At 71.6% G+C, this 918,130-nt stretch carries 774 protein-coding genes, 4 tRNA genes, 40 pseudogenes and 2 riboswitches (2 of these 820 cut by a window edge); of the genes and pseudogenes, 434 read left to right on the forward strand and 384 right to left on the reverse strand.

Annotation, left to right across the window (positions count from 1 at the left end; translation table 11 throughout):
* The 4 genes in view from OHA65_RS29850 to cbiE are tightly spaced (at most 60 nt apart) and all read right to left on the reverse strand, a layout consistent with a single transcriptional unit that may run on beyond the window.
* Window positions 1-144, reverse strand: partial view of a hypothetical protein gene (locus OHA65_RS29850; RefSeq protein ID WP_405762736.1) — the 5' end (the start) only. The gene continues 546 nt to the left of window position 1, outside the view; only the first 144 of its 690 coding nucleotides appear in the window; the start codon lies at window positions 142-144; its stop codon lies off the left edge, out of view.
* Window positions 145-204: 60 nt separating this feature from the next.
* On the reverse strand, window positions 205-984 hold the full coding sequence (locus OHA65_RS29855) for a cobalt-precorrin-6A reductase (RefSeq protein ID WP_405762737.1): 780 nt from the start codon (window positions 982-984) through the stop codon (window positions 205-207).
* Window positions 974-1,723, reverse strand: a complete 750-nt coding sequence (gene cobM, locus OHA65_RS29860) for a precorrin-4 C(11)-methyltransferase (RefSeq protein ID WP_405762739.1) — start codon at window positions 1,721-1,723, stop codon at window positions 974-976. The genes OHA65_RS29855 and cobM overlap by 11 nt, the downstream gene beginning before the upstream one ends.
* Complete coding sequence (cbiE, locus tag OHA65_RS29865) at window positions 1,720-3,036, reverse strand: precorrin-6y C5,15-methyltransferase (decarboxylating) subunit CbiE (RefSeq protein ID WP_405762741.1); 1,317 nt, start codon at window positions 3,034-3,036, stop codon at window positions 1,720-1,722. Before cbiE ends, cobM begins: the two co-directional genes overlap by 4 nt.
* 155 nt (window positions 3,037-3,191) lie before the next feature.
* On the opposite strand from cbiE, the gene OHA65_RS29870 reads away from it, so the two are divergent.
* A complete protein-coding gene (locus OHA65_RS29870) occupies window positions 3,192-4,124 on the forward strand; it encodes an oxidoreductase (protein ID WP_327279280.1) in 933 nt (310 codons plus the stop codon).
* Between the two features lie 110 nt (window positions 4,125-4,234).
* Window positions 4,235-5,650: an FAD-dependent monooxygenase gene (locus OHA65_RS29875; protein ID WP_328764170.1), complete on the forward strand. Its 1,416-nt coding sequence runs from the start codon at window positions 4,235-4,237 to the stop codon at window positions 5,648-5,650.
* Window positions 5,651-5,663: 13 nt separating this feature from the next.
* On the opposite strand, the gene OHA65_RS29880 is transcribed toward OHA65_RS29875, so the two are convergent.
* The gene (locus tag OHA65_RS29880) at window positions 5,664-6,674 is read right to left on the reverse strand and encodes a trypsin-like peptidase domain-containing protein (protein ID WP_327279282.1); all 1,011 of its coding nucleotides are present in this window, start codon (window positions 6,672-6,674) and stop codon (window positions 5,664-5,666) included.
* 209 nt (window positions 6,675-6,883) lie between these two features.
* On the opposite strand from OHA65_RS29880, the gene OHA65_RS29885 reads away from it, so the two are divergent.
* The 20 genes from OHA65_RS29885 (at window position 6,884) to OHA65_RS29980 (ending at window position 33,720) form a co-directional block, all read left to right on the forward strand.
* Entirely contained in the window at window positions 6,884-7,921 is a 1,038-nt protein-coding gene (locus tag OHA65_RS29885; protein WP_405762744.1) for a phosphatidylinositol-specific phospholipase C domain-containing protein, read from the forward strand.
* 49 nt (window positions 7,922-7,970) lie between these two features.
* Window positions 7,971-9,035, forward strand: coding sequence for a tRNA (adenosine(37)-N6)-threonylcarbamoyltransferase complex transferase subunit TsaD (tsaD, locus tag OHA65_RS29890; protein ID WP_405763455.1), 1,065 nt, complete (start codon window positions 7,971-7,973; stop codon window positions 9,033-9,035).
* A gap of 172 nt (window positions 9,036-9,207) precedes the next feature.
* Window positions 9,208-9,876 carry an O-methyltransferase gene (locus OHA65_RS29895; protein WP_327279284.1) on the forward strand — a complete coding sequence of 223 codons (669 nt, stop codon included), beginning with the start codon at window positions 9,208-9,210 and terminating at the stop codon, window positions 9,874-9,876.
* Between the two features lie 81 nt (window positions 9,877-9,957).
* Window positions 9,958-10,671 carry a tyrosine-protein phosphatase gene (locus tag OHA65_RS29900; protein WP_327285839.1) on the forward strand — a complete coding sequence of 238 codons (714 nt, stop codon included), beginning with the start codon at window positions 9,958-9,960 and terminating at the stop codon, window positions 10,669-10,671.
* A 136-nt stretch (window positions 10,672-10,807) separates the two neighbouring features.
* Window positions 10,808-11,644: a serine protease gene (locus OHA65_RS29905; RefSeq protein WP_329314982.1), complete on the forward strand. Its 837-nt coding sequence runs from the start codon at window positions 10,808-10,810 to the stop codon at window positions 11,642-11,644.
* A gap of 89 nt (window positions 11,645-11,733) precedes the next feature.
* Window positions 11,734-12,324 carry a YetF domain-containing protein gene (locus OHA65_RS29910; RefSeq protein ID WP_327279286.1) on the forward strand — a complete coding sequence of 197 codons (591 nt, stop codon included), beginning with the start codon at window positions 11,734-11,736 and terminating at the stop codon, window positions 12,322-12,324.
* Between the two features lie 503 nt (window positions 12,325-12,827).
* Window positions 12,828-14,282: an ABC transporter substrate-binding protein gene (locus tag OHA65_RS29915; RefSeq protein ID WP_405762746.1), complete on the forward strand. Its 1,455-nt coding sequence runs from the start codon at window positions 12,828-12,830 to the stop codon at window positions 14,280-14,282.
* Window positions 14,279-15,067 carry a 2OG-Fe(II) oxygenase gene (locus tag OHA65_RS29920; protein ID WP_327279288.1) on the forward strand — a complete coding sequence of 263 codons (789 nt, stop codon included), beginning with the start codon at window positions 14,279-14,281 and terminating at the stop codon, window positions 15,065-15,067. Before OHA65_RS29915 ends, OHA65_RS29920 begins: the two co-directional genes overlap by 4 nt.
* A 1-nt stretch (window position 15,068) precedes the next feature.
* Window positions 15,069-17,003: a radical SAM protein gene (locus OHA65_RS29925; protein ID WP_327279289.1), complete on the forward strand. Its 1,935-nt coding sequence runs from the start codon at window positions 15,069-15,071 to the stop codon at window positions 17,001-17,003.
* Entirely contained in the window at window positions 16,996-18,093 is a 1,098-nt protein-coding gene (locus tag OHA65_RS29930; protein ID WP_405762749.1) for a ThiF family adenylyltransferase, read from the forward strand. Before OHA65_RS29925 ends, OHA65_RS29930 begins: the two co-directional genes overlap by 8 nt.
* Window positions 18,094-18,098: 5 nt before the next feature.
* A complete protein-coding gene (locus tag OHA65_RS29935) occupies window positions 18,099-19,394 on the forward strand; it encodes an MFS transporter (protein ID WP_327279291.1) in 1,296 nt (431 codons plus the stop codon).
* A gap of 20 nt (window positions 19,395-19,414) precedes the next feature.
* Window positions 19,415-21,352 carry a RiPP maturation radical SAM C-methyltransferase gene (locus OHA65_RS29940; protein WP_405762750.1) on the forward strand — a complete coding sequence of 646 codons (1,938 nt, stop codon included), beginning with the start codon at window positions 19,415-19,417 and terminating at the stop codon, window positions 21,350-21,352.
* Window positions 21,349-21,936, forward strand: coding sequence for a DUF5825 family protein (locus OHA65_RS29945; RefSeq protein WP_327279293.1), 588 nt, complete (start codon window positions 21,349-21,351; stop codon window positions 21,934-21,936). The genes OHA65_RS29940 and OHA65_RS29945 overlap by 4 nt, the downstream gene beginning before the upstream one ends.
* A gap of 24 nt (window positions 21,937-21,960) precedes the next feature.
* Entirely contained in the window at window positions 21,961-23,355 is a 1,395-nt protein-coding gene (locus tag OHA65_RS29950; RefSeq protein ID WP_329314990.1) for a hypothetical protein, read from the forward strand.
* A 45-nt stretch (window positions 23,356-23,400) separates the two neighbouring features.
* Entirely contained in the window at window positions 23,401-25,059 is a 1,659-nt protein-coding gene (locus tag OHA65_RS29955) for an ATP-binding cassette domain-containing protein (protein WP_327279295.1), read from the forward strand.
* The gene (locus OHA65_RS29960) at window positions 25,046-26,440 is read left to right on the forward strand and encodes an AAA family ATPase (RefSeq protein WP_327279296.1); all 1,395 of its coding nucleotides are present in this window, start codon (window positions 25,046-25,048) and stop codon (window positions 26,438-26,440) included. Before OHA65_RS29955 ends, OHA65_RS29960 begins: the two co-directional genes overlap by 14 nt.
* Window positions 26,437-28,194 (forward strand): carbamoyltransferase C-terminal domain-containing protein, encoded by a 1,758-nt coding sequence (locus tag OHA65_RS29965; RefSeq protein WP_328764175.1) that lies wholly within the window; start codon window positions 26,437-26,439, stop codon window positions 28,192-28,194. The genes OHA65_RS29960 and OHA65_RS29965 overlap by 4 nt, the downstream gene beginning before the upstream one ends.
* Before the next feature lie 78 nt (window positions 28,195-28,272).
* Window positions 28,273-30,273, forward strand: a complete 2,001-nt coding sequence (locus OHA65_RS29970; RefSeq protein WP_371645213.1) for a hypothetical protein — start codon at window positions 28,273-28,275, stop codon at window positions 30,271-30,273.
* 95 nt (window positions 30,274-30,368) lie between these two features.
* A complete protein-coding gene (locus OHA65_RS29975) occupies window positions 30,369-31,481 on the forward strand; it encodes a cytochrome P450 (RefSeq protein ID WP_327279299.1) in 1,113 nt (370 codons plus the stop codon).
* 340 nt (window positions 31,482-31,821) lie between these two features.
* Entirely contained in the window at window positions 31,822-33,720 is a 1,899-nt protein-coding gene (locus OHA65_RS29980) for a radical SAM protein (protein ID WP_329314997.1), read from the forward strand.
* Window positions 33,721-33,888: 168 nt separating this feature from the next.
* Here the strand turns inward: OHA65_RS29980 and OHA65_RS29985 are convergent, their stop codons facing one another.
* Window positions 33,889-34,104, reverse strand: a complete 216-nt coding sequence (locus tag OHA65_RS29985; RefSeq protein ID WP_327279301.1) for a DUF6243 family protein — start codon at window positions 34,102-34,104, stop codon at window positions 33,889-33,891.
* A gap of 591 nt (window positions 34,105-34,695) precedes the next feature.
* Between OHA65_RS29985 and OHA65_RS29990 the strand changes: the two genes are divergently transcribed.
* The 22 genes from OHA65_RS29990 to OHA65_RS30095 all read left to right on the forward strand — a co-directional run bounded on the left by OHA65_RS29990 (window position 34,696) and on the right by OHA65_RS30095 (window position 59,656).
* Complete coding sequence (locus OHA65_RS29990) at window positions 34,696-35,358, forward strand: hydrolase (protein WP_327279302.1); 663 nt, start codon at window positions 34,696-34,698, stop codon at window positions 35,356-35,358.
* Window positions 35,359-35,363: 5 nt separating this feature from the next.
* Window positions 35,364-35,870 (forward strand): DoxX family protein, encoded by a 507-nt coding sequence (locus OHA65_RS29995; RefSeq protein ID WP_327279303.1) that lies wholly within the window; start codon window positions 35,364-35,366, stop codon window positions 35,868-35,870.
* 93 nt (window positions 35,871-35,963) lie between these two features.
* Complete coding sequence (locus tag OHA65_RS30000) at window positions 35,964-36,542, forward strand: DNA starvation/stationary phase protection protein (protein WP_327279304.1); 579 nt, start codon at window positions 35,964-35,966, stop codon at window positions 36,540-36,542.
* Complete coding sequence (locus OHA65_RS30005; RefSeq protein ID WP_327279305.1) at window positions 36,542-37,963, forward strand: NAD(P)/FAD-dependent oxidoreductase; 1,422 nt, start codon at window positions 36,542-36,544, stop codon at window positions 37,961-37,963. Before OHA65_RS30000 ends, OHA65_RS30005 begins: the two co-directional genes overlap by 1 nt.
* Before the next feature lie 100 nt (window positions 37,964-38,063).
* Complete coding sequence (locus tag OHA65_RS30010) at window positions 38,064-38,909, forward strand: alpha/beta fold hydrolase (protein WP_405762758.1); 846 nt, start codon at window positions 38,064-38,066, stop codon at window positions 38,907-38,909.
* Between the two features lie 45 nt (window positions 38,910-38,954).
* Window positions 38,955-39,908, forward strand: coding sequence for an alpha/beta hydrolase (locus OHA65_RS30015; RefSeq protein ID WP_327279307.1), 954 nt, complete (start codon window positions 38,955-38,957; stop codon window positions 39,906-39,908).
* Window positions 39,905-41,791 (forward strand): amidohydrolase, encoded by a 1,887-nt coding sequence (locus tag OHA65_RS30020; RefSeq protein ID WP_405762761.1) that lies wholly within the window; start codon window positions 39,905-39,907, stop codon window positions 41,789-41,791. The genes OHA65_RS30015 and OHA65_RS30020 overlap by 4 nt, the downstream gene beginning before the upstream one ends.
* A 16-nt stretch (window positions 41,792-41,807) precedes the next feature.
* Window positions 41,808-42,545, forward strand: coding sequence for a GPR1/FUN34/YaaH family transporter (locus OHA65_RS30025; RefSeq protein WP_405762763.1), 738 nt, complete (start codon window positions 41,808-41,810; stop codon window positions 42,543-42,545).
* A gap of 45 nt (window positions 42,546-42,590) precedes the next feature.
* Window positions 42,591-42,905, forward strand: coding sequence for a GNAT family N-acetyltransferase (locus OHA65_RS30030; RefSeq protein ID WP_327279310.1), 315 nt, complete (start codon window positions 42,591-42,593; stop codon window positions 42,903-42,905).
* Window positions 42,906-42,981: 76 nt separating this feature from the next.
* On the forward strand, window positions 42,982-43,707 hold the full coding sequence (locus OHA65_RS30035) for an alpha/beta hydrolase (RefSeq protein WP_327279311.1): 726 nt from the start codon (window positions 42,982-42,984) through the stop codon (window positions 43,705-43,707).
* Window positions 43,708-43,810: 103 nt separating this feature from the next.
* Window positions 43,811-45,142, forward strand: coding sequence for an extracellular solute-binding protein (locus OHA65_RS30040; protein WP_328764186.1), 1,332 nt, complete (start codon window positions 43,811-43,813; stop codon window positions 45,140-45,142).
* Window positions 45,142-46,107, forward strand: coding sequence for a sugar ABC transporter permease (locus tag OHA65_RS30045; RefSeq protein ID WP_329315005.1), 966 nt, complete (start codon window positions 45,142-45,144; stop codon window positions 46,105-46,107). Before OHA65_RS30040 ends, OHA65_RS30045 begins: the two co-directional genes overlap by 1 nt.
* Window positions 46,104-46,991: a carbohydrate ABC transporter permease gene (locus OHA65_RS30050; protein WP_328764187.1), complete on the forward strand. Its 888-nt coding sequence runs from the start codon at window positions 46,104-46,106 to the stop codon at window positions 46,989-46,991. Before OHA65_RS30045 ends, OHA65_RS30050 begins: the two co-directional genes overlap by 4 nt.
* On the forward strand, window positions 46,988-49,744 hold the full coding sequence (locus OHA65_RS30055; protein WP_405757455.1) for an AAA family ATPase: 2,757 nt from the start codon (window positions 46,988-46,990) through the stop codon (window positions 49,742-49,744). Before OHA65_RS30050 ends, OHA65_RS30055 begins: the two co-directional genes overlap by 4 nt.
* A gap of 134 nt (window positions 49,745-49,878) precedes the next feature.
* Window positions 49,879-50,715, forward strand: a complete 837-nt coding sequence (locus OHA65_RS30060) for an alpha/beta hydrolase (protein WP_327279316.1) — start codon at window positions 49,879-49,881, stop codon at window positions 50,713-50,715.
* A 102-nt stretch (window positions 50,716-50,817) separates the two neighbouring features.
* Window positions 50,818-51,903 carry an LLM class flavin-dependent oxidoreductase gene (locus OHA65_RS30065; protein WP_405762766.1) on the forward strand — a complete coding sequence of 362 codons (1,086 nt, stop codon included), beginning with the start codon at window positions 50,818-50,820 and terminating at the stop codon, window positions 51,901-51,903.
* A complete protein-coding gene (locus OHA65_RS30070; RefSeq protein ID WP_328764191.1) occupies window positions 51,900-52,514 on the forward strand; it encodes an FMN reductase in 615 nt (204 codons plus the stop codon). The genes OHA65_RS30065 and OHA65_RS30070 overlap by 4 nt, the downstream gene beginning before the upstream one ends.
* 60 nt (window positions 52,515-52,574) lie before the next feature.
* Window positions 52,575-55,448, forward strand: coding sequence for a helix-turn-helix transcriptional regulator (locus OHA65_RS30075; RefSeq protein WP_405762768.1), 2,874 nt, complete (start codon window positions 52,575-52,577; stop codon window positions 55,446-55,448).
* Between the two features lie 137 nt (window positions 55,449-55,585).
* Entirely contained in the window at window positions 55,586-56,833 is a 1,248-nt protein-coding gene (locus tag OHA65_RS30080; protein WP_327279320.1) for a helix-turn-helix domain-containing protein, read from the forward strand.
* A gap of 138 nt (window positions 56,834-56,971) precedes the next feature.
* Window positions 56,972-57,823: an alpha/beta hydrolase gene (locus OHA65_RS30085; RefSeq protein ID WP_327279321.1), complete on the forward strand. Its 852-nt coding sequence runs from the start codon at window positions 56,972-56,974 to the stop codon at window positions 57,821-57,823.
* Window positions 57,824-57,972: 149 nt separating this feature from the next.
* Complete coding sequence (locus tag OHA65_RS30090) at window positions 57,973-58,773, forward strand: helix-turn-helix domain-containing protein (RefSeq protein WP_405762770.1); 801 nt, start codon at window positions 57,973-57,975, stop codon at window positions 58,771-58,773.
* A gap of 169 nt (window positions 58,774-58,942) precedes the next feature.
* Window positions 58,943-59,656 (forward strand): alpha/beta fold hydrolase, encoded by a 714-nt coding sequence (locus tag OHA65_RS30095; protein ID WP_405762772.1) that lies wholly within the window; start codon window positions 58,943-58,945, stop codon window positions 59,654-59,656.
* Window positions 59,657-59,739: 83 nt separating this feature from the next.
* Here OHA65_RS30095 and OHA65_RS30100 read toward each other — a convergent pair whose 3' ends face one another.
* From OHA65_RS30100 to OHA65_RS30115, 4 genes and pseudogenes are all read right to left on the reverse strand, one after another.
* On the reverse strand, window positions 59,740-60,093 hold the full coding sequence (locus tag OHA65_RS30100) for a DNA-binding protein (RefSeq protein ID WP_405757464.1): 354 nt from the start codon (window positions 60,091-60,093) through the stop codon (window positions 59,740-59,742).
* A gap of 69 nt (window positions 60,094-60,162) precedes the next feature.
* Window positions 60,163-60,354, reverse strand: a pseudogene (locus tag OHA65_RS30105) (CorA family divalent cation transporter); the annotation flags it as partial.
* Between the two features lie 343 nt (window positions 60,355-60,697).
* Complete coding sequence (locus tag OHA65_RS30110; protein ID WP_405757466.1) at window positions 60,698-61,405, reverse strand: response regulator; 708 nt, start codon at window positions 61,403-61,405, stop codon at window positions 60,698-60,700.
* The gene (locus OHA65_RS30115; RefSeq protein WP_405757469.1) at window positions 61,402-62,646 is read right to left on the reverse strand and encodes a sensor histidine kinase; all 1,245 of its coding nucleotides are present in this window, start codon (window positions 62,644-62,646) and stop codon (window positions 61,402-61,404) included. The genes OHA65_RS30110 and OHA65_RS30115 overlap by 4 nt, the downstream gene beginning before the upstream one ends.
* A gap of 141 nt (window positions 62,647-62,787) precedes the next feature.
* Between OHA65_RS30115 and OHA65_RS30120 the strand changes: the two genes are divergently transcribed.
* Together OHA65_RS30120 and OHA65_RS30125 are read left to right on the forward strand one after the other, a co-directional pair.
* Window positions 62,788-64,014, forward strand: coding sequence for a serine hydrolase domain-containing protein (locus OHA65_RS30120; RefSeq protein WP_405762774.1), 1,227 nt, complete (start codon window positions 62,788-62,790; stop codon window positions 64,012-64,014).
* Window positions 64,015-64,146: 132 nt separating this feature from the next.
* Window positions 64,147-64,571: pseudogene (locus OHA65_RS30125) on the forward strand (flavoprotein); the annotation flags it as partial.
* A 316-nt stretch (window positions 64,572-64,887) separates the two neighbouring features.
* Here the strand turns inward: OHA65_RS30125 and OHA65_RS30130 are convergent.
* From OHA65_RS30130 to OHA65_RS30170, 9 genes and pseudogenes are all read right to left on the reverse strand, one after another.
* Complete coding sequence (locus tag OHA65_RS30130; RefSeq protein ID WP_405757477.1) at window positions 64,888-65,193, reverse strand: hypothetical protein; 306 nt, start codon at window positions 65,191-65,193, stop codon at window positions 64,888-64,890.
* Entirely contained in the window at window positions 65,183-65,638 is a 456-nt protein-coding gene (locus OHA65_RS30135) for a hypothetical protein (protein WP_327279328.1), read from the reverse strand. Before OHA65_RS30135 ends, OHA65_RS30130 begins: the two co-directional genes overlap by 11 nt.
* Window positions 65,635-65,892, reverse strand: coding sequence for a hypothetical protein (locus OHA65_RS30140; RefSeq protein WP_405762776.1), 258 nt, complete (start codon window positions 65,890-65,892; stop codon window positions 65,635-65,637). The genes OHA65_RS30135 and OHA65_RS30140 overlap by 4 nt, the downstream gene beginning before the upstream one ends.
* A 60-nt stretch (window positions 65,893-65,952) precedes the next feature.
* Window positions 65,953-69,925: pseudogene (locus OHA65_RS30145) on the reverse strand (DUF6531 domain-containing protein); the annotation flags it as partial.
* Entirely contained in the window at window positions 69,922-70,290 is a 369-nt protein-coding gene (locus OHA65_RS30150) for a hypothetical protein (protein WP_405757483.1), read from the reverse strand. The pseudogene OHA65_RS30145 and the gene OHA65_RS30150, both read right to left, overlap by 4 nt.
* A 304-nt stretch (window positions 70,291-70,594) precedes the next feature.
* Window positions 70,595-71,008 carry a hypothetical protein gene (locus tag OHA65_RS30155; RefSeq protein WP_405757486.1) on the reverse strand — a complete coding sequence of 138 codons (414 nt, stop codon included), beginning with the start codon at window positions 71,006-71,008 and terminating at the stop codon, window positions 70,595-70,597.
* Between the two features lie 134 nt (window positions 71,009-71,142).
* Window positions 71,143-71,727 (reverse strand): phosphotransferase, encoded by a 585-nt coding sequence (locus tag OHA65_RS30160; RefSeq protein WP_405762778.1) that lies wholly within the window; start codon window positions 71,725-71,727, stop codon window positions 71,143-71,145.
* Entirely contained in the window at window positions 71,724-72,584 is an 861-nt protein-coding gene (locus OHA65_RS30165) for a glycosyltransferase family 8 protein (protein ID WP_405762780.1), read from the reverse strand. Before OHA65_RS30165 ends, OHA65_RS30160 begins: the two co-directional genes overlap by 4 nt.
* 190 nt (window positions 72,585-72,774) lie before the next feature.
* Window positions 72,775-73,167: a hypothetical protein gene (locus tag OHA65_RS30170; protein WP_405762781.1), complete on the reverse strand. Its 393-nt coding sequence runs from the start codon at window positions 73,165-73,167 to the stop codon at window positions 72,775-72,777.
* A gap of 166 nt (window positions 73,168-73,333) precedes the next feature.
* Here OHA65_RS30170 and OHA65_RS30175 point away from each other — a divergent pair, with 166 nt between their 5' ends.
* Window positions 73,334-74,608, forward strand: a complete 1,275-nt coding sequence (locus tag OHA65_RS30175) for a Tat pathway signal protein (RefSeq protein ID WP_405762782.1) — start codon at window positions 73,334-73,336, stop codon at window positions 74,606-74,608.
* Between the two features lie 23 nt (window positions 74,609-74,631).
* A complete protein-coding gene (locus tag OHA65_RS30180; protein WP_405762784.1) occupies window positions 74,632-75,180 on the forward strand; it encodes an N-acetyltransferase in 549 nt (182 codons plus the stop codon).
* Between the two features lie 93 nt (window positions 75,181-75,273).
* Here the strand turns inward: OHA65_RS30180 and OHA65_RS30185 are convergent, their stop codons facing one another.
* The gene (locus OHA65_RS30185; protein WP_405762786.1) at window positions 75,274-75,618 is read right to left on the reverse strand and encodes a plasmid mobilization protein; all 345 of its coding nucleotides are present in this window, start codon (window positions 75,616-75,618) and stop codon (window positions 75,274-75,276) included.
* Between the two features lie 38 nt (window positions 75,619-75,656).
* Here OHA65_RS30185 and xerC point away from each other — a divergent pair, with 38 nt between their 5' ends.
* Window positions 75,657-76,178 carry a tyrosine recombinase XerC gene (gene xerC / locus OHA65_RS30190; RefSeq protein WP_405762787.1) on the forward strand — a complete coding sequence of 174 codons (522 nt, stop codon included), beginning with the start codon at window positions 75,657-75,659 and terminating at the stop codon, window positions 76,176-76,178.
* A gap of 190 nt (window positions 76,179-76,368) precedes the next feature.
* Here xerC and OHA65_RS30195 read toward each other — a convergent pair whose 3' ends face one another.
* From OHA65_RS30195 to OHA65_RS30235, 9 genes and pseudogenes are all read right to left on the reverse strand, one after another.
* Window positions 76,369-76,998 (reverse strand): restriction endonuclease, encoded by a 630-nt coding sequence (locus tag OHA65_RS30195; RefSeq protein WP_405763457.1) that lies wholly within the window; start codon window positions 76,996-76,998, stop codon window positions 76,369-76,371.
* 53 nt (window positions 76,999-77,051) lie between these two features.
* The gene (locus OHA65_RS30200) at window positions 77,052-77,264 is read right to left on the reverse strand and encodes a hypothetical protein (protein ID WP_376105226.1); all 213 of its coding nucleotides are present in this window, start codon (window positions 77,262-77,264) and stop codon (window positions 77,052-77,054) included.
* A 399-nt stretch (window positions 77,265-77,663) separates the two neighbouring features.
* A pseudogene (locus OHA65_RS30205) lies at window positions 77,664-77,849 on the reverse strand (CorA family divalent cation transporter); the annotation flags it as partial.
* A gap of 285 nt (window positions 77,850-78,134) precedes the next feature.
* A complete protein-coding gene (locus tag OHA65_RS30210; RefSeq protein ID WP_405762789.1) occupies window positions 78,135-79,379 on the reverse strand; it encodes an SWIM zinc finger family protein in 1,245 nt (414 codons plus the stop codon).
* Window positions 79,376-82,195, reverse strand: coding sequence for a DEAD/DEAH box helicase (locus OHA65_RS30215; RefSeq protein WP_405762791.1), 2,820 nt, complete (start codon window positions 82,193-82,195; stop codon window positions 79,376-79,378). The genes OHA65_RS30210 and OHA65_RS30215 overlap by 4 nt, the downstream gene beginning before the upstream one ends.
* Window positions 82,196-82,322: 127 nt before the next feature.
* Entirely contained in the window at window positions 82,323-84,566 is a 2,244-nt protein-coding gene (locus OHA65_RS30220; protein ID WP_329315036.1) for a plasmid pRiA4b ORF-3 family protein, read from the reverse strand.
* A 326-nt stretch (window positions 84,567-84,892) separates the two neighbouring features.
* A complete protein-coding gene (locus OHA65_RS30225) occupies window positions 84,893-85,561 on the reverse strand; it encodes a nucleotidyl transferase AbiEii/AbiGii toxin family protein (RefSeq protein ID WP_328764215.1) in 669 nt (222 codons plus the stop codon).
* A gap of 5 nt (window positions 85,562-85,566) precedes the next feature.
* Window positions 85,567-85,959, reverse strand: a complete 393-nt coding sequence (locus OHA65_RS30230) for a hypothetical protein (RefSeq protein WP_266662337.1) — start codon at window positions 85,957-85,959, stop codon at window positions 85,567-85,569.
* A 371-nt stretch (window positions 85,960-86,330) separates the two neighbouring features.
* Window positions 86,331-86,516: pseudogene (locus tag OHA65_RS30235) on the reverse strand (CorA family divalent cation transporter); the annotation flags it as partial.
* A 1,055-nt stretch (window positions 86,517-87,571) separates the two neighbouring features.
* On the opposite strand from OHA65_RS30235, the gene OHA65_RS30240 reads away from it, so the two are divergent.
* Window positions 87,572-88,483 (forward strand): nucleotidyltransferase, encoded by a 912-nt coding sequence (locus OHA65_RS30240; RefSeq protein WP_052874284.1) that lies wholly within the window; start codon window positions 87,572-87,574, stop codon window positions 88,481-88,483.
* A gap of 2 nt (window positions 88,484-88,485) precedes the next feature.
* The gene (locus OHA65_RS30245; protein ID WP_052874283.1) at window positions 88,486-89,124 is read left to right on the forward strand and encodes a hypothetical protein; all 639 of its coding nucleotides are present in this window, start codon (window positions 88,486-88,488) and stop codon (window positions 89,122-89,124) included.
* Window positions 89,125-89,179: 55 nt separating this feature from the next.
* On the opposite strand, the gene OHA65_RS30250 is transcribed toward OHA65_RS30245, so the two are convergent.
* The 7 genes from OHA65_RS30250 to OHA65_RS30280 form a co-directional block, all read right to left on the reverse strand.
* On the reverse strand, window positions 89,180-90,226 hold the full coding sequence (locus OHA65_RS30250; RefSeq protein ID WP_052874282.1) for a hypothetical protein: 1,047 nt from the start codon (window positions 90,224-90,226) through the stop codon (window positions 89,180-89,182).
* 423 nt (window positions 90,227-90,649) lie between these two features.
* On the reverse strand, window positions 90,650-91,408 hold the full coding sequence (locus tag OHA65_RS30255) for a hypothetical protein (RefSeq protein ID WP_392897896.1): 759 nt from the start codon (window positions 91,406-91,408) through the stop codon (window positions 90,650-90,652).
* Window positions 91,409-91,568: 160 nt separating this feature from the next.
* Window positions 91,569-92,225 (reverse strand): hypothetical protein, encoded by a 657-nt coding sequence (locus OHA65_RS30260; protein WP_052874281.1) that lies wholly within the window; start codon window positions 92,223-92,225, stop codon window positions 91,569-91,571.
* Window positions 92,226-92,768, reverse strand: coding sequence for a hypothetical protein (locus tag OHA65_RS30265; protein WP_405757506.1), 543 nt, complete (start codon window positions 92,766-92,768; stop codon window positions 92,226-92,228).
* A gap of 132 nt (window positions 92,769-92,900) precedes the next feature.
* The gene (locus OHA65_RS30270; protein ID WP_405762793.1) at window positions 92,901-93,812 is read right to left on the reverse strand and encodes a hypothetical protein; all 912 of its coding nucleotides are present in this window, start codon (window positions 93,810-93,812) and stop codon (window positions 92,901-92,903) included.
* Window positions 93,809-98,467, reverse strand: a complete 4,659-nt coding sequence (locus OHA65_RS30275) for an AAA domain-containing protein (RefSeq protein WP_405762795.1) — start codon at window positions 98,465-98,467, stop codon at window positions 93,809-93,811. The genes OHA65_RS30270 and OHA65_RS30275 overlap by 4 nt, the downstream gene beginning before the upstream one ends.
* A gap of 455 nt (window positions 98,468-98,922) precedes the next feature.
* The gene (locus OHA65_RS30280; protein WP_405762797.1) at window positions 98,923-100,368 is read right to left on the reverse strand and encodes a hypothetical protein; all 1,446 of its coding nucleotides are present in this window, start codon (window positions 100,366-100,368) and stop codon (window positions 98,923-98,925) included.
* A 181-nt stretch (window positions 100,369-100,549) separates the two neighbouring features.
* Between OHA65_RS30280 and OHA65_RS30285 the strand changes: the two genes are divergently transcribed.
* Window positions 100,550-101,251 carry a restriction endonuclease gene (locus OHA65_RS30285; protein ID WP_371645248.1) on the forward strand — a complete coding sequence of 234 codons (702 nt, stop codon included), beginning with the start codon at window positions 100,550-100,552 and terminating at the stop codon, window positions 101,249-101,251.
* A gap of 54 nt (window positions 101,252-101,305) precedes the next feature.
* Here OHA65_RS30285 and OHA65_RS30290 read toward each other — a convergent pair whose 3' ends face one another.
* Window positions 101,306-101,695, reverse strand: coding sequence for a hypothetical protein (locus OHA65_RS30290; RefSeq protein ID WP_405762799.1), 390 nt, complete (start codon window positions 101,693-101,695; stop codon window positions 101,306-101,308).
* Window positions 101,696-101,804: 109 nt separating this feature from the next.
* A complete protein-coding gene (locus OHA65_RS30295) occupies window positions 101,805-102,926 on the reverse strand; it encodes an IS630 family transposase (RefSeq protein ID WP_327286466.1) in 1,122 nt (373 codons plus the stop codon).
* A gap of 117 nt (window positions 102,927-103,043) precedes the next feature.
* Between OHA65_RS30295 and OHA65_RS30300 the strand changes: the two genes are divergently transcribed.
* The gene (locus tag OHA65_RS30300; protein WP_327280728.1) at window positions 103,044-104,165 is read left to right on the forward strand and encodes an IS630 family transposase; all 1,122 of its coding nucleotides are present in this window, start codon (window positions 103,044-103,046) and stop codon (window positions 104,163-104,165) included.
* On the opposite strand, the gene OHA65_RS30305 is transcribed toward OHA65_RS30300, so the two are convergent.
* The 8 genes from OHA65_RS30305 to OHA65_RS30340 all read right to left on the reverse strand — a co-directional run bounded on the left by OHA65_RS30305 (window position 104,121) and on the right by OHA65_RS30340 (window position 111,038).
* Window positions 104,121-104,726, reverse strand: a complete 606-nt coding sequence (locus OHA65_RS30305; protein WP_405762801.1) for a hypothetical protein — start codon at window positions 104,724-104,726, stop codon at window positions 104,121-104,123. The genes OHA65_RS30300 and OHA65_RS30305 overlap by 45 nt on opposite strands.
* 51 nt (window positions 104,727-104,777) lie before the next feature.
* On the reverse strand, window positions 104,778-105,809 hold the full coding sequence (locus OHA65_RS30310) for a serine hydrolase domain-containing protein (protein WP_405762804.1): 1,032 nt from the start codon (window positions 105,807-105,809) through the stop codon (window positions 104,778-104,780).
* 87 nt (window positions 105,810-105,896) lie between these two features.
* Complete coding sequence (locus tag OHA65_RS30315) at window positions 105,897-106,994, reverse strand: glycosyltransferase family 4 protein (protein WP_405762807.1); 1,098 nt, start codon at window positions 106,992-106,994, stop codon at window positions 105,897-105,899.
* A complete protein-coding gene (locus tag OHA65_RS30320) occupies window positions 106,991-107,527 on the reverse strand; it encodes a dCTP deaminase domain-containing protein (RefSeq protein ID WP_371645256.1) in 537 nt (178 codons plus the stop codon). Before OHA65_RS30320 ends, OHA65_RS30315 begins: the two co-directional genes overlap by 4 nt.
* A complete protein-coding gene (gene dcd / locus OHA65_RS30325) occupies window positions 107,524-108,060 on the reverse strand; it encodes a dCTP deaminase (RefSeq protein WP_405762810.1) in 537 nt (178 codons plus the stop codon). The genes OHA65_RS30320 and dcd overlap by 4 nt, the downstream gene beginning before the upstream one ends.
* A complete protein-coding gene (locus OHA65_RS30330) occupies window positions 108,057-109,277 on the reverse strand; it encodes a metallophosphoesterase (RefSeq protein ID WP_405762813.1) in 1,221 nt (406 codons plus the stop codon). Before OHA65_RS30330 ends, dcd begins: the two co-directional genes overlap by 4 nt.
* Entirely contained in the window at window positions 109,274-110,593 is a 1,320-nt protein-coding gene (locus OHA65_RS30335) for a UDP-N-acetylglucosamine 1-carboxyvinyltransferase (protein WP_405762815.1), read from the reverse strand. The genes OHA65_RS30330 and OHA65_RS30335 overlap by 4 nt, the downstream gene beginning before the upstream one ends.
* Before the next feature lie 4 nt (window positions 110,594-110,597).
* Entirely contained in the window at window positions 110,598-111,038 is a 441-nt protein-coding gene (locus OHA65_RS30340) for an ATP-binding protein (RefSeq protein ID WP_405762818.1), read from the reverse strand.
* Window positions 111,039-111,214: 176 nt separating this feature from the next.
* Between OHA65_RS30340 and OHA65_RS30345 the strand changes: the two genes are divergently transcribed.
* Both OHA65_RS30345 and OHA65_RS30350 read left to right on the forward strand, forming a co-directional pair.
* The gene (locus tag OHA65_RS30345) at window positions 111,215-112,492 is read left to right on the forward strand and encodes a helix-turn-helix domain-containing protein (RefSeq protein WP_405763459.1); all 1,278 of its coding nucleotides are present in this window, start codon (window positions 111,215-111,217) and stop codon (window positions 112,490-112,492) included.
* Entirely contained in the window at window positions 112,489-113,043 is a 555-nt protein-coding gene (locus OHA65_RS30350) for a flavoprotein (protein WP_405762820.1), read from the forward strand. The genes OHA65_RS30345 and OHA65_RS30350 overlap by 4 nt, the downstream gene beginning before the upstream one ends.
* 110 nt (window positions 113,044-113,153) lie before the next feature.
* Here the strand turns inward: OHA65_RS30350 and OHA65_RS30355 are convergent, their stop codons facing one another.
* The 6 genes from OHA65_RS30355 to OHA65_RS30380 form a co-directional block, all read right to left on the reverse strand.
* Entirely contained in the window at window positions 113,154-113,375 is a 222-nt protein-coding gene (locus tag OHA65_RS30355; RefSeq protein WP_369476192.1) for a hypothetical protein, read from the reverse strand.
* The gene (locus tag OHA65_RS30360; protein ID WP_405762823.1) at window positions 113,363-113,539 is read right to left on the reverse strand and encodes a hypothetical protein; all 177 of its coding nucleotides are present in this window, start codon (window positions 113,537-113,539) and stop codon (window positions 113,363-113,365) included. The genes OHA65_RS30355 and OHA65_RS30360 overlap by 13 nt, the downstream gene beginning before the upstream one ends.
* A gap of 112 nt (window positions 113,540-113,651) precedes the next feature.
* Window positions 113,652-115,352 (reverse strand): relaxase/mobilization nuclease domain-containing protein, encoded by a 1,701-nt coding sequence (locus OHA65_RS30365; protein ID WP_369476188.1) that lies wholly within the window; start codon window positions 115,350-115,352, stop codon window positions 113,652-113,654.
* Window positions 115,349-115,705 (reverse strand): plasmid mobilization protein, encoded by a 357-nt coding sequence (locus tag OHA65_RS30370; RefSeq protein ID WP_405762827.1) that lies wholly within the window; start codon window positions 115,703-115,705, stop codon window positions 115,349-115,351. Before OHA65_RS30370 ends, OHA65_RS30365 begins: the two co-directional genes overlap by 4 nt.
* A gap of 894 nt (window positions 115,706-116,599) precedes the next feature.
* The gene (locus tag OHA65_RS30375) at window positions 116,600-117,298 is read right to left on the reverse strand and encodes an ATP-binding protein (RefSeq protein ID WP_052874266.1); all 699 of its coding nucleotides are present in this window, start codon (window positions 117,296-117,298) and stop codon (window positions 116,600-116,602) included.
* Window positions 117,295-118,215 (reverse strand): hypothetical protein, encoded by a 921-nt coding sequence (locus OHA65_RS30380; protein ID WP_405762830.1) that lies wholly within the window; start codon window positions 118,213-118,215, stop codon window positions 117,295-117,297. The genes OHA65_RS30375 and OHA65_RS30380 overlap by 4 nt, the downstream gene beginning before the upstream one ends.
* A 568-nt stretch (window positions 118,216-118,783) precedes the next feature.
* Here OHA65_RS30380 and OHA65_RS30385 point away from each other — a divergent pair.
* From OHA65_RS30385 to OHA65_RS30395, 3 genes are all read left to right on the forward strand, one after another.
* Window positions 118,784-119,035 carry a helix-turn-helix domain-containing protein gene (locus OHA65_RS30385; RefSeq protein WP_052874264.1) on the forward strand — a complete coding sequence of 84 codons (252 nt, stop codon included), beginning with the start codon at window positions 118,784-118,786 and terminating at the stop codon, window positions 119,033-119,035.
* Window positions 119,036-119,270: 235 nt separating this feature from the next.
* Window positions 119,271-119,549 (forward strand): AlpA family transcriptional regulator, encoded by a 279-nt coding sequence (locus tag OHA65_RS30390; protein WP_254381238.1) that lies wholly within the window; start codon window positions 119,271-119,273, stop codon window positions 119,547-119,549.
* A gap of 57 nt (window positions 119,550-119,606) precedes the next feature.
* Entirely contained in the window at window positions 119,607-120,884 is a 1,278-nt protein-coding gene (locus tag OHA65_RS30395) for a site-specific integrase (protein ID WP_052874263.1), read from the forward strand.
* 26 nt (window positions 120,885-120,910) lie between these two features.
* On the opposite strand, the gene OHA65_RS30400 is transcribed toward OHA65_RS30395, so the two are convergent.
* The 5 genes from OHA65_RS30400 to OHA65_RS30420 form a co-directional block, all read right to left on the reverse strand.
* The gene (locus OHA65_RS30400) at window positions 120,911-123,811 is read right to left on the reverse strand and encodes a hypothetical protein (RefSeq protein ID WP_405762834.1); all 2,901 of its coding nucleotides are present in this window, start codon (window positions 123,809-123,811) and stop codon (window positions 120,911-120,913) included.
* Between the two features lie 184 nt (window positions 123,812-123,995).
* On the reverse strand, window positions 123,996-124,916 hold the full coding sequence (locus OHA65_RS30405) for an IS3 family transposase (RefSeq protein ID WP_327286476.1): 921 nt from the start codon (window positions 124,914-124,916) through the stop codon (window positions 123,996-123,998).
* Window positions 124,913-125,221: a transposase gene (locus tag OHA65_RS30410; RefSeq protein ID WP_327280916.1), complete on the reverse strand. Its 309-nt coding sequence runs from the start codon at window positions 125,219-125,221 to the stop codon at window positions 124,913-124,915. The genes OHA65_RS30405 and OHA65_RS30410 overlap by 4 nt, the downstream gene beginning before the upstream one ends.
* Before the next feature lie 66 nt (window positions 125,222-125,287).
* Window positions 125,288-126,268 carry a hypothetical protein gene (locus tag OHA65_RS30415; RefSeq protein WP_405762837.1) on the reverse strand — a complete coding sequence of 327 codons (981 nt, stop codon included), beginning with the start codon at window positions 126,266-126,268 and terminating at the stop codon, window positions 125,288-125,290.
* Between the two features lie 440 nt (window positions 126,269-126,708).
* Window positions 126,709-127,875 (reverse strand): magnesium and cobalt transport protein CorA, encoded by a 1,167-nt coding sequence (locus tag OHA65_RS30420; protein ID WP_405762839.1) that lies wholly within the window; start codon window positions 127,873-127,875, stop codon window positions 126,709-126,711.
* 88 nt (window positions 127,876-127,963) lie between these two features.
* Between OHA65_RS30420 and OHA65_RS30425 the strand changes: the two genes are divergently transcribed.
* Together OHA65_RS30425 and OHA65_RS30430 are read left to right on the forward strand one after the other, a co-directional pair.
* Window positions 127,964-129,139, forward strand: coding sequence for a winged helix DNA-binding domain-containing protein (locus OHA65_RS30425; RefSeq protein ID WP_327279335.1), 1,176 nt, complete (start codon window positions 127,964-127,966; stop codon window positions 129,137-129,139).
* Between the two features lie 45 nt (window positions 129,140-129,184).
* The gene (locus OHA65_RS30430; RefSeq protein WP_328764218.1) at window positions 129,185-130,885 is read left to right on the forward strand and encodes an AMP-binding protein; all 1,701 of its coding nucleotides are present in this window, start codon (window positions 129,185-129,187) and stop codon (window positions 130,883-130,885) included.
* 101 nt (window positions 130,886-130,986) lie between these two features.
* On the opposite strand, the gene OHA65_RS30435 is transcribed toward OHA65_RS30430, so the two are convergent.
* Complete coding sequence (locus tag OHA65_RS30435; RefSeq protein ID WP_327279337.1) at window positions 130,987-131,478, reverse strand: glutathione peroxidase; 492 nt, start codon at window positions 131,476-131,478, stop codon at window positions 130,987-130,989.
* A gap of 134 nt (window positions 131,479-131,612) precedes the next feature.
* Window positions 131,613-132,341, reverse strand: a complete 729-nt coding sequence (locus tag OHA65_RS30440) for a hypothetical protein (RefSeq protein ID WP_405763461.1) — start codon at window positions 132,339-132,341, stop codon at window positions 131,613-131,615.
* Here OHA65_RS30440 and OHA65_RS30445 point away from each other — a divergent pair.
* Both OHA65_RS30445 and gcl read left to right on the forward strand, forming a co-directional pair.
* Window positions 132,316-132,450, forward strand: a complete 135-nt coding sequence (locus tag OHA65_RS30445; protein ID WP_405763494.1) for a hypothetical protein — start codon at window positions 132,316-132,318, stop codon at window positions 132,448-132,450. The genes OHA65_RS30440 and OHA65_RS30445 overlap by 26 nt on opposite strands.
* Before the next feature lie 334 nt (window positions 132,451-132,784).
* Window positions 132,785-134,572, forward strand: a complete 1,788-nt coding sequence (gcl, locus tag OHA65_RS30450; RefSeq protein WP_327279338.1) for a glyoxylate carboligase — start codon at window positions 132,785-132,787, stop codon at window positions 134,570-134,572.
* A gap of 75 nt (window positions 134,573-134,647) precedes the next feature.
* Here the strand turns inward: gcl and OHA65_RS30455 are convergent, their stop codons facing one another.
* Window positions 134,648-135,358: a TetR/AcrR family transcriptional regulator gene (locus tag OHA65_RS30455; protein ID WP_328764219.1), complete on the reverse strand. Its 711-nt coding sequence runs from the start codon at window positions 135,356-135,358 to the stop codon at window positions 134,648-134,650.
* 106 nt (window positions 135,359-135,464) lie between these two features.
* Between OHA65_RS30455 and OHA65_RS30460 the strand changes: the two genes are divergently transcribed.
* Both OHA65_RS30460 and OHA65_RS30465 read left to right on the forward strand, forming a co-directional pair.
* Window positions 135,465-136,853, forward strand: a complete 1,389-nt coding sequence (locus OHA65_RS30460) for an MFS transporter (protein ID WP_327279340.1) — start codon at window positions 135,465-135,467, stop codon at window positions 136,851-136,853.
* A gap of 34 nt (window positions 136,854-136,887) precedes the next feature.
* On the forward strand, window positions 136,888-137,550 hold the full coding sequence (locus OHA65_RS30465; protein WP_405762843.1) for an ATP-binding protein: 663 nt from the start codon (window positions 136,888-136,890) through the stop codon (window positions 137,548-137,550).
* A gap of 376 nt (window positions 137,551-137,926) precedes the next feature.
* On the opposite strand, the gene OHA65_RS30470 is transcribed toward OHA65_RS30465, so the two are convergent.
* The 3 genes from OHA65_RS30470 to OHA65_RS30480 form a co-directional block, all read right to left on the reverse strand.
* Window positions 137,927-139,384: a catalase gene (locus tag OHA65_RS30470; protein ID WP_327285841.1), complete on the reverse strand. Its 1,458-nt coding sequence runs from the start codon at window positions 139,382-139,384 to the stop codon at window positions 137,927-137,929.
* A 239-nt stretch (window positions 139,385-139,623) separates the two neighbouring features.
* Window positions 139,624-140,523: a 2-hydroxy-3-oxopropionate reductase gene (locus OHA65_RS30475; protein WP_327279342.1), complete on the reverse strand. Its 900-nt coding sequence runs from the start codon at window positions 140,521-140,523 to the stop codon at window positions 139,624-139,626.
* 75 nt (window positions 140,524-140,598) lie between these two features.
* Window positions 140,599-141,432 carry a TIM barrel protein gene (locus tag OHA65_RS30480; protein WP_327279343.1) on the reverse strand — a complete coding sequence of 278 codons (834 nt, stop codon included), beginning with the start codon at window positions 141,430-141,432 and terminating at the stop codon, window positions 140,599-140,601.
* Window positions 141,433-141,558: 126 nt separating this feature from the next.
* On the opposite strand from OHA65_RS30480, the gene OHA65_RS30485 reads away from it, so the two are divergent.
* From OHA65_RS30485 to OHA65_RS30515, 7 genes are all read left to right on the forward strand, one after another.
* A complete protein-coding gene (locus tag OHA65_RS30485; protein WP_327279344.1) occupies window positions 141,559-141,810 on the forward strand; it encodes a thiamine-binding protein in 252 nt (83 codons plus the stop codon).
* Window positions 141,807-142,190, forward strand: coding sequence for a helix-turn-helix domain-containing protein (locus tag OHA65_RS30490; RefSeq protein WP_327279345.1), 384 nt, complete (start codon window positions 141,807-141,809; stop codon window positions 142,188-142,190). The genes OHA65_RS30485 and OHA65_RS30490 overlap by 4 nt, the downstream gene beginning before the upstream one ends.
* Window positions 142,191-142,343: 153 nt before the next feature.
* Complete coding sequence (gene uraD / locus OHA65_RS30495) at window positions 142,344-142,862, forward strand: 2-oxo-4-hydroxy-4-carboxy-5-ureidoimidazoline decarboxylase (RefSeq protein ID WP_328764222.1); 519 nt, start codon at window positions 142,344-142,346, stop codon at window positions 142,860-142,862.
* A 2-nt stretch (window positions 142,863-142,864) separates the two neighbouring features.
* A complete protein-coding gene (gene uraH / locus OHA65_RS30500; RefSeq protein ID WP_327279347.1) occupies window positions 142,865-143,254 on the forward strand; it encodes a hydroxyisourate hydrolase in 390 nt (129 codons plus the stop codon).
* A 1-nt stretch (window position 143,255) separates the two neighbouring features.
* Window positions 143,256-144,179: a factor-independent urate hydroxylase gene (gene pucL / locus OHA65_RS30505; RefSeq protein WP_327279348.1), complete on the forward strand. Its 924-nt coding sequence runs from the start codon at window positions 143,256-143,258 to the stop codon at window positions 144,177-144,179.
* Window positions 144,180-144,371: 192 nt separating this feature from the next.
* Window positions 144,372-145,775 carry an 8-oxoguanine deaminase gene (locus tag OHA65_RS30510; protein ID WP_327279349.1) on the forward strand — a complete coding sequence of 468 codons (1,404 nt, stop codon included), beginning with the start codon at window positions 144,372-144,374 and terminating at the stop codon, window positions 145,773-145,775.
* 298 nt (window positions 145,776-146,073) lie between these two features.
* Entirely contained in the window at window positions 146,074-147,459 is a 1,386-nt protein-coding gene (locus OHA65_RS30515; protein WP_328764223.1) for a nucleobase:cation symporter-2 family protein, read from the forward strand.
* An 862-nt stretch (window positions 147,460-148,321) separates the two neighbouring features.
* Here the strand turns inward: OHA65_RS30515 and OHA65_RS30520 are convergent.
* The 5 genes and pseudogenes from OHA65_RS30520 to OHA65_RS30540 all read right to left on the reverse strand — a co-directional run bounded on the left by OHA65_RS30520 (window position 148,322) and on the right by OHA65_RS30540 (window position 152,846).
* Window positions 148,322-149,236, reverse strand: a complete 915-nt coding sequence (locus OHA65_RS30520) for an ATP-binding protein (RefSeq protein WP_327279351.1) — start codon at window positions 149,234-149,236, stop codon at window positions 148,322-148,324.
* A 361-nt stretch (window positions 149,237-149,597) separates the two neighbouring features.
* Entirely contained in the window at window positions 149,598-150,797 is a 1,200-nt protein-coding gene (locus tag OHA65_RS30525) for an acyltransferase (protein ID WP_328764225.1), read from the reverse strand.
* 159 nt (window positions 150,798-150,956) lie between these two features.
* Window positions 150,957-151,232: pseudogene (locus OHA65_RS30530) on the reverse strand (MTH938/NDUFAF3 family protein); the annotation flags it as partial.
* Between the two features lie 18 nt (window positions 151,233-151,250).
* Window positions 151,251-151,937, reverse strand: a complete 687-nt coding sequence (locus OHA65_RS30535) for a 3'-5' exoribonuclease domain-containing protein (protein WP_328764226.1) — start codon at window positions 151,935-151,937, stop codon at window positions 151,251-151,253.
* A 102-nt stretch (window positions 151,938-152,039) separates the two neighbouring features.
* Window positions 152,040-152,846, reverse strand: coding sequence for an SDR family oxidoreductase (locus OHA65_RS30540; protein ID WP_327279354.1), 807 nt, complete (start codon window positions 152,844-152,846; stop codon window positions 152,040-152,042).
* Window positions 152,847-152,959: 113 nt separating this feature from the next.
* Between OHA65_RS30540 and OHA65_RS30545 the strand changes: the two genes are divergently transcribed.
* Window positions 152,960-153,556 (forward strand): TetR family transcriptional regulator, encoded by a 597-nt coding sequence (locus OHA65_RS30545; protein WP_327279355.1) that lies wholly within the window; start codon window positions 152,960-152,962, stop codon window positions 153,554-153,556.
* 105 nt (window positions 153,557-153,661) lie between these two features.
* Here OHA65_RS30545 and OHA65_RS30550 read toward each other — a convergent pair whose 3' ends face one another.
* Complete coding sequence (locus tag OHA65_RS30550; protein WP_327279356.1) at window positions 153,662-154,852, reverse strand: GDSL-type esterase/lipase family protein; 1,191 nt, start codon at window positions 154,850-154,852, stop codon at window positions 153,662-153,664.
* Between the two features lie 232 nt (window positions 154,853-155,084).
* On the opposite strand from OHA65_RS30550, the gene OHA65_RS30555 reads away from it, so the two are divergent.
* A complete protein-coding gene (locus OHA65_RS30555; protein ID WP_328764228.1) occupies window positions 155,085-156,149 on the forward strand; it encodes a beta family protein in 1,065 nt (354 codons plus the stop codon).
* A gap of 90 nt (window positions 156,150-156,239) precedes the next feature.
* Here the strand turns inward: OHA65_RS30555 and aceB (OHA65_RS30560) are convergent, their stop codons facing one another.
* Both aceB (OHA65_RS30560) and OHA65_RS30565 read right to left on the reverse strand, forming a co-directional pair.
* On the reverse strand, window positions 156,240-157,859 hold the full coding sequence (gene aceB / locus OHA65_RS30560) for a malate synthase A (RefSeq protein WP_327279358.1): 1,620 nt from the start codon (window positions 157,857-157,859) through the stop codon (window positions 156,240-156,242).
* A 273-nt stretch (window positions 157,860-158,132) separates the two neighbouring features.
* Window positions 158,133-158,762 carry a nucleotidyltransferase family protein gene (locus tag OHA65_RS30565; protein ID WP_328764229.1) on the reverse strand — a complete coding sequence of 210 codons (630 nt, stop codon included), beginning with the start codon at window positions 158,760-158,762 and terminating at the stop codon, window positions 158,133-158,135.
* A gap of 244 nt (window positions 158,763-159,006) precedes the next feature.
* Between OHA65_RS30565 and OHA65_RS30570 the strand changes: the two genes are divergently transcribed.
* On the forward strand, window positions 159,007-160,494 hold the full coding sequence (locus OHA65_RS30570; RefSeq protein ID WP_327279361.1) for a PLP-dependent aminotransferase family protein: 1,488 nt from the start codon (window positions 159,007-159,009) through the stop codon (window positions 160,492-160,494).
* A 199-nt stretch (window positions 160,495-160,693) separates the two neighbouring features.
* Here OHA65_RS30570 and OHA65_RS30575 read toward each other — a convergent pair whose 3' ends face one another.
* Both OHA65_RS30575 and OHA65_RS30580 read right to left on the reverse strand, forming a co-directional pair.
* Entirely contained in the window at window positions 160,694-161,323 is a 630-nt protein-coding gene (locus OHA65_RS30575; protein WP_327279362.1) for a response regulator transcription factor, read from the reverse strand.
* Complete coding sequence (locus OHA65_RS30580; protein ID WP_405762850.1) at window positions 161,323-162,663, reverse strand: sensor histidine kinase; 1,341 nt, start codon at window positions 162,661-162,663, stop codon at window positions 161,323-161,325. The genes OHA65_RS30575 and OHA65_RS30580 overlap by 1 nt, the downstream gene beginning before the upstream one ends.
* 134 nt (window positions 162,664-162,797) lie before the next feature.
* On the opposite strand from OHA65_RS30580, the gene OHA65_RS30585 reads away from it, so the two are divergent.
* Complete coding sequence (locus tag OHA65_RS30585; RefSeq protein WP_327279364.1) at window positions 162,798-163,886, forward strand: ABC transporter permease; 1,089 nt, start codon at window positions 162,798-162,800, stop codon at window positions 163,884-163,886.
* On the forward strand, window positions 163,883-164,584 hold the full coding sequence (locus tag OHA65_RS30590) for an ABC transporter ATP-binding protein (RefSeq protein ID WP_328764232.1): 702 nt from the start codon (window positions 163,883-163,885) through the stop codon (window positions 164,582-164,584). The genes OHA65_RS30585 and OHA65_RS30590 overlap by 4 nt, the downstream gene beginning before the upstream one ends.
* A gap of 90 nt (window positions 164,585-164,674) precedes the next feature.
* Here OHA65_RS30590 and OHA65_RS30595 read toward each other — a convergent pair whose 3' ends face one another.
* Complete coding sequence (locus OHA65_RS30595; RefSeq protein ID WP_405762851.1) at window positions 164,675-165,472, reverse strand: IclR family transcriptional regulator; 798 nt, start codon at window positions 165,470-165,472, stop codon at window positions 164,675-164,677.
* 329 nt (window positions 165,473-165,801) lie between these two features.
* Here OHA65_RS30595 and allB point away from each other — a divergent pair, with 329 nt between their 5' ends.
* The 3 genes from allB to OHA65_RS30610 all read left to right on the forward strand — a co-directional run bounded on the left by allB (window position 165,802) and on the right by OHA65_RS30610 (window position 168,867).
* The gene (gene allB, locus OHA65_RS30600) at window positions 165,802-167,142 is read left to right on the forward strand and encodes an allantoinase AllB (RefSeq protein WP_327279367.1); all 1,341 of its coding nucleotides are present in this window, start codon (window positions 165,802-165,804) and stop codon (window positions 167,140-167,142) included.
* Window positions 167,143-167,145: 3 nt separating this feature from the next.
* Window positions 167,146-168,264, forward strand: a complete 1,119-nt coding sequence (alc, locus tag OHA65_RS30605) for an allantoicase (RefSeq protein ID WP_327279368.1) — start codon at window positions 167,146-167,148, stop codon at window positions 168,262-168,264.
* Between the two features lie 147 nt (window positions 168,265-168,411).
* Window positions 168,412-168,867 (forward strand): pyridoxamine 5'-phosphate oxidase family protein, encoded by a 456-nt coding sequence (locus tag OHA65_RS30610; RefSeq protein WP_327279369.1) that lies wholly within the window; start codon window positions 168,412-168,414, stop codon window positions 168,865-168,867.
* Between the two features lie 30 nt (window positions 168,868-168,897).
* Here OHA65_RS30610 and OHA65_RS30615 read toward each other — a convergent pair whose 3' ends face one another.
* The gene (locus OHA65_RS30615) at window positions 168,898-169,635 is read right to left on the reverse strand and encodes an SDR family oxidoreductase (RefSeq protein ID WP_327279370.1); all 738 of its coding nucleotides are present in this window, start codon (window positions 169,633-169,635) and stop codon (window positions 168,898-168,900) included.
* Between the two features lie 175 nt (window positions 169,636-169,810).
* Here OHA65_RS30615 and OHA65_RS30620 point away from each other — a divergent pair, with 175 nt between their 5' ends.
* From OHA65_RS30620 to OHA65_RS30630, 3 genes are all read left to right on the forward strand, one after another.
* A complete protein-coding gene (locus OHA65_RS30620; RefSeq protein WP_327279371.1) occupies window positions 169,811-170,431 on the forward strand; it encodes a dihydrofolate reductase family protein in 621 nt (206 codons plus the stop codon).
* 235 nt (window positions 170,432-170,666) lie between these two features.
* The gene (locus tag OHA65_RS30625; RefSeq protein WP_327279372.1) at window positions 170,667-171,584 is read left to right on the forward strand and encodes a DMT family transporter; all 918 of its coding nucleotides are present in this window, start codon (window positions 170,667-170,669) and stop codon (window positions 171,582-171,584) included.
* A gap of 93 nt (window positions 171,585-171,677) precedes the next feature.
* A complete protein-coding gene (locus tag OHA65_RS30630; RefSeq protein ID WP_327279373.1) occupies window positions 171,678-172,871 on the forward strand; it encodes a cytochrome P450 in 1,194 nt (397 codons plus the stop codon).
* A 75-nt stretch (window positions 172,872-172,946) separates the two neighbouring features.
* On the opposite strand, the gene OHA65_RS30635 is transcribed toward OHA65_RS30630, so the two are convergent.
* Window positions 172,947-173,951: a Gfo/Idh/MocA family oxidoreductase gene (locus tag OHA65_RS30635; protein ID WP_327279374.1), complete on the reverse strand. Its 1,005-nt coding sequence runs from the start codon at window positions 173,949-173,951 to the stop codon at window positions 172,947-172,949.
* Between the two features lie 278 nt (window positions 173,952-174,229).
* On the opposite strand from OHA65_RS30635, the gene OHA65_RS30640 reads away from it, so the two are divergent.
* The 12 genes and pseudogenes from OHA65_RS30640 to OHA65_RS30695 all read left to right on the forward strand — a co-directional run bounded on the left by OHA65_RS30640 (window position 174,230) and on the right by OHA65_RS30695 (window position 184,311).
* Window positions 174,230-175,210 carry a sugar ABC transporter substrate-binding protein gene (locus OHA65_RS30640; RefSeq protein WP_327279375.1) on the forward strand — a complete coding sequence of 327 codons (981 nt, stop codon included), beginning with the start codon at window positions 174,230-174,232 and terminating at the stop codon, window positions 175,208-175,210.
* The gene (locus OHA65_RS30645) at window positions 175,207-176,238 is read left to right on the forward strand and encodes an ABC transporter permease (RefSeq protein ID WP_328764233.1); all 1,032 of its coding nucleotides are present in this window, start codon (window positions 175,207-175,209) and stop codon (window positions 176,236-176,238) included. Before OHA65_RS30640 ends, OHA65_RS30645 begins: the two co-directional genes overlap by 4 nt.
* A complete protein-coding gene (locus tag OHA65_RS30650) occupies window positions 176,208-177,101 on the forward strand; it encodes an ATP-binding cassette domain-containing protein (RefSeq protein ID WP_405762856.1) in 894 nt (297 codons plus the stop codon). The genes OHA65_RS30645 and OHA65_RS30650 overlap by 31 nt, the downstream gene beginning before the upstream one ends.
* 16 nt (window positions 177,102-177,117) lie before the next feature.
* Window positions 177,118-178,233, forward strand: a pseudogene (locus OHA65_RS30655) (ROK family glucokinase); the annotation flags it as partial.
* Between the two features lie 143 nt (window positions 178,234-178,376).
* A complete protein-coding gene (locus tag OHA65_RS30660; protein WP_327279377.1) occupies window positions 178,377-178,973 on the forward strand; it encodes a hypothetical protein in 597 nt (198 codons plus the stop codon).
* Between the two features lie 43 nt (window positions 178,974-179,016).
* Window positions 179,017-179,649, forward strand: coding sequence for an MBL fold metallo-hydrolase (locus OHA65_RS30665; RefSeq protein WP_405762859.1), 633 nt, complete (start codon window positions 179,017-179,019; stop codon window positions 179,647-179,649).
* Window positions 179,650-179,679: 30 nt separating this feature from the next.
* Entirely contained in the window at window positions 179,680-180,465 is a 786-nt protein-coding gene (locus OHA65_RS30670) for an exodeoxyribonuclease III (RefSeq protein ID WP_327279379.1), read from the forward strand.
* A gap of 66 nt (window positions 180,466-180,531) precedes the next feature.
* Window positions 180,532-180,972 carry a DUF6278 family protein gene (locus OHA65_RS30675; protein ID WP_327279380.1) on the forward strand — a complete coding sequence of 147 codons (441 nt, stop codon included), beginning with the start codon at window positions 180,532-180,534 and terminating at the stop codon, window positions 180,970-180,972.
* Between the two features lie 117 nt (window positions 180,973-181,089).
* Window positions 181,090-181,833, forward strand: a complete 744-nt coding sequence (locus OHA65_RS30680) for an amino acid ABC transporter ATP-binding protein (protein ID WP_405762861.1) — start codon at window positions 181,090-181,092, stop codon at window positions 181,831-181,833.
* Window positions 181,834-181,845: 12 nt separating this feature from the next.
* Window positions 181,846-182,769: a glutamate ABC transporter substrate-binding protein gene (locus OHA65_RS30685; protein WP_327279382.1), complete on the forward strand. Its 924-nt coding sequence runs from the start codon at window positions 181,846-181,848 to the stop codon at window positions 182,767-182,769.
* A gap of 16 nt (window positions 182,770-182,785) precedes the next feature.
* Window positions 182,786-183,430 (forward strand): amino acid ABC transporter permease, encoded by a 645-nt coding sequence (locus tag OHA65_RS30690; protein WP_327279383.1) that lies wholly within the window; start codon window positions 182,786-182,788, stop codon window positions 183,428-183,430.
* Window positions 183,427-184,311 (forward strand): amino acid ABC transporter permease, encoded by an 885-nt coding sequence (locus OHA65_RS30695; protein WP_328764235.1) that lies wholly within the window; start codon window positions 183,427-183,429, stop codon window positions 184,309-184,311. Before OHA65_RS30690 ends, OHA65_RS30695 begins: the two co-directional genes overlap by 4 nt.
* 36 nt (window positions 184,312-184,347) lie before the next feature.
* Here the strand turns inward: OHA65_RS30695 and OHA65_RS30700 are convergent.
* Both OHA65_RS30700 and OHA65_RS30705 read right to left on the reverse strand, forming a co-directional pair.
* A pseudogene (locus OHA65_RS30700) lies at window positions 184,348-184,943 on the reverse strand (hypothetical protein); the annotation flags it as partial.
* A 124-nt stretch (window positions 184,944-185,067) separates the two neighbouring features.
* A complete protein-coding gene (locus tag OHA65_RS30705; protein ID WP_371645311.1) occupies window positions 185,068-186,291 on the reverse strand; it encodes an Ig-like domain-containing protein in 1,224 nt (407 codons plus the stop codon).
* Window positions 186,292-186,506: 215 nt separating this feature from the next.
* Here OHA65_RS30705 and OHA65_RS30710 point away from each other — a divergent pair, with 215 nt between their 5' ends.
* From OHA65_RS30710 to OHA65_RS30735, 6 genes are read left to right on the forward strand one after another with little or no spacing between them, the layout of a single operon-like run.
* Window positions 186,507-187,676, forward strand: coding sequence for a peptidoglycan bridge formation glycyltransferase FemA/FemB family protein (locus OHA65_RS30710; protein ID WP_327279385.1), 1,170 nt, complete (start codon window positions 186,507-186,509; stop codon window positions 187,674-187,676).
* The gene (murJ, locus tag OHA65_RS30715) at window positions 187,673-189,394 is read left to right on the forward strand and encodes a murein biosynthesis integral membrane protein MurJ (protein WP_371645313.1); all 1,722 of its coding nucleotides are present in this window, start codon (window positions 187,673-187,675) and stop codon (window positions 189,392-189,394) included. Before OHA65_RS30710 ends, murJ begins: the two co-directional genes overlap by 4 nt.
* A gap of 7 nt (window positions 189,395-189,401) precedes the next feature.
* The gene (locus OHA65_RS30720) at window positions 189,402-190,085 is read left to right on the forward strand and encodes a response regulator transcription factor (RefSeq protein ID WP_327279386.1); all 684 of its coding nucleotides are present in this window, start codon (window positions 189,402-189,404) and stop codon (window positions 190,083-190,085) included.
* Complete coding sequence (locus OHA65_RS30725; RefSeq protein ID WP_328764236.1) at window positions 190,082-191,524, forward strand: HAMP domain-containing sensor histidine kinase; 1,443 nt, start codon at window positions 190,082-190,084, stop codon at window positions 191,522-191,524. The genes OHA65_RS30720 and OHA65_RS30725 overlap by 4 nt, the downstream gene beginning before the upstream one ends.
* The gene (locus tag OHA65_RS30730) at window positions 191,521-192,030 is read left to right on the forward strand and encodes a hypothetical protein (RefSeq protein ID WP_327279388.1); all 510 of its coding nucleotides are present in this window, start codon (window positions 191,521-191,523) and stop codon (window positions 192,028-192,030) included. The genes OHA65_RS30725 and OHA65_RS30730 overlap by 4 nt, the downstream gene beginning before the upstream one ends.
* A gap of 44 nt (window positions 192,031-192,074) precedes the next feature.
* Entirely contained in the window at window positions 192,075-193,373 is a 1,299-nt protein-coding gene (locus tag OHA65_RS30735) for a cytochrome P450 (protein WP_405757610.1), read from the forward strand.
* Here the strand turns inward: OHA65_RS30735 and OHA65_RS30740 are convergent.
* Entirely contained in the window at window positions 193,333-194,058 is a 726-nt protein-coding gene (locus OHA65_RS30740; protein ID WP_327279390.1) for a hypothetical protein, read from the reverse strand. The two genes, OHA65_RS30735 and OHA65_RS30740, sit on opposite strands and share 41 nt — an antisense overlap.
* A gap of 114 nt (window positions 194,059-194,172) precedes the next feature.
* Here OHA65_RS30740 and ggt point away from each other — a divergent pair, with 114 nt between their 5' ends.
* On the forward strand, window positions 194,173-195,978 hold the full coding sequence (gene ggt, locus OHA65_RS30745) for a gamma-glutamyltransferase (protein WP_328764237.1): 1,806 nt from the start codon (window positions 194,173-194,175) through the stop codon (window positions 195,976-195,978).
* A 52-nt stretch (window positions 195,979-196,030) separates the two neighbouring features.
* On the opposite strand, the gene map is transcribed toward ggt, so the two are convergent.
* On the reverse strand, window positions 196,031-196,798 hold the full coding sequence (gene map / locus OHA65_RS30750; RefSeq protein ID WP_327279392.1) for a type I methionyl aminopeptidase: 768 nt from the start codon (window positions 196,796-196,798) through the stop codon (window positions 196,031-196,033).
* Window positions 196,799-196,863: 65 nt separating this feature from the next.
* Between map and OHA65_RS30755 the strand changes: the two genes are divergently transcribed.
* The 16 genes from OHA65_RS30755 to OHA65_RS30830 all read left to right on the forward strand — a co-directional run bounded on the left by OHA65_RS30755 (window position 196,864) and on the right by OHA65_RS30830 (window position 217,287).
* Entirely contained in the window at window positions 196,864-197,115 is a 252-nt protein-coding gene (locus OHA65_RS30755; RefSeq protein WP_327279393.1) for a helix-turn-helix transcriptional regulator, read from the forward strand.
* A gap of 245 nt (window positions 197,116-197,360) precedes the next feature.
* Entirely contained in the window at window positions 197,361-197,741 is a 381-nt protein-coding gene (locus tag OHA65_RS30760) for a PPOX class F420-dependent oxidoreductase (RefSeq protein WP_327279394.1), read from the forward strand.
* 45 nt (window positions 197,742-197,786) lie between these two features.
* Window positions 197,787-199,355, forward strand: a complete 1,569-nt coding sequence (locus tag OHA65_RS30765) for a hypothetical protein (protein ID WP_405762864.1) — start codon at window positions 197,787-197,789, stop codon at window positions 199,353-199,355.
* A 151-nt stretch (window positions 199,356-199,506) separates the two neighbouring features.
* Window positions 199,507-200,349, forward strand: coding sequence for a nitrilase-related carbon-nitrogen hydrolase (locus tag OHA65_RS30770; protein WP_327279396.1), 843 nt, complete (start codon window positions 199,507-199,509; stop codon window positions 200,347-200,349).
* The gene (locus OHA65_RS30775) at window positions 200,346-201,641 is read left to right on the forward strand and encodes an aspartate aminotransferase family protein (protein ID WP_405762866.1); all 1,296 of its coding nucleotides are present in this window, start codon (window positions 200,346-200,348) and stop codon (window positions 201,639-201,641) included. The genes OHA65_RS30770 and OHA65_RS30775 overlap by 4 nt, the downstream gene beginning before the upstream one ends.
* Before the next feature lie 16 nt (window positions 201,642-201,657).
* Window positions 201,658-203,058 (forward strand): dihydropyrimidinase, encoded by a 1,401-nt coding sequence (hydA, locus tag OHA65_RS30780; RefSeq protein ID WP_371645327.1) that lies wholly within the window; start codon window positions 201,658-201,660, stop codon window positions 203,056-203,058.
* A 9-nt stretch (window positions 203,059-203,067) separates the two neighbouring features.
* Window positions 203,068-204,069: a TIGR03842 family LLM class F420-dependent oxidoreductase gene (locus OHA65_RS30785; protein ID WP_405762867.1), complete on the forward strand. Its 1,002-nt coding sequence runs from the start codon at window positions 203,068-203,070 to the stop codon at window positions 204,067-204,069.
* Between the two features lie 39 nt (window positions 204,070-204,108).
* Complete coding sequence (locus OHA65_RS30790; protein WP_328764239.1) at window positions 204,109-205,611, forward strand: NCS1 family nucleobase:cation symporter-1; 1,503 nt, start codon at window positions 204,109-204,111, stop codon at window positions 205,609-205,611.
* A 135-nt stretch (window positions 205,612-205,746) separates the two neighbouring features.
* The gene (locus tag OHA65_RS30795) at window positions 205,747-206,571 is read left to right on the forward strand and encodes an inositol monophosphatase (RefSeq protein ID WP_327279401.1); all 825 of its coding nucleotides are present in this window, start codon (window positions 205,747-205,749) and stop codon (window positions 206,569-206,571) included.
* Window positions 206,572-206,649: 78 nt separating this feature from the next.
* A complete protein-coding gene (locus tag OHA65_RS30800; protein ID WP_327279402.1) occupies window positions 206,650-208,068 on the forward strand; it encodes an NAD(P)/FAD-dependent oxidoreductase in 1,419 nt (472 codons plus the stop codon).
* On the forward strand, window positions 208,068-208,583 hold the full coding sequence (locus OHA65_RS30805; protein ID WP_327279403.1) for an O-acetyl-ADP-ribose deacetylase: 516 nt from the start codon (window positions 208,068-208,070) through the stop codon (window positions 208,581-208,583). The genes OHA65_RS30800 and OHA65_RS30805 overlap by 1 nt, the downstream gene beginning before the upstream one ends.
* Before the next feature lie 83 nt (window positions 208,584-208,666).
* A complete protein-coding gene (gene recQ, locus OHA65_RS30810; protein WP_328764240.1) occupies window positions 208,667-210,655 on the forward strand; it encodes a DNA helicase RecQ in 1,989 nt (662 codons plus the stop codon).
* A gap of 196 nt (window positions 210,656-210,851) precedes the next feature.
* On the forward strand, window positions 210,852-211,034 hold the full coding sequence (locus tag OHA65_RS30815) for a hypothetical protein (protein ID WP_371645331.1): 183 nt from the start codon (window positions 210,852-210,854) through the stop codon (window positions 211,032-211,034).
* A gap of 79 nt (window positions 211,035-211,113) precedes the next feature.
* Entirely contained in the window at window positions 211,114-211,908 is a 795-nt protein-coding gene (locus tag OHA65_RS30820; protein ID WP_371645333.1) for a BTAD domain-containing putative transcriptional regulator, read from the forward strand.
* Window positions 211,909-211,928: 20 nt separating this feature from the next.
* The gene (locus OHA65_RS30825; RefSeq protein ID WP_405762870.1) at window positions 211,929-215,147 is read left to right on the forward strand and encodes a DUF3376 domain-containing protein; all 3,219 of its coding nucleotides are present in this window, start codon (window positions 211,929-211,931) and stop codon (window positions 215,145-215,147) included.
* A gap of 73 nt (window positions 215,148-215,220) precedes the next feature.
* Entirely contained in the window at window positions 215,221-217,287 is a 2,067-nt protein-coding gene (locus OHA65_RS30830; protein WP_328764243.1) for a SpoIIE family protein phosphatase, read from the forward strand.
* Window positions 217,288-217,378: 91 nt separating this feature from the next.
* On the opposite strand, the gene OHA65_RS30835 is transcribed toward OHA65_RS30830, so the two are convergent.
* Window positions 217,379-220,177, reverse strand: coding sequence for a SpoIIE family protein phosphatase (locus OHA65_RS30835; protein WP_405762871.1), 2,799 nt, complete (start codon window positions 220,175-220,177; stop codon window positions 217,379-217,381).
* A gap of 18 nt (window positions 220,178-220,195) precedes the next feature.
* Entirely contained in the window at window positions 220,196-221,173 is a 978-nt protein-coding gene (locus OHA65_RS30840; protein WP_328764245.1) for a helix-turn-helix domain-containing protein, read from the reverse strand.
* A gap of 81 nt (window positions 221,174-221,254) precedes the next feature.
* On the opposite strand from OHA65_RS30840, the gene OHA65_RS30845 reads away from it, so the two are divergent.
* Window positions 221,255-221,866, forward strand: coding sequence for a cysteine hydrolase family protein (locus OHA65_RS30845; protein ID WP_327279411.1), 612 nt, complete (start codon window positions 221,255-221,257; stop codon window positions 221,864-221,866).
* A gap of 605 nt (window positions 221,867-222,471) precedes the next feature.
* Here OHA65_RS30845 and OHA65_RS30850 read toward each other — a convergent pair.
* Window positions 222,472-223,620 (reverse strand): glycerate kinase, encoded by a 1,149-nt coding sequence (locus OHA65_RS30850; protein ID WP_328764246.1) that lies wholly within the window; start codon window positions 223,618-223,620, stop codon window positions 222,472-222,474.
* Between the two features lie 241 nt (window positions 223,621-223,861).
* On the opposite strand from OHA65_RS30850, the gene OHA65_RS30855 reads away from it, so the two are divergent.
* Genes OHA65_RS30855 through OHA65_RS30865 form a run of 3 tightly spaced genes read left to right on the forward strand, consistent with a single transcriptional unit; the run spans window position 223,862 to window position 225,080 of the window.
* A complete protein-coding gene (locus OHA65_RS30855) occupies window positions 223,862-224,080 on the forward strand; it encodes a hypothetical protein (RefSeq protein WP_405762874.1) in 219 nt (72 codons plus the stop codon).
* Window positions 224,081-224,115: 35 nt separating this feature from the next.
* A complete protein-coding gene (locus OHA65_RS30860) occupies window positions 224,116-224,616 on the forward strand; it encodes an NUDIX hydrolase (protein ID WP_327279413.1) in 501 nt (166 codons plus the stop codon).
* Window positions 224,617-224,651: 35 nt separating this feature from the next.
* The gene (locus OHA65_RS30865) at window positions 224,652-225,080 is read left to right on the forward strand and encodes a hypothetical protein (protein ID WP_327279414.1); all 429 of its coding nucleotides are present in this window, start codon (window positions 224,652-224,654) and stop codon (window positions 225,078-225,080) included.
* A 13-nt stretch (window positions 225,081-225,093) separates the two neighbouring features.
* Here OHA65_RS30865 and OHA65_RS30870 read toward each other — a convergent pair whose 3' ends face one another.
* From OHA65_RS30870 to OHA65_RS30920, 11 genes are all read right to left on the reverse strand, one after another.
* Window positions 225,094-225,591, reverse strand: a complete 498-nt coding sequence (locus OHA65_RS30870) for a methylated-DNA--[protein]-cysteine S-methyltransferase (protein ID WP_327279415.1) — start codon at window positions 225,589-225,591, stop codon at window positions 225,094-225,096.
* 14 nt (window positions 225,592-225,605) lie between these two features.
* A complete protein-coding gene (locus tag OHA65_RS30875) occupies window positions 225,606-227,087 on the reverse strand; it encodes an AlkA N-terminal domain-containing protein (RefSeq protein WP_405762876.1) in 1,482 nt (493 codons plus the stop codon).
* A gap of 210 nt (window positions 227,088-227,297) precedes the next feature.
* Window positions 227,298-228,080 carry a CDP-diacylglycerol--serine O-phosphatidyltransferase gene (gene pssA / locus OHA65_RS30880; protein ID WP_327285846.1) on the reverse strand — a complete coding sequence of 261 codons (783 nt, stop codon included), beginning with the start codon at window positions 228,078-228,080 and terminating at the stop codon, window positions 227,298-227,300.
* A gap of 73 nt (window positions 228,081-228,153) precedes the next feature.
* Window positions 228,154-228,810 carry a phosphatidylserine decarboxylase gene (locus OHA65_RS30885; RefSeq protein ID WP_405762877.1) on the reverse strand — a complete coding sequence of 219 codons (657 nt, stop codon included), beginning with the start codon at window positions 228,808-228,810 and terminating at the stop codon, window positions 228,154-228,156.
* A gap of 186 nt (window positions 228,811-228,996) precedes the next feature.
* Entirely contained in the window at window positions 228,997-230,202 is a 1,206-nt protein-coding gene (locus OHA65_RS30890) for an acyl-CoA dehydrogenase family protein (RefSeq protein WP_031158096.1), read from the reverse strand.
* Between the two features lie 2 nt (window positions 230,203-230,204).
* Window positions 230,205-230,717 (reverse strand): MaoC family dehydratase, encoded by a 513-nt coding sequence (locus OHA65_RS30895; RefSeq protein WP_030155134.1) that lies wholly within the window; start codon window positions 230,715-230,717, stop codon window positions 230,205-230,207.
* 4 nt (window positions 230,718-230,721) lie between these two features.
* Window positions 230,722-231,696, reverse strand: a complete 975-nt coding sequence (locus tag OHA65_RS30900; protein WP_030292956.1) for a CoA ester lyase — start codon at window positions 231,694-231,696, stop codon at window positions 230,722-230,724.
* A complete protein-coding gene (locus OHA65_RS30905; RefSeq protein WP_327279417.1) occupies window positions 231,693-233,744 on the reverse strand; it encodes a protein meaA in 2,052 nt (683 codons plus the stop codon). Before OHA65_RS30905 ends, OHA65_RS30900 begins: the two co-directional genes overlap by 4 nt.
* Before the next feature lie 31 nt (window positions 233,745-233,775).
* Window positions 233,776-235,113 (reverse strand): crotonyl-CoA carboxylase/reductase, encoded by a 1,338-nt coding sequence (ccrA, locus tag OHA65_RS30910; protein ID WP_327279418.1) that lies wholly within the window; start codon window positions 235,111-235,113, stop codon window positions 233,776-233,778.
* A 409-nt stretch (window positions 235,114-235,522) separates the two neighbouring features.
* The gene (locus OHA65_RS30915; RefSeq protein ID WP_327279419.1) at window positions 235,523-236,344 is read right to left on the reverse strand and encodes a TetR family transcriptional regulator; all 822 of its coding nucleotides are present in this window, start codon (window positions 236,342-236,344) and stop codon (window positions 235,523-235,525) included.
* Window positions 236,345-236,519: 175 nt separating this feature from the next.
* Window positions 236,520-238,322, reverse strand: a complete 1,803-nt coding sequence (locus tag OHA65_RS30920; RefSeq protein ID WP_327279420.1) for a 3-hydroxybutyryl-CoA dehydrogenase — start codon at window positions 238,320-238,322, stop codon at window positions 236,520-236,522.
* Between the two features lie 384 nt (window positions 238,323-238,706).
* Between OHA65_RS30920 and OHA65_RS30925 the strand changes: the two genes are divergently transcribed.
* A complete protein-coding gene (locus OHA65_RS30925; RefSeq protein WP_327279421.1) occupies window positions 238,707-239,258 on the forward strand; it encodes an adenylosuccinate lyase in 552 nt (183 codons plus the stop codon).
* Between the two features lie 45 nt (window positions 239,259-239,303).
* Here OHA65_RS30925 and OHA65_RS30930 read toward each other — a convergent pair whose 3' ends face one another.
* From OHA65_RS30930 to OHA65_RS30945, 4 genes and pseudogenes are all read right to left on the reverse strand, one after another.
* Window positions 239,304-239,738, reverse strand: a complete 435-nt coding sequence (locus tag OHA65_RS30930; RefSeq protein ID WP_327279422.1) for a RidA family protein — start codon at window positions 239,736-239,738, stop codon at window positions 239,304-239,306.
* Between the two features lie 24 nt (window positions 239,739-239,762).
* Window positions 239,763-241,370: an alpha/beta hydrolase gene (locus OHA65_RS30935; RefSeq protein ID WP_405762878.1), complete on the reverse strand. Its 1,608-nt coding sequence runs from the start codon at window positions 241,368-241,370 to the stop codon at window positions 239,763-239,765.
* A 112-nt stretch (window positions 241,371-241,482) separates the two neighbouring features.
* Window positions 241,483-241,830, reverse strand: a pseudogene (locus tag OHA65_RS30940) (radical SAM protein); the annotation flags it as partial.
* 277 nt (window positions 241,831-242,107) lie between these two features.
* Entirely contained in the window at window positions 242,108-242,248 is a 141-nt protein-coding gene (locus OHA65_RS30945; RefSeq protein ID WP_327279424.1) for a hypothetical protein, read from the reverse strand.
* A gap of 107 nt (window positions 242,249-242,355) precedes the next feature.
* Here OHA65_RS30945 and OHA65_RS30950 point away from each other — a divergent pair, with 107 nt between their 5' ends.
* The 5 genes from OHA65_RS30950 to OHA65_RS30970 all read left to right on the forward strand — a co-directional run bounded on the left by OHA65_RS30950 (window position 242,356) and on the right by OHA65_RS30970 (window position 248,184).
* A complete protein-coding gene (locus OHA65_RS30950) occupies window positions 242,356-243,180 on the forward strand; it encodes a hypothetical protein (protein WP_327279425.1) in 825 nt (274 codons plus the stop codon).
* A gap of 74 nt (window positions 243,181-243,254) precedes the next feature.
* A complete protein-coding gene (locus OHA65_RS30955; RefSeq protein ID WP_405762879.1) occupies window positions 243,255-243,698 on the forward strand; it encodes an SRPBCC family protein in 444 nt (147 codons plus the stop codon).
* 272 nt (window positions 243,699-243,970) lie between these two features.
* Window positions 243,971-244,804 (forward strand): M55 family metallopeptidase, encoded by an 834-nt coding sequence (locus OHA65_RS30960; RefSeq protein WP_328764254.1) that lies wholly within the window; start codon window positions 243,971-243,973, stop codon window positions 244,802-244,804.
* 1 nt (window position 244,805) lies between these two features.
* Window positions 244,806-246,176, forward strand: coding sequence for a M20/M25/M40 family metallo-hydrolase (locus OHA65_RS30965; RefSeq protein ID WP_405762880.1), 1,371 nt, complete (start codon window positions 244,806-244,808; stop codon window positions 246,174-246,176).
* Between the two features lie 13 nt (window positions 246,177-246,189).
* Window positions 246,190-248,184, forward strand: a complete 1,995-nt coding sequence (locus OHA65_RS30970) for a prolyl oligopeptidase family serine peptidase (RefSeq protein WP_405762881.1) — start codon at window positions 246,190-246,192, stop codon at window positions 248,182-248,184.
* Between the two features lie 101 nt (window positions 248,185-248,285).
* On the opposite strand, the gene OHA65_RS30975 is transcribed toward OHA65_RS30970, so the two are convergent.
* The 4 genes and pseudogenes from OHA65_RS30975 to OHA65_RS30990 all read right to left on the reverse strand — a co-directional run bounded on the left by OHA65_RS30975 (window position 248,286) and on the right by OHA65_RS30990 (window position 249,724).
* Entirely contained in the window at window positions 248,286-248,504 is a 219-nt protein-coding gene (locus OHA65_RS30975) for a hypothetical protein (RefSeq protein ID WP_328764257.1), read from the reverse strand.
* A pseudogene (locus OHA65_RS30980) lies at window positions 248,444-248,587 on the reverse strand (serine hydrolase); the annotation flags it as partial. The pseudogene OHA65_RS30980 and the gene OHA65_RS30975, both read right to left, overlap by 61 nt.
* The gene (locus tag OHA65_RS30985) at window positions 248,560-248,958 is read right to left on the reverse strand and encodes a hypothetical protein (RefSeq protein WP_405757649.1); all 399 of its coding nucleotides are present in this window, start codon (window positions 248,956-248,958) and stop codon (window positions 248,560-248,562) included. The gene OHA65_RS30985 and the pseudogene OHA65_RS30980, both read right to left, overlap by 28 nt.
* Window positions 248,959-249,010: 52 nt before the next feature.
* The gene (locus tag OHA65_RS30990; protein ID WP_327279432.1) at window positions 249,011-249,724 is read right to left on the reverse strand and encodes a hypothetical protein; all 714 of its coding nucleotides are present in this window, start codon (window positions 249,722-249,724) and stop codon (window positions 249,011-249,013) included.
* A gap of 35 nt (window positions 249,725-249,759) precedes the next feature.
* Between OHA65_RS30990 and OHA65_RS30995 the strand changes: the two genes are divergently transcribed.
* From OHA65_RS30995 to OHA65_RS31005, 3 genes are all read left to right on the forward strand, one after another.
* A complete protein-coding gene (locus OHA65_RS30995) occupies window positions 249,760-250,338 on the forward strand; it encodes a GNAT family protein (RefSeq protein ID WP_327279433.1) in 579 nt (192 codons plus the stop codon).
* Between the two features lie 4 nt (window positions 250,339-250,342).
* Entirely contained in the window at window positions 250,343-251,242 is a 900-nt protein-coding gene (locus OHA65_RS31000) for an arginase family protein (protein ID WP_405762883.1), read from the forward strand.
* A gap of 89 nt (window positions 251,243-251,331) precedes the next feature.
* Window positions 251,332-253,299 carry a DUF5107 domain-containing protein gene (locus tag OHA65_RS31005; protein WP_328764259.1) on the forward strand — a complete coding sequence of 656 codons (1,968 nt, stop codon included), beginning with the start codon at window positions 251,332-251,334 and terminating at the stop codon, window positions 253,297-253,299.
* An 87-nt stretch (window positions 253,300-253,386) separates the two neighbouring features.
* Here the strand turns inward: OHA65_RS31005 and OHA65_RS31010 are convergent, their stop codons facing one another.
* Window positions 253,387-254,205 (reverse strand): methyltransferase domain-containing protein, encoded by an 819-nt coding sequence (locus tag OHA65_RS31010; protein WP_327279436.1) that lies wholly within the window; start codon window positions 254,203-254,205, stop codon window positions 253,387-253,389.
* A 193-nt stretch (window positions 254,206-254,398) separates the two neighbouring features.
* On the opposite strand from OHA65_RS31010, the gene OHA65_RS31015 reads away from it, so the two are divergent.
* From OHA65_RS31015 to OHA65_RS31025, 3 genes are all read left to right on the forward strand, one after another.
* The gene (locus OHA65_RS31015) at window positions 254,399-254,971 is read left to right on the forward strand and encodes a TIGR03086 family metal-binding protein (protein WP_405762885.1); all 573 of its coding nucleotides are present in this window, start codon (window positions 254,399-254,401) and stop codon (window positions 254,969-254,971) included.
* Between the two features lie 229 nt (window positions 254,972-255,200).
* Entirely contained in the window at window positions 255,201-256,418 is a 1,218-nt protein-coding gene (locus tag OHA65_RS31020; RefSeq protein ID WP_328764262.1) for an aminotransferase class I/II-fold pyridoxal phosphate-dependent enzyme, read from the forward strand.
* Window positions 256,419-256,453: 35 nt separating this feature from the next.
* Complete coding sequence (locus OHA65_RS31025; protein ID WP_327279439.1) at window positions 256,454-257,593, forward strand: MBL fold metallo-hydrolase; 1,140 nt, start codon at window positions 256,454-256,456, stop codon at window positions 257,591-257,593.
* Between the two features lie 375 nt (window positions 257,594-257,968).
* On the opposite strand, the gene OHA65_RS31030 is transcribed toward OHA65_RS31025, so the two are convergent.
* Complete coding sequence (locus tag OHA65_RS31030) at window positions 257,969-258,607, reverse strand: VTT domain-containing protein (RefSeq protein ID WP_327279440.1); 639 nt, start codon at window positions 258,605-258,607, stop codon at window positions 257,969-257,971.
* Window positions 258,604-259,380, reverse strand: coding sequence for an MBL fold metallo-hydrolase (locus OHA65_RS31035; protein ID WP_327279441.1), 777 nt, complete (start codon window positions 259,378-259,380; stop codon window positions 258,604-258,606). Before OHA65_RS31035 ends, OHA65_RS31030 begins: the two co-directional genes overlap by 4 nt.
* Before the next feature lie 125 nt (window positions 259,381-259,505).
* On the opposite strand from OHA65_RS31035, the gene OHA65_RS31040 reads away from it, so the two are divergent.
* From OHA65_RS31040 to OHA65_RS31070, 7 genes are all read left to right on the forward strand, one after another.
* Window positions 259,506-259,910: a hypothetical protein gene (locus OHA65_RS31040; protein WP_327279442.1), complete on the forward strand. Its 405-nt coding sequence runs from the start codon at window positions 259,506-259,508 to the stop codon at window positions 259,908-259,910.
* Between the two features lie 151 nt (window positions 259,911-260,061).
* A complete protein-coding gene (locus OHA65_RS31045; RefSeq protein ID WP_328765035.1) occupies window positions 260,062-261,015 on the forward strand; it encodes an IS481 family transposase in 954 nt (317 codons plus the stop codon).
* Window positions 261,016-261,214: 199 nt separating this feature from the next.
* Window positions 261,215-263,377: a phage holin family protein gene (locus tag OHA65_RS31050; RefSeq protein ID WP_329315089.1), complete on the forward strand. Its 2,163-nt coding sequence runs from the start codon at window positions 261,215-261,217 to the stop codon at window positions 263,375-263,377.
* 74 nt (window positions 263,378-263,451) lie between these two features.
* Window positions 263,452-264,861 (forward strand): amino acid permease, encoded by a 1,410-nt coding sequence (locus OHA65_RS31055; protein WP_405762887.1) that lies wholly within the window; start codon window positions 263,452-263,454, stop codon window positions 264,859-264,861.
* A gap of 53 nt (window positions 264,862-264,914) precedes the next feature.
* A complete protein-coding gene (locus OHA65_RS31060) occupies window positions 264,915-265,355 on the forward strand; it encodes an SRPBCC family protein (RefSeq protein ID WP_327279444.1) in 441 nt (146 codons plus the stop codon).
* Between the two features lie 92 nt (window positions 265,356-265,447).
* Entirely contained in the window at window positions 265,448-266,509 is a 1,062-nt protein-coding gene (locus OHA65_RS31065) for a MoxR family ATPase (RefSeq protein WP_327279445.1), read from the forward strand.
* A gap of 131 nt (window positions 266,510-266,640) precedes the next feature.
* Window positions 266,641-268,455 carry a DUF2201 family putative metallopeptidase gene (locus OHA65_RS31070; protein WP_329315091.1) on the forward strand — a complete coding sequence of 605 codons (1,815 nt, stop codon included), beginning with the start codon at window positions 266,641-266,643 and terminating at the stop codon, window positions 268,453-268,455.
* Between the two features lie 4 nt (window positions 268,456-268,459).
* On the opposite strand, the gene OHA65_RS31075 is transcribed toward OHA65_RS31070, so the two are convergent.
* Complete coding sequence (locus OHA65_RS31075) at window positions 268,460-270,049, reverse strand: RNA polymerase sigma factor (RefSeq protein ID WP_327279447.1); 1,590 nt, start codon at window positions 270,047-270,049, stop codon at window positions 268,460-268,462.
* A gap of 225 nt (window positions 270,050-270,274) precedes the next feature.
* A complete protein-coding gene (locus OHA65_RS31080) occupies window positions 270,275-271,036 on the reverse strand; it encodes a class I SAM-dependent methyltransferase (RefSeq protein WP_328764264.1) in 762 nt (253 codons plus the stop codon).
* 295 nt (window positions 271,037-271,331) lie between these two features.
* Between OHA65_RS31080 and OHA65_RS31085 the strand changes: the two genes are divergently transcribed.
* Together OHA65_RS31085 and OHA65_RS31090 are read left to right on the forward strand one after the other, a co-directional pair.
* A complete protein-coding gene (locus OHA65_RS31085) occupies window positions 271,332-272,177 on the forward strand; it encodes a bifunctional 5,10-methylenetetrahydrofolate dehydrogenase/5,10-methenyltetrahydrofolate cyclohydrolase (RefSeq protein ID WP_327285848.1) in 846 nt (281 codons plus the stop codon).
* A gap of 206 nt (window positions 272,178-272,383) precedes the next feature.
* Window positions 272,384-273,643: an NADH:flavin oxidoreductase/NADH oxidase family protein gene (locus OHA65_RS31090; RefSeq protein WP_329315093.1), complete on the forward strand. Its 1,260-nt coding sequence runs from the start codon at window positions 272,384-272,386 to the stop codon at window positions 273,641-273,643.
* Between the two features lie 29 nt (window positions 273,644-273,672).
* Here the strand turns inward: OHA65_RS31090 and OHA65_RS31095 are convergent, their stop codons facing one another.
* The 4 genes from OHA65_RS31095 to OHA65_RS31110 all read right to left on the reverse strand — a co-directional run bounded on the left by OHA65_RS31095 (window position 273,673) and on the right by OHA65_RS31110 (window position 278,044).
* A complete protein-coding gene (locus OHA65_RS31095; protein ID WP_327279450.1) occupies window positions 273,673-274,890 on the reverse strand; it encodes an MAB_1171c family putative transporter in 1,218 nt (405 codons plus the stop codon).
* Complete coding sequence (locus tag OHA65_RS31100; RefSeq protein ID WP_327279451.1) at window positions 274,887-276,335, reverse strand: pyridine nucleotide-disulfide oxidoreductase; 1,449 nt, start codon at window positions 276,333-276,335, stop codon at window positions 274,887-274,889. The genes OHA65_RS31095 and OHA65_RS31100 overlap by 4 nt, the downstream gene beginning before the upstream one ends.
* A 108-nt stretch (window positions 276,336-276,443) precedes the next feature.
* Window positions 276,444-277,007 carry a toxin-antitoxin system, toxin component gene (locus OHA65_RS31105; RefSeq protein WP_327279452.1) on the reverse strand — a complete coding sequence of 188 codons (564 nt, stop codon included), beginning with the start codon at window positions 277,005-277,007 and terminating at the stop codon, window positions 276,444-276,446.
* Window positions 277,004-278,044, reverse strand: coding sequence for a hypothetical protein (locus tag OHA65_RS31110; protein WP_405762890.1), 1,041 nt, complete (start codon window positions 278,042-278,044; stop codon window positions 277,004-277,006). The genes OHA65_RS31105 and OHA65_RS31110 overlap by 4 nt, the downstream gene beginning before the upstream one ends.
* 340 nt (window positions 278,045-278,384) lie before the next feature.
* Here OHA65_RS31110 and OHA65_RS31115 point away from each other — a divergent pair, with 340 nt between their 5' ends.
* The gene (locus OHA65_RS31115) at window positions 278,385-278,807 is read left to right on the forward strand and encodes a hypothetical protein (protein WP_328764267.1); all 423 of its coding nucleotides are present in this window, start codon (window positions 278,385-278,387) and stop codon (window positions 278,805-278,807) included.
* Here OHA65_RS31115 and OHA65_RS31120 read toward each other — a convergent pair.
* Together OHA65_RS31120 and OHA65_RS31125 are read right to left on the reverse strand one after the other, a co-directional pair.
* Window positions 278,793-279,593, reverse strand: a complete 801-nt coding sequence (locus OHA65_RS31120) for a helix-turn-helix domain-containing protein (RefSeq protein WP_405762892.1) — start codon at window positions 279,591-279,593, stop codon at window positions 278,793-278,795. The genes OHA65_RS31115 and OHA65_RS31120 overlap by 15 nt on opposite strands.
* Before the next feature lie 48 nt (window positions 279,594-279,641).
* Window positions 279,642-281,492, reverse strand: a complete 1,851-nt coding sequence (locus tag OHA65_RS31125; protein WP_329315098.1) for an FAD-dependent oxidoreductase — start codon at window positions 281,490-281,492, stop codon at window positions 279,642-279,644.
* A 218-nt stretch (window positions 281,493-281,710) separates the two neighbouring features.
* Here OHA65_RS31125 and OHA65_RS31130 point away from each other — a divergent pair, with 218 nt between their 5' ends.
* Window positions 281,711-282,016 carry a 4a-hydroxytetrahydrobiopterin dehydratase gene (locus tag OHA65_RS31130; RefSeq protein WP_327279457.1) on the forward strand — a complete coding sequence of 102 codons (306 nt, stop codon included), beginning with the start codon at window positions 281,711-281,713 and terminating at the stop codon, window positions 282,014-282,016.
* A 334-nt stretch (window positions 282,017-282,350) separates the two neighbouring features.
* On the opposite strand, the gene OHA65_RS31135 is transcribed toward OHA65_RS31130, so the two are convergent.
* From OHA65_RS31135 to OHA65_RS31175, 9 genes are all read right to left on the reverse strand, one after another.
* Complete coding sequence (locus OHA65_RS31135; protein WP_327279458.1) at window positions 282,351-282,770, reverse strand: RICIN domain-containing protein; 420 nt, start codon at window positions 282,768-282,770, stop codon at window positions 282,351-282,353.
* 13 nt (window positions 282,771-282,783) lie between these two features.
* Entirely contained in the window at window positions 282,784-283,632 is an 849-nt protein-coding gene (locus OHA65_RS31140; RefSeq protein ID WP_327279459.1) for an aldo/keto reductase, read from the reverse strand.
* A gap of 144 nt (window positions 283,633-283,776) precedes the next feature.
* Window positions 283,777-284,550 carry an ABC transporter ATP-binding protein gene (locus OHA65_RS31145; protein WP_327279460.1) on the reverse strand — a complete coding sequence of 258 codons (774 nt, stop codon included), beginning with the start codon at window positions 284,548-284,550 and terminating at the stop codon, window positions 283,777-283,779.
* Window positions 284,547-287,444, reverse strand: a complete 2,898-nt coding sequence (locus tag OHA65_RS31150) for an ABC transporter permease subunit (protein ID WP_405762894.1) — start codon at window positions 287,442-287,444, stop codon at window positions 284,547-284,549. The genes OHA65_RS31145 and OHA65_RS31150 overlap by 4 nt, the downstream gene beginning before the upstream one ends.
* A gap of 10 nt (window positions 287,445-287,454) precedes the next feature.
* Window positions 287,455-288,726, reverse strand: a complete 1,272-nt coding sequence (locus OHA65_RS31155) for an ABC transporter substrate-binding protein (protein ID WP_327279462.1) — start codon at window positions 288,724-288,726, stop codon at window positions 287,455-287,457.
* 123 nt (window positions 288,727-288,849) lie between these two features.
* Window positions 288,850-290,673 (reverse strand): long-chain fatty acid--CoA ligase, encoded by a 1,824-nt coding sequence (locus OHA65_RS31160; protein WP_327285849.1) that lies wholly within the window; start codon window positions 290,671-290,673, stop codon window positions 288,850-288,852.
* A 276-nt stretch (window positions 290,674-290,949) separates the two neighbouring features.
* Complete coding sequence (locus OHA65_RS31165) at window positions 290,950-292,566, reverse strand: protein kinase domain-containing protein (RefSeq protein WP_405763463.1); 1,617 nt, start codon at window positions 292,564-292,566, stop codon at window positions 290,950-290,952.
* 139 nt (window positions 292,567-292,705) lie between these two features.
* A tRNA-Leu gene (locus OHA65_RS31170) sits at window positions 292,706-292,790 on the reverse strand.
* 143 nt (window positions 292,791-292,933) lie between these two features.
* Window positions 292,934-293,395, reverse strand: a complete 462-nt coding sequence (locus OHA65_RS31175) for a hypothetical protein (RefSeq protein WP_328764284.1) — start codon at window positions 293,393-293,395, stop codon at window positions 292,934-292,936.
* Between the two features lie 203 nt (window positions 293,396-293,598).
* On the opposite strand from OHA65_RS31175, the gene OHA65_RS31180 reads away from it, so the two are divergent.
* The gene (locus OHA65_RS31180) at window positions 293,599-294,774 is read left to right on the forward strand and encodes a low temperature requirement protein A (RefSeq protein WP_327279464.1); all 1,176 of its coding nucleotides are present in this window, start codon (window positions 293,599-293,601) and stop codon (window positions 294,772-294,774) included.
* Here the strand turns inward: OHA65_RS31180 and OHA65_RS31185 are convergent.
* Entirely contained in the window at window positions 294,758-295,699 is a 942-nt protein-coding gene (locus tag OHA65_RS31185) for a beta-ketoacyl-ACP synthase III (RefSeq protein ID WP_327279465.1), read from the reverse strand. The two genes, OHA65_RS31180 and OHA65_RS31185, sit on opposite strands and share 17 nt — an antisense overlap.
* 218 nt (window positions 295,700-295,917) lie before the next feature.
* On the opposite strand from OHA65_RS31185, the gene fdhD reads away from it, so the two are divergent.
* On the forward strand, window positions 295,918-296,754 hold the full coding sequence (gene fdhD, locus OHA65_RS31190) for a formate dehydrogenase accessory sulfurtransferase FdhD (RefSeq protein ID WP_327285851.1): 837 nt from the start codon (window positions 295,918-295,920) through the stop codon (window positions 296,752-296,754).
* Between the two features lie 17 nt (window positions 296,755-296,771).
* Here fdhD and OHA65_RS31195 read toward each other — a convergent pair whose 3' ends face one another.
* Both OHA65_RS31195 and OHA65_RS31200 read right to left on the reverse strand, forming a co-directional pair.
* The gene (locus OHA65_RS31195) at window positions 296,772-297,203 is read right to left on the reverse strand and encodes a (2Fe-2S) ferredoxin domain-containing protein (RefSeq protein WP_327279466.1); all 432 of its coding nucleotides are present in this window, start codon (window positions 297,201-297,203) and stop codon (window positions 296,772-296,774) included.
* 9 nt (window positions 297,204-297,212) lie between these two features.
* Entirely contained in the window at window positions 297,213-298,265 is a 1,053-nt protein-coding gene (locus OHA65_RS31200; protein ID WP_405762896.1) for a bile acid:sodium symporter family protein, read from the reverse strand.
* A gap of 133 nt (window positions 298,266-298,398) precedes the next feature.
* On the opposite strand from OHA65_RS31200, the gene OHA65_RS31205 reads away from it, so the two are divergent.
* Window positions 298,399-299,250, forward strand: coding sequence for a LysR substrate-binding domain-containing protein (locus OHA65_RS31205; RefSeq protein WP_327279468.1), 852 nt, complete (start codon window positions 298,399-298,401; stop codon window positions 299,248-299,250).
* 638 nt (window positions 299,251-299,888) lie between these two features.
* Here the strand turns inward: OHA65_RS31205 and OHA65_RS31210 are convergent.
* Window positions 299,889-300,608, reverse strand: a pseudogene (locus OHA65_RS31210) (IclR family transcriptional regulator C-terminal domain-containing protein); the annotation flags it as partial.
* 788 nt (window positions 300,609-301,396) lie between these two features.
* On the reverse strand, window positions 301,397-301,918 hold the full coding sequence (locus OHA65_RS31215) for a sigma-70 family RNA polymerase sigma factor (protein WP_327279469.1): 522 nt from the start codon (window positions 301,916-301,918) through the stop codon (window positions 301,397-301,399).
* 520 nt (window positions 301,919-302,438) lie between these two features.
* Between OHA65_RS31215 and metG the strand changes: the two genes are divergently transcribed.
* The 3 genes from metG to OHA65_RS31230 all read left to right on the forward strand — a co-directional run bounded on the left by metG (window position 302,439) and on the right by OHA65_RS31230 (window position 306,211).
* Window positions 302,439-304,154: a methionine--tRNA ligase gene (gene metG / locus OHA65_RS31220; protein WP_405762898.1), complete on the forward strand. Its 1,716-nt coding sequence runs from the start codon at window positions 302,439-302,441 to the stop codon at window positions 304,152-304,154.
* Between the two features lie 201 nt (window positions 304,155-304,355).
* A complete protein-coding gene (locus OHA65_RS31225) occupies window positions 304,356-305,591 on the forward strand; it encodes a glycosyltransferase 87 family protein (protein WP_327279471.1) in 1,236 nt (411 codons plus the stop codon).
* 200 nt (window positions 305,592-305,791) lie between these two features.
* Window positions 305,792-306,211, forward strand: coding sequence for a hypothetical protein (locus OHA65_RS31230; protein WP_371645353.1), 420 nt, complete (start codon window positions 305,792-305,794; stop codon window positions 306,209-306,211).
* A gap of 40 nt (window positions 306,212-306,251) precedes the next feature.
* Here OHA65_RS31230 and OHA65_RS31235 read toward each other — a convergent pair whose 3' ends face one another.
* The gene (locus OHA65_RS31235; RefSeq protein WP_327279473.1) at window positions 306,252-306,914 is read right to left on the reverse strand and encodes a response regulator transcription factor; all 663 of its coding nucleotides are present in this window, start codon (window positions 306,912-306,914) and stop codon (window positions 306,252-306,254) included.
* Complete coding sequence (locus OHA65_RS31240; protein WP_327279474.1) at window positions 306,902-308,203, reverse strand: sensor domain-containing protein; 1,302 nt, start codon at window positions 308,201-308,203, stop codon at window positions 306,902-306,904. The genes OHA65_RS31235 and OHA65_RS31240 overlap by 13 nt, the downstream gene beginning before the upstream one ends.
* A 307-nt stretch (window positions 308,204-308,510) precedes the next feature.
* Between OHA65_RS31240 and OHA65_RS31245 the strand changes: the two genes are divergently transcribed.
* On the forward strand, window positions 308,511-309,236 hold the full coding sequence (locus tag OHA65_RS31245; protein WP_405762901.1) for a hypothetical protein: 726 nt from the start codon (window positions 308,511-308,513) through the stop codon (window positions 309,234-309,236).
* Window positions 309,237-309,278: 42 nt separating this feature from the next.
* Window positions 309,279-310,058: a hypothetical protein gene (locus OHA65_RS31250; RefSeq protein ID WP_327279477.1), complete on the forward strand. Its 780-nt coding sequence runs from the start codon at window positions 309,279-309,281 to the stop codon at window positions 310,056-310,058.
* A 67-nt stretch (window positions 310,059-310,125) separates the two neighbouring features.
* Here OHA65_RS31250 and OHA65_RS31255 read toward each other — a convergent pair whose 3' ends face one another.
* The 3 genes from OHA65_RS31255 to OHA65_RS31265 form a co-directional block, all read right to left on the reverse strand.
* Window positions 310,126-311,313 (reverse strand): MAB_1171c family putative transporter, encoded by a 1,188-nt coding sequence (locus OHA65_RS31255; RefSeq protein ID WP_405762903.1) that lies wholly within the window; start codon window positions 311,311-311,313, stop codon window positions 310,126-310,128.
* Entirely contained in the window at window positions 311,310-311,867 is a 558-nt protein-coding gene (locus OHA65_RS31260; protein WP_327279479.1) for a toxin-antitoxin system, toxin component, read from the reverse strand. Before OHA65_RS31260 ends, OHA65_RS31255 begins: the two co-directional genes overlap by 4 nt.
* Window positions 311,868-311,931: 64 nt before the next feature.
* Window positions 311,932-312,600 (reverse strand): helix-turn-helix transcriptional regulator, encoded by a 669-nt coding sequence (locus OHA65_RS31265; protein ID WP_327279480.1) that lies wholly within the window; start codon window positions 312,598-312,600, stop codon window positions 311,932-311,934.
* Between the two features lie 336 nt (window positions 312,601-312,936).
* Here OHA65_RS31265 and OHA65_RS31270 point away from each other — a divergent pair, with 336 nt between their 5' ends.
* From OHA65_RS31270 to OHA65_RS31280, 3 genes are all read left to right on the forward strand, one after another.
* On the forward strand, window positions 312,937-313,809 hold the full coding sequence (locus tag OHA65_RS31270; RefSeq protein WP_327279481.1) for a helix-turn-helix domain-containing protein: 873 nt from the start codon (window positions 312,937-312,939) through the stop codon (window positions 313,807-313,809).
* A gap of 119 nt (window positions 313,810-313,928) precedes the next feature.
* Window positions 313,929-315,284, forward strand: a complete 1,356-nt coding sequence (locus OHA65_RS31275; protein ID WP_327279482.1) for a 6-phospho-beta-glucosidase — start codon at window positions 313,929-313,931, stop codon at window positions 315,282-315,284.
* Between the two features lie 70 nt (window positions 315,285-315,354).
* On the forward strand, window positions 315,355-317,457 hold the full coding sequence (locus tag OHA65_RS31280; protein ID WP_327285852.1) for an MDR family MFS transporter: 2,103 nt from the start codon (window positions 315,355-315,357) through the stop codon (window positions 317,455-317,457).
* 73 nt (window positions 317,458-317,530) lie between these two features.
* Here the strand turns inward: OHA65_RS31280 and OHA65_RS31285 are convergent, their stop codons facing one another.
* From OHA65_RS31285 to OHA65_RS31295, 3 genes are all read right to left on the reverse strand, one after another.
* Complete coding sequence (locus tag OHA65_RS31285; protein WP_327279483.1) at window positions 317,531-317,788, reverse strand: hypothetical protein; 258 nt, start codon at window positions 317,786-317,788, stop codon at window positions 317,531-317,533.
* Entirely contained in the window at window positions 317,775-318,047 is a 273-nt protein-coding gene (locus tag OHA65_RS31290) for a DUF6400 family protein (RefSeq protein WP_327279484.1), read from the reverse strand. Before OHA65_RS31290 ends, OHA65_RS31285 begins: the two co-directional genes overlap by 14 nt.
* 82 nt (window positions 318,048-318,129) lie before the next feature.
* Window positions 318,130-318,615 carry an NUDIX domain-containing protein gene (locus OHA65_RS31295; protein WP_405762906.1) on the reverse strand — a complete coding sequence of 162 codons (486 nt, stop codon included), beginning with the start codon at window positions 318,613-318,615 and terminating at the stop codon, window positions 318,130-318,132.
* 143 nt (window positions 318,616-318,758) lie between these two features.
* Between OHA65_RS31295 and OHA65_RS31300 the strand changes: the two genes are divergently transcribed.
* Together OHA65_RS31300 and OHA65_RS31305 are read left to right on the forward strand one after the other, a co-directional pair.
* The gene (locus OHA65_RS31300) at window positions 318,759-319,745 is read left to right on the forward strand and encodes an NAD(P)/FAD-dependent oxidoreductase (RefSeq protein WP_328764292.1); all 987 of its coding nucleotides are present in this window, start codon (window positions 318,759-318,761) and stop codon (window positions 319,743-319,745) included.
* Window positions 319,746-319,863: 118 nt separating this feature from the next.
* Window positions 319,864-321,255, forward strand: coding sequence for an NAD(P)/FAD-dependent oxidoreductase (locus OHA65_RS31305; protein ID WP_405762908.1), 1,392 nt, complete (start codon window positions 319,864-319,866; stop codon window positions 321,253-321,255).
* Between the two features lie 9 nt (window positions 321,256-321,264).
* On the opposite strand, the gene OHA65_RS31310 is transcribed toward OHA65_RS31305, so the two are convergent.
* Complete coding sequence (locus OHA65_RS31310) at window positions 321,265-322,338, reverse strand: ATP-dependent DNA ligase (RefSeq protein WP_328764293.1); 1,074 nt, start codon at window positions 322,336-322,338, stop codon at window positions 321,265-321,267.
* A gap of 75 nt (window positions 322,339-322,413) precedes the next feature.
* Here OHA65_RS31310 and ligD point away from each other — a divergent pair, with 75 nt between their 5' ends.
* Both ligD and OHA65_RS31320 read left to right on the forward strand, forming a co-directional pair.
* Window positions 322,414-323,448, forward strand: a complete 1,035-nt coding sequence (gene ligD / locus OHA65_RS31315; RefSeq protein ID WP_371645367.1) for a non-homologous end-joining DNA ligase — start codon at window positions 322,414-322,416, stop codon at window positions 323,446-323,448.
* A gap of 133 nt (window positions 323,449-323,581) precedes the next feature.
* Complete coding sequence (locus tag OHA65_RS31320; protein WP_371646719.1) at window positions 323,582-323,839, forward strand: WhiB family transcriptional regulator; 258 nt, start codon at window positions 323,582-323,584, stop codon at window positions 323,837-323,839.
* A gap of 122 nt (window positions 323,840-323,961) precedes the next feature.
* On the opposite strand, the gene OHA65_RS31325 is transcribed toward OHA65_RS31320, so the two are convergent.
* The gene (locus OHA65_RS31325) at window positions 323,962-324,933 is read right to left on the reverse strand and encodes an acyl-ACP desaturase (protein ID WP_327279491.1); all 972 of its coding nucleotides are present in this window, start codon (window positions 324,931-324,933) and stop codon (window positions 323,962-323,964) included.
* 326 nt (window positions 324,934-325,259) lie between these two features.
* Here OHA65_RS31325 and OHA65_RS31330 point away from each other — a divergent pair, with 326 nt between their 5' ends.
* Entirely contained in the window at window positions 325,260-325,733 is a 474-nt protein-coding gene (locus tag OHA65_RS31330; protein WP_327279492.1) for an ATP-binding protein, read from the forward strand.
* A 29-nt stretch (window positions 325,734-325,762) separates the two neighbouring features.
* Here OHA65_RS31330 and OHA65_RS31335 read toward each other — a convergent pair whose 3' ends face one another.
* The 3 genes from OHA65_RS31335 to OHA65_RS31345 form a co-directional block, all read right to left on the reverse strand.
* On the reverse strand, window positions 325,763-327,403 hold the full coding sequence (locus tag OHA65_RS31335; protein ID WP_328764294.1) for an ABC-F family ATP-binding cassette domain-containing protein: 1,641 nt from the start codon (window positions 327,401-327,403) through the stop codon (window positions 325,763-325,765).
* A 196-nt stretch (window positions 327,404-327,599) separates the two neighbouring features.
* Window positions 327,600-328,052 (reverse strand): SsgA family sporulation/cell division regulator, encoded by a 453-nt coding sequence (locus OHA65_RS31340; RefSeq protein ID WP_371645371.1) that lies wholly within the window; start codon window positions 328,050-328,052, stop codon window positions 327,600-327,602.
* A gap of 141 nt (window positions 328,053-328,193) precedes the next feature.
* The gene (locus OHA65_RS31345) at window positions 328,194-328,610 is read right to left on the reverse strand and encodes a (4Fe-4S)-binding protein (RefSeq protein WP_327279495.1); all 417 of its coding nucleotides are present in this window, start codon (window positions 328,608-328,610) and stop codon (window positions 328,194-328,196) included.
* A 95-nt stretch (window positions 328,611-328,705) separates the two neighbouring features.
* Between OHA65_RS31345 and OHA65_RS31350 the strand changes: the two genes are divergently transcribed.
* Complete coding sequence (locus tag OHA65_RS31350) at window positions 328,706-329,812, forward strand: WD40/YVTN/BNR-like repeat-containing protein (RefSeq protein ID WP_405763465.1); 1,107 nt, start codon at window positions 328,706-328,708, stop codon at window positions 329,810-329,812.
* A 16-nt stretch (window positions 329,813-329,828) separates the two neighbouring features.
* On the opposite strand, the gene OHA65_RS31355 is transcribed toward OHA65_RS31350, so the two are convergent.
* On the reverse strand, window positions 329,829-330,374 hold the full coding sequence (locus tag OHA65_RS31355; protein WP_327279497.1) for a GNAT family N-acetyltransferase: 546 nt from the start codon (window positions 330,372-330,374) through the stop codon (window positions 329,829-329,831).
* A gap of 519 nt (window positions 330,375-330,893) precedes the next feature.
* Here OHA65_RS31355 and OHA65_RS31360 point away from each other — a divergent pair.
* Entirely contained in the window at window positions 330,894-331,247 is a 354-nt protein-coding gene (locus OHA65_RS31360; RefSeq protein ID WP_327279498.1) for a VOC family protein, read from the forward strand.
* A gap of 652 nt (window positions 331,248-331,899) precedes the next feature.
* Here the strand turns inward: OHA65_RS31360 and OHA65_RS31365 are convergent.
* Complete coding sequence (locus tag OHA65_RS31365; protein ID WP_327279499.1) at window positions 331,900-332,199, reverse strand: YciI family protein; 300 nt, start codon at window positions 332,197-332,199, stop codon at window positions 331,900-331,902.
* Between the two features lie 26 nt (window positions 332,200-332,225).
* Between OHA65_RS31365 and OHA65_RS31370 the strand changes: the two genes are divergently transcribed.
* Window positions 332,226-332,906: an endonuclease V gene (locus OHA65_RS31370; protein WP_327279500.1), complete on the forward strand. Its 681-nt coding sequence runs from the start codon at window positions 332,226-332,228 to the stop codon at window positions 332,904-332,906.
* 13 nt (window positions 332,907-332,919) lie between these two features.
* Here OHA65_RS31370 and OHA65_RS31375 read toward each other — a convergent pair whose 3' ends face one another.
* The 3 genes from OHA65_RS31375 to OHA65_RS31385 form a co-directional block, all read right to left on the reverse strand.
* The gene (locus tag OHA65_RS31375; protein ID WP_328764297.1) at window positions 332,920-334,143 is read right to left on the reverse strand and encodes a saccharopine dehydrogenase NADP-binding domain-containing protein; all 1,224 of its coding nucleotides are present in this window, start codon (window positions 334,141-334,143) and stop codon (window positions 332,920-332,922) included.
* Between the two features lie 137 nt (window positions 334,144-334,280).
* Entirely contained in the window at window positions 334,281-335,912 is a 1,632-nt protein-coding gene (locus tag OHA65_RS31380) for a PKD domain-containing protein (RefSeq protein ID WP_329315120.1), read from the reverse strand.
* 245 nt (window positions 335,913-336,157) lie between these two features.
* On the reverse strand, window positions 336,158-337,813 hold the full coding sequence (locus OHA65_RS31385; RefSeq protein ID WP_405762912.1) for a hypothetical protein: 1,656 nt from the start codon (window positions 337,811-337,813) through the stop codon (window positions 336,158-336,160).
* Window positions 337,814-338,030: 217 nt separating this feature from the next.
* On the opposite strand from OHA65_RS31385, the gene OHA65_RS31390 reads away from it, so the two are divergent.
* From OHA65_RS31390 to OHA65_RS31415, 6 genes are all read left to right on the forward strand, one after another.
* Complete coding sequence (locus OHA65_RS31390) at window positions 338,031-338,447, forward strand: MmcQ/YjbR family DNA-binding protein (protein ID WP_327279504.1); 417 nt, start codon at window positions 338,031-338,033, stop codon at window positions 338,445-338,447.
* Between the two features lie 103 nt (window positions 338,448-338,550).
* Window positions 338,551-339,693 (forward strand): CaiB/BaiF CoA-transferase family protein, encoded by a 1,143-nt coding sequence (locus OHA65_RS31395; protein WP_327279505.1) that lies wholly within the window; start codon window positions 338,551-338,553, stop codon window positions 339,691-339,693.
* Complete coding sequence (locus OHA65_RS31400; protein ID WP_328764300.1) at window positions 339,693-340,718, forward strand: LLM class F420-dependent oxidoreductase; 1,026 nt, start codon at window positions 339,693-339,695, stop codon at window positions 340,716-340,718. The genes OHA65_RS31395 and OHA65_RS31400 overlap by 1 nt, the downstream gene beginning before the upstream one ends.
* A gap of 9 nt (window positions 340,719-340,727) precedes the next feature.
* A complete protein-coding gene (locus OHA65_RS31405; protein ID WP_327279507.1) occupies window positions 340,728-341,870 on the forward strand; it encodes an acyl-CoA dehydrogenase family protein in 1,143 nt (380 codons plus the stop codon).
* A 63-nt stretch (window positions 341,871-341,933) separates the two neighbouring features.
* On the forward strand, window positions 341,934-343,148 hold the full coding sequence (locus tag OHA65_RS31410) for an acetyl-CoA C-acetyltransferase (RefSeq protein WP_327279508.1): 1,215 nt from the start codon (window positions 341,934-341,936) through the stop codon (window positions 343,146-343,148).
* A gap of 50 nt (window positions 343,149-343,198) precedes the next feature.
* Entirely contained in the window at window positions 343,199-345,370 is a 2,172-nt protein-coding gene (locus OHA65_RS31415; protein WP_327279509.1) for a 3-hydroxyacyl-CoA dehydrogenase NAD-binding domain-containing protein, read from the forward strand.
* Window positions 345,371-345,469: 99 nt separating this feature from the next.
* Here the strand turns inward: OHA65_RS31415 and OHA65_RS31420 are convergent, their stop codons facing one another.
* Window positions 345,470-345,925, reverse strand: a complete 456-nt coding sequence (locus tag OHA65_RS31420; RefSeq protein ID WP_327279510.1) for an SRPBCC family protein — start codon at window positions 345,923-345,925, stop codon at window positions 345,470-345,472.
* A gap of 154 nt (window positions 345,926-346,079) precedes the next feature.
* A complete protein-coding gene (locus OHA65_RS31425; protein WP_327279511.1) occupies window positions 346,080-346,808 on the reverse strand; it encodes a MerR family transcriptional regulator in 729 nt (242 codons plus the stop codon).
* Window positions 346,809-346,907: 99 nt separating this feature from the next.
* On the opposite strand from OHA65_RS31425, the gene OHA65_RS31430 reads away from it, so the two are divergent.
* The gene (locus OHA65_RS31430; protein WP_371645383.1) at window positions 346,908-348,746 is read left to right on the forward strand and encodes a long-chain fatty acid--CoA ligase; all 1,839 of its coding nucleotides are present in this window, start codon (window positions 346,908-346,910) and stop codon (window positions 348,744-348,746) included.
* A 143-nt stretch (window positions 348,747-348,889) separates the two neighbouring features.
* Here the strand turns inward: OHA65_RS31430 and OHA65_RS31435 are convergent.
* From OHA65_RS31435 to sph, 3 genes and pseudogenes are all read right to left on the reverse strand, one after another.
* Window positions 348,890-349,048: pseudogene (locus OHA65_RS31435) on the reverse strand (LysR family transcriptional regulator); the annotation flags it as partial.
* A gap of 362 nt (window positions 349,049-349,410) precedes the next feature.
* Entirely contained in the window at window positions 349,411-350,049 is a 639-nt protein-coding gene (locus OHA65_RS31440) for an HAD family hydrolase (RefSeq protein WP_327285854.1), read from the reverse strand.
* 66 nt (window positions 350,050-350,115) lie between these two features.
* Window positions 350,116-351,108 carry a sphingomyelin phosphodiesterase gene (sph, locus tag OHA65_RS31445; protein WP_327279513.1) on the reverse strand — a complete coding sequence of 331 codons (993 nt, stop codon included), beginning with the start codon at window positions 351,106-351,108 and terminating at the stop codon, window positions 350,116-350,118.
* A 127-nt stretch (window positions 351,109-351,235) separates the two neighbouring features.
* Between sph and OHA65_RS31450 the strand changes: the two genes are divergently transcribed.
* The gene (locus OHA65_RS31450; RefSeq protein WP_327279514.1) at window positions 351,236-352,129 is read left to right on the forward strand and encodes an oxygenase MpaB family protein; all 894 of its coding nucleotides are present in this window, start codon (window positions 351,236-351,238) and stop codon (window positions 352,127-352,129) included.
* A gap of 27 nt (window positions 352,130-352,156) precedes the next feature.
* Here the strand turns inward: OHA65_RS31450 and OHA65_RS31455 are convergent, their stop codons facing one another.
* Window positions 352,157-353,674: a M1 family metallopeptidase gene (locus OHA65_RS31455; RefSeq protein WP_405762916.1), complete on the reverse strand. Its 1,518-nt coding sequence runs from the start codon at window positions 353,672-353,674 to the stop codon at window positions 352,157-352,159.
* Between the two features lie 293 nt (window positions 353,675-353,967).
* Window positions 353,968-354,369: a hypothetical protein gene (locus OHA65_RS31460; protein WP_371646721.1), complete on the reverse strand. Its 402-nt coding sequence runs from the start codon at window positions 354,367-354,369 to the stop codon at window positions 353,968-353,970.
* A 177-nt stretch (window positions 354,370-354,546) separates the two neighbouring features.
* Here OHA65_RS31460 and OHA65_RS31465 point away from each other — a divergent pair, with 177 nt between their 5' ends.
* From OHA65_RS31465 to OHA65_RS31485, 5 genes are all read left to right on the forward strand, one after another.
* Window positions 354,547-355,410 carry an SCO6745 family protein gene (locus OHA65_RS31465; protein ID WP_328764306.1) on the forward strand — a complete coding sequence of 288 codons (864 nt, stop codon included), beginning with the start codon at window positions 354,547-354,549 and terminating at the stop codon, window positions 355,408-355,410.
* Between the two features lie 116 nt (window positions 355,411-355,526).
* Window positions 355,527-358,016, forward strand: a complete 2,490-nt coding sequence (locus OHA65_RS31470; RefSeq protein WP_405762918.1) for a Tex family protein — start codon at window positions 355,527-355,529, stop codon at window positions 358,014-358,016.
* 257 nt (window positions 358,017-358,273) lie between these two features.
* Window positions 358,274-358,777, forward strand: a complete 504-nt coding sequence (locus OHA65_RS31475) for a hypothetical protein (RefSeq protein WP_327279519.1) — start codon at window positions 358,274-358,276, stop codon at window positions 358,775-358,777.
* Window positions 358,764-359,963 (forward strand): MAB_1171c family putative transporter, encoded by a 1,200-nt coding sequence (locus OHA65_RS31480; protein WP_327279520.1) that lies wholly within the window; start codon window positions 358,764-358,766, stop codon window positions 359,961-359,963. Before OHA65_RS31475 ends, OHA65_RS31480 begins: the two co-directional genes overlap by 14 nt.
* A gap of 38 nt (window positions 359,964-360,001) precedes the next feature.
* Window positions 360,002-360,772 (forward strand): SDR family NAD(P)-dependent oxidoreductase, encoded by a 771-nt coding sequence (locus OHA65_RS31485; RefSeq protein ID WP_327279521.1) that lies wholly within the window; start codon window positions 360,002-360,004, stop codon window positions 360,770-360,772.
* Window positions 360,773-360,790: 18 nt separating this feature from the next.
* Here the strand turns inward: OHA65_RS31485 and abc-f are convergent, their stop codons facing one another.
* Entirely contained in the window at window positions 360,791-362,428 is a 1,638-nt protein-coding gene (abc-f, locus tag OHA65_RS31490) for a ribosomal protection-like ABC-F family protein (protein WP_327279522.1), read from the reverse strand.
* Window positions 362,429-362,530: 102 nt separating this feature from the next.
* Here abc-f and OHA65_RS31495 point away from each other — a divergent pair, with 102 nt between their 5' ends.
* Both OHA65_RS31495 and OHA65_RS31500 read left to right on the forward strand, forming a co-directional pair.
* Window positions 362,531-363,508: a GlxA family transcriptional regulator gene (locus OHA65_RS31495; protein ID WP_327279523.1), complete on the forward strand. Its 978-nt coding sequence runs from the start codon at window positions 362,531-362,533 to the stop codon at window positions 363,506-363,508.
* Between the two features lie 60 nt (window positions 363,509-363,568).
* Complete coding sequence (locus tag OHA65_RS31500) at window positions 363,569-364,216, forward strand: DJ-1/PfpI family protein (protein ID WP_327279524.1); 648 nt, start codon at window positions 363,569-363,571, stop codon at window positions 364,214-364,216.
* On the opposite strand, the gene OHA65_RS31505 is transcribed toward OHA65_RS31500, so the two are convergent.
* Entirely contained in the window at window positions 364,182-364,940 is a 759-nt protein-coding gene (locus OHA65_RS31505) for an enoyl-CoA hydratase/isomerase family protein (protein ID WP_327279525.1), read from the reverse strand. The two genes, OHA65_RS31500 and OHA65_RS31505, sit on opposite strands and share 35 nt — an antisense overlap.
* Between OHA65_RS31505 and OHA65_RS31510 the strand changes: the two genes are divergently transcribed.
* Together OHA65_RS31510 and OHA65_RS31515 are read left to right on the forward strand one after the other, a co-directional pair.
* Window positions 364,939-365,148, forward strand: coding sequence for a hypothetical protein (locus OHA65_RS31510; protein WP_327279526.1), 210 nt, complete (start codon window positions 364,939-364,941; stop codon window positions 365,146-365,148). The genes OHA65_RS31505 and OHA65_RS31510 overlap by 2 nt on opposite strands.
* A 130-nt stretch (window positions 365,149-365,278) precedes the next feature.
* Window positions 365,279-365,785 (forward strand): ATP-binding protein, encoded by a 507-nt coding sequence (locus tag OHA65_RS31515; RefSeq protein WP_327285855.1) that lies wholly within the window; start codon window positions 365,279-365,281, stop codon window positions 365,783-365,785.
* A 12-nt stretch (window positions 365,786-365,797) separates the two neighbouring features.
* Here OHA65_RS31515 and idi read toward each other — a convergent pair whose 3' ends face one another.
* Window positions 365,798-366,397: an isopentenyl-diphosphate Delta-isomerase gene (gene idi / locus OHA65_RS31520; protein ID WP_327279527.1), complete on the reverse strand. Its 600-nt coding sequence runs from the start codon at window positions 366,395-366,397 to the stop codon at window positions 365,798-365,800.
* A gap of 127 nt (window positions 366,398-366,524) precedes the next feature.
* Window positions 366,525-367,021 (reverse strand): annotated as a pseudogene (locus tag OHA65_RS31525) (GNAT family N-acetyltransferase); the annotation flags it as partial.
* A gap of 284 nt (window positions 367,022-367,305) precedes the next feature.
* On the opposite strand from OHA65_RS31525, the gene OHA65_RS31530 reads away from it, so the two are divergent.
* The 16 genes from OHA65_RS31530 to OHA65_RS31605 all read left to right on the forward strand — a co-directional run bounded on the left by OHA65_RS31530 (window position 367,306) and on the right by OHA65_RS31605 (window position 384,555).
* Window positions 367,306-369,087, forward strand: a complete 1,782-nt coding sequence (locus OHA65_RS31530) for a DUF5941 domain-containing protein (protein ID WP_327285856.1) — start codon at window positions 367,306-367,308, stop codon at window positions 369,085-369,087.
* Window positions 369,084-369,836, forward strand: coding sequence for a sugar phosphate nucleotidyltransferase (locus OHA65_RS31535; protein ID WP_405762921.1), 753 nt, complete (start codon window positions 369,084-369,086; stop codon window positions 369,834-369,836). Before OHA65_RS31530 ends, OHA65_RS31535 begins: the two co-directional genes overlap by 4 nt.
* Window positions 369,824-370,885, forward strand: coding sequence for an iron-containing alcohol dehydrogenase family protein (locus tag OHA65_RS31540; protein WP_327279529.1), 1,062 nt, complete (start codon window positions 369,824-369,826; stop codon window positions 370,883-370,885). Before OHA65_RS31535 ends, OHA65_RS31540 begins: the two co-directional genes overlap by 13 nt.
* Window positions 370,863-371,642 carry a CDP-alcohol phosphatidyltransferase family protein gene (locus OHA65_RS31545; protein ID WP_327279530.1) on the forward strand — a complete coding sequence of 260 codons (780 nt, stop codon included), beginning with the start codon at window positions 370,863-370,865 and terminating at the stop codon, window positions 371,640-371,642. Before OHA65_RS31540 ends, OHA65_RS31545 begins: the two co-directional genes overlap by 23 nt.
* Before the next feature lie 8 nt (window positions 371,643-371,650).
* Entirely contained in the window at window positions 371,651-372,532 is an 882-nt protein-coding gene (locus tag OHA65_RS31550; RefSeq protein WP_371646724.1) for a glycosyltransferase family 2 protein, read from the forward strand.
* A 96-nt stretch (window positions 372,533-372,628) separates the two neighbouring features.
* The gene (locus tag OHA65_RS31555; RefSeq protein ID WP_327279532.1) at window positions 372,629-373,564 is read left to right on the forward strand and encodes an ABC transporter permease; all 936 of its coding nucleotides are present in this window, start codon (window positions 372,629-372,631) and stop codon (window positions 373,562-373,564) included.
* Complete coding sequence (locus OHA65_RS31560) at window positions 373,557-374,339, forward strand: ABC transporter ATP-binding protein (RefSeq protein ID WP_327279533.1); 783 nt, start codon at window positions 373,557-373,559, stop codon at window positions 374,337-374,339. Before OHA65_RS31555 ends, OHA65_RS31560 begins: the two co-directional genes overlap by 8 nt.
* A gap of 344 nt (window positions 374,340-374,683) precedes the next feature.
* Window positions 374,684-375,613 (forward strand): squalene synthase HpnC, encoded by a 930-nt coding sequence (gene hpnC / locus OHA65_RS31565; RefSeq protein WP_327285857.1) that lies wholly within the window; start codon window positions 374,684-374,686, stop codon window positions 375,611-375,613.
* Window positions 375,610-376,590 (forward strand): presqualene diphosphate synthase HpnD, encoded by a 981-nt coding sequence (gene hpnD, locus OHA65_RS31570; RefSeq protein ID WP_327279534.1) that lies wholly within the window; start codon window positions 375,610-375,612, stop codon window positions 376,588-376,590. Before hpnC ends, hpnD begins: the two co-directional genes overlap by 4 nt.
* Window positions 376,587-376,727 (forward strand): hypothetical protein, encoded by a 141-nt coding sequence (locus OHA65_RS31575; RefSeq protein WP_405762923.1) that lies wholly within the window; start codon window positions 376,587-376,589, stop codon window positions 376,725-376,727. The genes hpnD and OHA65_RS31575 overlap by 4 nt, the downstream gene beginning before the upstream one ends.
* Window positions 376,724-378,103, forward strand: coding sequence for a hydroxysqualene dehydroxylase HpnE (gene hpnE / locus OHA65_RS31580; protein WP_327279535.1), 1,380 nt, complete (start codon window positions 376,724-376,726; stop codon window positions 378,101-378,103). Before OHA65_RS31575 ends, hpnE begins: the two co-directional genes overlap by 4 nt.
* A gap of 50 nt (window positions 378,104-378,153) precedes the next feature.
* Window positions 378,154-379,254, forward strand: a complete 1,101-nt coding sequence (locus OHA65_RS31585) for a polyprenyl synthetase family protein (RefSeq protein ID WP_405762924.1) — start codon at window positions 378,154-378,156, stop codon at window positions 379,252-379,254.
* 117 nt (window positions 379,255-379,371) lie between these two features.
* Window positions 379,372-381,426 (forward strand): squalene--hopene cyclase, encoded by a 2,055-nt coding sequence (gene shc, locus OHA65_RS31590; protein WP_327279537.1) that lies wholly within the window; start codon window positions 379,372-379,374, stop codon window positions 381,424-381,426.
* A complete protein-coding gene (locus tag OHA65_RS31595) occupies window positions 381,423-382,100 on the forward strand; it encodes a 1-hydroxy-2-methyl-2-butenyl 4-diphosphate reductase (RefSeq protein WP_327279538.1) in 678 nt (225 codons plus the stop codon). Before shc ends, OHA65_RS31595 begins: the two co-directional genes overlap by 4 nt.
* 5 nt (window positions 382,101-382,105) lie before the next feature.
* Window positions 382,106-383,137, forward strand: a complete 1,032-nt coding sequence (hpnH, locus tag OHA65_RS31600; RefSeq protein WP_327279539.1) for an adenosyl-hopene transferase HpnH — start codon at window positions 382,106-382,108, stop codon at window positions 383,135-383,137.
* Window positions 383,134-384,555, forward strand: a complete 1,422-nt coding sequence (locus tag OHA65_RS31605; RefSeq protein ID WP_327279540.1) for an aspartate aminotransferase family protein — start codon at window positions 383,134-383,136, stop codon at window positions 384,553-384,555. The genes hpnH and OHA65_RS31605 overlap by 4 nt, the downstream gene beginning before the upstream one ends.
* Before the next feature lie 23 nt (window positions 384,556-384,578).
* Here the strand turns inward: OHA65_RS31605 and OHA65_RS31610 are convergent, their stop codons facing one another.
* On the reverse strand, window positions 384,579-385,400 hold the full coding sequence (locus tag OHA65_RS31610) for a tyrosine-protein phosphatase (RefSeq protein WP_327279542.1): 822 nt from the start codon (window positions 385,398-385,400) through the stop codon (window positions 384,579-384,581).
* A 278-nt stretch (window positions 385,401-385,678) separates the two neighbouring features.
* A riboswitch (cyclic di-AMP (ydaO/yuaA leader) is annotated at window positions 385,679-385,886 on the forward strand.
* 4 nt (window positions 385,887-385,890) lie between these two features.
* On the opposite strand from OHA65_RS31610, the gene OHA65_RS31615 reads away from it, so the two are divergent.
* From OHA65_RS31615 to OHA65_RS31655, 9 genes are all read left to right on the forward strand, one after another.
* The gene (locus OHA65_RS31615; RefSeq protein WP_371645394.1) at window positions 385,891-386,859 is read left to right on the forward strand and encodes a LysM peptidoglycan-binding domain-containing M23 family metallopeptidase; all 969 of its coding nucleotides are present in this window, start codon (window positions 385,891-385,893) and stop codon (window positions 386,857-386,859) included.
* A 165-nt stretch (window positions 386,860-387,024) separates the two neighbouring features.
* The gene (locus tag OHA65_RS31620; protein WP_327279544.1) at window positions 387,025-387,810 is read left to right on the forward strand and encodes an SGNH/GDSL hydrolase family protein; all 786 of its coding nucleotides are present in this window, start codon (window positions 387,025-387,027) and stop codon (window positions 387,808-387,810) included.
* A 218-nt stretch (window positions 387,811-388,028) separates the two neighbouring features.
* Entirely contained in the window at window positions 388,029-389,228 is a 1,200-nt protein-coding gene (locus OHA65_RS31625; protein WP_405762926.1) for an MBL fold metallo-hydrolase, read from the forward strand.
* A 236-nt stretch (window positions 389,229-389,464) separates the two neighbouring features.
* Complete coding sequence (locus OHA65_RS31630) at window positions 389,465-391,393, forward strand: sensor histidine kinase (RefSeq protein ID WP_405762928.1); 1,929 nt, start codon at window positions 389,465-389,467, stop codon at window positions 391,391-391,393.
* A 35-nt stretch (window positions 391,394-391,428) separates the two neighbouring features.
* Window positions 391,429-391,857, forward strand: coding sequence for a roadblock/LC7 domain-containing protein (locus OHA65_RS31635; RefSeq protein WP_327285858.1), 429 nt, complete (start codon window positions 391,429-391,431; stop codon window positions 391,855-391,857).
* A gap of 23 nt (window positions 391,858-391,880) precedes the next feature.
* Entirely contained in the window at window positions 391,881-392,270 is a 390-nt protein-coding gene (locus OHA65_RS31640; protein ID WP_327285859.1) for a DUF742 domain-containing protein, read from the forward strand.
* Window positions 392,248-392,916 (forward strand): ATP/GTP-binding protein, encoded by a 669-nt coding sequence (locus OHA65_RS31645; protein WP_328764312.1) that lies wholly within the window; start codon window positions 392,248-392,250, stop codon window positions 392,914-392,916. Before OHA65_RS31640 ends, OHA65_RS31645 begins: the two co-directional genes overlap by 23 nt.
* Window positions 392,913-393,464 (forward strand): GAF domain-containing protein, encoded by a 552-nt coding sequence (locus OHA65_RS31650; RefSeq protein ID WP_327279548.1) that lies wholly within the window; start codon window positions 392,913-392,915, stop codon window positions 393,462-393,464. Before OHA65_RS31645 ends, OHA65_RS31650 begins: the two co-directional genes overlap by 4 nt.
* A gap of 96 nt (window positions 393,465-393,560) precedes the next feature.
* The gene (locus tag OHA65_RS31655; protein ID WP_327279549.1) at window positions 393,561-393,917 is read left to right on the forward strand and encodes an MmcQ/YjbR family DNA-binding protein; all 357 of its coding nucleotides are present in this window, start codon (window positions 393,561-393,563) and stop codon (window positions 393,915-393,917) included.
* Between the two features lie 15 nt (window positions 393,918-393,932).
* Here OHA65_RS31655 and OHA65_RS31660 read toward each other — a convergent pair whose 3' ends face one another.
* Window positions 393,933-394,835, reverse strand: coding sequence for a transketolase (locus OHA65_RS31660; protein WP_327279550.1), 903 nt, complete (start codon window positions 394,833-394,835; stop codon window positions 393,933-393,935).
* 30 nt (window positions 394,836-394,865) lie between these two features.
* Complete coding sequence (locus OHA65_RS31665) at window positions 394,866-395,567, reverse strand: transketolase (RefSeq protein WP_327279551.1); 702 nt, start codon at window positions 395,565-395,567, stop codon at window positions 394,866-394,868.
* Between the two features lie 148 nt (window positions 395,568-395,715).
* On the opposite strand from OHA65_RS31665, the gene OHA65_RS31670 reads away from it, so the two are divergent.
* Window positions 395,716-395,789 (forward strand) — tRNA-Pro (locus OHA65_RS31670).
* 31 nt (window positions 395,790-395,820) lie between these two features.
* Here the strand turns inward: OHA65_RS31670 and OHA65_RS31675 are convergent.
* Window positions 395,821-396,579: pseudogene (locus OHA65_RS31675) on the reverse strand (site-specific integrase).
* Window positions 396,580-396,697: 118 nt separating this feature from the next.
* Window positions 396,698-397,150: pseudogene (locus OHA65_RS31680) on the reverse strand (hypothetical protein); the annotation flags it as partial.
* 191 nt (window positions 397,151-397,341) lie between these two features.
* On the opposite strand from OHA65_RS31680, the gene OHA65_RS31685 reads away from it, so the two are divergent.
* Together OHA65_RS31685 and OHA65_RS31690 are read left to right on the forward strand one after the other, a co-directional pair.
* The gene (locus tag OHA65_RS31685) at window positions 397,342-397,515 is read left to right on the forward strand and encodes a hypothetical protein (RefSeq protein ID WP_371645400.1); all 174 of its coding nucleotides are present in this window, start codon (window positions 397,342-397,344) and stop codon (window positions 397,513-397,515) included.
* A gap of 76 nt (window positions 397,516-397,591) precedes the next feature.
* Window positions 397,592-398,116, forward strand: a complete 525-nt coding sequence (locus tag OHA65_RS31690) for a CGNR zinc finger domain-containing protein (protein WP_266635016.1) — start codon at window positions 397,592-397,594, stop codon at window positions 398,114-398,116.
* A 21-nt stretch (window positions 398,117-398,137) separates the two neighbouring features.
* On the opposite strand, the gene OHA65_RS31695 is transcribed toward OHA65_RS31690, so the two are convergent.
* The 4 genes from OHA65_RS31695 to OHA65_RS31710 all read right to left on the reverse strand — a co-directional run bounded on the left by OHA65_RS31695 (window position 398,138) and on the right by OHA65_RS31710 (window position 402,821).
* On the reverse strand, window positions 398,138-399,055 hold the full coding sequence (locus tag OHA65_RS31695) for an AEC family transporter (protein WP_327279552.1): 918 nt from the start codon (window positions 399,053-399,055) through the stop codon (window positions 398,138-398,140).
* A complete protein-coding gene (locus OHA65_RS31700) occupies window positions 399,052-400,161 on the reverse strand; it encodes a pyridoxal phosphate-dependent aminotransferase (protein WP_405757792.1) in 1,110 nt (369 codons plus the stop codon). Before OHA65_RS31700 ends, OHA65_RS31695 begins: the two co-directional genes overlap by 4 nt.
* 123 nt (window positions 400,162-400,284) lie before the next feature.
* Window positions 400,285-400,710, reverse strand: a complete 426-nt coding sequence (locus OHA65_RS31705) for an IS5 family transposase (protein WP_266635022.1) — start codon at window positions 400,708-400,710, stop codon at window positions 400,285-400,287.
* Between the two features lie 1,217 nt (window positions 400,711-401,927).
* Window positions 401,928-402,821 (reverse strand): SDR family oxidoreductase, encoded by an 894-nt coding sequence (locus tag OHA65_RS31710; RefSeq protein ID WP_328764346.1) that lies wholly within the window; start codon window positions 402,819-402,821, stop codon window positions 401,928-401,930.
* Window positions 402,822-403,147: 326 nt separating this feature from the next.
* Here OHA65_RS31710 and OHA65_RS31715 point away from each other — a divergent pair, with 326 nt between their 5' ends.
* The 6 genes from OHA65_RS31715 to OHA65_RS31740 all read left to right on the forward strand — a co-directional run bounded on the left by OHA65_RS31715 (window position 403,148) and on the right by OHA65_RS31740 (window position 416,929).
* The gene (locus tag OHA65_RS31715; protein WP_328764347.1) at window positions 403,148-403,699 is read left to right on the forward strand and encodes an EF-hand domain-containing protein; all 552 of its coding nucleotides are present in this window, start codon (window positions 403,148-403,150) and stop codon (window positions 403,697-403,699) included.
* A 362-nt stretch (window positions 403,700-404,061) separates the two neighbouring features.
* The gene (locus OHA65_RS31720) at window positions 404,062-404,886 is read left to right on the forward strand and encodes a methyltransferase domain-containing protein (RefSeq protein ID WP_328764348.1); all 825 of its coding nucleotides are present in this window, start codon (window positions 404,062-404,064) and stop codon (window positions 404,884-404,886) included.
* Between the two features lie 84 nt (window positions 404,887-404,970).
* Entirely contained in the window at window positions 404,971-406,233 is a 1,263-nt protein-coding gene (locus OHA65_RS31725) for a cytochrome P450 (RefSeq protein ID WP_328764349.1), read from the forward strand.
* Window positions 406,230-413,474 carry an amino acid adenylation domain-containing protein gene (locus OHA65_RS31730; RefSeq protein WP_405762931.1) on the forward strand — a complete coding sequence of 2,415 codons (7,245 nt, stop codon included), beginning with the start codon at window positions 406,230-406,232 and terminating at the stop codon, window positions 413,472-413,474. Before OHA65_RS31725 ends, OHA65_RS31730 begins: the two co-directional genes overlap by 4 nt.
* A gap of 4 nt (window positions 413,475-413,478) precedes the next feature.
* A complete protein-coding gene (locus OHA65_RS31735) occupies window positions 413,479-416,025 on the forward strand; it encodes an FAD-dependent monooxygenase (protein WP_328764350.1) in 2,547 nt (848 codons plus the stop codon).
* A 70-nt stretch (window positions 416,026-416,095) separates the two neighbouring features.
* Window positions 416,096-416,929, forward strand: a complete 834-nt coding sequence (locus OHA65_RS31740; RefSeq protein ID WP_328764351.1) for a methyltransferase — start codon at window positions 416,096-416,098, stop codon at window positions 416,927-416,929.
* A gap of 28 nt (window positions 416,930-416,957) precedes the next feature.
* On the opposite strand, the gene OHA65_RS31745 is transcribed toward OHA65_RS31740, so the two are convergent.
* From OHA65_RS31745 to OHA65_RS31785, 9 genes are all read right to left on the reverse strand, one after another.
* Window positions 416,958-417,209, reverse strand: coding sequence for an acyl carrier protein (locus OHA65_RS31745; RefSeq protein ID WP_328764352.1), 252 nt, complete (start codon window positions 417,207-417,209; stop codon window positions 416,958-416,960).
* Window positions 417,210-417,237: 28 nt separating this feature from the next.
* Window positions 417,238-418,248, reverse strand: a complete 1,011-nt coding sequence (locus tag OHA65_RS31750; RefSeq protein WP_371645408.1) for a beta-ketoacyl-ACP synthase 3 — start codon at window positions 418,246-418,248, stop codon at window positions 417,238-417,240.
* A 1,082-nt stretch (window positions 418,249-419,330) separates the two neighbouring features.
* Window positions 419,331-420,416 (reverse strand): hypothetical protein, encoded by a 1,086-nt coding sequence (locus OHA65_RS31755; protein ID WP_327279584.1) that lies wholly within the window; start codon window positions 420,414-420,416, stop codon window positions 419,331-419,333.
* Complete coding sequence (locus tag OHA65_RS31760; protein ID WP_405762933.1) at window positions 420,413-421,567, reverse strand: hypothetical protein; 1,155 nt, start codon at window positions 421,565-421,567, stop codon at window positions 420,413-420,415. The genes OHA65_RS31755 and OHA65_RS31760 overlap by 4 nt, the downstream gene beginning before the upstream one ends.
* On the reverse strand, window positions 421,564-425,286 hold the full coding sequence (locus OHA65_RS31765; protein WP_405762935.1) for a hypothetical protein: 3,723 nt from the start codon (window positions 425,284-425,286) through the stop codon (window positions 421,564-421,566). Before OHA65_RS31765 ends, OHA65_RS31760 begins: the two co-directional genes overlap by 4 nt.
* On the reverse strand, window positions 425,283-427,625 hold the full coding sequence (locus OHA65_RS31770; RefSeq protein WP_327279587.1) for a hypothetical protein: 2,343 nt from the start codon (window positions 427,623-427,625) through the stop codon (window positions 425,283-425,285). Before OHA65_RS31770 ends, OHA65_RS31765 begins: the two co-directional genes overlap by 4 nt.
* Window positions 427,626-427,661: 36 nt before the next feature.
* Window positions 427,662-430,421 carry a DUF6603 domain-containing protein gene (locus OHA65_RS31775; RefSeq protein ID WP_405763468.1) on the reverse strand — a complete coding sequence of 920 codons (2,760 nt, stop codon included), beginning with the start codon at window positions 430,419-430,421 and terminating at the stop codon, window positions 427,662-427,664.
* A gap of 86 nt (window positions 430,422-430,507) precedes the next feature.
* The gene (locus OHA65_RS31780) at window positions 430,508-432,157 is read right to left on the reverse strand and encodes a hemopexin repeat-containing protein (protein WP_327279589.1); all 1,650 of its coding nucleotides are present in this window, start codon (window positions 432,155-432,157) and stop codon (window positions 430,508-430,510) included.
* A 55-nt stretch (window positions 432,158-432,212) separates the two neighbouring features.
* Window positions 432,213-433,913 carry a hypothetical protein gene (locus tag OHA65_RS31785; RefSeq protein ID WP_405762938.1) on the reverse strand — a complete coding sequence of 567 codons (1,701 nt, stop codon included), beginning with the start codon at window positions 433,911-433,913 and terminating at the stop codon, window positions 432,213-432,215.
* A gap of 260 nt (window positions 433,914-434,173) precedes the next feature.
* On the opposite strand from OHA65_RS31785, the gene OHA65_RS31790 reads away from it, so the two are divergent.
* From OHA65_RS31790 to OHA65_RS31805, 4 genes and pseudogenes are all read left to right on the forward strand, one after another.
* Window positions 434,174-434,338, forward strand: coding sequence for a hypothetical protein (locus OHA65_RS31790; protein ID WP_328764359.1), 165 nt, complete (start codon window positions 434,174-434,176; stop codon window positions 434,336-434,338).
* Between the two features lie 1,248 nt (window positions 434,339-435,586).
* Entirely contained in the window at window positions 435,587-436,066 is a 480-nt protein-coding gene (locus OHA65_RS31795; RefSeq protein WP_266635037.1) for a ricin-type beta-trefoil lectin domain protein, read from the forward strand.
* A 416-nt stretch (window positions 436,067-436,482) separates the two neighbouring features.
* Window positions 436,483-437,112: a winged helix-turn-helix domain-containing protein gene (locus OHA65_RS31800; RefSeq protein ID WP_328765266.1), complete on the forward strand. Its 630-nt coding sequence runs from the start codon at window positions 436,483-436,485 to the stop codon at window positions 437,110-437,112.
* A gap of 161 nt (window positions 437,113-437,273) precedes the next feature.
* Window positions 437,274-437,423 (forward strand): annotated as a pseudogene (locus tag OHA65_RS31805) (IS5/IS1182 family transposase); the annotation flags it as partial.
* On the opposite strand, the pseudogene OHA65_RS31810 reads toward OHA65_RS31805, so the two are convergent.
* Window positions 437,412-437,678, reverse strand: a pseudogene (locus OHA65_RS31810) (transposase); the annotation flags it as partial. The pseudogenes OHA65_RS31805 and OHA65_RS31810 sit on opposite strands and share 12 nt — an antisense overlap.
* A 406-nt stretch (window positions 437,679-438,084) precedes the next feature.
* On the opposite strand from OHA65_RS31810, the gene OHA65_RS31815 reads away from it, so the two are divergent.
* Window positions 438,085-438,327, forward strand: a complete 243-nt coding sequence (locus tag OHA65_RS31815) for a hypothetical protein (RefSeq protein ID WP_327279593.1) — start codon at window positions 438,085-438,087, stop codon at window positions 438,325-438,327.
* Window positions 438,328-438,773: 446 nt separating this feature from the next.
* On the opposite strand, the pseudogene OHA65_RS31820 reads toward OHA65_RS31815, so the two are convergent.
* A pseudogene (locus tag OHA65_RS31820) lies at window positions 438,774-439,031 on the reverse strand (transposase); the annotation flags it as partial.
* A gap of 3 nt (window positions 439,032-439,034) precedes the next feature.
* Between OHA65_RS31820 and OHA65_RS31825 the strand changes: the two are divergent.
* Window positions 439,035-439,265 (forward strand): annotated as a pseudogene (locus OHA65_RS31825) (transposase); the annotation flags it as partial.
* Window positions 439,266-439,425: 160 nt separating this feature from the next.
* Here the strand turns inward: OHA65_RS31825 and OHA65_RS31830 are convergent.
* Window positions 439,426-440,790, reverse strand: a complete 1,365-nt coding sequence (locus OHA65_RS31830) for a glutamate decarboxylase (RefSeq protein ID WP_327279594.1) — start codon at window positions 440,788-440,790, stop codon at window positions 439,426-439,428.
* Between the two features lie 324 nt (window positions 440,791-441,114).
* Here OHA65_RS31830 and OHA65_RS31835 point away from each other — a divergent pair, with 324 nt between their 5' ends.
* Window positions 441,115-442,695 (forward strand): GMC oxidoreductase, encoded by a 1,581-nt coding sequence (locus OHA65_RS31835; protein WP_405762940.1) that lies wholly within the window; start codon window positions 441,115-441,117, stop codon window positions 442,693-442,695.
* Between the two features lie 31 nt (window positions 442,696-442,726).
* Here the strand turns inward: OHA65_RS31835 and OHA65_RS31840 are convergent, their stop codons facing one another.
* From OHA65_RS31840 to OHA65_RS31850, 3 genes are all read right to left on the reverse strand, one after another.
* Entirely contained in the window at window positions 442,727-443,770 is a 1,044-nt protein-coding gene (locus OHA65_RS31840) for a cytochrome d ubiquinol oxidase subunit II (protein ID WP_405762941.1), read from the reverse strand.
* Window positions 443,767-445,248 carry a cytochrome ubiquinol oxidase subunit I gene (locus tag OHA65_RS31845; protein WP_405762943.1) on the reverse strand — a complete coding sequence of 494 codons (1,482 nt, stop codon included), beginning with the start codon at window positions 445,246-445,248 and terminating at the stop codon, window positions 443,767-443,769. The genes OHA65_RS31840 and OHA65_RS31845 overlap by 4 nt, the downstream gene beginning before the upstream one ends.
* 776 nt (window positions 445,249-446,024) lie before the next feature.
* A complete protein-coding gene (locus tag OHA65_RS31850) occupies window positions 446,025-446,864 on the reverse strand; it encodes an SDR family oxidoreductase (RefSeq protein WP_327285862.1) in 840 nt (279 codons plus the stop codon).
* Between the two features lie 1,397 nt (window positions 446,865-448,261).
* Here OHA65_RS31850 and OHA65_RS31855 point away from each other — a divergent pair.
* Window positions 448,262-448,666 (forward strand): annotated as a pseudogene (locus tag OHA65_RS31855) (transglycosylase SLT domain-containing protein).
* A 13-nt stretch (window positions 448,667-448,679) separates the two neighbouring features.
* On the opposite strand, the gene OHA65_RS31860 reads toward OHA65_RS31855, so the two are convergent.
* Window positions 448,680-449,438 (reverse strand): hypothetical protein, encoded by a 759-nt coding sequence (locus OHA65_RS31860; protein ID WP_405762945.1) that lies wholly within the window; start codon window positions 449,436-449,438, stop codon window positions 448,680-448,682.
* A gap of 400 nt (window positions 449,439-449,838) precedes the next feature.
* On the opposite strand from OHA65_RS31860, the gene OHA65_RS31865 reads away from it, so the two are divergent.
* Window positions 449,839-450,276 (forward strand): hypothetical protein, encoded by a 438-nt coding sequence (locus tag OHA65_RS31865; RefSeq protein WP_327279600.1) that lies wholly within the window; start codon window positions 449,839-449,841, stop codon window positions 450,274-450,276.
* 23 nt (window positions 450,277-450,299) lie between these two features.
* Here OHA65_RS31865 and OHA65_RS31870 read toward each other — a convergent pair whose 3' ends face one another.
* On the reverse strand, window positions 450,300-450,620 hold the full coding sequence (locus OHA65_RS31870; RefSeq protein WP_405762948.1) for a hypothetical protein: 321 nt from the start codon (window positions 450,618-450,620) through the stop codon (window positions 450,300-450,302).
* A gap of 331 nt (window positions 450,621-450,951) precedes the next feature.
* Window positions 450,952-451,353, reverse strand: a pseudogene (locus OHA65_RS31875) (winged helix-turn-helix transcriptional regulator).
* A gap of 52 nt (window positions 451,354-451,405) precedes the next feature.
* Here OHA65_RS31875 and OHA65_RS31880 point away from each other — a divergent pair.
* Window positions 451,406-451,525: pseudogene (locus OHA65_RS31880) on the forward strand (RidA family protein); the annotation flags it as partial.
* Window positions 451,526-451,643: 118 nt separating this feature from the next.
* Window positions 451,644-453,476, forward strand: coding sequence for a glycoside hydrolase family 15 protein (locus OHA65_RS31885; protein ID WP_327279602.1), 1,833 nt, complete (start codon window positions 451,644-451,646; stop codon window positions 453,474-453,476).
* 23 nt (window positions 453,477-453,499) lie between these two features.
* On the opposite strand, the gene OHA65_RS31890 is transcribed toward OHA65_RS31885, so the two are convergent.
* Complete coding sequence (locus OHA65_RS31890) at window positions 453,500-454,033, reverse strand: DUF6328 family protein (RefSeq protein WP_328764362.1); 534 nt, start codon at window positions 454,031-454,033, stop codon at window positions 453,500-453,502.
* Here OHA65_RS31890 and OHA65_RS31895 point away from each other — a divergent pair.
* Window positions 454,020-454,676, forward strand: a complete 657-nt coding sequence (locus OHA65_RS31895; RefSeq protein WP_371645417.1) for a GNAT family N-acetyltransferase — start codon at window positions 454,020-454,022, stop codon at window positions 454,674-454,676. The genes OHA65_RS31890 and OHA65_RS31895 overlap by 14 nt on opposite strands.
* Here the strand turns inward: OHA65_RS31895 and OHA65_RS31900 are convergent.
* The 5 genes from OHA65_RS31900 to OHA65_RS31920 all read right to left on the reverse strand — a co-directional run bounded on the left by OHA65_RS31900 (window position 454,631) and on the right by OHA65_RS31920 (window position 458,364).
* On the reverse strand, window positions 454,631-455,422 hold the full coding sequence (locus OHA65_RS31900) for an ABC transporter permease (protein ID WP_327279605.1): 792 nt from the start codon (window positions 455,420-455,422) through the stop codon (window positions 454,631-454,633). The two genes, OHA65_RS31895 and OHA65_RS31900, sit on opposite strands and share 46 nt — an antisense overlap.
* Window positions 455,419-456,420 (reverse strand): ATP-binding cassette domain-containing protein, encoded by a 1,002-nt coding sequence (locus OHA65_RS31905; RefSeq protein WP_328764363.1) that lies wholly within the window; start codon window positions 456,418-456,420, stop codon window positions 455,419-455,421. The genes OHA65_RS31900 and OHA65_RS31905 overlap by 4 nt, the downstream gene beginning before the upstream one ends.
* A 40-nt stretch (window positions 456,421-456,460) precedes the next feature.
* A complete protein-coding gene (locus OHA65_RS31910; RefSeq protein WP_327279607.1) occupies window positions 456,461-457,297 on the reverse strand; it encodes a DUF4097 family beta strand repeat-containing protein in 837 nt (278 codons plus the stop codon).
* Between the two features lie 127 nt (window positions 457,298-457,424).
* Window positions 457,425-457,952: a hypothetical protein gene (locus OHA65_RS31915; protein ID WP_328764364.1), complete on the reverse strand. Its 528-nt coding sequence runs from the start codon at window positions 457,950-457,952 to the stop codon at window positions 457,425-457,427.
* Between the two features lie 136 nt (window positions 457,953-458,088).
* Entirely contained in the window at window positions 458,089-458,364 is a 276-nt protein-coding gene (locus OHA65_RS31920; protein ID WP_327279609.1) for an acylphosphatase, read from the reverse strand.
* A gap of 411 nt (window positions 458,365-458,775) precedes the next feature.
* Between OHA65_RS31920 and OHA65_RS31925 the strand changes: the two genes are divergently transcribed.
* The 4 genes from OHA65_RS31925 (at window position 458,776) to OHA65_RS31940 (ending at window position 465,121) form a co-directional block, all read left to right on the forward strand.
* Window positions 458,776-458,994 carry a hypothetical protein gene (locus OHA65_RS31925; RefSeq protein ID WP_054223694.1) on the forward strand — a complete coding sequence of 73 codons (219 nt, stop codon included), beginning with the start codon at window positions 458,776-458,778 and terminating at the stop codon, window positions 458,992-458,994.
* A 94-nt stretch (window positions 458,995-459,088) separates the two neighbouring features.
* Window positions 459,089-459,895 (forward strand): HlyD family efflux transporter periplasmic adaptor subunit, encoded by an 807-nt coding sequence (locus OHA65_RS31930; RefSeq protein WP_329315195.1) that lies wholly within the window; start codon window positions 459,089-459,091, stop codon window positions 459,893-459,895.
* Window positions 459,896-460,005: 110 nt separating this feature from the next.
* On the forward strand, window positions 460,006-462,141 hold the full coding sequence (locus tag OHA65_RS31935; protein ID WP_405763469.1) for an NHLP family bacteriocin export ABC transporter peptidase/permease/ATPase subunit: 2,136 nt from the start codon (window positions 460,006-460,008) through the stop codon (window positions 462,139-462,141).
* Between the two features lie 133 nt (window positions 462,142-462,274).
* Window positions 462,275-465,121 carry an NHLP bacteriocin export ABC transporter permease/ATPase subunit gene (locus OHA65_RS31940; RefSeq protein ID WP_405759311.1) on the forward strand — a complete coding sequence of 949 codons (2,847 nt, stop codon included), beginning with the start codon at window positions 462,275-462,277 and terminating at the stop codon, window positions 465,119-465,121.
* Here the strand turns inward: OHA65_RS31940 and OHA65_RS31945 are convergent.
* Complete coding sequence (locus tag OHA65_RS31945; RefSeq protein ID WP_405762951.1) at window positions 465,118-465,801, reverse strand: YitT family protein; 684 nt, start codon at window positions 465,799-465,801, stop codon at window positions 465,118-465,120. The genes OHA65_RS31940 and OHA65_RS31945 overlap by 4 nt on opposite strands.
* 244 nt (window positions 465,802-466,045) lie before the next feature.
* Between OHA65_RS31945 and OHA65_RS31950 the strand changes: the two genes are divergently transcribed.
* The gene (locus tag OHA65_RS31950; protein ID WP_327279612.1) at window positions 466,046-467,827 is read left to right on the forward strand and encodes a VanW family protein; all 1,782 of its coding nucleotides are present in this window, start codon (window positions 466,046-466,048) and stop codon (window positions 467,825-467,827) included.
* 57 nt (window positions 467,828-467,884) lie between these two features.
* On the opposite strand, the gene OHA65_RS31955 is transcribed toward OHA65_RS31950, so the two are convergent.
* Complete coding sequence (locus OHA65_RS31955; protein WP_327279613.1) at window positions 467,885-468,106, reverse strand: acyl-CoA carboxylase epsilon subunit; 222 nt, start codon at window positions 468,104-468,106, stop codon at window positions 467,885-467,887.
* Entirely contained in the window at window positions 468,103-469,356 is a 1,254-nt protein-coding gene (locus OHA65_RS31960) for a cytochrome P450 (RefSeq protein WP_327279614.1), read from the reverse strand. Before OHA65_RS31960 ends, OHA65_RS31955 begins: the two co-directional genes overlap by 4 nt.
* 204 nt (window positions 469,357-469,560) lie before the next feature.
* On the opposite strand from OHA65_RS31960, the gene OHA65_RS31965 reads away from it, so the two are divergent.
* Genes OHA65_RS31965 through OHA65_RS31980 form a run of 4 tightly spaced genes read left to right on the forward strand, consistent with a single transcriptional unit; the run spans window position 469,561 to window position 473,371 of the window.
* Window positions 469,561-470,610: a type III polyketide synthase gene (locus OHA65_RS31965; RefSeq protein WP_327279615.1), complete on the forward strand. Its 1,050-nt coding sequence runs from the start codon at window positions 469,561-469,563 to the stop codon at window positions 470,608-470,610.
* 28 nt (window positions 470,611-470,638) lie between these two features.
* Window positions 470,639-471,856, forward strand: coding sequence for a cytochrome P450 (locus OHA65_RS31970; RefSeq protein ID WP_327279616.1), 1,218 nt, complete (start codon window positions 470,639-470,641; stop codon window positions 471,854-471,856).
* On the forward strand, window positions 471,853-472,389 hold the full coding sequence (locus OHA65_RS31975) for a cupin domain-containing protein (protein WP_327279617.1): 537 nt from the start codon (window positions 471,853-471,855) through the stop codon (window positions 472,387-472,389). The genes OHA65_RS31970 and OHA65_RS31975 overlap by 4 nt, the downstream gene beginning before the upstream one ends.
* A gap of 46 nt (window positions 472,390-472,435) precedes the next feature.
* Complete coding sequence (locus tag OHA65_RS31980; RefSeq protein ID WP_328764367.1) at window positions 472,436-473,371, forward strand: hypothetical protein; 936 nt, start codon at window positions 472,436-472,438, stop codon at window positions 473,369-473,371.
* On the opposite strand, the gene OHA65_RS31985 is transcribed toward OHA65_RS31980, so the two are convergent.
* The 3 genes from OHA65_RS31985 to OHA65_RS31995 all read right to left on the reverse strand — a co-directional run bounded on the left by OHA65_RS31985 (window position 473,360) and on the right by OHA65_RS31995 (window position 476,882).
* Window positions 473,360-474,877 (reverse strand): MFS transporter, encoded by a 1,518-nt coding sequence (locus OHA65_RS31985; protein WP_327279619.1) that lies wholly within the window; start codon window positions 474,875-474,877, stop codon window positions 473,360-473,362. The two genes, OHA65_RS31980 and OHA65_RS31985, sit on opposite strands and share 12 nt — an antisense overlap.
* Before the next feature lie 147 nt (window positions 474,878-475,024).
* A complete protein-coding gene (locus tag OHA65_RS31990) occupies window positions 475,025-476,188 on the reverse strand; it encodes an NUDIX hydrolase (RefSeq protein ID WP_327279620.1) in 1,164 nt (387 codons plus the stop codon).
* Window positions 476,189-476,258: 70 nt separating this feature from the next.
* Window positions 476,259-476,882, reverse strand: coding sequence for a LysE/ArgO family amino acid transporter (locus OHA65_RS31995; RefSeq protein ID WP_327279622.1), 624 nt, complete (start codon window positions 476,880-476,882; stop codon window positions 476,259-476,261).
* Between the two features lie 69 nt (window positions 476,883-476,951).
* On the opposite strand from OHA65_RS31995, the gene OHA65_RS32000 reads away from it, so the two are divergent.
* The 7 genes from OHA65_RS32000 to OHA65_RS32030 all read left to right on the forward strand — a co-directional run bounded on the left by OHA65_RS32000 (window position 476,952) and on the right by OHA65_RS32030 (window position 484,630).
* Window positions 476,952-477,872 carry a LysR family transcriptional regulator ArgP gene (locus OHA65_RS32000; protein WP_327279623.1) on the forward strand — a complete coding sequence of 307 codons (921 nt, stop codon included), beginning with the start codon at window positions 476,952-476,954 and terminating at the stop codon, window positions 477,870-477,872.
* A gap of 9 nt (window positions 477,873-477,881) precedes the next feature.
* Window positions 477,882-478,274 (forward strand): TOBE domain-containing protein, encoded by a 393-nt coding sequence (locus OHA65_RS32005; protein WP_327279624.1) that lies wholly within the window; start codon window positions 477,882-477,884, stop codon window positions 478,272-478,274.
* Window positions 478,275-478,387: 113 nt separating this feature from the next.
* On the forward strand, window positions 478,388-479,470 hold the full coding sequence (gene corA / locus OHA65_RS32010) for a magnesium/cobalt transporter CorA (protein ID WP_327279625.1): 1,083 nt from the start codon (window positions 478,388-478,390) through the stop codon (window positions 479,468-479,470).
* A gap of 130 nt (window positions 479,471-479,600) precedes the next feature.
* Window positions 479,601-480,434, forward strand: coding sequence for a chitosanase (locus OHA65_RS32015; protein WP_327285865.1), 834 nt, complete (start codon window positions 479,601-479,603; stop codon window positions 480,432-480,434).
* 399 nt (window positions 480,435-480,833) lie between these two features.
* Window positions 480,834-481,187: a DUF805 domain-containing protein gene (locus OHA65_RS32020; protein WP_327279626.1), complete on the forward strand. Its 354-nt coding sequence runs from the start codon at window positions 480,834-480,836 to the stop codon at window positions 481,185-481,187.
* Between the two features lie 224 nt (window positions 481,188-481,411).
* On the forward strand, window positions 481,412-483,631 hold the full coding sequence (locus tag OHA65_RS32025; RefSeq protein WP_405762954.1) for an NADP-dependent isocitrate dehydrogenase: 2,220 nt from the start codon (window positions 481,412-481,414) through the stop codon (window positions 483,629-483,631).
* 174 nt (window positions 483,632-483,805) lie between these two features.
* Window positions 483,806-484,630: a hypothetical protein gene (locus tag OHA65_RS32030; protein WP_329315201.1), complete on the forward strand. Its 825-nt coding sequence runs from the start codon at window positions 483,806-483,808 to the stop codon at window positions 484,628-484,630.
* Window positions 484,631-484,731: 101 nt separating this feature from the next.
* Here OHA65_RS32030 and OHA65_RS32035 read toward each other — a convergent pair whose 3' ends face one another.
* Both OHA65_RS32035 and OHA65_RS32040 read right to left on the reverse strand, forming a co-directional pair.
* The gene (locus tag OHA65_RS32035) at window positions 484,732-485,217 is read right to left on the reverse strand and encodes a hypothetical protein (RefSeq protein ID WP_327279629.1); all 486 of its coding nucleotides are present in this window, start codon (window positions 485,215-485,217) and stop codon (window positions 484,732-484,734) included.
* Window positions 485,218-485,323: 106 nt separating this feature from the next.
* The gene (locus tag OHA65_RS32040; protein WP_405763496.1) at window positions 485,324-485,665 is read right to left on the reverse strand and encodes a hypothetical protein; all 342 of its coding nucleotides are present in this window, start codon (window positions 485,663-485,665) and stop codon (window positions 485,324-485,326) included.
* Between OHA65_RS32040 and OHA65_RS32045 the strand changes: the two genes are divergently transcribed.
* From OHA65_RS32045 to OHA65_RS32065, 5 genes are all read left to right on the forward strand, one after another.
* Entirely contained in the window at window positions 485,622-486,008 is a 387-nt protein-coding gene (locus OHA65_RS32045; protein WP_405763471.1) for a hypothetical protein, read from the forward strand. The two genes, OHA65_RS32040 and OHA65_RS32045, sit on opposite strands and share 44 nt — an antisense overlap.
* A 103-nt stretch (window positions 486,009-486,111) precedes the next feature.
* Complete coding sequence (locus OHA65_RS32050) at window positions 486,112-487,782, forward strand: endo-1,3-alpha-glucanase family glycosylhydrolase (protein ID WP_328764371.1); 1,671 nt, start codon at window positions 486,112-486,114, stop codon at window positions 487,780-487,782.
* A gap of 163 nt (window positions 487,783-487,945) precedes the next feature.
* Window positions 487,946-489,502 (forward strand): alpha/beta fold hydrolase, encoded by a 1,557-nt coding sequence (locus OHA65_RS32055; RefSeq protein ID WP_371645432.1) that lies wholly within the window; start codon window positions 487,946-487,948, stop codon window positions 489,500-489,502.
* Window positions 489,503-489,515: 13 nt separating this feature from the next.
* Window positions 489,516-491,129, forward strand: a complete 1,614-nt coding sequence (locus OHA65_RS32060) for an alpha/beta fold hydrolase (RefSeq protein WP_405762956.1) — start codon at window positions 489,516-489,518, stop codon at window positions 491,127-491,129.
* A 75-nt stretch (window positions 491,130-491,204) separates the two neighbouring features.
* A complete protein-coding gene (locus tag OHA65_RS32065; protein WP_327279633.1) occupies window positions 491,205-492,353 on the forward strand; it encodes an aminotransferase class V-fold PLP-dependent enzyme in 1,149 nt (382 codons plus the stop codon).
* A 19-nt stretch (window positions 492,354-492,372) separates the two neighbouring features.
* On the opposite strand, the gene cobF is transcribed toward OHA65_RS32065, so the two are convergent.
* Window positions 492,373-493,125: a precorrin-6A synthase (deacetylating) gene (gene cobF / locus OHA65_RS32070; protein WP_327279634.1), complete on the reverse strand. Its 753-nt coding sequence runs from the start codon at window positions 493,123-493,125 to the stop codon at window positions 492,373-492,375.
* Between the two features lie 18 nt (window positions 493,126-493,143).
* Between cobF and OHA65_RS32075 the strand changes: the two genes are divergently transcribed.
* From OHA65_RS32075 to OHA65_RS32090, 4 genes are read left to right on the forward strand one after another with little or no spacing between them, the layout of a single operon-like run.
* Window positions 493,144-493,899, forward strand: coding sequence for a (Fe-S)-binding protein (locus OHA65_RS32075; protein ID WP_328764374.1), 756 nt, complete (start codon window positions 493,144-493,146; stop codon window positions 493,897-493,899).
* A 13-nt stretch (window positions 493,900-493,912) separates the two neighbouring features.
* A complete protein-coding gene (locus tag OHA65_RS32080) occupies window positions 493,913-495,412 on the forward strand; it encodes a lactate utilization protein B (RefSeq protein WP_327279636.1) in 1,500 nt (499 codons plus the stop codon).
* Window positions 495,409-496,047, forward strand: a complete 639-nt coding sequence (locus tag OHA65_RS32085) for a lactate utilization protein C (protein ID WP_405762958.1) — start codon at window positions 495,409-495,411, stop codon at window positions 496,045-496,047. The genes OHA65_RS32080 and OHA65_RS32085 overlap by 4 nt, the downstream gene beginning before the upstream one ends.
* Window positions 496,048-496,052: 5 nt before the next feature.
* Window positions 496,053-496,442: a VOC family protein gene (locus OHA65_RS32090; RefSeq protein ID WP_327279638.1), complete on the forward strand. Its 390-nt coding sequence runs from the start codon at window positions 496,053-496,055 to the stop codon at window positions 496,440-496,442.
* Window positions 496,443-496,543: 101 nt separating this feature from the next.
* On the opposite strand, the gene OHA65_RS32095 is transcribed toward OHA65_RS32090, so the two are convergent.
* Entirely contained in the window at window positions 496,544-497,089 is a 546-nt protein-coding gene (locus tag OHA65_RS32095) for a DUF309 domain-containing protein (RefSeq protein WP_327279639.1), read from the reverse strand.
* A gap of 108 nt (window positions 497,090-497,197) precedes the next feature.
* On the opposite strand from OHA65_RS32095, the gene OHA65_RS32100 reads away from it, so the two are divergent.
* Together OHA65_RS32100 and OHA65_RS32105 are read left to right on the forward strand one after the other, a co-directional pair.
* A tRNA-Pro gene (locus OHA65_RS32100) sits at window positions 497,198-497,271 on the forward strand.
* 330 nt (window positions 497,272-497,601) lie between these two features.
* A pseudogene (locus OHA65_RS32105) lies at window positions 497,602-497,832 on the forward strand (IS5/IS1182 family transposase); the annotation flags it as partial.
* A gap of 162 nt (window positions 497,833-497,994) precedes the next feature.
* Here OHA65_RS32105 and OHA65_RS32110 read toward each other — a convergent pair.
* Window positions 497,995-498,195 (reverse strand): hypothetical protein, encoded by a 201-nt coding sequence (locus OHA65_RS32110; protein WP_327279640.1) that lies wholly within the window; start codon window positions 498,193-498,195, stop codon window positions 497,995-497,997.
* Window positions 498,196-498,314: 119 nt separating this feature from the next.
* Here OHA65_RS32110 and OHA65_RS32115 point away from each other — a divergent pair, with 119 nt between their 5' ends.
* Together OHA65_RS32115 and OHA65_RS32120 are read left to right on the forward strand one after the other, a co-directional pair.
* The gene (locus OHA65_RS32115; RefSeq protein ID WP_327279641.1) at window positions 498,315-500,855 is read left to right on the forward strand and encodes a hypothetical protein; all 2,541 of its coding nucleotides are present in this window, start codon (window positions 498,315-498,317) and stop codon (window positions 500,853-500,855) included.
* 307 nt (window positions 500,856-501,162) lie between these two features.
* Window positions 501,163-501,555: a hypothetical protein gene (locus OHA65_RS32120; RefSeq protein ID WP_327279642.1), complete on the forward strand. Its 393-nt coding sequence runs from the start codon at window positions 501,163-501,165 to the stop codon at window positions 501,553-501,555.
* A gap of 462 nt (window positions 501,556-502,017) precedes the next feature.
* Here the strand turns inward: OHA65_RS32120 and OHA65_RS32125 are convergent, their stop codons facing one another.
* On the reverse strand, window positions 502,018-502,647 hold the full coding sequence (locus OHA65_RS32125) for a hypothetical protein (protein WP_327279643.1): 630 nt from the start codon (window positions 502,645-502,647) through the stop codon (window positions 502,018-502,020).
* A gap of 349 nt (window positions 502,648-502,996) precedes the next feature.
* Between OHA65_RS32125 and OHA65_RS32130 the strand changes: the two genes are divergently transcribed.
* The 5 genes from OHA65_RS32130 to OHA65_RS32150 are packed head-to-tail and all read left to right on the forward strand — an operon-like array spanning window position 502,997 to window position 507,413.
* Window positions 502,997-504,676, forward strand: a complete 1,680-nt coding sequence (locus OHA65_RS32130; RefSeq protein ID WP_327279644.1) for an ATP-binding protein — start codon at window positions 502,997-502,999, stop codon at window positions 504,674-504,676.
* Entirely contained in the window at window positions 504,673-505,080 is a 408-nt protein-coding gene (locus OHA65_RS32135; protein ID WP_327279645.1) for a roadblock/LC7 domain-containing protein, read from the forward strand. The genes OHA65_RS32130 and OHA65_RS32135 overlap by 4 nt, the downstream gene beginning before the upstream one ends.
* Entirely contained in the window at window positions 505,077-505,436 is a 360-nt protein-coding gene (locus OHA65_RS32140; RefSeq protein WP_327279646.1) for a DUF742 domain-containing protein, read from the forward strand. The genes OHA65_RS32135 and OHA65_RS32140 overlap by 4 nt, the downstream gene beginning before the upstream one ends.
* Complete coding sequence (locus tag OHA65_RS32145; protein ID WP_054223662.1) at window positions 505,417-506,037, forward strand: ATP/GTP-binding protein; 621 nt, start codon at window positions 505,417-505,419, stop codon at window positions 506,035-506,037. Before OHA65_RS32140 ends, OHA65_RS32145 begins: the two co-directional genes overlap by 20 nt.
* Window positions 506,034-507,413: a cytochrome P450 gene (locus tag OHA65_RS32150; protein WP_327279647.1), complete on the forward strand. Its 1,380-nt coding sequence runs from the start codon at window positions 506,034-506,036 to the stop codon at window positions 507,411-507,413. The genes OHA65_RS32145 and OHA65_RS32150 overlap by 4 nt, the downstream gene beginning before the upstream one ends.
* Window position 507,414: 1 nt before the next feature.
* On the opposite strand, the gene OHA65_RS32155 is transcribed toward OHA65_RS32150, so the two are convergent.
* The 3 genes from OHA65_RS32155 to OHA65_RS32165 form a co-directional block, all read right to left on the reverse strand.
* On the reverse strand, window positions 507,415-508,542 hold the full coding sequence (locus OHA65_RS32155; RefSeq protein ID WP_327279648.1) for a hypothetical protein: 1,128 nt from the start codon (window positions 508,540-508,542) through the stop codon (window positions 507,415-507,417).
* A gap of 3 nt (window positions 508,543-508,545) precedes the next feature.
* Window positions 508,546-509,457 (reverse strand): methyltransferase domain-containing protein, encoded by a 912-nt coding sequence (locus tag OHA65_RS32160; RefSeq protein WP_327279649.1) that lies wholly within the window; start codon window positions 509,455-509,457, stop codon window positions 508,546-508,548.
* Window positions 509,458-509,644: 187 nt separating this feature from the next.
* On the reverse strand, window positions 509,645-510,250 hold the full coding sequence (locus OHA65_RS32165) for a hydrolase (RefSeq protein WP_327279650.1): 606 nt from the start codon (window positions 510,248-510,250) through the stop codon (window positions 509,645-509,647).
* 148 nt (window positions 510,251-510,398) lie between these two features.
* Between OHA65_RS32165 and OHA65_RS32170 the strand changes: the two genes are divergently transcribed.
* Complete coding sequence (locus OHA65_RS32170; RefSeq protein WP_405762962.1) at window positions 510,399-510,953, forward strand: DUF6434 domain-containing protein; 555 nt, start codon at window positions 510,399-510,401, stop codon at window positions 510,951-510,953.
* Window positions 510,954-510,966: 13 nt separating this feature from the next.
* Here OHA65_RS32170 and OHA65_RS32175 read toward each other — a convergent pair whose 3' ends face one another.
* Together OHA65_RS32175 and OHA65_RS32180 are read right to left on the reverse strand one after the other, a co-directional pair.
* The gene (locus OHA65_RS32175; RefSeq protein ID WP_405757876.1) at window positions 510,967-511,707 is read right to left on the reverse strand and encodes an MFS transporter; all 741 of its coding nucleotides are present in this window, start codon (window positions 511,705-511,707) and stop codon (window positions 510,967-510,969) included.
* 53 nt (window positions 511,708-511,760) lie between these two features.
* The gene (locus OHA65_RS32180; RefSeq protein ID WP_405762964.1) at window positions 511,761-512,327 is read right to left on the reverse strand and encodes a dihydrofolate reductase family protein; all 567 of its coding nucleotides are present in this window, start codon (window positions 512,325-512,327) and stop codon (window positions 511,761-511,763) included.
* A 60-nt stretch (window positions 512,328-512,387) separates the two neighbouring features.
* Between OHA65_RS32180 and OHA65_RS32185 the strand changes: the two genes are divergently transcribed.
* Entirely contained in the window at window positions 512,388-513,410 is a 1,023-nt protein-coding gene (locus OHA65_RS32185; RefSeq protein WP_371646732.1) for an enoyl-CoA hydratase/isomerase family protein, read from the forward strand.
* 31 nt (window positions 513,411-513,441) lie between these two features.
* Here the strand turns inward: OHA65_RS32185 and OHA65_RS32190 are convergent, their stop codons facing one another.
* Entirely contained in the window at window positions 513,442-514,365 is a 924-nt protein-coding gene (locus OHA65_RS32190) for an SDR family oxidoreductase (RefSeq protein ID WP_405762966.1), read from the reverse strand.
* 136 nt (window positions 514,366-514,501) lie between these two features.
* Between OHA65_RS32190 and OHA65_RS32195 the strand changes: the two genes are divergently transcribed.
* Entirely contained in the window at window positions 514,502-515,752 is a 1,251-nt protein-coding gene (locus tag OHA65_RS32195; protein WP_327279655.1) for a cytochrome P450, read from the forward strand.
* Between the two features lies 1 nt (window position 515,753).
* Here OHA65_RS32195 and OHA65_RS32200 read toward each other — a convergent pair whose 3' ends face one another.
* The 8 genes from OHA65_RS32200 to OHA65_RS32235 all read right to left on the reverse strand — a co-directional run bounded on the left by OHA65_RS32200 (window position 515,754) and on the right by OHA65_RS32235 (window position 526,610).
* Window positions 515,754-516,383 (reverse strand): hypothetical protein, encoded by a 630-nt coding sequence (locus OHA65_RS32200; protein WP_328764387.1) that lies wholly within the window; start codon window positions 516,381-516,383, stop codon window positions 515,754-515,756.
* A gap of 308 nt (window positions 516,384-516,691) precedes the next feature.
* Window positions 516,692-517,765 (reverse strand): alpha/beta hydrolase-fold protein, encoded by a 1,074-nt coding sequence (locus tag OHA65_RS32205; RefSeq protein ID WP_328764388.1) that lies wholly within the window; start codon window positions 517,763-517,765, stop codon window positions 516,692-516,694.
* Between the two features lie 46 nt (window positions 517,766-517,811).
* On the reverse strand, window positions 517,812-519,416 hold the full coding sequence (locus tag OHA65_RS32210; RefSeq protein WP_405762969.1) for a molybdopterin-dependent oxidoreductase: 1,605 nt from the start codon (window positions 519,414-519,416) through the stop codon (window positions 517,812-517,814).
* 186 nt (window positions 519,417-519,602) lie between these two features.
* Window positions 519,603-520,802 (reverse strand): oxygenase MpaB family protein, encoded by a 1,200-nt coding sequence (locus OHA65_RS32215; protein ID WP_371645445.1) that lies wholly within the window; start codon window positions 520,800-520,802, stop codon window positions 519,603-519,605.
* A 77-nt stretch (window positions 520,803-520,879) separates the two neighbouring features.
* Window positions 520,880-521,923 (reverse strand): polyprenyl synthetase family protein, encoded by a 1,044-nt coding sequence (locus OHA65_RS32220; RefSeq protein WP_405762970.1) that lies wholly within the window; start codon window positions 521,921-521,923, stop codon window positions 520,880-520,882.
* Window positions 521,916-522,218, reverse strand: a complete 303-nt coding sequence (locus tag OHA65_RS32225; protein ID WP_327279660.1) for a polyprenyl synthetase — start codon at window positions 522,216-522,218, stop codon at window positions 521,916-521,918. The genes OHA65_RS32220 and OHA65_RS32225 overlap by 8 nt, the downstream gene beginning before the upstream one ends.
* A gap of 226 nt (window positions 522,219-522,444) precedes the next feature.
* On the reverse strand, window positions 522,445-524,754 hold the full coding sequence (locus tag OHA65_RS32230) for an alpha-N-acetylglucosaminidase (protein ID WP_405762973.1): 2,310 nt from the start codon (window positions 524,752-524,754) through the stop codon (window positions 522,445-522,447).
* Between the two features lie 173 nt (window positions 524,755-524,927).
* Entirely contained in the window at window positions 524,928-526,610 is a 1,683-nt protein-coding gene (locus tag OHA65_RS32235; RefSeq protein WP_327279662.1) for a ricin-type beta-trefoil lectin domain protein, read from the reverse strand.
* A gap of 201 nt (window positions 526,611-526,811) precedes the next feature.
* Between OHA65_RS32235 and OHA65_RS32240 the strand changes: the two genes are divergently transcribed.
* The 3 genes from OHA65_RS32240 (at window position 526,812) to OHA65_RS32250 (ending at window position 528,886) form a co-directional block, all read left to right on the forward strand.
* Entirely contained in the window at window positions 526,812-527,456 is a 645-nt protein-coding gene (locus tag OHA65_RS32240) for a TetR family transcriptional regulator (RefSeq protein WP_327279663.1), read from the forward strand.
* A gap of 11 nt (window positions 527,457-527,467) precedes the next feature.
* Complete coding sequence (locus OHA65_RS32245) at window positions 527,468-528,403, forward strand: serine/threonine dehydratase (RefSeq protein ID WP_371645450.1); 936 nt, start codon at window positions 527,468-527,470, stop codon at window positions 528,401-528,403.
* A 117-nt stretch (window positions 528,404-528,520) separates the two neighbouring features.
* Entirely contained in the window at window positions 528,521-528,886 is a 366-nt protein-coding gene (locus OHA65_RS32250) for a hypothetical protein (protein ID WP_328764390.1), read from the forward strand.
* Here the strand turns inward: OHA65_RS32250 and OHA65_RS32255 are convergent.
* Window positions 528,840-530,873, reverse strand: coding sequence for a hypothetical protein (locus OHA65_RS32255; RefSeq protein WP_405762975.1), 2,034 nt, complete (start codon window positions 530,871-530,873; stop codon window positions 528,840-528,842). The genes OHA65_RS32250 and OHA65_RS32255 overlap by 47 nt on opposite strands.
* A tRNA-Cys gene (locus OHA65_RS32260) sits at window positions 530,873-530,948 on the reverse strand. Before OHA65_RS32260 ends, OHA65_RS32255 begins: the two co-directional genes overlap by 1 nt.
* Window positions 530,949-531,312: 364 nt before the next feature.
* Between OHA65_RS32260 and OHA65_RS32265 the strand changes: the two genes are divergently transcribed.
* From OHA65_RS32265 to OHA65_RS32285, 5 genes are all read left to right on the forward strand, one after another.
* A complete protein-coding gene (locus OHA65_RS32265; protein ID WP_327279666.1) occupies window positions 531,313-532,647 on the forward strand; it encodes a sugar ABC transporter substrate-binding protein in 1,335 nt (444 codons plus the stop codon).
* On the forward strand, window positions 532,644-533,714 hold the full coding sequence (locus OHA65_RS32270; RefSeq protein ID WP_405762979.1) for a carbohydrate ABC transporter permease: 1,071 nt from the start codon (window positions 532,644-532,646) through the stop codon (window positions 533,712-533,714). Before OHA65_RS32265 ends, OHA65_RS32270 begins: the two co-directional genes overlap by 4 nt.
* Window positions 533,711-534,529 carry a carbohydrate ABC transporter permease gene (locus OHA65_RS32275; protein WP_327279667.1) on the forward strand — a complete coding sequence of 273 codons (819 nt, stop codon included), beginning with the start codon at window positions 533,711-533,713 and terminating at the stop codon, window positions 534,527-534,529. Before OHA65_RS32270 ends, OHA65_RS32275 begins: the two co-directional genes overlap by 4 nt.
* 65 nt (window positions 534,530-534,594) lie before the next feature.
* On the forward strand, window positions 534,595-537,624 hold the full coding sequence (locus tag OHA65_RS32280) for a glycoside hydrolase family 38 C-terminal domain-containing protein (protein WP_329315227.1): 3,030 nt from the start codon (window positions 534,595-534,597) through the stop codon (window positions 537,622-537,624).
* Window positions 537,625-537,633: 9 nt separating this feature from the next.
* On the forward strand, window positions 537,634-538,485 hold the full coding sequence (locus OHA65_RS32285; protein ID WP_405762981.1) for a GNAT family N-acetyltransferase: 852 nt from the start codon (window positions 537,634-537,636) through the stop codon (window positions 538,483-538,485).
* 189 nt (window positions 538,486-538,674) lie between these two features.
* Here OHA65_RS32285 and OHA65_RS32290 read toward each other — a convergent pair whose 3' ends face one another.
* On the reverse strand, window positions 538,675-539,388 hold the full coding sequence (locus tag OHA65_RS32290) for an alpha/beta fold hydrolase (protein WP_327279670.1): 714 nt from the start codon (window positions 539,386-539,388) through the stop codon (window positions 538,675-538,677).
* Window positions 539,389-539,578: 190 nt separating this feature from the next.
* On the opposite strand from OHA65_RS32290, the gene OHA65_RS32295 reads away from it, so the two are divergent.
* From OHA65_RS32295 to OHA65_RS32310, 4 genes are all read left to right on the forward strand, one after another.
* Window positions 539,579-541,600 carry an FAD-dependent oxidoreductase gene (locus OHA65_RS32295; protein WP_405762984.1) on the forward strand — a complete coding sequence of 674 codons (2,022 nt, stop codon included), beginning with the start codon at window positions 539,579-539,581 and terminating at the stop codon, window positions 541,598-541,600.
* Between the two features lie 263 nt (window positions 541,601-541,863).
* Window positions 541,864-542,277, forward strand: a complete 414-nt coding sequence (locus OHA65_RS32300) for a PaaI family thioesterase (RefSeq protein WP_327279672.1) — start codon at window positions 541,864-541,866, stop codon at window positions 542,275-542,277.
* Window positions 542,278-542,283: 6 nt separating this feature from the next.
* Complete coding sequence (locus tag OHA65_RS32305) at window positions 542,284-543,612, forward strand: MFS transporter (protein ID WP_327279673.1); 1,329 nt, start codon at window positions 542,284-542,286, stop codon at window positions 543,610-543,612.
* 90 nt (window positions 543,613-543,702) lie between these two features.
* Window positions 543,703-544,146 carry an SRPBCC family protein gene (locus OHA65_RS32310; protein WP_327279674.1) on the forward strand — a complete coding sequence of 148 codons (444 nt, stop codon included), beginning with the start codon at window positions 543,703-543,705 and terminating at the stop codon, window positions 544,144-544,146.
* A 24-nt stretch (window positions 544,147-544,170) separates the two neighbouring features.
* On the opposite strand, the gene OHA65_RS32315 is transcribed toward OHA65_RS32310, so the two are convergent.
* The gene (locus OHA65_RS32315; protein ID WP_327285870.1) at window positions 544,171-545,724 is read right to left on the reverse strand and encodes an alpha/beta hydrolase; all 1,554 of its coding nucleotides are present in this window, start codon (window positions 545,722-545,724) and stop codon (window positions 544,171-544,173) included.
* A 185-nt stretch (window positions 545,725-545,909) separates the two neighbouring features.
* Entirely contained in the window at window positions 545,910-547,028 is a 1,119-nt protein-coding gene (locus tag OHA65_RS32320; RefSeq protein ID WP_327279675.1) for a PP2C family protein-serine/threonine phosphatase, read from the reverse strand.
* Between the two features lie 215 nt (window positions 547,029-547,243).
* On the opposite strand from OHA65_RS32320, the gene OHA65_RS32325 reads away from it, so the two are divergent.
* The 4 genes from OHA65_RS32325 (at window position 547,244) to OHA65_RS32340 (ending at window position 552,793) form a co-directional block, all read left to right on the forward strand.
* On the forward strand, window positions 547,244-549,436 hold the full coding sequence (locus tag OHA65_RS32325; RefSeq protein WP_327279676.1) for a SpoIIE family protein phosphatase: 2,193 nt from the start codon (window positions 547,244-547,246) through the stop codon (window positions 549,434-549,436).
* 204 nt (window positions 549,437-549,640) lie between these two features.
* On the forward strand, window positions 549,641-550,369 hold the full coding sequence (locus OHA65_RS32330) for a DUF4142 domain-containing protein (protein ID WP_327279677.1): 729 nt from the start codon (window positions 549,641-549,643) through the stop codon (window positions 550,367-550,369).
* 9 nt (window positions 550,370-550,378) lie between these two features.
* Entirely contained in the window at window positions 550,379-551,767 is a 1,389-nt protein-coding gene (locus OHA65_RS32335) for a DUF1996 domain-containing protein (protein ID WP_405762987.1), read from the forward strand.
* A gap of 153 nt (window positions 551,768-551,920) precedes the next feature.
* Complete coding sequence (locus OHA65_RS32340) at window positions 551,921-552,793, forward strand: RNA polymerase sigma factor (RefSeq protein ID WP_405762989.1); 873 nt, start codon at window positions 551,921-551,923, stop codon at window positions 552,791-552,793.
* Between the two features lie 118 nt (window positions 552,794-552,911).
* On the opposite strand, the gene OHA65_RS32345 is transcribed toward OHA65_RS32340, so the two are convergent.
* Window positions 552,912-554,180: a helix-turn-helix domain-containing protein gene (locus OHA65_RS32345; protein ID WP_327279680.1), complete on the reverse strand. Its 1,269-nt coding sequence runs from the start codon at window positions 554,178-554,180 to the stop codon at window positions 552,912-552,914.
* A gap of 469 nt (window positions 554,181-554,649) precedes the next feature.
* Here OHA65_RS32345 and OHA65_RS32350 point away from each other — a divergent pair, with 469 nt between their 5' ends.
* The 5 genes from OHA65_RS32350 to fusA all read left to right on the forward strand — a co-directional run bounded on the left by OHA65_RS32350 (window position 554,650) and on the right by fusA (window position 561,535).
* Entirely contained in the window at window positions 554,650-555,792 is a 1,143-nt protein-coding gene (locus OHA65_RS32350) for a hypothetical protein (RefSeq protein ID WP_327279681.1), read from the forward strand.
* Window positions 555,789-557,237: an NADH-ubiquinone oxidoreductase-F iron-sulfur binding region domain-containing protein gene (locus OHA65_RS32355; RefSeq protein WP_327279682.1), complete on the forward strand. Its 1,449-nt coding sequence runs from the start codon at window positions 555,789-555,791 to the stop codon at window positions 557,235-557,237. Before OHA65_RS32350 ends, OHA65_RS32355 begins: the two co-directional genes overlap by 4 nt.
* Before the next feature lie 163 nt (window positions 557,238-557,400).
* Complete coding sequence (locus tag OHA65_RS32360; RefSeq protein ID WP_327279683.1) at window positions 557,401-558,405, forward strand: SCO0930 family lipoprotein; 1,005 nt, start codon at window positions 557,401-557,403, stop codon at window positions 558,403-558,405.
* Window positions 558,406-558,469: 64 nt separating this feature from the next.
* On the forward strand, window positions 558,470-559,045 hold the full coding sequence (locus OHA65_RS32365; protein WP_327279684.1) for a hypothetical protein: 576 nt from the start codon (window positions 558,470-558,472) through the stop codon (window positions 559,043-559,045).
* 420 nt (window positions 559,046-559,465) lie between these two features.
* Complete coding sequence (fusA, locus tag OHA65_RS32370; RefSeq protein WP_327279685.1) at window positions 559,466-561,535, forward strand: elongation factor G; 2,070 nt, start codon at window positions 559,466-559,468, stop codon at window positions 561,533-561,535.
* 196 nt (window positions 561,536-561,731) lie between these two features.
* Here fusA and OHA65_RS32375 read toward each other — a convergent pair whose 3' ends face one another.
* Window positions 561,732-564,203, reverse strand: a complete 2,472-nt coding sequence (locus tag OHA65_RS32375; protein ID WP_327279686.1) for a SpoIIE family protein phosphatase — start codon at window positions 564,201-564,203, stop codon at window positions 561,732-561,734.
* A 308-nt stretch (window positions 564,204-564,511) separates the two neighbouring features.
* Between OHA65_RS32375 and OHA65_RS32380 the strand changes: the two genes are divergently transcribed.
* From OHA65_RS32380 to OHA65_RS32445, 14 genes are all read left to right on the forward strand, one after another.
* Window positions 564,512-565,006 (forward strand): DUF402 domain-containing protein, encoded by a 495-nt coding sequence (locus OHA65_RS32380; RefSeq protein WP_327279687.1) that lies wholly within the window; start codon window positions 564,512-564,514, stop codon window positions 565,004-565,006.
* Window positions 565,007-565,017: 11 nt separating this feature from the next.
* Window positions 565,018-567,924 (forward strand): FAD-linked oxidase C-terminal domain-containing protein, encoded by a 2,907-nt coding sequence (locus OHA65_RS32385; RefSeq protein WP_327279688.1) that lies wholly within the window; start codon window positions 565,018-565,020, stop codon window positions 567,922-567,924.
* A gap of 13 nt (window positions 567,925-567,937) precedes the next feature.
* The gene (locus OHA65_RS32390) at window positions 567,938-569,110 is read left to right on the forward strand and encodes an MFS transporter (protein WP_405762992.1); all 1,173 of its coding nucleotides are present in this window, start codon (window positions 567,938-567,940) and stop codon (window positions 569,108-569,110) included.
* 303 nt (window positions 569,111-569,413) lie between these two features.
* Window positions 569,414-570,130, forward strand: coding sequence for a phosphoribosylaminoimidazolesuccinocarboxamide synthase (locus OHA65_RS32395; protein WP_405762994.1), 717 nt, complete (start codon window positions 569,414-569,416; stop codon window positions 570,128-570,130).
* Complete coding sequence (locus tag OHA65_RS32400) at window positions 570,123-570,812, forward strand: SDR family oxidoreductase (RefSeq protein WP_405762996.1); 690 nt, start codon at window positions 570,123-570,125, stop codon at window positions 570,810-570,812. The genes OHA65_RS32395 and OHA65_RS32400 overlap by 8 nt, the downstream gene beginning before the upstream one ends.
* A gap of 39 nt (window positions 570,813-570,851) precedes the next feature.
* Window positions 570,852-571,289, forward strand: a complete 438-nt coding sequence (locus OHA65_RS32405; protein WP_327279692.1) for a hypothetical protein — start codon at window positions 570,852-570,854, stop codon at window positions 571,287-571,289.
* On the forward strand, window positions 571,286-572,482 hold the full coding sequence (locus OHA65_RS32410; protein WP_329315247.1) for an MFS transporter: 1,197 nt from the start codon (window positions 571,286-571,288) through the stop codon (window positions 572,480-572,482). The genes OHA65_RS32405 and OHA65_RS32410 overlap by 4 nt, the downstream gene beginning before the upstream one ends.
* The gene (locus tag OHA65_RS32415; protein ID WP_327279694.1) at window positions 572,479-573,312 is read left to right on the forward strand and encodes an HAD family hydrolase; all 834 of its coding nucleotides are present in this window, start codon (window positions 572,479-572,481) and stop codon (window positions 573,310-573,312) included. Before OHA65_RS32410 ends, OHA65_RS32415 begins: the two co-directional genes overlap by 4 nt.
* 22 nt (window positions 573,313-573,334) lie before the next feature.
* Window positions 573,335-575,299, forward strand: coding sequence for a prolyl oligopeptidase family serine peptidase (locus tag OHA65_RS32420; RefSeq protein ID WP_405762998.1), 1,965 nt, complete (start codon window positions 573,335-573,337; stop codon window positions 575,297-575,299).
* Window positions 575,300-575,456: 157 nt separating this feature from the next.
* A complete protein-coding gene (locus OHA65_RS32425; protein ID WP_327279696.1) occupies window positions 575,457-576,428 on the forward strand; it encodes a phosphoribosylaminoimidazolesuccinocarboxamide synthase in 972 nt (323 codons plus the stop codon).
* Window positions 576,429-576,454: 26 nt separating this feature from the next.
* Window positions 576,455-577,483, forward strand: coding sequence for a beta-ribofuranosylaminobenzene 5'-phosphate synthase family protein (locus tag OHA65_RS32430; protein ID WP_327279697.1), 1,029 nt, complete (start codon window positions 576,455-576,457; stop codon window positions 577,481-577,483).
* A 17-nt stretch (window positions 577,484-577,500) separates the two neighbouring features.
* Entirely contained in the window at window positions 577,501-578,925 is a 1,425-nt protein-coding gene (gene purB, locus OHA65_RS32435) for an adenylosuccinate lyase (RefSeq protein WP_328764411.1), read from the forward strand.
* Window positions 578,926-578,990: 65 nt separating this feature from the next.
* On the forward strand, window positions 578,991-580,640 hold the full coding sequence (locus tag OHA65_RS32440; protein WP_405762999.1) for an FAD-dependent oxidoreductase: 1,650 nt from the start codon (window positions 578,991-578,993) through the stop codon (window positions 580,638-580,640).
* Complete coding sequence (locus OHA65_RS32445; protein ID WP_329315251.1) at window positions 580,637-581,788, forward strand: FAD-dependent oxidoreductase; 1,152 nt, start codon at window positions 580,637-580,639, stop codon at window positions 581,786-581,788. The genes OHA65_RS32440 and OHA65_RS32445 overlap by 4 nt, the downstream gene beginning before the upstream one ends.
* A gap of 100 nt (window positions 581,789-581,888) precedes the next feature.
* On the opposite strand, the gene OHA65_RS32450 is transcribed toward OHA65_RS32445, so the two are convergent.
* The 4 genes from OHA65_RS32450 to OHA65_RS32465 form a co-directional block, all read right to left on the reverse strand.
* The gene (locus OHA65_RS32450) at window positions 581,889-583,058 is read right to left on the reverse strand and encodes an amidohydrolase family protein (protein WP_327279701.1); all 1,170 of its coding nucleotides are present in this window, start codon (window positions 583,056-583,058) and stop codon (window positions 581,889-581,891) included.
* 42 nt (window positions 583,059-583,100) lie between these two features.
* On the reverse strand, window positions 583,101-584,486 hold the full coding sequence (locus tag OHA65_RS32455; protein WP_327279702.1) for an LLM class flavin-dependent oxidoreductase: 1,386 nt from the start codon (window positions 584,484-584,486) through the stop codon (window positions 583,101-583,103).
* A gap of 4 nt (window positions 584,487-584,490) precedes the next feature.
* The gene (locus tag OHA65_RS32460) at window positions 584,491-585,552 is read right to left on the reverse strand and encodes an LLM class flavin-dependent oxidoreductase (protein ID WP_327279703.1); all 1,062 of its coding nucleotides are present in this window, start codon (window positions 585,550-585,552) and stop codon (window positions 584,491-584,493) included.
* A 231-nt stretch (window positions 585,553-585,783) separates the two neighbouring features.
* A complete protein-coding gene (locus tag OHA65_RS32465; protein ID WP_328764414.1) occupies window positions 585,784-586,938 on the reverse strand; it encodes a transposase domain-containing protein in 1,155 nt (384 codons plus the stop codon).
* Between the two features lie 145 nt (window positions 586,939-587,083).
* On the opposite strand from OHA65_RS32465, the gene OHA65_RS32470 reads away from it, so the two are divergent.
* The 12 genes from OHA65_RS32470 to OHA65_RS32525 all read left to right on the forward strand — a co-directional run bounded on the left by OHA65_RS32470 (window position 587,084) and on the right by OHA65_RS32525 (window position 601,481).
* Window positions 587,084-587,986 (forward strand): carbohydrate kinase family protein, encoded by a 903-nt coding sequence (locus OHA65_RS32470; RefSeq protein WP_405763001.1) that lies wholly within the window; start codon window positions 587,084-587,086, stop codon window positions 587,984-587,986.
* Window positions 587,987-588,094: 108 nt separating this feature from the next.
* On the forward strand, window positions 588,095-589,324 hold the full coding sequence (locus OHA65_RS32475) for a Rieske 2Fe-2S domain-containing protein (RefSeq protein WP_329315255.1): 1,230 nt from the start codon (window positions 588,095-588,097) through the stop codon (window positions 589,322-589,324).
* A gap of 40 nt (window positions 589,325-589,364) precedes the next feature.
* Window positions 589,365-589,922 carry an NADPH-dependent FMN reductase gene (gene ssuE / locus OHA65_RS32480; RefSeq protein WP_328764417.1) on the forward strand — a complete coding sequence of 186 codons (558 nt, stop codon included), beginning with the start codon at window positions 589,365-589,367 and terminating at the stop codon, window positions 589,920-589,922.
* A gap of 390 nt (window positions 589,923-590,312) precedes the next feature.
* Window positions 590,313-591,575, forward strand: coding sequence for an ATP-grasp domain-containing protein (locus OHA65_RS32485; protein ID WP_328764418.1), 1,263 nt, complete (start codon window positions 590,313-590,315; stop codon window positions 591,573-591,575).
* A 31-nt stretch (window positions 591,576-591,606) separates the two neighbouring features.
* On the forward strand, window positions 591,607-592,794 hold the full coding sequence (locus tag OHA65_RS32490) for a saccharopine dehydrogenase C-terminal domain-containing protein (protein WP_329315257.1): 1,188 nt from the start codon (window positions 591,607-591,609) through the stop codon (window positions 592,792-592,794).
* A 13-nt stretch (window positions 592,795-592,807) separates the two neighbouring features.
* The gene (locus OHA65_RS32495; RefSeq protein WP_327279710.1) at window positions 592,808-594,139 is read left to right on the forward strand and encodes a SidA/IucD/PvdA family monooxygenase; all 1,332 of its coding nucleotides are present in this window, start codon (window positions 592,808-592,810) and stop codon (window positions 594,137-594,139) included.
* A 79-nt stretch (window positions 594,140-594,218) separates the two neighbouring features.
* Complete coding sequence (locus OHA65_RS32500) at window positions 594,219-596,249, forward strand: class I tRNA ligase family protein (RefSeq protein WP_405763004.1); 2,031 nt, start codon at window positions 594,219-594,221, stop codon at window positions 596,247-596,249.
* Window positions 596,250-596,333: 84 nt separating this feature from the next.
* Window positions 596,334-597,605 carry an aspartate aminotransferase family protein gene (locus OHA65_RS32505; RefSeq protein ID WP_327279712.1) on the forward strand — a complete coding sequence of 424 codons (1,272 nt, stop codon included), beginning with the start codon at window positions 596,334-596,336 and terminating at the stop codon, window positions 597,603-597,605.
* A 127-nt stretch (window positions 597,606-597,732) separates the two neighbouring features.
* On the forward strand, window positions 597,733-598,341 hold the full coding sequence (locus OHA65_RS32510) for a sigma-70 family RNA polymerase sigma factor (protein ID WP_327279713.1): 609 nt from the start codon (window positions 597,733-597,735) through the stop codon (window positions 598,339-598,341).
* Between the two features lie 144 nt (window positions 598,342-598,485).
* On the forward strand, window positions 598,486-599,490 hold the full coding sequence (locus OHA65_RS32515) for a hydroxyacid dehydrogenase (protein ID WP_327279714.1): 1,005 nt from the start codon (window positions 598,486-598,488) through the stop codon (window positions 599,488-599,490).
* Window positions 599,491-599,626: 136 nt separating this feature from the next.
* A complete protein-coding gene (locus OHA65_RS32520; RefSeq protein ID WP_371646734.1) occupies window positions 599,627-600,904 on the forward strand; it encodes an adenylosuccinate synthase in 1,278 nt (425 codons plus the stop codon).
* A gap of 1 nt (window position 600,905) precedes the next feature.
* Window positions 600,906-601,481, forward strand: a complete 576-nt coding sequence (locus OHA65_RS32525) for a hypothetical protein (protein ID WP_329315261.1) — start codon at window positions 600,906-600,908, stop codon at window positions 601,479-601,481.
* 171 nt (window positions 601,482-601,652) lie between these two features.
* Here the strand turns inward: OHA65_RS32525 and OHA65_RS32530 are convergent, their stop codons facing one another.
* The 14 genes and pseudogenes from OHA65_RS32530 to OHA65_RS32595 form a co-directional block, all read right to left on the reverse strand.
* Window positions 601,653-602,687: an ABC transporter substrate-binding protein gene (locus OHA65_RS32530; RefSeq protein ID WP_405763473.1), complete on the reverse strand. Its 1,035-nt coding sequence runs from the start codon at window positions 602,685-602,687 to the stop codon at window positions 601,653-601,655.
* Window positions 602,688-602,891: 204 nt separating this feature from the next.
* Entirely contained in the window at window positions 602,892-605,735 is a 2,844-nt protein-coding gene (locus OHA65_RS32535; protein WP_405763007.1) for a SpoIIE family protein phosphatase, read from the reverse strand.
* Between the two features lie 2,441 nt (window positions 605,736-608,176).
* Window positions 608,177-611,035, reverse strand: a complete 2,859-nt coding sequence (locus OHA65_RS32540; RefSeq protein WP_405763008.1) for a hypothetical protein — start codon at window positions 611,033-611,035, stop codon at window positions 608,177-608,179.
* Window positions 611,036-611,044: 9 nt separating this feature from the next.
* Complete coding sequence (locus tag OHA65_RS32545; protein ID WP_405763010.1) at window positions 611,045-612,313, reverse strand: LysM peptidoglycan-binding domain-containing protein; 1,269 nt, start codon at window positions 612,311-612,313, stop codon at window positions 611,045-611,047.
* Window positions 612,310-612,945 carry a hypothetical protein gene (locus tag OHA65_RS32550; protein ID WP_327279722.1) on the reverse strand — a complete coding sequence of 212 codons (636 nt, stop codon included), beginning with the start codon at window positions 612,943-612,945 and terminating at the stop codon, window positions 612,310-612,312. Before OHA65_RS32550 ends, OHA65_RS32545 begins: the two co-directional genes overlap by 4 nt.
* 97 nt (window positions 612,946-613,042) lie before the next feature.
* Window positions 613,043-613,365 (reverse strand): annotated as a pseudogene (locus OHA65_RS32555) (GTP-binding protein); the annotation flags it as partial.
* Window positions 613,366-613,402: 37 nt separating this feature from the next.
* On the reverse strand, window positions 613,403-614,731 hold the full coding sequence (locus OHA65_RS32560; RefSeq protein ID WP_328764427.1) for an APC family permease: 1,329 nt from the start codon (window positions 614,729-614,731) through the stop codon (window positions 613,403-613,405).
* Window positions 614,731-614,943, reverse strand: a complete 213-nt coding sequence (locus tag OHA65_RS32565) for a hypothetical protein (RefSeq protein WP_327279724.1) — start codon at window positions 614,941-614,943, stop codon at window positions 614,731-614,733. Before OHA65_RS32565 ends, OHA65_RS32560 begins: the two co-directional genes overlap by 1 nt.
* A 124-nt stretch (window positions 614,944-615,067) precedes the next feature.
* Window positions 615,068-616,069: an ornithine carbamoyltransferase gene (argF, locus tag OHA65_RS32570; RefSeq protein WP_327279725.1), complete on the reverse strand. Its 1,002-nt coding sequence runs from the start codon at window positions 616,067-616,069 to the stop codon at window positions 615,068-615,070.
* A gap of 52 nt (window positions 616,070-616,121) precedes the next feature.
* Entirely contained in the window at window positions 616,122-617,342 is a 1,221-nt protein-coding gene (locus OHA65_RS32575; RefSeq protein WP_327279726.1) for an arginine deiminase, read from the reverse strand.
* A 1-nt stretch (window position 617,343) separates the two neighbouring features.
* Window positions 617,344-618,378, reverse strand: a complete 1,035-nt coding sequence (locus OHA65_RS32580; RefSeq protein WP_371646736.1) for a carbamate kinase — start codon at window positions 618,376-618,378, stop codon at window positions 617,344-617,346.
* 2 nt (window positions 618,379-618,380) lie between these two features.
* The gene (locus OHA65_RS32585; protein WP_405763014.1) at window positions 618,381-618,596 is read right to left on the reverse strand and encodes a hypothetical protein; all 216 of its coding nucleotides are present in this window, start codon (window positions 618,594-618,596) and stop codon (window positions 618,381-618,383) included.
* The gene (locus OHA65_RS32590) at window positions 618,590-619,549 is read right to left on the reverse strand and encodes an amino acid permease (RefSeq protein ID WP_327279728.1); all 960 of its coding nucleotides are present in this window, start codon (window positions 619,547-619,549) and stop codon (window positions 618,590-618,592) included. Before OHA65_RS32590 ends, OHA65_RS32585 begins: the two co-directional genes overlap by 7 nt.
* A gap of 897 nt (window positions 619,550-620,446) precedes the next feature.
* Complete coding sequence (locus OHA65_RS32595; protein WP_327279729.1) at window positions 620,447-620,707, reverse strand: three-helix bundle dimerization domain-containing protein; 261 nt, start codon at window positions 620,705-620,707, stop codon at window positions 620,447-620,449.
* A 331-nt stretch (window positions 620,708-621,038) separates the two neighbouring features.
* Here OHA65_RS32595 and OHA65_RS32600 point away from each other — a divergent pair, with 331 nt between their 5' ends.
* Complete coding sequence (locus tag OHA65_RS32600; RefSeq protein ID WP_405763016.1) at window positions 621,039-621,530, forward strand: hypothetical protein; 492 nt, start codon at window positions 621,039-621,041, stop codon at window positions 621,528-621,530.
* On the opposite strand, the gene OHA65_RS32605 is transcribed toward OHA65_RS32600, so the two are convergent.
* Window positions 621,461-622,471 (reverse strand): TauD/TfdA family dioxygenase, encoded by a 1,011-nt coding sequence (locus OHA65_RS32605; protein ID WP_371645511.1) that lies wholly within the window; start codon window positions 622,469-622,471, stop codon window positions 621,461-621,463. The two genes, OHA65_RS32600 and OHA65_RS32605, sit on opposite strands and share 70 nt — an antisense overlap.
* Before the next feature lie 41 nt (window positions 622,472-622,512).
* Window positions 622,513-623,499, reverse strand: coding sequence for a hypothetical protein (locus tag OHA65_RS32610; RefSeq protein ID WP_328764435.1), 987 nt, complete (start codon window positions 623,497-623,499; stop codon window positions 622,513-622,515).
* A gap of 369 nt (window positions 623,500-623,868) precedes the next feature.
* Between OHA65_RS32610 and OHA65_RS32615 the strand changes: the two genes are divergently transcribed.
* The gene (locus OHA65_RS32615; RefSeq protein ID WP_371645513.1) at window positions 623,869-624,039 is read left to right on the forward strand and encodes a hypothetical protein; all 171 of its coding nucleotides are present in this window, start codon (window positions 623,869-623,871) and stop codon (window positions 624,037-624,039) included.
* A gap of 80 nt (window positions 624,040-624,119) precedes the next feature.
* On the opposite strand, the gene OHA65_RS32620 is transcribed toward OHA65_RS32615, so the two are convergent.
* On the reverse strand, window positions 624,120-624,563 hold the full coding sequence (locus tag OHA65_RS32620; RefSeq protein WP_327279734.1) for an RICIN domain-containing protein: 444 nt from the start codon (window positions 624,561-624,563) through the stop codon (window positions 624,120-624,122).
* Between the two features lie 832 nt (window positions 624,564-625,395).
* Between OHA65_RS32620 and OHA65_RS32625 the strand changes: the two are divergent.
* Window positions 625,396-625,856, forward strand: a pseudogene (locus OHA65_RS32625) (transposase); the annotation flags it as partial.
* A gap of 409 nt (window positions 625,857-626,265) precedes the next feature.
* On the opposite strand, the gene OHA65_RS32630 reads toward OHA65_RS32625, so the two are convergent.
* From OHA65_RS32630 to OHA65_RS32665, 8 genes and pseudogenes are all read right to left on the reverse strand, one after another.
* Window positions 626,266-627,201, reverse strand: a complete 936-nt coding sequence (locus OHA65_RS32630) for a hypothetical protein (protein WP_327279735.1) — start codon at window positions 627,199-627,201, stop codon at window positions 626,266-626,268.
* 14 nt (window positions 627,202-627,215) lie between these two features.
* Window positions 627,216-628,091 carry a papain-like cysteine protease family protein gene (locus OHA65_RS32635; RefSeq protein WP_328765276.1) on the reverse strand — a complete coding sequence of 292 codons (876 nt, stop codon included), beginning with the start codon at window positions 628,089-628,091 and terminating at the stop codon, window positions 627,216-627,218.
* 315 nt (window positions 628,092-628,406) lie between these two features.
* A pseudogene (locus tag OHA65_RS32640) lies at window positions 628,407-628,736 on the reverse strand (DNRLRE domain-containing protein); the annotation flags it as partial.
* 42 nt (window positions 628,737-628,778) lie between these two features.
* Window positions 628,779-628,958, reverse strand: coding sequence for a hypothetical protein (locus tag OHA65_RS32645; protein WP_327279737.1), 180 nt, complete (start codon window positions 628,956-628,958; stop codon window positions 628,779-628,781).
* 24 nt (window positions 628,959-628,982) lie between these two features.
* The gene (locus OHA65_RS32650; protein WP_371645518.1) at window positions 628,983-629,549 is read right to left on the reverse strand and encodes a hypothetical protein; all 567 of its coding nucleotides are present in this window, start codon (window positions 629,547-629,549) and stop codon (window positions 628,983-628,985) included.
* 147 nt (window positions 629,550-629,696) lie between these two features.
* Window positions 629,697-631,682, reverse strand: coding sequence for an RICIN domain-containing protein (locus OHA65_RS32655; protein WP_405763020.1), 1,986 nt, complete (start codon window positions 631,680-631,682; stop codon window positions 629,697-629,699).
* Window positions 631,683-632,939: 1,257 nt separating this feature from the next.
* The gene (locus OHA65_RS32660) at window positions 632,940-633,404 is read right to left on the reverse strand and encodes a winged helix-turn-helix domain-containing protein (protein ID WP_405763021.1); all 465 of its coding nucleotides are present in this window, start codon (window positions 633,402-633,404) and stop codon (window positions 632,940-632,942) included.
* A gap of 5 nt (window positions 633,405-633,409) precedes the next feature.
* Complete coding sequence (locus OHA65_RS32665; protein ID WP_405763023.1) at window positions 633,410-633,700, reverse strand: helix-turn-helix domain-containing protein; 291 nt, start codon at window positions 633,698-633,700, stop codon at window positions 633,410-633,412.
* Between the two features lie 585 nt (window positions 633,701-634,285).
* Between OHA65_RS32665 and OHA65_RS32670 the strand changes: the two genes are divergently transcribed.
* Window positions 634,286-635,398, forward strand: a complete 1,113-nt coding sequence (locus OHA65_RS32670) for a hypothetical protein (RefSeq protein WP_405763025.1) — start codon at window positions 634,286-634,288, stop codon at window positions 635,396-635,398.
* A gap of 331 nt (window positions 635,399-635,729) precedes the next feature.
* Here OHA65_RS32670 and OHA65_RS32675 read toward each other — a convergent pair whose 3' ends face one another.
* From OHA65_RS32675 to OHA65_RS32695, 5 genes are read right to left on the reverse strand one after another with little or no spacing between them, the layout of a single operon-like run.
* Window positions 635,730-637,175, reverse strand: coding sequence for a cytochrome P450 (locus OHA65_RS32675; protein ID WP_405757957.1), 1,446 nt, complete (start codon window positions 637,173-637,175; stop codon window positions 635,730-635,732).
* Window positions 637,172-637,795 carry a GTP-binding protein gene (locus tag OHA65_RS32680; protein ID WP_405763027.1) on the reverse strand — a complete coding sequence of 208 codons (624 nt, stop codon included), beginning with the start codon at window positions 637,793-637,795 and terminating at the stop codon, window positions 637,172-637,174. The genes OHA65_RS32675 and OHA65_RS32680 overlap by 4 nt, the downstream gene beginning before the upstream one ends.
* A complete protein-coding gene (locus tag OHA65_RS32685) occupies window positions 637,776-638,132 on the reverse strand; it encodes a DUF742 domain-containing protein (protein ID WP_327279743.1) in 357 nt (118 codons plus the stop codon). The genes OHA65_RS32680 and OHA65_RS32685 overlap by 20 nt, the downstream gene beginning before the upstream one ends.
* Window positions 638,129-638,518, reverse strand: coding sequence for a roadblock/LC7 domain-containing protein (locus tag OHA65_RS32690; protein WP_053788756.1), 390 nt, complete (start codon window positions 638,516-638,518; stop codon window positions 638,129-638,131). Before OHA65_RS32690 ends, OHA65_RS32685 begins: the two co-directional genes overlap by 4 nt.
* Before the next feature lie 20 nt (window positions 638,519-638,538).
* Window positions 638,539-640,179, reverse strand: a complete 1,641-nt coding sequence (locus tag OHA65_RS32695) for a sensor histidine kinase (protein ID WP_371645522.1) — start codon at window positions 640,177-640,179, stop codon at window positions 638,539-638,541.
* A gap of 573 nt (window positions 640,180-640,752) precedes the next feature.
* Between OHA65_RS32695 and OHA65_RS32700 the strand changes: the two are divergent.
* Window positions 640,753-640,920: pseudogene (locus OHA65_RS32700) on the forward strand (acyltransferase domain-containing protein); the annotation flags it as partial.
* A gap of 78 nt (window positions 640,921-640,998) precedes the next feature.
* Here OHA65_RS32700 and OHA65_RS32705 read toward each other — a convergent pair.
* The 3 genes and pseudogenes from OHA65_RS32705 to OHA65_RS32715 form a co-directional block, all read right to left on the reverse strand.
* Window positions 640,999-641,685: pseudogene (locus tag OHA65_RS32705) on the reverse strand (group II intron maturase-specific domain-containing protein); the annotation flags it as partial.
* 32 nt (window positions 641,686-641,717) lie between these two features.
* Complete coding sequence (locus OHA65_RS32710) at window positions 641,718-642,638, reverse strand: IS3 family transposase (protein ID WP_328764441.1); 921 nt, start codon at window positions 642,636-642,638, stop codon at window positions 641,718-641,720.
* Entirely contained in the window at window positions 642,635-642,943 is a 309-nt protein-coding gene (locus OHA65_RS32715; RefSeq protein ID WP_327280916.1) for a transposase, read from the reverse strand. The genes OHA65_RS32710 and OHA65_RS32715 overlap by 4 nt, the downstream gene beginning before the upstream one ends.
* Window positions 642,944-643,046: 103 nt before the next feature.
* Between OHA65_RS32715 and OHA65_RS32720 the strand changes: the two genes are divergently transcribed.
* From OHA65_RS32720 to OHA65_RS32745, 6 genes and pseudogenes are all read left to right on the forward strand, one after another.
* Window positions 643,047-643,517, forward strand: coding sequence for a transposase (locus OHA65_RS32720; RefSeq protein ID WP_405757965.1), 471 nt, complete (start codon window positions 643,047-643,049; stop codon window positions 643,515-643,517).
* A gap of 17 nt (window positions 643,518-643,534) precedes the next feature.
* Window positions 643,535-643,813, forward strand: a pseudogene (locus OHA65_RS32725) (transposase); the annotation flags it as partial.
* Between the two features lie 375 nt (window positions 643,814-644,188).
* On the forward strand, window positions 644,189-644,608 hold the full coding sequence (gene panD, locus OHA65_RS32730; RefSeq protein ID WP_327279746.1) for an aspartate 1-decarboxylase: 420 nt from the start codon (window positions 644,189-644,191) through the stop codon (window positions 644,606-644,608).
* Between the two features lie 15 nt (window positions 644,609-644,623).
* A complete protein-coding gene (locus tag OHA65_RS32735) occupies window positions 644,624-644,977 on the forward strand; it encodes a GNAT family N-acetyltransferase (RefSeq protein ID WP_328764442.1) in 354 nt (117 codons plus the stop codon).
* Window positions 644,971-645,600 carry an aspartate/glutamate racemase family protein gene (locus OHA65_RS32740; RefSeq protein ID WP_327279748.1) on the forward strand — a complete coding sequence of 210 codons (630 nt, stop codon included), beginning with the start codon at window positions 644,971-644,973 and terminating at the stop codon, window positions 645,598-645,600. Before OHA65_RS32735 ends, OHA65_RS32740 begins: the two co-directional genes overlap by 7 nt.
* Before the next feature lie 14 nt (window positions 645,601-645,614).
* Entirely contained in the window at window positions 645,615-646,574 is a 960-nt protein-coding gene (locus OHA65_RS32745; RefSeq protein WP_328764443.1) for a VCBS repeat-containing protein, read from the forward strand.
* Window positions 646,575-646,882: 308 nt separating this feature from the next.
* Here OHA65_RS32745 and gndA read toward each other — a convergent pair whose 3' ends face one another.
* Window positions 646,883-648,325: an NADP-dependent phosphogluconate dehydrogenase gene (gene gndA / locus OHA65_RS32750; RefSeq protein WP_327279750.1), complete on the reverse strand. Its 1,443-nt coding sequence runs from the start codon at window positions 648,323-648,325 to the stop codon at window positions 646,883-646,885.
* 185 nt (window positions 648,326-648,510) lie between these two features.
* Here gndA and OHA65_RS32755 point away from each other — a divergent pair, with 185 nt between their 5' ends.
* On the forward strand, window positions 648,511-649,764 hold the full coding sequence (locus OHA65_RS32755; protein ID WP_405763029.1) for a transglycosylase family protein: 1,254 nt from the start codon (window positions 648,511-648,513) through the stop codon (window positions 649,762-649,764).
* A gap of 24 nt (window positions 649,765-649,788) precedes the next feature.
* Here the strand turns inward: OHA65_RS32755 and OHA65_RS32760 are convergent.
* A pseudogene (locus OHA65_RS32760) lies at window positions 649,789-650,604 on the reverse strand (DMT family transporter); the annotation flags it as partial.
* Between the two features lie 246 nt (window positions 650,605-650,850).
* Here OHA65_RS32760 and OHA65_RS32765 point away from each other — a divergent pair.
* Entirely contained in the window at window positions 650,851-652,344 is a 1,494-nt protein-coding gene (locus tag OHA65_RS32765) for an SDR family NAD(P)-dependent oxidoreductase (RefSeq protein WP_329315298.1), read from the forward strand.
* A gap of 135 nt (window positions 652,345-652,479) precedes the next feature.
* Here the strand turns inward: OHA65_RS32765 and OHA65_RS32770 are convergent, their stop codons facing one another.
* Complete coding sequence (locus OHA65_RS32770) at window positions 652,480-653,007, reverse strand: HD domain-containing protein (RefSeq protein ID WP_329316481.1); 528 nt, start codon at window positions 653,005-653,007, stop codon at window positions 652,480-652,482.
* Window positions 653,008-653,350: 343 nt separating this feature from the next.
* On the opposite strand from OHA65_RS32770, the gene OHA65_RS32775 reads away from it, so the two are divergent.
* Complete coding sequence (locus tag OHA65_RS32775; protein ID WP_327286035.1) at window positions 653,351-653,527, forward strand: hypothetical protein; 177 nt, start codon at window positions 653,351-653,353, stop codon at window positions 653,525-653,527.
* Window positions 653,528-653,692: 165 nt separating this feature from the next.
* Complete coding sequence (locus tag OHA65_RS32780; protein ID WP_327279753.1) at window positions 653,693-654,676, forward strand: NAD-dependent epimerase/dehydratase family protein; 984 nt, start codon at window positions 653,693-653,695, stop codon at window positions 654,674-654,676.
* Here OHA65_RS32780 and OHA65_RS32785 read toward each other — a convergent pair.
* The 3 genes and pseudogenes from OHA65_RS32785 to OHA65_RS32795 form a co-directional block, all read right to left on the reverse strand.
* Entirely contained in the window at window positions 654,662-656,101 is a 1,440-nt protein-coding gene (locus OHA65_RS32785) for a lipase maturation factor family protein (RefSeq protein ID WP_327279754.1), read from the reverse strand. The genes OHA65_RS32780 and OHA65_RS32785 overlap by 15 nt on opposite strands.
* A 20-nt stretch (window positions 656,102-656,121) precedes the next feature.
* Window positions 656,122-656,709: a DUF1990 family protein gene (locus OHA65_RS32790; protein WP_405763475.1), complete on the reverse strand. Its 588-nt coding sequence runs from the start codon at window positions 656,707-656,709 to the stop codon at window positions 656,122-656,124.
* Between the two features lie 36 nt (window positions 656,710-656,745).
* Window positions 656,746-657,579 (reverse strand): annotated as a pseudogene (locus OHA65_RS32795) (YndJ family protein); the annotation flags it as partial.
* A gap of 182 nt (window positions 657,580-657,761) precedes the next feature.
* On the opposite strand from OHA65_RS32795, the gene OHA65_RS32800 reads away from it, so the two are divergent.
* The 5 genes from OHA65_RS32800 to OHA65_RS32820 all read left to right on the forward strand — a co-directional run bounded on the left by OHA65_RS32800 (window position 657,762) and on the right by OHA65_RS32820 (window position 663,873).
* Window positions 657,762-659,135, forward strand: a complete 1,374-nt coding sequence (locus OHA65_RS32800) for a DUF6777 domain-containing protein (RefSeq protein WP_327279755.1) — start codon at window positions 657,762-657,764, stop codon at window positions 659,133-659,135.
* Window positions 659,136-659,142: 7 nt separating this feature from the next.
* Window positions 659,143-661,206, forward strand: coding sequence for a SpoIIE family protein phosphatase (locus OHA65_RS32805; RefSeq protein WP_327279756.1), 2,064 nt, complete (start codon window positions 659,143-659,145; stop codon window positions 661,204-661,206).
* A 71-nt stretch (window positions 661,207-661,277) separates the two neighbouring features.
* Window positions 661,278-662,528 (forward strand): hypothetical protein, encoded by a 1,251-nt coding sequence (locus OHA65_RS32810; RefSeq protein ID WP_405763033.1) that lies wholly within the window; start codon window positions 661,278-661,280, stop codon window positions 662,526-662,528.
* Window positions 662,529-662,560: 32 nt separating this feature from the next.
* A complete protein-coding gene (locus OHA65_RS32815) occupies window positions 662,561-663,421 on the forward strand; it encodes a DNA-formamidopyrimidine glycosylase family protein (protein WP_327279758.1) in 861 nt (286 codons plus the stop codon).
* Between the two features lie 26 nt (window positions 663,422-663,447).
* Window positions 663,448-663,873 carry a hypothetical protein gene (locus OHA65_RS32820; protein ID WP_327279759.1) on the forward strand — a complete coding sequence of 142 codons (426 nt, stop codon included), beginning with the start codon at window positions 663,448-663,450 and terminating at the stop codon, window positions 663,871-663,873.
* Between the two features lie 101 nt (window positions 663,874-663,974).
* Here OHA65_RS32820 and OHA65_RS32825 read toward each other — a convergent pair whose 3' ends face one another.
* A complete protein-coding gene (locus OHA65_RS32825) occupies window positions 663,975-664,439 on the reverse strand; it encodes a hypothetical protein (RefSeq protein WP_328765281.1) in 465 nt (154 codons plus the stop codon).
* A 248-nt stretch (window positions 664,440-664,687) separates the two neighbouring features.
* Entirely contained in the window at window positions 664,688-665,227 is a 540-nt protein-coding gene (locus OHA65_RS32830) for a sigma-70 family RNA polymerase sigma factor (RefSeq protein WP_327279760.1), read from the reverse strand.
* Window positions 665,228-665,496: 269 nt separating this feature from the next.
* Here OHA65_RS32830 and OHA65_RS32835 point away from each other — a divergent pair, with 269 nt between their 5' ends.
* Window positions 665,497-666,708, forward strand: coding sequence for a CapA family protein (locus OHA65_RS32835; protein WP_327279761.1), 1,212 nt, complete (start codon window positions 665,497-665,499; stop codon window positions 666,706-666,708).
* Between the two features lie 60 nt (window positions 666,709-666,768).
* Here OHA65_RS32835 and OHA65_RS32840 read toward each other — a convergent pair whose 3' ends face one another.
* Window positions 666,769-667,230, reverse strand: coding sequence for a universal stress protein (locus tag OHA65_RS32840; RefSeq protein WP_327279762.1), 462 nt, complete (start codon window positions 667,228-667,230; stop codon window positions 666,769-666,771).
* Window positions 667,231-667,290: 60 nt separating this feature from the next.
* Here OHA65_RS32840 and lysX point away from each other — a divergent pair, with 60 nt between their 5' ends.
* A complete protein-coding gene (lysX, locus tag OHA65_RS32845) occupies window positions 667,291-670,596 on the forward strand; it encodes a bifunctional lysylphosphatidylglycerol synthetase/lysine--tRNA ligase LysX (RefSeq protein ID WP_405763034.1) in 3,306 nt (1,101 codons plus the stop codon).
* Between the two features lie 70 nt (window positions 670,597-670,666).
* Window positions 670,667-671,599 carry a polysaccharide deacetylase family protein gene (locus OHA65_RS32850; protein WP_327279764.1) on the forward strand — a complete coding sequence of 311 codons (933 nt, stop codon included), beginning with the start codon at window positions 670,667-670,669 and terminating at the stop codon, window positions 671,597-671,599.
* A 127-nt stretch (window positions 671,600-671,726) separates the two neighbouring features.
* Here OHA65_RS32850 and OHA65_RS32855 read toward each other — a convergent pair whose 3' ends face one another.
* Entirely contained in the window at window positions 671,727-672,428 is a 702-nt protein-coding gene (locus OHA65_RS32855; protein ID WP_327279765.1) for a class F sortase, read from the reverse strand.
* Between the two features lie 353 nt (window positions 672,429-672,781).
* Here OHA65_RS32855 and OHA65_RS32860 point away from each other — a divergent pair, with 353 nt between their 5' ends.
* Window positions 672,782-673,318 (forward strand): hypothetical protein, encoded by a 537-nt coding sequence (locus OHA65_RS32860; protein WP_327279766.1) that lies wholly within the window; start codon window positions 672,782-672,784, stop codon window positions 673,316-673,318.
* Window positions 673,319-673,474: 156 nt separating this feature from the next.
* Here OHA65_RS32860 and OHA65_RS32865 read toward each other — a convergent pair whose 3' ends face one another.
* From OHA65_RS32865 to OHA65_RS32875, 3 genes are all read right to left on the reverse strand, one after another.
* Window positions 673,475-674,047: a hypothetical protein gene (locus tag OHA65_RS32865; protein ID WP_329315304.1), complete on the reverse strand. Its 573-nt coding sequence runs from the start codon at window positions 674,045-674,047 to the stop codon at window positions 673,475-673,477.
* 203 nt (window positions 674,048-674,250) lie between these two features.
* Entirely contained in the window at window positions 674,251-675,021 is a 771-nt protein-coding gene (locus OHA65_RS32870; protein WP_327279768.1) for a hypothetical protein, read from the reverse strand.
* 42 nt (window positions 675,022-675,063) lie between these two features.
* The gene (locus tag OHA65_RS32875; protein ID WP_327279769.1) at window positions 675,064-675,225 is read right to left on the reverse strand and encodes a hypothetical protein; all 162 of its coding nucleotides are present in this window, start codon (window positions 675,223-675,225) and stop codon (window positions 675,064-675,066) included.
* Between the two features lie 828 nt (window positions 675,226-676,053).
* Between OHA65_RS32875 and OHA65_RS32880 the strand changes: the two genes are divergently transcribed.
* Complete coding sequence (locus OHA65_RS32880) at window positions 676,054-676,884, forward strand: SAM-dependent methyltransferase (RefSeq protein ID WP_327285875.1); 831 nt, start codon at window positions 676,054-676,056, stop codon at window positions 676,882-676,884.
* 128 nt (window positions 676,885-677,012) lie between these two features.
* Window positions 677,013-679,157 (forward strand): EAL domain-containing protein, encoded by a 2,145-nt coding sequence (locus OHA65_RS32885; RefSeq protein WP_327285876.1) that lies wholly within the window; start codon window positions 677,013-677,015, stop codon window positions 679,155-679,157.
* Window positions 679,158-679,333: 176 nt separating this feature from the next.
* On the opposite strand, the gene OHA65_RS32890 is transcribed toward OHA65_RS32885, so the two are convergent.
* Complete coding sequence (locus OHA65_RS32890; protein WP_405763037.1) at window positions 679,334-680,404, reverse strand: FAD-dependent monooxygenase; 1,071 nt, start codon at window positions 680,402-680,404, stop codon at window positions 679,334-679,336.
* Between the two features lie 105 nt (window positions 680,405-680,509).
* Here OHA65_RS32890 and OHA65_RS32895 point away from each other — a divergent pair, with 105 nt between their 5' ends.
* Window positions 680,510-681,154 carry a TetR family transcriptional regulator gene (locus OHA65_RS32895; protein ID WP_327279771.1) on the forward strand — a complete coding sequence of 215 codons (645 nt, stop codon included), beginning with the start codon at window positions 680,510-680,512 and terminating at the stop codon, window positions 681,152-681,154.
* A gap of 44 nt (window positions 681,155-681,198) precedes the next feature.
* Here OHA65_RS32895 and OHA65_RS32900 read toward each other — a convergent pair whose 3' ends face one another.
* Window positions 681,199-682,077 (reverse strand): LysR substrate-binding domain-containing protein, encoded by an 879-nt coding sequence (locus tag OHA65_RS32900; protein WP_327279772.1) that lies wholly within the window; start codon window positions 682,075-682,077, stop codon window positions 681,199-681,201.
* A gap of 95 nt (window positions 682,078-682,172) precedes the next feature.
* On the opposite strand from OHA65_RS32900, the gene OHA65_RS32905 reads away from it, so the two are divergent.
* The 5 genes from OHA65_RS32905 (at window position 682,173) to OHA65_RS32925 (ending at window position 688,295) form a co-directional block, all read left to right on the forward strand.
* Window positions 682,173-682,877: a succinate dehydrogenase gene (locus tag OHA65_RS32905; protein WP_327279773.1), complete on the forward strand. Its 705-nt coding sequence runs from the start codon at window positions 682,173-682,175 to the stop codon at window positions 682,875-682,877.
* Window positions 682,878-682,879: 2 nt separating this feature from the next.
* Window positions 682,880-684,859 carry a fumarate reductase/succinate dehydrogenase flavoprotein subunit gene (locus OHA65_RS32910; protein WP_327279774.1) on the forward strand — a complete coding sequence of 660 codons (1,980 nt, stop codon included), beginning with the start codon at window positions 682,880-682,882 and terminating at the stop codon, window positions 684,857-684,859.
* On the forward strand, window positions 684,856-685,605 hold the full coding sequence (locus tag OHA65_RS32915; RefSeq protein WP_405757997.1) for a succinate dehydrogenase/fumarate reductase iron-sulfur subunit: 750 nt from the start codon (window positions 684,856-684,858) through the stop codon (window positions 685,603-685,605). Before OHA65_RS32910 ends, OHA65_RS32915 begins: the two co-directional genes overlap by 4 nt.
* A 181-nt stretch (window positions 685,606-685,786) precedes the next feature.
* Window positions 685,787-687,556, forward strand: a complete 1,770-nt coding sequence (locus OHA65_RS32920) for a Stealth CR1 domain-containing protein (protein WP_405758000.1) — start codon at window positions 685,787-685,789, stop codon at window positions 687,554-687,556.
* A gap of 85 nt (window positions 687,557-687,641) precedes the next feature.
* Window positions 687,642-688,295, forward strand: a complete 654-nt coding sequence (locus tag OHA65_RS32925; protein ID WP_327279777.1) for a hypothetical protein — start codon at window positions 687,642-687,644, stop codon at window positions 688,293-688,295.
* Between the two features lie 51 nt (window positions 688,296-688,346).
* On the opposite strand, the gene OHA65_RS32930 is transcribed toward OHA65_RS32925, so the two are convergent.
* Together OHA65_RS32930 and OHA65_RS32935 are read right to left on the reverse strand one after the other, a co-directional pair.
* Entirely contained in the window at window positions 688,347-690,740 is a 2,394-nt protein-coding gene (locus OHA65_RS32930; RefSeq protein WP_405763040.1) for an ABC transporter, read from the reverse strand.
* Window positions 690,741-690,767: 27 nt separating this feature from the next.
* Window positions 690,768-691,775 (reverse strand): LLM class flavin-dependent oxidoreductase, encoded by a 1,008-nt coding sequence (locus OHA65_RS32935; RefSeq protein WP_327279779.1) that lies wholly within the window; start codon window positions 691,773-691,775, stop codon window positions 690,768-690,770.
* Between the two features lie 53 nt (window positions 691,776-691,828).
* On the opposite strand from OHA65_RS32935, the gene OHA65_RS32940 reads away from it, so the two are divergent.
* Window positions 691,829-692,323, forward strand: a complete 495-nt coding sequence (locus tag OHA65_RS32940) for an HAD family acid phosphatase (protein ID WP_329315310.1) — start codon at window positions 691,829-691,831, stop codon at window positions 692,321-692,323.
* 143 nt (window positions 692,324-692,466) lie between these two features.
* Here OHA65_RS32940 and OHA65_RS32945 read toward each other — a convergent pair whose 3' ends face one another.
* Window positions 692,467-692,682: a dodecin gene (locus OHA65_RS32945; RefSeq protein ID WP_327279781.1), complete on the reverse strand. Its 216-nt coding sequence runs from the start codon at window positions 692,680-692,682 to the stop codon at window positions 692,467-692,469.
* A 164-nt stretch (window positions 692,683-692,846) separates the two neighbouring features.
* On the opposite strand from OHA65_RS32945, the gene OHA65_RS32950 reads away from it, so the two are divergent.
* The 3 genes and pseudogenes from OHA65_RS32950 to OHA65_RS32960 form a co-directional block, all read left to right on the forward strand.
* Window positions 692,847-694,109 (forward strand): extracellular solute-binding protein, encoded by a 1,263-nt coding sequence (locus tag OHA65_RS32950; RefSeq protein WP_405763043.1) that lies wholly within the window; start codon window positions 692,847-692,849, stop codon window positions 694,107-694,109.
* Window positions 694,110-694,278: 169 nt separating this feature from the next.
* On the forward strand, window positions 694,279-695,121 hold the full coding sequence (locus OHA65_RS32955) for a GNAT family N-acetyltransferase (RefSeq protein WP_405763044.1): 843 nt from the start codon (window positions 694,279-694,281) through the stop codon (window positions 695,119-695,121).
* Window positions 695,118-695,645 (forward strand): annotated as a pseudogene (locus OHA65_RS32960) (lysophospholipid acyltransferase family protein); the annotation flags it as partial. The gene OHA65_RS32955 and the pseudogene OHA65_RS32960, both read left to right, overlap by 4 nt.
* 239 nt (window positions 695,646-695,884) lie before the next feature.
* Here OHA65_RS32960 and egtD read toward each other — a convergent pair.
* From egtD to egtA, 4 genes are read right to left on the reverse strand one after another with little or no spacing between them, the layout of a single operon-like run.
* A complete protein-coding gene (egtD, locus tag OHA65_RS32965; protein WP_405763046.1) occupies window positions 695,885-696,919 on the reverse strand; it encodes an L-histidine N(alpha)-methyltransferase in 1,035 nt (344 codons plus the stop codon).
* Window positions 696,916-697,674, reverse strand: coding sequence for an ergothioneine biosynthesis protein EgtC (gene egtC, locus OHA65_RS32970; RefSeq protein WP_327279784.1), 759 nt, complete (start codon window positions 697,672-697,674; stop codon window positions 696,916-696,918). The genes egtD and egtC overlap by 4 nt, the downstream gene beginning before the upstream one ends.
* Window positions 697,674-699,014 (reverse strand): ergothioneine biosynthesis protein EgtB, encoded by a 1,341-nt coding sequence (egtB, locus tag OHA65_RS32975; protein WP_405763048.1) that lies wholly within the window; start codon window positions 699,012-699,014, stop codon window positions 697,674-697,676. The genes egtC and egtB overlap by 1 nt, the downstream gene beginning before the upstream one ends.
* Window positions 699,014-700,342, reverse strand: coding sequence for an ergothioneine biosynthesis glutamate--cysteine ligase EgtA (gene egtA / locus OHA65_RS32980; RefSeq protein WP_405763050.1), 1,329 nt, complete (start codon window positions 700,340-700,342; stop codon window positions 699,014-699,016). The genes egtB and egtA overlap by 1 nt, the downstream gene beginning before the upstream one ends.
* Before the next feature lie 131 nt (window positions 700,343-700,473).
* On the opposite strand from egtA, the gene OHA65_RS32985 reads away from it, so the two are divergent.
* On the forward strand, window positions 700,474-701,307 hold the full coding sequence (locus tag OHA65_RS32985) for a TIGR02452 family protein (protein WP_405763052.1): 834 nt from the start codon (window positions 700,474-700,476) through the stop codon (window positions 701,305-701,307).
* 95 nt (window positions 701,308-701,402) lie between these two features.
* Window positions 701,403-701,750 (forward strand): hypothetical protein, encoded by a 348-nt coding sequence (locus tag OHA65_RS32990; protein ID WP_328764456.1) that lies wholly within the window; start codon window positions 701,403-701,405, stop codon window positions 701,748-701,750.
* Between the two features lie 21 nt (window positions 701,751-701,771).
* On the opposite strand, the gene OHA65_RS32995 is transcribed toward OHA65_RS32990, so the two are convergent.
* The 6 genes from OHA65_RS32995 to OHA65_RS33020 all read right to left on the reverse strand — a co-directional run bounded on the left by OHA65_RS32995 (window position 701,772) and on the right by OHA65_RS33020 (window position 707,305).
* A complete protein-coding gene (locus tag OHA65_RS32995) occupies window positions 701,772-702,236 on the reverse strand; it encodes a type II toxin-antitoxin system PemK/MazF family toxin (protein WP_328764457.1) in 465 nt (154 codons plus the stop codon).
* 46 nt (window positions 702,237-702,282) lie between these two features.
* Entirely contained in the window at window positions 702,283-702,723 is a 441-nt protein-coding gene (locus OHA65_RS33000; protein WP_327279790.1) for an ester cyclase, read from the reverse strand.
* Window positions 702,724-702,776: 53 nt separating this feature from the next.
* Window positions 702,777-703,442 carry an O-methyltransferase gene (locus OHA65_RS33005; RefSeq protein WP_327279791.1) on the reverse strand — a complete coding sequence of 222 codons (666 nt, stop codon included), beginning with the start codon at window positions 703,440-703,442 and terminating at the stop codon, window positions 702,777-702,779.
* Window positions 703,443-703,731: 289 nt separating this feature from the next.
* Window positions 703,732-705,162: an amidase gene (locus OHA65_RS33010; RefSeq protein ID WP_405763053.1), complete on the reverse strand. Its 1,431-nt coding sequence runs from the start codon at window positions 705,160-705,162 to the stop codon at window positions 703,732-703,734.
* Between the two features lie 58 nt (window positions 705,163-705,220).
* Window positions 705,221-705,925 (reverse strand): alpha/beta fold hydrolase, encoded by a 705-nt coding sequence (locus OHA65_RS33015; RefSeq protein ID WP_405763055.1) that lies wholly within the window; start codon window positions 705,923-705,925, stop codon window positions 705,221-705,223.
* An 81-nt stretch (window positions 705,926-706,006) separates the two neighbouring features.
* Window positions 706,007-707,305 carry an MFS transporter gene (locus OHA65_RS33020; protein ID WP_405763057.1) on the reverse strand — a complete coding sequence of 433 codons (1,299 nt, stop codon included), beginning with the start codon at window positions 707,303-707,305 and terminating at the stop codon, window positions 706,007-706,009.
* Window positions 707,306-707,601: 296 nt separating this feature from the next.
* Between OHA65_RS33020 and OHA65_RS33025 the strand changes: the two genes are divergently transcribed.
* From OHA65_RS33025 to OHA65_RS33045, 5 genes are all read left to right on the forward strand, one after another.
* Window positions 707,602-708,648 (forward strand): LacI family DNA-binding transcriptional regulator, encoded by a 1,047-nt coding sequence (locus OHA65_RS33025; RefSeq protein ID WP_327279795.1) that lies wholly within the window; start codon window positions 707,602-707,604, stop codon window positions 708,646-708,648.
* A gap of 265 nt (window positions 708,649-708,913) precedes the next feature.
* Window positions 708,914-710,113: an acetyl-CoA C-acyltransferase gene (locus OHA65_RS33030; RefSeq protein ID WP_371645618.1), complete on the forward strand. Its 1,200-nt coding sequence runs from the start codon at window positions 708,914-708,916 to the stop codon at window positions 710,111-710,113.
* A gap of 150 nt (window positions 710,114-710,263) precedes the next feature.
* On the forward strand, window positions 710,264-711,703 hold the full coding sequence (locus OHA65_RS33035; protein WP_405763060.1) for an aldehyde dehydrogenase family protein: 1,440 nt from the start codon (window positions 710,264-710,266) through the stop codon (window positions 711,701-711,703).
* Between the two features lie 108 nt (window positions 711,704-711,811).
* Window positions 711,812-712,219 carry a thioredoxin family protein gene (locus OHA65_RS33040; RefSeq protein ID WP_327279798.1) on the forward strand — a complete coding sequence of 136 codons (408 nt, stop codon included), beginning with the start codon at window positions 711,812-711,814 and terminating at the stop codon, window positions 712,217-712,219.
* A 134-nt stretch (window positions 712,220-712,353) separates the two neighbouring features.
* Window positions 712,354-713,772, forward strand: a complete 1,419-nt coding sequence (locus OHA65_RS33045; RefSeq protein ID WP_327279799.1) for an NAD(P)/FAD-dependent oxidoreductase — start codon at window positions 712,354-712,356, stop codon at window positions 713,770-713,772.
* Here OHA65_RS33045 and OHA65_RS33050 read toward each other — a convergent pair.
* From OHA65_RS33050 to OHA65_RS33080, 7 genes are all read right to left on the reverse strand, one after another.
* Window positions 713,744-714,067 (reverse strand): DUF2087 domain-containing protein, encoded by a 324-nt coding sequence (locus tag OHA65_RS33050; RefSeq protein ID WP_327279800.1) that lies wholly within the window; start codon window positions 714,065-714,067, stop codon window positions 713,744-713,746. The genes OHA65_RS33045 and OHA65_RS33050 overlap by 29 nt on opposite strands.
* A 361-nt stretch (window positions 714,068-714,428) precedes the next feature.
* On the reverse strand, window positions 714,429-715,079 hold the full coding sequence (locus tag OHA65_RS33055; protein WP_327279801.1) for a hypothetical protein: 651 nt from the start codon (window positions 715,077-715,079) through the stop codon (window positions 714,429-714,431).
* Window positions 715,080-715,168: 89 nt separating this feature from the next.
* The gene (locus OHA65_RS33060; RefSeq protein WP_327279802.1) at window positions 715,169-715,561 is read right to left on the reverse strand and encodes a DUF6114 domain-containing protein; all 393 of its coding nucleotides are present in this window, start codon (window positions 715,559-715,561) and stop codon (window positions 715,169-715,171) included.
* Window positions 715,552-716,202: a DUF6230 family protein gene (locus tag OHA65_RS33065; RefSeq protein WP_371645619.1), complete on the reverse strand. Its 651-nt coding sequence runs from the start codon at window positions 716,200-716,202 to the stop codon at window positions 715,552-715,554. The genes OHA65_RS33060 and OHA65_RS33065 overlap by 10 nt, the downstream gene beginning before the upstream one ends.
* Before the next feature lie 118 nt (window positions 716,203-716,320).
* Entirely contained in the window at window positions 716,321-717,097 is a 777-nt protein-coding gene (locus tag OHA65_RS33070; RefSeq protein WP_328764466.1) for a MerR family transcriptional regulator, read from the reverse strand.
* A 52-nt stretch (window positions 717,098-717,149) separates the two neighbouring features.
* Window positions 717,150-718,337 (reverse strand): methyltransferase, encoded by a 1,188-nt coding sequence (locus OHA65_RS33075; protein WP_371646746.1) that lies wholly within the window; start codon window positions 718,335-718,337, stop codon window positions 717,150-717,152.
* A gap of 69 nt (window positions 718,338-718,406) precedes the next feature.
* A complete protein-coding gene (locus OHA65_RS33080; RefSeq protein ID WP_327279805.1) occupies window positions 718,407-718,757 on the reverse strand; it encodes a tetratricopeptide repeat protein in 351 nt (116 codons plus the stop codon).
* A gap of 106 nt (window positions 718,758-718,863) precedes the next feature.
* Here OHA65_RS33080 and OHA65_RS33085 point away from each other — a divergent pair, with 106 nt between their 5' ends.
* Entirely contained in the window at window positions 718,864-719,829 is a 966-nt protein-coding gene (locus tag OHA65_RS33085) for a pirin family protein (RefSeq protein ID WP_327279806.1), read from the forward strand.
* A 552-nt stretch (window positions 719,830-720,381) separates the two neighbouring features.
* On the opposite strand, the gene OHA65_RS33090 is transcribed toward OHA65_RS33085, so the two are convergent.
* The 3 genes and pseudogenes from OHA65_RS33090 to OHA65_RS33100 form a co-directional block, all read right to left on the reverse strand.
* Window positions 720,382-721,170 (reverse strand): hypothetical protein, encoded by a 789-nt coding sequence (locus OHA65_RS33090; RefSeq protein WP_328764469.1) that lies wholly within the window; start codon window positions 721,168-721,170, stop codon window positions 720,382-720,384.
* Between the two features lie 53 nt (window positions 721,171-721,223).
* The gene (locus tag OHA65_RS33095) at window positions 721,224-721,517 is read right to left on the reverse strand and encodes a hypothetical protein (RefSeq protein ID WP_327279808.1); all 294 of its coding nucleotides are present in this window, start codon (window positions 721,515-721,517) and stop codon (window positions 721,224-721,226) included.
* Between the two features lie 134 nt (window positions 721,518-721,651).
* Window positions 721,652-722,134, reverse strand: a pseudogene (locus OHA65_RS33100) (hypothetical protein); the annotation flags it as partial.
* Here OHA65_RS33100 and OHA65_RS33105 point away from each other — a divergent pair.
* Both OHA65_RS33105 and OHA65_RS33110 read left to right on the forward strand, forming a co-directional pair.
* On the forward strand, window positions 722,021-722,320 hold the full coding sequence (locus OHA65_RS33105) for a hypothetical protein (protein WP_327279809.1): 300 nt from the start codon (window positions 722,021-722,023) through the stop codon (window positions 722,318-722,320). The pseudogene OHA65_RS33100 and the gene OHA65_RS33105 overlap by 114 nt on opposite strands.
* Before the next feature lie 158 nt (window positions 722,321-722,478).
* Window positions 722,479-722,706, forward strand: a complete 228-nt coding sequence (locus tag OHA65_RS33110) for a hypothetical protein (RefSeq protein ID WP_328764470.1) — start codon at window positions 722,479-722,481, stop codon at window positions 722,704-722,706.
* Window positions 722,707-722,751: 45 nt separating this feature from the next.
* Here OHA65_RS33110 and OHA65_RS33115 read toward each other — a convergent pair whose 3' ends face one another.
* The 6 genes and pseudogenes from OHA65_RS33115 to OHA65_RS33140 form a co-directional block, all read right to left on the reverse strand.
* Entirely contained in the window at window positions 722,752-723,876 is a 1,125-nt protein-coding gene (locus tag OHA65_RS33115) for a catalase family protein (protein WP_327279811.1), read from the reverse strand.
* A 55-nt stretch (window positions 723,877-723,931) separates the two neighbouring features.
* Complete coding sequence (locus OHA65_RS33120) at window positions 723,932-725,284, reverse strand: Dyp-type peroxidase (RefSeq protein WP_405763063.1); 1,353 nt, start codon at window positions 725,282-725,284, stop codon at window positions 723,932-723,934.
* Between the two features lie 117 nt (window positions 725,285-725,401).
* Complete coding sequence (locus tag OHA65_RS33125; protein WP_327279813.1) at window positions 725,402-725,992, reverse strand: hypothetical protein; 591 nt, start codon at window positions 725,990-725,992, stop codon at window positions 725,402-725,404.
* A 423-nt stretch (window positions 725,993-726,415) separates the two neighbouring features.
* A complete protein-coding gene (locus tag OHA65_RS33130; protein ID WP_405763065.1) occupies window positions 726,416-726,877 on the reverse strand; it encodes a transposase in 462 nt (153 codons plus the stop codon).
* A gap of 386 nt (window positions 726,878-727,263) precedes the next feature.
* A complete protein-coding gene (locus OHA65_RS33135; RefSeq protein WP_405763067.1) occupies window positions 727,264-728,223 on the reverse strand; it encodes a tellurite resistance/C4-dicarboxylate transporter family protein in 960 nt (319 codons plus the stop codon).
* Window positions 728,224-728,978: 755 nt separating this feature from the next.
* A pseudogene (locus tag OHA65_RS33140) lies at window positions 728,979-729,284 on the reverse strand (ATP-binding cassette domain-containing protein); the annotation flags it as partial.
* Between the two features lie 182 nt (window positions 729,285-729,466).
* Here OHA65_RS33140 and OHA65_RS33145 point away from each other — a divergent pair.
* Window positions 729,467-731,662, forward strand: coding sequence for an FUSC family protein (locus OHA65_RS33145; RefSeq protein WP_405763068.1), 2,196 nt, complete (start codon window positions 729,467-729,469; stop codon window positions 731,660-731,662).
* Between the two features lie 476 nt (window positions 731,663-732,138).
* Here the strand turns inward: OHA65_RS33145 and OHA65_RS33150 are convergent, their stop codons facing one another.
* From OHA65_RS33150 to OHA65_RS33160, 3 genes are all read right to left on the reverse strand, one after another.
* Window positions 732,139-733,299 carry an XRE family transcriptional regulator gene (locus OHA65_RS33150; RefSeq protein WP_329315333.1) on the reverse strand — a complete coding sequence of 387 codons (1,161 nt, stop codon included), beginning with the start codon at window positions 733,297-733,299 and terminating at the stop codon, window positions 732,139-732,141.
* The gene (locus tag OHA65_RS33155) at window positions 733,289-733,552 is read right to left on the reverse strand and encodes a hypothetical protein (protein ID WP_327279818.1); all 264 of its coding nucleotides are present in this window, start codon (window positions 733,550-733,552) and stop codon (window positions 733,289-733,291) included. Before OHA65_RS33155 ends, OHA65_RS33150 begins: the two co-directional genes overlap by 11 nt.
* 402 nt (window positions 733,553-733,954) lie before the next feature.
* On the reverse strand, window positions 733,955-734,377 hold the full coding sequence (locus OHA65_RS33160) for a hypothetical protein (protein ID WP_327279819.1): 423 nt from the start codon (window positions 734,375-734,377) through the stop codon (window positions 733,955-733,957).
* A gap of 145 nt (window positions 734,378-734,522) precedes the next feature.
* On the opposite strand from OHA65_RS33160, the gene OHA65_RS33165 reads away from it, so the two are divergent.
* From OHA65_RS33165 to OHA65_RS33185, 5 genes are all read left to right on the forward strand, one after another.
* Entirely contained in the window at window positions 734,523-735,182 is a 660-nt protein-coding gene (locus OHA65_RS33165; protein WP_328764477.1) for an SDR family NAD(P)-dependent oxidoreductase, read from the forward strand.
* Window positions 735,183-735,212: 30 nt separating this feature from the next.
* Entirely contained in the window at window positions 735,213-735,650 is a 438-nt protein-coding gene (locus OHA65_RS33170; RefSeq protein ID WP_405758064.1) for an NUDIX domain-containing protein, read from the forward strand.
* Between the two features lie 236 nt (window positions 735,651-735,886).
* The gene (locus OHA65_RS33175; protein WP_371645632.1) at window positions 735,887-736,186 is read left to right on the forward strand and encodes a hypothetical protein; all 300 of its coding nucleotides are present in this window, start codon (window positions 735,887-735,889) and stop codon (window positions 736,184-736,186) included.
* Window positions 736,187-736,217: 31 nt separating this feature from the next.
* On the forward strand, window positions 736,218-736,739 hold the full coding sequence (locus OHA65_RS33180; protein ID WP_405763071.1) for a hypothetical protein: 522 nt from the start codon (window positions 736,218-736,220) through the stop codon (window positions 736,737-736,739).
* 185 nt (window positions 736,740-736,924) lie between these two features.
* Entirely contained in the window at window positions 736,925-739,408 is a 2,484-nt protein-coding gene (locus OHA65_RS33185) for a DUF4118 domain-containing protein (RefSeq protein WP_405763073.1), read from the forward strand.
* Between the two features lie 21 nt (window positions 739,409-739,429).
* Here OHA65_RS33185 and OHA65_RS33190 read toward each other — a convergent pair whose 3' ends face one another.
* From OHA65_RS33190 to kdpF (OHA65_RS33220), 7 genes are all read right to left on the reverse strand, one after another.
* On the reverse strand, window positions 739,430-739,990 hold the full coding sequence (locus tag OHA65_RS33190; protein ID WP_327279825.1) for a hypothetical protein: 561 nt from the start codon (window positions 739,988-739,990) through the stop codon (window positions 739,430-739,432).
* 419 nt (window positions 739,991-740,409) lie between these two features.
* Window positions 740,410-740,934 carry a hypothetical protein gene (locus OHA65_RS33195; RefSeq protein WP_405763075.1) on the reverse strand — a complete coding sequence of 175 codons (525 nt, stop codon included), beginning with the start codon at window positions 740,932-740,934 and terminating at the stop codon, window positions 740,410-740,412.
* Window positions 740,931-742,994 carry a hypothetical protein gene (locus OHA65_RS33200; protein WP_328764484.1) on the reverse strand — a complete coding sequence of 688 codons (2,064 nt, stop codon included), beginning with the start codon at window positions 742,992-742,994 and terminating at the stop codon, window positions 740,931-740,933. Before OHA65_RS33200 ends, OHA65_RS33195 begins: the two co-directional genes overlap by 4 nt.
* Window positions 742,994-743,317 carry a hypothetical protein gene (locus OHA65_RS33205; RefSeq protein ID WP_327279828.1) on the reverse strand — a complete coding sequence of 108 codons (324 nt, stop codon included), beginning with the start codon at window positions 743,315-743,317 and terminating at the stop codon, window positions 742,994-742,996. Before OHA65_RS33205 ends, OHA65_RS33200 begins: the two co-directional genes overlap by 1 nt.
* Before the next feature lie 202 nt (window positions 743,318-743,519).
* A complete protein-coding gene (locus OHA65_RS33210) occupies window positions 743,520-745,451 on the reverse strand; it encodes an NAD-binding protein (protein ID WP_327279829.1) in 1,932 nt (643 codons plus the stop codon).
* Window positions 745,452-745,456: 5 nt separating this feature from the next.
* Complete coding sequence (locus OHA65_RS33215; protein ID WP_405763077.1) at window positions 745,457-748,033, reverse strand: ATP-binding protein; 2,577 nt, start codon at window positions 748,031-748,033, stop codon at window positions 745,457-745,459.
* Between the two features lie 2 nt (window positions 748,034-748,035).
* Window positions 748,036-748,125 carry a K(+)-transporting ATPase subunit F gene (gene kdpF / locus OHA65_RS33220; protein WP_099888229.1) on the reverse strand — a complete coding sequence of 30 codons (90 nt, stop codon included), beginning with the start codon at window positions 748,123-748,125 and terminating at the stop codon, window positions 748,036-748,038.
* Window positions 748,126-748,307: 182 nt separating this feature from the next.
* On the opposite strand from kdpF (OHA65_RS33220), the gene OHA65_RS33225 reads away from it, so the two are divergent.
* Window positions 748,308-749,900 carry a Na+/H+ antiporter gene (locus OHA65_RS33225; RefSeq protein WP_405763079.1) on the forward strand — a complete coding sequence of 531 codons (1,593 nt, stop codon included), beginning with the start codon at window positions 748,308-748,310 and terminating at the stop codon, window positions 749,898-749,900.
* A 71-nt stretch (window positions 749,901-749,971) separates the two neighbouring features.
* Here OHA65_RS33225 and OHA65_RS33230 read toward each other — a convergent pair.
* Window positions 749,972-750,208 (reverse strand): annotated as a pseudogene (locus OHA65_RS33230) (cation transporter); the annotation flags it as partial.
* Here OHA65_RS33230 and OHA65_RS33235 point away from each other — a divergent pair.
* On the forward strand, window positions 750,201-750,530 hold the full coding sequence (locus OHA65_RS33235) for a hypothetical protein (protein ID WP_327279832.1): 330 nt from the start codon (window positions 750,201-750,203) through the stop codon (window positions 750,528-750,530). The pseudogene OHA65_RS33230 and the gene OHA65_RS33235 sit on opposite strands and share 8 nt — an antisense overlap.
* 33 nt (window positions 750,531-750,563) lie before the next feature.
* Here OHA65_RS33235 and OHA65_RS33240 read toward each other — a convergent pair whose 3' ends face one another.
* Entirely contained in the window at window positions 750,564-751,379 is an 816-nt protein-coding gene (locus tag OHA65_RS33240; protein WP_329315348.1) for a GNAT family N-acetyltransferase, read from the reverse strand.
* Window positions 751,380-751,924: 545 nt separating this feature from the next.
* On the opposite strand from OHA65_RS33240, the gene OHA65_RS33245 reads away from it, so the two are divergent.
* Complete coding sequence (locus OHA65_RS33245; RefSeq protein ID WP_327279834.1) at window positions 751,925-752,149, forward strand: histidine phosphatase family protein; 225 nt, start codon at window positions 751,925-751,927, stop codon at window positions 752,147-752,149.
* A 16-nt stretch (window positions 752,150-752,165) separates the two neighbouring features.
* Here the strand turns inward: OHA65_RS33245 and OHA65_RS33250 are convergent, their stop codons facing one another.
* Window positions 752,166-752,291, reverse strand: a complete 126-nt coding sequence (locus OHA65_RS33250; protein WP_327279835.1) for a hypothetical protein — start codon at window positions 752,289-752,291, stop codon at window positions 752,166-752,168.
* 292 nt (window positions 752,292-752,583) lie between these two features.
* On the opposite strand from OHA65_RS33250, the gene OHA65_RS33255 reads away from it, so the two are divergent.
* Together OHA65_RS33255 and OHA65_RS33260 are read left to right on the forward strand one after the other, a co-directional pair.
* Window positions 752,584-753,270 (forward strand): response regulator transcription factor, encoded by a 687-nt coding sequence (locus OHA65_RS33255; RefSeq protein WP_327279836.1) that lies wholly within the window; start codon window positions 752,584-752,586, stop codon window positions 753,268-753,270.
* A 333-nt stretch (window positions 753,271-753,603) separates the two neighbouring features.
* Complete coding sequence (locus OHA65_RS33260) at window positions 753,604-755,007, forward strand: hypothetical protein (RefSeq protein WP_405763082.1); 1,404 nt, start codon at window positions 753,604-753,606, stop codon at window positions 755,005-755,007.
* Between the two features lie 87 nt (window positions 755,008-755,094).
* On the opposite strand, the gene OHA65_RS33265 is transcribed toward OHA65_RS33260, so the two are convergent.
* Entirely contained in the window at window positions 755,095-755,358 is a 264-nt protein-coding gene (locus OHA65_RS33265; protein WP_328764490.1) for a hypothetical protein, read from the reverse strand.
* Window positions 755,359-755,493: 135 nt separating this feature from the next.
* Between OHA65_RS33265 and OHA65_RS33270 the strand changes: the two genes are divergently transcribed.
* Entirely contained in the window at window positions 755,494-755,796 is a 303-nt protein-coding gene (locus OHA65_RS33270) for a hypothetical protein (protein ID WP_328764491.1), read from the forward strand.
* Between the two features lie 31 nt (window positions 755,797-755,827).
* Here the strand turns inward: OHA65_RS33270 and OHA65_RS33275 are convergent, their stop codons facing one another.
* From OHA65_RS33275 to kdpF (OHA65_RS33330), 12 genes are all read right to left on the reverse strand, one after another.
* The gene (locus OHA65_RS33275) at window positions 755,828-756,244 is read right to left on the reverse strand and encodes a GNAT family N-acetyltransferase (RefSeq protein WP_328764492.1); all 417 of its coding nucleotides are present in this window, start codon (window positions 756,242-756,244) and stop codon (window positions 755,828-755,830) included.
* Between the two features lie 48 nt (window positions 756,245-756,292).
* On the reverse strand, window positions 756,293-756,604 hold the full coding sequence (locus OHA65_RS33280; protein WP_328764493.1) for a hypothetical protein: 312 nt from the start codon (window positions 756,602-756,604) through the stop codon (window positions 756,293-756,295).
* Between the two features lie 160 nt (window positions 756,605-756,764).
* The gene (locus tag OHA65_RS33285; RefSeq protein ID WP_327279841.1) at window positions 756,765-757,571 is read right to left on the reverse strand and encodes an SDR family NAD(P)-dependent oxidoreductase; all 807 of its coding nucleotides are present in this window, start codon (window positions 757,569-757,571) and stop codon (window positions 756,765-756,767) included.
* Between the two features lie 643 nt (window positions 757,572-758,214).
* A complete protein-coding gene (locus OHA65_RS33290) occupies window positions 758,215-760,761 on the reverse strand; it encodes a sensor histidine kinase KdpD (RefSeq protein WP_327279842.1) in 2,547 nt (848 codons plus the stop codon).
* Between the two features lie 39 nt (window positions 760,762-760,800).
* Window positions 760,801-761,490 (reverse strand): response regulator, encoded by a 690-nt coding sequence (locus tag OHA65_RS33295; protein ID WP_327279843.1) that lies wholly within the window; start codon window positions 761,488-761,490, stop codon window positions 760,801-760,803.
* Window positions 761,491-761,614: 124 nt separating this feature from the next.
* Window positions 761,615-762,292, reverse strand: a complete 678-nt coding sequence (locus OHA65_RS33300) for a potassium-transporting ATPase subunit C (RefSeq protein ID WP_405763085.1) — start codon at window positions 762,290-762,292, stop codon at window positions 761,615-761,617.
* A 3-nt stretch (window positions 762,293-762,295) separates the two neighbouring features.
* Complete coding sequence (gene kdpB, locus OHA65_RS33305; protein WP_327279845.1) at window positions 762,296-764,401, reverse strand: potassium-transporting ATPase subunit KdpB; 2,106 nt, start codon at window positions 764,399-764,401, stop codon at window positions 762,296-762,298.
* Window positions 764,398-766,062 (reverse strand): potassium-transporting ATPase subunit KdpA, encoded by a 1,665-nt coding sequence (gene kdpA / locus OHA65_RS33310; protein WP_405758108.1) that lies wholly within the window; start codon window positions 766,060-766,062, stop codon window positions 764,398-764,400. The genes kdpB (OHA65_RS33305) and kdpA overlap by 4 nt, the downstream gene beginning before the upstream one ends.
* 6 nt (window positions 766,063-766,068) lie before the next feature.
* The gene (gene kdpF / locus OHA65_RS33315; RefSeq protein ID WP_037789535.1) at window positions 766,069-766,158 is read right to left on the reverse strand and encodes a K(+)-transporting ATPase subunit F; all 90 of its coding nucleotides are present in this window, start codon (window positions 766,156-766,158) and stop codon (window positions 766,069-766,071) included.
* Complete coding sequence (locus OHA65_RS33320) at window positions 766,155-766,310, reverse strand: hypothetical protein (protein WP_008734570.1); 156 nt, start codon at window positions 766,308-766,310, stop codon at window positions 766,155-766,157. Before OHA65_RS33320 ends, kdpF (OHA65_RS33315) begins: the two co-directional genes overlap by 4 nt.
* 88 nt (window positions 766,311-766,398) lie before the next feature.
* On the reverse strand, window positions 766,399-767,148 hold the full coding sequence (locus OHA65_RS33325) for a DUF4118 domain-containing protein (protein WP_327279847.1): 750 nt from the start codon (window positions 767,146-767,148) through the stop codon (window positions 766,399-766,401).
* Between the two features lie 35 nt (window positions 767,149-767,183).
* The gene (gene kdpF / locus OHA65_RS33330; RefSeq protein ID WP_037847856.1) at window positions 767,184-767,273 is read right to left on the reverse strand and encodes a K(+)-transporting ATPase subunit F; all 90 of its coding nucleotides are present in this window, start codon (window positions 767,271-767,273) and stop codon (window positions 767,184-767,186) included.
* A gap of 243 nt (window positions 767,274-767,516) precedes the next feature.
* Here kdpF (OHA65_RS33330) and OHA65_RS33335 point away from each other — a divergent pair, with 243 nt between their 5' ends.
* The 4 genes from OHA65_RS33335 (at window position 767,517) to OHA65_RS33350 (ending at window position 774,222) form a co-directional block, all read left to right on the forward strand.
* The gene (locus OHA65_RS33335; protein ID WP_405763086.1) at window positions 767,517-769,400 is read left to right on the forward strand and encodes an APC family permease; all 1,884 of its coding nucleotides are present in this window, start codon (window positions 767,517-767,519) and stop codon (window positions 769,398-769,400) included.
* Window positions 769,401-769,662: 262 nt separating this feature from the next.
* Window positions 769,663-771,813, forward strand: coding sequence for a potassium-transporting ATPase subunit KdpB (kdpB, locus tag OHA65_RS33340; protein ID WP_327279849.1), 2,151 nt, complete (start codon window positions 769,663-769,665; stop codon window positions 771,811-771,813).
* A 224-nt stretch (window positions 771,814-772,037) separates the two neighbouring features.
* Window positions 772,038-773,975 carry an amino acid transporter gene (locus OHA65_RS33345; protein WP_327279850.1) on the forward strand — a complete coding sequence of 646 codons (1,938 nt, stop codon included), beginning with the start codon at window positions 772,038-772,040 and terminating at the stop codon, window positions 773,973-773,975.
* 73 nt (window positions 773,976-774,048) lie between these two features.
* A complete protein-coding gene (locus OHA65_RS33350) occupies window positions 774,049-774,222 on the forward strand; it encodes a hypothetical protein (RefSeq protein ID WP_327279851.1) in 174 nt (57 codons plus the stop codon).
* A 41-nt stretch (window positions 774,223-774,263) separates the two neighbouring features.
* On the opposite strand, the gene lysA is transcribed toward OHA65_RS33350, so the two are convergent.
* Window positions 774,264-775,613: a diaminopimelate decarboxylase gene (gene lysA, locus OHA65_RS33355; RefSeq protein WP_327279852.1), complete on the reverse strand. Its 1,350-nt coding sequence runs from the start codon at window positions 775,611-775,613 to the stop codon at window positions 774,264-774,266.
* On the reverse strand, window positions 775,613-775,966 hold the full coding sequence (locus OHA65_RS33360; protein WP_327279853.1) for an SAV_915 family protein: 354 nt from the start codon (window positions 775,964-775,966) through the stop codon (window positions 775,613-775,615). Before OHA65_RS33360 ends, lysA begins: the two co-directional genes overlap by 1 nt.
* A 245-nt stretch (window positions 775,967-776,211) precedes the next feature.
* Here OHA65_RS33360 and OHA65_RS33365 point away from each other — a divergent pair, with 245 nt between their 5' ends.
* The 3 genes and pseudogenes from OHA65_RS33365 to OHA65_RS33375 all read left to right on the forward strand — a co-directional run.
* Complete coding sequence (locus tag OHA65_RS33365; protein WP_327280728.1) at window positions 776,212-777,333, forward strand: IS630 family transposase; 1,122 nt, start codon at window positions 776,212-776,214, stop codon at window positions 777,331-777,333.
* A gap of 80 nt (window positions 777,334-777,413) precedes the next feature.
* Window positions 777,414-777,926: a universal stress protein gene (locus tag OHA65_RS33370; RefSeq protein WP_327279854.1), complete on the forward strand. Its 513-nt coding sequence runs from the start codon at window positions 777,414-777,416 to the stop codon at window positions 777,924-777,926.
* Window positions 777,927-777,983: 57 nt separating this feature from the next.
* Window positions 777,984-778,151, forward strand: a pseudogene (locus tag OHA65_RS33375) (transcriptional regulator); the annotation flags it as partial.
* Between the two features lie 215 nt (window positions 778,152-778,366).
* Here the strand turns inward: OHA65_RS33375 and OHA65_RS33380 are convergent.
* Entirely contained in the window at window positions 778,367-778,600 is a 234-nt protein-coding gene (locus OHA65_RS33380; RefSeq protein ID WP_327279855.1) for a hypothetical protein, read from the reverse strand.
* A gap of 1,482 nt (window positions 778,601-780,082) precedes the next feature.
* Between OHA65_RS33380 and OHA65_RS33385 the strand changes: the two are divergent.
* Window positions 780,083-780,872, forward strand: a pseudogene (locus OHA65_RS33385) (IS5 family transposase).
* Between the two features lie 538 nt (window positions 780,873-781,410).
* Here OHA65_RS33385 and OHA65_RS33390 read toward each other — a convergent pair.
* Window positions 781,411-781,662: a hypothetical protein gene (locus OHA65_RS33390; RefSeq protein WP_327279856.1), complete on the reverse strand. Its 252-nt coding sequence runs from the start codon at window positions 781,660-781,662 to the stop codon at window positions 781,411-781,413.
* Window positions 781,663-782,009: 347 nt separating this feature from the next.
* Here OHA65_RS33390 and OHA65_RS33395 point away from each other — a divergent pair, with 347 nt between their 5' ends.
* Together OHA65_RS33395 and OHA65_RS33400 are read left to right on the forward strand one after the other, a co-directional pair.
* Window positions 782,010-782,351, forward strand: a complete 342-nt coding sequence (locus OHA65_RS33395) for a hypothetical protein (RefSeq protein ID WP_327279857.1) — start codon at window positions 782,010-782,012, stop codon at window positions 782,349-782,351.
* A pseudogene (locus tag OHA65_RS33400) lies at window positions 782,314-782,574 on the forward strand (hypothetical protein); the annotation flags it as partial. The gene OHA65_RS33395 and the pseudogene OHA65_RS33400, both read left to right, overlap by 38 nt.
* A 13-nt stretch (window positions 782,575-782,587) precedes the next feature.
* Here OHA65_RS33400 and OHA65_RS33405 read toward each other — a convergent pair.
* The 3 genes from OHA65_RS33405 to OHA65_RS33415 all read right to left on the reverse strand — a co-directional run bounded on the left by OHA65_RS33405 (window position 782,588) and on the right by OHA65_RS33415 (window position 785,009).
* Window positions 782,588-783,241, reverse strand: a complete 654-nt coding sequence (locus OHA65_RS33405) for a CBS domain-containing protein (RefSeq protein ID WP_405763089.1) — start codon at window positions 783,239-783,241, stop codon at window positions 782,588-782,590.
* Between the two features lie 98 nt (window positions 783,242-783,339).
* Window positions 783,340-783,498: a hypothetical protein gene (locus tag OHA65_RS33410; protein WP_371645664.1), complete on the reverse strand. Its 159-nt coding sequence runs from the start codon at window positions 783,496-783,498 to the stop codon at window positions 783,340-783,342.
* Between the two features lie 92 nt (window positions 783,499-783,590).
* Window positions 783,591-785,009, reverse strand: coding sequence for an MBL fold metallo-hydrolase (locus OHA65_RS33415; protein ID WP_327279860.1), 1,419 nt, complete (start codon window positions 785,007-785,009; stop codon window positions 783,591-783,593).
* Window positions 785,010-785,212: 203 nt separating this feature from the next.
* On the opposite strand from OHA65_RS33415, the gene OHA65_RS33420 reads away from it, so the two are divergent.
* The 8 genes and pseudogenes from OHA65_RS33420 to OHA65_RS33455 all read left to right on the forward strand — a co-directional run.
* Entirely contained in the window at window positions 785,213-786,289 is a 1,077-nt protein-coding gene (locus OHA65_RS33420) for a zinc-dependent alcohol dehydrogenase family protein (RefSeq protein ID WP_328764516.1), read from the forward strand.
* Between the two features lie 5 nt (window positions 786,290-786,294).
* A complete protein-coding gene (locus OHA65_RS33425) occupies window positions 786,295-786,981 on the forward strand; it encodes a pyridoxamine 5'-phosphate oxidase family protein (protein ID WP_327279862.1) in 687 nt (228 codons plus the stop codon).
* Window positions 786,978-787,739, forward strand: a complete 762-nt coding sequence (locus OHA65_RS33430) for an HAD family hydrolase (protein WP_405763091.1) — start codon at window positions 786,978-786,980, stop codon at window positions 787,737-787,739. The genes OHA65_RS33425 and OHA65_RS33430 overlap by 4 nt, the downstream gene beginning before the upstream one ends.
* Window positions 787,736-790,135 (forward strand): glycoside hydrolase family 65 protein, encoded by a 2,400-nt coding sequence (locus OHA65_RS33435; protein WP_327279864.1) that lies wholly within the window; start codon window positions 787,736-787,738, stop codon window positions 790,133-790,135. The genes OHA65_RS33430 and OHA65_RS33435 overlap by 4 nt, the downstream gene beginning before the upstream one ends.
* A 121-nt stretch (window positions 790,136-790,256) precedes the next feature.
* Window positions 790,257-790,706, forward strand: coding sequence for a universal stress protein (locus OHA65_RS33440; RefSeq protein WP_327279865.1), 450 nt, complete (start codon window positions 790,257-790,259; stop codon window positions 790,704-790,706).
* A 278-nt stretch (window positions 790,707-790,984) separates the two neighbouring features.
* On the forward strand, window positions 790,985-791,482 hold the full coding sequence (locus OHA65_RS33445) for a flavodoxin domain-containing protein (RefSeq protein ID WP_327279866.1): 498 nt from the start codon (window positions 790,985-790,987) through the stop codon (window positions 791,480-791,482).
* 38 nt (window positions 791,483-791,520) lie between these two features.
* Window positions 791,521-792,117, forward strand: coding sequence for a hypothetical protein (locus OHA65_RS33450; protein ID WP_327279867.1), 597 nt, complete (start codon window positions 791,521-791,523; stop codon window positions 792,115-792,117).
* Window positions 792,110-792,298: pseudogene (locus tag OHA65_RS33455) on the forward strand (cation-transporting P-type ATPase); the annotation flags it as partial. The gene OHA65_RS33450 and the pseudogene OHA65_RS33455, both read left to right, overlap by 8 nt.
* Here OHA65_RS33455 and OHA65_RS33460 read toward each other — a convergent pair.
* Window positions 792,250-792,417 (reverse strand): hypothetical protein, encoded by a 168-nt coding sequence (locus OHA65_RS33460; RefSeq protein ID WP_327279868.1) that lies wholly within the window; start codon window positions 792,415-792,417, stop codon window positions 792,250-792,252. The pseudogene OHA65_RS33455 and the gene OHA65_RS33460 overlap by 49 nt on opposite strands.
* A 65-nt stretch (window positions 792,418-792,482) precedes the next feature.
* Between OHA65_RS33460 and OHA65_RS33465 the strand changes: the two genes are divergently transcribed.
* Window positions 792,483-792,962: a cation-translocating P-type ATPase C-terminal domain-containing protein gene (locus tag OHA65_RS33465; protein WP_327279869.1), complete on the forward strand. Its 480-nt coding sequence runs from the start codon at window positions 792,483-792,485 to the stop codon at window positions 792,960-792,962.
* On the opposite strand, the gene OHA65_RS33470 is transcribed toward OHA65_RS33465, so the two are convergent.
* The 5 genes from OHA65_RS33470 to OHA65_RS33490 all read right to left on the reverse strand — a co-directional run bounded on the left by OHA65_RS33470 (window position 792,899) and on the right by OHA65_RS33490 (window position 796,266).
* Window positions 792,899-793,888 carry an Acg family FMN-binding oxidoreductase gene (locus OHA65_RS33470; RefSeq protein ID WP_328764521.1) on the reverse strand — a complete coding sequence of 330 codons (990 nt, stop codon included), beginning with the start codon at window positions 793,886-793,888 and terminating at the stop codon, window positions 792,899-792,901. The two genes, OHA65_RS33465 and OHA65_RS33470, sit on opposite strands and share 64 nt — an antisense overlap.
* Before the next feature lie 23 nt (window positions 793,889-793,911).
* Complete coding sequence (locus OHA65_RS33475) at window positions 793,912-794,190, reverse strand: hypothetical protein (RefSeq protein ID WP_371645671.1); 279 nt, start codon at window positions 794,188-794,190, stop codon at window positions 793,912-793,914.
* Between the two features lie 77 nt (window positions 794,191-794,267).
* Window positions 794,268-794,894, reverse strand: a complete 627-nt coding sequence (locus tag OHA65_RS33480; RefSeq protein ID WP_327279871.1) for a CBS domain-containing protein — start codon at window positions 794,892-794,894, stop codon at window positions 794,268-794,270.
* 13 nt (window positions 794,895-794,907) lie between these two features.
* Window positions 794,908-795,513 (reverse strand): CBS domain-containing protein, encoded by a 606-nt coding sequence (locus OHA65_RS33485; protein WP_328764522.1) that lies wholly within the window; start codon window positions 795,511-795,513, stop codon window positions 794,908-794,910.
* Between the two features lie 90 nt (window positions 795,514-795,603).
* Window positions 795,604-796,266 carry an HPP family protein gene (locus OHA65_RS33490; protein WP_405763094.1) on the reverse strand — a complete coding sequence of 221 codons (663 nt, stop codon included), beginning with the start codon at window positions 796,264-796,266 and terminating at the stop codon, window positions 795,604-795,606.
* Window positions 796,267-796,542: 276 nt separating this feature from the next.
* Here OHA65_RS33490 and OHA65_RS33495 point away from each other — a divergent pair, with 276 nt between their 5' ends.
* The 4 genes from OHA65_RS33495 (at window position 796,543) to OHA65_RS33510 (ending at window position 802,720) form a co-directional block, all read left to right on the forward strand.
* Window positions 796,543-797,451, forward strand: a complete 909-nt coding sequence (locus OHA65_RS33495; RefSeq protein ID WP_327279874.1) for a universal stress protein — start codon at window positions 796,543-796,545, stop codon at window positions 797,449-797,451.
* Window positions 797,448-798,305, forward strand: coding sequence for a universal stress protein (locus OHA65_RS33500; protein WP_327279875.1), 858 nt, complete (start codon window positions 797,448-797,450; stop codon window positions 798,303-798,305). Before OHA65_RS33495 ends, OHA65_RS33500 begins: the two co-directional genes overlap by 4 nt.
* Before the next feature lie 8 nt (window positions 798,306-798,313).
* Window positions 798,314-800,890: a cation-translocating P-type ATPase gene (locus tag OHA65_RS33505; RefSeq protein WP_405763095.1), complete on the forward strand. Its 2,577-nt coding sequence runs from the start codon at window positions 798,314-798,316 to the stop codon at window positions 800,888-800,890.
* 96 nt (window positions 800,891-800,986) lie between these two features.
* Window positions 800,987-802,720 carry a GAF domain-containing protein gene (locus tag OHA65_RS33510; RefSeq protein ID WP_371645682.1) on the forward strand — a complete coding sequence of 578 codons (1,734 nt, stop codon included), beginning with the start codon at window positions 800,987-800,989 and terminating at the stop codon, window positions 802,718-802,720.
* Window positions 802,721-802,764: 44 nt separating this feature from the next.
* On the opposite strand, the gene OHA65_RS33515 is transcribed toward OHA65_RS33510, so the two are convergent.
* The 4 genes from OHA65_RS33515 to OHA65_RS33530 form a co-directional block, all read right to left on the reverse strand.
* Window positions 802,765-803,229 carry a cyclic nucleotide-binding domain-containing protein gene (locus OHA65_RS33515; RefSeq protein ID WP_405763097.1) on the reverse strand — a complete coding sequence of 155 codons (465 nt, stop codon included), beginning with the start codon at window positions 803,227-803,229 and terminating at the stop codon, window positions 802,765-802,767.
* 138 nt (window positions 803,230-803,367) lie between these two features.
* Window positions 803,368-804,075 carry a response regulator transcription factor gene (locus OHA65_RS33520; protein WP_328764527.1) on the reverse strand — a complete coding sequence of 236 codons (708 nt, stop codon included), beginning with the start codon at window positions 804,073-804,075 and terminating at the stop codon, window positions 803,368-803,370.
* Between the two features lie 153 nt (window positions 804,076-804,228).
* Window positions 804,229-804,870: a CBS domain-containing protein gene (locus OHA65_RS33525; RefSeq protein ID WP_328764528.1), complete on the reverse strand. Its 642-nt coding sequence runs from the start codon at window positions 804,868-804,870 to the stop codon at window positions 804,229-804,231.
* Window positions 804,871-805,041: 171 nt separating this feature from the next.
* Window positions 805,042-807,411, reverse strand: a complete 2,370-nt coding sequence (locus OHA65_RS33530) for a phosphoketolase (RefSeq protein ID WP_405758143.1) — start codon at window positions 807,409-807,411, stop codon at window positions 805,042-805,044.
* A gap of 245 nt (window positions 807,412-807,656) precedes the next feature.
* On the opposite strand from OHA65_RS33530, the gene OHA65_RS33535 reads away from it, so the two are divergent.
* Window positions 807,657-808,532, forward strand: coding sequence for a universal stress protein (locus tag OHA65_RS33535; protein WP_405763098.1), 876 nt, complete (start codon window positions 807,657-807,659; stop codon window positions 808,530-808,532).
* 71 nt (window positions 808,533-808,603) lie between these two features.
* Here the strand turns inward: OHA65_RS33535 and OHA65_RS33540 are convergent, their stop codons facing one another.
* Entirely contained in the window at window positions 808,604-809,311 is a 708-nt protein-coding gene (locus OHA65_RS33540) for a response regulator transcription factor (RefSeq protein ID WP_327279883.1), read from the reverse strand.
* A 264-nt stretch (window positions 809,312-809,575) separates the two neighbouring features.
* Here OHA65_RS33540 and OHA65_RS33545 point away from each other — a divergent pair, with 264 nt between their 5' ends.
* Together OHA65_RS33545 and OHA65_RS33550 are read left to right on the forward strand one after the other, a co-directional pair.
* Window positions 809,576-809,902 (forward strand): STAS domain-containing protein, encoded by a 327-nt coding sequence (locus OHA65_RS33545; protein WP_327279884.1) that lies wholly within the window; start codon window positions 809,576-809,578, stop codon window positions 809,900-809,902.
* 126 nt (window positions 809,903-810,028) lie between these two features.
* Window positions 810,029-810,523 (forward strand): pyridoxamine 5'-phosphate oxidase family protein, encoded by a 495-nt coding sequence (locus OHA65_RS33550; RefSeq protein WP_371645687.1) that lies wholly within the window; start codon window positions 810,029-810,031, stop codon window positions 810,521-810,523.
* Window positions 810,524-810,537: 14 nt separating this feature from the next.
* Here the strand turns inward: OHA65_RS33550 and OHA65_RS33555 are convergent, their stop codons facing one another.
* Window positions 810,538-812,226 (reverse strand): GAF domain-containing sensor histidine kinase, encoded by a 1,689-nt coding sequence (locus OHA65_RS33555; RefSeq protein ID WP_327279885.1) that lies wholly within the window; start codon window positions 812,224-812,226, stop codon window positions 810,538-810,540.
* A 188-nt stretch (window positions 812,227-812,414) separates the two neighbouring features.
* On the opposite strand from OHA65_RS33555, the gene ppk2 reads away from it, so the two are divergent.
* The 4 genes from ppk2 to OHA65_RS33575 all read left to right on the forward strand — a co-directional run bounded on the left by ppk2 (window position 812,415) and on the right by OHA65_RS33575 (window position 815,868).
* Window positions 812,415-813,209: a polyphosphate kinase 2 gene (ppk2, locus tag OHA65_RS33560; RefSeq protein WP_327279886.1), complete on the forward strand. Its 795-nt coding sequence runs from the start codon at window positions 812,415-812,417 to the stop codon at window positions 813,207-813,209.
* A gap of 57 nt (window positions 813,210-813,266) precedes the next feature.
* Window positions 813,267-813,542: a SulP family inorganic anion transporter gene (locus tag OHA65_RS33565; RefSeq protein WP_327279887.1), complete on the forward strand. Its 276-nt coding sequence runs from the start codon at window positions 813,267-813,269 to the stop codon at window positions 813,540-813,542.
* Window positions 813,543-814,045: 503 nt separating this feature from the next.
* Complete coding sequence (locus OHA65_RS33570; RefSeq protein ID WP_328764532.1) at window positions 814,046-814,585, forward strand: winged helix-turn-helix domain-containing protein; 540 nt, start codon at window positions 814,046-814,048, stop codon at window positions 814,583-814,585.
* A complete protein-coding gene (locus OHA65_RS33575; protein WP_405763100.1) occupies window positions 814,582-815,868 on the forward strand; it encodes an MFS transporter in 1,287 nt (428 codons plus the stop codon). The genes OHA65_RS33570 and OHA65_RS33575 overlap by 4 nt, the downstream gene beginning before the upstream one ends.
* A 148-nt stretch (window positions 815,869-816,016) precedes the next feature.
* Here OHA65_RS33575 and OHA65_RS33580 read toward each other — a convergent pair whose 3' ends face one another.
* The gene (locus OHA65_RS33580; protein ID WP_405763498.1) at window positions 816,017-816,160 is read right to left on the reverse strand and encodes a hypothetical protein; all 144 of its coding nucleotides are present in this window, start codon (window positions 816,158-816,160) and stop codon (window positions 816,017-816,019) included.
* Between OHA65_RS33580 and OHA65_RS33585 the strand changes: the two are divergent.
* Window positions 816,147-816,540 (forward strand): annotated as a pseudogene (locus OHA65_RS33585) (M24 family metallopeptidase); the annotation flags it as partial. The gene OHA65_RS33580 and the pseudogene OHA65_RS33585 sit on opposite strands and share 14 nt — an antisense overlap.
* Here the strand turns inward: OHA65_RS33585 and OHA65_RS33590 are convergent.
* A complete protein-coding gene (locus tag OHA65_RS33590; RefSeq protein ID WP_405763102.1) occupies window positions 816,513-816,926 on the reverse strand; it encodes a MarR family winged helix-turn-helix transcriptional regulator in 414 nt (137 codons plus the stop codon). The pseudogene OHA65_RS33585 and the gene OHA65_RS33590 sit on opposite strands and share 28 nt — an antisense overlap.
* Before the next feature lie 149 nt (window positions 816,927-817,075).
* Between OHA65_RS33590 and OHA65_RS33595 the strand changes: the two genes are divergently transcribed.
* The 6 genes from OHA65_RS33595 (at window position 817,076) to OHA65_RS33620 (ending at window position 828,295) form a co-directional block, all read left to right on the forward strand.
* Window positions 817,076-817,534, forward strand: coding sequence for a GNAT family N-acetyltransferase (locus tag OHA65_RS33595; RefSeq protein ID WP_405763104.1), 459 nt, complete (start codon window positions 817,076-817,078; stop codon window positions 817,532-817,534).
* Between the two features lie 746 nt (window positions 817,535-818,280).
* Window positions 818,281-820,194, forward strand: coding sequence for an ATP-binding protein (locus OHA65_RS33600; protein ID WP_405763106.1), 1,914 nt, complete (start codon window positions 818,281-818,283; stop codon window positions 820,192-820,194).
* A gap of 198 nt (window positions 820,195-820,392) precedes the next feature.
* On the forward strand, window positions 820,393-821,562 hold the full coding sequence (locus OHA65_RS33605) for an exonuclease SbcCD subunit D (protein WP_328764535.1): 1,170 nt from the start codon (window positions 820,393-820,395) through the stop codon (window positions 821,560-821,562).
* 71 nt (window positions 821,563-821,633) lie between these two features.
* Window positions 821,634-825,071 carry an AAA family ATPase gene (locus OHA65_RS33610; RefSeq protein ID WP_405763108.1) on the forward strand — a complete coding sequence of 1,146 codons (3,438 nt, stop codon included), beginning with the start codon at window positions 821,634-821,636 and terminating at the stop codon, window positions 825,069-825,071.
* The gene (locus OHA65_RS33615) at window positions 825,068-826,132 is read left to right on the forward strand and encodes a hypothetical protein (protein ID WP_405763110.1); all 1,065 of its coding nucleotides are present in this window, start codon (window positions 825,068-825,070) and stop codon (window positions 826,130-826,132) included. Before OHA65_RS33610 ends, OHA65_RS33615 begins: the two co-directional genes overlap by 4 nt.
* Window positions 826,133-826,339: 207 nt before the next feature.
* On the forward strand, window positions 826,340-828,295 hold the full coding sequence (locus OHA65_RS33620; protein ID WP_405763112.1) for a copper resistance CopC/CopD family protein: 1,956 nt from the start codon (window positions 826,340-826,342) through the stop codon (window positions 828,293-828,295).
* A 78-nt stretch (window positions 828,296-828,373) separates the two neighbouring features.
* Here OHA65_RS33620 and OHA65_RS33625 read toward each other — a convergent pair whose 3' ends face one another.
* The 5 genes from OHA65_RS33625 to OHA65_RS33645 form a co-directional block, all read right to left on the reverse strand.
* Entirely contained in the window at window positions 828,374-829,102 is a 729-nt protein-coding gene (locus tag OHA65_RS33625; RefSeq protein ID WP_328764538.1) for a DUF1775 domain-containing protein, read from the reverse strand.
* 848 nt (window positions 829,103-829,950) lie between these two features.
* Entirely contained in the window at window positions 829,951-831,225 is a 1,275-nt protein-coding gene (locus OHA65_RS33630) for an MFS transporter (protein ID WP_327279897.1), read from the reverse strand.
* Window positions 831,222-832,346 (reverse strand): PLP-dependent cysteine synthase family protein, encoded by a 1,125-nt coding sequence (locus OHA65_RS33635; RefSeq protein WP_327279898.1) that lies wholly within the window; start codon window positions 832,344-832,346, stop codon window positions 831,222-831,224. Before OHA65_RS33635 ends, OHA65_RS33630 begins: the two co-directional genes overlap by 4 nt.
* 150 nt (window positions 832,347-832,496) lie before the next feature.
* Window positions 832,497-832,907 carry a hypothetical protein gene (locus OHA65_RS33640; RefSeq protein ID WP_327279899.1) on the reverse strand — a complete coding sequence of 137 codons (411 nt, stop codon included), beginning with the start codon at window positions 832,905-832,907 and terminating at the stop codon, window positions 832,497-832,499.
* Window positions 832,908-833,121: 214 nt separating this feature from the next.
* The gene (locus OHA65_RS33645) at window positions 833,122-834,537 is read right to left on the reverse strand and encodes a short-chain fatty acyl-CoA regulator family protein (RefSeq protein WP_327279900.1); all 1,416 of its coding nucleotides are present in this window, start codon (window positions 834,535-834,537) and stop codon (window positions 833,122-833,124) included.
* A gap of 378 nt (window positions 834,538-834,915) precedes the next feature.
* Between OHA65_RS33645 and aceA the strand changes: the two genes are divergently transcribed.
* The 5 genes from aceA (at window position 834,916) to OHA65_RS33670 (ending at window position 842,582) form a co-directional block, all read left to right on the forward strand.
* Window positions 834,916-836,202 carry an isocitrate lyase gene (aceA, locus tag OHA65_RS33650; protein ID WP_405763115.1) on the forward strand — a complete coding sequence of 429 codons (1,287 nt, stop codon included), beginning with the start codon at window positions 834,916-834,918 and terminating at the stop codon, window positions 836,200-836,202.
* Between the two features lie 111 nt (window positions 836,203-836,313).
* Entirely contained in the window at window positions 836,314-837,918 is a 1,605-nt protein-coding gene (gene aceB, locus OHA65_RS33655) for a malate synthase A (RefSeq protein ID WP_405763117.1), read from the forward strand.
* A gap of 56 nt (window positions 837,919-837,974) precedes the next feature.
* Complete coding sequence (locus OHA65_RS33660) at window positions 837,975-838,799, forward strand: 3-hydroxybutyryl-CoA dehydrogenase (RefSeq protein WP_371646748.1); 825 nt, start codon at window positions 837,975-837,977, stop codon at window positions 838,797-838,799.
* A gap of 206 nt (window positions 838,800-839,005) precedes the next feature.
* Window positions 839,006-839,242, forward strand: a riboswitch (cobalamin riboswitch).
* A 163-nt stretch (window positions 839,243-839,405) separates the two neighbouring features.
* Window positions 839,406-841,730, forward strand: a complete 2,325-nt coding sequence (gene metE, locus OHA65_RS33665; protein WP_405763119.1) for a 5-methyltetrahydropteroyltriglutamate--homocysteine S-methyltransferase — start codon at window positions 839,406-839,408, stop codon at window positions 841,728-841,730.
* Window positions 841,731-841,844: 114 nt separating this feature from the next.
* Window positions 841,845-842,582: a CPBP family intramembrane glutamic endopeptidase gene (locus OHA65_RS33670; RefSeq protein ID WP_328764547.1), complete on the forward strand. Its 738-nt coding sequence runs from the start codon at window positions 841,845-841,847 to the stop codon at window positions 842,580-842,582.
* 4 nt (window positions 842,583-842,586) lie between these two features.
* On the opposite strand, the gene OHA65_RS33675 is transcribed toward OHA65_RS33670, so the two are convergent.
* Complete coding sequence (locus OHA65_RS33675; protein ID WP_327279904.1) at window positions 842,587-844,266, reverse strand: alpha/beta hydrolase; 1,680 nt, start codon at window positions 844,264-844,266, stop codon at window positions 842,587-842,589.
* 181 nt (window positions 844,267-844,447) lie between these two features.
* On the opposite strand from OHA65_RS33675, the gene OHA65_RS33680 reads away from it, so the two are divergent.
* Window positions 844,448-845,788 carry a diacylglycerol kinase family protein gene (locus tag OHA65_RS33680; RefSeq protein WP_327279905.1) on the forward strand — a complete coding sequence of 447 codons (1,341 nt, stop codon included), beginning with the start codon at window positions 844,448-844,450 and terminating at the stop codon, window positions 845,786-845,788.
* Window positions 845,789-845,833: 45 nt separating this feature from the next.
* On the opposite strand, the gene OHA65_RS33685 is transcribed toward OHA65_RS33680, so the two are convergent.
* The 4 genes from OHA65_RS33685 to OHA65_RS33700 all read right to left on the reverse strand — a co-directional run bounded on the left by OHA65_RS33685 (window position 845,834) and on the right by OHA65_RS33700 (window position 852,818).
* A complete protein-coding gene (locus OHA65_RS33685) occupies window positions 845,834-847,582 on the reverse strand; it encodes a SulP family inorganic anion transporter (RefSeq protein ID WP_328764549.1) in 1,749 nt (582 codons plus the stop codon).
* Window positions 847,583-847,595: 13 nt separating this feature from the next.
* Window positions 847,596-850,316 carry an HAD-IC family P-type ATPase gene (locus tag OHA65_RS33690; RefSeq protein WP_327279907.1) on the reverse strand — a complete coding sequence of 907 codons (2,721 nt, stop codon included), beginning with the start codon at window positions 850,314-850,316 and terminating at the stop codon, window positions 847,596-847,598.
* A gap of 63 nt (window positions 850,317-850,379) precedes the next feature.
* A complete protein-coding gene (locus OHA65_RS33695; protein WP_327279908.1) occupies window positions 850,380-851,369 on the reverse strand; it encodes a polyphosphate kinase 2 family protein in 990 nt (329 codons plus the stop codon).
* 21 nt (window positions 851,370-851,390) lie between these two features.
* A complete protein-coding gene (locus OHA65_RS33700) occupies window positions 851,391-852,818 on the reverse strand; it encodes an MFS transporter (RefSeq protein WP_327279909.1) in 1,428 nt (475 codons plus the stop codon).
* A gap of 171 nt (window positions 852,819-852,989) precedes the next feature.
* Here OHA65_RS33700 and OHA65_RS33705 point away from each other — a divergent pair, with 171 nt between their 5' ends.
* Genes OHA65_RS33705 through OHA65_RS33725 form a run of 5 tightly spaced genes read left to right on the forward strand, consistent with a single transcriptional unit; the run spans window position 852,990 to window position 860,262 of the window.
* Window positions 852,990-853,451, forward strand: coding sequence for an SseB family protein (locus OHA65_RS33705; RefSeq protein ID WP_327279910.1), 462 nt, complete (start codon window positions 852,990-852,992; stop codon window positions 853,449-853,451).
* Window positions 853,451-854,014, forward strand: coding sequence for a hypothetical protein (locus OHA65_RS33710; protein ID WP_327279911.1), 564 nt, complete (start codon window positions 853,451-853,453; stop codon window positions 854,012-854,014). Before OHA65_RS33705 ends, OHA65_RS33710 begins: the two co-directional genes overlap by 1 nt.
* A complete protein-coding gene (locus OHA65_RS33715; RefSeq protein WP_405763123.1) occupies window positions 854,014-858,738 on the forward strand; it encodes a putative T7SS-secreted protein in 4,725 nt (1,574 codons plus the stop codon). The genes OHA65_RS33710 and OHA65_RS33715 overlap by 1 nt, the downstream gene beginning before the upstream one ends.
* A gap of 7 nt (window positions 858,739-858,745) precedes the next feature.
* Window positions 858,746-859,507 carry a hypothetical protein gene (locus OHA65_RS33720; RefSeq protein ID WP_405763125.1) on the forward strand — a complete coding sequence of 254 codons (762 nt, stop codon included), beginning with the start codon at window positions 858,746-858,748 and terminating at the stop codon, window positions 859,505-859,507.
* A complete protein-coding gene (locus OHA65_RS33725; protein WP_329315405.1) occupies window positions 859,504-860,262 on the forward strand; it encodes a hypothetical protein in 759 nt (252 codons plus the stop codon). Before OHA65_RS33720 ends, OHA65_RS33725 begins: the two co-directional genes overlap by 4 nt.
* On the opposite strand, the gene OHA65_RS33730 is transcribed toward OHA65_RS33725, so the two are convergent.
* The 5 genes from OHA65_RS33730 to OHA65_RS33750 form a co-directional block, all read right to left on the reverse strand.
* A complete protein-coding gene (locus OHA65_RS33730) occupies window positions 860,259-861,203 on the reverse strand; it encodes a hypothetical protein (RefSeq protein ID WP_327279915.1) in 945 nt (314 codons plus the stop codon). The two genes, OHA65_RS33725 and OHA65_RS33730, sit on opposite strands and share 4 nt — an antisense overlap.
* A 58-nt stretch (window positions 861,204-861,261) precedes the next feature.
* A complete protein-coding gene (gene panD / locus OHA65_RS33735; protein WP_327279916.1) occupies window positions 861,262-861,678 on the reverse strand; it encodes an aspartate 1-decarboxylase in 417 nt (138 codons plus the stop codon).
* Between the two features lie 81 nt (window positions 861,679-861,759).
* A complete protein-coding gene (locus OHA65_RS33740; RefSeq protein ID WP_327279917.1) occupies window positions 861,760-863,097 on the reverse strand; it encodes a hypothetical protein in 1,338 nt (445 codons plus the stop codon).
* Window positions 863,094-864,254: a hypothetical protein gene (locus tag OHA65_RS33745; RefSeq protein WP_405763127.1), complete on the reverse strand. Its 1,161-nt coding sequence runs from the start codon at window positions 864,252-864,254 to the stop codon at window positions 863,094-863,096. The genes OHA65_RS33740 and OHA65_RS33745 overlap by 4 nt, the downstream gene beginning before the upstream one ends.
* Before the next feature lie 128 nt (window positions 864,255-864,382).
* Entirely contained in the window at window positions 864,383-865,738 is a 1,356-nt protein-coding gene (locus OHA65_RS33750; protein ID WP_327279919.1) for a DUF6002 family protein, read from the reverse strand.
* A gap of 180 nt (window positions 865,739-865,918) precedes the next feature.
* Here OHA65_RS33750 and OHA65_RS33755 point away from each other — a divergent pair, with 180 nt between their 5' ends.
* Entirely contained in the window at window positions 865,919-868,348 is a 2,430-nt protein-coding gene (locus OHA65_RS33755) for a HelD family protein (protein WP_405763129.1), read from the forward strand.
* 130 nt (window positions 868,349-868,478) lie between these two features.
* Window positions 868,479-869,690: an MFS transporter gene (locus OHA65_RS33760; protein WP_371645715.1), complete on the forward strand. Its 1,212-nt coding sequence runs from the start codon at window positions 868,479-868,481 to the stop codon at window positions 869,688-869,690.
* Between the two features lie 62 nt (window positions 869,691-869,752).
* On the opposite strand, the gene OHA65_RS33765 is transcribed toward OHA65_RS33760, so the two are convergent.
* Window positions 869,753-871,000, reverse strand: coding sequence for a helix-turn-helix domain-containing protein (locus tag OHA65_RS33765; RefSeq protein ID WP_327279922.1), 1,248 nt, complete (start codon window positions 870,998-871,000; stop codon window positions 869,753-869,755).
* Window positions 871,001-871,070: 70 nt separating this feature from the next.
* Window positions 871,071-871,232: a hypothetical protein gene (locus tag OHA65_RS33770; protein WP_327279923.1), complete on the reverse strand. Its 162-nt coding sequence runs from the start codon at window positions 871,230-871,232 to the stop codon at window positions 871,071-871,073.
* Window positions 871,233-871,440: 208 nt separating this feature from the next.
* Here OHA65_RS33770 and OHA65_RS33775 point away from each other — a divergent pair, with 208 nt between their 5' ends.
* On the forward strand, window positions 871,441-872,064 hold the full coding sequence (locus OHA65_RS33775) for a hypothetical protein (RefSeq protein WP_328764557.1): 624 nt from the start codon (window positions 871,441-871,443) through the stop codon (window positions 872,062-872,064).
* Between the two features lie 119 nt (window positions 872,065-872,183).
* Here the strand turns inward: OHA65_RS33775 and OHA65_RS33780 are convergent, their stop codons facing one another.
* Genes OHA65_RS33780 through dpgA form a run of 8 tightly spaced genes read right to left on the reverse strand, consistent with a single transcriptional unit; the run spans window position 872,184 to window position 880,108 of the window.
* Window positions 872,184-872,996, reverse strand: coding sequence for a phytanoyl-CoA dioxygenase family protein (locus OHA65_RS33780; protein ID WP_327279925.1), 813 nt, complete (start codon window positions 872,994-872,996; stop codon window positions 872,184-872,186).
* Between the two features lie 40 nt (window positions 872,997-873,036).
* Window positions 873,037-874,176, reverse strand: a complete 1,140-nt coding sequence (locus OHA65_RS33785; RefSeq protein ID WP_327279926.1) for a glycine amidinotransferase — start codon at window positions 874,174-874,176, stop codon at window positions 873,037-873,039.
* 22 nt (window positions 874,177-874,198) lie between these two features.
* On the reverse strand, window positions 874,199-874,408 hold the full coding sequence (locus tag OHA65_RS33790; protein WP_327279927.1) for a ferredoxin: 210 nt from the start codon (window positions 874,406-874,408) through the stop codon (window positions 874,199-874,201).
* Between the two features lie 12 nt (window positions 874,409-874,420).
* On the reverse strand, window positions 874,421-875,611 hold the full coding sequence (locus OHA65_RS33795) for a cytochrome P450 (RefSeq protein WP_327279928.1): 1,191 nt from the start codon (window positions 875,609-875,611) through the stop codon (window positions 874,421-874,423).
* Window positions 875,608-876,900, reverse strand: a complete 1,293-nt coding sequence (locus OHA65_RS33800; protein WP_328764558.1) for a PLP-dependent aminotransferase family protein — start codon at window positions 876,898-876,900, stop codon at window positions 875,608-875,610. The genes OHA65_RS33795 and OHA65_RS33800 overlap by 4 nt, the downstream gene beginning before the upstream one ends.
* 6 nt (window positions 876,901-876,906) lie before the next feature.
* Complete coding sequence (gene dpgC / locus OHA65_RS33805; RefSeq protein ID WP_327279930.1) at window positions 876,907-878,262, reverse strand: (3,5-dihydroxyphenyl)acetyl-CoA 1,2-dioxygenase DpgC; 1,356 nt, start codon at window positions 878,260-878,262, stop codon at window positions 876,907-876,909.
* Window positions 878,259-878,948, reverse strand: a complete 690-nt coding sequence (dpgB, locus tag OHA65_RS33810; RefSeq protein ID WP_405763134.1) for an enoyl-CoA-hydratase DpgB — start codon at window positions 878,946-878,948, stop codon at window positions 878,259-878,261. Before dpgB ends, dpgC begins: the two co-directional genes overlap by 4 nt.
* 20 nt (window positions 878,949-878,968) lie before the next feature.
* The gene (gene dpgA, locus OHA65_RS33815; protein WP_327279932.1) at window positions 878,969-880,108 is read right to left on the reverse strand and encodes a 3,5-dihydroxyphenylacetyl-CoA synthase DpgA; all 1,140 of its coding nucleotides are present in this window, start codon (window positions 880,106-880,108) and stop codon (window positions 878,969-878,971) included.
* Window positions 880,109-880,146: 38 nt separating this feature from the next.
* On the opposite strand from dpgA, the gene dpgD reads away from it, so the two are divergent.
* Window positions 880,147-880,950 carry an enoyl-CoA-hydratase DpgD gene (gene dpgD, locus OHA65_RS33820; RefSeq protein ID WP_327279933.1) on the forward strand — a complete coding sequence of 268 codons (804 nt, stop codon included), beginning with the start codon at window positions 880,147-880,149 and terminating at the stop codon, window positions 880,948-880,950.
* A 78-nt stretch (window positions 880,951-881,028) separates the two neighbouring features.
* Here dpgD and OHA65_RS33825 read toward each other — a convergent pair whose 3' ends face one another.
* Complete coding sequence (locus tag OHA65_RS33825; RefSeq protein WP_327279934.1) at window positions 881,029-882,189, reverse strand: glycine amidinotransferase; 1,161 nt, start codon at window positions 882,187-882,189, stop codon at window positions 881,029-881,031.
* 251 nt (window positions 882,190-882,440) lie between these two features.
* On the opposite strand from OHA65_RS33825, the gene OHA65_RS33830 reads away from it, so the two are divergent.
* From OHA65_RS33830 to OHA65_RS33860, 7 genes are all read left to right on the forward strand, one after another.
* The gene (locus OHA65_RS33830) at window positions 882,441-883,481 is read left to right on the forward strand and encodes a methyltransferase (RefSeq protein ID WP_327279935.1); all 1,041 of its coding nucleotides are present in this window, start codon (window positions 882,441-882,443) and stop codon (window positions 883,479-883,481) included.
* A 35-nt stretch (window positions 883,482-883,516) separates the two neighbouring features.
* Entirely contained in the window at window positions 883,517-883,732 is a 216-nt protein-coding gene (locus OHA65_RS33835) for an MbtH family protein (protein ID WP_327279936.1), read from the forward strand.
* 58 nt (window positions 883,733-883,790) lie between these two features.
* Complete coding sequence (locus tag OHA65_RS33840; protein ID WP_405763476.1) at window positions 883,791-899,117, forward strand: amino acid adenylation domain-containing protein; 15,327 nt, start codon at window positions 883,791-883,793, stop codon at window positions 899,115-899,117.
* Window positions 899,118-899,179: 62 nt separating this feature from the next.
* Window positions 899,180-900,178: a hypothetical protein gene (locus OHA65_RS33845; RefSeq protein ID WP_327279937.1), complete on the forward strand. Its 999-nt coding sequence runs from the start codon at window positions 899,180-899,182 to the stop codon at window positions 900,176-900,178.
* Between the two features lie 49 nt (window positions 900,179-900,227).
* A complete protein-coding gene (locus tag OHA65_RS33850) occupies window positions 900,228-901,505 on the forward strand; it encodes an MFS transporter (RefSeq protein ID WP_327279938.1) in 1,278 nt (425 codons plus the stop codon).
* Window positions 901,502-901,627 carry a hypothetical protein gene (locus OHA65_RS33855; RefSeq protein WP_327279939.1) on the forward strand — a complete coding sequence of 42 codons (126 nt, stop codon included), beginning with the start codon at window positions 901,502-901,504 and terminating at the stop codon, window positions 901,625-901,627. Before OHA65_RS33850 ends, OHA65_RS33855 begins: the two co-directional genes overlap by 4 nt.
* Window positions 901,624-901,998: a hypothetical protein gene (locus OHA65_RS33860; protein ID WP_405763137.1), complete on the forward strand. Its 375-nt coding sequence runs from the start codon at window positions 901,624-901,626 to the stop codon at window positions 901,996-901,998. Before OHA65_RS33855 ends, OHA65_RS33860 begins: the two co-directional genes overlap by 4 nt.
* A gap of 3 nt (window positions 901,999-902,001) precedes the next feature.
* On the opposite strand, the gene OHA65_RS33865 is transcribed toward OHA65_RS33860, so the two are convergent.
* Window positions 902,002-903,033 (reverse strand): medium chain dehydrogenase/reductase family protein, encoded by a 1,032-nt coding sequence (locus OHA65_RS33865; protein WP_327279941.1) that lies wholly within the window; start codon window positions 903,031-903,033, stop codon window positions 902,002-902,004.
* Between the two features lie 165 nt (window positions 903,034-903,198).
* Between OHA65_RS33865 and OHA65_RS33870 the strand changes: the two genes are divergently transcribed.
* Window positions 903,199-903,873 (forward strand): TetR/AcrR family transcriptional regulator, encoded by a 675-nt coding sequence (locus OHA65_RS33870; protein WP_405763138.1) that lies wholly within the window; start codon window positions 903,199-903,201, stop codon window positions 903,871-903,873.
* Between the two features lie 56 nt (window positions 903,874-903,929).
* On the forward strand, window positions 903,930-905,465 hold the full coding sequence (locus tag OHA65_RS33875) for a hypothetical protein (protein WP_405763140.1): 1,536 nt from the start codon (window positions 903,930-903,932) through the stop codon (window positions 905,463-905,465).
* A 69-nt stretch (window positions 905,466-905,534) separates the two neighbouring features.
* On the opposite strand, the gene OHA65_RS33880 is transcribed toward OHA65_RS33875, so the two are convergent.
* Together OHA65_RS33880 and OHA65_RS33885 are read right to left on the reverse strand one after the other, a co-directional pair.
* Complete coding sequence (locus OHA65_RS33880) at window positions 905,535-906,140, reverse strand: sigma-70 family RNA polymerase sigma factor (protein WP_327279944.1); 606 nt, start codon at window positions 906,138-906,140, stop codon at window positions 905,535-905,537.
* A gap of 154 nt (window positions 906,141-906,294) precedes the next feature.
* On the reverse strand, window positions 906,295-907,008 hold the full coding sequence (locus tag OHA65_RS33885; protein WP_405763141.1) for a hypothetical protein: 714 nt from the start codon (window positions 907,006-907,008) through the stop codon (window positions 906,295-906,297).
* Window positions 907,009-907,220: 212 nt separating this feature from the next.
* Between OHA65_RS33885 and OHA65_RS33890 the strand changes: the two genes are divergently transcribed.
* Both OHA65_RS33890 and OHA65_RS33895 read left to right on the forward strand, forming a co-directional pair.
* Complete coding sequence (locus tag OHA65_RS33890; RefSeq protein WP_405763143.1) at window positions 907,221-908,429, forward strand: MFS transporter; 1,209 nt, start codon at window positions 907,221-907,223, stop codon at window positions 908,427-908,429.
* Window positions 908,426-909,484, forward strand: a complete 1,059-nt coding sequence (locus OHA65_RS33895) for a sugar ABC transporter permease (RefSeq protein WP_327279946.1) — start codon at window positions 908,426-908,428, stop codon at window positions 909,482-909,484. Before OHA65_RS33890 ends, OHA65_RS33895 begins: the two co-directional genes overlap by 4 nt.
* A gap of 23 nt (window positions 909,485-909,507) precedes the next feature.
* Here OHA65_RS33895 and OHA65_RS33900 read toward each other — a convergent pair whose 3' ends face one another.
* Window positions 909,508-910,752, reverse strand: coding sequence for an acyl-CoA dehydrogenase family protein (locus OHA65_RS33900; RefSeq protein WP_405763145.1), 1,245 nt, complete (start codon window positions 910,750-910,752; stop codon window positions 909,508-909,510).
* A gap of 149 nt (window positions 910,753-910,901) precedes the next feature.
* On the opposite strand from OHA65_RS33900, the gene OHA65_RS33905 reads away from it, so the two are divergent.
* The 3 genes from OHA65_RS33905 to OHA65_RS33915 are packed head-to-tail and all read left to right on the forward strand — an operon-like array spanning window position 910,902 to window position 915,252.
* Complete coding sequence (locus OHA65_RS33905) at window positions 910,902-912,803, forward strand: CoA transferase (RefSeq protein ID WP_405763147.1); 1,902 nt, start codon at window positions 910,902-910,904, stop codon at window positions 912,801-912,803.
* Window positions 912,800-914,488, forward strand: coding sequence for a class I adenylate-forming enzyme family protein (locus tag OHA65_RS33910; RefSeq protein ID WP_328764566.1), 1,689 nt, complete (start codon window positions 912,800-912,802; stop codon window positions 914,486-914,488). Before OHA65_RS33905 ends, OHA65_RS33910 begins: the two co-directional genes overlap by 4 nt.
* Before the next feature lie 23 nt (window positions 914,489-914,511).
* Window positions 914,512-915,252 (forward strand): DJ-1/PfpI family protein, encoded by a 741-nt coding sequence (locus tag OHA65_RS33915; RefSeq protein ID WP_328764568.1) that lies wholly within the window; start codon window positions 914,512-914,514, stop codon window positions 915,250-915,252.
* 75 nt (window positions 915,253-915,327) lie between these two features.
* Here the strand turns inward: OHA65_RS33915 and OHA65_RS33920 are convergent, their stop codons facing one another.
* The 4 genes from OHA65_RS33920 to OHA65_RS33935 all read right to left on the reverse strand — a co-directional run.
* Window positions 915,328-916,134, reverse strand: coding sequence for an ABC transporter substrate-binding protein (locus OHA65_RS33920; protein WP_405758222.1), 807 nt, complete (start codon window positions 916,132-916,134; stop codon window positions 915,328-915,330).
* A complete protein-coding gene (locus OHA65_RS33925) occupies window positions 916,092-916,958 on the reverse strand; it encodes a metal ABC transporter permease (protein ID WP_405758225.1) in 867 nt (288 codons plus the stop codon). Before OHA65_RS33925 ends, OHA65_RS33920 begins: the two co-directional genes overlap by 43 nt.
* Entirely contained in the window at window positions 916,955-917,590 is a 636-nt protein-coding gene (locus OHA65_RS33930) for an ATP-binding cassette domain-containing protein (RefSeq protein ID WP_327279953.1), read from the reverse strand. The genes OHA65_RS33925 and OHA65_RS33930 overlap by 4 nt, the downstream gene beginning before the upstream one ends.
* A gap of 163 nt (window positions 917,591-917,753) precedes the next feature.
* Window positions 917,754-918,130, reverse strand: the 3' portion of a protein-coding gene (locus OHA65_RS33935; RefSeq protein ID WP_405763149.1) for a DUF4389 domain-containing protein. The gene runs 307 nt beyond the window's last position; only the last 377 of its 684 coding nucleotides appear in the window; its start codon lies beyond the right edge, outside the window; the stop codon is at window positions 917,754-917,756.

Genomic DNA, 918,130 nt, shown 5'->3' on the forward strand with positions numbered 1-918,130 from the left:
CGCGATGAACTGCAGCGGCCCGGAGCAGGTCGTACAGGTGGGCCACTGCGTGCCGGCGGGCGCCAGCGGAAGGCCCCCGACACGGGTGACCGGGGCATCGGGCGCGGCGGAGCCGTCGTGGACCAGGAGGGTGGTGGAGTTCATGCCGACGAGAGTAGGAGACCCCACTGACGACGGCGCCCCCGGGCCGCCCTTCCCGCCCTCCTACGCGGGAGTTCCCGCGAGCCACTCCAGGGCCGCCTGCGGACTCTGCGCCTGCGCGACGCCCTCCGGAACCGGGGGCCGGCGGACGACCAGCACCGGAATGCCGGCCTCGCGGGCCGCGGTGAGCTTGGGGGCGGTGGCCGAGCCGCCGCTGTCCTTGGTCACCAGGACGTCGATCCGGTGCCGCGCGAGCAGCTCCCGTTCGTCGGCGAGGGTGAACGGGCCCCGGGCGAGCAGGACTTCGAGTTTCGGCGGCGCCGGTGCGGCCGGCGGGTCCACCGAACGGACCAGGAACCAGGTGTCTTCGAGGTGGGCGAAGCTGTGCAGGCCCATCCGGCCGGTGGTCAGGAAGGCCCGTGCGCCGAGGCCCGGCAGCAGCAGGGCCGCCTCGGCGAGGGAGCCGGCGAAGGTCCAGTCGTCGCCGGGACCCGGGGTCCAGCCCGGGCGGCGCACCGCGAGCAGCGGGATCCCCGTGAGGGCCGCCGCGCGCGCCGCGTTGAAGCTCATCCGCTCCGCGAACGGATGGGTGGCGTCCACCAGGTGCGTGACCCCGTGGGCGGCGATCCAGTCCGCCAGGCCCGCGGGCCCGCCGAAGCCACCGATCCGGGTCCCGCCCGGCGGGAGCACCGGCCGGGCGACCCGGCCGGCGAGCGAGGTGGTCACCTGGTACGACGGGTCCCCGGCCAGCATCTCCGCGAGGCGCCGGGCCTCCGTCGTGCCGCCCAGGACCAGGACGTGGCCCCGGACCGGGGCGTCGGTCCGGACCGGCTCAGCAGACATGCCGGTCGCGCTCGGGGGAGTACAGGTGGCTGTCGCGGAACTGCTCGGCGCCCAGCGTGCGGCCCACCACGATCACCGCGGTCCGTACCAGTCCGGCCGCCTTCACCTGGTCCGCGATGTCGGCCAGCGTGCCGCGCAGGATCAGCTCGTCGGGGCGGCTGGCCATCGCCACCACGGCGACCGGGCACTCGGCACCGTAGTGCGGCAGCAGTTCGCCGACGACCCGGTCCACGTACCGCGTCGCCAGGTGCAGCACCAGCAGCGCGCCGCTGCGGCTGAGCGTGGCCAGGTCCTCGCCGGGCGGCATCGGCGTGGCCTGCTGGGCGATCCGGGTCAGGATCACGGTCTGGCCGACGGTGGGGACCGTCAGCTCCCGCTTCAGCGCGGCCGCCGCCGCGGCGAACGCGGGGACGCCGGGCACCACCTCGTACGGGATGCCGGCCGCGTCGAGCCGCCGCATCTGCTCCGCGACCGCGCTGAAGATCGACGGGTCGCCCGAGTGGAGCCGCGCCACGTCCTCGCCCGCCGCGTGGGCCCGTACGCACTCGGCGATGATCTCGTCGAGGTTCAGCTGCGAGGTGTCCACCAGGCGGGCGTCCGGCGGGCACTCGGCCAGCAGTTCGCGCGGCACCAGGCTCCCCGCGTACAGGCAGACCGGGGCGGCGGCCAGCGTCCGGGCACCGCGCACCGTGATCAGGTCGGCGGCGCCGGGGCCCGCACCGATGAAGTACACGGTCATGTCGTCTGATCCTTTTCGTTCTCTGATGCGGTCTCTGTGGTCTCTGTGGTCGTTCCGGTGGTGTCCTCGGGTCGCGGCCAGGGCTTCGTCACGGACCACTGGGTGACCGCCATCGCCTGCCGCCAGCCGGTGAAACCGCCGACCGCCACCGCGTGCGCGACGGCGAGTTTGACCAGGTCGCCGCCGTGGCGCCGGTAGCGCTCGGTGAGGACCGCCTCCGACTCCAGGGTCACGGTGTTGACCACCAGACGTCCGCCCGGGGCCAGTGCCGCCCAGGCCGCGTCCAGCAGGCCCGGTGCGGTCAGCCCGCCGCCGATGAACACCGCGTCGGGGGTGGGGAGTCCGTCGAGCGCCCCGGGCGCGGCACCGGTGACCACGCGCAGCCCCGGCACGCCGAGCGCCGCCGCGTTGCGGGTGATCCGGGCCGCCCGCTCCGGGACGCGCTCCACGGCCACCGCCCGGCAGGAGGGGTGCGTGCGCATCCACTCGATGCCGATGGAGCCGGAGCCGCCGCCGATGTCCCACAGCAGTTCGCCGGGGGCCGGGGCGAGGGCGCACAGGGTCGCGGCCCGCACGTGCCGCTTGGTGAGCTGCCCGTCGTGCTCGTACGCGGCGTCGGGCAGGCCGGGGGTCGCGCCGAGCCGCGGGACCTCGCCGCGCGGGTCCCGGCGGCAGTCCACGGCCACCACGTTGAGCGGATCGCCGGGCGCGTGGTCCCAGCCGTCGGCCCGGCCCTCGTACGCGTCCTCGTGCTCGGAGCCCAGCTGTTCCAGCACCCGCATCCGGCTCGGGCCGAAGCCCCGCTCGCGCAGCAGAGCGGCGATCTCGCCCGGGGTCGCCGCTCCGGCGCTGAGCACCAGCACCCGCCGTCCCTCGTACAGCGCGGCCGCGAGCCGGGCCACCGGACGGCCGACCACCGTGACCACCTCGGTGTCCTCCACCGGCCAGCCCAGGCGGGCGCAGGCGTACGACACCGACGAGGGGTGCGGGTGGACCCGCAGGGCGTCGGGCCCGAGCTCCTGCGCCAGGGCCCGCCCGATCCCGTAGAACATGGGGTCGCCACTGGCCAGCACGGCGATCCGGCGGCCCGCGTGCTCCGCCATCAGCTTGGGCACGGACGGGCGCAGCGGGCTCGGCCAGGCCACCCGCTCGCCGGCGCACTCGCCGGCCGGCAGCAGGTCCAGCTGCCTCGGGCCGCCGATCAGCACCTCGGCCCCGGTCAGCGCGGAACGCGCGGCGGAAGTGAGTCCGGCCCAGCCGTCGGCGCCGAGGCCGACGACCGACACGGGGATGGAGGACGGTGCGGAGCTCACTGCGCGGTACCTCGGGACGGGTGGGGGAGCGGGCGGACGGACCCGCAGCCTACTGGCCGGTGCACCGGCCCCCGGCTCCACCCCCGCGAAGGGGGAGGTCTACCCTCGGTAACCCCTTGATCGCAGCGTCACCCCACCGTCACGAGGGAGCTCACATGCCTGGCTGGAACGCCAAGAACATCCCTGACCAGAGCGGCCGGACCGCCGTCGTCACGGGCGCCAACAGCGGTATCGGCTACGTGGCCGCCCGGGAGCTCGCCCGGCGCGGCGCGCAGGTGGTGTTGGCCTGCCGCAGTGCGGCGCGCGGCCGGGCCGCGGTGGCGCGGCTGCGTTCCGAAGTCCCGGACGCCGAGGTCGAGTTCGAGCCGTTGGACCTGGCGGACCTGGGCTCCGTACGGGAGTTCGCGCAGGCGTACGGGCAGCGCCACGGCTCCCTCGACCTGCTGGTGAACAACGCGGGCGTGATGGCGCTGCCGTACGGGCGGACCGCCGACGGGTTCGAAACCCAGTTCGGCGTGAACCACCTCGGCCACTTCGCCCTGACCGGACTGCTCCTGCCGCAGCTGCTGGCCGCCGACCCCGGGGCCCGCGTCGTCACCGTCTCCAGCGGTTTCCACGCCCTCGGCGACATCGACCTCGGCGACCTGAACGGCGAGCACGGCTACCGGCGCTGGATCGCGTACGGTCGATCCAAGACAGCCAACCTCCTCTTCACCCACGAGCTGGCCCGGCGGCTCCAGAGCGCCGGTTCCGCAATCGTCGCCGCCGCCGCACACCCCGGTTACTCCTCGACCAACCTGCACGCCGGGGCCTCCCGCCAAGAGGGCCACCGGCCCATGTCACGGCTGATGGGCCTCGGCGCCGCAGTCCTCGCCCAGTCCGCGGCCGGCGGGGCCCTGCCCACGCTGTACGCGGCCACCGCGCCCGGTGTGCGGCCCGACGCCTTCTTCGGACCGCGGCTCGGCTGGCGCGGGGCGCCCGCCCCCTCCTGGCGGGCGAAATGGACCCTGGACGACACGTCCGGCGAACGGCTCTGGGCGGCCTCGGAGAAGCTCACCTCCGTCGCGTACGCCTTCCCCGCGCGCTGAGCGGGACCGGTCCGGGCGCCCCGCCGTGAGCCCGTCCGCCCCCGGGGTGCCTCGGGGCGCCCCGGGCGGCACCTGATCCGGGGCGCGGGCGCCACGGGAGACTCGGCGCCATGGACGACGACACGGACAACCACCCAGACGCCCTCGAAGCCCACGATCACGCGGTGGTCCTCGGCGCAGGCCTGGCTGGGCTGCTGGCGGCGCGGGCGCTCGCCCAGCGGTTCGCGCGCGTGACCGTGGTGGAGCGGGACGAACTGGCGGACTCCGGGCCGGCCTTCCGACCCGGAGTGCCGCAGTCCCGGCACGTGCACGTGCTGTGGTCGCGGGGCCTGGAGCTGATGGAAGGGCTGCTGCCCGGTGTCACCCGGGAGCTCCTGGCGGCCGGCGCGGCGCTCATGGAGTCCCCGCGGGACTTCCTGTGGCTGAGCTCCGCCGACTGGTTCCACCCGGTTCCGGGCTCCCGGATCCTGGTGGGCAGCCGGGAGCTCATCGACTGGACGGTACGGCGGGAAGTGCTGCGGGACGAGCGCGTCCGCATCCGCTCCGGATCGACGGCGACGGGACTCGTCGCCGGAGCAGACGGCCGCTCCGTGGTCGGAGTGCGGCTGCGCGAAGGGGGCCCCCTGTCCGCCCGCTTCGTGGTCGACGCGACCGGACGGACCTCCCGGGCCCCGGCCTGGCTCGCCGCACTGGGCCACCCCGCCCCGGAGACCACCCGCTACGACTCCCACCTCGGCTACGCCAGCCGCTACTACGAGATCCCGCCCGACCCGGCCCGCCGCTGGCAGGGCATGTACGTCCAGGGCCGCCCCGACAGCCCGCGCGGGGGCGTGCTGGTGCCCCTCGACGACGGCCGCTGGCTCGCGACCCTGATCGGCAACGGCGAACACGCCCCGCCGACCGGTGACGAGGAGTTCCTCGACTACACCCGCACCCTGCGCACCCCGGCCCTCCACGACGTGCTGCGCGACGCCAAACCGCTCTCCTCGCCGACGGGCTTCCGCAGCACCGCGAACGAATGGCGCCACTACGAGCGCCTCGACCGCTGGCCGGCCGGCTTCGTCGTCCTCGGCGACGCCGCCTGCCGGTTCAACCCCGTGTACGGGCACGGCATGACGGTGGCGGCCCTCGCGGCGGACGCACTGGCCGGCGCCATCCGGGGCCTGGCGCCCCGGGAGATCGCCGCGGCCGCCCGGCGCATCCAGCGGCGCACGGCCACCGCCGCCGACGTGGCCTGGCAGATCGCCACCAGCGAGGACATGCGGTACCCGGAGACCGAGGGACGGCCGCCCGACCAGGCGACCAAGGTCCTCCAGGCCTACATGGCCCGGGTGATCGTGGGCGCCAACGCCGACCCGGAGATTTCCCGGCCCTTCTTCGGCGTGCTGTCGCTGTCGGCCCCGCCGAACACCTTGCTGAGCCCGAGCACCGTGATCCGGGTCCTGTCCAAGTGGCGCCTGCCGACGGTCCCGGCGACCGCCGACTACCCGCCGCACCACCACGCCCCGCCGGACTCCGGTTCCTGACCGGCGACATCCGCTAGCGGGCCGCCACGGCCCGCTCGTACAGGGCGCGTACCGCGTCGTCGAAGAAGCTGCTGTACGAGGTCTTCTCGTCGCCGCCCCCGTCGCGGCCGCCGACCACTCCGATCAGGGTGTGCGCGTCGGTCAGCACCGGACCACCGCTCGTGCCGTCGGGTACGTCCGCGCAATCCAGCCGCAGTTGCGCGGGCCCCGCGGCACGGGCGGTGTTGAAGCACTCCACCGGATGCTCGGTGTCGTTCGGATAGCCCACGACCCGCGCCGGAGCGGGCAGTTCGGGTCCGAACCGGATCTTCTGGGCGCCGGTGGTGTCCTCCAGCCGCTCGCCGGGACGGCCCGGCCTGCGCATCCGCAGGAACGCCACGTCGTGGTCGGGATCCTGGTCCTCGGCCCAACGGGGGTCCACGTCGATCCGCGTGGGCACCCAGACCCCGTACGGGGCCTCGCCGTCCTGGTAACCGGGGACGAAGGCGAGGTTCGTACGGAAGCCCAGGACGCCGCGGTACACGCAGTGGGCGGCGGTGACGACGAGATCGCCGCCGGGGGAGTGGACCACCCCGGCCGAACAGTGGTGGTCCCCGTCCCCGTCCTCCCCGGGCGAGAACAGCGCCCCGATCGCCGGCTCCGCGGCGGCGGGCCGCGCGACCAGCGGGTCGGAGGGCTGCCAGCCGCCCGACCGCCAGTGCACGCCGGCCGGGGGGCCGCCCGTGCCCGGCGCGGTCGGGCCCGGTACGGCGGGATCCGCAGCCGGATCCCGCCGTACCGGAACCTCCGCCGAAGCCTCCTGCGGAGCAGTCTTCCGCGCCGGACCGTCCAGCACGGCCGCCGCCGTGCGGTCGGCCGCCTCGGCGTCCTGTACGTAGCTCCCCTGCGCGGGGTCCCCGTCCGCCGAATGCGTGACGATGCCGCGCAGCTCCCACAGGAGCCCGGCACCCCCGGCGAGCACCACGCAGCACACGCCGACGAGCAGGCAGACCCGTACGGCCCGCCCGCGAACCCTGGTGAACATGTGGCACTCCCGCTGTGGAACCCCGATCGGCTCCCTGTTCTACGGACGGCGCCGCGACGGGAGTTCCGGCTTCGGGACGTGTCCGTCCTCACAGCCGGGACGCCCGCCCTCCCCGGTCACCCGCCGTCCTTCCGCATGTCACGCAACTCGCCTACCCTCCAGCCGAGTTGGGGCGAGGCGCACCGACGGGGCAGACAGGAGCCGAAAGCATGGGACTGCGCAACAGGATGGCGGGGGCGGTGACGGCGGGGCTGGCCGCCCTGGCACTCGCACTGGGCACGGCCCCGGCGGGGGCCGCCGCCGACCTCCCGTACGCGGGATCGACCGGCGTGGGCGTGCACAACGCCTACGAGAAGGCCAAGTACCCGTACTTCGCCGACGCCCTCGACTCCGGCGCGGCGATGTTGGAACTCGACGTGTGGACCAACTTCTTCGGCAGCTCCTGGCGGGTCTCGCACGACAACCCCTTCGGCAACGACAACAACTGCGAGAACGCCGCCACCCCCGACCAGCTGCGCACCAAGTCCCGCAACCAGAACCTCGCGGGCTGCCTCTCCGACATCCGCAGCTGGCACGACGCCCACCCCGGCCATCGCCCGGTCGTCCTCAAGCTGGAGCTCAAGGACGGCTTCGCCGCCAACCTCGGGCGCGGCCCGGCCGAGCTCGACGCGCTGCTGAACTCGAAGCTCGGCGACGCCCTCTACGGCCCCGGCCGGCTCGCCGCCGGCCACCTCGACCTGGACACCGCCGCCCGGGCCGGCGCCTGGCCGGGGCGCGCCGCGATGGCGGGGAAGTTCCTGGTGGAGCTGATCCCCGGCACGCTGGAGGAGGGCAACGCGGGCGACACGCTGTGGACCGACCGGGAGTACGCCCAGCACCTGCGCACCCTCGCCACGGGGGGCCGGCTCGGCGAGGCCGCCGCCTTCCCCGCCGTGCACGGGGCCGCGGCCGGTGACCCGCGCACCCGGTACGCCGACGCGTCGCTGCGCCCCTGGTTCGTGGTCTTCGACGGGGACGCGAGCGCCTACGCGGGCGGCTCGATCGACACCGCCTGGTACGACCGCAACCACTACCTGCTGATCGCCACCGATGCCCACGACGTGGCTCCCGCCATCGACGGGGTCCACCCGACCGAGGCCCAGGCCCGCGACCGGGTCGCCCTGATGGCCGCGCACCACGCGTCGATCGCCTCGGCGGACTGGTACCCGCTGCCGTCGGTGCTGGCGACGGTCGTCCCGCGCGGCTAGTACCCTTATTGCGAAATATTCGCAATAAGGTCGGGGTGTCGGTGACGTGGTGGGATCTCCGGTGGTGCTGGGCATCGAATCGTCCTGCGACGAGACGGGCGCCGGCATCGTGCGGGGCGGCCGCCTCCTCGCACACGTCGTCGCGTCGAGCATGGACGAACACGCCCGCTTCGGCGGCGTCGTCCCCGAGATCGCGGCCCGCGCCCACCTGCACGCCTTCAACCCGGTGGTCCGCCGGGCCCTCGACCAGGCCGGACTGCGCGCCGACCAGCTCGACGCGGTGGCCGTCACCACCGGCCCCGGCCTCTCCGGCGCACTCCAGGTCGGCCTGGCCGGGGCGAAGACCCTCGCGTACGCGCTGGACGTCCCGCTGTACGGGGTCCACCACCTGGCCGGGCACGTCGCCGCCGACACCCTGGAGCACGGGCCGCTGCCCGAGCCGTGCGTGGTGCTCGTCGTCTCCGGCGGGCACACCTCGCTGCTGCTCGTACGGGACCTCGTGCGGGAGCCGATCCTGCACCTCGGGGACACCCTCGACGACGCGGCCGGGGAGTGCTTCGACAAGGTGGCCCGGGTGTTCGGCCTGCCGTACCCCGGCGGGCCGGCCATCGACCGGGCCGCGCGGGGCGGCAACCCGAAGGCCGTCGCCTTCCCCCGCCCGCTGACCGGCGGGCCGCGCGGCCGGGACCCGTACGCGTACTCCTTCTCCTTCTCGGGGCTGAAGACGGCCGCCGCCCGCTGGGCCGAGGGCTACCGGCAGCGCGGGGAGCAACCGCCGGTCGCCGACGGCGCGGCCTCGCTCCAGGAGGCGGTGGCCGACGTCCTGACCCGCAAGGCGGTCGCGGCCTGCGCGGAATACGGGGTGAAGACGCTGGTGGTGGTCGGCGGCGTGGCGGCCAACTCGCGGGTGCGGGCCCTGGCGGAGCGGCGCTGCGCCTCGGCGGGGATCGAACTGAGGGTGCCGCCGATGACGTTGTGCACGGACAACGGGGCGATGATCGCGGCGGTCGGCGACCTACTGGTCCGTGCGGGTGCGGAGCCCGCGCCGCACGGCCTCACGATCGACCCGTCGGCCCCGCTGGAGTACGCGGCGCTGCACCCGGCGGCGGGCTGAGCGCCGCTTCGACCGCGGCCGGTCGGCGCAGCGGTCGGGGCCGGTCGAAGGCCGAGCCGCCGTTGCGGGCGCTGCGGGCGTTGGCCGTTGCCGTTGCGGGGGCCGGGTCGTTGGGCAGCCAGACGGCCCCGGCGCGCGGGGTCGCGCACCGGACTCGCGAGGGGCGTACGGCATGAGCAGGACCGGGGACGGCGTGAAGACGGTGCACCTCACCGCCGAGGTGTACGGGTATCTGGTGGCGCAGGCCGAACCGCCGAGCCCCGTCCAGGAGCGGCTGATCGCGCGCACGAGCGAGCTCGGCGGACCGGCGCAGATGCAGATCCCGCACGAGCAGGGCGTCTTCCTCACGCTGCTGGCGAAAACGGCCGGCGCCCGCCGGATCGTCGAGGTCGGCACCTTCACCGGCTACTCCACGCTGGCCCTCGCCGCCGGACTGGCCGCCGGCGGGCGGGTCCTGACCTGCGACGTCTCCGAGGAGTGGACGGCGATCGCGAAGGAGGCGTGGAAGGCGGCCGGGGTCGACGACCGGATCGACCTCGCGATCGCCCCGGCGCTGGAGACGCTCCGCGCGCTCCCACAGGACCCGGTGATCGACCTGGCCTTCCTGGACGCCGACAAGTCCGGCTACCGCGCCTACTGGGACGAGCTCGTGCCGCGCCTGCGGCCGGGCGGGCTGCTCCTCGCCGACAACGTCCTGTACGGCGGAGAGGCGGTGCGCGCCGATGCCCGCGGGAACGGCCTGGCCATCCGGGAGTTCAACGCGCACGTGCGGGCCGACGGCCGGATGGAGTCGGTGATGCTCCCGATCGCGGACGGCCTCACGCTCGCGCGCAAGCACTGAGGCATCCTGGGGCGACAACCGCACTCCGAGGAGCCCCAGTTGCCCGATACGCACGCGCACAGCCACCCGCACCTGCGCCACATGGCCTTCGAGCGCCTGCACAACTTCCGTGACCTGGGCGGCTACCGCAGCGCCGACGGCCGTACCGTCGCCTGGGGCACGCTCTACCGGGCCGATTCCCTCGGCAAGCTCGCGGACGCCGACTGGGACCGCTTCCTCGGGCTGGGCATACGTACCGTCATCGACCTGCGCTACCCCTGGGAGATCGAGGCCAAGGGCCGGATCCCCGAGCCCGAGCGGTTCACGTACGCCAACCTCAGCATCGAGCACCGCCCGTACGACCAGGCCGCGATCGACCCCGACGTCGACCCCTGGCGGTACCTGGCCGACCGGTTCGCCGAGGTGACCGAGGACGGCGTCGTGGAGATCCGCCGGGCCATCGAGCTCATCGCCGCCGGTCCCGGCCCGGCGGTCTTCCACTGCACCTCCGGCAAGGACCGCACCGGCCTGATCGCCGCATTCGTCCTGACCCTCCTCGATGTGTCCGAGGAGGAGATCCTGGCCGATTTCGCGCTCACCGAGCTGGCCACCGCCCGCCTGACGGCCGACTGGCACGCGGCCAACCCGGGCCGCACCATGCGCTGGCCCGCGTACGGCCGAGCCCCGGCGACGATCATGGCCCTCGTCCTCGCGGACCTGACCACGCGCTACGGCTCTGCCGCCGGCTACCTCGCCGACCGGGTGGGGATCAGGCCGGAGACGGTTGCCCTGCTGCGGGAACGCCTGCTGCGCTGATCATGGCCGGAATGTGACGACAGTCAACCAGGCGTGCACTCTTGCCAGTTGAGGTGGGTATCCCAACAATGCGCATGACAACCGGAGGATCTTCGGTTGCATCGTCATTGAAGAGGGGAACCCCCACATGCCCCACATGAACAAGCCTGTCGCCGGCGCCGTGCTCTCGCTGCTCCTGATAGGAGCGGCGGCGGCCCCGGCCGTGGCGTCCGCACCCCAGGACAAGGCCTCGGCGGCCGTCACCGTGAACTACGCGGGGACGGTCGCGCTCAGCAACTGCTCCGGTTCCGTCGTCCGCGCCCCCGGCTCCCAGTCGACCGACCCCGCGCTCGTCCTCTCCAACGGGCACTGCCTGGAGACGGGATTCCCGGGGCCCGGCGAGGTCGTCAAGGACCAGCCGTCGAGCCGCTCGTTCTCCCTGCTCAACGCGTCGGGCTCGCGCGTCGCGACGCTGCGCGCGAGCAAGGTCGCGTACGCGACGATGACCGACACGGACATCTCGATCTACCAGCTGACCAAGACGTACGCCCAGATCCAGAGCCAGTACGGCATCAGCGCGCTCACCCTCAACGACGCCCACCCGGTGCAGGGCACGGCGATCAAGGTCGTGTCGGGGTACTGGAAGCGCACGTACAGCTGCAACGTGGACGGGTTCGCGTACCGCCTGAAGGAGGGCGAGTGGACCTGGAAGGACTCGGTCCGCTACACCTCGTCCTGCAACACCATCGGCGGCACCTCGGGCTCCCCGGTGATCGACACGACGACGGGCAAGGTCGTCGCCGTCAACAACACCGGTAACGAGGACGGCCAGCGCTGCACGGACAACAACCCGTGCGAGGTGGACGAGACCGGCAAGGTCACCGTCCGCCAGGGCATCAACTACGCCCAGGAGACGTACATCATCGTCCCCTGCATCGGCGCGGGCAACAAGATCGACCTGAACCGCGCGGGCTGCACCCTGCCGAAGCCGTGACGCGACGGGCCGCCCGCCCGCTCGATGGGGCGGGCGGCCCCCGGCGGGTCGTCGCCGCGCCCACTCCCGCCGTGTGCCAGCGTTGACCGGTGCGATCCGCTCACGATGCCCTGACACCGTTCCTGCACAACGAGATCCCCTACCTGGAGAAGGCGCTGCGCACCATCGCGGTGTACGCGCTGATCCTTGTGCTGCTCCGGATCGTCGGCAAGCGCCAGCTCGCGCAGCTCAGCACGTTCGACCTGGTGGTCATGCTGCTGCTGGCCAACGTCGTGCAGAACGCGGTGATCGGCCCGGACAATTCGGTCGTGGGGGCGGCCTTCGGGGCTGCCGTACTGCTCGCGGTGAACGCCGTGGTCGTCAGGGCGGCCGCCCGCTACGAATGGCTGGGCCGCCTCCTGGAGGGCACCCCCACCACCCTGGCCCGTGACGGCCACTGGCTCACCCCCGTGATCCGCCGCAGCGGCCTGCGCGTCGCCGACCTGGATGCGGCGGTCCGCCACCAGGGTGGCGACGACGTCACGGAAACCTCGGAGGTCACCCTCGAACCGGGGGGCACCCTGGTGGTCCAACTGGCGGAACCGGAACAATCAGCGGACAAGGCTGACATCGCCGCCTTGAAAGCGACCCTGGCCACCCTTGAACGCAAGATCGACGCCCTGGAGTCCGGCACTCCCTGACCGGTCGACGCAAGGGCCACCTCTCGCAGAAAAACCGGTTATCCAACCGGTTTGCGCGTTCCCTTCGGGGCGGGGTCGGTCGGGAAGCGGCTGTGTTTGGCCATATCGCCTGCCGAACGGACGGTCGGGTGCGCGGGGAATCGACCACCTCATTTCCTGGCTGCCTGCAAGGCGTCGCAGGATGTGCCATTTTGCACCATCTTGTGGATGTCATGCAAACAGGCCAGTGGTACACGCTTCATTGAGTCAAACCCCTTGGCTCGATCGAACCCACGTGCCTAGGCTCTGTGCATCCACCAAGGAAGGAGGGGATTACGAATGATGGAAGCGACCGCGATTCAGGAGGTCGAGCTCACCGATGAGATCGAGGAGCTCGAATTCGATCAGGAGATGCTCAGCGACTACCTGGCGATGACGCACCGCTGTTGATGTAGCCCGGCATATCCGGGCGGAGTCGTCCGGATATGCCGGATGCAGCTCTTCTGATACGCAGGGGGAGGCCCGTGGATTCCGGAATCGTCTTCGCGCTCGATTCGATGCCGTTGAACAGCGACAGTCACTGGCCTGCCGACTACGACGCCAGGTTCGTCGGGGAGGCCCTCCTGGGCACCCTGTCCGTCGAGGCGGGTGACGGCTCGCTCCGGACCGGTTCCGCGCTGGCGGTCGAGCGGTTCGACGGCGGACGGCGATGGCGCGTGACCCTGGACGGCGAGGCCGCCTGGTCCGATGGTCTTCCTCTCTCCGCCGAGCACGCCCTGGCGTCGGTGCGCACCGTTCTCGCGCGGCCGCGGTCGCCTCTGGCCAGGCTGCTGTACCCGGAACTTCCGACGGAGCCGGCCGTCCAGGTCGCAGCCGACGTGGTGGACTACCGATTCGCCCGCCCCGTCTCCTACGTGCCCTCGCTGTTGACCCTCCCGCAGTTCGCCCCCTCGCGGGAATCCGGGACCGGTGCGGATGCGCCGGTGCTGGGGCCGTACGAGATCACCGGTCGCGGGGAGGACGGCATCAGGATGTCCCTGCGCGACCGTGCCGCGGACGAGCGGGCGGGAAATCGGCCGCGCGAATTGGAATTCCGTGTGTTCGCACGGACACGTGAGGCGTTGGATGCCTTGCGGCGGGGCGAGATCGACGTGTCCCCGACGACCAGCTTCTCCGTGCAGGACGTATTCGACTGTGCCGGCGTAGATGGTTTCCAGAGTCGACCGATCTCCATTTTCGGCAGTCTGGAATTCGGTGGATCAAGTGGGGACCTGAACCGTCGTCCGGAACTCCGGCGGGCATTGGGATTCGCCGTGGACCGCGAAAGAATCGCGGAGCGATGTCCCGGATTGGTCATACCGTTTTTGTATCAGACCGCACCCTGGTCAGCCGTCCCCCCCTCGTCGAAGACGTGGAGGCCGACATCCCGTGAGATCGATGAGTTACGCCGTGAACTGGGCGGATCTCTTGAGATCGGCTACGCCGACTTCACGCCCAACGATGTGATCGTGCGAGCGGTGTGCGACCAGTTGCAGGAGATCTTCGGCATCACCGCAGTTCCCCGGCCACTGAGTTACCGCGCCTATGTGCGATCTGCCCTGAGCCGTGACTACAGCCTGCTCTACACCCTGACCACGGCTGATTTTCCTCATCCCGCGTCCCTTCTGACGCCCTGGTACTCGACCGGCGCGGTCGCGAAGAGACTCGGCTTCGCCGACGCCGGACTGGACGCCCTCTTGGACGCCGCGTCGGAGGAGACCGATCCGGGCGCACAGGCCGGCCGCTGGGCGGCCGCGGACCGGCGCTGGTCCGAACTGATGCCCCGGATCCCCCTGATCCAGGTGCGTGCGCACTGCCTGAGCAGCGGACGCCTGACCGGAGCCCGACTCAATTCCAGCGGGCTCATCGACTTCGGACGGCTGGCGGCCGGCCCCCGGGCCCGTACCGCGGCAGGACCATACGAGGAGGCCCGGGCGTGAGCCGGACACAGAACACATCGCGGGAACACGACCGGGGAACGGAGCCGAGCGACGCCGACCCGACCGCAGCCCTGCGCGGGGCGGCCGGGTTCATCGCCCCCGGTCACCTGACGCCCGAGACCCTCCAGGGGCTCGGGGAGTGGCTGCACGCCACCCCCAGCCGGCCCTTCGTGCTGCGCGACTTCGTCGAACCGGGCCAGGCGGCCGCCATGGGCGCCGCCATGCGCGCCCTGCCCGTCTGGACGCGGTGCGTCACCGCCTTCCGCAACGAGTCCGAGACCGAGGACATCCCGGCCCGGGACTGGGCCGAACACCCCCGGCGCGCCGCCCACCACAACGTGGCGCGGGACCTCAGGAGCGCGCTGGAGGAAGGCGCCATGAGTGCGGAGCACCAGATCGCGCTGCGTCGCTTCCTGTCCAGGGCGGCACTCGGCGACGTGCTGCGCAACTGGATCACGGCAGGCACCGGGATCCGGCTGACCTCGAAAGAGGCCAGTCTGGAACTGGCTTCGTACGACGCCGGAGACCAGATCCGCCCACACCAGGACCTCGTTCCCCGCCGGGTGTTCGCCGTCAACTTCTACCTCGACGAGGAGTACCGGCCGGGCACCGGCGGCCGGCTCGTCTACCGCAACGAAGAGGACGACGAGTTCGCCGTGGAACCGCTGTTCAACACCTTCTCCGTCATCCAGATCCGGCCCGACGCCTGGCATCACGTCGAGGCGTACGAAGGTACGGGCACGGGACGGTTCACCGTCAGCGTCGGCCTGCACGGGTCGGAATGAGATGACGGACGCAAGCACGCCCACCGACGGCGCAACCGCACCCGTCCACCTGGTGTTCCCGCCGATGGTCGAATCCAACTTCGGCAGCCTCTACCCGGCGCCGGCCGTCCTGGCCGGGTTCCTCGCAGCGCACGGCGTGGAGAGCAGCCAGGAGGACTTGAACGAGTCGTTCGCCGAGTACCTGCTGGCGCCGGAGACCGCGCGGGCGCTCGGCGCCGGCCTGGTGCCCGGCGTCTCCGCCGATTCCCTGTGCGCGGCCGTCGCCCGCTGGTCGAACGAGCACCGGGACCAGCTCATCGACCCGGTGGGACGCCACCACTTCGGGCCGGACGCGCCGTACGGCTGGGCCATGGAGATCCTGGCCCAACCCTTTTCCGTGGACCCCGACACCGGCGTGCTCGCAGGAGAGGGCGACGCCGACACCGCAGCCTTCTACCAGGCCTTCTACTCCTGGACCGGCACTGCCGAGCGGATCGGCGACACCACGGCCCTGGTCGGCATCTCGGCCGCCATGGGCCCGCAGCTGCTGCCCGCGCTGCTCCTCGCCGCCCATGTGAAGGCGGCCCGCCCCTCGGTACGCGTGGTGCTCGGGGGTCCGGCAGTGAGCCTGATGTCCTCCGTGGACCTGGACGTCATGCTGCGGTCGAACGCTTCCGTGGACTGCATCGTGCGCTACGACGGCGAGTTCCCGCTCCTCGAACTGGCCCGCCAGGCCGTGGCCGGTCACTGGGACCCGGAGAGCGTGCCCGGAGCGTCCTGCCTGACCGACGACGGGGTCCGGCACGTTGCGCCGGGCGTGGGCCCCAACCTCAACCAGCTTCCCCGGCCGCGCTATTCGAAGGCGGCGCTGGCAAGGCTGGCCAGCCCGACCCTCAGCATCACCCAGGCCAGGGGCTGTTACTGGGGCAAGTGCGACTACTGCGACTTCGTGGAACTCTACGAGGGCAGCGCGCCCTTCCGCGGTCGCCACCCGGACTCGTTCACCGACGAGGTCGAGTGGCTGGCAGGTGAGTTCGGCATCCGGAGGTTCAACTTCGTCACCGAGTCCATCCCTCCGGCCTTCGCCCGCCGGATGAGCCGGGCCTTCCTCGACCGTGGCCTGGACGTGGTGTGGAACTCGTTCGCCATGGTGGACCGGCGCTTCGACCGCGAACTCCTGGAGTCGATGGTGGCGTCGGGCTGCGAGTTCCTCGTCATCGGCCTGGAGACCATGGTCACCCGGGTCCTCAAGCTCGTGCACAAGTCAGCCGACCGGGAAGAGAACATCCGCTTCCTGCAAGACGCACGCGACGTGGGCATGCCGCTGCGCGTCAACCTGATTCCCGACCTCCCGTCCACCACCTACGAAGAGGCGCTCGCGGCGCTCGGCGACATGGAGCGGCTGGCCGACTGCGTCGACTCGGTCTCGGTGTTCCCCTTCGAAGCCACCCGCTCCTCCAACGTCGGCCGCGCGCCGGACCAGTTCGGATTGCTGCCGCTCAGCACCTCCGACGCGATCGGCCAGTCACAGTACGCGCTGAACCACCTCCACAATGCGGACCCCGCCATGACCCCCGAGCAGCGGAGCGAAGTGCACCGCCGCTACCGGGACTTCGCCCGCCAGATCGCCACGCGTTCCACGCTGCCGCCGTCGAGCTTCAAGGACGACCTCCATCCCGGAGCGCTGCTGAGGGTGCCGATCGAGGAGCTGGACGTCCTCGACACCGGCGAGAAGCTGGTCTGTACGCACATGGGAAGCCGGGAGAGGCTCTCACTGCCCGGCGCGGCGGCCCGGATCCTCCAGCCGCACCTCAACGGCAAGCCCTTCGTCGCCGGCCGGATCCCGGGGGCACGGCGCCCGGACGGGGTCCCCAAGCTCGCCGAGCGTCTGATCGCGGCCCGGGTCCTCGTCCCTGCCGCGGAGCGGGAAGGCCTCGTCGATGACACCGGTGTCTGACGGTCTCCGGGAACGGATCCTGCGGCTCGTCGAAACGGTGGCCGTACTCCCTTCCGAAGGCGGGCTGCGGCTGCTCCACGGCGTGGACGTACTGCGGGTGCGCGGGCCCGAGACCGCCTTGCACGCAGCCGTCGAACACCTCACGCACGGTGTGCCGGCCGGGGAGATCGAGGCCCTGCCCCCGCGCTCCGTCCTGCGCCTGCTCGTGAGGCGGCTCACCGAAGCGGGCTGGATCACCGACTCGGACCCCGACCACGGCAAGGGGACGGAGCTGGAGCGCCAGATCGGCTACCTGACGCTGTTCGGCGCCGATGCGCCGCACCTCCAGTCGAGGATCGCCGCGTCCCGCGTGGCCGTCCTCGGCGTGGGCGGCGTGGGCGGTGTGGTGGCGCAGCACCTGGTGGGCGCCGGGACGGGTGCCCTGTGGCTGGTGGACCACGACCGGGTCGCCCTGCACAATCTCAACCGCCAGTTCCTTTCCGGCCGCTCCGACGTGGGCAAGTTCAAGACCGAGGTCGCCGGGCGCTCGCTGCACGCGCTGGCGCCCGGCGCGGAACTCAACCTGGCGGACTGCCGGATCAGTGCCCCCCGCGACCTGGACCGGCTGCCCGACGATCTGGACCTCCTGGTGCTCGCGGCCGACACCCCGGCCGACATCGCCACCATCGTGTGGGACTGGGCCCGCCCCCGGGGCATCCCGATGTGCTCGGCCGCGGTGGGCCTCGGGACCGGCTACTGGGGGCCGGTGTTCGTGCCCCGGCTCGGCCACTGCATGCCGTGCTTCGAGGCCGGCCGGCTCGCCGGGCTGTCCGCCGAGGACGTCAGGGCCGTACGCGACGACGCCCCGCCCACGCCGTATTCGTTCGGTCCGACGAACACGGTCGTGTCCGCGCTGCTGGCGCACGAAGTGCTGCGGTTCTTGGCGACGGGCCGCTGCTCCGTGCTCAACCGCCGCGGCCACATCCGCTTCTCCGACGGATCCACCTCCTTCCTGGACGGCGCGGCATGTACCTGCGCCGAGGGTCGGCAGCCTTCGGGGAGCCCTGGAAACATGCAGGCGGAGGCCGCCTGTGCACCATCGGAAAGGTGACCTTCGTGTCCGGAAAATCAGCGCTGGCCCGCACGGGCTTCTTCCGCCTGTGGGCAGCGGAGTCCATCTCCATGGCGGGCTCCCAGGTCAGCATGTTCGCCATCCCCCTGGTGGCCGTGCTGGTCCTCGACGCCGGCGCCTGGGAGATGGGCCTGCTCGGCGCGGCGGGCTCCCTCGCGATTTTGCTCTTCGGCCTCTCGGCCGGCGTCTACGCCGACCGCTACGAGCGACGCAAGCTCCTCGTCCTCGCAAATCTGGGCCGTGCCGCCGTGATCCTCGTCGTGCCCGTCCTCTACTGGGCCGACATGCTCTCGATCACCGCTCTCCTCGTGGTCGCGTTCCTCACCGGCGGGCTCGGACTGCTCTTCGACAGCGCGATGTCGGCCTACCTGCCCCGGCTGGTCGGCAAGAACGAACTGGAGCGCTCGAACTCCTGGATGCAGGGCACCGAATCGGTCGGCGAGGTGGCGGGCCCGGGCTTCGCCGGTCTCGTCGTGCAACTGGTCAGCGCCCCGGTCGCGCTCCTCGTGGACAGCATCAGCTACCTCGTGAGCTGCATCAACCTGGCTGGTCTGCCCAAGGCCGAGCCGCAGCGCAGTCCGGACGCCGCCCCCGAATCCCACGGCGCCGCGGTGCTGGCCGGGCTGAAGATGCTCTGGTCGAACAAGGTGCTGCGGCCCCTTGCGCTCGCCGCCGCGCACTTCAACCTGTTCACCGCCATGTTCTTCGCACTGTTCACCCTGTACGCGGTGAAGGTCCTCGACTTCAGCCCCTTCCTCCTCGGCGCGGTCACCATGACCGGCGGAGTGGCCGGTCTGGCCGGATCCTCGTCCGCCGTGCGGCTGTCCGCCCGGTTCGGCCTCGGACCGACCCTCCTCGCTTGCTACTCGGTCCCCGGCATCGCAGCCCTGCTCATCCCCTGGGCGCAGTCCTTCAGCAAGCCGGTGGCGGCCCTCTTCGTCGGACTGTCGACCTTCGTCTGGTCGTTCTGCGTGGTGATCCTGCTGATCCTCGGGATGTCCCTGCGGCAGCAGCTCGTGGAAGACGCCTACCTCGGCCGCGTCAGCGCCACCTTCCGCTTCGTGAGCTGGGGAGTGGACCCGATCGGCGCCCTGATCGGCGGCGCGCTCGGCGCGAGCTCCTTCGGCCTGCGCAACACGATGGTGCTCGCCGCACTCGGAATCGTCTTCTCGGCCCTTTGGCCGTGGTTCAGCCCCGTCCGGACCGCCCGCTCCGCAACCCCGGCCGAGGACCAAGACATGCGCGAGGCGGACACCGCCGATCCCGCGCCGCAGCCGTGACGACGAACGACGGAGACGTGATGACCCTGCTGCAGATCGGGCCGGCCCCCGTCGGAGCCGAATCCCGTGTGCCGCCCGGCGCGCCCCTGCGCGTGCTGTTCGTCTGCATGCCCTGGGCCTCCCTCGACATGCCCTCCCTCGCCCTGAGCACGCTCACCCCGCTCGTCCGCGAGCACCGGGGCGTGGAGTCGGTGGACGTGCTCTACGGCAACCTGCGCTGGGCCGACCACGTTCTGCGGGAGAGCGGCGGGTCCGTCGGGGAGGAGGACTTCGGCCGGATCGTCCGAGGGGACTTCATCGGGGTGGGCGAGTGGGTCTTCTCGTCCGCGCTCCGGTCGGCGCAGTCGCCGCTCCCCGCTCCCGAGACCACCCCCTTCCACCGGCTGGCTTCCGCGCGGGGCGCCGAACTGGATGGGCCCTCGCGGATGTACCGGATGGCACCGGGGTTCGTCCGCGCCCTTGCCGAGGAGATAGCCGGCCAGGAGTACGACGTCGTCGGCCTGACCACGACCTTCGACCAGAACATCCCCTCGCTGGCCCTCGCCGGGGCGCTCAAGGACCTGAGGCCGGAGCTGGTCACGGTGCTCGGCGGTGCCAACTGTGACGGACCCCAGGGCGGTGCGCTCCACGAGGCGTACGACTTCCTCGACCACGTGGTGCGCGGTGAGGCCGAACTGGTGCTGCCCCAGCTGCTCGACGTGCTCTCGCAGGAAGCGGCCGGTCTCGGAGAGGGGGAGCGCGCCGAGCGGCTGGGCGCCATCAGCGGCCTGTGCTGGCGCACCGCCGACGGCGCCCCCCGGGCCAATGCGCTGGCCGCCGGGATGGTGCCGATGGAACGGGTGCCCACGCCCGACTTCAGCGCCTACTTCGACGCGTTCGGCCGGACCGAGTCGGTACGCGACACCGTGCCGAAGGTACAGATCGAGGGCGGCCGGGGCTGCTGGTGGGGCGAGAAGCACCACTGCACGTTCTGCGGGCTCAACGGCACCCTGATGGCGTTCCGCTCGAAGCCCGCCGAACGGGTGCTCACCGAGATCCGGCAGGTGGTCACCGACCACCGGGTACTCGACGTGATCTTCTCCGACAACATCATCGACATGCAGTACCTCACCTCCCTGCTGCCGCAGGTCGGCGAACTCGGCTGGGACCTGCGCATGTTCTTCGAGGTCAAGTCCAACCTGACCTACCGGCAATTGCTGAAGATGGCCGACGGCGGCGTCACCCAGATCCAGCCGGGCATCGAGAACCTGAGCACCCGGGTCCTGGGCCTCATGCGCAAGGGAGTGACCGGCTGGCAGAACGTCCGGCTGCTCCGCGACTGTCGGACCCTGGCCATCTACCCGAGCTGGAACGTGCTGTACGGCTTCCCCGGCGAGACCTGGGAGGACTACGCATCGATCGTCGAGCAGACCCGCCACCTTGCCCACCTCTTCCCTCCGGACCTGTCCACCCGTATCCGGCTGACACGCTTCAGCCCGTATTTCACCACCCCCGAACTCGGCCTGGAGAACAGCGGTCCGTCCGAACTGCTCGCGAGCGTCTACCAGTTGCCCAGGGAGCGCCTGGCCGACATGGTCTACATGTTCGACAGCGAGCCCGCAGGCCTCGGCGCCGAGCACGGCGCCCGTCTCGAACGGGCCGTGGAGCAGTGGCAGGAGGCGCACCGCGGTGCCCGCCTCGTGGCTTTTGAAGAGGGCTCCGACTTGCGGATCGTCGACGAGCGGGTCCGCCGGGCCCCGCGCGAGCACCTGCTCGCCGCGGGTCTCGCCGTCGAGGCCTACCGCGACCTGCTGAAAGGTCGGACCGCGGAGGTGCTGGCCCGGCGCATGCAGGAGTCCGGACTGCAGGACGCGGCTCGGCGGCTGCCCGCCCTGCTCGACCGGTGGGAAGGCGACGGCCTGGTCTACCGGGACGGTGAGCACCTCGTCGCTCTCGCGACCGGATTGGAATGGTCATGACCCAGCAGGCAGCTGTTGCTCCCGCCGCTCCCACGCGCAGGGGGCTCTTCGCCCCCTGGGAGCCGGGCATGCCGCACACCCGGGACCTCCTGGTGCAGGTCGCCCGGACCGGAGCCCGCGGGTTCAGGGTCTCCGGTGTCCTGCGGCTGGGCCCGGACACCGCGGCCACCACCGCGGACTACCTGGCGTTCCTGAGGGACGCGGCCGGTGTCGGCCTGCGCGTCAGCTGGCGCGGGAGCCTGGAAGGGATCTCCCACGCCCCGTTCCGGCACCTCGACCCCCCGCGCGACGACTCGGGGAAGGCGGCGTGGCCGGTGCCCCCGCGACCCCTGCTCACCCTGCGCCGCGGCCCGGGCTTCGTCCTGATCGAAGACTCCAGGGACGGCCGGATGCGTCGGACCGTGGTGGACCGCCCCGACCGGATCGCCGTGCTCGTCGAGCCGGGGCTGGGGTGCATCGCCGACGACGGGCTCGACGCGGACACGGGCCGGGCGGTACGGGCCCTCGCCGATCTCGGTCTCGTCGCCGCCGTCGGCGACCACTGGCTGACCCTGCCCGTGCGATTCCGCTACGCACGCTCCTGAGCTCCCTGAAATGAGACTGACCCGATGAACGTGACATCCGCCCTGGAGTCGGACCTGGCGCGCTTCTACCGAGGACGCCGAGTGGTGCTCCTCGGACATCCCCTGTCCGCCTACGGACGCCAGAGCGCGGCGCTGCTGCGTACGGGAGCACACGCGCCGTTCGTCGTGGCCGGCGGGACGGGACCGGGGCAACCCCCCGATGGCATCGCCGGCCACCACCTGGTCCCGCTCGAACCGGCCGACGCCGAACTGCGGGCCGAGGAGCTGAGTCGGCTGGCCGCCGCTCCGCCGCCCGCACTGCGCGCAGTACTGGACGGCTACGACCCGGACCGGACCGCCGTGGCCGTCGCGGAAACGGCCCTGGCGCCCGACCGGATCGCAGGCAGGCCGATTCTGGACAGCGGAGCCCGGTGGGGCGAGGTGTTCGCCGACCACGGTGCGGTGGATTCGCTCTGGGCCCGGCTGGGTGCCACCCGCCTGCCCTCGGTCGTGGTCCCGGCCGACGGCGAGGCGCTGGAGCGGGCCCACTCGAAGCTGGACCTCGGCCAGGGGACCGTCGTGTTCGCCGCACCGCAGCGGCCGGTACTGCGGGCCGGCGGCCCCGTCCACCGGCTGCACGAGAGCCGTGACGCTGGGCCGGCCGCACGGCGTCTGGCCCCCCTCGGCAGCCGGGTACGCGTCGTCCCGTACGTCCGGGGCGTCCCCTGCGGCATCGGCGGCTTCGTGCTGCCCGAAGGCCCGGTGGTACTGCGCCCCCACGAGGAGATCGTCCTCGAACACCGGGGTGAGCTCAGCTCGGGCGGCTGCTCCGGATTCTACGAACCCGCGCAGGCCGAGCGCGCCGAGCTGACGGGCCTGGCTCAGGCCGTAGGGCATGAGCTGCACAGATCCTTCGGCTATCGCGGGGCGTTCCAGCTCAGCGGCCTGCTCGTAGGCGGCAGCTTCCTGCCCTGGAGCCTCGGGCTGCGGCTGGGAGCCGGCCACGCCCTTCTCGAAGGGGCCTGGCCGGACCTGTCAACGGCGCTGCTGCACGCGGCCCTCAGGGCCGAGCCCGCCCTGCGGATCGCCCCGGACACCGTGCGCGCCCTGTCCGAGGGTGGTAGCGCGGGCAACGCCATCATCATGTTCGACACCCCGCAGCCCCCGTGGCCGCAGGGCTCCCCCCGGACCGCGTCCCGCACCCTCTGGCTCACCCGGGAAGAAGCAGTGGTGCGCCCTGCGGGACAGCAAGACCGGAGCAACGGCTGCCTGGTGCACACCCGAGTCGCAGACGCCGGGAAGCTGCTGCTGGTCGCAGGCCCCACCTTCGCCGCGGCGGGCCGCAGCACCGACCGCCTGCTCGGCCCCGCAGTGGCGCAGTCCTGTCAACTGGCCGGAAGTCAATGGGGCATGGCGCTCGAACTCGCATCGGCCTGGTGAACGCGATGAGCATGGCCGTACAGGACCGCGAGCTGGAGGAACGGCGTGACGCACATAGAGGTCGGTAATCTGCACTACGTACTTCCGGACGGTCGCGACCTCTTCTCCGACGTGTCCTTCCGGGTCGGCAGCGGAACCACGGCAGCCCTGGTCGGGGCGAACGGCACCGGGAAGACCACGCTCCTGGAGATCCTCTCGGGAGCCCTGTCCGCCCGCGGGGGCTCTTACCACGTGGGCAAGTCGGTCGGTGTCATGCGCCAGTTCATCGGCTCCATCGACGACGGGACGACCGTCCGGCAATTCCTCGCGAACCTGGCTCCGCACGCGTTGCGCGAGGCGTTCCGGGCGGTGGAGGTCGCCGAGGCCGTCATGTGGGAACGCGAGGACGAACCCTCCCAGATGGCCTACGCGACAGCGCTCTCCCACTGGTCCGAGATCGGTGGATACGAGGCCGAAGTCGAATGGGACGTGGTGTGCACCGCGGCGCTGCGCGCCCCGTACGACGAGGTCGGCCACCGTGAGGTGCGCACCCTGTCGGGCGGCGAGCAGAAGCGGCTGGCGCTGGAGTCGCTGCTGCGCGGCCCCTTCGAGGTCCTGCTGCTCGACGAACCGGACAACTACCTGGACGTGCCCGGCAAGCGGTGGCTGGAGCGCAAGCTGAAGACCACGTCCAAGACCGTCCTGATGGTCAGCCACGACCGCGAGCTGCTGTCCTACGCCGCGGACGTCGTGGTCACGCTGGAAGGCCGCGGAGCCTGGGTGCACGGAGGCGGGTTCGGTGACTACCAGACGGCGCGCGACCACCGGGTCGAGTGGCTCGAACAGCGTCACCGCGACTGGGCCGATGAGCACCGCCGCCTCAAGGAGCTCGTCCGCACCCTGCAGGAACAGGCCAAACTGTCCTCCGCCATGGCGGCCAAGTACCGGGCCACCCAGACCCGACTGGCGCGCTACGAAGCGGCCGGACCGCCCCCCGAGCGCGCCAAGGAGCAAAAGGTGCGCATGGCGCTCACCGGTGGACGGACCGGGAAACGGGCCGTGATCTGCGAGCGCCTCGCCCTCACGGGGCTGACCGACCCGTTCGACCTCGACGTCTACTTCGGCGAGCGGATCGCCGTGCTCGGCGCGAACGGCACCGGCAAGTCACACCTGTTGAGGCTCCTGGCTGCCGGCGGCAGCGGGGGAGAGTGGTACGACGCCCGGTTGCACGGAGCGGCGGTGGAGGCCGAGGGGACGGCACGGCTCGGCGCCCGGGTCGTGCCCGGATGGTTCGCGCAGACGCACGGCCGGCGCGACCTCGCGCGCCGCACCCTGGTGGAGATCCTGGGTCGGGGCGACGGCGAGCGGACCGGCCGGGACCGCGGTCAGGCGATCTCCGCCCTTCGACGCTACGAACTCCACGCCCAGGCCGACCTGTTGTTCGAACTGCTCTCCGGCGGCCAGCAGGCCCGGTTCCAGATCCTCCTCCTTGAGCTGCAGGGCTCGACGCTCCTGCTGCTCGACGAACCGACCGACAACCTCGACCTGCACAGCGCCCAGGCGCTGGAGGACGGGTTGAAGCAATACGAGGGAACGGTCCTCGCCGTCACCCACGACCGCTGGTTCGCACGCGGCTTCGACCGCTATCTCATTGTGGAACACGACGGATCGGTCACCCTGCGGGACGAGCCGGTCTGGGGAGAGGAGCACAGTGCACGCATATAGCTGGTCGCGGCCGGCCCGAACCGCAGGAACCGAAAGGGCCCGGACCGTCGAGGAGGTCTTCGGCCTGACCCCCGAACGCTACGCCGAGGTACCCGTGTTGGACCGGGTACCGCTCCCGGGCACCGGCATCACCTACGTCACGGGCTACTCGGGTACGGGCAAGAGCGTGCTGCTGAGGCTCTTCCTGGCCGACCACCCGGAAGCGCACGTCCCGGGTGAGGTGACGGATGACCGGCCCTTGATCGACCTGTTCGACCTGCCGCTGCCCGACACGCTCCAGCTGCTCGGCCAGGTCGGGCTGGGCGAAGCCTTCACGTACCTGACCCCCTACCACCGGCTCTCGGACGGCCAGCGGGCCAGGGCCCGGCTGGCGCTCGCCTATGCGAGCGGCCACCGGTTGCTGGTGATAGACGAGTTCCTGTCCACCGTGGACCGGGTCAGCGCGGCCGTCGTCGCGTACGGCTTCCAGAAGTTCTGCCGCCGCAACGGGGTGAGCGCCGTGGTCGCCACCGCGCACGGCGACCTGGGCGACCAACTCGGCCCGGACCACACCGTCGTACTCGACTACAACGGCGCCAAGACGGTCACGACCGGTCCGGGGATCGCCACCGCCCCCTTCCGTGACACCACGGTGATCCGTCCTGGCGAGCCGGCGGACTACGAGTCCATGGAGCGCTTCCACTACATGGGTGGCCTGGACGTCCCCGTCGAGGCCTTCGACATGGAGGTGCACGTGGCGGAGGTGAACGGTGTCGTGGCCGCGGCGAAGGTGCTCTCACCGCCCTACCCCCGCAGCTGGGAACGGCATTCCGTGTTCCGCGACGTGAACGAGGCGCTGACCGTGTCCCGCCGCACGGTGGTCCATCCCGTGTTCCGCAGTGTGGGGCTGGCGGGGAGGCTGTGCGACCCGGCCCTGGCCGCACGGCCCGCGGTCTTCATCCGCTCCGCCCTCGGCCGCTTCCAGCCCTTCCCCCTGAGTGCGGGCTACACGGAGGTGGAGGTCGACACGGCTCAGAACACCGAACTGGCCCGCAGAGCGGACGAGCTCGCGGCCGGCGGGCTGAAGGGGCTCGGCGCGGCCGAGAGGGCGTTGTTGCGCGAGCGTGCGGTGCAGATGCTCACCGCCGAGTACCACCAGTACCGCGACATCGCCGGACTGCCCGCCCTGGAGCCGCCCGCCGACCGGTCGGTGCGCACCTGGTTCGCCCGATGCGTCGAGGTGATGGACGAGGAACGGCTGGCAACGGTCGTGAAGCCCTTCCCGATGGCCGGTTTCGTCAGCCGGAGCTCCGCGGGGGTGGACGAGACGGTGGCGCGCGCCGCATCCGCATCCGCATCCGAGTCCGTACACGTCGCCGCCCAGCCCGGGGTGACCCTGTGATCATCGTCGGAATCTCCGCGCTGTACCACGACTCGGCGTGCGCCCTCATGGTCGACGGCGAGCTGGTGGCCGCCCATCACGAGGAGCGCTACACCCGGCAGCGCAACGACCCCTCCATGCCGGTCAACGCCTTCCGCCGCTGCCTGGAGCAGGCGGGCGTGGGGATCGATCGGATCGACCGGCTCGCCTACTACGAGAACCCGACGGCGAAACTCTCCCGACAGCTGTGGACGACCTTCCCGGACACGGGACGGACACCGGACGGCGCCCTCTTCCGGCTCGATGCCGACCGCCCCCTTCGTGAGATGCGCGAACTCCTGGGCCACCAGGGACCGGTGGACTTCGTCAGCCATCACGAGGCACACGCCGCGAGCGCGTTCTACTGCTCGGGCTTCGAGGAGTCCGCGCTGCTCGTCGCCGACGCGGTCGGGGAGTGGGCCACGACCAGCTACGGGCGGGCCGGCATCGACGAGGGCCTGGAACTGCTCGAAGAGGTGCGGTTCCCGGATTCCCTGGGGCTGATGTACAGCGCCGTCACCAACTACCTCGGATTCGAGGTCAACAGCGACGAGTACAAGGTGATGGGCCTGGCCCCGTACGGCAAGACCCGTTTCCTGGAGCAGATGGAGAGTCTGCTGCTCGACGGGGAGGGCGGCCAGTTCCGCCTGGATCCGCGCTACTTCGATTTCAGCGACGAACGCCGGATGTTCACGGACGCCCTGGCCGAGCTGCTCGGAGTACCCGCGCGCGCACCTCGGGACGAGCTCGCTTCCGTACACGAGGACATCGCCGCCAGCCTGCAGGCCGCGCTGGAGAACGTCCTGCTCCGCAAAGTGCGCCATCTGCACGAGCTCACCGGCAGCCGACGGCTCTGCTACGCCGGCGGGGTGGCCCTCAACTGCGTGGCGAACGGCGTACTGCGCACCAAGGGCCCTTTCGAGGAGGTCTTCGTGCAGCCCGCCGCGGGGGACGCGGGCGGCGCCGTCGGCGCGGCCGCACTGGTCCACCACCGCCACACCGGCACCTTCACCCGCCGCAGGCTGCGCGACGCCCGGCTGGGGCATGCCGAGGATCCCGATCGGATCCTGGAGCTGGTGCGGCGGGCCGGCATCCCCGCCGCCGACCACACCGGAGACCTCGACGGTCTGCTGCGGGCCACCGCGGACGAGCTCGCCGCCGGTGCCGTGGTCGGATGGTTCCAGGGTCGCACCGAGTTCGGACCCAGGGCACTGGGCGGAAGGTCGATCCTGGCCGATCCGCGCGACGGCGGCATGCGTGACCGCATCAACGCCCTGGTCAAGAAGAGGGAGGCGTTCCGGCCGTTCGCCCCCGCAGTGGTCGCCGAGCGCTGCCACGAGTTCTTCGAGCTCGACGTGGACTCGCCGTTCATGCTGGAGACCGCACAGGTGCGGGGCGACGGGCTCCCCGCCGTCACCCATGTCGACGGCTCGGCACGGATCCAGACCGTGGCCGCCGACGTGGACCCGCGCTTCCACGGACTGCTCACCGCGTTCGGCGAACTCAGCGGCTTTCCGATCCTGCTGAACACGTCCTTCAACATGCGGGGGGAGCCGATCGTCAACGCCGCCGCCGACGCAATCGCCTGCTTCGTCCGGTCCCGGCTCGACGTCCTCGTCCTCGGGGACCTGCTGATCCGGCGGGAACAGGTGCCGGTGTCGGCGGTGAAGCGCCTGGAGCAGACGTCTCCCTACAAGGCACCCACGGTGAGCGAGTCCGTCTACACCTTCTTCTGACGAACGCCCGGCCCGCCGTGGCCGCCCCCTGCCGATCGTGGCCTTCCCACACAGACCGACGAAGGGATGAGCAATCTCGTGACCAGGCACACCGACGACATCGCCCGGGCGGACAGGCTGGCCGCCCTCCTGTCGGACGCGCGGGGCGCGGAAACCCTCGCCGAACTGCAAAAGGCCGCCCGCCGCCGGCCACGCGAGCCGCAGGCCCCGGTGCCCGGCGCGGCGCCGGCACCCGCGTCGGCTTCCGTGGGCGTCTGGGACCTGCGCCCGGGGCCCGACGGCGTGGAACTGCACCGGCGTGACGTCGACGGGGAGACCGCCCGGTACTGGGCGGACGTGCCACACGTCCCGGGGAAGGCCGCGGCCCGCAGGGTCGTTCTCGCCGGGGAGTCCGCAGCCAGGGGCTTCCTCCTCGATCCCGGCCTGACGCCGGCCGATGCACTGCGGGACGAACTGGCGGGCGCGACACGGCCGGTGCAGGTCGTGGACCTCGCCCGGACCGGCGCCTCGATCACCGACCTCGCGGCCGTCGTCGCGAGCCTGCCGCACCTCGATGCGGACGCGCTGGTCCTGTTCGCGGGCAACAACTGGTCCCTGCAGAACCTGACGGTCGCCGACCACGACCGGCTCGCCGAGAGCCTGCGGCTGCGCGGTCTCGCCGGGATGCGGGACACCTTCACCCGGCGCATCGTCCTGCCGCGCGTGAGAGCGCTGCTGCGCCGGGTGGAGCGGATGGCGCACGAAGGTCCGGGCTTGGACGTCGTCGTGGTGATACCGGAGTTCAACCTGTGCGAGTGGCAGGCGGACCCCTCGTGGGAAACGGCGCTGCTGCCCCCCGAGCGGGCCGACGAGTGGGCCCGGCTGCGCCTGCGCATGGAAGCGGCCCAGGGGGCGGGACGATGGACCGACGTGGTGCGCGCGGCGGAGCGGATGGCCGCACTGGACGGCGGCACCAGCTCCGTGCCGGGAAGGGCGCTGGCCGCCGCCCACCTGCAGCTGGGCGACCCGGAGCGGGCCAGAACCGCCCTGGAGGAGGCGCGCGATTCGGTCACCGGAATGCTCGTCGCGCACACCCCCCGCATCACGGCGCTGATCCAGGCCGAACTGAGCGCCTTCGCGGACAGGGGCGGGCACGCGCTGGTCGATCTGCGGACCGAGCTGGCCGATCCGGCGACCGGCCTGCCCGACCCCGCCTGCTTCCTCGACTACTGCCATCTCAGCCCTCAGGGCACGGAGCGTGCCATGCGGGCGGTCGCCCGTCGGCTCGATCCCGAAGGGAACGCGCGCTCCGGCGGGCCGCACGGGACCGGTGACGCACGGGTGCGCTCCGTAGGCCACCTCCTGGCAGCGATCCACGGTGCCTGGCTGGGCCAGCCCGCCGAAGTGGTGGCGCGGCAGCTCGACACGGCCCTCACGGAGGACCCGGCGGTCGTCGCCGATCTGTCCGACCTGCTCGGCCTGCTGGCCAAGGGCGTGCCCGCCTGGCTCACGCCCGAGTACGACCGGCTCTGCGCTCTGCCCCATGCCGAGCGGTACCTGAATCCGGTGGCCCTGCGAGACTTCGGCACGCTCGCCCGGACCGTGCTGCCCTCGGAACTCGCCCGCGTTCTCGGCCGCCCCGCACCCCTGCCCGCCCATGCGGGAGATCTCCTCGCGGGGCGCCTCGACAGCGCACCGCGGATCGTGAACGGTCGGGAGGCGGCGTACCACCGCTCGGCGGTCCCCGTGTTCCGTGCACGGCTCGACGGTGCCCGAAAGGCGGGCTCGCGGCTGCTGCTCACGTACCGTACGCCGTCCGCGGCCGTCGACGCCGTACCGGGCACGCTGGAGTACGAGGGGCACGTGCTGGCCGTGGTCGACGCCAGCCCCCGGACCTGGCGACCGCTGGAGGTCCGGCTCCCGGCCGCGGGCGACGGCGGAACGGGAGAGCTGAGACTGCACTGGCCCGCGGTGGAGCACGACGAGGCGTCCTGGCGGGAACAGGGGGCCCGGACCCTGGCCACCGGCGGGATCCCGCTTCCCGTACCCGTCTACGGTGAGCTCTTCGAGGCCCGCGTGCTGAGCCGGGACGACCGGTGACCGCGGGCACGAGCACGAGTGCCGGCTTCCCCCAGGACCGCAGCTGTCCCTACCACCCGCCCGCCGGCTACCGGACGCAGGACGGGCGAGGTCCGATGGCCCGCGTCACCCTCTATGACGGCAGCTCGGCCTGGCTCGTGAGCGGGCTCGACCTGGGACGGCGCCTGCTCGGCGACGCACGGCTCTCGGTGAATCGCCGGTTCGGTTCGTTCCCCTTCCCCAGTGCAGAGTTCGCGGGCAGCGGCAGGCGCGACGCTCCGCTCATCGGGGTCGACGGCTCCGAGCACGCCGCTCAGCGCCGGATGCTGGTCGCCGGCTTCACGCACCGGCGCGTGGCATCGCTGCGGCCGAGGATCAGGCAGATCGTGGACCGGCACGTGGACGCGATGGTGGAGAAGGGGCCCGGCGCGGACCTCGTCACCGAGTTTGCGCTGCCCGTGACCTCGATCGTGATCTGTGGGCTGCTGGGGGTCCCGGATGCCGACCACGGCTTTCTGGAGCGGCAGTCCCGGCGCCTGCTGCGCGGCCCGGCCGACACGGACAGGGCCGACGGCCGCACTCGGTTGGAGAACCACTTCGGCGAACTGATCGACCGGAAACGGAGCGCCCCCGGCGACGGGCTGCTCGACGACCTCATCCAGCAGCACCTGCTCGGGGGGGCCCTGGAGCGGGACGAGCTGATCGCCATCGCGACGATCCTGCTGGTCGCCGGCCACGAGACCACCGCGGACATGATCTCTTTGGGAATCTTCACACTGCTCCGGCATCCCGAGCGGATGGCGGAGTTGCGTGAAAGGCCCGAACTCCTGCCCGCGGCCGTGGACGAGCTGCTCCGCTTCCTGTCCGTGGCGGACGGGATGCTGCGTGTTGCCACGCAGGACATCGAAACCCCGTCGCACGTGATCCGGGCGGGGGAAGGGGTCATCTTCTCCAACTCGGCCATGAACCGCGACGATGCCGTTTTCGACGATCCGGACGTCCTTCGCTGGAACCGCCCGACACGTCATCACGGCGCCTTCGGCTACGGAATGCACCAGTGTCTGGGACAGAATTTGGCGAGGGCGGAGATGGAGATCGCACTGACGGCTCTGCTGAACCGATTCTCGGAACTCCGGCTCGCGGTGCCTGTCGAGAGTATTTCTTTCAAGACGGGATATTCGGTCCAGGGTCCGCTCGAACTTCTCGTGGCGTGGTCGCCGGGCTCTTGACGCCCTTGCTCGGGCTGGGGGACGATGGCGGCCGAAATTGATTCGCACCACCGAACCGGAAGGAAGGGCCGAGTAATGGGAAATGGTGCCGCGGGTCTGATTGACCCGGTCATAAGGGAAATCGTAGAAGGGGAAGCTCCCGATCCGGAAGACTTTGCGTTCCGTCGGGAGTCGCTGGACGAGAGCCTGGCACTCGTGCACAAGTACAAAGCCTGATGGCCATGTGATGTGAAGCCGGGGGCGACGGCAGGCGTGCTCCACGTGTGGTGCACGCCTGCTCGGTCTCCGTCAAGAATTCTGACGAGCCGACCGGAGTGGAGGCGTGGTGTCGCTTCATGCAATGACACATGAGCCCGAGGTATTACTTGTCTTTCCCCCGCTGGTCGAATCAAGTTTCGGCAGCTTCTATCCCTCCACCGCCGTCCTCGCCGCCTGGTTGAAGAAACACGGCATCTCCGCGGTCCAACGTGACCTGAACACGGAGTTCGCCGAATACCTGCTCACCGACGACTGCCTCTCCCGCCTGGCGACGGGCCAGGTGCCCGGCGTCCCCGTGGAGTCCCTCGTCGCCGGCTGCGCGCGATGGGCGCACCGCGAGCGCGATCGACTGACCGATGCCCACGGCGCGTACCTCTTCGGCAGGGAGACGCAGGTGGGGTACGTGGTCGAGGAGTTGGCGCACCCGTTCCTGATCGACCCCGACGCGGACGCGTTGGCCGGCTTCACGGCCCGGCGCCGGGCCGTGCACCCGCTCGACGCCCACGCGGCCTTCATCCAGTGGGCGGACTGCGAGAACGCGGTACCGGACTCCGTGAAGCTGGTCGGCATCTCCGTCCCCATGGGGCCGCAACTCGTGCCGGCGCTCCTCCTGGCGCAAACGTTCAAGACCGCCAGGCCCGATGCGAGGATCGTCCTCGGCGGTCCGGCCTTCAGCCTGATGGACCCGCCCGAGCTGGACGAGCTCCTGCGCAACCACAGGGCCGTCGACGCCGTGGTGCGGTTCGACGGAGAGTTCCCCCTGCTGGGACTGGCCAGGCAAGTACGCGCCGACGAATGGGATCCCGGTCGGGTTCCGGGCGTGTCCGCCCTCGTCGACGGAGTTACCCGCCATGTTCCGCCGACTGCGGGACCGGCTCTGAATTCACTCCCCACCCCGGACTATCCGTCGCGGGACATCGCAAAGCTCGCGACGCCGAAACTCAGTGTCACCCAGGCGCGCGGGTGCTACTGGGGGAAGTGCGATTATTGTGACTTCGTGGAACTGTACGACGGAAGCCCTCCCTATCGTGGCCGCCGTCCCGAGGCGGTCGTCGCCGACATCGAAGAGCTCATGTCCCGCTACGGGAGCCGTCAGTTCACCTTCATCACCGAGTCCATTCCTCCGGCCTTCGCCCGCCGCGTGAGCCAGCTGATCATCGATCGGGGCATCGACATCACCTGGGATTCCTTCGCCATGGTCGACCGCAGATTCGACCGGGAGCTGCTGGAACTGATGGTGCGGGCCGGTTGCCGCTACTTGGTGATCGGAATGGAGGCGATGACCACCCGGGTGCTGAACCTGGTGCACAAATCCGCCGACCGCGAGGAGAACCAGCGATTCCTGCGCGAAGCGCGCGAGGCCGGCATGAAGCTGAGCGTCAACCTCATTCCCGATCTGCCCAGCACCACCTACCAGGAGGCCCTCGACTCCCTCGCTGACGTGGAAGCACTGGCGGACACCCTCGACTTCGTCGCCGTCTTTCCCTTCGAGCCGACGAGATCCTCCAACATCGGACGCACCCCCGGACGATTCGGCCTGATACCCGTGGCCGACGTCCCGGCGGACAGCCAGGCGCAGTACTCGTTGAACCACATGTCGAGCATCGACCCGGCGATGACGACGCAGGAGCGAGCCGACGTGTACGCGCGCTTCCGCGCCTTCGCACGCCGGATCAACGTGGCCTCGCAGGCGGGCGAGGGGGACGCGGACGCCCCCTTGGCGGTGGATGTCCGAGGCGCCGCCTTCATGCGGCTGGCCGTCGAAGACCTCGACGTGATCGACATGGGTGGCGAGATCGTGTGCACCCACATCATCGCGAAGGAACGCATCGTCGTTCCGGAAGCCGCAGCCCTCGTGCTGCGGCCGTACCTCGGGGGCGAGAGCTTCTCGGAGGCCGATCTGGCCACCCGCATCGGACCCACCGCGGCCCAGGCCCTGCTGACCAACCTCCTGGAAGCCCGCATGGTCAAAAGCCTGTAGCCGCAACACCTAGCTGCCCCGGGCGGTCGGCGAGACGCGGGGCGGGGGGCTGAGCGGGACCGGCAGCGCCCGGTACGGCAGCGGAGCCCCGATACGGCGGCAGGGCCCGGACCGTGCGTCGCGGTCCGGGCCCTGCCCCGTGCGGTGCCGCCCTGCGGCGGGGGTGCGTCAGCTTTCTGCGGTGTCGTCGCTCGCCTGTCCGGCGTTCTCAGCTGCGCGTGCTTTCTCGCGCATCTTGCGCACCAGCTCTGCCTTCTGGTCGGCGGCACTCTGGCGGTCGCGGTTGCGGTGCGGACCGTTGTTCTGTCGTTCGGCTCGGGACAGCTTCTTCCGCTGGCCGCCGCCCTGGCCCACGGGGTTGTTGATGTTCTTGCTGTCGGTCACGGGTTCTCCCGGTGGTGATGTGAAGTGATCTACGGATTCATCGGTGGGGGACGGGGCGCGGCGACGTCGAAGGACGTCAGCAGGGGCCCGTCACGCTCTCACTCGTAAATCGGCGTTTGGAAGAACATGACAAAGACGTTACCCGGTTCCGCCGGCCCCGCGCGCCATGCTCTTCGCCGCCCCGGCGTAGGCCACAGTGGCAGCCCGTGCCCGGCGGCGTTTCCGCTGGTGAGGGCGGCCCTCTGTTGGTCTCGGGGTGGGTGTGGGGCGGGCCATGGCAGATGCTGCTCGGTCCAGATCGTCTTGCCCCGGGGTCCCGGGGTAGGTGGCAGGTGCCCCGGCTGTCGGCGAACCGGTCGACGAGATGGAGGCCGCGGCCGCCTCGCCGGTGTCGGTGGGGTGCCGGCGTCGCGACCTTGCACGTTCGCGCCGGTGACACTGCGCGGCTCTCGTCCTTGACCGGTTGTGCGCTGTCGTGCCAACTCCTGGGCGCTGGAGGTCAATGCGGTCGGTCGGATCGCTCGTAGCTTGAAGAAGTGCCGAGCCCCGGAGGTGGCGGGCACGTTACCGATTGCTTCGAAAGGACCCCTCATGTTCGACATCAACAAGGTGCAGGCCGCTCCGAGCAAGGACCTGCTCACGCCCGACAACGCGGTCATGCTCTTCGTGGACCACCAGCCTCAGATGTTCTTCGGTACCGGCAGCGGCGACCGTGCCGCGATCATCAACAGCACCGTGGGCCTCGCCAAGGCGGCTCAGGCCTTCGACGTGCCGACCGTTCTGACCACGGTGGCCGCCGAGTCGTTCTCCGGGCCCCTGCTGCCGCAGCTCGCCGAGGTGTTCCCCAAGAACGAGGTCATCGACCGCACCACCATGAACGCCTGGGAGGACGAGGCGCTCGTCGCGGCGGTCAAGGCGACCGGGCGTAAGAAGATCATTCTGTCGGGTCTGTGGACCGAGGTCTGCCTGGTGCTGCCCGCGCTCTCGGCGCTGGAGCAGGGTTACGAGGTGTACATCGTGACCGACGCCTCCGGTGGCGTCAGCCCGGCCGCCCACGAGCACGCGCTGCAGCGGATGATCGCCGCCGGCGCCGTCCCGGTGACCTGGGTCCAGGTCCTCTTGGAGCTGCAGCGCGACTGGGCGCGTCAGGAGACGTACGGCGCGGTCATGGAGATCGTCAAGGCCCACGCGGGCGCGTACGGCCTGGGTGTCGTGTACGCGCAGAGCGTCATCGGCGCGCACGCGGCCGGCTGACCCCTGTGGACACCGGCATTCTGATCCTGCGTCTGCTGGTGGGACTGCTCGTCGCCGGCCACGGTGTGCAGAAGGTCAGTTCACACCTGGGCGGCAAGGGACTCGACGGCGGTACCGAAGAGTTCCGCGCCGACGGTTTCCGCGGCGGTGCCTTCACCGCCCTCGCGGCGGGCGGCGGCCAGATCGGATCGGGCCTGCTGCTCGCCGCCGGCCTCCTGACCCCGCTCGCCGCGACCGGGACCATCGGGGTCATGACGGTCGCGCTCACCGTGAAATGGCGCCACGGGCTCTGGGTGCAGAACGACGGATACGAGTACCCGCTCGTCCTCATCAGCACCGCCGCCGCCCTCGCCGCCACCGGCCCCGGCGCCTGGTCCCTCGACGCGTCCCTCGGCCTCACGCCGTACCCGCTGTGGTGGGCCGCCCTCGCGCTCGTGGCCGGACTCGGCAGTGGACTCCTCACCCGGCTCGTCCTGTACCGGCCCCCCGCCCCGGCGATCGCCGAGCGCTGAGCGCGAGCCGCACGGACCGGGTCCGGCCGCCCGCGTACCCCCCGACCGGGCGGCCGGGCCCTTCCCACCCTCTTTCCCTCACAGGAGCACTCGATGGACACCCCCACGCCCCCGCCCGGCGGCGGCCAGCCGCTGCTGCACCAGAAGGGCGCCGAGACCCAGGCGTTCGGCACGCTCAAGCAGTTGCCGATCGGCCTCGGCCACGACACCCGCATGTACGCCTGCCAGCGGCTGAACCGCGTGCTCGCCGACACGCAGATCCTCTACTCCCTCTACAAGAAGCACCACTGGCTCATGCGCGGGGCCACCTTCTACTCGCTCCATCTCATGCTGGACAAGCACGCGGAGGCCCAATTGGCCATCGTGGACGCGCTGGCCGAGCGCGTCCAGAGCCTCGGTGGCGTCGCCGTCGGGGACCCGCGCCACGTCGCGGAGCTGACGTCGATCCCCCGTCCGCCGGACGGCGTCGAGCCGGTGCCCGTGATGCTGTCGCGGCTCCTGGACGCGCACGAGCGGATCCTGATCGACGCGCGGGACGCCGCCGCCCGGCTCTCCGGGGAGGGCGACGAGGGCAGCGCCGACCTGCTCGTCTCCGATGCCGTCCGTACCGGCGAGGCGCAGGTGTGGTTCCTGGCCGAGCACCTCGTGGACACCCCTCTGGTGCACGGCTGATGGACACGTACGACGTCGTCGTGGTCGGCGGCGGTCCGGCCGGCGAGGTCGTCGCCGACCGGACCGTCCGGTCGGGGCTGACCGCCGTCGTCGTCGAGGCCGAGGCGGTCGGCGGCGAGTGCTCCTACCGCGCCTGCGTGCCGAGCAAGGCCCTGCTACGACCCGGCGCCGCCCGGGCGGCGGCCCGCTCGGTCGACGGGGCCCGGCAGGCGGTCACGGCGGCACTCGACCCGGCGCGCGTCCTGGCCCGCCGTGACCGCTTCACCGGGCGCGGCGACGACACCGGCCAGGCCGACTGGCTCGACGGTGCGGGCATCGCGCTCGTACGGGGGCACGGACGGCTCGCCGGTGAGCGCCGGGTGGAGGTGACCGGGGCCGACGGCACGGTCCGTACCCTGCGGGCCCGGCGCGCGGTCGTGGTCTGCACCGGCACGGGGGCCGTGCTGCCGCCGATCGAGGGGCTCGACCGGATCGGCGTGTGGACCAACAGGCAGGCCACCACGGCCGACGCGGTACCCGCTCGGCTCGTCGTCATCGGCGGGGGAGTGGTGGCCTGCGAGATGGCCACCGCGTGGCGCTCGCTCGGCTCCTCCGTCACCCTGCTCGTCCGAGACCAGGCCCTGCTGACCGGCTGGGAGCCGTGTGCCGGCGAAGAGGTCACCCGGGGTCTGAGCGATCTGGGCGTCACCATCCGCTTCGGGGTGTCGGCCGTCCGGGTCGCCCGTGACGACACCCGCACGGTGACCGTGGACACCGACGACGGCACCACCCTCGTCTGCGACGAAGTCCTCGCCGCCGTCGGCAGGCGCCCGCGCACCGAGGACCTCGGCCTGGACTCCGTCGGACTGCCGGCAGGCGACTGGCTCCCGGTCGACGACACGTGCCGGGTCACCGCGGTCGAGGGTGAATGGCTCTATGCCGTCGGCGACGTGAACCACCGCGCGCCGCTGACCCACATGGCCAAGTACCAGGCCCGTGCCTGCGCGGCGGCCATCGCCGAGCGAGCCGCTGGGCGCCCGGCCGATACCGGCGGCACACAGCCGTGGAGCGCGGAAGCCGACCATTTCGCCGTCCCACAGGCCGTCTTCACCCGTCCCGAGGTCGCGAGCGTCGGTCTCACGGAACGCGCGGCACGCGAATCGGGTCTCGCGGTGCGCACGGTGGAGTACCGCATCGACGACCTCGCCGGGGCCGCGCTCCACGCGGACGACTACCGCGGCCTCGCCAAGCTCGTCGTCGACGAGACCCGAGGAGTCGTCGTCGGCTGCACGCTCACCGGCGCGATGGCGACCGAGCTCATCCACACGGCCACCGTCGCCATCGTGGGCGAGGTCCCCCTGGAACGCCTCTGGCACGCCGTGCCCGCCTTCCCGACGGTGAGCGAGGTCTGGCTACGGCTCCTGGAGGCGTACGGCCTCTGAGGCGAGGCCCCGCCCGACCGGCGCACCCGCCGGCTCCATCGGCGCACCCTCCCGCCCGACCGCACACACCCGACGCTTCACCACCCGACAAGGAAACCCCATGCATCCCACGAGGCGCGCCCTCGCCCTCGCCCTCGCCCTGCCGGCCACGGTGGCCTCCCTGCTGGGCGCCGCACCCGCCGCACCCGTACGACCCGCGAGCGGCCCGGCCGCCGCCGGCACCGACCGGCACGGTCCCAAGCCCACGATCGTCCTGGTCCACGGGGCGTTCGCCGACGCCTCCGGCTGGGGCGGCACGATCAGACGGCTGCAGGGCGCCGGCTACCCCGTCATGGCCCCCGCCAACCCGCTGCGCGGTCTCGCCGCGGACACCGCCTACCTGCGCAGCGTGCTGGCCGCCGTCGATGGACCCGTCGTCCTGGTCGGCCACTCCTACGGAGGCGCCGTCATCAGTGGCGCCGCCGTGGGCGACAGCCGTGTGAAGGCCCTCGTCTACGTCGCCGCGTTCACCCCCGACGAGGGCGAAAGCGCGGCCGAGCTCGCCGCCAAGTTCCCCGGCTCCACCCTCGGCGACACGGTGAACCCGCGGTCGTATCCGCTGCCCGGCGGTGGCACCGGCACCGAACTCGTCATCGAACGGGCCCGGTACCACCGGCAGTTCGCCGCCGATGTTCCCGCCGCCGACGCGGCCGTCATGGCCGCGACCCAGCGCCCGGTCGCCACCGCCGCGCTGGAGGAGAAGGCCGGGGAAGCGGCCTGGAAGACGATCCCGTCCTGGGCTCTGATCGCCACCGCCGACAAGAACATCCCGCCGGCCGCCGAACGGTGGATGGCCCGGCGCGCCCGCTCGCACGTCACCGAAGTGGACGCGTCGCACGCCGTGGCCGTCTCCCGTCCGGCCGTGGTAGCCGACGTGATCCTCGACGCCGCACGGGCGACCCGCTGAGCCTTCGACCCGCCCCTCCCGTACGTCCCCGAAGGAGAACCCCTCATGAAGAACCGTCCGATCCTCGAACCCGCCGCCCGGGCGTTCGCCGACGCCACCGCCCAGCCGCCGTTCCTCTACCAGATCCCCGTCGCGGACGGTCGCAAGGCCGTGGACGACGTGCAGAGCGGCGAGGGTGTTCCCCTGCCCGACGTCGACGAGGAGTGGGTCACCGTCCACGGCGGTCCGACCGCCGACGTCCGCGCCCGGATCGTCCGCCCCCGCGGCGCCATCGGTCCGCTGCCCGTCATCCTCTACATCCACGGCGCGGGCTGGGTCTTCGGCAATGCCCACACCCACGACCGGCTCGTCCGCGAACTCGCCGTCGGCACCGGGGCGGCCGTCGTCTTCCCCGAGTACGACCTCTCTCCCGAGGCCCGCTACCCCGTCGCGATCGAGCAGAACTACAGCGTCGCCCAGTGGGTCGCCCGCGAGGGCCACCACAAGGACCTCGACGGCACTCGGATCGCCGTCGCGGGCGACTCGGTCGGTGGCAACATGAGCGCCGCCCTCACCCTCATGGCCAAGCAGCGCGGCGACGTGACGCTCGTCCAGCAGGTGCTCTTCTACCCGGTCACGGACGCGAGCTTCGACACCGACTCGTACCACCTGTTCGCCGAGGGCTACTTCCTGCGGCGCGACGCCATGACGTGGTTCTGGGACCAGTACACGACCGACGACGCCGAGCGCGCCCAGATCACCGCCTCCCCGCTGCGCGCCTCCACCGAGCAGCTCACCGGCCTGCCGCCGGCCCTGGTGATCACGGCCGAGGCGGACGTCCTGCGCGACGAGGGCGAGGCGTACGCGGCGAAGCTCCGGGCCGCCGGCGTCCCGGTGACCGCGCTCCGCGTCCAGGGGGCCATCCACGACTTCGTGATGCTGAACGCGCTGCGCGAGACGCAGGCCGCGGAACTCGCCATCGGTCTCGCCACCGACACCCTGCGCAAGGCCCTGGCATGACCGGGCCGTCGACGAGCATGCCGGTGGCGGGTCTCGTCCCCGCCCCGCGCCGGGAACACGAGCATGCCGACCTCCTCGTCCGCAACGCGAAGGTGTTCACCGGTGACGCCGACCGCCCCGAGGCCCGCGCCGTCGCGATCCGCGACGGCCGCGTCGCGGCCCTCGGCGACGACCACGAGCTCGCCCACCTCGTCGGGCCGGGCACCAAGGTCGTCGACGCCCTCGGTCGCAGGGTGATCCCCGGTCTCAACGACTCGCACCTGCACGTCATCAGGGGCGGCCTGAACTACGTACTGGAGCTGCGCTGGGACGGGGTGCGCAGTCTGCGCCACGCCCTGGCCATGCTGCGCGAGCAGGCCGGCCGGACCCCCAAGGGCCAGTGGATCCGCGTCGTGGGCGGCTGGACCGCCGAACAGTTCGTCGAGCGCAGGATGCCGACCGTCGCCGAGCTGAACGCCGCCGCACCCGACACCCCCGTCTTCGTCCTGCACCTGTACCAGTCGGCCCTGATGAACCGGGCAGCGGTACGGGCAGCCGGATTCACGCGCGACACCCCGGATCCCCGCGGCGGGCAGATCGTCCGGGGCCGGGACGGCGAACCCAACGGCGTCCTCCTCGCCGCGCCGAGCGCCCTCATCCTGTACTCGACCCTGGCCAAGGCGCCGGCTCTCGACGAGGCCGACAAGCGGACGTCGACGCGCCACTTCCTGCGCGAGCTGAACCGCTTCGGGCTGACGTCCGCGGTCGACGCCGCCGGCGGGTTCCAGAACTTCCCCGACAACTACGCCACGGTCGTCGACCTCGCCCGGTCGGGGGAGCTGACCCTCCGGATCGCCTACCACCTCTTCCCGCAGACGGCCGGACAGGAGCTCGCCGACCTGAAGCGGTGGACCGAGACGGTCAAGCCCGGGGACGGGGACGAGTGGCTCCGGCTGAACGGGGCGGGCGAGAACCTGACCTGGGCCGCCGCGGACTTCGAGAACTTCTCCGAGCCCCGTCCCGCGCTTGCCGACGGGTACGAGGCCGAGTTCGAGAAGGCGGTCCGGCTGCTGCTGGAGAACGGCTGGGGCTTCCGGCTCCACGCCACGTACGACGAGACGATCCGCCGCGACCTGGCCGTCTTCGAGAAGCTCGCGGCCGAAGGGCTCTTCCCCGGCGGCAACCGCTGGCTGTTCGACCACGCCGAGACCGTCTCCACCGACAGCCTCGACCGGATCGCCGCCCTCGGCGGCGCCGTCTCCGTACAGAACCGGATGTCCTTCCAGGGCACCGCGTTCCTCGACCGGTACGGTGCCGAGGCCGCAGCCCACGCCCCGCCGGTGCGGGCCATGCTCGACCGGGACCTGACCGTCGCCGCCGGAACCGACGCCACCCGCGTCTCCTCGTACAACCCGTGGGTCGCGCTCCACTGGCTCGTGACCGGGCGCACCGTCGGCGGCACCGCGCTCCACCCGGCCGGGAACCTGATCGACCGGGAGACCGCCCTCGGTCTGTACACCCGTGGCGGAGCGCAGCTCACCGGCGAGCAGGACCTCAAGGGAACCCTGCGAGAAGGCTGCTACGGCGACCTCGCGATCCTGTCTGACGACTACCTCACCGTGCCCGAGGACGTCATCCCCGGCATCGAGTCCGTGCTCACCGTCGTCGGCGGCCGGATCGTCTGGGCGACCGCGGAGTACGAGGGTCTCGACGAGGCCGTCCCGCCGGTCAGCCCGGGGTGGAGCCCGGTGGCCCACTTCGGCGGCTACCAGAGCGGTGCCCTCCAGGCGTCGGCCGTGGCCGAGGCCGTCGCCGAGTCCGAGCAGCACCGCCGGTGGCGCGTCGCGCGCGGCTCCGTTCCCGAGACGACGCCGTCCTTCGTCGACCCCTGCTTCGAGCACTGAGAGAGAGATCCACCCGATGTCCGCAGCCTCCCCCGCCGCCGACGGCGGCGACACCCCGGCGACCTCGCCGGACGTTCCCCCGGGACGCCGTTTCGAGCCGGACCTCCGGTCGATGACACGGATCAACCTGCGTCCCATCGCCTCACCGATGCCGCTCGGCTTCTTCACGATAGCCATCGCCTCCGTGATGACGGGCTGCCTCCAGCTCGGGCTGTTCGACGAGGCGGCCCGCGCCGCCGTCGCCTTCACCGTGCTGCCGGCCTTCGTCCTGCAACTCCTGGTGAGCTTCCTGGCCTTCGGCGCACGTGACGTGATCGCGGCGACGCTGATGGCGGTGTTCGCCGGCAGTTGGCTGCCCTACTCGCTCATCATGCTCAGCGGTGCGGCCGACGGCCTTCAGGTCCTCGGCGTGTTCAACCTGGCGCTCCTCTGCTTCGGGGCCCTGATGACGGCCGTGACCCGGCCCAAGCGCGCGCTGTGGCTCGTCCTCGCGGTCTCCCTGCCCCGCTGGGCGGCCACCGGTCTCGCGGGCATCACCGGCGCCGAATGGCTGACGCGCACGTCCGGTGCGCTCGGCCTCGTCGTGGCGCTCGTCGCGATGTACACGGCGTTCGCCCTGATGCTTGAGGACATGCGCAGCGAGCAGGTCCTGCCCATCGGCCGCAGCGGCCCCGCCCACCTCGCCGTGGAAGGCGACCTGGCCGTCCAGCTCCGCAACCTGGAACGCCAGGCGGGCGTGCGCCGCACGCTCTGACCGCACCCACCCACCCCGTCACACCACGAGCACACAGGAGCACCCATGGAACCGCAGGTGACGGACCGGCCCGAGAAGTCCCGGTACGAGATCCTCGCCGGCGAAGACGGCATCGAGACCGGCGGCTTCGCCGAGTACCACCTTTCGGAGGGCGAGATCGCCTTCATCCACACCGAGATCGACAGCCGGTTCGCCGGCCGGGGCCTGGGCGGACTGCTCGCCCGCGGGGCCCTCGACGACGCCCGGGCCCGAGGGCTGCGCGTCCTGCCGTACTGCCCCTTCATCCGGGGCTGGATCGGCAAGCACCCCGAGTACACCGACCTGGTGCCCGAGGCGAGGCGCGCCCGCTTCGGCCTGTGAAGCACCACACGAACACCACACGGCCGCCTGCCGCATCCCCAACCCCGTCCCCCGTCACGCACCGAGGAGTTCCCCCATGTCCCGACACGCCCGCCCCACCGTCGTCCTGGTCCACGGCGCCTTCGCCGACGCCTCCAGCTTCGCCCGCGTCATCCCCGAACTGACCGCCGCCGGCATGGAAGTGGTGGCCCCGGCGGTGCCCAACCGCAGCCTCGTCGACGACGCCGCGTACATCGCCTCGGTGATCCGCGCCGTCGAAGGCCCCGTGATCCTGGTCGGGCACTCCTACGGTGGCGCCGTCATCACCCTCGCCGGCACGGAGGACAACGTCCGCGCACTGGTGTACCTGGCGGGATACGCGCTGGAGGAGGGCGAGAGCCTGGGCGAGCTGCAGGGCCGCTTCCCCGACTCCGGTCTCGCCGACGCGCTCGTCTACACCCCGTTCCCGGTGGCCGGCTCCACCGAGACCGGCACCGACGTCTCGGTGGAGATCGAGAAGTTCCCCGCCCTCTTCGCGGCGGACGTCGACCCCGACCTCGCCGCGGTGCTCGCCGTCTCCCAGCGCCCCCTGGCCGCACGTGCCTTCTCGGAGACGGCGCCTGTCGCGGCGTGGAAGACCAAGCCCTCGTGGGGTCTGGTCGCTTCCTCCGACCGCACGATCAACCCCGACGTGGAGCGCTTCGGCTACGAGCGCGCCGGGATGACCACCGTCGAGGTCGACTCCTCCCACCTGGTCATGCTCGCCCGGCCCAAGGCCGTGGTGGAGCTGATCCAGGACGCGGTCCGGTCCACCGCTCACTGACCCGATCGTTCAGGATCGAACGATTAGTCGATTTTGTTCGAGCGCTGGTAGCTTCTGATCGCTCCCGAGAACCCTTCGGGGGGCGATCGGAGGAGATGCACCCATGAGGTTCGGCGCGAGGCTCACGCTCGCCGTCATCGCCCTCGCCGCCCTTGCCGCCGCCTGCCGTGTTCCACAGGACAGCACTTCGCAGTCGCGGACAGCCGTGGACTGCGGGCCGTACGCCCGGTACGGCAAGCACCCCGGCTCCAAGGTCACCGTCTACGCGGAGAACCGGGACCGGGAGGCCGACCTGTTCGAAGAGACCTGGGCGGACTTCGCGGGCTGCACGGGAATCGACGTCCAGTACGAGGGGGACGGGGAGTTCGAGGCCCAGATTCAGCTCCGGGTCGACGGCGGGAGTGCCCCTGACATGGCGTTCTTCCCCCAGCCCGGGCTCCTGGAACGCTTCGCGCGGGCGGGGAAGCTCAAGCCCGCGAGCGCCGGGGTCGCGGCCCTCGCGAAGCAGGGCTGGTCGGCGGACTGGAACAGCTACGCGACCGTGGACGGCACCCTCTACGGCACGCCGCTGGTCGCGAACGTGAAGTCGTTCGTCTGGTACTCGCCGAAGTTCTTCCGGGACAAGGGACTGAGCGTTCCCCACACGTGGTCCGAGCTGATGGAAGTGACGGAGAAGGTCGCGGCGTCGGGCGTCAAGCCGTGGTGCGCGGGCATCGAGTCCGCCGAGGCGACCGGCTGGCCCGTGACGGACTGGATCGAGGACGTCCTGCTGCGCCAGCAGGGCACGGACGTGTACGACCAGTGGGTCGCCCACGAGATCCCGTTCAACGACCCGCGTGTGATCACGGCCATGGACACCGTGGGGTCCATCCTCAAGAACGACCGGTTCGCCAACGGCGGTTTCGGTCCGGCCCGGTCGATGGCGTCGATCTCCTTCCAGGAGGCCGGCACACCGATTCTCTCCGGCGACTGCGCGATGCACCGCCAGGCCTCGTTCTATGCCGACATGTGGCCGAAGGGCACCGAGATCGGACCGGACAAGGACGTCTACGCCTTCCTCCTGCCGGGGGCCGACCCGGCCGACCGGCCCGTACTCGGCGGTGGGGTCTTCACCGCGGCGTTCGCCGACCGTGCCGAAGTGCGGGCGTTCCAGGAGTATCTGGCCTCCGCGGACTTCGCGAACGCGCGTATGAAGAAGGGCCCGTTCGTCTCGGCGAACAAGGGAGTGGATCCGGCGAATGCCGCGACCCCGGTCGACAGGCTCTCGATCCAGCTGCTCCAGGATCCCAGGACGCAGTTCAGGTTCGACGGTTCGGACCTGATGCCGGCGTCGGTCGGCGCCGGGACGTTCTGGAAGGGAGCCGTCGACTGGATCGGCGGCGCGAGCACCCGGCAGGTCGCCGACTCCATCGAACGGTCCTGGCCGAGCCGCTGATGTCGTTCGACGCCGCCGCCCAGCAGCCCAAGCTGCTGTACCTGCTCCAGGGCGTCGCCGCCTTCGCGGCGGTGGTCTCCCTGATCCTGCTGGCGCTGCACCGGGGGCCGGTACGGAGGAGGGCCGCGGCCCTGATCCTGCTGGCCCCGGCCCTGCTGCTGCTCACGGTCGGTCTTCTCCTGCCCGGTCTGCGCACCCTGGTCCTGTCGTTCACCGACGGCGGGGGAGACGCGTGGGCCGGGTTCGACAACTACGTGTGGATGGTCACCGACCCCCGGGCGCTGGTGGCGCTGCGCAACACCCTGGCGTGGGTGGTGCTCGTGCCGCTGACGGCGACCGCGGTCGGTCTGCTCTACGCGGCGGCCGTCGTACGGTCGCGGTTCAGAGCGTTCGCGCTCTCCCTCGTCCTGATGCCGATGGCGATCTCCTCCGTCGGCGCGGGTGTCGTCTGGAAGTTCGTCTACGCCTACCGTCCCGCGGCGGTCGGGCAGATCGGGCTGCTGAACCAGCTCGTCGTCGTGTTCGGCGGTGAACCGCGGCAATGGCTCGTGGACTCCCCCTGGAACGTCCTGTTCCTCATCGTGGCGATGGTGTGGACACAGGCGGGCTTCGCGGCCGTCCTGCTGGCCGGTGCGATCAGGGCCGTTCCCGGTGAGCTGACCGAGGCGGCCCGACTCGACGGTGCGTCCTCCCGGCAGATCTTCTGGCGGATCACGATGCCGTCGATCAGGCCCACACTGCTCGTCGTGGTCCTCGCCCAGACGATCGGCACCTTCAAGTCCTTCGACATCGTCAAGACCATGACCGGTGGACAGTTCGATACGGGCGTCATCGCCCACGAGATGTACGGCCAGGCCTTCCGCTACGGCGAGACGGGCCGAGGCGCGGCGCTCGCCGTGCTCCTCTTCGTCCTCGTCACCCCCTTCGTCGCCCACCGGATCCGGGCGCAGCGGAGGACGGGGTGATCGGCGTCCGGGAGCGTCTGGCCTCCCGCGCCTTCACGGCGATCGCTGTGGTGATCGCGGTCCTCTGGACGACACCGACCCTCGGTCTCCTGCTCTCCTCGTTCCGCCCCGAGGAGGAGATCAAGACGACGGGCTGGTGGACCGTGTTCGGTGCGCCCCACCTCACGCTCGACAACTACGTCGAGGTGCTGTCCGGCGGCGGGAACGGGTCGGGGCGGCTCGCGGAGTACTTCGTCAACTCCGTCGTCATCACTGTTCCCTCGGTACTGTTCCCGCTCGTCCTGGCCTTCTTCGCGGCGTACGCCCTGGCCTGGATCGACTTCAGGGGGCGCGACGCGCTTGTCGTCGGCATCTTCGCGCTCCAGGTCGTGCCGCTCCAGATGGCGCTCGTCCCTCTCCTGAAGCTCTTCTCCCAGGGCTGGCTGTTCGTGCCCGCGTGGCATCTCACCGGGCCCGCGCGGTTCGGCCAGGTCTGGTTCGCCCACACGGTCTTCGCGCTGCCGTTCGCGGTGTTCTTCCTGCACAACTTCCTGGCCGGGCTGCCTCGGGCCCTGATCGAGGCCGCCCGCGTCGACGGCGCGTCGCACGGGACGCTGCTGCTCCGGATCGTGCTGCCCCTGGCCCGCCCGGCCCTGATCACCTTTGCCGTCATCCAGTTCATCTGGGTGTGGAACGACCTCCTCGTGGCACTCACACTGTCGGGCGGAACGGCCGGGACCGCGCCGATGACGGTCAGACTGGCGAGCCTGGCCGGGACGTACGGCAACGAGTGGCAGCGGCTCACCGCGGGAGCCTTCGTGGCCGCGTTCGTCCCGCTGCTCGTCTTCCTCTCCCTCCAGCGGCACTTCGCACGGGGACTGCTCGCCGGATCGGTCAAGGGATGATCCCCGACCGGCCCGAGGAACAAGGCGGGGTGACGGGGCTGAGCCGGCCCGGGCTGCGGGGCCGCGAAGCCGAGCTGGAGCGGCTGCGCGCCCTGGTCGAGGCGGTGCATGACGGCGAGGGCGGAGCGATCGCGCTGCTCCTGGGCGAGCCCGGGATCGGGAAGACCGTCCTGCTGCAGGCGACCGTCTCGATCGCACGGGCCCACGGATTCGTCGTCAGCCATGGACGCGCCGAGGAACTGCACGAGCTGGCACCACTCGCCTCACTGGCCTCGGGCCTTCTGCACGGTGACCCGCCGCTGCTGTCCAGCACGGACTTCGCAGACCTCGCGGGCCACCACGACCAGCGCATCTGGCTCGTCGAACGGCTGGCCCAGCTGATCGAGGAACGCTCGGCGGGCACGCCGGTACTGATCGCGGTCGACGACGTCCAATGGGCCGACCCGCTGAGCCGGTTCGCCCTGAGCGTCATGCCGGCACGGCTGCTCAGCTCCCCGGTGCTCTGGCTGCTCACGAGCAGGAACGACCCGGAACTGTACGGGCAGGGGCCGCGGACGACGACCCTCCCCCTCCGGCCGCTGTCCGACACGGCCCTGGCCGAGCTGGCACGGGACGTCCTCGGCGGGGACGTCCCGGAGCAGGTCGCGGAACTCCTCGACGGGGCGGGAGGCAACCCCTTCCTCGCGGCCGAGATGCTTGCGGGCGTCGCGGCGTCGGGCACGGACGCGCCGGAGCCGCCGGAGCGGCTGGTCCTCGGCGTACGCGGCCGGCTGGCCGACCTGCGGCCGGACACCCTCCACTTCCTGCGGATCGGCTCGGTCCTCGGCCGCGCGTTCACGCTTGCCGACGCCGCGGCCCTGTGCGGCCGGCCCGCCTCCGGACTCAGCGCCGAACTCGACGAGGCGATCTCCGCCCAGCTCCTCCACGACGAGGGCGAGCACCTCCTGTTCCGCCACGACCTGCTCCGCCAGGCGGTGTACGCCGACCTCACGCCCTCCGTACGCCGGGCGCTCCACCGGGAGGCCGCGAGCCGACTCGTCGCGGCGGGCCGGAGCTCCGTCGACGCGGTCCCGCATCTGCTGAAGAGCGCCGAACCCGGCGACCAGGAGGCGATCGGACTTCTTGGCACGGCCGCCACGGACGTGATCGCCGTGATGCCCGACCTCGCCGCCGACCTGGCCGTACGCGCCCTGGAACTCGTACCGCCCCATGCGCCCATGGTGTTCGACGTGGGAGAACGGGCCATCGTCGCGCTGACCCGCGCGGGCCGGTACACCCAGGCACGGGCCACCGGCGACGCGCTGCTCGCCCGGCAACCGCCCCTGGACGTCTTCGCCCGTCTGCAGTCCGTACTCGGCGACACGCTCTGGCACCTCGACGACGTCCACGAGCTGACCCGCCGCTCGACGACGGCGCTGGCAGCCGTCACCGACCCGGCGATCCGCGCCCGGCTGACCGCTCGGCAGGCCCTGGCCCGGTCCCGCGGACGCGACCTCGGGGCCGCTCGCGAGACGGGCGAAGGAGCGCTCGCCGAGGCGGAGCGGGTCGGTGACCGGGAGGCCCGCGTCCTCGCGCTCTGGGGCCTCGGCGAGATCGCCGTCAACGCGGGCGACTGCGCCGCCGCCGTAGAACACCACACGGCACTGAGCGTGTTCGACACGGCCTTCCTGCCGGAGGAGGCCGTCGCCCGGATCCACATGGACGACTTCGACACCGTACGGCGACTGCTGCGGACGGCGGGCGACGCTCCCCTGCGCCCCGCCATGCTGATCTGGGCCCAGGCAACCCTGAACATCGGGCTCGGCCGGCTCGACGATGCGGACGCCGACCTCGTCACCGCCGAGCGGCTCGAAGCGGACCTCCACGTGCCCGGCAACCTGGTCAACATCCGCGTCAACCGCGGTCTGCTTGCGATGCTGCGCGGCGACCGCGAAGCCGTGCGGGAACACCTGGACGTCGTGCGGGCGACCGTTGCCGACCGGCCGAACACCGGCAACCACGCCACGCACCAGTACTTCGAGGCCGTCGTCGCCGACGCCGACGGCGACCACGCGGCAGCGGCCGAACTGGTCCGATCCGTGCAGCGGGACCACCCCTTCCTCCGGTGGCGGCTCCTGCGCCCGCATGTCGTCCAGGCCGTGCGGATCGCCCTGCGCGCCGGGGACCGGAACCTGGCCGAGGACCTCGCGGCCCAGGCGGCAGAACACGCCACCCGCAACCCCACCGTGCCGACCGCCCAGGGGACGGCCGCTCACGCGTCCGCCCTGGTGAACGCCGACCACGGACTCCTGGAGCGGTCGGTCCGCATCCTCCTCACCGGCCCCCGGCCGTTGCCCCTCGCCGCCGCATCCGCAGACCTCGGGCGCGTGCTCCTCGCAGCAGGCGATCCCGCCGCGACACCCGCCCTGACCAGGGCGCACGACATCTACGCCCAGGCGGGGGCCGACGTCGAGGCCGACCGGGTCCGGGCCGATCTGGAACGGACCACGAGCCGCTCCGGCCGGCGCACCGCAGGCCTCGGGCCGCGCCCCGACCAGGGCTGGGACGCGCTCACGGCCTCGGAGCGCAAGGTGGCCCGGCTGATCGCCGCGGGTCACACCAACCGGTCGGCCGCGGAGGCCCTCGTCGTCTCCCCGCACACGGTCAACACCCATCTGGCGTCGATCTTCCGCAAGCTGTCGGTGCGCTCAAGGGTCCACCTGGCCCGGATCGTCCTTGCGGAGGACGACGCCGGAACGGCCACCGGCGGCTGAGCGACCTCTGCGCCCCCGTGCAAGGTGTGGTGCGCGGTACGGCAACGGGAGGTGCAGGACCGGTCCTAGCGTGACGGGCATGCCGCGCCGCTTCGGCGCGCGGACCAGCCGACCCGAATCGAGGAAGCATCCGCATGCCGTACATCACCGTGGGCCAGGAGAACACCAACCCCGTCGAGCTGTACTTCGAGGACCAGGGATCCGGGCAGCCCGTCGTCCTCATCCACGGATTCCCGCTCGACGGCCACTCCTGGGAGCGCCAGAGCGCCGCTCTGCTCGACGCCGGCTACCGCGTGATCACGTACGACCGCCGCGGTTTCGGGCGGTCCTCGCAGCCGACCACCGGCTACGACTACGACACCTTCGCGGCCGACCTGCACACCGTGATGGAGACCATGGACCTGAACGACGCCGTCCTCGTCGGCTTTTCCATGGGCACCGGCGAGGTCGCCCGCTACGTCTCCAGGTACGGCTCCGGCCGGGTCGCCAAGGTCGCCTTCCTGGCCTCGCTTGAGCCCTGCCTGCTCAAGAGCGACGACAACCCGGACGGCGTCGCCCCGAAGGAGTTCTTCGACGGCGTCGTCGCCGCCGTCAAGGCCGACCGCTACGCCTACTACACGGCCTTCTTCAACGACTTCTACAACCTCGACGAGAACCTGGGCACCCGCATCAGCGAGGAGGCCGTCCGCAACAGCTGGAACACCGCGGCCCGCGGCGGCTCCTTCGCCGCGTCCGCCGCACCGGCGACCTGGTACACCGACTTCCGCGCCGACATCCCCGCCGTCGACGTGCCGGCCCTGATCCTGCACGGCACCGCCGACCGCATCCTGCCGGCCGAGGGCACCGCGCACCCCTTCCACAAGGCGCTTCCGTCGGCCGACTACGTCGAGATCGAGGGCGCCCCGCACGGTCTGCTGTGGACCCATGCCGAGGAGGTCAACACCGCCCTCCTCGCCTTCCTGGCGAAGTGACCCCCCACCGTTGACCCGCCGGGTGACGCCGGAGTCCCCGGCGTCACCCGGCCCCGGATCCCCGGCCCCGGATCCCTACGAGCTCAGGAGAGCGGACACCCCATGCAGTTCGGCATCTTCACCGTCGGGGACGTCACCCCCGACCCCACCAACGGTCGCACTCCGACCGAACGCGAGCGCATCAAGGCGATGGTCGCCATCGCGCTCAAGGCCGAGGAGGTCGGTCTTGACGTCTTCGCGACCGGCGAGCACCACAACCCGCCGTTCGTACCGTCGTCGCCGACCACCATGCTCGGCTACATCGCCGCCCGCACCGAGAAACTGATCCTGTCCACGTCCACGACGCTGATCACCACCAACGACCCGGTGAAGATCGCCGAGGACTACGCGATGCTCCAGCACCTGGCCGACGGCCGGGTCGACCTCATGCTGGGCCGCGGCAACACCGGTCCGGTCTACCCGTGGTTCGGACAGGACATCCGCCAGGGCATCAACCTCGCCAAGGAGAACTACACGCTGCTGCGCCGGCTGTGGCGCGAGGACGTCGTGGACTGGGAGGGCACGTTCCGTACGCCGCTCCAGGCCTTCACCTCGACACCGCGACCCCTGGACGGCGTCCCGCCCTTCGTCTGGCACGGATCCATCAGGTCCCCCGAGATCGCGGAGCAGGCCGCCTTCTACGGCGACGGCTTCTTCCACAACAACATCTTCTGGCCGGCCGATCACACCCGGCGCATGGTGCAGCTCTACCGGCGCCGGTTCGCGCACCACGGTCACGGCCGGCCGCAGGACGCCGTCGTCGGCCTCGGCGGACAGGTCTTCATGCGCAAGAACTCCCAGGACGCCGTACGGGAGTTCCGGCCCTACTTCGACAACGCGCCGGTGTACGGCCACGGCCCGTCGCTTGAGGACTTCACCGAGCAGACCCCGCTGACGGTGGGCTCTCCCCAGCAGGTCATCGAGCGGACCCTGTCGTTCCGGGAGACGGTCGGCGACTACCAGCGCCAGCTGTTCCTGATGGACCACGCGGGCCTGCCCCTGAAGACCGTCCTCGAACAGCTCGACATCCTCGGCGAAGAGGTCGTGCCCGTGCTGCGGAGGGAGTTCGCCGAGGGGCGTCCGGCCGACGTGCCGCAGGCCCCCACGCACGCGTCCCTCCGAGCCGTCCGGGAGGTGTCCGCCGCATGAAGCTGATCGTCGTCTCCGCGGGGCTGAGCACCCCCTCCTCCACCCGCCTGCTCGCGGACCGGCTGGCCGAATCGGCCCGCGACGAACTCGACGTCCGGGGGCACGCGGTGCCGACCGAGGTCGTGGAGCTGCGCCAACTGGCCGGCGACATCGCCAACCACCTCGTGACCGGATTCCCACCGCCGCGACTGAGCGCCGCCATCGACGCGGTGACGGCCGCCGACGGCCTGATCGTCGTGACTCCCGTGTTCGCGGCCTCCTACAGCGGTCTCTTCAAGTCCTTCTTCGACGTGATCGATCCGGACGCCCTCTCCGGGAAGCCGGTCCTGATCGCGGCGACGGGCGGTACGGCCCGCCACTCCCTGGTCCTTGAGCACGCCGTGCGCCCGCTCTTCGCCCATCTCCGCGCCGTCGTCGTCCCCACCGCCGTGTTCGCGGCCTCCGAGGACTGGGGCTCGGGTGGATCCGAGTACACCGACGGCCTGCCCGGCCGCGTCCGCCGGGCGGGCGTCGAGCTCGCCGCGCTCATGGCGGCGCGCCCGGTCGGTGAAGAGCCGGAGGACGACGTCACCGTCCTCGAACGGCAACTCGCCGACCTGCGCTTCGACTGAGACGGGCCGCCGGCCCGGGCGGCGGCGGGGTGGTTCACATGGTTCATACTGTTCCGCCGTATGAGCGTGAAACGAGTGACGACAAGGACCGTGCCCGAGGAACTCGACGGTGTACGGACGCCGCTGCGCGGCAGGGACGCCGAACTGGCGTTCATCGAGGCGCGGCTCGACGCGCTCGTCCGGGGCGAGGGCGGGATCATCCGCGTCGAGGGCCCCGTCGGCATCGGCAGGTCCAGGATCCTCGCGGAGGCCGCGGCAGCCGCGAGGCGGCGCGGGACGAGGGTGTTCGAGGGGGCCGCGGACCCCGACGAACAGTTCGTGCCGCTCGGCCCCCTCCTCGACGGTCTGCTCTCCGGCGAGGAACCGCTGTCGGGCGCCATCCGCCTCAGGGACCTCGCCACGACACCCGGCCAGCGGTTCTGGCTGCTCCAGGAGTTGGGGGACCGCCTGCGGGAGACGGCTCGAAACGGCCCTCTGCTCGTCGTCCTCGACGACCTCCAGTGGTGCGACGACCTGACCCTCCTCACCTTCAACACCCTCGCGGCCGGACTCTCGTCGCACGCCATCCTGTGGCTGGTCGCCGTGCGCGGAGGCAGCGTGCCGTCGGGCGTGCGCACGACCCTGGACAGGATCCGGCGGGCAGGCGCACACGAGCTGGCGCTGGGAACGCTGGACGACCGGGCCACCACACGGATCACCGAGGACGTCCTCGGCGCCGCTCCCGACCCGGACGTCCTCCGCGTCGTCCGTCGCGCCGAAGGGGTCCCGCAGCTGTTGGTCGAGCTGCTCGGCTCGCTACGGGAGGCAGTGACGATCGAGAACGGCACGGCCAGGCTGTCGGCCGGACCCCCCGCGCCACGGGATCTCCCGTCTGTCGTGCGCCGCCTCGCCCAGCTGTCCGACGAGGCACGGGAGCTGGTGCAGACGGCGGCCGCCATGGGCGGCCCGGTCACCGTCGCGCTGCTGGCCGAACTGCTCGGCAGGTCCTCGGCGGCGCTCATCACAGCAGTACGGGAATCCCTCGACGCCGATCTGCTCACCGAAAGCGGCGATCGCCTCGCCTTCCGCCACGACCTGATCCGCGAGGCGGTGGAAGCCGGCCTCCCCCTGCCCCTGCGTCAGGCCCTGCGTGGTCAAGCCGCCGAGCTGCCGCCGGGGAGCGCGGCCTCCCCCGCCGAGCGTCCCGGGCCGTCGGCCGGGAGAGCCCCGGCAGATGCGGCGGAGGCCGGGAGAGCGGGGCCGGGAGACGCGGCGGAGGCCGACCGGCTGCGCACCGCCGCGGCGGAACTCGCGGCCACCGCTCCCGGACCCGCCGCGGAACGCAGCCTCAAGGCCCTGGAACTCACCACGGCGGACGCTCCGGAGCGGCCGCGGGTCATCGCCGAGACGATCCCGCTGCTCTGGCAGACGGGCCGGGCCGCCCAGGCGCGTGAGCTGGGAGCCTCCGCCCTGGCGACCGGCGGTCTCGGACCTGAGGACGAGGCACGCATACGCCTCGCCCTGGCACGCCTCGCCGTACCGTTCGACTTCTGCGAGGCGGTCCGGCAGGCCCGCGCCGGGGCGGCACTGCCCGGGATCCCCGTGGACGTGAGGGGGCGACTGCTCGCCATGCTCGCTGTCGGCCTGTCGATGGCGGGCGAGCACTCGGCGGCCGAGCAGGTCGCCGCGGAGGCGTGGGAGACCGCAGCGGCAGCGGGGGACCGCTCCGCCGAAGCCACGTTGACGACGGTCCGCTCGGCCGTGAGTTTCCACCGCATGGACTTGACCGAGGCGTTCCGGCAGGCCGAGCGGGCCGCCGCGCTGGCCGACGCCCTGGGCGTCAGCACCTCGCTGTGGGTTCCGGAGGCCTTGTGGCACGCTCTCCTGTCGAACACCACCGGACGCACCGCGCAGGCGCTCGCCGCCGCGGAGGACGGCATCCGGATCACCAGGGAGCAGGGCCGAACGGCGGCCACCCGTATGTGGCTCATGACCCGCTCCCGCATCCTTCTGGAGGTCGGACGGCTGGCGGACGCCCGGGCCGACGCCGAAGCCGCGGCCGAGACGACCGGCGATCTCGGCCCGGGCAACCTCGCCGACGTCACGCTCCGGTACGTGATGATGCGCGTCGCCCTCCACACCAACGACCAGCAGACCGCACGAGCGTACGCGGCGGAGGCGAGGCGCATGCGGAGCGACGGCGCACCCGTCGTCCGGCACTTCGGCGCCTGGATGCTGGCACTGATGGCCGACTTCGAAGGCCGGCCCGCCCGTGCCATGGCCGAACTCGACGAGGTGATGACGTCGCCCGCCGCGGACCGGCCGGCCTACGCCGGCTTGGTCGACCCCGCCGACGCCCCGGTCCTCGTCCGTCTGGCGCTGCGTGCCGGCGCGCACGAACGGGCCGCGCAGGCGGTCGCCCTGGCCGAGCGGCGAGCCGCGCTCAACCCCGACCTCACGTTCCTCGCCGCCACCGCCGCGCACGCCCGGGGGCTCCTCGACAACGACCTCGCCCCTCTCGTACGCGCCGTCCGGCTGTACGAGGACTGCCCTCGGGTGATGGCCCGGGCGTCGGCACTGGAGGACGCCGGACGCAAGCTGGCGGCCACCCGCAAGTCCGAAGCGGTGCCGTACTTCGACACGGCCCTCGCGCTCTACGCGCGAGCGGGCGCCGAGCGGGACGTCGCACGCGTCCGCCGGCGCCTGCGGGCCGCCGGGGTCCGACGCCGACCCTCGCCCGCCGGGCTCTCCGGTGAATGGCCGGAGCTGACGGCCGCGGAGCTACGGGTGGTACGGCTCGTGGCTCGACGGCTGACCAACCAACAGGTGGCCGAGCACCTCTCCCTCTCACCGCACACGGTGAGTTCGCACCTGCGCCGGGCCTTCACCAAGCTGGACATCACCTCACGCGTGGAGCTGACCCGGCTGGTGAAGCATCGCGACAGCGGAGAGTAGCCGCTTCGTATCCCACGTGGGCGTCATGGCAATGGACGATTCGTGTGATGTGCCGAGGTCGTCGCTTCCTCAGAATGATCAAGAGCCGCGGAATGGAGAAGTCCGCGGGGAACAGCTGATCGAGAGAGGAGCAGCGCATGACCGTAAGGCTCCAGCGAGCCCGCCCCGGCAGCCCCGAGCTCCAGGCGCTTGTCGACGAGCTCGCGGAGCGGCTCGGCCGGTCCGTCGCCGTCGACGACCCGCTGGTCCGCATGGTCTGCACGAGCCGCCACTTCGGCGACGAGGACCCGGTCCGCATCGGCACCCTGCTGCAGGGCCGCGCCGACAACGCGACCATCCGCTACGTCCTCGCCCAGGGCGTGACCCAGTGGTCCAGAGCCGGGTTCATCGACGGCCGTGACGATCTCGGACTGCTGCCCCGTTACGTCGTGCCCCTGCGCGAGCGCGGACATCTCCTCGGACTGCTCCTGGTGGTCGTGCCCGAGAAGACGCTCGCAGAGCACGAGACACGTGCCATCGCCCGGGCCGCGGACGCCATGGCCGCCCAGATGTACGGAGAGCACATCGCCACCGACACCCGGAAGGCCGACGAGCGGGACCTCGTCCTCGAACTCGTCGGCACCGACGTCGTCGCCCGTACCACCGCACGGCGGCGAGGCAGGGAACTCGGACTGCTCGGAGCGGCACAGCACGTCCTGGTCACCGTCGTCCAGCTGAGCTGCGCGACCGAGTTCGTGCGACAGTACGAGGCGGGCCTGTGGGGGGCGCTGGAGGGGTTCCGGCAGACGCGTTCGGCCCAGGGGCTCATCGCGATCGGGAAGGAGCGGGCGACGCTGCTCCAGCTCCGCGACCGCCCACCCGGCCCGGGCGAGGTCGATGCCCAGTCCGCTCGCATCCTCGACGAACTCCGCACCTTCCTGGACCCGTCGGCGGACCCGGTGATCGGCGTCGGTGGACGGCACCCAGGCCTGGACGACGCGTGGACGTCGTACGAGCAGGCGCTCGTGGCGGCTCGCGCGGCACGCCGACTGCCCACCCTGAAGAGCGCCGGTGACTGGGATCTCCTCGGGGAACTCGCCGTGCTGCTCCAGCTCCCGGAGCACGCCCTGAACACGTCCCTGGTCCCGAAGCCGCTCCGCACCCTGACCGGGGCGAAGGGGGGCGACCGCCTGCGGGACACCCTGCGCTGCTTCCTCGAACACGCGGGATCGATTCCCAGGACCGCGGACACGCTGGGAATCCACCGCACCTCGCTCTACTACCGCCTGCGCCAGATCCAGGAGATCACCGGACTCGACCTCGGCGACGGCGTCCACCGGCTCACGCTCCACCTCGGCCTCAGGATCGAGGAACTCCTCGCCCCGGGCGGCGACGGAGCCGTCTGACCTCCTCCTCGCTTCGACAAAGCGAGGAGGATCCACGGCTCGATTCCTACAGCTCGCGGTGGTGCGGGCGGCGGGCCCCATTCGATGATGTTCGGGACGGGCGGGAGCGAAATACCGCCTCTGACCAGGGGAGAGGTCATGAAGGAACTGATTACGACGGACGGAGCACGGCTCGCGTACCAGGACACCGGCGGCGAGGGCGTCCCGCTGGTGATGCTGCACGGCTGGGGGCAGACGCAGGCGATGTTCCGCCACCAGATCGAAGGACTGGCGCCCGGCCGCCGAGTCGTCACTGTCGACCTCCGCGGCCATGGGAAGTCCGGCAAGCCGCATCACGGCTACCGCATCGCCCGACTCTCCCGCGACGTGCTCGAACTCGTCGACCATCTCGGTCTTGACCGTTTCGACGCACTGGGCTGGTCCATGGGCGTCTCGGTGTGGTGGAGCTTCATCGACCAGTACGGGACCGGACGGATCCGGCGTTTCGTCGCCGTCGACCAGCCCGCGACGGTCGCCGCCGTGCCCTGGATGACCGAGCGCGAACAGCGGGACTCCGGCGCCATCTTCGACGTGTCGGGGCTGCTGTACCTGGGCGCGGCCCTCGCGGGGCCGGAGGGCGACACGGTCCTCGCCGACTTCGTGCGAGGCATGTTCTCCGGTGAGCCCGACCCCGAGGTGCTGGCCTTCGTCGGCGAGGAGATCCGGTCGACACCCGCCTACGCGGGCGTGCCGCTGCTGTTCGACCACTGCGCGCAGGACTGGCGCGACGTGCTTCCCCGGATCGACGTGCCGACCCTGGTGATCGGCTGTGAGGGGAGCCATGTGCACCCCGATTCGCAACGTTTCGTCGCCGAGCGGATTCCCGGCGCACGCCTGCACGTCTTCGCCTCCGACGTGGCGAGCTCGCACTTCCCCTTCCTGGAGAACCCGCCGGCCTTCAACGCCGTGGTGGAGAAGTTCCTGGCCGAGGAGCCGGTGAACGGGGCGTGATTCCGCCCTCCGCCCGCACGAACCCACGGCTAGGAATCCCCATGACCCTCACACTGATGTCACGTGCGCCCGAACGGGTGCCTCGGCAAGCGCCCGGTCCGGCCTCGTCCTCCTCCCGCTCGGGGTGGCTGGTCCAGATGCTTTCCGAGATGCCGGAGGCGAACGACCGGACCCACGTCTACCTCGGCGTCCATGTCCGTGGGCCCGTCACCGTCGTACGCGAGCGCGCCAAGACCCTGTTGGAGCCGAACGACCTGGTCTTCTGCGACCCGGCCCGACGGCACCTGCTGCAGTTCGGCGAAGACTGCCAGATGATCTTCTTCCGGGTGCCCCGCTGCTACCTGGGCGTCACGGAGTCGGAACTGAACCAGGTGCTCGGCGTACCCGTACGCGGCGGGGAGGGGCTCGGGGCGCTGACGTCCGACTTCCTGACCGCGCTCGCCGCCAAGGCGGAGTTCCGCCGGTCCACGATCGGGGACCGGCGGGCCAGGACGGCCGTACACCTCCTTTCCGTCCTGGTCATGGAGCTCCTCGATGCGGACACGACGGACGAGGCCGACGACGCGTCAGGGGCTGTCAACGAGATGCTGTCCCGCATCCACGGCTACATCGAAGAGCATCTGATGGACCCGGGCCTCTCACCGGAGTCGATCGCACGCGCCCACCACATCTCCGTCCGGTACCTGCAGAAGCTCTTCCAGAACGACGGCAGCACGGTGAGCCAATGGGTGCGGCAGCGCAGGCTAGAGTTCTGCCGGTTGGAGCTGGGCCGCTCCAACCGGAGGATCACCATGGCCGCGGTGGCACACCGCTGGGGCTTCAGCAGCCCCTCGCACTTCAGCCGCACGTTCCGCGGCGCCTACGGCATGAGCCCCAGCGAATGGCAGGCGCTGGCGACCTCGGCCTTCGCACCGCCGGCTCCCGGCGCCCAGGACGAGCGAAGGCGCTGAGGCGCGTGTGCGCCGTCATGACGGCGTGAATGCGCGCACTACAAGAGGTGCCGCTTCCACGGCTCCACCGTGAGCAACAGCTGCAGGGACCTCTTGCCGAATTCCGGGCCAGGCCCTGACCGTCGTGACGACGACCCACGCGTGGCCCGACACCGAGAAGAGAACTCGCATGACCAACCCCACCGTCGTCCTCGTGCACGGTGCCTTCGCCGACGCGACAGGCTGGATAGGCGTCATCTCGGAACTGCGGAGCAGCGGCATCCCGGTGATCGCTCCGTCGAACCCGCTGCGGGGCCTGACGTCGGACGCCGCCTACCTCGCCTCCGTCCTCGCGCAGGTCGACGGCCCGGTCGTACTCGTCGGCCACGCGTACGGCGGTGCGCTGATCACCGTGGCCGGCGCCGCGGAGAACGTCGTCGGGCTCGTCTACGTGGCGGCCTACGTGCCTCACGAGGGCGAGAGCCTTGGCCAGCTCCAAGGGAGCTTCCCCGAGTCCCCGTTGACGGGCAACCTGAAGGAGTGGACGTACCCGCTCCTCGACGGCGACTCCGCGGTCGAGGTCACCATCGAGGAGACGGCCTTTCCCTCCGTCTTCGCGGCGGACGTGCCCGAGGATGTTGCCGGTGTCCTGGCAGCCGCCCAACGCCCGCTCGCCACCGCCGCCTTCACCGAGACCGCGTCCGCGGCGGCGTGGCGGACCAAACCGTGCTGGGCCCTGGTGGCCGGAGCCGACCGCACGATCGGCCCCGAGGTCCAGCGCTTCGGCGCCGCACGGGCCGGCGCCGTCGTCGTCGAACTCCCGGACGCCTCCCACGCCGTCGTCCTGTCCGAGCCCACCCGGGTCGCCGACCTGATCAGGGACGCCGTACGGGCGACGAGCTGACCGACCGACCTCCGCGACGACACGAGTGGGACCGCGCCGGTCGGGGCGCCACCCCTCGGTCGGGCCGGGAGCGCGCATGTGGATCAGACCTTCTCGGTGACCACACGGATGTGAGGGGCGGTGAGCATCCCGATGTCTTCTGCATCGGACGTCAGGATCGTGACGCGGCCCGGCTGAGTCAGGGCCGTGGCGCAGAGCACCGCGTCGATGGCGTACTCGTGGCCATGCGGTCCGGCCGCGCGCAGTAGGGCGGCGGCGGACTGGGCGATGGCCTGGGTGACCGGTGCGACCTGCAGCCGGGACAGCGTCCACTTCAGGGCGGCGTCGTTGATCCGGGGGTGGATCACCTCGACGAGTACCGCGGCCGAGGTGATCACGGGAAGATCGGCGTCACGTGCGGCGGTGAGCCACTCGTGGACCTCGCGGTCGCGTTGCACGGCTTTGGCCAGGCCCTCGCTGGGTGGAGGGCGCGCGGTAGACGGAACATCGAAAGCCCAGGTTGCCCTCTATAGCCAGTCCCGCCGCCTGAAAATCACGTACAAACTGACGCAGACCACGGCCATGGGCAGGATGGCGAAGGGGTAGCCGAAGTGCCAGCTCAGTTCCGGCATGGTGGCGAAGTTCATGCGGTAGATCGTGCCGACCAGGGTGGGGGCGAAGAGGATGGCGGCCCAGCTGGAGATCTTCTTGAAGTCGTCACCCACGCGGCGCTGACCTGCGGAAATCGGCTGGAGAATCATCTTGGGCTGCGAAGACTCGCCTTTCCAGCTCTTTCAGCGTGCCACCCGTTTGTACGGCCGATCCTCCCCAGCCGCTCCCTGAGGCGGCTTCGTTCTCCCCGGATTCTCCCCAGCCGCGGCTGCTCGGAAAGACGGATCCCCGCTGGCCAGTTCCCGATCCGAGTGGCGGGGCAGGCTACGCAATGTAGTGGCAGCGACGTACGTAGTGACCGTAGACATCCGCGTCTTGGAGGGCGATCCGGAGATCCGCGGCACCGTGGACTGCAGGGCGGAGCTGCGTCGCGGCCCGTACTGAAGCCGGTCAGCCGGCGAAGCCCGGGACCACCAGGCCGGACTCGTACGCGATCACCACCGCATGGGTCCGGTTCTGCGCGCCGAGCTTGGTCAGCACATTTCCGACGTGCGTCTTGATCGTCTCCAGGCTCACCGTGAGGGACTCCGCGATCTCCGGATTGGAGAGCCCGGTGGCCACCAGGCGCAGCACCTCCTCCTCCCGGCCGGTCAGGGCGGCCCGCGGCAGGGCTTCTGCGGAGCCCAGCGGGCGGGGGGCGACCATGCGGCCCAGTGCGGCCGGGAAGAGTACCGCTTCGCCCGCCGCCACCACCCGGACCGCCTCGGCGATCCGGCGGACCGGGAGGCGCTTGAGGACGAAGCCGCTGGCGCCCGCGCTGAGGGCGGCAGTGACGTAGCCGTCATTCTCGAAGGTGGTGATCACCACGACCTTCGGCGGTTCGGCCGCTTCGGCAACGAGTTGGCGGGTGGCCTCGATCCCGTTGAGACGCGGCATCCGGACGTCCATCAGGACCACGTCCGGTCGCAGGATCCTCGCCCGTTCGACCGCCTCGACGCCGTCGGCGGCCTCGCCGACCACCGTGATCCCCGGCTGTGCGGCGAGCAGCATGCGCAGGCCGCTGCGGGTGACCTCGTCGTCGTCCGCGATCAGGAGGGTGATGCAGGGGCTGGTGACGGAAGTTAGGGCCGTGCCCTCGCCCGCGTCGGATCCGCTCACGCCGACGCCCGTGCCGGCAGCCGGCAGGCCAGCCGCCAGTGCTGCGTCCCGTCCGGACCGGCCTGGAATTCGCCGTGCAGCAGCCTGACGCGCTCGGCCAGTCCGGGCAGACCGTGGCCGGAGGTCGAGAAGGTACCCGGGCCCGGGCCCGTCCGTGCCCCGGTCCGGTTGACCACCGTGAGATCCAGTCCGTCCGGCCCGGCAGCCACCCGGACCTCGATCGGGCCGCCCGACCCGTGGCGCAGCGCGTTCGTCAGCCCTTCCTGGAGGATCCGGTACGCCGCCCGGGAGAGCGTCCCCTGGACCTGTGCCAGCTCGCCCGACAACTCTGGTTCCACTACCGCGCCCGCGTGCCGCAGGCGGTCCAGCAGCTCGGGGAGGTCGGCCAGGGTCCGGGTCGGGGCCGTTCCCGACTGTTCCTCGCGCAGCACTCCGAGCACGTAGTCCAGGTCCTCCAGCGCGGCCCGCGTCGACTCCTCGATGCTGCGCATGGCGGCTCGCGCCGCCGCCGGGTCGGCGGAGAGCACCTCGCCGGCCACGGCGGCCTGGATCGTGGCAGCGGTCAGTGTGTGCCCGATCGAGTCGTGCAACTCGTGGGCCAGTCGGTTGCGTTCGGCCAGCAGCCGTTCCCGCTCGGCCGCCAGCGCGAGCCGCTCGGCCGACGACGGCCCCAACAGCCTCGGCGCCAGCCACCGCAGAGCGTTCGTCACCACCACGCAGACGGCCGCCGCCAGCAGCAGGCAGCCGAGTGCCACCGCCCAGCTGCCCCAGCCACCCTCCGCCCGCACCGACCAGCCGAACAGACTCAGCTCCGCCTTGGAGCGGAGCCAGCCCCCCGGCAGGGTCAGGCCCGCGATGATCAGCACGCCGTTCACCAGCGCGCCCGTCCACCCCAGTGCCACGTGCAGCACCAGCCAGAGCGGGGTCCGCCAGTGGTCGAGGCCGGGGGAACCAGAGGTCCGGCGACCGGCCACGGGAATCGGCAGCGGCACCCGCAGCAGCCGGCGGGCGGACACGACCAGCGCCCGCCGTACAGGGCGCGCCAGTCCGGCCACGCCGACCAGTGCTGCCCAGACCAGCAGGACCAGGACGATCTGCACGCTCTCGGGAGCGGATTGCCACGACAGCGCCGGCAACAGGGCGAAAGGCAGCAGCGGAAGGCTCGCCAGAGCGCCGCAATAGGCGAACAGCACACCCGAATACGTGGAGCCGTGCAACAGCGGCCGAATTCCCCTGATCATGGTCGCCAGTATCGCCGGGCAGCCCACCGGCAGCCTCCCCCGATCGGGGGAGCGATTTCTCCCGCCTTCCCGCGATGCGGTCGAAGGGCCCTGGAAACCAGGATTCGTGCTCCGACCGAACGATTCCCCAGGAGTTGACTCATGCGAGCACAGACCCGGCAGGGCCTTCCTTCCCCGACCCGGCAGCAGCAGGGCGGCGGGCGGCGACGAGCTGTGTCGGCCGCGGCCGCGCTGGTCATCGGCGTCATGACCACGGGCGTCCTCGCCCCGTCCAGCGCCTCCGCCTCCGGTTCAGCCGCCTCCGCCGCTGCCGCTGCCGCTGCCGCTGCCGCTGCCGCTGCCGGGCCGGACGCCGTCCAGCAGAGCTTGAACGTGCTGGTGCGCGACGACGGGATGCCCGCCGCGTTGGCGAGCGTCCAGGACCGTGACGGCCGCACCCGCACCTACACCGCAGGGCTCGGCGACCTGGCCACCGGCTCGAAGGTGCCCGGGGACGGCCAGGTACGGATCGGCAGCAACACCAAGACCTTCGTCGCGGTCGTCGTCCTGCAGCTGGTCGGCGAAGGGAAGATCGGCCTCGACGCCACCGTGGACACCTACCTGCCCGGACTCGTCCGCGGAGAGGGGATCGACGGACGCCACATCACCGTCCGCCAGCTCCTCCAGCACACCAGCGGACTTCCCAGCTACAGCAACTACCTCGGGGACGACGTGCGGTACTACTCCCCCCGCGAACTGCTCGACACAGCCCTCCAGCACCCGGCCGAGTTCGCCCCCGGGACGAGCTGGAAGTACAGCAACACCAACTACGTGCTTGCCGGCCTGATCGTCCAGAAGGTCACCGGCCGCCCCCTGGCCGAGGAGATGGACCGGCGCATCATCAAGCGCATCGGGCTGCGCCACACCTACTTCCCCGCCCCCGGTGACGCGAGCATCCGGGAGCCCCACCCCCACGGCTACTACCGGGAACCGGCGGACGGACCGCTGCGCGACATCACGGAGATCGACCCCTCCTGGGGCTGGGCGGCAGGCCAGATGGTCTCCACCAACTCTGACCTCAACCGCTTCTTCAGCGCACTCCTGGCGGGCCACCTCCTGCCCTCGGCCCAGCTCGCCCAGATGCGCTCCACCGTCCCCGCCGAAGCGACCTTCGGCCCAGCCGCCCGCTACGGACTTGGACTCGTCAGCAGGCCGCTGCCGTGCGGCGGCCTCTCCTGGGGCCACGGCGGCAGCTTCCCGGGGTACGAAACCCGGGGCGGCGCCACCGACGACGGCCGCGCCACCAACGTCGCAGTCACCATGCAGCTCACCGACGAGGCGGGCCGGAGAAATCTCGAACGCGCCGTGGACACCGCCCTGTGCCGCTGAACCCCGCCGGGGGTTCCGTGAAAACGACCGATGGGCCCGACATGACGTCGGGCCCAGCGGCCTCACGTGAAGGTCGTCGACTTCGGGACCGCCCGCCACCTGGACGGACGGTCGCCCTGACCACGGCACGGGCGGAGTTGGGAGGTCGCCGTTGTCGCCATCACGCAGGGGTTTCCTTCCTGACCGGACCGGTCAACCCATGAAGTCCGTGTGGCGCACGCCCAGCGATGTACGGTCCTCCCCGCCCGCCGATGCGCTCGCCGTCGCCCCGGCCACCTTCAACACGCTCAACAAGTGGGCGGCCGGATTCGCGGACAGCCGCGCCCTCGGTATCCGCTGCGAGGCTCCGGGCATGGGCATTCCCACCGCCTGCCCTACGCGAACACCGCCCTCGCTGCCCATCACGCGTACCGGCGGAGCCTCGCCGAACGGTTCCTGGTCGGGAGCTACAGCCCCACCGCCCGAAGTCCGGAGGCGGCGCCGACCGCTTCCGCTGGGAGGAAGCCGACGACCTCCTAGCCCCGTTCCTCACGACACGGGCGCACCACGGACTCTGACAGCCAGTCGCGCCTCTTGAAGATGACGTACAGGCTCACGCAGACCACCGCCATCAGCAGGATCGCGAACGGGTACCCCGCCGCCCGTCCGGGCGATCATGCGCCACCCATACCACGCCCGCGGCTCCGGCGGCATCCTCCAGGGGCCCCACTTGGCGCGTGGCCAGGAGCCCGCTCCGGAGCAGTTCGAAGAGGCACGCGAGCTGATCGAGAAGGAGGGCCCGCAGGTCGTCGAGCGCTACCTCCCGTAGCGCTCCCCCTCACCTTGCCGACAGCCCCAGCCCTGGGTCGGCCCCCGGGCCGGGGCCGGGACGCGTCAGCGAAGGTGCCAGAGCGCATACCCCGCGACCACCATCACCAGTCCGGCGCCCGTCATGGCCGCCCCCAGGACCCGGTGGTACCAGGACTGCGTCCACATCGAACCGGCCGGCTGCGCCAGTTGCAGCCCTACCGGCTGCTGGCGCTGCCGAATGCCCTCGGCCCGCCGCACCGCGATGCCCCGCACATTGAACGCCCAGCTCGCACCACACCCGACGCCGGCCAGCCCGGCCAGAAGGAAGACTCCGATGACGATGGGCGACGGCCCCTGCGTCCCGGTGCAAGACTGCTCATCACGCGGCACCCCATACGGCTTCAAGGTCCTGGCAGTGAACAGTGATCGACGCATCGGTCAGCACAATTTCGTGGCTACAACCATCATGCCGCGGAAGGATCTCGTCGAGGAGCACCGTATCGGCCTGCATCCAGTCGATCGACTGGTCGTAGTCGATCGAGAAATGCGAGACCCCGGAGTACCGAATCCGAAGACCGGATTCATGCTTCCACTGGTTGGCGGAAAATTCCAGGGTCAAGACCCCACGCTTGTCCGTCGGCACGAAGATTCCTGCCAGTTCGAGGTCTTTTACAGATCGGGCACTGCGCATGCTGTAGTGCTCGGCATCGGAAGCAAAAGCCCAGGCTCCGGCTGGCAACGCGTCCCGCATCTGCGGAAGTTCGACGAGATAGGCACTCGGGTCCAGGTTGAACCCGTGCATCTCTGAATCCCAGTCCGCCTTCACATATTTCATTTACAGCCTTCCGAGGCAAGACGGGGTCGCTGCCATTTATCTCCGGTGACGTCTTCGGTCCCCCTCGGGCCAATGCGTCCATGCCGCCGCATGGTGTCGATGGCTTTCCCCTTCAGCGCATTTTCGACACTTGGCGGAACTTCAACATCTGCACCTATTTTCCGGTGCTTGTTGAACCAGCCGTCGCTGCCAAAGATACCCACCTCGCGGCCAGATTTGTCGTAGACGTGGATCTCAAAGTCTTTTCCCTTCATCCCTTCCTACCAGGTGTCCAATCGCCCTCGATACCCCTTCCCAAGGTCAAGCGGATCCTTCGGCCCCCGTGCCGCAAGCCCCAGCGAGTCGGTCCAGCCCAACGCGTTCACAACATATGCGTGGTGGTTGGGTGCCGGTTCCAGGCCCAGCGGGTCCGGGCTGATGTACCTGGCGGTTTCGGGGTCGTAGTAGCGGAAGTAGTTGTAGTTGAAGCCGGTTTCCGGGTCCGCGTATTGGCCGGGGAAGCGGAGTGGGCAGTCTACGGATGTGGTGTCCGTCGGGGCGGGGAAGTGCGCGCCCCACAGCGTGGTGCGGCGCTGCCAGGTCAGTTCACCGTCAGGGGTGACCAGCTCGGTCGGCGTGCCGACCGTGTCCGTGATGACGGCGTGGAAGCGGGTGCTGTAGTCCGCCGAGGCGTCCTGGGCCAGTGTGACCAGCAGGGACGCGCCCTGCTCCCGGACCAGCGGTCTGTGGTCGGTCTGGATGAGGGGGCGGTGGGTGCCCGGGGCGTAGTCCCAGCTGGTGACCTGGCCGTCGGACGTGTTCTGTTCGGCCAGGCGGGTGTCGTCCCAGGTGAAGTCCGTGCGGTCGGCGGTCGAGCCGTCTTCTGCCAAGCGCCGCTTGGATATTCGGCGGCCCAGTGGGTCGTACGTGTACTGCCAGCGGTCGCCGTCCGGCGTCACCGCCTCGGTCAAGCGGTCTTCCGCATTCCAGGCGTACGTCCAAGTGTGCTGCTGCCCGTTGAGGAGCTTGCGAGTCTTGCGGATCAGGCGGCCCTGGGCGTCGTGTTCGTACGAGGTGTGGCGGGCACCGCGGATGAGGGTGCCGTTGAATGCGCGGTCGCCAGAGGCTTCGTGCGCGGGGGCCGTGGCGTGGGTGAGGTTGCCTGCTGCGTCGTAGGCGTACGCCTCGGTCCAGCCGTGGGCCCGGACCCCGGCGACCCGGCCCAGTCGGTCGAGGTCGAACCGACGGGTCCCCGAGGTCAGTTCGCGGATCTCGGTCAGGTAGCCGTCCTCGCGGTAGGCGTAGGTGCGGTGCTGGAGGAGACGGTCGGCCTCGTTCACCCGGCCCGAACCCGAAAGTGTTTGCTCGGTGAGGCGGTGGGCGGCGTCCCAGGACTGGGTGAGCGTGACTCCGTCGCCGAGGCGGCGCTCGGTCTCACGGCCCGCGGCGTCGTACGCGAAGGTCAGGGAACCAGCCTCGGTACTGATCGCCGCGGGGCGCCCTGCCGGGTCGTAGGTCCACTGCGAGTTCAGCTCGGACGGGGTGGTGCGCCGGACGAGACGTCCGAGCACGTCGTACACGTAGGTGATGGTCCGGCCGTTGACGGTTTCCGTGAGCGTACGGCCGAGGGCGTCCCGCGCGATGGAGACCGCCGCATCCGCGTTGGCTGTGTGGATCAGATGGCCCGATGTGCTGTAGGCGTACGTGGTGACGGCGCCCGCGTCGGTGCGCTGCTCGACGACGCGGCCCAGCGCGTCCCTGGTGAAGCTCAGCTTTTCGCCCGCGCCGTTCGTGCGGGATGCCAGAGCGCCCGACGCGTCGTGCGTGTACGTCAGCGTCCGGCCGTTGAAGTCGGTCTCCGTGACCAGTCGGCCCGCATCGTCGTACGCGTACGTCCAGGTCAGCCCCTGCGGGTTGGTGACTCCGGTCAGCCGGAGCTCGGTGTCGTACGCGAAGGCGTATGCCGTGCCGTCCGGGTCTGTGCGGGTGGCGGGTACGTCGAAGTGCGTGGCGGTGTGGCGGGTGACGTTGCCCGCGGGGTCGGTGTGGGTGAGCGGGTTACCCTCGCCGTCCCAGGTCCAGGACTCGCGGCTGCCGTCCGCATGCTCGCGCCACGTCGGCTTGCCTTCGGTCGACCAGCCCATGCGGGTGGTCCCGCCCAGTGGGTCGACCACTTGGACGACACGGCCGAAGGAGTCGCGGCGCGCCACCGTGGTGTGCCCGAGTTCATCGGTGACGGCGACGGGCAGCCCGGCCGCGTCCGGTGTGACCCTGCAGGTATGGCCCAGGGCGTCGGTGACAGTGACCAGGTGGCCCGACTCATCGTAGGCGCAGTGCGTTTCGGCGCCGAGCGGGTCGGTGGTGGTGACCAGGTTGCCGAGCTCGTCGTAGGTGTGGTGCCAGGTCGCACCACCGGGTTCGACGACCTCGACCGGCTGGCCGAGCGCGTTGTACGTGGCCCGGGCGACGGTCTGGTCCGGCAGGGTGACTGCGGTGAGGTTGTCGGCTTCGTCATAGGTGTAGCGCGTCGTACGGCCCTGCGGATCGGTGACCGAGACGGGTTTGTCGCCCCGCTCTGTCCACTGCGTGCGGGTGGTGTGGCCGAGCGGATCGGTCTCCTCGACGACCATGCCCGCGGAGTTGTACCGGTGGGTGGAGCGGCGGCCGAGGGAGTCGGTGTAGATGGTGGTGTGCGCCGTGTCGTCGTAGGCGAGGGTGCCGGAGAGGAAGCCGTCGCTGCCCTCGGTGCGCTCGACTCGGCCGCGGGCGTCGTAGAAGTAGGCGAAGGAGGTGCCGTTGCGGTCGGTCCAGGAGGTGACCCGCCCTTCGGCGTCGTAAGTGAAACGCAGTGGTTCGTCGCTGGAGTTGATGACCTCGGTGAGGTTGCCCGCCTCGTCGTAGCCGTACCGCATGACGACCGTACCGGCGTCCTCGCCCGGCGAGGGCTCGTACCGCGACGGGGCCTGGTCGAGCAGGCGCAGGGCGGTGATGCGCGGCCCCTGGGTGTCGACGGCGAGGTAGTAGCCGCCGGAGTGGCGGAGCGCGGTGGGGATGCCGTCGGGCGTGCGCTCGATGTCGATGCGAGCGCCGTTGCGGTCGTGCCAGCTGTCCAGCGGGAGGTGGAAGACACCAAAGGTGCCGGAAGGGAGGGGGGTACCGAAGGCGCGGACGACTCCGGAGTCCGGGTCGGTGATGGTCATGACGCCGTCGGGCTTGCCGTCCCATTCCAGCGGCCAGCGGGCGCCCTTGACGGGCAGGGCTGGCTCGCCGGGCTGAGGAACGGGGTAGACCAGGCGCATGCCGTCCGAGGCGGCGAACACCACCCCTTCCCCGTCGATCTGAAGGCACTCGTCCAGGGTGGAGACCCAGGTGGGGCCGAAACACACCCCACCACGGTACGAGGACAGGTGGGTGCGCTCGAAGACCAGGGGGAGGTCGGCGGGGAGTGTGAGGTCGGTCTGCGTCATCAGCATGGCGCCGGTCGCCACGTCGATCGGCTCTCCGACGCACGGAGTGCTCTTGCACTGCCGGGCCGCCGGACCGAGTTCGACCAGGTCGGGTCGGAGCGTCGGCGGCCGCAGCATCAGCGGCACCTCGGTCTTGGTGAACAGGCTCCCCTCGATGCCGGCTTTCGTGACACCACCGGCGGCACCGAACACGCCGCCGTAGATCATGCCGTCCTTTGCCGCGGCATTGATCTCGTCGAGGCTGAACCCTTCTGCATGCCGGTGGCGATCTTCAGGGGCTGGGCGACCGCGAGGTCGATGGTCACCGACTCCATGCTCCCGAAGGCCGCCGCGACCAGCGTGCCGGCGGCGATTTCGGCGACGGTGGTGGTGACGGCGATGCCCATAGTGGCGCCGAATTCGATGAGGGCCTCGGTGGCCAGGGCGGCAGCACCCGCGGCAGCACCCGCGGTCACGAAGGCCAGCGCGATGCCACCCACGGTGATCGCGGCATCGATGCCGATCTGCGTCCAGAGTTTGTTGATGGCGTCGTCGACAGCCTTGGCGAACTTGTCCAGTGCCTCGGCCATCTGGCGGGACGCCTCGGCGAGGTCGCTGAGCCAGCCCGCGTCGTTGCCCTTGGCGTACCGCCCCAGAAGGTCCCGAACGCCTCTATCGCCTCACCCGTGTTGTTGGTGATCAGGGAAGAGGCCGCGTTGTTGACGGGCGTACGTACATCGTCGACGGCGTCGGCGAAGGTCCGCCAGGCATCGGCGGCGTGCCGCAGGGTGCCGGAATTGGCATCTGGCCACCACAGGCCCAGCGTGAGCAGGAGGTCCTTGGCCTCGTCCTCGATGCTCACTTGTCGCCCCTGTCGTGGCCTTCGCCGTCCTTCGACAGCACCTTCGTGAACATCCCGGCGATCAGCTCGTCGTTGTCGACGTGCCCGTCCGCCATGTCGGTCATCGCCTCGTGGATGCTGACCAGACCGAGGACGAGGGTGCCGGCCGCCTTCTCGATGGCCTTCTGCTGGGGGCTATAGGCGTCGTCGAATGCCTTGCCCTGCTCGTCATCTCCCCACGGCTTACCGAGCCCGTCGAGGGAGGTGACGAGCGCCGTGAGCGCTTTGCTCAAGTTCTGGCCCTGCGTGTGGAAGACCGGCGCCGTCAACTTGATATCGGCCGTACTGATGTCCAGAACCTTGCCGTTGTCCTTGCCGTCACCCACGCGTGATGCCTCCGCCGATACCGACCGCGAATCGCAATTCTAGACACTGTCGAGGATCTTGCAGTTGTCGACGTCAGTCGCTGGCGGTTCGTCAGGACTTTGGCCGCTGGATTTCGTGCTGGTCCAGGAAGTTCCGCAAGGCGGTTGGTGACCGTGGCAGAGGTGCTTTCGCCGGTCGGCGGGAGGCTGCTGAGTCTCCCGATGTTCACGGCGATGGCCGTGAGGACATGCTGCAGGTGGGCCTTCGCCTGTCTCCGGCAGCGGCGTATGCCGTGCCCATGGGCGAATTCGTTGACGGTGTCTTTCACTCGGAGCGGACCGCATAGCGAGCCCGCCAGTTGGGCGTCTGCTGCTCGGCGCGGACTCGGATCTGTAGGTCTCGGAGTTCGCGCAGGCGGAAGCCGACGTTCCGGACGCTTGGTGCACCGGGTGCGGACTGGGCGGGGCTGGCACTGCCCTTGGTGAACCGTGCCGTGATCAGCGGTGCCGCGGTGGGCGAGGAGGTCGGGTAGGGGCCGTGCGATCCCTTGCTGACCTGGCGCTGGGGGCAGGTCAGTTGGCAGCAGCCGAAGTCGATGTGGAAGTCGTCCCGGCTGAAGCTCTCGTTCTGGCGGTGCTGACGGATGGGGTTGCCCGGCAGCTGGCCGCGACGCCCCAGCCGGGAATGGATGCCGGGCAGAGCCCGGGCGTCGTACGTGGTGGCCGAGGTCGTGGCCACATCCGTGATCGCCTACGTGTCATCGGGGGTGCGGGCCAGGCTCCGCTGTGCGCCGCCGCAGTCACCACAGCCCTAGCCGGCTACTACGCCCGCCGGGCTGAGCGCGTGGGGTCCACCGACTTGGTCCTCTTCAACTACAGCCTCTCCCGCGCACTCGCGGGATCCGCCGACCGCAAGGGCTCGCGGCTGGAACACAGCTTCCGTGCCTGGGCTGAATCCAGAGCGGGCGCGAGCCGGACGAAGACCTGTTTGGGGCAGTGGGCGGCCAGGGCGCTGACCTGCTGGCCGATGCCCGGTGCCAGGGGGACCCCGGCCGGGGCCTTGGTGCTGTGGAAGGCCGCCATCAGCAGGGCGAGCCTCAGCAGGGCCGCCGGACGCGGCATCTGCCCGACCCGGACGGCGTCGCCCAAGGTGCTCGTTCCGGCATCGGCGGTGACCAGGGCGGAGACGGCCAGGCCGGGAACGGGGCCGTACCCGATCACGGCCGGTACCCGCACCCGCCCGGCGGCGGCGACGGCGGCCAGGAGGCGGGCCTCGTCGGCCGCTCCGTGGGTGGTGTCGGCCGCGAACAGCTTGACCACCACCGGGCGGCCGTCGGCGAGACGGACGCGGTAGACGGCCGTCTTCGGCCCGGGGCGGACCCGGACAGTCTCGGCCGGCGCCGCCCCGGTCAGCTCCGCGCAGGCCCTCTCTACCGCCAGGACCGTACTGCCGGTCACCGTGCGCCCGCCCCGGCCACGTGCCGCAGCGTGCGGTGCATCTGCTGCCGGTAGGCACGCACGTCCTCCGTGCCGGGGCACGAGCGCATCCACGGCTTGTGGCCCCCGACGAAGTGCACCACGTGCCCGTCCCGGCGGGTGACCGGGCGGCGGAGGACCCTGCGGACCCAGTCCCCCCGCTGGAGGAACCGGTCCACCTCGAACCGGTTGAACACCGGCCCGACCGGATGCACGGCCCCGGAGGACAACAGCCAAAGGTTCAGGGCGCACTGGTCGTTGTGCTTGATGTACTGCCGCCCGTTGACCAAGGCCCGCTGGACCCCGACCCGCATGGGGGCGAGCATCGGCGCAGGGACCCACAGCATCCCGGCGTTGAAGTAGGTTCGCCCCACCAGGTGGGGCCAGCGCTCGGCGACCCCCGGCAGTGCCGGGCACTGCCCGACGGCCGGGTTGAACTCGTCCTGCACAGCGCCGATCCGGTCCGCCGGCAGCGCGTCCAGAGGTGCGGAGACGTCGCCGCGTACGTGTACGTCGGCGTCCACGTAGATCAGGAACGGCCGGTCGAGGAAGCCGGGGGTGAACCCGAACCTCAGGTAGGTGGCGACGGAGATGTAGGCGGTGTCCGCCATGATGCTCTCGGCCGGCGGGGTCTGCCAGCGCAGGTCGAAGGAGCCGAACCCGCAGCGGCGGGCGAAGGACTCCATCACGGCGGCCTGCCCCGGGGACAGGCCGTTGGTCAGTACCCGTACCGCGCTCTCGCGGCGGTCGGCCGCCGGCAGGTGGTCGGCGACCGACCCGAGCGTGACCAGGGCAGGCAACAGGTAGCGGGCATCGACGCACATGCCGATCGCGTACACGCGGGTGCCTCCAGGGCGAGGTTCGACGGGGCCCGGTGCCGGGCCCGGGCATGGTGGCCGCCTCGCCCGTATTCGGGGGAGGCAACCGGCCTCACCGGTGTCGGCGAGGTGCTGTTGTCACCTGCCGCGGCCGGGCAGGTGGAGGGCTTCCGGTGCCGGCGCCTCCTGGCAGGCCGGCACCGGAAGCGGTTCAGGTACGCCGCAGGAGATCCGTGTTACGGGCGAGATGAGCCACCGACTTGGCCAGCAGTCGCAGCGCTATCGCCGGATCGCTCCCGCAGTCCCGGGCGACCTTGCGGGCGAACCGCACGGTGCTGGACGCGATGTCCTTCCCCCGGCTCTCCGGCAGCAGGTCCGCGTACCGTTCGGCGGGTACCGCGAGGGTGCGGACGTGCCCGCGCAGCCGCTCCCGCAGCCGAACGGCTACCTCCCCGGCCGGTTGGTGGTCGGCGAGGGCGAGGGCGGCCTCGACGTCCCCGGCGACGGCGGCAGTCGCAGAGGCGATCGCGGTCTCCTGGCCGGCGGAGGTGACCGTGGCTGCCTCGCTCGGTACTGCTGCCACTTCGTGCGCGAGTACGGTCACGATTCCGCTCCCATCCGGCTGCTGCCAGTTCGGCTGTGCGGACAAGTAACCGGCGTCCGAGCCGCGTTGGACATGACGAATCGACTCGTGCCTACTCGCGTGACCACTGACGAAAAGTCCCGACCTCCGCTACCTCGGACGTCGGCCCCACCCCTACCGTGACTGCATGGTGCGGAAGCGGAACGCGGAATTAGAGACCTGGATGAAGGAACACGGGCTCAGTGCGGGCGCTCTTGCCGAGCAGGTCAACGACGCCATGGCAGACCTCACCGGCCACCGCGGCGCCGTCACCGAACGGACGGTCTACCGGTGGCTGTCGGGAGAGAACCGCTCGCCCCAGGACCGCCAGTGGCAGGCCCTGGAGGTCGTCTCCGGGCTTCCCTCGACCGACCTGGGGTTCGTGCCCCGCGCCCGCCCCCGCCCCACAACGCCCTCAGCACGACTGGAGGACCCTGTGCTTGGCCGTCGAAGCTTCATTTCCGTAGCCACCGGCGCCGCCGTGGCCGTGTCCACCGGCACGGCGACCGCAGCCCCTCGACCCATCGTCGGGCACTCCGACGTCGACCGCCTGCGTGTCCTGCTGGCCGAACTGTGGCTCCTAGACGACCAGAACGGTGGCGGCCCCGTTCTGGAGAAGCGCGCCGCCGACCTCGCCGCCCGCACGCTTCGCCTCCAGCAGCACGGTTCCGCCAGCCAACGCGTCCGCTCCCGCCTCTACGCCGTCGCCGCGTCCTTCACGGCCTTCGCCATGTTCTCTGCCATCGACGCCCGCCGGCTGGGGGAGGCCCAGCGCTACCTGGAACAGTCCGTCACCCTCGCAGGGCTTTCCGGAGACGGCCAGGTCCAGCACCAGACCTGGCGGTACGCCGCCATGCTCTCCGGACAGCGCGGCCGGTACGCCGACGCCCTCGCCGCCGCCGAAGCCTGCACCGGCACCCGGGCGCACCGCACCGACCCCTTCTATGCCTCGCTGACCCACTCCCGCATCGCCCTGACCGCCGCCAGCCTCGGCGACAAGACCAGGGCCCTCCGAGCCCTGGACCGGGCCCACGGCGCCTACGACCGAGCCGATCCCGCCGAGGCCCGTCCGTCCTCCGTCGCCTTCTACACCCGGGGCGAACTTCACGGCCTGACCGGCATCACCCACTACCGGCTCGGCGAAGCGGAGAAGGCCGAGTTCCATGCCCACCGGTGCATCGCCGACCTCCGTGTCGACCAGCACCGCAACCGCGCCTACTACTTGTCGCAGGCGGCCCTCGCGCAGGTCGCACAGGGCGATGTCGAGCAGGCCGTGGCCACCGCCACCCGTGTCATCGCCCCGAACGGTGCCGACGCCGGCCGGGTTCCCCATCTGCTCGGCAGCTTCACCTCCGCCCTCAACCAGGCGGCCCCCAGGGCCGTCGTCACCCGCCAGTGGAACGACCGCACCCGTACTGCCTGAACCCGCACGCGACAAGGAGCACCATGCCCGCCCCGGAGATCACCCTTCACCGCTATGGCGCCGACCAGCTGCCCACCATCCGTCCCACCCTGGTCGGCGTGTACGCCGAGGTGTACGAGAAGGAGATCGGCGAGGACCCGTTCTTCTCCGTCGACCGCTTCGAGGGTCGTCTCACCGGCCACTCCTCCCGCCCGTCCTGGGAGGCCGTGGTCGCCTACGACGGTGGCGAGGCCGCCAGCTACGCCTACGCCGCGGCCCTGCCCCAGAACACCGGCTGGTGGGCCCACATGCTCCAGCCGCTTCCCGAGGCGGACACGACCGAGGACGGCACCCGCACCCTCGCCCTCTTCGAGATCATGGCCCGTGCTCCCTGGAGGGGCACGGGCCTGGCGCACCGCATCCACGAGGAACTGCTGGCCGGCCGCACCGAGGAACGCGTCACGCTGCTCGTCGAGCCCGGCCACCCGAAGGTGAAAGCCCTCTACGAGGGGTGGGGGTACCAGCACATCGGTGACCAGCAGCCGTTCCCCGACGCCCCGGTGTACACCACCATGCTCCGCACCCTCGGGTAGCGGCAGTTTGCCTACGAGCGGGACCTGCGACCCGGGATAGGGATCCCGGGCGCGTCTCCCGCTTGTGGATTTTGGGGGCCATGGTGGTGAGTCCTAGCCGTCTCTGAGGAGTTGGTCGGTGGCGCCTTGGACCCGGGCGGAGGCCAGGCGTACTGATTCGAGTACGGCGTCGAGTCGGGTGTCGGTTGGCTGGGCGCCGGAGTTGATGGCGCGGGTCAGCTGGTTGAGGTTGTTGCCGATCGGTCCGAGGTGCCTGCGGGCAGCGAACAGCTCGGCGACGGTCTCGCGACGCCCGGCGATGGCCGCGGCGCTGGTGTGCGGGTTGTGGGCCGCGCCGAGGGCGGCGCGGGCGAAGAAGCCGGCGAGGGTGACGCCGACGGCCTTGGCGGCGGTCGCGACGAACTTGTGCTCGGCGTCGCTCATACGGACGCTGCACACGTTGGGGCACTGGCGGCGCTTGTTGCACGGTCAAGCGAGTGGATGAGCGCGTGCGCCTCCACGTCCTTCCGCACATCGGCGAGGTGGCGCTGCGGGACGTCTCCGCCGCCGTCCTGCGCGGCTACATTGCCACGCTCGAAGGCGAGTGCGCACCGCGCTACGCCCGGCAGATCCTCACCACCCTCTCGAACGTCTTCGAGACGGCGATCGACGACAAGCGGCTGGTTCGCAACCCGATGCGTGCCAAGTCGGTGCGCTGGCCCAAGGCTCCCGAGGACCAGCGGGAGGCGTGGCTGCTGGAGACGGCGCAGCGGGTGCGGGACGTCATCAGCCAGCGGTACCGGATCGTCGTCGTCGCCCTCGGGTGTGGGCTGCGCCAGGGGGAGGTCTTCGGGCTGTCGCCGGCGGACGTCGACTTCGAGCGCGGCCTCATCCGGGTCGGCCGCCAGGTCCAGCTCCTTTACGGCCGCCTGTACTTCGCTCTCCCCAAGGGTGAGAAGACCCGGGTCGTCGACATGCCGCCGTCGGTGGCTGCTGAACTGACTGCACACTTCCTGTAACACCCGGCCGTCGAGGTCGAGCTGCCCTGGGGGCCCGAACCCGAGGCCGGCGGCAAGGGCCGCGCGGCAGTCGATGCGCTGCTCGGTGTGGCCCCTCAGTACGTTCCAGACGATCTTGCGCTTGCCTGAGAACGGGTGGCACAGCTCATGCCGTGCCACCCTTTCTCGTTGGTGGATCAGGCTCTGCGTCTCATGCCGCTCGGCGCCAGGGCAGGCGGGAGCGCCGGGATGGCAGTCCGAGCAGTTCGTGCAGGGCCCTGCCCTTGTGGGCCCATTGGCCGAGTCGGTCGCGGTCGATCCAGTGGACTCCGTGGCGGTCACCCCAGGCCATGGCGTCGCGGGTGAAGGAGCCGTTGGTGACGACGACCGCGTGGTCCGCCCTGTGCGCGGGCCCCGCGGTGCCGTTCACCTCGTACATCACCGACGAGCCGACCTTGCCGCCGACGCGGGTGTGCTTCGCCTGCACCACTATCCGTCCGAGGGGGACCAGGTCGCCGATCACGTCCGCGGCCTGGTCTCCGCCTCGGCCCACCTTCGTGGCGACCCAGCCGTCGCGGACGAGGAGATCGCGTAGCGCGTACTCGAACTGCTGGTCATCCATTGCGTCCAACTCGGCCAAGGTGATGCGCAGGCGAGCCAGCCTCTCGCTGTCCGCGCGGTTTCGGTGGGAGCGCCGTATCCGGAGGCAGGCCAAGCAGGTGGCGAGGGCCAGACCGATCACGATCAGCAGCGGCCAGTTCTCGGCGGCCTTCGCAAGGAGGCGCGATGCGGCCTGTGCCAGGGCGACCGCGAGCGCGAGGGCAACGGTTGCCGCACCCAGGACGTCTGCAGTACTGCGCGGTCGCCACCGGATGCTTCGCCGCCGCCGGGCCGTCACTGCCCGCCCGCTGGCGCGGAGACACCGGGCTTCGGCGCGGGCTGCTGCTCGGCGGAGCTGTCGCCGAATCCGAAGACCTGGCCCCAGAGCCAGACCACCGCGCACAGGCCGGCGATGGCCCAGACGCTCAGGCCTTTGGCCTTCCTGGGGCCTGGCTTGCGGCGGATGTAGCTGCGCACGCTCACGTATCCGTCCGGAGCCTTCGGCATGCTGATTCCCTCCCCATCGGTCTGCGCTGTGCTGACCTACAGATCGGTTGTAGCGGTGGCCACTGACAGAACTTGATGCACCGTCATGACCGTGTGAACGGCAAGGGTGCGAGTCGGCCATGTCTTCGGGAGTGCCTGGCCGACTGCACGGCCCGCTGGCCTGCGTCGAGGCTTCCCGGCCGTGTGTCACGCTGCGGAAATGCAGGGTGTGTCGAATGGCCAGTTCCCGCGGAGCGCGGTCAGCGGCGACTGCGCCGGGCGCCGCCCCCGTTGAGGCAGCGGCGCTGAGCGTGGTCGACCCTCTGCCGCGCATTCTCCCCAGATTCTCCCCACGGGGCCTCTGGGGGCGTGATCCATGGTTCGCTTGCGCTAAGTCGATCAAGCTCGCGCCATGGATCGTTACAGCCAGTCGCGCTTCTTGAAGATGACGTACAAGCTCACGCAGACCACCGCCATCAGCAGGATCGCGAAGGGGTAGCGCGCCGCCCAGTGCAGTTCCGGCATGTCTTCGAAGTTCATGCCGTAGATGGTGCCGACCAGGGTGGGGGCGAAGAGGATGGCCGCCCAGGCGGAGATCTTCTTGAAGATGTCGTCCTCAACGCGTTGACCTGCGCAGATCGCTGTGTGAGGCGTGCTGACCTGCGGCGTTGCATGTTCCGACGCTTTCATGGTGAGGCCGAATTGTGCGGTCGATTCTCCCCAGCCGCTCCCCAGCGCTGCTTCATTCTCCCCAGATTCTCCCCAGCCGCAGCGGGTTCTCGACGGTGCTTCCGCTGGTGAGACGGCCCTCCTGGGGCTTGCTGAGCCGCTTCGCACAGTCGAGGCGGCGGCGTGTGGGCCGAGGAGGCGATTCACGGGCTGTCGTACGTGTCACCTCTCGGCCTCCTGCCAGACGGAGGTGAGCGCCGTGACGGGGTCGCTGTCGGCCGGTCCTGCCGGCCACCAGTCGCCGTCGTCATCCTGGAGGTAGGGGTACCAGCGGGCGTCAGGGCCCAGGCGCAGCTGGATGCCGTGGTCGGTGAGAGTGAGGCGGTTGCGCCAGGCCCTGAGGGCGGCCGGGGCGGTGGTCATTTCGGTGAGGGCCCCGGTCAGGGCGCTGCGGGCGGCTGTCATCGCCGTCGGGTCGGGGGTGTAGGGCTGTTCGGCGACGGTGATGCCGGTTGGGCCGCCATACCGCCAGGCGCGGGTGAGGCGGGCGAACGCGGTCGGTCTGGCACCGGTGTTCTGGATGAGGTGGTGGAACCACTCGGGTCCGCAGTTGCTCGCGGCGATCCGTGCCGCGTCCTCGCGCTGGGTCAGGTGCAGGCTGGTGGTGTCGCCCGTGAGCAGCCGGGCAGCGCGTGCGGCGGTGTCCGTCATGAGGCGTTCGAGGTCCGTGGTGGACAGACCGGTGCCGGGTGGCGGGGCGGCGGGCAGTGCGGCGGTGTGGGGGGCCGGTTCGGGGAGATCTGGAAGGGGTGGAGTGTGTTCGGCCAGGGCGGCCCAGGCCGCGTAGGCGCCGACGGCCGGGAGGCCGGTCGGCGCCGGTGGGGTGGAGGTCGCTTGGGCGGCCGTACGGCGGGCGCGCAGCTGGGCGAGGACCTCCTCCCGTCCGCGGCCGCGCAGGGCGAACACCACGAAGGGGTCGGCGTCGATGGTGGAGGCGGTGGCGTAGCAGAGTGCGGCGGCGTGTTTGCAGGGGTAGCCCCAGTCGGGGCAGGAGCATTCGGGGTCGAGTTCGGTGGGCTGCGGGAGCAGGGGGACACCGGCGTGGCGGGCGTCGTCGACGAGTTCGGCGGGCATCTCGCCGTCGAGGAGTGCGGCGAGATGCCCGGCCCGGGCTGCGATGGTGTCGAGGAGGGTGTCCCACTGGGCGTCGGTGAGGACGGGCAGGTGGACGGTGGAGCGGTAGGGGCGGGGCCTGCTGCCCTGGACGGCGGCTTTGACCTGGCCGGGGGCGATGGTGGTCGGGCCCACCATGCCCTGGCGGGCGTAGGTGCGTCCGCGGGACAGGCGCCCCGAGTCCATGGTGGAGTCCTCCAGGGCCGTCACCCATGCCTGGCCCCACCAGGTCTCGGCGAAGGCACGCCTGCCGCGGGCGGGCGTGCGGCGCGGGCCGGGGATCGAAGGGCTCATTCCTGCCTCCCCAGGGCGACGAGTTCGGCGAGATCGGCGTCGGACAGTTCGGTCAGAGCGGCCTCACCGGAGCCGACCACGGCGTCGGCGAGCGCGCGCTTGGATTCGAGAAGCTTCGACACCTTGTCCTCCACGGTCCCCTCCGCGAGGAGTTTGTGGACCTGTACGGGCTTGTCCTGGCCGATGCGGTAGGCGCGGTCGGTGGCCTGGTCCTCGACCGCCGGGTTCCACCAGCGGTCGTAGTGCACGACATGGGTGGCACGGGTGAGGTTCAGGCCGGTGCCCGCGGCCTTCAGGGAGAGCAGGAATACCGGCACCTCGCCGCGCTGGAAGCGGTCCACCATCTCCTCGCGCGCGTTGACGGGGGTGCCGCCGTGCAGGAGGAGGGTGGGGACGCCTCGTTCCGCGAGGTGCTTCTCCAGCAGGTTCGCCATCTGCCTGTACTGGGTGAAGACCAACACCGACTCGCGTTCGGCGGTGATGGTATCGACCAGTTCGTCGAGCAACGCCAGTTTGCCGGAGCGGCCGTGCAGCGGTGTGGACTGGCGCAGGTACTGCGCGGGGTGGTTGCAGATCTGCTTCAGCGCGGTGAGGAGCTTCAGGATCAGGCCGCGGCGGGCGATGCCCTCGGCTTCGGCGATCTTCGCCATGGTTTCGCGGACCACAGCCTCGTACAGGCTTGCCTGTTCGGCCGTCAGCGGCACGACGCGGTCGGTCTCGGTCTTGGCGGGCAGTTCGGGCGCGATGCCCGGGTCGGACTTCCTGCGGCGCAGCAGGAAGGGCCGCACGAGACGAGACAAACGCTCAGCGGCCCGCGGGTCCTCGCCCGACTCGATCGCGCGGGCGTGGCGGTCGCGGAACACGGCGAGTGGTCCGAGGAGTCCGGGGGTGGTCCAGTCGAGGAGCGCCCACAGTTCGGAGAGGTTGTTCTCCACGGGGGTGCCGGTGAGGGCGACGCGGGCGCGGGTGGGCACGGCGCGCAGCTCGCGGGCGGTGACGGCGTACGGGTTCTTGACGTGCTGGGCCTCGTCCGCGGCGATCAGCGACCAGGCGTTCTCGGCGAGGGTCTCCCGGTCGCGGCGCAGGACTCCGTAGGTGACCAGGACGATCTCGTCGTCGGCGAGGTCCTTCAGGTGGCGGTCGCCGCCGTGGTAGCGGCGCACGGGGGTGGAAGGCGCGAACCTGGCTGCCTCGCGCTGCCAGTTGCCGAGCAGCGAGGCGGGGCAGACGACGAGTGTGGGGCCCGCAGTGGCGGGGTCGGTCTGGCGGTGCAGGTGCAGAGCGAGCAGGGTGATGGTCTTGCCCAGGCCCATGTCGTCGGCGAGACAGCCGCCGAGACCGAGCTCGCACATCTCGGCCAGCCAGGCGAGGCCCCGTTTCTGGTAGTCGCGCAGCGTGGCATTCAGTGCGGTGGGCTGTGGGGCGGGGGCGCGGGATTCGGGGTCGCGGATACGGGCGACGAGGTCGCCGAGCGCACCGACCGCCGTGCAGCGAAAGGTCTCCCCGTCCCGCTCCGCTTCGCCGGTCAGCGCAGCGCCCAGCGCCTCCATGGGAGTGAGCGGTTCCATCCGGCGGCGCTTGGCGCGGGCCACCAGCTTCGGGTCGGCGACCACCCACTGGTCGCGCAGCCGGACGAGGGGGCGGCGCGTCTCCGCGAGGGCGTCCATCTCGGCCTCGGTGAGCGGGTCTCCGCCGAGCGAGAGCTGCCAGCGGAAGTCGAGCAGGGTGCCGGCGTCGAGCATGCCGCCCGCGCTGGAGCCGGGCGCGGTGCGTTGCCCGATCTCCGCGGTCGCGGTGAATGCCTTGACGAGCTCGCGCGGCCAGTGCACGTCGACACCGGCGGCGCGCAGGGTGTCGGTGGCGTCGCCCAGCAGGTCGAAGGCTTCGTCGTCGGTCAGCCGCAGCCGGTCCGGAGCAGCGTCCTTCAGCAGCCGGTCGAGCGGTGGCCAGACGCGGGCGCCGCGGCGCAGTGCGAGCAGCGTCTCGGTTTCGGCGCGCGGGCCGAGCAGGCGCTCGGTCTCGGCCGGCTCGCTCCACAGCTGTGCGGCCTCCACGACGAGCGCCGGATCCGCAGCGGTGTGCAGCTGGAGGACGGCCCGGAAGTGCCGGCGGCGTCCCTCGGGTACGTCGACCCGCAGCGAGACTCGGACGTCGGCGGTGAACGCGGCAGCGGCCTCCTCGGCCCACTCGTGCAGGGTGGGCACGGCACGCGTCTCGCGCCAGGCGTACGGCAGGGCTCCCATGGCGAGCGGAGCGGCGGGGGTGCGGACCAGGGCGTCGGCGACCGCGTCGCAGAACCGGCGCACCAGCGCGGCCGGTTCGGCGATCCGCAGCGGGGCAGGACCTGGCTCCGGCAGGCAGTGGCCGTGGGGCGGGAAGGCGGCGGCGAGGGCGTCCAGCGTCCGACGCTGGGCCGCGTTGAGGGGGCCCGCCTGCCAGGTGTCGTAGCCGGCGGGGGTGAGGGCCGGGTGAAGACGGCCGTCGGCGAGCAGCCGGAGCGCGAATCGGGCGGCGGTCTGCCAGGCGGCGGCGGACGGGTGCGGTGGCTGTGCCCCAGACAGCGCGGCGACAGCGAGGGCGACGGGCAGCGCGTAACCCTCCGCCTTGCGCCGTCTGACCGAGCGGCCGTGCGGCAAGACGAGCTCCGCCGCCTCGGTCTCGATGCCCGCGGGTGCCGTGCCCTTGGCGGCGGCTGCCCCGGCGGGCTGCCAGAGCAGCAACCGGCCGAGGCGGGACGGCTCGCCGGGCAGGAAGACCGCCGCCCAGCCGTCGTCGAGCAGGCTCCGGGCCCAGGCAGCCGACTCCGGTGTGGCCAATGGCGGCAGGCTACGCGTGCCTGTGCCCTGCTCCCGTACTAGGACTCGTGCCACTCGCTTTTCGCCTCACCGTCGTCCAGGCGGTCTTCACCGCGTCTTCGTCCACCAGCAGGGTCCGACCCCGCCGTCACCGGCGGGAGTGGGCCTTGTTCGCCGCGGTACGCATGCGCTTGGCCAGCCGCTTGTCGACGCCGCGCAAGCCCTCGCCCAGTTCGGCGAGCACCTGGGCGGTGGCTGGGTGCTCCACTCGCCACAGCTCGTCCACCCGCTGTTCGAGCGACTCCGGCGCCGTGTTCCAGTTCTCCAGGAAGCCCCGGGTCAGCTCCTGCCTCTCCTGAGCACCGGCGAGGATCGACAGTCCGTCGATGAGCAGCCACAGTTCCGACTGCTCCGCCCGCGCCGGGTCCACGTCTGCTTCTGCCCCGAGGCGTGCGCCCAGGGTCGCGGTGGCCACCTGGCGGCACCCCTCGGCGTCGGAGTCCGCTGCCTTGCGCAGCACGCGCAGTGCCCGGGGGTCGTCGAGGTCGGCCAGCACCAGTTGGGCCACGGCGCGCTTCGCCGCTGCCTCGCAGCCGTCTCCCACGCATGCGTCGAGCAGCCCTACCGCGGCATCCGTCGCCGAACGGTGTGCCAGCCACCCTTCGACCTCCCGGCGCATCTCCTCGGGGGAGTAGCCCAGGAGCCCCTGGAGCAGAGCGTCGGCGTCCGCTTCGGCGTACTCACCGAGCAGCGGCGCGGGCACACCGCACTCCATCAGGTACGCGCGGAGCCCGTAGCGGCCGAGTGGGGTGAGCCGCATGCGGTGCCCGCGCTGGTCGTCCCACGACCGGTCCGACGCCGCCGTCGAGGTTCCCGAACCGCCGCCCAGCTCCTGTCCGACCAGGGCGTTCTGGAGTGTGCGCAGATTCTCCTCGGCCGAATCGACGCCGTCACCGGGCTCGTACTCCACCGCGCCCAGCAGGGCGAGCCCTTCGCCGAGTCCCTGGAAGGACGCCGCGAACAGCGCCTGGAAGAGATCGAACTCCGGCCCGTTCTCGCCCACCTCGCGGGCCTTCGCACGCAGGCCGTCGACATCCACCCAGGCGTCGTCCGGGGCGTCGTACAGCAGGCCGACCAGTCCGTCGGCGATCTCGGCCGTCAGCTCGCCCAGCTCACCGTGCCACCCGTCCAGCACCCCCGTCTCACCGATCTCCTCCAGCAGATCGCCCATCGTGGCGGCCCAGAACTCCAGGAGGCCCTCACCGGTGAAGTCGGTTGCCGCGCCACCCCACGCGCGGCCCCCGCTGACCGTGATCAACCCGCCGTCCACGGCGAGCCACCACGGATCATCGAGAACGGCCACGTCCTTGGCGCTGCGCAGCGACTTCAACGCACGAGCCCGCGCGACGGCATCGGCATACGGCGAGTCGTCGCCGGCCAGCTTCCACAGCTGGAGCTCCTCGACGGCCGCACGGGCGAGCGCGGGCCGAAGCACCCGGCCGGCGGTGACCTGCCGTCCCTCGCGGCACCAGGCGGCGAGCCGCAGCGCAGCGTCGAAGAGCGGAACACCCCGCACGGCAGCGAAAAGGTCCTCCCGCGGAGCCAGAGTCACCGGGCGCAGCACAGGCACATCCTCAGCCGGTCCGTCGACTCCGGCATCGACTGGACCGCCCACCCCGCACTGCCCGCAGGTACACAACGCCACGTCCTCGGCGGTCAGCGGACGGACACCGCCGCGCCCGGCCCCATCACCGGTCGGCGGCTTCGCTTTGCCGGACACCGTGTCCGGCGTCAGCCGGGCCAGCCGCGCGGTGATCCCGTCCCGGTCGAAGGCCGCCGGATCGTATCCGGCCGCCCGCAGCTCGGCGACAAGCTCACCGTGCGGGCCATCCCCGGCCCCGCCCGGGGCGTCGAGGAACTCCAGCACCTCGGCCAGCCCCCACACGCCGCCGATGTCCTCGGCCGGTACGTCGGCGCGACGCCCGCCGACGCAGCGCACCGCCCGCTCCGCGCCGACCGGGCGCGGCAGTGTCTTCTCCAGCGTGATCCCGTGCTCCCAGTCGTCGCCGAAGTCGTAGACGTAGCGCAGCCGTGCCTTCTCCTCGGCCAGCACGTCGCCGAGCGCGGTGGCGTCCTCGTCGCCGACCTCGTGGCCGAAGCCGAGATCGATGCCGGTGAGTCGGGCCGCCTCGCCGTACCCCCGGCCGAACTCGTCGGTGAAGAGATGCAGATGGCCACCCTGCCATCCGAAGGCGACCTGGATGGCGTCGTGCAGCGTCCCGAGCGAAGCATCGGACGGCAGCACGAGGCGCCGCCACAGGGGCGGTCTTGTGCCGTGCAGCACGATCTTCAGCTGGAGATCGGACGGGGCCGTCTTCCCGTCTCGCCGCATCTGCCGCTCCTACCGCACCGGTGCCACTCGAACGGCCCCATCATGGCGCTGCCGGTGTGCCGAGCTCAAACCCGGTTGCGGCGGCCACCGTCCTTCTGGGAACACACGGTCCCGACGCCGCCCGATGCGGACATCCTCTGCCCTCGCGACCTTTCGCAGGGCGGCACAAGCGCTCGGGAGCGCATGGCCCTACCGGCCACGGCTGTCGCAGCCCTCGACATGCGCGGACGCGGCGCGATGCCGGGTTTCGTAGCCCGTCCGGTGTCTGAAGTTCTTGGGGCTGGTAGGTCTTGTCGGCAGGCAGATGCGGTCTCGTCCGGATTCGATCAGTCGATGTCCGGATCACCGGACTCTTCGAGGAGTCGGGCCGCGAGGTCATCGGCCCACTCCACGGCCCAGGTACGAAGAGCGGCGATGGTGGTCTCATCCAGGCCGTAGGCCCCGAAGGCTTCGTCGTCAGTCCACTCGGCGCCCGTGAGGTTCGCCTGCAAGTCCTCGCCCTCGAAGCGGCCACGGGCGTGGCGGCGGCCGAACTCCTCGAGTTCAGAGTTCGTCCAGCGGCGGGAGGCAGCGAACACGTCGATCAGGTCGCGGGGCGCTCCGCGGTCGGCGAGGGCGCGAACCTTGGTCCCGATCACGTCCTCCTCCGCGAGGACGGGCCCGTACGGGCTCTGGGAGACGGGCCGCCAGAAGATTTCCTTCAGGATGTCGACTTCACAGTCCTGCCCGGTGACCGGGTCGGTCACGGTGAAGCGAGCGGACAGCGGGGCAGTTTCCAGCGCCTGCACTTTCCAGCCCCGGACCTCGAGGCCGCGACAGACTGCGGCCGCGATGTCAGCCATGGGCGCCGGGTTCTCGGTGGCGACATCGAGGTCCTGGCTGGGACGGTTCACGAGGCGGTGCGCCCTCACGGCATACCCGCCGGTGAGGACCAAGGGATACGGCGAGCCGAGGGCGATCACATCCGCCAGGAGCCGCGTGTGCAGCTCCGGCATGTCTGTCACGCGGCTGCCCGGGTGCGGGAGGCGAGCTGGGGAAAGGCGTCCTCCCACACAGTGCGCACGGTGCGACCGACGAGCGTGCGCAGCACGGGCCACAGCTGGAGGAGTAGATCCTGATTGAGGTAGAGGGGCAGGTCGTCGTGCAGGCCCTCGTGCAGGACGGTGCGGTACAGGCCCACGCGCTGGCGAGGTTTGCCCAGGTCGTACGAGGTCATCCCGGACCAGGCCAGGTGCAGCGGCAGCTCTACGACACCGTGCGCCGGCCCGTGCAGCTCGTCCAGCGATTCCGGCAGACGGCGCCGGAACTTCTCCTGGTACAACGCGAGGTCCTCGGCTTCCGCGCCGGAGAGCTCCCTCGGCGCGGGTGCAGGATGCTGTGGGCTGGAGGACATGCCTCCATTATGGCGGCCGCAGAAGCGATGCGGGCCGTGATGCGCGGGCCTGCGCCCAAAGTGAGCCAGGTGTGGCTCCGTGCCGATGTCACTTTCTGTGATCAGTTGCGCGTGCAGCAAGGGCGCCGCGAGATGTTGAGTACGAAGAGGCGAAGCCGCGGATACAGGACGTGGATCGCCAGTCGATTCTCCCCGGATTCTCCCCAACGCCTACAGGAGGGCAAAAATCCTGGTCAGGGCCTTGCTGGAGGCAGGTAGACGAGATCACCCGCATCTATTCCCCCCAGAAACCCCCCACGGCCGCTTCTGGGCCGATCTGTGAGTGATGCGAAAGTGAAGTACGAAGGATTACTGAGCGTCACGTGAGGGGCTTAGAGCCAGTCCCGTCGCTTGAAAATCACGTACAAACCGACGCAAACCACCCCCATGAGGCAGATCGCAAGGGGGTATCCGAAGGTCCAGCCCAACTCAGGCATGGACTCAAAGTTCATGCCATAGATGGTTCCCACGAGTGTGGGAGCAAACAAAATGGCAGCCCATGAGGAAATCTTCTTGAAGTCGTCACCCTCACACGTCTGACCTGCGGGAATCGGTAGTGCGGGCGGTCTGACCTGCAGCAATCGACCTTTCAGAGTCTTTCACCCTGCTCCGCGTTTGTGCAGCCGGTTCCCCCCACCCGCCCCCCAACGAGGCCTCATTCCCCCCAGATTTCCCCCAGCGGGACTGTCTCGCCAAGAGGGCACCGCAGGTTCGGGGGCCGTCCTCCGTCGCTCACGACCGGCTACTCAGGGGAGTGGCGGCGGGGCGGGGCAAGAGGCGCAGCGGGGCTGGAGGAGCTCGGCGAGGCTGCTGTTGCCCTGGGGCGCCGTCGCACGCTGGCAGAGCTCCACCACTTCAGCTGTCGGCTGGGAGCGCCTCGTGACGGAGCCGCAGGGCAAGTCCTTTTGATCGGTGGGGAGATCCTCCACTACCGGCTCATGGCTGAGGACCAGTCCGCCGCGGCGGACCCGCTGGTGCCCCTTCCGAAGGAGAGCAGCAGGACCGTGACTGGTGACCGCGCGGAGGCGCAGGACGTCGTCTCGTTCGTGCTGTCCGATCCCGGGGGCAGGAGGCGAGGGCGAGGGGCGAGGCGGCGGAGACTGAGCTCGGCATGGAGCTGTGCGCCCAGCTCCAGCCGTTCCAGGACCGCCACGACCAGGCCGTGCGCGACGGCGACGCGGCCCGGCTCACCGGGATCTGTCCCGGCAAGCACCGGCCGCTGGGGGCGGATCTGCGTCCTGTCCGACGATCACGCGACCTTGATGGAGGAACCGCACTGGGGCCGCTATAGCGAGGGCCGGCCGCGTGGGTGGTCAACGCCGATGACTGGTGACGCTGCGACGTTGGCAGGCGGAACCCCGGGCGCGCTGGGCGGCCCGGGGCCTTTCGCTGACCCTGGTCGGGGCACTGCGCCCTGGGATGCCGAGCCGCTCCCCCTGTCTACGCCGTGGTGGCAAGCCCCGCCCTGGTCGCCTCTGACTTGGGCGGCCATGTGGATTCATAGGTGTGCCGCTGTCGGTGCCCGCTCGTACGCTGTTGGCCGGCGCAGGCGCGCCGGAGCCTGGAGGCGTTCATGGCACGACAGCTGACGTATGAACAGCGGATCGCTTTGATCAACAAATGGAAGAACCCCCCGGGTGCTTCCGAACAGCTCCGGCTGGAGCGCGCCGAGCGCATGGTGAAACAGGCGGTGCTCCGACACGAGCCGTTCCAGGGGCTCGACATCACGGTGGCGTCGAAGGGCTCGTACCCCAACAACACCAACGTTCGCGGTGACAGCGATGTCGACATCATGGTGAAACTGAACGACCCCTTCCATACGGAGGGACTGGCGGCTTGGTGGTTTGGGCAGCAGGCCAGTTACGCGGGGCCGTGGACCCGGCAGAAGCTCCGCCGGGAGGTCGAGGACGCGCTCACTAACCAGTTCGGCTCGGTGGACACGGACCATAACCTCGCCTTGTACGTTCCGGAGGTTGTGGGCAGCCGTCCCAGCATCGACGTGGTGCCGTGCTTCAAGTGGGTGGCCTACGACAGCACGGTGCCCGGCGGCGAGTACGTGGGCAGCGTCGTCTACGGGCGCAACGGGAAGCGAGTCATCAACTGGCCCGAGCTCCAGCTGGCCAACGGCAAGGCGAAAAACAACGCCACCAAGTACCGGTACAAGTTCGTGGTGCGGGTGCTGAAGAACGTGGAAAACGTCCTCGCCTCCGACGGCGTGATCACGGCCCTGCCGTCGTACTTCTCCGAGTGCCTGATCTACAACGTCCCGGACGACGTCTTGGGTCTCGACGGCAGCCTGGACGCTGTGGTCCGCGAGAGTCTGCGGGAGGTCTACCGGCAGCTCACGGGGGCCTGGTTCAGCTCCCAGCGCATGGTGGAGCCGAACGGGATCAAGAAGGTGTTCGGCGAGGGTCAGAAGTGGACGGAGAAGGACGCCCGCGAGCTGGTCGAGGGCGCGTGGCACTACCTCAACTACGAAGGCTGACGATGAACACCGCGACCACCATCCGCACCGGCGCCACCATCGCCGCCACCCTCTACACCGTCGTCCTGCTCGTCCTGGGCCTGTACCCGTCCGAGTTCCGGTACCTCTTCGCGTACATCCCGGCCCTCGTGGGCTACGGCACCGTCGTCTTCGACAAGTGGGCCTGGCGCTGGCCCGTGGTCCACCGCTTCACCGGCCGTGCCTGGGTCACGGGCACTTGGCGGGTCGTGCTTGTCCCGAGCCCGGAGAGCCACATACCGGAGGGAGGGAACCGGGGCCCGATCACCACGTACATGACCATCGAGCAGACCTTTTGGAGCCTGCACGCCACGCTCCGCACGAAGGAGAGCACCTCGCGGTCGAGCAACGCCACCATCGGCGCCCCCGAGAACTCGGGAACCGCCGAGATCGGGTTCCTGTACGACAACACGCCCCGCGTGGAACACCAGCCTCGAAGCCCGCGGCACGAAGGGGCCTGCCGGATCGCGGTCACCGGCCTCCAACCCAAGGCCGCGACCGGGCACTACTTCACTAGCCGGTTTACTGCCGGCGATATGGACTTCACCCTGCTCGGCCGATCGACCGACTACGGCACATTCGCCGAAGCTCAGGCCGCCGACCCGGCGCATACCAGCCGCTGAAGATCAAGCGGCCCCGGGGGCTGGTACCCCGGGGCCCGTAGTGTTGCTGGACGAGCTACTGCATGAGCCCGCCGAGGGCCTGCTCAGCCATCTGGATGCCCTGCGTTGCCGCCATGGTCGAGGCGCCCTCCAGCAGCTTGTCTCTGAGCTGGGTGGCGAATTGGCGCAGGCGGCCCGGCTCAGGGTTCCCCGAGGTCGCCTCGGCGTGGAGGTCTTCGGCGACGCGCTCCAGTTCTACGCGGTCCTCATCGGGCATGCCCAGGATGGGACTGACCTGGCCGATGTACCCGGCAAGCTGGACGAACAGCGTCGGGTCGATGCCTTCGGTGACGTTCTGGGCGAAGTGCTGCTGCTCGCCGATGATGACGCCCTTGGCGTTCGGCATGTAGTTGTTGTACGTGGTGCCGGGGCGGGGCTGGCTGACGTGATCCTGCACGCTTCCTCCAGTCAGGGCGCAGCTGACGCCCTGGGGTGTGATGGCGACGGTGGGGGGCTCGGTGTCGATGTGCTCGATCAACTGGTGCTGTGCCAGGTGGGCGAGTGCCTCGAACAGCTCGGTGCCGGTGATCTCGGATCCGGCGAAGTAGGCGGCGGGCGTGGCGAGGAACAGCACCGGGTTAATGGGCTTCTGGTCGCCGGCGGTGTCGAATAGCCACCGGTGGAAGGCGTCCATGGTGTAGCGGAGGCGGGCGGCGCGGTCCAGGCGTAGCTTCTTCAGCCGGTGGATCGCGGCGCGGCCAGCGTCCGCGAGGTGGACTTGGGGAAGCTCGCCCATGCCGCGCACGACGGTGACCAGATCCCGCTGCTCCAGCTCGAACGCGAGCACGGCCGGGTCCTCGTCCGGCAGCTGCTGTTCTTCGACGAACCGGGTCAGGTCGATGTAGTGAGAGGGGTTCTGCTGGGCTTGCTCGTCGAGCCACACCAGGAGCCGTGCCAAGGTCGGGTCGCCTTCGGCGGTGTCGCGGCCAGGCATGGTGCCTCCTGTTCCAGTCGCCTCGGTCTGAATCGGTACCCGGATGGGGTTCCGCTTGGCTGCCCGCTCATAGCCCTTGACGATGTCCTTGAGGTGCTTGTCGATCGCGCGCTGGTTGATGCGGGCCACGTTGGCCTCCTGTCTCAGGTACCTCAGCCAAGGGTACGGAGCGGGTCCGACATTGGGCCTTCCGTTTACCGGTCCGCGATGGTGGCGACGAGTTCGTGGTGCTGCCGAGTGGTTGGGATCTGCGGCGAGAAGGCAACACCCTGTGTCAGAGGCGGCAGCGGTGAACTGGAGTGTGTGTAGGCCCTGGGGTCCTGGGCTGCTGCCCTTGAAGGGCTAGGTGCGGCTGGGAGGGTGTCGGTGAGGAGGTCCAGTCGCGTGTAGAGGGGTCGTACGAGCCGGCCGACGAGTGTCGGTTCCCCCGGCTCCGAGCAGGGGCCGTGGGAGGACATCGGATCGCGCTACGACCTGCGCCAGCGGCTGTTTCGCCGGGCAGTCCAAGCCCGGCCATGGACCGTGCGCTCAAGGTCTGTGGCGGGGCGTGATCTATTCGCCGAGCCCGAGGGCCATGCTGCCCATGAGCTGACGAGCGAAGTCCTCCAGGATCGAGGGGTTGGCAGCGAGGAATTCCATGGCCCGCTCGGTTCGCTGTTCAGGCGAAAGCTCTTTCAGTTCCTGCTGCCATGCCAGGGTGGCAGCACCGCCATCCTCGACCTCGGCATTCACGATGAGGCTCCAGAGCGCCTGTTGGGCGTCCTCACGAGCGAGCCAAGTCATGAACATCTGCTGGAACTGCTCGCTTGTCACAGTGACCTTCGGGTCGCTGGGCGCGGTGGCCGCATCTTGGGAAGGCGCGTCAGCCTCGACCCCCGGGACAGCAACAGGAGGTGTCGTCGTGACCCCAGCCCGCAAGGCCTTCTTCTGGGCTCTGCGGGCCTGCTGCTTCAGCACGAAGGCTTCGCGTTTGGCAGCGAGGGCCGGCACGGCCTGGGTGTGCCACAAGTGGACAACCACAGACTTCGTGGCTTCTACGAGACCTTCGGTGATCTGGCCCGCGATGTCAGCCACGATCTGTTGGGCGGGGGTGAGCTGAGGACCTTGCTCCTTCACGTACTTGGTGACGTAGACGATCTTGGGCTTGGCTTCGGTCTTCAGGAGAATCTCGACGTGCTTCGGTCCCTTGTCACTCGTCTTGGGAGTGAACCCACGCTTCCAGCCTTCGTTCTCCCGCGAGTCGGCGAGACTCTCGCCCTTGGGGATGCGAATAAGTGCGTTGAACAGGTCGTACTCCGGGTCCTCGGCCATGCGTCCTCGTCAGTGCTCGGGGCTTCCTCGGCGCTCGGTCGACGAGGAAGTCGCGGTAGTGGAACCGAACCTCACCCGCCACCGTAGCTTTGGCGTCCGACAAGTCGGCAGGTTCGGCGAGCGTCGCATCAGGCGCCACAGAGCCTCAGGGCCAAGGTTGTCACCAGTCCCCTCGCCGGATCCGCTCGTCGGACACGATCCCGTAGACGTACCGCCCAGAACGTTCGGGGCATCGTGGAATCTCCGACGGCCCCCCGATCGGCCATTCCTCCAGTGCTGACCTGATCTCGTGCCACTGCACGTTGCGCCGGCTCTCGACGATGACCAGCGTGTAGCGGTCGGTCCGGTAGGTGAAGGGCTTGCCGGTCTTCGTGTAGAAGACCTCTCCCTGGTGCTCCTCGATCCGAGGCCTCGCCGTCTCCATGTTGGGACCGACCGGCACCGGCTCGGGCGGAAGCGGCGGTGGAACCGGATGCCCTGCCCACCGGAGGCGTTCCTCCGGCGTTGGCTCCCTGCTGATCCGATGCCAGGATGCGCTCCCTCGCACGGTGGTCGACGTGACCGCCAGCTCTGTGCCGTCCGGCAGCACCCCCCGGCCGGGCTCTCGGTAAGGCTCCGCGACCCTGATGTCACGCCGCTCGTAGCCGAGTCTGCTGACAACTGACTCCAGGGTCCCCATCTGAGTGTTCCCGACGTACGACCACTGGTCCTCGCTCGCATCGTCGGAGAACTCCACCACGCCGACGAGGTAGACCCCGTCCTCGTTCGGGTCACCGAAGAGCTGCCGCAAGCGGTCCGGTCCGAAGTCGCCCGTCATCTATCCGTCCACCCCTGCATCGCCGCTGCCATGAGATTCTCCGTCGATCAGCGCGATCACAGCCTCCTTGGCTTGCGGCTGCGTCGCGTGCTGTGCCATCCGGGACCCGATCACGGCCACCCTACTGAGCACCTCGGCGGCCTCCTTGAGTTCGGTTGAAGGCGGCAGCACGAAGCGCGCGCCGAACTCGACCTCACCGCTGAGCTTGGCCTGCCCCTCGCCGTAGCCATAGCCGAGGAACACCGGAGCGCCGAGTTCCTTGAGCCGAGCCACGCCATCCTTCTCCCACTGCAACCTCTTGCGCGGCGGATGAAGTCGCCACGGAATCCAGCCCTCGTAGGCGAGGTACTCCTGCCAGAGCAGCGCCAGGTGATCCCAGTCGTAGGCCTTGGAGGAGGTGACGTGCTGCTGCACGAGGAAGAAGCGGACTTCGACCCCACCAAGCCCGCTGCCATCGACGAGCTTGCCGACGTCCTGGGTCGGCAAGCTCTCGGTGGCTTCCCAGCGGACGGTGTAACCGCTGCCCGGAATCGGGGCGTCCACGATCGCGACGTACAGGCCACCGGAGCCGATTTCCTGGATGGACTTCGATGAGCCGCCGGGCAAGGCGTTGGTTCGGCCACTGCGCCCTGCTCTTGAGCGCAGGGCGGTGGTCGAACCAACCGCGCCCTGGTGTCAGGGCCGGCGTGCTGGTCGCGCTGGCGATGGCCGGGGCACGGGTCGGACAGGCGCGGCGGTTGGCTTTGGCGTGGCCGTCTTCGGCTGGGAGGCGGCGAGGTCGTTCAGGACGGCGTTGACCACGGGCCAGCACATGTCCAGCGTGTCGCGATCCGGGGTGTGGGCCTCGCGGATCTCTGCTCGCGGATGGACGAAGTTACGGTACTTGCGCAGCTCGTGACAGAAGCGCTCCACGTCGGCACCGATCCATCCTGCGTCGTGGCAGGTCTTGATCAAAGTGTCGAGGGTCACCCTGTCTGCAGACGTACTGCCGAGTCGCGAGGCGTCGCGTTCGCGCACCACATGGACCATGACGCCTTCCAGCAGGCTGCCGAGCATGATGATGGCGGCCACGTGAGCGCCATTGGCGTAGCAGGTGCGTGCCTCGTCCAAGCGGTGTTGGAGCAAGGCGGCCATCTTCCGGTCACTGATGAGATCGGTCATGGCTGCGCTGAGTTCGGCAGGACCCTGGCTACCCGGGTGGGCAAGGGAGGGGTCGCAGGCGACGAGACGGGGGCGGCCGCCAGGATTCTCCAGGCGTGCTCCCTCGTAGACCAGGAACGCGTTGACCGCGGAGACGACAGCGGGGAGCTGGTCCGGCTCGTCAAGGTATTCGCGAGGGTCGGCCAGGCGAAGCAGGACCCGTTCCAGCTCGGTGGGCTCTTCTCGGCGTTCGTTGAGCCGGGCGAGCGTCCATTCCATCCTGTACTCGCCGTTGTACTCCGGCACCCGCTGCCAGCCGGCGTGTTCCAGGAAGCGCGCGATCTCGAAGCCCTTGCGGTAGTAGAGGTGGTCGTCGCCGCAGATGACGCGCGCGAGCTCCTCCAGGGTGTTGGCATCGAGGATGCCGAGTGGGGACTGCGCAGTCATGCCGAGCCTTCCGTGCTGTCGTCGGTTTCGTCGTCTACTTCGTTGTCTTCTGCCTTGTGGAGCGTGTTGGCCAGATCGTCCGTACCCGGGTCCTCGGGTGCCTCCGCCATGTCGTCGGCCAGGCCCTCGTCGGAGGAGAGGTCGAAGGGGGTCCACTGCACGGTGGTGGGTGTGGCGGACGAACGGGTCCGGTCACTGGTCCCCTCGAATGTGGCCGGATGGATGCCAAGTCGTTCGAGCTCATCCCATAGGCCGGACAATGCCTCCTCAGGGTCGAATCGGAACTCGCTCTCGCGAATCCGCCAGAACGTCCAGCCGACGCGTTGGAGTTCACGGTCGCGCCGTTGGTCATGCCGGATCTGCTCGGGTGTCGAGTGATACCGGTCGCCGTCGCACTCCACGGCCAGGCGCCCACGTGCCCCTACGACGACGAGGTCGAGGCGCTTGTTCCCTGCCGGATACTGCGGGACGACGTGATATCCGCGGGCCTTCAGGTGCAGGTAGACCTGCTGCTCGAAGAGCGATTCGAAGGGCTTCTGCGGCACATCGCCCACCACCTCTCCGATGTCTTCGGAGCCGGCAAGTGCCGATGGCGGGTTCTCCATATAGGACAGGAGGTTGAGTCGCATGTCCTCCCTCTTCAATCGGTCCGGCGGTACCGAGTAGAAGAGCCACATCTGGTCCTGTGCCCGGGACGCGGCGACGTTGTATGCCTGTCGTTCGCTGCGGGCACCTCCCGTGATGCGCGGCGGATCGGTGACGACCATCGACAGCAGGATGACGTGCCGTTCGTCTCCCTGGAACGACGCCGGGCTGCCCACACGAATCTGGTGGCGCTCAAGCATCGGCGCCGGGATACGTTCCTGGATGAGCTTTTCCAGGAGCTTGACCTGACCGATCGACCCCTGAAGGGTGATGACGCCCATGGTCCGGTCGCGGTAGTCAGGGTCCGCTACGAGCCTGGCCAGGCAGTCGACGATGGCCTCGGCCTCCTTCGGGTTGCGGATCCTGCTGTCGCGCCCCTGGGTAACGGCCCCTTCGACGAAGTGGGTCACGAGGGGGTCGAGGCGCTCACCGCCGTACTGGCGCAGAGGCTGCAGCTTGTTGTTGTAGAAGGTCTGCGAAGACCAGCCGATGATCTCCGGCATGCAACGGAAGTGCTCCTCCAACCGGATCACCTTCGGGAAGAAGGTGGACAGGAGCTGGTAGAGGTTGGTGGAAGGTCCGTACAGCGTGCGCAGCCTCGGCGGCATGTCCGGCAGGTGTGAGACGAGCCGGTCATGGATCGCCTGGTGCCGGCCCATGCCACTGAGTGGGGGCGCGCACTGTTTGTCGTCCCCCACGACGATGACGCGGGGCGCCAGCCACAGCAGGAACAAGGCGTCCATGCCGGCCTGACTAGCCTCGTCGACGATGACGACATCGAACGCGTCCCGCCTCGGTTGCACCATCTCGGCGACCTGGGAGATGGGCATGACCCACGCGGGAACCGCTTCCTGCGCCGTCTTCATGGCGTCGTATGCCGCGGCACGGTAGCGGCCCGCACCGCGCCCTTTGCCCTTGCCGTACGAGGACATGTGGTTGCGGTACGCCTGGAGCGCTGACCGCTGCTCTTGCGTCATGCGGTGCAGACAGTGCCACCTTCCCCAGGTGGCAGCGAGTTCACCGGTGATGTCCTCCAGATGACGTTCACACTGAGCCAGTTCGCCTTCGATCTGACGTTCGCGTCCCGGTGTGCGCTGACGGTGGACGAAGGCCGAGGCCACGGCCCAGGCCCACGCCTCCGCCAGAGACTCCAGGCGAGCTTCCCATGCCCGGTCGCCAGGGTCGTGCGTCAGCTGGTCCGCGAGCAGCGGGTGGGCCCGGCGGACGCTTTCGAGTAGCACGGCGCACCGACGCCGGCGGTGTTCACGCCGGTGAGCCTCGCGCAGCGCCTCAAGTTCCTTGGCGTATCGGTCGACGTCCTGCTCCCGAACGGCTTGGGCGGCGGCCACAGCTTCGGTGGTGGGGTGGGAGTCATCTACCGGTGTGCGCAGTTGCTCCTCCCAAGCAAGCAACTGGGCCATAGCCTCGTCCGCCGCTCGTCGGTCGGAGACCGCAGAGAGGGCGCCGGCGAAGTCCTGCCATGCCGACTTAGAAGTGAGAGCGATGTGCATCCCGTGATGTACGAGCAGCTCGTCGATGCGCTCGCGGCCGGCGCCGAACGTGTCGACATGTTCCAGGCGTGCGTACGCCTCCGTCAGCGACGCCAGCCGAACTTCCAGCGGCCCTTCGGATACGGGTACCTGCACTTGGCCCCACCGCTCCGCAAGCGTGGCAACGGCGGAGCGGGCGCGGAGGTGAGCAAGGGCGGCGTCGAGATCCTCCAGGGTTTCGGGTGAGTGACCGTTCACAGTGCACGAGTCGAGGAGGTCCTGCGCGGCCTTCTGCGCCCGCGAGGCACGGAAGCTGCCGCGGACTCGCAGCTTGCCACCCGAGACGAGGTGCTCGCGCAGCGCAGAACCCGCCGTGAGCATCGCATCCCCTTGTTCCGTGGAGAGCTGCCCGGGCACGGTGACGCGCGTCATCCCCTGTTCGTTCAGCCGTTCTGAGATGTCGACGAGTTGATCGGCAAGTCCGGACACGCGACGCCACAGTGCGAGGTTCTCACGGGAGAGTCGGTCGGTGAGGGCCTTGGTGGCCCACTTGCCCTCATCCCATTGTGTGGCCTGCGGAGACAGACCCAGGTGGTGCAGAGCCGTACGGCAGGAATCCACGAGAGAGGTCAGCTCATCGGTGACAGAGCTGTCGAGCCTGGCGAGATCGCCGCGGATGCGGACCGCCCCAGAGGACAGGCCCTCGTTGGTGACGCGGCTGGCTGAGAGTGCCTGGGCCAAGGCTTCGGGGGAGGGGAGGCCGTCGGGGTCTGGCAGAGTGCCACCGGCGCGTGGCTCAGCCGCACCGTCGCGCAGCAGGCTCAGCAGTTCCACCGCTTGCGTGGGGGACAGCGGAGGGACAGACGGGGTCGGGCCGTCAGCCGGCACAAGACCGATCCAGGAGTGATGTCCGGCGCTTTCTTGCACACGCTGCACAATTGCGGCGAGAGTGTCGGCGTATCCCGGTGCGATCTCCGGGTGCCGGTAGACCTCGGCCTCCCGCAGTGCGATCACCTGCTCGGTGAGCGTGCTGATCCTTCCCCGCACCTCCTCCCGGCGGGCGGAGAGTCGATGGATCTCGTCCTGCAGCTGCTCAGGGTCACTCGCGGCGACCTGATCGGTGAGAGCGTTGACCGTGCGTTCCAGCTCGTCCGCCCCGTCCTGCCGTGCCGAGCTCAGCAGGAGGACGCACAGGTCCCGTACGGCGGGAGGAAGCTTGTCCCGCAGGACCGTCAGGGCCTGGTCGCGGGCGCTGGTCACCAAGACCCTCTGCCCCTGCGCCAGCAGCGCGGAGACCAGGTTGGCGATCGTGTGGGTCTTGCCGGTGCCCGGTGGGCCTTGAACCACCACGCCCGTGTCGTGCTCCAGCCGCCGCAGGACACTGCGTTGACGTTCGTTGGTCTTTCCTGGGAAGAGCGGGTCGTCCCCGAATAGGGGCGGAATCTCGCGGCCGTCCCAGTTCACGCGCTCTTCGGAGTTCAGCGGCAGTACCAGCTGGGCGAGGCCCAGAGGCGCGTGTCCCTCGGAGGACACGCTGTCCGCGATCCGGTCGTAGAAGCCCAGCAGAGCATTGCGGTCCCGTGGACGCAGCACAAGTGCGGGAGCGTACGTGAGACGCGCGCCTGCTTCGGGCTCGCGGGGCGGCTGCCACTCGGCACTGAAGGACACGGGCCGTTGCAGTACCCGCTCCTGCCACTGGGCCAACTGCTCCAAGGCCTCAGATCCAAGCAGGTGCAGTGACTGGGCCGCGATCTCCTCGGTGAGCGCGGCCGAGCGTTCGGGCGCCCAGCCGTCATCGGTGTCGAGGAATGATTGATCCTCTAGCCGCACGGCTCCCTCGGCCATGAGCCGCACTGTGAGCCTGGCGGTCTTCCGGTCTACCAAGGTCTCCACGCGGTGGGTGAGCAGGTGACGGTGAATGGCGTCACCACGCGGATCGCTCCAAGTCAAGAGCCCTGTGGCGAGCACGAGTTCTAGCTGATCATCCTGCTGGGTCAGCTTCTGGTGCCACCCGTAGACCTGGTCGTACAGCTCCCGAAGGGCTCGCTCCGCGCGCTCCCTCTCCGCCCACTTCCGCCAGCGCGTCAGCCAGGGACCGTAGGCTCGGAGTACCTCGTCCGCATCCTCTCGGCGGACGGTCTGCTCCGCTGCCTGTTCCCAGGATTGGCTGCCGTCCGCTGCGGGCACGAGTTCCTGCCCCGGTCCTTCATCTTCAAGCGGCGGGTCACCGCCGTCCGCGTCCTGGCAGCGTTCCGTGGACACCCATCCATCCAGCAGATCCGGGAGTGGGGGCGGCGATGTCTGCGGAACGTGGTCAAGCGTGAACAGCAGCCCGTCGAGTCGGTCGGACGGGCGTCGTACCGAGGGGGGCATGGCGACCAGCCATAACCGCTCCCTTGAGCGGCGGTCATCACGAAGTCGTTGGTTGCTGCTCTGCACGACCTCCTTGAGGAAGCCGATCAGACTGGCAGTCTGGCCGATGACGTCGGGGTTCTTCGCGTGACGTCGCGGTACGTTCACTTTTCTCCTCCCGGCTGGTGGCGAACGTTCCAGGATCGGGATGAGCAGTGGCAGGGGCAACCTGTCTCTGGAAAATGGCGAAATATGAGCTTCATCTGGGCTGAATCACCTTGATCCCAGCGAGTTCCTCGTGGAGATCCGTCGACCTTCGGTAGCGGTGCCCCGACGCTCTACGTATCTGGGGGCAATCAAGCCGGGAGCTCGGGAGAGTTGGTTGCGCGAGCGAGTTCCAGGCAGCCCCGATGGCTTAGTCCATCTAAAGGCGCATGGGTGGGGAGGACAGGGCGTAAGGCGGCTCGGTTGACGGAGTAGGGCCTTCTGGGTGCTTACCAAGGCGGCGGGCGGCACTCTGAACAGTCGAGGGCTGGTAGCAGGACGCGAAGCGTCGTCGGCGTCATCCCCTCCCTCGGTGTCGCCCCCTTGCTTCTAGGGAGCGACACCGGCCATGCGGGCCCTCAGGCCTGTGGCAACACCCGCATGGCGAGCACAGAGCCGTCCTGGTGGACGGATACGGGGCCGTCCCACTCCGAATCCCAGGCTAGGAGGGGCCAGCTCTTCCGCTGGGCGTGGATTTCCGTGCGGTACTGCTCGACGCGGCCTTTCGCGAGGTGGCGGAAGAGGTCGTTCGCGACCCCGGAGAAGGCCTCGACCCGGGTCCTGTTGAGGCGGAACACGTGGTCGGTGCCAACGAAGTCGATGTCGAGGAGTCGTTGGTTCGCGTCCTGGACGCTGTCGGTGGCGGCGTGGGTGGGGTCGGTGAAGTGGCGCTGGCCTTGCCGTTTGGTCAGGTACTGGGCCGTAGCGGCGCCATCGCCAGCGAAGGCGGTCAGTCCGGCCGCCGCGGTTCGGGCGAGGACCTGCCGGAACCAGGCATAGTGCTCGGGCTGTACGTGGAAGCCGAGCTGCGACTCCGGTTTCCGCTCGCCCTCGGCCGGCGGTTGGATGCCCGGGAAGTTGTTCGCGTCCTCAAGACGGTGGTCAAGACAGGTATCGGGGGCATCCATCGAGCCGGTCAGTCGGCCACCAGTTCCCTGGGCCTGCAAGGCGTGCACCGTGAGCACGCCTTCGGTGGGGAGTTCCGTACTGAACACGAGGGCCGGTGTCTCGTTCCACGGGCCGATGTGCACCGCCTCGACGTGCGCAGAAGCGGACGCGAGCTGGATGTGAGAGGCGGCGGCGTTGCTGTGGTTGCCCTTGCAGGCGATCGGAAGGACCCTCGGCGCCTCTCCGGGCTTCCATATCTCGGCGAAGAACTGTGGCCGGTAGCGGTAGCCAGATCGATGGCCCGCGTCGCGACTGGTCAAAGCCCAGCCGGCCCGCAGCGCAGTGTCCGCGGGGACGATCGAGACCGAGTGGTCCGGGTAGCGGCGGCTCAGGAGCTGCCGGGCAAGGGTCAGGGCGAAGCCGGTCCCGAGTTCCCCGGACTGGATCGCCTTGTAGTAGTCGGCCGTTTCCCGGCCCTCCGCGGAGAGCGTCATGAACGAGTTGATGCTGCCGGCCAGAGCCTGGCTGTATTTCAGGGAACCCCAGTGCTCGGCGAGTCCACGGCTGGCGCCCCGCCGTGAGAGGGCGATGCCTTGGCCGAGGATGTGTAGCACATCCCAGGGCGTCAGCTGAACGGTCCGGTCCAGCTCCTTCGCGGGGATGGGCCTGAGTTCGGGCTTTCGCCGGAGCTGGTCGAGTTCCTTCTGCTCGCGCGCCTTGTCATCCTCGGCTGCGGCGTCGTCGACGCTGCCGACCAGGGCCGAACTGGAGTGGATCGAGATGTTCGACGGCTGGACGAGATCCTTGAGTACGTCAGCGGCTGGCTTCAACCTGTTCCCCCTACGGCTTCCACGGGTCAGACCGACGTCGCAAGCTACGTGCTGCAAGAGGGGCGCACACAGGGCGTATGCGGGCACATGGCGATGCAGGTCCCCATCGCCGGGCGTGGCGCGCTGGCAACCGTCTCCCCCAGGGCTGCCTCGCTGGCCGCAGGGCTGCATCGCGGGAGATCGCGGGGAACGAGCCATGGCCGACGGGCGCCCTTACTGACACGCGTCGTCTTGCCGAGACTGCTACTCGGAGGCGGGGAGGAATTGGGTGGCAGCACGCAAGAAGCGTCGGTCGGCATCGCGGAAGCGCCGGGAAGCCTGGCTCAAGGCGGGTGCCTGGAGTGGCGTCATCGCATTGGCGCTGCTCGTGACGTTTTGGTCGACGATCTGGCCCTATGCAGTGGGATTGTTGGTCCTCGGCGCGGTCGGCGGTGGAGGCCGGTGGTTGTGGAAGACGGACCGCATGGTCCGGGGCGACGATCGGCGGTGGCGCCACGAGGACGCCGTCAGGGCGGGCCATCGGACGCTCGCCGAGGTCGACGTGATGGACGGCACGCAGTTCGAGGACTTCGTGGCCGACCTCTGCAGGCGGGACGGCTGTACGGATGTCCGCCGCGTCGGCGGCACAGGGGATAACGGTGCCGACGTGCGCGGACGGCTGCCCGATGGCCGCACGATGGTGATCCAGTGCAAGCGGTACAACCCAAAACGGAAGATCTCCAATGGAGAGGTCCGTAACCTCCTTGGCTCGCAGGTGCACTTCAAGGCCGAAGTTGCCGTCTTCGTCACCACCGCGTACTTCAGCGGACCTGCCGAACGCTGTGCCCTGCAGAACGATGTCGTGGCCGTCCACCGTGATCATCTTGGACTGTGGAACAACGGTGCGGCGCTCCCGTCTCTTAACGCGGTGAACGGCGCTGGTCAGGGCGACCGGCGTCATCGCGCCCTGCGCAAAGAGACGTACGAGTAACTCCCCCTGGTAGCCGGGCGCTGAAGCCAGTCCCCACGAAGAGTGGCCATGGTTTCACGATGTCAGCTCGGTCAGCGCTGTGCACAACAAGGTCGTGTCCTCGATCGCGCGGCGGCATGTCGGGTCGTCGAGGGTGAGGCGCTGTCCGACACGGAGGGGTGTGCGGGGGACGCGGGTCAGGTACTTCGGGTCGACCACGCCATCGTTGTGCGTGAAGACGTGACGTGCTGCCCAGGTCGAGAGGAGGCGGTCCCAGGTGTCCGATGCGAGCGCGGCCCGTACATCCGGAAAGCCGGCGTCGGTGAAGAGCACGGCCATGTCCTCCAACCGCTGGAAGACGTTGCCTTTTCCGCGGAGCCGGGCATCTGCGTCATGCACGGAAGCTTTGAACAGGGAGGACGCCAGGATTTCGACGACTCCCACCACGTTCTCGATGGTGTCCACCCAGTTGCGTGAGAACACTCCCTGCTCACGAAGGGCAGCCTTGACATCCGAGGGAATCGCTTCGAGTGCGTCTAGTGCTGTGACCGGGAAGGTTCACCGGGTTGAGCGGTCAGGCCGCGATGGGTAGTGGTCTGCCGCCCCAGCGGATGCCCTTCTCGCTGCGGATGCGTGCGCGTTCGCGTCGTTGGGCGGCCAGGACGTCGGGGTGGCGAGCGTTCTTGTTGCGCCAGCGTAGGTAGGCGTGCAGGGCCCGGGTCTGGACGGTGTGGTTGGGGTGGTGCGAGTTGGCGAGGGTGAACTGCCGCAGGGGTCCGAAGTGGGCTTCGATCGGGTTGGCCCAGGACGCGTAGGTCGGGGTGAAGCACAGCTCGACCTTGTTGCGGGCCGCCCACCTGCGGATTCTCCAGTTCAGGTGGGCGGAGAGGTTGTCGAGGATCACGTAGATCGGGGCGCCGTCCGGGCGGGCTGCCCGGATCGTTCTCAAGGCCGCCCAGGTGTGGTCGGTGCCCTTGCGGCGCCGGTTGATCCCCCACATCTGGTCGTCACCGACGGAGTAACAACCGTGAAAGTAGGTGATTCCGTGGGTGCGGCGATAGGTAGCCGGAAGCCGGTCGGGCCGGCCCTGTTCTGCCCAGCAGGAGCCGGCGGTGGGGCGGATTCCCAGCGGTCCGAACTCATCGAACGCGAACGTGCGGTCAGGCCGCTGGTTGATCGCGTACTCGATCCTGGCCAGTTTGGCGTCGAAGTCCGGGTCCGGGGACTCCTTCCAGGTCTTCGTGCGCTGGAAGGAGATACCGCGGCGGGCCAGTAAGCACCTCAGCGCCTCCCGGCCGATCCGGACAGGCCGGTCGATGTTCTTGCGCAGGTGATCGGCGAGTTTGCGGATCGACCAGCGGGTGAAGGGCTTGCCCAGGACGGTGGGTCGGGTGGTGGCCGTCTGGACGACGAAGTCCTCGTCGTCACGGTTGAGAAGGCGGGGACGGCCTCCCGCCCAACGAGGGTTGAGGCATGCGAGCCCGATCTCGTTGAACTTGTGGATCACGTCGCGGACGGTGTCCTCGTCCGCCTGGACCAGGCGGGCTATGACCGGGACCGTGCTGCCGCCGGCCGAAGCCAGCAGCACCATCGCCCGTCGAAACCGCACCGAGCTGGTACTGCCTCTCCGGACGATGTGCTGGAGTTTCTGCCCCTCCTGCTCGGTCAGCCTGCGAACCCGGACCGGTTTCGCCATCCCGCCTCCCCACGCTGCTTGGAGAACTCATTTCCAACCAGCACAACGAGCAACCCGGCAAACGTTGCCGGTCACAGCACTAGTGTCCTGCGCCGGAGATCCGTCGTTAGTTTATGTATGACTGCTTCTGCGGATGTGCCGGTGCCTCGTCGTGGTCCGAAGTTGGAACCGTTGTTGTTGTCTTCCGATGAGCGTGTGGTGTTGGAGCGTTGGGTCCGCAGGGCGTCATCTGCGCAGGCGGTGGCCTTGCGGGCCCGCATCGTGTTGGCGTGTGCCGGTGCTGATGTGCCGCCGATTGTCGTGGTGGCACGGGAGTTGCATATCGCGGCCGACACGGTCCGCAAGTGGCGTCGCCGGTTCCTGGCGGCCCGGCTGGACGGGCTGGTCGACGAGCCCCGGCCTGGCCGGCCACCCACCATCAGCGTTGATCAGGTGGAGGCGGTAGTGGTCGGCACGCTGGAGGAGATCCCGAAGAACGCCACTCACTGGTCGCGTTCATCGATGGCCGCCCGCAGTGGCCTGTCGAAGTCGACAGTGGGCCGGATCTGGCGGAAGTTCCAGCTCAAGCCCCATTTGAGCGACACGTTCAAGCTGTCGACGGACCCGCTGTTCGTGGAGAAGCTCTACGACGTGGTGGGGCTGTATTTCAACCCGCCCGAAGGAGCGGTGGTGCTGTCGGTGGACGAGAAGTCCCAGATCCAGGCTCTTGACCGCTCTCAGCCAGTGCTGCCGATGATGCCCGGCATGCCCGAGCGCCGCACTCACGACTATGTTCGCAACGGGCTGACCACCTTGTTCGCGGCCTTCGACGTCGCGACCGGTGAAGTCATCACCTCACTGCACCGTCGCCACCGGGCCGCGGAGTTCAAGAAGTTCCTCATCAAGATCGACAAAGAGGTCCCCGAACACCTTCAGGTCCACCTGATCTGCGACAACTACGGCACCCACAAAACCCCGGCCATCAAGACGTGGCTGGCCAAACACCCACGGTTCCACCTGCACTTCACACCCACCGGCTCCTCCTGGATCAACCAGGTTGAGCGATGGTTCGGCTTCCTCGCGGACCAGAAGATCCGCCGTGGCGCCCACAAGAGTGTGCGCTCCCTGGAAGCCGACATCCGAGCCTGGGTCAAGCAGTGGAACGAAAACCCGACCCCGTTCACCTGGACCAAGACAGCCGAAGAGATCCTCGACTCACTCGCCCGCTTCTGCCAACGGATCTCCGGCGCAGGACACTAGGCGAGCGGTATCGGCCTGTAGAGCATCGAACGCGACCGACGCCGCTGGCAATTCGCCGCAGACAGGACAGTAGCGGTGCTCGCTGAAGACGGCGTACTTGACCCGGCAGCCGGGACAGGTTCGGATCCGTACCAGGCGCTCCTCGTCGATACCCGGAAGAGGCCTGGGGTAGAAGGGCTTCCCGGGCTTGTAGGAGAAGGTCACCGGGCTTCCTCGCGAGCTCTTGCGGGCGAGGCCGCCGAGAATGTCGTGAAGTGACCGGCTGACGATCTGGGTGCCCAGGTCCTCGGCGACACGCAGCAGACGTTCCCGCTGCTGCGTAGTCATGAAGTCTGAATGGCCGCTGTGGTGGCCGCAGTAGACGCACCACAGCGTCAGATTGTCTGGAAGCCGTTCGTAATCGTCTGCGTCGATACGGAAGGTCATCGTGCAGTGCGGGCACTCGCGGCCGAGAAACCCGTCGTCGTCGGTGGGGACGGTGACCTGGATCTCGAAGGAATCGCCTTGGTGTCCGACTACGTGGGCACCCTCTGGCATACGGAACTCTTCGTTGTTCCACATGGCTGAATTGTGCCACTGGCCGCCGACAGTTGGGGTTTTCGTACACCTCGTCTATGAGAAGGCGGAGGCACAGTAGGTGTTGCGGATCCCAGCCAAGGGCTCGCGGTCGCGGTTGAAGCGGAGCTTATTGGTTAGGAGGACAGCCCAGCGGCCCCGGGTGTGGCTGATCCACATGCCGGTGCCGGTGAAGCCGTAGTGGACCCAGATGTCCTCGGTGGGGTCGGTGCCGGGGGCGGGGTGCCAGAAGAGGCCGCGGGCGGGGGTGAGGCCGCCAGTTTGGACGCGGAGGGATTCCTTGATCCAGGCCGGACCGAAGGCGGCTTGGGTGGGGGCGAGCATGTGGCGGAGGAAGCGGGCCAGGTCGTCGAGGGCCGAGAAGGTGCCGGCGATGCCGCAGACGCCGTCGAGGAGGCGGGCGGAGAAGTCGTGGGCGGTGCCCTTGAGGTGGGTGCCGGTGGTCTCGTCGTACTCGGTGGGGGCGCAGCGGGCTGCCTCGGCATCGGGGAGGGGGCCGAAGCGGGTCTGCGTCATGCCCAGGGGGTTCCAGATGCGGTCGGTGGCGAGCTGGTCCAGGGGCTGGCCGGAGAGGTGCTCGGCGAGGTAGCCGAGGACGAGGGCGGCTCGGTCGGTGTACTCGACGGCCTCGCCCGGCGGGCGGTGGAGGGCCTCGTGGAGGACGCCGTCGCGGATGTCCTGGGGGTCGGTGCCGTAGAGGTTCTTCAGGTTGGCGCGCAGCGGCAGGCCGGCGGTGTGCGTGAGCAGGTGGTGGGCCGTGGCCCGGGCTAGGGGGTGGCCTGCGACTTCGTCCCAGAAGGTTCCCAGCGGAGTGTGGAGCTGGAGCTTGCCCTCTTCGACCAGGGTGCCGATCGTCGACCAGACGGCGAGGATCTTGGTGAGGCTGGCCACGTCGAAGACGGTGTCCAGCCGCATGGGCTCGTCCGGGTGGTCGGGGTCGAGAAGGCCGACGGCTCCGCTGGCCTCGATGCCGTCGGCGTTCCCGACCGCCCACACCGCGCCGGGGTAGACCTCGTCGCGGACGCCGGTCTGGAGGAGGTCTTCGATCCGGTCGGTGGTGTGGGTCATGGTCTCCCGATCGTCGTGGGCCGCGGGTGGTCCGCTGGCTAGGTTAGTGACGCGGCCGGGGCGGTGCCGGCTGTGCCACGGGTGGTGTCAGGCGAGCCGCCGTCCGAGATCGGCGATGGCCGTGGCGGTGGCGCTGAGAGGGAAGCGGGCGGCGTTGGTGCGGCCGGATGCGCGGAGCATCTCCAAGAGGCCTGGGGTGGTGCGCAGGCGGTGGAGGTCGTGGGCGGCGGTGGTGGGGTTGGTGAAGTCGGTGGCCAGGCCGGTGCCGGAGAGGGCTTCGCTGAGTCCGGGAACGGGTTGGTAGAGGACGGGGAGTCCGCAGGCCTGGGCTTCGAGGGCGACGAGGCCCATGGCCTCCAGGGTGGTGGAGGGCACGGCGAGCACGTCGTGGTCGGCGAAGGCCTTCCAGAGTTGGGGGCGGCGGAACCAGCCGAGGTAGCGGACGCGGACGCCGAGCTTGCGGACGACCGGGGCGAGGTCGAGGAACTGGGCGCGCGGGGCGGCGATGCTCAGCTCGACCGAGCGGGTGGCCGCGACGGCTTGGAGGAGGGGTTCGAGGCCCTTCTCGGAGCTGAGGCGGCCTGCGAAGAGGATCCGCAGGTGGCTGGTGGAACGTCGGGCGGGCCGGGGCGGTGGGTCGGTGAGGAGGCGGTCGGGGATGCCCCAGGGGATCTTCTCGATCTTGCGCCTGTCCGTCTTGGGGGCGAGCTTGAGCAGGCGGTCGGCCATGGCGCCGGTGGGGACGACGATCGCGTCGGCAGCGGAGGCGGTCTCGCGGAGAACGCGTAGCTGCGTGGTGTGGTTCTCGGCGTGCAGGAGGTCGGTGCCGTGGACGAAGGCGATCCGGGGGTGGGCGGGTAGGGCACGCAGGAGGGCGGGGGTGGCGCCGAAGGCCAGGTGGTGCAGGTGCAGCACGCTGATCTGGCGCGGGTCGAGGGCGGCCGTCATGGCGTGGCGCAGGTTGGTGACGTACCGGCTGAAGGCGTGGCCGGCGATGCATTTGCCGGACGCGTGCAGCAGGTCGATGCCGGCCGGGGTGCGAGGTTGGGGGCCGTCGGGAGCGAGCATGAAGGCGCGGGCTGGGATGGCGGGCTGGGCGCCGGCGTAGAGGTCGAGGAAGAGTTCGACGCTTCCGCCGGGGCTGGGGAACGGCAGGTCGAGGGCGGTGGCGACGACGCGGTTCACCGGCGACCTCCGGGGTTCTCTTCGTAGAGGCGGGACGTCTCGATGCCCTCACTGGTGCGGTACTTGAGGCCGTGCTGCTGGTAGCTGGCCGGGGAGCCGTGCGTGCGGAGGAAGACGAGCTTGCCGAAGGTCATGCCGGGCCGGACGCGTACGGGGCGGGTGGCTCGGATCTCCAGGGTCCAGCGGATCGCGTGGCCCTGGTGCCCGAGCGGCGCGGAGACGTGGACCCAGATGCCGAGGGAGCCGATGGTCCGGTCCCCGTTGAGGAGCTGGGCGTACGTCTCGGAGCCGGTCCGCTCCAGGGTGTGGCCGAGGTAGAGGTGGCCCGGCGCCAGGACGTAGCCGTGGTCGGGGAGGGTGAGTTCGGAGAAGGCGGTGGGACTGGCGGCGTCGAGGTCGCCCTCGCAGACGCGGAGCGTGCTGCCCAGGCGCCAGTCGTACGCGTTGGGGGACAGGCGATCCGGGTCGTACGGGTCGATGGTGATGCGGCCCGCCTGGCGGGCGGCGGCGATGGCCGGTCCGGTGAGGATCACGAGGTCACCGCCGTACCGTCGAGGTCGCGCCAGTACGAGGAGGGCTGGGGCCCGGAGGCAGCCTGGTACTTGCCCTCGTACAGATCGATGGCGCCCTCGGAGACGAAGAACATGATCTGCCCGATCTTCATCCCGGCGTAGACGCGCACGGGACGGGTCGGGGTGAGCATCAGCGTCCACTGGCCGTGGAAGCCGATGTCACCGATGGGCGCGGTGATCTCGACGAACAGCCCCAGTCGGCCGACGGAGGAGCGACCGAAGAGCAGGGGGACGAAGAGGTCGGATCCCACCTCCTCCAGGGTGTGGCCGAGGTACAGCTCGCCGGGCTGCAGGACGTGGCCCTCGTCGCCGATCTCTGTGCGACGGGTGGGGTTTGGTCGGTGGGTGTCGAGTACCTGGTCGGTGTAGGTGAGCAGGGTCCCGCCCAGGCGGACGTTGTAGCTGTTCGGGTTGACCTGGGCCGGCATGAAGGGGGAGATCCGCAGTCGTCCGTCCAGCGCGGCGGAGGTGATCTCGGGTCCGGTGAGGATCACTGGTCGTCTCCGTGGGTCAGGATGCTCCTGATCGCCGAGCCGAGGCTGAGGCCGGCGGGGTGGGCTCGGATGCCTAGACAGGTGTCGGCGAGGTAGTCGGTGGTCAGCACGCTCGTCAGACCGACGGGGAGCGGATCGGGGGAGGCAATCAGGGGTCCTGCCTGCTCGGTGAGGTGAGTCAGCAGTGCAGCGGGGTCGTTACGGAAGGCCGGCGTGACCTGGGCCTCGACCAGGCTGTTGTCGAACGGCTCGATGGCCAGCAGATCTCCGGCGGTGAGGACTTCGCCGAGCAGCGTCGTGCGCACGGCGGTCTCGTTGAGGACGACGGCCTCGCTACCCAGTCCGCTGCGCAGCCGGTCGGCCAGTTCTCGGAGCAGGGCGTGGCGGTCGAGCGGCTTGTGCCGATAGGGCGCGACGAGACGACCCAGCGGCTCGGCCAGTTGTGCGTCGATGGAGGCGATCTGTTCACGGACAGAGTCGAGCGCAGTCGGCAGGACGGATCCCGAGGCGTCGGGGAAACGGGCGGTCCGTCCGATCCAGCCTTCGAGGGAGCGTTCGGCGACTGCGTAGCCGACGGCGAGTTCCTGCCCCTTGAGCACGATGGTGCTGCCGACCCGTTCGGGTCCGGTGTGTTCGGTGTGGCAGTGGCCGGCGAAGACCACGTCGAGGAAGGGGCACGCCTCGGCGAGCTGGAGGTCCTGCTCGAAGCCGGAGTGGCTGAGGAGGACCCAGGAGTCGACCTCGTGGTGGTGCGCGAGCATCAGCTCGCGCAGGGCGTGGACTGGATCGGTGATGCGGTGGCCGGACCGCTGCCCGACCGGGATCGACTTGAATGCCTGCTGGCCGATCACGGCCGTGACGGCCGTCCTTCGGCCCGCGATGTCCACGATGCGCAGACGTCGGAAGAGCGCGTTGCCGGTGGAGTACTCGACGACGTTCGCGCATACGGTCCGCTGGTGGAGGGCGGGCTCGAAGTAGTGCGGCCAGCCGTGGTTACCGGGAGCGACGACGTCGTACAGGGCGAGCAGGATGTCCCGTTCGAGCGCGCCCCGGCCGAGGCGGTAGTACCCGGTGCCCTCGAAGAAGTCGCCGCAGTCCACCAGCAGGCTGTCCGTGCGTGCCTGGTGGAGGTGCCCGAGCAGCGGGCCGCCGGCACCGAGGGCGGAGTGGACGTCGGTGGTGGCCATGATCTGTCGTAGGGAGCGGGACGTGGTCATGGCGCGACCTCGCAGATGTCGGCGCCGAGGTGGAGGAGCTTGCCGGGTAGGTCGGCGTGGCCGCGGCGGAGCTGGTCGACTCCGCCGAGGGTGGTGATGCCGCGGGCGGTCAGGGCGGCGACCATGAGCGCGGAGCCGGTGCGGATGTCGGTGGCCTCGACCCCGGCTCCGGTGAGGCGTTGCGGGCCGGTCAGCCGGCATTCGGTGGGGGAGATCTCCTCGATCTTCGCGCCGAGCCGGGCCAGCTGGGGCAGCAGGTTCCCGTGGCGGCCGGGGTTGATGGAGTCGGCGAACAGGTGTGTCCCGGGCTGGCCGAGGGCCAGTGCCATCAGGGGAGGCTCGAAATCGGCGTCCAGGCCGCCGACGGCGAGCGTGGCGATGGCGCGAAGGGGACGGGCCGTCGGCCGGGCGGCGCTCCCGTCGACCAGAAGGACGTCCTCCCTTACCGAGGTTGGGATGCCGAGCCGTTGCAGGGCTGCCTGCAACGGCACCACATCCCGACCTTGGACGCCCTCGATGCGCGCGGTCCCACCGGTGGCGGCGACGGCGCAGGCCAGGGTGCCTGCCTCGATCTTGTCGCCTGGTACGCGCCACGCCGGAGCCTCGGCCGGTGATGCCGGTGCCGGGCTGAGGTCCAGGACCTGTTCGCCGGCTCGGGTTTCCCATCCCACCGAGCGCAGGGCGTCCAGCACGGTGAGAACTTCCGGCGACAGGTTCGGCCGACCGAGGCGCAGCGCACGGCCCGCGACGACCGCACGCAGGACGGCGACGACCGTCGCACCGCGCGACCGGAATGGGAGCGCGTGGGAAACCGTTCCGGTCGCGGGTCGACCGGCCGCGACGTCATAGCCCTCGTCATGGACGGCGACACGGTCACCGAACGCCTCGTACACCCTGAAGTGCAGGTCCATGCCGCGCTCCCCGATCCGGCATCCCCCGGGCCAGGGCAGCCGGGCGTTCCCCTGTAGGGCGAGGACTGCGGGCACCAGGTAGTACGACGCGCGGATCCGTGCGGCCGGGGCCAGGTCGGGTTCCGCGGGTACGGCGTCAGGGGCCATGATCACCACGCTGTCGGGTCGTCCCACAGCTCGGGCGACGTGCCAGCCTGCTCCTTGGATCAAGGTGAGCATCCAGTGGACGTCGGCGCTGGCGGGGACGTTTTCCAGCTGGATGGTCCGGCGCACGGCTGCTGCGGCGGCCAGCAGCGGCAGGGCGGCGTTCTTGGAGCCGTCGACGGTGACCGAACCGGAGAGGGGACTCCCCGGACGTACGGCGATGACCTCCGCGCTCGTCGCAAGAGCTCGATGGGGTGCCATGCGTTCAACTCCTTTGCAGGGGAGGTTGCGTGATGGACGGCGTGACCGAGGTGGGTACGGACAGATCGAGCTCGGCCCAGCAGGACTTGCCGCCGGCGCTGTGGTCGACGCCGTGCCGGTCGGCGAGGGCGTCGATGATCAGCAGCCCGCGGCCGTCCTCGGTGTCCGTACAGGGCGGGCGTGCGTGGGGGAGGGCGGAACTCCGGTCGCGGACCTCGAAGCGCAGTCGGCTCCCGCGCAGGCGAGCGGTTACGGAAGCAGCTTCGTTTCCCGTGTGCTGAACGGCGTTCGCCAGCAGTTCGCCGGCCACGACCTCTGCTACGTACATGCCGTCGGCGCCGATGACCGAGCGCCAGCCCCTGATCTCGTTCATCACCTGGTGCCGGGCACGAGCGGCGCCCTCGGGCGTACTCGTGACGGCCAGCGTGACCTCGTGCACTTCCATGAGCAGCCTCCTGGAGGGGTGCGGTTCCACCAGGCAAGCGGGTCAGGAGGCGGCCTCGCGACGGGCCGCGCAGCCCCTGCATCGTTCATGCACGTTGTGCATGGCTGGCAAGTTCGTTGCAGCTAGGCTCGGTTGAGCAGGCAGGATCGGTCTCGGCAGAAGGGGCCGTGGCGGAGATGGTCGACACGCAGGGCGAGGTGCACCGGATCGGTGAACTGATCCGCCGGGCTCGGGTCTTACAGGGCCGCTCACAAGCGGACGTGGCCGGCGAGCTGGGGTATCACCAGTCGAAGATCAGTCGGCTGGAGGGCGGACGTGGAACGGACGACATCCGCGTCCTGCGCGACGTCGCCCGCATCCTGCGCATTCCTCCGGCCCGACTCGGTCTGGCGGAGGCCGACCCGGAAGCCGATCCCCACGACCCGGAGACAGAAGAAATGCTGCGCCGCCGTACCCTCCTTGCCGCCAGCGTCACCGCGTTCACAGCCTCGGTCGCGCCGACTGCTGCGCACCCCGCGCTCGTCCAGGCACTCCTGCCGGGGGTGCCGACGACTCCGACGGCGGAAGCGCCGGCGTCCGGGCAACTGCGAAACCGGGCCACGGCCATCCGGCGCCTCTGGAGCACTTGCGACTACGCGGAGTTGGAGCGGACCCTTCCCGGCCTGATCGCCGATCTTCGCCGCTGCATCGCCGACTCCCCGCAGGCCGAGGAGCTTCCCCGTTTCCTGGCCACGGCCTACCAGACCTCGGCCAGCCTCCTGCTGAAGCAGGGAGACCCCGGCACGGCTTGGCTCGCCGTCGGGCGCGCGATGGCCGAGGCCGAACGCTCGGGTGATCCGCTCGTCCTCGCCGCCAGCGTCCGCCTCCACGCGCACGTCCTGGTCCGCGAACAGCACGCCGGCCAGGCCGTCACGCTGATCAAGCACACGGCTTCACAACTCGCCGGTGCGTACGACCGGCAGCCCCGCCACCATCTCTCCGTGCTCGGGTTGCTGCTACTGCGCGGAGTCACGGCTGCCAGCAGGGCCGGGGACCGTGCTGCCACCGCAGAGTTCCTGGCCGAGGCCAAGGAGGTGGCGAAGTACGTCGCCCTGGACCACCCCGACGCATGGGCCAACTTCAGCCCCACCAACGTGGCCCTCCACGAGGTCAGCGCGGCCGTGTCCTTCGGCGACGCGGGCGTCGCCATCGACATCGCCCGTCCGCTCATGCGCCGACACATCCCGGTTCCCGAGCGCCGGGCCGCCCTATGGGTGGAGACCGCTCGTGCCTACGCACAGCAGGGCCGCCTCGCCGACGGCTACCAGGCCCTGCGGATCGCGGAGACCTGCGCAGCCCAGGACGTACGGCGACCAGCCGTCCGGGACCTGGTCGCCGACATGGCAGCCCGGGACCGTCGGCGTACGCTGCCAGAGCTCCACCACTTCTGCCGCCGACTGGGAGTACCCGCGTGACCGAGCCGCAGCGCAAGCCCTTCCTGTACGTCGTCGTCTGCGCGGCCGGGATCGCGGGCGACGTCGGCAAGCTGATCGACGCCGCGCACGAGCGGAGCTGGGACGTCGGTGTCGTCGCCACCCCGCAGGGGCTTCCCTTTCTCGACGTCGCCGCGGTCGAGGAGCGGACCGGTTACCCCGTCCGCTCCGCCTGGCGCGCGCCCGGGGACGCACGGTCCTTCCCACCCGCCGATGCGATCGCCGTGGCCCCGGCCACCTTCAACACGGTCAACAAGTGGGCGGCCGGTTTCGCGGACAACCTCGCCCTCGGCATCCTCTGCGAGGCTCCGGGCATGGGCATCCCCACCGCCGTCCTGCCCTACGTGAACACCGCCCTCGCGGCCCACCGCGCGTACCAGCGGAGCCTCGCAGAGCTGCGGGAGATGGGTGTTCTGGTCGGCAGCTACGAGCCTCACCGCCCGAAGTCCGGCGGCGGTGCCGACCGCTTCCGCTGGGAGGAAGCCGCTGACCTCCTGGCTCCGTTGCTGGCGGCAGGGGCCGCCCACCACTGATCCTGCGACTGCCAGCGGGTAAGGCCTGCCGGCCTTTCACATCGGGAATGCCTGCGACCGGTGACCGGGAGGTACCCGGTCACCGGTCGCAGAGTGCTGTTCCGGGCCCGTCAGTCTTCGTAGGGGAGGTATATGCCGCCGTCCGGAGCGGCGATGGCGCACAGGCGCTCGTACTCGGTGCGGTCTTTCTCGGTCATGTGCGGGAGTACGTCCATGACCATGCGGGCTTCGGGGTGCCGGGCGAAGTACGAGTACAAGAGCTCGATGAGGGCCTCCACGGCGGTGTCCTGCTCGAGGGCAGCCGCAGCGTTGCGGGCGCTCAGTGCTGCCACGGCTTCGAGTTCGGCGCGCGCGTGGCCTGGAAGGCGGTGGCCTGTTCGGCCCGTGTGAAGGGGCGCCCGTCACTGTGGGACCAGGTGTTGGTGTCGGGCCGGAGCTTGAAGTCCGCGTCCAGCAGCAGGGCGATGATTTCGACGCGCAGTTCGGTTTCGGGCATGCGGGGGTTCCTTACGGGATGGGGTCGGTGGTGATGTTTTCAATGCTCCGGAAAATCCCCGGTTTGGCTGACCGGGGATCGTCGGCTAGGTAGGGACGGACGCGTCCTGGCGTCAGCGCCGACGGGAGGCGTTGTTCGCGGCCTTCGGAACCGGTTGTGTGGTCGCCGCGCGCCGGGGGAGTGATGCTGCGGGATCGGCAGGCAGGTGCGCGAGACGGCGGAGACGCCAGACGAGGACGTCGCTGACGGAGGTGGCGCTGTCCAGCTCCCGGTGCCGCGTGGCTTCTGCGAGGAGGTGGGCCGGGTTGTGGCCTGCGGCCCGGGTATCGGCGAGTGTGGCCGCCAGGGCGGGCCAGCCCGGCTCGGCCAGAACTTGTTCGGCGATCTCGGGCAGCGCCTGGCGTAGGACGGCTGCCTGTCGTCGCTGCAGTGACAGGGAGCGGCCCCGCTGGTGGAGCACGGACATCGGCTGGGCGGCCGCGATCTCGTAGGCGACGCGCAGGTGTTCGGCGGCTTGGCGGGCGGCTTCGGCTTGCTGGGCGTGGTGCTTCCTGGCATGCCAGTTCGCCGCCGCGGTGACGAGGAAGAACGCGGTGTCGATGAGCATGGCGGTGGTGGCGCCGTCCTCTCCGCTGCCGAGGGCTGGTCCGCTGTGGGCGAGGTCGTGCGCGGCCTGGCGCAGGGCGTGGTCGTGCCCGCGTGCGGTGCGGACGTGGGAGCGGGAGGCGCGTTCGAACGCGAATGCTGCATCCCGGAGTTCTCGTCGGGTATGGGCGGCGGAGGTCTCGGCGAGCGCGTCGAGGACCTCGCCGGCTGCGGCGATCCGGGCTGCTGCCGTGCCGTCGTCGCCGTGCTCGATGAGCAGCAGTGCCTGCCAGGTCGCCGTGGTCGCGCGGCGGCGGGCGTACGCCGGGCCGGTCACCGGCGGGAGGGCGGGCTGCTCCGGCGAGACGCCCTCGTCCGAGGGGGATTTTGCAGGCAGGGTCCAGCGTTCGCGGACGCGGGGCAGGGAGAGGTCGGGGGCGAGCTTGGATCCCGAGTAGAAGACCGGTTCGCCGTTCTTGTTGCGGTCGTCGGGCAGGGCCACGGTGTAGCCGAGGAGGTCCCCGGACGGCGCCACACGCCGCTTGACGAGGAGACCGGTATGGGTGAGGCGGTCGAAGAACTCCTCCTCGCTTTGGGCGCCGGCCGCCGCGTGTCGGACGCTCTCGCGCAGTTCCTCCCTCGGGGTGCGTTCCCGCTGGTGGCGGGTGGCTTTGTGGCGCTCGGCGCTGGTGGGGCGCTGGGCTGCGGTTCCGTCGCCGGTGTTGAGACGGCGCAGGCCGTAGTCGGCCTCGATGAGACGGGCTTCGGCCTGGGAGCGCTTGGCTTCGTTGTGGCGGCGGGGCCGCCGGCCGTCCTCGCGGACGGTGGTGGCGATGATGTGGATGTGGTCGTCGGCGTGACGGACGGCTGCCCAGCGGCAGGCTGCGGTGTCGCCGTCGGGGGCTATGCCGGTGGCGGCGACCATGCGGCGGGCAATGTTGCCCCACTGCTCGTCGCTGAGGATCGGGTCCTCGGGTGCGGCACGTATGGACAGGTGCCACACGTGCTCGGTAGGGCGCCGTGACTTGGGCAGGGCTTCGACGGGCTGGTCGAGGAGCCTTTGCAGGTCTGCGTAAGTGGCTTTCGGGTTGCGTCCGGGGTCGGGGACGAGGCTGTCCCAGGCCGCCACGAGGTGCGGGTCGGTGTGTTCCTCGTGGGTGCCGGGGCCGTAGAGGTAGTGGATCAGGCCGATGGTGCGGGTGCCCATCTTGTGGACGCGGGGGATCATCCGGCGGGAGTCTCCGTCTCCAAGTAGCGCTGGGTGAAGTCCTCCACGCGTTCGGCGGTCCGTTGGACAGCGTCGAGGACCGCCTTGGCGTGCGGGGCGTCGGCGCCGGAGTTCAGGACGGTGGCGACCTGGTTGAGGTTGTTGCCGATCTGGCCGAGGGCCCTGCGCAGCGCGAACAGCTCTCTGGCCATCTCCCGGTGGGTGGCGATCTCGGCTTCGGTGTGGTCGAGGTCGCGTGCGGCCTTCAAAGCAGAGTGGGCGAGGAAGCTGGCGATGCTCATGCGGCAGGCAGACGCAGCGTGGGTGAGGAGCTGGAATTCATCGTCGTTCATGCGGCAGCTGGGCTGGTGCATGCGCTTCTTCTCGGCGAGCAGGCGTTCACGCTGGCGCGCGTGCGATGTCGTGGGGGCGGTGTGCGTGCAGCGGGGTGTGTGGCAGGTGTGTTGTCCCTCCGATTCGTGGTGCGATCCGGCCTTGGCCGCGTCCCGAAGGACCGGCACCCCCTGGTGCCGGTCTGCTCCCGCCACCCCTGGGGCGGGGGAGCCCAGAGCATTGCTCCCGACGGGAGCAATGCTCTGGGTACAACTTGCTCCTCCTGAGGCTGGAAGCGAGGGCATGTGCTCGTCGTGGCTGGGACCGTCGTGCGGTGGGTTGTGCATGCGTGTCCTTGAAGCGGTAGAGGCTGGTCGTGTGAAGGGGCTGTTGGGCGGGGTCGACCGGTTGGGGACCGCTCGCTCGTGACGCGAGACGCTGCCGGTGCTGTCCGGGGACCGGGCGGGGACGGTCCCGTTTCGGGGAGGCGCTCGGTCCCCGGCCGTAGGTACGTGGGGGACCGGTCCCGTCTCGGTCCCCGTAGTCGTGGGTGGGGACGGTCCCCTACGTGGTGACCTGACGGTCCCCGAACCGCCGCAGGGCGGTCCCGGATGGTGGGGACCGTAGGGACGGTCCCCACTGAGTCGGGGGACGTCAGGCGGGGGTGACCTGCGGAAACAGAGTTGGGGACCGGTCCCCGTGGCGGTCGGCGCGAGCAGCGCAATCAGGGGACGGTCCCCGATCGACAGCTGTCGGTCCCCTCCTGGGCGAGGGCGTCGTCAGACGGGACCGGGGCTCGTTTGGGGACCAGGACCGGGTTGGGGACCGTCATGGGGACGGGACCGGGAGCGGGGTGGGGACGGTCCCCGGACGGCTCGGGTCAGTGGTTCGGTCCTCACGATGACGGGGACCGGCCCGGGCGGGGACCGTGGTGGTCAGGAGCCCGACGGCTGGGTGCGTCGGCGGTCCGGGCCGTTGAGGATGACGCGGGTGGTCATCTCTGCCAGGCGGGAGGCGACGCGGTCCCCGACTGCGTTGCGGAGTTCCGCGATCGGCAGGTTGGTGGTGATCAGGGTCGGGAGCATCTCGGTGTAGCGGCGGTTGATCAGCCGGTACGTCAGCTCCTCGGTCCACTCGGACTGCTTGGCCGCGCCGAGGTCGTCCAGGATCAGCAGCGGGCACCGGCCGAGCTCCTGGATCTCCCGCTCGGGGTCGTGGTTGGGCCGGGGCCGGAGCTGGGCGTAGAGGTCGGCGGAGGTGACCGCCTGCCAGCGTAGGCGTACTCCGGCGGCCAGCAGCGAGCGGACGGCTCCGTAGGCCTGATGGGTCTTGCCGATGCCGGTGGGTCCGGCGATCAGCAGCGAGGGGCCGTAGGCGATGCCCCGGGTACCGGCCGGTCCGTTCCGCCCGGCGCGGGTGACCGCCTCCACCCAGCCCAGGACTTCGGGTTGGGTGGCGAGTGCCTCGCGGTAGCGGGGCGGGATGCGACGGTCGGCGAGATCCAGGGCGGTCACCGGCTCCACTGTGGGCCCGGCGGGTGCGGTGTCGGGGTCGATGCCCTTGGCAGCGAGAATGGCCTGGAGACGGGCTGCCAGGGTGCCAGCACGCTGGGGTTCGCGGGTCGCGGTGGTCACAGCTGGCCTCCGTAAGCGGCTTCGGCGTCAACGGGGTTGGTGTACGGCTGAGGGGCCCGGCGGGCGCCAGCACTGGCCTGGGGCGGGTTCATGGCCTCGTTGACCAGACTGGGCAGCAGGCTCGGGTAGAGGCTCTTGAGGCGCATGCGATCGACCCCGGCGCGGATGTGGTCCGGGTCGATGCCTTCGTGCAGCAGCTTGCTGATCTCCCGGCCGACGTGGCCCAGGACTTTCTCCGGAGGGCGCTTCCCGCACGCGGCGGCGTACTCGGCGACCAGTTTCTGGGCCGTTGCGGTCTGGGGTGTGGCGGGGGCGCTCGCGCCTCCCAACGGAGATCCTAGATCCATGATCCTAGGTCCTAGATCCGGACCGTGAGGGCTCGCCGCAGGCTCCCGGACTTCCTGCTGATGCTGCACGGAGGGCTCACTGAAACCGTCCTGACCTGCGGCTATTGGGATCATCGAAGCGGCATGAGGTGTGGGTGCGAGCTCCGGGACGGGTGCCGGATGGTGCACGGACGCCTCCCGGAGCCCTCCCTGCGCCAGCGGTGAAGTCAGGGGTACCCGGCCGCCGTCGTGGTAGGGGCAGTTCGGGTGCCGGACACCGCTGGGGCGGTTGACCTTCTGGTGCTTGGAGAAGGTCACGATGTGCAGGTACCGCTTGCCGTCCTCGCCCTCGTACCGGCAGATGAGTTCATTGCCGGCGAGCTGGGTGAGGTCGTCCTCGACCTCGATGGGGCCGTGTTCGGGGCGCAGGGACCACAAGAGGCCCGCGATGACGGCGGACTGGTCTCGGAACCGGCCGTGGTCGTCGGCCTGGGTGAGCAGGCCGAAGAACGTCCGCTCCGCGGTGATGCTGACGGCGGCCAGCGATTCGGAGCTGAAGGCTTCCGGCTTGATGGTGCGGATGCGTGCCATGCCTATCGCCCCGCCTTCGCCTGCTGCTGGGACGGCGACGCCGGGGTGGGCGCGGGTGTGCGGACGGCTGCTTCGGCCGTACTGTTGGGCATAGACGTTCCTCAGATCCGTTCAGGAGTGGGCGGTTTGGACAAGGGACTCCCATCGGCTCTCGGCGCTGCAACGCCGGGAGCCGATTCCTTTGTCAGGGGGTGCTTGGCCAAGACAGCCACACCCGGCCCGCGCAAGTCCAGCGAATCCGCACTCGAAAAGCGCCAGATCGCATCGCTGATCGCGAACGTCTTCACAGTAAGGGCGAATCCCCGGTTGACCAAAAAGTCGACGGCGTGGGGAGAGCGAGGGAGATCGCACCGCGAAAGCCATTGACCGGGGTAGGCGAGCCGATCTATGTTTCCGCCGCCGGAGCCACTGATGGTGTGCGTACCTCTGTGGTCCGAGATGGGTCCTAGTTCCGCAATGGCCGCCTATGCGCGAATCGCCAGTTCGTTCTCCGCGAAACGGGCTCCAAAGTCCCATGTCTGGGCTTCCGTGATTACGAGAACCCGGGAACCCGAGCTACAACAGACGCATGCCCCGGAGAGCTACGGAAATCGGTCCCGCCGGAGAGCGGACCGCCCACGCCATCGAGCGGCTGCGCACCTCGCGCGGATTCGCCCAGCGAGAGCTCGCTGCCCGTGTCACCGAGCTCGGCCACCCCATGACCAACACCATGCTGTCCCGCATCGAACGCACCCGCCGGCGCTGCGACGTGGATGACCTCGTCGCCATTGCGGCCGCCCTCGGTGTCTCCCCACTCGCCTTGCTCCAGCCCGCGACGTAGGGGTCCGGGGTGGGTGCGCCGTGATGCCGCCCCGGCTTATACCCGACGATCCCCGGTCAGCCAAACCGGGGATTCTCCAGACCATTGAAGTAGTCCGCTCCACCTGCCTGACAGCAAGTGGGGGCGGACTCGTCATGCCCGATGTCCGTCGCCACAGGCTGTCGACGGAAGACCCCGAAGGTTTCGATACGTGCGAAGTGCTGCTTGTGACAGTGAATTGCTGGCGAATGTCCGTATGTCTCCCCGTGTGTCGCCGCTGCGGAGGGGGTTTCTGAACGTGCGTGAAACCGCCGAATACCTGGGTCTGTCACCCGACACCCTTTACGTGTGGCGGCACCGTCGCCAGGGTCCGCCGAGTTTTCGTATGGGGCGGAGCGGACGCGTGATGTACCGGATCGAAACGCTTGACGAGTGGATCCGGGAACAGGAGCAGGCGGACTCCCGCAGTAACACTTCCCTAAATCCGGTGAATGCCGCCCCTCAGCGCCGCGCCGGGTACTCGGCCACGGCCTGACCGATCTACCCGGCCTTACCACCCGCCCTACGTGCAACCCTTAATCCGAGGAATTCTTTGGCTGGCTATATCGAAGACCGTTGGATCAAAAAGAAGAAGGATCCCGTCACAGGGAAGCGTGAGCGTACGACCCGTTACGGCAAGGGGTCTCGGTATCGTGTCGCTGGAATCCCGGGCGTCCGGGACATGTCGTTCGATGTGCTGGAGGACGCCAAGGGGTGGCTCCGGCGGTCCGGCACCGACAGTGAGCGGGGCGAGTTCGTCGACCCGCGCGACGGCTCCATCACCTTGACGGACTTCGTCACGCGCCACTGGCGCGCCGGCGTTCGCGGCGCGCCGGGCACGGTCAAACGAGTTGACGAGCGTGTACGACTCCACATCCTTCCGCACCTCGGTGCGGTGGCGCTGCGCGACGTGTCGGCGACCGTCCTGCGCGGCTACATAGCCACGCTCGAAGGCGAGTGCTCTCCACGGTACGCCCGGCAGATCCTCACCTCTCTATCGAACATCTTCGAGACCGCGATCGACGACAAGCGCCTCGTCCGCAACCCGATGCGGGCCAAGACGGTGCGTTGGCCGAAGGCCCCAGACGAGGATCGTGACGCGTGGCCGCTGGCAACGGCGCAGCGGGTACGGGACGTGATCAATCCTCGGTACCGGATCGCGGTCGTCGTCGCGCTGGGGTGTGGGCTGCGCCAGGGAGAGGTGTTCGGGCTGTCGCCGAAGGACATCGACTTCGAACGCGGCGTCATCCGAGTGCGCAGACAGGTGCAACTTCTCTCCGGGCGCCTCTACTTCGCCCTGCCCAAGGGCGGCAAGACGCGCATCGTCGACATGCCCCGCTCGGTGGCTGCGGAACTGGCCGCGTACTTCCCCGACCATCCGGCGGTCGACGTCGAGCTCCCCTGGGGCGGACCGGAGCCCGACCGGGAGAAGCAGAGCTTCCCGCTCGTCCTCACGACGACGTACGGCAACGCCATCCGCGCCAACATCTTCAACGACGAGGCCTGGAAGCCGGCCCTCGCCGCGGCTGGAATCATTCCCGTACGGGAGAAGGGTGCGCGGTGGAAGGCTTCACGCAAGGACGGCTTCCACGTGCTCCGGCACACGTACGCCTCGGTCCTCCTCGAAGCGGGGGAGTCCATCGTGACGCTCGCCCGGTGGCTCGGTCACTCAAGTCCGACCATCACCCTCGACCACTACGCCCACTTCATGCCGGAGGCCGGCGGCAAGGGCCGCGCGGCCATCGACGCACTACTCGGCACGGTGCCCGAGTACGTACCTGAGGACCTGGTTTCGTCGCACCGGAGCACTACCGGTCTCACCGAAGGGTGACGAACCACCTCGACCCGCCGATGCCCTCAACCGTCGGTCGCAGCGAGGAGACGCGCCGCATGGTCGGGGTCGAGGTCCCATTGCAGGGTGATGGCCGTCATGCCGTCCAGCTGGAGGTAGTCCTCTGTTGGATGCGCGGTCGCCCCTTGGGCGATGGCGCTAGCGAGGTTCGCCACGCCAGAGTCCTGGAAGGCAGGGCCCTCGGCGATCTCTCTCTCCACCCGACGAGCGAGGGTGTCGAGGAAGTCGAGGATCGCAGCGATGACCGGATCCCCCTGGCGTAGTCCACCAACCACGCTGCGTGCCTGTTGGAACTGCGCCACCGCCTCGTCGGCGGTGCTCTGGTGCCTCGCGTCTGTGTCCCTGAGCGTCGCGAGGTGAGCCAGCCCGGAGAGGCATTGGAGGGCCTGGTGGGCGTCGATGGCAGCGTCGGTGAGTGGGGTCGGGTGTCCTTCAGGAAGCTCGGTGCTCCAAGCGTCGAAGAGGCCGGTCCCCGGCCACAGGGCCGTCTGAAGCTGTTGCGCCATGAGCCTGACTGGCTTGCCGTCGACAAAGGGAACGAGCAGGACGGCCCTGCGGCTGCCCTGGGAGCCGGGATCGTGCTTCAGCAGCGAGCACAGCTGTTCCACTGCCGTCGGCCACTGAGTGAGTTCGGCGAGCTCCACACCCACCGCAAGTTCCGCGGCAGGCCACTCCGTTGAGTCCGCGTCTGAGACAGGTCTGGTGTACACGCTCATGCGGATCCCTGCTGCCCTGGCGCTGGACTGGAGTTTCAGGGGCAGGGCCTCTGCTCGTGCGCCGGCGGCTCGGCGGGCAAGGTCTGCTGCCCGAGAGAGTGCCTGCGCGGATGGTCCTGATCGCGCCGCGGCCCTGAGCTCCTTGTGTCCGAGGGTGCCCCAGGCGAGTTCGGCCAGAACGGCATGCAGGTCTGCGAGGTTCCTCACGAGGTGATCGAGGACATCCGGAGGGTCCTGGCCGATGAGGTGCCAGCGCTCCTCATCCCGCACCTGCATGGCGAGGCTTGGCAGGCTGTCGCCGACGTAGCTGGCGAGCGCTGCATACCCGTTGGGGTCGGCGAGCCTTCGCGTGAGGTTCTCGGCGATCCCGTTCACCAGGTGTTGCAGGTGGTCGCTTCCACCTCCTGGAACGTCGTCGCCGACGGGGAGCGTGGACAGGAACGAAGTGTCGACGGGGAGCGTCAGTGACGCGGCCCAGTCCAGTAGCGCTGCCTGCGTCGTGCGTAGGCCTTCGACCTCTTTGGGTCGACCGCGACCGACGCACCAGGCTTGGGTCAGATCCGTCAGGTATTGGTGGAGCACGGGGAGTGAGGAGGCTGCGGTTGCGGTGCGGGTGGTCCAGTCGGTATGGCCAGCCACCGTTGCGCCGATCAGTGTGCGGGTGCGAGTCCACGCCACCGTGGCGGGCGATCTGTCGTATTGCCGCTTCAGAAGGCTGACCCCGCTGGTGAAGTCACCAATGGTCAGGGGCAGCCCACCGGGTAGCAGATTTTGGATGTCGGCACTCTCGCACTGTGGAAGGCAGCGCAGCAGCATCCGCCCGAGCTCCCTGACCTCCTGTTCGGCGTCCGGTCGTGCCTGGTCCGATACGTGGAGGAGACGGGCGTATGCGACCCGGCTCCCTTCGCGATCGACGATGGACGCCTCAGTGACCCACGGTGAACGGGCCACGAGGGTGTCCAGCACACGTTCCTCCCCGCCTGCGAGTTGCAAGAGCTGTTCGGCCAGGGGCACCGATGCGGTCCGGGCTGTGGAGAGGATGTCCCCGAGGAGATCGACCGGTGCGCTGGCGAGTAGCTGGCCGAATGGCGAATCGGCGAGCACCTTCGGCCCACCCGCGAGATCCAGACCAGTCCCGGCAAGGACGGCGAGCAACCGCTGGGATTCGACGGGCTCCTCGCACTGGGACAGGAGGAGGCAGATCGCTGCTTTGCCGAGCCGTTCCACGAGCGCGTTGCGCAGCGGCGAACCGGAGGTATCCGCCGCTCGGATCTCGGTGATGGCCGCGGCGATCTCGGGTTTGAGCTGCGGCAGCAGGTCCCCGTCCACGAGCGCGAACTGAAGGGTGGTGCGGCGCAACGCGGGTGGGATCCGGTGTCGGTCGAGGGTCCGGAGCCAGTCGGCCGCAGTGCGGTTGACGTCGACCAGCCGTAGAGCCTGCAGAACGCCGGTGGTCGCCTTTACGGAGGGGCGCTGGCCGAGTTCGACCGCGAGCTGGTCCAGTACGACGGGATCCAGCACGGGGTGTTCGGTGAGGACGCCGGCGATGAACGGCTGAAGCTGTGAGTCCGTCAGTATGCGCATCACCGCGAGTACGGTCTCGTCCAAGATCGGCGGCGGAATCGCGTGTACGGCGTCGGCCAGATGCGCCGAGCGCAGTTGGTGCAGCCCGGACAGGAGTCCCCGCCGTTCGTGGACGAGATGCTCATCGGCAAGGCGGGACAACGCCGTGCGAAGGTCCGTGTCTCCAAGGCCCAGCTGTTGCTGAAGTGCCCGTACGGGCAGATCGACGCCCCACTGGTGGGCGATCGAGATCCTGGCCAGGATCTCGATCTCTGCCTGGCGTCCTTCGGCCACGCGCCGCTCGACCTGCTCTGACAGGACATCCGAGAGCCTGCGTCCGCGGGTGAGTAGATGCGTGAATTCCAGGGTCAGGCCGTTTGCCGCGTCGTACGCTTCCCGCCAATGCGCGGCAGCCGTGGTGCCGGTGGCCGACAACCCGGCGTGGATCTGCTCGGCGACCTCCTCATCGAGGGTGACCTCGATCTGGGTACAGTCGACCCGGCTTCGGAGGGGCAGAAGGTCCTCGCTCCGGACCGAGCCGAGGAGCAGGACACCGGGGATCGGGGCGAGCTCGCGGTAGAGGACATCCCATGCCTCGGCCGCTCCGATACCGATGCCGTCCACCACGAATCCGACCGGAGAGCGGGTCGTGGGTTGCAACGCCCTCGCAAGCCTTACGAGCGGGACCGCATCGTCCGCCTGGAGCCGCCTGATGCGGTACCAGAGCACGTGTCTGGTCACGTAGGCAGCCGTCCACATCACGGCGGACTTGCCGATGCCTGAGGTTCCCCCGCTGTGCGGGAGCGGTTGACTAGCTGGCCAGGGCGGGTTGACGTGGTGTCAGGTTCACTTGTTCGGCTGCTGCCTGGTCGGCGTAGTGCTTCTCCTCGTACTCGATCGGGCTGAGGTAGCCGAGCCGTTTCTGGATGCGGCGGGGGTTGTAGAAACCGTCGATGTACTCGAAGAGCGCGAGGTTCGCCTCGGCCCGGGTGGCGAAGGTGCGGCCGCGGACGCCCTCGGTCTTGATCAGCATCCACAGGTTCTCCGCGAGGGCGTTGTCGAACGAGTCGCCGACCGAGCCCATGGATGCCTGGATCCCTGCCCTGACCAGGCGTGTCGTGAGCTTCACGGAGGTGTATTGACAGCCGTGGTCCGCATGGTGAATGAGCTCGCCGGGGGTGGCTTCGCGGCTGGCCAGGGCGTACTCCAGGGTGGTCAGGACCAGGTCCGCGTCCGCGCGGGCAGAGGTTTCCCAGGCCACCACCCGGCGGGAGAACGCGTCGCGGATCGCGGAGAGCCACAGCGGGCCCTCCAGCGTCGTGATCATGGTCAGGTCGGTGACCCACAGCCGGTTCGGCCCGCTCGCGGTGAAGTCGCGTTGCACCAGGTCAGGGGCCAGATCCGCGTCCGGGTCGCGTCGGGTGAAGCTCTTGCTCCGGCGAGGGCTGATCCCGGCGAGGCCGGCCTGGCGCATGAGCCGTTCGACGCGCTTGCGGCCGACGCGCGTGCCCTCGCGCTTGAGGACGGCGTGCACGCGGGGTGAGCCGTAGATCCCGCCGGACTCGTCGTGGACCTGACGGATCTTGCTGGTCAGCTCGGCGTCCCGACGGTGCCGTTCGCACGGCTCGGTCTCGGCCTGGCGCCAACGGTAGTAGGTGGTGGAGGGGATGTTCAGTTCCCGGAGTACGGGCTCGACCCCCAGGTGCGGGTGCTCGTCGACGAGCGCCGTCACCTGGGCCGGGTCGGGTCGAGCTGGGCCGCGAAAAAAGCCGAGGCCGTCCGCAGGACCTCGTTCGCCCGCTTGAGCTGGACATTCTCCTTCCGCAGGGCGGCCAGTTCCTCGCGCTCGGCGGTGGTGAGCAGGTCTCCTCGCTCGCCGGCGTCGGCCTCGGCCTGCCGGATCCAGTTACGCAGGGCCTCGTGGTGCACGCCGAGATCCTCGGCCATGCGGCGGATCACGGGCTTCGGCTCGGCGGTCCGATACATCCGTACCGCACGCTCACGCAACTCCAACGGGTACTTCCTCGGTGCGGGCATCGTCTGGGCTCCTCTCGCGAGACCCATCTGACCATCCGTCACTCATCCCCGCATCTCGGGGGAACCTCAGCCCGACGGGCCGGTCACGAGGACGCTCTGCCCCCGATGGATCGCATCCGCCACCCGCCCGGTCAGGACAGGCCTGGGGGCCGGAAGCCCGGCAGTGATGTGGCCGGGCTGCACGTTGACGCCTTCGTGGAAGCCGGCGGCCTGGAGCGGCCGGTCGAAGTCGACAGGCTCGCAGAGGCCCGTGGCCAGTGCCTCCTCCAGCGATGCACGGTCGATGGTTTCCGCGACCTCGGTCGCAATCCCTGCAATGTTCGTTCGACTCAGTCCTGCCGCTCCCGACAGGGTCGTCTCAGCGTTGGCATCGGCCCGTCTTGCGACGGCGCTGCGCAGGGCCAGCACGACTGCCTCCGCAGCTACCGGCAGCAGCCCGAGCCGTTGGGCTACAGCGGTGCGGGTGTCGTCGGCGGCGGCACGCCATGGCAAGACGTAGAGACTGGCGGCATTGCACCATGCGTCGATTTCATCTTTGGTCAGGCCGGCCTTCGAGGCCTTCGCGTTGAATGCCTGTAGCAACCGGTGGCCTCGCGGTAGGTCACTCAAGGGGTCGCCCCACTGGGTGAACCATTCCCCTTCAACCGGCCGCTCGAGGACAAGAAGGGGCCGACCCTCCAGTCGAGCCTGTACACGCTTCGCGTGCGCCAGGGCCATGGCGACGAGGTGCTCGGCGACCTCGGGTGCGGTGAAGTCGCCGATCCGTTCCTGGCGGGACTTCACCTGGACGTGCCAGGGTGTCGGTCCATCACACGAGAGGTCTTCCAGGCCCTCCGGGACGATGCGATCGGAGTCGAGGGCGCCGGACAGAATGCGGCCGCACAGCCACGCCCCTACAGCGTCTTGGTAGTGGAACCCACGGCCGGCGCGTGCTCCCGAACGCGTCGACACCCACAAGGCCTCGCCAGGTCCGCTGTTCGGTTCGCTTTGCTGCACAGGCACGGGGAGCTGGGCCCGCTTGCTACGCCCCCTGCTCTTGCTGGTCATCCGAGAAGCATTGCAGGCCCGTTGGCCAGCCGTATGGCTTACCAGCACGAAGTCTCCGAGACGGTCGCTGAGGAGCTTCCTCAACGGTTGCTTGTTTTCGCGCTGCCCAGGGCGACGGGAGCAGAATCGCCACGGGTGACTCGACACTCGCAGGAGCCGATGGAGTTGGTCCAGGGCACGCCGGTGTGGTGGATGCTCTGCGGGCCGTTCGGCGGCTCCCAGGGAAGCGCTGGCGTGGTGCTCGCCAGCACTCTCGGTGACGGTAAACAGCGGCTGTCCGACCCAAGCAGAAGCGCACGGAACGCGTGGAGCAGCAGGTGGGAGAGGCGCGGCTCGCTCCCTGGCACTGCGCATTCTCCCCAGATTCTCCCCAGGGCCCCGGATTGACCCCGCGGAGACGTTCGCTGTAGCGAATTCGATCAGGGGCTCTTGCCGACTTTCTACAGCCAGTCGCGCTTCTTGAAGATGACGTAGAGGCTCACGCAGACCACCGCCATCAGCAGGATCGCGAAGGGGTAGCCCCCGGCCCACTTCAACTCCGGCATGTCCTCGAAGTTCATGCCGTAGATGGTTCCCACGAGTGTGGGTGCAAAGAGAATGGCGGCCCAGGAGGAGATCTTCTTGATCTCCTCGTTCTGTTCGAAGCCGGCTTCGGCCAGGGCGCGCATTTCGGCGTTCTGTTGTTGGGAGACCAGGGTGGCGTTGACCGTCAGGATTTCCGTCAGGGCCTGGCGGAAGCCGTCCACGCGTTCGCTGGTGTGGGTGACGTGGTCGGCCACGTCACGGAGGTAGCGCTGGAGTTCCTCGTCCGTGCCGTATTTCGCGAAGCCGGCCATCAAGGCGTGGAGCATGCCGACCAGGGGGCGGGTGGCGCGTTGGAACTCGACCATTTCGCGGGAGAGTTCGTAGATGCGGCGGGAGACCTCCGGGTCGCCGCGGAAGACCTCCGTCTCGATCTCGTCCACGTCGTTCTGGACTCCCGCGACGACCGGGGCGTACCCGTCGACCACCGCGTCGAGGATCGCGTACAGGGCGGCCTCGGGGCCCAGGGAGAGGAGCTCCGGGGATTCCTCCATGCGGCGGCGGACCGCGGAGAGGTCCGGGGCGGCGCCGTGGCGGACCGTGATCAGGAAGTCCGGGCCCACGAAGACGTGCAGCTCGCCGAACTCGACCTCCTCCGGGGCGTCGAGGTAGCGCGCCGCGCGCAGGACGACGAAGAGGGTGTCGCCGTAGCGTTCCAGCTTGGGGCGCTGGTGGGCTTCGAGGGCGTCCTCGACGGCGAGCTCGTGGAGGTTGAACTCGGCCGCGAGGGAATGGAGTTCGGGCTCAGTGGGGCGGTGCAGCCCGATCCAGGCCATGCCGTCGGGCTCTTCGCGCAGCCGGCGGAAGGTCTCGGCGAGGGTGGTGGGGGAGGCGATGCGTCGGCCGTCGCGGTAGACGGCGGAGTCGATCACGCTGCGGTGGTCCGGGGGCCCGGTCGGAGCCGGCGTCGGCCGGGCGCCCGCCGCGCCCCCGGAAGCGGGGGGCGTGGCGGGAGGGGGCGTGGGGCGGCGCCATCCCGGGCGCTTCCCGGACGGTGGGGGGCGGCGGTCTGGGCGCTCCGACATCGCAGGTCAGCTCCCGGTCGATAATGCGTTCCGTAAGGGCGGGGAGTTGCGGACAACGGGTGTCCGCAACCGGGGATAGCTTGCTGTCATGGCCTCCAGGACGACGCATCGCGATCCCGTACTCGATACCCGTTCACTCAACCGTGCCACGCTCGCCCGCCAGCTGCTCCTGAGCCGCGCCGCGATGTCCGCGCAGGACGCCGTCACGCACCTGCTCGGGCTCCAGGCGCAGAACGTGAAGCCGCCCTACTTCCAGTTGCACGCCCGGCTCGCCGGATTCCGGCCCGCCGAGCTCGCGGAGCTGATGGAGTCCCGGCGGGTGGTGCGGATGGTCACCATGCGGTCCACCATCCACACCCACACCGCGCACGACGCGCTGACCCTGCGGCCGCTGGTCCAGGGCGCCCGGGACCGGGAGGTCACCCTCTTCCGCAAGGGCCTCGTCGGGGTCGACCTGGAGCGGCTCGGCGAGCTCGCGCGCACCTTCGTCGAGGCCGAGCCCCGCACCATGGGCGAGATCCGCGAGGAGCTGCTCGGGTACTGGCCGGACGCCGATCCGCAGGCCCTGTCCGTCGCCGCCCGGTGCCGGCTCCCGCTCGTCCAGGTCACCCCGCGCGGGGTCTGGGGGCGCAGCGGGCAGGTACGGCTCACGACCGTGCGGCAGTGGCTCGGTGCGCCCGCGAAGGACGAAGCCGCGCCGCAGCAGGCAGCGCAGGCGGAGCAGGTGGAGCAGGCAGAGCAGGCAGAGCAGGCGGAGCAGGCCCTCGACGATGTCGTGCTGCGCTACCTCGGCGCCTTCGGGCCCGCCTCCGTCAAGGACATGCAGGTCTGGGCCGGGCTGACCCGGTTGGGGGAGGCCTTCGAGCGGTTGCGCCCGCGGCTGGCCGTGTTCCGCGACGAGAACGGCGTGGAGCTCTTCGACCTGCCCGACGCGCCCCGGCCCGACGCCGGCACCCCCGCACCGCCCCGCTTCCTCCCGGAGTTCGACAACTTGCTGCTCTCCCATTCCGACCGCACCCGGGTGATCGCCCCCGAGGCCAAGGGGCGTTCCTGGGCGGGGAACCAGGCCTACTGCACCCTCCTCGTGGACGGATTCCTCGGCGGCCTATGGCGGCTGGCCCGGGGGACGCTCACCGTCGAGCTCTTCGACGCCCCGTCGAAGGCGCAGAAGGACGAAATCGTCGCCGAGGGGGAGCGGTTGCTCGCGGAGATGACGGAGACGGAGGGCCCCGGCTCCGTGCGCTTCGGGTCAATCCGCGGCTGACGCCGCTCTGGTGGGCCGTACGGCAGGCACGGCACGATGCCTTCCATGACGCACAACTTCGCCGAGAGCGCCCAGAACGCCACTGCCGAGTTCCTGGCCGCACGCGACTTCCTGCTCGAACGCCGCGGTGACTACGCAGCCGCCCACGGCGGTTTCACCTGGCCGCGGCCCGAGCGCTTCAACTGGGCCCTCGACTGGTTCGACCACATCGCCGCCGGCAATGGCGCCGACGCCCTGCGGATCGTCGAGGAGGACGGCACCAGCCGGTCCGTCTCCTTCGGCGAGCTGGCCGTACGCTCGGACTCCGCCGCCAACTGGCTGCGCGAGCAGGGCGTCGCGGCCGGCGACCGGGTCCTGGTCATGCTCGGCAACCAGCGCGAGCTGTGGGAGGTCATGCTCGGCGCGATGAAGTTGCGCGCCGTCGTCATCCCCGCGACCCCGCTGCTCGGCCCGGCGGACCTGCGCGACCGCATCGAGCGCGGCCGCGTACGGCACGTCATCGTGCGCGTCGAGGACACCGGCAAGTTCGACGAGGTCCCCGGCACCTACACCCGGATCGCCGCCGGCCCGGACGTGCCCACCGGATGGCGGCGGCTGGAGGACATGTACGCGGCCGGCGGCTCCTTCACGCCGGACGGCGAGACCCTGGCCACCGATCCGCTGATGTTGTACTTCACCTCCGGGACCACCGCCCGCCCCAAGCTCGTCGAGCACACGCACGCCTCGTACCCGATCGGGCACCTCTCCACCATGTACTGGCTCGGGCTGCGACCCGGCGACGTGCACCTGAACATCGCCTCGCCCGGCTGGGCCAAGCACGCCTGGTCGAACCTCTTCGCCCCGTGGAACGCGGGCGCCACCGTCTTCGTCCACAACTACGCCCGCTTCGACGCCGAGCGGCTGATGGCGGAGATGGACCGGCACGGCGTGACCACGTTCTGCGCCCCGCCCACCGTGTGGCGGATGCTGATCCAGTCCGACCTCACCAAGCTCCGCACCCCTCCGCGCGAGGCCGTCGCCGCGGGCGAGCCGCTCAACCCGGAGGTCATCGAGAAGGTCCGCGAGGCCTGGGGCGTCACCATCCGCGACGGCTTCGGCCAGACCGAGACCACCCTCCAGATCGGCAACTTCCCGGGGGTCCCCGTCAAGCCCGGCTCGATGGGGCGTCCGGCGCCCGGGTACGAGATCGTGCTCCTCGACCCCGTCACCGGCAAGGAGTCTGCGGACGAGGGGGAGCTCTGCGTGGACCTGCGCCCCCGGCCCGCCGGGGTGATGACCGGTTACCGGGACGACCCGGAGCGCACCGCCGAGGCCATGGCGGACGGGATCTACCGCACCGGCGACATCGCCTCGCGCGACGAGGCCGGGTACCTCACCTACGTCGGGCGTTCGGACGACGTCTTCAAGGCCTCCGACTACAAGATCAGCCCGTTCGAGCTGGAGAGCGCCCTGCTGGAGCACGAGGCCGTCGCCGAGGCCGCCGTGGTCCCGGCGCCCGATCCGCTGCGGCTGGCCGTGCCGAAGGCGTACGTCGCGCTCGCCGCCGGGTGGGAGCCCGGGCCGGAGACCGCCCGTGTACTGTTCGCGCATTCCCGGGCGGTGCTCTCCCCGTACAAGCGGATCCGCCGCATCGAGTTCGCGGAGCTCCCGAAGACCGTGTCCGGCAAGATCCGCCGGGTCGAGCTGCGGGAGCTCACGGCAGCCGGCTCGGGGGCGGAGTACGACGAGTCCGAGCTCCTCGGCTGAGGAGGCCGCGGCCCGGCCGTCGGCCCGCCCCGGTACGGCCGGGGCGGGCCGACGGTACGGCCCGCCGTGCGGGATCCACGTACCGTCGACCCCGTGGGGCGTTACGCCGGCAGCTGCGCCTCGATCGCGGCGATGACCTCGGGCGACTCGGGCTCGACGCTCGGCCGGAAGCGGGACACGACCTCGCCGGCGGGCGAGATCAGGAACTTCTCGAAGTTCCACTGGATGTCGTCGCCCGCCTCGCCGTCGGCGTACGCGGTCTTCACCAGCTCCTGGTACAGCGGGTGCCGGTTCTCGCCGTTGACCTCGGTCTTCTCCAGGATCGGGAAGGTCACCCCGAAGCCGGCCGCGCAGAAGGTCGCGATGTCGTCGGCGTTGCCGGGCTCCTGCCCGCCGAACTGGTTGCAGGGCACGCCGATGACGGTGAAGCCCTTCTCCTCGTACTTGAACTGGAGCCGGGCCAGTCCCGAGTACTGCGGGGTGAGACCGCACTGCGAGGCGGTGTTCACCAGCAGGATCGCCTTGCCCTTGTGGGCCGCCAGGCTGGTCGGCTCGTCGGACAGGGTGGTCAGCGGGATGTCGTACAGGCTCATCGGGCGCTCCTCGGCAGGGAAAGGGCAGACAGCATGCGGCAACCAATGGACACGGATGTTTGTTCCGAGCCTACGTGCTGCCCCGCGGCCCGATCGATCGCCCCGACCAGGGGCACCCGCAGCCTCCGCGGCTCCTACGCGCCCCCTCCCACCAGTGCGTCCGCGGGGTCGTTGACCGGCTGCGGCATGCCCGTGAGGTCCATGACGAACAGCGGTATCCCGAGGTCGTCCGCGCGGGAGCGGGCGTCCTGGGTGTATCCGGCGAGCGCGAAGTAGACGCTGGTCGCGGAGGCCGTCAGCCCGTTGAGCCAGACGCATTCCACGGCCCGCAGCCCCGCGGGGGCGGTGGTCGGGTCCACCTGTGCCACCAGCCCGGGGGCCCGCAGGTCCACGGCCGCCGAGGGAATGGGCGGCACGTCGGGCTGCCGGACGTCCTGGAAGCCGAGCCACCGCAGGTACAGGGCGGCCGTGGACACCGCGTCCCGGGCGGTACGGATGGTCACCGGGCGGAAGGCGGGCCGCGGCACGGGCGCCGCCCCCGGCCGCACCGGGCCGGGGTCCGCGGGACCACCCGCCCCAGGAGACCCCGCAGTCCCCGGAGACCCCGCCGTCCCCTGAGCGCCAGCCGAACCCGAAAAACCCGCCCGGCCCGCCGACCCGGCCCGCCCGCCGTTCGCCGACCCCGCCGCCCCCGTCGGGCCCCGTACGCCAGGGCGCGGAAGCAGCCCGTCCAGTGCCCCGGCTCCGGGCTCGGCCCCCACCGGGTGCACCGGAATCCGCACCACCGTCCCGCACGAGGTACACCCCACCTCGGGATGCGGCCACTCGCTCACCCGCGTGCAGGCCGCGCAGCGCACGGCCACCCACGTGTCCGACCAGGTGCGGTGCGTCAGCGGCTGGGGCGCCGTCGCCAAGTCCAGCGGCGGGGTGACCGGGCTGCCGCAGGCACAGGGGAAGACCGGGGCGGCGTAGTCGTTCTCGCGCAGGCACGCCGGGCAGCGCACCGGTACCGCATCCGCCATGAGTGTCGGCCCCCTCCTCGCTGTGCGTGGGTCCATGCTCCACCACCTGCCACCGGCGGGGCGCGCATGCCCTCGATTTTCCGCTGGCAATCCGCGGAGTCCCGGTCTTTCGTACAAGTCGCTTGCGCGAGACGCGGCTTTTGGTGCGTTCCGGGGTGCTCATGCTCCTTGACGTGCGGGGACTGGCCGCTTAGCTTGTTCCGTATAGCAGAACAAAACTTCCGGATTGCGGAAACGCCCTGGAAACCGGAACAGTCTGACCGCCAGACCCGCAGGAGAACTCGATGCCTCGTATGACAGCCGCCGCCGCTGCAGTGGAGATCCTCAAGCGCGAGGGCGTTTCGCAAGCGTTCGGCGTGCCCGGCGCTGCGATCAACCCGTTCTACCGAGAGCTCAAGAACGTGGGTGGCGTCAGCCACACGCTGGCCCGCCACGTCGAGGGTGCTTCGCACATGGCCGAGGGGTACACCCGCGCCAAGGCGGGCAACATCGGCGTCTGCATCGGCACCTCGGGCCCGGCCGGCACCGACATGATCACCGGTCTGTACTCCGCGATCGCGGACTCCATCCCGATCCTGTGCATCACCGGTCAGGCTCCGGTCTCGAAGCTCCACAAGGAGGACTTCCAGGCCGTCGACATCGCGACGATCGCCAAGCCCGTCACGAAGGCCGCCACGACGGTGCTGGAGGCGGCCCAGGTTCCCGGCGTCTTCCAGCAGGCCTTCCACCTGATGCGCTCCGGCCGTCCGGGCCCGGTCCTGATCGACCTCCCGATCGACGTCCAGCTGACCGAGATCGAGTTCGACCCCGAGACGTACGAGCCGCTGCCCGTCTACAAGCCGTTCGCGACCCGCGCCCAGGCCGAGAAGGCCCTGAGCTTCCTGCTGGAGTCCGAGCGCCCGCTGATCGTCGCCGGTGGCGGCATCATCAACGCCGACGCCCCCGACCTGCTTGTCGAGTTCGCCGAGCTGACCAACATCCCGGTCATCTCCACCCTGATGGGCTGGGGCATCATCCCGGACGACCACGAGCTGGCCGCCGGTATGGTCGGCGTCCAGACCGCCCACCGCTACGGCAACGCGACGTTCCTGGAGTCGGACTTCGTCCTCGGCATCGGCAACCGCTGGGCCAACCGCCACACCGGCTACAACCTGGACGCGTACCGGGGCGACCGCAAGTTCGTCCACGTCGACATCGAGCCCACCCAGATCGGCAAGATCTTCGCCCCGGACTACGGCATCGCCTCCGACGCCAAGGCAGCGCTGGAGCTCTTCGTCGCGATCGCCAAGGAGTGGAAGGCCGAGGGCAAGCTGCCGGACTTCTCCGCCTGGGCCGCCTCCGCGCAGGAGCGCAAGGCGACCCTCCAGCGCCGTACGCACTTCGAGAACATCCCCATGAAGCCGCAGCGCGTCTACGAGGAGATGAACAAGGTGTTCGGTCCGGAGACCCGCTACGTCACCACCATCGGTCTCTCGCAGATCGCGGCCGCGCAGTTCCTGCACGTCTACAAGCCGCGCAACTGGGTCAACTGCGGCCAGGCCGGCCCGCTCGGCTGGACCATCCCGGCCGCCATCGGTGCCGCCACCGCGCAGCCGGAGACCCCGGTCGTCGCCCTCTCCGGCGACTACGACTTCCAGTTCATGATCGAGGAGCTGGCGGTCGCCGCCCAGCACAAGATCCCCTACGTCCACGTCCTGGTGAACAACGCCTACCTCGGCCTGATCCGTCAGGCGCAGGGCGGCCTGGGCATCAACTTCGAGGTCAACCTCGAATTCGAGAACATCAACACCCCGGAGATCGGCGTCTACGGCGTCGACCACGTCAAGGTCGCCGAGGGCCTGGGCGTCAAGGCGATCCGCGTCACCGACCCGGAGAAGCTGGGTGAGGCCTTCGAGCAGGCCAAGAAGCTGGCCCAGGAGTTCCAGGTCCCGGTCGTCGTCGAGGCCATCCTGGAGCGCATCACGAACATCGCGATGAGCAAGACGGTCGACATGAGCGACGTCACCGAGTTCGAGGAGCTCGCGACCGAGCCGGGCCACGCCCCGACCGCGATCCGCCCGCTGTCGGTCTGACGACCGGGCCGGCACCGGCTGCCGCACGTCACGGCCCCCGTCCCTCCGCGAGGAGGAACGGGGGCCGTTCCCGTGTTACGGGGCCAGGCCACCGATCAGCACCTCGATGCCGAGCGCGAGCCGGGCGGCGGCGGGACCGGCCGCCAACTCGGCTGCGCTCGCCGCCAGATGCGGATACCGCTCCGGGTCCAGCGAGGCGAGCCGGTCCTCGATGGAGACCTGGGCGTGACGGCTGTCCAGGGCGTCCTGGAGGGCGTCCGGGCCGTCGCCGGCGGGCGGGTGCGCGACGGAGACCTCGTACGTGACTGCGCCGATGTGCAGGGCGATCAGATCGCAGCCCCATGCGGCGCGTTGCCGGTCGACCCCGCCGGCCAGCAGGAGGCCGAGGACGCGGTCGAAGAGGTCGAGCCAGGCGGGGGTGGTCGGGATGGCGCCGAGCGCGACCCGGCCGATGCCGGGGTGGGCGTTGAGGGCGTGCACCACGTCGGTGATCAGGGCGGCCAGTCGGTCGCGCCAGTCCCCGGGCGGCGCGGCCGGCAGCGCGGGCAGCGGAACCGTCGCGACCACCGCGTCGAGCATCAGGCGCAGCAGCTCCTCGCGTTGGGCGACGTAGACGTAGAGCGACGCGGGCCCGGTGTCCAGCTCGGCGGCGACCTTCCGCATGGTCACCGCGTCGAAGCCCTCGCGGCGCAGGACCCGCAGGCCGGCGTCGATGACGGCCCGCTCGCTGAGCGGGGGTTTGGCGGGGCGGGCGCGGGTGCTCTTGCGGCGGGCCGGTGAATCCATGGCGCCAGGCTAGCACTTGACAGCGAACAGTGTTCGCGACGAACGTTGTTCGTAACGAACGCTGTTCGTCATGCATCCGTTCTCGTCTCCAAGGGGGAGCCCCGCCATGTCACACCCGTATCCGGATCCGTATCCACGGCGTTGGGCGGTGCTGGCCGTCGTCCTCATCGCCGAGGTCATGGACCTCCTCGACGCCACGATCACCGCAGTAGCCGCCCCCGCCATCACCGCCGGCCTCGGCGGGGGCCGGGAGACCGCCCAGTGGCTCGGCGCCGCCTACACCCTGCCGTTCGCGGTCCTGCTGATCACCGCCGGGCGGCTGGGGGACCGGTTCGGGCGGCGCCCGCTCTTCCTGGCCGGCGCCGCAGGGTTCACCCTGGCCTCCGTGCTCTGCGCCTCGGCCCCGGGGCCGGGCGTGCTGATCGCGGCCCGGGCACTACAAGGCGCATGCGGTGCGCTGCTGCTGCCGCAGGGCTTCGGGATCATCAAGGAGACCTTCCCGGAGGCGGAACTGGGCAAGGCCTTCGGACTGTTCGGCCCGGTGATGGGCCTGTGCGCGGTCGGCGGCCCGGTGGCGGGCGGACTCCTCACCGGCGCAGACCTGTTCGGCACCGGCTGGCGGATGGTGTTCCTGGTCAACCTGCCGCTCGGACTCGCGGCGCTGGCCGGCGCGGTGCGGTGGATCCCGCGGGGCACGTCCGACGCCGGCCTGCGGCTCGACGTACCGAGCATGCTGCTGGCCGGGGCGGCCTCCGGGGCCCTGGTGTACCCGCTGGTCCAGGGGCGGGAACTGGGCTGGCCCGTCTGGGGGTTCGTGCTGCTGGCCGCCGGGCCGGCCGGCTTCCTGCTGTTCGCGCGCCTCCAGCACCGGCGGCCCTCACCGCTCATGACGCCGAGCCTGCTGGCCAACCGGGGCTACACCAGCGGCATCCTCGTCGCGGTCGCCTTCTTCGCCTCGTTCACCGGCCTGATGATGGTGCTGTCGCTCTTCCTTCAGGGCCCGCTCGGCCTCTCACCGCAGGGCGCGGGGTATGCGATCGCCCCCATGGCCCTGGGCATCGCCGTCTCCGCGGTCCCGGCCGGGGCCCTCGCCCGCCGGCGCGGCCGGGTGGTGATCCAGTGCGGAATCGTCCTCACGGCCCTGGGGCTGGGGCTGCTCGCCGCCTCGGCCGACGGCGCGACGGACGGCTGGCGGCTGGTCCCGGGGACGTTCGCCACCGGGCTCGGCATGGGCCTGGTGATCCCCCCGCTGTTCGACGTGATCCTGGCGGGCGTGTCCGAACCGGAGGTGGGCTCCGCGTCCGGAGTCCTCAATGCCGTGCAGCAACTGGCCAACGCGGTCGGGGTGGCCCTGCTGGTCACGCTCTGGTCGGCCTTCACGGACCACGGCCGCACTCCCGCCGCCGCCCTGTCCACGACGGCCCTGGTGACGGTGGCCCTCCTGGCGGGCGCCCTGGCCCTCTCCGCACGCCTTCCCCGTCTTGCCCCGGCATGACGGAACGGCCGGTCCGGGTCGGCATACTGCTCCGATGGACAGATCAACGGTGTCGTGGCGCAACACGACGCACGACTGGGCCCGTTCCGTGGACGCCGACCACCTGGCCCTCGTCCGCGAGAACGGGGCCTTCTTCGCCCCCGGAGGCCTTCCCCACCTGCTGCTCGAAGTGCTCGCCTATGCGGCCGACGAGGCGGAGTGCCTGGGCGGGGGACGGTGCACCGTCACGCTGTACGCAGACGGCTCGGTGTCCGTCGCGGACGAAGGCCGGGGCACGGACACCCGTTTCGACGATCACGGCCGACCGGTGAAGAAGCCGGTCATGGCGACGAAGGACCTCCGGTTCTTCGACCACCCCGACGCGCAGGTCCTTCCCGACGGCCACCCGCGTCGCGGCATGTCCGTCGTCGCGGCGCTCAGCGAGTGGCTCGTCCACACCAACCGCCGCGCGGGCGGAGCGTGGGCCCAGCGCTACGTACACGGGGTTCCCGCGACGGGCCTGACACCGGTCGCCGACGACGGCACGACCGGTACGACCGTCCACTTCAGCCCCGCCGAGGCGCTGCCCGCGCTGCCCGCGCTGACCGTGCTGCCCGCGCTGACCGCGTCCTGGCCCCACCTGTCCGTCGAGATCGACGACCGGCGCGCCCGCTCACCACGCACGAGCCAAAGCGCCGAGTCACGGGACCGTCCGTGACTCGGCGCTTTGAGTGTGACCGCCCGACGGAGCGAGGCTGGCGCGACAGGACGTTCGCACCGCCGGGCGGAGTCTTGGGGGAGGTCGTTCCTCTATAGAGGAGACTGCTCCTCCATCTACGGGGACCCTGTGCGCGGCCCCCGTACATAGAGGAGAAGATTTGGCTGGGACCGCGACGGGCGGTGACGAGAGCTCCGGCTTCGTCTCCCTCAGGTCAAGAGACGGGCCTCGGCACCCATTACCACCGCACTGGCTCACACGCCCGTCGCGGTCCTCGTCCTGCCCTCGCCGCGTACCACCCCTCATCCGGGTCCGCGGTTCGGGCTCGGCACCCGGGACCTGACCTCCCGCCAGGTCCCCGGTGCAGCTTTCAGGCTCAGGCGTCGCGCAGGGCGCGGACGGCCTCCTCGACGCGCTTGCCGTAGTCGGCGTCCGCGGCGTGGAAGTGAGCCAAGTTCTTCTCGATGACGTCCTCAAGGGTGACCTGGGACAGACCGCCGGCGATGTTCGCCACCAGACGCTGCTTCTCGGCCTCCGACATCAGGCGGTAGAGCTCACCGGCCTGGAAGAAGTCGTCGTCCTTCGTGTGGGCCGGGGCCTCGTGGGTGCCCGTGTAGCCGGAGACGGCCTTCGGGGCGCCGAGCGCGAGACCGGTCTCGGCCGGGCCCTGGTACGAGTTGGGCTCGTAGTTCTTGTCGTGGCGCGAGCCGTTGCGCAGCGCCATGACACCGTCGCGGCCGTAGTTGTCGGCCTTCGTCGCCTTCGGGGCGTTGACCGGCAGCACGGTGTGGTTCACACCGAGGCGGTAGCGCTGGGCGTCGGCGTACGCGAAGAGGCGGCCCTGGAGCATCTTGTCCGGCGAGGCGGTGATGCCCGGGACGAAGTTGTTCGGGGAGAAGGCGGACTGCTCGACCTCGGCGAAGACGTTGTCCGGGTTGCGGTCGAGGACCAGACGGCCCACGCGCTGCAGCGGGTAGTCGCTGTGCGGCCACACCTTGGTGAGGTCGAACGGGTTGAAGCGGTAGTCCGCGGCCTCGGCGGCCGGCATGATCTGGACGTGGAGGGTCCAGCTCGGGTTCACGCCGCGCTCGATCGCCTGGAGCAGGTCGGTCTGGTGCGAGTTGGCGTCCTTGCCGACGAGCTCGGCGGCCTGGTCGCCCGACAGGCAGCGGATGCCCTGGTTCGTCTTGAAGTGGTACTTGACGAAGAAGGCCTCGCCCTGCTCGTTCGTCCACTGGTAGGTGTGCGAGCCGTAGCCGTTCATGTGGCGGTAGGACGCCGGGATGCCGCGGTCACCCATCAGCCAGGTTATCTGGTGCGTCGCCTCGGGGGCGTGCGCCCAGAAGTCCCAGACGTTGTCCGGCTCCTGCTTGCCCGTGAAGGGGTCGCGCTTCTGGGAGTGGATGAAGTCGGGGAACTTGATCGGGTCCTTGATGAAGAACACCGGGGTGTTGTTGCCGACGAGGTCGTAGTTGCCCTCTTCGGTGTAGAACTTCAGGGCGAAGCCGCGCGGGTCGCGGACCGCGTCCGCGCCACCGAGCGAGTCGGCGACGGTGGAGAACCGCAGGAAGGTCTCGGTCTTCTTGCCCACCGTGTTCAAGAACGCGGCGCTGGTGTAGGCGGTGACGTCGTCGGTCACCTCGAAGTAGCCGTACGCGGCCGAGCCGCGGGCGTGCACCACGCGCTCCGGGATGCGCTCACGGTTGAAGCGGGCGAGCTTCTCAAGCAGCTGCTGGTCCTGGACCAGCAGCGGGCCACCGACGCCGGCGGTGGCGGAGTTCTGGTTGTCGGCGACCGGGGCGCCGGACTCGGTCGTCAGCGTGCGCTTCGACATGGTGACCTTCCGTACGGGAACCTGCTGACGGAAAGCGTCTTCCGTCATGCGGAACAGCCTAATTTCAGGCCGAACGCAGCGTCAACAGTTTGTTGAACAAAGATGGAGGGAGGTGATCCGGACGGTGCCGGCGCTTGGGCGCGACAGGACAGGTGTCAGCACCGGCACCATCCGGAAACTCAGGCCCCCGTGAGGGGGAGGGGCGGCCCGGAGAGCGGGCCGCGGTGGTGGAACCGGTATCAGACCTGGGCGCCGGACAGGCGCTCGACCGCGCGGAGCAGGGCCGAGTGGTCCAGGCCGCCGTCACCCTGGGCGCGCAGCGAGGCGACCAGCTGGGCGACGACCGCGCCGACGGGGAGGGCCGCACCGACGTTGCGGGCGGCGTCGGTGACGATGCCCATGTCCTTGTGGTGCAGGTCGATCCGGAAGCCCGGCTTGAAGTCGCGGTTCAGGAAGTTGTCCTTCTTGCGGGTCAGGACCGTGGAGCCGGCCAGACCGCCGTTGAGGACGTCCAGGGCGGCGACCAGGTCCACGCCGGACTTCTCCAGGAAGACCACGGCCTCGGCGCACGCCTGGATGTTCACCGCGACGATGAGCTGGTTGGCGGCCTTCACCGTCTGGCCGGAGCCGTGCGGGCCGCAGAGCACGATGACCTTGCCGAGCGTCTCAAGGATCGGCAGGGCCGCGTCGAAGTCGGCCTTCTCGCCACCCACCATGATCGACAGGACGGCCTCGATGGCACCGGCCTCGCCACCGGACACCGGGGCGTCGATGACGCGGATGCCCTTCTCGGCGGCGTTCTTCGCGAGGTCGACCGAGGTCTGCGGGGTGATCGACGACATGTCGATGATCAGCGCGCCGGACTTCGCGTTCTCAAGGATGCCGGCGGGGCCGTAGTTGATGGCCTCGACCTGCGGGGAGGCGGGCACCATCGTGATGATGACGTCGGCGTCCTTGACGGCCTCGGCGATCGAGCCGGCGGCGGTGCCGCCCGCGGCCGCCAGGCGGTCGAGCTTGTCCTGCTCCAGCGTGAAGCCGGTGACCGAGTAGCCGGCCTTCAGGAGGTTCTCGGCCATGGGGGAGCCCATGATGCCGAGTCCGACCCAGGCGATCGACGGGAGCGCAGCGGGGTTGCTCATGATGAGGGTCCTTCTCTTAATGCTTTGTACGAAAAGTTCGTGGGGTGCCTGGCTGATCGCCCGGACTTTGTCCGCCTACTTCGCGGCGCGGGCCTCGGCCGGCAGCCACGCGAAGGAGGCGGCGGCGTCGGCGGCCTTGTACTCCAGGCCTACGTAGCCCTCGTATCCGGCCTTCTTCAGCTGGTCGAGCAGCTCTTCGAGGGGCAGCTCGCCGGTGCCGGGGGCACCGCGTCCGGGCTTGTCCGCGATCTGGACGTGCCCGGTCTTGGCGGCGTACTTTTCGATGACCTCGGAGAGGTCCTCATCGTTCATCGCCAGGTGGTACAGGTCGAGGAGGAACTTGGCGTTCCCGAGGCCGGTGGCCTCGTTGACCTTGTCCACCACCTCGATGCCGGCCGGGGCGCTCACCAGCGGGTAGAGCGGCGACTCGGGCTTGTTGAGGGTCTCGATGAGCAGGATCGCGCCGACGCGGTCGGCGGCCCGGGCCGCCACGACCAGGTTCTCCAGGGCGAGCTCGTCCTGCACGGCCGGGTCCACGCCCTCGACGCGGTTGCCGTAGAGGGCGTTCAGTGCCTTGCAGCCCACCGAAGCGGCGAAGTCCGCAGCCACGTTGATGTTGGCGTTGAAGCGGTCCGACTCCTCACCGGGTACCGAGACCGCACCGCGGTCCGGGCCCGGAAGTTGTCCGGCGTAGAAGTTCAGGCCCACCAGCTGGGTGCCGGCGTCCTCAAGAGCCTTCTTGAGGGCGTCGAGCTCCTCCTGGGCGGGAGTGGGGGTCTCGATCCAGGGCCACCACAGCTCGACCGCGGTGAAGCCCGCCGCGGCGGCGGCCGCGGGACGCTCCAGGAGCGGGAGTTCCGTGAAGAGGATCGAAAGGTTCACATCGAAGCGCTGGTCCGTGTATCCCATGAGGGGTGTGCGCTCCTTCCGTATTGCGGAAGTTAGTTTCTGCTTGATGGAAGACTGCAAGCAGGGCGCCGCACTTGTCAAGCCCGGACTGCCGAAAAATCACGACTGGCAGGTAGCTTGACCAGCGTGCGATTGAGAGTGGAGTTCACGACCGAGCCCTTCGATCTCGAAGAGGCCCCTGCCCATGCCGTGGCCGCTCGCGAGGTCATCCAGAAGGCCCAGCTGGACGCGGTGGACGTCGGCCCGTTCGGCAACACCGCCGAGGGTGAAGCCGACGCGGTGCTGACTGCGGTGACCGCGCTGCTGCGCGACTCGCTGGAGTCCGGCGCCACGCGCGTCTCGCTCCAGGTCAACGTGATCGGGGAGGAAACCCCATGACCGAGCCCCGTGACCACCCGTTCGTCACCGCGGTCAAGCCGCTGGTCGACGCGATGGGCGGCGAGCTGATGGATCCGGCCCTGGCGCAGCCCGACGACGTCGTGCTCAGCTGGGAGGGCGAGGACCTGCTGGCCGTGCGGCTGCCCCAGCTGTCCGACTCGCTGGATCACATCCTGGCGGCGCTGGAGCGCCGGCACGGCGTACCGTTGTCGCAGCTCGACCGGAAGTCCAAGCAGGACGTCGTGCGGATACTGGAGGCGCGGGGCGCCTTCTCCGTGCGACACGGCGTGGAGACGGTCGCGGGCGCCCTGGGCGTAAGCCGTTTCACGGTCTACAACTACTTGAACAGGGAAAACCCCAACAAGAACAACCAAGCGTGATCCCTGCTGGCCCACAGTGACGAGCCGCCGCCCCATTCATCCGGGCGGCGGCTTTTGTGTACGGGAAGTTTCAACAAAGTGTTGACGCCGTGTTGCCGAGGGCGTTAGCTATGCGCAGCCCGTCAAAGCAACAACAGGCCACGGAGGCCTACCGTGACTTCGAGTCCGACCCCGGGTCTCACCCGGTTCAACGCCTTGGACGACAGCGCGGCCACGGCCGAACTGCACGAGGTGTGCGCCAGTTCGGCATGGGGCAGCAAGCTGCTCGCCCAGCGCCCCTTCGCCGGCGCCGACGCCCTGTTCTCCGCGAACGAGGCCGCCATGGCCGAGCTCACCGCCGAGGACCTGGCCGAAGCGATGGCAGGCCACGCGCCGATCGGCCGGCCGAAGCCGGGAGACCCGACCTCCGCCCGCGAGCAGCGCGGCATGGCCGGAGCCTCGGAGGAGCTCAAGAACGAGCTCCTCGAACTGAACCTGGCGTACCAGGAGAAGTTCGGCCACGTCTTCCTCATCTGCGCCACCGGTGCGACCGGTGAGTTCATGCGGGACGCGGTCAAGGTCCGGATCGACAATTCGCCGGAACAGGAGCGGGAGATCGCCCGCGGCGAACTGGTGAAGATCAACCGGATCCGCCTGACCCGCCTCGTCGAACTCGCAGAAGAAGGAGCGTGAGCATGAGCACCGAGACCACCGCGTCGGTGTCCACGCACATCCTGGACACCAGCATCGGACGCCCCGCCGAGGGCGTCGCCATCTCCCTGTCGGCCCGCGAGGGACTCGACGGCGAGTGGGCGGCCCTGGGTGGTTCCGCCACCGACGCGGACGGGCGATGCAAGGACCTGCCGGCGCTGCCGGAGGGAACCACCCACGTACGTCTGGACTTCGAGACCGAGACGTACTTCTCCAAGAAGCAAGCCGAGGCGCAGCAGGACGCCCCCCGCGTAAGGGACAGCGGTGCGTTCTTCCCCGAGGTCACCATCACGTTTGCGGTGAACCCGGGCGAGCACTACCACGTACCGCTGCTGCTCAACCCGTTCGGCTACTCCGTTTACCGAGGGAGCTAGCATGGCCACGATTCTGGGCCAGAACCAGTACGGCAAGGCAGAGAACCGCGTCGTCAAGATCACGCGGGACGGCGACACCCACCACATCAAGGACCTCAACGTCTCGGTCGCCCTCTCCGGCGACATGGACGACGTCCACTACTCCGGCTCGAACGCCAACGTCCTGCCGACGGACACCACCAAGAACACGGTGTACGCGTTCGCCAAGGAGTACGGCATCGAGTCCGCCGAGCAGTTCGGCATCCACCTGGCGCGCTGGTTCGTGAACAGCCAGGAGCCGATCCAGCGTGCGCGCATCCGGATCGAGGAGTACGGCTGGGACCGGATCGCCACCTCGGACGCCAACTCCAAGTTCATCGGCTCCGACGAGGTGAACCACTCCTTCGTCCGCAAGGGCATGGAGACCCGCGTCACCCAGATCACGTACGACGGGCAGAACTGGGAGGTCATCTCCGGCCTCAAGGACCTGATCGTCATGAACTCCACGAACTCCGAGTTCTGGGGTTACGTGAAGGACAAGTACACGACCCTCCAGGAGGCGTACGACCGCATCCTGGCCACTCAGGTGTCGGGTCGCTGGCGCTTCAACTGGACCGACGACGAGCAGCGGATGCCCAACTGGGAGAAGTCCTACGCCGAGACCAAGAAGCACATGCTCCAGGCCTTCGCGGAGACCTACTCCCTCTCGCTGCAGCAGACCCTGTACCAGATGGGTTCGCGGATCATCAACCACCGTTCGGAGATCGACGAGGTCCGCTTCTCGCTCCCGAACAAGCACCACTTCCTCGTCGACCTTGAGCCGTTCGGCCTCAAGAACGACAACGAAGTCTACTTCGCTGCGGACCGCCCGTACGGTCTGATCGAGGCCACGGTCCTGCGGGACGGCGCTGACGCCCGTATCCCCGTGGACATGACCAACCTCTGACGCGGCATGCGCGTCCCGGGGCACCGCAGTGGCCCCGGGACCACCGCACGACACGTTCCAGCTTCCTGAATCGGCACCCGGACGCATCACGCGGGGCGGCAGTACTGTCAGCTGTCAGGTCCCCGGCTCCGGCACTCAAATCCCCTGGGTTCTGCCGTGCCCGCACCGCCACTGAAAGCACGAGGAAGTCCCATGGCAGCATCGGCAGCCCAGGACGGCGCAGTAGAGCGCATCGTCATCGAGAACTGTGCGATTGCAACGGTCGATGCGAACGACACCGAGTACGCCTCGGGTCACATCGTCATCGCCGACAACAAGATCGAGTCCATCGGTGCGGGCAGGGCCCCCGAGAACCTCGACAACGTCGTCCGCCGCATCGACGGCACCGGGCACCTCGTGACTCCCGGTCTGGTCAACACGCACCACCACTTCTACCAGTGGATCACGCGCGGCCTGGCCACCGATCACAACCTCTTCAACTGGCTCGTCGCGCTGTACCCGACGTGGGCGCGCATCGACGAGCAGATGGCCTACACGGCCGCCCAGGGCTCCCTCGCCGCGATGGCCCGCGGTGGTGTCACCACCGCCATGGACCACCACTACGTGTACCCCAAGGGCGCCGGCGACCTCTCCGGCTCGATCATCCGCGCCGCGTCCGAGATGGGCGTCCGCTTCACCCTCGCCCGCGGTTCGATGGACCGCAGCGAGAAGGACGGCGGCCTGCCGCCGGACCACGCCGTCGAGACCCTTGAGGGTGCGCTCGCCGACACCGAGGCGACGGTGAAGAAGTACCACGACGCCTCCTTCGACGCGATGACCCAGATCGCCGTCGCCCCCTGCTCCCCCTTCTCGGTCTCCACCGAGCTGCTGAAGCAGGGCGCCGAGCTCGCCCGCCGCCTCGGTGTGCGCATGCACACGCACGGCAGCGAGACCGTCGAGGAAGAGAAGTTCTGCCACGAGCTCTTCGGCATGGGCCCGACCGACTACTTCGAGTCGACCGGCTGGCTCGGCGAGGACGTGTGGATGGCGCACAGCGTCCACATGAACGACTCCGACATCGCCGCGTTCGCCCGTACCAAGACCGGTGTCGCGCACTGCCCGTCCTCCAACGCCCGTCTGGCCGCCGGCATCGCCCGCGTCCCGGACATGCTGGCCGCCGGCGTCCCGGTCGGCCTCGGGGTGGACGGCACCGCCTCCAACGAGTCCGGTGAGCTGCACACCGAGCTGCGCAACGCGCTGCTGATCAACCGGCTGAACCCGGTCCACCGCGAGGCCGCGCTCAACGCCCGCCAGGCCCTGCGCCTCGGTACGTACGGTGGCGCGCAGGTCCTCGGCCGCAGCGACAACATCGGTTCGCTGGAGGTCGGCAAGTGCGCCGACCTGGTGCTCTGGAACATCAGCACCTTCCTGCACTCCTCGATCGCCGACCCGGTCACCGCGCTGGTCTTCGGTGCGGCCGCCCCGGTGACCGCGTCGTTCGTCAACGGCAAGCAGATCGTCGAGAACAACAGGCTCCTCTTCGCCGACGAGGACGCCATCGCGGTGTCCACCCGCGAAGAGGCTCAGCGCCTCGCGCGCATCACCGCGCAGGGCTGATCCCCTCGGAGTCCGGCCGGGGGGGACGGCCCCCGGCCGGTCGTCGCGGGCCCGAGCGGGGTCCGCGGCAGCCGTTCCCGGGAAGCGCCCGAGGTTTTTCCGAGGGCGTTCCCGGGGCGGTGACTCGTGCCACTGCTTGGCCGGAACGGTTTGGGCGAATCGTTTCTGCGCCTCTTGGGACAAGAACGAGCACCACCCGCACCACCCACAACTCCATACAGGCTCGACTCGCACAGCTTTCGCACCACCTCCAAGACACCCACGTCCCTGCCGACGTGTTACCCGACCGGAGGAAGCCGTGGCACTCACGCCCAGGTTTCGCAAAGATGCAGTCGCAGTACCGGAGGAGAAGCACCCGGTCGACGAGACCCTGCCTCCTCTGAAGATGTTCACGAGCGGCCTCCAGCACGTGGCCGCCATGTACGCGGGTGTCGTCGCCCCGCCCATGATCGTCGGCCCTGCCGTCGGACTCTCCGCCACCGAGACCGCGTTCCTGATGGGCGCCTCGCTCTTCACCGCCGGCCTCGCCACCCTCCTCCAGACCCTCGGTTTCTGGAAGATCGGCGCCAAACTCCCCTTCGTCAACGGCGTTTCGTTCGCCGGCGTGACCCCGATGATCGCCATAGGCAAGGGGGAGGGCGCGGACGCCATCCCCGTCATCTTCGGCGCGATCATCGTCGCCGGGGTCGTCGGCTTCCTCGCCGCCCCCTACTTCGGCAAACTCGTCCGGTTCTTCCCGCCCGTGGTCACGGGTACGGTCATCACCCTGATCGGCGTGTCCCTGCTGCCGGTGGCCTTCAACTGGTCGCAGGGCGGCAACCGCACCGCCACCGACTACGGCTCGATGAAGAACATCGGCATGGCCGCCGTCACCCTCGTCATCGTGCTGCTGATGCGCAAGTTCCTGCGCGGCTTCCTCCAGCAGATCTCCATCCTGCTCGGCCTGGTGGCCGGCACGTTGATCGCCCTCCCGCTCGGCATGACCAGCTTCGACGCGGTCAAGAACGCCTCCCTGGTGGGCTTCCCGACCCCCTTCCACTTCGGCGCCCCGCAGTTCCAAGTCGCCGCCGTCGTCTCCATGTGCATCGTGATGCTGGTGTGCATGACCGAGTCCACTGCCGACATCCTGGCCCTCGGCAAGATCGTCGGCCGGCCTGCGGACGCGAGGACCATCGAGGGCGGACTGCGCGCGGACACGCTCGGCAGCGCGCTCAGCCCGCTGTTCAACGGCTTCATGTGCAGTGCCTTCGCGCAGAACATCGGGCTCGTGGCGATGACCAAGGTGCGCAGCCGGTTCGTCGTCGCTGCGGGCGGCGGCATCCTGATCCTGCTGGGCCTGTGCCCGATGGCGGCCTCCGTCATCGGCGTGGTCCCGCTGCCGGTGCTCGGCGGGGCCGGCATCGTCCTGTTCGGCTCGGTCGCGGCCAGCGGTATCCAGACCCTGGCGGGCGCGGCCATGGAGAAGGGCGAGAACGCCCTGATCGTCGCCGCCTCGGTCGGCATCGGCCTGATCCCGATCGCGGCGCCGGAGTTCTACCACGCGTTCCCGAAGGACCTGCTGGTCGTCCTGGACTCCGGCATCAGCACCGGCTGCGTGGTGGCGATCGTGCTCAACCTGGCCTTCAACCACTTCGTCACCCAGCGGGCGCCGGCGGCCGCGCCGGAACCGGTCCCGGTGCACTGACCCGGTCGCCCGGTCGCCCGGTCGCCCGGCCGCTCACGGCGGTGCGTACGCCACCCACTGCGGGCGTGGCGTACGCACCGCCGTCCGCTTCCCGGCCCACGGGGGACCAGCTGTCGATCATCGACAGTGTGCTGCGTTCGATTGCGGGGTGGTGGGTTCGAGTGAGCCCGCGTACGCCGTGCAGCCGAATCGCAGGAAGTGGCGCCCCATCACGTCGCCGTGCGTCGGCGGATTGTCTGCGCAGGACGTCGCCGTGTCGTCTCCCGTAGTGACCGTTTCCCGTAGTGACCGTTCCGTACGCGCGGTTCACCACTCGGCTCAACCACGCCCTGGAGCGGCTGGAGTTCGCGCTGGCAGGCCGGGGCCCGGAGCGGTGCTCCAACCGCTTCGCCCGTAGCCGATCGGTTCCATCTCCGGCATGGCCCGGGTAGCCCGTGGAGACCTGCGTCGCTGCCCACCGCGACTGTCTACGAGACCCTCACCCAGCGGCACCCCACTGGCGTCGACCTGTCCGGATCCCGGCCCGCCACAGGACGGCTCGGAACCTGCCGGTCGACGGGCCGCGAGAACCGACCCCGGTCCGACACAGTCGTTCCCCACGGGCCTTACCTGGAGAGCCGGTTCGCCACAGGATGCACCAGCGTCACCCACCTCCACCCAGGCCGCTGCCGCGAACTGGGCACGGCGGCCGGCCCCGTCCGAGGTCCATCGTGCAGACGGTCAAGACGGTCAAGACGGTCAAGACGTTCGACGACGAACCTCGCCCGCCAGCGGTCCACGGTCGAGGCGTCGACCTAGTGCAGCGCCGCGGAAGTTCGTGGAGGGGCGTTAGAACGCGAGTCCGAATGCTTTCGATGTTCAGTCAGCAGAAGGTGAAGCGTTCGGCGGCTTCGGCGGGGGTGACCCCTTGTCTGCGCCCGGGGACATCGTGGACGGCTGCTGCACCCTCGGAGCGCAGTTGGCCGGCACTGGCGTCCCTCGTCATGATCGCGGCGTAAGCGCGAACATCCGCGGCAGTGACATCTGGGCGCCCCCGCTCGACATGCTGCTGCAGGAGGTCGGTGACTTCATCGGTGAATCGCAGCATGGTCACCGGGGCATTGAAGCGCCTGGCGATGGTGAGGAGTCGTGCGCGGGCCTGCGGGGTGACATTCGTCGATTCGGCGACTGCACTTCGTCCTGCGGCGAGCCTGGCAATGATCCTGCGGTCACGTTCCTCGAAGATGCGGGCGTCCACCGCATCGGAGTCCGCTTCAGCGGGCGGGTCGCCGAAGAGCTCCGCGCGGATCTCGTCGCTGGACACCACGGTTTCGGCATCGATCCGCCGCCGCGCGATCAGTGCCCGGACAAAGCTGGTCTTGCCCGAGGCCGGTGCTCCGACGAGGATGACGAGTCCCACCGGTACCCGGATCAGCCCGATGCCGGCATGCGCGGGAGCGTCGGTCACGGTGCGGGAGCTGTCGAGGTAGAGGCCGCCGGCGCAGTCCAGGGCCTCTTCAGGGGAGCCAAAGGGGAGCCCGGTGGGCAGGACATTCTCCTCGTACTTGCCGCTGCTGGCCAGGTAGAGCGCGAAGCCCCAGGTATGCAGGACACCGGTGAACCGCAGGCGGCACAGCGGCAGCGGTTCCTCATCGCCGGTCAACTCGCCCGCGACGTAGGCGAATCCGGCGCGGAAGCGAACCTGGATGCCGCTGAGCTGGGGCCAGCGTTCCTTGGCGTGTGCGTCCAGACGCTGGCGCAGGTGGTGCTGCATGGACTCGGGCGGGTTCTTCGGCACGGGGTCCATCCTGCCGGGCGCCACCCCGACACGCCATGATCATCGCCTTGGCCATGGGGCGCGGAGGGTGCGGTGGGGATGGCCGGGGCGGTCGTGGTGGGGCTGGACGAGACGGTGCGCGAACGCCTGACTCGTACGGCGATCTCGCTAAAGTCGCCGCTGTGCCGAAGGGCGTGTCGGTACCGGCCGCAGGGCGGATACGGAGCGCACGCTGGCTACCCATGGCGGAGGTTTGCGGTTCGTCTGCAACATGGCGGTCGACCGCCCGGCGGACCGCCCTCTCGGCCGGCCTGTACAGCGAGCCTGCAGGACATGATGCTGTCGGACCCGGGCCACGACCCGCCCGGGTCCGATCGTTTCCCTATGCGGGGAGGTGTTGCGAACGTTCGGCCGGCGGATCCATCAGGCGGCGCAGCAGGCGGGTGAGGGGGCGCTCCAGTAGGCGCTGGAGCAGCCAGGCGATCAGTACGACGCCCGCGATGACGCCGAGCAGGGTGGGCCAAGGGCCCCACTGCTCGTTCCAGCGCCAGATGACCCGTACGCCCAACGATTGGTGGACGAGGTAGAGCGGGTAGGAGATCGCGCCCGCGACCGGTAGCCAGCGCCACTGGATCCAGTCCAGCTTCCCGAGCGAGATCAGGCCCATCAGCGCGTACATGACGGTGATCGCGGCCAGGCACACCTTCCAGTTGATGCCGTGCCCCTCGCCCTCCATGATGGCGGGAAGGCGGTGCTGCATCAGAAGCCAGGACAGGGCCAGGATGCCCAGGGTCTCGCCCTCGATCCGGCCGGCCCGGCGGACGAGGTAGAAGGCGATTCCCGCGATGAAGAAGGGCGCCCACCGGGGCACCAGGAGCTGGTCGAGCAGCGGGATGCCCGACGCCGGTGCCAGCACCGAGCCCAGCGCCCAGATCCAGCAGAAGGTCGCGACCCGGCGATAGCCCGTACCTAGCAGGACGACCAGCGAGAAGATCAGGTAGAAGCGCAGCTCGATCCAGAGGGTCCAGTACACGTTGTCCACGCTGTTCACCCCGAGGGGCTCGTGGAGCATCGTGAGGTTGGTGAGCATCTGGCCGACCGTGACCTTCGGCTCGCCGGGAACCTGGGGGCCCAGGCGCGCGGCTGCCGAGGAGAGCACGACCGCCACCCAGTACAGCGGGAATAGCCGCAGGATCCGGCCCTGCCAGAATTTCTGGAGCGATTTGCCCCAGGCGGACATGCAGATCACGAAGCCGCTGATCATGAAGAAGAAGACCACACCCAGCCAGCCGAACTCGGCGACCTTGTGCAGGGTGGGGAACAGCGCGACCGCCGTCCGCTGCCAGGGAATCCTCCCCGACCCGGCGAGGTAGTGGAACAGGACCACCGACAGCGCGGCGAGCAGCCGCAGACCGTCCAGCACGGCTATTCGTGGCGCCCGCGCAGCCCTGGTGGCTCCGGACGGCCGCAGGGAACCGGTACCTCTCGACCACACCCGGCGGCGGGCGGGGCCGGGGGCCGCCTGCGGAGCCTCGACGGGCACCGGGACTCGGTCCCCGTCAAGGACGAACCTGTCGGACATGACACCTCTGAAGATTCCTGCGGTGTCGCGACACCGGTGTGTTTCGGGCGAAAGGGCCCGCCGATCTTAGCGATGCTGTGGGAGCTCACCGGCGCCTGGGCCGCGCGACGCCGCTGAGAGCCCTCAGAGGCTGCGCCGGCAGCCGCACGGCGGGGCGGCTCAGCAGGTGGAGTGGAAGAGGCCGGCCACCGGTTCGGTCGCGGCGAGGCGGTTGTAGCGGGCCACCGCGGCCTTCGTGTCCTCGACGTACGCGGTGGCCCCGGCCTCCCGGACGGCCGCCAGGGTCTCCTCCATGACGAGCAGCCGGTCGTCCATGCCCTGGCTCAGGACGACCGTGGTGGCGCCGCGATCGAGCAGTTCCCGTACCTCCGCCGCCCGGATGCCGGGATCGTGACGGGTGCCGTGCTCGGACCAGTCCCAGGCCCGGCCGCCGCCGGGGTAGAGCTTGAAGTCTTAGCCGGGAGTGAGCCCTTCGACCTCCATGCGCCCCCAGGAGAGGTGGGCGATGCGCGGGGACACCGCGACGGCGCCGGGATCGGGCGCGGCCGGAGGCGTCCAGAGCATGAGGTTGCTCATCAGCTCCGCCTGCTCGACGGCGTCGTCCAGCGCGTGGTGGGTGTGCGGGCGGGCGGAGAGGAGCTCGCGCGGCATCAGGCCCTTGACCGCCGCGCGCAGCGGGACCCCCGCCTTCGCCGCGTACAGGGTCTTCATGTCGAGGCAGCCGGAATGCCCGAAGGGGCTGTCGCCGCCGAAGCGCATCAAGTACCAGTACAGGAACGTCCAGTCGAAGGAGGCCGGGTAGCCGCACATGACGGGCTGCGCCCCGGCCCCGGCGGAGACCTCCCGTACCCACGCGCGGAACTCGGCCATGGCCGCCGCCGGTTCGGCGCCCTCCCGGAGCAGCCGGTCCCGGTCGAGCCCGCTGACGGAGAGCGCCTCGGGTACGTACTGGTCGCTGATCGGGCGGAGTTCGCGGTAGAAGGTGTGCCGCTCGGGGTCCGCGGCCGTATACGAAGCGCCGTCCTGCCGCCCCGCGACGGCCGCCCCGAAGCTGATCATCGAGTACGGGCCGGGGATCGGGCCGTCGGCCTCGATGTCGACGGAGATGTAGAGGCTGGGACGTGCGGTGCGGGCCGGCATGGGCGCGATCATGTCAGTCCGCGCCGCTCGGACCATCCGAATTCCCGCGGCCGGTCGACCGCCGCCCGGCCCCGAGGCCACCGCCGCCCGGCCCCGACGGTCCTAGGCGGGGGTCCGGGGGGAGGACATCCGGTCCACCATCCGGACGACCGTGCGGCGGCTCGCGAGTCGTCCGCCGAAGGCCATGACGCGGTTCAGGGATCCGGAGATGACGCTCGGCGGCGGGTTCCTCCGGTCGAGGGCCTTCAGGGCGGTGCGCACGACCTGCTCGGAGGTCTGCATCTTGGTGCCGCTGGCGGCGTCCTCCGTGCCGACCACCTCGAAGAACTCCGTCTTCGTCGCGCCCGGCGACAGCGCGAGGACGCGCAGCCCGGTACCCCGGGACTCCTGCCACAGGGCCTCGGTGAAGCTCAGCACGAAGGCCTTGGAGGCGGCGTAGACGGCCATGTTCGGGACCGGCTGGTAGCCGGCCACGCTGGCGACGTTGACCAGAACGCCGTCACCGCGGGTGCGCAGCGGGCCGATGAAGGCGCGGCTGATGTCGACGACGGCCATCACGTCGAGGCCCACTTCCTGGCGGAGCCGCTGCGGGTCCTCCTCGTGGAAGCGGCCGTAGGTGCCGAAGCCGGCGTTGTTGACGACGCCGGAGACCGAGATCCCGCGCCGCTCGACCTCGGCGGCCAACAGCTCACCGCATCCGTCGACGGACAGGTCCATGGCGATCGTCTCCACCGCGACGCCGTGCGTCTCGGACAGCTGCGCGGCGAGCGCCTTCAGCCGGTCCTCGCGGCGGGCGACGAGCACGAGGTCGGAACCCCGTGCCGCGAGCTGACGGGCGAACTCGGCGCCCAGGCCCGAGCTGGCGCCGGTGATCAGGGTGGTCCGGCTCCGGTAGTCGACCGCGTTCACAGTGGCTCCTGCATGTGGGATGACGTCGTGGGCCATCACTGTATGCCCGGTTGGCAGTGACTGCCAACCGGGCAGTTGAACGCAGATTGGCGGCCCGCCTATATGCTGACCCGATGGGGACCACCGCAACGCAGCAGACCCTGTGGGACCGCTCCCGCCAGGCCGTGGTCGCGAGCATCTTCGACACGGCCATGCGGCTCTTCGCCGAGCAGGGCTACGAGGCCACGACGATCGCGCAGATCGCCAAGGAAGCGGGCATCTCCCAGCGTTCGCTGTTCCGGTACTTCGGTACCAAGGAGGACATCGTCTGCGGCGAGCAGGAGGAGCTCGGGGAGCTGCTGCGCGCGACGGTGGAGGACCAGCCCGCCGCCGCCACTCCGTGGGAGGCCCTGCGTTCCGGTTTCGAAGTGCTCATGGAAGCGCACGGCGACCGCGAGCAGCTGCTGGAGATCACGGCTTTGATCTTCGACACCCCTCCGCTGCGCGCCCGCTATACACAGAAGAGGCTGCGCTGGCAGGAGCTGGTCCAGCCCGCCGTAACGGCCCGCATGGCCGCCGGGGAAGGCCCGGTCCCGGAGGTGCGCGCCGCGGCGGTCACCGCCACCGTCTTCGCATGCGTGGACGCCGCCACCGAGGTCTGGGTGCGCAGCGGCGGCAGCGCCGACCTGGCGACCCTGTACGACGAGGCCCTGGCCGCCGTACGGGGCTGATCCCCGCCCCCGCACCGCACAGGCGGTGCCCGGATGCGCCGGTACGCCGGTACGCCCGCGGAAGGATTCCGCGGGCGTACCGGAGCGGGAAGGCGGGGACGGGTGCTACGGCGCGGACGTCAGGAACATGCCCGTGTGGTCCGCTCCCGCGGTGTTCTTGCAGCTGGAGGCGGAGGTCGCCGGCTGGGCTAGCGCCAGGTTCAGGCAGCGGCCGACCGCGAGCTGGCCGAAGTAGTTCGGGTGCATGGACTCCTGGACCGGCCCCTGCGTCTCGCTGCTGTCGATCCAGCGCGCCCACTCGCTCGTCTTCGCCGACGCGGGCGCCGAGGTGGTCACCTGCTTGCTGGCCTTCGCGCACACCTCGCGGCCCTGCAGCATGTCCCGCAGGTCCAGGAACTGCACGCCCTTGGCGGCGGCGACGCCCTTCAGTCGGTTGGCGAGCTGCGGCACGAGCGAGTCGCGCGCCCAGTCCGAGTCCCGGTTCCAGAAGGGGCAGCCGCCCGTGTTGAGGCGGCTCCAGTCGCTCTGCGTGTACCGGTTCTCCGCGCCGCGGGGGATCGGCGAGGGGTAGGACTGGAGCACGATCCGGTACGAGGAGTCGGTGTACCCGGCGTCCCGCATCACGGCGCGGATCTCGTCCACGGACTTGCCGACGTTGGCCATGACGCCGTCGATCTTCTCGTCGACCCCGTACTGCTGGTCGTCGTAGCAGTACGAGTTCCACAGGACGAAGTCGAGCGCGCAGTCCTTGATGATGTCGGCGAAACCGAGGTCGTTCCCGCCGATGGACAGGGCGATGACCTTGACGTTGTTCGCCGCGGCCACGGCGGCGAGCTGATCGGCCTGCGGTGCCTCGCCCTTGAAGGGCACGCCGCCGTTGGAGGCGCGGAAGACGTTCTCGGAGGTCGCCCCGGAGCAGGCCAGGTTCACGGCCACGTCGGCGATCGCCCCGGCGCTCTTGACCTCGGCGGAGTCGGAGCGGTGACAGCCGTCGGCGGTGCTGCCGTACACCTTGGCGGGGTCGTAGGTGCTCCCGGAGACCCATGCGCGGTCGGTCCCGGTGCGATTGCCGGTGTTGGTCAGGCTGTTGCCCTTCCAGCGGCCGGCCTCACCGGAGATGTAGCTGTCGCCCATGGACACCACGGCGGTGGGCCCGGTCCCGGGACTGGCCACGGAGGTCCCCGCGGAACCGCCGACCAGAGCGCCGACGGCGAGCGGCAGAACCATCCCGACCCCGGCGAATCGTCGCACTCGACTGCGGGCCCGGTCCTTGCTGGCGTTGCGGAATCCGATCACTGCGGAACTCCTGCGGTCGGCCATGGCGAAAGCCGGAGTGAACTCCGGTGCATGGCTGGGGAAGTGGGGGTACCGCCGGCCGGTGGCATCGGAAAGGTGACACGGAGCACGTTGTTACCGCTAGGTAGCCGCAGATTACGATGACGTAACGACCGACCGGTCGTTCGGGACCGGTCGGCCCCAACGGTGGCCGAATTCCGCCGTTCCCGAACCGCCCGTTCGCATCCACCCTGTGAACAGAAGCGCAACCAAGGCGGTCAACGGGGGAGCCACCATGGTCGAGCTGCTCTACGTACCCGTCCTGCCGGTGCGCCGCGGCCCGCTCGCGGCGTACTCCGGGCTGACACCGTCCCTCCGCGCCGCCGTCTCACCGCTGTGGACGATCGCGCCGGGTACCGATCCGGCCGCACCGCCCGGAGCCGTGGCCGCCGCCCAACGGGCCATGCCCGCCTGGCTGGACGCCCGGCATCTGGAGGGTGAGCCGCGCGCCGTCACGCAGGGCCTGTGGCCGTACCTCCTGCACACGCCGGTCAGACCGGTCACCGGCCCGGGGCGGCCCGACTGGCAGCGGTCCGCCTGTGCGGACTTCGCCAGGGCCTGTGGGAACGGCCTGGGAGTGCGCGTGCGTGCGGACGAAGCCGCGTCGGAACGGGGCGCCGAATCGGTGTGCCGGTTCGTCGAGGGTCTCGGCGGCCCGGACCTCGCCCGGGAGCCGCTGTTGGACCTGCTGCTGGACCTCGAAGCGGTCACCGAGGAGTGGCACCAGGCGGACAAGTGCGCCCTGCGCGCACTGGAGTTACTGGGTCCGCTCGCCGTGTGGCGGTCGATCGTGCTGCTGGCCGGATCTTTTCCGGGCTCCGCGCCCGAGCAGGAGGGCTGGCCCCCGGTCGAGGCGCACCGGCACGACTGGGACGTCTGGCACATGGTCCGGAACGCCCAGCCGGGGCTCCCCGTGGACATCACCTACGGCGACTACGGCGCCCATCACGCGCACGCGGCCGACGCGGGATCGGGCGGCGGCCCACCGTGGGGTGTCCTGCGCTACACCACGGAGCGCACGTTCCTCCTGGCCAAGGCGCCGACGGAGGGCGAGGGGCACGCGGCGCGGGCCCGGGAGATCGCCCGCCGGATGATCGGTGAGCCCGACTTCCGGGGGCCCGGTTTCAGTGAGGGCGACCGCTGGCTGCACGCGTGCGCCACGGGCGGGGGAACCCCGGGGGCCGGCAATGCCGAGGCGTGGATCCGGGCGGGGCACAGCCAGCACCTGGCCTACGTGGCACGGCGGTTGACCCGGTGAAGGGCCCGGCAACGGCTCCGCCCCCGTGCCTGGTGGCAGCGGGGGCGGAGCCGGGTTCGACTGCGGTGCGCATCAGTCGAAGCGGGGTGGTCAGCCGACGAGCTGGTCGTACGCCGGGAGGGTGAGGAAGTCCGCGTAGTCCGCGTCCAGTGAGACCTGGAGGAGGAGGTCGTGGGCCTGCTGCCACTTCCCGGCCGCGAAGGCCTCCTCGCCGATCTCGGCACGGATGGCGGCCAGTTCCTCCGTGGCGATCTTGCGGGTCAGTTCGGCGGTGGCGGTCTCGCCGTTCTCGAACACGACGCCGGCGTTGATCCACTGCCAGATCTGCGAGCGAGAGATCTCGGCGGTGGCCGCGTCCTCCATCAGGCCGAAGATGCCGACGGCGCCCAGGCCGCGCAGCCAGGCCTCGATGTAGCGGGTACCGACCTGGACCGCGTTGCGCAGGCCCTCGTACGTCGGCTTCGCGTCCAGCGAGTCGATCGCGATGAGCTCGCCGGGGGCCACCGCGACGTCCTCGCGGAGCCGGTCCTTCTGGTTCGGCTTCTCGCCGAGGACCGCGTCGAACGAGGCCATTGCGATCGGGACCAGGTCGGGGTGGGCGACCCACGAGCCGTCGAAGCCGTCGCCCGCTTCGCGGTCCTTGTCGGCCTTGACCTTCTCGAACGCGACCCGGTTGGCCTCGGCGTCCTTGCGGGACGGGATGAAGGCCGCCATGCCGCCGATGGCGTGTGCGCCGCGCTTGTGGCAGGTGCGGACCAGGAGCTCGGTGTACGCCCGCATGAACGGAGCCGTCATCGTCACCGCGTTGCGGTCCGGCAGGACGAACTTCTCACCGCCGTCGCGGAAGTTCTTCACGATCGAGAACAGGTAGTCCCAGCGGCCCGCGTTCAGGCCCGCCGCGTGGTCGCGCAGCTCGTAGAGGATCTCCTCCATCTCGTACGCGGCGGTGATGGTCTCGATCAAGACCGTGGCGCGGACCGTGCCCTGCGGGATGCCGACGTAGTCCTGGGAGAAGACGAAGATCTCGTTCCAGAGGCGCGCCTCCAGGTGCGACTCCGTCTTCGGGAGGTAGAAGTACGGGCCCTTGCCGAGCGAGATCAGGCGCTTGGCGTTGTGGAAGAAGTACAGGCCGAAGTCGACGAGGGCGCCGGGGACCGCACGGCCGTCGACCTGCAGGTGGCGCTCCTGCAGGTGCCAGCCGCGCGGGCGCATCACGACGGTCGCCAGCTGCTCGGCGGGCTTCAGGGCGTACGACTTGCCCGTGCGCGGGTCCGTGAAGTCGATGCGGCGCTCGTAGGCGTCGATCAGGTTGAGCTGGCCGAGTACGACGTTCTCCCAGGTGGGGGCGGAGGCGTCCTCGAAGTCGGCGAGCCAGACCTTGGCGCCCGAGTTCAGGGCGTTGATGGTCATCTTGCGGTCGGTCGGACCGGTGATCTCCACACGGCGGTCGTTCAGCGCGGCCGGCGCCGGCGCGACCTTCCAGTCGCCCTCGCGGACCTGTGCGGTGTCCGGGAGGAAGTCGAGGTGGGAGGTGCGGGCGATTTCGGCGCGGCGCTCGCCGCGGCGGGCGAGGAGCTCGTCGCGGCGGGGCGTGAACCGCCGGTGGAGCTCGGCCACGAAGGCGAGGGCCGCCTCCGTCAGGACTTCGTCCTGCCGGGGCAGGGGCTCGGCGTCGACGATGGCCAGCGATGACGGCGCTGGTGCGGACATATCTGTCACTCCTTCAGCGGCGGTGCCTGGCGGCCGCGGGGAATGCTCGCGCAGGACGGCACGCAGTGCCGTCGGGTGTGGAGAGTTCCGGGATACGGTCGCGGGCGCCGTCTGGGGGTTCAGGGCGCTTCTGACCAGTGGATAGTAATTTCCTTATGGTGGAAGTTCAATGGTTTGTTGATGTCGAGATTCTCTGAGTCGACAGACCGTGGCGCCCAGTGGCCCTCAGTGCCACCTTCGTCACTGCCCGCTCAACTGCCGCTCGACCGCCGCTCAGGCCAGTCGTGCCAGGTCGGGCGGGGTGTCGATGTCGAAGGGCTCGGCGATGTCCGCGCACTCCACCAGCGTGAGCTCGTCCGCGTGTTCTGTCAGGTGCACCCGGGCGCCCTTGTCCCCCGTCGCCGTCGCCGCGATGTCCGCCCAGCGGTCGGCGCCGAAGAGCACGGGATGGCCCCGCTCCCCGTCGTAGGCCGCCGCCACCAGACTCGCGGGGGAGCGGTACGCCTCCCGGACCCGGGCCACGGCCGCCGGTCCGATGCCCGGCTGGTCCACCAGCGACACGAGGGCCGCGCAGGCGTTCGTACCGTCGAGCGAGGCGAGGCCGACGCGCAGGGACGAGCCCATGCCCTGCGCCCAGTCGGGGTTGTCCACGACCACGCAGCCGGTCAGGTCCGCCCGCTCGCGGACCTCGGCCGCGGAGGCGCCGAGCACCACGTGGAGCGGACCGCAGCCCGCCTCGCGCAGCACCCGTACGGCGTTCTCGACGAGCGGGCGGCCGCGGTAGGCGAGCAGGGCCTTGGGGTGCCCGCCCAGCCGGCGCCCGCCGCCGGCGGCGAGGAGCAGGCCCGCGATCACGGGGCCAGGGGCCGGGGGCTGGGGGGCTGGGGTCGCGTTGGCTGACATGACAGCGATTCTCGCCCCTGCGGCGCGGCGCGAGCCCGCCGCGCCAGCAGGCGCCGTACGGCCGCCAGCCCGGCGCCGAGGCGCAGCGGCTCGCAGATCCGGTGCTCGGCGGCAGCGGCCAGGGCGCGCTCTTCACGGTCGGTCAGCGGGTTCGGCATGGCTGTCTCCTTGCCAATCAGGGGCCAATACCGCGAGTCTGGACCTCGATTGGTCTGGTTGGCAGAGCCAATCAGGGGAGGTTGGCATGGCGAACGGGCGAGTGGTCCAGACGGCGGACAGGACTTTGGGCAGTCGCCAGCTCACGGCACTGCTGCCCTCCGAGGTGCTGGCCCGCCCCGGCTACCGGTCCCTCGCCGACGCAGTGCGGACCTTGATCCTCGACGGTCGGATCGCCCTGCGCGTACGGCTGCCCGCCGAACGCGAACTCGCCGAGGCGCTCGGCGCCAGCCGGGCCACCGTCACGGGCGCCTACGACCTGCTGCGCGAGAGCGGCTACGTCCGCAGCCGGCGCGGCTCCGGCACCTGGACCGAACTCCCCGAGGGCCACGGCCCGGTCGGCGCGCACCTGCTGGTCGGCTCCGGCGGCTACCAGGCCGACGGCGATCCCGGCATCGACCTGGCCATCGCCGCCATGGGTGCCCCCGAGGACAGCCTCGCCGAGGCCCTGGCCTGGGCCGCGCCACGGCTGCCGGCGCTCGCCCGGAGCCCCGGCTACCACCCCTTCGGGCTGCCCGACCTGCGCGGCGCCATCGCCGAGCGGTTCACCCGCCGCGGGCTGGCCACCCGCCCCGAGCAGATCCTCGTCACGGCTGGCGCCCAGCAGGCGTTCTCGCTGGTCGTGAGCCTGCTGTGCGGGCCCGGTGACCGGGTGGTGACCGAGAACCCGACCTACGCGAACGCCCTCGACGCCCTGCGGCACGCACGGCTGCGCACCGGGTCGATCGCCGTCTCGGCCACGGGCTGGGACATGGAGATCGCCGAGTCCACGCTGCGGCAGACCGTGCCGAGGCTGGCGTACGCGGTCCCGGACTTCCACAACCCGACGGGGCTGCTCATGCCTCCGGAGCAGCGGCTGCGGCTGCTGTCGGCGACGCGGCGGACCGGGACCTGGCTCGTGGTCGACGAGACCATCGCCGACATCGCCCTGGACGTGCCGGCGCCGGCGCCGCTGGCCTCGCTGGCGTCCCGGGGCGGCGCGGACCACGTGGTGACGATCGGCTCGCTCAGCAAGACGCACTGGGGCGGGCTGCGGGTGGGATGGGTACGGGCCACCGCGAAGATGGTCACGGAGCTGGCGGCGGTGAAGGTGGCCGCGGACATGACCGGCTCGGTACTGGACCAGCTGGTGGCGATGCCCCTGCTGGCAGGCCTCGAACGGACCCTGCCGGCCCGCCTCGCGCAGTTGCGGGAGCAGCGGCGGGCGTTGGTGCGGGCGTTGGAACGGCACGCCCCGGAGTGGTCGTGGCAGCTGCCGCCGGGCGGCCTGTCGCTCTGGGTGGACCTGGGGGAGCCGGTCAGCTCGGCGCTGGCGGAGCGGGCGGCGGCCGGCGGGGTGCACATCGGGCGCGGCGCCCGCTTCGGAGTGGACCCGGGCACCTTCGAACACCGGCTCCGCATCCCGTACACCCTGCCCGCGCACCGACTGGACGAGGCCGTCCGCCACCTGGCCTCCGCCTTCCACGACGGCGTCCCCCTGACCCCCGCGGTGGAACGGCCGCACTGGGTTGCCTAGGGCACCGGGAACACGGTTGTGAGGACGACCGCCACGTGGACGGCCCGGCCAGGGTGAGCCGGGCCCAGCGGTCGCCGGTGCGCATGCGGCGACGAGGACCGCGGCGCTGAACACAAGGCGCCGGCCGCGACCGCGGTGAGCCGGAGGGCGTGGGCGTGGGCGTGCGGACGGTCGACGGCGCGGCGGTCGGGCCCGTGGCCTACGGGGTGCGGATCAGGCGGCGGGTGGCGGCGGCGGCCACTGCCGAGGTGCGGGAGTCGACGCCGAGCTTCGCGTAGATGTGCACCAGGTGGGACTTGACCGTGGCCTGGCTCAGGAACAGCTTCTTCGAGATCTGCTGGTTCGACAGCCCGTCCGCGACCAGCTGGAGCACTTCCAGCTCCCGCTTCGTCAGCGCCTCCGCGGGCGTGCGCATGCGGTCCATCAGCCGCAGCGCCACCGCCGGAGCCAGCGCCGACTGGCCCGCCGCCGCGGTGCGGACCGCCGCCGCGAGCTCCTCCGGCGGGGCGTCCTTCAGCAGATAGCCCGACGCGCCCGCCTCGACCGCCGCCAGGATGTCGGCGTCCGTGTCGTACGTGGTCAGCACCAGGACCCGCGGCGCCCCGGGGCGGGCGGTGATCGCCGCCGTCGCCGCCGAGCCGTGCATGCCCGCGCCGAACTGGAGGTCCATCAGGACCACGTCCACGGGCTCGGAAGCGGCCAGCTCCACCGCCCGCTCGGCGGTGGCGGCCTCCGCGACCACCGCGAAGTCCGGCTCGGTGTCCAGCACCGCGCGCAGTCCGGCCCGGACCACCGGGTGGTCGTCGGCCAGCAGCAGGCGGATCGTCATCAGGGTGCCTCCAGGGGCAGCGGCAGGGTGACGGCCACGGCGGTGCCCTGGCCCGGTGCGGACTCCACGGTGAACAGCCCGCCCAGCGTTTCGGCCCGGGACCGCATCGCCGGCAGCCCGAACCCGCCTTCGCCGGAGGGGGCCGAGGACGGATCGAAGCCGTTCCCGTCGTCCACGATGTCGAGCGTCACCGAGGCGTCCATGAAGGTCAGGGTGATCTCGGCGCGCCCGGCCCCCGCGTGCCGCACCACGTTGGCCAGCGCCGACTGCGCGATCCGCAGCAGCGCGACCTCGTACGGGGTGGGCAGGACGCGGGGCGCGCCGCTCAGGCAGAAGCGGACGCGAGGCCCCGGAGCCGCCGTGCACAGCCGCTCCAGCGCAGCGGCGAGGGACCCGTGCTCCAGGTCCGGCGGGGTGAGCGCCCGTACGAAGCGACGTGCCTCGGCGAGGTTCTCCTGGGCGGCCTCCCGGGCCGCGCCGATGTGCGCCAGCGCTGCCGCGCGGGGGTCGGCGGGACCCGCTCCGGCCGAGCCGGCCCCGGCGTCGGCCGCGGCGTCGGCCGCGCACCCGGGCTTCGCCGCGCCGCTCAGCGGCCGCGCCGTCGCGGTGCCCGGGCCGGTGGGCGCGTCCGTGTGCGGCGCCGGGGCCGGCTCGGCCAGCGACCGCTCCGCCGCCCGGAGCAGCAGCTGGATCGAGGACAGCCCCTGCGCCAGCGTGTCGTGGATCTCCCGCGCCAGCCGTTCCCGCTCGGCCAGGATGCCGGCGTTCCGCTCGGCCGCGGCCAGCTCGGCCCGGGTGGCGATGAGCTCCTCGATCAGCTCGCGGCGGCGTTCGCTCTCGCGGTACAGCGCCTGGTAGCCCAGTACGGTCGCCACCGCGACGGCCCCGCCGAGCAGCGGCCCGAGGAAGGCTCCGGGCGTCACCGTGCTGCTGTGCGCCAGGAAGCCGCCGATCGCCGCGCACGCGGTCACCGCGACGGCCGTCACGCCCCAGCGCAGCCGCAACAGGTGCAGCTCCAGGAAGTACAGCGGGAACGCGATCCACAGCCCGTCGGGGGAGACCACCAGCAGCCCCGCCCAGGCCGCGCCCAGAGCGGCCAGCCACACCGCCCCGGCGCGCGGTGAGCGGCGCACCACGGGAGCCAGTACGCCGGCCGCGTAGACGGCGGCCAGCACCGCGCAGGCGGCGACGACCCAGCCGGCCCGCGGCGCGGAGTCGGTGACGGCCCGCCCGGCGGCGAGCGCGAGCAGCCCGAACAGCAGCGCGTGCAGGCACAGGCGCAGGACGCGCGAGACGGGGGTGAGGGGGCGGGGAGCGGGGGATTGCGGAGCAGCAGCCATGGCCCGACCAGCGTAAAGGCGGGCCCGCGGCCACCGGTCAATCGAAAGTTTGATGTCGGGATGCGTCCTTCGATACCAGGATCGCTACCGTGGCGCGATGCCCTGTGGCCACGCGGGAGACCAGGGTGGGGACCATGTTCGTCGCATGGAGAGATCTACGGTTCGCGAAGGGCCGCTTCGCCCTCATGGGCTCGGTCGTACTGCTGATCACGCTGCTGGTCGGCCTGCTGTCCGGGCTCACCGCCGGCCTGGCCCGGGAGAACGTCTCGGCCGTCACCGGTCTGCCCGCCGGCCATCTGGCCTTCGCCGCGCCCGCCGGGGACCAGGGGGTGTCCTTCACCAACTCCCAGGTGCCCGAGAAGGCATGGCGGGCTTGGCGGGCGCAGCCCGGCGTGAAGTCCGCCGAGCCGCTCGGCATCCGCACCACCAACGCGGCGGCCGGCGGGCGCACCGCCGCGGTCTCCGTCTTCGGCGTCGACCCGGCGGGCCCCCTCGCACCGCGCGGCAGCGGACTCGTGCAGGGGCAGGTGGTGCTCACCGAGAAGGCCGCGAAGGAGCTCGGCGGCCTGACGGCCGGCGGCAAGCTGAAGATCGGCCCGCTGGAGCTGACCGTGGCGGCCGTCTCCGGTACCGCCGCCTACAGCCATACCCCGGTCGTCTGGATGGACCTGAACGACTGGCAGCGCATCGGCAATCCCGGCACCTCCATCGACACCCTCGCCACCGTCATCGCGCTCGACACCACCACCTCCGCCGACCTCGCCGCCGGGGACGCGGCGGCCGCGACCAAGGCCCGGACCGTCGACGAGGCACTCGGCGCCATAGGGTCCTACCAAGCCGAGAACGGCTCGCTCCAGCTGATGCGCGGCTTCCTCTTCGTCATCTCCGCCCTGGTCATAGGGGCCTTCTTCACCGTGTGGACGATCCAGCGCAGCGGCGACATCGCCGTGCTGAAGGCACTGGGCGCCTCCACGCCGTACCTGCTGAAGGACGCCCTCGGCCAGGCCGTGGTCATGCTCGCGATCGGCACCGGGCTCGGTACGGCGCTCGCCTCCGGGTTCGGCGCGCTGATCAGCGGGGGCGACGTGCCCTTCGTCCTCGACGCCGCGACCGTCCTGGTGCCCGCCGCGATCATGATCGTGCTCGGCGCGCTGGGCGCCGCCCTGTCCATCCGGCGGATCACCGCCGTCGACCCCCTGACCGCCCTCGGGAGCGCCCGATGACCCTGCTCGTGCACGACGTGACGCTCACCTACCCGGACGGCGAGGGCCGGCTCACCGCCCTCGACCGGGTCCGGCTGGAGGTGCCGGCCGGCACCCTGACCGCGGTGATCGGACCCTCCGGTTCCGGCAAGTCCAGTCTGCTGGCCGTCGCCGCCACCCTGGTCACCCCCGATTCCGGGCAGGTGGTGGTGGCCGGCCGGGACACCGCACGGCTGAGCGCGGCCGAGAAGGCGGCCCTGCGCCGGGAGGAGATCGGCATCGTCTTCCAGCAGCCGAACCTGCTGGCCTCGCTCACCGCCGCCGAGCAGCTCCAGGTGATGGCGCACCTGTCGGGCCGCCCCGCGCGGACGCTGCGCCGCCGTGCGCTGGAACTGCTGGACGCGGTGGGCCTCGCCGACAAGGCCGACAAGCGGCCCCACCAGCTCTCCGGCGGCCAGCGCCAGCGCGTCAACATCGCCCGCGCCCTGATGAACGAGCCGGCCGTGCTCCTGGTCGACGAACCCACGAGCGCCCTGGACCACGAGCGCGGCGCGGCCGTCCTCGACCTGCTGATCACCCTGACCCGGGAGTGGTCCACCGCGACCGTGCTGGTCACCCACGACCACGCGCACCTGGAGCGGATGGACCGGACGGCCACGATGACGGACGGCACCCTGAGGGCGTCGGAGGCGGAGCCGCAGTCCGTCCCGGCGGCCTGAGCGGCCGCGCCCGCCCCGCGAGCGAAGGCCCGTACGAAGGCCCCGGCCCCCTCACACGAGAGGGGGCCGGGGCGTTCGTACGTACGGAACCTACGCGGGGTTCTGGCTCTGCAGGGCCACCGACAGCTCGGCGGCGACGTTCTGCAGGATCGGCACGATCGAGTCCGTCAGGGCCTCGGTGACCCGGCCGGCCGGACCCGAGATGGAGATCGCGGCGGCGGTCGGCGAGTTCGGCACCGACACGGCGAGGCAGCGGACCCCTATCTCCTGCTCGTTGTCGTCGACCGCGTAGCCCACCTTGCGGACCTGCTCCAGGGCCTCCAGGAAGCCCTCCGGCGTGGTGATGGTCTTCTCGGTCGCGGCCGGCATTCCGGTGCGCGCCAGCAGGGCCCGTACCTCGTCGGCGGGGGTGTAGGCCAGCAGGGCCTTGCCCACGCCGGTGGAGTGCGGCAGCACCCGGCGGCCGACCTCGGTGAACATGCGCATGGAGTGCTTGGACGGCACCTGGGCGACGTAGACGATCTCGTCCCCGTCGAGCAGGGCCATGTTGGCCGTCTCGCCGGTCTCCTCGACCAGACGGGCGAGGTACGGCCGCGCCCAGGTCCCCAGGAGGCGCGACGCGGACTCGCCGAGGCGGATGAGGCGGGGCCCGAGGGAGTACCGTCGGTTGGGCTGCTGCCGCACGTAGCCGCATGCCACGAGGGTGCGCATGAGGCGGTGGATGGTGGGCAGCGGCAGACCGCTGGCGGTGGAGAGCTCGCTCAGGCCGACCTCGCCCCCGGCATCGGCCATGCGTTCGAGCAGATCGAAGGCGCGCTCAAGGGACTGGACGCCACCGCTGGCGGCGGTGGGCTTGGCGGAAGCGTCGGTGGCGCTGGACGTCGGCACGGCGCGGTCCTTTCGGTGCTGGCAGGCAAGGGAGCAGCCTACCGGTCGGTCGGCGTCGGCCCTAGAGCTGGGTCGAAGCCGTCCCCGCCGGTCAGAGGGGGTTTGTCCGGGTGGCGGATGTCCTCGGGAAGTTACCTGCCCACCCCCCGGTGGTGATAGCTACATTCTGGATAGTGAAATCTTAATTCCATCCTGTGGAAACATCCAATTGCGGCTTCGGTGTGTCAGTGCTCTGTCCGGGCGCTCTTGACTGGCTCCGGATCGGCGGCGAGACTCCGTCAACAGAACGTTGAATTTCGCTCTGTGGAAGTAGATGGGGAGGTTCCGGCGTGTCCGACGACGTGGAACTGGTACTGCGCTCGACTCGCGTCATCACCCCCGAGGGGACGCGCGCCGCTTCGGTCGCCGTCGCCGCCGGGAAGATCACCGCCGTACTGCCGCACGACGCCGAGGTGCCGGCCGGCGCCCGGCTCGAAGACTTCGGCGACGACGTCCTGCTCCCCGGCCTGGTCGACACCCACGTGCACGTGAACGACCCGGGCCGCACCGAGTGGGAGGGCTTTTGGACGGCCACCCGCGCCGCCGCGGCCGGAGGCGTCACCACGATCCTCGACATGCCCCTCAACTCCCTGCCGCCGACCACCACGGTCGACAACCTCCGCGTCAAGCAGGAGGTCGCCCGGGCCAAGGCGCACGTGGACGTCGGCTTCTGGGGCGGCGCCCTGCCGGACAACGTCAAGGACCTGCGCCCGCTGCACGACGCCGGCGTCTACGGCTTCAAGTGCTTCCTGTCGCCCTCCGGCGTCGACGAGTTCCCCGAACTAGACCAGGAGCAGTTGGCCACCTCCCTCGCCGAGATCACCGGCTTCGGCGGCCTGATGATCGTGCACGCCGAGGACCCGCACCACCTGGACTCCGCGCCCGTCGTGCCGGGGCCCAAGTACGCCGACTTCCTCGCCTCCCGTCCGCGCGACGCCGAGAACACCGCGATCGGCAACCTGATCGCCCAGGCCAAGCGGCTGAACGCGCGCGTCCACGTGCTGCACCTGTCCTCCTCCGACGCGCTGCCGCTGATCGCCGCCGCCAAGGCCGAGGGCGTCCGGATCACCGTCGAGTCCTGCCCGCACTACCTCACCCTCACGGCCGAGGAAGTGCCCGACGGCGCCAGCGAGTTCAAGTGCTGCCCGCCCATCCGTGAGGCCGCCAACCAGGACCTGCTCTGGGACGCGCTCGCCGACGGCACGATCGACTGCATCGTCTCCGACCACTCGCCCTCCACCGCTGACCTGAAGACGGCCGACTTCTCCACCGCGTGGGGCGGCATCTCCTCCCTCCAGCTCGGCCTGCCGGCGATCTGGACCGAGGCCCGCCGCCGCGGACGCACCCTTGAGGACGTCGTGCGCTGGATGTCCGCCGCCCCGGCCGCGCTCGCGGGCCTCGCCGACAAGGGCGCGATCGAGGCCGGCCGCGACGCCGACTTCGCCGTACTGGCCCCCGAAGAGACCTTCACCGTGGATCCCGCGGAACTGCACCACCGCAACCGGGTCACGGCGTACGCGGGCAAGACCCTGCACGGCGTCGTGAAGTCCACCTGGCTGCGCGGTACGCAGATCGCCGACCACGGCACCCCGACCGAGCCCACGGGCCGACTCCTTGAAAGGCAGAACTGACCAGTGGCGATTGAATCCTTCACCGGTAACGCGAACCCGTACGGAGGCGGCGACCCGTACGCGGACTACCGCACCGCGGACTTCCCCTTCACCCAGTACGCGAACCTCGCCGCCCGTGAGCTGGGCGCCGGTGTCATCGCCGCCAACGACGAGTTCTTCGCCCAGCGCGAGAACCTGTTGATCGCCGAGGCCGGGCACTTCGACCCCGAGCACTTCGGTCACAAGGGCAAGATCATGGACGGCTGGGAGACGCGCCGCCGCCGCGGCGTCTCCGCCACCCAGCCCTGGCCGACGGCCGAGGACCACGACTGGGCGCTGGTGCGCCTGGGCGCCCCCGGCGTCATCCGCGGCATCGTCGTCGACACCGCCCACTTCCGCGGCAACATGCCGCAGGCCGTCTCCGTCGAGGGCACCAACTGGGCGGGCGCCCTCGCGCCGACCCCGGAGGAGCTCCACGGCGACGACGTCAAGTGGACGACCCTGGTCGCGCGCACCCCGGTCGGCGGCCACGCGGCCAACGGCTTCGAGGTGGACGTGGAGCAGCGCTTCACGCACCTGCGCGTCAACCAGCACCCCGACGGCGGCATCGCGCGCCTGCGCGTCTACGGCGAGGTCCTGCCGGACCCGAAGTGGCTCGCCGCGCTTGGCTCCTTCGACGTCGTGGCCCTGGAGAACGGCGGCTCCGTCCAGGACGCCTCCAACCGCTTCTACTCCCCGCCGACCAACACCATCAACCCGGGCCGCTCCCGCAAGATGGACGACGGCTGGGAGACCGCCCGCCGCCGCGACAACGGCAATGACTGGATCCGCTACCAGCTGGTGGCCGACTCCGAGATCCGCGCCGTCGAGATCGACACCGCCTACCTGAAGGGCAACTCGGCCGGCTGGGCCTCGCTGTCCGTCAAGTCCGGCGAGGAGGGCGAGTGGACGGAGTTCCTGCCGCGCACCCGCCTGCAGCCCGACACCAACCACCGGTTCGTCCTGGACACCCCGGCGGTCGGCACCCACGTCCGGATCGACATCTTCCCGGACGGCGGCTTCTCCCGCCTGCGCCTGTTCGGCTCGCTGACGGAGGCCGGCGAGGCCGCGCTGACCGCCCGCCACCAGGAGCTGGGCGGCTGACGCCACCTCCAAGACCGCCCCGGGGGCCGACACCTCCGGGGCATGCGCAACAAGCCCGCAGGGGCGCACCGTTGGACGGTGCGCCCCTGCGGCGCTCCCGGCCCGCTACCCTTCGGCTGTCGCAGTCACCCGGGGGAGGGCGAGGGCATGGCAGCCGAAGGGCCGCGCACGAGGGAGCAGCGCCGCGAGGACGCGTTGAGCCGGTTCGAGAACGACATCGACGTCTGGGTGGCCACGGCGGACGCCGACGGGGCGCCCTGCCTCGTACCCCTGTCCTTCCGGTGGGACGGCGAGACGTTCCTGATGTCGACGGGGCGCAACCTGCCCACTGGCCGCAACCTCGCCTCGGGCGGCCGGGTACGGCTGGCCTTCGGCTCGACCCGCGACGTGGTCCTCGTGGAGGGCGCCGTGACCCGGCTGGAGGCGGCGGAGCTCGCGCCGGGCGAGGTCGAGGCCTTCGCGGCCCAATCCGGCTTCGACCCGAGCGGCCTCAAGACGCCCTACCCGTACTTCCGGGTCGCGCCGGTGTGGATCCAAGCCTGGCGCGAGGTCAACGAGATCGAGGGCCGCGACCTGATGAAGGACGGCCGCTGGCTGGTCTGAGGGCCGCCAGCGCGAGGTCCGGGCCCGGCGCTACGCCCCGAAGCCGCCGTCCACCGCGAACTCGGCGCCCGTCACGTAGGCGGCGTCCGGGCCGGCGAGGAAGGACACCAGGGCCGCCACCTCCTGCGCGGTGCCGAAGCGCCCGAGGGCCGTCAGCGCGCTCTGCGGGGCGGCGCCGGGGCCGTCCGCCGGGTTCATGTCGGTGTCCACCGGGCCGGGGTGCACGAGGTTCGCGGTGATCCCGCGCTCGCCGAGCTCCCGGGCCAGCGCCTTGGACATGCCGGTCAGGGCGGCCTTGCTCATCGCGTACAGCACGCCGCCCGGGCCCGGGACCCGCTGGACCATGCAGCTGCCGATGGTGACGATCCGTCCGCCGGAGCCCATCCGCGCCGCCGCGGCCTGCGCGGTCAGGAACGCGCCGCGCACGTTGACCGCCAGCACCCGGTCCACGTCGGGCAGGGCCAGGGCGTCCAGCGGCCCCAGTACGCCGACGCCCGCGTTGTTGACGAGCGCGTCGATCCGCCCCAGACCCCGTACGGTCTCCTCCACCGCGGCGACCGCCTGTGCGGGGTCGCCCACGTCGGCCCGGACCGCCAGGGCGCGGCGGCCGAGCGCCTCGATCCGGGCCGCGACCCCGGCGGCGGCGTCCGCGGCGTCGACGTAGGTGAGGGCGACGTCGAGGCCGTCCTGCGCCAGCCGCAGGGCGGTGGCCGCCCCGATCCCCCGGCTGCCGCCGGTCACCAGTGCCACCGTGCCGCTGCTGTTCATCGTCTTCTCCCTGCTCTCGTCCGATATTTCGTTGCGGGTTCAATGAAACGGGCGGGGAGGGGCGGGCGCTGGCGGGAATCGGACCTCGCGTTCGTGCGCGCCGCCCCGATGAGGTCCGGGGCGCCCGGGAGTCTGAACACGTGCAGCAGGAACCGGACGCAAGGAGCGCAGAGCGATGGGCAAGCTGACCCTCACCACCTTCGTGACCCTCGACGGCGTCATGCAGGCCCCCGGCGGGCCGGACGAGGACCCCGGCGGCGGGTTCGAGTACGGCGGCTGGCTGGTGCCGTTCGACGACGAGGGCATGGAGGCGTTCATGACCGAGGTGTTCGACCGGGCCGGGGCCTTCCTGCTCGGGCGCCGCACGTACGAGATCTTCGCCGGCTACTGGCCGAAGGTGACCGACCCGACGAACCCGATCGCGAGCCGGCTCAACGGGCTGCCGAAGTACGTCGCCTCGACCACGCTCAAGGAACCGGCCTGGGACGGGACCACGGTCATCGACGGCGAACACCTCCAGGGCGAGATCATGCAGGTCAAGGACGCGCTGGAGGGGAGCCGGGAACTCCAGGTGCACGGCAGTGGAGCGCTGGCCCAGTGGTTGCTGGTGCGGGACCTCGTGGACGAGCTGAACCTGCTGGTGTTCCCCGTCTTCCTGGGCGCCGGGCGCCGGCTGTTCCCCACGGGCGGGCTGCCGACGGCCTACGAGCTGGCCGCCTCGCGCACGACGCCGAACGGCACGGCCATCCTCACCTACCGCCCCACGGGCCGGGCCACCTTCGGCACCTTCGCCTGAGCCGCGGCCGTCCGTCGGGCCCCGGGAGGGCGGCCCCGGCGGACGGTGACGCCGGGTGACGCCGGGTGGCGCCGGGTGGCGCCGGGTGCGGGACGCCGGGCCACTGCGACGCCGGACGACTGCGGCGCCGGGCGGGGTGAAACCGCTCGACCGCCATGATCGGCTCCGGTACGGTGAGCCGCGCCCGTGGGAGCCGCCGAAGTCTCCACCGCTTCACGCCGTTGGAGAGTCCCTGGTGAGCTCGTCCGCCCTCCTCGCACGCACCGCCGCGCCCCGCCGGGCCTGGCTCGCGGATCTGCCCGTCCTGGCCGTCGCCGTCGTCTGGGGCGGCAGCTACCTCGCCGCCAAGGGCATCACGACCGCCCACACCGTGATCGCCGTGCTCGTCCTGCGCTTCGCGCTCGTGCTGCCCGTCCTGGTCGTCGCCGGACGGCAGCGGTTGCGGGCGCTCACCGCCCGGCAGCTGCGCGGTGCGGGCCTGCTCGGCCTCGTACTCGGGGGGATCTTCCTGCTGGAGACCTACGGGGTCGTCCACACCTCCGCCACCAACGCCGGGCTGATCATCAGCCTGACCATGATCTTCACCCCGCTCGCCGAGGCCGCCGTACGGCGCGAGGCCCCCTCGGGCGCCTTCCTCGCAGCGGCCGCGGCTTCCGTCGCCGGTGTCGTCCTGCTCACCCAGGGCGCCGGGATCACCGTCCCCGGCACCGGCGACCTGCTCATCCTCGGTGCGGCCCTCGCCCGGACCCTGCACGTCCTGCTGATGGCCCGGAGCAAGGCCGTCCAGGGAGCCGATCCGCTGTCGCTGACGACCGTTCAGCTCGGCGGCGCCGTCCTCGTCTTCGCCGCACTGGCCGCCCTGCCCGGCACCGGTGACAGCCCCTGGGCGGCGGCCGCCGCCTTCGGGCCCGCCGAGTGGGCGGGACTCGCCTTCCTCTCCGTCTTCTGCACGCTCTTCGCCTTCTTCGTGCAGATGTGGGCCGTACGCCGCTCCTCGCCCTCGCGCGTCAGCCTGCTGCTGGGCACCGAGCCGCTGTGGGCGGCGGCCGCCGGCACCGTCATCGGCGGCGAACACCTGGGCGCGGCCGGCCTCGCGGGAGCCGCACTCGTCCTCGGCGGCACCGCCTGGGGCCGCCGCGCCGTGACCGGATGACCGGGGTGGGTGTCCGACAGGTGTCCGGGAGACGCTGACGAGTGACCGAAAATCGCCGGGTCCCGTACTGAGCGGTCACATTAGTGTGACCGCATGCCACAACCGGACATCAGCGCGAACGACGCGGACTTCCACACGGACCCCTACGCGTACTACGCCCGGCTGCGTGCGACGGGCCCGGTGCACCAGGTCGAGGTCGCGGCAGCCGAGTACGCACCCGCCTTCCTGGTCGTCGGCTACGACGAGGCCCGCCAGGCCCTCAGCCACCCCGGTCTGGCGAAGGACTGGAGCAGCGGCGCGGTCCTGCCGGGCATCACGGTCACCGAAGCCAACAGCAACATGCTGGAGGCCGACCCGCCGCACCACACCCGGCTCCGCCGCCTGGTCGCCCGCGAGTTCACCACCCGCCGCGTGCAGGCCATGCGTCCCCGCGTCCAGCAGATCACCGACGAACTGCTCGACGCGATGGCCGCCCGCCCGCAGCGCACCGCCGACCTGGTCAAGGCCCTCGCGTTCCCGCTCCCGATGACCGTCATCGGCGAACTGCTCGGCGTCCCCGACCTGGACCGCGAGCGCTTCAGCTACTGGTCCAAGGAGGTCCTCGCCCCCACCTCCGTCGCCCCGAGCACCACCGCGCACCAGAAGCTCGGCGAGTACCTCACCGAACTCGTCGCGGCCAAGGCGAAGGACCCGGGGGAGGACCTGCTCAGCGCCCTCATCCGGACCCGGGACGAGGACGGCGACGCGTTGTCCCCCGAAGAACTCATCGGCATGGCCTTCCTGCTGCTGATCGCCGGCCACGAGACCACCGTCAACCTCATCTCCAACGGCACGCGCGCCCTGCTGGCCCACCCGGACCAACTGGCCGCCCTGCGCGCCGACCACGACGGACTGCTCGACGGCGCGATCGAGGAGATGCTGCGCTACGACGGGCCGGTGCAGAACTCCACCTACCGCTACGCCCGCGAGGACATGGAGATAGGCGGCACCGCCATCCCGGCCGGCGCCACCGTCCTCGTGTCGCTGGCCGGCGCCGACCGCGACCCCGAACGCTACGGGGACCCCGACACCTTCGACATCCGGCGCGCCCCGCAGGGCCACCTCGCCTTCGGGCACGGGCTGCACTTCTGCATCGGCGCCCCGCTCGCCCGGATGGAGGGCCGCATCGCGATCCGCGGCCTGCTGGAGCGCTTCCCGGACCTGGCCGAGGACCCGGCCGCCGGGCCGCCGGACCACATCGGGGGCAGTCTGATCCGGGGCGTGACCCGGCTGCCGGTGCGCTGGTAGCCGCCGCCCATGCCCGACTCCGTACCGCCCCCGGCGTCGCCCCCGCCGCCCCCGCTCCCGGCGTCGCGGGAGGCCTCACAGGTCCGGCAGCTCCGCCATGCGGACCGGGCGCTGCTCGCGCCGCGACACCTCGCACGCCTCCGCGATCCGCAGCGCGGCCAGTGCCTCCCGGCCGTCGCACGGGTTGGGGCCCTCGCCGCGCACCAGCCGGACGAAGGCCGCCAGCTCCGCCTCGTACGCGGGACCGAACCGCTCCAGGAACCCCGCCCACGGCTTGCTCGCCGGGGGCGGGCCGTGCGGTTCGGTCGAGGCGATCGGCGTCCGGTCGTCCAGCCCGGAGGAGACCTGGTCGAGCTCCCCGGCCAGCTCCATCCGCACGTCGTACCCGGCGCCGTTGCACCGGGTGCCCGTACAGGTGGCCAGGGTCCCGTCGTCCAGGGTGAGGACGGCGACGGCGGTGTCCACGTCGCCGACCTGCCGGAACACCGCCGGACCCGCGTCGGAGCCGGTCGCGTACACCTGCGTCACCTCGTGCCCGGTCACCCAGCGGACCATGTCGAAGTCGTGCACCAGGCAGTCCCGGTACAGGCCCCCGGAGGTCGCCAGGTACGCGGCGGTCGGCGGCGCCGGATCGGCGGTCATCGTCCGTACGGTGTGCAGCCGGCCCAGGGCTCCGGCGCGCACCAGCTCCCGGGCGGTGCGGCAGCCCGCGTCGAAGCGGCGCATGAAGCCCAGCTGGAGCACTCCGTCCGCGGCGGTCACCTCGCGCAGTACGGCCAGCGTCCGGGCGAGGTCGGTGGCCAGCGGTTTCTCGCAGAACACCGGCAGCCCGCCGCGTACCGCCCGCAGGACCAGCCCCGCGTGCCCGTCGGTGGCGCAGGCCACGACGACGGCGTCCACGCCCCACGTGAAGACCTGCTCCACGGACGGTGCGGCGGTCGCCCCCAGTCGGTCGGCGACCCGCGCCGCCCGCGCGGGATCGGCGTCGGCGAGCAGCAGCGAGCCGGCGTCCGGTTGGCGGGCCAGTGCCGCCGCGTGGAAGGAGCCGATCCGGCCCGTTCCGATCACCCCGATGCGCATGCAATCAACCTGAACCTGCACGGGGGCGCTGTCAATCTGCCCGGAGGGACCGTCGATGGCACAGTTGGGCCGGATGGCCTCGAAGCCCCCGATGACCGCACATGGTCCACTGTGGCGGATACTGAGCGGCTGGAACCGTAATGACCGCTTTGGTAGGGGCGGGCCGCGGCACGGACCGGAGTGCAGACCGCGGCAGGGACCGCAGAAGACACTGCAGAAGACACCGCACGAGGGAAGGGCACGCAGACGTGGCTAGGGTTCGGACAGGGGTGCGCGTCGTGGGCGCCGTGCTCGCGGCGGTACTGGGAGCCTCCCTCGTGGGCTGCAGCAGTACGGGCGGCAAGCGCGCCGAGGAGCGGGCCAAGGCCGCCCAGGCGGGCCGGCCCGCCGTGTCCACCCCGCGCTGGACCTTCGCGATGGTCACCCACGCGGGAGACGGCGACACCTTCTGGGACATCGTCCAGAAGGGCGCCAAGGAGGCCGCGGCGAAGGACAACATCAACTTCGTCTACGCCCACGACGACCAGGCGCAGCAGCAGGCCCAGTTCGTGCAGAACGCCATCGACCAGAAGGTCGACGGGATCGTGGTGAGCCTGGCCAAGCCCGAGGCGCTCAAGGACGTCATCGGCAAGGCGGTCAAGGCCGGCATCCCGGTGATCACGGTCAACTCCGGATCCGCGCAGTCCGCGGAGTACGGCGCCCTCACCCACATCGGCCAGGACGAGCAGATCGCCGGCGAGGCGGTCGGCAGCGAGCTGACCAAGCGGGGGAAGAAGAAGGCCGTCTGCGTCCTGCACGAGCAGGGCAACGTCGGCCACGAGCAGCGCTGCGCCGGGGCGAAGAAGACGTTCGGCGGGACCATGGAGAACCTGTACGTCGAGGGCACCAACATGCCCTCCGTCCAGGCGGCCATCCAGGCGAAGCTCCAGGCCGACCCCTCCGTCGACGCGATCGTCACGCTCGGCGCCCCCTTCGCCCCGACGGCGGTCAAGGCGAAGGACGCCGCGGGCAGCAAGGCGGAGGTCGACACCTTCGACCTCAACGAGTCCGTCGCCCGCGACCTGAAGTCCGGCGCCCTCGGCTTCGCCGTCGACCAGCAGCCCTACCTCCAGGGCTACGAAGCCATCGACCTGCTCTGGCTGTACCGCTACAACGCGGACGTGCTCGGCGGCGGCCGCCCGGTGCTCACCGGCCCGCAGATCGTGACCGCCGACGAGGCGGCCAAGCTGGAGGAGTTCATCAAGCGGGGCAGCCGATGAGCACGGCAGGCGCCGTCGACGAGCGGCTCGCCCCCACCTCCTTGGTCCGCAGGCTGCTCGGCCGCCCCGAGCTGGGCGCGGTCGTCGGCGCGGCCGCCGTCTTCGTCTTCTTCTCCTTCGCCGCGCCGAGCTTCCTGCAGGCGTCCAGCCTGAGCACGATCCTGTACTCGGCCTCCACCATCGGGATCATGGCCTGCCCGGTGGCCCTGCTGATGATCGGCGGCGAGTTCGACCTCTCCGCCGGAGTCATGGTCACCACGTCTGCGCTGGTCAGCTCGATGTTCAGCTATCAGATGACCGCCAACGTGTGGGTGGGCGTCGGGGTGTCCCTGCTGGTCACCCTGGCCATCGGGTTCTTCAACGGGCTCATGCTGACCCGTACCCGGCTGCCCAGCTTCATCATCACGCTCGGCACGTTCCTGATGCTGACGGGTCTGAACCTCGGCTTCACCAAGCTGATCAGCGGCTCCGTGTCGACCAAGACGATCGCCGACATGGAGGGCTTCTCCTCCGCCCGTGCGCTCTTCGCCTCGCAGTGGAACATCGGCTCGGTCACCCTCAAGGTCACCATCCTGTGGTGGCTGGCGCTGGTCGCCGTCGCCACCTGGATCCTGCTGCGCACCCGCGCGGGGAACTGGATCTTCGCGGTCGGCGGCGGGGCGGACGCGGCCCGCGCGACGGGCGTCCCGGTCGTCAAGACCCGGATCGGCCTCTACATGGGCGTGGCCCTGTGCGCCTGGATCTCCGGGCAGCACATCCTCTTCTCGTTCGACGTCGTCCAGTCGGGCGAGGGCGTCGGCAACGAGTTCCTCTACATCATCGCGGCCGTCATCGGCGGCTGCCTGATGACCGGCGGCTACGGCTCCGCCATCGGCTCGGCCGTGGGCGCCTTCATCTTCGGCATGACCAGCAACGGCATCGTCTACGCCCAGTGGAACCCGGACTGGTTCAAGTTCTTCCTCGGCGCGATGCTCCTGCTCGCGACGCTGCTCAACGCATGGGTCCGCAAGCGGGCGGAGGCGAAGTGACCGTGAGCGCAGTGACCAAGGGCGAGGGCCCGGCCCTCGTGAAGCTGACCGACGTCAGCAAGTTCTACGGCAACATCCGCGCCCTCCAGGGGGTCTCCCTGGAGGTCCACTCCGGCGAGATCACCTGTGTCCTCGGTGACAACGGCGCGGGCAAGTCCACCCTCATCAAGATCATTGCGGGGCTGCACCGGCACGACGCCGGCAGCTTCGAGATCGAGGGGGAGGAGACCGCGCTCGCCAACCCGCGCGCCGCCCTCGACCACGGCATCGCCACCGTCTACCAGGACCTGGCGGTCGTCCCGCTCATGCCCGTCTGGCGGAACTTCTTCCTCGGCTCCGAGCCGACCAAGGGCCGCGGCCCGTTGCGCCGCCTCGACGTCGACTTCATGCGGGAGACCACCCGCGCCGAGCTGCTGCGCATGGGCATCGACCTGCGCGACGTCGACCAGCCGATCGGGACCCTGTCCGGCGGCGAGCGGCAGTGCGTGGCCATCGCCCGCGCCGTTTACTTCGGCGCGAAGGTCCTCGTCCTGGACGAGCCGACCGCCGCCCTCGGCGTGAAGCAGTCCGGCGTGGTCCTGAAGTACGTCGCCGCGGCCCGTGACGCAGGTCTCGGCGTGGTCCTGATCACCCACAACCCGCACCACGCCTACCTGGTCGGGGACCGGTTCGTGCTGCTCAAGCGCGGCACCATGGCCGGTGGCCACACCCGCGACTCGATCACCCTGGACGAGCTCACCCGGCAGATGGCGGGAGGCTCCGAGCTGGACGAGCTGAGCCACGAACTGGAGCGGGTGGCAGAATCAGGACCGGACCACCCGGCCGGAGCAGCCGATTCGGCATCCGGCACCACCACACCCTGAGGGACGACACGACTCGATGAGCACGTACCGGGACTTCACGCTCTCCCACCGGGGGTCGGCGCGAGGCACCGTCCTGCGGACCATCGGGACCCGTGAGCGCCGGTCGCACCTGACCGCCCCGCGCGTCCCGACCGTCGGCATCGACATCGGCGGCACCAAGGTGATGGCCGGTGTCGTCGACGCCGACGGGGTGATCCTGGAGAAGATCCGCACCGAGACCCCCGACAAGTCCAAGAGCCCCAAGGTCGTCGAGGACACCATCGTCGAGCTGGTGCTCGACCTGTCCGACCGGCACGACGTCCACGCCGTGGGCATCGGTGCGGCCGGCTGGGTCGACGCCGACCGCTCGCGCGTCCTGTTCGCACCCCACCTGGCCTGGCGCGACGAGCCGCTGCGCGACGCGCTCCAGTCCCGGCTCGCGGTCCCGGTCATGGTGGACAACGACGCCAACACCGCAGCCTGGGCCGAATGGCGTTTCGGCGCCGGGCGCGGCGAGGACCACCTCGTCATGATCACGCTCGGCACCGGCATCGGCGGCGCCATCCTCGAAGGCGGGCAGGTCAAGCGCGGCCGCTTCGGGGTCGCCGGCGAGTTCGGCCACATGCAGGTCGTGCCCGGCGGGCACCGCTGCCCGTGCGGCAACCGCGGCTGCTGGGAGCAGTACAGCTCCGGCAACGCCCTGGTCCGCGAGGCCCGCGAGCTGGCCGCCGCGGACTCCCCGGTCGCGTACAACATCATCGCCAAGGTCGGCGGCAACGTCTCCGAGATCACCGGGCCGCTCATCACCGAGCTGGCCCGCGACGGCGACGCGATGTGCATCGAGCTCCTCCAGGACATCGGCCAGTGGCTCGGCGTCGGCATCGCCAACCTCGCCGCCGCCCTCGACCCGTCCTGCTTCGTCATCGGCGGCGGCGTCAGCGCCGCCGACGACCTGCTGATCGGCCCCGCCCGGGACGCCTTCCGGCGCCACCTCACCGGCCGCGGCTACCGGCCCGAGGCCCGGATCGCCAAGGCCCAGCTCGGCCCCGAGGCGGGCATGGTCGGCGCCGCCGACCTGGCCCGGCTCGTCGCCCGCCGCTTCCGCCGTGCCACGCGCCGGCGGGTGGAGCGCTACGAGCGCTACGCGCAGTGGGGCCTGATCGATTCCCCGGCCACGGCGGAGCGCAAGGCGGCCGAGGCTGCGGAGCTCAAGGCTGCGGAGCTCAAAGCCGCCGAGCTCAAAGCCGCCGAGGCCGCCGATCCCGGGCCCGCGGACCTCCCCGACGGAGGCGCGCAGTGACACCGCCCTCCCTGCCCCACCAGGCACCGGCCCCCGACGAGGGGGGCACTCCCGGCAGCCCCCTCCCGGTGGAGGACCGCAAGCACGTCGTCCGGCGCCGCTGGATCACCGCGATCATCATCCTGCTGCTGGTCGGCGTGCCCGCGGGCTACCTCGCCGTGTCCGCCCAGCAGAGCCGCGAGAGCGGGCGCGACAAGGCGGCCAAGGTCGGCGCGACCAAGGTGCGCCCGGGCTGGCCCTCCAAGGTGCAGCGCAGCATCTACGAGGTGCCGATCCCGCCGAAGGCCTGGCGGGTCGGATTCCTGGAGACCAACAACTGGCGCACCAGCCGGCTGTACGTGCAGTTCGCGGTCACCCCCGCCGACCTGGACGCCTTCCTCGCCGAGGTCGGTACCAGCCGGGCCGGGCTGACCCGCGAGGTCTCGATCGGGGCGCACGACGCCGCGGTCGCGGGCTGGAGCTGGGGCCCGAACAACGCCTGGTACGGCACCACCCTGGAGCAGCCCGGCCCGCGCCCCACCCGGGACGTCACGGTCGACCTCACGGACCCGGCGAAGCCCCGGGTCTACGTGGTGTCCACGGCGACCCCGTAGCGGAACCCTCCGCCGCGCCTCCGCCCGCCGCTAGCCTGGGATCATGAAGCTCACCAAGCGGCTGCACTCCTGTGTCCAACTGGAGAAGGACGGGCGCGTGCTCGTCATCGACCCGGGCGCCTTCAGCGAGCCCGACGCGGGGCTCGGGGCGGACGCCCTGCTCGTCACGCACGAGCACCCCGACCACTTCGACGAGGGCCGGCTGCGCGCCGCCCTCGACGCGAATCCGGCGGCCGCGCTGTGGACGCTGCGCAGCGTCGCGGAGCGGCTGGCCCCGGCCTACCCGGGCCGGGTGCACACCGTCGGCCACGGGGACGCCTTCAGCGCCGCCGGGTTCGAGGTCCAGGTGCACGGCGAGCTGCACGCCGAGATCCACCCGGACATCCCGCGGGTCACCAATGTCGGCTACCTCGTGGAGGGTTCGCTCTTCCACCCCGGTGACGCGCTGACCGTGCCCGAGGTGCCCGTGGACACCCTGATGCTCCCGGTGCACGCGCCCTGGAACAAGGTCGCCGAGGTGATCGACTACCTGCGCGAGGTCAAGCCGCGCAGGGCCATCGACATCCACGACGCCTACCTCTCGGACATCGCCCGGCCCGTCTACGACCACACCCTGGCCGCCCTGGGCGGCACCGACCACGGCCGGCTCGCCGCCGGGGACACGGCCGAACTGTGACTGTCGGTGCCGGGCGGTAGGTTGGTCGACATGCGTATCGCCACGTTCAACGTCAACTCGATCACCGCCCGGCTGCCCCGCCTGCTGGCCTGGCTGGAGAGCTCCGCCGCCGATGTCGTGTGCATCCAGGAGACCAAGTGCTCCGCGGAGCAGTTCCCGCACGCCGAGCTGCGCGAGCTGGGATACGAGTCGGCCGTCAACGCCACCGGCAGGTGGAACGGGGTGGCCCTGATCTCGAAGGTCGGCCTGGAGGACGTGGTGCTGGGCCTGCCCGGCGGCCCCGACTACGAGGGCGTCCAGGAGCCCCGGGCGATCTCCGCCACCTGCGGCGGGGTGCGCCTGTGGTCGGTGTACGTGCCGAACGGCCGCGAGGTCGAGCACGACCACTACGGCTACAAGCTGGAGTGGTTCCGCTCGCTGACCACCGCCGTCGCAGAAGAGGCTGCCGGCCCGCGCCCGTTCGCCGTGCTCGGCGACTTCAACGTGGCCCCCACCGACGAGGACGTGTACGACCCGGCGGTCTTCGAGGGTCTGACCCACGTGACCCCCGCCGAGCGCGCCGCGCTGGAGGCACTGCGTGCCGCGGGGCTCGCCGACGTGCTGCCGCGCCCGCTCAAGTACGACCGCCCGTACACGTACTGGGACTACCGTCAGCTCGCCTTCCCCAAGAACCGCGGCATGCGCATCGACCTGGTGTACGGGAACGAGCCCTTCACCAAGGCCGTCACCGACGCCTACGTCGACCGCGAGGAGCGCAAGGGCAAGGGCGCTTCGGACCACGCCCCGGTGGTCGTCGACCTGGCGCTGGACGCCTAGGGGGTCCGCGGACGGATCCCGCGCGCCCTGTGGCCAGCGCGGGATCCTGGTGCCAGGCTGGTCGGTATGAACATCCCCTTCCTGGACAACTGGCTGAACCGGCACGAAACGGAACGGGGTGCGGGGCTCGCCGCGGCCCTCGCGGACGACCCCGAGAACGTCAACGAGTTGTTCTCGGAATGCGAGATGCTGCGCGTCCACGCGCGGGCGGCCGGGCTGGAACTCGACGGGAGTCCGGCCTCGTTGGAGGCGCTCGACCAGCTGATGCCCCGCTGGCGCCGGGACCCCGAGGTGGTGCCCTGGCTCGGCAACGACGCGGGTTTCTACCTCGGCACGGTGATCATCCGGACCAGGCTGGGCGCCGCCTGGCAGGTGTGGCCCAACGGCCAGCCGGTGATCCGCCTGGCCTCGGGCCGTGAGCTGAACGTGGTGGAGTCGGGGGTGTCCTGGGCCATGACGGGTTCCCCCGAGCTCTCCCAGGCCTACGCCGAAGCCTCCGAGGGCTGACCTCCCACTGCCCCGATTGATCTTTATGTCGCCTTTAGGCGTGTCGAGCGGAAGTGCCCTTCCGTCGCTGGATAGTTTGCGCTGACCTCGACACTCCGACAGGTGGGCAGGGCAGGCATGGCCGTCGATCCCTTGATCGAGCTGCGGAACGTCAACAAGCACTACGGGGCGTTGCACGTCCTCCAGGACATTGACCTCACCGTCGGCCGCGGGGAGGTGGTCGTGATCATCGGTCCGTCCGGTTCGGGGAAATCGACGCTGTGCCGGGCCATCAACCGCCTGGAGACCATCGAGTTGGGCACGATCCGGCTCGACGGCAAGCCGCTGCCCGACGAGGGCAAGGAGCTGGCCGCGCTCCGCGCCGACGTGGGGATGGTCTTCCAGTCCTTCAACCTCTTCGCGCACAAGACCGTCCTCGCCAACGTCTCGCTCGCCCAGATCAAGGTCAGGAAGCGCAAGAAGGACGAGGCCGACAAGCGCTCCCGGGAGCTGCTCGCCCGCGTCGGACTCGCCGACCAGGCCCCGAAGTACCCCGCCCAGCTCTCCGGCGGCCAGCAGCAGCGCGTGGCGATCGCCCGCGCCCTCGCCATGAACCCCAAGGCGCTGCTGTTCGACGAGCCCACCTCCGCCCTCGACCCGGAGATGATCAACGAGGTGCTGGAGGTCATGCGGCAGCTCGCCGCCGAGGGCATGACCATGGTCGTCGTCACCCACGAGATGGGCTTCGCCCGGTCCGCCGCCAACCGCGTCGTGTTCATGGCCGACGGCAGGATCGTCGAGGACCGGGCCCCGGAGGCCTTCTTCACGGCCCCGGAGAGCGAGCGGGCCAGGGACTTCCTCTCCAAGATCCTCAAGCACTGAGGGGCGGGGCCGATGAAGCGAACACGCGGCGCGCTGCTGCGCACCCGCCTCCTGCTCGTCGCCGCACTGCTGGCGGCCCTCGCCGGTTGCGGCAAGGAAGGCAGCCCTCCCGTCAAGGGCCCGCAGCCCGAGGACCTGCCCGTGTACAAGGTCGCGACGGGCTTCCAGCTGCCGCAGTCGCCCACCTGGGAGAAGGCCAAGAAGCGCGGCCACCTGGTGATCGGAGCCAAGGAGGACCAGCCGTACATGGGGGAGAAGGACCCCGCGAGCGGCCGATACTCAGGTTTCGACGTCGAGATCGCCAAGATGATGTCGGCCTCGCTCGGCTTCGACCCCAAGACGATCGAGTTCAAGACGATCGCCTCGGCCAACCGGGAGACCGCCCTGCAGAACGGTCAGATCGACTACTACGTGGGCACCTACACGATCAACGACAACCGCAAGAAGCAGGTCGGCTTCGCCGGCCCGTACTTCATGGCCGGCCAGTCCCTGCTCGTCCGCAAGGACGAGCAGGACATCAAGGGCCCCGAGGACCTCGCCGGCAAGAGGGTCTGCTCCGCCGCCGGCTCCACCCCGTACCAGCGGCTGCAGAAGGACTACCCCCGGGCGGTCCTGGTCGCGTACGACACGTACTCGGTCTGCGTGGACAACCTGTTGACCTACCAGGTGGACGCCGTCTCCACCGACGACTCGATCCTCCTCGGCTACGCGGCCAAGGTTCCCGACGAGCTCAAGGTGGTCGGCAAGCCCTTCTCGCAGGAGCCCTACGGCATCGGTGTCCCGCGCGGTGACAACGCCCTGCGCTTCGCCCTCGACGACGCCCTGGCGGAGCACGAGGAGAACGGCGACTGGAAGAAGGCGTACGAGGCCACGCTCGGCCTCTCCGGCGTGCCCGCCCCGAAACCGCCCGCCATCGACCGCTACCCGGCGAGCTGAGGGAGAGCCCACCACCATGGACGTACTCACGGAGAACTTCGCTCTCTACGGGAAGGGCTTCCTCGGGACGGTCGAGCTCACGGTCTACGCCTCGCTCCTCGCCCTGGTCCTCGGCTTCGTGATGGCCTCCTTCCGCGTCGCGCCCGTCGGCTCCTTCCGGGTCTTCGGCACGGTCTGGGTGACCGTGCTGCGCAACACCCCGCTCACGCTGCTGTTCTTCGCGGTGCTGCTGGGCCTGCCGCGCTTCGGGCTGGTCCTGCCCTTCCAGGTGTTCGCGATCCTCGCGCTGGGCTGCTACACCTCCGCCTTCATCTGCGAGGTCCTGCGCTCGGGCATCAACACCATCCCCAAGGGCCAGGGCGAGGCCGCCCGCAGCCTGGGCATGACCTTCACCCAAACCCTCGGCGGGGTGGTCCTTCCGCAAGCCTTCCGCAGCGTCATCCCGCCCATCGGTTCCACGTTGATCGCCCTCGCCAAGAACTCGGCGATCGCCGGCGCGTTCAGCGTCAACGAGCTGCTGGGCACCTACAAGACCCTCAGCGAGCTGGGCTACAGCATCGTGTGGACCTTCGTCTGGATCGCCGTCGGCTACCTGATCATCACCTTGTCCATCAGTGCGCTCTTCAACGTGCTGGAGAAGCGCTGGGGGATCACCCGATGACCGCGCACGCGCTCCACGGGGAGCTGGAGTCCACCGCCCTCTACGACGTGCCCGGCCCGCGGGCCCGGCGCCGGCACTTCCTCTACGGGATCATCTCCACGGTGGTGATCCTCGGCCTGCTCGCCTGGATCCTCTACCTCCTGTTCGACACCGCGCAGTTCACCGCCGCCAAGTGGGGCCCCTTCACCTACAAGGGCATCCAGGAACTGCTGCTCAGGGGGCTGGGCAACACCCTCAAGGCCTTCCTGTACGCCTCGGTGTTCTCCGTAGTCCTCGGCGCGGTGCTCGCGGCCGGGCGGCTCTCCGTACACCGGCCGCTGCGCTGGGCGGCCACGCTGTGCGTGGAGTTCTTCCGGGCCATGCCCGTGCTGGTGATGATCTTCTTCATCTTCGTCGCGCTGAAGGTCCAGCCGCTGCCGGCGCTGGTGGCGGGGCTGACCCTGTACAACGGCTCGGTGCTCGCCGAGGTCTTCCGTACGGGCATCAACTCGGTCGACAGGGGCCAGCGCGAGGCGGCGTACGCGCTGGGCATGCGCAAGACCCAGGTGATGACGTTCGTGCTCGCCCCGCAGGCGGTCCGCGCGATGCTGCCGACGATCATCAGCCAGCTGGTGGTGGCGCTGAAGGACACCTCGCTCGGCTACCTGATCACGTACGAGGAGTTCCTGCACGCGGGCAAGCTGATCGCCTCGAACCTCGACTACGACCTGCCGTTCATCCCCGTCGTGATGATCATCTCTCCGATCTACATCGGCATGTGCATGCTGCTCTCCTGGTTCGCCGGCTGGGTGGCGCGGTTCGAGCGGCGCAGCGTGAAGACCGAGGCGGTCGACCTGCCCGCGCCGCAACCCGGAACGGTGCTGCCGGGCGGTTCACGGTAGCTCCGAAGAGCCGCCCCGTCCGGCAGCAGCCGCAGATCACTGCTCGCGCAGAGGTACCGAGACGTACGAGGGATCGGTGCGCGGCGAGCAGAAGGTCAGCTGTGCGCCGGTGGGGTCGTGCTCGATGTCGAGGGGGTCGACGGTGTCGATGACGAGGTGGGCCCTGCCCCGCGGCTCCTCGTGGAAGGTGTACGGGGCGTTGCTGGCGAGCTTGTCGATGCCGAGCGGGCCGACGTCGTACGGGTACGCGCGTACGGGTGGGGCGGGAAGCCGGCGTCGCCCCAGACGTTGCCCAGCTCGATCGTCTGCGGTTCCCGGTCCGGCCGGGAGCCGAGGAAGTGGCCGAGGACCTGCCTCAGTTCGGGGCCGGGACGGCCGGCCGGGTAGCCGGCGCCGCCGAGCGCGGCGGCGGCCCGGAGGTGCTCGGTGCGGCCCGAGCAGATCGACTCGATGGGGTCGGCCCAGCCGCTGAGCGCGCCCACGGCCCTGGTGCGCGGGTCGTGCGCGGAGGCCAGCGGGCTGATGCCGGCGCCGTACGAGAGCCCGCCCGGGTCGATGTGGTCCGCCTCGACGGGGGCGTGGGCCGGGCCCCGGTCGATGACGGCGGACGCATCGGTTGAGGGTGATCCCGCCGGAGCCGGGGGTGCCGTGGAAACCAGCTCCGACGGGGCGCCGGTCGGGGGCGGGGTGGTGGGTTACGGGCGTCGCCCGGTCGGGGGCCGGGTCCAGGGCGGTTGCCGCCGGTACGGCCGCGGATCAGCCGTTCTGCGGCGTGGCGTTGCCCGCGGCGGCCAGGGCGCTCTTGGCCTTCCACTCGTCCCAGGACAGGTTCCACTCGCCGTAGCCGTTGCCGATCTCGGCCTTGCCCTTGGAGCCGTCCCCGGTGACCTCGACCAGGTCGCCGACCTGGGCCATGGCGAAGAGCGCCTTCGCGTCGGAGTCGCTCATCCCCACGCAGCCGGAACTGGCATTGGCGCGGCCGAAGTTGCCGTTGTTCCACGGCGCGGCATGGATGTACATGCCCGACCAGGTCACCCGCATCGAGTAGTCGACCATCTTGTCGTAGGAGTCGCCCAGGCCCACCGTCTGGGAGTCCATCCGGATGGTGCCTTCCTTGGTCATCAGCACCATCTTCCCGGACCAAGAGGCCTTCTGGCCGCCGGGCGTGCCCGCCGAGATCGGGATGGTCTTCACCGCCTGGCCGTCCTCGGTCACGGTCATCTTGTGGGTGTCCAGGTCGACCTGGAGCCGGCGGTCCTTGCCGATCTTGAACGCGGTGTCGTAGTCCTTGACGAACATCCCGCCGCCCTGGCCCGAGTCCACCCCGTTGAGGTTCATCTCGACCTTGACCTCGGTGCCGGACTTCCAGTACTCCTTCGGCCGCCAGTCCACCCGGTCGTTGCCGGTGTAGTCCTTGAACCAGCCCCAGGATCCCTCGGTGTTGTTCGAGGTGGTGACCTTCAGGTGCTTCTCGACCTCGGCCTTGTTCTTCACCGGGTTGTCGAAGACGATCGAGACCGGCTGGGCGATGCCCACCACCGGGTTGGCCTTGCCCGGGTTGATCGTGACCTTGTTCACCTTGTCCGCGGCGACGGTCTTGAACTGGGCGTTCGCGCTCTGGCTGTCGGTGTTCTGTGCCTCGACCTTGTAGTCGGTGCCCGGCGAGGCGTTGCGCTCGGAGGTCCACGACTTGCCGTCGTCGGCTATCTTCCCGGGCAGTTCGTTGCCCTTGCCGTCGGACACCTTCACCAGGGCCAGCTTGCCCTCGGCGAGGGTCACCTTCACCGGCTCGCCGGGCTTGGCCTGATCGCCCGTGAGGTTCACGGACATGGCCATGTCCGGCTTCTTCTTCATCTCCGCCTTGCCGGAGTCGTTCCCGCCGCCGCTTCCGCCCCCGCAGGCGGTCAGCGCGGCGGCCATGAGTGCGGTCCCGGCCAGCATGGCGTGGCGACTGCGTGCGATACGGCGTGTGCGGCTCAACGAAACCCCTCCAAGTAATGATCGTTCGCAAAAGGAGATGCGAACGGCACGACTGTAGGTTGCGCAATCCGCCGAAAATATCTGACTTTCGGTTGTGACGTGGACCGCAGCAAAACGGTCATCGTCCGGTCATAATCGCCGCGCACGGCGGTCACGGACGCCTGTGAGAGTCCTGTGCGTCCTGCTTCCCGGACGTACAGGAAGGCCGATCCGCCATGTGCGCACTGCTCGTGACCCCCGCCCAGCGAAACCAGTCCCCCGAGCGGGAGCTGAGTGTGCGTTCGCTGTCCGTTCCGGAATACCACGCCTTCCTTTCACGAAACCGGAATGCAAGCTTTCTCCAGTACCCGTCCTGGGCCGAGGTAAAGGACCTCTGGCGCTCGGAGCGGGTCGGATGGCACTACCCCGACGGGGAGATAACCGGTGCAGGGCTGGTGCTCTACCGCCAATTCCCCGGCACCCGGAAATACTTCGCCTACCTCCCCGAGGGTCCCGTCGCCGACTGGTCCGACCCCCACATCGACCGCTGGCTGGATCCCCTCAAGCGCCACCTGCGCGCGGCCGGCGCGTTCGCCGTCCGGATCGGGCCCACGCCCGCCTACCGGCGCTGGGACGCCGCCGCCGTCAAGTCCGGCACCGGCCCCGGCCGACAGGTGTCCGACGTGCTCGCCACCGAGGTCGACCCGGTCGGCGCGGCCCTCGCCGACCGGCTGCGCACCCGCGGCTGGACCCGCTGCGGCGGCGAGGACGACGGCGACGCCCAGCCGCGCCACGTCTTCCGCGTGCCGCTCGCGGGCCGCTCCGTCGACGAGCTGTGGTCCGGCCTCAACCAGGAGTGGCGGCGCAACGTGCGCAAGGCCGAGAAGTCCGGCGTGGAGACGATCCTCGGCACCGCCGCCGACCTTCCCGAGTTCTACCGGCTGCTGCGCATCACCGAGGAGCGCGACGGCTTCCGTCTGGGCCGCGCGCTCTCCTATTACCAGCAGCAGTACGAGGCCCTCAACGCCGAGTCGCCCGGCCGGATGCGCCTGTACCTGGGCATCCACCAGGGCGAGATCCTCGCCGCGCACACCATGATCGTGGCAGGGAGCCGCGTCTGGTACCAGACCGGCGCCTCCGCCGACCACCGCCGCGAGGTCCGCCCCAGCAACGCCCTGCAGTGGCGCATGATGCGGGACGCACACATCCTCGGGGCGGACGAGTACGACATGCGCGGGGTACCCTCCACTCTCGACCCCGACGAACGATCTTTCGGGCTGCTGCGCTGGAAGCTCGGCACCGGCGGGCAGGTCGTCGAAACGCTCGGCGAGTGGGAGACCCCGATGGACGGCTACACCAACACGGCGCTGTACAAGGCCTTCCAGGCCTACATGGCCCGCCGGTGACCACCACCGACACCAAAGAGGCCCCCGGCCCGTCCGTCGGGGGCGCGACCCGCCCGGCACCGGCGAAGACCTCGGTGCTGCGCAGCGGTGCGCTCATGGCGGCCGGCTCGATCGTCTCCCGCGCCACCGGCTTCGTCCGCTCCGCCGTCGTCGTCGCCGCACTGGGCACCGGGCTGCTCGGCGACGGCTACGCCGTCGCCAACACCGTCCCGAACATCCTGTACATGCTGCTCATCGGGGGCGCGCTCAACGCCGTCTTCGTCCCCGAACTGGTCCGGGCCGCCAAGGAACACCAGGACGGCGGGGCCGCCTACACCGACCGGCTGCTGACCGCCTGCACCGCGGCGCTCGTCGTACTGACCGCCGTCGCCGTGCTGGCCGCACCGCTGATCGTGTCCGCGTACACGCCCTACACCGGCAGCCAGGCGAGCACCACCGTAGCCCTGGCCCGGTACTGCCTCCCACAGATCCTCTTCTACGGGCTGTTCACCCTGCTCGGCCAGGTCCTGAACGCCCGTGGCCGGTTCGGCGCGATGATGTGGACCCCCGTCCTCAACAACTTCGTGATCATCGGCGTCTTCGGGCTCTTCCTCTACCTCTCCCAGGGCGGTCAAGGAGGTGCGCAGGGCCTGACGGCCGACGAGACCCGGCTGCTGGGCCTCGGCACCACCGCCGGCATCGTCATCCAGGCCCTCGCACTGCTCCCCTCGCTGCGCTCCGCCCGCTTCCGCTGGCGCCCCCGCTTCGACTGGCGCGGCCAGGGCCTCGCCCGCCCGCTGCGCAATGCGGGCTGGCTGGTCATGCTCGTCCTCACCAACCAGATCGCCTACTGGGTCGTCACCCGGCTCTCCACCGCCACCGGACGGCACGCCGTGGAGGCCGGCCTCGCGGGAGGCGCCGGCTACACCGCCTACAGCAACGCCTACCAGCTGTGGATCGTCCCGCAGGGCATCATCACCGTCTCCCTCGTGACCGCCCTGATGCCCCGGATGAGCTCCGCGGCGGCCGAGGGCGACCTCGCCGCCGTCCGCCGCGACGTCTCGTACGCGCTGCGCTCCAGCGCCGCCCTCGTCGTCCCCGCCGCCGTGCTGTTCGCCACGCTCGCCCCCTGGGTCATGGGCAGCGTCTTCGGGTACGGGCGCACCGGCGCCGCCGACATCGAGGTCATGGCGGGCATGCTCACGGCCTTCGCACCCGGCCTGATCGCCTTCTCCGGCCAGTACGTCCTCTCGCGCGCCTTCTACGCCCTCTCCGACACCCGCACCCCGTTCTTCCTGAACCTGGTCATCGCAGGCTTGTGGGCCGCGCTGTCGGCCGCCGCCTACTTCCTGCTGCCGGCGCGCTGGGCGGTCACCGGCATGGCGGGCGCCTACTCCGTCGCCCTGTTCGCCGGCCTCGCCGTGACTGCGCACACCCTCGCCCGCCGGCTCGGCCCGCGCACGGGAACCCGTACCGAGCGGCGCACCACCGCGGTCCGCACCCACCTGCGGCTGCTGATCGCCTGCCTGCCCGGCGCCGCCGCCGGGTACGCGGCCGCCCTGGCCGCTGACGGCCTCGGCGACTTCGCCGCGATCGGCGCGGGAACCGCGGCGCTCGCGCTCGTCGTCGTCGTCCTCGCCAGGCCGCTGGGCCTGACGGAGATCACCGACCTGCTGGACCCACTGCGCCGGAAACTCGGCCGTCGGCAGGAGCAGAAGAGTTCGAGTCACCTTGGATAATGAACGGATGCCACGCGTACTGCTGATCGAGGACGACCCTTCCATCCGGGAAGGGGTGGGCCTCGGCCTGCGCCGCCGCGGCCACGAGGTGGCCGCCGCCGAGACCGGCGAGGCGGGCCTCGCGCTGATGGCGAGCTTCGTCCCCGAGTTGGTCCTGCTCGACCTCATGCTGCCCGGGATGAACGGCGTCCAGGTCTGCCGCCGCATACGAGAGACCAGCCAGCTCCCGATCATCATGCTGACCGCCCGCGGCGACGACTTCGACATAGTCGTCGGCCTGGAGGCCGGCGCCGACGACTACATCGTCAAACCCGCCCGCACCGAGGTCATAGAGGCCCGCATCAAGGCCGTGCTGCGCCGCCTCGGCACCCCGGCGGGCAGCCGACCCGAGATCGAGTTCCACGGCGAGCTCGCCATCGATCGCGCCGGGCTGGCCGTCGCCAAGAACGGCGAACGCGTCCCCCTCGCCCCCAGCGAAATCAAGCTCCTGCTGCACCTGTCCGCCTCGCCCGAGCAGGTCTTCTCCCGCCAGCAGCTCCTCGAATGCGTGTGGGACCACAGCTACCACGCCGACGCCCGGCTCGTGGACGCCTGCGTACGCCGCCTGCGCACCAAGATCGAGGACGTCGACGGCAGCCCCCGCTACATCCAGACCGTGCGCGGATTCGGCTACCGGTTCGGGCCGCTGTGAGGCGCATCGCGCCCCTCGGGCTGCGCACCCGGCTGATCGCGGCCTTCCTGCTCGTCGCCGCGATCACCGCGGTGACCACGGCCGCGCTGACCTACCAGCAGGCCCGCACCGCCGTCCTCAAACAGAGCCAGGACACCGCCGTCAGCACCCTGCGCGACCAGGTGGAGACCCAGCCCCTCCAACTGCCGCTGGACCAGGCGCAGCTCCAGCGCGTCGTCAACGACCTGGGCAAACGCGGCAAGCCGCACCCGTGGAGCATCTTCGGCGAGTACGGGACCCTGCGCGCCTCCAACACCACCGCGCCCACCTCCACCGTGGTCACCGAGCAGCTCCGCCGCCAAGTGACGGCCCATCCGCACGGCGCCTTCCAGCGGGTGACCGACGCCTCCGGAAACCCCTACCTCGCCGTCGGCATGCCCGCCGTCTGGCTCCACAACGACGTCCGGGAACCCACCGGCCTGGTCCTCTTCGCGACGATGCCCCTCACCACCGAGGGCAAGACCGTCGAGGCCATGGTCCAAGCCGCAAAGCGCGGCGCCGTCCCGGGCCTCGCCATCGCCGTCATCCCTGCCCTGCTCGCCGCGCGCAGCGTGCTGCGCCCCGTACGGGACATGCGCCGCGCCGCCCAGCGCCTCGGCCGCGGCCGCCTCGACACCCGGATCGAGGTCCGCGGCGCCGACGAGCTCGCCGGACTGGCCCGCACCTTCAACGAGACCGCCCGCGCCCTCGAACGGTCCGTGAGCGAACTGCGGGACGCGGAGGCCCGGGCCCGCCGCTTCGCCTCCGACGTCTCCCACGAACTGCGCACCCCGCTCTCCGGGATGCTTGCCGTCACCGAGGTCCTGGACGAGGACGCCGAGCGCCTCGATCCCGACACGGCCGCCGCCCTTCGGCTGGTCAGTGCCGAGACCGGCAAACTCGCCGTGCTCGTCGAGGACCTCATGGAGATCTCCCGCTTCGACGCCCGCGCCGCCGAGCTCAACCTCGACGACGTGGACGTGGCCGAAGCCGTGCGCAAGACCCTTGAGCTGCGGCACTGGGACGACGAGCGGGTGATCACCGAACTGCCTTCGCAGGTCCGCGCCCGACTCGACCCGCGCCGCTTCGACGTGGTCCTCGCCAACCTCGTCGGCAACGCCCTCAGGCACGGCGGCGCCCCGGTCCGCGTCACCGTGCGCACCGAACCACGGCCCGGCGGGCCCCGCCTGCTGATCGAAGTCGCCGACAGCGGGCCAGGCATCGCTCCCGAGGTGCTGCCGCACATCTTCGACCGGTTCTACAAGGCCGACGCCGCCCGTACCCGCTCCGCGGGCAGCGGCCTCGGCCTCGCCATCACCCTGGAGAACGTCCGGCTGCACGGCGGTACCCTGTGCGCCGCGAACGGGCCGGCCAAGGGAGCCGTGTTCACGCTCGACATGCCGCTGGAGGCCGACGCATGAGTCGCATGCGGACGGCCGCGGCCGCCACCGCCACCCTGCTGCTGGGCGGGCCGCTGCTCGCCGGCTGCGGGATCAAGCCGACCGGGGTCATCGAGAGCGGAGCCGCCGCGAAGGTGCTCGTGCCCGGCCCCGGCACCAAGGGGACCGTGTACTACGTGACGTCCGACGGGCGGCTCGCCCCCGTACCGGAGACGGATCAGCCCGAGGAGTCGGCGTTGTTCCTCCTCGCGCGGCTGCTCATGGGCCCCCTCGACCCGGAGAAGGCCGCGGGTCTGGAGACCCGGGTGCCCGCGCCGGCCGACAAGAAGCCCCCCTTCGGCCTCTCGGTGAACATCGTGTCCGGGGAGACCATGGAGGTCCGGGTGCCGTTCGCGGTCACAGGCCTGTCCGAGACGGCCCGCCGCCAACTCGTGTGCACGGCGGCCTCCCCCAATCCGAACTACGCGGTGGTCCTGCGCGGCCCCGACACCTCGGCCGGACCCGCCCGCTGCGACCTCGACCGCTGATCGTCCCCTTGCGGCGGGGCCGGTGCTCCGGCCACGGTGACCCCATGGACCCCGCCGCCGTGCCCGCCGCCCACGCGTCCGACCCCCGCGTGCCCGACGTCTTCGACCCCCGGATCTACGCCGAAGGGATCCCCTACCAGAGCTACCGGCTGCTGCGGGAGCGGCACCCGGTCGCCTGGCAGGCGGAGCCGGAAGTCCTGGGCTGGCCCGCCGGCCCCGGCTTCTGGGCGGTCACCCGGCACGCCGACGTGGTCCGGGTGCTGCGCGACCACACCACGTACTCCTCCTGGCTCGGCGCCACCCAGATCCGCGACCCCGACCCCGCCGACCTGCCGTTCCTGCGGCGCACCATGCTCAACCAGGATCCGGCGAAGACCGCGGGCGGCCACGGGCGGCTGCGCCGGCTGGTCTCCCGCGCGTTCACCCCCGCCCGCGTCGACGCCTTCGCCGGCCGGGTCCGCGACCGGGCCCGCACCTTGCTCGCCGCCGCCCGGACGCAGGCCGAGGACGGCGCCGCGGACCTGGTCCGCACGGTCACCGACGAGTACGCGCTGCTCAACCTGACCGACCTGCTGGGCGTTCCGGCGGCCGACCGGGGGCTGCTGCTGGAGTGGACCGTACGGATCATCGGCTACCAGGATCCCGAGGACGCGCCGGAGCCCCTGCTCGGCGCCGACGGCAAGCCCCTCGATCCGCGCTCCCCGGCGCTGCTCGGCGAGATGTTCTCGTACGCCCGGGAACTGGCCGCCCACAAACGAGCCCACCCCGGCGACGACGTCATGACCGCGCTCGCCGAAGCCGGACTGGACCCCGCCGAACTGGAGATGTTCTTCTTCCTGCTCACCGTCGCGGGCAACGACACCGTACGCAGCGCCGCCCCCGGCGGCCTGCTGGCGCTGGCCGGCGCCCCGGACGCGTACCGGCGCCTCGCCGACGGCCGGGTCCCGCTGCACACCGCCGTGGACGAACTGCTGCGCGTCCACCCGCCGGTGCTCAGCTTCCGCCGCACGGCCGCCGCCGACACCGAACTCGCCGGACAGCGGATCCGCGCCGGGGACAAGGTGGTGGTCTTCCACGCCTCCGCCAACCACGACGAGCGCGTCTTCACCGACCCCGAGCGCCTGGACCTCGGCCGGACGCCCAACGCGCACGTCTCCTTCGGGGACGGCCCGCACGTCTGCCTCGGCGCCCACTTCGCCCGGCTCCAGCTGCGCGTGCTCTACGAGGAGTGGCGCGCGGCCATGCCCGCTCCGGAACTCGCGGGCCCGCCGCGCCGGCTGGTGTCGAACTTCATCAACGGGATCACGCGGCTGCCGCTGCGGGTGTCCGGGCCTGCCGGGTGACGTCCGCCAGCAGTTCGACCACGTCCGGGCCGTACGCATCCGAGTTGTTGACCTTCAGCACGACGCAGAAGGAGTCCCCGCGGTAGCGGCGCGCCAGGTCCGTGTGGTGGCGCGCCAGGAATCGGGCGCCCGCCTGGTTGCTGATCGCGGTCTGTCCGGACACCAGGAACACCGGCCGGCTGCCCGGCCCGGTCGTCAGCCGGGCCAGCAGCACGTGGTCGATCTGGCCCTTCTGCCAGCGGTACGTCTCCTCGCCGACCCGGATCGCACCGCGGTCCGGACCCGGTTCGGTCGACAGGTCGACCCGGACGCCCGGCAGCATGGACGCCAGATGGGCCGCCGTCCGCGCGTTGGACACGGGGCCGCCCACGCAGAACTCGGCGCGCTCCCCGAAGCCCTGGCGGACCGAGTCGTGCGAGACGATCTGGAGGTTCGCCCCGCAGTCCTTGATCAGGGCGGATATCTCCAGGAGGGCGAACGCGTCGTTGCGGTGCACCGACCCTTCGGTGCCGCCCATCTGCCGGTTGACCACGAACAGGCAGTCGGATCCGGTCGGCAGTCCGAAGAAGGCCTGCTTGCGGCGCAGCGTACGGCGCCACAGGTAGGTCCGGCTGAACCAGCCGAAGCCACCGCTGATGGCGGTGGCCACCACCCCGAGCACGATGTTGCGCACGTCGTCGTTCATGCGCCGGATGCTAGCCCGCACGCGGTGTTCCTGACGCGGGGGGTGCGGTGAAGTTACAGTGCCGAGTTCAGGCCTGTCCGGTGGGGTCCGACAGGCCGTCGACTGGAGGTTTGGATGCGTCGTTCCGCCACACGTCAGTTAGCGCTCGCCGCCCTCGCCGGGGCGCTGGTGTCCACCGGCGCCGCGGCCCCGCCGTCGCAGACGCCGGGCGGAGCTCCCGCCAAGGTCCCGGTAGCCGTCGGGTACGGCGGGGCGGTCGCCAGTGTCGACGCCGACGCGTCGGCCGCCGGCATCGCCGTCCTGCGTTCCGGAGGCAACGCGGTGGACGCCGCCGTCGCGACGGCCGCAGCGCTCGGGGTGACCGAGCCGTACTCGGCCGGTATCGGTGGAGGCGGCTACTTCGTCTACTACGACGCCAAGTCCCGCCGGGTGCAGACCATCGACGGCCGCGAGACCGCCCCCGCCACGGCCACCGCCGGCCTGTTCCAGGAGAACGGGGTCCCCATCCCGTTCGAGCAGGGCCAGACCAGCGGCCGCTCCGTCGGCGTGCCCGGCACGCCGGCCACCTGGAAGAGCGCCCTCGACGCCTGGGGCACCCGCCCGCTCGGCCAACTCCTACGGCCCGCCGAGAAACTGGCCCGCGACGGGTTCACCGTCGATCAGACCTTCCGGGCCCAGACGGAGCTCAACCAGGACCGCTTCAAGGACTTCCCCGACACCAGGAAGCTGTTCCTGCCCGGGGGAGCCCTGCCGGTGGTCGGCTCCACCTTCAAGAACCCCGACCTGGCGGCGACGTACGCGGAACTGGCCCGCAAGGGCACCGGCGCCGTGTACCGGGGCCCGATCGCCGAGGACATCGTCCGTGCCGTCCGCAAGCCCCCCGTGGACCCGGCCGCCACCCGCATCGTCCGCTCCGGCGACCTGACCGGCGGCGACCTGCGTGCGTACGAGACCAAGCGCCAGGCCCCGACACGGGTGGGCTACCGGGGCCTCGACGTGTACAGCATTGCGCCGTCCTCCTCGGGCGGCACCACCGTCGGCGAGGCGCTCAACATCCTGGAGCGCACCGACCTCTCGAAGCTGTCCGAGACCCAGTACCTGCACCGGTTCATCGAGGCATCGCGGATCTCGTTCGCCGACCGCGGCCGCTGGGTCGGTGACCCGGCCGCCGAGAACGTGCCCACGCGGGAACTGCTCTCGCAGGAGTTCGCGGACTCGCGCGGCTGCCTCATCGCCCCGGACCGGACGCTGACCAGCCCGCTCGCCCCAGGCGACCCGCGCCACCCGGCGGCCTGCGGCGGCTCCGGCCAGGCCGCCCCGACCACGTACGAAGGGGAGAACACCACGCACCTGACGGTCGCCGACCGCTGGGGCAACGTCGTCTCCTACACCCTGACCATCGAGTCCACCGGCGGCAGCGCGATCACCGTCCCCGGCCGCGGCTTCCTCCTCAACAACGAGCTGACCGACTTCTCCTTCGCCCCGGCGGTCCCCGGGGTCCCCGACCCGAACCTGCCCGGCCCCGGCAAGCGGCCGCGCTCGTCCATGTCCCCGACGATCGTGCTCGACGGCGGGCGCCCGGTGCTCGCCGTGGGCTCGCCGGGCGGCGCCACCATCATCACCACCGTCCTCCAGACCTTGATCGGACACCTGGACCGGGGGCTGCCGCTGGTCGACGCCATCGCGGCGCCGCGGGCCAGCCAGCGCAACCAGACCACCACCGAGCTGGAGCCGGCCCTGTGGAACAGCCCGCTGCGCGCCCAACTGGAGGCGCTGGGGCAGGCGTTCCGGCAGAACCCGGAGATCGGCGCCGCGACCGGGGTCGAGCGGCTCCCGGACGGGCGCTGGCTGGCCGCGGCCGAGACGAGCCGGCGGGGCGGGGGCTCGGCGATGGTGGTCCACCCGCAGGGCAAACCGTAGGACCGGGGCCGGCCACGGCCGAACCGGGGCCGGCCGGGGCTGACGGGGGCCGTCAGAGGGTGGTGAGGATCCTCGGACCGTCGGCGGTGATCGCGACCGTGTGCTCCGCGTGCGCGGCGCGGCTGCCGTCGACCGTCCGCAGGGTCCAGCCGTCGCCGTCGCACCGGTAGTCGTCCGTACCGCCGGCGACCAGCATCGGCTCGATCGCGAGGACCATGCCGGGGCGCAGCTTCATGCCGCGTCCCGGCCGGCCCTCGTTGGGCACGCCCGGGTCCTCGTGCATGCTGCGGCCGATTCCGTGGCCGCCGAACCCGTCCGGGACGCCGTAGCCGGCGGAGCGGCAGACCGTGCCGATGGCGTGGGCGATGTCGCCGATCCGGTTGCCGGGCAGCGCGGCGGCGATGCCGGCGGCGAGGGCCGCCTCGGCGGTCTCGATCAGCCGAAGGTCGGCGGGGCGCGGCCGGCCGACCGTGAAGCTGACCGCCGCGTCCCCGACCCAGCCGCCGAGCTTCGCTCCGCAGTCGATGCTGACCAGGTCGCCGTCGCGCAGCCGGTAGCCGTCGGGGACGCCGTGCACGATCGCGTCGTTGACCGAGGTGCAGATCACCGCGGGGAAGGGCACCGGCGCGAACTCCGGCCGGTAGCCGAGGAACGGCGAGCTCGCGCCGGCCTCCGCCAGCACCCCGCGGGCCGCCCGGTCCAGGTCCAGCAGGGACACCCCGACCCGGGCGCTCTCCCGTACGGCGGCCAGGGTGCGGGCGACCACCCGGCCCGGGGCACGCATTGCTTCGATCGATTCTGTCGTCTTCAGTTCCACCATGCCAATAACTATACCGGTATAACTTTAACGGGATAGTTATTGGGGGAGGGGGTAGGATGGTGGACATGGTCCGCACCCCACTCACCCCCGAAGAGCGCGAGCGCGGCGAGCGCCTGGGCGCACTACTGCGCGAGGCCCGCGGCGGCCGCAGCATGGTCGAGGTCGCGGCGAGCGCCGGGCTGTCCGCCGAAACCCTCCGCAAGATCGAGACCGGCCGCGCGCCGACTCCGGCGTTCTTCACCGTGGCCGCCCTCGCCGAGGCGCTCGGTCTGTCCCTCGACGATGTGCTGCGCCGCTGCTCCTTCATACCCGCCTGACGCCCGTCCGGCCCGCGGACCTGCGGGTTCTTTCGGGCGGGCCGGCGGGCCGAACGGCCCAATCGGCGATGGGGTCGGGCGGGAGCGGGGCAAGCGTGAAGGCGTGTCAGCCTCGAACGCATCCCAACAGCTCGGATTCGCACTCCTCGGTGCCCTGCTCGCGGCCGGTCTGCTGCTCGCCACCTGCACGGTGCCGGAGGGGCCCGACCGGGCCAGGAATCCGGGTGCCGTCGTAGGCTCCCGGGATGACTCTCGATGAGCTGAACCAGGGCAAGTACGTCAGCCTCACCACGTTCCGCAAGGACGGCACGCCCGTCGCGACACCCGTGTGGGCGGTGGCCGACGGCGGCGAGCTGTACGTGTGGACGCGCAGCGATTCCTGGAAGGTGAAGCGGATCCGCAACAACGGGCGGGTCACCGTCAGTGCATGTGACGTCCGCGGTCGGGTCGCCGCCGGGGCGGTCGTACTGGAGGGCGAGGCGCGACTGCTGGACGAGGCGGGGCTGAAGCGGGTGCGCAGGCTGATGCTGCGGAAGTACACGTGGCAGTTCTGGGCGCTGGACGTGCCGGCCATGTTGGCCCGGGGCGGGAAGCGTCCGCACACCGCGATCGCCGTCAAGCTTTGAGATTCCCGTAGCCCGCCCGTAACACCGGTGGGATCCAATGCGGCCATGGAGACCGCGACTTCGCTGGCGATCGGTCAACTCTCGGACTACTTGCGGGGGTTGACGCAGAGACTCGATCCGGGGACGGGCTGGTACGGGGAGTTCCTGCGGCGGGACCCGGAGGGCCTGCGGGCCTGCCTGGACGGCGCCGCGATGCCGCCGTGGGACGTGGTGGAATCGCTGCTCGGCGATCTCGCGGAAGCCAGGGGGGACGACTTCGCGGCGCGGGAGGCGCGGTACGCGGCCGGGCTGCGGGCCGCGGCGGTCACGGCGTGGGACCGGCTGCCGGGCGGCGCGGAGGAACTGCGGACCCTGTACGCGGCGGCCGCCGAGCAACGGGCCGTCTCGGAGGCCGCGGCCCACGCGCTGACGGCGCGGCTGGCCGCGACGGCGGACCGGACCGAGGCGGACGCGCTGACCACGGAACTCGCCTGGACCCGGGACGACGCGGCCAGGGCCGCCGCCCGCCACCACGACCTGACCTCCCGCCTCAACGCCTTACGGTCACGCGCACCGGAGCACACCCCCGCTCGACAGGACGGGCCGACGGCGCAGCCGGCCGGACGCCCCGCCTCCCCGTGGCCGGAGCACTCGCCCCTCGTCCCGCCCGGCGACGGGGCCGCCGAGGCGGCGGGCCCGGTGGGGAGCGGGTCGCTGCCCGGGGGCGGGAACGGCGGGTCGCTGCCCGGAGTGCCGCGCCAGCGGGAGGCGGGCGAGGACCGGGCCGAGCCGCCCGTCGGGCCGGCCGAGGGACGGCGGCTGCGCACAGCGCGGCGGGCCGGCGGGGCTCGGTACGCGGGCGCTGGCACCCCCGCGGCCTTCACCCCGCCGCCCGGGCACTCGGACGGGCCCGCCACCCCGCCCCGTGGTGCGCGCTTCGCCCAGCCGGAGGTCCCGCTCGGCCGGGCCCGCTTCACCCCGCCGAGGCCCGACGGGCAGTCCGCCCCGGAGGGCCGCCCCGCCCCGCCGGAGCCGGAAGTGCCGGACGTGCAGGACGTGCAGGACGTCGGCGGGGCCCGGATCGCTCCGCCGGAGCCCAACGGGCAGGCCCGCGGCGGGATCGCCGAGTTCGTGCGGGAGCTGGCGGGGCTGCGGGCCGAGGGGCGCAGCGGGGAGGCGCACGTGCTGCTGTGCGAGGCCGCTGCCTGGCCCCCCGAGCGGCTGCCCGGGCTGGCCGACGAGCTGCTGCGGGCCGGGCTCGGCGCGGACTGGGCCACTCTGCTGTGGGAGGCGGCCTCGCTCCCGCCCGAGCGGCTCGCCGCGGCGGCCGCCGCCCTCGGCGAGGCGGGGCGCCGCGCCGACTGCGAGGCGCTGCTGCGCCAGGGGGCCGCCCGCCCCGCCGCCGAGATCGCCGATGCCGCCCTGGCCCTGGCCGGGGCGGGCCGGACCCGCGAGGCCGACGCCCTGCTCGGCGCGTTCGTCAAGGTCCGCACCGCCGAGGAGGCGGTCCGGCTCGCCCGCCGCGACCCGCAGTGGTTCACTCCCCGGCTGCTCCGGGCCGCCGAGGCCCTGTCCACCACGCACCACCGTGACCTCGTACACGCCCTGCGGATTGCGAAACCATCCGCCTCCTGATCGCAATCGACCGGGAGACGGCGTAATTCGATCGACTACGCCAACCGTGCAAGGCGCTCTTGCCCCACGGTGTGACGAGGCCTACGTTCTACTCCCTACGCATATCGTCTACGTGCGTAGAACTCGGCGTTCCCGTCGCGAGGAGCAGCTCATGGCCCAAGTCGTCCGCGCCGCACTCGTCCAGGCCACCTGGACCGGAGACACCGAGTCGATGATCGCAAAGCACGAGGTGTACGCCCGGCGGGCCGCCGCCGAGGGTGCGAAGGTCATCGGCTTCCAGGAGGTGTTCAACGCCCCCTACTTCTGCCAGGTCCAGGAGCCCGAGCACTACCGCTGGGCCGAGCCCGTCCCCGACGGCCCCACCGTCCAGCGGATGCAGGAACTCGCCCGTGAGACCGGCATGGTCATCGTCGTGCCGGTCTTCGAGCGGGAGTCCGAGGGCTTCTACTACAACACCGCCGCCGTCATCGACGCCGACGGAAGTTACCTCGGCAAGTACCGCAAGCACCACATCCCCCAGGTCAAGGGCTTCTGGGAGAAGTACTACTTCCGCCCGGGCAACCTCGGCTGGCCCGTCTTCGACACCGCCGTCGGCCGCGTCGGCGTCTACATCTGCTACGACCGCCACTTCCCCGAGGGCTGGCGCGCCCTGGGCCTGGCCGGCGCCCAGCTGGTCTTCAACCCCTCCGCCACCCACCGGGGCCTGTCCTCCCACCTGTGGCAGCTCGAACAGCCCGCAGCGGCCGTCGCCAACGAGTACTTCGTCGCCGCGATCAACCGCGTCGGCCAGGAGGAGTACGGCGACAACGACTTCTACGGCACCAGCTACTTCGTCGACCCGCGCGGCCAGTTCGTGGGGGAGGCCGCCAGCGACAAGGAGGAGGAACTCCTCGTCCGTGACCTCGACTTCGACCTGATCAAGGAGGTCCGCGACCAGTGGGCCTTCTACCGCGACCGCCGTCCCGACGCCTACGGAGGGCTCGTACAGCCGTGACCAACCCGATCCCCCTGCACAGCCGGCACCAGGCCGTCCTGCCCGACTGGCTCGCGCTCTACTACAGCCGTCCCATCGAGCTCACGCACGGCGAAGGCCGCCACGTCTGGGACGCCGACGGCAACCGCTACCTCGACTTCTTCGGCGGCATCCTCACGACGATGACCGCCCACGCCCTGCCCGAGGTCACCAAGGCCGTCTCCGAGCAGGCCGGCCGGCTCATCCACTCTTCCACCCTGTACCTCAACCGCCCGATGGTCGAGCTGGCCGAGCGGGTCGCCGCCCTGTCGGGCATCCCCGACGCGCGGGTCTTCTTCACCACCTCCGGCACCGAGGCCAACGACACCGCCCTGTTGCTGGCGACCGCGTACCGCCGCTCCAACCAGATCCTGGCGATGCGCAACAGCTACCACGGCCGGTCCTTCTCGACCGTCTCCATCACCGGGAACCGCGGCTGGTCCCCGACCAGCCTCTCGCCGCTCCAGACGTACTACGTGCACGGCGCCGTCCGCAGTCGTGGCCCCTTCGCGCACCTGAGCGACGCCGAGTTCACGGCAGCCGCCGTCGCCGACCTCGAAGACGTGCTCGGCCAGGCCCGCGGCGGCGTCGCCGCCCTCATCGCGGAGCCCATCCAGGGCGTCGGCGGGTTCACCGCCCCGCCCGACGGCCTGTACGGGGCGTTCCGCGAGGTGCTCGACCGGCACGGCATCCTGTGGATCAGCGACGAGGTGCAGACCGGCTGGGGCCGTACGGGCGACCACTTCTGGGGCTGGCAGGCCCACGCACAGAACGGGCCGCCGGACATCCTCACCTTCGCCAAGGGCATCGGCAACGGCATGTCCGTCGGCGGGGTCGTGGCCCGTGCCGAGGTGATGAACTGCATCGACACCAACTCCATCTCCACCTTCGGCGGTTCCCCGGTCACCATGGCGGCCGGCGTCGCCAACCTCGCGTACCTGCTGGAGCACGACCTCCAGGGCAACGCCCGCCGCGTCGGCGGCATGCTGCTGGAGCGGCTGCGCGCCATCGCCGCCACCGTGCCCGCCGTACGGGAGGTCCGCGGCCGGGGCCTGATGGCCGGCCTGGAGCTGACCAAGCCGGGCACCGACGAGGCCGACCCGGACGCGGCCGCCGCCGTACTGGAGGCCGCCCGCGAAGGGGGCCTGCTGCTCGGCAAGGGCGGCGGGCACAACACCAGCGTGCTGCGCATCGCGCCGCCGCTCTCCCTCACCGTCGCCGAGGCGGAAGAGGGCGCCGAGATCCTCGAACGGGCCCTGCGTAGCATCGTGTAACCGGGAGGCGCCGCACATGTCCATCCGCACCCTGATCCGCGGCGGCCTCGTCATCACGGCCGCCGACGAGCTCCACGCCGACGTCCTCGTCGAGGACGGCCGCGTGGCCGCCCTCGCGGCCCACGGCTCGGCGGCCGCCGAGGCCTGGACGGCCGACCGCACGATCGACGCGAGCGGGAAGTACGTCATCCCCGGAGGGGTCGACGCCCACACCCACATGGAGCTGCCCTTCGGCGGGACCGCCGCCTCGGACACCTTCGAGACCGGCACCCGGGCCGCCGCCTGGGGCGGCACCACCACCATCGTCGACTTCGCCGTGCAGAGCATGGGCCAGGCCCTGCGGGCGGGGCTCGACACCTGGTACGACAAGGCCGACGGCAAGTGCGCCATCGACTACGCCTTCCACATGATCCTCTCGGACGTCAACGAGGGGACCCTGAAGGAGATGGACCACCTGGTGGGGGAGGGCGTCACCTCCTTCAAACTGTTCATGGCCTACCCCGGCGTCTTCTACAGCGACGACGGACAGATCCTGCGCGCCATGCAGCGGGCCTCCGGCAACGGCGGGCTGATCATGATGCACGCCGAGAACGGCATCGCGATCGACGTCCTCGTCGAACAGGCCCTGGCCCGCGGCGAGACCGACCCCCGCCACCACGGCGAGGTCCGCAAGGTCCTGCTGGAGGCCGAGGCCACGCACCGCGCCATCCAGCTCGCGCGCGTCGCCGGCTCGCCGCTGTACGTGGTCCACGTCTCGGCGGAGGAGGCCGTCGCCGAGCTGGCCGCCGCCCGCGACAAGGGCCTGCCGGTGTTCGGCGAGACCTGCCCGCAGTACCTGTTCCTGTCCACCGACAACCTCGCGGAGCCCGACTTCCAGGGCGCCAAGTACGTCTGCTCCACCCCGCTGCGGCCGAAGGAACACCAGGCCGCCCTCTGGCGGGGCCTGCGGACCAACGACCTCCAGGTGGTCTCCACCGACCACTGCCCGTTCTGCTTCCGCGGCCAGAAGGAGCTCGGCCGCGGCGACTTCTCGAAGATCCCGAACGGGCTGCCGGGCGTGGAGAACCGCATGGACCTCCTCCACCAGGCCGTGGTGGACGGACACATCAGCCGCCGCCGCTGGATCGAGATCGCCTGCGCGAGCCCGGCCCGGATGTTCGGCCTCTACCCCCAGAAGGGCACCGTCGCGCCCGGCTCCGACGCCGACATCGTCCTCTACGATCCGCACGCCGAGCAGGTCATCTCCGCCGAGACGCACCACATGAACGTGGACTACTCGGCGTACGAGGGCAAGCGGATCACCGGCCGCGTCGACACCGTGCTGTCCCGCGGCGAACTCGTCATCGACCGGCGCGAGTACACCGGCCGGGCCGGCCACGGGGTGTTCATCCCCCGCTCCACCTGCCAGTACCTCTAAGGAACCGTGATGGACTTCGGCCTCGTCCTGCAGACAGACCCGCCCGCCTCACAGGTGATCAGCCTCATGAAGCGGGCCGAGCGCAACGGCTTCCGCTACGGCTGGACCTTCGACTCCGCCGTGCTCTGGCAGGAGCCGTTCGTCATCTACAGCCAGATCCTCGCGAACACGCAGAAGCTGCACATCGGCCCCATGGTCACCAACCCCGGCACCCGCACCTGGGAGGTCACCGCCTCCACCTTCGCCACCCTCAACGACATGTACGGCAACCGCACGGTGTGCGGGATCGGCCGCGGCGACTCCGCCATGCGGGTCGCCGGACGCAAACCCAACACCCTGGCCCGCCTCGGCGAGGCCATCGACGTCATCCGGGACCTCGCGGAGGGCCGGGAGGCCGAGGTCGACGGCAACCCCCTGCGGCTCCCTTGGGTCCGGGACGGCAAGCTCCCCGTCTGGATGGCCGCGTACGGGCCCAAGGCGCTGGCCCTGGCCGGCGAGAAGGCCGACGGGTTCATCCTCCAGCTCGCCGACCCCTACCTCACCGAGTGGATGGTCCGCTCGGTCCGGGAGGCCGCCGAACGGGCCGGCCGCGACCCGGGCGCGGTCACGATCTGCGTCGCGGCGCCGGCGTACGTGGGCGGGGACCTGGCCCACGCCCGCGACCAGTGCCGCTGGTTCGGCGGGATGGTCGGCAACCACGTCGCCGATCTGGTCGGCCGCTACGGCGAGCACTCCTCGATGGTCCCGGACGAGCTCACCGAGTACATCAAGGCCCGCCAGGGCTACGACTACAGCCACCACGGCCGCGCCGGGAACCCTTCCGCCGACTTCGTGCCGGACGAGATCGTGGACCGCTTCTGCCTGCTCGGCCCGCCCGAGGCCCACATCGAGAAGCTGCGCGCCCTGCGCGAGCTGGGCGTCGACCAGTTCGCCCTGTACGACATGCACGACGCGAAGGAGGCCACCATCGACGCCTACGGGCAGCACGTCATCCCGGCGCTCAGACCCTGACCGAGATCCCCGCCGACCGACCCGAAGGGGCGTGCGCACATGCTGGACCACCCGATCGGCGACACCGGGGACCGCGTCGAGCTCGCCCCCGGCGCGGTCCCCTCCGACGGCCGCTTCACCAACCCCGACCTGCTCCCCGTACCGGTCGCGGACCGGCGCTGGACCACGTACAACTTCGCGGCCCTGTGGGTCGGCATGGCGCACAACATCCCCTCCTGGCTGCTCGCCTCCGGGCTGGTGGCCCTGGGGATGGACTGGAAACAGGCCGTCTTCACCATCGCGCTGGCCAACATCATCGTGCTGGGGCCGATGCTGCTCACCGGCCACGCCGGCCCCAAGTACGGGATCCCGTTCCCGGTGCTGGCCCGGGCCCCGTTCGGGGTGCGCGGGGCCAATCTGGCCGCGCTGATCCGGGCGGCCGTGGCCTGTGCCTGGTTCGGGATCCAGACCTGGATCGGCGGGTCCGGGATCTTCGTGCTGCTCGGTGAGATCTTCGGCGGCTGGGCGGGAGCCGCGGAGATCGGCGGCGAGCCGTGGCCGCTGTGGCTGTGCTTCGCCCTCTTCTGGGTCCTCGAACTCGCCATCATCTACCGGGGGATGGAGACCCTGCGGCGGTTCGAGAACTGGGCCGCGCCCTTCGTCATCGTCGGCGCGCTGGCCCTGCTGGTGTGGATCGGGATGAAGGCGGGCGGCTTCGGCGAACTGCTCGACCAGCCCTCCCGGCTCGGCTGGGGCGCGGAGTTCTGGACGGTCTTCTTCCCCGCCCTCATGGGGATGATCGCCTTCTGGTCCACCCTCTCGCTCAACATCCCGGACTTCACGCGCTTCGGCGCCGGGCAGCGCTCCCAGATCCTCGGGCAGACGCTCGGGCTGCCGACGACGATGACCCTCTTCGCGCTGCTGTCGGTGTTCGTCACCTCCGGCTCTGAGGCGGTGTACGGGGCCCCGATCTGGGACCCGGTGGAGCTGGTCGCCAAGGCGGACAGCACCTTCGGGCTGCTGTACGCCCTGGTGACGGTGCTCGTCGCGACGATCTCGGTGAACATTGCGGCCAACGTCGTCTCACCGGCGTACGACCTGGCCAACCTGGCCCCCCGGCGGATCAACTTCCGCCGCGGCGCGCTGATCACGGGCGTCGTCGGCGTACTGATCATGCCGTGGAAGCTGACCTCCACCCCCGAGCTGTACATCTTCACCTGGCTCGGCCTGGTCGGCGGACTGCTCGGCACGGTCGCCGGCATCCTCATCGCGGACTACTGGATCGTGCGGCGCACCCGGCTGTCCCTGCCCGACCTGTACCGGCAGGGCGGCCCGTACTGGTACACGGGCGGGTGGAACATCCGTGCGGTTCTCGCCTTCGTGGTCGGCGGAGTCCTGGCCATCGGCGGCTCCCACTCGGCCCCCGGCCAAGGCCCCTTCCCCGAAGAAGGCCTGATCCCCGTCCTGAAACCCCTCGCCGACTACGGCTGGGCGGTGGGCCTGGCCTCGTCCCTCCTCCTGTACACGGCCCTCATGAGCCGCCGGCGCCCCGCCCACCCCTGACAGCCCGGCGCGCGGCCCGCCGGCCCGGCAGCCGCCCTCCGGCGCGGGCCGGCGGCACCCGGAGTCCATCTGGAGGCCGGCCGGTGGACGTGATGGGCGGTGGGGTTTGTCAGCCGGGCGTGGTGTGATGGGGGCATGATCGAAGAGTTCCTGGCCCAAGACCTGTCAGCGGTGGAAGAAGCGGTCCGCAAGGCGGCGGCGGTTGAGATCATGCCGAGGTTCCGGCAGCTCGCCGAGCACGAGGTGGACCAGAAGAGCGGTCCGCACGATCTCGTGACCGTCGCCGACCGCAAGGCCGAAGAGCACCTCACCGCCTCCCTGATGCACCTGCTGCCCGGCTCCGCCGTCGTCGGCGAGGAGGCCGTCCACGCCGACCCGGCCGTGTACGGGGCGCTGCGCGCCGACGCACCGGTGTGGATCGTCGACCCGGTGGACGGCACCCGGCAGTTCGTCTCCGGCGACCCCGCCTTCTGCACCCTGGTGGCCCTGGCCCACCGCGGGGAGATCCTCGCGTCCTGGACCTTCGCCCCGGCCCTGGACGAGCTGGCGACCGCCGTGCGCGGGCAGGGCGCGTACGTCAACGGCGAGCGGATCCGCAGCGGTTCGCCGCAGCCCGGCGCCGAGCTGCGGGTCGCCATGGCCCACCCGCTGTACACCTCCGAAGCGGACAAGCGGACCCTGGCCCGGCTCGACGTGCCCGGGGTCGCGGCCCGGCCGTGCGGCTCCGCCGGCCTGGAGTACCTGAAGGTGGCCCGCGGTGAGATGGACGGCCTCGCCTTCACCTGGCCCTCGGCGTGGGACCACGCGGCCGGACTGCTGCTGGTCTCCGAAGCGGGCGGGGCGCAGAGCACCGTCGCCGGGGTCCCCTTCCGGGTGGACCGCGACAACGAGCTGCCGTTCGCCGTGGGCCGCGACGAGGCCACGGTCGTGCGGATCCGTGACCTGCTGCGCGGCGCGTAGCCCGGCACGGGCAGCGGTCCGCACGGGCGGGCCGAATATCCTGGGAGGGCAGCCGCCGCCGGACGAAGGAGTCTCAAGGTGTCGTCGATTCTCGATGCGGTCGTGGTGGGGGCGGGGCCCAACGGGCTGACGGCCGCCGTCGAGCTGGCCCGGCGCGGCTTCTCGGTGGCCGTGTTCGAGGCTGCGGAGACGGTCGGCGGTGGGGCCCGCACCGAGGAGCTCACCCTCCCGGGCTTCCGGCACGACCCCTGCTCGGCCGTGCACCCGCTCGGCATCGGCTCGCCGGTCTTCGCCACCATGCCGCTGAAGCGGTACGGCCTGGAGTGGCTGCACGCCCCGCTGCCGATGGCCCACCCCTTCGACGACGGCACGGCCGCCGTGCTCTCCCGCTCCGTCTCCGAGACGGCGGCCTCCCTCGGCCCGCGCGACGCGGGTACGTACCGGCGGCTGGTGGAGCCCTTCCTCGGCAAATGGGACACCCTGGCCCGGGACTTCATGTCCCTGCCGTCGACCGCCCTGCCCCGGGACCCCGTCACCCTGGCCCGCTTCGGGCTCGCCGGACTGCCTCCGTCGACCTGGCTGCTGGGCCGCTTCCACGAGGAGCGGGCGCGGGCCCTGTTCGCCGGGCTCGTCGCACACGTCATCGCCCCGCTCGACGGGATCGGCACGAGCGCCGTCGGCCTCGTCTTCGCCCTCGCCGCGCACGCGGGAGGCTGGCCGATGGCCCGCGGCGGCTCGCAGTCCGTCTCGGACGCCCTCGCCGGCTACCTGCGCGACCTCGGCGGGACCATCCACACCGGCTTCGAGGTCAAGCGCCTCGACGACCTGCCGCCGGCCCGGGCCTACGTCTTCGACACCTCGCCGACCGCGCTGGCCCGGATCGCCCGGCTGGGACGCGCCTACGACGGCTACCGCTACGGCGCAGCCGTGTTCAAGCTCGACTACGCCCTGTCCGGACCCGTGCCCTGGACCGCCGAGGCGCCACGCCGGGCCGGCACCGTCCAGATCGGCCCGCGCGCCCGCGACATCGACGCCGCCCTCCAGCTGGCCACCGGCGGCAGGGCCCCCCGCAACCCCTTCCTGATCACCGCCCAGCCCAGCCTGGCGGACCCCGGGCGGGCACCCGAGGGCAAGCACGTGTTCTGGGCCTACGGGCACGTCCCCGCGGGCTGGCAAGGCAACCTGACCGATGCCGTCGAACGCCAGATCGAACGCTTCGCCCCCGGCTTCCGCGACCTGGTGCTGGCCCGCGCCACCGCGGGGCCGCCGGAACTGGCCGCCCGCAACCCCAACTACGTCGGCGGCGACATCGCCTGCGGCGCCGCCTCCGGGCTCCAGCTGCTGCTGCGCCCGAAGCTGTCCCTGTCCCCGTACACGACGGCCCACCCAGCCGTCTTCCTCTGCTCCTCCGCCACCCCGCCCGGCCCCGGAGTGCACGGCATGTCCGGCCACAACGCGGCCAAGGCGGTCTGGCGCCACCTGCGAAGGGCCTCCTGATGGTGCGCATCACCCTCGTCCGCGGCGACATCACCACCGAGCACGCGGACGCCATCGTCAATGCGGCGAACTCCTCGCTGCTCGGCGGCGGGGGAGTGGACGGGGCCATCCACCGGCGGGGCGGGCCCGAGATCCTGGAGGCCTGCCGGGCGCTGCGCGCCTCCCACTACGGCAAGGGCCTCCCGACGGGCCGGGCCGTGGCCACGACGGCGGGCCGCCTCCCGGCCCGCTGGGTGATCCACACGGTGGGCCCCGTTTGGTCCCGGGACGAGGACCGCTCGGCGCTGCTCGCCTCCTGCTACCGCGAGTCCCTACGGGTCGCGGCCGAGCTGGGCGCCCGTACGGTCGCCTTCCCGGCGGTATCCACCGGCATCTTCGGCTGGCCGATGGACGACGGCGCCCGCATCGCGGTGGAGACGGCCCGGGCGGCTGCGATCGCACCGGTGGAAGAGGTCCGCTTCGTCCTCTTCGACGAGCCCGCCCACGCCGCGTTCCGGGCCGCGCTGGACGCCTGACCCCCGCGGGCCGGCCGACCGGCGGGGACCTTTGATCGGTGGATCGGGCCAGGGGTGTCCGTGGGGGTCGATAGGCTTCTGGGATGAGCCTTGTCGACGCCCCCACCGAGACCCCCGATGCCCTGGAGGTGCTGCACCGCGTCTTCGGATACGACTCCTTCCGCGGCGAGCAGCAGCAGATCATCGAGCACGTGGCCGGCGGCGGCGACGCGCTGGTGCTGATGCCGACCGGTGGCGGCAAATCGCTCTGCTACCAGATCCCGGCGCTGGTCAGGGACGGTACGGGTGTGGTGATCTCGCCGCTGATCGCGCTCATGCAGGACCAGGTGGACGCGCTGACCGCGCTCGGGGTGCGGGCCGGGTTCCTGAACTCGACGCAGGACCCGTACGAGCGGCAGGCCGTCGAGCAGGCCTTCCTCGCCGGTGAGCTGGACCTTTTGTACCTGGCCCCGGAGCGGCTGCGGACCGAGGGCACCCAGCGGCTGCTCGACCGGGGCAAGGTGTCGCTGTTCGCGATCGACGAGGCGCACTGCGTCGCCCAGTGGGGCCACGACTTCCGGCCCGACTACCTCGCGCTGTCGATGCTGCACGAGCGCTGGCCCACGGTGCCGCGGATCGCGCTGACCGCGACGGCCACCGAGGCGACGCACGCCGAGATCGCGGCGCGGCTGGGCCTGGCGGAGGGGGACGCCCGGCACTTCGTGGCGAGCTTCGACCGGCCCAACATCCAGTACCGGATCGCTTCGAAGAACAACCCGACGCGGCAGCTGCTGGAGCTGATCCGGACCGAGCACGACGGGGACGCCGGCGTCGTCTACTGCCTGTCGCGGGCGTCCGTGGAGAAGACGGCGGCGTTCCTGGTGGAGCACGGCATCGACGCCGTCGCGTACCACGCGGGCATGGACGCCCGCACGCGCGCCGCGAACCAGGCGCGCTTCCTGCGGGAGGACGGGATCGTCGTGGTGGCCACGATCGCGTTCGGCATGGGCATCGACAAGCCGGACGTGCGTTTCGTGGCGCACCTGGACCTGCCGAAGTCCGTCGAGGGCTACTACCAGGAGACCGGCCGCGCCGGGCGCGACGGCGAGCCGGCCACGGCCTGGCTCGCGTACGGCCTCCAGGACGTGGTGCAGCAGCGCAAGATGATCGAGGGCTCCGAGGGCGACGAGGCACACCGCCGCTCCCTGGCCGGGCACCTCGACGCGATGCTCGCGCTGTGCGAGACGGTCGACTGCCGCCGGGTGCGGCTGCTGGCGTACTTCGGCCAGGCGGCCGGGCCGTGCGGCAACTGCGACGCCTGCCTGACGCCGGCCGAGTCCTGGGACGGCACGGTCGCGGCGCAGAAGCTGATGTCCACGGTGTGGCGGCTGGCCAAGGAGCGCCGGCAGAAGTTCGGCGCCGGCCAGATCATCGACATCCTCCAGGGCAAGAAGACGGCCAAGGTCATCCAGTTCGATCACGACGCGCTGTCGGTCTTCGGGGTCGGGGCGGACCTGAGCACCGCGGAATGGCGCGGGGTCGTACGGCAGTTGCTGGCCTCGGGGCTGCTGGCGGTCGAGGGCGAGTACGGGACGCTGGTGCTCACGGACGCAAGCGGCGAGGTGCTGGGCGGGCGCCGCAGCGTCCCCATGCGCAAGGAGACGGCTCCGGCCGCGGCGGCCCGCAAGACTTCCGGATCCGGCTCCGGGAAGGCCGGGCGCGTCCCGGTCGACCTGCCGGCGGCAGCCGTACCCGTCTTCGAGGCCCTGCGTGCCTGGCGGGCCGCGACGGCGCGGGAGCAGGGCGTGCCCGCGTACGTGGTCTTCCACGACGCGACGCTGCGGGAGATCGCGACCCGGCTGCCCGGCACGGTGGAGGAACTGGGCACGATCAGCGGCGTCGGCGAGGCCAAGCTCGCCAAGTACGCCGAGGGGATCCTGGAGGCCCTGGCCGGGACCGGCGCCCCCGAGCCCTCGCCGACGCCATCGGCGCCGTCACAGGCGGCACCGCCCGAGCCCCCGGCCCCGTACACCGACGAGGAACCGCCCTTCGACTTCGAGGACGCGGACCCGCCCTGGGACGACTGGCAGTAGCCCGGCCCGGCGGTCCGGGAGGAGGGACCCGCGGTCAGGCCGCGTCGGCGCTGTCGTCTTCGTCCGGGTCCTCCTCCCCGGCCCCGTCGGTGTGCGCCCCGCACGGGGGGCACAGCCGCGTGTACTCCGCCATCACCTGGGACAACAGGTCGACCTGAGGTACTGCTCGTGCGCGCTCTCCGACATCGCCCGGGCCGTGGCGGAGGCGCGGCACCGCGACCGCATCCGGCTCGACGAGCCGGTCGGCGTGGACGTCCTGCTGCCCGTCGACGACCGGGAGGCGCCGGTCGACGACTGGGTCGCGTTCGTCAGGAGGGAGCGGCGGCACTGCTACGACCCGGGAGGCGGCAGTGACCGGCAGGGCGAGTCGCCCAAATGAAAAAATAGCACTCGGTGACTGATTCGTGACGGTGCGCGCATAGCATGTGCGGTCGGACTTCTATGCAGGAGGACCGCCTATGAACCAGCAGTTCCTCACGTCACCGGTCCGTGTTCCCGGGCGGGCGGAGGCGCCGGCGCTCCACCTCCTGGGCGGCCCGCGCGTCGTCCATCAGGGGAGATGGCTGGACGTGCCGGAGGGGGGCAAGCGGCTGCTCGCGTTCGTCGCACTGCACGGCGGCCGGGTCGAACGCCGCCATGCCGCGGGGGCGCTGTGGCCGTCCGGTGACGACCTGAGGGCGGCGGGGAACCTGCGCTCCGCGCTGTGGCGGCTCAAGGCCGCCGGCATCGACCTGCTCGACTCCGACAAGTGCTCGCTCGCCGTGCGCGAGCACACGGTGGTCGACCTGTACGTCCTGTACGGCTGGGCCGGGCGGCTCATCGGCGGCACCGCCACCGCCCATGACCTGTCGGCGCTCAAATGGCGTACCGACGCGCTCGATCTACTGCCCGGCTGGTACGACGACTGGGTGCTGCTGGAACGCGAACGGGTCCGCCAACGGCTGCTGCACGCACTGGAGGCGCTGAGCCGCGAGCTGGTCCGTGCCGGGCGGCACGCCGAGGCGGTGGAGTCGGCGCTGCTCGCGGTCAGCACCGAACCGCTGCGCGAAAGCGCCCAGCGGGCCCTGATCGAGGCCCACTTGGCGGAGGGCAACCTCATCGAGGCGATGCGCGCCTACGACGCGTACCGCGGCCTCGTGAAACGCGAACTCGGCGTCGAACCGGGATGTGAACTCTCCGGCCTGATACGCAACTTCTGCCGCTCCGCCACCCGCTCCCGCGAGGTGCCGGCCGCCCGGGTGCGGCACGCCTGATCCGGGGTCAAGCTGGAGGCATGAGCGACGACCGGCCGGGTCAGCGCAGTACGGAGCTGCGCCTGGCCCTCGCGATGCGCGGCGGGGTCAGTCTCGCCGTATGGATGGGCGGGGCCTGTTGCGAGACGGCGGCCCTCCGTGCGGCGGCCCGGCAGGACCCGGCCCCGGAATCGGGCCTCTACGCGGGGCTGCTGGAAACCTGCGGGTACGAGGACGTCGACGTCGACGTCCTCGTCGGGACCAGCGCCGGGGGGCTCAACGGCGTACTGCTGGCCTGTCACCTCGTCTACGGGATGCCCTTCGGGCGGGGCGTGCGCGACGTGTGGCTGCGCCTGGGCGACCTCGAAGGGTTGCTGCGCCGCTCGACGCCCTTCCACGTGCCGGCCTCGCTGATGCGCGGCGACGAGGTCTTCTACAAGGAGCTTCGCGGCTCGATCGGCCGGCTCCTCGACGAGGCCCCGCCCGACTGGGAGCCCCCGGCCTCGCTGCGGCTCATCCTGACCGCCACGCGGCTGCGTCCCCGCCGGGACCGGGTGCGGCCCACCCTCGGTCGGCCGCTCCTCGTCGGCCGCTCGAACGCCTACTTCCGCTTCCGTCACCGCGGAGCCCTCACGGACTTCCCCGACGACGTCACCGGCGCGGCCCGGGAGGCGGCGCTGAACCGGCTCGCGTACGCGGCCCGCACCTCTTCCTCGTTCCCGGGAGCCTTCGAGCCCGCCCGGGTGTACGTAGGCAACGGCGCGCAGCCCGTCGAGGACCCGCCCCGCGTGGACATGCGCGGTGTCAGCAGCGAGACCGGCCACCCCGACGACAACCTGAACGGCTGCGTCGAGCTCGTCGACGGCGGGTTGCTGGACAACATCCCCGTCGCCTGGGCGGTACGGGCCGTCGCCGGGTCCCCGGTGGCCCGCAAGACCGACCGTTGGCTGCTGTTCCTCCAGCCCGTCCCGCCGTTCCCGCCGCCCCCCGAGCCCGGCACCAGCCGCCGGGTGACCCGGCTGGTGCGGATGGCCGCGAAGTCCCTGGCGGTGAAGGCCGGCTCCGAGTCCCTGCGCGACGACGCACTCGAACTGCGCGCAGCCGAAGCCGCGGCCCAGCAGAAGCGTGCCGCCTCCGGGGTGATGCCGCTGACCCTCGTCGAGCTGTACGACACGGCGATGGCCCGGCAGGGGGCGTACGCCCGTTCGGTGGGCCGGGCGGAGGCGCTGCGGCTCGTCCGGCTGCTGGAGGACCCGGCGGACGTGACCGGCCCGGACGCGCTGCCGCTGCCCGCGGGCCCGGGGCCGCTGGAGGCGTTGGACGAGAGCGCGGGGGAGGGTTCGACCGCCCTGTTCGCGCGGTTGCGCCGGGCGTCGGAGGGCCTCGCGGTGGTGCCCGGCGCGCTGCCCGGACCGGGGTACTCCCCGCTGGTCCCGGCGCGTACCGTACAGCTGCTCATGGACTGGCTGCGGGCGTACGAGTCCCGGACCGGGCCGGTGGACACGGAACTGGTGGAGGCGTACCGCACGCGGCTGTTCGCGTGCCGCGCCGCCGTGGCCGCCTTGAGCGCCGCCCGGGACCGGCTGCTGCTCGGCCGCTACCGGGCCGCCCTGTCCCTGGGACTGGTCCCCACCGACGCCACGGCGCCCTTCCACGAGGCGACCCGGCTGCTGGGCGCCCTCATGCCGCCGGTGCCCCCGCCCGGGGCCGGCCCCGCACGGTGGGAGACCTGGGCGGCGAACCTCGCGACGGCCGTCACCGGCGGTTCCCTGCCGGACGTCCCCCCGCCCGGCCCCGGTGGTCCCGGCCCGGGCCCCGGCCCCGAGCCCGTACCCGAGGGCTTCGGGCTCCTGTGGGAGCGGCTGGCGGAACTGGGCGCGGAGATCGGCCTGAACCTGATCCCCGACGTGGACGGCTACGAGGCGCTCCACCAGGCCGCGGGCGGCACCGGCCCACCGATGGCCGAGGCGCTGGCGTACGCCGAGGTGCTGCTCGGCCCGCTGCGCCCGGACCCGCTGGCCGAGGTCGCGGACATCGACTTCCACACCGTTTCGGCGGCCGACACCAGCTGGGCCACGCGCAGGGTGCTGCCGCAGGTGGCCCAGAACTCCCCGAAGGACATGGTCAGGGCCAAGCTGAGCGGCAACCAGCTGAACAACTTCGCCGCGTTCCTCAGCGCCCGCTGGCGAATGAGTGACTGGACCTGGGGCCGGCTCGACGGGGCCTCCTCCCTCGTGTCGGTCGTCGCCACCGACGAGCGCCTGCACGACGCGTTCAGCGACACCGCCGACCTCACGGAGCTCGGCGAGGAGATCGCCGGGGAGATGGCGCTCGGCCCGGTGTTCACCGAGCTCTGGGCGCAGGACGTCACCCAGCGGCCCGGCGTCGCGCGCTGGGACCGGGTGCGGGACGTACTGACCGCCGTGCGCCAGCACGAGATCCTCCGGGAGGAGCTGCCCTTCCTCGCCGAGCTGCACCGCAAGGGCTTCCGGGGCGGCAACCGGCCCCCCGACGCCCCGCTGAACCCACCGGGCCTGGCCACACCGGCCGAGTTCGACGCCGCGCTGGACTCCTTCGCCCAGGTCGGCGCCGAGGAGGTCGGCGTGCTGCTGCGGGCCCGGGACCCGCGCCGGGCGGCCCTGCGGACCGGGCTGCTCGCCTGGCCGGCGCTCCAGCCCAGCGGCAAGGCGGGGGCCCGCCTGGTACAGGGCGTCCTCGGCGTGCTCAAACCCCTGGTCTACCTGCCGGTCCTGGCCGGTGCGGTGGCACCGCTGCCCGCGCTGTGCGCGGCCGTACTGATGTGGACGGGCATCGCCTTCGTCACCGGGCAGTGGTCCTCGCTCCTCGGCCACGTCCCGGTCTGCGTGTACGCGATGGTCGCGCTGGTGGCGCTCGTCCGGCAGCGGATCCGCCCGGCCGGGCTGCGCGGCCCCGCGCTCCTGATCGCGGCGGCCGGGCCGCCCGTCGCCCTCTGGCAGCTGCGCGGCCTGCACGCGCCGGACGTCGGCGACGGCGCCCGCACGCTGATCGTCGGGGCCGCCTTCGCCCTCGCGGCCGCTGCCCTGCTGTACGTCGGCACGGACCGGTGGCGGCTGCTGCCGGGCGCCGCCGCGATCGGGGGAGCGATCGCCGCCCTCATCCAGTTCGGCCGCCCCGCGCTCGGCGGCTGGTGGGGCGCCCTCGCCCTCTACGCCGTCCTCTTCTGGGTCACCTTCGTCCTGCCCTGGCTGTACCCGAGGCCGCGGCCCGCACCGGACTGAGCAGCGCTCCGCGCCGATGGCTCGGATAGGGTGAATCGGTAGGAATCGGACCCCCCGGGGTGAGGTCGGTGCGGTGGACACATACCAGTCGACGAGCGAGGTCCCGGATCAGCCGGCCGCGGCTGTCGGATACGCCGGTGTGCTCAGCGAACTGCTACCCATCGCCCTGTGGCGGGAGGACGCGGACGGCATCATCGTCGAATGGTCCCTCGCCGCCCAGGACCTGCTCGGCCACCGTCCCGAGGACATCATCGGCCTCCCCGGCAGCTCCGTACTCGTCCCCGACGCCAACCGGACGCTCGCGGACGACCTGACCCGGCGCGTCCAGGCCGGTGAGACGGTCGTCGGCACGCTCCCCGTGCGCCACCGCGACGGGCAACGCGTACCCATGGAGATGTGGATCGTCCCCGCCGCCGACCCGCAGGGCCGCACGGGCGCCATGCTGATCGCCGTGGAGACCTCCGAGGTCCTGCGCATGCGGGACTCGCTCGCGGCCCTCCAGAGCCTGTTCACCCAGTCGCCGATCGGACTCGCCACCCTGGGCCCCGACCTGCGCTTCCTGCGCGTCAACGACGCACTCGCCCGGATGAACGGAGTCTCCGCCGCGGCCCACCTCGGCAAACGCCTCACCGAGGTCGTGCCCGGCGTCAACGCCGTCGCGCTCGAAGCGACGATGCAGCAGGTCATGGAGCGGGGAACCGCGGTCGTCGACGTCCGCCGCACCGGCCGGACCGCCTCCGACCCCCATCACGACCACACCTGGTCCTGCTCGTACGCACCGCTCCTCGACGGCTCCGGCCGCGCGCTCGGCGTGATCGCCTCCCTCATCGACATCACCGAGAGCCAGCGCGCCCAGGCCGAGGCCGAGCGGGCCCGCCGGCGCTTCGCCCTCCTCGCCGAGGCCGGCACCCGCATCGGCACCACCCTCGACCTCAGCCAGACCGCCCGGGAGATCGTGCAGGTCCTCGTCCCCCGATTGGCCGACTCGGCCGACGTGCAGCTGCTGGAGACCGTCCTCGCGCCCGACGACGCCGCGGCCACCCACCGGGGCGTGCTCCGCCGCATCGCCGTCGAGTTCCCCGACCCGGGCGCCCCCACCGCCCGGCTGGCACCCGGCCAGACCTTCCAGATCCCGGCCGACTCGGTCTACGAACGGGTCATCGGCGAGGGAAGGCCCATGAACCTGTACAGCTCCGACGTCAACGCGCTGCTCCCCGACCCGCGCGCCGCGGAGCTGCGCGCCTACCTCGCCACCCTCGGCTCCGCCCGGCTGATCCCGCTCGTCGCCCGCGGCACCGTCCTCGGCGCGGTCACCGTGACCCGGGTCCGCGAACGCGAGCCGTTCGACGCGCAGGACTGCGTGCTCCTCGACGAGGTCGTCGCCCGCGCGGCCCTCAACATCGACAACGCCCGCATGTACACCAACCAGCGGCGCGCCGCCCTCACCCTCCAGCGCAGCCTCACCAACAGCGCCCTGCCCCGGGTCACCGGCCTCGAACTCACCGGCCGCTACCTGCCCGCCAGCGACCACGACGTCGGCGGCGACTGGTTCGACGTCATCCAGCTGCCCGGCGGCCGCACCGGCCTGGTCATCGGCGACGTCATGGGCCACGGCATCCACGCCGCCGCCGTCATGGGACAGCTGCGCACCGCCGTGCGCACCCTCGCCCGCCACGGCGTCCCCCCGACCCAGCTGCTGCGCTCGCTCGACTCGGCGGTCGCCGACCTGGGCGAGGACGAGATGGCGACCTGCGTCTACGCCGTCCACGACCCGGCGACGGGTGGCTGCGTCATCGCCCGCGCCGGCCACCCGCCGCCGGCCGTGGTCACCGCCCGCGGCGAGGTCACCTTCCTCGACGGCCCGCCCGGCACCCCCCTGGGTACCGGCGGGCGCGAGTTCCGCACCGAGGAGGTCGCCCTGCCGCCCGGGAGCCTGCTCGTGCTCTACACCGACGGCCTCATCGAGGCCCGCGACCGCGACCTCGACCAGGGCATGGCCCAGCTCGGGTGGGCGCTGCGCGACGCCGGGCGGCCCCTGGACGGACTGTGCGACGACATCCTGGCCCACCTGCTGCCCGGAGCCCCGCAGGACGACGTGGCGGTCCTGCTGGCCCGCACGGCGGGCCCCCGGACCCGCTGACCCCCCGTAACGGCCGAAGGCTGCTGTGCGGGCCGCAGCGGCTTTCGGCCGCACGGCCGCCGCCCGGCGAATCGTTACGCCGGAGTCCGGGTCACCAGGCCAGGTCCTCCAGGGCCTCCAGGTCCGGGACGGGCACGTCCGGCTCCGGGCCGCCGCCCAGCGGCAGCTCGGCCCAGATGACCTTGCCCCGCTCGATGTACCGGGTGCCCCAGCGTTCGGCGTACTGCGCGACCAGGAACAGACCGCGGCCGCCCTCGTCGGTGGTGGCCGCGTACCGCAGGTGCGGCGAGGTGCTGCTGCCGTCGGAGACCTCGCAGATGAGGCTGCGGTCGCGCAGCAACCGCACCCGGATGGGCGCGTTCCCGTACCGGATGGCGTTGGTGATCAGCTCGCTGAGGATGAGCTCGGCCGTGAAGGCGATGTCCCCCAGGCCCCAGCCGGCGAGCTGCGCGGAGCCCGCGTTGCGCACCCGGGAGACGGCCGCCGGGTCGGGGGGCACGTCCCACTCCGCGATCCGGTCCGCCTCCAGTCGCCGGGTGTCCGCGATCAGCAGGGCGATGTCGTCGCTCGGCGCCGGGAACAGCAGCGTGGCCAGCACGTCCGCACAGGCCTGCTCGGGGCTGCGACCCGGGTGGGAGAGCGTCTCGGCCAGCAGGCCGAGGCCGGTGTCGAAGTCCCGGTCGCGGTCCTCCAGCAGGCCGTCCGTGAACAGCACGAGCCGGCTCGACTCCGGCAGCCGCAGCCGGGTGGCCTCGAAGGGCATGCCGCCCACGCCGAGCGGAAGCCCGACGGGCAGCTCGGGGAACTCCACGCCTCCGTCCGGCCGGACCAGGGCCGGCCCGGGGTGTCCGGCGCTCGCCATCGTGCAGAGCCCGGAGACGGGGTCGTAGACCGCGTACAGGCAGGTCGCGCCGGTGACGCCGGCCGGCTCGCCCGCCCCCTCACCGGCGTCCCCGGCGGCCCCGGACTCGTTCTGATCGATCCGGTGGATCAGCTCGTCCAGGTGCCCCAGCAGCTCGTCCGGCGGCATGTCCAGGGAGGAGAAGTTGTGCACGGCGGTCCGTAGCCGGCCCATCGTGGCCGCCGCGTGCACCCCGTGCCCGACGACGTCGCCGACGACCAGCGCCACCCGGGCGCCGGCGAGGGGGATCACGTCGAACCAGTCCCCGCCCACCCCGGCCTTCGCGGGCAGGTACCGGAAGGCCACGTCCACGGCGTTCTGGTCCGGCAGCACCCGGGGCAGCAGGCTCTGCTGGAGGGCCACGGCCGTCGCGTGCTCCCGGGTGAAGCGGCGGGCGTTGTCGATGGACACGGCCGCACGGGCCCCCAGCTCCTCGGCGAACGACAGGTCCTCCTCGTCGAAGGCCTCCGGGGTGTCGGCGGCCCGCCAGAAGTTGGCCATGCCGAGGACCACGCCGCGGGCCTGGAGCGGCACCGAGATCAGCGAGTGCAGCCCGTATCCCAGGGCCTGGCGGGTCCCGGGCTCGTCCTGCGCCCGCCAGCCCATCGCCGCCGTCAGATCGGGCGCGAGCACCGCGTGCCCGGCGTCCAGGGCCGCCGCCATCGGAGCCGTCGGCACCTCGAACCGGATGACCTCACCGACCTGCTGCAACGGCTGGTCGGTGCGCACCCCGCTCATCGCCGCCCGGCGCATCTGCGTGTACGTGCCGACGGGCGACGAGGGCTCCTCGCCCTTGAGCACCGGCTCCAGCAGCTCCACCGTGACGAAGTCCGCGAACCGCGGGACGGCCACCTCCGACAGCTCCTCGGCGGTCCGCACCACGTCCAGCGTGGTCCCGATCCGCACCCCCGCGTCGTACAGCAGCTGGAGCCGCTCCCGGGCCACCTCGGCACGCCCGGACAGCGCGGCGAGCTCCGTGGTGTCGCGCAGGGTCATGACACTGCCGGACGGGTGCCCTCCGTACGTTTTGGTCGGCCGGACGTTGACGGCCAGGAGCCGGTCGCCCGCCAGGTGCACCTCGTCCGTCGCCACCCGCCCGGACACCAGTAGCGAAGTGGTGCGCGGATCGAGGCCGAGCTCGCGCACGTGACGCCGCTCGGCGTCCGGCGGCAGGTCCAGCAGCCGCCGCGCCTCGTCATTGGCGAGCAGCAGCCGCTGGTCAGCGCTGATGATCATGACGCCCTCGCGGACCGCGTGCAGGACCGCCTCGTGGTGCTCGTTCATCCGGGCCATCTCGCTCTCGCCCAGGCCCCGGGTCTGGCGCCGCAGCCGCCGGCTGACCAGGGCGGCGCCGCCCGTGCCGAGCAGCAGCGCGCCCGCCGCGGCGCCGAGCAGCAGCGGCAGCTGCCCCTGGACCACTTCGGAGACGTTGGCGACCTCGATCCCGGTGCCGACCAGGCCGACGACCGCCCCGCTCGCGTCCCGTACGGGCACCACGGCACGGACCGCGTCGCTCGGAGAACCCCTGAACACCTCCGTGAAGGGCTGCCCGGCCACGGCGCGCGAGAGGTCACCGGTGGCCCGTTTGCCGATCAGGTCCGGCCGGGAGTCCGTGTAGCGGACCCCGTCGCGCGTCATCACGGCGATGAAGTCGACGCCCGCGGCCCGCCGGGCGGCATCCGCCAGGAACTGCAGCTTGCCCGTCGGATCCGTGGACGTCAGGGCCTCGGGGAGGCCGGGGGCGTGCGCGAACGCCTCGGCGGCCGCGAGCGAGCGGTGGCGCGCATCGCGCTCGGTGTCGTACCGCTCCTGGAACACGAGGGCCAAGGCGGCAGCGGCGATCAGCAGCACCACGATGGCCGCCATGAGCGTGAAGACCTGACCGGCGACGCTGTGGGCCCCCAGGGAGAGGCGCGGCGGCACGCCCGGGTCCCGCCCGGACGGCTGCCGGGGCGGGGATCCCCTGGGTCGACCCAAACGTCCGGTCATGAGCCATTTCTAACACTGTCACCGCGATTTGGGCGGGGCTGCAGGTGGGGAGGCCGCCGCGGTGCGGTACGCGCGGGGGCTGAGGCCGACGTGCGAGGTGAAGTGCTGGCGGAAGGTGACCTCGCTGGCGAAGCCTGCGCGCCGGGCCACCTCCGGCACCGGGTGGTCCGTGCGCTCCAGCAGCTTGCGGGCCTCGTCCAGGCGGTGCCCGAGGAGCCAGCGGTGCGGGGTGGTGCCGGTCGCGGCGACGAAATGGCGGGCGAAGGAGCGCGGCGACATCCCCGCCCAGCGGGCCAGCGTGGCCACCGACAGCGGCTCGTGCAGCCGGCGCAGGGCCTGCTCCCGCACGGCGGCCAGGGCCTCGGCGGTCCGGTCTGCCGCCGGAGTGGGCCGGTCCAGGTACTGGGCGTGTTCGCCGGTGCGGAACGGGCCCGTCACCATGGACCGCGCGATGGCGGCGGCGGCCTCCGCGCCGTGGGCCTGTCGTACGAGGTGCAGGCAGAGGTCGATCCCGGACGCCACCCCGGCGGAAGTCCACAACCCCTCGTCCGCCACGTACAGCGGGGCGTCCTCGACGAGCACGGACGGGTGGCGCGCGGCGAGCTCCGGAGCCAGCGACCAGTGCGTCACGGCCCGGCGGCCGGCCAGCAGGCCCGCCTCCGCGAGGACGAACGCCCCGGCGCACAGCGCGGCGACCGGCACGCCCCGGGCGTGTGCGTCCCGCAGCGCGGCCAGGACCGGCTCGGGCGTCGGGTCGGACGGCACGGCCAGCGCCGGCACGACGACGAGATCGGCCTCCCCGAGCCAGTCGAGCGGCCGGTCGGGGGCCAGGGTGAGCCCGCCGGGAAGGGTGATCGGAGCCGTGTCGACGGCGCACCGGCGCAGCTCGAACCGTGGAACGCCGAGGGCGCTGCGGTCGGGCCCCCAGACCTCGGTGATGACGGCGAGGTCGAAGCTGCGGATGCCGGGCTGGACGACGATGGCGACACGATGCATGCTGCCATCTTGGCAGGATCCCATCGGTTCGGGTCCCCGTTGCCGCTGTCGGCCGGCCCTGCCGCGGAAGATCCTTGAGCCATGACGAAGAACGAAATCGCACTCGCCCCGAACGCCGCACTGCTGGTCATCGACGTCCAGAAGGGCTTCGACGACGCCTCGTACTGGGGTCCGCGCAACAACCCGGCCGCCGAGGCCAACATCGCCGCGCTGATGGACGCCTGGCAGGAGTCCGGCCGCCCGGTGGTCCTCGTCCAGCACGCCTCGCGGACCCCCGGCTCGGTCCTGGCGGCCGACCACCCCGGCCACGCCGTCAAGGACTTCGTGGCGGACCGGGCCGGACAGGAGGCCCTGCTGGTCACCAAGACGGTGAACTCCTCCTTCTACGGCACCCCCGACCTCGCCGCGTGGCTCACCGCCGAGGGCATCGGCCAGCTCGTGGTGTCCGGGATCCAGACCAACATGTGCGTCGAGACCACCGCGCGGATGGCCGGGAACCTCGGCTACGACGTGCTCGTCCCGCTCGACGCCACCCACACCTTCGACCTCGCGGGCCCCGACGGGCTGAGCCTCACGGCCGACGAGCTGGCCACCGCCACCGCCGTCAACCTCCACGGCGGCGGCTTCGCCCGCGTGGTGAGCACCGCTCAGCTGCTCGCCGCTTCCGGGTCCCCGGCCCAGCTCACCGCGTAGTACCGCGGCCGACCGTCCTCCCCGACGAGCCGCATCCCGGCCGCGGCCATGACCCGGTGCGAGGCGGTGTTCTCCCGGTCGGCGTCGCCCGCCGCCCCGCTCGCCCCGTGCGCCCGGGCAGGGCGCGCAGCGCCTCGGCGGGGTGGCCCCGGCCGCGGGCGGCCGGGACCAGCCCGTACCCGACGGTCACCACGCCGGCAGGGTCGGCCGGGCCGTGGAAGCCCGCGCCGCCGATCGTCAGCCCATCGGCCCGCCTGCGGATCTCGTACGCCCCGAACGGTGCGGGGTCCCCGGACCCGGCCAGCACGCCCACCACCCGGGGCACAGGGCCTGGCCAAATCCAGCCCCGCTGGCGCTTCAGGTGCGGTGCCTACGAGGCAGTGGCGCTGGGCGAGCTCCCGGAAGTCCGGCTCAGATTCAGCCCCGCCGGCGTTTGAGGCGCGGGGTTGGGGGCGGAGCCCCGACAACGGCGCCGCGCGGCGCCCCGAAATCCCCCGCCCCGTCCGGTCCCGGGGGCCAGCCCCCACCACCGGCACCGGCCACGAACGCCGAGGCCCGGCACCCCGCGCAGGGGGTGCCGGGCCTCGCGCGGCCGACCGGAACGGTCAGAGAACGTCGGCGGCGATGTTCGCCGCCACCCGCTCCAGCAGCGGTCCCGCCTCGGCAATGCACTTCGCCGTGTCCGGCTCGATCTCCGTCAGCGGGTACGCCCGGCGGATGCCCGCCGCCTGCAGCGCCTCGGGCTGGAGCAGCAGCCGCCCGCACACCGCCACGACCTCCTTGCCGGCCGCGCGGGCCGCCGCCGCGACACCGGCCGGGGCCTTGCCGTGCAGGGTCTGCTCGTCGAGCGAGCCCTCACCGGTGATGACCAGCGTCGCCCGCTCCAGCGCCGGGGCGAAGCCCAGCACCTCCAGCATCAGCTCGATGCCGGGCCGGAACGACGCGCCGAGCAGCAGTGCCCCGTACCCGATGCCGCCCGCGCCGCCCGCGCCCGGGGCGGCGGCCAGCCGGCCGGCCTTCTCGCCGATCGACTTCTCCAGCACCACCGCGAAGTGCGCCAGTGCCGCGTCCAGCGTCGCCACGTCCTGCGGGGTCGCCCCCTTCTGCGGGCCGTAGACCGCGGGTGCGCCCTTCGGGCCCGTCAGCGGGTTGTCCACGTCGCTCGCCAGGACGAACTCCACCTCGGCGAAGCGCGGGTCGATCCCGGACAGGTCAGCGGACGCCAGCTCGGCGAGCGCGCCGCCGCCCGGACCGACCGGTTCGCCGTTCGCGTCCAGGAACACCGCACCCAGCGCGGCCAGCATGCCCGCGCCGCCGTCGGTGGTGGCGCTGCCGCCCACGCCGAAGACGATGGTGCGCGCGCCCGCGTCCAGCGCGGCCTTCAGCAGCTCGCCCGAGCCGTACGTGGTCGCCGTCAGCGGGGCGAACACACCCGCCGGCAGCAGCTGCAGCCCGGAAGCCTCCGCCATCTCGACCACGGCGGTGCCGTCCTGGAGCGCGAAAGCGGCCGTGACCTGCTCGCCGAGCGGTCCGGTGACCCGCACTTCCCGGCGTTCGAACCCGGCCGCCACGGCGGCCGCGACCGTGCCGTCGCCGCCGTCCGCGACGGGGAGGGTCTCGACCTCCACGCCGGGCACGGCCTTGCGAAGGCCCGCCGTCACCCGCTCCGCGACCTGAACGGCCGTGAGCGAGCCCTTGAATTTGTCCGCGGCGATGAGCACGCGCGCGGTCTCAGTTACTGCTCCGTTCGTCACCTTGCTAATCCCTTGCTATCGAACAGTGCAGTCGCGCCCCCATGAGCCTATCCGGAGGATCCTCCTATGCCCATGGGTGGCCTGGGTCACGCCCGGCGCGCCATGCCCCTAAATACGGATATACGCCTGCATAGTGTGGCCGCATGAGCGCGGATTCACTGGAAGAGACGCGTCCGGATTCCCCCGGTGGGGCCCTGGGGGCCCGGACGGCACCCCGGACCGTGCCGTCGTCACCATCGGTGTGATCGCCGTGCTGGCCGTCGTCGCCTGGGCAGCCCTGGGCAAGGACTCCTTCGACACGGCGTCGAGCACCGCCCTGCACGGGATGCGGGACGCCGTCCGGGCGATGGTCGGCGACGCCCTCACCGAACAGGGCCCGGCCGGCCACCCCCGCAGCGTCGCCGGAACCAGCCGCCGCGCCCGCGAGGACCCCCCGCCCCGCGGCACCCCGGAGCCCTGATCCCGCCCGCCGGGGCCGCTGGGTAGGGTTGCGGGGTGACCACCACGGATGACTACGCCACGTACATCGCGAGCCTGCCCCGGGTGCTGGCCGGGGCCGCCGCCCTCTACCGGGACGCGGCGGGCCGGGTGCTGCTCGTCGAACCCAACTACCGTGCGGGTTGGGCCCTGCCGGGCGGCACCATCGAGTCGGACCGGGGCGAGTCCCCGCGGGCGGCCGCGCGCCGCGAGAGCGCCGAGGAGATCGGCCTGGACCTGCCGCTCGGCCGGCTGCTCGCCGTCGACTGGACGCTCGGCGAGGGCCGTCCGCCGCTGGTCGCGTACCTCTACGACGGCGGCGTGCTCGACGGGGCGCAGCTCGACTCCATCAAGCTCCAGGAGGAGGAACTGCTCTCCTGGCGGCTGGTCGAGCCCGCCGAACTCACCGCGTACCTCCCCGGATCGCTCGGCCGGCGCACCCAAGAGGCCTACCGGGTCCTGGAGTCCGGCGAGGGCGCCGCGGAACTGGAGAACGGCAGCCGCCCGGTCTCCTCGTGACACCGGACTTACTCGAAGCAGGACAGAATCATCTGATGATCACGATGTACGCCTGGCCCAGCACCGCCGACGGGCCCGACGCGCTGCCCATGGTCCACTTCACCACCGAACAGCAGGAGGGCGGCGAGTTCACCCCCGAGGGGACGCCGGTGTGGCTGTTCGACACCGCGATACGCGACGGCGGCTGGGCCCAGTTCACCGATTTCGAAGGCTGGTCCGTCCCCGCCGCCGGCTGGCAGGCGTTCTACCGCCGCGAGGACGACCTCCTCGCCGTCACCGGCCCCGGCACCTGCGAGGGCTGGTACCAGGGCAACCTCGGCGCCGACGCCGACTGGGTGGCGGCGGCCACCGCCCAGCAGAGCGTGGTGCTGCTCGCCGCCCCCGTCCAGCACCCCTCCCTGTACGGCTACGCGGTGGAGGCGGGCGCCGCGTTCGCGCTGCTCGTCCCCCTCGCACTGGTCTGACGCGGCCCCGCGATCAGAGGGTGGCCGCCCCGGCCTCGAAGGCCAGCAGCTGCACCTTGCGCTCGACTCCGCCCCCGTAACCGGTCATGCTGCCCGAGGCACCGATCACCCGGTGGCACGGCACGATGATGCTGACCGGGTTCTTCCCGTTGGCCAGGCCCACCGCCCGCGAGGCGTTCGGCTTGCCCAGCCTGGCCGCGAGCTCCCCGTACGACCAGGTTGCGCCGTACGGGATCCGTACGAGCTGGTCCCAGACGCTGCGCTGGAACTCGGTGCCCTCCAGCCGGACGGGCACGTCGAACGCGGTGAGCTCCCCGGCGAAGTAGGCGGCCAGCTGCCGCGCCACCTCGGGGAACGGCCCCTCGGTCGCGGCGACGCGCTCCCCGAAGGCCTCCTCGACCGGCCGGTGCCGCTGCCCGGTCATGTACAGGCCGCTGAGGACGCCGTCCGTGGCGACCAGCGTCAGCGGGCCGTAGGGGCTGTCGACGACGGTGTGCTGCTTGGTGCTCATGACGGAAACGCTCCTCAGACGGGCAGGTGGTTGATGGGGTGGGCGTCGGTGGCCCACAGGTACTGCACGGCGTACGCGCGCCAGGGCCGCCAGCCGGCTGCCCGGGCCGTCAGCGCCGCCGGTGTCGACGGCAGCCCGAGCTCCCTCGCGGCCCGCCGGACCCCCAGGTCGGACGGCAGGAAGGCGTCCGGATCGCCCAGCGCCCGCATCGCGATCACCTCGGTCGTCCACGGGCCGAACCCGGGCAGCGCGTTCAGCTGCGCGCGGGCCGCCTCCCAGTCGCTGTCGATGCCGAGCGGGAGGGAGCCGTCGGCCAGGGCGCCGACCAGGGTGGTGAGGGTGGCGCGCCGGCTCGCCGGCAGCGCCAGGGACTCCGGGTCCAGGCCGGCCAGCGCCTGCGGCGAAGGGAACAGGTGGGTCAGCCCGCCCTCGGGGTCGGGGTCGGCCACCCGTTCCCCGTACGAGGCGACCAGTCGGGCGGCGTGCGTGCGGGCCGCGGCCGTGGACACCTGCTGGCCGAGCACCGCCCGTACGGCGAACTCCGCCGCGTCGACCGTACGCGGCACCCGCCGCCCCGGGGCCTTGTCCACCAGCGGCGCCAGCAGCGGGTCGGAGCGCAGTTGCTCGTCGACGGCCTCGGGGTCGGCGTCGAGGTCGAGCATCCAGCGGCAGCGGCTGATGGCGATGGTGAGGTCGCGCAGGTCGGTGAGGGCCAGCTGGCAGGCGATGTGGTCCGGCCGCGGGCTCAGCGCGACGACCCCGGTGCCGTACGGGAGCCGCAGCGTGCGGCGGTAGGCGCCGGAGCGCCACTCCTCGACGCCGGGGACGGCGGTCGCGGCGAGGTGGCCGAAGAGGTTGTCGGGGTTGAGCGGGGCCCGGTAGGGCAGCCGCAGGCTGATCGTGCCGGGCACCTTGGGGACGTGCCGATGGGCCTTTTCGGCCCGCTGGCGCAGCTCGCCGGGGGCGAGGGCGAAGACCTCGCGGACGGTCTCGTTGAAGGTCCGGATCGAGGAGAACCCGGCGGCGAAGGCCACGTCGCCCATCGGCAGCTCGGAGGTCTCGATGAGCAGCCGGGCCGTCTGGGCGCGCTGGGCCCGGGCCAGGGCCAGGGGCCCCGCGCCGAGCTCGGCGTTGAGCTGCCGTTCGACCTGTCGGGTGGAGTACCCGAGCCGTGCCGCCAGCCCGGGCACGCCCTCGCGGTCGACGACGCCGTCCTGGATGAGCCGCATGGCCCGGGCGACGGCGTCGGCGCGGGCGTTCCACTCGGGGGACCCGGGGGAGGTGTCGGGCCGGCACCGCTTGCAGGCCCGGAACCCGGCCTGCTGACAGGCGGCGGCGCTGGGCAGGAAGGTCATGTTCTCGACCTTGGGCGGGACGGCGGGGCAGCTGGGCCGGCAGTAGATCCGGGTGGTCAGGACGGCGGTGAAGAACCAGCCGTCGAAGCGGGCGTCCTTCGACTGCACGGCCCTGACGCAGCGGTCGGTGTCGGTGTACATGGCTCCAGCATCCTGGCCCGGTGTCGCCGGGGCTGGCGGTTTTCCGACATCAAGCGTAGCCCTCCGGGGGCTGGACGGGGGCCACGGCGGCGGGGGCGGCCGGCGGGGCCGGGGGTCCGCCCCGCCGACCGCCCCGCCCCCTCCGAGGCTCCCGCACATGCGAAAGGGCCCCCGTGCCTGATCGGCACCGGGGGCCCTTCGGAAGCGGTCCTACGGGAGCTGCGCCGCCCGCGCCTCGCGGCGGTTGTGGCGGAACGTGTTCGCGCGACGGGTCGTCGCGAACAGCGGGATGGTGGCCGCCAGGGCGATCTGCAGCGCGCAGCCCGCCTGGAGCAGCAGCTGACCGCCCGGGGCGTCGAACGCCCAGGCCGCCAGCAGGCCCATGGCCCCGATGATCCAGCTCAGCATCGCCACCGCGAGGACACCCCGCGGCTTCGGGTACTCGACCCGGCTCACCATCAGCCAGGCCACCCCGATGATCGCCAGCAGCGTCGGGACGAACGGCAGCTCCAGCAGCACGATCGAGACGACCGTCAGCGCGCCGAAGGGGCTCGGCATGCCCTGGAACATGCCGTCCTTCATGGTCACGCAGCTGAATCTCGCGAGTCTGAGCACCACGGCCAGCAGCACCACGATCGCGGCCAGCGCGGACATCTTCTGCACCGCGTCGTCGGCGACCATGCCGTACACGAGCACGAAGTACGCGGGAGCCAGGCCGAAGCTGATCAGGTCGGACAGGTTGTCCAGCTCGGCGCCCATCGGAGAGCTGCGCAGCTTGCGGGCCACGATGCCGTCGAAGAGGTCGAAGACCGCGGCGAGCAGCATCAGTATCACCGCCGTCGCGGCGCTGTTGCGGGCCATGCCCGACTCGCCGCTGCCGGTGAGGTGCGGGATGAGGATCCCGGTGGTGGTGAAGTACACCGCCATGAATCCGCAGGTCGCGTTGCCGAGGGTGAGGGTGTCCGCTATCGACAGCCGCAGCGAGAGCGGCATGTCGTCTTCGACGGACTCCTCCTCCGCGGCCTCGGGTACCCACCCACCCGACGGTGTGGTGGGAGTCTCAGGGTCAGTCACGGTCAATTCGGGTCACCCCCGCGGTGGTGGCCTGGCCGACCTCGACCGCGACCTCGACACCCTCGGGGAGGTAGATGTCGACGCGGGAGCCGAAGCGGATCAGACCGATGCGTTCGCCCTGCTCCACCTTGGTACCGGCCGGCAGGTACGGGACGATGCGGCGTGCGACGGCGCCGGCGATCTGCACCATCTCGATGTCGCCGAGCTCGGTGTCGAAGTGCCAGACGACGCGCTCGTTGTTCTCGCTCTCCTTGTTGAACGCCGGGACGAACCCGCCGGGGATGTGCTCCACGGACGTCACCGTGCCCGCGAGGGGCGCGCGGTTGACGTGGACGTTCAGGGGGCTCATGAAGATCGCGACCCGGGTCCGCCCGTCCTTCCACGGCATGATGCTCTGCACCACACCGTCGGCGGGCGAGATGACCCGGCCCTGCGTGATCTCACGCTCGGGGTCGCGGAAGAACCACAGCATGCCCGCCGCGAGAGCGGTGGTGGGCACGGCCACTGCCGCCCAGCGTCCGGACTTGCGGGCCCGGGTGAGGCTGAGCGCAGCGGTGGCGACGGTCGGCAGAAGCCACGGCGATGCTCCGCGTGCGAGACGTCCACCGAGGATGCCGACGCGAGATGCAGAGGTTTGGCTGTGGGGCATGAATGACCTTCGTAGCGGGTGATTGCCGCGCCGCAAACAGGGGGACGGGACGGCGGCTTTACTGGAATGCTATCGGTTGCACGCAACAACTGGGCAAGCCAGAAGCCGAGTCGATGGCCGCCAGCCAGTGACTGCCAGTGATTCTTTTGCGACGAACCCATGGAGGATCCGCCGCAAAAGGGACTTTCAGCCCTGCAGTCGGTACTCCTCAAGGAGTCGTCGACCGATGATCATTTTCTGGATCTCGGCCGTCCCTTCACCGATCAGCAGCATCGGCGCCTCCCGGTAGAGGCGCTCGATCTCGTACTCCTTGGAGAACCCGTACCCGCCGTGGATGCGGAAGGCGTCCTCCACCACCTCCTTGCAGTATTCGGAGGCGAGGTACTTCGCCATCCCTGCCTCAAGGTCGTTTCGTTCCCCAGAGTCCTTTTTGCGTGCTGCATTGACCATCATGGCATGGGCGGCCTCGACCTTGGTAGCCATCTCGGCCAGCTTGAACTGGATGGCCTGGTGCTCCGCGATCGCCTTGCCGAAAGTGTGACGTTGCTGGGCATAAGAGACACCCAGCTCGAACGCACGCTGCGCGACGCCGCAGCCACGCGCCGCCACGTTCACGCGGCCGACCTCGACGCCGTCCATCATTTGGTAAAACCCTCGGCCGGTCTGGCCGCCGAGGACCCGATTGGCCGGAATGCGCAGTCCATCCATGATGAGCTCGGTCGTGTCGACGCCCTTGTAGCCCATCTTGTCGATCTTGCCGGGGATGGTCAGGCCCGGACGGACCTCACCGAAGCCCGGCTCCTTCTCGACGAGGAAGGTCGTCATCGACTTGTGCGGGGCCGTGCCCTCGGGGTGTCCTTCGTCACTTCGCACGAGGACCGCCACCAGCGTGGAGCTGCCGCCGTTCGTCAGCCACATCTTCTGGCCGTTCAGGACGTACTCGTCGCCGTCCTTGACCGCCTTGGACGTGATGGCCGACACATCGGAGCCCAGGGCCGGCTCGGACATCGAGAACGCGCCGCGCACCTCGCCCAGTGCCATGCGCGGGAGGAAGTGGTCCTTCTGCTCCTGCGTGCCGTGCTGCTTGAGCATGTACGCCACGATGAAGTGGGTGTTGATGATGCCCGAGACGGACATCCAGCCCCGCGCTATCTCCTCCACGCACAGCGCGTAGGTGAGCAGCGACTCACCCAGGCCGCCGTACTCCTCGGGGATCATCAGCCCGAAGAGGCCGAGCTCCTTGAGTCCGTCGACGATCTGCTGCGGGTACTCGTCACGGTGTTCGAGTTCGGTCGCGACCGGGATGATCTCCTTGTCGACGAACTCCCGGACGGTCTTGAGGATCTCCCGCTGGACGTCGGTCAGCCCGGCGGTCTGGGCGAGTCGGGCCATGGCTACTTCCCCTGTTCCTTCAGCTGCGGGCGGCCGGGCTGCTCGCCGCCGCGCTCCTTGATGTACGTCTCGGTCGGGACCATCACCTTGCGCCGGAAGACGCAGACGAGGGTGCCGTCCTGCTTGTAGCCCTTGGTCTCCACGTAGACGATCCCGCGGTCGTTCTTCGACTTGGACGGGGTCTTGTCGAGGACCGTGGTCTCACCGTAGATGGTGTCGCCGTGGAAGGTCGGCGCCACGTGCCGCAGCGATTCGATCTCCAGGTTGGCGATGGCCTTCCCGGAGACGTCCGGCACGGACATGCCGAGCAGCAGCGAGTAGATGTAGTTGCCCACGACCACGTTCTTGCCGAAGTCGGTCGTGTTCTCCGCGTAATTGCTGTCCATGTGGAGCGGGTGGTGATTCATGGTCAGCAGGCAGAAGAGGTGGTCGTCGTACTCGGTGACCGTCTTCCCGGGCCAGTGCTTGTAGACCGCCCCGACCTCGAACTCTTCGTAAGTGCGTCCGAACTGCATGGCCCTACGCCTCCGGGATCTCGAACTTGGTGGTGCGCTGCATGCCCGCGGCACGGCCCTTGCCCGCGATGACCAGGGCCATCTTGCGGCTGGCCTCGTCGATCATCTCGTCGCCGAGCATGGCCGAGCCCTTCTTGCCGCCGGCCTCGGAGGTGCACCAGTCGTACGCGTCGAGGATCAGCTCGGAGTGGTCGTAGTCCTCCTGGGAGGGCGAGAAGACCTCGTTGGCCGCGTCGACCTGGCCCGGGTGCAGCACCCACTTGCCGTCGAAGCCCAGCGCCGCCGCCCGGCCCGCCACCTCGCGGTAGGCGTCCACGTCGCGGATCTGGAGGAAGGGGCCGTCGATCGCCTGGAGGTTGTGCATGCGGGCTGCCATCAGGATCCGCATCAGGATGTAGTGGTAGGCGTCCGCCGGGTAGCCGGGCGGCTGCATGCCCACGACCAGGGACTTCATGTTGATCGAGGCCATGAAGTCGGCCGGGCCGAAGATGATGGTCTCCAGCCGCGGCGAGGCGGCGGCGATCTCGTCGACGTTGACCAGGCCCTTGGCGTTCTCGATCTGCGCCTCGATGCCGATCTTGCCGACCTCGAAGCCCATCGTCTTCTCGATCTGGGTCAGCAGGAGGTCGAGCGCCACGACCTGCTGGGCGTCCTGGACCTTCGGCAGCATGATGCAGTCGAGGTTCTGGCCCGCGCCCTCCACGACGGTGATGACGTCGCGGTACGTCCAGTGCGTGGTCCAGTCGTTGACGCGCACGACCCGGGTCTTGCCGGTCCAGTCGCCGTTGTTCAGCGCGTCCACGATCGTGTGGCGGGCGCCTTCCTTGGCGAGCGGGGCGCAGGCGTCCTCCAGGTCGAGGAAGACCTGGTCGGCCGGCAGGCCCTGGGCCTTCTCCAGGAAGCGCGGGTTCGAGCCCGGCACCGCGAGGCAGGAGCGGCGCGGCCGCAGCCGGTTCACGGGAGACGTGGGCGTGGTCATGCGGGGACCTCCAGAGGGTCGAGCTTGTTCGCTTTCCGGATCTCGTCGACGATACGGCCGATGATCTCCGTGATACCGAAGTCCTTGGGTGTGAAGACGGCGGCGACTCCGGCCGCCTTGAGCGCGATGGCGTCGGCGTTCGGAATGATGCCGCCGAGGACGACGGGTATGTCACCCGCCCCCGCCGTACGGAGGCGTTCCAGCACGTCCGGCACGAGCGCGCTGTGCGAGCCGGACAGGATGGACAGTCCCACGCAGTGCACGTCCTCGGCCAGCGCCGCCGAGGAGATCTCCTCGGGCGTCAGCCGGATGCCCTGGTAGACCACCTCGAACCCGGCGTCGCGGGCCCGTACGGCGATCTGCTCGGCGCCGTTGGAGTGCCCGTCCAGGCCGGGCTTGCCGACCAGCAGGCGCAGCCGGCCGGAGCCCAGGTCCTCGGCGGTCCGGGCGACCTTCTCGCGGACGAGGGCCATCGGCGTGCCCTCTTCCGCGGTGACGGCCACCGGGGCCGAGGAGACCCCGGTCGGGGCGCGGAACTCGCCGAACACCTCGCGCAGGGCGTTCGCCCACTCGCCGGTGGTGACACCGGCCCGGGCGCATTCGAGCGTGGCCTCCATCAGGTTCTCGGTCCCGGCGGCGGCCTCCTTCAGCCGGTCCAGGGCCTGCATCACCGTCGGGAAGACGAACGGGTCGCCGTTCCCCTGCCGCTCCGAGGACTCCTGCCGCTCGGCGCGCCAGCGGCCGATCCGCTCGACCGTCAGTGCCTCCACGGCCCCGTCCACCGTCATGATCGCGCCGTCGAGATCGGCGGTGAGCGGGTTCGGCTCGGTCTGCTCGAAGCAGTTGACGCCGACGATCTTGTCCTCGCCGGCTTCGATGCGGGCGCGGCGCTCGGCGTGCGAGGAGACGAGCTGGGACTTCAGGTACCCGGACTCGACGGCGGCCATCGCGCCGCCCATCTCCTGGATCCGGTCGATCTCGGCCAGGCAGTCGGCGACCAGGGAGTCGACTTTGGCTTCGATGACGTGGGATCCGGCGAAGATGTCCTCGTACTCCAGCAGGTCGCTCTCGTGCGCCAGGACCTGCTGGATGCGCAGCGACCACTGCTGGTCCCAGGGCCGGGGCAGGCCCAGCGCCTCGTTCCAAGCCGGCAGCTGCACGGCGCGGGCCCGGGCGTCCTTGGAGAGGGTCACCGCGAGCATCTCCAGCACGATGCGCTGGACGTTGTTCTCCGGCTGCGCCTCGGTCAGGCCCAGGGAGTTGACCTGGACGCCGTACCGGAAGCGGCGCTGCTTGGGGTTCTCGATGCCGTAGCGCTCGCGGGTGACCTGGTCCCAGATGCGGCCGAAGGCGCGCATCTTGCACATCTCCTCGATGAAGCGGACGCCCGCGTTCACGAAGAACGAGATACGGGCGACCACTTCACCGAAGCGGTCCTCCGGGACCTGGCCCGAGTCGCGCACCGAGTCCAGTACGGCGATCGCGGTCGACATCGCGTACGAGATCTCCTGGACCGGGGTGGCCCCGGCCTCCTGGAGGTGGTACGAGCAGATGTTGATCGGGTTCCACTTCGGGATGTGGTTGACCGTGTACGCGATCATGTCCGTCGTCAGGCGGAGCGAGGGCCCGGGCGGGAAGACGTGCGTCCCGCGCGAGAGGTACTCCTTGACGATGTCGTTCTGCGTGGTGCCCTGGAGCTGGGAGATGTCCGCGCCCTGCTCCTCGGCGGCCACCTGGTAGAGCGCCAGCAGCCACATGGCGGTGGCGTTGATCGTCATCGAGGTGTTCATCTGTTCCAGGGGGATGTCCTGGAACAGCCGCCGCATGTCGCCCAGATGGGAGACCGGGACCCCGACCCGGCCCACCTCGCCGCGGGCGAGGATGTGGTCGGGGTCGTAGCCGGTCTGCGTCGGGAGGTCGAACGCGACCGACAGGCCGGTCTGGCCCTTGGCGAGGTTGCGGCGGTACAGCTCGTTGGACGCCTCGGCCGTGGAGTGGCCGGCGTACGTCCGCATGAGCCACGGACGGTCTTTCTGGCGCTCTGTCATCTCAGGCTGTCCCTCTGGGCCCTCGGACGTCTCAGACGTTGCGGAAGCGGTTGATGGCGTCGATGTGCTGGGCGCGGAGCTCCTGGTTGCGAATGCCCAGGCCCTCCTCGGGGGCGAGCGCGAGGACGCCGACCTTGCCCTGGTGGAGGTTGCGGTGGACGTCGTACGCGGCCTGGCCGGTCTCCTCCAGGGAGTAGACCTTGGACAGCGTCGGGTGGATCTTGCCCTTGGCCACCAGGCGGTTGGCCTCCCAGGCCTCGCGGTAGTTGGCGAAGTGCGAGCCGACGATCCGCTTGAGCGACATCCACAGGTAGCGGTTGTCGTACTCGTGCATGTAGCCCGAGGTCGAGGCGCAGGTGGTGATCGTGCCGCCCTTGCGGGTGACGTAGACGGAGGCGCCGAAGGTCTCGCGGCCGGGGTGCTCGAAGACGATGTCGATGTCCTCGCCGCCGGTCAGCTCGCGGATGCGCTTGCCGAAGCGCTTCCACTCCTTGGGGTCCTGGGTGTGCTCGTCCTTCCAGAACTTGTAGCCCTCGGCGTTGCGGTCGATGACCGCCTCGGCGCCCATCGCGCGGCAGATGTCCGCCTTCTCGGGGGAGGAGACCACGCAGATCGGGTTGGCGCCGCCGGCCAGTGCGAACTGGGTGGCGTACGAGCCGAGGCCGCCGCTGGCGCCCCAGATCAGGACGTTGTCGCCCTGCTTCATGCCGGCGCCGTTGCGGGAGACCAGCTGGCGGTAGGCGGTGGAGTTGACCAGGCCGGGGGAGGCGGCCTCCTCCCAGCTGAGGTGGTCCGGCTTCGGCATCAGCTGGTTGGACTTGACGAGTGCGATCTCCGCCAGGCCGCCGAAGTTGGTCTCGAAGCCCCAGATGCGCTGCTCGGGGTCGAGCATCGTGTCGTTGTGGCCGTCGGAGGACTCCAGCTCGACCGAGAGGCAGTGGGCGACGACCTCGTCGCCGGGCTTCCAGGCGTTGACGCCGGGGCCGGTGCGCAGCACGACGCCCGCGAGGTCCGAGCCGATGACGTGGTACGGGAGGTCGTGGCGCTTGGTGAGCTCCGACAGGCGCCCGTAGCGCTCCAGGAAGCTGAAGGTGGACACCGGCTCGAAGATCGACGTCCACACGGAGTTGTAGTTGACCGACGAGGCCATGACGGCCACGAGGGCCTCGCCCGGGCCGAGCTCCGGCACCGGGACCTGGTCGAGGTGCAGGGACTTGCGCGGGTCCTTCTCACGGGTGGTGAGCCCCGCGAACATCTCCGCCTCGTCCTTGTGCACGGTGATCGCGCGGTACGAGTCGGGGAGCGGCAGGGCCGCGAAGTCGGCGGGCGTAGCGGCCTGCGACTGGATCGCGTCCAGGATGTCCTTCACGGTGTTGCCTCCGGCGAAGCGCTGATGAGGGTGCGCTGAGGGATACGCGGGTGCGCGGTACGGGTGTGGTGTGGTGCTGCGGGTGGTGCGAGATGCCGTCGGTCCGGCGGAGCTGTGGTGCTGGCGACGCCCGTGGTGGGGCGTGCGGTGCCTGGTGACGCAGGCATCCGGGGCGCGGTTCGTGCCGAGTGGGCGTGGACCGCGGGGACATCCGGACGAGATTCAACGTATGGCACCCCGTGTCACTCAGCAAGGCACCGCGTGCCAAAACTTTCTCTCATTTGCCTATTGACCTGCACAGATGAGCGATGATCGATCATTGTTACCGGTGAGTAGGGGCAAGTCGGACAAACAAAAGCGGCCGCCCCCGGAATGGGAGCGGCCACTGTGATGTGCGTGACTCGTGCGTCTACTGCTTGTTTCTCAGTGCTTCCTCGATGGTCCGCATGACCTCGTCCAGCGGGGCGTCCGTCCGGGCCACCGCCACCAGCACCTCGCCCTGCGTACGGACCTCCGCCGGCGCGGCCGGGGCCGGCCCGGTGGTCAGGGTCCGGCCGGCTCCGATCCCCGTGCCGAAGGTCTTGCGCACGATCGAGAAGGCGTGGTCCAGCTGTGCCTCCACGTCCCCCTGGCCCCCCGCCCGCAGCCAGCGCCGCAGCACGTGGTTGTGGGCCGTCACCACCGCCGAAGCGGCCACTTCGGCCAGCAGCGGGTCGTCGTTGCCGTCGTGGTGGTCGGTCTCGTCGAAGTGGGCCAGCAGGTAGCGGGTGAACAGCCGCTCGTACCGGGCCACCGAGGCGATCTCCCGCTCCCGCAGCGCCGGCACCTCGCGGGTCAGCCGGTAGCGCTCCACCGACACCGCCGGCGAGGCGGCGTACATCTTCATGACTTCCTTGATCCCGCGGCACACCGTGTCGAGCGGGTGCTCGTGCGCCGGGGCCACGTCCAGCACCGCCTCGGCCCTGGTCAAGGTGTCGTCGTGGTCCGGGAAGATCGCCTCTTCCTTGGACCGGAAGTGACGGAAGAAGGTCCGGCGCGCCACCCCCGCCGTCGCGGCGATCTCGTCGACCGTCGTCGCCTCGTACCCCTTGGTGGCGAACAGCTCCATCGCGGCGGCGGCGAGCTCCCGCCGCATCTTGAGCCGCTGCGCGGCCGCCTTGGTGCCGGCCGTGCTCTCCGGGTTGTCGGAGGCCGTGGTGGCGCGGGGCGAGGACTTGGCGGGCTGGGACATAGAGCGAAAGTACTTCATTCGCGCGGGTGAGCGCGCCTGAGGGGGGTGGGACGGGGGTGGATGCGGGGGAGGGCCCGCACTGGGCTCGGAGGGTACGGTCTGCCGTGAGGGTCCGGCAGACCCGAGCAGCCCTCCCCACGCATCCGGCTCTTGGGGCCCCTGGTCAGGGCGCTGATTACCGGCGGGCGTACTCACGGAATCCGCGGCCGGTCTTCCGGCCCAGGCAGCCCGCCGCCACCAGGTGCTCCAGCAGCGGGGACGGGGCCAGGCCAGGGTCCCGGAACTCCTTGTGGAGGACCTTCTCGATCGCCAGCGAGACGTCCAGGCCGACGACGTCGAGCAGCTCGAACGGCCCCATCGGGTAGCCGCCGCCCAGCTTCATGGCGGCGTCGATGTCGTCGAGGGTGGCGTAGTGCTGCTCGACCATCTTCACGGCGTTGTTCAAGTACGGGAACAGCAGCGCGTTCACGATGAACCCGGCCCGGTCCCCGCAGTCCACCGGGTGCTTGCGCACCTTCGTGCAGATCTCGCGGACCGTGGCGTGCACGTCGTCCGAGGTCAGGACGGTCCGGACCACCTCGACCAGCTTCATCGCCGGCGCCGGGTTGAAGAAGTGCATGCCGATCACGTCCTGCGGACGCGAGGTCACGCGGGCGACCGCGATCACCGGGAGCGAGGAGGTCGTGGTGGCCAGCACCGCGCCCGGCTTGCAGACCTTGTCGAGGGCCGCGAACAGCTCCTGCTTGACCGCCAGGTTCTCGGCGACGGCCTCCACGGCCAGGTCCACGTCGGCGAAGGCGTCCAGCGAGCCGGCCGGGGTGATCCGCTCCAGCGTCTGCGCCGCGTTCTCCTCGGTCAGCTTGCCCTTGGACACCGCACGGCCCAAGGACTTGCCGATCGCGGCCTTCGCGGCGTCCGCCTTCTCCTGGCTGCGGGCGGCGAGCACCACCGCGAACCCGGCCTGCGCGAAGACCTGCGCGATCCCGCTCGCCATGGTCCCGGAGCCGGCCACGCCGACCGAGGTGACCGGACGGCCCTCGCCGAGCCGCGCCCCGTCCAGCGGGGTCTGCGCGTCACGGACGACCGTGGAGCTGCCCGGCTCCACGTACGTGTAGAAGCCGCGGCCGGACTTCTGCCCGGTCAGGCCGGCCTCCGCGAGGTGGCCCAGGATCGGGGCCGGGGCGTGCAGGCGGTCGCCGGAGGAGGCGTACATGGCCTCAAGGACGGTCCGGGCGGTGTCCACGCCGATCAGGTCGAGCAGGGCGAGCGGGCCCATGGGCAGGCCGCAGCCCAGCCGCATCGCCGCGTCGATGTCCTCGCGGGAGGCGTACTTCGACTCGTACATCGCGGCGGCCTGGTTGAGGTAGCCGAACAGCAGGCCGTCCGCGACGAAGCCGGGGCGGTCGCCGACGGAGACGGGCTCCTTGCCGAGCTCGCGGGCCAGCACGGTGACCGCCTCGACGGCCGGCGGGGCCGTCAGGACGCTGGAGACGACCTCGACCAGCTTCATCGCCGGGGCCGGGTTGAAGAAGTGCAGGCCGAGCACGCGCTCGGGGTGCTGGGACTCGGCGGCCAGCCGGGTCACCGACAGGGCGTTGGTGCCGGTGGCCAGGATCGTGTCGGGCCGGACGATCGCGTCGAGCTCGCGGAACAGGCGCTGCTTGAGCTCGTAGTCCTCCGGGACGACCTCGATGACGAGATCGGCGTCGGCGGCGGCGGACAGCTCGGTGAAGGTGCGGAAGCGGGCGAGCACGCCCTCCCGCTCCTGCTCGGTGAGCCGCTCGCGGGTCACCGACCGGGCCGTGGCGGCCGCGAGGGCGGCGGTGGCCCGGCGGGTGGCGGCGTCGCTGATGTCGATGCCGATGACCTCGCGGCCGGCCTGGGCGAGGACCTCGGCGATGCCGGTGCCCATGGTGCCGAGGCCGATGACGGCGATGGTCTGGAGGGTGGACTGACTGGACGTGGACGGAAGGTCCATCGCGGGACTCCAGTGGGAGAGGGTGACGACTGAGGGCTGCGCGCGGCGCACGACGCGGCAGGAGGGCCCGGCCCGGGAAGGGCGGGGCGGAGAACGGCGGACCCTGTCCCGGGGCCACACCGAACGAGAGAGGCGGCCGAGGCGCACGAGGTGCCTGAGCCACACGAGGTACCTGACATGCCTGAGGTACCGAACCGACTGGTACGGGGCGGCTGCGTCACCAGGCCGGCCTCGTACGTTGAAGGGAGCGTAACCCGCCGGTAACTGGCGCGCCAGAGCACGGAGATGTGACCTGTACCGCCCAAATGTACCGATCATCGATCATCGATCAGCCATCTGTGGAAACCCCGCGTGGCGTCGTCCGCGCCGCCCTAGGGTGGCCGGGTGAACGACGTGCTGGAGCGCCTGCGTACGGAAGCCGGACCGTCCCCCCGGTACGAGGAACTGCTCGCCGCCGACCCCGACGCCCTGGCCGACTCCCTGACCTCCGCCGGTTTGCCCCTGTGGGCCCGCGAACTGGCCGCGTACCGTCTCGGCCTGGCCGGGGACCGGCGGGCCTTCGAGGCCCTGGTCCTGCTCCTCAACCACCGCGACCCGCCCCGCTGCGCGGCCGCCGCCGAAGCCCTGGCCGTACTGGGCGACCCGCGCACCGCCCGGGCGGCGGCGGCACTCGCCACCAACACCCTGCGCACGGCCTACGCCCTCCAGCCGGTCCGGCTCCTCACGGCCCTGCGCGCCCCCGAATCGGTGCCGGCCCTGATGGCCACGCTGGCCCGGCTGCTGTCCCCGCACGACCCGTACTGGCGGGTGGCCCTGGCCTGCGTCGAGGGCCTGGGCGCCCTCGCCGACCCCCGCTCCCGCGAACTCCTCACCAGCGCCCAGTCCCACCCCCGCCTCGCACGGGCGGCAACCGCCGCGCTGCGCAGGCTGAGCTGAACGCACCTGTACCCCGCCGCCCCCGGCACGGGCCCGGCAGTGCGCTCAGTCGCCCGTCGGGAGGATCGCGAAGGCCTCCACCTCCAGCAGGAGCTCGGGGCGGACGAGGGCGGCGACCTGGACCGCCGAGGACGCCGGCAGCCGGTCGGCGGGGATGACGGCGTCGCGCGCCTGCCGCAGCGCCGGGAGGTGGGCCACGTCCGTGACGAAGTAGGTCAGCTTCACCACGTCGTCGAACGTGGCCCCGGCCGCCGCCAGGCACCGGCCCAGGTTGTCGAACACCTGCCGGGCCTGGGCGGCGGCGTCGCCCTCGCCGACCACCTCGCCCTTCTCGTCGAAGGCGCACTGCCCGGAGACGGCCACGAACCGCCCGGTGCCCCAGACGACGTGGCTGTACTGGGGGCTGGCGGCGACGCCCTCGGGGGCGGAGACGCGCGTGAGGTGGTGGGGGGCGGGCGTGGCCGCAGGCATGGTGGTCATGGCCATGATCCTGCCCGGCGGAGGTCAGCCGCGGAATCCCAGGAGGCCGTGGAGGGCCGTGCCGCCCGCCGACGGGGGGACCGCCCGGGTCGACGTGGTCGGCTTCGGGGCCGGCTGGGCGGCGCAGGTCGCGTCCGAGGCCTCGCCCGTTCGCAGGTACGTCCCCACCTTCTCGTCCAGGCACTTGTTGCCGCTGAGCGAGACCCCGTGGTTGCCGCCGCCCTCCTCGACCACCAGCGCCGCGCCCTTCAGCTTCCCCTTCATGCTCAGCGCTCCCTCGAACGGGGTCGCCGCGTCGTCCGTCGCCTGGAGCAGCAGGGCCGGCGGGAGGTCGGCGTTGGTCACGTCCGGCGCCGCCAGCGGCTCCGTCCGCCAGAACGCGCACGGCGCGTTGTACCAGGCGTTGTTCCAGGTCATGAACGGCGCCTTCGCGTGGGTGCGCCACATGTCCGCGCGCCACTGGTTCCAGTCCTTCGGCCAGGCCGAGTCACGGCATTGCACCGCCGTGTACACGCTGTAGCTGTTGCCCGCGGAGGGCTCCACCGCCCCGAACCGCTCGTACGCCGCCACCAGCGGCTTGGGGTCCGCCTTCTCCGCGTACGCGGAGAAGGCCTCGGCGAGCACCGGCCAGTAGCCGTTGTAGTAGCCGCCCGGCATGTAGGTGTCCTCCAGCTCCGCCGGGCCCACCTTGCCGCCCGCCGGGGTCGCGCGCAGGGAGTCCCGCATCGCGTACCAGCGTTCCTCGACCTCCGCCGGGTCGGTGCCCAGCCCGTACTTCTCGTCGTACTGGGCCACCCATGCCAGGAAGGCCTTGTGCCGGGCGTCGAACGCCTGGTCCTGCGCGAGGTTGTCCTCGTACCAGACCCCGCCCGGGTCGACCACGGAGTCCAGGACGAGGCGGTGCACCCGGTCCGGGTGGAGCTTGGCGTACACCGCGCCCAGGTAGGTCCCGTACGAGTAGCCGAAGTAGCTGAGCTTCGCCGCGCCCAGCGCGCCGCGCAGCACCTCGATGTCGCGGGCGGCCGAGACGGTGCCGATGTACGGGAGCACGTCCGCGTGCTTGGTCTGGCAGGACTCGGCGAAGGACTTCACCCGGTCCAGGTTGGCCTGCTCGGTCTGCGCGTCGAGGGGCACGGAGTCCGGGCGTACCGGGGTGAAGTGGCCGGGCCCGCAGTCCAGGGTGGGCTCGCTCTTGCCGACGCCCCGCGGGTCGAAACCGATCACGTCGTACTGGGCGGCCACGTCCTTGGGGAGCGCGGACGCGATGTACCCGGCCAGGGTCCGGCCGCTGCCGCCCGGGCCGCCGGGGTTGACCAGCAGCGGGCCCTGGGACGTGGCGGCGGTGTGCGGGACCCTGGTCAGGGCCAGGGAGATCTGCCGGCCGGCCGGGTGGTCGTGGTCGAGCGGGACCTTGAGGGAGGCGCACTGCAGCGTCGGATAGCGCGGCGTCGTGCAGGCGGTCCAGCGCAGCGCGGCGGGCGCGGCGGCCGGGGTCGTACCGGCCGGGGTCGCGGCCGACGGGGCGGCGCCCGCCGGGCTCGTGACGGCGGCGGCCACGGTCGCCGTGGCGATCGACAGCAGGACGACGGCGCGCTTCTTGAAGTGGCCGCGCTTCTTCGCGGGGTGCAGCATGGGGCCTCCCAGCCGAGGGTTCTGGGCGGAATCGTCCCGGAAACCGAGCCCGGAAGACGGGATTGGGCTGCTGATTGGCCCGATGTGATGAGCGTTCAGGGGCCGTACGAGGTCACAGGAGGCTGAGCTGTGTGGGCCCGGCCGCAGCCGGCTCGGCGGGGCGTTCGGGGAGGGGTGTCCTGCGGGCCTCGGCCGGCCGGGCGGGGCCGATGCCGAATTCCGCCGCGAGTTCGTGGACTTGGCGGGTGATCCGGCGCTGGTACCAGGTCGGCGCGTACGAGCCTCCCGCGTACATGCGCTCGTACCGTTCGACCAGGTGGGGGTGGTGGTTGCGCAGCCAGGCCGTGAACCACTCGCGGGCGCCCGGCCGCAGATGGAGTACCAGGGGTGTCACGGAGGTCGCCCCCGACTCGGCGACGGCCCGGACGGTGGCCCGCAGTTGCTCCGGCGAGTCCCCGAGGCAAGTTGCACACCTCCCTAAGTGTCTCTGACGTGCAAATATGACCGCCATGAGCACCCAGACGGACGACACGGGCCACCTCATCGACTTGGTGTGCCGAAAGAGTCAGGCGGTCAAGAGCAAGACCGGCCGCCGCGAAATCTCGGTCAGCGCACAGGAGGCCCGAGGCCGCAAGACGGCCGAACTGCTTGGTCTGACGGTTCGCCACGTATGGCGTGAGGTTGGATCGGCCTCCCGCTTTCGCCGGTCCAAGAAAGTGCCGAAACAGGATCTCGCTCTACAGGCTCTGGAGCGTGGTGAAATCGGGGCCCTGTGGGTCTTTCGTCTGGACCGATGGACCGACGACGGAGCCGGACCCGAAGAGCGCCCCGGTCATGTCCGGGGCTGCGGGCCCGTCCGTCAGATTGTCCCAGCGCATGAGCGCCTCCCTCGGTAGCTCGCCCCGAGAATAGAACAAACGTTCCCATGATCGTGTGGGGCGGAAAGGTGTCGATCGCCGCGGCGGTGCTGTGACAGGTTCCGGCCATGGCGAAGATGCGGATCGTGGTGTGCCTGCCGGGCGGGGCCCGCAACCGGCTGGAGGAGGCGATCGCCGAGGCCATGGCCCCGTTCGAGCTCGACCACAGCCGGGGCGAGGAGCTCGACATCTGGGACGGCTGGTCCGTCCACGGCGGATCCGACGGGGGTGGCTTCCACCTGGCGGCCGGGTACGAGGACGACCCGCGGATCGTGCACGACGTGAGCGGGGACGGCACCCGGGCCCCGAGCCTGCCCGGCACGTGCCCCGGCGGCCCCCGCGAGGCGCTGGCCTTCGCCGGGATCAGGGCCGAGGCCGCCGCCTTCGCCGCCCCGGCCTGGGACCTGTGGCGGGAACCGTCCCGCAGTCACCCGCCGGCACAGCCGCGCGGCGCAGCGTCGACCGGGCCCCGGACCACCCCGGCCGAGCGCGAGGCGGGGCGCCGGGCCGGGGCGGAGGGCCGCGCGGCGTTCGACGCGCAACCCCTGGTCGCCGCCTACCGGGAGGGGGTCGACGCACTGCGCGCCGCGCACCGAGGGCGCCTGCACGGCCGGAGCTTCCTCCACGAGGGCGCCGCCGAGAGCGTCATGCGTCTGGGTCGGGCGGATTTCGCCGCACGGCACGCCTCGCAGCTGCTGGTCGCGAGCAGTGTCCTCACCCTCGACGGGTGGTGGTGCGAGAGCGGCGAGGAGCCCGTACACGGTGCCTGCGGCAGCCGCGCTGCATGCCCGCACGCGCCTCCGCTCACGGAGCCCTCCTGGAGCGCCGCGCACCGGTACTTGGAGGCTCTCCGCGGGGACGCGCTCCTCGTCTTTCTCCGCCGTCACGTCTGACCCGGATTTGGGCGCGTGCCCCGGAGGTGGTTGGCTTGCCGCGACGAGCGGACACAACTGCTGGAGGAACAGCTATGGCGCAGGTCGAGGCCACCACGGAGCGGATCATCGCGGCCGACGCGGAGACGGTGTTCGACGCGCTGGCGGACTACACGGGAACCCGGGGCAAGCTGCTGCCCGAGCACTTCAGCGAGTACGAGGTGCGCGAGGGCGGCGACGGCGAGGGCACCCTCGTCCACTGGAAGCTCCAGGCCACCAGCAAGCGCGTGCGCGACTGCCTGCTGGAGGTCACCGAGCCCACCGACGGCCAGCTCGTGGAGAAGGACCGCAAGTCCAGCATGGTGACCACCTGGGTCGTCACCCCGGCCGGCGAGGGCAAGTCCAAGGCCGTGGTCACCACCGTCTGGAACGGCGCCGGCGGCATCGGCGGTTTCTTCGAGCGCACCTTCGCCCCCAAGGGCCTCGGCCGCATCTACGACACCCTGCTGGCCAACCTGGCCGCCGAAGTCGAGGGCTGAGCAAGGTCATTGCCCGGCCGCGGCGTGGGGCGGCTCACCGGATCGGGTGGAGTTTCCGGCCGGACCGAGCCCCCGGCAGCGCCCCCGGCCCGCCCCTCGTCCGCAGCGGCGCGCGGCGGCTGCGCCCGGCGCCGCCTCCGGGGCCGTTTCCCCGGCGCGCCCCTGGCGTGGTCCCCGGCCGGGACGGGCCCGGGCGGCTAGGCTGGGGGCCTGCGTGGACGGTCCGTCCGTGTCGGCCGCGCCGTGCGCAGCCGACCGCCCCGGGGGGCCCGATGAAGATCCTCGTCTCCGCCGACATGGAAGGCGCCACGGGCGTCACCTGGCCCGCCGACGTCCTGCCCGGCACCCCCGAGTGGGAGCGTTGCCGCCACCTGTTCACCTCCGACGTGAACGCGGCCGTGCTCGGCTTCCTCGACGGCGGCGCCGACCGGGTCCTCATCAACGAGGCCCACTGGACCATGCGGAACCTGCTGCTCGAACAGCTCGACGAGCGGGCCGAGATGCTCACCGGCCGCCACAAGTCCCTCAGCATGGTCGAGGGCGTCCAGCACGGCGACGTCGACGGCGTCGCGTTCGTCGGCTACCACACCGGCGCCGGCACGCCCGGCGTCCTCGCCCACACCTACCTCGCCAACTCCATCACCGGGGTCTGGCTGAACGGCGTCCGTGCGAGCGAGGGCCTGCTCAACGCGCATGTCGTCGCCGAGTACGGAGTGCCGGTCGTCCTCGTCACCGGCGACGACCTGACCTGCGTCGACGCCGACGGCTACGCGCCGGACGCGGTCAAGGTCGCCGTCAAGGACCACGTCTCCCGCTACGCCGCGGTCTGCCGCACCCCGGCCCGCACCGCCGCCGACATCCGGGCCGCCGCCAAGGAGGCCACGGCCCTCGCCGTCCGCCGGGAGCCGGTGCGCGGCGGCCCGTACGCCGTGGAGCTGGAGTTCGACGCGGAGCACCTGGCGACGACGGCGACCGTCGTCCCGGGCGTCGAACGCTCCGGGGAACGCAGGGTCGCGTACACAAGCGAGACGATGTACGAGGGGATCCGGGCCTTCAAGGCGGTCACGACGGTCGTCTCGGCGGCCGTGGAGGAGCAGTATGGCTGACATGCCCGCAGTCACCCAGGAGAGCCCCGCCGGGGAGCCCGGATCCGTAGCGGACCCGGTGGACCGGACGGCGCTCGACGAAGCCGTCGAGTTCACCTCCGGCCTGATCCGCATCGACACCACCAACCGCGGCGGCGGCGACTGCCGCGAGCGCCCCGCCGCCGAGTACGTCGCCGAGCGGCTCGCCGCGGCCGGCCTGGAACCGGCCCTCCTCGAACGCACCCCCGGCCGCACCAACGTGGTGGCCCGGATCGAGGGCACCGACCCGGGCGCCGAGGCCCTCCTCGTCCACGGCCACCTCGACGTGGTCCCCGCCGAACCCGCCGACTGGAGCGTGGACCCCTTCTCCGGGGAGGTCCGCGACGGTGTGGTCTGGGGCCGCGGCGCCGTCGACATGAAGAACATGGACGCGATGGTGCTGGCCGTCGTACGGGCCTGGGCGCGCGCGGGGGTCAAGCCCCGCCGGGACGTCGTCATCGCCTACACCGCCGACGAGGAGGACAGTGCGGTCGACGGCTCGGGATTCCTGGCCGACCAGCACCCGCACCTGTTCGACGGCTGCACCGAGGGCCTGAGCGAATCCGGTGCCTTCACTGTGCACAACGGCCCCGGCCAGGCCCTCTACCCGATCGCCGCCGGTGAACGCGGCACCGCCTGGCTCAAGTTGACCGCCCACGGCACGGCCGGGCACGGTTCCAAGCCGAACCGGGCCAATGCCGTCAGCCGACTCGCCGCCGCCGTGGCCCGGATCGGCGAGTACCGGTGGCCCGTCCGGCTCACCGACACGGTCGTCGCCTGCATCACCGAACTCGCCGCCCTCCAGGGCCTGTCGGTCGCCCCCCGCGCCCGCGGATTCGACCTCGACGCGGTCCTCGGCAAGCTCGGCCCGGCAGGCCTCCTCGTCGAGGCGACCGTACGCAACAGCGCCAACCCGACGATGTTCAGCGCCGGTTACAAGCTCAACGTGATTCCGGGGACGGCCACCGCGTACGTGGACGGGCGGGTGCTGCCCGGCGGCGAGGCCGAGTTCATCGCCACGCTCGACGCCCTCACCGGCCCCGACGTCACCTGGGAGTTCCACCACCGCGAGGTGGCCCTCGAAGCCCCCGTGGACGGGCGGACGTACGGGATCCTGCGCGAATCCGTGGAGCGCTTCGACCCCGACGGCCACGTGGTGCCGTTCTGCATGGCGGGCGGCACCGACGCCAAGCAGTTCTCCCGGCTCGGGATCACCGGATACGGCTTCTCCCCGCTGAAGCTGCCCCCGGGCTTCGACTACTGGTCCCTGTTCCACGGCGTGGACGAGCGGGTCCCCGTCGACGCCCTGCACTTCGGGGTGCGCGTCCTCGACCACGCCCTGCGGACCTTGTGAGGGGGAGCCGGTGATGGCGGTGCCGACCGGGCCCTACGGCAGCTGGCCCTCGCCCATCGACGCGGCTGTCGCCGCCTCGCTCGACGGGCGGCCCGAGTACCTCGCCACCGTCGGCCCCGAGGTGTGGTGGACCGAGCCCCGGCCGACCGAGGGTGGCCGCCGCACCTTGGTGCGCAGGCCCGCCGACGGCGGCCCCGAGACCTCGGTGCTGCCCGCCCCGTGGAACGTCCGCAGCCGCGTCACCGAGTACGGGGGCCGGCCCTGGGCCGGCACCGAACGGACCGCGGGCGGACCCCTGGTGGTGTTCGTCCACTTCGCCGACCAGCGGATGTACGCCTTCGAACCAGACGCCCCGGACGGTGCGCCCCCGCGGCCCCTCACCCCCGTCTCCGCGGTCGGAGGTGGACTGCGCTGGGCCGATCCGGTCCTGCGCGGGGACGAAGTCTGGTGCGTCCTGGAGGAGTTCACCGGGCCGGCCCCGACCGACGTGCGCCGGGTGCTGGCCGCCGTACCGTTGGACGGCGCCGCTGCCGGGGACCGCTCCCGCGTACGCGAACTCACCGACGACCGGCACCGGTTCACCACCGGGCCGCGGCTCTCCCCCGACGGGCTGCACGCGGCCTGGCTGGTGTGGGACCACCCCCGGATGCCGTGGGACGGTACCGAGGTGCGGCTCGCCGAGGTCGGGCCCGACGGGAAGCTGAGCGGGGCCCGTACCGTACTGGGCGGCCCCGAGGAGGCCGTGGCCCAGGTGGAGTGGACCCCCCGCGGCGACCTCCTCGCCGTCAGCGACCGCAGCGGCTGGTGGAACCCGTACCGGGTGGACCCGGCGACCGGCGAGGCCGTCAACCTGTGCCCGCGCGAGGAGGAGTTCGGCGGCCCCCTGTGGAAACCCGGGCTGAGCTGGCTGGCCCCGCTGCCCGGCGGGCTCCTGGCCGTCCTGCACGGCCAGGGCTCCTCGGTGCTCGGCGTCCTCGACCCGGAGAGCGGCGACCTGGTGGACGCCGCCGGGCCGTGGACGGCCTGGCAGCCCACCCTCGCCGCGCACGGCACCCGCGTCTACGGGGTCGCGGCCAGCCCGCGCAGCGCCTACGAGGTGGTGGAGCTCGACACCGAGGACGGACACGCCCGCGTGGTCGGCGCGGCCGGGGTGGACCCGGTGGACCCCTCGTACTATCCGGAACCACAGACCCGGACCTTCCTCGGCCAGGGCGGTCGGGAGATCCACGCCCACGTCTACCCGCCGCACCACCCCGCGCGCCGGGCGCCCGCCGACGAACTGCCCCCGTACGTGATCTGGGTGCACGGTGGCCCCACCGACCACGTGCCGCCCGTACTCGACCTGCACATCGCCTACTTCACCTCGCGCGGCATCGGCGTGGCGGAGGTGAACTACGGCGGCTCCAGCGGCTACGGGCGCGCCTACCGGGAGCGGCTGCGCGAGCAGTGGGGCGTCGTCGACGTGGAGGACTGCGCGGCGGTGGCCAGGTCGCTGGCCGCCGAGGGCACCGCGGACCCGGATCGCCTCGCCATCCGGGGCGGCAGCGCGGGCGGCTGGACGGCGGCGGCCTCGCTGGCCGCCGGCGACCTGTACGCCTGCGCCGCGATCATCTACCCCGTCCTGGACCTGCTGGGCTTCGCCGAGGAGACCCACGACCTGGAGTCCCGTTACATCGACGGCCTGGCCGGGCCCCCGCAGACCCTGGCCGTGCGCTGCCGCGAGCGCTCACCGGTCGCCCGCGCCGACCGGATCACCGCCCCCTTCGTACTGCTCCAGGGCCTGGACGACCCGGTCTGCCCGCCGGCCCAGGCGGAGCGCTTCCTGGCGGCCCTGCGGGGGCGCCCGGTGCCGCACGCGTACGTCGCCTTCGAGGGCGAGGGCCACGGGTTCCGGCGTGCGGACACCATGGTCCGGGCGCTGGAGGCGGAACTCTCCCTGTACGCCCAGGTGTTCGGGTTCGACCGGCCGGACGTCCCCCGTCTCGCGCTGGACCCGACCGGGCCCTAGCCGAGGGGCGCCCCCGCAGGTGGCCGAACCGCCGTACACGTAGCCGTGGGAGTACGGCTCGGGTAGGGAACGGTCGTCGGCGGCGGGCAGCGAGGTCCCCTTCAGCCCGATCGGGCCGAGCAGGCGGTCCTGGAACGCGGCGCGTGGCGGAACGCGAGGGCCAGCGCCTCCTGCGGTGTCCACGCCTTCCCCGGGTCGGCGTCCAGCATCATCGCGAGGGCGGGTGCGCTGGTGTAGTCGTACAGCCCGCTGCGCATTTTCAGCAGGTCGGCGAGGGTGATGTGCGTACCGTCCGGAACCCCGGCCACGTAATCGGACACGGATCGCCCAGCTTGATCCTGCCGTCCTGGGCGAGGAGCGTGATGAGCGCCGCCGTCATGGTCTTGGTGTTCGAGGCGATCCGGAATGGTCGCCGGTGCCGGGCGGTTTCGCGGCGCCCAGTTCCGACGTGCCGGTGACCTCCCGGAAGGTGCCCTGCGGGGCAGCAGCAGTACCACCGCGCCGGGGACCATCAGCTTCCTTCGCCGCCCGGTCGACCACGGCCTGGAAGGCGGCCGGCTTGATCGGCTTCAGGGGCGACGGGATGCGGGTGGGGGCGGGCGGGGGCATCGTCGCCGCGGGAGCGGGCGTCGGCGACGGGGCCGCGAGCGCCGCCACGGCCGAGGCGGGCGGCAGAGCGCCGCCCGCGATCAACAGGGCCACGCATGGCGCGAGCAGTGCCGTGCGCCGGTGCGTGGGGTGAGTCGCGCGGGACGCCGTTCGGGAGGTCCGCATGCACTCACCCCAACCCTGTTTCGGGCAGAATCACCCAATTTTAGCAGCGTGACTACGGCTGGGCCGTGTGCAGCCAGACGCGGAGCGGGCCCAGCGGGGTGAAGCCGTGGCGGACGGCGGTGTCCAGGTCGTCCCCGGCTTCGTAGCCGACGACCGGGAGGCCCGGCCACAGGGCCGTGACCAGGGTGAGGGCGCCCGTCCAGGCTTCGTCGTCCGGGGTGCCGTCCGCGGCGAACACGTTGGAGAGGCCGACGACCCCGCCCGTCCGGTTGGCGGCGGCCCCGGCGACGATGCGCCCGTCGGCGTCCCGTCCCGCGAGGAAGGCGATCTCCGGCGTGAGCAGGCCCCCGTGGAACAGGCCGGTGCTCTCCTCACCGTCCCAGGCCGCCTCCCAGGCGTCCAGCTCCCCGGCGCCGTCGACGCGGGTCCAGGCCAGGGCGGAGGCGGCCGGAGCCGGGGCGTCCGCCGGGCGGTGGACCCACTCGGCGCCGAACAGCACCTCGAAGCCCGCCGGGGCCAGGTCGAGCGAGGCGAAGCTGTCCTTCACCGAGCAGCCGGGGGAGTCGGTGTCCATCCCCGCCAACAGTGCGTCCGCCGAGGCGTTGCGGGTCAGGGTCACGCCGTCGGGGTAGTACGGCGGAGTGCGGCGAGCGCTGGTCCACACCGCCGGCGCGAACACGCCGCCGCCACTGACCGCCGCGCACCACGCGGCGTTGTTGCGTACCGCCGCGTGCAGGAGTTCTTCGATGTCCGGGGTGATGATCACGCCGGGAATATTGCCACAACCCCTAGCCTGGGCAGATGCCATATTCCACGTACCTGCGCGAGGGGGAGCACGTCGGACTGCGGCCCTTCCGGCTCGCCGACGGCCCCGAGTTCACCACGCACGTGCACGAGAGCCGGCACCTCCACCACCCCTGGCTGTCCCCGCCGGAGACGATCGAGGAGTACGAGCCGTACGCGACGTCCCTGATCGAGGGCGGGACCCGGGTGGGCTTCCTGGTGTGCGAGCGCGAGACCGGGGCCATCGCCGGCTTCGTCAACATCAACAACATCGTCCACGGCGCCTTCGACTGCGGAGCGCTCGGCTACGGCGCCTTCGCGCACGCCGCCGGGCGGGGGCTGTTCCGGGAGGCGCTTCGGCTCGTCGTGGCGCACGCCTTCGCCCCCGAGAGCGAGGGCGGTCTGGGGCTGCACCGGCTGGAGGCCAACATCCAGCCGGACAACGAGGCCTCCCTGGCCCTGGTCCGCGGGGCCGGCTTCCGACTGGAGGGGCTCTCGCCGGACTTCCTCTTCGTCGACGGGGCGTGGCGCGACCACGAGCGATGGGCGATCACCGTCGAAATGGCGGGTCCCACGGCCGCCGATCGCGCAGGATGAGGAGATGCGAAGCCTGGTCCTCCTCGACGCCCCGTCCAACCTGGGCCTGCGCCCGCCCGCACCCGCCACCGTCCCCGGCGTCTACAAACTGGCGGGCGCCCTGCGCGACCAGGGTCTGCTGAGCCGGCTCGGCGCCCGCGAGGGCGGGGTCGTGGTGCCGCCGCGCTACGACCGCGGCAACTGGCGTGAGGGCGACGGGGTCTTCCACTCCGGCCCGCTCGCCACCTACACCGTCGCCCTCGCCGACCGGATCGAAAAGCACCTGCGCGCCGGGGAGTTCCCGGTCGTCCTCGGCGGGGACTGCTCGATCCAGCTCGGCGCCAGCCTCGCCATGCGCCGCGTGGGACGGTACGGGCTGGCCGCGATCGACGGCTCCGCCGACTTCCGCCACCCCGGCAACGAGGCCGTCAACGGCCCCGTCGGAGCCGCCGCCGGTGAGGAGCTCGCCCTCGCCACCGGCCGCGGCCAGGCCGCCCTCGCCGACCTGGAAGGGCTGGGCCCCTACCTCCGCGACGAGGACGTACGGCTCTTCGGGCTGCGCGACGGCGACGGGGACCTGCCGGAGCTGCGCGCCGCGGGGATCTCCACGGCCACCGTCGGGGACATCCGCGCACGCGGAGCCGCAGCAGTGGCGCGCGCCGCGCTGGACGGACTGCACCCGCCGGACACCGATGGGTTCTGGGTCCACCTGGACGCCGACGTACTGGACCCGGACGTGATGCCCGCGGTCGACAGCCCCGACCCCCGCGGCCTGCTCCCCGGCGAACTCGCCGAGCTGCTCTCCGTATTGGTCGGCTCCCCGCGCTGCGTCGGCCTCAACGTCACGATCTACGACCCGGACCTCGACCCGGACCTGCGGGCCGGGGCGCTGCTCGCCGACCTGGTCGTGGGGGCGTTCGCGTAGCGCTCCGGCCAGGGCTTTGCGCAATCCTGACCGGTGGTGATCCGCGGAACCCCTGTGCACCGGCCGCAGTGGCGTGTTCCATTTCCTGCATGGCCACCACCGTCCGCCGTGCCGTACTGACCCTGCCCGCAGCCCCCTTGGGCCCCGAGAACCCGCTACCCGTCCTGCGCGCCCCCGCCGACGTGCACACCCTGGACGAGCGCACGCGGGAGGAACTCCCGCGCGACATGGCCCGGCAGATCGGGTACGAGCCGCTGCGCTCGCTGCTGCCCGTCCGGCTGCTGGACGGATACCAGCGGCGCAGGCGTGAAGGCGAGTTCGAGGCCGTCGTCATCGAGAACGCACACCTGCGCGTCACCGTGCTGCCCGGGCTCGGCGGCCGGGTCCACTCCCTCGTGCACCTGCCCACCGGCCGTGAACTGCTCTACCGCAACCCGGTGTTCCAGCCCGCCAACTTCGCCCTCAACGGCGCCTGGTTCTCCGGCGGCATCGAGTGGAACATCGGTGCCACCGGCCACACCACCCTCTCCTGCGCGCCGCTGCACGCGGCGCTCGTACCGGCGCCGGACGGGGGCGTGATGGTCCGCCTCTGGGAATGGGAGCGGCTGCGCGACCTCCCGTTCCAGGTGGACCTGTGGCTGCCCGACGACTCGGAGTTCCTCTACGTCGGCGTCCGCGTCCGCAACCCGCACGAACGCCCCGCCCCCGTGTACTGGTGGTCCAACACCGCCGTACCGGAGAACCCGGGCACGCGGGTGCTCGCCCCCGCCGACGAGGCCTGGCACTTCGGGTACGAGCGCGCGCTGCGCCGCATCCCCGTACCGCAGTGGGAGGGCGAGGACCGCACCTACCCGCTGCGCAGCACCTACCCGGCCGACTTCTTCTACGAGGTCGCGGACGGGGCCCGGCCCTGGATCGCCTCGCTGGACGCCGAGGGGCACGGGCTCGTCCAGACGTCCACGGCCCAGCTGCGCGGGCGCAAGCTGTTCGTCTGGGGTGCGGGGGAGGGCGGCCGGCGCTGGCAGGAATGGCTGACCGAGCCCGGGACGGGCGGCTACGCCGAGATCCAGGCGGGCCTCGCCCGTACCCAGCTGGAGCACGTACGGCTGGAGGCCGGGGCGGAGTTCAGCTGGTTGGAGGCGTACGGGCCCCTGTCCGTGGACCCGGCGCCGGTGCACGGCCCCGACTGGCGGGCGGCCCGGTCCGCCGCACAGACGGCCCTGGCCGCCGCCCTGCCCCCGGAGCGGGTCGAAGAGGCGTACGAGGCATGGCGCGGCTGCGCCGACACCGAGCCGGGGGAACGGCTGGCCGCCGGCTCGGGATGGGGTGCACTGGAGGTGCTGTGCGCCGGGCACGAGCTGCCCGGCACCCCCTTCCCGGAATCGGGGCTCGGCGACGCCCAGGCGCCCTGGCTGGAACTGTGGCGCACCGGGGTCTTCCCAGCCCCGCGGCGGGTGACGCCGCCCGGGCCCAGCCTGGTCGCCCCGCACTGGCGGGACATGCTGGAGACGGCCCAGGCCGATCCGCTGACCGAGTTCCACCTGGGCGTGGCCCAGTGGCATGCGGGCGATGTGGCGCAGGCGGTGCGCAGCTGGGAGCGAGGCCTGGCGCTCGCCCCCTCGCGGTGGCCGCTGCTGCGCTGCCTGGCGGTGGCGGACGTGGTGGCCGGTGACCCGGCGAGGGCGGCGCAGCGGTTCGCCGAGGCCTTCGAAGACCTGGCCGAGGAGAGCCGGGGCGGCGAGCCGTGGACGGCCGCCGAGTCGGCGCTGGGGCGGGAGGCGATGACGACCCTGCTGGCCGCCGGACGGTTGCCGGCGGCGCGGGCGGTGTGGGACCGGCTGCGGCCGTCGCTCCGCGAGGAGGGCCGGTTCCGCCTGCTGGCCGCGCGGCTGCTGGCGGCGGAGGGCCATGTGGGCGCCGCCCGCAGGGTGTTCGAGGAGGGCTTCGAACTGCCCGACCTCCGTGAGGGTGACGAGATCCTCTCGGAGGTCTGGGCCCGCGTGACGGACCGCCCGCTGCCCCCCTCGTACGACTTCCGCATGCGCCCGCCGACATAGGGCGCGGTTTCCCCGCCGGATCGGCCGACCCGGATCGGGCGGCGGATCCGGACTGACGGGTCGGGCTGACGGGTGGGGCTGCCCGGGTCAGGCCCTGGCCAGGATTTCGCCGTTCAGGACCGAGAACCAGGCGTCCGGGGCCGCGCCCCAGCGGTGCCAGGCGTCCGCGATGGCGGCCAGCCCGGCCGGGGTCGCATGACCGGCGTCCGTCGCGATGGTCGCGTACGCCGAGGCCGTCGTGCGGTCGGCCCACAGGGCGGACCACCATGCGGTCTCCTCCGGGGTGGCGTAGCACCAGGCCGTCGCCGACGGGGTCACCCGAGTGAAGCCCGCCGCCTTCGCCCAGGACAGCAGGCGGCGCCCGGCGTCGGGTTCGCCGCCGTTCGCGCGGGCCACCCGGCGGTACAGGCTCAGCCACTCGTCCAGGACCGGCTCCTGCGGGTACCAGGTCATCGCCGCGTAGTCCGCGTCCCGGGCGGCCACGATCCCGCCCGGCCGGCACACGCGCCGCATCTCGCGCAGCGCCCGCACCGGGTCGCCCACGTGCTGGAGCACCTGGTGGGCGTGGACCACGTCGAAGGAGTCGTCCGGGAAGTCCAGTGCGTGGACGTCCGCGGTGGCGAAGGTGACCGCCCCGTCCAGGCCCCGCCCCCGCACGTGCTCCGCGGCCTGCTCCAGCACGTCCTGCGCCGCGTCGACCGCCGTCACCCGGCCGCCCGGCGCCACCAGTTCCGCCAGGTCCGCCGTGATCGTGCCCGGCCCGCAGCCCACGTCCAGGACCGACATCCCCGGCCGCAGCTCGCCGATCAGGTAGGCCGCGGAGTTCGCGGCGGTGCGCCAGCGGTGCGAGCGCAGCACGGATTCGTGGTGCCCGTGCGTGTAGACAGCCTTTTCCTCGGCGCTCATGGCCCGACTCCTCCTCGTCGTTGAAGCGTTGTGATCACCGTAGGGGATGAGTTCGGGATATGAGATATGTGTTTTGATATGTGGACAGCATCCTTGCAACGCAAGGGAACTGCCCGGGTCAGTGGCAGGTCGAGGTGGGGGCGAGGACAGTGGGCTGCAGAGGCCGGCACCCTGGCGGAGGACGGTGAGAGCCATGCCGGACACGCTGCTCGAACGGCACGCCGAGGCCCTGCGGTTCTTCGGCGAGCGGGTACGCGCCGTCCAGGAGGACCAGTGGGGCGCCCCGACCCCCTGTACGCAATGGTCCGTGCGCGACCTGGTCAACCACGTCACCGGCGAACTGCTCTGGATCCCGCCGATGGTCACCGAGGGTCGCACCGTCGAGGAGATCGGCGACGCGTTCTCCGGCGACGTGCTCGGCCGGGACCCGGCAGGCGCCTGGGAGCGGGCAGCGGCCGGCGCCCGGGCCGCCTTCACTGTTCCTGGGGCGCTGGACCGCACGGTGCGGCTCTCGTACGGGCCCGCACTGGGCCGGGCGTACTGCGCCGAGCAGACCGCCGACTGCGTCGTGCACGCCTGGGACCTCGCGCGCGGCATCGGCGCCGACGACCGGATCCCCGACGGTCTCGTCGAGTTCGCCCTCAAGGAGGTCATGCCGTACGCCGACGGGCTCGCGGCCAGCGGAATGTTCGCCGCGCCGCTGGACGTGCCGGCGGGCGCGGACGCCCAGATCCGACTGCTGGCCCTGGTGGGCCGGCAGGGCTGAGGCCCCGGGCCCCCGCGGTCGAGAGCCCGGCGGTCGAGGCGAGAACAGGCGCACCACGGCAAATAACCGTATAAAGGGCATGTTCGTAAGGGTGCAGCCGGAAGGGTGCATCCGGAAGGGCGCAGTTCAGAAGGGTGCAGTCGGAGGTGCAGTCGGCAGGGTGCGGCCGCAAGGGCGTGGCCGGACGGCGGCAGGTGCGGACCGCGGAAGGCGGGGCGAGGTGTCGGGGATGCAGCGCACGGCGGAGGGCCGAGGTCCGGTCCGGTACGGACCGCCCGCGCCCGAACCCGGCCTGCCCGTGCTCCCCGAACTCACCGCCGTCGTCGCTGCCGCCGCCGAACGGTCCGCGCCCGAACCCCCCGGCGGCGGTCAGCCCGTGCGCGAGGCCGCCTGCCGGCACTGGGGGAGGCGCGGGATGCCCACCGAGCCGGAGAACGTGGCCGCCGGGCCCGGCGCGCCCGCGCTGCTGCTGGCACTGCTCGGCGCGTTCGGGGGCGACGTGCTGCTACCCAGGCCCTGTCCCGCTTGGTGGACACCACAGGTCCGACTGTTGGGACGACGGGCCTACCACGTGCCGACGCCCGCCGAATGCGGCGGCATCCCGGACCCGTACGCCCTGCTGGAGACCGTACGGCGGGTGCGCGCAGAGGGCGGCGACCCTCGCGTGCTCATCCTCTCGGTCGCCGACGACCCGACGGCGACCGTGCCCCCGCCCGAACTGCTGCGCGAGGCCTGCGAGGCGGCCGGGGACGCCGGGCTGTTCGTCGTCAGCGACGAGAGCTGGCGCGACACCGTCCACCGGCCGCACGACACGCTCGTCCTGAGCCCGGCCGAGATGCTGCCCGACCAGGCCGCCGTACTGCTCGACCTGTCCGGCGCGCTGTTGCCCGCCGGATGGCCCGCCGCCGTGGTCCGCTTCCCCGGCACGCCGCGCGGAACCTGGCTGCGGGCCCGCACCCTCGACGTCCTCACCGCGACCGGCGCCACGGTCGCGGGCCCGGTCGCCGCGGCCGCCTCGCACGCGCTCGACGAACCCGACGCCGTCACCGCCCGCGCCCACGCGGCGGCCACACTGCACGGGGTGATCGCCGCCGCCGCCCACCGGGAGCTGTTGGCCGTCGGCGCCCTCGCCCGGCCGCCCCAGGCCGGCCGCCACCTGTACGCCGACCTGGGCCCGCTGCGCGCCGGGCTGGCCCGGCAGGGAGTCCGTGACGCGATGGAACTGGAGGACTACCTCGGCAGCCGGCTCGGTGCGCCCACCCCCGGCGGACAGCGCTTCGCGGACGAACTGGGCGCGCTGCGGGTCCGCCTGTCGACCGGCCCGCTGCTGGGCGCCACCCCGCAGGAGCGGCTCGCCGCGCTGACCGTACGCGACCCCCTCGTGCTCCCGCACGTACGGCGCTCCCTGGACCGCCTCGGATCGGTCCTGGCCGGACTGACCTCCTGACGGCAACCCGCCGAGCGGTGAACGGAGAGTTCTAGATGAGGGACCAGACGGACACCCCGCCGGCCGGGACCCGGCCGGACGCCCCCGCCTCCCCCCTCGCTCCCCGGCCCCCGGCACCGGTTTCCGTTCCGGCGGCCCCCGGCCCGGGCTTCGGCCGTGCGGGGGCCGCCCCGGTGACTCCCGCCCCCGGGGGCACCCCACCGGCTCCGGCCGCGCCGCGACCCGTGGGGGAGGTGCGGAGCTGGCCGCGGTCCTTCGCCGACCGGCTGACCACCCCGCTGCCCGGCATCCGCGCCTACGCCCGGCTCGCCCGCGAGGGCGCCTTCCGACCCGGCCCCGACGGGCTGCGCGGCATTCCCGACCTGCCCTACGCCCCGGCCCCGCTGCCCGCGGCCGGCCCCGGCACCCTCTGCGCCACCTGGGCGGGCCACGCCAGTTGGGTCCTGCGGATCGGCGGGCTGACCGTACTGACCGACCCCGTCTGGTCCCGGCGCATCATCGGCACCCCCGCCCGGATGACCCCCGTCGGCGTGCGCTGGGAGGAGCTGCCGCCCGTCGACGCGGTGGTGATCAGCCACAACCACTACGACCACCTCGACGCCCCCACCCTCAAGCGGCTCCCCCGGCACACCCCGCTCTTCGTCCCGGCCGGCCTGGCCCGCTGGTGCCGGCGCCGCGGCTTCACCCGGGTCACCGAGCTCGACTGGTGGGAGTCCGCGGAACTGGGCGGCGTACGCTTCGACTTCGTCCCGGCACACCACTGGTCCAAGCGGTCGCTGATCGACACCTGCCGGACCCTGTGGGGCGGCTGGGTGCTCACCGACACGCGGGCCGTGACGCCGAGGAAGGTGTACTTCGCGGGCGACACCGGGTACGGGCACTGGTTCGGCGAGATCGGCCGCCGCCATCCGGGCATCGAGCTGGCCATGCTGCCGATCGGGGCGTACGCGCCGAGGTGGTGGCTCAGCGACGTCCACGCCGATCCGGAGGAGGCGGTCCGGGCCTGCCTCGACGTGGGGGCGCGGCGGATGGCGCCCATGCACTGGGGCACGTTCGTGCTGTCCGCGGAGCCGGTGATGGAGCCGCTGCACCGGGTGCGGGCGGCATGGGCCCGGGCCGGTCTGCCCCGGGACGACCTGTGGGACCTCACGATCGGCGGCTCCCGAGCGTGGTAGCCCACTCCCTCCGGGGGCGGCGTGTGGCCTGGCACCGTCCCGGGGGCTCCACCCCCGCCCCCGCGCCTCAATCGCCGGCGGGGCTGTATGGGTGGGCTCGGCTCAGGGGCCTCGTGCCTCGATCGGCGGCGGGGCTGTATGGGGGGGGCTCCGCCCCGGGCTCTCCGCCTCAATAGCCGGCGGGGCCGTACGGCGGGCTTCGCCCCCGGGGCCCGTGCCTCGGTTGCCGGTGGGGCTGTAGGTGGGCTCCGTCCTGGGCCTCGTGCCTTGGTCGGCGGTGGGGCTGGGGGCTTCGCCCCGGGCTCCGGGCCTTGGGTGCCGGTGGGCTGTAGGCGGGGGCTCGGCTCCGGGCCTTGGTTGACGGTGGGGCCGGTGTCAGTGGGGTTTGAGGCGGCGCCACAGGGTGGGGGCCCCGCTGATCAGGAGGGTCAGGGCCACCGCCAGGGCCACGCCCTTCCACGGCTCCGAGAACAGGGAGCCGCCCAGGATGCCGATCAGGCCGTAAGTCGCCGCCCAGGCGAGACAGGCCGGGGCGTCGCCGCGGGCGAACCGGCGCAGCGGGAGCCGGGCCAGGAGGCAAGCCAGCATCACCGGGATCCTGCCCGCCGGCACCAGCCGGGAGAGCACCAGGACCAGGACCCCGTGCTCGTCCAGCTTGACCTGTGCCCGGGCGAGCCGTTCGGGTGTGGCCCGGCCGCGCAGGGCCTCCAGCCACCGCGAGCCGTTGCGCGACCGCACGCCGCGCTGCCCCAGCCAGTACAGCGCCAGGTCCCCGACGAACGCCGCCACCGCCGCCACCACGAACACCAGCAAGAGGCCGAAGGGCAGTGACTGGTGGAACGCCACCACCGCCGCCGTGCTCACGAGTGCCCCCGTCGGGATCACGGGCACCAGCGCCCCCAGCGCCACCAGCAGGAACAGCGCCGGGTAGCCCACCGCCTGCCGAGTCGTCTCCGGCGGCACCTGGCCGACCACCACCGCCGCAGCCGCCACCGCCGGCCCGCGCCACGTCACGGCAGCCGCACCCGTTCGCCGTGGTCCGGCAGCCGTACCGTCACCTTCGGCGCCAGCTGCCGGGCCTGCCGTACGAACTCCTCGCCCGGCGCATGGAATTCGTGCGGCCGCACCGCGTCCATCCCGATGGGCCAGTACGTTCCGTAGTGCACCGGCACCGCCGCCGCCGGCGCCAGCGCGGCCAACGCTCGCGCCGCCCGCCCCGCGTCCAGGTGCCCCGGCCCCAGGTACGGGCCCCAGCCGCCGACCGGGAGCAGCGCCACGTCCACCGGCCCGACCTCCTCGGCCATCGTGTCGAACAGCCCGGTGTCCCCGGCGAAGTACGTCCGTGCCGAGCCGTGGACCACGTACCCGAGCGCCGGCGCCAGGTGCGGCCCGAACGGCAGCCGCCGCCCGTCGTGGCACGCCCGGACCGCCCGGACCCGTACGCCGGACCGGACGCCCACCTCGTCGCCCGGCGCCACCTCGGTGACCGCCAGCCGGCGCACCTGCGCGACCCGTGCGAGCCCCGGCACGGCCAGGCGCGCCCCGGCCGGCACCAGCAGCCGGGTCCCGCGTGCCAGCCGGGCCAGCGACGGCAGGTGCAGGTGGTCGGCGTGCAGGTGCGACACCAGCACCACGTCCGCCTCGGCCGCCTCCGGCGGGGGCAGCGCTCCGCGCCGCCGACGCAGGTGCGCGAGCCGCCGGGCGAACAGCGGATCGGTCAGCAGCCGCACCCCGGATTCCTCGACCGTGCAGGTGGCATGGCCCCACCAGGTGATCTCCACCGGCATCCGGCCTTCCCGTCGCCGTCGCGTCCCCGGACCCTCGAAGCCTAATCCTGCCCCGTCGGTGCGCCCCGAACCGAAGCCCGCAGCCCCCTCCTCCCGGGCGGCGGATCGGAGTAGGGTCGGGCGGCATGGATGACCTGCGCGTGGCCGCGATCGCCAGCCTGGCCCCGCTCGAAGACCTCGATACCGACCCCTTCGCCGTCGACACCCGGAGCCAGCACGCCATGTGCGCCCGCTGGGCCGCCGACCACGGCTACGTGGTGACGAAGGAACTGCTGTTCTACGGGCTGCGCGCCGACCACTGCGGGCTCTGGTGCGACGTCGACGCCGGACAGGTCGACCTGTTCGTCGCCCCCAACCGTCGGGTACTGGCCCGCGCGCTGCGCTCCGTCGAGGAGTTCACCGCCGAGTGCCGGCGGCGCGGCGTCCGACTGGAGACCGCCGGGCTCGCCGAGCCGCAGTACACCTCCGCCATGAAGGCCGAGGTGCACCGCCGCCTGTCCATGCCGACCGCCGGCTACGACGGCACGTAACACCGCAGCCGCTCCGGCGCCCCGCTAGCTGTATTGCCCCGGGAGGTTGTGGACGGGTGATGGAGGTCTCGGCTGAGGTCTCTTGAACGGGTGAGGGCCTTCCGGGTTCGGTGTGGATTGCGACATCTCCACCGAACGACAGAAGGCCCTCATGCCCCACCGTAATGCACCTCTGACCGAGACCGGACGGCTGCGTCTGGCCCGCTGCGTGGTCGAGGACGGCTGGCCGTATCGGCGTGCCGCCGAGCGTTTCCAAGTCTCACCGACGACCGCCCAGCGGTGGGCCGACCGCTACCGCGCGCACGGTGAAGCCGGCATGGGTGACCGGTCCTCGCGCCCGCGCCACAGCCCGCGCCGGACACCGTCCCGCACCGAACGCCGGATCATCAAGATCCGCCTCCTTCGCAGGTGGGGACCGGCCCGCATCGCACATCTCCTGGGACTGGTGCCCTCGACCGTCCACCGCGTCCTGACCCGCTACCACCTGGCCCGCCTGTCCCACCTGGACCGGGCCACCGGCCGCGTCATACGCCGCTACGAACGCGACAAGCCCGGTGAACTGGTCCACGTCGACATCAAGAAGCTCGGCAACATCCCCGACGGCGGCGGCCACAAGGCCCTCGGCCGCCCGGCGGGCCGCAAGAAGAAGTCCGGCGCCGGCTACAGCTACATCCACACTGCCGTCGACGACCACTCCCGCCTCGCCTACAGCGAGATCCTGGCCGACGAGAAGAAGGAAACCGCCACCGCCTTCTGGACCCGGGCCCAGGCCTACTTCACCGCCTGCGGGATCACCGTCGAACGCGTCCTGACCGACAACGGCTCCTGCTACAAGTCCCACGCCTGGCGCGACCTGCTGGCGGCGGCCGGGATCACCCACAAGCGAACCCGGCCCTACCGCCCGCAGACCAACGGCAAGGTCGAACGCCTCAACCGCACCCTCCTGGACGAGTGGGCCTACGCACGCCCCTACCAGTCAGAAGCCGAACGCCGGGCAGCGTTCCCGCAGTGGCTGCACACCTACAATCACCACCGCGGACACACCGCGCTCGCAGGCAAACCACCCGCCAGCCGCGTCCCCAACCTCACAGGGCAATACAGCTAGGGCGGCCCCGGCCCCACGGCGCCCCGGCCTCACGGCGCCCCGGCCTCACGGCGCCCCGGCTCGCGACCGGCCCGCTCCGTACGCCCGTGCGCCACCCGTTCCACCCGGCCGGGCCCGCCGCCCTGTGCGACGCTGGAGGCTGCGGCGGCGGGGACCGCGGGCGGGGCGCGGTTCCGGGGGAGACACGAGGCGGTACGCAGTGCGGCGAGGACGGTGGCGGACCACGGGCAGCGCCCTGGTGCGGGTGATCCTCGTCTGGGCGGTGTCCACCCTCACCATGCTCGTGCTGGCCGGCATCCTGCCCGACTTCCGGCTCCAGTCCGGCGACGGCGACAGCATCACCGAGATCGGGCTGACCGCTGCCTGGGGCGCCGGGGCCTTCGGCCTGCTGAGCGCACTCGTGTGGCCGGTGTTGGTCCGGGCGCTGCTGCTGGTGCCCGCCCTCGTGCTCGGCGTGCTCGTCTTCTTCCTCAACGGCTCGCTGCTGCTCCTCGCCCTCAGCCTGGTCCCCTCCGGCCGCGGCGAAGTGGCCCCGGAGACCGCCGTGGTGGTGGCGGCGGTCATGTCCGCCGTCGCCTCGGCGACCTCGACCGCCCTCGCCGTACGCGACGACGAGGCCTATCGGCGCAGGCTCTACCGGCTGGCAGACCGCCGCCGCCGACGACTGCGCGGCCGGCCCGGCAAGGGCGCGCCCGGCGCCGGGGAGAGCGCGCCGGGCCTGGTGTTCCTCCAGCTCGACGGTGTCGGTTACGAGGCCCTGCACCGGGCGGCGGGCAACGCCCTGATGCCGATGGTGGCCGGCTGGTTGGACGGCAGCCACCGCATGGCGTCCTGGCGCACCGACTGGTCCAGCCAGACCGGCGCCAGCCAGCTCGGGATCCTGCACGGCTCCAACTTCGACGTGCCCGCCTTCCGCTGGTACGAGAAGGACACCGGCGAGGTGATGGTCTGCAACCGGCCCACCAGCGCCGCCGAACTCCAGCGCCGGGCCATCGCGCGCACCAACGACGGCGGGCTGCTGACCCTCGACGGGGCGAGCCGGGGCAACCTGTTCAGCGGCGGCGCCGACCAGCTGGCCCTCGTCCTGTCGGTCTCGGCGCGGCGGGGCCGGGCGAACCGCTCCCGCGCGGGCTACTTCGCGTACTTCTGCGACCCGGCCAACGCCGTGCGCACCGCCCTGTCCTTCACCGCCGAGGCCGTCCGGGAGATCGGCCAGTCGCTGCGGGCCCGAATGCGGGGGGAGCGGCCGCGGGTGGCCCGGGGCGGGCTGTACCCGCTGATCCGGGCGTTCGCGACGGTGGTCGAACGGGACGTCGTCGTGGCGGCGGTGATCGGCGACATGCTCGCGGGGCGCGCCGCGATCTACGCGGACCTGGTCGCCTACGACGAGGTCGCGCACCATTCGGGGCCGCAGGGCCGGGACACCGACCGGGTGCTGGCCCGCCTCGACCGGAGCCTCGCGCTGATCGCCCGGGTCGCCGAGCACGCGCCCCGCACGTACCGGATCGTGCTGCTCTCGGACCACGGCCAGAGCCCGGGGGAGACCTTCCTGGGCCGGTACGGGCTGACCCTGAAGGACCTGGTCCGCGCGGGCTGCGGGCTGCCGGTCTCCCGCCGGGCCGGCCGTACCCGCAGCGGCGCCGAGGCCCGCACGGCGGTGCTCGCGGCCCTGCACCGGCCGGTGGAGGAGGGCGCGGAGGCCCACCCCGAGCGGGGCCCGGACCCGGTGGTGCTGGCTTCGGGCAACCTCGGGTTGATCTCCTTCCCGGACGTGCCGGGCCGGGCCTCGCGGGAGCACATCGACCGGGCGCACCCGGCCTTGCTCGCGACCCTGGCCAACCATCCGGGCATCGGGTTCCTGCTGGTGGACGGGCAGGTGCTGGGCCCGGGCGGCGCGATCGCGCGCCTGGACGAGCCCGGTGCGGCGGAAGGGCTGCTGGCCCGGTTCGGCCCGGGCGCGGCGCAGGCGGTCCGCCGGACCGACAGGTTCCCGCACGTGGCCGACGTCATGGTGAACTCGGCGTACGACCCGCGGACCGGGTCGGTGCACGCCTTCGAGGAGCAGGTCGGCTCGCACGGGGGCCTGGGCGGGGAACAGGGGCACCCGTTCCTGATGTGGCCGACGGAACTGTCCGAGCCGGAGCCCGATCTGGTGGGCGCGGAGGCGGTGCACGAGGTGCTGCGCCGGTGGCTGCGCGAGGCGGACGGCCCTCAGGTGCCGGTGGCTCCGCCGGTGGGCGGGTCGGTCGCGGACCCCACGGCAGTCCCCGCAGGTCAGCTGGCGGAGGAACCCCCGCTCAGGGGCGGAAATGGCGGAAGCTTTCCTTCCACAGAGGTGCCCGCGCAGGACGAAAACCGCTGATTTGGTGCGGCTTTGGGCGTGCCCGACGATATGTCGACCTGTCCAGCATATGAAACACCCGAGGCGTACCACCCGTGAGCTCCACCCTGCACGCCCCCACCCCCACCCCCACCCCGACACCGTCCCCGACACCCGTCGAGGAGGCGGCCGGCCCCCACGCCCGGCGCTTCGGCCTGCCGATCGCGACCTGCCTGGTCATGGGCAACATCATCGGCGGCGGGATCTTCCTGCTGCCCGCCTCGGTGGCCCCGTTCGGCACGATCAGCCTGGTCGCCTTCGGCGTGCTGACCGCCGGTGCGATCGCCCTCGCCCTCGTCTTCGGCCGGCTCGCGCAGCGCCTCCCGCAGACCGGCGGCCCGTACGTCTACGCCCGCGCCGCGTTCGGTGACTTCGCCGGCTTCCTCGCGGCCTGGAGCTACTGGATCACCGCCTGGGTCTCGAACGCGGCCCTCGCGGTGGCGGCCGTCGGCTACCTCACCGTGCTGTTCCCCGCCATCGGCGGGCACAAGGCGGCGATGTGCCTGGCCGCCCTCGCCGTGCAGTGGCTCCCCGCGCTCGCCAACCTGGCCGGCACCCGGTACGTGGGCGCCGTCCAACTGGTCGCCACCGTACTGAAGTTCGCACCGCTGATGCTGGTGGCCGTGGGCGGGCTGTTCTTCTTCGACCCCGCGAACCTGGGCCCCTTCTCGGCCACCGGCCAGAGCCCCGTCGGAGCGGTCTCCGCCGCCGCCGCGATCCTGCTCTTCAGCTACCTCGGAGTGGAGTCGGCCGCCGTCAGCGCGGGCGAGGTCCGCGACCCGGCCCGCAACGTCGGACGGGCCACGGTCCTGGGCACCATCGGTGCCGCCGCCGTCTACCTGCTGGGCACCGTCTCCGTCTTCGGTCTCGTCCCCCACGAGAAACTGGTGTCCTCCCAGGCCCCCTTCACCGACGCCGTCAACGCCATGTTTTCCGCAGACACAGGGTCCGGCGGCACCTGGGGCGGCACCCTCGTCGCCTGCGCGGCCGTGATCTCGATGCTCGGCGCCCTCAACGGATGGACCCTGCTCAGCGCGCAGACCCCGTACGCCGCCGCCCGCGACGGTCTCTTCCCGAAGGTCTTCGAGACGAAGAAGCGGGGCGTCCCGGTCGCCGGCGTGCTCGTCACCGTCGCCCTGGCCTCCTGCCTGACGGTCTACAACTACACGTGGGGCTCGGCCGGCGTCTTCGAGGTCCTCGTCCTGGTCACCACCTTCACGGCGACCGTCCCGTACTTGCTCTCCACCGCCGCGCAGATCCACTTCCTGCTCTCCGGGCAGTCCGAGCGCGTCCACCGCGGCCGCCTCATCCGCGACGGCGTCCTCGCCTGCCTGGCCTTCGCCTTCTCGATGTGGCTGGTCGCGGGCTCCGGCTACGCAGCCGTCTACCAGGGCGTCCTGTTCCTCTTCGCCGGCGTCCTCTGCTACGCCGTGATGTCCGCGCGAAAGCACCGCGCCACCGCCTGACCTGCGCGGTAGCGTGGAATGAGGGGACAAGCAGGGGGCAGTAAGGGGTCGCGATGTCCGCGATCAGAAAGAGCATCGACATTTCCCGCAGTCCCGAGGAAGTCTTCGACTACATGACGGACCCCAGGCACCTGCCGGAGTGGCAGGACAGCGCCGTCTCCGCCCACCCGCTCGACGGCGCACCCCTCCACCTCGGTTCGAAGGTCGCCGTCACCCGGCGCGTGGGCAAGCGGAGGTTCCCGATGACCATGGAGGTCAAGGAATTCGACCGGCCGCGCAGCTGGCGCCTGCGCGGGGTCGACGGACTCGTGCGCGGCGACGTGCGCGGCACGGTCGTATCCCTCGACGGCGGCAGGCGCTCACGCGTGACCCTGGACCTCGACTTCGAGGGCCACGGCGTCGGCAGGGTCATCGCGCCGCTCGTGGTCAAGCCGTACGCCCGCAAGGAGATGCCGCGCAACGAGGAGAAGCTCAAGCACCTCCTGGAGCACTGAAGGAAGGCCGCCGCGGAAAACCGGGTGCTCCGGGGTACGCGGTGCGCCCACACTGGGCGCGCCACGTACCCCACCCCTGAGGACCGCTTCTCGTGCAGGCTGCCGCCACCGTCACCCCCGCCCAGATCCCCGAGCTGCTGCTGGGACTCGCCACCGTGCGGCCCGTGTTCCTCTGGGGGGCACCCGGAATCGGCAAGTCGTCGCTGGTACGGAAGTTCGCCGAATCCCTCGGCCTGGAATGCGTCAGCCTGCTCGGCACGCAGCTCGCGCCCGAGGACCTGATCGGCGTACCGCAGATCCGCGACGGCCGCTCCGTGTTCTGCCCGCCCGAGGCCATCGCCCGCGACGAGCCGTACTGCCTGTTCCTCGACGAGCTCAACGCCGCTACCCCGGACGTCCAGAAGGCCTTCTACTCACTCATCCTCGACCGCCGGATCGGCAGTTACGAGCTCCCCGCCGGCTCCATCGTCATCGGCGCGGGCAACCGGGCCACCGACAACGCGCTGGCCCGGCCCATCGCCTCCGCACTGGTCAACCGCCTCACCCACGTGCACCTCCAGGCCTCCGCAGGGGACTGGCTGGTCTGGGCCGGGGAGAACGGCATCCACCCCTGGATCACCGACTACCTCACCGACCGCCCCGACCACCTGTGGTCCGCGCCGCCCAAGACGGAGGAGCCCTTCTCCACGCCGCGCTCCTGGCACATGCTTTCCGACGCCCTGCACTCCTTCGGGACCGGCCTGGACGAGCAGACCTTGAAGATCGTCGCGCACGGCACCCTCACCCCGGCGCACGCCGTCTCCTTCTGCGGCTACGCCAAGATCGTCCGCCACACCTTCGGCATCGAAGCGATCATCAAGGGCGACGCGTCCTGGCCCACCCGCCCCGCCGACCGCGATCTTCTCTACTACCTCGCCGAGGCCTTCCGGGGCCGCCTGATCAAGGAGCTCCCGGAGCGCAAGGAGCACGTCTCGCCCGCCGTCCGGCAGACCGCGTACCGGGCGAAGTCCCTGCTCGTGCAGCTCGCCGAGATCTCCGTCGAGGTCGCGCAGACGGTCATCGCCGACGACGCCGACGGCCTGCCGGTACTGCCCGCCTGGTTCCTCGTGGAGGCCGCCCGCGACATGCCGCGGCTCGTCGCGGCGCGCAGGTGAGGCACGCCCCCGGCCCGGCGGGGCCCCGCCGGTCAGGCCCCCGCATCCCCGCCCGGCACGTCCCCGCATCCCGCCCTCCCCGGCACGCCCGCCCTGCCGGCGAGCCCCGCCCGTGAGCCGGAAGTGATCCCGTGACCCGCAAGACCAAGAAGCCCGCCGCCCCGGACCCGGCCACCCTCGCCTACGAGGCGGGCCGGGCCGCGATCCGGCAGAACCCGGCGCTCGGCGCGCTCTGCGCCACCCTCTGCCGCGACGCCCGGTGCGCATCCTGCGCCGCCACCGCCGGCGGGTTGGCCCTCGTCACCTCCAACGGGGTGATCCACGCCCACCCGACCCGCCGCGCCGAGGCGGGCGAGTGGGCCTGGGCCTTCGCCCACTGCCTGCTCCACCTCGGCTTCGGCCACGTACCCGCCGCCAAGGACGAGGACCGCCCGCAGCCCGATTCCGCCGACCTCGCCGCCCGCTGCGCCGTCGTCAACCGCTTCCTGCTGACCTTCCCCGTCGGCCGGACCCCCGACCACCTCCCCGCCGAGTACCCCGGTGGGGACGAGGAACAGCTCGCGGCCCGCTGGCGCCGCGACGGCGTCCCGGCCGCCCACGCACACTGCGGCGCCGCCGGGGAGCACCCGGACCAGTTCCTGGTCACTTGGGGCGGCGGGCAGCACGACACGGCCCCCGACTGGGAGACCTCCTTCGCGCACGCCCTGACCCGCAGCGTGTCCGCCGCCATGGACACGGCCGGCGGCCGCCGCGACCACGTCACCGGGGAGCGGGTCCGCCAGCACCCCTGGGACCGGGCCCTGAACTGGTTCGTCTCCTCGTACCCGCTCCTCGGCGGCCTCGCCGCAGGCCTGCGGATCGTCGCCGACGCCGAGCTCGCCCGCGCCCAGGACATCGCCGTCGCCGCCGTCAGCGCGAGCGCCGGGGAGATCTACGTCAACCCGCTGCGCAGGTTCACCGACGGGGAGTGGCGCTTCGTCCTCGCGCACGAGATGCTGCACGCCGCCCTGCGTCACGGCGAGCGCTGCGGAGCCCGCGACCCGTACCTGCACAACGTGGCCGCCGACTACGTGGTCAACGGCTGGCTCGTCGAGATGGGCGTCGGCGAGATGCCCGAGGGGCTGTTGTACGACCCGGAGCTGAAGGACCTCTCCGTCGAGGAGGTCTACGACCGGATCGCCACCGACCTGCGCCGACTGCGCCGGCTGTCGACCCTGCGCGGCAAGGGCCTCGGGGACGTCCTGGGCGAGCCGCTGACCCATGCGGGCAGCCTCCCGTACACCGATCTGGACGACTTCTACCGGCGCGGCCTGGTCCAGGGCTTCGATCTGCACGCGTACGGCGAGCGCGGGCTGCTGCCCGCCGGGCTGGTCCAGGAGATCCGGGCGCTGGCCCACCCGCCCGTGCCCTGGGACGCGCGGCTCGCCCGCTGGTTCGACGAGTACGTCCCCCGCCCCGAGCCCGTACGGTCCTACGCGCGCCCGGCACGCCGTCAGGCCGCCACCCCGGACATCCCCCGGGCGGGCCGGTACTTCCCGCCCGAGGAGATCGCCCGCTGCACCTTCGGCGTGGTCCTCGACACCTCGGGATCGATGCCCACGGCCCTGCTCGGCAAGGCGCTCGGCGCCATCGCCTCGTACGCGGAAGCCCGCGACGTACCGGCGGCACGCGTCGTGTTCTGTGACGCGGCGCCGTACGACGCGGGCTATCTGCCTCCGGTCGACATCGCCGGCAGGGTGAAGGTGCGCGGGCGCGGCGGGACCGCGCTCCAGCCGGGCATCGACCTACTCCAGCGCGCGGAGGACTTCCCTCCGGGCGCCCCGGTGCTGGTGATCACGGACGGGGGGTGCGACACCCTGCGGATCCGGCGCGAGCACGCCTATCTGGTTCCGCAGGGTGCCTCCCTGCCGTTCACGCCCCGGGGGCCGGTGTTCCGGCTGACCTGACGGTTTAGTCGAGGTAGTCGCGCAGCACCTGCGAGCGGGACGGGTGGCGCAGCTTCGACATGGTCTTGGACTCGATCTGGCGGATGCGCTCACGGGTGACCCCGTACACGCGGCCGATCTCGTCCAGCGTCTTCGGCTGGCCGTCGTTCAGGCCGTACCGCATCGAGACGACGCCCGCCTCACGCTCGGAGAGCGTGCCCAGGATCGACTGGAGCTGCTCCTGGAGGAACGTGAAGGAGACCGCGTCGGCCGGAACGACCGCCTCGGAGTCCTCGATGAGGTCACCGAACTCGCTGTCGCCCTCCTCACCCAGGGGGGTGTGCAGGGAGATCGGCTCGCGGCCGTACTTCTGGACCTCGATGACCTTCTCGGGGGTCATGTCGAGTTCCTTGCCCAGCTCCTCCGGAGTGGGCTCCCGGCCGAGGTCCTGGAGCATCTGGCGCTGCACGCGGGCGAGCTTGTTGATGATCTCGACCATGTGGACGGGGATGCGGATGGTGCGCGACTGGTCGGCCATGGCACGCGTGATCGCCTGCCGGATCCACCAGGTCGCGTAGGTGGAGAACTTGAAGCCCTTGGTGTAGTCGAACTTCTCCACCGCACGGATCAGGCCGACGTTGCCCTCCTGGATCAGGTCCAGGAAGAGCATGCCGCGGCCGGTGTAGCGCTTGGCCAGCGAGACCACGAGACGGAGGTTGGCCTCCAGCAGGTGGTTCTTGGCGCGGCGGCCGTCCTCGACGAGGATCTCCAGCTCGCGCTTGAACGCGGGCTTGTGGTCCTCCTCCTCTTCGAGCTTGTACTCGGAGAAGAGACCCGCCTCGATGCGCTTGGCGAGCTCGACCTCCTGCTCGGCGTTGAGGAGCGGCACCTTGCCGATCAGCTTCAGGTAGTCCTTGACGGGGTCGGCGGTGGCACCGGCCACCATGACCGTCTGCGCCGGGGCGTCGTCCTCGTCGTCGTCGGACAGGACGAAGCCCTGGGTGCCGCTGGCCTTGGGGGCCCCCTCCTCGACGTCGTCGACGAGGTCCTCGGCGGCCCAGTCCTCCCCCTCGGCGGCCGGGTTCTCACCCTCGTCGGAGTCCTTGGCGCTGGTCTTCTTGGCCGCGGCGGTCTTCTTCACCGCGGTCTTCTTCGCGGCGGTCTTCTTGACCGTCCGCTTCTTCGGCTCGGCGACGGCATCGGCCGTCACCTCGTCCTCGGTGGCCGCGGCCGGCGACGTGGATATCGCCGCCGCGGTGGCGGGGACCGCGCTGGTGGCCGAGGCCTTGCGCGCACCGATGGGGCGCGGCGCGGCGGCCGCCTTCTTGGTCACGGTGCGGGTAGGCGCGGCGGCCGCCTTGCGGGGCTTCTTCGCGGCGGCCTTCGTGGCGGGGGCGGCGCTGACGTGCAGCGCGACACCCTCCTCGTCCAGGACCTGGTTCAGGCTGCGCAGGACCCGCTTCCACTGGTCCACCGGGATGCGGCCGGCCTCGAAGGCCTGGCGCACGTCGTCACCGTTGATGTGACCCTGCTCGCGGCCGCGCTCGACGAGCGTGACGAGGGCCTCCGATTCGGCGATCTCCGGAGGGAACGTACGGGACGGGCTGAGCGACACAAGGAGCCTCTCGTTGCGAACAGATAAGGAGTGGGCGGGACATCATCGCGCGGACTCGGGAAACAGACCCGAGGGGGGTCTGTATTCCGGGGCCGCGCGAGGACACCTGTCGGTTCATCGCATGCCCGAGTCGATTCGTTACGCGCTGAATTGAGTGACCTGCGCCACGCTGTGGGCGCGCAACCGATCGGCCGTGGATCCGTCCGCGCCCCGCCGCCCTTCCCATCAGCCCGTTTTGCGGGCCTCGATGAGGAAACGGGCGGTCTGTGCCACGAACGGACCCTCACGTTCGATCTGTTCGTGGAGCTCGCGCAACCGGTCCCGGTACTGCCCGACCGTGAAGCCGGGCACCATCCAGATCACCTTCCGGAGAAAGTAGATCACGGCTCCGATGTCGTGGAACTCCGTTCGCAGTCTTTCGGAGCGCAGATCGACGACTTCGAGGCCGGCCCCGGTGGCGTCGGCGACCGCGTCGTCGGGGTGCCGGCCCCGGCGGACCTGCTCCGGCTGCGGCCCGAGGAAGTACTCGACGAGCTCGAAGACGCTCGCCGGCCCGACCTGCTGCGAGAGGTACGTACCGCCCGGACGCAGGACCCGGGCGATCTCGTCCCACCAGATGGTCACCGGGTGCCGGCTGGTGACCAGCTCGAAGGCCTCGTCGCCGAACGGCAGAGGCGGCTCGTCCGCGTCCGCGACGACGACCGCGCCCAGCGGGTGCAGCAACCGGGTCGCCTTGTCGATGTTCGGCGGCCAGGACTCGGTGGCCACCGTCAGCCGGGGCAGGGTCCCCACCCCGGCGAGCACCTCTCCGCCGCCGGTCTGGATGTCGAGCGCCGACCGGACCCGGGCCAGGCGCTCGCCCATGAGTTTCTGGTAGCCCCACGAGGGGCGCTGCTCGGTGGCCCGGCCGTCGAGCCAGGAGAAGTCCCAGCCGTCGACGGAGACCGACTCGGCCTCGGCGACGAGATGATCGAAAGTGCGCGTCATGTCTTGATCCTCCCAGTCGCGGCGTCGGTGATCCACCGATTTGGCCTGATCTCCGGCTCCCGGGGCCTTCGCGGGCTCCGGATCCGTCGGCGAGGTCCATTACAGTGGGGGCGGGCCGTGACTGGCGTTCGGGTGGATCACCACCGGGGAGCGGCCCGGCGCACGTCCCGTGCGCCCGGCGTACCCCGGGTACGCCGACTGCCGCGCGCCTGGGCGAACCGCGATCCCGCAGCGACGCCCAGGAGACCCCGTGACGACCGCCCAGACCGTTCAGCCGGCCCAGACCGCCCGTCTCATGGACGGCACCGCCCTCGCCCGCCGCATCTCGGAGCAGACCGCCGCCCTCGCGGCGAAGATCACCGAACGCACCGGTACCGCCCCCTGCCTCGCGACCGTGCTGGTCGGCGAGGACCCGGCGTCCGTCACGTACGTACGGATGAAGCAGAACCGTTGCGCCAAGGCCGGCATCACCTCCCGCCACGTGGAGCTGCCCGCCGAGACCACCACCGAAGAGCTCGTCGCCGCCCTCACCGCCCTCTCCGAGGACCCGGAGATCAGCGGCATCCTGCTCCAGCACCCGGTCCCGCACCACATCGACGAGCGCGCCGCCTTCGAGGCCATCGCCCCCGGCAAGGACGTCGACGGCGTCACCATGCACTCCTTCGCCGCCATGGGCTTCGGGCTGCCGGGCTTCGTCTCCTGCACCCCCGGCGGCATCATGCGGCTCCTCGCCGAGTACGACGTGGACCTGACCGGCAAGCACGCCGTCGTCGTCGGCCGCAGCGCGATCCTGGGCAAGCCGGCCGGCATGCTGCTGCTGGAGCAGAACGCCACCGTCACCTATTGCCACTCCCGCACCGTGGACCTGCCCTCGATCGTGCGCCAGGCCGACGTGCTGGTCGCCGCGGTCGGCAAGGCCGAGTTCATCCGCGGCGAGGACATCAAGCCGGGCGCCGTGGTCCTGGACGCCGGTTACAACGAGGGCAACGTCGGCGACGTCCACTTCGAGTCCGCCGCCGCCCGCGCCTCCCTGATCACCCCGGTCCCCGGCGGCGTCGGCCCGATGACCATCGCCGTCCTGCTGGAGCAGACCGTCCAGGCGGCCGCCGCCCAGGCCGGGCTGGCGGTCGCGGACCTCTGACCCGCTCCGCACCACCTCCGCACGCGAACGCCCCGGGCCGGTCGGCCCGGGGCGTTTCGCGTGTGCGGGGCGCTCGCGCACGCGGCTGTGCCGGCACCGCCGGGTGGCCGGATTCTTGCGCCGCCGGAGCCTGCCGGGGGCCGGGGAGGGAGCGGTATCTTTGCGCCCGGGCGCGGGATGACACGTGCAACACGTTTCCTGGGGGAATGCTGATGGACCTGTTCACGCCACTGGAGCTGCCGGGTGGGACGGTCCTGCCGAACCGGCTGGCGAAGGCCGCGATGGAGGAGAGCCTCGCCGGGCCCGGCCAGCTGCCCGACGAGCGCATCGAGCGGCTCTACCACCGCTGGGCGCAGGGCGGCGCCGGACTGCTGATCACCGGGAACGTGATGGTCGACCGCCGCGCACTGACCGCGCCGGGCACGATCGTCCTCGACGCCAGTTCCCCGCTCGACCCCTTCCGCCGCTGGGCCCGGGCCGCGTCCGCGGGCGGCGGGCGGGTCTGGATGCAGATCAACCACCCGGGTCGTCAGGTGGGCTCCGAGATGCCCGGCACGGCCTGGGCGCCCTCCGACATAGGGGTGAACCTCGGCAAGCACACCAAGCGCTTCGCCCGCCCCACCGCGATGACCGAGGCCGACATCGAGGCCACCGTCGCCCGGTTCGCGGTCACGGCCCGGCGGGCCGAGGAGGCCGGCTTCGACGGGGTGCAGATCCACGCCGCCCACGGCTACCTCCTCAGCCAGTTCCTCTCCCCGCTGGTCAACCGGCGCACCGACCGCTGGGGCGGCAGCCTGGACAACCGGGTGCGGCTGCTCACCGAGGTCGTCGCGGCCGTCCGCGCGCAGGTGGGCTCCGGCTTCGCGGTCGGGGTCAAGCTCAACACCGCCGACTTCCAGCGCGGCGGCTTCGACACCGAGGACGCGGCGCGGGTCCTGGCCGTACTCGGTGGCCTCGGCGTCGACCTGGTCGAACTGTCCGGCGGCAGTGTGGAGAGCCCGGCGACCCTGGGCCGCACCGCTGATCTGCGGACCCTTGAGCGGGAGGCGTACTTCCTCGCCTTCGCCGAGCAATTCCTGGACGCGGCCACGATGCCGCTGATGCTGACCGGCGGGATAGGCCGCCACGAGACCGCGCGGAAGGTCCTGGCGCGCGGCGTGTCCGTCGTGGGGCTCGCCTCCGCCCTGGCGTTCCGGCCCGATCTGCCGGTCCGCTGGCGCGCGGGGGAGGACGTACGGGTGCGGGTGGAGCGGCTCCGGTGGAAGGACCGGGACCTGGCCGGCGCCGGACAGCTCGCCTTCGTACGGTTCCAGCTGCACCGGCTGGCCCGCGGCCTGGAACCGCGCCCGGAGGCCTCGCCGCGGGCCGCGTTCGCCCTCGACCAGCTCCAGCACTGGCGCCGGGTACGGTCGTACGGGGCCTGGCTCGCCCGCAATCCCGAGCCGGGGGACGTCCTCGTCGGTTGACGCCGACTGCGGGCTGTCGAGCGTGCGGCTTACGGCAGGGCCGGGTCTCGTCGTGCGGTTGCCACGATGGGGGACGTGCGGAACTCCCGGGCCAGCGCGGCCAGCGGCCGGGAGTCGAGCCGGTACGGCTCCGGCAGCCCCTGGTCGGCCCCGGCCGGATGCTGCCCGTCGCCGTCCGCCCCGGCCCGGTCCGCGGCCTCGGCCGTCTCCGCCGCTTCCCGGCGCCGGCAGGCCGCGGCGAGCATGGCCGCGTCGGCCACGACCGAGGCCTGCGGCTCGGGCAGGCCCTGGCGCAGCGCGGCCTCGTACGCGGCGCCGCGTACGGAGGGGTCGAACCAGCGGCCCAGGGCCAGGATCCCGTCGTCGATCACCGATTCTCGGTGGATCAGCCGGATCCCGATCGGTGACCACCAGGTCAGCGGCACCGTCGTCACGCTCGACGCGGCGAATCCGCGCAGCGCCTTCCACAGCGGGTGCAGCCGCCGGTACTGGCTGAAGTCCCGCCAGGCCGCCGAGCCGCCGACCAGCGGCACGATGAACCCCGACCCCACCATCAGGGCCGCGGCCGAGGCGAACGGCGGGGCCACGTACGTGGACAGGCCGTCCCAGTCGCGGCCCGTCCAGCGGGCGCCCACCGCCGTCCACTTGCTGATCAGGTAGCCCAGGTCCAGCGCCCCGCCGAGCACGATCAGGGCCAGTCCGGTGCGCAGCGGGCGCAGCGAGGGGCGTACGCGCAGCAGCCACTTCCAGCACAGCAGCGTCAGCGTCGAGCTGCCCACGGTGTGCGCGAGCAGGTAGCAGACGATCATCTCGCGCAGCCAGGGCGTGTTGGCGTAGTAGGTGTCCAGGTCGCGCAACCGTTCCACCGGCGCGTCGCCGATCGCGAACAGGACGACGATGAGCAGCGTGACGGCGCTGAAGGCGGCCACCGTCAGCCGGGTCGCGCGCCGCACCACCGCGGGAGGGCCGCCGCCCCACTGCAGGACCAGGACGATGCACGAACCCGAGAACGCGGTCAGCACGCCGTACACCAGCGGGGCCGAGAAGTTGACGATCCCGGTGAGCCGGTTGACCGCGGCGATCGTGGGCGGCGCCGCCAGGAACATGACGAGGCAGCCGACGACGAGCAGGGTGCACACGGCCCGCATGAGCGGCTGGTCCCAGCCCCGGCGCAGGGTCGGCGCCTTGATCAGCAGCGCCAGGATCATCACCGACCCCGGAACGTAGAGGATGAGACCGTCGGTCATCGCGCCTGGCCGACGGGACCGACCGGGCCCACGGGACCGCCGGGGCCCACGGGGTCCAGTCCCGCGACGGCCCGCTCGGCCGCGGTCAGCGGCGGCGCCTTCAGCGCCCCCTGGTCCGAGGCGCGCAGCACGTGCCAGACCACCGAGGGGCGCAGCCAGTACGTGGGCGTGCGGCTCATGGTGATGACCTGGAGGAACGCGGCGGTCAGCGCCTCCCGCGTGGTGGCGCCGGTCATCAGCCGGTTGACGTACGCGTTGAGCAGCCCGACCCCGGCCCGCGGCTTCATGCCGGTGGCCCCCGGATACAGGATGTCCTGGGAGGTGGCGAGCTCCCAGGCGGTGGCCACCTGCGGGACGAGCGCGCACTGCGCCTCGCGGCCGAAGCCGGGATGGGCGAGGCCCTTGGCGCGCAGCAGGGCGCGCACGGCCAGCAGGCCCTGCGCGGCGACGGTCATGCCCTGCCCGTACAGCGGGTTGAAGGTGGCGACGGAGTCGCCGACGGCGAAGAAACCGTCGGGCAGGTCGGCCTTCTCGAAGTAGACCCTGCGGTTGGCGGTGCCCTGGGTGACGGCGACGTCGGTCAGCGGCTTGCGGCCTTCGAGGAGCTCGCCGACGATCGGGTCGCGGATGCCCTTGGCGAACGGGATGAAGAGGTCGGGGTCGCCAGTGGGCTGGCCCCCGCGGGTCCCGGACAGGGTGGCCTGCCACTGGCCGTCCTCGATGGGAACGATCGTCGCGGTCTGGCCGGGCACGTACACCCGCGGATCGGACTGCACGTTGACGATCGGGAAGCCCATCTCGTGGGCCCCGGCGGGGGCTTCGAAGATCCGGGTCGCGTACACGAGACCGGAGTCGACCTGAGCCTGTCTGATCCCGCCGACCCCCAGCTCCTGCAGCCAGGCCCGGGCCCGGGAGCCGCGCCCGCTCGCGTCGACCACGAGATCGGCGGTCAACAGCCGGCCCTCCTCGCCGGCGGTGTCGACGCGGACGCCGGTGACCCGGGCGGCCGTACCCTCCAGGGCCCGTACGCGGCTCTGCTGGAGCGTGGTGACGCCGCGCAGGCCGGTCACCCGGGCGCGGACCACCGAGTCGAGGAGGTCGCGACTGCACGAGATGTTGAACTGCTTCTCCCCGCAGCGCGGGATCCACCCCTGGGCGGTCTTGGTGACCAGGTCGGTGGGCAGGCTGCGGCGGATGGCGCCCGCCGCCGTCCAGTCGTCGGTGATGCCCGGGAGTATCTTCTCGATGGCACGGGCCCCGCCCGACCACATGACGTGGACGTGCCGGGCCTGCGGGAGTCCCCGCCGCGGCGCCGGGCTGTCGGGCAGCGTGTCGGCGTCGATGATCGTGACCGTCGCGTGCTCGGCGAGCACGGCCGCGGCGAGCAGGCCGGCCATGCTCCCGCCGATGACGACGGCGTGGCGGGGCGGGGAGGACTGGGTCATCGTGGTGCTCTCTGTCAGGGCCGTGCGGAGGCAGCGGCGCAGTGAGGTGCGTCGGGAGGGGAGGCGCCGGTCACCGGGGCGTCGTCGGTACCTCGCGGGGACGTGCGCTCAACGGCCCCAGCCGAGCGAGGTCTTGATGCGCTCGATCGCCTCGGGGAACCGCTCTTCGCGGGGCCCCGGCAGGAACGCCTTCAGGAGCTGGCCGAGGTACAGGCCGAAGGTCTCCGCCCGGATCTCCGCCGGGTCCTCCCGGTCGGCGCGGGCGGCCGCCTGCCGGACCACGCTGCCCAGTCCGGTCTCCGAGCGCAGCAGCTCCGCGAGGTCGCCCCGGTCTCCCGTGAGCCGGGCCGCCACGGCCATGCCCGGGCCGTGGCTGTCACAGGTGCCTTCCTCCATGTGCCATAACTCGTGGCAGGCGATGACCAGTTGGTGCTCGGGCCGGGTGCGCTCCTCGATGACGAGCAGGTCGCGCTCCGCCATCTCCAGCCACAACCCGCTGGCCGTGTCGGGCGGGAACCCGGCGAACCGGAAATCCACCTGCCGTCCGCCGCGCCGCCTGCCGTACGCGGCGCACAGGCTCCCGATGATCTCGGCTGCATCGGCCGGTTGCACCAGGCGCGCCTCCGCCAGCAGATATCCGCCGAGTTTCCGCATGGTCCGTGTGGTCCTCATGGCGCTCCCCCCTCGGCAGCCTTCAGGTCGTCGGGCACCGCCATCGGGTGCGCGCGTTCGAGGCCCGCGCCCGGACGGACCAGCACTCCTTCGCGTGCCAGCAGGTCGTCGAGGTGGTCGGCCAGCGACTTCCAGCCCGCCGGAGAGAGCCGCCCGGCCCGTGTGACGATGCTCCGTACATCGTGCGCCCGCAGGACGGCGAGCATCGGGTTTTCCGCGTTCCGCCCGGCGGTTTCCAGCTCGTGCCCGATCCCGGCGAGGGCGGTGGCGAGCGCCTCGGTGTCGTCGGCCAGCAGGAAGCCGCCGTCCACCCCGTAGAACCGTTGGATCCCGGCGGCCGCGGCGAGGTTGGGCAGGCCCTCGCCGCGCGCGAGGCGGGTCAGGGACTGCCCCGACGCGTGGAAGGAGTGGGCGATGGCGGCGAGGGAGTGGGGCTGGCCGTCCGCCCGCGGCCGGGTGCGGCGCAGGTGCTCGAACCGCTGGTGCACCTGCTCCTTCAGCGGGAGCCGGGGCGGTGCGCCGTCGAGGGTGAGCCGGATGTCGTACGGGGGCATGCCCGTCAGGTACGAGAGGTGCCCGAGGTCCGGCGCGGCGCCGGAGCCGGAGCCGGTGGCGGCGAGCGCGCGCTCCACGGCGCACTGGCTGTCGGCGAGGAGGAAGCCCGCGTAGACCCCGAAGAACCGCTGCACGCCGGCCGCGTGGCCCAGCCGGGGCAGTCCGGTGCCCGCGTTGAGGGGGCCGAGGGAGGCGCCGGGCGCCCGGAAGTCCTCCGCGATGGCGGCGAGGGACCATTCGCGGCCGTGCTTGTCGCGTCGGGTGGCCCGCAGCCGCAGGAAGCGGCGGTGCACCCGCAGGCACAAGGGGACCCCGGGCGCGGTCCCGGCCACGACCCGGGGGACGAGCGTGGGCTCGACCCCGCACAGGCGGCTCAGCCGCTCCGGGGACAGCACCTCGGCCGGGTCCCGGCCGCTCCGCTCGGCCAACGCCTCGACGCGGGCCCAGGTGGAGGCCAGATCGGGTCGGGCAGCGGCTGGCACCGTGAGGTTCTCCGTATGTCGACAGGACGTTCGAGAGCTTCGGCTGTGTTGCAGCGTAGCCGTCGACCCCCCGGCGAAACAGGAGAACCCCAACCTTTCTTGCGATGTGACTCAAAGAAGGTTGGCGCCGCCGCCGCGCCCCCAACGGGCATGACTCCAGGGGTAATCGACCGCGGCGCGGCCCGGCGGCACAGTGGAGCCATCGGGTTCCGAGTCCGCGCACTCGGCCTCGGAACCCGTCCCACCAGCACGTTCGACCGTGAGAGCGCGACCGCACCGCCACGGCGACCGCGACCGCGGCCACCCGAACACCCCGACCGCCCCCGGAGGCTGATCCGTCATGTCCGCGACCCTGCTCGGCAGCATCGCCCGCACCACCGTCCCGCAGACCGCGCTGCGCCGCTTCCTGGCCCTCGACTCCGTGGTCACCGCCGGGAACGGCCTCGCGTACACCGTCTTCTGCGCCCCCCTCGGGCGACTGCTCGGCGTCGGCCCGACCACGCTGCTCGAACTCGGCCTGTTCCTGACCCTCTACGGGGCCGGCGTCGGCCTGCTCGCCGCGCGCCGCCGGCCGCCGGTCGGCCCGGTGAAGTTCGTCATCGAGGCCAACTACGCCTGGGCGGCCCTCAGCCTGGTCTCCCTGTTCCTGTGGGACGCCCCCACCACCGCCGGGCTGGTGTGGATCCCGCTCCAGGCGCTCACCGTGGCCGCGTTGGCCCTCTTCCAGCGGCTGGCGCTGCGGTCCGCCTCAGGGCTCCAGTGAGCGCAGGTACTTCACCGTCGCCGGGTCGGCCGGGAGCAGCGTCTCGATGGCCAGCTCGGCGACGGTCACGTCCATCGGCGTGTTGAAGGTCGCGATTGAGGACACGAAGGAGAGCACCTGCCCGTCGTGCTCGATCACCAGCGGGAGCGCGACGTACGGGACGGCCTCCTCGGGCTCGGCTCCGGCGTCGCCGGGCGGCCTCCCGGGGACCGGATAGCCGGCCACCTCCTCGTACAGCGCGCGCAGCGGCGCGGACCGGGACAGTGCGATCTGCCGCTCCATCTGGGCCAGCAGGTGCCCGCGCCACTCCCCGAGGTTGCGGATCCTCGGCGCCAGCCCCTCGGGGTGCAGGGTGATCCGCATGGCGTTCAGCGGCGGGGCCAGCAGGTGCCCGGGCAAGCCGTCGAGCAGCATCGCGATACCGCGGTTGGCGGCGACGACGTCGTACGCGGCGTCCACGATCAGTGCCGGATACGGCTCGTAGCCGGTCAGTAGCCGCTCCAGGCCCTCGCGCAGCGTCCCCATCGACGGGTCGTCGAGCGGGGTCTGTGCGTAGTGCGGGGCGTAACCCGCAGCGAGGAGCAGCGCGTTGCGGTCACGGACGGGCACGTCGAGGTGGTCCGCGAGCCGCAGGACCATGTCCCTGCTCGGCCGGGACCGACCGTTCTCGATGAAACTGATGTGTCGCGACGAGGAGTCGGCGCGGCCCGCCAGTTCCAGTTGGCTGATGCCGCGCCGCTCCCGCCAGGTGCGCAGCAGGGGTCCGACGGACGGGGTGGAGTTCATGCCCCGACGATAGGGCCCGTCGTCCGGACCGGGCCCTGGCCGGGGCGCTCAGCCCAGGTCGAAGACGTTGCGCAGGCCGAGTCGGTGGCGCCACAGGTCGTGCCGCTTGAAGGACTCCATCTCCGGGGCGTGGTACATCGGCAGGACCGCGCACCGCTGCGCCGTCGAACCGTCGCTGTCCAGCAGGGCGTTGACGGCCGCCCGGGCCGAGGCGTTGGCGCCCTCCATCGTCGCCAGATCGATGTCGACGGCCACGTAGTCCCCGCTGAGGAAGAAGTTGGGGATGCGGGTGTCCGCGCTCGGCCGGTTGTGGAAGGTGCCGGTGGGGTGGATCAGCAGCTGGTCCTGGTTGGTGGGGTTCGGGGTGCCGAGCCCGTCCACCCCCGGGTCCAAGAACCACGAGTGCAGGGTGCGGTCGGTCAGGGGCGTCTTCCCGGTGTCGTTCAGGGAAGCCTTCAGCTGCGCCCACACCTCGCGGGCGACCTCCTCGCGGGTGCACTGCTTGGCCGTCTTCCCGTACAGGATCCCCGGCTTGTCCCAGTCGGAGATGTCCACCGACAGGCAGTCCACCGCCACCCCGTCGCCGTAGGCGGCCGGGAAATCGCGGGCCGGCCAGTGCTCAGCCTGCTGGATCGCCGTCAACGACCAGGGCGAATCGATGCAGTTGAGGTGCCCGTGGACGAGGGGTGCGCGTTCGGTGAGGTAGAACTGGATTCCGGTCATCCAGTCGGTCTCCAGGAGGTCGCAGCGGCCCAGCATCGGGTCCGCGGCCCGCAGCCCCGCGCTCCAGGTGCGCCGGGCGTGCTCGACGGGCAGGGCGCTGACGTAGTGGTCCGCGGTGACGTCCTGCCGGGCCCCGGCCGGGTCCAGGGCCGTGACCCCGCTGACCCGGCCGTCCCCGTACCGCACCTCCTGGACCGACCAGCCGATCCGGAACTCCACGCCGAGCGAGCGCAGATGGGCTTCCCAGGGGTCGATCCACGCTTCGTTGGTTGGCAGGTTGAGGATCCGGTCCGGCGGCCCGTCCGCGCCGCGTCCCAGCGCGTTGAAGACGAAGGCCTCGCCGAGGGCGCCGACGGTACGGGTGGAGGCCTCCTCGGCCTTGGTGGCGACGATGTTGCGGGTGATGCCGACGGCGAGGATGCGCTGGTACTCGTTCGACATCTGCGCGGCCCGCACGAACTCCCACCAGGGGGTGTGTTCCCAGACCTCCTTGCGGCGCTCGTCGCAGCTGGTGAGGAAGACCAGGACGCGGTCGACGAAGTACGCGCTCTCGTGCGCCGGCAGTCGGACGAGCGACTGCAGGAGGCCGGTCAGGGCGCGGCGGATCTCGTCGGGCGTCAGCGCGGCGGGGGAGTGGTCGGGCCAGGGGATGGGGGCGCGCAGGTCCTCGCGGCCGGCCGCCCGGGCGAACATCATCTCGGGCGGGGCCACGAGGTTGTCCCACACGCCGTGGGCGTTGCCGGGGAAGGGGATGCGCCGCATGGTGTCGGGCAGGTTGTGGTAAATGCCTGGGATGAAGCGGAACCCGTGCTCGGCAGGCAGGGGCCGGCGGCCGCCGCGGGCGCTGCCGGGGACGTCCATGCTGCGGGCCTTGCCGCCGAGTGCGCGGCGCTCGTAGACGGTGACGGCGTAGCCGCGCTCGGCGAGTTCGTGGGCCGCGGTGAGCCCGGCGACCCCGCCGCCGAGGACGGCGACCCGGCGGCCGTTCGGGGCTGCGGCGGTCCGGGGGGTCCGGTCTGCGACCGGCTGCGGGGACCGGGCGCGGGCGGGGGCGGCGACGGCCCCGGTGGTTCCCAGCGTCCCGGCGGTGGCGGCGGCGCCGGCGATGAACGTGCGCCTCGAACTGCCGGTGCTGCCCGTGCTGCCCGTGCTGCCTGTGCTGCGCCTGCGCGTCATGAGGAAGCCCCTTTGGTGTCCGGTCCGAAGCGGAGGCCGATGTGCATTACCGGCGGTAACAGTGGCGTTCGGCGCAGGAGCATAAGGGCGCCACCGCGGACCCGGAAGGCTCGGAAGCACCCGCACGCACTATGGCGCGAAACCTTCCCTCCGGCGTGCGCTGTGGGAACCTTGACCACACGTCGGAAAACGGGCCCCCACGGTGAAGGAGCATGCCGATGGCAGACGAGCCGCTTTCGCAGAAGGAGATCGAGGACCGGTTGCGGGAACTCCCCGGCTGGGCCTTCGAGGACGACCGGATCATCCGCACCTACCGGCTGGGCACCCACTTCGCGGCGAGCGCGCTCGTCGTCCACATCGCCACGGTCCAAGAGGAGTTGAACCACCACTCCGACCTGACCCTCGGCTACAACACGGTCCGGGTGTCCGTGAACACGCACAGCGCCGGCGACGCCGTCACCGGCGCCGACTTCGCGCTGGCCGAACGGGTCGAGGCCCTCGCTCCCGCCCACGGCGCGAGCTGACGCCGACGGCGAAGCCGCTGCTCGACCACCACGCCGAGGCCGCCGCGCACGACGCCACCGCGGTGGCACCCCGTGCGCCCGGCTGCCGTCGCCGCGGCGCTCGGCCCGCACCCGCCCGAAGCCCGGTACGAACGCCCGCCGTCAGGGGCGGCGACTGCGGTGCGCCCGTGAACGGGAGTCCGCACGGGGTGAAGGCAATGTGAGGACGTCCCTGAGGTCCCGACCGAACGACGTGCGCAACTTCGCCCGCCTGTGCCCGCGCAACCACCGTGAGGCGACGGACGGCGGGGAAGCCGAGGCCCTCTGGTCCTGGGGCGACCCCGCCCGCGACTCCTCAGGAGGGTTCGAGGTGCCACCACTGGGCGGGGGAGTCGGTGTCCTCGCACACGCGGGCCCGGCCCTCCTCGTCCGCCTCCAGCGGCAGGCCGCTGATGCAGGCGATCAAGGACACCACCCCGGGATCGTCGAGATGCTCCTCGATGATCCACTCCTGCGCGCCGAACGCGTTCGCCCGCCACACCTGGACCCGGGTGCCGCTCTCCGTGGACGCGTTGGCGACGTCCAGCAGCTTGTCGTTGTGCACGCTGACGACGTGGACGATCCCGCCTCCGCTGTGGACCGGCACGATCCGCCACAGCCCGGCCGCCGGTGGCGAGGGCGGGCCGTCCGGGCCCACTCCCACCCGGGTGCCGCCCTCCAGCCGGAGCAGCAGGCCGCTGGCGGCGTTGCGGATCCGGTGGACCCCGGCGCTCACGGGCACCTGCGGCTCAGACGTCGAAGACGGCCGGATCCGGCCCGATCCGCCCCGCCGAGGGACCCGTAGCCAGCGCGTCCAGCGCGGCGCGGTCCGCAGCGTCCAGCTCGAAGCCGAAGACGTCCAGGTTCTCCCGGATCCGCGACGGGGTCACCGACTTCGGGATCACGATGTTCCCGAGGTCCAGGTGCCAGCGCAGCACCACCTGGGCGGCGGAACGCCCGTGTTTGGCGGCGGTCTCGGCGACCGCCGGGAGCGTCAGCAGCTCCTTGCCCTGGCCGAGCGGGGACCAGGCTTCGGTGGCGATGCCGAGCCGGGAGTGCAGGGCGCGCAACTCGGGCTGCGGGAACAGCGGGTGCAACTCGATCTGGTTCACGGCCGGGACCAGCGTGCTCTCTGCGCCGAGCCGCTCCAGGTCGGCCGGGCGGAAGTTCGACACGCCGACGGAATGGGCGCGGCCGCTCTGCGCGATCTCCTCGAACGTCTTCCAGATGGCGAGGAAGTCGTCGCGCATCGGGCGCGGCCAGTGGATCAGGTACAGGTCGATGTGTTCGAGGCCCAGCTTGTCCAGGGAGTGGTCGAACGCGCGCAGCACGTCGTCGCGGCGCCAGGTCCGGGAGCGGCCGTTCCACAGTTTGGTGGTGACGAACAGCTCTTCGCGCGGCACCCCGGAAGCGGCGAGGGCCTGGCCGATGCCCTTCTCGTTGCCGTACGCGGCCGCCGTGTCGATGCTCCGGTACCCCGCCTCCAGCGCCGCCCCGACGGCCTGCGCGGCTTCGGAGTCCGGGACCTGGAAGACGCCGAAACCGAGCTGGGGCATGGGCGTGCCGTTGTTGAGCCAGATGGCGGGGACCTGGTTCACGTCTGGCTGTTCCCTCTGGTCGGCGGGCTGGGGCGCGCTCCGGCTGGGCGGTCAGGTACCGGGTGCGAGCGGCGACGGCCGGCCGCCGCGGCGATCGTAGTCCCGCCAGAGTCCGGCAGGGCCGGACTGCTGCCGGACACACCGTCAGGACACCCCCAGATAGGCCTGCCGGACGAGCGGATCGGCCCGGACCTCGGCGGGCGGGCCCTGCGCGAGGACCGTTCCGAGGTCCAGGACGACCACCCGTGTGCAGAGGTCCATCACGAAGGCCACGTCGTGTTCCACCAGCAGCACCGCGCAGCCCTCCTCCTCGGCCAGCCGCCGGACGACCGCCGCGAGCTGCTCGCGTTCGGTGGCCGACAGGCCGGACGCGGGCTCGTCCAGCAGCAACACCTGCGGCGGATCGGCGACGGCCCGGGCCAGCTCGACCATCCGGGCCCGGCCCACCGGAAGCCCGGCCGCGGGCAGCGCCCCCAGCGCCCCGATCCCGCAGGCGGCGAGGACGCGCTCCCCCCGCTCCCGCCGCTCCCGCTCCCGACGGCGCCGGGCCGGGGACCCGAGCAGGTCGGCGGCGAGCCCGCCCCCGCCGCCGCGCCACTCCTGCGCGACGAGCAGGTTGTCGGCCACGCTGAGCTGCCCGAACAGCTGCTGGCGCTGGAACGTCCGGCGCATCCCGTGCCGGGCCCGCCAGACCGGCGAACGGCGGGTGACGTCCTCTCCCCGAAGGCGCACCCGGCCCCGGTCGGGCCGCCGGATCCCGGACAGCACGTCGAACAGCGTGGTCTTCCCGGCCCCGTTCGGCCCGATCAGCCCGCACACCTCCCCGGCGCGGACGCCGAGGTCCACCCCCGTCAGAGCCTTCACCCCACCGAACCGGACGCCGATCCCGGAGCCCTCAAGCACGTACGGCGCCGTCATGGCGTCCTCCCCAGATAGGCCGCGGCGAGCCGGTCGGCCTCCACCTCGCCGCGTGGACCGCACCACGAGACCCGCCCCCGGGAGAGGTACGCGACGGTGTCGGCGACCCCGAGGATCCCGGCGGCCTTCTCCTCCACCAGCAACAGCGCGGTCCCGGCGTCCCGGAGCTCGGTGAGCAGTCCGTACACCTCCTCCACCACCCTCGGCGCCAGCCCGAGCGAAGGCTCGTCGGCGATCAGCACCTCGGGCGGGCGCTGCAGCAGCGGGGCGAGGGCCAGCATCTGCTGCTCGCCGCCGGACAGCGCCCCGGCGGCGACGCCCCGCCGCTCCCGCAGCCGCGGGAACCGTGCGTAGACGGCGTCCCGTTCGGCTGGGTCCCTCAGGTACAGCGCCAGGTTCTCCTCGACGTCGAGGGAGGGGAAGATCCCCCGCCCTTCGGGAGCGAGCAGCACCCCGCGGCCGGCCCGCCGCACGGGCCCGTCGCGGGTCACGTCCCGCCCCCGTACGAGGACCCGCCCGCTCCCGGCGGCCAGGGCCCCGGCGGCCACCCGGCACGCGGTGCTCTTGCCGGCCCCGTTGGGTCCGAGCACGACGAGGATCTCCCCTTTCCGGACGGCGAGATCGACCCCGTGCAGTACGAGGCCGCCGTCGTACCCGGCGGTGACGCCCCGCAGCTCCAGCACGGGAACTGCGGGGCCTTCCGCCACCCCGCCCCTTCCCGGAACCGGGGCTCTGCCCCGGACCCCGTTCATGCGCTGTGCGCCCGTGCCCGTGCCCGCGCCCGCGCTCTCGGACGGCGGGCGGCCCGACTCGGCCCCGCCGGCGTTCGAGGCGTGGGTCCGGGCAGTGCCCGGGAAACGGCGAAGGGGCGGAGCGGGGGAGAGCCCCCCGGGGACCGCGGTCCCGCCGACGGCCCGGGGCCCGGGGACGGCCCGGCTTGCGCGGGCGGTCCCCTGATCCGCTGGGGCTCCGGCGCCGGCCCGGGCCACGGCCCGCCGTCGGGCGAGCCGTACCGGGATCGCGGCGCAGTACCCGTCCGGGTCGTTGGCGAGTGCCAGTCCCGCCAGCCCGAACAGGATCACCGGCACGTACCCCGACGCCGTCACGAAATCGGCCAGCACGCGCGGGGCCACGGCGTACACGACCCCCGCCACCACCGCGTACTGCGGCCGCCGCAGCCCCGCGGCGACCACGACCGCCAGCCACACCAGTCCCGTCATCGCCGTGAAGTCCGTCGCCGTGATCCGGGTGTTGTACGAGGCGAGCAGCACGCCGCCGAACCCGGCCAGGCCCGCGGAGAGCGTGAACAGCAGCAGCTTCGTGCGCAGTACCGACACCCCCGAGGCCATCGCCGCCGCCGGAGCCGACCGTACAGCCAGCATCGCCCGCCCCGACGGCGAGTTCCGCAGCGCGCTCAGCCCGGCCGCGCACACGGCGACGACCACCACCAGCGCCACCCCCAGCGCGCGGTCGTCGCCGAGGTCCACCGGTCCGAGCACGGGCCGCGGGACCGTCCATCCGGCGTCCCCGTTGCGCAGCCACCGCAGCTGGAACAACACCTGGTCCGCGAGGAACGCCAGGGCCAGTGTCGCCAGGGCCAGCGTCCGCCCGCCCAGCCGCAGTGCGGGAAGTGCGACCAGCGCCCCGAGCAGCGCCGCCGCGCAGGTCCCCACCGCCAGCGCCGCCGCGAACGGCCAGCCGCGGCTCATCAGCAGCCCCGCGACCAGCGCGGCTCCCGTCACGAAGGTGCCCTGCGCCAGCGACACCATCGCCCCGAGCCCGGTCACCACCGTGAAGGACATGAACAGCAGGCCGAAGGCCAGCCCCTGGGCGAGCAGCCCGCTCCAGAAGGGCGTGGTCACCGTGTAGAACGCGACGCACAGCGCCCCGCAGAGCACCGCCCACACCCCCCACCGCCGGCCCCACGGGGCGCCGGCCGGATGGTCCGCGGGCGCCGGGTCCGCGGCCGCGGTCCCCGCCGTCCGGGCCCGCCGGGTCAGCACCAGCAGTCCGCCGAACAGGATGAGGAAGGGCACCGCCGTCCGGAACCCGGTGATTCGATCGGCGAAGGACGCGTACCCGGCGACCAGGTTCTGCAGCACGCCCAGCCCCAGTCCGCCCGCGAACGCGAGCGGCACGGACACGAACCGCCCGAGCACGGCCGCCGTCGCCGAGACGAACAGGAACAGCGTGAAGTCGTGCGCCGACAGCCCCAGCAGCGGCGTCGCCAGCACGCCCGCGAGCCCCGCCAGTGCGGACGCGATCATCCAGGCCACGGACGACAGGCGGTCGGCGCTGATCCCGCGCAGCTCGGTAAGCGAGCGGTCGTCGACGGCGGCCCGCAGGTGCAGCCCCAGCCGCGTGTGCCGCATCAGCGCCCACAGGGCCACCGCCACCACCGCCGTCACCACCCAGGTGATCAGCTGGTCGGAGTCGATGCCGACGCCCTCGGCGAGCTGCCAGGACCGTGCCGGGCTCGGCCCCACCCCCGGCAGCCCGAACCGGTTCTCCGCGGGTTCGACGGGTGCGCCCGCGTCGGCCAGCAGCTCCACGGCCCACAGTCCGGCCGCCGGCAGGGCCACCAGCAGCCCGATCGTGGCCACGATCTGCGCCGTCTCACCGACGCGGGCGAGCCGCCGGAACATCAGCCGGTCCAGTCCCCAGCCGAGCCCGGGGGCCAGTACGCACACCACCAACAGGGCCGCCGGGACGGCCGGCCAGCCCAGCCCGGAGTGCACCTCGTAGAAGGTCAGGGCGCACAGGTAGGCGGTGGCCCCGTGCGCGAAGTTGAAGAGCCCGGACGCCGAGTACGACAGCACCAGCCCGGTGGCGAGCAGTGCGTACAGGGCGCCGGAGACCAGACCGCTCAGGACGAAGACGAGCAGATCTCCCATGGGACCGGTCCTACTTGAAGGGGATCGGAGGGCGGCAGGTGAACGGTACGGAGACCTCGTACGCGCCGTTCTTCAGCTGGACCAGCGCCCCGCAGCCGAAGCTGTCCTTCTGCCCCTTGGGCTCCGACCGGTCGCCGACGAGGGTCCCGGTGTCGGAGTAGCCCTGCGCGGCGCTCTGGAAGTGCGAGACGGTGAGGTCCCTGCCCGCCTTCTGCGCGATGGACACGAACAGGTCGGCAGACATGTAGCCGGTCAACATGTGCATGTTCAGGGGGACTTCCCGGCCGCCCGAAGCCGCCTTGATGTCCGCCTTGAACTGCGCCATCGCCGGGCCGGTCGACTCGAAGGGCTCGAACTGCAGCAGGACGTGCACCCCGTCGAGGGCCTGCCGGGTGGTGTCCTGGGCGAGCAGCCCCGGGTCGTAGTCGGTGGGGTCGGAGAGCAGGCCCTTGTACCCGGCGCGCTTGAGGGCGGTGAACAGGCCGATGTTGTTCGGGGTCTGCATGACCGACACGACCGCGTCGGGAGCCTTGCCCCCGCTGCCGGCGAGGAGGTCCTTCACGTACGCAGACCAGTCGCTCGGCACGGCGGTGGCCGGTACCGAGGCCTTGGCGTAGGAGACCGTGAACCCGGCGCTCGTGAAACCCTGCTGGAAGGTGCGGATGCCGAACTTGCCGGCGTCGCTGTCGTTGGCGATGATCGCGACCGACTTGCCCCCGGCCCCGCCGAGGATCTGGGCGATGCCCTCGGGCCAGGTCTGGTTCAGGGTGCCGCCCGGGGAGGGGACCAGGCAGCCGTTGAAGCCGTAGGCGTACTTGGGGCCGCAGAAGGAGGGGAGGGTGCCCCAGCCGAAGGTGGGGACCTTCTGCTGTTCCAGGAAGTCGGCGCCGGAGAAGGTGACCGAGCTCATGGGGGCGATCGCGAAGACCTTGTCCTGCTGGACGAGTTTGCGGGCGGCGGCCATGTTCTTGGCGGGGTCCTGGCCGTCGTCCTCCGCGCCCAGGTAGTCGATCTTGCGGCCGTTGATCCCGCCCTCCGCGTTGGCCCGCAGGTACCGGGCCTTCGCCCCGAGGTCGGTGTCCTTCTTGCTGTAGCCGCCGGCGCTGGTCATCGAGACGATGCCGCCGACCTTGACCGAGTCGCCGGTCACCCCGCGGGAGTCGGCGGCCGCGGCGGCGTCGTCGGGCTTGCCGGAGGAGCCCGCGGTGGAGGCGGAGTTGCAGGCGGAGACGAGCGCTAGTGCGGCTGCCGCGGCGGCCAGGGTGCGGATCGGTCGCAACATGTGTGGGATCCCCTCCGGTCGGAATCCCCGCATTCTGTGTGCGACCTGACGGATCGTCAATATTGCGGGCGAGCGTAAATGACGGATCGTCAGTCAACTGTTACGCGTAGTCCCTGCGGGCCGTCATGGCTGGTAGAGGGCCGCCACCTCCATCGCGTACGCCTTCTCGATCGCCCGCCGCTTCAGCTTCAACGAGGGCGTCAGCAGGCCCCGTTCCTCCGTGAACTGCTCCGCCAGCACCCGGAAGGTGCGGATCGCCTCGGCCTGCGAGACCAGCGTGTTCGCGGCCACCACGGCCCGCCGCACCTCCGCCGTCAGATCCGGATCGTGGACGAGCTGCGCCGCCGGCAGCTGAGGGCGCCCGCGCATCGACAGCCAGTGCGCGACCCCCTCCATGTCCAAGGTGAGCAGGGCGGCCACGTACGGCCGGTCGTTGCCCACCAGCACGCACTGCGCGACCAGCGGATGCGAACGCACCCGCTCCTCAAGAGCCGTCGGCGCCACGCTCTTGCCGTTGGACGTCACCAGGATCTCCTTCTTGCGCCCGGTGATCGTCAGGTACCCGTCCTCGTCCAGCCGCCCCAGGTCCCCGGTCGCCAGCCAGCCGCTGCGGAGCACCTCCTCCGTGGCACGCGGGTCGTTCAGGTACCCGGAGAAGACGTGGCCCCCGTGCAACCACACCTCCCCGTCGTCCGCGATGTGCACCGTACTGCCCGGGATCGGCCGGCCCACCGTGCCGTACTTCGTCGCGCCCGGCGGGTTCGCCGTGGCCGCCGCGCACGACTCGGTCAGGCCGTATCCCTCGAACACCGTGATCCCGGCCCCGTCGAAGAACAGTCCGAGGCGGCGCGACATCGCCGATCCCCCCGACATCGCGTGCCGGACCCGCCCGCCCATCGCCTCGCGGACCTTCCCGTACACCAGTCTCTCGAACAGCTGGTGTTCCATGCGCAGCCCTGCCGAAGGCCCCGGCCCGACCCCGAACGCCTTCTGCTCGCGGGCCTCCGCGTACCGCACGGCCGTCTCCACCGCCCGGTCGAAGGGCCCCGTACGCCCCTCCGCCTCCGCCTTGCGGCGGGCCGCCGCGAAGACCTTCTCGAAGACGTACGGGACCCCCAGCACGAACGTCGGCCGGAACGCGGCGAGGTCCGGCAGTAGCTCGGCCGCCGCCAGCACGGGCTGGTGCCCCAGCTTCACCCGAGCCCGGACCGCCGCCACCTCCACCATCCGCCCGAAGACGTGCGCGAGCGGCAGGAACAACAGGGTGGACGGCTGCTCCCCCGGCCCGGCCTGGAACACCGACTCCCAGCGGGCCACCATCGTGTCGGCCTCGTACATGAAATTGCCGTGCGTGAGCACACAGCCCTTGGGGCGCCCGGTGGTCCCCGAGGTGTAGATGATCGTGGCGACGGCATCGGGCGTGACCGCGGCACGGTGGCGGTGCACCAGGTCCTCGGCCACCCCGCTGCCGTCCGCGACGAGCGCGTCGACCGCCCCGGCGTCCAGCTGCCACAACCGCCGCAGGTGCGGCAGCCGCTCGATGACCGACCCGACGGTCATGGCCTGGTCCTCGTCCTCCACGACGCAGGCGGTGCAGTCGGAATCCTGCAGGATCCAGTGCACCTGGTCGACGGACGACGTCGGGTACACGGGCACCGGCTGCGCGCCGATCGCCCACAGGGCGAAGTCGAACAGCGTCCACTCGTACCGGGTCCGGGACATGACGGCGACCCGCTCCCCGAACCGGACCCCCTGGGCCAGCAGCCCCCGCGCCAGCGCGAGCACCTCGGCGGCGAGCTCCCCGGAGGTCACGTCCCGCCAGACCCCGCCCTCCTTGCGCCCGAGCACCACCCGGCCGGGATCCTCCTGGGCGTGCCGGAAGACGGCGTCGGCAAGCCCGCCGACGGGCGCCGCCGTAACGACCGGTGGGACGGTGATCTCGCGCATGCCCCGCTCCTCTCCGCGCAGCGCGGCGACGCTACCCCACACCTCCACACGGTTGATCACCGGGCGAAGACCTCCACAAGACCTCCCCAGGCAGGTGGGGGAAGGGTCGGCCGCCAGGAAACTCCCCGCAACGCCGGTCCGGAAACGCGGATCGCCCCGCCGATCGTGTGCGCGGTTTCGGGGGCGGCGCCGCAGCGGGCCCGCGGCAGCTCCGGGGCGGGTCGGGGGGCGGGGTCGGCGGTGGCGGGGCGCGTGCCCGGCTGCGGGCGGCCTCGCTCAGTTGCCCGCGGCTGCCGGCCCGCCCGGAACGAAGGAGTCCAGTGCCGTGTCGAAGTGGCTCCGCGCCTCGGCGAGCCGGCCGACGGGCGCCGACACCCACACGTCGTACAGGCGCCCGCCGTCCTCCCAGCAGACGTCGAAGGTGTGCCGGGCGCCCTCGGAAGCGGAGAAACCGTTCCAGGTGAACTCCCAGAGGGCGGCCGGCAGTCCGTTGTGCGTGGTCGGGACGACCGTGCCGTCGCGGTAGCCCGGGTTGGTGGCCGGGCCGTTCGCGTGCGAGAGCCGCATCACGCCGACCGGCCCGGCGGGCGCCGCCGCCTGCATCTTGATGCCGATCCGGAAGGCCCCGTCCGGCGAGACGTAGACGACCCGCTGGTCATCGGTGGTGCGCTGGAAGCCTGCGGGCAAGGCGAGGCTGAAGCCCTCGGTGTCGGACACCGACCGGTACCCGGCGGGGGCGGGCTTCGCGGTCGCGGGCGCCGCCGACACGGTGGGCGTGGGCGTGGGCGTGGGCGTGGGCTTGAACGTGAGCGTCGCCGACGGCGCGGGGGAGTGCGCGGGGGGCGTGGCACCGGCGGAGTCCGTCGTCCCGCGCGCACCGTCACCGGGGCGGGAGGTGAGCAGCACCGCGCCGCCGACCGCGATGACCAGGAGCACCGCGATCAGGCCCGCCCGCACGGCCGGCCGGGTCCGCCGGGCCGTCCCCGGGGGAGCGGCGGACGGGCGGGTGACGTGCTCGGTCGGCGCATGGCCGACCGGGGCAGTGGTGCCGGCCGCGGCTCCGGCCGGCGGGGCCGGGGCGAGGTCCCGCTCCGTGTCGGGCACCGTTCCGGTGCTCACGTAGGACGACAGCAACCGCTCGGCCTCCGCCGCGCCCATCCGTCGCTCCGGGAGCCGCTCCAGCAGGCCGCGGATCACCGGAGCCAGCGGCCCCGCCTGTGCCGGCGGGCGGATCTCGTCGTACACGACGGCGTGCAGGACCCCGCCGAGTGAATCGCGGTGGAACGGCGACTTCCCGGTCAGCGCCGCGCACATCAGGACCCCGAGCGACCACAGGTCGGACTCGGGCCCCGCGGCCGCTCCCTGCATCCGCTCGGGCGAGGTGTACTCGGGCGAGCCGACGAACGCGCCGGTCTCACTGATCGTGGTGGACCCGGCGAGCCGCGCGATGCCGAAGTCGGTGAGCACCACCCGCCCGGTGCCCGCCTCCACGAGGACGTTGGCGGGCTTGACGTCCCGGTGGAGCACCCCGCGTGCGTGTGCCGCGGTCAGGGCGCCGAGCAGGGCGAGCCCCATCCGTGCGGTCTCGGCGGGGCCCAGCGGCCCTTCGCTGCCGAGCCGGTCGGCCAGCGAACCGCCGTCGACGAGCTCCATGACGATGTGGGGGCGCCCATCGTGCTCCGCCACGTCGTGCACCACGACGACGTGCGGATGCCTGACCTGCGCGATCGTCCGGGCCTCCCGCAGGGCGCCCCTGGTGTCCGTGCCCCCCTCGACGTGGAGCTCCTTGACGGCCACGGGCCGCCCGAGGAGTTCGTCGGATGCCCGCCAGACGGTCCCCATGCCGCCTCTGCCCAGGCGCTTCTCCAGGCGGTAGCGCCCGGCGATCACCATGCTGCCGTCCGGCCCGTCGTGCGACACGTTGCTTCCCCTCCGACCCCGTGCGCCCATGATGCCGCACCACGGGATCCACCCCCGCGGCCTCTGCCGGACAACGCAAAAAACCCCACCGAAGTGGGGTTTTCGCTCTGTGTGTCCGAGGGGGGACTTGAACCCCCACGCCCGATAAAGGGCACTAGCACCTCAAGCTAGCGCGTCTGCCATTCCGCCACCCGGACCGGTGGTCGGCCCCGGTTTCCCGCGGCGACAAGGACAACAATAGCAAAGGATCGGCGTGCCTCCGACCAGGTATTCGGGCCGGGCCGCTCGCTGACCTGCACGCATGTCCCAAAGGGGGCGGCGAGACGCATCGTCTCGTGGGCTAGCGGGCGGGCTCGGCGCGCTCGGCCCGCAGCCAGTCGTCGTTGTGCTGCCAGGCGTAGAGGGTGGTGCCGTCCATGTAGGCGTAGTACAGGCCGCAGCGCGCGGTGGCCTTCCCCCGGGCGTCCGCCGGGAACCAGTCCTGCGTGAGCGGGACCTCCTGCGCCTTCGGCCGGGGCTCGGTCGTGCAGGCGGTCGGGAGCCGGTCGTCCGGCAGGGTCGCCTTCAGCAGACGGTCGCCGCCGGTCGTCCGCAGTGCGTACCGCACCGACGTCGCCTCGTCCTCCAGCCAGCGCGGGACCGAGGCCCGGGCCGACTTCGCTTCGGCGCCCGTCGCGTACGTGTCCGTCTCCTGGTGGCGGTCCTCGTACCAGTCGGCCGCCGCCGGCAGGGCGACGACGGTTGCGAGCCCCACCGCCGAGACGACTGCGGCGGTGGTCAGGATGACGGACCTGCGGATCATGCGGCTTTCGCTTCCCTCGGCGGCTGGCGTGCCTTCATCCTCCGGCCGGACCCGGGTGCGGCGCGTCCCTCCGCCGGGCGGGATCCACGTACGTCTCAGGTCGTACGGCACCGGAGGGCACCCGGATTCTGATACGCGCTGGACAGCGCGGGTGTCGAGGCGGTCGGATGAGCGCCGCACGTCTGCATCCGGGGGAGTCACGCATGGAAACACCGCACCGCGTCAGCACGTTGGAGCTCTTCTTCGACCTCGTCTTCGTCTTCACCATCACCCAGCTGACGGTGTTGCTCGCGGACGACATCAGCCTCCGGGGAGCCGGCCAGGTGCTGGTGATCTTCACCGTGCTGTTCTGGATGTACGGGGGCTACGCGCACCTGACCAACCAGGTGCCGCCCGACCGCACGGCGCGGAGGCTGCTGCTGATCCTGGCCATGGGCGCGTTCCTGGTGTGCGCGCTGGCGGTACCGACCGCCTTCGGCGCCGGCGGGGTCGCCTTCGGCCTGGGGTACGTGTTCGTCGTCCTCGTGCACAGCGCGCTCTACACGCAGGCGCACGGGTCCGGGGTGCTCTGGTTCGCGCTGCCCAACATGCTGTGTGCGCTGTCGGTGCTGGCCGCCGGGTTCTTCGACGGGCCGCCCGCCTGGGGGCTGTGGATGCTCGCCCTGCTGATCCAGTTCGCCGTACCGCAGCTCGTGCAGCGGGTGGCGGCGAGCGGGGCGGAGTCCGCCGGGGCCGTGGCCGAGGCAGCGACCGTGACGACCGTCAGCGATCAGCTCGGCGGCATGAGCGCCGAGCACCTCGTGGAGCGGCACGGGCTGCTGCTGATCATCGTCTTCGGCGAGTCCGTCATCGCGATCGGCATCGGGACCGGCTCGCTGCCGCTGTCCGTGGGGATCGCCGGGGGCGCCTTCCTCGCGCTCGCCGTCGCGTCGGCGCTGTGGTGGATGTACTTCGTGCGCGACGAGGGTCGCGCCGAGGAGGTCTTCGCCGAGACGGCGCCCGAGAACCGCTTCAAGTTGGCGATGCTCGCGTACTACTACGCCTTCCTGCCCATGCTGCTCGGGATCGCCGCCTTCGCGGCGGGCGTCAAGAAGACCATCGGGCACCTCGGCGAGCACCTGCACACCGGCCCGGCGCTCGCCCTCGCGGGCGGGGTCGCCGTCTACCTGGCCGGGGACCTGGCCTTCCGGGCCGTGCTCGGCATCGGCCCCGCCCGCTTCCGGGCGGCGGCGCTGGTGCTCGCCCTGGCGACGGTACCGGTCGGTACCGGCACCGCGGGGCTCTGGCAGCTCGTGGCGCTGGTCGTCGTGCTCCTGGGGGCGCTGGGAGCCGAGGTCCGCTGGACCCCGGGCTGCTCGGCGGCTACGGGCAGCGGATGACCTGGCCGGCGTACGAGAGGTTGCCGCCGAACCCGAAGAGCAGGACCGGGGCGCCGGTGGGGATCTCGCCGCGCTGGACCAGCTTCGAGAGGGCCATCGGGATACTGGCGGCCGAGGTGTTGCCGGAGTCCACGACATCGCGGGCCACGACCGCGTTGACGGCGCCGATCTTCGCGGCGAGCGGCTCGATGATCCGCAGGTTCGCCTGGTGCAGGACGACGGCGGCCAGCTCCTCGGGAGCGACCCCGGCCTTCTCGCACACCTTGCGCGCCAGCGGTGGGAGCTGGCTGGTGGTCCAGCGGTAGACGGACTGGCCCTCCTGCGCGAAGACCGGCGGAGAGCCCTCGATGCGGACCGCGTGGCCCATCTCGGGGACCGAACCCCACAGGACCGGACCGATGCCGGGCTCCTCGCAGGCCTCGACCACGGCGGCGCCCGCACCGTCGCCGGTCAGCACACAGGTGGTCCGGTCGGTCCAGTCGGTGATCTCGGTCATCTTGTCGGCGCCGATGACCAGGGCGCGGGTGGCCGAACCGGCCCGGATCGCATGGTCGGCGGTGGCCAGGGCGTGCGTGAACCCCGAACAGACGACGTTGAGGTCCATGACGGCCGGGCTGCCGCCCATGCCCAGCTTGGCGGCGACGCGGGCGGCCATGTTGGGCGAACGGTCGATCGCGGTGGAGGTGGCCACCAGGACGAGGTCGATGTCGTCGGGGGACAGGCCGGCACCGGCGAGGGCCTTGCCCGCGGCCTGGTAGGCCAGCTCGTCCACCGGCTCGTCGGCGCCCGCCATGTGCCGGGTCTTGATGCCGACCCGGGAGCGGATCCACTCGTCGTTCGTGTCGACCATGGCCGCGAGGTCCTCGTTGGTGATCACTTTCGCGGGCTGGTAGTGCCCTAGCGCCACCACTCGTGAACCGGTCATGGGCGGGGTCCCCCCTCGTACGGAAGTCAGGATCACCCAGCTTGACCTGCTACCGGTCGGTACACGGGCACGTGACCCAACAGGATTACCGCCCCTTAATTTGGAGATTCCGCAGGATCTTCCTGCCGGGAGCGCCGCGCGACGGCAATCCGGGAGAATGGGCCCGTCAGCTGCACGACGAGGTGCGCGACGAGGAAAGAACGGGCGGGCTGATCACCATGGGACGGGTCACCGAGCGCCGTCGTGTCATACGGGTGCGGAACGGCGCGGCCGGGGTCCGCCCGGACACGCTGGTCGCCGAGGAGCCGCTGGAGATACGGCTGAACGGCAAGCCGCTCGCCATCACGATGCGCACCCCCGGCGACGATTTCGCCCTGGCGGTCGGCTTCCTGGTCAGCGAGGGTGTCCTCGGTTCGGCCTCGGACGTGCGGGCCGTGACCTACTGCGAGGGGGCCGCGGAGGACGGCACGAACACGTACAACGTCGTCAACGTGCAGCTCGCCCCCGGGGTCCCGGTGCCGGACATCACCCTCGAACGGAACGTCTACACCACCTCCTCCTGCGGCCTGTGCGGAAAGGCCAGCCTGGACGCGGTGCGCACGGCCACCCGCTTCCCGCTCCGCCCCGGCACCGCCGAGGACGCCCTACGGATTCCCGCGCAGCTCCTCGGGGAGCTGCCGGACCGGCTCCGGGCGGCCCAGAAGGTCTTCGACCGCACCGGCGGCCTGCACGCGGCCGGGCTGTTCTCGCCGGAGGGCGAGCTGCTGGACGTACGGGAGGACGTCGGCCGCCACAACGCCGTGGACAAGATCATCGGCCGGGCGTTCCAGGCCGGCCTCCTACCGCTGGAGGGAGCCGTGCTGCTGGTGTCGAGCCGGGCCTCCTTCGAACTCGCGCAGAAGGCGGTGATGGCGGGCATCCCGATCCTGGCCGCCGTCTCCGCGCCGTCCTCGCTGGCCGTGGACCTCGCCCTGGACTCGGGCCTGACCCTGGTCGGTTTCCTGCGGGGGCCGAACATGAACATCTACGCCGGCGAGGAGCGGATCGCGCTCTAGCGGCTCGACGGCCCCCGTCAGCGGCCCCGGCGGGTGCGCCGCTTGGCCGCCGGCGTCGGCTCGGGCTTCGGCGGGTCGATGCGGTGCAGGTCCAATGTCGCCGGGACCGGGGTGACGCCCGGGCCCCCGGATTCCGCCCAGGCGATGACTTCGTCCGTGGCGGTGTCGTCCAGGGCCCAGCCGAACCAGGCCGCACGGGCACCCCGGCGCCGCGCCTCGGTGGTGGGCTGGACGACGATCACGTTGGCCTGCGCGCACGGCCCGAGGCATTCGCTCGTACGGACGGCCAGTCGGCCCCCCGACGCCGCGGCGGCCTCACGCAGCCGGGCCAGCTGCCCCGCGTGGTCGGAGCCGGGATTCTTGCGGGGGTCCCCGCAGCAGCAGCCGCGGCAGACCACGAGGGTGCAGGGGCGTTCGGCGTGGGCGGCGAGCGGGCGTATCCAGGTCACCGCCGCACGTTACCGGGCCTGCGGTGCGGGGTGTTGGACCCCGGGGGAGACCTCCACCACATGCCCGGCGGGCAGTTCGGCATCCGCTCCGGGCGCGCAATCCCCGGCGCGGCGGCGCGCCAGTACCGCGCACACCATCAGTTGCATCTGGTGGAACAGCATCAGCGGCAGCACGGCGAGGCTCGCCTGGGCCCCGAACAGCACGCTGGCCATGGGCAGTCCGGCCGCCAGGCTCTTCTTCGAGCCCGCGAACTGGATGGCGATCCGGTCCGCGCGGCCGAACCCGAGCCGCTTCGCCCCGTACCAGCTGACCAGCAGCATGACGGCGAGCAGTACGGCCTCCACCGCCACCAGGGCGCCCAGGCGCGGGACGCTGACCCGGTGCCAGATCCCGGCGGCCATGCCCGCGCTGAAAGCGGTGTAGACGACGAGCAGGATCGAGCCGCGGTCGACGTACCCCAGCACCTTCTTGTTCCGGACCAGGAAACCGCCGACCCAGCGGCGCAGGGCCTGGCCCAGCAAGAAGGGCAGCAGCAGCTGGACGACGATCTTGAGGAGGGAGCCGAGGGAGAAGCCGCCCGCGCTGCCGCCGAGCAGAGCGGCGGCCAGGAGGGGGGTGAGGACGATGCCGGCGAGGCTGGAGAAGGAGCCCGCGCAGATAGCGGCGGGGACGTTGCCGCGGGCGATCGAAGTGAAGGCGATCGAGGACTGGATCGTCGAGGGCACCAGGCAAAGGAACAGCAGCCCGTTGTGGAGCGGGTGCGTCAGGAGCGTCGGGACCAGGCCGCGGGCAGCCAGGCCGAGCACGGGGAACAGCACGAACGTGCAGGTCAAGACGGTGAGGTGGAGCCTCCAGTGGCGCAGGCCGTCGAGGGCTTCACGGGTGGAGAGCCGGGCGCCGTACAAGAAGAACAGCAGGGCCACCGCCCCGGTGGCGGCGCCCTCGGCGACGGAGGCGGCCGCACCGCGGGCGGGCAGCAGGGCGGCGAGGCCGACGGTCCCGAGGAGGGCAAGGACGTACGGGTCCAAGGGCAGCCGGGAGGGTGTGAACGGGCGGCGCATGTACGGGGAGCTCTCCGGTCGGCGGCACGGGCGTGGGGCCCTCCATCGTCATGCCTGCCCCGGTCATCGGGAAACCCGCACACCGTGCTCACTGCCATTGCGGATCGTGATGACCGTGGCGCAGCATGGGGCCATGTACGACCCCGTCCAGCTGCGCACGTTCCTCACGGTGGCCCAGACCCTCAGCTTCACCCAGGCCGCGGGCCGGCTCGGGGTCCGCCAGTCCACCGTCAGCCAGCACGTACGGCGGCTGGAGGAAGCGACCGGGCGGCCGCTCTTCCTGCGGGACACCCACCGCGTGGAACTGACCGAGGACGGCGAGGCACTGCTCGGCTTCGCCCGGACCATCCTGGAGGCGCACGAGCGGGCCGCGGCCTGGTTCACCGGGACCCGGCTGCGGGGCCGGCTGCGGTTCGGGGCGTCGGAGGACTTCGTGCTGACCCGGCTCCCGGAGATCCTGGAGGGCTTCCGGCACGAGCATCCCGAAGTGGACCTGGAGCTGTCGGTCGAGCTGTCCGGAACCCTGCACGAACGGCTCGACGCGGGGCGGCTCGACCTCGTCCTGGCGAAGCGGCGCGGGCCGGGGGACGAGCGGGGCCGGCTGGTGTGGCGGGACCGGATGGTGTGGATCGGGGCGGAGGGGCTGCGGGTGGATCCGGACCGGGCCGTGCCGCTGATCGTCTTCCCGCCGCCGGGGATCACCCGGGCCCGGGCGCTGGAGGTGCTGGAGCGCGAGGGGCGGGCGTGGCGGATCGCCTGCACCAGCGGCAGCCTGAGCGGACTGGTCGCGGCCGCGCGGGCCGGGCTCGGCGTGATGGCCCACACCCGGGGGCTGATCCCGCCGGGGCTGGTCCGGGTCCAGGGGTTGCCGGAGCTCGGGCCGGTGGAGTTCGCGCTGCTGCGGGGCGAGCGGAGCTCGCAGGCGGCGGAGGCCCTGGCGGCCGCGATCCTCTCGGGCGCGGACCGCCTGACCCGCCCGGCGTAGCCCTCCGGGGGGCGCGGGGCTCCGGGTCCGGCCCGCCGGCGCGGGCCTGACGGTCCCGGCCCCGTCGGCGTGCGGGCTCTGGCGGCCCCGAGCCACGCCCGGCCATCGACCTGCGGGTCCGGCACCGGCCGTGCGGTACCGCTCGCCGCGGGCTCGGCTGCCGACGTCGGCTTGCGCACGGGGCGTTCGGGCCGGCGTCGGGTCCGCATGTAGGTCGGTGGCTTTCTCCCCGGCCCTCCCCTTCTCCGTTTCCCAGGGCTCCGCCCGGACCGCCCCGCGTGCGCGGCGCCGCACGCCTCACACGCGGGCGGGGGGCGGCTCGGGCGCCGGTAGGGCTACGTGCTCAGGACCAGGAGGCGGTCGGCCGTGGGGAGGCTGCCCGGGGTGAGCGGGGCGAACGTGCGGGGGAGGGACAGGCGCGGTGTGTCGGATCGGGGGAGGGGATCGAAGAAGTACGCGGCCTCCGCGGCGGTGTCGCTGACCAGGTGGGGGTCGGCCGGCGAGGCCGTGGAGCGGGTCAGCGGGGTGCGGAAGAGCATGCGCAGGTGGCGGAGGGTTTCGGGCGTGACCCCCGGAGGGTCCGCCGCGGGGACCGCCGCCGGGACCGCCGGCGCGGCGTCCGGCGGGATCGCCCCCGACAGCAGCAGCGCCAGCAGCACCGGGACGGCCTTGCGGCGCAGGGCCTCCGTCGCTTCGTGCAGCCGGTGGGCGTGCGTCGCGGGCAGCGACAGCGCGAGGCTGCCGGCGCAGTCGCCGGTCGCGATCGGGACCGCCGAGCAGACCACGCCGGGGGAGTACTCGCGCAGGTCGTACACCGGCGCCCCCGGGGCGATCGCATCGAGGGCGTTGAACAGGACCCGGCTGTCGGTGATCGTCCGAGGGGTCAGCCGGGCCGGCCGGTACCGGGCGACGTGGTCGCGGCGCCGGTCGGGGTCCAGCTGGGTCAGCAGGCACTTGCCGACGGCGCTGGCGTGCGCGGCGGCCTTGAAGTCCACCCACTCCCGCACCGGTGGCGCGGCAGGCCCGTCGGCCATCTGGGTGATCCGGACCTCGCCCTCGGCGTACCGGCTCAGGTAGACCGCGGCGCCCGCGCTGTCCCGGGCCAGGGCCAGGGTGCGCTGGAGCTGGCCCGCGAGCCCCCCGCCGCCGTGTGCGGCGAGCCGGTCGAGGGCGGGCCCGCGCGCGTACACGCCGGCGCCGGGCCGGTACGCGTACTCCTCCTCGCACAGCATGGCCAGCAGCGGCCGAAGCTCCGCCTCGGCCAGGCCGGACTCCCGCCGCAGCTGGGCGGCCCGCACCCCCAGCGGATGCCTTTCGAGGACCCGTACGACGGCCAGCGCGCGACCCGCCTGTGCCAGGGCCTCGCTCGTACCGGGCGGCCGGACCGGCCCACGGTGCGGGGCCGGGGCCGGCGCGGGGCGCCGCAGCGGACCGGCCCGCTCCGCCGGCTGCGCCACCACCGGGGGCGGCGGCCGGAACACCTCCAGGACCGAGGGCAGTCCCGGCCTCGGCAGCGGCACCGGGCCCAGATCGGGATCGTCGCGCTGGTCGACGTGGCGCAGGACGGTCGCCTGCGCGCACAGCCGCACCTCGCGCAGGTCCCGCCGGCCGCTCGGCCGGTAGCCGCGCCGGCCCAGCTCGCGCGCCCAGAACCGGGCGTCGTGGTGTTCCCCGCGTCGGGAGTGGTCCAGGAACAGGCAGTACGCGGCCGATGCGGTCCGCGCCCGTCCGGAACCGGCGGCGAACTGCCACCAGAAGCGGGCGCCTTCGCGCAGCCCGGCCAGGTGCAGCAAGCAGCCGAAGACCACGGCTCCGGCCAGCTCGGCGTGCCCGTTCTCGACGAAGGCGGTGAGCTGGGCCTCGGCCTTCGGCGTGCACACGGCGGCCAGGCAGACGGCCTTGAGGTCGCGCCGGGCCCGTTCGGAGTCGAGCGGGCAGTCCCGCGCGGGGTCGCTCCACCCGTACGCGGCGCGGCGCCGCGAGGGCGTCGTGGCGGTCCGTCCCCGGGAGGCGCGCAGCAGCCGGGCCTCGGCCGCACCGAGGTCGTAGTGCGGGTACCGGTCGCGGACGCCGGCACGGGTCAGGAAATCGGCCAGGGAGCGGCGGGTGGCGTCGCCGCCGCGCTCCTCCATGTCCTCGCGGCGCCTCATGATTCGGCGGAGGCGTCGAGGATGCGGGCGAGCCGCCGGTGGGCCTGGCCGAGCTGCGAGCGGACGGTGGCCTCGTCGACGCCCATCACCGACGCGGCTTCGCCGGGGGTGCACTGGAGCCCGTAGCGCAGCAGCACGGCGTCGCGCTGGCGTTCGGCGAGCCGGGAGACGGCGGAGTAGAAGCGGATGGTGTCGGTCAGCACCTCGTACTGGTCGGCGTGGGCCTCCTTGAGGGCGGCTTCGAAGGCGCTGATGTCCATGGCTTCGGGCCAGGTGCCGGGCCACTGCTGCCGGTCGACGAGCCGCTGCTTGAGGATGGTCCAGGCGTAGGCGTCGAGCCGGTCCATGTGGAGCATTCGTAACCACTCGTTCATGATCGAGTCGAAGGCGGCGTCCACCGCGTCCTCGGCAGCGGTGTCGGAGCCGAGCTGCAGGTACGCGAAACGCATGTACGAGGGCCGCCGGTTGGCGTGGAAGGCCCAGTACGACAGGCGTGCCGTCGGGTCCCACTGGCTCATGGGCGTCTGCCGCCGTCGTCGGCTGGGCAGTCCCACGGCCCCGCCGGACTCCTCTGGTCCGCCATCGCTCACCGTTCCACCTCACCTCGTCCCCTGTGCGCGGACAGCCTGGCAGTGCGGGCGCACCCGGGGGGCGCGGAAGAGAGACCTCGAAGGATTACGTTCGGTGGTGATCGGTCCGTGATCGACTTCGATCGGGCGGGAGCCTGGTCCGCGCGTACGCATATGCCGGGGCCATGCCGGCGGGTCGTGCACCGGCGCACGCCGTGCGACCGGCCAGGATGACGGCCTCCGCGAACCCGCCCGACCGAACCGCGGACACCGGTCCGCGATGATCCGCTCCGGCTGTAGCATGGGCCCCTTGCGAGGGCCGTGACGGAGAGGTCACGTCCCTCGCTTTTGCGTTACGTCCACCCCAGAGAAATGCGGCGCGTGGCCTTTCGGCGGTTCGATACGATGAGCCGCATCACAATCCGTCACGTCACGTTGTCACCGCATAGATGAAATGGAGCATCCGAGGATGGCTCGACACCTGATCACCAGCGCGCTTCCCTACATCAACGGGATCAAGCACCTGGGCAACATGGTCGGGTCGATGCTTCCGGCGGATGTGTACTCCCGGTACCTCCGCCAGCGCGGCCACGACGTCCTGTACATCTGCGCCACCGACGAGCACGGCACCCCCGCCGAGCTCGCCGCGAAGGAGGCCGGCCTCTCGGTCGCCGAGTTCTGCGCGCAGGCCAACGACGCCCAGAAGGCGGTCTACGACGGCTTCGAGCTGTCCTTCGACTACTTCGGCCGCAGCTCCTCGCAGCAGAACGCCGAGATCACCCAGCACTTCGCGCGCCAGCTCCAGGCGAACGGGTTCATCGAGGAGCGCGCGATCCGGCAGGTGTACTCGCCGGTCGACGGCCGCTTCCTGCCGGACCGCTACGTCGAGGGCACCTGCCCGCACTGCGGCTACGACAAGGCCCGCGGCGACCAGTGCGAGAACTGCACCCGCGTCCTGGACCCCACGGACCTGATCGAGCCCCGCTCGGCGATCTCCGGCTCCACCGAGCTGGAGGTCCGCGAGACCAAGCACCTCTTCCTCCTCCAGTCCAAGCTCCAGCACGAGGTCGAGGCCTGGGTCGCGGAGCACGAGGAGGAGTGGCCGCAGCTGGCGTCCTCCATCGCCCGCAAGTGGCTGACCGAGGGCCTGCACGACCGCGCCATCACCCGCGACCTGGACTGGGGCGTACCGGTACCGGCCGACACCTGGCCCGAACTGGCCGCCGAGGGCAAGGTCTTCTACGTCTGGTTCGACGCGCCGATCGAGTACATCGCCTCCACCAAGGAGTGGGCGGACGCCGACCCGGCGAACCGCGACTACAAGGCCTGGTGGTACGAGGCCGAGGACGTGCGCTACACGCAGTTCATGGCCAAGGACAACGTCCCGTTCCACACGGTGATGTTCCCGGCCACCGAGATCGGCACCCGCGAGCCCTGGAAGAAGGTCGACTACGTCAAGGCCTTCAACTGGCTGACGTACTACGGCGGCAAGTTCTCCACCTCGCAGAAGCGCGGCGTCTTCACCGACCAGGCGCTGGAGACCCTCCCGGCCGACTTCTGGCGCTACTTCCTGATCGCCAACGCGCCCGAGTCCGACGACTCGTCGTTCACCTGGGAGCACTTCACCACCACGGTGAACAAGGACCTCGGCGGCACCCTGGGCAACTTCGTCAACCGGGTACTGACCTTCTCCCGGAAGAAGTTCGGCGACGAGGTCCCGGCCGGCAGCCCCGCCGGCGAGGCCGAGGCCAAGCTGGGCGAGCAGATCGCCGAGCTGCTGGCCGAGTACGAGGGCCACATGGAGTCCCTCCAGTACCGCAAGGCCGCCGCCGCGCTGCGCGCCCTGTGGTCAGCCGGCAACGCTTACCTCGACGAGAAGGCCCCCTGGCTGGAGGTCAAGACCGACCTGGACGGCGCCGCGCTCACCCTGCGCACCGCCATGAACCTCATCCACCTCTACTCGGTGGTCTCCGAGCCGCTCATCCCGGCGTCGGCCCGCACCATGCGCTCCGCGTTCGCGCTCGCCGACGACACGTCGACGTGGATCACCCCGGAGCAGGCCAAGTCGCTCGACGCGGTCCCGGCGGGAACGCCGTTCACCGTGCCGCCGGTGCTCTTCGCGAGGATCACCGAGGAGGACCTGGAGTCCTACCGCGAGCGCTTCGGCGGTTCCCCGGAGGCCTGACGGCCCCTGTCACCACCGGCTCCCCGAAGGGCGCGACCTCCCGAGGTCGCGCCCTTCGGCGTCGGCGGCGCCGCCGACGCGACCACGGCCACGGGACCGCCACGGGACCGCTACGGGACCGGCCGGGGTAGGGGAAACCCCACCACGAAGGCTCCGCCTGGGCGTGCAGACCCGAGGGGGCCGCACGGCTGGAATGGGTCCATGACCCCTTCCGCCCGCCCGCTGCCGCTCACGGCCCCCCGTCTCCCGTCCGCCTCGCCCACCGCCCGGTGGACCGCCGGCTGGCTGCTCGCGGCCGCCTGGGCGCTGTCGTTCCCCTTACTCTCCTCGCTCGGCCCGCACCGGCTGTGGGGCTGCTGCGCGGCCGCCGGATACCTGGTCGCCGCCGGGACCACCGTCCTGGGCCGCCCCCGCTCGGCGCTCGCCGCAGCCCTGACCGGAGCCGTCGTACTACCCCTGCTGTACCTGGTCCTGACCGGGCAGGGCCAGTCCGAGGTCGCCGTCATCGAACGGTCCGGGCGGCTCCTGCTGGAGTCCGGACACCTCTACGTGGACCGGCCCGCCGGGGTCGAGGAGTACACCCCGTACCTGCCCGGCACGGCCCTCCTCGGCCTACCGCACGCCCTGCTGGGCGGCGGCGACGGCTGGGCCGTGCGCCTCCTCGGCGATGCCCGGATCTGGTGTGCGGCGGTCCTGTTCGCCGCCCTGTGGGCCGGGCGCCGCATGCTCGGCGCCCCCGCCTCGCCGCTGCTCCCCGTCCTGGTGGCCTCTCCGGTGGTGGCCCTCCCGCTGGCGGTGAGCGGGGTGGACCTGCCGCTGGCCGGGCTGTGTTGCCTGGCGCTCGCGGCCGCCGCCTCGGGCCGGCCCGCGGCGGCCGGGGCGGCGCTCGCGGCGGCGTGCGCCGTGAAGTGGACCGCGCTGCCCGCGGTGGCGGTGGTCCTCGCGGTCCTCGGGGCCTGCCGGGGAGCCCGCGCGGCGGTCCGCTGCGCGACGGTGGCGGCGACGGTCACGGCCCTGCTGGTGCTGCCGGGGGTGCTGCTCCAGCCGGCGGAGGTGTGGCGGCAGGTGTTCGCCTTCCCGACGGGCCGGGCGCAAGTGCCGACCCCGGCGAACAGCCCCCTGCCGGGGCACCTGCTGGCGGCACTCGGGCCGTGGGGCTGGTACCTGACGGTGGCCCTGCTGGCCCTGGGCGCTCTGGTGGTGGCGCTCTCGCTGTGGGCGCGCCCGCCGCGCACGGTCGTCGCCGCCGCCGACCGGCTCGCCCTGGGGCTGACCCTGGCCTTCCTGCTGGCTCCGGCGGGCCGCTTCGGTTACCTGGCGCTGCCGGTCCTGATGGTGGTGTGGGCCCGCTCCGTGACCCCGCCGCCGTCCACCGCCCCCTCGCGGGTCGTGACCGGCACGCGGGCCCCCGGGGTGCGGCGGCTCCGAGTGCGGTGAGGCGGCCGGGCATGACCGCCGTAGAACGGCACCCGGTGCCCGGCGCGCAGGGCTTCCCGATGACCGGCCTCCGCTGCCCGTGGTGACGGAGCACGTCGTGCGTCCCTGCGGCGGTGCATTCCACCGCCCGCCCGGGAACGGCGGCGGGCCGCGTGGCGTCCCTCCCGGGACAAGGGGATTTCGGAGCCGACGGAGGCATCGTGTTCACAGGACGACCGGTCCGCACCGGTAGGGCGGTGCTCGTCGCGGGCGTGCTGCTGGTGCTCTCGGCGGTCGGCTTCGGCGTGACGGCGCTGGTCCGGGCGAGTGATCCCGGGCGCAGCCCGCTGCACCGGGCCGTGGACGCCTACCTGGAAACGGTCGGTACGGGTGGCAGCGCGCCCGCCGCCACCTGCGCGGGCACCTCCGACCCGGCGGCGGAACTGCGCCGTCAGGGCGCCCGGTTCGGCCATCGGATCGTCTCCTCCACCGAGGGCGGCGGGCAGGCCACGGTCAACGTCGACCTCACGCCCGGCCACGGCCCCGCCGTCGCCTACTCCCTCGACCTGAGCCGCACGGGCACGGTGTGGGAGGTCTGCTCGGCGTCCCCCGGCCACATAGAGATCGACCCCTTCGGATGAGGTGACCGGGCGCCGGCCGGCATGATCTGGAAGGCGGCCCCTACGCGCCGCCCCGGCCCCGCAGGTGGGCCAGGACGGCCAGGACGCGGCGGTTGCCCTCCGCCGGGTCCAGGTCCAGCTTCGTGAAGATGCTGCCGGAGTGCTTCACGACGGAGGCCTCGGTGATGAACAGGCGGGCCGCCACCGCCTGGTTGTTGAAGCCCTCCGCCATCAGGGCGAGCACCTCCCGCTCCCGGGGCGTGAGACGGGCCAGCGGCCGGTCCGCCGACGTCGGTGGTGCGAGCAGCACGCGCACCACCTCCGGGTCGATGACCGTCTGGCCCCCGTGGACCCGTTCCAGAGCGTCGAGGAACTCGGCCACCTCGCCGACCCGGTCCTTGAGCAGGTAGCCGAGCCCGGCCGCCGAACCTCCGGTGAACAACCGGGCCGCGTACGCCGTGGCCACGTACTGCGAGAGCACCAGGACCGGCAACGAGGCGTCGCGGGAACGCAGTTCGAGCGCGGCCCGCAGTCCCTCGTCGCGCAGCCCGGGCGGCATCCGTACGTCCGTGACGACCACGTCGGGCCGCTCGGCCGCCACCGCCTCCAGCAGGGCGGGGGCGTCGCCGACGGCGGCGAGCACCCGGTGGCCGCCGAGGGTCAGGAGTTCCGTCAGCCCGGCGCGCAGCAGGACGGAGTCCTCGGCGAGGATCACCCGGAGCACGGGACCTCCACGCGCAGTTGCGTCGGCCCGCCCACCGGACTGGACACCGTCAGCCTGCCCTGCAACATCGCCACCCTGTCCGCGAGACCCGCCAGGCCCGCTCCCGCGCCGGGATCGGCGCCGCCGCGGCCGTCGTCGGTGACGGTGAGAGTGAGCCGGTCCCCCTCGACCCTACCGGCGACGTCGACGTGCGAGGCACCGCTGTGCTTGGCGGCGTTGGCGAGGGCCTCGGTGACGGTGAAGTAGGCGGTGGTCTCCACTGGTTCGGGCAGTCGGGGCAGGTGCGCGAGGTCCAGCGTGACCGGTACGGGATGGCGCAGCGCCACCTCGGCGACGGCCGCCGCCAGCCCGTGGTCGGTCAGCACCTGGGGGTGGATGCCGCGGACGAGGTCCCGCAGCTGCTCCAGGGCCAGCTTCGCCTCGGCGCGTCCGCGCCCGACCAGCGCCGCGGCCTCGGCCGCCTCCGGGATCCGGCGCAGCCGCAGCTCTGCGAGGCCCAACGTCATGCTGAGGGCCACCAGTTGCTGCTGAGCCCCGTCGTGCAGGTCGCGTTCGATGCGCCGGCGCTCCGCCTCGAAGGCCTCCACGAGCCTTATCCGCGACCGGGTCAGCTCCAGCACCCGGCCGTCCTCCTCGCGCGGGCCGAGCAGCAGCCGGGCCGTCCGCACCTGCGCCCCGGCGATCAGCGCACCCGCGTACGCGGCCAGCACCAGCCCCGCCAGCCCGGTGGCCGTTGCGCCCAGCGCCTCCAGCGGGCCCGTGACCGCCCGGCCGGGTATCAGCATCACCGTCTCGGGGGCGAGCGCCCACACGATGACCGGGGCCGCCACCAGGAGCAACGAGAACGCCAGGAGCGCCAGCACCCCGAACCCGGCCGCTCCGAACACCGTCCCGAGCAGCGCCGCGTACCCGAGCTCCCGCCAAGTGGCGCGCTCCCGCAGCCGGGTGCGCAGCCAGGCGGCGGCGCCGGCCCCGGCGAGCGAGGTGTGCGGATCGGCGACCGGCGCCGGATCGGCCCACCGCAGCCGGCGCCGCTCCAACTCGCCGAGCGGCACGGCGCCGGCCACGGCGGCGAGCAGGAGCAGGAGTCCGACCCCGGCGACCGCCAGCAGCACCCCGAGACCCACGAGCAGGACCAGCACCACCAGCACCGCGTACCCGAGGGGGAACCCGCTGCCCAGGTAGGCCCAGCACCGCCACGGCCACCACGACCCGAGGAAGCGCCACGGCCTCCGCATCACCGCCCACACGGCCACCGGGGGGACGAGGGGGGAGGCGGATCCGGACATGCGCTCCAGCGTAGGGGGTGCCGGACGGCTGCTGGCGGGCCGTCACGTCGTCGCGCCGCCGATGGCGAGGACGAACAGGAAGACGCCCGCGCTGCCTTACGGGAACGGGCCGGGCGGGTGAACCGCGCGCTCATGGCCACCGGCCCCGTGCTGTCCCGCGGTCCGGCGCCGTCCCCCGGCGGGGTGCTCGTACGGCCGATGGCTTGAACTCGCCCCTCGGTCGAAGATCTTGACGCGTCTGCGGCGTATCGAAGCGCCGCCGTGATCGTTTCTTCAGCCGAACCCCTCACGACCGGGAGGACGCGCGGTGACCGCTTGGCAGTACTTCGCCGGAGCAGGCCTGGTGGCGGCGCTCTGCCCGCTGCAGTGCCAGGTGGCGGTCGCGGACGACGGCGCCACCACCGCCGATGTCAGCGCCGTGGCCAGCGCCGATGTCGGCGCCGGCCCCGAGCACGGCCACGAGCGCGGCCCCGAGCACGGCCACGAGCGCGGCCCCGGAGCGTTCGCGGGCGTCGGCCACGGCCCCGGAGCCTTCGCGGGCGTCGGCCACGGCCACGGAGCCCGGCTCGACGCATGTGTCCCGGCCGGGCAGCCGCCGCGGCCGCCCGCCGCCGTACCGCCCGCCGTCGTGCCCCCTGCGGTCCGGCCTCCGGTACGGGGCCCCGTGCCCGGCGCGGACCGGCCGACCGTGCACCACCCCGGGCAGGGCCCCGCGCCGGCCGTCGCAGCCCCCGCACCGGTGGCGCCGCCCCGGCCGGCGGCGAATGCGGGGGCCGCGCAGCCGGAGCCCGCGCCGCCCGCGCCGGATCCCGGGCCGGTCGCCGCGCCGGCGCCGGCCGAAGCACCTGCCCCGCCCCGGGCCGCAGCCGCGGCCGCGCCCGCGGCCGCCTTCCACGTGCGCCCGTACCGCCCCGTCGCCCTGGAGCGGCGCGGCCCGGGCGGCATGTCCACCGTGATGCTCATGGTCGTCGTCACCACCCCGGCCGTGCTCGCCGCCGCCGCGCTGCGGCCGCGTTCCAAGAGCCGCAGCTGAGCCCCCGCATCCACCCACCGATCCACCAACGGGAGAACCCTCGTGTCCGAATGGCTGGTCCTGGCCGTCGCCATGGCGCTCGTCTGCGCCCTCGTCCTCGCCTTCACCGCGCTCCGGCACCGCCGGGTCGCGGAGGACGAGGACACCAGCGAAACCCCCGATGTCATCGAGTACATGACGATGATGGTGGGCGTGGTCTACGCGATCGTGCTCGGCCTGGCCATCGCGGGCGTCTGGGAGGCGCGCGGCGCCGCCGAGGACAGCGTGCGCCGCGAGGCCCAGTCGCTGTACGAGGTCACCCAGCGCGCCGACGTCTACCCGACTCCCGTCCGCGACCGGATCCGCGGCGAGGTCGACGCGTACGTCTCCCACACCGTCGCCGTGGACTGGCCGCTGCTGACCGCGGGCCAGGGTGCCTCGCCGCAGGGCGCCGAGCTGCTCGGCAAGCTGCGCACCGACGTCACCCACCAGAGCCCGGCGAACGAACTCCAGGCGCAGGCCTACCAGCCGCTGCTGGACCACATCGCGGCCGCCGACGACGCCCGCCACTCGCGCGTGCAGGCCGACGAGTCGACCCTGCCGGGCGTGGTGTGGTTCGGGCTGCTGGTCGGCGGGCTGGTCACGGTGGGGCTGATCTTCACCCTGCAGATCCGCCGGTCCGGCCGGGAGCTGCTGCTGGCGGGACTGTTCAGTGCGCTGATCGTGTTCCTGCTGTTCATGGTGTGGAGCTTCGACGCACCCTACGGCCGGGAGGGAATCGATTCCGCGGGCCCGTTCCAGGACCTGTTCCCGAAGGTGGCGCTGGCCGCGGCCCAGCGTTGAGCCCACCCGGGTCCCGGTGAGGATCCGGTGGGCGGGGGCCCCGGTGCGGGCTCCGGAGGGCCGGCGCTCAGGCCGGGCCGCCGCCCGTCAGCGCGACCTGCCGGCGGACGGCCGCCACCACCGGCGAATGCCGCAGGGCGTGGGAGATGCGGACGAGGTCGCGCGGCCCGCCGAGGGTGTCGAGGACGCTCTCCTCGCTGGCCCCGATGACCGCACCCTCCGGGTCCGCCGAGCGGGCCCGGACGGCGGCCGCGACCATCGCCGCGTCGGCGACCGCGAGGGCCGTCTCCTCCTCCGCCCCGCCCGCGAGGGCGCGCGCGTACGCGTCCTCGCGGCGGCTCAGGTCGAAGTACGGGCCCAGGTGCAGGAATCCGTCGTGGATGTCCGACTCGCGCTGGATCACCCGCAGTTCCGCCGGGGCCCACCAGGACATCCGCACACAGGGCGTACCGCTGGGGGCGCCGATCTGCACCTCGTCCCAGAGCGCGCCGAGCCGCCGGTAGGTGGTCCAGGTCTGCCAGCTGTCGGACAACCGCTGGCACAGCAGGGGCAGTACGAAGCCGATCGCGCTGATCAGTGCGCCGACGGAGGCGAGCGGCGGGGCGATGTACGTGCTCAGGTCGTCGAGGTCGTGGCCCGCCCAGCGGGCGATGACGGCGGAGATCTTGGTGGCGTCGTAGCTGAGGTTGAAGACGTAGCCCGACACGATGATCATCAGGCCGATGCGCAGCCAGCCGTGCACCTGGAGGGACCAGCGCCAGCACATGGCCACCATGACGACGGCCGCCACCAGGTGCGCCGTCAGATAGAGGGCGATCATCTGCTGGATGTAAGGGGTGTTGGCGTAGTACGTGTCGAAGTCGCGCAGCCGCTCGACCGGGGTCTCGCCGAGGAGGAAGAGCACCACCAGCACCACGACGACCCCGGCGTAGCCGAGCATCCAGCGGCGCGAGATGCGCCGGGTCTCTTCGGGCGGGCCGCCGCGCCAGTTCACGATGAGCACCAGGCAGGCGGCGCTGAACAGGGTGATCAGGCAGTAGACGAGCGGGGCGGAGACGTTGGTGACGCCGGTCCAGTGGTTGACCGCCACGATGGTGGGGGGCGCGGCGAAGGTGAACACCGATCCGGCCAGGATCAGCAGGGCGCAGACCGACCGCAGGAGCGGGTCGCGCCAGTTGTTCCGTAGCGCCGGCAGCTTGAAGGCGAGCGAGACCGCCAGGGCGGCTGCCGGTATGTAGTAGTCCTGGCCGTTCAACGGTCGTTCCTGTGCCCCCGGTATCCGAGCGAGGCCTCGATGCGGCCCGCCAACTGGTCACGCTGTGCGGGCGCCCGGTGGCCCGTGGAACCGGCGAGCCAGTTGCGGCAGCGGCTGCCCAGCAGTAAACCGAACGTCTCCGCCTCGGTCTCCTCCGAGACGTCGGCGCGCGTGCGCGCGGCGACGCTCCGGACGGTCTCGCCGAGGTCGGCCTCGTCGGACAGCATCCGGGCGGCGACGGCGGCTCCGTCGACGTGGTGGCTGCAGTGGCCGGCCTTCATGTGCCACAGCTCGTGACCCAGGATGACCAGCTGGTGGTCGGGCGCCGTGCGTTCCTCGATGACCACCAGGTCGCGGTCCGCCATGTCGAGCCACAGGCCGCTGGCCGTCCCCGGCGGGAACGAGGCCATCCGGAAGTCCACCCGGCGGCCGCGGTGCCTGCTCATGCCCTCGCAGAGGGCGGCGTAGAGGTCCACGGGTTCCGCGGGCGCGGTCAGCCGGAGCCCGGCCACCAGTTCGCCGCACAACCGGCGCTGCTCTCTGCCTATGCTCACCGTTCTCCCCGTCGGCGCGGATCCGGATCAGGACTCAAGGATCAGACCCAGACTCTCGACTGGGTCAGGATTCATTCGGTTTGACGCTTTCGAGGAGCATGTCCAGCCATTCGGTCACCTTGTCCCGGTGTTTGTCGCTCGGCAGTTGGGCGGCGCGCCAGGCGATGCCCCGGACGCCGTGGTTCTGGAGAAGTCTTGCCAGCGGATCGCCGGTCGATGCGGCCGGGGCGGGTACGGTTTCGCGCGCGCGGCCGGCGTAGTCCTGGAGCAGCTGCTGTTCGGTCCGCTGCAGCGCGTCGGTGAGGGCGTCGGCGTCGTGCGCGGTGAGGAAGCCGGCGTGGACACCGAAGAAGCGCTGGATCGCGTCGCAGTGCTCCATGGTGGGCCTGCGGTCGCCGTTGATCAGGGCGCCCGCCTGCTGCCGCGACATGGCGGCGCCGTCCGCGATCTCCTGCTGCGTGTAGCGGCGTCCGTTCGGTTTCAACCGGGTGCGCCGGAGCAGGTCGAGGCGCTGGAGGAATCGGGTCTGCAGGCAGGGCTCGCCGGCGGGCCGGCCGTCCAGCAGGGTCCTGACCACGTCGGCGGGGACGCCGGAGGCCTCGGAGAGGCGGCGCAGGTCGAAGACCTTGTTCAGGTCGTGGCCCATCTTGCCCGCGAGTTCGGCGACGCGCGTGACGGTGGCTGCCAGGGGCGCGTTGGCCACCGCGACGGGAGCCGGGAAGCCGTCTGTCACCAGTGGTTCTCCTAGATCGCGGCGGGGTCTGTACGGGCACATGGTCGGCTTTTGGAATCTAGCCGAGGAGCCGCCGCAGGGCCAGAACTTGCCACAGCTGTGGCGGGAATGAGCTGTCAAGAGGCTGGAATTGCCACGATAGTTGACACTCGAATGAAGTCGGTAGCAGGATCGCCAGAGGAAATTGAAGATCCAGACCGTGAAGAGGGGGAGCTCTCGGTGCCACATCTCGCAGCGGTGGGCCCGTCCGATGGCCTCGCCCGAGCCGGTGAGGAGCGCCTGGCGGGCGAAGATTCCGCACGCGGCGCAGTGCGGTCGGAGCGACGCAAGGAGATTTTGCGCCAGCGTCGCGAAGAGCTGGGCCTGAGCCAGGAGGACGTCGCCGCGCGGCTGCACATCAGCGTCCGCGCCTACGGCAATTGGGAACGCGGCCTGGTCAAGGAGTGGACGGACCGCAAACTGCTCGCCCTGGCCGAGGCCTTGGAGATGAGCGAGCGGCAGTGCTTCTGGCTCTTCCGCGTCATGGTCGACCGGGACCCGCCGCCGACCTGGCGGGCGGCCGAGGAGAACAGGCTGCCCCAGGACCCCGCCCAGCGCGACTACCTGTGCGACTACGCGGCCCTGATGGAGTCCGTGCCCTACCCGAGCTTCCTGGTGGACCACCGCTGGGACGTGGCGCTCACCAACTCGGCCTTCGACAAGCTCTTCCAGTCGGTGCGCCCGCACCCGACCGCCCTGCCGGACGACAACTTCCTGCGCTTCGTGCTGTTCCACCCGGACGCCGCCGCCGTGCTGGAGGACCACGAACCGGCCTGGTGCGTACCGCTGTTGGCCCAGTTCGCGAACGCGCTGGCCGCGACCCCGGACGACGAGGGCCTGAGCAGCATCCGCCAGGAGGTGGCCCGCGACCCGTTCATGGAGGCGGCCTACCGCTACGGCGTGCCGCACTGGCTGAGCACCCACGGGGCCGATGCCGCCGAGCGCGACGGAGCCGTGCGGACCGTCCGCCACTGGGACCCGCGCTGGGGCCACGTGCGCTGCCGGATGGTGGCCGAATCCAGCCGCATGCTGGACGCGATGGGCCTCACCAGGATCACCATGATCCTGTCGACGCCGCAGGGCGCCGCGACGGGCCCGGTCCGGGGCTCCGGCGCCACCCCGCTCCACCAGGGACCCCGGCTGCGCGCCGTGCCGTCGCTGGACGACTGAGCCCCCGCCCGCCGCGCGGCGGGGGACACTGGAGCCCTCCATCATGTGTCGATCACGGGTCGCGGATCGAATGCCACGGATCGTGGCACCGATCGTGGCACGGTGAAGGGCGGTAGGGCGTGCGGCTGACCATCCTCGGCGGAGGCGGATTCCGGGTTCCGCTCGTCTACGGAGCACTCCTCGGCGACCACGCAGAGGGCCGGGTGTCCCATGTGACGCTGTACGACGAGGACCCTGCCCGGCTCGGCGCCATGGCCCGGGTGCTCGCCGACCAGGCGGCCGCCTCCACAGCGTCCGACGCCCCGGCCGTCACCGCCACCGGCGACCTCGACGAGGCCCTGCGCGGGGCGGACTTCGTCTTCTCCGCCATCCGCGTCGGCGGACTCGCCGGACGCGCCGCCGACGAGCGGGTCGCCCTGGCCGAGGGTGTTCTGGGCCAGGAGACGGTCGGCGCGGGCGGGATCGCGTACGGCCTGCGGACGGTGCCCGTCGCCCGGGAGATCGCGCGCAGGATCGCCCGTACCGCCCCCGAGGCCTGGGTCATCAACTTCACCAACCCGGCCGGGCTGGTCACCGAGGCCATGGCCGAGGAGCTCGGCGACCGCGTGATCGGGATCTGCGACTCGCCGGTGGGGCTCGGCCGGCGCCTCGCCCGGCTGCTGGGGGCCCGGCCCGAAGAGGCCTGGATCGACTACGTCGGCCTCAACCACCTGGGCTGGGTCCGCGGGCTGCGCATCGGCGGCCGCGACGAACTGCCCCGCCTGCTGGCCGACACCGGGGCGTTGGAGTCCTTCGAGGAGGGCCGGCTGTTCGGGGCCGAGTGGCTGCGCTCGCTCGGCGCGGTCCCGAACGAGTACCTGCACTACTACTACTTCAACCGTGACACCGTACGGGCGTACACGGAGGCGAAGCAGACCCGCGGCGCGTTCCTGCGCGACCAGCAGCGCGGGTTCTACGCCGAGGCGGGCCGGGCGGACCGGCCGGCCGGGGCGGCACTGGCCGCCTGGGACCGGACCAGGGCCGAGCGGGAGGCCACGTACATGGCCGAAAACCGCGAGGCGGCGGGCCTGGGCGAGCGCGACGAGAGCGATCTGGAGTCCGGCGGGTACGAAAAGGTCGCGCTCGCGCTGATGCGGGCCATCGCCCGGGACGAGCGGGCCACGCTGATCCTCAACGTCCCGAACCGCGGGGTGCTGTCCGTGCTCGACGCACGAGCGGTCATCGAAGTGCCCTGCCTGGTCGACGCGAACGGCGCCCACCCGGTGGCCGTGGACCCGCTGCCGCTGCACGCGGTGGGCCTGGTGACCTCCGTCAAGGCGGTCGAGCGGGAGGTCCTCGCGGCCGCCGCGAGCGGCTCTCGGGCCGATGCCGTCAAGGCCTTCGCGCTGCACCCGCTGGTGGACTCCGTCGGGGTGGCCCGGCGGCTCCTCGACGGGTACGCCGCCGAGCACCCGGGCCTCGCCTACCTGCGCTGATCGTGCGGCGGGTGCCCCGTGGCGGGAGCCTGCGGCGCCCGTGGCGGGTCCCCCGGACGGCGCAGTGGGCATGCGGTGGCGCGGGGGCGCTGTGAGAGTGCGGGATGTGACCACTGCCCCCGCCGAAGCCGTCGCAGCCGCGGCGCCCCCCGTGCTCGACCGGCGGCGGCGCAACGTCGTCTTCGGCACGATCATGCTGGGCGTGCTGCTGGCAGCCCTCGACCAGACGATCGTCGGCACGGCCCTGCCCACGATCGTGGCGGATCTGGGCGGCGGGGACCACATGTCGTGGGTGGTGACCTCCTACCTGCTCGCGGAGACCGTCGCGACGGTGCTGGTGGGCAAGTTCGGCGACCTCTTCGGCCGGAAACTCATCTTCCAGGTCTCGGCGATCGTCTTCATCACCGGCTCGTTCCTGTGCGGCCTGGCGAGCAACATGTCCCTGCTCATCCTGTGGCGGGGCGTCCAGGGCATCGGCGCCGGCGGCCTCATGGTCACCTCCATGGCCCTGATCGCCGACGTGGTCCCGCTGCGCGAACGCGGCAAGTACCAGGGCGCGATCGGCGCCGTCTTCGGGGTCGCGACCGTCATCGGACCCCTGCTCGGCGGCCTGTTCACCGACCACCTCAGCTGGCGCTGGGCGTTCTACGTCAACGTCCCGATCGCGATCCTGGTCGTGGTCGCGGCGGCCCGCACGATCCCCTCGGTCCGGGCCGCCGGGGGCGCCCGCATCGACTACCTGGGCATCGCCCTGGTCGCCGCGGGGTCCAGCGCCCTGATCCTGGCCACCAGCTGGGGCGGAAACGAGTACGCCTGGAGCTCGGGGACGATCATCGGGCTCTTCGTGGCCGGCGTCATGGCCCTCGCCCTGTTCTGCCTGGTCGAGACGCGGGCCGCCGAGCCGATGCTGCCGATGAGGCTCTTCCGGAACCAGGTCTTCACGGTCTGCTCGGTGCTCAGCTTCGTCGTCGGCTTCGCCATGCTCGGTGCGATGACGTTCCTGCCGACCTACCTCCAGTACGTGGACGGGGATTCGGCCACGGTCTCGGGCGTACGGACCCTGCCGCTGGTGATCGGCCTGCTGATCGCATCCGTCTTCAGCGGCAACGTCACCAGCAAGACCGGGCGGTACCGGATCTTCCCCATCGTCGGCTGCCTGGTGATGGGCATCGGCCTGTACCTGCTGTCCCGGATGGGCCCCGGCACCGGCGCCTGGCTGGAATCGCTGTACATGTTCGTGCTCGGCGCCGGGATCGGCCTGTGCATGCAGGTCCTGACGATCGCCGTGCAGAACACCGTGGACTACGCCGACCTCGGCACCGCCACGTCCGGCGTCACGTTCTTCCGTACGCTCGGCAGCTCGTTCGGCACCGCCGTCTTCGGCTCCATCTACGCCAACAGCCTGGGCCCCGCGCTGGAGAGGGCCGTCGAGGAGGCCGCCCGGGCCACCGGGGCCGACCCGGCACAGCTGGCCGAGGCGGCCCAGAGCCCCCAAGGGGTCCACGGGCTCGACCCGGCGGCGGCGGGCCCGATCGTCGAGGCGTACGCGCACGCGCTGCACACGGTGTTCTTGTGGACGGTGCCCGTGGCCGGGATCGGCTTCGTCGTCGCGCTCTTCCTCAAGCAGGTCCGGCTGCGCGACACCGCCCGGGCGGCCTCGACGGACATGGGCGACGGCTTCTCCTCGCCCGTCGCCTCCGGAGACTCGGCCAACCTGCTGGAGCTGGCGGTCGGAAAGCTCGTGCGGAACATGCAACCGGAGACGGCCCGCGCCATCGTGAACGACTCGGACACCCGGCTGGACATCGCCGGCGCCTGGGCGGTGATGCAGGTCGAACTCCTGACCCGCACGGTGGGCCACGCGAGCCTCGGACTCATCGCCTCGCGCCGCGCCGTGCCCCCGGAGGTCCTGCTGCCCGTCTTCGACCGGATGACGGAAGAGGGGTACCTGAGCCGCGAGGGCACCTTCCTCACCCTCACCCCGGCGGGGCAGCGGGAGGCGGCGACCATCTCCAGGGCATGGGGTGACTGGCTCGGCGACCAGCTGGAGAAGGACCGCGGCCGCCCGCGGAGCGAGGAGCTGCGGGCGGCGGCCGACGCGATCGCGAAGCGGCTGCTCGCGGAGGACCTGGGCGAGGGCTACTTCGGGCACAAGGCGCCCGCGGGGGTGTGATGCCCCGGCAGCCGGCAGCCGGCAGCGCAGTGCCCGCTACTGGTACTGCGCGCCGCCCGGGGTGGCGCCGGCGTCAGAGTCCGGTGCGACCGCTGGTGATGCGGCTCCACAGGGAACGCGTGGCGCCGAAACCGCTCTCGTGCACCCAGACGTGGGTGCAGGACGGGCACTGCAGGTGCAACAGGCTGCCGGTGTTGGACAGCAGGTAGCGCCAGTGCTCCGAGCACGTGCGCTGCTCCTCGCACGGCGCGCATCCGCGGTGGTCGTCGCACCGCGGGCAGGCCACCCAGGCACGGCGACCGACGTCCGCGTGCGGGTCAAGCGGCAGCACGGCCGTCTCCGCGCGGGGCGAGGACTCCGGCCGCGACGAGACCGTCGTACACGCGCTGCTGCTCCGCGTCGAGACCGGAGTACAGCAGGTCGTACGCCGCCTCCTCGCCGCGCAGTACCTCGATCGGGTCCCAGTCGGGGCCGAGGGCCTCCATGACCTGGGCTCGCCGGAGGACCTCCTGTGCGGTGAGGTCGACGGTGAAGTCGATCAGCGCGGGGGTGTCCGGGCCGGTGGGCGATGTGGGCTGGTGTGGGGCCATACGGGAGAACTTAGGTATGCCTTCTTTCCCGTGGCAAGAGGGGGTGGGAGATGTCACAGATCACCGGCGTCCCCCGGCGGTACTACGGCGTCGGGTAGTCGTACGAGGGCTCGGGCGGCAGGGTCGCCCCCAGCTCGGGACGCCAGGCGCGCAGGACCGCCGTCGACGGGGCGTACAGGGCGTCCGGGATCTCGTCCGGGGCGAACCACTGCCAGCGCAGGATCTTGTGCGGTTCGGTGACCCGGGGGGTGCCTTCGGCGGCGGTGGTGACCGCCGCCGCGGTCAGGCGCGTCACCCTGGCCCTCGGCGACAGCTGGACCGCGACGATCCGGACGTCCCCGGGGGCCACCCGCAGGTCCGTTTCCTCGGCCAGTTCGCGGGCGGCGGCCTGCTCGAAGCCCTCCCCGGGGTCGACCTTGCCGCCGGGCAGCTCCCAGCGGCCGTCGTGCGCCTGACCCAGGAGCACCCGCCCGTCGGCGTCGGCCACGACCAGCCCCACGCCGACGACGGCGTTGGGCTGCGGGACGGCCCGTACCGGGCGCGCGGGCTGGTCGTTCGGCGTCGTCATCGCTGTGTTCCGCTTCCTGCTCCGATGGGGTGCCGGGCGGGGCCCGGACACCGCTGCGGCCGCTCCCCGGCGGCCACGGCTCCATTCGCCGGTTCGGCAACGGGGTTTGTCAAGCGGGCGGGTCGGGCCGCACCCTCGCCGGTATGGACAACTCGTTCGACGTCGTGGTCGTGGGCGGCGGGACCGCCGGACTCGCCGGGGCGCTGACCCTGGTCCGGGCCCGTCGCTCGGTGCTGGTGCTCGACTCCGGCAGCCCCCGCAACGCCCCCGCCGCCCACCTGCACGGCTACCTCGGCCGGGACGGCGCGAGCCCGGGGCAGCTGCTGGCGGTGGGGCGGGCGGAGGTCGCCGGGTACGGGGGCGCGTTCCGCTCCGGGGCGGCCGGCACCGCCCTCGCCGTGGACCGGCTCCCCGACGGCGGATTCCTGGTCCGGTGCGCCGACGGGTCGGCGGTGCGGGCCGACCGGCTGCTGATCGCCACCGGCCTGGTGGACGAGCTGCCGGAGCTCGCGGGGCTGGGGGAGCGCTGGGGCCGGGACGTGCTGCACTGCCCGTACTGCCACGGCTGGGAGGTCCGCGACGAGCCGATCGCGGTGCTGGCCACCGGCCCGCTCGCCGTGCACCAGGCGCAGCTGTGGCGGAACTGGAGCGAGCGGGTCACCCTGCTCGCCCACACCTGGCCGCTCACCGGCGAGGACCGGGAGCTGATGTCCGCCCTGGGCGTCGCGGTGGTGGAGGGCGAGGTGGCCGGCCTCGACGTCGTCGGTGACCGGCTGACCGGAGTGACCCTGGCCGGCGGCGCGGCCGTGGCCTGTACGGCCCTCGTGGTGGCCCCGCGGTTCACCGCCCGCGCCGGGGTGCCGAGGAGCCTCGGGCTGCCCGTCGTCACGGTGGAGCGGGCCGGGGTGGCGATCGGCACCTGCCTGGAAGCGGATCCGGAGACCGGTGCCACCGCGCTGCGCGGCGTCTGGGCGGCCGGGAACGTGGCCGGCCCCCTGGAGCAGCTGGCCGGTGCGGCGGCGGCCGGCGTGCGGGCGGCGGTGTCGGTCAACAGCGACCTGTGCGAGGCGCAGGCCCGCACGGCCCTCGAAGCCCACCGTGCGCGGCGGGGCGGCGCGGGCCCGGCGTAACGCGTCGGGCGGACGCGTCGGACAGGTGTGCGGGTTTCGGCCAGGGTGCGTCCGTGCAGGCTCTCAGCGGTCTGATCTTCGTACCGTTCATCGGCTCAGAGGCTCGGGGGGGCACGCAATGGCACATGTGCTGGTCATCGGCGGGGGCGTGGGAGGCCTGGCGACCACGCTGCTCGCAGCGCGGCACGGACACACCGCCGAACTGTTCGAACGCGACACGCGCGCTCCCGGCGCCGCGCTCGACCGGGACTTCTTCGGCTGGCACCGGCCGGGCGTCCCGCAGGCCACGCAGCCGCACGCCCTGCTCGGTGCGGCCCGCACCCTCCTGCGCGACGAGCTGCCCGACGTGCACGCGGAGATGCTGCGGCTCGGCGCCCGCGAACGGCACGAGCTGGATTGGTTCGACGTACGGCCGCCGGAGCGGCCCGGCGACGAGGACCTCGTCATGCTCCAGGCCCGGCGCATCGTGCTGGAGAGCGCGCTGGCCACCGCCCTGCGCGGCGAACCGGGGGCCGTCATGCACCACGGGGAGCCGGTGACCGGGCTGCTGACCGAGCCGGGAGCCGCCGCGGTCCGGGTGACGGGCGTGACCACCCCGGCCGGCGCCCGTGCGGCGGACCTCGTCGTGGACGCGGGCGGACGGCGCGGAGGTGTCGAACGCCTGCTGGCCGCGGCGGGTTGTCGACCGGCGGCCGTGGAACGGCACCGCACGGGGCTCGCGTACTTCTGCCGCTGGTACCGGCTGCCCGAGGGGACGGACGAGGGCCCGCGCCGGCCCTGGACGGTGACCGGCGGCGCCTTCGCCGGGTGCGCCGTCTTCCCGGCCGACAACCGGGTGTTCGCCGTGACCCTGTTCGTCCACACCGCCGACACCACCCGCTCCGCGCTGCGCGACCCGGCCGTCTTCGAGGCCGCCGCCCGGGCCTTCCCGCCCGGTGCGGCCTGGCTGGACCTGGGCGCCGAACCGCTGTCCGGAGTACTTGCCACGGCGAGCCTGGACAACCGGTGGAGCGCTCTGGTCGACGAGCAGGGGCCGGTGGCGACCGGGCTGGTCCCGGTCGGGGACGCGATCACGCACACGAACCCGACGCTCGGACAGGGCACCTCGCTCGCCCTGTGGGCCGCCCGCAGGGTGGCCCGTACGGCGCACCGGGACCCGGGATCGGTACGGTTCGCGGCCGAGTACCACGCGTGGGCCGTGCGCACGCTGAAGCCGTGGTTCGACTTCCAGGTGGTGGCCGACGCGGCCATCGGCGAACGGTTCGCGACCCGGGCGGGGCGGACGGGGACGGCGCGCGAGGTGGCCGCGCTGTTCGAGTGCGCCTTGGAGGACCCCGAGGTGATGCGGGCGCGGGCACGGGTGAGGCACCTGGCCGAGCCGCCGGAGCGGGCGTACGCGGACCCGGAGGTCCGGGCCCGGGTGGCGCGCTGGCTGGCGGCCCGGCCCGGGTACGCGCCGAACGCGGTGGGCCCGGACCGGGAGGCGTGGGAGAAGCTGACGGCGGGATGACGGGCGGGCCTACGCGCCGGCGGGCGGGCCGAGGACGTCGGCGAGGTCGTAGCCGACGACCTCCTCAAGCTGGGCGTACGTACAGCTCTCCGGCGTCCGGTCGGGCCGCCAGCGGCGGAACTGGGCGGTGTGCCGGAAGCGGTCGCCCTCCATGTGGTCGTACGCCACCTCGCAGACGCGCTCGGGGCGCAGCGGCACCCAGGAGAGGTCCTTCTTGCCGGTCCAGCGGCTTTGCGCGCCGGGCAGCCGGGCGCTCTCGTGGGCGGACTCCTCGGCCCAGGCGGCCCACGGGTGGCCGGTGGCGTCGGCCATCCGCAGCGGTGCGAGCTCGTCCACCAGCTCGGCGCGGCGCTTCATGGGGAAGGCGGCGCAGACGCCCACGTGCTGGAGGGCCCCGTGGACGTCGTGGAGGCCCAGGAGCAGCGATCCGATGATCGGACCGCTCTTGTGGAAACGGAAACCCGCGATGACGACGTCGGCCGTACGCTCGTGCTTGATCTTGAACATGAGGCGGGCATCGGGCCGGTAGGGGAGATCGAGCGGTTTGGCGATCACCCCGTCGAGCCCGGCGCCCTCGAACCGCTCGAACCACTCCTGCGCGAGGGCGGGATCGGTGGTCGCGGGCGCGAGGTGGACGGGGGGTCGAGCGGTGGACAGTGCGTCGACGAGGGCGGTGCGGCGGTCGGCGAGCGGGGTGTCGAGGAGCGCCTCGTCGCCGAGTGCGAGCAGATCGAAGGCGACGAAGCTGGCGGGGGTGGTCCGCGCCAGCATGTCGACGCGGGACTGCGCGGGATGGATCCGCTCGGTCAGCCGGTCGAAGTCGAGCCGCCCGGCGTGCACGATGACGATCTCGCCGTCCATCACGCAGCGGTCCGGCAGGTTGTCCTTCAGCGCGGTCACCAGCTCGGGAAAGTACCGGGTCAGGGTCTTGCCGGTGCGGCTGCCGATCTCCACCTCGTCGCCGTCGCGGTGCACGACGGCCCGGAAACCGTCCCACTTGGCCTCGTACTGCATACCCGGCGGGATCTTGGTCACCGACTTGGCGAGCATCGGCTTCACGGGCGGCATCACGGGCAGATCCATGTCTTAGATTCTGCGGTGGTACGTCCGCCCCCGCCCGGTATGCGCACCTGGCGGGGGCCGCCTACCGTGGCGCACATGGGTGCATCCGGTAATGCGATCGAGCTGGACGCGGGCGGGCGGACCGTACGGCTGTCCAGCCCGGACAAGGTCTACTTCCCCGAGCGGGGCCTGACGAAGCTGGACGTGGCGCAGTACTACCTGGCCGTGGCCGACGGGATCACGCGCGCCCTGCGCAACCGGCCCACCACCCTGGAGCGCTACCCCGAGGGGGTCGAGGGCGAGTCCTTCTTCCAGAAGCGGGCCCCGAAGAACCTGCCGGACTGGATCCCGACCGCGCACATCGAGTTCCCCAGCGGGCGCACGGCCGACGAGATCTGCCCCACCGAGCCGGCCGCCGTCCTGTGGGCCGCGAACCTGGGCTGCCTGACCTTCCACCCCTGGCCGGTGCGCCGCGAGGACACCGACCGGCCCGACGAACTGCGCATCGACCTGGATCCGCAGCCGGGCACCGACTACCACCACGCGGTGATCTGCGCCCACGAACTGCGCGACGTACTGGAGGACCTCGGAATGCGCGGCTGGCCCAAGACCTCGGGCGGACGCGGGCTGCACGTCTTCGTCCCGATCGAGCCGCGCTGGACGTTCACCGAGGTCCGGCGCTGCGCGATCGCGATCGGCCGCGAGCTGGAACAGCGGATGCCCGGCAAGGTGACCACGGCCTGGTGGAAGGAGGAGCGCGGCGAGCGGATCTTCGTCGACTACAACCAGACCGCCCGGGACCGCACGATCGCCTCCGCCTACTCCGTACGCCCGCGCCCGCACGCCCCGGTGTCGGCCCCGCTGCGCTGGGACGAGATCGACTCGGCCGAGCCCCGCGACTTCGACATCACCACGATGCCCGCACGCTACTCCGAACTCGGCGACCTGCACGCGGACATGGACGACCACGCCTTCACCCTCGACACGGCCCTGGAACTGGCCGAGCGCCACGAACACGACCACGGCCTCGGCGACATGCCGTACCCGCCGGACTACCCGAAGATGCCGGGCGAGCCGAAGCGCGTCCAGCCGAGCCGCGCCAAGCACGAGGACACCGAGCACGAGGACTGAACGCGGGGACCGAGCGCGGGGACCGAGCGCGATGCGGAGCGGCCGTCGGCGGCGGCGGGTGCCGTGCTGAACGGATGTTGATCAGTCGTTGATCGGACGTCCATCCGCGGCGGTGAGGATCTCCGGCATGTCGATGAACACCGTCTCCACCACCGTCTCCGCCTCCGCCACCGCCGCGCCCGCCTGGTACGACCTCGCGCTGTGCGCCCAGACGGGGCCGGGCTTCTTCTTCCCGGAGCCCGGTTCGTCCCTGCGGGACGCGAAGCGGTTGTGCGGGGCGTGCGAGAGCCGCGCGGCATGCCTGGAGTACGCCCTGGCCAACGACGAGCGCTTCGGCGTCTGGGGCGGCCTCTCCGAGTCGGAGCGCCTGGCCCTGCGCCCTCGCAGCTGACCGCACCGGGGCGACGGCGCGAGCCCCGGCAGAGCACGAAACCCCGGCAGAGTACGGCTCTGCCGGGGTTTCGGAGTCGGCCGCCCGAGCGGGCAACGACGGGTGCGGCCGACGGCCAGGGGTCAGGCCTTGCGCGCCGCGATGCGGGCCGCGCGGGCGGCCAGCCTCTCGTCGAACTTGCGGGCCTCGGAGTCCAGGCCGTTCATGAACAGGCCCAGCTCCTCCTGCGCCTGCTGACCGTCGGGGCCGAGACCGTCGATGTCCATGATCTTCAGGAAGCGGATCACGGGGCTCAGTACGTCGTCGTGGTGGATCCGCAGGTTGTAGACCCCGCCGATCGCCATCTGGGCGGCCATCCGCTCGAAGCCGGGCATGCCGTGTCCGGGCATCCGGAAGTTGACCACGACGTCCCGCACGGCCTGCATCGTCAGGTCCGGGGCGATCTCGAAGGCGGCGCCCAGCAGGTTGCGGTAGAAGATCATGTGCAGGTTCTCGTCCTGCGCGATGCGGGCCAGCATCCGGTCGCAGACCGGGTCACCGGACTGGTGGCCGGTGTTGCGGTGCGAGATGCGGGTCGCGAGCTCCTGGAAGGCCACGTACGCCACCGAGTGCAGCATCGAGTGGCGGTTGTCGGACTCGAAGCCCTCCGACATGTGCTGCATGCGGAACTCTTCGAGCTTGTCCGGGTCCACGGCGCGCGAGGCCAGCAGGTAGTCGCGCATCACGATGCCGTGGCGGCCCTCCTCGGCCGTCCAACGGTGCACCCAGGTGCCCCAGGCGCCGTTGCGCCCGAAGAGCGTGGCGATCTCGTGGTGGTAGCTCGGGAGGTTGTCCTCGGTCAGCAGGTTCACGACCAGCGCGATCTTGCCGATATCGGTGACCTTGGACTGCTGCGGGTCCCAGGCCTCGCCGTCCTCGAAGAGGGCCGGGAAGTTCCGCCCGTCGCTCCACGGGACGTACTCGTGGGGCATCCAGTCCTTGGTGACCTTCAGATGGCGGTTGAGCTCCTTCTCGACCACCTCTTCCAGCGCGTACAGCAGCTTGGCGTCGGTCCACGCCTCCGAGCTGCCGAGGTGGGGAGAGGTGATCGTCACGGGTGCTCCTGGGGACAAAGCGAATTACCTACGGTTCCGTAGCCTACGACTCCGTAGGTTAAGCGGAGCGTGAGAGCCAGCCAAGCCCCAGGCGTTCATATGACCGGTTACATCCGGTTATCTATGCAGTTTGAGGGGGCGCCGGAAGGATGCCGCCGAGCGAAAGTCACGCCGGCAGGTGGTCGGCGACACCCGCCTTGACGCACGGACCGGCGCGGAGCGTCCGGCGCGCCGAGTTCCGCGTTGAGCTACGGTCGGTAGTGCACGTCTCACAGCGGGCGACCCGGTGCCCGCCCCGACGCATTCGTCAATCCTGGAGCAGCACGATGACGGGCACCCTCCGCGACCTGCGACCGGCCCGCGAGATCCGGCGGATCCCGCGCGAGGCGGCGGCGCTGAACCATTCGATACGCCTGCCCGGCAGCGCGTACTGCGCAGGCAGTGCCCGCTCCGGCGTGCGGTCCCTGCTGACCCGACACGGATTGCCCTGCCTCTGCGACACCGCGGCACTCGCCGCCTCCGAGCTCGTCGCGTGCGCCCACCGGTTCACGCCCGGCAAGGAGATGCTGCTGAACGTCCGCTGGCAGTTCGACGCCCTGCGCGTCGTGCTCTACGACCAGCACCCGGCGCACTCCTCGCCCGAGGCGAGCGAGGAGTGCCGCGGCCGGCGCAGCCGGGGGATGTGGCTGCTCGCCGCCGCCGTCGAGGCCTGCGGCGGCGACTGGGGGCTCACCCCCGTCCTCACCCCCGTGGGAGGCGCCAAGGCCTGGGCCCTACTGCCGATGCCGCCGTCGCCCTAGCCGTCGGATCGGCGGCCGCGGTCGCGCCGTCACTCGTTCCACAGGGCCTCCCGCACCTCCTCGGCCGTGGTCGGTTTCAGCTCACCGTCGAGCAACAGCCACCGGGTGATCCCGATCGACTCCAGGAACGGCACGTCGTGGCTCGCGACCAGCAGCGCGCCCTCGTACGACTCCAGCGCGCCCGTCAACTGCCGCACGCTCGCCAGGTCCAGGTTGTTCGTCGGCTCGTCCAGCATCAGCAGCTGCGGAGCCGGCTCCGCCAGCAGCAGCGCCGCCAGCGCCGCCCGGAACCGTTCGCCGCCCGACAGGGTGCCGGCCGGCCGGTCCGCCCGGCCGCCCCGGAACAGGAAGTGCGCGAGCCGTGCCCGGATCAGGTTGTTCGAGGCGTGCGGGGCGAACCGCGCCACGTTCTCCACCACCGAACGGCTCTCGTCCAGCACGTCCAACCGCTGCGGCAGGAACCGCACGGGCACGTGCGTCACCGCCTCCCCGGACGCCGGCGCGAGCAGCCCCGCGATCGTGCGCAGCAGGGTCGTCTTGCCCGAGCCGTTGCCGCCCACCAGCGCGATCCGCTCCGGACCGCGCAGCTCCCACTCGCCCTCCACCGTGGCCCCGTGCGCCAGGTGCACATTGCTCAGGGTGAGCACCCGGCGCCCCGGAGGGACCTGGGTGGCGGGCAGTTCGATCCGGATCTCGTCGTCGTCCCGGACCGCATCCACGGCCTGGTCGAGGCGCTCCTTGGCCTGCGCCAGCTTCTCGGTGTGCATGATGCGGTGCTTGCCGGCCGACTCCTGCGCCGCACGCTTGCGGGCACCCATGACGATCTTCGGCTCGCGCTTCTGGTCGTTCATCTTCTGGCCGTACCGCTTGCGCCGCGCCAACTTGGCGTGCGCGTCGGAAAGTTCCCGCTTCTGCCGCTGCACGTCGGCCTCCGCGACCCGGACCATCCGCTCGGCCGCGTCCTGCTCGGCGGCGAGCTGCTCCTCGTACGCGGTGAAGTTCCCGCCGTACCAGCGGACTTCGCCGTCGTGCAGGTCGGCGATCTGGTCGACCCGCTCCAGCAGCTCCCGGTCGTGACTGACCAGGAACATCACCCCGGACCAGGACTCGACCGCCGCGTACAGGCGGCGCCGGGCCCGTAGGTCCAGGTTGTTCGTCGGCTCGTCCAGCAGCAGGACGTCGGGCCGGGAGAGCAGTAGCGCCGCGAGGCGCAGCAACACGCATTCACCGCCGGACAGTTCGCCGACGGCGCGGTCCAGGCCGATCCGGGCGAGTCCGAGCTGGTCGAGCGTGGCCAGGGCCCGCTCCTCGACGTCCCAGTCGTCGCCGACCGTGGCGAAGTTCGCCTCGGTGGCCTCTCCCGCCTCGATGGCGTGCAGGGCGGCGCGGGTGGCGCGGATGCCGAGCGCCTCGTCGACGCGCAGGTCGGTGTCGAGGGTGACGCTCTGCGGGAGGTAGCCGATGGAGCCGGCCACGGCCACCTGGCCGTCGGACGGGGTCAGTTCGCCCGCGAGGAGCTTCAGCAGGGTGGACTTCCCGCAGCCGTTGAGCCCGATCAGGCCGGTACGGCCGGGGCCGGCGGTCAGCTGGAAGTCTTCGAAGACTGGGGTGCCGTCGGGCCAGTCGAAGGACAGGGCGGAGCAAGTGATGAAAACAGGGGCATGGCTCATGGAGGCCTCCAGGTTGCGTGAGTGGTGCGTGCAACACGGGGAGACAGCCGACGGACGGTCACATGTGACGGTGAAAGGGGGTCGGTCGGTGTCTCAACCTCGGACGAGCAATGTCCTACTCCGTTTCGGCGGCAATGGGGCGCCTACGAAGCTACGGGCGGCCCGGGCCGCCCGCAAACGAATAAACCGGGCCGCCTCAGTGGGGGTCGCGCATCAGCTCGGCGAGGCTGTGGTCCATGTCGAGGTACAGGTGCTCCAGCCCCGGCGGCACGACCGTCGCGGCCCGTTCCAGGAACCGGTGGAGTTCGGCCGTCTGCATCAGCACGATCGCCACCCCCTCGGGCGCGTGGAACTCGATCGTGGTCCGGTCCGTGTCGTGGGGCCGTACCCGCACGTCGCCCCAGCCCGTCGGGCGGTCCAGCCCCGATTCGAGGAGCTCGCGCGCGAAGGTCCACGAAACCTCGATGCCCTCAAGGGTGGCCGGAGCGGGGAAGGCCATGCGCACGGCGAAGGGATCCGCACGGTCGTAGCAGAGCGTGACAGGCACGGTCTCGACCTTCGGCGCGGTGGCGACCAGACGGGCCTGCACGGCCTGCTCGATAACAGTGATCAAGGCTCGCTCCCTTGCGGCGGATCTGCTGCCGGGCATGGGTGGAACCCGGCAACCGGATAGACGCCGGAATCGGCAAATCCGTGCATGCGAACTGACGTGAGCTGTGTCACCGATTGGCTGGAACGCGTCCGTTTGATCGCACAGAGTGACGGCATGAGGGTTGCGCGGGCAGGGGTCTCAGTCGGCGCCACACGCCCCGGAGTGATCACAGAACGGCTGGTTCCCGCTCACTCCACAAGCGCAAAGCATCGCCCTGGTCTCCCGCCGGACGGTTCCGTCGGAGGCCGTCACCCGCAGATCGCCGCGCATCACCAGCTGGCCGGCGGGCGACCGCACGACCGTGGTCGGCCGATCCGGTTCCTCGGCCGGCCCGTCGTCGGCGAGCCGGTACTGCAGCGCGCCCGAGGGGCACCGGCGGATCACCTCGGCGACCCGCTCCGGCTCGGCGCCGTCCGGCTGGACCCACGGCCGCTGACCCGAGTCGAACACCTCGGGCAGGCCGTGCACGCATTCGGCGGCGTGCAGGCACCGCCCGGTGTCGTAGGTGACGGTGATCCGCTTGCCGTCGTAGGCCTTGGGTTCCTTGGAGGGCATGGCCTCAGCCTAGGAACGCGGCGGCACGGACGCACCCTGGACGCCGAATCCGGGGTGCATTAGCTTCCGGCGCCATGAGACTTCTGGGAGTTGGCATGTGCGCGGCGGCTCTGGCCTTGGGTCTGCTGGCCGCCCCGGCCCACGCGGACAGCGGGACGGACGGGACGGACAGGGCGGACGGGGTGGACGCGGGCGACGTACAGGGATTGCGCGGCGTGGGCTGGGCGGTGAAGGACACCGGCAAGGACGCCCGCTTCCGCGGACTGGCGGCTGTCAGCCGCTCCACGGCCTGGGTGGCCGGCTCCAAGGGCACGGTGCTGCGCACCGTCGACGGCGGCCGCACCTGGCGTGACGTCTCACCGCCGGGCGCGGTCCGGGAGGGCCTGGAGCTGCGCGACATCGAGGCCTTCGACGCCCGGCGCGCGGTGGCCCTCTCGATCGGGGAGGGCGAGGCGTCGCGGGTACTGCGCACCGAGGACGGTGGCGCTACTTGGACCGAAGCCTTCCGCAATGCCGACCCGCGCGCCTTCTACGACTGCCTCACCTTCTTCGACTCCCGGCACGGGCTGGCCATGAGCGACCCGGTGGACGGCAGGTTCCGGATCCTGTCGACGGACGACGGGGGCCGCAGCTGGGCGGTGCTGCCGAGCCAGGGCATGCCGGACGCCCTGCCCGGCGAAGCGGGCTTCGCGGCCAGCGGCCAGTGCCTGGTGAGCGCCGGATCACGGGACGTCTGGCTGGCCACGGGCGGCGGCGCGTCCGCCCGGATCCTGCACTCGGCGGACCGCGGCCGCACCTGGCGCGTCGCCGAATCGGGCATCCCGGCGGGCGACCCGGCCAAGGGAGTCTTCGCCCTGGCCTTCCGCGACCGTACGACGGGCCTCGCAGTCGGCGGCGACTACCGCACCGGCGAGGCGTCCCTGCACGCCGCCGCCGTATCGGCGGACGCGGGCCGCACCTGGCGCCCGGCCCCCACCCCGCCGCCCGCGTACCGCTCGGGCGCGGCCTGGCTCCCGCACCTGCGCGGCGCGGCCCTGGCCGTGGGCCCGACCGGCACGGACGTGACGACCGACGGAGGCCGGAACTGGCGGCCGCTGGAGGGGGGATCGTTCGACACGGTCGACTGCACGGCCGACGGCGCATGTTGGGTGGCGGGGGAGAAGGGACGGGTGGCGCGCCTGGAACGGCTCCGACGGCCGTAACGCTCCTGGCGAACCGTCAGGCGTGCGGGGTTCCTTGCCGGGCGTCCCGTGGGGTGGTGAACAGGTCCATTCCCGGGTAGCGGCCCATTTCGAAACCCGCCGCCTTGTAGACGGGTTCACCGTCGGAGCTGGCGTGCAGCTGGATGTAGTGGATCCCGTTGCCGTTCAGCCAGGCGGTGAGCCCGTCGACTATCCGCCGGCCGTGGCCCCGTCCGCGGGCACCGTCGTCGGTGACGATCCCGTCGAGGTAGCCGCGGCGCCCGTCGGTCCACCGGGGACTGGGCAGGTGGTACGTGATCCAGGCCATCCCGGTGGCCAGCAGGGGCTCGCCGGGCGCCCCGCCGACGACCAGGCAGTGCACGTCGGGGCGTTCGTCGATCCGTTCGAGGAACCATCCGCGGGCGACACCCCGCCAGGCGGCGTCGAGGGGCCCGGGATCCATCCCGAGGGCAGCGAGAGCCACCCCCCGGAGCCGCACCAACTCGGGAACATCGGCGGGGACGGCGGGGCGGGGCGGGACGGGCGCGGGGATGGGCGCGGCGGTGGCGGTGGCGTCGTGCACGGGGGCTCCGGGGGTTGGGGTTGGTGGGTGTCGGTCGGGGTCAGGGGCGGGGTCTGTCGACTCGGTGTCGGGAGAGTGTCCGGGGGCGTCCCGCCAGTCCACTGTCCTTCCGTGCCGTGCCGGCCCGTCAAGGGCGCTCCTTCGTCGCGTCGCTTCACGATGTCGCTGCGCTCCACCCTTGACTGGCCGTCACGTCCCGGAATGCCAAAGACTGTCGGGAAGCCCCCGAAGGATGGCCGGGGGGTTCGGATTCCAATATGCCCTGATCACAGATGCTGGCCGGGGCCCCCTGTCCATCCCCCCCCGTTCGGGCCGACAGAAGGCCCGTCCGGAACCCAGGCCGGTTCAAGCCGCACTCGGCAGCGGCGAGAAGCCCGTGCCGGTAGGTGTGGGCCGGCAGACGCATCAGATCGCTACGCGCTTCTCTCCGCTTGGCGTCCGGCGGCCGTCCGGGGTGGGACACGACGACTTCCTCCGTGATCGAGACGGGCCTGATCGCCGTCCTGGTTAGATGACGGGATGGAACGTGTGCTTGGAATCGGCGGGTACTTCATGCGAGCCACCGACCCGGGGGCCCTGAATGCTTGGTACCGCGATTGCCTGGGGCTGGATGCCGATGAGCACAGTCTGTGGCGCCAGGAGGCGGGAGCGACGGTGTTCGCGACGTTCGAGTCCGAGACCGAATACTTCGGATCCCGCACCCAACAGACCATGCTCAACTTCCGTGTCCGCGACCTGGACGCGATGTTGGCGCAATTGCGCGCCAAGGGGGCGGACGTGGCCCAGGAGACTCAGGACATGGAAGGCGTCGGCCGATTCGGCTGGGTCACCGATCCCGAGGGCAATCGGATCGAACTGTGGCAGCCGGCCTGACCATGCCCGCCATCGGGGCGCCCGGTCATAGGCCGCCCACGACCGCCACAGACCCCCCAAGCGGGCGACAGCGCCCCGTTTGCCCCTTTGGTGGCCGGTTGAGAGACAAAAGACGCCCTGACGGAGTGAGGGGCCGAGAAATCCAGCAGCAGACTCCGGCTCGCCGTCTATTCGCCTCCAAGCAGCCCGCAGACGCCCCCAAGGGGCTTCACAATCGACGCATGGGCGGCTTATGAGCGGCCACGGACGGTCGCCGGACGCTAAGCCGGGAGGAGCGCGTAGCGATCTGACGCGTCTGCCGGCCCACACCTACCCACATGGGCTTCTCGCTGCTGCCGAGTGTGGCTTGAACCGGCCTGGGTTCTGGACGGGCTTCTATGGGACCCGAATGGGAGACATGGTCCTCCCCGCGCCCCCGTCATCGGCCCTGCTCAGTCATTCTGGTGGGTTGGACACGGATGACAGGGGGCCCCGGCCAGCATCTCTGATCGGCAATGGCTTGGAACTGAACCCCCCGGACACTCTCCCGACCCCGCCCCACTCAGACCCCGCCCCCAGGATCCCGCCCGATGTCACCGACGCCGACCAACCCGACCCCCGCCCTCCGGCACCCACCACCGAGCGACCGCAACCCGCAACCCGCCACCAAGACCTACACCGCCGGGTTCTCCCGTACCGCCGCCAGGTCCGCGGACGTCTTCGTCGCGATGAATTCCGTGATGCGGTACGAGCAGACGCCGGCCACGGTGAACGGGTCTTCCGACGCGATCTTCTCGATCTCCGCGCGGGAGACGCCCGCAGCCAGGACGATGCCGCCCTCGCGCGGGACCTTGCGGCCCGAGGCGATGAAGACGCCCGAGGCGTAGTAGCCGTCCAGCCAGGCGATGTGGGCGTCCAGCTCCTCTTCGACGGCTTCGATGGGTGCGGTGTAGGTGAGCTCCATGACGAACATGATCGTCAGGCTACTCTCGCACCATCATGACGAGCGCAAAGACCCCCGCCGACGAGGCCGAGGCCCGGGCGATACAAGACGAACTTCGCAGTCAGGTCGTACTCGACGAGTCCGGCCCGCCGCCCGGGCGGGGGCTGGTCGCGGGCGTGGACGTCGCCTACGACGACGAGCGCGACCTGGTCGCCGCCGCGGCCGTCGTCCTCGACGCCGCCACCCTGGAGGTCGTCGAGGAGGCGACCGCCGTCGGGCACGTCAGCTTCCCGTACGTGCCCGGGCTCCTCGCCTTCCGGGAGCTGCCCACCGTGCTGGCCGCGCTGGACGCGCTCGGCGCGGCCCCCGACCTGGTCGTCTGCGACGGCTACGGGCTCGCCCACCCCCGCGGCTTCGGTCTCGCCTGCCACCTCGGGGTGGTCACCGGGCTGCCGAGCATCGGGGTCGCCAAGAACCCGTTCACGTTCACCTACGAGGAGCCCGGGGCCCGGCGCGGCGACGCCGCGCCGCTGGTCGCGGCCGACGGCGCCGTCGTCGGGCGGGCGCTGCGCACGCAGGACGGGATCAAGCCGGTGTACGTCTCCGTGGGGCACCGGGTCTCGCTCGACAACGCCTGCGCCCACGCCCTCGCGCTGAGCCCCCGCTTCCGGATCCCCGAGTCCACGCGGCACGCCGACTCGTTGTGCAGGCGGGCGCTGCGCGAAGCCGCCTCCTGACCGGCCTCCGGCCTTACCGCACCGCCACCACCCGGAAGCGGATGCCGGCCTTCTGGAGCCGGTCCAGCAGGGCGTCGCCCATCGCCACGGCCGTGGTGAGCTGGCCCGCCCGCTCCGGCAGGGCGTCGTAGGCGAGGCACAGCGCCGACTCCGCCAGCATCTTGGCGGTCTCCCCGTAGCCCGGGTCGCCGCCCGAGACCTCGGTGAACACGCGCCGGCCGCCGCCCTCGCCCACGAAGCGGACCGTGAACCAACTGCGGGCCCGGCGCTCCGCGTCCGGGCCGCTGCCCGGCTCCCAGCGACTCATCAGTCGGCGCCGCGCGGCCGGGAGCTGCGCCAGCGCCACAGTCGCGCCGATCGCGGCCACACCGCCGACGGCGACCGGGAGGTGCTTGACCGAGGCGTACTGCCGGTAGCGGAAGTCCGGCCCGTACCGCTCCAGTGCGGCCGCCGAGCGGGTCACGATCCGGGGGTCCAGGGTCGGCAGCGGCAGTGCCCAGGTGCCGGTCTCCCGGCTGTACCGCGGCGCGCCCAGGGGTCCTCGTACGCGCCGCTGCGGGAGCCGGGGCTCGTGCAGTCGGCGCTCGTGCGCCGCGGCCAGGGTCTGCGGCCCGCGGCCCATGGCGGTCAAGGCGGAGGCGAGGGTTCCGCCGGAGAAGGCCGCGTTGGACCGCATGAACCCGTCCACCCGGAGCGGGACGCCCTCCGGCAGTTGCGCCACCGTGAAGTACGCGCCGAGGTCGGCCGGGATAGAGTCGAAGCCGCAGGCGTGCACGAGCCGTGCGCCGGTCTCCCGGGCCCGGGCGTCGTGCCGGACGTACGTCCGGTCCACGAACTCCGGCTCGCCGGTGAGGTCCACGTAGTCCGTGCCCGCCGCGGCGCAGGCGGCGACCAGCTCGGCCCCGTACAGGACGTACGGTCCGACGGTCGTGGCCAGGACCCGGGTCGAGGCGGCCAGGTCCCGTACGGCTGCCGCGTCCCCGGCGTCCACGCGGAGCAGCGGCAGCGACGCGCACCCGGGGTCGAGTTCGGTCAGCCGCTCGCGCAGCCGCTCCAGCTTGCCGAGGTCGCGGCCGGCGAGGGCCCACCGGCAGTCGGCGGGGGCGTGCGCGGCGAGGTACTCGGCGGTCAGGGCCCCGACGAATCCGGTCGCCCCGAAGAGCACCAGGTCGTGGGCCCGTTCGGGGGTCCGGTCACGTCCCGCGGACTCGTCGGCCTGCCGGTTCTGTGCGTTCATCACGGCTCCTCCGCGCTCGTGTCGGTGGCTGAGGCTAACCCGCGGCCGGTGCTGGAAGAACAGCGCCCCGGGTCGGGCCTGGACGGCCGTTCCCGGGGCGCTGTTCTTCGGCGTGCGAATGATCACCTGTCGGTGGATCAGTTCTCTTGGTACATGCCGAAGACGTCGACGATGAGGTCGGCGTTGCCGTCGCTCTGGTTCCAGAAGTCGATGAGGCCGCTGGAGCCGGTGCTCGCCTGGACCAGGTTCGGGACGGTCTTGCCCGTCGTCCAGTTCAGGGTCGAGGAGCCGGGCGGGGTCGGCTGGCTCGCCGCGTCGTTGTCGTACTCGTCCAGCGTGTTCGGGTCCGGGGCGACGGCGAGGAAGCCGCTGTCCTTGGTGTTGGTCACCGTGGTGTTCAGCACGAAGCCCGTGACGCCGGAGCCGGGCTCGGACATCGCCGTGTAGATGTAGTCGCGGCCGGCCAGGGGGCCGTAGACCGGGTCCTTGGGGTCGCGGGTGTCGATCATGCGCTCCGGCGTGAACGGCAGGTACGAGCCCTTGCTCTGGGGGCTGTAGTAGCCGACGACGTCGACGATGACGTCGGCCGGGTTCCAGCCGCCGTTGCGGACGCTGATCTTGCCGTCGGGGCCGACGGGGACGATCACCGAGTTGGCGATGGTCTGGCCCGTGGTGAAGTTCACGTTGGACGCGGTCGGCGCCTGCTGGCCGCTCGGGTAGACGGTCAGGTGGCCGTCGCTCTTCGGGTTGGTGACGGTCACGTTGAGCGCCACGGCGGTGACGCCGGAGGCCGGGACCTTGCCGAGGCCGCTGATCTGGGTGCTGAAGGACCCGTAGCCGGCGAGCTGGCCCTTGGCGGTGCCCGTGCCGCTGCGGGTGTCGACGAAGCGCTGCGGCGCGAGGGGGGTGTAGCCGCTGGACGCGGTCTGCGTGAAGTAGCCGGTGACGTCGGCGATGAGGTCGACCGACTCCCAGCCGCCGTTGTACAGGTTGACGTAGCCGTTCTCGCCGACCGGCACGATGACCAGGTTCGGGACGGTCTGGCCGGGCACGAAGTTGACGTTCGACGTGCTGGGCTTCTCGTCGCCGTCGGCGAAGGCGGTGACGTGGCCGCCGCTGGTGGTGTTGGTGGCGGTGACGTTGAGGACGACCGCGGTCACGCCCGCGGGGATGCCGCCGTTGCCGCCGATCTTCAGGTGCGCGGAGCTGTACGGGGCGACCTTGGTCTTCGGGGCGCCGGTGCCGTTGCGGGTGTCCAGCAAGCGGGTCGGGCCGTACGGGGTGTAGTCCGAGCCCCCGGTCTTGACGGCCACCTCGTTGGTGACCACGGTGTTGGCGGCCTGGTCCGTCACGGTGACCTTGACGGTGTAGGTGCCGAGTTCCGCGTAGGTGTGCTCCGACACCACGACCTGGGTACCTGCGGCCGAGGCGGCGGTGACGGCCCCGTCGCCCCAGTCGACGCTGACGTCGAGCGGGGTGGCCGCGCTGGTGATGGAGCTCTCCAGCGTGATCGCGTGCGCCGTGGTGGGGGAGGCCTCCAGGCCGACGGCGAGGGTCGGGTTCGCGCCGGCGGTCTCCGTCATGGGCGCGGCCGTCATGGGGGCGGCCGCCGTTCCGCTCTTGGTGGCCGGCGCGGACTGCGCGGTCTGCCGGGTCGACCGGTCTGCGGGGCTGGTGAACTTGGCGCCGTTCGTCGGGCCGGCCTGGGTGAGGTCGGGCTTGCTGACGCCGTGGGCATCGCCGGTGGCCTGGCCAGCCGCGTGCGCCATGCCCGGTATAAGAGAAATGCCGGCTGCGAAGACGGCGGCAGAAGCTGCGAGTCGGCGGTAGGACACCGAGCCCCCTATGGATCCGTGAGCCCTTGGCCAGGGCTGAAAGTCCGCTCAGATTACATAGCCACTGAGCTTCCGCTTACGGGCCCCCGCCTTAAGCGCGCAGATCTGCCGCCGGCGGACCGGGGGTGGCCCGAAGACCGCCCCCGAACCGCTGTGACCAGCCATTTTGCTGGTGCGTATCAGTTGTCCGTGTAGACACCGAAAAGGTCGACGACGAGGTCGATGTCGCCATCGCTCTGATTCCAGTAATCGATGACGCCGGTGGAGCCGGTGCTCGTCTGGACCAGGTTCGGAACCGTGTCGCCGTAGGTCCAGTTCAGGGTGGAGGAGGTCGGAGTGGGCGGCCAGGTGTTCGTGTGGTTCTCGTAGTCCTCCTTCGTGTTCGGGTCCGGGGCGACCGAGAGGAAGCCGGTGTCGCGGGTGTTGGTCACCGTGGTGTTCAAGGCGAACCCCTTGGTGTGCGGGTACCCCGAGGCGAGGGGCATGTGGACGTAGCCGCGGCCGCCCAGCGGTCCGTAGACCCACTCGCGCGTGTCGAGCAGCCGGAACGGCTGGACCGGCAGGTAGGCGTTCGCGCTGTACGGGCTGTAGTAGCCGACGACGTCGACGATGACGTCGGCCGGGTCCCAGCCGCCATTGCGGACGCTGATCTTGCCGTCGGGGCCGACGGGGACGATCACCGAGTTGGCGATGGTCTTGGCCGGGGTGAAGTTCACGTTGGACGCGGTCGGCGGCTGCTGCCCGCTCGGGTAGACGGTCAGGTGGCCGCTGCCCTTGGGGTTGGTGACCGTCACGTTGAGCGCCACGGCGGTGGCCCCGGCCGAGACGCCGCTGACGCCGTTGACCTGGGTGCTGAAGGTCCCCTGGCCGGGGACCTGGCCCTTGGTGGTGCCGAGACCGGAGCGGGTGTCGACGAGGCGGACCGGCGACATCGGGGTGTAGCCGCTGGCCGCGGTGTGCGTGAAGTACCCGGCGACGTCCGCGACCAGGTCGACCGACTCCCAGCTGCCGTTGTACAGGTTGACGTAGCCGTTCTCGCCGACCGGCACGATGACCAGGTTCGGGACGGTCTGACCGCGGCCGAAGTTGAGGTTCGAGGTCTTCGGCTGCTCGTCGCCGTCGGCGAAGGCCGTGACGTGGCCCTCGCTGGTGGTGTTGGTGGCGGTGACGTTGAGGACCACCGCGGTCACGCCGGCCGGGATGCCGCCGTTCCCGCCGATCTTCAGGTGAGCCGAGGAGTACGGGGCCACCTTGGCCGCCGGCGCGCCCGTCCCGTCGCGGGTGTCCAGCAGGCGGGTCGGGCCGTACGGGGTGTAGTTCGACCCCTCCGTGGTGACCACGATGTCGTTGGAGACCACGGTCTGGGTGGCCTGGTCGGTGACGCTCACCTTGACCGTGTACGTGCCGAGCTGGTCGTAGGTGTGCGACTCGGTGACGGTCTGGGCGCCGGCGGCGTAGTCGTTCGTCGTCTTGTTGTCGCCCCAGTCGACGTGGACCGAGAGCGTCGTGGGCGCGCTCGTGATGTCGGCCTTCAGCTCCAGGCCGCGCCCGGTGGTGGTCGTGGCGTGCAGCCCCACCGCGAGGGCGGGGTTGGTCTCGGCAGCCTGCGGGGCGGCCGGGGCCTTGCTCCCGCCGGCCGCCGGGGCCTGCCGCGCCGATCGGCCGGCCGGGCTGGTGAACGTGGTGAACTTCGGCGCGGCGGCCTTGCTCATGTCCGGCGCGGCGACCCCGTGGGTCTTGCCGGCGGCCGGGCCGGCCGCGTGGGCCACGACGGGTACGAGTGAGATGCCGGCCGCGAGAACGGCCGCGGATGCTGCGATTCGGCGATGAGACACCGAGCCCCCCAAAAAGTCGGTGAGTCCTTGATCAGGACTGAAATCCCGCTCAGAGTACAGACGGCCCCACCCTTTGCCATGCGAGTTTCCGCAGGTGGGAAGGGGTTTAGTCGGAGGAACGCGGTCCGGTTTTCCGGCCGACGCCCGGGGGTCGGCGCTAGCGTGAGGACCGACTGCGAGTGCGAGCAGGTGTGACCTGTGCTGAGTGGAGGCGTCCATGAAGGCTGCGGTGCGCAAGTGGGAGGCGGTGCGGGAGTTTGCCCGGGGGCTGCCGGAGGCGGCGGAGGAGTTTCCCTGGGGTCCCGAGGACTGCGTCGTGAAGGTCAACAAGAAGATCTTCGTGTTCCTGGGCAACACCGACGGCCCGCAACCGCCCGGGCTCTCCGTGAAGCTCAAGGACGAGGCGCTGCACGGCCACGCCATGACCGCGCCCGGGGCGGAGCCGACCGGGTACGGGCTGGGGAAGGCCGGCTGGGTCTCCGTACCGCTGGGGGAGAAGGGGGCGCCGCGCCTCGACGTGCTGTGCGAGTGGGTGGAGGAGAGCTACCGCACGGTCGCCCTCAAGCGGCACCTGAAGGAACTCGACGCACGGCTCGGCGGACGGCTCGATGCGCGAAACGCGCCAACCGGCTAAGCGGTTGCTCTTGTGCTGAGTGGAACGCGTTCCTAGCATCACTGGTGTTACATCGGTTGTGTCACACAGTGGCGGCGGTGGCGCCAGGGATGCTGGGGGCTCGATGGCAGTGACAGGGAACGTGCCCGGCAGCGGCCCGCTCGCGGGCGTGCGCGTCGTCGAACTGGCGGGCATCGGCCCGGGCCCGTTCGCCGCCATGCTCCTCGCCGACCTGGGGGCGGACGTCGTACGGGTGGACCGGCCCGGCGGTGGCGCCCTCGCGGTCGATCCCGCCTACGACGTCACCAACCGCGGCAAGAGGTCCGTCCTGATCGACCTGAAGGCCGCCGAGGGCCCCGCCCGCGTACTGGAGCTGGTCGAGCGGGCCGACGTCCTGATCGAGGGGCTGCGCCCCGGGGTCGCGGAGCGGCTCGGCGTCGGCCCCGAGGACTGCCACGCGCGCAATCCGAAGCTGGTGTACGGCCGGATGACCGGCTGGGGCCAGGACGGGCCGCTCGCGCACACCGCCGGGCACGACATCGCGTACATCGCCGTCACCGGCGCCCTCGGCATGATCGGGGATCCGGGCGGGCCCCCGGCCGTCCCCGCCAACCTGGTCGGGGACTACGCGGGCGGCTCGCTCTACCTGGTCATCGGCATCCTCGCGGCCCTCCAGCACGCCCGTACCCCCGGCGGCGCCGGCCAGGTCGTGGACGCGGCCATCGTCGACGGCACCGCACACCTCACCGCGATGATCCACGGGATGATGGCGGCCGGCGGCTGGCAGGACCGGCGGGGAGCCAACCTCCTCGACGGTGGCTGCCCCTTCTACGGCACGTACGAGACCTCAGACGGCGGGTACATGGCGGTCGGCGCGCTGGAACAGCAGTTCTACGACACGTTCGTCGAGCTGCTCGGCATCAAGGACGGGGCCCCGGCCCGCAAGGACCCGGCCCGCTGGGGCGAGCTCCGCGAGACGGTCGCCGCCCGCTTCAAATCCCGTACCCGGGAGGAGTGGACCGCGGTCTTCGAGGGCTCCGACGCCTGCGTGGCGCCCGTACTGTCGCTGCGCGAGGCGCCGCGTCACCCGCACCTCGCCGCCCGCGGGACCTTCACCGAGTTCGGCGGGATCGTCCAGCCCGCCCCTGCCCCGCGGTTCTCCGCGACCCCGACCCGCGTCACCTCCGAACCCGCCCGGCCGGGCGCGCACACCGAGTCCGTGGCCGCCGACTGGGACGTACCGGCCCTGCTCACGAAGGACGCCTGATGGAACTGTCCATGATGCTGGACTACTCGGGGGACCCGCGCCGGGCCGCCGACGAGGCGGCGGCACTGGAGGCGGCCGGGCTCGACGCCGTGTGGGTCGCCGAGGCCTGGGGCTTCGACTCCCCGACGATCATGGGCTACCTGGCGGCCCGCACCGAGCGGATGAAGATCGGCTCGGCCATCCTCAACGTCTACTCCCGCACCCCCGCCCTCATCGCCCAGACGGCGGCCGGGCTCGACGCGGTATCCGGCGGCAGGGCGCTGCTGGGCCTGGGGGCCTCCGGCCCGCAGGTCGTCGAGGGCTGGCACGGCAAGCCGTACGACAGGCCGCTCGGCCGGACCCGCGAGACCGTCGAGCTGTGCCGCCGGATCTGGCGCCGCGAGACGATCGACCACCACGGCATCACCGACATGCCGCTGCCGGCTTCGCTGGGCGGCAGGCACGGCAAGCCGCTGAAGATCCTCACCCGGCCGGTGCGCGACGCGGTCCCCGTCTACATCGCCTCGCTCGGGCCCGCGAACGTGCGGATGACCGCCGAGATCGCCGACGGCTGGCTGCCCACCCTGTTCATCCCGGAGAAGGCGCACGCCGTGTGGGGCGCGCCGCTCGCCGAGGGCGCCGCCCGCCGCGACCCCGCGCTCGGCCCGCTGCAGACCGTGGCCGGGGGCCTGCTCGCGATCGGAGAGGACGCGGCCGCCGTACGCGACCTGGCGCGCCCCCAGATCGCCCTGTACGTCGGCGGGATGGGCGCCGTCGGCAAGAACTTCTACAACGACCTCGCCGTCGCCTACGGGTACGAGGAGGAAGCCCGGAAGATCCAGGAGCTCTACCTCTCCGGCCGCAAGCGCGACGCGGCGGCGGCCGTCCCGGACGAGTTCTGCGAGCTCATGACGCTGTGCGGGCCGCAGAGTTACGTACGCGAGCGGGTCGAGGCCTTCCGGGAGGCGGGCGTCACCATGCTCAACGTCACACCCGTCGGCGCCGAGCCGGCCCGGCTGATCGCAACCGTCAAGAGCTGGCTCTAGGGGGCCCCGATGCAACGCCGCATCTTCGACGCCGACCACGAGGCGTTCCGCGAAACGGTCCGCACCTTCCTCACCAAGGAGGTGCTGCCGCACTACGAGCAGTGGGAGAAGGACGGCATCGTCAGCCGCGAGGCCTGGCGGGCTGCCGGCCGGCAGGGCCTGCTGGGCCTGGCCGTACCGCAGGAGTACGGGGGCGGCGGGAACAGCGACTTCCGGTACGCCGCCGTGATCGCTGAGGAGTTCACGCGGGCCGGTGCGGCCGGGCTCGCGATCGGCCTGCACAACGACATCATCGGCCCGTACCTGACCTCGCTCGCCACCGAGGAGCAGAAGCGGCGCTGGCTGCCCGGTTTCTGCTCCGGCGAGACGATCACCGCGATCGCGATGACCGAGCCCGGCGCGGGCTCCGACCTCCAGGGGATACGGACCAGCGCCGAGGACCGGGGCGACCACTGGGTGCTCAACGGTTCCAAGACCTTCATCTCCAACGGCATCCTCGCCGACCTGGTGATCGTGGTCGCCAAGACCACTCCGGAGGGCGGGGCGCACGGCCTGTCGCTGCTGGTGGTCGAGCGCGGCACGGAGGGCTTCGAACGCGGCCGCAACCTCGACAAGATCGGCCAGAAGGCGCAGGACACCGCCGAGCTGTTCTTCCACGACGTACGCGTCCCCAAGGAGAACCTGCTCGGCGAGCTGAACGGCGCCTTCGTCCACCTGATGACCAACCTCGCCCAGGAGCGGATGGGCATAGCGATGGCCGGCATCGCCGCCGCCGAGCACCTGCTGGAGATCACCACCCGTTACGTGAAGGAGCGCGAGGCCTTCGGGCGGCCGCTCTCCAAGCTCCAGCACATCCGGTTCGAGATCGCGGAGATGGCCACCGAGTGCGCCGTCACCCGTACGTTCCTGGACCGCTGCATCGTCGACCACTCCAACGGCGAGCTGGACCACGTCCACGCGTCGATGGCCAAGTGGTGGGCGACCGAGCTCCAGAAGCGGGTCGCCGACCGCTGCCTGCAACTGCACGGCGGGTACGGCTACATGAGCGAATACCCGGTCGCGCGGGCCTTCACCGACGGCCGCATCCAGACCATCTACGGCGGCACGACCGAGATCATGAAGGAGATCATCGGCCGTTCGCTGCTCGCCTGACCCCTCCCTCGGCCCACCTTCCCCGGCCGGCCTCCCCTTGGAACCCTCCGAAAGGCTTGACCAGTGAGCACCGAAGCTTACGTATACGACGCGATCCGCACGCCGCGCGGCCGCGGCAAGGCCAACGGCGCCCTGCACGGCACCAAGCCGATCGACCTGGTCGTCGGCCTCATCAACGCGCTGCGCGAGCGCAACCCCGGCCTGGACCCCGCCACCATCGACGACATCGTCCTCGGCGTCGTCGGCCCGGTCGGCGACCAGGGCTCCGACATCGCCCGCATCGCGGCCATCGCCGCGGGACTCCCGGACACCGTGGCCGGCGTACAGGAGAACCGCTTCTGTGCCTCCGGTCTGGAGGCCGTCAACCTGGCCGCCGCCAAGGTCCGCTCCGGCTGGGAGGACCTCGTCCTGGCGGGCGGCGTGGAGTCGATGTCCCGCGTCCCGATGGCCTCCGACGGCGGCGCCTGGTTCAACGACCCGATGACCAACTGGGACACCGGCTTCGTCCCGCAGGGCATCGGCGCCGACCTGATCGCCACCATCGAGGGCTTCTCCCGCCGCGACGTGGACGAGTACGCCGCCCTCTCCCAGGAGCGGGCCGCCGCGGCCATCAAGGACGGTCGCTTCGCGAAGTCCGTCGTCCCCGTCACCGACCGCAACGGCCTGGTCGTCCTGGACCACGAGGAGTTCGTCCGCCCGGGCACCACCGCCGACACCCTCGCGGGGCTCAAGCCGTCCTTCGCGGACATCGGCGACCTCGGTGGCTTCGACGCCGTCGCCCTGCAGAAGTACCACTGGATCGAGAAGATCGACCACGTCCACCACGCGGGCAACTCCTCCGGCATCGTCGACGGCGCCTCGCTCGTCGCGATCGGCACCCGCGAGGCGGGCGAGCGCAACGGTCTGGCGCCCCGCGCCCGGATCGTCTCGGCCGCCGTGTCCGGCTCCGAGCCCACCATCATGCTCACCGGCCCCGCCCCGGCCACCCGCAAGGCCCTCGCCAAGGCCGGCCTGACCATCGACGACATCGACCTGATCGAGATGAACGAGGCCTTCGCCGGCGTCGTCCTGCGCTTCGTCAAGGACATGGGCGTCTCCCTCGACAAGGTCAACGTCAACGGCGGCTCCATCGCGCTGGGCCACCCGCTCGGAGCCACCGGCGCGATGCTGCTCGGCACCGTCATCGACGAACTGGAGCGCCAGGACAAGCGCTACGGGCTCGTCACCCTCTGCGTCGGCGGCGGCATGGGCGTCGCGACCGTCGTCGAGCGGCTCTGAACCGCGTCCTGATCCCCAGACCTCCTCTCTGACACGGAAGTAGCGAGAACATGAGCGAGTCCACCACGATCCGCTGGGAACAGGACGAGACCGGCGTCGTCACCCTGGTCCTCGACGACCCCAACCAGTCCGCCAACACGATGAACCAGGCCTTCAAGGACTCCATCGCGGCGATCGCCGACCGCGCCGAGGCCGAGAAGGACTCCATCCGCGGCATCATCTACACCTCCGCCAAGAAGACCTTCTTCGCGGGCGGCGACCTCAAGGACATGATCGGGCTGCGCCCCGAGCACGCACGGATCGCCTTCGACACCGGTACCGCGATCAAGAGCTCGCTGCGCCGCATCGAGACCCTCGGCAAGCCCGTCGTCGCCGCCATCAACGGCGCTGCCCTCGGTGGCGGTTACGAGATCTGCCTCGCTTCCCACCACCGCGTCGCCCTCGACGCCCCCGGCTCCAAGATCGGCCTGCCCGAGGTCACCCTCGGCCTGCTCCCGGCCGGCGGCGGCGTCACCCGTACCGTGCGCCTGATGGGCATCGCCGACGCGCTGCTCAAGGTGCTGCTCCAGGGGACCCAGTACAACCCGCAGCGCGCCCTGGACAACGGCCTCGTCCACGAACTGGCCGCCACTCCCGAGGAGATGCTGGCCAAGGCCCGCGCCTTCATCGACGCGAACCCCGAGTCGAAGCAGCCCTGGGACGTGCCCGGCTACAAGATCCCGGGCGGTACGCCGTCCAATCCGCGCTTCGCCGCCAACCTCCCGGCGTTCCCCGCGAACCTGAAGAAGCAGCTGAACGGGGCCCCGTACCCGGCCCCGCGCAACATCCTGGCCTGCGCCGTCGAGGGTGCGCAGGTGGACTTCGAGACCGCCCTGACGATCGAGGCCCGCTACTTCACCGAGCTGGTCACCGGGCAGACCGCCAAGAACATGATCCAGGCGTTCTTCTTCGACCTCCAGGCCGTCAACGCCGGCCGCAGCCGCCCGCAGGGCATCGCGCCCCGCACGGTCACCAAGGTCGCCGTCCTCGGCGCGGGCATGATGGGCGCGGGCATCGCGTACTCCTGCGCCCGCGCGGGCATCGAGGTGGTCCTGAAGGACGTCACGCCCGAGGCCGCCGCCAAGGGCAAGGCGTACTCCGAGCTGCTGCTCGACAAGGCGTTCGCCCGCGGCCGCACGACCGAGGCCCAGCGCGCCGAACTCCTCGCCCGGATCACGCCGACCGCCGAGGCCGCCGACTTGGCCGGCTGTGACGCCGTCATCGAGGCCGTCTTCGAGGACACCTCCCTCAAGCACAAGGTGTTCCAGGAGATCCAGGACGTCATCGCCCCCGACGCGCTGCTGTGCTCCAACACCTCCACGCTGCCCATCACGGGCCTCGCGGAAGGCGTTTCGCGCCCCGAGGACTTCATCGGGCTGCACTTCTTCTCGCCCGTCGACAAGATGCCGCTCGTGGAGATCATCAAGGGCGAGCGCACCGGCGACGAGGCCATCGCCCGCGCCTTCGACCTCGTACGGCAGATCAACAAGACCCCGATCGTGGTCAACGACTCGCGCGGCTTCTTCACCTCGCGCGTCATCGGCCAGTTCATCAACGAGGGCGTGGCGATGGTCGGCGAGGGCGTCGAACCCGCGTCCGTCGAGCAGGCCGCCGCCCAGGCCGGATACCCGGCCAAGGTGCTCTCCCTGATGGACGAGCTCACCCTCACCCTCCCGCGCAAGATCCGCAACGAGACCCGCAAGGCCTTCGAGGCCGAGGGCCGGACGTGGACCGCGCACCCCGCCGACACGGTCATCGACCGGATGGTCGACGAGTTCGGCCGCCCCGGCCGCAGCGGCGGAGCCGGGTTCTACGCGTACGACGAGGCGGGCAAGCGCGCCGGCATCTGGCCGGGCCTGCGCGAGCACTTCGCCAAGCCGGACGTGGAGGTCCCCTTCGAGGACATGAAGGAGCGGATGCTGTTCTCCGAGGCCCTGGACACCGTCCGCTGCCTCGACGAGGGCGTGCTGACCTCGATCGCCGACGCCAACATCGGCTCCATCATGGGGATCGGCTTCCCGGCCTGGACCGGCGGCGTGATCCAGTACATCAACGGCTACGAGGGCGGCCTGCCCGGCTTCGTAGCCCGCTCCCGCGAGCTGGCCGAGAAGTACGGCGAGCGCTTCACCCCGCCGGCCTCGCTGGTCGAGAAGGCCGAGCGCGGCGAGACGTACGCGGACTGAGCCCCCGCCGGCGCGTCCGGTCCGGTGGGGAGAGTCCCGCCCCCGCCGGACCGGACCCGTCGACCACCTGCTCACAGCGGCTGGCTCAGGGCCGTGCGCTCATGTCCGCGCGGTCGCGTTCCCGTGCTCGCGCACCGCGATCCGGGCCAGTTTCGTCAGCATCATGCCGTTGCGGACGCCGACGACGTAGGCCACCGGGAGCCCGTGCATCCGGGCTCCGGGGCCCCTGAGCGGGTGCCAGTCCAGGGTGAAGAGGGTGTGGGCGCCCCAGGGCGTCAGGTTCATGGCGATGCGGGCCGCGCCGAAGGGATCGGCCTTCGCCTCCAGCTCCAGCCGCCGTTCCGGTTCGCAGATCCGCACCACGCAGATGTCGTCGAGGGTGAGCGGGCCGACCCCGACACGGACCCGCAGGCGCGCGCCCACCTGCGGCCAGTGCGGATCGACGGCGAGCACCTCCCGGGTCCCCGTGACCCACTCCCCGTAGCGGCGGCCGTCGGACAGCAGGTGCCAGACCTCCGACGGCGAGCTCCGGATCAGACAGCGGTTGCGGGCCAACGCCGATCACGCTCCTTGGGGACGGTGGGGGCCGGACGGGGCGCGCACGCTCCGGTGCCCGCCCGCCCGCCTGCGCTGCCCCCAGCCTCTGGCCGGCCGGCCGCCCGCGCAGGCCGACGGGGCCGAACGGAGTCCGCGCCGGGCCCGGGGCGGGTCAGCCGGCCTCGGAGGAGAACGCCGCGCGCAGTTCCTCCTTCAGCGACCGCTGGAACGCGGTCACCAGCGCCTGCACCACCATCGGCTGCATGTGCGCGGACAGCGCCTTCATCGACTCCACCCGCTCCGGGTCGCTCTCGCCCTCGGTGAACGGCCCCCACACCTCGTCCCGGAACAGCGCCGTCAGCTCGTGCGCCGCCGTCCGCGCGTGCTCCAGCAGCACCTTGCGGGCCACCAGGATCGTCTCGTGCGCGATCGGCACGTCCAGCAGCGCGACCCCCAGCCGCAGCAGCCCCACGTCCACCCGGAACCCCTGCGGGGCCGGCGCCAGCACGTTCATCGCCGTCAGCCGCCGGATGTCCGTGTCCGTCAGCGGGCGCCCGGCCCGCTTCTCCAGCTCCTCCCGCGAGGACTCCAGCGCGGAGTCCGGGGCCCAGGTCGCCACCAGTGCCCGGTGGATCGCCAGGTCGTGCGGGCTCAGGTCGGCCGGCAGCGCGTCCAGGTACCGCTCGATCGCCGACAGCGTCATGCCCTGGTGCTGCAACTCCTCGATCAGCGCCAGCCGCGAAAGGTGCTCCGGGCCGTAGTGGCCCACCCGACGGGGTCCGATCACGGGAGGGGGCAAAAGCCCGCGGGTGCTGTAGAACCGTACGGTGCGGACGGTCACACCCGCCCGGGCGGCCAGCTCGTCGACGGTGAGCGTGGGCTCGGGTGCCTGGGTGGTCATGGTCGCCGCCTCGCTCTCTGTTCCACGCTGCCCGTGAGTCGGTACCGCTTCAACAGTATTGCTGTCGCACCAACGATGTGAAACGGCCAGGAGCTGCCCATGACCATGAAACTGCGACTGCCCGGACGACCCGAAGAGCTCACGCTGCCCACCCTGCTGGCACGCAACGCCGCCGAGTACGGCGATCTCCCCGCCCTGTCGTGGCGCGAGGGCGACGGATGGACGACCCTCGGCTGGAGCGAGGTCCGCCGCAAGGTCGCCGTCCTCGCCTCCGGATACGCCGCCCTCGGCATCGAACGGGGCGAACACGTCCTGATCATGATGGGCAACCGCCCCGAACACTGGCTGAGCGACCTCGCCCTCGTCCACCTCGGCGCCGTCCCCGTCACCGTGTACGGGACCTCCGCGCCCGAGCAGATCGCCCACATCGCCCGCCACAGCCGGGCCCGGGTCGCCGTCCTCGAAGGCGCCCGCGAGCTGGCCCGGTGGGAACCGCTGCTCGCCGACGGGCAGGTGCCCCTGGAGCGGCTGGTCGTGGCCGAGGCCGCCGAGGCGGGCCCGCACCGCACGTACGGCTCCCTGTACGCGAGCGGCGCCCGCACGCACCGGCCGGACGCCTTCGAGAAGGCCTGGCAGGAGACCCGCCCCGAGGACCCGCTGACCGTCGTCTACACCTCGGGCACCACCGGGGACCCCAAGGGCGTGCGGCTGACCCACCGCAACATCATGCTCCAGGCCGTCCGCCTCGACCGGCGCACGGAGTTGCCCGAGCACGCCGAGCACATCTGCTACCTGCCGTTCGCGCACATCGCCGAGCGGATCCTCGGCATCTACCTGCCGCTGCTGCGGGCCGCGCACGTCCGGCTGGTCGCCGACCCGGCAGCCGTGGCGCCTGCCGTCCGCGAGCTGCACCCGGTGCAGTTCTTCGGCGTGCCCCGCGTGTGGGAAAAGCTCGCCGCGTCCGTACGGGCCGTGCTCGCACAACTTCCGGCCGCACAGCGGGAGTCCATCGAGGCCGCGAACGACCTCGCCCGGGCCCGCGCGGGCCACCGGGAGCGCGGCGAGCGCATCCCGCCCGCGCTGGAGGCCTCGTACGCCCGCGCCAAGGAGCAGGTCCTGGACCCGCTGCTGGGCCTGGCCGGGCTGGACCGGCTGGTGTGGACGGCCAGCGCCACCGCGCCGATGCCGATCGACGTGGTCCGGTTCTGGGCGGGCTGGGGGATCACCATCATGGACGCATGGGGGCTCACCGAGACCTCGGGCGTGTGCACGGTCAACAGCCCGGACGACTTCCGGCTGGGTTCGGTCGGCCGCCCCATCGAGGGCCTGGAGCTGAGGCTCGCCGAGGACGGGGAGATCTTCACGCGCGGCGCGACCGTCTTCGGCGGCTACCTGCGGGCCGACGGCTCGGTGGAGAGCGCGCACGACGCCGAGGGCTGGTTCCCGACCGGGGACATCGGCCGGCTCGACGACGACGGGTTCCTCTGGCTGACCGACCGCAAGAAGGAACTGATCATCACCTCGAACGGCAAGAACGTCTCGCCGGCCCTGGTGGAGAACACCGTCAAGGAGCATCCGCTGATAGGCCAGGCCTTGGTGCACGGCGACGGCCGCTCCTACCTCGTCGCCCTGCTGGTGCTCGACGGGGAGCTGGCTCCGGCATGGGCGGCGGCCCGCGGCATCGAGGCCGGCTCACTCGCCGAGCTCGCCGCGCACCCGGCCGTGCGCGAGGAGGTCGCCCGCGCCGTCGAGGCGGCCAACGCCCGCCTCAACCGGACCGAACAGATCAAGCGGTACCGGCTGCTGACCGAGGAATGGGGCCCCGACTCCGGGGAACTCACACCGTCACTGAAACTGCGCCGCCGCGTGGTCCGGGACAAGTACGGCGCTCTGCTCGACGGGCTCTACGAGGACCCGCAATCCCCCGTGGCCCCGTAGCCCGAAAGACTCCGTCCGGTGGGCGCGAGCGCGCCCACCGGAGGGGCCGGGAAAATGCCGGAGCCCGGTTTCAGCCGCGAGGAGATCCAGGGCCGACCGGCCGCGCCCACGCTTGGCTGGACACCGCCGCCCGCCGTGGGCAGGATCGCCCGGATGCGACTGCTCGCGGCGGGCTGGGTGATGCCCATCCGCTTGGCCGCGCCGCTGAGGCTGCCTATCCGCGCGACTGCGAGCAGCAGCTCCAGCGCCCCCAGGTCCGGTACCCGGTGCCAGCGGAACCCACGGCAGGAGGGGTCACGGATATCGTGGGCCCAGACATTCGGCTTCGCGCCGGACGCGGAGTGTTGGACGAGTTCGTGCCCGCCCACACGGATGACGTGGTCGCAGCGGCAGCAGATCTGCCCCACGGCGCTCACAGCAGTTCCCTTGTCGCCTGCGGGCAACTCGGGTCGCACCGCACGATGGGCCAGACCCTCTCGAAGCCGCGGACCCTGGCCTCGCCGCTCGGGACGGGGCCGGAGTCCGCGGCGCCGCAGTCCCAACAGGCTTCGCCGTGAAGACGGGCGTTGGGTCATGCGGCGGGCTCGGCGACGCGTGGCGATGCACTGCCCGATGCGGTCGGCCAGGGGCGCACCGTACCGGGTCCGGAACCAACCTGCCGCGACTACTCCTTGACGATGTCGACGAGACCGTACAAGGAGTCGACCGACCAGTCCGCGGCCGCTCGGACAGCCGGGTCGTCGGCCCACCAGAATCCCCACGGCCCGCGGCGCAGGTGCGCGGTCCGCAGTCCGGCGGCGCGCGCCGGCAGGATGTCGTTCGCCGGGTGGTCACCGACGTACAGGGTCTCTTCCGCAGGCGCGCCAGAGACCTGTAGTACCCGGGCGAAGAACTCGGGCGAAGGCTTCGCCGCACCCCACTCGCCCGAGGTCACGACCAGATCCGCAGGCAGGTCCAGGGCGCGCAGCAGAGCCCCCGCGCGGACCGTCTGATTCCCCGCGACGACCACCCGGACGCCGGCCGCGCGGAGCGCCGCGAGCGCGGGTCGGACGTCGTCGTACAGGTCTGTATCGTCGAGCTGCTCACCACGGCCGGCGGCCTCGCGAGCTGCGTACTCCGCGCCCACGTCCAGGCCCGGCCGCAGGAGGCGCAGCGCGTCCGCGTTGTCCCTGCCGTCTACGACGACCGCTCCGACGAGTGCGGACAAGGTGTGTCGCGGCACGCCGAGCCAGTCGGCCCAGGACGCCCAGTAGCGGTCATCGCGGGTCAAGGTCTCGCCCACGTCCAGCACCACGGTACGCATCACTCGGCCAGCCTGCGGGCCGCCGGGCCCCGGGTGCCTCGTACGGCGGGCACCCGGGAGCGCGCACTAGCGGCCGATCAGCGGGTAGTGGTCGGAGAGGTTGGTGTAGGTGTACGAGGTGCCCCAGCTGGAGACCGTCCAGGGCGCCGACTGCTCCTTGACCACGTTGTTCTCCCAGCCCGACGGGCGGGCGTTGCCCTTGCGGTAGAGGACGTAGTCCAGGTCCTCGCGCGGGTCGGTCGGGTAGCGGTAGTTCGCAATGGAGTTCAGCGCGGTGTCGAACGAGTACGGGTGGCCCGTGCGCGAGTCGGCGTCCGCCAGGTCGGCGTTGGCGAGCATGGACGCGAACTCGGGGGAGCGCGAGTCGACGTTCATGTCGCCGGCGACGATGACCTGCTCGTTCGCCGGGATGTTCTTGCCGTCCAGGAAGGCGTCTATCGCATTGAACTGGCGGGCGCGCATCTGCGCCGCCTCACCCGCGCCGCAGCCCGGGTCGGTGGACTGGGCGTGGGTGCCGACCACGTGGACCTTGGTGCCGCCCACGTTCAGCACGACGTAGGCGAAACCCTTGTTGGACCACCAGTCGGCGCCGCAGGCGTCCTTGTAGACGACCTGCTCCTTGCGGACGATCGGCCACTTGCTGAGGACCGTGACACCGCCGTCCTCCGGGGTGGTGGAGGAGTACGAGCCGCCCGTGGCGTCCCAGCCGCTCTTGCTGCGGCCGACGACCGGGGTCTGGTACGGGTACTGCGCCGAGGCGTTGGACTTCAGCGCGTCCGAGGCGCCGTTGTCGAAGGCCTCCTGGAGCACGACCACGTCGTGCCCCTGGAAGAAGGACGCCTTGGGGATCTCCGAAGCCCGGTGGTCCTGACCCCAGTTGGGGTAGAGGTTCTTGCTCATCAGGAAGGTGTTGTACGTGAGGACGCTGAGCCGCGGGGCCGCGGTGCTCTCCGCGGCCGAGGCGGCCGGCGCGCTGGTGGCGGCCAGCGCGCCGGCGGCGATCGCCGCAACGGCCGTGGCGGCGGCGCGGCGGCCGGAGGTGAGCTTGGTGGGCAGCATGAGGTCTCCATCATTCCGCGGGGGGAGATCGACTCCGTCATCCAAGCAGCCGCGGTTACCTCTGGGTAACACCCGTGACAAGACTTTCTGTCCGGGAGCGGACGTCTGGCACTCGCATACTGGAACCATGCGAGAAACAGAGCTCCCCGCACCCGGACCGACGGCCGCGCGCCGCCCCGATCCCGAGCCGCCGGCCCCCGGCGGGGTGCTCTGGACCATCTCCGGCGACATCCGGGCCCTGCTGATGCTGCCCGCCGCCTTCACCCTGCAGGTCGCCCACCCCGCGATCGGCGCAGGCGTCGACGAGCACTCGGTCTTCCGCACCGACCCCTGGGGGCGCGGCGAGCGCTCGCTGCGCTCCGTCCAGCTGTGGGTGTACGGCGGGGAGGAGGCCGCCGAGGAGGGCCGCCGCGTGCGCCGCCTGCACAAGGAGATCCAGGGCATCGACACCCGGGGACGGCGCTACCACTCCCTCGACCCCGCCTGCTACTCCTGGGTGCACGCCACCGGTTTCCCGATCTACCTGTACGCCGGGCGGTACCTGCTGCGCCGGTTCACCCCCGCCCAGGAGCGGCAGCTGTACCGGGAGTGGCTCCAGGTCGGCCGGATCCTCGGCATCCACGACCGGGACATGCCGCAGAGCATCGAGGAGTACTGGGTCTACTACCGCCGGATGCTGGCCGAGGAGATCGAACCCACCAAGGTCGCCCGCGAACTGGTCGCCACCGACGTACCACTGCCCCGGCCCGAGGGCGGCTCCCTGCCGGTACGGCTGCTGCTGCGGCTCACCTGGCCGCTGCTCCGCACGGCCTTCCTGCGCTTGCGGGCCTTCGTGACCGTCGGGTACATGCCGCCCGACGCCCGCGCCGCCATCGGGCTGGAGTGGAGCCCGGCCCAGGAGCGCAGGCTCCGCCGGCTCAGCACGGCGGTGCGGCTGCTCGTACCGCTGCTGCCGGAGCGTCTGCGGTACCTGCCCGTCGCGCGGGCGGCACGAGCCCGGTGGCGCGCCGGCACCCCCTGAGGGGCGCCGGCGCGCGGGCCGTCGTACTCAGTGCCCGTGGATCGAGTCCGTCGCCGCGATCTTCTTCCAGGACTTCGGCTCCACCGGCTTCACCGGCTTCACGGCGGGGGCCTTGAGCGACCGGCCGGCCGGGGACGCCGCGGCGGCAGGCGGGGCGAACACCGGCTTGCCCGGGGTGTACAGCCAGGTCTCGAAGAGCTGCGCCAGCGGCTTGTTCGACACCTTCTCCGCGTACCGGACGAAGTCGCCGACCTTGGCGTTGCCGTAGGCCCGCTCCGTCGGCCAGCCCTTGAGGACCTCGAAGAACTTCTCGTCGCCGATCTCGTTGCGCAGCGCCTGGAGGGCGATCGCACCGCGGTCGTAGACGGCCCCGTGGAACTGGTTGTCCGGGCCCGGGTCGCCCGGCTTCACCTGCCAGAACGGGTCGTCCGCCGACCGCAGCCCGTACGCCCAGTCGGCGAGTTCCTGCGCGGTGCCCTCGCCCTCCTTCTCCGACCACAGCCACTGGCTGTAGCGGGCGAAGCCCTCGTTGATCCAGATGTCCTTCCAGCCGTCGACGGACACGCTGTCGCCGTACCACTGGTGGGCCAGCTCGTGCACGACCACCGACACGTTGGCGCCGTTCGCGAACTGCTTCGGGCTGTAGAACGGCCGGGTCTGCGTCTCCAGGGCGAAGCTCGACGGCACGTTCGGCACGTAGCCGCCCAAGGCGTTGAACGGGTAGGGCCCGAAGACCCCCTCCAGCCACTCGGCGACCTCGCCGGTCCGCTCCACGCTCGCACGCGCCGCACCCGCGTTGTCGCCGAGGTCCTTGCTGTACGCATTGAGGACGGGCAGGCCGCTGGCCGTCTTGTCGGTGGTGACGTCGAACTTGCCGATGGCGAGGGTGGCGAGGTACGTGGCCTGCGGCTTGTTCGAGCGCCAGTTGTACCGGGTCCAGCCGAGCCGGGAACTCTGCGACTGGAGCACGCCGTTGCTGATCGCCTGCGTGCCGTCGGGGACGTTGACCGAGACGTCGAAGGTGGCCTTGTCGAGCGGGTGGTCGTTGCTCGGGAACCACCAGACGGCCGAGTCGGGCTCCTGCGCGGCGACGCCGCCGTCCGGGGTCCGCTGCCAGGCCGACCAGCCGTCGATCTTGAACTCCGAGGGCTTTCCTGCGTACTTGACGACGACGGTCGCCGGCTTGTCCTTCTGCAGCGGCTGGGCGGGGGTCACCTCCAGCTCGTGGGCCCCGGAGGTGGCGAACTTCGCCTTGGCGCCGTTGACCCGGATCTCGCTGACCTTCAGGCCGAAGTCCAGGTTGAAGCGGGAGAGTTCCTGCTTGGCGGTGGTCAGGAGGGTGGCGGTGCCCTCCAGCAGGTCGGTCTTGGGCTGGTACTGCAGGCGCAGGTCGTAGTGGGACACGTCGTATCCCGTATTGCCGCTGGTCGGGTAGTAGGGATCACCGATACCCGGGGCACCTTGGACCGAACTCGCCGCCGACGCCGGGATCACCAGCAGGAGGGAAGCGGCGAGCACGCTCGGGGCGATGACTTTGCGGTGCACGAAGAGCTCCAAGGGGTAGGGGAGACAGTTCCGTTCGACGGCTTGCGTCGACCGTATTCACGCCCGGTCTCCCACGTCATGTCCATGGCCCCTGCTGTCACACGATCGCCATTCGGCCGTTACGGCCCGCCGCCCGCGCGGGTCGGTCGGCCGCCCCGAAGTGCCGCATCCACCCCCGCGTCCCGCCGTCCCGCGCCCCGCAACCCCCGAAAAGAACGGCCAGAACCGGGCCACGCACCCGGCCGACCGGCCCTGCGGACGGGGCCGGCGGACGGGGGCTTCCGGGGCGGGGCCTAAAGGTGGTTGAGTCCGGATTGGGTCGTGAACTGGCTGCCGATGCCCGTGTCGTTGCTCGTGAAGAGGCCGGACGCGCCGCGCAGGGCGGTCTTCTCCGCCGACAGGCGGCCCATCAGGGTCTTGACCTGCTGGTCCCAGGTGTCCGACACCTTCTTGAGGCCGGCGGCCGTCTCCCAGCCCTCGAAGCCCTTCTGGGCGGCGTTGGTGTCGGTGTCCGCGTGCTCCGCGGCCTTCTTGGTCTTCGGTTCCAGCTCGGTCTCGATGGTCCCCGCCGCGGCCTTCTTCTCGGCCGGCGTCGAGGCGAAGTCCCCGGGCCCCTTGCCCGGAGCGAACGGACCCATCGGTCCGGTGGGACCGGTCGGTCCACTCGGCTCCGTCGGTACGTGGTTCAACCGCATGCCGATGTCACTAGACACGTTCAAGCCTCCCCGTTGGCATCGGCTTGATCATATGCATGGCAACTGCACACCGCCCATGCCGTCGTCGCCGATCTCACGTTACCTTCACGACCCGCGGACCGAGCCCGGTCCCCCCCGGGCTACCCAACATACTGAGCGGTCGGTAATCTGGCAGGCATGACGATTCCTCCGCGCGCCGCCCGTAACTGTTGGCATGCAGCGATCAACCCGCTGCACGCGACCATCTACTTCTCGCCCGACCTGGGCAAGGAGTTCGCCGCCCTCGGCGTCACCGAGCGGCCCGCAGTGAACCTCGCCTCGCGGTCCGCCGCCATGGGCGCCGTCGGGGCCGGTACGGTCACCGCCACCTTCTACAACTACCGCCACGACTTCGTCGCCCGTCACCTGCCCGCCGTCTGGGACACCATCACCCCCGAGCAGGCCCTCGACGCCCGACTGCGCGCCGCCGACAGCACCCTGCGCCGGCTGCTCGGCGCGGAGACCATCGAGTCCCCCGAGCTCGCCGAGGCCGCCGACCTCGCCCTGCGCGCCACCGAGGGCTGCACCCGGCACGCCCGGACCCTGTACGCCGCCCATGCCGACCTCCCCGTACCCGAGGAGCCGCACCTGCGCCTGTGGCACGCCACCACCCTGCTGCGCGAACACCGCGGCGACGGCCACCTCGCGGCCCTGCTGCTCGCCGGGCTGGACCCGCTGGAGGCCCTGGTCAGCCACACCGCCACCGGCCGCGGCATGACCCCGAAGTGGATCAAGGCCATCCGCGGCTGGGAGCAGTCCGACCTCGACGCCGCGTCCGACCGGCTGCGCGAGCGCGGGATCCTCGCCGCCGACGGCGAGCTCACCGAGGAGGGGGCGGCCGTACGCGAGCGCCTCGAAGCCGACACCGACCGCCTCGACGCGGACCCGTACGAGCACCTCGGCGCCGAGGGCCTGGCCCGCCTCGCCGAGCTCGGCGGCGGATTCGTCATGAAGGCCCTCGCCGCCGGAGCCTTCCCCGCGGACGCCTTCGGCAAGGCCTGAGCGAGCCGGACTCGGGCCCGGACTCGGGCCCGAGCGCGGGGTTCCCCGCCGCCGTCACCGCCACCTGCCACAATTGGCAGCCTTCCAGTGCAAACGAAGGCAGGCGGGACCCGATCGTGACGATGTCCATCGAAGGCAGGATCGCCGAGGAGCTCGGCGTACGGGAGCGGCAGGTCAAGGCCGCCGTCGAGCTGCTCGACGGCGGCTCCACCGTGCCGTTCATCGCGCGCTACCGCAAGGAAGCGACCGAGATGCTCGACGACGCCCAGCTGCGCACCCTTGAGGAGCGGCTGCGGTATCTGCGCGAGCTGGAGGACCGGCGCGCGGCGATCCTGGACTCCGTACGGGAGCAGGGCAAGCTCGACGCCGAGCTGGAGGCCAGGATCAACGCGGCCGACACCAAGGCCCGGCTGGAGGACATCTACCTCCCGTTCAAGCCCAAGCGGCGCACCAAGGCGCAGATCGCCCGCGAGGCGGGTCTGGAGCCCCTCGCCGACGGCCTGCTGACCGATCCGTCGGTGGAACCGGCCGCCGCCGCGGCCGCGTTCGTCGACGCCGACAAGGGCGTCGCCGACCCGGCCGCCGCCCTGGAGGGCGCCCGCGCCATCCTCACCGAGAAGTTCGCCGAGGACGCCGACCTGATCGGCGAACTGCGCGAGCGCCTGTGGGGCCGCGGCCGGCTCGCCGCGAAGGTCCGCGAGGGCAAGGAGGAGGCGGGCGCCAAGTTCGCCGACTACTTCGACTTCGCCGAACCGTTCACCGCGCTGCCCTCGCACCGCGTCCTCGCCATGCTCCGCGGCGAGAAGGAGGACGTCCTCGACCTCACCCTGGAGCCCGAGGAGCCGGGCCAGACCCCCGGACCGTCCACGTACGAGGGAATGGTCGCCCGTCGCTTCGACATCGCCGATCGCGGCCGTCCCGGCGACAAGTGGCTGGCCGACACGGTCCGCTGGGCCTGGCGCACGAAGATCCAGGTGCACCTCGGCATCGACTTGCGGATGCGCTTGCGCGCCGCCGCCGAGGACGAGGCGGTACGGGTCTTCGCCGCGAACCTGCGCGACCTGCTGCTCGCGGCCCCGGCCGGTACCCGGGCCACCCTCGGCCTCGACCCGGGCTTCCGCACGGGCGTGAAGGTCGCGGTCGTGGACGCCACCGGCAAGGTCGTCGCCACCGACGTGATCCACCCGCACGTCCCCGCCAACAGGTGGGACGAGTCGCTCGCCAAGCTGGCCCGCCTGGCCAAGGAGCACGCGGTCGAGCTGATCGCCATCGGCAACGGCACGGCCTCGCGCGAGACCGACAAGCTCGCCGGGGACCTCGTCTCCCGCCACCCCGAGCTGAAGCTCACCAAGGTGATGGTGTCCGAGGCGGGCGCCTCCGTGTACTCGGCTTCCGCGTTCGCCTCGCAGGAACTCCCGGACATGGACGTGTCGCTGCGCGGCGCGGTCTCCATCGCCCGGCGCCTCCAGGACCCGCTCGCCGAACTCGTCAAGATCGACCCCAAGTCGATCGGCGTCGGCCAGTACCAGCACGACCTCTCCGAGGTGAAGCTCTCGCGCTCCCTGGACGCGGTCGTCGAGGACTGCGTGAACGGCGTCGGGGTGGACGTCAACACCGCCTCCGCACCCCTGCTCTCGCGGGTCTCGGGCATCAGCGGCGGGCTCGCGGAGAACATCGTGGCCCACCGCGACGCCAACGGCCCCTTCCGCAGCCGCAAGGCGCTCAAGGACGTGGCCCGGCTCGGCCCGAAGGCGTACGAGCAGTGCGCGGGCTTCCTGCGGATCCGCGGCGGGGACGACCCGCTGGACTTCTCCAGCGTGCACCCCGAGTCGTACCCGCTGGTCCGGGGCATGGCCAAGACGGCCGGCAGCGAGGTGGCGGCCCTGATCGGCAACACCGGCGTGCTGCGCTCGCTGCGGCCGGAGCAGTTCGTCACCGAGGCGTTCGGGCTGCCGACCGTCACGGACATCCTGCGCGAGCTGGAGAAGCCGGGCCGTGACCCGCGCCCCGCCTTCAAGACGGCCACCTTCAAGGAGGGCGTCGAGAAGATCGGCGACCTGGCGCCCGGGATGATCCTGGAGGGCGTGGTCACGAACGTGGCCGCGTTCGGCGCCTTCATCGACATCGGCGTCCACCAGGACGGCCTGGCCCACGTTTCGGCGCTGTCGACGAACTTCGTCAAGGACCCGCGGGACGTGGTCAAGCCGGGCGACATCGTCCGGGTGAAGGTCATGGACGTGGACATCCCGCGCAAGCGGATCTCGCTGACGCTGCGGCTGGAGGACGAGGCCGACCGCTCGGCGGGCGCTCCCCGCCAGCGCGAGGACCGCCAGGACCGCCAGGACCGCCAGGACCGGCGCGGCGGCAGGCCCCCGCAGCAGCGAGGCGGCGGCCAGCGTCAGGGCGGCCAGGGGCAAGCAGGTCAGGGCCAAGCAGGCCAGGGCCGCGGCCAGGGCGGCGGCCAGCGTCAGGGCGGCGGCCGGGGCCAGGGCGGCGGCCAGCGCCAAGGTGGCGGCGGCTCCCCGGCCCCGGCCAACAGCGCGATGGCGGACGCCCTGCGCAGGGCCGGCCTCACGGGCGGCCCCGAGGAGCGCCGCAAGCGCTGAGCGCGTGCGGCGCGGCGCGTCGGAACCGGTGGGTTCCGGGATGGCCGAATAGGCACCCCACATGGGGACATGCCTTGCGAACTCCCGTACAAGATCTGTAGGCATGGTGGAACGCCCGTTCGCCGACTGGCGAACGGGCTTCCGTTTCTCCCCTCAGGACCCCACTCCACGAGGCCGCCTTGAAGGCACAGGACGCCATGCCCACGCCCACGCACGCCTACCGACGCTGCCCGCGAAAGGGTCCGAAGAGGGATCACATGCCCCACTCGCAACCCAGCCTCCGTAAACGGTGCGAGAAGATTCTCGGCCATCTGGATCTGACGCACCCGTTCTCCCTCGAAGGGCTGTGCGACCGGATGGCCGAGCAACGCGGGCGCCCCATCCACCTGCACCCGCTGCCCAAGGAGGCGGCGGAATCCGGGGTCTGCGGGCTGTGGGTGGGCACCGCCAGCGTCGACTACGTGTTCTACGAGGCGCAGACCACCCCCCTGCACCGCGAGCACATCGTGCTCCACGAGCTCGGGCACATCCTGTTCGGCCACAACTCCCTGGAAGCCGAGGACACCGACGGGCGGGCCCCCGTCGTCCTCGGCCGCACCAACTACACCACCAGCCAGGAGCAGGAGGCGGAGATGCTGGCCAGCATGATCCGCATCCGCACGACGGGCCCCTGCCCGCAGTCGGCCACCGCGGCCCGTGGCACCCTCGCCTGGCTGGAATCCGCCATGGGCTACAGGCGGGGCGGTCATGGACGCCGCTGAACTCGCCGCCCTGGGCGACTCGCTGGCCGTGCCCAGTGTCGTCTGCCTGTGGATCGCGGTCCTGCTCCGCGCCCCGGCGGCCCTGCGCTCCCCGCAGCAGCGCGGCCTGTGGCTCGCCGTCGCCACCGCCGCCGCGGCGATGACCCTCAACCTTCCGGCCGTCGTCACGTACGCGATGCGCGACCCGGACTACGCGCACACCGTCGGCCTCGTCCGCAACCTGATAGGGGTCCTGTCCGCGGGCACCGTGCTCTACTTCGTCGCCGCAGCGACCCGCGGCCGGGCCCTCCAACTCGCCTCCTGGATCGGCACGGTGGCCTGGCTCACCACCCTCGTGGTGCTGGACACGGCCGCCCCCGCGCACACCGCGCACACCATCCCGCCGCACGGCGGTCCCGTGCCCTCCCTCGCGTACTGGCTGTTCCTGATCTCCGCGCACCTCCTCGCCAACACCACCTGCGTCTCCCTCTGCTGGCGCTACAGCCGCCGCACCGAGAGCGGGGGACTCGCCGCCGGGTTGCGGCTGTTCGGCCTCGGCACCGCGCTCGCCGGCCTGTTCTGGTTCGCGTACCTCCTCAAGGCCCTGTTCGGCAGCACCTGGGCGATGCCCGCACTGCCCCTGATGATGAACCTGCACGGACTGCTGCGGGCCGCCGCGATCCTCGTGCCGACCCTGTTCACCCTGCGCCGCACGAGCGCCGACATCGCCACCGCCTGGCGGCTGTGGCCGCTCTGGCACGACCTCGTCGAGGCCGTCCCGCACGTCGCCCTCACCAAGCCGCGGGCCGGCCGGGTCGTGGAGCTGCTGTGGCCGCCCGTGCCGCGCAACCTGCTCGTCTACCGCAAGGTCATAGAGACCCGCGACGCGATCCTGATCCTCGGTGAGTACGTCGCCCCCGGCGTCCCGGAGCTCGCCCGCAGCCATGTCACCGGGCACGGGATCCCCGAGCAACGCCGCTCCGCGGCAGCGCTGGCCTGCGTACTGAAGGACGCGCGGCGGGCGAAGCTCGCCGGACGGCCCGGACAGCCGGGGGAGGACGCCGCATGGGAGCTGCCCGCCGCGATGCAGACCTCCACCGAGGGCGGCGACCTCGACGACGAGGCCCGGTTCCTGGTCGACGTGGCCCAGGCCTACGGCTCGGCGTCGACCACGGACTTCACCCCGCAACTCCGGAACACCCCGTAGGACCCGAACCGGTACGACGTGTAGGAAGTGACCCCCTCTTGACCACCGTTCTGATCACCGGGGCCAGCGCCGGCCTCGGCGCCGCCTTCGCCCGGGGCTTCGCGGCCAAGGGCTGCGAGCTCGTCCTGGTCGCCCGCGACAAGGACCGCCTGGACGCCGTGGCCCGCGAGCTCGGCCGGGAGTTCGGCACGACCAGCGAGGTCCTGCCCGCCGACCTGCTGGACGCCGCGGACCGCACGGCCGTCGCCGAGCGGCTCGCCGACCCGGAGCGGCCGGTGGACATCCTGGTCAACAACGCGGGCTTCGGCCTTCCCGCACCGTTCCCGCACAGCCCGGTCGAGGACGAGGAACGGCTGCTCGACCTGCTGGTCAAGGTCCCGCTGCGGCTCACCCACGCCGTGCTGCCGGGGTTGCGCGAGCGCCGCCGGGGCGCGGTGGTGAACGTCTCCTCGGTGGCGGGACTCCTGCCGACCGGGACGTACGGGGCCGCCAAGGCCTGGGTCACCGCGTTCAGCGAGTCCCTGCGGGTGGACATGGCGCCGTACGGGGTCCGGGTGCTGGCGGTGGTCCCGGGTTTCACCCGCACCGAGTTCCAGGCGCGCGCCGGGATGGACGTCAGCGCGCTGCGCGAGGGGGTCTGGCTGGAACCGGAGGCCGTGGTGGCCAAGGCTCTGCGGGACCTGGCCCTGCGCCGGCCGGTGAGCATCACGGGCCGGCGCTACCAGGCGTACGCGCTCGCCGTACGGCACCTGCCGCGCGGCTTCGTGGCCGAGCGGCTGGCCCGCAAACGGCGCGCACCGCAGCGGTAGCCGCCCGGCGGCCCGTCCTCAGAGCTCGGTGACCTTGCCGTCCGCGACCTCCAGGCGGCGGGTCACGTGCACCGCGTCCAGCATCCGGCGGTCGTGGGTGACGAGCAGCAGGGTGCCCTCGTACGCGTCGAGGGCCGACTCCAGCTGTTCGATCGCCGGCAGGTCCAGGTGGTTCGTGGGCTCGTCCAGCACCAGCAGGTTCACCCCGCGGCCCTGGAGCAGCGCCAGGGCCGCCCGGGTGCGCTCGCCGGGGGAGAGCGTGGCCGCCGGGCGCAGCACGTGGGCCGCCTTCAGGCCGAACTTGGCCAGCAGGGTCCGCACTTCGGCCGGCTCGGTGTCCGGGACCGCCGCGCAGAACGCCTCCAGCAGCGGCTCGTCCCCGAGGAAGAGGCCGCGCGCCTGGTCCACCTCGCCGACCAGCACCCCCGAACCCAGCGTGACCGCACCGGAGTCGGGCGCCAGCCGGCCGAGGAGCACGGCGAGCAGAGTGGACTTGCCCGCGCCGTTGGCGCCGGTGATCGCCACCCGGTCCGCCCAGTCGATCTGCAGGCTGGCCGGGCCGAAGGTGAAGTCCCCGCGCCGCACCGACGCCTCGTTCAGGGTGGCGACGACCGAGCCGGAGCGAGGGGCCGCCGCGATCTCCATGCGCAGCTCCCATTCCTTGCGGGGCTCGTCGACGACTTCGAGCCGCTCGATGGCGCGCTGCGTCTGACGGGCCTTGGCGGCCTGCTTCTCGCTCGACTCGCCGCGCAGCTTCTTGCCGATCTTGTCGTTGTCCGTGGCCTTGCGGCGGGCGTTGCGCACGCCCTTGTCCATCCAGTTGCGCTGCATCTGCGCCCGGCCTTCGAGCGCCGTGCGCTTGTCGGAGTACTCGTCGTACTCCTCGCGGGCGTGCGTACGGGCCCGCTCGCGCTCCTCCAGATAGGCGTCGTAGCCGCCGCCGTAGAGGTTGATCTGCTGCTGGGCCAGGTCGAGTTCGAGGACCTTGGTGACGGTGCGGGTCAGGAACTCGCGGTCATGGCTGATCACGACCGTGCCCGCGCGCAGGCCCTTCACGAACTGCTCCAGCCGCTCCAGACCCTCCAGGTCCAGGTCGTTGGTCGGCTCGTCGAGCAGGAAGACGTCGTAGCGCGAGAGCAGCAGCGAGGCGAGGCCGGCGCGGGCCGCCTGGCCGCCGGACAGGGCGGTCATGGGCAGGTCCAGGCTGACGGCCAGCCCGAGCTCGTCGGCGACCTCCTGGGCCCGCTCGTCGAGGTCGGCGCCGCCGAGGTTCAGCCACTGGTCCAGCGTCGTCGCGTACGCGTCGTCCGCGCCGGGGGTGCCGTCGACCAGGCCCTGCGTCGCCGCGTCCAGCGCCGCCTGGGCGGCGGCCACGCCCGTGCGCCGGGCCAGGAACTCCCGCACCGACTCCTGGGGGCGGCGCTCCGGCTCCTGGGGCAGGTGGCCGACGGCGGCGGTGGGCGGGGAGAGCCGCAGCTCACCGGTCTCGGGGGTGTCCAGGCCGGCGAGCAGGCGCAGCAGGGTGGACTTCCCGGCGCCGTTGACGCCGACGAGGCCGATGACGTCGCCGGGCGCGACGACGAGGTCGAGACCGGCGAAGAGCGTGCGCTCACCGTGCGCGGCGGTGAGGTTCTTGGCGACGAGGGTTGCAGTCATGGTCCGTCGATCCTATCCGCGCCGGTCCGCGCCCCGAGCCGTGGCCGTAAAGGTGGGAGGAACGTCATTGCGGCCATCCGCTCCGGGTCACACCATGGGGTCATGTCGTTGCGAAACGTGCTCGTCCTCCTCTACGGCGGCGTGCAGAGCCTGGACGTGACCGGGCCCGTGGAGGTGTTCGCCGCGGTCGACCGCTTCCCGGGGCGGGCGGGGAGCGGATACACGATCCGTACGGTGTCCCCGGACGGGGCTCCCGTACGGACGAGCAGCGGGCTCACGCTGATCCCGGACGGGGACCTGGAGGGCGCGAGACCGGGGCCGGGGACCACCGTGCTGGTGCCGGGGGGCCAGTACCGGGGGGACTTCGAACCGCGGCTCACCGAGTGGCTCCGGGCGCACGGGGGAGGCGCGGAGCGGCTGGTGTCCGTCTGCACGGGCGGGCTGCTGCTGGCCGAGGCCGGGCTGCTGGACGGGCTGCGCGCCACGACGCACTGGTACGCGTGCGAGCGGATGGCCCGGGACTACCCGAAGGTGACCGTCGAACCGGATCCGATCTACGTACGGGACGGCCGGGTGGCCACCTCGGCCGGGGTCACGGCGGGGATCGACCTCGCGCTGGCCCTGGTGGAGGAGGACCACGGCAGGGAGCTCGCGCTGGCCGTCGCACGGCACCTGGTGGTGTTCCTGCGCAGGCCCGGGAACCAGGCGCAGTTCAGCGCGCAGCTGGCGGCGCAGACCGCGCAGCGGGATCCTTTGCGTGAGGTACAGCAGTGGATCACGGAGCATCCCGGTTCGGACCTGAGCGTCGAGTCCTTGGCGGCCCGCGCCCGGCTCTCACCCCGCCACTTCGCCCGTGCCTTCCAGGCGGAGACGGGGGTGACGCCGGGGCGGTACGTGGAGCGCGTACGGGTGGAACACGCGCGGCGGCTGCTGGAGGACACGGAGGACGGCGTGGCCCAGATCTCCCGGGCCTGCGGCTACGGCACCCCGGAGGCGCTCCGGCGGGCCTTCGTGAAGACCCTGGGCCAGCCCCCGGCCGAATACCGCCGCCGCTTCGGCCACCCCCGCCCCCTCCCCTGACGACGCCTGCTTCCCGACGACGCCCGACCGGCCTGACCCACCCACCACTCCGGAGGAAACATGCAGATCGCAGTCCTGCTCTACGACCGTTTCACCGCGCTCGACGCCATCGGTCCCTTCGACACGCTCGGCCGCCTTCCCGACGCCGAGGTCGTGTTCGTCTCGGAGCGGCCCGGTCCGGTGCGGACCGACAACGGGACGCTGGCCCTCGTCGCCGACAAGGGACTCGACGAGGTGACCCGGCCCGACATCGTCATCGTGCCCGGCGGCCCCCACCCCGAGCTGGAGATGGAGAACCCCGCCGTCGTCGACTGGCTGCGCGCCGTCGACGCGACCACCACCTGGACGACCTCCGTCTGCACCGGCTCGCTCCTGCTGGCCGCCGCCGGGCTGCTCAAGGGGCGGAAGGCCACGGGCCACTGGCTCTACCTGGACCGGCTGCCCGCCTTCGGCGTCGAACCCACCAGCGAGCGCGTCGTGTACGACGGCAAGTACGTCACCGCCGCCGGGGTATCCTCCGGCATCGACATGGGCCTCGGCCTGCTCGGCCGCATCGCCGGTGACGCGTATGCCCAGACGGTCCAGTTGATGACCGAGTACGACCCCCAGCCGCCCTATGACGCGGGATCGCCGGACAAGGCCCCGGCCGAGATCGTGGCGCGGCTGCGCGGGCTCAACCCCGCGCCGGCCCCCCGGCGGTCCAGCTGAACGAGGGCGTACGGCGTTCCAGGAAAGCGGCGACGCCCTCGGCGGTGTCGTCGCTCCCGGCCGCCTGCTCCGCCCAGTGCGCGTCCCGGTCCGTCCGCCCGTTCGCGAACTCCTTGGCCGCCGCCTGCGTCAGCTGCGAACGGGTGGTGAGGACGCGGGCGAAGTCGGCGATCCGCTTGTCCAGTTGTCCGGCCGGCAGCAGCTCGTTCAGGAAGCCGGCCCGCAGCGCGTGCTCCGCGTCGATCAGCTCCGCCGAGAAGAGGAGGTACTTGGCGACCGCAGGGCCGACCAGTGCGGCCAGTCGGCGGGTCGAGGACGCGGGGTAGACGATGCCCAGCCTCGCCGGGGTCACCCCGAACGACGCCCCCTCCTCCGCGAAGCGCAGGTCGCAGGCCGCCGCGAGCTGGCTGCCGCCGCCCACGCAGAATCCGCGGATCGCCGCGAGCGTCGGCTTCGGGAACGCGGCGAGGGCTTCCTCGGCCGCCACGGCCAGCGCCTGCGGGACCTCGTCCCCGGCCAGCGAGGAGATGTCGGCCCCCGCGCAGAACGTCGCTCCGGCGCCGGTCAGGACGAGCACCCGTACGGCCGGGTCGGCCGCGAGCCCGTCGAGGACCTCCGGGAGCGCACGCCACATCGCCGCGGTCATGGCGTTGCGTTTGGCGGGATGCGAGATGACGACCGTGGCGACCCCGTCGGCGACGGTGTGCAAGAGCGCTGCGTCCATGCGCGGGATGCTATCCCGGCCGGCCGATCCGATGATCAGCGGGGAGCCCGTTCCGGGGGTGCGGGAAGTGGTCCTCGGCACGGGTGCCCGGCGCATTCCGGGCTTGGTCAGGGAAGACGGGGTGCCGGCGGACGCGGCGGCGGCCGGCGGGGCGCGCGTCGCGGCCGGGAAGGGGCCCGCAGAAGACCAGGAACGGTCGTACAACTGACGCTGTCATACGCCAACGGTCAGAAAGCGTCCTATTGACGCTGACTTCTGGTCAGCTGTCCGGTCCGGACCGGACCGCTCCCCACTCTTGACGCGTGGAGACGATCGAGCGTGAAGACGGGGGCCGGGAGATGGATGTCAGCGGGAGCGTCCCGCCAGCGAAGGAGGGGGAGCCGGAGGCGCCGGCCGACCCCCTCGCGTACGAAGGCGTGTGGCGGTTCACCGTTCCCGCTGTTGAAGAATCCGTTCCGCAGGCCCGCAGGGCCGTGCGCGACCTGCTCGGCCGCCAGGGCGTCCCGGCCGACCGGGACCTCGTGTACTCGCTGCTGCTGATCGTCTCCGAACTGGTGACGAACTCGGTGCGGCACGCGGCCCTGCTCTCGCCGGAGGTCGCGGTCGAGGTCGCCATCGGCCGCGCATGGGTACGGGTGGCCGTCGAGGACAACCACCCGTACCGCCCCAAGGCGCTGGAAGCGGATTTCGGCCAGACCGGCGGCCGGGGCCTGCTCCTGGTGCGCGAGATCACCCTTGAGTCCGGTGGGGTCTGCGACGTCGAACACACCTCGACGGGCGGCAAGGTCATCTGGGCGGCCCTGCCGCTCACCGGACCGGCCGCGGCGCCGGCCCCCGCGCTCTGAACGACGTACGGGCTACCAGCCCGCGACCTCACCGGTCAGTTCCCGGATCGCGGGCCGGGCCGCGTCCAGCACGGTCATGAACCAGGCGGAGAAGGGCGCCTCGGCGTGCCGCTTCGCCAGCTCCTCGGCGGTCACGAACACGGTGTCGCCGACCTCCTCCGGATCGGGGTCCAGCCGCGCCTGTGCGAGCCCCACGAACAGGTGGTTGTACTCCTGCTCCACCAGCCCGGAGGCGGGGTCCGGGTGGTTGTAGCGCACGGTCCCCGCTTCCGCGAGCAGCGACGGCGACAGGCCCAGCTCCTCGTGGGTGCGCCGGGCCGCCGCTGCGAACGGCGACTCTCCGGGGTAGGGGTGACCACAACAGGTGTTCGACCAGACGCCGGGGGAGTGGTACTTCCCGAGGGCCCGCTGCTGGAGCAGCAGGCGCCCCTGCTCGTCGAAGAGGAACACGGAGAAGGCCCGGTGCAGCAGACCGGGCGCCTGATGGGCGGAGAGCTTCTCCGCCGTGCCGATGGTGTTGCCGGACTCATCGACCAGTTCGAGCATGATCGGTTCCTGAGTGCCGGTGCCGGGGGACGCGGTGTTCGCGGCGGTGGCTGGTGTGGTCGGCATACCCATCCTTCGCTTCGGACTTCGACCTTCAGTCTGCCGTACAAAAGAGGCTTGTCCCCACTTCGGTGATCCGCGCATGTCTGCCCCCGGCGCGTGGTAAGTGACGAGGGGCGGATCACACGGGCGGTCAGATCCCGAAGGGTTCCGGATAGCTGATCGTGCCCTGCGGGACGGGCGCGGAGTCGTCCAGTACCAGCGCCATCATGGCCTCGTCGGGAACCTCGAACGGTGCCCGGATGCCGAACCGTGAAGCCGGTACGAAGCCGAAGCGCGGGTAGTGCGCCGGATGCCCGAGGACCAGGACCAGCACCTCCCCCGCTCCCGGGCCGCCGCGAGCAGCGCCCGTACGACCGCGCTGCCGGCGCCCGAGCGCTGGATCGCGGGATCGGCCGCCACCGGAGCGAGCGCGAGCGCCGGGGCCCCGCCGACCTCGCAGCGGGTCAGCAGGGCGTGCGCCGCCACCGAGCCGTCCGGGCCCTCGGCCACGTACGAGAGCCCCGGCAGCCAGGACGGGTCCGCGCGCAGCGCGTCCACGAGGTCCGCCTCTTGCGGGGTCTCGAACGCCGCCAGGTAGACGGCCCGCACGGCGGCGGTGTCGGCAGGGGTCTCGGTCCGGGTGTGCCAGACGCCGGCGCGGTGGTCGGTGTCGTGAGCGTCACCGGTGATGTCGGTCAACGGGATCCCTTCGAAGGAGGCGGGAAAGGAAGCGGGGATCACCGCGCGGTTTGTGGTACGTCGGCGTGATCGTCAATGATGGCCGAGCCGGAGCCCGAGGCCCCGGAACATTCGGCTTATCGGGGAGCAAACGGGTGGTGAACCCCCTCTTCCGTTCATCCGATAGCCTCTGCCGACGTGCCGCCGCCCCCACGAGGCGCCCGTCCAGTGTTCGCTTCAAGGAGTGAGTTCGTCTGTCGACCGTCATCCTCACCGGCCTGCCGGTCCCCGGATCACCGCTCACCGACGAGCTGCGCTCCCTCGGCTTCGACGTCCGCCCCGCCACCGGTCCGCATGACGCCGCCGCGGTGCTGGCCGGCGTACCCGCCGACCAGCGGGTCGCCGTCGTCGACGGGGCCTTCGTCGGCCACGTCCACGCGCTGCGGCTCGCGCTGACGGACCCGCGCTTCGACGCCTGCGCCGTGACCGGCGCCTTCGCCGTCCAGCCGGGCGCCCGCGCGGCCCTGGACGAGGCCGCCGCCCTCGCCCCCGACGGCGAGGGCCCGTACGCGGACCGGCTCGCCGCCGCCGTCGAGGCCGCCGGGACCACCGTCCAGCGCCCCGAGCTCGGCACCCTGGTCGCCGCCGTCCCCGCAACCGAAGCGGAGCGCGCCGCCGCGGACGCCGCCGTCGCCGCCGTCGACGACGAGGCCGTGCGCCTGCGCACCGCCGTGAAGTCCCGCGACGGGTTCTTCACCACCTTCTTCATCAGCCCCTACTCGCGCTACATCGCCCGCTGGTGCGCGCGCCGCGGCCTGACCCCGAACCAGGTCACCACCGCCTCGCTGATCACCGCGCTGATCGCGGCGGGCTGCGCCGCCACCGGCGAGCGCTGGGGCTACGTCGCCGCCGGCGTGCTGCTGCTCGTCTCCTTCGTCCTGGACTGCACGGACGGACAGCTCGCCCGCTACTCGCTCCAGTACTCGACGATGGGCGCCTGGCTCGACGCCACCTTCGACCGCGCGAAGGAGTACTCCTTCTACGCGGGCCTCGCGCTCGGCGCGGCCAAGAACGGCGACGACGTATGGGCCCTCGCGCTCGGCGCGATGATCCTCATGACCTGCCGCCACGTCGTGGACTTCTCCTTCAACGAGGCCAACCACGACGCGACCGCCAACACCAGCCCGACGGCCGCACTGTCCGACAAGCTCGACAGCGTCGGCTGGACGGTCTGGGTCCGGCGGATGATCATCCTGCCGATCGGCGAGCGCTGGGCCATGATCGCGGTGCTGACCGCGGCCACCACCCCCCGGATCGTCTTCTACGCCCTGCTCGTCGGCTGCGCCTTCGGCGCCCTCTACACCACCGCCGGCCGGGTGCTGCGCTCGCTGACCCGCAAGGCGAAGCGCACCGATCGCGCCGCCCAGGCGCTGGCCGACCTCGCCGACTCGGGCCCGCTGGCCGAGCTCGCGGGCCGCGTCGTGGGGCGGATGGCTCCTGGCGCCGGGATCGCCGCCGCCGTGATCGGCTCGGTGGCCCTGCTGTGGACGGCCTGGGCGTACGAGTTCGGCGCCCGCCAGGTGATCATCGCCGCCGTGTTCTACGCCGTGCTCGCCGGAGCGGCGGTCGCCCGCCCCCTCAAGGGCGCCCTCGATTGGCTGGTCCCGCCCGTCTTCCGGGCCGCCGAGTACACCACCGTGCTGATCCTCGCTGTCAAGGCGGACGTCCCCGGGGCCCTTCCCGCGGCATTCGGACTGGTCGCGGCGGTCGCCTACCATCACTACGACACGGTGTACCGCATCCGCGGCGGCACCGGCGCGCCCCCGCACTGGCTGGTGCGGACGATCGGCGGTCACGAGGGCCGGGTGCTGCTGACCTCGGTCCTGGCCTCCGTCCTGGCGGCGCGCGCTACGGACTTCCCCGTCGCGCTCACGGCCGTGGCCGTGTTCGTGGCAATCGTGGTGCTCGTGGAGAGCATCCGCTTCTGGGTCTCCTCCGGGGCACCCGCCGTACATGACGAAGGAGAACCAGCATGATCGGCCTTGTACTCGCTGCCGGTGCCGGACGCCGCCTGCGTCCCTACACCGACACCCTGCCCAAGGCCCTCGTGCCCGTCGGCCCCGAAGGCGACGAGGAAAGCCTGACGGTCCTGGACCTCACCCTGGGCAACTTCGCCGAGGTCGGCCTGACCGAGGTCGCGATCGTCGTCGGCTACCGCAAGGAAGCCGTCTACGCGCGCCGGGAGGCCCTGGAGGCCAAGTACGGCGTGAAGATCACGCTGATCGACAACGACAAGGCCGAGGAGTGGAACAACGCCTACTCCCTGTGGTGCGCCCGTGACGTCCTGAATCAGGGCGTGATCCTCGCCAACGGCGACACCGTCCACCCGGTCTCCGTCGAGCGGACCCTCCTCGACGCCCGCGGCAACGGCCAGAAGATCATCCTCGCCCTCGACACGGTCAAGAGCCTGGCCGACGAAGAGATGAAGGTCGTCGTCGACGGCGCCCAGGGCGTGCAGAAGATCACCAAGCTCATGGAGCCGTCCGACGCCACCGGTGAGTACATCGGCGTCACCCTCATCGAGCCGGAGGCCGCCGAGGCCCTCGCCGAGGCCCTGAAGACCACCTTCGAGCGCGACCCCGACCTCTACTACGAGGACGGCTACCAGCAGCTCGTCAACGACGGCTTCGTCATCGACGTGGCCCCCATCGGCGACGTCAAGTGGGTCGAGATCGACAACCACGACGACCTCGCCAAGGGCCGGACGATCGCATGCCAGTACTGACGAGGCTCATCCCCTCCCCGGTCGTCGTCGACATCAGCCGCGGCGCCATGGACGACCTGGCCGGCCTCCTGGCCGACCAGCGGATCTCGGCGTCCGGCAAGCTGGCGATCGCGATCAGCGGCGGGTCCGGCCAGGTGCTGCGCGCCAAGCTGGAGCCCGTGCTGCCGCACGCCGACTGGTACCCGGTCGTCGACGGCACCCTCGACTCCGCGGTCAAGCTGGCCGACGACATAAAGGGCCGTCGCTACGACGCCGTCGTCGGCCTCGGCGGCGGCAAGATCATCGACGTGGCGAAGTACGCCGCGGCGCGGGTCGGGCTGCCCATGGTGTCCGTCGCCACGAACCTCTCGCACGACGGCATCTGCTCGCCGGTGTCCATCTTGGACAACGACAACGGGCGGGGCTCCTACGGCGTGCCCATGCCGATCGCGATGGTCATCGACCTCGACGTGATCAAGGAAGCCCCCACCCGGTTCGTCCGCGCCGGCATCGGCGACGTGATCTCCAACATCTCGGCGATCGCCGACTGGGAGCTCTCGCACCGCCTCAACGGCGAGCCGGTGGACGGCCTGGCCGCCGCGATGGCCCGCACGGCCGGCGAGGCCGTCCTGCGCCATCCCGGCGACTGCGGCGACGACGAGTTCCTCACCGTCTTCTCGGAGTCCCTCGTGCTCTCGGGCATCGCCATGGCGATCAGCGGGGACACCCGCCCGTCCTCCGGCGCCTGCCACGAGATCAGCCACGCCTTCGACCTGCTCTACCCGGGACGCTCCGCGCTCCACGGCGAGCAGGTGGGCATCGGGGCCGCCTTCGCGATGTACCTGCGCGGTGCCAAGGAGCAGTCCGAGCTGTTCGTCCAGGTGCTGCGCCGCCACGGGCTGCCGGTGCTGCCCGCCGAGATCGGCTTCAGCGTCGACGAGTTCGTCGCGGCCGTCGAGTACGCCCCCCAGACCCGCCCGGGACGCTTCACGATCCTGGAGCACCTCAATCTGTCCGCAGCCGAGATCAGGGACGCTTACGCCGACTATGCCAAGACCATCCGTAGCTGAACTCCGGCCCGTCGTTCACCCGCCGGGCGTCAAGGACCGGCGCAGTGGCGAGCACTGGGGCGGTCGCCTGTACATGCGCGAGATCTCCCTGCGCATCACCCGAGTCCTGGTGAACACCAAGGTCACGCCCAACCAGCTGACCTACGTGATGACCCTCGCCGGTGTCCTGGCCTGCCCGGCACTGCTCGTACCGGGCATCTGGGGCGCCGTCCTCGGCGTGGTGGCGGTCCAGATGTACCTGCTGCTCGACTGCGTCGACGGCGAGGTCGCCCGCTGGAAGAAGCAGTACTCGCTGAGCGGCGTGTACCTCGACCGCGTCGGTGCCTACCTGTGCGACGCGGCGGTCCTCGTCGGCTTCGGCCTGCGCGCCAGCGACCTGTGGGGCACCGGGCGCATCGACTGGCTGTGGGCCTTCCTGGGCACCCTCGCCGCCCTCGGCGCCATCCTGATCAAGGCCGAGACCGACCTGGTCGGCGTCGCCCGGCACCAGACCGGCAAGGAGCCCGTCGCAGAAGCCGCCGCCGAGCCGCGCTCCTCCGGCATGGCGCTCGCCCGCCGGGCCGCGTCCGCACTGAAGTTCCACCGGCTCGTCCTCGGCATCGAGGCCTCGCTGCTCATCCTGCTGCTGGCCGTCCTGGACCAGATGCGGGGCGACCTGTACTTCTCCCGGCTCGGCGTGGCCGTGCTCGCCGGCATCGCGATGCTGCAGACGGTGCTGCACCTGGTGTCGATCCTGGCCTCCAGCAGGCTCAAGTGACGACGCCGATGCGGCTGGGCGCCGTGATCATCACCATGGGCAACCGCCCCGACGAGCTGAAGGCGCTCCTCGACTCGGTGGCCCGCCAGGAGGGGGACCCGGTCGAGGTCGTCGTCGTGGGCCAGGGCGTCAAGGTCACCGACGTGGCCGACCTGCCGCCGGGCGTGCGCACCGTCGACCTGCCCGAGAACCTGGGCATCCCCGGCGGCCGCAACGTCGGCATCGAGGCCTTCGGACCCGGCGGCAGCGAGGTCGACGCCCTGCTCTTCCTCGACGACGACGGGCTGCTGGAGCGCACCGACACCGCCGAGTTGTGCCGGCAGGCCTTCACCGAGGACCCGAAGCTCGGGATCGTCAGCTTCCGGATCGCGGATCCGGAGACCGGCGAGACCCAGCGCCGGCACGTACCCCGGCTGCGCGCCTCGGACCCGATGCGCTCCTCTCGCGTCACCACCTTCCTGGGCGGCGCCAACGCCGTCCGCACCAGGGTGTTCGAGCAGGTCGGAGCGCTGCCCGGAGAGTTCTTCTACGCGCACGAGGAGACCGATCTGGCCTGGCGCGCGCTCGACGCAGGGTGGCTGATCGACTACCGGGCGGACATGGTGCTCCTGCATCCGACCACCGCCCCCTCCCGGCACGCGGTCTACCACCGTATGGTTGCCCGTAACCGGGTGTGGCTCGCCCGCCGGAACCTGCCCGCCCCGCTGGTCCCGGTCTACCTGGGCGTCTGGCTCCTGCTGACGCTCCTGCGCAGACCGTCGGCACCGGCGCTCAAGGCCTGGTTCGGTGGGTTCAAAGAGGGATGGACCACCCCCTGCGGTCCCCGGCGCCCCATGAAGTGGCGCACGGTCTGGCGGCTGACCCGGCTGGGCCGACCGCCTGTCATCTGACACGCCCGTGTCTGAGAACATGACGCGATCACGGGCCGAGCGCCCCAGGCCCGATGCCACCTTCTGCCGCATCTTGAAGACGGAAAGTTTCATCTTGTGAGTGACACAACCCAGGATGGCGCCCTCGCCACGAGCATGCCGCCGTCCGAAGACGCGGGGCTGACCCCGGCGGACCTCGCCGGGAAGTACGGCCTGTCCGTCAGTGGCGCCCGGCCGACCCTGGCCGAATACGTGCGCCAGCTCTGGGACCGGCGCCACTTCATCATGGCGTTCTCCCGGGCCAAGCTGGTCGCCCAGTACAGCGAGGCGAAGCTCGGCCAGATCTGGCAGGTGGCGACCCCGCTGCTCAACGCGCTGGTCTACTACCTGATCTTCGGCCTGATCATGAACGCGGGCCGGGGCATGGAGAAGGGGGTCTACATCCCCTTCCTGGTGACGGGCATCTTCGTCTTCACCTTCACCCAGAGCTCGCTGATGGCGGGCGTCCGGGCCATTCCGGGCAACCTCGGCCTGGTCCGCGCCCTGCACTTCCCGCGCGCCTCCCTGCCGATCTCCTTCTCGATGCAGCAGCTCCAGCAACTGCTGTACTCGATGATCGTCGTGGTGATCGTCACGGTGGCGTTCGGCAACTACCCGAAGCTGTCCTGGCTGCTGGTCATCCCGACGCTGGCGCTGCAGTTCGTCTTCAACACCGGCCTCGCGCTGGTCTTCGGGCGGATGGGTTCGAAGACCCCCGACCTCGCGCAGCTGATGCCGTTCATCACGCGTACGTGGATGTACGCCTCGGGCGTCATGTTCTCGATCAGCGGGGCGCTCAAGGACAGGCACGTGCCCGAGTGGGTCACGGACGTGCTCCAGTGGAACCCTGCGGCGATCTACATGGACCTGATCCGGTACGCGCTGATCGACGACTACGGCCGGCACAACCTGCCGCCGCACGTCTGGGCCTTCGCCGTCGGCTGGGCCGTCGTGATCGGTCTCGGCGGTTTCGTGTACTTCTGGAAGGCTGAGGAGCGTTACGGCCGTGGCTGAGAACAACCGGGGCAACGTCCCCACCGTCATCGCCGACGACGTGCACATCGTCTACCGCGTCAACACCGGCAGCTCCGGCAGGGGCAGTGCCACCGCAGCGCTGAGCAAGATAATGCGCCGGGGCAAGGGCGACGCGCCCGGCGTCCGCCGGGTCCACGCCGTGCGCGGAGTCTCCTTCACGGCGTACCGCGGCGAGGCCATCGGCGTCATCGGCTCCAACGGCTCCGGCAAGTCCACCCTGTTGCGCGCCATCGCGGGTCTGCTGCCGTGCGAGTCCGGCAAGGTCTACACCGACGGCCAGCCCTCGCTGCTGGGCGTCAACGCCGCACTGATGAACGACCTCACCGGCGAGCGCAACGTGGTTCTCGGCGGTCTCGCCATGGGAATGAGCCGCGAGCAGATCAGGGAGCGCTACGACGACATCGTCGACTTCTCGGGCATCAACGAGAAGGGCGATTTCATCTCGCTGCCGATGCGTACGTACTCCTCGGGTATGGCCGCGCGCCTGCGCTTTTCCATTGCCGCGGCCAAGGACCATGACGTTCTGATGATCGACGAGGCCCTGGCCACCGGTGACCGGAAGTTCCAGGTGCGTTCCGAGGAGCGCATCCGCGAACTGCGCAAGCATGCCGGAACCGTTTTCCTGGTGAGCCACAACAACAAGTCCATCCGCGACACCTGCAGCCGCGTGCTGTGGCTGGAGAAGGGTGAGCTGCTGATGGACGGGCCCACCGAAGAAGTCGTCTCGGCCTACGAGAAGGCGACCAGCGCCTGATCGTGCTCTTCGCCCGCCCCCGTCGCCCGAGAGCGGCGGGGGCTTCGGCATGTCCGGGGCGCCCGGCGTCCGACATTCAGTAGCGGAGCGAATACCCGAGAGGCTGCCGCGGCGTTGTACAGCGTAAGCTGGAGCAGTCCTGAATCACGCCAGAGGGGACGATTCCCCGCAGGTGAACGGCCTGGGGTACCCCGGGAAAGTCCGGCGGCGTGTCCGAAATGGGATGTATTGGGTCGGCAGTGTAGAACGGGAGACGTGACGGCAATGGCTACGGGAATTCTCCGGCCCCCAGGCATTACGGCCGTCCCCCGCGCGGGCGGCGGGCGGTGACCCGCGGGCACGGTATCCGGCCCCGGCGGGACGAGGCCCCCACAGCCCCCGACGCCCACGCGCACGCCACCCTCGGCAAGGCGCGGACGGAGAACTTCCCCGTCGCCCCGTTCTTCCTCCCCCGCGCCTGGCGCGACGGCCTGATGGCGGTGTACGGGTACGCCCGCCTGGTCGACGACATCGGCGACGGCGACCTCGCCCCCGGTGGGCACGACGCCGTCCTCCTCGGCCTCGACCCCGCCGCGGTGGACGACCGGCTCGCGATGCTCGACGCCTTCGAGGCCGACCTCCACCGCGTCTTCGGGGGCCCCGGCGGCCCGCCGCGCCACCCCCTCCTGCTGGCCCTCCAGCCCGTGGTCCGCGCCCACGGCCTCACCCCCGAGCCCTTCCTCGGGCTCATCGAGGCCAACCGCCAGGACCAGCGGGTCACGCGCTACGAGACGTACGGGGACCTCCTCGCGTACTGCGAGCTGTCCGCGAACCCCGTCGGCCGCCTCGTGCTGTCCCTCACCGGCACCAGCACCCCCGAGCGGATCCGCCGCTCCGACGCCGTCTGCACCGCCCTGCAGATCGTCGAACACGTACAGGACGTCGCGGAGGACCTCGGCCGGGGCCGCATCTACCTCCCGGCCGAGGACATGCGCCGCTTCCACGTGGGTGAGGCCGACCTCAAGGCCCACCGCGCCGGCGCGTCCGTGCGCTCCCTGGTCGCGTTCGAAGCCGAACGCGCCCGCGACCTCCTGAATGAAGGCACCCCGCTCGTGGGTAGCGTGCACGGCAGGCTCCGGCTGCTGCTCGCGGGCTTCGTGGGAGGAGGGCGTGCCGCCCTGCGAGCCGTCACCGCCGCCGGCTTCGACGTACTCCCCGGCCCGCCCAAGCCCACCAAGAGCGGCCTGCTCCGCGAGGTGGCCGCCGTCCTGCGCACAGCGCCGAGAAAGGGGTGAGCCCGACCGTGGAGGGTTCCGCACACACGTCCGCAGCATCCGCGCCGTCCGCAGCGGTCCTGGCGGCCTACAGCTACTGCGAGGCCGTCACCGGTTCACAGGCGCGCAACTTCGCGTACGGGATCCGGCTGCTGCCCTCCGACAAGCGGCAGGCGATGTCCGCGCTGTACGCCTTCTCCCGGCGGGTCGACGACATCGGCGACGGCACCCTCGCCCCCGACGCCAAGCTGGCCCGGCTCGAAGACACCCGCACCCTCCTCGGCCGGATCCGGTCCGAGGAGATCGACGAGGACGACACCGACCCGGTCGCCGTCGCCCTCGCCCACGCCGCCCGCCGCTTCCCCATCCCGCTCGGCGGCCTCGACGAGCTCATCGACGGCGTCCTGATGGACGTCCGCGGCGAGACCTACGAGACCTGGGACGACCTCAAGGTCTACTGCCGCTGCGTCGCCGGAGCCATCGGCCGGCTCTCCCTCGGAGTGTTCGGCACGGTGAACACCGGCGGCCTCGGCGCGTCCGACGCCGCGCGCGCCGGCGAGTACGCCGACACCCTCGGCCTCGCCCTCCAGCTCACCAACATCCTGCGCGACGTCCGCGAGGACGCCGCCAACGGGCGCACCTACCTGCCCGCCGAGGACCTCGCCAAATTCGGCTGCACCGACGGCTTCGCGAGCGACCGGATGCCCGCCGGCTCCGACTTCGCCGGGCTCGTCCACCACGAAGTCCGGCGCGCCCGCGCCCTGTTCGTCGAGGGCTACCGGTTGCTGCCCATGCTCGACCGGCGCAGCGGCGCCTGCGTCGCCGCCATGGCCGGCATCTACCGGCGCCTCCTCGACCGCATCGAGAGAGAGCCCGAGGCCGTCCTGCGCGGCCGCGTCTCGCTGCCCACGCACGAGAAGGCGTACGTCGCCGTCCGCGGTCTGTCCGGCCTCGACGCGCGGACCATCTCGCGCCAGAGCACACGGAGGCGGCCGTGACCGCGCCGACCGGCCCGACGCCCCCGACCGCCGCCGCCGCGACCCCGTCCGGCGGGGCCCCCCACGCAACCCCCGCCGGGGCGGGCGCGTCCGTCCCGGCGGGCGCTGCAGGCAACGGCAACGGGGAGACCGCATGAGCGGCAGCGACGACCGCGCCGTCGTCATCGGCGGCGGCCTCGCCGGAGTGACGGCCGCCCTCGAACTCGCCGACGCCGGACTGCGGGTCACCCTGCTCGAAGGCCGCCCGAGGCTCGGCGGACTCGCCTTCTCCTTCAAGCGCGGCGACCTCACCGTGGACAACGGTCAGCACGTCTACCTGCGCTGCTGCACCGCCTACCGGTGGTTCCTCGACCGCGTCGAGGGCGCCGAGCTCGCCCCGATCCAGGACCGGCTCGACGTACCCGTACTCGACGTCGCCCACCCCCGCGGCCCGCGCCTGGGCCGGCTGCGCCGCAGCGCCCTGCCCGTCCCCCTGCACCTGGCGGGATCCCTGGCCCGCTACCCGCACCTCTCGCTCGCCGAGCGGGTGAGCGTCGGCCGCGCCGCCCTCGCACTGCGCCGGCTCGACCCCGCCGACCCGGCGCTGGACGGCCTGGACTTCGCGACCTGGCTCGGACGGTACGGCCAGAGCCCGCGCACCATCGAGGCCCTGTGGGACCTCGTCGGCATCGCCACGCTCAACGCCACCGCCGACCAGTGCTCGCTGGGCCTGGCCGTCATGGTCTTCAAGACCGGCCTGCTCTCCGAGAACGGCGCCGCCGACATCGGCTGGGCCTCGGTCCCCCTCGGCGACCTGCACGACACCCTCGCCCGCAAGCAGCTGGACGCCGCCGGGGTGCGCACCGAACTGCGCACCCGCGTCACCGCCGTCTCCCGTACGCAGGACGGGAACTGGCAGGTCGACACCGAGGGCGAGTCCTTCGGCGCGGGCACGGTCGTCCTCGCCGTGCCGCAGCGCGAGGCCCACGCCCTGATGCCGCACGGGGCCCTCGCCGACCCGGACAAGCTCCTCGACATCGGCACCGCGCCCATCCTCAACGTGCACGTGGTCTACGACCGCAAGGTGGTCAAGCAGCCCTTCTTCACCGCCCTCGGCTCGCCGGTCCAGTGGGTGTTCGACCGTACGGACGCCTCCGGGCTGCCCGACGGCGGCCAGTACCTCGCCCTGTCCCAGTCGGCCGCCCAGGACGACATCGACGAGCCCGTCTCGGTGCTGCGCGCGAAGTACCTGCCCGAGCTGGAACGGCTGCTTCCGGCCGCGCGGGGCGCCAAGGTACGGGACTTCTTCGTCACCCGGGAGCGCACGGCGACGTTCGCCCCCACCCCCGGCGTCGGCCGGCTGCGCCCCGGGGCGCGGACCGACACGCCGGGCCTCTACCTCGCCGGTGCGTGGACCGCCACCGGTTGGCCCGCGACCATGGAGAGCGCCGTGCGCAGCGGACTGAGCGCGGCGCACGCCGCACTCGCCGCCCTCGGCCGCCACCGGGAGCACCCCCTGCAGGAGGCGGCATGACGACCACCAGCACGACCGGAACAGCACGTACAGGACACAGAGGAGAGCCAGTGAACCCGGGGAATCCGGCTGTCGAGAACACGGACGCCGGCAACGGCGCAGCCGGAGGAAGCGCGGAGAAGGCGGACACGGTCGCCCTCCTGGAGCGCGGCCGCACGCTGTCGACCCCCGTGCTCCGCGCCGCCGTCGACCGCCTCGCGGCGCCCATGGACACCGTCGCCGCCTACCACTTCGGCTGGATCGACGCCGAGGGCAACGCGGCGGACGGGGACGGGGGCAAGGCCGTGCGCCCCGCCCTCGCGCTGCTCTCCGCCGAGGCCGCGGGAGCCGCGGCCGAGGTCGGCATCCCCGGCGCGGTGGCCGTCGAGCTCGTCCACAACTTCTCGCTGCTGCACGACGACCTGATGGACGGCGACGAGCAGCGCCGCCACCGCGACACCGTGTGGAAGGTGCACGGCCCGGCCCTCGCGATCCTGGTCGGGGACGCGCTCTTCGCCCTCGCCAACGAGGTCCTGCTGGAACTCGGCACCGTCGAGGCGGGCCGCGCCGCACGCCGGCTCACCACCGCCAGCCGCAAGCTCATCGACGGCCAGGCCCAGGACATCTCCTACGAGCACCGCGAGCGCGTCAGCGTCGAGGAGTGCCTGGAGATGGAGGGCAACAAGACCGGCGCCCTGCTCGCCTGCGCGGTCTCCATCGGCGCCGTCCTCGGCGGCGCGGACGACCGTACGGCCGACAAGCTGGAGGAGTACGGCTACCACCTGGGCCTCGCCTTCCAGGCCGTCGACGACCTCCTCGGCATCTGGGGCGACCCGGAGTCCACCGGCAAGCAGACCTGGAGCGACCTGCGCCAGCGCAAGAAGTCCCTGCCGGTCGTCGCCGCCCTCGCGGCGGGCGGCCCCGCCTGCGAGGAGCTCGCGCAGCTGCTCGCCGCCGACGCCAAGAGCAACGATTTCGAGAACTTCTCGGAAGAGGAGTTCGCGGCGCGCGCCGCGCTCATCGAGGCCGCGGGCGGCCGCGAGTGGACCGCCGAGGAGGCACGCCGCCAGCACGCGATCGCCGTCCGCGCGCTGGACGACGTGGACATGCCGCAGACGGTGCGCGAACAGCTCGTCGCCCTCGCCGACTTCGTCGTCGTGCGCAAGAGGTGATCGCCACCCGAGCACGGATATGACTCGCGAGTCGCCGGCCGGCGCGGCCTGACAGGAGCGCCCGGCCGACGGCATACCCCAGCACAGCAGAGGACGACTGCCACGTAAGGGGAAGCCATGACAGCGACGACCGACGGCGCCGGTACCCCCGGCACCGGTCCGGATGACCACATGCCCGACCCGGGCGTATGGGGTGCCGTCCGATTCCACCCGGACGAGCCCGCCGGTACGGCGCAGCCGCGCGGGTCGGCCGGGACGGCCGGGAGCCCGCCGGACACCGCACGGGGGGCGCAGGAGGCCGCCGCGCGGGCGACCCGGCACCTGCTGGCGCGCCAGGACGCGGCCGGGTGGTGGAAGGGCGACCTGGAGACCAACGTCACCATGGACGCCGAGGACCTGCTGCTGCGCCAGTTCCTCGGGATCGGTGACGAGGCCACCACGCAGGCCGCCGCCCTGTTCATCCGCGGCGAGCAGGCCGCGGACGGCACCTGGGCCACCTTCCACGGCGGGCCGCCCGAACTCTCCGCCACCATCGAGGCGTACGTCGCCCTGCGGCTCGCCGGGGACGCACCCGACGCCCCGCACATGGCCCGCGCCTCGGCCTGGATCCGGGCCCACGGCGGGATCGCCGCCGCCCGCGTCTTCACCCGGATCTGGCTGGCCCTCTTCGGCTGGTGGAGCTGGGACCACCTGCCCGAACTCCCGCCCGAGCTGGTGTTCTTGCCGCCGTGGGTGCCGCTGAACATCTACGACTTCGGCTGCTGGGCCCGCCAGACCATCGTCCCGCTGACCGTGGTCTCCGCAAAGCGCCCCGTCCGCCCGGCCCCGTTCGCCCTCGACGAGCTGCACACCGACGCACGGCGCCCGTACCCCGCCGTCCGCCCGGCCCCGCTGGCCAGTTGGGAAGGCGTCTTCCGGCGGATGGACAAGGCCCTGCACGTCTACCGCCGGTTCGCACCGCGCCGGCTGCGCAAGGCCGCGATGGACACCGCCGCCCGCTGGATCATCGAGCGCCAGGAGAACGACGGTTGCTGGGGCGGGATCCAGCCCCCCGCCGTGTACTCCGTCATCGCCCTGCACCTGCTCGGGTACGACCTGCAGCACCCGGTGATGCGGGCCGGCCTGGAGTCCCTGGACCGCTTCGCGGTGTGGCGCGAGGACGGCGCCCGGATGATCGAGGCCTGCCAGTCCCCGGTCTGGGACACCTGCCTCGCCGCCATCGCCCTGGCCGACGCGGGCCTGCCGCCCGACCACCCGGCCCTGGTGAAGGCCGCCGACTGGATGCTCGGCGAGGAGATCGTCCGCACCGGCGACTGGGCGGTGCGCCGGCCCGGACTCGCCCCCGGCGGCTGGGCGTTCGAGTTCCACAACGACACCTACCCCGACATCGACGACACCGCCGAAGTGGTCCTCGCCCTGCGCCGGATCCGGCACCCGGAGCCGGCCAAGGTCGAGGCGGCCATCGCCCGCGGGGTCTCCTGGAACCTCGGCATGCAGTCCGGGAACGGCGCCTGGGGCGCCTTCGACGCCGACAACACCAGCCCGTTCCCGAACAGGCTGCCGTTCTGCGACTTCGGCGAGGTCATCGACCCGCCGTCGGCCGACGTCACCGCCCACGTGGTGGAGATGCTCGCGGTCGAGGGAAAGGCGGCCGACCCGCGGACCCGCCGCGGCATCGCCTGGCTGCTCGCCGAACAGGAGCCCACCGGCGCCTGGTTCGGCCGTTGGGGCACCAACTACGTGTACGGCACCGGGTCGGTGGTCCCGGCCCTGACCGCCGCGGGCTTCGCCCCGGCGCATCCCGCGATCCGGCGGGCCGTGCGCTGGCTGGAATCCGTACAGAACGAGGACGGGGGGTGGGGCGAGGACCAGCGCTCCTACAAGGACCCGGCGTGGGCGGGAAAGGGGGCCTCGACCCCCTCCCAGACCGCCTGGGCGCTGATGGCGCTGCTCTCGGCGGGGGAGCGCTACGGCGAGGCCGTCGAGCGCGGCATCGCGTACCTGGTGGAGACCCAGCGCGAGGACGGCACCTGGGACGAGCCGTACTTCACCGGCACCGGCTTTCCCTGGGACTTCTCCATCAACTACCACCTGTACCGGCAGGTGTTCCCGCTCACCGCGCTCGGCCGCTACCTGTACGGGGAACCCTTCGCGGCGGGGGAGCCCCGATGACCGACGACCGGGCCGCCGGGCCCGAACCGCCCGCCCCGCTGCTGGTCGCCTGCGCCCTGCGCATCGAGCAGGCGGCCCTGCGCAGCGGCGGCGGCCGGGGCGCGGGGCGCCCGGAGCCGGGCTACAGCGTCCTGCGCACCGGCATGGGCCCGCGCGCCGCCGAACGCGCTGTCGGCCGGACGCTCGCCGAGCCGGGGCTGCGCCGCGCCCCCGTCCTCGCCACCGGGTTCTGCGCCGGGCTGGTCCCCGGCATGAGCCCCGGCGACCTCGTCGTCGCCGAGGAGACCCGAGATCCGCGGGGCACCGTCGTGTGCGACGGCACCGCCCTGCTCGCCGAGGCACTGGCCCGGGCCGCTCCGGGCCGGACCGTGCACACCGGCGCACTGACCGGATCCGACCACGTCGTCCGCGGCCAGGAGCGCTCCCAGCTGCGCGCCACCGGCGCCATCGCGGTCGACATGGAGTCCGCGGCCACCTTGTGGACCGCCGCCCGGGCCGCCGAAAGTGGCTGGAACCGTCCGGTTGCGGCCGTCCGGGTGATCGTGGACGCTCCGGAGCATGAGCTCGTCCGCATCGGCACGTTCCGCGGTGGAATATCGGCCTTCCGCGTACTGCGTGCCGTACTGCCCGCGTTTCATGACTGGCACCGTTCTTTGTTGCTCCCCAGGAGGTGAGCCAGATGGCCATGCCACTGCGACAGTCCATCAGGGTCGGGACGTATCTTCTCGAACAGAAGCTCCGCAAGCGTGAGAAGTTCCCGCTGATCGTCGAGCTGGAACCGCTCTACGCCTGCAATCTGGCCTGTGAGGGGTGCGGGAAGATCCAGCACCCGGCAGGCGTGCTCAAGCAGCGCATGCCGGTCGCCCAGGCCGTCGGCGCCGTCCTGGAATCCGGCGCGCCGATGGTGTCCATCGCGGGCGGCGAGCCGCTGATGCACCCGCAGATCGACGAGATCGTCCGGCAGTTGGTGGCCCGGCGGAAGTACGTGTTCCTCTGCACGAACGCGATGCTGCTGCGCAAGAAGATCGAGAAGTTCACCCCGTCGCCGTACTTCGCCTTCGCCGTGCACATCGACGGGCTGCGCGAACGCCACGACGAGTCGGTCGCCAAGGAAGGCGTCTTCGACGAGGCGGTGGCCGCCATCAAGGAGGCGAAGAGGCGCGGTTTCCGGGTCACCACCAACTCCACCTTCTTCAACACCGACACCCCGCAGACGATCATCGAGGTGCTCAACTACCTCAACGACGACCTCAAGGTCGACGAAATGATGATCTCGCCCGCCTACGCCTACGAAAAGGCACCCGACCAGGAGCACTTCCTCGGAGTCGAGCAGACCAGGGAACTCTTCAAGAAGGCCTTCGCGGGCGGAAACCGGCGTCGCTGGCGGCTCAACCACTCGCCGCTCTTCCTCGATTTCCTGGAAGGCAAGGTGGATTTCCCCTGCACCGCCTGGGCCATTCCGAATTACTCCCTCTTCGGCTGGCAGCGCCCCTGCTATCTGATGAGCGACGGCTACGTACCGACGTACCGGGAGCTGATCGAGGACACCGACTGGAGCAAGTACGGCCGCGGAAAGGACCCGCGCTGCGCGAACTGCATGGCGCACTGCGGCTACGAGCCGACCGCCGTCCTCGCCACCATGGGCTCCCTCAAGGAATCCCTGCGCGCGGCCCGGGAGACCATCGGCGGCAACCGGGACGCGTCGGCATGACGTCCGCGTCGGGAGGGGGCGGGGGAGCCGACCGGGGCAGCGGGTTCGACCTAGGCGCCCTGCTGGCCGAGCGCGGCGCGGAGCGGTACGAGCTGCACGCGCGGCACCTCAACCACCAGCTGCCCCGGATGCTGCACACGATCGGCTTCGACAAGGTCTACGTACGGGCCGAAGGCGCGCACTTCTGGGACGCCGAGGGCAACGACTACCTGGACATGCTGGCCGGGTTCGGCGTGATGGGCCTGGGGCGGCACCACCCGGTGGTCCGGCGTGCCCTGCACGACGTCCTGGACGCGCAGCTCGCCGATCTGACCCGCTTCGACTGCCAGCCGCTGCCCGGGCTGCTCGCGGAGAAACTGCTCTCGTACAGCCCGCACCTGGACCGGGTCTTCTTCGGCAACAGCGGCACCGAGGCCGTGGAGACCGCCCTGAAGTTCGCCCGGTACGCCACCGGGCGGCCCAGGATCCTCTACTGCGACCACGCCTTCCACGGCCTGACCACGGGCTCCCTGTCCGTGAACGGGGAGGGCGGCTTCCGGGACGGCTTCGCGCCGCTGCTGCCCGATACGAAGGTCGCCCTCGGGGACCTGGCCGGCCTGGAGCGGGAACTGCGGCGGGGCGACGTCGCGGCGTTCGTCGTCGAGCCGATCCAGGGCAAGGGCGTGCTGGCGGCCCCGCCCGGCTTCCTGCGCGCGGCGCAGGAGCTGCTGCACCGGCACAAGGCGCTACTGATCGCGGACGAGGTGCAGACGGGCCTCGGCCGGACCGGCGATTTCTACGCGTACCAGCACGAGCCGGGCGTGGAACCGGACCTGGTCTGCGTGGCCAAGGCGCTGTCGGGCGGCTACGTGCCGGTCGGTGCGACCCTCGGCAAGGACTGGATCTTCAAGAAGGTCTACTCGTCCATGGACCGGGTGCTGGTGCACTCCGCGAGCTTCGGATCCAATGCGCAGGCGATGGCGGCCGGGCTGGCGGTGCTCTCCGTCATGGAGGACGAGTCGGTGGTCGCGAACGCGCGCGCGACGGGCGACTTGCTGCGCGGCCGGCTTGCCGCCCTCGTGGACGAGTACGAACTGCTCCACGAGGTGCGGGGGCGGGGCCTGATGATCGGTATCGAGTTCGGGCGGCCGTCCTCGCTGGGGCTGCGCAGCCGGTGGACCGTGCTCCAGGCGGCCCGCAAGGGGCTTTTCGCGCAGATGGTCGTGGTGCCGCTGCTACAGAAGCACCGGATCTTGACCCAGGTGTCGGGGGACCATCTGGAGGTCATCAAGCTGATCCCGCCGCTGATCGTGGACGAGGCGGACGTCGACCGGTTTGTCACGGCCTTCCGCGAGGTCATGGACGAGGCGCACGGCGGGGGCTCGCTGATGTGGGACTTCGGCAGGACGCTGGTGAAGCAGGCCGTCGGCGGCGGCTGACGGCCTGCTCCGCAGGACGCGACCTAGCGGTCGAGCAGCCGGTCCCGGAGTCGGTCGAGGGTCTCGGGCGCGAGCCCGAGGCCTTCGGCGAGGTACCGGTCGACCCCGCCCCAGTGGCCGTCGATGGTCTCGAACGCCGCCGTCAGGTACTCGGCGCGGGCGTCGAAGAGCGGCGCGAGCAGCTCCATCACCTCGGGCGCGCGGGCTTCGGGCGCGTCGCTGCCGCGGCGCACCCGGTAGCGGCGGTGCGGGGCGTTGGACTCCAGGTAGTCCGCCACGATCGCCTCGCGCTCGACGCCCAGCGCGAGCAGGGTGACGGCGATCGACAGGCCGGCCCGGTCCTTTCCGGCCGCACAGTGCATGAGCGCCGGAACGCTGTCCTCGGCGAGGGCGTGGACGACCCGGCCGTGCTCGGCGGTGCGGTGCTCGACCATCGAACGGTACGAGTTGGCCATCCGGGCGGCGGCCTTTCCGTCGCCGAGCAGTCCGCGGAGCTGCCCGACGCCACCGTCGCGGACCATCTTCCAGAATTCCTTGCCGTCGGCCGGATCCGACAGCGGAATGTTGACGTTCCGGACGCCGGGGAGCTCGACGTCGAGCCCTTCCAGGGCGTGGTCGGCGCCGTTGCGGAAGTCGAAGATGGTGTGCAGGCCGAGCGAAGCGAGGAATTCTGCATCGGTTTCGGTGGCATGCGCCAGATGTCCGCTACGGAATAGTTTTCCCGGCTTGACCCGTCGTCCGTCGGTGGTCGGCAGGCCGCCCACATCGCGGAAGTTGCGCACTCCGGCCAGCTCCGGCTCCGGTACGGGCTCGGTCCGCGGGGGCTGGGGTATCTGCTGGGTCACGGGAACTCCTCCGCGTCGTCGTGGGGTGTCCGAATTGCACTAGTTGGGGCCAACTTGCCATAACCGGAGGCGAGATCGGGCGCAGCCCCGTGAGCCAGATCATACGGTGACCGTGAGTGCCTGATCACCAAAGCCGAAAGGCCCGGCCGGGGCGGTTGTTGACGGCGAGGAATGGACGGAGGGTGACCGGAATTCCGTCGGGCCCCTCACCCTGTTAATGCGTCAGGAAATTCGCGGCTTGTTCCGTGTGGCCGAACTCGATTACCTTCGCGATCGATCCGGATGGACCGCCGAATCCTGCCGCCGTCCGGATACCGCACCCGACTATTCACGCGCGCGGCAGGAGCGGGGGAACCAGGTAAGCCGCTGTTTCCGATCTTCGTATCGGCGCAGCTAGGGGTGAAGCCGTACATGTTCCGCTCATGTGCGGCCGGACATCTCCAGTCCCAACCCGACAGCTCACCTCGCAGGCGACGGAGAGGAATTCGCCATGCCTGCAAAGGGTAAGCACCGCCGTCCCAAGTCCCGTTCCGTGGCACGCGGTTTCGCCGTCGCGGGCACTGGCGGTGCGGCCCTCGCGCTGCCGCTGCTGGGTGCCGCCGGCGCCCACGCGGCCGGTGCCCCTGCCGCCGCACCCGCCACGGCCCCGGTGCAGGCCCCGCAGGCTCCCGCGGCGCTCCGGGCCGCGCCGGCCGCCGCCGTGCAGGCCGCGCCGGCCGTCTACACCGTCGTGCCGGGCGACTACCTTTCCAAGATCGCCCAGGACCGCCACCTCACGGGCGGCTGGCAGCAGCTGTACGCCGACAACCGCGAGGCCGTCGGCGCCGACCCGTCGCTGATCCGCCCCGGGCTGAAGCTGACCCTCGGTGCGAAGGGCGAGGCGGCTCCGGTCGAGAAGCCCGCCCGGACCCCGGCGGAGCGGTCCTCGGCCAAGCAGTCCTCGGACGCGGCCCCCGCCCCCGCCGCGGCGGCCGCGGCCGCCCCCGCCGCTGCTCCCGCGCCCGCCGAGAAGAACACCGCCGCCAAGTCCGCCGCCGGCACGGTCAGTGCCGCCGGGTTCGTCGCACCCGTCGGCAGCACCGGGATCTCCACCCAGTACAAGACCCCCGGCGCCATGTGGTCCAGCGGCTACCACACCGGTGTCGACTTCATCGCGAGCTCCGGCACCACCGTCCGCGCCGTCGGCGCCGGCACCGTGGTCTCCGCCGGCTGGGGCGGCGCGTACGGCAACGAGGTCGTCATCCGGCACGCGGACGGCAAGTACTCGCAGTACGGCCACCTGTCCCAGCTGTCCGTCTCGGTCGGCCAGAGCGTCACGGCCGGCCAGACGATCGGCCTGTCCGGCTCCACCGGCAACTCCACCGGCCCGCACCTGCACTTCGAGATCCGCACCGGGCCGTCCTACGGCTCGGACATCGACCCGCTGGCCTACCTCCGCTCCAAGGGCGTGAGCATCTGACGGCTCGCGCCGTCGGAAGGCAGCTGGACGCGTGAGGCCGGGACCCGAGGGGGGTCCCGGCCTCACGCGCTGTTATTCCGTACCGAACGGGTGGTAAAGATCACGGTCCGTCAACCCCTTCCTACGGTGGCGTAGGTCACGTGTCGGGGTGAAGGATGTGGTCTCGTGGCAGCGACGAAGACGACACTCAAGACCATCGGCTCGTACGCGGCGATCGGGGACAGCTTCACCGAGGGTGTGGGGGACCCGGGGCCCGGGGAGACCTTTCTCGGCTGGGCGGACCGGCTGGCCGTACTCCTGGCCGATCAGCGCGAAGAACACGATTTCCGGTACGCGAACCTGGCCGTGCGGGGGCGCCTCCTCGACCAGATCGTGGCCGAACAGGTCCCCCGGGCCAAGGAGCTCGCACCGGACCTGGTGAGCTTCTGTGCGGGCGGCAACGACATCATCCGACCCGGCAGCGACCCGGACGACGTGGCGGAGCGGTTCGAGGCGGCCGTCGCCGACCTCACCGGGGCCGTCGGCCAGGTCATGATCACTACGGGCTTCGACACCCGCGGCGTACCGGTCCTCAAACACCTCCGGGGCAAGGTGGCGACGTACAGCGCGCACGTGCGCGCCATCGCCGACCGCTACGACTGCCCGGTGCTCGACCTCTGGTCGCTGAAGTCCGTACAGGACCGGCGCGCCTGGGACTTCGACCGGCTGCACCTCTCGCCGGAGGGGCACACCCGGGTCGCGCTGCGCGCCGCCCAGGTGCTGGGGCTGGAGGTGCCGGCCGACCCCGACCAGCCGTGGCCCCCGCAACAGCCGCGCGGCTCGGTGGACGTGACCCGGGACAACATCCAGTGGGCGCGGGAGCACCTGGTGCCGTGGATCGGACGGCGGCTGCGCGGGGAGTCCTCCGGGGACCACGTGGAGGCGAAGCGTCCGGACCTGCTGCCGCTGTAGCCCGGCGGGTGACGGTCGCGGCAGAGCCCGGGGGAAGAGGCCGGGGGGAGACCGGGGCGGGCTGCAAGAGGGGGAGGGGACGGGAGCCGGAAGGCGGGGTGCGAGGCCGGGGGCGCGCGGCGGAATCCTTCGGCGCCGGTGCGCGTTGGGATGGTGATAGACCGGTGTCACGTACGCACGGCATCACGACCATCCGCCCCACCCTCCCAGGAGGCGCTTTGACCGGCTCCCGTCCCCTGCGTCCACGGTTGCGCGCCCTGCGGCCCGAAGCCTTCGGCGCGGACCCCTCCGGCGCGCGCCTGGAGCGGATTCTCCGCTCGCCGAACTTCGCCGACGGCGTGTTCCAGAACCCCGTCGGGGCCCGGACCAGGCCCTCCGGCTCCATGCTGGAGTTCGCCAAGATCTACTTCCACAAGGAGCAGCGGATCAGGCGCAACCCGGGCGCTCCGATCCCGGTCTACTCGACGACGCTCGCCGAGCTGGCGAAGCCACCGGTCAGCGGGCTGCGCCTGACCTGGATGGGGCACTCCGGCGTACTCGCGGAGATCGACGGGCGGCGGGTGCTGTTCGACCCGGTGTGGGGTGAGCGCTGCTCGCCCTTCCCGTTCGCCGGACCCAAGCGGCTGCATCCCGTCCCCGTACCGCTGGCCTCGCTGGGGCCGGTCGACGCCGTGGTGATCTCGCACGACCACTACGACCACCTCGACCTGCCGACCATCAAGCAGCTGGCCGGCACGGACACGGTCTTCGCGGTACCGCTCGGCGTCGGCGCCCACCTGGAGCGCTGGGGCGTCCCGCCGGACCGATTGCGCGAGCTCGATTGGAACGAGGGCACCAAGATCGCGGGGCTCTTGCTGACGGCGACCCCGGCGCGGCACTTCTGCGGGCGCGGCCTGCGCAACACGCAGAACACCCTGTGGGCCTCGTGGGTCGTCGCGGGCGACGAGCACCGGATCTTCCACAGTGGTGACACCGGCTACTTCCCCGGCTTCGGGGAGATCGGCGCCGAGCACGGCCCCTTCGACGCCACGATGATCCAGGTCGGCGCGTACTCGGAGTACTGGCCCGACATCCACATGACCCCGGAGGAGGGCATGCGCGCCCACCTCGACCTCCAGGGCGGCATCCCGCACGGCACGATGCTGCCGATCCACTGGGGCACCTTCAACCTGGCCCCGCACCCGTGGGACGAGCCCGGCGAAGGCACCGTGGCCGCCGCCGAGGCCACCGGGGCGGCGATCGCGCTGCCGATCCCGGGCCAGCCGTTCGAGCCGGGCGCCGCCGACGCTCCCAGCGAGCCGTGGTGGCGCCCGTTCGTGGCGTCGGCCCCGCCCGCACCCGCGACCGGCACCCTCCCCGTCGCGGCCTCGCGGCCTCCGGCCGTGGCGCACGAGGAACCGGAGGCCGTCGGCTCGTAGGCGCCGCTCCGGGGCATCCACAGGCCGGGGGTCGTGCGTCGCACAGGCCACTGCGAACGCACGCCCCCGGCGGATTCGGGCTGTCGTACGAGCGCTCCGCCGGGAGCGGGAAGCACCCCCGTGAAGTTCCCCAACTGGCTGTTAGGGGAGGGATCGTGCGGTCTAGCGTGGGTATTTGGTGATCAACACCGGGCCCCGGAACCCCTGGGGGCCCGGGCCCCACGTAGAGGACGCCGATGTCCGGACTCCGCGCCGCCCGCCACGCCCCGTCGAGACACGCCGTCACCGGTCCCGGCCGGCAGATACACCCCCAGCTGGTCCGCGCCGCCATGCTGCCCACCCTCGCGGCGGCACTCAGCGGAGCCGCCGCGGTGATCTTCACGCTCCAGCTCGGCGGGGGCGCGGGGCAGCGGGACGCCCGGCTGTGGCCGATCCTGGCCGGCTGCGCGCTGCTCGTCGTCGGCGCACTGGCCGCGGCCCTGCTCGGCGCCCAGCGCTCCGCCAAGGCCGTCCGGGACCGCTGCGAAGCCCTGCGCCGCTCCAGCGTGCGCGGACGCCAGGAGCTGCGGACCGCCGCCGAGCGGCTGGAACGCGGCGAGCCGCCGGTCCGCCCGGTCCGCGGGGGTCCGACGGCGCCGCCGCCCGGCAGCGACCAGGCCCGCGTGGACGAGTTCTGGCTGCTCTCCCAGGAGCTGCGCGGCGCCCGCGAACACGCGCACACCACCCTCGTACGGCTGGCCGGACCGGCCGCGCCGTCCGACAGCGACCGCAAGGTCGAGGTCTTCGTCAACCTCGCGCGCCGGCTCCAGTCCCTCGTGCACCGCGAGATTTCGCTGCTCGACGAGCTGGAGGACACGGTCGAGGACCCCGACCTCCTCAAGGAGCTCTTCCACGTCGACCACCTCGCCACCCGGATCCGCCGCCACGCCGAGAACCTGGCCGTACTCGGCGGCGCCGCCTCCCGGCGCCAGTGGACCCGGCCCATCGATCTGAGCGAGGTACTGCGCTCCGCCGTCGCGGAGGTCGAGCAGTACACCCGGGTCAAGGTGGTGCCCCCGGCCGGCGGCACCGTTCGCGGCCACGCCGTCGCCGACGTGGTGCACCTGCTGGCCGAACTGGTCGAGAACGCCACGGTGTTCTCCGCGCCCGACACCGACGTGGTGCTGCGCGCCGAGCGGGTCACCGCGGGCATCGCCGTCGAAGTGGAGGACCGCGGGCTGGGCATGCCGGCAGCCGAGCAGCACCGGATGAACGCCCTGCTCGTCGACCCCGACCAGATCAGCGTCCGGCACCTGCTGGCGGACGGCCGGATCGGCCTGTTCGTGGTCTCGGCGCTGGCCCGCCGCCACGGGATCGCCGTCGAGCTCAAGTCCAACATCTACGGCGGCGTGCTCGCGGTCCTCGTCCTGCCCCAGGAACTGCTGGGGGCGGAGGCGCCCGGCGCCGCCGACGCGCTCGGCGGCTCCCGGGCCACCTCGTGGGGGACGGGGGAGGCCGGCGCGGGCATGCCCCCGCTGGAGCCCGTACGGGTGGCAGTACCGCACCCGCGACCGGAGCCGCACGCGCGACCGGAGCCGCAGCCGCGACCGGAACCGCTGCGACGACCGGAACCGGAGCTTCGACCGGAACCGGAGCCTCGGCCGGGGCCGCGACCCGAACCGGAGCCGGCGGCCGCACGGCCGCCGGCCGCCCCGACCTGGGCGGCGCAGCCCGTACCCCGAGCGGAGACGCGGCCGGGGCCGCGGGCCGTGCGGCAGGCGCCCGACCCCCGGGAGCCGGGACGGGCGTCGGCCGTCGAGACGACCCTGGACCTGGGCCTGGGCCTGGACCTCGGGCTGGACGTCACCCCGGGCGCGGGCCCGGTCGCGGGCCGGGGCACGGCGTCGGCGATGCCCCCGGCCCTGCGGCCGGCCCCCGATTCGGCCGTGCGGGAACCCGCCCTCCCGGTCCCCGTGCACCCGGTGGTTTCCGTACCGGCCGCCCGGACCGATCCGGACCGGCCGCCCCTGCCCCGCCGCCGGGCCCAGCAGCACGTCGCGCCGCAACTGCGGGACGTCCCCGCCCCGCGGCGGGACGACGCACCCGAGCGACCCGTGCACGATCCGGGCCTGATGGCCGCCTTCCAACGGGGCTTCGGCCTCGCCCAGTCGGAGAACCAGCCATGACCCCGACCACTCACCTCGGCAAGGAGCGCACCACCATGGGCGGCGAAGCGGCGACGAAGACCAGTCGGCTCTCGGATCTCGACTGGCTGCTCAGCGGCCTGGTCCAGCGGGTCCCCTACACGCGCAGCGCGGTCCTCCTCACCGCCGACGGCCTCGTCACGTGCGTCCACGGCCTCGACGGCGACAGCGCCGACCACCTCGCGGCGCTGGCGTCCGGACTGTACTCGCTCGGACGCAGCGCCGGATCCCGGTTCGGGGACGGCGCGCAGGTCCGGCAGGTCGTGGTCGAGCTCGACACCGCCCTCGTGTTCGTGTCGGCCGCCGGGGCGGGCACCTGCCTGGCGGTCCTCGCCGACCGGGAGGCCGACGCGGGCGTACTCGGCTACGAGATGGCGATGCTGGTCAAGAGCGTCCGACCGTACCTGGCGGCCCCGCCGCGGCGGCCCGCCAGCGACCCGGAGTGATGCGCGCCCGCGCCGCGTACGCCATGGGAACACCGCGCGACACGCCCTGGCTCGACGACTCAGCGGGCCGGGTGATGCGCCCGTACACGGCCAGCGGCGGGCGGACCCGGTCGGCCGTCGCACTCGACCTCCTGTCCCTGGTGACCGCGACGGGCGTGCGCCCGCGCGGGCCCCTCGGCGCCGAGCACACCCTGGCGCTGCGCCTGTGCGCGGGCTCCGCGGCCGTCACCGTCGCGGAGGTGGCCGGGCAGCTGCGGCTGCCGGCGGTGGTCGTCAAGGTGTTGCTGTCCGACCTGATGGAACACGGGGCCGTCACGGCGCAGGCGCCGCGGTTCCCGAGCGGCGAATACGTCGCCTCCGACGACCACAACCTGCTCCGGGCGGTGCTCGATGGCCTACGCCGACGACTGTGACACCCGCCCCGCCGCCGTTCTGCCCGCGACATTGAAGATCCTGGTCGCGGGCGGGTTCGGGGCGGGCAAGACGACCTTCGTGGGCGCGGTGAGCGAGATCGAGCCGCTGTGCACGGAGGAACTGCTCAGCGGACTCAGCGAGGGCCCCGACCCGCTCGACGGCGTCGAGGCGAAGACGGCCACGACCGTCGCACTCGACTTCGGCCGGATCACCCTGGACGAGCGGCACGTCCTGTACCTCTTCGGCACGCCGGGGCAGCAGCGCTTCTGGTTCCTGTGGGAGGAGCTGTGCACGGGCGCGCTCGGCGCGGTGGTGCTCGCCGACACCCGCCGGCTCGCCGACTGCTTCCCGGCCGTCGACTTCTTCGAGCGGCGCGGCATCGGCTTCATCGTCGCCGTCAACGAGTTCGACGAAGGCCACCGCTACACGGCCGGCGAGGTACGGGAGGCGGTGGGACTCGGGCCCGACGTGCCCGTCGTACGGTGCGACGCACGGCTGACCAGCTCCGGGACCGGGACCCTCGCCGCGCTCGTCCACCACCTGCTCTTCACGGCGGCAACGGACAAGTCGGCGAAGTCGGCGCACTCAGCGCACTCAGCGCATTCAGTGAAGTCTTGGGACGGGGATGGGGGGACACCGCGATGACGTACTACGAGTCGACCGGACACCTGCTGCTCACACCGGTGGACCGGGAGGCGCCCGCGCGCGCCGTCCGGCTGCGCGAACTGGGCCTGGGAGAACGGACGGACACGGAGCTCGACGCCTTCGCCCGGCGGATCGCCGACGTACTGGCCGCCCCGTACGCGGGGGTCAACTTCATCGGTGAGGAACGGCAGTTCTTCGCCGGACTGCACCACGCGCCGGACGCCCCGGCGAGCGGCTACCCGGCGCGGGTGCTGCCCCGGGACCACGGCTACTGCCCGCACGTGGTGGTGCGGCGGCGGGGGCTGGTACTGGAGGACGTACGGGACTTCGCGCGCTTCGCCGGCAATGCGGTGGTGGACGAGAGCGGGGTCCGGTCGTACGTGGGTGCGCCGCTGACCGACCGGACGGGGATCGTCCTGGGCACCGTGTGCGCGGTGGACCAGGAGCCGCGGCGGTGGGGGATGCAGGGGCTGGCCAGGGCCAAGTCCCTGGCGGCGGAGCTGCTGGAGATCATCCATGCCCGGGAGGACGGCCTGCGCGCGGGCTGACGGGGCTGCCCGGGGGCGGCTGTCAGTGCCGGGCGCTACGGTCGACGACGAGCCCGAAGCCCGGAGCCCGACCGGTGGCCGGAGAGGAGTCGCGGGATGGCCGTGACCGCCGAGGACGTCCGTACGACCGCGCTGTCGCTCCCCGACAGCACCGAGAAGCTCGCCTGGGGCATGCCCACGTTCCGGGTGGGCGGGAAGATGTTCGCCGCGCTCGGCGAGGACGACGCCTCGATCGGGGTGAAGTGCCCGAAGGAGGACCGCGCGGAACTCATCGCGGCCGAGCCGGAGAAGTTCTTCATCCGGGACGGCCACGACGACAACTACGCGTGGCTCCGGGTCCGCCTGGCAGCTCTGGAGGGCGCGGCCGAGCTGCGCGCGATCCTGATCGACTCCTGGCTGCAGGCGGCCCCTCGACGCCTGGCCGCGGCCCACCCGGAACTGGCCGGGCCGTGAAGGGGCGCCCCGTCCTCAGCGGAGGAAGTCGCTGATCCGCCCGCGGAGGGAATGCGGGTCCAGGCCGTGCGCGGCGGTGTGCTCCTCCATCGTGCCGTAGCGGCGTAGCTCGGCGCGGCCGACGCCGAGGCCGAGGACCCGGTGGGGGACGTCCGCGAGGGCCTCGGCCGCCGCCGTGGTGGAGGTCCCGGCCAGGTACGGCTCGACGAGGACGACGTCGGTCGTGCCGCGACCGACGGCCTCGCGCAGGGCCGCGTCGTCGAAGGGCCGCACGGTCGTGGCGTACAGCACGGTCACGTCCAGTCCCTCCGTCGCGGCGAGGACGTTGTCCAGCAGCGGTCCGACGGCGACGACGACCCCGGCGCCGGGGCCGCCCTCCCGGACGGTCCGCGTGCGCAGCCCGTCCACCGGGCGCGGGGCGGCGTTCGACTGCTGCGACAGCCGGACGTACACCTTGTCGTCCCCGGCGGCGTAGGCGTGGCGCAGCAGCGCCTCGGCCTCGTCCGGATGCCCGGGCACGTGGACCGTCCAGCCGTCGAGGGTGTCGATCAGGGCCACGTCGCCGGGTGCCATGTGCGTGAACCCGCCGGCCGGCCAGTCGTAGCTGGCGGCGGCACTGACCAGGACCCCACCCGTGCCCTGGTGCCCGAAGTCCAGCTTGACCTGCTCGAACGGCCGCTCCACCAGGAAGCTGGCGAAGGTGTGCACGATCGGCCGCAGCCCGGTGAGGGCCAGCCCGCCGCCGACCCCGACGAGCAGCTGCTCCCTGATGCCGACGTTGACCACCCGGTCCGGGTGGCGCTGCCGTGCGGGCCGGAACCCGTCCATGGTGATCTCGGCGAGCACCAGGGCCAGCCGCGGGTCATCGTCGAGCTCGCGCGACGTGACCGAGATGAAGCGTTCCCGCATGGTGTCCACGGACTCCCCCTGCCTCTCCTACTGCTTCTTCTACTGCTTCTTCTCGACACGGGCGACGACGGCGTGCGGCCGGCCCGGATGCGGCGCGGTGAAGGCGGCGTGCAGCGCCGCGTGGTCCCGGCCGTCCACGGTCACCGCCGACCAGCCGGCCGCCTCGAAGCGGGAGGCGATCCCGCCCTGCCAGCCGTGGGTCGCGGAGTCGTTGTCGATCACCACCGTGTGCAGCCGCTCCAGCCCGGCCGACCCGGCGTACGCCAGGGCCTCGTGGTTGCTGCCCTCGTCGAGTTCGGCGTCCCCGATCAGCACCCACACCGCCGGATCGTCCAGCCCCTGCGCCCGCAGCCCGAGCGCACTGCCGACGGCGAGCGGCAGCCCGTGCCCGAGGGAGCCGCTGCCGATCTCCACTCCGGGGATCAGGGTGCGGTCCGGGTGGTGCCCGAGGGGGGACTCGTACGAGCCGAAGCCGCTCAGCCAGTCCACCGGGAAGAAGCCCTTGGCGGCGAGTACGGCGTAGTACGCCATCGGCCCGTGCCCCTTGGAGAGCAGGAACCGGTCCCGCCCGGCTTCCTCGGCCGTGGCCGGTCCCACCCGCAGCACCCGGTCGTAGAGCACCCACAGCACGTCGAGGGTGGAGGTCGATGCGGGTCCGTGCTTCTCGGCGCCGGTCATGAGCGCCATGAGCCGGCTCAGATCCTCGTAGCGGAACCGTGGGTCCGCGGTTGCCTGTGTCATGCACCGATCGTGCAACCTCAAGTCAACTTGAGGTCAAGCGCCCCCGGAGGGACCGACACCGGCCCGGAAGGTGCGCGCGACCACCCCGCGAAGTGCGGTATCGTTCTCGTGCGCGTTCAACCAGGGGAAACCCCAGGTCAGCGGGCATCGGGACGTGGCGCAGCTTGGTAGCGCACTTGACTGGGGGTCAAGGGGTCGCAGGTTCAAATCCTGTCGTCCCGACTTTGCTTCATGCAGGTCGGAGGCCGTTCTCTCACACATGGGAGGACGGCCTTTTCCGTGCCCGGAGTGCTGGTGGTCGCAGCGTGGTCGCACGCCCGGTTCGGGACTGGTCCGCCATGGTGCTGAACACAGGCGGGGCGGGGGAGCTGAACCGGTGGAGGGCTTCGCGGAGGCGCTGGACGTGGTCGCGTGGTGGTCGCAGCCGTTCCAGCCAGGCCCGTCGGTCGTTTCGTTTCTGGGCCCGGGTGAGGGTGTGGTCGATGGTGTCGACGGCTTCGCGGGCGGCTTGTTGGGTGAGGTGGCTGTAGATGTTGGCGGTGGTCGACAGGGTGGAGTGCCGCAGCGTCTTGGAGACCACGGTGAGCGGGACGCCTGCGGTGACGGTGATCGTGGCGGCCAGGTGCCGCAGGTCATGAACGGTCACCCGCGGTACACCAGCCTCTTTGGAGAGTTGCCGGAGCCGGTCGAGGACGGTGTGGGGTCGCAGGGGTCGGCCGTCGGGTCTGCAGAAGACGAGTCCGGTGAATGGATCGCTGGGATCGCTGTGGCGGCGGGCCCTTGACCGGGCCCGGTGCTGGAGTGCGGTGGCGACGCGGGGTGAGACGGCGACTCAGTTCCGACTGGTACGGGTCTTGGGCGTGGTGATGACGAGGTGGTTGTTGTCGATCGCGGAGAGGGTGCAGCGTACATAGAGGACACGCTCGGCCAGGTGGACGTCGTCCCAGTGCAGACCGAGGGCCTCTCCTTTGCGCATGCCGGTGCCGATGAGGAACTCGAACAGGTCGGCCATGTCCGGGTCTGTCTGATGGCAGTGCTGGAGGAGCGCGGCCGGCGGCGAGCTCGCCGGTGACGAACGCGGCGATGTGCCGGTGCCCGAGCTCGTCCAGCTTCATAGTCCCGAAGGCCGGGACGAGATCGTTGTGGACGTAGTCCCGGTAACGCGCCATGGTGGTCGGCTTGAGCACGAGCGCCTTGGCGGCGAGCCAGGTGGTCAGGTAGTCGGCGACGTTCTGGTTCGGGTCGGCGTTGAACCCGCCGGCCTCGCCCTCCAGGAACCTCCGCAGCGCCCCCTCGGCCGCGTCGTGGCTGACGAATCCGCCACGGCGGACGGTCGTCCGGCGGTGGCGCGGTGCCGGGACGTCGACGGCGAAGGTCCACGTCCCGTGGTCACCGTCGGCGAACAGGTGCGGGCAGTGCGCTCCGAGCTGGTGACGCAATGTGTCGCGGCAGCCACACCTGCGGTAGATGCGGCCGCGGTCGCCGGTGGTACGCATGGGGATCGCCTCCAGGAGGCGGAAGAAAGGTCGACACCTCCAGTCTCGTGCGACCACCTGCGACCACCTGCGACCACCACGATCCATGCGCCCCCTGTGACCTGCGCTTTCCCCCTGTCTTTGCGCCAAGGGCAGCGCTCTGACCTAGCCACGCATACGCCCAGCAGATTCTTCCTCTCCTGCGGGTGTAGGGGTCGCACTGACGCTGACCAGCCGAAATGGTGAAGTGGAACGGCCGGCCAGTGGATGGTCCGTGAATGGTCCGGACCTTGGTTGCCTTGTACCCAGCTGACGGCTTCACCGAGGTTGAGATCACTCCGACTCACGTGATGGCCGACGGCATGCACTCCGCGATCGTCCGCGCGGCCAAGCCGATGGGAGCAGGAGTCGAACTGCCGGTGGTCACACGTGAGGAGGCGGTGTCGCCGGGCGGGATCTCCTGCTGCCGCTGATACCCATGGGGTGTCCCGGGTCTCTGCCCTAGCTAGGTTCTGTCCGGCGGATCCTGGCATGTGTTGCAATGGTTGAGTGAAGTTTGAACATGACAACATGGTCGGGGTCCACTTGGCCGTGTCGCTGGTGAATCTCGAGTCGAGTGGTTCCTGGGGGTCTGAGGCACTGGAACGGGCACTGCAGGAGCATGCGATCCGGCGTTCGCGTGTCACTGGCTCGGCCGGTGAGAAGATCAGGGTGTGGTCGCGGCGTTTGAGGCCCGTTTTCGAGGCTGCCTCGCAGGACGAACGGTGCGAGATGATCAACGCTCTGCTCGCGGACGGCGCTGGAAGCGTGTACCTGACCACGCACGACGACTTGCGGCCACATCTGCACTTCGCACCGGACGGCCAGGACGTCCAAAGCCGTGTGAAAGCCGTGACCGCGGGAGCTCTGGCCATCTTCACCATGGAGGCCGAGGGGGAACGGCTGGGCGTCTGCTCGCTGGACTCCTGTCGGACCGCCTTCGTCGACACCAGCCGCAGCGGTCGCCGCGCCTACTGCTGCGCGCGCTGTGCCAACACCGATGCGGTCCGTCGCCACCGCATGAAGCGGCGCTAGCCTTCCGCCCGGTTGTAAGCACTATGCCGAGACCAGCGCCAGGACGAGCGGGACGGCGGCGATCCCAAGAAGTGTCTGCGTCGCGGTGATGCCGGCCATCAGCGGTGCGTCGCCGCCGAGTTGTCTCGCCATGATGTACGAGGACGATGCCGTGGGCAGAGCCTGGAAGAGCACGGCGATGATCAGCGCCTGGGAGCCCAGGCCGACCATCTGAGCCGCCAGGAAGGTCGCGGCGGGCATGAGGACGAACTTGACGGACGACGACGTGAGGATCGGCGCCGCCCACGACCGTGCCGCACCGAAGCGCAGCGCGGCGCCGATGCACAGGAGCCCCAGCGGCATCGAGGCTGCTCCTAGTGCCTGGAGCGCGGGCTCGATGCCCGGCGGCAGGGGCAGATCGAGTGCCTGAAGGAGGATGCCTCCCGCGCAGGCGAGGATGAGCGGGTTGGTCACGAGCTGTTTGACGATGCCCGCAAGACGCAGGCGTGCGCTCCCGAACCGCGCGAAGACCAGCACGCACAAGATGTTGACCGTGGGCACGATCGCCGCGTTGCAGACCGCGGCGGTGGCGATGCCCTGGGTGCCGTACAGGCCGGCGGCGATGGTTACGCCGATGTAGTTGTTGAACCTGACGCTGCCCTGGAAGACAGAGGTGAAGCCGTCGTCTTTCAGTCGCATCATGGGCCTGAAGGCGATGATCAGCACGGCGACTGTCACCGTGGAGGCGACCAGAGTGCCTGCCAGGGCCGCTACCGGCAGATCGTCGGTGTCGGCCGTCGCCAGGCTGTGCAGGAACAGAGCCGGGAGCAGCACGTGATAGCTGAGGCGCTCGGCTGCGGACCAGAAGCCCTCGGCCGTGATCATCGATCGCTTGAGCGCGTAGCCCAGCGCGATCAGCAGGACGACCGGGATCAGCGCCTTGACGGTCAGTGCGATCACGCCGGAATCCCGTTCAGCGTGGCGACGATGATACGGCAGCCCTCTTCCAGGGCGGCGATGTCGGTGGCGAAGGAGAGCCGCAGGTGGCCTGGCGCACCGAAGGCGCTGCCCGGGACGGTCGCGCATCCCGCTTCGAGGAGGGAGTTCGCTGCCGTGAGGTCGTCGCCCTTCGCAAGGCGCGGAAGGAGGTAGAACGCGCCGTCGGGTTCCAGTGTGTCCAGGTGCCGGCTCTGCCGCAGAATCGCCAGAGCCGCATCGCGCCGTTGGCGGTACGTTTCACACCGTTCCGCCAGCAGTTCCTGCGGCCCCTCCAGGGCGGCGACAGCGGCGATCTGGCTGACGGTCGCCGTCTGCGTGCAGTTCTGTGTCTGTACGGCGGTGATACGACGGACAAGTTCGGCCGGGCCGAACCCCCAGCCGACCCTCCAGCCGGTCATCGCGTACGCCTTGGAGACGCCGTCGACGAGCAGGATCCGCTCGTGCAGATCAGGTGCGACCTGCGCGATGCTGAAGTACTCGCCCTCGCCGTAGCGGATGTGGGCGTAGATCTCGTCCGAAAGAATCATCGCCGAGGGGCGCCGTCGCAGGACTTCGGCGAGACCGGTCAGGGCGTCATGGCTGTAGGTGGCGCCCGAGGGGTTTCCGGGAGCGTTGAGCACGACCCAGCGTGTGCGTTCGGTCATGGCCGCTTCCAGGGTGTCGGGAGCGAGTCTGAACCCTGATTCGGCCGAGCAGGCAACGATCACGGGCACGGCGCCGCACAGGCGAACCATGTCCGGGTAACTTGCCCAGTAGGGCGCCGGGATGATCACCTCGTCGCCCGGGCCCAGGGTGGCGAGGAGCGCGTTGAAGATGACCTGTTTGGCACCGCATCCCACGGCCACCTCGGCATCCGTGTAACTCAGGGCGCGGTCTCGTTCCAGCGCGTGCCGTGCGGCCTGGCGCAGTTCCGGTATCCCGTTGGCAGGGGTGTAGCCCAACGGGCGGGCGGCGGCCTCCTGGGCGGCAAGAACCGCGTGCGCAGGCGGGGCGAAGTCGGGCTCGCCGAGCGTGAGGTCGATGACGCGACGGCCTTCCGCGCGATACTCGGCCGCGCGGCGGGCCATCTCCAGGATGGGTGAGCCGGAAGGTGTCACCGGGCAGCCAGTCACCAGCCAGCCCTCCCCGAGCCGAACGGAACATCCGTAGAACCGGTGGCCGCTCTGTCTCGCTGGTGGGGGTGGGAAGAGTCAGTGCCCTGGGCGCTGGGTGTCAAGGAGTGCATGCCGACAGGTTGATGTAACGCTGCGAGGCATGACAACCATTACAGGATGCTTGCGGGCGTCGGCGGCGTGCTGATGGGCGCGGCACACGGTCGAGTCCACGCTCACCATCGACCAGTCGATACGCCCTTGCTGATCGGCATCGGCCTGGACGGCCCGCAAGCCCCTCTCCCACGTGCCATCCGCAGACCATCGCCTGTGGCGGTCGTAGCAGGTCTGCCAGCTGCCGAATCGCGTCGGCAGGTCCCGCCAGGGAACGCAGGTCCGCTGCCGGAACAAGATCCCGTTGATGAATAGCCGGTGATCCTTCCAATGCCCGCCCCGTCGAACGTTCCTGGGCAAGTGCGGCTCCAGCCGCCCCCATTCCATGTCGGTTAGGCCTCCCCGCCCCACCCCGCTCTCAATGATCCGCGGCCCGTCTTGTCATCGACCCATCGGACAGGCCCTAGCCACGCATACGCCCAGAAGATTCTTGGAGTGCTGGTGGTACACGCGCCACACCGCTCCTGGCCAGGCAAAACGAAGGCATCGGCCTTCGGAGGTGCGATACTGGCCCGTAACTGGCCCGGATCTTGCTCCGCCCAGGCGCGCAACCGTGACTGTTTCGCTGCGGCCCCGAGTGGAGGCCGGAAGGGTAACCGCGCGTCATGTCACCCCATGTTGGACCCCACGACCGTCACTGGATTGCACCGGGCGCCAGCTTCGACGGAGCTCCCATGCGCCGGATGCCTCGACTTGTTTCCGATGACCCATCATGTCGAGTGCGTGGCGATCCTTGAGCCTGCCGAGAAGGGCCGCTGACCTGGCGTTTCTCCGAGTGTGCGTTATGGGCGTTACGTGCGTTAGGTGCGATATCTTGACGCATGTTCGACGCATGTGACGCACGTTTGACGCACGGACGGCGCGGATTCTGATGGGTCGTCATGCCTGATTGGCGGTTGCTGGACGGGGCCCTCAGCTGTGGCGAGTAGGGACCTTGAAGTGGCTGGGGCACTGGCAGCCGAGCTGTTGGTGACCCCTGCCCCATCCGGTTCCGGGTAGTGACGTTCCGTGACGCGGGGCGGGATGCCGTTGGGCTGGCGGAGTATGCGAGCGCCGTACGCACCCGGGTCGCGCCGTGCCTCCAGGTCGGACCAGGGTCCAAGCCGAAGCGCGGGTCGACCGAACAGTGGCTCGCGTGGAGGGCTTCGGCCCTCTGAGCGCACCGTCCCCGGCCGCCACGGCATCCCCGAACCGCGAGCCGGCGGTCTCAGGCCCTTTCTCGGACACTGGAGCCCGCGCGCTGCGCTATGACTTGCGGGTCAAGGGGTCCAGGCGAACGGACGGACGACGGCGCCGACTGCTTCCGTTCGGGACCCCTCAGGCCTCTACGCAAGCCGATCTCAGGATTCGGATTCATCGACCTGCCCAGAAGGAGCGGGCTCGCATCCGTGCCGGGTTGAGCCGCGTACTGCTTCGGAGTGCTGGTCGGCCTGGGGCGGCGGTGCATCCGTTCCCGCTCGTGCGGCGTGGTGTAAGGCCATCCGCTCACGCATCGCGTGCGCACCAGAGGAGAACGAGGTAGCCGCCGGGCCCTCTCATGCGGTGGGGTGGGTGGCGGTCGGGGGCGTTCAGTTCCTGAGATTCTTCAGGGCCGACGTCCCGCCGAAGACTCGGTCCAGGGCCCGGTCCGGCAGCAGCCTCGACAGGACCCGGCTGCCGGTGGCGTCGCGGCCGACGGTGTACCGGGTCCTCGGCCGCTCGGCGACCAGCGCGCGGAACACCACCCGGGCGACGTCGTCGACGGTCGTGCTGCTACTGCGGGCCGAGGTCTCGTTCGCCTCCATGAAGCCGAGGAACGAGTCGCGGTAGAGCTCACGGACCGGCTCGGGTGCGCCCTCCAGAGCCCGGTTGCCCGTGTCGGACATCTTGGACCAGAGGGGGGTCAGGACAGCGCCCGGCTGGATCACCACGACGGGGATGCGCTGTGGAGCGAGTTCGCGGCGCAGTGCGTCGCTGAGGGCCTCCTTGGCGAACTGAGAGGCGGCGTAGGCGCCGAGGTAGGGAAGGGCGACGTTCCCGAGGCCGGAGGACACGTTGACGATCCGCCCGGTACCGGCACGCAGCAGCGGCAGGAAGCCCTGGACCATCTGCACCTGGCCGATCACGTTGATGTCGAGCTGCCTGCGCATCTGCTCCATGGGCACGCACTCCAGCGGAGCCGTGACCGCGATGCCCGCGTTGTTGACCAGCCCCCACAGTCCGGCGCCGCCGAGCAGCCCGGTCACCTCGTCCACGGCCGCCCGGACCGACTTCTCGTCCGTCACGTCGACGATCACCGGCGTCAGCCGGCCGGCTGCAGCCGCGCGCAGCCGTTCCCCGTCCTCGGGGCGGCGGACCCCGGCGAGGGTGTGGAAGCCGACCCGGGACATGTGGAGCGCGCAGGCTTCCCCCAGGCCGGAGGAGGCCCCGGTGATCAGTACGGCCCGGCCTGCGGGCGACGTCGGACCCGACGATTTCGACACGTGTTCACTCCGGTTGATGGCATGGAGGCGGGCGGGGTCGTGCTCCGCGGGCCGGACGGCAGGGCGTTCCGCCCCCTTGCCGTCGTGGCATCGGTGGCACGGTCGGCGGCTTCGGCTTCTCGGAGCCGACGGCGTCCGGCGACAGTGCGCGGCGCACCGCTTCCGTGGGCGGGACTTCAGTATGTGCGTCGGTCCGTGCCGAACGCACTCCTACGGGTGGCCCGGCTGGGCCGAAGGAGTGGAAGGGGGGATGGGCACTTTTGTGCGGGATGTCCCTCGCGCAAGGGTGCTTGTGTACATCCCCCCTTTCTCCCCAAGGAGGACACGTGACCGCCGCAGTACAGGACATCATCACCACCAAGCTCGAGCGCACCTTCGACACCATGGACGCCAACAACGACGGCTACCTGGACTGGTCGGACTACCAGAAGCTCGCCGACCGCTACATCCAGGCGTACAAGCTCGACAAGAACGACCGCCGATCCAGGGCTCTGCAGACCTTCTGCCAGATCTACTGGCTGGAGCTGCTGCGCCACGCGGGCGTGGACGGCGACCGGCTGACGAAGGACCAGTTCGTCATCGCCAACCGCCTCGCCGTCGTCGACACCAGCCGCCTCAACGTCACCGAGGGCGGCGGCCACGCCATCTTCGACGTCATCGACGTCGACGGCGACAACGAGATCAGCAAGGACGAGTTCAAGCGCTTCCTGCGGGACGTGTGGAAGAGCGAAGCCCCTGACGCGATGGACATGTTCACGAAGCTGGACACCGACGGTGACGGCGCGATCTCGCGCCACGAGTTCATCCGCGCCGTCCGTGAGCACTTCCTGTCGAACGACCCGGAGGCGCCGGGCAGCCTGTTCTTCGGGCGCGTCTGAGTGGATCCGGTCGGCCCGTACGGGTTGACGGCGTGAACACGCTCACCGCACCCACTCCGCCGGGCACGGCCTCGCGCCCCCTCCGGGGGGTGACGGACGTGCCCGGCGGCCGCGTGTGCCGGGAGCGCGCCCCCTCCGACCGACGGCGTTCCCCCACAGATCCGTCCGCCGCTCCGCCGTCGTCCGTTCCGCCGGACAGGTGAGATCCGTGTCCCCCAAACGGTGAAACCGCAGCTCGTTCGCCCCGTTCGGGCCGGCGCGCTTGGCACCATCGACACGCTCCCGGAGGCCCGGTCGCACAGGCCGACCGGGCCCCTTCTTCGCCACAGCGCGTGGCTCGACCAACCGTGAAAGGCTCCCTCATGCTGACGCAGAACCGCCATACGTCCGGCGACGTGGGGACCTTCTACGACCGTCACACGGACGTGTACGACCACGCCCTCGGCGGCAACATCCACGTCGGCTACTGGGAGGACGACGCGGACGACAGCTCCATGCGGGAGGCGACCGACCGGTTGACGGACCTCGTCACCGAACGCCTCGCTCCGACCGAGCGGCACCACCTGCTCGACGTGGGCTGCGGCCACGGCAGCACCGCGGCGCGCATCGTCGCCCGTCACGCCGTGGAGATCACCGGCATCAGCGTCAGCGACTACCAGGTGGACCTGGCCAACAGCCGTCCCCTGTCCCCGGACCTCCCCGGGCGAGCCACGTTCCGGCTGGCCGACGCCATGGAGAACCCCTTCGAGGACAAGACCTTCGACGGCGCGTACGCCATCGAGTCCCTGATGCACATGAAGGACAAGAAGGCGGCCCTCGGGCACATCGCGCGGGTCCTGCGCCCCGGCGGCCGGCTGGTCATCGCCGAGCACAGCCTCGCGGGCGAGCTCACCGGGCCGGACGCGGCCCGCATGGCCGACGCGTACGCGTACTTCAAGTTCTCGCTGACCACTGACATGTACGGCGAGCTGCTGCGCGAGGCCGGTCTTGAGGTGGTGGACCACACCGATATCACCGAGAACGTCCGGCGTTGCTACGGCAGCATGATCAGCGGCTGGCGGAACGCAGCGGACAACTCCAGCGGCGAGACGTCGCGCGAATGGGCGGCGGCGGCCGACCTGGGCCACTGGTTCTTCTTCGAGGTCGCGGAGCTCCGCTACGGGCTGTTGACCGCGGTCCGCCCCTGAGAACCGGTCTACCGCCGTCCATCGCCGGACACCGAGCACCGCCGTTCGTCGCCGAGACTCCTACCGCCGCCGAGGTCGTCCGCCATGCCCTCCCCGCCCTCCCGCGACCGCTGCCCCTATCGCCTGGACGGCAGCGCCGCGGACATCCACGGCGAAGCCGGGGCGCTGCGCGCGCTGGGTCCGGCCGCCCGGGTCGAACTGCCCGGCGGCGTAACGGCCTGGTCGGTGACCGACCCGGGACTCGTCCGGCGATTACTGGTCCACCCCCGGGTCTCCAAGGACGCCCACCAGCACTGGCCCGCTTTCGTCGACGGCGCCCTCCCCGCCGACTGGCCCCTGCGGATCTGGGTCGACATCCGCACCGTCCAGACCGCGTACGGGCCCGACCACACCCGGTTGCGCCACCCTCTGGTGCCGGCGTTCGGCGCCCGCCGCGTGCGGGCGCTCGCCCCGTGGATCGAGGAGACCACCGCCGTACTCCTCGACGACCTCGCACGGGAGGCGGCCCTCGCTCCCGACGGGGTCGTGGACCTGCGGAAGTGGTTCGCCACGCAGTTGCCGTGGCGGACGGTCACCACGCTGGTCGGACTGCCGGAATCCATGCACGACGGTTTCCAGGCCGTCAACGACATGGTTTTCACCACCGACCTGAGCGCGGAGCAGGCGAGTGACACCGAGGCGGAGGCCGCGCGGCTCCTCGCGAAGCTGATCGTGCTCAAGTCCGAACGGCCCGGCGACGACATCGCCACCGCACTGGTCGACGCGCACCGCGAGGGCTTGCTCGACGAGCGGGAGGTGGGCGACAACATCTGGATGGTGCTCGGCGCCGGTTACGGGACCACGGCGAACCTGCTCGACCACGCCGTGGTCAACCTGCTCACCCACCCGGAACAGCTGGCCCTGGCCGTGTCGGGCCGGGTCGGCTGGGACCGGGTCGTGGAGGAGACGCTGCGCCACCAAGCCCCGGTGGCAAGCTTCATGATGCGCTTCCCCACCGAGGACCTCCACGACGAACCGACGGGGCTGACGTTCGAGCGGGGCGACGCCCTCGTCATCAACTACGCTGCCGTCGGCCGCGATCCCGGAGTCCACGGCCAGGGGGCCGACCTCTTCGACGTCACCCGCCCCAATGTCCGCGATCACCTGGCCTTCAGCCACGGCCCCACCTACTGCCTGGGCGCCGAACTCGCCCGCCTGGAAGGCCGCATCGCACTGTCCGCGCTCTTCTCCCGGTTCCCCGGCCTCGGACTGGCCGTCGGTTCCGACCGCCTTGCCCCGTTGCCCTCCCTCATCTTCAACGGCCACCGGGAGATCCCGGTACGGCTCGAAGGAAACCTCCACAGTTGAGCACTCACCACGGATCACCGCACCCGTTGACGTCGTACCAGCGAGACATCTGGTCCGCAGGATCCCGAACGCCGGAATCACCGCAGTTCAACTGCGTGCTCCACGAACGCCTGCACGGCGGCGTCGACCACCGCAGGCTCGCCGCCTGCGCGGAACGCGTGCTGCACCGGCACGAGACGTTCCGGTTGCGGTTCGCCGACAGCGTCGGCGTCCCCTTCCAGCGTGTGGCACCGGAGGCGGTCCGGGTCGCCGTGGTCGACCTCTCGGACGCGCCCGAACCGGACACCGCCCGCGCCGACTGGATGCGGGCGTCGATGGGGCGCGCCCTGCCCATGGACGGCGGCCCCCTGACCGAGGCCACGGTCCTCCTGGAGGGCGCGGACGTCACGCACCTGCACGTCAAGGCGCACCACATCGTCGCCGACGGCTGGACCCTCGACCGGCTGGGCCACGAGATCCTCCGGGAGTACGCCGATGCTCCGCAGGACGGCGGCGCCCCGGAGGGCGACCGGCGGGAGAGCGACGGGGAAGCCCCTTCCTACCTGGCGTTCGTCGAGGAGGACGCCGCCTACCTCGCGGGGCCCGACGGCGACCGCGACCGCGCCTTCCACCGGGGGTACCTCGCGGGCGTGACACCCGCGCTGTTCACCCGTACGACGGGCGACGGCCCGCGCGAGCGGGGGCGCCACTCGTTCGTCGTCGACGGCGCCCTCGTCGATCGCATCCGCGCCGTGGGCCACTGGCCTTCCACCTACGTCGCGGCCATGCTCGGCGTGTGGCTGACGCGCCTGCACCGCAGCGGGGAAGTGGTGCTGGGCGTCCCCTTCCTCAACCGCCCGACGAAGCGGCACAGGGACGTCCTCGGCCAGTTCGCCAACACCCTTCCGCTGCGGATCACGGCCTCCGGTGGGCTGACCCTCCGGGAACTCCTCGCCGAAGTCCAGGACACGACCCGTCGGCTCCGGCGCCACGAACGGCTTCCGCTCGGCGAGGTCCTGCGCGAGACGTCTTCGACGGCCGGGGACCCGCGGCAGCTCTTCGACGTGACGCTCTCCTCGGTGAACTGGTCCCGGCCTGACGTCCCGGGGATCGTCCGACGCAGCTCCCTGATGGCTCCCTCGCACGACCAGGCCGCGCTGGGCGTCCTGGTCTCCGCCTTCGACGACACCGCCGACATCCGCGTCGACCTGGACTACGCCCGAGACGTCTTCGACGAGGACCTCCCCGTCACCGCCGTGGCCGGCCAGCTCAGGACACTCCTGGAGCACGGTGTGGAGCTACTGGACCGGCCGCTCCGCGATGTCTCCATGCTGACGCCGGAAGAGCACCGGGACCTCACCGCCGGACGCGCGCACGGTCCCCGGGTCCCTTACGCGGACCGGGCGACCGTGCACGGGCTGTTCGAGGCCCGGGCAGCCGCCCAGCCGGAACGGACCGCCGTGGTCACGGCGTCCGGCGGGACGCTGAGCTACGCCGAGCTCGACGAGCGGGCCAACCGCATCGCCCGCGCCCTGCGGGCGGACGGCGTCGGCCCGGACGACCGCGTCGCGGTGATGATGAAGCGGGGACCGCGGCTGCCGGTCGCGCTGCTCGGCATCCTGAAGGCCGGCGGCGCCTACGTACCCGTGGACCCCGACCATCCGGCTGAGCGGGTGGACTTCCTGCTGCGCGACAGCCGCGCCAAGCTGGTGATCGTCGACGGCGCGCCCACCGTCCTCCCCTCAGAAGTGCCGGCCCGGCGGATCGACGACCTGATGACCGGCAACGGGGCTCCGGTCGAGCAGGTCGCCACCTCCCGGAACCTCGCCTACGTCATCTACACCTCCGGCTCCACCGGGCACCCCAAGGGCGTCATGGTCGAACATCACAGCGTGGTCAACCGCCTCGCGTGGATGCAGCGCCGCTACCCGCTCGGAGAAGGGGACGTGCTCCTGCAGAAGACGCCGGCCTCCTTCGACGTCTCCGTGTGGGAGCTGTTCTGGTGGGCCGTCGAGGGCGCGACCGTGGCCCTGCTTCCGCCCGACGGGCAGCGAGACCCGCGCGAGGTACTCCGGGCGGTCCGCGAGCACCGGGTCACCGCCGTGCACTTCGTCCCCTCGATGCTCGGCCCGTTCCTCGACCTGCTGGAGGAGTCAGGGGAGGCACGGCGGGGCATCGCGTCCCTGCGGTACGTCCACTGCAGCGGCGAGGCCCTGCCCCGGGAGCAGGTCGAACGGTTCAACCGCCTCGCCGACCGGTGCCGCCGCGAGAGCGGCACCGAGCGGCCGGCGCAGCTCGTGAACCTGTACGGCCCGACCGAGGCGACGGTCGACGTCTCGTCGTACGACTGCCCGACCGACCCCACCCTCGCCGTCGCACGGGTCCCGATCGGCCGGCCGATCGACAACACCAGGCTGTACGTGCTGGGCGCCGACGACCTGCCGCAACCCGTCGGCGTCGCCGGCGAGCTGTGCATCGGCGGAGTCGGCGTCGCCCGGGGGTACCTCGACCGCCCGGAGCTGACCGCCGAGAAGTTCGGCGACGACCCGTTCGTGCCGGGCGGCCGCCTCTACCGCAGCGGGGACCTGGCCCGGTGGCTAGCGGACGGCACCCTGGAGTACCTCGGGCGGATCGACGACCAGGTCAAGGTCCGAGGGCAGCGCGTCGAGCCCGGCGAGGTGGCGGCCGCCCTGCGCGCGGTCCCCGGGGTGCGCGACGCCGTCGTGGTGGGCCGTGCCACCGCCGACCGGGGAACCGTCCTGGCCGGCTACTACGTCGCCGAGACCGCGACCGACATCGATGCGGCGCTGCTGCGCGAGCGGCTCGGACGCACGCTGCCGGCGTTCATGGTCCCGGCGTCCTTCACCCGGATCGACGTGATCCCGCTGTCCCCCAACGGCAAGGCCGACCGCCGCGCGCTGCCCCCGCCGGACGACACCGCCGGGACCGCCGGAGCCTCCGGGGGCGGGCAGCCGCGCGACCGCACCGAAGCGGTTCTCGCCGAGGTCTGGGCCCGCGTCCTGGGCCACGACATGGTGGGGGTGCACGACGACTACTTCGCCCTCGGCGGCGACTCGATCACCATGCTCAGGGTCCGCGCCGAAGCGGAGGCCCGAGGACTGCGCCTCTCGCTCACCGACATCTTGCGGAACCCGACGGTGGCGGGCCTCGCCCCGTACGCCGAGGAATGCGACGCGTCCGGCGCCGAGACCGGCCCGGCCCCGTTCGCCCTCGTGGCCGACGTGGACCGGGCCCGGCTCCGGGACGCCGAGGACGCCCACCCGCTGACCCGGCTCCAGCTCGGCCTGCTGTACCACAGCCGACGGCACGAGTCCTCGGCCAGGTACCTGGACGTCTTTCGGTACACCCTGGAGATGCCGTGGGACGAGGAGGAGTTCCGCCGAGCCTTCGACCAGCTGACGGCCCGGCACGCGGCGCTTCGGTCGGCGTTCGACCTGAACGGCGCCGAACCGCTGCAGGTCGTCCTGCCCCGGGTGCACGGTGGCTTGGAGATCGCCGACCTGCGTCCGCTGGACGACGCGGCGGCCGAGGCCGAGGTGGCCGCGCACGTCGAGGAACGCCGCCGCCATCCGTACACCTTCGACCGGCCGCCGCTGTACCTGTTCCGCGCCCACGTACGGGCCACCGCCGTCGACCTCGTCCTCAGCTTCCACCACGCGCTCCTCGACGGCGGCAGCGTCGCCACCCTGCTCCAGGAGCTGCTCCAGGACTACGCGCACGGCCTCGGCCTGGACACCGGCCCCGTGGAAGGAGCGGCACCCCCCTCACCGGCGGCCCACGTGCGGCTGGAGCGGGCAGCCCTGCGTTCGGCGGAGTCCCGGCGGTACTGGCGCGAGAAGCTGGCCGGCTGCGAGCCCCTGCCGGTCGAGTCGTTCTCTCCCCACCTGCCCGGCACCGGACACCGACCGGCCTCCCGGCGGGTCGACCTGCCCGCCGCCCTCGTCGAGCAGGCGCGGAGCCTCGCGGCCGAACACGCCCTGCCCGTCAAGTCCGTGCTCTTCGCGGCACACGCCCTGACGCTGGCGGCGCTCGCCGGCACCCGTGACGTCACCACGGGTCTCATCACCCACGGCCGTCCGGAGACGGCCGGTGCGGAGCGCACCGCCGGGCTCTTCCTGAACACCGTGCCCGTACGCCTGGACACCGCGCGGGACAGCTGGCTGGAGGTGGCGCGCGCGAGCTTCCGCCAGGAACAGGAAGACCACCCCCACCGCCACTACCCGCTGAGCGCCGTCCAGGAGGACCACGGCGGCCCCGCGCTGGACACCGCCTTCAACTACGTGCACTTCCGCCAGCTCTCCCGTGTGCTCGACCTGCCCGGTCTGCGCCTCACCGCTTTCCGCACCTGGGAGGAGAACGACTTCCGCCTCCTGGTGAACGCGATCACCGAACCGGACGGCACCGGCACGTGGCTGCGGATCGACTGCGACGGGGAGACCTTCCCGGCCGAGCAGGGCGACCTCTACGCGGACTGCTACCTGCGCGTCCTACGGCGTCTGGTGGAGCACCCGGACGAAGCGCCGGACTTCGCCTTCCTCTCCCCCCGGCCCGTCCTGGCCCCTCCGGCGGAACATCCCACGGTCGTCTCCCGCTTCGCCGAACAGGCGGCCCGCACCCCGGACGCGACCGCCGTGGTGGCGGGCGGGGAACGGTGGAGCTACGCCCGGCTGGCCGAGGCCGCGCAGAACGTGGCCGGACGGCTGTACGCGCTCGGCGCGCCGGCGAACGCCCGGATCGGGGTCGCCATGAACCGGTCCCCGCTGACCATGGCGGTGCTCCTGGGAGCCATGCGCGCCGGATGCGCGGTCGTCCCGATGGACATTGGCTATCCGCCCGCCCGGCTGGCCACCATGCTGGAGCAGGCCCGACCCTTCCGCGTCGTGGCCGAGGTCGCCCACGCCCACCTCGCCGGCGACCCGGCGCTGCTACTGCCCGCCGAGTCGGTGGCCGCACCGACGCCGGACGTGCCGTCACGAGGCGTACCGGATGCACCGGCGGGGAGCGGACCGGGCGCCGAGGACACCGCGTACGTCCTGTTCACCTCCGGCTCCACCGGGACCCCCAAGGGCGTCGTCATGCCGCACCGCACCCTGGCCTCCCTGGTGGCCTGGCAGGCTGCGGCGCCCAGCGCGGTCCCCGGCGGCGTCACACTCCAGTTCGCGCCGCTGAGCTTCGACATCTCCTTCCAGGAGATCTTCTCCACCCTGTGCACAGGTGGCACCCTGTGCCTGGCCGACGACGCGCAACGGCGCGACATGCCCGCTCTGTTGCACCTGCTGGACCGCGAGCGCGTCGAGCAGGTCTTCCTCCCCCCGGTGGCCCTCCAGCAGCTCGCGGAGGCCGCGGGGGCGTTGGGCGTCACGCCGCCTGCCCTGCGGGCGGTGATCACCTGCGGCGAGCAGCTGCGCGTCACCCCGGAGATCCGCTCCTTCTGCGCCGAGCTCCCGGGCGTGGTCCTGGAGAACCACTACGGGCCTACCGAGACGCATGTGGTCACCGCGTTCACCATGACCGGAGACCCCGCCGCCTTCCCCGCGCTGCCGCCGATCGGCCGCGCCCTCGACGGAGCCGAGGTGCACGTCCTGGACAAGCGGATGCGCCCGGTGCCGATCGGGGCGCGGGGCGACGTGTACCTGGGCGGCAACTTCCTGGCCGACGGCTACGAGGGCAGGCCGGACCTGACCAAGGAGCGATTCCTCCCGCACCCGTTCGCGGACGGGGACCACCGGCTCTACTACACGGGCGACGTCGGCATGGTCCTTCCGGGCGGCGACGTCGTCTTCCTCGGACGCGACGACGCGCAGGTGAAGGTACGCGGCTTCCGTGTGGAACCGGCCGAGGTGGAACTGGCCGTCACCGGCCTGGCGCACGGCTTTCCCGGCCTGCGCGACGCCGCGGTCGTGGCCCGCGAGCGGGCGGACGGCGAGACCTTCCTCGCCGCCTTCCTCCTCGGCGAGGGTACCGACGAGGACCTGACCGGCGTCCGCGAGGGGTTGCGCGCCGTCCTGCCCGCCCATATGGTCCCCTCGCACCTGCAGTGGGTTTCCCGGTGGCCGCTGACCCCCAGCGGCAAGCGCGACGACGCCGCGCTGCGCCGCACCCAGCTGGCCGCCGCCGGCCGCGCTCCCCGCACCGGTCCGCGTGACGCGTACGAACAGACGCTCGCCGAGCTGATGGCGGACGTGCTGGGCCTGGATGAGGTGGGGACGCACGACAGCCTTTTCGACCTCGGCGGCACCTCGCTGACCGCGATGCGGCTGGTGGTCCGGATCGAACAGCTCTACCGGGTGCACCTCCGCCTGGCCGACTTCGTCGCGACGCCCACCCCCGCCGCGCTCGCGGCACGGCTGCGCGACGGCGGCGCCAAGGCCGCGTTCGACGCCTTGGTGCCGCTCCGCCCGCAGGGCGACCGCCCGCCGCTGTTCATGGTCCACCCGATGGGCGGCACCGTGCTGTGCTACGTCGCGTTCGCCCGGTACTTCCCTGCCGACCGGCCGTTGTACGCGTTCCAGGCCGCAGGGGCCGACCCCGGCACCGCCCCGCTGGGCACCGTGGAGGAGCTCGCGGAGAGCTACCTCGCCGCCCTGCGGAGGGTGCGCCCGCACGGCCCGTACACCGTCGGCGGATGGTCGTTCGGCGGCTTCGTCGCCTTCGAGATCGCCCGCCGGCTGCGGGCGGAGGGCGAGCGGGTGACCCTGCTGGTGGTCGACACCACCGCCCTGGAACAGGGGCCGCGTTCCCCGCACGACGACGAGGCCATGCTGGCGTGGTTCTTCCACGAGCTGCTCTGGCCGCGCGACGGCGGCACGGCACCCGCCCCGACCGTTCCGGGCGGGCCGGGCTCGCCGGAGGGGAGGTTCGCGTCCATGGCCCGCGTCGCGAGTGAGCGGGGCATCCTGCCGGCCGGCAGCTCCGGTTCCGTCGTCCGCCGCCTGTTCGACGTCTACCGGGCGAACTGGCACGCGACGCTGGCCTACCGCCCCCCGCGCGAGGAGCAGGACCTCACGCTGGTCCGGGCCGCCGAGCCGCTGCCTGCCGTCCTGTCCGCCATGCACGGGGCCGCCCGCACCCGCCACCAGGACCCCTGCAACGGCTGGAGCGCCGTGACCGAGGGACGGATCCGGACGGTCCGTGTCCCCGGGGACCACCTGAGCATGATGGAAGAGCCGCACGTGGCCCGGCTGGCGGACACCCTCGCCGAGCTGATCGACGACTCCGACCGCGATCACGGGGTGGGCTGACGCCATGCCATCGGGACGTCCTGCGAAAGTCCTCGTCATCGGTGCCGGCATCGGCGGTCTCACGTGCGCGGTCGCGCTCAGGCGAGTCGGCGTCGAGGTCGAGGTGTACGAACGCGCCACCGAGCTGCGGGAAGCCGGCTCCGGCCTGTCGGTCATGAGCAATGCCGTCACCGCCCTCGCCGGTCTCGGCATCGACCTGGGCCTGGACAAGCGCGGCCGGGCCGTGGAGTCGTTCAGGATCATGGACCGGCGCGGCCGGCTCATCCGGGACCTGCCGTTCGGGGAAGCCTGCGAGCAGGCGGGCGCGCGGAGCTTCTGCCTCAGCCGCGCTGACCTCCAGGAGGCCCTGCTGACGGAGGCCGGCGACTGCCCGGTCCACCTGGGGGCGACCGCCACCGGCTTCGACACCACGGGCCCGGGGGTCACCGTCCGCTTCGCGGACGGCCGCTCGGCGAGCGGGGACGTCCTCGTCGGCGCCGACGGCTTCCACTCGGCCGTACGGCGCCACCTCGTCGGACCCGAGGGGCCACGGGACTGCGACCACCTCTTCCGGCTCGGCATCGTCCCCTTCCGGCACCCGCGCCTCACCGAGGGGGCCGTACGCCACTACTGGGGGCGCGGACAGCGCTTCGGCCTCATCGACATCGGCCACGGCCGGTGCTACTGGTGGGCCGCCATGAGCACCACCCCCGGGACGCCCGCACCCGACCGCGTCAAGGACGCCGTCCGACAGGCTTACGCGGGGTGGGCCGACGAGGTGCGGGCGGTGATCGATGCCACCCCCGCAGCGGACATCCTCACCGTCCCCTCGCGCGACCGGGCCTTCCTGGAACGGTGGGGCGACGGCCCTCTCACCCTCCTCGGCGACGCCGCCCACCCCATGCTGACCACGCTCGCCCAGGGGGCGGGCACGGCCATGGAGGACGCCGTCGTCCTGGCCCGGGCGCTGGCCGATCCGGCGACGGGAGACGACCCGGTGCGGGCCCTGCGCGCGTACGAGGAACTGCGCCGCGACCGCGCACGGGCGATGGTGGCCGGCTCCCGCAGCATGAACAGACTGACCCAGGGGGCCCGCCCGCACCGGCGGCTGATCCGTGACGCCTACTTCCGGCTGGTGCCCCGTCGCGTCCTCGTCCGGCAGACCGTGGAGGCCCTCACCTACCCGGGCGAGCGGTTCACCGGCCGCGGTGACGTCCGCCGGGACCTGAGCCCCCTGGAACGGCTGTACTGGATCGCCGACCTGACCTCGCCGCTCAACGTCATCGCCCGCGCCCGGGTCCACGGGCGCCTGTCCCCGTCGCTGCACCGCCGCGCCCTGGACGTCCTCCAGCTCCGGCACCCCCTGCTGCGCGTCGCGATCATGGACGACGGCACCGGAACACACCCGGCCTTCGTCCCCGTGGACGGACGCCAGATCCCGTTCCGGCACGTCCGCGTACGACCGGACGACCCCGCCGCCGACATCCGGTGGCAACAGGAGGTCGACGATCACGAACTCGCGGAGGGCCTGGACCGGCGCACCGGACCGCTTCTGCGCGCGGTGGTGATCACATCGGGAGGGACGGAGAACGAAGCCGAGAACGAAGGGGAGTTCCACGACCTGCTGCTGACGGTCTCGCACGCCATCGCCGACGGCAAGACCTGCCTGTCCCTGGTCCGCGAGTGGATCGAGATCGCCGCACAACTGGACCGCGGAGCAACGCCGCCGACCACTTCGCGGCGGGTCCTTCCCGCGACGGACGACCTGCTCCCGCGCCGGCACCGGGGCGCGGCGGGCGCCGGCGGGTTCCGGGCCCTGATGCGCCGCGAGGAACGGGCGTCCCTGACCCGGCCTGCCCAGCGGATCGTCCCCGACGAGCACGTCCCGTTCGAGCGGCGGCGCACCCGGATGACGCACCGGTCCCTCACCGCCGACCAGTTGGAACGCCTGGTACGGGCCGCCAAGCGGCACGGCACCACGGTCCACGGGGCCCTGGCCGCCGCGATGGTGTCGGCGGTCGCCCGGGACGCGGATACCCCCGCCGCCGCGTACTTCTCGATCGGTTCACCGGTCGACTTCCGCGCCGACCTGGAACCGCCCGTACTCCCCGACGAGGTCGGCACCTACGTGGCCACGGTCCCCACCCGCGTCCGGTACGAGCCGGGCGGGTCGCTGTGGCCCATGGCCCGGACCGTCAGCCAGGATCTCGTCCGACGCCGGAAACGACAGGACCACCTGGCCACGATCAGCCTGCCGCGCGTGGCGGGCCCCGGGTCACTGGCGGACGGCGCGTCGTTCATGCGGTTCATGGACGAGGAGGGGCCGATCAACCTGTGCCTGTCCAACGTCGGCCGCTACGACTGCCCCGAGCAGGTCGGTCCCTGGCGGATCGACGGCGCCCAGTTCCTCACGGGCGTCTCGGTGATGGGCGCCGTCGTGGCGACGGCGACCACCGTTCACGGACGGCTCGCGTGGAACTTCGGCTACGTCGAGGGCCTGGTTACGGAGTCACGCGCGCGGCGCATCGCCGACGACTCCGTACGCCTCGTGCTGTCCGCCCTCGCCGAGTGACCGGCCGGACCGGAAACGCGCCGGCCACGGCGAACTCCGTACCTTCTTCCCCCTGAAAGGTTCCGTTCCCATGACCAGTGCTCCCGACCGCACGCCGACACGGCGCCGTGTCCTGCCCGCCGGCGAGAACGGTTCGCTGTGGGAGGCCCGGCCCTCGTGCGGGATCGTCGAGTTCCGCGGCACGCGTCTGCGGATCACGGTGGACGACCCTTGGGAGGTCCTCTTCCCGACCGACTGCGGACTGAGCCTGCTCGGCGCACTCGACGATGCCGGCGCTCCCGTACTGGAGGGCGTCAACGCCCTGGACATCGGGGCCGGTTCCGGCCTCTACAGCGTCGCCCTGCTCGCGGCCGGCGCCGAGCGGGTGACCGCCCTGGACGTCAACCCCGCCTCCGCCGCACAGACCGTGGCCAACGTGACGACCAACGGGCTCGACGGCTCACGGCTCACGTGCGTCACGTCGCCGCTGGAGGAGTACACGACGGACGAGCGGTTCGACCTGGTGATCACCAACCCACCCCACCTCCCCTACGATCCGAGCTACGCCAGGACGGACGGACTGGAGACGGCCCTCGTCGCCCGGAGGGGCGGCCGCGCGGTGTACGACGCGGTCGTCGACCGCGTGGACGGGCTCCTGGCGCCGGGCGGCTCCCTGCTCATGGCGCATTCCTCCCTCGCCGACGTCCCCCGGACCGTCGCGGAACTCACCTTGCGCGGCTACGAGTGCGAGACGTTGGAGGTCTTCGAGATGGACATCCCGCTGCTGGCGTACGCCGAGCACCGGGAGACCCTGCAGCTGCGGCTGAAGGAACTGCGGGCGGAGGGCCGGGCGGAGTTCGACGGATCGCGTTTCACGGTGCACGCGCTGCTGTTCCGGCGTCCCCGGGGCGCCGCCCGCCGCTGACGCCCCTCACGAGTACGGCCGACGGGTCTCAGACCGACGCGTCCTGCCTGCCCTGCCTGTTCCGTTCGTCCTGCATCAGCCGTGTGATCTCGGCCAGGGTGTCCGCTTCCGCGAGTTCGTCGAAGCCGATCTTCAGACCGGCCTCCTCCTCCAGCACGAAGGACAGCTCCACCACGAACAGCGAGTCCAGGCCGAGGGCCGGCGGGGCGGCCTCGGGGGTCACCAGCTCGGGCCGCACCTGGAACCTGCCGGTGAGGATGTTCACCAAGGTGTCGTACATGCCGTTCCTCCGGAATGAGTGGGACGAGTCAGTGCGGGCGGGAGAGCTGCGGCCACACGAGGGTGGTGGCACCCCAGGCGAGGCCGCCGCCGAAGGCGGTGAGCAGGACCCGGTGCCCGGGTTCGAGGGCTCCCGTGCGGTCGGCGCGGTCGAGCAGGATCGGGATCGAGGCGGCCGAGGTGTTGCCGACCCGCTCGATGTCGGACAGCACGCGGTCCGGCGCGACGCCCAACCGCTGCGCGAGCACGGCCAGGATTCGCGCGTTCGCCTGGTGCGCGACGATCCGGTCCGCCTCCTCCGGCTTCCACCGCGCGGCGTCCAGCGCCGCGCGCGAGGCGGAGGTCATGTGCTCCACGGCTCGCCAGAACACCTCCCGCCCCTCCAGGCGCATGTACGGGTCCGCCGGGACGCCATCGGCCGTCGAGCGTTCCTCGGACCCTCCGCCCCGTACGGTGATCAGGTCGCGGCCACCGCCGTCGCTGCCGAGGACGCAGGTCCCGAGGGCGCCGGGTTCCTCGTGGTGGCCCGAGTGCAGGACGACGGCACCGGCGCCGTCGCCGAAGAGCATGCTCGTGGGGTCGGCCTGGTCGACGCTCAGCGAGAGCGTGTCCGTGCCGACGACCAGAACGCTGTCGGCCGTGCCCGCGGCGATCAGGCCCTGGGCGACACCCAGTCCGTAGACGAAGCCCGCGCACACGGCCTGGACGTCCAGCGCGGCCACCCCGGCCATCCCCAGGCGCGAGGCGACGCTCGGGGCGGTGCCGGGGCACGGCCTGTCCGGTGTCGTGGTGGCGACGACCACGGCCGCGACGTCACCGACCGCCGCCCGCGAGAGCGCCTCGCGACCGGCCGCGACGGCCAGGTCCCCGCTGGTGGTACCCGGCTCCACGACGTGCCGGAACCGGATGCCGGAGCGCTGGAAGATCCATTCGGGCGCCCGCCCAAGGCGCTCCGCGAGCTCCTCGTTGGCCACCTTGCGCGGCGGCACGTACGACCCGACCCCCGCCAGGACGGACGCCGGGACCGCTCGATTCGTCACTGCCCCTGCCCTCGCTCCGGAAGACGGACCGGAAGCCGCTCGGGGATCACCGCTCCACACCTTCGACAGCTCTCCCGAACAAGGCCCCATGCGGCCGCATGCATGCGTAAATCCCCCACGGGACACAGTCGTACCACGTCCAGAAGCACGACGATCCGAGCGACGCGCGATCCTGAACCACGACGCGCCGCCGACGACCGCTCGGAAGTAGTCGTCCGGCCCCGCTTGGCAGCTACAGCCTCCGGCTTGACGAGGCCGTTGGTCTCGAGAAGTCGGCGATCAGCCCGTTCGAGTTATAGGTATGCATCGAAATCCGCGCGTAGTGCCCGTAAGGCACACCGCTCATGCATCCGATGCACGCCGCACGTGGTGCTGACCTGCGGTTTCCTTCCACCTGTTTTGCGTAGATCTGTTTCTTGTGACCCACCACATGGAGTGCGTCGCGATCCTTGAACCGGCCGCGAAGGGCTCCTGACCTGCAAATTTGTCGGTGTGCATGATGTGCGCCATGGGTGTTACGGGCGATATCCTGATGTTCATTTGGCGCTCGACGGAGGCATTTTTCCTGAGTGGGTGTCAGTATCCAGAAGTCGCCTCCTGTACCGGGCCGTGTGCCCCGGGTGGGGAGGTGGCTTCTGTGTAGCTGGACAGTCCTCTACTCGCCCTGCAGGCGCCTATTTTGGCCGACGCCTGTATGGAGATCGCGCTCCGTGGTCGAGCTGTGAATCGGACCGTCCGTGGTGACGTCGTGCTTGACGAGTGCGGCATCGACCACCGACCGCTACTCCGGCTTCCTGCCGCAGCTGCCTGACGGGCTCGGACGTGGTGATCGCTTCTGTCCCGGGCAGTGGCCTGCGGCGCTCTCGCTCCGGTGGAGACGCGGCGGGTCGAACCGATATCCGGGCGGATCCCAGCTCCCGCTCCATCGGAGCCGTCCGAGCCCCAGCGAGTGCGGTTGTCATGGCAACGACCGTAAAACAGAGGGACATCGCGGGGCGTACCGCACGCGATGGAGATCTCCGGTAAACCTCAGCGGTACGAGAGGTGCGGCGCGCGAGTCCGGGCGCCGCACCCCGGCTCCGTCACTCCCGCGGCACCAGCGGGCCGTTGCCGTACGGCATCCACGTGAGGCCGAAGTCGTCGTCCGCGGATCCCTCCGCGGAGACGACCACCGTGCAGCCTTCGGACACCGGTAGATGGAACGGGGTCTCCGAGGGCAGCCGGTCCCGGTCCCGGTTGTCCGACACGAACCGCTGCCCGTACACGGGCGTGTCGTCCGCGAGGACCGTGACCCGGAGGGAGGCAGGTTCTCCGCCGTTGCGCGCCCGGACGTGGCCGAGCAGTACCCCGTCGGTGGGCGCCGTGTAGCGTGCAGGGGCACCGGGGGAGGGAGCGGCGAGGGGCCGGCTCGCCCCGAACCTGCGGATCCGGCCGCCCGCCCGCAGGTCGGTGACCCGGAGGTGCGGGCGGGCCACCGTCACCATCGTGGTCAGGACCCGTTCCGCGGTGGTGCCCGGCAGGGTCGCCGCCAGCCGGAAGACGGTGGTGTTGTGCAGCGACGGTGAGGTCCAGGTGCCGTCCTCCGTGACCTCGACGGGCCTGCGGCCCCAGTCCATCGTGTAGGTGGCGGGGGAGCCCTCCCAGGTGAGGGTGACGCGGTCCCCGTTGTTCACATGGGGCCGTTTCGCGCGCAGGTCCCGGAAGACGAACCCCTCGGGGAATTTGGGCACGGGAAGGTCCGCCTCGGAGCTGGCCCACGCCGTGCCGTCGGCGGAGGTCTCCTCGGTGATCCGCAGTCGTGCCGTGCCGGTCGCCGTGTTGACCCGGACCTGACCGAGTGTGAACGTCAGCGGGGTCACGCCGGCGAGCCAGCCCCGGCCGTCCCGGGGGGTGAGGGTGAACACCGCCTCTCCCGGTGGTGTCGTCACGGCCACGTCCCAGCCGCCGCCCTGGTCCGCCGCGTCGCCGCCCGTCACCGCCGGGACGAGCGAGCCCGGCGCCGTGGTGAGCTCGCCGGCGCCCGCTCCCGTGGGCACGGCCACCACGATCCGCTTGCAGTATGCCGGCCGTGCGCCGCCGCGTGCGGTCAGCCGCAGCGTGGCGGTGCCGCCCACGGGGAACGGGTCGGGGTCCGTTTCCAGGGCGTAGGACAGCAGGGGGGCGCTCATCGGTCGATCACCTGGAACGTGCCCGTGCCCTGCGGCAGCCACACCAGGTCCAGGGTGTCGCCGGTCTGCCCGCCGAAGTACAGCAGTACTTCCGCGCCTTCGGGCACCGGGACGCTGACGGGCGTTTCCTTCGGCGGCACGCCGCTTTCGTTCACGGACGTGAACCGCATCGTGTACTCGTTCGTCTCGGCCCGGTAGACGGTCGCGGCCAGGGCGGAGCCGGCCGCGCCGCTGGCCGCCTGGAGATAGCCGATCAGTGTCCCGTCGGTGCCGGCCCGGTAGTACTGCGAGGACCCCACGGCGGGCAGGGTCACCCGCTCGCGGGCGCCCTGGATCCGGGTGACGCCGTTCACCTCCAGGTCGCCGACCACGAGGTGCGGGCGCTCGACCGTGACGGCGGTCGTCAACGCGTGGATCAGCGGCGCCGAGCCGTCGGCGGCGTCGGTGGCGACCAGCATGAAGCCGGTGGTGTTCGTCAGGGACGGGGAATCCCAGCTGCCCCCGTGGTTGGTGACGTCCTCGTAGCCCTCCTCGCCCCAGTAGATCTCGTAGGTCGGGCCCCGGCTGCCGTCCCACTTCAGGGTGACGGACTTGCCGTTGTCGACGGACGCGTGCGACGCGCGGAAGTTCTCCACGAAGAACCCGGGGGTGTGCTTCTTGACGACGAAGGGCGGAGCCGGGCGTTCCTCGTAGGAGCCCGCCCCGTTGGGCCGGGTCCGCTCAGTGACGCCGATCTCGGCGATGCCGCGGGCCTCGTTCACCACGATGTACGAGACGACCAGCGTCACCTCGAAGGTGCCGTTGAACAGCACGGGCTTGCGACGGGGCGTGAAGGGAATGACGATCTGTCCGTTCTCCACGGCCTGCGGGTCGCCTTCCCAGCCGCCGCCGTGCGCGGGGGTGTCCCCGCCCTCGGCACTGGTCCACAGGTCCTTCGGATCGGTCAGCGTGAGATCCTCGGCCTTCGCGCCGTACGGCAGTGTGATCCGGACCCACTCGCACTGCGCGTGCGCGTCGGCCCGCCCGCTGACGGTCACCTCCAGCCGGAGCGGCTGTACGTCGTCCCCGTCACTCACGTTGACGGTGGCCGGCACGGTCTTGTAGCGGTAGTCGAGGAGGGTGCCCTGCTGGGAGCGGGCGTACTGGGTCACGCGGGGTCCTCCTCGAGGGCGGGGCGCAGCATCAGATAGCCGGCGCGGGCCTGCGGTGCCGGGTCGTCGGGGTGGGGCGCGGAGTCGGCGGCGAGCAGCGGGCGCTCCGTCCAGCGGACGGCGCCGCCTTCCGCCTCCGGTTCGGCCCAGGTCCACTCGCCGTGCCAGGAGGCCGGCCGGATCATCACGAGTCCCTCGTGCTCCCCGTCGCCGGAGCGGCGCTCCTCCTCGGGAGCGGCCGGGGTACGGACCGGGGCGAGCAGCGGGCCGAGCCGGAAGGCGGCCCGGATGCGGCGCAGCGCGGTCTCGACGTGTTCGGCGGGGAGGGTGAGGTCGACCACGGGCAGGATGCCGGTGGTGGCGTGCACGGGGTTGTGCGGGTCGGCGAGGACGGTGATGTGGTGGGAGACCTCCTTGCCGGGCTCTCGCGCCGGCAGCGCCAGCGACGCCCCGTTGCCGATCGAGGTCAGATAGGGGTCGTCCGGCCTCTCCGCGGTGACGTACAGGGTGCTGTAGTCGGCGCGCTCCGGCGACCCGTCGGCGGGAGCGTAGTAGCCGATGAGTCCGTCGGTCAGCAGGTACGGGTCGCCGAGCCGGACCGGCCAGGTGTAGGCGGGGTACTCCTCCCGCTCCGGGTCCAGTGCGTGGTGCCAGCCGGGGTTGGTGAGCGGTTCTCCCTTGAGTTCCAGGTCGATCCGGGCCCGGTAGACGGCGACCGGGCGGCCGACGAGCCGGGCGGGGACGGCCGTGTCTCCGGTGCCGGCGTCCGTCGTCTCGCCGAGCCGCTCGTTGATGGTGGCCATCAGCGCCTGGAAGGGACCGATGGGCCCGAGCAGCCCGGCGACCATCCCGGCCAGGTGCGGGTGGTGGGCTTCCAGGTCCGACGCGTGCTCGTACGGGGAGGACGGCAGGCGCGTCCACTCGGTGCGCTGCTCGGTCCGCGAGGTGCGGATCACCCGCAGTTCGCCCAGGGGCTCGCCCCCGGGCCCGTACACCAGCAGGGTCTTGTCGAGGTGGTTGACGAGCAGCCAGCCGGACAGCGCCGACGGTCCGGCCGGCGCGGAAGCCGTACGACCGTCCATCCCGGATGTGAGGCGCAGCCGGGTCCGGGCCTCCTGCAGCAGGCGCGGCGGCAGCTGGACGAACCGCGCGGGCGCGTTGATGTTCTCCCTGAGCGGCTCGCTCGGCGTGGCCTCCGCGCTGCGCACCGGCTTGAACTTCAGATGCTCCTCGCCGTCGACCGCGGTGAGGACGGCGCACCGGCCGAAGCGGTCGATGATGCGCAGGTCGCGGAAGTAGAACTGGCCGGCCCGCAGGGGCTGGAACCGGAAGCGGGCGTCGTCGTTCAGGGTTCCCGGCGCGGCGACGTGCCCGGCCTCGCCGATCAGCGCGAGGACGTCGTCCGGGGTGAACTGGCGGGCCCCGGTGTCCCGCATCAGCAGATGGTCGTTGAAACCGTCGAGCGTCTGGGACAGCAGGTCCAGATTCCCGAGCCCGGCCCGCAGCCGGGACAGCACCGCCGCGCCGGCCTGCCCGTACGTGCGGGCCAGCCGCTTCGTCTGGGCGGCCAGCACGTGGGGCACGCTGGGCGTGAGGAACGCCCGGTTGGCGAAGGAGATCCACTCGGGACCGTCCTGGCCGTTGCCGGGGTCCGCGCCCTCGCCCGTCCAGGTGTACCGCTCGCCGTCGAAGGTCCAGTTGACCCGCTCGCCTGTCATATAGGGCGCGGGGCAGTAGCGCAGGTCCCACTGGAGGTACATGGGCAGCCAGGGTTGGATCCACACCGCCGTGTACTCGGCGGGTGTGCCGGTCAGTCGCTGCTCCGGATCGGCGAGCGCGGTGTCCAGGACGGTGCGCCCCGGCTCGTCCGGGTCGGCGGTGCGGGCGGCGCGGTCCAGCAGGGCGAACTCGGCGAGCAGTGCCCGGCCGGGGGCGGGCAGCACCGGCAGTTCGAGCGGGGAGGTCTCCTCGACCAGGTCCAGCGGGGGCAGTGCGGCGGGCGGGGCCCACTGCTCGTCGCCCGCCCGGATCGTCTCGAGGAGCCCCTCCACCGTGCGGCAGGGCAGCGGGTCGTCCGGGTCGCGCGTCAGGGGTGCGCCGACGCCGGCGCCCTCGACGACGACCACCGGGTCGCTGGTGCGGTGGTACGACTCCTCGAAGGTGCGGCGCAGTTCCAGCTCCGGCGGCAGGCGCTTGGTCCGGCTGAAGCCCTCGATGGCGGCCTCGACCTCCTCGGAGGTGGTGCCGTGCGGAATGACCAGGGCGAGCTCCGCGAGGCGCCGGGCGACGGCCGCGGCCCGCCGGGCCGGGCTGCCGTCGGCCTCCGGGTCGAGCTGGGCGGCCGCCTCGCTGTCGAAGCCCTCGGGGTGGCCGCCCGGCAGCTCCTTCAGCCACCACAGGGTGCGCAGCCGCTCGCGCAGCCCGGCCAGCTCGATGGTGAGGGCGTCGAACTCCCGCTGGTCTGTGTTGAGCTGGTGCAGCCACTCCGGCGGGTCGACCAGATGCGGGGGAACGGGCCCGTTGAGGCCCTCGTCGCCACCACCCGGACGGGGGACGAGGACCCAGGTCGTACCGCCCGCCGCGGCGCCGAACGTCGCGGTGTGCGCGGCGCGTTCCAGCTCGGCGGCGCCGTCGGGGAGGTCGTGGCTGTCGATGGAGCCGTGGTAGAGCGCCTTGACCAGACCGGCGGTCCGGGCCGACCGGGTGCGGCGGTGGGTGAGCGCGGCGAACGCGTCGCCGGTGCTGTGCCCGACGGCCACCCTCGGTTTGTAGTCCTTGGGCCGCGCCGACGCGTACGTCTCGTAATAGTCCCAGGGAATGCCGAGCGCGGTGCCGCTGTACACGGTCCGTACCGGGCCGGGAGCCGGTCCTTCGGCGGCATCAGCGCCGTCGTCGTCGCGGTCCGTGAGGCCGGGCAGCGCCCAGCCCAGGGCGCGCAGCACGTCGGCGGGACCGTTGACGACCGGGGGCAGCAGTCCGGGAATGTCGGCGGCCCGGCGCAGGATGTCCCCGTCGTCGTCGGAGTACCAGCCGATCGCGCAGTAGCTCAGGGTGGTGGGAGCGGGCTCGTTGTGCCCGTACCCCTCCAGGTCCTTGAGGGTGTCGTGGAAGGAGAAGACGTTCGGGTGGTACGGCTGGAAGCCGGCGAAGGCCAGCAGGCCGGGGCCGGCGGCGGTCAGGAACAGGTCCGGGGCGTTGTCGGGCTCCCGCCACTCCTCGACGCGCAGGTCGACGGCCCGGCCCAGCCAGTCCTCACGCTGTGCGCCGGTTTCCGGGTCGTCCGACAGGAAGGCGGCTTCGCCGGGTCCGTGCGCGCTGTCGTAGTGGGCGTACTCGAGGTAGTCGCTGTGGATCAGCCACGCGGCGGCCCGCACCTCCCCGGCGCCGGGCCGGCCGGAAGGCACCCGGTGATGGCGGACCACCAGCCACCGGTTGGGCACCAGGGGCAGGGTCGTCTCCTCGGTGTCCGGGTCGTAGTGGGCCGTGGCCAGCGCCTCGGGCAGCTGCCACTGCAGATAGACGCCGGTACCGGGGGCCTGGGTGCCCCTGCCGGGCTCGGGTTCGGCCGCCTTCTTCTCCTCAAGCATCTTGGTGAAGTTGGGCCCGAAGCGCTGGAAGTACCCGGGGTCGGACTCCGGTTCGCTGACGGTCAGGGCGTGCAGCTGCACGGGGACGATCAGGTCCGGTGCCACGGGAGGAGTGAGGGGGGACTCGGTCATGCGGGGCTCCGGTCGGTGGCGGGGACGGGGGCTGCCGGCGTGGTGCCGCTACCGGACGGGACGTACGGAGCGCCGCCTGGCGTCAGCCGCTGCAACTGCGGGGCGTTGACCAGGTTCACGGCGAACTCGGCGGGGGTGAGGTCCCGCTCGTCGCCCTCCCTGCCGAACGCGCCGGCGAGCTCCGGCACGAGACCGTCGTCGCCGCGCAGCCGCAGCACGTCCGGGGTCTCCCCGATGGGCCGGGACCGCAGGTAGCGGGTGAAGACGGTGCCCGCGTCCGGGTCCTCGGGGTCGGGGAAGTACGCCTCCAGGGGTGCGCCCAGGGGCGGGGCGTCCGCGCCGCCGATGCTGCGCAGGGAGACGACGTCCCCTTCGTCGATGCCGAAGTGGATGCCCTGGCCCGGTTCCAGGATGTCCACGCGGTCGGGCACCGTGTCGAACAGCGCGATGAGGGTGTCCTCGGCGAGCCGGTCCTGCCGCAGGATCGTCACCTTCTCCCCGTTCAGGTACGCGGCGAGCAGGAATTCGGGCCAGGCCCGCACCAGGGCGGAGCGGATCAGGAGTCCGGCCTCGGGCTCCCGCCCGGGAGTGCGGCGGCTCGCGACCGCCGCGCGCAGATGCCGGTCGACGTCGAGGTCGGTGGTGGTGTGCAGCCCGAGGTCGGAGGCTCCGGCGACCACGGCCTTGAGCCACGCCCGGTCGATGCGGAACATGCGCAGCGACTCGGCCGGCAGCATCCGCTCGTCGGGGACGAGGTGGTGGAACGGGATGCCGTGCAGCAGCGCGAGCCGGTCCAGCCACTCGGCGAGCGAGCGGGCCGAGCCCGCGGCCGTCGCCGACAGCAGTTCCACCGCGCGGGCGGAGACGAGCGCGGCCTCCCCGGCGGCCCGGTCACGCCGGGGACGCGGAGTTTCGGCCGGGAAGGGCTCTTCGGTCGCCTCGTCGTCGGGCGGCGCGGCGAACGCCTCCGCGAGGGAGCGTCCGTCCGCCGGTTCGGCGAGCTCCAGCAGCCCGCCGAGGCCCCGAACCCCGCTCGCCCCGGGCCCGGTGCCGCTGCGCGAGCGCGCCGGATCACCGGCGGTCGCCCGGATCACCACGGCCTGGTTGGCCAGCTCCCGGCGCGCCCGCGTCATCTCGGAGGCGAAGGACGGATCGGCGAGCGCCGCGGTACGGCCGAGGGTCCACGCGGCCGCGTAACTCACGTCGAACAGGCCGTGCTCGCGCTCGTACACCAGGGCGTGGTCGGAAGTGGTGTGCCCCTGTTCGAACGCCTGGCCGGGGACCTCGGGGGCGGTGACCGGAGCGGCCGGCCCCCGGTACCAGGCGTAGGTGAGCTCCCCGGACAGGGTGCGGTACGCCACCGGGACATGCCCCAGCGCGAGCCTGCGGCGTGCGTACGCCGTGGCCGCGTCCTCGCCCTGGCCGGGCGGGGGCACGGGGAGCCGGAGGGCGAGCTGCTCGTCACCCTCCGGGTCCTGGTGGCCCGGGTCGACGAGCTTCTTCAGCAGCGCGCCGGTGTCGAGCACGCCGAACGGGTCGTGCTGGAAGGACCACGCGTGCAGGGACACCAGCCGTACGGTGTCGTGCCCGGCGGGCGGGTCGGGCGTCAGATGCGGCTCGTAACCCTCCAGGGATACCAGGTGGGCCACGTACCGGCCCGGGACGCGGGGGAACCGGTTGGCGGTGACGACCGCGTACCGGCCCTCGGCGATCTTCTCCTCCCCGGCGCGGCTCTCGGGTGGCTTCACGTCCCTCACGTGCGCGAGGTAGTACATCTCGTCCTGCCAGGGCGCCACCGCGCGGAACACCTCGGCTGGCACGTCGATGGTCCGGCACTTGCTCGCCTCGACGTCCGCCGGAAGCGGCCAGCGCAGGGCGGGGCCGATGACGCCGGAATCAGCGGTGACCCGCAGTTCCCCGACGGTGCGCGTCACGGTCTCGCCGAGCGCGCCGGGGTCGTCGGGCAGTTCACCCTGGCGGAAGACCAGCAGCGCGATCCACGGCGCGTGGGCGCGCGACCGGGAATTGGGTGTCAGCTCCCGGTCCCAGGGCAGGACGGCCCGGGTCAGGGTGATGTGCGGCAGCACGTTGTCGTACGAGCCGGAGCTGCCCTCCGGCGGGTAGTAGGCGTGCACGGAGCCGTCGTCCAGGACGAACCGGGCCGGACGGACCTCGAACGCCTGCTCACTGACCGGCAGCGGGGGCGCGGTGTCCAGGCGGTCGCCGTTCTCGTCGTACAGCTCATGGGTGGCGACCACCGTGTAGACGCCGGCGCCCGCGTGCGGGATGAGGTGGTCATGGAAGAAGACATGGAGCTCTGGACCGTCGGTCTCCCGCACGGTGGTCACCTCCGAGGTGGGTGAGGGGGTGGGGGATCAGGCGGCGTGGACGGCCATCGGCACGCTGGTCATGGTGCGCGTGGCCAGGGCCGCGTAGGCCGTGAGCGGCGAGTCCGCGTCCGCGCCGGGCGAGACGCCCAGCCGGCCCAGGGCCGTGAGGACGGCGGCGCGCCCGGCGACGGTCTCCGCGGCGTCGAGGGTTTCGGCGATCACGGTGATGGTGTCGTCCTCGTCACGCGGGGCCGGCCCGGCGGGATCGGCGTTCCGCAGCGGGATCACGCCGTTCCGCAAGGGGTCGAAGCCGAGGGATCGGGAACTGACCGGGCCGAGTCCCTCGACGAGCTCGGGCGAGGGCACCTCGAAGCGCAGACCGGTGATCAGGTCGGGCACCAGGCCGGGCTCGTCCCTCCCCGCCTCCGGATCCTCCAAGGGGCTGCCCCACAGGGAGCGGGGAAGCCCACGGCGGATCACGGTGACGTCCCACTCGTTGTACTTCGGGTCGAAGTCCTCGGGATTCCCGACGCCCCGCTGGATCCGCACCAGGTGCTTGGAGGTGACCCCGCTCCGGCGCATCGGCCGGATGTCCACGGGGTCCCCGGTGGCGTACTCCACACCGTTGACCAGAACCTGGGAGGCGGGCAGCGCGGATTCCGTGGAGAACACGAAGCCGTCCGGGGAGACCAGCAGCGGAGCCCGCGCCGCGCTGCGTGCCGCAGTCTCCTCCGGGTCGACGTCCAGCAGGGCGCCTTTCTCCGTCTTGGTCCGCACCGGCGCGGGCAGCTGCGTCTGGAAATCGCCCCACGGCACGGGAGGGGCGCCCTTGCGGGAGGAGCCGAAGTCGAAGGAGAGGGAGATGAACCACACCTTGAGGGTGACCCGGCCGCCCATGGGCGGGGTCCACAGTTGCAGGTCGATGCCGAGTTCCAAGGACACCCGTACCTTGATCTTCACGATCGGGATCTTGATCGTGGCGGCCACCCCGATCGAGATGCCCAGGGCGAGGTCGAGGTAGAACGGCTTCCACTGGATGAGCGCGTCCAGATGGGCCGTGAACCAGGCGCTCACCGCGCCCTTCTCGTAGCGGGCGACGAGCGCTCCGCCGAACATCACGGCGCCCGGGGTGAGCGCCGTGTAGCCGGTGGCGCGGACGGTGACCCGGCCGCACGGGTTCCACTCCAGCCCGAGGCGGGCGGGCACCGGATAGTGGGGCGGCTTCGCGAACTGCGGGTGGTAGCCGCCCAGGCTGATGACGAAGTCACCGGCGCTGTCGCCGCCCGTCCAGACGTACAGGGCGATTCCGCCGGTGAGCCGGCAGCCCGGGTCGAAGATGTACGAGCCCTCGCCGACCGCCACGTCCAGGGCGAGCAGGTCGCGGTCGGAGAGATAGGCCAGCCGCAGGTCGATGTTGAGCCGCGCGTGCTCCTTCGCCCCGGGGACGGTGTTCTTCGGCAGGCTGATGGACGTACGGCCCAGCAGCATCAGGTTGAGCCGGTTCCCGAACTCGATGAGCGCGAGAGCCTGCGTCTCGATGAACCGGAAGGAGGTGAACCGCACGCCGACGGCCACCCAGTACGAGCCCTCCTCGGGCCGCACCCAGCCGTTCGGCCCGGCGAGCCGGTCGAGCATGTCCATCGGATCGGGAGGCTCCGGCGCGGGCGCGCCGGGCAGGGCCGGGGCGGCGTTGAGCCGCCCGATCAGCGGAAAGTCGGGCAGCCGGTGGATTTCGGGCGGGACCACCCGGCTGTTGAAGCCGAAGCCGCCGGACAGGCCGGTGACGGTGAACGGTGGTGGCCCGAACAGTGACCGTCCGCCCGCCAGCAACGCCTCCAGATAGAGGAACACGGTGTTGTACCCAGCCGTGGCCCGCGCGAAGGCGCCCGCACCCATGATCTCCACCATCGGTGTGGTTACCCTGACCAGGCCCATCAGCCCGCCGGCGATCTCGTCGTCCTTGCCGCCCGCCCAGCGCAGCGCCGCGTCGATGGCCATCGGCGGCGCGCTGCGGCGCAGCGCGAGCGAGGCACCGGCCAGCTGTGGCTGGGGCCTCATTCCCATCTTGAGCGGGATGACCAGCCCGAGGCCGTCGAGCGCGAACACCGAGCCGGCGATGCGGATTTCCCCGGTGAAGTAGAGGCGAAGGCCCTTCTTGTCCTTGCCCCGCTTCAGGGCCGCGATCTCCAGCGGCCCGTACGACAGGGGAAGCCCGGGCAGGGCGACTTCCTTGTCGGGCTCCGGCGGCTCCTCCTCCTTCTTCTCCTTGTCTGAGCGGATGGCGATCCCCGGCATCTCGCCGCCGTCGACCTTCCAGGTGACGACGGCAGTGACGCCTTTCTCCCATACGTTGTCGGACGTCGCGTTGGGCCGGGGGAAGACGGGCTCGGCGAGACCGTACTCGGCGAGCAGAGTGTTCAGATGGTCGGTCTGGGCCGTGTCGAACTGCTGGGAGATGTACAGCACGCGCAGCAGCGGGAAGGTGAGGGCACCTTCCGGAATGCCCTCGCCAACTAGCGGAAGAGTGGAGCCGTCAAACCCGACCCGCACGCTGAGAATGAAGGCACTGATCTTTTCGGTACCGAGGCTGTACGTCTTGAGGAACACGGCGTCGACCGGATTGGGGCCGCCCGGCTGGTCGAGATATCCCGGGAACTGGGCCGTGATCAGCTTGTCCCGGCCGGGCAGTCCGTCGTAGAAGTGGACGTTCTCCAGGTACGGGACGAGCTCGTCGGGGAGCTCCAGGTCGACTGATTCGATCTCCTCCAGCATCTCGCGGAGGGTGACGCGTTCGGGTGCGGCCATGGTCACGTTGATCGTTCCCCCTTGGCCCCGTGGGGGCCGGTCCGGGTCTACGGGGTCGAGGTAGTGGTGGCGGGTCCGGTCGCGGGTCAGTACGGGCCGACGGCGATGCTCATCGGGCGCTGGCCGTCGCGCGTCGGGATGGCCCGCACCATGTCGTACGTCTCGGTGTCGACGATCACCACGGCGTTGGCGTGTTCTTCGCTGAGGAAGGCGAACGTGCCCGCGTAGTCGAAGGCGATGGCATGCGGGTGGCCGGGGCCGCCCGAGCCGCCGACCGGGATGCGGCGGCGGACGGCATGGCTGAGCGGGTCGGCGATGAGCAGGCCCTCCTTGGTGTCCCAGTCCCAGGGCAGGCAGTACAGACCGTCGCCGCCGCGCGAGACAGCCAGCGCCGTGCAGCCGGGAAGCACACCCTGGCGGACGACCGCCCCGTTCCGGACGTCGAAGGTGCAGACGCCTTCCCGGCCTGCGGCGTGCAGATGGACGCCGTCCGGGGAAAGGGCGATGGTAAACGCGTTGCCCGCAGGCATGCGGAACGCCTGGCGCAGCCGGCCGGCCCGCACGTCCACCTCGACGACCGCTCCCCGGCCGTCGAGATCCACGCCGAGGTACACGAACCGGTCGTCGGGAGAGGCCACGGCCGAGCCCATGTCGGCCCCGATGCCACTGGCCTTCAGATCGGCGCCGTCGTCCTGCGCGGACAGCGCGGCACGCAGGTCCTGGGCGCGAAGTTCGACGCGCTGGGTGCGTTCCGTGGTACCGGCCCGGAAGGTGTCCAGATAGAGCTTGCCCTGCTCCCAGTTCTTCGTGGCGCCGTGCACCAGCGACGCCCCGGCGCTGAACGTGACTCCGCATGCCGGGGATTCGCCGCTTGCGAAGGGCAGGTCGGCAACGATCCGGCGAGTGGTGGTGTCCAGGCACAGACGCTGCGTGTGGGTCCATACGTACAGCAGCCGCCCGTCCGGACTCACCTGCAGGGCGGTGGTCGAGTCGCTGTGCGGGTTGATGTCCAGGGTTTCGACATCCCGGTCGCTTTCCAGGTCGATCACATCGATGTTTCGGCCGACCTGCACATAGGCGAAGCCGGGGGCGAACGTCGGTACCAGACCGGGCCAGGTCGTGTCGTCCACGGGCCGGGCGGTCTCGGTGACCGTGCGGGTAGCGAGCGTCCCCCGGGTGGAATCGGCAGCGTGGAAGAAGTGGAAGGCGCCCTGGGAGGGACGGCTGACGGCGGCGTCGATCCCGGCGGTGAACGCCGGCGCGTGCTGGGCGAGTCCGGGCCACATCCGCTCCAGCGGCGCCACCTCCACCACGTTCATGGCGCGCAGGTCGTAGCGGGCGCACTGATCGCCCGCGAAGAGGTACACCTCCTGCCCCGCACCACTCGCCAGGGCCGCGTCGATACCTTGCGGAAACGGCTGCGGCAGCCCCGGCAGACGGGCGGCGATGGTGCTGACCTCGGCGACGGAGCCGTCCAGCGGGTTCAGTAGCAGGCACTGCGCGCCGCGGAAAACCATCGACCACGGGTCGGCGGTGACCAGCACCGCGTCGAACCCGGAGCGGAACGCGGCCGGCAGCGCGGGCCACATCCGCTCCAGCGGACGGGCGCCGTCCGCCATCCGGCCCGTGTCCCAGTCGAACCGGGCGGCGCGTCCGCCCCGGGTGACGAAACCGGTTTCCCGGCCGTTCTCCGTGACGGTGAAGAAGGCATCGATGACGGGCGGGGCCTCGGGCACGACGGAACTCCCTCTGCAGTACGGGTCAAGGGGGTGGGGTGGCTGGGGCGCTTGTTCAGTAGGTGGTGTAGGCGAACCGGGGGCCGAGGTACGGGAAGGAGACGTAGTGGTTGACGGTCGTCCGGCGGGCGGCGACGTCGACCACCGCCACTCCTCCGGGTCCCAGCAGGACGAAGGCGTATGTCCCGAAGTGGTTGAATTCAAGATCCAAGCCGGTGCCGAGGCCGTTACCTGCGCCGAGCGAAATGCGCCGCAGGACGGTATGGCCGTCCGAGGCGGCGACCAGCACGCCGCCCCGGTCTGCGGCGGGCAGACACCACAGTTCACCGCCGTCGGGCGTGAGCTTCATCGCCCGGCACGGTGGGAGCACGTCCTGCCAGGCGATGGCGCCGGTGTACAGATCGATCGCGCACGTGCCGCGCTCCTGGGCGACATGGGCGATCCGCCCGCCCGCGTCGATCGCCACGTCGAGAGGCGCACCGGCGTCGAGGAGGTGAAAGGTCTGCAGTACCTTCCGCTGCTCCAGGTCGACTTCGAGGATGCGGTAGATGTCGTCGCCCAACCTGCGGAAGTGGAATCCGACGTATGCCATGGCACCGTCCGGGGAGAGCGCCACAGGTGGCGCGTCCTGCCAGCCCGGGAGGAACTCCGAGAGGGGCTGCCCGTTCTCCTGAGCCTCATCGGGCGGCGTGGACCGGGTCGCGGGACCGTCGCCGTCCAAGTCGTTCGCCTCCCCTTCCCTCGTGCCGTCGTAGTCGTGCAGGCCGATCTCGGCTACCAGATCCGGTCCGGCCGGATCGACGACATTGAGCTTCCAGGTGCTCTTGGACACGAAGTACATACGGCCGCCGTCCCGGCTGAAGACAGCGCGCCTCCCGTCCGTCACGCGAGTGCTGTGCCAGCGGACCTGCGCGGTGGCCATGTCGTAGCAGGAAAACCGATCGTTGTAGGTCAGGTACAGGTAGCGGCCGTCCGGGCTGGTGACCGGCGCCCCGGCGAGGACACCGGTCGGCACCTGTTCGCTCTGCCCGGTCTCCAGGTCGAGGGCGACCGGCCTACCGTCTGCCCAGATGATCACATGGCCGCGGGTGAATGCCGGCAGCAGTCCGGGCCACGCCGCGTTGCCCACCGCGGCCGCGTTCTCGCGGATGGTCGTGTCGGCCAGCGTGCCCTCGGTGTAGTCGCCGCCCCGGAAGAGGTAGCACTTCCCGGTGCCAGGATCCACCGTCGCCGCGCCGAGCCCGTGGGCGAACTCCGGCGCCTTAGCGGTCAGTCCGGTCCACACCTGGGCGATGGTCTTCACCTCGACCGGCGCCGGTACGCGCAGGTCGTAGCGGACGCACTGGGAGCCGCTGAAGAAGTACACCTCGTTGACGCCCGCCCCGACGCCGGGGGCGGGCAGGGCCGCGTCGATGCCCTGAGCGAAGGCGGCCGGTAACCCGGGAAAGCGGGCGGCGATGGTGCTGACCTGGGCGACGGAGCCGTCCAGCGGATTGAGCATCAGGCACTGCGGGCCCCGGAACACCCACGTCCAGGGGTTGTCCGCCTGCGTGGTGAGGGCGGCGTCGATTCCCTGCCGGAATGCCTCCGGCAGCTGCGGCCAGCGCTGTGCGAGCGGCACCGCGTCGACGTCGTACATCCGCTTCCCGGTCCAGTCCCAGCGGGCGATCCGGCCGCCCTGCACGGCGTAGCCGATCCTGAGCCCCTCCTTCTCATCGGTGACAGTGAAGAACGCGTCGATGACATGCCCCGACATGGATGGCTCCTCGAATCGGTCCGGCCAGAAGCTTTATCGACGCACACACATACCGTCAACAGTCGCTTATAGGCCACTTTTGAGGGTAATCGGCGCCGAAGGAGCCCCCGGGCGGGCAGCCAGTTTCCGGCCGTTGTCCGGATGGGGCACCTTGACGTTGGATCACGCGCCGGGAATCGTGTGTCCGCGCTCGCGGCAGGGCAGCGGCGCAGGTCAGACGCCCTTTCGCTACCGCAGCACCGCCTGCACGAGGAGACGCTTTGCCCGGCGAACAGCATCTGCTCAAGGTCTACATCGACCGCTCCTACGTCCACACCACCACGGTCCGCCACCAGGGCATCACGGTCGCTCTCGCCATGGACGACCAGTGGCGTCTGGTCTACACCGTCCTCGACCTGGCACTGCACGACGAGAAGTCGCGCTGAGCCGTTGCTCCGGATGAGCTACGAGGCTGCCTGAGACGCGGACGAGCATGTTCGGTCGACGATGACGGCCTGAGGGTGTACCAGTGCTTGAAGCCGTAGGTGTCCTCCTTGCGTCGTGATGGTCAGGAAGGGGGGCGGTGTCCTTCAATGAGCCTTTTCAGCGTGGCCACCGATCGGGTGAGGTAGGCGAGGTCGAGGTGTGGCCGCAACGCACGAGGCTCCCGTGCCGTTGAGGGAGGTGTTCGAAGTCTCAACCCATCGGCACTGGAGCCTCGTTAGTTCCCCATCCAGCCGAACTTGACCTGCCCCACACCCTCGTCGAGTGGGTCACGATGCTCATCTTCACCCGCGAGGGTGACCGACGATGCAAACTCCCGCCGCACCAGCGCGCGCTCGTCGCGGCGTGGGTGGTGCCGACGGTGACGTGGGGGCCGGCGCCCAGTATCAGGGTTCTCTGCCGTTGATGAAGTCGGCTTCGTCGCCGCCCTCCATGCGGAGGTATCGCTTCACCATCTGGGTCGACTGCGGCGACGGTTACCGGTACACCGCCAGCCTCTGGGAGGGGACGTACCGCGTGCCCATCGTCTGCGCCGGTGGCAACCGCGCCCTGTGGGGCGCGGTTGCGCTGTGTGAACCCACCGCAATCCCGCAACACCGTTCGCCGTGCGCCCTGTCGGTCCGGTCTCGCCTCCGGCAGGCGCGTGGCGTGCCCTGTGCGTCTCGCCTGTGACCGGATAGAGCCTACGACCTCACCCGGTAGTTAGCCTCGCGCTCTCACCAGAGTCCAGGGACGAGCGGGGGGAGCTCGGAGTTTCAGAATTTGGGACGCCCGTCAGGGTCGTTCACCCGACGCGGTCCCGGAAAAGGAAATGAGACGGTGAATCAAGAGCGTCGTCCCGGCCGTACGCAGCCTCGCCGAGGCCCAGGATCTCCTGCAGGGACTCACCCCATGTGGACCAACGCACCAGCACCCGGTTGCCGAGCAGGACCATCCCCTGTTCCCGCGCGAAATGCAGGCGAAGGTGAACCGGACCCATGTCACCTGCCGCTCATTGTCTGCGGATATCGAGCCGCCATCGGTATCGGATCATCACATGTGGCGACTCTTTGGAATGAACGGACTATGCAGAAACCGTTGGTCAATCCGTGGGTGGTGCTACCAATTACCCAGCGTTCGGAACCGAGTTGGGGATGTCTCTCGCGTCAATTCGCGAATCCCACGCCTACAGCAAGAACGGATCCCATCCCATGGCAATCGCAGTCCGCAAGACGCTCGCCGTCGCGATGCTGGCCCTGACCGCTTCCCTCCTGCCAGCGGCCGGGGCGGAAGCCACCAGCGCTATGGCTCCGGCCCTGCGTGCTCCTGGTCTCTACTGCCTCGCCAACACCTGGGACACCCCGAAGGTGTCCACGAAGCCGTGTGATGCCGCCGACCGCGGGCAGCGCTGGACCATCTCGGGTCAGCAGATCTCCCTCCGTAACGCCCCCGCCTACTGTCTCGCCAACACCTGGAATGCCCAGGACGTCTCGGTGAAGCCGTGCGACCCCAAGGACCAGGGCCAGTACTGGACCGTCTCGGGCCAGCAGCTCACCCTCACTTACGCGCCGGCCTACTGCTTCGCCAACGCCTGGAACACTCCGAACCTCTCGACCAAGCCCTGTGACAGCGCCGACCGCGGCCAGCGCTGGGTGATCTTCAACGACCAGATCAGTCTCGCCGCCGCCTGACCCCGGACCCTCTGGTAAGCCTCTTGCCTGGGTTCGGTGGGCGGCAAGTCGTGCGGACGGATTCCGAACGTACCGGTCCTGCGCCGGTGTGTGGCACTCGGCCCCGTCATCGCGGCCGGCCACTGCCCGGTCTGCGCCCAGCCGCTGCCCGACACCTTCCGCTGCCCCGCAGGTACTGCTCTGCTGGTGCACCGTGCGTGCCCTGGCGCCAGCGCCCGGCGGCTGCTGTCCCCCACCCGCAGAGGGATGTGCGGTGACAGTTGGACCGTTCGCCAGCGAAGTTGGACAACGGGACGAGCTGTGAGCGTGAAGTTGGACCGCTATGGCGTTTCTGACTTCTGCCCGTTGGGGTGAATCGTTGCAGTTCCTGATGGGTGTGGGCGGGTGTCCGTATCTATGGTGTGTGAGATATGCGGATGGGGGGCGGGCTGACTCCGACTGGACGTCAGCGGCGCGAGACGGTACGGATGCAGTCGGCTGAACTGTTTGAGCAGCAGATCGCCGTGGCGGAAGTCGCACGTCGGCTGCGGGTGAGGGTGAAGTCGGCTTATCAATGGCACCAGTTGTGGCGGGAGGGTGGCGTTGAAGCTCTGGCCTCCCGGGGGCCGAGCGGGTCACGGTGCCGCCTGTCGACGCGGTGCCTCGAAGAGCTGGCGGGGTTCCTGGAGGAAGGTCCGGCCGCGCACGGCTGGGTGGAGGACCAGGTGTGGACCGCATCAAGGGTGGTGACCTTGATCGGCAGGCAGTTCCATGTCTCCTACAGAGTCTCGGGTGCCACCCGGTTGATGCACCGGCTCGGCTTCAGCCAGCAGGTCCCCGCGCGGCGGGTCGCCGAACGCGACGAGCAGGCCGTGACCGCGTGGAAGGTGGCGACCTGGGCGGAGGTAAAAGAGTACGGGCGGCCTGCGGGGGCTACGTCTGCTTCGAGGACGAAGCCGGGTTCACCCGCAGGCCGCCCCGGGGACGGACCTTGGGCCGGCGGGGCATCACCCCGGTCGTGTCCGTCAGCGGCCGGCGTTCGTGACGGCTGCCGGTGGCCGGGCTGATCGCGATGCGGCCCGGTTCCCGGACCCGGCTGTGCCACCGGCTTCGATCTCATCCCGCGGGCAAGGGAACACGCCGCAGCATGGGTGAAGGGGACTTCATCGCGCTCCTCGACGGCGTCCACCAGCTGGTCAGAGCACCGATCGTGCTGGTCTGGGACCGCCGCCGCCACCGATGGGCCGTCGAACGTACCGTGTCCTGGCTCGCCGGCTGCCGTCGGTTCCACCGCCGATACGAGCGCAAGGCAGAACACTTCCTGGCCTTCGTCGGCATAGCCACAGCCCTCATCTGTCACCGCCGCCTCACCAAATGAAACGACGTCTAAGTGGGCATAGTGGAGGGCTGCGCGGGAGAGATGGAGGAGCTCGGCATCGTCAAGCCGGTGCAGGATCTCCTCGTGGAGCCGGCCACGGATTCCAGCCCGCGATCAGATCAGGAACCGGCGGTGGGCAGTGGACTTCGAGGTCCCGAAGCAGGGTGGCAGCGCCCACCAGGCACAACCGCTGACCAGCACGTAGATGATCACGGCGAATTGCGTCTCATCCGGTGTCTGGGGATCATCGTGGCCGGCAACGGTGACGTCGGGCTCCGTCGAGCGGATTCCTGATGGTTCGCCGTCCATGGCGGTCACATGGGCCGGGCGCTGTGAACAGCAGCCTCCTTTGCAGCGCACGGAAGCCGAAACGCCCGCATCCTGGTTCCCTACCCCAGATGACGAGTCGCGTGAAGGTGGCTATCATAGATACAAGACGGCCGCAACTGCGAGATCCGCACTCTGGCCTGCAGTGATGCAGGAGGCTTGAGAATTTGCGTTCCAGTCCAGAATGTCCGTGGCCCGACGAGGTCACGTTGACGGCGGATACGCGCACATCACAATCATCTGGCGACCGGAAAGCTCTGTCCACGGTTTGCGAGAGGACGCAGAGCGAATTCGTGCCGCAGTGAGTGGCACAACTGCGAGAAGGGTTCTAATCATGCAGGCAATCAGAGTGAAGCGGCTCTTCGCGGTGTCCGCCATCGGTGTCCTGATGGCCGGTGGCGCCGCGCTCGGCGCCGCGGGTACTGCCTCCGCGGCCATGCCCACACACCCCGTCACCTCCGTCACCTACGTCCACGGCGGCGGTTGGGACGACGACGACGACAACGGCTACGGACACAACGGCGGTGGGTACGACAACGACGACGACTGGGGCGGAGGATACGACGACGGCTGCTGACGCGCCGAATCATGCTGTGTGGTCCGCCGATCCGGCGGTCCGCACAGCGTTACGTTCGCCGGGGGATACGAGGGATCGGGGAGGTCCCTGGTGTACCAGCCGGTACGGGGTCGAGAGTGCAGGACCGGACGCAGCCATGGATGCCTTCGTTCTGACGCCTGGTCAGCAATATGCAACACAGGGAATTCAGATGGGGGCCGGTGCCACCCGAAAGGGGCGACCCGAGTGGGTCCGGGGACCGGGATGAGGGTGAGATCCCCAACGCCTTGCCGCCCACCCCGCCCACCCCGTGTACGCCGGCCAGAGTGAGGCCGATCAGGTGGCATTGGGACACCGTGGTCTTCCCGTACGTCCGAAACGGGCGCACTCGCTTCGGACGGATCGACGCCCGCACGCTCGGCCCGGGAATCCATTTCTTCGCGGGCCTGGCATAAGACCGTGTCCAATGTGGTGAGGCGGACGAGTCGCTTGTAGCAGCACAGGGCGGCGGCGAGGCCGAGAAAGGCCAGGTAGTTGCGGGGATGGCGCTCGTAGCGGTGGTTGAGACGGCGATACCCGGTCAGCCAGGACATCGTCCGCTCGATCACCCACCTTCGCCGGCCGAGACGTTCGGAGGACTCGACGCCTTTGCGTGCGATGCGGACGCCGATGCGTTTGCCGCGTAACCATTTCCGCAGGTGGGGGACGTCGTAGGCCTTGTCTGCACCCCCGGGACCAGGGGATTCACCCCGATACCGAAACGGTGGGCGGTCGAGCGAACCTATGGATGGCTCATGCTCCACCGGCGTCTCGCCCGGGACTACGAAACCCTGCCCACCCGCTCCGAAGCCGTCATCCACATCGCCATGACCGACCTCATGGCCCGACGCCTCACCGGCGAGAACACCATCTCCTGGCGTGACCCGAAGAAGGCCAATACACAACCCATTCTGGGATGAAACACCGGACGAAAACGACCTCTTAGGCTCGTGTGATGGCGTCCTCCATCGGCCCGCACGCATGGCAGTTCGTACAGACGAAGCTGCGTGCCCGTGCCGTGCGTCCTCGCCCCCAGGGAGCGGCTTCGTCGCCCGTCCCCGGGGGTACCGGTTGAGGGCGTCAGTAGCCGGTTCCGCGGTGGACCTGGGCCCGCTCGACGTCGTGGGTCGCACCCTTGTGATCCAAGGTGCTGCACGCGTCGGCGATGTCCTGGGTCAGGCGCTCGATCTGCTCGCGGCTCAGGGTTTCCTTGACCAGGGCACGCAGGATCTTCACCCGGTCGGCGTTGGGCGGGAGCGTGTACGCCGGCACCATCCAGCCGCGCTCGGCCGAGAGCTGCCAGGCGATGTCGGACTCGTCGTAGGCGTGCTTGTCGGCGAGGCGGAAAGCGACCAGCGGTAGCTGCTCTAGGTCGCTGCCGATCACTTCGAAGCGGCCGCTGTCGCGCAGGTTGTCCGCCAGTGCGCGGGCGTTCTGCTGCATCGTCTCCATGACGTAGGTGTAGCCCTGGCGGCCCAGCCGCACGAAGTTGTAGTACTGGGCGAGCACCATCGACGCACCGGTGGAGAAGTTCAGCGTGAACGTCGCGTCGGTCTTGCCCAGGTAGTTCTCGTAGAACACGAGGTCCTCGGCCAGGTCGGATTCCTCGCGGAAGACCAGCCAGCCGATGCCGGGGTAGACCAGGCCGTATTTGTGTCCCGAGACGTTGATCGAGCGGACCTGTTCGAGCCGGAAGTCCCATTTCGAGTCCGGGTAGAGGAAGGGCCACACGAAGCCGCCGCTGGCGCCGTCGACGTGGATCGGGATGTCGAGGTCCCGCTCCTTGCGGATATCCCGCAGGAGCTTGTCGATCCCCACGACATCGTCCTTGTGGCCGGTGAACGTGGTGCCGAGGACGGCGACGACGCCGATCGTGTTCTCGTCGAGGTGGGGCTCCACGTCCTCCGGGCCGATCGTGTACTTTCCCTCGGCGAGCGGCACGATCCGCGGCTCGACGTCGAAGTAGCGGCAGAACTTCTCCCACACGACGTGGACGTCGCCGCCGAAGACCAGGTTGGGCCGGTCGACCGACAGCTTGGCCGCCTGGCGGCGCTCCCGCCACTTCCATTTCAGCGACAGCGCGCCCAGCATGATCGCCTCGGATGAACCCTGGGTCCGGCATCCGGTGGTCCTACCCGGCGCGTGAAACAGGTCGGCGAGCATACGAACGCAGCGCTTCTCGATCTCGGCGGAAATGGGGTACTCCGCGTGGTCGATGAAGTTGCGGTGGAGGTTCTCGGCGATGATCCGTTGCGCCTCCGGCTCCATCCACGTGGTGACGAACGTGGCGAGATTGCGCTGCGGGTCGCCCTCCATGACGAGGTCCCCCTCCAGCAATCTCATGGCGTCCGTCGCGGCCATTCCATCCACGGGGAAGGTCTCCGAGGGAGCGGGCACGGTCAGGAAACGGTTGCCGAACAGAGCCGCGACGTCACTCTTGGTCATGCCGGCGACTCAATCACGTCCGGAACGGGAGCCATGCGCAGACCTGCGGATCGGGCTCGGCATACACGCGAACGGCGTACCTTCCCGAGTGATCGACTCAAGTCACCATATGTACGCCGTCGTCGAGGAGGGGCGAACTCCGTGCGGGCGATCGACGACTGTGCACCTGTTCGGCTCTCGTTGGATGGCTTCTGCCGGGATCAACCGATAGCTTCAAAAATGATACCGAACATCCGGATAGCGCGGATTCCGGCCCGCACGGTGCAGCGCCGCCCCTCTGGTGCGGCCACGGCAGCGACCGACTTCTAGAACGGGACCCTTCGCATGGCTGATGATCACCACTACGACGTCATCGTCATCGGTACGGGAGCGGGCGGCGGCACGCTCGCCCACCGGCTGGCCTCCTCCGGCAAGCGGATCCTGATCCTGGAGCGTGGCGACTATCTGCCACGGGAGCGTGACAACTGGGACTCCACCGCCGTCTTCGTCAAAGCCAAGTACCGTGCCCCCGAGTTCTGGTACGACAAGCACGGCAACGAGTTCCCCCCGGAGGCGAACTACTACGTAGGGGGCAACACTAAGTTCTACGGCGCCGCGCTCTTCCGCCTCCGGCCCGAGGACTTCGGCGAGCTGCGCCACCACGACGGCATCTCACCGGCCTGGCCGATCCGCTACGAGGATCTGGAGCCGTACTACACGCAGGCCGAGCAGCTCTACCTGGTGCACGGGCGGCACGGCGAGGACCCCACCGAGGGCCCGGCCAGCGGCCAGTACCCGCACCCCCCAGTGGAGCACGAGCCGCGCATCCAGCAGCTCAGCGACGACTTGGAGAAGAAGGGCCTGCACCCCTTCCACCTGCCCATCGGCGTGAACCTCACCCAGGACGACAACGGCCGGGCCACCCATTCCAGCGTATGCATTCGCTGCGACCGGGTCGACGGCTTCCCCTGCCTGCTCGGTGCCAAGTCCGACGCGCAGGTGATCTGCGTCGACCCGGCGCTGAAGTATGACAACGTCACCATGGTGACGGGAGCCCACGTGCGCCGCCTGGAGACCGACTCGACCGGACGCACCGTCACCAGGGTCGTAGCCGAACTCGGGGACGGAACGACCGAAGGATTCAGTGCCGACATCGTGGTGGTCGCCTGCGGTGCGGTCAACTCGGCGGTCCTGTTGCTCCGTTCGGCCAACGACAAGCACCCTGGTGGCCTGGCCAACAGCTCGGACGTCGTCGGACGCCACTACATGCGCCACAACAACCTGGCGCTGATGGCAGTGTCCAAAGAACCGAATCCCACGAGGTTCCAGAAGACCCTGGCACTGCACGACTGGTACCTGGGGGCGGACGACTGGGACTTCCCCCTCGGCGGCATCCAGATGCTCGGCAAGTCGGACACCGACCAGATCCGCGGTGAGGCACCGCGCTGGGCCGGCGCGGTCTCGCCCGACATGCCGTTCGAGGTGCTGGCGCACCATGCCGTCGACTTCTGGCTGTGCGGGGAGGACCTCCCGCTGCCCGAGACCCGCGTCACCCTCGACAAGGACGACGCCATCCACCTCGCTCTCGACGAGAAGAACAACATCGCCGGCCTCAAGCGCCTCCAGCACAAGCTCCAGGGAATGCTCGGCCACTTGGGCATGCACGAGCACCATCTGCTGTCGCACAGCATCTACCTGCACAAGGGCATGCCCATCGGGGCCACCGCGCACCAGGCCGGCACCGTCCGTTTCGGTGACGACCCGAACAGCTCCGCACTGGACGTCAACTGCAAGGCCCACGACCTCGACAACCTCTACGTGGTGGACACCAGCTTCTTCCCGAGCATCGGCGCGGTGAACCCGTCACTGACAGCCATCGCCAATGCCCTGCGGGTCGGCGACCACATCGCCGCCCGGCTGCGCTAAGGGGTACCGAGGCTGCGGCAGAGCGCGGCTGCTACAGGTTGTCCCCGGGTGCACGGGCGGCCCGGGTATCGGCGTCGGTGAGCGGCTCCAGCTCACCCATGGTGTCGAGCCGGTAGAGCACCACCAGCGCCGGGCCGACCAGCACGATCGCGATGAGCGTGACGAACGCCAGCCAGCGCATGGTGTGAGCTGCGCCGGCCGCCTCGGCCACAGTCAGCGAGGTGGGCAGTAGGTAGGGTCTCTGTGCGAAGCCCCAGGCGCCGACGGTCAGGGCGACGCTCGCCACTGAGGTGTAGCGGGACCAGCCGTGGATCCGGCGCAGCAGGATCAGCACCGTCGCAAGACCGCAGATCGCGGCCAGGACGACCAGCAGCAGTCCCCAGCCCCCGGTGAGGCCCTCCCAGACGTACCGGGCGTCACTATGGGTCACGGGCAGGCCGATGAGCGCGAGGACGACGACGGCGCAGAAGGCCAGCAGCGCGCGCCGACGGAAGTATTCCACGAGGTCGCCCGCGTCGAACCGCCGGGCGTCTGCGCAGAGGAACACCGCCCCGAGGAAGGCGGTGGCGGCGATGGCCAGCAGACCCGCGAGGACGGAGGTCGGGTTGGCCCAGGCGTCCGCGGAGGCGGTCGTCCCGACCATCACCCGGCCGGATGCGATGCCGCCGAGCACAGCCCCCAGGAAGAACGGCGTGAGCAGCGATGAGATGGCGAACATCGCACCGTAGACCCGCCGTCGGGCCAGGCGGCGGGACGGCTTGCGCAGAGCGAATCCGGCACCGCGGAGCACCAGGCCGACGGCGGCCAGCGCGAGCGGCAGCCACATTGCCTCGAACACAGCCTGGAACATCGTCGGGAAGCCGGTCCACATGACGATGAAGACGAAGATCAACCAGACGTTGTTGACCTCCCAGACCGGCGCCATCGCGTGATCGATGAGCCAGCGCGGCCGCTTGCCGCGATCCGCACCCCCAGCCATGAGGTCCCAGAAGCCCGCACCGTAGTCCGTGCCCCCGGCACAGGCGTAGGCGGCGACCGCGAGAACCAAGACCCACGCGATGACATCGGCCATCATGAGGCACCACCAGAGGTACGGTCGGATCCGTCGGCAGGCGTGCGTGCTGCCGAGGTGGGCTCGGGCTCGCTTCTGGGCCCGTAAGGGGTGTCGGTCTCAGCGGGCACAGCGCCCGATGCGGCCAAGCCCTCGTCGGCGATCCGCCAACGAGTACGCATCTTCAGAATGATCGCGAGGAACGAGCCGAAAACGGCCACGTACACGACGATCACGATGCCGAGCATCGCCCACAGCGATCCGGCGCGGGTGTCGGTCACTGCCTCAGCGACCTTCATGTGGTTGTAGACGATCCAGGGCTGGCGGCCGACCTCGGTGGTGATCCAGCCGCACTCCACGGTGACCAGGCACGCGACTCCCGCGACGGCCGCGCAGCGGAAGAACCAGCGGCTACGAGGAAGGTCCCGGTGCCGCAGCCACGACCAGGCGTACCAGAGCGCGAGCAGGATCAGCAGGCTGCCGATGGTGGCCATGATGTCGAAAGCCCAGTGGACGATGGTGGCCTGGACGGTCGTGGGGCGGTCGGCGGCCGGCACCGTCGTCAGCCCGGTCACCTGGGTGCTGGGCTTGAAGCCGGCGAGGATGGAGTCCAGCTGAGGGATCTTGATTCCGCCGGAGATCGTCCCGTCACCGTTCAACCGCCCGAACAAATACTCGGGCACGTGGGTGTCCGTCTCCCAGACGATCTCCATGGCGGCGAACTTGATCGGCTGCTTGTGGAAGACGGCACGAGCGGCCGAGTCGCCCAGCATGAACTGGACCGGGGTGAGAATCGCGGCAACGGTGAACGGCAGCGTGAAGCCGAGCCGGTGGTACCGGTCACGGCGCCCCCGCAACCAGCCCACGGCATACACGCCGGCGACCACGTATCCGGCCGTCAGGAACATCGCGACCACGAAGTGCCAGTACTCCGCCCCGAAGATCGGCGTGAAGACTGCCTGCCGCACATCGACGTCGACGGGATTGCCCTGCGTGTCGAGGCGGAACCCCTGAGGGGTGTTCATCCAGGAGTTGGCCGCGATGATGCCGAACGCACCCATCAGAGCGGCCAGCGGCAGCGGTACGGCCAGCCAGAAGTGCGTCCAGGGCTTGAGCCGGCGCCAGCCGTAGAGGTAGATGGCGATCAGGACCGCCTCCAGGAAGAACGCCCAGGCCTCGATGCCGAACCCCAGGCCGAAGACGTCGCCCCAGCGGCCCAGCATGCCGGGCCACAGCAGGCCGAGTTCGAAGGACAGCACGGTGCCGGTGACGACGCCGATGGCGAATTGCACGGCCATCACCGCCGACCAGCGCCGCGCGAGCTGAAGGGCGACGGCGTCGTTGCGGCGCAGCGCCCGGTGGTGCATGAGCAACGTGATGAACGGCAATGCCACGCCGAACGGCACCAGCAGGATGTGAGAGGCCAGGGTGAAGGCCATCAGCTGCCGAGCCGGCAGGAGTTGGGGCGGAGTGTCAGCCAGAAGGGCCGCTGTGCTGAGCATGTGCGCCTCGATGGTCTGCCCCGCAGGGCGCGGGGGCTGAGGAACGACAGGGGTGCGAAAGGGTGGCAACGGCAGATGCCGGCCACGTGTGCGGTCAGGGAGACGGCGGGGGCGCCCTATGCCTGGGGGTCAGCCCTTGGCGGCGCGGCGGCGTCGGACGAGGTGAAGGCGAGCTCGCGTCGCGAGCTGATGGCGAAAGCGACGGACCGGCTGAGCACCGCTCCCAGCCTGCAGCGGAATCCCGTGAGGAAGGCCACGGGGATGAAAAGGGCCACACGCCAGCCGATCACACCCAACGGGTGCAGCGGGCCGGCCTTGACCGGCGATCTCCCTGATCTGTCCTGCCAGTTCGACACCGGTCGGGCCCGCCGCCGACCAGCGCGAACGTGAGCCATCGCTGCCGTTCCCTGGCATCTGCCGCCGTTTCGGCCATCTCGAACACCCGGTAGATCCGCCGACGGATGTCCAGTGCGTCGTTCAGCGTCTTCATGCCGGACGCGCGCGGCAAACCCGTCATGCCCGAAGGAAGACTGGCGCATGCCGACCGCGCGGGCTTCGACAACCACGTCGGTGGCTTCGGTCGCGCGATCTGGCCCTCGGACAGGAGTCCTGAAGCGCACTGGTAGAGCAGCGGTTGGACGACGTGGTGGGCGCGGGCGGTCGACCACGGTGACCGCGACCGGCGACCGGCGCAGCGCGCGGGCGGCGAACAGCCCGGCGAACCCCCCGCCGAGGATCACGACCCGGCGGGGCGTGACGTGATCCGCCATCTGGGATCAGCCTCCGGTGGCGAAGCCGGGGAAAAGGGTCATCCCGCCGTCCACGTACAGCGTGGCCCCCACGACGTAGTCGAGCAGGTCGGACGCCACGGCGACGACGGCGTTGGCGATGTCGTCCGGGTCGCCCACGCGGCGGTACGGGATGAGGCGCAGCAGATCGGCCTCGGCCTCGGGGGTGGCCCAGGCGTCACGGTTGATGGGCGTGCGGATTGCGCCGGGTGCGACCGCGTTGACCCTGATCCGCTGAGGAGCCAGCTCCTGGGCGAGGGTCTCCATTAGCATGCCCACGCCACCTTTGGAGGAGGCGTAGTTCACGTGCCCCGACCAAGGGATGATCTGGTGGACCGAGCTCATGCAGATGATCTTCCCGGCCGACCGGGAGACCTCCGCCACCACGCCGCGCCGCACGAACTCCTTGGCGGCCTCGCGCGCGCACAGGAACTGGCCGGTCAGGTTGACGTCGATGACCTTCTGCCACTGGGCGAGCGTCATGTCCACCACGGCCGCGTCCCGTTGAAGACCCGCATTGGCCACCATGATGTCGATGGTGCCGAACTCCTCGACCATCCGCGCCACCATGGCGACCACCTGGTCCTCGTCGGATACGTCGGCCTCGTGGGCGTAGGCGCGGACGCCGAAGTCCTTGATCTGCGCAACGACCTTCTCGGCCTCGTCCTTCCCGACGACGTAGTTCACCACGACGTCCGCTCCGGCCCGGCCCAGGGCGATGGCGGTCGCCATGCCGATACCCGAGTTGGCACCGGTGACCAGAGCCTTCTGACCCCTGAGAAGCTGCGCGGTCACCGTCCCGCTGTTCTCGTCGACATTTCCTACCATCACGATCTCTCCTTCGGCGTTTCGGACGGCACGCATGCCCGGAACGGGCGACGTACGCGGGGTAGGCTGGGAGTCGGTCGGCCGGCCGGGCCAGACACAGGAGCCGTTCCATGCCTGGCGCCCCGACAAAAGCATCTTGCGCAGCGGGCGGCACCGACCGGCGCGCCACGCAGCCGCATTCGGCCGGACATGTCACACGGTCGGGTTACGGGCAGACTTCCGACGCAAATGGGGGGTGTCCGACAGCGGGTAGTTGGACTCCGGATCGTGGCCAGGCCTGGTGTAGACACGGCGGCCTGCGAAATCGGCCACGAGGCTCCGCCCCGGGACCGGAGGGGCTTTTGCGCGTTTCACCGAGTTGGCTGCTGCTGAACTGGCCGGAGCTTCGGGCAACAGCGATGCGGCGGATCGTGCAGGCCGGGTCTCGGGCCGTCCGGTGCGGTTCGGACACACCGTCAGGGAGTCGTCGTCGACGTCGACCTGCTGGTCCTGGCAGTGGCGCCGCGCACCCCGGGTCGGTGTGGTCCGGTGTGGACCGAAGGCTCTGTGCATGGCAGGTACACAGCCGAGCGGGGCGGAGCGGGGGCCGGGGCGGACCGTGACGGGTCGTTCGAGCCGAAGATCGTCGGCAAGCGCCAGAAGCGCCGGTCCGGCGTGGAAGCTGGCGTCACATTCTCCCCAGGAGTCGGCTGTTGCCAGGAAGACCAATGCCTGGCGGCCGATGAAGTCCCGCATCTCGGGTGTGAGGCGGCGGCGCACCTGCTGGTCGTAGAACCGGACGGCGCGCTCGGCGGTCCCCAGTCGCTGCTGCAGCTGGTGTCACCCGCTGATCCGAAGGGCGGCGGGGGCAAGGTCACGGGGGTCCTCCTGGCGGGACGAGCAAGTGCTTGGCTCGGGGAAGGGACAGGGCGGGTGTTTCCAGTGCGAGGGCCGGGTGCCAGCGGTCGCCCGGCGCGCGCAGCCGCTCGACGGCGGCGGACATGTGCGCGGGCGCCGCGTCCTAGCGACCCTGCTCGCGCTTGATCCGGGCGGTGAGCGCGAACGTCCTGGCCGCGCCGTGCGGCCCGTCGGCCGACGCGCAATAGCGGCGTTCGATGCCCCCGTCTCCTTCGATTCAGGGGCCGGAAGGCCGCCGACGGGCCCCGCACCGGCCGGGAAACCCGCCCCGACCTGCCCGGAGGGCGGCGCGTCGGGTGCCGGGGCGGTCGGCCCGGCTGCGATGGCCGCTCGTAGATAGGGGTCGTTGCCAGGCGGCGGAGGGCCTGGCTAACTGGTTGTCGTCGCTGGGCGGCCCGGGTGGTTCACCCGCCGCCGGCGATCCCCTCTCCCCCGTGTGAGTGGCTCACGCATGCCTCCGGCGTGCCGCGACCGTCCTCGTCGCCTACGGAAGGGTTTCCGTGTCCGTCTCCGTCATCCGCCGCATCGCCGCTTCGAAGAAGACCCTCGCGGGTTCCGTGGTCGGCCTTGTGGCCGCCGGTTCCATGCCGGCCGGCGTTCCCGCGCAGGCCGCCCCCCCACGAGCGCCCAGGCGGTCGCCCAGCAGATGATCAAGGACCCGGCCCAGTTCGCCGCCTTCGACAAGATCGTCTCCCACGAGAGCGGCTGGAACCACACCGCCGCCAACGCCTCCTCCGCCGCCTACGGCCTGGTCCAGGCCCTGCCGGGGTCGAAGATGGCCTCGGCCGGCGCAGACTGGAAGACCAACCCCGACCCAGATCAAGTGGGGCCTGGACTACATGAACTCCCGCTACGGCTCCCCGCTCGGGGCCTGGAACTTCTGGCAGGCCCACCACTGGTACTAAGCCACCAGTGAGCTCAGCCGGCGGGCTGAACAGCGATACCGAAGGACCCGGTGGCCGGCCCCTCCAGGCCGGTCCCCGGGGCCTTCGGCCTTGGCATCGAAGGCCAAGGGGCGCTCGGCGCGGGGAGTGCCGCGTTCCGCAGCGCTGTGCGAGCGAGCTGCTGCGCCATCACGCTCACGGGGGCCGGAGCGATGTGCGGCTTGTGGTGAACGAGATCCACGGTGATGAGCACGTTGCCCGATCGCACGGTGACCTTGGCCCAGTTCGGTAGGTCGGCGCGGGTGACGAGACGGGCCTCGTCACCCGGTCCGTCCAGCCACTGTGCCTCTCCGCCGGCCCACCTGCGCAGGTGCGCTGCCGCCTGCGCCACTGCGCTCTTGCCGGGTGCGGGCTGCACGATCTGCGTGTCCAGAGTGATGGTCGCGGAATCCGCAGGGCCGGGGTTGATGCCGCATTGGTCGTGTCCCGCCTGCCTGATCGAGGGTTCTTGCATCAGCGGAGCCAGCTGCTGCGCCGACAGCAGCTCGCAGGCGGGCGGCAGACCGTCGTGGGGGCCGCCGGGGCCGTACGCGCCTGCCGTGGCGGTGAGGGCTCCCAGCAGCGCGAGCGACGTGGCCCAGACGACGGTCCGCCGGGCCATGGCGGCGACCCTACGTCGGACCGGACCGTCAGGGGCGTCCGCGCCGGGGGCAGTCGTGCCATGGGTGTCCGCGAGGCGGTTTCGCAACTCGATGTGGCGGAAGCGGTAGACCCCGCTGCTCTGCCTCAGCATGCCGCGACGGTGGGCGTCCCGGAGGAAGGCCATGAGCCGCCACGGAAGCCAGTCGGGGATGCTGCTGTGCGAGGCGGGACGCGGCCCATCCCCACAGTCCTTGCCGTCCGGGATCCCAGGACGCAAGGGGCAACACCACCGGAACCGGATCGGATGACGCCGGGCGCCGCATCGCCAGCAGCTCCCGCGCCAGGTGCAGTGCGAGGACCGACTTGCCCGCTCCGGGAGCCCCCAGCAGGACCAGACGGCCGGACGGCAGTCGCCGGAAGAGGTCCGCGATTGCGCCGAACTCGCCGTCCAGGGAGGGTCCATCGGCTCCTGACTGATCGGCATCCGGCCAGTCCTGCGTGAGCAGCAGCGGATCCGCCCGTGCCCAACGGACCGGCAGTGGAATGGGGTCATGCGTCCTGGCCAGTCGTTCCTCGCGCCCGTAACGCTCCTCCACATCGCGCCCCAGCAGCTCGACCGCCTCGTCCAAGCGCGCGGCCGGCAGCCCCCGACGGCGCAGGCGCCACCACCGGCGCACCGACAGCGCGCCGAGGTACACCCCGGCGAGCAGCACGCAGGCGGCGGACAGCAGGAGGGCCGTCGCCGCTGCCAGCCCAACCGACGAGCGAAGAAGTTGAACGCCACCGACAGCCAGGAGCGTGACGGCAACGACGGCATAGCCGTGGAGAGGGCCCGGCCCGTCCACCGGTGCGGGTGCGGCATGGTAGACGACATGGTCGCCGGTAATGGCGACCTTGATGCCCCCGCCCGCGGCAACGGACCGCTCGCCCACGGCGGCGACGTCCCGGTGCGAGGAATCCTCGCCCGACCGCCTCTTCGGCTTCCGTAACCGGTCGGGCTGCGACCCTGGCGTCACGATCGGTTGTCCTCGCCGGTGACCGCGTCACCGATGTGCCCACCCGCTGCCACGGACCCGTCGCCGCCGGCCCGCACCGCTCCGGCGGCACCTGCCCCGGCGGCACCTGCCCCGGCGGCACCTGCCCCGGCTTCGCCGGGCGGCGGGGGAGCGGAGCCCAGGCGGTTCCTGTCGCCGGTGACCGCCCGGCCGATGCTGCCGCCGGCCGCGACCGAGCCCGTGCCCCCGGCGTCGACGTCCCCGCCCCTACGCGAAGTGCCTGCCGTATCGCGGACCAGGGCGTACACGGCCACCGCCGCGCCCACCACGCCGGCCACCGAGCTGACGAGGCCGGCGAGTCAAGGGGTCGCAGGTTCAAATCCTGTCGTCCCGACTTTGCTTTGAGCAGGTCGGAAGCCGTTCTCTCACACGTGGGAGGACGGCTTTTCGCATGTCCGGTCGGCCCTTCGGGCGTGGCGTGCAGCCCGGCGGTGGTGATCTCGTACCCCGCTGACGTTCCGGCAGTACCTCCCGATCCTGGTGGAGCGCCGCGCACAGGGCCTCCTCGCCGCGGCGGGCGACGGCGGGTTCACCGGCAGAGGAGCCGACGCGTAGCCGTTCGCCACCGGTCGAGCGAGCGGAAGGGAAGGACGGGCGCCGCGAGGGCGGTCAGCGTGCGCGTCGTGCTCGCTCGTCGAAGCGGTGACGGGCGCTCTCGATGGCCCCGAGGTGGCGGTGGGTCCAGTCGCACATGGCGTCGACCGTCGCGCGCAGGGCCCGGCCGGGCTCGGTGAGCGTGTACTCGACGCGCGGCGGCACGGTGGGGTGCACCGTGCGCTCGACCAGGCCGTTGCGCTCCAGCAGTCGCAGGTTCTGGGTGAGCATCTTGTGGCTGATGCCTTCGATCCCGTTGCGGAGCTCGGTGAAGCGCAGGGTCCGGTCGCCCACCGTTTCGATGATCAGGAGGGCTCACTTGTTGGCGATGTCGGAGAAGATCTCCCGGGCCAGGGAGTCCGCCCGGGTCACATCGGCTTCGTCCTTGGCCGAGCCCTTGAGCTGCTTGGTCACCATGAGGTTCCTCAGTCACCGAAAAGTGCGTTCTTCCACGTCAGCGGCCATCTCCGCCAGGGCGGCCGCGAAGCTGGACGTCACTCCGGTGCCGCCGGCCACGCTGATCGGCGTGGCGGCGCTGGACGTTCCCGAGCACCTGGTCGAGATCGAGGCCACTGCCGTCCTCGACTGAGGCCGGTGTTCGCCGTCTCTCCCGGCCCGCCGCGCCGGAATCCAGGGGCGATCTACCATGAGAGACGAGGTTTCTTGATCTCCGCACCTGCCAACGGCGAAACGGTAGGGAGGCCGACATGGAATTCGGGAGCGGACCCGGGGGAGTGGACGGCTCACGCTATCTGCCGATTTCCGAGCACGGCCTGATCGGTGACCTCCGCACCGCCGCGCTCGTGGGGACCGACGGCACGATCGACTGGTACTGCTGCCCGCGCTTCGACGCACCGAGCGTGTTCGCGTCCATCCTCGACGCCGACCGGGGCGGATCGTGGGAGCTGGCCGCCGACGTACCGGCGCGCACCCGACAGTTCTACTTCCCCGATACCAACGTCCTGATCACGCGGTTCTACGCCGCCGACGGGGTGGCGGAGATCGAGGACTTCATGCCGGTCGTCGACGAATCGCGCGAGGCGGCCCGGCACCGGCTGATCCGGCGGGTGGTGTGTGTGCGGGGAACCCTTCCGTTCGCGGCGCGGATAGCTCCCCGCTTCGGCTACGGCGCCGAAGCGCACACCGTACGCGCGCAGGCCCACGAGGCCGTCTTCGAGTCCCCGTCGATCTCGCTGGCGCTGTCCTCCACCGCGCCGCTCGAATCCGACGGCACGGACGTGCGGTCGCACTTCAAGCTCCTCGAAGGCGAGTCCGTGGTGTTCGCCCTCGACCAGATCAGCGACCACGTCCGGCCGCGGGCCTGTCCGCACGCCGAAGCGGAGGCGGAGTTCGAGGCGACGGTCCGGTTCTGGCGCCACTGGGTGGGGCGCTCGCGCTACCGCGGCCGGTGGCGGGAGATGGTGCACCGCTCCGCGCTGGTGCTGAAGCTGCTCACCTACGTGCCCACCGGTGCGATCGTGGCCGCGCCGACGACCAGCCTGCCCGAGCGGATCGGTGGTGAGCGCAACTGGGACTACCGGTACGTGTGGGTCCGCGACGCGGCCTTCTGCGTCTACGCCATGCTCCGCCTGGGCTTCACCTCGGAGGCCGAGGCGTTCATGGGATTCCTGTCCGACCGGGGCATCATGCGGGGCGCCGGCCCCACCGGTCCGTTGCAGATCATGTACGGCATCGACGGGCGCAGTGACCTGCCCGAATCCGAGCTGTCCCACCTGGAGGGGCACCTGGGCTCCGCTCCGGTGCGGGTGGGGAACGCGGCCACCAAGCAGCTCCAACTGGACATCTACGGAGCGCTGATCGATTCCATCTACCTGTACGACAAGTGGGGGCAGCCCATCAGCAGCGATCGCTGGGACGAGGTCGGCGCCGTGGTGGAATGGCTCTGTGACCATTGGGACCAGCCCGACGAGGGCGTCTGGGAGACCCGGGGCGGCCGGAAGAACTTCGTCTACTCGCGACTGATGTGCTGGGTGGCGATCGAACGGGCCATCCGGATGGCCAACCGACGCGGCCTGCCGGCCGATCTTCCCCGCTGGCAGCAGAGCAGGGACGCGATCTACCGGCAGATCATGCGGCAGGGCTGGTCGGCCGACCGCGGGGCGTTCGTCCAAGGGCTGGGCGACGACGTACTCGATGCTTCCGTGCTGATGATGCCGATGGCCAAGTTCATCTCGCCCACCGACCCCAAGTGGCTTTCGACCCTGGACGCGCTCACCGCGGATCTGGTCTCCGACTCGTTGGTCTACCGCTACGACCCGGAGGCCAGCCCGGACGGCCTGCGGGGCGCCGAGGGCACGTTCTCGATCTGCTCCTTCTGGTACGTCGAGGCGCTCACCCGCGCCGGACGGCTGGAGGAGGCCCGGCTGGCCTTCGAGAAGATGCTGACCTACGGCAACCACCTCGGCCTCTACGCCGAGGAGATCAGCCTGACGGGAGAACAACTCGGCAACTTCCCACAGGCGTTCACCCACCTCTCGCTGATCAGCGCGGCCTTCAACCTTGACCGCGCCCTCGGCTGAAACCCGCCGACGGTCATCGCCGGTCATCGCCGGTGGCGCACGCGGCACCAGAGCGGCATGCCGATCCACAGCCAGACCACCCCGCTGAGGATCACGGACGCGAGCACCGCGGACTTCCCGGCGCCGAGCACCATGGTCACCACCAGGAGGAGCGAACTGCTCATCGCCAGCATGAGCAGGACGAGTCCGACCAGCGCCAGCCTGTTGGAGACCGTGACCAGCTCGGTGCGCACGTCGCAGCGGAAGACCACCCGGTGGGAGGGGGCGGGCGAGGTGAGGAAGGCCGCGGCACCGAAGGCGATCAGGAGCGTGAGCACGTACTGGTCGCCTCGCTCGCCTCGGGTGCGGTGGTACCGGGTGGAACCGTCCGGGGCGGGCGTGCGGAGGGCTGCTCGGGAACCGGTCGAAGCGCGTACCTCTTGGCCGTCAGGGCCATGGCGGGCCCCGCCCCGCTCCGCGCGGGGCAGGGCCCTTGATCGTTTCCCGGGGCGGGCGGATAATGGCTGCCCGTAGAAGTGGATGCGGGGGACGGGCGGGGCGGGTATGGAGCGGGCCACTGGGGCGGTGGAGCTCGTGGGGGAGCGGGTGCGGCTGGAGCCGCTGGAGCTCCGGCACCACGACGGGCTGTGCGAGGCGGTTCGCGACGGCAGCCTGTGGGAGCTCGCGGTGACCCTCGTCCCGCACCCGGACGATGTCCGCGGCTTCATCGAGACGGCGATGGCGGCCCGCGCCGAGGGGACGCAGATCCCGTTCGCGACGGTGGACGCGCAGACGGGGCGGGTCGTCGGCTCGACCCGGCTGATGGTGATCAACACCGAGCAGCGGCGGCTGGAGATCGGCTGGACGTTCCTCGCGGAGTCCTGGCAGCGGACCGGCCTGAACGCCGAGGCGAAGCAGCTGATGCTGACGTACGCCTTCGAGACGATGGGGATGAACCGCGTAGAGCTGCTGACCGACGTGCGGAACGCGAAGTCACGGGCGGCGATCGCCCGGCTGGGCGCCACGCACGAGGGCGTACTGCGGCACCACATGGTGATGCGCGACGGCTGGATCCGCGACACCGCGGTGTACAGCATCACGCGGCCGGAATGGCCCGACGTGAAGCGCGCGTTGGAGAGTCGCGCGGCCGCGCGGGCCGGGGCGGACGCGGATGCTCAGCGTCGGGCCGGGCGGGTGAAGGCGGAGCGCGCCCAGAGGTAGCCGACGAGGGCGAGGCCTGCGCACCAGGCGAGCGCGACGTATCCGCTGGTGCCGATCGCGGTGCCCATCAGCAGGCCGCGCAGGGTCTCGATGACCGGCGTGAAGGGCTGGTACTCGGCGAACCAGCGCAGCCCGGTCGGCATCGAGTCGGTCGGCACGATGGCGCTGCCGAGGAACGGCAGGAAGGTCAGTGGCAGCGGTGCGTTGCTCGCCGACTCCGGGGTCTTGGCCACCAGGCCCATGCCGGCCGACAGCCAGGTCAGCGCCAGGATGAGCAGGGTGAGCAGGCCGATCGCGGCGAGCCACTCGACCGGGGAGGCGTCGGGGCGGAAACCGATCGCGAGCGCGACGCCGATCACCAGGGCGACGGCGATGAGGGTCTGGATGACGCTGCCGACGACGTGCCCGGTCAGGAACGCGGCGCGTGAGATCGACATCGTGCGGAAGCGGTTGACGATGCCCTCGGTCATGTCGACGCAGACGCCGACGGCCGTCATGACGGCCCCGGCGGTCGCGGCCATCAAAATGATGCCGGGCGCGACGTAGTCGATGTACGCGCCGCCACCGGTGGGAGCTCCGGAGATCCCGGCTCCCAGTGCACCGCCGAAGGCGTAGTTGAACAACAGCAGCATCATCACCGGCATGATGACGACGGAGAGCGTCATCGTGGGGTAGCGCAGCGCGTGCTTGAGGTTGCGCCGCAGCATCGTCATGGAGTCGCTGACGGCGTACGCGAGCGTGCTCATCGGGCCACCTCCGTGGTGGTGTCGGTCGTGCCGTGGCCCGTGAGGGTCAGGAAGACGTCGTCGAGGTCGGGTGTGTGCACGGTCAGCGACTCGGCCCGCAGCGACGCGCCGTCGAGGACGTCGAGCACGGCCCGCAGGATGGGGATGCCTCCGTCGCTGGGGATGCGGAGCGTGAGCTCCTCGGGATCGGTGGTTCCGGTGCCGAAGTGGCGTGCGGCGGAGTCGAGTTCGGTGGGATCCGAGAAGCGCAGCCTGATGTGCCCGCCGGGAATGAGGCGCTTGAGTTCGTTCGCGGTGCCCTCGGCGACCAGCCTGCCCTTGTCGAGCACGGCGATGCGGTCGGCGAGCTGGTCGGCTTCCTCCAGGTACTGCGTGGTCAAGAAGATGGTGACGCCGTCGTCGGCGACGAGCCTGCGGATGATCTCCCACATGGTGCGGCGGCTGCGGGGATCGAGGCCGGTGGTCGGCTCGTCGAGGAAGATGATGCGCGGGGCGCCGACCAGGGTCATCGCCAGGTCGAGCTTGCGGCGCATGCCGCCGGAGAGGGTGGAGACCGGCTTGCGGGCGGCCTCGGTCAGTTCGAAGCGCTCCAGGAGTTCGGCCGCCCGGCGGCGGCCCTCCTGGCGGGGCAGGTGCCGTAGGTCCGCCATCAGGTGCAGGTTCTCCTCGGTGGTGAGGAGGTGGTCCACGGCGGCGAACTGGCCGGTGACCCCGATGGCGGCGCGGACGCCGTCGGGCCGGTCGGCGAGGTCGTGGCCGGCGACGCGCGCCTGCCCGGCGTCGGCGGTGATCAGCGTCGACAGGATCTCGACGGTGGTGGTCTTGCCGGCTCCGTTGGGGCCGAGCAAGGCGAAGACCGTGCCCTCGGGGATGTTCAGGTCGATGCCGTCGAGGACGACCTTGTCGCCGTACGACTTGTGCAGGCCGACGGCGGAGATGGCGGGCGGGGCGGTGGCTCCGGCCTCGGTCGTGGCCGTGGCGGTGGGTATCGCGGTCATGGGTTTCCGCTTTCCTTTCGTCCTGCCGGGCGGGTCGGGGTCAGGCGCGACGGATCACGATGTCGCCGACATGGGTACGGGCATGGACCTCGACGGTCTCGTCGGAGGCGTCGGGGCCTTCGGCCGCGCCGAGCGCGTTGCGGACCGTGCCGAACTTGGAGTGGACGTCCAGCCAGGCCGCGGTGGACTCGCGGATGCCGACCTCGACGTCCCCGACGGCGGTCTGGAGGTTGATCGTGCCGCGCGCCACCTGGTTCACGCTGATGGCGCCGTTGGCGGACTTGGCCTCGACCGAGGTCCGCGCGGTGCCGACCGAGATGCGGCCGTTGGCCGCGTTGACCTTGAGGGGGCCGCTGATCTCGCCGATCGCGGTCTCGCCGTTCCCGTTCTTGACGGTCGCCGCTCCCACGATCTCGCCGACGTCGACGCGGCCCGACCCGTGGATCTCGGCGTCGCCCACGGCCCGGTCGACGCGGATGTCGCCGTGGTCGGTCCGCAGGTTCACGACGGTGGCCTCGTCGAGCCGGATGTCGCCGAGCGAGGTCTTGATGCGGCACTCGCCGAGGGGTCCCTCGCAGAGGTAGTCCCCCATGGGGGAGGTGCCGCGGACCTGCGAGCCGGCGGGCAGTTCGACGATCACGTCGATCGAACCGACCTTGCCGAACAAGGAGCGCTTCTTGGGTCCCCTGACCGTCAGCGTGCCGTTGGCGTAGGTGACCTTCGCGTCCTGTGCCGCCCGTACGTCGATGTCGACGGCGCCGTTGCTCGGCAGCACCTCGACGACGGTGTCCTGGCGCTTGCCCGCGACGATGCGGACGTCGCCGATTTCGAATTCGAGGATCGCGGTGATGGGTCCGGCGGTTTCGTAAGAAGGCATGGCTGTCCCGTCCTCTTGGTTTTGAAGGGTGTTGACGCAGGTGGGGCGCTCGTACGGGTACGAGTGCGGGTACGGGTACGGGTACGAGTACGAGTGCGTGCGTGTGCGGCGGAGCGCGGTACCGGGGCTAGCGGACCCAGCCCCGGTAGCCCTGGCCGTGGCGCTGGGCGCGGGCGGGCGGGCGGGCCGCCGCGCCGCCCGGTTCCAGGGCGATGGTCACGGCCCGAACGAGCCAGGCGTTGACCGATAGGCCCTCCTGCCCGGCCGCGTCCTCCACCCGGGCCTTGAGGGGCGCCGGGAGCCGGAAGTTGATGCGGGCGGTGGCGCCGTCGTCGCCTTCCACGGTGAGTGGCGCCATGGGTGCCACGGATGGCGCCACCGGGGGGCCGGCCTCCTCGGGGACCTCCGGGCCGGGCGGCGCCGTCACCACGAACTCGGGGTCGAGACCCCGCAGTCGCACGTCCACCGAACCCGGGGCGAGCTCACGGGTGATCTCGTCCGAGGCGGCGGACAGGGCGTTGAGGAGGGTCAGTCGGGCGGCGGACTCCAGCGGGGCGGTCAGTCGCTCGGCCAGGGCGCGGGCCTCGTCCCCGCCGGCGTTCGCGGCGACCGCGAGCTCATGGCGGAGGTGATCGACGTAGGGGGTCAGGTCCATGTGCGCCATAGTGGCACCATCATGGCGCCATCGCAAGCATCGGTGGCGCCATGGTGAGTCGCGGTGGCGCCACTTGGCGTCCTATGGCCCCCTGCGGTGCCGGTCGATGCCCTGTGGCGCCGCGTGGCGCCACCGGTCAGTCGCGGACCTCGAAGCCTTCGAGTCCCTCGGGCCGTTCCTCCCGGACCTCGACGCGGGCCACGCTCGCCGCGCTCGGGCCGTGGTGGGCCCACTCGACCATCCCGGCGACCGCGGTCGCGGCTCCCTCGAACGCGGCCTCGACGGTGCCGTCGGGCAGGTTGCGCACCCAGCCGGCCACGTCGTGATCGAGGGCGGTGCGGCGGCAGGTGTCGCGGAAGAAGACTCCCTGCACCACGCCGTGGACGACCACTCGGCTGCGAACCCGCTCCATGGGTCGACCGTAGCCGGGTGGCGTCGGATCGGTGCGGAGCGTGACCGGCCCGTCACGTCGTGTCGCTGTCGCAAATCTTCACGCGGTGAAAGTGGAGGGGATGCCTCCCGTTACATTCCTCCTCGAAGACGATGGCGGTTTGGGTCGATTTGGCGCCAGGGGTCGGCGGGGCGTCGGACTTTGTTACTCGATCTCGTGGAGAACCCGTGGTGATCCGCCGAATCAATCGGGAAGCCCTCCGGGGGAACCGTCATCTCGCGTGTTCGAGGGCGTCAACACGGTTCGCCCGGCCGCCCGTTCGCGTGCTTACATCTGCCCACCGCAGCAATGCCGGTAAGTGGTCGGACCGCCTTGTCGCGGGCCGCCCACGTCATGTGAGAAGCAATCAGACGACTGAAGGGTGCGCACATCATGCGTAACGACATCGAGACCCGTGAGATCGCCGACGACGAACTGGACGCGGTTTCCGGCGGTGTCAGCATTTCCGGTGGCCTGCTCGGCGGTGTGACCGGCGACGTCTTCCACGTCGTGAACGAGGTCACCTCGCTCCAGACGGTCCACGGCGCCCTGTCCCTGCCCGGCCAGGTCGAGGGCATCGTCGGCGTCCGCGCCGGTGTCGCCGGCCTCTGAGCCGAACCGGACAACAGTGCGCGTGAACCCCGGGACGTCAGCGTTCCGGGGTTCACGGGTGCCCGTTTCATGAAATGCAGTCGAAGGACAGGTCGTGCAGTTCCGTCAAAAGGCGCTCTCCAAGCTGCAATCGCCCGAAGAACTCGATCTGCCCGTACGTTTCGCACGCCCGCAGGGTCGATTCGTTCTCGCCGTCACCGTCCTCGTCATGACCGCCGCGGGTTTCTGGGCATTCACCGGATCGGTTTCCTCCAAGCAGAGCGCACCCGGCATCCTCACGCGTGCCGAAGGCAGTTATCTGCTGCAGAGCCCCTTCTCCGGACAGGTCACCGCCGTGGTCGCCAAAGAGGGCCAGCTCCTTTCCCCCGGCGCGCCCCTGCTCCAGGTCGCCACGGACCAGGGGGAGCGGACCGTACGGGTGGTCGCGGGCGGGCGGGTGACGAGCCTGGTGGCCAAGACGGGCGCGGTCCTCACGACGGGCGCCGACGTCGCCACCGTGGAACGCGTGAAGAACGCGGACGACCCGCTGGTGGCCGTGCTCTACCTGCCCGCAGCGAGCGGCGCGGAGATCCGCCCCGGGGCCTCCGTCGACCTGAACGTCCAGTCCGTGCCCCAACAGCGGTTCGGCGTACTGCGCGGCCGGGTCAAGGAAGTCGGCCGCGCCCCCCAGACCGGGGCCCAGCTCGCCGGCTTCCTCGGCGACACCCGCCTCGCCGCCGAGTTCGCGCGCCAGGGCGATCCCGTAGCGGTGCTCGTACAGCTCGAACGCTCCTCCGCGACCGCGTCCGGCTACCGGTGGTCCTCCGCGGACGGGCCCCCTTACGCCCTCGACTCCACGACCCGGGTCACCGGAGCCGTCCACCTTCCCGCACAGCGCCCCGTCGATTGGCTGCTCCCGTGACCGCCGTGCCACAGGCCTCCCGCGTCCCGTCCGGCGGCCGCCGGCGCCGCCGACCGCCCGTTCCCCGGGGCCGAACGCCCCGCCCCGTACGCACGCCCACCGTGCTCCAGATGGAGGCGGTGGAGTGCGGCGCCGCAGCGCTGGCCATGGTGCTCGGCCGGCACGGCCGCTTCGTACCGCTGGAAGAGCTGCGCATCGCCTGCGGGGTGTCCCGCGACGGCTCGCGCGCCGGCAACCTCCTCAAGGCCGCCCGCGGATACGGGCTGACGGCCAAGGGCATGCAGATGGACCTGGCCGCGCTCGCCGGAGTGAGCCCTCCGGCCATCCTCTTCTGGGAGTTCAACCACTACGTCGTCTACGACGGCACGGGCCGCCGCTTCGGCCGCCGGGGCGTGTACGTCAACGACCCCGCCAAGGGTCGGCGGTTCGTCCCCATGGAGGAGTTCGACACCGCCTACACCGGTATCGCGCTGGTCTTCGAGCCCGGCCCGGGCTTCCGCCGCAGCGGCCGCAGGCAGGGCGTCCTGAGCGCCGTGCCGGCCCGGCTGCGCGGCACTTCGGGCACCATGCTCGCCGCCGTGCTCTCCAGCCTCCTGCTGGTGGCCGTCGGCGCGACCGTGCCCGCGCTGAGCCGTACGTACATCGACATGTTCCTCATCGGCGAGCAGACGTCCCTGTTGGGCGTGCTCTTCCCGTCGATGGCGGCGGCCCTGCTGCTCACCGCGGTCCTCACCTCGCTCCAGCAGGCCAACCTGCTGCGCGGCCGCATCATCTCCTCGACGCTCGGCAGCGCCCGCTTCCTGCGGCACCTGCTGCGGCTGCCGGTCTCCTTCTACGCCCAGCGCAATCCGGCCGACCTGGTCCAGCGCCTGCAGTCCAACGACGCGGTCGCCGAAACCCTCGCCCGGGACGTCGCCGCCGCGGGCGTGGACGCCGTGGTGGTCGTGCTCTACGCGGTCCTGCTGTGGACGTACGACCCACAACTCACCGCCGTCGGGGTGCTCATCGCCCTGCTCAACCTCGTGGCCGTGCGGATCGTGATGCGGGTGCGGGCCACCGGCACCCAGAAGCTGCGTGCCGAGAGCGCCAGGCTCACCAACACCTCGTACAGCGGCCTCCAGCTCATCGAGACGATGAAGGCCACCGGCGGGGAGAACGCCTTCTTCCGCCGCTGGGCCGGTCAACACGCGGTCACCCTCGACGTACAGCAGCGGCTCGGCGTCCCCAGTACCTGGCTCGCCGTCGTCGCGCCGACGCTCGCCGCGCTGAACAGCGCGCTGATCCTGATGATCGGAGGCCTGCGGGCGGTGGAGGGGCACCTCTCGGTCGGCCTGCTCGTCGCCTTCCAGGCCCTCGTGACCAGCTTCACCGCGCCGATCACCCGGCTGGGCGGCGTGGCCGGACGGATCCAGGACTTCGCCGCCGACGTCGCCCGCCTCAAGGACGTCGAGAACTTCCCCGTCGACCCGCTCTACCTGCGGGACGCGCGGCACTCGCGCGGCGGGGCACCAGCCGGTACCCGCCGCCTCAAGGGCCACGTGGAGCTGGAGGGCATCACCTTCGGATACAGCCCGCTCGACGCACCCCTGCTCAAGAACGTCTCGCTCACGGTCGGCCCCGGACAGCAGGTCGCGCTCGTCGGTGGCTCCGGCAGCGGCAAGTCCACCGTCTCCCGGCTGATCTCCGGCCTCTACACCCCCTGGGAGGGCGCGATCCGCATCGACGGGATGCGGCTGGAGGACATCCCCCGCGGAGCGTTGGCCGCCTCCGTCTCCTTCGTGGACCAGGACGTCTTCCTCTTCGAGGGCACCGTCCGCGACAACGTCGCGCTGTGGGACCCCTCCATCCCGGACGAGGCCGTCGTCACCGCCCTCCAGGACGCCGCCGTGTACGAGGTGGTCGCGCGCCGCGCCGGCGGCATCCACAGCCGCGTCGAGCAGGACGGCCGCAACTTCTCGGGCGGCCAGCGCCAGCGCCTGGAGATCGCCCGTGCCCTCGTCCGCCGCCCCAGCGTCATGATCCTGGACGAGGTGACGAGCGCCCTGGACGCGGCGACCGAGCAGATCGTCATCGACAACCTGCGGCGCCGCGGCTGCGCCTGCGTGGTGATCGCCCACCGGCTGAGCACCGTACGCGACAGCGACGAGATCGTCGTGCTCGACCGGGGCACGGTCGTGGATCGCGGACGGCACGAGCAGCTGCTCGCCGCGCGGGGCGCCTACGCCGAACTGGTCAAGGAGCACTGAGGTGGCAACCCCCCACCAGACCCCCCAGATCCACGGGACCCACCAGGACTACGGGACCCACCAGGACTACGGGACCGCCCAGGACTACGGGACCCACCCGAGCCACTTCGCACCCGATCCGGTCGTCGCGGCCCTGGGCGGCCTCGGCTCGGCGGTCGACTGCACCGGCCTGCGCAGCCTGTCCCTGGAGGGGCCGCTCGTCCTGTGGCTCGTCGTCGAGGGCGAACTGGACCTGTTCGCCGTCGACGCCGCGCAGGCGGGTCACTGGCACTTCCTCGGCCGGCTGGAGCCGGGCGCGCTGCTCCTGGGCCCGGCCGACGGCCCCGCGCACACGCTGACCGGCCGACCGCTCCAGGGCTGCGCACTGCGCCGCATCGAGCTGCACGAGCTGCACCGCGCCGCGTACGCAGCCCCGGGCGCCCCCGCGGACGGAGCCTGGGGGTGGCACGCCGAGGCATGGCACGACGGATTCACCGACGGGGCGCCCAGCCCGCTGGAGGACGCCTTCGCCCGTGGCATCGGCCGCGGTCTGCGCGTGCTGTACCAGGCACCGCTGGAGAGCCGGCCGACCGCCGGTCGGGGCGGGGCCGACGACGACATCCTGTGGATGCAGGTCCCGCCGGGCAGCGTGCAGTACGGCGCCGTGTACGAGCCGCACCACGGCGCGGCCACCGCCGCGGGCACGCTCCTCGTCGACGGGGCCGTGTGGCAGGGGATGGTGGACCAGCAGTACCGGCTGCTGTCCGCCCTGGACCGTTGGATCGAGCAGGACGAGCGCGCCCACGAGGACCGCACGGCGGCCGGCATCGAGGCCGGGGAGGTCGCTCGCAGCCAGGCGGACCGGGCCCTGCTCGCCTCCATCGGCCGCTCCCGCAGGGGCTCCGGCGGCGCCGCGGGCGACGACGCGACCTTCGCCGTGTGCCGCCTGGTCGCCGCCGACGCGGGCATCGCCCTGACCGAGCCGACGGGTGCGGACGGGGCCGGCGGGCGGACGGACCCGGTCGAACGCATCGCGCTCGCCTCCCGGGTCCGCGCCCGGCCCGTCCGGCTCGCCGGGCACTGGTGGCGGGAGTACAGCGGGCCCCTGGTGGGCCGGCGCGCGGATGACGGCACGCCGGTCGCGCTGCTGTGGCGCCGCGGCCGCTACGAGGCCGTCGACCCCGCCCCCGGCGGGCGGGAGCGGGGCCGGCGCAACCAGCGCATCCACCGGGACGACGCGGCCGAATTCGCGCCGCACGCCGTCATGTTCTACCGCCCGCTGCCCGACCGGAAGCCGGGCCTGCTGCATCTGGTCCGCTTCGGCGTGCGCGGCAGCGGCCAGGACCTGCGCAGCCTCGTCATCGGCGGGCTGGGCGCGGTCGGGCTCGGCGCCGTCGTCCCCGTGGCCACGGGACGGGTGCTCGGCACGTACGTACCGCACGCCGAGGACAGCCTCATCGTGCAGACCGCGCTGGCGCTCATCGCGACCAGCGTGGTCTCGGCCGCGTTCATGCTGCTCCAGAACGTCTCCATCCTGCGCATGGAGGGCCGGGTCGAGGCCGCGTTGCAGCCGGCCGTGTGGGACCGGCTGTTGCGGCTGCCGGTGACCTTCTTCGCCGGCCGCTCCACCGGGGAACTGGCCGGCGCAGCCATGGGCATCAGCTCCATCCGCCGTGCGCTGTCCGGCATCGTCCCGGTGACCCTCCAGGCGGGCACCGTCGGCACCATCAACCTCGTGCTGCTGCTCTTCTACAGCGTGCCGCTCGCGCTGGCGGCGCTCGCCATGCTGATCGCCATCGCCGTCGTGTTCCTGGGCCTGGGATTGTGGCAGCTGCGCTACCAGCGGCAGTTGATCCGGATCGGCAACAAGCTCGACAACCAGGCGTTCCAGACGCTGCGCGGACTGCCCAAACTGAGGGTGGCCGCGGCCGAGAGCTTCGCGTACGCCGCCTGGGCCCGGGAGTTCGCCCGTACCCGCGAGCTGCAGCAGCGCATCGGCCGGATCAAGAACGTGGTCACCGTGCTCAACGCGGTCTATCTACCGCTGTGCACGCTCGTGATGTTCATGCTGCTGGCCGGACCGGCGCGGGGCAGCATGTCGGCGAGCGAGTTCCTCACGTTCAGCACCGCCGTGACCATGATGCTGTCCTCGGCCACGCAGCTGACCGGCGCCCTGCTCTCGGCCGCAGCCGTGCAGCCGATGTTCGAACAGGTCAAGCCGCTCCTGCGGGCGACCCCCGAGGTGCTCGCCGGAGGCATCCGGCCCGGGGAGCTCAGCGGCGCCGTCGAGGTGAAGAACCTCTCGTACCGGTACGCGGACGACGGCCCGCTCGTACTGGACGACGTGTCGTTCCAGGTGCGGCCCGGTGAATTCGTCGCCGTCGTCGGGGCCAGCGGCTGCGGCAAGTCGACCCTGCTGCGCATGCTCATCGGTTTCGACCGGCCGGCCTCCGGCAGCGTCCTGTACGACGGCCAGGAGCTGGCCGCACTCGACCAGGCGGCCGTACGCCGCCAGTGCGGGGTCGTCCTCCAGAACGCGCAGCCGTTCTCCGGGTCGATCTTCGACTGCATCCGCGGCTCCGGAACCTACTCCCTCGAAGAGGCGGGGGAGGCCGCCGCGCTGGCGGGCCTCGCCGAGGACATCAAGGCCATGCCGATGGGCATGCACACCGTGCTGTCCGACGGCGGTGGCACGGTCTCGGGCGGGCAGCGCCAACGGCTGATGATCGCCCAGGCCCTCATCGGCAAGCCGCGCATCCTGTTCCTCGACGAGGCCACGAGCGCGCTGGACAACGAAGCCCAGCGCGTGGTCATCGAGTCCACCCGCGCCCTGCGCGCCACCCGCATCGTGATCGCCCACCGACTGTCCACCGTCCTGGACGCCGACCGGGTGATCGTCATGGCGGACGGGCGCATCGCCCAGCAGGGGACGCCCGCCGAGCTGCTCGCCGATGCGGCGGGACCGTTCCACGAGCTGGTCCGCCGCCAGGTCGGCCCCTAGGTCGGGGCCGGGGCCGGTGCCGGGGCTGCCGACGGGGTGCCAGCCCGGTCGGCGGACGGGGAGGCGTCCTCCTCGGGCGGGAGGGCGAACACCCGGAGGAAGAGCTGTGAGAGCGGCCCGATGGCCAGTGCGTACGCCACGGTGGCGACACCGGCCGTGCCGCCCAGCAGGACGCCGGCCACGAGGACGGTCAGCTCGATCCCGGTGCGCACCAGCCGCAGCGACCAACCGGTCCGCCGGTGCAGCCCGGTCATCAGGCCGTCGCGCGGCCCCGCCCCGAAGCGGGCGGCGATGTAGAGGCCGGTCGCGGCACCGTTGAGGACGATGCCCGCGGCCATCAGGGCGGCCTGCGCGAGGGCTCCGCGCACGTCCGGCACCACCGCGAGGGTGGCGTCCATGGTCAGGCCGATGGCGAAGACGTTGGAGAAGGTGCCCAGCCCCGGCCGCTGCCGCAGGGGTACCCACAGCAGCAGGACCAGCGCCCCGACGGCCACCGACACCGTGCCGATGCTCCACCCCGTGCGCTGGGCGAGCCCTTGGTGGAACACGTCCCACGGGTCCAGCCCCAGCCCGGCGCGGACCAGGAACGCGGAGCTCGCGCCGTACAGCGCGAGGCCGGCGTAGAGCTGGAGGAGCCGACGGGGCAGACGCCGCGTGGGGCGGGCGGGGGCGAGTGGCACCGGTGGATCCTTTCGGGAGGCCAAAAGTTGACGCATCCCACGATCTGGCATCCACCGAACAGCTCAACAGGGCCAATCGAAGGTAAGTGGCCTTGTTCGGGTGGCCTGGTTTCCGGAGTTGCTACGCGCCGTCCCCTTCGTGAGAACAGGCACATTTTCGCCCTGTTTAGTCCGAATTGGTGAATGCTGGTTCCCGGTCCAGACCGACCTACCAGCGCCACCGGCACCGGGAGAGACGAGACACATGCGACGCGTACACCGCCCGACGATCAACCGGCGGACGGCCCTGCCCCTCGTCGGCGGAGCCGCCGTCCTGGGCTTCGGCTGCCTCTACCTCACTGGTCTGGCCGTCGCCGGCGACGCCATAGCCGACGGCACCCACGTGCGCGGGGTCGACATCGGCGGCATGAGCCGTACGGAGGCCAAGGCGGCCCTCGACCACGCGCTCGGCCCCGCCGCTGCCGCCCCGATCGAGGTGCGCATCGGCGAGCGCGCCGAGCGGGCGGCCCCCGCCGCCTTCGGCCTGTCCCTGGACACCGCCGCCACCGCGGACCGCGCCGCGCAGTCCGGGTCCGACCCCGTCACCGTGATCGGGCGCCTGCTCACCCCGGCCGAGGACCGGGAGGTCGAGCCGGTGATCCGCACGGACGGCCCCACGAACACCGCCGAGGTCGACCGTCTCAACGCCGCCGGGCACGAGGCCCGCGACGGCGCCATCACCTTCGAGGACGGCACGGCCCGGGCCACCGCCCCCGTCACCGGCGTCGCCGTGCGCGCCGGCCAGACCGCCGACACCGTGCGCGCCGCCTACCTGCGCCCGCAGGGCGGTACGGTCGCGCTCCCGGTGGACCAGAAGGCTCCCGTGGTCGGCCAGCAGGAGACCACCCGGGCCCTGAAGGAGTTCGCCGAGCCCGCGATGTCCGGCCCGATCACCCTCACCGTGGCCGGAAAGCCCGTCACCCTCACCCCGGCGGTACTCGGCCGGTACCTGACGGCCGAGCCCGACGCCCACGGCCGGCTGGTCCCGAAGCTCGACGCCGAGGGACTGCTGGCCGATCCCGCGGTGGCCCGGCAGGTGGCCGCAGCCACCAGCCCGTCGCGGGGGGCCACCTTCCGCGTCGACTCCGCCGGCCGGGCGGTCGTCGCCGAGGACGGACGCTCGGGGGCGCAGGTCACCGAGAAGGCCTTCGCCGACGCGGTGGTCCCGCTGCTGACGCGCTCGGGCGCCGCCCGTACCGGGGAGGTCGCCGTGCAGACGGTGCCCCCGCGCCTGACCGCCGCGAACGCTCAGCGCCTCGGCATCAAGGAGCAGGTGTCCTCCTTCACCGTGAAGTTCCCGGCCGCGCCGTACCGCACCACCAACATCGGGCGGGCCGTGGAGCTGATCAACGGCTCCGTCGTCATGCCCGGCGAGACGTGGAGCTTCAACAAGACGGTCGGCGAGCGGACCAAGGAGAACGGCTTCGTCGACGGCATCATGATCAACGACGGCCAGTTCGTGAAGTCCCCCGGCGGCGGTGTCTCGGCGGTCGCGACGACGATGTACAACGCCATGTTCTTCGCGGGCGTCCAGCCGCTGGAGCACGGCGCCCACTCCTTCTACATCGAGCGGTACCCCGAGGGCCGCGAGGCCACCGTCGCCTGGGGCACCCTCGACCTGCGCTGGAAGAACGACTCCGGCCACGCGATCTACGTCAAGGCCGATTCCTCCGACACCTCGGTGACCATCAGCCTGCTCGGCACGAAGAAGTACGACGAGATACGCGCGACCCAGGGCCCGCGGGAGAACACCACCCCGCCGGGCAAGCGCACGGGCTCCGGCCCCACCTGCGAGGTGCAGACCCCGCTGGAGGGCTTCGACGTCAACGTCGGCCGGGTCTTCGTCCAGGGCGGCAAGGAGGTCAAGCGCGAGACCTACCGTACGCACTACACCCCGCGCGACGAGGTCACCTGCGACGACCCGCAGGCCTCCGCGACCCCGGCCGCCCCGACGGCCTCGGCCGCGCCGAAGCCGGGCCGCGCCTGACGTCTGCCGCCGACGGGGCCCGGCACGATCCGGACGACGGGCCTCGGGGGCGGGACCCTAGATGAAGGGGGAGTGCGGGCGGGCGCGCCAGGACTGCGCGGGATGGTGCACCACCGACCGCAGGTTGCGGTCCCAGTGGGCGCGGTGGTGCCGGCCGGAGCGGGGCGCGCGCGGCACGTCGGCCGCGCGCGCCAGGATGAGCAGGGCGGCCGTGAGGGCCGCCAGTTCTATGTGGTCCGGGGTGCCCCGGACCACCCGGATCCGGTGCCGGCGTATCACCAGGTCACCGGGAGGGTCTTGGGCCCGCGGATCAGCGCCCCGGCCTGCCATTCGAGCTGCTCGGGCGGCACGGCCAGGGCCAGGCGCGGATAGCGTTCGAGCAGCGTGGTGACGATGATCTCGGACTCCATCCGGGCCAGCATCGAGCCGACGCAGTGGTGGGGCCCGTTCCCGAAGGCCATGTGGGCGATCGGCCCGCGGTCGAAGTCCAGCTTGTCGGGCTCCGGGAAGACCTCGGGGTCGCGGTTGGCCGCGAGGTACGAGGAGTACACCGTCTCCCCGGCCTTGATGGTGACGCCGGCGATGTCCACGTCCCGCGTGGCGATCCGCGGCAGACCCACTCCGCTGCGGTGCGGGATGAAGCGCAGCAGCTCGTCGACGGCCTGCGGGATCATCTCCGGCTCCCGGCGCAGCCGTTCGAGGTGCTCCGGATGGGTGAGCAGGGCGTAGATCATGTTGGCGCTGTTGTTGCGGACCGCGTGCGCACCGCTCACGAGGATGGCGGTGGCGATGGAGACGGCCTCCGGCTCGGTGATCTCACCTGCGTCGGCGGCCCCGGCGAGGACTCCGGCCAGGTCGTCGCTCTGCTTCTCCCGGCGCATGGCGAGCAGGGCCACCACGCATTCGCGCACCGTCTTCAGGGCATCGGTGCTCTTGTCGGGGGACGGGCCGGGGGTCATGATCACGTTCGCCCAGGAGGTCATGTTCCTGCGCATGTCCTGGGGCATCCCCAGCAGGTCGGCGACCGCCGCGAGGGGGAACGGGCCGTGCAGGTGTTCGACCAAGTCCGCGGGTGAGCCGTGCTGCTCCATGGCGTCCAGGAGGCTGTCGGCGGTCTGCTGCACGGTCGGCCGCAGCTTCTGCATGCTCTTGCCGGTGAACGCCCGGGCGACCACCCGGCGCATGTCGTTGAGGCGCGGCGGGTCGGCGTAGTTCATCGACGCCTGCTGCGAGGCGATCGCGTGCGGGGAGGAGGCGGTGATCGTCCGGCCGACCAGTTCCCGCCTGCTGAAACGCGGGTCCGTGGTGGCCGCCTTCACGTCGGCGTAGCGCGCCATCAGCCATGCGGTGCCCTGGCCGAACGGCAGCCGGATCCGGGTGGCCCGTTTGTCCCGCAGGCGGTCGTGCAGGAACGGGTCGAAGTCCAGCGCCTCGAAGTCGTCCAGGTTCCAGCAGTGCACCGGTTCGCCCGTGGCCGGGTCCGTTTCCGGCACGTCCGGCTTGAGGGTCGTTTGCGGGTCTGAGGTCATGGTTCATCTCCCTGCGTGGATGTCACCCCCCAAGGCGCGATTCCGCGGGAAATCGGCACAGCCATCCCTTCCCTCTCGTCACGCGCTCCGCTGCCTTCACGGCGCAGCGTCACCGGATTGGCGCATGTCACCAACGCCGTAATCCCGCGCGCGCATCCGCCGGAGGTCCGTGAGGCTGTGTCAGACACGAAAGGAGAGCCACCCATGGCGACTCTGTGCAGGCCAACGGTGTGCGTGCCCGAGCACGTGATCACGATGGAGCAGACCCTGGATCTGTGCCGGTCCGTGCACGCGGACCATCCGCAGCTCGACCTGGCGCTGCGCCTGATCCGCAACACCGGCGTCGCGAAGCGGCACATCGTGCAGCCCATCGAGGAAACGCTCAAGCACCCCGGGTTCGAATCGCGCAACGCCGTGTACGAGGCCGAGGCCAAGGCGCGGGTCCCGGCGGTGGTGCGCCAGGCGCTGGAGGACGCCCAGCTCCGGGCCAAGGACATCGACATGATCATCTACGTGTCGTGCACGGGCTTCATGATGCCCTCGCTGACCGCTTGGATGATCAACGCGTTGGGCTTCCGGACGGACACCCGACAGCTGCCCATCGCCCAGCTGGGCTGCGCGGCGGGCGGCGCAGCCGTCAACCGGGCCCACGACTTCTGCACCGCCTACCCCGAGGCGAACGCGCTGATCGTGTCCTGCGAACTCTGCTCGCTGTGCTACCAGCCCAGCGACCTGGAGGTCGGCAACCTGCTCTCCAACGGCCTGTTCGGCGACGGCGTCGGTGCCGCCGTCGTCCGCGGCCGCGGCGGCACCGGTATGAAACTGCACCGCAACAGCTCGTACATCATCCCCCAGACGGAGGACTGGATCATGTACGACGTGCGGTCCACCGGGTTCCACTTCAAGCTCGACCGGCGGGTGCCCGGGACCATGGAACCGCTCGCGCCGTCGCTCAAGGAGCTGGCCAAGGCCCATGGGTGGGACGCCGCGGCGCTGGATTTCTACATCATCCACGCCGGCGGGCCCCGCATCCTGGACGACCTCAGCAAGTACCTCGGTGTGGCACCCGAGGCATTCCGCTTCAGTCGGGCCACACTGACCGAGTACGGCAACATCGCCAGCGCCGTCGTCCTGGACGCACTGCGTCGACTCTTCGACGAGAACGGCACCGCCGATGACGCGCGGGGACTGCTGGCCGGTTTCGGCCCGGGCATCACCGCAGAAATCTCACTGGGCAGCTGGACCTCGGAATGAGGCACCGGGTGAGGGAGGAATCCGAAGAATGCTGAAGGACGGCCCCGCAACCGCAAGGCCACCCATCACGCACTGGCCCACCCCGGCCCTGGACGGGGTCGACTTCGACCCCGTCCTCGCCGAGTTGATGCGGGCGGGGCCGATCACCCGGATCCGCATGCCCAACGGAAGCGGGTGGGCCTGGCTCGTCTGCCGGTACGAAGACGTGCGCATGGTGGCCAACGATCCCCGGTTCAGCCGCAAGCTGGTCGCGGAACACGATGTCACCCGTCTGGCCCCCCACTTCATCCCCGCGCCCGGTGCGGTCGGCTTCGAGGACCCGCCCGACCACACCCGGCTGCGGCGCACCGTCGCCGCCGCCTTCACCACCAGCGGGGTGGAGGCACTGCGCGCACGGGCCAAGGAGATGCTCGACGCCCTCGTCGACGGCATCCTGCGCGACGGCCCGCCCGTGGACCTGACCGAGCGCCTGCTCGCACCCTTCCCGCTCGCCGTCGTGTGCGAGCTGATGGGAGTGCCGGAGGCCGACCGGCCCTTGGTGCACGAGTGGACCACCCTGATCCTGTCCTCGGCCCAGGGCGCCGAGCGCAGCGAGCAGGCGAAGAACGACATGTGCGCCTACCTCGGCGGACGCATGCGCGAGGGTGAAGTGGCCGGTGGTGACAGCGTCATCGGGCTCCTCGTCAAGGCGGTCGAAGCCGGCGAGGTCACCGCCGAAGAGGCCACCGGCCTCGCCCTCCTGATCCAGATCGGGGGCGAGGCCGTCACCAACAACGTGGGCAACATGGTCTACATCCTGCTCACCCGTCCGGACCTGATGGACCGGATGCGCAGGGACCCGGGTGTGCGGCCCTCGGCCATCAACGAGCTGCTGCGCTACATCCCGCACCGCAACGCGGTCGGGCTCTCCCGGATCGCCCTCGAAGACGTCACCGTGGCCGGCCAGCTCATCCGGGCGGGCGAAGCGATCTACGTCTCGTACCTCGCGGCCAACCGCGACCCGGACGTCTTCCCCGACCCGCACGGGCTGGATCTGGAACGCAGCCCCAACCCGCACGTCTCCTTCGGCTACGGACCCCACTTCTGTCCCGGGAACATGCTGGCCCGCCTCGAATCCGAACTGCTCGTGGACGCCCTGCTCGACCGCTTCGCGGACCTGCGCTTCAGCGTCCCTCCGAGCGAACTGCGCTGGCGGCCAGGGGCCCTCATCCGCGGGCCCGAAGGTCTGCCCGTGACCTGGTCATGACCGCGCACGTCGCCCGCGACGGGCTGCTCGTGCCCCCGGGCCACGGCCGCAAGCTGCACACCGACGCCCAACAGGTCACGTTCAAGGTCACCGGGGAGCACTCCGCGGTGGCCTCCAGCTTCGAGGTCGTCGTACCGCCCGGGTTCGACGTCGGTGCGCACCTGCACACCCGCAGCGAAGAGCTGTTCTACGTCCTGGAGGGTGAACTCGACGTCATGGCCTTCGAGCCGCGCGTCCGTTCCGGCGACGATTGGCGACACTGGGAAGCGCTCGACGGCCGCCAGGTCGTCCGTGCCACACCCGGAACCGTCATCGTAGTTCCCCCCGGGTGTCCGCACGCCTTCGCGAACCCGACCGGCGAACCGGCCCGGATGTTCTTCCAGGCCTCTCCGCCACCCGATCACGAGCGGTACTTCGAGGAGCTCCTCGAACTGCTCGACACGAGCGCCACCCCGGATCCCGCCGCGATCCGCGAACTCCGGGTGCGCTACGACATCGAACAGCTCACGCCGTTGCGCCACGAGCTGTCCTGAACCACCACCGCTCCACCCCCCTCACACACCACGCTCGGGAGAATTGATGCTGCGCACGCGCCGCAAGCTTCGCACCGCCACGTACGCCCTGGCGACCATGGTCGCCGCCAGTGCCTCGCTAGCCGTCGGCCCGGCCAGGGCCGCCGACTCCCTGCCGTCGCACTGGTGCTACGTCAACGGTGTCGAGGCTCCGCCCGGACAGGAAGTGCGCGGAACGTCGGCCGACGACACGATCCTGTGCGAGAACGACGTCGAGAACGTGATCATCTACGGCGGGGGTGGCAACGACAACATCCGCGTCAAGGGCATGCTGATCGACTCCCAGGTGCTCGGCGGCGAGGGCGACGACACGCTCCAGGTCAACAACCTCTCTCCGCGCAACGGCAACGCCTCGGTGCGCGGCGGCGCGGGCAACGACACCATCATCACCGCGCTCGTCATGGGTACGGCGGAGCACGGCGCCAGCGTCTACGGCGACCACGGCGACGACAAGATCACCACGGGCAGCGTCATGGGCCAGCCGGGCGAGTACGAGCGCGGCGGCGGCCAGGTCTTCGGCAACGACGGCAGCGACCTGATCCGCACGGGCAACGTCGACCTCGGCGGCCGGGTCCTCGGCGGTAGCGAGAACGACGTGATCGAGCCCAAGTCGGTGGGCGCGGAGTCTGCGGGCATCGTCCAGGGCGGCCCCGGCAACGACACGGTCCGCGGCCTGAACGACACCGTCCTGACGATCGGACCGGGCTACGGCCAGGTCGACGGCGGTATCGGGACCAACACCTGCCGGGTGAAGCACTTCTCGACCGGCGACCGGGTCCGCAGCTCGCTGGCGAACTGCCCGTCCACCGAGGCGGGCCCGGCGACCCCGGCCGCCCCGGCGGCGCAGGCTCCCGCGACCCCGGCCAAGCCGGCGGCCCCCTCTTCCGCGACCCCGGCCAAGCCGGCGGCGCCCGCGGCCTCCGGCAGCCACTCACCGCGCTGACGGGCGGCGGCTCCCGGGCGCGCCATGTGAGCGCTGCATGGACAGGCCGCCGGGAAGCAGGAACAGGGTCAGCACCGCGCCGACGGCGAAGATCACCGCCGATGCCGTGAAGACCGTGTGGTAACCCTCCAGGGCAGCCCGCGCCATCAGTTCCGGCGTGGGCTGTCGGCCTGCCAGGGAGCGGGCGACGGCTCCGGCGGCAAGGGTGCTCATGAGCGCCGTGCCGACGGAGCCGCCCGTCTGCCGCATGGCGTTGACCGTCGCGGAGCCGACTCCCGCGTCCCGCGGGTCGATGCCCGCCGTACCGAGGTTCATGGCGGCCGCCGTGATCAGGCCCATGCCCAGCCCCGTGGCCACCTGGCCGGGGAGCACTTCCACCAGGTACGGGCCGCTCGCCGTGAGGTTCGTCAGCCAGGCCATGCCGCAGGCCGACAGCAGCATGCCGGTGACGATGCGCGGGCGCCCGCCGATCTTGCCCAGCAGCCCCGTGTTGCTGCCGATCGCGCTGAGCATGGTGCAGCAGGACATCGGCATGAAGGCCAGGCCCGTCAGGGCCGGGCTGTAGCCGCGGGCGTGCTGCAGGTAGTACGTGAGGAACAGGAACACCCCGAACATGCCGACACCGGTGATGAACACGGAGGCCAGCGCCGTCCCCCGGACCCGGTCGAGCACGATCCGCAGCGGCAGCAGGGGGTGTGTGCTGCGGCGCTGCCACCAGACGAACGCGGCGAGCAGCAGACCGGCGGCGGCCAGGAAGCCCAGGGTGTGCACCGACTCCCAGCCGCGGGGACCGGCCGTGGCGAGCCCGTAGACCAGGCAGAACAGCCCGGACGAAGCCAGCACCGTGCCCGGCAGGTCCAGTCGGGGAGGGGCGGTGGGCACGGACCGCTTGAGCAGCAGCACCGCGCCGATGACGGCGACGGCGGCGAAGAGCAGGTTCACGTACATGGTCGAGCGCCAGCTCAGGTGCTGGGTGAGGAACCCGCCCAGCAGCAGCCCCACGGCACCCCCGGACGCGGCGAGCGCCCCGAACACGCCGAAGGCCTTGGCGCGTTCGGCGGGGGCGGAGAACGTGGTGGTCAGCAGTGAGAGCGCGGCCGGAGCCAGCAGCGCCGCGAACACGCCCTGCAGGGCGCGGGCCGTGACGAGGATGCCGAAGGTCGCAGCGGCGCCGCCGAGCGCGGAGGCCGCCGCGAAGCCGATCTGGCCGATGAGGAAGGCCCGCCGCCGCCCGAACAGGTCGGCCAGCCTCCCGCCGAGCAGGAGCAGACTGCCGAAGGTGATCGCGTACGCGGTCACCACCCACTGCCGCTGGTCGTCGGAGAACCCGAGACCGGCCTGGGCGGAGGGCAGGGCGATGTTCACGATGGTGGCGTCGAGGACGACCATGAGTTGGGCGATGCCGATGACGGCGAGGATCCACCACCGGCGCGGATCAGGCTGCGCGGCGGCGTCGGGGAGGGCCGGAGTGGTGCTGGTTCCGGGGCGGTGCGGCTCTGCGGACATGGTGGTACTCCATGGGTTCCGCTCGTTCTCGCTGGCGAGAGGGCGTGCGCGTGTGACTGTCTGGTTCGAAGATGCGTGAGACGGCCCCGTCGCCCGCGCACCACGCCACGACGCCGTCCGGATGGACCAACGCAGCGATCGTTTCTCCTACCGTTTCCCTTTGTCGTCTCCCTTGTCGTCTCCCCCTTGGCTCTTCTTCCGCTTCCGCGCGGTGCCGGCAGGGCGGCCGGCGTGGAGTTCCAACGCGCCCGTGCCCTCGGTGCGGGCGCGCAGGCAGGCCTCGATCTGGCGGCGCAGTGACGGTTTGACCAGCGCGCGCAGCTCCCCGGCGGGCACCGCCCGCCAGCGCAGCAGCTCGAAGGGGGCGAGCCGGATCCGGGCCAGGGCGGCGGGGTCCAGGACCCCGCCGTCGTAGAGGAAGCGGATGCGGGCCGGGTAGTCGGGCTTGTGGGACCAGTTGACGCCGAGCAGCCGGCCCGGTTCGAGGTCGAGCCCGAGTTCCTCGCGCACCTCCCGGCGTGCGGCGGCGCGCGGGGTCTCGCCCAGGTCACTGTCGATCCCGCCGCCCGGCAGGTTCCAGCGCCCCGGCTTGCCGTACGTGGGCTCCACCAGCAGGATCCGGCCGGCGGCGTCGGTGTACAGCACGCTCGCCGCCGTGATCGCCTTGGGGCGGGCGGCCCGGTGGCTCGCGGCGTCGAAGGAACCTGCGTGTTCGAGGGCCGTGCGCCGCTGCGGGTCCAGGCCGGCGGGGGAGCCGGGCTGGGGCACGCCGTCGACGAGGTGTGCGAGGGAGCCGGAGTACAGGGCGGCCAGACCGGCGCGCAGCCGGGGCGCGATCCGGGCGGGCAGTACCGCGTACGCCTCCTCCGGTGCGAGCCACCGGGCCGTGGCGACCTCACCGTCCGGGAAGGAGAGCGCACCGGCCTGCTCGGGCGAGAGCGGCCCTACGAGGTGGACGTGCGCGATGAGGGCGCGGCCGAGGGAGCCGGGCCGCCGGGAGTCCACGGCGAGCAGCCGGCCCACCGGAACGGACAGGTCGAGCTCCTCCGCCAGCTCGCGCGCCAGCGCCTCCTCCGGGGTCTCGGTGTCCTCGACCGTGCCGCCAGGGAGTTCCAGGTCCGCCTTGTACGAGGGCGTCAGCACGAGGACCCGCCCGTCGCGGTCCAGCACGATCCCGGTCGCGGCGACGAGCGGGGACGGCCGGGCGGCGTAGTACGCGCGGACCTCGTCGGGGGAGGGGCGGGGGCCGGGGCGGTCGGCCGCTCGGTCGGACGGGTCGGTGGCCGGGCGGTCGGCCGGACGGTCGGGCACTGCGCACTCCTGGGGTCGGGCGGCGGTACGGGGCGGATCCGCATCCGCGCGGGCCCGCCGCGGTCCGCGGTCAGGCCCGGGCCAGGAGCATCCCGCCCATCGTGACCATGGTCGCCGCGACGAGCCCGTCCAGCACCCGCCAGGCCGAGGGGCGCGCGAGCAGGCCGCTGAGCAGCCGGGCCCCGTAGCCCAAGGTGGCGAACCAGATCAGGCTGGCCAGCCCGGCCCCGATGCCGAAGGCCCAGCGCAGGTCCCCGCGGTCCGCGGCGAGGGAGCCGACCAGCAGCACGGTGTCGAGGTAGACGTGCGGGTTGAGCCAGGTCATGGCCAGGCAGGCCAGCACGGCCCGGCGGCGGGACCCGGCGGCGTCTCCCGCGGTGTCCAGGGCGGCGCCGGGAGTGGGCCGCAGCACCCGGCGGGCGGCGAGGATCCCGTAGCAGATCAAGAAGGTGCCGCCGGCGATGGCGACCGCGGTCAGCGCGGCCGGCCAGGCGGTGACGAAGGCCCCCACCCCGGCGACCCCGAGGGCGATGAGGGCCGCGTCGGAGACGGCGCAGATCGCGACCACGGCGAGGACGGCGTGCCGGCGGACCCCCTGCCGCAGGACGAACGCGTTCTGTGCGCCGATGGCGACGATGAGGGAGAGTCCGGTGCCGAAGCCGGCGAGTGCCGCCGCGATGATGCCGTGTGTCATGTCGTCGACCGTAGGTATCGGCGCGCTTTCAGTACAGCTAAAGATTTTTACGTACCCTTAGCGTTCGTGATGGACGAGCTTCCCCTGGACCAGGTACGGACCCTCCTCGCCGTGGTGGACGAGGGCACCTTCGACGCGGCGGCCGCCGCCCTGCACGTGACCCCGTCCGCCGTCAGCCAGCGGGTCAAGGCGCTGGAGCAGCGGACCGGGCGGGTACTGCTGATGCGGACGAAACCGGTGCGGGCGACCGAGTCCGGGCAGGTGGTGGTCCGCTTCGCCCGGCAGCTGGCCCGGCTGGAGCGGGACGCGCGCGCCGAACTGGGGATGGCGCAGGAGTCGGGCGGCCCGGTGCGGCTGCCGATCGCAGTCAACGCGGACTCGCTCGCGACCTGGTTCCTGCCGGCGCTCACGCGGGTGCCGCAGGACCCGCCCGTCTTCTTCGAACTGCACCGGGAGGACGAGTCCCACACGACGGCGCTGCTACGGGAGGGTCAGGTGATGGCGGCGGTCACCTCTTCGCCGGATCCGGTGGCGGGATGCACCGTACGCGGGCTCGGACTGGCGCGGTACCTGCCGGTGGCGAGCCCCGAGTTCGCGGCGCGGTACCTGGCCGGGAGCCTCGAACAGGGATTGCGGGAGGCCCCGGTGATCCTGTTCGACCGGCGGGACGTCCTCCAGGACGGGTTCGTACGGTCGCTGACCGGCGATCAGGACGCCGGGGCGGGGCCGCTGCGCCACCACGTGCCGACCTCGGAGGGGTTCTGCGGCGCGGTCGCGGCCGGACTCGGCTGGGGACTGGTGCCCGAGCCGCAGGCCGAACCCCTGCTGCGGGACGGCGGACTGGTCCTGCTGGTACCGGGGCGGCCGCTGGACGTGCCGCTGTACTGGCAGCAGTGGAAACTCGACTCCCCGGCGCTGTCGACGGTCGCCGAGGTGATCGCGGCCGCGGCGGCCGAGGCCCTGCGCCAGGACCGGGTCCGGCAGCCGTAAGCTGCGGCCATGGAGTCCTACACGATCGGCCAGGCCGCCCGGCTGCTCGGCGTGAGCGTCGACACGGCCCGCCGCTGGGCCGACGCCGAGCGGTTCCCCACCCGTCGCGAGGGAACGCGGCGCATGGTGGACGGGCCGGACCTGGCGGCGTTCTGCGTGGAGGCCGCCCAGGAGGCAGCCGAGGGCGAGGACGCCCCGTACACCTCGGCGCGCAACGCCTTCCCGGGCATCGTCACCGCCGTGAAGCTCGGCATCGTCGACGCGCAGGTCGAGGTCCAGGCCGGGCCGCACCGCGTCGTGTCGCTGCTGACCCGCGAGGCGGTGGAGGAGCTCGGCCTGGAGGTGGGCGTCCGGGCCGTGGCCCGCGTCAAGTCGACGAGCGTCTTCATCGACCGGGTCTGAACCGGGTCTGACCGGAGCGCGGCCGGACCCCTCCGCGGGCCGCGCACGGCGGTGACCTCGGCGGCGGTGGCAGACTGGCCGCTGATCCGTCGAAGGGAAGTACCTCGTTGTCCATGTTCAGCAACCTGCGCCGGGCCGTACGCCGTGGATACCGGCGGGCCGTCGACCTCAGCCACCCGGCGCGCTCCCCGCTCGGCAGCGCGGTGGTCAACTGCGTGGTCTACGTGGACGGCACCCGACAGGACGGGTGCGGCGAGGCGGAGGAGGCGCTGCGGCGGGTCCGCAAGACGGGCGACGGGTTCGTCTGGATCGGCCTGCACGAACCGTCGAAGGAGGAGCTCGCCGGGCTCGCCGAGCTGTTCGGGCTGCACCCCCTCGCCGTCGAGGACGCGGTGAACGCGCACCAGCGCCCCAAGGTCGAGCGGTACGACGACATACTGTTCTCCGTCTTCAAGACCGTGCGCTACGTGGAACACGAGGAACTCACCGCGACCAGCGAGGTGGTGGAGACCGGCGAGCTGATGGCGTTCACCGGCGACGACTTCGTCATCACGATCCGGCACGGCGGCCGCGGCACGCTCGGCCCGGTCCGCGAGAGCCTGGAGGCGGCGCCCGACCAACTGGCCAAGGGGCCCGCCGCGGTCCTGCACGCGATCGCCGACCACGTCGTCGACGACTACGTCGCCGTCACGGACGCGGTGCAGAACGACATCGACGCCGTCGAGACCGCGGTGTTCAGCGAGTACGGCGGCCGGGGCGACGCGGGCCGCATCTACCAGCTCAAGCGCGAACTGCTGGAGCTGCGCCGGGCGGTGGCCCCGCTGAGCCGGCCGCTCCACCACCTGGCCACGCAACCGATACCGGTGATCCCGGCGGACGCCCGCGCGTACTTCCGGGACGTCGCCGACCACTTGACCCGGGCCACCGACCAGATCGGCGCGTACGACGCCCTGCTGGACTCCATCCTCCAGGCGCACCTCGCGCAGGTGACCGTCGCGCAGAACGAGGACATGCGCAAGATCACGGCCTGGGCCGCCATCGTCGCCGTGCCGACCATGGTCTGTGGGATCTACGGCATGAACTTCGACAACATGCCCGAGCTGCACTGGACGTACGGATACCCGATCGTGGTCGGCGTCATGGCCCTCGCCTGCTTCGTCATCCACCGGGGCTTCCGCCGCAACGGCTGGATCTGAGCGCACTCGACTCCCGTCGGCCGCACGGGTATTGAGCTGTCCCGAAGTCTGGTAGTAAAGTTTCCTAACGAAGTCGGGTAAGGCTCAACTCCCCCATGGAGGTCTTGTGTTCACCCCCCACCGCAAGAGGATGGCCCTCGGCGCCCTGCTCGGCAGCGCGCTGCTCGCCGTACCGGTCGCCGCCCACGCGACGACCGCGTCACCCGCACCCGCACCTGCATCCGCATCCGCCCCCGCCGCTGCTTCGGCCGCGGCCGTCGGGCTCGACGATCCGGCGAAGAAGGACGTCGCCATGCAGATCGTCTCCAGCGCGGAGAACTCCTCGCTGGACTGGAAGGCGCAGTACAAGTACATAGAGGACATAGACGACGGCCGCGGCTACACGGCCGGCATCATCGGCTTCTGTTCGGGCACCGGCGACATGCTCGACCTCGTCGAGTACTACACGCAGGTCAAGCCCGGCAACGTGCTCGCCAAGTACCTGCCCGCCCTGCGGAAGGTCGACGGCAGCGACTCGCACGCCGGCCTCGACCCGAACTTCACCAAGGACTGGGCGAAGGCGGCCCAGGACGGCGAGTTCAAGAAGGCCCAGGACCACGAGCGCGACCGGGTCTACTTCAACCCCGCCGTCAAGCAGGGCAAGTCCGACGGGGTCGGCGCGCTCGGCCAGTTCATGTACTACGACGCCATCGTCATGCACGGCGACGGCAGCGACTCCACCAGCTTCCGCAACATCCGCAAGCGGGCCCTGTCCAAGGCCAAGCCCCCGGCCCAGGGCGGCAACGAGACCACCTGGCTGAACGCCTTCCTCGACGCCCGCGTCTGGGCGATGAAGCAGGAGGAGGCGCACAGCGACACCAGTCGCGTCGACACCGCGCAGCGGGTCTTCCTCAAGAAGGGGAACCTGAACCTCAACACCCCGCTCGACTGGAAGGTCTACGGGGACCCCTTCCACATCGGCTGAGCCGGCCCGGGCCTGCACCGAGTCCCGTCCCGACCCTGCGGTCCGGGCGGGACGCCCGTGCGAGCGGTGGCGCATGTCGCAGAGCCGTAACGATGTGGGTGCGGATGGGCGTGCTCCGCGCGGGATTCGGCCGTCTGCGGGCGGGCGCCGAGCGGCTCGGGAGTCTCTCCGGCATCACGAAACGGCTTCTACCGCCCCTGTTTCGTCACCCCGTGTGACCCGGTACGACCGGTGGGTTTCAAGGGGCTGGCGGTGCCGGTGATTTTGCCCATTGAACCCTGCAAAAGCGGCTCTTTTGGCGTCTTGTGAAGTGGCTTGACCGCCACGTAAGCGGGGCATAAGTTCTGCCCCGGCTTGCTCCAGCAGGACGGGCCGACGAACCGTCCTCTGGGGGGACACATGCACTACTACACCGACGTCCTGAAGAAGTACGCCGACTTCTCCGGCCGCGCGCGCCGCCAGGAGTTCTGGATGTTCTTCCTGTGCAACTTCGCTGTTGCGATCGTCGTCGCGATCATCGACTCCGTCATCGGCGCGAACATGATCATCTACGGCCTCTACTTCCTGGCGATCATCGTGCCGTGCATCGCCCTCACCGTCCGTCGGCTGCACGACATCGGCAAGTCCGGCTGGTGGTACTTCATCGGCCTCGTCCCGCTGATCGGCGGCATCTGGCTCATCGTCCTCCTGGCGACCGAGGGTCAGGCGCAGCCGAACGAGTACGGCATGAACCCGAAGGCCGTCCACGCCTGAGCAGGTCAGTACGCCTGAATGCCTGAGCGCCGCCACCGGCTGGAAACAGCCGGTGGCGGCGCTCTCGCCGTTCTGCGGGCCGTGCGGGGTCGTCCGGCGCCGGAGGTGACGCGCGTCTCCCCGGGACTCGGGCAGGGGGCTGTCCAGACCGGCCCGATCACGAGATATCTTGATGTCGAGCAATGTTGCAGACGAGAGACGCAGACTGTGGAGCGGAGCATCCGGTGACTGACTCGACCATCATCTACACGCACACTGACGAGGCCCCGGCCCTCGCGACGTATTCCTTCCTGCCTGTGATCCAGGCCTACGCGTCGACGGCCGGTGTGAATGTCGAGACCCGTGACATCTCCCTGGCCGGTCGGATCATCGCCAGCTTCCCCGAGCACCTTGAGGAGGGCCAGCGGATCGCCGATGCCCTCGCCGAGCTCGGCGAGCTGGCGAAGACGCCGGAAGCGAACATCATCAAGCTGCCCAACATCTCGGCTTCGATCCCGCAGCTGAAGGCCGCGGTCGCCGAGCTCCAGGGCCAGGGCTACGCGCTCCCGGACTACCCGGACGACCCGAAGACCGACGAGGAGCGCGAGACCCGCTCCCGCTACGACAAGATCAAGGGCAGCGCCGTCAACCCGGTCCTGCGTGAGGGCAACTCCGACCGCCGCGCCCCCGCCTCGGTCAAGAACTACGCCAAGGCCCACCCGCACCGCATGGGCGCCTGGACCACCGAGTCGAAGACGAACGTCACCACCATGGGCGAGAACGACTTCCGCTCGACCGAGAAGTCCGCCGTGATCGCCGAGGCCGGCACGCTCCGCATCGAGCACGTCGCCGCCGACGGCGCCACCACCGTCCTGCGCGACTCCGTACCGGTCCTCGCCGGCGAGGTCGTGGACGCCTCCGTCCTGCACGTCGACGCGCTGCGCACCTTCCTGAACGACCAGATCGAGCGTGCCAAGGCCGAGGGCGTCCTGTTCTCCGTGCACCTCAAGGCCACGATGATGAAGGTCTCCGACCCGATCATCTTCGGCCACGTGGTCCGCGCCTTCTTCCCGAAGACCTTCGCCCGCTACGGCGAGACCCTGGCCGCCGCCGGCCTGTCCCCGAACGACGGCCTCGGCACCATCCTGAACGGCCTGGGCGCGCTGCCCGACGCCGACGCGATCAAGGCCTCCTTCGATGCCGAGATCGCCGAGGGCCCGGCCCTCGCGATGGTCGACTCGGACAAGGGCATCACCAACCTCCACGTCCCGTCCGACGTCATCGTCGACGCCTCCATGCCGGCCATGATCCGCACCTCCGGCCACATGTGGGGCCCGGACGGCAACGAGGCCGACACCCTCGCGGTCCTCCCGGACAGCAGCTACGCGGGCGTCTACCAGGTCGTCATCGACGACTGCCGCACGCACGGCGCCTTCGACCCGTCCACCATGGGCTCGGTGCCGAACGTCGGCCTCATGGCCCAGAAGGCCGAGGAGTACGGCAGCCACGACAAGACCTTCGAGCTCGCCGCCGCGGGCACCGTCCGCGTCGTCGACGCCGCGGGCAACACCGTCCTGGAGCAGCAGGTCGCCAAGGGCGACATCTTCCGCGCCTGCCAGACCAAGGACGCGCCGATCCAGGACTGGGTCAAGCTCGCCGTCACCCGCGCCCGCGCCACCGGCGTCCCGGCCGTCTTCTGGCTCGACGAGAACCGCGCCCACGACGCGCAGCTGATCGCCAAGGTCAAGACGTACCTGGCCGACCACGACACCGACGGCCTCACCATCGAGATCCTGTCCCCGGTCAAGGCCACCGCGTACTCCCTGGAGCGCATCCGCCGCGGCGAGGACACCATCTCGGTGACCGGCAACGTGCTGCGCGACTACCTGACCGACCTCTTCCCGATCCTGGAGCTGGGCACCAGCGCCAAGATGCTGTCGGTCGTCCCGCTGATGAACGGCGGCGGCCTCTTCGAGACCGGCGCCGGCGGCTCCGCCCCGAAGCACGTCCAGCAGCTGGTCAAGGAGGACTACCTGCGCTGGGACTCCCTCGGTGAGTTCCTCGCGCTGGCCGTCTCCTTCGAGCACCTCGCGACCACCACCGGCAACGCCCGCGCCCAGGTGCTGGCCGACACCCTGGACCGCGCGACCGGCACCTTCCTCAACGAGGACAAGTCGCCGAGCCGCAAGCTGGGCGGCATCGACAACCGCGGCAGCCACTTCTACCTCGCCCTGTACTGGGCCCAGGAGCTGGCCAAGCAGACCGACGACGCCGCGCTGGCCGCCGCGTTCGAGGCGCTCGCCAAGACGCTGGGCGAGCAGGAGGAGACCATCGTCGGCGAGCTCATCGCCGTCCAGGGCAACCCGGCCGACATCGGCGGGTACTACCAGCCCGACGCAGCCAAGGCCGCGGCGATCATGCGGCCGTCCGCGACCTTCAACCAGGCCATCGCGACCCTCGCGTAAGGCCTGCAGTACCTGTTGGGTTCCGCCCCGGTCGGCAGCAGCCGACCGGGGCGGAGCCGTACCCGGCCCCGTACGCCGCCCGCGTGCCACGCGTGCGCCCATGACCGCGGGGGCCCCTGGCGCGCCTGTGGCGGGTGCGTTAGCGTGCCCGCCGGGGATCTGGGGGGAGTACGGGTGGCGCGTCGCAAGAACACCTCCTGCGCGGGCATCGGCTGCGCGGGTTACCTGCTGCTCAACGCGGTCGCGCTCGTCGGCGTCCTGCTCGCGCTCCCCGTGCTGCTGCCCGACCTGATGGCGCAGCAGACCCCGCCGGTCAAGGTGGAGGGCGCCGGCCAGTGGGCCGTCGTGTACGGCGTTCCGGTCGTCGTGGCCTGCGCGCTCGTCGCGTTGGCGGGCCGGGGCGGGCGCGTCGTCTGGTGGATGTTCCTCGTCCGGGTGGCCGTGCTGCTCGCCGCCGTGGCCGCCGCGGCCGGCTACGCCGAGGGCCGGGCGGCCGCAGCGCCCTGGAACGTCCGGATGTGCGTCGAGGCGTGCGCCGCCGGTTTCGCGGCGCTCGTCGTCTTCCTGGGCGTGCGCCGGTGGGACGAGGCGATCGGCGCGAGACCGCGGCCGGGCGAGGTCTGGCTGGCCATGGTGCCGCTGCGGGAGGACCCGCAGCGGCAGCTGCGGCACTACTGCGTGGTCCTCGCGACCGGACCGGGCGGCGCGCGGGTCGCCCAGATCACCAGCAAGGACAAGGACGGCCGGCGCGACCACATCCGGATCCCGAACCACGGCTGGGACGAGGTGTCGGGCCGCCCCCACTGGGTGGAGATCGGCCGGGAGCCGCGGGTCGTGCCCTACCGCAAGTTCCTCAAGTTCCGGCCCCAGGGGCCGTGCCCGGAGGCGGTCTGGGCCCAGCTCCGGGACCGGCTGCCCGCGGGCCCCGGGTCCGTGCCTGCGCCGCGGGCACCCGTACCCCCGCTGCTGAAGCGGATCCTGCGCTCGTACCGCGGCTGACCCGGAGCGCGCCGCGGCCGGCGCCGCGTCCAGCGTCCATCCCTCGGCCGGCCGGGTGGCCTCCGGCGCCGTCCGCACGGCCACTCCGGGCCGGCCGGGGCTCAGAGGCGGTGGACCCGTTCCCCCTCGAAGGCCAGCGGGGACCGGCCCGCGGCCAGGATGCGCAGTCCCGGGGCCGCCGTGAGCAGGTTCCGCAGCCACGTGAGCGTCTCGGGCGCGAGGTGGTCGGTGCCGTCCAGGACGAGGAGCATGTCCCGCTCCGCGAGCCACGAGACGGCGTCGGCCGTCCCACACGGCAGGAAGGGCATGCCCGGTACGCAGCCCAGCGCGGCCGTCAGTTCGCGCGGGCCGAAGGGCCGGTCCACCACGATGACGGCCACGCCGTCGCAGAAGTTGGACGAGAGCCGCTCGGCGATCTCCCGCACCAGCAGGCTCCGCGGCTCTCGGAACCGCCCGGTGACCGTCAGCACGCGGCCGCGCCGCACGGCGGTCAACAGCCGGGACAGCTCGTCGGACGTCGTGGGCAAAGTGCCGGCCCGGCCTGGATCCCTCATCGGCACGATGCCCCCCATTGCATGCGTGTCCATGCGCGACCAAGGGTTCTTTCGGGCCGCGTAGCGACGATTATGCGCCAGTTCTGCCGGAAGGCCAGGGGAATGTCGCATTCCGGAGAAAGGCCCGTGCCGCCGCTGATCAACGTAGTTGTACACACGGCGCACTTTTGTCCATGCTGCCAGGTGGGGCACCCAGGGCCACCCTCGCCCAGCGCGCCCGACCCCGCGCCGTCACGCCCAACCGGGGCGGTGCGGAGCCCGGGGCGCTCCGGCCGCCGCCGGTTCCGCCCGCCGCGCGGTGCCGTTTCAGGTCCTCCTCCCGGTAGCGCCGGGTCTGCGCGTGCCAGGGGGCGACCCCGGACATCCACTGCGTGAGCTCGTCCGCGTACCGGTCCAGCGCTGCTCGCGCCGCCGCGTCCAGCCCGAAGTCCCGGTACATGACGGGGAACTCCTCGGCCAGCACGTGCTCGAACTGCTTCATCCGCGAGGCCGTCACCGCACGGGGACCACTCCGTACGGGCCGCCTCCGCCGGCACCGCCATGGTGTGGAGAACGGCCGGCGCCCCGTCAACCGGCGCGGCGAGGCCGACATCGAACTCGCCCCGGCCGCGCGGGCGAGACCCTGCTGCAAGTGCGAACTCTCCCTCGCCCAGAGCGTCCTGCAGGTCCACGACCGCGTCGCCGACCTCTACGACGACCCGATGAACCAGTTCGAGCAGCAACTGCCCTCGCGCTGCGCACCAGCGAGGACCAGGAGGGCGTCATCGGCCCCTACTCGGCGGCCGTCCTCGTCCCCGACGCCCTCGGAGTCCTGGAGAACGTGAACGTCGCGGCCGCCCGATCCTGACGGTTGTCCGGCGGCCGCCGATCGGCTGTACTGCTGTGCAGTGCCGCACTCGGGGCACCGTGCAGGGGAGGGCACCCACGATGAGTTCGCACCGCCGCCGTCCGGGGTTCCGGGGTCGGCCGCTGCTGACCCTGCTGCTCGCCGCGTTCCTGCTCGTCGGTGTGGGCGCCGCCACCGGCATCGCCTGGGCTCCCTTCGACCGCGCCGTACGCCAGGACGCCTCCGCACCCGGGATCGGCACCCCCCGGCCCGCCGGGCCCGACCCGGGGGCCACGGGCCCCGCACCCGCGGCCACGGGTGGCGTCCCGCCCGCGCCCGTCCGGAGCCCGGACGGCACGGACCAGGACGCCGGCAGCGTCCCGGGCGCGGGGGACGCCGGAGCCGGGCGGCCCGCCGGAGCCCTGCCGTTCGACCTGCCCGGACCGGCCGCTCTGCACACCGGCAGCGCGGGCAGGAAGCTCGTGTTCGCGCACTACTTCACCCCGTACCCGCTCTCCCTGGACAACGCGAGCGCCGACGCCGACTACTACACCCGCAACTACCTGAACCCGGCGGGGGAGAACGGCAAGCACGAGCGGTACGGCGGCCTGCTGCGCGACCGGCCGTTGCCCGTCGCGCCCAAGCCGGGCAACTGGGAACTCGCCAACCTCGAACAGGAGGTGCGCACCGCCCGCGCCGCGGGCCTCGACGGGTTCACCCTCGACATGCTCTCCCTGTCCGGGCCGAACCGTGACCGCGCCGGGCTGCTGATGCAGGCCGCCCGTGCCGTCGACCCCGCTTTCAAGATCATGCTGATGCCGGACATGACCTCGTTGGACACCGACGACCCCGGCGTGCTCGCCGACGCCGTCGCGGCCCTCGGCAAGGCCCCCGCCGCCCACCGCCTCGCCGACGGCCGGCTCGTCGTGTCCCCCTTCAAGGCGGAGACCAAGAGCGTCGCCTGGTGGACGCAGGTCATCGACCTCCTCAAGAGCCGGCACGGCATCCGCACCGCGTTCGTCCCGACGTTCCTCGACTTCGACGCCAACGGCGCACGGTTCGCGCCGATCAGCCACGGCTTCTCCGAGTGGGGCAGCCGCAGTTACGTCGGCCAGGAGAGCGCCACCCGCGCCGTGCAGCGGGCCCACGGCTCCGGCAAGATCTGGATGCAGCCCGTGTCGGTCCAGGACGCCCGCCCCAACCAGGGCATCTACGACGAGGCCGGCAACACCGCGACCCTGCGCTCCACTTGGACCCATGCCATCGACGACGGCGCCGACTGGGTGCAGCTCACCACTTGGAACGACTATTCCGAGGGCAGCCAGTTCGCGCCGTCCCTGCACAACGGGTACGCCTACCTGGACCTGACCTCGTACTACCTGGCCAAGTTCAAGACGGGCAGCTGGCCGAAGATCGTCCGCGACACGCTGTACCTCTGCGCCCGCACCCAGTTCGCCGCCGCCGCCCCGACCGGCGCCCAGTCGCTGGTGATGTCCCCGCGCAAGGGCACCGCCGCGCCCCGCGACACGGTGGAGGTCCTCAGCTTCCTGACGGCCCCCGCGACCCTCCGTACGAGCGTGGGAACGGACCGGGACGCGCACGAGGCCCCCGCCGGAGTCCACTCCGAACTGCTCCCGCTGCGGCCGGGCACCAGTTCCGCGGTGGTGGTCCGCGACGGAGAGCCCGGCGCGGAGGTGGAACTGCCCTACGCGGCGGACCGCACCGTGCAGGTCCAGGACCTGCAGTACTACGCGGTCACCAGCGGGCGCTAGGGGCCTGCCGTCACAGGCCGTCGCAGGCCGACGGCGGGGCGTTTTCTCACCATATGCGCGGTTTCGTGCCAGCCGCTACCTTCGAAGAGGTGCGTTCCACCAACCCGCTGCGGCGCCGCCCGGCCGGGCGGCGCCGCAGGCGTCGGCACAGGAACGGGAGCACATGGCGAAGCACAGCATCAACGCGGCGGCTGCCGCGGCCGCTCTGGTCTGTCTGGCGGCGTTCGGTGGGACTTCGAGCAGTGCCGCGTCCTCCCTGGCCCCGTCCGCCGGGACCGGCCCGACCGCGACCGCCGCCCCGCGGTTCGTGCCCGGTGCCTGTCCCGAGCCGCCCGAGCCGATCGAGGCGCTGAACGGCGCGCGCTGCGGTGTCCTGGAGGTACCCGAGAACCGCTCCCGCCCCGGCAGCCGGACCATCGAACTGCCCGTGGCGGTCATCCCGGCCGAGGCGGCGAAGCCCGCCGCGGACCCCGTGGTGTTCATGGCCGGTGGCCCGGGGGCCGACACGTTCGACGACATCCCCTTCCTCGTCGAATCCGGCCTGAACCGCGATCGCGACCTGATCATCATGGCCCAGCGCGGGAACCTCTACGCACGGCCGCACCTCGCCTGCCCGGAGATCGACCGGTACAACAGGCAGGCCGTGGGCCTGCGCTACGACTCGCAAGCATCGAAGCGGCCCCTGCTGGACGCGGTGAAGAAGTGCCACGACCGCCTGGTGGCCGACGGAGTCGACCTCGCCGCCTACAACACCACCGAGAACGCGGCCGACTTCGCCGACCTGCGCACCGCGCTCGGCATCGAGCAGTGGAACGTCTACGGGTACTCCTACGGCACCAACCTGGCCCTCACCTACCTGCGCGAGCACCCCCAGGGCATTCGCGCGGTGGCGCTCGACTCCCTCACTCCTCCGGCGCTCACCGTCCTGCCCGTGACCTGGAGCAGCGTCCGGCAGGGCATCGACGCCATCGTCGGCGCGTGCGCGGCCGAGCCCCGCTGCAAGAGCCGCTACCCCGACGTCGCCCGCACGCTGACCGAGCAGGTGCGCAAGCTGGAGGCGCACCCGCTGGTGCTGAACGCCCGGCCGCCGCAGGGGGGAGACCCGGTCAAGGTCGACCTCGACGGCGGCGCCCTGCTGAACGTGCTCGTCGCCAACGGCGTCAAGCCCGTCGACGTCCCGGCGGCGCTCGACGAGCTCAGCCGCGGCCGACCGGAGCGCTTCGCGCGGGCCCGCGCGGCCGACTCGGCAGGGGCCGTGGGCGTGTGGGGCCACGGTCTGACGGAGTCGGTGGCGTGCGGCGAGTGGGTCCCGGGATCCTCTCGGTCCGACGTGCTCAACGCCGGGCGCAAGGCTTTTCCCGCATGGCCCGACACGGTATTGGCGCAGGCCCCGCAACTCCCCTTCCAGTACGACGCCTGCCGCATCTGGAACGTACCGGACCGCACCGCCGTCCAGCGGGTCGCCACCAAGAGCGCGGTGCCGGCGCTCATCGTCTCCGGCACGTTCGACACGAAGACGGGAGAGAGCATGGCGAAGGACGCGGCCCGTACGCTGTCCCGCTCGACCTCCGTGCGGATCCCCGGCATCGGACACTGGGTGGTCCCCCAATCGCCCTGCGCACAGCAGGTGCTGGCCTCGTTCCTCGCCCGTCCGACCGAGCCCGACACCGCTTGCGCGGCCGATGCGAAGCCGAAGCCGTTCACGATCGTCCCGAAGTGACATGGGAGGGCAGATGGCTCTCAACCCCGCGCCCCGTCGTCGCCCCGCCGTAGGACGGCGCCACGCCAGGTCGGCCGCGATGGCCACCGGGATCCTCATCACCGGCCTGCTCGCCACGCCCGTCCAGGCGCAGCGGGCCACGGGGGCGAGTCCCAGTCCCGGTACGCCCATCGGAACGGTGGCCCGGACGGTGGGCGACGCCCGCTTCGAGCCCGGCCCCTGCCCGAAGACGCCGGAGCCGGTCGCCGAGCTCAAGGGGGCCCGCTGCGGAACGCTCACCGTCCCCGAGAACCGCGCCGAGCCGACCGGCCGGAAGATCACCCTCGGCGTGGCGATCGTGTCGGCCGCGTCCGCCACACCGAAACCCGACCCGATCGTGTGGCTCGCCGGAGGACCCGGCGACGACGCGGTGGGGGAGGCGAAGATGGCGATCGACGGCGGCCTGAACCGCGACCGCGACGTGATCTTCATGTCCCAGCGGGGGACGTACTCGGCCGACCCGGTGTTCACCTGCCCCAACATCGACGAGTTCAACGCCCGTTCGGTCGGCCTCGTCTACGACGCGCCGTCCACCGGGAAGCTGCACGTCGACGCGACGCGCGCCTGCCGCGAAAAGCTGGCGGCGACCGGGGCCGACCTCGGCGCCTACAACGACACCGAGAGCGCCGCCGACTACGAGGACCTGCGTGCCGCGCTGGGCCTCAAGCAGTGGAACCTGTACGGCATTTCCTACGGCACCCAACTGGCGCTCGTCTACATGCGCCAGCACCCGCAAGGCCTCCGGTCGGTCGGCATCGACGGCATCCTGCCACCGTCCACGGCAGGGTCCGCCCTGACCTGGAGCGCCGCCAAGCAGGGCTTCGACGGCCTGTTCAAGGCCTGCGCGGACCAGCCGGCCTGCAACCGTCGCTATCCGAACCTGCCGGCCACCTTCAACCGGCTCGTCCGCCAACTCGAAGCCAAGCCGGTGACCACCACCGTCACGCTCCCCGGCAACCCGAAGCCCGTGAAGGTCGTCCTGGACGGCGGAGCCCTGGTGAACTGGATGACCTCCGCCACCCACGTGGCGCCGCAGGTCCCCATCGCGCTCGACGAGCTGGCGCACGGCAAACCGCAGCGGATCGCCCGTCAGTGGGCGGGCGGCAAGCTCAGCCCCCAAGCCATCGGCAGGGTCGCGCACGGGCTCTCCTACGGCGTCTTCTGCAGCGAGTGGACCCCGTACGAAACCCAGGCCCAGGCGCTCAAGGGCGGCCAGGACGCCTTCCCGACCTTCCCGCGCTCGGTGCAGGCCCAAGCACCGCAGCTGGCCTTCCTCCGGCCGGACTGCAAGGCCTGGAACGTGCCCGCGGCGGCGCCCTCGATCCGTGACGTCACGCGCAGCGACATCCCCACCCTCGCCCTGTCGGGCGGGCTGGACTCCCAGACCGGGGCCGACAACGGCCCGTACGTCGCCCGCACGCTGCCGAACGCCACCGTCGTCACGGTCCCCTACGAGCCCCACGTGGTGTTCGCGACGTCGAAGTGCGCCCAGGAGATCGCCGTCTCGTTCTTCGACACCCCGAAGAAGCCGAACACCAGCTGCCTCAAGGGTCTACAGCCTCCCGAGTTCGAAATCGGCCCCCGGTAACGACGGGCCCTGGGCCGGGGCCGGTCCGGGAGGCGATGATGCGGGCGACAGCCGCGCCGCACACCCGGAGGTCCCATGACCCGGCCGATGCCGATGCCGCCCGCCGAATTCCCCGGCGGGCGGTCCCTGTTCCGCCTCGATCCCGCCGTCTCCCACCTGAACCACGGATCGTTCGGCGCCGTGCCGATCCCCGTCCAGGAGGCCCAGGCCGCCCTGCGCGAGGAGGCGCACGCCGACCCCGACGCCTTCTTCATCGGCGCGGCCGACCGGATCGCCGCCGCCCGTACCCGCGTCGCCCGCCACCTCGGCGCCGACCCCGACGGCACCGCCTTCATCGCCAACGCCACCGAGGGCGCCAACCTGGCCCTCGACGCCGTCCCGTTCGCCGACGGCGACGAGATCCTGGTCACCGACCACGGCTACGGCACCGTCGTCGCGGCCGCCGCCCGCCGCGCCCGGATCACCACCGTCGCCCTCGACCCGTACCTACCCGACGAGGACGCCGTGCGCGAGACCGTGCTGGCCGGGCTGACACCCCGTACCAAGGCGGCGGTGCTCGACCACATCAGCTCGCCCACCGCCCGGCTCATCGCCTCGCCCCGGCTGCTCGCCGACCTGGCCGCCCGCGGGATCACCACGCTCGTCGACGCGGCGCACTCCCCGGGCATGATCGCGGACCCGCTCGCCGGCGGCGCCGACTTCTGGTTCGGCAACCTGCACAAATGGGGGTACGCCCCTTCCGGCAGCGCGGTCCTCGCCGTTGCCCCCGCACACCGCGCCCGGGTCCGCGCCCTGGTGCCCTCCTGGGAGGACGCGCACGGCTTCCCGCGCTCCGTCGAGAACCGCGCCACCGCCGACTACACCGGCTGGCTCGCCGCCCCCGAGGGCCTGGACCTCCTCGACCGCCTGGACGCCGGCAAGGTGCGGGCCCACAACAGCGCCCTCGCCGCCCACGGCGCGGCCCTGCTCGCCGAGATCCCCGGACTCACCCCGCTCCCGTACACCGAGGGCCTCGCGATGCGCGCCCTACGGCTGCCGCCCGGCACGGCCGAGACCCAGGAGGACGCCCGCGACCTGCGCGAGCGGATCGCGGCGGAGCAGGGCATCCGGGTACTGGTCTGGCCGTGGCCGGGCGGCGGCGGTATCCGTGTCTGCGGGCAGATCTACAACCGGCCCGAGGAGTACGAACGCCTCGCCGCCGAGTTCCCGGCCTACCTGCGCTGAACCCCGGCGACGAAGGGGCTCACCCGCGTCGGAGCAGGTACGTGTCCATGATCCAGCCCTTGCGGGCGCGGGCCTCGGTCCGGATCTCCTCGATCCGGCCAGCGACCTCCGCCAGCTTCCCCGAGACCAGGATCTCGTCCGGGGTGCCGACGTAGGCCCCCCAGTAGATGTAGAGGTCCTGGTCGAGGTGGGCCGTGAAGGCGTGCCGCGCGTCCAGCATCACCACCACGTCGTCCACGTCCTGCGGCCAGCCCTCGGCGAGGCGCCGCCCGGTGGTGATCTGGACCGGCCTGCCCACCCGGTTCAGGTTGGTCCGGTGCCGGGCCAGCAGCGCCGAGATGCTGCTGATGCCGGGCACGACCTCGTGCTCGAACGCCACCCGGCCGTGCTCCAGGACCTCGTCGAGGATGGCGAGGGTGGAGTCGTACAGCGAGGGATCGCCCCACACCAGGAACGCCCCGGTCTCGCCGTCCGCCAGGTCCTCGGCGATGAACCGCTCGAAGATCTCGGCCCGCGCGCTGCGCCAGCCGTCGACGGTCGGGGTGTAGTCGGTCGGGGTCCGGTCCCGGTCCGGATCGCGGCCCTCCACGAGCCGGTGGCCGGGGCGGGCGTGCGCGTCGAGCATCGCGCGCCGCAACCCGGTCAGATCCGCCTTCTCCTCGCCCTTCTCCAGGATGAGGAATGCGTCCGCCGCGCCGATCGCCCTGACCGCCTGGAGGGTCAGGTGGTCAGGGTCGCCCGCGCCTATGCCGATCACTGAGAACTTCTTCACCGGGCTATTGTGCCCATCATGCGTGCCGCCCTGTTCGTCACCTGCGTCAACGACGTGCTGTACCCCCGCACCGGCATCGCCGTCGTACGCCTGCTGGAGCGGCTCGGCGTCGGCGTGGACTTCCCGGCGGCCCAGGGCTGCTGCGGCCAGCCGCAGTACAACACCGGCTACCGGCGCGAGAGCGAACCCCTGCTGCGGCGCACCGCCGAGGCCTTCGCCGGCCACCCGTACGTGGTCACCCCGTCGGGTTCCTGCGCCGCGATGGTCCGCAGCCACTACCCGCGCATCGCCCGCCGGGCGGAGCAGGAGGGACGGGGCTCCGGGCTGGCGGCGCTCGCCGAGGACCTCGCCCCCCGCGTCTACGAGCTCACCGAGTTCCTGGTGGACGTCCTCGGAGTGACCGACGTGGGTGCCTACTTCCCGCACACCGTCACCTATCACCCCTCTTGTCACGGTCTGCGGGAGCTCGGGTTGGGCGACCGCCCCCGGCAGCTGCTCGCCGCCGTCAAGGGCCTGGACCTGGTCGAACTGCCCGGCGCCGAGGAGTGCTGCGGCTTCGGCGGCACCTTCGCCCTGAAGAACCCGGACGTGTCCGCAGCCATGGGCACCGACAAGGCCGACAGCGCGGCGGGGACGGGCGCGGACGTGCTCTGCGGGGCCGACAACTCCTGCCTGGCCCATCTCGGCGGGATCCTGCGCCGTAGGGGAGACGCGATGCGCACCCTGCACCTCGCCGAGATCCTGGCCTCGACGCAGGAGGAACCGCTGCGATGACGGGCAGGTGTGCATGACGGGCACGTTCATGGGGATGCCGGCGTTCCCGGACGCGGCGCGCGAGGCCGTGCGGGACCGGGTGCTGCGCGCCAACCTCCGGCACGCCACCCACACGATCCGCGACAAACGGACCCGGGCCGTCGCCGAGATGGCCGACTGGGACCGGCTGCGCGCGGCGGGCAAGGCCGTCAAGGACCACACCCTGCGCCACCTCGACCGCTACCTGATCCAGTTGGAGGAGGCGGTGACGGCCGCGGGCGGCACCGTCCACTGGGCGGCCGACGGGGACGAGGCCAACCGGATCGTCATCGCGCTGGTCCGGGCCACGGGCGGCAGCGACACGGAAAGGCACGAGGTCGTCAAGGTCAAGTCCATGGCCACCCAGGAGATCGGCCTCAACGAGGCCCTGGAAGCGGCCGGGATCGCCGCGTACGAGACGGACCTGGCCGAGCTCATCGTCCAGCTCGGCCACGACCGGCCCTCCCACATCCTGGTCCCGGCGATCCACCGCAACCGGGCCGAGATCCGGGACGTCTTCGCGGCGGAGATGGGCCACTGGGGCCGCCCCGCCCCGGACGGGCTCGGCGACGACCCGCGCGAGCTCGCCGAGGCCGCCCGCCTCCACCTGCGCGAGAAGTTCCTGCGCGCCAAGGTCGCCGTGTCCGGAGCCAACTTCATGGTCGCCGAGACGGGCACGATGGTCGTCTTCGAGTCCGAGGGCAACGGCCGCATGTGCCTGACCCTGCCCGAAACCCTGATCTCGGTGGTGGGCATCGAGAAGGTGGTCCCGACCTTCCGGGACCTGGAGATCTTCCTCCAGACCCTGCCGCGCTCCTCCACGGCCGAGCGGATGAACCCGTACACCACGATGTGGACCGGGCTGGGTCCATCGAAAGGGGCGGACGGCGACGGCCCCTCCGCCTTCCACCTCGTCCTCCTCGACAACGGCCGCACCGACACCCTCGCCGACCCGGTCGGACGCCAGGCCCTGCGCTGCATCCGATGCTCCGCCTGCCTCAACGTCTGCCCGGTCTACGAACGCGTCGGCGGCCACGCGTACGGCTCCGTCTACCCCGGGCCGATCGGCGCCATCCTCAGCCCCCAACTGCGCGGCACCGGCAGCGAGATCGACGCCTCACTGCCCTACGCGTCCACCCTGTGCGGGGCCTGCTACGAGGTCTGCCCGGTCGCCATCGACATCCCGGAGGTCCTGGTCCACCTGCGCGAACGGGTGGCCCAGGGCGGCCCGGTGACCCGCGAGGGCATCCGCGTACGCATCCGCCCGGCGCGGGGGCACACCGCCGAACGGGCCGCGATGCGGGCCGCGCGACTGCTCCTGGAGCACCCCGGAGCGCTGCGCGCGGGGGAGCGGCTGCTGGCCCGGGCCCGGCGGCTGCGCCCGCGCCGGCTGCCGGGACCCGGACGGGCCTGGACGGACAGCCGGGAGCTGCCGGAGTTCCCGGCCGAGTCGTTCCGCACGTGGTGGGACCGGGAGCGGGGAGAACGGGCATGAGCAGCAGGGACCGGATCCTGGGTCGGATCCGCCGTGCGACGGAGGACGGCGCCCCCGACCCCGCCGTCCCCCGGGATTACCTGCGGGTCCACGGCACCCGCACCCCCGCCGGGACGGCCGACCTCCTCGCCGCGAACCTCGCGGAGTACCGCGCGAAGGTGCACCGCACCGACGAGGACGGGATCGCGCCGCTGCTGGCCCGGCTGCTGGCCGCCCGAGGCGCTCGAACGGTCCTCGTCCCGGCCGGCCTGCCCCCGCACTGGCTCCCGGCCGCGGGCCCGACCCGCGTTCACGACCGGGCTGAGTCCACCCCGTACGAACTGGACGCGGTGGACAGCGTGGTGACCGGCTGCGCCCTGGCGATCGCCGAGACCGGCACGATCGTGCTCGACGGCGGCCCCGGCCAGGGCCGGCGCCGCATCACCCTGATCCCGGACCACCACGTGTGCGTGGTCCGGGTCCCGGACCAGGTGGTGGACTCCGTCCCGCAGGCACTGCCCCTGCTGGACCCGACGCGGCCACTGACCTGGATCTCCGGCCCCTCCGCCACCAGCGACATCGAACTCGACCGGGTGGAAGGCGTGCACGGTCCGCGCACCCTGGAGGTGGTCCTGCTGACCGGACCAGCACAATGAGTGCCATGTCCGCCTACATCGCCCTGACCGCCCTCGTCGTCCACGACTACGACGAGGCCATCGACTTCTACACCCGCGCCCTCGGCTTCACCCTCGTCGAGGACACCCCGCGCCCGGACGGCTCCCGCTGGGTCGTGGTTCGCCCGCACGGCGCCACCGAGGCGGCGCTGCTGCTGGCCCGGGCCAAGGACGACGCCCAGCGCTCCCGGGTCGGAGACCAGACGGGCGGCCGGGTCGGCTTCTTCCTGTACACCGACGACTTCGCCCGCGACCACACCCGGATGACCGCGGAGGGCGTCCGCTTCCTGGAGGAGCCGCGCCATGAGGCGTACGGCTCGGTGGCGGTCTTCGAGGACCTCTACGGCAACCGCTGGGACCTGCTGGAACCCGCATAGCCGGGACAGGGCCCGCCGGCCACGACGGCCGGCGCCGCCCGACCTGCCGCCCAGCCCAGCCCAGCCCCGCCCCGAGCCGACGGCAGCGGCCGTCGACCGGGTCAGACGGGGCTCGGTCGGTCGTCCGGCCGTGAGCCGAGCAGCCGCGGGGCCTCGGTAGCCGCGTCGACCGCCGACCCGGCCTCCACGCGCCGGGCCAACTCCCGGGCCCAGCGAACCAGGCCCGCCAGGTCGATCCCGTACGGCCGGCCGGCCCCGCCGGTTTCCGCCGACCCGGCGACCGCGTCGGGCCCGGCCAGGGCAACGGCAACGGCGTCGGCCCCGCGGCGCAGCAGGCGGGCCCCGCCGACGGCGTTCCCGCGCGCGGCGTGCGTGAGTCCGACCGCCAGCTGTGCGAGGGCCCGCCACAGCGGGGCCTCGGCCGGCGGCCCGGACTTCCAGGCGTCCTCGAACACCTCGTGCGCGTGGAACGGCATCCCGGCGTCCAGCAGCCGCTGTGCCTCGGCCACCGTTTCGGCGGGAGCCCGTACGACCCCCTCGGGCTGCCGCTCCACCCCCGGCTCCCCGTAGGCCAGGGGCCGCCCCAGCCCGTCCCGCGGCCGCGCGCTCCGCGCCCGTCCCTCACCGTCCCGATCCCGTGCGTTCACCCCGTCATCCTCCCCGCCGCCGCAAACCCGTGCATGCGCACCCCTCTACGTGGGGTAATGTTCTGCATGTGCCGCCGGGACGGGGGAAACCCCAGATCAACGGCACAACGGGACGTGGCGCAGCTTGGTAGCGCACTTGACTGGGGGTCAAGGGGTCGCAGGTTCAAATCCTGTCGTCCCGACTTTTCGAAGTCGCAGGTCAGGGGCCGTTTCAGAGCAATCTGAAACGGCCCCTTGATCGTTTTTGGGGCCGGGGTCTGTTTCATCAGTGGATCAAGGTCTGTCGTGGTCCACTCGTGAGGCGAGGAGATCTGACGAGCGAGCAATGGGCCACGCTGGAGCCGTTGTTGCCGGTGGGCAAGAAGCCGGGGCGGCCTCCTGTCTGATCCAAGCGACAGCTGATCAACGGCATGCGCTGGCGGACGCGGACCTGCGCGCCCTGGCGTGACGTTCCCGCACGTTACGGCGGGCTGCAGGTGCCCGCAAAAGGGGGATCTGCGGCGGGACGAATCCGGCGGAGTCGCAGTCGAGGCCGCCGACCACGGGCTCGGACGCTCACGCGGTGGACTGACCACGAAGGTGCACTTGGCGGTCGAGCACGGACAGGAGCCGCTGTCCTTCCTGGTCACCGCGGCCAGCGGCACGTAAGTCCCCGGTTCCAGCCGGTCCTGGAGCGCATCCGGGTGCCGCGCGTGGGCGTCGGCAGGGCGCGCTGCCGGCCGGACCGAGTCCGGGCCGACAAGGGCCTACGGGTCCCCGAGTGGCTGTGATCGCTACAACGATCCGCGATTCTCCGGGCCGGCGTGCGACCCTCCGATCCAGAAGGTCAGCGCCTTCCGTCCACCTCCCAGCGACCGCCGCATCTGCGCCTGAGCCACCTCCGCGCCGGTCTGCCGGGAAGGCTCTCAGGGCCGTAGCGCGGTGAAGGCTGCGGTCAGGGCCGCGGCGAGGGTGAGGACCGCGGCGAAGGCGGTTGCGGCCCGGATCGCAGAGGCGGGGTAGGTGGCGCCGTCCAGGCGGGCGAGCTTGCCCGCCGCGGCGGCGGCCAGCAGGGCGACCACGATGACGAGCGCCGTGGTGAGGAGGACAACGGCAAGATTGGGCACGACGATCTCCCGTGTGACGTTGGGTCGTTGACGGTGTCGACAGTGGCGCAGGGCATGTGCGCCGGGGTTCGCCGGACGAAGATGAACAGCAGCGAACACGCCGAGTCCGGGGGAGCGACGTGCACGACGAGGAGACGGCGCACGGGGTGGCGCTCGCCGAGCTGCGCACGGCGCTGGCAGACGGACTGGCCCGTCGTGGGTTGACGGTGACGCAGCTCGCCGCGCAGGCGAGGCTGGGCCGTACGACCGTGCACGAGGCACTTCAGCCCGACGCGGACATTCCCTCGGCGAGGACGGTCGCGGCTCTGGCCCGCGTACTGCGCCTGCCGGAGCAGGAGCTCTTGGACCTGCGGCGGACCGCCGCCGGAGAAGCCGCACCCACCACCCAGTCGGAGCGGCGGCCGGGGCGGCCCATCAGCGAATGCAACCCGTACGACCTGGAGGTCCACTCCGCCGGCCTGATCACCCGCCGAGAAGAGCCCCGCAGAACACCGGAGCCGGTACTGCCCGGCTACGTGCCACGAGCCCACGACGACGTCCTCACCGATGTTGTGCGCGACGCCGCTGACGGCCACAGCAGGATGGTCGTCCTGGTCGGCTCCTCCTCCACGGGCAAGACCCGGGCGTGCTGGGAAGCCGTCCAGCCGCTCGCCGAACAAGGGTGGCGGCTGTGGCACCCCTTCGACCCCACCCGGGCCGAGGCAGCCCTCGGCGATCTCGAACGGGTCGGGCCCCACACGGTGGTCTGGTTCAACGAGGCCCAGCACTACGTCGGCGACCTCCGCCACGGCGAGACCATCGCCGCCGCCCTGCGGACGCTGCTCACCGCCCCGGCCCGCGGTCCGGTCCTGGTACTGGGCACCCTCTGGCCCGACTACGAGCGCGCCTACAGCGCGCTCCCGCAGCCCGGACAACCCGATGAACACGCCCAGGCGCGCGAGCTGCTGGCCGGGCGGACCGTCCCGGTGCCGGAGTCCTTCGACCAAGCCGCGCTGGAGGCCGCCCGCGTACTGGCCGAGGGCGGAGACGCGGTCCTGGCCGCGGCCCTGCCCCGTGCCGCCGATGGGCGTCTCACTCAAGATCTCGCCGGGGCGCCCGAGTTGCTGCGCCGCTACCGCACTGCCACGCCGCCCGCCCGTGCCCTCCTGCACGCCGCCATGGATGCCCGCCGCCTCGGCGCCGGCCTCCACCTGTCGCTCGCCTTTCTCACCGATGCCGCCACCGACTACCTCACCGACCACGAGTACGACGCCCTCACCCCCGACTGGGCCGAACGAGCCCTCGCCGAACTCGCCCAGCCCGTCCACGGCCGGCTCGCACCCCTGCGCCGCACCCAGCCACGCCGTACGCGCCGAGCCCCCGGCAGCCCCACCGCACCGACCGACGCACCAGCACCGGGCGTCGTCTACCGGCTCGCGGACTACCTTGAGCAGCACGGCCGCGACCAACGCCGTCCCCTGTGCCCGCCCGCCTCCTTCTGGCACGCAGCACACGATCACCTCACCGGCCCCGACGACCTTGAGCGTCTCGCGGCCGCCGCCCGCGACAGGCTACGTCTGCGGTGGGCTCACCATCTCTACCAGCGCGCCGGGACCCCCTTCGCCCGCACACAGCTCGCGCTCATCCGGGACGAGATCGGAGACCGCGAGGGTGCCGAGCAACTCGCCGCGCAGGCAGCCGAAACCGGCGACGGCTACTCCCTCATCGAGCTGGCCTTCATGCGGGAAAGAGCCGGCGACCTGGAAGGTTCCGACCGTCTCCTGACCCAGGTCGCGGACACCGGGGAACCGGGCACGGCCACCACCGTGGCCCTCACCGTCCTCGGCCGCCGGCGCGAGAAGGCCGGAGACCTCGACGGCGCCGAACAACTCCTCGCCCGGGCCGCCCGGACCGGGCACCCCGGTGCGTTCACCTCCCTCGCCCGCATCCGTGAGAGAGCCGGTGACTTCCAAGGCGCCGAACAACTCCTCACACGGGCCGCCCAGTCCGGGCACCCCTCCCTCACGCTCACTGCCCTCGCCCGCATCCGTGAGAGGGCCGGAGATCTCGAAGGCGTCGAACAACTCCTCGTCCAGGCCGTTCAGACCGGCCACGCCAGTGCCCTCACGACCGTCGCCGAGATCCGTGAGAAGGCCGGAGACCTCGACGGCGCCGAACAACTCCTCGCCCAGGCCGCCCAATCCGGCGACGCGTACGCCTTCGTACAGCTCGCCCGCATCCGTGAGCAGGCCGGCGACGCCGAAGGCGCCGAGCAACTCCTCGCCCGCGCCGTCCGGAGCGGCGATCCTCACGCCCTCATGGCCGTCGCCGAAATCCGCGAGCGGGCGGGAGACCTGGAGAAGGCCGAACACCTCATCACGCAGGCGGCCGACACCGGCCACCCCGGCGCCGTCATCCAGCTCGCCGGTATCCGTGAGAAGGCCGGCGACCTCGAAAGCGCCGTACGCTTCCTGAGCCAGGCGTCCGAAGCCGGTCATCCCTTCGCGTTCGACCAGCTCATCGACATGCTGGAGCGGTCAGGAGATCTCGCAGCAGCCGAACGGCTCCTCGCGCACGCCGCAGACTCCGCCAGACTGCGGCCCGTCTCCCCCCAGCCGGCCGTGTACCGCTTGTGGCCGTACGGGCTTGAGCCCGACGGCACGCCGACCCCGCCCTGGTGAGCGGCACGGGAACGGCCACCGTGTCTCCGCGAGGGGCCCGGTCCGTTCGGGTGACGAGGGATCGTTCCTGCGTATCGGTCGGGGATCGGGAGCCGGGTACCGCGCCGGTTCACGGCTAGCGTCGGGTTGCGCGGCCGACCGGAGCCGGCCCCTCGGCCCGTGACCGGGCCGGACGGCATCCGTCCACGGGCTGCTCCGTGGACGCCCTCACGCACCACGGTGATTTTGCCGCATTGACCCCCGTCCTCATTTATCCAGTACTGCTGCGATTCCATGAAGGGGCTCGACCGTTCCTGGGTGCAGCAGAATGTGGGAATGGTTCGGAAACGCCGCCACGAGGCGTCCTGCGCTGCTCGGCAATTCGGCGGAAGTACTGTTGCTGAGCTGCGCCGTGTCGTTGAGCAATGCCCAGTTCGGTATTTCCGACCAGCGCGTCCTGCCCGCATCCACGCTGGTGCGACAGACCGGTGAGCGTGTGCGCAGCGAATTTCCGGAGGCTGCCGGAACCAAATTGTCCATCGTGCTGAGCGTGGCCGATCTCCAGGCTGCGGGTGTTGCTTCCGGGGTGGACCGTTACGCTCGCCAGTTGTCATCGATCACCGGCGTCGCCGCGGTGGACACGACCACCGGTTCCTACCGTGCTGGTCATCGAATCACCCCGCCGACCCGGCACATCACCGGTTCACCGGAGAGGGCGTGATGCTCCTGAACGTGCGGATTCCCTCGGGTGCGCAAGCGCCGACATCCGAGCGCGTTGTGGACCGGATTCGTGCACTACTCGCCTTCGCTCCGCGGATCGTCGGAGGAACTACTGCGCGCACAGCGGACAAGAAGAGGGTACTGTCCCGACGTGTTCCTTTGGCCGCGCTCTTGGCCGGAGGCAAACGGTCGCCCTTGCCGTTCTCAGCCTGAGCGCCGGAATGGGTTGCCTGGTCCCCATCTTCCAAGAAATACATGTGAGGGGTGGCTTCACCGTCACCGGCAGCTCGAAATCAGAATGCTTCTGCTGATGGTCTGCATCGCCCTCGGTCCACAGGGACCTTCGACAGAACCGTGACGACGCGGCCGCCGACCCACCTCGGTCGGCGGCAGGCTGCCGCGGTGTCCGGGACACCGTCCCGTCGTCGGACGAGTCCGTGTCGGGCCTCCTCGCGCCGCCGGGTCAGGCGTTCGCGGCCGCGGCCGCGAACGGGGCGGCGTGGGTCGGGAGGCTCGCGAGGACGGCGACCCATGAGCCGTCGGCGAAGACGATGTCCATGCGGCCCTTCTGGAGCACTCCCGTCGGGTTGGCGCGCACCGCGGTGACGGCAGGGCGCGGGGCTTCCCAGTACTGCTTCAGCACCGGCGTCATCCGCCACAGCGGCGAGACGTCGGTGAGGCCGAACCAGCGCCGGTCGGTGACCGCGAGGACGCCCGTGACCGAGCCGCGAGCACTCGCGCGGCCGATGAGGAAGCGCCCGGCCGCGCTCCGCCAGTCGCCCTCCATGCTCTTGCCGTGCATCAGCCGCGAGCCGAGCTGCTCCACGACGTCCGGTGCACGGTCGATCGCGTCCGCCACGGCGGCGGGCTTCGACCGCCGGGGGTCGAGGACGCCGCCCGCCGCGAGCAGCTGTCGCAGCGGGCGGGGGGCCTTCGCCGCGACCTGCCGGGCGAGTGCCGACGGCTCCGCAGGAGCGAGCAGGGCCTCCGGCGGATGCGGTACACCGGGGCCGAGTTCGTAGGAGCAGGCCGCGATGAGCCGCTCGCCCGGGTGCAGGAACTCCTCTGCCTGAGCGCGTCTCTCCTGGTTCAACGTGGTTGCTCCTGTTCTGTCATGGGGACGGTGGAGTTGGATGATCGGGTCCGACCGAGGGTGATTGTCTCCCGAGCGGGCCGCGGGCCGGTGGCGGGATTCGGCCGTTCCGTGGGGTGGCGGTCGGGGGCCTCGGGTGGGGGCGGGGGCGCTCGCGGGCTGTGGTGGTCCGGGGTGCGGGGCGGTTGCGGCCCGGAGCCGGTACCTATGGGTTTCGGCCAGCGGGGAGAAGCGTCAACCTCCTTGCAGTGTCCAGATCATGACCTGCTGTCAAGGGTGGTGCTTATAGACGCTAAGATTCCGGGCCGTTGTCATATGATCATTCGCTTTCGATCGTTTGAGGGTTCTGATGGTTCGCGTGGGATCGTCGCCCGGAAGTCCAGGGGCCACCTCACCCGTCGTTTGGGCGCTGCCCGCCGTGCTGACCGCCGCCGCCGCGGCGATAGCCGTGGCGCAAGTGTCCGCACCTGCCCGTACCCCCGTCGCCTGGATCGGCGCCGTGGCCTTCGTCGCCGTGGCCCTGTCCTGCGGTGAGGCCGCCCGGCGCGGCAAGGCGGTGGCCGCGCTGCGGCTGGCTGCCGCCGCACAGGAGGCTGCCCTGCACCGGCAGCAGGCCGAGACCGTACGGCTCGCGCAGGAGCTGCTGCCCGATGTCGTGGAACGGCTGCGCAAGGGGGAGTTCCCCGAAGAGGTGCTCACCTCGCTGGAGGAGCTCGACATCCACGGGCCCGGCCTGACGGCCGAGTTCAGGGCGGCCCACCAGGCCGTGCTGCGCTCGGTCCTCGACGCCGTCGTCGCCGAGGAGGACCTGCGCGACTCCGCGCAGCGCGCCTTCGTCAACATCGCCCGCCGCGTCCAGGCCATCGTGCACCAACAGGCCCAGGAACTGCGGGAGATGGAGGACCGCCACGGCCACAGCCCGGACGTCTTCGGCGACCTGCTGCGGCTCGACCACGGCACGGCCCTCATCGGCCGCCTCGCCGACTCCATCGCCGTGCTCGGCGGGGCGCGGCCCGGCCGCCAGTGGAGCAAGGCCGTCCCGCTGTACAGCGTGCTGCGCGGAGCCATGTCGCGGATCATCGACTACCAGCGCGTCGAGCTGCACTCGGTCTCGCAGGTCGCCGTCATCGGACCGGCCGTCGAACCGCTCATCCACGCGCTCGCCGAGCTGCTGGACAACGCCACCCGCTACTCCCCGCCCCAGACCAAGGTCCACCTGACCGCCGTCGACGTGAACTCGGGCATCGCCGTCGAGATCGAGGACGGCGGCGTGAGCATGAGCGAGGAGGCCCGCAAGCGGGCCGAGCGGATGCTCCGCCAGGCGCAGCAGGGCATCGACCTCACCGACCTCGGGGAGACCCCGCGCCTGGGCCTCGCCGTGGTCGGCCGGCTCTCGCAGGCGTACGACTTCCAGGTCTCGCTGCGCTCGTCGGCGTACGGCGGCGTACGGGCCGTCCTGGTCATCCCGCAGCAGCTGATCACCACCGCCTCCTCCGCGACGGGCGTTGCCCACGGCATCGGCACCGCCTCGGGCCCCCGCGCCGCGCTGCCGCCGGCCGGTGGCACGACGACGGTGGCCGCCACGGCCGCCACGACCGGGTTCGCCCCCGCGGCGGCCACCACCGCGGCCGGGACCCCGGCCGCCCGCCCGGTCACCGGGCCCCGCATGCCGGCAGCCGAAGACGAGGTGCCCGCCGTGACCGAGCGGACCCCGAACGGCCTGCCCCAGCGCCGCCGCAAGACCCGCGCCGTCGCACCCGAACCGGCGGGAACCGGTATCGGTACGGGCACCGGCGACCGGTTCGTGGCAGCCGCAGCGGCGGCCGCCGACCACGCCGGACACGGGTACGCCACCGAGCCCGGACCCGCGCCAGAGCCTCGGCCCGAGGTACAGCCCGGGATGTGGCTGGCCGCGTTCCAGGACGGCCTGTCCTCGGACAGCAGCAAGACCGCCGCGAGCCGGAGCGGCGCAGCAAGCCAGAACACGGATGCCTCGCCGGCCTCGGCGAGCAAGGGGGAACAGCCATGAGTCAGCAGCAGACCAACATGGACTGGATGCTCAAGGACCTGGCCGAGAGCGTTCCGCAGACCCGCCACGTCATCGTCCTGTCCGCCGACGGCTTGCGCATGGCGCAGTACGGGGCGGAGACCGACACCGCGGACCGGCTCGCGGCCGCCTGCGCCGGACTGCAGAGCCTCGCCGGCGCCGTCGCGTCCGAACTCCCGGGCAGCAGCGGACGGATGAGGCTCGTCGTGATCGAGATGGACGGCGGCTTCTTCTACCTGATGGCGGCCGGCGCCGGCGCCTTCCTCGCCGTACTGGCGAACGAGGGCGTCGACGCCGGACTGATGGGCCAGCGGATGCGCGACCTCGTGGCCCGGATCGGAGAACACCTGAGCAGCCCGCCGCGCCGCGACGGGCAGCCGGCGTGAGCAACCCGGGCCGGGACTGGGAAGACGGCACGCCCGAGCGGCTCTACGTGATCACCGGCGGCCGTAGTGGGGGGTCAACCCCCACCCACCTCGACCTCGTCACGCTGATCATCGCCAAGTCGGGGCCCAGGCTCGGGATGCAGCCGGAGCACGCGGCGATCATGCGGCTGTGCCAGTCGCCGCTCTCGGTGGCCGAGATCTCCGCGTATCTCGGCCTGCCGGTGAGCGTGGTCACCGTACTCCTCGGTGACCTGCTCGCCGCCAACCACGTGCTCTCCCGCCCACCCGTCGCCCCCGCCAAACTCCCCGACCTGGCACTGATTGAGGCAGTCATCGATGGACTTCGAAAGCTCTGAGCGGGCCACCGCGCCCCGGCGCGAGGACGCGCTGCCGGCCACGGCCGCCGCCGCAGTCAAGGTGGTGATCGTGGGCGGCTTCGGGGTCGGCAAGACGACCCTCGTCGGCGCGGTCAGCGAGATCCGGCCGCTCACCACCGAGGAGACGATGACCCAGGCCGGGGTCGGCGTCGACGACACGGCGGGGGTGGAGCGCAAGACCTCCACCACCGTGGCCATGGACTTCGGCCGCATCAGCATCAACGAGGAACTGGTGCTGTACCTCTTCGGCACCCCCGGTCAGGAGCGGTTCTGGTTCCTGTGGCGCGGCCTGTTCGAGGGCGCGCTCGGCGCGGTGGTCCTGGTCGACACGCGCAGGCTGGAAGTCAGCTTCGACGTGATCGGCCGGCTGGAGGAGCGCGGGGTGCCCTTCGTGGTCGCCGTCAACTCCTTCCCCGACGCGCCGGAGCACCCCCTGGAGGAGCTGCGCGCAGCACTCGACCTGCCCGCGTCCGTACCGCTGGTCTTCTGTGACGCCCGCCGCCGCGACTCCAGCCGCGACGTCCTGATGACGCTGATGCGCTACCTGCACTCCCTCGCCGCGACCCCGGAGGCACTGTGAGCACCACCCCCACCCCCCAGCCGGGTCCGGCGGCCCCGCCGCCCGGCTGCCCGGCCCACCGGCTCTACGGCCCGGACGCCGAGGCCGACCCGATGGGCACGTACGAGAAGCTGCGCGCCGAACACGGCGCGGTGGCCCCCGTCCTCGTGCACGGTGACCTCCCGGCCTGGCTGGTGCTGGGGCACCGCGAGAACTTGGACGTGGCGCGCACCCCGTCGCGCTTCGCCCGTGACCCGCGGCACTGGCGGGACATGCAGGAGGGGAACGTACCGGCCGACCACCCGCTGACGCCGATGACCGCGTGGCAGCCGGCCTGCCACCTGGTCGACGGCGTCGAGCACGAGCGGCTGCGCGGAGCGATCACCGAGTCGCTGGAGCGCTTCGACCGGCGAGGCATACGCCGCTACGTCAAGCGCTTCGCCGACCAGCTGATCGACGCCTTCGCCCAGTCCGGGCGGGCCGACCTGGTCAGGGACTTCGCCGAGCCGCTGCCGATGCTGGTGATGACCCAGCTCGTCGGGGCGCCGGAATCCTACGGGCCGCGTCTCGTCGAGGCGGCCCGCGACATGCTCCGCGGCACCGAGACGGCCCTCACCAGCTTCGAGTACGTCTCGGCCACCCTCCGCGAGCTCGTGGCGCGCAAGCGGGTGGAGCCCGGCCGGGACTTCACCACGTGGATGCTGGAGCACCCGACGGCACTGGGCGACGACGAGGTCGTGGAGCACCTGCGGCTGGTGCTGATCGCGGCCTTCGAGACGACCGCCAACCTGATCGCGAACACCGTGCGCATGGTGCTCACCGACCGCCGCTTCCGCGCGAACCTCTCCGGCGGACACATGACGCTGCCGGACGCGCTGGAGCAGGTCCTGTGGGACGAGCCTCCGTTCATGACGATGATCGGGCGCTGGGCCACCGGCGACACGGAGCTCGGCGGAGCGCGGATCAAAGCCGGGGACATGCTGCTGCTCGGTCTGGCTGCGGGCAACCTCGACCCGGAGATCCGGCCCGACACGACCGTGCCGGTCCACGGCAACCGTTCCCACCTGGCCTTCAGCAGCGGCCCCCACGAATGTCCCGGACAGGACATCGGCCGGGCCATCGCAGACACCGGTATCGACACACTGCTGGCCCGGCTGCCCGATCTGGAGCTGGCGGTCCCCGAGGACGAGCTCCAGTGGACGTCTTCGCTGCTGTCCCGTCATCTGGTGTCGCTCCCGGTCCGGTTCACCCCGCGGGGCAGCACCGTCACCGGCTCCACGCCGGTGCCCCGGCGGGCCGCACGAACGGCCCAGCCGGCTCCGCCGCCCGTCCCCGTCCCGGGGGAGCGGCCGGCGGCACGGGGCTCCTGGTGGTCGCGCCTGCGCGGCCGCCGCTGACTCAGCGACCCCGGCGCGGGGGATCGTCGAGCTGCTGCCACCACCAGGCGAAAGTCGGGATGGGTAGCGGCTCGACGCCCGGGTCGCAGGGCGTGTCGCTCCAGGTGATGTCGTACGACGCCCCGTCGGCGGGGAGCGTGTTGCGGTTGCGCGGACTGGCGTACCGCGGAGCCCGGTTGTGGTACTCGGTGTCCCCCGCGATCCAGTGTTCCAGCGCGAGGAGGTAGCGCCCGAGCTGTTCGTCGGCGCCGCGGGCCAGCTGCTCGCGCAGCCGGACGAACAGGGTCACGGCCCGGTCCCGCAACGCGTACGCGACGGGAAGCGCCTCGGCGGGCGTACGACCGTGTTCTCGGGCCAGCACGTTGAGCAGGTTCTGCTCCAGCGGCTCGTGGTGGTCGTCCTTGTTGTACGAGAAGAGGTCGTTGTCGCAGGCGACGATGAACCCGGCGGCGTCGGTCAGGGCCTGGACGGGTGCGGAGTACAGCACGTCGGCCGGTAGCTCGATCCCGTTGGCCGCCTCGCACCAGGTCAGCAGGAACCGTGTCCCGCCGACCCAGATCCGTGTCGCCGCGAAGTCGTTGAGGCCGGGCAGCACGCCCCGCTCGACGTTCGCGGCCTGTGCGGCGGCGCCGAACACCCACTCACCGATGCCTTCGGTGAAGCGGCGCAGCTGGAAGGGGGTCAGCATCGCCCGGGTACGGGCCGCCAGGTCCTCCAGTCCGGCGGTGTGCGGCCCCGGCTGCAGCAGGTGCGAACCGGGAGCCTCAAGCATGCGGATGAGCCGGGTGCCCTGGTCGATGACGGACGCCGTGCGCGCGGTGCCGGTGCCGGAGTCCTGCCAGTCATCGGCGGCGAAGGCCCAGTAGCACCACTGGGCGAAGAGCAGCATCGGCTCCACGTCGCCGTGGGGGGCGATCCGGCTGACGAGGTCGGCGCTGCGCGAAGCCAGTCCCCAGGCGCGCTCGGTGGCGTCGGGGTAGAGGCCGAACTCGTCGATCCAGGCGACGGCCCGCTCTTCGAGCTCGGCCGCCTTGGGATGGATCAGGTCCCGTTCGTACGGCCAGTAGAACGGCGGCAGTTGCCAGCCGATGCGGGAGGGGGGCGAGCCCTTGCGGTATGCGGGAGGCATCGGTCAGCCGCCCCCGCCGAGACGGAACAGCAGCAGGCGGGTCTCCAGGGCGTGGTCGCGCCAGATGCGGAACAGCTTGCCGTGCGTGATGGTGGACTCCTGGAGCCGTTCGCGGGACCAGGCGGACGGGACGCCGGCGCTCTCCACGCGGTCCAGCTCGGCGGTGTTCCAAGCCATGGACTGCACCCAGAACTCGGCGACCCGGTCGGTGACGTCCTCGTCCTGCTCCAGCTCGAAACCGGCCGCCTCGGCGGCGGTGAGGTACTCGGTGAGGGTGCCCAGGCGCGTCTTGTAGTAGCCGTCGATGAACCCGGTCCACTCGGGCCGGCAGATGAAGTGCTCCTGGATGCCGAACCAGCCGCCCGGCTTCAGGGACCGGGCCACGACCTGGAAGAGCCGCTCGCGGTCCATGTAGCCGGAGCTCTCGTTGGCGTACGCGGCGTCGTACTTCCGGTCGGCCGTGAAGGTGTGCACGTCGGCCAGGAGGGGGGTGACGCGGTCGCCGACGCCGGCCTGGCGGGCGAAGTCCTCGATCACGGGTATGTGATCGGCCGCCACGGTGAGACCGGTGACGGTCGCGCCGTGCTGCTGGGCCCAGTAGAGCGATCCACCGCCGACTCCGCATCCGATGTCGAGGACGCTGCCGGGAGGAGTGGAGTACGCGCCCCAACTGCGCGCCGCATGCTCGACAATGGTCTCCTGGGACTCCACGATGCGTCGCTTGAGCGCGCGTTGGGAGACGGTGGTGTTCGGGGTCGCACCCGGGGCGAAGAGGCCCATGTGGAAGTGGACCCTGGGTCCCGGGCCGTACTTGTGGAGGATGTCGGCGGTCTTGCGGGTGTAATAGAGCGGCACTTGGCTCTCGTCGAACTCCTGGCCACCAGCGGGGGTCTGGATGACAAGGTTCCTGTCCATCGGTTCTCCGGTCCTGCGGTCACGTGGGGGTGTTTATCGGCCGCCCCACTCTGCCCATTGGTGAGCGATAAAAGTCCTCGTTCACTCGGGTCATGAGCATAACCACATCTGAAACGGCAGCAATTCAGGCCATTTGATGTCACGTCAGGTCTTGTTCCGGACTTGGAGTGGAATTCTTGTTGAGCGATCATGAGGAATGCCCGCCCAGGGAGCCGAGGGCGGCGATGACCTCGGCGGTCGTGCTGACCTTGCCGATGCGCGGGAAGATCCTGCCGAACGAGTGGGCGTGGGACGCGGCGTCCGTGTCGGCGGTGGCGTCCTCGGCGAAGACCAGGGAGTAGCTGTGCTCCCAGGCCGTACGGGCGGTGGATTCGACCCCGACGCTGGTGGAGATGCCGGCGAGGACGATCCGGTGGATGCCGCGGCGGCGCAGCTGGAGGTCGAGCTCGGTCCCGGTGAAAGCCCCCCAGTGTCGCTTGGTCACGACGACGTCGCCGAGGGCGGCGAGCTCGGCCGGGATCTGCGAGAACGCGGCGGGCGGGGCGGTGGCCGGACCCGGGCGGTCGACGTCGGTGGTGGGCAGGTCGCCGCCGTCGGGCGACCAGGCGACCCTGACCAGCACCACGGGCAGCCTGTGTGCCCGGAACGCGCCGGCGAGCGCGACCGCGTTCGCGAGGATCTCCGTGGCGGGCCTGGTGGTCGGCAGGACCAGGATGCCCTGCTGGAGGTCGATGAGGACCAGGGCGGTGCCGTCGTCGAGGGTCAGGACGGTGCGGTCGGCTGCGGCGGTCATCTGGACTCCTGTGGTCGGTCCGGGTCTCACGGGTCACCCCATGAAACCCGGACCGCGCGCAGAGGGTGGCCCGGCGGTCCCGACCGGCGTGGCGGGTGACCGGTCGGCGTGGCGGGTGATCGGCCGGCCACTTCTTTAGAATGGGAACGTGAGTGCGAATATGAAGGAAAGGCGCCCCGCCCCGACTCCGGCGCTGACCGGGGCGCAATTGTCGCGCTGGTACTGGACCCTGGCGGAACTGTCCCAGCTCGCCCGGGAGATGGGCCTGTCCGCCGGGGGCGGCAAAGTGGCGCTGACGGCCCGGCTGGCCGCCGCACTCGACGGGGTCCTGGCGCCGGAGCCGGTCCGCGCGCCGCGCCGCGCCGGACGTCAGCTCACGGCCCCCGTCGACGGCGACACCGAGATCCCGCAGGGCCAGCGGTGCAGCCAGGTGCTCCGGGAGTTCTTCGTCCGGGAGATCGGGCCCGGATTCCACTTCGACGCCTTCATGCGGGACTACGTGGCCCAGAACGCGGGACGCCCCCTCGCCGGGGCCGTCGCCCACTGGCACGCCACCCGCGCCCGGGCGGCCGAACCCCAGGAGGTCGCCGCCCAGTTCGAGTTCAACCGGTTCCTGCGCGACTGGCACGCCGGCCACCCGGAGGGCACCAGGCAGCAGGCCCTGGCCGCCTGGCGGGCCCACCGCGCCCTCCCGAAGGACTGACCCACGGGACCGCTCAGGCCGCCGGCGGTGCGGGCTCCGGGAGCCGCCGGGCCAGGGCCCGGGCCAGCAGCGGGAGAACGACCAGCGGGAGCAGGGCCGTCCGTACCGAGGTGGCGTCCGCGACGGCCCCGATGAAAGGGCTCGCCACCCCGCCGACGCTGACCGTCAGACCGAGGGTGACCCCGCTCGCCGTTCCCATGCGGGCCGGCAGGTAGTCCTGGCCGAGGGTCACCTGGAGCGAGAACGGCACGTACAGGGCGGCGGCCGCCAGCGCCGCGCAGACGTACACCAGGGGCAGGGGCAGGGTGAGCACGCCGAGGACGGCCGGGGCTGCCGCGGCGTACGCCCGGTGGACGGTGGTGACCCGGCCCCAGCGGGACGCCAGCCGGCCGCCGAGCAGGGTGCCGCCCGCGCTGCCCGCGAACAGGGCGAACAGGGCCACCGCCCCGGCGGTCCCTCCGCCGCCGCGCTCCCGTACGTACAGGGCGATGAACGTGCTCAGGCCGGTGAACGCGACGGACCGCACCACCACCACGGCGCAGAGCCGCAGGAACGCCCGCCGGTCCCCGGGACCGGGCGCCGCAGCCGGGACCACCGCTTCCGGCGCCCCCGCTCCCGCCGCCCGGTCGCGCACCGGCCGGGGCAGGCTCAGTACGACACCGAGCACCGCGGGGAGGGCCAGCAGCCACCAGCCCGCCGGCCCGGACACCGACAGGGCGCCTTCATCGACGTCTTCCGCCGGGCCTTCGGCCACACCCCCGGGAGCCACCCGCGCCGTCTGCCGTGACCGCGCGCCCGCCGCGTGTCCTACGGCCGCCCGTACCGGAGCTGGACGACCCCGTTGCCGAACGTGCGGGTGTCCTCCAGCCGGAGCGGCACCGGGCCGTCTGAGGGCGGGAACAGCGGTCTGCCGCGGCCGATGCGCACCGGGTGCACGAAGATCCGGTACGCGTCCACCAGATCGTGGCGCAGGAAGGTGGCGGCGAGATCGGCCCCGCCCACGACCAGGTCGCCTCCCGGGGCCGCCTTCAGCGCGGCGACCTCCGCCGGTACGACGTCCCGCACGAGGGTGGAGTTCCAGCCGAGGTCGGCGTCCGGCAGCGTGCGCGAGTACACGTACTTCGGCATGTCCCGCCAGATGCCCGCGAACTCGACCTCCGGCGCGGTGGAGGCCGGGTCGGCATCGGCGGTCGGCCAGTACGCGGCCATCAGCTCGTGCGTGACCCGGCCGGTCAGGAGACCGCCCAGCGGGCGGATCTCGTCGTTCATGTACTGGTGCAGTTCCTCGTCGACCCGGTGCCAGGAGATGTCCCGGTCCAGGCCCTCGAAGTAGCCGTCCAGAGACACCTGCATCATCAGGATGATCTTCCGCATGCCGATGCACGCTACATACTGGCCGGTGTGAAGACCGACGACGGCGCAGACGACACGGCCCTGTTCACCACCGAGGGCCACACCGGGGTGATCACCCTGAACCGCCCCGGGGCACTCAATGCCCTCACGCACCCCATGGTGCTGCGGATCACCGAGGCGCTGACGGCCTGGGAGCACGACCCCGCCGTCGTCCAGGTCCTCATCCGCGGCGCCGGTGAGCGCGGGCTGTGCGCCGGCGGGGACATCCGGGCCATCCACGACGACGCCAAGGCCGGCGGCGACGCCTCCGAGGGCTTCTGGCGCGACGAGTACCGGCTGAACGCGCTGATCGCCCGCTTCCCCAAGCCGTACGTGGCCCTGATGGACGGCATCGTGATGGGCGGCGGCGTCGGCGTCTCGGCCCACGGCAGCGTGCGCGTCGTCACCGAACGCTCCCGCGTCGCCATGCCCGAGACGGGCATCGGCTTCGTCCCCGACGTCGGCGGTACGCACCTCCTCGCCCGCGCCCCGGGCGAGCTCGGCACCCACCTGGCCCTCACCGGGGCCTCCGTGGGCGCGGCCGACGCGCTGCTGTGCGGACTCGCCGACCACTTCGTACCCGCCGCCCGGTTGCCGGAGCTGACCGCCGGGCTCGCCGGCGCCCCGGCCCGGGAGGTGCTGGCGCGCCACTCCGAGGCGCCCGCACCGGGCGAACTCGCCGAGCGGCGCTCCTGGATCGACCGCTGCTACGCCGCGGACACCGTCGAGGAGATCGTGGAACGGCTGCTGGCCGAGGGCGACCCGGCCGCCAAGGAGACCGCCGAGACGATCCTGGCGAAGTCCCCGACCTCGCTCAAGGTCACCCTGGCCGCCGTCCGTCGGGCCCGCGGACTCGGCTCCCTGGAACGGGTGCTGGAGCAGGAGTTCCGCGTCTCCTGCCACGCACTGCGCGCGCCCGACCTGGTGGAGGGCGTCCGGGCCCAGGTCATCGACAAGGACCGGAACCCCCGCTGGTCCCCGCCCGCGCTCGCCGATGTCGACACCGGGGCCGTGGAGCGGTTCTTCGCCCCGCTCGGCGAGGCCCGCGAACTCCGGCTTCCCTGAAAGCGGTCGAGGGTCCGCGGCCCGGCCGCGGTCAGCGGTAGCCGGTCGCGTCGGCCGGGCGGCCCGGGTCCTGGACCTCGGCCATGTACCGCCAGGCGTCCGGGCGGCTGCCGTCGAGGTCCGTGAAACCGTAGACCCGGGCCAGCTGACCGCTGGAGAGCGACTGCCCGTTCCAGCGCGCCACCTCCGGGTCCGCGGCGAGCGCCGCGACGGCCCGCCCGACGTACGACGGGGTCTCGGAGATGGCGAAGTGCGGGACCTCCTCCAGCGCGTCCCGCCAGTTCGCCTCGGTCACCCCGAAGGCGTCCAGCATCATCTCCGAGCGCAGCCAGCCCGGCGTCAGCGCCACCGCCGTCGCCCCGCGCGGACCCAGCTCGTGCCCGAGCGCGAAGGCCATCCGCAGCACCGCTGACTTGGCGATGTCGTAGAAGAACGACACCCGGTAGCGACTCGCGTTGTACTCGGCCGTGCCGTCCGTCATCTCCACCACCAGACCGCCCGGCTCGCGCAGCAGCAGCGGCATCGCGAAATGGCTCGTGACGGCGTGGGTTTCCACCGCGAGGCGCAGCAGCCGCAGCCCCTTGTCCAGGTCGTGCTCCCACACCGGGCTGTCCCACTCGAAGAGCAGCTCGCCGCCCCAGATGTCGTTCACCAGCACGTCGAGTCGCCCCTGCTCGGCATCGATCCGACCGACCAGCGCCTCCACCTGTCCGGGCACCAGATGGTCCGCGACCACCGCGATCCCGCGCCCGCCCGCTGCCGTGACCAGCTCCGCCGTCTCCTCGACGGTCTCCGGCCGGTCGTACTCGGAACGGCTGCCGCGCGTACTGCGCCCCGTCACGTACACCGTCGCGCCCTGCGCGCCCAACTGGACCGCGATGCCGCGCCCCGCGCCCCGCGTGGCCCCGGCCACCAGGGCGACCCTGCCTTCGAGAACCTGCCGCGCCCGCGCCATGCCCCGACCCTACGCCGCCCCCGCCGCCGGACACCCGCAAGGGCGCGCCGGTCCGAGCCGCGGAACCCCCTTGTCCAACCCGCTCTCCAGGCCGCACTGTTGCCCGAGATTCATCCGAACGGTCAGGAGAGCCGGCTTGTCACCCGACGACGCACACACGCCCGCCCACGTCATCGACCCCGCGGGCGGCTGCCCGCACGCCCTCAACGCCCGGCTGCGCGCCCGGGGCGCCGTGGCGGACGTCGTCCTGCCCGGCGGGGTGCCCGGGGCCGTCGTCCTCGGACACGAGGCGCTCAAGGAGTTCCTCGCCCACCCCGACGCGGCCAAGGACGCCCGGCACTTCCCGGCCCTGCACGACGGCACCATCGCGCCGGACTGGCCGCTGCGGGTGTTCGCCAACGCCCAGGGCATGCACACCGCCGACGGCGCCGACCACCGCCGGTTGCGCTCCCTCGTCGGCAACGCCTTCACCGCCCGCCAGGTGGAGCGGCTGCGGCCGCGCATCGAGGAGCTGACCGCCCGCCTGCTCGACGATCTCGGCCGGGCGGCCGCCGAAGCCCCCGACGCAGTCGCGGACCTGCGCACCCACTTCGCGCTGCCGCTGCCGATGAGCGTCATCTGCGAGCTGCTCGGCGTGGACCCCGAGCACCGGGGCCGGCTGCACCACCTGTCCAACACGGTCATCATCGCGACCGACACCACCCCCGCGGAGGCGATGGCCGCCGTACGGGAGCTCGTCGAGCTGATGGGCACCATCGCCGCCGCCCGCCGGGAGAACCCGGGCGACGACCTCACCAGCGCGCTGATCGCCGCCCGCGAGGGAGACGGCGACCGGCTCAGCGAGGCCGAACTCATCGGCACCATGCGCCTGATGCTCGTCGCGGGCCACGAGACCACCCTCAACCTGATCAGCAACGCCGTCCGCGCCCTGTGCACGCACCGCGACCAGCTCGCCCTGGTCCAGGAGGGCAAGGCCACCTGGTCCGACGTGGTGGACGAGACCCTGCGCTGGGACGGACCGGTCAGCTGGTTCCCCTTCCGGTACCCCACCCGCGACCTCACCGTCGACGGAACCGTGATACCGCAGGGCACCCCGGTCCTCGCCGGCTACACCGCGGCCGGCCGCGACCAGTCCTTCCACGGCCCGGACGCCGACCGCTTCGACGTCACCCGCCCCACCGCCGCCCGCAACCTCTCGTTCGGGCACGGTGCGCACTACTGTGTCGGCGCCCCGCTCGCCCGCCTTGAGGCCACCATCGCCCTGGAGCGGCTCTTCACCCGCTTCCCGGACCTCGACCTCGCGGTGCCGGAGCCCGAACTCCCGCACCAGCGCAGCTTCATCGGCAACAGCGTCGAATCCCTCCCGGTACGCCTGCACGGGGCGTAGGTCACTTGTTCAGGCAGTGCTGGCGGTACGCCTCGTCGTAGGCGGTGTCGTAGCCGACCGCGTAGCCGTTCTGGAAGGCCAGGATCAAGGTGTTGGGCACCTTCTGCGGCACGAGGCGGGCGTTCTTGCGCGCGAGGTCGCACGCGGTGCCCTCCTGGCGGCCCCAGGTCTCCCCGGAGGCCTTCCCGGCAGCGAACATGCTGTCCTCCGTCTGCGCGGGCGGCTTCGGGGCGGTCGGGCTCTGCGATGCGCCCAGGGCGTCGCACGCGGCCTTGTTGGCGGCCGCGGACTTGGCGTACGCCTGGTTGTAGCCGTACCTGTAGCCCTCCACCTTGCCCTGCACGAACGCGGTGGGGTTGGGCGGGATCAGCGGCGGAAGGGTCTTGTGGCACAGGGGCGGCTTGCCGTCGCGGTTGCCGGAGCTGGAGCCTTCGAGGTACCCCTGCCGACACCCGACGTGGTAAGGGTCGTTGCCCTGCGTCAGACCGTGGCAGATCGACGGGGCGGTCACGGTGGCCGGTACGGTGGCCGCGGGCCGGGCGGCCGCCGGAACGACCACCAACAGGGCCAGCGCGGGTGCGGACAGCACGGCGAGCGGGGCGAGCGCCCGCCGTCGGAGGTGGCGGGTCATGGTCGTCCTCTCGGACGGGTGGGCCCGGCCCGGACGATCGACCGGGCGAGCGGCCCACGGGCGGGTCCTTGGGCCCGTCCGCAGCGTCGACCGATCCCGAAGGGGTCCGCGCGGCCGACTGCCGGGAGCCTGGGCGAGCGCAGGACGTACCGCCCCAGTCTATTCGCCGATGCCGCCACCCGCCCGGCCAACGCCGGTCGCCCGGCCAACGCCGGTCGCCCGGCCAACGCCGGTCGCCCGGCCAACGCGGGTCGCCCGGCCAACGCCGGTCGCCCGGGCCCCGGCCCGGGCCATGCGACGGACACGGCCTAGCTTCGGCCGTCGCCGGGCGGCGGGAGTTCCGTGCTCAGCCAGCCCAGCGCGTCCGGATACATCCCGGTCCAGGTCTGGAAGTTGTGCCCGCCGGTCGGGCGGACGAGGGTCTTGACCCGGACCCCGCTGCCCGCCGCTGCCCGGCCGAAGGTCTCCAGCTGCTGCGGCGGGCTGTCCTTGTCCTGCGCGGAAGTGGCCAGGAACAGCCCGACGTCGGCCCGTTCTGCCTGCCGGACCAGCCACAACGGGCTGTTGCGCTCGCGCAGGACCGGATCGGCCAGCACCTCCGGGTCCCCGCCCAGCGGGTCCGGGTCCAGCGCCGCGCCCGCCCGGAACACCTTCGGGTACTGCAACGGCAGTTTGACCGCGCAGAACGCCCCGGTCGAGACCCCCATCAGCCCCCAGCCCCCGGGCTCGCGCAGGGTGCGGAAGTTCTTCGAGACCAGGTCCGGCACGTCCTCCGCGAGCCAGCTGGCCACCTTCCGCGTCGGCGTGTTGCTGCAGTCGGTGTTGACCCCGCCCGGGTAGATCTCCGGGATCACGACGATGAACGGGTGCGCCGCGCCCGCCCGGACCAGCTGCTCCAGCGTCCCCGGCATGCCACCCAGGTCGATCCAGGTCCGCGGCGAACCCGGGTACCCGTGCAGCAGCACCAGCACCGGGAACCGGGTCTTCTCCGCTCCCGGAGCCCGGTACTCCGGCGGGGTCCACACGATCACCTGCCCGGCGAGTTTGGAATGTGAGCCGCGGAAATAGGTGCTCTGCGTACCGTCGCCGCCCAGGGTGAACTTCGCCCGGCCCGGCGGCGGTCCGGTCATCGCCGTGGAGTTCTGCGCGCTCTCCGTGCCCAGCAGGTCGTCCCAGGAGGAGTACAGCCCGTAGCTGCCGTTGATCCAGGTCGCGATCACCGCGATGGAGGTCAGCTGGCACAGCGCGATCATCAGCACCCGCACGGGCCAGCGCACCCACCCGGGACCCGGGATCCGGTTCCACAGCAGCAGCGCGGCGAGCACGGCGAGCACGGTGACCACGATCAGCGTGACGAGGAACGACGTACTGGTCAGCTCCACGAGGGCCGGCTCCTGACGTACGGGGAGGTTTCCCAGGATGTCGGCATCATGCCTTCCGCGGGGGAGCCGGACGGACACGCACCGGCACCGAGTGCCACCCGGTCGCCCCGTCCGGGACGGTTCCGGTGCGCACCCCCGTCTGTACGGCGCCCGTGCCGTCCGTGGCTCGGACCTCCAGGGTGTGCGGGCCGGGAGTCGCGTCCCACACCCACACCCACTGCCGCCAGGTGTCGTTGCCGTCCGCGGCCCCGAGCCGGGCCTCCTGCCACGGGCCGGCGTCCACCCGTACCTCCACGCGGGCGATCCCCCGGTGCTGCGCCCACGCCACCCCCGCCACCGCGACCCGCCCCTCCCGCTGCTCGGCGGACGGGCGCGGGGTGTCGATCCGGGACTGCGTCTTGACCGGGCCACGCGGCGCCCAGGACCGGCGCACCCAGTACGCGTCGTACGCCGCGAACGTCGTCAGGCGCAGCTCGGTCAGCCACTTGCACGCCGAGACGTACCCGTACAGGCCCGGTACGACCATCCGTACGGGGAAGCCGTGCGCGAAGGGCAGCGGCTCGCCGTTCATCCCGACGGCCAGCAGCGCCTCCCGACCGTCCATGACCGTCTCGACGGGCGTACCGAGCGTCATCCCGTCCACTGACCGCGCCACCAGCTGATCGGCCGGACCGCCGTGCGAGGGCGGCCGGACCCCCGCCTCGCGCAGCAGATCGGCCAGGCGCACGCCGAGCCACCGGGCATTGCCCGCGTACGGGCCCCCGACCTCGTTCGACACGCAGCACAGGGTGATGTCGTGCTCGACGAGCGGCCGGGCCAGCAGCTCCCGCAGCCCGAGCTCCAGCGGAGCGGCGACGCCCTCCCCGTGGATCCGCAGCCGCCACGTGTCCGCGTCCACCCGGGGCACGACCAGGGCGGTGTCCACCCGGTAGAAGTCCCGGGCGGAGGTGATGAACGGGGAGATCCCCGGCACCGGCAGCTGCGCCCCGGGCGGGACGGGCGCCGCCGGCACGGTGGGCTCCGGCAGGACCAGGTCCGCCCGCGAGGCCGTGGCCCCCGCCGAGCCGTACGCGCCGAGCCGCCGCCCCGCGTACCCGATCCCGGCCGAGGCCGCGAGGGCCGCGGCGACCAGCCGACCGAACCCGCGCCGGCCCAGCGACCACGCCCCGCCCGGCGGCGCGCCCACGGGGCGGGGCCTGGTCAGCGCGCCAACCAGCAGGTACAGCAGCCCGGCTGCAGCCAGCCCGCCCACCAGCGACGGCAGCGCATCGCGCCAGGTCGCCTCCGGCCGGCTGAGCGCGGCCACCGCTCCGACCAGCCCGAAACAGCCGGCGAGTGCGATCCCGGCGGGCAGGTGCCGTACGGCGAGCACTCCGGCCAGGACCGCCACCGCACCCAGGACGACGACGATCCCGAGGGTCAGCAGCAGCTTGTCGGCGGTGCCGAACTCCCGGATCGCCCATTCCTTGACGCCCACCGGCGTACGGTCGACGACGGCCCCGCCGACCGCGGTGACCGGGGAGGCCTCCGGCCGGACGGCCGCCGAGGCCAGCTCCGCCACGGCCAGTCCCGCACAGGCGGCGACCAGCCCGCAGACGGCGCCGCCCAGGATGCGGCGCCGCCGCCCCGGGTTCGAATTCACACGGGTCATGCGCAGTCACCGTCCGCCGGAAGACCGGACGGGGAGGGGCCCCGCCCGCCGCGTCCAGTGTGACTCCGCCCCGGGCCGTCCCGGGCGCCCCTGCGTCCGGCCGCGCCCGTTCGGCCCCGTTCGGGTCAGTGCACCGGTTCGGTGCTGCGGGTCGGCGCACCGGGTCAGCGGGTCGGTGCACCGAGGTCAGCAGGCCGGCGCAGGCGGCACCCAGCGGCCGGTACGCGGGGCCTTCACCCCGTACTCGGACTTCAGCTCCGCCGGGATCGCGTGGTGCATGACCCGGCCCCGGGTCAGCGCGGACAGCTCGAAGCCGGCGAGCAGCGAGCCCGCCTTGTCGAGCGCCCACTCCGCGAACGGGCTGCTGTCCTCGACGGCCTCCAGCAGACCCAGGAACACCGGGACGGCCCTGGCCGCCGAGTCCCAGGGGCTGCGCGGGACCTCCAGCCAGTCGCCGATGGTGTCGCCGACGAGGTAGCGGACGGTGGCCGGGACCATCGGGTCGAAGAGCGTGCCGGGGACCACGTCCTCGTACAGCCGCAGCAGCTGCGCGCCCAGGCCGACGCCCTCGGGGGAGGGCCCGAGATGGCGCAGCAGGTAGAGGTCGCAGTACGCGCGGGCCTCGGCGAGGTCCTCCGGCACGGCCGACAGGTCGCAGCCGAGCATCGCCGCCACGACCCGCCACGCGTAGTAGTAGGCCTCCGCGCCCTCCTCGCTCATGTGGATGCCGAGCCGGTGCATGGCGTCGAGCACCAGCAGGGAGAAGAACGTCTGCCCGGCGATCATGTCCTCCTGGCAGATGGGCGTGCCGTCCCGCTCGACGTCCCAGTGGCCGCCGTGGCGCAGGTGGTGGCGCACCGCCGCGTGCAGCAGCCGGACCTTCTGCGCGGCCGGGACGAACTTGCTGCCGTCGGCGAAGGCATCGGTCCGCATGAGGTACGTGACGAACTGGCCGGTGTTGGCCATTCGGCGGGAGGGGTACGCGAGCGAGTGCGTCGAGGAGAGCAGTCGGGCCATCCGGGGGACGGCGTAGCTGACGGGCATCGCGGCGAAGGACAGGCCGGTGTTGATGTGGGCGGCGTTGTCCATGAAGAACAGCCGGGCCTGCTCCATGACGTCCCAGTCGACCCAGGCCGGGGGCAGGGCGGTGGCCTCGAAGTAGGTGCGCGCGGAGGCGGGGAGCCGTGCGGGGAGCGGGTCCCCGGCGGTGGTGAAGAACCGCATGAGCGTGTTGAAGTCGCCCACTTCGCCGCGGTGGAACAGCGCGGCGACGGTCTCGTCGGCGAGCGGATCGCCCTGTGTGGACAGGGCGTCGAGGGCGGCGTCGTCGTAGCGGGGACGCGGCGGGGCGGCGGCGTTCTCGGAGGCGTTCTCGGCGGTGGTCACTTCATTCGTCCTTGTCGTGGGGGCGGCAGCAGCAGCGGGGGCCGGGGCCCGGGGGCCGGGGTGCGGGCGGGCCGCGGCTACAGCGAGCGTTCGGCAGCGGTGCCGGCGAGCTGGCCCAGCGCGGACCGCGCCTCCGCGGGCATCGGTACGGCGTCCAGCGCGGCGACGGCCCGGTCGATGCGTTCCCGGATCATGTCCTCGACCTGCTGCCGGGCCCCGCAGGCCTCCATCAACTCGCGTACCGCCGCGGCCTCTTCCCCGTCCAGACCGGACCGGCCGACCAGCTCGGCGAGCAGTTGCCGCCCGTCGTCGCCGGCCGCCGCGACGGTCAGGGCGAGCAGCGCGGTGGGTTTGCCGTCCCGTAGGTCGTCCAGGTTCGACTTGCCGGTCCTCGCCGGGTCGCCGAAGGTGCCCAGCAGGTCGTCGCGCAGCTGGAAGGCCTCGCCGAGCGGCAGCCCGTACGCGGAGAAGACCCGGTGCAGGGCGGGGGAGCCCCCGCCGAGGGTGGCGCCCAGGTGCAGCGGCCGCTCGACGGTGTACTTGGCCGTCTTGAAGCGGGCCACCTCCAAGGACTCGGCCACCTGCGGTGTCCGGGCGGTCTGCGCGGGGCCGGTCCCGGTGCGCAGCACTTCCAGGAACTCGCCCGCCATCGTCTCGCGCAGCAGCGCGGACCAGAGGGGGACGGTCCGGGCCAGATAGGCGCCGGGGAGCCCGCAGGAGCTGAAGACGTGGCCCGCGTACCCCATCAGCAGATCGCCGAGGATCACCGCGAGGGCCGTGGAGCGCTGCCCGGTGGCCGCGAACGCGGCGTGCGCGGTGAGCCGACCGTGCCGCATCGTGCTGCCGTCGATGATGTCGTCGTGCGTGCAGGCCGCCGCGTGGACGAGTTCCATCGCGGCCGCGGCGCGGATCACGCCCTCGCAGTCGGGCTGCCCCGCCGCCCGCCAGCCCCAGTACAGGAATGCGGCCCGGATCCGCTTCCCGTCGGCCAGCGAGCGGCGCAACTGCTCCGACAGCGGGGAGAGTTCGGCGTGCAGTCCGAGCAGGGTCCGCTCCTCCTCGTCGGCCAGTCGCACCAGCACCTCGTCGATGCGTTCCTTGAAGCCGGTGTGGTCATGCACGGGGGTGGCCCTCGGCGGCGACCCGCTCCGCGGCCCGCCGGGCCATGGTCTCCAGATGGTTGTCCGCTCCCGCGCCCGTCCGGCGGGTGGCCAGTTCTCCGCGCTTGCGCAGCTCCACGACCCCGTCCGTGAGCAGCTCCCGCAGGTCGGAGCGGCGCAGTACCTCCTGGGCCCGGTCGGCGGACTGCCGTAACTGGTCGAGGGCCAGATCCGCGACCCCGGCGGCGAGGAGCGTCAGCAGCTCCAGGGTCACGGGCGTGGTGCGGTCCTCGGCGGGCGGGGTGTCCTCGGACATGCTCGGTGCACTCCTGCTGGCGTCGTGCCGTCACGGCGTCGGAAGGGGCGGCCGCCGGGTGTTCCGACGGCCGCCCCTGTGGTCGGTTCCGGGCCAGTCAACCGAGTGCGCGTCCCGCGCGTCGAACCTCCGGAGGCGTTCTCCCTCGCACGGGTAGCGGGATTCCCACCTGCGGGTGATGATCAGCCCATGATCCGACCGCCACCGCGCCGGGTGGTGTAAGCGGTCATCGGGCGGCCCCCTCCGAGGATTTCAGGGCCGCCGCGACGTCCGATGCCAGGGCGTACGGATCCCCCTGCGGGCCGTCCTCCCCGCTCGGATGCCGCGTGGTGCGCCGCGCCCAGTCCTCCTCGAAGGCGTGCCAGTCGATCTCCCGGGGCGCCGCCCGCTTCACCAGCGACTCCTCCAGCGCCTCGAAGTAGGCCGCCCACCGGGGCGCGTACAACTCCCGGATCAGGCCGCTCCATTCACGGTTCGCGTAGTCGTGCAGGAAACCGCCCTCGCTGGTGCTGCGCCGGCCCCACACGCTCAGGATCGAGCGGGCGTCGTACTCGTACCCGTCCTGCTCGGCCGCGTCCGAACCCCAGGAGCGGGCCGCGGACAGCCAGTTGCCGAGCAGGAAGTTCGGGTCCGAGCCGGTGACGGCGTCCAACTGCCGCTCGCCGTCCTGCCACTGCCCGGTCAGCTCGCGGAACCCGGCCAGGTCCTTCGCCTCGTAGGCCGCCTTGATCTTCGGCAGCAGCACCCGGGAGTGGTTGGCGAGGGCCTGCCGTGCGGTGTCCACCAGGTCGAAGCGGTACGCGCTGGAGCCGCGCAGCTTCGGATCCACCTTGAGCAGGTGGTCCAGGGCCCGGCGGACCCCATCGGCCGGGTAGCGCATCGACTTCGGGCTCCAGTACGCCGCGCCCACCGCCGTCAGGCTGGGCCGGGCGCTGAACAGGCTGTCCTGGGACTCCGACCACAGGCCGGACGAGGTGCTGTACGGGCCCGTGCGCAGCTCCTCCCAGGCGGCGGCCGCCTCCTCGTCGGGCCGCCCGTACCGGCGCGCCGCGAAATCGGCGAACCACGTGTGCTGGTCGATCGGCCCGGGCTCCCAGGCCAGATCGGTGAACAGGTCGAAGGCGGCCGGATTGGTCCCGGTGGCCTCCGGCAGGTAGGCGGTGCCCTTCAGCGCACTGTTCGACTTGGCCCTCCAGGAGCCGAACCGGTCGATCCACACGGAGGTGTTCGCGCCGATCGTGGTGTGCCCGCCGAAGTTGTAGATCGTGCCCATCGCGTACGGGGCGCCGCCCCAGCGCGTTTCGCGGTCCAGCCGGTTGTACCGGTCGGAGAGCCCGTCCAGGATCAGCAGCTTCGAGGTGTCCACCCCGGCGAGCAGCTCCGGCTTGGGGCTGTCCTGCCAGCCGAGCACCGCCCACATCGCGCCCGGGTGCGCGGCGTGCAGCGCCGACTGGACGGCGCGGGCGGCGTTCTTCACGTCGACGGTGCCGGCCGTCCCGCCCTCGTGCAGCGGGCTCATCCGGTACATCGAGCTGTCCCCGAACACGGCGCGCTGCTCCGCGTAGTACGCGGCGGCCAGCTTCCCGAACACCGCGGTGGACGGGTCCAACCAGTCGGGCCGGTCGAAGCCCGCCCAGTCGCCCTGCGCCACCGTCTTGGCGCCCGGGTTGCGGGCGGCGAACCCCGGCGGGACCGTGCCGAAGTAGCCCGGCAGCACCGGGGTCATGCCGAGCCCGCGCAGCTGCTCGGCGATCCGCCCGCCGAGCTCGGCGCGCTCCTGCACCAGCCGCTCGGAGACCGGGCCGCCGAAGCCGCTCAGGTTCTGCAGCAACCACCAGCTCTGGTGCCCGGGGCCGGGGATCCACGCGCGCAGCTCGGCGGCGGAGTAGCCGAAGCCCTGGAGCGCCCGGTAGTACGGGTACTCGGCTCCGGCCTGGACGAAGACCTCGTTGATCCCGTGCAGGGCGAGCAGGTCGATCTGCCGCTGGTGCTGCTCGAAGGTGCGGTACGCGCCCGAGTAGCCGTCGTCGGTGTCGTTGAGGGCGTACCGGTGCGGGACGAGCGAGCTGCGGGTGACCGGCGCGGGCACGGCGGGCAGCCGGGCGGGCAGCATGCCGATGCTGTCGCCGGGCCAGCCGATGTCGACCCCGGCGACGTGCTGGAGGTACCAGCCGACGCCGGTGAGCAGGGTGGCGCCGCTGGATCCGCGCACGGTGATCGCACCCGCGGCCCCCGACACGGTGAACCGGTCGGCCCCGGCGGCGGCCGGTTCGGGCACGAGGGTGAACTGGGCGGCGTGGCGCGGCAGCAGCCGCTCCAGCGCGGCCCGCGCGGGACCGGTGTCGAAGCCCCGCGGCTTCGGGGCGCCGGGCACACCGTCCGGTACCGCCGCCGGCGCCCGGTCCCGTACGAGGGCCGCATCGGCCACGGCGGCCGGCGCGGGGGAGCCGGCGCAGAGCAGGACCGGCAGCGCGGCGAGGGCGACCCGGCGGCGCAACTGCGTGCGCCGCCGGCGCCGGGGCGAGGAGATCGTCATCCGTCGAGTCACCGATCCGTGGTCTGGGGTGGGGTCCCGTGCGGGACCCGTGGCTGGATTCCGTGCCGGGTGCCGGGTGCCGGGTGCCGGGTGCCGGGCGCCGAGCGGTCCCGCGGCCCGCGTGCAGGGCTCCCGCGCGCGGGGCGGTCCGTGGGACGGCGCCGGTGGGGACGTCACACCGGCAGCGACCAGGCCTGGTCGCTGCGGTGGTCGCCGCACTCGGTCAGCTTCAGCCGTTCGGCCGGGGCGTCCGGGGTCGCGGCCGCGGCGGGAGCCGTCAGGCACATCCCGCTCACGTCCTCGACCAGGGCGCCGTCCCGGCGGTGCGTCCAGCGCTGGCCCGGCTCCCCGGGCGCGCAGTCGGCCAATTCCACGGCGCCGTTCTCGCCCGCCGACAGGCATTCACCGGTCAGCCGCACGCTGGAGTCCGGCCCGAGGACCCAGCGCTGGTCGGCCGCCGCGGTGCACGGCGCGAGGACCACCGCGCCGACGCCGGTGGTGTTGACCCCGTCGGCGCACTGCGCGCCGTTGCCGGTGATCTGCCCGGTGGGCACCGCGGCGCCGCAGCCCTCGCGCGGCGAGAGCCGCCACACCGCCGTGTCGTGCGCGGCCAGCTTGCCCGACAGGGAGGTCGAGACTTCGGTGCTCTTGCCGCTCCACAGGTCCTCGGCGTCGACCGTGCACGTGGACAGGCCGATGTCGGCGAGCGGTACGGAGATGTCCCGGGTGCTGCCGGACCGGTTGAGCACGGCGACGGCGCGGTCACCGTCGGCCAGCGGCCGGGCCAGCACCTCGAAGGTGGCGTTCGCGGAGAGCACCGCGCCCTGGCGGCCCATCGGGTCCTGGTCCAGTGCGATCAGGTCGGTGTTGCCCAGGGCGGCCAGCCCGGCCGGGGTGAGCCGGGAGACGTCGGACGACAGGATGAACGGCGCCGCCATCATCGCCCACAGCCCCACCTGGCTGCGGCTCTCGGCCTCGGTGAGCCCGGGCGCGCCCGCGATCAGGAAGTCGGGGTCGTTCCAGTTGCCGGGGCCCGCGTACCGGCCGAGCCAGCGGTTGTAGCCGTAGTTGCCGAGCACCGAGCTCCACCGCGAGGTCGCGGGTGCGGCCGCGTTGTAGACCTTGATGTCCTTGCCCTCGCGCCACAGCTGGCCGGTCTCGCCGACCCAGCCGAGGACCTTGTGCCAGTCGGAGCCTCCCCACTCGCCCTGCTGGAAGTAGGCGGGCGCCGAAGCCGACAGCACCATGTCACGCCCGCTCGTGCGCAGGGCCTCGGCGACGGCGCCGTACGCGTCGCGGTACGCCTGTTCCTTCGTCGTCCCGGGCGGCACCCACAGGTTGCAGCCGTCCATCTTGACGTAGTCGACCTTCCACGACGCGAACTGCCGGGCGTCCTGGGCGTAGTGGTCCGGGCCGCCGCCGTCGGGGGAGCCGCTGCCGGGGTAGCGCTCGCAGGTGAGGGAGCCGGCGTCCTCGTAGATGCCGAACTTCAGGCCCTTCGCGTGCAGGTGTTCGCCGAGCCAGGCCATCCCGTGCGGGAACTTCTGCGTGTCGACGACCAGGTTGCCGTCCGCGTCGCGGCTCTTGGTCATCCAACAGTCGTCGACGGTCACGGTGTCGTAGCCCTTGGCCGCGAGGCCGCTGGAGACCAGCGCGTCGGCGTTCGCGACCACTTTGGCCTCGTCGATGTCGCACATGTAGTGCGCCCAGTTGTTCCAGCCCATCGGCGGGGTGAGCGCGAGCGGGGTGTCCGAGGTGGCGTGGGGCTCGGCGGCCGCGGGGGCGGGGGCGAGACAGAAGGCGAGCAGGGCGGCCGCGGTCAGGCAGGGGAGCGACGCGCGCAGGCGAGGCGGCACTAAGACTCCTTGACGTGGGGGGCGGGCGTACCGGCGGGGCTGGCTGTAGTGCGCTCAGTGCAGCGGTGCGACTACCCACTGTCAACATAAGTCGATGGTTATGGCTCAATGACCAGCAATATGGCCGTAGTCGACGTCACACGATCGGGGAGGCGGCCGTGTGATACGGCGTATGTTCCGCTGACTGATACGATGTATCTCATGCCGAGGAGATCAGCAGCCCTGGACCGCGCGACGCCCGACGCGATCGCCGTCGCCGCCCTGCGCCTGATCGACGAGGAAGGGCCGGACGCACTGAGCTTCCGCACCCTCGCCGACCGGCTCGGGATCTCCCACGCCACCGTCCAGCGCCGCTGCACCGACCTCGCCGGACTGCTCGACCTCTGCACCGAGCACCTCGCCGGCCAACTGCCCGCGATCCCGGCCGGGACGGCCTGGGCCGAGGCCACCGAACAGCGGTTCACCGCGCTCTACCGGCTGCTCACCGCACACCCCGGGCTGCTGGTGCTCCGCGGCGGCCGCCCCTGGCTCGGCCGCCGGCTGCTCGCCCGGCTGGTCGAGCCCGCGCTCGCCGACAGCACGGCCGCCGGGATGACCCCCGCCGAGGCCATGACCGCGTACCGCCGCATGTACCTGCTCACCCTCGGCAGCGCCGCCTTCGTGGACCACCGGGATCCGGCCGGGGCCACCGCCGCCTCGCGGGCCGCCCTGGCAGCGCTGGATCCGGAGCGGTTCCCCGTGCTCTCGGGCGGACTGGCCGAGGTACTGCCCGCCCTGACCGACCACGAGGTGTACTACGGCGCCCTGCGCCAGCTGATCGAGGCCAACCGGCCTACCGCCGCCTGAAGGGACCCGCCATGGAACAGCAGCTCGACTACGCCGCGGTACGCGCCGCCGCCGACCGGCTGGCCGGGTCGGTCCGTCCGGTCGCCGTCGCGCCCGCCGCCGACGGCGTCTGGTACGCGCTGGAATACCTCCAGCACACCGGCTCCTTCAAGGCCCGCGGCGCCCACAACTTCCTCGCCGCCCACCACGCCGCCGGCGCCCTCCCCGAGGCGGGGGTCACCATCGCCTCCGGCGGCAACGCGGGCCTCGCCTGCGCCTGGGCGGCCCGCGCACACTCCGTCCCCGCCACCGTGTTCCTGCCCGTCACCGCGCCCCGCGTGAAGGTGGAGCGGCTGCGCGGGTACGGGGCCGACGTACGGCTCGTCGGCGACCGGTACTCCGAAGCGCTGGCCGCGTGCGGGGAGTTCACGGCGGCGAGCGGCGCGCTGAGCAGCCACGCCTACGACCACCCGCTCATCGCGGCGGGCGCCGGCACGCTGCTGGACGAGATCCGGGCCGCACTGCCCGGCCTGGACACCGTGGTCGTCGCGGTCGGCGGCGGCGGACTGTTCGCCGGTGTCGCCGCCGCGGCCCGCGAGCACGGCGTACGGGTCATCGCCGCCGAACCGGAGAACTGCCGGGCACTGAACGCGGCCCTGGAGGCGGGCCGGCCCGTCGACGTCACCGTGGACTCGGTCGCCGCCGACTCGCTGGGCGCCACCCGCGTCTCGGCGGCCGCGCTGGCTGCTGCACAGCAGGACGACGTACGGTCCGTCCTGGTCCCGGACGCGGCGATCACCGGGGCCCGGCGCGCGTTGTGGGAGGAGCACCGGATCGCGGTGGAAGCGGGCGCGGCCACGGCCCTGGCGGCCCTGCGCACCGCACCGGAGCCGCCGGGGGAGCGGGTGGCCGTCGTCCTGTGCGGCGCGAACACCGACCCCGGCGACCTGACGGCCCCCTCGAACTGACGGCTCTGCCCACGACGATCGTCGCGGGCGCCGAAGACTTTGGAGGACGGCGCGCGGCTCCCGACCCTTGCGAAGGTCTGAGTGTCAACGAGATCTGCAAGGTACGGAGGAACGGACGTGGCACAGCGCAAGGGCTGTCTGATCGGCTGTGGAGTGATGCTGGTGCTCGGCCTCGCGGCCGCCGCGGCACTGGTCTTCGGCGTCGGGAAGGTCGTCGACGCCGCCGGTAAGACCATGCTCGAACCCGGCGTCTACCAATCGGTCGCCGTCGGCGACCCGGAGGACGCGGTCCGCGCCAAGATGCCGTCCGGCGAGAGCTTCATCAAGGACGCCCTGAAGTCGGGCGGCCCGGCCGAACCGGCAGGCAGCGTCTGCTCCTGGTACATATCTGCCGCGGACGCCGAGGGCGGCGCGGAGACCGTGTTCCGCTTCTGCTTCAAGGACGGCAAGCTCGCGGAGAAGGTCGAGTACCGGATGAAGTAGCGGCCAGGCGCAGCCGGGCGAGCGCGGGCGCGAGCCGTGCGGCGGCCTGCGGGAGCCGGGCCAGCTCCGCGTCGATCCAGACGAGCACCGCCGCTTGCTCGTCCGCACCGCACAGCGAGAGGTGGAACACCAGCTGCCGCCAGGCGCAGGCGGTCCGCTTGGGGGTGGCCGACCGGCGGCGGGCCGCGGTGAACGCCCCGCGGGCCAGGCCGTCCCAGCCGGAGGACGGCTCGATGCCCACCTCGCGGACCAGCGTGGCCATGTTGAACGTGGTGAGGACGCGGGCCTGTTCCTGGACGGCCGCGTCATGGGCGAGGGGGGTGTCCCGTCGGCCGCCCTGGCCGGTGCGCCGGTGCTGCGGCAGGCCGGCGCGCCCGGCGCACAGGTCCATGAGCGCGACCGCGTCCTGCGCCGCCGCCCGTTCCCGGAGCGCCGCGTAGTCGATGCCGTAGTAGCGCTCGTACGGCGTGCCCCGGAGCAAGTCGGCGGCGTTGTGCACGGCCGGGTACAGATCCGGGTTCACGGCCCCCGAGAACGAGTTCGCGAGCGGCATCGAGAGGAAGCGGACCGGCAGTTGCGCCAGCTGGGCCAGCGAAGAGAGAGTGCCCACCAGCCGGTCGGGGATCCCCGCGCCGGGGAACGCCTCCACGGCCAGTTCACCGACCGCCCGCAGTGTCAGCCGCGCCTGCGCCACCGGATCGGGGCCGTGGGCCGCGACCGCCCGGACCCAGGGCGCGGTACCCGTCCGGGCGTGCCGGGCGGGCGTCCACCAGTGGTTCACCGTCGAACGGGCCGCCCCGGACCGGTGCGTTGCCGCCAAGAGCGTGCGCAGCGGCTCGTCGGCGTATCCGCGGGCGGTGTGCGTGGTGGCGAGCTGTGGGACGAGCTCGGCCAGCACCTCCGCGGAGGGCACCGCCGCTTGCGCCAGCAGGGCGGTCACGTCAGTGGGGCGGATTCCGGCGAGCAGCGCGCGGACCGCCGGGGGCAGCGCAGTCCCGGCGGGCAGGCTCGTCCGTGCGGCCTCCTCGGCGGTCACGGGGCCCTCCAGTCGGCCCGCCCCGGGCGCCGCACGGTCCGCGTCCGGCGCGCAGAGCCGGTGCCGGGCCAGCGCCGCCAGCTCGTGGTGCGCGGGCCGGGCGGCTTGCGCGGCCTGGACCTCGCGCAGCCTCGTGTGCTCGGGGGACCCGGGCCGTCCCCGCTTGGCGACCATCGAGGTGACGGCGTGGCGCAGCAGACCGGCCAGCCGGGGGTCCGCAGGACGTCCCGCGACCGCTTCGGCCAGTGCGCGCCGCAGGATGGCGGGGTTGGACTTGGGGTCGAGGTGCCCGGTGCACCGGGTGTGTCGGGCGGCCAGGTCCGCGTAGCGCTCCAGCAGGGCGGCGCCGTCGGCACGCCATTGCGCGCCGTGCCCTTCGGAGTCGGCGCGCAGCCGGTGGGCCAGCAGCTCGTCCTCGAAGGGCCGCCAGACGGAGAGCGCTTCGCGCTGTGCCTCGACGGCGGGGTTCGGCTTGCGCAGGCCGAGGGCGATCGAGGCCTCGGCGGCGCTCCGGCGGCGCACGGCGTCGGCCGGCGGGGCGGGGACGTCCGCAGGGCGCGGGGTGAGGGGAAGCCGGTCGGCGAACGGGCGCAGCTGCGCCACCAGTTCCTCCGCGGCGTCGTCGTCGCCGGCCCGTACCAGCCAGGCGACCGTGAGCAGGGCGGCCTCCTCGGGCAGGGTGACCTCGTACCGTCCGCTGTCCAGCAGTGACCAGAGGGTGCGAAGGCCGTCCTCGCCGAGGAAGTGCGCGAAGAGGTCCAGGCGCGTGGCGGGTACGCCGGCCCGCCGGGCGGCTTCCAGCTCGTACGGGCGCAGCGGCCCGCCGTCGGCGGGGCGGGCGCGGTCCGTGTCGGACAGCGCGCGCAACCAGTGGCGCATCCGGGCCCCGGCCCGGACGGCCGCGGGGAGCGGGGAACCGGCGGGGGGCTGCTGGTCGGTCTTCTCGTTCATGGCCGGCGTGGCAGGTCCTGCCCCTGCGCCCTCCGACTGTGCAGGTCGGTGCTCTGGCTGCTGAGCTACACGCCGTTCTCGGGAACCTAGTCGTTCGAGCGCCCGGCGCGCAACGGACTTTGACGGTGCACCCCAGGTAAACCGCATTAGTGCACGGGCTCGTTCGACCGCCCGTAAGAAGTCAAAATCCGACCCGGGAGCGGGTTCGTTATGGAATCGATATCACCTCCGACAGGTTTAGAACTAAAGCGCATTAGTCCAGGTCGTTGCGGTATTGACTCCGAGACTTTCCTCTGCCTGCCGGGCCGGTGCGGTGATTCGGTACCCATGGATACCCGCCCATCGGGACTTCGGCCGCATTGACGACGTCGCGATGTGGGGTCAGCGTGGGCTGCGCGCTCCGGCAGCGAGGCCGGAACTCCCCCTGAAGGTGGCGACGATGACCCGTTCGAACGCGACCCGTGCTGCCATCGCCACGCTCGTGGTCGGCACGTTCCTCCCGCTCGCCGCCTGTGGAGTGAGCGGTGGCGCCACGGAGGTGCCGCAGGCCCGCAAGAGCGGCAAGGTGTCCGGCGAGATCACCTTCCGCACCCTCCAGCTCAAGCCCAAGTTCACCGCGTACGTCCAGGGCGTCATCGACGCCTTCGAGAAGAAGTACCCCGAGGCCAAGGTCAGATGGGAGGACGTGCCCGGCGACGGCTACAACGAGAAGCTCGTCGCCGACGCGCAGGCCGGCGCCCTCCCCGACGTGGTCAACCTGTCCACCGACTCCTTCCAACTCCTCGGCGACCGCGGCCTGCTCGCCGACGTCGCCGAGCTCGATCCGGAGGTCGCCGAGGAGTACGTCCCCGGCTCCTGGGAGCAGTTCAAGCTCCCCGGCAAGGGCAACGGCGTGTACGCCTACCCGTGGTACGTGACCCCGGAGATCCTCACGTACAACAAGGAGCTGTTCGAGAAGTCCGGGCTGGACCCGGCGAAGCCGCCGACCAGCGTCGAGCAGTTCTTCGACTACGCCGACAAGATCGCCGCCGCGTCGGGCGGCCGGTATTCCGCCTTCATGGCCGATCCCAAGGGCCGGCTCCCCGGGGACTGGCAAAAGATGGGCGTACCGATCTTGAACGGGAAGCAGGACCGGTTCGTCTTCGACACCCCGAAGGCCGTCGAGTGGGTCGAGCGGATGAAGGCCCTGTACGCCAAGGGCGCCATGCCCAAGGAGTCCCTCCTCAAGGCCGATGACATCAACCAGCTCTACGGCGGCGGGAAACTCGTCTTCGGCCCCGGCTCCCCGGGCTTCGTCAAGGACATCAAGCAGAACGCGCCGCAGATCTACGCGGGCACCCAGGTCGCGGGGGCGGTCACCGGCACGCTCGGCCACATCGGCATCTACGCCCAGTCGCTCGGCATCAAGAAGGGCACGGAACACCTCGACGCAGCATCCGAGTTCGCCAAGTGGGTCACCAACGGGCCCAACCAGGTGGAGTTCTCCAAGAACGCGACCATCTACCCGTCCAACGCCCGGGGCCTGGCCGATCCGCGTTTCGCGGACCGGGGCGACGGCAAGGACGCCGAGACGGTGGCCCGTGCGGTCGGCGCCGAGCAGCTGAAGAGCGCCGCACTCGACGCCAACACCCCCGTCCAGTGGACCAACCAGGTCGGCGACGCGGTCGTCCGCGAGATGCAGAAGGCGATCCAGGGCGAGCAGGACCCGAAGGCGGCCGTACGCAAGGCCCAGGAGGAGGCGAACCAGCTGCTCGCCAAGTCGGCGCGGCAATGACGCGCGCCGCGTACGCCGCAGCCGCGCAACCGGGAGACCCCGGCGGGAGCCCGGCCGACCCCGCTGCCTCAGTCGACCCCGCCGACTCCACCGCGGACCCCGTCGGGCGCACCGATCCCGCCGCCCCCGGCGACCGGGCGGCCCGCCGGCGGCGCCGCAAGGCCCTGGCGGCCATGGAGGCCGAGACCGGGCTGGTCCACCGCACGTGGTGGACTCCCTACCTCTTCCTCGCACCCGGCCTGGTGATGGTGGCGCTGTTCAGCCTCTGGCCGTTCGTCAACACCGTCATCCTGTCCCTCACCGACGCGCAGATCCTGCGCGGCGGCACCTTCGTCGGCTTCGACAACTACACCCGGGCCTTCGCCGACCCCGACTTCTGGGTCGCCACCGGCAACAGCGTCCTCTACCTCGTGGTCGTCGTGCCGTGCCTGGTCTTCCTGCCGCTCGCACTCGCCGTGCTCGTGCAGGCGAAGATCCCCGGCATCGGGTTCTTCCGCTCCGCCTTCTACACGCCCGTGATCGCCTCGGCCGTGGTCGTCGGCCTGATGTGGCAGTGGGTGCTGCGCAGCGACGGGCTCGTCAACACCGTGTTCCTGAAGCTGAGCATCGTCTCGGAGCCGGTTCCGTTCCTGACGGACAGCACCATGCTGCTGGTCTCCGCCATGATCGTGACCGTGTGGAAGGGACTCGGCTACTACATGGTGTTCTACCTGGCCGCGCTCGGGAACGTGCCCGCCTCCCTCCACGAGGCGGCCGCCCTCGACGGCGCCGGCCCGGTCCGCCGTTTCCTCAGCATCACCGTCCCGCAGGTGAAGCCGATGATGCTGCTGGTCGGCACGCTCTCCGCGATCTCCGCACTGCGCGTCTTCACGGAGATCTACATCCTCGGCGGCGAGAGCGGCGGCCCCGGCGGCGGCGCCCGCACCCTGCCCTTCCTGATCCGGCAGGTCGGCCTCGGTTTCTCCGGCGAGACCGGCTACGCCTCGGCCATCTCGATCCTGCTGTTCCTGCTGACACTGGCCTTCAGCCTGCTGGGCCGCCGCCTGTCCCGGGGGGACGAGGGGTGAGCCGCCGGATCGGGCTCGCCGCCCGGTACGCCACTCTGGTCGTGATGCTCGTCGTGATGCTCGGGCCGATCGTCTGGCAGTTCCTGACCTCGATCCGCGGTCGCACCGAGAACGTGTACGACGGCGTGCTGCCCGCGCGGCCCACCCTCGACAACTACGTCCTGGTCGCCGACTCGTTCCCGCTCCTGCAGTACGTCGGCAACACCCTGGTCGTGGCCGTCCTCGCGATCACCTCGAACGTGCTCTTCGCCGCGATGGGCGGCTACGCACTCTCCCGCGCCGCGTGGAAGGGCCGCAAGACCGTCTTCACGGTGCTGGTGGCCACCCTCATGTTCCCCTTCGAGTCCGTGATGATCTCGATGTTCCTGACGGTCCGCGAGATGGGCCTGGTCGACACCCTCATCGGCGTGTGGCTGCCCGGCGCGGTCTCCGTCCTCAACATCATGGTCATGCGTTCGGCCTTCCTCGCCGTGCCCAAGGAGGTGGAGGAGTCCGCAGTCCTGGACGGCGCCAACGAGTGGACCCGCTTCACCCGGCTCTTCCTCCCCGCCGCCAAGGGAGCCCTGGCCGTCGTCTGCATCACCAGCTTCATGGGTGCCTGGGACGACTTCCTGTGGCCCCTGCTGGTGCTCACCGACAGCGACCACTACACCCTCCAGCTCGGTCTGAAGACCCTGGCCGGCGCCTCCACCACCAACGACCAGCGGATCATCGCAGCCGGCGCGATGGCGGCGCTCCTGCCGATGATGCTGCTCTTCTTCGCCCTCCAGCGTTTCTTCTTCAAGGGAGTGGGCGAAGGAGCCGTCAAGACCTGAGCCCCCGCCCGCGCCCCCACCCCCTTCCTGCCGTTCGCGACCTCCCTCCCCTTGGAGCAGCCGTCATGCACGACGACCGCAGCATCACCGAACACCGCCTGCGCCGGGTCCTCAAGGAGCGCATCAAGCCCGCCGTCCACTCCCGCCCGGTCGCCCTGGAGATCGGGCGCTGGGAGGCCCCGGGCGAGCCCGTGCCCGTCACCGAGGGCCTGGCGGCCCCGTACGGGCCCTGCGCGATCGGCGAGGGCTGGGGCCCGGCCTGGGGCACCACCTGGTTCAAGGTGACCGGCACCGTCCCGGCCGAGTGGGCCGGCCGTACGGTCGAAGCCGTCCTTGACCTGGGCTTCGACCGGATGATGCCCGGCTTCCAGTGCGAGGGGCTCGTCCACACCTGCGACGGGGCGGTGGTCAAGGCGCTCAACCCGTACAACGACTGGGTGCGCGTCGCCGACGCGGCGGCCGGCGGCGAGCGGGTCGAGTGGTACGTGGAAGCCGCTTCCAACCCCGTCCTGGTCGACCACCGCGCGACGTACGAGGGCGACCTGCAGACCAGCGGTGACGAGCCCCTGTACCGGTTGGCCCGGATGGACCTCGTCGTCTTCGAGACCGAGGTCTGGGAACTCGTCCAGGACCTGGAGGTCCTCCACGACCTGATGGTGCAGCTCGGCGAGGGCGACGCACGGCGCCACGAGATCCTGCGGGCGCTTGAGACCGCCCTCGACGCGGTGGACCTGGACGACGTCCCCGGGACGGCGGCCACCGCCCGCTCGCGACTCGCCCGGGTGCTCGCCGCCCCCGCCAACGCCTCCGCGCACCGGATCAGCGCGGTCGGCCACGCCCACATCGACTCCGCGTGGCTGTGGCCGCTGCGCGAGACGGTCCGCAAGGTTTCCCGGACCGCGTCCAACGTGGTCAACCTGATGGACGGGCACCCCGAGTTCGTTTTCGCGATGTCGCAGGCGCAGCAACTGGACTGGATCAAGACGCACCGGCCCGAGCTCTTCGAGCGGGTCAAGAAGAAGGTCGCGGACGGGCAGTTCGTGCCGGTCGGCGGCATGTGGGTGGAGTCCGACACCAACATGGTCGGCGGCGAGGCCATGGCCCGACAGTTCCTGTACGGGAAGAAGTTCTTCCTGGACGAGTTCGGCATCGACACCCACAACGTGTGGCTGCCCGACTCGTTCGGGTATACCGCCGCGATGCCGCAGATCGTGAAGCTCTCCGGCTCGAAGTGGTTCCTGACCCAGAAGATCTGCTGGTCGCAGGTGAACGCCTTCCCGCACCACACCTTCTGGTGGGAGGGCATCGACGGCACCCGCGTCTTCACCCACTTCCCGCCCGTCGACACCTACAACAGCGATCTCGGGGGCACGCAGCTGGCACACGCCGCCCGCAACTACCGCGAGAAGGGCCGGGGTTCGCGCTCCCTGGTGCCCTTCGGCTGGGGCGACGGCGGCGGCGGCCCCACCCGCGAGCACCTGGCCCGGGCCCGTCGGCAGCGGGACCTCGAAGGCTCCCCGCGCGTCGAGATCGAACGGCCCGACGCGTTCTTCGAGAAGGCGCTCGCCGAGTACCCGGACGCGCCCGTCTGGGCCGGCGAGCTGTACCTGGAGCTGCACCGCGGCACCTACACCTCGCAGGCCAAGACCAAGCAGGGCAACCGGCACAGCGAATCACTGCTGCGCGAGGCCGAGCTCTGGGCGGCCACCGCCGCGGTCCGGGTGCCGGGGTACGGGTACCCGTACGAGGACCTGGAGCGGATCTGGAAGACAGTGCTGCTCCACCAGTTCCACGACATCCTGCCCGGATCGTCCATCGCCTGGGTGCACCGCGAGGCGCGCGCGACGTACGCGAAGGTGCGCGAGGAGCTGCGCGGGATCGCCCTGGCCGCCCAGCTGGCCCTGGCCGGGGAGGGCACCACCGAGCTGGTCTTCAACTGCGCCCCGCACGCCCGGCGCGGCATCCCGGCGGGCGGCGCGGGCGTGCCGCAGGGGACGGGACAGCCGGTCACCGTGGAGGAGCGGCACGGCGGCGGGTACGTCCTGGCCAACGGGCGGCTGCTGGTGGAGGTCGACGGCCGCGGACTGATCGTGTCCGCGTACGACCTGGAGGCGCGCCGCGAGGCGGTGGCGCCGGGGCAGGCCGCGAACCTGCTCCAGATCCACCCCGACTTCCCGAACATGTGGGACGCGTGGGACATCGACGCCTTCTACCGCAACAGCGTCACCGACCTCGTCGGGGCGGACGCGCCGGCGGTGGTGGAAGCCGGACCGGACGCGGTGACGGTCCGCATCGGCAGGTCCTTCGGCCACTCGTCGGCGATCCAGTCGATCACCCTGCGGGCCGGGGCCAAGACGGTGGACATGGTGACGGAGGTGAACTGGCACGAGACGGAGAAGTTCCTCAAGGCCGCCTTCCCGCTCGACGTGAAGGCCGAACGGTCCGCCTCCGAGACCCAGTTCGGGCACGTGTACAGGGCGACCCACACCAACACCTCGTGGGAGGCGGCCAAGTTCGAGATCTGCGCGCACCGGTGGATCCACGTGGAAGAGCCGGGATGGGGCACCGCGGTCCTCAACGACTCCACGTACGGCCACGACGTGACGCGCGACGTGCGGCCGGACGGCGGACAGACCACCACCGTCCGCCTCTCCCTCCTGCGGGCCCCGCGCTATCCGGACCCGGAGACCGACCAGGGCGCCCACACCCTGCGCTTCTCGCTGGCGCCGGGCGCGCAGATCGCGGACGCGGTGCGCGAGGGCCACGCGCTGAACCTGCCGCAACGGGTGGTCCCCGGCGCGGGCCCGGTCGCCCCGCTGGTCGCGGTGGACGAGGACGCGGTGGTGGTCGAGGCGGTCAAACTGGCCGAGGACCGCAGCGGCGACGTGATCGTCCGCCTCTACGAGTCCCGCGGCGGCCGCGCCACGGCCACCCTCGCACCGGGCTTCCCGATCACGGCGGCGGTCGAGAGCGACCTCCTCGAACGCCCCCTGGACGGCTCGGCGGTGGGCGCGCCGGCCCCGGACGGCACCACCTCGCTCACGCTGCGTCCGTTCCAGATCGTCACGGTCCGCCTGTGCCGCCCCCGTGAGTAGGCTGTCCGGATGAACGGCATCGAGACCGCCCCCGACCGGGACGCGTGGCGCAACGGGTTCGAGGCCCGCGTACTGGACGGGTACCGGGCCGCCGGATGCTCGGAGCCGCTGGCCCGTGCCCTGCTGGAACGGGCGGTACGGGGGATCGAGGACTGGACGGTGGCCACGGACGGCACCGGCTGGATCGCGGTCGAGGTGACGCAGGACAACGGGGCGACCGTCGGCCGGATCCACGACCTGACGGTGCCGCGGGGGCGCGAGTGGGCCGAGCGGTGGTGCGCCGAGCGCGGCGCGCAGCGGGTGGAGGTGCGGCTCACGGGCGGGCCGGGGGCGTTCGCCGACTACCCCGTACGAGGGCAGAACCGGATGCGCGCCGTGGTCGAGCGGCCCGAGTTGCCGGCGGGCCTGACGGTCCGCCGGCTCACCGAGGAGGAGTATCCGGGCTGGTACGCCAGGGAGGAGGCGGGGTACGTCGTGGACATCGTCCGGGCCGGGGCGTTGACCCCGGAGCAGGCCAAGGCGAAGTCCGACGAGGACTTCGCCCGCCACCTCCCGCAGGGCTACCGGACGCCGGGCCACGCGTTCTACGCGATGGAGGTGGGCGGGGAGGTGGTCGGCACGGGCTGGGTGAACCACGGCTTCCTGCCGGGCGTGACCTTCGGCTTCTCGCTGGAGGTGTACGAGGAGCACCGCGGCAGGGGCTACGGCCGGTCCGCGATGGCCGTCGGCGCGTGGGCCACCCGGCAGGGCGGCGACGAGGCGATGATGTTGAACGTCTTCGGCGGCAACGAGGTCGCGATGCGGCTGTACGACAGCACCGGCTTCACGGTGCTCGACGAGTACCGCTCGATCGACCTGTAGTGCCCCCGTCGGTGCCCCCGCCGGTGCCCGCGGCGGCCCTCCAGGCCCCCGGGCAGCGGTGGTGGTTGCGCTGTCCGGCGGCCAGTACGGTGCGCGGCGGCTCCGGCGCCCCGGGTGCCAGCCGCCCGCGGTCGTTGCGAGGACCTCGGCGAAGGCTCGCGCCGAGGTCCCGTGGCCTTCTCACCCCAGTCAGCGAACGCCGGGCCGTTCCGGCGTCCGGGGGTCCCCGAGGAACTCCGTGAGCACCGCGTTGAATTCGCGGGGGGCCGTCGCGTGGATCAGGTGGCCCGCAGGGATGGTGTGCAGGCGGGCGCCGGGGATGCGGCGGACCAGTTCGGCGATGCTCTCCCGCGGTACGTGGCTCGTCGGGCCGCCCGCCACCACCAGGGTCGGGGCCGTGATCCGCCCCAGGCCCGCGAGCCAGGCGGGGTCCGGCCGGTCGAGCCCGGCGCGGACCGCGAGCACCATCTCCCAGTCGAAGGGCAGCTCCCCCTCGGGGCGGACCGGGGCCCGCGCCTCCCGCGGCAGCGGCGCGGGGGCGTCCTCCAGGACCAGCCGGACCACCTGCCAAGGCCGCGCCTGCGCGACGAGGTGGGCCACGACCCCGCCCATGGAATGGCCGACCAGGTCCACCCGGTCCAGGCCGAGGGCGTCGAGGAGGCCGAGGACGTCGTCCCGCATGAGTTCCAGGGAGTATTCGCCGGGCCGGTCGCTGCGGCCGTGCCCGCGCAGGTCCACGGCGTACACCCGGCGCTCCCGGTCGAGGACCTCCCGTACGGGGGCCCAATCGCCCGCGCACTCGCCCAGTGCGGGCAGCAGGAGCAGCGGGTCGCCGTTCGGAGGGCCGGAGACCTCGTACGCCAGGCGCATCCCGTTCACGGTCACCGTGTGCTGAGTGATCATTCGGCAGACGCTACCCGTGCGGGGGCGGCCGTGAACTGCGCCACAGGGGGCGGCGGCCCGGCCCCGGGGTTACGGGCTCCGGGCGGCGGCGGTGATCGCGGGGACCCGTTCCCGGTTATGCACCTAGTTGCAAAACCTCCACCTCCTCGCTAGAACAGGTTCATCACCCCCGCGCGAGGAGGCGCCCCTCATGAGTTCCCAGAGCCGGTACCCGCACCTGCTGAGCCCCCTGGACCTCGGCTTCACCACCCTGCCGAACCGCGTGATCATGGGCTCGATGCACACCGGCCTGGAAGAGCACGCGGGTTTCGAGCGCCTCGCCGCCTTCTACGCCGAGCGCGCCCGCGGCGGCGCCGGCCTGATCGTCACCGGCGGCATCGCCCCGAACGACGCCGGCCGCCCCTTCGAGGGAGGATCCCGCCTCACCACCGAGGAAGAGGCCGCCGAACACCGGGTGATCACCGAGGCCGTGCACGCCGAGGGCGGGAAGATCGCGATGCAGATCCTCCACTTCGGCCGCTACGCCTACCACAAGGACCTGGTCGCCCCGAGCGCCATCCAGGCCCCCATCAGCCCCTTCGTCCCGAACGAGCTGACCGACATCGAGGTCGAGCGCACCATCGAGGACTTCGTCCGCGCCGCCCGCCTCGCCAAGCTCGCCGGGTACGACGGCGTCGAGATCATGGGCTCCGAGGGCTACCTGGTCAACGAGTTCATCGCCGCCGCCACCAACAAGCGCACCGACCGCTGGGGCGGCGCCTACGAGAACCGCGTGCGCTTCCCGCTGGAGATCGTCCGCCGCACCCGCGCCGCCGTCGGCGAGGACTTCATCCTCATCTACCGCCTCTCGATGCTCGACCTGATCCCCGGCGGCTCCACCCTCGACGAGGTCGTCCACCTCGCCAAGGAGATCGAGGCCGCCGGCGCCACGATCATCAACACCGGCATCGGCTGGCACGAGGCCCGCATCCCCACCATCGCCACCTCCGTCCCGCGCGGTGCGTACACCTGGGTCACCAAGCGGCTGATGGGCGCGGTCTCCGTCCCCCTCGTCACCAGCAACCGCATCAACACCCCGGAGATCGCCGAGGAACTGCTCGCCGACGGTCGCGCCGACCTGGTCTCGCTGGCCCGCCCCTTCCTCGCCGACGCCGACTTCGTCGCCAAGGCCGCCGCGGGCCGATCCGAGACCATCAACACCTGCATCGGCTGCAACCAGGCCTGCCTCGACCACACCTTCAGCGGCAAGATCACCAGCTGCCTGGTCAACCCGCGCGCGTGCCACGAGACCGAACTCGTACTCTCGCCCACGCAGTTGAAGAAGCGCGTCGCCGTCGTCGGCGCCGGCCCGGCCGGGCTCGCCTGCGCCGTATCCGCCGCCGAACGCGGCCACACCGTCACCCTCTTCGAGGCCTCCGGCCACATCGGCGGACAGCTCGACATCGCCCGCCGCATCCCGGGCAAGGAGGAGTTCGAGGAGACCATCCGCTACTTCGGCACCCAGCTCGAAGCACGCGCCGTCGACGTCCGTCTGGGCACCCGCGCCGACGTCGAGACGCTCCAGGGCTACGACGAGGTCGTCGTCGCCACCGGCGTCACCCCCCGGATCCCCGACATCGAGGGCGTCGACCACGCCAACGTCGTCAGCTACCTCGACGTCCTGCGCGACGGCGCCCCCGTCGGCGAGCGCGTCGCCGTCGTCGGCGCCGGCGGCATCGGCTTCGACGTCGCCGAGTTCCTCACCGACAGCGGCGAGGGGGCCTCCCAGGACCCCGAGACGTACTTCCGCCACTGGGGCGTCGACACCGCGTACACCGGTCCCGGCGGCCTCACCGCGCCCGAGCGGCCCGCGCCCCCGCGCCAGGTCCACCTCCTGCAGCGCAAGACCACCAAGGTCGGCGCCGGCCTCGGCACCACCACCGGCTGGATCCACCGCGCGGAGCTCAAGCACCGCGGTGTCGTCTCGGTCGCGGGTGCCACGTACGACCGGATCGACGACGAGGGCCTGCACATCACCGTCGACGGAGAGCAGAGGCTCGTCCCCGCCGACACGGTGGTGCTCTGCACCGGCCAGGAGCCGCGCCGCGACCTGTACGAGGCCCTGCTCGCGGCCGGCGGACGGCCGCACCTGATCGGCGGCGCCGACGTGGCCGCCGAGCTGGACGCCAAGCGGGCGATCCGCCAGGGCACGGAACTGGCGGCGAGCCTCTGACCCGCGCCGGGAGCCGGTGCCCGCACCGCCACCGCGGTGCGGGCGCGGCGTCTCGGTACCGGCGTCTCGGTACCGGCGTCCCGGCAGCGGCCGTCTGGCACTGGCCACCCGGCACTGGCCGTCTGGCAGCGGCCCCCGGCACTGGTCCTCGGCCGGGGGCCGAAGCTCGGGCCGACGTCGGTGCGCCGGACCGGCCGGAGCGCGTACTGCCCTGACGGATCAATGGTGTTGTGCGGCCCGGGGCGGGCCGCCACAATCTCCGGGTGACCCTGACACCCACAGACGCAGACAAGATCCTCGCCGACAACTTCGCCCCCTGGGTGCTCGCCCTCGGGCTGACCGTCCAGGAGACCGGCGAGCGGCACGCCGTGCTGCGGCTGCCCTGGTCGGAGGCGTTGGTCAGGGACGGCGGCGGCCTGTCCGGGCAGGCGCTGATGGCTGCCGCCGACACCGCCACCGTCATCGCGATCTCCGCCGCGCGCGGGGCGTACGGGCCGATGACCACCGTCCAGCAGTCGACCAGCTTCCAGCGGCCGGTGCTCGCCGTGGACGTGCTGATCGAGGTCCGGGTGACCAAACTGGGCAAGCGGATGGCCTTCGCCGACATCACCATGACCCCCGAGGGCGCGCAGGAACCGGCGGCCACGGCGTCGACCGTCTACGCCCTGCTGGGCTGAGCGCGGGTGCCGGCCCACCACTCCTCGCTCTGGCGCAACCGGGACTTCAACGTCTTCTGGCTCGGCCAGGCCCTGTCGGTCCTCGGCGGATCGATCTCGCTGCTCGCCCTGCCCCTGCTGGTCTACGACGCCACCGGGTCCGTCGTCCAGATGGGCCTGATCACGGTCGTCACGGGCGTCACCAGCATCGTGACCGGGGTGTTCGCCGGACACGTGGTGGACCGCACGGACCGGCGCCGTCTGATGATCACCTGCGATCTCGTACGGGCGCTGCTGCTGGGCGCCGTGCCCCTCATCTGGCTGGCCGGGCCGCGGATCTGGGTGCTGTACGTACTGACGGCACTGGTCACCGCCCTGAAGACGCTGTTCGACGTGGCGTACGTGACCGCGGTGCCCGGCCTGGTGCGCGCCGATGACCTGACCGCCGCCAACGGCCGGCTGATGGGCACCTTCGCCGTCGGAACCCTGTGCGGGCCCGCGGCGGCCGGTTTCCTCGCCGCCGGGGTGGGCGCGGACTGGGGACTGGGGGTGGACGGCGCGACCTTCCTGGTCTCCGCCGTGAGCCTGCGGTGGGTGGCCTTCGAGCGGGACGGATCCGCCGAGCCGCCCGCCGCCGAGCCGCCCGCTGCGAAGCCGCGCGCCGCCGAACCCGCAAAGCTGCGGGAGATGTTCGTGGTCGGCTTCCGCTTCCTGTGGAGCCACCCCGTGCTGCGCCCGCTGACCGTCCTGCTCACGCTCCTGACCTTCGTCACCATGGGCGCCACCGACCTGCTGGTCTACCGGATCCAACACGAACTCGGCCAGGACGCGGCCACCGTCGGCTACGTCATCGCCGCGAGCGGCCTGGGCGTCGTCGGCGCGGCCTTCGCCGCCGCGCCCCTGCGCAGGGTCTTCGGGTTCGGCGCCTGCTGGCTGGGCTCCGTCGCCCTGGTCGGCGCGGCGGTGGCGGGGACCGGCGTCAGCCACAGCCTGCCGGTGATCGCCCTACTGGCCGCCGTGTTCATGTTCGGGATGACCCTCGGCGGGGTCTGCTCGATGACCCTGCGCCAGGAGGTGACCCCGGACCCGCTGCTCGGGCGGGTCACCTCCGCCTTCTGGACCGTCCACAACGCATCGGGCCCGGTGGGCGCGGCCGCCCTCACCGTACTGGCCGCCCGGTACGGGGTCCCGGCGGTCAGCGTGGCCGCCGGGGTGTTCTGCCTACTCATCGTCGGTGCGGGGCTACTGACCCCGCTGCGGGGCAGCCGGGTCACGGCCGCCCCGGCCCGGGACGTGGTGGCCGGCTCCCCGGCCCGCGCTGCGGTCGACGCCCCGCGGCGCCCGGAGCGCCCCTGAGACCAGCCCGCACGGCCCTCCGCGCGCCGCGCGCGGAGGGGGCCGGTCTGCGATCGTGGATCGGGGGAAGCGTACGGAGGAGCAGCAGCCATGTCCGGACAGTTCGAGGCCACCGTCGAGATCGACCGGCCCGTCGGGGAGGTCTTCGCCTACCTGGCCGACGGCCGCAACGACCCGAAGTTCAGCCCGCGGGTCCAGGAGATCAGCAGGACCCCCGACGGCCAGACCGGTGTCGGCACGGTCTTCCGCAGCACGGTGAAGGACGCCGGGATGAAGACCGGCCGCGAGTTCCGCATCACCGCCTTCGAGCCGCCGCGGCTGATCCGCTGGACGGAGCAGAGCAGGAACCTGGTCACCGCGGAGGGCGGCTACGACTTCGAGGCCCTCCCTGGTGACCGCACCCGGGTCCGCATCTTCAACACGCTCGAAGGACACGGATTCGGGAAGCTGCTCGTGGGCTTCGCACTGAGCGCGGCCCGCAAGGACGCACCGGACTTCGGCCGCCGCATCAAGGCCGCCGTGGAGGCGTCCTGAGCGGCGGCCGGAGCCCGGGAAGGGTCAGAACCTCCCGTCGGTGAGGGTCGGGAAGCGCTGCGGCGAGGGCGGGGCGATCTCTGCCCGGCGCTCGCCGGCGCCCGGCGCCGCCCGGCAGGTCACGTCCTCTGCGGGCAGCTTGCCCGTCGTCAGGTAGGAGCTGACCGGGGCGTTGACGCAGGAGTTCGGGTCGACGAGGTACACGCCGTGGCCCTCACCGCCCTGTGCGAGCACCATCCGCGAGCCCTTGAGCGCCTTGTGCAGGCCCTGGCCGCTGACCAGCGGGGTCTGGGAGTCCCACTCGTTCTGCACGGTCAGTACGTTCGTCTTCGTCTTCATCGCCGTCGGGGGCTCGATCGGCCGCTGCCAGTAGGCACACGGCTTGATGTTCGAGGCGAAGTCCCCGTACAGCGGGTACTTGACCTTGTCCTTGGCGGCCTCCCGCTCGTACTGCTCGGGGTAGCGCGGCCATTCGGTGTCCCCGCACACCACGGCCAGGAACACGGCCGTCCCGTTGTCCGAAGCGGGCTCGGCGGCCGGCTTGAGCAGCTCCCGCTGGGACGGGGTGAGCGTGACGGGCTTCCCGTCGGCCGCGTCCTTGAGCGCCTTGACGAGGGGCGCCGCCTGCGAGGGGTAGAAGAACAGCGCCCGAGAGGTGCGGATGTCGTCACCGGTGAGCTTCGTGCCCTCGAACTCGATCGGTTCCCGGTCGGCCCGGGCCACGAGGTCCCAGAAGGTCTTGGAGACCGCGTCCGGGGTGGCGCCGAGCCCGTACTCGGTCGAGCGCTCGGCCGTCCACTGCGTCCACCGCTTGAACGCCGGCTCCGCCTCCGTCGCCCACACCTGGATCATGCCCCGCCAGATGCGCTGCGGGTCCACGCCGCTGTCCAGCACGATGCGGTCGCTGCGGCTCGGGAACATCTGCGTGTACACCGCGCCGAGGTACGTGCCGTACGAGTAGCCGACGTACGAGATCTTCTTCTCGCCCAGCGCGGCGCGGATCGCGTCCATGTCGCGCGCGCTGTTGCGGGTGGTGACGAACGGCAGCACCGAGCCCGCCTTCTCGCGGCACTTCTCCGCGACCGTGCGCGCCCACGCCACGTCCGCCTGGAACGTCTCCTCCTTGTACGGCCGGTCGATGTTCTGCTCGGTGTCCGTCAGCCCGCAGGTGATCGGGGTGGAGGCGCCGACCCCACGCGGGTCGAAGCCGATGAGGTCGTACTGGTCGCGCACGTCCTTGGGCATCAACTCGTCCATCATCAGCGGCAGATCGAGCCCCGAACCGCCCGGGCCGCCCGGGTTGAGCAGCATGGCGCCGTGCCGCTTGGCCGGGTTCTCGCTCTTCATCCGCGATATCGCGAGATCGATCGTGCGTCCCTGGGGGCGCCGGTAGTCGAGCGGCACCTTGATCGTCGCGCACTCGTACGCGGCGGGCCGGTCGGGGCTGCACCGCTGCCACGCGGGCTTCTGCGGCGTGTACTCGGCGGCCGGGGCGGCGGAGGCCCCGGTCGCGGAGAGCAGGGGGACGGTGGTGGCGATGAGTCCGGCGGCGGCGAGCATGGGTGCGAGGCGTTTCATGTTCACGAAGAGCCGTTTCCTTCCGTGAATTCGATGGCCTCACCACCCTGTTGTACGAGGGCCCCCGGGCGAATCATCCCGGAGGGTCGGTCCGTATGCTTCTCACGAACGAGCTCAAATCCGGACAACTGGCCGACACGCGCGCGGAGTTGGCGTCGATGGTCCGGAGTGCGGGACGCGCCGGGTCAGGAGCGGCCGCTGACGCGCTCGATGGCGACCATCGCCGCGTCGTCGCCCAGGCTGCCGCCCGGGGAATGGGCCAGCAGGTCCGCGCATAGATGCCGTAGCAGCGCGTCCGGGCCGTCGCCCGGCCAGTCGGCGGCGCGCTCCGGCAGGGGGTAGAAGGCGCCGGCGGAGTCACGGGCCTCGATGACCCCGTCCGTGTACAGCAGGATCATGTCGCCCGGCTCGAAGGAAAAGGACTGCGGGGCGAAGCCGGTGTCCACGAACTGCGTCAGGCCCAGCGGCGGCGCCGGGTGGTCCACCTCAAGGGGGACGACCCGGCCGCCGCGCAGCAGTAGGGGCGGTGGATGGCCGCAGCTGATGAGCCGTACCGTCATCTCCTGATCGGGGACGTCCACCACCGCCGCCGTCGTGAACGCCTCGCCGGGTTCGCCGGCCGGCTCGCCCGCGCCGTCCGGGTCGGCGGCCACGGCCGCCTCCAGGTCGGCGACCAGCGTCGGCAGGTCCGCCGCCCGGTGAGCGACGGCCCGGAAGGCGCCGAGCACGAGTGCGGCGTCCCCGACCGCCTCCAGGCCCTTGCCGCGGACGTCGCCGATGATCAGCCGGGTGCCGTGCGGGGTGCGGATGGCGGCGTACAGGTCCCCGCCGATCTGGGCCTCGGCCTCTGCGGCGAGGTAGACGGAAGCCAGGCGCAGCGGGCCCATCCGGTCGCGGAGCGGGCGCAGGACCACCTCCTGTGCCGCCTCGGCGACCGAGCGGAGCTGGATCAGCTGCTTCTCGTGGACCTCGCGCAGGTGTGCGAAGAACGTGACGAAGGCCGAGATCAACACCAGGGCAATGATCTGGAAGGTGTGATTCAGATCGGTGGCGGTCGTCCGTGACACCGCCACCGTTACCTGGGCCAGCACGGCCACCGTGCCGACGAACCCCGTCATCCGCGGCCCGGCGAACGAGGCGGTGATCGCCGGGGCCGCGACGAGGAACGGCCCCAGGTGGACATCGGGCGGCGCCAGGACGTCGACCACCGTCACGACCGCGATCAGACCGAAGGGAACCGCCAGCAGCGGCAGGCGGGGCTCGCCGACGTGGCGATGGCTCGGATGCGGCGGCCGATGGTCCATGACTCCTGGATACACCGCGCTCCTCGTTCCCGCGCACCCGGACGGGCGGTGTGCCCGCCCGCCGGTCCGTCGTACGGCCGTATCGACGGGCGGCTGCGCTGCCGGTCCGGGGGAGTGGAGAGAGGATGGGAGACACCCCGGGCGGACCCGGGGCGTGGAGACCGAGCGGGCCCATGCACCGCCCTTGCGGCAGCGGACGGGAAGGAGCGCCCGGCATGAGTACGGCGGAAGCCTTCCCGGCCGACGCGGAACCGGCGCGCCCCGGCCCCTCCTCCGGTTCCTCCGGTTCCTCCGGTTCCTCCGGTTCACCCGGCTCCTCCGGTGACCCCTCCTCCGAGCCCTCCGCCGGGGCGTCCGTCGATCCCGCCACCGGGCCCGGGCTGCTCGACGTGCTCGGTGTCGCGGCGGTGCTCCTCGACGCCGAGGGGCGGATCGCGCTCTGGAGCCCGCAGGCGGAGGAACTGTTCGGCTACACCGCTGATGACGCGCTCGGCCGGTACGCGGCGGAGCTCCTCGTCGACGAGGAGCACCTGGGCGTGGTCCTCTCCCTCTTCGAGAAGGTGATGGCGGGCGGCGGGCCGTGGGCGGGGGCGTTCCCCGTGCGGCACAAGGACGGCAGCACCCGGCCGACGGAATTCCGCAACATGCGGCTGGAGGACCGCGAGGGGAGCCTCTACGCCCTCGGCATCGCCTCCGACCAGGCCACCCTGCGGCGCGTGGAACGCGACCTGGCCCTGTCCATGCGGCTGGTCGCCCAGTCCCCGATCGGCCTGGCCGTCCTCGACCCCGAGCTCCGCTACGTCCTGGTCAACCCGGCTCTGGAACGGATCAACGGCCTGCCCGCCACCCGGCACATCGGCCGCCGCGTCCACGAGGCCCTCCCCCGTTTGGACGCTGCGTCCATCGAAGCGGCCATGCACGAGGTCCTGGCCACCGGCCGGCCCCAGCTGGACCGGTTCATCACCGGCCGTACGCCCGCCGATCCGGACCGGGACCACGCCTGGTCGATCTCCCTCTACCGGCTCGACGACCCGGCCGGGCGGCCGCTGGGAGTCGCCGTTTCCGTCGTCGACGTCACCGAACAGCACAAGACCTCGATGGCCGTCGCCCTGGCCCGCCAGCGGCTCGCCCTGATCGCCGACGCCTCCGTACGCATCGGCACCACCCTCGACCTCTGGGTCACGGCGCGCGAACTCGGCGAGGTCGCCGTACCGCAACTCGCCGACCTGGCCACGATCGACGTCCTCGACGCCATCCTGACGGGCGATCACCCGCCCGGGGCGCCGACGGACGAGACCGTGCGGTTCCGTGCCCTCGCCGTCAAGGCGGCGCGCTCCACGCCCGCCACCCGCGCGGCCGACCCGGTCGGCTCGATCGCCCGCTACGACGCGACCCGGGTCGTCACCCAGTGCGTGCAGTCCGCCCGTCCCGTGCTCGTCGCGCACGTCACCGCGGACGAGATGGGCAGCGTCGCCCGGGACGCCACCGCCGCCACCCTCCTCGTCGAGGCCGGGCTCCACTCGTACCTCGCGGTGCCGCTGATCGCCCGCGGCGAGGTCATCGGCGCCATGGGCCTCCAACGCACCGACAACCCGCTGCCGTTCGACCAGGACGACGTCCTGCTCGCCAGCGAACTGGCGGCCCGCGCCGCCGTCTGCATCGACAACGCCCGCTGGTACCAGAAGCAGCGCCACGCGGCCCTCACCCTCCAACGCCACCTGCTGCCCCACCACCCCACCCCCACCCCGGGCCTGGAGATCGCCTACCGGTACCAGCCCGCCGCGGCGGCCGGCGAGGTCGGCGGCGACTGGTTCGACGTCATCCCGCTGCCGGACGACAAGACCGCCCTCGTGGTCGGGGACGTCATGGGCAGCGGGATCAACGCCGCCGCCACCATGGGCCAACTACGCACCGCCGCCCGCACCCTGGCGGAACTCGACCTCGACCCCGCGGCCGTCCTGACCCGGCTCGACCACACCACCACCGGGCTCGGGCACACCATGGCCACCTGCGTGATCGCCGTCTACGACCCGCACCGCAACCAGTGCCGCATCGCGACCGCCGGACACCTGCCCCCCGTACGGACGAGCCCCGGGCGGCCGCCCGAGCTCCTCGACCTGCCGACCGGCGCGCCGCTGGGGGTCGGGGGCGTACCCTTCGAGGCCACTGCTCTGGACCTGGGCGTGGGGGACCAGCTCGTCCTGTACACGGACGGGCTCGTCGAAACCCGGGACGAGGACATCGACGTCCGCATGCACGTGCTCACCGCACTGCTCGACGACCCGGGCCGGCCGCTGGAAGAGACCTGTGACCTGCTGCTGGACGAACTGCGCCAGCCGGACGACCGCGACGACGTGGCCCTGCTCATAGCCAGGACCCGGCCCGTGTCCGAGACACCGCGCGAGTAGCGCCTGCGCACGGTACCAGCCTTTCGAGGCGTTGCCCGGATGTTTGTCCATTCGTGATGGTCCTTCCAAACGGGCACCACAACTGGCACTAGCGTCCCGTGGCACCCGGGGAGCGCGGGTGCACTGGACACGGGCAACTGCCGGAGCAACGACCGGAGCCCGTGCCGGCGCAGCCCCTCCCGGTCCACGCAGCAAGGAGGAACAGTGCTGGGATTCCGTCGGTCGGCCGTCGGCAGCATGTCGGTGGCATCGCGACACGTGATGGCGACGGGCGTCGTCATCGGCGCCCTCGCCTTCACCCTGATCGCGTTGCTGATTCCCGTGCAGAAGTTCGGCGGGAGAAGCGCCGCGGCCGCCACCGTTCCGGCGGCCGCCGACGATGACGGCATGGGGATCCAGAGCACGGCCTTCGGGCCGCTCACCCCCCAGGACCGGGACTTCGTCCGCAAGGTGCGCCTGGCCGGCCTGTGGGAGTTGCCCGCAGGACGGCAGGCCCAGCAGCGCAGCACCCGCCCCGCGATACGCACGGCCGGGGAGCACCTCGTCGAAGGCCACACCGAGCTGGACCGCAGGGTCACGGAGGTGGCCCAGGCCCTCGGCATGGAGATCCCGAGCCAGCCCAGCGCACAGCAGCAGGAATGGCTCGGCCAGATGGACCGGGCCCAAGGCCCCCAGTACGAGCGGCTGTTCGTACAGCTGCTGCGCAGGGCTCACGGCAAGGTGTTCGCGCTGGTGGCCCAGATCCGCGCCCAGACGCGCAATTCCATGGTCCGGGACCTCGCCACGGACGCCAACACCACCGTCTTGGACCACATCACGGTCCTTGAGGCCAGCGGGCTCGTCGACTTCGACGGCCTCGCGGACACCCCGTCGGGTACCCCCTCCGCACCTGCCCCGGCCGCTTCTTCCCCCGTTTCCCGACCGACGAAGTGAAGTGATCGTATGAGTCAAAAGGGCCATAAACGCCGTCTGAAGCCGTCGCACAAGATCCTTGCCGCGATGTCCGCCCTGGTCCTGGGCGGCGGCGGCGTAGTGCTCGTCTCCCAGGGCGCCTTCGCCGGGCAGGATTCCCGTACGGCGCCCGTTACCGCCACCATCGACTGCCCCGACGTGGGCGACAAGCTCAACAACGTCCCCGACCAGTCCCGGGGCCAGGTGGACAAGAACCTCGCGCAGCTCGACACCCAGGTCGCCGACGCGTACAAGCAGCTCTCGTCCGGCCAGGCCAAGAGCGACGCCCTGCTCGGCGGGCTCAAGCAGCAGCGCAGCAAGACCATCACCGCCCTGTCCGACACGCTCGGGAAGGCAGGGGCGAAGCCGACCGGACTGGACGCGCTCAGCAAGTGCGTGATGAAGGAGGCGGCGGCCGCCGACCCGGCCCCGGCGAACGGCGCCCAGGGCGCGGCCGCCCAGGGCGCGGCGGCACAGGCCGCGCCCCAGCTGGCCAAGGGCGGTCCGGCGCGCAGCGACTTCGTCGCCATCGGCAACGTGAAGCCCAACGTGCGCAAGCCGGCGGCCGGCGGGGGCGCCTCCACCGGATCCCTGGCCGTGCAGTGCGGGCGCAACGAGAACAATCATTTCAATCCCGACAACGTCATCGTCGCGCCCGGTGTGAGCAACGGCGCCCACCACATGCACGACTACGTCGGCAACAAGATCACCGACGCCTTCTCCACCAACAACAGCCTTGCCGCAGCCGGGACCACCTGCACCAACGGCGACCAGTCGGCGTACTACTGGCCGGTCCTGCGTCTGCGCGACGGCAAGACGGAGAAGGACGCCAAGGCCCCCGGCGGCGGCCAGGACGCGAACATCGGCACGATCCTGAAGCCGAAGCAGGTGACCATCGAGTTCAAGGGCAGCCCCGTCAGCAAGGTCACGGCGATGCCCCGCTTCATGCGGATCATCACCGGTGACGCCAAGGCCCTCACCAACGGCAACGGCAATGCGAACGCGTCGTGGAGCTGCACCGGCTTCGAGAACCGCCAGCTGAAGGACAAGTACCCGGTGTGCCCCAAGGGCAGTGACGTCGTACGGACGTTCAACTTCCAGAGCTGCTGGGACGGCAAGAACATCGACAGCGCCAACCACCGCACGCACGTGGCCTTCGCCGACGCCAACGGCAACTGCAAGAAGGGCTTCAAGGCCATCCCGCAGCTGGTCCAGCGGATCGTCTACAGCGTTCCCGCCGGCTCCCAGTTCGCGGTGGACAGCTTCCCCGAGCAGCTGCACAAGCCGGCGACCGACCACGGAGACTTCATCAACGTCATGTCCAACGGCCTGATGGCCAACGCGGTGAACTGCATCAACGGCGGGCGCGCCTGCCGCTGAGACCCTCGGGTCGACGCTCCCCCTCCCACCTCCCCCAGCGTCGCCCCGAGAGCGGTGCCGGTCCGAAGCCGACTTCGGACCGGCACCGCGTTCGCGCATGTACCACCAGTCCCAAGGGGCCCACGGGGCCCTGAGACCCACACGAGGAGTGCCATGTCCGGCTCTCGTCACACCACACCCGGCCCGCGCCGCGGGCCGGATCCCGACGCGGATCCCGACGCGGATCCCGACGCGGATCCCGACGCGGATCCCGATCCCGGTCCCGACCCTTCGGACGGGAACCTCATCCGGCGGCTCAGGGCGGCCTACGCGGCCGGTGACGGCGATCCGGCCGTCTGCGAATTGCTCTACCGGCGGCATCGTGCCGCCGCTTTTGCATGTGCGCGCCGGTGTTGCCGGGGCCCGCACGACGCCGAGGACCTCGTCTCGGAGGCGTTCATCCGCACCCTCCAGGCCGTCCGCTCCGGCGCCGGGCCCCTGGACGAGTGGCGCCCGTACCTCCTGTCGGTGGTCCGCCACACGGCGGTCGAGTGGCGGGCCGGCGCCCGCCGAACCGTTCTGACGCCCGACGTCGAAGCCTGGTGCCGGCCCGGTCCCGACGGGGACGATCCGCAGCGACGGCTGCTGGCCGGCGAGGACCGCCGGCTCATCACCCGCTCCTTCCACGGCCTGCCCGAACGCTGGAAGGCCGTCCTGTGGCACACCCTGGTCGAGGACGACTGCCCCCACTCCGTCCCGCTGCTGCTCGGGATCACCCCGAGCGCCGTGACCTCGCTGGCCTTCCGGGCCCGCGAGGGACTGCGCGAGGCGTACCTGCGCGCCCATCTGGACACGGCCGCCGACGACCGGTGCCGCCACTACGGCAGCGTGCTCGGCGCGGCGGTCCGGCGCCGCGGGGCTTTCCGCGGCCGCGGTCTCGCCCGCCACCTGGCGTCGTGCCGCTCCTGTTCCCGCGCGTACGCCGAACTGCTGGACCTCAATGCCGCGCTGCGCGCCGGGGCGTCCGCGGTCCTCGCCGGCCGGTAGCACGCGGGCGGCCCCGGTCCCCCGCTCCGCCTGGGCGGGAGGGGGGACCGGGGCCGTTTCCGTTGCGTAAGGGGGAAGGGTCGGGGGTTTGGGGGGCCGGGGGCCTGAGGGCCGGGGGTTACAGCCCGTTGACGCGGGCCATGCGGCCCACGCCGAGCGGCCGGAAGTCGTTGGCGGCGGAGCGCACCTTGCGGGTCACCCGCGCGTTCTGGCGCCGCACCTGGGCCATCAGGCGGCGGCTGCGCAGGGCCATTTCGAGTTCGAAGCGGGTGCGGGGATCCCGCAGTCCGGGGCCGAAGAGCTTCTCCAGCTGCCGCATGCGGTAGCGCACGGTCTGGGGGTGCACGCTCAGCGCCTTTGCGGCCTCGGGTGCGCCCCCACCTTCGAGCCAGGCCAGAAGGGTCACTTCGAGCCTTTCGCTCTGGCGCGGTGTCAGGTTGGCCAGGGGTCGCAGCCAGCGTGCGGCCAGTGCGTGAGCCAGGGGCTCGTCCTGGAGCAGCATGAGGGTCGACAGGTGGTCGTCGACGAAGAGGGCCCGAGCTTCCAGACCGGGGCGGTTGGGGGTCAGGGACAGCAGCCGCAGGGCCCACCGCAGGGAGGAGGCGGTGTCGCGGGGGGCGACGGGGTGGCCCACGGCGGCGAACCGTCCGCGGAGCAGGGCTTCGAGGGAGGTGCGGGCATCCGGGTCGGGGTTCGGGACCAGCAGGCAGGGCTGGCCGCCGACCATGCCGGCGAGTCCGTCGTCCAGGACGGCCGCGAGCTGCTGGGTCTCGCCCGGCGTGGCCAGGGCGATGGCGCGTATCTCGGCCGGGAGGGGCCAGCCGGCCGCCGCGGCGAGTTCGGAGAGGGCGATTTCAGCCATGGGCATGTCACTCGTAAGCGCGGAGAACAGCTCGCGCCGGGCCCTTTCGGAGCGTGTCCCGAGTCCCTCCCGGGGGACCACCGTCAGGGCGGCCAACTGCCTGCGGCGGGGGTCCCGGAGCCGGGGCGGCGGGCCCCGGTGCTCTTCCTCCTCTTCTTCCGTCTCGGCCGCGTAGGCGTGGTCCTCCTCCTCGGCCGCGTAGTCGTCCTCGTCCTCGTCCCCTTCTTCCTCCGGGTGGTCCTGCTCGCCCCGGAGGGGGTCGGGGTCGGGGTCGGAATGCGGGTCTGCGGCCTTGGCCTGCTTCTGCGGCGCCGGCTCGCGGTATCCGAGGGCGGTCAGCAGGGCCACTTCGAGCCTCTGTCTGACCACCTCCTCGTCAAGGTCGTCGACCAGAGCGGAGAACCCGGGGAGCTCCTCCCTCAGCTCCTCCACCATTCCCGCGCTCAGCGCGGGGAGTTCCCTTCGCAGGACCCGGGTCCATTCGCCTCGGGGACGCGCCCAGATGCGGTTCAGAAGTTCGCACATTGTTACCTCGTTCATGCCGGGGTACGGCCTGCCCCGTGGGAGGGTTACAAGCCTGCCGAGGCATCCCTCCTCCCCCCTCTGCGCCAGTGCGGACGGGGGAGTTGAGCACCTCGTACACCCTCCAGGAGAGTGCCATCCACTTGCAGTCCCGCGACTTTGCCTCAACTTTGCCGTCGGGGAGGTGTGGTGGCGGACAAAGCGTCTCGGGGGTGCCACCGCACCGGTTGGAAGGGAATCTTCCGCGGACCTCTGGTGTGACGATGCCACGCGCACGAGAACTTGTCACGATTAGATAAATACTGTGGAGGCCTTGCGAACCTCCACGATGCTTCTGCACTCCGGCCCCCGCTCCCGGTCGGTGAGACCTGAGACCTCATCTCCCGCCCACCGCGGAGCAGTTCCGTCGACTACCCCGGGCGCCGAGTGCGCGGTGGAGTGTGCCTCGGGCCTGGGCGTATGGGAGAACTAAATGCCCCTGTCCCAAGCCCGTACGCCCCGTTCACATCGGGCCAACCGCACCAGACGCCATGCCGGCGTCGCCGCTGCCGCGGCCGCCGGCCGGCGGGCGGTCCGCAGGCCGCCCCTGCTGGCCCCCGCGGGAGGCGTACGTCCCGCCACGCTCGTCGTAGCCGCCTTCACGGCCCTGCTCTTCCTGGCCGTGGCGGCCTGGGTGGGCGCCTTCAGCCACTTCGCGGAGTTCCTCGACTTCGGGGCGGGCGTCCTCTCGCTCGTCTGCCTCACCTCTGCCGTCCTGTGGGGCCTCGCGGCCACGGACCGCAAGGTGCTGACCTCCGGGTACCGGCTCGTCGCCCAGGGCGCGCACCGCGGCCTCGCCGTCGCGGGGCTGGGCTTCCTCGCCCTGCACATCTGGATCAAGGTCACGGAGGCGCACACCAGTGCCTCCGCCGCGCTCCTGCCGTTCACCGACCGGGACAAGCCGGTCCTCATAGGCCTGGGCACCATGGCCGGATACCTCTTCGTCTCCGTGGCGGTCTCCGGTGCGGTCCGCAGCGCCTTCGCCACCAAGGGGCGCTCCCTGTGGTGGCGGGCCCTGCACGTGGGCGCCTACCCCGCGTGGGGTGCGTCCCTGGTGCACGGACTGAAGTCCGGCCGGGCCGCCAACGATTGGGTGACGGTGTCGTACGCGCTCTGCCTGATCGGGGTCGCCGGCCTGCTGGCCATCCGCCTCCGGGCCAGGCTCCTGGCGGCGCCCGTCCGACCGGTGGCCGCTCAGTCGTCCACCCCCCAGACGAAGCCCCGTCCCGAGAGCGCGCAGCAGCGGTTCCTGCGGCAGCCCGCCGAGTGGGCCGCCGAACGGCTGACGACGCGTCTGGCGCGCCAGACGAGCCGCCGCCCGGCCGGGCAGCGGCCCGACCCGGCCGCCACACCCGCGGGGACCGGCTTCGTACCATCGCCCCGGCAGGCCCTGGAGCCCACGACCGAGGTCCTCCCGCCGTACGACGGCGCGCCGTCGTACGGAGCCGACGCGTACGGCGCCGATGCGTACGGCACCGGCTCGTACGAGACGGTGGTCGTCCCCAGCGGCATCGGGGCCGGACCCCGCACGGACCGGTTCGGTGGCTCGTTCGACGGGATGCGGGGCCGTCAGTGACCTCGATCGTCGATCCCGCCCTCGGGTGCGTCGGCCAGCCCAGGCTGCTGGCCGGACTCGACGTGCTGCCGCGGCTCGACCGTGCCAACCACCTGGTGGTGCACGGGCCGCTGCCGCAGTACAACCAGGACGAACTCGTGGAGCTCGCCGAGGGCATCGACCTGAAGGGCCGCGGGGGAGCGGGCTTTCCGTTCGCCCGCAAGCTCAAAGCCGTGATCCGCTCCGCCCGGACCAAGGAGGGGCGCAGCGCCGTCGTCGTGAACGGCACCGAGGGCGAGCCGAGCTGCCTCAAGGACGCCGCCGTACTGCTGCACTCCCCGCACCTGGTGATCGACGGCGCCCTGCTGGCGGCCGACGCGATCGGCGCCGAGGAGGTCGCCATCGGCGTGACCAGGGACGACGTGGAGCAGTCCCTGCGGGCCGCCGTCGCCGAGCGCGGCGCGGCCGGCAGCCGCGTCCGCGTCGGCAGGCTCCCCGAGCGCTTCGTCTCCGGAGAGGGGACCTCACTCGTGAACGGCCTCAACGGGGGGGCCGCCGTCCCGAACGGGCAGAAGGTCCGGACCAGCGAACGAGGACTGAGCGGGCTGCCGACCCTGCTGTCCAACACCGAGACGTACGCCCAGCTCGCCGTCGCGGCCCGACTCGGCGTAGCGGGATTCCGCTCGGTCGGCCTGGAGAGCGAGCCGGGCACCGTCATGCTGACGATCAGCGGTTCGACGGTCGTGGAGGCGCCGCTCGGGACGTCCCTGGCGTACGTCTTGGAACTGTGCGGCTCGTCCCCCGGCCAGGGCGTCCTGGTCGGCGGGTACCACGGCAAATGGCTGACGCCGGCGGCGGCGCGGACGGCACTGCTCTCCCGCGAATCCCTGACCGCGTACAAGGCCACGCTCGGGGCGGGTGCGATCCTGCCGCTGCCCGAGGACACCTGCCCGGCCGGCGAAGTGGCCCGCGTGATGCGCTGGATGGCGGACGAGACCGCCGGCCAGTGCGGCCCGTGCGTCCGGGGCCTGCCCTCGCTCGCCGACGCCGTGGACGCGCTGGTGGCCGGGGGAGGCCGCGCCGCCCTGGAGGCGGTCGAGGCGCGGATGCGGGGGGTGCTGCGCCGCGGTGCGTGCAGCCATCCCGACGGCACCTCGGCCTTCATGGCCTCCGCGCTCGCCGTCTTCCCCGAGGAGATGCGCGACCACGCCCTCGGCAGCGGCTGCGGCCGCCGTGTGCTCGGTGCGCTGCCCCTGCCCGAGGACGAGAACCCCGAAAAGCTCGTCGTGGACTGGACGCTGTGCAAGGGCCACGGGCTCTGCGTGGACGTGCTGCCCGACGTCGTACGGCTGGACCGCGACGGCTACCCGGCCGAGGCCGTCATGTCGGTCCCGGGAAGGCTGCGGCCGAAGGCGCTGCGCGCGGTGCGCCGATGCCCCGCGCTCGCGCTGCGCATTCAGGAATGAGCCCGCGGTAAACGGCCGCCGGCAGTGGGAGTTCAACCGTTAGCGTGATCTGACAAATTCCCGCTCATTCGAATTCGGTGAACCCCTCAGGCCTTATGAATAAGGCAGTAGACGAACCCCCCGGGTTCAACCCGAAGGAGCGATCGTGAACAAGAAGCGTGGTATGGCAACTGTCGGATCGGTAGCCGCGGTTATCTTGCTGGCGGCCGGATGCGGAAGCAGCGAAAATGGCGCGCGCAACGCGAATTCCGTACAGCCGGCGGGTGCCGGGAAGGCTCTCGGGGGCGCGTACGACACGGGCTACGGAGCGGGCGGCTACGGGGCGGGCGGCGCCGCTCCCGCCGCCGGCTCGGGGTCGGGCTCCGACGTCGGCTCGGGCGCCGGCAAGGGCGAGCCGGCGGGGCAGCTGGCCGTGCGCGACATCGAGAGCGTCGGCAGCGTGGTCACCGACAGTGCCGGAATGGCCCTCTACCGTTTCGACAAGGACACCCCGAAGCCGCCCAAGTCCAACTGTGAGGGGGACTGCGCCATGACCTGGCCGGCGGTCCCGGCGGACGATGCGTCGGCCGCCGCCGGCATAGACGCCTCCCTCCTCGGCTCGGTCGCCCGGGCGGACGGCAGCAAGCAGCTGACCCTCGCCGGCTGGCCCGTGTACCGCTACGCGAAGGACACGAAGGCGGGCGAGGCGAAGGGCGAGGGCGTCGGCGGCACCTGGCACGCACTGGCACCGGACGGCAAGAAGGCCGTCGACAAGAAACAGAAGGCGGACGGAAACGGAGGGATGGCGGGCATGGAAATGAAGTCGGGCGCGGAACTCTCCGTGGCCGACAACGAAAAACTCGGAAAGATTCTGGTGGACGGGCAGTGGCGCACGCTCTACCGATTCGACAAGGACAGTGCGTGGCCGATGAAGTTCGGCTGCCTGGGAGCCTGCCTGGACACCTGGAAGCCCGCTCCCGCCGTGGACAAGTCGAAGGCCGAGGGAATTTCTGGCAAGCTGGTCGGATCGGTCAAGCGGCCCGACGGCAGCGAGCAGTTGACGATCGACTGCTGGCCGGTCTACACGTTCACCGGGGACACCGAGCCCGGCCAGGCGAACGGACACAACAAGCAGGGGCTCTGGTTCGCGGTCACCGCCGAGGGCAAGAAGGTCCCGCCGACGGCGTGACGCGTGCCGCAACCCGGTGATCCCGGTGACGATCCCGCCCCCGACCCCCTGTGAGGCAGCCAGCATGCCCCCTTCACCCCGTATCGCCGCCGCCGCTGCCGCCGTGCTGCTCGTGACGCTGCTGTGCGGCGGCTGCACCGCCCGGGCGTCGGCCGGTCCGCAGGGATCCGACCCGAGCCCGTCCGCACCCCCCGCGTCCGGCGCCCGCCCCGCTCCGCTCCAGCAGATCGGCGACGCCCTCGGCTGTACGCCCGAGATCACGGTCGACGCGGAGGAACTCCGGGAGGGGGCGTGCGGGACGGGGCCGCAGGCCTTCCGGATGGCCACCTTCATCAGCGAGCAGGGCCGCCAGGCCTGGCTGACGGAGGCCCAGAACTACGGCGGTACGTACCTGGTGGGCCCCACCTGGGTCGTCACCGGGGCATCCGCCGAGGCGCTGGCCCCGGCCCACACCCGCCTCGGCGGGACCATCCAGAGCGCCCCCGGCCACGGCTCCTCCTCCCACGACACCCCGCACGACCCCGGGCAGACCCCGGCGCAAGACCCCGCGCAGACCCCCGCGCAAGACCCCACGCACGACGCCTCCCACGGCTCCTCCCACGCCGGCGGGCACGACTCCCCGAGTCCCGCCGCTTCCTGAGGGGGCGTCCGGCCCGGCCCCGCGAACAATTGCGGTGCCGGGCCGCTGCCGTGTCACTACACTCGCTCCCGTGCCGCCACACGACGTGGCGTGCGCTCCGTCCTGCGAGTCGAACGACTCCAGTGATTCCGAGGATTCCAGTGAGGGGAGCCGGGCCATGTGTCACCGCATCGCCGTCTTCGTTCCCCGCTCCCGGTACGACGTGATCCCGGTGTCTTCGGCTTCCCGATGACGGCTGCGCGGCCGCCATCGGACGTCCGCGACGAAGACCCGATCCTCTTGACGGCAGGCGAGCCGGCCTCGCACACCCGGGCGTGCCCGGGGTGCGGCCGAGCCCTATGACGCCTGCCCGCCCCGAGCCCCGTCCCGTCCGGAAATCGCGCCGCCCTGCACCACCACCTTCCTGAAGGACCTCGGGCCATGCGCACCCACCTGAACACCTCGACCACCGTCCGCAACCTCGGCATCCTCGCCCACGTCGATGCCGGGAAGACCACTGTCACCGAGCGGATCCTCTACGCCACCGGGACCACCCACAAACGCGGCGAGGTCCACGACGGCACGACCGTCACCGACTACGACCCCCAGGAGCGCGACCGCGGCATCACGATCTTCGCCGCCGCAGTCAGCTGTAGCTGGGACGGCCACCGCGTCAACCTGATCGACACGCCGGGACACGTCGACTTCGCCGACGAAGTGGAGCGCTCGCTGCGCGTCCTCGACGGAGCGATTGCGGTGTTCGACGCCGTCGCGGGAGTCGAACCGCAGAGCGAATCGGTATGGCGACAAGCCGACCGCCACGGTGTGCCGCGCATCGTGTTCGTCAACAAGATGGACCGCGTCGGCGCCGATCTCGACCGGGCGGTCGCCTCCGTACGGGAGCGGCTCCACGTCGTTCCGCTCGTCGTCCAGCTGCCCATCGGGCAGGAGGACGGATTCCGCGGGACGGTGGACCTCGTCGGCATGCGGGCGCTGCTCTGGCGCGCCGAACACGACTCGTACGAGACGGGCGCCGTACCCGACGCCCTGTACGAGGAGGCGCGCAGTCGACGGCGGCTGCTGGAGGAGCGGGTGGCCGAACTCCATCCGGGCGCCCTGGAGGAGTACTGCGCCACCTCGACGCTGTCCGCCGCCACGCTGGGCGCCGCCCTGCGCGACCTGACGCGCAGCGGCGAGGGCGTCGTCGTGCTGTGCGGCTCGGCGTACCGCAACCGCGGGATCGAGCCGCTGCTGGACGCCGCCGTGTCGTACCTCCCCTCGCCGGCCGACATGCCGCCCGTACGGGGAACCCACGGCACGGCGGTGGAGGAGCGCGCCGCCGACCCGGCGGCGCCGTTCGCCGGGCTCGCGTTCAAGGTGAACGCGACGGCGACCGGACGGCTGACCTGCCTGCGCGTCTACTCGGGAACGATGAGGAAGGGGGACACCGTGCTGGACGCGGCCACGGGCCGGACCGAGCGGATCGGACGCATCCTGCGCGTCCAGGCTGACCGGCACGCCGAGGTGGACCGGGCCGTGGCCGGGGACATCGTCGCGGTGGTCGGGCTCAAGGGCACCCGTGCCGGATCCACGCTGTGCGCACCGGACGCGCCGCTCGTCCTCGAACCGCCGAAGACCGCCGCACCGGTGGTGTCCGTCGCGGTCGAGGCGGGCAGCAACGCCGAGGCGGGCCGCCTGTCCGCCGCGCTGGCCCGGCTGGTCGAGGAGGACCCGTCGCTGGTGGTCCGGACGGATCCCGAGACGGGCCAGACGGTCCTGTCGGGAATGGGCGAGCTGCACCTGGAGGTGGCGGTGGAGAAGGTCCGCCGCAGCCACGGACTGCACATCGGCGTGGGCCGCCCGCGGGTGGCCTACCGGGAGACCGTCGCGCGCGGGGTGTCGGGGCTGGTGTACCGGCACGTCAAGCAGGACGGCGGCGCGGGCCAGTTCGCCCACGTGGTCCTCGACGTCGAGCCCCTGCGCGGCGATGACGGCGACGGCGGGTTCGACTTCCGCTCGACCGTCATCGGCGGGCGGGTGCCGCAGGAGTACGTCCGCGCGGTGGAGGCGGGCTGCAGGGACGCGCTCGCCGAGGGTCCCCTCGCCGGGCACCCCGTGACCGGGCTACGGGTCACCCTGATCGACGGGGCAACCCACTCCAAGGACTCCTCGGACATGGCGTTCCGGGCGGCGGGCAGGTTCGCGCTGCGCGAGGCCCTGCGCGCCGCCGCGATGGAGCTGCTGGAACCGGTGGCCGAGGTCGTGGTGACCGTACCCGACGACGCCGTCGGCGGAGTCCTGGGCGACCTGGCCGCGCGGCGCGGCCGGGTCTCGGGCTCGGAGGCGAGGGCGGGGAGCACGGCGGTCACCGCCACCGTGCCGCTGGCCGAGCTGTTCGGCTACGCGACCCGGCTGCGCAGCCGCACCCAGGGGCGGGGCACGTTCACCACCCGGCCCACGGGCTACGCCCCCGTACCGACGGCGGCGTACGACCAGGCCCTGTCGGCCTAGGCCGGGTCCGCGGTCCCGCCTGCTCCGCGGCGTCCGGCGCCGCACCTCGCTGCGTCGTCGGGCGCGCCCGACTACGTCCGGTACGCGGGCGGCCGGCGCCACTTCGCGGACACGACCTAGTACCCGGACCCGTGCCCCCGGCCGCAGTGGCCGGGGGCACGGGCGTGCGCCCCGGGCGGCCGTCAGCCGTCAGCCGTCAGACACGGGCCGCGGCGGCGTCCGCCGCCTCCAGGAACCCCTCGGGGAAGGGCTGTTCGGCCCAGATCGTCTTGCCCCGGGCGTGGTAGCGGGTGCCCCAGAGCTGGGCGAGCTGGGCGACCATGAACAGCCCGCGCCCTCCCTCGTCGGTCTCCTCCGCGCGCCGTACGTGCGGGGAGGTGCTGCTACCGTCCGAGACCTCGCAGATCAGCTCGCGGTCGCGGATCATCCGCAGCTGGATGGGCTCGCTTCCGTAGCGGATCGCGTTGGTGACCAGTTCGCTGACCACCAGTTCCGTGGTGAACTCCAGCTCCTCCAGTCCCCATGCGGCCAGCTGCCGCGTCGCCAGCCTCCGGGCGCGCCCCACGACCTCGGGCTCGGCCGGCAGGTCCCACGTGACGTGGTGCCCGGCCGCCAGCTCGTGCAGGCGCACCATCAGCACGGCCACGTCGTTCTGCGGCAGCACCGGGAGCAGCCGGCCGATCACCGCGTCGCAGGCCTCGTCCAGCCCGTTCCCCGGCGTGCGCCCGACTCCGGTCGGCGGGGCGAGCGCGACGCCCGACAGTGCCTCCGGGAGCCGTTCGAGGCCGAGGTCCACGTCCCGGTCGGGCGCTGCGACCAGGCCGTGGGTGTACAGCACCAGTACGTCTCCGTCGTCCAGCGTCAACTCGACGCTCTCGAAGGGCGATCCGCCGAGACCGAGGGGAGGTCCGGTGGGCAGCGCCACGATGGCGGGCACCCCGCCCACCGGCGCGAGGACAGGCGCCGGATGGCCCGCGCAGGCCACGGTGCACTGCCGCGAGATCGGGTCGAAGACGGCGTACACGCAGGTCGTCCCGGCCGCCCCGCCCGGGCGCGGCCCGCCGTCCCCGTCCTGGCCGTGCTCGTCCACGAACCGGTGGATCTGGTCGTCCATGTACGAGAGCAGCTCGTCGGGGGAGAGGTCGAGGTCCGCGAGGGTGCGCACCGCGGTCCGCAGCCGGCCCATGGTCACCGCGGCGTTCAGGCCGTGCCCCCGTGCGTCGCCCACCACCAGCGCCACCCGCGCGCCCGACAGCGGGATCACGTCGTACCAGGCCCCGCCCAGCTCCGCCTGGCCGTGCGCGGGCAGGTAGCGCGTCACCGCCTCCAACGCGCCCAGCACGGGCAGCCGTTGGGGCAGCAGGCTGCGCCGCAGGGCCAGGGCCGCCGTCCGCTCCCGCGTGTATCGGCTCGCGTTGTCGATGCAGACCGCCGCGCGCGCCGCGAGCTCCTCGGCCAGCAGGACGTCGTCCGGCTCGAAACCGTGGGCGCGCTCGTACCGTACGAAGACCGCGGCGCCGAGCGCCGCCCCGCGCGCGGACATGGGAACCAGCAGCCACGAGTGGACCCCGTACGCGCGGACCAGCTCGGCCTGCCTGGGGTCGACCGGGGCGACCTCCGCGATCAGTTCCTCGCCGCTCAGCAGTTGCGGTTCGCCGCCGGCCGTGGCCCGGGTGAACAGGGAGCCCGGTCCGGAGGCGAAGGGGTCGGTGTCACCCGTCGCGACGGCGGGCTCCGCCGGTCCGCCGGGGACGGCGGACGTCGCCGCGCGCAGCAGCGCCACGGCCTCGCCCACGGGCCCGGCGACCGGCTCCTCGCCGCTGAACACCGGGGCGAGCAGGTTGACGTAGGCGTGGTCGGCGAACTCCGGCACCGCCACGGCGACGAGCTCCCGCGCGGTGTGCAGCACGTCCAGCGTGGTACCGATGCGCGTGCTCGCGTCATTGACCAGCGCCAACCGTTCGCGGGCCCGGACCCGTTCGGTCACGTCGGTCACGGCGTGCGCCAGCGCGATCAGCTCGCCGGAGCTGCTCCGCAGCGGGAGGATGCTCTCGGACCAGACGTGCTGCCGGTCGGAGTCACCGCGCAGCAGGCCGCGCACCTCGGTGTGGACGAGGGCCTCGCCGGTCTCCAGCACATGGCGCTGGCGCGCCTCCAGGGCCGCCATGTCCAGCAGGTCGGGCGGCGCCACCTCGGACATGGTGCGCCCGACGAACTCCTCGTTCGCGAAGCCCGCACCGCGCCGCAGGGCGTCGTTCTGCGCGATGAACCGCAGCTGCGTGTCGAAGACGTCGATGAGGAAAGGGGACTCGGTGAACAACCCCCTGATCAGGGCCTCGCTGAGCTCGCGCCGCCGGTTGGCGTCGGTGTCGGTGGCCTGGATCAGCCACTGTCGGTCACCGGCCGTGGACACCATGGGCCGCGCATGCAGAGCCACCTCCACCCCGCGCCCGCTGCGGTGCCGCAGGACCGTGTGCCCGGTGTCCGAGCGCGCGAGCAGGAGATCGGCCCCGCGCCGCCCGTGCACCTCCCGTGCCGTATAGCCGAGCAGCCGCTCCGCCCCGGGGCCCCAGCCGATCACCACGCCGCGCGCGTCGAGCAGGGCGTACGTCTCGTCGCCCGGTTCCGCGGGCCCGCCGGAGGCATCGTGGAACACCGGGTCCTGCATCACTGCGCCCCACTTCCGGATCTGCGGAACGGCTCTCTGCGTACTGGTGCAATTATCGCTCTGCGTCACCGCATGTGCAGCCGGGCGGTCCCCGGCCGGGGGCCGCGCCGCCCGTTCCCGACCCGCCCCGCATACGGCGGGGGCATCGTTTCGGCCAGAACGCAGGGCCCCCGATCCCCGGGGAGGCGCCAGTGGCGCGCTCTTCCGCCGAGTCCCGGGCTGGCCGGAATGATGATCGTCATCGGATGCCCGTTTCGATACGATCACCGGGCGACACACGTGCGGGACCGAGGACTGGGGCGAGTGGGATGCGGGAACTGACGGACGTGGTGCTGACCAAGGCCGGCCGGGTCAAGATCCGGTACCAGGCGGGCGTGCTGGCCGACGACGGTTCACAGATCTCCGTGACCGCGCCGTGGTCGGCGCCCAAGGTGCGGGACTTCGGGTTCGTGCGCTTCGAGCCGGGCGACGTGTTCGTCGAGCACTACTGGCGCGACCGCTGGTACGCCGTCAAGGAGGTCCGCGACGGCGCCGGGGTGCTCAAGGGCTGGTACTGCGACGTCACCCGCCCCGCAGTGGTCCGGCAGCCGGCCGAGGGGCCCGCCGAGATCGTGGTCGAGGACCTCGACCTCGACCTGTGGGTGTCGGCGGACGGCAGCGAGGTGCTGCGCCTCGACGAGGACGAGTTCGAGGCGAGCGGGATCGCCGAGAGCGACCCGGAGGCCGCCCGACAGGCGGTCGCGGCCCTGGACGAACTGGAGCGGCTCGCCAAGAACGGTGCGCTGCCCGGTCTGCCGGCCTGACCGGGGCACCCGTGGCGGCGACTTCCCCCGACCCCGGGGGACCTGACGCGGCGGCCGTGGCGCGGGCGCTCACGGAGGCGGACTGCGGGGAGGTGTCCGGGGATCCGGGCCGCCGCGCACAGTACTCCGCCGACGCATCCAACTACCGGCAGATCCCGCTGGCCGTGGTCTTCCCCCGGGAGCGGGCGCACGTCCTCAACGCGCTGGCGGTGTGCCGGGAGCTGGGGGTGTCCGTCACCGCGCGGGGCGCGGGGACCAGCACCTCCGGCCAGGCGGTCGGCGCGGGCGTCGTGCTGGACTTCTCCCGCTCCTTCAACCGGCTCCTCGGCCTGGACCCCCAGGCCCGTACCGCCACCGTCCAGCCCGGCATCGTGCTGGACGACCTCCAGGACGCGGCGGCCGGACACGGCCTGCTCTTCGGCGCCGATCCCTCCACCCACAGCCGCTGCACCCTCGGCGGCATGATCGGGAACAACGCCTGCGGCACCCACTCCCTCGCGTGGGGCCGCACCTCGGACAACGTGGTCGAGTTGGAGGTCGTCACCTACCGCGGGACCGTCGTCCGGCTGGGTGAGATGAGCCGCGAGGAGATCGACCGGGCCGTAGCGGTCGGCGACGACCGGGCCGGCCTCATCGGAGCCCTGGCCGCCCTCGCCGGGGACAACCTCGCCACGCTGCGCACCGAGTTCGGCCGGTTCCCCCGCCAGGTGTCCGGGTACGCGCTGGAACACCTGCTGCCCGAGCGCCGGTTCAACCTCGCCCGGGCGTTCGTGGGCAGCGAGGGCACCCTGGCGCTGGTGCTGTCCGCCACCGTCCGGCTGATCGAGCCGCCGCCCGCGCGGACCCTGGTGGTCCTCGGCTTCGAGGACGCGTACGCGGCGGCGGAGGCCGTGGTCCCGCTGCTCGGGCACGAACTCCTCGCCCTGGAGGGCCTCGACCAGGCCCTGACCGACGTGGTGACCCGGCCCGAGACCCGCGCCGCCATCGATACCCTGCCGGCCGGGCACGCCTGGCTCTTCGCGGAACTGGGCGCAGAACCATCCGAGTTGGCCGAACGTGCCGAGGATCTCCTGGCGACCGCGGGGAAGGCGACCGGTTTCACCGGCGGCCGGGTCGTCGCCGATCCGGCCGACGCCCGCCGGCTGTGGCGCATCCGGGAGGACGGCGCCGGGCTGGCCACCCGCCGGGCCGACGGGTCGGAGGCCTGGCCCGGTTGGGAGGACTCGGCGGTCCCGCCCGAGCGGCTCGGCTCCTATCTGCGGGAGTTCGGGGCCCTGATGGAGAGCCACGGCCTCACGGGCGCCCTCTACGGGCACTTCGGCGAAGGCTGCCTGCACGTACGGATCGACTTCGACTTCACCAGCGAGGAAGGGACCGCCGTCTTCCGGGCCTTCGGCGCGGAGCTCGCCCGGTTGATCGCCGGGCACGGCGGCTCGCTGTCGGGGGAGCACGGCGACGGCAAGGCCCGTTCCGAATTCCTGCCCCTCATGTACTCCCCGGAGGCCATCGACCTGTTCGAGCGGTTCAAGGACGTCTGGGACCCCGACAACGGCCTCAACCCGGGCATCATCGTCCGGCCCTCGCCGGTCGACGGGCACCTGCGCATCAGCCCGCACCGCCCCCCGCTCCCGCTGGCCACGACCTTCGCCTACCACGCCGACGACGGGGACTTCGCGAAGGCCACCCGCCGGTGCGTCGGCGTCGGCAAGTGCCGCGCCTCCGCCGACCACGGCACGGGTGTCATGTGCCCCAGCTTCCGGGTCACCGGGGACGAGAAGGACTCCACCCGGGGACGCGCCCGGGTGCTGTACGAGATGACCCAGGGCGAGGTCATCACGGACGGCTGGCGGTCCACCGAGGTGCGGGACGTCCTCGACCTGTGCCTGTCCTGCAAGGGGTGCAGCACCGACTGCCCCGTCGGCGTCGACGTGGCCACGTACAAGTCGGAGTTCCTGCACCACCACTACAAGGGGCGGATCCGCCCCGCCTCGCACTACACCATGGGCTGGCTGCCCCTGCTGTCCCGGGCCGCCTCCCGGGCCCCGGGCCTGGCCAACGCCGTCCTGGGCTCCCGGCTGGCCCCGCTCGTCAAACGGCTCGGCGGGATCGCCGGGCAACGCACCCTGCCGCGGTTCGCGGACCGGACCTTCCTCTCCTGGTTCCGGGGGCGCGTACCCGGCGGCGACGGACACCGCGGGCCGGTGATGCTGTGGGTGGACTCGTTCAACAACCACTTCTCGCCGGAGGTCCTCCAGGCCGCGGTGGTCGTGCTGGAGGACGCCGGGTTCACCGTCCGGGTGCCCGACGGCACCCAGTGCTGCGGCCTCACCTGGATCACCACTGGACAACTGGGGGTCGCCCGGCGGATCGCCCGGCGGACCACCGCCGCGCTCGCCCCCGCCGTGCGGGCGGGCATGCCCGTCGTCGGCCTGGAACCCAGCTGCACCGCCGCCCTCCGCTCCGACCTGCCCGAACTGCTCGGCCGGGACGAGGACGCGAAGGCACTGGCCGCAGCCACCCTCACCCTCGCGGAACTGCTGATGCAGCGGGCCGCCGACTGGGAGCCCCCCGAGATCGGGGCCGAGTCCATCAGCCAGACGCACTGCCACCAGCACGCCACCTCCGGCTTCGGCGCCGACGCCGCGCTGCTGCGCCGGATGGGCGTGGACAACACGGTCGTCGGCTCCGGCTGCTGCGGGCTGGCCGGCAACTTCGGTTTCGAGCGCGGCCATTACGAGATCTCCGTGGCCGTCGGCGAACAGGGACTGCTGCCCGCCGTACGGTCCGCGGACCCGGACACCCGCGTCCTGGCCGACGGATTCAGCTGCCGCACCCAGATCGCCCAGCAGACCGACCGCCGGGGCACCCACCTCGCCCAACTCATCGCCGAGGCCCTGCCGCCGGCTCCGGCACCCTGAAGAAGGACCGCGCATGCCCTACTTACACATACTTCGGCGCCCGTCGGTGTTCCGGCTGCTCACCGGCAGCTGGGTGGGCCGGCTACCGTCCGCGATGGCCGCCCTCGCCGTACCTCTCGCACTGCGGGACGCCGGGGCGCCGTACGGCTTCGTCGGTCTGGCGGCGGGCACCTTCGCCCTCTCCGCCGCAGTGGGCGCCCCGCTCGTGGGCCGGCTGGTGGACCGGCGCGGCCAGACCCTGGTCCTGCTGGTCACGGCGCTGCTCGCGGCGGCCGGGTTCATAGCCGTGGCCGTGGCCCCCGACCAGCGGGCACTGGTGATCCTGGGCGCCGCCGTGGCCGGAGCGGCGACGCCCCCGCTGGAGCCCTGCCTGCGTGCGATGTGGCCGGATCTCGTCCCCTCCGACGATCTGGAGTCCGCCTACGCCCTGGACTCCAGCGCCCAGGAGCTCGTCTTCGTCGCCGGCCCCCTGGTGGTGGCCGGGACGGTGGCGGTGGCCTCGCCCGCCACCGTGCTCTGGGCCCAGGCCGTCCTCGGTGTCGCCGGCGTGCTGGTGGTCGCCACCTCCGGCCCGTCCCGTCGGTGGCGCACCGCCGCCCGGTCCACCGACTGGCTCGGCCCGCTCCGGGAACGCGGACTGGTCCTGCTGCTCGTCTGCCTGGCCGGCGTCGGCTTCGCCATCGGCACCCTCAACATCCTGGTCGTCCACTACGCGGAACTGCGCTCGTTCCCCGGCGGCGCCCCCGGACTGCTGGCGCTGCACGCCGCCGGCTCACTGATCGGCGTACTCGTCTACGGGGCCCGGAAGTGGACGGCTCCGCTGCCGAAGCGGGCGCTGGTCCTGGCCCTGTGCCTGCTGGCCGGCTACGCCCTGCTGATCACGCTGCCCCCGGCCGTGCTGATGGGCCCGCTGCTGGTGATGACCGGCCTGTTCCTGGCGCCGCTGCTGGCCACCACCTTCATGCTGGTGGGCGAGCTGGCCCCGGCCGGCACCACCACCGAGGCCTTCGCCTGGCTGATCACCCTGTTCGCCTCGGGCACCTCCCTGGGCTCCGCGATCACCGGCTGGGTGCTCCAGGGCACCGGCGAGCACTGGGGCGCCGCCTGCGGGGCGCTCGGCGTCTCGGTCACCGTGCTGCTCCTGTTCGCGGGGCGCCGCAAGCTGCGCCTCGCCGTCGCCGTATGAAACGTCGAATTCCCGCCAGTGCACGGCCTGTTGAATAACCCTGCTCACGCCCGACAGGACTGTTGACGATCACTCAACGGCCCGACTAGGGTGCAATTCAGTGAGGCTCGGCCCCCCGTGCGGGGCGCAGCCATTCTCTTTCGTTCACGTGCAACGCGAGCGAGTCCCTCCCTCGGCCAGGCGTGCTGTCCCGTCTGTCACGCGGCCCGGAGTCGAACGTTTCAATACGGCCTGCCCTGCGTACGGGGCTGCCGTCTTTCCCTTCCTATGGGTTCGCCGGACGAACCAGAATGGATTTGAGGCGTGCATTCCGATGTGATGGATCTGATGTCCAAGGCCCCCGACGTCTCGGGACGCAGCAAGAACGTGTGGCTCGTCGACGAGGACACCTGCCTGGTCGAACTGATCCCCTCGCTGAGCAGCTTCACGTACGACCGCAACGAACTGATCGACGGCACGGGTGAGTTGCGGCTCGACTTCTACGAGCACGTCTCGGGCCTGCTGGCCGCCGAGGGCGTGCACACGGTCTTCCGCGAGCGCACCGGACCGCTCACGTACCTGGCCGACTACCGGCCGTCCACGCCGTTCGAGGTCATCGTCAAGAACCGGGCCACCGGCTCGACCATCCGCAAGTACCCCGGGCTGTTCACCGAGGGGCAGGTGCTCGACCGCCCGGTGGTCAAGTTCGACTACCGGACCGACCCCGAGGACCAGCCGATCGGCGAGGACTACCTACGGCTGCTCGGCCTCGACGTGGACGCGTACCGGGCCGCCGCACAGCACTGCAACACGGTGCTGCGCGCTCTCCTGGAGCCCCTGGAACTCTGGGACTTCTGCCTGATCATCGCGCCCGACGCGGAGCGCGGACTGGTCATCAACTCGGAGATATCGCCCGACTGCATGCGGCTGCGCTCCGCCGCGGGAGAGTGCTACGACAAGGACCTGTTCCGCCAGGGCGTCTCGGGCGACGAGATCGTCAAGCGGTGGACCGAGCTGATGCGGCTCATCACCCGTGGCTGAGCGGCGGGCACTGGTGACGGGCTCGAACCGGGGGACCGGTCGGGCCATCCGCGAACGCCTGACGGCCGACGGGTTCGCCGTCCGCTGCCTCAACCGGACTTCCTGTGCGGACCACCGTGACCCGGTCACGGCCGATCTCGGCGACGGGCAGGCCGCGTTCGAAGCCGCCCGCACGGTCCTGGCCGACGTGCCCGCGCTGGACCTGCTGGTCCTGAACGCGGTGACGCGGGGCCTGGGCCGCGTCGACGAGCTCGACCCGCAGGTGTGGGACGAGGCGTTGGCGGTGAACCTCACCGCCAACGTCCGCGTCGTCCAGGCGGCGCTGCCCGCCCTGCGGGAGGCCGGCGGGCACATCGTCCTGATGGGTTCGCACGCCGGGGACCGGCCCTTCGAGGGCGGCATGGCGTACTGCGCGACCAAGGCGGCGCTGAAATCGGTGGCCGAAGTGCTGCTGATGGAAGAACGCCCGAACGGTGTGCGGACCACCCTGCTCAATCCCGGTGCCATCCGCAATTTCGACGACGACTTCTCCGAACTCAAGATGAGCGTGGAGTCGGTGGCCTCGGTGGTGTCCTGGGTGGTCGCCGCCCCCGCCGACACCGTCCTCGGCGAGGTCGAACTGCGGCCGGCGCGGCTCGGCACCCCGCCCGCCGTCGGCTTCGAGCGGCTCCAGCATGTGTGAGTGATCCAGTTCCCCTTATGACCTGACGGGAGCGTTGTGATGGCGCCACGAACCTTCATCACGGAATGGGACGCGGAATCCGGAGTACTGGAAGCCGTGCGGACCCCCACCGGGGACCCCGCGGACGGCCAGTCCCCACCGACCGGACCGGCCGGGGAAACCCCCATCGGCTTCCGGGCGGTGGCCTCGGTGGGCTTCGCCCCCGACGGCGGAGTCTGCGCGGTGAACGTCCCGGACATCCCGGAACGCGTCGCCCCGGCCATTCGCACCGCCCGCGACGCGGAGACCGTGGGCAACGCCTGGCTCGACAGCGGCTGGCTGTGGATACCGCTCAGCGGTGACCCGGCCCAGCAGCACCGCTCGGGCCTGGCAGAGATCGAACTGAGGCTCCGCAGCGAGGCCGTGACGGGCCTTTCGCTGCGGTTCCTCGACGAAGTTTCCGACCGGCAATTCCCCGACCAGGAGAACAGCACGTGAGCTACGCGGCCCTGCTGCGCCGGCCGTCCGTTCCGCACGCCCTCGGCGGCGCGCTGATCGGACGGCTGCCCACCGCCATGACGGCCCTCGCCATGACCCTCACCCTGCGCGCCCACGACGCCGACTTCCGTTTCGTCGGCCTGGCCACGGCGGTCCTCGCCGTGGCGGGGGCCGTCGGGGGACCGGTGCTCGGCCGCATGGTGGACCGCTGGGGACAGACGTACGTCCTGCTCGCCAGCGCCGTGCTGTCCTGCTGCGGCATCCTGCTGATAGCCCTCGCGCCGTCCTCCCGTACTGCGGTGCTCACCGGCGCGGTCCTGGCCGGGGCGGCCACCCCGCCCCTGGAGCCCTGCCTACGCGCCCTGTGGCCGGTCCTCGTGGGCCAGGACAACCTCCAGCGCGCCTACTCCATGGACGCCGCCGCCCAGGAACTCGTCTTCATCGGCGGCCCCCTGCTCGTCTCCGCCACCGTGGCCCTCGGCCCGCCGGAGGCCGCCGTGGTGTTCTCCGCGGCCCTCTGCCTCGGCGGAACCCTCGTCATGGCCACCTCGCGCCCCTCCCGGCAATGGCGGGGGAGCCCCGGCACCCGCGACTGGCTCGGCCCGCTGCGCAGCCGCGCGCTGGTCCTGCTCTTCCTCGGGCTGGCCGGAGCGGGGGCGGCCATCGGCGGCCTCAACATCGGCGCCGTGGCCTACGCCGAACGCCATCCGCTGCCCGGCGGGGCCGGCACCCTGCTCGCGCTGTCCGCGTGCGGGGCGCTCGTCGGCGCCGTGGTCTACGGTCGCAGCCGGTGGAACCTGGCCCCGACCGCCCAGGCGGTGCTCTTCGGCGCCGGTCTGACCGTCACCTACCTGCTGGTCGCCCTCATGGCCCCGCCCGCCGTCATGGCCCTGGTCTGCCTGTCCACCGGCTTCTTCCTGTCCCCGCTGCTGGTGGTGTCCTTCACCCTCGTGGACGCCCTGGCCCCCGAAGGCACCGTCACCGAAGCCTTCGCCTGGTTGATCACCCTGCTCACGACCGGCACCGCCCTCGGCTCGGCCCTCGCCGGACTGGTCCTGGAATACATCGGCCCGGGCACCGCGACCGCCTCGACCGGGCTCTGCGCCCTGCTCGGGGTCGGCTTCCTGCTGCTGTGCCACATGCTGCCCGAGACCGCGGCCCGGCGGACCACCACCGCGTCGGCGGCCGGGTGACCCCGGCACCGGGCGGCGGTCCCCGGCCCCGGCTGCTCGCCTGCGACCTCGACGGAACCCTGCTGGACTCCCGCGGTCGGCTCACCGAACCGGTCTCCGCCGCCCTGTTCCGGGCCCGGGACGCCGGACTGGCCCTCGCCGTCATCACCGCCCGGCCCGGCCGTGACGTGCCCGCCGCGGTGACCGGCCGGATACCGGACTCGGCGTACTGGGCGTACAGCAACGGGGCGGTGATCCACGCGCCCGGCGAGGCCGGACCGCGCCGGGTCCTCGGCTTCGCCCCCGACCGGGTCCCGCAGCTCCTCGAAGCCGTCCGCGCAGCCTCGCCCCACTGGTCCTGCGCGCTGGACCTGATGGACCGCACGGTCATCCTCGACCCCTTCCCGCGCGCCGCCGCCACCCACTGGACGAACGTCAGCCACTGTTGCGGCGCGGACCGGCTCGACCTGCCCGGCCCGGTCCCCAAGCTGCTCGTCCACACCGGAACCGGCTGCGGCCCGGCCGTCGTCGCCGAGGTCCAGCGCGCGGTGGGCGCGACCGCGACCGCCACCGCCTCGGGCGGCGGGTTCGTCGAGCTCGTCCCGCCCGGCACCGGCAAGGCCGAGGCCCTGCGCTGGCTCTGCGTCGAACTCGGCGTGGACCCGGCCGAGGCGGTGGCCGTCGGGGACGGGCTCAACGACCTTTCCATGCTGCACCTGGCCGGACTGGGAGCCGCCCCCGCGAACGCGCCCGAGGAGGTCCGGCGCGCAGCCGGCCTCGTCCTGCCCTCGAACGACGAGGACGCGGTCGGCGCGCTGATCGGCCTGCTGCTCGCCGACCGCCGCCCGTAGCCCACCGAGGAGTGAGAACACCGTGTCCGACGCCCGGAACCAGGCACCCTACGGAAGCTGGCGGTCGGCGCTGGCCGCCCACGACGTGGCCCGCGGGGCCGCCCTGCCCGAGTGGCTGGACTTCGTCGGCGACGAGGTGTGGTGGACCGAGCCGCTGGCCCACGACGGCGGCCGCAGCGCACTCGTGCGGCGCGGACCGGACGGCACGCCGGAGGAGGTGCTGCCGGGCGGCCGGGACGTGCGCAGCCGGTTCAACGAGTACGGGGCCCGGCCCTGGCTGCCGGTCTCCGGCCTGCCCGGCGACGGCATCGTCTTCAGCGACGGTGCCGACCAGCGGGTCCACCGGTGGCGGCCCGGCGCCCCGCCCGCGCCGCTCAGCCCGCCCGCCGGCCCCGGAGCGGTCCACCGCTACGGGGACTTCGCGGTCCGCGGCACCGAGCTGTGGTGCGTACGGGAGACCCTGCCGGGGACCGGCGCCGAGGAAGCCCCCGACGTCCGGCGCGAGCTCGTGGCCCTGCCGCTGGACGGCACCGCCGCCGAGGACCCGGGGGCGGTCCGGGTGCTGGCCGCGGGCCACCGGTTCCTGACCGGCCCGCGCATCGCGCCCGGCGGGGACCGGGTCGCCTGGCTGGGCTGGGACCACCCGGACATGCCCTGGGACCGTACGGACCTGATGGTCGCCGAGATCTCCCCCGGGGGTCTGCTCGGGCCCGCCGTACGGGTCGCGGGCGGCCCGGGCCGGTCCGTCGCCCAGGCGGAATGGTCCGCCGACGGCACCGGACGGCTGTTCGCCGTCACCGACCCCGACGGTTGGTGGAACCCGTACGAGATCGACCGGAACGGCGGCTCCCGACCCCTGCGCGCCGAGCCGCAGGAGTACGCCGAAGCGCTCTGGCGCGTCGGCTCCCGCTGGTTCCTGCCGCTGTACGACGGCACCCTCGCCGTGCTGCGCGGCACCGGCGGCCGCCGCCCCGCGCTCCTGGCCCCCGACGGCGAGCTGACCGTACTCGATCCGGACGGGCCGTACACCGAGTGGCACTCGCCCGCGACCGACGGGCGGCGGATCGCCGCCGTCGCGGCCGGCCCTGCACACCGGCCCACGGTGGTACTGCTGGACCCCCGCGCTCCCGGCGGCCGGGTGGAGGTCCTGCGGCCCCCCTCCCGAGAGCACGCCGAGCTGTGGCCCGCCCCCTTCCGGCGGGCCTACCACGGCCCCGACGGCGAGGAGGTGCACGCCCACGTCTACCCGCCCCACCACCCCGGCCACCGGGGCCCCGACGGCGAACTCCCGCCCTACGTGGTGCTGGTGCACGGAGGCCCCACCAACCGCACCCACATGACCCCGCATCCGCACATCGCCTTCTTCACCAGCCGGGGCATCGGCGTCCTCGACGTCCAGTACGGCGGCTCCACCGGCCACGGGCGGGCGTACCGGGACCGGCTGCGCGGCGGCTGGGGCGTGGTGGACGTACGGGACTGCGCCACGGCCGCCCGCGGACTGGTGGCCGAAGGGCTCGCCGACCCGCAGCGCCTCGCGATACGGGGCGCGAGCGCGGGCGGCTGGACCGCCGCCGCCTCGCTGATCGCCGAACCGGAGCTGTACCGGGCCGCGGCCATCCACTTTCCGGTGCTGGACGCGGACACCTGGCAGCGCACCACGCACGACTTCGAATCCCGCTACGCCGAGACGCTGATCGGCCCCTGGCCGCAGCACCGGGACGCATACACCCGCCGCTCCCCGGTGCACGGCGCAGCCGGCATCCGGGCCCCGTTCGCGCTCTTCCAGGGGTCCCGGGACGCGATCTGCCCGCCGAGCCAGGCCGAACGGCTGCTGGAGCGGCTGGCGGGCTCGGACGTGGAGCACACGTACGAGGTGTTCGAGGGGGAGGGGCACGGTTTCCGCGGCGCGGAGACGGTGGCGCGGACCCTGCGGACCGAACTGGAGCTGTACGGGCGGGTGTTCGGGTTCACTCCCGACCCCGGGTGAGGTGACCGACCCCCCGGGTGACGTCTCCGGGTGGCCGCCGCGCCGGGGCCGGGGCGTCCGGGTGTCACATCCGGACCGCCTCGATCGTCTTCAACTCCGGGTGAACACCGCGCCGCCGTGGGCCCCGCCCGGGCGCACTCCAGGAAGAGAAGAGCCGATGAAGCGTTGGTCCACCAAGGATCTGTACACACTGACACCACCCCGCGACGGTCGGCCCGGCGACGGCATCCTGACCTTCACGGACCGCTACTCCGTCTACGACTTCGGCGTCATGCCGGACGAGATCCCCGGCAAGGGCAAGGCGTCCTGCGCCATGGCCGTCCGGTCCTTCGGCCTCATGCACGAGGCCGGGATCGGCACGCACTTCGTGGAGCAGGTCTCCGACAACGCCATCCGGATCAAGCTCCTCGACATCGACTTCGAGGGCACCAGGCCCCGGACCGGCCCCGGCGGGATGATCCCGCTCCAGGTCGTCTACCGCAACGCCCTGGCCCGGGAGTCCTCGGTGCACCGCCGGGTCGCGGCGGGCCGCCTCGACCCGGCCCTGGTGCCGGACCGGCAGGAGCCCGGTTCCCCGTGGCTGGCCGAGGTCATGGTCGAGTTCACCACCAAGTTCGAGGAGACCGACCGCTTCGTCACCCGCGAAGAGGCCGCGGCCGTCGGCCGGATCACGCTTGAGGACATCGCCCGGATCGAGAAGCTCACCGGGCAGCTCGCCCCGGTGCTCACCGCACACTGCACGGCCGTCGGGCTGGAACTCGTGGACGGCAAGGCCGAGTACGGCTTCGACGCGGACGGCGAGCCGATCGTGATCGACCACGCGGGCACCCCTGACGAGAACCGCTTCTACTACGACGGCGTACCGGTCTGCAAGGAACTCCTGCGCTGCCTGCACCCCGGCCTGCGCGAGCGCGTCCAGCAGCACATCGAGGACGGCCTGCCCCGCGACCGGTGGCCGCGCCCGGAGCCGCTGGGCGCTGCCGCGGTGGCCGCGACCTCCGAGGTGTACGCCGCGCTGACCGCGCTGTGGACCGGCCCGGACGCCGCCGCGCGGGCCCGCCTGTCCGCCGCCGTCCAGGAGTTCGCCGAGGTCACCGGTGCCGCCCTGGGCGACCGCACCGGGCTCTGACCGACCACCGACGAGGAGATATCGCCGTGGCGATTCAACCGCCCATCGAACCCGGGACGGCCGTACGGGTGTCCGCCCCGGCCCGTCTGAGCTTCACCCTGATCAGCCTCGACGCCACGTCGATGCGCCGCAACGGCATCGCAGCGATGGCCGTGGACCGGCCGGGACTCACCGCCGAGGTGCGGCCCGCCGCCGACGGGGTCACCGAGGTGACCGGCACCGCCGAGGAGACCACCCGCGAGGTGGCCCGCGCCGTCGAGACCCTGCGCAAGCTGTGGGACGGGCCGCCGGCCCGGGTGACCGTCACCCGGCCGCTGCCCCAGCACAGCGGCTTCGGCTCGAAGACCAACACCCTGCTCGCCGTCGGTCACGCGTACGGACGGCTCTGCGGCCAGGACACCGACCTGCGCGAACTCGCACGCACCCTGGGCCGCGGCCGCACCTCCGGGGCCAGCACGGGCCTCGCCGAGCTCGGCGGATTCCTAGTGGACGGCGGGCACCGCAACCCGCCGGAGTTCACCGAGGCGCCGCACACCTACCTGCGGCCCAGCCGGTTCGCCCAAGACGTCGCCCCGCCCCGGCCGGTGGTCCGGCTCGACTTCCCCGACTGGCCGATCCTCGTCCTGCTCACCCAGGGCCGCCACCTCGGCGGCCAGGAGGAACTCGACTGGTTCCAGCGGGTCACGCCGATCCCGCCGCAGGAGTCCTGGCGCACCTCGCACCTGGTCTTCATGGGCCTGGCCCCGGCCGTGCTGGAGCAGGACTACGAGGCGTTCTGCGCCGCCGTCAACGAGATCACCTTCACCGGCCACTTCAAGCAGGCGCAGATCGCCTTCCAGGGCGAGGCCGTGACCAGCGTCCTGGAGGCCGGGCGCGCGGCGCCCGCCGTGGACGCGATCGCGCTCAGCGTGACCGGCCCGGCCTGCTTCGCCTTCACCCGGAGGACCGACGAGGCCACCGTCTGGGCCGAGGACCTCCGCCGCCGCGGCCTGATCAGCGACTTCTGGTTCACCAAGGCCAACAACAACGGAATCAGCACCACGTGTCTGTCCTGAGCTTCGGAAAGAGTGCGATGAACGCGAACATCCCCGACGTCCTTGCCACCCGCTACGCCTCCCCGGAGATGACGGGCCTGTGGTCGCACGAGCACAAGATCGTGCTCGAACGCCGGCTGTGGCTGGCCGTGCTGACCGCCCAGCGCGACCTCGGCATCGACGTCCCCGAGCAGGTGGTACCCGACTACGAACGGGTCCTGGACACCATCGACCTGGACTCCATCGACCGGCGGGAGCAGGTCACCCGGCACGACGTCAAGGCCCGCATCGAGGAGTTCAACGCCCTGGCCGGCCACGAGCACGTCCACAAGGGCATGACCTCCCGCGACCTGACCGAGAACGTCGAGCAGCTCCAGGTGCGCGACAGCCTGGTCCTGGTCCGCGACCGCTGCGTGGCCCTGCTCGCCCGCCTCGCCGGGCTGGCCGAGCGGCACTCCGGCCAGGTCATGGCCGGCCGTTCGCACAACGTGGCCGCCCAGAGCACCACCCTCGGCAAGCGCTTCGCGACCGTGGCGGAGGAGGTGCTGGTGGCCTTCCGGCGGCTGGAGGAGCTCATCGGCCGCTATCCGATGCGAGGCATCAAGGGACCGATGGGCACCGCCCAGGACATGCTCGACCTGCTCGGCGGCGACCGCGCCCGGCTCGCCGAGCTGGAGGACCGGATCGCCGCCCACCTCGGCTTCGCCCACCGCTTCACCAGCGTGGGTCAGGTCTACCCGCGCTCCCTCGACTACGAGGTGCTGAGCCTGCTGGTCCAGCTGGCCGCGGGCCCGTCCTCGCTGGCCCGCTCGATCCGCCTGATGGCCGGCGACGAACTGGTCAGCGAAGGCTTCGCCGAGGGCCAGGTCGGCTCCTCCGCCATGCCGCACAAGATGAACTCCCGCTCCTGCGAGCGGATCAACGGGCTGATGATCGTCCTGCGCGGCTTCGCGTCGATGGCCGCCGAGCTCTCCGGCGACCAGTGGAACGAGGGCGACGTGTCCTGCTCCGTGGTCCGCCGGGTCGCGCTGCCCGATGCGTTCTTCGCCCTGGACGGGATGCTGGAGACCCTGCTGACCGTCCTGGACGAGTTCGAGGTCTTCCCGTCGGTGATCGAGGCCGAGCTGGAGCGTTACCTGCCCTTCCTGGCCACCACCAAGATGCTGATGGCCGCCGTCCGCCTCGGCATCGGCCGCGAGGCCGCCCACGAGGTGATCAAGGAGCACGCGGTCGGATCCGCCCTCGCCATGCGGGCCGACGGCGCCGACAACCTGCTGCTGGACCGCCTCGCCGCCGACGAGCGCTTCCCGCTCGACCGTGCCCAACTGGACGAACTCCTCACGGACCGGATCGGGTTCACCGGAGCGGCGGCGGACCAGGTCACGGCGCTGGTGGCCGAGATCGGCCGGATCACGGACCGGCACCCCGACGCGGTCCACTACAAGCCCGGCCGGCTGCTCTGAGCGCATCCGCGCGCACCCCGTCGTCCGTGGAAGACCGAGGAACAGAGGAAGAGGAACACGCTTCCGTGCCAGACACCGATATCGACCCTGATCCCACCCCCGATGCCGACGGCGGCATCGACACCATAGTGATCGGCTCCGGCGGGGCCGGACTGCTCGCGGCCTGCCGGGCCGCCGACGGCGGACGACGCGTCCTCGTCCTCGAACGCACCCCCGTACTGGGCGGCACCACCGCCGTGTCGGGGGGCATGGTCTGGGTGCCGAACAGCTCCGTCATGCGCGAGCACGGCATGCCCGACTCCGCCGAGGACGCCCTGCGCTACCTCGAACTCGTCACCGAAGGAGCCGTCGAGAGGTGGCGGTTGGAGCAGTACGTCGCCACCGCTCCCGAGATGGTGGACTACCTGCACGCCAAGACCCCGGTCCGCTTCTTCCCCATCGACCGGCCCGACTACCACTCGGACTGGCCGGGCGCCCGGGACGTCGGCCGCACCCTGGACAACGTGCCCTTCCCGACCGCCGACCGCCCCGGCCTGGTCGAGCGGATCCGGCGCGGCGCGCACTTCGACGCCGTCACCTACGACGAGCGCCACCGCTGGCACTCGCCGGAGCTGTACGACCACGAGCTGGTCGCCCGCCGCAAGGACGAGGGCGTACTGACCGTCGGCGCAGCCCTGGTGGCGGGCCTGGTCGCGGCCTGCGACGAACGCGGCGTACGGTTCGCCACCGGCGTCCGGGTCCGCGAACTGCTCGTCGAGGACGGCCGGGTCACCGGGGTCCGCGGCGAGAGCGCCGACGGACCGGTCGTCTTCCGGGCCCGCGCCGCAGTGGTCCTCGCCAGCGGCGGCTACGAGTGGAACGAGCGGCTCAAGCAGGCCTACCTCGGCGTCGCGGACACCCGCCCGATCAGCCCGCCGTGGAACCACGGCGACGGGTTGCAGATGGCCATGACGGCCGGCGCCGCCCTGGACGGCATGTCCCAGGCGTGGTGGGTGCCCGCGGTGGGCGCCCCGGGAGACGAGTACGACGGGGCCCCGCTGTCCCGGCACCTGGTGGCCGAGCGCTGCCTGCCGGGATCGGTGATCGTCAACCGGCAGGGCCGCAGGTTCGTCAACGAGGCCGTCAACTACAACGACATCACCAAGGCCTTCCTGACCTTCGACCCCACCGCCCACGCGTACCCGAACGCCCCGGCCTGGCTGATCTTCGACGAGGCCTTCCGCAGCCGCTACCCGATCGCGTCCGTCCAGCCCGCCGACCCGGTCCCCGACTGGTTCGTCCGCGGGGACTCGCCCGCCGAACTGGCCCGCCGCCTGGGCGTGGACGAGGCGGGCCTCACCGCCACCCTCGCCGCGTTCAACCGGCACGCGGTGCTCGGCGAGGACCCCGAGTTCGGCCGCGGCGGCACCAGCCACGACCGCTACTACGGCGACGAACGGCACGGCCCCAACCCCTGCCTGGGTCCGCTGGAGCAGGCCCCGTTCTACGCCGTCCCGGTCGGGCCCGGCATGCTCGGCACCAAGGGCGGGGTGGTCACCGACCGCGAAGGCCGGGTCCTGCGCCACGACGACACCCCGGTCCCCGGCCTGTACGCGTGCGGCAACGTCGCGGCCACGCCCATGGGACCGGGCTACCCCGGTTCCGGTGGCACCCTCGGACCGGCACTGGTCGGCGGCTACCTGTGCGGCAGCGGCCTCGCCGAGGCGGACCGGTGAGCGCCGCCGTGCGCGTGGTCGTGGTCGGCGCCGGCTCCATCGGCAGCTGCGTGGCCCTGAACCTGGCCGAACAGGGGGTCTCGGTGGTCCTGGTGGACGGCCAGGACCCCGCCCGCGGGCTCTCCGCCCACGGCTTCGGCTGGGTCAACGCGGTGGACAACGGGTCCGACGCCTACTTCGCGCTCTCCGCCGAGGGCCTGCTCGCCCACGAGCGGCTCGCCGCCCGTACCGGCGGCGAGCCGTGGTTCTTCCGCACCGGCAACCTCCACTGGGCCGACACCGCGGCCGGCGCCGAGCGGCTGGCCGAAACCGCCGCCGGCTACCGCGCCCGCGCCTACCCCGTCGAGGAGTACGAGCCCGGGCGGGCGCTGGCCGAGCTCCAGCCGGGGCTGGCCCTGGACGGCGTACGGGGACCGCTGTACCACTACCCGGCCGACGCCCACGTGATCAGCGACCGCTTCCTCACCGCCGTCCAGGACCGCGGCCGGGCCCACGGCGTGGAGATCCGCACCGGCGATCCGGTCACCGGCCTGATCGGCGACGACCCGGTCCGCGGCGTGGTCCTCGCCTCCGGCGAGCGCATCGGGGCGGACGCGGTCATCAGCTGCGCCGGCCGCGGCACCCGCGACCTGCTGGCCCTCGCCGGGGCCGAGGTCCCTCTGGTGGAGCCCGGGGACCCGGACACCGTCACCATGGGCCTGCTGGTGCGCACCTCCCCGGTGTCCGGAGGCCGGGTGGAACGCATCTTGCACGCACCGGAGTTGAGTGTGCGTCCGCACAGCAGCGGCCGGCTGGTCCTGCACTGCCACGACGTGGACCACGAGCTGGACCCGGCCCACCCGGACCCGGCCGAGCAGGCGCGGCGGGCGGCCGAGCGGGTGCTGGCCCGGCTGGACGCGGTCCTGCCCGGCGCCGGTGCCGGCGTCGGTGTGGAGTCCGCGTACGTCGGCGTCCGGCCCATGCCCGCGGACGGCATGAGCGTCCTCGGCCCGGTCCGCGGGGAGGGATCGCCGTACGTGGTCGTCACGCACAGCGGGCTGACCCTGGCCCCCGTCCTGGGGGAGATCGTCGCCGGTGAGGTGCTCGGGCGGCCTTCCGAACTGGCGGCGGCCTTCCGGCCCGGCCGGTTCACCGCCCGCACGGCCTGAACGACGAAACGAAGGGGGCCCGCCGGTGACTGGCACCGGCGGGCCCCCTTGTTTCCGTCCGCGTCCTCGGGGTCAGTCCGACCCCGAGGCGCGGAACCGCCTACCGCACCAGTGTCGCCGGGCGCGTGGCCCGCGGGGTGTTGCGGCTGGCCAGGAAGCGCAGCACGCCGTCCGTGACGACCGCCGAGATGCCCGGCATGTCACCGATGGACATGGCTTCCAGCGCCGTACCGGCCGCCGAGGCCCGCGGCGCGTCCAGGACGAGCAGATCGGCTTCGGCTCCCACCCGGATCCGCCCGGCCGGCAGCCCCCAGACGTCCGCCACGTTGCCGGTGGCCAGCGCCCACGCCCGCGCCGGGTCCAGCGGGCCCAGCGCGGACAGTTCCACCAGCGTCTTCAGCACGGCCAGCGGGATCACCCCGAAACCGGAGGGGGTGTCCGAGCCCACCACGATCCGCGCCAGGGCGTCCTCTTCCAATGCCCGGCCCACGATCCGCAGGGCCGCCCGCAGGTTGCCCGCCTGGACGAGTTGGAGGGCCATCGTGCTCTCCGCCAGCAGGCGGTCCACATCGGCATCGGGCATCGAGGTCGGCCCGCCGTTGGCGTGCCCGCACACGTTCGGGGCGAGGGCCAGCAGGTCGTCGGCGCGCAGCGAGGCCGAACCGGCGGCGCTGGCACCGCCGGCGTGGCACATCACGACCAGGCCGTGGGCCCGCGCCCAGCGGATCTGCTCGACGCCGTCGACCGCCTTCTCGTACGCGCCGAACCCGAACTTGGCCAGCCACACCCCGCAGCGGGCGAGGTAGGCGAAGTCCTCCTCGGTGAGGGTGGGTTCGAGCAGCACGTTGCCCGCGTGGACCCGCATGCCGCCGGGCCGGTACGCGTCGAAGCTGGCCCGGGCGGCGACGGCGAGCGCCTTGACGCCCTCCCGGTCGCGGGGCCGCCCCGGCACGTGCACCTCGCCCGCCGAGATGGTCCGGGTGATCCCGCCGTGGACGTACCCCTCCAGGTAGTCCACCGCCTTCTGGCGCGGGGAGTAGTCGCCGAACGTGACGTGTCCGTGCGAGTCGATGAGGCCGGGGGCCACCGTGGCCCCGGCCGCGTCCAGGACCCGGTCCGCCGCGGCGACCTGCGCGGCCAGGTCGGCGGCCCGGCCGACCGCGGTGATGACCCCGTCGGCGCACAGCACCGTGTCGGCGTCCTCGATCAGAGGGTGCGCGAGATCGCCGGAGACCAGGGTCCCGGCGCCCACGACGGCCAAAGTGGCCACCAGTTCACCTCTTGCTTTCGTACGGGTTCGGCGGTCGGTTGATCAGTCGGTCGATCGGACGGCTGACGTGGGGGACGGGCGGCGCGGCGGCACCGGTAGCCCGAGGTGCTCCCGCAGGGTGCTCCCGGTGTAGTCCTTGCGGTAGAGCCCGCGCCGCTGGAGGACCGGCACCACCAGTTCGGTGAACGCGGTCACCGAACCGGGCACGTACGCCGGGTAGATGTTGAAGCCGTCGGCGGCGCCGCCCTCGAACCACTCCTGGATCATGTCGGCGACCTCTTCCGGGTTGCCGACCACCGTGTGTGAGAGCTCGGACGGTGCGGCGTGCACCAGGTCCCCGTAGGTGATCCGGCGCGGACCGTCGACGGTCCGCCGGGTCAGCCGGGTGATCTCCGCCAGCCGCAGGGCACCCTCCTCAGACACCGCGGCCAGGGTCTCGGCCGGCACCTCCGCGGCCAGGTCGTTGCCGCGCAGCTCCACCCCGAACACCCGGCTCGCGGAAGACAGGTTGCGCCGGTGGCCCTCGCCGATGCCGCCCTTGCGGACCAGCTCGCCCGGCTCCTCCTCGGGGTCCAGCACCAGGAGCGAGTTGAGCAGGTCGTACAGCTCGACCGCCTCCTCGGTGGTCGGCGCGACGATCGGGGTCAGCCCGGGCAGGATGGTGACCTGGTCCGCCCGGTCGTAGCGGTCGGCCCGCTCCTTGATGTCGGCGTAGTACGCCTGGCGCAGGGCGAAGGTCGGCTGCATGCCGGCGAAGACGATGTCGGCCTCGCGGGCGCTGAGTTCGCGGGACTGGTCCGAGGTGCCGGCGTTGAACAGCACCACCTGCCCCTGCGGCGGCCGGGCCACGTCCAGCGGTCCGTCCACCGAGAAGTAGGTGCCGCGGTGGCCGAGCGGGCGGGGCCCGGATCCGGCGTCGGCGCCGCTGTCCCACAGGTCGCGGACCACCTGGAGGCACTCCTGCGCCCACGCGTAGCGCTTGGCCGTGTCCCAGTGCTCCTCCCGGCCGAAGTTGAACGCGGCCGCCGTGTCGGCGCCGGTGACCAGGTTCCATGCGGCGCGTCCTGCGCTGACGTGGTCCAGGGAGGCCAGCAGCCGGGCGATGGAGTACGGGTCGGAGTAGGTCGGGTTCGCGGTGACCACCACCCCGATCCGGGTGGTGGCGGCGGCCATCGCGGTGGCCGTGGCGAAGGGCTCCAGCCGCGAGATCTGCGCCGGGTTGCTGTACTGCAAGGACGGGTCGCTGGCCAGCCGGTCGCCGAGGAACACGAAGTCGAACTTGGCGCGTTCGGCCTCCGCGGTGACCTCCTGGATGAGGTCGATGTCGTACGCCGCGTCCGCGCGCGCGTCGGGATGGCGCCAGCCCGCGGCGTGCGTGCCGGTGGCCCAGAACATCAGGCCGAGATGGAGCTGTCGCTCGGTGGGCATGTCCTCAATCCCTTTCCGGGCCGGCGGCGAGCCGCTCGGCGAGACGGTTGGCGGGCCGGGTCAGCCCGAAGTGACCGCGCAGCGTGTCGGCGGCGTACGTGGCCGGAAACCGTCCGGCGGCGGTGAGCAGGGGCAGCACCGTGTCGGTGAACTCGTCGATGCGCTCGGCGTTCGCGGTGCCGTCGGGGCCGGGGGGCGGGAAGCGCACGGTGAAACCGTCGACCGCGCCCCGGTCGAACCAGGCGCCGAGCCGTTCGGCGAGCTGCCCGGGGGTGCCGGTCAGCACTGCGCGTGCGGGGTCGGACACCGGAGCGCCGGCCAGGGCGTGCAGCTCGCGGGCGCGTTCCTCGGTGGCGGCGACGAACGGGGTGACCACCCCGAGCCGGGGCCGGCCGCCGGCCTGCGCCGCGGTGAGCGCGGAGTCGGGGTTGCCCACGGCCAGCACGTCGGCATGGGCCGAGACCAGCGGGTCGGAGGCGTCGGCGAGGACCACCGGGTGCCCCTGGGGCGGACGGACCACGTTCAGCGGCCCGCGGACCCGCAGCGTGCCGCGGTGGTCCAGGACGTGCACGCGGCCGCTGTCGATGAACCGGCCGGTGCCCTTCTCGTGGACGAAGGCGCCGTCCTCCCAGGTGTCCCACAGGTTCTGGACGACCGGCACGAATTCGCGGGCCCGGGCCTCGCGGTCGGTGACCGGATCCACCCCCTCGCGACGGTGGTTGGCATCGGCGGCCGCGTCGGGTCCGGTGATCACCCGCCAGCCCGCCCGGCCGTGGCTGATGTGGTCCACCGAAGCCACCATCCGGGCCAGGTTGTACGGCTCGTGGTAGGCCGGCGCGGCGGTCATGACGAGGCCGATCCGGCTGGTGCTGACGGCCAGCAGGGACACCGCGACCAGGGAGGCCGGTGTCCCGGGCCCGGCGGGGCCGGCGGCCGGCCGGTCCCCGAGGACGAGGTGGTGGACCCGGGCGGCCTCGGCCTTCCGGGCGGCGGCCAGCAGGAAGGCGGTGGGGTCCGGAAGACCCGCCTCGGGTAGTTCGTAACCCAGGAGCATTCCCGTGCTCACGTGGTGCCTCCAATGACGGGGGAGAACAGACGGGCAGAGCATCGTGGAGAGGGGGAAACAGTGGAGAGGGGAAACAGTGGAGAGGAAGAAGAGGAGACGCGGCCGCAACGGACATCGCACGGAGGGCGGTGGCGGGGACGCGTGACGGTTCCATGCCGGCCGGAGACAGGACTCCGTCGCGTCGGCAGAACCGGGCAGACCTGCCGGAAGCTAACACGATCTTGGAGGGGCCTACAAGCGGTCTTGTGGTGTCATGCGTACGGTTCCGGCCACGGTGACGAGGCCCTCCGCGGTCGCCGACTCGAAGTCCTGGGCGTCCACGATCAGGCCGTGCACGGCGTGGTGGACCAGCAGCATGGCCCAGATCTCCTGCTCGACCAGATCGGGGCCGCGGGAGCGCAGCAGCTCGATCCCGGACAGCCCGCCGGCGAGGATGTCCTCCACCATGTCGGCCAGCCCCCACCGGCTGCGGTGCGCCTCGATCAGCTGGGCCGCGGCCGCCTCCTCGGGCGCGAGCAGCGTGGTGATCAGCCGTTCCGCGGGACCGGACCAGCCGTCGCGGTCGTACGGGATCACCCGCACCGGAACCGGCGCGGCGGCCGGGGCCTCCGGTTCCGCCAGCCGTGAGAGGTAGCTGCCGTCGGCCAGGACCTCGTCCACCGGCAGCGGCCAGTCCGGGCCGGCCCGCCAGAGCAGGTCCGCCCGCGTGCCGGCGGCCTGCCGCCACAACCCCACCGACAGCGCGTCGAGTTCGGCCAGCAGCAGGGTCCCCTCGCCCAGGGACGGCAGCAGTTCCAGCGCCAGACAGGCGGAACCCAGGGACAGCGGCCCCACGGCCGCGTCGAGGACCGCGTGCGCACCGCAGTGCCCGAGCGCGACCAGCCGCACCTGCGGAACGGTGCCCCGGTCCGCGGTCGCCGCCGTGCCGAACCGGTCCCGGTTGGCGTGGGTGTCGGGCACGCAGAGGGTGAGCGCGTCGAGCGTGACCGGCCGCCGCATCCCGGGCGGCGCCTGCGGAACGGCCCGCGGGGCGACCGTGCGGAACAGCAGCCGCAGCGGGGCCGGTCCCAGCCGCTGCCGGGCCTGGGCGAGAGCCGAGGGCGTGGGCATGCGCCAGCCGCGGGCCCAGCCGTGCTTGCGGGCCAGCCCCCGCATGAGCCTGCGCAGCACCTCCTCGTGGCCGGTCGAGGGGTACAACCACATGGCCAGGGCGTGATAGACCATGGTCCGGGCGGACAGCGTCCGAGCGCGCTGCTCGGTGCGGCTGGCAGCCGCGACCGCCTCGTCCACGAGGGCCGGCGGAAAGGCCCACGTCAGAATGCCGGCCGTAATTCCGTCCGCCGGGCGGGCGGAATCCGCCGTTGCCACATCGCCGGCGCGCACCATTTCGGGGCCTCCTTTGCCGATTGGGTTTGGTGGGGTAGAGGGTGCATATTCTCACGCTCCGCGACGCCCCGTACGCGTTATGCGTTTTCCGGCACCCCGGTAAAGAAATTCAAAAAGAAGGGTGAGTTCCATCAAACGTAATTCAATGACCGGACGGCCGGTGCTCGTCGGCACCGTCACCCTGGATTTCCTGCACGAGGGCCCGCTGGGCCGGGGGCAGGACCCGGCCACCGTGCGGTGGGGCGGGGTGGCCAACAACGCCGCCTGCGCGCTCGCCGCGCGCGGCGCCCGGCCGGCCCTGGCCACCGTGGCGTACTCCGGGGAGCTCGGCCCGGCGGTCGGCGGACATCTGGCCGGAAACGGCGTGGACTGGCTGCGGCTGCCGGAACGGGCGCCGTTGCCAGTGTTCCACGCCGAACTGGTCGAGGGGTCCGTGGTCGACAAGAGGTTCCTCGGCGAGCGCGCCCTCGGCCTGATCACGCCCGAACTCCTCGACAAGTCCCGGGACCTGTTCGAGGACGCGGGGGTGCTGGCCGCCGGTACGGACGCCGAGGAACCGGGTCTGGCCTGGCTGGCCGACACCGCGCGGGACCGGGGCGTGCCGTTCTGGCTGTTGTCGGCCGACCCCAACGAGGTGTCCAAACTGCGGCCGCAGGGCCGCGGGGCCGATCTCGTCGCCCTGAACCTGCGCGAACTCGTCCTGTGGGCGGGCCGGCCGCTGACCGGGCGGGCGGACATCGCGGCCGCCGCACGCCGGTTGCCCGACCCCGGCGGACACTGCCTGGTCACCCTCGGCGGGGACGGATCCCTGCTGGTGCCGGCCGACGGCTCCGAACCGGTCCACCAGCCGGCCGTCACCCTGGCCGGCGAGGTCATCACGGTCGGGGCGGGCGACGTGCTGTTCGGATGTCTGCTGGCCGGACGGCTGGCCGGCCTGGACTGGATCCCGGCACTGGCCGAGGCCACCGCTCTGACCAGCCGTTTCCTCGGTGCACCGGAGGACGCCCCGCACCCGTACGCGGTCCTGGCGCAACCGGCACGGGCCTGATCCGGGCCCGCCGGCTGTCACACCCGGCGGGCCTGGATCGTCTTGAAGGGTGGGCGGCTGCCGGGAAGTCGGCGTCGATCCGAATATCGATCATCACGGAGGCCGGAAGTGACCACTCAGAAGGTGAACGAGACCCTGACCCAGGTGGGTCCTGGCACCCCCATGGGGCAGTTGCTTCGCGAGTACTGGCTGCCCGTCATGCGGTCGGAGCGGCTCGCGGAACGGGGCGGTGCACCGCTGCCGGTGGAGCTGCTGGGCGAGAAGTACGTGTTCTTCCGCGCGGATGACGGCACCATCGGCTGCTTCGCCGAGGCGTGCCCGCACCGCGGGGCCTCTCTGGTCCTCGCCCGCAACGAGGACTGCGCGCTGCGGTGCATCTACCACGGCTGGAAGTTCGACGTCTCGGGCAAGGTGCTGGAGACCCCCTCGGAGCCCGAGGAGGACGGCCCGCGGTTCGGTGAGCGGGTCAAACTGCTGCACCACCCGGTCGTCGAGGCCGGCGGCGTCATCTGGGTCTGGCTCGGCGGTACCGGACGCAAGCCCGCGCCCTTCCCGGAGTTCCCGTTCACCAAGCTTCCGGCGGAGAACGTCTTCGCCACCATCGCCCTGGTGGACTGCAACTGGCTGCAGGGCCTGGAGGCGGACATCGACTCCGCACACGTCTCCCTGCTGCACGAGACCGAGGCCCGCAACGGGCCACTGAAGGACCTGCTGGACGACACCGCCCCGCGCGACGACATCGACCCGCAGCCGTACGGACTGCGCTTCGCGGCCCTGCGCACCCTCTCCTCCGGGGAGACCCTGGCCCGGGTGAAGCCCTTCGCCATGCCCTGGTACACGGTGGTTCCCGAGCTGCCCAACGGGGACCGGCTCTGGCACGCCTGGGTTCCGGTCAACGACCACCAGACGATCATGTGGTACCTGTGGTGGAACGACGACCAGCCGGTCGACCCGTCCTACTTCAGCGAGCAGTTCGGCCTGGACCTGGACACGCTCAACCCGGACAACATCCGCGAGGGGTACACCAGCGAGAACGGCTGGGGCCAGGACCGGCAGGCCATGCGGGACGGCAAGAGCTTCTCCGGCATCCGCGGACTGGTCCTCCAGGACGTGGCCGTGCAGGAGAGCATGGGCCCGATCGTGGACCGCACGGTCGAGAACCCCGGCAAGAGCGACCGCGGCATCGTCCGCACCCGCCGTTTCCTGCTCGACGCCCTCAAGGCACACGCCGCCGGCGCCACCCCCGCGGGTCTGGGCGCCGACACGGACTACGGCACGGTGCGCTCCGCCGTGATCGTCGTGCCGGAGGGCGAGGACTGGCGCTCCGCGTCCTCGTAGAACTCCCGGCCTCAGGCCACCCCAGAGAAAGGGACCTCTCATGGCCACCGTCCTGTCCGTTTCGGGGAGTCCCTCGGCGACCTCCCGGACCACCGGGCTGCTGCGCTACCTGGACGCCCGACTCATCGCCCAGGGGCACGAGGTGACCCGCCTCGACGTACGTTCCTTGCCCGCCGATCCACTGTTCCGGGCCGATGTGCGCCACCCCGCGATCGTGGCGGCGGCCGCGGAGTTCGAGCGTGCGGACGGCATCGTCATCGGCACGCCGATCTACAAGGCCGCCTACTCCGGACTGCTGAAGTCATTGCTCGACCTGCTGCCGCAGTACGCCTTCGCGGGCAAGGCGGTGCTGCCGCTGGCCACCGGTGGGAGCACCGCCCACGTACTGGCCATCGACTACGCCCTGCGACCGGTGCTCGCCTCCATGGGCGCCGCGCACATCGCACCGGGCTGGTTCACCCTCGACCGGCACATCACCCTGGGAGAGGCCGGCGCGGTGAGCGTGGCCGCGGAATCCGCGGTGGGGCTGGAACGGGTCACCGACCAATTCTCCGCCGCGCTCTGTGATCGTCGGGCATCGGTGGGCGCGGCTCTTTAACGCATTCCCCCATCCGACGCTTTACACGGTTTTCACGACGCCGTCTGGATCGACCGCACGGATATCTCCGGGCCCGGTCGTCCAGACGGCGTTTTCGCATGTCAGAAGCCATGTTGGAGGCATCCGCGGAGCCGCGTCCACGGTGTGGGGATCAATTAAGTTAAGCGCCCGGTAAGTGATCGGAATCGCTGATCGGATGCCTCAGACTTTTCGGTTCGTGGCCGAAACCAAGACATTCGGAGGAAGAGGGCAGTGTTTCGGCCAGCTCTTAACTGAATTGGCGAAGATCCGACCAAGATCCCCTTCACAACCCTCAGGCGCTGTGCTTGACTGACACTCGATTGGTGCTTGAGATTCCATTTGTACGCCCGATGTAGCGGGGGCAATTCCGTGACGGAACGTCATCTTCTCCTTGTCAATCTCCGGCGCATCCAGAGGGAAGGGCTTGAGTCCCTGCTCGCCGCCCGGCGCCTCGGATACCGAGTGGTTCTGCTCGGCCGGACCATTCCTGAATTCGCAAAGCCGCTCGTCCATGAATTCCGGCAGGTCGACACGTACGACCGGGCCGCCTCGATCGCAGCGGCCCGCGAACTCCACGCCACCTACGATTTCGCCGGCGTCGCCAACTTCACCGAAGTCGACGTACAGCTGGTGGCGGCGATCGCCGCCGAACTCGGACTTCCGGGCATGTCCGAGACCGCCGCCCTCCGGGCCCGCAACAAGTACGTCATGAAGGACGCGCTGCGGCACCTTGAGGGGGTACTCCCGCGCTTCGCCAAGGTCACCGACCTGGCCGGCCTACGGGCCGCCGTCGACGAGGTCGGGCTCCCGGCCGTGGTCAAGCCCACCGGCGCCTCCGGCTCGAAGGGAATCTTCGAACTGCGTCGGCCGGAGGACCTCGACGCGGCCATGGAGCGCCTCGCCGACATCGCCCGCCCCGACTTCGACCCGGTGTTCAAGCAGTTCGGCGCCGAGTTCATCGTCGAGGAGTTCCTCGAAGGCGACGAACTGAGCGTCGAGGGCTTCGTCTCCGGCGGTGAGGTCCACATCGTGACCGTCACCGACAAGATCACCAGCGTCCCGTTCCACCTGGAACTGGAACACAAGGTGCCCACCGCCCTGCCCGCCGACGCCCTGGCCGAGATCAGCGCCACCACCAAGGACATCGTCGGAGCCCTTGAGTTCGACAACTGCTCCTTCCACCTGGAAGCCAAGTGGGGCGAGCGGGGACTGCGGTTCATCGAGATCGCGGGCCGCCCCGCCGGCGACTACATCGGCTCCCACCTGGTGCCGCTGGCCACCGGCGTCAACTACTTCGAGAACGTGATCCGCGTCGCCACCGGTGAACCGCTCCGGCTGGAGCACGACCGGCAGCTCAACGCCGGCCTGCGCTTCGTCCTGGCCGAGCAGGCAGGCCGGTTCGAAGGCGCCGACGGCCTCACGCCCCTGGGTGAGGAGGCGGGCTACGACCACTTCTTCACCGAAGTCCCCGTCGGTACCGAAGTGGCACTGCCGCCGCAGAACTTCGGCCAGCAGCGGGTGGTCGCGGTCATCGCCCGCCACGCCACCCGCGAGGGGCTGGAGCAGCTCCTCCACCGGGTCACCACCGAGGCGACGGCCAGGATCACGCCTGCCGCCGACCCCGCGGGATGACCCGGAGCACGCTGGAACGGAGGGCGTGCTCATGAAGGTGGCCCTCCTCGGCTGCGGCCAGATGGGCCGGGCCGCCGCGTACGCGCTGGCCACGGATCCGGGCACCGAGGAGCTACTGCTCCTGGACCGGGATCCCGGCCAGGCCGCCGCCCTGCGGGACTGGTTGCAGGAGGGCGGCGGCACCGGGAACCGGCCCGCCGCCACGGTCCGGGCCGCCACCGGCCTCGACGCCGCCCTCGCGGGGTGCGGGGTCGTCGCGATGGCGATGCCCTGGGCCCCCACCGCCGAGGCCCTGCACGCCGCGGTCGTCGCCGGCCGTCCGGTCGCCGCCATCACCCGGCCGCCCACGGCCGAACTGCCCTCGCTCGACACCCGGATCCGGTCCGCCGGCGGCACCGTCCTGCTGCCGGTCGGCCTGGAGCCCGGCCTGACCGAACTGCTCGCCGTCCACCTCGCGCAGCGGCTCGACCGGGTCCACTCCCTGGAGATCTACTGCGGGGGAATACCCACCAAGCCCCGCGAACCCTTGGGCTACACCGCCTTCTTCGGCGGCGAGAACGACCACCACCTGCCGATCGCCCAGCGAGAGGCGCTGGCCCTGGACCGGGGCCGCCCGGTGCACCACCCCCGGTTCTCCGGAGTGGTGACCCGTGATTACGCCGGTGTCGGCCGGCTGGAGGCCTACCACGACGGGATGGCCCCCTGGCTGGGCGAACACCCGGCCCTCCGCGATGCGGACTGCACCCAAAAGACCCTGCGCTGGCCGGGCTTCGCCCGGGTCGTCACCGAACTGGCCCGGCTCGGCCTGCTGGCCGACGAGGGGGTGGACGTGGACGGGTCCCGCGTGGTCCCCCGGCGCCTGGTCGAGCGCGTGCTCTCGCCCCAGGTGCGGGCCGGCGCGGACGACCGGGACGCAGTGGTCCTGGAGCTCACCGCCCACGGGGAACTGGACGGCCGGCCCGCTTCCCTCCGCACCACCGTGCTGGACATCGCCGACGAGACCACCGGCCTGTCCGCGATGGCCCGCACCACCGGCTTCACCCTGGCCGCCGCCACCCGGCTGCTCGGCGAGCGGGCCGTGACCGGCACCGGGTGGATCAAACCGCACCTCGCCCTTTCCCAGGAGTTGACGGAGCGGGTGATGCATTCGCTGACCGGGCGCGGAGTCACCTGGCTGCCGGCCCACGAGGTCGCCGAAGCCGAACGCCCCCACCTGTAACGGGAGCCCCAAAATGAGTACAACACCGCGAACCTACGACCTGGTGGGAATAGGGTTAGGCCCCTCCAACCTCAGCCTCGCCGCCCTCACCTCGCGCGAACCCGGCTTCTCCGCCGTGTTCCTCGACCGCAAGGACGCCTTCGACTGGCACCCCGGCCTGATGGTGCCGGACGCCGAGATGCAGGTTCACTTCCTCAAGGACCTGGTCACCCCGGTCGATCCCACCAACCCGCACTCCTTCCTCGCCTTCCAGGTGGAGCAAAGGCGCCTGTACCGGCTGCTGGTCACCGGCCGCTCCAAGGTGCCGCGGCGCGAGTTCGAGCAGTACTGCCGCTGGGTGTCGCAGCGCCTGGACAACCTCCGGTTCGGCGTCACCACCGAGACCGTCGAGTGGGACGGCTCCGCCTTCCTGGTGCACACCACCGATGGCGTGCTGCGCGCCCGCAACGTGGCCACCGGTACCGGACTCACCGCCAAGCTGCCGCAGTGCGCCGTCGGCCACGACCCCGAGACCGTCTTCCACGCGGAGCAACTCCTGCGCAAGCCCCGCGACTTCGCGGGCAAGCGGGTCGCCGTGATCGGCGGCGGCCAGAGCGGCGCGGAAGTCGTCAGCCACCTGCTCACCTCCGAGACGCAGCGCCCGGAGCGGATCGTGTGGGGCACCCGGCGCACCAACCTGCTGCCGCTGGACGACAGCCCGTTCGTGGACGAGCTCTTCCTGCCCGACTACAGCCGCTACTTCCACAGCCTCCCCGAGGTCGAACGCGAGGACGTGGTCCAGCGGTTGCGGATGGCCAGCGACGGCATCTCCCTGTCCACCCTCCAGGACCTCTACCGGCGCCTGTACGACCTGGAACTGCTGGAGGGCGGCGGCCGGCCCTGCCGGATCCTGCTCGACCAGCACCTCACCTCCTTGACCCGCACCCCGGAAGGGCTCGCCACCACCTGGCAGGCGGCCCGCGGCGGAGACCCGGTGCACGAGAGCGTCGACATCGTGATCTGCGCCACCGGCTACGAGCACGGCATGTCGGAGCCGCTCCTCGGCCTGAAGGACCGGCTCACCCTGCACGACGGACTGCCCGTCGTACGCTCCGACTTCAGCCTCGACTGGGACGGACCGGCCGACCACCGCGTGTACGTGCAGAACGCGGCCCGCCGCGAATTCGGCGTCGCCGACCCCAACCTGAGCCTGCTGGCCTGGCGCAGCGCCGTCATCGCCAACAGCCTGCTCGGCCACGAGCGGTACGACACCGGCCCGGTCAGCACCGCCCTGGACTGGGAGCCGCTCGGTTCCGACGCGGCGGATCCGAGGCAGCCGGGGGCCGTCGCGGCCGGACGGGCCTGATCCCGCACACGACATTTCCCGAGAGGAGCAGTGGGGCGTCCACGGCCGGCACCGGCCGCACGGCGTTCCGCGCCCAGCCATGCACGTCATACGCATCCCACGCACGGTCGGGGAACTCGACCTGCCCGACTTCGTCCGCAGCGTCGAGCCCGCCTGGGCCGGCCCGGACGCCCTCCCCTTCAACCTGCGCCGGGTCACCCTCCGCCCCGGCGAGAAGACCGCCCCGCACAACCACCACGACACCGAGGTGTGGGTGGTCCTGGACGGCGAGGGCGAGGTCGCCTCGGACGGACAGAGCGTCCGGGTGACCGCCGGCGACACCGTACGCCTGCCGCCGCTGGGCGTGCACACCCTGCACAACACCGCCGGCGACCGCCCTCTGACCTTCCTCACCACCTGGTGGGAGGACATGACGGTCCTCGACGCGGCGCACCGCGAGCGGGCGGAGCGCTCCGGCGGAGCAGAGCGGCCCGTCCTGCTGCTGCCCTCCTTCCCCACCCCGAACGGCGAGCTCCACCTCGGCCACGTGGTCGGCCCGTTCCTCGGAGCGGACCTGGTGCGGCGCGGCCTGGAAGGGCGCGGGGCCGAGGCCCACCTGCTGCTCGGCACCGTGGGCCACCAGTCCCAGGTGGCCTCCGCCGCCATCAGCCGGGGCCTGTCCTTCTACGAACTGGCCGAACGCAACACGGACGCCATCCAGGAGGCCCTGACCGCGGCCGACATCACGTGGGACGTGTTCGTCCGCCCCTCCTCGCCCGAGTACCCCCGGGTCGCCCTGGAGATCTTCGAGGACCTCCGGGCCAAGGGCGCCGTGGTCACCAAGACCGTGCAGGCCAACCACTGCACCCCCTGCGGCACGTTCCTCTTCGAGGCGTTCGTCGCGGGCGCCTGCCCGCACTGCGGCTCGTACGACACCGCCGGCATCGAGTGCGAGGCCTGCGCACTGCCCTTCGCCGACGAGGACCTGCGCGACCCCAGCTGTGCCACCTGCGGCACCCCCGCCGAGCAGCGCGACCTCACCCGCTGGTACCTGCCCCTGGAGCCGCTGCGCGAGAAGCTCACCGCGTACCTGCGCACCGTCCACATGAGCGCCCGGCTGCGCACCTACGTCGAGCGGGTCCTCGCCGGACCGCTGCCCGACCTCCCGGTGAGTACCGTCGCCCCCGACGGCATCCTGGTCCCGGCCGACCCCACCAGGGGCACCGAAGGCCAGCGCATGTACTCGGCCTTCGAGCTGGCGGCCCGCTTCATCACCGCCCTCGACGCCCTCGCCAAGGGCAAGGGGGAGACCGGCTGGCGGGAGTACGTCCGGGAGAACGACCCGCGCACGGTGTTGTTCTTCGGCTTCGACAACGCCTTCCTGCGCACCGTCGTCTTCCCGGCCGTCCTCGGCTCGTTCACCGAACAGCCGGCGCTGCCCGACACCATGATCTGCAACGAGTTCTACACCCTGGACGGGCAGAAGTTCTCCACCGGCCGGATGCACGCCATCTGGGGTCGGGAGGTCTTCCGCGAGCAGACCCGCGATCAGCTGCGGCTCTACCTCGCGGGCACCCGACCCGACATCCGCCGCCGGGACTTCGTCATCGACGAGTACGCCGAGTTCGTCCGGACCGAACTCCTCGACGGCCTGGAGCCCTGGCTCGGCTCCGTCGCCGCCCGGGTGGACAAGCACTTCGGCGGCTCCGCCCCCGAGGCGGGCAGCTGGAACGCCGAGGCCGAGAGGTTCTACGGGCAGATCCGGGAGTTCCGCGCCGAACTGCCCCGGGCCCTGCGGCCCGAGCGGTTCGACTCCCGCGGCGCGGCCGAGCTGCTCCGTACCTTCGTCCACCGGGCCCGCCGGTTCGCGGAGGTGTCCGAGGACGTACTCGCCGCCGGTGCGCCCTCGGGCGACGCCCGTACCTGCGTGGCACTGGAGCTGATGGCCGTGCGCACGCTGGCCGAGACGGCCCGCCCGCTGGTGCCCGTCCTGGCTGCCCGGCTCGGCGAGCAGCTCGGCACGGCGGGGGCCGTGGCCACGGACACCCCGCAGTGGGTCCCCGCAGGCACCCGGGTGAGCCTGGCCGGCCCCTACTTCACGGCGGACGTGTCGATCCGGACCGCCCGCTGACCCGACGCGCCCCGCGCGTCCCCCGCTTTCACCCCCTCCATTTCGTCCCCCCATTTCTTCTTTCCGGTAGTGAAAGGGCACAACGTGAACACCGACAAGTCTGCCGAGCTGTACTCCCGCGCGGTCGAGGTCATGCCCGGCGGCAACAGCCGTACCGCCGTCTACAGCGCCCCGTACCCGGTCTACATCCAGTCCGGCAGCGGCGCCCGGGTGACCGACGCCGACGGTGTCGAGCGCCTCGACTTCCTGAACAACAGCACCACCCTGATCCACGGCCACGCCCACCCCGAGATGGTGAAGGCGGTCACCGATGCCGTCGGCCGCGGCGCCAGCTTCGGCATGCCCACCCCGGTCGAGGTCGAGTACGCCGAGGCGCTCTCGGCCCGCAACGAGACCTTCGAGCACGTCCGCTTCACCAGCTCCGGCACCGAGGCCGTGATGATGGCCGTCCAGGCCGCCCGCGCCTACACCAAGCGCCCGAAGATCGCCAAGATCGCCGGTGCTTACCACGGCGCCTACGACGCGGTCGCCGTCAACAACGACGGCTCCGGCTCGCTCATCAACCACGCCGTCACCGGCAACCCCGCGGGCGTGGTCGACAACACCGTCGTGTTCCCCTTCAACGACGCCGAGGGCGCCCTGGCGGTGCTCCGCGAGCACGCCGACGACCTGGCGTGCGTGCTGATCGACCCGGTGCCGTGGCGGATCGGCCTGGTCCCGGCCGAAAAGGAGTACCTGGACGCGCTGCGCGCCTTCTGCGACGAGAGCGGCGCCCTGCTCATCTCCGACGAGGTCGGCTCCTACCGCGTGGGTTACCACGGCGCCATGCACCTGCTCGGCAGCGAGGCTGACCTCACCGTCCTCGGCAAGGTCATCGGCGGCGGCATGCCGATCGGTGCGGTCGCCGGCCGGCGGAAGTTCATGGGCGTCTTCGACCCGAGCCAGGGTTCCCCGGCGCTGCCGCACTCCGGCTCGTACAACGCCAACCCGGTCAGCATGAGCTCCGGCGTGACCTCGCTGCGCCTGCTCACCCCGGAGGCCCACGAGCGGATCGGCGAGCTCGGCGAGCGCGCCCGCACCGCCATGCGCGCCACGGTCGAGTCCGCCGGACTGGACTGGGACGTCAACGGCCTCGGCTCGCTGTTCCGCATCATCGCCACCAGCGCCCCGCAGGGCTACACCAGCCCCGCGGCGGCCATGAAGCGCCTGTACTGGGTGCTGCTGGACAACGGTGTCCACATCGGCGACAGCGGCCTCGGCTGCATCTCCACCCCGATGACCGACGAGGACATCACCGCCTTCGCCGAAGCCTTCGACACCAGCCTGCGCCAGGTGCTGGCCGAGGGCCGGGCCTGATCCCGGCTCGGGCCGGCCCGCGCCGGCCCGAGCCGAACCGGCTGTTGCGAGTGACCCGAGCTGCTCCGAGTGACCTGAGCTGACCCGAGTGATGGGCTGCGCCACGGGCCGGCCTGGAGGCAAAACCTTGTTCGATCTTGATCAGGAAGAGTTCCACCGCCGCAGGGCGAGCCTGCAGGCGCTGGCCTACCGTCGCGTCGGCTCCGCAGAGGAAGCCGAGGACATCATCTCCGAGGCCTGGCTGCGCTGGATGACGGCGCAGAACGTGGAGAACGTCGAGAACCACGGAGCCTTCCTCTCCACCGTCGTCACCCACCTGTGCGCCGACTACCGCAAGTCCGCGCACGCCCGCCGGGTCTCCTACGTCGGCGCCCTGGTGCCGGAGCAGACCGTCACCACGACCCCCGAGCCGTTCCAGAACGTGGAACGGGCCGAGGAACTCCGGCGCGGGGTGGCCTGGCTGCTGGAACGCCTCGGCCCCGCCGAGCGGGCGGTACTCGTGCTCCGCACCGCCTTCGAGTACAGCTACCGGGAGATCGCCGCCGTGCTGGGCATCAGCGAGGTGTACTGCCGCAAGCTGTACGGCCGCGCCCACGACCGGCTCGCCGAGGGCCGGCCCCGCTTCACCGCCGCGCCCGTGGAGCACGCCGAACTCACCGAACGGCTGCTCGCAGCCAGCCGCGGGGGAGAACTGCGGCCACTGGAAAGCCTGCTGGCCGCGAGCGTGGCGGCCTGACCCGGCCGTCCGCCCGGGAAGCCGCCGCAGTCCGACGCCGCCGCATCACGGCATCACCGCATCACCGCATCACCGCATCCTTCGATCCGCATTCGCGTCCAGGGGCGTCCCGCCGGCCCCTGGCCCCACAGGAAGCACACCATCATGCGACCGAACGTAGTCCTCGTCGGCTCGATGTACGCCGCCGAAGCCGAGGAACTGCTGGAGCAGCACGCCGACGTCCGCCGCGTGGACGACTCCGACCGGGCGGCCGTCCTTGAGGCCCTCGCCGACGCCCACGGCCTGGTGGCCCGCTACCCCGCCCGCATCGACCGCGAACTCCTCGCGGCCGCCCCGAACCTGATCGCCGTGCTCTCCAGCGGCCGCGGCGTGGACAACATCGACATCGAGGCGGCCACCGAAGCCGGTGTGGTCGTCGCCAACAACCCCGGCCTGGGCGGCAAGCCGGTCTCCGAGCACTTCTTCGGGCTGCTCCTCATGGTCACGCGCAACCTCGCCGCGATCCACCGCCACGGCAACCGGGCCGCATGGGGGGAGAGCCGGCTGGGCAGCCACCGCGTCGAGCTCACCGGCAAGACCCTGGGCATCGTCGGCCTCGGCAACGTCGGCGGCTGGACCGCCCGGCGCGCCCACGGCGGCTTCCTGATGCGGGTCCTCGCGTACGACCCGTACGTCTCCGCGGAGAAGATGGCCGAGGTCGGCGCGATCAAGGTGGAGCGGCTGGAGGACCTCCTCGCCGAGGCCGACTTCGTCACCGCCCACCCGGAGATGAACGAAGAGACCGAGCACATGTTCAACGACAAGACCTTCGCGCAGATGAAGCCCGGGGCCTACTTCGTGAACACCTCCCGCGGCCGGGTCACCGACACCGACGCCCTCGTGCGCGCGGTGCGCAGCGGCCACCTCGCAGGCGCCGCCCTCGACGTGTACGAGGACGAGCCGCTTCCGGACGACAGCCCGCTGCTGGCCCTGGACAACGTCGTGCTCAGTGCGCACATCGCGGACTTCACGGTCGAGACCAAGCGCGCCCTGGCGCTGAACGCCGCCACGCAGCTGATCACCGCCCTCGACGGCAAGCAGCCGCCGAGCGCCCTCAACCCGGACGCCTGGGGCCGTGCCGCCGAGCGCCGCCGCGAACTGCTGGCCTGAGGCACCCGGATCCAGATCTGCATCTGCATCCGTGACGGGCCGCCCGCCGGTGGCGAGGCAGGACACACCGGCGGGCGGCCCCGCACGCCCGTTTCACAGAACCGCCCGAACAGAACAGAGGAGTTCCATCGTGCTCATGGCAGTTGTCGGCCTCAACTGGGGTGACGAGGGCAAGGGGAGGATGGTCGACAACCTCGCCGAGGATGCCGACTACGTGGTCCGCTACCACGGCGGCAGCAACGCCGGTCACACCATCCACACCGACCAGGGCACGTTCAAGCTGCACAGCCTGCCCAGCAGCATCATGCGCCCCGACGTGATCAGCATCCTGGGCCCCGGCATGACCGTCGACGTCGAGGGCCTGCTCGGCGAGATCGACGCCCTCGCCGGCCAGCCGGGCGTGGCCCCCGAACGGCTGCTCGTCTCCGACCGGGCGTCCGTCTGCTTCCCCTTCCACCGGGACCTGGACGGACTGGAGGAGGAACGCCTCTCGCACGGCAAGTACGGCTCCACCCGCAAGGGCATCTCACCCGCCTACGGCGACCGCGTCATGAAGAAGACGCTGCTGGTGGGCGAGCTGTTCGACAAGGAGGGCCTGCCGGGCCGGCTGGCCGCCGTCGTCGACTGGGCCAACGAGCGGATCACCAAGCTCTACGGGGGCGCCCCTCTGGTCCTCGCCGAGGTCGAGCGGTGGGCGGCCGACGTGCGCGACCGGCTGGAACCGCACGTCGCGGACGTGACGGCGCTGCTCTCCCGCGCCCTGGACGAGAACGCCGCCGTCCTGGCCGAGGGCCAGCTCGGCGCCCTGAAGGACCTGTACTTCGGGATCTACCCGTTCACCACGTCCTCCAACTGTCTGGCCGGACACGCCCCGGTCGGCATGGGCGTCCCCTGGGCCAAGGTCGACCACACCGTTGGCGTCACCAAGGCGTTCTCCTCCTGCGTGGGGGCGGGACCCTTCGTCACGGAGTTCGACGAGGAGCGCGCCGACCGGCTGCGCCGCCAGTGGGGCGAGTACGGCTCCACCACCAACCGGCCGCGCCGGCTCGGCGCCTTTGACGCGGTGGCCACCCGCTACGGGGCCCGCGTCCAGGGCGCCGACGCGATCGCCATCACCAACCTGGACCAGCTCACCGGCATCGGCGAGCTCCAGGTGTGCACCGCCTACGAGCAGGACGGCACGCCGGTGCCCGAGTTCACCACCAGCCCGGCCGAACTGGACCGGATGAAGCCCGTGTACCGGACCTTCGCCGGCTGGGACGAGGACATCTCCGGGATCCGCCGGTACGAGGAGCTCCCCGCCGCGGCCCGCGCCTACGTGGAGGGCATCCAGGAGCTGCTCGGCGTACCCGTCCGCCACGTCTCGGTGGGCTCCCACCGAGACGCCCTGATCAACATCACCGAGGAGAACTGACGTGCTCGCCGTGCTCGCCGTGAGCGACAAGCGGAACATCGACACCCTGGCGGTCGGCCTGCTGCGGCTGGGCTGGGACGTCGTGGCGACCGAGGGAACCCAGAAGCAGCTGGCGGACGCCGGCCACCAGGTCGGTCGGATCGCGGACCTGGCCGGCGCTCCCACCTTGCTGGGCGGCCGGGTCAAGACCCTGACCCTGTCGGTCATGGGCGGCATCCTCGCCCGTGACACCCCCGCCGACCTGGCGGAGATCGCCGCGTACGACATCACCCGCGTCGACCTCGTCGCCTGCAACTACTACCTGCTGCCCGAGCGGGAGCAGGGCATCGACTTCGCCGCCTTCCGCGAGAAGATCGACGTCGGCGGGCCGGCGATGCTCCGCGGCGCCGCGAAGAACTGCGAGCACGTCATCCCGCTCGGCGACCCCGACGACTACGACGAGGTCCTCGCCCTGCTGGACGCCGGCGCGGGCAGCCCGTCGGCGGTCCCGCACTCCCGCCGCCTGGCCCTCGCGGAGAAGGCCTTCCGGATCAGCGCCGCCTACGACGACTCTGTTCGGGCCCTCTTCCAGGCCTGACACGCACCGCCGGGGCGGGCACCGGGTGCGACACGGTGCCCGCCCCGGCGGCCGGGCCGCCACCCGTACCCGTACCCGGCCCCGTACCCAGCCCCGTACCCGGCCCCTGCACCCGTACCCGGCCCGGTACCCGTCCGGTATGCCCGGTGGAGCCACCGGCCGGTCGGGACCTCAGCCCGAGACGGCATCGGCCCAGTTGCGGTTGACCGTCTCCCGCGCCTTCTCCCGCTGGGCCTCCGTCGGGAACGACGGCGTGCCCTCGACCGTCGGCAGGTTCTCCGCGGCGGCCTTGTCGAGGGTGCCGTCCTTCTTCATGGCGTCCATCAGCACGGGGCGTGCATTGGCGCCGAGCCGGATGTTCTGGCCCTCCGGGCCGAAGACGTACTCCTGCCACAGGCGGGCCGCCGCGGGGTGCGGGGCGTCCTTGTTCACGCCGTGGGCGTAGTACTCGGCGAAGCTGCCGTCGAAGGGGATCGCGGTCCGCCAGTCGACGTCCGCGCCCTTCGCGCGGAATTCCTCGGCGTATCCGAGGTTGAGGAAGTCCCAGTCGATGCTGATCGGGGTCTCGCCCTTCTCGATCGTGGCAGGGGTGGATTCGACCGGGATGAAGTTGCCGTTCTTGCTGAGCTCGGCGAAGAAATCGATACCGGGCTGGATGTTGTCGAAGGAACCCCCGTTCGCCAGGGCCGCGGCGTAGACGCCGGCGAGGGCGGAGCCGGACTTCGTCGGGTCGCCGTTGAGCGCGACCTTGCCCTTGTACTCGGGCTTGCGCAGATCGGCGAAGGTCGCGGGGCAGGTCTTGACGCGCTTGGCGTCGCAGCCGATCGAGACGTAGCCGCCGTAGTTGTCGTACCAGCGGGCGCGCGGGTCCTTCTGTTTCTCGGGAATGCCGTCCCACGGGGCGACCTCGTACGGGGCGAGCAGGCCCTGCTGGGCCGCGGACCGGGCGAAGGAGCCCCCCACGTCGATCACGTCGGGGGCGCGGCCGTCGCCCCTGTGCTCCTTCAGGGCGGTGATCTCGTCCTGGCTGGACCCTTCCGGGTTCTCCACCGTGACCTTGATCCCGTACTTCTTCTCGAAGCCGTCGATCAGGGCGCCGTAGCCGGCCCAGTCGCTGGGGAGCGCGATCGTGTTGAGCGAGCCCTCCTTCTTGGCGGCTTCGGTCAGTGCTGCCATGCCGCCGGCGTCCGCGGCGGAGGTGGCCACCGCGGGTGCCCTGGGCACCGCGGCGGGTTCGTCTCCGCAGGCAGCGAGGGGCGCCGCAGCGAGGGCGAAGCAGACTGCGACGGCGGCTGTCCGGAGACGAGGTGGGGGCACGAAGGCTCCATGGCGGGCGGTCGCGTACCGGTCGAGACCAGCGTACGTTCGATGGCCCCGGCGGGCAGTCCCAGCCGCCGCCCCGGCTTGGGCTCAGTGCGGCTCGTCGTCCCACCCGGCGAGGAGCGCCTCCTCCGGAACCGCCACAGCCGGTACCGCCTTGTCGTGGAGGGCCTGCTCACTCCAAATGATCTTGCCGCGGGCGGTGTAACGGGTGCCCCAGCGCTGGGCGAACTGGGCGACGAGGAACAGGCCGCGGCCGCCCTCGTCGGTGTCCTCGGCCCGGCGCAGGTGCGGGGAGGTGCTGGACCCGTCGGAGACCTCGCAGATCAGGCTGCGGTCGTACAGCAGCCTCACCCGGATGGGCTCGCTTCCGTAGCGGATGGCGTTGGTGATCAGCTCGCTGAGGATCAGCTCCGTCGTGAAGGCGATGTCCTCAAGGCCCCAGTCCGCCAGCCGGCGGGCGCAGGCGTTGCGCACGCGGGACACCGCCGCAGGGTCGGGGGGCACGTCCCATTCGGCGATCCGCGCGGGGTCCAGTCGGCGGGTGCGGGCCACCAGCAGGGCGATGTCGTCGCTGGGCTTCGTGGGCAGCACCGCGTCGATCACCGCGGTGCAGGTCTCCTCCGGGGTGCGGGCGGGCCCGGCCAGCGCGGCGCGCAGCGCTGCAAGCCCCGCGTCCGGATCGCGGTCGCGGCCCTCGATCAGCCCGTCGGTGAAGAGTGCCAGCAAGGAACCCTCGGGCAGGGTCAGCTCCGCGGTCTCCATGGGTAGGCCCTCACCCAGGCCCAGCGGCGGGGAGACCGGTACCTCGGGGAAGGACACGGTGCCGTCCGGGTGGACCAGGGCAGGGCCCGGGTGACCGGCGGTGGCGGCCGTCACCCGCCCCGAGGCGGGGTCGTAGACGGCGCACAGGCAGGTGGCTCCGGTGATCCCCTCCCACTCCTGCTCGTCGGTGTCGATGTGGGCGACCAGTTCGTCCAGGTGGCTCAGGAGCTCGTCCGGAGGCAGGTCGAGGGTGGAGAAGTTGTAGACGGCGGTCCGCAGGCGGCCCATGGTGGCGGCGGCGTGCAGACCGTGGCCGACGACGTCGCCGACCACCAGCGCCACCCGGGCGCCGGGCAGGGGGATGACGTCGAACCAGTCGCCGCTCACACCTGCATGGGCAGCCAGATAGCGGTGTGCGACCTCGACGGCGGACTGCTCCGGCACGCCCCGGGGCAGCAGACTCCGCTGCAGGGTGTCGGCCACGTTGTGCTCGCGGGTGTAGCGGCGGGCATTGTCGACGGACAGCGCCGCCCGCGCGGTCAGCTCCTCGGCGAAGGACACGTCCTCCTCGTCGAACGGCGGGGAGTCCTCCCCCCGCCAGTAGCCGGCCATCCCCAGCACGACGCCCCGGGCCCGCAGGGGCACGGCGATCAGGGAGTGGATGCCGCGGTCCAGGAGCAGCTGGGCATTGGCCGGGTCCTGGGCCCGCCAGTGGTGGGTGGCGCGCAGGTCCGCCTCCAGGACCGCATGACCGCCGGCCAGTCCGGCGGCCATCGGACTGGTGGGAACGAACCGGATCAGTCGGCCGACGGGGTAGAGCGGGTGGTCGCCCTGGAGGCCGACGGAGGCGGCGCGGCGCATCTCGGTATTGAGCCGGGGCGGCTCCTCGCCGTGCAGTACCGGTTCCAGCAGGTCGACCGTGACCACGTCGGCGAACCGCGGGACCGCCACCTCCGCCAGCTCCTGGGCCGTACGCTCCACGTCCAGGGTCGTCCCCACCTGCACCCCCGCGTCGTAGAGCAACTTCAGCCGCTCGCGGGCCACCTCGGCCCGTCCGGACAGCGCCCGCAGCTCGGTGGTGTCCCGCAGCGTGACGACCGTCCCGGCGGTCCCGTACGGGGCGGTGGGTCGGATGTTCACCGCCAGTAGCCGATCGCCCGCCATGTGCACCTCGTCGGTCGCCGAACGGCCCGATGCGATCCGCTCCGCGATCCCCTCCTCCAGACCCAGGTCCGTGACGGGGAGCCCTTCCGCGTCCGCCGGCAGTTCCAGCAGCCGGCGCGCCTCGTCATTGGCCAGCAGCAGCCGCCCGCGGTCGCCGACGATCAGCACGCCCTCCCGGACCGCGTGCAGCACCGCGTCGTGGTGCTTGTACATCCTCGTCATCTCGGCCGGTCCCAGACCGTGGGTCCGGCGCAGCAGCCGGCGGCTCACCAGGGCGGTGCCGCCCGCGGACAGGGCGAGCACCGCGGTTGCGCTGCCGAGCACGACCGGCAGCTGCCCGTTCACCATGCTCTGGACGTTCTGGACCGTGACGGGGGAGGAGACGACCGCGATGACGCCGCCGTCCGCGTCCTTGACGGGAACCACCGAGACCACGGACTGCCCCAGGGAACCCGAGAACGTCTCCGTGAAGGACTTGCCGGCCGCCGCCTTGGCAAAGGGGCCGACGACGCGCTTGCCGATCTGCCGCGGGTCGCTGTGGGCGATGGTGACCCCGTCGAGCGTGTACACGTTGATGCCGTCGACCCCGGCGATCTTCCGGGCCGCCTCGGCGCTCGGCTGGAGCACGGCGCTGGGGTGGGGGCTGCGGAGGGCCGCCACGATCCCCGGAGACTCCGCGAACGTTCCGGCGGCGGCGAGAGTACGGTGCCGGGCGTCCAGCATGGCGGAGCTCCGCGCCTGCACCACGAGCGCGACGACCGCGGCGGCGACGAGAAGGACCACGACGGCCAGCTGGAGGAGGAACACCTCGCCGGCCACACTGCGCGCGCTCAGGAGGGCGGACAGCCGCTGCGGCCGCCGCGTCCCTTCCAAAGGGGGGCGGGCGCGCTCCCGGCGCTCTTGACGGCGCCCTGAGCGCTCGGGCCCAGGGCGAGCGGAGGGTCTCGTGGCCGAACCGAGCAGCCATCGCCGGAGTCCTCCCAGATAGTTGCTCACATAGTCCATCTTCTAACCTCTGCGCGCCGTCGGCAGCGGACGGCCCCGGCCCGGACGTGCGGTGCCGGAGCCCCAAGGACCTGCGGACAGCTGACCGCGAGCGCGAAGCGCTGTGGGCTCCGGCCCATCGCCCTTGACCTGCACGGAGCGGGCAAGGAGCAGGCAAATCGGGAGATCCTCCATGCTTCGCACCATGTTCACGTCCAACGTCCAACGTCCAACGTCCAACGTCTGACATCTGGACATCCGTGCAGGTCAGAGCCTTTCCGATCCCGATGAGGTCAGTAAACGGTCAGCATGGTGCGGGAGTGTGCCCCCGGCACGTCCGAAGATCCGGGAGACCGTCTTCGAGTGGGGACCCGACAGCGATCTGGTCGCCTTCGTCTGCGAGCGATATGGGCGGGCCGACCGCTCGGCCAACGCTGTCACGGCCCGGCGGAACCCTGCGACGGGGACCACCGGCACGGGCGCGGGACCATCTGCCCAGTGCGCGGTCCAGGCCTGCGCGACAGCGGCGGCGAGCGTCCGGTACGTGCCCAGTGCGTTCGTCATGGCGGTGCGCCCGTCGGGGTCGGCAGCCTCCCAGTCGGGCAGCCCGGCGAGCAGGCCGAGCAGCGGAGCGGAGACCGCGGTGTACTGCGCCAGGGCACCGAACAGGTCGCCCGCCGGTGCGACGGCCGGCTTGCGGGCCGACTGGTTGTACGTGACCTGGAGTTCGACGGTGTCCTGCTCGGCCGACTGATGTTGCACCGAACACCGGTACTGCCAGTGCAGCGCGTCGCTGAGCCCGGCGCCCGGGGTGGGGACGTCGGCGTGCTGGTCGAGCAGGATCGGCATCGGCGGGTACGCGCGCAGCGGGATCGGTACGCGCGGAGCCCCGAGGCCGAAGTCCAGGGCGGGCGGTGAGCCGGAGGCGAGCGGCGAGACGAAGGTGAGCCAGTCGGACCGGCCGTAGCCTTCGACCTCCCGCTCGATCCCGAACTCTAGCTCGACGCCCGCGAAGTCGAGGGTGAGGTCGAGCGCGGCGTGCTCGGCCACGTCGGGGACGGTGATCAGGAAATTGATCTGCGAGTCGCCGTCGGCGAGCGAGACCTTGCCGTTCGACACCGTCGCGGTGCGCAGGTGTGCGGGGACGTCCCGGTAGTCGACGACCGGGTTGCCGGACAGCCGCGCGTACGGGTCGGTCCACGGGGACGCCACGCTGGTGTCGTACTGGACCACGGCCGAGGTGGCGTAGCCGAGGGCCAGCGAGACGAGCAGCTCCTGACGCAGCCGTTCGACAGCCGCCGCGCGCTTGGGATCGGTTCCGGCGTCCGGCGTCTCCCCGGCGAGGACGTAGTCCAGGCCCGCCGCGACGGCGCCGGCGAGCGTCTTCTTGACGCCGATGATCCCGTCGAGCACGTCCCGGCCCAGCTCGTACGCACCCTGGACGTACGCGGCCGACAGGAGTAGTTCGACGTCCGCGAGGAACCCCTGGGCCCAGAGCTCAAGGTCGATGCCCTGGTAGTCGCGGGTCTGTCCCTCGGTCAGCAGCCCGGTCGTGACGTCGAACCCGGGGGTGTATACGTGCTGCCGTGCGATGAGCGTGGTGGCGAGAGGGCGGATCGCGAAGGTGCGCGGCTGCCTGGTTCCGGCGACCTTGAGCGGCGGCTCGATGCTGACGCTCTCGATGCCACCCGTGCCGAAGACGACTGCCCAGACATCGGTGGCGGACGTGCCGCCCGGCGCCGTCGCCAGCCGCAGGGCCGGCACCGCGCGCTGGACCTGCTCGGCGAACGCCGCCAGGGTGAGCGCATCGCTTTGGGCGGGGTCCGTGCTGCGGCCGGCGGGGACGGCGGTCGCCTCGCGCGTTGCGGTCGCGGCGAGCGCCGGGTCGACCAGTGTGGGTTCGCGGAAGAGGTCCAGCGCCACGGTGACCGGGAAGACGGGCCCGGGGAACGACCACTGGACGCCGTCCGGCGTCGACTTGCCGAGCCGGCCGGTGAGGCGGGCAGTGGCCGGCGGGACGACCACGCGCGAGCCGGGTCGCAGGAATCCGGTGTCGGCGTTCGCCGCGACGATGGCCTCGACGCCGGTCGTCACGCCCCGACGACGGAACCTTGCGACCACGGCGGTCAGCGTGTCGCAGGCCGCGGTGGTCTCGGTGGGCGCGGTGCCGTCCGCGCCGGGCTGCTGCCCGCGCAGCACCTGCCCGGGCAGCAGCAGGCCCGGTGTGCCGGCGTTCGCGGCGAGCAGCGCGACCGGGGTGACGCCGAACGGCCGCGCGGCCTCCTGCGGTGTCACTCCGACCGCTGCGGGCTGCGCGCAGAGCACGCCGGGCGGGCAGACCAGCAGCGCTCCGGTCGCGAGCACGTCGGTCCGCTCGCCGATCGCCGCGGCGAGTGCGGCGAGGTCGACCGGCGGGCCGAACACCGCGCAGACTTCGGCGAACGAGACGGGCGCCGCCATCGTCACCGACTCGGTGCCGACCGTGATGGTGACGCCGGACGCGATGGTCCCCGGCATCCCGGCGTTGACCTCGACCAGATCGGCACCGGGGAAGTACCCGGCGATGGCGTCGAGCGAGTCGCCCTCGCGCACGGTGTACGGCACCGAGCGACGGGATCCGAAGGCCACGCCCACATCCCGGGCACGACCGGGGGAGAGCCGGTCGAGAGGGCGACCGGGCCGTTGTGCCGCAACAGCGCGCCGGGTGTGGTGGCGTTGACGTCGGCGAAGTGCTTGAGCGTGTCGCCCGCCGGTACGGGCGTCGGCGTCGTGGTGAGGAACACCGGGGTGCCCGGGGTGAAGAGGTCGACGGTCGTGGTGTTCAGCGGCGCGAGCCGCTCTGGTGTGAGGCCTGCCCGGTTGTCGCGCAGGGTGTCGCCGCTCTCGACGAGGTAGCCCGTGACCTCAAGGGCCGCGCCCGCACGGAACATGCCCGGCTTCTCCGCGTTCAGCGACACCACCTGCGCGGCGTCGAACGGGACACCGAGGTCCCGGAACGCCGACTCGACGCCCGCCAGTGTCGCTTCGCTGGCCGGCCGGTCGAACGAGACCTCGACCTTGACACCGTTGCAGTCGAAGACGAACCCCGGGGTGAGCAGCCCCGGGCGGCCCTGATTGGCCGTCACGAGCGTCCTGAGGGTGCAGCGCAGCGCCGCCGCGAGTTCCTCGGCCGGCGGCGACTCGGGCGCCACCACCGCCTCGCGCGACGGGGTGACGAGCTCGACGGACGGGTTGAGCGGCAGCACGGTGTTGTCCTCGTCGACCAGCACCCGTTCCGGGTCGAGCGAGGGGTCGACCGCGTCGCACAACCCGGCGATCGTGTCCTGGTTACGGAACGCCGCGCTCACCGGTACCGCCAGTTCATCGGCGTCGAGCATGGCGCTGATGGCCGTGCCCGCGTTCGCCGTGCCCAGCTCGTCGAAGCCGACGCCGTAGGTCGTGCAGAGGCCGTCCAGGGTCGCGGCGTCGGTGGCGGGTGCGGAAGCGATCATTGCGAGCGAGCCGAGCAGCGCGTGGGCACCGATGACGTACCGGCCCAGCACGGCCACGTCGACGGGGAGCGGGGTGGGCTCCGATCCGGGATCCTGCTGGAGCGAGGTGAGCAGCGCGGCCCGGACGTCGGGCTGGGTGACCTGGTAGTAGACCGGCACCAGACGGTCCCGGTCGCGCGTCGCCGCGTCGGCGGCCGCGCTGCCGGGGTCGGCCGCGCCCGGCTGGTAGGTGACGGCCTGGAGGTCGACGGCGACGGCGAGGTCCGCCAGGACGCCGGACGGCTCGACGGTGTAGTGGAGGGTGGTCGACGGCCAGGCGCCGACGCCGATGACCGGGTCCGTGTAGCGGACGGGCACGGGGGTCTGGCTCAGACTGCCCGACCGGTTGCCGAAAACGTCCTGGAACCACACCGAGACCCGGCTCTGCGCGCCGGCGGTGACGCCGGCGTACGGGTTGCCCACGGAGGGCGGTGCCGTGGGCACGGCCGGGGCGTGCCGCACGGCGAACCGGCTGATGTCGACGATCCGGGTCAGGTCCCAGACCTCTTCGGCAGCCTCGCTCGCCACCAGGAACCCGAGTTCGTCGGTAGCGTCCGCCGGCTTCGGTGACACCGCCCGGCCCTCGACACTGCCGCAGAAGTCCGTCGTCGGGTCCAGCTGGAAACCGAGCAGCCCGTACAGACGGCGCAGCCGGCCCTGCGGGGTGTCGTCGGCCAGCGGGTTGGCGAACCGCGCGGTGAACCCGACCTGACCGGGGTCGACCGAGGCGACGGGCCGCAGCTCGGGCGGGTTCACCGCACGCGCGGCGAGCGCGACCGACGCCGGATCCACCCCGTCCCCGACCACCGCGACGTTGGTGAATGCGAACAGGTGCCGGTCCGGTGCGACACCGCACTGCGACGAGAGCTGCACCAGCAGCGACAACCGGGCAAGCCCGTCCTGGTCGAAGATCGAGTCGGGCACCTCGCCGCGGTACTGCATCCAGTAGCCGCCACCACCCACGACGCTGCACTCCCACAGCAGCGTCAGGAACCGCTCGCAGTCGGAGATGGCCGCGAAATGCTGCCCCGCGATGGAGCTTCGGGCTGCCGTGGGACCGCTGTGCGTCTCGGTGGACAGGTTCGTCTGGACGATGAAGGTCCGGTCGGCGACGAGTGGAGTCGAAGTCAGACCCGGGCTGAGGCCGGGTGACGGCGGAAGCTGCCAGAGCAGGGTGAGCAGCGGGCGCTCGCCGGGCGGCGCCGGCGGGAAGGCGCCGGTCGCCGGCTTCTCGGGGATGCTCCGCAGGTACTCCAGGAGCTGCGCGATCCGCTGCCGGTCGGCGGTGTTCGCGCCGAACACCTCGACCGTCCCCGCGAGGCCCGGAACGCGGCGGACGGTGAACGAGACCAGCGTCGCCCACGCGTAGCAGCCGAGCTCCGTGTAGCGGGCGTCCGCGCCGGTCTGTGGTGTCGTCTGCTCCAGCAGGAACTCCGAGCCGCTGCGGTCCGACCCGGCACGCGCGATCAGGTCGTTCGGTAGCGGCCACAGCGAGGGCGGGCCGGAGGGTGCGGTGGGTAGCCGGACGGTGGTGGTCGTCTGCCACGGGATCACCTGCGTGACGGTGTGGCGCGCGCCGATCTCGTGCGAAAGCGGCAGGGCCGCGAGCGGGCTTTCGATGACGGGCACCAGCCCGGTCGCCGGGTACTTGTCCCGCAGGTCGGCGGCGCTGATCGAGATGACCGCGTTGTCGGCCTCGGCGGCGTCGAGCCGGATCACGCCGTCGTGTACGGCCGAGTCGGCGAAGGTCAGCCAGTTGGCGGGTTGAGCCTGGTCGACGGTGATGGTCACGACCGGGTCCTAGGATCCGGCCGGGGGAGGCGGCGGGCCGGTGACCTGCTGGCCGATCAGCTGGTAGCCACCGGTCATCGGCCCGGTGGCCTGGTACTCGCCGTCGACCCGGACCGGCGCGGGCAGGCGCAATCCGCCCAGCGCGAACCGCGCGACCTGGCCGCTCACGGTGGCCATCGCAGGGCCGTCGTGCATCGCGGCGATGAGCTCGTCCACGGCCATCGCGGGCACGTCGGGCACGGTGAGCTGCCGCTCGGGCTGGGCGGCCAGCACGCCCGTGTCGAAGGCCATCCGCTCGGCGAGGTCCGCGAGCCCGAGCGCGTACCGCTGGGCCAGCGTCAGCAGGGTGAGGCCGGAGGCCGTCGTGCCGACCGCACCCGGCACCTCGACGGTGACCAGCGGTACGAGCGCGTCCGCGGCGGCGGCGTAGGTGTCGAACCGGTCCGCGGGCCGCAGAAGCCGGTCCTGGAGCGAGCGGAGGGTGTCGTTCGGCAGGACCACGGCCGCGGCGTCGGCCGGAAGGCGGACGCCCTCCGGGTCCACCGGCTCGTTCGCCGTGCGTACCGCCTCCATCCATTCGGCGAACGGCGTGCCGGGCACGACGTTCTGGATCAGCGCGGCGTACGCGGCGACATCGAGGACGGTATCGCCCGGCAGGGTGGTCCAGGTGATGGTGGCGGTGCTCTGGTAGGCGTCAGGCACCTTGAGGGTCGCGGGCAGCGGTCGCGCCGGGTTGCCGCCCAGCCGGTCGATCGCCTGCTGGTACCAGTCGGCGAGCGGCACCTCGCTCGGCTGAGTCAGCCCGAGCCGGACGTAGAAGACCGCCGCGGTGTCGTCGACGGACATCCCGGCGTGCACGAACCCTGGCAGCGGCACGGTCGCGCCGGCGTGCAGCAGCGGGGTGGCGTCGCGTAGGTGGTCGAGCAGCGCGGTCGGGTCGGCCTGGTGGGCGTGGGCCAGTTGACCGAGCGACTGGCCCGCGCCGAGCTGCACCGGCAGCGTGCCCAGGGTGACCGGGACGTCCGCGACGACGGGCCAGTCGGGGTTCGCGACGGCGATCGACTGCGCCGTGACGCCGAGCGCGACCGTGAGCGTGTCGCCGGCTTGCGCGGCGGTCAGCCGGTCCGGCAGGCCGGGATTCAGCGCCAGCAGCTCGGCCGCCGAGATGCCGAGGGACGACGCGAGATGGTCCGCGGTGTCCCGGGCAGCGACCTCGTACGGCGCGGCGGCCGTCCCGAAGCTCGCAGCGATGGAGTGGAGCGAGTCCTTCTCCGTCACCTCGTGGGGGAACCGGTCAGCAGGTTCACGGCGGCCTGAGCGCTGGCGCGGGCGACCATGCGGAGGTAGTCGCGCAGCACGAAGGTCGCCATGGACTCGCTGGGCTCTTCCGCCACGGTGAGGGAGGAGGCGCGCTCGCCGGGCGGGACCGGGTCGAGCTCGGCGAAGTACGCGATCGCCTCGGTCTCGTACGTCGCGTCGATCTGCTGGTAGGTCGCGAAGTCGCGGTCCCGGTCGGCCGGGTCGGGCAGGCCGGTCGAGGTCCACTTCAGTACCGGGACCATCGGGAACGGCGTCCCGGAGACGTCGTCGGCCGTGTCACCCGCCGGGGTGCCGCTGATCCGGAGGTGGATGTTGTGGGTGAGGAAACCCTGGATGTTGGTCCAGGTGAAGCCGTCGTTCTCGGCCTCGACCAGAGCCAACTGCGCGACCAGCTCCAGCAGTTCGTCGAGCGTGACCGTCGGCGAGGAGACGCCGAGCGCGTCGAGGGACCAGCGCAGCAGGCCATCGGCGAGCAGGTTGAACGAGGTGTCGGCGGCCGTGTCCGCGCGCGGGTTGCGCGACACGTCGGGCCGCTCGGTGTGGGCGATGGTGACCGCGTCCACCGGGACGGCGTTGTCGGCGAGCAGCATGACGACGAGGCGGTAGTCGGGTTCGTCGTTCGACGGCGGCGTCCGGCCGGCCCAGTCGACCGGGACCCGATGTCGTCGGTGACCTTCTTGTACAGCAGCGCATGGCGGGGACCAGGTCCCAGGCGGCGTCGGGGAGCGAGGCCAGCCAGGGGCCGGCGCTCTTCACGCACAGCGCGCCGTCGGCGGCGTCCCAGGCGAGGAGGGTGTCGGGGCGGTCGGCGAGCCAGGAACCGGCCGCGGCTGCTGGCCGCGGCGCAGGGCAGGTCCTCCAGGGCCTGGTAGAGCCGCTCGGGGTGGAACGGCCGGCGTCGCTGCCAGACGAGTGTGGCGACGCCGGCTTCTTCGGCTTGCTGGGGGAGGAGTGCACAGGCGGGGTGCTGGGGCGGCGGCGGCCGTTTCCACGTCGAAGCTGGCGCAAGCCAGGCGGGTGAGTTCGCTGGCAGGTCCGCGAGAGAGGTCACCCGCCGTGCGCGTTCGTGGAGCTGCCGGTCCGGCCGCGGCGCCGTCCGTTCCAACCGAAGTCCAGCCCGGCACTGATCGCCAGGATGGCCAGCAGGGTGACGATCGAGGCAACCTCGTGGATCAGGGTGGTGACGATGAAAGTGACCAGGACCCCGCCGGCTGCTGCGACCGCGAGCCCGAGGATCGCCGGGTTGGCGCCGGTCTCCTTGCGCACGCGGAAGTGGGCGACGGTGATGAGCACGAAGATGAGCAGGGCGACGGCGCTGCCGATCGAGGCGATCGCTTCGAGTTTGAACGCGATTGCGAGCACGAGGCAGACGGCTGCCTCGAACAGCAGGCCCGCAGTCACACGGCCGCCCACCTTGCGGGCCATGAGCGGCGGGAACAGACCGTTGTCGACCAGTCGCTCGGACAGGCCCGCAGCGGGGTACAGCCCGGCATTGGTCGCACCGGCGGTGGCGAACAAGGCGGTGATGCTCATCAGCCAGTAACCGGCCTGGCCGAGTGTGGGCTCGGCCGCCACGGCGAGGGCTGTGCCGCCGGAGGAGACCACCTCCTCCACGGTCAGAGTGCCGAACACGCCGAGGGCGATGGCGATGTAGATGACGGTGGCGATCCCGAGGGCGAGGTACATGGCCCTCGGCAGCTCACGGTCGGGCCTGGCCAGGTCCTTGGCCGTGAAGGTGATGATGCCGAAGCCGAGGAACGCGAAGAAGGTCAACGCGACACTGGAGATGATGTCGCGCCACGCGGGGTAACCGGAGAACGCCAGCAGCGAAGGGTCCATGTTGACCAGGGTGACTACGGCGAAGACGGTCAGGATGCCGAGCACCACGTAGACGATGACGGTCTGGGAGCGGGCGACCAGCCGCGAGCCGACGATGTTGACCGCGGTCATCACGATGATGATCAGGGCCGCGAACACCTTGGCCCAGGCGGCGTCGCCGCCGGCGAACATCGAGGTGGCGTAGTTTCCGAAGGAGACGGCGACCATCGCGGTGACCACCGCGTTGGCCAGGTAGGTCAGCCAGGCGATGATGCCGGTGGCGTGCCCCAGGCCGAAGCCCTCGGCCGCGTATTCCAGCAGGCCGCCGGCGGACGGGTAACGCGCGCCGAGCTTGGCGAAGGAATAACCCTGCAGCACGGCGATCACGCCGGCGATCAGGAAGCTGAGCCACACGGCCGCCCCGGCGACCTCGCCGGCCGCACCGAGGAGGGCGAAGATTCCCGCGCCGACCATCGCTCCGACGCCGATGAATGCCGCCTGACGGACGTTGAGGTACCTGGTCTGCTGCCCTTGCTCGGGCTGTTCCGGATCGCTCATCACGCAGATGCCTTTCTGGTCCGGTCGGCCGCGCCGAGGTGTCGTGCGACGAGTTCGCCGAGTCCCCGGAGCGCGAACAGGGCGGTGACGGGTAGGAGAGCAAAGCCGCACGGGATGAGATTCGGGTCGGTAGGCCCCAGGATGCGGCCCAGCGCGTCCATCTGAGCGGCCGACACGGCGATGGCGACCTCGACGGCGATCGCCCTGTTCATCCGAGGGCTCTCGAACGTGGCCGTGAGCCGGGTCGACCCCGAACGCGCGCACGACCTGCTCGGGGCCGCGGGTGTACCAGGTGTGCGAGTTCGCCGGACTCGGGGGCCGGCTCGGCCACAGCGCTCATGTGCCGAGGGTGGCGACGAGAACGGCCTTGATGGTGTGCAGGCGGTTCTCGGCCTGGTCGAAGACGATGCTGGCCGGGGATTCGAAGACTTCGTCCGTGACCTCGATGCCGCTGTCCATCCCAGTCGCAGCGATGATCTCGGCGCCGACTACGGTCTCGGCGTTGTGGAATGCGGGCAGGCAGTGCATGAACCGCACGCCCGGGTTTCCGCTGGCCGCAAGCAGAGCCCGGTTGACCTGGTACGGAGCGAGGAGCTTGACGCGGTCGGCCCACACCTCCTTGCTCTCGCCCATCGAAACCCACACGTCGGTGTGCACGAAGTCGACGCCGGCCACCGCCTCGGCGGGGTCCTCGGTCACCGTGACGCGCGCTCCGGTGTTGCGCGCGATGTCCGCGGCCAACTCGGTCACGTCGGCAGACGGATGCAGGTTGGGCGGCCCGGCCAGGCGCACGTCGGCCCCCATGAGGGCGCCCATGACCAGTAGTGAGCGACCCATGTTGAACCGGCAGTCCCCGACGTACGCGTAAGCGAGCCGGTCGTACGGTTCGTGGCTCGCCTCGTGCATGGTCAGGAAGTCGGCGAGCATCTGGGTGGGGTGCCATTCGGCGGTCAACCCGTTGTACACGGGCACGCCGGCGTGCCGGGCCAGTTCCTCGACCTGGACCTGACGGTCACCGCGGAACTCGATCGCCTCGTACATCCGGCCAAGCACCCGGGCGGTGTCCGCGACCGACTCCTTGTGGCCGAGCTGGGAGCCGCCCGGGTCCAGGTAGGTGACATGGCCGCCCTGGTCGTGTACAGCGACCTCGAAGGCGGACCGGGTGCGGGTGGAGGTCTTGGCGAAGATCAGCGCGACCTCTTTGCCGACCAGCTGCGGCCGCTCGGTGCCGGTGTACTTGGCCCGTTTGAGGTCCCTGGACAGGTCGAGCAGGAAGCGCAGCTCGGCCGGCGAGAAGTCGACCTCTTTCAGGAAGCTTCGGCCGCGCAGGTTGAACATGGTGTGCTCCAGTGGCTTGCGGCGGGAGGCGGGACGAGGGCTGCCGGCGTGGTCAGGACAGGGGGTCGCGTTCGAGCGGGCAGGTCATGCAGTGCGAGCCGCCGCGGCCACGGCCGAGCTCGAAGCCCTCGATCGTGATCACCTCGACGCCGGCCTTGCGCAGCGCGGTGTTCGTGCCGGTGTTGCGCTCATAGGCGATGACCACGCCGGGCTCGATGGCCACCAGGTTGTTGCCGTCGTCCCACTGCTCCCGCTCGGTCCCGAACTGGTCGCCGGCCGTCGGCACGATCCGCATTTCCGGGATGCCGAGGGCCTCGGCCATGGCCTCGGGCAGCGTCCCGGCGTACTGCTCGATGACCAGGCGCTCGACCGAGTCCCCCGGGCGCACGGACCAGATGCGGGCATGGTCGACCACGTCGGGATAGAGCGTGACCAGGTCCCGGTCGCACATCGTGATCACCGTGTCGAGGTGCATGTAGCTGCGCGATTTCGGCAGCAGTACTGCCAGCACCTGCCGGGCGGAGTTGGCCAGGAACAGCTGCCGGGCGATGATCTGCACCGCTTGCGGCGTGGTGCGCTCACCCATCCCGATCATCACGGTGCCGTTGCCGATCGGCTGCACGTCTCCGCCTTCGACGTGGCACTGGCCCCAGTCCTCGTCGGCGCCGCCGAGCCAGACCGGGAACTCCTCAGCGGTGAACATCGGGTGGAACCGGTACACCGCCTCGACGATCAGGGACTCCGGTCGGCGGGCCGGCTTGGCCATCGGGTTGATCGTCACCCCGTTGAAGATCCAGCACGACGGGTCGCGCTGGAACAGGAAGTTCGGCAGCGGCGGCAGCAGCATCGAGGTCGGATCGCCCGCTTGCCACTCCAGGCCGAGATCCTTTTTGACGTCGGCGCGAGTGATGCCGCCGATCAGGAAATCGGCGACCTCGGTCGGCGTCGCTTCCTCCAGCCAGGCGCGGGCCCGCTCCGCGCCGACGATCCCGACCTGACGCTCGTTCAGCAGGTGTCCGGCGACCCAGTTCCGCGTCTCGGCGGAGGCGAGCGCCTCGACCAGCAGTGTTTTGACTTCGAACACCTCCACGCCGCGTTCGCGCATCTGCCCGCAGAACGCGTCGTGCTCCCGTTGCGCCTGCGCAACCCACAGCACGTCGTCGAACAGCAGATCGGCGGCGTTGGACGGGGTCAGCCGGGTGTGTTCGAGTCCGGGGCGGTGCACCATGACGCGGCGCAGCCGGCCCACCTCGGAATGGACGCCGAGTGCCATGTCAGCCCTCCTCGTTCGTACTGGTGCCGTGACCGGTCCCGGCCGCGGCCGTGCTCACGCCGCTCGCGTCGAGCGAGATGCGTGTCCCCGCGCTTCCGTCGACCAGCGCCTCGATGTCGGCCAGCGCGCCGATGACCGCCTCCCGCCCGGTGGCGCGCACGAAGCTGCAGGCCGCGGCTACCTTCGGCAGCATCGAACCGGCGGCGAACTGCGCGCTGTACCGCTTCAGGAGCGCATCGGGGTGGGCGCGGGAGATCAGCTGCTGGTCCGCGGTGCCGAAGCCGAGGAACTCCCCGGCCGTGTCGGTCGCCATCACCAGCAGGTCCGCGTCCAGGTCCTGGGCGAGCAGCGCGCTGGCCTGGTCCTTGTCCACCACCGCCTCGACACCGGTCAGCGCGCCGTCCGTGCCGCGGGCCGTCGGCACCCCGCCGCCGCCCGCGCACACCACCACGCAGCCGGTGGCGAGTAGCGCCCCGATCTGATCGGCTTCCAGCACACGCCGGGGCACCGGTGAGGGCACGACCCGGCGCAGCCGTCCGCCGTCGCGTGCGAAGCGCCAGCCGTGTTCGCGCTCCAGCTCGGCCGCCTCCGCGTCGGAGTACTGCGGCCCGATGGGCTTGCTCGGCGCGTCGAACGCCGGGTCGGACGGATCGACCTCGGTGATCGTCAGCACCGTCGCCACCGACTGCGTCGGCCCGAGCCGGTTGCGCAGCTCCAGCTCGATCAGGTAGCCGACCATGCCCTGCGTCTCCGCACCCAGCACATCGAGAGGGTACGGAGGTACCGGCTTGTATGCGGCCCCCTCCAGCGCCAGCAGACCGATCTGCGGGCCGTTGCCGTGCGAGACGATCAGATCCACGCCCGCCGCGATCTTCGCCAGCTGCGCGCAGGCTACCGCCACGTTCACCCGCTGGTTCTCGCTCGTCATCGCCTCACCGCGGCGCAGCAGCGCGTTGCCGCCGAGTGCCACCGCCACACGACGCGCCCGTGCCGCGCCCGGCGTGGGCGCGGTGCCCGGGCCGGAAGCGGTCCGCATCGTTACCTCCATGGCGGCACCTCGGTGGGCGGCACCATGTGTCGACGCTGCGCCCGGTCTACCGGTCTACCGGTAGACCGGTAGACCGGTAGGCCGCACAGCAGGGCCGCCGCGGCCAGCAGGAACGGCGCCCAGTAGCCCCACGAGGTGCGGCTGGTGTCGCGCGAGTACCAGATGAACAGGATCGAGAACACCAGCGAGAGCACCGCGATCACCATGTCGCGGCGAAGCGGGCGCCCTGTAGTTGCCGCCGGTCTGCCAGCCGCCACTTGATCTGCGCTCCGGCGGACAGTGCGTAGGGGATGGCGGCCGTGATGCCCGTCATCAGCACCAGCGTGGTGAACGCCGTGGTGCCGCCGGACCCGGAGTAGTTCACGATCACCGCGACGGACGCCAGCGCGGTCGAGGTGACCACTCCGAACGCCGGCACGCCCTTGGCGGACAGCTGCTTGAACCGCGCGGGCAGCAGCCCGTCCTGCGCCGCCGCGAGCGGCATCTCCGCGCAGATCATCGTCCAGACGCTCAACGCGCCGAGCCCGGAGACGATCACGGCGACGGCCATGATGTTCCCGGCCCAGCTCCCGCCGAAGATCGCATTGGCGGCGTCTGAGAACGGCGCGGTGGAATTCTTCAGCTGCTGGGCCGGCAGGATTCCGAACACCGCGACCAGGGAGAGCACGTACACCACGGCCGTGGCCAGCGTCCCGATCACGGTGGGGCGTGGAATGTTGCGGTCCGGGTCGCGCACCTTGCCCGCGGCCACCGCCACGGTCTCCACCCCGAGGTATCTGAACAGGCCGATCGGCATGCCGCCGCCGATCGCCGCCGCCGTGCTCTCGCCGCTGATATTCGCCGGGCTGTAATTCGCCCCGTGCACGAAGAACAGCCCGACGGTCGCCATGAACGCCAGCGCCGCGAACTTCAGCACCGTGGTGACCACCTGGACCAGGCCCATCTGCCGCGCCCCGGCGAGGTTCACCAACGCGGGCAGCCACAGCCCGACCAGAACCAGCAGGACCGAGACGAACCGGTTGTGCCCTTTGTTCAGGAACACCTCGACGTACAGCACCCAGCCGACCGCGATCGCCGCGTTGCCCGCCCAAGCGGTGATCCAGTACGACCACGCACTGAGGAATCCGAGGGTGTTGCCGTACGCCGTGCGCGTAGGCATGGGGACCGCCGTCCGCAGGCAGCCGCCGTGAGAGCGCGGCGAACAGAAGCGCGAGCGCCAGCGCACCGAGGGTCGTCAGCCCCACCGAGACCAGACTGATCGGTCCGAAAGTGGCCAGAGAGGTGGGCAGGTTGAACACCCCGACACCGATGATCGTGCCGATGATCAGCGCGATGGCGACCGTGGGCCCGAAACTGCGCTGAGCTGAGTCGGAGGCCTGCGGCGATCCCGTACCGTCGTCCGACGCGTCCGGAGTCGTCATGACTCTCCCGTGACTCTGGTCATGCCACGCCGCCTCGACCGGTGCGATCCAGGCCATGCGTCGAGCCTCGTTGCGTGACGCGTATTGCGCAACCGCACGTAGGCAGGGTGTACGGCGTCCGGGTGAGCCGTCGGCCTCGCCCGTGAAGTTGTCGAGCTCCGCGATGCCCGCGACGCGAGTTATGCGGCCAAGCCCATGTCGAGGCTCTTGTGGCCCGGGCAGGTGAACTCGTACAGCCGCAACCCTAAGAACAGGAGCACCCCGCCATGGTGCGGGATCTGCAGTGCGCACCTCCCAACCGGCAGCACCATGCGTGCCTCAGTCGCGACAGAGGATCACCCGGTCGGCTGACATCGCCAGCCCATTCGTAGCGGCGCACGTGACTGCTCTGGATCCGGGCGGGCGGACCCAGTGTGTGCGGCCATGGGTGGATCGCCCGGGAATGCGAAGTTGCGATCCTCGCCCCGCCTGGAGGCTGTCCCGAGCACGGTCGCCGGCGAGTCGTTCCCCGGCCCCTGCTACCTCAGAGCGCCGAGGTGCTTTCCCAACCCAAAGTCATCGACCGCACGACCATGAGCGTCCGGGAGGGCGATGCGCTCGCGGACCTCGGGTCCGGGGCGGCCACAGCCGGCTTCTCACGGCTCCCCGGGTCGTCGGGGCGTGGCAGCGTCCGGCTCCTGGCAGGTCGGCTCGCCGTCGACCGCGTGGCCTGGAGCGGTGCGGTAGGCGGCATTGAGAATCTTCCGCGCCTGGCGTTCGACCAGGATCGGGATGTATGTCCTGACCTTGGCATGGTGGAACGATTCGTACGCTTCCCTGACCGTGGCCTCGACGGTGATCGCGTCGACCGAGGCGTAGGCAGCCCTCAGTCGCGCCACCATGTTCAGGATGGACACCGGTTCGTCCTGAGAGCCGGGTGACGGGAGGTTCGGCGGCCCTACGGGATCGGCACCCTCCACCGGTCCGGGAGGGCGGTTCGGCCCTTCGGCGGGAAGGCAGCTGCCCACCTGAGGAGTCTGGTCTTCGACCGTCATGGCCATCGTGCCCCCATGTCCCACGACCTCCAGACCGCAGACCTCAGAACCGCGTACCTCGCCATCAGCGAGAAGGTCCCTCGTGCTCATTGTCTGCTCGCCCGGACAAGATCGCCCGGTCAGGTCCCGCCCTGATGGACTCGCCGGGCGGACAGAGCTCCCCGCCGCGCGCCTTCGGTGTGCGTCGTCGACCTTGTGCCACTGGAAGGACCCGGGCTTCTTCGAGAACCAGCAGGGCGCGCACTTCAAGACCTTCTACACGGTCTACAGCGGTCAGACCCGCTCCTACCTGGACGCGGACGAGATCCCGTCGGGCATCCCGCGCTGTGACGCCGTCGTCAAGGACAAGGCCGCCCAGAAGTACAACGCGAAGATCACCACGTACGGAGAGCCGGACCGTACGTTCACGTCGTTCATCCGCACCTGGGACGTCGTCGAGGGCTACCAGGCCAGCGGCGAGTGGTACGGGAAGAACGACTGCATCATCCTGACCGGCGCGGCCACGAAGCGCGAGGGACAGACCCTCTACAAGACCAGCGAAGTGCAAGTGGATCCGCGACCAGGACGTCACCCTGGTCGGATAACGGCCTCGCAAACCCTCGGAGCCTCAGCTGGTCAGCGGGCGAGTACGTGGCCGTCGTGGGGGCGGTGGTCGCGGGAGCGGCGCAGGTCGGCGGTGACGTAGGTGCGTTGCAGCCAGCGGTCTGTGCCGTCGTAACGGGGGTGGAAGGCGGTGCGGCCGTGAACGGTGATGCGGTTGTCGATGACGACCAGGTCGCCGGGTGTCAGGCGCAGGGTGCGGGCGGTCGCTTCGCAGGCACGGTCGAACTCGGCCAGCGCCGCGGTGGCCCGGGGGGTGAGCGGGGTGGTGACGAGTTGGGCCATGCGGATGTCGGGGTCCTCGGTTGCGCCCGACAGCACTCCTCGGGGCTCGACATCGGGCTCACCCGTGGCGGCGTCGGGGCCGAAGGAGGGTGGTGGTGTGGTGATGAACTCCGGTGCGAACAGGGCCTGGCGGCCGGCTGGGGTGAGGAGGGGCAGGGCTTGGCGGATGCCGGCGGTGCGCATGCCGGCGATCCGGTCGTGGTCGGCGCGCAGGCACAGGAAGACCACGTAGTCGGGTGGGTGGGGGTGGAAGCCGTTCTCGGTGTGGAAGGACAGCGGTACCGATCCGGCGTTGCCGTGGAAGGTCTCCTGTCCGGGGACGGGTACGACGTCCTGTACGAGGGCACCGGATTTCTCGGCCAGGTAGGCGAGGGGCTCGCCGAGTCCGCAGGCCACCATGGTGAGCAGGGCGGCCGAGACGGTGGCTTCGCGCTGGACCGAGCCGGGTACGGCCGGCGTCGCGGGCAGGGCCGCCTGATCGACGGGCAGGCCACCGATCACCAGTGTGCCGTGCGGGCCGGAATGCCTTCGGAACCGGCGCACCTCCCGGCGCAGCGGTAGCGGAAGCTCTTCCCAGGCGTCCCGGGCCCGTGCCAGCCACTCGACGTGATCGACCTGGTCGTGCACACCGGTGCACAGGCTGCGGGCCAGCCGCTCACACGCGTCGGCATCGGCCGGCTCCAGTTCCCGGTCGGCGGTGACGACGGTGTTTTGGGTGGTGTCGGGCGTCGTCTCGGGCATCTGATCTCCTGCCGGGGGTGTGGGCGGGCGGATGCGCGGACTCACGAGTGGCGCAGGCCGGCCACGGCATCGGCGATGTAGTGGTCCCCGAACCGGATGAGGGGGGCGTACTGGGCCGCGCGGCGATGGCGCATGAGCCGTAGTTCGGCGACGGCGTTGTCGGGGCCTTCGGGTTTCTGGGCGATGGAACGACGCAGATGCACCATCGAGTACGCGAGGGTGACGTGCCGTTCACCGTCCACGATGTCGGCTTCCAGGAGAGCGCCCCGTGCCTCGGCCAGCTCCGGGGCGCGGGCCGCCAGGTGCTCGTAGGAGTCGGGTACCACAGACAGAAGGTCCTTCATCGCCGTCCGGAACAGCTTGTATCCGCGGTGCTGGCGCCCGCTCAACGGGATGTCCACCGATGGGGGCGCCATGGTGCGGCGTATCGCCGCCATGTAGTAGTCGGCCGGGATCGTACTGGCGTGTGTCATGGCCCCCGGGAAACCGCGTACGTACACCGTCGCGTCCGCCAGCCGCAGCAGCGCGGCATCAACATCACCGTGCCGCAGATGGCGGGTGGCATCAGCCACGGCGACGGCGGCGCAGACGTTGAACAGGACATGGACCTGGTGCCCGATGAGCCACCGGGCACTCCACACGCTCTCCAACGACGCCTCAGCGCCTGGCTCGGGGACGGCCACGGGCGGGACGGAGTCAAGGTCGGCGATCGGCGCGGCGCCGGTGAGGTCGAGCACCGACTGCCGCATCCCGGCCACCTCCAAGGCCAGGTCGGCACCCGACAGCGGAGCATCACACAGGTCTTCCAGACCGCGGTGGATGACCAGGACACCGTGCAGGGCAGCCTGCTGGTCCGACAGCTCCACCTCACGGACCCGGAAGAACGACTGACTGGTCGACTCCGCCGGCATTCCCTCACCGGCCACGGCCGGAGCCAGAGCGGACAGCGCGGCTGCCAACTCACCTGCAGCCGCGGCGGTCTGCCGCAGCACGAGAGCCCGCTCGACCGGTCTGGCATGGGTCGCCACCCCGGCCAGTATGTGTGCGGTCCGTTTCGCCTCGGCATCGACCCGCGGGCCCAGAGCCGGGACGGGCCGCCCGCCTCGGGGCTCACGGAAGACAGCGACAGCAGGATGACCGGCAACCGGTGATAAGCCCATGGTTGAAGAACTTCGCCAAGAACACCCCACACGAAACCCGATCCACAAGACCATTCCTGTGCGGCGAGGCGCTGCAGTTGGCCGGCGCTCGGCGAAGCGGCCGAGCCGGACAGCTCAGGCCGTCCAGGTGCTTCGTCTGTTGGCCGGTGTCGAGGTAGCAGTCGGCGCGTGTGGCCTCAACGGGAGCCGTGGCGCCAGGCTTCAGGTCCACTCAAACTGGGGGTTTGGCTCCGGCAAGTGACCTGTGTGCAGGCCCCTGCCGCGTCCGCTGCGACCTTCACCGCCGAGCTAGTGGCCCGCAACAGCCGGCGGTGCGTGTCGGTGGACGGCGCGAGCACCGCCAACAGAGCGGGGATCATCCAGTACGACCGTGTCGGCGGCACCAACCAGTACTTCCGTCTCGGCTGAGCGGACTACGAGCAGGTCCGCCCTTCCGTGGCGGTGCCCGGGCCGGCCGCAGGCCGGCCCGGGCAATCGGTCCCGGACTTCTACTCCATGAACCGGAAGGTCCACGCCTGGCGTCGGTTGTTGACGTCGAGTGGCCTCAGGGCGACACGGGGCGGGAAGATCCGCAGCAGGCTGAGGTCCAGGGCCAGCTCCGCTCCGTCGACAGGGCCTCCGGGGACGACGACGTGGAAGGAGTGCGGCTCCGCGCTCTGATAGAGCGCCCACTCGCGCGGATCGGGGTACCCGACCACGGGCTTGTTCATCTCCGGGTCGCCGTCGTAGGAGAGATAGGTTCCGCCGCGGAGATTGCGGATCGTACAGTTGCCGTTGCTGAGCGACTCCAGCTGCCACTCCTGCTCGCCGGGGCTGCCGGTGGGCGGCAGCAGGAAGACGGGTGTCTTCGGCTCCGACGCCCCTCCTTCCAGCGTAAGCAGCTGCTCGGGGGGACCGCTGATCGTGTAGAGGCCGTTCGGTACGGGTGCCAAGGCCGGCTCCGCTTCTGACGCGCGGCGCCCGCGCGGGGTCGCCGCTGATCTTCTGGGCTGACGGATCCCTTCCCGGCCAACGCGCGGCAAAGATCGGAAACGCTCTGCGTCACCCTTCGGGAGGACAACGTCCTCGGTCGGGTGGCCCCCTCCGCGGGCCCACACGGACGCCCGGAGTCATCGCGCAGTGATGCTGCGCAGTCGTGGTGTTTCCGATCCCTGATTCTGTGTCAGAAAAGTCAGCAATAGGTCAGCGCGGGTCCTGAAAGATCTGGGGACAGCTGACCGAACATGCGAATCGTTGTAGGCTCCGGAGACCGCCCTTGACCTGAATTGACCAGGCAGGGAGCAGACAAATCGGGAGTTTCTCCGCGTTTCGTACAATGTTCAAGTCCAACACCTGACATCTGGGCGTTTCCGCAGGTCACACGGCTGCTGTGGGTGCCCGGGTCAGCAAACACTCAGCATCGGACCGGACCGTGTCCCGCCGACGCTGACCTACGGGCCTGACGGCGGGGGCTGGTCCGATGGCCTCCCGGCCCGTATCGGAAGACTCCCGCTCGTGCACTGACTGCTCGCCCGTGGTGTGGGTGGGTTCCGCGAGCACTGGGACTGCGCCAAGCTCCTCCGTCCCCGTCCCCGTCCCCGTCCCCGTCCCCGTTCGCGTCCCCGTTCGCGTGGGCGCGATGCGGTCCGGGACGCCTTGGCGGACTACGTGGTGGGGATCTCCACCACCCTCTCGGCTCGGCCCGGCGAGGCAGTGCCGGTGGCCGAGCCATACTCCGAGAGCGGACGGCCACCCGTGGCGAAGTGCCCGGACAAGCCGCGGTCGGTGAAACAGCTGGTCATCGAGGCAGGCAGGAAGCGGCGAAGCCGGTGCAATGGCGTGAGGGCTCCCGGCCCGGCACCGGCAAGAGCGGTCTGAAGCGGATGTACGCGCGGTTCGTGGCCTTGCGGATCCGGCCCGCCGGCGAGGTCCGCCAAGCCGTTGACGGCCCGGAGCTGCCCGAGTGCTGGCTCCCGGCCGAGTAGCCCGCCGACCAGGGCGAACCTGTCCAGTTCTGGCTCTCCGACCTGCCCGCCAACACCCCGCTGACCACCCTGGTCCGCCTGGCGAAACTCCGCTGGCGCATCGAGCACGACTACCGCGAGATGAAACAGGCCCTGGGACTGGCCCACTTCGAGGGCCGCACCTGGGGCGGCTGGCACCACCACGGCACCCTCGTGTCCGTCGCACACGCCTTCTGCACCCTCCAGCGGCGGGCAGCCCCCAAAGGAACGGCATCGGCCTGAGCCTCTACCGGATCGTCCGCGAACTGCAGAGCCTGGACGTCGGATTCGTACGGTCCGGGACTGCGCGGTCGAAGGTTGCCGCTACCACCGAGACTGGAGCATCCCGGCCCTGCACGGCCGTTCGAGACCTTGAGGTCAGGAGCGACCACATCTCCGGTGGGGGATGCGAAGCGAAACGTTGCCCCGCTTGTGATCACATCTCCGCGTACCCGAGAGAGACGTAGCACGCGCCTCCCCCTGCGCCGCGGCGCTCGCTCCGCCCCTCACCACCAGAGACACGGCGCCACCGCTTACGTGGCGCACGATCTCCTCCGCGGAACAGGCCCTCGGCAGCGCGCCGCGCCCCCGGAAGTTGCACCGGCGCCGGCCCACGTATCCCTGTGGACCGACGCCGGGTGGATCTGTGCGGTTAGCGCACGGCGGCGGCCGGCCGTCGGCGGCGCGCGTACACCACCGCACCGGCGATTGCCGCCAGGGCTGCGGCCCCGGTGGCGGAGATCGGCTGCCAGGACGCCTCCGTCGCCGGTTTCCCGGATGCGGCGGCGACCTGCTCCGGCTGGTCCTCCACGAGGCCGCCGTACCCGCCGGCCAGGCCCTTGCGGTCGTACTCCGAGCCGGGCATCTTGTCGCCGTAGCGGGCGGTGACCAGCTTCTGGTAGGCGGCGAGGGTGATGCCGCGCTTTCCGCCGAGGCCGCTGTTCGCCTCCTCGTTGAGCGGCTCGACCATGCCTTCGGCGGTGAGCCGGTACCAGGCGTGGATCTGCGGCTCCGTGAAGGTACGGGCCTGTGGAGTGCCGCGCTCGGCGAAGCCGACCTCGGCGTCCCCGTCCCGGATGCCGGCCAGCTGCCAGCCCTCGGCGCCGACGTTCTGCGGGCCGCTTCCGGTGGTAGGGGTGTTCCCCTTGGGTGCGAGCAGTACGGCGGCGTTCTTGCCGTCGGAGGCGGTCACCCGGGAGGCCAGGTAGGAGAGCCGGATCGCGGTCTGCGGGGTCGCCTGGGTCTTGCCGGTCACGAACTCGGGGCTGATCTCGAACATCGGCACCGGGTCCTTGAGATCGAACCCGGGCGGCGCGGCGACCGCGGCGGGTGCGTTGCCAGGGGTGCCGACGGTGCCGCCGTCCGCGCCGGGGCCCGTGCCGTGCTGCCGGGCCGAAACCAGGAAGCGGGAGACCGTGTCGCGGAGTTGGTCGCTCCGGACGGCCTGCTGGGCGGACGGGTAGCCCGCGATGCCGTCGCCCTCCGCAGCCTGTGCGGGAACGATTCCGCTCAGGGCGGCGGCGAGCGCGGCCGTGGCGAGGGCGGCGGCCCGGACTGCCGCGTGCTTGGTGTGTCGCGTGGTCTGCATGGTCGGTCTTCTCCTCAGCCCTGGATCCCGATGCGGGAGTGGGTCCACTGGAACGAGTTGTTGTTCACGTAAGTGGCGTGGTTCCACCAGGTGTAGGTCTGGGTGGTCTGCCACGGGTCCCCGACCGCGACCATGTTGGTGGCGCTGTCGTAGCCGTAGATGACGTTCATGTGACCACCGCCGGTGCGCCAGCCGATCCGGACGGCGAACGGCCGGCCTGCGGCTATCTCGGCGGCCGACTCACTGAACGAGGCGTTGCGGTACAGGCTGCGGCCGCTGTTGCTCAGCCCCAGCCGGGCCAGGCCGTTGGCCATGTCTTCCAGCGTCGCGGGCTGGTTGTTGCAGTCCACCCAGGAGCCCTGGGCAGCGAGTTGGCAGAACTGCTCCTGGCTGACGGAGCGGCCCCAGCGTTTGGCGATGGTCACGCCGGAGGCGTCCCAGCACCACTGAGTCCTGACCTGCTTCTGCATGTCGATCTTGAGCGTCTTCGCGGTCGTGGGGGTAGGGGTGGGGGTGGGTTTCGGATTCGGGTTCGGGCTCGAACCGCAGACCGGCAGGGCGGTGGTGTTCTCGTTGATGAAGGTGTCGGCGATGTAGTACGAGCCGGTGAAGATCCACCGCGGGTTGTTCTCCACGGTGTCGCCGGTGGTCCGGCAGGACATCTGGACCTTTTCGCCTACCTTCGAGGAGCCGTTCACCTGGGCCGAGAGGGACGGCTTGGCCCGGTGGTTGACGGTCTTGTAGTTGCTCTGCCCGCCGATGACCGTGCCGCTGACCGCATCGGCCTGGGCGAGGGCATTGAAACCGAACATCAGACCGCCGGCGAGTGAGGCGGTGCTCGCGGCCGTCAGAGCTTTCTTGCGGCGGGACGTGCGACGTTTGTGCATCATGCTCCTTGGTCTGAGAAATGCTTGGAACTTGCTTGACCGGCAACCTGGTCGTCCGGTGTGCGGGACACATACCGGGGGGTGCGGCTGCGGCCCCTGGCTCGGCGGCCCCGCACTCCGTCGGGTGGTTACTTCGGGCCGAAGGTGAGGAGGAGCTGCGGAGTGGCGTCCGTAGCCGTTGATTCCTTGGACCAGATCCACAGCGGGTCGGTGCCCGTGCTGGTCAGGGCCATGCTGGCTGGTGCCCAGCGACGCGGAGAGTGTGGCGGTGGCCAGCTGGGCGCTGTGGACGGCTGAGCCGTCGGGGATGGCCGCGAACGTGCCGAGCGGCGTGGTGCCTAGGGTGGGCTTGGTGGTGAATGTCGTGCCCGTGCTGCTCCAGGTGCCGGTGACCGGGACTAGGGAGACGGTGTCGGCCGTGCCGACGCCCGTCTGGTTCGAGGTCTTGAACTGGAGTGCGGCGGCCTTCAGGGCCTGGCCGACCGGGGCGGCCGGCAGGTTGAAGCGCAGGTAGGTCTCGCACGCCGGGTTGCCACGCACGGCAAGCGAGGTGGACGTGCCGTTAGTGGCTCTCGGGGCGCCCTGGTCGGTATAGGTGTCCTCGGCCACGGTGACCTTGGTGAGCGTGTCGGAGGGGGCCTTGACCACGTTGTAGTGGTTCTGGATCTGGGCCTGGGTCAGCGCCGACGGCTAGATGGCTGTCTCGTCGATCTGGCCGGAGAAGAAGTTGCTCGTCGGACGGTCCGGCCACCAGTAGAGCTCGTCGCCCCCGATGTGCCAGTAGCCCGCGTACGGCTGGATGCCGCTGGTGTTGCCGCTGACGGAGGAGTCGGCCACGTACGGGCTGGTGGAACGCAGGCCTGGGCTCACACGACGGCCTGGTTACCGACCGCTTCACCCGTCGCCCCGCGCCTGCCTGCGGGCTCGGGCCCGGCGGACCAGCAGCATCCCGCCAGCGGCCCCCGCGAGGGCGGGCGATGCGGATGCGGCGGCCGAGGGCACGTCCGTGGCCGAGGGGCTCGCAGGAGCGGGAGCGGTGGGCGTGGCGGAAGTGCTGGGTGGCGCCGTGTCGACGACCGGTACGGAGACCTCGCGTTCGGCGTGTCCCAGTGAGGGGAACCCGACGTGGACGTGCACCTTCCAGGTTCCGGCCGGCAGGACCTCGGCCGTGCTCCAGCCGGTGCGCGTGCCCGCGTCCCGGACCAGCTTCCAGGGGCCCAGCGCGCGGCTCCCGTCCGCGCTGGTCGCGTTCACCGTGGCGGCGACCGCCTCCTCGATGGCTTCCCCGTGGTTCTCCCAGGTGATGTCGGTGGTGAGGTGGCCCTCCCGCTGCCCGTTGATCACGACCTTGACGGTGTCGCCGTGGGCCTGGGCCGGGGTCGCCAGGGCCACGGCCTGGGCGAGGAGGAGGAACAGGACCCCGAGTCCGGTACGGGCGGGGAAGCTGTGGCGTGTACGCATCGTTGTGGTGCTCCCTGGTGCGGTGGGATGCGAGTGGCCGCCACCGCTGCGGTGCGGTGCGGTGGAGGTGCGGTGCCGTGAGGGAGCCGGCGGACGGCCGCATGGGGAATACAGCCGTCCGCCGACGGTTGATCAGACGGTCGAAGGTCAGCCGACCTTCTGGACCGTCCAGACCTGGGACGCGCGCCCGTCGGCACGCTGGAGGTCGAGCAGCCAGTCCCCGTAGTACGGCCGGTTGCTCACGGTGAGGGCGTAGCCGCCGCTCGAGTCGGTAATGGGGGTGGTGCCGGAGCGTGAGTTCAGCTTCCACTGCTGGTTGGGGGCGTTGCCGCACGCCTGCTGGGCGATCCACATGCCAGGGGCGGGGGCGCCGCCCGCCTGCAGGCACTTGCCCGAGACCGCGGACTTGATACGGACCAGGCCGCCGCCCGCGTCCTCGAACAGCCACTGCTGCTGCGCGTAGCCGTTGGCCCGTGCGCCCACGAGGAGGGTGCCGTCGGCGGCGCGGCCGCCCCACAGCTCGGCGGCCATGCCGGTACTGCCGTTGCCGAAGGTGTAGCGGGTGCCGGGGGTCGTGGTGCCACCGCCGGCGCTGGTGGTGCGGAAGGTGGTGACGCTGCCGGGGCCGCTGTCACGGCCGGCTGCGTCGCGCACCGAGACAGCGAGTTTGTACTCCGTGCCGGACTGGAGGTTGTAGATGTTCAGCGTCTGGGACTGGACCCAGGTGAGGTGCTTGCCGTTGAGGAGCACCTGGTACCAGGCGGCGCCGTCGACCTTGGGCCAGCTTGCCACCGCGGAGTTGGACCGGACCTGGCCGACGGTCACGGCCGGCCCGCCACCGGGCTTCTTGGTCGGGGTGGGGGTGGGCTTCGTGGTGGGCTGCGGGTTGGGGTCGGGGTTCGGGTTGCCGCCCTTGCCCTTCATCAGGAACTGGTTGTTCGCGATGTTCCAGTGCGTGGCGAGGTAGCTGCCGGCCTTGGGGTTGGTGTGGAAGTAGTCGTCGTGGTTGCAGTCCAGGATGTTCTCGGCTGCCTGGTTGGTGCACACGTTGCGCATCTGCGGGTAGTACGGGGTGTCCGAGTAGCACATGACGTCCCACTCGTCCGTGCAGTGGGCGCCGCGGCTGGTGTTGGGGGCGCTGTTGTTGACCGCGCCGAGGTTGTGGCCGAGTTCGTGCGCCGCGGTGTGGCCGCCCCAGCAGCCGGAGTCCGTACGGCCGTAGGAGGGGCCGAAGTTGCTCTGGTTGTCCTGGCCGGGGCGCTCGTCGCCCGCGAAGGTGCCGATGCCGCAGTAGACCTGGGTGTCGGAGAAGATCATGTACTTGCGGTCGCGGCGGTCGAGGCCCTTGGCGGCCAACGCGTTGTTGGTCGCGCTGAACTCAGCGAGCGCCGAGGCGGGGAGCTCGATGTTGAGCACGGTCGGCGTGCAGTCCGCGGCCGTCACGTAGCGGATGTGGCGGATGCCGCCGGTCTCCTGGGCGCTCGTCGAGTAGATGAGGTCGGCGTCGGCCGCCCACTTGCGGAACGAGGCGACGTACTCGGAGTAGCGGTCGCGGTCGGAGCCGTGGACGTACACGACCTGGACGCGGTTGCCGCTGCTGCCGTCGCCGTCGCACTGGACGGTCTGCCCCGCGGGACCGGCGGCCACGGTCTGGCCGCTGCCGCCAGCGGGTGCCGGGGCCTTCGACGCCGGGGTCTTGGCGGTGGCCGCGTCGGCGGCGGGCGCGTCCTGAGGACGCCCGCCGCCTTCGGCGGCAGCCGCTTCGCCGGATTCCGGGCTGGCCGGATCGGCCGCCACGGCCTTCGTCTTGACCGCAGGGGCGACGTCGGCCTTGATGTCGACGTCCTTCGGCGGGGCGTCGGGGCCGTGGCTGCAGAGCCCGGCTTCCGTGCGGTAGACGCCGACGCACTTGTCGCCCTTCGGCGCGGCCTTGAGGCCGTCGAAGACCATGCCGCGCGCGGTGTCGTTGGCGGGTGCGTCCGCGATGGCCGCGGGCTCCGCATCGCGGACTGGTGCGGCGGCCGGTACGAGGGTGTCCGCGGCTGCGTCGGCCTGAGTGGTGGTCTCCGCCTGGGCGTTGTCGCCCAGTCCGGAGTAGGCGATGCCCCCCGCTATCACTGCCGCCGATGCCATGGCGGCAGTGAGGAGTATCAACCGGCGCGGTTTGCGCCGGTGTTCACGTTTCTTTCGACGGCTACCCGTCATGCGCACCTCAAATCCTTGGTCGGAGGAGTGGGTGCACGAAACCCTGCCAGACGGGCGAGGTGGAAAATTCGGACAAACAGGAATGGGCTTTGAGGTATCTGACCGTTACCTTGGTGGTCAAATTTGATGATCTGTCAACTCTGTTTAAGAGTAATCTAGTTATGCGTGTAGACCAGGAAAGGTCCAGGCTTTTTCGATGGCGTCGTTATGGAATCGAGATAATTAATGAGGCTTGTTGACGGTAATTCAGTCAGAGATTCACCTATTTACTACCGGCCGAATTCCTCCTGTTACGAGCAGTGAGGAATCCCTCCGCTCCGCCTGAGGATGACGACTCGGCGATGCGGAGGCCTTGATGCGTGACGGGTCCAGTTGCCGACGGTTTGTGCACCCTGGGCCCGAACTGACCTCCTATGCGGGGATCTTCGTCTCGTATCCCGTCGCACTCACGCCCCCTGCAGGGTGATCGGCACACACCGGGCCGTGTGTCACTGGTGGACCCTTCCGCCTCCTCGCCATCCTGGCCCGGGTTGGCCGTCATCGACTGGACGGCGTGCGGGTGGAAGCGGAGGTGCATGCGATGGAGTGCGGCCGCCATCCCGCGCAGGGGTGCCGCCGAGGCACTCCCGGAGGGGTATCGCGCCGTTCCCACACGACTCAGCAAGGTGGAGGTGGTCGCGTTCCAGCGCGACAGGCTCGTCCTCGGCCGAGCGGTCGAGGTCCGCGACCGCGGCCGCGGAAGACCCGTTGCACGACTCCTGGCCGCGCCCGCTGCCCGAAGCCCACGACCTACCCCGACCCGCCCCGCGAAACCGCCGGGGCTGACGATCTGATCCGAGCTGCAGTGACCCTGTTCGACGCAGCGGCAGCGGCGCACGCTCACTACCGGACCGGACCGGACCGGACCGGACCGGACCGGACCGGACCGGACCGGACCGGCCCGCCCGCAGAAGCCGTCTCCGCCCTGGCAGCCACGACCGCCACAGCCGCCAACCCGGTGAACCTATTGATCAGAAACTCAAAGGGTTCTCGTTGAGGGTGCAGCGGACGCGGGGGCTGTGGAAGTAGCCGCGGACGATGTGGGGCTGGCGTTGGCGTCTGCGGAAGAACCGGCGGGTCTCGGCAGCGTGTTCGGCCTGGTTTCGGGCCCGGTGGCCTTTGGGCGGGCTGTGCTTGAGGTCGGCGTTAAGCAGCTACCTTGTGGTCGAAGTGCCCGACGAGCCGCTCCAGGAAGCGGCACATCACGGTGACGTCGAAGGTCTCGGTGAAGACCATGAAGTGCATCCGGCCCTTGGTGCTGATCGCGGACATCGCGGACATCGCGTTCAACGAGAACCGGTTGCCCGTGCGCCGCACGATCGGGGTACGCCCCTTCTCCCCCCAGGTCCGGCCGGTGACCTGGTCGGAACGGACACCGACCTGGTTGGCGAAGAGGATCTCACCGCCCTCGGCCTTCGCCCTGGCCCGGGTTGCCGGCCAGGTCTCCTCGTGCCAGCGCCGCACCGCCTCGGGATCCTGTTCCACCGCCCGCTTGTCGGGACGCTGGAAAGAAAGCCCCCACCGTTTGGGGTACTTGCCCACCCCTGGTTCGGTCAGCCGCACCCGGTACAGCTTCGCGATCAGGTCACCGATCAGCCTCCGCGTCCACAACTGCCCTACCAGGCCGACATCGCACGGCCGATATCAAGTACGGCTTGGCGCGCGGCGGCCTGCTCGGCCTCGCCCAGCACCTGATGAACCCCCACCGGACGGCCCTTCGGCCGCGCGAGCAGTGCGTCCCGGCCTCCGGCCTGCCACTTCGCCCACCAGTTGTCCACGGCCTTCAGCGACACACGACGCAACGTCCTCGCGGTCTCGCCCTGCCACCAGCGCGGCCACCGGCTGCGACCGCAGAACTTCTGTGCCGACGGCGGCAGATGCCGCGCGTCCCCCAGCAGATCACTCACACCCAGCTCAACGACCCAGAATCACAAGCGTTTCGGATCAATAGCTTTGGGGTCGAATTTGAGCCAAGTTGACCCAGAAGGATCGTTTCATTCCCCGCAAACCGGCCTTAATCGTGGTCCGAGGACGGCTACGCGGGGTTGCGGATTGGCCGGGGTGGGCGCACGTTTTGGTGCACCAAAGGGTGGGAACGGTTTGGCGTCCGTCCTCGTGGCAGCAGTGGATCGTCAGCCTATAGGCGTCTCGGAGGGAGAAACCATGCCCCAGGAACTGACATTCGCGATCCTCGCCCAGTCCCCGATCAAGGGGTGTGACCCGGACGCGCCAGAGACCGCCACGGGATGGTCTCGGGCTCGTGACGGGGCGTCACCGGTTCTATCGCTGCGGTGCCGGGACTCCGATGGTCGGCTCGTCGTGCTCGCACAGCATCCGCATGTCCCGACTACGCAGGTGCCTTCGCAGGACCTATGTGCAGCACGTTCACTTCCTCGCCCACTGCATGGGTTCCGCCAGCCCCTGTAACTGCTCAGGGCACGGCCGGAGCGACACGCAACATCGATGCGCGCCGAAAGGGAAGCAGGGATCTCATGACAGTGCAGGCCATCAAGCTGCCCATACTGCGGATGCCGTACCCGGTGCGGGTGAATCCGTATCTGCTGGCCCTGCGCGAGGAGACCGAGACGTGGGCGCGAGAGATGGGCATGCTGGACAGCGACGAAGCACCGTCGCCCCACCGGGCGATCTGGACCCTGTCCCAGTTCCACGCCATGGCCGTTGACCAGCTGACCGCCTGGGCTCTTCCTGACGCCTCACTCGCCGACCTCCGGCTCAATCACCAGTTCAACCTCTGGGCTCTGGCCTGGGACGACTACTTCGCCTCCGCCTTCAAACGGACGGGCGACCTCACAGGCGCACAAGCCTTCACGGCCCGCCTCCATGCCTTCCTGCCGACGGAGCCGGGCGCCCGGTTGCCGGCCCCGACCAATGCCGTCGAAAGGGGCATGGCCGACCTCCAGCAACGGCTGTTCCCTCCGAGAATGGCGCACTGGCGGCAGGGGCTCAACCATGCCCTGGCAAGGTACATCGACGCGGGAGTTCAGGAACTGGCCAACAGCCGCGCCGGCCGTGTCCCGGATCTCATCGAGTATGCCCAGTTCCGCCGTGAAAGCTTTGCCGCCTATACCGCCCCCTACTCCGTCGAACTCTCCACTGGCGCACGGATCCCTGAGCAGATCCGACACAGCCGAGCCTTCTGCGCATTGCTCGACGCCTTCATGGACTACATGGGAATGGCGAACGACATTGCCTCCTACCAGCGGGAAATTCATGACGAACACGACGTCAACAACCTCGTCATCGTCCTCCAAACATCCCTGCGCATCACCGTCCAGGAGGCGATGCAGGCGGCCGCCGATCTGGTGACCGCCCGACTGCGCCACTTCGAGCACCTCACACGGAGCGAACTGCCACCGGTCGTCCAGCGAGCCCGGTTGAACCACGGCGAACGGATCGGGCTGGAGGCGTGGCTCCGGGGAGCTTCCAGTTTCCTGTCCGGCCTCCATGCGTGGTACACCGGGGCGCCCCGCTACGCTCCGGCAGACGGTCCGTTCAAAGAGCAACGGACTCCCACCGCCGTTGTGCCCGCCGGCGAGCGGTATGTCTCAGCGTCATCAGGCCTCATAACGTCGACGCACGCGTGAAGGGCGCCGCACGACGAGCGCGAAGTGGGCGCCGAGTGGTTCATCGTGGTCCACCTGTCCGCACTGGATACGCGGCAACTACGAACGGGCGAGCGCTGCCCACCGGGCGCTGCACCGCGGAGAAAGTCCGGCCCGGCCGCAGACGCCGAACGCAGGGGCCGGGGAGCTGTGGACGATCTGATGTTCCCACACAGCCGCTTTCGACTCAGGAGCCGCGCCCGACGGTACGAGCACTTGGTTGGTGCTCGCCCAGCTCGGAGGAGGCTGCCGGCCCACGCCGTCCGGCAGCCTCCTCGGCTGTGGTGCTCGGCTCTGATGGGAGCTGCCAGGCCTACCGCCTCCGCAGAAGCCGCCTCAGCCGCGCCCGCCACGAGGTGCGGGGTTCGGTTGGGTGAGACAACTCGCGCTCCGACACCGGCCATTGGGACGCCGTCGGAATGCTGCTGCTCGGCAGGGGCGCGGCCGGCAGCGGTGTCAGCACATCATGGGCTTCCGGACTGCGGGACGCGAACTTCACGGGCAGTGACGTGAGATGCCGGGACCAGGTGGAGGAGCGCCAGGTGAGCTCTTCCTTGGGCACGGCCAGGCTGATGTCGGGAAGCCGGGTGAGCAGGATGTCGATGCCGGTGTCGGCGATGACACGGCCGATGTCCTGGCCGGGGCACTCATGGGCGCCGGCGCTGAAGGACAGGTGCGCGCGGTTGTGGTGCACACGGGTCGAGGGGTCTGGGCGGACCACCTGATCGACGTTCCCGGCGGCCAGGCCCAGCAGGAGCATGTCTCCCGCCTTGATCTCCTGCCCGCCGAGGGAGGTGTCACCGGTGGCCCAGCGGCCCGGGCACACCATCAGCGGTGGCTCGTCCCAGAGCACTTGCTCCACTGCTTCCGGCAAGGTCATCTGGCCGCCGGCCAACGACCCCCGGAACCGCGGGTCGGTGACCACCATGCGCAGCACGTTGGACATGAGATTGGCGGTCGTCTCATAGCCCGCGAGCAGGATGAGGCGCAGGTGGTGCTGCACCTCCTCGTCCGTGAGGCCGGCCGGGTGGGCCATCAGTACGGATGCGATGTCCTGCCCGGGCAGGGCGCGCTTGGCCACGACGAGCTGATCGAGGGTCTCCAGCACATAGGCGTTGCTCGCGAGCGACGTTTCGGTGCCCTTGAAGAGGTCCCGGGCGGCGTGCACGAGCTTGGGACCGTACTCGTCCGGCATTCCGAGCAGGTGGGTAAGAACGAGCATGGGCAGGTGCTCGGTGAACTGACCAACCAGCTCCGCCTTGCCCGTTTCGCAGAAATCATCGATCAGCTGATGCGCGAAGCGGGTGATGTGGCGGCGGATTCCGCGTTGGTCGAACTGGCTGAGGCCGGCCGTGACCGCGCCCCGCAGGCGCTGGTGCTCTTCGCCGTCCGCACATACGCAGTCGGGTCGCCAGCCGATCATCGGTACCAGCGGCGAGGTGGTGGCGTCGATCTCGCCACTCTTCCAGCCGTGCCAGGTGCGGGGGTCGCGGGAGAACTGGGTGGAGCGGCTGGCCACATCACGGTTCTCGAGGTATCCCAGGACGAGCCAGGCCCGTACGTCCCCGTCGAGCAGGACGGGCGCCACCGGACCGTGGGCGGCACGCAACTTTTCGTACAGGCCCATGGGGTCGGTCTCGGCCGCGGCGCCCCAGAGCGGGGTCGCTGCGTCGAGTCCCGTGGCGGTGTGGGCCGGACAACCCGGGGGCGGGGTGAGCCCTGGTTCGGTGGTGGTGTGGTCAGTGGGTGGGACGGTCATACGGACTCCTGAGCGGCGGCGAGGGTGCACAGGTAGCCCATCAGCGAGAGCAAGGCGTCGCGGCTGGACGACCGGTCGCGTGCGTCACAGGTGATGATGGGCACCGATTCGTTGAGCGCCAGAGCAGTACGCAGGGCTGGTACCGGGTGCTGCGGCGCTTCGGGGAATGTGTTGACGGCCACGACGAAGGGGACGCAGCGGTCTTCCAGACGGGTGATGATCTCGAAACAGACTTCGATCCTTCGGGTGTCGACGAGGACCACGGCACCGAGCGCGCCTTCGAAGATGCCGTTCCACAGGAACCAGAAGCGCTCCTGTCCCGGCGTCCCGAAGAGATAGAGGATCAGCTCCTCGTTGATGCTGATGCGGCCGAAGTCCAGAGCAACGGTCGTGGTGTTCTTGCCTTCCGCACCGGGATTGTGGTCGATCCCGACGCCGGCCTGAGTCATGGTTTCTTCGGTGGTCAGGGGCGGGATCTCGCTCACCGCCTTGACCATGGTCGTCTTGCCCACCCCGAAGCCGCCGACAATCACGACCTTGACTCCCCTGGCGCCGTGCGGCAGCAGCACGTCTGAGCGGCGGGGGCCGGCGGCGGGAGCGTCAGAGCCTACGTAGTCCATGGATCACCGCCTCCAGAAGGCCAAGTTCGGGGACCGCCGCGACAGGTACGGGAGCAGTAGCCTGAACCCGCTCGTTGTCCACGAGCTTGGAGAGCAGCACCGTGATGACGCTGAACGGCAGGCTGAGGTACGCGGAAATCTCGGCCACCGACAGCGGGTATTGGCACATGGTGAGGATGGCTGCCTGCTCGGGCTGCATACCGGGTTCGGGTGCGGACCTCGATGCGACGAGGGTGACCAGGTTGAAGGCTTTGGCTGAGGAACCTGGGCCACCGGAGATGACATAAAGCGGCACGGGACTGCCTTCGTCCCATGCGTCCTGGTTCTGTAACGTCACATCGCCTGCCCGACGTCCTCACGAGGCGGGCTGGTCATGTGCTGGCCGATCCGGACCACCAGCGTACGCATGCGGTCGCCCAGCAACCCCGCGTCCACCTCCGCATCGGCCAGCACCGCGAGATAGGCCCCGGGTCCGGCCGCCATGAGGGAAAAGTATCCGCCGTCGACTTCGATCCCGACCATGTGGGTCGAGCCGTCTCCGTGCGGGAACTTCTGGGCGATGGCCTTCGCCAGGCTTTGGATGCCCGAGCAGGCAGCGGCGATCGCGTCAGCGGTGTCGGGCTCCGTGTTCGCTTGACCGATGCACAGACCGTCCGACGACAACACGACCACGTGTCGCACATACGGGACGCTGGCTGCGAGCTCCTTGAGCATCCAGTCCATGTTGGGCAGTGGCGGCACGGTTACTCACCCTCGTCTGATGGCTCGTTGGTTCGAATGGAAGGGCCCGTACTCGATCTCTTCTCGCCGCTGAACGCCTCCCACATCAGGCCCGGCTGCCGAGGTGCGTCGGCCGTTCCCGGGGTGGCAGCCGGAGCGGCCGGGGGATGGGGGGTCGTGCGGACGACCGGTGTCGGGACGGGCGACTCGCGTCGCCGTTGAGGCAGTCCGTTCACCGTCTTTTCGGCTTCGACAGATTCTGCTGCGGCATCGCGCGTCATCGTCGGCCTCGGTACGGTCGGTGCGCCCGTGGGCCTCGGCGTGAACTGTTGGACTTTCGAGGCAGGCTGCTGAACTGTGGTGATCAGGCGCCGCGGAACGAGCACGACGGCCCGCACGCCTCCGTACGCGGAGGTGCGCAAGTCGACGTCGAGGCCGTGCTCGCGGGCCAGCCTACTGACGACGGGCAGGCCGAGCTGCGTTGCCTCGCCCAGGTCGGCCAGATCCATGCCGGATGATGCGTGAGCCATGACGCGGTCGATGCGCTGGCGGGCCTCTTCGGTGAGCCCGACCCCACGGTCCTCGATCTCGATCGCGACACCAGTGGGCACCTCGCTCGCGGTCACCTCGACCGGGGCGTGCGGCGGTGAGAAGGTAGTGGCGTTGTCGAGCAACTCGGCGAGCAGGTGGATCAGCGGCTCGGCTCCCTGGCCGATCACAGCCACCTCTGTCACCGACTGCAGCTTCACGCGGGGATAGTCCACGATGCGTGACATGGCCCCTCGCACAATGTCGTAGAGAGGGATCGCTTTCGACCACTGACGCCCGGGCCGGGCGTCACCCAGTACCGCGATGCTGGCCGCAAGGCGCCCGATCAGGGCATTGCGATGGTCGATGTCCTGCAGGCCATGGGAGACCACTACATCCGTACCATGCAGGATCTGCATGTCGCGCAGGTCCTTGGCGAGTTGATGCACGATTGCCTGGACCCGCCGGGCGATCGCCACCAGTGCCCGCTGCGACGAGTCCCGGGTGCGTTCCTCGGCATCCACGGCTTCCAGGAGCGTCCGCAGAGCTGCCCGGAGCGCTTCGGCGAACTCGCTGTCGAGATGTTCCCCGAACGGGACGGACTGCAGGATCTCCGAAGGGGGCTCACCCTTCTGCAGGCGGGCGACAGCCGCGGGCAGGAGCTCTTCGGCGAGCCATACAGTGGTGGCCCGCTGATCGGACAGGCGCGCGAGCAGCGCGGTCTCGCGTTGCGCGTAGTACCGCTGTACCTCGGCATTCGCCCGCGTGTAGCGGGCCGCTTCTGCCGAGCGCGCCCGGCGCGCCGTCTCAGCCGAAGTGATGGCCGCCAGGACGACCGCGACGAGGCCGCACCAGGCAACCGGCGTGCGTATCTGCGCGGAAACACAGACCAGCGCCACACCGCAGGCCCCAGCCAGGACACCAGGGGGGATTAGCCATGCCGGAGCCACTGCATGCGACAGCGCTCTAGGGGTTGAACCTGCACGAACCATCGAAGGGTCCCTAAACAGTCTGGAATTGGTGGACTGGGCGTGATGCGGTGCGCCGACAAGAACGGTCGGGACTTCGCTCGGCCGAGCAAGGATGTTCCAATGGGTGTGCCCGAGGGGCCGGTTCGAGATCGCATCGGTGCTCATGCCTCTCTACGTCCAGGCTCCGTCTTCGCGCAATGCGACGTTCGACTCGCGATAAATGCAGCGCAACACGCTTGGCGAGCATAGTCAGTTCGGGTACGCCAGGTGGCCTTGACTGGAACGAAAAGCCCCGTTGATCGATCTGGAGCGATAGTTGATCGATCACCGCCGTGACGCACACAGCACATGCATGGAATCGACTGAATCCAGCGGCTTGCTGTTCATGGCTCCGAGCTCCGGCCTCCGCCGCCTCCAGGCCTTCGCCACGCCAAGGAGCCTTTTCCAACCCCGTGCTGATGCAAGGTGGATCAAGAAGCCCGGGCGGCTCGCGCCGAAGGCTTCGGAGGGGCTGGGGCGAGGGGCCGTCAGGACCTCCACCGATTCACTGATGTAGCGGTGACGGTTGCCTGTTTCCGCAGGCTGCTGCGGTCCTGGTGGCACGCCCACGGCCACGGGGATCGCGGACACTCCCGCCGAGGTGGCGGCGGAGGAGGCCCTGTGGGTAGCCGGGAGGAGATCACGATCCGTTCCGGATCCGCAGCGGAGCGGCCCGGGGTCAGGACGGAGACGAGCTCCGTGCTCTTCGGCACGGGTACGGACGGGACGGGCACGACGGACGCAGGAGCGCCGCTGACGGACACTCGCTACGCCCAGCCCGGTCTGTTCGCCGTTCAGTTCGCGCTCGCCGAGCTGCTGCGCGCCTGGGGGGTACGTCCTTCCATTGTCATCGGACACAGCGTCGGAGAGCTGGCGGCCGCCTGCGTGGGCGGACTGGTCGCTCTGGAGGACGCCGCGCGCTTCAGCGTGCTCCCAGTACCGGGCCGCGATCCACTGCCTTCCTTTCCGCCGATGCTGTCTGCTCGCCCACTGCCAGAGCTGGCCGAACACGATCCGATCGACTTCCTTGAAGGCCTTCTTCGAGCTCCAGGGGCGGTAGTACGCGGTCCATCCCCGGACGAACGAGTTGAGCTCTGGGACCAGGCGGTCCGCAGGCTTCCCCCGGTTCGACCGGACAACGTCCCGGATACGCCCCTTGGCCTTCCTCACCGCGTCCTTGCTCGGCGTCACGAGTGTGTATCCGTTGGCGTACGTCCGGACAGTGCACCCGAGGAAGTCGAAGCCGTCTTTGAGGTGGCGGACCGAAGTCTTCTCCTCGTTGAAAGCCAACCCCCTGGGCGTGAACCATTCCTTCAGCCGCCGGTACGCCTGATGCGCGTCCTTCTCCGTGTGGCAGATGACCACGAAGTCGTCCGCGTACCGCACAAGGGCCGGGGACCCCTCCTTGAGGACCCGGGAGTTCCCGTGCCTTCTCCAGGAGACCCCGGCTGCTTCCTCCATTCCGTGCAGGGCAATGTTCAGCAGGAGCGGGCTGATCACCCCTCCTTGCGGGGTGCCTTCCACCGTCGGCGCGAAGGTTCCCCTGTCCATTACTCCGGCCTTCAGCCAGCCCTCGACGGCATCCCTGGCGGGGAAGCCTGCGAGGGACCGCATCAGATGCGTGTGGTCGATCTGAGGTTCCCCCGCTGTGCGGGAGCGGTTGACTAGCTGGCCAGGGCGGGTTGACGTGGTGTCAGGTTCACTTGTTCGGCTGCTGCCTGGTCGGCGTAGTGCTTCTCCTCGTACTCGATCGGGCTGAGGTAGCCGAGCCGTTTCTGGATGCGGCGGGGGTTGTAGAAGCCGTCGATGTACTCGAAGAGTGCGAGGTTCGCTTCGGCCCGGGTGGCGAAGGTGCGGCCGCGGATGCACTCGGTCTTGATCAGCATCCACAGGTTCTCCGCGAGGGCGTTGTCGAACGAGTCGCCGACCGAGCCCATGGATGCCTGGATCCCTGCCCTGACCAGGCGTGTCGTGAGCTTCACGGATGTGTATTGACAGCCGTGGTCCGCATGGTGAATGAGCTCGCCGGGGGTGGCTTCGCGGCTGGCCAGGGCGTACTCCAGGGTGGTCAGGACCAGGTCCGCGTCCGCGCGGGCAGAGGTTTCCCAGGCCACCACCCGGCGGGAGAACGCGTCGCGGATCGCGGAGAGCCACAGCGGGCCCTCCAGCGTCGTGATCATGGTCAGGTCGGTGACCCACAGCCGGTTCGGCCCGCTCGCGGTGAAGTCGCGTTGCACCAGGTCAGGGGCCAGATCCGCGTCCGGGTCGCGTCGGGTGAAGCTCTTGCTCCGGCGAGGGCTGATCCCGGCGAGGCCGGCCTGGCGCATGAGCCGTTCGACGCGCTTGCGGCCGACGCGCGTGCCCTCGCGCTTGAGGACGGCGTGCACGCGGGGTGAGCCGTAGATCCCGCCGGACTCGTCGTGGACCTGACGGATCTTGCTGGTCAGCTCGGCGTCCCGACGGTGCCGTTCGCACGGCTCGGTCTCGGCCTGGCGCCAACGGTAGTAGGTGGTGGAGGGGATGTTCAGTTCCCGGAGTACGGGCTCGACCCCCAGGTGCGGGTGCTCGTCGACGAGCGCCGTCACCTGGGCCGGGTCGGGTCGAGCTGGGCCGCGAAAAAAGCCGAGGCCGTCCGCAGGACCTCGTTCGCCCGCTTGAGCTGGACATTCTCCTTCCGCAGGGCGGCCAGTTCCTCGCGCTCGGCGGTGGTGAGCAGGTCTCCTCGCTCGCCGGCGTCGGCCTCGGCCTGCCGGATCCAGTTACGCAGGGCCTCGTGGTGCACGCCGAGATCCTCGGCCATGCGGCGGATCACGGGCTTCGGCTCGGCGGTCCGATACATCCGTACCGCACGCTCACGCAACTCCAACGGGTACTTCCTCGGTGCGGGCATCGTCTGGGCTCCTCTCGCGAGACCCATCTGGCCATCCGTCACTCATCCCCGCATCTCGGGGGAACCTCAACTCGACGATGATCACAGCGAAGCGGTCTTCACGATGCGCCTGCTTGCCCGCCGGGTCCAGAACCTCTCCCACGAGATCAAGGAGCTGACCAAGCGCACCACCAAGGCTGTGCGGGCCTGTCGGCCACAGCTGCTGGAGCTGGTGGGCGTCGGGCCCGACAGTGCTGCGGTCCTCCTCAGCGCCGCAGGTGACAACCCCGACAGACTCACGGATGAGGCATCGTTCGCGGCCTTGTGCGGTGTGAGCCCGGTCGAGCAGTCCTCCGGCAAAACCCAGCGCAGGCGGCTGAACCGCGGCGGTCACCGTCAGGCCAATGCCGCCCTCTACCGCATCGTCCAGTCCCGTATTCGCTGGGACGAACGCACCCGGACCTACCTGCAACGACGCACAGCCGAGGGCATGTCCAGGCGCGAGATCATCCGCTGTCTCAAACGCTACGTCGCCCGGGAGATCTACCGACACATCCGGCCTCCCGCGGTCACAATGGCGGCTCCCGCTGCTTGACAAACCATAGGGGCATCCTGAACACACACCTGGCCCTCGGCATGAAGCGGTACGCGGCCAAGCGCGACTGACTCACCGTCTTCCAACTTCCCTCGTATGCACCGGACCTCAACCCCGTCGAAGGCATCTGGTCGCTCCTGCGACGCGGACCGATGGCCAACACCGCCTTCACCGACCCAGACCACCTCACCCGCACCCTCCGCCGAGGCCTGCGACACATCCAACTCCGACCCGCACTCATCGACGGATGCCTCACCGGCACCCGACTACCCATCACCCCACCGACCCCACCCTGAAAACCTCAGTAGGTCGACTCGCGCCGCCTGCATGGCACACCGGTGACAGGCGTGCTGACTCAGGTCACTAGTGCTGCGCTGCTCGCGCTCCAGGTATGGAACTGAAAGCCCGGTATGTGCCCCGTCTGCGGCGCCTGTGCACTCCGCGACCAGCAGGCCCAGAGGCGCTGATCCCACGCTGCCGTCGAAGCAGAGGGCTCCCGGAACACGACACTCCAGCAGCGTGATGGTGCATCAGGGAAGTCAGCAATCGGTCAGCATGAGTCCTGGAAGACCTGGGGAAAGCTGACCGAACTTGCGAACGGCTGTAGGCTGCCGGGACCGCCCTTGACCTGCGCGAAGCAGGCAGGGAGCTGACATATCGGGAGTATTCGCATGCTTCGTACCATGTTCAAGTCCAAGATCCACCGGGCCACGGTGACCCAGGCCGATCTGCACTACGTCGGATCCGTGACCGTCGACGCCGATCTGCTCGATGCGGCGGACCTGCTGCCCGGGGAGCTCGTTCACATCGTGGACATCACCAACGGGGCGCGGCTGGAGACGTACGTCATCGAGGGCGAGCGCGGTTCCGGGGTCATCGGGATCAACGGCGCCGCCGCACACCTCGTGCACCCGGGGGACCTCGTCATCCTCATCAGCTACGCACAGGTCGAGGACGCCGAGGCGCGGGCGCTGAAGCCGCGGGTCGTACACGTCGACGCGGACAACCGCATCGTGGAACTGGGCGCGGACCCATCCGCCCCGGTGCCGGGAACGGACCAGGAGCGCAGCCCCCACGCAGTGGCTGTCTGAGGGGAGTCGGGGACCATGTCGCAGACCGGGGCCATCGAGTTCAAGGACGACCGGAAGGCCGGACGGCTGCTCGCCGTCGAGGGCGGTGAGGTGGTCGGGCTCATCGCGTACTTCGTGACCGAGCGGGCGCCCCACGCCCTCGTGGCGGTGCACACCATCGTCGAGCCGGGGCACCAGGGGCGCGGGATCGCCGGGGACCTGGTGAAGGCCTTCTACGGGATCGCCGCGGGCGAAGGGGTGCCCGTGGTGCCGCTGTGCCCGTACGCGGCGAGCTGGGCCGCCCGCCACCCCGAGCAGGCGCCCGAGGCGCCGGCCGAGGTCGTGGCGGCGGCGAAGGCGCAGCTCGACGCCAGCCCCGACCTGTGGTGACGGGCCTGACCCTGCTGCACACGTCGCCGGTCCACGTGCCGGTCTTCGACGCCCTGCGGGACCGGGACCACCCCGACGCCGTACTGCGCCACCTCGTGGTGCCGGAGCTGCTGGACCGGGCCCGTGCGCAGGGCCCGGACTCGGTGGCTCCGGCCGTCCGGGCCCTGCTGGACGGCTCCGCCGGGCCGGTCCTGGTCACCTGCTCGACCATCGGCGCCGTCGCGGAGGCCCTGGCCCCGGAGCTCGGCGTCCCGGTCCTGCGCGTCGACCGCCCGATGGCCTCCGAGGCGGTCCGTACGGGTGCGCGCGTCGCGGTCCTGGCCACCGTGGAGTCGACGCTGGACCCGACGGTCGCCCTCCTGCGGGAGGAGGCCGAGCGGGCCGGCCGCCCGGTCTCGGTCACCACCCACGTGGTCGCGGACGCCTGGTCCCGCTTCGAGGCCGGGGACACCGCCGGCTACCTCCGCCTCACGGCGCGGGCGGCCGACACCGTCACGGACGCGGACGTCATCGTCCTGGCCCAGGCTTCGATGGCGGACGCGTCGTCCCTGACCACGACGGCCACTCCGGTCCTCGCCAGCCCCGCCCCGGGCCTCACGGCCGCTCTCCGTGCCGTCGTTTGATCCACGCGCCGTTCTTGTTGACCCCGCCCTCGCAGGGCCCGCACTTCGTCTACGCCCACAGCGTCGACGGGGCCGGCAACCGCTCCGACACCGCGACCTACCTGTTCTACGCGAACGAGCGCCCCGCCGGCGGCCCCGACCGCGCCGGCGACCTCGACGGCGACGGCCTGCGCGACGTGTGGAGCCTCGGCTCCGACGGGCGACTGCGGTTCTCCGCCGGCCGCGGAGACGGCGCCTTCGCACCGGCCGTCGACGGCGGAGTCACCTTCCCCGCCGGCACGAAGGTCGTCGCGAGCGGCGACTGGTCCGGCCACGGCCACACCGACCTCGTGGTGGTGGAGCATAACGCCGTCGAGCGGAAGAACAAGCTCTGGGTGTACCCGAACCCCGGCACCGGTGCCGTCCGCGACGAGCGCGTCGAACTGACCGTCACCTGCCCGGTCGCCGACCCCGACCTCGGATGCGAGAGTGCCGACGACCACTGGTGCGACGCCGAGGACGTCGTCGACGCGGGGGACCTCAACGCGGACGGCGCCCCCGACCTGCTGGTGAAGCAGGGTGAGCGACTCTGGGCGTGCTACGGCAACGGCATCGGCCTCCTCGACGCCTCCGGTCCGCCCGTCCTCGTCGGCGGCGCCGACCGGGACGGGCACACGGTGGTGGTCCCGGGCGACACCAACGGTGACGGCCTCGCCGACCCGTGGCTGCGGCAGGACGCCCCGGGCGACGTGTTCCGCGTGGCCGGCGTCAAGGGCGCCGACGGCAAGGTCGACCCCGCCGGCTGGGGCGTGGCCGCCAACCGGGCGAAGATCGCCTCGGGCATCGCCCGGGCGGCCTACCCTGTCCTCGGATCGAGCGGTGACCTCACCGGCGATGGCCTGACGGACCTGTGGGCCGTCGCGGACGACGGGAACGCCGTGGCCTTCCGCGGTACCGCCGCGGGCCTCGACGGGACACCCGTCTCCGGCGGCTGATCCCGACACGCGCACGCGACGGCGCCCCCGGCGGCTCAGACCACCGGGGGCGCCGTTTTCGATGGGCGTACGACGCCGATTGCAGGGAAGGTGGGGCTCATGGTGCGAAACGTAGAGATGACGCAGCCGCCCGCCCCCGAGCCGGATCCCGTGCCGTCCCCGCCCGGGCCGGGTCCGTTCCCGGACCCCGAGCCCATTCCGCGGCCCGTACCGCCGGTGCCCACTCCGGTGCCTGAGCCCGATCCGGTGCCACCGCCGCCCGGGCCCGCGCCGATCCCGCAGCCCGGACCGCTCAGCAGGGACGCGGGCTAGTCCGTACGGACCTCGGAGCGGTCGCCGCTCCAGAGGGTGTGGAACGAGCCCTCGCGGTCGGTGCGACGGTAGGTGTGCGCCCCGAAGAAGTCCCGCTGGCCCTGGGTGAGGGCCGCCGGGAGCCGCTCCGAGCGCAGTGCGTCGTAGTACGCCAGTGACGCCGCGAACGCCGGGGCCGGGATCCCGTGGCGCACCGCCGCCACCAGAGCGGCCCGCCAGTCCTCCTGCGCCGCACCGATCTCCTGCGCGAAGCCGTCGTCCGCCAGCAGGCTCGGCAGGTCCGGCCGCGCGCCGTACGCCGCACGGATCCGGTCCAAGAACGCCGCCCGGATGATGCAGCCGCCCCGCCACAGCGAGGCCACCGCGCCCGGGTCCACGTCCCAGCCGTACTCCTGGCTGCCCGCCAGGATCTGGTGGAAGCCCTGGGTGTACGAGACGATCTTCGAGGCATACAGCGCCTGCTCCACCTGGGCCGCGAAGGCGTCCGCCGCCTCCGCCGAGAGGGGCTCGGCAGCCGGACCCGCGAGCCCCCGGGCGGCCGTACGCAGCTCCGCGTGGCCCGATACCGAACGGGCGAACACCGCCTCCGCGATCCCCGACACCGGCACGCCCAGGTCCAGCGCGATCTGTACCGTCCAGCGGCCGGTGCCCTTCTGCTCGGCGGCGTCGGCCACGACGTCGACGAACGGGCGCCCGGTCCCGGCATCCGTGTGGGCCAGCACCTCCGCCGTGATCTCGATCAGGTACGAGTCCAGCCGGCCCCGGTTCCACTCCCGGAAGGTGTCCGCGATCTTCGCGGGGGAGTAGCCGGCGACCTCGCGCAGCAGGTGGTAGGCCTCGGCGATGAGCTGCATGTCGGCGTACTCGATGCCGTTGTGCACCATCTTGACGAAGTGTCCGGCGCCGTCGGGGCCGACGTGCGAGACGCACGGCGTACCGTCGGCCGCCTTCGCCGAGATCTTCTCCAGCATCGGGCCGAGGGAGGCGTACGACTCGGCCGAGCCGCCCGGCATGATGCTCGGGCCGAGCAGCGCACCCTCCTCGCCGCCCGAGATCCCCGCACCCACGAAGTGGATGCCCTGCTCGCGCAGTTCCTTCTCGCGCCGCCGGGTGTCCTCGAAGTGCGCGTTGCCGCCGTCGATGATGACGTCGCCGGGCTCCAGCAGCGGGGCGAACTCGCGGATCACGGCGTCGGTAGGCTCTCCGGCCTTGACCATGACGATCAGGCGACGTGGCCGCTCCAGCGCGTCCACGAACTCCTTCGCGGACTCGGCGGCGACGAAGGTGCCTTCGTGCCCGAACTCCTTCACCAGGGCGGTGGTCTTCGCGGCCGTCCGGTTGTGGACGGCGACGGTGAAGCCGTTGCGGGCGAAGTTCCTGGCGAGGTTGCTCCCCATCACCGCGAGCCCGGTGACGCCGATCTGGGCCGTGCTGCTCATGCATGCGCTCCTGAGTGCCTCGATGTGCGGGTGAATGCGACGCTACATGGGCAGATATACCTGCGGATCCAACGCCATGCGAAAGCTTGTCAACTTCCGTGAAAGTGCGACCTGTTGCGCCCCTTGTCATGCTCTGATCGCCCCGTTAAGTTGTGCGGTTCCTGATGTCTTCAATGGGGGCTCCCATGGGTGTACGGGGTCGGCATCGCCGGTACCAGCCGAGCAGCATCAACCGCGCCTCGCTCGCCGTCACCGCCGGTGGCGCCGGGCTCGCACTCCCTTTGATCGGCGCCGGAACCGCCCAGGCCGCCTCGGTGGACACCTGGAGCAAGGTCGCCGACTGCGAGTCCACCAACAACTGGCACATCAACACCGGCAACGGCTACTACGGCGGACTCCAGTTCAGCCTGAGCACCTGGCGCGCCTTCGGGGGCACCGCGTACGCGGCCCGCGCCGACCTGGCCACCAAGGACCAGCAGATCGCGGTCGCCGAGAAGGTCCTCAAGGGGCAGGGCCCACAGGCCTGGCCGGTGTGCGGGAAGCAGGCCGGACTCTCCCGCAGCGGCCCCGCGCCCGCCGTCTCACCGCAGGGGCAGGGGCAGGGGCAGGGGCAGGGAGTGAAGGCCCAGGTCCAGGTCCAGGCCCAGGAGGCGAAGCCGGCCGCCCCGCAGACCGCCGCGCCCCGCCCGACCGGGACCTCGGTCCTGCCGAACCCGTACGTCGTCGCGCCCGGCGACTCCCTCTCGGCCATCGCCACCGGCCAGCACGTCGAGGGCGGCTGGCAGGCGTTGTACGAGACGAACCGGGCCACGGTGGGCGGCGACCCGAACCTGATCTTCCCCGGTCAGCGACTGACGCTGCGCGTCACCGCCGCGCCGGCGCCGCCGGCCGCACCGCCCGCGCAGAACCCCGAGAAGCCGCCGCGGACCGCCGAGCCCGTCAAGCCCGTGGAACCGAACGCGCAGAAGCCCGCCGAGAAGCCGGCCGAAAAGCCCGCTCCCGTACCCGCCTCAGCGCAGCAGAAGCCCGCCTCGGGCGGCTTCGTCGCCCCCGTGGACGCCGGCATCGGCACCGCCTACCACGTCGCGGGATCCTCCTGGGCGAGCGGCTACCACACGGGCGTCGACTTCCCCGTGGCCACCGGGACCTCCGTCAAGGCCGTCGGCCCCGGCCAGATCGTCTCCGCGGGCTGGGCGGGGGCGTACGGCTACCAGGTCGTCATCCTGCACGCCGACGGCCGCTACTCCCAGTACGCGCACCTGTCGGCGCTCGGCGTCAAGGCCGGGCAGCAGGTGTCCGGAGGTCAGCGGATCGGGCGTTCCGGTTCCACCGGCAACACCAACGGACCGCACCTCCACTTCGAGATCCGCACGTCCCCCGGCTACGGCTCCGACATCGACCCGCTGAAGTACCTCCGCGGCCGCGGCGTCGGCATCTGACCCCCGTACGTGCGGCGGCACGCCCGTGAGCAGGATCAGGCCGGCCGCCGCCAGTACGGCGCTGGCCAGTGCCGCCGCCGTGCCCGCCGACCCGTACCGGAAGCCCTCGTCGAACAGCGAGATGCCGACGGCCGCCGCGACCACCGGGTTGACCACGGTCACCGTGGCCAGCGGTGCGGTCAGCCCCGCACCCCGGTAGGCCGCCTGCGAGAGCAGTAGTCCGACGGACGCCAGGACGGCGATCGCCACCAGGTCGGGCCACAGTGCGCCGGGCGCGCCCGGCGCCGGACTTCCGGTGTACTCGGCCACCGATTTGGTGAACACGGAGGCCATGCCGAAGGCCGTGCCGGCCGCGGCCGCCAGCAGCACGCTGCGCAACACCGGCCGGTGCATCCGGTGCGCCGCCACGAACAACCCGGTCACCCCGGCGGCGGTGACGATCAGCAGCAGGCTCCGTTTCCCGTCGGCCAGCGGCTGGTCCCCGGCCCCGTCCGTCAGGGCCAGCAGTCCGGCCAGTCCCACCGTGGCCAGCAGCGCGCCGCGCCATGCGGCAGCGCCCGCCCGGCGGTGCACGAAGAGGGCCGCCATCGGCAGCGCGAAGACGATGGTCAGCGCGCCCAGCGGCTGCACCAGGCTCAGCGGGCCGTACGCGAGGGCCACCACGTGCAGCAGGGCGCCCAGGCCGTTGAGCCCGACCGCACACCACCAACCGGCGCGGCGCAGCGGCGCGTACGGGCGGTCGGGCGTGCTCACCGCGACCCGTTCCTGGACGATCGCGCCGCCCGCGTACGCCACGGCGGACACCAGGCAGAGCAGGACCGACAGCGCTAGGGCACTCATGAATTCCACAATGCCCGACCTGAGCTGCCCATTCCTCCTCCTGGAGGTGGTCATCGGTCATACCCCAGGCATACTCCGGAAGGATTACAGGCCCGCACGAGGCTGCCCATGGTGACCACAGCGTCGCGGTGCGTGAGGCGTGCCCGCACGGGTTTGGTCCCGGGCGCGTCGGATCCGTACAGTGGCGGTTTTGAGGACTTCCGCAGCAGGCGGACGCGGACGAGTGATCAAGGAACGGCAGCGGCCATGACGGTGACCGAAGACAACCACCTGAGCGGGGACGACCACGCCTACGGGCCGGGCATCGACCCCGAGCGGCTGGCGCTCTGCCTCAGCGTGCTCGACGAGCTGGACAAGATCGACGTCGACCACCCCGACGCCATCACCGTACGCCGCGCCACCGCGGGCCTCTACCGCACGGTCAAGCAGCGCCGCCGCCAGGAGCGCCGCGCCGCCAAGACCGCCAACGACAAGGCCGTCACCGAGGCGACCGCGACCGGCTCCGCCGAGCGCATCGACGACGAGACCGAGGGCATCCTGCCCTCCTCGGTCACGGAGGCCGGCCGGATCGCCGGGATACTCCAGCGCCCGCGCTCCTGCTACGTCTGCAAGGCGCGGTACGTCGAGGTCGACTACTTCTACCACCAGCTCTGCCCGGACTGCGCCGTCGAGAACCGCGCCAGGCGCGAGGCCCGCGCCGACCTCTCCGGCAAGCGCGCGCTCCTCACCGGCGGCCGGGCCAAGATCGGCATGTACATCGCGCTGCGGCTGCTGCGCGACGGCGCCCACACCACGATCACCACCCGCTTCCCCAAGGATGCCATCCGCCGCTTCAAGGCGATGGAGGACTCGGCGGACTGGATGCACCGCCTGGAGGTCGTCGGCATCGACCTGCGCGACCCGGCCCAGTCCGTGGCGCTCGCCGACCAGGTCGCCGCGGCCGGTCCGCTGGACATCCTGATCAACAACGCGACGCAGACCGTGCGCCGCCTGCCCTCGGCCTACGCGGCGCTGGTCGAGGGGGAGAGCGCCCCGCTCCCCGCCGGCGAGCTCCCCGCCCACCACGTCATCGGCGCCTTCAACTCCGGAGCGGTCGACGGCCTGGCGGCCCTGCCCGTCGGCGTGAGCGGCCTCGAAGCGCAGAAGGTCGCCGACCTCGCCCTGGTCGCGGGCAACGCCAGCATCGCCCGGCACCTCGACGGCACCGCCATCGACGCCGGCGGCCTGCTGCCCGACGTCGTCGAGAGCAACACCTGGGTGCAGACCATCGACCAGATCTCCCCGGTGGAGCTGCTCGAAACCCAGCTGTGCAACTACACGTCGCCGTTCATCCTGATCAGCGCGCTGCGGCCGGCTATGGCCGAGGCCGCGCGGAGGGCGACCAGCGGGCGCGCGCACATCGTCAACGTCTCTGCGATGGAAGGCGTTTTCAGCCGCGGCTACAAGGGCGCGGGGCACCCGAACACCAATGCCGCCAAGGCCGCGATGAACATGGTCACCCGGACGAGCGGCCAGGAGATGTTCCAGAGCGACCGGATCCTCATGACCTCGGTCGACACCGGCTGGATCACCGACGAGCGCCCCCACTTCGACAAGCTGCGCCTGGCCGAGGAGGGCTTCCACGCCCCGCTCGACCTGGTCGACGGCGCGGCCCGGGTCTACGACCCGATCGTGCGCGGCGAGTCCGGCGAGGACCTCTACGGCGTCTTCCTCAAGGACTACGCGCCCGCCAACTGGTAGACCCGCGGTCCCGGCCGGGCGTCCCGGCTCCGTGCCGACCCCGCCTCCCGGCTCCGTGCGTGCCGGCTCCGTTCCTGCCCCGTGACCCGGCTCCGTGCCCCAGTCCCCCGCGAAGGGGGCCGGGGCACGGCCGTTTCACGGCGTGCGCTCGTACGCCCCCGCCGCCACCAGCTCCAGGACCGGACGCCAGTCCTCCATCACCCCCGCGTCGAGCCCGACGACCTTGCCCGCGTCATCCGCTTGGCGCAACGTCACGGCCGCTTCCGCGTCGGGGTCGGCCGCGAACGCCCGGATCTCCGCCCCGTCCATCAGCCCGCCCTGCGCGCGCAGGGTCAGCGCGCTCTGCGGGGACAGCGCCTGTCCCGGCTCCACGGCCGCCAGGTAGCGCTTGGCCGGCACGTGCAGCCGCACCAGCCGGGCCACCCGCTCCCCGAGCAGCGGACGGACCGCCCGTGCGGCGTGGTCGGCGTGGCCGGCGTCGTCGCCTGGGAACAGCAGGTGGCCCAGGTCGTGCACGAGTCCGGCGACTTGCAGCTCCTTGTCGAACGGATGCGAGCGGCGCAGGAGTGCAGCAGTCTGGAGCCCATGATCGTGCAGATCGACCGGGTCCCCGCTGTGGTCGGGCGTGTCCCACGCCCCGCGGCACGCGAGCAGCAGCTCCATCAGCTCCTCGACGCTGTCGACCCTCGCCGCCCCCGGCACTCCGGAACTCGTCACCGCCGCTCCCTCCGCTGCCCGTACTCCAGTCGTGCTACCGCCGTCGAGCAGACCACCCGTCACGGGCACACCGGCGTACGACTTCCTGAACACGCGGGGAAATCAAACCGTCGAGTGGATTTTGCCAATCCATCGAGCGGGGGTGCGCTCATATGTGTACTCTGAGTGTCACAAGACGGCCGTATCCAGGCCACGCTCCACCATGGCGCCACCGCGTCCGGAAACCCTTTACCCCTTGTGCCCGGCGCGCGGCTCGCCCTCCGGGTTACGCGACACAAAGGAGTGCGCGGTGACAGACACGACGACGAAGTCCGACGAGACGCTGGCGGAGTACCCGGCACGGCGGAACCGCCCCCATGCCGACGAACTCGGCAGCCTCGAAGTCTGGGCCCGGTCCGCTCCGATCCGGCTCGCGGGCTATGAGGACGACCTGGCGGAGTCCCACATCCTGCCCGGCATCGACTAGCCACGACCTCACACAGCGCCCCCGAGCCCACCGGCGACGGGGGCGCGGTGCTGCGCCGACCGTGCAGGGCGCGTCGAAGGTTCCCGTACGCCGTACGCCGTGAGCGTCATCGCTGAGGGCGATCAAGACTTCCGGCCGCCCCCGGACCCCGGCACGCTGGTCCGCATGAAGCTACTGATGCTGGGCGGTACCGAGTTCGTCGGACGCGCGATCACCGAGGACGCGCTGTCCCGGGGCTGGGACGTCACCGTCTTCCACCGGGGGCACCACGCCCCGCCGCCGGGCACCTCCGCCGTGCACGGCGACCGCACCGCTCCCGGCGGCCTGGACGCCCTCGCCGCGGGGGAGTGGGACCTGGTCGTCGACACCTGGGGCGGCGCCCCGACCGCGGTGCGCGACAGCGCCCGACTGCTGGCCGGCCGCGCCGGGCACTACGCGTACATCTCCAGCCGCTCGGTCTACAAGTACCCCGCCCCGGCCGGCATCGACGAGGACGGCCCGCTGGTCGACGGCTCGGCCGACGCCGACGCCACGGCCTACGCCGAGGACAAGCGGGGCGGTGAGATCGCCGCCGTCGACGCCTTCGGCGACCGGGCCCTGCTGGTGCGCGCCGGCCTGATCATCGGCCCGTACGAGAACGTCGGCCGGCTGCCCTGGTGGTTGAACCGGACCGCCCGCGGCGGCCCCACCCTGGCCCCCGGCCGGCCGGAACTCCCGCTCCAGTACATCGACGTACGCGATCTCGCCGCCTGGACCCTCGACGCGGCCGGGGCCGGGCTCGGCGGCCCGTACAACGTGGTCTCCCCGGTCGGGCACGCCACGATGGGCGCCCTCCTCGAAGCCTGCGCGGCCGTCACCGGCGGCGGCGGCGAGCTCCGCTGGACCGACCCGGCCCGCATCGAGGAGGCCGGCGTCCAGCCCTGGACCGAGCTGCCGATCTGGCTCCCCGAAGGGGAGCTGCACGACTACATGTTCGGCGGCGACGTCACCCGGGCCCGGGCGGCGGGCCTCGCGTGCCGCCCCGTCGAGGAGACCGTGGCCGACACCTGGGCCTGGCTCCGTTCCCTCGGCTCCGTCGCCCCGCAGCGCTCCGACCGGCCGGCCCCCGGCGTCTCCGCGGAGCGCGAGGCGGCGCTACTCGGGCTCTGACCAGGCGGCCTCGGCGAGCCGGGTCGGCGGCAGGTACTCGCGCAGCAGCGTGCGGTGCCACCACGCGCCCGTCTCGCGCAGCTCCCGCCAGGTGGTGAACCGGTAGCGGTACAGCCTGGCGCGCACGTACGTCGGCGGGGCGTCCGGGAAGGGGTTGTGGCGGATCAGCCGCAGCGTGTCCCGGTCGCCCGCCAGCAGTCGCTCCACGAACGGCCCGAACCACTCCCGCGCATAGCCGGGGGAGAGCGCCGCGAACCACATCAGCCAGTCGAGGCGCAGATGATACGGGGCGAACTGGCGCGGGATCTTGCGCGGATCACCCGGTTTGCCCTTGAACCCGTACTCCTGCCAAGCCCCGTCCTCCCTCGGCACCCGGTCCGCGGTCCCCTCGACCACCACCTCGTCGCGGATCCGGCCCACGCTGCCGAAGGCCCCGTACGTGTTGACCAGGTGGAGGGGGTCGAAGGACCGGTTCATCACCTGGCGCCGCGAGACCATGTTGCGCACCGGATGCCGGCTCAGCACCAGCACCAGCACGGTCACCGCGCACACGAGGACGGCGAACCAGACGGGCGCCGGGGCCGACGCGGCGGCCGGCGGCGGCCCCGCCAACCCGGTGAAGTCGACCGCCGAGAGGGCCGGTGTGATCGTCAGCCAGTTCAGCCAGGCGAAGTTGCCCGACAGCACCAGCCACAGCTGTGTCGCCACGATGATCCCGGCCGCGTACGAGGCCACCGGCTGCGGCGTGAACAGCAGCACCGGGACCACCAGTTGGGTCACGTGGTTGGCCGCGCACTCCACCCGGTGCAGGGGCTTCGGCAGGTGGTGGAAGAACCAGCTCAGCGGCCCCGGCATCGGCTGCGTCTCGTGGTGGTAGTAGAGGCAGGTCAGCTTGCGCCAGCAGGAGTCCCCGCGCATCTTGATCAACCCCGCGCCGAACTCCACCCGGAAGACCACCCAGCGCAGCAGCCACAGCACCAGCACCGGCGGCCCGACCCGCGCGTTGCCGAGGAAGACCGCGAGGAAGCCCACCTCCAGCAGCAGCGACTCCCAGCCGAAGGAGTACCAGGTCTGCCCCACGTTCACGATGGACAGGTACAGCAGCCACAGCAGTGCCCACATCCCCATGGCCGCGCCCAGCGGAACGAGGTCTCCCGCCCCGGCCGCCAGGGCTGCGGAGACCGCCGCCCCGGCCCAGGCGCAGCAGGCGAAGAGTCGGTCCGAGTAGTGCAGTTGGAACAGGCTCGGGGCGCCTTTGAACGGCACGTACCGCACGTAGCGCGGCACGGGCAGCATGCCGTGCGCCCCGATCAGGGCCCGGAACTGCAGGGCGGCCGCGACGAAGGCGAAGAGGTAGACGCCGGCGAGGGCCCGCTGGAAGACCAGCCGGCCCAGCCAGTAACCGGGCGCCGTGAACCAGTCCATCCCCTCCAGTATCGGGCGGATCAGGCCTCGGCGGCCAGCTTGCGCAGGGTGCGGCCGAGCCGGCGGGCGTAGCACCGCTGGAGGAAGGGGACCACCGGGCCCGCGAGGCGCGTGTACCAGGCGCTGGGGCGGCTGAAGGCGGTCACCTCGAACCACACCGTGCCGTCGGGGTCCCGGTGCACCATGAAGGACTCTTCCCCGCACTCCGGGTGGCCGGTCAGGGTCCCGTACGCGAAGCCGATGCGCGCGGGCTCGTACGCCGTCCAGACCACCTGGCACGGCGCGCTGATCCGCACCGGCCCGCAGCCGATCCCGACCACCACCCGGCTCCCGGGCCGGACCGAGCCGTGGCCGGCCCGGATCAGCATGCCGGAGGCCCGGTGGGCGCCGAAGGTGGTGACGGCGGTCCCGGCGGTCTCGAAGACGGCCTGGCCGTGACCTATCCGGGTGCGGTGGTGCAGGTGGTTGTATCCGGCGGGCAGCGGGCGGTGCTGCGTCGCTCCCCGGTCGGCGTAGCTGAAGGAGCTGCTGCTGCCGGTGCTGCCGCTGCCGCTCGCGCGAGTGCTGCCGCTGCCGCGAGTGCTGGTGGTGCTGATGAGTCGGGTCATGGGGGTGGTCTCCTCCGGTCGGGCGGCGTCCCCGGTCAGCCGGCGCCAGGCCAGCAGCGAGCACAGGGCGAAGCCGAGCGCGTTGCCGAGACCATGGGTCGCGGCCATCCAGGTCAACGTGGGGTGTACGAGGTCGGTGGCCTCGCCGAGCGCCCACCACAGGGCGAGCAGCATGGTGGCCACCAGGACCGCGGCCGAGGTCGCCAGCAGCGCCCCGGTGGCGCGGTCCCGTGCGGCGGGGCGTATCTCCCGCCAGGTCAGCAGTGCCACCGCCCACATCCCGCCGGTCAGGACCACCGCTCCCGCCAGCTCCGCCCAGTCGTCCACGAAGTAGCCGAGGAGGACGAGCAGGGTCCCGCCGGGGACGCTGTAGGCGGCCCAGCGCGACAGCGCCCCGTGCGCGGGTGTGGCCGCCCGGCTCACCAGCCCTGCGACCAGGGCGGCGGTGAACCCGGCGAAGTGGAAGTGCGGCACGGTCAGCGCCAGGACGTCCAGATCGAAGTCGAACAGCCGGTACCCGGCGCGTTCGGCGACGAGGGCGGTCCCGGCGACCGACGGAGAGATCAGTGCGGTGAGCACGGCGATCTCCGCCGGTGCGGGCGCGCGGATCGCGCCGGCCGGTGTCCGCAGGGCCCGCAGCAGCCGGGCCGGGGCCCGGGCGGCGAGGGCCACCGTGGCCGCGGCGTAGCAGGCCGCGAGCGCCGTGGCCGCGGCGCCGCGCGGCAGCCAGAGGCACAGGGCCCCGGGGGCGGCGAGCAGGGGCCAGACCCGGGCGGTCGTACGCAGCCCGGCCGGGTCGATCAGACGCAGGCCGGCGGGGATGACGTAGAGCATGCCCAAGGTGACGATCAGGTGCACCAGTACCGTCACGGCGGACTCCCCTCCCGGCGCGGCCAAACGCCTTGAACGCGTTCAACTCGCAATGGCGACCTTACGAGGTTCCTTGAACATGTTCAAGACGCGCCCGTACCTCCGCCCCGGCGCTCCGGTTGCGGCCCTCCCGCGGATACGGCAGACAGGAGGGAACAACCGGGGCGAAAAGGGAGATAAACGTGCACGTACCGACACACCGTCAGGCTCCGCGCCGTCATACACCGCTCCGCGCCGCCGTCTTCACGCTCCTCGGGCTGCTCGCCGCGGCCTGCGGCAGCCCCGAAGAACCCACGAGCGCGGCCGGCCCCGAGAGCCAGGAGGTCCTGCTCCAGCCCGTCGCCTCGGCCGGCCCCGACCCCTTCACCGCCACCTCGGCCACCGCTGAGTCGGCCCCCGCGCAGCCCCCGCTGCCCAACCCCACGGGCCAGGGCGTCCGGACCGTCAAGGCGGACACCCCCGGCCTCTACGGCGGCACCAGGCGGCTGGGCAGCTGCGACGTGGAACAGCAGCTGCGCGCCCTCACCGAGGACGACGCCAAGGCCAAGGCCTTCGCCCAGGCCGTCTCCGTCGAGCCGGCGAAGCTCCCCGAGTTCCTGCGCGGCCTCACCCCGGTCGTCCTGCGCGCCGACACCCGCGTCACCAACCACGCCTTCCGCGACGGCCGGGCGGACGCCTTCCAGTCCGTCCTGCAGGCCGGCACCGCCGTCCTCGTCGACGACCACGGCATGCCCCGGGTCCGGTGCGCCTGCGGGAACCCGCTCCAGGCGCCGCGCGCGCCCAAGGGGTCGGCGCTCAAGGGCGACCAGTGGAACGGCTACCAGCCGCACCAGGTCATCGTCGTCGAACCGGCCCAGCACGCGATCAAGAGCCTGGTCATCGTCAACATCGCCGACAACACCTGGCTCGAACGCAAGACCGGCGACGACGGCGCCCAGGACCGCACCCCGCAGCCGGTCCCCGCGTACGACCCGGCCGAAGGCATCCCCGTCGGCCCCGTGACCCCGCCCGGAGCCGCCTCGGCGGAACCGTGCGCCCCGCCCGAGACCAACGACGGCGCGGGCGCCGGGGCGAACGGCCTGGCCCGGACCGCGCCGCCGGCCCCGCCCAAACCGCCCAGCGGACCCGCCGGGGTCCCGGCCCCCCAGGCCACGGACTGCGTGCCGGCGCAGAGCGAGCAGCAGGCCCAACCCGCCCAGCCCGCCCAGCCCGGCCAGCCCACGCCGGCGGCCCCGCAGCGGCAGCGGCCCGCGCAGCCGCCCGCACCTCCGCGCTCCGACGCGCCCCGGAACCAGCCGGGCGACGTACCCCCGGGAGCCCCCTCCGACCCCCTGGACCCCTTGGCCGACCCGCTCGCCGACCTTCCGCCGGACCTGCCCCCGCAGGGCCCGGCCGACCCGGGGCACCAGCCGGAACCCGACGGCTCGATGCCGCTGCCGCGCGACGCGGGCGACCCGGTCGCCCCGTACGACCAGGGCTCCCCGTACGACCCGTTCGGCGCCCCGGACCGGCGCCGGTCCCACTCGGACCCCGTCTCCTCGCTGGGGAGCGCCTGACCGGCCGGTGTGTCATGGTGGACCGGTGCCGACCACCGTATCGCTGCCGGACGATTGGCCCGCACACCCGGACCGGTCGCTCTCGCTGAACCGCATGGGCAGTTTCGACTGGGACCTGGAGACCGGTCTCATGCACCTGGACGCGGCTGCCCTCGACGTGTTCGACACGACGCCCGACGCGTACGACGGACGGCCCGAGTCCCTCTCCCCACGGGTCCCGCCCGCCGAGCAGACCCGGCTCGACGCCCTCGTCTCCAGCGCCCTCAAGAGCGGTGAAGACAGCTACGGCGCCTATTTCCGGATCCGCTGCAAGGACGGGCGGCTGCGCTGGACGCACACCCAGGGCCGCGTCATGCGCGGCCCCGACGGCCGCCCGTTCCGGATCATCGGCATCGTCCGCGACGCCACCGAGGAGCTCAGCCACTCGGCGGAACGCCTCGGCCTCGACGAGGAGCGGCGCCGCCAGACCTCGGTGGTCGAGAGCACCACCGCCGCCCTCGCGCACGCCCGGACCGTACGGGACGTCATCGACGTCATCGGCGACGCCCACGGTCTGGAGCGGCTCGGCTCCATGGGCATGGTGATGGGCCTCGTCGAGGCCGGGCGCATCCACCTCGTGGCCGAGGGCCCCCAGGACAGTTTCGTCCCCGGCACCCGGTACACCCGGATCGACGAGCAGTACCCGATGAGCGAGGTCGTCCGCTCGCTGCAACCGCGCTTCCTCGACTCCGCGGAGGAATTCGCCGAGGGCTATCCCGAGCTCTGGTCGAAGATCTCGTCCATGCGGATCTCGGCGGCCGCCTACCTGCCGCTGATCGCCCAAGCCCGCCCGATCGGCGCGATCGGACTGCTCTACCAGGACAAGGACGGCTTCACCCAGGACGAGCGGAACCTGCTGGTCGCCCTGGGCAGCAGCATCGCGCAGAGCCTCCAGCGCGCGATGCTGCTGGAACAGGAGCACGACCTGGCGGAAGGCCTCCAGCAGGCGATGCTGCCGCGCCGGATCCCCTCGGTGCCCGGTGCGGAGATCGCCGTACGGTACCGCTCCGCCCGGATGGGCCGGGACATCGGCGGCGACTGGTACGACGTCATCCCGCTGCCCGGCGGCCGGGTCGGCGCGGTCATCGGTGACGTCCAGGGCCACGACACCCACGCGGCGGCGGTCATGGGCCAGCTGCGCATCGTGCTGCGCGCGTACGCCGCCGAAGGCCACGCACCGGGCACGGTCATGGCCCGGGCCTCCGTCTTCCTGCACGAGCTGGACACCGACCGTTTCGCGACCTGCACCTACGTGGAGGCCGACCTCTCCACCGGCGTGCTCCAAGTGGTCCGCGCCGGGCACATCGACCCCCTGCTGCGCACCCGCGACGGGGACTGCCGGCGGCTGCCGGTGGAGGGCGGCATGCCGCTGAGCCTGTCGGCGGAGTTCGGCCGCCTGGCGTACCCGGTGACCACCGTCGAACTGGACCCGGGCGAAACGCTCCTGCTGTGTACCGACGGCCTCGTGGAACACCCCGGCGCGGACCTCGACGACGGGATCCAGCTGCTCACCGCCCTGGTCCGGAGCGGACCTGCGGACCTCGCACGGCTGGCGGACCGGCTCTGCGAGGTGATCGACGAGCGGGGCGGCGACGACGACATGGCCCTCCTCCTGCTGCGCCGCGAGGCCGAGGAAGCCCCGCAGAGCGGCGGCCGCCTCCAGCAGCACGTGGCCCCCGGCGACCCGGAAGCCCTGGTCGCCGCCCGCCACATGATCGGCGCGGCGGTGCGCGCGTGGGGCGCCCGGGACCGGGCCGACGAGATCGAACTCGTCGCCGACGAGCTCATCGTGAACGCCCTCATGCACACGGACGGCCCGGCGATCGTCACCCTCCGGGTCCTGACGGGGCCCGACCGCCGCCTCCGCGTCGAGGTCGAGGACCGCTCCAGCGCACTGCCGCGCCGCCGCGAGGCGGGCGTCTCGGGCGTCTCGGGCCGCGGCCTGATGTTGGTGGACCGCCTGTCGGACGTCTGGGGCGTGGAACCCCGGGGCAGCGGCAAATGCGTCTGGTGCGAGTTCGTGATGTCCTGACCCGCACCGCGCGGTCCGGCCGGCACCAAATCCGTTGCGGCCGCCGGCAGCCGTGGCGGATGATCAACGCGATGACCCAGATGACTGACGACGTCCGCCGGCTGATCAAGGCCGGAGATCTTCCCGGAGCCGTGCGCAGCCTGCGGCCCCACGCCGAGACCGCCCCCTTGGCCGACCTCGCGAAAGCGACGCGGCACCTGGCCGAAGCAGCCGGGTTCGACGACCTCGCCCGGGCCGCGAAGGCCGCCGCCCGCAAGCCCCACGACCCCCAGGCGCTCTACGACCTCGGCTACGGCTGCGTCGAGCACGGGATCGCGTTCCTCGCCGTGGCACCGCTGCGCCGGGCTTTCGCCCTGGTGCCCGACTCCCGGGGGCTGTTGCAGGAACTGACGTCCGCCCTGGAGGACGAGCACCGGCACGGCGAGGCCGCCGCCCTGCTCGCGGGGCGGGGTGCCGCCCTGGCTCCCTGGCCCGAGCGGTACCTGCTGGTCCACAACGCCCTCTTCGCGGGCGACCTCGACACCGCCCGCCGGACGGCCGCCGCCCTGCCGGACCCCGAGGACACCCGGTGGCTCGGCGCCCGGGACCGGCAGCGGCGGATCCTTGCCCGGACCGCGCTCGCCGAGGCTGCCGGCGCACTCGGCGGCCAGGACCTGCGCGGCTGGCACTTCGCCCTCACGGGAGGCCTGCTGGCCACCCTCTCCCCGTACGGCTTCGACGCGGGCATGACCGGCCGCTACGCCTACCTCGGCGACCAGCCCGCCCTGTGCCGCCACACCCTGCACCGGCTCGGCCTCGTCCTGGACGCCGCCGGCCGCCGCCCCGGCACCGTCTCCCTGCTGCCCGGCCGGCCCTGCCAGGCCATCGGGCTGGCGGCGGCCGAGCTGCTCGGGCTGCCCGCCGTACCGTACGATCCGGCACGCACGGACACCCTCGTGGTGGCGTACGACCTGAACGCCCACGACACCGAGCTCCTGTCCGGCCTGCACGGGCGCACCGACGGCCAGGTCCTGTACGAGCACGCCACCTGCTGGACCGACCCGCCGGCCGTGACCGCCGACGTCAGCGGCCTGCTGGCCCAGCACACCGTCGCCCCGTGGGCGGAGCAGGGACCGCGGCCCGCCGACCCCCGGCCCGCCGAGGAGCTCGCCCGCGACATCGTCACCGCCGACCCGACCCCGGACGAGGGCGACGGGCAGACCCCCGCCGACCCGGACCGGGCGCTGCGGACCTTCACCGAGGCCGTGGCCACCGGATGGCTCCGGGGCCCGCGCGACCGCGTCCGCTCACCCGGCCCGGTGCGCAGCTCCCGGTTCGGGTAGCCGGGGCGGGGGCGGCGGGGGAGGCTGGGTGCATGCCCGAGCTGCCCGAGGTCGAGGCCCTGAGGGAGTTCCTCGACGAGCACCTCGCCGGGCGGGTGGTGGAACGCGTCCTCCCGCTCGCCGTCAGCGTGCTCAAGACGTACGAACCGCCGCTCACCGCCCTCGAAGGGCAGCGGGCCGGTGCCACCACCCGCCACGGCAAGTTCCTCGCCGTGCGGATCGGCGAGCTCCACCTCGTCACCCACCTGGCCCGGGCCGGCTGGCTGCGCTGGCAGGACACCCTGCCCGACAAGCCGCCGCGCCCCGGCAAGGGGCCGCTCGCACTGCGCGTCCGCCTGGAGGGCGGCGGCGGCTTCGACCTCACCGAGGCCGGCACCCAAAAGCGCCTCGCCGCGTACGTCGTCCGCGACCCCCGGGAGGTGCCCGGCATCGCCCGCCTCGGTCCCGATCCGCTCGCCGACGCGTTCGACCGGGACGCGTTCGCCGCGCTCCTCACCGCAGAGCGGCGGCAGATCAAGGGCGTGCTGCGCGACCAGAGCGTCATCGCGGGGATCGGGAACGCCTACAGCGACGAGATCCTGCACGCGGCGAAGGTCTCGCCCTTCAAACTGGCCACCTCCTTCGACGAGGAGCAGGTCACCCACCTGTACGAGGCCGTCCGGCGGACCCTGCGCGAGGCCGTCGAGCGGGCGCACGGCGTCGCCGCCGGGAACCTCAAGGCCGAGAAGAAGAGCGGGCTGCGGGTGCACGGCCGGGACGGGGAGCCCTGCCCGGTGTGCGGGGACACCGTCCGGTCGGTGTCGTTCGCCGACTCCTCGCTCCAGTACTGCCCGACCTGCCAGACCGGCGGCAAGCCCCTCGCGGACCGGAGGTTGTCCCGCCTCCTCAAATGACGTCGCCCTGCGTAGACTCCGGCCCCATGGCCGAGCAGCAGCCGCCGTCGCGGCACCAGCAGCCGCCGTCGCCGTCCCGGCGCGAGGTCGTCACGGGTGTGCCGCGCGGCGCCCGCCGCCGACCGCCGGCGCACACCCCGGCCCGTTCGGAGATCTCCGAACAGACCACCTTGGGCGCCACCTACGTACGGGCGCTGATGCGCAGCCAGCTCCGGGCCGGGCTCGGGGCGCTGGGCGTCCTGACGCTGCTCGTCGGGACGCTGCCGGTGCTGTTCGCGCTGCCGCGCTCCGCATCTGGGCCGCCGGTCTGGGTGGCCCTCGGGCTGGTGGTGTATCCGGCGATGTGGCTGATCGCCCGCTGGTACGTCACCCGGGCCGAGCGCAACGAGGCAGATTTCACCGGCCTGGTGATGGATCCGGCCGAGGCGCCGGGCCCGCACCGGGACCGCTGACCCCGGCGCCCGCGGCAGAACACCGGAGCAGCGCCGAAGCAGCGTCGAAGCAGCGCCCGAGCGCCGTAACGGCACTGGAAGTCCTGCACAGTGATGGTTCGTCAGAACAGGTGCATCGCCAAGTGGCCCAACGGCAGGCCCAGCTGCCACGCGGGGGTCCACACCCGCGCGTTCTCGTCCAGGCCCACCGGGGTGTCGGTGTGGCCGTGCCGGCCCGGGTCGAGGTTGGTGGCGAACAGTTCCGTGCGGTCCAGCCAGCGCCAGGCGGCCCGGGCCAGTTCGAGGTCGGGGTCCTCGCCGCGGCCGCGCTCCCTGGCCTCCTCGCCCAGCGCGAGGAACCGGGTGTCCACCCAGTCGCGCCAGGGATGCCCGTACGCCGTCAGCGACAGCCATTCGTCGAGCTGCGAGACCACGCGGATCCCGGAGAGCTCGCCGGCCGCGTCGGAGAGGTAGATCGTCAGCGCGAGCGTGTCCCGCCCGGCGCGGAACTCCAGGGTACTGACCGGGATCAGCCGGCCCGTGCGCAGCAGTTCGTCGGCGATGTACTCCGCATAGAGCCATGCCATGGGCACCGCGAGCCCGCCGTCACTGGTGCCGTTCGTACCCTCGGGCTGCACCGTTCCACCTTCTCCCGCGCGTCGAGCTTCCGGTCGTCAGCCATGAGCCTTCACCGAGTGACTCGCGGAACGGGGGATGTTTACCCAACTTGAACGCTCTGAGGCCGATTTCGATGCGTTTTGTGTCCGATCCGCATGTATTCGTTTCGTTCGCCACGCGGCCTCCCTCGACCGGGCGCCGGGATGGGGCGCCGGAATCAGGCGCCGAGCCCGTAGCCGTACCCCTGGAGGTCCTTCCTCAGGGCGCGTAGCGCGTAGTACGTACGGGATTTGACCGTTCCCGCCGGGATCCCGAGCTCCGCCGCCGCCTCGGCCACCGAGCGGTCCTGGAAGTAGACCTGCATCAGGACCTCGCGGTGCTCCGGCCCGAGGGAGCCGACGGCCCGCCGGACATCGATCGCCGTGACCGAGCCGGCCACCGTGTCCTCGGGTGCGGGCGCCTGCTCCAGCCCTTCCGGGTCCACCTCCTGCGGTCGGGACAGCCGTGCGCGCCGGGCGTCGATCGCGAGGCGCCGCGCCACGGTGAACAGCCAGGGCCGCATGGACTCGTGATCGCTCTCCAGTACCTCCGGGTGCTGCCACGCCCGGACCAGGGTCTCCTGCACGAGGTCCTCGGCGCGCTGGGAGTCCCCGGCCGTGAGGCCGACCAGGAAACCGAACAGGGCCCGCCCGTGGTCGCGTTGGAGTTCGGCCAGTGCCTCGGGGTCCGTGCGCGGGAGGGTGGGGGAGAGGGGCACGAGTGGCTCCTTCCTGGGTCCGTTCGGCTCCGACGGACCCACCCTCACCTGCACGGAGCGCCCCGGGAACCGTCCCGTCCCGGCGTTGCGCCCAAGCACCCCGGTCAACCGGTGGGCGGCCGCGCCCGTCGGTGAACGGTCGAACGGCGCGGCGAACGGCCGCCCGGATGCGGAGGGGCGCCCTCCCTCGCAGCCGTAGTCCGACTGGTGACGTCTCTCCCTATGGATTACAGATGATCAGATAGTCCTACTAATGAGAGCTGGCTCAGATGACCAAGCGCACCCGGCAGGCCTTAGTGCTCCTGTCGGCAGTCCTCCTGGCCGCGGCCAGCGCAGGCTGTTCCACCAAGGAGCCCGCGCCGGCCCGTCTCGGCAACTCCCGTGCCCCGGCCCCGTCCACCGGCTCCGGGTCCCACTCGGCCCGGGCCGACGGCGCCGCGAAGGGCTTCACCCTGGTGGCGACCGGCGACGTGCTGCCGCACGACTCGGTCATCAAGCGGGCGGCGGCCGACGCCGAGGGTGACGGCCACGACTTCAAACCGATGTTCTCCCTGGTCAAGCCGGTGGTCTCGGCCGCTGACCTGGCGATCTGCCACATGGAGACCGTGTATGGGGAGGACGGCGGGCCGTTCACCGGCTACCCGGCCTTCCAGTCCCCGCCCGAAGTGGCAGACGGGCTGAAGGACGCCGGGTACGACGGCTGCTCCACGGCCTCGAACCATACGCTGGACGCCGGTGCCGAAGGGCTGCGGCGTACCCTCGACAAGTTCGACGAGGCCGGTCTGAAGCACGCCGGTTCGGCCCGTACGGCGGCCGAAGCGGCCACGCCGACCGTGTACTCGGCGGGCTCCGCGAAGGTCGCGCACCTGGCGTACACGTACGACACGAACGGCTACCCGATGCCGGAGGGGCGGCCCTGGGCCGTCAACCTGATGGAGAAGGACAAGATCATCGCGGACGCCCGGGCCGCCCGGAAGGCGGGCGCCGACGTGGTCCTGGTCAGCCTGCACTGGGGCACGGAATGGCAGACCGAGCCGGACGAGAAGCAGCTCTCGCTCGGCAAGGAGCTGACGGCCTCGCAGACCGGCGGGCGCCCCGACATCGACATGATCCTGGGCACGCACGCGCACATCCCGCAGGCCTACGAGAAGGTCAACGGGACGTGGATCATCTACGGCATGGGCGACCAGGTGGCCGGCGAGATGTTCAACTACTCCGGCGCGCGGGACATGCGCGGCAACTACGGTTCGATCGGCCGCTTCACCTTCGCCCCACCGGCCGCCGCGGGCGGGCGCTGGCAGGTCGTCAAGGCCGAGTTCATCCCCCAGATGATGGACCTGTCCGCCGGCAAGGTCGTCAATCTGCCCGCCGCCCTCGCCCAGGACCCCGGACACGACGAGTACGAGAGCGCCCAGGACGCCGTCAGCGAGGCCGTCCTCGGCCGCGGCGCGGCCAAGGACGGCCTGACCATGGCGAAGTAGCCCCCCCGGCGGGTCTCCCCGGCCGGCGCCTCCGGACCTCCGGCCGGCGCCTCCGGCCCGTTACGGAACCACCGTGACGGGCCAGCGGCCCGCCTTGACCAACCGGACCGCCACCGAACCGACGATGCGGTGTCCGGCCTGCTCCGAGGCGCCGACCACCACCGCGTCCGCCGTCAGCTCCTGCGCCGCGCTCACCAGCCCCGCGTACGGATCGCCGCGGAAGGTGTGGAACTGCCAGCGCACCTCGTAGATGCCCTTGAGCCGCTCCGCCGCCTCCCGGATCTCGGCCACCAGGCCCTCGGCGATCTCGCCCGTGGTGTCGGCCACCGGCGCGCCCAGCGAGGCCCCGGCCGGCATCACCGGCTGGACGTACACCAGCGCCAGCAGCGCGTTCTGCCGCCGGGCCAGCCCCGCCGCGTACGCCGCCGCCCGCAGGGAGGACTCCGACCCGTCCACGCCGGCCAGGATCACCTTGGGGCCGTCCGTACCGCGTTCGAATCCCGTGTTCACGTGCTCTGTCACGCTCCCCACGTTATGTCCTTCGCCGCGCGCGGCGGCGCGGGCCTCCCTACAGTGCGAACCATGAGTGCCACCACGGAGGAGACCCGGGGAACGCGGAACCGATTCCTCAACCGGGTGCCCGACGCGTTCGCGGCGTTCTTCGGAACGCTCGGACTGCTGTGCGCCCTCCTGGCGCTCTCCCCGACGCTGCGGCACCTCCTGCGGCACGTCGTGCGCTTCCTCGACGCGATCGTGGTGCCCGTCAGCGCCAACCTCGCCTACGCCGTCTTCCTGTTCCTGCTCGCCGCCGCCCTCGGCACCCGCAAGAAGGTCGCCTGGTGGATCGTCGTCACCTATCTGGCCCTGCTCGTCCTGGTCGACGTCCTGATCATCGCCGACGAGTACTACTGGATCGGCGGGCCCTCCATGGGCCTCGCCGTGGCCGCCCTCGGGATCCTGATCGCCGCCCGCAAGGAGTTCTACGCCGCCTCCCGGCCCGGAGCCTTCTGGCGCGCCCTGTTCGTCCTGGGCCTGGGGCTGCTCGTCGCCGTGCTGCTCGGCTGGGGTCTGGTCGCCCTGTTCCCCGGCACCCTGCCCAAGGGGCAATGGCTGGACTGGGCCGCCCGGCAGGTCTTCGGCGGCCTCGTTTCGCCCCGCCAGTTCGACGGCCAGCCGCCCCGCCCGCTGTACTTCTTCCTCGGCCTCTTCGGCGCCCTCGCCCTGCTGAACGCCGCCTCGACCCTGTTCCGCTCGCAGCGCCTGACCGCCGCCCTGCACGGGGACGAGGAACCCCGCATCCGCGCCCTGCTCGGCGCCTACGGCCGCAGCGACTCCCTCGGCTACTTCGCGACCCGCCGTGACAAGGCCGTCGTCTTCGCCCCCAACGGCAGGGCCGGCGTCACCTACCGCGTCGAGGCCGGCGTCTGCCTCGCCAGCGGCGATCCGGTCGGCGACCCCGCCGCCTGGAGCCCCGCCGTCGACGCCTGGCTCACCGTCGCCCGCCGCCACGGCTGGCAGCCCGCCGTCATGGGCGCCTCCGAGGACGGGGCCACCGCGTACGCCCGTTCCGGGCTCAGCGCCCTCCAGCTCGGCGACGAGGCGATCCTGCACGTCGCCCACTTCGACCTCGACGGCCGCGACATGCGCGTGACCCGGCAGGCCGTCAACCGCGTCAAGCGCGCCGGAGCCACCACGATCATCCGCCGCCACTCCGCCCTCACCGAGGAGGAGATGCAGTGGATCATCGACCGCGCCGACACCTGGCGCGATACCGAGACCGAGCGCGGGTTCTCCATGGCCCTGGACCGGCTCGGCGACCCCGCCGACGGGGACTGCCTGCTCGTCGAGGCCTTCGACGCCCGGGGCGAGCTGATCGCCCTGCTGTCCTTCGTCCCCTGGGGCAAGGACGGCATCTCCTTGGACCTGATGCGCCGCGACCGCACCGCCCCCAACGGCGTCATGGAGTTCATGGTCGCCGAGCTGTGCGCCGCCGCCCCGGGCCTGGGCGTGCACCGGATCTCCCTCAACTTCGCCGTCTTCCGCTCCGCCTTCGAGGAGGGCGGGCGGATCGGCGCCGGCCCGGTCCTCAAGCTGTGGCGCAAACTGCTGCTGTTCTTCTCCCGCTGGTGGCAGCTGGAGGCCCTGTACCGCTCGAACGTCAAGTACGGGCCCGAGTGGTACCCGCGGTTCCTCTGCTACCAGGACGCCGGCTCGCTCGCCCGGGTCAGCCTCGCGTCCGGCATCGCAGAGGGCTTCGTCTCCGTACCCAGCCTGCGCAAACTCTGGGGCAACGCGCACGCCCGGGGCCTGACCGCACCCGCCAGCACAGAAGGGTTGCCCCCCATCGACTCCCTCGGGCTGGACCTCGTGGGGGCGGAGGCCGCAAGGGCGGCGCGGGCCGAGCGGCTGCCCGAACAGGTCCGGGTCCGCCACCACAAGCTGGAGCGCATCCGGGCGGCCGGCACCGACCCGTACCCCGTCGGCATCCGGCAGCGCACCCACACCGTGGCCGAGCTGTCGGCCGCGCGCCCCGCACTTGGGCCCGGCGCCCGATCCGGAGAACAGGCCGCCCTCGCCGGCCGGGTGATGCTCGTGCGCGACCTCGGCGGCGTGGTCTTCGCCGTCCTGCGCGACTGGTCCGGGGACGTGCAGCTGATGTTCACCCGCGACGAGAGCGGCCCCGACGTACTGGACTCCTTCACCTCCCAGGTCGACTTCGGCGACCACGTCGTCGCGAGCGGAGAGGTCGGCGCCAGCCGCAGCGGCGAGCCGTCCCTCCTGGTCACCTCCTGGCAGCTCACCGGCAAGTGCCTGCGCCCGCTCCCCGACAAGCGCAAGGGCCTGGCCGACCCCGAGGCGCGCGTCCGGCGCCGCTACCTCGACCTGGTCGCGAGCCCCGAGGCGCGGGACGTCGTACGGGCCCGTTCCTCGGCCGTCCAGGCGCTGCGCCAGGGACTGCTGGACCGCGGCTACCTCGAAGTCGAGACGCCGATGCTCCAGCAGATCCACGGCGGGGCCAACGCCCGGCCGTTCCGGACCCACATCAACGCCTACGACCTCGACCTGTACCTGCGCATCGCGCCGGAGCTGTACCTGAAGCGGCTGTGCGTCGGAGGCCTGGAGAAGGTCTTCGAGATGGGCCGCACCTTCCGCAACGAGGGCGTCTCCTACAAGCACAACCCCGAGTTCACGATGCTGGAGGCGTACCAGGCCTTCGCCGACTACGACGTGATGCTCGACCTCACGCGCGAGCTGATCCAGGGCGCCGCGACCGCCGCCTTCGGCTCGCCGGTCGCCCACAAGGCGGGCCCGGACGGCAAGCTCGTCGTCCACGACATCTCCGGACCCTGGCCGGTCAAGACGATGTACGGGGCGATCAGCGAGGCCCTCGGCGAGGAGGTCGACGCCGACACCGCGGAACACGTCCTGCGCCGGCTCTGCGACCGGGCCAAGGTGCCCAACGCGCCCGAGGACACCCGCGGCGACGTGGTGCTGGAGATGTACGAGCGCCTGGTGGAAGAGAAGACCAAGCTTCCCACCTTCTACAAGGACTTCCCCACCGACGTCTCCCCGCTGACCCGGCAGCACCGCAAGGACCCGCGCCTCGCCGAGCGCTGGGACCTGGTCGCCTTCGGGACCGAACTGGGCACCGCCTACTCGGAGCTGACCGACCCGGTGGAGCAGCGGCGCCGGCTCACCGCCCAGTCGATGCTCGCGGCGGGCGGCGACCCGGAGGCGATGGAACTCGACAACGACTTCCTGGACGCGCTGGAGTACGCGATGCCGCCGACCGGCGGTCTGGGCATCGGCGTCGACCGGCTGGTCATGTTCCTCACGGGCCTCACGATCCGCGAGACGCTGCCCTTCCCGCTGGTGCGGCGCGGCTGATCGGGTGAGGGGAGGCCCGCGCGTTCGTGCCTCTCGACATCTGCGGGGATGTCGTTGATACGTAGTAATAATGAAAAATGACGAGCCGACAGTAGGGCGACGCGTGCTCCTGCGTACCGCCGTCTTCCTCGGAATCGCCGCGGCCTCCGGACTGCTCACCGGCGGCGAGACCGGCGCACCCGGCCAGAGCGCGGCGGGCGGCGCACCGGGCGCGGGCCTCGGCGCGGCCCCCGGAGGCGGCACGGCGGTCGGGGCGCCGGGGCCCGGCGGAGCCGCCGGACCGGGCGGAGCCCGCGCCCTGCGTCCGCAGGCCCCCGGGCAGGCCGCGTACCGGCTGAGCCCCATGACCTCCGAGACGCCGCTGCGGGCGCCCGCAGCCAAGCCCGCCGTACGGACCCGGCCCATCCTGCAACTGCCTCCCGACGCCCGCACCGCGAGCGCCATGGTGCTCACATTCGACGACGGGCCGGACCCCCGCTACACCCCGGCCATCCTCGACACCCTCGCCCGGTACGACGTCCGTGCCATGTTCTTCGTCTGCGGGGAGATGGCCACCGACAACCGGGACCTGTTGCGCCGGATGGCCACCGAGGGCCACTTGATCGGCAACCACACTTGGACCCACCCGCTCATCCCCACGCTCAGCCGGCCCGCCCTTACCGACGAGATCGCCCGCACGAGCGAGGTCGTACAACAGGCGGTGGGGGAGGCGCCAATGTGGTTCAGGGCGCCGTACGGGGCGTGGAACCGGGCCGCGTTCGAGATCGGGGCCGAGCTGGGCATGGAGCCGCTCGCCTGGACGGTGGACACGCTGGACTGGACGGAGCCGGGTACGACCACGATCGTCTCGAACGTCCTCAAGGGCGCGGCGCCGGGCGTGATCGTGCTCAACCACGACGCGGGCGGCGACCGCTCGCAGAGCGTCCGGGCGGTGAGCACGTACCTGCCCCAACTCCTGTCCCGCGGCTACCGGATGACGCTGCCCACGCTGCCGCCCCGCTGAAGAGGACGTCTCCCGCGGCGGCGCTGCCGGGCAGCCGGGCGGGGCGGGGGCCGGGCCCGGGAGGGGGACGGGGCATGGTGCGGGCCCCGGCGGCGGCCCCGCGCACTGCGGCGGGGCCGCCGGCCGCTCAGCGGGCCTGCACCATCCGGGCGAAGACGACGACGTTGCCGTCGTAGCCGCGGGCCTTGGAGTAGCCGCCGCCGCAGGTGATCACGCGCAGTTCCGGCTGCCCGGTGTCCCCGTAGACGCGCGCTCCGGGGAACGTCTCCTTCGAGAAGACCTCCACGCCGTACACCTCGAACACCGCCGTGCGCCCGTCGTACCGCTCCACCTCGATGTGGTTGCCCTTGCGCAGCGCGCCCAGGCCGTAGAAGACCGCCGGGCCGTTCGCGTTGTCGACGTGGCCCACGATCACCGCCGAGCCCCGCTGACCCGGCGCGATGCCGTTGAGGTACCAGCCGGCCAGGTTCGGGTCCTGCGGAGGCGGCGCCGCGATCCAGCCCTGCGCGTCCAGCTCGACGGGCATCACCGGGGCGTCCACCTTGATGTTGGGGATCTTGATGCGCTGGACCGACGAGTGTTCCAGCGGCTCCACCTCCGCGGGCGGCGCGGGCTGCTGCTGTTGCATCGGCTGCTCACCCTGTCCCGCCGGATCCGCCGGCAGCTGCTCGGCGGGCACCCCGACCGCCGCCGCGGCAGCCGGCTGCGGCGGCCCGTCGCCGACGTCCGCTCCGTTGCGCATCATGGCGAGGCCGCTGAGCATGACCAGCGCGAGCACGCCCCAGGGGGATCGTCTTCTCGGTGGCTGCTCGCTCTCGTCCTCGGTCATGGCTCTCCCTTCCCGACGCGGGGGTCCCGACCCGCGTTCTTGTCCCACCCCTGTACGCCCTTTCTTCACGCACGCTAAGGCTGCTTGCGCAAGACGGCGATCGGTGAAGGGCGAACGGGTGGCGGGGCCGGAAGGGGTGCGCCCATCCAGGTATTCGTCACATAAATGCCTGACGGGTCGTGACCTGCGGATCCGTCAGCCGGGCCGCGCGTGTCGCGGCGTGTCGCTCAACCTTGCGGCCCAAAGCCGGAAATGCGCTGGTTGCGAGCCGCCCCGAGGGTTCGAGATGGGAGGCGTTCTCGTCGATCTTCCCGGGCGACCGCTCCGGGGCGCTTCCCGCTGGAGGTTCCACCATGCGTGTTCTCCGCGCCCTCACCGTGGCCGCGGCGGCCTGCGTAGCCGTCGGGCTCAGTACCCCGTTCGCCGGCGCGAACCCGTCCGACCCGTTGGGCGGCTCTCCCGCGGGCAGCAACGGGAGCAACACCGGCAACGGACCGAGCAACGTCACCGTCAATCCGTACAACGTGCACCAGGGCTCGACGATGCAGGTCAGCGCGGCCGGATGCCGCCACGGCGGCACGGTCTGGTCGGCCGGCAACTTTCCCCAGACGAACCTGTCGGCCGGCTCCACCGGGTTCGCCACCGTCCGGATCTTCAACCACGCCTCGCCCGGCAACCACACGCTGTCGGTCAAGTGCAACGACAACAGCCTGGTCGCCACCCACCGGTTCACGATCCTCCAGGGCAACGGCGCACAGGGCGGTATCGGCGGCTCGTTCGGCCCGTCCACCGCCGAGACCGCCATCGGGGCGGGCCTCGTTGGAGTCGCGGCCCTGGGCGCGGGCGTCCACGTGATGCGCCGGCGCCGTCCGCTGCGCGGGCGGGCCTGACGGCAGGCCTCCCCGGTCTCAGCGCTGCGCAGCCCGGGAAACGCCGGTCGCCCCGAATCCCTGCCGGGATCCGGGGCGACCGGCGGTCGGTGCCCGTTGGGGGGTGTCCGCCGCGCAGGACGGTCGCGGGAAGGCGAGGAGGCGCGTGGACGGCGGTCAGTGGCTGCGCGTGGAGGCGCGGCGGCGCAGTGCGTACGCCGTACCGCCCGCGGCCGCGAGGAAGAGCGCGGCGCCCGCGCCGAGCTCCCGGGAATCCATCCCGGCCACGCTGCCGCCCAGACCGCCGCGGACACCGAGGGAGGCACCTTGGGAGGCTGCCGACCTGCTGGTCGACGCGGAGGTGGAACTGGTGGTCGGCCGGGAGGTGCCGCCGGTGATGGTGAGGTCCGCCGAACCGGTCTCCCCGTTGCAGGTGAAGGAGACGGAGTACACGGCTCCGCGACGGGCGTCGCGGTCCACGGTCACCCGGGCGGTCTGGCCGCGGGCGATGCTCACGGTGTCGAAGACCCCGGAGGAGGCGGTGGCGTAGGCGGCATTGCAGCCGCTGACGGAGAGCACCGTCTGGCCGCCCGGGGCGACCGTCGACGGTGTGATGGCGAAGCCGAACGAGGTGACGGGCTGGGCCTCGGCCGCGGTCGCGGAGGGCGCGCCGAGGACGCCGAGCGTGAGTACGGCACCCGTGGCGCCGGCGCTCAGCAGGGCTGTGGCGTTGGTACGTATCGCACCCATGGTTGATTCTCCGGATCCCCGAGGAGCAGCCGCGGAACGGTTTCCGCACGTGGGGGGTCGTGCGCCTCGATGTCCGCCACGCTAGGTCCGGGCGTCGTGACCCGCGATCAGGAACGGGCGAATGGGGCACGGGCGTGGGCCGAACCGGGGACGGGAGGCCCGTCCCCGGTTTGGCCGCGCGCTCGCCGGGCCCGGCCGGAGCCTCAGCCGCCGAGCGGCAGATGCGGGAACTGCGCGAGGAAGGGCTCGGCGGTTGCCGCGATGCCCCGCCCGAACGGCGCGTCGAAGTCCCAGATCAGGAACAGCAGGAACGCGATGAGGGCACTGAACAGGCCCGCCAGCAGCATCTCGCGGAACGACCGCCTGATCTGCAGGGTGAAGATCAGACCCACGGTCACCAGGGCGCCGACGATCAGCCCGAACCACACCACCCCCGGCATGGTGGCCCCGGCACTGGAGCCGCGTGCGCTGCGGGCGTCGTCGACCACCGCGACCTGGTCCACCAGCGGCTGGTAAGCCTGCCCCTCGTGGTCGGTCTGCGGCTCGTAGTCCGTGACGTCCCGGCGGATGCGCTCCAGCAGCTCCCCGCTGTGGTCGGTGAGATCGCCGTGGTCGGCCATCTCCTGCCACTCCGTGTCCACCACGTACGTCACGTACGCGTCGACGTCGGAGCGGATCTTCTTGCGCACCTCGGCCGGGTAGACCTCGGAGCGGACGCTGATCTCGTGCAGGGCCTGCGCCTCCTGACGCACGTACTCCTGGGCGGCCCCGCGGCCCTCCCAGACGCCGGCGATCGCCAGGCCCAGCACGATCGCGTAGATCACCCCGATCATCATCGTCATGTACTCGATGACGTCCGGGGTCTCGTTGGGATCGTCGTTCTCGCTGATCCGCCGGTGGTTGAAGAAGGCGATGGACAGCACCACGGCGCAGGCCGCTGCCATCGCGAGGGACAGGACGAGCCATTCCGACAAGATGACTCCCAATCGGTCACGAAGGTGGTGTGCGGGGCGGGTCTAGCGCGGGCGCAGCGCGACGATCGCGAGCACCGCGGGAGCCGCGGTCATCAAGGTGAAGGTCACCGGTGAGATGTGGTGCTCGACCTTCTTGGCCGCCGCCGTGCGGTAGGCGGGCCTGGCCACCGGCTTCTTCGGCGGCGGGGCGGGCGGTGTCTCCACCGGGGGCGGCGCCTGCACTCGAAGCTGCGGGGCGGCCACCGGCCTCGGCGGGGCCGGCGCGGGGGGCTCGGGCTTCGGCTGCGGGGCTGGCGGTGGCGGCGGTGGCGTGGGCTTCGGGGCCGGCGGGGGTGGGGGCACCGGTGCGGGTGTCGGAGTGGGTTTCGGGGTCGGTTGAGGCGTCGGCGTCGGCGTCGGGGTGGGGGTCGGTATCGGCGGGCACGGCGGGGGAGGCGGCGGAGGTGGGCAGTGGTGGCCGCTGTGGCCGCCGTCGCCGTGGTGGCCGCCGGGGCCGTTTCCGTGCCCGTCGCCGTGCCCGTCGCCGTGATGTCCGCCACCCCGGCCGCTCGCGGCGGCCCCGCTTCCGGCGACCGCGACCAGTCCGACGGCGGCCGTGCCGTCCCCGGTGTCGATCGTCGCGTAGGCGCAGCTATCAGCCACGGCCGGCGTGGCGGACAGCGCCGCCCACAGCAGCACCGGGACCACCAGCAGGCGTCTGGTACAGGCTCTGTTCACCCGGGGAGCATGGGCTCACGTGCGCCCGCGCACGCGGAGCTCGGCTGCGGTTCGCCTGAACGGATGGAGCGGAGACCGTAGAGGTTTGAGCCACGGAATAGGCCAGTCCGGTCATATACATGCACATTCTCAAAAGCGACTTGTCGGTTTCGGTCATTCGCTGCGCGAGGGGCCGAGGAGGCCTTTGGTGTGTGATGAAGAACGGATCACCAATTTCCGCTTTTGCTCGCTCCGTTGGGCAATGATCAGTACATTCGGCTCGGACAGGCGTCCGACCCCGGACGGACCCCGCAGGACTACGGCTTGGAGACCCCGATGGAGCGCCCCGCCTGGGCCCCGCCAGGTATCGACATATCGGTGCCGAGCGTGTCCCGCATCTACGACTACTACCTGGGCGGCTCCCACAACTTCGAGGTCGACCGCCAGGCCGCCCGCCGCGCCATGGAGTTCCTGCCGGGCCTTCCCAAGATCATGCAGGCCAACCGGGCCTTCATGCGCCGCGCCGTCCGCTACGCCGTGGCCCAGGGGGTCACCCAGTTCCTCGACATCGGCTCCGGCATCCCCACCTTCGGCAACGTCCACGAGATCGCCCGGGCCGCCAGCCCCGACGCCCGCGTCGTCTACGTGGACCACGACCCGGTGGCCGTCGCACACAGCCGCGCCGTCCTCGCCGGCGACGACCGCACCGGCATCGTCGCCGCCGACCTGCGCAAGCCGCAGGACATCCTCGCCAGCCCGGAGGTCGCGCAGCTGCTCGACCTGGAACGCCCCGTCGCCCTGTTGCTCGTCGCCGTCCTGCACTTCCTGGAGGACGCGGACGACCCCTACGCCGCCGTCGCCGAGCTGCGCGACGCGCTGGCCCCCGGCAGCCTCCTGGTGCTCACGCACGCCTCCTACGAGGGGATCCCCCTCTCCCCGGAGGTCGCGTCCGGAACCGTCGGCGTCTATCGGGACATCCGCAACCCGCTCGTGATGCGCAGCGGAGAACAGATCACCAGCTTCTTCGACGGGTTCGAGCTCGTCGAACCCGGCGTGGTGTCCATGCCCCTGTGGCAGCCCGAGGGAACCGAGGACCCGGAGGACGCGGACGCGCCCGAGGACCCGTACGCCTTCTCGGGCTTCGGCGGAGTGGGACGCAAGGCGTGAGATCCCCGGCCGCGGTGCCCTCCGGCACACCGACCCCGAAGAACGCAGGGCCCGCGCAGGGAGCGGAGCCCCCGGCCCCGCTCACGGGCCCGCCGGCACCGGCGGGCCCGTCGGCGGGTCCTGCCGCGCTGCGGAGCGGACTGGAAGACCGGATCGGGCGCTTCGCGACCATCTGGGGGCGGGCGATCTTCCCCGTCACCGCGACCTCGCTGACCCGCGTCGAGTTCGAACAGCACCTGATACCGCTCGCCCGGACCCTCGCCGAGGCCCTGCACGCCAGGCCCTTCGACGCGGGCGTCGCCCAGCGGGTGGGGGCCGAACTCGTCGCCGTGCACTGCACCGACCCCGAGGCACTGGCCGGCACGCTCGGCGTGGTCGAGTCGTACCTCGTCCTCTACTGCGGCCCCGACGGCGTCGGCGTGGAGGGCACCGAGGAGTACCGCTCGCGCTGCGCCCGCCTCCAGCACGGGATCGCGGCCGGATTCGCCCGCGCCCTGCGCGAGCGCACCCTGCGGGAGCAGGAGGCCATCGCCCGCTCCGCGCTGACCGCCCGCATCGACGCCCAGCAGGCCCTGCACGCGAGCGAGGAGCGCTTCCGGGCGGTCTTCGAGGGCGCGGCCGTCGGCATCGGCATCGCCGACCTCGAAGGCAACGTCCTGGAGGTCAACGACGCACTGCTGCAGATGTTCGGCGGAATGCGCGGACACGTCCGGGGCCGCAACGTCAGCGAGTGGGGCCACCCCGACGACGCCCCGCACGTCTGGCGGATGTACGGCGAACTCGTCCGTGGCGAACGCGAGAGCTACCGCGTGGAGAAGCCGTACTACCGCCACGACGGGACCGTGCTGTGGACCAACCTGACGGTGTCGCTGCTGCGCGACGCCGAAGGCGTGCCCCAGTACCAGCTGGCCCTGATGGAGGACACCACCGAGCGCCGGCTGCTGAACCTGCGCCTGCGCTACGAGGCCACCCATGACGCCCTGACCGGGCTGCCGAACCGGACGCTGTTCTTCGAACGCCTGGAGAAGGCCCTGAGTGGCGCCGGCGGCAGCCGCTTCGGCCTCTGCTACCTGGACCTCGACGGCTTCAAGGCGGTCAACGACAGCCTCGGCCACTCGGCGGGCGACCGGCTCCTGGTGGAGGTCGCCGACCGGCTGCAGAGCTGCGCGACGGGCCCCGGCGAGGTCGTCGCACGACTCGGCGGCGACGAGTTCGTGGCGCTGACCACCGGCTCGGACACCGAGGAGAAGGTGACCGAACTGGCTGTCCGGATCCTGTCCGCCCTCTCGGCGCCCATCCGGATCGAGGGCCGTGAGCTGTCGGTCCGCGGCAGCATCGGCATCGTGGAGGGCCCGGCCCGCGAGCGCACCCCGGCGGAGGTGCTGCGCAGCGCCGATATCACCATGTACCGGGCCAAGGCGGCCGGCGGCAACCGCTTCGAGTTCGCCGACGCCGAGGCCGACGCCCGGGCCATCACCCGGCACGGCCTGACCAACGCCCTCCCGGCGGCGCTGGAGCGCGGCGAGTTCTTCATCGAGTACCAGCCGCTGGTCCACATGCACGACGGCAGCGTCCACGGCGCGGAGGCCCTCGTCCGCTGGTCGCACCCGCAGTACGGGGTCCTCGGGCCGGACCGCTTCATCCCGCTTGCCGAACGGACCGGGCTGATCGTGCCGCTCGGCCGCTGGGTCCTGGAGGAGGCCGTCCGCCAGGCCCGCAACTGGCAGCGCCAGCACGGCGGCTCGGCCCTGCGGATCAACGTCAACCTCTCGCCGACCCAACTCCACCACCCAGGCCTGGTCGCCGACACCGTCGCGGTCCTGGAGAACTCGGGCCTGGCCCCGGGCGCCCTGTGCCTGGAGGTCACCGAATCGGCCCTGATCGGCGCCGACGACGAACTCCTGGAACCCCTGCGCCGGCTCGCCGCCCTCGGCGTGGACATCGCGCTCGACGACTTCGGCACGGGCTACTCGAACCTGGCGAACCTGCGCCGCCTCCCCGTCAGTGTCCTGAAGCTGGACCGCTCCTTCACCAAGGGGATGCAGCAGCAGCCCGCCAACCCGGTCGACGTCAAGATCGTGGAAGGCATCGTCGCCCTGGCCCACAGCCTCGAACTCGCCGTCACCGTCGAGGGAGTGGAGACCGGAGCCCAGGCCGCTCAGCTGCGCGACCTCGGCTGCGACACCGCCCAGGGCTGGTACTACGCCCGCCCCGGCGCCCCCGACCGCATCCACGCCCTCTCGCTGTCGGACGCCGTGCCCACGCCTTCCTGAGGCCCGCCCGTCCGGCCGCCGCCGGGGGGCTCGCTCCGGATCAAGGGCCGGACCCGGAGCCCGCGCCGAACCCGAGCCCGACCCGGCGCCCGAGCTTCGGCGGGTGACCGGGGGAGGCCCCGATGGCCGCGCTGGCAGGCGATGGCTGCGGTGCCGGGTGATGGCTGCGGTGCCGGTCACTCCATCCCCGCCTCCGTACCCCGGCCGGGGGTCCGGACGGCCGCCACGACCCGTTCGTACCGCCGCGCCGTGTCGGCCACCACCTCGGTGACCACCGGAAGCCGCTCCGCCTGGTAGGCGTCGAGCACCTCCTCCCCGGCCTCCCCGCCGAGGGCGGTGGCGAGGGTCCGCGCCAGGGCGGTGGCGTCCTCGATGCCGGTGTTCATTCCGAGCCCGCCGGCTATGGGGTGGACGTGCGCGGCATCCCCGGCGAGGAAGGCCCGGCCCTCCCGCATCCGTGCGGCCACGCGCACGTTGACCCGCCAGGTCGAGAGCCAGGTGGGGTCTTCGAGCTGGATCTCGGGCATCCGGGCGCACCGGTCGAACAGCCGCTGGAAGCTCTCCAGCGAGGGCGGCACCGGTTCGCCGTGTTCATCGTGCTCGGGCGCGGCCTGCAGCTGGAAGGAGTCCGTCCCCGGCATCGGGCAGAGCATGATCCCGCCGCCTTCCGAAGTGAACCACTGGTGCCAGAACTCCCGGCTGAGCCCGGGAGCCCGGACGTCCCCGATGACCATCGCGGGCTCCTCCTCCGTGCTCCCCTCGAAGGGGATGGCGAGGAGCTTGCGGGTGGCGCTGCGCCCGCCGTCACACCCGGCGAGGTAGCGGGCCGCGATCACGGTGCCGTCGGCCAGCTCCGCCCGGACCTCGGCCGCGTCCTGGGTGATTCCGGCGAGCTGGGCTCCGTACTCGACCGCCACGCCCAGCCCGGCGAGCCGCTCGCGCAGTGCCTCCTCGGTCTGCCACTGCCCTATCAGCAGCCCGGTGCCGTCCGTGGGGGTGTCGTTGATGGGCGCTCCGTCGAAGTACTTGCGCAGGACCACTGCCTCATTGCCGATGCCGATCAGGGACTCGGCCACGCCCAGCTTCTCGAAGATCTCCAGACTGCTCTGCCGGAGGCCCTTGCCGCGGGATTCGCGGTGCGGTGCGGTGCGCTGGTCGATGACCCGGACGGCGGCTCCGCGCAGGGCGAGGTCGCAGGCCAGGGTCAGTCCAGTGGGGCCGGAGCCCACGATCAGTACGTCCGTCATCGGATGTCCTCTCCTCGTCGTTGCCTCAAGGAAAGCGCCTCCCCCGAGAAAAAGCAACCCGGTTAAGAAAATGACTGAGTCACGAATTCGTGGTACGCTCGCGGTATGGAGAACACGACGGGTCTGCGCGAGAACAAGAAGCTCCGTACGCGCGGCCGGCTGGCCGCCACGGCGCTGGAACTCTTCCTGGAGCGGGGCTTCGATGCCGTGTCGGTGGCGGACGTCGCCGCCGCGGCCGAGGTCTCCAAGCCCACCCTGTTCCGGTACTTCCCGAGCAAGGAGGACCTGGTGCTCGACCGCTTCGCCGACCATCAGGACGAGGCGGCGCGCATCGTGCGCGACCGGCCCGCCGGGCAGACGGCGGTGGGCGCGGTTCACGCGCACTTCCTCGGAGCCCTCGCCGAACGGGACCCGATCACGGGGCTGTGCGACCACCCGGGAGTGCTCGCGTACCAGCGGCTCCTGTACACCACCGCCAGCCTGGAGACCCGGCTCGGCCACTACACCGACCGCGAGGTGGAACTGTTGGCCGCCGTACTCGAAGCACAGTCCGTCCTGCCGCTCGCCGCCCGGCTGGCGGCGACGCACCTGGTGGCGGTCCGGCATGAGTTGGGCCGGGAGAACTGGCGGCGCCTGGACTCCGGCCAGAGCGCCGACGACGCCCACCCGGCCGCCGTGGCCGACGCCGACCTGGCCTTCGCGATGCTGGCCGACGGGCTCGACAGGGCCCTTCCCATAGCCGGGGCCTGACGCCGTCCCACGGGGCGGCGCGGCGCGTCGTTCGGGCGTCCGGTTCAGCCCAGCAGGATGCGCTTCAGTTCACGAGCCGCGCGCGGGGGAGCGACGTCCGTGCGGTGGGCCAGCGCGATCGTGCGGCGCAGCGGCGAGCCCGCCAGCGGGGTGGCGCGCAGCCCCGGTCCGCCGTGGTCGACCACCATCGCCGGGACCACCGCCACGCCGAGCCCCGCGCGGACGAAGCCCAGGACCGCGTCCATTTCCCCGCCCTCCACCGTGAACACCGGCTCGAACCCCTCCGCCCGGCAGGCGGCCACCGTCAGGTCCCGCAGGTCGTATCCGTGGCGGAACATCACCATCGGCTCATCGCGCAGGGCCGACACCGTGAGCGGGCCACCGCCCGCCGGAGGCGGCAGCTCCGCGGAGGAGACCACCACGAGGTCCTCCGTCAGCAGCTCCACCGTGGTCAGCGCCGGAGCCGAGGGCGGTAGCGGCAGCGCGATCAGGGCCAGGTCCAAGGCCCCGCGCGCGAGCTCCCGTACGAGATCCAGCGAACCGCTCTCCTCGATCAGCAGCTCGATCCCCGGATGCGCGGTGTGGAAGGCGCGCAGCACGTCCGGCAGCAGGCCCGTGCACACGCTCGGCGTCGCCCCCAGCCGGACCCGCCCGCGCCGCAGCTGTGCCAGTTCCTGGACCTCCAGCCGCGCGGTGTCCGCGTCCGCCAGGATGCGCCGGGCCAGCGGCAGTAGCGCCTCACCCGCATCGGTGAGCGCGATGTTGCCCCGCGCGCGGCTGAACAGCTCTGCGCCCAGCTCCCGTTCGAGCGCCTTGATCTGCTGCGAGAGCGACGGCTGGGCGACGTGCACGCGTTCCGCGGCCCGGGTGAAGTGGTGGGTCTCGGCGACGGCCACGAAGTACAGGAGCTGCTGGAACTGCATGGCACCAGAATAGGGCCCTACATAGGAAGTGCCTATCGAGATCAGCAGCATCATGTCTTGGACCTCTCGGGACTTTGGTCTTTACCGTCGATGGCATGGCTCTGGCAACGCGGACGGGCCGACGACCGTCCACCACGCGCACGCTCTGGGACTCCACCGTCGGCAAGAAGTCCGTGATGGCGGTGTCCGGGCTGATCATGCTCGGCTACCTCGTCGTGCACATGCTCGGCAACCTCAAGATCTTCTTCGGGGCGGACGAGTTCAACGGCTACGCCCACTGGCTGCGCACCCTCGGCACGCCATTCCTGCACCACGAGTGGGCCCTGTGGATCGTCCGGGTGGTCCTGGTCGCCGCAGTCGTCGCCCACGCGGTGTGCGCCTACCAGCTCAGCCGCCGCGACATCAAGGCGCGCCCGGTGAAGTACGCCCACAAGCGCCGCCGCGCGAGCTACGCCACCCGCACCATGCGCTGGGGCGGGATCATCCTCGCCCTGTTCATCGTCTGGCACCTTCTCGACCTCACCACGCTCACCGTCAACGAACGCGCGTGGGCCGGCCACCCCTACGAGAACGTCCTCGCGACCTTCTCCACCTGGTACGGCAACACCGTCTACATCGTCGCGATGGCCGCCCTCGGCCTCCACGTCCGCCACGGCTTCTGGAGCGCCGCCCAGACCCTCGGCGCGGGAAATGCCCGCCGCGAGCGGACGCTGAAGTTCCTGGCCAACGCCCTCGCCCTCGTCCTCTTCGCGGGCTTCGTGTCCGTGCCCGTCGCCGTCATGACCGGAGTGGTGAGCTGACCGTGAACACCGACCCCGCGGCCCACACCGCCCACACCGCGTACGCCGACTACACCACCGGCGAGCCGATCGCCGACACCAAGGCCCCCACCGGCCCCATCGCCGAGCGCTGGGACCGCCGCCGCTTCGAGGCCAAGCTCGTCAACCCGGCCAACCGCCGCAAGCACACCGTGATCGTCGTCGGCACCGGCCTGGCGGGCGGCGCGGCCGGCGCCACCCTCGCCGAACAGGGCTACCACGTGGTCCAGTTCTGCTTCTCCGACTCCCCGCGCCGAGCCCACTCCATCGCCGCCCAGGGCGGGATCAACGCCGCCAAGAACTACCGCAACGACGGCGACTCGGTGCACCGCCTCTTCTACGACACCGTCAAGGGCGGCGACTTCCGCGCCCGCGAGTCCAACGTCCACCGCCTCGCCCAGATATCCGTCGAGATCATCGACCAGTGCGTGGCCCAGGGCGTCCCCTTCGCCCGCGAGTACGGCGGCCTCCTCGACACCCGTTCCTTCGGCGGCGTCCAGGTCTCCCGCACGTTCTACGCCCGCGGCCAGACGGGCCAGCAGCTCCTCCTCGGCGCCTACCAGGCACTGTCCCGACAGATCGCCGCCGGCAACGTCGAGATGCACGCCCGCACCGAGATGCTCGACCTGATCACGGTGGACGGCGTGGCCCGCGGCATCGTCGCCCGCGACCTGATCACCGGCCGCATCGACACGTACTACGCCGACGCCGTGGTCCTCGCCTCCGGCGGCTACGGCAACGTCTTCTACCTCTCCACCAACGCCATGAACTCCAACGCGACCGCCGTCTGGCGGGCGCACCGGCGCGGCGCGCACTTCGCCAACCCCTGCTTCACGCAGATCCACCCCACCTGCATCCCGCGCACGGGCGACCACCAGTCCAAGCTCACCCTGATGAGCGAGTCCCTGCGCAACGACGGCCGGATCTGGGTGCCCAAGGCCAAGGGCGACACCCGCCCCGCCGCCGAGATCCCCGAGGCGGAGCGCGATTACTACCTGGAGCGGATCTACCCCTCCTTCGGCAACCTCGTGCCCCGCGACATCGCCTCCCGCGCCGCGAAGAACGTCTGCGACGAGGGCCGCGGCGTCGGCCCCGGCGGCCAGGGCGTGTACCTCGACTTCGCCGACGCCGTCCGTCGCATGGGCCGGGACGAGGTCGCAGAGAAGTACGGCAACCTCTTCGAGATGTACGAGCGGATCACCGCGGAGAACCCGTACGAGGTCCCCATGCGGATCTACCCCGCCGTGCACTACACCATGGGCGGCCTGTGGGTCGACTACGACCTCCAGACCACCGTCCCCGGCCTCTTCGCGATCGGCGAGGCCAACTTCTCCGACCACGGGGCCAACCGGCTCGGCGCCTCCGCCCTGATGCAGGGCCTCGGCGACGGCTACTTCGTGCTCCCCTCCACCATCAACGACTACCTGGCCCGCCACCCCCACCGGGAAGCGGTCGACGACACCCACCCCGAGGCCGCGGCCGCGGTCCGCGAGACCCGCGACTGCCTCGCCCAACTGCTCGCCGTCGACGGCGACCGCACCCCCGACTCCTTCCACCGCGAGATCGGCGAGCTCATGTGGGAGTACTGCGGCATGTCCCGCACCGAGGAGGGCCTGCGCAAGGCGCTGGACCGGATCCCGCAGATCCGCGAGGAGTTCTGGAAGCGGATCAAGGTTCCGGGCAGGGGCGAGGAGTTCAACCAGTCCCTGGAGAAGGCCAACCGCATCGTCGACTACCTGGAGCTCGCCGAGCTGATGTGCCTCGACGCCCTGCACCGCGCCGAGTCCTGCGGCGGCCACTTCCGCGAGGAGTCCCAGACCCCGGACGGCGAGGCCGCCCGCCGCGACGAGGAGTTCGGCTACGCCGCCGCCTGGGAGTACCGCGGCACCGGCGCTGCCCCCGTCCTGCACAAGGAAGACCTCGTCTTCGAGTACGTCCACCCCACCCAGCGGAGCTACGCATGAGGCTCAACCTGCGCGTCTGGCGCCAGCAGAACCCCTCCACCCCCGGCGCCATGGTCACCTACGAAGTCGACGGCATCTCACGCGACATGTCGTTCCTGGAGATGCTCGACACCCTCAACGAGGACCTCATCCTGCGCGGCGAGGACCCGGTCGCCTTCGACCACGACTGCCGCGAGGGCATCTGCGGCGCGTGCAGCCTCGTGATCAACGGCGACGCCCACGGTCCCGAGCGCACCACCACGTGCCAGCTGCACATGCGGTCCTTCGCCGACGGCGACACCATCGACGTCGAGCCCTGGCGGGCCGCCGCCTTCCCGGTGGTCAAGGACCTCGTCGTGGACCGCGGCGCCTTCGACCGGATCATCCAGGCCGGCGGCTACATCACCGCCCCGACCGGCTCGGCCCCCGAGGCCCACGCCACCGCCGTGCCCAAGGCCGACGCCGACTCCGCCTTCGAGCACGCCGAGTGCATAGGCTGCGGGGCCTGCGTGGCGGCCTGCCCCAACGGCTCCGCGATGCTCTTCACCTCCGCCAAGATCAACCACCTCAACGTGCTCCCGCAGGGCTCGCCGGAGCGGGAGACCCGCGTGCTCGACATGGTGGCCACGATGGACGACGAGGGATTCGGCGGCTGCACCCTCACCGGCGAGTGCGCCACGGCCTGCCCCAAGGGCATCCCGCTGCCGTCCATCGCCGCCATGAACCGCGAGTGGCTGCGAGCGGTCCGGGGGAAGGGAGGAAGCTGAGAAGTGCCTGTGAGACGGGGATGAACGGACTCCAAGCCCTTGCGTGAAAAATGAACGAAGGGAAAGGTGGGAGTGAACGAGGCATCCGCCCCTGCCCGCCGGACGGCGCCACACCCCCCCACGCCGGGTGCCGCCCGCATCCTCGGGTGCCGCATACCGGCGCCGTCTCGTGAGGTCGTATATGCAGGGCCTGTCCCGTCTCCCCCTTCCCGTCGGCCTGCGCCGGATCGTACGGACGCTGCGCAGGCCCGGCGGCGTACCGAAACAGCCGGACGCCGCCCAGCGGGAGCGCATCACCGCGAGCGGGAGCCAGCCGCCGCCCCCGCCCGGCCGGGCCCGTGAGGACGAGCTGCTGCAGACACTGCCGGGCCTGGTCCGCCACCGCGGCCGGCTCGCCCGGGTCCGTGACGACCTGCTGCCCGCCGCCGCCCGGGACGCCAATCTGACGGTTGTCGCGCAGGCCCTTCGGGCGGCCGCCGTCCCGTACGGACTGGTCCCCGACGGTGGTCTCCGGCACCGGGTGGCCATCGCCCCGGAGGACCGCGCGGCCGCGCTGAAGGCCTGCGCCGCGGCCTTCGTCGGGCTCCCGGTGTACGCCCGCCTCCTCGGCGACGGCGAAGACACCGAGGAGGTCCTCGCCGAAGCACTCCCCGAAACGGTCGCGGCCCGGGAGTGCGGGCCCGTCGACGGCCCCCACCCGAAGACCAAGGGCATCCGTCTCTTCCAGCCGGCCGTCACCTCCGGCCGGACCCTGGCCTACGGCCCCGAAACCGGCTGCGACCTGGAGTTCTGGGAAGCCGCCGAGTCGGGCACCGGTGCGATCGCCGGACTGCGCGAAACCCCGTACGGCTGGTGGGTGCCCACTCTCCGAGCCACCTCCACCACCCGCGTCGACGGCCGCGACCACCCCGTCGTAGACGCCTTCGCGGGTCGCTTCCCCGACGACATCGACTTCCCCGTCGACGCCGTGATCACCTGGGTCGACGCCTCCGACCCCGCCTGGCGCCGCCGCCGGAACCGCGCCGCCGCGGCCGAGGCCGACACCGGTGACCGCGCCCTCGTCGACCATGCGGAGAACCGCTATCGCGACCGCGGGGAACTCCGCTACTGCCTGCGCTCCATCGCCGCCCACGCGCCCTGGATCCGCCGCGTCTTCATCGTCACCGACGACCAGACCCCGCCCTGGCTCGCCACCGACCACCCCCAGGTCACCGTCGTCGGCCACCGCGAGCTGTTCGCCGACCCCACCGGCCTCCCCGTGTTCAACTCCCACGCCATCGAGAGCCAGCTCCACCGCATCCCCGGCCTCGCCGAGCACTTCCTGTACTTCAATGACGACATCTTCCTCGGCCGCCCCCAGCGCCCGCAGAACTACTTCCTCTCCTCCGGCCTGCCCAAGGTCTTCCACGACCAGCGGGCCGTGGCCCCCAGCGCGCCCGGCGCCGATGACGACGACGTCTTCACCGCCTCCCAAAAGGCCACCCGCCACGCGGTGGAACAGGCCGTCGGCCGCACCTACCCGCACATCCTGGCCCACACCCCGTACCCGCTCAGCCGCTCCCTCTTCGCCCACGTCGAGGAGCGGCTGCCCGGCCGGCTCGCCACCACCAGCCGCTCGGTGTTCCGCAGCGCCGACGACCTCGCCCCCGTCACCCTCGCCTCCCACCTGGCCCTCGCCGACGGCCGCGCCGTCGAAGGCGAACTGCGCCACGCGTACGTCAGCACCGGCCGGACCGAGGAGATCGCGCGGCTGCCCGGCCTCGCGGCCGACCGCCGGGCCGACGCGTTCTGCCTCGCCGACGACGACGCCGCCCCCGGACTGTCCCCCCGGGAGCAGCAGCGCGCCGTCAGCGCCTTCCTGGAGGCGTACTTCCCGGTGCCCTCCCCTTACGAGACGTGCGGGCCCCACGAGACGCGCGGGCCGTACGAGGAGCCTCGGCCGATCGGCTGATCCGATCGGCCGACCGGGCGCTCGTGACGGCGGTACGCCGCGCCGCGCCCCGCGGGCGCCCGGCGGGTGGGGAACAGTGGGCACCATGCCACAAGCCCCCGCCGGGTCCGGACCGCGCCGCCGCACCCTCCTGGCGGCCGCCGCCCTCGCCCCGCTCGCGGTGGCCGGCTGCTCCGCGGAGGACCCGTTCGCCGCCGCGGGCCACGGACCGCAGCCCACGCCGAAGGACGCTCTGGTCATGCTCATCCGGCATGCGGAGCAGCCGTACGCCGGGGACACGGGCGAGGACGCCGACGGCAACGAGGACCTCGGGTCCCTCGCCGGGCGCGGCCGCCGCCGGGCCGAGGAACTGCACCGCCTCTTCCCGCCCGCCGGCGGTTCGACGCTGCCCCGTCCCGCGGTCGTCTTCGCGGCCGGCGGCCCGGCCGGAGCGCCCGCCCGCTGCCGCCAGACGGTCGAGCCGCTGACCGCCGCCCTGCGCACCCGCGTGCGCGGAGAGTTCGCCGTCGGCGCCGAGGAGGCCCTGGCCCGCGCCGCGCTCGCCGCCCCCTCGCCCGTACTCGTCTGCTGGGACCGGGCCGGCGCCCCCCGCCTGATCCGCGCCCTGGGCGCCCACCAGGTGCTCGGCGTCCCCGCCGCCTGGCCCGACCGCTACGACCTGGTGTGGATGTTCACCCGCCGACAGGGCCGGTGGACCTTCCGCGAGCTCCCGCAGCAGCTGCTCCCGGGCGACGCGTAGCCCCTCCCCCTCGCTCTCGCCCCGCACGACGGGCGCCGCGGACGACAGGTGTTACGGCCGGCCCAGCGCCCGCGCGAGATGGGCCGCCGTCCGGCCCGCGCCGGCCGCCGCGACCTGCGCCGGCGTGCCCGCCGCGACGATCCGGCCACCGTCCGCGCCGCCGCCCGGACCCAGGTCGACCACCCAGTCCGCGCCCGCCACCACCTCCATGTCGTGCTCCACGACCACCACCGAGTGCCCGGCGTCCACCAGCCCGTGCAGCTGCCGCAGCAGCACCCGCACATCGGCCGGATGCAACCCGGTCGTCGGCTCGTCCAGCACGTACAGGGTGTGGTCGCGGCGCTGGCGCTGGAGCTCCGTCGCCAGCTTGATCCGCTGCGCCTCGCCGCCCGAAAGTTCGGTGGCCGGCTGCCCCAGTCGCAGATAGCCCAGCCCGATGTCCTCCAGCGCCCGCAGGCTGCGCGCCGCCGCCGGGACCTGAGCGAAGAAGGCGGCCGCGGACTCCACCGTCAGGGCCAGCACCTGCGCGATGTTCAGCCCCTCGTAGGTCACGGCGAGGGTCTCGGTGTTGTACCGGGCCCCAGCGCACTCCGGGCACGGGGCGTACGTGCTCGGCAAGAACAGCAGCTCCACCGACACGAACCCCTCGCCCTGGCAGGTCTCGCACCGGCCGCCCGGCACGTTGAAGGAGAACCGGCCCGCCTTCCAGCCACGCGCCCGCGCCTGCGGCGCCGCCGTGAACAGCTTGCGCACCACGTCGAACAGCCCCGTGTACGTGGCCAGGTTGGACCGTGGGGTCCGCCCGATCGGCTTCTGGTCCACCTCCACCAGCCGCCGCACCGGGAACCCCGGATCCGCGAGCCGTTCCCCGACCTCCCGGGCGAGCACCTGGCCCACCAGCGTGGACTTGCCCGACCCCGACACCCCCGTCACGGCCGTGAACACCCCGAGCGGGAACTCCGCGTCCACACCCCTCAGGTTGTGCCGGTCGACACCGGTGAGCCGGACGCAGCCGTTCGCCCCGCGCACCCGCCGCCGGGGCTCCTCCCCGCCGGCGGCGAACAGGTGACGTGCCGTCGCCGACCCCGCCACACCGGCCAGCCCCTGCGGCGGCCCGCTGTAGAGCACCCGCCCGCCGTGCTCGCCGGCCAGCGGGCCCACCTCCACCAGCCAGTCCGCGTGCCGCACCACATCCAGGTGGTGTTCCACCACGAACACCGTGTTCCCCGCGGCCTTCAGCCGGTCCAGTACGCCGAGCAGCGCCTCGGTGTCGGCCGGGTGCAGCCCCGCCGACGGCTCGTCCAGCACGTACACCACCCCGAACAGCCCGGACCGCAGCTGCGTCGCCAGCCTGAGCCGCTGCAGCTCGCCCGCCGACAGCGTCGGCGCGGTCCGGTCCAGGCTCAGATAGCCGAGCCCGAGCTCCATGACCGGCCCGATCCGCGACCGCAGGTCCTGCGCGAGCACCCGGGCCGCCTCCCCGTCCGGGGGCGCGGTGGCCAGTACGCCGTCCAGCGCGGTCAGCGGCAGCGCCGCCAGCTCCGCGATCGTACGGCCCGCGTACGTCACGGCCAGCGCATCCGGCCGCAGCCGCCGCCCCTGGCACACCGGGCACGGGGAATCGACCAGGAACCGCTCCGCGCGGGCCCGCAGGGTGGCGCTCTTGCTGTCCGAGAAGGTCCGCATGACGTAGCGGTGGGCGCTCATGTACGTTCCCTGGTAAGGCCGTTGGATCCGGTCCGCGTCGCGCACCGGATGCACCGTGACCACCGGATGCTCCTCGGTGAACAGGATCCACTCGCGGTCCTTCGCCGCCAACTCCCGCCAGGGCGCGTCCACGTCGTACCCGAGCACCTCCAGGACGTCCCGCAGGTTCTTGCCCTGCCACGCTCCCGGCCAGGCGGCGATGGCGCCCTGACGGATCGACAGCCCCGGATCCGGCACCAGGAGTTCCTGGCTGGTGCGGTGGATGCTGCCGAGACCGTGACAGGAAGGACAGGCGCCGGCGGCTGTGTTGGGGGAGAAGGCGTCGGAGTCGAGCCGTTCGGCACCCGGCGGATAGGTTCCGGCGCGGGAGTACAGCATGCGCAGGGAGTTCGACAGCAGCGTCACCGTCCCGACCGAGGACCGCGAGCCGGGGGAGGAGCGCCGCTGCTCCAGCGAAACGGCCGGCGGTAGACCGGTGACCGAGTCCACCTTCGGGGCGCCGATCTGGTGGATCAGGCGGCGGGCGTACGGGGCCACCGACTCGAAGTACCGGCGCTGGGCCTCGGCGTAGAGCGTGCCGAAGGCCAGGGAGCTCTTCCCGGAGCCGGAGACCCCGGTGAACACGGTCAGCGCGTCGCGCGGGACGTCCACGTCGACGCCGCGCAGATTGTGCTCCCGGGCGCCCCTTACCCGTACGAAGGAGTCGCGGTCGGCCTCGGGCGCAGTGGAGTGGTGCATTCGCCCCAGTTTACGGGTCTCCCCGGATCAGAGCCCGGCCGGTCCGGTCAGCCCGGCCAGCCCCGCCAACCGCTCGAAGGAGTCCAGCAGTGCCGTGCGGTCGTACGTGGAGGTGGTGACCAGCAGTTCGTCCGCGTCCGTCAAGGCGGCCACCTCGGCGAGCTGCGCCGCGACCTGCTCCTCCGTGCCGTGGACGTGCCCGGCGAGCCCGCCCTCGTACAGCTCCCGCTCCTTCGGGGTCATGTCCAGGGCCTCGACCTCCTGCGCCGGGCGCAGTGGCGGGAAGCTTCCCCGGGTGCGGGAGTGGGCGAGGGACCAGGCTTCCGGGACCAGGATGCGCCGGGCGGCCTCCGCGGTCGGCGCCACGGCCACCGTTCCCGAGACGACCACGTACGGCTCGGAGCCGCCGGCCGAGGGGCGGAACTCCGCGCGGTAGCGCTCGATGATCTCCGTGACCCGGTCCCGGGCCCGCAGGTCGCCCACCACCAGCGGCAGTCCGGCCCGGGCCGCGATCCCGGCGCCCTCGCCGGTGGCCAGCACGTACGCCGGGATCCGCAGCCCCTCCGCCGGACGGGCGTGCACCTCGGGATGCGCCTGTTGGGTGCCGTCCAGCCAGCCCAGCAGCTCCGCCAGCTGCTCCTCGAACCGGTCGGCGTCCCCGGTGTCGCGGCCCAGTGCCCGCCGGATCCCGCCCGTGAAGCCGACCGAGCGGCCGAGCCCCATGTCGATCCGGCCGGGGAACAGCGACTCCAGCACCCCGAACTGCTCCGCGACCACCAGCGGTTGGTGGTTGGGCAGCATCACCCCGCCCGTGCCGACCCGGATCCGCCGGGTCGCCCCGGCGACGGCCGCGGCCAGGACGGCCGGCGCGGAGCCCGCGACCCCGGGGACGCTGTGGTGCTCGGACACCCAGAACCGGTGGTAGCCGAGCCGCTCGGCCGCGCGTGCGAGCTCCACGGTGTCGCGCAGTGCCTGCGCGGGCGGGTGCCCCTCGCGGGTGCGGGACCGGTCCAGGACGGAGAGTCTGCGTATCACACAAGGCTGTAACGCACGCGCGCCGTCAGGATTCCCTGCCTACTCTGACCCGCATGAGTGAGCGCAACGACCGCCGGCCGCTGGCCGTCTTCGACATCGACAACACCCTGGCCGACACCGACCACCGCCAGCACTTCCTGGAGGGCCGCCCACGGGACTGGGAGGGCTTCTTCGGTGCGGCGCCGGCCGACCCGCCGCTGGCGCGCGGGGTGGCACTGGCGGTGGAGCGCGCGGCCGACTGCGAGATCGTGTACCTCACCGGCCGTCCGGAGCGGTGCCGCGCGGACACGGTGGAGTGGCTGGCCCGGCACGGGCTGCCGGAGGGCCGGCTGTGGATGCGCGGGAACCAGGACCGCAGGCCGGCCCGGACCACCAAACTGGAGGTGTTGCAGCGGCTCGCCCGGGGCCGGGAGGTGCGGATGCTCGTGGACGACGACGAGCTCGTCTGCCAGGCGGCGCGCGCCGCGGGCTTCACGGTGGTCCTAGCGAACTGGGCGGCGGACGCGCCGGAGCTCAAGTCCGCCCAGGAGAGCGAGGGCCGCACCTGAGGCCGCACTTCGGACCGTGCCGGCTCCCGGCCGGTCGACGGCCTGGCGGCCCGGGCCCGCCGCCGGCGTAGCGAACCCCGGCCGGTCGACGGCGTAGCGGAACCCGGGCCCGCCGACCGGCCGGCCCGGGTCCGCCGACCGGGTCAGTCTTCGCCGTCGAGGCGGAAGCCGACCTTGAGCCCCACCTGGTAGTGCGCCACGGCGCCGTTCTCGATGTGCCCGCGCACCTGTGTGATCTCGAACCAGTCCAGGTTGCGCAGAGTCTGGCCCGCCCGGGTGATCCCGTTGCGGATGGCCTGATCGATGCCCTCGGGGGAGGTGCCGACGATCTCGGTCACCCGGTAGGTGTGATTGGACATGGGGGTCTCCCGACGGTGGGGTCTTGTGCCTCGTTCCACGGTGCCCCAGTAAGTCCAATTCCGCGAACTTTGTGCGAACAGTCCCGAGTGAAAGGCCCTTGACCCGCCCATTGGTCTATGCCAATTTCAAGCCATCCGAGATCGGCCTCCAGAAGGTGACCTTCGTGAAGATGCGCTTCCTCGTCGTGTGCACGGCCCTCGCGGCCGCGACCGCCCTCACCGGTTGCAGCCTGCTGGGAGGATCCGCCGACGGGAAGCAGAAGGTGACGCTCTGGCTCATGAAGGACAGCGCCTCGGAGGCCTTCATCACGGACTTCACCGCCTCCTTCGAGCGGGAGCACCCCGGCATCGACCTGGACGTCAAGATCCAGGAATGGACGGGCATCGGCGAGAAGGTCAACGCCGTGCTCGCCGGTAAGGGCAGCGAGAGCGCCGACGTCATCGAGGTCGGCAACACCCAGGTCGCCCAGTACATCGAGACCGGCGGCCTGTCCGAACTCACCCTGGAGGGCCTGCGCGAGTGGGGCAGCAGGGACTGGCTCAAGGGCCTATCCGACCCGGGGAGCATCAACGGGGCCCAGTACGGAGTCCCCTGGTACGCCGCCAACCGTGTGGTGATCTACAACAAGGACCTCTTCGCGAACGCCGGGATCAAGACCCTGCCCAGGAACCGGCAGGAGTGGATCCAGGCCACCCAGAAGCTCGACAAGGGCGACCAGCAGGGCATCTACCTGGCCGGGCAGAACTGGTACGTCCTGTCGGGGTTCATCTGGGACGAGGGCGGCGACCTCGCCGTGGAGACCGGCGGACAGTGGGTCGGCACCCTCGACGACGAGAAGGCCCTGGCCGGGATGACGTTCTACAAGCAGCTCCAGGCCCTCGGCGACGGCCCGAAGAGCGCCGACGAGGAGACGCCCCCGCAGTCCGACGTCTTCTCCCGCGGCGACGTCGCCCAGATCATCGCCCCGCCCGGCCAGGCCGCCGCGATCGAGGCCGCCAACCCCGCCCTCAAGGGCAAGCTCGGCTTCTTCCCCGTCCCCGGCAAGACCTCGGACAAGCCCGGCGCCGTCTTCACCGGCGGCTCCGACCTGATCATCCCCGAGCGGACGGGGCACCGGGCCCAGGCCGTCGACGTGATCACCGCCCTGGTCAGCGAGAAGTGGCAGACCGAGCTCGCCCGCACGATGAGCTACGTACCGAACAAGACCACCCTCGCGCACCTCGTCGACGGCAACGAGGGCGCCGCGACCATGGCCGTCGGAGCCGCCCAGGGCCGGGCCACGCCGAAGTCCGCCCGCTGGGCCGAGGTCGAGGGCAAGAACCCGATCAAGCCCTACATGACGGCCGTGCTCACGGGCCAGAACCCCGAGGAGGCCGCCAAGGCGGCATCGGAGACGATCAGCAAGGTCCTCAGCTCCGACCGCTGAGCACCGCCCGGCCCCGCCCGCCCCGCGGCCCCGAGCCCGCCGAGTTCAGCGTTCGCACATCCAAGTGCCGCTGAGCGGTCATGTCGAATCCAGCCGGTCACGGAAGAAGTAAAGGAGCCAGGACGGCACGCCTGCCGGCCTGGCTCCCGTGCCCGGATCAGGAGCCGCAATGACCATCGCCCCCCTGTCCCCGTCCACCCTTCCCCCCTCCGCCATCACCCCCGTCACCCCCGCACCCGTCCCCGCGGCCGCACCCGTCACGGCACCCGCAGCCCTCCCCGCCACCCCCCGCTACGCCGTCCGCCTCGCCCGCAGCGAGGACGAGGTGCGCGCCGCCCAGCGCCTGCGCCACCTGGTCTTCGCCGGAGAGCTCGGCGCCCGCCTCGACGGCCCGGAGCCGGGCCTCGACTCCGACGCCTTCGACGCCTACTGCGACCACCTCCTCGTCGTCGAGGAAGAGACCGAGCAGGTCGTCGGCACCTACCGGCTGCTGCCCCCGGAGCGCGCGGCCGTCGCCGGCCGCCTCTACTCCGAAGGCGAGTTCGACCTCTCGGCCCTCGCCCCGATCCGCCCCGACCTCGTCGAGGTCGGACGGTCCTGCGTCCACCCCGACCACCGCAACGGCGCCGTCATCGCCCTGATCTGGGCCGGCCTCGCCCGCTACATGGACCGCTCCGGCCACAACTGGCTCGCCGGCTGCTGCTCGATGCCGCTCGCCGACGGCGGGGTCCTGGCCGCAGCCACCCGCGAGAGCGTCCTCACCCGCAACCTCGCCCCCGAGGAGTACCGGGTCACCCCCCACCTCCCCTGGAACGCCGAAGGCATCACCTTCCCGGCCCGCACGGAGCTGCCCCCGCTGCTCCGCGGCTACCTGCGCCTGGGCGCCTGGGTGTGCGGCGAGCCGGCCCTCGACGCCGAGTTCGGCTGCGCCGACCTGTACGTGCTGCTCTCCCTGCGGCGCACCAACCCGCGCTACCTCAAGCACTTCCTCTCGCTCGTCCCGGCCGCATGAGCGTCTGGCTGCCCACCTCGCCCTGCACCCCCGAGGCCTGCGCCGGCCACGACGGGCACCGTGCGAGCCCCGCCCGCGCGGCGCTCCGGCTCACCGCCGCCGCCGCCCTGATCCTCCTCGGGATCCTCGGCTTCCAGCCGCTCAGGCTGCTCCGTACCCGCCCCCGCCAGGCATTGGTGAGGGCCTGGGCGACCGCCCTGGTCCGCTCCTTCGGCATACGGATCACCGTGCACGGCAACCCCGGCCCGGGCGGCGGCCGGCTGATCGTCGCCAACCACATCTCCTGGCTCGACATCGCACTGGTCGCCTCCGTCATGCCCTGCCGGATGCTGGCCAAGAGCGACATCCGCGACTGGCCGGTGCTCGGCCCGCTCTCCCGACAGAACGGCACCCTGTTCATCGAACGGGAGCGGATCCGCGCCCTCCCCGACACCGTCGACGCCATGACCGGCGCCCTGCTGGCCGGCGACCGCGTCACCGTCTTCCCCGAGGGCAGCACCTGGTGCGGCCGTGCCCGGGGGACCTTCCGGCGGGCCGCGTTCCAGGCCGCCCTGACCGCCCGGGTCCCCGTACAGCCCGTACAGCTCGCCTACCGGCTCCCCGACGGGAGCCCCGCCGGGGCGCCCGCCTTCGTCGGGGACGATCCGCTGACCGCCTCCCTGTGGCGGATCGCCCGGGCCCGCGGGGTGCGGGCCGAGGTCCGGCTGCTGCCGCGGATCCCGCCGGGCCGCCACGCGGACCGGCGGGAACTCGCGGCCGCGGCTCAGGCGGCCGTCGCCGCGGACTCCGTACCCGCCCCCGCACTGCTCGCGGGCGTGCCGGCCCAGCCGACCGCGCCGTCCGCTACCGACAGGGACAGTGCGAAGCGACCCTCCGCATCCGTCCACCACTGGGTCAACTCAAGCCCTGCATCGGCCAGTTCCGCCCGTACGCCCTCCTGACGGAACTTCGCGGAGATCTCCGTCAGGATCTCCTCACCCGCCTCGAACGGCACCACCAGATCCAGCTCCCGGACCTTCACCACCAGCTCCGACCGGGCCCGCAGCCGCATCTCGATCCACTCCTGCTCCCGGTTCCACACCGCGACGTGCTCAAAGTCGTCGGTGCGGAAGTCCGCACCCAACTCCCGGTTGACGACGGCCAGGACGTTCTTGTTGAACTCGGCCGTCACCCCCTGCGCGTCGTCGTACGCGGCCACCAGCGCGGCCTCGTCCTTCACCAGGTCCGTCCCCATCAGCAGCGCGTCCCCGGGCGACAGCATCGCCCGTACGGACGCCAGGAACACGGCACGCTCCGGCGGCAGCAGATTGCCGATCGTGCCGCCGAGGAACACCACCAGTCGGGGCCCCGGGGAATCCGGCAGCTTCAGCGGCTTCGTGAAGTCGGCCACCAGCGCGTGCACCCGCAGCCCCGGGTGCTCCGCCAGCAGCGTCCCGGCGGCCCCCTCCAGGGCGCTCCCGCTCACGTCCACCGGTATGTACGTGTGCAGCGCGGGCATCGCTTCGATCAGGTGCCGGGTCTTCTCCGAGGAGCCGGAACCCAGCTCCACCAGCGTGCGCGCCCCGCTCGCCGAAGCGATCTCCCCAGCCCGCGCCAGCAGGATCTCCCGCTCGGCGCGCGTCGGATAGTACTCCGGCAACCGGGTGATCTCCTCGAAGAGTTCGCTGCCCCGCGCATCGTAGAACCACTTGGGCGGCAGCACCTTGGGGGACACCGTCAGCCCGTGCAGGACATCGGCGCGCAGCGCGGTGTCGGCGGAGTGCTCGTCGAGGGTGCGGGTCAACTGGAATTCGCTCACTGCGGGTTCTCCTTCAGCGGGGTCAGGTCGACCCGTGTGCCACGGGCGGTCAGCAGGGTCCGGTCGGGTACTTCGCACCAGCGGGAATCGTCGTCATAGGGCTCGGACGCCACCACCGTGCGCTGCGCCTGCGCGTCGGCCAGGTACCAGAGGGAATCGCCCCAGGCCGTCGCCGCGATGCCCGTGCCGTCGGTCAGCAGCAGGTTCAGTCGGGAGCCGGGGGCCACCGCCTCGAACTCCCGCACCGGTTCGGCGAGCGCCGTGCCGAGATCGTCCCCGCGCTGCAGGCGGTGCAGCACCAGCGCCCAGATCAGCGCCGAGTCCGTGCCCGCGGCCAGGGACAGCAGTTCCACGGGCGGCAGGGCGGCCGCGATCGGCGCCGCCACGTCAGGCCAGTCCCGTACCGCGCCGTTGTGGCTGAACAGCCACGGCCCCGAAGCGAAGGGCGCCGCCGCGGCCTCCCCGTCCGCTCCGAACACGGTGGCGTCCCGTACGGCGGCCAACGCGGCCCGCGTACGCACCACACGCACCAGATCGGCGAAGTTCAAATCGCCCCAGATCGGCCCGGCCCGCCGGTAGCGGGCGGGAGCCGGGTCGCCCTCCGCGTACCAGCCGACACCGAAACCGTCGGCGTTGACCGTCCCGTGGCGCTGGCGCCGCGGCTCCCAGGACTGCCGCACGAGCGAATGCTCCGGCTCGCTCAGCAGCCGCGCCAGCGGCACCTCCTGCCCCACGAACGCGATATGACGGCACATCAGACGTCCCTCGCGGTCCGGAAGCCGGAGAAGATCTGCCGGCGCACGGGCAGGTCCCAGTTGCGGAACGTGCCCCGGCAGGCCACCGGATCCACGGCGAACGAACCACCGCGCAGCACCTTGTGCTCCGGGCCGAAGAACACCTCCGAGTACTCGCGGTACGGGAACGCCCGGAACCCCGGGTACGGCAGGAAATCGGAGGAGGTCCACTCCCACACGTCACCGATCAGCTGGCGCACCCCGAGCGGGGACGCCCCCGCCGGATAGCTGCCCGCCGGAGCCGGGCGCAGATGGCGCTGGCCCAGGTTGGCGTGCGACGGCGTCGGATCCTCGTCACCCCACGGGTACCGGGTGGCGCGCCCGGTCGCCGGATCGTGCCGGGCGGCCTTCTCCCACTCCGCCTCCGTGGGCAGCCGGCGCCCCGCCCAGCGGGCGTACGCGTCCGCCTCGTACCAGCTGACGTGCAGCACCGGCTCATCGGCGGGCACCGGCTCGGTCACGCCGAAGCGGCGGCGCAGCCACTGCCCGGCCTCCCGGCGCCAGAACAGCGGCGCCTCGATCCCGTGCCGACGTATCTGCTCCCAGCCTTCGGGGGCCCACCAGCGCTCGTCCCGGTAACCGCCGTCCGCGATGAACGCCTGGTACGCGGCGTTGGTCACCGGCGCCGTGTCGAGCCAGAACGCCCCGACGTCCCGGGTGTGCGCGGGCCGCTCGTTGTCCAGCGACCACGGCTCGGCCGACGTGCCCATCGTGAACGGACCGGCGGGCACCAGGACTTCGGCGGCGGCCGGCGGCGCTCCCTGCGGCGGATCCGGATCCGGGGCGGTCAGCGCGGGCTCGCCCAAGCGCAGCTGATGGGTGATCAGCATGGTCTCGTCGTGTTGCTGTTCGTGCTGGGCGATCATCCCGAACGCGAAGCCGTCGTCCAGCAGCGCGGAGCCCTCCAGCGCGGTGCGCTCCAGCAGGTCGAAGACCCGGCCGCGCACCTCGGCCGTGTAGCGGCGGGCCTCAGCCGGCCCCAGCAGGGGCAGCTTCGGCCGCTCGGAACGCGGATGCTGGAACGCGTCGTAGAGCGGGTCGATCTCGGGGCGCAGCGACTCGTGCCCGGCGACGTTGCGCAACAGCCAGAGCTCCTCCTGGTTCCCGATGTGCGCCAGGTCCCACACCAGCGGGGACATCAACGGGGAGTGCTGCGCGATCAGGTCCCGGTCGCTCACCGCGTCGGTGAGCAGCGCCGTACGGGCACGGGCCGCGGTCAGCGCCGCGAAGGCCCGCTCGCGCAGCGCCGCGGGCGCACGGTCCGGGGCATCGGTGGAATCCGCGGCAGGTGTAGTGGTCATCAGTGCGCCCCCGTTCCGGTCAGCTGCCGATGGCCGTCGTCGGCGGGACATCGACCGCGCAGTACGTAGCGTTCGTTGAAGGCGTCGACGGTGTCCTGGACGTGCTGGCTCGCACCGAGCCGCGGCAGCGCCTCGGCCGCGGCTCGGAAACACGCGACCGCAGCCGTGCGCAGCTCCGGATCGGCCAGGCCGTGCCGGGCTGCGGACTGCCACAGGGGATTGCGCGGCGCGGGCCCGGACCCGTGGGTGTCGGCCAGTGCCTTCGCCGCCCGGTACGCGCTCTCGGCCGCTTCCGGGTCGTCGAACAGCGCGTGGATGACGGCCACCGGCACCAGCCAGCCGTCGTCGCCGGGTTGGGCGTCGATCATCCGGAACTCCAGGTGGCCGCGCGGGCGCACCGGCGGGAACAGCGTCGTCAGGTGGTACTCAAGGTCCTCGGCGGTGGGCGGCCGCAGGAGGGGGGAACCGGCGCCGGCGCCGGCTGCCGCGCCGTCGGTCCGGAGCCAGTCGCGGAAGGTCAGCCCGCGCGGGGCCGCCCACGACCCGCCGTCGGGCGCGCGCAGGCACATCACCTCGGTGTCCAGCGCGTGCCGGGTCCACCCGGCCCGCGGTTCGGTGTCCGGTGGCGGGGCGAGCGCGCGCCGACTGTCGATGTCCCGCCAGATCCCCTGTCGGGAGCACCGCCAGCCGGCGTACGGGCCCTCGTGCGCGGGGGAGTTGGCGAAGGCCGCCACGAACACGGCGCCCAACAGATGGGCCAGCCGCCAGCGCCGGCCGTACCCGAGGGGGCCCGGTTCCTCGTGCCCGGCGTCCACGCAGACCTGCACGGAGGCGGAGGAACGCATCATCGCGCGCCCGGCGGGGCCGGTGCGGTCGAAGTAGATCTCCATCGCGTCGTAGCGCGGGCTGTGCAGCAGTCGGCGCAGCGGCCGGCGCGCATCGCGGCCGGTCCCGCACAGGACCAGACCTCGGGCCCGCAGGGCGGCCCGTACGGCGGTGAGATCGGCTTGTAGGCCGTCCACGCAGCCGGAGAGGGAGGGGGCGGGGGCCGAGCTGAGCTCCAGCTGGCCGCCGGGCTCGATGCTGAGCCGGGACTGCAGGGTCAGGGCGCGGGCCGCGTCGTGCGCGGCCGTCAGCCGGTTGGGCGGCAATATCTCGCCTGGCCGCTCGGCGTCCAGGACGAGCCATTCGAGCTCGGCACCGAGGGTACGGGGCGGGCCCGTCTTGAAACAGATGCCGTGGACCAGGTCCTCGGCGGCGGTTTCGCTGAGCGCGGGTGAGGCGCCCGGGGTCTGAGGGGCTGGTGGTGCGGACGAGTCCAGAGGCATGGCCGGGTCTCCTGTCCAATGATGTGACTTGACCATGCCTACCCGTCCTTGTCGGCCTGAAAGGTGGGAGTCGGCCACCGCGCGGAAAAAATCTCTGGCCGCGGGCGGTCCGTACTGCCGATGATGGCGACGTGAGCAGCAGATTGCGCGAGATCGCGCGGGAGAACGCGACCATCGTGGCGGCCGGTGGCTACCGATCGCGGTCGGGGCGGCAGGTGTCCCTCGCCGCCGCCCTGACGGACGCCAGGGCCGGAACCAGGATATATGGGCCAAACCAGGTCATTCCAGACGAGGGTCTTCCCGCCGCACGCCATGAGACGGCCATCGAGGTGACGGGGGAGAGCAGCACGGTCGCAGCCCGTAGGCTCGCCGCCGACGGTCCGGCGCCGGTCCCGGTGGCCGTCCTGAACTTCGCCTCGGCCCGCAATCCCGGGGGCGGCTACCTCCGCGGGGCCAAGGCGCAGGAAGAAGCGCTGTGCCGCGCCTCCGCCCTGTACGAGACCCTGCTGGAGGCCCCGGAGTACTACGAGGTCCACCGCGCGGGACGCAGCACCTTCTACACCGACCGGGTGATTCACTCGCCCGGGGTCCCCGTCTTCCGCGACGACCGGGGCGAACTCCTGGACACCCCCTTCCGAGCGGGCTTCCTCACCTCCCCGGCCCCGAACGCGGGCACCATCCGCCGCCAGGAGCCAGAACGCACCGCCGAGATCCCGGCGGCCCTGGCCCGGCGCGCGGAGCGCGTCCTGGAAACGGCGACGCTGCACGGATACCCGCGGCTGGTGCTGGGGGCCTGGGGGTGCGGAGTGTTCCAGAACGACCCCGCAGAGGTCGCGGAGGCCTTCCGGGCCCTGCTGGCCGGCCGTTTCGCAGGGGTCTTCGAACGGGTGGTGTTCGGGATCCTGGACCGCGATCCGGCCCCCAAGGAGGCGTTCCAGCGGACTTTCGCGGAGTTCGGAGCCTGAGGGGGAGGGGCCGGAAGGGTGGGAGGAGCCGCAGCGGCCGGGCGCCGGCGTCGCGTGTCCGGTGACCGTCGGTGGGTCCCGCCATACTGCGTCGTGTGACCGACCCCGAGCCTGACCCCGATCCCGACGTCGCCCCCGACGCCCTGTTCGAGGACATCGCCGCCGACCTCGCCCCGCGCGGAGTCACCACGGGCGCCATGTTCGGGGCGCGCGCCCTCAAAGCCCGCGGCAAGGTCTTCGCCTGCCTCAACGGCGACACCCTCGCCGTCAAACTCGGCGCGGGCACCCCGGCGCACACCAAAGCCCTGTCCCTGCCCGGCGTCGAACTCTTCGACCCCTCCGGCGCAGGGCACCCCTTCAAGGACTGGGTCGTCCTGCCCGCCGGCCGGGCGGAGCACTGGCCGCACTACGCCGAACGGGGGCTGGCCGCCCTCGGCGGCTGACCCACCGGCCCGTCCGGCGCGCTACCTCCAGCCGTAGCGCTCGCGGAGCCGGTTCACGACCAGCTGGAACCGGCCCCGGTCCAGGGCGCACGCCTCGCGCCGCATGCCCGCCTCGTGCACCCTCAGCACCCGGTCCACGTCCACCCAGGACTCCCGCCCGGCGCCGTCCCACGGCCCCGTCCCGATCGGCACCCACTCCCGATCGTTGTCGTGCCGCTTGCTGGACAGCTGTACGGCGAGCAGCGTCCGCCCGCCCTCCTCCCGGGCGACGACCAGCACGGGGCGGTCCTTGCCGCGCCCGTCGTTCTCCTCGTACGGGACCCAGGTCCACACGATCTCGCCGGGATCCGGATCGCCGTCCTTGTCGGGCGCGTACTCGGTGCGCACGGGCCCGATGGCATGCGGATCGGCCTCGGTCGTGGCGGTGACCCCGTCGCGCCCGGGCTGCTCGGTGGGATCGGAGCTGTGGTGGGAAAGTGCCGTCATTCGGGTGAGGTTACTGGCTCGGACCGCCTGCGCGCGCCAGCGGCGGTCACTCCGTCCCCGGCCAGTCCCAGCCCAGCTGGGCGAAGAGCCCGAGCCGGTCGCTCACGGCTCGAATCTGCGCGATCTTCCCCTCGACGAGGGTGAAGATCCAGATGGCCTCCACCTCGAACGCGCGCCCGGTCGGCTTCGGCATCCGCGGGTGGGTGCCGTTGTGGGTGCCGCACTGCAGGACGCGCGCGACGACTTGGTCGCCCTCGCCGACGAGTTCTTCGACCTGGACGGTGAGCGGGTCGAAGGCGGCGAGCTGGCTGCGGATGCCGTCGAAGGCGGCGCCGGGCTCGTCGGCCTCGCCGTGGATGATCTGGTTGTGGTCGACGACGTCCCCGGCCATGAACTTCACCAGGTCCTGCGGCCGTCGCTCGCTGACCGCCTCGAAGAAGCCGAGGACGGCCTGCTTGTTGTCCTCCACGGAAATGCTCGTGCCCATCTCGTTCCCCCACTGGCGTCGTTGGTCGACGCGAGCATACGAGGGGCCGCGGATCAGCCGGTGACCAGGGCCATGACCAGGCCGTCGTAGCCCTTGCTGCCGACGGTCTGGAGGGCGGTCGCGGTCAACCTCGGGTGCTCGGCGATCAGTTCGGTGAACCGGCGCACCCCCTGGACGCGGGGGTCGGTGCTGTCGGCGTCAACGACCGCGCCGTCCCGGACGACGTTGTCGCCGATGATGACGCTCCCGGGCCGGGTGAGCTCAAGGGCCCACTTCAGGTAGTCCGGGTTGGACGGCTTGTCGGCGTCGATGAAGACGAGGTCGAACGGGGCGAGGTCCACCAGTTCGGGCAACAGGTCGATGGCCCGGCCGCGCCGGATGTCGACGACCTCGTCCAGCCCCGCCCGGGCGATGTTGGCGGCGGCGACGTCCGCACAGTGCTCGTCGACCTCCAGCGTGACCAGCCGCCCGCCGGCGGGCAGCGCCCTGGCCAGCCAGATGGTGCTGTAGCCGCCGAGCGTACCGATCTCAAGGACGGTGCGGGCGCCGTGAATGCGGGCCAGGAGGTGCAGCAACTTCCCCTGATTCGGAGCCACCTGATGCGCGGGCAGCCCCGCCGCCTCGGAGTCGACGCTCGCGGCGACGAGAGCGTCGTCCTCCCGGACTAGGAGCCCGTTGAAGTAGCCGTCGACGGCCGTCCACGTCGTCTGCTGAACCATGAGTGCTCCTGCTCCCCGTGACGTGTGAGTTCCTAAAGGAAACGTACACGAGATCGACAGTCTTCCAACAGGGTGTTGAAGGTTGGGGCCGGGGCCGGGGCCGGGGCCGGTCGGTGCCGGCGGGGCGGGGTGCGGGGTGGGGGCGGGAGCCGGGCCGGGCGGTGTCGGTGGGGTCGGCCGGGGGCGGCCCCGCCCCCGGCATCCCGGCCGGCCCCTCCGACCCCGATCCGCCCCGCCCCCGGCCCCGCCCCCGGGTCGGCTCGGTCGATGGCCGGCCTGCCGGGGGCCCTCAGGTTCCGCCCGGCCAGTGGCGTGCCCAGCCTTCTGCCGCTTCCGTCTGCGCAGCCAGGCTCAGGAGGAGGGGTTCCGATCCCTCCGGGCCCAGGAGTTGGGCTCCCATCGGGAGGCCCTCGGTCGTGAATCCCGCCGGGATGTTCATCCCCGGCCAGCCGAGGACGTTCCACGTCCAGGCGTACGGGCAGGCCGCGATCATCGCCCGGTCCGTGGCCATCGCGCCGAGCCCCGCCAGGGCTCCGATGCGCAGGGGTGGTGCGGCCGTCGTCGGGGTCAGGACGACGTCGAAGCGGCCGAAGATCTCGCCGACCCGCCGCCGTAGCAGGACTTCCGCCCGGCGGGACACCCGCAGCGGGAGGCCGCCCAGGACGCGGCCCGTGCGCATCGCCTCGTGCGTGCGCGGGTCCAGCACCGCGGGGTCCGGTACGCGGGACGCCCAGTCCCGTACGCCTCCGGTCGCCCGGGGGACGAAGGTGAGGCCGATCTGTCCGTAGCGCGGGTCCTGCGGGACCACTTCGTGGCCCAGCGACTCCAGCCGTGCGGCCAGTCGCTCCACCGCCGAACGGACCTCCGGGTCCAGGGACTTCGGCGTCGCGGTGAAGGCCATGGCGAACGACAGGGCGATGCGCAGCCTGCGCGGGGTGCGGCGGGTCGCCTCGACCGCCGAGACGGGGGCCGGGTGGTGCCGGTCCCCGGGGTGCTGGCCGCTCGCCGCGTCGAGCAGGAGCGCCGCGTCGGCGACGGTGCGGGCCAGTACACCGTTGACCGTCAGCCCGTGGAACGACTCCGGCTCGGGCCAGGTGGAGATGCGGCCGCGCTGCGGTTTGACGCCCACCAGGTGGGTCCAGGCCGCGGGGATCCGTACCGAACCCGCCCCGTCGGACCCGAGCGCCGCCGGGACCAGGCCCGCGGCCACGGCGGCCGCCGAGCCGCCCGAGGAACCACCGGGCGTGTAGGCCGGGTTCCACGGATTGCGGGTGTCGCCGAACGCCGGGCCTTCGGTGAACGGCCATTGGCCCAGCTCTGGTGTCTGGGTCTTGCCGACGATGATCGCGCCGGCCGCGCGCAGTCTTCGTACGGCCTCGCCGTCGGCGGTCTTCGGCGGGAACTCCCCGGCGCAGCCGAACGCGGTCGGCTCCCCGGCGACGTCCATGTCGTCCTTGACGGCGACCGGTACACCGAGCAGCGGGAGCCGCTCTCCGGCGGCCAGGCGACGGTCGGCCGTGTCCGCCTCGGCGAGCGCGGCCTCGGTGCGCACGATCCGGAATGCGTTCAGCTCCGGCTGCGCGGTGGCGATCCGCTCCAGTGCCTCCTCGGTCAACCGGCGTGCGGAGACGGCTCCTTCGGCGAGAGCCCGCGCCGTGTCCACCAGACCGCCGCAGGCGGAAGAGACGGTCGAAGCTCTGGTACCTGACGCCACCGACATCGGACCTCCTCGTTACCGATCGGTAGGGCCGAAGGTAGCGGGGAGGGACCGAGGGTGGCTAGAGCGGTTGGATCCAGCCTTCCAGCGAGGTCATGAAACCGTCGAAGTCGTCGCGGTGGATGGTGTGTCCGGCGCCGGCGACCGACCGGACCTCGAAGCCGCGCTCTTCGAGGAGCGCGGCCCGCTCCGGCGAGATGGGGATGCTCGGGTCGGCGAGCTGGACGAGCGAGGGGACCACCGGCGCCGCCGGCAGCAGATTCGCGCCGGACAGCGAGGCCATGCCGAGCGCCATCTCCTCGTCCCACGCGGCCAGGGTCTCCAGCTCGATGTCGACGTCCGCGTCCTCCCAGCGCGGGTTCATCGCCCGGATCTGCTCCTTGGGCGCGGACTTGAACTGGACGAACAGCTCCGGGCCCATCCCCTCGGCCGGGCCGGCCAGGTGCCAGGCCGGGTCGGAGAACACCGCCCGCTTCGGCTTCAACCGGTTCACGGCGAGGGACAGGGCCAGTCCGCCCAGGGAGTGGCCGATGGCGAGGTCGGCGCCCGTCGGCAGGCTCTCGACGAGGTCGTCCGCGAAGAGCTCCGGGCGGTAGGCGCCGCGCCCGCTGGCGCCGTGGCCGCGCAGGTCCACGGCGATGACCCGGTAGCCGCGGTCGGCGAGTGCGGGGCCCACCCGGCGCCAGGTCCGGTGGTCGGCCATCATGCCGTGGATCAGGAGCGCGACGCGGTCGCCCTCGCCCCAGGTGTGGGTGTGCAGCTGCACGGTGTTGCCTTTCTGCAGGGTGGTGCCGTGTACGAGAGGAGGCGGACCGGGTGGAAAGGGGCGGCGGTGGACCGCCCGCGCTCACCGCACGCTGCGGATCGGCTTCACCGCCAGCGCGCCCGCCACCGCAACGGCGGCGACGACGAACAGGGCGGTGTAGCCGCCGCTCAGCGAGACGACCACCGAGGCGACGAACGGCGCGATGATCTGCGGGCCCGCGTTCGCGATGTTGAGCACGCCCATGTCGCGAGCCGCGTCCTCGGCCTTCGGGAGCACCATCGTCACGAGCGCCGTGTCGACGGCCATGTAGCAGCCGAAGGCGAGTCCGTTGACGGCCGCGAAGGCGAGCATGGCCGTCCAGCTCGCCGACACGGCCGGGATCACGAGCGCGACGGCCGACAGCAGGGCGCAGGCGCCGACGAACAGCTTGCGGCGGTCGAGCCGGTCGGAGAGGTAGCCGCCGAGGACCGTGGAGACGACCATCGCGGCGCTGGTCAGCGGCATCAGCACCGCCACCGCGGCCTGCGGCTTCATGCCGTCGGGCAGCACGGTGTGGTCCTGGAGGATGTACAGCTGGTACCCGGTGACCGCGAAGTAGCCGAGGACGAGCAGCGCCCGACCGATGAAGGCCCACCGGAAGTCGTGGTTCCGCAGGGCGCTGGTGAAGGCGGCGAGCTGCTCCTTGACGGGCATCGGGGCGCGCGCCGGGAGCCGTTCCTCGCGGGTGCAGGCGGTGAACAGGACGGCGGCACCCGCCACGACCGCGCCGAAGACGAGGTACCCGGTGCGGTAGTCCTCGGAGAACGCCGCGCCGAGCAGGGCGCCGAGGGTGGAGCCGAAGGGCAGGCCGAGCCCGACGGCCGCGGAGGCCGTGCCGCGGGCGGACTTGGGAACCCGGTCGGGGACCACGGAGGTGATGGCGGCCTGGTAGACGTTCATGACGGCCTGGCCGAGGCACCAGGCGATCGTGATGAGCAGGATCGTGTCGGCGGTGCCGAGCAGGAACATCGCCGGTACGGCGGCGAGCCCGCCGCCCAGGATCCAGGGGTTGCGCCGTCCGCTGCGGTCGGACAGCGCGCCGGCCACCGGGTTGAAGACGGTGGCGAAGATCGCGGAGACCCCTGCGATCAGGCCGAAATTGGAGACCTTGTTCGCCGGGTCGACGTCTTCTACCTGGAGGGCGAGCAGGACGCCGGCGACGCCGATGTAGAGCGTGTACATCGCGCTGTTGCCGACGAGCAGCAACGGGAACAGGCCCCGTCCGGGACCGCGCGCGGCGGTGGCGGCGCCAACTGAGGCGGACGCGTCGTCGGGGGTGGCTCCGGTGGTGCCGGTGCCGGAGGAGGAAAGGGCCACGGTGCCCTCGTGGGCGGGTTTCATCGTGCGGGTGAAAGTGGGTGAGGGGTGCAGGGAGGGGTGCGGGGAGGTGCTGGGAGGGTGCGGATCGGTGTGCCAAGAGGTGCGCGCCGCGCTGTCGCGACGGCGGGGGTGCGACGGAACACGACAGGGCGGCGGCACGGCGGGACACGGTCGGACACGTGCTGCTGCGCCCCCCCGAGGCGCGGGGTGCGGCGCCTGGTTACACGTGTCAATGAATCGTGTAACCACTGTGTAGCACTGGTTTCCGGCCATGCGCTAGCCCCCGGGCGCAATCGGTCTGGAAGGATGCCACGGCAATGTCACAGTCATCGAAAGCGCCGAAGCCGTTGGCCCCGGCCCCGGCGCCGTCCCCCGCGCAGCTCCCCGTCCCGACCAGTGCCGACGTGGCCCGCCTCGCCGGTGTGTCGCGCGCGACGGTCTCGTACGTCCTGAACAATGCGGAAGCCGTACGCATCAGCGAACCGACCCGCCGCAAGGTCCGTCAGGCCGCCGAGGAGCTCGGGTACGTACCGCACGCCGCCGCGCGCAGCCTGCGCGCCGGGCATACGCGGATCGTGCTGCTGCCCACCTCGCACGTGCCGATCGGCCCGCTCTACAGCGCCTTCCTCAACGAGCTCCAGTGGTCCCTGCGCCGCCTCGACTACACCGTGGTCCAGTACGGCAGCCTCGGCCTCAGCGGTGACGAAGCCGCGCGCGCCTGGGCCGAGCTGCGCCCGGTCGCGGTGATATCCCTCGGCGAGACCACCCTGTCCGCGCACAACGTCGCCACGCTCAAGCGGGCCGGCGCCCGCGCGGTGATAACCATGGGCCCGATCGGGGTCCCCGGGGCGCACTCCCTGGTGATGGACCAGAGCGAGGTCGGCGTCCGGGCGGCCGCGCACCTCGTCGAGCGGGGCCACCGGCGGATCGGCGTGGTCGTCCCGCAGGAGGAGGGGCTGGAGCTCTTCTCCACCCCTCGGCTGGAGGGTGCCCGCTCGGTCGCGGACGCCGTGATCGAGCCGCTCCCGATGGCCTACTCGGAGGAGTCGGCCGCCGCCCTCGCCGCCCGCTGGCGTTCGCTCGGCCCGGACGCGGTGTTCGCGTACAACGACGAGTACGCGATGCTGTTGATGCGGGCCCTGCTGGACGAGGGCCTGCGCATCCCCGAGGACGTCGCGGTGATGGGCGCGGACGACCTGCTCATCGGCAGGCTGCTGCGGCCGAGGCTGAGCACGGTGCAGATCGAGCTGCCCAGCGGGGACCACCTGGCCGAGCTGGTGGACCGGGCGGTGCGCGAGCCGTCCGAGATCACGCAGCGGCACGACCTGATGACCGCGGTGGCCGTCCGGCGGGAGTCGACCTGACGACACCGCCGCCACGTCCCGCCCCGAAGCGGACCAGACCCCGGACCGGCCCCACCGCCCCGGACCGGCCCGACCTGCCTGACCGGCTTGATCGCCCTGGTCGGTGGCCGGCGTCCGCCGCCGGCCGGCAAGGGGCCGTTGACAGCCGGTGACCTGCGGACGGAGACTGCGGGCGCGCCCCACCGGGCGCGCCCGGCGCCGTACCGGGTGCCGACCACGGCACCGCCCCGGCGCCGCCCGTAAGGATCCGCCCAGGAGAGCCCCCATGAGCATCCGCACCGTCCGCGACGTGTACGTCGTCGACGCCGTCCGCACCCCGATCGGCAAGTTCGGCGGCGCCTACGCCGGGGTCCGCCCGGACGACCTCGCCGCACACGTCGTGCGGGCGCTGGTGGACCGTACGCCCGACCTGGACCCCGCCAGGATCGACGACGTGGTCTTCGGTGACGCCAACGGCGCGGGCGAGGACAACCGGGACGTGGCCCGCATGGCGGTCCTGCTCGCAGGTCTCCCGGTGTCCGTGCCCGGGGTCACCGTCAACCGGCTCTGCGGTTCGGGTCTCGAAGCGGTGGTCCAGGCCGCCCGGGCGATCGCGCTGGGCGACGCCTCGGTGGCCATCGCGGGCGGCGTGGAGTCGATGAGCCGCGCCCCCTGGGTGGTGCAGAAGCCGGAACGGCCCTTCCCGGCCGGACACCAGCAGATGTGGTCCACCACGCTCGGCTGGCGGATGACCAACCCGCGGATGCCCGCGGAGTGGACGGGCTCCCTCGGGGAGGGCGCCGAACTCATCGCGGAGAAGCACGGCATCACCCGCGAGGCCCAGGACCTCTTCGCGCTGGAGAGCCACCGCAAGGCCGCGGCCGCCTGGTCCGCCGGACTGTACGACGACGAGGTCGTCCCGTACCCCGGGGTGGACCTCGTGCGCGACGAGTGCATCCGGGAGGGCTCCACCCCCGAGGCGCTGGCCCGCCTGAAGCCCGCGTTCCGGACGGACGGCACGGGTACGGTCACGGCCGCGAACGCCTCCCCGCTCAACGACGGCGCCGCGGCGCTGCTGCTGACGGACGAGGACGGGCTGGCGGCCACGGGCCGGGAGCCGCTCGCCCGGATCAGCGCCTCCGCGGTCACCGGCATCGAGCCGCAGCTCTTCGGTCTGGGGCCGGTCGACGCCGTGCAGCGCGCGCTCGCCAAGGCGGGCCGGGGCCTGGCCGAACTCACCACCCTTGAACTCAACGAGGCTTTCGCGGCCCAGGCGTTGGGCTGCGTCGCGGCCTGGCCGGAGCTGGACCCGGCCGTGCTCAACCCGCGCGGCGGCGCCATCGCGATCGGTCACCCGCTGGGTGCCTCCGGGGCCCGGCTGGCCGGTTCGGTGGCGCACCAGCTGGCCGCGGCCGGTTCGGGTACGGGCATGGCGACGCTGTGCATCGGGGTCGGGCAGGGCATCGCGCTCGTCCTGGAGCGCTGAACGCACCCACGCCGTCGCGCCGTCGAACGTTTCCGGTCACGACGGCCCGTCAACTGCCCAATAACTGAACAGATGTGGTGCCTCCGGTCTGGCACGATGGCGCGTGCTGCCGCCCCCTGCCACGCCCATCCCCACCGGAGGCCCCGCGCCATGCCGCTCCTCGAACCGACGCTCTGGCAGGACGGACCGACCCTGACCGGGGGCGCCGCCCCCGTCGTCGAACCCGCCACCGGCCGTACCCTCGCCACCATCGAACTGGCCGCGCCCGCCGACGTCGCGGAGGTCGCCGTACGGGCGCGGGCCGCCCAGGAGGATTGGGCGCGGGCCACCCACACGGCGCGGGCCGCGGTCCTGCGCCGCGCCGGCGACCTGTTCGCGGCCCACGCCGACGAACTGCGGGACTGGCTGGTGCGCGAGTCCGGCTCGATACCCGGCAAGGCGGACTTCGAGCTGCACGTCGCCGCCCAGGAGTGCTACGAAGCCGCCGCGCTGGCCTCCCGCCCGGTCGGACAGGTGCTGCCGAGCGAGGCTCCGCGCCTGTCCTTCACCCGCCGGGTCCCGGCCGGGGTGGTGGGCGTGGTGGCCCCGTTCAACGCGCCGCTGATCCTGGCGATCCGTTCGGTCGCGCCGGCCCTCGCCCTCGGCAACGCGGTGCTGCTCAAGCCGGATGCGCGGACCGCCGTGTGCGGCGGCCTCGCGCTCGCCGCCGTCTTCGCCGCCGCGGGGCTCCCGGACGGGCTGCTGCACGTACTGCCCGGAGACGCACGGACCGGGGCGGCGGTCGTCACGGATCCGCTGGTGCGGGTGGTGTCGTTCACCGGGTCCACGGCCGCCGGGCGGCTCGTGGGAGAACTGGCGGGCCGTCACCTCAAGCGTGCGCACCTTGAGTTGGGAGGGAACTCGGCCCTCGTCGTACTCGGGGACGCCGATGTCGGGGCCGCCGTGGCGCAGGCCTCCTGGGGCTCGTTCTTCCACCAGGGTCAGATCTGCATGACGGCCGGCCGCCACCTCGTCCACGCCTCGCTGTACGACGAGTACGTGGAGCGGCTCGCCGCGCGGGCCGAGGCGCTGGCGGTGGGGGACCCGTACCGAGAGCGGGTGCACCTGGGGCCGCTGATCGACCGCGGCCAGTTGGAGCGGGTCCACGCCCTGGTGGAGGCCAGTGCGGAGCAGGGCGCCAAGCTCGTCGCCGGGGGCACCCACGAGGGGCTGTTCTACCGGCCGACCGTGCTGGCGGGCGTCGCCGACGACACCCCCGCGTACGCGGAGGAGGTCTTCGGCCCGGTGGCGCCCGTACGGTCCTTCGGCACGGAGGAGGAGGCGGTGGCCCTGGCTTCGGCGGGCCCGTACGGCCTCTCCCTCGGGATCGTGACCCGGGACGCGGCGCGCGGGCTGGAGCTGGCCGGGCGGATCCCGACCGGGATCGCGCACGTCAACGACCAGACGGTGAACGACGAGGCGGTGGCTCCCTTCGGCGGGGTGGGCGCCTCCGGCACGGGAGCCCGGTTCGGCGGGGAGGCGAACCTGGACGCCTTCACGGAGCTGCGCTGGACCACGGTCCGCTCGACCCCGGCGGGGCACCCCTTCTGAGGGCCTGGCGGGCCTGCGGCCTGCGCGCGGCGTCGGGCCCCGGGCGGAATGCGCGGGGCGGGCCGATCGTTCAAGGTGCATACAAGGCAATCAGGAGGTCTGGACACCGTGGCTACTGTCGAGCTCACCAAGGAGAACTTCGACCGGACGGTCAGCGAGAACCCGTTCGTGCTGATCGATTTCTGGGCGGGATGGTGCCGGCCCTGCCTCCAGTTCGCCCCGGTCTACGAGAAGGCCTCGCAGGCCCACCCGGATCTGGTCTTCGCCAAGGTGGACACGGAGGCCCAGCAGGAGCTGGCCGGCGCTTTCCAGATCACCTCGATCCCGACGCTGATGATCGTCCGCGATCAGGTGGCGATCTTCGCGCAGCCCGGCGCGCTGCCGGAGGCCGCGCTGACGGACCTCATCGGGCAGGCGCGGGCGCTGGACATGGACGAGGTGCGCGCGAAGATCGCCGCGTCGCAGCAGGAGGGCCGGCCGGGCGCGGGGGACTCCGCCGGCACGCCGGAGGCCTGAACACCGCCCCTTCGCACCTGCGCCCGTTCTTCCCCGCCCGCGCCTCGCGCCTGCGGCGCGTCGTTCGTGGTCCACACGTAAGGTGACGGGGACATGAGCCCCTGGGACCACGGACGGTGACGGTGTCGGAAGCGGTGGAGTACGACGTAGTGGTGCTCGGCGGGGGTCCGGCCGGCGAGAATGTCGTGGACCGGACCCGCGCCGCCGGGCTGAGCACCGCCCTGGTGGAGGCCGAACTCATCGGCGGGGAGTGCTCGTACTGGGCCTGCGTCCCGAGCAAGGCGCTGCTACGCCCGGCGCTGGCCAGGGCCGATGCCCGCCGGGTGCCGGGCCTCGCGGGCTCGGTCGGCGGGCCGCTCGACGCGCAGGCCGTGTTCGCGCACCGCGACTACTGGACCGGCAGTTGGAAGGACGACGGCCAGGTCGACTGGTTGGACTCCATCGGTGCCCACGTCTACCGCGGCCACGGCCGTCTGTACGGCTACCGCAAGGTCGCCGTCACCAGCCCCGAGGGCGAGCACCACGTGCTCGCCGCCCGGCACGCGGTGGTCGTGGCCACCGGTACCCGGGCCGTGGTCCCGGACGTGCCCGGGATCGCCGGGGCGCGGCCGTGGACCAGCCGCGAGGCCACCTCGGCCCGGGAGGTGCCGGGGCGGCTGCTGATCGTGGGCGGCTCGGTGGTGGCCGCCGAGATGGCCACGGCCTGGCAGGCCCTCGGCTCGCAGGTCACGGTCCTCGTGAGGGGTGCACGGATGCTGCCTCGGATGGAGGACTTCGCCGGGGAGCTGGTCGCCGAGGCGCTGCGCGAGGCCGGCGCGGTCGTCCGTACGGAAGTCTCCGTCGAGGCGGTCGTCCGTGACGGTTCGACCGGGCCCGTACGGGTCGTACTGGAGGGCGGCGAGGTCCTGGAGGGCGACGAGCTGCTGGTGGCGACCGGCCGCTCTCCGCACACGCAGGACATCGGGCTGGAGACCGTCGGGCTGACCCCCGGCGACTGGATCGCGGTCGACGACACCTGCCGGGTCCTGGACCACGACTGGCTGTACGCCGTCGGCGATGTGAACCACCGCGCGCTGTTGACCCACCAGGGCAAGTACCAGGCCCGGATCGCGGGCGCGGCCATCGCCGCCCGCGCGGCGGGCAGCCCCGCACTGGACACCGCCCGCTGGGGCGCGCACGCGGCGACCGCCGATACGCAGGCCCTGCCGCAGGCGGTGTTCACCGACCCGGAGGCCGCGGCGGTCGGCCTCACCCTCGCCGAGGCCGAACGGGCCGGTCACCGGGTACGTGCCGTCGACTACGACCTGGGCAAGGTCTCGGGCGCCGGCCTGTACGCCGACGGGTACCGCGGCCGGGCCAGGATGGTCGTCGACCTGGACCGGGAGGTGCTCCTCGGGGTCACCTTCGTCGGGCCGGGCGCGGCCGAGCTCCTGCACGCGGCCACGGTCGCGGTGGCGGGGGAGGTCCCGATCGGGCGGTTGTGGCACGCGGTCCCGGCGTTCCCGACGATCAGCGAGGTCTGGCTCAGGCTGCTGGAGGCGTACCGGGGGTAGTCGTGGCCCGCCGGTAGCTGCTGCCGTCCCGGGTGCGGATCAGCAGCCCCGCGGTGATGAGGTACCGCCGCAGCGCCGAGCAGTCCTCGTGAACGGTGCGCAGCGCGTCGTTCACCTCGGGCTCCGTGTAGGCCCTGTCGGGTGCGAAGAGGGTCTCGGCGAGGTGGGCGAGGAGCTGCTCGCGGCGGCCGGCCTTGCGCGGGATCGCGGTGAGCCGCCCGCCGGAGAAGAGGTCGGCGACGCCGCGCCGCGCATTCGGTCGGGCGGCGTGGGGCGGGAGGTCGTTCTGTGACATGACAGCGAGCCTGTCGGACTCCCGTATTTGCGGCAAAGGGTTTTCGGCGGCCGCGGTCGCGGTCAACCACGGGCCGCAGGTGAAGAGGTGACGGCCGTTCGTCTTGCTGAGCGGACGCCTGGTGGCCGCTGTTGATCGAGGCCGAGTTCAAGCAGGGCCTCGGCGCTCCGCTCTGCGACGCCCTGAGCGTCTCGCTGAAGCAGGCCGCCGCCGCCCCGGCGTCGGCGGTGTATCCGGCCCGCGTACCAGCAGGTGGTGGAGTTTCCGGCGCACCGCCCAGACCCGTACCGGCGAAAGACCCGCCGGCCCCGGAGCGCTCCGGGGCCGGCGGGCTTCTTCGTACGCGGGTCGCCGGCGCCCGTCAGGGGCCGACGGTGATCTGCTGCGCCGGGTCGGTCGTGTCGGTGACCTTGTACACGGCGTTGAAGACGGACGAGGTCGCGCTGGTCGGACAGCCGAACCCGCCGGTGACCGTGACCGGCACGGAGGCGTTGGTGAAGGTCAGGCTCGGCGGGGCGCCGTTCGCCCAGGTCCCGGGGACGTTCGCCGGGGCGGTCGGGGCGGCGGTGACCGTACAGGTGGCCAGGCCGGACGTCTGCACGACGAGCCCGCCGACCGGGACGGTCATGGTGGCGGTGATCGGGGAGCCGTCCTGCATCGAGACCGACCAGGAGCCGCTGGTGGTGACGGTCGGGGTCACTCCCCAGACGCTGGACGTGCAGGAGCTGTACGTCGGCGGGGAGATCGGCGAGGAGACGGGCCCGGAGGCGTTCTGGTTCCCGGGGGCGGCCGGGACCGTGCCGGTGGAGACGGAGACCGTACAAGTCACCGTCACCGAACCGGCCTTGAGGGTGGCCTTGCCGCTGAGGGTGGCCTTGAACGAGTGCCCGGCCGGGGTGACGGTGGTCGACCCGGCCAGCGGTAAGGGTGCGGCGGTGGCGGTGACCGAGGCCACCGACAGCGCTCCGGCGGCGGCGAGGCCGAGGGCGAATGCGGTACGCGTGCGGCTCATGGTGGCGCTCCTTGGGGATCGGGGTGCGGGCTGGAGCCGGTGGGTGTGGGGGACTGCGGTGGTTCGGGGGACCGTGGCGGTGCGGGCTGCTACGGCGCGGGGGGCGCGGGGGACTGCGGCGCAGCAGAGGGGCGTGCGGCGGCGTGCGGCTGCCAGGCGAACATCAGCCCGCCGCCGAGGATCCCGAGCAGGGTGCCGATCAGGAACCCGCCGAGGTTCGACAGGACCAGTGCGGCGGTCGCGATGAGCGTGGTGAGGACCCCGGCGAGGCTGCGCTGCGCCGGCGAGAACCACGCGGTGAGGCCGAGCACGATCATGACGATGCCCATCAGGACGGACGGGATGCCCGCGATGCCCTGCTGGAGCATCACCTTCAGCGGTGCGAGCGGCAGGGCGCAGATCTCGGCCCCGGCGAGGACCGCGAAGAGCCCTCCCCAGAACGGCCTGCCCCGCCGCCACCGCCGCCAGCGGCTCAGAAGCATTCCTTCTTGCCCTTGCTGATGTTCATGCTCAGCCCGGACAGCTTGAAGGTGCCCGCATTCGTCGCCCACGCCGTCTGGTGGAGATCGGAGATGCTGACGGTGTCCGCCTGTTGGGCGAACAGGTCCTGCATGCCCACGGCTTCCGTCGGGCCCTTGTCGAGGGTGGAGGCGTCGCGGCCGATCTCTATGTTGGTGAAGACGGCGTTGCCGGACAGCTGGGTGGCGTCGACGAACAGGTTGCTGGCCTCGACGGGGCTCTTGTCGCCGGCCGTGAGGTTCAGTGAGATGTCGCCGACGATGGGGAGCGTGGTGACCACCGACTGGCAGAGGCTGTGGAGCTTGGCCTCCTTGATGGCGGTGACCGCCACGGGGATGAGCTCCTCGCGGGCGTTGACGTCGACGCTGCCGTACTGGGCGAAGCCCTCGCCTTCCAGGCTGGTCGCCGACACCTTGAACTGCTGGCCCGACACGGCGAAGGAGGCGGCGAGCACGCCTTGTGCGAGGGCGATGCCGAGGCCCGCGGTGATGGCGACGGCGGGTACGGTCAGGACGGCGAAGCGGCGCCAGCGGACGCGGCCGCCTCCCTCGTCGTCTCTGCCGGGCGGGGCGGAGGAATCCGATAAGTTGGGGGAATCTGCCATGAGATCGTCCCTTATTTCGGCTGTGCACCGTTGTTACCGACGAGTTGAATGTAAGAGTGCCAATGGGGGTTGGCAAGGTTGTTCGACCGTGCCTTTTCGGCCGACTCCTACCCGTCGGTCACTGCTCCGTGCGCAGTAGTTCGGCGACCTCCGCCTCCACCCGCCGGCCCATCGCCCGGGCGAACTCCGCGGCCACGACCTCGCCCGCCACCGGACGCAGCGCCGCCGCCGCATCCGAGATGTGATCCAGCTGGCTGGCCGAAAGCTGCTCCAGCCCGTCCGGGCCGATCACATGCCGCCGGAACAGTCCGACGAACCGGTCGGCGAGCGCGGCCGCTTGAACCTGCACGAAATCCCCCGCATCGAGGATCTCCGCCAGCGGTACGCCCTGGCGCACGAGGGTGAGCGTCGCCTCCAGCAGCCGCCGGCTCCGGTGCGTGACCCGGTCGCCCTCGATCCTTACGTACCCCAGCTCCGCGGCCCGCCGGGTGTCCTCGGCCGTCGCCGCCGGGCCGAACAGCTCGCGCAGCTCGGCCAGGGTCATGGTGACCGGCTCCTCCTGGACCCAGTCGCGGGTCATCGCCCGCTCCAGGCCCAGCAGTTGGGACAGGCCGCCGCCGGCCTCCCAAGCGTGCAGCAGCTCGGCGATCCCGTTGACGCTGTACCCGCGCCCCAGCAGATCGCTGATCAGCCGCAGCCGGGTCAAGTGGTCCGCGGAGTACCAGGCGATCCGGCCCTCGCGGCGCGGTGGCGGGAGCAGCCCGCGCTCCTGGTAGTAGCGCAGGTTGCGCACCTTGACGCCGGCCGCGCGGGCCAGGTCCTCGCGACGGTAGCGCGTGCCGTCCGTCGCACCGGTCCTGCCGTCCGTACCGTCTTCTCGCACCAGGCTGCTCACGCGGCCGAGTGTAGGACCTGGCGGGGGACCTACCGGCGGGTGTACCGGCAGGTCACATGGGGCGCGACCGCTCGTCCCGCTTGACGGCCCGCAACACCACGAACTTCGGTTCGCTCGCCGTGACTTCACTGTTGCCGAAGAGGCGGCGCAGGTGGGTGTGGTAGCCCATGTGGCGGTTGGCGACCACCCACAGCTCGCCGCCCGGACGCAGCACCTTGCGCGACTGCGCGAACATGCGCAGCGCCGTCGCGTCCGTCGTCGCCTGGTGGGAGTGGAACGGCGGGTTGCACAGGACCAGGTCGACCGAGCTCGGGTCCAGCATGGCCACGCCGTCGCCGACGAGGAAATCGGCCCGCTCGCGCTCGCGGTGGACGTTGGCGCGGAACGTGGCCTTGGCGGAGGCGACCGCCTGGTACGACTCGTCGGTGAAGACGATCTCCGCGCGCGGGTCGGCGACCGCGACGGCCGTGCCGACGACGCCGTTGCCGCAGCCCAGGTCCACGACCCGGGCGCCGTTGGTGTTGGTCGGGATGCTCTGGAGGAAGAAGCGGGTGCCGACGTCGAGCCGGTCCGCGCAGAAGATTCCGGCGTGGTTGACGGCGGTCAGGCCGGCGCCCGAGCCCGCGTCCTCGTCCAGGGTGTAGGTGACCGGCCACGGGTCGACCGTGCGCGCCGCAGCGGCACTGGGCGTGCAGAAGATCAGCCGGGCCTTCTTCTCGGCGAGCGAGGTCTTGGTCGGGCCGAGGATCCGCTCGAAGAGCTTCAGTGTGGAGGTGTGGATCTCCTTGACCATGCCGGTGCCCACGACGACCGTGCCCGCGTGCACGTGCGGAGCCAGCCGGTACAGCTGGTCCTCCAGCAGCGCCAGGCTCTTCGGCACCCGGACCAGGAGCACGTCGATCCGCTCGGGCGGCGGGTCCTGGGTGGTCAGCAGCCGCACCGTGGACTTGGCGGTGCCGATCCCGGCGCGGTCCAGGTTCGCGGCGGTACCGGACCGGGCCAGGTAGGAGTCGGTGATCTGCGTCGGGCGGTACGCGGCCAGAGCCGTCGTCAGCGCCCCCCAGCGGTCCCCGAGGATGGTGATCTGCCCGGCGCCGGCCAGGTCCACCGGGCCGCGTTCCCCCGTACCGGAGTCGAGGTGGCGCAGCAGGTACTCGTCGGCGGCGTCCCAGGCGCGGAGCTGGTCGCGCGGGTCTTCGGGGAAGCGGGTGAGCTCGTAGGAGCCGAAAGGCGTGGTCAGACGGTTCATCGTGCCCCCAGGCTAACCGAGACGGCAGCCCGGCCCGGCACGGCGCAGCCTTTTCTCCACCTACTCGGGGAAGTCTCCGGCCATGGCGGCGGCGAGCCGCAGGTACCGGGCCGCCTCGTCGGCACGGCCCAGGCGCTCCAGCGTCCGGCCGAGCATCAGCTGCGCGTAGTCCTCCACCGGCCAGCGCTCCAGGATGGCGCGGAGCTCCTGGTCGGCGCGGGAGAGCTGGGCGGAGTGGTAGTAGGCGCGGGCCAGCAGCAGCCGGGGCGCCAGCTGCTCGGGGGCCTCGGCGGCCAGCGCGTGCAGGACGCGGGCGGCCGTCGCGTACTCCTTCGCGTCGAAGAAGAGCCGGGCCCGCTCCCAGCGCTCGGCTGCCGTTCCGTGCTCGAAGTACGCCGTCGCCGTGTCCATCGCGTCCCTTCCGCCGTTCGGGTGGTGTGTCCGCCCCCTCCAACACGAGACGGCAGCCGGACATTCCACCGAACAGGGCGCTGGTGGGGGTACTAAGTTGTGCGGTATGAGCAATCTCGATCGCCAGCCCGCTCTCTCCGCTTGCGGCGGCCGCGGATTCGTCGTGGCCGAACCCGTCCGCGAGCTCCTCAGCCCGCGCACGGTCAAGCTCGGGGAGTCCACCGAGGTCCGCCGACTCCTGCCGAACCTGGGCCGCCGCATGGTGGGCGCTTGGTGCTTCGTCGACCACTACGGCCCGGACGACATCGCCGGCGAGCCCGGCATGCAGGTCGCCCCGCACCCCCACACCGGGCTCCAGACCGTGAGCTGGCTCCACGACGGCGAGGTGCTCCACCGGGACAGCGTCGGCAGCCTTGAGACGATCCGCCCGCGCGAGCTCGGCCTGATGACCTCCGGCCGCGGCATCAGCCACTCCGAGGAGAGCCCCCGCTCGCACGGCCGCGTCCTGCACGGGGCCCAGCTGTGGGTGGCCCTCCCCGAGGTCCACCGCAACGTGGATCCGCACTTCCAGCACCACGCGCAGCTCCCGCAGGTGACGGCGCCGGGCCTGACCGCGACGGTCATCCTGGGCACCCTGGACACGGCCACCTCGCCGGGCACGGCGTACAGCCCCATCGTCGGCGCCGACCTCGCCCTCGCGGCGGGCACCGAGACCAGGCTCCCGCTCGACCCGGACTTCGAGTACGCGGTGCTCTCGATGTCGGGGGAAGCCCACGTGGACGGCGTCCCGGTCCTCCCGGGCTCGATGCTCTACCTCGGCTGCGGCCGCACGGAACTCCCCCTGCGCGCGACGGCGGACGCGGGCCTGATGCTCCTGGGCGGCGAGCCGTTCGAGGAGGAGATCGTGATGTTCTGGAACTGGATCGGACGGTCACACGATGATATCGCGCAGGCTCGCGAAGACTGGATGAACGGGACGCGATTCGGTGAGGTGAAGGGCTACGACGGCCCTCCGATTCCGTCCCCCGAACTGCCGCCAACTCACCTGAAGCCCAGGGGAAGAGTGCGTTGACCTGCCATTTCATGCCGCCCCCGGCCGGGCGCAGCGCGCGCGGCACCCTTTCCGCTTCTTGTTGCCGAAGGGGGGTCGTCGGACATTGTCCGACGGCCTTCGGGGTGCGCGATCGAGTCTCAGGTGTTGCAGGCTGTAATCAGCTCTGGTTGGACGAATGCTGACCTTTTGCTGACTTTACTGACGAGTAGTTAGATCGGCCCTAGGTTTGCGCCAGATTGCCTTGCCCGCAAAGGACGGCGGATGCCGCCCTTCCCTCGTCGGCTCCGACGGCCTTGTCGGCGGAGCTGGCCAAGGCGTTCGATCTGTCGCCGGAGTGGGCGCGGTGGCATGTGGTGGACCTTGTGGACAAGTGACAACAGCCTCGCTGCTCCGGTCCTGCCCGCCAGCCACTGGCGGGAGACTGTGCGGGTGCTGGAGGTTGCGCCCCCGGGCAGACCAGACGTAGCTGCTGCTCGGCGAGGAATGATGTGCTGATCGCCTAGGCGATCGAGGCCCGGACCGTGCGCGCTTGCTGCGCAATCACCGGCAGTGTGTGCTGAATCTCCGGAGTCAGGGTATGACGCCGCCGTTGCAGAAATTGTCGCTGCTCGCCAGAGTCCGGTAAGTGACTCCTTCCCAGCCGTTGGGGCGGTCAGCGAGGCGTGTGGCGGCCTCGTCCGCCAAGTAGTTGCGCACTTCCTGGGCCCCACCAGTGTGACGCAGAGTGGTGAGCAGGCTGAGGATGCCGCTCAGGGTGCGGTTCGCTTGGATGGCGAAGAGACTGGACAGTCCAAAAAGTCCGAAGTGGTACTGAACTCGATCAGCGAGGACTTGATCCCAGGATGGCGAGGGGCTGACGAAGAATTCGAGCCAAAGAGGGCTGTCGTCCACGATCCTCGCGTCGAGCCAGTGGTCATCGTCGATGCGGTCGAGGTAGGGGTGCAGGGGAGTCGTCTCAAGACTCGTCGGGAGGGCGTCGCCCTTGGCGTGGTTGCAGTCGGCGCAGGCGGGCACCAGATTCAAGGGATCGACGCACAACGCGGGGAACGACTTCTTTGGCAGGACGTGGTCAAGGGTTCTGACGACCCCGTGTCCGCACAAGGGGCAACGATCATGTTGCGGGGCTGTTCTCAGCTGCTCGTAGATGACTCGACCGTTCTTGGTACCGAGCATGCCGTTCTCGTAGATCCACGCCACGGCTTCGGCCGCTGAGATATTCGGTAGAGCGAAGGCCACGCACTCCAGGGTGTGCAGGGAGCCTTGCTGGGCCGCGCACCGGAATTGCTCGCCCGCTTCCTCGATGCTGTCAGTGGCGGCCAGAAGTCGCGCCTGGCGGGACGCGTTCCTGGTGCCGGCCACACACGCCTCGTAACTTTGACGGGCGGTGACCCTAGGCGGCTCCAGCGGACACATCAGCGGCGCCCCTGCGACGTTTGGTAGGCGAGCAGAATCCGTGCGAGGCCCTTCGCCTCCCCGCCGAGCTGTCCGCCGAATCGGGCCAGGACCTGCTCGTACGTGCCCAGTTCCCGGACTGCCTTCTCGATCTCGGCGTGAAACCCGGACCGTCGGACTTCGAGGCCGAATATCTCGTGGGTGAGAACCCCGACGTTCTCGCCGTAGGTCTCGATCGATGGCCGCTCCGGCTGCATGGTGCCCTGGCGGCTGACCTTCCAGACACAGGAGCGCGGGACCTCCTGCAGGACCACCGGCGAGTGGGTGCCCAGGACTGCGACCGCATTGCGGTCGGTGAGCAGGTCGGACAGGGCCCTGACGAAGGAGGCAGAAGCGGGGGATGCAGATGTCTTTCAGGCTCGTCGAGGAGCACCAGCGACCGCTCGGCGACGGTTTCCACCAGACGCGTCATCGTCAGCAGGACAATCGCATGCCCCGAGCTGAGACTGGAAAAGATCTCCAAGGCAGTGTCACGGTCGCTCGTACGGCCGAACACGCCTCGGTCCAGCAGAGCCTGCGCGAAGGAGCGGACCGGAGATTCGAAGAAGTACGGGTCGCTACCCAACGCCTCTAGCGCCTTGATCCAACTGTGGACTCGGCCGGCGGCGACAACCTCCTCCACGCTCTTGGCGAACTCCTTGCTTAGGTCAAGGCGCGTCTTGCGCTCCCGAGTCGGGCGCCCCAGCTCATCCACCTTGGCAAGGCCCACATACCTGTAGGAGACACCCGCAACGTTGTCCTCGGCCGCGGGAGGTGGTTGGCCGTCGGCAACGTCCAGCGCACCGTCCCAGCCTTCCAGCTCACCCTGTTCAGCAGCACCCTGTTCCGACTCGAACTGCTCCTGAGCCGGGTCGAAGGCGCTGAAGGTCACGCAGACCACGTTAACGAAGGAGCCGGGTCCATCCTCGCCCCAGATGAGACGCCCGACGGCATCGCTGTCCTCTTCCGGATGTACGACGGCCCTGGTGATGTCGCCGAGCACCGTGGTCTTTCCGACCCCGTTCCGACCGATCAGCACGTGAATGTTAGTGGGGGGCTGTGCATGCGGCTCGACTGAAAAGGAGAGGTGCCAGGGTTTCGTGGTACTGCCGTCCGAGCTGCCGTGCCCGGCGGGGCCCAGGTAGTCGAAGCGGTACTCCGTGAGCCGGGGGCCGCCCTGCGCGATGCGCCGGAACTGGGCTGCCACCGTCCGTGTCTCGAGGCTGCGCAGCAGCGATGTGCTGCACCCGGCTGCTGGACCGGGGCACCCGCGCCGTCACCGAGATCATCGACACCATCACTGGGAACGGGACGGCCGGCGACGAGCTGGTCCGGGCCCGCCGCGCCCAGACGATCGCGGAGGCGAGCTACGCGCAGTACGCCACCGAGCGCGGTGCCCCCGACGCGGAACACCCCGCCGAAACCGACTTCCAGGCGATCGTGCTCAGTCGCTGCTTGTTGTGAGCGTTGTACTACTCGCCCTCGGCGTAGTCGCGGTGGTGGGCCGGGTCAGGCACCAAGTACCTCGTCGGCGCTTCGGGGCTCTGTGCGCGGCTGCTGGTTGAGCTTGTGGCGCGCGATGGAGGAGTGCCGGTAGACCTCTTTGCGGGCCCGCATGATGTTGCCCAGGGGCGCGTGCTCGGCGGTGACCCGCCAGGGTGTGAAGGACAACGCGTCCATCTTCTCCCGGTTGTCCTGACCGGAGATGTCCTGTTGTGGCAACCGCAGCTTGGCCACCGTGACGCACGGCGACAGCTGCTCGGGCCACTCCACGGTGGTGTCCTCCACCGGCATCCGCTCCAGGTCGGTGCAGAGCTGGACCTGGATGTCGAAGGCGTAGGGCCGCTCCTGCAGCTCGGCCACCAGGGCCGGCCGGAAGACCTCCGGTGCCGAGGCCTTGTCGATGGCGCGCCGGACCACCGCGGCGGCGAAGTGCGGGTCGGGGGTGATGCGCACCTTGGCGATGTAGTCCCCGTGGCGGACCGCGCCCATGGTCCAGTAGCTCGACAGCAGTAGATTGACCGGAGGGTTCTTTGACAGGTGCACGAAGGCCAGGAGCTCGTCCCATGCCCAGTTGTCCTGGTTGAGGGTTCCCTTTCCGGTCAAGAATTCGGCATAGAAACGATGTGCGCCGGGTCGGCCCTGGGAGAAGTAGGCCGACGAGTTCAGGAACAGTTCCTGGATGAAGAGGTAGTGCTCGACTGTGTTGCAGAAGAAGATCGGTGCGTTGATGTTGGCGTAGTCGAATGTGCCTGTGTCCGGTTCGTCTTCCAGCAGGGTCGGGCCGGGGATGTCGAAGATCTTCAGTGCCAGTCCGGTGCCGTTGCCCAGTCGTGCGTCGGCTCCGGCGTGGGGTGAGCCGTTGGAGAAGCGGATGAGCGCGTCGTGGGTTCCCGGAGTCGCGTAGATTCCTTGGGCGTACTCGGGGGGCAGCCCGTCCAGGATCTCCACTTCTCCTCGGACCAGCCCGTAGCCCTTGGCGTGGGCGTCTCGAAAGGCCCGGCCGGTGCCACCGGCCGTGACTGACTCGGCGATGTAGCTCTCGGTCTTTTTGATCACCGTCTGCAGGTTCTTGTCGAAGTTCGGGTCGTCGTCTTCGACGTCCGGCGTGTAGGGGACGAACCGTGCTGCCATGATGTCGACCTCTTTTCGCGAAGACCGTGGTGGCCTCAGAGCGCGGGAACTGCGTTCAGCCCTCGAGCTCCGCGAGCCAGCGCAGGGCGCGCAGGCCGGGCAGGAAGCAGTACTCGCCGCCGCGGGTGACCACGAAGCTGGGCAGATTCTGCAGGCGGCGCCGGACCGGCTTCTCGGGGATGGTGACGCTGCCGGTTCCGCCGTGATGCCCGGCCACCGGGTCCTTCTCACCGGGGTAGCCGATGAAGTTGCCGTCGTTGACCCATTCGGCCTTGATGAACTCGAACTGCCGTTCCAGATGGGCTCCGAGGAAGACTCCGACCAGGCCCCGCTCGGCGCCGTCGTCTTCCAGCACGTCCTCGGGCAGCGGCGGGCCGTAGGTGGTGCCGCGGCGGATGAGGCGGTGCATCCGCGCGTCGCCGATGATGGTGGAATCGCGGGGGTTGGTGCGCCGGATGTGCGCACCGGCGGGACACCGGAACCCTCGGTCGTCGTTCTCCCGGTACAGGAAGTCGTTGACGCGGTGCGGATCGGCCGCCAGCTCCGGATCATCGTGCTCCGGCGCCAGCGCCAGCGGCGCCCCGCTGGGCCAGCGCCCGACCATCTTCGCCGCCAGGAGCGCCTCCTCCTCGGCGCTGGAGGAGTTCGCGCGCAGGTACCGGCGCCAGGCCGCCACGTTGGTGTGGACCTTGCGCACGGCCGCGTAGGTCCCGTTGCGCCCCAGCACATCAGGGCTGGGCATGGGCGGCACGTTGCCGGTTTCGTCGGGGTAGCCGAGAATGAACTCGCCCGCCTTGATGGGGACTTCCTGCGGGTTGGAGCCGGGCAGGCCGACGCCCTCGATGTTCGGATGGCTGATGCCGTCACGGAAGCCGAAGGTGGTACGCCCGGTCGGGAGCTGGTGGACCTCCTGCTGCCAGATCACCTGGACACCGGGCGCGTCCTGGAAGGCGACGCGGGCCCGCTCCAGCTCCTTGTCCAACTGCGCCGCATCGGAGGCCAGGGCGCTCAACGCGATGTGAACGTCGCCGGTTCCGAACGGTGCCTCCCAGTGGGCCGGGGCACTCGCGCCCACATCACCGATCAGCTCCGCCCGGGCGGCCATGCCCTCACGAAACGCCTGCGGAAAGCTGTCCAGCGACTCCTGGGGCACCCCCAGGGCCTTCAGTCCCTGGTAGGTGAACGCCACCGCCACCCAGGCCTCCTGGCTCCGGTCCGCACTAGGCAGACCAGCCGCCGTCACCGGGAGCAGCCGCCGCAGCAGGGCGCGCCCGGCGTGGCGGTCATCGACGCGCAGAAAGATGAACTTCCCGTCGTACGGCACCGGCCGTGGACGCAATGCCCCGCTTTGGATGTCGTCGATCTCGATGTGCACGCTGGCCACACTGCTGCTTGACGTCGCATTCATGCTTTGCTTGTGCCTCCACATCGGCCTGTGCCCGGGCAGCCCCGCAGTGCCGGCCCGCGCCTGCCGACGCGGTCCACAGATGTGGGGTCGGCTCTGATGGTTGGTTGTGTCCTGGTTCTAGCCCGCGGCTTCGTCCAGCAGCTTCTGGAAGGCAGGCGTGGCCAGCAACTCCGCATTGGCCGGGTTGTCCAGCGCCGCCCGGAACTCGGGGGTGTCCAGCACCTCCTGGAACGCCTCGTTCACGCGCTGGTCCTTCCAGATCTGCTGAACGGTCAGATCGGGATAGGAACTGACGAAGCTCCCCGCGGGCGCCTGGTGGGCGACGAACCAGTCCTTCACCCCCGGATCGCTGATGCCAGGAAACCCTTCGGCGTGCGAGAAGACCCTGTCGAAGTTCGCCCCGATTACCGTCTTGCCGAAGTCGTCGATGTACGTGTCCCAGGAGCCGTCGAAGACACTTGCAAACATGTGCTGGGTGCCGTTGTCGAAGATCACATGGCGTGCGTCATGCAGAGTGCCGATCTCGCGCAGCGCCCCACGGTTCGCCGTGTCAGCCGCCGAGTCGGCCATCGCGGCGAGATCCTTACGCAGAGCATCCGCATGGCCCGGCTTGATCTTGGTAAAGACGGTGAACTCGCCGCAGACCCCGTCCGACCTGCCCGGGCGCTCGGGGTGAGCCGGCTGGGTTGCACCTGTCGTCGCAGTCATAGTGAGATCCTTCCTGCCGCGGGTCGGTCCGAGGGCCGCCCGCCAAGCGCCCCGGACATGAGGCGCCGTCGCCCTCACATCTCAATCCTTGCTTCGGCTGCGCTGCCTCGCATCTCAGAACCCGTTGTCGATCCGAACTTGGCGGCTGGGTTTCCGCTGGTGGGAGTGGGTGTCGTTCAGTCGAGGCAGGGATGGGCTGTCCTGTTTCTCGTTGGGTGTGCGGGGTGGCCGATGGTGTCGGTGCTTGGTCTGCTGGAAGCGGGGACAGCCGCGGGCGGGGTGCGGGCCAGGGATCTGACCGTTGCCCTGGGGCGGGAGGCGGTGCCCGCGAAGATCGAGTGTGTGCGGTCGATGGCCAAGCGGCTGGTGGTGCGGGGGTGGGCGGTGGAGGAGACGCCCGGGGTGTTCGCCCCAGCCGTTGGGTCAGCGGTGCCTGCGACTGCTGCGTGAGCCTGGCTGCTCGACCAGGAGCAGGCCGGCGCAGTCCACTGTCAGGTGGCGCTTGCGGCCGCCGACCTTCTTTCCCTGGTCCCAGCCGCGTGATCCGGCGCCGACGGTGTCGGCGGCCCGCAAGGACTGCGAGTCGATGACGGCGGCCGTCGGCTCCGCCTCACGTCCTTCCGTTTCCGGCACCCGGGCTCGGAGCCGGTGGTGGAACTCGGCGATCAGGCCCTGGCGGCGCCAGCGGCGGAAGATGGCATTGACGCGGTCCCAGGCGGGGAAGTCCGCGGGGACCGCCCGCCACTTGATGCCGTTGCCAAGGAGGTGGCGAACTGCGTCGAGCGTGATGTGGTGGCAGCAGCCCTCAGGCTGTCCGCCCCGGCCCTCCAGCCAGGCCGGCAATGGCAGCAGAGGACGGACGACCGCCCACTTTGCGTCCGTCATGTCCGATGGATAGCGCCGCACCCGGCCGCCGTGATCAGCCGCTTTGTCGTACGAGTGCGCGATGCAGCCACACGATGGGGCAGCCGGGATGGACGCGGCGAGCTCGGACACGCGAAGCTGTGGCAACAGGGTCTCCTGGAACTGCTCGGATGGGGTCGCACCCCCGAGCTGCCAAGAGGCCCTGCCTTCATGCCCAGACCACCGCAACATCACCCGATCCAGCACGCGCGTGCGGCGGTGTTGTCCGATCACGGACGTGCAAACAGAGAAGGTCGGCGGAATCTCAATCATCCAGTCAAGCGCCCTTGCCCGAGTCCTGGAGCACCGGTTTGGGATCGAAAACGAATGCGGAGTGAAGCTGAGCCGGCGAGACGTTTACGTGCTGGTCACCGGGAGTACGCGGCCAAGTGCCGGACCAGCCCGACGAGTGTGAGTACCCAGGCGGCGACGGCGACCCAGAGCAGTACCTGGCCCGGCGTCCGCAGCCAGCCGATGGCCGCGGCGTCGGCGACGGACAGGGTGGCGACGGCCGTCATGCCCATCGGGAAGACCGTCGCCCAGCGCCGCATGTCGTAGCGCGGACGCGGCCAGCGCGCCTCGGTGAACACGAGGGCGGCGTACCAGCACAGGGACAGCGCGAGCGTGACCAGTGTGAGCGGACGCAGCGCGTCGTGCAGAGCGGTGTTGCGCCAGGCGGGCACGGCCAGCAACTTCGTCCCGGCGAGCGCGGAGATCGCCAGCGTCCCGCCCGCCACCCACTGTTCGCCCGCGCCGGACCGCATCTGGCCGAGGTCGAAGCGGACGAAGGCGACCGGGTAGAGCGCCAGCCCGAGCGCGAAGCAGCCGAGAGTCGGCCAGGCGAGCCACCCGGAGGGCAGTGAGAGGGCCAGCGTTCCGCCCAGCACGGCCAGGCCCTGCGTCGCGACACACACCAGGAACACCGTCCCCGGCGAACGCCGCTGCCAGTGCCGCACCACCGCCGTCAGCAGCACCGGCCAGATCAGTACCGCGACGACCAGCGCGGCGATGGCGATACCTGACCATCCCTGTAGTGCGAACCAGGTCCCAAGGAGGGTCGTTGCGGCCACGGCGTTCAGCGCGGGCGGCGTGTCCGCCTCGCCTTCCCACCGGTCCCAGTCGCGCAGCAGCCGCCGCGCGAAGTCGACAGCGAGTGCGAGCCACGAAGCAGCCGCGAGGACGAGCAGAGTCCATGAGAACGCCTCCTGCCCGACCAGGTGCAGCCCGATGGAGACGATCCCGGTCGCCATCACCGCTGTTCCTGCTCCAGGGGGCAGCTCCGTCCACCAGCCGGCCAGCCCGTCCTCGGCCGCGGCACGATCACCCATCCCCCCACGGTGTGCGGGGGTGGGGCGAGCCGCAACTGCAACGCGGTGACCGACGGGCGAGCAGGCGTCGGTCCAGCGGGCGCCCTTCTCGCAGCGCCTCGGTGCGCGCGTCCGCCCCGCCGGCGAGGAGCCCGACGGAGAGTACGGTGATCGGCCCCAGGTCTGTAGTAGCGCGAGCGGGCGATCGAGGCCCTAGAGGCGCGGGGCGAAGACGTCACGTAGCTGGAGGTCCGGCGGGAGGCATTCGAGTACGTCCCTCGGCCCTGCTGCTCGACGGCTACGTACTGCCCGGGGCGGCTGTCGGCCCGGTCTTTCCGGTTCATCCAACTGGGAAGCATTCGGGACGCGGTCAGGACACAAGGACAGGAACAGACTGACAAAGACGAGGCAACGCCGACCCGGCTCGCCCCATCTGACCTGTAGAAACGCCTCATCAGAGCTCTGGATTCACGGTTCTACGGGCGGTAGTTGGCGCTTCGCTGACCTGCGAGGGTGAGTCGGTCCACCGTCGACGCGAGCCCCAGCAGGGGTCTGTGCGAGGGGCAGGACGGCGAATTCGGGACGCTGGCAGGACGGAGGGTAGGAGAAGGAGCCGTAGAGGCCCATCCTCCAACGCTGTTGTGGCTGTGGCGGGCTTGTCCGACAGGGTCGGGGTGGCGGACGCGCGGGACCGTCGAGGGAGGCCGGGATGACTGGATTGCCTCCATGGCTGCTTCGAAGCACGCCGGAAACGGCCCGTGCTGAAAACGGCCCGCTGTCCAAGGGCGCCGTGGAGATGTCAGCACCTGGCGTGCGCCGCCCTGCTCAACTGTCCGGCCGGAATCCAAGACGGCGATCGAGTCGGCCAGCGAGGCCGTGTCTGGATCGTGGGTGATCAGGATCAGGGCAGGATCGGGACGGTCGCGCAGCAGCCCGGCAAGCCTGTCGAGAAGGCCGCGCCAGGTGATCGTGCCGAGGCCGGATGTGATCTCGTCGCAGATCAGTAGGCGTGGGTGGGCGAGCAGGGCTCTGGCCAGTGCGGCGCGCTGGAGCTCGCCCTCGGAAAGTTGTCCGGGCCTGCGTGCGCCGGGCCGCGTCTTGTTGCTGCCGGAGGCGCACGAGGACCTGGGTGCGAGGGGTACCTGGAACTGGTCCCCCTCACTCGAACGGCCCGGGGTGCCCGGTAGGCCGGGCGCACCCGCCCGGCCTACCGTGAACAGTGGGATCACGTGTGCGCTGTGCCGAATGAACGAGGAGTCTGCGGGTGCCTTTTGGCGGTGGGCTGGAGTGGCTGCGGGCCCGTGATCCGGGCCTGCGGGCGGTGCGTCGGTCCGCGCGGGTGACGCTGGTGGCGTGTGCGGGGTTCTACGCGGCGCGCTACGGCCTGGGGGACCGTGTGGTGGCGGTCTACGCGCTGTTCGGCGCGATCGCCTCGGGCGGGATGTCCTTCGTCCCGGGTGCGCCGCGTGAGCGCGCCCGTACGCTGCTGGCGGCGATGCCCGTCGCGGCCGCGCTGGTCACCCTGGGCACCGTGCTCGGGGCGCATGCGTGGACGGCGGCCCTCGGGATGTTCGGGGTGGGCTTCCTGGTGACGTTCGCGGGGGTGGGCGGGCCCCGGCTGGGTGGGCTGGCAGGCGGCCTTCAGGCGTTTTACATGCTGGCGTGCTTTCCGCCGTACGCCCCCGAGACGCTGGGGGCGCGCCTGGCCGGGCTGGCGGCCGGGATGGTGATGATGGCGGCGGCGGAGGTGTGGCTGCTGCCGGATCCCGCGCCGGGGCATTACGCGGACCGGCTGGCGCGCGCCGCGGCGCTGGCGGCCGGGGCGCTGCGGGCGCTCGCGGCGGAGCCGCGGCCACCGGTCGACAGCCCGGAGCGGCTGATGGCTGCGTCGCAAGAGCTGCGGATGAGCCGGGTGCCGGCCGACGAGCGCCCGACGTCGGCGTCGGCGCGGGACCGGGCGCTGTGCCAGGGCGCCGCCTACATGCGGCATCTGCTGGCCCAGACCCGGCAGTTGACGCAGGACGCCCGCGACACGCCCGGTGCCCGCGACCCCGCGGCGTCGCGGCTGCTGCACGCGTCGGCCACCGCATGCCACGGCGTCGCCCTCGGGCTGTCCGGCCGGGGTCCGGCGCCTTCCGACGCCCCGTACACGTCCGCCGCGGCCGACTTCGAGGCCCGCCGCATCCACTTGCCGGTGCTGGGTGCGAGCGGCGAGGCCGTGGTGCGCGGCGGCGCGATCGCCCTGGACATCGCGAACACCGGGGCTCTCCTGGTCACGGCGGTGCGGATCGTGCTTGGCGCGCCCGTGCCCGCGGACACGACGTCGCCTGCGGATCGGCCGGGCCCGTTCTGGTACGCAGGGCGGCCCGCGCCCTCGCTGTACGCGCGCCGCCTGCTGGCCCATCTCACGCCCCGGTCGGTGTACTTCCAGAACGCCGTCCGGATCGCGCTGGCCCTGGCGGCCGGCCGTCTGATCGTGGGCGTGCTCGATCTGTCCCACGGCATCTGGGCGCTGCTGGCCACTGTCACCGTGATGCGGAGCAGCGCCGCGGGCACCCGTACGGCGCTGTGGCCGGCGTTCGGCGGCACGCTCGCGGGGGCCGCCGTGACGGCTGTGATGGTGTTCTCCGTGACGGACCACGTGGCGGTGTACGCGGTCGTGATGCCGGCTGCGTACTTCCTGGCGTTCTCGGCGAGGCCCGTGCTCGGCGCCGGCTGGGTTCAGACGTTCTCCACGATCGCCGCGGTCGCTGCCTTCGCCCAGCTCGATCCCGCCCGGCCGGGGGTGGCCGCGGTCCGGTTCACGGACATGGTCATCGGCGGCGTCACCGGCGCCCTGATCGGGTTGCTGGCCTGGCCGCAAGGCGGCGGCGGGGAGCTGCGACGGGCCTGCACCCGGCTGCTGGACCGGGGCACCCGCGCCGTCACCGAGATCATCGACACCATCACTGGGAACGGGACGGTCGGCGACGCGCTGGTCCGAGCCCGCCTCGCCCAGACGATCGCGGAGGCGAGCTACGCGCAGTACGCCACAGAGCGCGGTGCCCCCGACGCGGAACACCCCGCCGAAACCGACTTCCAGGCGATCATGCTCGCAGGGAACCGGACCATCGTCATGGGGCAGACCCTGGTCGACCACTGCCCGCCGGGCGCGCTGGCGGCCTGGCCGCACAGCGCCACCCACCTGCGCGACGCCGCGCACCATCTTCGGCTGACCGCGCTGTCGCTGACGTACGATCTGCGCTCGGGGAAGCAACCCTCCGCGCTCATCGAGCCCCCGGAGGCGAACGTGCCGACGGACCACACCGTCATTGCCGACGTGTGCGCCGCCTCGGAAGGCCGGGCACCCGACCCGCTGCTGTACTACGCCGTCGACGCCGCCATCTGGCTGACGAGCCTGCAACAGGTAGTCAGAGCGATCCGTCCGGCCGCGGAAGGACGGACAGCAGCGCCGGGTTGACGACGGCGAGATAGTGGCGACGTCCACACGGGCACGGCGGGCCACAGCACCGCGCGGGCGCCGCCGCACTCGGGACCAACCGCAGTCGCTGCTCCCCGGCGAGCCAGGCGGCTCGGTCCGCAGTGTCATGTCGAACCTTGGCGTCGCCGTTGTCGAGGGTGCGTACCGCCCGCCGTAGGCGCGGTACTGGGCCCGAAAGAGCGTGGCGGTCGGTCCCAGTAGCACGCCGTCGAGGAGCAGGGATGCACGCTCCTTGACGGCCCCACAGGCCTGGCGCGTTGGCGCTCCGGCCGGTAGATGCTCGCCGAGGGACTCCGCCGCCCGGAGGGCGAGGGAGACGTCACCTTCAGCCCTCACACAACAGCCGGCGCCGACGAGGCTGTGGCGTGCGACCCGGGCTGCGTCGCGATCGGATCGCGCAGAGGCGCCTGACGGGCAAAAGCCCAGGTCAGGCGCCTTCTTTTGTGGGCTTAGTGTCAGACGATACGGAGTATCGGTCTGGTGTCGGGTGAGCCCAGCAGGCGGCGGACGCGCTCGGGATGCCATCCCAACTCGTCGGCCAGACGGGGGATCGTGAGACCCTTCTCCCGTTCGGCGAGTTCGTATGCCTGAGTCAGCAGAGCGGGCTGTTCGCCGGGGAACCCGTCGACCGGCTCGGGGGTGAAGCCGGGCTGGCCGTCGAGCGCGCGCAGGCGCTGGTATCCGCGGCTGGCAGTGGCGTCGGAGATCATGCCCAGCTCGCGGCAGCGGTAGATGAGCGAATCGACGCTGACCCCCCACACTCGGCGCAGCCCGGTGAGCTGTGCGAGGTCGAGGCGCCGAGGGAGCAGTGGGGTGATGCTTGCCGCCGGGGTCAGGAATTCCGCGGCAAATGCGTCAGCCTCGCGCTCCTGCCGGCTGTCGCCTGTGGCGTCACCGTGCAGGACGAGGTGGCCCAGCTCGTGCGCTGCGGTGAAGCGATGGCGGTACACGTCGTTGGTGCGGTTGGGTGTGAGGATCGCTGCCGGACGCGCGGACCGGGAGGAGAAGGCGTCGACCGTGCGGGCTGCCTCGTCGGCGGCTGGCATGACGACGACGATCCCGTGGGCTTCCATGCGTCTGACCAGATGGGTGACCGGTCCGTCTCCAAGGTTCCACCGCTTGCGCAACTCGCGTGCGGCCGCTGCGGGATCGAGGGGGAGATCGACGCCAGGGTGGACCTCCCCACCGGCGAAGCCCGGCAGGTCGATGGGCGGGAGCTGGACTCGCTTCTCCAGGGCGTAGGTCAGCTCCCACACCTGTTCGGCGAATGCGAGGGCGCGTTCGCGCTGGGCCTTGGGTGTGCTGCGCAGGGCACGGAAGTGCGCCATGGAGGAGTCGAGCCGGTTGCTTGGCCGGCCCGCGATGAAGAAGGGCAGCGGCACGTCGAGCGTGTCTGCGAGCCGCGGGAGGAGATCCGGGCGGGGCTTGGCCACCCCCGTCTCGTACTGGCCCACTGCCGCGGGTGTCACGCCGAGGTGCTCTGCCACGTCCTTCTTCGTCATTCCCGCCAGGCGCCTGGCCTGGGTTAGCCGGGCGGGGTCGAAGGCGTCGTGGACGGCGCGTGGGGTCGCGCCACGTTCGGTAGTACCGGGCAGCAGGGACTGGTCAGTTCTCATCGTCCTCGTGGGCCAGTGGTTCGATCGGGTCCGGCTCGGTCAGGGGCGGCACGTCCCGCCTCTCGTCCACGTCGGGTCGCGCGAACAGGATCGGCACGGGCTGGTCGCCCGCGTCGAAGCTGACGTGCTCCGGCGCTGTGGCCTGCTGCGGAACAGCGCTGAGCCTACGCCGGGTCGGCGTCGCCGGCAGTGGCAGGGGTTCGGGTTGGACGACCCAGTCGAGGCTCCCCTGTTCGTCCAGGAGGGATGCCACGCCCCAGTACGGCTTGAGCAGGCCATGGGGGTTGACCGAGCCGGTCGCGTACGAGGTCGACCTGACTCCTGCCGAACAAATCGACAGCCCAAGGAGGTTGTGCGTGGTTCACTTTCACCGGTCCTTCCCGATGAGCTACTTCTGGATGCAGCACACGAACACGCTGAATACTTTAGTTCTCGTCGTGATTTTTGCACAAGCTCTTCATTCGGGGAGTGCTCGAGTGTGTTGGGCGGCTCCGCTCGCGGGGCCTGGGTACGGCCCTTGAGAACCCCTTCTGCGGAGAGCGGACTTGGGGTCATCACCGTCGGAGCGTCGGGCACCCCCGAGGCCTGCTCCGTCAATCGGTACCGCCCGAGACCTGATCGCGCCGGGCTGCTGGCGAGCTGACGACGAGGCCGGTCAAGAGCGGGTGAGGCCCTCGTGGTCCCACTGCTCTAGCAGCACCTCTGCGGGCAGCGCGCTGCCGTCGGGGGCAAGGCGCTGGACCGGCATATCGTCGGAGGCGCATGCGAGCAGCTGCTCGGCGACGAGATGGGGAACGAGGAGGGCCGTGGTGCTGGCCTGCCGGTTGAAGGCCACCTGGTAGGTGGCGATGACTGATGCCTCCCATGGGGTGAGGGGGTCGCGTTCCGGCTCGCTGTGGCGGGTTCGGGGGAGGGCGGGTGCCTTGACTGCCACCAGCTGCCACGGCGCGGTGGCGGGGCGGCCGGCTTCTTCGCGTGCCTGGCGGATCCAGTCGGCGGTGAGCGGGCGGAAGGCGGCGTGGGCCTCGGGCTTCCCCTTGCGGCGGCGCCCGAAGGCGTCGCTGACGACGGTGTACACCGAGAAGTAATGATCTTCCAGGCGCTACCAGGACCAGGTGGCTCGGTGACTCCACTCGTACCACGCTCGGCGGAAGGTCCTCACACCCACCACCCCGATATGCGACCGCTTCTGACGCGACGGTACCGCTGGGGCGCTCCAGAAGGTGGGCCTTGGTCAAGGGATCTCAACATATGCCCATGCCCTCCTCGCCGTCTTCGAGCGCGGCGGCAGCCCCAGGATTGCGGCGAACGTCTATCTCACAGATGTCGGCGCCGTCCAGACCATGGTCGACCTCCTCCGCGCCGAGATCGGGCCCATCGACATCCTGGTGAGCAACGCCGGCTCCTACCTCCCCGTCCCCTGGCGGGACATCGACGAGGCCGCCTGGAACTACTCCCTCGACGCGAATCTCACCGCCCACTACCGCACCCGCCATGCCTTGACCCCCGGCATGATCGAACGCCGCTGGGGCCGGATCGTGAACATCGGCAGCGTCAACGCCCGCGCCGGCCGGACGAACCTCGTCGCGTACAGCACCGCGAAGGCCGGGCTACTGGGCCTCACCCGCTCCCTCGCCCGCGAACTGGGCCCGTACGGGGTCTGCGTCAACACGGTCATGCCCGGCGCCATCCAGGTCGAGGCCGAGAACGCCATCCCCGCCCAGCACCGCGCGCGTCCGGAGGACCAGATCAAGCGCCAGTGCGTCCCTCGCCCCGGCCGGCCCGAAGACGTCGCGGCCCTGGTGGCGTTCCTCGTGAGCCCCTCCGCGTCGTTCATCACTGGGCAATCCGTCCACGTCGATGTCGGCTGGCTGCTGCACTGAGACCGTCAACAAGCAAGGAGACAGACCGAAATGATCGAACGAGTCCGCGCCGTCCTCGTCACCGCTGACGACACGATGCTGGTCATCCGCCGCACCAAGCCCGACATCCCCGTGTACTGGGTACTGCCCGGCGGCGGCGTCGAGCCCAGCGACGAGTCACGGGAGGCCGCCCTTCACCGGGAGATCCACGAGGAGATCGCGGGGAAGGCCGACATCGTCCGGCTCCTCCACACGATGGAGTCCGACGACGAGCGTCAGCTCTTCTACCTCGCCCGCATCGCCACCTGGTCCTTCGACGACCGAACCGGTCCCGAGTTCAGCGCCGAGGGCCGCGGCGAGTACGCGCTGGAGGAGATCCCGCTGACCGTGGAGGCGCTCGGCGGCATCGACCTCAGGCCCGAGGAGATCGCCCACGTCCTCCGGGGCGCCATCGGCGCCGGCACCCTTCGGGCAGACGCTGCGACGTAGCCGTCCGTCGTGGCGGACTTGCCGTCGGGACCAACGCCGAAGTGCATCGGCCCCGACGGCGCCTACGGTGGGCTGCGGCTGCTGGTTGCTGTGAGCTGCTCGGGTTGGGACGGGCGCAGCTCGCGTGCACCCTGGTGCCGGAACACCTGCCGTGGTCGAGCTTGGCCTTGGGGGCCGCACACCTTCCCCATGATCTGCCCTGGCATCATCACACCCACGGAAGGCGGAGGGGTGCTATGGCAATTGGCGTGTATCTCGCGGTACCGATCGGTGTGGTGGCGCTGTTGCTCGCCGTGTCCGGTGGTGCGACGCTCAGCCGTGGCTGGCTGTTTCCCTGGCAGCGCCGGCACATCGTCCGCCCGCGCTTGTTCGGTTGGGCCCAGCTGCTCATCGCAGCCGCGCTCGGCATCGAGCTGGTCGGCCTGCTGGCGGTCGACTCCGCCTACCGCTCCGTCGTCACCATGCCGGGCGTCATGGGTCTCTTCTTCGCCATGGTCCTGATCAGTCGAGCGCAGCGTCCGCCGCGTACCCGGTGACATGGGATCTGAGGAAAGAGCACGCCGGACGGTGCTACGTAGGAAGTCCTTCATCGCCCTGTCCCTGATCTTCACCGTGTTGCTCGGAGGGTTCGTCCTCGGCGCCTGGGCGAGCATGGCCGGCAGCGGACCGGACGCGGACGCGCTCACAGTCATGGCCGTATCTCTGGGCGGGATCGCGTTCATCCGGCGGATCACGGGGTCGCACGTTGTGCTCGACCGGAAGGCGCTGTCCGTGGTGAATCCGGTGTTCACCCATGACGTTCCCTATCGGTACGTGGCCAGGGTTGAGGCTGACAGCGGTGGGAACCTGGTCATCACGACGACGCAGGCCGTCGAGATCGCGGCCTTCGGGTTCGCCGGGTCGATCATCGACCATTTCGTCGGTTCCACCGACCGGGCCGTCGCTCAGATCAAGGCCGGGCTTGCGGAACGGCGGGACCTGAGGGGGAACGCCCGTACGGTCCGGCGCTTCACCCGGGCGTGGATAGCCGACGGCTGCACCTTGGGGATGCTCGTCTGCGTTGCCCTCGCCGTGACCATCGGCGGCTGACCTGGAGAACCGGCTCTCAGCAGGGTCTCCGGCGCCGTGGAGGCTGCCCCATGGGCCCGATTCGTACGAGTGACGGCGAGCGAGGCATCGGCACCGGGCTCCGGGCATGACAGAGCGCGGCCGAGGTGAGCGCGGAGCACCATGGAGGTGGGCGAACGGTGTGACGGCCGGGCAGGAGCCCTCCCATGGCGCGTGGACGGTTGCGGATCTACCTCGGGGCGGCCCCGGGGGTGGGCAAGACGTACGCCATGCTGGAGGAGGGGCAGCGGCTTGCCGCGGCCGGTGCTGAGGTCGTCGTCGGGTTCGTCGAACCGCACGGGCGACGGCCCACCACAGCCCTCACCGAGGGTCTGGAGATCATTCCCCGGCGCACCATGGAGTACCGCGGGGCGACGTTCACCGAGATGGACCTGGACGCGGTGCTCGCCCGCCGCCCACAGGTCGCCCTGGTCGACGAACTGGCCCACACCAATGTGCCCGGCTCACGCCATACCAAGCGATGGCAGGACGTCGAGGAACTCCTGGACGCGGGGATCGACGTCGTCACCACGCTCAACGTCCAGCACCTGGAATCCCTGGGCGACGTGGTCCGGCAGATCACCGGTGTCCCGCAGCGGGAGACCCTGCCCGACGAGGTGGCCCGCCGCGCGGAGCAGATCGAACTGGTAGACCTTCCGCCCGAGCTGCTGCGCCGGCGCATGCTGCACGGCGAAATCTATCCCTCGGAGCGCATCGAGGCCGCCCTCACCCACTACTTCCGCGTCGGCAATCTCACCGCACTGCGGGAGCTCGCGCTGCTGTGGCTCGCCGACCGCGTGGAGGAAGGGCTTCAGCGCTACCGCGCCGAGCACGGCATCACCACCCCCTGGGAGACCCGCGAGCGCATCATGGTCGCCCTCACCGGCGGCCCCGAGGGCGACACCCTGATCCGCCGCGCGGCCCGGATCACGGCCCGCGTCCCCGGCAGCGAGCTGCTGGCGCTGCATGTGGTCCCGAGCGACGGCCTCACCCATGGGGGTCACGCCACCCTCGCAACCCAGCGCGAGCTGGTGGAGTCGCTGGGCGGGAGCTATCACCAGACCACAGGTGACGACATCCCCGAGGCGCTGTTGCAGTTCGCGGAGGCCGAGAACGTCACCCAGATCGTGCTGGGCGCGAGCCGCCGCGGCAGGCTCTCCACGTTCCTCCGCGGCGGCGTCGGGCACCGGACGATCCAGCGGTCCGGCCCCATCGACGTGCTCGTGGTGACCCACGAACACGCTGCGGAGTCGTCTCCCGCCCTGCGGCTGCCGCACCCGAGCCGCGCCACCGGCCCACGGCGTTTCTGGACGGCGATCGTGCTCGCGGCGATCACGCTCCCGGCCCTGACCCTCCTGCTGGTTCTCCTGGGCGAGCACGTGGACCTCTCCCTCGCCCTGGTGCTCTACCTGCTGGCCGTCGTAGTGATCGCCCTGGTCGGGGGCCTCGTCCCCGCACTGCTGGCAGCTCTCGCCGCGGGACTGCTCGCCAACTATTACTTCACCAGGCCGTTGCACTCACTGCGCGTCGAGCGGCTCGACGACGTCCTCGCACTGGTGGTCTATGTCGTCACGGCCGTCGTCGTCGGCATGGCCGCGGGCACGGCTGCCCAACGTACGTACCAGGCGGTCCGCGCGAGCTCCGAGGCCCGGGCGCTGAGCCGGCTTGCCACCGCCATGATGCACGGCCAGGACCTCCCGACCCTGCTCGAACAGGTACGGGAGGACTTCGGCCTGGACGCGGTCAGCCTGCTGGAGAGGGATACCGGGCATGCCGCTGAGCCCCGCTGGTACGTCGTCGCCAGCACCGGCGAGGCTCCACCCGAGCGGCCCTATGACGCCGACGTAGAGAGTCCCGTTGGCGACAACGTCACGCTGGCCGCCCGCGGGCGGCCACTGAGCAGCGACGACCAGCGCGTACTGGCAGCGTGCGCGGCCCAGTTGGGAATGGCGTACTCCCACGGTCGCCTTGCCGCCCACGACGCCGAAACGGGCGTACGAGCCGAGGCCGAGCACACCAGGGCCTCGCTGCTCCTCATCGCGAGTCGAGACCTGCGGGGTCCGCTCCGCACGGCTGACGACGCGCTGAGCAGCCTGGGTACCCCCGCGGACCTCGGGGACGCCCGCCTCCTCGACACGGCCCGATCAGCCTTGCGTCGAGCGGGCCGGCTCGTCTCGGATCTCGACGACCTGAGCCGACTGCACGCCGGCGCACTCGACCTCTACCTGCGCCCGGTCGACCTGGACGAGCTACTGACCGCAGTGATGGACGCCCTCGGTCCCGGCCGTACGCTTCGCTGCATGCTCCCGGAGCAGCTGCCCGACGTGATCGCCGACGCGGCCGTCCTCACCCGCGTCCTTACCACTCTGGCGGCCGAGGCCCAGCGGCACAGCCCGCCGGACCGGCGCGCGCGGCTGACGGCCGAGACCCGGCCCGGCCTCGTGGAGATCCACATCACTGACGGAACCCGCGAGGGGGCGGAGGGGACAGCGTCAGGGACGCCCCCTGTCCACACTGCCGACAGCCTGGCCCTGAGGATGTCCCGCGACCTCACGGAGACCATGGGCGGCACCCTCGAACCCACCACCACCGGGCCCGGGTTCGCGTTGAAGCTCACGCTTCCCGCAGCAGCCCCCAGGCGGGATCAGTGACCGGCACGAGGGCGTGAGTGGTCACTGCAAGCCGGAGGTTTTGAAGACCGTGTGGGCCGTCTCGCGGTCGATGCGCTGCGCCAGTTGTCGCAGAGCGGTCGCGCCGTGCAGCAGAGTGCCGCGCCGGATCGATGCGCGGGTGTCGGTGTCGAGGCGGTGCCACATCGCCGGATTGCGGATCATGACGGTCGGGTCGATTTCGACCTGACTTCCCTCCGTGTCTCGGAGGACCATCCGCTGGGCCACCCCGTCGGACCACCGAACCGAGACGAGGGAGTCGGTTCGGACGGTGTCCGTCACCAGCAGTCCACGGGTGATCAGCAGACCGGGGCGCACGGAGACCCGAGGCGGGTGCAAGATCACGAAGAAAAGGCCGGCCAGACCCGTCCAGAGGGCGCCGCGGGAAACATTGAGCTCTCCGAAGCCCGCGTCCATGGCGAACAGGGCCGTGAGCATGAGGAACGCGACGCCGATCGCCGAGCGCCTCTCACCGGTCCAGTGGATGTCCTGTGCGAAGGGTCCAGGAGGCGCCGCTTCGGTGCCTTGTGCACCGGTCGCGGCCTGAGTGAAACGTCTTCCCATGAGAGCGACGTTAGGGCTGGTGGAGGCCTTGGAGGCGGACCCTGACGCACCGCTGATGTGATGGCTACGCCATCTTGATGGGGTTCCCGCCGGGCGGGAACCCCATCGGCTTCAACGGCTCGGTGGGCTGCTCCAAGGTGACGGCCGTGAGTAGTCGTACGGTGGAGGGCTCCACGGCGCGGGGGCGGGCGCGGGCTTGAACGGTCCGACCCGGTTGGCCATGAGGATCATCATCGTTCCGACGAAGAGCAGCGTGATGATGATGAGGGCGAGCCCGACGGGGTTACGAGGGTTGTAGGAGTAGCGGTTCGTTCCCCACCTGCTCCGTTTGAAGACCGGTTCGTCGTCGTACCGCACAGGCTGCGTCCTAGGTCGAAGGTCTCGGGGACCCGCTGTGCCCCAGCGGGTGGCCCTTCCGGTCAAGAGGTACAGCCTGCCGCCTTCTGGGCCGCCGGCAGGTACGCCGCGATAAAGAGGGTGAGTTCCTTGCGGCGTTCGTCGACGTCGGTCGGCGGATTCTGCATCCATAGCTCCACCACGTATCGGTGCTGTTCACCTTTGTACGTGCACGCGCTGTATGCCATGGCCGCGTTGTCCGCGATGCGTGCGTCGCTGCCGATATCGGCCTTCTGCGGATTCCCGGCGCGCAGGAGGTTGGTGCTCTTGACCTGGAGCGGGTCCAGATCGGCAGCCACCAGGCTTGTCTGGAAGGTCAGTTCGCGTCGATTGTCGACGTCCATCGCGCAGCCGGTGATGTCTTCACCCCCCTCCTGGGTCTTCCTCTGTTTGAACGAATCACCGGGAGGCAGCAGCGGTTTCAGGAGAGCCGACTGAACCTCGACGCCGCAGACGTCGCGGGGTACGGCGTACTCCTGGCCCTGTGCGCACCCGGCCGTACCGGCGAGCAAGAGCACGACCAAGGCGATGGCGTAGCGGCGGCTCACTGGGCGCCCGCCAGACCTTGGGCCTTCTGGTTTCCGTCGAAGGCAGCCCCGTTGATCTCGGAGGTGAGCACGTAGCGGTTGTTGCCGCCGCTGGGATTGACCTTTGCCCATTCGTCGGCGAGGGCCTGGAGCTGCCGCTCACGGGCCGTGAACGTCTCACCGTTCTGGCGCGTGGTTTCGGCGTTGATCCGTGCCTGTTCGTCGAGTTGCCACTGGTAGGCGAGGGCGTCGACGCCCCGCTGTGCGGCGTCGCCGACGACGGGGATGAAGTTCGCGGCGCCGCCGAAGCCGTGGTAGAGCCACTTGGCGTCCCAGGAGGGGTCGTCCTTGTCGGTCTTCAGGGCCTGGTAGCGGGCCTCTTCCAGGAAGCCCACGGTAGCGCCGGCCCGGAGCAGGTTCTCCTTGGGGTCGCTGGGGTGGTCCGCGTGGATGTCCTTGATCATTTCGCGGTTCATGGCCTCGTTGAGCATGCCGTAGGAGTCCTGGTCGCGGGATACCTGCTTGCTGACCTCCAGGAGCTGGTGGCGGTCCAGTAGACGGGGATCGTTGCTGTCGTCGGCGAGTGAGCTGGCTGAGTGGTGGACGACGTCGCTGTGGGTGGAGAGGATCTTGGCCATGTCGTCGCGCATCTCGGAGGGGAAGTCGTCGCCGCGCTCGGAGAGGTACTTCAGGGAGCGGTCCAGGACTTGACGGTGTTCGGGGGTGAGGTCCGCGGGGGGTGCGGTGGGGTCGTTCGGGTTGACTCCGGTGGCGGCGGAGACCAGGGCGGCGCCGGTGGCCTCGCGGGCGGAGTTGCCGTCCTTGCTGTTGAGCGGGGTGTCGTCGAAGGTCTGGCGGTCACCGAGGACGTACTGCGCGTTGTCGGTGGGCTGGGTGGTGTTGAAGAACTCGGTCGCGGCGTGCGGGCTGGCCGCCAGGCCGGTCATGAAGCCCGTCATGGGGTCGCGGCCGAAGTCCTCGCCGATGAAGTTCATCTTCGGCACCGGCGGGACGCCGCCGTTCCAGTAATTGCCGGGGAGCTTCATCCTCTTCTCGGTGGCGACCAGCGCGTTGCCGTAGTCGTTCAGGAACCGGTTGTCCCAGTCCCCGCTGCGCATGAGGTTGCTCATCACCTGGTAGCCGTAGACCTGGCTGCCGCGGGTCTGGATCCGCTCCTCGCCCAGCTTGACCATGTCGTTCTCCCAGGTGCGCATCGCCGGGCTGTCTGACTGGGTGGCGCCGGCCAGGGTGAGGGAGAGGTTGCGCTGGAAGTCGCCGAACTGGTCGTGACGGGAGCGCTGGAGAGTGCCGCCGTCGGAGGGGTCGGCCAGGTCCGCCCAGAAATCGAGCAGGCCGCGCGGGCCGATGGTGGTGGCGAGCGTCTCCTGGAAGAGCCGGTCGTCCTTGTACTTCGCCAGGTCGGCGCCCAGCTCGTCGAACTCCTCCGGGGACATGTCGTCCCCCTTGGCCTTGAGGAGCTTCGCGATCCGGTCGGCGTCCTTCATCGCATCCGCCGCCCGGTCGCGGTCGTAGTAGGCGGCGTCGGAGAAACCGTACGGGGTCTGGCTGACCAGCATGGTCAGGGCCTGGGCGGCCGTCGAGTCGCTCTCGGTGGCCCCCTGCAGGATCCGCTGCACCTCGTCGCGGAACGCGGTCGCGTCGGCTTCGGTGTGCTCGGGGACCGTGTGACCCTTGGCCGCGCGGTCGGGATGGATGTTCATCGTGACGGTGAAACCGCCGTCACCGGTCCCCACAACGGTCAGGTTCTTCTCCAGGGCCCGGGAGATCGCCTCGTTCAGCCGGGACTTGTAGTCGACGAGTTCACCGTGGGTGTCACGCAGGATGTTCCCGATGCTGGTGGCCTCGGTGGCCGCGTCGGCGAACTCCTTGGCGGTCTTGCCGATGAACTCCCTTGTCACGGTCGCGTTCACCCCCGCCCAGTCGGCCTTCGCCGCCTTCCCGCCGAGATCACCGCGGGCATCCGACTCCAGCTCCCACAGCTTGGTCGCCATGGCCGTCCAGTCGGCCACGGCCGTGGACAGCTTCGAGAAGTCCGCGAAACGCAGTGCGTCCAGATCCATCAGTGCTGAGCCCTTTCCTCGAAGCCCTTGTCCAATTGCGCGAACTTGAACTGAGTCGCGATCCAGTACTCGTCCTCGGCGTGCGCGTTCTGCGTGTAGTCCAGGTGGTTGGAGATGTGAGCGCAGGCATCCAGCAGGGTGCCGACCTGGTCGTGCCATTTGTCCGCGAGCGTCGAGAGGGCCGAGCCGAGGGCGAAGTCCTTCTTCAAGGAGCCTGCCGCCTCGTACGTGCTGGCCTTGGCGTGGTCCCCGTCGGTGCCGAGCCTCTGGCGGAGCTTGAATGCCGCGTCGCCGACGGCCGCAAGATCCTTCTGCGTGACCACCAGATCCCCCTGCGGCCCCGGTCCACCGCCCCCTCCGGGGTCGAGATGATTGAGCCGCACGGCGGTCTGCCTCTCGACAGCGGCTGACCTGAGCTCCGCCCATTCCTCATCGAACGACATAAGACCCCCATGGTGAAAATGACTTCCCCTGCGTGATCCAGGGTTTGAGCCGGCCGGTGCGGCGATTGCGCGCCATACGAGATCAATGGGCCGGAAGCTGTCTGCGGCCTACCGGGAGGGGTTGGACTCCCGTCATCAGGAAGTCGAGACCCCGGCGTGTGGTCACCAGCACGACTCGGTCGTCGTGCCGCAGGATCCGTCCGTGTGGTGGGCGCCAGTCGAATGCGGGCCGGTCCGTGCGGAATCCGCCGAGCGTGTCCGTAGACGAGGCAGAATGCCGGCTGGTCGAAGGGCCGACGGCGAGCACACGCCACTCGTGCTCCTTGAAGGCCTCGTGGATCGAGTGCCCTTCCAGCTCCGGGTGGCCGGCGACGTCCACGACGGTGAAGAGCAGGGATCCGCGCTCCACCGGCATCACCCCCAGCACGTGGCGGCCCATCATCGCGGCGGCGAAGGACGGTGCCGCCAATGCCGAGACACTGCGGCTGCGGGTGAGAGCGTCCGGGTAGCCGGCGCGCATGGTGCGCGAGACGGTGGCGGCGAAGTCGTCGCCGTACAGGCGCATCACCGCCCGCACCCGGGGGTTGCTCTCGCGGGCGGCCATCACGATGTCGAGGTTCTCGCCGTCGTCGTGGGTGAGGACGAGCAGCGACTTGCTGGTGGTGATGCGGGCGAGGTCCAGTACTCCGGGGGCGGCGGCGTCCTCAAGGAGCAGGTGCACACCGAGCTCACGCGCCAGGGCGACCCCCCGGGCCTGCGGATCACGCTCGATGACCACGACCTTGTGATCGGTGGTGCACAGCTGTGCCAGGACGCGCGTGCCGATCTTGCCGAGGCCGACCAGGACGATGTGGTCGTGCAGGCTCGTATCCGGTACGTGGTTGGCCGATGCCGTACGGAAGGCCAGGGTGGCGTTCATGGCGGCGGCCACGACGAGCGGCAGTACGGCCAGGCCCACGAAACCCGCGATCAGCTGGAGCACCTGGCGGGCCGTGGACTCCTCGGTGGCCGGGTCGCCCATGGTGAAGATGTCCAGCAGCGGCAGGTACACCGACTTCCACAGCGGTCCGTCCTCCACGACGGCCGTTGCCGTGGCCAGGAGCACCACGGCCGCGCCGAGGACCCCGAAGACGGCCGTCACCTCGCGGGAGACGAAGATCTTCCAGGGCAGGTGCCCGATCCGGTCGCGCAGCCAGCCACGGTAGGCCCGCCGTCGGCGGGAGGGGGACGGCGGCGCATGGTGCTGGGTCACCTCTTCGAGCATGAGGCGGCCGTGCGTGAACTGCCGGTGGTACGCGGTCGCGGTGTCGGGGAGCAGCTGGGTGCCGCTCGCGCCGGGGGTTTCCGCACTGTCCTCGCCCAGCGGATCGTCCATGTGGGTTCCGGAGAGGACGGCGAGGGTGGCGAGGTCCGTCGCGTGGGGTGGCGTTCCGGCCGGGCGTACGACACCGCGGAACACTTTGCCCTCGACCTGGAGCGTGTGGCCGCGTCCGACCGCGGCGGCGGCGACCAGCTCGGGTACGGCGGTGTCGGCGTCGGAGAGGATCGTCGTGGACGCGTCGATGGATGTGTCGTCGTCTCGCGTGTATGCGGCGGCGGCGCGGTCGAGGAGGCGTTCCAGGTGGCGGCCGCGGTCCCGGTTGAACATGCGGATGACCAGGCGCACGGACGGATTGATGCTGCGGGCCAGCAGGGCAGCGGTCATGTTCATCTGGTCGTCGCCGTACGTGAGCGCGAGCGCGGCGGCACGTTCGACGCCGGCCGCCCGCAGGGTCTGCTCGTCCGGCCTGGCGGAGATGAGCAGTTCGACGGGGGAGTGGGGGTCGCGGTGCAGGGCGACGACATCGGCGCCGTGCCCGTCGCGCCGCGACGGCAGTACGACCGTGACGGCCTCACCGCAGACGGCGTCGAGCTCCTGTGCCAGGCGGTTCACGAGTCCGTCGTCCCCGCAGATGATCATGTGCTGGGACCGCTGTCCGAGGCCCGTTCGGAGGTGGAGGGTGGAGGAGGACATGCGGGTCAGAGCCGCCCTGCGGCCGCGTCGGCGGCAACGGGCAGGGACAGGACCATGGTCAGACCACCGCCAGGAGTGTCCTCGGGTGTGAGGGTGCCGTTCATCGCCTCCGTGAGTCCCCGGGCCAGGGCGAGGCCGAGGCCGAGTCCGGCGGTGTTGTCGCGGTCGCCGAGGCGCTGGAAGGGCTCGAAGGCGCGCTCGCGGTCGTCGGCGGCGATTCCGGGGCCCCGGTCGGCGATCCTGACCTCGACCCGGCCGGCCAGGACGCTCGCCGTCACCAGCACCGGACGGTGTGCGGGGGCGTGGCGGACCGCGTTGCCGACCAGGTTCGCCAGCACCCGTTCGAGCAGAGGGGGGTCGGCCTGAAGCGCCGGTACGGTCTCCAGGTTCTGCACGTCGACGGCAGGCGCTTCCGCCGACGGCAGGTCCAGTGACTCCAGAGCGGCGGGCAGGACCTCCTCCAGGGTGGTGGCCCGCAGTTCGAGGGTGAGGGCGCCGGCCTGCAGGCGGCTGAGGTCGAGCAGGTTCTCCACCAGCCGGTTCAGCCGGTTCAGCGACATCTCGGCGGATTCGAGCAGCTCCGCCCGGTCCTCCTGGGAGAAGTCCACGTCCGGGGCGCGCAGCGAGCCGATCGCGGCCAGTGCCCCGGCCAGAGGGGTCCGCAGGTCGTGGCCGACGGCCCGCAGCAGGGCGGTGCGCAGGCGGTCGGCGGCCTTGATGGGTTCGACCTCGGCGGCGGCCTCGGCCAGGCGGGCCCGCTCGACCGCGGCGCCGACGTGGGCGGCGAAGGCGGCCAGCACGCGGCGCTCGGAGGACGGCAGCGTACGGCCGCGCAGGACGAGGAAGTCTCCGGGTCCGGCCGCGACCACCAGGTCGGGGCCCGGACCGCCACGGACGCGGTGTCCGCTCTCGGTACCGGAACCGGCGTCAGGGGCTTGCGGAGCCAGCTCGACGGTGTCCATGCCGAAGGTCTCCCGGGTGCGTTCCAGCAGCGCCGGTATGGTCTGGTCGCCGCGGACGATGCTGCCCGCGAGGGAGGACATCGTCTCGGCCTCGGCCGTGGCCCGGGCGGCGCGGCGGGAGAGCCGCAGGGACCTGTCCGCGGCGGCGGCCACGGTGGCGGCGACGACGGCGAAGACCACCAGCGCCAGCACGCTGTCCGGGTCGCTCATGGTGAACTCGCCTATGGGCGGCATGAACCAGTAGTTGAGGAGCAGCGCGGCGGTCAGTGCCGCGATCACGGCGGAGGCGACCCCGCCGATGCAGGCCACGCCCACGACGGCCACCAGGAACAGCAGCGCCTCGCTGGTGAGGTTCAGCGTGCCGCGCATCCGGTCCAGGGCGAGGGTGAGCAGTACCGGGAGGACGACGCCGGCCACGGGTCCGGCGATGAGCCGCGAGGTGGGGAGCGTGCGGCGGCGGGACGGCAGCAGCCGGCCGTGGCCGGCCCGCTCGTGCGTGACCATGTGGACGTCGATGTCCTCGGAGAGCCCGACGACCGTCTCGCCGATTCCCCTGCCGGTGAGGAAACGTTCCAGCCTGCGGCGGCGGCTCGTACCGAGGACGAGCTGGGTGGCGTTCTCCGCCATGGCGAAGTCCACCAGTGCGGTGGGTACTTCGTCGCCGACGACGGAGTGGTAGCTGCCGCCCAGGTCCTCGACGAGGGCCCGTTGCGCGGCGAGCGCCGCGTGCGAGACCCCGGCGGCGAGTCCGTCGCTGCGTGCGACGTGCACGGCGAGCAGTTCGCCACCCGCGGAGCGGCCGGCGATGCGGGCGGCGCGGCGGATCAGGGTCTCGCCCTCGGGGCCGCCCGTGAGTGCCACCACCACCCGTTCCCGGGTCTCCCAGACGTCCCCGATGCCGTGCTCGATGCGGTACTTGTGGAGGGCCTCGTCCACCCGCCCGGCCAGCCACAGCAGGGCCAACTCTCGCAGCGCAATGAGGTTGCCGGGGCGGAAGTAGTTGGCGAGGGAGGCGTCGATCCGTTCCGGGGGATAGATGTTGCCGTGGGCCATCCGGCGCCGAAGCCCCTCGGGGGGTATGTCGACCAACTCGATCTCGTCGGCGCGGCGTACGAACTCGTCGGGCACCGTCTCGCGCTGCGGCACCCCGGTGATCTTCTCGACGACGTCGCTCAGCGACTCCAGATGCTGGATGTTGAGCGTGGTGACGACGTCGATCCCGGCGGCGAGGATGTCCTCGACGTCCTGCCAGCGCTTCGGGTGCCGACCGCCGCCCGGGACGTTGGTGTGGGCGAGCTCGTCGATCAGTACCACCTGCGGACGCCTGGACACCAGCGCTTCCCGGTCCAGCTCCGCGTACCGGCCGCCACGGTAGTCGTGGCCGGCCAAGGCAAGTATCTCCAGGCCGTCGAGCTTCGCCTCGGTGTGCCGGCGACGGTGGCACTCCACGAAACCGGCCACCACATCCGCCCCGCGCGCCACCCGGCGGTGCGCCTCGTCGAGCATGCGGTACGTCTTGCCGACCCCGGGGGCCGCGCCCAGGAAGACCTTGAGCCTTCCGGGCCGGACGACCGGCTGTGCCGCCCCTGCTGCCGGGCCGGCCTCGTCCGTGGTCGTCATCCTCAGAACTTCTCGGGAAAGAAGAACGCCAGGATCAGATACCCGACCAGGCAGACCGCAATGATGATGCCGACGACATTCTCCGTACTCACCCGTACCCGACTCCTCCGGACGCCCTCAACCTCACCAGCGAACACCAGCGAGGTCGCGAACGAAACGTCCCTGATGCACTCCTAACGGCACTGGGGTGGGACTTTGACGGTGTATTGACGGCCGTTACATCGATAGGGTGAAGGCGGTGTGCCGGGAAGCCTGGTCGGCGTCGCGTGACCGCATGGTCCGCGTCGAATCGGGTGGGGGCGGAATGCGCAGCGTCGGTACGGTCTTGTTCCTCGTGGTGTTGGCCACGGTCGTGGCCACGGGTGCCCGCCGCTGGCGAATCCCCGCTCCCTCACTGCTCGTTGTCGCAGGCCTCGTCGTCGCGCTGATACCGGGCACCCCCGAGATCAGGGTCAGTCCCGAAGCCATCGGGCTCGTCGTGCTGCCGCCGCTGCTCTACGCCAGCGCGGAGGAACTGTCCTGGCGCGAGCTGCGCCTGGTGTGGAAGCCGGTCAGTGTCCTCGCCGTCGGCCTGGTGCTGGCCTCGGCGGCCGCGGTCGGGGTGATCGCGTCGCTGATCACTCCGCTGACGTGGCAGATGGCGTTGGTGCTCGGGGCCATCCTCGCGAGCACGGACCCGGTGGCGGTCACCGCACTCGGCCGGCGCCTGGCCCTGCCGCCCCGCGTCCAGGTCCTCGTACAGGCCGAGAGCCTCTTCAACGACGCCACCTCGCTCGTGCTCTTCCGAGTCGCCGTCGTCGTCGCGGCGGCCTCCGCCGGAGTGTCCTGGCAGGCGGCGGGCACCGAGTTCGCACTGCTCGGCGGGGGCGGCACCCTCATCGGGGGAGCCGTCGCCGGGGTGGTGGCGCTGATCCGCCGCAGGACCGAGGACCCGGTACTGGAAACAGTCATCGCTCTGGTGACCCCGTACGCCGCCTACGTGCTGGCGGAGGCGGTGCACGCGTCGGGTGTGACCGCAGTCGTCGTGGCGGGCGTCGTGCTCGGAGGCCGGGCCGACCGGTTGACCAACGCCGGCATACGGATCCAGTTGCACGCCGTCAACGGCACCGTGGTCTTCCTGCTGGAGAGCGTCGTCTTCAGCCTGATCGGGCTCACCCTGCCGGGACAGGTCGCCGCGCTGACCGCCGCCGACGGACTCTGGCCGCTGTACGCCCTGGCGGTCGCCGCGACCCTGGTCACCGTACGTCTGCTGTGGGTCCTGCCGCTCTCGGCCGTCGTCCAGCGCAACGCCGGCGTACGCCCGTCTTGGCGCGTCCCGGCCGTGCTGACCTGGGCGGGAACACGTGGCGTCGTCCCGCTGGCCGCGGCGCTGTCCATCCCGGTCCTGGCGGACGACGGAAGCCCTCTGGACCAGCGGCCACTCGTACTCGTACTGACGACATCAGTGGTGGTGGTCACCCTTGTCGCTCAGGGCTTCACCTTGGCCGACGTGGTCCGCCGCTCCGGCATCGCCCTCGAACCGGACCACACCGAACGCGAGGAGGCCTCAGCCCGGTGCGCCCTCGCGTCCGCCGGGATCCGGCGACTGGACGAGATGTCCGACCTCGACGCGGTGCCGGACGTCGTGGCGGACCGCCTTCGGCGCAGTCTGCAGGCCCGCCTCGAACATGCCCACGACCGCCTGGAGGAAGCCGACCTGGCCGAGTCCGCGGACTACGTGTACCGGCTGCTTCGTCGTGACCTCATCCGGGTGGAGGCGGCCGAACTCCGGCGGCTGTACGACGAACACCACATCAGCGACACCACCCGTCGGAACCTCCAGCGCTCCCTGGACCTGGAGGAGGCACGGCTGGACCTGGCGAGCTGAGCCGCGGCGGTGTGCGGAGTCGGTGCCCGCCAGGTGACGGGGGTCAGGTCCCTGCGTGCGCCGGTGCCGAGTCAGCCGCAGCAGTCGCAACCGGGCCGGCATCCGCACGCGTCCGTCGCCGTGTCGACGGACGGCACGACCACGGCGGCGGGGGTCGCGCAGCAGCCCTTGCCCTGCCAGGCGTCGCGGCCCTCCTTGAGCGCGATGGCGGCGATGACCAGGGCGGCGATGGGGTCGGCCCAGGACCAGCCGAGGGTGGCGTTGAGGACCAGGCCGACCAGGAGGACGGCGGAGAGGTAGGTGCACACGGTACTGGCCGTTGCGGACTGCCCGAACGCGACGCCGGCCGTCGAGCGGATCACCGCTGCGCTCGCGGGCTGCACCGCCGAAGTGGTACTCGTCGAGGTGCACGACCAGGCCCAGGCCGCCGAGTACGGAATGGCCGGCTCGCCGACGATCCTGTTCGACGGCGTCGACCCCTTCGCACCCGGGGGAGCGGCACCGAGTATGTCCTGCCGCCTCTACAGGGACGAGGACGGCACGGTTTCCGGCGCGCCGAGCGAAGCCGCGCTGCGCGAGGCGCTGGCAGGTACGGTCCTGCCGCAGCCCGCCGCGCCGGGTGACTGCTGACAGCGCGACGTACTCGACGTGGCGAGTCGGCCATCAGGCCAAGGCTGCGGCCCCGCCCGATGCCGGCACCGGCGCTGCCCGGACCTCGCGTGCCAGGGCGCGGCCCGTGGCGTGGTGGACGTATTCGCGGGTGAGCCGGAATCCGGCCGTCCAGGCCAGCAGCCGGCTGGGTCGGTTGTCGCGAGAGCAGCACCAGCTCGCGGTGCGTCCGCGTGCCTGGATATCGGCTGCCAAGCCGGCGACGCAGGCCAGTGCGAGACGTTCGCGGCGGTGGTCGGGCACGGTGACGACCGCGATGTCCTCGTAGGCGCTGCCGAGAAAGTAGGTGCAGGCGACGGAGAGGATCCGGCCCTTGGCGAAAGCGGCCCAGGCGTGGCCCGAGGCGGCCAGCCGAGAGGGTCCACCCCAACTGGCGTGGATCCAGGCGTTCTCGGAGTGCAGCTCGGCCAGTGCCGGAACGTCCTCGGGTGTCAGCCGCCGCACCGTCATGCCACGCGGCGTACGGGGGAGGCATACCGATGCCTGAGCCTGGTGGACGTACAGCATCCGTTCCCAGGGGATGACGCGCTCGAAAGCGGAGCCGAGGGCGGGCCAGAAGCGTGAGGGCGTCTCGACGTACCGGTCCGCGAACCGGGCCAGGGCGTCCGGGGTGAGCGCGCTGGGGTCGCCGCGCAGCAGCACGTGGTCCGCGCAGGTGACGGCGAGGACGCGGGGCCGGTCAGGACGATCGGCCCACCAGTAGCCGGCGCCCGTGGTCAGTACGTGCTCGGCGAGTGCCCCGAGACCGGGGGAGCCGTTGGGAAACCACCGGCTCAGGGTGGGCAGTTGCTGCGGCGCGATTTCGATCATCAACTCTCCCTTGTGGTGTGCGGGCTGTGATGTAGGGGAGCGGGGCGCTGCCTGACGGCGGTCGTCCCGTCGCGGGGTGGGTTCGCCTTCAGGCGTCGTGGCCGACGAGCAGTTCGGCGAGCTTGTTCAGGCGCCGGATCGGGCGCTCCTCGGTGGCGCAGGCGGCCGGGGCCACGCGCTCGTCACGGTCGTAGGACGCAAGGTGAGGCCCGGTGCCGGCCCGGCGGGGCAGGCACCGGGTGGAAGCGGCCGCCCGCTATACGGGCGGGGGCGGGCGGCCGCGGTTCGGGAACGGTGCGTCAGCGCACCGGCGGGTGAGCAGCGCGCGAGGCCGGGCGCACCGTATGTGGTGGCCGGTCGTCGTGGCGCAGACCGCTGTTCACATCACCCATCCAACTGCCTTGCGAGGTGCGGCTCAAGACAGTCGTCCAGTCCTTGACACGGCTCTGATGCCGCGTGCCCCGGACGGGTGATGCCGGGAATCAGAGCAGAGCGTGTTCACGCCGCAGGCCGTGCCTGGGAAGAGGCAAGGCAGGTCTCCTGTTGTGACGCATGAGCAGATAGCGTGCGGATCCACGGGTGAGCTGATAGTGGACGACGGCGATGTCGCCGTCGTCGCTCATGGTCATTTGGCGCGGGTGCTGACCGTGCGCTGGCTCGGCCTTGACGCGTCCGCCAGCCGACTGCTCGGTCATCCGCATCCCGGCACTCTCAGCTTCCTCGCCACCGAGGAGCGGCAGCCGGTCATCTCCGCCTGGAACGTGCCGTAGTGACGGAGGCGCTGCGTCACGTCTGCCGCGCGGGGCGCCGGTGGCAGATGAGGGCGCCGGTGATGCCGACGAAGGTGAGGAGGCGCGCGGCCTTGCCCACGTAGCGGCGGGGCGGTGCAGGCGGCGACAGCCGGCCGGTCACCGAGATTTACCCGATATCAGCGGTGCGTCAAGAAGCACAGGCCGGCCGTAAGAGGGGCGTCAACGTGGTCCACCGGCTTCCATCGGTGATCGCAGACTGAGCGGTAGGGGGAATCGGACGGCCGTCCGTGATGCGAGGTTGGAGGGCGCGAGTGATCTCCGCCGAGACCATGCCCAGCCCGGACCTCGGGGGGTCGGACTGGAGCCGGACGCATCACGGTCGGGCCGTCACCTCCGGGGAAAGCCAACGGTCCGATCCAGATCTCCACATGCGACAGGAAGGCGGCGCGCCAATGCCCCGGGTGCTGGTGGTGGATGACGAACCGCAGCTTGCACGGCTGCTGGTCATCAATCTGAAGGCGCGGAAGTACGAAGTCGACTGCGCGCAGGACGGGGGTACGGCTCTGGAGGCCGTGGCCGCCCGGCGCCCGGACGTGGTCCTGCTCGACCTCGGGCTGCCCGACATGGACGGGATCGATGTGATCAAGCGACTGCGCGTGTGGTCGCAGGTACCAGTCCTGGTGGTCTCCGCCCGCCACGGCTCCGAGGAGAAGATCCAAGCCCTGGACGCGGGTGCCGACGACTACATCACCAAGCCCTTCAGCATGGACGAACTGCTCGCCAGGCTGAAAGCCGTGGCTCGCCGCACCCCGACACAAGGCTCGGCCGCATCGGACGAAGCGCTCGTCGAGACCGAGGAGTTCACGGTCGACCTGTTCGCCAAGAAGGCCCGGCGCAGGGGGAAGAACATCAGGCTCACGCCGACGGAATGGCATCTGCTGGAAGTCCTGATCCGCAATCGGGGCCGGCTCGTCAGCCAGCGGCGTCTGCTCCAGGAGGTGTGGGGCTCCTCGTGCGGAACGCAGACCAACTACCTCCGGGTGTACATGGCTCACCTGCGTCGGAAGCTGGAGGCGGACCCGTCGCACCCGCGCCACCTGATCACGGCTCCCGGTATGGGCTACCGCTTCGAGGCGTGACTGAGTCGAGGCTGGCGGGGCGCCGTCAAGGTGCCGTCAATTCCGAGCCTCCTGCGTATGGATGTCATCAACGCACCTGGTGAGTCGCACTGTTGAACCAGATGCTGGCGTGCACGCGGGGCCGTACGAACGGCCCGGGTGGGGGCTGGAGCGCGAGTGACGATCACCGCCGGTACGGAACAGAGTCAGGGCGCGGGCGGGCCGGAGGCCGTCGCCGAAACCCCGATACCCGACGTACCGAGCTGGCTGCTCCACGGGTCGTCGAGCCATGGAGAGGAACCGCCAGGACGGCAGCCTCGGCGTTCTCGCCATGCCGTCGCCCGGGTGGCCCGCATGCTCGTCAGCCACTTCTGGGACACCTCGCCCGGCCGGCTGCGCCTCGCCCGCGCGGCGTGTGTGCTGCTCGCAGCCGGGCTGCTGATCCTGCTCGCCGTCGCGGCCACGGGTATGACCACCACGTGGAATGAGACGGTGCAGCGCGACGCGCCCCGCACGATTTCGGCGACACAGCTCAGCCTCGCCCTCAACGACATGGACGCCCAGACCGCCAATATTCTTCTCTCCAGCGGCGATTCAGGTACGGGCAAGGGCCGTTTGGAAGAGTCGTACGCCAAGGCGACCGGCTTCTACCGGGAGGCACAGGACACCATCAGCCGCTCGCTGCGGACGCTCGCCGCCGCCTCGGAGGGAGATACGGCGACCGAGGCGACCGTCGTGACGCTCACCGACGACTTCGCGCACTACCAGGAACTGATCGGGCGGGTACTGGAGAACGACAGTCGCCCCGGCGGGAAGGACGCCGCCCGGGAGGACTACCGGACCGCGACCGACCTCCTCGCCGGCCGGCTGCTCCCGGATGCTCGCAAGCTCGTCGACGCCAACAACGGCGTGTACGAGCGCCAGTACGCCGCGGCGCGAGGCGACCTCGAAGTGCAGCGGACAGCGGAAGCCGTACTCGGCGTGCTCCTGATCGCGGCGCTCGTAGTCCTCCAGATCCACCTCACCCGCCGCTTCCACCGGGTCTTCAACCCGGGACTGATCGCCGCCACCCTCTGCGCCGCGGTCGCGGTCGTTTCCGCCGCCCAGCTGCTCACGATCACCCACGACCGGATGAAGGTCGCCCGCCGGGACTCCTTCGACTCCGTCATCGCGCTGTCGCGGTCCAAGGCGATCGGCTACGACGCCAACGCCGACGAGAGCCGCTATCTCCTGGACCCGGACCGCCGCGCCGCGTACGAGCTCTCATTCCTCGACAAGTCGCATCAGCTGTACGGAATTCAGGGCGCCGGGCTCGACACGTACGACAGGAAGCTCGCCGACACGTGGGCCACCTACCGGAACAACCACGAGGACAAGACGTTCACCGGTGAGTACCGGCGCGAACTGGACAACATCACCTTCGCGGGGGAGCGGGAAGCCGCCGAGAAGACCGTCGAGGCGTATGCCGTCTACCAGCGCGACGACCGGACCTTCCGGCGGCTGGTGGCCGAAGGAAAGCAGCAGGAGGCGACGGTCTTCTGCATCGGCTGGGCGTCGGACACCTCGAACGCCCACTTCGGGGAGTGGATGAAGGCTCTGGACCAGGTCACCGCCATCAACCAGCGCCACTTCGATCTCGCCGTCCGAGAGGGTCGTGGGGCGCTGAGCACACAGGCCCCGATGGCCGGCGCGGCGCTGCTGCTCACGGCAGGGTTGACCGTGCTGGGGCTGCGGCGACGGCTGGCCGAGTTCCGGTGAGAGGGACCCGGCAACGTGTGCCCTGTAGCTCGTGGCGCGCCGGCTCACTACGGCGCGCCACCATGACCGGGCTGCCCGCACGTCGCGTCATACTCCCAGGTGTGCGCGAATGAGCGTGTCGAGTCGCTGCCATGCCGGAGACGAGGCGTTGACGGTGCCTTGGATGAGGGAGGGGATCTCCGAGCCTGTATCCACCGCGGGAAGTACGTCGCGTCCGTAGCGTTCCCGTGTCGCGTCGGCGATCCGGCGGGCGAGGCCGTCGATGCGGGGATCGTCGGCGTCGAGGTCGTACGCGTGGTCGTAGTCGAGGTAGAGCGGCCGCAGCGCCGGGTCGGCCGTGGTCTCGGCCACGGATGCGGGCGGTGAGCACGTCGTCGATCTCGCCCAAGGCCTGCTGGAACTCCGTGTCGGTCGCCGATCTCAGGCCCCGGATACGGGCCAGTGGGACACCGGCTTCGGCAAGCGTCCGGATCTCGTCATGGCGTCATGGCGAACATGAACATGAACTTCGATCGGGAGACCCTGCGCGAGCTGGCTGATGAGGGCAACGAGACCGCTCTGGAGCGGCTGGCCGACATGGCCGACGCGGCCGGCGACCTCGGGGAGCTCAGCGAGCTGTTGGATGAGGGATGCATGCATGCCGGGTCCCTGCTCACTCGACGCGCGGCCGCGGCCGGCGACCTGCGGGAGCTGCAACGGATCTCCGACGCCGGGTATGACGAGGCGGGGAACGAGCTCGATCGGCTGCTGAAGGAGAGTGGGGGAGGCGGATCCGACCGGCCGCAGTAGCGGCGCTCCGACCGCGGCCACCGGCGTCGCTTCATCCTGCGGCCGCTCTTCCGGTCGCCGCGGGTGCGCCGACGGCGTAGTGGGCGTACTCCCGCTCCGGGCGGAAGCCGGCGGTCCAGGCGAGCAGGCGGCCGGGGCGGTTGCTCGTCGAGCAGGTCCAGCTGGGCGTGTGGCCGCGGGCCGCCATGTCCGCGCACAGGGCGTCGACGCAGTCGAGCGCCAGGTACTGCAGGCGCGGGTCGGGCACGGTGACGCAGGCGACGTCCTCGTAGGTGGTGCCGAGGAAGTAGGTGCAGGCCACGGCCACGATGCGGTCGCCTTGGAATGCGGCCCAGGCGTGGCCGGAGCGGGCGAGGGCCTCGGGGCCGCCCCAGGTGCGGTGGATCCAGCTCATCGCGGGCGGGAGCGTGGTGAGCGCCCTGGCATCCCGCGCGTTGAGCCTGCGCACGGTGACACCCCCCGGCGGTCGGGCGGCCGGCACGGCGGACCGCTTGACCTACACCACGCGCTGCCACGGGACCACGCGCTGGAAGGCCGCACCGATCAGAGGAAGGAAGCGGCCCGGAGCCTCGACGTAGTGGTCCGCGAAGACCGCGAGATCCCTCGGCGTGAGGGCCCGTGGGTCCCCGCGCAGGAGTACGTGGTCCCCGCACTCGGCAGCGATCACGCGCGGCTGGATGACGCGGTCCACCCACCAGCGGCCGGCCTCGGTGGTCAGTACGTGCTCGGTCAGGGCGGCCGAGCCCGGGGCACCCGTCGGGAACCAGCGGACGAGGGCCGGGAGTCGGTGGGGCGGCAGGTTGATCACGAGACTTCCTTGCTGGGACATGGAAGTGGGGCGGACCTGTCGGAGGGCCGCCCCACGGGGTGGGCTGATGACTAGCAGTTGGGTTTGCTGCCGTGGTTGGGGCCCTTCTTGCGGCGGGCCCTCTTCTTGCGTGCGCGCTTGGACATGTCCGTGGATCCCTTCAGGCGGTGTGGCCGACGAGGAGGTCGGCGAGCTTGTTGAGGCGCTTGACGGTGCGGTCCTCGGTGGCGGCGGGGGCCGGGGCGACGCGCTCGGAGCGGTCGTAGTAGGCGCCGTTGACGATCTCGGTGGCCGGGTCGCAGAGCCGTACGACGTGCTGGGCGCCCTCGGCGGCCGGCGCACCCTCGTGCCCGTACAGCGGCAGAAGACCGGTCTCGCACACGCCGGGGTTGACCGAGACGGCGGTGACGCGCGGGTCGGCGGCGAAGACGGTCAGCGCGAGCTGCGACTGGGCGTACGCGGCGAGGCGCGAGTAACGCCGCACGCGCTGCGGGTCGTTCCACTGGATGGCACCCGTGCGGTGGAGCGCGGAGGAGACGTTGACGACGCGTCCACCGGGGTCGCTGGTGAGGGCGGGCTCCAGGAGGTTGGTGAGGAGGTAGTGGGCCAGGAAGTTGACCTGGAAGGAGATCTCGTTCCCGTCGGCGGTGAGCGTGTGGCGCTCGGGTGCGGCGATGGCCGCGTTGTTGACCAGTACGTCCAGGCGCGGGTGCTCCCGTACGACGGCGTGGGCGAGGTTCTCGACCTCCTCCAGGCGCACGAAGTCGGCGGCGCGCGGCCGGAGACGGGCGCCGTCCACCCCGGCGGTGGCAACGAGCCGGTCGGCGGCGGCCTGGGCCTCCTCGGGCGTACGGCCGTGGAGGAGGACGGTGGCGCCTCGCTCGGCGAGCTGGCGGGCGGTCTCGTAGCCGATGCCGGAGGTGGCTCCGGTGACGAGGACGGTACGTCCGGACAGGGATGAAGGCATGTGGGATTCCTGGAAGCAGGCATGGCCAAAGTGCCCGGCGCCCCAGCGAGAGGCTGGTGCGTGGGCTCGGTCCATGCGGTGAAGGTGAGGATGCGTACGCGGCCTCGGTCAGCGCCCTTCAAGGGGCTGATGGCAGGTACGGGGAGGACGCGCGGCCGACGTCAGAGGGCCGGGCGGACAGCGGGAGGCGTCGGCTGCACCGGATTCGGTGGCCGATCGTCGTAGCGCGGACCGCTGTTCATGGCGCAATCCCAGCGCATCGGGGACCCGGAGGCAAGCGCACGAAGGCTTCTTGACGGCCTTCTGATGACCTTTCGTCAGAGCCGCATCAAAGATCGTCTTCCGTGCGGAAGGAACCCGTCAAGGAGTACTGCCAGGGCCATCCACCTGGAGCAGACTGGTGTTGCGACGGAGCCGGACGACGGACCGGCGGCACGCGGCTGGGGGGCGGTGACCTGAACACCGCCCGAGGGGCGCATGGTCCCACCGTGGGGGTACGGACCGATGCGACCGCGTGTCGGTCACCCGTCGCACAACACATGAGCCGTCCGGCTCTCCGGTGTGGGGATACCGGGGCCGGACGGCTCGCGTGTTTCCGTCGGCAGCCCGTACTCGCGGAGTCGCCCTGCCGGCCGCCTCGTTGTCAGGTGACCGCAGACGTCGGGAGCTCCGGCGATACCGGAGGCACGTCCCCTGCTGTGGGGAGGGTGATGACCATGGTGAGGCCGCCGCCCGGGGTGTCCTCGGCGGTGAGGGTGCCTCCGATGGCCTCGGTGAAGCCGCGGGCCACGGCGAGGCCGAGGCCGACGCCGGCGCCGCGCGGGGCGTCGCCGTGGCGCTGGAAGGGTTCGAAGATCCGGTTCTTGGCCTCGTCCGGGACGCCGGGACCGCGGTCGACGACGCGCAGCTCGACGCGGCTGGCGAGGGCGCTGGCGGAGACGTGGACGGGTTGGCCGTCGGGGCTGTACTTGACGGCGTTCTCGACGATGTTGGCGACGGCCCGCTCCAAGAGGCCGCGGTCGACGGCGACCATCGGCAGGGTCTCGGGGATGTCGAGCGCGACGCTGTCCTCGGGTACGCCGCCCAGGGCCATGGGGACGACCTCGTCGAGGTCCGTTTCGCGGATCAGCGGGACGACGGTGCCGGTGTTGAGGCGGGACATGTCGAGGAGGTTGCCGATCAGGGCGGCGAGGCGGTCGGCTCCGTCCTCGATGCCTTCGAGGAGTTCGGCCTTATCGTCCTCGGACCATTCGACGTCGTCGGAACGCAGGGAGCTGACGGAGGCCTTGATGCCGGCGAGCGGGGTGCGCAGGTCGTGGCTGACGGCGGCGAGGAGCGCGGTGCGGATGCGGTTGGCCTCGGCGAGTTCGCGGGACTTCTCGGCCTCGTCGACGAGGCGCTGGCGGTCGAGTACGACTGCGGCCTGGGCGGCGAAGGCGCCCAGGACGCGACGGTCCTCGGCGGGCAGGACCCGGCCCGTGAGGGCGAGGGCCATGTTGTCGCCTATGGGGAGGTCGACATCCGCGTCCTCGGGGCGGCTGACCGGACTGGTGCCGACGGACGCCGCCGTCGTCCAGGGGTCCACCTCGCTGCTGCGCTCCAGGAGGACGACCGACTGCATGGCGAAGGTCTCGCGAAGCCGTTCGAGGAGCGCCCCGAGGGAGTTCTCGCCGCGCAGGACGCTGCCGGCGAGGAAGGAGAGGATCTCGGACTCGGCGCGCAGCCGGGCTGCCTGGTGGGTGCGCCGGGCGGCCAGGTCCACTACCGAGGCCACCGACACCGCTACACCGACGAAGATCGCGATGGCGACGATGTTCTTCGGGTCGGAGATCGTGAACTCGTGCAGCGGCGGCGTGAAGTAGTAGTTCAGCAGCAGGGAACCGAACGCCGCCGAGGCGAGCGCGGGGAGCAGCCCGCCGAGCAGGGCCGCCGCCACCGTGAACGTGAGGAAGAGCAGCATGTCGTTCGCGAGACCGAGCTCGGGGACGAGCTGGCTCAACAGCACAGTGAGCAGGGCGGGGCCGGCGATGCCGGCGAGCCAGCCCCAGATGATGCGCGAGCGGCCGAGCCGTGCGCCGCGGGCGACGGGCAGACCGCGGCGGCCCTTGGCAGCCTCGTCGTGGGTGACGATGTGGACGTCGAGGTCCGGGCCCGATTCGCGGGCGACTGTGGCGCTGACGCCTGGGCTGAACGCGTACTGCCAGGAGCGGCGGCGGCTGACGCCGAGGACGATCTGCGTGGCGTTGCACCCGCGCGCGAACTCCAGCAGCGCGTCGGGGATGCTGTCGCCTATGACGTGGTGGAAGGTGCCGCCGAGATCCTCGACCAGGGTCCGCTGGACGGCCAGCTCCTTGGGGGAGGCGGAGGTGAGCCCGTCGCTGGCGGCGATGTAGACGGCGAGGACCTCGCCGCCCGCACCCTTCTCGGCGAGCCGGGCGGCGCGCCGGATGAGCGTACGACCCTCAGGGCCGCCGGTCAGACCGACGACGATCCGCTCGCGTGCCTGCCAGGTGGAACGGATGTTGTGCTCGCCCCGGTACTCCTGGAGATACTCGTCGACCCGGTCGGCCACCCACAGCAGCGCCAGCTCGCGCAGCGCGGTCAGGTTCCCGGGGCGGAAGTAGTTGGAGAGGGCGGCGTCGACCTTGTCGGGCTTGTAGACGTTGCCGTGCGCCATGCGTCGGCGCAGCGCCTGCGGGGACATGTCGACGAGCTCGATCTGGTCGGCGCGGCGCGCGACCTCGTCCGGGACCGTCTCCCGTTGGCGGACGCCGGTGATCGTCTCGACCACGTCACCCAGTGATTCGAGATGCTGGATGTTGACGGTCGAGACGACGTCGATGCCGGCCTGGAGCAGCTCCTCCACGTCCTGCCACCGCTTGGCGTTGCGCGAGCCCGGCACGTTCGTGTGCGCGAGCTCGTCCACGAGAGCCACGGCGGGGCGGCGGGCGAGGATGGCGTCGACGTCCATCTCGGTGAACGTGGAGCCGCGGTACTCGATCTCGCGCCGCTCGATGAGTTCGAGGCCGTGCAGCATGACCTCTGTCCGCGGGCGGCTGTGGTGCTCGACGAAGCCCACGACGCAGTCGGTGCCCCGCTCGACGCGGCGGTGGGCCTCGGAGAGCATCGCGTACGTCTTGCCGACGCCCGGTGCCGCGCCGAGGTAGATGCGGAGCTTGCCGCGTCCCATGTTCAGACTCTTCTTCTCTGGTGACGATCGGGTGGGTGATCAGGGTTCGAAGCGGTAGCCCATGCCCGGTTCGGTGATCAGGTACCGGGGGTGCGAGGGGTCCGCTTCCAGCTTGCGCCGTAGCTGAGCCATGTATACGCGCAGGTAGTTGGTGTTCTCCCCATAGCTCGGGCCCCAGACTTCCAGCAGGAGCCTGCTCTGGGTGATCAGCCGGCCCGGGTGGGTGATGAGGATTTCCAGCAGGTGCCACTCGGTCGGGGTCAGCCGTACCGTGCGTTCGCCCCGGTGGACCTTCTTCGCGATCAGGTCGACGGTGAACTCGTCGGTCGTCACGACGGCGACCTTGTCGGCCTGGGATGCGGTGGTCGGCTCCTGCCTGCGGGCGGCCGCCCGCAGGCGGGCCAGGAGCTCGTCCATGCTGAACGGTTTCGTCACGTAGTCGTCCGCGCCGGCATCCAGTGCCCGGATCTTGTCCTCCGAGGTGTGGCGCGCGGAGAGGACCAGGATGGGGACCCGGCTCCAGCCGCGAACGCTCTTGATGACGTCGATGCCGTCCATGTCCGGGAGGCCGAGGTCCAGCACTATGACGTCCGGCTTGCGGGCGGCCGCGAGCCGCAGGGCCGAGCCGCCGTCGGAAGCTTCCTCGACGTCGAACTTGCGCGCCTGGAGATTGATCTTCAGTGCGCGGACGAGCTGAGGGTCGTCCTCCACCACCAGCACCCGGGTCATCGGTGTGCAGCCTTTCCTTCGTTGCGGGCACGGTAAGGGGCCGGCGGGACGCTGGGGGACCCTCCCAGCGTTAGCTGGGGGAGTTCCGCGCCCCGCCGGCCCCCGGTCCGTGCGATGTGGAACATCAGCTCTTGGTCAGTGCCTTGAGGGCGGTGTTCAGTTCGAGCACGTTGACGCGGGGCTCGCCCATGAAGCCGAGGGTCCGGCCGGTGGTGTGGTCGGCGACGAGCTTCTCGACCTGCTTGGCGTCGAGCTTGTTCTGCTCGGCGACCCGGTGGATCTGCAGCTCGGCGTAGGCGGGGGAGATGTCCGGGTCAAGGCCGGAGCCGGAGGAGGTGACGGCGTCGGCCGGCACCTCGGAGGGCTTGACCTTGTACGTCGCCGTGGAGTTGTCCGCGATGACGGCTGCCTTGGCGTCCTCGACCAGCTTGACCAGGTCCGGGTTGTCGGCGGCCTTGTTGGTGGCGCCGGAGAGGATCAGCGAGTACTGGGTGTTGACGCTGTTGGAGCCGAGGCCGTTGGAGGGGCGCGGCTGGAACCACTTCAGGTCCGGCTTGGCGGCCTCTTCCGGGTCGTTGGGGTTCTGCTTCGGGAGGTTGTAGGTCTGGCCGATGAGGGAGGATCCGACGACCTGGCCGCTCTTGTCCTTGATCTCGGAGCCGTTGGCCTTGTCGCCGAAGGCGACCTGGGCGATGCCGGTGACGGCCAGCGGGTACAGGACGCCGCAGACGATCGTCAGAACCAGCAGCGCGCGCAGACCGGCCCACAGCAGACGAGCGGTGTTTCCTACGGAGTTGTTCATGGCTCAGCCGATTCCGGGGATGAGGGAGATGAGCATGTCGATGATCTTGATTCCGATGAACGGGGCGATCAGGCCGCCCACGCCGTACAGACCCAGATTGCGGCGGAGCATCTTGTCGGCGCTGGTCGGCTTGTACTGCACGCCCTTGAGGGCGAGCGGGACCAGGGCGATGATGATCAGCGCGTTGAAGATGACGGCGGAGAGGATCGCCGACTCGGGTGAGGACAGGCCCATGATGTTGAGCTTGTCGAGGCCCGGGTAGACCACGGCGAACATGGCCGGGATGATCGCGAAGTACTTCGCGACGTCGTTGGCGATGGAGAACGTGGTGAGGGCACCGCGCGTGATCAGCAACTGCTTGCCGATCTCCACGATCTCGATGAGCTTGGTGGGGTTGGAGTCCAGGTCCACCATGTTCCCGGCCTCCTTGGCGGCCGAGGTGCCCGTGTTCATCGCCACGCCGACATCGGCCTGCGCGAGCGCCGGGGCGTCGTTCGTGCCGTCGCCGGTCATCGCGACCAGCTTGCCGCCGGCCTGCTCCCGCTTGATGAGGGCCATCTTGTCCTCGGGAGTGGCCTCCGCGAGGAAGTCGTCCACGCCCGCCTCCTCCGCGATCGCCTTGGCCGTCAGCGGGTTGTCACCCGTGATCATGACGGTCTTGATGCCCATGCGGCGCAGCTCGTCGAACCGCTCCCGCATGCCCTCCTTGACGACGTCCTTGAGGTGGATGACACCCAGGACCCGGGCGCCCTCGTCGTCCCTGACGGCGACGAGCAGCGGCGTGCCGCCGGCCTCGGAGATCTTGTTGGCGACGAGATCCGCGTCGTCGGAGACCTGGCCGCCCTGCTCCTTGACCCAGGTGATGACCGAACCGGCCGCGCCCTTGCGGGTCTGCTTGCCATCCACGTCCACACCCGACATGCGGGTCTGGGCGGTGAAGGCGATCCACTCGGCGTTCGACAGCTCGCCCTGGTGCCGCTCGCGCAGCCCGTACTTCTCCTTCGCCAGGACGACGATGGAACGGCCCTCGGGAGTCTCGTCCGCGAGGGACGACAGCTGGGCGGCGTCGGCCAGTTCGGCTTCCGTCGTGCCCTTGACCGGGACGAACTCGGAGGCCTGGCGGTTTCCGAGGGTGATGGTGCCGGTCTTGTCGAGCAGCAGCGTGGAGACGTCACCGGCGGCTTCCACCGCACGACCGCTCATCGCGAGGACGTTGCGCTGTACGAGCCGGTCCATGCCGGCGATGCCGATCGCGGAGAGCAGCGCGCCGATGGTGGTCGGGATCAGGCAGACCAGCAGGGCGGTCAGCACGATCATGGACTGTTCGGCGCCCGCGTAGATCGCGAAGGGCTGGAGGGTGACGACGGCCAGCAGGAAGACGATGGTGAGGGACGCGAGCAGGATGTTCAGCGCGATCTCGTTGGGCGTCTTCTGTCGCGCAGCGCCCTCGACCAGGGCGATCATGCGGTCGATGAAGGTCTCACCGGGCTTGGTCGTGATCTTGATGACGATCCGGTCGGAGAGGACCTTCGTGCCGCCGGTGACGGCCGAGCGGTCGCCGCCGGACTCGCGGATGACGGGTGCGGACTCGCCCGTGATGGCGGACTCGTCGACCGATGCGACGCCCTCGACGACGTCACCGTCGCCGGGGATGATGTCGCCCGCCTCGCAGACGACGAGGTCGCCGATGCGCAGGTCGGTGCCCGGCACCTGCTCCTCGCTCTTGCCGTCCTGGGTCAGGCGGCGGGCGACGGAGTCGGTCTTGGCCTTGCGCAGGGTGTCCGCCTGGGCCTTGCCGCGGCCTTCCGCCACGGCCTCCGCCAGGTTGGCGAAGATGGTGGTCAGCCACAGCCAGGTGGTGATCGCCCAGCCGAACCAGTCCGTCGGGTCCTTGAGGGCAAGAACGGTGGTGACGACCGAGCCGATCAGGACCACGAACATGACCGGGGACTTGATCATGACGCGGGGGTCGAGCTTGCGGACGGCGTCCGGGAAGGACTTCAGCAGCTGTTTGGGATCGAACAGGCCGCCGCCCACGCGTCCGGCGCCCGGCTTGTGGCCGGTGGGCACGTCCTGGTGCGGAGCCCTGGTGGGAGTGGCGGTGCTCATGATGCGAGCCCTTCGGCGAGCGGACCCAGCGCCAGGGCCGGGAAGTAGGTCAGACCGGTGATGATGAGGATCGTGCCGACGAGCAGGCCGGTGTAGAGCGGCTTGTCAGTACGGAGAGTGCCTGCCGTCTCCGGCACGGGCTTCTGCTCGGCGAGCGAGCCGGCCAGCGCGAGGACGAACACCATCGGCAGGAAGCGGCCCAGCAGCATCGCGATGCCGATGGTGCTGTTGAACCACTGCGTGTCGGCGTTCAGGCCCGCGAAGGCGGAGCCGTTGTTGTTCGCGCCCGAGGTGTAGGCGTAGAGGACCTCGGAGAAGCCGTGCGCGCCGGAGTTCAGCATCGAGTGGGGCGGGGTGGGCAGGGCCATGGCCGCGGCGGTGAAGCAGAGCACCAGGGCGGGGGTGATGAGGATGTAGCAGGCCGCGAGCTTGATCTGCTGGGTGCCGATCTTCTTGCCCAGGTATTCGGGGGTGCGGCCGACCATCAGGCCCGCGATGAACACGGCGATGATCGCCATGATCAGCATGCCGTACAGGCCGGAGCCGACGCCGCCGGGCGCGATCTCGCCGAGCTGCATGCCCAGCAGCTGGATGCCACCGCCCAGTCCTGTGAAGGAGGAGTGGAAGGAGTTGACCGCGCCGGTCGAGGTCAGTGTGGTCGCGACGGAGAAGATCGCGGAGGCGCCGATGCCGAAGCGGGTCTCCTTGCCCTCCATCGCCCCGCCGGCGACGTCGAAGGCCGGGCCGTGGTGGGCGAATTCGGTCCACATCATCAGCGCGGTGAAGGTGAGCCAGATGGTCGCCATCGTGGCGAGGATCGCGTAGCCCTGGCGCAGGCTTCCGACCATGCGGCCGAAGCTGCGGGTCAGGGCGAACGGGATGACCAGGATGAGGAAGATCTCGAAGAGGTTCGAGAACGGGGTGGGGTTCTCGAAGGGGTGGGCGGAGTTGGCGTTGAAGTAGCCGCCTCCGTTGGTTCCCAGCTCCTTGATGACCTCCTGCGAGGCGACCGCCCCGCCGTTCCACTGCTGGCTGCCGCCCATGAACTGGCCGACCTCGTGGATCCCGGCGAAGTTCTGGATGGCACCGCAAGCGACCAGCACGATCGCGCCGATCACGGAGATCGGCAGCAAGATCCGGACGGTGCCGCGCACCAGGTCGGACCAGAAGTTGCCGAGCTCACCGGTGCGGGAGCGGGCGAAGCCCCGTACGAGGGCCACCGCCACAGCCATCCCGACCGCCGCGGAGACGAAGTTCTGCACCGCGAGGCCGCCGGTCTGCACGACGTGGCCCATGGCCTGCTCGCCGTAATACGACTGCCAGTTCGTGTTGGCCACGAAGGAGGCGGCGGTGTTGAAGGCCTGGTCGGGATCGATGGCGGAGAAGCCGAGTGAGCCGGGCAGGATGCCCTGGGCGCGCTGGAGGGCGTAGAGGAAGAGGACGCTCACTGCGGAGAAGGCCAGGACGCCGCGCAGGTACGCGGGCCAGCGCATCTCGGCCGACGGGTTGGCGCCGATGGCCTTGTAGATCCACTTCTCCGGCTTGTAGTGCTTCTCGGAGGAGTAGACCTTGGCCATGTAGTCGCCCAGTGGGCGGTAGGCCAGCGCGAGCGCGGCCATCAGTGCGAGGAGCTGGAGCACACCAGCGAAAACGGGACTCATCGGTGGCTAGAACCTCTCCGGGTACACAAGGGCGAGGACGAGGTATCCGAGCAGGGAGACGGCCACGACGAGGCCGACGATGTTTTCGGCGTTCACAGCTTGGTCACCCCCCGGGCGATGAGAGCCACCAGTGCGAAGACCGCGACCGTGGTGACGACGAAGGCCAGATCGGCCACCGTGAGCTCCTGGATGAAGAGGGAAGAAATGAATCGGCCAGATGGCCGATGACGAGATAACCGTGTCTTCATCCCGGCGTTAAGACACCTTGACGGGGTCCATACGGACGCACGGAAACTCTTAACGCCGCCCTTACGTGAAGCGCCGGAGAAAGCCTGGTCAGCCCTGGTGGGACAGGCCGGCCGTGTCCAGGGCGGAGCCGGCCTGGGCGGCCAGTGCGACGGCCACCAGGCGGTCCTGTTCCGGGGGGAGCGGGCCGGGGAGGGGATCCAGCAGGAAGCGGCCGTAGTAGTGCCCGCCGCCGACGACACGCAGCTCGGTCTCGCCGTCCGGCCAGCCGGCGTACTCCGTCACCCGCCCCGGGCGGTGCAGCCACAGGCCGCCATCGTGCTGGAGGCGCGGCAGATTTCCCATCAGGGTGCCGTATTCGAAGCGGCAGCCGCGCAACCCCAGCAGGCCGACGAGTTCCCGGCGCACGTACTCGACCACGGCCTCCGGCGAGCGGCCGTCCTCGGTCAGCCGGGCGGTTCCCTGAAGGCTCGACAGATGGGCCGCGTCAGTGATCACTGTCCTCCGGAGCCGCCGCGCGTGTACCGCCAGCTGCGAGACGACCAGGGCGACGACGAGCAGCAGGACCGCCGTCTCGATGTCGTCGCGGCCGGCGATCAAGAACCGTTGATAGGGCTCGGTCAGGAAGAAGTCGAACCAGGCGGCCGCCGACAGCGCGGCGAGGGCCCCGGCGACCCGGGTGCCGAGCGCGGCCACCGCGACCACGGCGACGACCAGGATCAGAGCCGCGTTCGTTGCCGAAAGATCCGTGCGGAAGGGTACGAGCGCGAGCGCCACGAGCAAGGGGACCACGAGGGCCGCGAGCAGGGCGGCCGTGTCGTGAAGTCGATACCCGGACATGTGATGCCTCCTGTCCGGACACGAGGGGTTCGAAATCAGAACTTCTCGGGCCTGATCAGAGCGACCACGAGATAGCCGAGCAGGGCGAGGGCGATGACCAGTCCGACCACGTTCTCCGCATCCATCTGGACCTTCTCCCTTTCACAGCGGCAGGCGGGGTGCCGCCTGTAAGAACACTGCCCCCTGCCGGAGGGACAGCCACACACCGCGGCCAGGTCTTGACGCACCTCATACGGCTGCCCCGCCTCGGCATCAAAGGCGCGTGAATACTGGAGCAGCGGCCGTATGGATGACGCCAAGAACACTGGTAATCAAGCCACGGCATTCCGACGCTGTCCTCACTTTGTCCAACGGAGGAACAGCGAAAGATGTCCATAGACATGGGAAAGCCGAGCACGGCAGGACAGGCCCCGGGCACGGAGGAGCCTCCTGATACCGGCGTACGAGCGCCCGCAGCAGGCGACCGCCACCGGCTGACCGCCCTCCAGGGACTGGCCGCGCTGTCGCTGGACGCGATGGCGTCCGTGGCGTACGGGCCGGAGTCGATCGTGCTCGTCCTGGCCGCGGCCGGTGCGTACGGCATGGGCTTCACCCTCCCCGTCACCCTGGCGATCGCCGCACTGCTGGCGGTCCTGGTGGCCTCGTACCGGCAGGTCATCGCCGCGTTCCCGGACGGCGGCGGCTCGTACGCCGTCGCCAAACGGCACCTGGGCCGGCGTACGAGTCTGGTGGCCGCGGCCTCGCTGATCCTGGACTACGTGCTGAACGTCGCCGTGTCCGTCACGGCCGGCGTGGCTGCCCTGACCTCGGCGTTCCCCGAGCTGTACGGGGAGCGGGTGTGGATCTGCCTGGGTGTCCTGGTGCTGGTCACCGCGGTGAACCTGCGAGGGGTCGTGGAATCCGCCAAGGCGTTCCTCGTGCCCACCGCCGTCTTCGTCGGGTCGATCCTCGCGATGGTCGTCGTCGGCCTCTTCCGCGACGGTCCCGTCAGCACCGCCTCCGCTGCCGGGCACGCCTCCGCGCTCGGCGAGGGCGCCACCACCGTTGGTGCGCTCCTGCTGCTGAAGGCCTTCGCCGCCGGCTGTTCCGCGCTGACGGGCGTCGAGGCCGTCGCCAACGCCGTTCCGTCGTTCCGGGCGCCGGCCGCCCGCCGCGCCCAGCGCACCGAGGTCGCACTCGGCGCCCTGCTCGGTGTGATGCTGATCGGCCTATCGATCCTGATCGGGCGCTTCCACCTCCAGCCCGTCGAGGGCGTGACCGTGCTCGCCCAGCTCGCGGACGCCTCCTTCGGGCACAACGCCGCCTTCTACGTGGTCCAGTTCGCCACGATGGTGTTGCTCGCGCTGGCAGCGAACACCTCCTTCGGTGGTCTGCCGGTGCTCATGAGCCTGTTGGCCCGCGACAACCACCTGCCGCACGTCTTCGCGCTCAAGGCCGACCGCCAGGTCCACCGCCACGGCGTGGTCTGGCTGGCCCTCGTCTCCGCCCTGCTGCTCGTCTTCTCCGGCGGCGACACCAACACCCTCGTCCCGCTCTTCGCGATCGGCGTCTTCATCGGCTTCACCATCTGCCAGGTCGGCATGGTCCGGCACTGGTACGGCGAGCGGCCGCGCGGCTGGCAGGCGAAGGCGGCGCTCAACGGCTTCGGCGCCCTGCTGACCGGTGTCTCGGCCGTCGTCGTCACCGCCACCAAGTTCACCGAGGGCGCCTGGCTGATCGTCGTCGCGCTGCCGTTGCTCGTTCTCGGCTTCGAGAAGATCCACCGCGCATACACCGAGATCGGCGAACGCCTGGAGCTCGGCCGGATTCCGCAGGCCCCGCGGCGCTCCCGCTCCGTGGTCGTGGTCCCCGTCTCCGGACTGTCCCGCCTGACCAGCCAGGCTCTCAATGCGGCCAGCTCACTCGGCGATGACGTTCTCGCCGTGACCGTCACCCACCCGGCTCCCGAGGACCGCCAGACCGCTGAAGCCCTCAGGCGGGACTGGGAGTTGTGGAAGCCCGGCGTCGAGCTGATCGAGCTCTCATCGGAAACCCGCTCGCTCGGCCGCCCCCTGGCGGCATACGTGCGGAAGCTGGCCCAGTCCCACCCGGACGCCCAGGTGACCGTCCTGATTCCGGAGACCGAACCGGCCCACCTGTGGCAGCGGCTGCTCCAGAACCAGCGCGGCTCCGTCGTGGCCCACGCGGTCCGCCGCGACACCGACGCCGTGATCTGCCGGCTGCGCTTCCGCATCACGGCAGACACACGCTGACGTGCGTTGACGCACCTCTGACGGCGGCTTGACACGTCTCGTGCGCCACCGTCAAGAAGGTGCCAATTCCCGCGCCCACAAGCGTATTTCCAAGGGAACAGGCAGTAGTTTCCTGCCTGTTGCGCCGCCGGGGACCTCGCATACTCACATGACGGCCGAGGGGGTCCATGGGGGACGGTCCCCGGCGGCGACACCCTCTTCCGCACCCTGGCCGCGAGCCGCCGGGGCTGCTACGCCTCGAACCCATCCAGAAGGTCGCTTCATGCCTCCCGCCGCCGCGCAGCACGTTCCTCCGGGTCTCGGGACACCTCCGCGGACCCCGACCAACCGACCGTCCCGGAAACGCTCCGGCCAGGTGAACGTCGTGGACCCCGAGCTCCTCGCCGCCTCCGCACGGGAGGCCGTCGGAAAGCTCCACCCGCGCGAACTGGTCAAGAAGCCGGTGCTGTTCGTCGTCGCCGTCGGATCAGTGCTGACCACGCTCTCGGCGCTCATCCACCCGTCCGTCTTCACCTGGGTGATCAGCGTCTGGCTCTGGCTGACGGTCCTGTTCGCCAACCTCGCCGAGGCCGTTGCCGAAGGCCGGGGCCGGGCTCAGGCGGAGTCGCTGCGCAAGGCGCGTACGGACACCGTCGCGGTACGGCTGAACCACTGGACGTACGGGGCGAACCTGAACCGGGCCGAGACCGAGGTGGTCACGCCGGCCGAGCTCCAGCCCTTCGACTTCGTGCTCGTCGAGGTTGGCGAACTGATCCCGGCCGACGGTGATGTGGTCGACGGGGCCGCGATGGTGGACGAGTCGGCCGTCACCGGCGAATCGGCACCCGTCCTGCGGGAGTCGGGCGGCGACCGCTCCGGCGTCACCGGCGGTACGACCGTGCTGTCCGACTCGATCGTCGTACGGGTCACCTCGCGCCCGGGTAACAGCTTCATCGACCGCATGATCGCGTTGGTCGAGGGCGCCACCCGGCAGAAGACCCCGAACGAGATCGCGCTCAACATCTTGCTGGCCGCACTCACCGTCATCTTCGTCCTGGTGGTCGTCGCCATCCAGCCGATGGCCGCCTACGCGCACGCCGCACAGTCCACGACCGTCCTGGTCGCCCTGCTCGTCACCCTCATCCCCACCACGATCGGCGCCCTCCTGTCGGCGATCGGCATCGCGGGCATGGACCGGCTCGTCCAGCGGAACGTCATCGCGATGAGCGGACGCGCCGTCGAGGCGGCCGGAGACGTGAACACCCTGCTCCTCGACAAGACCGGCACCATCACCTTCGGCAACCGCGAGGCCGCAGCCTTCATCCCCCTGCCCGGCGTGGATCACATCAAGCTGGCGGACGCCGCCCAGCTGTCCTCGCTCGCCGACGAGACGCCCGAGGGCCGCTCCGTCGTCGCCCTCGCCCAGCAGTACGGACTCCAGCCGGCCGCCGCGGAGGACCTCAGCAACCCCCGCTTCACCGAGTTCAGCGCCCGGACCCGGATGAGCGGCGTGAATCTGAGCTGGGACAACGGCGCCGGCTGCGCCATCCGCAAGGGCGCGATGACGCAGGTCTGCGACTGGGTGGTGGCGCGCGGCGGGACCGTACCGTCGGAAGCAGTAGCTTGGTCGGCCACCGTGTCCGAGTCCGGGGGCACGCCCCTGCTGGTTGCGGTCCACGACTGGGACGGCCCGAGGGTGCTGGGGATCATCCACCTCAAGGACGTGGTCAAGGAGGGGATCCGGGAGCGCTTCGCGGAGCTGCGCAGCATGGGGATCCGTACGGTCATGGTGACCGGCGACAACGAGCTGACGGCCCGCGCCATCGCGCAGGAGGCCGGCGTCGACGAATACCTCGCAGAGGCCACCCCCGAGGACAAGCTCGCCCTCATCAAGCGGGAGCAGGCGGGCGGCAAGCTCGTCGCGATGACCGGTGACGGCACGAACGACGCCCCGGCCCTGGCCCAGGCCGACGTGGGCGTGGCGATGAACACGGGCACCTCGGCTGCCAAGGAGGCCGGGAACATGGTGGACCTGGACTCCAACCCCACCAAGCTCATCGACATCGTCGAGATCGGCAAGCAGCTCCTCATCACCCGAGGCGCGCTCACCACGTTCTCGATCACGAACGACGTCGCCAAGTACTTCGCGATCATCCCGGCCATGTTCGCCTCGGCCTACCCGGGACTCGAAGCCCTCAACATCATGGGCCTGAGCAGCCCGACCTCCGCCATCACCTCGGCGATCATCTTCAACGCCCTGATCATCGTCGCCCTCATCCCGCTCGCCCTGCGCGGCGTCCGCTACAAGCCCGCCTCCGCGCACGACCTGCTGCGCCGCAACCTGGGCGTCTACGGGCTCGGCGGCCTGATCCTGCCGTTCGTCGGCATCAAGCTCATCGACCTGCTGGTGTCCACCATCCCCGGCCTCGGCTGAACTGCGTCGGGTCCCCTGTGGGGGCGGTCCCCGTCCGGGCCGCCCCCACACCAGCAATCTCCGTCCTGAGCGTGCGTGCCTCTACTACGCCACAGGTGGCACTGTTTGCGTTAAGGACGCGTCAGGGTTTGTCCGCTCGCGTGCATGAGTGATCAGCCTGCGTACGCTGGCTCAGCCGTCGATGTCGACGGCTGATTCTTTGCGTACGACAGGAGCACCCCACGATGGCCACCCCTGCCCGCTCCTCGCGCCTGCGCGCGTGGATGCTGGAAGGCTTGACCGCCCAGACGAGTTCGCCCGCCGCCAAGGAGGCGGCGGCCCAGCCCCACGGCCGACCGTGGTGGCGCGTCATGTGCCTGACCGGTCTCGACTACTTCTCCACCCTCGGCTACCAGCCCGGCATCGCGTTCCTCGCGGCCGGTCTGCTGTCGCCGCTGGCGACCATCGTGCTCGTACTGCTGACACTGTTCGGCGCGCTCCCCGTCTACCGGCGGGTCGCGGAGGAGAGCCCGCACGGCGAGGGTTCCATCGCCATGCTGGAGCGGCTGCTCACCTTCTGGAAGGGGAAGCTGTTCGTCCTGACCCTGCTCGGGTTCGCGGCGACCGACTTCCTCATCACCATCACCCTCTCCGCGGCCGACGCGACCGCGCACATGGTGGAGAACCCGCACCTCACCAGCACCCTGCACGGCCACGAGGTTCTGATCACCCTGATCCTGATCGCGCTTCTGGGCGGGGTGTTCCTGAAGGGGTTCAGCGAGGCCATCGGCGTCGCCGTGGTCCTGGTGGCCACCTATCTCAGCCTGAACGTCGTCGTCGTGGCCGTCGGGCTGTGGAACGTGTTCACCGAGCCGCAGGTCATCACCGACTGGACCACCGCGCTCACCGCCGAGCACGGCAACTTCTTCATGATGATCGCGATCGCGCTCGTCGTGTTCCCGAAGCTCGCCCTCGGCCTGTCCGGCTTCGAAACCGGTGTAGCTGTTATGCCGCACGTCCAAGGCGAGCCCGACGACACCGAAGCCAAGCCCGCCGGCCGAATCCGCGGCGCCAAGAAGCTGCTGACCACGGCCGCCGTGATCATGAGCATCTTCCTGATCTGCTCCAGCCTCATCACGACCCTGCTGATCCCGGCCGACCAGTTCCAGCCGGGCGGCGAGGCCAACGGCCGCGCCCTCGCCTACCTGGCCCACGAGTACCTGGGCTCCGCCTTCGGCACCGTTTACGACATCTCGACGATCCTGATCCTCTGGTTCGCCGGCGCCTCCGCGATGGCCGGCCTGCTGAACCTGATGCCGCGCTACCTGCCCCGGTACGGCATGGCCCCGCACTGGGCCCGCGCCCTGCGCCCGATGGTCATCGTGTTCACCCTGATCGCGTTCCTCGTGACCTGGATCTTCAACGCGGACGTGGACGCGCAGGGCGGCGCGTACGCCACCGGCGTGCTCGTCCTGATCACCTCGGCCGCGGTCGCCGTGACCATCGCCGCCCGCCGGGCGGGGGAGCGCGGCTGGACCATCGGCTTCGGCGTCATCTCCGCCGTCTTCGTCTACACCACCGCCGTCAACGTCGCCGAACGACCCGACGGCGTGAAGATCGGCGCCTGCTTCATCGCCGGCATCATGGCGCTCTCCCTCCTCTCCCGCCTCGCCCGCGTCTTCGAGCTGCGCGTCACCCACGTGGAATTCGACGACATGGCCCAACGGTTCATCCGCGACACCGCCAACCGCACCATCCGGTTCATCGCCAACGAGCCCGACAACCGGGACCTTGAGGAGTACCGGCTGAAGAAGGCGCAGATCCGCGCGGACAACGACATCCCGTCCGAGGACGACGTCATGTTCGTCGAGGTCACCGTCCTGGACGCGTCCGAGTTCGAATCCGGCATGCGGGTGCGCGGTGAAGTCCTGCACGGCCGCTACCGCGTCCTGACCCTGGAGAGCTCCAGCATCCCCAACGCCCTCGCCGCCCTCCTCCTCCACGTACGGGACGAGACCGGCCAGCGCCCGCACATCTACTTCGAGTGGACCGAGGGCAACCCGATGGCCAACTTCTTCCGCTTCTTCCTCTTCGGACAGGGCGAGGTCGCCCCCGTCACCCGCGAGGTCATCCGGGAGGCCGAACCGGACCGCGCCCGCCGCCCCCACGTCCACGCCGGCTGACGCGGCGTAAGGACCCCGACAGGAATCCCGCTGGACCCTCGCCATGGCGAAGGTCCAGCGGGATTCTCATTACGTGAACACTCGCTCGCGCCCAGACCGCCAGATCCGCCAGACCGTACTGGTCCTCGGGGCGGCCGGACTGACCGTCATCGCCACCGGCGCCGCCCTGGAAGCCCTGTGGCTGCTCGGGATCGGGGTCTGGGGCGTCATCGCAGCGATGGTGATCGAGCTCGCCTACCAGCCGTAGACGGGCAGGCCGCAGGATCCGTTGGATCTATGAGGTCGGCCCTAACCGCCGATGTCGCGGCTGCGGAAGTCCTCCAGCGTCTCGCGCCGGACCAGCATCCGGGCCGAGCCCTCATGGACCGCGATGACCGCGGGCCGGCCCACGAGGTTGTAGCCGGAGGCCATGGACAGCTGGTACGCACCCGCCACCGGTGTGGCGAGCAGGTCGCCGGGGTGGATGTCGCCGGGCAGCTCCACGTCGGCCGCAAGGATGTCGCCGGCCTCGCAGTGCCGGCCGACGACCGTGGCCGTACGCGGTCCGGCCGTCGAGGCGCGGCCGATCAGACGGGGCGCGTAGCGCACCCCGTACAGGGCGGGGCGAGGGTTGTCGCTCATGCCGCCGTCGACGGCGACGAACACCTCCTCCCCGGCGTGCTTGACGGTGAGCACCCGGTACAGGGCGACCCCGGCCGGTCCCACGACGGCCCGCCCGGGCTCGACGACGAGCCGGGGTACGGTCAGTCCGGCGGCCGCGCAGCCTTCGATGAGCTCGGCGCGCATCCTGCGCGCGAGCGTCGTGAGGTCGAGGGCGGGCTCGCCGGGCCGGTACGCGATGCCGTGGCCACCGCCCATGTCCAGCTCGGCCAGGACGACCCCGTGTGCGTCACGGACACGGGCCATCAGTCCGACCATGCGGCGCAGCGCCACCAGATAGGGCTTCACGTCGGCGATCTGGGAGCCGATGTGGCAGTGCAGCCCCGTGAGTTCGAGCTGCGACTGACCGAGTACCCGGGTGATTGCGTGCTGTGCGCCCCCGTCGGTGAGGGAGAGACCGAACTTCTGGTCGTCGGTACCGGTACGGATCTTGTCGTGCCCGCCGGCGGCGACGCCGGGCACCACCCGCACCATGACCTTCTGGCGCCGGCCGGGGCCGACGGCGGCCGCGATCCTCGCTATCTCGGACGGGCTGTCGATGACGATCCGCCCCACGCCGAGCCGCAGTGCCGCCTCCAGGTCGCGGGGTGACTTGGCATTGCCGTGCAACACGATGCGGTCGGGCGGGAAACCGGCGGTGACGGCGAGCTCCAACTCGCCTGCCGAGCACACGTCGAGCCCCAGACCCTCCTCATCGACCCAGCGCACCATGGCACGGGAGAGGAACGCCTTGGCGGCGTAGAGGACATCGGCTTCAGGGAACGCATCCCGATAGGTTCGGCACCGCTCGCGGACCTCGCCCTCGTCCAGAACGTAGGCCGGAGTGTCGAACCGCTCGGCGATCTCTGCCAGTGATACTCCGCCGACGGCCAGCCCACCAGGCGTCACCTGAGTCGTGGAGGCAGGCCAGATCGACAGATCATCCGCACTGGCCTCGTGCTCGGACAGAACAGCTGTGGCCACCGTGTGATCCCCCATCAGGCGATCCGGGCTGCGATCGGGGAAGCCTGGGGCAGTGGAGCCGCGACCGGAGGCCCCGCGGCGACCGCGGGAGCGGTGAACGTCGGGTCGACGGTCAGAAGGGATACGCCGAGCGGCTCGGCCATCGCGCGGAGCGCGGACTCGGAGAGCCGGATCCACGGCTGCTGGACGCCCAGTGTCGCGGCCAGACGGTCCGGGCCGGTGAAGCCGACGATGGTGCGAGCTCCCAGCGGGGTGCGGAACAGGCGCACCACCACTTCCGCTCCTCCCGGCCGGACCGGCACGTACAGGGGTCCGGCCGGGACCTGTTCTTCAGGCTCGGGATCGTCGTCGTACTGGAACAAACACATGGGGCCCTCCCTGAGGAACCACGAGCGGCAGGTGACGCCCCGGGTGCGGGGAGGCAGTCCGGGGCGCGGGTTCGAAGCTATCCCCGCATCCCCGCACCCATGGCCACCCCGTAACGAGACCCATACGGGGGCGGGCCAAGTCCTGACGGATCACTGACGCCGGAGCGTTGTGGCATCAGAAACCCGTCATGGTCACGGATCTCCGCGCTAGTGTCCTGCGCCGGAGATCCGTCGTTAGTTTATGTATGACTGCTTCTGCGGATGTGCCGGTGCCTCGTCGTGGTCCGAAGTTGGAACCGTTGTTGTTGTCTTCCGATGAGCGTGTGGTGTTGGAGCGTTGGGTCCGCAGGGCGTCATCTGCGCAGGCGGTGGCCTTGCGGGCCCGCATCGTGTTGGCGTGTGCCGGTGCTGATGTGCCGCCGATTGTCGTGGTGGCACGGGAGTTGCATATCGCGGCCGACACGGTCCGCAAGTGGCGTCGCCGGTTCCTGGCGGCCCGGCTGGACGGGCTGGTCGACGAGCCCCGGCCTGGCCGGCCACCCACCATCAGCGTTGATCAGGTGGAGGCGGTAGTGGTCGGCACGCTGGAGGAGATCCCGAAGAACGCCACTCACTGGTCGCGTTCATCGATGGCCGCCCGCAGTGGCCTGTCGAAGTCGACAGTGGGCCGGATCTGGCGGAAGTTCCAGCTCAAGCCCCATTTGAGCGACACGTTCAAGCTGTCGACGGACCCGCTGTTCGTGGAGAAGCTCTACGACGTGGTGGGGCTGTATTTCAACCCGCCCGAAGGAGCGGTGGTGCTGTCGGTGGACGAGAAGTCCCAGATCCAGGCTCTTGACCGCTCTCAGCCAGTGCTGCCGATGATGCCCGGCATGCCCGAGCGCCGCACTCACGACTATGTTCGCAACGGGCTGACCACCTTGTTCGCGGCCTTCGACGTCGCGACCGGTGAAGTCATCACCTCACTGCACCGTCGCCACCGGGCCGCGGAGTTCAAGAAGTTCCTCATCAAGATCGACAAAGAGGTCCCCGAACACCTTCAGGTCCACCTGATCTGCGACAACTACGGCACCCACAAAACCCCGGCCATCAAGACGTGGCTGGCCAAACACCCACGGTTCCACCTGCACTTCACACCCACCGGCTCCTCCTGGATCAACCAGGTTGAGCGATGGTTCGGCTTCCTCGCGGACCAGAAGATCCGCCGTGGCGCCCACAAGAGTGTGCGCTCCCTGGAAGCCGACATCCGAGCCTGGGTCAAGCAGTGGAACGAAAACCCGACCCCGTTCACCTGGACCAAGACAGCCGAAGAGATCCTCGACTCACTCGCCCGCTTCTGCCAACGGATCTCCGGCGCAGGACACTAGAAGGACATCAGCAACCGCACCTCATCCCCCGACGAGGCCGTTTCATGAGGACCGTCGGACGAGACGAGAGGGAAGAGGCCATGCGGAGAGTCGTGGTCGGTGTGACCGGAACGGCGGGCAATCTGGCCGCGTTGCACCGGGCCGCCGCGGAAGCGCGCGTGCGTGGTGCGGACCTGTGGGCCGTCCTGGCCTGGCAGTCACCGGGCGGCGAACTCGGAAGCCGCAACGGTCTCGGGCCCCATGCCCTCGCCCAGTGCCGTGCCGCGGCCGCCGAAAGACTCCGCGAGGTTCTCGATACGGCGTTCGGCGCCGTGAAGCCCGGTGTCACCCTAGAGGGCCTCACGGTACGAGGGACCCCGGGTGCGGCCCTCGTGGACGTCGCACGCGATCCGGAAGACCTCCTCGTGGTGGGCACGGGATCCCGCGCCGCGCTGCGCCGCCTCGTCTGCCCCTCGGTGGCCCGCCACTGCCTCGCGCACGCCGCCTGCCCCGTGTTGGTGGTTCCCCCGTCCCCGCTCCAGGCCGAACTCGACGCGGCACACCGCCGCAACTTCTGGAGAATGCCGCTGGACCCACGGGAGCTTGCGCAATGAGTCGCACGAATCGGTGAAGCGGTTTGGCTCGCCGATTGAGGTGTACAGGGCGCACGAGTCCCCGACAGGAGGGGGACTCGTGCGCAGCAGGGTCGCCTCGCCTACGGTTACCAGGCTCAGGACGTACGCCGCCCGGCCGTCCGAGAGTTGGTCGCAACTCGGGACCGCCGTCGTACGCTGCCAGAGCTCCACCACGTCAGCCGCCGACTGGGAGTAGCCGCGTGACCGAGCCGCAGCCGTCCAAGCCCCTTCTGTACGTCGTCGTTTGCGCTGCCGGAATCGCCGGCCACGTGCACAATCTGATCACCGCCGCTGGCGCCCCTGCTGCGGCCCAAAATCCCATCGCCCGATAGATGACCCGATCACGTGTGGTGGCAAGGGTCCGGCCGAGCGTGATGACTGTGCGGCCGGCCTTTGGGCCGCACAGCCTGGTCTACTCGTCAGCCACAGTCGCCGTACCCTCCGCCCCAGTCGTCATCGTCGTCGTACCCGCCGTGGCCGTAACCTCCGTGGCCACCGCCGTCATCGTCCCAGCCACCGCCGTGGACGTAAGTGACGGAGTAGGTGGGGGTTGCCGCCGAGGCCGTACCGGCGGCCCCGAGGGCGGCGCCACCGGCCATCAGAACGCCGATGGCGGACACCGCGAAGAGCCGCTTCATTCTCAGTGCCTGCATGGTTCAGAACCCTTCTCGTTGTTCTGCCACTTGCTGCGGCGCGAAGTTGTTCTGCCTCCTTACGTAGGAGGTGTGCGCGGGTTATGCATGTGGCCGCATAGATTTAACGAGCGCAAAGTCGCCGTCAACGCGACCTCGCTGGGCCACGGACCCGCTGGACTGGTGTGCGATGTTCTCAAGCCCCGAACTCCGGGCTCGTCACCGCGGAAGCAGGTTGATTCCCCCAGTTGCAACCAACCCGTACATATGATTATAGCCACCCGCCTGGGACTCGTCACTCTGGCGGGGAGCCGGAAAAGCCTGCCCATCACGGTCGAGTGGGCGGCTGGCCCGGCGTCGGCCCGGCTGTCAACAGGGCTCCCGCTCCTGCCCGCCCGCTCCCGCCGTTCGGACGTAATCCGGGGACGAGGCGCCGGTCGTGGACACCCTCGTCATCGCCCACGGGGAGCTGGAGGTGCGGTCCGGGCCGGCGTTCCTCCACCGGTCATGATGGCCTCGACAGAAGATCTTCCCCGGATTGCCGACTCAGAGCGTGCAGCACGGCAGACGGCACGCATCCGGAAACCGGTCAGCGGCCTCCAGGGCCGGCGCCGCCACTCATCCGAGTCAGACCGTCCGGCCCGCACCCAACGGTCGTAGTGCCGCACGCACAACTCCCGCCCGTTGACGCCGAAGCGGCACCCATCAGCCGCGCAGGCGGCGAGTTCACCGCGTCCACGAACGGGCCGCCCAGGGGCAGCGAGAAAATCCGCCAGGGCTGTCCGGCCCTGGCGGCGCCGCCGGATGACGTGCCCGTCGTACAGACCCTGCTGCCCGGTCACGCGGTCACATTTGGTGACCTGGATGGTGGATCGCAGTGCGGAACTCAGCCCGGACGGAGGCCAGCAACCTCTCCAGCACCCTGGCACGCCCGTGACCGGGGCTGATGCCGGGGACGGTCGCAGTCGCACCTCCCACCCCGTGAACCAGCCCGCATCCCCCAGGGTGCGGCGGACATCTTCGACCGCCACGGTGGGGAGTTGGAACAGTGCGGTGCTGCGGGCCTGGCTGGGTCGAATTCCGAGCTGGTCCAGCCGCTGGGTCAGTTGTGTGGTGCTGATCGGGCGTCCGGGCCGGCCGCCGGGGAAGACCCATGGAGACGGGGCCAAGGCCCCGATGTTCGTCCCAGGAGGTGATTGTGGTCCGTGACTGGTCCAGGAGAAGCGTTTGAAGAGCTCCGGAGATTGCTCATGGTTGCTTTTCGACTACCCTATGAAACTGTCGGGATATTGCACGGAGAGGGCAATACTTCCTCCAGGCGCCGGACTTCGCTCCTCTAGAAGTACCCAAGCTTTTTTGGGGAGTAGCAGCTACAAAAAACGTTCTTGGTCTGTTGGTGGTACGGCAGCGGCACCCGCGCTGACCAGTGAGAACGGCGGTACGCACGGCTTGTTACAGGGCAGTGGTCCGTAAGAAGCCATCTCATTTGGATGGTTGGGTAGGTTGTCGGTCGTGGCGGGGATTGTTGAGCGGCTGGTGCCGGATGAGTTGTGGGCGCTGTTCCAGCGGGTGGTGCCGGAGGCGCCATTGCGGCCTCAGGGCGGTGGCCGACGTCGGCATGGTGACCGTGAAGTACTGGCCGCGATCGTCTTCGTTGCCACCTCGGGTTGTACCTGGCAGCAGCTGCCCGAGGCATCGTTCGGGCCATCGGGGGCGACAGCCCACCGACGCTTCTCCGAGTGGACGAAGGCCAGGGTGTGGGCCAAGCTCCACCGCCTGGTCCTTGACGAGCTCGGCGCCCGCGGCGACCTGGACTGGTCCCGGTGCGCGATCGACGCCGTGAACATGCGGGCCACGAAGACGGTAACGGGGACCTGACAGGTCCGAATCCTGTCGACAGGGCAAGTTCGGATCGAAGATCCACTTGATCACAGAGCGAACGGGTCTACCCCTGTCCGTCGGAATCTCGGGGGCGAATCTGCACGACAGTCAGGCACTCGAACCCCTCGTACGCGCTATCCCGCCCATCCGTTCACGCCGCGGACGCCGTCGGCGCAAGCCCGCCAAGCTCCATGCAGACAAGGGTTACGAGTACGCTCACCTGCGGAAATGGTGACGTCAGCGCGGCATCAAGCACCGCATCGCCCGCAGAGGAATCGAGTCCTCGCAGCGGCTGGGACGTCACCGCTGGACCATAGAACGGACCATGGCCTGGCTCGCCGACTGTCGCCGACTCCATCGCCTCTACGAACGCAAGGCCGAGCATCTACCGCAGACTCGCCAAATGAGATGACGTCTGAGGCTGCCGGTGTTCCGACTGCGGTAGCCCATCGGGGCCGGGAGCCGGTGCGCGCCGCCGCGGAGGACGGGGCCGTACGCTGCGCGTCAGCCTTCCGGAGCAGTGGCCCGGCGTGATCGCCGACGCGGCCGTGCTCGCCCGCGTGCTCACCATTCAGGCGGCCGGGCCGCCGCGTGCGGCTGACGGCCGAGACCCGGCCCGGCGTCGTGGAGATCCACATCGCTGAAGGAACCCGCGGTGACGCTCACGCTTCCAGTGGCAGCACCCAGGCGGGGAGCGGGTCGCTGCAAGCCGGAGACTTTGAAGGCCGTGCGGGCCGTCTCGCGGTCGATGCGCTGCGCCAGCTGTCGCAGGGCGGTCGTGCCGCGCCGCGCGGGCCAGGACCGTCGGGTCGATGTCGACCTGGCTTCCCTGCGTGTCCCCGACGATCATCTGCTGGGCCACCCCGTCGGACCAGTGGACGAGACGAGGGAGTCGGTGCGGACGGTGTCCGTCTTGATGGGGTTCCCGCCGGGCGAGGACCCCATCGGCTTCAAGGGCCCGGTGGGCTGCTCCACGGTGACGGCCGGGAGTAGTCGTACGGCGGCGGGCTCCACGGCACGGGCGCGGGGGCGGGGGAGGGCTCGAACGGGCCGGCCCGGTTCGCCATGAGGACCATCATCGTCCCGACGAAGAGCAGGGTGATGACGATGAGGGCGAGCCCGACGGGGTTGCGGGGGTTGTAGTAGTAGCTGTTCGTACCCCACTTGCTCCGTCTGAAGACCGGTTCGTCGTCGTGATGCACAGGCTGCGTCCTCGGTAGAAGGTTCTCGGTGACCCGCACGACCTCAGCGGGATGGTGCTTGCGGTCAAGAGGCGCAGCCGGGCGAGGTCCTCGCGGCGTTCGCTGACGTGGGCCGGCGGATTCTGCACCCGTAACTTCACCACGTACCGGCGCGGCTGACCCTCGTATGAGCACGTGCTGTACGCCATCGCCACATTGTCCGCGATCCGCACGGCGCTGCCGATGTCGGCCTCCATCGCGTAGCCGGTGATGTCTCCACCGCCCATGGGCCTGAGCATCTACGGCAGCTAGGTACGGCTGGTGGGGGCTGCGGCGACGGGAATTCGTGCCTGTGGCAGCCTGCCGTCATGCCAGCCGAGCTGCGAGAACATGCGGGCCGTCACTACGCCGTCCAGTTCCACTACGCCTTGCCCGACGACGCCTGGGCTGTGGAGCTGAGTGAGGCCGTGCCTGCGCCGGCCACGTGGGCCGAGGACACCAGTGCCGAGAGGTACCTGCCTGGAGCCGCCTTCATGGTGGCGCTCGTCCCCGATGAGGATCCGAATCTGGAACCGACCGTCCACATCCACAGCCACGATGAGCACGTCATCCCGTACGAGGTCATGCGCTGGTTCCTTGAGCAGGTGGCCGACCAGGTCGAACGTTGCCGCATTGCCTTCGGGCACGACGGGCGGGAAGCAGTGGAATGATCTCGTCGTCGCTGGTGTGATCACGGCGTCGGAGCCGGCATGGGTACGCCCGTTCACCGGGCTGGACCCACGGCAGTTCGGCAGGGACCGGGCTTGCTGGTCGCCGCGCATCATCGACCACCTCGGGCCGAAGCTTGCCCTGCAGCCCCGCAAGCGGTTCGCCGAGGACACCGTGCGCATCGTGGAAGGCACACTCGTCCCCACCCGGGACCACTTCGTGGCGCACGAGAAGACGCTCATGGTCCAGTGCGTGCCTCCAGCCGGCAGCGGACGTCGACGATGCCCTCGACGGATCGGGCGAGGTGCTCGACCATGGGAATCAGGTGGTCGTCCCGGACGCTGCCGGTCAGGGTGGCGATGCCTTGTGTGACGGTGACCGTGACCTCGTTGTGGGAGAGCGGGAACAGGCGCTCGATGACGCTCTTTCGGATTTCGGCGGTGAGTTCCTCGTCGGTGCGCAGGAACACCTTCAGGAGGTCGGAGCGGCTGACGACGCCCTTGAGGGTGCCGTCGGCGTCGACGACCGGGAGGCGCTTGATGTGCCGGTCTGCCATGAGGCGGGCTGCTTGGGGGAGGGTGGCGTCGGGGCGGATCGTGACCGCGGGAGCGGTCATCAGGTTCTCCGCACGGGTGGAGCCGGCCTTGGCGGTGTCGCCGAGGCGGCGCATCTGCTCGATGAGGCCGGGGCGCTGCTCGTGGAACTCCTCCTTGGGCAGCAGGTCGGCCTCGGAGACCACGCCGACGACGCGGCCTTCGCCTTCGACGACGGGAAGGGCGGTGACCTTCCAGCGCTTGATGGCGGCTGCGATGTCCTTGAAGCCGGTGTCGGGGGTGACGGCGATGTACCTGGTGGTCATCACGTCGGCGACGGTGTACGGGGTGGAGGTCATGGCGGGTCCTCAGCGTGCGTGGGCGAGCGGGGTGCCGCTGCCGTGGGGAGCGAACGGGACGAGCAGCTTGGTGCGGGCGGAGTCGAGCCGATCGGCGATCACGGCGGACACGGCAACGGAGACGGCCCGGCCGGTGGCGGAGTCCTCCAGGCACAGATGCGGGTGCCGGTGGGGAAGGTGACCGTGGGGGAGTGGGCGAGGAGGGCTTCGCGGGCCTCCGGGGCCATTGCGTCGAGGATGGTGTGCGTGGTGCTCATGGTGTGCCTCCACCCCTTGGTTCTCACCGTGGAGCGCGAGCCGGGACTCCGGGAGGGCCGTGCGGGGCAGACCGTGGGGCCGCCCGGCCCGGTCAGCGGACCAGGACGGCCTCGCCGGACTTGGGTACGACGGCCGTCCACCCCAACTCGTGGTCGATGCGGTCCCGGAGGGTCTCGGCCGCGGTCTCCTCGCCGTGGACGAGATAGGTGGTGTGCGGGGCAGGGGCGCCGCGCAGCCAGTCGATGATCTGGCCGGCGTCCGCGTGCGCCGAGAAGTGCGGTACGTCGGCGACCTCGGCGCGTACGGGGACGTACTCGCCGAACATCTTCAAGGTGCGGGCGCCGTCGACGAGGTCGCGGGCGCGGGTGCCCTCGGCGGCGAAGCCGACGATGACCACGGCGTTGCGGGGGTCGGGCAGGATCCGGTGGAGGTGGTGCAGGACGCGGCCGCCGGTGGCCATGCCGGCGGAGGAGATGATGACCGCCGGCCCGCCGGCGTTGTTGATGTCGATGGATTCCTGCACGGTGCGGGCGGCCAGGAAGGGCTCGGGGCTGATGGCGTCCTCTCCCCGGGCGAGGACCTCCGGCCGCATCTCGGGGGCACGGGCGCGCAGGGCGTCGCGGTAGACGTCCAGGGCGGCCAGGGCCATGGGGCTGTCGACGTATACGGGGACGTGGCGGGGCAGTGTGCCGGCGCTGCGCAGTGCGGCGAGTTCGTGCAGGACGACCTCGGTCCGGTCGATCGCGAAGGCGGGGATGACCACCGTTCCGCCCCGGGAGAGGGCGCGGGTGATCACGGAGGTGAACTCGCGGCGGGCGCTCGCGTGATCGTGGTGACGGTTTCCGTACGTCGATTCCATCAGCAGGACGTCCGCGCCGGAGAACGGCTCGGGCGGCAGCAGGAGCGGGTGCCCCGGGCGGCCGAGGTCGCCGCTGACGGCGAGCGTGTGGCCGTCCTCCAGGGTCAGATGGGCCCAGGCGGAGCCGAGGATGTGGCCGCCGTGGTGGAGCGTGAGCCCGGTGCCGCCCATGATCTCGATCTCGCTGCCCATGGGTACGGGGTCGAAGAACTTCACGGTGCGGTCGACGTCGTCATCGTCGTAGAGCGGCTTGGCGGGCCGGTGCTTGGACCAGCCGTGCTGGTTGGCGTGTTCGGCGGCCTCCATCTGCAGGCGGGCGCTGTCACGAAGGACGATCTCGGCGAGGCGGGCGGTCGCGGCACTGGTGAGGATGGGGCCGCGGAAGCCGTGCCGGACCAGGCGGGGCAGGTAGCCGCAGTGGTCCAGGTGGGCGTGGGTGATGACCACGGCGTGGATGTCGGAGGCGTCGCACGCCAGCTTGTCCCAGTTGCGACGGCGTAGGTCCGCGACACCCTGGAAGAGTCCGCAGTCGACGAGGACCCGGGCGTGGTCGCTTTCGACCAGGAATTTGCTGCCGGTGACCGTCCTGACACCGCCGAGGAACCTCAGCAGGGCCGGACGGGTGGCGGGTGACGGAGCCGGCTGGGACATGGCAGCGGCCCTCCCTTCGGGGACAGGTGCCGAATTCCACCGTCGCACCCGTCACGGTGCGGCAGAGAGGCCCCACTGGTCCCCCGGGAGGGGCCGACCGGCCCAAGCGGGACGGAGGCACGTGGGCACAGCCTGGCGGTGACCGCTTCCCGCGCAGCACCTGGCAGTGACCGCTTCCCGCGCAGCACAGAGAGGCCGCAGTCATGAAGGCACTCGTTTTCCAAGGCCCCGGCCAGACCTCCTGGCAGGACGTCCCGGACCCCGCGATCAAGGACGCCGCAGACGCGATCATCCGGGTCGACGCCGTCACGATCTGCGGTACCGACCTGCACATCATCAAGGGCGACGTGCCAGAAGTGACACCCGGCCGCATCCTGGGCCACGAGGCGGTCGGGACCGTGGTCGAGATCGGCGGCGACGTGCGCAGCGTCCGCCCCGGCGACCGCGTGCTCATATCCTGCATCTCCGCCTGCGGCCGCTGCCGCTTCTGCCGTGAGGGCCGCTACGGTCAGTGCCGCGGCGGTGGCGGCTGGGTCCTGGGCCACACCATCGACGGCACCCAGGCCGAATACGTCCGCGTCCCCTTCGCCGACCTCTCCGTCCACCCGCTCCCCAGCGCCGTGAGCAGCCACGATGCCGTCCTCCTCGCCGACATCTTCCCGACCTCCTACGAAGTGGGCGTGCTGAACGGAAACGTGAGCCCCGGCGACACGGTCGTCGTGGTCGGGGCCGGGCCCATCGGCCTTGCCGCCATCGCCACCGCGAAGCTGTACAGCCCCGGGCGCATCATCGCCGTCGACCTCGCCGCCTCCCGCCTCACGGCAGCCCGGGACCTCGGTGCCGATGCCACGGCCAGCGCGCGGGAGGAACCCGAGCGACTGGTCGAGGACCTGACCGAGGGTCTTGGCGCAGACGTGGTGATCGAAGCGGTCGGTGTGCCCGAGACGTTCGAGATGTGCACCCGCATGGTCCGCCCCGGCGGACGCGTCGCCAACATCGGCGTCCACGGCAAGCCCGCCACCCTGCACCTCGAAGACCTCTGGATCAAGGACGTCACCATCACCACCGGTCTCGTCGACACCCGGTCCACCCCCATGCTGCTGCGCATGATGGCCGCAGGCCGCCTCCCCGGGGCCGAGATGGTCACCCACCGCTTCGAGCTGGACCAGATGGAAGAGGCGTACGACGTCTTCTCGCGCGCCGGTGACACCGGCGCCCTCAAGGTCGTGCTCGGTGGTACGCCGCACGACACCGTCGCCGTACCGGCCCAGGAGCAGTGAGTGCCGTGAAGAGCAGACCGAGCATCCACCCGCAGCAGTCCGGCGGGACGGCCGGACGCACCGACCTCGGCCGCCGCATCGCGGCCCGCCGCACCGCCCTCGGCCTGAGCCGCGACGAACTGGGCCACAAGTGCGGAGCCGACGGCAACTACATCGCCTATCTGGAGGAACACGCGGCCTCTCCGGCCATCGGCACCCTCGTCCGGATCGCAGACGTACTCGGTGTCACGGTCGACGACCTGACCGGCGCGAGCGCCGGCCGCGTCCGAGGCCGCTCCACCGCCCGCCGTGATGCCGCTCTGGCTCCACTGGAGGAGTCCGAGTGCCGAACGCTGCTGGGTACGCACGGAGTGGGACGCATCGCCGTCTTCACCCCCGAAGGACCGGCGGTCCTCCCGGTCAACTACCTGATTGCAGGCCCCGACATCGCGTTCCGTACCGCCGTGGATGCTCTCGCGGCCAGAGCAGCGGGCACGGAGGTGGCCTTCGAGATCGACAACATCGACGACGTCACCGCCGGTGGTTGGAGCGTCCTGGCCGTGGGTGAGCTGGAGGCCGTCACGGACCCCGAAGAGATCCAGCACCTGACGGCCACGGCCCGGTCCCAGCCCTGGGCCGGCGGCCCGCGCACCCACTGGATGAAACTCACCCCCGTCCGGCTCACCGGCCGTCGCGTGGCCCACGAGTCATGAGCGAAGTGGGCGCGGTCGTCTTCGACACCGACGGCGTGCTTCTCGCCACGGCGGTCCGCCACGCGGCCGCCTGGAAGTCGACCTTCGACGGCTGCCTCACGCAATGGCAGCCGTCGTCCGTCGACGCACCACCGCGTCCGTTCGATGCCGTCCGCGAATACCGTGACCTGGTCGACGGCAGGTCCCGCCTCGACGGCGTACGCGCGTTCCTCGCCTCACGCCACATCGACCTGCCCTCCGGAACGCCGCAGGACCGGCCCGGATGCGCCACCGTCCACGCGGTCGCCGCCCGAAAGGAGCGGATCTTCTCCGAGGCGCTACGGACCCTCGGTGTGGATGTCTTCGAGGACGTCCGCCCCGCGCTCCAGCGGCTGCGGGCGATGGGCCTCACGTGTGCGGCCGTGTCGGCCTCGAAGCACGCCCGCCTCCTCCTGGAGACCACACGTCTCGACGCCCTCTTCGACGCCTTGGTGGACGGTCGGGACTGCGCCGAACTGGCCCTGCCGGGAAAGCCCGACCCCGCCCTCTTCCTCGAAGCCGCCGCCCGCCTCGGCACGGCTCCGGCGCGGGCCGCCGTGGTGGAAGACGCCCTCGTCGGTGTCGAAGCCGGGCGCCGGGGGCGCTTCCACTTGGTCGTGGGGCTCAACCGGGAGGACGACGTACGAGCGGACGAGGCGCTGCTCGCACACGGCGCCCACCTCGTGCTGCCCGACCTGGCCGGACTGCCGGCAGCCCTCGAAGGCGGGCCCCACCCGTGAACGCCCCCTGGCGTTGGGAGTACCGCCGCTACGACCCCAAGACGGAGCGGCTGGTCGAGTCCCTGTGCACCCTCGGCAACGGCCGCTTCGCCACCCGAGGCGCAGCCCCCGAGAGCGTCGCCGACGACGTCCACTACCCGGCCACGTACCTCGCAGGCTGCTACGACCGGCTCACCTCGACCGTCGCCGGTCGAACGATCTCCAACGAGGACATGGTCCGTCTGCCGGACTGGACCGCCCTGCGCTACCGCTGCCTGCCCGCCGGCGGACCACCCGGTGACTGGCTCACCCTGGACCACCCGAGCCTGCGCCACTGCGGCGTCTCACTGGATCTGCACGCCGGGACGCTCACCCGCCGCATGCTCTTCCACGACGCCGAAGGCCGCCGTCTGGGCGTCACCCACACGCGCCTCGTCCACCTCGGTGATCCGCATCTGGGCGCGCAGCGCACCGTCTTCAGTGCGTACGGCTGGCGCGGCAGGATCGAGATCGAGTCCGTGCTCGACGGAGACATCGCCAATGAAGGGGTGGACCGCTACCGCCCCCTCGCCGGGCAGCACCTCGTGGAACACCGGGCCGCAGTGGCGGAGGGAGGCATCGCCTGGCTGTCCTGCACCACCGCCACCTCCCACCTGCGGGTCGGGCTCGCCGTACGTACCCGGGTACGGCCTTCGGTGCCCGTCGGGAAGGGCTGCACGGCCACCACCGCCCGACAGACGTGCGTCCTGCCGATCAGGCGCGCGGAACCGGTCGTGATCGTGAAGACCGCAGCACTGTTCACGTCACTGGACCGCCCCTGGGACGACCCCGTGAGGAGCAGCGTCGAGCACGTCGGCCACGCTCCGGACTTCCCTTCCCTGCTTGCCTCCCACAAGGCGTCGTGGCAACGGCTGTGGAACGAGGGCGAGGTGGAAGCACCGGGCGAGGCCGGCCGGATCCTGCGCCTCCACACCTTCCACGTCCTGCAGACCCTGTCGCCCCACACGGCTGAACTCGACGCCGGCGTGCCGGCGCGCGGCCTCCACGGCGAGGCGTACCGGGGGCACGTCTTCTGGGACGAACTCTTCGTCCTGCCCTACCTCGCCCTCCACTTCCCCGAGACCGCGCGCGCCCTGCTGATGTACCGGCACCGGCGGCTGCCCGCGGCCCGGGCAGCCGCTCGACAGGCCGGGGCGAAGGGCGCGATGTTCCCCTGGCAGAGCGGCAGTTCCGGAGCCGAGGAGACACAGCGCCTGCACCTCAACCCGCACTCCGGCCGTTGGCTGCCCGACCACTCCCACCTCCAGCACCACGTGGGCTCGGCCATCGCCTGGAACGTGTGGAAGTACGGCCAGTCCACCGGCGACACCGGCTTCATGCAGGGCCCCGGCGCGGAACTCATGCTGCACATCGCACACTTCTGGGCCGGCGCCGCGACCTGGGACACCGACCTCGGCCGCTACCGGATCCGTGGCGTCGTCGGCCCGGACGAGTACCACGACGCCTACCCGGAGGCCCCCGTACCCGGCATCGACGACAACGCGTACACCAACGTCACGGCAGCCTGGGCGCTCGCCCGCGCCCTCGACCTGTACGGAGCGCTGCCCGCGGCCAGACGCGCCGAGCTCCGCACGCAACTGGGCATCGGCCCCGACGATCTCCACGACTGGGAGGACGTCTCACATCGCTTGTACGTGCCCTTCCACGGCGACGTGATCAGCCAGTTCCACGGCTACGGCGACCTCGCCGAGCTGGACTGGGGCGCCTACCGCGCCCGCTACCACGACATCCGCCGCCTCGACCGCATCCTGGAGGTGGAGGGGGACACCCCCAACCGGTACCAGGCGTCGAAGCAGGCCGACACCCTCATGCTCGGCTACCTCTTCCGGCCCGAGGAACTCTCCCCCCTGTTCTCCCGCCTCGGTTACCGCTTGGACGACGAGCTCTGGCGGCGGACGGTGACGTACTACCTGCGGCGCACCTCCCACGGATCGACGCTCAGCAGCCTCGTCCACGGATGGGTCCTCGCCCGGCAGCAGGGCGCGGACGCGTGGCGGTACTGCCAAGAAGCACTGCTCAGCGACATCACCGACGTCCAGGGCGGTACGACCGGTGAGGGAATCCACCTCGGCGCCATGGGCGGCACGCTCGACCTCGTCGAGCGCGGCGTCGTCGGCCTCGATCCCGGCACCGACGGCCTGCACGTCGACCCGGTACCGCTCTCGGAAGTACCCGCCTCCTCCTTCTCGGTCTGCTGTCTCGGACACCGGGACGTCCGCATCAGCTTGCGGCCCGGTCGGATCGGCATCAGGGTTCCGCCGTCCCCCCTGGGCCCCGTGCTCCTCGTTCTGCCCGGAGACAGGCGGGAGAGCGTTGCCGCTGGCCAGGAGAGATGGTTCCGGTTGCCCAAGCAGTAGGGACGGCGCCCGCCGGAATCCGCCGGGTCCGGCCCGTCGGCGCCGCTACGGCCGCTCCGCGTGGCGAGGCGTACCCGCCTCGCACACTGTGGATGTACAGGCATCGAAAGGGTGAGTCGGGATGGACAGGCAGATTGAGGCTCCGCGCGTCGTAGTGGGTGTCGACGGATCGCCTTCGTCCCAGGCCGCGCTGCGCTGGGCGGTCCGGTACGCAGGCCTGGTGGGCGGGAAAGTGGAAGCGGTGGCCGCCTGGGACCTGCCCGGAGCCGGAGGGTGGTCGGCTCCTGCGGTGGACGCCGACTTCGACGAGGAGGAGGCCGAGCGGCGTTTGGTCGAGGAGGTCCGCACGGTCCTCGGCGAGGGCGGCGCCTCCCAGGTGCACGAGCGCCTGGTGCGGGGCAACGCAGCTGAGGTCTTGGTCGACCAGGCAGAGGGTGCCGACATGCTGGTCGTGGGCAGCCGCGGCCACGGCGGCTTCCTCCGGGCCCTGCTCGGTTCCGTGAGTCAGCAGGTCGCGTTCCATGCCCCCTGTCCGGTCACGATCGTCCGGCCGGACGGACCCGCCGAGTAGCTTCGCACCGGAGCGGGCTCCTCGGCCCTGGCGACCGCCCACTCGGCACTGCGGCGCATCTGTTTCGCGGCGCACGCCGTCCGGCCGTCCCCTCCCGCATGGACACCCTGCGGCTACGCCACTGTCGCGGCCGTCAAGGGGCCCGTGGCGGCCTCCGAGCAGAGCCGCTGCGGAGAGGACCGAATGGCCCTCTTCGGGATCCGTCCGGCCCATGTGGCCACGCCGTCGGCTGCCCGACACTGGATGCAGACCCTCATCGAGCAGCCAAGGAGCCCGTCATGAGCACCAAGCGAGTTCTGGTCGCCTACGGCACCAAGCACGGTGCCACCGCAGGCATCGCCGAGCAGATCGGAAAGACCCTCCGCGAGGACGGCTTGGACGCTGTCGTACTGCCCGCCAACGACGTTCAGGACGTCCGGGCCTACGACGCCGTCGTTCTCGGGGGCTCCCTCTACGCCGGACATTGGAGCAGCAAGGCCATGCACTGCGCGGAACGCAACGCGGACTCGCTGCGGCACCGGCCGGTGTGGCTGTTCAGCAGCGGCCCCCTCGACCGCTCGGCCGACGAACACGAGGTCGCGCCGGTCGCCACCGTCGCCCGGCAGATGCAGCTCATCGGAGCGCGCGAGCACATGACCTTCGGCGGCAGCATCACGGCCCGGACCCCCGGGTTCCTCGCCAAGGCCCTGCTGCACCAGGGCAAGGGCGGCGACTTCCGCAACCCCGAGCGCATCCAGAGCTGGGCCCACCACATCAGCGCCGAACTCGCCGCCTGAGAGGTCGGGCCGGCCCGGACGCAGCACGGAGGCGCGCCATGCACCACCGCATGCCGGGAGCGGAGGGCAATCCGCTCAGGCGCGATGCCGACCGCACCCGTGCCCACCTGCACGCCGTGTTCGTCCTGGCCTGCGTGCTGGCCGTGATCTGCGGTGTCGTGGTCGGCCGGAGCGCCTGGACGGACGCCCGTCGCGACGCCGAAGGGATCGCGCGTCACCGGTACTCCGTGACGGCCGTGACGGTCGCCGAGACCACGTACCGGGCCGGGACCGGACCGAGCACCCGCCCTCTTCTCGTGGCTCCCGCCACCTGGCAGGACCGATCCCACCGCGTCCACACGGAAAGCGTCCCCGTCCCGGCGGAGACCCGCAAGGGAGGCACCGTCCGGCTCTGGGTCGACGACAACGGCAACGCGGCAACCGAACCGCCAGGTGCACCTGACGTCGCTCTGAACGCCATGGGCCAGGGCACCGGAGCATCGGCCCTCGTCGTGCTCGTCGCGGGTGCCTTCGTCTACGCACGCCTGCGCGGCGTCGACAGGCACAGCGCTCGGGCGTGGGAGAGCGAGTGGGAGAAAGTCGAGCCCCAGTGGTCCGGACGCCTGCGTCCCGGACAGGGAGCCGGCGATGACTGAGGCCGACGCCGACCAAGACCTCGCACAGGGCGCCGCACCTGACCCGCTGGAACCCCTTCCCCTGCTCCGCCGTGAACTGCACACAGGTCCTCTCGGTCTGTCGAGCCGGGAAGCGGAAAGCAGGCTGGCCGTCTACGGGCCGAACGAGGTCCGCCGCAGCGCCCGCACCAGCGTCTTGCGGGAGCTCCTGAGGCAGCTGATCCATCCCCTGGCCCTGCTGCTGTGGGCCGCGGCCGCCCTCGCGTACGCGGCCGACATCGAGGTGCTCGGCTGGGCGATCGTCGTGGTCGTCCTCGTCAATGCCGGATTCGCCCTCGTCCAGGAACAGCAGGCGGAGAAGGCCGTCGAGAGCAGGCTTCTTCTACGTGCTGTGGCGGGCGGGCTGGCATCCCGGCGACCCCACCGGCCCCGGAACCCCGCTGCACCACGCCTACCTGACCGCCACCACCACGACGTTCGCCGGCATCGTCACCTGCCAGGTCGGCACGGCCATCGCCGCCCGCACCGACCACGCAGCGCTGCGGGACATCGGCTTCTTCTCCAACCCGCTGCTGCTCGCCGGCATCGCCTTCGAACTCGTCTTCACCGCGGCGCTCGTCTACGCGCCGCCCCTCCAGAACCTCTTCGACACCGCCGCCCTCCCCGCGGACGTCGTCCTGCTCATCGCCGCCTTCCCGCCGCTGGTCTGGGGGACGGACGAGCTCCGCCGCTGGGCCCGGCGCCGTCACCACAGCGCATCGCGTCCCGGAGACGTGATCAAGCCCGGGGCGGCGCCGCAACGTCAAACAACCTCCAGGACCTCGTCGACGGGGCGACGGGGGGTGTCGGGCCCCTGCGGGCCGTAGCCGAGGCGCAGGACCATCTGGACGTGACCCATGGCCTCGGCCGGATCGCGGACCGTCCACCGCAGCTCCCGCCACTCCAGGGGCTGGGAGGTCATCGAGGTCGCGAGGCCGTCGGTCGTCGCCTGGAGGAGGACGCGCTCCAGCGCCTGGCCGGCTCGCAGCCAGTCGACTCGCGTGTCCGTCGCAGTGCCGAGCAGGGCGAGCTGCGGTCGCTTCTCGAACACGGCCCAGCCGCGGCCCGGCGTGGGCCGGTCCCGCCCGAAGTCCCGTACGGGGGCAGACCTTCCGGAGCTGCGCGGACCGAAGGCGGCGGCGGGAATGCCGTCGCGGCGCGCGTCGGTCGTGGCCTGCGTACGGGAGGTCCAGGCAGAGGTCTCCGCCCGGACGAGCGGATCGATGTCCTCCCGGTGCTCGGCGTCGCGTACCAGCCCGAGCACGGTCTCCAGGTGCCAGTCGCCCGGAACGGTCAGCCGGCAGCCCTCCAGGCGGGCAGCGCTCCTCAAGCCGTCCATGAGAGCGTCCGGCACCAGCTCGTCGCTGAAGGGGAAGCGGCTGGTGTGCCGACGTCGGAGAGCGTCGTGCAGGGCCGCCAGCTCGTGGTCCTCTTCGGAGGGCCCGTCGATGGTTGCCGCTGCCAGCAGCCACGGTTGCGAGTCGTCGGGCAGCAGCCGCACCTGCGCCCGCAAGCCGTGCCGGACCGCGGACACGCGCAGGTTGAACAGGGCTGCCGCGCAACCGACGTGCAGGGCACGGTGGTTCGGGTCGGTGCGCGTCATGGCGCGTTCCGGATCGCCGTGCAGTTCGACGGTGTTGCTGTCGGAGCGGTACACGAATTTCCATGGCTGGGCGTTGTGCATGGACGGGGCGGTGACGGCGTCGTCGACGAGTTGGGCGACGGTCTCGGTGGTGATGTGGGGTGCGGTCACGGGACTGGTCCTGTCTGTGGGTCTCAGTCGTGTGCCACGACGGCGACCGGTGGGGTGGCGTGGTGCATCGCCGCGTGGGTGATGGGGCCGGTGCGGGGGCCGAGTGCTGAGCGGCCGGTGCGTCGTCCGACCACGACGAGTGCCGTGTCGCAGACGGGCGGGAGCGACCAGCCGCGGACGACGACGAGCGGGCAGGTCCGCCGGTCCGCGAGCGGAACGTCGAAGGGCCCGTACTGCGCCCGGTCGGCCGCGGTGCTGCCGGGGTCCGTTCCGTCCAGACCCACTGTGATCCGGTTCGACATGACGTTCCTCCGGGGCGGGATGGTCGGCTGTTCCAGACTCCGCCCATCGCGGTGTGACGGGGAGGGACCGAGTGGCCCTATCGGGGACCGAACGGCTCCCCGTGCCGTTCAGCGCTGGTGGGCCCCGCCACGGTGAGCCTGCTGTCCACGTCGATGACCCCGTCGGTGCTCTGGCAGAGGCGGACCACCACGGGCAGCAGCTCGGGCCACGGCAGGGTGCCGCTGAGCGTCACCAGGCCGTCGTCGACGTCGACAGTGATCGACGAGGGAGCGAGGCCGAGCGTCCGGGTGAGGACGTCCTCGACGATCTCTTCCTGGATGGCGCGGTCACGGCGCAGGAACAGCCCGATCAGGTCACTGCGGCTGAGCACACCGGTCACCCGGCCGTCCGTACCGATGACCGGCAGCCTCTTGACGCCGTGCCGCTGCATCAGCCGGGCCGCGCGGACGACGCTCCACTCGGGCCGGGCGGTGACGGCCGGGCTGGTCATCAGCTGTTCTGCCGTCGCGGCGCCACCAGCGGGCCGCCGACGGAGCAGGTCGGCTTCGGAGACGACGCCGACCGGGTGCCCGGCCTCGTCGACGACGGGCACGGCGGTGATGTCGAAGTCTTTCAGGAGCCGCGCGATTTCCTTGAAGGAGGTGGTGCGCCCGACCGTGACAGCGGTGGGCGTCATCAGGTCGGCGACCCTGCGATGCCTCATTGCGGCCGTCCCCTCAGGCGGGTGCGGGGACGGTGAAGTCCGCCTTCACGTCCACGACGCCGGAGACGGTCCGGACCGCGCGTACGACGGCGTCTTCCAGCGTTGGTTCGGGGAGTGAACCGTGCAGGTGGGCGACGCCGTTGGCGACGTGGACGTACACCTCGGCGGCGGACCCGCCCGGAAGCAGTTGGTACATGATCATCTCGCGGATCTCGGCTCCGATGTCCGGATCGGGGCGCAGGTAGACCTTCAGCAGGTCACCGCGACTGACAACGCCGGTCAGACGGCCGCCGGCGTCCACGACGGGAAGCCGCTTCAGATGGCTTCGAGCCATCAGCCGGGCTGCCGCCCGGATGGTGGCGTCCTTCGGCACGGTCACGGCCGGGCGGGTCATCAGCTGACCGGCGGTGGCGGCACCGGCCGTTCCGGTGTCCTGTTCCCTGAGCAGCAGGTCGGCTTCCGAGACGACACCGATCACTCGCCCCTCCTCGGACAGGACCGGCAGGGCGCTGACGCGCCACATGCGCAGCGCTCCCACGATGTCCTTGAACGCCGTCTCGCGGTCCACGGAGACCGCGGCGTGCGTCATGACGTCATCAACGGTACGCAGGTGTTGCATGGGATACCTCCGTGCGGGGGTGGCCGGCGCCCGTCACTCGTGGGCGACGACGGCCACGACAGGGCACGTACCGGTAGGCGGGTGGCATTTTCACCAGGGGAGCGGCTGGCGACCGGCGTGAGCGGCTGGGGTGTCGTCGGTCCGGGCCGTGATGCGTGATGCCACGGCGACGACCCCGTCGAGTTGTCCGACCAGGCTGACGAGCGCAGGGAGCTGACTCCGGCGCTCGACGAGGCCGTCCAGGGTGACGACGCCGTCCACCACATGGACGTCGACGTCGCCACTCGGCACACCGAGCACCTCCGTGAGGACCTCTTCGACTATGCGTCGGCGTATTTCGGCGTCGGGGCGGACGAACAGGCGCAGCAGGTCCCTGCGGGTGACGATGCCGACCAGCCGGTCCTCCTCGTCCACGACGGGCAGCCGCTCGATGGCCCGGCGGGTCAACAGCCGGGCGGCGTCGGCGGCCGTCTCTTCGGCGTGGATGGTGACTGCCGGGGCGGACATGACGTCGCCCGCAGTGGGTGGTCCTGCGGGCGCGCTGCTCTGCCGGGGTGGTCGGGCGGCCGTCCCTGCGTGGGCCAGGAGGTCCGTCTGGGAGACGACGCCCACCACACGGTCCTCGTCGTCCAGGACGGGAAGGCCGGAGACGTCGTACTGGGCGAGGAGTTTCGCGACCTCCTTGAACGCCGTGTCAGGGGCCACGGAGACGACCTCGTCGGTCATCAGGTCGGCCACGTTGAGGTGCTTCATGCCGTCCTCCTGCTCCTCCGCGTCATGCGAGGTATCGGTCGGTGTCGGGTGTGCCACCACCATCCGTCGGGGCCTGCCGCCGAGCGAGGGCCGAACGGCCCCGTCCGGGGACCGTACGGGCCATGAGGGTCGGGTGGGACGGGACGGCCGGGTGGGGGCGGTGGCCCGGATGGGGACCTTTGGTCCCGTTCCTGGTCCCGGGAGGCCCTCTCCCCGGGGCGTTGTCAGTGGCAGCGTGAGCGGTGTCCCTCATCGGCTTCTCGGTTGGGAGGAATCGTGGAAAGCACCTTCCGTACCCCGGACACCAGCTCCGTGGTCGTGGGCGTGGACGGCTCGGACGCGGCCCGTGCCGCCGCCTCGTGGGCAGCGGGGGAAGCCGTACGCCGCGACCGTCCTCTGCACGTCGTGTACGGCGCCGACACCGACGGCAGGGCGCTCTACCTGTCGGCGGAGACCATCGAACGGGTGCGCGCCAACGGCCGCCAACTCCTGGACGACACGGAGAAGGCTGTGACGGACCAGTACCCCGGTCTGCGCGTGACCACCGAATTCAGCCGGGCGGACGCTGTGACCAGCCTGCACCGGGCCGGTGCCCTGCACGGCACGATCGTGGTGGGCAGCCGTGGCCTGGGCGGATTCACCTCCCTCGTGCTCGGCTCGATCGGCCTGGACGTCGCGGCCTCCGCCACGACCCCCGTCATCGTCGTGCGCGGCACTGACGGGGCGGAGGAGACCGGAACGGTACTCGTCGCCGTCCGTGACGAGTACGACCTCCTGTACGCGAGGTACGCCGCGCGCGAAGCCGAACTGCGCAAGGGGAAGCTCCGCCTCCTGCACGTGTGGAACGTGCTGCAGTCCGTCGGCGAGGTAGTCAGCATGCTCGACGGCGTCGGTGAGATCGCAGGCGTGCACGAAGAAGCCCTGCGGGCCGTCACGGACGCGGTCCGCGACGAGTTTCCCGAGCTCGAAGTATGGGCCGATGCCGAGAAGAGCGTCTCCGTGGCCGGCGTGCTGGTGGAGGCTTCCCGCCACGCCGACCTGCTCGTCATGGGCGGACGCCGTGTCCCCGGGGCCCTGGGAATCGCCCGCAACCTGGGCAGGGCGACGCACAGTGTGCTGCACTACGCGCACTGCCCCGTCCTCCTCATCCCGCGGACCGGAAGCGACTTCGGGAGCGGGTCATGACCGGCCACCGCGGCCGCGACATCGTCGTCGGGATCGACCCCGGAAGGGACTGGCACCTGCCGTTGGCCTGGGCCGCGGACGAGGGCCAGCGCCGACGGCTCCCCGTGCGTCTGGTCCTCGCGGTCCCGCCCGAGCACGACACCCATCACGTCAACGGCACTCCCGGCCAGACGACCTCGCGACGGGCCGGAGCCGACCGACTCGAACAGGCCTGCGACTGGGTGCGCGACAGGCACCCCGAGGTCGAGGTCACCGGCGATCTGCTGAACGGGTTCCCCGCCCCCGCACTGGGCGGCGCGGCGGGGGAAGCCCACATGATCGTCCTCGGCTCGCGGCACCTGAGCCGCACCGCCGAGTTCTTCAGCGCCGGATCCATCGTGGTGCCCGTCAGCGCCCAGGCCCGCTGCCCCGTCGTCGTCGTGGGCGACGCCGAACACATCAGCCAGCAGCCGCCGTACGTCGTCGTGGGCATCGACGGCAGCGCGTCCGCCGCAGCCGCGCTGACCTTCGCCTACGATGCGGCCGACCTGCGCGGAGCCGCCCTACGGGTCGTCTGCGTGTGGCAGCCGCCGGTGTTCATGCTGGACGATGAGGAGGTGGCTCTGCGGGCCCAGCGCACCCTGCTCTCCGAGGCCACTGCCGGGCTTTCGGACAAGTACCCGGACGTGCACGTCACCCACGAGGTCATGACGGGCCACCCGGTCGAGGAACTGGCGCGGGCGGCCGAGCACGCCCTGGCCGTCGTCGTGGGCCGCCGCGGCCGCGGCGGGTACACCGGCATGCGGCTCGGTTCCGTCGTCCACGGACTCCTGCACCGCGCGCACTGCCCGGTGATCACCGTACCGGCGGAGTGAAGGCCGCCATGACCGGTCGTACGACCGACATGACCCCTGTCGGTTCCCCGGCGGGGACGGGGCTGACGGAGGCCGAAGCCGTACGTCGGCTGGCCCGGTACGGCCGGAACGAGGTGGCGCCGCCACGGTCCACCCCTCTCTACGCGCGGGTGATCGCTCAGCTGCGCGATCCGCTGATCATGGTGCTCCTGGGAGCCATGCTGCTGACCATCGCCATCGGGGACCACCCGGATGCCGTCGTCATCGCTCTGGTGGTCGTCTTCAACACCGCCGTGGGAGTGGCGCAGGAAGTCCGCGCGGACCGCGCCGTTGCCGCCCTCTCCACGCTCTCGGCCCCGCACGCCAGGGTGCTGCGCGAGGCCACCCCGCACGAGGTGCCGGCGGCGCTGGTCGTCCCGGGCGACACCCTGCTGCTGGGGGAGGGGGACGTCGTCGCCGCGGACGCCGACCTCACGGAGGCGTCCGCACTCCTGGTGGACGAGTCCATGCTCACGGGCGAATCCGAACCCGTGGACAAGAAGGTCAACGACACGATCAGCGCCGGCACCGTCGTCGTGCGTGGCCGAGGGGCGGCCACCGCGACCGCCACCGGATCCGCGAGTGCGCTCGGTCGGATCGCGGCGCTGCTCGGTGAGGGCCGCGAACTCACCCCGCTCCAGCGCCGCCTCGCCTCGTTGGGGCGGATCCTCGCGGGCGTCACCCTCGCCCTGTGCGTGCTGTTCTTCGCGCTGGGCCTGGTACGCGGCCTGCCGGTGAGCACGATGGCGGTGACCGCCATCAGCCTGGCCGTCGCCGCGGTGCCGGAGTCCCTCCCGGCCGTGGTCACCCTCGCCCTCGCTCTCGGTGCACGCAGGATGGCGGCCCGCAACGCTCTGGTCCGCCGCCTGCCGGCGGTCGAAACCCTGGGCTCCGTGAGCGTCCTGGCCACGGACAAGACCGGCACCCTCACCGAGGGCCGCATGGTCGTCCAGCAGCTGTGGTCGCCGTCCGGCGCCGCGGACGTGTCCGGCAGCGGCTACGAGCCGCGGGGAGAGCTGACCCGTGCGGGCCAACCCCTGGCACCTGAGCAGCTCCGCCCGCTACGGGAGCTCCTCACGGCGGCTGCCCTGTGCAACGACTCGGGCCTGCGACCACCCCGTGAAGGCTCGGACACGTGGACGGCCGTGGGCGACCCCATGGAGGCCGCGCTGCTGGCAGCCGCCGCCAAAGCAGGTTGCCCGGACCAGGCCACGCTGCACCGAGACTGCCCCCGCATCTCGGAGGCGCCCTTCGACAGCCTGCGCAAGCGGATGACCACCCTGCACCACCTTCCCGACGGGAACGTCCTCGTGTGCCTCAAGGGGGCGCCGGAAGCAGTCCTGACCGACACGGTGCTCGCCGAGCCGCCGGACCTACTGGACCGAGCCCACCGCGAGGCTTCTCTCCTGGCCGCGCGGGGGTTCCGCGTCCTGGCCGTGGCAGGCTCCGAACGGCTGGTGTGGGACCTGTCCGCCGCCGAGGCCGAGCAGGGACTGGACCTCCTCGGCCTCGTCGCGATCAGCGACCCCCCGAAGGCGTCGGCAGCCGCGACCTTGGAAGCCTGCCGCGCCGCGGGCATCACCCCCGTCCTCATCACCGGGGACCACCCGGCGACAGCCCACGCCATCGCCGTACGCACCGGTCTCGTGGAGGACGGGCCTGCCGGGGAGGTGATCACCGGGTCCGAAATGGGCGCGGCCCCGGACACCGACCTGACCGGTGTCCGGGTCTTCGCCCGCACCGATCCGCAGCAGAAGTTGGACATCGTCCACGCCTGGCGTGACCGCGGCGCGGTCACGGCGATGACCGGAGACGGCGTCAACGACGGCCCCGCCCTGCGCCAGGCGGACATCGGCGTGGCCATGGGCGCCCGCGGCAGCGAAGTGGCCCGCCAGGCCGCGGACCTGGTGCTCACCGACGACGAGCTCTCCACCGTGGTCACCGCCGTCGAGGAAGGCCGCCGCGTCTACGACAACATCCGGCGTTTCCTCGTCTACGCCATGGCCGGCGGGACCGCCGAGATCCTGGTGATGTTGGCAGGCCCCCTCCTCGGCCTGTCCCTGCCCCTGCGAGCAGGTCAGATCCTGTGGATCAACCTCCTCACGCACGGTCTGACGGGCGTGGCCATGGGCGCGGAACCCGTCAACCCGCAGGCCATGCACCGCCCGCCCCGGCCTCCTGGGCAGCACATCCTGGCCGCGGGCGTGTGGCAGCGCCTCCTCGTTCTCGCAGCGGCGGTGACGGCGTTCAGCCTGGCAGCCGGCCTGGCCGCGCGTGCGATGGACCTGCCCTGGCAGAGCGTGCTGTTCCTGGCTCTGCTCGCGGCACAGCTCGGCGTGGCTCTGGGTCTGCGAGCACGGCTGCTCACCGCGCAGAACCTGTTCCTTCCCGCCTCCGTGGCAGCCTCCGCCCTGCTGGCGATGGCCGCCCTCTACCTTCCCGCGCTGCAGTCGCTCCTGGCCACCGAACCCGTCGGCTGGTCCGGCGCGGGCCTCGCCGTCACGGCCGGCCTCGCGGCGTTGATCACGGCCCGGTTCCTGAGGGGCGCATTCCACGGAAAGGCGTGATCATGGAGTAGCGCCCCCCGGGCGGGAAATCCGCTCGTGCCGGGACTACGGTGAAGGAGGTGGCCCTCCACGCCTGCTGTCGGCCGGAGGTATGACATGTGCGCAGACGGCCGACCCGCTCAGGGGGGCATGCCGCGGCTGCGGCTGGACGAGCTGCTCGACGAGCTCCAGGTGCGCATCGATGAGGTCAGAGGTACCAGGGACCGACTGAACGGACTGCTCGAAGCCGTCATGTCGGTCGGCCGCGAGCTGGACCTGCCCCAGGTCCTGCGCCGCATCGTCGAGGCCGCCGTCGTCCTCGTGGACGCCGAATACGGCGCACTCGGCGTCATCGGCGACGACCACAAGCTGGCCGAGTTCCTGCCCGTCGGCATCACGGACGACCTCCGTGCGCAGATCGGTGACCTGCCCTCCGGCCACGGCATCCTCGGTGAACTGATCCGCCACCCGGAACCCCTGCGGCTGTCGGAGCTGTCCGAACATCCTGCCTCGTACGGCTTCCCGGCCCACCACCCGCCGATGCACTCCTTCCTCGGCGTCCCCATCCGGGTGCGTGAAGACGTCTTCGGCAACCTCTACCTCACGGAGAAGCGCGGCGGAGCCGAGTTCGACGCCGAGGACGAAGCGGTCCTGTCCACCCTCGCCATCGCCGCCGGCATCGCCATCGAGAACGCCCGCCTCTTCGAGGAGGTCCGCCTGCGCGAGCGCTGGCTGGAGGCCAGCTCGGACATCACCAGCTCCCTCCTCTCCGGGGCCCCCGAGGACGAGGTCCTCGCGGGCATGGTGGAGCGCGCCAAGGACATCACCAGCGCCGACATCGGAGTCTTCTACCGCGTCGGCCCTGCCGGAGAGCTGCGCGGATCCATCGCCCTGGGGTACGCCGCAGAGGCCCACCGGGGCATCGTCCTGCCCAGCACCACCGGCACCCTGGCCGAGGCCGCTCTGGCGCGGGACGGGCTGGTCGTGGTCACGGACGTGGAGAGCGACCCGCGCGTCACCGTCCTCCAGCCGGAACGTTGGACGGGTTTCGGGCCGGCCGTGGCCGTGACCGTCGGCACCAAGGACAGACTCAGCGGCATCCTGATGCTGGCCCGGCGCCACGGCCGCGGCGTCTTCGCCACGGCTGAGGTCGCTTCCCTGCCCGGGTTCGCCAATCAGGCCGCTCTGGCGCTCGAACTGGGCGAGCGGCGCCGCGACGCCGAGCAGGTGGTCATGCTCGAAGACCACGACCGCATCGCCCGCGACCTCCACGACCTGGCCATCCAGCGTCTCTTCGCCACCGGCATGACCCTGCAGAGCGCCCAGCGGTTCGTGGACCATCCCGAGGCGACCGATCGCCTCGCCCGCGCCGTGGACGACCTCGACGCCACTATCAAGATCATCCGCTCCACCATCTTCGGGCTCCGCGACCGTGACGCCGTGGGGCGGGCACCCAAGCTGCGCTCCCGCACCGTCCAGGCCGTGGACGCCGCCGCTGAGGGCCTCGGGTTCGCTCCGGCTTTGCGGATGGAGGGGCTGATCGACACGGACGTCCCGGCCGCCGTCGCCGACGAAGTCCTCGCCGTACTCGGGGAGGCCCTCACCAACGTCGCCCGGCACGCCAAGGCCACGCGTGCGGAGGCGTCGATCGTCGCGGAGGGCGGCGTCGTCACGGTGACGGTGACGGACAACGGAGTGGGCCTGCCCGAGGGAGGCCGACGGGGCGGGCTGCGCAATCTCACCGAACGCGCCGAAAGGCTCGGCGGCCGCATGGAAGTCACCTCGCGAGGAGCGGACGAGCGGGGCACGCGTCTTCAGTGGTGGGTGCCGCTCGCCTCACCACCGCCGTGACCCCTGCCGTCGGCGGCGGCGACGGCCGTGCCTGACGCGCTCGGTCACAAGTAGCTGCCGCTGCCGTAGGGCGCGTACAGGTCGAGCAGGCGGACCCGAGCGGCCTGCAGCCGATGGGCGAGGACCGTCCCGACCCAGTGGCCGAGGGCCGAGCCGAACGCGGTGTCGGCACCGACCAGTGCGCGGACGCGCGCCGCGTCGAACTCGTAGGCGCGGACGGGCGTCATGGCCTCGGCCCCCAGGCGCCAGGTGTACGGCTCGAACAGCCAAGAGCAGCCGACCAGCTCGCCGGCCCCGAGGGTCTCGATGACGGCCGCGCGCCTGCCCGGCACATGAACGTCAAGGGTCACCGTGCCGGACCGGACGATCCAGAACCGGTCCGCCCGGCCGCCCTCGCGGAAGAGACGGGTCCCCTCGTCGAAGTTGGTCTCGCGGGCCAGCTCCATCAGACGGGTGCGGCAGTCGGCGGGCAGCGCCGCATTGAATCGGATGGGAGACGTGGTGCTCATGAACGGCCTCCTAGTTGAGTTCCGCATCCAGTCTCGGCGTGCCACCCGGCCCTGCCATGGGCCCTATGGGCCTGGGCGGGGGGCCGAACGGCCCAACTCCGGACCGGTCACGTGGTCGGTGCACCGCGTACGCAGCCGCTAGTGCTTCGACGGCGCCTCACCACCGCGCCCTTGGTCGTGGACCTGAGCTGCGATGACGGCTGCCTGCACCCGCCGTTCGACTCCCAGCTTGCCCAGCAGTCGTGAAATGTGGTTCTTGACGGTCTTCTCCGAGAGGTAGAGCTGCTTGGCGATCTGCCGGTTGGTGAGGCCGTCACCGATCAGTCCGAGGACGGCGCGCTCCCGCTCGGAGAGGGCGGCCAGGCGGGCGTCCTCGGGCGCCTTGGCGGCATCCGGGTCGCGCAGCGAGTGCATCAGACGGGCGGTCGTCGCGGGGTCGAGCATGGACTGCCCGGTGGCGACCGTGCGAATGGCGGAGACCAGGTCGGTCCCCTGGATCTGCTTCAGCACGTACCCGGCCGCCCCTGCCATGATCGCGTCCAGCAGGGCGTCCTCGTCATCGAAGGACGTCAGCATCAGGCAGGCCAGGCCGGGCATCCGGGAGCGCAGCTCCCGGCACACCGTGATTCCGTCGCCGTCGGGCAGCCGGACGTCGAGGACGGCGACGTCGGGGCGTAGCGCCGGACCGCGCGCCAGCGCCTGGTCCGCCGTGCCCGCCTCACCCACGACGGTGATGTCCGCCTCGGCGTCGAGCAGGTCCCGCAGCCCCCGCCTGACCACCTCGTGATCGTCGAGCAGGAACACCTTGATGGGCGCCTCGGCGGAGGCGCTCGGTACGTCGGACATGTTCGCCGCCTGATCCGGAACGTCGCGTGCGCATGCTTCCATCCGAATTGTCCCAGGAGGGGTGTCATGCGCACCCGCTGAGCCGAGGCGTGTGGCCCGGTCGGCCGCAGGCGGCAGCCACGGCGTCGACGCACGTCATCGGCAGGGTGAGGGTCATGCGGTGGCCGGGACGGCCCCGTCGAGCTCCATCCGGACGTCGACGACGCCCTCGACGGCGCGGATCGCCCGGGCCAGAAGGGGAACCAGAGCCCGGTCGTGCAGGGGTCCCCGGAGGGCGACGACCCCGTCCTGTACGGAGAAGCCCAAGGTCATGGCCGGCGTGAGTTCGGCGAGCACGGCGCGGACCTCCTCCTCCAGCTCCTCGTCGGGCCGGAGGAAGACCTTGAGCAGGTCGCTGCGGCTGACGACGCCCTCCAGCATGCCGACGTCGTTCACCACGGGGAGCCGCTTGACGCCCTTGCGGGCCATGATGCGGGCTGCCTCGGCAGTAGTGGCGTCCGGATGGACGGTGACCGCCGGGCTCGTCATGAGTTCCTCGGCGAGCACCCCATCGGCTTTGGAGGCAGCCTCCAGCTGGTCCGGCAGGACGGGCTCCTCGCGGCGGAACTCCTCCTTGGGCAGGAGGTCCGCTTCGGAGACGACGCCGACCACACGGCCCTCTCCTTCGAGGACGGGGAGAGCACTGACCTTCCATTCGTGCATCAGCTCGACGATCTCCTTGTAGGACGCCTCACGGCCGATGGCAATGGCGGTGTGGGTCATGACGTCACTGACGGTGTAGCGCGATGCGGGCATGACCGGCTCCTTCGCCGTGGTCTGTTGTCGCCGTGGAACGAGCCCGGCGCAGGTCGGGTCGGACGCTTTCAGTCTTCGCACTCGGGCATCCGCGTCGGCAGGGCCCTGTGGGCCAAGGCGGGGGCCGATCGGCCCCCGGGCCGGCAGGGGGCGGTGGCTTCGACGGGGTGCTCAGCAGGGCCAGGACCAGTCCGTGACCTCCGGAAGGTCGGTGCCGTGTTCGCGGATCCAGTCGTGGTGGCGGATGCGCTGGTCGGCCATGGTCCGGCGCAGTTCCTCGGTGCGGCCCGCGAGGTCGGGGACGCGGTCGATGACGTCCATGACCAGCCGGTAGCGGTCCATGTCGTTGCGGACCACCATGTCGAACGGGGTCGTGGTCGTGCCGGACTCCTTGTATCCGCGCACGTGCAGCTGGGAGTGGCCGGTACGACGGTAGGCGAGGCGGTGGATGAGCCACGGATAGCCGTGGTAGGCGAAGATCACCGGCTTGTCGGTGGTGAAGAGGGCGTCGTACTCGGTGTCCGTCATGCCGTGCGGATGTTCTTCGTGGGGCATCAGCCGGGCGATGTCGACGACGTTGACGACGCGGACGGCCAGCGAGGGCAGGTGTTCGCGGAGCAGGGCCGCGGCGGCCAGCACCTCCATGGTGGGCACGTCGCCGGCGCAGGCGAGGACGACGTCCGGTGCGCGGGAGCCGTCCTCGGTGCCGGCCCATTCCCAGACGCCCGCGCCGCGCGCCACGTGCGCGCGGGCCTCGTCGATCGCCAGCCAGTCGAAGCAGGGCTGCTTGCCGGCGACGATCACGTTGACCCGGTCGCGGCTGCGCAGCGCGTGGTCGGCCACGACGAGGAGGGTGTTGGCGTCCGGCGGCAGGTAGACCCGCACGACCTCGGGGCTCTTGTTGAGCACGTGGTCGACGAATCCGGGGTCCTGGTGCGAGAAGCCGTTGTTGTCCTGACGCCAGACGTGCGAGGTGAGCAGGTAGTTGAGCGAGGCGATCGGTGCCCGCCAGGACAGTTCGCGCGAGGCCTTCAGCCACTTGACGTGCTGGCCGACCATGGAGTCGACGATGTGGGCGAAGGCCTCGTAGGTGGAGAACAGGCCGTGGCGGCCGGTGAGGAGGTAGCCCTCCAGCCAGCCCTGGCAGACGTGTTCGGAGAGGATCTCCATCACCCGGCCGTCCCGGGACAGGTTCCGATCCGTGGCCTCCGTGATGCCCTGCCAGGCCTTGCCGGTGGCTTCGTACAGGTCGTCCAGGCGGTTCGAGGCGGTCTCGTCGGGCCCGACGACCCTGAAGTCCCTGCGTCCGGCGGTGTCCTGCATGACCTGGGTGAGGAAGTGCCCGAGGACGCGGGTCGGTTCGTGCAGGGTGCGGCCCGGTTTTTCGACGGGGACGGCGTGCGCGTCGAGCACGGGCAGCGGGAGCGGTCGCAGCAGCCGGCCGCCGTTCGCGTACGGTACGGCGCCCAGGCGGCGGCCGCCCTCCGGGACGCAGGCCAGGACCTGCGCCACCGGACGGCCGTCGGCGTCGAAGAGCTCCTGCGGCCGGTACGAGCGCAACCAGTCCTCCAGTTGCCTCAGGTGCGCGGGGTTCTCGCGTACCCCGGCGAGCGGGACCTGGTGGGAGCGCCACGTGCCCTCGACCGGGTCGCCGTCGACGCTCGCGGGTCCCGTCCAGCCCTTCGGCGTGCGCAGCACGATCATCGGCCAGCGCGGGTACTCCCCACCCGGGTCGGTACCCGCCGCCCGTGCCTCTCGCTGGATGTCCGCGATGCGGTCCAGGGCCTGGTCCATCGCCCGGGCCATGGCCTGGTGCACCAGGGCGGGGTCGCTGCCGGTCACGTACAGCGGCTCGTGGCCGTAGCCGCGCAGCAGCGCGTCGAGCTCGGACTCGGGGATCCGGGACAGCACCGTCGGGTTGGCGATCTTGTATCCGTTGAGGTGCAGGATCGGCAGGACCGCGCCGTCGTGGACCGGGTCGAGGAACTTGTTCGCGTGCCAGGACGCGGCCAGCGGCCCGGTTTCGGCCTCGCCGTCACCGATGACGCAGGCGACCAGCAGGCCGGGATGGTCGAAGGCGGCTCCATAGGCGTGGGCGAGGGCGTACCCGAGCTCCCCGCCCTCGTGGATGGAACCGGGTGTCTGCGGCGCCACGTGGCTGGGCACGCCGCCGGGGAAGGAGAACTGCCGGAACAGCTTGGCCATGCCGCCCGCGTCGCGCGTCACGTCCGGGTAGGTCTCGCCGTACGTCCCCTCAAGCCAGGAGTTGGCCAGGACGGCGGGGCCGCCGTGCCCGGGACCCCAGACGCACAGGGCCTCCAGCGAACGCTCCTTGATCACGCGGTTGAGGTGGGTGTGCACCAGGTTCAGGCCGGGGGAGGTGCCCCAGTGGCCGAGCAGCCGCGGCTTGATGTGCTCCGGCCTGAGCGGTTCGGCCAGCAGGGGATTGTCCATGAGGTAGATCTGCCCGACGGCCAGGTAGTTGGCGGCGCGCCAGTGGGCGTCCAGCTCCGAGATCGAGTGCGCGGTCAACGCGGTCATGTCCGCTCCTGAGGGTGAGGGCCAGGGACGTTCGTCGACTGAGCCGATGCCGACACCGTGCGCCCTGCCGGAGCACGCCCGGCAGGGGAGGACCGGCCCTCAGCGAGGGACCGTTGGCCCTTCTCCGCCCCTGCCCGGGGCGGGGAGGGTGAATCCCGGTGGCGCCCGGTCCTTCCCCCGGCCGGCGCCACCCGTCCCGGCCACAGACCCCGATGCCCCCGCGCATCAGTACGGAGGACAGACCCGTGAAGCGCACCCTCGTCGTCGGCGTGGACGGCTCCCCCGAAAGCCGGGCCGCAGCCGACTGGGCGGCTCAGGAAGCCGCACGCCGGGACATGCACGTGCACGTGGTCCACGCCTGGCCGTGGCAGCCGCTCGCCGTTCCGTTCGTCCAGGACCGCGACGTCGAGGCCCGCCGCGCCCAGGAGATCCTGGAAGAGTCGGAGGCGGAGCTCCGCCGCCGCCACCCGCGGCTCTCACTCACCGCGGAAGTGGTCCCGGACGGCCCCGTGCCGGCCCTGCTGCGCGCCGCCAAGGACGCGGAGATGCTGGTGCTCGGCACCCGTGGACACGGCGCCCTGGCCGGCTTCCTGCTGGGCTCCTACGGGCAGCAGCTGATCGCCGCCGCCGAGTGCCCCGTCGTCTCCGTCCGCGCCCGGCACGGCATGCCGGTGCCCGGGTCCGCCGAGGGCGAGGTGGTCGTCGGCCAGCAGGGCGGCGTGGAGGAATCCGCCGACGTACTGCGCTTCGCCTTCGAGACGGCCGCAGCACGCAGGGCGCCCCTGCGCGCGGTACGGGCTTGGAGCCTGCCCCCGGTCTACGGCTACAGCCCCGGCTCGATGTGGATCGCCGACCAGCTCGGCGGGCTGGAACCGTACGAGAAGGCCGCGTTGGAGCAGGCGCTGGAGCCGTGGCGGACGAGGCACCCCGAGGTGGACGTCGTCGCGCACGTGGAGCAGGGCAGCGCCGGGCACGTGCTGCTGTCCGTCGCATCGGACGCCCAGTTGCTCGTCGTCGGCCGGCAGATCCGGGAGTCGACGCCGGGCGCACGTACCGGATCGGTGGCCCATGCCGTCCTCCACCACTCGACCTGTCCCGTCGCCGTCGTGCCGCACCACTGAAGCGCCGACACGCCCCGGACCGGCCGGGCGCACATCACCCGGCCGGCCCGGCCCGCCCGAGCGGACGCGCCCTACTCCGCAGCGGGGGCCGGGCGCCGGCCGGGCGGGGTCAGGGCGTGGCTGGCGATCACGGCGGCCTGCACGCGCCGCTCCACCCCGAGCTTGATGAACAGCCGAGAGATGATGTTCTTCACGGTCTTCTCCGCGAGGTACAGCCGCTTGCCGATCTCCCGGTTGGTGAGCCCCTCGCTGACCATGACGAGGATCTCCTTCTCGCGGTCCGTGAAGCCGGGAAGCCCCGGCACCTGCTCCTCCTGGGGCACGTCGCCGCGCATCCGGGCCATCAGCCGCGTGGTGGCGCCGGGGTCGAGCATCGACTGGCCGGAGGCCACCGTCCGTACGGCGGTCACCAGGTCGGTGCCGGTGATCTGCTTCAGGACGTAGCCGGCGGCCCCCGCCATCACGGCGTCCAGCAGAGCCTCTTCGTCGTCGAACGACGTGAGCATCAGGCAGGCCAGCTCGGGCATGCGTGAGCGCAGCTCCCGGCACACGCTCACGCCGTCACCGTCCTGGAGCCGTACGTCCAGGATCGCCACCCGGGGACGCAGCGCCGGAATGCGGATCAGGGCCTGTTCCGCCGTGCCCGCTTCACCCACCACGGTCAGGTCCGGCTCGGCGTCCAGCAGGTCGTGCACTCCCCTTCGCACGACCTCGTGGTCGTCGAGCAGGAAGACGCTGATGGGGTTCGTCGCGGGGGAGGGGGCACTGCTGCCGGTCATCACGCAACTCCTTCGCCTGGGTTCGTCCCTGGACGCACGAACACCGGCATCTTGCCCGCCGGACGGGCCGAACGGACAGGGCCGATCGGCCCTCATCGCCGGCGGCTCCGGGCGACAGGGCCCGGCAGGCCCTCCGGAAAGGGACCTTCGGCCCTGTCCACAGGGCCTGCCGGGCCCTTCCCGGGAGCGCGCGGCGCCGGATGAACTGAGGGTGCACGGGGAACGGCGCGACTCCGCGGAGCCGCACGCAGCGCGGAGGACGCCATGACGACCGCTTTGATCGACCTGAAGACCGTGGCCCGGGACGACCGTGGTCTGAGGATCGCCCTGGCAGGAGAGCTCGACTGCTACACGGCCGGGCAAGTGGCACCACGCCTGCGCGAACTCGCCGGATCCGGCCACCGGAGCATCGTCCTGGACCTGCGCAGCCTCTCCTTCTGCGACAGCGCGGGCATCGACCTCCTCACCCGTCTCGACCGCCACTGTCGTGCGGCGGGAACGCGGCTCTTCCTGTGCGACGTGCCACCCCTGGTGGTCAAGTCCATGCGGGTGCTCGCTGCCGACAGAGACCTGAGATTCGTCGTCTCGTGAGTGCGGCGCAGTGCGGGTCCGGGGCGCAGAAGGGACCGTTCGGCCCTGGTCCCACCGGTGGATCAAGAGGGAGGCTGGGAGATCGGAAGCCGTAAGGACCGAGTGGGCCGGACGAAGGTACGCATCATGGATCAGGAAGGCATACGGCGACCCGCCGGCCGCGCCGGCGGCACGACGGCCGCCCGGCACATGCGGGAACTGGGCAGGGCCGAGGCCCTGAGGCTCCTCGCCACGGTGTCGCTGGGACGCATCGTCTTCACGCAGCACGCGCTGCCTGCCGTTCGACCGGTGAACCACCTCGTCGACGGCGAGGACATCATCATCCGGATCCACGAAGGCGGGGCGCTGGCCTCCCTGGCGGCACCCGCCGACGTCCCCGGCGTGGTGGTGGCGTACGAAGCGGACGTCATCGATCCCGACACCCGTCTCGGCTGGAGCGTCGTCGTCACCGGCTACGCACGCCCGGTGGTCGATGCCGAGGACACCGACCGGTACGCCGACCTGCTGCGCCCGTGGGTCGAACAACCGATGACCAACGCCTTGCGGATCCGCCCGGATCTCGTCACGGGCTTCCGGCTGGAGGCCACACCGTCGCCGCCCGCCCCGGCGATCCACGGCTGACTCCGTACCGCCCCTCAGCTGCTGTGGGGAAGCGGCGCCCGCCACACGAGCCTGCTGCCGCCCGCCTCGGGAGTCTCGGTGGTGAAGGTGCCGCCCACGCCGCGTGCCCGCTCGTCGAGGTTGCGCAGACCGCTCCTGCGCCCCCGCGCGGGAATGCCCGTGCCATTGTCCGAGACGGTCAGTACGACCTCGCCCTGCCCGGCCTTGAGGGTCACCCCGACCTTGGTCGCCTGCGCGTGTCGGGCCGCGTTGCTGAGGAGCTCGCCCAGCACCGCCACCACGTGGTCGGCTATCTGCGGAGGTACGTCGGTGTCGAGGAGCCCCTCCATGCTCAGGCGCGGTGGATGGCCGAGCGAGGTGGCCGCGTCGCCGACGGCGCGGGAGGCGCGTGCCCGCAGCCCCGGTCCGCCCTCGCGGTCCTTGGTGCGGAGCCCGAAGATCGTCGATCGGATGATCTTGATGGTCTCGTCCAGGTCGTCGACCGCCCGGCCGACCCGCTCGGCGGCCCCTTCGTGCTCCACGAGCCGTGCGGCGCTCTGCAAGGTCATGCCGGTGGCGAAGAGCCGCTGGATGGCCAGGTCGTGCAGGTCACGGGCGATCCGGTCGCGCTCCTCCAGCAGTGCTATCTGCTCGGCGTCCCGACGCCGTTCCGCCAGCTCCAGAGCGATCGCCGCCTGACCCGCGAAGGCGACGAGCGGCTCCAGCTCACCCTCGCCGAACGCAGGCTCTCCTGCCGGTCGCGCGAGCAGCAGAACGCCCCGGCTCTCCCCGCCCGCAGTACCCAGCGGGACTGCCACGGCTGGTCCCAGCCCGTCCCACCGCTGCATCCGGGCCTCGGCCGCGTAGCGCTCGTCACCCGAGGCCCTCATCGCCGTCACGGGCTTGCCCGACCGGTGCGCGGCCCCGGAGAGCGTGCCCTCGAAGGGGACGACAAGGCCCTGCCACGTGGCCCCGGCCGCTCCGGCCGCGAACTCCACGACCAGGCCGTCGACACCGTCCACCGGAACGGCGATGTTCGCGAGCCGCGCCGCGGTGATCTCCTGGGCGCGGCGGGCGATGAGATCCAACACCGCCGGGCGCGAACTCCCGGACAGTAGGCTCTCGGTGATCTCCGCGTTCGCCCTGAGCCATCTCTGCTGGCGCTGCGCCCCCTCGTAGAGCCGCGCGTTGTCGATCGCCACGCCCGCCGCCACCGAGAGGGTGGAGATCACGGTCTCGTCCTCGGTGTCGAAGTCGACCCCGCCCCGCTTGTCAGTCAGATAGAGGTTCCCGAACACCTCGTCACGGACCCGGATCGGCACACCGAGGAAGGTGCGCATGGGCGGGTGATGGGCCGGAAACCCGTGGGAAGAGGAGTGTGCTCCGAGATCGCTGAGGCGCAGGGGCTCCGGGTGGTGGATGACCTCGCCGAGCAACCCGTGGCCGGCCGGCAGCGGACCGATGGCGGAGATCTCGTCATCGGTGAGCCCCACGGTCAGGAACTGCGCGAGCCTGCGCCCGTCGGGGCCGATCACACCCAGGGCGCCGTACTCGGCGTCCACCAGCAGCGCGGCGGCCTCCACGATGCGCCGGAGCACCTGGGCGAGATCCAGCTCCCGCCCCACCGACACGACGGCCTCCAGCAGGCTGTGCACCCGATCGCGGGTGCCGCGCACTTCGTCAATGCGCACCTGGAGCTCGTCCAGCAGTTCGTCGAGCCGCATCCTCGGCACCTGCGTCAACGGATCCCCCACACCCACGCGTTACTCCTCCGGCTGGCGCCCGATGGCCCGATGGCCCGACGTGCGGCCAGCGTATCGACACGCCGAGGCCCGATGGACATCGTTGCGTGCAGATGCCTGCCGTGACTGACTTGATCGATGCACCCGGCGACGATGGGAAGGGTACGGAAATGAGACTCGGCAAGGCGGTCTACGAGGCGGAACTGCTTCGACTCCAGACGGAGCTGATCAAGCTTCAGGAATGGGTGCGCGTGGAGGGCGCCCGGCTGGTCGTCGTCTTCGAGGGCCGCGACGCGGCGGGCAAAGGGGGCACGATCAAGCGTGTCGCCGAACACCTCAACCCCCGTGTGGCCCGCATCGCGGCCCTACCGAAGCCGACGGAGCGGGAGCGCACCCAGTGGTACTTCCAGCGCTACGTGGAGCACCTGCCGGCTGCCGGCGAGATCGTGCTCTTCGACCGCAGCTGGTACAACCGCGCCGGCGTGGAACACGTCATGGGCTTCTGCACTCCCGCGGAGCACCAGCGCTTCCTGCGTCAGTGCCCGCTCTTCGAGCGCATGCTGGTGGAGGACGGGATCCTGCTCCGCAAGTACTGGTTCTCCGTCAGCGACGCGGCCCAGGAGGAGCGGTTCCGTCGTCGCGCGGAGGATCCGCTGCGGCGCTGGAAGCTCTCCCCGATGGACCTGGAGTCCCTCACGCGCTGGGAGGCGTACTCGCGGGCCAAGGACGAGATGCTCGTCCACACGGACACGGCGGACGCCCCGTGGTACGTGGTCGAGAGCGACGACAAGCGCAACGCGAGACTCAACACGATCGCCCACCTGCTCTCCTCGGTCCCCTACGAGGACGTGGCCCTGCCGCCGCTCGTCCTGCCGTCCCGGCCCCCGTCGACGGGCTACGAGCGGCCGCCCAAGGAGCTCCAGACCGTCGTGCCCGATCACGCGGCCACACTCGGGAAGGAGTGAGCCGCAGCAGGCCCCATCGCGGTGTCGTCCGATGGACCCGTCAGCGAGGAGCGCACGATGTCCGCACGTGGAAGGTCGGCCCTGCTGTCTCCCGGTCTCCGGATACCACTCGCCGGTGGCGACCCGGGCCGGCACGCGGTGCTCGCGGCGGCTCGGGCGCTGGCTGTCGGCCTGGTGACGTTCGGTGCGTGGGCCGTGCGCCTCGGGTTCCTCGCGGACCTGCTCCCACGGTCCGTGCGCGTCGGCTACTTCGCCGGTCTCGCCACGATCGGAAGGGTGGCTCCCCCGGTGACACCGACGTGCTGCCGGCGGCCTACGAAAGCCGCTCCGTAGGGGTTCTGCACCCAATCCTGGACGTAGGCCGTCGCCGGGTCGAGGACGCGGGCGTCGGGGCCGTGGAGTTAGCGCAGTTGGCGCTGGGCCTCGTCGACCAGCGTTCCCGGAGCCGCCGCGTCCGTCGGCCGTGGCGGTCGGGTCGCCGCAGCCGGGCAAGGCGGTTCGGGCCCCGGTTCGCTCGCCCTCGACGCCCCAGTAGTAGACCTGGCGCAGCGGCAGGTCGGTCACCGAGCGGCCAGCCCGCAGACCCAGATCCTCCCACCACGGCCGGTCGTAGCCGAGGAAGAGCTTGGAGGTAGGAGTTCCTCACGGAACGCAGCCATCAGGCGGGAACGCGACGCCAACAGCTTTTGTAGGCCTGTGAGTTCGGCGATCCGTGCTCCCCCCGCCTTGCCTTCAGCTCCGGGAGGGGCGCGTCGAGCTGCCGCTGGACGGCCGGTTCCGAAAGTCTGAACGAAAACCCCTTGCCCAATGGTCAAGAAACGTTGACCATTGGCGACATGCCTACCGACGATCTTCCCGAGACGTTTCACGTCACCACGGACGAGCAGCTACGCGCCGTCTCCAATCTCACGCGTCACCGGATCATGGCCGTGCTCCGCTTCGAGCCCGCGACGATCACTCAGATCGCCGAGCGAGTGGGCCTTGCGAAGGGGAGTTCCAGCTACCACGTACGACTGCTCGAACGTGCCGGCCTGGTGAAGGTGGTACGAACGCGGAAGGTCCGGGGAGTCACCGAGCGGTACTACGCAATGGCCGCACGGGCGATCGTGCTGCCGGATCCGGGCGAGGGAGGGCCGGACGTGCTGATGCGGCATGCGGTGGCGGACCTGGAGGCAGCGCCGGCGGCGGGCGAGCGGCACGTCCGGATGGCCCATCTGCGGCTCACCGAGGAGCAGTTCGCGGAGCTGGGGGCGCGGCTGGAGGCACTGGCGGACGAGTACCGGGAGCTGTCAGATCCGTCGCTCCCGGACGCGTCACTCGTCTTCGCACTGTTCCACCCGGCACCGCGCCGGCAGACCGAAGGGGACGCCAAGTGACCTCAGGCATAAGGAAGTTGCCCACCGGGTTCGGACGGCTGTGGACTGCGCAGACGGTGTCCTCGCTCGGTGACGGGGTGTCGCATGCCGCGCTGCCGCTGCTCGCGTTGACGTTGACGCGGGATCCGATGGCACTCGCCGTCGTCACGGCCGCCGGAACGCTGCCGTGGCTGCTCTTCGGGGTGCTCGGCGGTGCGCTGGTAGACCGCTGGGACCGTCGGCGCACGATGTGGGTCACGGACGCGGCGCGTGCGGTGCTGCTCGCCATACCGGCGGCAGCGGCCGCGCTCGACGTGCTGAGCATTCCACTGCTCGCGGCCGTCGCCTTCCTTCTCGGCCTCGGCGGGCTCTTCTTCGACACGGCCGCCACGGCCTATCTGCCGGATCTGCTCGGCCGCGACCCCGCGCTCCTGGAGCGCGCCAACTCCCGCATGCGCGGCACCCAGACCGCCGCGTCCGGCTTCGCGGGGCCGCCCGCGGGTAGTGCCCTGCTCGCGCTCGGGCGGGCGTTTCCGCTGCTCGCCGATGCGGTGTCGTTCGCGCTCTCCGCACTGCTCGTACGGTCGCTGCCTGCCGCACCCCGGCCCGCACCGCAGGCCCGCGAGTCGCTGCTGCGGCAGGCGCGGGCCGGCGCCTCGTACGTGTTCCGGGATCAGCTGCTGCTCGGGCTCGCGCTGCGTCCGGCGGTCGGGAACATCGCCTTCCTCGCCGTGGAAACCGTACTCGCCCTCTTCGCGCACGATCGTCTCGGCATCGACACCTTCGGCTTCGGCCTGCTCCTCACTGCGGAGGCCACCGGCGGCCTGCTCGGCGCGGGCATCGCCTCTTCCCTCGGCCGACGACTCGGCACCGGCACCGCACTGACCTGCACGGCCGCCGTCGAGGGACTCGCCGTCCTGGGCCTTGCCGCCGCCCCGAACCCGTACGTCGCCGGCCTCGCGCTCGCCGTCTGCGGAGCGGGCATGGGCGCCACGATGGTGCTCGGCCCCTCCCTCCGACAGGCGATCGTCCCCGCCCACCTGATGGGCCGGGTCGCCTCCACCTCCCGCATGCTCGCCATGTGCGCCGCCCCGTTCGGCGCCTTCCTCGGCGGCTGGCTGGCCACCACCTACGACGTACGCACCCCGCTCTACACCGCCGCCGGCCTCCTCCTCGCGATGACCGCCGTCACGGCGACCATGACCAGCAACCGCCGGGTCGAGGCGGCGCTGCGTGCCGCCGCTCCGGCCGATGATCCAGATCACCCGGAATCCTTGGATCCCGTTCACGAGCGTGCCCATTAGGGCTCCGCGAGATCGTTGGGCCAGTGCCGAGCCCAGCTCGGCGTTCCTCGCCTCGGCGCCGTGGCGTCGGGCGCCCGGCCTCCACGGGATGCAACGAGCGGCCCAGCGGGCCGAACTACTCACACCCGTGAACCGACCGCGGCAGGCATCACACCAGATCGAGGAGCGCCTTGTGCGAGGCCCCGAAGCCCGCGTGTTCGTCAATCAGGTGGATCTCCAGGAGCCAGTGCGCTTTCCATCCGGTCGCGGTCGTACGGAGCAGCGGCAGGTCGTCGTTAGACTTCGGCCGCACCTTCGTCTTCGGCGAGGCCCCGGCCAAGCACCAGGCTGCGCGAAGACCTCGTCAAGGTCTTCGACGCGGGCCGCAGCGTCTTGCGTGCCGACCCGCAGATCACCGGGCGACGGCTGTACGCGGAAGTCGAACGGCTCGCCGCCGAGTCCGGCTGGACCCTGGGCGGGTGGCACGCGGGCCATCTGGTGGGGGAATTCCCGCACGAGACGATCGACGGCGCCGCACCCGGGTCCACGTCACCCTGGACAACGCCACTCCGATGCGATGCGATGCGATGCGCCGCCCGGGCGGGCCGCTGCCACTGGATCCTTGAGGTCCACCTCGTCGACGAGCAGCACGGCTTCGGCGGCTTCTACGGACAACTCCTCGACCTGGCGTGACCGCCTTGGGGACGCTCGTCCCCCGTCAGCTCCGCCTCGATCGCTCGCGCAAGCCAGTCCGCCCTGCGCCCCCGCTCCTCTTCCAGCAGTGCCTGCCCCGCAGAGGAGAGTTCGACCAGGCTCTTGCGGCCGTCGGTCGGATGCGCCCGGCGCGTGATCAGCCCCTGCTCCATGAGGAGCCCGACGGCTCGGGCCACGGACTGCGGGCGGACGCGCTGTTCGGCCGCCGGTTCGCTGGGCGTCATCGCACCGGCGCGGTCCAGCGCACCGAGGACGGACGCCTGACCGAGCGGCATCTGGTCCTCCAGCTTCACGCGCCGCGTGAGCTTTCCCAGCGCCGTGCGCAGTTCGGCCGCGACGGCGGCGGACGCAGGCGCGGAGAGCACTGCGCCGTTAGGGCCCGTCGCGGAAATTGCTGGGCACGGGCATGGGGCTGTGCTTCCATGCCGCAGTGAAGAGCGAGAGCACGGCCGGCGCGGACCTCCCCCCGAGTGTTCGACAACGGACTGATCGAGACCCCGGTGACTGTGTGCGGGTGCTGGCGGAGGTCCACGAACACGACGGCTATCCGGTGAACTGGCCCGACGATCCGGGCACATGGCTCACGCCTCCCTCGCTCATCGCCTCGTGGGTGGCGCAGCTGGACGGCCGCATCGTCGGCCACGTCGGCTTGTCGTGGAGCAGCGCGGGAGACGCGGCACCCGGCCTGTGGAGTGCGCACGCAGGGGTGAGTCGCAACGCGACCGCCGTGGTCAACCGACTGTTCGTCGCTCCGTCGGCCCGAGGTCGCGGGATCGGTGCGCTGCTGATGGCGCGGGCGGTCGCAGAAGCGCGGCACCACGGCTTGCATCCGGTGCTCGACGTGGTGGCTTCCGACACGGCGGCGTCGGCCCTGTACGAGCGGCTCGGCTGGCAGCTGTTGGCCACGGTCGAGCAGCAGTGGAGCCCGGAGCAGAAGGTGACCGTCCGGTGTTATGCAGCGGCGGTCACCTGACGGCGGCGCCCCGGGTCACAGCCACGGCCGCCCGCCACTCGATCCCCGCCCCAGCCGGATGCGGCTCCGGCACCGGTGCACAGGGCGACGCCGTTCGGCTGACAAGGCTGGGTGGCGGATCGTGGAATCCGCATGTGGGGTCGGATGAATATACGTAGGATGCGTCGAGCCGCATGAGGGTGGGGTACTTGAGGCGGTCATCACCCCGTGTCGCCTGCCGGCGCACGGGACTGCCGGAACGAGGGGGGCGCGGAGCGTGCGTCTACAGGTCGGCTTCGGCCCGCTGACTGGTGTTGTCATCGGTGACCACGACGGGTGCCGGGCCGCTACCGGCTGCCGGCGGGGCCATCCAACCTTTTCCTCCGGTGCGGACGGGCACTCCACACCACCTGCGTCACCTCTCGCCACCCGTAGACGCCGCACCACCGCCTGACGATCTCGGGCGCCCGGCCATCGGCCGCGCACCGGCGCGGCGGGTACCCCGGTAGCGGAGCAGTCCTGACCGACGCTGCTCCGGCCCACCGGGCCCGCCCCGTCCCGGCCGGAGCGCCCCGCCTCACGACCACGTCGGCAGCGCGACCACTGCGACCCGGCACCCGCCGGGCCCCCGGGTCCTCCAGGGCCGCAGGTCCCCGACGTCGTCAGGTCCTCGGCGCCCCGTGTCCGTTCACCGGCCGCCGGCCGTGGGAGGCCGGGCGCCACCGCGATGCACCTCCGAAACCGCGCCACACAGGGAGAGCCCGCCGATGACCGACACCGACTCCGGGGTCTCCCACGTCGCCACGACCCCGGCCGGCCATCTCGCCGCAACCACAGCGGGGCACCACCCAGGCAGAGTTGAGCGGCAGGTCGGGAAGGTGGCGGGCACCGAGGACTGCACACCCCTGAAGTTCCACGTCGCCGTGTCACCCGACGCCTACCTCCAACTCGACGACGTGGTCAGCACCCGTCGCCAGGTCCCCGGGCGCGGAACCGTCACGACCTCCGGTGTGGTCACCGAGGTCGTCGCTCGACACGAGGGTGCCGCGTTCGACTCGGACGTGTTCCTCATTGCCGACGGGATCCTGCCGGCACGCGTGCAGGAGATCGCCGAGGTCGCCACGACGCGCGTCGACCCCGAGTGCTACGTGCCGCCCCGTCCCGGTGAAGTGGCCATCCGGGCCACGGGAGCGGACCGGGACGCCGCGCTCTACTTCGACCGGATGGCGAAGCGAATCCCCGTCGGCATCGGCCGCGACGGCGAACCGATCTACGTCAACGTCGAGTTCCTCGACGGTACCCGCGGCGCCCACGTGTCCATCTCGGGCATCTCGGGGGTGGCGACCAAGACCAGCTTCGCGCTGTTCCTCCTCCACTCCCTCTTCACCTCCGGCGCGTTGGGCGGCCGAGCCGTCAACGCCAAGGCTCTGATCTTCTCCGTCAAGGGCGAGGACCTACTGTTCGTCGATCAACCCAACGCCCGCCTCGACGAGCCGTTACGCGCCGCCTATGGTCGACTCGGCCTGCCCGCCCGACCTTTCGTCTCCGTCGGCTTCTACGCCCCGCCGCTCCCCGGCGACACCACGGGCCGCCCCCACGTCACGGGACGGACCAGCGGCGTCACCGCGTTCTGGTGGACCCTCGCGGAGTTCTGCGAACGCGAGTTGCTCCCGTACGTGTTCACCGACGTCGCGGACGAGAAGAACCAGTACACGATGGTCGTTCACCAGGTCACAGGTCGGCTGCGCCGCGAAGCCAGACCTGCCGGGAACGACGGCGCGGTCGTCGTCGACGGCACCGTCCTACGGACCTGGGAGGAGACGATCGATTTCATCTCCGGGCGGGTGACCGACGAAGCCACCCGTCCGCTCTGGGCGGGACCGGCTGTGGGAACCGGCACCGTGAACGCGTTCGTCCGGCGGCTGAGGTCCTCTCAACGGCCACTCACGCCCCTGCTGAGGGGGGACCTGAGCACGGTCACCGACCGGCCGGTCGACCACGGCGTCGACACGTCGCGCCACCAGGTCACCGTTGTTGACCTGCACAACCTGCCCGAGCGGGCTCAGCGCTTCGTCGTCGGCGTCGTCCTCGCAGCGGAGACCGAACGCAAGGAACAGGCGGGGCCGGGTGGCCTCCTCTTCACGATGATCGACGAGCTCAACAAGTACGCGCCCCGCGACGGCTCCTCTCCGATCAAGGACGTGCTGCTCGACATCGCCGAGCGGGGTCGTTCGCTCGGCATCATCCTCATCGGAGCCCAGCAGACCGCCTCCGAGGTCGAACGGCGCATCGTGTCGAACTCCTCGATCAAGATCGTCGGACGGCTGGACCCTGCGGAGGCCAACCGCCCCGAGTACGGGTTCCTCCCCAAGGGCCAGCGCCAGCGCGCCACGCTTGCGAGGCCCGGAACCATGTTCGTCTCCCAGCCGGAGATTCCGGTGCCACTGGCCGTCGAGTTCCCCTTTCCTGCCTGGGCCACACGGCTCTCCGAGGTCAGTGAACCCGCCTTCAGCGAACCCGCCTCCGCCGATCCCGCCTCCGCCGACGACTCGGCTCCTCCCGCAGGGACCGCCGCCGGGGAGGTACGGCCGGGCCCGTTCGACAAGTTGCCGGCGGTCGACGACGACCGCTGGCTCGACGACTTCGACGACGGCGCCGTCGCTGAGCCCCCACCCTTCTGACGCTCGTCATCCACGGCGCGCCGCAACCTGACGTGGCGGCCGTGGATCTCGGTGGTGAAGGCCATGGCCGGCAGGCAGGGCTGATGATCCGCTCCGACGCCCGCGTCACCGGACACCCCGCGCTTTCGCTCCGACCCGTCTCGCTCATCGCCCCACAGCCGCCCCGGCCCGCCTCGTCCCTCCGGAAGGACCGTCCTGGTGAAGTTCCTCCACACCTCAGACTGGCACGTCGGTAAGATCCTCAAGGGCCGCAACCGGCTCGACGAACAGGCCGCCGTACTGCGCGAGATAACCCAGATCGCGCTCGGCAACGAGGTCGATGCCGTGTTCATCGCCGGCGACGTCTACGAGCACTCCGCGCCGAGTGCCGATGCCCAGAAGCTCGTCGTGCGCACCCTGATGCAACTGGCCCGGCGGAACGTCGAGGTGGTCGTCATCGCCGGCAACCACGACCACGGAGCCACGTTCGAGGCGTACAAACCGCTGATGGGCGTCGCCGGCATCCACGTCTACGGTCAGGCCAGGCCGGCGGACAAGGGCGGTGTCCTCACCTTTCGTGCCAAGTCCACGAACGAACCCGTCAACGTCGCGGTTCTGCCCTTCCTCTCCCGCCGCTACGCCGTCCGCGCTGCCGAGATCATCGCGAACACCCCCTCACAGAACGTCGGTGCCTACGACCAGCTGGTGCGCGACGTCCTGGGCGGCCTGACCGCCGCGTTCACCCCGGACGCCGTGAACATCGTCATGGCGCACCTCACCTGCACCGGCGGGGCCTTCGGGGGCGGCGAACGCGAAGCCCAATCGATCATGGAGTACCACGTTCCCGCCGCGATCTTCCCGACCGAGGCCCACTACGTGGCCCTGGGCCACCTCCACCGCCGACAGCGGATCCCGGCGCCCTGCCCGGTGCACTACAGCGGATCCCCGTACCCGGTCGACTTCGGCGAGCAGGACAACACGCACGTCGTCTGCCTCGTCGAAGCGGCCCCCGGCACTCCGGCGCAGGTCACCGACGTCCCGGTCACCGCCGGCCGCCGACTGCGCACCGTCGAGGGAACCGTCGCCGAGCTCATCGCCGACCGAGCCACCTACGGCGAGGACTACCTCCGACTCGTCGTCACCCAGCCCGCGTACGCCGGCCTCCGCGACGACCTGACCGAAGCGCTTCCCAACGCCCTGGAGATCCGCATCCACCCCGAACACACGAGTGCCGGGGCCAAGGCGGGCACAGCAGTCGACCGGCAGGCCAGGACGCCCGCGCAACTGTTCACCGACTACTGCCACAGCGTCGGCATCAGCGACGACCGGGTCGTGGGCCTGTTCAACGAACTGCACGACGACCTCACCCGCTCGACCGCCCGCCCCTGACCGGCTTCCCCCACCCCCGGTCTCCGGCATCCCAGGTCCCTTCACACACCCGGTAAGGAACAACACCGCAGATGCGCCCCGTTCGCCTGGAGCTCAACGGCTTTGCCGGTTTCCGTGTCGCCACCGTGGTCGACTTCACCGACGCCGACTACTTCGCCCTTGTCGGCTCGACCGGGTCGGGGAAGTCCACCATCCTCGACGCGTTGACTTTCGCGCTGTACGGCACGGCCTACCGGTGGGGACGGAGCAACGCCATCTCCTACGCGCTCGCCCCCACCAGCAACCGCTGCACCGTCTCGCTCACCTTCGACGTTGCGTCCCAGCGCTACCAGGTGGCCCGCGAGGTCCGCCGGATCGGGGGGCAGGTCCAGCAGAAGGCCGTCAGCCTGGTCAGGTTCGCCGACCCCACCGCGGGCGCCGTCCACCCGAACGGGCCGCAACCCGAGGTCTTGGCCGGCGAGATCAAGGAACTCAACGCCGCCGTCGAACAGCTTCTCGGACTGTCCTTCGACGACTTCTGCCAATGCGTCGTCCTGCCCCAGGGCGACTTCGCCCGGTTCCTGTCGGCGAACACCGCCGACAGGCAGCGGATCCTGCTGAAACTCCTGGGCGCCGCCCACTACGAGGGCATCGGCAAGCGTGCCGGCGTCCAGCGGGACGCGGCGGCCAAAGAGGTCGAGGTCCTCACCGAGCAGCTCGGCCGCTACGCAGGCGCCACTCCCGAAGCGGAGGCCGAGGCGCGGGCGCGGGTCTCGGCACTGGAACTGCTGGCCACCAGCGTCGACGCACTCGTGCCCGGGGTCGACGAGGCGCATGCCCGTGCCGCCGAAGCCGCCGCCCGTGCGCAGGCGCTGGGCGGCCAGGCCGACCTGCTCGCCTCCATCAGCGCCCCCCACGGCGTCGAAGAGCTCCAGCGCGCCGCCGACGACGCGCAGCGCGCCGTCGAGAAGGCGCGCGATGCCGAGGCCGAAGCCGGCCGTGCCCTCGCAGACGCCCACGCGGCCGGCCGGGCCGCCCCGGAGCGCGCCGCCATCGAGCACACCCGTGACCTCCACCTGGAAAGGGCGGACCTCGCCGCGCGCCGCGAGCGGGTGTTCGCGGCTGCGGACCGCGCCGACTGGGAACTGGCGAGGCACCAGGAGCAGTTGCACGTCCGCGCAGCCGCAGTCGACGCCGCCCGTGCGGACGTGGCGGAGGCCCGCGCCCGCCTCGACCGCGCCCACCAGGCGCACGACGAGGTCCGGCGCCGCCGGGACCGGCTGGCCCGCGTCCGTACCCCGGAGGGGCTGTCCGTCCTGGCCGATCGGGTGGCGGAGCTCGCCCGGCAGGCCGACGACGCGGAACGGCGTCTCACCGAAGCCAGCGACCGGCACGAGCGGGCGGCCACCGCGCTCGCCGCCGACGGTGATGGAAGCCGCCTCACCGAAGCCCGGGGGGCGCTCGACCAGCTCGACGAGGTCACCACGGACCTCGCCGCGGCCACCAGCGAACTGGGCGACGCCATCGAGGCAGCCGCGCGGACGGACGCCGCGGTATCCGATGCACAGTTCCTCCTCGACGCCCGTACGGGCGCCTTGGAGGAGGCACGTACGCTCGCGGGTGCCGGTCGGCTGCGTCCGGTGCTCCGGGCCGGCCACGCCTGCCCGGTCTGCGAGCAGACCGTCACCGCCGTCCCGCCGCCGCTGCCCGACCCGGCGCTCGACGCGGCCGAGGCCGGTGCGGCCGGCGCGACCCGCGAACACCGTGAGGCGCTCTCCCGGCACCAGGAAGCGATGGCCACGGTCACCGGCCGGCAGCGCACCGTCGACGCCCTCACCGTGCGGCGCACCATGATCGAGCAGCAGGTGGCCGCCCTGCTACCGGAGCTTCCCGAAGGAGCCGCGGGCGAAGCCGAAGCCTTCCCCGGCGCCGTCCGAGGCTCCGGTCCGGACCGCGGATCCGGACCTGAGCGTGCTCGGCTCGACGGACTCGTCGCGGCCCGCAACCGGCTCGTCGCCACCGAGGAGCAGACCCGCGCCGCGGCCGGGGAGGCCAGGACCGTGCACGGGACCATGCTGACCGCCGCCGGTGCGCTCCGACGGAAGCTCGACCGGGCCCGCACCGTGCTCGACACGCAGCTGGGCGCCTTGACCGACCTCGAACCGCCCACCGCGGACGCGGCCGACCCCGAGGGTTCCGAGGACCTCGGGGTTCCCGGCGACCTGACGGCGGCCTGGGCCCGGCTGGACGCCTGGGCCCGAGCCGGCACCGCCGAGGCGGAGGCCGACCTGACCGTTGCCGCCACCGCGGTCGCCACCGCCGATGAGGCCCACCAGGATGCCGTCGCCGCTCTGGAAACGGCCGACCGGGAGCACGAGGAAGGGCGGGTCGCGCACACCCGGACCGTGCGGGACGCCACGGCCGCCGAAGCCGGCCGGACCGCCCTCACCGCCCGGCTGCGCGAGCTCGACGCGCTGCTGTCCGCAGCGCCGTCGGCGGAGGCCGTCCCCGGCCTGCTCGCCGAACGCACCCGCCTCGACGACGCCGTGACGGCTGCCGCGGTCCGGGCCGACCGAACCCGCGAGGCACTGGGGGAAGCCCTGGCCGAGCAGCAGCGGACCCTGGCCGGAACCGATGCCGCCCGCTCCGAACTGACGGCCGCTCGGGACACCGTGGCGGCCCTCGCCCCGCCCCGCCCCGACACCGCCGACCTCGCCGCCGCCTGGGCCGACCTCGTGGACTGGGCCGCACGCGAAGCCGCCGGCCGCCGGGCAGAAGCCCTGGGGAGGCGTGCCGAAGCCCGCGCCGCGACCGACGACGCCGACGAACTCCTGGACCGGCTGGACGCACAGCTGAGTGACCACGGCCTGGACCCCGGCCACCTGGGTGAGGGGCCGGGGCGCGCCGCACACGCACCCAGGGTGGTCGCGATCGCCCTCGAACGGGCTCGCGCCGAGGCGGAGCGGATCGTACGCGACCTCGCCGAAGCCGCATCGGTACGGGAGAGGGCGGACACGGCCCGCACCCGGCAGCAGGTGGCCACCGAACTGGCCCGGCTGATGCGATCCGAGCGGTTCCCGCGATGGCTCGCCGAGTCCGCCCTCGACACCCTGGTCGAGGGCGCCTCGGAGTCGCTGCGCCAGCTCTCGGGGGCCCGCTTCGACCTGAGCCACCGCAAGGGGGAGTTCTACGTCGTCGACCACGCCGACGCCGATACGGAGCGCTCGGTCCGCACCCTCTCCGGCGGGGAGACGTTCCAGGCCAGCCTCGCCCTGGCGCTGGCCCTGTCCGAACAGCTGGCCGGGCTCGGCAGCGCGACGAAACTGGAGTCCATCTTCCTCGATGAGGGATTCGGGACGCTCGACCCCGAATCCCTCGACACGGTCGCCGACACGCTGGAGACCCTCGCCCAGGGCGACCGGATGGTCGGACTGATCACCCACGTCCCCGGGCTCGCCGAACGCGTACCGGTTCGCTTCCGGGTGCGCCGCGATGCCCACAGCTCCGTCGTCACCCGGGAGGGCGCGTGACGAACACCGCGCACGCGGCCCCGATGCGGTTCCACGTCGACGGCTGGGACCCCACCTACGGCTCCAGCGTCGAGAACGCAGAAGCCGTGGGCAACGCCGTGGCTGGCTCCACTGCGAGGATCGTCCTCGACGTCGAAAGAGCCCCCGCCGACTGGAAGCCGATCTCGCCCTCGTACGGTCCCGCCCCCGGCGCCGTCCTGTTCGTCGACGGAGTGCGCCGCGTCGAGGCCCGTGTCTGGATCGAACAACTCCCGCCTGCCGACCGGCCCCCACCAGCCGCCGACGACTCCCGCTACTCCGCCGCCGGCGCCGCCGACGCCACGATGGCCCTGTGCGCCTCGTACGCCGCCGGCACCGTGTGCTGCTGTCCCGGCCACGGCGCGCACCTGCTGACGGTCGAGTCCCGGCGCGGCCTGTTCACCACCGCCCCCCATGCCGTCGACGTACCCACCACGGCCGGTACCTACCGGGCCCACGTCACCGCCGACGACCTGGAGGAGAACCTGGCCGTGCTGCTCTCCTCGGCGCTCCAGGGCAGCCTGCACGACCTGGAGGTCCTCGTGGCTGCCAACGCCCGCACCGCCCTCTCGGGTCACGGCGTGGCCGACGGCTCGGACCTGCTGATCGTCGACGGCCCGCTGCGCGGCCGCACCCACCTGCCGCGTGCCCTGGGCTTCATCAAGTCCCACCGCACCGCCTACCTGCCGCCGGACCTCCACGCGATGGTCGCCCACCTCGCGCCCGGTGAACGTACCCCCGTGTTCCTCATGGGTAGCTCCTGGGACCGCCACGCCTGGTACCTGCGCCTGCCGTGCACGCCCGGCCCCCCGTGGGCCGGGGTGGTCCGCCTGGAATGCGCCGCCAATGTTCCTCGCGATGAGGCGGTGGCTCTGGCCGACCTTTCACAACGCGTTCTGCCGCGGTACGCCGGCTGCGAGTACAAGGACCCGCGGGCCCCGCAGAACCTCGTCCCGGTCGCCGGTCTGGAACGGGAGTTGCGCCGCCGCCTGGGCGACTCGTCGCTCCTGGCCAGGGCCCTGCGTACGGCAGCGGCTGCCTGACCGCAGCCGCCCCCTTCTACAGGGAGGGCGTCCGATGACGGGCCTGTCGGGCGGCTTTTTGGCGGAAGTTGCGTAAGCCGCTCCCGGGCCGGGGCGGCGGGGCTACCGTCCAGGTCTCGGCAGGTCGCGGCACTGCCCGTGTCCGTCCTGCCGTCGCGGGGGAGTCGTGCCGCCGCTGACGACCGTCGCCTCGGAGGCTGCCTGCCCATGCACACCGGATCGCCTCCCGTCAGGATCCCACTGACCGTTCTGGCGCTGCTCGCCGTCGCGTTCGCCCTGATGATCGGCGGGGCGGGATCGGCATTCGCGCATGCCGGCCTCACTGGCTCCGACCCCGCCGACGGCGCCGTCCTCCCCGTGGCGCCCCAGCAGGTCACGCTCACCTTCACCGAGTCCGTCAGCCTCTCCGAGGACTCGCTGCGGGTGCTGTCGCCGGCCAACGAGCGGGTGAACCCCCGCCCGGCGCAGCATGCGGAAGGCAAGGACGACACCGGTCGGGTGCAGTTGGCCGACGATCTGGCGCAGGGCACCTACACCGTGGCCTGGCGGGTCGTCTCCGCAGATGGCCACCCGATCTCCGGTGCGTTCACCTTCTCCATAGGCAAGCCTTCCGAAACCGCCGCTGCGGTGCCGACCGGCTCGGCGGACGACACGGCGGTCGGCCGCTTGTACGGCTCCTTCCGCTACGTCGCCTACAGCGGGCTCGCCCTCCTCGTCGGCGCAGGCGCGTTCGTCCTGGTGTGCTGGCCCGCCGCGGGCGCGGTCCGTCCGGTGCGCGGGCTGCTGATCGCGGGATGGGTGACGCTGGCGGTGTCCACCGCAGCGCTGTTGGTGCTGCGCGGGCCGTACGAGACGGCCGGCCGGCTGACATCGGTGTTCGACCCGTCGCAGCTGGGCCGGACCGTCACCGGGAGGCCCGGGGGCGCGCTGGTCGCCCGGCTCGTACTGCTCGCGGCACCCCCGCTGTTGCTGAGGTGGCCGGCCGTACGGGCCGGAGTGCGAGCCGGAGTGCGGGGCGACGGGACACAGTCGAGCGGTCCCGGTCACGGCTCCCGTGTCCGGCTGGCGGGGGCGGTGTTCGCCCTGGGCCTGGCGTTCACGTGGGCCGCTGCGGAGCACGCCTCCGCCGGGATCCAGGTTCCGCTGGCCATCCCCGTCGCGGTGCTGCACCTGCTGTCCATGGGGGTCTGGCTGGGCGGCCTGATCACGCTGGCCGTCATCCTCCGGCGCCGGGGGCCGGACGGTGGCGCGGTCCCGGCGTCCGCGATCGGCCGCTTCTCGACGCTGGCCTTCACCGCCGTCGCCGTTCTGGTCGGAACCGGGGTCTACCAGTCCTGGCGGCAGGTCGGCTCCTGGGCAGCGATGACCACCACGCCGTACGGCAGGACGCTCACGTGGAAGATCGCCGTCGTGGTCCTCGTACTGGGGGCGGCATCGTTCTCCCGCCGGTGGACCGCCCGCCTCGTGTACGGGGCGCAGCCGACCGCGCAGACGCCGACGGTGCCCGAGCCCGAGCGGGTGCGGGTCGTGCAGTTGGTCGGCGCGCCCGCGTCCCCGGCGGTGACGGACCTCGGCGGCACCTCCGATGCGCAGGCCGGGGGCGGGTCGGGTGACGACACCGGGCCGCCCGTCCCCGAGGCCGACGGGTACCGGCGCAGCCTGCGCCGCACGGTGGTCGTCGAAGCCGCCCTCGGCGCCGTGGTCCTGGCGATCACGACCTTGCTCACCGGCACCCAGCCCAGCCGAGCCGCGGCCGCCACCGCCTCGGCGGCCACGGCGCAGGAGCCGCAGGTGAAGGTGGTCACCGTCCCCTTCGACATGGGGACGGCCAACCACCAGGGCACGGTGCAGATCACGCTGGCGCCCGGACGCGTCGGCGAGAACTCGGTCGAAGCCGTGGTGTACACCGCGGACGGCGGCCTCGCCACCGTTCCCGAACTCCGCCTGAGCCTCACCCAGGGCGAGCTGGGAATCGGGCCGATCGACGCCAAGCTCAAGAACCAGCAGGGGTACTGGGCCGCGTACGACCTGCGGCTGCCCATGCCGGGTGAGTGGACCATGAACATCACGGTGCGCACCACGGACATCGACCAGGTCACCGTGCGCGGGAGCGTCCGCATCGCGGCCTCGGCGCCGACCACCGCTACGCGGTCCACCCCTTAGTTTCGAAGCGGCCGCACATCGGCCGGACCGGGGGCCGGTGCACGGCTCGTGCCGTGCACCGGCCCCAGGCTGCTCCCGTCAGGCCCGGCTGCGGCTGCGGCGCAGCCACCAGAAGGTGCCGGCAGCAGCCAGCAGGACGATGGCCGCGACCACGCCGAGGACGGCTCCGGCGTTGCCGCCCGCCGCCTTCGCACTCGTCGTCCCGGTGCTCGCGGCCGCTGCGGGAGCGGAAGGCGCCGCCGCGGAGGGCTGGACGGACGGGGCGGTGCTCGGGGAAGGGGACGGGCCCGGCGCGATCGGCTTGGCCCCGGGAGCCGCCGCCTCCAGCTTGAGCACGGGGGCCGGGTTGTCGACCTTCTCCCCGCCCGTGGGCACTTCGATCCAGCGGGAGGTCTTTCCGTCACCGTAGGTTTCAAGGGTCTTGAACGCCAGGGACTTCTCGTCGGGCAGCTGGCGCACCGTGATGCTGTACTCGGCATCGGTTCCGGTGGCCAGAGCGGCGCCGCCGATGGCGTACCCGTCCGGGGTGGCCGTCAGCTTCCATTCCTTGGGGGCCTCCTTCAGCGTGACGGCGTCCGGGGCGATGCCCTTGGGGAGGACGACCCGCAGCTCCGAGATCCCAGCGGTGTCCGACTCCGCCTCAGAGGTGAAGGAGAGCGTGACGTTCTCGGCGAGGGCGCGCGGTTCGGAGGCGGTGACCTCGGCGTGTGCGGCGGCCGGCCCGGCCGCCACGCCGAGGAGCACCAGGGCGCCGACGGCCGCGAGGCCCAACCTACGGGGACGGGGACGGGTGTGTGTCGTGTTCACGATGGAAGAAACCCTCTCGGTACGAGGGGCGGGCTTCACCGTGCTGGTGCACTGCCCGCCGGGATCAGGGGAACGTCTCCTGCACACCCGGCAGGAGGACCCCGGCGCACCACCGCGTGACAGAGCCTCGTCGTCGCCGGTCGTACGGCCCGACCGTCGTGCCGTACGGGCCCGGTCCGCGGACGGGGCCCGAACCATGGGCGGCGGAGGGCGCCGAGAGCAGCGGCGGCAGCCGCGGCAGCCCTCTGGGCCCACCGGCCCACCGTCTGCGGCAGGCGGCTGAGGACCTGGTCCGCGCGGTACATGAGCAGAGCCATCGCACATGCGGCCACGCAATGGGCCGCGGTCATCGGCCACACGCCGTGGTGTGCGGCGCGCACGATCTGCGGCACGAAGCGGTGCGTCCCGCCCTGCATCCCGCCGTGCGCCTCGGTGCAGCAGGGGAAGGCCGGCTGCCGCACGGACAGAGCCCGGTGCAGGCCGAGTTGGGCGGCGCAGGTGGCCATGACCACCTGCCACCAAGGCCGGGACGCCCGAGTCACCAACCACGACAGGGCGAAGGTGACCGCCGCGCCGCCCAACGCCGCCCCGCCCAGGGCCGGCTGCCGGGGAGCCGCGTCCCCCGCAGCCAGATGATGGGCCACGACGGCCAAGACCGAGCTGAGCAGTGTGAACGCGGCAGCCCGCAGCAACCGTCCGCTCCGCCACTCGGGTTGCGGACACGAGGGCATCCCTGCACGGCCTCCGGTCATGTCGCGCCATCATCCACCGGCCCCGCCGCCGCCAGGCCCCGACTGTCAATTGAGGAGCAGTTTTTCCCCGCTCCCCGAACGAGCTCGTGCCGCCGGCTAGGCGCCGGCCGGAACGGGGTCCGGCTGCGAGAGCCGGCCGGTGCGGGTGAGGAGCACCAGGGCCGCGGTGCATACGGCTCCGACCAGGGACATGACGAGCCAGGTGAGAGCCGGGTACCCGGCGGATCGGGCCGCGCCGAGGAGGGCTCCGGTCGCAAGGTTCCCGACGGTGATCCCGATTCCGCACACGGTGTTGTACAGACCGTAGTGGGTGGCCACCCAGCGGCCGCCCGCCAGGGCGACGATGGTGTCCATCTCGAACGGGTACAGCACCGCCGTGGCGACCGCGAGGAGACCCGCGCACGCCAGGAGGGGAAGGAGTGCGGCGGCCGCGGACCAGCCGGTCCGAGCCTGCGGGGCCGCCGAGCTCAACAGGGGCGGGAAGAAGGCCACGCCCATGAGGGCCGTGCCCGCGCTCAGGGACCGCGCGGGGCTCCAGCTGCGTTTGCACCAGGCGGTGACGCGCAGTTGCCCCACGAGCGCGACGAAGCCGGAGACGACGAAGAGGGCGCTGGTCGCCGCCGTGGCGAAGGCGCCCTCGCCGGTGAGGCGTTCGACCTCCAGGGGCAGCGCCAGGTAGATCTGGAAGGACAGGACGTACGAGCCGCTCATCGTCGTGGCGAACAGCCAGAACGTCCGGTTGCGCAGGACGGTGCCGGCTTGTTCGCGCAGGGCGGGCCGGTCCTCGCGCGCGGCGGTGGTGTTCCGGGGCAGGCGGCGCAGCTGCAACAGCGTGAGCGCGGCGAAGACCGCCGAGGCGACCGCGCAGGTGAGGGGGAAGGACACCGCGGTCAGGGCGAGTCCGACGAGCGGGCCGAGCAGGATGCCGCTCTGGTAGAAGACGTTGAACAGCGCGAAGGCGTCCACTCGGCGCTCGCCCGCCTCGGCGGCCACGTAGGCGCGGACGGCCGGATTGAACAGGGCGCCGGCCAGCCCCGTGGCCGCGGACGCGGCGACCAGGGCCGGCAGGCCGTCGGCGAAGGCGAGGGCCGCGAAGCCGACGGTGCGCAGTGTGCAGCCGGCGACGATCAGCGGCTTGAAGCCGAGGCGGTCGGCGAGCATTCCGCCGACGAGGAACATGCCTTGCTGGGAGAGGTTGCGCACGCCCAGGACCAGCCCGACCGCCCAAGTGGCGAGCGCGAGCCCGCCGGAGAGGTGGGCGGCCAGGTACGGCATGAGCATGTAGAAGCCGAGGTTGATCGTCAGCTGGTTGACGAGCAGCAGCTGCACGGTGGCGTCGAAGGAGCGGTACTGCTTCCAGGTCTGCTTCACCGGGCCGCTCCGGTCCGGGACGCGGCGGGGGCGGGCACCGGGTCGACGACGTTCGCGCAGCGTGTCCACCGGGTGATCTCGCGGGACGCGGATGACTCGACGGTCTCGGGTTCCGACGGCGGGGTGGTGTCCAGGAGCTGGTTGGCGCGGCAGTAGTCGTCATTGAAGACGGTGTCGAAGTAGCGGTGGGGTCCGTCGGGGAACACGGCCGCGATGCGGGTGGCTTCGGGCTGGGTGCGGGCGAGCCAACCGGCGACGAGGGCGACGGCGCCGACGCTCCAGCCTCCGGTGGCGAACTGCCGCCCCGCGAGGCGGCGGGCGGCCCATACGGCTTCGGCGGGGGCGACCCAGTGGACTTCGGTGAAGGCGGGATAATCCACGTTCCGGGGGTAGATGGAGGAGCCCAGGCCGCGCATCAGGCGGGGCCGGGCGGGCTGGCCGAAGATGGTCGAGCCGATCGCGTCGACGCCGACGAGACGCAGCGCGGGGTTGGAGGCGCGCAGTCCGCGGGCGATGCCGGCGGAGTGGCCGCCCGTACCGACCGCGCACACCAGGACGTCCACCGTGCCCAGTTGGCCGGTCAGCTCGTCGGCCAGGGGCCGGTAGGCGGCCACGTTGTCGGGATTGTGGTACTGGTCGGGACACCAGGCGCCCGGGTACCGGGCGAGGAGTTCCGCCACCTTGCCGCGCCGGGCTTCCTGCCAGCCTCCGTCGGGGTGCGGCCGGTCGACGACGTGGAGCCGGGCGCCGTGCGCGGTGAGCATCCGCTCCATGATCGGCTCCATGCCGGGGTCGGTGACCAGGTGTACGGGGTGCCCGCGGAGCACTCCGGCCAGAGCCAGGCCGAGGCCGAGCGTGCCGGAGGTGGACTCGATGACGGGGGCGCCGGGGCGCAGGGCCCCGCGCTCGCGCGCCTTGTCGACCATGTAGAGGGCCGCGCGGTCCTTGATGCCGCCGGGGTTGAAGCCTTCGAGTTTGGCCCAGAAGCCGCGCGGTGAGGGCGCGAACGGTTCGTCGATGAAGAGGACGGGGGTGTTGCCGACGGCTTGGAGCACACTGCGCGGGGCGGGGGCCGCCGACGGGGACGTGGACGGGGACGCGGGCAGGGAGAGTTCGGTCATGGTGGGTCGCCCTTCGTGCGGCACGGCGCGGCCGGGCTCCGCCGGCGCCGGTCGGGGCGGGCGGGTGTCGGGCCGTGCGGGGGTGAGAGGTCGCGCAGGGACACCCCGGGGCGCGGCGTTACGACGACCGCGTGGAGCGTCCGGGCCTGCTCAGGTCCTACTGACGCACGCCTTGCACAGCAGATCGCGGCCGGAGCCCGAGGAAGAGCGGGGTGGCGCAGCGGCCGCAGCGCGGCTCGGACGTGACGCACCGGCCTGGACGGGGTTCAATCGCAGGACGGACGCCCCGTCGGCTTCACCGCGCTCCGGCAGCTGCACCGCCGTGTGCTCGTCGGCGTGAACGCAAGGGTGGTTCCCCCCGGGGCAGCCACCGGCGAGTTCCGGATGCGCGGCGGTGGCCTGCGAGGCCGCTGCGGCGGGGACCGGTGCCCGGTGGTGACCGCCGCTGTCGCACACGCCGAAGAACAGCGCGACCAGGGCGGCCGTCACGAAGACGGCCAGCCAGCCGCCATGTCGGCGGCGGTGACGGGACCACAGCGAATTGCACACAGTGACCGTCACGCTATCTTTCGTGTTCGACGGCTGCTCGTGTACCGCGCTCCGTGACGGGGTGCGTTTCGGCCCGGGCCGTGGTGCCCGCTCCCGGGCCGCGGTGCCCGTTTCCCGTGCCACTGCGGGATCGAGCGCACGAGCGCGGCCGTGAAACCGTGGTCGCCGGCAGGGGCGCAGGTTCACCGCTGCGGGTGATTCCATGCCTCCGGATTGCCGTTCGGCGTCATGAGGGGGCTGGGGCGGAAGTACTGGTGACGGGGTACGGGACGAAGGTGCTGCTGTTCTCGTCGACGGCCAGGGTCCGGCCGAGCGGCGGGACGGCCCGTTGGGGGCAGTCGACGCGTTCACAGAGCCGGCAGCCCATGCCGATGGGGGTGGCGGCCGCCGTGTTGTCGAGGTCGAGGCCGTCGGCGTACACGAGGCGGGAGGCGTGCCGGATCTCGCAGCCGAGCCCGATCGCGAAGGTCTTGCCGGGCTCTCCCCAACCGCCGCGGTGGCGGGTGACGGCGCGGGCGGTCCAGAGGTGGCGCTGCCCGTCGGGCATGGCGGCGACCTGGACGTGGATGCGGCCCGGGGCCGCGAAGGCCTCGTAGACGTTCCACAGGGGGCAGGTGCCGCCGGCGCGGGAGAAGTGGAACCCGGTGGCGGACTGTCGCTTGGACATGTTCCCGGCCCGGTCGACGCGCACGAAGGAGAACGGCACCCCGCGCAGCCTGGGGCGTTGCAGGGTGCTGAGGCGATGGCAGACGGTCTCGTAGCCGAGGCCGAAGTGGTCGGTGAGCCGTTCGATGTCGTACCGGAACTCCTCCGCCGCGGTGTGGAACGCCGTGTACGGCAGGATCAGCGAGGCCGCGAAGTAGTTGGCGATGCCGATGCGGGCCAAGGCGTGGGCGGGGGAGCCGGGTGGGAAGTCCTCTGCGGCGAGCCGGTCGAGTTCGTCCCCGTACTCGATCAGGGCGAGCTGGGTGGCCATCCGGAAGGCCTGCTGTCCCGGGCGGAGCCGGTTCGACAGGTGCAGTACCCGGGCGGCGGCGTCGTAGTGGTGAAGCCGGTCGCAGTCCGGGGAGGTGCGGATCCCGTGCCGGTCGGCGAGTCGGCGCGTCAGGGCGCGGATGACGTCGCCGGGGTGGATGCCGATCTCGCGGGCCAGGTCCTCGGCGGCGAGATCGGTGTCGTGGAGGTAGTTCTGGCGGCGGTAGAAGAACTCGCGGATCTCCTCGTGGGGTGAGCGCGGTGCATCGGCCACCGAATCCCGGCCGTCGGCGGCGTCGGCGAGCCGCTCGGCCAGCAGTTGGCTCCGCCGGCCCAGGTCCAGGAGGACCGAGGCGACCGCCGGCATGCGAGAAGCCAACTCGGCGAGGTCGGAGGCCGATACCCGGGCCTCGGCGACCTCCCCGGCCAGCGCCTCGCGCAGGTCCGCGACCAGGCGGCTGGTGTCGCGCTCCGAGAAGAAGCCGGGGTCCACCCCGAAGGCCTCGGTCAGCCGCAGCAGCACCGGCACGGTCAGCGGGCGCGAGTCGTGCTCCATCTGGTTCAGGTAGCTCGGGGAGATGCCCAGCACCCTGGCGAGATCGACCTGGGTCATACGGCGCTCCTCGCGCAGCCTGCGCAGCCGCGCGCCCGCGTACGTCTTGCTCACCGGACTCCTCCACCGTCGGACGGGCTCCGTCAGCATAGGTGCAACTCGCCCACCCGCAGTCTTCGCAACCTTGGCAATTCCGGCCTCGAAGATTCGCAAACCTTGGCAGGTGTACCTCCTTGCTGGCACCAAGTGCCAGTGCCAGAGTCGGTCCTGCGGCCAGCCGGAACCGGTAGCCGGGAAACGCACAAGACCCCGATTCACGCCCTGATTTCGGGGATCCGGTCAGCTCGACCCGGTACATCGACAGCATTGCTCAGCTCCGGCCCATGGGCGGGTTCGGCGGCCGCACCTCCTACTCAGGCACACAGTGCCAATGCTCGGGTTCTTCGGCAGGGGCATTGGCAGGACAAGCGACGGACGGAAACGGTGACGGTCATGGCAGAGGCGAACACGACGGCGGCGGCCGAGCAGCTGGGGCAGCGGTGGGCCGACGACCCCCGCTGGGCGGGCATCGAGCGGACCTACTCGGCCGAGGACGTGGTGCGGCTCTCGGGCAGCGTCCGCGAGGAGTACACCCTGGCCCGGCGCGGCGCCGAGCGGCTGTGGCGACAGCTCCACGAGCTGGACTACGTCCACGCGCTCGGCGCGCTCACCGGCGGGCAGGCCGTCCAGCAGGTCCGCGCCGGACTCCAGGCGATCTACCTGTCCGGCTGGCAGGTCGCCGCCGACGCCAACCAGGCCGGGCACACCTACCCCGACCAGAGCCTCTACCCCGTCAACTCCGTTCCCCAGGTGGTCCGTCGGATCAACAACGCGCTGCTGCGCGCCGACCAGATCGCCACCGCCGAGGGCAGCAGCGACACGACGGACTGGCTGGCGCCGATCGTCGCCGACGCCGAGGCCGGTTTCGGCGGACCGCTGAACGCGTTCGAGCTGACCAAGGCCATGATCGAGGCGGGCGCAGCCGGCATCCACTACGAGGACCAGCTCGCCTCCGAGAAGAAGTGCGGCCACCTCGGCGGCAAGGTCCTCGTTCCGACCTCCCAGCACATCCGCACCCTCAACGCGGCCCGCCTCGCGGCCGACATCGCCGACACTCCCACCCTGATCATCGCCCGCACCGACGCCCTGGCCGCCACACTGCTCACCAGTGATGTCGACGAGCGCGACGCGGAGTTCTGCACCGGGGAGCGCACCGCGGAGGGCTTCTACCGCGTCCGGGGCGGCATGGCCCCGGTCATCGCCCGCGGTCTGGCGTACGCCCCGTACGCCGACCTCATCTGGGTCGAAACGGGCACCCCGGACCTGGAGCAGGCCCGCGAGTTCGCCGAAGCCGTCCACGCCCGGTACCCGGACCAGATGCTGGCCTACAACTGCTCACCCTCCTTCAACTGGAAGGCGGCCCTGGACGACGACCAGATCGCGAAGTTCCAGCGGGAGCTGGGCGCCATGGGCTACCGGTTCCAGTTCATCACCCTGGCCGGCTTCCACTCCCTCAACCACGGCATGTTCGACCTGGCGCGCGGCTACGCCGAGCACGGCATGACCGCGTACGTGGACCTCCAGGAGCGCGAATTCGCCGCCCAGGGCCAGGGTTTCACCGCGGTCAGGCACCAGCGCGAGGTCGGTACGGGTTACTTCGACATGGTCTCCACCGCCGTCAACCCGGCCTCCTCCACGACCGCGCTCGCCGGGTCCACCGAGGAAGAGCAGTTCCACTAGGGAGCCCGTAGCCCGTAGCCCGTAGCCCACGACCCGCCGCCGGCCTCTGGCGGCGCCCGGGGCCCCTTCCCGCCCCGGGCGCCCGCCACCCACGCTGAGGAGAAGAACCACATGTCACTCACGCCCCCGACCGGCAGCGTCCGGGTCCTCGGCGCACCGGGTGAGCGCCACGACGAGATCCTGACCCCCGGGGCCCTGGAGTTCCTCGGCCGGCTCGACGCCGCGTTCGCGGACCGCCGCCTGGAGATCCTCAAGGAGCGCCGCCGCCGCTCGGGCCACCTGGCCGGGGGTACCCCGCTCGACTTCCCGCTCGCCACCCGCGCCCTCCGCGAGGACCCCGACTGGAGGGTCGCCCCGCCCGCGCCCGGACTCACCGACCGGCGGGTCGAGATCACCGGGCCCCCCGAGCGGCGGACGGCCGTCAACGCCCTGAACTCCGGAGCCGAGGTCTGGATGGCCGACTTCGAGGACGCCACCGCCCCGACCTGGACCCACGTCATCGGCGGCCAGCTCACCCTGCTCGACGCCATCGAACGGCGCATCGACTTCACCAGCCCGGAGGGCAAGGAGTACCGCCTCGGCGAGCGGCTTGCGACCATCACCGTCCGCCCCCGCGGCTGGCACCTGCTCGAAGAGCACCTGGAGATCGACGGCCGACCCCTGTCCGCCTCCCTCGTCGACTTCGGCCTGTACTTCTTCCACTGCGCGCAGCGGCAGATCGACGTCGGCCACGGCCCGTACTTCTACCTGCCCAAGCTGGAGAACCGGTACGAGGCGCGGCTGTGGAACGACGTCTTCCTCCTCGCCCAGGAACTCCTCGGCATCCCCCGCGGCACCGTCCGCGCCACCGTCCTCATCGAGACGATCACGGCCGCCTTCGAGATGGAGGAGATCCTCCACGAGCTGCGCGAACACAGCGCGGGCCTCAACGCCGGGCGTTGGGACTACCTCTTCAGCCTCGTCAAGACCTTCGGCCACCGCACCGACTTCCAACTGCCCGATCGGGCCGCGGTCACCATGACCGCTCCCTTCATGCGGGCCTACACCGAACTCCTCGTCCGGACCTGCCACCGGCGCGGTGCCCATGCCATCGGCGGGATGGCGGCCCACGTCCCGAGCAAGGACCCGGACACGAACGCCGCGGCGATCGCGAAGGTCCGCTTGGACAAGGAGCGCGAGGCCGAGGACGGCTTCGACGGCTCCTGGGTGGCCCATCCCGGGCTGGTCCCCGTCTGCCGCGAGGTCTTCGACGGCGTCCTGGGGGAGCGGTCGAACCAGCTGGAGCGGACGCGGGAGGACGTCGAGACCACGGCCGCCGACCTGCTGTCCGTACGCCGGACCGCCGCGCCCCCCACACGGGAGGGGATCCGCTCGAACGTCGCCGTGGCCCTGCGCTACTTCGACGCCTGGCTGCGCGGCAGCGGCGCGGTGGCCCTGTACGGCCTGATGGAGGACGCCGCGACCGCCGAGATCGCCCGCGTCCAGATCTGGCAGTGGATCCGCCACGACCGGGTCGACCGGGCAACGGTCCTCGACCTCCTCGACGCCGAATGCGCCGCCCTGGAGAACGAGGATCCGCAGGCACTCGTCCTCGAAGCGCGCGAGGTCTTCGTGGACACGGCGCTGTCGGTGCAGCTCCCGGCCTTCTTCACCCCCGGGGCCTACACCCGCCACCTCGTCCGCAGCGCCGCCGTCACCGCGCGGGTGAACGCGTGAACGCCGCGGTGGGGCCGGGCCGGATCCTGCGCGTCGGCATCGTCGGTGGAGGACAGATGGGCGCCGGCATCGCCGAGGCGTGTGCCCGGGCCGGCCTCGACACCGTCGTCGCCGAGTCGGACACCGCCGCCGCCCGCGCCGCCCGGGAGCGGATCGCCGTTTCCCTGGAGCGTGCCGTCCAGCGGGGCAAGCTGGACCGGATCTCCGCGGAGGACGCGCTGTCCCGGCTGCTGTTCACCGGGGACCTGGAGGACCTCGCCGACCGCCAGCTCGTCATCGAGGCCGTCACCGAGAACCCCGACACCAAGATCGAGGTCTTCGCCGCCCTCGACAAGATCGTCGAGAATCCCGGGACCATCCTCGCCACGAACACCTCCGCCATCCCGATCATGCGTCTGGGCATGGCGACCGGACGCGCCGACAAGGTGGTGGGCCTGCACTTCTTCAACCCCGTGCCCGTTCTACCGCTCGTCGAGGTCGTGTCCTCCCTCCATACGTCGGCGGACACCCTCGCCACCGTCGAGGCCTTCGCCCGTGACGCCCTGGGCAAGACCACCGTCCGATCCCGGGACCGCGCCGGTTTCGTCGTGAACGCGCTGCTGGTCCCCTACCTGCTCTCGGCCATCCGCATGGCCGAATCCGGGTACGCCAGCGCGCAGGACGTGGACACCGCAATGGAACTGGGCTGCGCCCACCCGATGGGCCCGCTCAAGCTCGCCGACCTGATCGGGCTGGACACGGTCGAGGCCATCGCCGAATCCCTCTACCAGGAGTTCAAGGAACCGCTCTACGCCCCGCCCCCGCTGCTTCAACGGATGGTGCAGGCAGGGCTGCTGGGCCGCAAGAGCGGCCGAGGGTTCCACACGTACGGCCGGGGCTGAGGGGCCCCGGCACGTCTCCGGGCCCGAGGGTGCCCGGAGGCACGCGGTGACGGTGGGGTTCGGCGAGTGGTGTCGCCGCGCCCCACCGTGTCCCGTTCCACCGCAGGTCGTGTGAAGCCGGTGCCGTCTCGTCGTCTCGTCGTCTCGTCGTCTCGCGATCCGGTCCGAATGACGGACGGGGGTCGTCGCCGGGTCGGCGCGCGAACTAGGGTGGCCGTGCAGCTGGTTCGCCCCGTCCGCCAGGCGGGATGCGTCGTAAGAGGGAACCCGGTGGGAATCCGGGACTGCCCCGCAGCGGTGAGCGGGAACGACCGCCGTCATACGCACTGGGACCGGAAGACGGTCCTGGGAAGCGACGGCCAGTAGGTGCCCGCCGGTAGGAGCATGAGTGCCGGCAGGCGTGCCCGCGAGTCCGAAGACCTGCCCGTTGCCCGTAAGCGGACGATTCCGCGTGCGGAGATCCCGGTGACCTCGTGGGCGGGTCGGCGTGCACGACGAGCGGCCGTTGCGGTAATTGCGCGACGTGGGCCGTCCGTTCCGTCGCTCCTTCGCGTCCGCGTCCCGTTACCGGGGCGTTCCTGGACACATCTCGCGAAGGAGAGTTCCGTGACGGCGAAGCCCACAGCCGCGGCAGCACGAGCCACCGTGTACGGCTACCCCCGCCAAGGTCAGAGCCGCGACCTGAAGAAGGCGATCGAGGGCTACTGGAAGGGCCGCGTCAGCGCGGGTGCCCTCCGGGAGACCGCGGCGGGCCTGCGCCGTTCGCACTGGCGAGAGCTGACCGAGGCCGGCGTCCACGAAGTGCCCACCGGTGATTTCTCGTACTACGACCACGTCCTGGACACCAGTGTCATGGTCGGCGCCGTCCCCGCGCGGCACCGCGCGGCGGTCGCCGCGGACGCCCTGGACGGGTACTTCGCGATGGCGCGCGGCACCCGGGACGTGGCCCCGCTGGAGATGACCAAATGGTTCGACACGAACTACCATTACCTGGTCCCCGAGCTCGGGCCCGACACCGTCTTCACCGCCGACTCCAGCAAGCAGGTCGCGGAGTTGGAGGAAGCCGTCGCGGCCGGCCACACGGCCCGTCCCGTACTCGTCGGCCCCGTCACCTACCTGCTGCTCGCCAAGCCCGCCCCCGGCGTGGCCGCCGGCTTCGAACCGCTGACCCTGCTCGACCGGCTGCTGCCCGTGTACGCACAGGTCCTCGCCGAGCTGCGGGCCGCGGGCGCCGAGTGGGTCCAGCTCGACGAGCCGGCCCTGGTGCAGGACCGCACCCCGGCCGACCTGAACGCCGCGGCCCGTGCCTACCGCGACCTCGGCGCGGCCACCGGGCGTCCGAAGCTGCTGATCGCCTCGTACTTCGGCCGGCTCGGCGAAGCGCTGCCGGTGCTGGCCAAGGCGCCGGTCGAGGGCCTGGCGCTCGACTTCACCGAGGCCGGCGCGGCCAACCTGGAGGACCTCGCGGCGGTCGGTGGCCTGCCCGGCAAACGCCTGGTCGCGGGCGTGGTCAACGGCCGCAACGTCTGGATCAACGACTACCAGAAGTCCCTGACCGTCCTGGGCACGCTCCTCGGCCTCGCCGAGCGCGTGGACGTCTCCGCGTCCTGCTCGCTCCTGCACGTCCCGCTGGACGCCGCCGCCGAGCGCGACATCGACCCGCAGGTCCGCCGCTGGCTCGCCTTCGCCCGCCAGAAGACGCGGGAGATCTCCGTCCTGGCCCGAGGACTGGCCCGGGGCATGGACTCCATCGCGGCCGAACTCGCCGCGAACCGGGCCGATCTGGCTTCCCGCGCCGGATCCGCCCTCACCCACGACCCGGCCGTGCGCACCCGGACCGCGGCCGTCACCGACACCGACGGCCACCGCGCGCAGCCGTACGCCGAGCGCTCCGTCGCCCAGCGGGCCCGCCTGGGCCTGCCGCTGCTGCCGACCACCACGATCGGCTCCTTCCCGCAGACCGACGAACTGCGCGCGGCCCGCGCGGACCTGCGGGCGGGGCGGATCGACACCGCGGGCTACGAGGCGCGCATCAAGAGCGAGATCGAGGAAGTGGTCTCCTTCCAGGAGAAGACCGGCCTCGACGTCCTGGTGCACGGCGAGCCCGAACGCAACGACATGGTGCAGTACTTCGCCGAGCAGCTGACGGGCTACCTGGCCACGCAGCACGGCTGGGTCCAGTCCTACGGCACCCGTTACGTGCGCCCGCCGGTGCTGGCCGGGGACGTCTCCCGCCCCGAGCCCATGACCGTCCGCTGGACCTCGTACGCGCAGTCCCTGACGTCCAAGCCGGTCAAGGGCATGCTGACCGGGCCCGTCACCATGCTCGCCTGGTCCTTCGTACGCGACGATCAGCCGCTCGGCGAGAGTGCCCGCCAGGTCGCGTTCGCCCTGCGGGACGAGGTGAACGACCTGGAGGCGGCCGGGACTTCGGTGATCCAGGTCGACGAGCCCGCCCTGCGCGAAACGCTGCCGCTGCGAGCCGCCGACCACGCCGACTACCTGGCCTGGGCCACCGAGGCGTTCCGCCTCACCACCAGCGGCGTCCGGCCGGACACGCAGATCCACACCCACATGTGCTACGCCGAGTTCGGTGACGTCGTCCAGGCCATCGACGAGCTCGACGCCGACGTCATCAGTCTGGAAGCCGCCCGCTCCCACATGCAGGTCGCCCGCGAACTCGCCGGCCACGGTTACCCCCGAGGGGCAGGCCCGGGCGTCTGGGACATCCACTCCCCGCGCGTCCCGAGCACCCGGGAGGCGGCCGGTCTGCTGCGCACCGGACTGGAGGCCATCCCGGCCGAGCGGCTGTGGGTCAACCCCGACTGCGGCCTGAAGACCCGCGGCTGGCCCGAGACCCGCGCCTCCCTCGAAAACCTGGTCGCCGCCGCCCGTGAGGTCCGCTCCGGCCTCGCGGGCGACCCCACCTGACCGGCACGGGGGACACCGGCTCGTCGCCGTGATGCGCGGGCCGGGCCCTGGCTACAGTGCAGGATGATCGGGGTCGCTCGCGCTGACCTGTCGTCATGACCGAGGTGGGTCCCCATGCCCCGCAGCACCCCCGACGGCGCCGGGCGGCGGCCCCGGCGGCCGATCGGTACCTGGCCGGCCGTGGGCGTCACGGTGGCTGTCCTCGTGGCGGCCAACGCGGCCCTGCACCGCTGGTCGGGCCCGTGGGGCGTGGTGACGGCCGTCGTGGTCAGCGGGGTGCTGCTCGGTGTGCTGCGCTGGGCCGGCGGCACCCTCGCGGACGCCGGTCTGGCGCCGGGCACGCTGGCCCGCGGCGCCCGTTGGGCGCTGGCCCTCATCGCCCTGGTCGGCATCGTCTACCTGGCCGGGGCCCTGCTGCCGGCCACCAGGACGCTGTTCGAGGACCGTCGGTACGCGGGGATGGACGGGGGCGAGGTGATGCTGCGCGTCCTCGTGCTGGTCCCCGTCGGTACGGTCCTGGTGGAGGAGATCGCGTTCCGCGGCGTGCTCTACGGTCTGGTGCGCCGCGACCGCGGGGCGGTGTGGGCGACCGCCGTGTCGAGTGCGCTGTTCGGCCTGTGGCACGTGCTGCCCTCGCTGCACCTGGCGACCGCGAAACCGGCCCTGACCACGGCCTTCGGTCGGTCCGGACTCGGGGCCGCCCTCGCGGTCGTGGCAGCCGTGTTGTTCACGGCGGCGGCGGGCGTGCTGTTCTGCGAGCTGCGCCGCCGCAGCGGCAGTCTGCTGGCTCCCATGGGCCTGCACTGGGCCGTCAACGCGTTCGGATACCTCGTCGGGTTCCTGCTGCGCTGACCGCTCAGCCCTGCGGCGAGACGATGTCCTTCAGCCGGTCCAGGTCCTGCGCGGTGAATCCGGACGGTCGCATGACGGAGTTCCAGGCGTCGACGTACGCGGCCTTGTAGGTGTGGCCGTGGCCGTCCGGAACGCCCGTGGAGAACGGCAGGTCGGCGGTGACCTGCCAGAAGGTCACGAACGGGATCCAGACCATCGCGCCGAGCACGTCCGAGCCGGGCCGCTCACGGATCCAGTCGGGCTCCGACAGGGCCAGCTGCGGGCTCCACCAGACGATCGGATCGGAGGGGTGCATGAGGTAGACCACCCGCGGGCCGTCCCACGGCCGGTCCGCGGGAGGGATCCCGGCGGCCGGGTCGTTCGTGAACCGGACGGTCCGGCCCTCCCGGTAGACGGGCTCGATCTCCGGGCTCCCCGCGTCGCGGCGGTCGCTGAACTCGCGGAAGAGGGTGTTGAAGTTGGGCGGGCCGGCGAACACCGTGCCGGCGGTGCGGTTGCGCAGGTCGTACTCCCCGCTGAAGGCCGTCTCACCCCCGAACGAGCCCAGGCTCTCGCCCGCCACGAACAGGCGCGGACGCCGGTCCGTCGGCAGTTTGGACCACTTGTCGTAGACCGCGTCGAAGAGGTCCCGGCCGGCCTCGCGCGCCTTGGACTGGTCGACCAGGTACGACATCCACGACGGCAGGTACGAGTACTGGATCGCCACCGTGGCCGAGTCGCCGTTGCCGAGGTACTCGAACGAGTCCACGGCGGCGGGGTCGACCCAGCCGCTGCCCGTCGTGGTCATCACGAGCAGGTTCGTGCGTTCGAAACCGCCCGCCCGTTCGAGGTCCGCGACGGCCCGGGCCGCCCGGGACTCCGTGTCGTCGGAGGTTTCCAGCCCGGCGTAGGCCCGGATGGGCTCCTGCGCCGTGCGGTGGGTGAACGCGCCGATCGTCTGGGCCGACGGTCCGCTGCCCGTGAACGCCCGCCCCTCGTAACCCAGCGAGTCCCACGGCACCAGCGAGCCGGGACCGCCCGACCGCAGCACGGACGTGGGCTGGTGCACCCCCTCCGGAGTATGCGTGTCGCCCAGCGAGAACGACTCGTTGGCCGCGTTCACGAAGCCGCTCAGCAGCACCCCGGAGAACACGGCCCACGCCAGCCCCGCCACCAGGAGCCAGCCGACCACCCGCGCCGCCCGCCTGCCGATCCAGCGCCCGAGCAGGGCGGCGGCCCGGCGGTACAGGGCGCGCAGCCCCCGCCCGGCAAGGAGCAGGAGCAGGAAGACGACGGCGGCGACGAGGGGGCAGGCGACGGCGGCGAGGACGTTGTAGTCGGTGACCCCCATCAGCCCGCGGATCTCGTGCTGCCAGTACTGCCCGAGCCCGAACGAGACGCCGAAGAGCACGATCGCGCTGACGAACAGGACCAGCCACGACCTGCGCGGGGCGCTGCGGGCGTCCCGGTCGGCGAAAGCGCGCCACACGTAGGCCGCGACCACGCCCAGCCCGTACCCGATGGCCGCTCCGATGCCGCAGACCAGCCCCTGGAGTACGCCTCCGCGGGGAAGGAGCGACGGGGTGAAGGACAGGCACGCCAGGACGAGGGCGCCCCAGCAGCCGGGCAGCGTGAGGTGGAGCCGTCGGTGGTGCTCGCGCGGTGCCGGCTCGTGCGACGGAGGTTCCGGCGGGTTGTTGGTCATGGCGTGCCTCCGCGGTCATCGTCCCAAGGCGCGGCCGGTCGTGCCATTCGGTGCCGGGCGGTCGCATCCGGCGCGTGGGCGGGCCGAGCCGAGTGGGCGCTCGTAGCCTGAAGGCAGTGCCCGGCTTCCGTCCGGCAGCCGGCGGAGCGGCGGAAGGCCGCCCCAGGCGGGAGGTTGTGCCATGAGTAGGAGTTGGACCGCCCGACTGTCCCTGGTCGCGGGCCTGGCGGCGCCCGTGGTGCTGCTGGTGTTCGGTGGCCTCGCGAGCCTCGTGCTGATGGGGGTGGGCTGGGTAGGGCTGGCCCTCACGGGGGCGGGTGTGTGGTGGATGCTCACCCACACCGGCTGGATCAGGGTGCTGTCCGTGCTGCTGGTGGTCGTCGCACCCCTCGCCGTCCTACTCCTGTACGCGACGGCGGGGCTGCTGTGGGTCGTGCTGGTCTCGCTCGGCCTGTGGGCCCTGGCCATTGCCGCGGGCCGGGCCGCTCTCGCCGAGGACACGGCGGCAGGCATGCCGGAGCACGCCGCGGTCCGGGCCGAGCGGCCCTTCCTGATCATGAATCCGCGCTCGGGCGGCGGAAAGGTCGAGAAGTTCCGCCTGGCGGAGCGGGCGAGGGACCTGGGCGCCGAGGTCTTCGTACTGGATCCGGCCCGGCGGCAGGACGTGGCCGAGCTGGCGCGGCAGGCCGTCGCGGACGGGGCCGACCTGCTCGGTGTCGCGGGCGGTGACGGTACGCAGGCCCTGGTGGCCGCCGTGGCCGTGGAGCACGACGTCCCGTTCATGGTGATCAGCGCCGGCACGCGCAATCACTTCGCCATGGACCTGGGCCTGGACCGGCAGGATCCGTCCCGGTGTCTGGAGGCACTGACCGACGGCGTCGAACTGCGCGTCGACCTCGGTTACATCGACGAGGGAGGACCGGCGCAGGGGAGCACCGGGCGCGTCTTCGTGAACAGCGCCTCGTTCGGCGTGTACGCGGAAGTCGTGCAGAGTCCCGCCTACCGTGACGACAAGGCCCGCACCACCTTGGAGATGCTGCCGGCCCTGCTGACCCACGACAGCGGCGCGCGGCTGGGCGTCCGTGCGGATGCGCTGGCCCTGGACGGTCCCCAAGCCGTGCTGGTCAGCAACAACCCCTATCAGAGGGGGGATTCCGCCGGGCTGGGGCGACGGGAGCGGCTGGACTCCGGTGAGCTGGGGGTGCTGGGCGTCGAGGTCGCGAACGCCGCCGAGGCGGCGGAGCTCCTGCTGCACCGCGGGCAGGGCCGCGGCCTGACCGAGGCCACCGCCCGTGAGGTCGTCGTCGACGCGGACGCTCCCGTCATCCCGGTCGGTGTCGACGGCGAGGCCCTGGTGCTGTCCACACCGGTGCGCTGCCGCATCGCGCCCGGCGCCCTGCGCGTGCGCGTGCCCCGCCACCGTCCCGGCGTGCCGCGCGCGACGGCTCCGATGAACTGGCGCCGCGTGCGGCGGCTGGCGCTGACCGTGGGACGGACCGCGACGGGACACGGTGGTGCCTGAGCGGCGGAGCGGGCCGGCGTCGGAGTCCTCCCACCGGGAAGGCGGTCACGTCCCGTCGGTGGCGGGGGGCGCCCATTGAGCTCCGGTCCGCCGGCGAAAGGCGTGGACGGCGGCCTCCACGGTGGGGAAGAAGTGCTCGGGGTCGATGGTCCGGGTGAGTTCGTACCTCTCGATCTTCCGCCGCACGGGGTCTTTGAGCTCGGCGAACACGAGGTGGACGCCGTCCGCGTTGAGCTCCTCGTCGAGCTCCTCCAGGATGTCGGCGGCAGTGGTGTCCACGTCGGTCATGGGCTCCGCCGCGACCACGATCCAGCTCGGCCGCGGGTCCGCGCCCGCCATCCGCCTGACCTCGTCCCGGAACGTCTTGGCGTTGGCGAAGAAGAGCGGGGCGTCGAACCGGTAGATCACCAGGCCCGGCAGTTGTTCGGCCTGCGGGTAGGAGCGGATGTCGTGGTAGCCCTCCAGGTCCTGGACCCGCCCGAGCACAGTGTCGTACGGCCACCATGCGCGCCGGAAGACGTTGAGGACCGACAGGCCCACGGCGATGGCGATCCCGGGCAGCACGCCGAGCAGGGCCACACCGGCGAAGGCCGCGAAGCACAGCAGGAACTCCGTCCGGCGCTGCCGCCACAGCCGTACGGCTCCCGGTACGTCGGCCAGGGACAGCGACGCGGTGATGACCACGGCGGCCAGGGCCGGCTGGGGGAGGTTGCGGAACAGGCCCGGGGCCAGCACGAGCATGAGGACGATGAGCGCCGCTCCGACGACCCCGGTGAGCTGGCTCCTGGCCCCCGCGCGCTCCGCCACCGCAGTCCGGGAGCCGCTCGTGCTGACGGGGAAGCCCTGGAAGAGGGCCGCCGCCAGGTTGGCCGCACCGACGCCCCCCATCTCCTGGTTGCCGCGCACCTCCTGCCCGGTGCGTGCCGCGAAGGCGGACGCATTGGAGATCGTGTCGGCCAACGACACCAGGGCGATGCCCAGCGCACCGCCGAGCAGCGGCGCGAGGTCGGTGAGCCGCACATCGGGGAGGGTGAAGGGCGGGAACCCCTCGGGCAGTACGCCGACCAGGCCGACGCCGTGCGCGCCCAGGTCGAGGGCGGAAGCCGCGGCGATCGCCAGGACCACCATCACGAGCACCGCGGGGACCTTGGGCAGGAAGCGCTGCAGGACCAGGACCAGGGCGATCCCGCACAGCCCCACCGCGGCGGCGGCCGGCACCGCCGCCCCGTCGGCGAGTTCCTGCACGAGGCCGACGCACTGGCCGATCAGGTTGTCCGCCTCGACCTTGAAGCCGAGCAGTTTGGGCAGCTGGCCGATCAGAATGGTCAGGGCCAGGCCGTTCATGTAGCCGATCATCGTCGGCCTGGAGATCAGGTCGGCGATGAAGCCGAGCTTCGCCACCGAGGCCAGGATCATGATGGCCGCCACCATGACCGCGAGCATCGACCCCAGCGCGACGGCCCGGCCGGGATCCCCGTCGGCCGCCACCAGGGGCAGCACCGTGGCGGCGATCATCGGACCCAGCGAGGAATCCGGGCCCAGCACCAGGATCCGGGACGGGCCGAACACCGCGTACCCGAGCAGGCAGAGGATCGTCGTGTACAGGCCGGTGATGGCCGGCAGGCCCGCCAACTCGGCGTACGCCATGCCCTGCGGCACCAGCAGCGTGGTCAGGACGACTCCCGCGACCAGGTCCTTGACCAGCCACTCGCGCCGGTAGGACGAGGCCGCGCGGATCCCGGGGACCGACCGCAAACGGGTGAGGACCCCGTGGCCCCGGTGCCGGGTCGTCACGGACGGGCCTTCCTCATACGGCCCTCGACCGGCGGGCCACGAACTTGCCCAGTTCCCACACCAGCAGGAGCACCACCGCGGCCAGCAGCGCCCAGCCGAACTGCCGGGCGTTGATGTCGGTCGTCCCGAGGAGGCGGCGGAAGCCGTCCATTTGGGTGACCATCACGGAGAGTACGAACTGGGCCAGGGCGACCCAGTTCATCTGCTTGCTGTCGAAGGTCGACGCCGTCAGCACGGACTCCGTCTCGCTGCGGCATTCGAAGGCGGCCACGATCAGACAGAGCGCGAAGGCCGTGAACGCGATCGACTGCCCGGTCTCCACGCTGTCCCACTGGTTCTGGCCTAGCTTGATCAGCGCGAGCAGGAGGACGGTGATCGCCAGGCCGCCCAGTCCGACCGTGACGAGCACGGGCCGCGTGAGCACCGATTCCCCACGAGGACGCGGCCGGCGCCGCATGAGGCCGGCGCTCTCGCGGTCGAAGCCGAGCGCGAAGCCGAACGATGCGTTGACGACGAAGTGGATCCACAGCACCTGCGGCGGGGTGAAGGGCTCACCCGCGGCGATGTTGAAGACGGTGGCCCCCAGGAACGTCAGCACGAACGTGACCAGCAGGAGCAGCACGAACCGGATGTACTTGGTGAGGTTGTCGTAGATCGTCCGGCCCTGCTCCACGGCGTAGACGATGGTGGCGAAATTGTCGTCCGAAAGGATCATGCGGCCGGCGTTCTTCGCCACGTCCGTGCCGCTGCCCATGGCGATGCCGATGTCCGCGGCCTTGATGGCCGGCGCGTCGTTGACGCCGTCCCCCGTCATCGCCACGACCTCGCCCTTCTTCTTGAGCGTGTTCGCGAGCAGCACCTTGTGCTCCGGGGCGACCCGCCCCACCACGCCGATCCTCTCGATGCGGGCGAGCTGTTCGTCCTCGCTCATGGCGGCGAAATCGGCGCCGAGGACGGCCTCGCCGGGGATGCCGATCTGCCGGGCGATCGCCGCGCCGGTGGTGACGTCGTCCCCGGTCACCAGGCGGACCCGGATGTGCGCCGCTTGCGCGTCGGCCACCGCGGCCTTCGCCTCCTCACGGGGTGGATCGACCATGCCGACGAGACTGGCCATCCGCAGATCGGTGACGTACGCGAGCAGATCGCCCTCCGGATCGAAACCGTCCGGGTCCAGGTCACGGCTGGCCGCGGCCATCACCCGGCGCCCCTCCCCGCCCATCCGCTCGCTCGCCTCCTCGGCACGACGGAGCAGATCGGCGTCCCAGGGGATCGTTTCACCCGCCGCGAGCGCGGTGGTCGCCCGCGCCATCACCGCCGGGCCCGCACCTTTGACGAAGCAGCGCACGACCTGCCGCCCGGAGGCGTCGGCCGCCGAGTGGAAGGTGGCCATCAACTTGTACTCGGGGTCGAACGGGAGGGTGGCGAGCCGGGGAAGGGCGGCCCGGGTGGCGTCGGTGTCCAGGCCGGCCTTGTGCGCGAGCACCAGCAGCGCGCCCTCGGTGGGGTCGCCCACCACCTCGCCGCCCACCAGCTTGGCGTCACTGGCCACCACGTACGGCAGGATCGCGTCCTCGATCCCCGCGGCGGACCCGGCGGCGTGGTGGACCTTGCCTTCGAGTCCGTAGCCCGTGCCCGACACGGTGTACCGGTCGGTGGGGCTCAGCACTTCGACGGCGGTCATCTGGTTCATCGTCAGCGTGCCGGTCTTGTCCGAGTTGATCGCCGACGTGAACGCCAGCGTCTCGACCGACGGCAGCTCCTTGACGATGGCGTTCCGCTTCGCCAGGTTCAGGCTCCCGACAGACAGGATCGCCTGGGTCACGGTCGGCAGGGCCTCGGGGATGGCCGCGATCGCCAGCGAGACCGCGCTGACGAACAGGACGTCCCAGGCCTGGTCGCGCTGCCGTCCCAGGGCGAACATCACGATCATGGTCAGGCCCGCCGCCGCCGTGATCCACAGGGTCAGCCGGTCCAGCTCCTTGGTGAGCGGCGGCACTTCCTTCTCGGTGGCCGACAGCATTCCGGAGATCTTGCCGAGCTCGGTGCCCGCCCCGGTCGCGGTGACGACCATGACGCCGCTGCCGTGCGTGACCGGGGTGTTCATGAAGGCCGTGTTCGTCTGGTCGCCCGGCGCCGGCCGGCCGCCCGTCAGCGCGCCGGTCTCCTTCGCGGCGGGAACGCTCTCACCGGTCAGCGCCGACTCGTCGATCTGCAGGGCGCTGGCCGCGATGAGACGCCCGTCCGCCGGCACCTGGTCCCCGGCGGAGATGAGCACGACATCGCCGTGGACGAGCTGTTCGCCGGGGATCTCGGCCTCCGTACCGTCCCTGCGCACCCGCGCCGTCGCCTTCATCATCGACTTCAGCGCGTTCATGGCGCTCTCGGCCTTGCCCTCCTGGCGCAGTCCCACGACCGCGTTCAGCAGGGTCAGCACGATCAGCAGGATCGCGGTCGTCCACTCCTGGATGACCAGCGAGACGATCGCGGCGGCCACGAGCACGATCTGCATGTAACTGCGGTACTGCGCGAGGAACCGGTGCCAGGCCGGAATCCGCTCCTCCTCGGGGAGCGCGTTCGGGCCGTGCGCGGCCAGGAGTTCCGCGGCCCGAGCCGCGGACAGACCGACGGCGGGATCGACACCGAACGCCGCCGCGACCTCCTCGGGAGAGCGCGTGTACCAGCCGCCCCCGGCAGCCCGGGGCTGTTCCGCCACGGAATCCGACCGCACTGTCATGGTGGTGCCTCCGATCCGGGGCCGCGCAGGGATCCGCGCCGCTCGCGCGCCGTCCGAGGATTGCTAGCCGCGCTTCTTTCGCGTCTTCTTCCCGTGCCCGCCGGCCCGGTCCGCCGACGGGTGCCGGGCGGCGTACGGATCGGCCGGGGCCCCGGCAGGGGCCTCCCGCTCCAGGCTCCGCTTCGTGACGAGGAGGTCCTTGCGCGCCTCCGGCGCCATCACGGGGAACTGCGGATCGATATCCATCAGCGTGTGCGCGAGGACCGCCGCCGCGCAGATCCGCGCGAACCACTTCCGGTCCGCCGGTACGACGTACCACGGCGCCCAGCGCGTACTCGTGGCGGACAGCATCTCGGAGAACGCGAGCTGGTAGTCGTCCCACCGGCGCCGCTCCCGGACGTCGGCCGCGGAGAACTTCCAGTTCTTCTCCGGCAGGTCGATCCGCTTCAGGAAGCGGGTGCGCTGCTCCTCCTTGGACAGGTTCAGGAAGATCTTCACGACCTTGAACCCGTTGTCCGTGAGATAGCGCTCCCAGCGGTTGATCTCCCGGTAGCGGCGGTCCCAGATGCCCGTCCCGGGCCCGTGCTCCGGGAGCTTCTGCCGCAGGAGGATCTCGGGGTGGACCCGTACGACGAGGACCTCCTCGTAGTGCGAGCGGTTGAAGATCGCGATCTCGCCGCGCGCGGGCAGCCGCTGGGCGTAACGCCACAGGTAGTCGTGGTCGAGTTCCTCGGAGGACGGCACCTTGAAGCTGCTGACCCGTACGCCCTGGGGATTGACGCCGCTCATCACGTGGCGGATCGTCCCGTCCTTGCCGCCGGCGTCGAGCGCCTGGAGGCACAGCACCACGCCGTACGTGTCCTGGGCGGCCAGCCGCTCCTGGTACTCGGCCAGCAACGACACCCCGGTCTGGAGCAGCTCGACGCCTTCCCGCTTCTTCATACCTGCCTTGTAGCGGGGATCGAAGTCCCGTTCCAGGTGCACCTTCGATCCCGGTCGCACCCGTAGCGGCTCGACGAAATCCGCGATGCGTTCGGCTCTCCCGTCCGCCATCACACGTCACCCCTCTCGTGGTCATTCTCGGCTCGACCCGCCAAGATCGCCCTCCGGGCGCGCGGCGGCCGGAGACGGCCGCCCGGGGAGGAGCACGGCCGCGGCGAGTCCGGCGAGTCCGATCACGGCCAGCGTGATCATTGCGGCGGCGTAGGCGCCGGTGGTCAGGCCGGCGACGAGGATGGTGCCGGCGACCGCCGTGCCGAGGGAGGAACCGAGGTTCGACACGCTGCGGGAGAGGCCGGATATCTCGCCCTGCCGCTCTTCGGGGAAGCTCGATTGGACGATGTTGACGGAGGGGGTCAGCATCACGCCGAGGCCCAGTCCGATCAGCAGCAGTCCGGGGGTCAGGGCCCAGGGGTTCGGGGAGGAGCCGGCCATCGCTATCAGGATGACGACGCCGGCGATGGTGACGATGAAGCCGGTCATGATGAGGGTCCGCTGGGGCCGCCGCGAGGCGAGTCGTTCGGCGGCGAGCGAAGACACGAGCAGGCCGAGGGTGGCCGCGGTGAAGACGACGCCGGTCTGGATCGCGTCGTAGCCGCGCACGACCTGGAGGTAGGCGGCGATGGTGAACGAGGAACCCATCAGCAGCAGCCATTGGACGTTCTGCGTGACGAGGCCCAGGTTGGAGGTGCGGTCGCGGAACAGGCTGGTCGACAGCAGGGGTTCCTTCCCCGCCCGCTCCTTGGCCCGTACGGACAGGAAGAACCAGAGGAGCACGAGGGCGCCCAGGACGAGCAGGGCGATCATCAGCCAGACGTTGTTGTCGGCCGCGAGGATGCCCATGACGACGAGGATGAGTCCGGTGGCCGAGAGGACCGCTCCAGTGACGTCGAAGGGGCGCGTCGGGTCGGGTGGCAGCGGGTCCCGCAGGCCCCGGCTCAGCACGATGATCACAACGATGACCAGGGCCTGGAACACGAAGGCCGCACGCCAGCTCAGCCACGAGGTGATGAGCCCGCCGATCAGCGGCCCGGCGGCGGCGCCGATGCCGCCCAGCGCCATGATGACGCCGAAGGCACGGGCCCGAGAGGTCAGGTCCGTGAAGATGAGCGTGGTGAGGATGTAGACGGGCGGAATGAGCAGGGCCGTTCCGACGCCTTCCAGGATCGAGTTCCCGAGGATCAGTACGCCCAGACCCGGGGCGGCGGCGCTCAGCAGGGCGCCGATGCCGTAGATGACCAGGCCGACCAGGAGGCAGCGCTTGCGGCCGTAGAGGTCGGTCAGCTTGCCGCCGGGGATCATCAGCGCGGCCATGACCAGGAGGAAGATCGTGATCGCGATCTGCACCCCCTGGACGGTGGTGTCGAGGTCCTCGCTGATGTCATTGATCATCACGTTCATGTTGGACCCGGCGAAGCTGCAGATGAACTGCGCGAGCGCCAGCGGGGCGAGGATGCGCCGCTGAGCGCTCGACGGCTGCCGGGAGGTCGCCGTCTCGGCCACCGGTACCACCTCCGCCTGCCTGTCCCCGTTTCAGGGTGCCCCGCACCAGGGCACGGCGCATGCCGGAAGTCGGGCCCTCCTGCGGGGCACCATCGCCCGACTTCAAGCCGTTTCGTGATGAAGGTATTGTTTTTCCCTCGTGTGCGGATCATGCGGAGGGGGCGCACCGCGATGGGGTTGACCGAAGAGATCGCCGACTACCGCGAGGGCCGGGGGGATCCGGGGCGTTTGGTGGGCGAGTTCCGCCGCGCCGCCCTGCTCGTTCCGGTCGCCGGCACTGCCGCTGCCGCTGCTGGCGGCGCTGGTGGTGACGCCGCCGGTGGGCTGATGTCGGCCCTGTCGGGCGGGATCCGCTGGTTCTACGCGTTCACCGACGAGCAGGCGCTGTTCCGGTTCGCCCGGGCCCGTGGGGAGGACGGCCGCGAGTGGCCGTTCCTGGCGGTCCTCGGCGCGCGGCTCGTCGATGCGGTCGTTCCGCAGGTGGACGGGCCGGCCGGGGTGGCGGTGAACGTGGCCGATGCGGACGGCTCGATGCTGTTCCCGCCGGTCGCGGGGATCGTCCCCGATGAGTGTGCCGTCGACGTCGCTGCCGACCGGGCTGCCGGCCGCGCCGCCGGCGGGGCGGTGGCCTGATGGCGGGCGACGGGGACCTGGAGGTTTCGCCGGCGGCGGTCGCATCGATCCAGGTCGGGCTTCGGGCCGCGATAGCGGAGTTGCGGGAGTCCGGCGATGCGGCCGGGGCCTCGCAGGGCGCGGGTTTCGAGAACCTGTCGATGACCGGGATGGAGACCGGGCACGCCGGGCTCGCCACGGACTTCGAGGACTTCTGCGAGCGCTGGGAGTGGGGAGTGCGCGCCCTGATCCAGGACGCCTCCACCCTGGCCGCGAACCTCGGCATCGCCGCGGGGACGATGTGGGAGGAGGACCAGTACATCCAGGGCGCGTTCAAGGTGGCGGTGAACTCCGCGTACGGCAATCCGCACGCCAGCGAGGACGAGATCGAGCAGAAGGACTGGGGCGACATCTTCAGCGCGGACGTCTACGAGCCGGACTACAGCGCCGAGTCCTTCGAGAAGGGCGCGCAGGACATCAAGCAGACCTGGTCCGACACCAAGGACACGGTGACCTCCACCGGCAAGATCGGTTCGCTGAAAGACCTGCTGGACCAGGCGAAGGGCGACGGGGGCGGTAACTGATGGGCTGGCGCGACTACATACCCGACTCCGTCGAGGACCTTGCCGAGGACGCCGCCGAGGGGGTCGGCGACGCCATCGAATGGGCCGGCGACAAGACCGCCGACCTGGCGGAGGAAGTCGGCCTCGACGATGCGGGCGACTGGATCCGGGACAAGTCACGCTCCGCCGCCAACCGGCTCGGCGCCGACGTCGCGGAACTCGAACTCGGCCAGACCGAGGACCCGAAGAAGCTGGTCTACGGCAGCCCTTCGAAGATCCGCGAGCAGGTCGCCCACCTGAACGACTTCAGGAAGGCCTTCGAATCCGTCGGCAACGGCCTCAAGAGCCTCACCCGGCCGGACGGGCTCAAGGGCGAGACCGCCGGCGCGTTCCGCGATTCGGTCGCGAAGGAGCCGCCGCGCTGGTTCAAGGCCTCCGACGCCTTCGGGAAGGCCGCCGACGCCATGGGCCGTTTCGCGGAGACGGTCGAGTGGGCCCAGGGCAAGGCCAAGGAGGCGCTCGACGACTACAACAAGGCGAAGAAGGCCTCCGAGGACGCCCGCACCGCCCACAACAAGCTCGTCAACGCATACAACGACGCGTACACGGCGAAGAAGGACAACCTGCCGCCCCGTCCGGGGAAGGACTACCCCGACCCGGGCAAGGCCATGGCCACGGCCGCGCAGGACAAGCTCGACAACGCCCGCAAGCAGCGCAACGAGGTCGCCGAGAACCTCCGCACCGCCATCAAGGCGGCCCGGGACGCCGCCCCGCCCAAGCCCTCGTACACCGAGCAGCTCGGCGACGGCCTCGACTACCTGGACCTCGCCACCACCCACCTGCTCGGCGGCGTCGTCAAGGGCACGGCCGGCATCGCCAACTTCGCCCGCGCGCTCAACCCGATGGACCCCTACAACCTCACCCACCCCGCCGAGTACCTCACCAGCCTGAACTCAACGGCCGCGGGCCTGGTCACCATGGCCAACGACCCGTGGGGCGCCGGCAAGCAGATGCTCGACGACTTCATGAAGGACCCGTCCGAAGGCGTCGGCAAGCTCCTCCCCGAACTCATCGGCTCCAAGGGCCTGGGCTCGCTGAAGAAGGTCGGCTCCGCCGCCCGGCACCTCGACGACGTCAAGGGCCCGAAGGTGCGCGAACGGGTGGAAGATTCCCCGGACGGCACCCACAACACCGCGGACGGCGACCGCAACGGCGCCGGCGACCCGGTGGACCTCGCCACGGGCCGGATGTTCCTGCCCCAGACCGACATCGAACTCCCCGGCATCCTGCCGCTGGTCTTCACCCGCCGCACGGAATCCGGCTGCCCGGTCGGGCGCTTCCTCGGGCCGGCCTGGACGTCCACGGTCGACGAGCGGTTGGAGATCGACGAGGCCGGCGTCATCCACGTCACCGCCGAAGGCCTCCTGATCGCGTACCCGCACCCGGCTCCCGGTCTGCCCACCCGGCCGGACAAGGGCAGGGCCCGTACCCTGCTGGCCCGCGACGCCGACGGCGACTACACGGTCACCGAGCCCGACAGCGGCCTGGTCTTCCACTTCGCCGCCCCCTCCGGAAGCGAACCGGGCGGCGACGGCGAAGCGTGGCTCTGCGCCATCACCGAGCGCAACGGCCACACCATCACCGTCGACCGGGACGAGGACGGTCTGCCGCTGGCCCTGGTGCACTCGGCCGGCCACCGGGTGAACTTCACCGTGGGAGACGGCCTGGTCACCGCCCTGTCGTTGGCCGGCGCGGGCGAGGGCGGCGCGGACCTGCCCCTGATGGGCTACGGCTACGAGGACGGCAACCTCACCACGGCCACCAAGCCGTCGGGCGCCACCACCCGCTTCGTCTACGACGACCGCCGCCGCGTCATCGCCTGGATCGACTCCAACGCCAGCCGCTACGACTACGTCTACGACGACCGCGACCGCGTCGTGGCGGAGGGCGGCGAGGCCGGCCACATCCAGATCACCCTGTCGTACACCGAGCCCGACCCGCAGACGGGCCACCACACCACCACCTTGACCACCCCCGACGGACATGCGACCCGCCACCTCTTCGGCCCCGGCTGCAAACTCCTGGCGATCACCGATCCGCTCGGCCACACCACCCGCTTCACCTACGATCCGCGCGGCAACCTGCTGTCCCGCACCGACCCGCTGGGCCTCACGACCGTCTTCTCGTACGACGAGGAGGGCCGCGCCGTCCGCGCCGTCCGCCCCGACGGGAGCGAACTGCACACCGTGCGCGGCCCGTTCGGCCTGCCCGTGGAAGTCTTCGCGCCGGACGGCGCACGCATGCTCCACGAGTACGACGAACGGGGCAACCGCACGGCGGTCACCGACCCGGCCGGCGCCACCACCCGCTACACCTACGACGACGGGGCCCGCCTCACCTCGCTCACCGACGCCGGGGGAGCCACGACCCACGTGGTGTGCGACGCGGCGGGGCTGCCCGTGGAGGTGACCGACCCGGCCGGCGCCGTGACCCGCACGGAGCGCGACGCCCTCGGCCGACCGGTCCTCATCACCGATCCTGTGGGCGGTGTCACCCGCCTGGAATGGAGCGCCGACGGGCAGCTCGCCCGGCGCACCGGCCCCGACGGAGCCACCGAGTCGTGGACGTACGACGGCGAGGGCAACCTGCTCGCCCGCACCGACGCGACCGGCGCGGTCACCCGCTTCGAGTACACCCACTGCGACCTGCCGGTCGCCCGCACCGGACCCGACGGCGCACGCTACGAGTTCGAGCACGACTCCGCGCTGCGCCTCACCCGCGTCACCAATCCGCACGGGCTGACCTGGACGTACACGTACGACGCCGCCGACAACATCGTCTCCGAGACCGACTTCGACGGCCGCACCCTCACCTACCGGCTGGACGCCGCGGGCCGGTTGGCCGCCCGCGTCGACGCGCTCGGCGGGACCATCGCGTTCGAACGCGACCAGCTCGGCCAGGCGATCACCAAGGACGTCGACGGCCGGGTGACGCACTACGCCTACGACCGGGCCGGACGGCTGCTGGAGGCGGCCGGACCGGACGGGGAACTGCGCTACCAGTACGACCGTCGCGGACGCACCAAGACCGAACTGGTCGACGGCCGCCCCATCAGCTACGCCTACGACGTCCTGGGCCGCCGCACCCGCCGCACCACACCCACCGGACACGTCACCTCCTACGCCTACGGCGCCGACGGACAGGCCCACCGCCTCACCACCGGGGGCCACCGGGTCGACTTCACCCACGACGCCGCCGGCCGCGAGCTCGCACGCGCCTTCGGCGACACGATCACCATGACCTCGGCCTGGGACGAGGCCGGACGGCTCTCCGAGCAGCAGGTGACCGCCGCGGGGCGCTCCGTCAACAGCCGTGCCTACGGCTACCGCGCCGACGGCCATCTGACATCCGTCGCGGACCGGCTGGCGGGCACCCGCACCTTCGACCTCGACCGGGCGGGCCGGGTGACCGCCGTCCATGCCCAGGGCTGGACGGAGCGGTACGCCTACGACGACGCCGGCAACCAGACCTCGGCGTCCTGGCCCTCCGGCCACCCCGGCGGTGAGGCCACCGGCCCGCGCACGTACACGGGAACCAGCCTCACCCGCGCCGGAGGCGTCCGCTTCGAGTACGACGCCCTCGGCCGCGTCACCCTGCGGCAGAAGACCCGGCTCTCCCGCAAGCCGGACACCTGGCGCTACGCGTGGGACACCGAGAACCGCCTCACCTCCGTCACCACCCCCGACGGGACGCGGTGGAGGTACCGCTACGACCCGCTCGGCCGCCGCATCGCGAAGCAGCGCCTGGCGGGCGACGGGGAGAGCGTGGCCGAGGAGGTCCGCTTCACCTGGGACGGCCTGACCCTGTGCGAACAGACCAGCCACCAGCCGCACCAGCCGAACACGGTCGCCCTCACCTGGGACCACCGCGGCGGCGTCCCCCTGGCCCAGACCGAGCGCATCCTCACGGCCGACGACCGCCAGGAGGAGATCGACCGCCGGTTCTTCGCCATCGCCACCGACCTCATCGGCACCCCCACCGAACTGATCGACGAGTCCGGCGACATCGCCTGGCGCTCCCGGGCCACCCTGTGGGGCACCACCGCCTGGTCACGCGACAGCAGCACCTACACCCCGCTCCGCTTCCCCGGCCAGTACTACGACCCCGAGACCGGTCTTCACTACAACCTGTTCCGCCACTACGACCCGGAAACCGGCCGCTACACCTCCCCGGACCCCCTCGGGCTGGCCCCCGCCCCGAACCCCGTCGCGTACGTGTCCAACCCGCACGGCGGGTGCGACCCCCTGGGCCTCATGCCCAAGTACACGAAGGAGGAGAAGGCAGAGAAACGACTCAACAAGGTCGTGGACGACGTCATCGAGAGGGCAGAGGACGGGGGGTTCAGGAAGCACAGTGAGTACCACGGGGACACGAGGCACGCGATGAGCGACGAACGGGTCACTGAAATCCTGAAGAATCCGGATGCCGTGTACCAGTCGACGGGAACAGGCCAGAGGCTCATCTTCCGGCAGGGCGAGGACATCGTCGTGCTTGACGGGCCCGGCCAGACCCAGGGCCAGGCCATTACGGCCTATGGCTCGTCCGGGCTCAAGGGCGATTCCGGCGCGAAGGCGCTCGGCGGGAATCCCACGGACCCCCACCCGCCGATAACCCACCAGGACCTCGTGGACGGCAAGGTTCCGCTGAAGGACGGATACATGGCCCCGGCAAAGCAGATCAGATGAGGCAGGAATGACCACGAAGTTGACGTTCGACGGCGACTGGCGCGCGACGCTGACGGACGAACCGATGCGCATCACGCCCCGCTTCACCGGTGACGCCTCAGTCGACATCGCGCCCTACGCGGATGTGGCGGAGCGTGAGCGCTGCCTCGCGGACACCTTCGGCAGCCAGGAGGTGCTGTGGGACGCGCCCGACGTCCTCCGGTTCGACACGGACAGCCGCGAGCTGGTCGCGGCGCAGTTCCACTGGCCGGAGGAGTCCGCCTCCGCCGCGGAGGTCGCCCGCCTTCCCCTCCTACCCGAAGTACGCCCGGGCGGGCTTCGCGCCGATGAGGCCCGCGACTTCCGGCACGAGAGGTGCTCGGTGCTGTGCCGGGCCCCCGGGGACGCTGTGCTCACCGGCCTGCGCGACCTCGACGTGCTGGACGAGCCGCTGGATGCCCGTATCGGCATCGCACCCGATGTCGCCCTCCTGGTCCAGCGCGGCGCCGTCGTCGGCTGGAGCCTCACCGATCCCGCGCAGTATCTGACCAGCAGCTTCATCGACCCTGATCCGGGTCCGCCGTCCCCCGCCACCCGCCGCCTGCTCACCGAATGCCTGGACCTGGTCACCACGCCGGTGGTCGAGGACGTGGTGGACGGCGAACCGGCCGCGCTGGCCCGACTGCGGGCCGCCGACGAGGCCCTGCGCGATCAGCGCGAGGACCGGCACCGGGCCGACGCCCTGCTCCAGCTGATCGCCACCTATGTGGAGGACTACGGGAACGGGTGAGGCTCACCCTCGACGGCGACTGGACCGCGACCGTGACGGACGAACCCCTGTGCATCGCACCGAGGTTCGCCTTCCGGGACTTCCGCGTGTGCATCGCGACGTACATGGACGTGATGGAGCGCGAGCGGTTCCAGCTCGACACGTTCGGCAGCCAGGGTTGGCTGTGGGACACGCCCGACGAATTCCGCTTCGATCCGGCGAGCCGGGAACTGGTCGGGGCCGAGTTCGACGTCCCCGGCGAGGCCGCCGATCCCGAGGACAGCGCCCGCGTTCCCGCCTCGCCCGCCGTCCGGCCGGGGGGTCTCCGTGCGGACGAGGCCAGGGACTTCCGTCTGGAAGTGACCACGGAGCTGTGCCGTGCTCCCGGGGACGCCGCGCTGACCTGCCTGCGTGACCTCGATGTCCTGGACGAGCCGCTGGACGCCCGCATCGGCATCGCGCCGGACGCGGCGCTCCTGGTCCAGCACGGAACCGTCGTCGGCTGGAGCCTCACGGATCCGGTGCGCTACCTGACCAGCGGCTACGCCGCCCCGGACCCGGCTCCGCCCGCCACGGCCACGCGGCTGCTGTTCACCCGCTGCCTGGACCTCGTCACCTCGTCGCAGCTCGACGCCCTGTGGAACCGCAATCCGGTCGCCCTGACCGAACTCCGTGCACTCGACCGGGCCCTGCGCGATCAGCGCGAGGACCGGCACCGGGCCGACGCGCTGCTCGCGCTCATCGCGGACCTGGTCGAGGACTACGGGACCGGCTAGCCCCGGGCGTGGTACTTGCGGCCTATCCAGCCGAAGAACGCGTCGGCCACCTGAGTGCGCTGGGGCTCGGGCATCATCGTGAAGCCTCCGTGGGCCGTGCTCCATTCGTTGAGGACGGGGCCTGAGTCGGTCATCAGCCAGTCGATGCACATCCACTCGGCATCCAGGCTCTTCGCGATGCGCTCGCAGTGGTCGGCGACCTGGAGGTGGTCGTCGTTCACCTCGATCGATCCGCCCTGGCTGACGCTGGCCAGGTAGCCGTCCTGCTTCGGGCGGCGGGTCAGGGAGGAGACCACCCGGCCGTCGGCCACGTACACCCGCATGTCCCCGTGGTGGGCGATCAGCGGCTGGATGATGTAGCCGGAGTCGCTCTGGGCCACGATGTCGACCGCGGCCGCGAGCTGCTGTTCGCCCTCGATCCGCAGGACGCCCGTGCCGCTGGACATCTCCCTGGGCTTCACGATGTACGGGCCGTCGCCGAGCATGCGCCGGGCCTCGGCGATCGCCCTGCGGGCGTACTTGCCCGGCGGGATGGTGACCGTCCCGGGCGTCGGCGCGCCCAGGCTCGCGGCGTGCTGCAGGAGCGCGAGCTTGTCCCGCTCCAGGTAGTCGGGGCCGTCGAAGGAGCGGTTCAGCAGGACCGAGTCACTCGCCGCGATGGTGCGGTAGACCGCGCGCAGGGCGTGCAGGCCCTGCGGGTCCGTGCTCATGTCCTCGACGATGTAGCACTGCCGGTGTTCCAGCAGATCTTCGCCGCGGTAGCGCAGTACGGGCTTCCCCACACAGGAGGGGATGAGCTCGGTCGCGCTGATCACCCGGAAATCGAACCCGCGCGGCTCGGAGAGCGCGGAGTAGCGTCGGGTGATGCTCTCCTCGAAGCGTTCCACCTCGGTCGGATCCGAGTCCTCGGACTGGTAGATCCACGTGATCAGGCCGTTCATCGTGCGTGTTCCCCGCTCGTTCAGGAAGGCAAGAAGTAAGGACGTCGTCGGCAGGTGGTCACCCGGCGACCAGGTCGCCGCGGAGCAGGCCGGTGCCGGCCGGGGCGTCGGCGGGGTCGCTGCCCTCGGAGAGCACCGTGTTCCGCTCGTCGACGAAGACCACGTGCGGCTTGAGGTCGCGGGCTTCCGCGTCCGAGACCTGGGCGTACGCGATGAGGATGACGAGGTCGCCGGGGCTGACGAGCCGGGCGGCTGCGCCGTTGATCCCGATGATTCCGGAGTCGCGGGGGCCCTCGATGACGTACGTGGACAGCCGGGCGCCGTTGTTGATGTTGACGATGTCGACCTTCTCGCCGGGCAGCAGGTCGGCGGCTTCCATGAGGTCGGAGCTGACCGTCACGGAGCCGACGTAGTGCAGATCGGCCTGCGTGACCGTCGCGCGGTGGATCTTGGACTTCATCATGGTGCGGAACATGGCGGAACTCTCCTCGGGCGGTGTGGGCGGTGTGGGTGGTGCGGGTGGTGCGAGTGGGCGGGCGCGGGGAAGAGCGCGGGGTCAGCGGGCCGCGAACGCCACGTTCGGCAGGGCGCCGTGACCGTTGATGCTGACGACTCCCTGCTGCTCGGGCGGGAGGTAGCGCACCATGCAGCCGGCGTCGCGGTGGTCGAAGAGGAACGGGCTGAAGACCGGCAGGACCTCGGCCCGGTGGGAGCCGCGGCCGTCCTCCTCCATGAATTCCATGAGGTGGGGGACCGGTTCCACGTACTCCTGGACGATGTGGTCCTCGGCGGCGGCCGCTTCCCGCACCGCCCGGCTCCAGACGTCGGGGGCGCAGCTGCGGCCGATGAGCACCTGCTGGCCGCTCATGCCGATGGCGGGCTTGAGGACGAACTCCTCGGGGTGGTCGAGCAGCAGCTCCGCGACGGGCTTGGTGGCGCCGCGCCACCCGGCCGGGCGGTCGCTGACGACGCGGGTCCACGGAAGGTAGCGGTCCACGGCTTCCCGCTCGCGGTCCGTCATCCACGGTCTCCCCTCGGAGACCCACCCCAGCACCTTCTTGTTGGCGATCAGATAGGCGCTCTGGGAAGCCAGCAGCCGGCACCCGGCGTCCAGCGCCTCCCGTACGGGGGCGAAGCCGATGCCGCGGTCGCGCCACTCCAGGACGGTGAAGTGGCGCAGCCCCAACTGGTAGCCGCGGCCCCCGGGGCGCCCGACGGCCGCGGGGAGCTCCTCCGGCTCGAAGAACTCCGCCTCCAGGCCCCGCTTGCGCAGGGACTCCGCCTGGATCTCGAAATAGCTGCGGGGCGCGTGCGCGTAGTCCCGCAGTGAGCCGACGACGGCCACGGCCGGCCTCACGCCCAGCTCGCGGACCGCCTTGACGAAGATCTCGTCGCGCACGGCCAGCGGGTCGACCGCGTGGAACGGCATCCGGTCGGGGCCGCCGAACGCCGCTACCCAGGCCGCGGAGTGCAGCGCGGTGTCCACCACTCCGCCGATGCCGGAGCCGATGTTGAATTCGAGGAACTTGGGGCCGGTCGCGCTCACCAGGACATCGGGCCGCGCCATGCAGGTGGCGTAGTCCTCCTCGGCGGGACCGTCCATGAACAGCGGGTACATCTGGGGGTCGGCGCCCAGCGCGGCGATGCGGCCGGCCGCGGTGGGCGCGGATTCCAGCAGACACCGGCGCAGCAGCCGCAGCAGTACGGACGACGCCGCGAAGAGTTCGTCGTAGGAGGCGCGGGGGAGCACGACGGGACGGGCCGAGACCCCCGTGGGGACGACATGGGCGTACTCGCCGGCCTTCACCCGGGCGAGTTCGCCGCTGACCTGCGGCAGGGGGAGCCGCGAGTCGAGCGGGAGCGGGGCGGACCCGTACCAGGGGGAGTGGTTCATGCGAGGGCCCCTTCCGTGGAGTCCTGGGCAGTGGCGCCGGTGGAGCCCTGCGGGACTGCGGCGAGGAACACGTCCAGGTCGATCATCCGGATGCGCTCCACGCCGGGAGACTTCGCCGAGTAGTCCGTGCGGGCCGGTCGTCCGGCGTCGTGGAAGTAGACCGCCTCCAGGACCCCGTCCGCCGCTTCGGCGAGCACGGGGTTGGCCACGAGGAAGTCCCGGACCTCGGGGGTGTCGCGGCGCACCTGAAGCCACAGCCGCTTGCTGCCGAAATGGTTGGGCGGCAGGACGACGCGGGTGCCGAACCGGCGCTTCCACTGGTAGGTGCCCTTGCTGAGGAAGGGTTCCGTGCCCTGGAAGTCGAGCCGGCGGACGCCGTGGTCGGCCGACCAGCCGATCAGGAAGTGGTAGACGGCCTTGAACGCGCCGTGGTCGTAGTGCTCCTGCGCGCCGTCGAGCACACCGAGCAGGCGCAGGGTCAGCGTGGCCGTCGTGCGGTCCCAGTGGCACAGTGCGCCGCCGACGGGTTCGCCGTCCTCGTACAGCGCGAACATCCGGCCGGTGCGGAACAGGCACTCGTAGGACACGTCCTTGGTCTCGGTCCGCTCCCGGTTCCCGTGCCGGTTGAACATGGTGGGCCGGTAGAAGCGGTCGTAGAAGACGTCGAACCACTCCGGATCGCGGACCGGGCCCCACCGCCAGTCGTGCCGGCGCGAGTCGCGGTTGAACTGCTCGCGCTCGCGCTTGGAGATGCGCCGGCGCGCGGACCCGGCGTCGTCGTCGGCATCGAAGTCGATGACGAAGTGCACGCGCATCGGGATGACGAGCGAGGCCGCCGTGGGCAGTCGACGTGCCCTGGCGGCGCTGGTGCCCACGATGGTGATGTCGGTGTCGGGCAGCCGGGCGGGGGACTTCAGGCCGCGCCCGGTCAGCTGCGCCATGACGCGCTCGGCGCCGTGCGCGCCGTCCTCACGGCGCAGTTCGGTGAAGTCGAGGGTGTACGCGAGCCCTTCGGCGAGACCGGAGTAGCTGACCGAGAGACCGCCGAGATCCGAGCGGGCGGCGGGGAACACCGCCCGGTCGCGGGTGTCCCAGGCGGTCCGTAGACGCGTGAGCCACGGGTTGCTGCTGTTGCGCCAGAGATATCCGGCACGCATGCGCAGGCGTTGGTGGATCGCGGATCGCGGGCGGGGAGCGCTTGGGGACACGTGACTCTTCCTCGGCGGTCGATCGGTGCTCGGTCGGTGGGTGGGTGCTCGGTCGGTGGTCGGGCGCGGCGGGACGCTTACAGGTCCGTGGCGTCGAGGACCAGCTGCCGCATGGCCTCGACGTCCTGGACGCGGTGGGCGTCGCGGACGGTCATGCTCGCGAAGTCGCCGGCCGCGTAGCTGCCGGAGCCGTGGACGAGGATGTCGTTCTGCGGTACCAGGCCCCGGTCGATGGCGTTGAGGATGCCGACGACGGCCATGACCAGCGACCATTCGCGGACCGCGGTCGGGTTCGCCGGGAGGCGGATGCCGGCCTCGGCGAGGAAGGCCCGGGCCTGTCCGTACCGGGCGAGGCACTCGGCCAGGGACACCACGATGCCGCCGCCGCCCTGCCCGTGGATCAGCTCGTTCATCCGCTCCGAGGTGGGCGGGTTGCGGGTGTAGAAGGTCGGGTCGAGCGTCTCCCGGGGGTCGAACGTGACCGCGGGGAACCGCGGGTTCTCGTCCTGGGTGAAGAGCCCGGTGTCGTCCTGGTACGCGTACGAGGGCAGGTGGCGCGGGTCCGTGGAGCCGTCGTTGTAGACACTCAGGACCATGTCCGGGGCGCCGAGGTGCTGGACCAGGAAGTACTGCGAGGCGGGGGTCCGGTCGCGGACCTCGGCGGGGAGCGTCGTCCGGCCGTAGGCGTGCCCGAGCAGGCCGTACGCGCTGGACACCGCGTGCACGTGCAGGCGGGGCTCGTCTGCCGCGGCCGGGAAGAACTCCGACTCGGCCAGTGCCCGGACCACGTCCGCGGCCAGGTAGTTCTCCAGCTGCAGCGTGTACCAGACGTTGGTCTTCCGGTCGACTTCGAGCTGCCGGCCGTACTGGTCGACGAAGCCGCGGGCGATGGTCTTCACCGTCCCGGGGTTGTCGCCGCTGTACACCGCGATCGGGTTGCGCGCCCGCAGCTCGGGGTCGGTGTGGAGCTCCGAGCCGCGCAGTTTGCCGACCGAGCCTTCCGGCACGATCACGACGACGTTGAGCTGGTCGGCCCGGACCAGGCCCGATTCGATGGCCCGCAGGACCGCGTCGCGCATGGCGCTGGCCTTGTTGGCCGATGACGGCGTGACGATGGTGACGCGCTGGCCGGTGTCCTGGATGAAGCGGACGGCCCGGGCCACGATGACGAGCGAGGCGAAGGTCTTCGTCGTCATCGTCGCGGGGTTCTTCGTCAGGTCCAGCAGCGCCAGACTCTTGCCCCGGTAGGCCGGCAGGGGCGAGTGCGCGACGGCGGAGACCGAGAGGTAGTCGCGCATCTGCGGCGTCAGTTCGGGCAGTTCGACGCCGGGCGTGAACTCGTCCGCGGCCGTGTCGCCCGGATTCCCCAGCAGGTCCCGCAGAGCCGCCCGGACCTCTTCGTAATAGTGGACGAGGGCGTTTTCGAGGAGCATGTCTTTCCCATCTGAATCCGCAGTCGTGTGGTGGGGTGCCGGGAGGACCGACCCCGAGCCGGCTCTGAACGTAGCCGCGCAGCCCGGCACGGCGGGACGGGTTGGCAAGAAATTGCCAATCGGGTGAAACGCAGATGGGGCCGCACGTAGCGTTCACCTGGCCGCCAACCTGGAGCAGATGTGACTTCCTCCCCGCCCATAGCGAGCGAACCGTCGGACACGGCGCGCGAGCAGACGTACCTCGACCTCCTGCACTCCCGTGTGGACACCCTCCGCGCGGAGCTGACCCGGGAACTGGCCGCGGCGCTGCGCGAACACGCGCGGACGGCGCAGGGGCAGCTGGAGCGCGGCGCGACCGTGGACCGGCTGGGCCGACGGCTCGCCGCACTCGACGCGGCCGAGAACGGACTGTGCTTCGGACGGCTGGACGTCTCGGACGGCAGCCGCCTGTACCTCGGCCGGATCGGCATACGGGGCCTGCGGCCGGAGGACGATCCGCTGATGCTCGACTGGCGCGCCCCGGCCGCGCGCCCCTTCTACACCGCCACCGCGGCCGCACCCCAGGGCGTGACCCTCCGCCGGTACCTGCACACCAGGGCCCGCACCGTGCTCCGGGTGGACGACGAATGGCTCGACAGCGCCGGCTCGGTGCCGGGGGACGTCCAACTGTCCGGCGAGGCCGCACTGTTGGCGGCGCTGCGCGCGGACCGGACCGGCCGCATGCGTGACGCCGTCGCCACCCTCCAGGCGGAACAGGACCGGATCATCCGCGCCCCGCACGCCGGAGTGCTCGTGGTGCAGGGAGGTCCCGGCACGGGCAAGACGGTCGTGGCGCTGCACCGGGCGGCCTACCTCCTCTACTCCGACCGGCGGCTGGAGGACCGGGGGGTCCTGGTCCTCGGCCCGAACCCGGTGTTCCTCGGCTACATCGGCCAAGTCCTGCCCGGCCTCGGCGAGACCAGCGTGCTGCTCTCCTCGGTGGGCGAGCTGTTCCCCGGTGTGCGGGCCGTGCGGGAAGAGCCCGGTCCGGTGGCGGAGATCAAGGGGCGGGCGGTGATGGCCGACGTACTGGCCGCCGCGGTGCGAGCCCGTCAGGCCGTGACGGACGGCCCGGTGGACGTGCTGATCGGAGGCGAGCAGCTCCGGCTGGAGCCCGCACTGTTGGCCGGCGCGGTGGCGCGGGCCCGGGACACGGCGCTCCCGCACAACCTCGCCCGCCCGGTCTTCTGCCAGGCCGTCATCGACGAACTGGCCCGCCGGCTGGCCCGGGTGATCGCTGACATCGAGGCCCGGTTCGAGCACGAGCTGGCCGCCGACGTCGACTTCGCCGCGGTGGACCGTGCCGCCGCCGACGACGTGATCGGAGTCTTCGGCGAGGAGGCGCAGCTGCTCGACATGGAGGCAGCGGCGCGGGTGGAACTCGCCGAGCGGGTGGAGTTCTGGCTCGACGCCCTTCCCCGCGACCCCGTCGTACGCAGGCTGCTGGAGGCGCTGTGGCCGCACCTGACGCCGCAGGAGCTGCTCGCAGACCTGTTCGCCGATCCGGACCGGCTGGCCGGGGCCGCGCCACAGCTCTCGGGCCCGGAGCGTGAACTGCTGCACCGCCCGCCCGGCGGTGACTGGACGCTGTCCGACGTGCCCCTGCTCGACGAGGCCTCGGAACTGCTCGGTGCGATCGCCGGACCCGGTCCCGACCACGAGGCGGCCGAGCGCGCCATGGAGCTCGCCTACGCGCAGGGCGTCCTGGACATCGCGCGCGGCTCCCGCACGGGCGAGGACGAGGACGCGGACGGCGCGGAACGACTGGGCGCGGCCGACTTGTTGGATGCCGAGCGGCTCGCCGCGCGGCACAAGGAAGCGGACCTGCGGACCACGGCCGAACGCGCTGCGGCGGACCGGACCTGGGTGTTCGGCCACGTGATCGTCGACGAGGCGCAGGAGGTGTCTCCCATGGTGTGGCGGCTGCTCGTGCGCCGCTGCCCCACCCGCTCGTTCACGGTGGTCGGAGACGCGGCCCAGACCGGCGAGGCCGCCGGCTCGACCTCCTGGTCCCAGGCGCTGGAACCCTTCTTCGGTACGCGATGGCGGCTTGAGCAGCTCACCGTCAACTACCGGACCCCCGCGGCCGTCATGGCCGCCGCGGACAAGGTGCTGGCCGCGATCGACCCGGCGCTCCGACCGGCGAAAGCGGTACGTGCCGGCGACGCCGCGCCGTGGCGCGAGCAGGTGCCGAGCAGCGGCCTGCCGTCCAGGCTGGCCGAGGTGGTGGCGGCGGAGGCGAAGAGGACCGGGGACGGCCGGGTCGCGGTGCTCGTGCCGCAGGCCGACCTGGAGCGGCTGGCCGAGGCCGTAAGGGCCGAAGTCCCCGACACCTCGTGGGGACCGGACCCCGATCTCGAACGCCGGGTCGTCGTGCTCAGCGTCCGCCAGGCGAAGGGGCTGGAGTTCGACTCGGTGGTGCTGGTCGATCCGCAGGCCGTCCTCGACGCCTCGCCGCGCGGCCTCAATGACCTCTACGTCGCGCTGACGCGCTCCAGCCGCCGCCTCGCGGTGCTCCACCCGGGACCGGTTCCCGCGGTGCTGGAGGACCTGCCGGAGGGCGGGAACTGAAGGAATGCCCTGAATTCAGGGGAGGGTTGACGCCTGCTCGACCGTATGCCTATAAACCCGTATGACTTCAAGTGTTCAGAATGATTCCGATGTTGATCCACCCGCCACCTCGAAGACTCCCCTCCGTAAGATGCGTGGATTCCGGAATTTCTGGCTGTCCCGGGCAGTATCGGGGCTGGGGTCGGCAATCACCACGGTGGCACTGCCGGTACTGGTGTACCAGGAGTCGAAATCCCCGGTACTGGTGTCATTGGTCGCCGCGGCGGGAACTCTGCCCTACCTGGTATTCGGCCTGATCGCGGGCGCGGTTGCCGACCGGGTGGACAGGCGGCGCCTCATGGTCGGGGCGGACTGGCTGAACGCGCTCTGCCTCCTGACGATCCCGACGGCCTGGGCGTTGGACGCCCTGACCGTGGGGCAGGTCATTGCCGTCGCCCTCGTGTCGTCCAGCCTGGCCCTCTTTTTCGACGCGGGGGTTTACGGGTTCGTCCCGTCGGTCGTCGGAAAGGAGAACCTTGCCGAGGCCAACAGTGCGCTGTACGGGGCGGAAACGGTCGTCCGGATCGCCGGTACGGCGGTGGCCGGCGGCCTGATCGCCCTCGTCCAACCCGTCGGCACCCTCGCCGTGGACGCCCTGTCGTTCGCCGCGTCGGCCCTGCTGATCAGGGCGATCGCCGGCAAGGCAGGATCGCGGACCGCGCCGCCGGGCGGCCGGCCGGGCTTCAAGGAATCCGTGACCGAGGGCCTTCGCTTCCTCTGGAACCACCCCACCCTGCGCACCATGACCGTGGTCGGCACCCTTCAGTCCTTCTCGGGCGGTGCGATCGTCGGCCAGCTGGTCGTATTCGCCGACCGGGGTCTGGGAATCCACGACGGCGACGCCCGCATCGGATTCCTTTACACGGCGTGGAGCGCGGGAGGGATCGGCGGATCGCTGATCCTCCCCAGGCTGCTGCGGCGATTCGACGCATTCCAGATCCTGCTCGGCGTGCTGCCGGTCGGAGCGCTGCTCGGACTGGTGGTCGTCATGGTTTCCGATTGGCGCATCGTACTGGTGGCGCTGACGGCCTGGGGCTGTGCCTATCTCGCCGTTCTGGTCAACACGATGACGTATTCCCAGGAAGTCACCCCGGCCGAACTCCAAGGCAGGGTGAATACCACACGGAGAATGCTTTCATCCGGCCTCGGTGTACCGCTCGGCGCGCTCGTGGCGAGTTCCGTGACCGTGCGGTTCGGAATTCAGGCCGGAATGTCCATGGCGGTGGTTTCCATCGGGCTGGCGGCGGTCGTCGTCTGGGCCGTACAGCTCAAGAGGACGGTCCGCCCGGCAGGGACGGCATAGGGCGGAGCAGACACGAAGGCGGGGCCGGTGCACGGAACGCGTGCACCGGCCCCGCCTCCACGTCATGCGTGGCTGTTGCCCTCTCCGTGGGCCAGGGACTCGGCGAGGGCCCGCCAGGCCTCGGCCGCGAGCTCGACGCTGCCGGCCTCGCGCGCCTCCTTGGCGATGCGTTCCAGGGCGCCGACGGCAGCCACCCGGTCGCCCTCCACGACGGCCAACTGGTTGCGGAGGATCTCCAGCCCCACCCGGTCCCGGCCGCCCACACCCGCGGGCGCCTCGCCGAGACGGTCGCTCATCTCCCGCGCTTCGGCGAACCGGCCATCATGGAAGGCGAGCTGGCACTGCAGGATGAGCAGTTCGCGGTGGTGGAGCGGCATTCCGACCAGGTCGGCCGCCGACGCGGCCTCCTGCAGGCGCAGTCGTGCCTGCCCGGTGTCGCGCGGATCCATCTGTAGGTACATCGAGGCGGCGGCGAGGCGCAGCCGCATCCAGAGGACGGGATCCTCGTTGCTGGGCATCAGCTCAAGCGCCCGCCGGAGCAGCTCCGCGGTGGCCTTGGCGTCGCCCTGGCGGACGGCCACCGCGGCGGCCGTCCACAACACCTCGATCTGCAGGCGCATGGGAACGTCTTCGGACAGCGCGTCCGCCAGCTGGTCCAGGCGCGTACGAGCCTCGACCAGCCGACCGCTCTCCGCCTCGACCGACACCAGCGTCAGCAGGGCTTCGACGACATCGCCGCGCGGCAGCCCGTTGTCGACCGACAGCTGATAGGCCTCCTCCGCGACGGCGCGCGCCTCGGGGAGGTTCCCCGAGGCGCGGTGCCGGCGTGCGAGCCGGACAAGTGCCCTCGACTGCATGTCGAGTTGGCCGATTTCGCCTCCGAGGGCGACCAGTTCCTTGAGGGTCTGGAGCTCCTCGACGGCCTTCCCCTCCGTCTGGTAGCAGCGTGCGAGTATCCACTGTGCGTGCCAGCGCAGGGAGGCGTCGCCGTCCCATTCCTCCTGGAGGGCGTCCTCCAGGACCCGGGCCATCTGATGTGACTCGCCTATGGTGGCGACCTTCGCCACGGCCTGGGCGAGCGGGCTGCCCGCGGAGACGCGGAACACCGATGGTGAGACTTCGAGCTGGGCGCACAGGTGCGACAGGACGCGCGCCGTGGGTGGCCGTGTGCCCGATTCCAGGCGCGACAAGTACGCGCCGGACATCTCGCTGCCCGCGAGCTCGGATTGCGACAGCCCGCGGGCCAGCCGCAGAGCGCGGAGCCGGCGACCAAACATCGGCTGTTCGGGAATGCTCTCCTGCCTAGACATGTCGAGAGGTTCCAATAATTCGACAGCCTTGTCAAACCGGTCTCAAGATTGGCATGTTTTGGCAGACGTTTTACGGCCAGCCGATCTCGGACCGCAGCAGGGGGGAATTCGAATCGGCAACGATCTTGAAGTGGGAGCCTTCGGCAGGGGATTCCGACTGCCCGGTATATACGAGGGCGGCGGCCATGAGCAGTCCGACGAGCGCGATTGCCCTTTTGACCTGCGTCTTCATACTTTCTCTCCCCTTTTGTGAACCTTGTCGCCACATGGAAACCGTGTGGTGCGATGAGGCGGTCAGGCTTTTGTCGTCTCATCCCTGCGGCGTGGTCGCCACTCAACCATGGTGTCCAGAGTCTGGCAAGGTCTTGTCAGATGTTTGACAAGCCTTGCCGGCGCACCTACGCTCCCCCTCGCCCAGGCAAGAGCAAGGAGGGCTTGACATGCAGGTGAACTTCGCCGGACCGCCGCAGATCCGCCGTGCCATACACGAGGCCAGTCGGGAAGTGGTCTTGGTCATGCCCCGCAGGTGCGCGTTCGAGGAGCAGGTGGACCTCACCGCCGCCCACAGCGTCAGCATGGACTCCGACGTGAGCGTGAAGGTGTACGTGCCCCCGCCCGGCCAGGGGTCTTCCGATGACCGCGCGGGCCGGCTCGCCAAACTGGCGCAGGACGGCATGGAGATCCACTCCGGAGCCGCCCACGGCCCGCGCATGGTGATCATCGACCGTTCGGTCCTCATCTGGGCGCGCAACCAGGAGGACTACAGCAGCGGCGCGCTGATCGGCCACATGCTTCCGTTCACTCCCCTGCTCCTGCGCTCCCTGACCGCACCGCAGCCCACCGACGAAGGCGGGGATCCGGCCATGGAAGGGCTGGATTCGGTCTCCCGCGAGGTGCTCCGCCAGCTCGCCCTCGGCTCCAAGGACGAGGCGGCGGCCCGTGAGATGGGCATGGCCCTGCGCACGTACCGCCGCATGGTCGCCCGCCTGATGGATTCCCTCGACGCCCGCAGTCGCTTCCAGGCCGGCTACCTGGCGGCGCGGCAGAATCTGCTCGGGGTCTGACGGCCGCGGCGGCCCCGTACCTGAAAAGGGTGCCCTCGACCGGCACGGGATTCGCTGTGGATATCGAATCCGCGCAGGTCAAGGGCACCCTTTTCGGGTGGTCGAAGATGCCTTTGGAATCAGAGCTCGGCGCCCGCCTCCAGCGCGCTGATGGGGGTCGCGTCACGACTGACCAAAAACTCCGGCCGGGTCGGGGCCGCGGGCGCATTGCTCACCGCGTTGTACGTGATGAGCAGCAGCGCCCGCCGGTCCGCCGAGAGGTTGTTGGACGAGGAGTGGACGATGCTCGGGTGGAAGGCGTAGTACGAACCGACCGGGCCCTCCACGGAAACGGTCCCGCGTTCCGCCGCGAGGGCCGCCGCCTTCTCCGCCGGGACGGTGTACTCCAGATCGGCGGAGACGTGCTGGCGCCAGTCCCCGGTGGCCTCCTTGGCCGCGACGTCGTCCTCGACGAGGCCGAAGCGGTGGCTTCCGGGTATCACCTGGAGCGGACCGTTGGCGGCGTGCACGTCATCGAGGAAGACCGCGATGTTGACGGCCTTGTCATCGGGCATGCCGTCCTCCTTCTCCCAGAACGCGTAGTCCTGGTGCCAGGGCCAGGCGGCTCCCTCGTACGGCTGCTTGAGGTTGACCTTGAACTGGTAGACGTACACGGGCTCGCCGATGAGGGTCTGCGCCAGGTCGACCATCTCCGGCAGCCTGACCAGCCGCTCGCAGGTGTCGTCGAAGAGGTGGCAGCCGTGAATGGCCCGGACGACGTCCGTACCGCTCTCGTAGACGACCTCGGGGCGGGCCTCCGAGCTGATCTGTTCGACGCTGGCCCGCAGCTTCTTGATGTCGAGCTCGGTGAAGCGCCCCGGGGCCCGGTACCAGCCCTCCGCGTCGTAGCGGGCCTTCACATCGGTCTCGGTGGCGACGGGTGTGCTCGTCATGGTGTTCCTTCCGGTGGAGAACGTACGGCGGTGCGGCGCGTCAGCCCAGGTAGTCCTCGGCGCCGCCGGCGCGCACCGTGTCGAGGGTGAAGCAGTGGAAACCGCCGCCGAACAGCCGGCGGTGCCGGTGGCGCACCGGCACGACCGTGAACTTGTGGTCCTCCAGCGTGCGGATGAGCGTCTTGCAGGCGTCGTTGACCATGACCGTCGACTCGTCGATCGAGAGCAGGTTCAGGTCGATGTACGGGCTCGGCGGGATCGGGTCGCCGTTCTCGTACTGCGGGTAGTCCTCCAGCGCCGGCGTGGGCGCGACGATGACGTCCCACTTGCGCAGCGCCTCGGGCAGGTAGTCCCGGACGCCCTCGGAACGCAGCAGCAGGAGCCCGGGGCGCAGCGCGACGATGACGCTGTCGATGTGGCTCTGCGTGAGCTTGTGCATGCGGTGGACCCGGAAGCGGCCCGCGAGGTGGCGCTCCAGCCAGTCCACGGCGAGCGCGTGGTTCTTGTTGGAGATGTTCACGATCACGTCGCGGCCGAAGCGCAGCGCGTTCGCACCGTCGATCAACATTTCCAGGCCGACGTCGTACGGGGAGGGCTGCGGCTCCAGCGGTACCTCGACGTTGGGCGCGGCCGTGGCCACGTTGCCCGGGTCGAAGGAGTTGTCCGTCATCACCGGCCGCGGCATGGTCGTCCAGCGGGCCCCCTGGAGGAAGTACTCCTGGAAGACCGACGCGAGGAACTTCGTCTCGAAGTACCGGGCACGCAGCATGGGCGGGGTTTCGATGATCTCGTCGCCGAGGATCAGCGTGTTGTCGCGGACGTTGAGCGGCGGCGTGACCGGCGCGGACCAGAAGGGCGTGGAGACGCCGCGGTCGAACTTCTCCGGCGCCATCGGGCGGTGCACGGTGATGCCCAGCGACCGGAGCGTGTCCGCCATGCCCTCCACGTCCTCGACGAGTTCGTCGGCGAGCCGCTGACGGAAGGCGATCCGCTCGGGGGACTCGTCGGTCACGCCGTCCTGCGACACCCGGATGGACGGGTAGTAGCCGCGGGCTCCGGTGAGGTTGTCGCTGATGAACATGTCGAAGGTCAGGTCGCGGACGCGCTGGGCGTAGTTGTCGGCCGATCCGACGATGACCTCCTTGAGCGAGGACCATTCGTCGTAGCTGTTCAGGGCCATGGGTGGAGTACCTCCTGGATGGTTACGGGGTGTTGCCGGGGGCGGAGGCGACGATCGCCTCGACCGGGCAGAGTGCGGCGGCCTCGCGGACGGCCTCGTGCAGGTCCGGTGTCGGCCTGTCGTCCAGCAGGAGGACGGTGCCGTCCTCCTCGTCCTGGTCGAAGACCTCGGGCACGGCGAGGGCGCACTGGCCCGACCCGACGCACGCGCCGGGCTCGATGGTGAGACGCATGGGTGGTGCTCCTTACCAGGTGACGGGCAGCTGGTGGACGCCGTAGACGCTCATGTCCGAGGCCAGCCGCACCTCTTCCGGCGGGACTGCCAGGGAGAGGGTCGGGAAACGCCGGAACAGGGCCGGCAGGGCGGTCCGCATCTCCATGCGGACGAGGTTCTGGCCCAGGCACTGGTGGATCCCGTATCCGAACGCCATGTGACCGGAGGTCTTCCGCGTGAAGTCCAGGCGATCGGGGTCCTCGAACCAGCCGGGATCCCTGTTCGCCGCCGGGATGGACACCGTGACCGATTCGCCGGCCTTCATGAGGTGGCCCTCGAACTCCACGTCCTCCAGCGGGGTGCGCGGCACGCCGAAGTGGAACACGGAGAGGTAGCGCAGCAGTTCCTCGACGGCGTTGTCCGTCAGGGACGGGTCGTCGCGGAACGCGGCCAGCTGCTCGGGGTGGGCGAGCAGGGCCAGCGCGCTCAGGCTCAGCGAACTGGAGGTGGACTCGTGCCCGGCGGTCAGGAGCAGGACCCCGACCCCCGCGATCTCCTCGGCGTCGAGGGTGCCGTCGGCGGCCAGCATGCTCAGTAGCCCGCCGCTCTCGCCGGCCGAGCCGTCGGCGGCAAGGCCGCGCAGGAACGCGTACAGCCGGTCCATGGCCTCGGACGCCTCGGCAGCCGTCGCCTGGAGGCTGAAGAGGATCTCGCTGTTGCGCTGGAACTCGCTCCGCTCGCTGTAGGGCACGCCCAGCAGTTCGCAGATCATCAGGGAGGGCACGGGGAGGGCGAACGCCTCGACGAGGTCGACCGGTCCCCCCTGCGCGGCCATCGCGTCCAGCAGGTCCTCGACGATGCGCTCGATCTGGGGGCGCATCTCCCGCATCCGGCGCGCGGTGAACTTGCCGGCCAGCTGCTGCCGCAGCCGGGTGTGCTCCGGGGCGTCCATGTCGACGAGCCACCCCGGCAGGGCCGCTGCCCCGTAGAACGGGTCGGCGCCGGGCCGCGACACGGGCGCGCGCTTGAACTCCGAGCGCGCGCTGAACCGCTGGTCGGCCAGCAGCTTGCGGGCCAGGGCGTGGCTGGTCACCAGCCATCCGACGTGTCCGTCGGGGTACTTCATCCGGCGGACGGGCTCGTCCTGGCGGTACTTCGCCAGTTCCGCCGGCGGGTCGAACGGGTGGGTCCGCACCGTGGGATGTGCGTCTGTGTGGATCATGTTCCAATCTCCTTGGTCAGGAACGCGGACAAGCGCCGGACTCCCTCGTCGATCTCGCCCGGGTCGAGATAGCTGCACGAGAGCCGTATCTGCTGCTCGCCCCCGCCGCCGACGTAGAAGTGCTCCATCGGGGTCCACAGGACCCCGTACTTCGCCGCGGACACTTCGAGCAGGGCGGCGTCCGCGCGCACCGGCAGGTGGACCCGGATGAAGAACCCGCCCTCCGGCCGGTTCCAGTGCACCCCGGGTCCCACCGCCCCCGTCAGATGGCGGTCCAGGGCCTGCGCGAGGCAGCCGAGGTTGCGCTGGTACAGCTCGGACTTGCGACGGCTCAGAGCGGTCAGCGATCCGCCGTGTTCGAGCAGCATCCCGCCGATCACGGCCTGCGGCAGCGGGGAGGTGTTGACCGTGACCATCGTCTTGAGGGTGGCGAGCTCGGCGGCCAGGGGCCGGGTGCCGCCGCCCGGCGCGGCCACCGGCTGGTCGGCGACGACGTAGCCGATCCTGGCGCCGGGGAAGGCGACCTTGGCGAACGTGCCGATGTGGATCACCCGGCGCGCCGTGTCCAGTGCTTTGAGCAGCGGCAGCCCGTCGTCCGTGCCGGCGGTGAACCCGTAGGCGTTGTCCTCCAGGACCAGGAAGTCCTCGCGCTCCGCCAGCTCCAGCAGCCGGTGGCGGCAGTCGAGGGGCATCCGGCCGCCCCCCGGGTTGGAGAAGTCCGGGGCCACGTACAGGGCGCGGACCGCACGGCCCGCGCGGCGGGCCTCCCGGCAGGACCGTTCGAGCCCGTCGAGGTCGAGGCCCCGGGGGGTCTCGGCGACCGGTACGACATCGACGTCGAGCAGCCGGGCCGCACCGGTGATGCCCACGAAGCACGGGTCGGCCACGGCCAGGACGTCCTGCGCGGAGCCGAACAGCGCCCGCAGGACGAGGAGCATCCCCTCCTGCGCGCCGACGGTGACGACGAGGTCGTCGGGCGAGGTGTCGAGTGCGTGGTCGCGGCGCAGCGCGTCACTGATGATGTCGTTGATGAGGCCTCGGCTGGGCCCGTACTCGAAGAGCGTGCGGCGGGCCCGCTCGGGGCTCGCCCCGAGCTCCACCAGGTGGTCGAGGAAGCGGTCGGTGTAGTGCTGGAGGTCGGGGTCGGGCAGGGTCTCGGGATGGGGCGCGCCCGGTGCGAACGAGATCGCGTCCGGGAACCGGCCCATGACCTCGTTGAGGAAGCCGATCGATCCGAGTACGGGGGCCCGGAGCGAGGAGTGCAGCCGCGACGGGTTGAGGAGGACCACGGCCGGTCACCCGCGCCGGGACTGTGACTGCTGCCAGCGCCGCTCGACCTTGGCGAGGACGTCGTCGCTGTACGAGCGGCCTGCCTGGACCAGCGCGAACTCGGCCAGGTAGGTGCGGTACGAGTCCAGCGGCTCCTCGGTGAGTGCGAGCATCCGCCGGTTGGCCGCCACGGCGGGCGCGCCGAGTTCCGCGACGGCGCGCTCGACGGCGTCCGCCATGTCGCCGGCCGCCACCACCTCGTCGCAGACCAGCCGGGCGTCGGGGTCGCCCGCGTCGATCCTGCGGCCGCCGAGTATCACCTGGCGGGCTACGCGTGCCCCGGTCAGCCGGCCCAGCCGCAGGTTGCCGAGTCCGGGCACGATGCCCTCCTCGGCGGCGGGCAGGCTGAAGTACGCGCCCTCCTCGGCGATCACCCGGTCGAGCACGAGCAGCAGCTGCATGCCCCCACCGATGGCGAAGGAGTCGACGGCCCCCACCCAGGGCTTCTGGACGGTGCGATCGGCCCAGGCGGTGTGCTCGGGCGCGGTCAGCAGGCCGCGGTAGATCTTGTTCAGGTAGCCGAGCTCCCGGCCGAGCAGGAACTCGACGAACGAGATGTCCCCGTTGCGCAGGTCCTTGAGGTTGATGCCGGCGCTGAACACCCGGCGCCCCGCGTAGCGGGGGTGGTTCACCTCGTCCCCGCGGAGCACCCCCACGCGGATCCGGTCGTCGAGCAGGACCAGGTCGACCGCCGTCTCCAGGTCGGCGATCAGCCGGTTGTCCTCGGCGTTCAGGGTGTGCGCGTTGCGGAACGTCACGTGGGCGGCGTGGCCGCGGCGTTCGACGAGCACCGTGTCCAGCTCGATCCGGTCCGCGGCCCGGAACGCCCCGAGCAGCTGCCGGGCGCGGGGGGTGGGTGCCAGCATGGCGTCGATGAGGTGCCGGCCGGCGGTGGGGGAGTGCAGGACAGCCGAGCAGAAGATGCCCTGGTCGATCTCGCGCCCCTCCTTGTCCGCCTGGACGAGCGCCGCCTCGGCGGCCATCTGCTCCCGGCCGGGGGTCAGCCCCGGGAAGCGTTCGGCGGCGGCGCTCACCAGGTCGGGCAGCCGGACCAGACGGGTCCGGCCGTCGGTGAGCTCGTCGTACACGGCCTCGGCGTGCCGTGCCAGGAAGGCCCGGCGGGCTGCCCGGCAGGCGGCGAACACGCCGTCGGCGAAGCGCTGTTGGGCGGGCCCGCGGTCCGGCTTGGCCGGTAGCACGCCCAGCTGGTCCTCGCCCGCCGCAGTGAAGGCGGCCAGCAGATCGGCATCGCCGGCCAGGCTGCCGCCGAAGAAGGGCGGGTCAGGTGTCCAGAACGGGGCGTCCAGCGCGGCGGCACTCATGACGCGGCCTTCACGGCCTGGTCCGCGCGGGCGGCCGCCGCCGTGTGCAGGCGGCGCAGCTCCCGGTCGCAGGCGGCGAGGTGGATGCCGAGGGCCTCGTCGTAGTCGGCCGTCGCGGCCTCGGAGATCAGCTGGCGGCGCAGCGCCGTCTCCCGGTCCGCGAGGTGGCCGGTCAGCGCGGTCGCCGCGCGGACGGCCTCCTCGACGCCGTCACCGCTGCGATCGACGATGCCGAGTTCGAGGGCGCGCGCGAGGGTGATGTCGGCGCCCCACATGACGAGCTGGCGGGCCCGACGGACCCCGAGGAGCTGAACCAGGCGGTAGAGGGCCATGCCGGGCCAGAAGTGCCCGTCGTTGACCGGCAGGTTGACCACCAGTCCGGGCACGCCGACGCGGAAGTCCACGGCCAGCAGGAGGTCCAGGGCCGGTCCGGCGCAGACGCCCTCAGCGACGACGACGGTGGCGGCGTCGAGCCGCTCCAGCCGGCGGACGGCGCGCTCCCAGCGGTTGACGGCGGAGACGCCGATCTCGCCGGGCCAGGGGGAGTCGCCCGAGGAGGAAGCGAGGTGCAGGACCACGGCGGTCTTGCCCGCCGCCTTCTCGGTCTCGTCGCAGAGGGTGTTGACGGTCGCCGTCAGCTCGGCGAGGGGGCGCGCCGGATCGATCTCTACGCGGTTGATGTTCATTGGGACAGTTATTCCTTCCATTACCAGGAGACCAGGGCCATTTCGATGGTCGATCCCGGCCCCATGGTCATAAACACTCCGTATTCGCCGGGTGCGGTCACACCTTCGGCGCGCAGACGCTCGTAAGAGAAAAGGAACGACCCGCTGGAGATGTTTCCGTGGTCTCGCAGCACACCGGTGGTGTGCCTGACGTCGTGACGGCTCAGACCGAGGTTCGCCCGGACCGAATCGATCACCTTCTTCCCACCCGAGTGGATCACCCAGTGGGAGATGTCGGAACGGCTCAGTCCCGTTCCCTCCAGCAGTCGCCCGAGGGCGATCTCGGAATGCGCGCCGACCACGTAGGGGACTTCCGGGTCGAGGTAGAAGCTGAATTTCCCCTGCGCGTCGTCCCAGTCGTAGCGCATGGCGTCGACCGCGTCCGGAATGATGCAGCTGGAGAACTTCAGGAGGCCCGGGCCGAGTGCGCCCGCCGCCTCGCCGGCGGGGCGGCGGGCGGCGGACCAGCCGGAGTCGGCGGACACCACGGGTTCGGTGGGTACGGCCGGCCCGGCCGGCTCCGCGGGCGAGATGACCGCGAGGGCGGCGGACCCGTCGCCGAAGAGGCTGTTGACCACGGACGAACGCATCGTCCCGTCGAACACGTAGGCCGCCGAGCACGCCTCGATGCAGACCATCAGCGCGAGCTCGCCGGGGTGCGCGTTCGCCCAGCCCGCCACCGCGGTCAGTGCGTTGAGGCCCGCGTTGCAGCCCATGCCCACGACGTCGAGCCGCGAGCAGTGGACATCGATCCCCAGCTCCTTGATGAGGAGCGCGGAGAAGCCCGGGGTCAGCAGGCCGGTCGTCGTGACGCAGCACAGGTACCGGACGTCGGCCAGCGTCGCGCCGACGTCCTTCAGGCAGGTCTCGATGGCCTCGCGCCCCATGGCGAGGCCGTTCTCGGTGTGCTTCTTGAGCAGCTGGCCCTGTGTTTCCGTCGCCCGCGAGCCGTCCGGCATCAAGGGGGGAAGGGTCAGCCCGCGCCGCTCGATGGCGCTGTTGAGGAAGACCGAGCGTATGCGCGGATCGGTGATGCCGAACTCGTCGAGCATCTCCTGCTGCGTGTACGAGGTCATGGGTACTGCGGTTCCGATGCCCGCAATCTGCGGGGGATTTTCCATCAGTTTCACACTCAGCTCCAGGAAGCTATGATCGTTCCATGCCACAGCAGTCGACAGTGAGTTATGAGAAGCGCGACCATATTGCGCGCATCACCCTCAACAGGCCCGAGGTTCTCAATGCGATGAATTTGCGCATGCACGGGGAACTGGCCGAAATATGGGACGATTTCGATGCGGATGACGATATGCGGGTGGCGGTTCTGTCCGGTGCCGGCGACCGCGCTTTCTCGGTGGGTCAGGATCTGAAGGAACTCGCGGGCCGCGAGCAGGCGGGCACCGCCGCTCCGTCCACCTTCGGTAGCCGCGGTAAGCCGGGTTGGCCGCGGCTCACGGAACGGTTCGACCTCGCCAAGCCGGTCGTCGCCCGGGTCCGTGGGTACGCCATGGGTGGCGGGTTCGAACTTGCTCTCGCGTGTGACATCGTCATTGCCTCCGAGGACGCGACGTTCGCCTTGCCCGAGGCGAAGCTCGGGCTCATGGCCGGGGCCGGCGGCGTGTTCCGCCTGACCCGCCAGCTGCCGTGGAAGACAGCGATGGGGCATTTGCTGACGGGCCGTCCGATGGATGCCCGCAGGGCCTACGAGCTCGGCCTGGTCAACGAGGTCGTTCCGGCCGGTGATCTCGATGCTTGTGTCGAGGGCTGGCTCGCGGACATCGTGCGGTGTGCACCGCTCTCCGTCCGGGCCATCAAGGAGGCGGCCACGAAGTCCGCCACCATGCCGCTGGAGCAGGCCTTCGCCACCCGCTACCCGTGGGAGGAGAGGCGGATGCACAGCTCGGACGCGGTCGAGGGGCCGGTCGCCTTCGCCGAGAAGCGCGCCCCGCGCTGGCAGGCCCGCTGACCGGCGCCCACCCGGTCGGGCCCGGTTCGGCGCCCGCCGGGCGGGCGGCCGAGGGGCGGGCGGCCGAGGGGCGGCGGGTCAGCCCAGGTAGTCTTCGGGCCCGCCGTCGCGGACGGTGTCCAGCGTGAAGCAGTGGAAGCCCCCGCCGAACAGCCGCCGGTGGCGGTGGCGGACGGGCACGACGGTGAACTTGTGCTGTTCCAGCTTCCTCATCAGTTCCGGGCACGCCTCGTTGACCAGGACCGTGTCCGGGCCGACCGAGAGCACGTTCAGGTCGATGAACGGGCTGGTCAGGATGAGGTCGTCATCGTCGTAGCGCGGGAAGTTGTCGCCGCCGGGCTCCGGCGGGACGATCAGGTCCCATTTGCGCAGCGGCTCGGGCAGCTTCTCCGCGACCTCGGCGGAGCGGACCAGCAGGGTGCCGGGGCGAAGGGCGAGCACCATGCTGTCGATGTGGCTGTCGCTCAGCTGGTGCACCCGGTGGACCCGGAACCTCCCCTCCAGGTGCCGTTCCAGCCAGTCGACGGCCAGTGCGTGGTTCGCCGTCGAGATGTTGGCGATGATGTCCCGGCCGAGCCGCAGGCACTGGGCTCCGTCGAACATCATTTCCTGCCCGACGTCGAACGGTGACGGCTGCGGGTCCTCGATCGGCTCGGTCGGTCCGCCCGCGGTGCTGGCGCGTACGTAGGAGAGGTCGAAGGACGCGTCGGTCATCATCGGCCTGGGCATGACCGTCCAGCGCGCTCCCTTGCGGAAGTACTCCTGGAATGCGGACTTCAAGAACTGCGTCTCGAAGTACCGGGACCGGATCATCGGAGGGGTCTCGATGATCTCGTCGCCGACGATCAGGGTGTTGTCGCGCACGTTGAGCGGAGGCACCACCGAGGCGGACCAGGCGGGGGTGCGGACCTCTCCCGTCGTCGCGTCCACGTCCACCGGCCGCAGCACCTTGACCGACAGCGACGCGAGGGTGGCCGCCAGCTCCTCCAGGTCCTCGTTCAGCTCGGCCACGTACCGCTCCTTGATGGGCACCCGGCCGTCACCGCTCGGCGGTGTGCCGGCGCCGCGGGCGGAGAGCCGCGGGTAGTACCACTCGGAGCGGGAGGCGTTGTCCTTGGCGATGTTGTCGTGGAAGAACAGATCGAAGGACAGCTCCCGCTCGTGCGAGAGGTAGTTCTCGGCGGAGCCGACGATCACCTCCCGCAGGGGTGACCATTCGTCGTAGCTGTTGAGCTGCACGGTTCCTCGTTTCCTTGCTCAGCACTTCGCTCCAGAGCCCGAACGCTACGCCGACGGCGAGCGACGTCCGCACCGTCTGGCAAGTTCTTGCCAGGACGTCTCGAAGAATCCCTGAAGGTGAGCCGAAGTACACTCCTACCTGGAAAGTCTTGGTGGCAATAAATTGCCACTCGGGTCCAAGGTGGTGTCGAATGCCCCTACGTTCAAGCCCAGGCACCAACGCCTCGGACACGACGGAGAGAGACGACACGATGGACACCCGACACAGCGGCGACCCGGTCTTCGAGCAGTTCCAGTTCCTGGTGAACGCCCCCGCACTGTTCAACGCGGTGGCCACCGCGGTCGAGCTGAGGATCTTCCACTTCCTCGCGGCCAACCCCGAGTCCGACTTCGACGCCCTGCTCGCCGCCACGGACATGCCGCGCCACCAGCTGCGCGTCCTGCTCCAGGCCGTCTGCACGACCGGGCTGCTGCGCCGCGAGAACGGCAACTACTCCAACTCGGCGGTCGCCCAGGACCTCCTCGCGTCGGACGCCGAGGACAGCTGGGGCCACATCATCGTGGGCTGGAAGGAGGTCTACTACCCGGCGTTCGCGCAGATGACCACCGCGCTCAAGGCCGGCACCAACACCGCCCTCGACAGCTACCCCGGCGACGAGCCCACGCTCTACCAGCGACTCTCGCGCAACCCGGAGCTCGAAGCGGTCTTCCACCGCGCGATGAGCGCCTTCACCCTGCAGTCCGTCGAGGCGCTCGTCCAGCGCCCCGAGTTCGAGTCCGTGCACAAGCTGCTCGACATCGGCGGCGGCGACGGCACGACCTCCGCCCGTCTCGTCGCCCGCCACCCGCAGCTCACCTCCACCGTCTTCGACATGCCGAGCGTCTCGAAGCTCGGCGAGGACAAGGCCGCCGCCGTCTTCCCCGACCGAGTGGAGCTGCACCCCGGCGACGTCTTCAACGACGAGTTCCCGCTGGGCGCCGACGCGGTGCTCTTCAGCCACATCCTGGAGATCTTCTCCGAGGACCAGATCCTCGGACTCATGAAGAAGGCCTACGACGCCCTGCCGGAAGGCGGGAAGGTCTTCGTCTACGGCTACAACGTCTCCGACGACGAGACCCAGGGCATCTTCGGCGCCCGCCTCGGCCTCTACTTCAACGTGCTGGCCAGCGGCCAGGGCATGGCCTACCCGGCCCGCGACTACGAGGGCTGGCTGCGCGAGGCCGGCTTCACCTCGGTGGAGACCATCGGCGGCCTCCCCTACGAGCACGGTCTCACCCTCGGCGTGAAGTAACGCCCGCCCCATCCGCCCCATTCGAGGAGACACCCATGGCCAATCCCTTCGACGACCCCGACGGCCGCTTTCTCGTACTGGTCAACGACGAAGGCCAGCACTCCCTGTGGCCCGACTTCGCCGACGTCCCGGCGGGCTGGAACGTGACGTTCGGACCCGCCGACCGCGTGCCGTGCGTCGAGCACATCAACACGAACTGGACCGACATGCGGCCCCGCAGCCTGGCCGCACAGATGGACCCGGCCCTCTGAGGTCCATCGCATTTCCCGTTGCCGGCGGCGGCGACAACATCTCTAGGAGCGAGTGACGATGATCGTGGGTTCGGTTCCGGCGTCCTTCCGGGCACAGGCGGCACGTACGCCCGATGCCGTGGCCGTGCGGTGCGCCGGCCGCAGCCTCACCTACCGGCAGCTCGACGAGCGGTCGAGCAGGCTGGCGCGCCGCCTGGCCGCCGAAGGCGCGAGGGCGGAGCGTCCCGTACTGGTCCTGATGGACCGCAGCGTGGACCTCGTCGTGGCGCTCCTGGCCGTGCTCAAGTCGGGTGCGCACTACCTGCCGTTGCACCCCGCGTTCCCGCGCGAGCGCATGGAGTGGATCGCCGCCGAGAGCAAGGCCCCGGTCCTGCTCACCGACACCGTGATGCAGGGCCGTGCCCCCCAGGCCCCCGCCGTCGTGCTGGCCGACCGGCCCGGCGGGGACACCGAACCGGACGGGCTGCCGGGTGCCGGACCGGCGGAACCCGAACAGCCGGCCGGGGCGCACCTGCCCGACCTGCTCGCCTACGTCATGTACACCTCGGGCTCCACCGGGACGCCCAAGGGCGTGGCGATCACCCACCGCAACATCACCGACCTCGTCGACGACACCATGTTCGCCGCCGCCGGGGCCCACGACCGGGTCCTGCTGGTCGCCTCGTACGCCTTCGACCCCTCGACGTACTCGATCTGGTACCCGCTGCTGCACGGCGGCACCGTCGTCATCGCGACCGACGCCGAGCTGACCGTCGACCGCCTGGCCGGCCTGCTCGCCTCGGAGCGGATCACCGCCGCGGAGATCCCCGCGGGCCTGTTCCGCGTCATGGCCGAGGAACGGCCGGAGTGCTTCGCCGGCGTCCGCGAGGTCCTCACCGGTGGAGATGTCATTGCGGCCGCCGCCGTCCGCACCGTACTGGAGCGCTGCCCCACCACGGTCGTGCGCGGCACCTACGGGCCGACCGAAACCACCCTGTACGCCAGCCAGTCCCGCTGGACCGGCGCCGACACGGTTCCGGACCAGGTCCCGATCGGCACCCCCCTCGACGGCATGCGCGCCTACGTGCTCGACGCGTCCCTGCGCCCGGCCGAGCCGGGCGAGACGGGAGAGCTCTACCTCGCCGGCGCCGGGCTGGGCCGCGGCTACGCCGACCGGCCCGGCCTGACCGCCGACCGGTTCGTCGCCGACCCCAACGGCCCGGCCGGCTCCCGCATGTACCGTTCGGGCGACCTCGCCCGCTGGAACGCCGCCGGTCTGCTGGAGTTCGCCGGCCGCGCCGACGACCAGGTCAAGATCCGCGGCTACCGCGTCGAGCCCGGCGAGATCGAAGCCGCCCTCGCCGCGTTCCCCGGCCTGCGCCAGGTCGTCGTCACCGCCCGCGCGGGCCTGCTGGGCGAGAAGCAGCTCGTCGCCTACGTCGTCCCTGACGGGCCGGACGCCGCCGATCACGGCGCCCTGCGCGCACACCTCACCGAGCGGCTGCCCGCCTACATGGTGCCCGCCGCCTTCGTCACCCTCGGCGAACTGCCCCTGACCGCCAACCACAAGGTCGACTACCGGGCCCTGCCCACGCCCACCGCCGAGGCGCAGGCCGGGCACGGCGCGCGCAGCGAGCGCGAGGAGGTGCTCTGCCGGCTGTTCGCCGAAGCCCTCGGGCGGCCCCGGGCCGGTGTCCACGACGACTTCTTCCTCCTCGGCGGCAGCTCGCTGCACGCGATGCGCCTGATCAGCCGGATCCGGACGGTCCTCGGCGTCGACCTCGGCGTCGCGGCCGTCTTCGGCAACCCCACCGTCGCGGCCCTGGCAGAGGCCATCGGATCGGCGCCCGCCGCCCGCCCGGCCCTCGCGCCGGCGGCCCGTCCGGACGTCGTGCCCCTTTCGCCCTCCCAGTACCGCATGTGGTTCCACCACCGGCTGGAGGGCCCCTCGGCGACGTACGTCCTGCCCATCGCCGTCCGCATCGGCGGCCGGCTCGACCCGGCCGCCCTGGAGGCGGCCCTCGGTGACCTCACCGACCGCCACGAGGTGCTGCGCACCGTCTACCCCGAACAGGACGGGGCGCCCTGCCAGGTCGTCCTGCCCGCCGCCGCCGTCCGCGCGAGCCTGCCGGTCGAGCACCCGGCGGACCTCGCGACCGCGATCCGCGAGGCCTCCCTCACCCCCTTCGACCTGACCTGCGACATCCCGCTGCGCGCCCGGCTGTTCACCGCCGGACCCGAAGAGCACGTCCTGCTGCTCACCCTCCACCACATCGGCACCGACGGCCTGTCGATGGAGCCGCTGACCCGGGAGCTGCACGAGGCGTACGCCGCACGGCTCGCGGGCCGCGCCCCGCAGTGGTCCCCGTTGCCCGTGCAGTACGCGGACTACACCCGCTGGCTCGGCGAACTGCTCGGCTCCGAGGAGGAATCCGGCGACCTGGCCGCCCGCCAGCTGGACTTCTGGCGCGAGGCCCTGGTCGGTGCCCCGGAGGAACTGGAACTCCCGACCGACCGCCCCCGGCCCTCCGTGGCCGGGTTCCGTGGGGCCGCGATCCGGTTCGAGATCGACCCCGAGCTGCACGCGGCGATCATCGACCTGACCCGGGCCACCCACACCAGTGTCCACATGGTGCTCCAGGCCGTGGTGGCGGGTCTGCTCACGCGCCACGGCGCCGGCACCGACATCCCCATCGGCGGCACGATCTCGGGCCGGACCGACGGCGCCCTCGACGCCCTCATCGGGTTCTTCGTCAACACGCTGGTCCTGCGGACGGACACCTCCGGCGACCCGAGCCTGCGCACCCTGCTCGACCGGGTGCGGGCCACGGACCTCGCCGCCTACGAACACCAGGACGTCCCCTTCGACCGGGTCGTCGAGGCCGTGAACCCGGCTCGCTCGCTCGCCCGGCACCCGCTGTTCCAGGTCATGCTGACGCTGGAGAACCCGAACGGCTACGCGTTCTCGCTGCCCGACCTCACCGTGTCGTCCGAGGAACTCGCCACCGGAACCACCCAGTTCGACCTGCTGTTCTCCTTCACCGAGCGGTACGCCGAAGACCAGGGCGCGGCGGGCGTCACCGGCCGGCTCGAATTCGCGACCGACCTGTTCGACCCGGCCACCGCCGAGCTGCTCGCCCGCCGGTTCCAGCTCCTGCTGGCCCGCGCCGTGTCCGACCCCGACCGGCCCCTGTCCGCCGTCGACCTGTTCCTGGAGGGCGAGCGCGAGAAGGTCCTGCCCAAGTCGCAGGACACCCGCACCGCGCTCCCGGACTCCTCGCTGGCCGAGCTGGTCCAGGCCCAGGTGGCCCGTACGCCCGACGCCCTCGCGGTCTCGGCACCGGACGCAGACCTGACGTACGCGGAACTCAACGACCGCGCCAACCGCCTGGCACACGTCCTGCTCGAACGGGGGATCGGTCCCGGCAGCCACGCCGCGGTGGCGCTGCCGCGCGGCACCGCCCTCGTCGTGGCCTTCCTCGCCGTCCTCAAGGCCGGCGCCGCCTACCTGCCGATCGACCCGCAGTACCCCGTGGACCGCATCGCGTTCGTCCTCGAAGACGCCCGTCCCGCGGTCTGCATCGTCGACGGCCGCTCCCCGGTCGACCTGTCCGGCTTCACGCGGACGCTCGACGTCACCGGCGAAGCGGTCCGCACCCGCCTCGCGCAGGTTCCCGCCACCGACCCGGCCGACGCCGACCGGCCCGTACCGCTGACCCCCGAGACCCCCGGGTACATCGTGTACACCTCGGGCTCCACGGGCCGCCCCAAGGGCGTCGTGCTGCCCGCCCGCGTCCTGATCAACCTGCTGGCCTGGAACGCCTCCGTCTTCCCGTACGAACCCGGGTCCCGGGTCTCCCAGTTCAGCGCCGTCAGCTTCGACGCGTCCGAACACGAGATGCTCACCGCCCTGCTCAACGGGAAGACGCTGTGCGTGCCCGACGAGGACACCCGGCTCAACCCGGCCCGGCTCGCCGCCTGGCTGGACGAGCAGGCCGTCACGGAGTTCTTCGCCCCCGACCTGGTCATCGCGGCCGTGTACGAGGCAGCCGACGAGCAGGACCTCGGGCTCGCGAAACTGCGCCACGTCGCGCAGGCCGGCGAGGCCCTGCAACTGACCGACCTGGTGCGCGACTTCCACGCCGCCCGCCCCGGGCTGCTGCTGCACAACCACTACGGCCCCTCCGAGACGCACGTCGTCACCAGCGCCACCCTGCCGGCCTCCGTCGACCGCTGGCCGGGCACGGCCCCGCTGGGCGACGCCATCTGGAACACGGGGCTGTACGTCCTCGACGAGCGGCTGCGACCGGTGCCCGCCGGCGTCCCCGGCGAGCTGTACCTCGCCGGCGACGGCCTGGCACACGGCTACCTGAACCGCGCCGGCCTCACCGCCGAGCGCTTCGTCGCCGACCCGTTCGGCCTGCCCGGCGAGCGCATGTACCGCAGCGGGGACCTCGTACGCCTGCGGGCGGACGGCAGCCTCGCCTTCCTCGGGCGCGCCGATGACCAGGTCAAGATCCGCGGCGTCCGCGTCGAACTCGGCGAGCTCAACACGGTGATCTGCCGCCTCCCGGACATCGCGCAGGCGGCCACCGTGCTGCGCGAGGACCGCCCCGGCGACCGGCGCCTCGTCTCCTACGTCGTCGCGGCCCCCGGCGCCCCGGTACCGCCCGCCGACGTGCTGCGCCGGCACGTCGCCGCCGCGGTGCCCCAGGCCGTCGTGCCCTCCGCGTTCGTCACCGTGGAGGCGCTGCCCCTGACCTCCAACGGCAAACTGGACCGCAGGGCGCTGCCCGCCCCGACGTACACGGGGGCCCGCGGCCGTGCCCCGCACACGCCGGACGAACACCTGCTCTGTGCGCTGTTCGCCGAGGTCCTGGGCGCAGACGCGGTCGGCGTGGACGACGACTTCTTCGACCTGGGCGGCCACTCGCTGCTCGTCACCCGCCTCGTCAACCGGGTCCGGCTGACCCTCGGGCGCGAGCTCTCCGTCCGTACCGTCTTCGAAGCGCGCACGCCCAGCGAGCTGGCCGGCCGGCTCGCCGCGGCGGGCCGGGCCAGGACGGCGCTGCGCCCCGTGGAGCGGCCGGAGCGGCTGCCCGCGTCACCGGCGCAGCAGCGGCTGTGGTTCCTCGACCGGCTGGCACAGTCCGGCACCACCTACAACCTGCCGCTGAGCTACCGGCTGGCCGCCACCCCGGACGCCCCGGCCCTGGAGTCCGCGCTCGGCGACCTGGTGGCCCGGCACGAGGTCCTGCGCACCGTCTACCGCGAGAGCGACGGCGAGGTCTTGCAGGTCGTCCTGCCGTCGGCCCCCGTCCCGCTGCACCGGGTCCGGTGCGCCGAGGACGAGCTGCCCGAAGTCCTGGCATCGCTCGGCGGGCACGTCTTCGACCTGTCCGTCGACATCCCGCTGCGGGCCACTCTGGTCACCCTCGGGGAGGACGACCACGTCCTGGTGGTGCTCCTCCACCACATCGCCGGTGACGCCGCCTCGATGACGCCGTTCGGCAACGACCTCGGCGCCGCCTACCGGGCCCGTAGCACAGGTGAGGCGCCCGGATGGGAGCCGCTGGCCGTCCAGTACGCGGACTACACCCTGTGGCAGCAGGAGGTCCTCGGCAGCGCCGGGGACCCGGACTCCGCCCTCGTCCGGCAGACCTCGTTCTGGCAGCAGGCCCTCGCCGGCCTCCCCGCCGAACTCGAATACCCCACCGACCGGCCCCGGCCCGCGCACGCCCCGCAGCGCGGCGCGTCCTTCGAGGTGGACCTCGGAACCGGGCTGCACGAGCGGCTGGCGGAGCTGGCGCGCGGCACGGGCACGACCCTGACGATGGTCGCCCACGCCGCCCTCGCCGCCGTCCTGACCCGCCTCGGCGCCGGATGCGACATCCCCATCGGCACCCCCGTCGCCGGACGCACCGACGAAGCCCTCGACGACCTGATCGGCTTCTTCGTCAACACCCTGGTCATCCGCACCGACACGTCCGGCGACCCCGGCTTCGGCGAGCTCCTCGCACGCGTTCGCGACGCCGGCCTGGCCGCCTACAGCCACCAGGACATCCCGTTCGAGCGCATCGTCGAAGCCGTCAACCCGCCGCGTTCCGCAGCCCGTCACCCGCTCTTCCAGGTGATGCTCCAGGTCAACACGGACACCGGCTTCGAACTGGACCTCGCGGGCATCAAGGCGGTCGGTGAGGCGGTCAACTTCGACGGCGCCAAGTTCGACCTCTCGCTGAACCTGCGCGCCACGCAGACCGGGGACGGCCGGCACGGACCGCTGCGCGCCTTCGTGGGCTACAACCCCGACCTCTTCGAATCCTCGACCGTCCGCACCCTCGTCCAGCGGCTCACCCGCGTCCTGGAGGCCGCAGCGACCGATCCCGACATCCGGATCGGCGCCATCGACATCCTCGAACCCGCCGAGCGGGCCGCGCTGATCACGGCGCCAGTCGCTGCGGCGGAGCCGCAGGGCGCGCTGCCGGAGCTGTTCGCCGCGCAGGCCGCCGCCACCCCGGACGCCGTCGCCGTGACGTTCGAGGGCCGGCACACCACCTACGCCGAACTCGACCGCCGGGCCAACCGGCTGGCCCGCGTCCTGGCCGCCCGGGGCGCCGGACCCGACCGCCTCGTCGCCGTCGCTCTGCCGCGCTCCACCGAACTCGTCGTCGCCCTGCTGGCCGTGCTCAAGGCCGGCGCCGCTTACCTGCCCGTCGACCCGGACTACCCGGCCGACCGCATTTCCTACATGCTCCAGGACGCCCGGCCCGTCCTGCTGGTCACGAGCGGCGACCTCGCCGGCCGACTGCCCGGCGACACCGAGGTGCTCGTCACCGACGCCCCGGACACGGCCGCCCTGCTCGCCGGGGCCGCCGACACCGCCCCGCCCGCCGGCGCACTGCTGCCGCAGCACGCCGCGTACGTGATCTACACCTCGGGTTCCACCGGGCGCCCGAAGGGCGTCGTCATCCCGCACCAGAACGTGACCAGGCTGTTCGCGGCCACCCGGCACTGGTTCGACTTCTCCGCCGACGACACCTGGACGCTGTTCCACTCGTACGCGTTCGACTTCTCGGTATGGGAACTGTGGGGGCCGCTGCTGCACGGCGGACGCCTCGTCGTCGTCCCGCACGCGGTCAGCCGCACCCCCGGGGACTTCCTGAAGCTCCTGGCGGAGGAACGCGTGACGGTGCTCAACCAGACGCCGTCCGCCTTCCACCAGCTCGTCCAGGCCGACGCGGAGGACCCCGCCACCGGAGCGGGCCTGGCCCTGCGCACCGTCGTCTTCGGCGGTGAGGCGCTGGACCCGCGCCGCCTCGCCGGCTGGTACGAGCGGCACGCCGACGACGCTCCGGTCCTGGTCAACATGTACGGCATCACCGAGACCACCGTGCACGTCACCCACCAGGCGCTGGACCGGGTCGGCGCGGCCTCGATGCCGGGCAGCGTCATCGGCGAAGCCATCCCCGACCTGGGGCTCTACGTCCTGGACGACGCGCTGCGCCCGGTGCCCGCCGCAGTCGCGGGCGAGCTGTACGTGTCCGGCGCGGGCCTCGCGCGCGGCTACCTGGGGCGCCCCGGGCTGACCGCCGAACGCTTCGTCGCCTGCCCCTTCGGCGGGCCCGGCGAGCGGATGTACCGCACGGGCGACGTCGTGCGCTGGACCGGATCCGGACGGCTGGACTACGTCGGCCGTGCGGACGACCAGGTCAAGGTGCGCGGATTCCGCATCGAGCTCGGCGAGATCGAGGCCCGGCTCATGTCGTACGGGCCCGTCGCGCAGGCCGCGGTCGTGGTCCGGGAGGACCAGCCCGGCGACAAGCGGCTCGTCGGATACGTCGTTCCCGGCGCGGCGAGCGAACTGGACGCGGCGTTGCTGCGGGCCCACCTGGCCGACGCGCTGCCGGACTACATGGTGCCCTCCGCCCTCGTCGTCCTCGACGTCCTGCCCCTGACCTCGAACGGGAAGTTGGACCGCCGGGCGCTGCCCGCGCCCGTGTACGAGAGCGGCCGCAGCGGCCGGGCCCCGCGCACCCCCGTCGAAAGCACCCTGTGCGGGCTGTTCGCCGAGGTGCTGGGCGTGGAGGCGGTCGGCGTCGACGACGGCTTCTTCGACCTGGGCGGCCACTCCCTGCTGGTCACCCGCCTGGTCAACCGGGTGCGCACCGTCCTCGGCCTGGACCTGCCGGTCCGCACCGTGTTCGAGGCGCCGACCGTCGCCGAACTGGCGGCCGCGCTCGACGGCTCCGGCCGCGACCGGCCCGCGCTGGTCGCGGGGGAGCGCCCCGAGTCCGTCCCCGCCTCCGCGGCGCAGCGGCGGCTGTGGTTCCTCGACCGCTTCGAGGGACCCGGCGCCACCTACAACCTGCCCCTCAGCGTCCGCGCCGACGGACCTGTCGACGCCCGCGCCCTGGAGCTGGCCCTGGCCGACCTGACCGGCCGGCACGAGAGCCTGCGCACGGTCATCCGCGAGGACGGCGGCGAACCGGTCCAGGTCGTCCTCGACCCGGCCCCCGTCACCCTCCACCGGACCCGCTGCACGGAGGTGGGCCTCGCCCGGGTGCTGGACGAGCTCGGCGGCCGCCCCTTCGACCTGTCGGCCGAACCGCCCCTGCGCGTCACCCTGATCACCCTGGACGCGCCGGACGTGCCGGACGGCGGCGTCGGGGAAGCCCACGTGCTCCTGGTGCTGATGCACCACATCGCCGCTGACGCCGCCTCCATGGAGCCGCTCACCCGCGACCTCGACCAGGCCTACGCGGCCAGGCTGACGGGCCGGGCGCCGCAGTGGACCGGACTCCCCGTCCAGTACGCCGACCACACCCTCTGGCAGCAGCGGCTGCTCGGCGAAGAGAACGACCCCGGCTCGGTCCTGTCCACCCAGCTCGGCTTCTGGAAGGACGCCCTCGCGGGCCTCCCCGCAGAGCTCGACGTCCCCACCGACCGGCCCCGGCCGGCCATCGCCTCCCAGCGCGGCGAGTCCTTCGGCGTCGAGCTCGGCTCCGGGCTGCACGAGCGGCTGACCGAGCTGGCGCGCACCACCGGCACCACGCTGACCATGGTCATGCACGCCGCCCTGGCCGCCACCTTGACCCGGCTCGGCGCCGGCACCGACATCCCCATCGGCGTCCCGGTCGCGGGCCGCACCGACGAGGCGCTCGACGACCTCATCGGCTTCTTCGTCAACACCCTCGTGATCCGCGCCGACACCTCCGGCGACCCCGGCTTCCGCGAACTGCTGGAACGGGTGCGGGACACCAGCCTGACGGCCTACGCCCACCAGGACGTCCCCTTCGAGCGGATCGTCGAGGCCCTCAACCCGCCCCGCGCGGCCGGCCGCAACCCGCTGTTCCAGGTCATGCTGCAGGTCACCGCCGAGCGGGATGCGGGACCGCGGCTGTTGGGCGCCCCCGTCGAGGGACTCTCCGACAGCGGGAACGGAGCGAAGTTCGACCTCAACCTGAGCTTCCACGCCCACCTCACCGAGGACGGCCGCCCCGGCCCGCTGCGGGCGGACATCGGATTCGCGACGGACCTCTTCGACGCCCCGACGGTCCGGCGACTCGCCGCCCGCCTGGTCCGGGTCCTGGAGGCCGCGGCCGCCGACCCCACCGGCCCGATCGGCGCCATCGAGGTGCTCGAACCGGCCGAACGGCAGCTGCTGCTGGAGGAGAACGCCACAGGCCGCCCCGTGCCTGACACCACCCTCCCGGCGCTGTTCGCCGGGCAGGTGGCCCGTACCCCGGACGCCGTCGCCCTCGTCCATGACGGCGCCGCGCTGACCTACGCGGAGCTCGACGCCCGGGCCAACGGGCTGGCGCACTGGCTGCGCTCCCGGGGCGCCGGGCCCGAGAGCATCGTCGCGGTGTCGCTGCCGCGCTCGTTCGACCTCGTCGTCGCCCTGCTCGCCGTACTGAAGTCCGGAGCCGCGTACCTGCCGCTCGACGCGGACTATCCGGCGCAGCGCATCGCGTACATGGTCGAGGACGCCGCCCCGCTGCTGACCCTCGACGCCCTGCCGGACACCTCCGGCCTTCCGCAGACCTGCCCGGACGGACCGGTGGCGCAGCCGCACCACCCCGCGTACGTCATCTACACCTCCGGCTCGACGGGCCGGCCCAAGGGCGTGGTCGTGCCCCACCAGGGCATCGTCAACCGGCTGCTGTGGATGCAGGACGAGTACGGGCTGGGCGCCGACGACCGCGTCCTGCAGAAGACCCCGGCCTCCTTCGACGTCTCGGTGTGGGAGTTCTTCTGGCCGCTGATCACCGGCGCCGCCCTGGTCATGGCCCGGCCCGAGGGCCACCGCGATCCCGCGTACCTGGCCGGGCTGATCTGCCGCGAGCGGGTCACCACCGTGCACTTCGTGCCGTCGATGCTGCAGGCGTTCCTCGCCGAGCCCACGGCCGCGCACTGCACCGTTCTGCGCCGGGTGATCTGCAGCGGCGAGGAGCTGCCGGCGGGTGTCGCACGCCGCTTCTCCCGGCTGCTGGACGCCGCACTGCACAACCTGTACGGGCCCACGGAGGCCTCGGTGGACGTCACGGCCTGGCCGTACGCCCCCGACACCGACCGCACCGCCGTGCCCATCGGCCGGCCGGTGTGGAACACCACGCTGCACGTGCTGGACGACCGGCTCCGGCCGGTGGCGCCCGGCGTGTCCGGCGAGCTCTACCTCGGTGGCGTCCAGCTGGCACGCGGCTACCTGGGCCGCCCCGGCCTCACCTCGCAGCGGTTCGTGGCCGACCCCCACGGCCCCGCCGGGGCCCGCCTCTACCGCACCGGTGACGTGGTGCGCAGGCGCCCCGACGGCGCCGTCGAATACCTGGGCCGCGCCGACGGCCAGGTGAAGCTGCGCGGCTTCCGCATCGAGCTCGGCGAGATCGAGACGGTGTTGGGCGCACTCGACGGGGTCGCGCAGTGCGCGGTCGTCATGCGCGAGGACCAGCCCGGGGACAAGCGGCTCGTCGCCTACGTCGTCCACGGGGACGGCGCCGGCACGGCGCGCACCCCGGCCGCGCCGCGCGAGCTGCTCACGGCCGGGCTGACGCAGGCCGGGCTGCCCGACCACATGGTGCCGTCGGCGTTCGTCACGCTGGAGGCGCTGCCGGTGACCCCGAACGGGAAGCTGGACCGCGCGGCCCTGCCCGCGCCCGTGTACGAGGGCGGAGCCGGCGCACGCGCCCCGCGGGGACCGGTGGAGAGCGCGCTGTCCTCCCTCTTCGCCGAGGTGCTGGGCGTGGAGGCGGTCGGCGTCGACGACGGCTTCTTCGACCTGGGCGGCCATTCGCTGCTGGCGACCCGGCTGGTGAACCGGGTCCGGGCCGTCCTCGGCCTGGACGTACCGGTCCGGGCCCTGTTCGAGGCCCCGACCGTCGCCCAGCTCGCCGTACGCCTCGAAGGCGCGCGGCCGGCGCGACCGGCGCTGGTGGCGGTGGCGCGCCCGGACTCCGTCCCGGCCTCCTTCGCCCAGCAACGCCTCTGGTTCCTGGACCAGTTCGAGGGACCGAGCGCCACCTACAACCTGCCGGTGAGCGTGCGCGTCACCGGACCGGTCGACGCCGACGCGCTGGAACTCGCGGTCCGCGACGTCGTCGCCCGCCACGAGACCCTGCGCACGGTCATCCGCGAGGACGGCGGCGAACCGGTCCAGGTCGTCCTGGACCCGGCACCCGTCACCCTCCACCGCACCACCGCCACCGAGGAGGACCTCCCGCGGGTGCTGGCCCTCGCCGGCAGCCACGCCTTCGACCTGTCCTGCGACCTGCCGGTCCGGGCCACCCTGGTCACCCTGGACGAGGAATCCCACGTGCTGCTGGTGCTGATGCACCACATCGCGGGCGACGCCGCGTCGATGGGCCCGCTGACCCGCGACCTCGGCCGGGCCTACACCGCCCGGCTCGCGGGCCGGGTGCCGCAGTGGACCGAACTCCTGGTCCAGTACGCCGACTACACCCTCTGGCAGCAGCGGGTCCTGGGCGACGAGAGCGACCCGTCCTCGGCGCTCGCCACGCAGCTCGGCTACTGGAGGGACGCCCTCGACGGGCTGCCCGTGGAGCTCGAACACCCCACCGACCGGCCCCGCCCCACGACCGCCACGCAGCGCGGAGCGTCCTTCGAGGTCGACCTCGGCGCCCCGCTGCACCAGCGGCTGACGGAGCTGGCGCGCACCACCGGCACCACGCTGACCATGGTCATGCACGCGGCCCTGGCCACGGTGCTGACCCGGCTCGGCGCCGGCACCGACATCCCCATCGGCACACCCGTCGCCGGGCGCACCGACGAGGTCCTCGACGACCTGATCGGCTTCTTCGTCAACACCCTCGTCATCCGCGCCGACACCTCGGGCGACCCCACCTTCGCCGAGCTCCTGGCCCGCGTCCGCGACACGAGCCTCACGGCCTACGCCCACCAGGACGTGCCCTTCGAGCGCATCGTCGAGGCCCTCAACCCGCCCCGCGTCGCGAGCAGGCACCCACTGTTCCAGACCATGCTGGAGGTCGTCACCGGCGGTGACGCCGAGCTGCTGCTGCCCGGTGCGAAGACGGAGGCCCTGCGGACCGACCTGGACGTGGCGAAGTTCGACCTCAACATGAGCGTGTACGCCTCCCTCAAGGAGGACGGACAGCCCGGCGCGCTGCGGGCGTTCGTCGGATTCGCCGCCGACCTGTTCGATGCACCGACGGTCCGTGCGCTCTTCGACCGCCTCGTCCGGGTCCTGGAGTCCGTCACCACCGACCCGGAACGGCGCATCGGCGCCGTCAACCTGCTCGGCGACGAGGAACGGGCCCGCCTCGCCCTCCAGTCGGCCGGACCCGAACCGGCCACCGGGTCCTTCGCGGAGTCCTCGCTCCAGGAGGCGTTCGCGGCGCAGGCCGCCCGTACGCCGCAGGCCGTGGCCGTACGGTGCGCCGGGCGCAGCCTGACGTACGCCGAACTCGACGAGCGGTCCGACCGCCTGGCGCACCGGCTGATCGCCGCGGGCGCCGGCCCGGAGCGGCCGGTGGCCATCCTGATGAGCCGTACGGTCGAACTCGTCGTCGCCCTCACCGCGATCCTCAAGTCCGGCTCCTACTACGTGCCGCTCCACAACGCCTCCCCGCTGGACCGCATGCAGGTGGTCCTGGCGGAGTGCGGAGCGCGGCTCCTGCTCACCGACCGCGTGATGCGGGAGCGCGGGCTGCCCGAGGTCCACACGGTGCTGCTCGCCGACGAGGACACCGGCGGCGGGGTGCACGCCGCGGCGACGGGCGCGCCTTCCGTGCCCTGCGCGCCGGCCGTGCCCGGTCACCGGGAGCAGCTCGCGTACGTGATGTACACGTCGGGATCGACGGGCAAGCCCAAGGGCGTCGCCGTCACCCACCAGGACGTCTTCGAGCTGATCAGCGACTCGATCCTCGTCCCGGGTGACCACGACCGGGTGCTGCTGCTCACCCCGTACGAGTTCGACCCCTCCACCTATTCGTTCTGGTACCCGCTGCTGCACGGCGGGACGAGCATCATCGCGCCGGAAGCGGACCTGACCGTCGAGCGGCTCGCCCGCCTGATGCAGGAGGAGCGGATCACCGGTGTCGACGTCACCGCGGGTCTGTTCCGGGTCATGGCCGAGGAGTACCCGGAGTGCTTCGCCGGGGTCCGGGTCGTCATCACCGGCGGCGACATCGTGTCGCCGGTGGCGGTCCGCCGGGTCCTCGAACACTGCCCCGGTCTGCTGGTGCGCAGCAACTACGGGCCGACGGAGACCACGCTGTTCGCCACGTCGGCGCCGTGGCGCAACGCCGCCGACGTACCGGCTCCGGTGCCGATCGGCCGCCCGCTGGACGGCATGACGGCCCATGTGCTCGACGACGCGCTCAACCTGGTTCCCGCGGGGGTGACGGGCGAGCTGTACCTGGCGGGCACCGGTCTCGCCCGCGGTTACCTGAACCGGCCCGACCTCACCTCGGACCGCTTCGTCGCAGACCCGTACGGTCCGCCCGGGACCCGCATGTACCGCACGGGCGACCGGGTGCGCTGGACGGCGGACGGCCTGATCGACTTCGTCGGCCGCGCCGACGACCAGGTCAAGATCCGCGGTTTCCGCATCGAACTGCCCGAGATCGAGTCCGTACTGGCTTCCTTCCCCGGAATCCGGCAGGTCGCGGTCATCGCCCGCGAGGACCGGCCGGGCGACAAGAGGCTCGTCGCCTACGTCGTCGGCGACGGAGCGGCCGAGGGGGCGAGCGACGCGACGGTCGACGTCGCGGCACTCGACCGGCATGCCCGGCAGTCCCTGCCCGACTACATGGTCCCCGGCGCAGTGATGGTGCTGGAGCGGTTGCCGCTCACCCCCAACAACAAGCTCGACTACCGGGCGCTGCCGGCGCCCTCGCTGCCCGAACGCGAGGGACGTCCGCCGCGCGACGCCGCCGAGGCCGAGCTGTGCCGCCTGTTCGCGGGTGTCCTCGGGGTGGCGGACGTCGGGATCGACGACGACTTCTTCGAACTCGGCGGCCACTCCCTGCTGGCGACCCAGTTGATCAGCCGGGTCCGGACCGCCTTCGGCAGCGAACTGTCGGTCCGTGCCCTCTTCGAGGCGCCGACCGTCGCGGCGCTGGCCGGACAGCTCGGCCGCAGCCCGGCGGACCGGGCTCCGGGCGACCCGCTCGGCGTCCTCCTGCCGCTGCGCCCGGGCGGCGACCGCCGGCCGCTGTTCTGCGTCCACCCCGCCATCGGCCTCAGCTGGTGCTACAGCGGACTGCTGGCCCACCTGGACCGCGAGCAGCCGGTGTACGGGATCCAGGCACGCGGTTTCAGCGATCCCGCCGGCGCCACGGGCTCGTACGAGGAGGTGCTGGACGACTACCTGGCGGAGATCCGCTCGGTGCAGCCGCACGGCCCGTACTCCCTGCTCGGCTGGTCCTTCGGCGGTGTTGCCGCGCACGCCCTGGCGGTGCGGCTGCGGGAGCAGGGCGAGCAGGTCGAGTTCCTCGGTGTGCTCGACGGCTACCCCGCGGTGCTCGATCCGGCCGCGGAACGCATGGCCCACGACGCACCTGGGGTGTGGCAGGCGATCGCCGCATCGGTCGGCCACGACCCGGCCGACCCGGACAGCCCACTGGCCGAGCTGGGACCGGACGGTTTCGCGGCGCTGACACGGGTCTTCGTGGACGTGTCCAACCTGCGCGGAACCTTCGCCTCCGGAGTCTTCGACGGCTCCATGGTGTTCTTCGCCGCCACCGCGGACAAGCCGGAAGGTGCCACCGGGCGGGCTCTCGCGGACCTGTGGGCGCCCCATGTCACCGGGGGCGTCGACGCCCACGAAGTCGGCTGCGGACACGGCGAGATGACGGCCCCCGCACCGCTCGCCGCGATCGGCCGGGTCGTCGCCGGGCACCTGAACGCCCCGTCGCACGAGCCCACCTGACCGCAGGCCGCAGAGCGCGGACCCGGACGTCACGCACACCCCACAGGAAGAGAGGCAGTCCCATGGCGCGAGGCGTCCTCCCCGAACGCGTGGTCATCAAGATCGGAGCTTCGGCCCTCCTCTCCGGGGGCCGGCCCGATCCCGTCAAACTCGCGGCCGTCGCCGACGCGGTGGTCCGGCTGCGCGCGGACGGGATCCAGACGGTCGTCGTCGGCTCCGGCGCCGCGGCCGTCGGCCGCACCCGGCTCGCCGAGGCGGGCATCCCGGTCGACCCAACGGCCCGGCAGCCGGCCGCCGCCGTCGGGCAGGGGCCGCTCTTCGAGGCGTTCCGGGACGCCTTCGAGGCGCGCGGGCTGATCGCGGCGCAGTTCCCGCTCACCCCGCTCGACCTCACGGGCCCGGAACACGGCGAGGGCGTACGGGCGGCACTGGAGGAGGCGCTCGACGGCGGCCTCGTTCCCGTCGTCAACGAGAACGACGCCGTCACGGGGCGGGGCGGCGACGTCTTGGCTGCCCTGGTCGCCGGTTCGCTGCGGGCCGCCCGGCTGCTCCTGCTCACCGACGTACCGGGCCTGTCCGAGGCGGGTCCCCGCCAGGACGCGGTCCGGCGCGTTCCCGAGATCGCCGTCATGACCCCCGAAGTGCGACGGCTCGGGGGAGGCCCGGCCCGCGGGCCTGGCCCGGGTGGCGTGGCCGGCACCTTGTGCGCCGCCTGGACGGCCACCCTCGCGGGGGTGCCCGTGGTCATCGCGGACGCCGGCACCCAGGACGCCGTCGTGCGCGCCGTACGGGGCGAGGACATCGGCATACTGGTGCACCCGCGCGAGGCCGGCGCGGCGTACGACGACGCGTACGACGACTCCTGGCGGATCATCGTGCGCGGCGGCCGGACCCGCCTCACGAGCGTGAACGGCCGGGTGGACGCCTCCAGCGCCCTCACCGGGCGCTCGCCCCTCACCCCTGGTCGCGGCCAACGCCCGCGCGCGGTCGGCGCGGTGGGCGCGGTCGGCGCCGTCCGCGCGGCCGTGAGGCCTTCGTACGCGAGTCCGTCGGCCGTCTGAGGCGTCGCCCGACGGCCCACTACCGATTTCCCTACGACTTGGAGACCCCTTGACCAGCAAGGCCCCCATGCCCAAGGCGTTCCGCCGGGTCTGGCTCGCCTCCGGCGTGTCGTCCTTCGGCGACGGCGTGTACCTGACCGCACTGCCGCTCCTGGCCGCCAGCCTGACCCGGGACCCCGTCCTGCTCTCCGCCGTCTCCGCGGCGGCCCTCCTGCCGTGGCTGCTCTTCGGCCTGATCGGCGGCGCGCTGGTCGACCGCTGGGACCGGCGGCGCACGATGTGGGTGACGGACTCCCTCCGGGGCGCGCTGCTCCTCGCCGCGGTGGCCGGGGCCGCGGCCGGCTGGCTCGGCGTCCCCCTGCTGATCGCGCTCGCGTTCCTGCTGGGCATCGGCCAGATCCTGTTCGACACCGCGGCGACCGCGTACCTTCCCGAACTGCTGGGCCGGGACGCGGGGCTGCTCAAGCGCGCCAACGCCCGGCTGCGCGGCACGATGGACGTCCTCGACGGCTTCGCCGGACCGCCCGCGGGCGCGGCCCTGTTCACCCTGGGCCGCACGATCCCGCTGCTCACCGATGCCGTGTCGTTCCTCCTCAGCGCGTTCGTGATCCGCTCGCTGCCGGCCGCGCCGCCGAAGCCGAAGGGCCCCGCGCGATCCCTGCTGAAGGACGCCCGGGACGGCGCCTCCTACCTGCTCCGCGACCCGCTGCTGCTCGGCCTCTCGCTGCGCCCCGCGCTCGGGAACTTCGCCTTCAGCGCCGGCGCCGCCGTATTCGTCCTCTTCGCGCAGGAGGAACTGCACCTGGGGCCGACGGGCTACGGGATCCTGCTCACCTCCGAGGCCATCGGCGGCCTGCTGGGCAGTCTGCTGTCCGGATGGCTCGCCGACCGGCTCGGCACCGGTGGCGCGCTGATCCTGACGGCCGTCATGCTGACGGCCGCGCAGACCTCGATCGGCGTCACCGACAGTCCCGTGCTGGTGGGCGTGGCGATGGCCGTACGCGCCGCCGCACTCGGGGCCACGATCGTGCTGTCCGGTACGGTGCGCCAGGTGGTGGTCCCCGACGAGTTGATCGGCCGGGTCTCCGCCGCCGGCCGCCTGATGGCCCTGGGCGCCGCCCCGCTGGGCGCCCTCATGGGCGGCTGGCTCGCGACCGTGGGAGGTCTGCGCGCCCCGTACCTGATCGGTGCGGGCTTCCTCGCCGCCAGTACGCTCGTCAGCCTGACGATGACCTCGAACCGCAAGGTCGAGGCCGCGCTGGCCAAGGCCGAACTGCTCCGCCGGGAGACTGCGGAGCCGGCCGTCACGGAGCCCGCGGCCACATGACCGTGCTGAGAACGGTGCGGAAACTGCGCCGGCGGCTGGTCCGCATCGTCTGCTGCGCATCGTGCGCCGCGCTGCTCGCCCGCGGGATCGTCCCCGCGCCGCACGAAGGGGTACGGACGTGAGCGCACCCTTGTGGGCGTCCGCGGGGGCCCTCACGCTGCTGGCCGGCGCACTGGTCGCGCTGCGCTGCGTGGCGGGGGTCGCGCGGCCGCGCACCGCCGGTGCGCACCCCGAACGCCCGCCGCTGCCCTGTGACCTGCCGGGGGCCCTGTTCACCACCGTGCTCATCGGATTCGGCGCCGGCCAGTTCGCGGCCGGTCTGCCCGTGCACATCGGACCGGGGCAGTTCCTGCTGCTGTGCGCGCCGTTCCTGCTCACCGCGGTCGTGCGGGGGTCGCTGTCGGCCCGCCGCCCGGAACACCCGGCGTACGGAGCCGCGGCCGCGCTGGTGGCCCTGGTGAGCGGCTTCCTCGTCGTGGGCCTGGCCCATTGAGCGTCACGGGACGAGGACGACCTTCCCGGCGACCGTGCCGGACTCGGCCAGGCGCATCGCCTCGGCGACGCGGGCCAGCGGGATCCGGGCGGCGACCTGGGCGGTGATCTCGCCGCGCTGCAGGGCCGTGAACACCTGCGTCAGGTCGGAGCGCAGGCGCGCCCGGAAGCGGTTCTTGGCGTAGGCACGCCCGGCCCACACGTTGAAGAAGTACGCGCGGCGGCCGTTCGGCAGCCCGTTCCACAGCCACACCCGGCCCACGAGCTTGAGTACCGGCCACGCTCCGGACCCCTGGTCGTCGCGGGTGGCGGCGCTGCCGTACGAGACGAGGGTGCCGCCGGGGGCCAGCAGCCGCCAGGAGTCCAGGACGCCCTCGCCGCCGACGTGGTCGAAGACCGCGTCCACCCCGCCGGGTGCCAGGGCCCGAACCCGTGCGGGAACGTTCCCGGAGCGGTAGTCGATCGGGGCCACCCCGAGGGCGCGCAGCGCGTCGTGGTGGCGCGTGGAGGCGGTGCCGATCACCCGGGCGCCCGCGGCGAGCGCCAGCTGGACCAGGATCGAGCCGACTCCGCCGTTGGCGCCGTGGACCAGGACGGTCTGGCCGGCCCGCACCCGGGCCTTGCGGTGGAGCATCTGCCAGGCGGTGATGCCGTTGACGACCGCGGTCTCGGCCTCCGCCGCGCCGACGCCGTCGGGCACCTCCACCACGTCGGCGGCATCGAGGGCGACGTGGCTCGCCCAGCCTCCGGTCTTCGTCAGGGCGGCCACCCGCCGGCCGAGCAGCCCGGAGTCGACGCCTTCGCCGACGGTCAGCACCGTGCCGACCAGGTCGTATCCGGGGACGAAGGGGAACGCGGGCTGGTCGTAGTACCGGCCGCGGCGCATCTGCTGTTCGGCGAACGAGACTCCGGTGGCCTCCATCGCGACCACCAGCTGCCCGGCTGCCGGAGCGGGGACCGGACCCCGGTGGAGCTCCAGGCCTTCCGGCTCGACCTTGCCCGGCAGAACGATCTCGACGCGCTCGACGGCGTTCATGACGACCTCCAGAGGGTTTGTGTTTCTCGTGTTTGTTAGAAGCAGTAACTAGAATGAGCACCTGTAGCGACAAAGTCAAGAGAGCGGCTGGTTCGATCGCGAGTGCCATTGCCGATGGTGATAGCTTCTAACTCATTAGGTGACGGGCAATGAGAGGTGGCCGGCATGACCGGAAGTGCACAGACCCCCCGCGAGCGGTATCGACAGCAGGTGCGCGAAGAGGTCAAGGAGAAGGCCTGGCAGCAGATCGCGGGCTCCGGCGCATCCGCGCTGTCCCTGAACGCGATCGCCAAACAGATGGGCATGAGCGGACCGGCGCTGTACCGGTACTTCGCCAACCGCGACGAGCTGATCACCGAGCTCATCCGGGACGCCTACCGCAGCCTCGCCGACGCCTTCACCGCTGCCGCTGCCGCCGGCGGCGATGCAGGAGCGGACCGGCCCGGACCTGCGGCGCTGGCGCGGGTCCTGCGCCGTTGGGCCCTGGAGGACCCGCACCGCTACTTCCTCGTCTACGGCACGCCCGTGCCCGGCTACCACGCACCGCAGGACATCACCGAGATCGCCGCGGAGATGATGTCCGCCCTGCTCGATGCCTGTTCCGCCGCCGCCCCGGATCCCGCCCCCGGCGCCGAACCCCGCGCCTTCGAGGACCACTTGGCCGGGCACCGCGAGTGGGCCGGGAGCCACCCGGACGCCCCGCCGGCGATCCTGCGGCTGGCCCTCGCCTTCTGGAGCCGCCTGCACGGTGTGCTGTCCCTGGAACTGGCGGGCCACTTCACCGGCATGGGCCTGGACCCCGCCCTCCTCTTCGAGGCCGAGGTGAACGCCCTGATGTGACTGACAACTGCCCCCGCCGGGTACAGAATTGGGCACGGTGACGGCGGGGGGCGCTGATGGGTCGTGCATTGCGGGTGGCGATACCCGTACTTCTGTTGGGTCTGTTCCTGTGGTGGGCCTCGTACGCCACCACGATCATCGCGTGGGAGCTCCGCAAGCTCCTCTCCTGGCTCGCGGCGCCGCTGCTGGCCGGCGCCCTCGCCGTAGTGCTGTGGCTGGTGGTGAGACTGCTGCGGCGGGGCAGGGCTTCCGCGGGCGGGGGCACCGCGGCGGTGGTCCTCGGATGGGTGGGCGGACTCCTCGGGCTGGGCCTCGCGGTCTGGTGGCTGGTGTACGGGGCGTACCTCCAGGACCGGGCGTACATGCAGGACGTGCAGATCGTGAGCGAGCCGGTGCCCGAGCTGGCGGCCAGGGCGCCCTATCTGGTCGGGAAGGCGCAGGCCGCGCCGCACCTCGGCGACGTCACCGGCGAGATCTCCGACATCACGTACCTGCCCGACTCGAACCGGTTCGCGACCCTGGTCGAACGGCGCGGCTGGCTGGCCGGATACGAGGTCGGCCTCGTGCAGGACATTCCGCTCGGCGGCAACGGCCGCAGTCAGCAGCGCTGTTCGTTCGACGTGGACACGGCCGACGCCCGGATCGGCGGTTGGTTCACCCACAACCTCGGCCGGAAGATCTCGGCGCAGAAGCGCTGGGTGCGCTTCGACGCCGACGACGCCTACGTGACCTGCTCCGGCGACACCCCGATCGTGGTCGTCCCGCTCAAACGCCAGACCGGGATCCTGGTGGTGACCGAACGGCCCGCCGGACTCGCGCTCTACAACGGCCGGACCGGGAAGCTCACGATCACCGCCGACACGGCAGCGGCGCCCGGCCCCACCTATCCGCTGAGCCTCGCGGCCCGGCAACGGGAGGGCGCCGCGGCGATCGGCAGCTTCAGCGACTGGTGGTTCGAGCGCAGCGGCTGGGACGCGTCCGAGGACGGAGCCAACGAGGGCAACGAATCGGAGTTCACCCTCCAGTACCGCGACGGCAGCGGGCGCAGCGCGTACGTCACCCCGCTCACCCCGCAGGGGGAGGCCAGCTCGGTCGTGGCCGTATCGACCGTGCCGACCCGCCACCAGGGCGGCGGACTCGCTCCGATGACCGTGCACCGGCTCGATCCGACGTGGTCGTCCCCGAAGGCGCTCGTCGAGCTGATCAAGGCCGAGTACCGGGACGTCTGCTGCTACAACGACGACCGGGTGTTCGAGGTCGTGCCGACCGGCGGCAGCACCTGGACCGCCACGATCGGCAGCGAGCAGAACATCCGGTACCGGGTGGAGGGAAGGGGCCAGATCGGCGGCCGCGAGGCCACCTGCCTGAAGTCCGCCGACGGGGCGCTCATCCAGTGCGCGTACGCGGCACCCGGTTCGCCGGAGGAACAGGAACTCCAGCGCAGGGAGCAGGAGAAGCAGAAACAGAAGGCCCCGGGCGGGGGCGGCCCCGATCCTGGCGGCGACCTCAGCGCGTACACGCCGGAGCAACTCGCCGAATTGCAAAAGCGCGTGTCCGACGAGGTCGTCCGCCGCCTGAAGGGCAGCGCCTAGGCGGGCTGCGGCTGCACGGGCCTTCGGGGCCGGGGAGGACCTCCACCCCGGCTCCGAAGCCCGGCGGGGTCAGGCGGCCGTGAGGAGCTCGATCAGCGAGGTGCGGGCGCGGGCCACGCGGGAGCGGACCGTACCGATCGGGCAGCCGAGCGCGGTGGCCGCCTCCGCGTAGGGCAGCCCCAGCACCTGGGTGAGGACGAACACGTCACGGCGTTCGGCGGGGATCGTCCCCAGGAGCTCCGCGAGGGCGATCCCGTCCTCGAAGCCGGGCAGGCCGCGGGGCTGGGTCCGTTCGGCGGCGGTCTGCCAGTCGTCCCGGTCCGAGATCTTGGGGCGGGCCGCCTTGTGGCGGAGGCTGTCGATGACGGTGCGCCGGGCTATCGACAGCAGCCAGGTACGGGCGGAGGAGCGGCCCTCGAAGCGGTGCAGGCTCCCCAGGGCGCGCAGGAAGGTCTCCTGGGTCAGGTCGTCCGCCGACTGCGGATCGGCGCTGAGGTAGGCCACGTAGCGCCGGACGTCGCGGTGCAGGGCGCGTACGAAGCGGTCCACCGCGTCGGGGTCGCCGTCGCGGGCGGCCAGCGCCAGCAGGGTCGTCGACTCGTCCGAGCCGCCGGTGTGGCGCGGCGACGGCGTCTCGGCGGCGGCGGTCGGACGGGGGAGCAGGGCAGGGGTCATCGCCTGATGTCCTTCTGGGAATCCGGAATCCGGGATCCGGCGCCGTGCACGCACTGCGTGGGTAGGCGGCCGGTGAGCGGTACGGCCTGCCGGACGGCAGGGCCGATGACCGAGGCGCGGAGCGCTGGCGTCGCGCGCGTCGGTGAGCCGGCTGTCAGCTGACAGCGATCCCGTGCGGTGGCCCCCGCGAGGTGATGGCGTGGACGAGCAGCAGCCCGTGCAGTGGGCGGGCCCGGAGGTCCGGGCGGGCCCGCAGGCGGGGCCGGTCGGCGGGTGCGGGCAGGCGCAGGGCCGCCCGCAGCGGTACGAGGAGCAGCCCGGCCAGGGCCCGCAGGACGCGGAAGGCGCCCTGCTCCCCGTACGCGAGCCAGAGCCCGCAGAGCAGGGCGGCGAGCAGGTGCCCGGCCAGCATGCCGGTCGGTGACATCGACACGGGGCCCATGTCGTGACCGGCAGGCATCGGCATCGGCAGGTGCATCGACATCGGCATGTGCGTCGGCACGGCCGTCACATTGACGGTCATCGCCCGCACTGCGTGGTGCGCGTGCTCGGCCGGCGCGTGAGCGGCCGGATCGGCGCAGAACAGGTACCGGACCCACCGCCCGGCGAAGGAGCCCCCCAGATCTCCCGGATTTCCCGGATCGACCGGCACGGCCGCCTGGGCCAGCGAGAACCCGGCGTGCAGGGCGGCCTGGACGGCGACCGTCGCGGAGGTGACGGCCAGGAGGCCGCGTTCGCGGTCGGCCAGGGACCAGCCGAGCACGCTGGTGGCGACCGAGGCCGCCGCAACGGTCCACCCGGGCACGGCCGTCCCCGTCATCAGGACGTGGGCGAGGGAGGCGAGCAGCACGCAGGTGGCTGCGAACATCGCAGCCCGTGCAGCGCGACAACATCGTCCCTGGGTCATGGCGGGCTCATCGTCGCATCCCTCCCAAGCCGGTCACAGAGGGGCGCCCAGAATTGGCATCACTGGACAAAACCCCATGTGTCACACGTCACAACAGGCGGCGGGAACCCGGCTGTTCACCGTCCCGACTCCTGCCCTGGACCGAAATGGCAGCTGTGGGAACGGAGTCGGAAGTGGCGGAGCAGACGACCCCGGCGAAGGCCGTCGGGGTAGGCGCGGACGGCCGGCTCACGGCGCTGCTCACCGCCGCCATGGGCTTCTCGATGCTCCAGCTGTTCCTGCTCGGGGCACTCGGCCCGCGCCTGGTGGGCGAAGGCGGCCTCTCGCCGACCGCCCTCGGTCTGACGACGACGATCGGCTTCGGCGCGGCGGCCGTGCTCTCGCCGGCCGGCGGCCGCATGGTGGACCGGACGGGGCCGCGCCGCTCCCTCGTCGTGCTGCTGCTGGTGTCCGCGGCGGCGCTCGCGCTGATCGGCGCCGCGCCCGGCCCGGGCTCCCTGCTCGCGGCCGTCGCGCTGGGCGGACTGCCGCAGGCGCTCGCCAATCCCGCGACCAACAAGGCGATCCTGGCGTCCGTGCCGCCCGCCCGGCGCGGACCGGTGACCGGGATGAAACAGTCCGGCGTGCAACTCGGGGCGTTCGCCGCCGGGCTGCCGCTGTCGGCGCTGGCCGGCGCCGTCGGCTGGCGCGGCGCGGTGTGGACGGCGGCCGCAGCGGCCGCGGCGGCGGCGCTCTGGGCGCACCGGGCCCTGCCCGCCGATCGGCCCACGAAGACGGCGCCGCCACGCGCATCGTCGGTGCCGAAGGGCACCACCGCCTGGCTGGCGGTGTTCTCCCTCTTCCTGGGCTGCGCCATCGCCTCGGTCAACACGTACGTGGCGCTCTTCGGCTCCCGGAAGCTCGGCATGGGACCGACGGCGGCCGCTGCCCTCGTGGCGGTGCTCGGCGTCGCGGGCATCGCCGGGCGGGTCGGCTGGTCGAAGGCGGCCCGGCCGGGCCGGGCCGAGTGGCTGCCCGGAGCGCTGGCCACCGGGGCGGTCCTGGCCGCGTCCCTGCTGGCCGCCGCCCTGTACGTACGGCCGCTGGTCTGGGTGGGCGCCGTGGCCGTCGGGGTGTTCGCCGTTTCCGGCAACGCCGTCTCGATGGTGCTCGTGATGCAGCGGGCCGCCCCGGGCCGGGCCGGGCAGGACTCCGCGCTCGTCGCCGCCGGGTTCTTCGCCGGGTTCGCGATCGGTCCGCCGCTGTTCGGGCGGCTGGCGGAGGCGGGCCGGTACGGGCCCGGCTGGCTGCTGGTCGCCGGGGAGTTCGCGGTGGCCGCCGCCGTCGCGACGACCTGGGCCGTACGGGACCGGGGCGGCCCGCGTACGGAGGTCCCGGCGTGACCCCGGCCAACTGGGCCGGGCGGGCCCTGGCGGACGTCCTCGACCGCGCCGCCCTCACCCGTGCCGAGACCGGCGACCGGTTCCCCCTGTACGCCGACCCCGACACCGGCCGCTGGACGACCACCGGCCGCGGCGCGTGGACCGGCGGCTTCTGGGCCGGACTGCAATGGCTGCGGGCCCGGCACACCGGGGACGCGGACGACCGGGCGGCCGCCGCCGCATGCACCGCGCGGCTGGCCGGCTGGGTCGAGGCCGACACCGCCACCCGCGGGCTGATCCTCTGGTACGGGACGGCGCTCGCCGGCGATGACGCCGGGGCGCGGGTGCTGAGGGCGGGCGCGGCCAGGGCGGCCCTGGCCGCGCTGGATGCCGAACTCGGTCTGGTGCCCTGGGGGTCGGCCTTCGGCGGCCCCCGGTTGCTGGCCCGGGTGGACGGAGTGCCCGGCACCGTCGCGCTCCTCGCCGCCGCCGGTCCGCAGGGCGCGCGGGCCGCCGCGTCCCACCTCCACCGCCACCTCGACCTGTGCCTCGGCGGGGGCGGACGTACCGTACCGGCCTGGGAGTTCGACACGGACGCGGGCTGGCGGGCGTGCCCGGAACCGTCGGCCGGATGGAGCCGGGGGAGTGCCTGGCTGCTGCTGGCGGTGGCCGACGCACTGCACCGCCCCGAGGTCGCCCGAAGCGCTCCGGACCGGCTGGGAGCGGCCGCCGAGCAGCTGGCCGACGTGTGGACGCGCCCCTGCACCCCGCTCGTTCCGCCGGCGGACGAGGCGCGGCCCGCGGGCCCGCTGGACACCTCCGCCGCCGCGATCGCGGCCGTCGCACTGCTGAAACTCGCCCGCCTGCCGGGCCGTCGGGCCGCGCAGTACGCGTACCGGGCGGCGGCGATCCTGGAACGCCTGGTGGGCGAGCACCTGACCCGGGGCATGCTGCTCGACGGCTGTTACGACGCAGAAAAGGGCATCGCGGTCCGGCACGAACTGGTGTGGGGCGACTTCTTCCTGGCCCTCGGCCTGGCGGCGCTGACCGGGCTGGTCGAGATCGGGGAGGTCTGACCGGCGCCGACGGCACCGGGCCCTCAGGCTTCCCGACCCCCGTGCGTCTCGTGCACTTCGTGTGGCTGCGGCGTCTCGTGCTCCTCGTACGTACGGAGCACCCGGCGGGCCACCGAGGTGATGTGGAGTTCGTCCGGGCCGTCGAGGATGCGGGCCGCACGGCCCGTACGGAACAGCGCCGGCAGCGGGGTGTCGGGGCCCAGCCCGGCCGCGCCGTGGACCTGGATCGCCGCGTCCGCGACCTGCTGGAGCATGCGGGCCGCGGCGACCTTGGCGAGCCCCACCTCGACGTGCGCGTCGAGGCCCTCCCCGATCCTGGCCGCGGCCTCGTGGACCAGCGGGCGGGTGGTGCGCAGCGCGAGCAGTGCCTCGAACACGTGCCGCTGGACGAGCTGGTGGTCGGCCAGCGGACCGCGTGACCCCGTACGGGAACCGCCACGCCGGCACATCAGGTCGAAGGCGCGCTGAGCCTGGCCGAGCCAGCGCAGGCAGCGCAGGGTCCGGCCCGTCCGGAGGCGTTCCCCGGCGATGGCGAGGGCCTGTCCACGCTGCCCGAGGAGGTGGTCGGCGGGCACGACGACCCGGTCGAACCCGATCTCCCACTGGCCGGTGGCCCCGAAGACCGGCAGTTCGCGCACGACGCGGAAACCGGGGGAGGAGGTGGGGACCACCAGGAGGGAGAGCCCTTCGCGGTCGCCGGGTTCCCCGTCGGTCCGCGCGAGGACGGTGACCAGATCGGCCCCGGCGGCGCCCGACACGAACCATTTGCGGCCGGTGACGCGCCAGCTGCCGTCGGGGAGTTCCTCGGCGCGGGTCGCCGTGGCGAACGGGTCGGTGCCCGGGGTGTCCGGTTCGGTCATGGCGTAGCAGGCGCGCAGCTCCCCGGCCGTCAGAGGTCCGGGGTACAGGCCGCGGACCCGGTGACTGCCGTGCTTCCCCAGCATCACCGCGTCCAGGAGCGAGGCGGAGCCCAGGGCCGCCGGTCCGTGGTCGCTGGCCCCTTCGGCCTCGGCGAGCCGCGCGTACCGGGCGAAGGGGAGCCCCTGGCCGCCCAGTTCGACGGGGTGCGGCAGCGCCCACAGGCCCTCCTGTTTCGCCCGGTCCTGCAACTGGCGCAAGGTCGAAGCGGCGTGGGGGCCGCCGGCGTCGAGCACGGGCTCGCAGGGCATGACGCGGCGCCGCACGAATTCTGCGATCAGGTCCTGCAACTCGCCGTCGGAGAAGCGGGGTTCGGGACAGGCCCGGCCGGCGAATCCTTGGTCGTGCACCGCTTTCCTCCAATGTGCCGGGAACCCGTGGGGACGACGGTCCGACTGTCTCCCCGAGGAACTGGTCGGGTACGCACCCGCCCTGGTTCCCGCGTTGCGCACATCCGGCGCGCCGGCCACCGCCGCCGCGTCAGGGGAAGAGGAGAGGCATGGCGTCACCAGCCGTCACCCGCACGGTCCGGCCACTGGAAGGACTGCACCTCGCCGCCTGGGGACCGCCCGGGCTGTCACGCCCGGCCATCGAGCACCTGGCGCTCCTCGGCGCGGAGACGCGGACTGACCGGGGAGCGGATCTGAGAGCGGATCCGGGAACGGACCCCGAAGACACGAGAGCGGGCATGGGTGGTGGCGCGGGCGCGGAAGGGAAGGCGGCCGGATCCGGTGACGGCCGTGCGGCGCACCTGCTCCTGTCCGGTACCGGGTTCGACCCGCAGGAGGCGTCCGTGCGCTGGTCGGCGCATCCGGCGGGCGGCATGGCCGACGAGGCCACCGTCCAGGCGGCGACCGGGATCATGGCCGTGCACGGGCGGCGCGACGGCACCCCCCGCGGCCTGGCCGTCGACTACGCCGCCACCGCCACGGGTGTACTCGCCGTGCAGGGGCTGCTCGCCGGGCTGCTGGCCCAGGCCCGGGGCGGCCGGGCCGGCAAGGTGACCACGAGCGCAGACCGGGCCGGACTGCTGGCGGTGTCCCAGTACCTCGCCGCGGCCGGCGCCGACGAGGGCGAGGCCACCGAAATCGCGCCCGGAGGACCGCCGTTCACCTCCGCCGACGGTGTCGTCTTCGAGCTGGAGACCCTGGACCCCGGTGCCTGGGCCGCGTTCTGGCGGTCCCTGGGGGCTCCCTTCGACGCCGTCCGCGCCGGGTGGCGGCCGTTCCAGTTCCGCTACGCCACGGCCTGCGCCCCCTTCCCACCGGCCCTGCACACCACGGCGCGCGCACAACCCTGGCGGCGGATCGAGGGCGCGGCCGCGACCTCCGGAGCCGAGGTCTGCCGGCTGCGGACCCTCGCCGAGCGCGCCGCCGAACAGGACGGAGCCCCGCCCTGGTCGCTCGCCCCGCACGCATCCGGCCACCGGGCCCCGCCCCGACCCCCCGGCGCCCCGTCCTGCTCCGCCGCTGCTCCCACCGCCGCCCGGCCGCTGGCCGGGCTGACCGTCCTCGAAGCCGGCCGCCGGATCCAGGCCCCTCTCGCCGCCCACCTGCTGGGGCTGCTCGGCGCCGACGTCGTGCGGATCGAGCCCCCGGGCGGCGACCCGCTGCGCGGCATGCCGCCCACCTGCTCCGGGACCTCCGCGCGCTGGCTCGCGCTGAACCGGGGCAAGCAGGCCGTCGAGGTGGACATCAAGGCCGCGGCGGGCCGGCGCCGGCTGCGCGAGATGACCGCCGGGGCCGATGTGTTCCTGCACAACTGGGCCCCCGGCAAAGCAGCCGAGCTCGGACTCGACTCGGCCCATCTGGCCGCCGTGAACCCCACCCTCGTCTACGCGTACACCGGCGGCTGGGCGGGTCGCGTCCCCGACGCCCCGATGGGTACGGACTTCATGGTCCAGGCCCGCACCGGCGTCGGCGAAGCCGCCCGTCCGCAGGACGAGGCCCCCGCGCCGTCCCTGATGACCCTGCTCGACGTACTGGGCGGCCTCATGGGCGCCGAGGCCGCACTGGCCGGGCTGTTGCTGCGCGAACGCACCGGTGCGGGCGTCCGCGTCGACTCCTCGCTGCTCGGCGCGGCCGACGCCCTCACGGCCCCCGCCCTGCGCCGGGTTCTGCGCGGGCAGGAGCCGCGCCGGCCCGCCGGATTCCGCCGGCCGCTGCGCACAGCGGACGGCTGGATCGCCCCCACGGACACCTGTGCGCCCGCGGCCGCCGCGTACGACCTGCGCGCCCTGCCCACCGGCGCGGCCCTGGCCCAGCTACGTGACCACGGCATGTCCGCGACCGCGGTCACCACCGACCCGGCCGACCTGCACCTCGACCCGCGCTTCCCCGGCTCGATCAGCCGCGACGCGCACGGTGCCCCCGCCGCCCCCGACCCCTGGAGCTTCGCATGACCGTCGCCCTGCACGACCTGCTGCCCGCCGGCCTGCGCCGCACCTGGGCGGTCGACGGGACCTGCCCCGACCTCGACCTCTACAGCCTGTTCCGGGCCCGGCAGATCGCCGACCTGCATGCCACGGCCGTCATCGACGCCAAGGGCAAACTCTGCTACACCGCCCTGGACCGCAAGGTGCGATGTCTGGCCACCGGCCTCGCGGGCCTCGGCATCCGCCCGGGCGACGTGGTCGGCGTCCAACTCCCGGGCGGGCGGAACGCGGTCATCGCCGAGCTGGCCCTGGCCGCCGTCGGCGCGGTGGCGCTGCCCTTCCCGGTCGGCCGGGGCAGCCTGGAGGCCGAAGCGCTGCTGCGCAGGGCGGAGGCCGTCGCCGTCATCGCGGCCGTCGAGCACCGCGGCGACCACCATGCCGCCGAGCTCCGGGCCCTGGTGGGGTCCCTGCCGGCGCTGCGCCACGTCATCGCCGCGGGGCGGCCCGGCACCGCTCCTGAAGGAACGATTCTCTTCTCGGAGCTGCTGCGCTCGGATCCGGCCGCCTTCGTACCGGCCCGCCCCGACCCCGACAGCGCCGCCCGGATCCTGGTGTCCTCCGGATCCGAGGCGGAGCCGAAGATGGTGGCGTACTCCCACAACGCGCTCGCCGGAGGCCGGGGCAACTTCCTGGCCTCGCTCATGCCCGACGCGACTCCGCCGCGCGCCCTGTTCCTCGTACCGCTCGGGTCCGCGTTCGGGTCCAACGGCACGGCCGTCACCCTCGCCCGGCACGGCGGAACACTGGTCCTGCTCGATCACTTCACCCCCGAAGCCGCCCTCGCCGCCGTGCGCGAGCACCGGCCCACCCACGTCCTGGGCGTCCCCACGATGGTCCGCATGATGCTGGACCGGCTCGAACACTCCGACTCCGACGGGGGTGGACTGCCCGCGCCGATCGCGCTGGTCCTCGGCGGATCGGCCCTGGACGAGACCACGGCCGAGGACGCCGCCCGCGCCTTCGGCTGCCCGGTCGTCAACCTCTACGGCTCCGCGGACGGCGTCAACTGCCACACCGGACTGCGCCACGAGGTTCCCGACGCCGACGGTACGGGCGTCGTGGCCGGCCGCCCCGACCCCCGGGTCGCGGACATCCACATCGCCGACCCGGACACGCTCGAACAGCTCCCCGACGGCGACATCGGCGAGATCATCGCCCGCGGCCCCATGACCCCCATGTGCTACGTGGCCTCCCCGGACCTGGACGCCCGCTACCGCACCCCCGAGGGCTGGGTCCGCACCGGAGACCTCGGCCTGATCGACGCGGACGGCGTCCTGCACCTCGTCGGCCGCCTCAAGGACATCGTCATCCGCGGCGGGTCCAACATCAGCCCCGCCGAGGTCGAGCGGGAGCTCGCCGCTCATCCCCGGGTACGGGACGTGGTGTGCGTCGGAGTCCCGGACCGGCTGATGGGCGAGCGCCTCGCGGCCTGCGTCGTACCGCGCGGCCCCGAGGCCCCCACGCTCGGCTCGCTGGGCGAACACCTCGCCCGCCGGGGGCTCGAACGGCGCAAGCACCCCGAGCGGCTGCTGGTGCTGGCGGAGCTCCCGCTCACGCCGGCGGGCAAGCCCGACCGCACCGCCCTGCGCGAGCGGCTGGCGCGGACCACGCCCCCGGCCCCCACCGCACCCCCGCTCGCGCACGCGGGCTGACGACACCACGACGGGACCATCGGATGAACCGCAGGAAACTGCTCCGGGCCTCGACCGCGATCGGCGCGGCCAGCGTGGTGGGGACCGCCACCGCCGCCACCGCCGCGGCGCCACCGCCGGCCGCCCCGAAGTCGGCCGGACCGCTGCGCGTGCAGGTCGTCATGTACGACGGAGTGGAGGAGCTCGACTTCGCCGCCCCCTACGAGGTCTTCTCCGCCGTCCGCCCCTTCACGGACCGCGCGGTCGACGTCCGCTACGTCACCGCCACCGGCCCGGGCGTCGTGTACGCCGCGTACGGGACCCAGGTCCGGGTCGAACACGCCTGGGCTCCTCGGTCGGCGGACGTCCTCCTCGTACCGGGCGGCGGATACGCGCGCCGCGACGGCCCCGGCGTGTGGGCCGAGATCCGCAAGGGCACCCTCCCGCGGAACCTGGCCGAGGCGGTCCGCCCCGGCCTCACCCTCGCCGCGGTCTGTACGGGAGCCATGCTGCTGTCCGCCGCGGGACTGACCGGGAACCGCCCCTGCACCACCCACCACAAGGCACGCCCGGACCTCGAACAGCAGGGCGGCCTGCTGAAGAACGCCCGGGTCGTCGACGACGGCGACCTTGTCACCGCCGGCGGCATCACCTCCGGGCTGGACCTCGCCCTGTGGCTCGTGCGCCGGGAACTCGGCGCCGACGCGGCGACGAACGTGGAGGCCGTGCTGGAGTACGAGGCCCGCGGCACGGTGTGGACGCCGCCCGCGCCCCGGCTCCCGTAGGCGCGGGAGATCGCGAGGGGCGGGAGGGCACTCCGGTGCCCTCCCGCCCCTCGCGCGTGCCGCCCGCGCCGCCCGTCAGGAACCGCCCATGGCCTTCTTCAGTCCGGCCGCCGCATTGCGGAAGACCGGCAACAAGTCCAGGTCCTCGCCCGGGTAGTTGACGATCTCGACCTGCTTGGCCCCCGAGTCGGGCAGGACCGTTCCGGTCGACATGTGGGCGTTGTCCAGGACCAGCGCCGGCTTCTTCCCCGAGAGCTCGGCGAGTTGTGCGGGGGTGACCGCCTCCGGACCGTACGTGCCGACCGGGGTCGCACCCGCCAGCTTCGCGGACCAGGTGGTGAACACCTGGCTCACCACGGCCGGGCTCTGCCCGCCCGGCCAGGCCCCCTGGACGTCCTTCGACAGCTTCGCGTACTCGGCGTCGAACGAGGTCGTCCACTGCGCCGCCGCGGCTCCGGTACCGAACAGCTGTCCCAGGCGGGCCACTTCGGCCCTGACCTTGTCGGAGTCGTTGTCGAGGTTCACCTCGACCAGTTTCGCCTTGGAGCCCGCCGCCTCCTTGATCTTCGCGGCGTACGGCTCGAACGGCGCGTACAGCACGAAGTCGGCCTTGCCGACGGCGGCCAGGTCGGACGGCTTGGGGTCGTAGTCCGGTGCGTGGTGCACGGACTGGGGCACGATCACCTTGACGTCCCGGGCGCCGGCGGCCTTGGCGAAGGCGCCCTCCCAGGTGGTGGTTACCACGACGACGGGTTTGCCGCCCTCGTGAGCGGGTGCGCCGTCCTTCGACGCAGTGCCGTCGCCCTCCGCGCAGCCGGTGACGAGGGCGAGGGCCGCACTCAGTGCGAGGAGGGAAGCGAATCGGACGCGGGTGCGCGCCATGTGCTGGTGCTCCGTTCGGGGACGAGGTGGACCGCGAGGACGAGCGTCCCCGCGGTGAGGACGAGGACCGGCCCGGGCGGCCAGTCGAGCCGGAGGGCGACGAGGAACCCGGTCAGGTTCACGGCCACTCCGATGCCGACCGCCCACAGGGTGATGGACCGCAGTGAAGTGCCCAGGCGGCGTGCCGCGAGGGCCGGGAGCAGGGTGAGGGCGTCGACCAGCAGCGCGCCGGTGAGCTTGATCGCCCCGGCGACCGCCACCGCGACCAGGACCAGCAGCACCACGGTCAGCGCCCGGACGGGAACGCCGGAACACTGGGCGAGTTCACGGTCGTACAGCAGCAGGGCCACATCGCGCCGCCGCCACCAGAACAGCCCGGGTACCAGGGCCGCCAGCGCACCGAGCACCACGAGATCGGCGGTGCCCACCGACAGGATCGACCCCCACAGCAGGGCGAACGCCCCGGAGGCGTTGACCCCCGACACGGCCAGGACGAGCAGCGCGGCGGCGATGGCAAGGCTCATCAGCAGGCCCATCGCCCCGGACAGCCCGTTCGGGGTCCGGGCGAGCGGAGCGACCCCCGCGCCGGCCAGCGCACAGGCCACCAGCGCGCACAGCATCGGGTCGAGCCCGGTCAGCAGCCCGATCGCGATGCCCAGCAGCGCGACGTGCATCATCGCGAAGCGCACCGGCATGATGTCGAGGCCGACGATGACCACCCCGATCACCGGGAGGCCGACCGCCGCCAGCAGCAGGGCGAAGCCGGCCCGCTGCACGGGGACCAGCTGGAGCAGTTCGCCGAGACCGGCGGACGCGAGGATCACACGACCTCCCGCAGCCGGCCCGCGGCCATCTCCAGTACGCGGTCACAGCGCTCCGCGAGTGCCCGGTCGTGCGTCACCACGACGAGGGTCACCGGCAGGGCGGCCAGTACGTCGGCCGCCTCCTCCTGGCCGCCGAAGTCCAACGCGGCGGTCGGCTCGTCGGCCAGCAGCACCTCGGCCCCGGCGGCGACCGAACCGATCGCCCGGGCCAGGTACATCCGCTGGAGCTGGCCGCCGGACAGGGTGTGCAGCGGCCGCCCGAGCAGCGCGCCGACGCCCAGCTTCCGTGCCGCCTCGGCGGCCTCGGCCGGCGCGCCGCCGCTGGCCAGCAGTTCGTCACCGAGCAGCGGGAACCGGCCGGCGGCCGGCTTCTGCGGGATCCAGGCGCAGCTCCGGCGCCGCCAGGCCCACTCCGCGGCCGAGCCGGTGCCCCGGCCGCCGACCAGGATGCTCCCGGACACCTGGCGGTGCAGCCCGAGGACCGCGCGCAGCAGCGTGGTCTTGCCCGAGCCGTTGGTCCCGGTCAGCGCGACGCGCTCGCCCGCCGCGATCTCCAGGTCCACGTGGGACACCGCCTCGACGCGGCCGTGGCGGCAGGCGACCCCCCGCATGCGTACGTCCAGTCCGCCCATCCGTCGCCCTCCCGTTGCCGAATTCGGGTGCCGGGTGGCTCCCCCGCACTCGGAGTTGGTCGGACGGCGGGTCGCTCCGGTTCCGGCCGGGTCGTTCCGGTTCTGGCCGGGTCGTTCCGGTCCGGTCGTTCCGGTCCGGTCGGGCGGGTCCGGTTCGGTCGGGTCAGGTCCGGCTCGGTCCGGGCGAGGTGGCCGGCGCCGGAGCCGGGTCGTCGCCGCCCATGTCGAGCCGGAACGGCGGGTACTCGTCCGTCATCAGCGCGGCGTACGCGGCGACCCGCAGCACCCACCGGTGCAGCCCCACCACCAGGTCGAACAGGTCGCGCGGGTACTTCTCGGTGAAGGCCAGCGTCACCGCGGCGATGAGGGCCAGCAGCATGATCAGACCGCCGCCGCCGCACCAGCCGCGGTGCATGGCCCCGGTGAAGAAGGAGACGATCAGGTACTGCGGGATCGCCAGCAGCCACCACTTCACCAGGACCAGCGGCCGGGACAGGCGTTCGGGGTAGGCGATCTCAAGGCGTGCCGGATAGCCGGGCT

The sequence above is a fragment of the Streptomyces sp. NBC_00045 genome (assembly GCF_045041095.1).
Lineage (GTDB): Bacteria > Actinomycetota > Actinomycetes > Streptomycetales > Streptomycetaceae > Streptomyces.

Bases quoted from the DNA above. Each gene is read 5' to 3' on its own strand.
- OHA65_RS29895 (WP_327279284.1), top strand. From the start codon at position 9,208: ATGAGCAGGACCGGGGACGGCGTGAAGACGGTGCACCTCACCGCCGAG.
- OHA65_RS31425 (WP_327279511.1), bottom strand. From the start codon at position 346,808: ATGACCACCCAGGCACCCGAGCCCACGCTCACCGTCGACGAGCTGGCC.
- OHA65_RS30900 (WP_030292956.1), bottom strand. From the start codon at position 231,696: ATGACCACGCCCACGTCTCCCGTGAACCGGCTGCGGCCGCGCCGCTCC.
- OHA65_RS30760 (WP_327279394.1), top strand. From the start codon at position 197,361: ATGACTCTCGATGAGCTGAACCAGGGCAAGTACGTCAGCCTCACCACG.
- OHA65_RS30065 (WP_405762766.1), top strand. From the start codon at position 50,818: ATGCAGTTCGGCATCTTCACCGTCGGGGACGTCACCCCCGACCCCACC.
- OHA65_RS33570 (WP_328764532.1), top strand. From the start codon at position 814,046: ATGCCTACCGACGATCTTCCCGAGACGTTTCACGTCACCACGGACGAG.
- OHA65_RS32245 (WP_371645450.1), top strand. From the start codon at position 527,468: ATGGAACAGCAGCTCGACTACGCCGCGGTACGCGCCGCCGCCGACCGG.
- OHA65_RS32820 (WP_327279759.1), top strand. From the start codon at position 663,448: ATGGCCGAGCAGCAGCCGCCGTCGCGGCACCAGCAGCCGCCGTCGCCG.
- OHA65_RS31975 (WP_327279617.1), top strand. From the start codon at position 471,853: ATGACCGCGCACGTCGCCCGCGACGGGCTGCTCGTGCCCCCGGGCCAC.
- OHA65_RS32585 (WP_405763014.1), bottom strand. From the start codon at position 618,596: ATGGTGATCGCGGTGCTCTCGCTGGTGTTCTCGATCCTGTTCATCTGG.
- abc-f (WP_327279522.1), bottom strand. From the start codon at position 362,428: ATGACTGCAACCCTCGTCGCCAAGAACCTCACCGCCGCGCACGGTGAG.
- OHA65_RS31850 (WP_327285862.1), bottom strand. From the start codon at position 446,864: ATGGTAGGAAATGTCGACGAGAACAGCGGGACGGTGACCGCGCAGCTT.
- OHA65_RS33020 (WP_405763057.1), bottom strand. From the start codon at position 707,305: ATGAAACCCGCCCACGAGGGCACCGTGGCCCTTTCCTCCTCCGGCACC.
- OHA65_RS32900 (WP_327279772.1), bottom strand. From the start codon at position 682,077: ATGCAGTTCCAGCAGCTCCTGTACTTCGTGGCCGTCGCCGAGACCCAC.
- OHA65_RS32200 (WP_328764387.1), bottom strand. From the start codon at position 516,383: ATGACCCGCCACCTCCGACGGCGGGCGCTCGCCCCGCTCGCCGTGCTG.
- OHA65_RS30620 (WP_327279371.1), top strand. From the start codon at position 169,811: ATGGGCAAGCTGACCCTCACCACCTTCGTGACCCTCGACGGCGTCATG.
- OHA65_RS32160 (WP_327279649.1), bottom strand. From the start codon at position 509,457: ATGGACAGGAACCTTGTCATCCAGACCCCCGCTGGTGGCCAGGAGTTC.
- OHA65_RS30690 (WP_327279383.1), top strand. From the start codon at position 182,786: ATGGACGTACTCACGGAGAACTTCGCTCTCTACGGGAAGGGCTTCCTC.
- OHA65_RS30210 (WP_405762789.1), bottom strand. From the start codon at position 79,379: ATGAGCCCTTCGATCCCCGGCCCGCGCCGCACGCCCGCCCGCGGCAGG.
- OHA65_RS31645 (WP_328764312.1), top strand. From the start codon at position 392,248: ATGGCCTACGCCGACGACTGTGACACCCGCCCCGCCGCCGTTCTGCCC.
- OHA65_RS31735 (WP_328764350.1), top strand. From the start codon at position 413,479: ATGCCATCGGGACGTCCTGCGAAAGTCCTCGTCATCGGTGCCGGCATC.
- OHA65_RS33670 (WP_328764547.1), top strand. From the start codon at position 841,845: ATGCCCCGCAGCACCCCCGACGGCGCCGGGCGGCGGCCCCGGCGGCCG.
- OHA65_RS31090 (WP_329315093.1), top strand. From the start codon at position 272,384: ATGCTGATGGACCTGTTCACGCCACTGGAGCTGCCGGGTGGGACGGTC.
- OHA65_RS32940 (WP_329315310.1), top strand. From the start codon at position 691,829: ATGAGTGAGCGCAACGACCGCCGGCCGCTGGCCGTCTTCGACATCGAC.
- OHA65_RS31765 (WP_405762935.1), bottom strand. From the start codon at position 425,286: ATGACCGAGTCCCCCCTCACTCCTCCCGTGGCACCGGACCTGATCGTC.
- OHA65_RS31330 (WP_327279492.1), top strand. From the start codon at position 325,260: ATGACGGGCACCCTCCGCGACCTGCGACCGGCCCGCGAGATCCGGCGG.
- OHA65_RS33760 (WP_371645715.1), top strand. From the start codon at position 868,479: ATGCGTGGATTCCGGAATTTCTGGCTGTCCCGGGCAGTATCGGGGCTG.
- pssA (WP_327285846.1), bottom strand. From the start codon at position 228,080: ATGCCGCTCTCGCTGCGGCTGTCGATAGCGGACACCCTCACCCTCGGC.
- OHA65_RS30225 (WP_328764215.1), bottom strand. From the start codon at position 85,561: ATGCCGGAGCTGCACACGCGGCTCCTGGCGGATGTGATCGCCCTCGGC.
- OHA65_RS32065 (WP_327279633.1), top strand. From the start codon at position 491,205: ATGACCCGGCCGATGCCGATGCCGCCCGCCGAATTCCCCGGCGGGCGG.
- OHA65_RS29870 (WP_327279280.1), top strand. From the start codon at position 3,192: ATGCCTGGCTGGAACGCCAAGAACATCCCTGACCAGAGCGGCCGGACC.
- OHA65_RS31405 (WP_327279507.1), top strand. From the start codon at position 340,728: ATGCAACGCCGCATCTTCGACGCCGACCACGAGGCGTTCCGCGAAACG.
- OHA65_RS31000 (WP_405762883.1), top strand. From the start codon at position 250,343: ATGCGAAGCCTGGTCCTCCTCGACGCCCCGTCCAACCTGGGCCTGCGC.
- OHA65_RS33000 (WP_327279790.1), bottom strand. From the start codon at position 702,723: ATGGGCACGAGCATTTCCGTGGAGGACAACAAGCAGGCCGTCCTCGGC.
- OHA65_RS32390 (WP_405762992.1), top strand. From the start codon at position 567,938: ATGCCCTACTTACACATACTTCGGCGCCCGTCGGTGTTCCGGCTGCTC.
- hpnE (WP_327279535.1), top strand. From the start codon at position 376,724: ATGAGCGGCAGCGACGACCGCGCCGTCGTCATCGGCGGCGGCCTCGCC.
- OHA65_RS31085 (WP_327285848.1), top strand. From the start codon at position 271,332: ATGGACGGCACCGCCCTCGCCCGCCGCATCTCGGAGCAGACCGCCGCC.
- OHA65_RS30385 (WP_052874264.1), top strand. From the start codon at position 118,784: ATGCCCCGGAGAGCTACGGAAATCGGTCCCGCCGGAGAGCGGACCGCC.
- OHA65_RS31165 (WP_405763463.1), bottom strand. From the start codon at position 292,566: ATGGTGATCGCCGGGCGCTACCGCCTGGAGAAGCGCCTGGGCAGAGGC.
- OHA65_RS31605 (WP_327279540.1), top strand. From the start codon at position 383,134: ATGACGTCCGCGTCGGGAGGGGGCGGGGGAGCCGACCGGGGCAGCGGG.
- OHA65_RS31900 (WP_327279605.1), bottom strand. From the start codon at position 455,422: ATGAGCACGCTCGCGTACGCCGTCAGCGACTCCATGACGATGCTGCGG.
- OHA65_RS31045 (WP_328765035.1), top strand. From the start codon at position 260,062: ATGCCCCACCGTAATGCACCTCTGACCGAGACCGGACGGCTGCGTCTG.
- OHA65_RS31430 (WP_371645383.1), top strand. From the start codon at position 346,908: ATGACCATGAAACTGCGACTGCCCGGACGACCCGAAGAGCTCACGCTG.
- OHA65_RS33480 (WP_327279871.1), bottom strand. From the start codon at position 794,894: ATGAGGCATCGCAGGGTCGCCGACCTGATGACGCCCACCGCTGTCACG.
- OHA65_RS30345 (WP_405763459.1), top strand. From the start codon at position 111,215: ATGGTCGACACGCAGGGCGAGGTGCACCGGATCGGTGAACTGATCCGC.
- aceA (WP_405763115.1), top strand. From the start codon at position 834,916: ATGGCAGAGGCGAACACGACGGCGGCGGCCGAGCAGCTGGGGCAGCGG.
- OHA65_RS32670 (WP_405763025.1), top strand. From the start codon at position 634,286: ATGACAGTGCAGGCCATCAAGCTGCCCATACTGCGGATGCCGTACCCG.
- OHA65_RS33675 (WP_327279904.1), bottom strand. From the start codon at position 844,266: ATGACCAACAACCCGCCGGAACCTCCGTCGCACGAGCCGGCACCGCGC.
- egtB (WP_405763048.1), bottom strand. From the start codon at position 699,014: ATGACCACTACACCTGCCGCGGATTCCACCGATGCCCCGGACCGTGCG.
- OHA65_RS33830 (WP_327279935.1), top strand. From the start codon at position 882,441: ATGGACACCCGACACAGCGGCGACCCGGTCTTCGAGCAGTTCCAGTTC.
- OHA65_RS32040 (WP_405763496.1), bottom strand. From the start codon at position 485,665: ATGAAGCAGTTCGAGCACGTGCTGGCCGAGGAGTTCCCCGTCATGTAC.
- OHA65_RS32930 (WP_405763040.1), bottom strand. From the start codon at position 690,740: ATGCACCACTCCACTGCGCCCGAGGCCGACCGCGACTCCTTCGTACGG.
- OHA65_RS31035 (WP_327279441.1), bottom strand. From the start codon at position 259,380: ATGCCGGTGGAGATCACCTGGTGGGGCCATGCCACCTGCACGGTCGAG.
- OHA65_RS30650 (WP_405762856.1), top strand. From the start codon at position 176,208: ATGGGTCCGCAAGCGGGCGGAGGCGAAGTGACCGTGAGCGCAGTGACC.
- OHA65_RS31920 (WP_327279609.1), bottom strand. From the start codon at position 458,364: ATGGAGCGGGTTCGCAGCCGAGTGGTCGTCCACGGCGTGGTGCAGGGA.
- OHA65_RS32180 (WP_405762964.1), bottom strand. From the start codon at position 512,327: ATGCGGAAGATCATCCTGATGATGCAGGTGTCTCTGGACGGCTACTTC.
- OHA65_RS32955 (WP_405763044.1), top strand. From the start codon at position 694,279: ATGACCATCGCCCCCCTGTCCCCGTCCACCCTTCCCCCCTCCGCCATC.
- OHA65_RS30790 (WP_328764239.1), top strand. From the start codon at position 204,109: ATGCTGGACCACCCGATCGGCGACACCGGGGACCGCGTCGAGCTCGCC.
- OHA65_RS33035 (WP_405763060.1), top strand. From the start codon at position 710,264: ATGCCGCTCCTCGAACCGACGCTCTGGCAGGACGGACCGACCCTGACC.
- lysA (WP_327279852.1), bottom strand. From the start codon at position 775,613: ATGGGGGATCACACGGTGGCCACAGCTGTTCTGTCCGAGCACGAGGCC.
- gndA (WP_327279750.1), bottom strand. From the start codon at position 648,325: ATGAGCAGCACGGCCCAGATCGGCGTCACCGGGCTCGCGGTGATGGGG.
- OHA65_RS33405 (WP_405763089.1), bottom strand. From the start codon at position 783,241: ATGACCTCCACCCCGTACACCGTCGCCGACGTGATGACCACCAGGTAC.
- OHA65_RS33855 (WP_327279939.1), top strand. From the start codon at position 901,502: ATGACCGTGCTGAGAACGGTGCGGAAACTGCGCCGGCGGCTGGTCCGC.
- OHA65_RS33930 (WP_327279953.1), bottom strand. From the start codon at position 917,590: ATGGGCGGACTGGACGTACGCATGCGGGGGGTCGCCTGCCGCCACGGC.
- OHA65_RS30005 (WP_327279305.1), top strand. From the start codon at position 36,542: ATGGACACGTACGACGTCGTCGTGGTCGGCGGCGGTCCGGCCGGCGAG.
- OHA65_RS33215 (WP_405763077.1), bottom strand. From the start codon at position 748,033: ATGACGACCACGGACGAGGCCGGCCCGGCAGCAGGGGCGGCACAGCCG.
- OHA65_RS30685 (WP_327279382.1), top strand. From the start codon at position 181,846: ATGAAGCGAACACGCGGCGCGCTGCTGCGCACCCGCCTCCTGCTCGTC.
- OHA65_RS29940 (WP_405762750.1), top strand. From the start codon at position 19,415: ATGACCCTGCTGCAGATCGGGCCGGCCCCCGTCGGAGCCGAATCCCGT.
- OHA65_RS31615 (WP_371645394.1), top strand. From the start codon at position 385,891: ATGCCTGCAAAGGGTAAGCACCGCCGTCCCAAGTCCCGTTCCGTGGCA.
- OHA65_RS30570 (WP_327279361.1), top strand. From the start codon at position 159,007: ATGGCGAACGGGCGAGTGGTCCAGACGGCGGACAGGACTTTGGGCAGT.
- OHA65_RS30585 (WP_327279364.1), top strand. From the start codon at position 162,798: ATGTTCGTCGCATGGAGAGATCTACGGTTCGCGAAGGGCCGCTTCGCC.
- OHA65_RS31395 (WP_327279505.1), top strand. From the start codon at position 338,551: ATGGCAGTGACAGGGAACGTGCCCGGCAGCGGCCCGCTCGCGGGCGTG.
- egtC (WP_327279784.1), bottom strand. From the start codon at position 697,674: ATGTGCCGTCATATCGCGTTCGTGGGGCAGGAGGTGCCGCTGGCGCGG.
- gcl (WP_327279338.1), top strand. From the start codon at position 132,785: ATGCCTCGTATGACAGCCGCCGCCGCTGCAGTGGAGATCCTCAAGCGC.
- OHA65_RS32360 (WP_327279683.1), top strand. From the start codon at position 557,401: ATGGCAACTGTCGGATCGGTAGCCGCGGTTATCTTGCTGGCGGCCGGA.
- purB (WP_328764411.1), top strand. From the start codon at position 577,501: ATGAACGCGAACATCCCCGACGTCCTTGCCACCCGCTACGCCTCCCCG.
- OHA65_RS31775 (WP_405763468.1), bottom strand. From the start codon at position 430,421: ATGGCCGCACCCGAACGCGTCACCCTCCGCGAGATGCTGGAGGAGATC.
- OHA65_RS30415 (WP_405762837.1), bottom strand. From the start codon at position 126,268: ATGACCAGCAAGAGCAGGGGGCGTAGCAAGCGGGCCCAGCTCCCCGTG.
- OHA65_RS32035 (WP_327279629.1), bottom strand. From the start codon at position 485,217: ATGGACACGCATGCAATGGGGGGCATCGTGCCGATGAGGGATCCAGGC.
- OHA65_RS33120 (WP_405763063.1), bottom strand. From the start codon at position 725,284: ATGAATGCGACGTCAAGCAGCAGTGTGGCCAGCGTGCACATCGAGATC.
- OHA65_RS30470 (WP_327285841.1), bottom strand. From the start codon at position 139,384: ATGTCGAAGCGCACGCTGACGACCGAGTCCGGCGCCCCGGTCGCCGAC.
- OHA65_RS33130 (WP_405763065.1), bottom strand. From the start codon at position 726,877: ATGACGGACGCAAAGTGGGCGGTCGTCCGTCCTCTGCTGCCATTGCCG.
- OHA65_RS31635 (WP_327285858.1), top strand. From the start codon at position 391,429: ATGGGCGGCGAAGCGGCGACGAAGACCAGTCGGCTCTCGGATCTCGAC.
- OHA65_RS33360 (WP_327279853.1), bottom strand. From the start codon at position 775,966: ATGTGTTTGTTCCAGTACGACGACGATCCCGAGCCTGAAGAACAGGTC.
- OHA65_RS31095 (WP_327279450.1), bottom strand. From the start codon at position 274,890: ATGACCGACGGTCTCATCCTCTACGTTCCGGGGTCGGTGATGATCCTG.
- OHA65_RS32345 (WP_327279680.1), bottom strand. From the start codon at position 554,180: ATGTGCGAACTTCTGAACCGCATCTGGGCGCGTCCCCGAGGCGAATGG.
- OHA65_RS33345 (WP_327279850.1), top strand. From the start codon at position 772,038: ATGGCCACCCCTGCCCGCTCCTCGCGCCTGCGCGCGTGGATGCTGGAA.
- OHA65_RS33110 (WP_328764470.1), top strand. From the start codon at position 722,479: ATGTGCTGCACCCGGCTGCTGGACCGGGGCACCCGCGCCGTCACCGAG.
- OHA65_RS30675 (WP_327279380.1), top strand. From the start codon at position 180,532: ATGAACATCCCCTTCCTGGACAACTGGCTGAACCGGCACGAAACGGAA.
- OHA65_RS32655 (WP_405763020.1), bottom strand. From the start codon at position 631,682: ATGGCATCGGCGGCAGTGATAGCGGGGGGCATCGCCTACTCCGGACTG.
- OHA65_RS33200 (WP_328764484.1), bottom strand. From the start codon at position 742,994: ATGGATCTGGACGCACTGCGTTTCGCGGACTTCTCGAAGCTGTCCACG.
- OHA65_RS30960 (WP_328764254.1), top strand. From the start codon at position 243,971: ATGAAGATCCTCGTCTCCGCCGACATGGAAGGCGCCACGGGCGTCACC.
- OHA65_RS30835 (WP_405762871.1), bottom strand. From the start codon at position 220,177: ATGACCGGACGTTTGGGTCGACCCAGGGGATCCCCGCCCCGGCAGCCG.
- OHA65_RS31495 (WP_327279523.1), top strand. From the start codon at position 362,531: ATGTCGTTGCGAAACGTGCTCGTCCTCCTCTACGGCGGCGTGCAGAGC.
- OHA65_RS33150 (WP_329315333.1), bottom strand. From the start codon at position 733,299: ATGAGAACTGACCAGTCCCTGCTGCCCGGTACTACCGAACGTGGCGCG.
- OHA65_RS29925 (WP_327279289.1), top strand. From the start codon at position 15,069: ATGACGGACGCAAGCACGCCCACCGACGGCGCAACCGCACCCGTCCAC.
- OHA65_RS33905 (WP_405763147.1), top strand. From the start codon at position 910,902: ATGGCGTCACCAGCCGTCACCCGCACGGTCCGGCCACTGGAAGGACTG.
- OHA65_RS30590 (WP_328764232.1), top strand. From the start codon at position 163,883: ATGACCCTGCTCGTGCACGACGTGACGCTCACCTACCCGGACGGCGAG.
- panD (WP_327279746.1), top strand. From the start codon at position 644,189: ATGCTTCGTACCATGTTCAAGTCCAAGATCCACCGGGCCACGGTGACC.
- dpgA (WP_327279932.1), bottom strand. From the start codon at position 880,108: ATGGAAAATCCCCCGCAGATTGCGGGCATCGGAACCGCAGTACCCATG.
- OHA65_RS31295 (WP_405762906.1), bottom strand. From the start codon at position 318,615: ATGACGACGCCGAACGACCAGCCCGCGCGCCCGGTACGGGCCGTCCCG.
- metG (WP_405762898.1), top strand. From the start codon at position 302,439: ATGGCTCGACACCTGATCACCAGCGCGCTTCCCTACATCAACGGGATC.
- OHA65_RS33690 (WP_327279907.1), bottom strand. From the start codon at position 850,316: ATGACAGTGCGGTCGGATTCCGTGGCGGAACAGCCCCGGGCTGCCGGG.
- OHA65_RS32790 (WP_405763475.1), bottom strand. From the start codon at position 656,709: ATGACCCGACTCATCAGCACCACCAGCACTCGCGGCAGCGGCAGCACT.
- egtA (WP_405763050.1), bottom strand. From the start codon at position 700,342: ATGCCTCTGGACTCGTCCGCACCACCAGCCCCTCAGACCCCGGGCGCC.
- OHA65_RS32675 (WP_405757957.1), bottom strand. From the start codon at position 637,175: ATGACCGTCCCACCCACTGACCACACCACCACCGAACCAGGGCTCACC.
- OHA65_RS30045 (WP_329315005.1), top strand. From the start codon at position 45,142: ATGTCGTTCGACGCCGCCGCCCAGCAGCCCAAGCTGCTGTACCTGCTC.
- OHA65_RS30000 (WP_327279304.1), top strand. From the start codon at position 35,964: ATGGACACCCCCACGCCCCCGCCCGGCGGCGGCCAGCCGCTGCTGCAC.
- OHA65_RS33290 (WP_327279842.1), bottom strand. From the start codon at position 760,761: ATGGGACGCGGCAAGCTCCGCATCTACCTCGGCGCGGCACCGGGCGTC.
- OHA65_RS30610 (WP_327279369.1), top strand. From the start codon at position 168,412: ATGGCAGCCGAAGGGCCGCGCACGAGGGAGCAGCGCCGCGAGGACGCG.
- OHA65_RS32580 (WP_371646736.1), bottom strand. From the start codon at position 618,378: ATGCGGACCGCTTCCGGCCCGGGCACCGCGCCCACGCCGGGCGCGGCA.
- OHA65_RS33730 (WP_327279915.1), bottom strand. From the start codon at position 861,203: ATGAACGGCCTGATCACGTGGATCTACCAGTCCGAGGACTCGGATCCG.
- idi (WP_327279527.1), bottom strand. From the start codon at position 366,397: ATGCCGACCACACCAGCCACCGCCGCGAACACCGCGTCCCCCGGCACC.
- OHA65_RS31200 (WP_405762896.1), bottom strand. From the start codon at position 298,265: ATGCGCCGCCCGTTCACACCCTCCCGGCTGCCCTTGGACCCGTACGTC.
- OHA65_RS31125 (WP_329315098.1), bottom strand. From the start codon at position 281,492: ATGACGCGCAGGCGCAGCACAGGCAGCACGGGCAGCACGGGCAGCACC.
- OHA65_RS30535 (WP_328764226.1), bottom strand. From the start codon at position 151,937: ATGCCGGCCCGCACCGCACGTCCCAGCCTCTACATCTCCGTCGACATC.
- OHA65_RS33500 (WP_327279875.1), top strand. From the start codon at position 797,448: ATGACCGGCCACCGCGGCCGCGACATCGTCGTCGGGATCGACCCCGGA.
- OHA65_RS33490 (WP_405763094.1), bottom strand. From the start codon at position 796,266: ATGAAGCACCTCAACGTGGCCGACCTGATGACCGACGAGGTCGTCTCC.
- OHA65_RS30080 (WP_327279320.1), top strand. From the start codon at position 55,586: ATGACCGTAAGGCTCCAGCGAGCCCGCCCCGGCAGCCCCGAGCTCCAG.
- OHA65_RS33005 (WP_327279791.1), bottom strand. From the start codon at position 703,442: ATGGTTCAGCAGACGACGTGGACGGCCGTCGACGGCTACTTCAACGGG.
- OHA65_RS32455 (WP_327279702.1), bottom strand. From the start codon at position 584,486: ATGCCCACCGAGCGACAGCTCCATCTCGGCCTGATGTTCTGGGCCACC.
- OHA65_RS30310 (WP_405762804.1), bottom strand. From the start codon at position 105,809: ATGACCCACACCACCGACCGGATCGAAGACCTCCTCCAGACCGGCGTC.
- OHA65_RS30920 (WP_327279420.1), bottom strand. From the start codon at position 238,322: ATGGACCTTCCGTCCACGTCCAGTCAGTCCACCCTCCAGACCATCGCC.
- OHA65_RS30840 (WP_328764245.1), bottom strand. From the start codon at position 221,173: ATGCATCGTGTCGCCATCGTCGTCCAGCCCGGCATCCGCAGCTTCGAC.
- OHA65_RS29950 (WP_329314990.1), top strand. From the start codon at position 21,961: ATGAACGTGACATCCGCCCTGGAGTCGGACCTGGCGCGCTTCTACCGA.
- OHA65_RS33170 (WP_405758064.1), top strand. From the start codon at position 735,213: ATGATCGAACGAGTCCGCGCCGTCCTCGTCACCGCTGACGACACGATG.
- OHA65_RS33545 (WP_327279884.1), top strand. From the start codon at position 809,576: ATGACGACCGCTTTGATCGACCTGAAGACCGTGGCCCGGGACGACCGT.
- OHA65_RS32055 (WP_371645432.1), top strand. From the start codon at position 487,946: ATGGCGAAGCACAGCATCAACGCGGCGGCTGCCGCGGCCGCTCTGGTC.
- OHA65_RS31020 (WP_328764262.1), top strand. From the start codon at position 255,201: ATGCAGCGCACGGCGGAGGGCCGAGGTCCGGTCCGGTACGGACCGCCC.
- OHA65_RS32280 (WP_329315227.1), top strand. From the start codon at position 534,595: ATGCACGACGACCGCAGCATCACCGAACACCGCCTGCGCCGGGTCCTC.
- OHA65_RS33085 (WP_327279806.1), top strand. From the start codon at position 718,864: ATGAGCAATCTCGATCGCCAGCCCGCTCTCTCCGCTTGCGGCGGCCGC.
- OHA65_RS33865 (WP_327279941.1), bottom strand. From the start codon at position 903,033: ATGAACGCCGTCGAGCGCGTCGAGATCGTTCTGCCGGGCAAGGTCGAG.
- dpgB (WP_405763134.1), bottom strand. From the start codon at position 878,948: ATGAACATCAACCGCGTAGAGATCGATCCGGCGCGCCCCCTCGCCGAG.
- OHA65_RS30630 (WP_327279373.1), top strand. From the start codon at position 171,678: ATGCCACAACCGGACATCAGCGCGAACGACGCGGACTTCCACACGGAC.
- panD (WP_327279916.1), bottom strand. From the start codon at position 861,678: ATGTTCCGCACCATGATGAAGTCCAAGATCCACCGCGCGACGGTCACG.
- ligD (WP_371645367.1), top strand. From the start codon at position 322,414: ATGGGTGCATCCGGTAATGCGATCGAGCTGGACGCGGGCGGGCGGACC.
- OHA65_RS31980 (WP_328764367.1), top strand. From the start codon at position 472,436: ATGCTGCGCACGCGCCGCAAGCTTCGCACCGCCACGTACGCCCTGGCG.
- hpnH (WP_327279539.1), top strand. From the start codon at position 382,106: ATGGCCATGCCACTGCGACAGTCCATCAGGGTCGGGACGTATCTTCTC.
- OHA65_RS31185 (WP_327279465.1), bottom strand. From the start codon at position 295,699: ATGACCGGTTCACGAGTGGTGGCGCTAGGGCACTACCAGCCCGCGAAA.
- OHA65_RS33025 (WP_327279795.1), top strand. From the start codon at position 707,602: ATGTCACAGTCATCGAAAGCGCCGAAGCCGTTGGCCCCGGCCCCGGCG.
- OHA65_RS33915 (WP_328764568.1), top strand. From the start codon at position 914,512: ATGAACCGCAGGAAACTGCTCCGGGCCTCGACCGCGATCGGCGCGGCC.
- ggt (WP_328764237.1), top strand. From the start codon at position 194,173: ATGCGTCGTTCCGCCACACGTCAGTTAGCGCTCGCCGCCCTCGCCGGG.
- OHA65_RS30970 (WP_405762881.1), top strand. From the start codon at position 246,190: ATGGCGGTGCCGACCGGGCCCTACGGCAGCTGGCCCTCGCCCATCGAC.
- OHA65_RS31545 (WP_327279530.1), top strand. From the start codon at position 370,863: ATGCCAAGACCATCCGTAGCTGAACTCCGGCCCGTCGTTCACCCGCCG.
- OHA65_RS30120 (WP_405762774.1), top strand. From the start codon at position 62,788: ATGCGAGCACAGACCCGGCAGGGCCTTCCTTCCCCGACCCGGCAGCAG.
- OHA65_RS30890 (WP_031158096.1), bottom strand. From the start codon at position 230,202: ATGGCCCGACTCGCCCAGACCGCCGGGCTGACCGACGTCCAGCGGGAG.
- OHA65_RS31010 (WP_327279436.1), bottom strand. From the start codon at position 254,205: ATGAGCGCCGAGGAAAAGGCTGTCTACACGCACGGGCACCACGAATCC.
- OHA65_RS32590 (WP_327279728.1), bottom strand. From the start codon at position 619,549: ATGCCTACGCGCACGGCGTACGGCAACACCCTCGGATTCCTCAGTGCG.
- OHA65_RS30270 (WP_405762793.1), bottom strand. From the start codon at position 93,812: ATGACTGCGCAGTCCCCACTCGGCATCCTCGATGCCAACACCCTGGAG.
- OHA65_RS31365 (WP_327279499.1), bottom strand. From the start codon at position 332,199: ATGTTCGTCATGGAGCTCACCTACACCGCACCCATCGAAGCCGTCGAA.
- OHA65_RS30200 (WP_376105226.1), bottom strand. From the start codon at position 77,264: ATGCCGAAGGCTCCGGACGGATACGTGAGCGTGCGCAGCTACATCCGC.
- OHA65_RS33875 (WP_405763140.1), top strand. From the start codon at position 903,930: ATGGGTCGTGCATTGCGGGTGGCGATACCCGTACTTCTGTTGGGTCTG.
- OHA65_RS33795 (WP_327279928.1), bottom strand. From the start codon at position 875,611: ATGATCCACACAGACGCACATCCCACGGTGCGGACCCACCCGTTCGAC.
- OHA65_RS32165 (WP_327279650.1), bottom strand. From the start codon at position 510,250: ATGACCGCCGCAGCCGACCGCACCGTCCTGACCCTCGACGACGGCACC.
- OHA65_RS32630 (WP_327279735.1), bottom strand. From the start codon at position 627,201: ATGCAGACCACGCGACACACCAAGCACGCGGCAGTCCGGGCCGCCGCC.
- OHA65_RS32520 (WP_371646734.1), top strand. From the start codon at position 599,627: ATGGCAGTTGTCGGCCTCAACTGGGGTGACGAGGGCAAGGGGAGGATG.
- OHA65_RS31845 (WP_405762943.1), bottom strand. From the start codon at position 445,248: ATGCTCAGCACAGCGGCCCTTCTGGCTGACACTCCGCCCCAACTCCTG.
- OHA65_RS33835 (WP_327279936.1), top strand. From the start codon at position 883,517: ATGGCCAATCCCTTCGACGACCCCGACGGCCGCTTTCTCGTACTGGTC.
- OHA65_RS32295 (WP_405762984.1), top strand. From the start codon at position 539,579: ATGAGTTCCCAGAGCCGGTACCCGCACCTGCTGAGCCCCCTGGACCTC.
- OHA65_RS31345 (WP_327279495.1), bottom strand. From the start codon at position 328,610: ATGCCCTCCAAGGAACCCAAGGCCTACGACGGCAAGCGGATCACCGTC.
- OHA65_RS32535 (WP_405763007.1), bottom strand. From the start codon at position 605,735: ATGGACTATGTGAGCAACTATCTGGGAGGACTCCGGCGATGGCTGCTC.
- OHA65_RS31505 (WP_327279525.1), bottom strand. From the start codon at position 364,940: ATGGACGCAGCGCTCTTGCACACCGTCGCCGACGGGGTCGCCACGGTC.
- OHA65_RS33420 (WP_328764516.1), top strand. From the start codon at position 785,213: ATGAAGGCACTCGTTTTCCAAGGCCCCGGCCAGACCTCCTGGCAGGAC.
- OHA65_RS33225 (WP_405763079.1), top strand. From the start codon at position 748,308: ATGGTCCGCGTCGAATCGGGTGGGGGCGGAATGCGCAGCGTCGGTACG.
- OHA65_RS32495 (WP_327279710.1), top strand. From the start codon at position 592,808: ATGAGTACAACACCGCGAACCTACGACCTGGTGGGAATAGGGTTAGGC.
- OHA65_RS33620 (WP_405763112.1), top strand. From the start codon at position 826,340: ATGCACACCGGATCGCCTCCCGTCAGGATCCCACTGACCGTTCTGGCG.
- OHA65_RS32005 (WP_327279624.1), top strand. From the start codon at position 477,882: ATGGAGTCCTACACGATCGGCCAGGCCGCCCGGCTGCTCGGCGTGAGC.
- OHA65_RS31450 (WP_327279514.1), top strand. From the start codon at position 351,236: ATGCGAGAAACAGAGCTCCCCGCACCCGGACCGACGGCCGCGCGCCGC.
- OHA65_RS30510 (WP_327279349.1), top strand. From the start codon at position 144,372: ATGGCAGCATCGGCAGCCCAGGACGGCGCAGTAGAGCGCATCGTCATC.
- OHA65_RS31540 (WP_327279529.1), top strand. From the start codon at position 369,824: ATGCCAGTACTGACGAGGCTCATCCCCTCCCCGGTCGTCGTCGACATC.
- OHA65_RS30720 (WP_327279386.1), top strand. From the start codon at position 189,402: ATGCCACGCGTACTGCTGATCGAGGACGACCCTTCCATCCGGGAAGGG.
- OHA65_RS30140 (WP_405762776.1), bottom strand. From the start codon at position 65,892: ATGAAGGGAAAAGACTTTGAGATCCACGTCTACGACAAATCTGGCCGC.
- OHA65_RS31905 (WP_328764363.1), bottom strand. From the start codon at position 456,420: ATGACCGCGATACCCACCGCCACGGCCACGACCGAGGCCGGAGCCACC.
- OHA65_RS30180 (WP_405762784.1), top strand. From the start codon at position 74,632: ATGCCCGCCCCGGAGATCACCCTTCACCGCTATGGCGCCGACCAGCTG.
- OHA65_RS32515 (WP_327279714.1), top strand. From the start codon at position 598,486: ATGCGACCGAACGTAGTCCTCGTCGGCTCGATGTACGCCGCCGAAGCC.
- OHA65_RS31225 (WP_327279471.1), top strand. From the start codon at position 304,356: ATGACCCCTTCCGCCCGCCCGCTGCCGCTCACGGCCCCCCGTCTCCCG.
- OHA65_RS31150 (WP_405762894.1), bottom strand. From the start codon at position 287,444: ATGGGAGATCTGCTCGTCTTCGTCCTGAGCGGTCTGGTCTCCGGCGCC.
- aceB (WP_327279358.1), bottom strand. From the start codon at position 157,859: ATGTCCGCACCAGCGCCGTCATCGCTGGCCATCGTCGACGCCGAGCCC.
- OHA65_RS32815 (WP_327279758.1), top strand. From the start codon at position 662,561: ATGCCCGAGCTGCCCGAGGTCGAGGCCCTGAGGGAGTTCCTCGACGAG.
- OHA65_RS31535 (WP_405762921.1), top strand. From the start codon at position 369,084: ATGATCGGCCTTGTACTCGCTGCCGGTGCCGGACGCCGCCTGCGTCCC.
- OHA65_RS33845 (WP_327279937.1), top strand. From the start codon at position 899,180: ATGGCGCGAGGCGTCCTCCCCGAACGCGTGGTCATCAAGATCGGAGCT.
- OHA65_RS33325 (WP_327279847.1), bottom strand. From the start codon at position 767,148: ATGTCCGGGTATCGACTTCACGACACGGCCGCCCTGCTCGCGGCCCTC.
- OHA65_RS30845 (WP_327279411.1), top strand. From the start codon at position 221,255: ATGACGAAGAACGAAATCGCACTCGCCCCGAACGCCGCACTGCTGGTC.
- OHA65_RS30015 (WP_327279307.1), top strand. From the start codon at position 38,955: ATGAAGAACCGTCCGATCCTCGAACCCGCCGCCCGGGCGTTCGCCGAC.
- OHA65_RS31895 (WP_371645417.1), top strand. From the start codon at position 454,020: ATGGAGCGGGCCACTGGGGCGGTGGAGCTCGTGGGGGAGCGGGTGCGG.
- OHA65_RS31100 (WP_327279451.1), bottom strand. From the start codon at position 276,335: ATGACCCAGTCCTCCCCGCCCCGCCACGCCGTCGTCATCGGCGGGAGC.
- OHA65_RS32575 (WP_327279726.1), bottom strand. From the start codon at position 617,342: ATGGCACTCGGCGTCCATTCCGAGGTGGGCCGGCTGCGCCGCGTCATG.
- OHA65_RS31350 (WP_405763465.1), top strand. From the start codon at position 328,706: ATGTGCGCGGCGGCTCTGGCCTTGGGTCTGCTGGCCGCCCCGGCCCAC.
- OHA65_RS30805 (WP_327279403.1), top strand. From the start codon at position 208,068: ATGGTGCGCATCACCCTCGTCCGCGGCGACATCACCACCGAGCACGCG.
- OHA65_RS32880 (WP_327285875.1), top strand. From the start codon at position 676,054: ATGGAGCGCCCCGCCTGGGCCCCGCCAGGTATCGACATATCGGTGCCG.
- OHA65_RS32565 (WP_327279724.1), bottom strand. From the start codon at position 614,943: ATGAACAGGGCGATCGCCGTCGAGGTCGCCATCGCCGTGTCGGCCGCT.
- OHA65_RS30480 (WP_327279343.1), bottom strand. From the start codon at position 141,432: ATGGGATACACGGACCAGCGCTTCGATGTGAACCTTTCGATCCTCTTC.
- OHA65_RS30755 (WP_327279393.1), top strand. From the start codon at position 196,864: ATGGTCCGCACCCCACTCACCCCCGAAGAGCGCGAGCGCGGCGAGCGC.
- OHA65_RS33695 (WP_327279908.1), bottom strand. From the start codon at position 851,369: ATGGCGGACGGGAGAGCCGAACGCATCGCGGATTTCGTCGAGCCGCTA.
- OHA65_RS32770 (WP_329316481.1), bottom strand. From the start codon at position 653,007: ATGGAGCTGCTGCTCGCGTGCCGCGGGGCGTGGGACACGCCCGACCAC.
- OHA65_RS31400 (WP_328764300.1), top strand. From the start codon at position 339,693: ATGGAACTGTCCATGATGCTGGACTACTCGGGGGACCCGCGCCGGGCC.
- OHA65_RS30945 (WP_327279424.1), bottom strand. From the start codon at position 242,248: ATGCGCTGGGACAATCTGACGGACGGGCCCGCAGCCCCGGACATGACC.
- OHA65_RS31700 (WP_405757792.1), bottom strand. From the start codon at position 400,161: ATGGCCCGCCGCGCGGCCGAGTATCGCGCGGAAGGCCGTCGCGTCATC.
- OHA65_RS31105 (WP_327279452.1), bottom strand. From the start codon at position 277,007: ATGAGGACCACACGGACCATGCGGAAACTCGGCGGATATCTGCTGGCG.
- hydA (WP_371645327.1), top strand. From the start codon at position 201,658: ATGTCCATCCGCACCCTGATCCGCGGCGGCCTCGTCATCACGGCCGCC.
- OHA65_RS30075 (WP_405762768.1), top strand. From the start codon at position 52,575: ATGAGCGTGAAACGAGTGACGACAAGGACCGTGCCCGAGGAACTCGAC.
- OHA65_RS31970 (WP_327279616.1), top strand. From the start codon at position 470,639: ATGCTGAAGGACGGCCCCGCAACCGCAAGGCCACCCATCACGCACTGG.
- OHA65_RS32310 (WP_327279674.1), top strand. From the start codon at position 543,703: ATGTCCGGACAGTTCGAGGCCACCGTCGAGATCGACCGGCCCGTCGGG.
- OHA65_RS31475 (WP_327279519.1), top strand. From the start codon at position 358,274: ATGCCCCACTCGCAACCCAGCCTCCGTAAACGGTGCGAGAAGATTCTC.
- OHA65_RS32755 (WP_405763029.1), top strand. From the start codon at position 648,511: ATGGGTGTACGGGGTCGGCATCGCCGGTACCAGCCGAGCAGCATCAAC.
- OHA65_RS33450 (WP_327279867.1), top strand. From the start codon at position 791,521: ATGCACCACCGCATGCCGGGAGCGGAGGGCAATCCGCTCAGGCGCGAT.
- OHA65_RS32285 (WP_405762981.1), top strand. From the start codon at position 537,634: ATGAACGGCATCGAGACCGCCCCCGACCGGGACGCGTGGCGCAACGGG.
- fdhD (WP_327285851.1), top strand. From the start codon at position 295,918: ATGGGACGGGTCACCGAGCGCCGTCGTGTCATACGGGTGCGGAACGGC.
- OHA65_RS32785 (WP_327279754.1), bottom strand. From the start codon at position 656,101: ATGGACTGGTTCACGGCGCCCGGTTACTGGCTGGGCCGGCTGGTCTTC.
- OHA65_RS32720 (WP_405757965.1), top strand. From the start codon at position 643,047: ATGCGCCTGCTTGCCCGCCGGGTCCAGAACCTCTCCCACGAGATCAAG.
- OHA65_RS29975 (WP_327279299.1), top strand. From the start codon at position 30,369: ATGGCCCGCGTCACCCTCTATGACGGCAGCTCGGCCTGGCTCGTGAGC.
- OHA65_RS32825 (WP_328765281.1), bottom strand. From the start codon at position 664,439: ATGGCATGGCTCTATGCGGAGTACATCGCCGACGAACTGCTGCGCACG.
- OHA65_RS33430 (WP_405763091.1), top strand. From the start codon at position 786,978: ATGAGCGAAGTGGGCGCGGTCGTCTTCGACACCGACGGCGTGCTTCTC.
- OHA65_RS31040 (WP_327279442.1), top strand. From the start codon at position 259,506: ATGGATGACCTGCGCGTGGCCGCGATCGCCAGCCTGGCCCCGCTCGAA.
- OHA65_RS33555 (WP_327279885.1), bottom strand. From the start codon at position 812,226: ATGCGGCTCGACGAACTGCTGGACGAGCTCCAGGTGCGCATTGACGAA.
- OHA65_RS32320 (WP_327279675.1), bottom strand. From the start codon at position 547,028: ATGGACCATCGGCCGCCGCATCCGAGCCATCGCCACGTCGGCGAGCCC.
- OHA65_RS30575 (WP_327279362.1), bottom strand. From the start codon at position 161,323: ATGACGATCCGCCTGCTGCTGGCCGACGACCACCCGGTGGTCCGGGCC.
- OHA65_RS31865 (WP_327279600.1), top strand. From the start codon at position 449,839: ATGCGTCCTGGCCAGTCGTTCCTCGCGCCCGTAACGCTCCTCCACATC.
- OHA65_RS33210 (WP_327279829.1), bottom strand. From the start codon at position 745,451: ATGTCCTCCTCCACCCTCCACCTCCGAACGGGCCTCGGACAGCGGTCC.
- OHA65_RS31415 (WP_327279509.1), top strand. From the start codon at position 343,199: ATGAGCGAGTCCACCACGATCCGCTGGGAACAGGACGAGACCGGCGTC.
- OHA65_RS30905 (WP_327279417.1), bottom strand. From the start codon at position 233,744: ATGACAGAGCGCCAGAAAGACCGTCCGTGGCTCATGCGGACGTACGCC.
- OHA65_RS32155 (WP_327279648.1), bottom strand. From the start codon at position 508,542: ATGCCTCCCGCATACCGCAAGGGCTCGCCCCCCTCCCGCATCGGCTGG.
- OHA65_RS30260 (WP_052874281.1), bottom strand. From the start codon at position 92,225: ATGACGGGCGACTTCGGACCGGACCGCTTGCGGCAGCTCTTCGGTGAC.
- OHA65_RS30390 (WP_254381238.1), top strand. From the start codon at position 119,271: ATGTCTCCCCGTGTGTCGCCGCTGCGGAGGGGGTTTCTGAACGTGCGT.
- OHA65_RS33770 (WP_327279923.1), bottom strand. From the start codon at position 871,232: ATGAAGACGCAGGTCAAAAGGGCAATCGCGCTCGTCGGACTGCTCATG.
- OHA65_RS31115 (WP_328764267.1), top strand. From the start codon at position 278,385: ATGTCCGCGACCCTGCTCGGCAGCATCGCCCGCACCACCGTCCCGCAG.
- OHA65_RS30770 (WP_327279396.1), top strand. From the start codon at position 199,507: ATGGCCCAAGTCGTCCGCGCCGCACTCGTCCAGGCCACCTGGACCGGA.
- OHA65_RS31340 (WP_371645371.1), bottom strand. From the start codon at position 328,052: ATGCCCGGCAGCAGATCCGCCGCAAGGGAGCGAGCCTTGATCACTGTT.
- OHA65_RS30680 (WP_405762861.1), top strand. From the start codon at position 181,090: ATGGCCGTCGATCCCTTGATCGAGCTGCGGAACGTCAACAAGCACTAC.
- OHA65_RS33475 (WP_371645671.1), bottom strand. From the start codon at position 794,190: ATGTCGAACCGGATCACAGTGGGTCTGGACGGAACGGACCCCGGCAGC.
- OHA65_RS32375 (WP_327279686.1), bottom strand. From the start codon at position 564,203: ATGCAGGACCCGGTGTTCCACGATGCCTCCGGCGGGCCCGCGGAACCG.
- recQ (WP_328764240.1), top strand. From the start codon at position 208,667: ATGAGCCTTGTCGACGCCCCCACCGAGACCCCCGATGCCCTGGAGGTG.
- OHA65_RS33335 (WP_405763086.1), top strand. From the start codon at position 767,517: ATGTCCATAGACATGGGAAAGCCGAGCACGGCAGGACAGGCCCCGGGC.
- OHA65_RS31025 (WP_327279439.1), top strand. From the start codon at position 256,454: ATGAGGGACCAGACGGACACCCCGCCGGCCGGGACCCGGCCGGACGCC.
- OHA65_RS33840 (WP_405763476.1), top strand. From the start codon at position 883,791: ATGATCGTGGGTTCGGTTCCGGCGTCCTTCCGGGCACAGGCGGCACGT.
- OHA65_RS31015 (WP_405762885.1), top strand. From the start codon at position 254,399: ATGCCGGACACGCTGCTCGAACGGCACGCCGAGGCCCTGCGGTTCTTC.
- OHA65_RS31155 (WP_327279462.1), bottom strand. From the start codon at position 288,726: ATGTTGCGACCGATCCGCACCCTGGCCGCCGCGGCAGCCGCACTAGCG.
- OHA65_RS31460 (WP_371646721.1), bottom strand. From the start codon at position 354,369: ATGCGGTTGAACCACGTACCGACGGAGCCGAGTGGACCGACCGGTCCC.
- OHA65_RS32210 (WP_405762969.1), bottom strand. From the start codon at position 519,416: ATGACCCGTGTGAATTCGAACCCGGGGCGGCGGCGCCGCATCCTGGGC.
- OHA65_RS33055 (WP_327279801.1), bottom strand. From the start codon at position 715,079: ATGAGCCGCACGCGTACCGCATTCGCCCTCGGCCTCGCCGCCGCCGGA.
- OHA65_RS30335 (WP_405762815.1), bottom strand. From the start codon at position 110,593: ATGGCACCCCATCGAGCTCTTGCGACGAGCGCGGAGGTCATCGCCGTA.
- OHA65_RS31005 (WP_328764259.1), top strand. From the start codon at position 251,332: ATGGCCACCACCGTCCGCCGTGCCGTACTGACCCTGCCCGCAGCCCCC.
- OHA65_RS30465 (WP_405762843.1), top strand. From the start codon at position 136,888: ATGGACAGATCAACGGTGTCGTGGCGCAACACGACGCACGACTGGGCC.
- OHA65_RS33415 (WP_327279860.1), bottom strand. From the start codon at position 785,009: ATGTCCCAGCCGGCTCCGTCACCCGCCACCCGTCCGGCCCTGCTGAGG.
- OHA65_RS33125 (WP_327279813.1), bottom strand. From the start codon at position 725,992: ATGACTGCGACGACAGGTGCAACCCAGCCGGCTCACCCCGAGCGCCCG.
- OHA65_RS29855 (WP_405762737.1), bottom strand. From the start codon at position 984: ATGTCTGCTGAGCCGGTCCGGACCGACGCCCCGGTCCGGGGCCACGTC.
- OHA65_RS32695 (WP_371645522.1), bottom strand. From the start codon at position 640,179: ATGAGCACCGATGCGATCTCGAACCGGCCCCTCGGGCACACCCATTGG.
- cobM (WP_405762739.1), bottom strand. From the start codon at position 1,723: ATGACCGTGTACTTCATCGGTGCGGGCCCCGGCGCCGCCGACCTGATC.
- sph (WP_327279513.1), bottom strand. From the start codon at position 351,108: ATGCTGCCCACCAAGCTCACCTCCGGCCGCCGCGCCGCCGCCACGGCC.
- OHA65_RS30420 (WP_405762839.1), bottom strand. From the start codon at position 127,875: ATGTCGGAGCGCCCAGACCGCCGCCCCCCACCGTCCGGGAAGCGCCCG.
- OHA65_RS33320 (WP_008734570.1), bottom strand. From the start codon at position 766,310: ATGAAGACACGGTTATCTCGTCATCGGCCATCTGGCCGATTCATTTCT.
- OHA65_RS33300 (WP_405763085.1), bottom strand. From the start codon at position 762,292: ATGAACAACTCCGTAGGAAACACCGCTCGTCTGCTGTGGGCCGGTCTG.
- ppk2 (WP_327279886.1), top strand. From the start codon at position 812,415: ATGAGACTCGGCAAGGCGGTCTACGAGGCGGAACTGCTTCGACTCCAG.
- OHA65_RS33260 (WP_405763082.1), top strand. From the start codon at position 753,604: ATGCTCGTCAGCCACTTCTGGGACACCTCGCCCGGCCGGCTGCGCCTC.
- OHA65_RS32340 (WP_405762989.1), top strand. From the start codon at position 551,921: ATGTCCGGCTCTCGTCACACCACACCCGGCCCGCGCCGCGGGCCGGAT.
- OHA65_RS31390 (WP_327279504.1), top strand. From the start codon at position 338,031: ATGAAGGCTGCGGTGCGCAAGTGGGAGGCGGTGCGGGAGTTTGCCCGG.
- OHA65_RS30955 (WP_405762879.1), top strand. From the start codon at position 243,255: ATGGCGCAGGTCGAGGCCACCACGGAGCGGATCATCGCGGCCGACGCG.
- OHA65_RS32890 (WP_405763037.1), bottom strand. From the start codon at position 680,404: ATGACGGACGTACTGATCGTGGGCTCCGGCCCCACTGGACTGACCCTG.
- OHA65_RS32145 (WP_054223662.1), top strand. From the start codon at position 505,417: ATGGACTTCGAAAGCTCTGAGCGGGCCACCGCGCCCCGGCGCGAGGAC.
- OHA65_RS30230 (WP_266662337.1), bottom strand. From the start codon at position 85,959: ATGTCCTCCAGCCCACAGCATCCTGCACCCGCGCCGAGGGAGCTCTCC.
- OHA65_RS32085 (WP_405762958.1), top strand. From the start codon at position 495,409: ATGAGCAGCAGGGACCGGATCCTGGGTCGGATCCGCCGTGCGACGGAG.
- OHA65_RS32850 (WP_327279764.1), top strand. From the start codon at position 670,667: ATGAAAAATGACGAGCCGACAGTAGGGCGACGCGTGCTCCTGCGTACC.
- OHA65_RS32190 (WP_405762966.1), bottom strand. From the start codon at position 514,365: ATGGCGCGGGCGCGGCAGGTTCTCGAAGGCAGGGTCGCCCTGGTGGCC.
- OHA65_RS30090 (WP_405762770.1), top strand. From the start codon at position 57,973: ATGCCGGAGGCGAACGACCGGACCCACGTCTACCTCGGCGTCCATGTC.
- OHA65_RS33380 (WP_327279855.1), bottom strand. From the start codon at position 778,600: ATGCAGGCACTGAGAATGAAGCGGCTCTTCGCGGTGTCCGCCATCGGC.
- OHA65_RS31060 (WP_327279444.1), top strand. From the start codon at position 264,915: ATGTCCGCGATCAGAAAGAGCATCGACATTTCCCGCAGTCCCGAGGAA.
- OHA65_RS30055 (WP_405757455.1), top strand. From the start codon at position 46,988: ATGATCCCCGACCGGCCCGAGGAACAAGGCGGGGTGACGGGGCTGAGC.
- OHA65_RS32765 (WP_329315298.1), top strand. From the start codon at position 650,851: ATGACGGTGACCGAAGACAACCACCTGAGCGGGGACGACCACGCCTAC.
- OHA65_RS29905 (WP_329314982.1), top strand. From the start codon at position 10,808: ATGAACAAGCCTGTCGCCGGCGCCGTGCTCTCGCTGCTCCTGATAGGA.
- OHA65_RS30885 (WP_405762877.1), bottom strand. From the start codon at position 228,810: ATGCCCCACAGCCAAACCTCTGCATCTCGCGTCGGCATCCTCGGTGGA.
- OHA65_RS31640 (WP_327285859.1), top strand. From the start codon at position 391,881: ATGGGAACACCGCGCGACACGCCCTGGCTCGACGACTCAGCGGGCCGG.
- OHA65_RS30615 (WP_327279370.1), bottom strand. From the start codon at position 169,635: ATGAACAGCAGCGGCACGGTGGCACTGGTGACCGGCGGCAGCCGGGGG.
- OHA65_RS31960 (WP_327279614.1), bottom strand. From the start codon at position 469,356: ATGACCTCAGACCCGCAAACGACCCTCAAGCCGGACGTGCCGGAAACG.
- OHA65_RS33255 (WP_327279836.1), top strand. From the start codon at position 752,584: ATGCCCCGGGTGCTGGTGGTGGATGACGAACCGCAGCTTGCACGGCTG.
- OHA65_RS31440 (WP_327285854.1), bottom strand. From the start codon at position 350,049: ATGCGTACCGTGGTGCTGGACGTGGGCGAGACCTTGACCCGCGATGAC.
- OHA65_RS29875 (WP_328764170.1), top strand. From the start codon at position 4,235: ATGGACGACGACACGGACAACCACCCAGACGCCCTCGAAGCCCACGAT.
- lysX (WP_405763034.1), top strand. From the start codon at position 667,291: ATGAGTGCCACCACGGAGGAGACCCGGGGAACGCGGAACCGATTCCTC.
- OHA65_RS30060 (WP_327279316.1), top strand. From the start codon at position 49,879: ATGCCGTACATCACCGTGGGCCAGGAGAACACCAACCCCGTCGAGCTG.
- OHA65_RS32230 (WP_405762973.1), bottom strand. From the start codon at position 524,754: ATGACGATCTCCTCGCCCCGGCGCCGGCGGCGCACGCAGTTGCGCCGC.
- OHA65_RS32895 (WP_327279771.1), top strand. From the start codon at position 680,510: ATGGAGAACACGACGGGTCTGCGCGAGAACAAGAAGCTCCGTACGCGC.
- OHA65_RS31965 (WP_327279615.1), top strand. From the start codon at position 469,561: ATGGCGACTCTGTGCAGGCCAACGGTGTGCGTGCCCGAGCACGTGATC.
- OHA65_RS31830 (WP_327279594.1), bottom strand. From the start codon at position 440,790: ATGACCAAGAGTGACGTCGCGGCTCTGTTCGGCAACCGTTTCCTGACC.
- OHA65_RS30370 (WP_405762827.1), bottom strand. From the start codon at position 115,705: ATGCACCAGCCCAGCTGCCGCATGAACGACGATGAATTCCAGCTCCTC.
- OHA65_RS33785 (WP_327279926.1), bottom strand. From the start codon at position 874,176: ATGGCCCTGAACAGCTACGACGAATGGTCCTCGCTCAAGGAGGTCATC.
- OHA65_RS31300 (WP_328764292.1), top strand. From the start codon at position 318,759: ATGGACAACTCGTTCGACGTCGTGGTCGTGGGCGGCGGGACCGCCGGA.
- OHA65_RS33115 (WP_327279811.1), bottom strand. From the start codon at position 723,876: ATGGCAGCACGGTTCGTCCCCTACACGCCGGACGTCGAAGACGACGAC.
- OHA65_RS32780 (WP_327279753.1), top strand. From the start codon at position 653,693: ATGAAGCTACTGATGCTGGGCGGTACCGAGTTCGTCGGACGCGCGATC.
- OHA65_RS32860 (WP_327279766.1), top strand. From the start codon at position 672,782: ATGCGTGTTCTCCGCGCCCTCACCGTGGCCGCGGCGGCCTGCGTAGCC.
- OHA65_RS30935 (WP_405762878.1), bottom strand. From the start codon at position 241,370: ATGCTGCACCCCGCGAAGAAGCGCGGCCACTTCAAGAAGCGCGCCGTC.
- OHA65_RS33050 (WP_327279800.1), bottom strand. From the start codon at position 714,067: ATGTCACAGAACGACCTCCCGCCCCACGCCGCCCGACCGAATGCGCGG.
- OHA65_RS30425 (WP_327279335.1), top strand. From the start codon at position 127,964: ATGGCCTCCAGGACGACGCATCGCGATCCCGTACTCGATACCCGTTCA.
- shc (WP_327279537.1), top strand. From the start codon at position 379,372: ATGACAGCGACGACCGACGGCGCCGGTACCCCCGGCACCGGTCCGGAT.
- OHA65_RS32225 (WP_327279660.1), bottom strand. From the start codon at position 522,218: ATGTCCGAGGACACCCCGCCCGCCGAGGACCGCACCACGCCCGTGACC.
- OHA65_RS31380 (WP_329315120.1), bottom strand. From the start codon at position 335,912: ATGGCGCACGCGGCTGGCCAGGCCACCGGCGATGCCCACGGCGTCAGC.
- OHA65_RS31310 (WP_328764293.1), bottom strand. From the start codon at position 322,338: ATGGATCTGCCCGTGATGCCGCCCGTGAAGCCGATGCTCGCCAAGTCG.
- OHA65_RS30785 (WP_405762867.1), top strand. From the start codon at position 203,068: ATGGACTTCGGCCTCGTCCTGCAGACAGACCCGCCCGCCTCACAGGTG.
- OHA65_RS33510 (WP_371645682.1), top strand. From the start codon at position 800,987: ATGTGCGCAGACGGCCGACCCGCTCAGGGGGGCATGCCGCGGCTGCGG.
- OHA65_RS32325 (WP_327279676.1), top strand. From the start codon at position 547,244: ATGAGTACGGCGGAAGCCTTCCCGGCCGACGCGGAACCGGCGCGCCCC.
- OHA65_RS30665 (WP_405762859.1), top strand. From the start codon at position 179,017: ATGAAGCTCACCAAGCGGCTGCACTCCTGTGTCCAACTGGAGAAGGAC.
- OHA65_RS30240 (WP_052874284.1), top strand. From the start codon at position 87,572: ATGGCACGACAGCTGACGTATGAACAGCGGATCGCTTTGATCAACAAA.
- OHA65_RS33910 (WP_328764566.1), top strand. From the start codon at position 912,800: ATGACCGTCGCCCTGCACGACCTGCTGCCCGCCGGCCTGCGCCGCACC.
- OHA65_RS32050 (WP_328764371.1), top strand. From the start codon at position 486,112: ATGAGTTCGCACCGCCGCCGTCCGGGGTTCCGGGGTCGGCCGCTGCTG.
- OHA65_RS32490 (WP_329315257.1), top strand. From the start codon at position 591,607: ATGAAGGTGGCCCTCCTCGGCTGCGGCCAGATGGGCCGGGCCGCCGCG.
- OHA65_RS30085 (WP_327279321.1), top strand. From the start codon at position 56,972: ATGAAGGAACTGATTACGACGGACGGAGCACGGCTCGCGTACCAGGAC.
- OHA65_RS30360 (WP_405762823.1), bottom strand. From the start codon at position 113,539: ATGCCCGAAACCGAACTGCGCGTCGAAATCATCGCCCTGCTGCTGGAC.
- OHA65_RS33635 (WP_327279898.1), bottom strand. From the start codon at position 832,346: ATGACCGAACTCTCCCTGCCCGCGTCCCCGTCCACGTCCCCGTCGGCG.
- OHA65_RS30825 (WP_405762870.1), top strand. From the start codon at position 211,929: ATGAGCGACGACCGGCCGGGTCAGCGCAGTACGGAGCTGCGCCTGGCC.
- OHA65_RS32550 (WP_327279722.1), bottom strand. From the start codon at position 612,945: ATGCTGCTCGCCGACAACGCCGTCCCGGTGGACGCGGTCACCATCGCC.
- OHA65_RS31985 (WP_327279619.1), bottom strand. From the start codon at position 474,877: ATGTCCGCAGAGCCGCACCGCCCCGGAACCAGCACCACTCCGGCCCTC.
- OHA65_RS32925 (WP_327279777.1), top strand. From the start codon at position 687,642: ATGCCACAAGCCCCCGCCGGGTCCGGACCGCGCCGCCGCACCCTCCTG.
- OHA65_RS33515 (WP_405763097.1), bottom strand. From the start codon at position 803,229: ATGAGCACCACGTCTCCCATCCGATTCAATGCGGCGCTGCCCGCCGAC.
- OHA65_RS30740 (WP_327279390.1), bottom strand. From the start codon at position 194,058: ATGAACGACGACGTGCGCAACATCGTGCTCGGGGTGGTGGCCACCGCC.
- OHA65_RS31650 (WP_327279548.1), top strand. From the start codon at position 392,913: ATGACGTACTACGAGTCGACCGGACACCTGCTGCTCACACCGGTGGAC.
- OHA65_RS32690 (WP_053788756.1), bottom strand. From the start codon at position 638,518: ATGGACTGGATGCTCAAGGAGCTCGCAGCCAGCGTCCCGTATGTGCGA.
- OHA65_RS31950 (WP_327279612.1), top strand. From the start codon at position 466,046: ATGCGACGCGTACACCGCCCGACGATCAACCGGCGGACGGCCCTGCCC.
- OHA65_RS32865 (WP_329315304.1), bottom strand. From the start codon at position 674,047: ATGGGTGCGATACGTACCAACGCCACAGCCCTGCTGAGCGCCGGCGCC.
- OHA65_RS31745 (WP_328764352.1), bottom strand. From the start codon at position 417,209: ATGTACGACACCTTGGTGAACATCCTCACCGGCAGGTTCCAGGTGCGG.
- OHA65_RS31305 (WP_405762908.1), top strand. From the start codon at position 319,864: ATGGCACATGTGCTGGTCATCGGCGGGGGCGTGGGAGGCCTGGCGACC.
- map (WP_327279392.1), bottom strand. From the start codon at position 196,798: ATGGTGGAACTGAAGACGACAGAATCGATCGAAGCAATGCGTGCCCCG.
- OHA65_RS33365 (WP_327280728.1), top strand. From the start codon at position 776,212: ATGACTGCTTCTGCGGATGTGCCGGTGCCTCGTCGTGGTCCGAAGTTG.
- OHA65_RS31630 (WP_405762928.1), top strand. From the start codon at position 389,465: ATGTCCGGACTCCGCGCCGCCCGCCACGCCCCGTCGAGACACGCCGTC.
- OHA65_RS30735 (WP_405757610.1), top strand. From the start codon at position 192,075: ATGGACCCCGCCGCCGTGCCCGCCGCCCACGCGTCCGACCCCCGCGTG.
- OHA65_RS29900 (WP_327285839.1), top strand. From the start codon at position 9,958: ATGGCCTTCGAGCGCCTGCACAACTTCCGTGACCTGGGCGGCTACCGC.
- OHA65_RS32335 (WP_405762987.1), top strand. From the start codon at position 550,379: ATGAGTCAAAAGGGCCATAAACGCCGTCTGAAGCCGTCGCACAAGATC.
- OHA65_RS33885 (WP_405763141.1), bottom strand. From the start codon at position 907,008: ATGTTCGCAGCCACCTGCGTGCTGCTCGCCTCCCTCGCCCACGTCCTG.
- OHA65_RS33135 (WP_405763067.1), bottom strand. From the start codon at position 728,223: ATGGGTGATCGTGCCGCGGCCGAGGACGGGCTGGCCGGCTGGTGGACG.
- OHA65_RS33520 (WP_328764527.1), bottom strand. From the start codon at position 804,075: ATGTCCGACGTACCGAGCGCCTCCGCCGAGGCGCCCATCAAGGTGTTC.
- OHA65_RS33440 (WP_327279865.1), top strand. From the start codon at position 790,257: ATGGACAGGCAGATTGAGGCTCCGCGCGTCGTAGTGGGTGTCGACGGA.
- OHA65_RS33410 (WP_371645664.1), bottom strand. From the start codon at position 783,498: ATGAGCACCACGCACACCATCCTCGACGCAATGGCCCCGGAGGCCCGC.
- OHA65_RS32350 (WP_327279681.1), top strand. From the start codon at position 554,650: ATGCCCCTGTCCCAAGCCCGTACGCCCCGTTCACATCGGGCCAACCGC.
- OHA65_RS30645 (WP_328764233.1), top strand. From the start codon at position 175,207: ATGAGCACGGCAGGCGCCGTCGACGAGCGGCTCGCCCCCACCTCCTTG.
- OHA65_RS32810 (WP_405763033.1), top strand. From the start codon at position 661,278: ATGACCCAGATGACTGACGACGTCCGCCGGCTGATCAAGGCCGGAGAT.
- OHA65_RS33285 (WP_327279841.1), bottom strand. From the start codon at position 757,571: ATGCCTTCATCCCTGTCCGGACGTACCGTCCTCGTCACCGGAGCCACC.
- OHA65_RS30765 (WP_405762864.1), top strand. From the start codon at position 197,787: ATGGAGACCGCGACTTCGCTGGCGATCGGTCAACTCTCGGACTACTTG.
- OHA65_RS30135 (WP_327279328.1), bottom strand. From the start codon at position 65,638: ATGAAATATGTGAAGGCGGACTGGGATTCAGAGATGCACGGGTTCAAC.
- OHA65_RS32945 (WP_327279781.1), bottom strand. From the start codon at position 692,682: ATGTCCAATCACACCTACCGGGTGACCGAGATCGTCGGCACCTCCCCC.
- OHA65_RS29980 (WP_329314997.1), top strand. From the start codon at position 31,822: ATGACACATGAGCCCGAGGTATTACTTGTCTTTCCCCCGCTGGTCGAA.
- OHA65_RS32060 (WP_405762956.1), top strand. From the start codon at position 489,516: ATGGCTCTCAACCCCGCGCCCCGTCGTCGCCCCGCCGTAGGACGGCGC.
- OHA65_RS31320 (WP_371646719.1), top strand. From the start codon at position 323,582: ATGAACACCGTCTCCACCACCGTCTCCGCCTCCGCCACCGCCGCGCCC.
- OHA65_RS31885 (WP_327279602.1), top strand. From the start codon at position 451,644: ATGGAATTCGGGAGCGGACCCGGGGGAGTGGACGGCTCACGCTATCTG.
- OHA65_RS33780 (WP_327279925.1), bottom strand. From the start codon at position 872,996: ATGACGAGCACACCCGTCGCCACCGAGACCGATGTGAAGGCCCGCTAC.
- OHA65_RS29880 (WP_327279282.1), bottom strand. From the start codon at position 6,674: ATGTTCACCAGGGTTCGCGGGCGGGCCGTACGGGTCTGCCTGCTCGTC.
- OHA65_RS32270 (WP_405762979.1), top strand. From the start codon at position 532,644: ATGACGCGCGCCGCGTACGCCGCAGCCGCGCAACCGGGAGACCCCGGC.
- OHA65_RS32405 (WP_327279692.1), top strand. From the start codon at position 570,852: ATGGCGCCACGAACCTTCATCACGGAATGGGACGCGGAATCCGGAGTA.
- OHA65_RS31800 (WP_328765266.1), top strand. From the start codon at position 436,483: ATGGGGGGCGGGCTGACTCCGACTGGACGTCAGCGGCGCGAGACGGTA.
- OHA65_RS33060 (WP_327279802.1), bottom strand. From the start codon at position 715,561: ATGCTTCTGAGCCGCTGGCGGCGGTGGCGGCGGGGCAGGCCGTTCTGG.
- OHA65_RS31815 (WP_327279593.1), top strand. From the start codon at position 438,085: ATGCAGGCAATCAGAGTGAAGCGGCTCTTCGCGGTGTCCGCCATCGGT.
- OHA65_RS30580 (WP_405762850.1), bottom strand. From the start codon at position 162,663: ATGGCTGCTGCTCCGCAATCCCCCGCTCCCCGCCCCCTCACCCCCGTC.
- OHA65_RS33530 (WP_405758143.1), bottom strand. From the start codon at position 807,411: ATGACCGCGTTGACCGCGCACTCGATCTCGGAGCTGGACGCCCACTGG.
- OHA65_RS32905 (WP_327279773.1), top strand. From the start codon at position 682,173: ATGGCTCTGGCAACGCGGACGGGCCGACGACCGTCCACCACGCGCACG.
- OHA65_RS31080 (WP_328764264.1), bottom strand. From the start codon at position 271,036: ATGACGCGCACTTTCGATCATCTCGTCGCCGAGGCCGAGTCGGTCTCC.
- ssuE (WP_328764417.1), top strand. From the start codon at position 589,365: ATGGCCACCGTCCTGTCCGTTTCGGGGAGTCCCTCGGCGACCTCCCGG.
- OHA65_RS31335 (WP_328764294.1), bottom strand. From the start codon at position 327,403: ATGAGCCATGCCCCTGTTTTCATCACTTGCTCCGCCCTGTCCTTCGAC.
- OHA65_RS33525 (WP_328764528.1), bottom strand. From the start codon at position 804,870: ATGCCCGCATCGCGCTACACCGTCAGTGACGTCATGACCCACACCGCC.
- uraH (WP_327279347.1), top strand. From the start codon at position 142,865: ATGAGCACCGAGACCACCGCGTCGGTGTCCACGCACATCCTGGACACC.
- OHA65_RS33705 (WP_327279910.1), top strand. From the start codon at position 852,990: ATGGGGTTGACCGAAGAGATCGCCGACTACCGCGAGGGCCGGGGGGAT.
- OHA65_RS33190 (WP_327279825.1), bottom strand. From the start codon at position 739,990: ATGGGAAGACGTTTCACTCAGGCCGCGACCGGTGCACAAGGCACCGAA.
- OHA65_RS33680 (WP_327279905.1), top strand. From the start codon at position 844,448: ATGAGTAGGAGTTGGACCGCCCGACTGTCCCTGGTCGCGGGCCTGGCG.
- OHA65_RS33790 (WP_327279927.1), bottom strand. From the start codon at position 874,408: ATGCGTCTCACCATCGAGCCCGGCGCGTGCGTCGGGTCGGGCCAGTGC.
- OHA65_RS32120 (WP_327279642.1), top strand. From the start codon at position 501,163: ATGTGGGAATGGTTCGGAAACGCCGCCACGAGGCGTCCTGCGCTGCTC.
- OHA65_RS33710 (WP_327279911.1), top strand. From the start codon at position 853,451: ATGGCGGGCGACGGGGACCTGGAGGTTTCGCCGGCGGCGGTCGCATCG.
- OHA65_RS33175 (WP_371645632.1), top strand. From the start codon at position 735,887: ATGGCAATTGGCGTGTATCTCGCGGTACCGATCGGTGTGGTGGCGCTG.
- OHA65_RS31835 (WP_405762940.1), top strand. From the start codon at position 441,115: ATGGCTGATGATCACCACTACGACGTCATCGTCATCGGTACGGGAGCG.
- OHA65_RS30475 (WP_327279342.1), bottom strand. From the start codon at position 140,523: ATGAGCAACCCCGCTGCGCTCCCGTCGATCGCCTGGGTCGGACTCGGC.
- OHA65_RS30460 (WP_327279340.1), top strand. From the start codon at position 135,465: ATGTCACACCCGTATCCGGATCCGTATCCACGGCGTTGGGCGGTGCTG.
- OHA65_RS32560 (WP_328764427.1), bottom strand. From the start codon at position 614,731: ATGAGCGATCCGGAACAGCCCGAGCAAGGGCAGCAGACCAGGTACCTC.
- OHA65_RS30820 (WP_371645333.1), top strand. From the start codon at position 211,114: ATGAACCAGCAGTTCCTCACGTCACCGGTCCGTGTTCCCGGGCGGGCG.
- OHA65_RS32135 (WP_327279645.1), top strand. From the start codon at position 504,673: ATGAGTCAGCAGCAGACCAACATGGACTGGATGCTCAAGGACCTGGCC.
- corA (WP_327279625.1), top strand. From the start codon at position 478,388: ATGTTCAGCAACCTGCGCCGGGCCGTACGCCGTGGATACCGGCGGGCC.
- OHA65_RS30095 (WP_405762772.1), top strand. From the start codon at position 58,943: ATGACCAACCCCACCGTCGTCCTCGTGCACGGTGCCTTCGCCGACGCG.
- OHA65_RS33445 (WP_327279866.1), top strand. From the start codon at position 790,985: ATGAGCACCAAGCGAGTTCTGGTCGCCTACGGCACCAAGCACGGTGCC.
- OHA65_RS32090 (WP_327279638.1), top strand. From the start codon at position 496,053: ATGTCCGCCTACATCGCCCTGACCGCCCTCGTCGTCCACGACTACGAC.
- OHA65_RS31500 (WP_327279524.1), top strand. From the start codon at position 363,569: ATGCAGATCGCAGTCCTGCTCTACGACCGTTTCACCGCGCTCGACGCC.
- OHA65_RS32500 (WP_405763004.1), top strand. From the start codon at position 594,219: ATGCACGTCATACGCATCCCACGCACGGTCGGGGAACTCGACCTGCCC.
- OHA65_RS31740 (WP_328764351.1), top strand. From the start codon at position 416,096: ATGACCAGTGCTCCCGACCGCACGCCGACACGGCGCCGTGTCCTGCCC.
- OHA65_RS30710 (WP_327279385.1), top strand. From the start codon at position 186,507: ATGTGCGCACTGCTCGTGACCCCCGCCCAGCGAAACCAGTCCCCCGAG.
- OHA65_RS31510 (WP_327279526.1), top strand. From the start codon at position 364,939: ATGCGCGGGATGCTATCCCGGCCGGCCGATCCGATGATCAGCGGGGAG.
- OHA65_RS31180 (WP_327279464.1), top strand. From the start codon at position 293,599: ATGGAAACACCGCACCGCGTCAGCACGTTGGAGCTCTTCTTCGACCTC.
- kdpB (WP_327279849.1), top strand. From the start codon at position 769,663: ATGCCTCCCGCCGCCGCGCAGCACGTTCCTCCGGGTCTCGGGACACCT.
- OHA65_RS30795 (WP_327279401.1), top strand. From the start codon at position 205,747: ATGATCGAAGAGTTCCTGGCCCAAGACCTGTCAGCGGTGGAAGAAGCG.
- OHA65_RS32080 (WP_327279636.1), top strand. From the start codon at position 493,913: ATGACGGGCACGTTCATGGGGATGCCGGCGTTCCCGGACGCGGCGCGC.
- OHA65_RS33065 (WP_371645619.1), bottom strand. From the start codon at position 716,202: ATGGCAGATTCCCCCAACTTATCGGATTCCTCCGCCCCGCCCGGCAGA.
- OHA65_RS31840 (WP_405762941.1), bottom strand. From the start codon at position 443,770: ATGATGGCCGATGTCATCGCGTGGGTCTTGGTTCTCGCGGTCGCCGCC.
- OHA65_RS33880 (WP_327279944.1), bottom strand. From the start codon at position 906,140: ATGACCCCTGCCCTGCTCCCCCGTCCGACCGCCGCCGCCGAGACGCCG.
- OHA65_RS33240 (WP_329315348.1), bottom strand. From the start codon at position 751,379: ATGATCGAAATCGCGCCGCAGCAACTGCCCACCCTGAGCCGGTGGTTT.
- OHA65_RS32650 (WP_371645518.1), bottom strand. From the start codon at position 629,549: ATGCGTACACGCCACAGCTTCCCCGCCCGTACCGGACTCGGGGTCCTG.
- OHA65_RS30435 (WP_327279337.1), bottom strand. From the start codon at position 131,478: ATGAGCCTGTACGACATCCCGCTGACCACCCTGTCCGACGAGCCGACC.
- OHA65_RS32020 (WP_327279626.1), top strand. From the start codon at position 480,834: ATGCACTACTACACCGACGTCCTGAAGAAGTACGCCGACTTCTCCGGC.
- OHA65_RS30525 (WP_328764225.1), bottom strand. From the start codon at position 150,797: ATGTCCGACAGGTTCGTCCTTGACGGGGACCGAGTCCCGGTGCCCGTC.
- OHA65_RS30930 (WP_327279422.1), bottom strand. From the start codon at position 239,738: ATGACCACCATGCCTGCGGCCACGCCCGCCCCCCACCACCTCACGCGC.
- OHA65_RS32265 (WP_327279666.1), top strand. From the start codon at position 531,313: ATGACCCGTTCGAACGCGACCCGTGCTGCCATCGCCACGCTCGTGGTC.
- OHA65_RS32605 (WP_371645511.1), bottom strand. From the start codon at position 622,471: ATGCCCGAGACGACGCCCGACACCACCCAAAACACCGTCGTCACCGCC.
- OHA65_RS31915 (WP_328764364.1), bottom strand. From the start codon at position 457,952: ATGGACCTGACCCCCTACGTCGATCACCTCCGCCATGAGCTCGCGGTC.
- OHA65_RS31290 (WP_327279484.1), bottom strand. From the start codon at position 318,047: ATGGCCCCACACCAGCCCACATCGCCCACCGGCCCGGACACCCCCGCG.
- OHA65_RS31595 (WP_327279538.1), top strand. From the start codon at position 381,423: ATGACCGACGACCGGGCCGCCGGGCCCGAACCGCCCGCCCCGCTGCTG.
- OHA65_RS33660 (WP_371646748.1), top strand. From the start codon at position 837,975: ATGGGCGCCGGCATCGCCGAGGCGTGTGCCCGGGCCGGCCTCGACACC.
- OHA65_RS33745 (WP_405763127.1), bottom strand. From the start codon at position 864,254: ATGCGTGCCGGATATCTCTGGCGCAACAGCAGCAACCCGTGGCTCACG.
- OHA65_RS32680 (WP_405763027.1), bottom strand. From the start codon at position 637,795: ATGGACTACGTAGGCTCTGACGCTCCCGCCGCCGGCCCCCGCCGCTCA.
- OHA65_RS33775 (WP_328764557.1), top strand. From the start codon at position 871,441: ATGCAGGTGAACTTCGCCGGACCGCCGCAGATCCGCCGTGCCATACAC.
- OHA65_RS30965 (WP_405762880.1), top strand. From the start codon at position 244,806: ATGCCCGCAGTCACCCAGGAGAGCCCCGCCGGGGAGCCCGGATCCGTA.
- OHA65_RS31725 (WP_328764349.1), top strand. From the start codon at position 404,971: ATGCCCTCCCCGCCCTCCCGCGACCGCTGCCCCTATCGCCTGGACGGC.
- OHA65_RS31655 (WP_327279549.1), top strand. From the start codon at position 393,561: ATGGCCGTGACCGCCGAGGACGTCCGTACGACCGCGCTGTCGCTCCCC.
- OHA65_RS33540 (WP_327279883.1), bottom strand. From the start codon at position 809,311: ATGACCGGCAGCAGTGCCCCCTCCCCCGCGACGAACCCCATCAGCGTC.
- OHA65_RS31935 (WP_405763469.1), top strand. From the start codon at position 460,006: ATGGAGGCGGTGGAGTGCGGCGCCGCAGCGCTGGCCATGGTGCTCGGC.
- OHA65_RS32240 (WP_327279663.1), top strand. From the start codon at position 526,812: ATGCCGAGGAGATCAGCAGCCCTGGACCGCGCGACGCCCGACGCGATC.
- OHA65_RS32635 (WP_328765276.1), bottom strand. From the start codon at position 628,091: ATGATGCACAAACGTCGCACGTCCCGCCGCAAGAAAGCTCTGACGGCC.
- OHA65_RS30950 (WP_327279425.1), top strand. From the start codon at position 242,356: ATGGCGAAGATGCGGATCGTGGTGTGCCTGCCGGGCGGGGCCCGCAAC.
- OHA65_RS31370 (WP_327279500.1), top strand. From the start codon at position 332,226: ATGACGAGCGCAAAGACCCCCGCCGACGAGGCCGAGGCCCGGGCGATA.
- OHA65_RS32315 (WP_327285870.1), bottom strand. From the start codon at position 545,724: ATGAAACGCCTCGCACCCATGCTCGCCGCCGCCGGACTCATCGCCACC.
- OHA65_RS30025 (WP_405762763.1), top strand. From the start codon at position 41,808: ATGTCCGCAGCCTCCCCCGCCGCCGACGGCGGCGACACCCCGGCGACC.
- pucL (WP_327279348.1), top strand. From the start codon at position 143,256: ATGGCCACGATTCTGGGCCAGAACCAGTACGGCAAGGCAGAGAACCGC.
- OHA65_RS29945 (WP_327279293.1), top strand. From the start codon at position 21,349: ATGACCCAGCAGGCAGCTGTTGCTCCCGCCGCTCCCACGCGCAGGGGG.
- OHA65_RS30070 (WP_328764191.1), top strand. From the start codon at position 51,900: ATGAAGCTGATCGTCGTCTCCGCGGGGCTGAGCACCCCCTCCTCCACC.
- OHA65_RS30490 (WP_327279345.1), top strand. From the start codon at position 141,807: ATGACCGAGCCCCGTGACCACCCGTTCGTCACCGCGGTCAAGCCGCTG.
- OHA65_RS30565 (WP_328764229.1), bottom strand. From the start codon at position 158,762: ATGTCAGCCAACGCGACCCCAGCCCCCCAGCCCCCGGCCCCTGGCCCC.
- OHA65_RS31480 (WP_327279520.1), top strand. From the start codon at position 358,764: ATGGACGCCGCTGAACTCGCCGCCCTGGGCGACTCGCTGGCCGTGCCC.
- OHA65_RS31795 (WP_266635037.1), top strand. From the start codon at position 435,587: ATGGCAATCGCAGTCCGCAAGACGCTCGCCGTCGCGATGCTGGCCCTG.
- OHA65_RS32735 (WP_328764442.1), top strand. From the start codon at position 644,624: ATGTCGCAGACCGGGGCCATCGAGTTCAAGGACGACCGGAAGGCCGGA.
- OHA65_RS33715 (WP_405763123.1), top strand. From the start codon at position 854,014: ATGGGCTGGCGCGACTACATACCCGACTCCGTCGAGGACCTTGCCGAG.
- OHA65_RS30380 (WP_405762830.1), bottom strand. From the start codon at position 118,215: ATGGCACGCATCCGCACCATCAAGCCGGAAGCCTTCAGCTCCGAATCG.
- OHA65_RS32380 (WP_327279687.1), top strand. From the start codon at position 564,512: ATGCGGGAACTGACGGACGTGGTGCTGACCAAGGCCGGCCGGGTCAAG.
- OHA65_RS32835 (WP_327279761.1), top strand. From the start codon at position 665,497: ATGACCAAGCGCACCCGGCAGGCCTTAGTGCTCCTGTCGGCAGTCCTC.
- argF (WP_327279725.1), bottom strand. From the start codon at position 616,069: ATGTTCAACCTGCGCGGCCGAAGCTTCCTGAAAGAGGTCGACTTCTCG.
- OHA65_RS30430 (WP_328764218.1), top strand. From the start codon at position 129,185: ATGACGCACAACTTCGCCGAGAGCGCCCAGAACGCCACTGCCGAGTTC.
- dpgC (WP_327279930.1), bottom strand. From the start codon at position 878,262: ATGAGTGCCGCCGCGCTGGACGCCCCGTTCTGGACACCTGACCCGCCC.
- OHA65_RS31860 (WP_405762945.1), bottom strand. From the start codon at position 449,438: ATGCTGAGGCAGAGCAGCGGGGTCTACCGCTTCCGCCACATCGAGTTG.
- OHA65_RS30245 (WP_052874283.1), top strand. From the start codon at position 88,486: ATGAACACCGCGACCACCATCCGCACCGGCGCCACCATCGCCGCCACC.
- OHA65_RS33750 (WP_327279919.1), bottom strand. From the start codon at position 865,738: ATGCTCCTCGAAAACGCCCTCGTCCACTATTACGAAGAGGTCCGGGCG.
- OHA65_RS30220 (WP_329315036.1), bottom strand. From the start codon at position 84,566: ATGCGGCGAGACGGGAAGACGGCCCCGTCCGATCTCCAGCTGAAGATC.
- OHA65_RS32995 (WP_328764457.1), bottom strand. From the start codon at position 702,236: ATGACGGCACTTTCCCACCACAGCTCCGATCCCACCGAGCAGCCCGGG.
- OHA65_RS30865 (WP_327279414.1), top strand. From the start codon at position 224,652: ATGATCACGATGTACGCCTGGCCCAGCACCGCCGACGGGCCCGACGCG.
- OHA65_RS30030 (WP_327279310.1), top strand. From the start codon at position 42,591: ATGGAACCGCAGGTGACGGACCGGCCCGAGAAGTCCCGGTACGAGATC.
- OHA65_RS32075 (WP_328764374.1), top strand. From the start codon at position 493,144: ATGCGTGCCGCCCTGTTCGTCACCTGCGTCAACGACGTGCTGTACCCC.
- OHA65_RS31360 (WP_327279498.1), top strand. From the start codon at position 330,894: ATGGAACGTGTGCTTGGAATCGGCGGGTACTTCATGCGAGCCACCGAC.
- OHA65_RS33610 (WP_405763108.1), top strand. From the start codon at position 821,634: ATGCGCCCCGTTCGCCTGGAGCTCAACGGCTTTGCCGGTTTCCGTGTC.
- OHA65_RS31925 (WP_054223694.1), top strand. From the start codon at position 458,776: ATGCGTAACGACATCGAGACCCGTGAGATCGCCGACGACGAACTGGAC.
- OHA65_RS33870 (WP_405763138.1), top strand. From the start codon at position 903,199: ATGACCGGAAGTGCACAGACCCCCCGCGAGCGGTATCGACAGCAGGTG.
- aceB (WP_405763117.1), top strand. From the start codon at position 836,314: ATGTCACTCACGCCCCCGACCGGCAGCGTCCGGGTCCTCGGCGCACCG.
- OHA65_RS32365 (WP_327279684.1), top strand. From the start codon at position 558,470: ATGCCCCCTTCACCCCGTATCGCCGCCGCCGCTGCCGCCGTGCTGCTC.
- OHA65_RS33010 (WP_405763053.1), bottom strand. From the start codon at position 705,162: ATGTCGGTGGCGTCAGGTACCAGAGCTTCGACCGTCTCTTCCGCCTGC.
- OHA65_RS31240 (WP_327279474.1), bottom strand. From the start codon at position 308,203: ATGTCCGGATCCGCCTCCCCCCTCGTCCCCCCGGTGGCCGTGTGGGCG.
- fusA (WP_327279685.1), top strand. From the start codon at position 559,466: ATGCGCACCCACCTGAACACCTCGACCACCGTCCGCAACCTCGGCATC.
- OHA65_RS30300 (WP_327280728.1), top strand. From the start codon at position 103,044: ATGACTGCTTCTGCGGATGTGCCGGTGCCTCGTCGTGGTCCGAAGTTG.
- OHA65_RS30635 (WP_327279374.1), bottom strand. From the start codon at position 173,951: ATGCGCATCGGGGTGATCGGAACGGGCCGGATCGGCTCCTTCCACGCG.
- OHA65_RS32255 (WP_405762975.1), bottom strand. From the start codon at position 530,873: ATGAACGAGAAGACCGACCAGCAGCCCCCCGCCGGTTCCCCGCTCCCC.
- OHA65_RS29990 (WP_327279302.1), top strand. From the start codon at position 34,696: ATGTTCGACATCAACAAGGTGCAGGCCGCTCCGAGCAAGGACCTGCTC.
- OHA65_RS33920 (WP_405758222.1), bottom strand. From the start codon at position 916,134: ATGGCGCGCACCCGCGTCCGATTCGCTTCCCTCCTCGCACTGAGTGCG.
- OHA65_RS33395 (WP_327279857.1), top strand. From the start codon at position 782,010: ATGCCAGCCGAGCTGCGAGAACATGCGGGCCGTCACTACGCCGTCCAG.
- OHA65_RS32425 (WP_327279696.1), top strand. From the start codon at position 575,457: ATGAAGCGTTGGTCCACCAAGGATCTGTACACACTGACACCACCCCGC.
- OHA65_RS31515 (WP_327285855.1), top strand. From the start codon at position 365,279: ATGGATGTCAGCGGGAGCGTCCCGCCAGCGAAGGAGGGGGAGCCGGAG.
- OHA65_RS30410 (WP_327280916.1), bottom strand. From the start codon at position 125,221: ATGCCCGCACCGAGGAAGTACCCGTTGGAGTTGCGTGAGCGTGCGGTA.
- OHA65_RS30455 (WP_328764219.1), bottom strand. From the start codon at position 135,358: ATGGATTCACCGGCCCGCCGCAAGAGCACCCGCGCCCGCCCCGCCAAA.
- OHA65_RS30020 (WP_405762761.1), top strand. From the start codon at position 39,905: ATGACCGGGCCGTCGACGAGCATGCCGGTGGCGGGTCTCGTCCCCGCC.
- OHA65_RS32915 (WP_405757997.1), top strand. From the start codon at position 684,856: ATGAGGCTCAACCTGCGCGTCTGGCGCCAGCAGAACCCCTCCACCCCC.
- OHA65_RS32130 (WP_327279644.1), top strand. From the start codon at position 502,997: ATGGTTCGCGTGGGATCGTCGCCCGGAAGTCCAGGGGCCACCTCACCC.
- OHA65_RS31465 (WP_328764306.1), top strand. From the start codon at position 354,547: ATGACGATTCCTCCGCGCGCCGCCCGTAACTGTTGGCATGCAGCGATC.
- OHA65_RS33600 (WP_405763106.1), top strand. From the start codon at position 818,281: ATGACCGACACCGACTCCGGGGTCTCCCACGTCGCCACGACCCCGGCC.
- OHA65_RS30670 (WP_327279379.1), top strand. From the start codon at position 179,680: ATGCGTATCGCCACGTTCAACGTCAACTCGATCACCGCCCGGCTGCCC.
- OHA65_RS30010 (WP_405762758.1), top strand. From the start codon at position 38,064: ATGCATCCCACGAGGCGCGCCCTCGCCCTCGCCCTCGCCCTGCCGGCC.
- OHA65_RS33765 (WP_327279922.1), bottom strand. From the start codon at position 871,000: ATGTCTAGGCAGGAGAGCATTCCCGAACAGCCGATGTTTGGTCGCCGG.
- OHA65_RS31550 (WP_371646724.1), top strand. From the start codon at position 371,651: ATGCGGCTGGGCGCCGTGATCATCACCATGGGCAACCGCCCCGACGAG.
- OHA65_RS31720 (WP_328764348.1), top strand. From the start codon at position 404,062: ATGCTGACGCAGAACCGCCATACGTCCGGCGACGTGGGGACCTTCTAC.
- OHA65_RS33370 (WP_327279854.1), top strand. From the start codon at position 777,414: ATGCGGAGAGTCGTGGTCGGTGTGACCGGAACGGCGGGCAATCTGGCC.
- OHA65_RS30115 (WP_405757469.1), bottom strand. From the start codon at position 62,646: ATGATCAGGGGAATTCGGCCGCTGTTGCACGGCTCCACGTATTCGGGT.
- kdpA (WP_405758108.1), bottom strand. From the start codon at position 766,062: ATGAGTCCCGTTTTCGCTGGTGTGCTCCAGCTCCTCGCACTGATGGCC.
- OHA65_RS30175 (WP_405762782.1), top strand. From the start codon at position 73,334: ATGGTGCGGAAGCGGAACGCGGAATTAGAGACCTGGATGAAGGAACAC.
- OHA65_RS31205 (WP_327279468.1), top strand. From the start codon at position 298,399: ATGTACGACCCCGTCCAGCTGCGCACGTTCCTCACGGTGGCCCAGACC.
- OHA65_RS32045 (WP_405763471.1), top strand. From the start codon at position 485,622: ATGACGGGGAACTCCTCGGCCAGCACGTGCTCGAACTGCTTCATCCGC.
- OHA65_RS30545 (WP_327279355.1), top strand. From the start codon at position 152,960: ATGGGGACCACCGCAACGCAGCAGACCCTGTGGGACCGCTCCCGCCAG.
- OHA65_RS31160 (WP_327285849.1), bottom strand. From the start codon at position 290,673: ATGCGCGAGATCACCGTCCCACCGGTCGTTACGGCGGCGCCCGTCGGC.
- OHA65_RS31145 (WP_327279460.1), bottom strand. From the start codon at position 284,550: ATGACGGCGCCGTACGTGCTTGAGGGCTCCGGGATCGGCGTCCGGTTC.
- OHA65_RS30035 (WP_327279311.1), top strand. From the start codon at position 42,982: ATGTCCCGACACGCCCGCCCCACCGTCGTCCTGGTCCACGGCGCCTTC.
- OHA65_RS30295 (WP_327286466.1), bottom strand. From the start codon at position 102,926: ATGGCGAAACCGGTCCGGGTTCGCAGGCTGACCGAGCAGGAGGGGCAG.
- OHA65_RS33185 (WP_405763073.1), top strand. From the start codon at position 736,925: ATGGCGCGTGGACGGTTGCGGATCTACCTCGGGGCGGCCCCGGGGGTG.
- OHA65_RS32715 (WP_327280916.1), bottom strand. From the start codon at position 642,943: ATGCCCGCACCGAGGAAGTACCCGTTGGAGTTGCGTGAGCGTGCGGTA.
- OHA65_RS33565 (WP_327279887.1), top strand. From the start codon at position 813,267: ATGTCCGCACGTGGAAGGTCGGCCCTGCTGTCTCCCGGTCTCCGGATA.
- OHA65_RS33270 (WP_328764491.1), top strand. From the start codon at position 755,494: ATGGCGAACATGAACATGAACTTCGATCGGGAGACCCTGCGCGAGCTG.
- OHA65_RS30915 (WP_327279419.1), bottom strand. From the start codon at position 236,344: ATGTCCCAGCCCGCCAAGTCCTCGCCCCGCGCCACCACGGCCTCCGAC.
- OHA65_RS30305 (WP_405762801.1), bottom strand. From the start codon at position 104,726: ATGTGGAACAACGAAGAGTTCCGTATGCCAGAGGGTGCCCACGTAGTC.
- OHA65_RS31130 (WP_327279457.1), top strand. From the start codon at position 281,711: ATGGCAGACGAGCCGCTTTCGCAGAAGGAGATCGAGGACCGGTTGCGG.
- OHA65_RS30365 (WP_369476188.1), bottom strand. From the start codon at position 115,352: ATGATCCCCCGCGTCCACAAGATGGGCACCCGCACCATCGGCCTGATC.
- OHA65_RS31375 (WP_328764297.1), bottom strand. From the start codon at position 334,143: ATGAACGCACAGAACCGGCAGGCCGACGAGTCCGCGGGACGTGACCGG.
- OHA65_RS33295 (WP_327279843.1), bottom strand. From the start codon at position 761,490: ATGACCCGGGTGCTGGTGGTGGAGGACGACCCTCAGCTCGTCCGCGCA.
- OHA65_RS32015 (WP_327285865.1), top strand. From the start codon at position 479,601: ATGGCCCTCGGCGCCCTGCTCGGCAGCGCGCTGCTCGCCGTACCGGTC.
- OHA65_RS31665 (WP_327279551.1), bottom strand. From the start codon at position 395,567: ATGACACAGGCAACCGCGGACCCACGGTTCCGCTACGAGGATCTGAGC.
- OHA65_RS30875 (WP_405762876.1), bottom strand. From the start codon at position 227,087: ATGTACACCGACACCGACCGCTGCGTCAGGGCCGTGCAGTCGAAGGAC.
- OHA65_RS31175 (WP_328764284.1), bottom strand. From the start codon at position 293,395: ATGATCCGCAGGTCCGTCATCCTGACCACCGCCGCAGTCGTCTCGGCG.
- OHA65_RS32000 (WP_327279623.1), top strand. From the start codon at position 476,952: ATGGACGAGCTTCCCCTGGACCAGGTACGGACCCTCCTCGCCGTGGTG.
- OHA65_RS31215 (WP_327279469.1), bottom strand. From the start codon at position 301,918: ATGAGCCAGTGGGACCCGACGGCACGCCTGTCGTACTGGGCCTTCCAC.
- OHA65_RS30695 (WP_328764235.1), top strand. From the start codon at position 183,427: ATGACCGCGCACGCGCTCCACGGGGAGCTGGAGTCCACCGCCCTCTAC.
- OHA65_RS33720 (WP_405763125.1), top strand. From the start codon at position 858,746: ATGACCACGAAGTTGACGTTCGACGGCGACTGGCGCGCGACGCTGACG.
- OHA65_RS31995 (WP_327279622.1), bottom strand. From the start codon at position 476,882: ATGACACACGGCATCATCGCGGCGGCACTCGCCGGCTTCGGCACCGGA.
- OHA65_RS32855 (WP_327279765.1), bottom strand. From the start codon at position 672,428: ATGACCGAGGACGAGAGCGAGCAGCCACCGAGAAGACGATCCCCCTGG.
- OHA65_RS30040 (WP_328764186.1), top strand. From the start codon at position 43,811: ATGAGGTTCGGCGCGAGGCTCACGCTCGCCGTCATCGCCCTCGCCGCC.
- OHA65_RS31120 (WP_405762892.1), bottom strand. From the start codon at position 279,593: ATGAACTCCACCCCGTCCGTCGGACCCCTGCTGCGCACCTGGCGGGAG.
- OHA65_RS30995 (WP_327279433.1), top strand. From the start codon at position 249,760: ATGCCATATTCCACGTACCTGCGCGAGGGGGAGCACGTCGGACTGCGG.
- kdpB (WP_327279845.1), bottom strand. From the start codon at position 764,401: ATGAGCACCGCCACTCCCACCAGGGCTCCGCACCAGGACGTGCCCACC.
- OHA65_RS30870 (WP_327279415.1), bottom strand. From the start codon at position 225,591: ATGAGCACCAAGCAGCACACCGTCGTCGACAGCCCCTACGGCCCGCTG.
- OHA65_RS33485 (WP_328764522.1), bottom strand. From the start codon at position 795,513: ATGCAACACCTGCGTACCGTTGATGACGTCATGACGCACGCCGCGGTC.
- OHA65_RS33505 (WP_405763095.1), top strand. From the start codon at position 798,314: ATGACCGGTCGTACGACCGACATGACCCCTGTCGGTTCCCCGGCGGGG.
- OHA65_RS33030 (WP_371645618.1), top strand. From the start codon at position 708,914: ATGAGCATCCGCACCGTCCGCGACGTGTACGTCGTCGACGCCGTCCGC.
- OHA65_RS32920 (WP_405758000.1), top strand. From the start codon at position 685,787: ATGCAGGGCCTGTCCCGTCTCCCCCTTCCCGTCGGCCTGCGCCGGATC.
- OHA65_RS31280 (WP_327285852.1), top strand. From the start codon at position 315,355: ATGCGGTGGCGCGGGGGCGCTGTGAGAGTGCGGGATGTGACCACTGCC.
- OHA65_RS30340 (WP_405762818.1), bottom strand. From the start codon at position 111,038: ATGGAAGTGCACGAGGTCACGCTGGCCGTCACGAGTACGCCCGAGGGC.
- OHA65_RS33550 (WP_371645687.1), top strand. From the start codon at position 810,029: ATGGATCAGGAAGGCATACGGCGACCCGCCGGCCGCGCCGGCGGCACG.
- OHA65_RS30330 (WP_405762813.1), bottom strand. From the start codon at position 109,277: ATGACCACGTCCCGCTCCCTACGACAGATCATGGCCACCACCGACGTC.
- OHA65_RS32290 (WP_327279670.1), bottom strand. From the start codon at position 539,388: ATGATCACTCAGCACACGGTGACCGTGAACGGGATGCGCCTGGCGTAC.
- OHA65_RS30730 (WP_327279388.1), top strand. From the start codon at position 191,521: ATGAGTCGCATGCGGACGGCCGCGGCCGCCACCGCCACCCTGCTGCTG.
- OHA65_RS31755 (WP_327279584.1), bottom strand. From the start codon at position 420,416: ATGAGCGCCCCCCTGCTGTCCTACGCCCTGGAAACGGACCCCGACCCG.
- OHA65_RS32465 (WP_328764414.1), bottom strand. From the start codon at position 586,938: ATGGTGCGCGCCGGCGATGTGGCAACGGCGGATTCCGCCCGCCCGGCG.
- kdpF (WP_037847856.1), bottom strand. From the start codon at position 767,273: ATGGATGCGGAGAACGTGGTCGGACTGGTCATCGCCCTCGCCCTGCTC.
- OHA65_RS32470 (WP_405763001.1), top strand. From the start codon at position 587,084: ATGACCGGACGGCCGGTGCTCGTCGGCACCGTCACCCTGGATTTCCTG.
- OHA65_RS33740 (WP_327279917.1), bottom strand. From the start codon at position 863,097: ATGAACCACTCCCCCTGGTACGGGTCCGCCCCGCTCCCGCTCGACTCG.
- OHA65_RS30985 (WP_405757649.1), bottom strand. From the start codon at position 248,958: ATGCGGACCTCCCGAACGGCGTCCCGCGCGACTCACCCCACGCACCGG.
- OHA65_RS31910 (WP_327279607.1), bottom strand. From the start codon at position 457,297: ATGCCTTCTTACGAAACCGCCGGACCCATCACCGCGATCCTCGAATTC.
- OHA65_RS31785 (WP_405762938.1), bottom strand. From the start codon at position 433,913: ATGTCGGGGCATGTCATCGACGCGTTCTTCACTGTCACCGATGAGAAG.
- OHA65_RS29885 (WP_405762744.1), top strand. From the start codon at position 6,884: ATGGGACTGCGCAACAGGATGGCGGGGGCGGTGACGGCGGGGCTGGCC.
- OHA65_RS33080 (WP_327279805.1), bottom strand. From the start codon at position 718,757: ATGGACACGGCGACGGCGTACTTCGAGCACGGAACGGCAGCCGAGCGC.
- OHA65_RS30895 (WP_030155134.1), bottom strand. From the start codon at position 230,717: ATGCAGTTCGGACGCACTTACGAAGAGTTCGAGGTCGGGGCGGTCTAC.
- dpgD (WP_327279933.1), top strand. From the start codon at position 880,147: ATGCCACAGCAGTCGACAGTGAGTTATGAGAAGCGCGACCATATTGCG.
- OHA65_RS30255 (WP_392897896.1), bottom strand. From the start codon at position 91,408: ATGGCCGAGGACCCGGAGTACGACCTGTTCAACGCACTTATTCGCATC.